Here is a 922,746-nt window from a genome sequence, read left to right as displayed (position 1 = left end):
CCGCTGCGGCCCGAAGGGCGAGGGCGTGGTGGCGGCGAGCGTGATCAGGTGTGGCCGCGAACCGCCCACGAAGGCCAGGTCGAAGACGTGCTCGTCGTAGACCGGGTCGAAGGAGCGGGCCGACAGGAACGCCAGGTGCTTGCCGTCCAGCGTGAACGCGGGCGCGTAGTCCCGGAAACGGAGCGGGGTCGCCTCCGTCACCGACAGGTCGGCGGTGTTGGCGAGCTTGAGCTGGCGCAGCGGGCGCGGGCCGGGATGCGACCAGGCGAGCCAGGCCGAGTCGGGCGAGAACACGAGCCCGGAGACGTCGCCGTCATCGCTGCGGTCGACCTCCCGTACCTCTCCCGTCTCCCGCTCGACGAGCAGCAGGCGTCCGTCGTGCGAGGCCACGGCGGCGCGGCTGCCGTCGGGCGCCATCGAGAGCCCGACCACCCTGCCGAGTTGTCCGGCGGCGAGCCGGCGCGGTGTCGCGCCGGGTGCGGCCCCGGTGGCGGGCGCGAACTCCAGCGCGTCCTCACCCTCCGCGTCCGTCACCCACACCACATGCTCCTCGCCGTCCACGCGGAACGTACGCGGCAGCCGGGCCCGTACGCCCTGCTCGGCGGCCAGCGCCCGGGCCGGCCCCGAACGGTGGGTGACCCAGTGGACGGCGCCGCGCACGGCGATCGCGCTGCCGCGTCCGGTGTGATCGGGGGCGCCCGCGCCGAACCAGCGGGCCGCGTTCACGGGGTGCGGCTGCAGATCGACGCGCTGCCCGCCGAGCCGGATGTCCAGCCGCCGCGGCTCGGCCCCGTCCAGGTCGTCGAGGACCCACAGCTCACCGGCGGACGAGTACACGACGCGCGTACCGTCGGTCGCCGCATGCCGGGCATAGAAACCGTCAACTGCCGTATGCCGCCGCAGATCCGACCCGTCGGCGAGGGAGGAGTACACGGCCCCCACACCCTCATGATCGGAGAGAAAGACGACCCGGTCCCCGACCCACGACGGGTACTCGATGTTCCCGTCCAGGTCGGCATGCAGCCGTACGAACTCGCCCCCGCCCTCGCTGTCGATCCACAGCTTGCCGGCCGTGCCGCCCCGGTATCGCTTCCACCAGGCGGCCTCGCGGCCCATGGGCGCGGACAGCAGGACGACGCCGTCGCCGGGACCGTAGGCGACGCCGCCGACAGGCCCGTACGGGAGGGTGGTTGCGGGACCGCCGTCGAGAGGTACGGACCGCGCCCAGCTGCGCCGCAGGCTGGCCTGTCCGTAGGTGCTGAGCGCGAGGACCTGGCCTTCCGGGGTCCAGCCGCGTACCTGGGTCCGCCAACTGCCCCAGTGCGTAAGGCGTTTGGCGGGGCCGCCGTCGATGGGGGCGATGTGCACCTCGGGGGCGCCGTCGCGGGTGGACGTCCAGGCGAGGGTCGCACCGTCCGGGGAGATGCGCGGATGGTTCACCGGGACGTTGTCCGCGCTGACCCGCCAGGCGCGACCGCCGTCGAGGGGCGCGACCCAGACGTCGTCCTCGGCGGTGAAGGTGATCAACTCGCCGTGGAGATGCGGATACCGGAGATACGTCGCGGACGCCGAGGACGCTGAGGATGTGGCGGACGGGGCGGACGGGGCGGACTCCGAGGACGCAGCGGAGGCATGGGATGCAGCGGATGCGGTCTGTGTCACCCGATCACCCTATGCAGCGGTCCTTCCTCCGGCCAGAGCTTTGGATCACTTCGCCGGTTGGCAGGAACAGGTGGGGCTGGGGTGCACGGTGACGGTTTTGGTGACGGTGACGGTGGGACCGGGCTGGTCGTGCGCCGGGGTGGTCTCGTGGTCGTCGTCGGGTGGCGTCGAGGTGGGGCCGGTGGTGGTCGGAGCGGTGGTGGTCGGAGCGGGAGCGGTAGGGGTCGGAGCGGTGGTGGTCGGGTCGGCCGCATCGCAGTTCCCGAGCACATCCGCCCGGAACCACTCCTTGCCGCCGACCTTGGCGGTCAGATCCCCCCGTACACACTTCCCGTCGACCTCCTGCGTCACCTTGCCCTTGATCGTGATGTCCCGCCCGTCCTTGTCCTCGCCCACACAGTCGACGGTCGCCACACTCCGCGCACTCGGCGAACTCCCGGCGGTCGCCTTCTCCCCGTACGAGGCCGTACAGCTGACCCACCGCACATCGACACCCTGCCGCTCGAGCTCCCGCGTCCCAACCTGATCGGTGGTGACGGCCACGGCCGCGGAACTCAACCCGTCCCCCGGCTCACACGCGGCCACCCCGACAACGGCGACCACCGCGAACCCGGCCACGACCGGACCTCGCCGCCGCCCCTGTAAGCCATGCCGTATACGCATCAATGCCCCCATAGGCGGCAGGGTGCCACTACGGCGGGGGCTGCGGTAGACCGCATGCGGCCACGCTGAGCGCGTACTCAAGCCGGGCGGGCGCGCAGCCGCCGCAGCATGCGTGCGTCCTCGAAACCGACCGAGCGGGCGGCGGCGTCGATCGTCGTGCCGTGGCTGATGAGGTGTTGGGCGCGTTCGAGGCGGAGGGTTTGTTGGTAGCGGAGGGGGGTGAGGCCGGTGGCGCGGGTGAAGAGGCGGGTGAGGGTGCGTTCGCTCACGCCTGCCGCCGACGCCAGGGTGGACAGCGGGAGTGGCTGGTCGAAGTGGGCGTCGATGAGGTTCTGGGCGCGGTGGACGGTGTCGTCGAGGTGGGAGCGGTGGCGGAGCATCGCGCTGGACTGCGGCTCGTGGCCGTTGCGGCGGGCGTAGACGACCATGTTCCGGGCCACTTGGGCGGCGACGGCCGGGCCGTGCCGGGTCGCGACCAGGTGCAGGGCGAGATCGATGCCGCTGGCGATGCCGGCCGAGGTGATCACCCGGTCGTCGGCGGTGAACAGGACGTCGCGGGCGACCACGGCCTTGGGGTGGCGCAGGGTCAGCTCATCCTGCACGTCGTGGTGGGTGGTGCAGTGGCGGCCGTCGAGCAGGCCGGCCCGGCCGAGTGCATCCGCTCCGGCGCAGACGCTGGCCACCGCCCCGCCCCTGGCGTGGTGGTCCCGGAGGACTTGAAGGGAGGCGGCGCCAATGGCGGGGGCGTCGGCCAGGGTGACGCACCGCCAGCCGGGCACCACGATCAGATCCTCGGGACCGAGTTCGGGCCAGTCGAGCGCCGCCACCAGCGGCAGCCCCTGGGCGGTGGGGACCTGGGGCTGCTCGGCGACGTAGGTGAGCGTGTAGGGGTGCCCGAAGCCGGCGGCCGTGGAGAAGACCTGCGCGGGACCGGCCAGGTCCAGCAAGTGGACTCCGGGCACCAGGAAGAAGACGACGTGGCTCACGATTCGGTCATCATGCCCGAGGTTCTGCCGCTGCCTCCAGCTGCTCGACCGTCGCGATGGTGGCGAAGCGTCCGGAGAGGGCGTACTCGGTGCGCCGGATGATCTCTTCGGCAGACAGCGTGCGCGGGTCGGCCAGCAGCTCGGCGACGCTCTGGCCGGCGGGAGCATCGCGGTGCGGGATGGGGTTGGTCGCGGTCGCGTCGGTGACGAAGGTGACCTGGTAGCCGAGGTCGGAGGCGAGACGGGTGGTGGTCTCCACGCACTGCTCGGTGCGGATGCCGCAGACGGTGAGCTCGTTGATGCCGCGCTCGGTGAGGAGTTGCTGCAGGTTGGTGGTGGTGAAGGCGTTGTGGGAGGTCTTGTGGATCAGCGGCTCCCCGTCGGCTCGCTCCAGTTCCTCCATCAGCCGGACATGGCCGAGGGCCGGGTCGAAGACATCGCCGGAACCGGGCGCGGTGTGCAGCACCCACACCACCAGGTCCCCGGCCTGCCGGGCGAGCCGGACCAGTCGGTTCACCTGGTCGGCGATCTTCGGCTCGGAGATGGTCGCCCACAGCGGACGGGCACGGAAGGATTCCTGGACATCGATGACGATCAGTGCTCGGGTCATGTCCCCGAGTCTGGGCCGCGGGGGCATGGCGGTGACAGACCGCATCGGGTCCGGGAGCGGACCGATCTGGTCATCGGCAGGCCAGGCTGTTGAGTAATCAGTGCAGGGGCCCGAGGCAGGTGCGGCGGGGGCGAGAGCCCTCGCCCTCAGGACCAGCGGCCCGTACGCCCCAGCAACAACGCCGTAGCCGCCGTGCCCGCCGTCGACGTGCGCAACACGCTGCGTCCCAGCCGGTACGCCCCCGCCCCCGCATCCGCGAAAGCCGCCAACTCCTCCGGAGACACGCCCCCTTCGGGTCCCACCACGAGCACGATCGAGCCGGAGGTGGGGAGTTCGGCGGTGGCGAGGGGTTCGCTCGGGTGGGAGCGGTCCTCGTGCAAGACCGCCGCGAAGTCTGCTGTGGTGAGGAGTGCGGCGACCTGCTTCGTCGTCATCGGGTCCGTGATGTGGGGGAAGCGGACCCGGCGTGACTGTTTGCCCGCCTCCCTCGCCGTCGCCCGCCACTTGGCGAGGGATTTGAGGCCCCGCTCGCCCTTCCACTGCGTGATGCAGCGGGCGGCGGACCAGGGGACGATCTCGTCTACGCCCGTCTCCGTCATCGTCTCGACGGCGAGTTCGCCCCGGTCGCCCTTCGGAAGGGCCTGGACGACGGTGATACGGGGCGTCGGCTCCGGCTCTTCGTGGACCTCGTGGAGTTCGGCGACCACCAGCCGGTCCTTGCCCTCGGCGGCCTTCACCACGCCCTCCGTCCACCGGCCGAGGCCGTCCGTCAGGACCACGTCCTCGCCCGGGCGGAGTCGTTTCACGGACACGGCGTGCCGTCCCTCGGGGCCGTCGAGGACGAACTCCGGGCCGGTCGGCACCGCGTCCACCACGAACACGGGCGCGGTCATCAGCCGGCGCTCCCGCCGGGGAGCGCCGCCAGGGCCGCCTTGGCCTCGGCGATTTCGTCCGCGAGCACCTCGACCAGCTGCTGCGCCGGCAGATCACGGGCCAGCCGGTGCCCCTGCCCCGCCCACAGCGCCATCCCCTGCGCGTCCCCCGCCTTGGCCGCCGCCTTGCGCAGACCGGAGGTGAGGTGGTGGATCTGGGGGTACGCGGCGGGGGCGTACGGGCCGTGCTCGCGCATGAAGCGGTTCACGAGGCCGCGGGCCGGGCGGCCGGAGAAGGCGCGGGTCAGCTCCGTACGGACGAAGAGGGGGTTGGTGAGCGCCTGCTTGTGCAGGGCGTTCGCGCCGGACTCGTGGGTGGCGAGGAAGGCCGTGCCGAGCTGGGCGGCGGTGGCGCCCGCGGCGAGTGCGCCGGCGATCTGGCCGCCGCGCATCATGCCGCCGGCCGCGACGATCGGGATCTGCACAGCCTCGCGGACCTGTGCGATCAGGGAGAGCAGTCCGATGCCGGCGCCGTCCGTCTCGGGGTTGTCGCGGTGGGTGCCCTGGTGGCCGCCCGCCTCGACGCCCTGCACGATCACCGCGTCGGCGCCCGCCCGCTGCACGGCCTGCGCCTCCTCGACGGTGGTCGCGGTGACCATGGTGAACGTGCCGGCGCGGGCGAGGGAGTCCAGGACCTCGCGCGTGGGGCAGCCGAAGTGGAAGGAGACGATCGGCACCGGGTTGTCGAGGAGTACGGCGAGTTTGGCGTCGTAGCCGTCGTCGCGTCCGCTGTCTGGGTCGCCCAGCTTGGTCTCGTACCAGGCGGACTCGCCGGCCAGCTGGTTGGCGTAGACCTCGACGGCGGCGGGGTCGGCGTACTCGGGCTGCGGCATGAAGAGGTTTACGCCGAAGGGCCGGTTCGTCGCCCCGCGGAGTTGCTTGATCTCCTGGTACATGCCGTCGGCCGTTTTGTAGCCGGCGGCGAGAAAACCGAGCCCCCCTGCCTCGGACACGGCCGCGGCGAGCTGCGGCACGGAGACGCCGCCCGCCATCGGGGCCTGCACGATCGGAAGGGGGAAAAGATCGGTCAGCGCGGAGGACATGACGGCATGTTGTCACGTCACTCCAAGAGGACCGAATCCGGCCTTCCGCCCGGCATACGCCAGAGGAATGGGCGCCGGTCAGCACATACGGCGGAGGCCTCCGGGCACGAGATCAAGCCGTGCTCAGAGGCCTCCGGAGGCGTGCGAGAAGGACCTGCCGTCAGCGCCCGTTGAACGCATCCTTGAGGCGCGAGAACAACCCCTGCTGCCCCGGCTGGAACTGCCCCGTAGGCCGCTCCTCCCCCCGCAGCTTGGCCAGCTCGCGCAGCAGCCGTTCCTGCTCCACGTCGAGCTTGCTCGGGGTCATGACCTCGACGTGGACGATGAGGTCACCGCGACCGCCGCCGCGCAAATGCGTGATGCCTCGACCGTGCAGCGGGATCGACTGGCCGGACTGCGTGCCCGGGCGGATGTCGACCTCCTCCATGCCGTCGAGCGTCTCCAGCGGGACCTTCGTGCCGAGCGCCGCCGCGGTCATCGGGAGGGTGACCGTGCAGTGCAGATCGTCGCCGCGACGCTGGAAGGCGGGGTGCGGGACCTCGTGGATCTCGACGTAGAGGTCACCGGCGGGCCCGCCACCGGGGCCGACCTCGCCCTCTCCGGCGAGCTGGATCCGCGTGCCGTTGTCGACACCGGCGGGGATCTTCACGGTCAGGGTCCGGCGGGAGCGTACGCGCCCGTCGCCCGCGCACTCCGGGCACGGGTTCGGTACGACCGTGCCGAAGCCCTGGCACTGCGGGCAGGGCCGGGACGTCATGACCTGGCCGAGGAAGGACCGCGTGACCTGGGAGACCTCACCGCGGCCGCGGCACATGTCACACGTCTGCGCCGAGGTCCCCGGAGCCGCGCCCTCGCCGCTGCAGGTGGTGCAGACGATGGCCGTGTCGACCTGGATGTCCTTCGTCGTCCCGAAGGCCGCCTCGTCGAGCTCGATCTCCAGACGGATCATCGCGTCCTGGCCGCGCCGGGTGCGCGAGCGCGGGCCGCGCTGGGACGCCGTACCGAAGAACGCGTCCATGATGTCCGAGAAGTTCCCGAAACCGCCCGCGCCGAAGCCGCCCGCGCCACCGCCGGCCGCCTGGGACAGCGGGTCGCCGCCGAGGTCGTAGACCTGCTTCTTCTGCGGGTCCGACAACACCTCGTACGCGGCGTTGATCTCCTTGAACCGCTCCTGCGTCTTCGGATCGGGATTGACGTCCGGATGGAGCTCGCGGGCGAGCCTCCGGAAGGCCTTCTTGATCTCGTCCTGTGACGCATCGCGGCGCACGCCGAGTACGGCGTAGTAGTCCGTGGCCACTTACGACTCCGCCAGGATCTGTCCGACGTACCGTGCCACCGCTCGTACCGCTCCCATCGTTCCCGGGTAATCCATGCGGGTCGGTCCGACCACGCCGAGTTTGGCTACTGCCTCGCCGCCCGAACCGTAACCGACAGAGACGACCGAAGTGGAGTTGAGTCCCTCATAGGCGTTCTCATGACCGATGCGCACCGTCATGCCCGAATCGCTTGCCTCGCCAAGGAGTCTGAGGAGGACGACCTGCTCCTCCAATGCTTCCAGAACGGGCCGGATCGTGAGGGGAAAGTCATGTCCGAAGCGGGTGAGATTGGCGGTGCCGCCGATCATCAGCCGCTCCTCGGTCTCCTCGACGAGCGTCTCCAGAAGGGTGGAGAGCACCGTCGAGACCGTGCCGCGGTCCTCGGCCTCGAAGGCCTCCGGCAGGTCCTGCACCAGGTTCGGGACGTCCGTGAAACGGCGGCCCGCGACCCGGCTGTTGAGCCGCGCGCGTAGATCCGCCAGCGACGTCTCCCCGAACGGCGCCGGGCAGTCGATCATGCGCTGCTCGACCCGTCCCGTGTCCGTGATCAGTACAAGCATGACGCGGGCCGGAGCCAGCGACAGCAGCTCCACGTGCCGCACCGTCGAGCGCGTCAGCGACGGATACTGCACAACCGCCACCTGCCGGGTGAGCTGCGCCAGCAGCCGTACGGTCCGGCCCACCACGTCGTCCAGATCGACGGCGCCGTCCAGGAAGTTCTGGATCGCCCGTCGCTCGGGCGCCGTCATCGGCTTGACGCCCGCGAGCTTGTCGACGAACAGGCGGTAGCCCTTGTCCGTGGGGATGCGTCCGGCGCTGGTGTGCGGCTGCGCGATGTAGCCCTCGTCCTCCAGCGCCGCCATGTCGTTGCGCACCGTCGCCGGGGAGACCCCGAGGCTGTGTCGCTCGGTGAGCGCCTTGGAACCCACCGGCTCCTCCGTGCCCACATAGTCCTGGACGATGGCGCGGAGCACTTCGAGCCTGCGTTCACTGAGCATCGCGCACACCTCCAGCTGGTCTCCCGTGTTCTTCGCTTGGCACTCAGCGCGCAAGAGTGCCAGCATCCCGGCTCAAGTGTACGGCCGTGGGGTAGCGCCCCGGCAAGGGCGGGCGTGAGCCGCCGATCCGAGGTGTACGGGCATGTCCTGCTCTGTCGGGGACATACAGCTAGCGTCGTTGCATGACGGTGACTTGGGAAGAGTCCGCGCGATGCTGAACACGGTCTGGGCGGAGGCGGGGTGGGAGGAGCTGGCCCCCGGGGTCGGGCGGTGCCGTCTTCCCGGGTGGGACTGCACGGTCGGGCTGGTCGTCGGCGAGGGGGCGGCGCTCATGATCGACGCGGGGTCGAGCGTGCGGGAGGGCGTACGGCTGCGTACGGAGGCGCAAGCGCTCCTCGGAGGTGGCAGGGTGACCCATCTCGCGCTCACGCACGCACACTTCGACCACGTCCTCGGGGCGGCGGCGTTCGCGGGGGTCGAGGTCTTCGGGGCGGTGGGCGTGGACAAGGTGCTGGCTGACGACCGCGATGAGCTGCGCGCGGATGCGGTGCGCAACGGCGCGGACCCGCGCGAGGCGGCCGAGGCGACGGATCTCCTCGTCCGGCCGCGGCATCTGGTGTCCGGCGAGTGGACGCTGGACCTGGGCGGCGGGCGGCAGGTGCTGCTGGCGAATGTGGGGCCTGGGCATACGCCGCACGATCTGGCGGTGCTGGTTCCCGCCGGGCCCGGCAGCCCCGGCGGACCTGGTGCGGTCCCCTCCCCTGAAGCTCTCGAGGCCCGCGAGGTCGTCTTCTGCGGCGACCTGGTCGAGGAGTCCGGCGAACCGCAGGCCGGCCCCGACGCCGTACCGTCCCACTGGCCCGCGGCCCTGGACCGGCTGCTGGCCCTGGGCGGCGAGGACGCGGTGTACGTCCCCGGGCACGGCGCCGCGGTGGACGCGGGCTTCGTCCGGGCCCAACGGGACGCGTTGGCAAGGCGTTTCGGGGTGTGATGAAGGTCGTATCGGTATCGTCTGCCGAATGCGCCAGTACTCACCGGATCTGACTCCTCCCTGGAAGAAGCGTGGGCCTGTACCGGAGGTCCCGGCCGAGCCCGGCCTCGTCGTCGAGGAGCCCGGCACCGGCTTCTGCGGCGCCGTGATCCGCTGCGAGGCGGCAACGGTCACGCTGGAGGACCGCTTCGGCAAGCACCGGGTGTTCCCGCTGGAGCCGCGTGGCTTTCTGCTGGAGGGGCGGGTGGTGACGCTCGTACGTCCGTCGTCGGCGCCGGTACGTCCCACGCGTACCGCCTCCGGCTCGGTGGCCGTCCCCGGCGCCCGCGCCCGCGTGGCCCGTGCCGGGCGGATCTACGTGGAGGGGCGCCACGACGCGGAACTGGTCGAGAAGGTGTGGGGCGACGATCTGCGCATCGAGGGCGTAGTCGTGGAGTACCTGGAGGGCATCGACGACCTCCCGTCGATCGTGGCTGATTTCGACCCTGGCGCCGATGCCCGCCTGGGCGTCCTGGTGGACCACCTGGTGCCGGGCAGCAAGGAGTCGCGTATCGCGGAGGCGGTGACGAGTGAGTACGCGTTGGTGGTGGGCCATCCGTACATCGACGTCTGGGAGGCGGTGAAGCCGTCGTCGGTGGGGATTGAGGGGTGGCCCCGGGTCCCGCGCGGGCAGGACTGGAAGACGGGGGTGTGCCAGGCGCTGGGGTGGCCGGAGAACACGGGGGCGGCGTGGGGGCGGATCCTTGACTCGGTGCGCTCGTACAGGGACCTGGAACCGGAACTCCTGGGCTCGGTGGAGCGCCTGATCGACCACGTCACCGTGACCTGACTGCCATCTCTGCGTTTAGTAGGACGGGACTGGTCGACTGGTTCTCCGCCGACGCGGAGGTGTTCCGTCGATCAGCTCTTCCACCCGGCCCAGGAGTTCGTGGTCCCCGCCTACGCGGGGGTGGCCGGTCAGTCGACCAGATCCCTCACCACCGCATCCGCCAGCAACCGCCCCCGCAACGTAAGAACAGCCCGCCCCTCGTCGTACGGCCCCTCCGCCAGAAGCCCCTCGGACAGCGCGCGGCGTGAAGCCGCGAGGCCCTCGGGGTGCAGCAGGGAAAGCGGCGCGCCCTCCCGGAGCCGCAGCTCCAGGAGGATGCGCTCCACGCGGCGGTCCTCCTCGGACAGCAGTTCCCGTCCGGCTCCCGGTGAGCGGCCCTCCGCAAGGCGCCCGGCGTACGCACCGGGATGCTTGACGTTCCACCACCGCACCCCGCCGACGTGACTGTGAGCCCCGGGCCCGGCCCCCCACCAGTCGGCCCCCCGCCAGTACAACTCGTTGTGCAGGCACCGCCCGGCCCGCGACGTGGCCCAGTTCGACACCTCGTACCACTCGAACCCGGCCCCCGCCAGCACCTCGTCCGCGATCAGATACCGGTCCGCGTGGACGTCGTCATCCGTCATCGGAACCTCACCGCGCCGAATCCGCCGCGCCAACTGCGTCCCTTCCTCGACGATCAACGCGTACGCCGACACATGATCCGGCCCGGCCCCCAGAGCCGCCTCCAACGACGCCCGCCAGTCGTCATCCGACTCCCCGGGCGTGCCGTAGATCAGATCCAGGTTCACGTGCTCGAAGCCAGCCGCCCGCGCCTCCGCGACACACGCCTCGGGTCGCCCCGGCGTATGCGTACGGTCCAGCACCTTCAGCACATGCTGCCGCGCACTCTGCATCCCGAACGAGATCCGGTTGAAACCCCCGGCCCGCAGCGCGGCCAGATACGCAGGATCCACCGACTCCGGATTCGCCTCCGTCGTGATCTCCGCATCCTCCGCGAGCCCGAACTCATCCCGGATAGCCCCCAGCATCCGTACGAGATCACCGGCGGCCAGCAGAGTCGGCGTACCGCCCCCGACGAAGACCGTGCGGACGGGACGGGGGTCGTCGCCCAGGACCTTGCGGGCCAGCCGCACCTCGTCGATCAGGGTCGAGGCGTAGTTGTCGCGGGAGGCGAGCACGCCCCCGCTGCCGCGCAGCTCGGTCGCGGTGTACGTGTTGAAGTCGCAGTAGCCGCAGCGCGTCGCGCAGTACGGCACGTGGAGGTAGAACCCGAGGGGGCGCGCGGCGGCGCCCGCCAGGGCGTGCGCGGGCAGCGTCCCGTCGTCGGGGACGGGCTCACCGTCGGGAAGTGCGGAAGGCATGCCTTCCATTGTCCAGCACCCCTGGCACCGACTACGCCGTCTACTCCGCCTGCAGCACCAGCAGCGCCAGATCGTCCTCCGGCGGCTTCGGCCCGAATTCGTGCACCAGTCGCCGGATCCGCTCGGCGATCAGCTCGGCACTCAGCCCCGCGCAGCCGCTGAGGACGGTGGCGAGCCCCTCGGAGTCGTCGAACTGCCGGGCGCCGCTGCGCCGCTCCGTCACCCCGTCCGTGACGCACAGGAGGCTGTCGCCGGGGCGCAGCTCGAAGCTTCCGTACGTGTACGTGGCGTCCTCGAAGACGCCGAGCAGCGTCTGCGGCTGAGCCACCTCGGTGAGCACCTTGCCGCAGGGTTCCAGGACCAGCGGCAGCGGATGCCCGGCGGAGGCGATGGTGCAGTGCACACCGCCGTCGTGGGGGACCAGCTCGCCGTACAGCAGGGAGAGGAACCGGTTCTGCGGACCTTCGTCGGCGAGGCCGGGAGCGCCGGCCGCCACCAGGGAGCGGGCGGCGGCGTCCGCGGCCTCGGTCGCGTCGTCGAGGAGCAGCTGGTTGAGGCGGTCGAGTACGTCGGGGACCTCGTACCCCTCGCGGGCGAGCAGCCGCAGCCAGGGCCGCGCGAGGCCGATGACGACGGCGGCCTCGGGCCCCTTGCCCTGGACGTCGCCGAGCGCGAAGCACCAGCGTCCGTCTCCGGCCGGGAAGAGGTCGTAGAAGTCACCGCTCGGTCCGCCCTTGTCGCACGGCTCGTAGACGAGCGCGCTGCGTACGCCCGGTATCTCGGCGACCGCGCCGGGCAGCAGGCCACGCTGCAGTACGCGGCTGATGGTGGCCTGTCGCGCGTACTGCCGGGCCGCCCCGATGGCGAGCGAGACCCGGCGGCTGAGGTCCTCGACGAGCCCTGTGATCTCGTCGGGGAAGCGGACGAGCCCCGTCCGTCCGATGACGAGCGTGCCGAGCGGCCGGCCGCCCGCGATCAGCCGGTACGCGAGTGCCGTACCGCTGTCCGCGCCCGCGCCGAGCGCCTGTCCGGGCCAGGGGACGGGGACGGGGCTGGAGCCCGCCGAGTCGGGTACGCGCAGCGGGTCCTTCTCCAGGAAGAGGCGCAGTTCCTCGATGCGGTTCTCGCTGCCGTGCCAGACGCGGGCGAGGCGTGGCCCGCCGGCCAGGCCACCGTCGGGCCGGCCCGGGGTCTCGTCCTCGAGCCACACCGCGCACCAGTCGGCGAGGCGGGGCACGAGCAGCTGCGCGGTGAGCGCGGCGACCAGGTCCTCGTCGAGCTGCCCGGCCAGCAGGTCGGAGGCTTCGGCGAGGAAGCAGAGGGCGCCGCGATTGAGCCATTCCTTGTCGTGCAGCGGTACGCCGCGCCGGGGTGCGGGGGTGAGGATCTCGGCGGCCCGCACCCCGCGCAGGAGAGCGCGTTCACCGGCGTACGCCTCTGGCTCGGCCGTCTCCTCGACGGGCGCGACTCCGGCAACGGGCAGCCGGGCCCACACGATCTTGGTGCCGGTGCGGTAGGTGATGCCCCAGGACTCGGCGAGCGCGGAGACGAGCCGCAGACCGCGCCCGTACTCGGCGCTGTCGTGCGGCCGCTCGACGCCGTCGCCGCGCACCACGCGCGCGGGGTGGTGGTCGGCGACCTCGATGACGAGAACACCGGCGGCTTCGGCATCGCTTTCGGCCTCTTCGGCGAACTCGGCGCTTTCGGCGCTTTCGGCGAGCTTCGCGGGCTCGGCGAACACGGCGAGCCCGGCGTTCTCCGCGAACTCGCCGTCCTCGGCGGGCTCGGCGGGCTCGGCGGGCTCAAGCCGCGTCCGGAGTTCTACGTCCGTGCCCGCGTGCACCACCGCGTTGGTGACGAGTTCGCTGACCACGACCACGGCCTCGTCGACGAGCTGGTCGGTGATGAACTCGACGCCGGGCAGGGCGAGTTCGGTCCACTCGGCGAGCGCGGTGCGGACGAAGCGGCGGGCGGCTCCCGGCGCGAGAGGGTTGCCCGGCAGCGACGTACGCGCGGCCGGGCGCGGGCGCTCAGGTGCATCAGGAGCACGGGACATGCTCCCCCGTCGCGTTGGTATGGGCCCCACTGTGCGGCTCCCTGAGCAGTTGGACGATTAGACCTCAGGCGGCATCGACAGAGTGACAGACTGACCCCGCCCATAAGCGCCGAGTTACCGAAGTGGGCCCGCATGAGTGAGAACAGTGCTACGCAAGTGCTCGAAGACGGACAGATTCGAGCATCCGATCTGCGTCCTCTGCTCGCTGCCATGACCGCTGCCCGCGACGGTGACTTCACGAAGGTGCCGGAGTCGGGGCAGGGGCTGGTCGCCGAGCTCAACGCCGTGTTCAACCAGATCATGGGGCGTGACGCGCACTTCAACTCCGAGGTGCAGCGCGTCCGTCGGGAGCTGGTGCGCCACGGCCGCCTCGACGAGCGGCTCTCCGCGAGCCCCGGCCAGGGCCAGTGGACGACCAGGGTCGACGACGTCAACCAGCTGCTCGACGCGCTGGTGGCACCCGCCGCGAACGCGACACGCGTACTGGACGCGGTCGCCGGCGGCGATCTGACCCAGCGGGTCGACCTGCACGACGGGAACCGTCAACTCCGTGGCGATCTCCGCCGGTTGGGGCGAGCCGTCAACAAGATGGTCGACCAGCTGTCCCTGTTCACCGGAGAGGTGACCCGGGTCGCACGCGAGGTCGGCACCGAGGGGCGGCTGGGCGGTCGCGCCAAGGTGACGGGTCTTTCCGGGAGTTGGCGGGATGTGACCGAGGCCGTCAACACGATGGCGTCCCGGCTGACCGCGCAGGTGCGGGACATCGCCCTGGTGACGACGGCGGTGGCGCGGGGCGATCTGACCCGCTCGGTGACGGTCGAGGCGACGGGCGAGCTGCTCGAACTGAAGCTGACCGTGAACACGATGGTCGACCAGCTCTCCGCCTTCGCCGACGAGGTCACCCGCGTGGCCCGCGAGGTGGGCACGGAGGGCCAGTTGGGCGGTCGGGCGCAGGTGCGCGGCGTGTCCGGGGTCTGGAAGGACCTCACCGACAACGTCAACTTCATGGCGTCCAACCTGACCAGCCAAGTCCGAAATATCGCCCAAGTCACCACGGCCGTGGCCAACGGCGACCTCAGCCAGAAGATCACGGTCGACGCCCAGGGCGAGATCCTCGAACTCAAGTCGACCATCAACACGATGGTCGACCAGCTCTCCGCCTTCGCCGACGAGGTCACCCGCGTGGCCCGCGAGGTCGGCACCGAGGGCAACCTCGGAGGTCGCGCCCAGGTCCGTGGCGTATCGGGCGTCTGGAAAGACCTCACCGACAACGTCAACTTCATGGCGGACAACCTGACGTCGCAGGTACGGAACATCGCCCTCGTCTCGACCGCCGTCGCCCAGGGCGACCTCGGCAAGAAGATCACGGTGGAGGCGAAGGGCGAGATCCTGGAGCTGAAGTCGACGATCAACACAATGGTGGACCAGCTCTCCGCCTTCGCCGACGAGGTCACCCGCGTGGCCCGCGAGGTCGGCACCGAGGGCAACCTGGGAGGTCAGGCCCAGGTCCGCGGCGTATCAGGGGTCTGGAAAGACCTCACCGACAACGTCAACTTCATGGCGCTCAACCTGACGTCACAGGTGCGGAACATCGCTCAGGTGACCACCGCCGTCGCGAACGGCGACCTGTCCAAGAAAATCACCGTCGACGCCCGCGGCGAGATCCTCGAACTCAAGGACACCGTCAACACGATGGTGGAGCAACTGCGCGCCTTCGCCGACGAGGTGACCAGGGTGGCCCGCGAGGTCGGCACGGACGGGCGGCTCGGCGGACGTGCCCAAGTGCTCGGCGTCTCGGGTGTGTGGCGGGATCTGACCGACAACGTCAACTACATGGCGGACAACCTCACTTCGCAGGTGCGGAACATCGCGCAGGTCGCCACCGCCGTGGCCCAGGGCGACCTCTCCAAGAAGATCGACGTGGACGCGCGCGGCGAGATCCTGGAGCTGAAGACCACGATCAACACGATGGTGGACACCCTGTCGTCGTTCTCGTCCGAGGTGACGCGGGTGGCCCGCGAGGTGGGTTCCGAGGGCCAACTCGGCGGCCAGGCAAGGGTCGAGGGCGTGTACGGCACCTGGAAGCGCCTGACGACGAACGTGAACGAACTCGCCTCCAACCTCACCACCCAGGTCCGCGCGATCGCCGAGGTCGCCTCCGCGGTCGCCCAGGGCGACATGTCCCGCTCCATCTCGGTGGAGACCCGCGGCGAGGTCGCCGAGCTGAAGGACAACATCAACCTGATGGTGGCCAACCTGCGCGAGACGACCCGCGCGAAGGACTGGCTGGAGTCGAACCTCGCCCGCCTCGCCGCGCTGATGCAGGGCCACCGCGACCTGATGGAGGTCGCCGACCTGCTGCTGCGCGAGCTGACGCCGCTGGTGAATGCGCAGTACGGCGCGTTCTATCTGGCCGACCCCGACGAGGACAGCACGGCACTGCGAACGGCCGTGCCCGGCAAGGGACTTGCCTTCATCGCCGGGTACGGCGCGGCGCAGGGCGCGACCGTGGAGACCGGCGGGCTCCCGGTGCACGGCCTGGTGGCGCAGGCGGCCCGCGAGAAGAAGCGGATCCTCGTCGAGGAGGCTCCACCGGACTACATCAAGATCAACAGCGGTCTGGGCGAGGCGTCCCCGTCGAGTGTCGTCATCATCCCGATCCTCTTCGAGGACAAGCTCCTCGGCGTGATCGAGCTGGCGTCCTTCTCCCGCTTCTCCGACGTCCACCTGGCGTTCTTCGACCAGTTCGTGAACACCATCGCCGTCGCGATCAACACCATCATCGCCAACTCCCGTACGGAGTCCCTGCTCGGCCAGTCCCAGCGCCTTGCCACCCAGCTCCAGGAGCGCTCCGACGAACTCCAGCGGCAGCAGGCCGAGTTGCAGCGCTCGAACGCCGAACTGGAGGAGAAGGCAGCCCTCCTGGCGACGTCATCCCAGTACAAGTCGGAGTTCCTGGCGAACATGTCGCACGAGCTGCGCACCCCGCTGAACTCGCTGCTGATCCTCGCCCGGCTGCTCTCCGACAACCCGGACGGCCATCTCTCCGACCAGGAAGTGCAGTTCGCGTCCACGATCCACCGCTCGGGCTCGGACCTGCTCCAGCTGATCAACGACATCCTCGACCTGTCGAAGATCGAGGCCGGCCGGATGGACGTACGCCCGAAGAAGCTGCCGCTGATCAAGCTGCTCGACTACGTCCACGCCACGTTCCGGCCGCTCACGCTGGACCGGGGGCTCGCCTTCGAGGTGGCGGTCGGTGAGGGCGTACCGCGCGAGATGTACTCGGACGAGCAGCGCCTCCAGCAGATCCTGCGCAATCTGCTGTCCAACGCGATCAAGTTCACCGCGAACGGCCGGGTCGAACTGCGCGTCAACCGCGTCAAGGACCCCGAGCACCGCTACACGCGCGGCGAGCACGACGACGTGATCGCCTTCGAGGTGACGGACACCGGCATCGGTATCGCGCCGGAGAAACTCCCGGTGATCTTCGAGGCGTTCCAGCAGGCCGACGGCACCACGAACCGCAAGTACGGCGGCACGGGCCTCGGTCTGTCCATCAGCCGCGAGATCGCCGGACTGCTCGGCGGCCGCATCATCGCCGAGAGCCAGCCGGGAAAGGGTTCCACCTTCACGCTGTACGTCCCTGTCGCCAGCCCCGGCCACGCGGCGACCGGTCCCGTACCCGAGGAGCGCCAGTCGCCCGTACCCGAGCAGCTGTCCACCGAGTCCACCGCCGAGTCCACCGAATCCGCCGACTCCATCGGGTCGTACACCGCCCACGACACGGACGACACCTGGCCCACGCTCACCAAGCTGGAGGAGTGGAAGGCGGGCCGGGCGGGTCAACTCCTGCCGGGACGCCGGGTGTTGATCGTGGACGACGACATCCGCAACGTCTTCGCGCTCACGCATGTACTGGGCCGGGTCGGGATGCCCGTGCTGTACGCGGAGAACGGCCGCGAGGGCATCGAGACGCTGGAGCGCAACCCCGACGTCGAACTGGTGCTGATGGACATCATGATGCCGGAGATGGACGGTTACGAGACCATCGCCGCCATCCGCCGCACCTCACGCTGGGCCGGTCTCCCCATCGTCGCCCTCACCGCCAAGGCGATGCCCGGCGACCGCGAGAAGTCCATCGCCCGCGGCGCCAACGACTACGTACCCAAGCCGGTGGACGTCGATCAACTGCTGACCGTCGTCTGCGCCCTCCTGGACCCGGCCGGAGAAGACGACGGACATGACGACGGAGAAGGCGACGATGCGGAGGCGGAGGGACACGGCGAGGAGCCGGAAACCGTCGGCCCCGCCCCCATACCGTCGCCGAACGACTGAGACAGGCAGACCAACACCATGAGTACTGAGGCATCGACCGGCGAACGCGCCAACATCCTCCTCGTGGACGACATGGAGGACAACCTGATAGCGCTGGAGGCGGTCCTGGGCTCCCTCAACGAGCCGCTGATACGGGCCCGTTCGGGCGAGGAGGCGATGAAGGCACTGCTTCGGCAACGGTTCGCCGTAGTACTACTCGACATCCGCATGCCGGGCATGGACGGCTTCGAGACCGCCGCGAACATCAAGCGCCTGGACCAGACCAAGGACGTCCCGATCATCTTCCTGACGGGCACAGACGCCGACTCGGGCTACGCCTTCCGCGGCTACGCCACCGGCGCCGCCGACTACCTGACCAAGCCCTTCGACCCCTGGGTCCTAAGAGCCAAGGTCACAGTCTTCCTGGACCTCCACCGAAAGAACCGCCAACTGGAACGAATGCTGGCGCAGCAACGGGCACACGGCGCACAGGTGAACGCCAGCTTGGACGCCCTGGAGAAGCAACTGACGGAGGCTTCCCCGGACTTGGCTGGAGTGCGCAGGCAGGTCAGAGACCTACGGGCGTTGGTGAAGGGCAACGGCGCCGTGTGACGTAGGGGCGCGGAGTAAACGCGCCCCTTGAGAGGCCGGAGGCCTCTTAGGGGCGCGGGGCTGTATCAATGTGCGGCTCCGCCGCGATGGGGGTCCCCCCGCTCATGGGGGTCCCCCCGCTCGAGCGAAGCCGAGAGTGGGGGAGCGACCAGCGGCCCCTTCAGGGGCGCGGGGAACTGCGCGACAAGCCACGACGAACCCGCAGCCAACAGCCGAACGCAGTTCCCCCTGCTCAACCCGAGTGGAACGGCTAGGCCTCGCGAGAGCCCGCGTACATCTCCTCGATCAGCCCCTTGTACTCCCGCTCAACAACCGGCCGCTTCAATTTCAGACTCGGCGTCAGTTCGCCATGCTCAATGTCGAGATCCCGCGGCAGAAGCCGGAACTTCTTGATGGTCTGCCACCGCTGAAGCCCTTCGTTCAGCTGCTTGACGTACCCGTCGATGAGCTCGACCGTCGCGGGGTCGGCGACGACCTCGGCGTACGACTTGCCCTCCATGCCGTTCTCCTTGGCCCAGCCGAGGATGGACGGCTCGTCGAGCGCGATGAGCGCGGTGCAGAAGTTCCGGTCGGCGCCGTGCACGAGGATGTTGGAGACGTACGGGCACACCGCCTTGAACTGGCCCTCGACCTCGGCCGGCGCGATGTACTTGCCGCCGGACGTCTTGATGAGGTCCTTCTTGCGGTCGGTGATCTTCAGATAGCCGTCGGGCGACAGCTCCCCGATGTCACCGGTGTGGAACCAGCCGTCCGGCTCCAGGACTTCGGCGGTCTTGTCGGGCAGCTTGTGGTAGCCCTCCATGATCCCGGGCCCGCGCAGCAGGATCTCGCCGTCGTCCGCGATCCGCACCTCGCAGCCGGGCAGCGGCTTGCCCACGGTGCCCGTGCGGTACGCCTCCCCCGGGTTCACGAAGGACGCGGCGGACGACTCGGTCAGTCCGTACCCCTCCAGGATGTGCACGCCGGCGCCGGCGAAGAAGTAGCCGATGTCGGGCGCGAGCGCGGCCGATCCGGAGACGCAGGCGCGCAGGTTGCCGCCGAAGGCCTCGCGGAGCTTGGAGTAGACGAGCGCGTCCGCGATCTTGTGCTTGGCGCCGAGGCCGAAGGGCACGGAGGCCGTACCGGTCCTGCGGAAGTTGTCCTGGCTGACCTTCGCGTACTCGCGCGCGACCCCCGCCGCCCACTGGAAGATCTTGTACTTGGCGCCGCCACCGGCGCGGGCCTTGGCCGCGACGCCGTTGTAGACCTTCTCGAAGATGCGCGGCACGGCCGCCATGTACGTCGGCTTCACCACCGGCAGATTCTCGATGATCTTGTCCACCCGGCCGTCGACGGCGGTGACATGCCCGACGTCGATCTGCCCGGACGTCAGCACCTTGCCGAAGACGTGCGCGAGCGGCAGCCACAGGTACTGCACGTCATCGGCACTGATCAGCCCGGTCGCGGAGGTCGCCTTCGCCATGTACGACCAGTTGTCGTGCGGCAGCCGTACGCCCTTGGGGCGGCCGGTGGTGCCGGAGGTGTAGATCAGCGTGGCGAGCTGGTCGGAGGTGATCGCCCCGACCTTCTCCTTGACGAGGTCGGGGTTCTTCTCCAGGACGGCGGCGCCGCGCTTCTCCAGTTCGGCGAGGGTGAGTACCCAGTCGCCCTCGTCCTGGGAGGAGTCCACGCCGGTGCCGTCGATGACGATGACATGGGTCAGTTCGGGGAGTTCGGCCCGCTTCTCGCGCGCCTTGGCGAGCTGTGCGGCGTCCTCCGCGATCAGGACCTTGCTCTCGGAGTCGGAGAGGATGAACGCCGACTCCTCGGCGTTGGTCTGCGGGTAGACGGTCGTCGTCGCCGCGCCCGCGCACATGATGCCGAGGTCGGCGAGGATCCACTCGACCCGGGTGGCGGAGGACAGCGCGACGCGCTGCTCGGGCTGAACGCCCAGTTCGATCAGGCCCGCGGCGATGGCGAAGACCCGCTCGGCGGCCTGCGCCCAGGTCAGCGACTTCCAGTCGTCCGGGCCTTCGCCCGATGCGGGGGGTACGGGGTAACGGTAGGCCTCGGCGTCCGGTGTGGCCGCCACGCGCTCCAGGAAGAGGGCCGCCACGGACGGCGGACGGTTCTCGATAAGGGTTTGTGTGTCGCTCACGACATCCTCCGGGCCCGCGACAGTGTGCGGCTGGCTCTTTGCGGCTGTTGTGTCACTCGCGGCCGCTGTTTAACTCGCGAGTAACCATCGAGTGGTGATCAGAGTAGAGCGGGACTCGCCAGTGCGTAAGGGGCGGCGAGCTGTCACTTCCTACGAGACTCCTACGCTGAGCGAACCTACGCACGCGTACGGGCCCGTCACGCCGAAACGCGACGAGCCCGCATTCTTCCCCAGTTTCCTGGGGTAACAGTGGTCGCCTTACCCGGAACGACGCCTCCTACTTCTTGCCCCTGCCGGAGGTCGCGCTCTCGTCGCTGGCCAGCACCGCGATGAAGGCCTCTTGCGGAACCTCCACAGAGCCCACCATCTTCATCCGCTTCTTGCCTTCCTTCTGCTTCTCCAGCAGCTTCCGCTTACGCGAGATGTCACCGCCGTAGCACTTGGCGAGGACGTCCTTGCGGATGGCGCGGATGGTCTCGCGGGCGATGACCCGGGAGCCGACGGCCGCCTGGACGGGCACCTCGAAGGCCTGCCGCGGGATGAGCTCGCGCAGCTTGGCGACGAGCCGCACGCCATATGCGTACGCCTGGTCCTTGTGGGTGATCGCGGAGAAGGCGTCCACCTTGTCGCCGTGCAGCAGGATGTCGACCTTGACGAGTGAGCTGCTCTGCTCGCCGGTGGGCTCGTAGTCGAGGGAGGCGTAGCCGCGGGTCTTGGACTTCAGCTGGTCGAAGAAGTCGAAGACGATCTCCGCGAGCGGCAGCGTGTAGCGGATCTCGACGCGGTCCTCGGAGAGGTAGTCCATGCCGAGCATGGTGCCGCGGCGGGTCTGGCACAGCTCCATGATCGAGCCGATGAACTCGCTCGGGGCGAGAATCGTGGCGCGTACGACCGGCTCGTACACCTCACTGATCTTCCCCTCGGGGAACTCGCTCGGGTTCGTCACCGTGTGCTCGGTGCCGTCCTCCATGATCACGCGGTAGACCACGTTCGGCGCGGTGGCGATCAGGTCGAGCCCGAACTCGCGCTCCAGCCGCTCCCGGATCACATCCAGGTGCAGCAGCCCGAGGAAGCCGACGCGGAAACCGAAGCCGAGGGCGGCGGAGGTCTCCGGCTCGTAGACCAGCGCGGCATCGTTGAGCTGAAGCTTGTCGAGTGCGTCGCGCAGCTCGGGGTAGTCGGAGCCGTCCAGCGGATACAGGCCCGAGAAGACCATCGGCTTCGGGTCCTTGTAGCCGCCGAGCGCCTCGGTCGCCCCCTTGCTCAGGGTGGTGATGGTGTCGCCGACCTTGGACTGGCGGACGTCCTTCACACCGGTGATGAGGTAGCCGACCTCACCGACTCCGAGGCCGTCGGCGGAGAGCATCTCGGGCGAGTTGGTGCCGATCTCCAGCAGTTCGTGCGTGGCGCCGGTGGACATCATCCGGATCCGCTCGCGCTTGTTGAGCTGCCCGTCGATGACTCGTACGTACGTCACAACGCCGCGGTAGGAGTCGTACACCGAGTCGAAGATCATGGCGCGCGCCGGGGCGTCCTTCACGCCGACGGGCGCGGGGACCTGCGCGACGACCTTGTCGAGCAGCGCCTCGACGCCGAGTCCGGTCTTGGCGGAGACCTTGAGGACGTCGCCGGGGTCGCAACCGATGAGGTGGGCGAGCTCCTCGGCGAACTTCTCGGGCTGCGCGGCGGGCAGATCGATCTTGTTCAGTACGGGGATGATCGTGAGGTCGTTCTCCATCGCCAGGTAGAGATTGGCGAGGGTCTGGGCCTCGATGCCCTGAGCGGCGTCGACGAGCAGGATCGTCCCCTCGCACGCGGCGAGCGACCGGGACACCTCGTACGTGAAGTCCACGTGCCCCGGAGTGTCGATCATGTTGAGGATGTGGGTGTTCCCCGGGTCCTCGGTCGGAGCCCAGGGCAGCCGGACCGCCTGGGACTTGATCGTGATGCCGCGCTCGCGCTCGATGTCCATACGGTCGAGGTACTGAGCGCGCATCTGCCGCTGCTCGACCACACCGGTCAGCTGGAGCATCCGGTCGGCGAGCGTGGACTTGCCGTGGTCGATGTGCGCGATGATGCAGAAATTGCGGATCAGAGCCGGGTCGGTACGGCTCGGCTTCGGCACATTGTTAGGGGTCGCGGGCACGCAGGGTCCTGATTCTTGAGATATCCGCAGGGGTCAGCGGCTCGGGTTCGGATCGATACGTAGGTTCCATGGTCCCACGGGCGGGGACCGGCCACGGGTTTGGGCCGGTAGGACTACGGCTGCTAGTCTGAGCAGCTGTGTCTCATGCACTTTGGGGTGCCCCTTGAAGGGCTCTCTGCGGAGCCCTCTCGGGAGACACAGACGGCTCTGCCGGGTCACCGGTGGGCCACTCGAAGATCAATCACCGGCGTGTGAGGCTGGCCCTCGTGCGCCTGAACCTGAAAAGGCTCATTCGTGGCGAACATCAAGTCCCAGATGAAGCGGATCAAGACCAACGAGAAGGCGCGGCTGCGCAACAAGGCCGTGAAGTCCTCGCTGAAGACCGCGATCCGCAAGGCCCGTGAGGCCGCTGCCGCGGGTGACGTCGAGAAGGCCACCGAGCTGCAGCGCGCTGCCGCGCGTCAGCTCGACAAGGCCGCCTCGAAGGGCGTCATCCACAAGAACCAGGCCGCCAACAAGAAGTCGGCGCTTGCTTCCCAGGTCGCTTCCCTCAAGGGCTGAACCTGTAACGATCACTTGATTTGATCGCCGGTAGGACCCGAGCGGGCCCTCTCTCTTCCGCTCCCGACCGGCACCCCGACTCGTACGCGGCCTGCGTTCGCCACGCGGGTACGAGTCCTCAGCTTGAACCGAAGGCCCCGTTTTCCGCCCTTCCCCAGGGTGGGAGCGGGGCTTTCGGCATGGCGCCTCACGGGGTGGTGGGTTTGGGGTTCATTGGCGAGTGCGGGTTCGATGTGGCTGGTCGCTCCCCACTCTCGGCTGCGCTCGAGCGGGGGGACCCCCATCGCGGCGGAGCCGCAATTTGGCACAGCCCCGCGCCCCTGAACGGGCGCGCGCCCGCCTCTAACCCCGTCGGGACCGCGCCGCCCGGGCGATCGCAACAACCGCCTTCTCGAGGGCGTACTCGGGGTCATCGCCCCCACCCTTGACGCCCGCGTCTGCTTCCGCCACCGCCCGGAGGGCAGTCGCGACGCCGTCCGGCGTCCAGCCGCGCATCTGCTGCCGCACCCGGTCGATCTTCCACGGCGGCATGCCGAGCTCTCGGGCCAGGTCGGCCGGACGCCCCCCGCGTGCGGAGGACAACTTGCCGATGGCCCGTACTCCCTGCGCCAGCGCGCTGGTGATCAGCACCGGCGCGACCCCCGTCGACAAGGACCACCGCAGCGCCTCCAAGGCCTCCGCCGCCCGCCCCTCCACGGCCCGGTCGGCGACGGTGAAGCTGGAGGCCTCGGCCCGCCCGGTGTAGTACCGCCCGACGACCGCGTCGTCGATCGTCCCCTCGACATCCGCGACCAGCTGCGTCACGGCGGACGCCAACTCCCGCAGATCACTGCCGATCGCGTCGACCAGGGCCTGGCAGGCCTCGGGCGTGGCCGACCGCCCGAGCGTACGGAACTCGCCGCGCACGAAGGCCAGCCGGTCCGCCGGCTTGGTCATCTTGGGGCAGGCGACCTCCCGCGCTCCCGCTTTCCGCGCGGCATCGAGCAGCCCCTTGCCCTTCGCCCCGCCGGCATGCAGCAGCACCAGCGTGATCTCTTCGGCTGGCGCCCCGAAATACGCCTTCACGTCCTTGATCGTGTCCGCCGACAGATCCTGCGCACCGCGCACGACCACGACTTTCCGCTCGGCGAAGAGCGAGGGACTCGTCAGCTCAGCCAACGTCCCCGGCTGCAACTGGTCCGACGTGAGGTCCCGTACATCCGTGTCCGGATCGGTGGCCCGGGCGGCGGTCACCACCTCGCGCACGGCACGGTCGAGCAGCAGATCCTCCTGCCCCACGGCGATCGTGACGGGGACGAGTACCTCTGCCGGGTCTGCGGATTCAGTCTTCCTGGCCATCGCGCTCAAGCATCCCACGCACCACTGACAACGACCCTCGGCCGAGAGCCCGGCATCTCTGCCACGCGGCTACGGCTCCTCCCGCCAGCCGTCCCACTCGCCCGCGAACTCGTCCAGCTCCCCGGCGTCCAGCCGTGCATCGGCATCGCGCAGGACCAGCAGCCACTGCGCGTCTTCGGCATCGTCCTCACCGGCCAGGGCATCCCGTACGAGCTGCGGCTCCTCGTCGTCTATCCCGAACCGCTCCCCGAGCGCCTCCAACGCCTCCTCGGCGGCATCGCGATCGGGCAGCACCAGCACATGTCTCACATCGCTCACCCGGACATTTTCCGGTACGGGCCGAGCACCTCAGCTCTTGGGGACGACCTGTACGTCCAGGGCGATCTGGATGCTGGGCCCGACCACGGCGATGCCACGGGCGAGCATCGTCTGCCAGCTCACCGTGAAGTCGTCGCGCCGCAGCTCGGTGGTGGCCCGGCACGCCGCCCGCACCTCGCCCTCCATGCCGTTGCCGATCCCGAGGTACTCGGTGTCGAGCGTGACCGTACGCGTCACGCCGTGCAGCGACAGCGCCCCGGTGACCGCCCAGCGGTTGCCGCCCTTGTGCACAAAGCGGTCGCTGTAGAACTCCAGCGTGGGGAAGCGGTCGACGTCGAGGAAGTCCGCCGAGCGCAGATGGTCGTCGCGCATCTTCACATTGGTGTCGATGGAGGAGGCGTCGATCACCACGTGCATCGCCGTGTGCTCCACCGGGTCGGCGACCCGTATCACCCCGGCGAAGGTGTTGAACCGGCCATGAACCCGCGCCAGCCCGATGTGCCGCGCGGTGAACCCGATCGAGGAATGCGTCGGCTCGATCTCCCAGTCCCCCGGCTCGGGCAGCTGGGGAGGCTGGGCGATGCGAAGCGCCATGTCGCCGAGCGAGGTCACCGAGTTCTCCCGCACCGTGGCGCTCTCCCGGATCGGCGTGAACCCCTCCGCCGACACCCCGAGCCGGTACTCCCCCGCGGGAACCGTCGCCATGAACGACCCGAAGGGATCCACGCCCCCGCCGACCACTCTGCGCCCCCTGACGTCGCTGACCGTGAACTCGGCATGCGACACCGGCTGGTTGACGGGATCCAGCACCCGGCAGCTGAGCATCCCGGCACCCGTCGGCATCGGCAGGGCAGCGCGGAGGCCCGCACCCGTTCCTTGCACTCGGTTCTTACGGCTTCCCAGCCACCGGCCGACCATCTACGACACACCTCGCGCAATATGAAATAAGACAGGTTTGTTGGCGATGCATTCGACCACTGGTGCGGCTTTCGAGGCAAGACTCGACCACATCACGGGAATCCAGCAAGTGTGCTGGTTATTGGCATGATCAGCCCGAGTTGGCCGTTCCGCTTATGTTTCTTCCGTCAGGAATACGCTCCCCCTAGCGTCGGAACGCGCTCCAGCACGATTCCGAATCGCTCCCGGTACGCCTCCAACACCTCCTCGTCCGTGGCCAGATCCGATACCTCCTTCGTCCCATCGGCGGCAGTGATCGTGAGCTTCCGTCCGCTGAGCGTGATTCGGCCACCGTCGTCGGTGAGCCGCGAACAGACGAGGGATCGCGTGAAGTGCGACACCGGCGAGGTGCTGTGCCACCAGGCACCGCTCACGCAGTCCTCGAGCGCCCGTGGCCGCAGCTCCAGTCGGTACTGAGGTGTACCGTCCCGCAGGACGTCCAGGTCCAGCTCCAAGGCCAGATCCAGGTCCAGGTCCAGGTCCCTGGCGCCCGCGGAGCCCACGGCGCCTCCTCGCACTCCGGCCGGATCCGCCCCGGCCTCCACCAACTGGAACGTGCCGCCCGGATCCGCCTGTTCGCCCCGCTCCCGGAAGGCCAGCGGATAGTGGCTGTTCGCCCCGAAGCCGACATCGACCAGCCAGTCACCCCCGTCCGACGTCCGCACCCGCAGCGCGAGATGGTCGAAGGGAATGCCCAGCCGCCCCTCCTCCCCGTACACCCGTGCCGCGAGGAGCGTCACCTCGAAGCCCAGTTCCGCGAGCAGCGCCCCGAACGCCCCGTTCAGCTCGTAACAGAAGCCGCCCCGCCGGGCCCCCACCAGCTTGTCCAAGAGCCGTTTCTCCTCCAGCACGATCTCCTCTCCCAGATGGATCGACAGATTCTCGAACGGCACGGCCAGCAGATGCCGCAGGTGCAGTTCCCGGAGAGCGTCAGCGGTGGGCAGCGCCGGTCGGTCAGCCCCGATCCGCTGGAGATATGCGTCTGCCTGTACGGATTCCATGGCTCCAGTTTCGCGGACGTCACGCTCCGGGATCTGGCCGCCCGGTGTCCGGGAGCCGCACTCCGGGAACCGGTCTCCGGGAGCCGGTCTCCGGGAGCCGGTCTCCGGGAGCCGGTCTCCGGGAGCCGGTCTCCGGGAGCCGGTCTCCGGGAGCCGGTCTCCGGGAGCCGGTCTCCGGGAGCCGGTCTCCGGGACCTGGCCTTCCGGCCTCCGGTCTCCGGCCCTCGGCTCCTGGCTCCCTGCTCCCTGCTCGTGGCTCGTGGCTCGTGGACCTCCGGCTCCAGGAGCTTCAGGCTCCCGCCACCCACAGGCGGTCCCTCTCTCCCGCGACAGCCATCGCCCCGTGCTCGTCCGTGCTCAGTACCGTGGCGCCCCCGGCACGCAGTGCCGCCACCGTGCTCGGGGCCGGGTGGCCGTACGGGTTGTCCGCGCCGGCTGAGATGAGTGCGAGGCGTGGCGCTGCCCGGCGTATGAGCTCGGGGTCCTGGTAGGCCGAGCCGTGATGGGCGACCTTGAGTACGTCCACGCCACCCAGCGCGGCTCCGGCCGGGGATCTCAACAGCGCCTGCTGGGCGGGGGGTTCGAGGTCGCCGAGCAGGAGCAGGGTCAGCCCGGCCGACCGTACGAACAGGGCCACACTCGAGTCGTTCGGGCCCTCGGGAGTCGGGGCCGGGCGGGGCGGCGGCCACAGCACCCGCCAGTCGAGCGCGCCCGTACGCCGCCGCTCGCCCGCTACCGCGCGGGTGACCGGGATACGCCGGGCCGCCGCCTGCCGGTGCACGAACTCCGCCTGGTCCAGCGGCTCTTCGAAGTCCGTCGTTTCGATCGCGCCCACCGAACGACCACGCAGCACGCCCGCCAGCCCCGCGACATGGTCCGCGTGGAAGTGAGTGAGCACGACGAGGGGGATCCGGGTGATGCCGAGCGTGCGCAGGCACCGGTCGACGAGCACCGGATCGGGTCCCGCGTCGACCACCACACCGGCGCCGTCTCCTGCCGCGAGCACCATCGCATCGCCCTGTCCCACGTCGCACATCGCGAACCGCCAGCCAGGTGGCGGCCACCCCGTGATCACCCGTGTGAGGGGCGCCGGCTGCACCAGTACCAGCAGGAGTAGCAGACCGCAGGCAGCGCTCAGCCAGGGGTGCCACAAGAGTCTCCGGCCGACGAGTACGAGCACCACGGTTACGCAGGCGAGCAGCAGCGCGCCTGCCCAGCTGTCCGGCCAGTCCACGCCCGCGCCGGGCACGGCGGCTCCGGTGCGGGCGATGTCCGCGATCCAGCCCGCGGGCCAACTCGCGCACCACGCCAGCGCCTTGGCGACCGGCATCGCCCACAAGGCCGTGGCCAGCGTCATGAAGCCCAGCACCGTGGCGGGCGCGACCGCGAACTCCGCGAGCAGATTGCATGGCACCGCCACCAGGCTCACCCGAGCCGAGAGGACGACGACAACGGGCGCGCACACGGCCTGCGCCGCGCCCGCCGCGGCCAGCGCCTCGGCGAGCCGCGGCGGAACCCGCCGCCTCTGGAGCGCTGCACTCCACCTCGGGGCCAGGGTGAGCAGGGCACCGGTCGCGAGTACGGAGAGCAGGAAGCCGTAACTCCTGGACAGCCAGGGGTCGTACAGCACCAGGAGCAGGACCGCCGTGGCCAGCGCCGGAATCAGGGACCTGCGGCGGCCGGTGGCGATGGCCAGCAATGCGATCGATCCGCAGGCCGCGGCCCGCAACACACTCGGGTCCGGCCGGCACACGATGACGAAGCCGAGTGAGAGCGCGCCACCGAGTACGGCGGTCGCCCGCAGCGGGATGCCGAGTCTGGGGGCGAGGCCTCGGCGTTCGGCGCGCTGCGCAAGGCCCGGTGGTCCGATGAGCAGGGCGAGCAGGATCGTGAAGTTGGCGCCGCTGACGGCCAGCAGGTGAGTGAGATCAGTCGCCTTGAACGCCTCGTCCAGCTCCGGCGGGATCCGCGAGGTGTCCCCCACCACCAGTCCCGGCAACAGGGCCCGTGCATCGGGCTCCAGCCCCTCGGTCGCCGCACGCAACCCGGCGCGCAACTCCCCCGCGAACCGCTGCGCCCCCGACGGCTCCCCCACCACCCGCGGCGGCCCACTCCCCTGCACCCGCAACACGGCCGCGACCCGACCACCGTCCCCCAACTCGGGCACAACCCGCGCCGCCACGCGCACCTCCGTGGAGGGCAGAAGGGAGAGCCAGGGCGAGCGTTGCGCCTTCCCGGAGTCCGGCCCCGCCACGGCGCCGTCGCCGGAGCCCGACCCCACCGTCACGATCACCAGAACCGGTGTCCGTGTCGCCGTCACCGTCCCGTCCGGCTGCTCGATGCGGCGGACCTCGGCGTTGAGCAGTACGGCGGTCGGGGCGGCGTGGGCTCCCCTGATCCGAGGCCGGGTGAGCCGAGGGTCCGAGGTGACCTCGACGTCGGCGGTGACCTCGGTGTACTGGCGTGCCAACTCCGGGACGGGGCCACGGCGCAGGTCCGCCCCATGCAGCCCACCGGAGGCAGCCGCTGCCGCCACACAGAGCAGCACAGCGGCTACGGAGGCCTTCGGCCAGGTACGCCACAGGAGGAGGCGGCGCGCGCGATGGGCCTCCGGAGCGGCGCGGTTACGGTCCTGCTCGGCGCGGTTGCGTACCGGCTCACTGTGACTGCGCTCCGGCTTGGCCCGGCTGCAGTCCGATTCGCCGTGGCCGCGCTCCGGAGCGGCGCGGTTGCGGCCCGGCTGGGCGCGGCGGCGGTCCGAGTCGCCCCTGCCCCGGTCCAGGTCACCCCTGCCGCGGTCCGATTCACCTCTCCAGCGGCCTGGTTCACCGTGGCTGCGGTGCGGCTCGGCGTACCCGCGTTCCGGATCGACGCGGTCCCAGTCCCGCTCGCCCCTGCCGCCGTCCGAGCCACCGCTCCCGCGGCCTAGTTCACCGTGGCTGCGTTCCGGCCCGGCACGCATGCGGCCCGATCCGCTGTGGCTACGGTCCGGTTCGCCGCGCATGCGGTCCGCCTCGCTACGGTCGCGGTGCGACACGACGCGCTCACGATTTCGGCCGGTGACCAGCAACCCTCCCGCCACGATCAGACAGACGGCCACCACCCCGATGGTCCAGCCCGGTGACGCGCCCAGCGTCAGTGCCGCCGTCGCCCACGCCGCCAATGCGGGCGGCACCAACCGCAGGTCAGTGGGCCCTTCTTGGCGAGGACGCGAGGAACCAAGCGGGTTCCCAGAGGCGGCGTGCACGGCCGGGCGGTCGCGCCCGCCAGAGTTGGGCGCACCGGGACCGGGCTCGGCAGAGCCGGGCACACCAGCGCTGGGCACACCGGAGCCGGCCGCCCTGGGGCCGGGCGCCCCGGGGCCGCGAACGGCGGGGCCCTCCACAGCGAAGCCGAGCGGATAAACCTCCGGCGCATTCATGGCCGTACGAGATTCTGCAAATCGGCGAAACGACGATCACCGATTCCGTTCACTTCCCGGAGTTCGTCGACCGAGCGGAAACCTCCGTGCTGTGTGCGGTAATCGATGATGTGCTGGGCCAGCACAGGGCCGACGCCCGGCAAGGTGTCGAGCTGCTCCAGAGTGGCCGTGTTGAGGGCGACCGGAGCGGCCGGAGCTGCGGCTCCTCCGGGACCGACAGCGCCCGCGGCACCAGCGGAGCCGGCGGCACCGGCACCGCCTGTGCCGCCGGTCGCGCCCGCTGCCATCCCGCCGGGTGGAGCCCCAACTACCACCTGCTCGCCGTCCACAAGAAGCCGCGCGCGGTTCAGCCCCACGGTGTCCGCGCCCGGGCGCACTCCTCCTGCGGCCCGCAGCGCGTCGGCGACCCGGGAGCCGGCCGGCAGCCGGTGGATACCCGGTTCGCGCACCTTGCCGATGACGTCCACCACGACCGCCGTGCCCGGCGCACCGACGGGGTCCCGCGCGGCTGTTGAGGACCCGGGTGCCACCGCCGCTTCCTCGTACGGAGCCGAGGGTGCCTCCCGTACCACCTCTGGCGGACGCACCGGCTGGGTACGGCCCGACCAGAAGTGCTGAACGGCGAAGACGGCGGCCACCACCAGCAACACCGAGAGCGCGATCACACTCTTCCGCTCCAGGCCGCACCTCGACTGGAGCCACAGCGGCATCCGCTCCCGCACGGCAAGCCCAACCCGCTCCCGCCACACGGCTTCAGACCTGGCCGCGGCTTCCACCCCGGCCTCGTTGCCGACCATCTCGGCGCCGCCTGCCCCCACCGCATCGCCGCCAACTGCCCGTTCGCGAGGGGGCACACGCGTCCTCGGACCGGCGTCAGGCGGCCAATGCCCCAACCCCCGCCGTTCTGCTGCCCGTTCAGCGAAGATCGCCTCCGCGCGCAGGCGAAGCGCCTCCGCCGAGGCCTGATGTCGGCGCGCCCTGCCTCGGTAAGGGCGGCGGCGGTGCCGGACGCGGCCGTCGGAAACGGGGCCGCGGCCCGGGCCACTGGTAGCGGTCGTTGTCCGTGAAGGTGATCGAAGTGCCATGCGATGAGAATCGAGCACACCGGCACTCTCGCGATGATCTTGCTCAATTCCCGTGGATTACCACCCAGTTGTGGATAACTCCGTCACCCACACGAGGAGCCTGACGGGCGTCCGACAGGGCGCCCGACAGGACTCCCCACACAGCCTCTGACGGAGCGCCCGCCGGGGCACCCACGCACGCAGCACACGGCTTCCCCACATAACCCACACATTTTGCGAGATACATCACAGTGGGATACCTCACCAACCCCCGTGAAAGCTCACCGAGGCGAGACCACAGCCCCCAACAACCCGGGCCCCGTATGCGCCCCGATGGCCGCCCCGACCTCGCTCACATGCAGATCTGCCAGGCCCGGCACCCGGGCCCGCAGCCGCTCCGCGAGCGCCGACGCCCGTTCGTGCGCGGCGAGATGATGGACCGCGATGTCGACCTGTGCGCTTCCGGCCCGGTCAGCCGCGATCTCCTCGAGGCGGGCGATCGCCTTCGACGCGGTGCGGACCTTCTCCAGCAGTTCGATACGGCCGCCGTTGAGCTCCAGCAGCGGTTTCACGGCCAGCGCGGACCCGAACAGGGCCTGTGCCGCCCCGATCCGGCCGCCCCGGCGCAGATAGTCGAGGGTGTCGACGTAGAAGTACGCGGACGTGCCGGCGGCCCGCTTCTCCGCCGCGGTCACCGCCTCGTCGATCGTGCCGTCCGCCTCCGCGGACTCGGCCGCGGCCAGGGCACAGAAGCCGAGGGCCATGGCGACCATGCCCGTGTCCACGACCCGTACGGGCACCGGGGCTTCGCGCGAGGCGAGGACCGCCGCGTCGTACGTACCCGAGAGCTCGGCGGACAGATGCAGCGAGATGATGCCGGTGGCGCCCGACTCGGCCACCTTGCGGTAGGTCTCGGCGAAGACCGCGGGGCTGGGCCGGGACGTGGTGACGGGGCGTCGCTTCTGGAGTGCCTGGGCGAGTGAGCGGGCCGAGATCTCGGTGCCCTCTTCGAGTGCCTGGTCGCCGAGAACCACGGTCAGGGGCACCGCTGTGATGCCGTGGCGCTCCATCGTCCGCGGCGGCAGGTAGGCCGTTGAATCGGTGACGATAGCGACATGGCGGGACATGAGCTGGAGATTACCCGCAGGAACGCCCGGGCGGCAGCCCGGCAGATCGCGCCTGCCGCTGCCGATTCGGCCGAATCGCGTCGCGTTCCCGGATCAAGTCGTGCTCTCCGGGCGGGGCTTCTTCTCCCAGGGGTACGTGGGCCGCGCTGCCGGCGGTGCGATGGCGGGCTGGGTGGGCGTGGGCTCCTTCTCGGCGGTGGGTTCCTTCGCGGCGGTGGGCGTGGGCTCCTCCTCGGCGGTGCGCGACGGAGCCGTGTCCGGCCAGGTCTGCTGGTCGCCCGGGGCGGCCGGTGCCTCCGGCCACGGGGGCGGCGGCTGAGCCGGCGTCGGCTCCTTCGTCCAGTGCCGCAGCGCGCCCGCCTCCATGTCGATCTGCTGGCTCAGTGAGTCCAGGTCATCGCCCGCGAACCGCCGGGCCCGGTCACGCGCCGCCCACCGCAGGGCGTCGGCCGACTTCGTGATCTGCTCCGTACGCTCCCGCAGCTGAGGCAGCTGCTCGACGAGGCGGGCTCTGTTCGGCTCGCGCTCCAGTCGCTTCATGTCGGCGTCCAGTTCATGGCCGTGCGCGCTGAGTCGCTGGAAGAGGGCCAGGGACTCCTTCAGCGACTCGTCCTCGGCCACGCCCGCGTGCAGGGCGTCCTGGGTCGCGCGCATCGACGTGCGCAAGGAGAGCCGCAGTTGGGCCAGCTCGCCGAACGCTCCCGGCTGCGCGAGGGTCTTCGCCTTGAGTGTGGAGTCCTCGACCGTGCGGCGGGCCTGCGCGACGGTGCGGTCCACTCCGCGCTTGGCGGCACCGACCGCCTTGACCGTCGCATACACCCCGAGGACCACGAACAACACGAAGATCAGCGCCACGATTGCTGCCACGGCTTCCACGACGTCGTTCCTCTCGGGTCCTGCTTCTCGGTCTTCTCGGTCTACTCGGTCTTCTAGATCTGCTCGGCCTTCGCGGTCTTCTAGATCTGCTCAGTCCTGTTCCAGTGCCCGCCGGCTCTTCCACGGTAAACGGAAAAGGCAGGCCGGAGGTTCCAGCGGAACCCCCAACCTGCCCGTAGGGGACTACCCCGACGCCTGTTACGCGGGAACGATGTTCACCAGCTTCGGCGCCCGCACGATCACCTTGCGGATCCCCGCGCCGTCCAGCGCCGCCACGACCTTGTCGTCACCCAGCGCCGCCTTCTCCAGTTCCTCCTCGGAGATCGACGGGGACACCTCCAGGCGCGCCTTGACCTTGCCCTTGACCTGCACGACGCAGGTCACGGTCTCGTCCACGACGTACGCCGGGTCGGCGACGGGGAAGTCCTGGTGGACGACCGAGTCGGTGTGCCCCAGCTTGCGCCACAACTCCTCCGCGATGTGCGGGGCCAGCGGCGCGACCAGCAGCACCAGGGGCTCGGCGACGGACCGCGACACCGGGCCTCCCGCCTTGGTCAGGTGGTTGTTCAGCTCGGTGACCTTGGCGATGGCGGTGTTGAAGCGCAGGCCCTCCAGGTCCTGGCGTACGCCGTCGATGGCCTTGTGCAGGGCACGCAGCGTGTCCTCGTCGGGCTCCGCGTCCACCACCGTCACATCACCGCTCGCCTCATCCACGACGTTGCGCCACAGCCGCTGCAGCAGCCGGAACTGGCCCACCACCGCGCGCGTGTCCCACGGCCGCGACACATCCAGGGGGCCCATCGCCATCTCGTACAGGCGCAGCGTATCCGCCCCGTACTCGTCGCAGATCTCGTCCGGAGTGACCGCGTTCTTCAGGGACTTGCCCATCTTGCCCAGCAGCTTGGTGACCTTCTCGCCCTGGTAGTAGAACGCGCCGTCGCGCTCCTCCACCTCGGCGGCGGGCACCGCGATGCCTCGGCTGTCGCGGTAGACGAAGGCCTGGATCATGCCCTGGTTGTACAGCTTGTGGAACGGCTCGGCCGACGAGACGTGCCCCAGGTCGTACAGGACCTTGGACCAGAAGCGCGCGTACAGCAGGTGCAGAACGGCATGCTCCTGGCCGCCCACGTACAGGTCGACGCCGCCGTGCGGCATGCCCTGGCGCGGGCCCATCCAGTAGCGCTCGTTCTCCGGGTCGACCAGCTTCTCGGAGTTGTGCGGGTCCAAGTAGCGCAGCTCGTACCAGCAGGAACCGGCCCAGTTGGGCATGGTGTTGGTCTCACGGCGGTACGTGCGCGGGCCGCGGCCGTCGCCCAGGTCCAGGGTGACGTTCACCCAGTCCTGGTTGCGGGACAGCGGGGTCTCCGGCTCGGTGTTCGCGTCGTCCGGGTCGAAGGTGCGCGGCGAGTAGTCCTCGACCTCCGGCAGCTCCAGGGGCAGCATCGACTCGGGCAGCGGGTGGGCGATGCCTTCCTCGTCGTAGACGATCGGGAAGGGCTCGCCCCAGTAGCGCTGGCGGCTGAACAGCCAGTCGCGCAGCCGGAAGTTGACGGTGCCCTCGCCGATACCCTCGCGCTCCAGCCACTCGGTGATACGGGCCTTGGCGTCGGCGACGCCCAGGCCGTCCAGGGAGATGTCGGCACCGGAGGAGTTGACGATCTTCGCGTCGTACGACACGAAGGCGTCGTCCCAGGTCGAGGTGTCGGTGCCCCGGTCATCAGTTGGTTCGACGACGCAGCGGATCGGCAGCTCGAAGGCGCGCGCGAACGCGAAGTCCCGTGTGTCGTGCGCCGGGACGGCCATGATCGCGCCGGTGCCGTAGCCCATCAGCACGTAGTCGGCGATGAAGACCGGGATCTGCTCGCCGTTGACCGGGTTGGTCGCGTACGCGCCCATGAAGACGCCGGTTTTGTCCTTGGCCTCGGCCTGACGCTCGACATCCGACTTCGAGGCGGCCTGCGCGCGGTAGGCGGCGACGGCCTCGGCGGGGGTCGCGTGGCCGCCCGTCCACACCTCATGCGTGCCCTCGGGCCATTCCTGGGGTGTGAACTTCTCGACCAGCGGATGCTCGGGCGCCAGCACCATGTAGGTCGCGCCGAACAGGGTGTCCTGGCGCGTGGTGAAGACAGTGATGTTCTCGCCGTCGATCGGGAAGTCGACGCGGGCGCCCTCGGAGCGGCCGATCCAGTTGCGCTGCTGCAGCTTGATGGCCTCGGGCCAGTCCAGCTGCTCCAGGTCGTCCAGCAGCCGGTCGGCGTACGCGGTGATGCGCATGTTCCACTGGCGCAGCTTGGCCTTGAACACGGGGAAGTTGCCGCGCTCGGAGCGGCCGTCCGCGGTCACCTCCTCGTTCGCCAGCACTGTGCCCAGGCCGGGGCACCAGTTGACGGGCGCGTCGGAGGCGTACGCCAGGCGGAAGCCGCTCAGGACGTCGGCGCGCTCGGCGGCCGCCAGCTCATTCCAGGAACGCCCACCGGGTACCGCCCGCTCACCGCTGTCGAACTGGGCGACCAGCTCGGTGATCGGGCGGGCCTTCTTCGCCTCGTCGTCGTACCAGGAGTTGAAGATCTGCAGGAAGATCCACTGGGTCCACTTGTAGTAGTCCGGGTCGATCGTCGCGAACGAGCGGCGGTTGTCGTGGCCCAGGCCCAGCCGGCGCAGCTGCACCTGCATGTTCTTCATGTTGGCTTCGGTGGACACGCGCGGGTGTGTGCCGGTCTGCACGGCGTACTGCTCGGCGGGCAGGCCGAAGGCGTCGAAGCCCAGGGTGTGCAGGACGTTGTGGCCGCTCATGCGCTGGTACCGGGCGAACACATCGGTGGCGATGTAGCCCAGGGGGTGGCCGACGTGCAGGCCGGCACCGGAGGGGTACGGGAACATGTCCATGATGAACTTCTTGGGCCTGGCCACCAGGGCGGGGTCAGTGGCCAGGTCGCCGGTGGGGTTGGGCGCCGCGTAAGTGGCGTTCGCCTCCCAGAAGTCCTGCCAGCGTGCCTCGATCTCGTTGGCCATGGCGGCCGTGTAGCGGTGCGGCGCCACCACCTCGGAGGCAGCGGCGGGGTTCGTCTCGCTCATGATCCTCAAAGCTCCATCGATCGTCTCTGCCAGCGTGCGGAAATGAAAAAGCCCCTCGCACAGGAGGGGACGCCGCGCTGATTCCGGCCACGGAATCGTCGGTGGCCGGGACTGGTCAGCGCGGCTCGCTAAGCAGAAGGCGTACGGCACGCATGGCGTCAGGGTACCGCAGCCGTCGAGTGGGCCGCGACGGAGATTTCAGGGGCACATGACACGGCGTGCCACACTCTTGTTGCGGCACCAAAAGCTGAACAAAGGTCAAGGGTTACTCCGCGTAAGGGAATCTAAGGGACATCACAGCCCCCTCAGGACCCTTAGATAACGGCGCAATAACTCAAACCTCGTACCCCTCGGTATGTACTCGGCCTAGAGTGCGGCAGCGGGACCGCTTCCCCGAACTGTTTGGGAGACACCCCCCATGAACACTCGACGCAGCAACAGCCCGGTTCCCCGACCGGGCTGCTCAACCCGCGGTGGATTCACCGCGGGTGCGTTGTCGCTCATATCCTTCGTCGCGATGTTGGGAGGTATGTCGTGATCTCAGACAGCCAACCCTTGGCGGCGGACTGCCCCGGGTGCGAGTTGAACAGCACGATGGATGACGCGTTCGCGGAGTTCCTCAACTTCGGTACGGGCGTCCTGTCCCTCGTCTGCCTCAGCGCCTCGGTGATCTGGGGACTCGTCGCCCAGGACAGGATCTTCCTTGACGCCCGCCAGCGGATGCTGGCGCAGGCGGTGCACCGGATCACCGCGGTCTCCGCGGTCGTGTTCATGTTGGTGCACATCGGGACCAAGCTCGCGCTGAGCCACACCTCGTGGATCGCCGCGATCATCCCGTTCGGACTCGTCGGCTCGGACGACGAGATGCTGGGCAGGGCCCTCTTCATCGGCCTGGGCACCCTGGCCAGCCTGATGATGATCTTCGTGGCCATCACCGGCATCCTGCGCAATCGCTTCGCGACCTCGGCACCCGTCGCGTCCCGCTGGCGCATGATGCACAGCCTGGCCTACCCGGCCTGGTGCTTCGCGCTGATCCACGGCCTGTTCACCGGCCGCGAGGCCAAGCCGGTCTTCGTGATCCTGTACTGCCTGAGCCTGGCGGCGGTCGGCGCGGCGCTGGCTCTGCGGGCCTCTCCGCCGCCGTTCAGGCGCCGGGTCGCCCAGCGCATCCGGGAAGTGATCGGCAACAACAGCGGCACGCTACGCGCGGAGCCCCCCGGGCGCCGTACCGCCGCCGAGTCCCGGCTGCAGGGCGCCGGTTCCCGTCCGGGCTTCCCGGAGGGGAAGGTCCCGCGGCAGCGGACGGGTTCCCCGTCGGGCGCCTCGCTGTACGACACCGGCCAGCGCGCCGCCCTCACGGACACCGGGGCAGGCGCCTCGCTGTACGACACCGGTCAGCGCGCAGCGCTCACAGACACCGGGTCCAACCCGCTCACCGACACCGGCGGCTTCTCCGCCGCCTACCGGGCCGTGTCCAACACCGGCAGCATCCCGCGCATCCAGGCCCCCATCGCCCAGCCCGACCCGACCCAGCGCATGCAGGGCCTCCCGACGGACATGCAGCCCACGGAGGTGATCCCGCCCGTCGACGACAACGCCCCCCGCTGGCCGGCTCCGTCCCCGCAGCTGTACGAGGCCCCGCCGCCGCCCTCGGAGGTGCCGGCCCCGTACAACAGCCCGCTCTACGACACGGGCAACATGCCCTACGTGACTCCCGACACCCCCTCGCCGTACGGATCCAATGATTTCTACGACACCGGTGAGTCGAACGACCCCCTTGGCACGTACAACACGAATGACACGTACGACAGCGGTCCCGCCACTGAAACGCTGCCCGGTGCGTTCGACGCACCCAGCTCCGGCGAACCCTGGAACGCGCCTTCCGGAGGCTCTTGGTGAACGCCGCTCTGCCTGATGTCCCCGAGGTCCGTGTGGTTGGACTTCCCCAGCTCACCTCGGGTTTCGACCTGGTCGAAAGACTCGACCTGGACATGCACCTCAAGGTGCACGGTCCGCTCGAGCCGATGGGCGGAGAACAGCTCGCACAACTCGCCGAGCGGATATCCCTGAAGGGCCGCGGCGGCGCGGGCTTCCCCTTCCACAAGAAGCTGCGTTCGGTCGCCGAGTCGGCGATCAAGCGCGGCGTGAGGCCCGTGGTCGTCGTCAACGGCAGTGAGGACGAGCCGGCCTGCCGCAAGGACACGGTGCTGATCAACCGTGCTCCGCACCTCATCCTGGACGGCGCCCTGCTGGTCGCGGAGGCACTCGGTGCCCGCACCCTCGTGGTCGGTGTCACCCGGGAGTCCACCCAGCGCTCCATGGAGTCCGCGCTCGCCGAGCGGGGCCTGAACAACCGGCGCGGCTCGGTCCTCCGGGCCCGAGTGCAGCGCAACCCGGTACGGATGGTGACCGGCGCCGCCGCCTCGCTGATCCGCTCCATCGACGGCGGCCCCGCGATCCCGCCGGGCCGCAAGATCAGCGCCTCGCAGAGCGGCGTCGGCGGTGCTCCCACGCTGCTGTCCAACGCCGAGACGTTCGCGCAGCTGGCGATCGCCGCACGCATCGGCTCCGAGCGCTACGGCAACACCGGCCTGTACGACGAGCCCGGCACCGTCATGGTCACCGTCTCCGGCGCCGTCGCCCGCCCCATGGTGATCGAGATGCCGACCGGGGTGCCGCTGCGGTACGTCCTCCAGCTCGCCGGCGCCCCGCCGGTCCCGCAGGGCGTGCTGACCGGCGGCTACCACGGCAAGTGGATCGACGCGGCCACGGTCAACGAGGCGATCGTCTCGCGTGACTCCCTCGCGGCGGTGGGCGGTTCGCTCGGCGCGGGCGCGATCCTCCCGATCAGCCAGGAGACGTGCCCTCTGGGCGAGTCGCTGCGCGTGGCGCAGTGGCTGGCCGAGGAGAGCGCGGGACAGTGCGGTCCCTGCTATCTCGGTCTGCCGGCCGCGGCACGCGGCATGGAGGACATCCTCAACGGCGGCGGCCCAGCCGCCCTGGAAGCGGTCAAGCAGGTCGCCCACGCCGTGAAGCGACGCGGTGCGTGCTCGCACCCGGACGGCTCCGCGATGTTCCTCGAGTCGACGCTCAAGGCGTTCACCGACGACCTGGCCGCGCACGTCCTCGGCAACGGCTGCGGCAGGCCCGTGGAGGGCGTGCTGCCGCTCTTCGAGGGCGGCGGGGCCCCGACCGGTATCCCGGGCGGCCAGGGGCAGTTGGAGTCGGGTCCCAGCCGGCAGAAGATCTACGTCGACTGGACGCTGTGCCGGGGGCACGGCCTGTGCGCCGACATCCTCCCGGAGGTCTTCGAGCTGGGCGCCGACGGGTTCCCGACCGTCGCCCAGGCCCAGGTGCCGCGCTACGCCGAGCAGAAGGCCATGCGCGCCGTACGCCGCTGCCCGGCGCTCGCGCTGCGCATCGAGGAGGACAACTCCGGCGGCCCCGCCCGCAACAACCTGCCCGTCCTGTCGCAGCGCGGCCAGGGCCGCGGCCGCCGCGCGCTCGGCAGCGGCCGCTGAACGCGACGTAACGACGCACGAGGCAGTACATACAGAGGGCGGGCCATCCGATCGGATGGCCCGCCCTCTGTATGACTCTCTTCATCTGCTGTGGAGCTAAGGAGATTTGAACTCCTGACCCCCTGCATGCCATGCAGGTGCTCTACCAACTGAGCTATAGCCCCTTGCGTGTCCGCTGGTTGACCCGGCGGCGACGCCAACATTACACGGTCCTCCCGGTGCACCACCAAATCGTTTACGGGTGCCCCGGGTCAGGACGTGGCGAACGAATAGAACCGTTTGAGTGTGCAGTGCTCGTCGAGGAGGCGACCGTAGATCGGCTCACCCTCCAGCTCTCGGTACGTCTCGATCGGGTCGCCTTTTATGATCAGCGCCCGCGCGCATTCCTCGCACCAGTACTGGTAGTCGTGGTTGAGCGGTTCCATGTCGCGGACGATGGGCGTACCACTGCCGCACCAATCGCACTTCCGCCTGTGTGCACCCATCGCTCAGCTCCAAATGTGGCCGCAGGCCGTGCACACGTAGGAGATCCCGCCGTTGTCGCCGAGAACTTGGGCGACGTGGGCCGATCCGCAGGAAGGGCAGTCGAGGCGGGTGATCCGGTCGCGTGTCACCTCAGCGTCGGGATGGTCGTCGACCTCCCCGAGGATGCTCGCAGGCATCGCCAACTCCCTCCCGTCGGGCCGCGCCCCCTTCCGGCCGTTTGATTCTGCCACGGCCGGACCAATACGGTCAGCGACGCCTGCGTACCAGTCCGGACACGGCGGCCGCGATACCCGTCACGGCCAGCGCGAACGTACAACGAGGGGCGCCTCCCAAGAGGTATACGCCTCCCAGGCCCAAGTGACTCAAGCGATTCAAGAAGAGTGTGCCGATCGGCACGAAAAATCCCGCTCCCCCTGTGGGGAACGGGATCCTCACGCCGTAGCGCCTGTGTTCTGTGTGGAGCTAAGGAGATTTGAACTCCTGACCCCCTGCATGCCATGCAGGTGCTCTACCAACTGAGCTATAGCCCCTCGCGTTCACCCGCCGGGCGGGCTGAACAAGAGGAACTTTAGCTTGTGGCCTGCCGGAAAGTGAAATCCGGGTCCACGCGTCCGCGGGCACGGGTCTACGAGCCCCTGGAGCCGAGGCCCACCGCCGCCGGTCTCCGCGTCGGTCGCCGTCTGACGGGGTCAGTCGTCGTCTCCCAGGACCGGCTCGGGCAGCGTGCCCGCGTTGTGTTCCAGCAGGCGCCAGCCGCGGGCGCCCTCGCCGAGGACGGACCAGCAGCAGTTGGAGAGGCCGCCGAGGCTTTCCCAGTGGTGCGAGTCGAGGCCGAGGAGGCGGCCGATGGTGGTGCGGATGGTGCCGCCGTGGCTGACCACCACGAGCGTGCCTTCGTCGGGGAGCTTCTCGGCGTGCCGGAGCACCACGGGGGCGGCGCGGTCGGCGACCTCGGTCTCCAGTTCGCCACCGCCACGGCGGACCGGCTGACCGCGCTTCCACGCCGCGTACTCGTCGCCGTAACGCGCGATTATCTCCTCGTGCGTCAGGCCCTGCCAGACGCCCGCGTACGTCTCGCGCAGGCCCTCGTCGTGGGTGACGTCGAGGGTGGTGAGGGCGGCCAGCTCGGCGGCCGTGTCGGCGGCTCGCTTCAGGTCCGAGGCGACGATCGCGTCCGGCTTGAGGGAGGCGAGCAGCCGGGCAGCGCGGCGGGCCTGCTCGAGGCCGGCCTCGGTGAGCTCGACGTCGGTCGTGCCTTGGAAGCGGCGCTCCACGTTCCACGAGGTCTGTCCGTGGCGCCACAGGATGACGCGGCGGCCCCGGCCGGCCTTGCCGGACTCGGACAGCGGCCTGCCGTCCGCGGCCCCCGTTCCCGCGCTCAACGCAGCTCACCGCCCAGTCCGGCGTCCTCGGCTTCCTGGAGCTTGGCGTGCTCGGCGGCCTTGCCGCGGGTGGCCTTGGCGTCGGCGGGCAGCTCAAGCTCCGGGCAGTCCTTCCAGAGCCGCTCCAGGGCGTAGAAGACGCGCTCCTCGCTGTGCTGGACGTGCACCACGATGTCGACGTAGTCGAGCAGCACCCAGCGGGCCTCGCGGTCGCCCTCACGGCGCACCGGCTTGGCGTCGAGTTCCTTGTTCAGCCGCTCCTCGATCTCGTCGACGATCGACTTGACCTGGCGGTCGTTGGGAGCGGAGGCCAGCAGGAAGGCGTCCGTGATCGACAGCACGTCGCTGACGTCGTACGCGATGATGTCGTGCGCGAGCTTGTCGGCGGCCGCCTGCGCGGCGGTGTTGATGAGCTCGAGAGAGCGGTCAGTGGCGGTCACTACCAAGGCTTTCCGTCGGCGGTCAGTTGTCCCCAAGGGGTTACCCCAAGGGTCTCACGGACCGCCGACACCGCCCCACGATTAGCCCGCCCATGGCATTGGCCGCCGAGGCGCCCACTTCCTCAGCCCGCCGAGGCGCCCACCTCGTAGTCCTGTCCGAGCACCACCGACACATCCGCGTTCGAGGCGCCCTTGGCCTTCTTCACGGAGCTGGTCGGCAGGCCCAGCGTTTTGGCGACCTCCACCGCGTCCGCCTTCTTCGCGGCGTCGGCGTACGTGATCTGGGATGCCGTCTGGGCGGTATCGGTCCTGCCCGCGTCCACGAAGGCGTAGCCGCCGTTGAGCAGGACGACGCGGGCCTGCTCGGTGGCGTCCTTCTTGCCGGTGGCGTTCCTGATGCCGACCTGGACGGCCGCGCCCTGCTCCGGGCTCTTCGCGGCCCCGCCGAGTACGTCCTTGACCACGCTGTCGCTCGCCTTCGTGCTCAGCCTGCCGTCCGACTGGACCGGCAGCAGCACGGACTTGTAGTCGCCGCCCTTGGCGTGGTCCGCGAGCTTGGCGAGGAAGGTGCCCAGGTCCTTGTCGGTCAAGGGGGGCTCGATGATCTGCGCGAGCGTCTGCACGGTGGTCGTCGCGGCCTGCGGATCCGACGACACCTTGCGCAGCACGCCCTGCATGACCTGCCCGAACCGCTCGAGCTGCGCGTTCTGCGCCTCCCCGGAGCCACGGTAGGTGGCGTACGCGACGGCCATCTTGCCGCTGAGCGTCTGGTCCTCGCCCTTGTTGACGAGGGGTGCCTCGCCCTTCCGCTTGGCATCCGGGTCAGGCACGTTCGCGTTGGTGTCGATGTCGATGTTGCCGACGAGGTCGACGAGGTTGCTGAGGTAGGGGGTGTCCAGGCGCCAGGTGCCCTCGATCTTCGTGCCGAGCACGGTGTCGATCGCGTCACGCGTCCCGGAGGTGCCGTCGTCGTCCACGGACTTGGCGAGCGTGGTCGTGGTGCCGTTGTCGTCCGCCACGGCAAGGGAGTTGGGGACCAGGACGGTGGTGCCCTGCTTGGTGGTGGTGTTGTTGACGAGCAGCGCCGTCGCGGTGCCGCCGCCCTTGGTGTTGTGCAGGTGGACGACGATCACATCGCGGTTCTGGGCCCCCGCTGCCGTCGCGGTGCCGGTCTTCGCGTCCGACGACGTGCCGGGCAGCTTCCCCGCGTACCAGAGGTAGCCGACACCGCCGACCGCGACCAGGGCGAACACCACGACCAGGGCGACGACGCGGCCACGGGCCCGGCGGCGGGCCTCCTCGCGCCGTTCGGTGCGGTTCTCGGTGAACTTCAGCCAGTCGATGACGTCTTCGGAGTCGTCGGTCGGCTCCTCGACGAAGGTGAACTGCTCGGTGCGGTAGTCACGGTCGTCCCGCTGCCCGTCCGCCGACTCCTCGGCCTCCGCCCGCTCGGCGGGCCCTGCCTGCTGGGGGATGTAGGCGGTCTGCTCGGCGACGCGCGGCTGCTGACCGCTGGCCGCGGGCTGCCCGTAGGGGTCGTACGAGTTTGGGGCTGCCGGAGCGGTCTCCTGAGCAGTCGTGCCGTAGGGGTCGTACGAGCCCTGCGCGCCGTATGTCCCGTACGAGGCGCCCGGCTGCTGATGGCCGTTGCCGGTGTCGTAGGACGGCGTCTGCTGCTGACCGTGCGCGTACGGGTCGTACCCGTAGCCCTGCTGCCCCTGTTGTTGCGCACCGTAGGCGTCGTACCCATACGGCGTCTGGGAAGGCGATGGCACCTGCCGGTACACAGGCTGCCCGAACTCGTCGTAGCCGACGAGTTCGTAACTCTGATCACCTTGGTAACTCTGGTCGCCCCCGTACCCAGCGTCGTATCGGTCGTTCACCGGCGCCCCTCTCGGTTCACTCGCCTCACTCGCCGCGGTACAGCTCACGCTTGTCGATGTAACGCACCACACCGTCCGGCACCAGATACCAGACCGGGTCACCCTTGGCGACCCTCGCTCGGCAGTCCGTGGACGAGATGGCGAGCGCGGGGACCTCGACGAGCGAGACACCGCCCTCCGGGAGGCCCGGGTCGGTCAGCGCATGACCGGGCCGGGTGACCCCGATGAAGTGCGCGAGGGAGAACAGCTCTTCGGCATCGCGCCAGGTGAGGATCTGGGAGAGCGCGTCGGCGCCGGTGATGAAGAAGAGGTCCGTATCGGGATTGAGCGCCCGCAGATCGCGCAGCGTGTCCGTGGTGTAGGTCGGGCCGCCGCGGTCGATGTCGATACGGCTCACCGAGAACTGCGGGTTCTCGGCGGTCGCGATGACCGTCATCAGATAGCGGTCCTCGGCCGGGGAGACCTTGCGGTCGGTCTTCTGCCACGGTTGCCCAGTCGGCACGAACACCACCTCGTCGAGGTGGAACTGCGCGGCGACCTCACTGGCCGCGACGAGGTGGCCGTGGTGGATCGGGTCGAACGTTCCGCCCATGACGCCGAGGCGGCGCTTGCCCGGGTTCGACGGGCCGGGGGCCGGGCTGTTCTCCCGGCCCACCGACGGACCGCTTGGCATGTCCTGCTCTCCCATGCGTGCAGACCCTACCGGCCCGGTCCCTGAGCCCCGCCCGGCGGGCGTCAGCGGTCCCGGTTGAAGCGGGTGGTGATCCACAGCAGCAGAAGGAGGACGAAGAGCGCGCCGCCGCCGGTCAGGTAGGGGTTGAGGCTCTCGTGGTTGCCGCTGTGCTCTCCGCCCTCGGAGGCGAGGGTGGCCAACTGGGCAGCGGTGCTGTGGAAGCTCATCTTCGGCAGGACCTATCCGGTGAGGGCGGGATACAGACGTACAGACGTAGGGCCATCGTAAGCGGGCGCCGTCGCGCGGATCACGCCGACTCCGTCACGCACGCTCTCCGCCGTGTGCATCGCGCCGCTCAGCCATAGCCGGGAATGCCGCTTTCAGGCGCCGCCGGGAACTTCGGGCGGGGCTCAGTCGTCCCGCTTGTAGCCACGCAGCAGGAACCAGGCAACCAAAACGCAGCCGACGACCATCACTATCAACACGACACGGAGCAGAATTCCCGGTCCCTGCTGCTCGGCGGCGCTCGCTGCTTCGGCGAGCCAGGCTTGGGGGTGGTGCTCCATGACGTGCGACTCCTTCGCTGTACTGCACGTCCACGGTATATCCGCCTAGGCTGTACCCCGCCTCGGGGGCACAGGAGGCAACCAGACGCATGGGGGACCACATGCCAGAAGAAAGCCACGAGAACGTACCGAGCAGGCAGCGCAGGCGCTTCGAGGGGATCTCCTCCCGGGCGTACGAGCACCCCGCGGACCGCTCGGCCCTGGTCGCCCTGCGCAAGCTCAGCGGCTTCGACACGGTGTTCAAGGCGCTCAGCGGACTGCTCCCCGAGCGCAGCCTGAGGCTGCTGTTCCTGTCCGATTCCGTACGGGTCTCGGACGCCCAGTTCGCCCACCTGAACGACATGCTGCGGGACGCCTGTTACATCCTGGACCTGGAGAAGGTCCCGCCGATGTACGTCAACCAGGACCCGCAGCCGAACGCGATGTGCATCGGCCTGGACGAGCCGATCATCGTCGTCACCACCGGACTCGTCGAACTGCTCGACGAGGAGGAGATGCGGGCGGTCGTCGGCCACGAGGTCGGCCACGCCCTGTCCGGCCACTCCGTCTACCGCACGATCCTGCTCTTCCTCACCAGCCTCGCGCTCCGCGTCGCGTGGATCCCGCTGGGCAACATCGCGATCATGGCGATCGTGACCGCCCTGCGCGAGTGGTTCCGCAAGTCCGAGCTGTCCGCGGACCGCGCCGGGCTGCTGGTCGGCCAGGACCTGAAGGCCTCGATGCGCGGCCTGATGAAGATCGCGGGCGGCAACCACCTGCACGAGATGAACGTGGACGCGTTCCTCGCCCAGGCCGAGGAGTACGAGGCCGGGGGCGACCTCCGCGACTCCGTACTCAAGATCCTGAACGTCCTGCCCCGCTCCCACCCCTTCACCACGGTGCGCGCCGCCGAGCTGAAGAAGTGGGCCGAGTCCCGCGACTACCAGCGGATCATGGACGGCCACTACCCGCGCCGCGACGAGGACGGCGACACCAAGGTCACGGACTCCTTCCGCGAGTCCGCCTCCGCCTACGCCACCCACGTACGCAGCTCCAAGGACCCGCTGATGAAGCTGGTCACGGACATCGCAGGCGGGGCGGGCGACATCGGCGGCCGGGTCCGGCGCGGTTTCGGGGGCTTCGCGAGCGGCTCGAGCACGAGCACGAGCTCAACCAAGGAACGGCCGCAGGACGACCGCCCCGACGACGAGAGCCCCAACGGCAGCGCCAGCTGAACAGCAGCACGAAGAAGGCCGACGACTACACCCTGGGCTGGGCGCTGGCCGACAGCGACCCGCACAGCGCCGTGGCACCGCCCGTCGCGAACGGGTCGGTGCCGGCCGGTCCGCCCGCCTTGGCCGTCTGCCCCGCGAGCAGCGGTCGCAGATGGCTCGTCGCATCCTCAGTGCAGGTGAGCGGCCCGGCCTGGACGTACGAGCCCACCAGCTCCGCCTGGCGCATCCGCAGATCATCGCGGTCGAACCGGAAATGCAGCTCGCGCCGCACGGTGAACAGCGAGGCCTTCGCACCGTCCTCCGAGCCCGTCGGCCGCAGCGCGTAGACGAAGGTGTGGTCGGCCGTCACCTCAAGGGTGTCGGCATCGGTCTCGGCCGCCTGCAGCGTGCCCTGCACCCGGATCTGGGGGTCGGCCAGCTGGGCGTGGGAAGGGTCGAAGCGGACCAGCCAGCCGGTGGGCGCGTGCCGCCCGTCCGCGGTCGGATGGTCGAAGCTCTGGTCGAACTGGTCGAGCTGCTGCGGATCGAGCAGAATCCGTACGGGCCTGGTGGCGCCGCCGGTGAGCACGTCCGGGTCGAGCGCCGACTCGACGAGGTAGTCCTTGGCCGTGGTGAGCGCGGTGACGACCTGGCTGTCCGAGAAGTGGGCGGTGCGCCGGGTGGCGGGCATCGTGATCCCGTCGGCGCCGATACGGAACTGATCGGCCGGACTGCGCGCGTACAGCAGCCCGGTGTCCGCGGTACCGGGCACCGCGCCCTGCGGCGCGAGGGGGATGACCGTCATCCGCAGCGGCTCGGGCGGCTTCGCGGCGGGCGCCTGATACGGGTGCCGTACGCCCATGTAGATCGCCGTGCCGAAGGCGACGGCGATCAGCAGAACCAGGATCAGCGCCTGCCGGGACAGACCACGGCGCATCGGCGGGCGGCGGCGCACGGCCGGGGCATGGTCGGCGATCCGTTCCTGCGCGGAGAACTCCTGGAGACGGGCAGCTCGCACGAACGACTCGTCGAAGACGACGGATCGGTACTCTTCCTCACCGCCACCGGAAGCCCCGTCGGGTGGTCCCTCCGGTGGGTCTCCTAGCCCGCCCATACATTCAGAGTAGGTCTCTGGAACCTCACGTAAACGCCGCCGTACGCGACAAGTTCACGGCGTACGCGGTTCCGCGGGGACGGGTGGCTGGGAGTAGTCGGCGGAGGCCGAAGGGCGCGTTCCGCTGCTCTGTTCGACGCCGGTGGAGGCGGGCGGCGGCACCTGGGGCTGGCGGCCCGAGGAGCCGCCGCGGTAGACCGCCGTGAAGGCGAGCGCGACCATGCCGACGCCCATCACCACGGCGAGGATCCAGGCGACGGGGCGGTGCCAGCGGGTCTGTTTTCCGTACGACCCGGAGTGACCGTAGCGACCGTCGTAGTAGTCGCGGTCGTCGAGATCGTCCAGGTCCGGATCGTGGCCGAAATCATGGCGGCCGTCGGGTCCGAAGTCGTCGTACCGCTCGTCGTCACCGCGTGGGCCCCGGCTGCGCCCCCGGCGCGCCTCGGCCTCGGAGGCCTCTGCGCGGGCCTGCGCGGCGGCGAGGAGGCGTTCGACGGCCGTCGGCTCATGGACCCTGGCCGCCCGCACGAAGGCCTCGTCGAAGACCACGGAGGCGAACTCTTCGTCCGAGCCTCCGCGGTCGCGGTCGTCGTCGGGCTCCCAGCCGTCAGGAAACGGCGTGCCCCCCACGTCCTCCGGCACGGAACCAGAGTAGACCTGGGGGTTCAATTTGGGCAGACGGTATGGAGATTCATCCACCTGGCGAGACAGCTTCTTCGGGGGCCTGCTCAGCGCCGGATGTGCCCGTCGCCCGTGACGATGTACTTCGTGCTCGTCAGCTCCGGCAGGCCCATCGGGCCCCGCGCGTGCAGCTTCTGGGTCGAGATGCCGATCTCGGCGCCGAAGCCGAACTGGCCGCCGTCCGTGAAGCGCGTCGACGCGTTCACGGCGACCGTCGTGGAATCGACCAGTTGGGTGAAGCGGCGGGCGGCCGGCTGGGAGCTGGTGACGATGGCCTCGGTGTGGCCGGAACTCCACAGCCGGATGTGCGCCACGGCCTTGTCGAGCGAGTCCACGACGGCGGCGGCGATGTCGTACGAGAGGTACTCGGTGTCCCAGTCGTCGGTCGTGGCCTCGACGACGGTGGCCTTCGAGCCCTTCGCGTACGCCAGCACCCGCTCGTCGGCGTGCACGGTGACCCCGGCCTCGGCGAGGGCGTCCAGGGCGCGCGGCAGGAACTCGGCGGCGATGTCCTGGTGCACGAGGAGCGTCTCGGCGGCGTTGCACACGCTGGGCCGCTGAGCCTTGGAATTGATCAGGATCTCGATCGCCATGTCGAGGTCGGCGTTGGCGTCCACGTACACATGGCAGTTTCCGGTGCCGGTCTCGATGACCGGGACGGTCGATTCCTGCACGACGGTACGGATCAGGGAGGCGCCGCCGCGCGGGATGAGTACGTCGACGAGGCCACGGGCGCGCATCAACTCCCGTACGGATTCGCGGCTTTCGCCCGGTACGAGCTGGACGGCGTCGGCGGGCAGTCCCGAGCCGCCGACCGCGTCGCGCAGCACGCGGACCAGGGCGGTGTTGGACTCGAACGCGGAGGACGAGCCGCGCAGCAGGACCGCGTTGCCGGACTTCAGGCAGAGCGCGGCGGCGTCGACCGTGACGTTCGGGCGGGCTTCGTAGATGATCCCGACGACGCCGAGCGGAACGCGGACCTGCCGCAGGTCGATGCCGTTCGGGAGGGTCGAGCCGCGGACGACCTCGCCGACCGGGTCGGGCAGCGCCACCACGTCGCGTACGTCGGAGGCGATGGCGCGGATCCGCTCGGGCGTGAGCGTGAGCCGGTCGATGATGGACTCGCTGGTGCCGGCCTCGCGGGCGCGCTCGACGTCCTTGGCGTTGGCCTCGACGATTTCGCTCGCACGGACCTCCAGGGCGTCCGCGATCGCGAGCAGCGCGTCGTCCTTCTCGGCCCGCGGCAGCGGAGCGAGGTCGGCGGCGGCAGCCTTGGCGCGGTAGGCGGCCTGGGTGACCGGGGACATCGAGTCGTACGGCGAGAGCGTGGTCATGAGGGAAGCGTAATGCTCGCCGCAGGGGCGTCCAGGGCTTGTTCCAGAACCCGAGACAAGGCGCTCCTGGAAGGCTGGTCCGCAAACTGCGGGTCCGTCGTGGCTGGTCGCTCCCCCACTCTCGGCTGCTCCCCCACTCTCGGCTTCGCTCGAGCGGGGGGACCCCCATGAGCGGGGGGACCGCCATCGCGGCGGAGCCGCAAATTGATACAGCCCCGCGCCCCTGACGGGGCGCGGTGACGCAGCGGACTTCGATAAGTCCGCTCAGAACGGGTGGACGCCTACGGGGGTCGCAGGCTGCGGGCCGTAGCCCTCGGCGATGCGCTGGTGGTAGGTCTCGCGGTCGATGACCTCGAGGCCGACGATCTCCCAGGGCGGGAGTTTCGCGGTCTGGCGGTGCTCGCCCCACAGGCGCAGCGCGACGGCCGCGGCGTCGTGCAGGTCGCGGGCCTCTTCCCAGTAGCGGATCTCCGCGTGGTCGCCGGCGTACCGGCTGGTCAGCAGAAAGGGGTGGTCGTGGGCGAGCTGCTCGAGCGAGCGCCGGACGTCGTTCAGCGGGGCCTCGTCGCCCGAGACGCTCAGAGTGACGTGCCACAGCCGCGGCAGATCCTTCGGTTCCTCACCCTGGTACGTGTCTCCGGCCGCGACGCTGGTGAGGGTCCGCTCCTCACCGGCCGCGCGGGAGCTGCCACCACCGCGGGACGCCGCCCCGGGGCGTACTCGTCTCACGACGGCCTCCTTTACGCAGTGGGTTCGCAATGGGTTATGGATTACTGCAGCACGGAATCTCGAGGGCTCCTTGAATCAAAGTTGAGCAGGCGGGGCGGCTTCGTGGGGCGGTTTTACCGAACGTAGCCCTGCGGGGGCTGTCCCTTTCGGCCGTTTACGCGTGCAGCAGGACCAGATCGTCCCTGTGTACGACCTCCCGTTCGTACGCGGGACCCAGCTCACTGGCCAGCTCTCGGGTGGAGCGGCCGAGCAGCTGCGGTATCTCCTTGGCGTCGAAGTTGACGAGCCCGCGCGCCACCGCCCGGCCCGTGCTGTCGCGCAGCTCGACGGGATCGCCGGCGGTGAACTCGCCCTCGACCGCCGCGATGCCCGCGGGCAGCAGCGACTTACGGCGCTCGACGACCGCGCGCACGGCCCCGTCGTCGAGCGTGAGCGCGCCCTGCGGGGTGGACGCGTGCTGGAGCCACAACAGCCGGTCGGCGGAGCGGCGGCCTGTGGCGTGGAAGTGCGTACCGGTGTCCCGCCCCGCGAGGGCGTCGGCGGCGTGCACGGCGGCGGTGAGGACGACCGAGATGCCCGCCGCCGCCGCGATCCTGGCCGCCTCGACCTTGGTGACCATGCCGCCGGTACCGACGCCGGCCCGGCCCGCGCTGCCGATCTCGACGTGCGCGAGGTCCGCAGGAGTGCGTACCTCCGCGATCCGCGTCGTACCCGGCCTGGTGGGGTCGCCGTCGTAGACGCCGTCCACGTCGGAGAGGAGGACCAGCAGGTCGGCGCGTACGAGATGGGCGACGAGGGCGGCGAGCCGGTCGTTGTCGCCGAAGCGGATCTCGTCCGTGGCGACCGTGTCGTTCTCGTTGACGATCGGCAGGGCGCCCATGGCGAGGAGCTTGTCGAAGGTGCGCTGGGCGTTGCGGTGGTGGGCGCGGCGACTCATGTCGTCGCTGGTGAGCAGGACTTGGCCGACGCGGACGCCGTAGCGCGCGAAAGAGGCGGTGTAGCGGGCGACGAGCAGCCCCTGCCCGACACTGGCGGCGGCCTGCTGGCGGGCCAGGTCCTTGGGACGGCGGCGCAGGCCCAGCGGGGCAAGGCCGGCGGCGATGGCACCCGAGGATACGAGGACGATCTCCTTCTCGCCTCCGCTGCGCCCCTTGGCCAGTACGTCCACCAGGGCGTCCACCCGGTCCGCGTCGAGGCCTCCCGACGCGGTGGTCAGGGACGAGGAACCCACCTTGACGACGATCCTGCGGGCGTCCGCGATGCCGTGTCTGGTGTGTGCCTGTCCTGCCGTCGCCTGCCTTGCCGCTGACACGCTTTCCCCAATGTTCTGACCAGCCCCGTCCGTGCAATCTACGCGATTACGGGCAGGGGGCGCCGCCGCGTTCCGAGGGGCGGACGTGCGGCCGGTGCACAGCGGCCGGCGCCGCGTGCGTGACGTACGCCCCAGAAGTTCACCGTGGTTTCATCCGATATCCAGCGATAGCTCCTTGGGAAGATTGCTTGGCGGGCCGCCCAAGTCATACGGTCAGGGATCGGCCTCGTAGTGTTCGGCCGACCGAACCCGTTGCTTGCCCTCATCCGCCGTACCCTCCGCAGGAGCCCAGCCCGTGCCTTCCGCAGGCCTCTTCCCCCGCCGCGTCACGCAGCTCGCCGCGCTGCTGTCGATGTTCGCGCTCTTCGCGGCCCAGATCGTCTCCGCGCTGCTGCCGAACGTCCCGGTGTTCATCGCCGTGAGCGCCGCGGGCCTCGCGCTCGACGTCTATCTGCAGTACCGCGACCCCGGGCTGCTCGCGCTGCTGGGCAAGGTCCGCTTCGACGCGACGGTCCGTCAGTTGCTGCGCGACATGCTGGTCCTGGTGGGGCTCCTGCGGATCGACGGCATCGACGCGGGCAGCGAGCAGGCACCGCTCCTGGTCGCCGTGTGCGCCTTCTACGCCCTGCACTTCGCCTGCCAGGCCGCCGCGGTCCTGGTCCGCCGCACCCGTACGCTGCCGATCGTCACCCGCAACATCGACGCGTCCGCCCTGCATCTGACCGCCGCACCGCCGCGCATCCTGGCCCGCCGTCAGGGCCACCGGCTGCTCACCTTCTCCATTCCGACGACGGCCGGCCTGCTGCTCACGGCGGCGACCACGGACGGGTACTGGGGCGCCATCGGTGTCGTCGCCTCCCTCGCACTGATCGGCGGCGGCACGGCGTACCTCGCCACCTGGCTGCTCCCCAAGAAGCGCGCCAAGAGCGAGCAGCAGGTCATGAACTGGCTTGACAAGTGGCTGGCCGACTACCAGCCGACGGTCGGCATGTACTTCTCCGGCGGCGCGACCTCCGCGTACCAGGCGAACATGTGGCTCTCGACGCTCTCCTCGATCGACGCCAGGCCGCTGATCGTGCTGCGCGAGCGGTTCATGGTGCAGAAGATCGACGCGACGGACGTGCCGATCATCTGCTTCCCGAAGGTGTCGACGATGTTCTCGCTGGAGAACTCGACGCTGAAGATGATGCTGCACCCGGCCAACGCCGCGAAGACCTCGCAGGTGCTGCGCATCCCCACCATCAAGCACGCGTTCATCAACCACGGCGAGAGCGACAAGCTGTCCTCCTGCAACCCGTACGCGAAGGCGTACGACGAGGTGTGGGTGGCCGGGCCCGCGGCCCGCGAGCGGTACGCGCTGGCCGAGGTCGGCGTCGAGGACAAGGACATCGTGGAGGTGGGCCGCCCGCAGCTCGCGCCGATCCGCCCGTACGCGGGCCCGCCGACCGGCCCGTACACGACCGTGCTGTACGCGCCCACCTGGGAGGGCTGGGACGGGAACCCCGGCAACACCTCGGTGGTGCTGGCCGGCGAGAACATCGTGCGGCATCTGCTCGCGGACGAGGGCGTACGGCTCCTCTACAAGCCGCACCCGCTGACGGGTTCCGTCGATCCGCGTGCGAGCGCGGCCAACGAGCGCATCATGGCGATGATCCGCGAGGCCGACACCAAGCGGTCGGGTCCCCGGCCGGATGCGGAAGCCGCGGCCGAACTGGTGCGCCGTACGGCCGAGTTGGACCAGCTGACGAAGACGTCCTTCCGTGCCGGTGCGGACGAGATGGAGCGCATGCTGCTCCAGGGGACGCCGCGCGGTGACCGCGAGGCGGCGATCGCCGAGGCCACGCTGGCCTGGGAGAAGGCGTACTGGGCCTCCTTCCCGGAGTGGGAGCACCAGATCATCACGGACGCGCGGCCCGCGATCTTCGCCTGCTTCAACCAGGCGGACCTGTTGATCAGTGATGTGTCGTCGGTTGTCTCCGACTGGCTCTCGAGCGAGAAGCCGTACGCGGTGGCCAACACGTCCGGGATGCCCGAGGCGGACTTCCGCACGGGCTTCCCCACGGTGTCCGCGGGCGTCATCCTGACGCCCGCGGCGGACGGCGTCCCGGCGCTGTTGGAGTCGGTACGCCATCCCGAGAAGGACCTCTTTACGGCGGCCCGCGCCGAGTTGAAGGTGCACCTGCTGGGGCCGTCGGACCCGCCGTCGTTGGCGCGCTTCAACGCCGCGATCTCCGCGCTGTGCGCGGCGGCTGATGAGCGCCGCGTCCGCATGGAGACGCGGCTGTCGTCGGAGCTTCCGTCGCCGCGGGAGGAGGCGGCCGAGGAGACGGCGCAGGATCCGCATGAGGCCGAGGAGACGGCGGTCGGCTAGGCAGGTTGGGTTCGTTTTCGACTGCGGGTGCGTTGTGGTTGCTCGCGGGGTGCCTCCGGCGGTTGGGCGGGTGCGGGTTGAGTGTGGCTGGTCGCGCAATTCCCCGCGGGGTGCCTCCGGCGGTTGGGCGGCTGCGGGTTGAGTGTGGCTGGTCGCGCAGTTCCCCGCGGGATGCCTCCGGCGGTAGGGCGGGTGCGGGTTGAGTGTGGCTGGTCGCGCAGTTCCCCGCGCCCCTGAGGTGGTCGGTGGGTGCGGGGCCGCGGTCCGGTGCGTCAGCCCGTCGCCAACAGGGCATACGACCCCGTGCTTCCACAGGGTTCTGCTGTGCCCAGACCGAAGCTAAGCGACGGGCATACGACGCACCGGCCCACGTCCCCTCCCGCCGGAGGGAAGCCTGCGGGTAGTTGGGGGTCCGGGCTTTCCGCGCGGGCGGGTTCGGGGCGCGGGCCCCTTCCGGGGCGCGGGCCATTTCGGTTCGCTTGCTCTTCCGGGAGCGGGCTTTTCGGTTCGCTTGCTCGTCGGGGTGCGGGCAGTCGCAGGTTTTTCAGGGGCGCGGGGAACTGCGCGACCAGCCACAACGCACCCGCACCCGCGACACGACATGTCACCCCCCACCCCGGTAGGCACCCCACCCACCCGCGGCAGGCTCCCCGCCCACCCCAAGAACCCACCCATCCACCCGCCGAAGGCGCCCCACCCACCCCGCCGGAGGCAGGGGGCCTGGGAGCGGACCCCCCCCCCACGCGGCGGAGCCGCAAATTGTTTCAGCCGGGAAGGGGCGGGGCTGGGGAAAGGAAAGCCTAGAACGGCTCGAAGTCGTCGTACTCGCGCTCCGCCTCGTCCCGCTCAGCCTGCTTCTCGCGGCGACGCGTAACCGCCGGGCGGGGCGCCTCGAAGCGATGGTCCTCGCCACGGCGGCCGAGCATCTCCGCGCCGGCCATGACCGTGGGCTCCCAGTCGAAGACGACGGCGTTCTCCTCGGGGCCGATGGCGACGCCGTCGCCCGTGCGGGCGCCCGCCTTCATCAGCTCGTCCTCGACGCCGAGACGGTTGAGGCGGTCGGCGAGGTAGCCGACGGCCTCGTCGTTGCTGAAGTCGGTCTGGCGGACCCAGCGTTCGGGCTTCTCGCCGCGTACGCGGAACAGCCCGTCCTCCTCGCGCACAACCGTGAAGCCCGCGTCATCCACCGCCTTCGGACGGATGACGATCCGAGTCGCCTCCTCCTGCGGCTTCGCCGCACGGGCCTTCGCCACCAGGTCGGCAAGGGCGTACGACAGCTCCTTGAGGCCGATGTGCGCGACCGCCGACGCCTCGAAGACCCGGTAGCCCCGCGCCTCGAGATCAGGGCGGACCATCTCGGCGAGATCCTTGCCGTCGGGGACGTCGATCTTGTTGAGGAGGACGATGCGCGGACGGTCGTCGAGGCCGCCGTACTGCTTCAGCTCCTCCTCGATCAGGTCGAGGTCGGAGACGGGGTCACGGTCAGATTCGAGCGTGGCCGTGTCGAGTACGTGGACCATGACCGAGCACCGCTCGACATGGCGCAGGAACTCCAGGCCCAGCCCCTTGCCCTGGCTCGCCCCGGGAATCAGGCCGGGCACGTCCGCGATCGTGTAGACCGTGGCGCCCGCCGTCACCACCCCAAGGTTGGGGACGAGCGTCGTGAACGGATAGTCCGCGATCTTCGGCTTGGCGGCGGACAGGGCGGAGATCAGGGAGGACTTGCCCGCACTGGGGTAGCCGACGAGCGCCACGTCCGCGACCGTCTTCAGCTCCAGGACGATGTCCTGCATGTCACCGGGCACGCCAAGGAGCGCGAACCCGGGCGCCTTGCGCCGGGCCGAGGCCAGCGCCGCGTTCCCGAGACCGCCGCGACCGCCCTGCGCGGCCACGTACGCCGTGCCGTGCCCGACCAGGTCCGCGAGCACGTTGCCCGCCTTGTCCAGCACGACCGTGCCGTTCGGCACCGGCAGGATCAGGTCCTGGCCGTCCTTGCCGGAACGGTTGCCGCCCTCACCGGGCTTGCCGTTGGTGGCCTTGCGGTGCGGGGAGTGGTGGTAGTCGAGGAGCGTCGTGACGGACTGGTCGACGACCAGGATCACATCGCCGCCGCGGCCGCCGTTGCCGCCGTCGGGCCCGCCCAGCGGCTTGAACTTCTCGCGATGGACGGAGGCACAGCCGTGGCCTCCGCTACCCGCGGCGACATGCAGCTCGACGCGGTCCACGAAGGTGGTCATGGGATGTGCCTCCAGTTACGTACGGAAATCTCTGCGTTCTCTGGCACAGAAATCTCCGCTGAGAAGTCTGCGCTCAGGTGAAACACGCGAAAGGCGGACCCGCTTCCCGTACGGGAAGTGAGGTCCGCCTCGCGAAAGATCCGGTCAGGCGACCGGAACGATGTTCACGACCTTGCGGCCGCGGCGCGTACCGAACTCGACCGCACCGGCGTCAAGGGCGAACAGCGTGTCGTCCTTGCCGCGGCCGACGCCGCTGCCGGGGTGGAAGTGGGTGCCGCGCTGGCGGACCAGGATCTCACCGGCGTTGACGACCTGACCGCCGAAGCGCTTCACGCCGAGCCGCTGAGCGTTGGAGTCGCGACCGTTCCGGGTGGACGATGCGCCCTTCTTGTGTGCCATCTCTCCTCAGTCCCTTACTTCGCAGCCGCGGGGATCTCAGTGACCTTGATCGCCGTGTACTGCTGGCGGTGGCCCTGACGACGGCGGTAGCCGGTCTTGTTCTTGTAGCGAAGGATGTCGATCTTCGCGCCCTTGTGGTGGTCCACGACCTCGGCCTGGACCTTGATGCCGGCGAGCACCCACGGGTCGCTGGTGACGGCGTCACCGTCGACAACGAGCAGAGTCGAGAGCTCGACCGTGTCGCCGACCTGGGCAGTGGAAATCTTGTCAACCTCAACGATGTCGCCGACAGCAACCTTGTGCTGGCGACCACCGCTGCGCACGATGGCGTACACGCGGATCTCTCTCTCGCTCGATTCGGAATCCCCGCAGTCCAGCCGCCGACAGAAGCAGACGGCCTCTCCCGGGGCGCGAGCCACCGGGAGGAAAGAGGTTTACGGGAATGCGGCGGGTCTGTGGACACGCCGAGGGTCAAGGTTACGGGGCCCTGACCAGCGGGGTCAAACCGGGTCCTGGGCCGCCCATGGCGCACTCGGTCGGTTGACCGGCTTCGGGTACGCCGACGCCCTCTGACCGGCGGGTTCTCCGCCGGTCAGAGGGCGTCGGGCGACGATCCAGACGGTTCTCAGTCCTCGTCGGTGGCGGCCGTGACGGTGGACGACGACGGCGTCTGCTCCGCCGCCGCGGTCTTCTTCGTCGCGGCCTTCTTGGTGGTCGCCTTCTTCGCGGTCGCCTTTTTGGCCGTGGCCTTCTTGGCGGCCGTCTTCTTGACCGCCGTCTTCTTGGTAGCGGCCTTCTTCGCGGTCGCCTTCTTGGCCGTCTTACGGGCCGCCCTCTTGGCCGGTGCCTCGTCGGCGTCCTCGGCTTCCGCGACCGAAGCCTCTGCAGGCTCGTCCGCCGAGGCCGACGGGACGACCACGACGGCCGTCTCCTCCGACGCGGTGGGCGCGGTCGCCATCCGGACCGCCCGGCGGCGCGGGCGGGCCGGAGCCGCGCTCTCGGCGGCGGGCTCGGGCTGCGGCTCGGCGACCGGCTCGGGCTCGGCGGCGGGTGCGGCGGCCGACTCGGTGACCGTCACCACGACCTCCTCGGCCGCCTTCGGCGAGCCGGCCGGCGCGGAGACCTTGCGGGTCGCCCGTCGACGCGTACGCCCCTTGGGCGCGGCCTCCTCGGCGGTCGAGGCCTCGACGACCGGGTCCTCGGCGGCCATCGGCTCCGCGTGTGCGACGGCGGCCGGCTCCGGCTGTACGGGACGGTCGGCCTCGTCCTCGGCGGTCACGGACTGCGCCGTCGGCACCTCGGGCTGGGCCCTGCGCTCGGGCCTACGGGACTCGGGGCGCGGGGCGCCCGCCGGAGCCGACGCGCGCCGGCTGGCCCGCCGCCGCGAACGGCCACCGCGGGTGGCCGCGGCCTCCGCCTCGGCCGCGCTGCTGTACAGGTCCTCGTCCGGTACGAAGGCGGGCTCGGCCAACGCGACCGGCTCGGCAACCTCGGCGGCGATCTCGGCCTCGGTCTCGGCCTCCTCCTCGGCGGTCTCGACAGCCTCCAGAGCCGGAGCGGGGAGCGGCTCGGCACCGGCCCGCGCACGCTTCTTGCGCTTGCCGCCGCCTCCAGCGGCGGTCGGCTGCTCCATGTGCACGATGACGCCACGACCGTTGCAGTGGACGCAGGTCTCGGAGAACGACTCGAGCAGACCCTGGCCCACGCGCTTCCGCGTCATCTGGACAAGGCCCAGCGAGGTCACCTCGGCGACCTGGTGCTTCGTACGGTCGCGTCCCAGGCACTCGAGGAGGCGCCGCAGCACCAGATCCCGGTTGGACTCCAGGACCATGTCGATGAAGTCGATGACGACGATGCCGCCCAGGTCGCGCAGCCGCAGCTGGCGCACGATCTCCTCGGCCGCCTCCAGGTTGTTCCTGGTCACGGTCTCTTCGAGGTTGCCGCCCTGACCGGTGAACTTGCCGGTGTTGACGTCGATCACGATCATCGCTTCGGTCTTGTCGATCACCAGCGAACCGCCGCTCGGCAGCCAGACCTTGCGGTCCAGCGCCTTGGCAAGCTGCTCGTCGATCCGGTACGACGCGAAGACGTCGACCTCGCTCGTCCACTTCTGCAGACGTTCGGCCAGGTCGGGGGCGACATGGGAGACGTATCCGTGGATGGTCTCCCAGGCCTCGCCGCCGCTGACGATGACCTTGGTGAAGTCCTCGTTGAAGATGTCGCGTACGACGCGGACGGTCATGTCCGGCTCGCCGTACAGCAGGCTCGGGGCGTTGCCACCACCCTTCGCCTTCTTCTGGATGTCCTCCCACTGCGCCTGCAGCCGCTCGACGTCTCGGCGCAGCTCATCCTCGCTCGCGCCCTCGGCGGCGGTGCGCACGATGACGCCCGCGTCCTCGGGGACGATCTTCTTGAGGATGGTCTTCAGGCGGGCCCGCTCGGTGTCGGGCAGCTTGCGGCTGATACCGGTCATCGACCCCTCGGGGACGTAGACCAGATAGCGGCCCGGCAGCGACACCTGGCTGGTCAGACGCGCGCCCTTGTGCCCCATCGGGTCCTTCGTGACCTGCACGAGGACCGACTGGCCGGACTTGAGGGCGGTCTCGATACGCCGCGGGCCGTTGGCCATGCCCAGCGCCTCGAAGTTGACCTCACCGGCGTACAGGACGGCGTTGCGCCCCTTACCGATGTCGATGAACGCGGCCTCCATCGACGGCAGTACGTTCTGGACCTTGCCGAGGTAGACGTTGCCGACGTACGAAGTCGACTGCTCCTTGTTGACGTAGTGCTCGACGAGCACGTTGTCCTCGAGTACGCCGATCTGCGTACGGTCACCGTTCTGCCGGACCACCATCACACGCTCGACAGCCTCGCGGCGGGCCAGGAACTCGGCCTCGGTGATGATCGGCACCCTGCGGCGGCCCTGCTCGCGGCCTTCGCGGCGGCGCTGCTTCTTGGCCTCCAGCCGGGTCGAGCCCTTGATGGACTGCACCTCGTCGGACGGCTCGGCCTTCGGGCGGGGCTCGCGGACCTTGACGACCGTACGCTCCGGGTCTCCGTCGCTCGGCTCGGCCTCGACGGGCGCGTCACCGGCGCGACGCCTGCGGCGACGGCGGCGACGGCTGCTGCTCGAACCGCCGGACTCCTCCCGCTCCTCGCGCTGCTCCTGAGCGTCCTCTTCGGCCTGCTCGTCGGTGTCCTCGGCATCCTGGGAAGCCTGCTCGGCGGCGGTCTCCTCGCTCTCCGAGGCCTCGCCCTCCGGCTCGGCGTTCTCGCCCCGGCGACGCCTGCGGCCACCGCGACGGCGCCGACGACGCGAGCCGGTCTCCTCGGTCTCGTCGCCCTCGTCCTCAGCGGACTCCTCGGCCTCGGGGGCCTCCGCGGGCTCCTCGGCCGCGCCCCTGCGGCGACGGCGCCGACGCGGACCGGTCTCCTCCTCGACGGGCTCCGGGGCCGCCGCCGTCTCGGCGACGTCCTCGTCTTCGTCCTCCTCGGCCTCAGCAGCGGCGGCGGCCGCCGCGCGCTCCGGCGTCTGGAACATCGGCTCGGTGAACACGGGCGCCTGGAAGACGGCGACCGCGGGCCGCGCGGGCGGCTGCGCGGACTCGCCGTCCTCGGCGGCCTTGGGCGCGGGCTCGGCGAAACCGGCAGCGGCGGTCTTACGGGTGGCACGACGCCGCGTACGACGCGGGGTGTCGCCCTCCGGCTCGGGGGTGGTCTGGTCGGTCTCGGCAGCGGCCACAGAGGCCTCCCTGCGCTCGTCACGGACAGCGGCCTCAGCGGCGGACTCCACCTCGGCGCCCTCGGGCACCCCGGCAGGCGCGACAGCACGACGCGTCGCACGCCGGCGCCCACGGCGCGGGGCACTGTCCTCGGTCTCGGTGGTCAGCTCCGGCTCGACTACGGCGGCGGGCTCGGGGGTGGTCTGGGGGGTTTCGGTGGCGGGCGCGGGGGTGAGGGCCGCGGTGTCAGCTGCGCTGTCTGCGGGCTCGGGCGCACCGGCGGGAGCGGAGGCACGACGCGACGCGCGCCGGCGCGTACGCCCGGCGGGCGCGGCCTCGTCGACGACAGGCTCCCCGTCAGTGGTTTCGGTGGCTTCGGGGGCGATCTCGGCGGAGGCCGCTACCTCGGCGGCGGGCTCCGCAACAGCCGGGGTCGAGGCCGGGGCCTCGGCAGACTCAGGCGCAGCGGCCGGTGCGGTGACACGACGCGTGGCGCGACGGCGCGTACGCCCGGCAGGCGCGGCCTCGTCGACAGCAGGCGCCGCATCGGCAGTCGCGGAGGCGGCCGTCTCGGCAGCGGGCTCCTCGACAGCCGGGCCCTCGGCGGCGACAGCGCTAGTCTCGGGCACCCCAATTCCGTCACCGGCCCCGGAGGCAGATGCGGTCACCACAGCCTCCGGCGCACCAGCGGGAGCGGAAACACGACGCGTCGCGCGGCGACGCGTACCCCCGGCGGGCTCCTCCACCGCAGGAGAGCCGACAGCGGCCTCAGGCTCAGCGTCGGCAGCCGTGGAGGCGGCCGTCTCGGCAGCGGGCTCCTCGACAGCAACAGCGTCTGACTCGGGCGCCGCAAGTCCGTCACCCGCCCCGGAGGCAGATGCGGTCACCACAGCCTCCGACGCCTCGGCGGCCTCGGGCACACCAGCGGGAGCGGAGACGCGACGAGTGGCGCGGCGGCGCGTACGCCCGGCGGGCTCCTCCACCGTGGGGGAGGCCGCAGCGGCCTCGGCAGGCGCGGACTCCTCCGCACCCGGAGCGCCGGCGGCCGCTGCGACTGCCGTCTCGTGGGCGGCAACCGCCCCCGGCGCCACAACCGTCTCCTGCGCGGCCACCTTCTCGGCGGCGGCCGTCTCTTCGGCAGCCTCCGTCTCGGCGGTCGCCGCGAGATCGGCGGAGCTCACCGGTGGTATGGCCGGTGCCGTGGTCTCGGCCACAGCCGAGGACTCGGTCGTCTCCGCGGGCGGGCCCGCGGGACGGGACGCGGCGCGTCGGCGCCGGCGCGGCGGCAAGGTGTCGCTGGGGGTGCTGTTCTCGGGACCCTCAGCGGGTTCGTTCGGCTCGAGCATGCGGGTGGATCTCCCGTCAGGCTCCCGGGCGCCGCACCTGGTCCGGCTGTGCCGGTGACGTCCGCGGCTCGCGCGATGCGCGGTGCCGCCGTCCGGGGCGCGGGCGCCGCTCGGGAGCTCTCTGTGTTCTGTCTCGCCGGTTCCGTATGCCGTGTTGCGTACGGCCTGGCGAAAGTCTTGTGGTCGGTGCGCTGCCCGACCCAGGTGGCTCCCGAGTACGAGGGCGGCGCTACGACATCCGTCCTACGCGGGACCTTCCTTACGCCGGCGCCTTCGCGGCGGCGGTGGCTGCGGCCATGTGTGGGGCGGCTGCCACTGCCTCGCGGTCGGGCGCGAGCGGGTCGGTCACCGTGCCGGTCTCTTCATCGAAAAGCCCCTGCGCCAGCCTGGTCACCGCTGCGGGGACCGGCGGCGCCAGGTCGGCCACAGCTCGGAGACCGGACAGGACGTCGTCGGGTCGTACGGCAGGCGTCACGTGCCGAACAACCAGCCGCAGTATCGCACAGGGCTGGTCGGTCGGCCTATCAGGCTGTGGACTGTCCGTCCCGGGACGGACACTGTGCGCCTCCAGGCTCGCCACCGCGGCGCGGGCGTCGAAGGTGCGCATGCCGTTCTTCATCTTGCGCTGGACCTCGACGGTCTCGGCCTTCTTGAAGGCGTCGACCGCGCGCTCGGCGTCCGCGGGTGCCACGCCGTCGAGGCGCAGCTCCCAGACCGAGGCCGTGAGCCGGTCGGCGAGCCCGGAGGTCCGGGCCTCGACCGCGTCGACGATGTCGAGCCCGGCGGGCAGCGACTCGTCGAGCAGCGCACGCAGCTGCTCGGGATCGCGCGCTTCGGTGAGCGCGATCTCCAGGTACTCGGCCTCGCTGCCCGTGCCGGTGGGTGCGGCATTGGCGTACGACACCTTCGGATGCGGCGTGAACCCCGCCGAGTACGCCATCGGCACCTCGGCGCGGCGCAGCGCACGCTCGAAGGCGCGCTGGAAGTCACGGTGGCTGGTGAACCGGAGGCGGCCGCGCTTGGTGTAGCGCAGTCGAACGCGCTGCACCGCGGGTGCGGGCGGCGGGCCTTCGGGCTGTCGCTTGCCCAGTGGTTCTTCTCCTCGCTGTGAAGCGGTACATACGTGCGCCGCCTCGTGGACGTACAGACCTCGTCGCCCCCGCGTGGGCGGGGACGTCGGCAGATGACGCCTTGCGGCGTCGCCCGGTCCGGATCATCCCCGCGCCTGCGGGGACAGGTCGTCGCGTCCGGACCTACCCTCCAGAGTACGCGCAGGAACCACCGTGGGTTCCCGGAGTCCCTTGGACAAAGACACCGGCTCGGGTTCCGGCCGCGCCCCGAACAGCATCCGCCGGACGTCGGCCCGGGTCTGCCGCGCGGTCTCGCGAGCGCTGGCCAGGGCCTGCCGGGCGCCTCGCCCCACGCCGCGCGCGGCCTCGGCGACGGGCCGCCAGATCGCGTCCCGTACGACATGTCCGACGGGCGTGAGCACGCTCTTGTACACCCACCGCACCGGCTCCACGAAGATCCACCGGAAGAGCCGCCCCAGGAACCGTCCGACGGCGAGCGACACATACCCGGCGACCCGCCACGCGTGCCCGATCGCCGTACCGATCTCGCGCGCGACGACGGCGATCGCCCGCCCGACCGGCACGAACACCCAACGCCACAGCGCAACGGCCGGCACAACGAAGACCCACCGCAGCAAGGCCCCGACGACCATCGCGATCCAGGCCACCCCCGCCCAGATCCCACGCCCGACCCATGTCAGACCGGCCCACAGACCTCCCCCGACCCACACCAGCCCGATCCACACACCACGCCCGACCCAGGCCAGACCGATCCACACACCACGACCGACCCAAGCGACACCGGCCCAGACCCCGCGGCAGACCCACGTCACGCCCGCCCAGACCCCGCTGAACACCCACGTCACACCGGCCCACACCCCCAGGCCGGCCCCGGCGATCCCCGCCCACACCCTCAGCGCAACCCACGCCACCCCGGCCGCGACGCCCCGCACCACCCAGGCGATCCCCCGCCCGATCGGCGCGAGCACCCGCGCGTACAGCCAGCCCGCCGGAACGACCACCAGCACCCGCCACAACCAGGCGCACCCGGTCCCGATCCCCCGCAGCGCCGCCATGATCCCGTGCCCGAGAGGCGTCAGCACTCGCGCGTACAACCACACACCCGGCACGACGAACAGCACATGCCCGAGCCACCCCAGCCCCCGCCCGACCGGCACGACCACATACCGCCACAGCCCCACCCAGGGCCACACGAACACCAGCTTGGCCAGCCACTCGACAACGGTGGCCACCGCCCGCCCGACCGGCACAAGCACCCACATGACCGCCCGCCCCAGCGGCCGGAACACCGTGTCCCTCAGGAACCGCCCCCCGACCACCAGCGCGTCCCACACCATCCGCACCGGCACAACCAGCACGAGCACCACGATCCGCACGGGTATCCGGATCGCGACCGCGAGGCACCCCTCAGGCGTCGCGTCCTGCTGCTGTCGGGGCGCGGGCTTCGTCTCGTACGACTTCGACTCGTACGACTTCGTCTCGTACGACTTCGTCTCGTACGGCTGCGGCTCAGGCGTCGCGGACGACGGCTTTTCCAGGTCCATGCCGACGAAGACGCATCAGCGCCCCGTACGGATCCAGAACCTCAGCTTCCCGCCCCGCTCGTCCTCGAACTCCCCACCATTGGCCTCGATGACCTTCCGCGACCCGACGTTGGTGGTGTCACAGGTGACGAGCACCCGCTCGAGCCCGAGGGCACGCGCGTACGGCAGAACGTCGCGCAGCATGGCGGTGGCGTGGCCGTTCCGCCGCGCGGTCGGCCGTACTCCGTAGCCGATGTGACCGCCGTAGTCGCGAAGGTGCGGCGTCAGCCGGTGACGCACCTGGATCCGCCCGAAATAGGTCTCGCCGTCCACGTACCAGTACCAGCTGCCGGGCACGAACCCGTCGGGCCGGCGCCCGTCTTCCAGCTCCTCCTCGCGGACGGCGGCGACATAGCGCGCGAAGCCGTCCGGCTCGTGCCAGCTGTCGCCGTACACGGCGAGCTCCCGCTTGAGGGTGTCACCGAAGTACTCGTCCTCGGCGAGGTTCTCCTGGACAGCCGCCAGGAAGGAGGCACGGAAACGTGGATCAGGGCTGATGAGCTGCGGCATCACCGCATTGTGCCGCGACGCGCAAGGGCCCGGCCACGGCATTTCCGCCGTCGGCCGGGCCCTCGTCTCGTCCTACTTGACCACCGTCAGCGGCAGCAGCTTCTTGCCCGTCGGCCCGACTTGGATGGAAGTGTCCATGGCAGGGCACACTCCGCAGTCGAAGCAAGGCGTCCACCGGCAGTCCTCGACCTCCGTCTCGTCGAGGGCGTCCTGCCAGTCCTCCCAGAGCCAGTCCTTGTCGAGGCCGGAGTCGAGGTGGTCCCAGGGGAGGACCTCCTCGTACGTACGCTCGCGGGTGGTGTACCAGTCGACGTCCACGCCGTACGCGGGCAGCGTTTTGTCGGCGCACTGCATCCAGCGGTCGTACGAGAAGTGCTCACGCCAGCCGTCGAAGCGGCCGCCGTCCTCGTAGACGGCGCGGATGACGGCGCCGATGCGGCGGTCACCACGCGAGAGCAGGCCCTCGACGATGCCGGGCTTGCCGTCGTGGTAGCGGAAGCCGATGGAGCGGCCGTACTTCTTGTCGCCGCGGATCTTGTCGCGGAGCTTCGTGAGACGGGCGTCCGTCTCCTCGGCCGACAGTTGCGGGGCCCACTGGAAGGGGGTGTGGGGTTTCGGCACGAAGCCGCCGATCGACACCGTGCAGCGGATGTCGTTCTGGCCGGAGACCTCGCGGCCCTTCTGGATCACGCGCGTCGCCATGTCGGCGATCTGCAGGACGTCGTCGTCGGTCTCCGTCGGCAGGCCGCACATGAAGTACAGCTTCACCTGGCGCCAGCCGTTGCCGTACGCCGTCGAGACCGTCCTGATCAGGTCCTCTTCCGAGACCATCTTGTTGATGACCTTGCGGATGCGTTCCGAACCGCCTTCGGGTGCGAAGGTCAGGCCCGACCTGCGGCCGTTGCGCGTCAGCTCGTTGGCCAGGTCGATGTTGAAGGCGTCGACGCGGGTGGAGGGCAGCGACAGGCCGACCTTGTCTTCCTCGTACCGGTCCGCCAGGCCCTTGGCGATGTCGCCGATCTCGCTGTGGTCTGCCGACGACAGCGACAGGAGGCCGACCTCCTCGAAGCCCGTCGCCTTCAGGCCCTTGTCGACCATGTCGCCGATGCCCGTGATGGAGCGCTCGCGCACCGGGCGCGTGATCATGCCGGCCTGGCAGAAGCGGCAGCCGCGCGTGCAGCCGCGGAAGATTTCGACCGACATGCGCTCGTGGACGGTCTCCGCGAGCGGCACCAGGGGCTGCTTCGGGTACGGCCACTCGTCCAGGTCCATGACCGTGTGCTTGGACACGCGCCACGGGACACCCGACTTGTTGGGGACGACTCGGCCGATGCGGCCGTCCGGCAGGTACTCCACGTCGTAGAAGGCCGGGATGTAGACGTTGCCGGTCTTCGCGAGGCGGAACAGGACCTCCTCGCGGCCGCCCGGCCGGCCCTCCGCCTTCCAGGCGCGGATGATCTCCGTCATGTCGAGCACGGCCTGTTCGCCATCACCGATGATCGCCGCGTCGAGGAAGTCGGCGATCGGCTCGGGGTTGAAGGCGGCGTGGCCTCCGGCGAGCACGATCGGGTCGTCGAGGCCTCGGTCTTTCGACTCCAGCGGGATGCCGGCGAGGTCAAGGGCCGTCAGCATGTTGGTGTAGCCGAGCTCTGTGGAGAAGCTGAGCCCGAGCACGTCGAAGGCGCGAACCGGGCGGTGGCTGTCCACCGTGAACTGCGGGACGCCGTGCTCCCGCATCAGTTCCTCGAGGTCCGGCCACACGCTGTACGTGCGCTCGGCGAGGACTCCCTCGCGCTCGTTGAGGACCTCGTAGAGGATCTGCACGCCTTGGTTGGGCAGTCCGACTTCGTACGCGTCGGGGTACATGAGCGCCCAGCGGACGTCGGAGCTGTCCCAGTCCTTGACGGTGGAGTTGAGCTCACCGCCTACGTACTGGATCGGCTTCTGCACATGTGGCAGCAGGGCCTCGAGCTGTGGGAAGACCGACTCGACAGACATCGTGGTGGGGACCTTCGTGAGCTGACAGGGGTGACCCTCAAGACTAACGCGTCCCTACGAGCCCTCCGGCCGCCGCGAAGATCGACGCCCAGGCCTCCGGCAGCGCCCGCTCGACGTCCGCCGCCCGCTGCTCCTCCCTGCCGTAGAGCACCCCGTATGTGAAGGAACTCTCGCCCGCCGCGTGGGCCTGGGCGGCGAGGTCGCGCAGGGAGAGGCGGGTCATCACGCTGTCCTGGTGGTCGCCGAGGAGGCCCTGGAGGGACTTCATCGATCTGACCAGGTCGACGGCTGGTTCGCTGAGCGCCTTGGTGGCTGCCTCCGCCGCGTACCGCGTGCGCTTGGCCTTCTTGCGGGCCTCGTGGATCGCGAGGTCGCGGTCCGTGCCGGGCGGTGCGTCGATGGCCTGGACGACCAGGGCGGACAGCTTCGCGAAGTCGCTGCGGACGGCCTTGCCGATCACCCTGTCGGGCGGGCCCGCGGCCGCCTTGAGCAGCGGCGGTTCGGCGACCAGGGAGTCGAGAGTGGCGAGCAGATCCAGGTACCGCTTCCCGTCCAGCACCGCGATCAGCCGTCGGCGTGAACCGCCGCGCCGGGCGTTCGCCCAGGTCCGCAGCCGGGTGCGGACGGGGCCGGCGAGCAGGGTGCGCGGCAGCTCGTCGAGCGCCGCCGTCAGCCGCTCGGTCAGCACCTCTTGGTCGCGGTCGACGCCCAACTCCCCCGCCAGCCACTTGAGTTCGTCGCCGATCGGGTCGGTGACGGCCCGGTCCAGGACCTTTCCGTACGAGCGGAAGCTGCTGCGCAGCCGACGGGTGGCGACGCGCATCCGGTGCACGGAGTCGTATACGTCGCGCCGTACGGCGGGGTCGAGTTCGACGAGCGCGTCACGCTGGGCGCGTATGTACGCGAGGACGTGGTCGCCAGCGGTGGGCGGCTCGGGCTCCGCGACCACGACGACCTTGGCCTTCTCCTTCTTACGACCGGCCGCCTTGGTCTGCTTGGGCAGCTTGACCGGCCCGGCCTTTCCCGTCTCCGCCTGCTTCCCGTTCTTCGCCTCAGTCCCGGTCTCCGCCAGCGCCCTGGCCAGTTTGGAGGCGGACTTGGAGCGGCTGATCCCGGCCTTGCGGAGCTTCTTCTCGACCTTGTCGAGGAAGGCGGGGTCGCCGTCGTCGGCCAGCTCCACCTCGATCTCGGTCCACTCGGTGGTCCTGTCGCCGCCGCTGAGCCGCTCGGCGTGTACGCGGTCGACGCTGACCTCGGCGAGCAGGCCGCCGGAGGAGTCGACGAGGTGGCGGACGTCGCGCGCGGACTGCAGTCGTACGACGGGGAGCAGTTCGGCGTCGCGTACCCGGGAGCGGACGAGTCCGGCGAGGCCCCGGGGCAGTGCGTCGGACAGCGGGGCGCTGATCTCGTCGCGTACGCCGTCGGAGACCGGCAGCTTCAGATGCCAGCCCGCGTCATCGCCTCCGGTACGGCGGCGCAGCGTGATCGAGGACGCGGCGAGCCGCTGGTCGGCCGTGTCGTAGTAGGTCGCGTCGAGATCGGCGACGCCCTTGTCGATGACGCTGTCGACGCCGCTCACACCGCTCAGATCGGGAAGCCCCGCACCCTCGCCCGCCTCATACTTGCGCTCGATTTCCCGCTTTGTGTCCGCCATGGACTGAATCTAGTCACGATTCGGCATCGGGGGCAGCCCTCAAAGGGCACGCGCTCGCCATCTGAGACACATTTAACGTTCTTCCGGACGTTACTTGGCGCTTGCCTCAGCAACAGCCCCGCCGACGCGATCCCTGCCGAGCCGCCCCTCCTACGCCGACATGGGGCGCTGGACCCGGATCGACTGCAACAACCCGACAGCCACCCACACCGCGAACATCGACGACCCTCCGTATGACACGAAGGGCAGCGGCAGCCCCGCCACCGGCATGATCCCCAGCGTCATGCCCACGTTCTCGAAGGACTGGAACGCGAACCAGGCGATGATCCCGGCGGCGACGATCGTGCCGTACAGCTCGGTCGTCTCGCGGGCGATGCGGCAGGCGCGCCAGAGGATGATGCCCAGGAGCAGGATGATCAGGCCGGCGCCGAGGAAGCCCAACTCCTCGCCCGCGACCGTGAAGACGAAGTCCGTCTGCTGTTCGGGGACGAACTGCCCGGTGGTCTGGGAGCCGTTGCCGAGCCCGGTGCCGAACAGTCCGCCCGAACCGATCGCGATGCGGGCCTGGTTGGTGTTGTAGCCGACGCCGGCCGGGTCGAGCTCGGGGTTGGCGAAGGCGGCGAAGCGGTTGATCTGGTACTCGTCGAGGATTCCGAGCTGCCAGACCGCGATCGCGCCCGCGGCACCCGTGCCCATGAGGCCGAACACCCAGCGGTTGGAGGCGCCGGAGGCAAGCAGTACGCCGAGCACGATGATGACCATGACCATGACCGAGCCGAGGTCGGGCATGAGCAGGACGATCAGTATCGGGACGGTGGCCAGACCCAGGGACTGCAGGACCGTGCGGTGGTCGGGGTAGGGCTTGTCACCGGCGTCGACTCTCGCCGCGAGCAGCATCGCCATACCGAGGATGATCGTGATCTTCACGAACTCCGAGGGCTGCAGCGAGAATCCGCCGGGCAGCTTGATCCACGCATGCGAGCCGTTGATCGTGGCGCCCAGCGGGGTCAGCACCAGGATGATGAGGAACACCGAGATGCCGTACAGGATCGGCACGGCCCCACGCAGTGTGCGATGGCCGAGCCAGACCGTGCCGATCATCAGGGCGAAGCCGATGCCCGTGTTGAGCAGGTGCCGGACCAGGAAGTAGTACGGGTCGCCCTGGTTGAGCTCGGTGCGGTTACGGGTCGCCGAGTAGACGAGGGCCGCGCCGATCACGGAGAGCGCGATGGCCGAGAGCAGTATCGGCCAGTCGAGCCGGCGCGCCAGCGAGTCGCGGGCGAACAGCCGCGCCCAGACGGAGCGTTGGGGCCCGTAGCCGGAGACGGAGAAACCGCTCGCGCCGGTCATTCGGTGGTCCTCCGCCTCTTCTTGGAGCGATCGGCACGCCGTCGGGTGTCGCGGTTGGTGCCGGTGTTCGGCGAGGGCACCGTGGCGGCCGGGTCGTCACCGGTCGCCGCCTGCTGGCTCTCCGGGCTCGCTTCCTCCTGCGGCACGTACTTCCCGATCTTCGGGGCGTCGATCGAACCGTCCGGCTGGATCTTCGGCAGGCTCTTCTGCGGCTCGGGCAGCAGGGCCTTCTTCTTGTCGATCGTGCCGTCCTCGGAGACGCCGTACAGCGCGTCGTAGATGTTGCGCACGGCGGGGCCGGAGGCGCCGGAGCCCGTACCACCCTGGGAGATGGTCATGACGACCGTGTACTCGTCGGTGTACGTGGTGAACCACGAGGTGGTCTGCTTGCCGTAGACCTCGGCGGTACCCGTCTTGGCGTGCATCGGGATCTTGTCCTGCGGCCAGCCGGCATCGGCGAAGCGCCAGGCGGCCGTTCCGCGGGTGGCGACTCCCTCGAGGGCTTCGTCTATCTCGCCGAGCGTCTGCTGCGACATCGGCAGCTTGCCGTGCGGCTTCGGGACGATCTCCTGGACGCTGCGGCCGTCGGCGCTGACGATCGCCTTGCCGACGCTCGGGTCGTACATGGTGCCGCCGTTGGAGATCGCCGAGTAGATGGTGGCCATCTGGATCGGGGTGACGAGGGTGTCGCCCTGGCCGATGGAGTAGTTGACGGAGTCACCGGCGCGCAGCCGGTTGCCTTCCAGGCAGTTCTCGTACGCGATGCGCTCGGCGTAGTCGCCGTCCTTCTTGCCGTCCTTGCACCAGGCGTCCTTGTTGGCCTTCCAGTAGTCCTGCTTCCACTGGCGGTCGGGGACGCGTCCGGTGACCTCGTTCGGGAGGTCGATGCCGGTCTCCTTGCCGAGGCCGAACTGGTGGGCCGTCTTGTAGAACCAGTCGTTGGCGTTCTTCTTCGGCTTGTTGCCGCCGTCCCGCTTCCACTCCTCGTGGGAGAGCCGGTAGAAGACGGTGTCGCAGGAGACCTCGAGCGCGCGGCCCAGCGAGATCGGGCCGTACCCCTTGGACTCGAAGTTCTTGAAGACCTGGCTGCCGATGGAGTACGAGCTGGAGCACTGGTACGGGCCGTTGAAGGAATAGCCGGCCTTGATCGCGGCGGCCGTCGGGATGACCTTGAAGACGGAGCCGGGGGCGGACTGGCCCTGGATGGCGCGGTTCAGCAGCGGGTAGTTGGACTTCTTGCCGGTGAGGCGCGCGTAGTCCTTGGCGGAGATGCCGCCGACCCAGGCATTCGGGTCGTACGACGGGTTTGAGGCCATCGAGACGATGCGGCCCGTCTTGGACTCCATCACGACGACGGCGCCGGAGTCCGCCTTGTAGTTCGTGCCGGTGTTGTCGTCGAACTCCTTGCGGGCGTCCTTCATCGCCTTTTGCAGCTCGTACTCGGCGACGCGCTGGACGCGGGCGTCGATGCTGGTGACGAGGTTCGCGCCGGGCTGGGCCGGGTCGCTCTTGGCCTCGCCCATGACGCGGCCGAGGTTGTCGACCTCGTAGCGGGTGACGCCGGCCTTGCCGCGCAACTGCTGGTCGTACTGCCGCTCAAGCCCTGACCGGCCGACCATGTCGGAGCGCAGGTACGGGGATTCGCTCTTCTCCGCTTCCTTGATCTCCTCGTCCGTGACGGGTGAGAGGTAACCGAGGACCTGGGCGGTGTTGGCGTCGCCGGGGCTCGCGTAGCGGCGTACGGCCTGGGGTTCGGCGGTGATGCCGGGGAAGTCCTCGGAGCGTTCGCGGATCTGGAGGGCCTGCTTGGCGGTGGCCTCGTCGGTGATGGGGATCGGCTGGTAGGGCGAGCCGTTCCAGCAGGGCTGCGGCGTCTTGGAGTCGCACAGCCGCACCTTGTCCATGACGTCCTTGGGCTTCATGCCGAGGACACCGGCGAGCTTGGTGAGCACCGCCTCGCCGTCGTCCTTCATCTTCAGCAGATCGGTACGCGAGGCGGAGACCACGAGCCGCGTCTCGTTGTCGGCGATCGGCACACCGCGCGCATCGAGAATCGACCCGCGCACGGCCGGGCTCACCACTTGCTGAACGTGGTTCCCGGACGCCTCCTTGGCATAGGCGTCGCCTTCACGGATCTGCAGATACCAGAGACGTCCGCCGAGGGTCGCGAGGAGGGAGAAGACGAGAATCTGGATGATGATGAGCCGAATCTGGACGCGCGGGGTCCGCCCGGTCTCGGGGATGTTCGTCACGACGTGCCTCCGGCGGCTGGACGGTTCGCCTCGGGTCGGTGGGTGGCGCTGGACCCCGCCGGGATCGCGGGGATGCGCCCCGTAAGGGGCGCGGGGCTGTGACATTTGCGGCTCCGCCGCGATGGGGGTCCCTCCCGCTCGAGCGGAGCCGAGAGTGGGGGAGCGACAAGCCACGACGCACCTGCAGCCGAGATGCGACCTGTCGAGGGGGGTCTGGGGGCGCAGCCCCCAGGGATGGGACGGCTAGCGCAACCCGCCAAAGCTTCGGCTTTCACAGCCGCTTGACCCCCTTGATACGTCCCGCCCGGGCCACCCGGTTCTTCGCGGCCTTCATCCTCAGACCGCCCGCCGCCCTCATCCGCAGCCCGCCGCGCTGGCCACCGAGGCGCAGCCCCGTGCCGCCGGAGGACAGCCAGCCGGAGGAGACGTCGGTCGCCTTCGCGGACGTGGTCTCGGCGAGCGGATCGTTGTCGGCGCGGCGGGCCAGCGCCATGATCCCGGGGACCACGAAGGGCGCGAGCAGCAGGTCGTACAGGGCGGACGTGAACAGCAGGCTGCCCAGGCCCACATGACGCGCGGCGGTGTCACCGACGAGGGCCCCGACTCCCGCGTACAGGAGCGTGGACCCGATCGCCGAGGCGACGACCACGACCATCGGACCGGTCGCGGATCTGACCTGGCCCTTGTCGGGCTTGGCGAGCCCCGCGAGGTAGCCGATGAGGCACAGCACGAGCGCGTAGCGCCCGGCGGCATGGTCGGCGGGTGGCGCGAGGTCGGCGAGCAAGCCGGCGCCGAAGCCGACGAGGGCGCCGCCGACGTGGCCGTACACCAGGGCGAGGCCGAGCACGGTGAGCAACAGCAAGTCCGGTACGGCGCCCGGGAGTTGGAGGCGGGCGAGGATGGTCACCTGGATCACCAGGGCGACGATCACCAGGGTGGCGGAGAGCAGCATTCGGTTGAAGCGCATGCGGGTTCAGCTCCTACTGCTCTTGCTGCTGTTGGGGCAGGCCGTCGGCGGACGCTCCGGCCGAGGGGGTGACCGTCACGGTCACCGTCGGCCTGGGGGTCGGCTTGGGTTTGGGCGGCAGCACCTGGTCGCGTGGGTCCCTGGGCGGGGCCTGGGTGACGACGCCGACGATGTCGAGCTTGCTGAAGCCGACGTACGGCTCGACGTAGATGGTGCGGGTCAGATCGCCGCCGGAGGGGTCGACGCGGGAGACGACACCGACGGGGACGCCGGGCACGAACGGCTTGTCGGCCTGGGAGCCGAAGGTGACAAGACGGTCGCCCTTCTTGATCTTGGCCTTGCCGTTGAGCATCTCCACGCGCAGCGGCCGGTCGCCCTGGCCGGAGGCGAAGCCGAGTTCGTCGGTGGACTCCATGCGCGTACCGACCGTGAAGTCCGGGTCGCTGGCGAGGAGCACGGTGGCGGTGTTCGGCCCGACCGTCGTCACGCGCCCCACAAGCCCGTCCCCGTTCAGGACGGTCATATCGCGCTGGATGCCGTCGTTCGCGCCGACGTCGATGGTGACGGTCCAGGAGAAGCCCTGGGCCGCCCCTATCGCGATGACTTCGGCGCCCTTGATGCCGTACTGCCCGGCGCCCGCCGTCTTGAGGATCTTGTCGAGCTGTTTCAGCCGGCTGCGGTTACGGTCCTCGCTGCCCAGCTCCGCCTTCAACGCGGCGTTGTCCCGCTCCAGTTGGGCGATACGGTCGTGCCGGTCGCCGGAGTCGCGGATCGCTGCGATCGCGTTGCCGACGGGGTCGACCGCGGTGGACACCCCGTTCTCGATCGGGCCGAAGACCGTGGCGGCGGCCGATCGGGCCCCGTCGACGGGCGAGTCCTCCCCGCCGCGGATGTCCACCGTGATCAAAGCGAACGCGATGGCGATCAGCAGCACCAGGAGCAGCCGGCTCTCTCGTGTGTCCCTCACGTGCGGCGGCCGTGCCTTCCTTATCGGATTCGTGTGGGGCTCCCCTCGGCCGGGGCGCTTTGGGGGAGCTTATGCCTCTATATCAACGATCCGCCGTACGAGAGGAGATCATCCCGTACGGCGGAATCGAAGAGTTACTTCATCTGCGGGGCTGGGCGTCCAGCACCTGCTGGAGCGCCTCGAACTCCTCTACGCACTTGCCGGAACCGAGCGCCACACTGTCCAGCGGATCCTCGGCGATATGGATCGGCATCCCGGTCTCGCGCCGCAGCCGCTCGTCGAGCCCGCGCAGCAACGCACCGCCGCCGGTGAGGACGATCCCGCGGTCCATGACGTCACCGGACAGCTCCGGAGGACACTTGTCGAGGGTGGTCTTGACCGCGTCGACGATCGCGTTGACCGGCTCCTCGATCGCCTTGCGCACTTCGGCGGCGGAGATGACGACGGTCTTCGGCAGGCCGGAGACCAGGTCCCTGCCGCGGATTTCGGTGTGTTCGTCAGCGTCGAGGTCGTACGCCGAACCAATCGTGATCTTGATCTGCTCGGCAGTCCGCTCACCGAGAAGGAGGCTGTACTCCTTCTTGATGTGCTGGATGATCGCGTTGTCCAGTTCGTCGCCCGCGACACGGATGGACTGTGCCGTGACGATTCCACCGAGCGAGATGACCGCGACCTCCGTGGTGCCGCCGCCGATGTCCACCACCATGTTGCCCGTGGCCTCGTGGACCGGCAGTCCGGAGCCGATGGCCGCGGCCATCGGCTCCTCGATGATGTGCACCTGGCGGGCACCGGCCTGGGAGGAGGCCTCGATGACGGCGCGCCGCTCGACTCCGGTGATCCCCGAGGGCACACAGACGACGACCCTCGGCCGGGCGAGATACCGCCTCTTGTGGATCTTCAGAATGAAGTAGCGGAGCATCCGCTCGGTGATCTCGAAGTCGGCGATGACGCCGTCCTTCAGCGGACGCACGGCGACGATGTTGCCGGGAGTCCGGCCGATCATCTTCTTCGCTTCGGCACCGACGGCGAGGATGCCACCGGTGTTGGTGTTGATCGCGACGACGGACGGCTCGTTGAGTACGATCCCTCGACCCCTGACGTACACCAGCGTGTTGGCGGTCCCGAGGTCGACAGCCATGTCACGGCCGATGAACGACATTGAGTTCCCCATCAGGATTCGTCTGGCCTTCCCAAGTGGAGCTTTTGATGGCTTGTTAGGTCGGCGAGGGTGAGCGCTGTGACGTGAAGGCTTCCATCGTAGTCTCGCCTGCACCGAACACCGCGCGAGGGTCTTCGCCATTGTCAGCAGATGATGTGCCGCCTCGCTTGTGGAGACGAGCCAATGGAGGCAAGCGTTCCCCCGATCGCCACGCATATGCCAGGCCCCGCCGCCTTTTTGCGGCAGGGCCTGGTCAGATATGGCTCAGGGTTGACGCATCGTCAGAAAATCTTCGCGTACGCCGCCTGGGTGTGCCGTGTCGCGGACGGACAGGACCGGATATCGGCGATCAAGCCAGCCCAGGGAAGAAGATCTTCATCTCACGCTCGGCGGACTCCTCGGAGTCCGAAGCGTGGATCAGGTTCTCGCGAACGATCACCCCGAAGTCCCCACGAATGGAACCAGGAGCCGCCGCGATCGGATCCGTAGGCCCCGCAAGAGCCCGCACCCCCTCGATGACCCGCTCCCCCTCGACAACGAGAGCAACCACAGGCCCCGAGGCCATGAACTCGACCAGCGGCTCATAGAAAGGCTTGCCCTTGTGCTCGCCGTAGTGCAGCTCCAGGGTCTCCTGATCCAGGTTCCGCAACTCCAGCGCGGTGATCTGCCAGCCGGCCTTACGCTCAATACGGCTGATGATCTCGCCGGTCAGGCCACGACGAACAGCATCGGGCTTGAGAAGGACGAGGGTGCGCTGGCTCACGTGGGAACTCCTTAGCAACAGGGGTGGGACCACAGAGATTACAGGGCGCACTTGGGGGCGGCGCCCCGATAGGGACGCGGGCAGCCGCAGCCTTTTCAGCGACTCGGGCAACCGCAGGCCTTTCAGGGGGCGCGGGCAGCCGCAGCCTTTTCAGGGCATCGGGCGGCCGCAGGCCTTTCAGGCGCCGGGCAGCCGCAGGCCTTTCAGGGGCGCGGGGAACTGCGCGACAAGCCACGACGCACCCGCAGCCGCGACACGACTGTCATCCCCCCACCCCGTTGGCGCCCCCACCCGCCCCACGAACCCACCCCCACGCCGGAGGCAGGGGGCCTGGGGGCGGAGCCACCCCACGCGGCGGAGCCGCAAATTGATACAGCCGGGAAGGGGCGGGGCTGGGGAAAGGCCCGCCGCAGGCGAACTACGCCGCCCTCCGCTCCCCCTCAGCCTGCGCAGCAAACCGCGCCTTCGCCTCGTCAACCTTCCGCCCGTAATGAACCGAAGCCCACCACAACGCCGCAAAGATCGCCCCCAAGAGGAACATCGTCGGCACGACGAACCCGGACGCGATCAGCGCGATCTGCAGCGCCCAGCCCAGCTGAACACCCCCCGGCCGCGTCACCACCCCGCACAGCAACACGCACAGCAGCATCGCGACGCCACTCACCGTCCAGACCGTGGCCATGGACAGATCAGGATCCTTCATAGCCACAAGCCCGGCAAAGCCGATAACGAAGACCTCACCGATCAACGTAGAAGCACAGAGCGTACGCACAGCCCTCACCTCCTCCCCAACAACAACCGAGCCTCACCCACGGTGATAACGGACCCGGTCACGAGCACGCCCCCACCCGCGAACTCCCCCTCCTCCTCGGCCAGAGTGATCGCCGCCTCCAGCGCATCATCAAGCCGCGGCTCCACCTGAACCCGCTCCTCCCCGAACACCTCAACAGCCAGCGCGGCCAGCGCATCCGCGTCCATGGCCCGATGGCTGGAGTTCTGCGTGATCACCACCTCGGCGAAGATCGGCTCAAAAGCCTCCAGCAGCCCGCGTACGTTCTTGTCGCCGCTCACCCCCACCACGCCGATCAGCCGGCTGAAGTCGAACACCTCACTGACACCCTCGGCGGTCGCCCGGGCCCCCGCCGGATTGTGCGCGGCGTCCAGCACCACGGTCGGCGACCGCCGCACGACCTCCATCCGCCCCGGCGCGGCCACCGCCGCGAACGCCTTCCGCACGGTGTCGATATCGAGCCGGTCCGCCCGCGCCGCACCCACACCGAAGAACGCCTCCACCGCGGCGAGCGCGACGGCTGCGTTGTGCGCCTGGTACGCGCCGTGCACCGGCAGAAACACTTCCTCGTACTCCCCGCCGAGCCCGCGCAGGGTCAACAGCTGCCCACCGACGGCCAGTTGACGCGACACGACCCCGAACTCCAGCCCTTCGCGGGCAACCGTCGCATCGACCTCGACGGCCTTCTTCAGCATCACCTGCGCCGCGTCGACCGGCTGCTGCGCCAGAATCACGGTCGCGCCCTGCTTGACGATGCCCGCCTTCTCCACGGCGATCTCGCCGGGCGTATTGCCCAGTCGGTCGGTGTGGTCGAGATCGATGGGGGTCACCACGGCGACATCACCGTCGATCACATTCGTGGCGTCCCAGCTGCCGCCCATGCCCACTTCGACGACGGCCACATCGACCGGGGCGTCCGCGAATGCCGCGTACGCCATCCCCGTCAGCACCTCGAAGAAGGACAGCCGGAACTCCTGCTGCCCGTCCACCATCTCGACGTACGGCTGAATGTCCCGGTACGTCTCCACGAACCGCTCGGCGTCCATCGGCGCGCCGTCCAGGCTGATCCGCTCGGTGATCGACTGGACGTGCGGCGAGGTGTAGCGCCCGGTGCGCAGTTCGAAGGCGCCGAGCAGGGCCTCGATCATGCGGGCCGTGGACGTCTTGCCGTTCGTCCCCGTGATGTGGATCGAGGGGTACGAGCGCTGCGGCTCCCCCAGTACGTCCATCAGCGCGGCGATCCGCGTGATCGACGGCTCCAGCTTCGTCTCACCCCACCGCGTGGCCAACTCGGCCTCGACCTCGCGCAACGCCTTGTCGACCTCGGGATCGGCCGGCCGCGCGGGAACATCGGCCTCCGGCGGCGCACCCTGGGCGCGCAGAGTACGGCTGCCGGCCTCGATCACCGCGAGATCGGGGTCGCGCTGCGTCTCCGCCTCGACGATCTCTTCGAAGGGGTCGGGTTCGCTGCTGGGGTCTGGGGGGAGCTCACTCACGGGGCCAGTCTACGGAGCCGGACTGACAGGCGTAGCTGCGGGCAGTCGTGCCGCTGGGCGGCAAAAGGCGCCCGGGGCCTTCCAGCTCCGGGCGCCTTCAGCCACGTAACACCGCCTGCTAACCCTGCGGCAACCGCTCCAACTGCGCCTGAATCCGCGCGATGTCCTCGCCGGCCTTGGCAAGCCGCGTACGGATCTTGTCCACGACCTGCTCCGGGGCCTTCGCGAGGAACGCCTCGTTGCCCAGCTTCGCCTCGGCCTGCTGGCGTTCCTTCTGGGCGGCGGCCAGATCCTTCGCGAGCCGCTTCCGTTCCGCGGCCACGTCGATCGTGCCGGAGAGATCCAGCGCGACCTGCGCGCCCGCGACCGGCAGCGTCGCCGTGGCCGCGAAGCCCTCGCCCTCCGGCTGGAGACGCAGCAGCTGGCGGATGGCCGCCTCGTGCGGGGCCAGGGCGGTCCCGTCGAGGGTGAGCCGGGCCGGGACGCGCTGGCCGGGCTGGAGCCCCTGATCGGCACGGAAGCGGCGAACCTCCGTGATGACCTGCTGAAGCGTCTCGATCTCCCGCTCGGCCGCCGTGTCACGGAACCCGCCCGGTGCGTCAGCACCAGGAACAAACACAGCGGCAGGCCAGTCCGCGATCACCACGGACTCGCCGCCCGTGAGCGTGGTCCACAGCGTCTCCGTGACGAACGGGACGATCGGGTGCAGCAGCCGCAGCGTGACGTCCAGGACCTCACCCAGGACCCGCTTGCTGACGTCGGCCGCAGGACCGCCCGCGTTGAACGTCGTCTTGGACAGCTCGACGTACCAGTCGAAGACTTCGTCCCAGGCGAAGTGGAACAGGGCGTCCGACAGCTTGGCGAACTGGTAGTCCTCGTAGAAGGCGTCGACCTCCGCGACCGTCGCGTTCAGCCGGGACAGGATCCAGCGGTCGGTGGACGACAGCTGCTCGACCGGTGGCAGTTCGCCGTCGATCGTGGCGCCGTTCATCAGCGCGAAGCGCGTGGCGTTCCAGATCTTGTTGGCGAAGTTGCGCGAACCCTGGACCCAGTCCTCGCCGATCGGCACGTCCACACCCGGGTTGGCACCGCGCGCGAGCGTGAAGCGCAGGGCGTCGGAGCCGTATTTGTCCATCCAGTCCAGCGGGTTGACCGCGTTGCCGAAGGACTTCGACATCTTCTTGCCGAACTGGTCGCGGACCATCCCATGCAGGGCGATGGTGTGGAACGGCGGGGTGCCGTCCATCGCGTACAGGCCGAACATCATCATCCGGGCGACCCAGAAGAAGAGGATGTCGTAGCCGGTGACCAGGACGGAGTTCGGGTAGAACTTCGCGAGGCTCTCGGTCTGTTCGGGCCAGCCGAGCGTGGAGAACGGCCACAGGCCGGAGGAGAACCAGGTGTCGAGGACGTCGGTGTCCTGCGTCCAGCCCTCGCCGGTCGGGGCTTCGTCGTCGGGGCCGACGCAGACGACCTCGCCGTTCGGCCCGTACCAGACCGGAATCCGGTGTCCCCACCACAACTGCCGCGAGATGCACCAGTCGTGGAGGTTGTCGACCCAGTCGAAGTACCGCTTCTCCATCTCCTGCGGGTGGATCTTGACCCGGCCGTCGCGGACCGCGTCACCGGCGGCCTTGGCGAGCGGGCCGACCTTGACCCACCACTGCATGGACAGCCGCGGCTCGATGGTGGTCTTGCAGCGCGAGCAGTGGCCCACGGAGTGGACGTACGGCCGCTTCTCGGCGACGATCCGGCCCTCGGCGCGCAGGGCGGCGACGATCGCGGAACGGGCCTCAAGCCGGTCCAGGCCCTGAAAGGGGCCGTGTGCCGTGATGACGGCGTGCTCGTCCATGATCGTGATGGCGGGCAGGTCGTGCCGCTGGCCGATCTCGAAGTCGTTCGGGTCGTGTGCCGGGGTCACCTTGACGGCGCCCGTGCCGAACTCGGGATCGACGTGCTCGTCCGCGACGACCGGGATGGAACGGTCGGTCAGCGGCAGCTTGATGAGCTTGCCGACAAGGTGCTTGTAGCGCTCGTCGCCGGGGTGGACGGCAACCGCCGTGTCACCGAGCATCGTCTCGGCACGGGTGGTGGCGACGACGATCGTCTCGTCCCCCTCGCCGTACTTCATGGAGACGAGCTCGCCGTCGTCGTCCTGGTACTCGACCTCGATGTCCGAGATGGCGGTGAGGCACCGGGGACACCAGTTGATGATGCGCTCGGCACGGTAGATCAGCTCGTCGTCGTACAGCCTCTTGAAGATGGTCTGAACGGCCTCCGAGAGCCCCTCATCCATGGTGAAGCGCTCACGCGACCAGGCAACGCCGTCCCCGAGCCGCTTCATCTGCCCGGAGATCTGCCCGCCGGACTCGGCCTTCCACTGCCAGACGCGCTCGACGAAGGCCTCGCGCCCCAGGTCGTGGCGGGACTTGCCCTCCTTGCCCAGTTCACGCTCGACGACGTTCTGCGTGGCGATACCAGCGTGGTCCATGCCGGGCTGCCACAGCGTCTCGTACCCCTGCATGCGCTTGCGGCGCGTGAGGGCGTCGATGAGCGTGTGCTCGAAGGCGTGGCCCAGGTGCAGGCTGCCCGTGACATTCGGCGGCGGGATGACAACGGTGTACGGCGGCTTCTCGCTCTTCGCGTCCGCCTCGAAGTAACCCCGCTCTACCCAGCGCTCGTACAGCTTCCCCTCTACCTCGGCCGGCGCGTACTGGGTCGGCAGTTCGGGGGTGTTGGCTGGCGGCTGCTGCTGAGCGTTGTCGGTCACGGGGTCAGTTTAGAGGTGTTACGGACCCGTCCCGAAACCGGATTGTTTGGTAACGGTGGGCCCCCGGCGCTCCGCAGGTGTGCTCCTTACGACAGGATGTTCGGAACGCATAAGTATCTGGAGGGGAACCCAGAAATGAGCTACAACCAGCCGGGCCCGTACGGCGGGCAGCCCCAGCAGCCCGGACCGTACGGTCAGCCGGGCGGCCAGCCCGGCGGTCAGCCGGGCCCCTACGGCCAGCCGCCGCAAGCTCCGCAGCCCGGCTATGGCTACCCGCAGCAGGCTCCTCCGCAGCAGCCGGGCTACGGGTACCCCCAGCAGACTCCTCCCGGTGCTCCGCCCCAGCAGCCCGGCTACGGCCAGCAGCCGCCGTACGGCCAGCAGCCCCCGCCCTACGGCATGCCGCAGCCGCCCGCTCCCGGCGGCGGCAAGAAGAAGACCGGGATCGTCATCGGCGCCGTGGCGGTCGTGGCCGCGATCGCGGTCGGCGCGTACTTCGTGATCGGCGGAGGCGGCGGTTCCTCGGACGTCGCGGACGACGGCCCGCACAAGCTGACTACGCCGGCGTCGGTGCTCAGCGGTGAGTACAAGAAGGGCGACGAAGGCGCGAACAGCAGCAGCTTCAACGAGGAAGACATCAAGAACGCCGAGGAAGCCGGCGTGAAGAACCCCACGGACGTGAACGCCGCGTACGAGGCCGGGGACAAGGACAACCCGCTGTCGCAGAAGCTCCTCCAGTTCGTGGGCGTCTACGGCGAGATCGAGGACCCGGAGAAGGTCGTCGACGCCATGTTCGCCGAGTTGAAGAAGGAGTCCGACACGGACAAGGGCGAGCTCGTCGGCAGCCCGAAGGCCTTCACGCCCGCCGGGCTCGACGGCGCCGTCCTGAAGTGCCAGGAGACCAGGGTCCCGGGCGACGAGACCGGCGAGGCGGGACCCAAGGAGATCAAGATGCCGGTGTGCATCTGGGGTGACCACAGCACCCTCGGTGTCACCATCGACGCGAACATCGCCGACGCCCTGGCGGGCAAGGGCCCCGACCTCGCAGCGGCGGCCGAGCAGGCGGCCAAGTTCCGCAAGGAAGTCCGCGTCAAGGCCTGACGCCGCGCATCAACGAGCAAGGGGCCCCGGTCAGTTGACCGGGGCCCCTTCGCTACGCGTACGAGCGGCTACGCCGTCTTCTGCTCCCCCGAGCCCCGCCCCCGCGCATCACGCGGAATGAGCGTCGGGTTCACGTTCGAGAGGACGACGTCCGCGGTGATGACGACGCGGCCTACGTCCTTGCGGGACGGGACCTCGTACATCACCGACTGCAGGACCTCTTCCATGATGGCGCGCAAGCCGCGGGCGCCGGTCTGCCTCAAGATGGCCTGATCCGCGATGGCTTCGAGGGCCTCGCGCTCGAAGTCCAGCTCTACGCCGTCGAGTTCGAAGAGGCGCTGGTACTGCTTCACCAGCGCGTTGCGCGGCTCGACCAGGATCTGGAGGAGCGCCTCGCGGTCGAGGTTGTGGACCGAAGTGATCACAGGGAGGCGACCGATGAACTCGGGGATCATGCCGAACTTGACCAGGTCCTCGGGCATGACGTCCTCGAACTGGTCCTTCTCCTCCAGCTCGCGCTTCGAGCGGATCGTCGCGCCGAAGCCGATGCCCTTCGCGCCCGCGCGGGACTCGATGATCTTCTCCAGGCCGGCGAAGGCGCCGCCCACGATGAACAGGACGTTCGTCGTGTCGATCTGGATGAACTCCTGGTGGGGATGCTTGCGGCCGCCCTGCGGCGGGACCGAGGCCGTCGTGCCCTCCAGGATCTTGAGCAGCGCCTGCTGGACGCCCTCGCCGCTCACGTCCCGCGTGATCGACGGGTTCTCGCTCTTGCGGGCCACCTTGTCGATCTCGTCGATGTAGATGATCCCGGTCTCGGCCTTCTTGACGTCGTAGTCCGCGGCCTGGATGAGCTTCAGCAGGATGTTCTCTACGTCCTCGCCGACATATCCCGCCTCCGTCAGCGCCGTCGCGTCGGCGATGGCGAAGGGGACATTCAGCATGCGCGCCAGAGTCTGGGCGAGCAGGGTCTTTCCGGAGCCCGTGGGGCCGAGGAGCAGGATGTTGGACTTCGCCAGCTCGATGGCGTCGTCGCGGTTCTGGCTCCCGCCGTTCTCACCGGCCTGGACCCGCTTGTAGTGGTTGTACACCGCTACGGAGAGAGCCTTCTTCGCCGACTCCTGCCCGACGACGTACCCCTCGAGGAACTCGTAGATCTCGCGAGGTTTGGGGAGTTCCTCCCACCTCACCTCGCTCGTTTCGGCGAGCTCTTCCTCGATGATCTCGTTGCAGAGATCGATGCACTCGTCGCAGATGTACACACCGGGGCCTGCGATGAGCTTCTTGACCTGCTTCTGGCTCTTGCCACAGAACGAGCACTTGAGCAGATCGCCGCCGTCACCGATGCGTGCCACGGTGTGCTTCCCCTTCGCCTGGGAGACGCCTAGGTCCAGCGGCTCCTGGTGCTGCCTTATGTCCGACGGTACCTTGCCTAGCCCCCCGTTCGGGCCCCCCTTGGCGCGGTTCACTTTGACGCGTACGGCGCCAAACCGTGCCAAGGGGCGGCTGACGATACAGCGCTACGTCACGCGACCGCGGCGCTATTCATCTTCCTGGTCGAGATGATCTGGTCGATCAGGCCGTACGAGAGCGCGTCCTCAGCGGTGAGGATCTTGTCGCGCTCGATGTCCTCGCGGATCTTCTCGATCGGCGTCGTGGAGTGCTTGGCCAGCAGTTCCTCCAGCTGGGCACGCATCCTGAGGATCTCGTTCGCCGCGATCTCAAGGTCGGAGACCTGGCCGCGGCCCGTCTCGCTGTAGGGCTGGTGGATCAGCACACGGGCGTTGGGCAGCGCCATGCGCTTGCCCGGCGTACCGGCGGCGAGCAGGATCGCGGCGGCGGAGGCCGCCTGTCCCATGCAGACCGTCTGGATGTCCGGCTTCACGAACTGCATCGTGTCGTAGATCGCGGTGAGCGCCGTGAAGGAGCCGCCGGGGCTGTTGATGTAGACCGAGATGTCCCGGTCGGGGTCCATCGACTCCAGGCACAGCAGCTGCGCCATGACGTCGTTGGCGGAGGCGTCGTCGATCTGCACGCCGAGGAAGATCACGCGCTCCTCGAAGAGCTTCGCGTACGGGTCGTACTCGCGCACGCCCTGCGAGGTGCGCTCGACAAAGCGCGGGATGACGTAGCGGGACTCCGCGCGGGGGCCGGTGTACTCGGCCTCCGTGCGGGCGTAGAGGCCGCTGCCGGGGAAGTCGTTCACTGTGTCTCCTGGGAGCCTGATAAAGAGCTGAGGCGGTCGGCTGGGGGCTCGGAAGGCTTACGCCGGCTGCGCCCCGGCCGCGTACGGGCTGCCCGTGGGCGCATGCCGTACCAGCCGTGGGCGCGTGCCGGGCTAGGCCGCTCCGGTGCCTCCGCCGCCCGGCATACCGGCAGCGGTGGGCATGATGTCGTCGATCAGGCCGTATTCCTTGGCCTCGATCGGGTCGAACCAGCGGTCACGGTCCGAGTCGCGAGTGATCTGCTCCACGGTCTGGCCGGTGTGGAAGGCGGTCAGCTCCGCCATCCGCTTCTTGGTGTGCAGCAGCCGCTCGGCGTGGATCTTGATGTCCGACGCGGAACCGGCGAGGCCGGCCGAGGGCTGGTGGATCAGGATCTCGGCATTCGGCAGGGCGAAACGCTTGCCCGGGGTGCCCGCGCTCAGCAGGAACTGGCCCATGGAGGCCGCCATGCCCATGGCAATGGTCACCACGTCGTTCTGGATGTACTGCATGGTGTCGTAGATCGCCATGCCGGCCGTGATCGATCCGCCGGGGCTGTTGATGTACAGGAAGATGTCCTTGTCCGGGTCGGCGGCAAGGAGCAGCAGCTGTGCGGTGATCTTGTTCGCGATGTCGTCGTCGACCGGCTGGCCGAGGAAGATGATTCGCTCACCGAGCAGCCGGTTGTAGACCTGGTCGCCGAGGCCACCACCGATGGAGGGCTCGCCGGCGGCTGAAGGCATCAGATTCGTCACGTATCCACCTGCTCGTCTAAACGACGGCGCCGGGGCCGTCTTACGTAGTCCCTGCCGGGGGCTGGGCAGTTTCGGGGACTCCCCTGCCCTCGTACTCATGGACCCTAACGCGCGGGTCCCTTCGGGGAATCCCGAGGAGCTGACTGTTCGCTGTGAGCGCATGCGCTCCGCTGGTTGCGCAGGGTTTTTGGCGCGGTGCGCCCCGCCAGGGGCGGACCCCGCCAGGGGCGCGGGGAACTGCGCGACCAGCCCACAACAAGCCGCACCCGCCGATGCACAGCCCGTCGCAGACGCGCCTGCGGGTCTTGGGGGCTGAGCGCGCCCACGCGGCGGAGCCGCACATGTCACAGCCCCGCGCCCCTTCGGGGTGCTGCCCTGGGCGTGGCGCAGCAGGCCCCGGACCGCTTGTGCGGTCCGGGGCCTGCTGGAGGTGCAGCGAGGCGATCAGGCCTCAGGCTTCTCCTCGGGGGCCTCAGTGGCCTCGGTGGAGCCCTCCGCGGGGGTCTCCTCGGCCGAGCCCTCGGCAGAGACCTCGTCCTCCTCGTCGTCCAGGTCCACGAGCTCGCCGTTCGTGTCCTTGACGGTGGCGGCCTCTACGACGACCGCGAGGGCCTTGCCGCGGGCGACCTCGCCGACGAGCATCGGGACCTGGCCGCCCTCGACGACGGCCTGGGCGAACTGGTCGGGGGACATGCCGGAGGAAGCCGCGCGACGCATGAGGTGCTCGGTGAGCTCCTCCTGGTTGACGTTCAGCTTCTCCTTGTTGACCAGCTCGTCGAGGACGAACTGGGTCTTGATGCCCTTGACCGCGGCCTCGCGCGTCTCGGTGTCGAACTCCTCGGCCGTCTTGCCCTGGATCTCCAGGTACTGCGGCAGGTCGAGGCCCATCTGGCCGAGCTGGTGGTGCTCGAGGTTGTGCTTACGGGTGTTGATCTCGTCCTCGAGGAGCTTCTCCGGGACGGGCACCTCGACCAGCTCGAGCAGCTTCTCCAGGACGCGCTCCTGGGCCTGCGTGGCCTGGTCGTACTGCTTCATGTTCTCGAGGCGCTTACGGCTGTCCGCCCGCAGCTCCTCCAGGGTGTCGAACTCGGAGGCGAGCTGAGCGAAGTCGTCGTCCAGTTCGGGGAGCTCGCGCGCGGCGACCTGGGTGACCTTGACGGAGACCTCGGCCTCCTTGCCGGCCGCCGAGCCGCCCTTGAGCTCGGAGGTGAAGGTGGCCTCGCCACCGGCCTCCAGGCCCTTCACGGCGTCGTCGATGCCGTCCAGCAGTTCACCGGAGCCGATGGTGTAGGAGACGCCGTTCGCGACGCCGTCCTCCAGGACCTCGCCGTCGACCTTGGCCTCCAGGTCGATCGTCACGACGTCGCCGTCCTCGGCGGCGCGCTCGACCGGCGTGGTGGAGGCGAAGCGCTCACGCAGCTCCTCGACGGCCTTGTCGACGTCCTCCTCGCTGACCTCGACGGCGTCGACCTCGACCTCGATGCCGGAGTAGTCCGGGATCTCGATGGCCGGGCGGATGTCGACCTCGGCGGTGAAGTTCAGCGTCTCGCCGTCCTTCAGCTCCGTGATGTCGACCTCGGGCTGGCCGAGCACGTTCAGCTCGGCGTTGTTGACCGCGTCGGTGTAGAACTTCGGAAGCGCGTCGTTGACCGCCTCCTCCAGAACCGCACCGCGGCCGAACCGCTGGTCGATGACGCGCGCCGGAATCTTGCCCTTCCGGAACCCCTTCACCGTGACCTGCTGGTTGATCTTCTTGTACGCCGCGTCGAGGCTGTCCTTGAGCTCCTCGAAGGGCACCTCGACAGTGAGCCGAACCCGGGTCGGGTTCAGGGTCTCCACGGCGCTCTTCACGGTTCGGTCTCCTTGATGGCTGACTTCTTGGGGTTCTGCTGTCGACCTCTGCCGGATGCGGCGGGTGCCTCAGCGGATTCGCGGCCCTTGTGAGACGTAACAGTGCAGACATACGGGCGCGCAATTTGCATAGTAGCCGCAGGCGGTACACGCCCCAAAAGGCGAGCTTCCGGTGCCACGGGTCCCGGGGAGCCCGGTCGGGTTCCGGACCGGGTCCCCGCTGGTGGTCACCGGGTCCCTGCTGGTGGTCGGGGTGGCGGGATTTGAACCCACGGCCTTCCGCTCCCAAAGCGGACGCGCTACCAAGCTGCGCCACACCCCGTTCGGTGCGACACGTAGGGTACATGCCCACCGACACCACGGCTCCCGCATTTCCCGGGCGCCTGAGGGGCCGCGGAACGGGATGTGCGATGAAGGGTGCCACCCGCTACGATGCTCCAGTGCCGCGCGTCCACTGACCTGCGGCGCGTCCCGTGCGGGCGTAGCTCAATGGTAGAGCCCCAGTCTTCCAAACTGGCTACGCGGGTTCGATTCCCGTCGCCCGCTCCATACGGCTCAGGGCCAGGTCAGAGGTCACATCCTCTGACCTGGCCCTGAGGCGTTTTCGGCGTCGAGCGCGTGCGGGAGCGGTCCGCGATGGCTCGCGGAGCTGGCGTACTCGCGGACCGGGGCCTCGTGCAGGGGCGCCGGGAGCAGTACGTGCTCAGCTCGCTCAGAACTGGATCTCGTTGAGGGTCTCCGCTATCGAGTTGAGGAAGCGCTGGATGTCGTCGGCCATGCCCGTCGAGGCCAGGAAGAAGCCGAACAGTACGGCGACGATCGCCGGACCCGGCTTGATGGATCCTCCCCGGATCAACACCACGAGGACGATCGCCAACAGCAACACAACTGATAGCGAAATGGCCACAACTGATCACACCCTACGGTCGGTCCGCTCTCCCGGCCCGAGGGTGCCACCCCGCACACCCCCGCAGAACCATCGTGCCACCAACAGGCCCGGCCTATGCGGGAGGTGGGGCATCATCGGCCATGGTTCTCGCCGTACCTGCACAATCCGTACCCGCCCGGCGCTCTCCGGCGGCCATGAACGGCGGTGCCACGTACGGCAATTCGCGGAGTGTCCCGCACGCCGAATTCAGGAGGGTGATTGCCGTGCCCACCCATCCTGCTCGCAGATTATTCGAATTGTTGCCGCGGGCACAGCAGGAGGCCGGCCAGCGGCTCGGAGAGGGTGTCAACAAACGCCGATCAGCGGACATTTCACCAGAGTCGCCTGCGGATGTTATGCACCATTTAGTCGGGATGAAGGGGTACGTAACAGACGTACGTGTTACAGCAGTCGACCTCCGAGCCGATCTCCGCATCACCAAGTCGACTTCACCTCGCTTCCCTCTCCGTTCTTCAAATCCCCCGTGCTCAGCGGGATAAGCGGGGGTTAAGCAGGAATGACGAGGAGGGTTTTACGAAAACGCACCGGCAACGCTAGGGTGCCTCAGATGTTCACCGCTGCCTCGTCCCCCGCATGCGCAGTGAGGTCCCGGATCCTCTCCCCCAGCTCCTGGTGGGAGGGTCTGTGACGAACTCGCTCCGCCCACACGGCCAACAGAGGGCACCGCTCCCGCCGACGGAGGAATCGTCGCTGTCCGCGATGCCGAGCCCTCGAACCCGCGACAGCCCGCAGACGGACACCGCTCCTGCCGGGCCTCAGGCCAAGCCGGCCAAGCAACGCGACGCGTTCTTCGACAACGCCAAGTACCTGGCCATCGTGCTCGTCGCGATGGGCCACGCCTGGCAACCGCTGACGGAACACAGCCGCAGCGCCGAGGCGCTCTACATGGTCGTCTACACCTTCCACATGCCGGCGTTCATCCTCATCTCCGGCTACTTCTCGCGCAGTTTCGACATGCGTGCCGACCGGCTCCAGCGGCTGGTGACGGGCATCGCCGTGCCGTACGTCCTCTTCGAAGCCGCGTACTCCGTCTTCAAGAAGGTGGCGGACGACGATCCGGGCCATCCGGTCAGCCTGCTCGACCCCTGGTACCTCACCTGGTTCCTGGTCGCGCTGTTCGTATGGCGGCTGACGACCCCCCTGTGGAAGGTCGTGCGCTGGCCGGTGCCGCTCGCGCTCGCCATCGCGGTGCTCGCCTCGGTCTCGCCGGACATCGGTGACGACCTGGATCTGCAACGTGTGCTGCAGTTCCTGCCGTTCTTCGTCATCGGCCTGTTCATGAAGCCCGAGCACTTCCAGTTGATGCGGCGCCGAGAGGTCCGGATCCTGTCGGTGCCGGTGTTCGCGGCGGCGCTGGTCGTGGCGTACTGGGCGGCTCCGCGCATGACGTCGGCGTGGTTCTACCACCGGGACAGTGCCCAGGAGTTGGGCACGCCGTGGTGGGCCGGTGTCGTGATGACGCTCGCGCTGTTCGGCTGCTCGATGGTCCTCACGGCCTGCTTCTTCTCCTGGGTGCCGCGTCGCAAGATGTGGTTCACGGTGCTCGGCGCGGGGACGCTGTACGGCTATCTGCTGCACGGTTTCCTGGTCAAGGGCGGCCGTTTCTGGGGCTGGTTCGACTACGAGTGGCTGCATGAGCCGCTCGGCGAGATCTTCGTCACCCTGGTCGCCGCCGCCGTGGTCACCCTGCTGTGCACCCCGCCCATCCAGCGCGCCTTCCGCTTCGCGATGGAGCCGAAGATGGAGTGGGCGTTCAAGCGGGACGCGACGGAGCTGGCCCGCGACCGGGGCAAGTCGTAGTCGAGACCCAAGTCCTAGGCCAGGCCCAAGAGTTCGCGCATCCTCGCGTACTTCTCCTCCAGTCGCGTCCGCGTGGGCTCGTCCAGGGCCGCCAGCCTGGCCGGATTCGCGTTGTGGGCCAGGTCGGATTCCTTGACCAGGAGGGCTCCCGGGGTCGCCAGGATGCGTTCTGCGTACGACTCCGGGGGCTCGCCGGGGCGCTTGGTGAGGGCCAGCACGATGTCCTTGGTGCGCCTGGTCAGCGCGGCCTCGTGCAGCAGCCAGTCCTCCGAGAGGACCTCGTCCTCGATGGTGTCGTGCAGCCAGGCGGCGGCGATCTGTTCGTCGTCGCCGCCCCGGGCCCGTACCCCTTCGGCCACCGCCTGGAGGTGCTCGGCGTACGGTCGGCCCGCCTTGTCGGTCTGGGCGGCGTGCGCGTTACGGGCGATGGCTTCGACTTCGGTGAGGCTCAGCAGCGCTTTCTCGGTCATGCGTCGAGTGTCCCGCGCAGCGCCGACCTGGCGGGTACCGACGCCGCCGCCAGACCGGTCACGAGCACGGTCGCGGCGAGCGAGCCGTACAGCAGCGGCGGTATGTACGGCGACTGCCCCGTCAGCCCCTTCATCATCGGGACGAGCGTGGCGAGCGCGATGCCCGTACCGAGGACGAGGCCCGCGAGCGTGACGAGCAGGGCCTCCCAGTGGATCATGTTCAGCACCTGGCGGCGGGTGGAGCCGATGAGCCGCAGGGTGCCCAGTTCGCGGCGGCGATCGAGGACCGTCATCACCAGCGTGTTGACGGCGGCGACGGCCGCGAAGCCACCGAGGACGGCGGCCATGACGGTGTTGGCCCAGGCGTTCAGCTCGCTGTCGAGGGACTGGGCGGCGTGGTGGCCACCGCGGTCCGTGACCGTGCCGAACTTCTCCAGCCCGGCCGCGCTGCCGCCCTTCGTCCAGAGTTCGGTGGCAAAGGCGGAGCTGACATGCCGCGCCAAGTCCGCGTGGCTGAAGGTCACTTGGGACAGCCCCATACCGCGGCCGTACGTCGCCACGACCGTCGGCCTCACCTTCGTACCGTCGGGCAGCCGCAGCTCGACACGCTCGCCGACGCCGACGCCTGCGTCACGGGCCAGCGAGGCGTCCATCGCGACCTGCCCCCGCTCCAGCGACAACGCACCCTTCTCCACCTTCAAATCCTGTACGCGGGCCAGGTCCCGCCCCGACCCCATGACGCCCTGGGCGGAGGCCTGCTGAAGGTACCCGTTCGCCGGGAGGAGGACGCCGGTCTTCAACAGTCCGACGGCGGCAGTGACTTCGGGCGCGCGGGCGGCCTGCCGTACCGCGCCCGGTGTCAGCCCCGCCTCCGAGGTCACGATGTGGTCGGCCACGGTGCCGGCCCGCTGCTGCTCCTGTGTGACCCGCTCCTCGCTGGTGTGCATGAAGACGAGCACGGAGGAGAAGGCCATCGCCAGGACGATCGGGGTGATCGCGGAGGCCAGTCGGCGGGCGTTCGTACGGGCGTTGGCGGCCGCCAGCGAGGCGGAGGCGCCCGCGCCACGCAACGGCAAACCGAACAAGGCGGCGCAGAGGCGCGCGATCAGCGGGCCGAGCAGCGCCACGGCCAGCATGAACAGCATCACGATGCCCAGCGCAGCGTTGGCCGCGTCCTCGCCGGTCGTCGAGGCGGACACGCCCGCGCAGACGAAGCCGCCGACGGCCGCCGCGATCCCCAGCGGCGTACGGATCCAGCCGATCCGCAGCCGCTCCACGGACGCCTCGGCGAGCGCCTGCCCCGGCTTGATCCGCGCCGGCCGACGCGCCGCCATATACCCGGCGACCAGCGCGGTGCCGAGCACACCGCCGACGGCCGTAAGCAACGGTATGTACGACACCGACAGCTCCACCGGCGCCGGAATCGCCCCCTTGTCCTTGAGCTGCCCGAACCACCAACGAGCCAGCCCGATACCCGGCAGACAGCCCAAGAGCCCGGCGAGAGGAGCGACCAGCAGGGTCTCGGTGGCGATGGACCGGCGGATCTGGCGCGGAGTCGTACCGATCGCGCGCAACAGCGCGAACTCCCGGGCCCGCTGGGCGACGGACAGCGCCACCGTCCCCGCCGCCGTGAACACGGCCACCATCGTCGCGACTCCGCCGAACGACCCGCCGATCCCGACGAGCAGTTCCTCGGCCTCGGCGAGGGAGGAGTCCTCGACGGAGCCACGGCTGTCGCCGGTGTGGACCTCGGCCCGGTTCCCGAGGGCACGCGCGACCTGGGCTTTGAGTGCCTCGGCCGTCACACCGTCCTTCGGCAGGACGGCAATCGCGTCTATACGCCCGGGGTGACCGGAGATGCGTACGGCTTCGGAGTCGGCGAACCATACGGTCCCCTCCCCCTGTTCTTCGGGTTTCGCAATGCCAGAGACGCGGAAGGTGCGCGGGCCGTCGGTGGTGGTGAGGCGGACACGTTCGCCGACCGTGCCCTTCGCGAGTACGACCTCACCGTCCTCCGGCGCCCGGCCCGCCGCCAGCCGCTCGCCGGTGAACGCGGTGGAACCCCAGCCGTGGGCGGTGAGCTGTGTGCCGTCGCCCGTCTGCACGGGGAAGGTGACGTCCGCGACGGCCTGGCGCGCACCGGGCACCGAACCGGCCTTCGCCACCAGGGAGTTGTCCAGCCGGGCGCGGTCCGGGACCGGTACGGCGTCGTCCTCGCGGCTGTCGCCGTGGCCGGTGACGCGGTGGGCGCGTTGGTCGGCGGCGGCGACCACGGGGGCGTCCTGGTAGCGGACGGGTGGGACGGAGGCGCGCAGGCCCGTCTCCAGGAGGATGCCGCAGGCCGAGACGATCAGCGCGGCCATCGCCAGGGCGACGAACGTGCCGACGAATGCGGCTGGCTTGAAGCGGACTGCTGCGCGGGCGAGGCCGTTGGGTACGAACATCACGCGGCCGCTCGTACGGTCGTCGCGGGAGCCGTCAGCGCCGTCATCCGGGCGGCGATCTGCTCCGCCGGGGCGCGGTCCAGGTGGTCGACGATCTGGCCGTCGGCGAGGAACAGGACGCGGTCGGCCCAGGCGGCGGCCGTCGGGTCGTGGGTGACCATGACGACGGTTGCACCGAGGTCGTCAACGGCCTGACGGAGGAGGGCGAGCACCTCGGTGGCGGTGCGGGTGTCGAGGGCGCCGGTGGGCTCGTCCGCGAACACCACGTGGGGGCGGGTGACCAGGGCGCGGGCGATGGCCACGCGCTGCTGTTGTCCGCCGGAGAGCTGGCCCGGGCGGCGGCGGGCCAGGCCGTCCAGGCCTACCTGGGCGAGGACCTCGGCCGCGCGGTGGCGGTCGGGGCGGTGGCCTGCGAGGCGCATGGGTAGGACGACGTTCTGTTCGACGGTGAGGGATGGGAGCAGGTTGAAGGCTTGGAAGACGAAGCCGAGGCGTTCGCGGCGTAGGGCTGTGAGCTTGTTCTCGCTCATGCCGGTGATTTCTGTGCCGCCGAGGCGGACCGTTCCGCTGGTGGGGCGGTCGAGGCCTGCGGCGCACTGGAGGAAGGTGGACTTTCCGGAGCCGGAAGGGCCCATCACCGCGGTGTAGGTGCCGCGGGGGAGGGTGAGGTCTATGCCGCGTAGGGCGTGTACGGCGGAGGTGCCTCGGCCGTATCGCCGCCGGACGCTCCGCAGTTCTACGGCCCAGTCGGCATCCGGGCTCGGGCCGCTCCGTACGTTCTGCGGGGTCTTCTCGGCCCCATCGTCGTACCGCCTCTTCCGCAGGCCCATGCCGGGTCCGTCCTTCCGACTCGCCGATCTCTGTCGATGGCTCGACGCTACGGATTTGGTGGCGGCCTTCACCATGCGGTCGACCGCCGAGTTGGGGTGGGGGAAACCCCAGGTCGGCCCCGGGGGTATTTCGTCCGCGGCGGCGAGAGAGGTTCCTTTCCCCAGCCCCGCCCCTTCCCGAAACTGGGGGCTCCGCCCCCAGGCCCCCTGCCTCCCGCTGGAGGTCGCCTGCGGCGGGCGGGTGCAGCGCCTCCGGCGGGTGGGTGGGTTCAGGGGTGGGTGGGGCGCCCACTGCGGGTCGTTGGGTCCGCGCGCGCCCACCGCGGGTGGGTGGGGCGCCTACTGGGGTGGGGTGTTGGGATCGTGTGCGGCTGCGGGTTCGTTGTGGCTTGTCGCGCAGTTCCCCGCGCCCCTTAAGGGGCGCTCCCCCAGCCGAGATACTCACCAGGCGCCAGGCTCGCCAGCCACAACGAAACCGGCAGCTTCCCGCCGGTGGGAGGGGACGTGGGCCGGTGCGTCGTATGCCCGTCGCTTAGCTTCGGTCTGGGCACACCAGAACCCTGTATCAGCACCGGGTCGTATGCCCTGTTGGCGACGGGCTGACGCACCGGACCGCGGCCCCGCACCCACCACGCACCCCAGGGGCGCGGGGCTGTGTCAATTTGCGGCTCCGCCGCGTGGGCGCGACCAGCCACACACAACCCGCACCCGCCCAACCGCCGGAGGCACCCCGCGGGGAACTGCGCGAGCAACCACCACGCACCCGCACCCGCCCAACCGCCGGAGGCACCCCGCGGGGCTGGCGCGACCGGCCACGACGGCGCCGCAGCCGACAACGAACCCTATTCCGCCCAACCGCCGGAGGCACCCCGCGGGGCGGTGTCAATTTGCGGCTCCGCCGCGATGGGGGTCCCCCCGCTCGAGCGAATTCGAGAGTGGGGGAGCGACCAGCCACAACCGACCGTCAGCCGACAACGAACCCAACTGCCCACCCGCCGGAGGCGCCCGCTCAACCGCCGGACGCCTCCCGGCAGATCAGCAGCAAAGCCCTGTCATCGTTCACATCCCGCGCAACCGCCTCGATCAAATGCCACGCCGCCCCATGGAACCCCCCGGCCACATACCGGTCCGCCTCCCCGGTGAGCCGGTCGATCCCCTCCGCGATGTCCCGGTCTGACGTCTCGACCAAGCCGTCCGTGAACAGCATCAGAACGTCGCCAGGGCGCAACGTACCCTTCACGGGATCGAACTGAGCCCCGTCGTACACCCCGAGCAGCGGCCCCTCCGCCGACTTCTCCTCCCAGCGCCCGCTCCCCGCGCTGAGCTGCAGCCCAGGAGGATGCCCGGCCGAGAACAGTTCGTAGTCACCGGAGTCCAGGTCCAGGACAAGGTGGATCGATGTGGCGAACCCCTCGTCCCAGTCCTGCCGGAGCAGGTAGCCGTTCGCCGCGGGGAGGAAGGCGTGCGGCGGCAAGGACCCGAGCAGGCCCCCGAACGCCCCCGACAGAAGCAGCGCACGCGACCCCGCGTCCATGCCCTTGCCGGACACGTCCGTCAGGACGACCTCCAGCGTGCGCCCGCCATTCGTACGGGCGGCCACCACGAAGTCCCCCGAGAAGGACTGACCGCCGGCCGGCCGCAGGGCCATCTCACGGTGCCAACCCACCGGCAGCTTCGGCAACTTGCTCTGGACCCGGATCCGTTCCCGCAGGTCGAACAGCATGGTGCCGCCGCGCCGCCACGGCACGCCGACCCGGCTGCGGAACTGCGCGATGAGCAGGCCGAAGAAGCCGCAGGCGGCGACGACCAGCACGGTCCCCGGTGTCACCCGGGACGGTCCCTCCGTGTAGGGGCCGAGTTTCACGGACTCGATGATCAGGGCGGTGGCGGCGGCCGCGTACAGGCCGAGCAGGCTGGCCGGCCGCAGCACCAGCCCGCCGGCGACGATCGGGAGGACCAGCGCGGCCGGCGAGAACCAGACGGAGTTGACCAGTGTGGCGCACGTGATCACGGGAATGGTCAGCAGCAGACCGGCCAGCGCGACCCAGTCCGAGCCGTCCCCGCGGAAGTAGTCGACAGCGGATTTGCGCAGCCCTGTGCGGACCCGGTGCAGTTGCTTCTTGCACCGGGCCGTGAACGTGTCGGCTTCCGCGCGCCGCTCTCGTCCTGCTGCCATTGTTCGGGACCCTATCCATCGGACCAGGCACTTGGCACGGGAGGTCCCACTTGTCCCCCGTCCGAGAACCGAAGTCACAGAAACGTCCGATCCCCGAGGATCGCATGCCGCCGAGGGCGTCCCGCCCGGCCTGACGGAAATGCACCCGCTGGAAATCCACTCGCTGATCCCGGATTGCCCTGGTAGGCATGGCATATGAGCACTGACTTGCGCGTACTCCGGCCAGAAGAATGGGACAAGTGGTACGGAAAGCTGGTGCTCGCCTTCGGCGGAGTCGAGGAGCCTCCCGAGGAGCGCGCCCTGTGGAACGGCCTCACGGAGTTCGACCGCTTCATCGGGGCCTGGGACGGCGACGAGTGCGTGGGTACGGCGGGTGCGTTCAGCTTCCGTATGACCGTTCCCGGCGGCGCCCTGGTGAAGGCGGCAGGCATCACGATGGTGAGCGTCGCCGCGACGCACCGCCGCCGCGGGCTGCTGACGTCCATGAAGCGCAGGCAGCTGGACGACATCCGCTCCTGGGGCGAGCCGCTGGCCGTACTGACCGCCTCCGAGCCGGTGATATACGGCCGCTTCGGCTACGGCGCGGCGACCCAGCAGATGCGCGCGGAGATCGACACATCCCGGGTACGGCTGACGGTGCCGCCCGGCACCGACGACGTACGACTCCGCCTCGCCGAACCTGCTGCGGATGCCGTACGCGATGCGTGCGAGGCCGTCTACGCACGCCAAGTGCCCACCCGGCCCGGCATGCTGGCGCGGCTGCCCGGCTGGGAAGGGCTGCCGCTGCTCGACCCGCCGGCCGACCGGAAGGGCTCGTCGCCGCTGCAGTGCGTGCTCGCCGAGCGAATTGGGGGGCGCGAAGCGCCTTCGATTGAGGGTGGTGGTGGGCGACGGGAGGGAGAAGTGGTCGGCTACGCCCGGTACTTCAACAAGCCGGATTGGGACACCGCCGGCCCCAAGGGCACGATCGAGCTGCGCGATCTGGAGGCGCTGGACCCGGCCGCGTACGTGGCGCTGTGGCGGTTCCTGTTCGACATCGACCTGACGTCGACGGTGAAGACGTACAACCGGCCCGTCGACGACGCCTTGCTGCACCTCGTCTCCGACGTCCGGCGGTGCGCGCTCAACCTGCGGGACTCGCTGTACGTACGGCTCGTCGATGTCGGGGCCGCGCTCGAGGCACGTACATATCAGGCGCCCGTGGACGTCGTGTTCGAGGTCGAGGACGCCTTCTGCCCCTGGAACGAGGGGCGTTGGCGGCTCTCCGGTGACGCCAAGGGGGCGTCCTGCGAGCGGACCACCGACTCGGCCGATCTCGCCCTGTCCGTACGGGAGCTGGGGTCGGCCTATCTCGGTGGCGTGTCCCTGGCCTCACTCGCCGCGGCCGGGCGGGTACGGGAACTGCGCCAGGGAGCGCTCGCGGAGGCGTCGCTCGGCTTCTCCGCCGCCGTCGCACCCTGGCTGCCCCACGGCTTCTGAGCCGACCTGGAGTTCCCTATGCCTTTTGGCAGGTGGGGCACCAGAAGAGGTTGCGGGCGGCGAGACCGGCGGTGCGGATCTCGCCGCCACAGATGTGGCAGGGCAGATCGGCCCTGCGGTACACGTAGACCTCGCCGCCGTGGTCGTCCTTGCGCGGCGGGCGGCCCATCGCGTCCGGCTCGTGTTCTGGGCGGACCGTGTCGATGCGGTTGTTGCGGACGCCCTGGCGCATGAGGGTGACGAGGTCCGTCCACATCGCCTCCCACTCGGCCGGGGTGATGTCCTTGCCCGGCCGGTACGGGTCGATGCCGTGCCGGAAGAGGACTTCCGCGCGGTAGACGTTGCCTACGCCCGCGATGACCTTCTGGTCCATGAGGAGGGCGGCGATCGTCGTACGGCTGCGGGAGACGCGGGCGTACGCCTGTGCCGGGTCGGCGTCCTCGCGCAGCGGGTCCGGGCCCAGGCGGGCGTGGATCGCCTGCTTTTCCGTGTCCGTGATCAGGGTGCAGGTGGTGGGGCCGCGGAGGTCTGCGTACGCGGTGTCGTTGGTGAGGCGTAGGCGGATGGTTTCGGTGGGTGGGGGTGTGGGGGCTTCGCCGAGGGTGACCTTGCCGAAGAGGCCGAGGTGGATGTGGGTCCAGGCGTCGGTTTCGAACCGTAGGAAGAGGTGTTTGCCGTGGGCTTCGGCGGTGGTGAGCGCTGTCCTGTCCAGGAGGGCTGCGGCGTCGGTGAACTTGCCCTGGGGGCTTGTGACGTGGGCCGTCCGGCCGCCGAACCGGGTGAGGTAGTCCTTGGCCAGGCGGTGGATGGTGTGCCCTTCGGGCACGGGGGCCTCCTGTGCGTGTTCGTCCTGCGGTCGGGGCGGGATTCTTCCCCAACCCCGCCCCTTCCCGGCTGTAACAATTTGCGGCTCCGCCGCGTGGGGGGCTGCGCCCCAGGCCCCCGCCAGGGGGTGGTGGGGACACTGCGTGTCGCGGCTGCGGGTGCGTTGTGGGCGGTCGCGCCCACGCGGCGGAGCCGCATATTGACACAGCCCCGCGCCCCTGAAGGGGCGCAGCCCCCAGAGGGGTCCCAGGGGCGGAGCCCCTTGGTTTCGGGAAGGGGCGGGCTTGGGGAATGAAAACCCCTTACCCCTGCGGGTGGTGCGCCGGAATCTCCGGCATGACCCCCGCCGTCTCATACGCCGACAGCATGTCAATGCGCCGCACATGCCGCTCGTCGCCGGAGAACGGCGTGTTCAAGAACGTCTCGACGAACTTCGTCGCCTCGTCCCGCGAGTGCATCCGCGCCCCCACAGCCACCACATTCGCATCGTTGTGCTGCCGCCCCAGCGCCGCAGTCTCCTCGCTCCAGGCAAGCGCCGCCCGAACCCCCGCCACCTTGTTCGCCGCGATCTGCTCCCCGTTCCCCGACCCCCCGATCACAATGCCGAGCGATCCGGGGTCCCCCGCGGTACGCGAGGCCGCGCGGAGGCAGAACGGCGGGTAGTCGTCCTGGGCGTCGTAGATGAGAGGCCCGCAGTCGACGGGCTCATGCCCGGCCGCCTTGAGCCACTCGACGAGGTGGTTCTTGAGTTCAAAACCGGCATGATCGGAGCCGAGGTACACGCGCATGGTCCGAGTGTGACACGCGTGTTTCGGCCGGGCCTCCTCGGGTCGGGCCGGTCGAAGGCACCCCCACGTCAGGGCGACGGGGTCTGGCTCACCCCGGGTGAGGGCGGCGGACGCGAGGTGCCCGCGACCGTGGGCGCCGGGCTGGTGTCGGGCAGCTTCGTCTCACCACCAGGGCGTACCGCCGTGATGATCATGACGACGCCCACAGCAGCGGCGGCCACCAGAACGAGCACGGTGAGCAGCCGCGGCAACCACTCAGGCCCGTCGCTCTCCTCACCCGTCTCCCTCTCCTTCTCTGCGGGTGGCGCCGCAAGCACCCGCCCCAGGAACCGCACCACCTCCCCCACATCCGGCCGAGCCGCCGGATCCCGGGCCAGCAGCCTCCGCAGCAGCGGCGTCAACGGCCCATCGTCGGGCGGAAGTTGAGGCTCCTCGTACATCACCGCGGCCAATGTGGCGAGCGTCCCGGCACGTTCGAACGGGGAATGCCCGGTGAGGGCGGTGCAGAGCGTGGCGCCGAGGGACCACAGGTCGGAGGCCGGGCCCTGTGGGCGGCCGGAGATACGTTCCGGCGGGATGTACTCGGGGGAGCCGACGATGACTCCGGCCTGCGTCAGCCCCTGCGCGTCCTGGAGGGCGGCGATCCCGAAGTCGGTGAGGACGACCCTGCCGCCCGGCTCGAGCAGCACGTTGCCGGGCTTGATGTCGCGGTGCAAGACTCCGGCCGCGTGCACCGGGCGCAGCGCCTCGGCGAGGGCGAGGCCGATCCTGGCCGTCTCGCGTACGTCGAGCGGGCCGTGTTCGACGACGGTCCGGGCCAGCGAGGGGGCCTCGACGAGTTCCATGACGATCCAGAGCCGGTCGTCCTCCTCGGCCACGTCATAGACCCGTACGACATTGGGGTGGTCGATACGGGCACTGGCGCGGGCCTCGCGCAGCGCGCGCTCCCGCCGGACCTCGAGTTCCTCCGCTCCGGCGGTGTCGAGCCGCAGTTCCTTCACGGCGACCGGGCGGTCGAGCAGTTCGTCGGCCGCGCGCCAGACACGGCCCATGCCGCCCTGCCCGATGGGTTCGAGGAGCCGGTACCGGTTCACGACGCAGAACATGCAGGTACACCCCCAACCTCCCTCTAGGTTGTGATATTTTCCTTGCGTCCCGCAAGGGACCGGTTCGGGCTGGACCGCAACCCTCGGGTTGGAAGCCCCCCTCCTTCAAGAGGGGGAGCGGAGTCACGACAGCACAATCCGGGCGGGTGTGTGTGACACGAGACCGGAACCCAAGAAGCCCCCGCGGCCTTTACGGACGCGGGGGCTTGGGCTGTCTCCTCACCCCTACCGGTTCACGAACTTCCAAGCGGTAGGCAGCAGCCCCATCGCCAGCGCCGCCTTGAACGCGTCGCCTATAAGGAAGGGCGTGAACCCGGCGGCAACAGCCTCCGTGGGGCTCAACATCGTGGCGGCGGAGAGATAGGGGACGCCGATCGCGTAGATGACGGCCGAACCGAGCAGCATCGTGCCGGCCATGCGCACCACCGAGCGGTCGGCGCCGCGGCGGGCCAGGGCGCCGACGAGTGCGGCCGCGAGCATCATGCCGACGATGTAACCGAAGGTCGGGGAGAGGCCGTGGCTGCCGTCTGCGAACCAGGGAACGCCGGCCAGGCCGACCAGCGCGTACAGAGCGAGTGACAGGAAGCCGCGTCCCGCGCCGAGCGCGGTGCCGACGAGGAGGGCCGCGAAGGTCTGCCCGGTCACCGGCACCGGCGAGCCTGGTACGGGCACGGCGAGCTGGGCGGCGAACCCGGTGAGCGCGGCGCCGCCGGCCACGAGCGCGATGTCGCGGACGCGGGACGCGGGGAGCAGGTCGGCAAGGACCTTGCCCGGGAGGGCGTTGGCGGCAGCGGTGCTCATGGGGACTCCGGCGGTGAGGGAGCGGGCGGTTCCGAACACCGCGACGCTATCCCAGCCCCCTCGGCCCGATCACCAGCAGCGCTCGACAAACCACGGAGCGCACGCTTGGTGCGCTCCATACAAAGAGAGATTGGTACACCCGGAGCGGCGTGACCCTGGTCACTGAGGTACGGCGGCTTTACCCACAAGGACGAGACCGGCGCGGACTGTTGGATCTCGCCAATCCTTCTCACCGCCCCCTCCCCTTGACTCCTCTTGCTGTTAATCTGCACTTGCAAGATACTTGCAATAAAACTTCGGAGGGGACGACCCACCATGCCCGTCTACACGCTCCCTGAGCTGCCGTACGACTACTCCGCGCTCGCGCCCGTGATCAGCCCCGAGATCATCGAGTTGCACCACGACAAGCACCACGCGGCGTATGTGAAGGGGGCGAACGACACCCTGGAGCAGCTCGCGGAGGCGCGGGACAAGGAGTCGTGGGGGTCGATCAACGGGCTGGAGAAGAACCTGGCCTTTCACCTCTCCGGCCATGTTCTGCACAGCATCTACTGGCACAACATGACCGGTGAGGGCGGTGGCGAGCCGCTCGCCGCGGACGGTGTGGGCGAGCTTGCCGACGCGATCATCGAGTCGTTCGGGTCCTTCGCCGGGTTCAAGGCCCAACTGACCAAGGCTGCCGCGACCACGCAGGGCTCCGGCTGGGGCGTTCTCGCGTACGAGCCGCTCAGTGGGCGCCTCGTCGTCGAGCAGGTCTACGACCACCAGGGCAACGTCGGCCAGGGCTCCACCCCGATCCTGGTCTTCGACGCCTGGGAGCACGCCTTCTACCTCCAGTACAAGAACCAGAAGGTCGACTTCATCGAGGCCATGTGGCAGGTCGTCAACTGGCAGGACGTGGCTCGGCGTTACGCCGCCGCGAAGTCCCGTACGGATGTTTTGCTGCTCGCCCCTTGAGGGCAGTCTGAAGCGTCCTGCCTCGTGATCGTCTTCTCACCTTTCACGCGGGCGGGCGGATAGAAGAAAGCCCCCGCGAGGACGTGACTCGCGGGGGTTTTCCGTGCGCCCCATCAGGTGATTCAGTCGTCGGTGTCCAGCCTGAAGTGGAAGATGCCCCAGGTGAGGTGCTCCTCGCGGCCGCCGTCGATCCAGTGGCCGAGGCCCTTCTTCATCTGGGCCAGGTAGTCGTGGCTGATCTTTCTGGCCAGTCCTTCGGACTCTTGGCGGGCAGTCTCCTCCAGGACCCGCGTGTAGTGGTTCACCAGCTGTTCGCGGTGTTCTTCGAAGCCGCCGTCTACCGGGGTGAATCCGAGGCGGTTCAGCTCACGCATGTAGAAGGCCGGCGAGCCCATGTCGTCCAGGTGGATGCGGTCGAGGATCGGCTGCAGTACGTCGGCGGAGCCGCCGTCCGCCGTCGCCATCGGGTCGGTGAAGATGAGGTGGCCGCCGGGGCGCAGGACGCGGGCGATCTCCTCGAGGACCTGGACGCGGTTGCCGCTGTGCAGGAAGGCGTCCTGGGACCAGACGACGTCGACCTGGCCGTCCGGATACGGAATGTCCTCGAAGGATCCGTCCACGACCTCGATCCGGTCGGTGAGCGCGCGGGCCGCGTTCAGCTCCTTGTGGCGCTGGTTCTCCACCTCGCTGAGGTTGAGGGCGATGACCCGGCAGTCGTACGTCCCGGCCAGGTACCGTGCCGAGCCGCCGTACCCCGAGCCGAGGTCGAGCACCACGGAGTCCCGGGTCAGTTCCAGCTTCGACGCCATCCGCTCCACGGTGCGCCGGCTGGCGTCCGCGATGGGTTCCGCGGGGCTTTCGTAGAGGCCGATGTGGATGTCCTCGCCGCCCCACACCGTGGCGTAGAAGGTGTCGGCGTCGGGTGAGTTGTAGTAGCTGCGGGCGGTGCTGACCGCGCCCTTGTACCGGCCCTCCTTCTCCTGCGGGTCGTCCATCCGGTACTCCTTCTCCGCCACATGGATGAAGAAGTCCGGCTGTTCGCCCCGGTAGGTGTGCTGGAAGTCGCCGTAGGTCTGGACGCGCTGGAAACCCACCTCGGACATCAGGCGGCGGGTGTAGTCCTTGCGCAGCGGGAACATGTTGAGGTGGTACACGGAGTCGTCGGGGAAGTGGTACCGCATGCGGCACAGGCCCTCGTCGACGTACTCCGGCTCGACGGTGACGTCCTCGCCGCAGTAGTAGTACGTGTGCTTGCTGGTGTATCCGTCGTCCAGGATCGCGTCGTAATTGCGCTGGTCGAGGACGAGAATTCCGTCGTGTTTGAGCATCGCGTAGAACTCGGCGAGCGCCTTGCGCCGGTCGCGTTCCGAGAAGAGATGCGTGAAGGAGTTGCCGAGGCAGACGATGGCGTCGTACTCACCGTGGACGTCTCTGTTGAGCCAGCGCCAGTCGGCCTGGACGACGCGCAGGATGTGTCCGCCCTGCTTGGTGCCGTTCTCGAAGGCCATGGCCAGCATGTCCGCGCTGCCGTCCGCGCTCACGGTGTCGAATCCGGCCGCCAGCAGCCGTACGGAGTGGAATCCGGTGCCCGTCGCGACGTCGAGCACGCTCTTCACGCCCCACTTGCGCAGCAGGTCGATGAAGAAGTTTCCTTCGCTGTCCGCCCGTTTTTCCCAGTCGATGAGCGAGTCCCATTTCTCGACAAAGCTGGGAACGTATTCCTCTGTGTAGTGACCGGTTTCGCGTACTTCGACAGGGTTGTCGCCGAACTCTTGAGCCGGTTGCACGATGATGGGAACTCCTTCAGTCATCGGGAGTCATGCTCTGCAGATCGCTATCCGATGTCGTGGAGCTCATGCCTCCAAAGTTCGTATACAGTCGCGTAGTTGATGCTGATAGCGGCTTTGGCCAGCGTTTTTGTCACTTCAAGATTCTTTGGGCGGCGGGGGTCGCGGATACGGCTCGTTGTACGCGCCTGCAACCCGTGGTGAACGTGGATCCAACCGTCCTCTTCGGGGGGTTTGCCCCAGCCCGGAGGTCCACCGATCGGTGGACGGCAAGTTCCACCGAGTACCTCTGTCTGCCAACTGCCCTGCTCAGCAACGCTTTTGGGCATGAACTCATTTACTGTGCGCATGGCTCGCTGGAGTGCCTTGCACCCATGGCGGGCGATCATCGGTTGGCTGGTGTTCGTGGTGTTGTGCGTGGGCATCGGCAGTGCTGTCGGGCTCAACAGCGCGAAAACCGCCGATTATCGGGTGGGTGAGGCCGGCCGGGCCGAAGCGATGGCGGCCGAGGGGCAGTTGGAGCGCAGGTCCACCGAGCAGGTGATGATCTCCGCCCGGTCCGGCGCCGGTCTCGACGGGGGCGCCGCCGAAGCCTCCGCGAAGGCCGCCGCGGCGGATCTCACCGCCCGGATGGAGCGGCTGCCCGAGGTCGAGAGCGTCGCCGATCCGCTGCTGTCGAAGGACGGCCGGATCCTCATGGTCGAAGTGGCCGTGAAGGGCGAGGAGCGCGACGCGAAGGACAAGGTCGACGCGCTGGTCGCGCAGACCGAGGCCGTACAGAAGGCGAACCCCGCGCTGCTCCTGGAGGAGACCGGAAGTCCCTCCATCAGCAAGGGAGTCGACAAGCAGCGCGGCGAGGATCTGGCGCTCTCCGAGGCGATCACCCTGCCGGTCACCTTGATCACGCTGTTGATCGTGTTCGGTTCGGTGACCATGGCCGGGGTGCCGCTGCTGCTCGCGCTGTCGTCGATCGCGGCGGCCGTCGGGCTTTCGATGGTGGTCTCGCACCTCTCCCCCGACACCGGGGTCGGGACCAACATCATCCTGATGATCGGGCTCGCGGTCGGCGTCGACTACACGCTCTTCTATCTCAAGCGGGAGCGGGAGGAACGGGCCCGGTCCGGCGGGCGGTTGAGTTCCGAGGCGCTGGTGGAGCTGGCCGCGGCGACCTCGGGGCGGGCGGTCGTGGTGTCCGGGATGGCGGTCGTGGTGTCCACGGCGACGCTGTTCCTGGCCGCCGACGTGATCTTCACCTCGCTGGCCACCGGCACCATCGTGGTCGTCCTGGTGGCGGTGCTCAGCTCCCTGACCGTACTGCCCGCGCTGCTGGTCAAGCTCGGTAAGCGGGCCGAACGCAAGGCGCGGCGCCGTGCCGAGCACGGCAAGCCCGCGCGGCGGATACGCGGCGAGGGCGGCGGCCGGGTGTGGGCCGCGCTGCTGCGGCCCGCGACCCGGCATCCGGTGGCCACCCTGTGCGTCTCGGTGCTCGCCATGCTCGCGCTCGCCGCACCACTGGGCGGGCTGAAGATCACCGAGATGAGCCGGGACACCCACTCGCGTGAGATCCCCGCCATGCAGGTGTACGACCGCCTCAACGAGGCCTTCCCCGAGCAGCGGGTGACCCACGACATCGTCGTACGCGCCGATGCCGCACGCTCCGGCGAGGTCACCGCGTCCCTGGAGGAACTGGCTCAACTCGCCGACGAAGACCCGCTGTTCACCGGCGAGTCCCGGGTACGTACCTCCGACGAGACATCCGACGGCCGGCGGATCAGCGTGCTGGAGCTGGACGTGCCGCATCTCGGCAACTCGGACGAGGCGTACGACTCCCTGGACCACCTGCGGGACGAGTACGTGCCCGCGACGGTCGGCCGGATCGCGGGCGCCGAGTCCGGCGTGAGCGGCGACGTCGCCCGTTACGCCGACTATCCCGCGCACCAGAACAGCAAACTGCCCCTGGTTCTCGGCGCGTTGCTCCTGGTGACCTTCGCGATGACCCTGTACGCGTTCCGTTCCGTGGTGCTCGGCCTGCTCGGTGTCGTACTGAACCTGCTGTCGGCCGCGGCGGCGCTCGGGCTGCTCGTCCTGGTCTTCCAGGGCAGTTGGGCCGAGGGGCTGCTGAACTTCGACTCCACCGGGTCGATCGGGTCGCGGGTGCCGCTGTTCCTGTTCGTGATCCTCTTCGGGCTGTCCATGGACTACCAGGTGTTCGTGGTGAGCCGGATCAGGGAGGCGGTGCTGGCCGGCGTGCCGACGCGGCAGGCGGTTTTTGACGGGATTCGCAGCTCGGCGGGTGTGGTGACCAGTGCGGCGGTGGTCATGATGACGGTCTTCGTGAGCTTCGTCTTCCTGCACATCATCGAGTTGAAGCAGATCGGCTTCGTCCTCGCGGCGGCCGTACTGCTGGACGCCTTCATCATCCGGATCCTGATCCTGCCGGCGGTGATGCTGCTGCTCGGCGAGGCGAGCTGGTGGCCTTCGCGCGGGGTGCGGCGGCAGGCAGTGTCCGAGCGGCAAGAGGCCGCCAAGTCGGCGGTGGCAGACGTACGTTGACTGGTATGACCACCCCAGCTTCTCCCGCCGGGAGTCCCGCCGAGCAGGTCACCGACCCGTTCTGGGCCGCCACGCTGCGCCGCTGGAACGCGGTGTCCTGGCTGCTGTTCGTGGCCTTGGCAATCGGGCTCGCCGCCCTCGACCGGCCCGGCGGGAGCAAGTACTGGGCGCTCGGGCTGCTCGGGTTCCTGATGCTCTGCTACGCGGTGGTCGACCGGTTCCCGGGCAATCCCGTACTGCGCCCGCACACGTATCTCCTCGTGCTGGTCGCCACGCTGGGTGTGTTCGCGTATCTGCGCGGCTCCTTCGGGTCGCTGTTCATGGTGACGCTGCCGCACTTCTGGATGTTCGGGCGTACGCCGCGGGCCTCGGTCGGGTTTCTGGGGCTGGCCACCGGGGCGACGCTGGCGGGCAGTTGGTTCCGGCTCGGCCCGTCGATGAAGTTCTTCGGCGAGACGCTGGTCCCCGTCGTGATCGTGGTGGCCGTCGGGATGCTGGTCGGGCTGTGGGTGCACTCGGTGGTCGCCCAGAGTCATGAACGGGCCCGGCTGATCACAGAGTTGGAACAGGCACAGTCCGAGCTGTCCGAGGCGCATCAGCGTCAGGGGGCAGCCGATGAGAGGGAACGGATGGCACGCGACATCCATGACACGCTCGCCCAGGGCTTCGCCTCGATCATCGCGCTCGCGGAGGCGGCGCGGGCGGGCCTCGACAGCGATCCGGCGCGCAGCGCACAGCAGTTGCGGTCGATCGAGTCCACCGCGCGCGAAAACCTCGCCGAGGCGCGGGAGCTGGTCGGCTCCGCGCAGCGGGGCGGGCAGGTGGCGGCGGGTTCGGTGGCCCACACGCTGCGCCGGACGCTGGACCGGTTCGCGGAGGACACCGGGCTCGCGGTGGACGCGGAGCTGGCGGACATCGAGTGCGACCAGCCGACGCGGATCGCGCTGCTGCGCTGTACGCAGGAGTCGCTGGCCAATGTGCGCAAGCACGCGCGGGCATCGACGGTCGGAGTCGTACTGGCTCGGCAGCCGTACGGGGTGGAGCTGGAGATCACGGACGACGGGGCGGGTTTCGTCGTGGGCGACTCGTCGGGGTTCGGGCTCGACGGGATGCGCAAACGGCTGGCGGAGTTGGGCGGGGAGCTCCGGGTGACGAGTTCGGTGGGGGACGGTACGCGCGTACTGGCGATGATTCCGATGGACGGGGACGACGGTGAGTCTGAGTCCCGTACGGCCGAGTTCGGTGAGGAGTTGACATGACCGGCGGTGGAAAGCTGCGGATCATCGTCGTGGACGATCACACGGTGATGCGGGCCGGTGTGGTGGCCCTGCTGGCCGCCGAGCCCAGTATCGAGATCCTCGGCGAGGCGGGCGACGGGCGGGCGGCGCTGGAACTCGTCGCCGCGTACGAGCCCGATGTGGCCCTGGTGGATCTGCGGATGCCCGTACTGGACGGGGTGGCGACGACCACGGAGATCGTGGCCGCGCACCCGCGCACCCGGGTGCTGATCCTCACCACCTATGACACCGACGCGGAGATCGAGCGCGGTGTCGAGGCGGGCGCCATCGGCTACCTCCTGAAGGACGCCACCCGCGAGCAACTCGTCGACGCGATCCACGCGGCGTCGCGCGGCGAAACGGTCCTCGCCCCTCGGGTCGCGGAAAAACTGGTCGCCCGTATGCGCCGCCCCGCCCACGCTCCGCTCACCGCCCGCGAGCGAGACGTCCTCAACGCCGTGGCCGACGGCCTCACCAACGCCGAGATCGGCTCACGTCTGGTCATCGCCGAGGCCACGGTCAAGACCCACCTCCTGCGGCTGTTCGCGAAGCTGGACGTGAACGATCGGACTCGGGCGGTGGTGGTGGCGATGGAGCGGGGGTTGCTGCGGAGGCCGTCGTAAACGAGTTACGGATACGGGCGACCCCCGCGAGGACGTGACTCGCGGGGGTCGCCTCGCCCGAGGGAGACCTCAGGCGTCAGAGGTTGCTGAAGTCCGGCCCCTTCGTCCGCGTGCGCTTGATCTCGTAGAAGCCGGGGACCGAGGCGACGGCGAGGGTGCCGTCCCAGAGGCGGGCGGCCTCCTCGCCCTTGGGGGCGGGGGTGACGACCGGGCCGAAGAAGGCGATCTGCTCGCCGTCGGCGCCGGGGACGGCGATGACCGGGGTGCCGACCTCCTGGCCGACCTTGTCGATGCCCTCCTTGTGGGAGGCGCGCAGCTCGGCGTCGAACTCGAAGTCCTCCTGGTCGGCGTAGTCGATGAGGTCGGCGGGCAGGCCGACGTCGGCGAGGGCGCCGGCGATCGCCTCGACGGTCGGGCCCTCGTCGTTGTTGTGGATGCGGGTGCCGAGGGCGGTGTAGAGGGGGCCGAGGATGTCGGCGCCGTGCTTCTGCCAGGCCGCGGTCACCACGCGTACCGGCTTCCACGCCTTGGTCGCGAGCATCTCCCGGTACTCCTCGGGCAGCTCGTCGATCTTGTCCTCGTTCAGCACCGCGAGGCTCATGATGTGCCAGCGGACCTCGATGTCGCGGACTTTCTCCACCTCAAGGACCCAGCGCGAGGTCATCCACGCCCAGGGACACAGTGGGTCGAACCAGAAGTCGACGGGGGTCTTGGCGGAGCTCGTTGCGGCCTCGGACATGGCTCTCCTCGAAAACGCGGTCATGACGGGTGACAAGTACAGGGGACGGCTGAGCCTGTTCTTGAACCCGCAACCACCCCCTTCCCCGTCCTATTCCCTGATGCCCGTTGTCAGTGCCCCATGCGAGGATCAATGCAGTTCGAAGGAGTCATGCCGCCAGTCATGCAGTGACAAGGGAGTGCCGCCAGTGCCCGGTGAGAATCTGTCCCGCGACGAGGCCCGCGAGCGGGCCGCCCTGCTGTCCGTCGACGGGTACGAGGTGTCGCTCGACCTGCGCTCCGCCGTGGGCGGCACGGACGCTGGGCCGCGGACGTTCCGTTCGGTGACGACCATCCGCTTCCGCTGCGCCGAGCCGGGCGCCACGAGCTTCGCGGACCTGATCGCGCCGAGCGTCACCGCCGTCTCCCTCAACGGCAAGGATCTCGATCCGGGCGCGGTCTTCGACGGTTCCCGCATCCTCCTGGAGGACCTCGGCGACGACAACGAACTCGTGGTCGACGCCCAGTGCGCCTACAGCCGCACGGGCGAGGGCCTGCACCGTTTCGTCGACCCCGAGGACGGCGAGGTCTACCTCTACACGCAGTACGAACCGGCCGACTCCCGCCGCGTCTTCGCCAACTTCGAGCAGCCGGACCTCAAGGCCCCCTTCCGGTTCGAAGTCCGGGCCCCCGAGGGCTGGGTCGCGTGGAGCAACGGCGTGGGTGAACTGCACGACGGGGTATGGCGGTTCGCAGAGACGCGGCCCATCTCGACGTACATCACGGCGATCGTCGCCGGCCCGTACCACTATGTGACGGACCACTACTCCCGCACCTTCGACGACGGTACGACGCTGGAGATCCCCCTCGGCGCCCTGTGCCGCAAGGGCCTCGCCAGGCACTTCGACGCCGACGACGTGTTCCTGGTGACCAAGCAGGGGCTCGACTTCTTCCACGACCACTTCGACTACCCGTACCCGTTCGGGAAGTACGACCAGGCGTTCGTGCCGGAGTACAACCTGGGCGCGATGGAGAACCCGGGCTGTGTGACGTTCCGCGAGGAGTTCATCTTCCGCGGCAAGGTGACACAGGCGTCGTACGAGCGGCGGGCGAACGTCATCCTGCACGAGATGGCGCATATGTGGTTCGGCGACCTGGTCACCATGGAGTGGTGGGACGACCTGTGGCTCAAGGAGTCCTTCGCGGACTTCATGGGCTCCTTCTCCATGGTCGAGGCGACCCGGTTCACCAACGGCTGGATCACCTTCGCCAACAACCGCAAGTCCTGGGCGTACCGCGCAGATCAGCTGCCCTCCACGCACCCGATCACGGCCGACATCCGTGACCTGGAGGACGCCAAGCTGAACTTCGACGGGATCACGTACGCCAAGGGGGCGTCGGTTCTCAAGCAGTTGGTGGCGTACGTCGGGCGGGACGCCTTCCTGGAGGGCGCGCGGCGCTACTTCAAGCGGAACGCGTACGGGAACACGCGGCTCGGGGACCTGTTGTCTGTCCTGGAGGAGACGAGCGGGCGTGACATGGCCGCCTGGTCGCGGGCCTGGCTGCAGACGGCCGGTGTCAACTCCCTTATGCCGCAGGTGTTGTTGAGCACCGAGGGGCGGATCGATGAGCTCTCGATCCTCCAGGAGGCCACTGTGACTGCCCCGGCGGACCATCCTGAACTGCGGCCGCACCGGGTGGCGGTGGGCCTGTACCGGCGGTCTGGCGAGGGTGCGCTGGAGCGGTACGCGCGCGCGGAGGTGGACGTCGACGGGCCGCGTACGGTCGTGGCGGAGCTGGCCGGGGCCGAGGCTCCCGAGCTGGTGCTGGTGAACGACGACGACCTGACGTACTGCAAGATCCGTTTCGACGAGGGCTCGCTGGCGACGCTGCGGGAGCGGCTCGGTGAGATGAGCGATCCGCTGGCGCGTGCGCTGTGCTGGTCGGCGTTGTGGAACCTGACGCGGGACGCCCTGATGCCGGCCCGGGACTTCATCGACCTCGTCCTGCGTTTCGCGGGCCGCGAGTCCGACATCGGTGTGCTCCAGATGCTGCACGCGTGGGCGAACTCCGCGCTCACGCATTACGCGGCTCCTGAATGGCGGTACGTCGGCGGGCAGTTGCTCGCGGAGGGTGCGCTGCGGGAGCTGCGGGCGGCCGAACCGGGCAGCCAGCATCAGCTGACGTGGGCCCGGTTCTTCGCGGCGGTCGCATCGAGTGAGGCCGAACTGGGGCTGTTGCGGGGCCTGTTGGAGGGTACCGACAAGATCGAAGGGCTGGGGGTGGACCAGGAGCTGCGCTGGGCGTTCCTGGATCCGCTGGCCTCGCACGGGGTCGCTGACGAGGGTGTGCTTGCCGCGGAGCTCGCCCGTGACGACACGGCTTCGGGGAAGCGGCATCAGGTTCGGTGCCTTGCGGCGCGGCCGTCCGCCGCGGTGAAGGCCCAGGCGTGGGCGGCCGTTGTCGAGTCGGACAAGCTGTCCAATGCGCTGGTGGAGGCGACGATCGCGGGGTTTGCGCAGCCGTCGCAGCGGGGGCTTGGGGCGCCTTATGTCGCCAAGTACTTCGATGCGATCGAGCGCGTCTGGGAAGAGCGGTCCATCCAGATCGCGATGGATGTGGTCAAGGGCCTGTTTCCGTCCTTGCAGGACTCGGAGGCGACGCTGGCTGCGACGGATGCGTGGCTCTCCGAGCATGGGGCGGCGGCTCCGGCGCTGCGGCGGCTTGTGCTTGAGGCTCGGGATGACTTGGCGCGGGCGTTGCGTGCGCAGGCTTGTGACTTGGCCGCCGCCGGGTAGGGGTTCGCCCTCGGGGCACCGGGAGCCGTCAACAGGTGTTGACAGGCATAACAGTTACGGAATGCTGGTAATCGGAGCCGTAACCCCCATACGGACCAGGGGGTTTCGGTCGTCGAACGCTTGCACTTTAGGGCTGGGGTGTCCGGGTTATTCGACGGGGATGTAACAGCGGTTAATGGGCCGGGCGGGTGCGGGAGATTCGGGGGCATGAACCACAACACCCCTCTTTCCCCCCGTCCCTTGAGCCACCTGTCCGACGCCCGGCGGCGCGTACTGACCAACGCGCAGCTGAGGGCGCACGGCGTGACCAACGCCGAGATCAACGAGCAGTGCCGGCCGGGTGGCGCCTGGCAGCAGTTCCTGCCCGGTGTCTGTCTGCTGCACCCCGGCCCGCCCACCGGTGAGGAGCGGCTGCACGCGGTCCTGATGTACGCGACCCGCTCAGCGTTCCGTGAGCCGCCCCTGAGAGCGCAGGGCATCCCGACTCAACCGGCCGCCGCCGGGCCCGGCGCGCAGGAACCGCCCGCACCGCAGCGGTACCCCGACGCGATGATCACCGGCCTTGCGGCCCTCACGCTGTACGGCTTCTCCTCCGCGCCCTCGCTGCTGTCGCTGGACCGCATCGATGTCCTCGTACCGCGTCTGCGCCGGCTCCGCTCGACGGGCTGCGCACGTATCGTCCGGGCGCCCGCGCTGCCGAAGCCCGAGGAGGTCACCGGGCTCCCGGTGGCACCCGTTCCGCGCGCGCTGGCCGACGCCGTCGCCGAGCTCTCGGAGGCGGGCACCGTACGGCGTCTGCTGACCGAGGCGGTACGCGGCGGCCACTGTGAACCGGGCGCCGTCGTACGGGAGTTGAGCCAGGCCCGGCTGCTGAACCGGCCGCACGTCGTGGACGCCGTCGACACCCTGCTCGCCGAGGGCCGGGCCATCGCCGAGGACCACCTGTATCGCATGGTCCGCGAACACGGCCTGCCCGACCCCGTCTGGAACGTGGACCTGTGCCTGCCCGGCGGCCCGCACCTGGGCGGCCTCGACGCGTACTGGCCCGAACAGGCCGTGGCCCTCGAACTGGACACCCGGGCTCCCCGCCAGGACGACGACGCGCTGTGGTCGGAGTACGCCCGTAAGCGCGAGCACCTGGAGCGGCTCGGTATCACCGTCGTCCACCTCACCCCGCGGAAGCTGCGCGATGCGCTGGACCAGCAGGCGGCCGTCGTACGGACCGCGCTGATGGCGGCGTGCGACCGCGATCCGTCGGCGTATGTGGTGGTGCTGCCCCGGTGACCTGTGGGGGCCACCGGCCACAGCCACTGGCCACGGTCACCGGCCACCCCCTGGGCATCTGGTGGCCCCCACATCACGGTCGGCCGGTCACTCAGTCACCTGCTGGCCGGTCACTCGGTCATCATCACCGCCGACCGGTCACTCCGGTCGGCCAGTCCCATCACTGAGTCCGCTCGCTCAGGCCCATCACCCAGTCCGCTCGCTCAGTCGACGATGGCCCCGCAGGAGATGTTCACGTCCGTCGCGGTGAGCGTGCGCGCCCGGTCTGAGGCCACGAAGGCAGCCACGTCGCCCACATCCGCGAGGGTCGCGGCACGGCCGAGCTGGGTCTCCATGACGAGGCTCTCGGTGATCTCCTCCTTGCCGGGGAACCCATCGGGGATGCTCTCCGGCACACCGCCCGACTTCAGGGTGACCACACGGATGCCGTGTGGACCCAGCTCGACGGCCCACTGACGCCGCAGCCCCTCGAGCGCGTCCAGGGCGATCTTGAAGCCGCCGAGGCCGGGCATCGTCTGCGTACCGCCGCCCCCGAAGGCGAGGATGACCCCCGAGCCGCGGGCGGTCATGTGCCGGGCCGCCGCCCGGGTCGTCAGGAACTGCGAGTGCATCGCGTGCGTGATCGGCTGCAGAAAGTCCGCCACCGAGATCTCCATCAGCGGCTGCTGCACATCGCCGACGCCGATGGCGTTGAACGAGACATCGATCCGCCCGGCCCGCGCGGCCACGCTGTCGACGAAGTCGTCCACCGCCGCCTCGTCCAGGGCATCGACCACAGCCGTATCCGCGGTACCGCCTGCACCGCGAATATCCCCGGCGACCGACTCGAGCGACGCCGCCGTACGCCCGGCGAGAAAAACCCGCGCCCCCTCCCGGGCAAAGGCCCGGGCCGCCGCCCCACCGATGGAACCGCCGGCCCCGTACACCACGGCGGCCTTCTCCCTCAGCAACATGATCGAACTCCGTTCTCTCCTGATCGACTACAGGCTTACCGGCTTACCGGCTGCCGACCGAAGCCGGCAGATCCAGCTCACACCGGGTACGTCGGAGCCGCTCGCCGGATTTCGACACGTACAGGCAAGGCGGTTTTCGGTCACCGGTCGGCGTCGAAGCGGAGCTGGGGAAGCCTCCGGTGGCGGGAGCGCGGGACGCGCCCTATGGGATCGGCGGCGGGGCGAGACGTCGGCGGTGGGCGGTGGCACCATGCGGAGGCGACAGAGCATGGGCGGGGGTGGGTGCGCCGTGAAGCGGGTGTTCGTGGGGCGGGGCGAGGAGCTCGCCGTGCTGGAGGGGGCGAGGGAGCGGGCGCGCGCCGGGCAGCCGCAGCGGGTGCTGGTGGAGGGCCCGGAGGGCATCGGTAAGACCGCGCTCGTACGGCGATTTCTCGCGGGAGTGCCGCATGTCCTGTACGCGGAGGGCGAGGACGCCGGGACCGGGCCGGCCTTCGGTGTGCTGGAGCAGCTCATCGGGCCCGGGCGCTGGACGGATCCTGGTTCCGCCGGCGCCGCGCTGGTGGACGCGCTCCAGGAGACGCTCCGGAAGGGCGGGGGCGTCGGCGAGGACGCGGTGACCGTCGTGGTGGACGACGCCCAGTGGGCCGGGTCGGCCTCGCTGCGTGCGCTCGGTTTCGCGGTGCGCAGGCTGCGTGCCGTACGGGTCCTGGTCGTCGTGGTGACCAGGGATATCGCCGACCCTCGTATCCCGGAGGGTCTGCGCCGGCTCTTCACGGCCGACGCCGCCGTCCGTATCCGGCTCGAAGGGCTGGAACCCGCCGCGCTCCGCGCTCTCGGCGATGCCCTGGGCCCCGTCCGGCTCACCGTCCGTGCCGCCGGCAGGCTGTGCGAGCACACCGGCGGCAACCCGCTGTACGCGCGGGCCCTGATGGAGCAGGAGGGGCCCGGACTGGTCGAGGCGCTCGAACGTACCGACATCACCCCGCCCGCCCCCAAGTCGTGCGTCGAGCTCGCCCTGGCCCGGCTCGGCTCGTGCACCGCTGAGGCGGAAGCGCTGGTGGCCGCCGCGAGCGCCCTCGGCCGGTGCTGCACCCTCGCCGACGCCGCCCGCCTCGCCGACCTCGCCGATCCGCTGCCCGCGCTCGAACAGGCCGTACGCACCGGGCTGTTGACCGAGCGGCAGGGCGACCCCGTCGTCCGCTTCCCGCACCCGATCGTGCAGGCCGCCGTCTACCACGGGCTCGGCCCGGCCCGCCGCCGCGCCCTGCACCACCGGGCCGCCTCGCTCAGCGGTGACGAGGAGACCGCCCTGCACCACCGGGCCTGCGCCGCGACCGGCCCCGCCCCGCAGCTCGCCGCCGAACTCGCGGCGCACGGACGCCGGTCGGCCGCCGAGGAGCGGTGGGAGAAGGCCGCGCGTCAACTGTCCGCGGCGGCCAGGCTGGCGCCCGACCGGGCGGCGTACGAGCAGTACACGCTGGAGTCCGTGGAGTGCAGGCTGCTCGCGGGGGACGTACCGGACAGCGCCGAACTCACCGAGCGCATCAGGGAGTTCACCGAGAGCGGCTGGCGCAGCTATCTGCTGGGACGGCTCTGCCCGGCCGCCCCGGACCGCGCCGAGGTGCTGCTGCGGGACGCCTGGCGGCGCTGCGACCCGGATGCCGACCGGGACGACCGGGTGCTCGCCGCCCGGATCGCGGGCCGGTTCGCGGCCCTGTACGGGAGCGTCGCGCGCGGCACGGAAGCCGCCAACTGGGCGCGCCTGGCCCTGCGCCTCGCACCGGAGGCGACCGCCACCGACACCGTCCGCTACCTGGCGCTCGCCGGTATGGCGACGAGCGGCGGCGCGGCCCACGCCCTCGGCGAACTGGGCCCGCTGCCCGACCCCGCCGTGGCGTCACCCGCCCAGCTCCAGGAACTCATGGGCCGCGGCACCCTAAAGGTGTTCACCGGCGATCTCACCGGTGCCCTGCGCGACCTGACCGGGGTCTTCGCGGCGACGCACGACCGGAAGTCGGCGCGGGCGGCTGCTGCGCCGCCGGCACCGGCGAGGCCCCCCGTCGACGGCCGGGCGTACTCGGCGTCCTTCCGTATCACGGCCGCGGGCGCGCTCGCCGCCGCCGAGTACCTGGCGGGCCGCTGGGACGACGTGCTCGCCCACTGCGAACTGGCCCTCTCGCTCGCCGACGACAGCGGCAGCGGCAGCGGCCGGCCGCATTCCACGCCGTACTGCCGGATGCTCGCCGCCCTCACCCACGCCGCCCGCGGCTCCTCCGCCGAGGCACACGCCCAGGTGCGCGGGATGCGCGAGGACACCGGTCCGGGCGGCGCATGCCCTGCCGTGTGGACGGCGCTTGCCGAGGCACACCTGGCGCGGACCCTTGGTCGTCCCGAGGACGTCGTCGGCGCCCTGGCCCCGCTGCTCCCGCCGAGCGAACAGGACACCTCCGGCTCCTTCGACGAGCCGGGCGCCGTGCCCTGGCCGGACCTTCTCGCCGACGCGTGGACCGAGCTCGGGGACCATCGACGGGCGGCTCAACTCCTCGGCCAGTACGAGGCTTTGGCCGTACGACGCGACCATCCGGCCGCGCTGATGCGGGCGGCCCGGAGCCGGGGCACCCTGGCGGCGGCCCGCGGGGACCCGGCCGCCGCCGAGAGCGCCTTCCGCTCGGCGCTGCGGCACGCCCACCGCGCCCAGGAGCCGTTCGGCCGCGCGCTGGTGCACCTCGCGTACGGGCAGTTCCTGCGCCGGGTGGCCAAGCGAACTCCGGCCGCGGAGCAGTTGCGTACGGCCCGGTGCCTGCTCGTACGACTCGACGCCCGGCCCGATCTGGCGTGCTGCGAACGGGAGTTGGCGGCCTGCGGCCTGGACACCCCCGCGCGCGGTACGGACGTCGCTCCCCTCAAGGCGGATGCCGCGCCGCTCACCGCGCAGGAGTTGGTGGTCGCCCGCCGGGTGGCGGCCGGGCTGACCAACCGCCAGGTGGCGCGGGAGCTGGTGATCAGTCCCAAGACCGTCGAGTTCCACCTGGGGCGGATCTACGCCAAGCTCGGCGTCGCCTCGCGCACCCGGCTCGCCGTGCTGCTGGCGGCGGGGAACGAGGCGGCGCTGCAGGGTCGTAACTGAGACTGCACTGGCGATGGGGGCGAAGAACATGCCCAGGGTCGTAACTGAGGCTGCCCGGGGCGGAATTGAGGCTTCCGGGGGAGGACTGGGGATTCTCCCGGGTCCTTCCCCAGGTCCGCCCCCGGCACCGTCGGCCTAGCGTCTGGCCTCGTGCCATCACAGGCCATCACAGGCCATCACAGGCCGCCGCAGGCCATCAGGGGCCGGGCCTCTCGGGGCCGGCCGGCCCTATGGCCATCTGGGGGAAGGATTCGCATGGCCAACACCACCGACAACAAAGAAATGATCGTCACCGGCATACCCAGCGCCAAGGTCAAAGCCATCGCCGAACGCGTCGCGCTGGAATTCCAGCTCGCCGCCGACAAGGTGGCCGCGCATCACGCGGAGCCCGGCAAGTACCCGATGCCGTCCGACGCCAGGAGCACCGAGCAGATACTCGCCCGGCGTTTCCGTACGCTGCCCGAAGCCCAGCAGAAGCAGGCCGCGGACCGGATCGCGGTGGAGCTGCGGGGCGGTGCGGCGCGTGCCAAGCGGCTCGGCGACCTCGCCAAGGTCGACCTCAAGTCGTCGTCCGGTGTCGACGAGCAGGTCCGTAAGACTCCGCTCCCGACGCGGATGAAGTTCCCTGTCGAGGAACTGCAGCGGATGTCCGACGCGCTGATCGGCCCGATGACAGCCCAGGAGGTGGCGTCCGCGGCGGCCTTCCCGGAACTGCGCAACCTGGAGCTGCGGATCCACCGGGTCAAGTGCGTGGACGAGACGAGCGAGATCGGCAAGGACGAGATCGACCTGGGCGGCACGTCCGTGGACGAGGACGGCGACACCAAGAAGGTCTCGGCGTTCCGGGTGCGCAGCTTCAGCACCGGGACCGTGCAGACGTACTCGCCGCCGAGGCGCTTCACCCACTTCAGCCTCACCGAGCAGAGCAAGGTCACGTTCCCCAAGACGTACTTCGTCACGCTGGTCCTCGCGGAGGTCGACTGGGGCGGCCTCGCCGACTTCCTCAACGAACTCCTCGACAAGGTGAAGGCCAAGGTCGCCGCGGCGCTCGCGGCCGCCATCGGCGGCGCGATCGGCTCCCCCGGCGGGCCCCTCGGCATCGCCATCGGGGTCGCGGTGGGCTTCGTGGTCGGCCTGGTCTTCGACTACCTCAAGGGCCTGTGGGGCGACGAGGTCTTCAAGCCGATCACGGTCAGCGCCACCATCTCGTCGCTGACCAGCCGCTTCCCCGGCGGCCAGGACAACAGCACGGACCGCACCCTCGACTTCAAGGGCCACGGCGGTCACTACCAGCTGAAGTACGACTGGCGAAAGTACAACTGACCACCTGAGGACGGGGGCAGAAAGAGGGCCGTCACCCGACTGTCCCGCCGGGTGACGGCCCTCCGGCGCACCACTGGCCGGGCGGGCCGATGGTGGCGGATTCAGACCCGCTGGGTGAGCGACGTCAGACTCGCTCCAGGGGCCGGTGCGGGCCACTGGGAAGCTCCGCCGCGATCGTGTCGCCGGGCCGCACCACGCCGCCCTCCTTCACGATGCTCATGATTCCGGACTTGCGCACGATGTTCCCGGCCTCATCACGGCCGACGACCTGCTTCAGCAGCCCGTCCTGGAAGTTGTCGATCTGCAGGCAGGGATTGCGCAGGCCGGTCACCTCCAGCACCGCACCATCGCCGATACGCAGCAGCGTGCCGACCGGCAGGCCGAGCAGATCGATGCCGCGGGTGGTGATGTTCTCACCGAGGTCACCGGGCACCACGTTGAATCCCTCCGCACCGACCTCGGCGAAGAGCTCTTCATGGATGAGATGAACCTGGCGCAGATTCGGCTGAGTCGGATCCTGCGCGACCCGCGAACGATGCTTGACCGTCACGCCGGCATGCACGTCACCCTCCACGCCGAACCCGGCCAGCAACGTGATGCTGTCCCGGTTCGGCTTGGTGAACGAGTACTCGCCGTTGCTGCTGACCGCCGTAACTATCCCGCTCGTCATCCCCGAAGCCCCCTCTTCAACGACCTGATCAGCCACGACCCTAACTCTTACGTCCCCTTACGTCGTGCCCGGCGATCATTGAGCCGTACCCGCCAACAGCCAGCGCCGTACGGGAACTTCGAGCAGTACGCGGTCCACGCCCGGTGTGTACGGGGCGGAGACATCCCAACCTCCGTACTTCACCCTGAAGGCATCCGTGATCTCCGCGGCGAACGATCCTCGGTGCAGCACCGCCTCTCCCTCGGCGACGACGGGAAGCCGGCCGTCCTCCAACGCCAGGGAGACCCGCGAGAACTTCTCGATATTGCGGACCTTGACCGAACCCACGTCCGTGCCGATCCACCAACTGCCCCGCAGGAAGACGAACCAGACCGGCGTCACATGGGGAGACCCGTCCGGCCGCACGGTGCACAGCCAGACGTTCTTCTCCAGTGCCAGTCGGTCGCGAACAGCCACAGGCAGAGACTCGGATTCACTCATACCCCCATCTCACCCGCACGCCCGCGAGAACGCCTCGGTCCGGCGGCCCAGACGCCTCGGACTTCCGCCCTACTCCCCCGGGGTCAGGCCGTGTCCGGTCGACATGAGCGAGTCGGATCCGATAACTCCGTAGCTCACGGAGCCACGGGAGCCCGGAATCGCCCGGACGACCACGCCGCCGGGTGCCACGCACGCCGCGAGCGCGGCAGTGGCAGGGAAATGTCTCGCCCTCCGGATGCAGCGGACCGTACCGTCGTCCCCATGAAGCTGCTCTCCGTCAATGTCGGCAGGCCCCGCCCCAACCCATGGAAGGGCCTCAGCGCGACAGGCATCGACAAGCGGCCCGTCGACGGCCCGGTCGCCGTCATCGCCCCCGGTCCCAAGGGCACCGGCGCAGTCGGTCTCGATGGCGACCGGGTCTACGACGTGAAGCACCACGGCGGCTCCGACCAGGCCGTCTACGCGTATGCCCGCGAGGATCTCGACGGATGGGAGACCAAGTTGGGCAGGCCGCTTGCCAACGGTGTCTTCGGGGAGAACCTCACGACCATCGGCCTCGACGTCAACGGCGCCCTGATCGGCGAGCGCTGGCGCATCGGGCCGGACGTCGTCCTGGAGGTGTCGTGCGCGCGGATCCCGTGCGCGACGTTCCAGGGCTGGCTGGAGCGTGACGGTTGGATCAAGCGGTTCACGCAGGCCGCGCTGCCGGGCGCGTATCTGCGCGTGATCGAGCCGGGGGACATCCGCGCTGCCGATCCGGTCGAGATCGTGCACCGCCCTGACCACGACGTGACCGTCGCGCTCGTCTTCCGTGCGATGACACGTGAACCGGAGCTGCTGCCCCGGCTGCTGGTCGCCGACGCGTTGCCGGAGGAGAGCAAGGATCTGGTCCGCAGGCGTACGACCGCATAGGTGACCGATTTCAGGGGGATCGTCGGCTGCCCCGGGCGGCTGCGTGCTTCCGGCCTGGGCTCCCAGCACTGACGCCGACAGCGGCGGAGACAACGGGCAGGCGACGGGTCGAGGGCTTGGGGGCTTGGGGGCTTGGGGGCTTGGGGGCTTGGGGGCTTGGGGGCTTGGGGGCTTGGGGGCTTGGGGGCTTGGGGGCTTGGGGGCTTGGGGGCTTGGGGGCTTGGGGGCTTGGGGGCAGGATGCTGACCGGGATTGTGATCGACGCGCTGGATGTCACGCGCCTGGACCGCTTCTGGCTGGACGCGACGCGGGGCCTAACGGGCGGCCTGCAATTGCGGTTCGTGCCGACCGCGAAGCCGAAGGCGGAGCTCAAGAACCGGCTCCACCTCGACCTGGCCGGGGGGCCGGACAGGGAGGCCGAGGTGGCGCGCCTGCTCACACTCGGTGCGACGCGGGTCGACATCGGCCAGGGAGATGTCCCGTGGGACGTGCTGGCCGATCCGGAGGGCAACGAGTTCTGCGTGCTGCGTCCCGGACACCCCGGCGTACTCGCCGACTCCGGCCTCGCCGCCATTTGCCTTGACGTCGCCGAGGAGGACCGCTACGCGCAGTGGGCCTTCTGGCAGTCCCAGGCCGACTGGCAGGTGGTCGAGTCCCACAACTGGGGTGTCCGGCTGCGCCGGAGGCCCACCAGCACGGTCTCGTTGGTGATGGGGCCACCTGCGGCGCCGAAGGCGGCGCGGAACAGGCTGCGGCTGGAAGTCACCCAACGTGACTGGGAATCCGGCGAATTCCTCGACCCCGGCGGAAACGAGTTCCACGTCACGGGCTGACCCCACCTTCCATGGAGTCAAGCCATGTCCGGTCGACATGACGGTCATGTCCACGGAGGAGGTGTGCGCTGCGGATGTGACACATCAGGGAGATCTGTAACGCCTTCGCGGAATTACCTGCCGGTGGGCCGCCGCCGTACACCACGTGCGCGGACGCGGCCGCCCCGCCACGTCCCTCATGTGCCTGACGTACGCAGCTTGGGTACAGCCAGCCGGGCTCGGACTGTCTTTCCGACCTCCGGCCGCAGGAACCACACGAGGTCGTCAGCGAGTTGGGCGACGACGAGGAGGCCCCGGCCACCTTCGCCGTCGGGCGCGACACCCGGCTTGGGCGCCGCCCGCACCGGATCCGAGACCTCGACGATCAGTCCGCCGTCCTCCAACTCGGCCAGCCGCAGCCACAGTTCATGACCCACGACCCGCGCATGCTGCACGGCGTTGGCGACGAGTTCCGAGGCGACCAGTACGGCGTCGTCGATGTCGCCGGTCCAGTTCCACATCGTCAGTCGGCGGCGGACGTGGAGCCGGGCGAGCCGAACGCTGCGGAGGGTCATGGGGTAGCCCATCGACCAGTCGTGGGTGAGGAGGGCGGGGGTCTCGGGGTTGGGCATGAGGTTCCTTTCGCGCTGGCTGCCCAACAACGGTGACAGTGACTCGTGTTCGAGTTCCATCGAATGCCGCCTGATTAATCAGCAGAAGAGAAAGTGGACTATGCGCCGATCTACGCAACTGGCTGCACGACCTGCACACGGGGTGCCACACTCGGTACACAGCACCAGGTGACACGCACGACAGCACGAGGACGATGCACATGGCCGCCAAGCGTGGACGGACTGGACAGCGACTGGAACTGGGCCTTCAGCTACGCCAGTTGCGAGAGAACTGCGGTCTCGGCGACCGGGGCGGGGGCTTCACGCGCAAGCAGGCGGTTCAGGGACTGCGCATCTCCGAGGCCTCGCTCCAACGGATCGAATCCGGGTCGCTGAACTTCCGCAACGTGAGCGACCTGAGGAAGCTGCTCGACAAGTACGGCGTCACCGATGAAGCCGTCATCGAGTCACTCATCAACCTCAACCGGGAGTCCTCCAATCAGGACTGGCTGACACAGCACCGCGGTCTGATGCCCTCCGGAATGCCGGGATTTGTTGGGCTTGAGCCCGAGGCCCGCAGCATGAAGGCGTACCACCCCACGCTTGTGTACGGCCTGCTCCAGACTGAGCGGTACGCGCGCGCCATCCATGAGGTGCAGAAGCCGATCGAGGAGACCACGACGGAGATGATCCGGAACAGCGTGGAGCTTCGGATGAAACGCCAGGAGATCCTCACCCGGGAGGAACCGGTCAGGCTGCACGCTGTCCTTGGGGAGGCCGCACTGCGGTACCCCGTCGGAGGCGCAGAGGTGATGCGCGAGCAGTACGCAAAGCTCGCGGAGCTGTCGACCTGGGACCATGTCACGCTCCAGGTGCTGCCGTTCCGCTGGGGATACCGAACCACCAATGACTTCGCGATCCTCGACTTCGGCGACCAACTGCCGTCCCGTATCCAGCTGGACAGCTCCTGGGGCACAGTCTCCACCTCGGACAAGCCTCGCGAGGTCGACCGGTTCACCCGGCGGTTCGAATCCATGGTCGCCTCTGCGTTGCCTCCCGAGGACACTCCCGAATTCGTGAACCGCCTAGAACGAGAGCTGTAGATCCATGAACGTTCGCTTCACCGCCCCCCAGCTCGCCCCCGAAAGCGCCTGGCGCAAGTCGTCGTACAGCGACGGTATGGGCAACAACTGCGTTGAGGTCGCCCACCTAACCCCGGGCAAGGGGACCGGCGTCCGCGACTCCAAGAACCCCACCGGCCCCGCTCTCCTCGTCCCCCCCACGGCCTGGACAACCTTCGTCACTCACATCCGCGAGACAGCCTCAGGCAACTGACGAGTGACCACCCGACTGCGGTTCACCGTCTCCGCCCCCGTCGTGGGCGGTGAAAATAAACGCCGACGTGTCGCCGTCCAGATCGATGGTCAGCGCAGCGTCCAGCGCCTTGGCCAGGCGAGTGAGCAGAGGCAGGGTGGGGACGGAGTCGCCGCCCTCGATGTTGGAGATCTGCGGCTGGGTCATGCCCGCCCGGCGCGCCAGCTCGGTCTGCGACAGACCTAGCTCGGTGCGCCGGTCATGGACCGCCTGCCCCAAGGCGAACGCGTACCCGGCCTCCACGTAGGCCGGAGATTCCTCGACGGACTCCCCCAGCAGCTTCCTGGTCCGCCGGGTCTTCCACTGGGAGTGGTTCACGGCCGCTCCTCCTCGATCCGCTCAAAGCTGTGCTCCGCAGGACCGTGATCGGCCTCGCACACCTTCTGTGCTTGCCGGGCACGCTCGACCTCGGCCGTCTCGCGCTGCCTGGTCTTCGGAACACCGTCAACAACACGATGCGCCTATCCGGAGCGAGCCAGTACGTGATGCGTACGGCGTTGCCCTCCATGAGGAAGCGAAGCTCGCGCACTTTACCGCCGAGGTGACGGGAGTACGGCTCCCCAAGCATGGCCGACTGTGCCGCGAGCATGTCGGCGGCCCGTTCGGCCTTGCCGTACTGGGCGTCCGAGAGGAGCTCCAGCCACTGTCGGACTTCGGGCTCGATCTCGATCTGCCATGGGTCGCTCACAGCCGCCACTATGCAGAAATCCATATAGCGAGGCACGGCAGTGGCTAGTTCAGCGGTTCGCTCAGCTCGATGGAGCGCAAAGCCGCCGCCAGTGCCTGTTCGTCGCCGATGTCGAGGGCCGTGTCGGTCAGCTTGATGACGTGTTCGTCGCCGTGCGCCAGGGCCCGTTCGAAGACTTCTTCTGGGGTGGAGGTGCCCGGTGGGGTGTACGCGACCGGGGCGTGGGGTGCGTACATCGCGGTCACCGCCGCGGATGCCGTCCAGGCAGCCCGCAGGCTCGGTACCCACAGGGCATGCGGGAGCGCGGGGAGGGTGCGCAGGACGGCGTTGGGGGCCGTGGCCGCGTGGACCAGCATTGTCTCCTCGCCGTGGCCGTGGGTGGCGTACCGGTGGGTGGCCGCCCGCACCAGTTCGCTGAGGCGGCGGCGCGCCTCATTCGCGTCCGTGATCGCGGGCGCCCACACCGGCAGGCCCGTGACGCGGCCGAGCCGGGCGGCGAAGCCGCCGTCCCGTTCGGCGATGGGCGTCACCGCATCGAGGGCCACGGCTGCGCTGTCGGCGCCGGGCAACGGAGCGACATCTGTGACGGAGTGGTAGCGGGCGGCCCAATAGCCGAGGCCGTGGGCGAGCTCGGCCAGACGCGGCTCGGTGTCCTCGCCGACCAGAAGAGTGCGCACAGCGTGACCCACCCTGATCACCGGATGCGTCGAGCCGCCGTACATGCCGGGCAGGAGACGGGGCCACCACTCGGTCAGCACCTCACGCCAGGGACGCCCGGCGATCTCACGGCCGAAGTAGTCAATCCAGTCGGCGGCGCGGCGGGCCTCGCCAAGAGCTAAGCGCCAGTTGGCGTTCGTGACGGGCTCGATGCCGGACGGGAACTCTTCAAGCTTGCGTGCATAGAGGTCGAGCCACCGGTGCACCGAGTCGGCCTGACCATGCGCGGCCAGGGCCTCAACGGCCATCGGCGCGTGGTTGGTGAGCCGCCCAAGCCGCTCCGGCCCTGAACTGTGCAGTCGCTGGAGCGCCTCGTCGAGAATGCCCGTTGGATCCATGGCGAGGACGGTAGGCGAGGCGGCACGGCGGCGTAACAGGCTGAAGACCTAGGACCGGGCCTAGGTCCAGCCACCGAAACAGCGCCCGCTGCAACCCCACGTTTGACGACAGGTCCTAGCTCGACCACGGTGGGTCGCTGCCCCTCATCGAGGGCAGCGCCATTCGTCTGGTCGTCGAGCGAGATCGAGGATGCCTGGGCCCCGACCTGCACAGTACGCGGACGCGCTACTCGCCGCAGAACTCCGCCTCGATCACCGCCCCGCTGTCCCCCGCCCAGTCCCCGTTGAAGTTGAACGAGAGTGAGTGGCGGCCGTCTGCTGTCGTGACGGCTTCCGAGAGGGAGCCGTGGATGCCGCCGCCGTGGCCCCAGACGGTGATTCCGCAGCTCAGCTTGGTTGCCGACAGGCCGAGGCCGTACTCGAGGTTGGGGGAACCGTCGACCTTCACCGTCTTCTTCATCTCGGCGAGTTGGGCCTTGGGGAGCAACTTGCCGCGCAGGAGGGCGGAGTAGAAGCGGTTCAGGTCGCCGGAGTCGGAGATCATGTCGCCCGAGCCGCCGGCGAGCGTGGCGTTCAGTTCCGTGACGTCGTACGTCGGGCCGGTCGTGGTCTCGGCGAGCTTGCCGTACGCCCTGCTGCTGGGTCCCGGCACCTTCGGATACGTACCGGGGACGAACGTGGCGTGCAGGCCGAGGGGTTCGGTGATGCGGTCGTGGATCTCGTCCCCGTACGAGTTGCCCGTGGCGCTCTCGATGACCATCGCGGCCAGGGTGTAATTGGTGTTCGAGTAGTTCCAGGACGCGCCGGGCGCGAAGTCCGGCTTGTGGGACATCGCGATCTCGACGAGCTGCCCGAGGGTCGCCGTGTCGTAACGGTGCTTGAAGAAGCCGTCCTTGAGGAAGGCCTTCCGTACGAACTCGTCATCCGCCGTGTAGTTGAAGATGCCGCTCGTGTGGTTGAGGAGCTGGCGGAGGGTCACCTTGCTGCCGTCGTGGCCGTTGCCGCGGACCACGCCGGGGAGCCACTTGTCGACCTTGTCGTCGAGCGAGAGCCTGCCCTCCGCTTCCAGTTGGAGCAGCACCGTCGACACGAAGGTCTTGGTGATGCTGCCGACGCGGTAGCGGTCGTGGGCGGAGCGCGGCTGCTTGGTCTTGAGGTTGCCTACGCCCGAAGTGGCCTTCCAGACCCCGTACTTGTCCTTGACCTGCCCGGCGACACCGGGGACGCCGTCCTTCACGGCGGCGTCCATCGCTTCCTGGGTCGCACTGTGCGTTCTGGTGGCCGGGGATGGAGCGGTCACTGTGGGTTCGGCCATCGCGGGGGCAGCCACCGCGGCGGATGCGGTGAGCGACGCCGCGGTGAGTGCGGCAGCGCCCACCAGTGCGATACGGAGCGTGCGTGATGCGGTCATGTGCCGGTACGTCCCTTCCGTCGGAGGGTGATCGACGGAAGGGACACCGTAGCTGGGCACGTGGGTTGACTGCCCTTTGGGGGTTGGGCGTTTTTGAGCCTCGTCGCCCCGTCTCCCCGTTCCAGGAACTACCCCTTGTTCAGGACCAGTTCCGTGTTCCGGTCCCCCGGATCGCCCGAGAGGGTCGAGCGAGAGCCCGGGGCGTTGAAGGACAACTCGCGGTAGAGGGCCGCGAGGCCGGTCTGGGTGAGGTCGGCGAAATCCGTGCGGTGCGGGGCCGCGGATTCGATGAGGGTGGTGAAGAGGGAGATCGTGCCGTCGTGGTTGTCGACTACCTCGATGACGCGGGCCAGTTGGGGGAAGTCGATGTGGGAGGCCGTGGAGATCTCCCAGAAGGAGCGGTTGCCGGGGGCGGGGTGCGGGGTGATGTTGTTCTTGTGGCTGTGGCCGTTCACCCAGGCCAGCGTGGAGCGGTAGCTGCCGAGGAGGGCGAGGACCTCGTCGCCGCCGTGGCGGCGCTCGCCGGGGTGGTTGGGGTCCTCGCGGAGGTTGCGCATCGTCTTGCTGGTGTGGTGGCTGAAGACGATGACGTGTTCCTTGTTCTGCTCGGCTGTCTTCAACGTCCGCTCCAGCCAACGCAGTTGGGCCGTGCCCAGCGAGCCCTCGTAGTGGCCGCCGGGGTCGGTGCTGTCGAGGCTGACGCCGAGCAGGTCGTCCGCGATGCGGAAGGTGTAGTACTGGGTCTTCGCGGCGAGGTTCGCCTGCGAGTAGCCGTGTCCGATGGGGCCGGGGCCCGTGTGCGCCGGGTCGAGGTGGGCCTGGAGGTATTCGGCGGCCGTGAAGGGGGCGCGCCCCTCGTCCGGGGTGACCGAACGCATCTTCCGCGCCTGCGACTTGAGCATCTCCTTGAAGGCGGAGCCCTTGGGGTCGCCGCCCTTCTTGACGTTCTTCCAGATGGCGGCGCCGACCGACTCGTCCAGCGACATCAGCTTCTTGCCGCCGACGGCGTACTCGGCGAAGAAGGGGTCGCCGGGCGCGTAGCAACCGCCGGGCAGGGAGTCGTGGTTGCCCACCGTGGAGTACCAGGGCAGGTTGAGGCCGGGGCTCTGCAGTTCGCGTACGGCGGCGGCGAGGAAGCCGTCGATCTTCGGGAAGCCGAGCTGCTTGTCGCCGTCGCGGACGTCCGCGTCGGGCTGCCAGTACAACTTGAGTCCGCTGTTCTGGACGCCCTCGTAGCCCTTCGGATCACCGGAGTTGGGGGTGATACGGCCGCCGCTCATCGTCTTCAGGAACCAGTCCAGCTCCGTCTTGGCGTTGTTGTCGGTGTTGTCGCCGGTGGTCATCACGAAGTGCAGCGGGGAACCGGTGACCGGGGCGCCGCGCAGCGCGTTCACCCGCTCGACCAGCGAGACCGCGCCGGCCACCGACAGCGACTCCTGCGGACGCCAGGCGCTGGCGGTCTGGGCGCGCAGGTACTCGTACCGCAGCGGGTGCTGTACGTCGACGATGTGCAGGTCGGTGAACTGTACGAACGCGGCGAGCGCGGTGCGGCGTTCGCCGCGGCCCGCCTTGGGCGCGGCCAGGTCGCCGCGGACGACGCGCTGCCAGGCGGGTCCGTCGCCGAGCCGCCGGAAGCCGGTGGAGCCCTGCGGCGCCGCGACGGAGCCGAGTGTGGTGCCGCGGGTGTACGGCATGAGGGGCGCGGCGGGTGCCTGCCGGGACGACAGGGCGACGGCCTGTCCCTGGTCGGCGGCGGGGACGGTGCTCCCGCCGCGGTCCGGGCGGAGCGCGAAGCCGATACCCGCGGAGAGTGACACCGCCCCGGTGGCGGCCAGGAAGGCGCGGCGGTCACGAACGGATGTGGCGACAGAGCGTATGCGCGACATGGCGCGATCTCCCCGAGTGCGAACGCGTCAGCAGTGGTCGCGGGCGGTTCGCTGACGCGAACTACCCGCTCACAATGGATCGTTGGCACCGGGAGTGACCTGTGCGTTAACTGAACGGCAACGGGCAACGCCGATCACCGTACGTGGATCTTGGTTACCCTCCGCGTCCACCGACCCCTCGTCGAACGGAGGGGAGGCGGTCACTCCGTGTTCACTTTCCTGGGTACGGAACCTATTTCTCGGACACCGGCAGCCCCGCCGTACGCCCCACCGCGGGCCGCTCCCGCCAGAGCGCGAGCCCCACATCGACGAGCCCGACCCGCTCCAGATCAGGCACCTTGTCCAGCGGATGCCAGGCCGCCATATCCGTTGATCCGCCGGTCTCGTGGCGGAGTTCGCCTCCGGTGACGCGGGCCTCGTAGACGATCCGCAGGCCCTGGAAGTCGGCGGCCGTGCCGAGTCGGCGCGGATAGCTGCGGCGGATGGAGTCGACGCCGAGCAGCGCGACGGGCTCGACCGCGTACCCGGTCTCCTCCTCGGCCTCGCGGATCACGGTGTCGTACGGATCCTCCCCGTGATCCATCCCGCCACCGGGCAGTGTCCACCGCTTACTTCCGTCCGCCGCCACCAAGCGCGCGAGCAACACCCGCCCGTCCCGCACGCATACGGCGTAGGCCGCCACCCTCAACTCCTTGTGCATGCACTGACGTTACGGGAGAGAGGGGATGGGGCACCTCCCGCTCGAGCGGAGCCGAGAGTGGGGGACGGTGAGTACTCGGGGGCCGGCCAGCGCAGAGGGCTCAGTCGTCGAGCCCACGCGGCGGAACCGCACATCGATACAGCCCCGCGTCCCTGAAGGGGCGCCCGCCTGTGGGCAACCAAGTCAAATGCGACGCGTCCGCTTATGACGCCCTATCAACTCCATGGCGCATGGCGGGATTGCGCCACCTTACTCTCGAGTACCTGCCACCCCTCCCCAAACATGCATTTCTTACGTAAAGCTGAGCGGTCATCCGGGTTCACATACCGGACTCATGCTCGTCCTTTACCTACCAGGGATGCTGATGACCCCCACTCCCGAGCCTCAGCGCACTCCGATCAGAGGCGCGAGACACGTGGCCAGAATTGCCGTGGCCGCGGGCCTGGTGGCCGCCCTCTCCGCGGCAGGGCCGATACCCATGGCCTTCTCCGCGGACGACCCGGCCGCCCGTGCGACCACCGACCCAGCCCTCAAGTCCGCAGAGGACAAGCTCGGTTCGGCCGATGCCGACCTGCTCGCCGAGGCCAAGGCCAGCGGCGAGAAGAACGTCACGATGATGATCGCCACCGCGCCCGGTGAGACCGAGAAGGTCGCCGACCAGCTGGACGCGGTCAAGGGCGGCTCCGTTGGCCGCACTTACGACAAACTCGGCTACGTCCGCGCCACCGTGCCCACGGCCAGGGCCGAGGCCGCCGTCGACGCCGCCGCGAAGCTCCGCTCCGTGCACGGCATCGACCTGCGGCACGAGATCGCCCTCGAGGACCCGACTCCGGGCATCTCGGGCGCCAAGGCCGAGGCCTCGGCGAAGCGTTACCCGGCGCCGGACAAGAACACGCCGGCGGAGAACCCGTACAACCCGTCCTTCGAGACGGGCGCCGTCGACTTCGTGAAGAAGAACCCGAAGGCTGACGGGCGCGGCGTCACCATCGGTGTGCTCGACACGGGTGTCGACCTCGGCCACCCGGCGCTGCAGAAGACCACCACCGGCGAGCGCAAGATCGTCGACTGGGTGACCGCGACCGACCCGCTCGTGGACGGCGACGCGACCTGGCGCCCGATGGTGAACGCGGTCACGGGCCCGGTGTTCACCTGGGACGGCGAGACCTGGCAGGCCCCGGCGGGCGAGTACAAGGTCAGCCGGTTCCGCGAGTCGGCCACCGCCGGCGGCGACGCGAACGGCGACGTCAACCGCGACGGCGACAAGACGGACAGCTGGGGCGTGCTGTACGACGCCGCGTCCGGCACCGCGCGCGTCGACCTGAACGACAACAACGACTTCTCGGACGACGCCGCCATGAAGCCGTACAAGGACGGTTTCCAGATCGGCTACTTCGGCAAGGACGACCCGGCGACCCCGGTCGCCGAGCGCCAGCCGTTCGTCGTGGAGATCCGCAAGGACGTCCCGATGGACCCGCTGGGCGGGGACTGGGTCGGTAAGAAGGCCGACTTCGTCAACATCGGCATCATCGAGTCCCAGCACGGCACGCACGTCGCGGGTATCACCGCCGCCCACAAGATGTTCGGCGGCAAGATGAACGGCGCGGCGCCCGGCGCCAAGGTCGTCTCCTCACGTGCCTGCATCTTCGGGGCCGGCTGCACGAACGTCGCGCTCACCGAGGGCATGATCGACCTCGTGACGAAGCGCGGCGTCGACATCGTCAACATGTCGATCGGCGGCCTGCCCGCCCTGAACGACGGCAACAACGCGCGCGCCGAGCTCTACACGCGTCTCATCGACGAGTACGGCGTCCAGCTGGTGATCTCCGCGGGCAACTCCGGCCCCGGCGCCAACACGATCGGTGACCCCGGCCTCGCGAACAAGGTCGTCTCGGTCGGCGCGGCAGTCTCCAAGGAGACCTGGGCGTCCAACTACGGCTCGGCCGTGAAGAAGAAGTACAACCTGTTCCCCTTCTCCTCGCGCGGTCCGCGTGAGGACGGCGGCTTCACCCCGACCCTGGTCGCGCCCGGCGCCGCGGTGAACACCGCGCAGACCTGGATGCCGGGCGTCATAGCCCCCGAGGCGGGCTACACCCTGCCTCCCGGCTACCAGATGCTCAACGGCACCTCGATGTCCTCCCCGCAGGCCGCGGGCGCCTCGGCGCTGCTGCTGTCCGCCGCGAAGCAGAAGGGCGTCGACCTGACGCCCGCGAAGCTGCGCACCGCGCTGACGTCGACCGCCGACCACATCAAGGGTGTCCAGGCGTACGCCGAGGGCGTGGGCCGGATCAACATCGTCGACGCGTGGAAGTCGATCCAGAAGGGCGCCACGGCGCACGAGTACGCGGTCAAGGCCCCGGTCGACACCGCCCTCGACCAGGCGCTCAAGACCCCGGGCTTCGGCACCGGCCTCTACGACCGTGAGGGCGGGCTCAAGGCCGGCCAGAAGAAGACGTACGACATCACGATCACCCGTACGTCCGGCCCGGACCGCGCGCTGCGGCACGAGCTGCACCTGGAGAACAACAGCGGCAAGACGTTCCGCATCGAGAGCTCCGACGAGGTGTCGCTGGAGCTGAACAAGCCGGTGACGGTGAAGGTCTCCGCGAAGCCGTCCTCGGCCGGCATCAAGAGCGCCATCCTCGAGGTCGACGACCCGCGCACCGAGGGCATCGACCACCAGGTCATGTCGACGGTCGTGGTCTCGGCCCCGCTGAAGTACGACTACTCCGCGTCGGGTTCGGTGCAACGCAACAGCAACGACTCGTACTTCGTGACCGTCCCCGAGGGCGCCAAGACCCTCGAGGTCCGGATGAGCGGGCTGAAGGACAAGAGCCAGACCCGGTTCCTGTCCATCCACCCGTACGGCGTGCAGATCGAGTCGTCGTCCTCGCTGGACTGCTACAGCAACTTCACCAGCCCGGACAGCAAGCCCTGCCGCCCCGACCTGCGCTCGTACACCGACCCGCAGCCGGGCGTCTGGGAGATCGAGGTCGAGTCGCGCCGTACGTCGCCGCTGCTCGACAACCCGTACAAGCTGGACGTCGCCGTCCTGGGCGCGACCTTCGACCCGGAGCTCGTGACCATCCCCGAGGCCAAGGTCGGCACCCCGACCGACGCCTCCTGGAAGGTGACGAACAAGCTGGAGCCGGTCGAGGGCAAGCTCGCGGGCGGCCCGCTCGGCTCCGCCAAGAACGAGCGGCCGACCATCGCCGAGGGCGCCACCCAGACCAGCACGGTCGAGGTGCCCGCAGGCGCCGAGTCGCTGAACGTGACCATCGGCAACCCGTCGGTCGCGAACGCCGACCTCGACCTGTACGTGTTCGACGCGGCCGGCAACGAGGTGGGCAGCGCGGCCGACGCCGACTCGGAGGAGTCGGTCACGATCGCCAAGCCCGCCGCCGGTACGTACACCGTGGAGGTCCAGGGCTACGCGGTCCCGGGCGGCACCACGGAGTACGACTACCGTGACGTGTTCTTCTCCGCCGCGCTCGGCACGATCGAGACCGACGACACGCAGGTGTCGCTCGGCACGGGCGACTCGGCCACGTTCTCCGGCTCGATCGTCGCGGCTGCCGCGGCGCCCGAGGGCCGCGAGTTCTTCGGCAAGGTGCAGCTCGTGAACGCGCGCGGTACGGCCGCGGGCACGGGCAGCGTGCTGATCGAGAAGGTCACGCCGTAGTAGTTCGGTGTATGGCTGCGGTCTCTGACTGCGGTCTCTGTACGACTGTGGGCGGGCGTCCGGTGTGTACCGGGCGCCCGCCCCTTTTGGTCTCCCTCGGTCACTCCTCCGGGGGCGGGCACTTCAGGCCGTGGGCCCCGGGCAGCGCGTCGATGAGCCGTTCGCTGAATTCGGCGGCCTCGGGGCCGACCTTCCACTCCTGCACTTCCTGCGTGTGGACCGGCACCCGCACCAGGGCGTCGACGCCCACTTTCAGGTCGCGCGCACTGTCGGACAGGTTGACGGCGATGGTCGGGTGTTCGGCCACCGTCTGCTCGGGCCGGAGGTAGCGCTTCGCCTCCAGTACGACCCGTACGTCTCCTTCGTCACGACGCGTGACGCTCAGTACCGTCCCTTGGACGAGGACCTTCGAGCAGGCGATGTACAGCTCGGGTGAGAACGGCTTCTCGCCCCGCTCGTCCGTGGCCGTGTCCTCGCCGCTGCTGCTTTCGGCCTTGCCTGCGGCGGAATCGGCAGAGCTGGTGCCGGCGTCACCCCCGCCACTGTTCTGTACGCCGAGCCATACGAGCCCGCCGAGCAGCGTGGTGCCCATGGCGATCACGAGGGCGCCCACGGCGAGGCCCGCGTAGCGCCGGGGCTGCCATGATCGCGCGGGCTTGGCGGGCTTGGCGGGCTTCGCCGTCCTGGCCGGCACGGGTTCCGCCTGGGACGGCTCGCTCTCCGCGGCCAACGCCTCCCCCATGAACATCAGCTGTTCGCGCAGCGCCGCCACGTCCGCCACCGCCAACCGGTGTTCCGCCATGAACTCCGGGTCGTCCAGGGCCTCTTGGGACAGCGGTTCATCGGTGATCGCGGCCAGCAGCGCGTCGGTTCGCGCATCGCCTTCGGCCTCGTATCCGGCCACGTCACACCACCTCGTCCTCGTGCAGGCGGGCGCGCAGCGCGCGGACCGCCGTGTGCAGCCTGCTCTTGACCGTGCCCTCCGGGATGCCGAGTTCCTCGGCGATGCCGCGGACCGGCAGATCGGCGTAGAAGCGCAGGACGAGGATCTGCCGCTGGGCGTCGGGCAGCTCGTCCAGGCCCTGGGCGACGGCGAGCGAGAGCACCTTCGTGTCGTCGCCCGAGGCGTCCACATGGTCCAACTGCCGCAGGGCGGCGAGGCGTTCCCCGATACGTTCCTGCCGTCGCCTGGCCCGGTGCCAGTCCATCGCCAGGTTCGACGCCACGACCGCCGCCCACGCGGACACGTCGCGCGGCGCCTCCGCCCCACTCGCGGCCCGCTCCAGGAGCCGCAGCCGGACCTGCTGCACCCCGTCCGGCAGGTCCGACTGCGGTACGCCGCCGAGCGCGAGCACCGCACGCACCCGGCGTTCCTGGGCCGCGTCCAGCGGATCGTCCGCCGGAGCGTGGCTCATCTGGCCGTCGCTCCCCTGGCCGCGGCGGCTTTTTCTGCGCAGCACAGCCACCCCTCCCCTTCGCCCTGCTTCTACGACGCCGGTGCGGGCCAAAACGTTCGACCGAGACGTACGTCACGTCGTGCGGGCGCACACCGTCCCACTCCTCGGGCAGGAGCACAAAGGATTGGACAGCCGGGCCGGGGTGGGACGCATGATGGAATGCCGCCCATTTCGCGCAGCCATGCACAGGTAGAGGGAGTCGCCGTGAAGGTAGGAATCGTCGGAGCCACCGGTCAGGTCGGCACGGTCATGCGCAGGATCCTCGTGGAACGGGACTTCCCGGTCTCCGAGCTGCGCCTGTTCGCCTCGGCCCGCTCGGCCGGGTCGGTACTCGACGGTGTGACGGTGGAAGACGCTTCCACGGCGGACTACTCCGGCCTGGACATCGTGCTCTTCTCGGCGGGCGGCGCGACCTCGCGGGCGCTGGCGGAGAAGGTCGCCTCGCAGGGCCCGGTCGTGATCGACAACTCCTCCGCCTGGCGCAAGGACCCGGACGTACCCCTGGTGGTGTCCGAGGTGAACCCGCACGCGATCGTGAACCGCCCCAAGGGGATCATCGCGAACCCGAACTGCACGACGATGGCCGCGATGCCGGTACTGAAGCCGCTGCACGAGGAGGCGGGCCTGGAGGCGCTGGTGGTGGCCACCTACCAGGCGGTGTCGGGCTCCGGCCTCGCGGGCGTGGCCGAGCTGCACGGCCAGGCGCAGAAGGTGATCGCGGACGCGGACAAGCTGACGCACGACGGTTCGGCGGTCGACTTCCCCGAGCCGCAGGTCTACAAGCGCCCCATCGCCTTCAACGTCCTCCCCCTGGCGGGCTCGATCGTCGACGACGGCCTGAACGAGACGGACGAGGAGCAGAAGCTCCGCAACGAGTCCCGCAAGATCCTGGAGATCCCGGCGCTGAAGGTCTCCGGCACCTGTGTCCGTGTCCCGGTCTTCTCCGGCCACTCCCTCCAGGTGAACGCCCGCTTCACGCGTCCGCTGTCGGTGGAACGCGCAACGGAGCTGTTGGCAGGCGCCCCGGGTGTCGCCCTCTCGGACATCCCGACCCCCCTCCAGGCCGCAGGCCAGGACCCGTCCTACGTAGGCCGCGTCCGCACCGACGAAACGGTGGAAAACGGCCTGGCCCTGTTCGTCTCAAGCGACAACCTCCGCAAGGGCGCAGCGCTGAACGCGGTACAGATCGCGGAACTGGTGGCAGCAGAACTCAAGGGCTGACGCCCCTGCCCGTACGAGGAACGGGGTGGTCACCGTACGGTGACCACCCCGTTCCTCGCGCTGCCTCACCTGGACGTCCCACTACTCCGCCCAGTCATCTTCGTCCTCAAGCCCGTCGGCCACCGTGTTCTCCAGAGCGCGGCGTCCTCCGTCCCCTCCCACTCCGCGAACGCCTCGGCGTACTCGGCTTGCAAGGCTTCGTTCGCTTCCTCGCCCGGCCCTCGGATCACGCGACCTGCACAGAGACATCGCCCCGGCGGATGACCACAGCCACTTCGCCACCGAGTGCGGCAGCGTAGGCACGCAGGGTGTCCAGGCTGTCCACCTCGCCGTTCTCGATCTGGGACACGCGTGCCTGACTGACACCGAGGACGGTCGCGACCTCCTGCTGGGTCAGCCCCGTATCCCGCCGCAGAGCGGCCAACTCGTGTCCCCGGACGCGAGCCACGTTCTCGGCTCGCATCCTGGCCCGATCAAGCCGGGCCTGGGCGGAATCCAGCTCCGGATGGCGCTCGAACGCCTCGGCACGCACCTCGCGCCAGGATCGCCCCATTGTTTGCTCCGCCGGTTCATCGGCTGTCTCGTGATGCATCAGTGTCATCGCGGCGCCTCCTTCCATGCCGGAGCGTAGGGGCGGCGGCGTCCCGCTGATCCACGGTAACCGCAAGAACGCACTGCCGGGTGAACGCGCCGCGGCGTGGAAAGGCGACGGAACCCGCTGCGCCTTCAGTCCCGGCGCACCTCGTAGAAGAAGCACCCGTACTCCACGGCCCGCACGTGGACGAGCACCACCGCCGGGTCCGTGAACGCTTCCGCGAAGGCCTCGTCGAAGCTCTCCGCCGGCTCCACCAGCCGGCCGCCGAGAATGCGGCCCTCCGCCGAGTAGCGCCTCAGGACACGGTGGGCGCCCGTGAACGGGTAGCCGTCCGGCTCCGGGCCGCCGCACTCCTCCGCGTGGATGAAGACCGGACCCTGTTCGTCGTACGCCCCCGGGTCGACGCCCGTCTCCGCCGCCCAGCGGCGCAGCGGTGCGTACGAGATCAGGGCGATCTGCTCGCCGGGCTCGCTGCGGCGGAGGCAGCAGCGGAGGGGGGCTCCGCCCTCGGGGTCCGCGAAGGGGGCCGGCGGACGGCCGGCGTCGTCCGTGGAGCGCAGTTCCTTCAGGGCGGCCGGTTCGATGGGGCGTGCGTGATGGCTGGTCATGCACGACAGACTGCCCCCTGCCCGGCCAGGGCTCCGGCGGGAATCCGACATCGCCTTACGTGCAGCTCCCGTGGAAGGATGGCCGAACCCACACATACTCAGGTGTACCGAGGAGATGACCGCGTGCCTGGCACAAACCTGACCCGTGAAGAGGCGCAGCAGCGGGCGAAGCTGCTCACCGTTGACTCGTACGAGATCGATCTCGACCTCTCCGGCGCGCAGGAGGGAGGCACCTACCGGTCCGTGACGACGGTGCGCTTCGACGTCGAGGAGACCGGTGCGGAGTCCTTCATCGACCTGGTGGCTCCGACCGTCCACGAGGTGACCCTCAACGGGGACCCGCTGGATCCCGACGAGGTGTTCAAGGACTCCCGGATCGCCCTGCCGGGCCTGCTGGAGGGCCGCAACATCCTGCGGGTCGTCGCCGACTGCGCGTACACCAACACCGGTGAGGGACTGCACCGGTTCGTCGACCCCGTCGACCAACAGGCCTACCTCTACACCCAGTTCGAGGTCCCGGACGCCCGCCGCGTGTTCGCGTCCTTCGAGCAGCCCGATCTGAAGGCCACCTTCCAGTTCACCGTGAAGGCCCCCACCGGCTGGACCGTCATCTCCAACTCGCCGACGCCCGAGCCCAAGGACGACACCTGGATCTTCGAGCCGACGCCGCGGATGTCCACGTACATCACGGCGCTCATCGTCGGCCCGTACCACAGCGTCCACAGTGTGTACGAGAAGGACGGGCAGTCCGTCCCGCTCGGTATCTACTGCCGGCCCTCCCTCGCCGAGTACCTCGACTCGGACGCGATCTTCGAGGTCACGCGGCAGGGCTTCGAGTGGTTCCAGGAGAAGTTCGACTACGCGTACCCGTTCAAGAAGTACGACCAGCTGTTCGTGCCGGAGTTCAACGCGGGCGCGATGGAGAACGCGGGCGCGGTGACGATCCGCGACCAGTACGTGTTCCGCTCGAAGGTGACCGACGCCGCGTACGAGATGCGGGCCTCCACGATCCTGCACGAGCTGGCCCACATGTGGTTCGGCGACCTGGTCACCATGGAGTGGTGGAACGACCTGTGGCTGAACGAGTCGTTCGCCACCTACGCCGAGGCCGCCTGCCAGGCGTACGCCCCGCAGTCGCGCTGGCCGCACTCCTGGACGACGTTCGCCAACCAGATGAAGACCTGGGCCTACCGCCAGGACCAGCTTCCCTCCACGCACCCGATCATGGCGGAGATCCGCGACCTGGACGACGTGCTCGTCAACTTCGACGGGATCACCTATGCCAAGGGCGCCAGCGTGCTGAAGCAGCTCGTGGCGTACGTCGGCGAGGACGAGTTCTTCCGGGGCGTGCAGGCGTACTTCAAGCGCCACGCGTACGGCAACACGCGCCTGTCCGACCTGCTCGGCGCCCTGGAGGAGACCTCCGGTCGCGACCTGAAGACCTGGTCGCAGAAGTGGCTGGAGACGGCGGGCATCAACGTGCTGCGCCCGGAGATCGAGACGGATGCCGCCGGCCTGATCACGTCCTTCGCGATCCGCCAGGAGGCCCCGGCGCTGCCGGCCGGCGCGAAGGGCGAGCCGACACTGCGCCCGCACCGCATCGCGGTGGGCCTGTACGACCTGGACGACGACAGCGGCAAGCTGCTGCGCGACGAGCGCATCGAACTGGACGTGGACGGTGAACTGACCGCCGTCCCACAGCTGGTGGGCAAGCGCCGCCCCGCCGTCGTACTCCTCAACGACGACGACCTCTCATACGCGAAGGTCCGCCTCGACGAGCAGTCGCTGGCCGCCGTCACGCAGCACCTCGGCGACTTCGAGGCGTCCCTCCCCCGCGCCCTGTCTTGGGCGTCGTCCTGGGACATGACGCGCGACGCCGAGCTCGCCACGCGCGACTACCTCTCCCTGGTCCTGTCGGGCATCGGCAAGGAGTCCGACATCGGCGTCGTGCAGTCGCTGCACCGCCAGGTGAAGCTGGCCCTCGACCTGTACGCGGACCCGGCCTGGCGCGACACCGGACTGACCCGTTGGACCGTGGCCGCGCTCGAGCACCTGCGCGCGGCCGAGCCCGGCAGCGACCACCAGCTGGCCTGGGCGCGCGCCTTCGCGGCGACGGCCCGTACGCCGGAGCAGCTGGACCTCCTGGAGGGGCTGCTCAGCGGCAGCGAGACCATCGAGGGGCTGGCCGTGGACACCGAGCTGCGCTGGACGTTCGTGCAGCGGCTGGCGGCGACGGGCCGGTTCGACGAGGCGGAGATCACCGCCGAGTACGAACGGGACAAGACGGCCGCCGGTGAGCGCCACGCGGCGACCGCGCGGGCCGCCCGTCCGACCGAGGAGGCGAAGGCGGAGGCCTGGGCCTCGGTCGTCGAGTCCGACAAGCTGCCGAACGCCGTTCAGGAGGCGGTGATCGGCGGCTTCGTGCAGACCGACCAGCGCGAACTGCTCGCCCCGTACACGGAGAAGTTCTTCGCGGCGGTCAAGGACGTCTGGGACTCCCGCTCCCACGAGATGGCCCAGCAGATCGCGGTCGGCCTCTACCCGTCCGTACAGGTCTCCCAGGACACCCTGGACCGCACGGACGCCTGGCTCGCCTCCGCCGAACCCAGCGCGGCGCTGCGCCGGCTGATCTCGGAGTCCCGCTCGGGCGTGGAACGCGCGCTGAAGGCGCAGGCTGCGGACGCGGCCTCCGAGCAGGAGTAGTCCGTACTGGCTGTACGCGAATGGGGGTGCCCGGTGTCGTACCGGGCACCCCGTTCATGTTCCGAGGAGCTGCTGGGCCAGCCTGCGCATGGTGCGGGTGTGCAGCGCGGTCTGGCGGTGGACCGGCACCCAGCGGGCTTCGAAGGTGGCGGCCAGCTCGCGGCTCCAGTCGCCGACCAGGGCATCGAGGGCCTCGATGGCGGGCGTCCCGGTCGCCGCCTCGCTGAAGGCGCCGCGCATCATCGCCGCCGCGCGTAGCGGTATGCGGCGGGCCGCGATGCCGAGGGAGACGGAGTTGCCGACGGTGGTGGCGAGTTCGGCGTCCCCGAGGCCGCGGGCGTCGTGTGTGGTCCAGGTGGCGACCACGCCGGGGCCTATGTCCATGAGTTCGCGGGCGGCCGTGTAGAACGGCAGCCGGGCGGGGTCATGGGGCGGCCGGTCGGCCAACGGACCGAGTACTTCCTCCAGTTGCTTGGAACGGCTGAGCAGGATCTCCGAGGCACGGTCGATCTCCCGTCCGGGATCGGCGACGCGGCTCGGGTCGCTCACGGCCGCCACGCTCCACAGGGGCGCCTCGACGACGGCCGACACGGTGCCGTGCCGCAACGGGTACGTCCAAGTGGAGCGGGAGGTGTAGCCGGACGGATCGCGTTCGTCGGCCGGGCTGCCGTCGGGTCGTACGAGCACGCCGGGGCTGTCGACGAACCAGCCCGATCCGTCGAACGGCCGGTATTCCAGGGGGATTTCGAGCTCGGCCGCCACGGCACGGAAGGCGTCGGGCGCGCCGGGCACGGGACGGGTGAGTTGCAGGAACGATCCGCCTGCTTCGACGCCGTGCAGCGAGAACTGCACGACGGGACGCAGCTCGTCGAGGAGCCGGATGAGCGCTCGGGACTCCGGCAGGGGCGGACGCGGATCGGCCTCGATGGGCGGGAACTCCGGCTGTCCGGCGAAGGAGGGCCGATAGAAGCCCCGGTAGTACGCCTCCAGGGTGGGCCGCTCGGCGAACCGGCACTGGGCGAGGGCGGCGCCGTCCGGATCCAGGCACAACAGGAAGTGCCAGGTGCAGCCCCACACTTCGAGGACACCCGGGTCCCCTACGAGTTCCTCGGCCATGGCGAGCGCGGACGCCCCGCCGACGGGTTCATTGGCATGCGCCCCGGCCACGGCCAGCACCTGCCGCTCGCCGCGCCCGATCGACAGCACCCAGAGCCGGCGCCCGGCCCGCGACTCCCCGGCGCTCCACAACCGCACCACCCCGGGCCGGGCCACCACCATCGCCCGCGCCGCACGTGTCAGCTCGTCGACAGCGAGGATCACGCCCCCAACTCCTCACTTCCGCACGGATGTCGAGCGTTCATGACGGCCGATGGGGTCCGGTGGACCACCGCCTCGTCAAGGCTCAATGTGCCGCGTCAGGGAGTCAAGGGCACGGTCCTGGGGAGCGGAGGGGGCTTTGGGGTGACTGGGGCACAAGTGCAGGGGTTCGGGGCGGGGCCGGGGCGGGCCGCGTCAACTGCCCGTAGGCGGCCGCCGAGGCAGGCCTCGGCGACTGCCCCGGCACCACCGCCGAGTGAGACCCCGCCGACTGCCCGCGCGCGACTGCCGAGGTGGACCCCGCCGACCGTTCCTGGGGACTGAGCAGGAGTGAGTCCGCTCAGCCGCGCGCCCCGAACGGTCTTGGGCGCACTAGTCCCCGGCGTACTCAACCCCGAGGCGGCGACACGGATCCTGTCCGTGGTCCGATCCCGGGAGGCCGGTTCCCTGCGCGACCCGGCCAAAATGGGAATGGCCAGAGGCGACGGGGAGGCCCCGAACCATCACTCCGGTGGAGCGGGGGCCCCGCACGCCGACGCCATACCCGGCGTCCCAGATCGCACGATCACCGTAGCCCGAACGGCTCAGGACGCCGCAAGCCCGGAAGCTGACCATCACACGATCGAGTTAATCCGCCCTTGTGCGCACTCCCCGGCGAGCAGCCGGCAGCCCCGCCGACTGTCCGGGGGCCCCCACCGGGGAAGCTCCGGCCCGCTCGCGGAGCTTGGTCCGCGGCCCCAGCTGCCCCGCCACCGTCGCCGCGAACGCCAGTGCCATGCCCGCCAGTTGTACCGGGCCAAGTGACTGGCCGAGCGCCGCCCAGCCGACGGCGGCCGCGGTCAGTGGGGAGAGCGGGCCGAGGAAGGTGACCTGGGTGGCGGCTAGGCGGCCTATGCCGCGGAACCAGAGCCAGTACGCCAACGCCGTGTTGGCCAGCGCGAGGTAGAGGTAGCCGCCGATCGCCCGGCCGTCGAGCGCGGGCGGGGCACCCTCGACGAGCAGGGCGAGCGGAGCGATCAGCAAGCCGCCTGCGGTCAACTGCCAGCCTGTGAGCGCCAACGGGCCCACACCCTCCGGCCGTCCCCACCTCTTGGTCAGCACCGTCCCGGCGGACATCGACGCGGTCGCGGCGAGCGCCGCCGCGATCCCGATGACGTCCAGCGCACCCGTCGCCTTCAGCACGACGAGGCTGACGCCGAGGGCCGCCGCGATGCCGGTGAGGATTGTACGGACGGTCGGGCGCTCGCCGAGCAGCAGCACCGCGAGGCCCGCGACGAACAGCGGGCCGACAGAGCCGAAGACCGCCGCAAGGCCGCCGGGCAGGCGGTACGCGGAGAGGAAGAGCAGCGGAAAGAAGGCGCCGATGTTCAGCGCGCCCAGGGCCGCCGCCTTCCACCACCAAACGCCGCTGGGCAGCTTGCGGGCGGCGGCGAGCAGGACGAGTCCGGCGGGCAGCGCCCGGATCAGGCCGGTGAACAGGGGGCGGTCGGCCGGCAGGAACTCCGTGGTGACCGCGTACGTGGTGCCCCAGGAGATGGGCGCCAGGGCGGTGAGGGCGATGGTGAGGAGGGTGGCGGGGCTGGCGGTGGGGCGGTTCATGACCGGCTCCAGGGGCGGCAGCAGGGCGGGTGGACTGAGGGGGGCAGCAGGGCGGATGGCATGGCGGGCGGCGATTCGACTTGGCCTGCGGCCCGCCCTCCTCCCCCCGCCGGAGGACGGGCCGCAAGCAGTTAGCTTAGCGCTAAGCTACTTTCCGTCAAGCTACTTTCTTGCGAGTGACCGACCTGGCACGGGATACTCGCCCCATGAGCAGCACGCCCAAGCCCTCCCGGGACGCCGTCGACGCGATCATCGACCAGTGGGCCGTCGTACGGCCCGACCTGGACACCGCCGCGATGGAGGTGTTCGGCCGCGTCTGGCGGCTCGCCCGGACCGTGGGCGACCGGATGGAGAAGGCGTACGCCCGGTTCGGGATCTCGCGCGGCGAGTTCGACGTACTGGCCACGCTCCGGCGGTCCGGCGCCCCGTACACGCTCTCGCCCCGCCGGCTCTCGGAGTCGCTGATGCTGACCACCGGGGGCATGACGGGGCGGCTCGACAAGCTGGAACGGGCCGGTCTGCTGCGCCGGTCCCCCGACCCCCACGACCGCCGCGCCCTCCAGGTCACGCTCACGAACAAAGGGCTTGCGATGATCGACGACGCGGTCGAGGCCGGGCTCGCCCTCCAGACGGAGGCGCTGTCGGCGCTCGACGAAGAACAGGCCGGCCAACTGGCCGACCTGTTGCGTCAGTTGCTCGCAGGATCGGTCAACCCACAGCCGTAGCCAGCGCCTCCTCGACCTCCTCCGCAGTCGCCGACTCCGCCGCCCAGGCCGCGTATCCATCGGGGCGCACCAGCAGCGTCGTACGCCGGTCGCTCGCCCAACTGGCCACCGTGAGCCTGTCCTTGCGGCCGCCGGTGTCACCGGCGGGTGCACCGGCGGTGTCAGCCGGGGTGATGAGTACGAACCTGCCGCCGCGCAGCGCTTCGTAGAGCCGGCCGTTCTGCAGTGCCACGTCCGGGACGCGCCGACCGGTCATCGGGTGGGCGCCGCGCGGTGCCGGGTACGCGAAGCCGATTCCGGTGACCTGGCCGAGCATCCGCTCGCGCAGGGCTCAGCCCGGGCCGCGCTCTGCGCGTCACAGGTACTCGGGATGGCCCTGACCCGGTACGTCCTGAAATTCCCGCCCGCCGCCGCCCTGCATCGCGAGGAGATCCTGGCCTGGCTGGGACCGACCCTCCAGCGCTACCTCACCGCGCCCCACCCGGGAGTGCCCCTCCGGTGAGAACACGTCGAGGGCGCCGTCCTCGCCCACGTACCGCGAAACCTGTGTACGTATGCGAGGACGGCGCCCTCGACAGAAAACTCGGGGAGGACCGAGGTCAGGAGGCCTGCACCTGGTCCTCGCCCTGCATCCTGCCCTGCGCCTTGCCGCCGGGCTTCGGCTTCGGCTGGCGGTCCGTTGACCTGTCCAGGGCCATGACCAGGCCGGTGATGACCGCGAACAGTGCGATCGGGGCCACGACGAAGAGGCCCAGCGTCTCGATGACGCTCAGGCCCTGGCCGGGGTCGTCGCCGTCGTCGGGGATCAGGGCGAGGGCGGGGGACGACATGAGCAGCAGCATCAGCGTCGTGCCGGCTGCCAGGGTGCCGGCTCGCAGGGCGTTCTTCTTGTCCACGGGGCCACGGTAGCTAACGGGGCGCTGGGGCGCTTGGCCGGGGTGGGTTTCTTTTCCCCAGCCCCACCCCTTCCCGAAACTGGGGCTGCCGCCCCAGGCCCCCTGCCTCCGGCGGGTGAGGCGCCTCCGGCGGGTGGGCGGGTTCGGGGGTGGGTGGGTTCGGGGGTGGGTGGGACGCCCACCGCCACGGGTGGGTGGGGCGCCTACCGGGGTGGGGTGACACGTTGTGTCGCGGCTGCGGGTGCGTCGCGGCTGGTCGCGCCCACGCGGCGGAGCCGCACATTGATACAGCCCCGCGCCACTGAAGGGGCGCCTACCGGCGTGGGTGACACGTTGTGCTGCGGCTGCGGGTGCGTCGTGGCTGGTCGCGCCCACGCGGCGGAGCCGCACATTGATACAGCCCCGCGCCACTGAAGGGGCGCTCCACTCACCCCGTTCTCACGCAGCGCCCGGTGCCCTCCCTCTCACCACGTCCAGCAGCGCGTGCAGCCTCGGCGAAGCCGCCAGTTCCTCCAGCGTTACCGGATGGCCCTCCGCGTTCGCGATCGGGAGGCGCCAGTTCGGGTACTGGTTCCAGGTTCCGGGGACGTTTTGGGGGCGGCGGTCGCCCACCGTGTCGGGGAGCCAGATGCCGATCATGCGGGCGGGGGTGCGGAGCAGGAAGCGGTGGATGGCCTGGATTTCGGATTCTTCCGAGGCCGCGTCTGTGCCGCCCATGCCGTCCAGGAGGCCTAGGCGGGCCAGCAGGGTCAGCCATTCGCCCGCATCCGCGGCGGCCTCGGCTCGCTCCTCCTCCAGGGGGCGGGTCAACAGGCCCAGGCTGTCGCGGAGTTCGACGTGGTCGCCGGTGAGGCGGGCCGCGGTGGGGGGCAGGTCGTGGGTGGTGGCGGTGGCGAGGCAGTCGGCGCGCCAGCGTTCGGGGGGCAGGGGCTGGCCGTCCCCGGTCCAGTCGCGCTCGAACCACAGCACTGACGTGCCGAGGACGCCTCGCTCGTGCAAGGTGTCGCGGACGCCCGGTTCGACGGTGCCGAGGTCCTCGCCGATCACCAGCGCTCCGGCCCGCCAGGCCTCCAGTACGAGAATCGCGAGCATGGCTTCGGCGTCGTAACGGACGTACGTCCCTTCCGTCGGCGCCTCGCCCTGCGGGATCCACCAGAGCCGGAACAGGCCCATGACGTGGTCGATGCGCAGCGCGCCCGCGTACCGGAACAGGGCGCGCAGGAGGTGGCGGTAGGGGGCGTAGCCGGAGTCGGCGAGGCGGTCGGGGCGCCAGGGGGGCAGGCTCCAGTCCTGGCCGCGGGCGTTGAAGGCGTCGGGGGGTGCGCCGACGGTCATGCCCGCCGCGAAGTACTCCTGTTGCGCCCAGGCGTCGGCGCCGCCGGGATGCACGCCGACCGCGAGATCGTGCACGAGTCCTACGGGCATGCCCGCGTCGCGCGCGCTGCGCTGGGCGGCGGCGAGCTGGCTGTCGGTGAGCCAGACGAGACGGCTGTGGAAGTCGACGCGGTCCATCAACTCGGCCCGGGCGCGGGCGGTTTCGGGCGAGCGGGGATCGCGCAGGCCGGCGGGCCAGTTGTGCCAGTCGGAGCCGTATCGCTCCGCGAGCGCGCACCAGGTGGCGTGGTCCTCCAGGGCCTCGCCCTCCTCGGCCAGGAAGTCGCAGTAGGTGGCGCGCCGTCCGGGCCCGAGCGGCACGTTTCGTACGAGCTCCAGGGCTTCGCGCTTGAGTTCCCATACGGCGTCGCGGTCGATCAACGCGCCTTTGTGCAGCACCGATTCGCGCAGCCGGTCGGCCCGCTCCAGCAACGTACGAACGCGGTCGCGGTCCTCGACGTACGCGAATTCCGGGATGTCCTCGACGCGCAGATGCACGGGGTCCGGGAAGCGGCGCGAGGAGGGGCGGTACGGGGAGGGGTCGGTGGGCTCTCCGGGCACAGCCACGTGCAGCGGGTTGACCTGCACGAATCCGGCGCCGAGCGCCCGCCCCGCCCAGGCCGTCAGCTCGGCGAGGTCCCCGAGGTCGCCCATGCCCCAGGAGCGGCGGGAGAGGAGAGAGTAGAGCTGGACGAGCAGTCCGTACGTACGTCCCGGCGGCGTCGGCAGCCGGGACGGGGCGACCACCAGATGGGCGCGGGCGGTGCGGCCGTCGGGGGCGGTCGCCTCCAACTCATGGACGCCATACGGAAGTTGTTCGGCGGAGGAGCGGGTCTCGCCCTGCTCGGTGCGGATCCACAGGCGGGTTCCCGCGGGGAGTTCGGTGAGCGCGGCGGGCAGCGGGCCACGCGTCGGGCGCCCGGCCCGGGCGGTGGGCGCCGGGTCGTCGGCCGCAGGTTCCCGCTCGCCGGTCGCGGTCGCGGCTCCGCTCCAGCACACCACGGTCGGCGGCAGCAGCCGCTCCCCTAGCTCCCTCTCGCGGGCCGCGAGCGACCTCTCGACGGCCTCCGGAGTCCGGGCGTCCACGCCCAGCGCGCCGAGCGCGGCGATCACCGCGGCTTCCGAAGCCGGGACCGTACGGTCCGGGGACGGGCTGTAGGAAGGGGCGACGCCGTGCAGCTCGGCGAGCCGGGAAAGCGGCATCAGACCCCCGGGAAGTCCAGGCCGGCGGCGGCGCCCGTGGAGGTGGGCTCGCTCGTCAGAGGGGCGGCGTCGGCGAGGGGCGGTTCGCTGGTGAGGGGGGCGGCGTCGGGCAGCGGCGGCTCACTGGTCAGCGGGGCTTCGGCACAGGAGCTCTCGGCGCTGAAGACGCAAAGGTGCAAGTCGGGGTCGGCGGGCAGGCCCGCCAGGCGTTTGGAGGGGTCCTCGAGGCGGTCTTCCGTTTGTTTGGAAAGGGCCGAGAGCAGAAGCGGTGCCGGTGCGGCCATGGTGGCCTCCTTGAAGAAGTCGGAACGGCGGGTCAGGGGCCCCATACCCAGCGGGCGCGACGACAGACGTATACGAGTGGTGAACGTGTTGGTGTTCACATTCTCTCCCGGATCGGGGGCACAACCGAGGAACTTTCTGCCGGGCCGCATCCCGGACGGATTTCCTGATGCCGGACAGATGTCACGCCATGGACCTCACGACCGACTATTCACTCAGTACATATATCCAGTGCATACTGGTCCGCATGAGCACCCGCCACATCCTGCTGGGGCTGCTCGCCGGTGGGCCGAGCCATGGCTACGACCTCAAGCGACGGCACGACGAACGTTTCCCGCAGGCCCGTCCGCTGGCCTACGGGCAGGTCTACACGACCCTGCAACGCCTGGTCCGCGACGGCCTCGCCGAGGTCGACGGCACCGATTCCGCCGGCGGCCCGGAGCGGACGCGCTACCGGTCGACCGCCGAGGGGTCGCGTGAACTGGCCAAGTGGGCGGGCGAGATCACACCGCCCGCGCCCTTCGTGACGAACGAGATCTTCGCCAAGGTCGTCTGCGCGATCCTCGCCTCGACGGACCCGGCCGGCTATCTGCGCGCCCAGCGCGCCGCACACATGGAACGGATGCGGCAGCTCACGGCGGTCAAGACCGCCACGGGCGCCGATCTCGCGACGGTCCTCTCAGCGGACTACGCCCTGTCCCATCTCGACGCCGATCTGCGCTGGATGACCACCACCACCGCCCGGCTCACCACCCTGACCGCGGAGGTCGACGCAGCATGAGCAACGAAGTGCCGCTCCTGGCGGCCCGCGCCCTCGCCAAGGCGCATGGCAAAACGCAGGCGCTGCGCGGCGCCACGATCGAACTGCGCGCCGGCGAGATCCTCGCCGTCACCGGCACCAGCGGCAGCGGAAAGTCCACGCTCCTGCACTGCCTGGCCGGGATCACCCACCCCGACGAGGGCTCGGTCGTCTACGCAGGTCAGCGCCTGGACCAGCTACCGGACAAGCGACTCAGCGAGCTACGGCGTACGGAGTTCGGGGTGGTCTTCCAGTTCGGCCAGCTCATCCCGGAACTGACCGCGATCGACAACGTGGCGCTGCCGCTGCTTCTCGCGGGAGCGGGGCGGGCCGAGGCGCACCAGCGGGCGGGCGAGTGGATGGAGCGGTTCGGCGTACGCGGCCAGGAGGAGCAGCGGCCGGGTGAGATGAGCGGCGGGCAGGCCCAACGGGTGTCGATGGCAAGGGCGTTGGTGACCGGCCCGAAGATCGTCTTCGCCGACGAGCCGACCGGCGCGCTCGACTCCCTGGCGAGCGAGCAGGTGATGACGGCGATGGCGCACACGGCCCAGGAGACGGGCACGACGGTGCTGCTCATCACGCACGACCACCAGGTCGCGGCGTACGCGGACCGTGAAGTGCGGCTGCGGGACGGCGTCATCGAGGACTCGGCTGCGGATCTGGAGGTGGCCCAGTGAGGGCCCCGGTGAGAGCCTCAGAGAAGGCTCGAATGATGGACGACCTCCGGCTCGCCTGGCAGCTCACGCGGGGTTCCGATCGGCGCGAGTGGTTGCGGGTGCTGCTGACCGCGGTGGGAGCCGCGCTCGCCACCGCCTTCGGGCTCGCGGCGCTCGGAATCGGCGCGGTGCGCGGAAACGTGGAGTTCCCGTATCTCAACGGGCTGCTGGATGAGCCGGGAGTACGTCACGGAGTGGTCGCCGCGCTGCTGCTCCTGCTGGTGCCGGTGCTCGGCTTCCTCGCGCAGTGCGCGCGGATCGGCGCCGTGCACCGGGACCGGCGGCTGGCCTCGCTGCGCCTGGTCGGGGCGACGGCCCCGCAGGTGCGGCGTATCGCGGCCCTGGAGGCGGGCCTCGCCTGTCTGCTGGGCTCGGTTGTCGCCGCGGCGGTCTGCGTACCCTCGGTGCTGCTCCTGTGGGACCGGCCTCCGCTGTGGCTGTGGGCCGCTTTCGCCGGGGCGACGCTGGTCGTGCCTGTGGTCGCCGCGCTGGTGAGCGTTCTCGCGCTGCGCCGGGTGGTGGCCTCGCCGCTGGGGTGGGTACGCCGGGTGCGGCCGGAGCGCGGCGGGAGCGCCATGCTCACGCTGGGGGCTCCCACGCTGATGGTGGGCGCCGGGGCCGTACTGGTCCTGACGGGGGGCCGGGAGTTGAGTTACACCGCGTTCCCGCTGGCGGTGTTCGGCGCGGTGACGCTGACCGCGGTGGGCTCGGTCGCCATTTCCGGGGGCACCGCCAAGCTCATGGGCCGGTGGCTCGCCGCGCGGACCAGCAACCCGGCGGTCCTGATCGCGGCCGAGCGCCTGCGCACCGACCCCTGGGCCGCCGCGCGCACCCACGCCGCCGTACTCCTGGTGACCATCGTGGGCGTGAGCTTCCTGGGCATACGGCAGCTGCTGCTCGACGACCTGAACGGACCGGGCCGCCATGTCGAGGACATGGCCTTCTACACCACCGGCATCAACCTCACGGGTGCCGCCGTCCTGGTCGCGCTGACCATCACCCTGAGCGGCCTCGCCGTAGGCGCCGCCGAGTCACTGGCCACCCGCCGCCACGGCCTCGCCGCCCAGGCCGCCGCCGGGGTCCCTCAAGCGGTGCTCGGCCGGGCCCTTCTCCTGGAGACGGCACTGCCCCTGGCCCCGGCGATGCTGCTCGCGGGCCTCGGCGGAACGGCGGTGTACCTCGCGTACGGGATCGTGGCGAAAGCCTCCGTCCCACTCCTGCTGCCGCTGCTGTTCCCGGCGATGGTGTACGCGTCCTGCCTCCTCGCGGCGGCGACGGCACTGCCGCTGCTGAGGCGGGTGGTGCAGCCGGGGGAGCTGCGTTACACGTAGCGGCGCGCCCCAAAGGGGCGCAGCGCTACGCCAAGTTGCGGCTCCGCCGCCGAGGGGGGCGCCCCTTTAGGGGCGCGCGGCTGTATCAATATGCGGCTCCGCCGCGCGGGCGCGACCAGCCCCGACGAACCCGCAGCCAACAGCTGACCGCAGTTCCCGGGCTCAACCCAGCGGAGCGCAGGGGCTCGGCTCTCCGGGAGGCACGAGGGGACTTCCCGGAGAGCCGTAACGCCGCAGTTCAGAGCCGTACAGCCGTACAGCTCTTAACGGGCCGGTCGGCTGGCCGAGGCCCGTATCGACGCACCGCGCCACGCCAATACGAAGGCCCGGATCGTCAGGCAGAAATGCCATCGATCCGGGCCATGGCGTCATCCGCGCCGTACGGCTGCAAGTACGGCAGCCAGCGCGGATCCCTATGCCCGGTCCCGATGATGCGCCAAGCCAACCCAGACGGCGGAGCCGGTTTGTGTCGCAGGCGCCAGCCGATCTCAAAGAGATGGCGGTCGGCCTTCACATGGTTGCAGCGGCGGCAGGACGCCACCACGTTGTCCCAGACGTGCTGACCCCCGCGGGAGCGCGGGATGACGTGGTCGACGCTGGTTGCGACGCCACCGCAGTACATGCACCGGCCCCCGTCGCGGGCGAACAACGCGCGACGGGTCAGCGGAACGGGCCCCCGGTAAGGGACCCGTACGAACCTCTTCAGCCGGACCACGCTGGGTGCGGGGACAGTAACGGTTGCACTATGCATAAAGGCGCCGGATTCCTCGAGGCAGACAGCCTTGTTCTCGAGGACGAGGACGAGCGCGCGGCGGAGCGGTACGACGCCGAGTGGCTCGTACGACGCGTTGAGGACCAGGACATGCGGCACGGATGCCTCCTTGTACGCCGGCGGCGCGTGGCTCGCGCCGGGACGATCTGCAGCCAGTCTCCCCTCATGCCTGGTGGAAGCGCCACCATGTCCCGGTAACGGGCTGGGAGTGTTTTCGACCACACCGTTTTCACTTCTTCGCGTTCATCCCCAGGTGAGCACAGTCTCTCCCTCGAACTTTGCGGCGATCCACACATGGTGCCCCGATAGTGTGTTGAGTCTGCCCGTCCGGTGACCTTCTTGTGACCCCCATGCCACGGGCGGACCGTTACGCCTGGAGGTTCCTGCCGTGTTCTTGTCCGTCCTGTCGATCGCCGAGCCCTCGGACGAACCCTCGGCTCCATCGCTCCAGGACGCCCAGGAAAGCGCGACCGAAGCCGCGAGCTGGGTGGAGCAGAACTGGTCGACGTGGCTCAGCATCGGGCTTCGTATCCTGCTGATCATCGTGATCGCGGGCGTCCTGAGAGTGATGATCCGGCGGGCCATCACCAAGCTGATAGACCGCATGAACCGCACCGCCCAGGCCGTCGACGGCACCGCCCTTGGCGGTCTCCTCGTCAACGTCGAGCGCCGCCGTCAGCGTTCCCAGGCGATCGGTTCGGTACTGCGCTCGGTGGCGTCCTTCCTGATCCTGGGCACGGCCGGGCTGATGATCCTCGGCACCTTCCAGATCAACCTGGCCCCGCTGCTGGCCTCGGCCGGTGTGGCGGGCGTCGCGATCGGTTTCGGCGCGCGCAACCTCGTGACCGACTTCCTCTCCGGCGTCTTCATGATCCTGGAGGACCAGTACGGGGTCGGCGACGAGATCGACGCGGGCGTGGCCACCGGCGAGGTCATCGAGGTCGGCCTGCGGGTGACCAAGCTGCGCGGCCCCAACGGCGCGATCTGGTACGTCCGCAACGGCGAGGTCAAGCGCATCGGCAACCTCTCCCAGGGCTGGTCCACGGCCGGCGTCGACGTCACGGTCCGCCCCGACGAGGACCTGGAGAAGGTCCGCCGCACCCTGCTCGCCGTAGGCGAGGAGATGAGCAAGGACGAGCCCTGGAACGAGCGCCTCTGGGGCCCGGTCGAGGTCCTGGGCCTGGACAGCGTCCTCCTCGACCAGATGGTCGTCCGAGTCTCGGCCAAGACGATGCCCGGCAAGGCCCTCTCCGTAGAACGCGAACTCCGCTGGCGCATCAAGAACGCCTTCGACGCGGCCGGCATCCAGATCGTGGGCGGCCTCCCACTCCAGCCGGAGGGCGAGGCGTCGGCCACCGACCTGACAGCGGGCATGGCCCCTCCGTCGGCGTACTCGAACACGTCGTCTCCACAGGCCCAGGCGGCTACGCCGCTCACGCCTGCACCGGCGGGTTCGGCTTCACCGAACGTCTCGAAGTAGCGGCCTGCATTGCACTGCGTACGAGGATGGCGGCGCCCGGAGGGATCTGGGCGCCGCTTCGTCGTCCACACAGTGACCGCCGAAAACGGTGCAGCAAACTCGTTCGGGTGAACGATTGCGGCATTACGTACCGGGCTCGGCCGGCCCACGCCATGGTTCTGCCGGGGCACCCAGCACGGGCGTAGCCTGGCATCGACGTGGCGAGGAGAACAGCGATGAGCGCCGAACCCATCACGGAGCCGGTCATGACGCAGCAGGACCCCATCGATCTGTTGATCGCGATCGAGGAAGCGTCTGTGGCGCCGATTCGACCCGAGTACGTCGAGGGGACGGTCATCGTGCCGCCGCGACCGGATTACAACCACAGCAAGGGCGCCGTCAAACTCGCTGTCCAGTTCCACACCGCCGGGTTCGAGCTGGCAGGCATGGGGCTGGGCTTCCGCGCCGCCCACAAGGACGGCAGCACCATGTCCCTGATCGTCCCGGACTTCTACGTCCTCCGTCGCGAACCGACCGAACTCGACGAGTCGTACCGCAAAGCCAACAAGGGCTGGTACCCCATCGACTTGATCGCCTTGATCGGCGAGGTCACGTCAACCAACCACGAGACGGACACCGGCCCGAAACTGCGCACGTACGCAGCCGCAGGCGTCCCCGTCTACGTCCTGATCAACCGCAACACCAACACGGCGCACTGCTACACCGATCCGATCCTCCCCGGCGACGACCCCACCAGGGCCTACTACGACGACGAGTCCAAGGTCGACCTCGGCGAGCCTCTCCCCCTCCCCCACCCGTATCCCACCCTGGACACGGCCCCCTTCAGGCCAAGGTAGCCAGTCGGCTGGTCAGGAAGCCTGCCATGGCACGGACTCCTATACCGAGGGCGCGCTCGTCCGCGGCGAAGTCCGGGGCGTGCGGTGTTCCGTTGAGGCCGGCCTCCGGGTTTGCGACGCCGAGGAAGAGCATCGCTCCGGGCACCTCCCGCAGGAAGAGTGCGAAGTCCTCGCCGTTGAAGGGGAATGCCGCGTGGAGCACGGTGACCGCGTCGTCGCCGAGGGTGCCTCGCAGATACGTGGCCGCGGCTTCACTCAGCTCGGGTGAGCACACCATGGCGGGGAACGGCTCGCAGGCGAAGTCGACTCGGGCACTCGGAAGTGAGGCCGCCGCTGTCCGCACAGCATCGCGGATCTCGGCGTACCGGCTGTCGGGCCAGGCGCGCAGCGACGCCCGTACGACCGCACCATCGGGCCCTGCTGTCAGCCGGGATCGTATGAAGACGAAGCGTGCCAGCGGACCGTCCGGTGTCCGGATATCGTGAACGATCCGCGCGTACTGCTCAGGCGTCTGCGGATACTCGACAGTCGACCAGCCATCGACGAGGGCGACGAAGCGCTGCGCGTCGGCAACGGCTTCCGGCCCCGTCAGTTCGACGTGGAAGTGATCCTGACCGGGCAACCCGAGGCCAGGCATTACCGCGAACGTGCCGACCGGGAACGGCCCGCAATGCAGGGCGTAGATCTCCTCGATCTCCTGGGGCAAGGTCCGCTCCAGGACGCCGCTCGCGATCATCGCCCGTGCGCCCTCAAGGGTCTCTTCGGCAGGCTGGAAGAGGAAAACGATCCGCCCCGTTCACGTACTCCCGCAGCCGAGCGAGGACCTCGGCGATGCCCACCCCGATCGCCGTATGCAGGTCGTGACCACACAGGTGTGCCGCGCCAGGGACCCGTGACGCGAACGCGCCGTCGAACGCTTCATCATCGTCAACCGCGTCCATATCGGCTCGGTACGCGACGACCGGCCCGGCACCCGCCCCCTCAGGCACGGCCACTACGCCATGGCCGCCCACCCCGGTCGAGACCACCAGCCCAGCGGCCCGAAGCCGCTCGGCAACAAGGGCCGCCGTATGCCGCCCGTCCCCGGCAAGCTCCGGCTGCCGGGGAATCGCGCGACGCAGCGCGATCAGTTCGTCTTCGATCTCGCCTGCGATCTCACCAATGGCCTTGCCGTCCATGGCTGTTGGCATACGAGGGAGGTTACTGGGCCGCCGGTCGTCCCGAGCTTGAGCTCGGCGACGCGGGGAGTTGGCAGCGGCCGACGTCCCCGGGCAGCCGAGCTGACATCGCGCACCAGTCAGCGAGGCGGAGAGCGCCGCTGAACGCCTGCTTCTGGTCTCGTCGCGGACGCGGCGACAGCGGCGGTAGCCAGTGGGTCGCGGGCTGGGCGGTCCAGGAGGTCCGTGAGGTCGGGGGTGGTGCCGTTCAGGAAGCCGTGTCGGATGCCCGTGGCGATCGAGACGAGCATGGGCGGCTGGAACGGCAGCAGCCCCGGGGTCTCGTGGAGGAGCCTGCGCCGGTACTCGGCCACACTGAGGGTGTGGTGCGGGACCCCGAGCCGGTCGGCCACCTGTCCCGCCGTGATCGGGGTGCCGACGAGGTCGTAGACACGTCCGCTGTGCCGTGTCGGATTCGCCGCAACGATCGCCGCTGCATCGGCGAGATCCTCTCGCGCGACCGCGGCCAGGGCGCCGTCCCCGAACGCGGACTCCGCACCCGTGCCGGCCCACATCAGGAGACCGCCGAAGAGTTCGGCGTAGAGGCCGTTGCGCAGGATCGTCCACGGCAATCCACTTGTCCGGACGAGGCGTTCGGTCGCACGGTGCGCGAGCGCGAAACCGAGATGGTCACCGGCACCGGTCAGGCTTGTGTAGACAACGTGATGGACGTCATCGCGGACGGCAGCGTCAAGGACCGCCGCGTGCCGCCCGACAACCTGGTCGTCCTCGGCATAACCGGCGGAAATCAGCACCAGGGTCGACACACCGGCGAGATCGAGGCCCCCATGGTCGTCGAAGTCGAGACGCCGCATTCCCTCGCTGGGCGTGCGGCTGCCGCCCTTCGCGGCGGCGCCACGAGCACGCAGCGCCGCAAGAGTGGACGAGCCCAGATTCCCGTTCGCTCCGGTCACCAAAATCATGTCAATCGCAGTCTTCCGTCGTGGTTCTCATCGGTAACTACGCTTGATCCTTGACCGCACGCCCACGGGCTACAAGAAGGCAGTTTGATGTCACTCACGCACACCGGGGTAACCGCCACCCCCGCCGACCTCGATCCCTGCGGACGCGAAGACCACCCCGACTGCGGCATCCGCGACGTCCTGGACCGCATCGGGGACAAGTGGTCGGTGCTCGTGATCGTCGAACTCGCGGGCGGGCCGCGCCGGTTCCGCGAACTACAGCGCGCCATCGACGGCATCTCCCAGCGGATGCTCACCCTCACCGTACGCAGACTCGAACGCGACGGCCTCGTGCTGCGCACCGTGTACCCGACCGTTCCGGCCCGGGTCGACTACTGCCTGACCGAGACCGGGACCGGCCTGACCCACCTGGTCAAGGCACTCGCCGACTGGTCCCTCGCCCACCGTGCCGTCATCGCCGACGCACGCAGCGCGTACGACCACACCCACCCCGACCATGACATCCGCTGACGAGAACCGACAACGCCCCTACCGGACGCATGTCAAGGATGTGCTGCTCCTGTGAGCTCATCTCCCCCCGCCTTCAGGAGCGGCGTTGTACATCCAGGCAGCGCGCGTCGTCGGAAGCAATCGCGCCGTACGGTTCGAGAACCGAATGCTCACCTTGATCGTTCCAGGAACCGCCCGTCAACCCGTCTCCTCATCGGTGACCCAGGGATCCGATGGCTGGTATCGGGTTACCGTGCGCATCGGATCAGGCGAACGCACAATCAGGATCCGCCCCGATGGCTATATGACGGACTGACCTGTTCGGGAGGACTCGGTCTGGCTGGCCCCGCTGTACGTGCGCCGCTGGACCAGCGAAACGATCTACCAGTCGGAGGCAGCCTGACGCGGCCCCGCGATCTGCTACGACAGAGCCTACGGCGTCCCGCCCGGAGATGGCACGATGAACTCGTAGGTGGGTGAGGCATTGAACACCTTTCCTGTGGCCTGGTACCCGTGCGGTTTCAGAACGGAAAGGATCCGGGCCAGTTCTTCTTCCGTGTGCGCCTCCGCGAACACCCGCGGCCGGTGACGCCTCAGCATTTCCTGGGCCCCCGCGAGCGCCTGCGACTCCATGCCTTCGATGTCGAGCTTGATTACGGCGACTGGTCCTCTCACGAGCGTATCCAGCCGACGCGTGTGGAGCGTGTGGTTCACCCGGTCCAGACGGACGTCCACAGTGCCCTCGCGGTCGGACAGTGCCCAGTGCGAGGTGGTCACTCGGCTCTGTACGTCGTTGAGTTCCAGGTTGCGTTGAAGACGTTTCATTGCTGCTGAACGCGGTTCGAATGCATATACCCGGTCAGAAGGGCAGTGCACAGCGAAGAAGACCGTGTGTGTTCCGATGCATGCGCCGGCGTCAACGTATGTTCCCGGGATCTGCAACGAGGCAATGTAGTGAAGGAAGGCATGTTCATAGAATTTGCCCTTGAGCAGCGGCCCATACATGGTGCCGGGGCTCTCCAGATCGACGCCCTCGTCGTCGAAGTGGCAGATTTTCCCCGCATACTTGATGTCGATCACAAGTGGTCTCCTCTCATTGTTCAAACCGGTTCGGTCGTCACGCTTCCACGGCACGATCCGCCATGCGTCCCGTCCTTGGTGGCGAGTCCCCGGGCACCGGACAGCGCTCCGGGAGACTCGGGTATCACCTGGACGCGAGCAGTTCCGCCCAGTCCCGGGCCACCCGCTCCAGCGAGAAGGAATTCCGCACCTGAGTGCGGGCCAACTCTCCGGCCGACTGCCAGTCGTCCGGGCCGAGATCGGCGATTACGTCCGCCATCGCCTCCGGGCTGTCATGGATCCACCGTCGGTCGTAGATCTCGTCCGCACCCGCCCAGGGCAGCAGCGCAGGTACGGCGCGGGAGGCCATACCCTCGGCCGTGGCGAGGTGGAAGCTTTCCAGGTCGCTGGTGGACAGCACATGGCCGATGCGCCTGAGCCAGCTCGGCACGTCCGGTCCGAAGGCGTCGAAGACGACGGCGCCCTCCAGCAGCGGCGAGGTCTGCACGCGGCGCAGCACGGCGTCGTAGTGCGCGCGCTCCTCGGGCTTGTTCCAGATCCACCAGTACTCCCACGGCGGCTTCGACTTGACCGACAGATGCCAGCGCCGATCCTGGGCGCGCAGCTTCTCGAGGACGTCGAGGCCGAGGTCGAGGCGTTTGAGGCTCGGCACGATGCCGATCATGCCGAGGCGGAACCGGGCCCCGGGCACCTTGGGGCGGTCGAGCTGAGCGGTGTCGACCCAGTTCGGGATGACCGTGATCTTCGACTCCGGCCAGCCCGTGTGTTCGCGGGTACTGCGGGCGTACTGCGGGCTGACGCACACCACCCGGTCGACCGCGTCGATGTCGACCTGCCGCGGCCATGGGCCGGTCAGTTCGAAGCGGTGCAGCCGTACGACGAGACGGCTGCCGCGTCGCTTGTGGCGGCTGTACCAGACGGCGGCCGGTCCGCACCACTCGACGAACACCACGTCGGCCCAGTCGGCGAGCTCCTTGCTCGCGGCCGGGTCGTGGCGGGCGAGCGCGGGCCAGGCGTCGATGCGTACGTCGAGGCCGGGCAGTGCGCGGAAATGGTCGAGCAGCCGGGTGAGGAACTTCAGGTCGTGGCCCGCGACACCGACCCGCAACGGCTGTTGCCGTGCGCCCACGGCAGGTGATCCCCCCTTCTCGAGCGAAGTCGAGAGCCTGGAGGAGGACGGGAAGGCGCGGTCGAGGTGCGCGCGCCAGCGGTTCGCCGCGGCCTCCAGGGTGTACCGCTGGGCGGCCTCCCGGCAGCGTTCGGCCGCCAGCCGCCGGGCTCCGGGCTCGTGGACTGCGAGCGCGACGGCGTCGGCGGCGTCGTCGAGCACGGCGTCCCCGGGCACGTACAGCGGATAGTCGCGGCCGAGCAGCGTCTCGTGCGCGGGCGTGCGGTTTACGACGACGGGCAGACCGAGTACCCCGAACTCCAGGACTTTGGTGGAGAGTTCGAGGCTGGCGTCGAGGAACGTGTCCCTCCAGCCCAGACCCAGATCGCAGTCGGCGGCGATGCACATGGCCTCCTCGCGTGACTTGCCGCCGTGATGGTGGACGCCGGGTGCGCGCAGCGCCTGGATCATCTCGGGCTTGAAGTCGGGGCGGGCCCGGTCGTCGTGGATCTTGTCGCCCACCGTGTGGAGTTCTGCACGGATGTTCCGCTCACCGAGCAGCGTCGGCAGACGTGTCATGGGCAAGGTGTTCCAACGCGGCGCGAACTTGCCGGTGTAGACGAGCCGTAGCGGATCGTGCGGCCTGTCGCGCTCCGGCAGGGGCAATGCGGGTACGGGCACGGCGGGTGGGCACAGCACGCTCTTGCCGCAGGCCTCCGGCACCCAGGTATCCAGGAAGCAGCGCAACTCCTCCGTCTGGCACAGGATGTGGCGGCAGGAGCCGGCGATGCGGGCGAGGTCCGCGCGGGCCGTCTCGGTCATCCCGGCAGGCGACTGCGGGATATCGGTGAGATAGGCCCAGATCCGCCCGTCGAAGGCGCCGTCGGCGACCAGGCGCCTGACCACTCTCTGACCGCGCAGCACCAGCAGGTCGCAGCGCTCGTCACCATCCAGCCGGGCGAGCAGCTGCGAGGCCTGCCCGGGTGAGAGGGAGGAGCGCGGCCCCTGTTCGGGCACCAGCCGCTTCTCGTAGGGGCGCACCACCGTGACCCCGGGCAGCCCGGCCAGCGGTTCGATCAGTCTCTCGGTGCGGACCGGTGACTTGAGGACGAGCCGGGCCCGGCAACCCGCCAGCGACAGTGCCTGCACCGTCGACTGGGCCCATACGGCGGAGCCGTCGATGATGTTGAGGTCGACGTCGCCGTAGACGAGGGCGTTGAACGTGCGGGTCATGCGATCTCCTTCCCGCGTACGGCGAACAGCCGGTGCCCCGTGCGGAACCAGGTGTCCGCGGAGGTGCCGGCCAAGAACAGGGACCGGCGGACGAGGGCGGGCCGCAGGTCCGGTACGAAGGCGTAGTCGTCGTCGGCGGGCGTGTGGCCCACTGCGTCCGCGCCCGAGTACTCCTGGGCGCACATCAGGTCGAGCAGCAGGGTGTCCGGGCGGTCCACGGACAGGTCGGTCCAGTCCGCGACCCACGGGGCGGTGGGTTCGCCGGCGTGGACGGCGACGCCCGCGGCGGTGAGTTCGTCGAGCGCGACACCCGCCGGGTCGGGCACGGCCACCTCGGCCGGCCGGTGCACCTGGCGGAGCACTTGGTCGGTGAGCCGGGCGATGTCGGTGTCGTCCCGGGGCGAGGCCAGGACGGCGACGCGTCGCCGGTCCAGCGGGTCGGGGGCCCCGACCAGACTGGCGAGCCGGGACAGCCGCATGCGGGTGCCGGCGTGGCTGAACGCCTCCCACAGCCCTTCCCTGCCGTCCGCGACCGGGTCCAGCCCGGACAGCCGTACGCCGGTGTCGCCGTCGATGACAGCGTCCCAGGCGAGGTGGGCGAGCCCCGGTGCACCTGACGTCGGGGCGTCCCGCCACAGCACCGACTTCCGTCCCAGGGCCTTTGCCCGGCCTACGAGTTCGGCCAGGCTGCGGTCCAGGTCGGGGGCCAGTCCGGTGCCGGTGAGCGACCACGGACCGATGGCGTCGGAGCAGGCGCTCAGCTGGACGACGAGCGCGTCCGGGCCGGTGCGCTCCACGAGGAGCCGTCCGTCGTGCGGCAGTAGCCGGTTGACGACGGCGTACGCCGCGAAGTCCTCGGCGGTGCTGTCGCCGAGCACCCCCGCGATCACGAGCCGGTCGCGGGGCGCCGAGGAGAAGCCGCGGTGGGCGAGGTGGAGGCGGCCGTCGGGCACGGCGGCATCCGCTTCCCGGGTCTGTGGGACCGGGGCCGGACGGGCCGCCCTTCCGCGCCCGCGTCCACGCCACATGCTGTACAACTCCCGCGGCAGCCGCACCATCCCGCGCCCCGGTGACCGGGCCGCCGCGACCAGTGCCCGTCCGGCCCTCAGCGAAGTCGAGCCCTCCAGCATGGCCACCCGAGCCTCCAGCAGCTCGACCCGGTCCCGGGCGCCGCGCAGCGCGGAGTCCAGCTGCGCCTTCTCCCGCGTGACGGCGGCCAGGTGCTCGGCCGTGCCGCCGTCGCGCGCGTCGTCCAGGGCGCGGGCGGTCTCCTCGGCCGTACGCTCCAAATCGAGCGTGCGGGCGCGCAGGGCACGGGAGGCGAAGTCGGCGAGGACGTACTCGCCGACCACGCGCAGCTGCGTGGCGAGGCCGTCCGACGGTACGGGACGGCCGAACCAGTCGTGGAGCGGCAGGAGTTCCTCGGTGCAGGCGAAGACCGCGCCCGCGTGTAGGTGGGTGTAACCGAGGGCGGAGGCGCGCAGCACCTGGCAGCGATGGGTGACCAGGTGGTCGAGCAGCCGGTGGTAGGGCAGTTCGAGGCCGTCGTGGCCGAAGAGGATCAGGCCACGGCCGCCGGGGCGCATCCGCTCCAGTACCGTGAGGCAGGCCTCCTCATCACCGTGCAGCTTGGGATCGGGACCGTAGGACAGCAGCACCAACTGGCCTGGGCCGATGGTCTGTTCCTGGGTGCTCAACCTGACACCGGGCGGCAGATGAACATAGCGGTCGAGGCGCAGACCGCCGCCCGCCGTGGCGTCCACGACGGTGGTGACGCCGTCCAGGTGAGGGTGGAGCAGATCGGTCAGGCGCATCAGCGGGTCCTCGTGAAGACGTGGAAGCCGAGTGGGTTCTCGCGGAATCCGTAGGGCTTGAACAGGGTGTGGCGCAGTCCGAGGGGATCGAGTTCCCTGCGGTAGGCGGCCGTTGGGCGGTGCACGATGTAGTCGCCGAGCGGGGTGCGCTCGTTCCCGTCCTGGTCGGCGACGATCAGACGGCCGGTGACCCGCACGAGGGAGGCGAGATTGCGCAGGCCGGCCGCCCACTGGGCGTCGTCCATGACGTGGAAGAGGACGTCCACGCACAGCACGACGTCGTACGGCCAGGGATTGCGCCAGTCGGTGAGCGAGGCTTCGGCGTAGCGCGGACCGCCGCCCTCGGCGCGGGCGTGCGCGACGGCCGCGGGGCTGGTGTCGAAGGCGTCGACGCGATGGCCGCAGCGTGCGAGTGCCCGGGCGAAGTGCCCTTTGCCGCAGCCCGCGTCGAGCACGAACAGCGGAGACTGGGTACTCGACAGATCGCCGATGAGGGTGAGCAGGGCGCCGAGCCGCAGCGCGTAGAAGATCTCGTTGCCGGGACGGTCGAGGCCGATGTGGCCGCCGGAAGCGAGGTCGTCGCGTTGCCGGTGGCGGGTGTTCCAGTAGGCGCGGGTTCGGTCGTCGGCCGTGGTGGGGGCGCCCGTCGCGGCGCAGTTGTCCGGCGTGGTGCGGGTTCCCTGCGTGGCGAGGTCGTCCGCCGTGGTGATGTCAGCCATGGCTCTCCAGCCACCGGGTGAGCACCCGCGCGATACGAGGGCCCGCCTTTCCGTCCCACAACGGCGGCCCCTCGGCCGGCACCGTCGCCGTGCCGGCCAGCACCTTGTCCAGGGCGGGCGCCAACTCGTCATGCCGCACCAGGCGGTTGGTGCCGTGGGTGACGGTGACCGGGCGCTCTGTGGTGCTGCGCAGGGTCAGACACGGGACGCCCAGCACGGTGGTCTCCTCCTGGACTCCGCCCGAGTCGGTGATCACGGCTGCGGCGCCCCGGACCAGGCTCATGAACTCCACATAGCCGAGCGGTTCGAGGAGGTGGATGCCGGGCGCCTCCGCGAGGCCCGCCGCGCGCAGCGCCGCCCCGCCGCGCGGATGCAGTGGTACGGCGAGGTCCAGGTGGGCCGCGGCCTCGGTCAGGGCGCGGGCGGCGGCCCGGGCCGCCTCGGGGTCGTCGACGTTCGCGGGCCGGTGCAGTGTGACCACGCCGTAGCGTTCGGGCAGTCCGTACGCGGCACGGGCGGCGGCCGAGTCGAAGCGGTCCAGATGGCCGAGCAGGGTGTCGATCATGGGATTGCCGACGAGGTGGACGCGAGCCGGGTCGACGCCCTCCCGGGCAAGGTGGCCGACAGCCTCCGGGCTGGTGGCGAACAGCAAGTCGGCGAGCTGGTCGACCAGACGCCGGTTGACCTCCTCCGGCATCGTCATGTCGAAGCTGCGCAGGCCCGCCTCGACATGGGCGAGGGGGATGGAGAGCTTGGCGGCGACCAGGGCGGCGGCGAGCGTGGAGTTGACATCGCCGTAGACCACGACCACGGTCGGCGCCCGGGCGGTCAGCTCGGCCTCCAGCGCCACCAGCAGGTCGGCCGTCTGCCGCGCGTGACTGCCCGAGCCGACGCCGAGGTCGGTGTCCGGTTCGGGCAGGCCGAGCTGGCGGAAGAAGACGTCCGACAGGCGTTCGTCGTAGTGCTGGCCGGTGTGGACGAGGACCTGGTCGCAGCCGACCGCGCGCAGCGCGGCGACGACCGGTGCCGCCTTGACGAAGTTCGGCCTGGCGCCGACGACATGGAGTACCTGGCCGTTCATTTCCGTTGTTCTCCGCTCCGTCGGCCTACCGTTCCGATATGCCACTCCGTATCCCATATGCACTTATTCTTGCGGCATCGGTGGCTTGGGCCGAGCTGCGCCACGACCCCGTTCGGGCGATACTGCTCGGCTTCCGTCTCTTGCCGGTGGCTGCCCGACACCGACTGCGCCGGTTCGAGCGGTGGCTCACTGCCCGCGCCCGCACGGCCGGACCAACCGCGACGCCCTCCGCAGCCCGGCTCCCCGCACCCGTCGGGCGGACCGTCCGCCCCGTGCCGGGCCGGGTCCTCCATCTCGTCACCAACGGGCTGCCGTTCAAGCACGCCGGCTACACCGTGCGCACCCAGGCGCTGACCGAGGCACAGCGGGCGGCCGGGCTCGATCCGCACGTCGTGACGCGCATGGGGTTCCCGGTCGCGCAGGGGGTGCTGGACGCCCGCCCCTTGCAGATCGTGGGGGATGTGCCGCAGCACCGGCTGCTGCCGCTGGTGCTGCCGTACGGGCAGAGCGCGGCGCTGGCCCGCAACGTCGAGTTGGCCGGCCGTCTGGCGGAGCGGCTGCGGCCCAGCGTCTTGCACGCGGCGACCGACCACGGCAACGGGCGTGTGGCGCTGGCCCTGCGCGAGACCTACGGACTGCCCGTGATCTACGAGGTACGGGGCTTTCTGGAGGAGACCTGGCTGACGCAGGCCCCGGGCCGTTCCCGCGACGACGAGACCTACCGCGCCCGGCGCGATCTGGAGACGTACTGCATGCGCGAGGCCGATCTGGTGCTGACGCTGGGCGCGGCGATGAAGGCCGAGATCGTGGCGCGGGGGGTGCCCGAGGAGCGGGTCCTCATCTCGCCGAACGCGGTGGACGAGACATTCCTCGCTCCGCTGCCGGACGGCGCGCCGCTGCGTGCCCGGCTCGGCATCGCTTCGGACGACCTGGTCGTCGGCACCGTCAGCAGTCTTACGCCACACGAGGGCATCGGCACGTTGCTCTGTGCGGGTGCCGAGTTGCGGCGCCGGGGAGTACCCCTACGACTGCTGATCGTGGGCGACGGTCCGGAACGCCCAGCGCTGCAGCGACTTGCCGCCCGACTGGGCCTCGACGGCGGCGTAGCCCTGTTCACCGGTCGGGTGCCGCACTCCCAAGTGCGCGATTACTACGCCGCGTTGGACGTCTTTGCGCTGCCACGCACCGACGACCGCGTATGCCGTCTGGTGACCCCTCTCAAGCCGGTCGAGGCGATGGCGAGCGGCCTTCCCGTCGTCAGCAGCGACCTCGCAGCCATGCGGGAACTGGTCGAGCCAGGAGTGAGTGGTCTCCTGATTCATTCTCAATCACCCCGTGTCTGGGCAGATTATCTTGAAGAACTTATTTACTGTCAAAAGCGACGAAACGAATGGGGAGCAGCCGCCCGTGAGCTGGTCGCGCGCGAACGCACCTGGAAACGGGTCGCGGCCACGACCCGTGAGGCGTACCGCAGTCTCGGATGCGTCTGACGCCCAGACCCCCCAGCCGCACCGTCCTGCACCTTCGGTCCATCACGTCCTGCAGTCCGGCAGGACCTGCCTTGAGGCGGAGTGAATCGCTATGCAACTCTCACCGGCCGAACCCCTCGGGGAATTGAGTGCACTACTGGCTGAGGAGGAAGAACGCGACGACCGCGTCGAACTCGCGGTGATCGGTCTCGGTTACGTCGGACTGCCGCTCGCGCGTGAGGCGGCCTCCGTCGGCCTGAGAGTCGTGGGGCTCGACCGGGACCCCTGGGTCGTCGCGGGACTCAACGCCGGCCGCTCCCACGTCGACGACGTGTCGGATGAGGACGTCCGCCGGATGCGGGAGGCGGGCTTCACGGCGTGCACGGACGACGCCTGTCTCGCCCGGGCGCAAACCGTGGTGATCTGCGTGCCGACCCCGCTCAGCGAGGACGGAGGACCCGACCTGAGAGCGGTGACCTCGGCCGCCCGCGCGGTCGCGAGCAGGCTGCGGCCCGGACAGCTCGTCGTCCTGGAGTCGACCACCTATCCGGGCACCACCGAGGAGGTCGTACGGCCGCTACTGGAGGAGTCCGGGCTGCGGGCGGGCGAAGACTTCGCACTGGCCTTCTCACCGGAGCGCATCGACCCCGGCAACACCACGCACGGACTGCGCGAGACACCCAAGGTGGTCGGCGGTTGCACCCCGTCGTGCGCCGCCCAGGCGGTCGCCTTCTACGGAAAGCTCGTCGACACGGTCGTCCAGGCCAAGGGCACCCGCGAGGCCGAGATGGCCAAACTGCTGGAGAACACCTATCGGCACGTGAACATCGCACTCGTCAACGAACTGGCCATCATCAGCCGCGAGTTGAATGTCGACGTCTGGGACGCCATCCGCTGCGCGGACACCAAACCTTTCGGCTTCCAGGCCTTCCGGCCGAGCGCCGGAGTGGGCGGGCACTGCATCCCCATCGACCCCAACTACCTGTCGTACAAGGTGCGTTCCTCGCTCGGCTACGACTTCCGCTTCGTCGAGCTCGCCCAGGACATCAACCGGCGGATGCCCGAGTACGTCGTACGTCGCGCCCAGGACCTCCTCAACACCGCGGGCCGGCCGCTGCGCGGCTCCCGGGTGCTGCTACTCGGCGTCACCTACAAGCCCGACGTCGCGGACCAGCGCGAGACCCCGGCCCTGCCGGTGGCCCGGCTGTTGCGAGGGCGGAAAGCCGAAGTGTCCTTCCATGACCCGCACGTGCCGCTGTGGACCGTCGACGGGGTGACCGTCCCACGCGTCGGCGATCTCATGGCGGCCGTACGCGATCACGACCTGACGATCCTGCTGCAAGACCACTCGGCGTACGACCTGCCGTTGCTCGCCGACGAGGCCCGCCTGCTGTTCGACACCCGAGGGCGGATCTTCCAGCCCGGGGTCGAAGTTCTGTAGACCGCCACCCACCACGGCAGGTGCCAACGCCCTTGGGCTGCCAGAGAGTTATGAGGCTTTTGATGCGTGTACTCGTCGTCACGGTGGTGCATCACCCCGAGGATGCTCGGATCCTGCACCGGCAGATCGCCGCCCTCCGAGAGCGCGGCCACCAGATCGTGTACGCGGCACCGTTCGCGGCATGCGGCGTCGTGACGCCACGGTCGGGCGTTGAGGGCGTAGACCTCCCCCGGGCCGTCGGCCGCGACCGCCGCGCTGCGCTGCGCGCGGCCGCCAAGTTGCTGGCCGAGCGCGGGCCGGAGGCGGACGTAGTGCTGCTGCACGACCCGGAACTGCTGCTGGCCCTGCCCGGCGCGATGCGCCATTGGCGGCGTGGCGGGCGGGCTCCGGTGACGGTGTGGGACGTGCACGAGGACACGGCAGCGGCGCTCGTCATGAAGCGCTGGGTGCCGGGCGTGCTGCGGCCACCGCTGAGGCTGGGAATGCGGGCCGCCGAACGGCTGGCGGAGCGGCATCTGCGGCTCCTGCTGGCCGAGGACGCTTACCAGGCCCGCTTCCGCGATGTCCACCCCGTCGTGCCGAACTTCGCGACCGTACCGCCCCTTCCACCCGAGCCGCCCTGCGACGGCCGCGTCGTTTATCTCGGTCACCTGTCCCGGGCACGCGGCGTACTGGACATGATCGAAACAGCGCGTCTGCTGGGACCCGCCGTGCGGGTCGAGGTGATCGGCGCGGCGAACCCGGACGTACGAGACGCACTCACACAGGCCCACCGGGAAGGAGTGCTGCGCTGGTACGGCTTCCTGCCCAACAACCGTGCGCTCGCCAAGCTTTCGGGCGCTCTGGCCGGCCTCTCGCTCCTGCACGACCAGCCCAACTACCGCCACTCGCGCCCGACCAAGGTCGTCGAGTACATGGCCCACGGTGTACCGGTCGTCACCACGCCCACCCCGTTCGCGTCGGAGCTGGTCGAGCGGCACGGCTGCGGACTGGTCGTACCGTACGAGGATCCGGCGGCCGCGGCGGAGGCCGTACGACGTCTGCGTGCCGACCCCGAACTCCGAGCGCACGCAGCTCGGCAGGGTCGTGAGGCCGCCCTCGCCGGTCTGAACTGGCAGGTCAGAGCCGCCGAGTTCGCGGCCCTGCTGGAGCGATGGGTGAACGAGGCCGACACCGGCAAGCGCGTCGCTTCCGGCTCCGCACCAAAGAGTGACGCGGCTCTTGTCGGCTGACCACGGCGTACGGCATGGTCATCAGCCGCCTCTTTCGCTCGTCGAGCACCGTTCCGGCACGTGCCCACGCCAGCGCCATCCCCGTCACTGCTTCGCGTCCACGAGCAGAACTGCCTTCCCGACCAGGTCCCACTCCGCGTAGACGGTCTTGCCGACGGTACGAGGCGCGAGTCCCCAGCGGTCTGCCAGGGCCCCGACCAGCAGCAGCCCTCGCCCCCGAACTGGCCGTCCTCCCCCGCCGGCCGAGGACTGGGCAGCCGCTCGCTACGCGGGTCGCTGACCTCGATGCGGAGTACGGAGCCGGTGAGCACGATCCGCACACGGATGAGCCGGTCTCGGAGGCTGCCGTGCAGCATGGCATTGGTAGATCTTGTCGCGCAGCATGTCTGGGACGTCGAGGTGCCATCCTTCGCGAAGGTGTGTGCCGACATCGGGGTGCTGATGTGCGCGTTCAAGGAATTTCCTGTTTCCCCAGCAGTTCGACCGTAGCCAGCCGGGCGACCAGTCCGCCATCCACTTTCGATACACGCCTGGTGCTGCGCCGCGGAACTCCCGCGGCGCAGCATCAGGGACCAAGGGCCAGGGGGCACCGAGGGAACTCGCCGGGGGTGACCGGCGAAGGAGAGGTGAAAGCCCAAGCCTTCGAAGCGTCCCCAGGACGAGAGGAGCCCCGATGACCGTCGAGCCAGGCGTCCGCACGGGGGCGGAGAGGCCAACTCGTCGGCGGCCCGGACGTGATGCGAGCGCAGCTCGAACACCTGCTGAACGTGGCCAAGTTGCCGAACATCCGGCTGCAAGTACTCCCCTACCGCACGGGTGGACACCCCTGCGTCGGTGGCGCGTTCAATATCATCTCGTTCGCCGAAACCGAGGCCGTGGACGTGGTCCACGTGGACGCCATCACGTCTACCGTGTGGGTGGAGAACGAGGACGACAGCGCCAAGTACAGCCAGTACTTCGACCGTACGGCCCGCCTGAGCCTCGCTCAGCACGACGCCGTCCAGCTGATCGACAGCATCCGTCAGGAGATGTAGGCCTTGCCCGAGTTCGACTTCGTGAAGTCCAGCTACAGCACGTCCGGCGGGGAGTGCGTCGAAGTTGCCCGCAACATCCCCCACACCGTCGCCGTCCGCGACTCAAAAGACCCCAGCGGCGCGATACTTCGCCTCACCCCGGAAGCCTGGGCTCACTTCACGGCATCGTGCCCTCGTATGACCCGTTGCTCGGCGTGAGTCGGCTCGCCGGGAATCCCGCCATGGCGCGCACTCCGACAATGAGGATGCGCTAGTCCGCGGCGAAGTCCGGACATGCGGCGTGCCGTTGAGGCCAGCTTTCGGGTTTGCGACGCAGTGGCCGACGCTCCGCTTCAGGCCCCCGCCGCCACTGAGACGTCAAGGGGTGGCCAGCAGGGCGAGAGCGAACACGGCGACGGTGATCAGCCACGCGGTCGTGCTTCCCGCCGGGTATAGGGGTAGCGCCCACCAGGTGTGCGTGGCGGAGCCGCCGGGCTGGTAGGCGCGGCCGGCGATCAGGGTGCCGATGAGGAGCGCCATTCCGGAAGCTGCCGCCGCCGCTTCGTTTGCCACACGCCGTACGAGGAGAGCAAGAGCGAGGAGGAGCGTGATGTTGCGGGCGACGTCCATCCCCACCAGCACTCCAGCCCCGTGGGCGAGAACCGCGGTGAGGATGACGGCGCCATGGTCGAGGCGGCGGATGGGTACTACCGCTGTCCGTTCCGCCTCGCGGAGCCGGCGCTCCATGCAGTACATGACGGCGACGACGGTCAGGATGGGGGTGAAGTACGCCAGGCGTGCACCGCTCATCCCGCCGGCCAAGCTCGGAATAGGAACCTCGCTCGTGCCCACCGCCCAGCACACGGCCACGATCACGGCGAGCGTGGGAGGGACGGCCCACCAGCGCCGTACGGTCAGCGCGTATCGGTTCACGTGCCCACCCGGTTGCAGTGCTCCTGGCTTGCGACCTTCTGCTTGAACCAGTCGGCCTGGTCTGCGGCGGGCATCTGACGGACCTTCTGGAGTGCCGTCCATTCGGCGGGGAGCATCGCCTGCTGGATGGATTGTGTGTCGAGGCCAATGACGAGTGCGGCCCAGGCGGCTGCGGGAGAGCCGGGCTGCTGGCAGTCGCGCACACCAGCGGTGGCGGCCACACCGGCTACGGCTGATTCGGCGAGATCAGCCTCGTACCGCTCCTGGGAGGCTTGCTCATGGAGAGCGGGAAGCGACCAGTACAGCGGCCAAGTGCCCGGCTTGAGCGGTGTACTGGCAGAGGTGATGCGCAGCTCCTGAGGGGCGGGAATGCCTGCGGCCTTCAGGTCGTCGATCGGCCCCATGGCGTCTCGGCGCAGCTGCTCGGCATACGGCTGGTACTCCGGCGGCACACACACTCTGGGAGCTTGTCCGGTACAGGACATGGCGACCGTACGGGGATGGGTGGGGGCCGCGTATCCCCAGTCGGTCACGGCAAGGTAGCCGGTGACGAGGGTCGCCGCGGCGGTCACGGCGCCGATCGTGGCCTTGAGACCGCGCCGGTGTGGGCTGGTCAAAAGCCACGCGGCGACGGCCAGACCGGCAACGACACCCCACGGGACGAGGTAGACGGCGGGGTCTCGGATGTCGGTGACGGTGGAACCGCCGTCGATGAAGCCTCCCAGGTGTCGTAGGGAGGGGTTGGTGAAGGAGTGCGGCATCGCGAGCCAGGCCCAACAGCCGATCGCCACGAGCGGGGCAGCGATGCTGCCCGGAAGGGTGCGTCCAGCGCACCAGCCGATGATCGTCCATCCGAGAGGGAGAACGATGAGGTGGGCCGCGGCGAGCCAACCGGCATCACCGGGCCACACGCCTGTCGCGTTGCGGGCGAAGACGAGTGCTGCGACGGCGAGAACGACGTAGAGGATCAGGGCGGGGGTGACGGCTCGCAGGAGCTGCACGACAGGATTGCGGGGGCTGGTAGCACGCATGGCGCCCAGGAGGCGGTGTCGGCCTGCTTCCCATGCGGTGGCGCCGGCAGCGGCCGGGGCGATGACTGCCATGGGGAAAGCGGCTATCTCGCCGGATTCCACACCGTAGTGGGAGGGGGCGGTGTAGGTGACGTCGCCGATGTACAGGCTGATGTAGATCAGGGCGGGGAGGAGCAGCCACGGTGCGGCGGAGGCGCGGAGGTTTGCCCAGGTGATGGTCATTCGGTTGCCTCCAGGAGCGCCGCGTAGGCGCTTTCCAGATGGCGTCCTGGCGCGCAGTCCGATGCGTGGTGGCCGGCGAATTCCTTGACCGTTCCCTTGAAGCGGGAACGGCCCGCTTCAAGGACGACGACTTCGTCGAACGCCTCGTCCAGGTCACCGATGTCGTGCGTGGAAACGACGACGTGGACCGTGCCGCGCAGGGAGATCAGCAGGTCGAGAAAGCGGCGTCGCTGGTGGGGGTCGAGCCCGACGGTGGGTTCGTCGAGAAGGAGTACTTCGGCGTCATGGACGAGGGCTTGCGCGATGGCGATGCGCTGCTGCTGTCCGCCGGAGAGTGTCTTGATCTTGTTGTTGAGCTTGTCGGTCAGGCCGACGCGCTCGATGGCCTCGGGTGCGGCATTCCAGGCGTCGCGCTCCCGCATGCCCTTGAGCCAGCCCACGTATGCCACATGCTCTCTGCACGTCATCCCGGGGAGGAACCCTGGGCGCTGCGGCAGCCAGGAAACCTTGTGGCGGTAGGTCCGCACATGCCTGCGGTTGCCAAGGTCGAGGTCCCCGTAGCGGATTCGGCCTGCCTGCGGCGTGGAGGCGCTGGCGCCGAGGGTGAGCAGGGTGCTTTTCTATGCGCCGTTCGGGCCGAGGAGGACGGTGTGGCCGGGTGAGAAGTTCAGGTTGAGCTGGTTGAGGACGGGGCGTGACCTGGCGGTGTAGCGGAAGGTGCAGGACTGATAGTTCAGGGGCATGGAGGGTTTCCTCGTGGCACGGCCGACCGTCCGGCCGCACCCACGGGTCGGGGCGGGACCGACCCGGTCCTTGCGGAGGGTGACGTTGACGAGTCTGTCCGAGCCGTCGTCGGAACAGCCGGTGACATGAACGTCCGGAAGTGTATGGACATGTCAGACACAAGATCACCATCTGATCGATTTCAGCCAACTTGTTGACCAAATCTCGTATATGAACGGTCAGTTCACGGACGTGAAGTATGGCTGAGGTGTGAGGGCCCGGCTCGGTTGACGCACCGAAGGTGCACTTGGTGAAGGGGCATCCGAGCAGCTCGCAGTGCAGGGTGGTGTCCACGCCACTCCGGGTTTGCCAGGACCAGGCACCAGGCGGCTCCTCGGCCGCCCGTCACGGCTACGGAGCCGGCGTGTCAGTGCCTGCTTCTACGGTTTGGGCATGACTCCTGAGATGTGGGAACGGTTAAGTGCCTTTCGTGGCAAGGCGGTTGCTCGGGGTATACCGGGCGAGGACGTGGAGCGGTGGTTGGCCGTCGCCCGGCCCTGCGCGACTCTGGCGCGGGACGGGGATGGGCCGGTTGTGGGGCGGTTCGGTGGGCGGTTGCTGCTGCCGGCCGAGGTGCCGGACCCCGAGCATCCCTTCGTTGCCTCCGTCGATCTCGCGGCGTTGCCCGCCGGTGCGACGGATTTGGGCCTGCCTCGCGACGGGCAGCTGCTGCTGTTCGCCTTTCCTGAGAGCGCTGACGACGCCGAGACCATGGGGAATGTGGTGTACGTCCCGGTCGGCTCGGCCGTGGTGGAGCGGGATCGGCACGCTTGGAACGCGTACGACTTCGAGGATGAGGAGGCGATGTTCGAGGCGTTTCCGGAGGGGCCGTTGCGGGTGACGGTCAATGTGTCGCTGCCTCACCATCAGGCTGTCGAAGTCCTCGGCGAGGCGAGGAGCGTGCCGATTCCCGGGCATCCCCGGTCCGAGGAACTCGTCGCGGTCTGGGAGAGCGTCCGTGGCGACGTCGCGCCCGAGGGGCCATTGCAGATAGGCGGGTACGCCGATGAGGAGGCCGTCTACATCGATCCGGTCGCCGTTGCCGTGTCCAGGGCTGTGAGAGCGGTGGAAGCGGGCGGGTGGGACGGGCCGGTTTCGGGTGATGTCGCGGACTGGGTGCTTCTGGCCGACTGGCAGGCCGGTATGGATGTGGAGGGCTGGGAGAGTGCCACCGTTCACTGGGTGATCCAGCGCGAGGATCTGGCGGCGCGGCGCTTCGACCGGGCGTTCACCAGCGTGTTCTGGAACCCCTAACCTGCGCCTGGGACGGGCGGGGAGGGGCGGGGCGCGAGCCCGTACGGCAGCCGGGCCGGTATCGCCTGACCCACGTCGCGCATGTGGGCCCGGGCGCCGTCGTCGGGGCGGCCGGACGCGGCGGCGGTCCGCCGCCCGCGCTGCCGGTCTGCCCCCGTCACCCCCGCTCCCCCACCGGTTCCGCCACGCCCACGATGAAGCTGCGGCCGCCCACCAGCCGCACATCGGCCGACCATCCCAGCGCCGCGAGATCACCCGTCAGCGTCTCCGGCTCGTGGAAGACCTTCACGACCCGGTGCCGGCTGCCGTCGTCCAGGCGGCGCAGCACTACTGAGCCGGGCTGGCCGGCGGCGGCCTCCTCGCGCCAGGCCTCCCCCGGGCCCTCGTCGATGAAGATCGCCTTGCCGTGCGGGGCCAGCGCCTCGCGGACCGTGTTCCAGAAAGCGGGCAGTCGCGACGGCGGGACGTGGGAGAGCCAGAAGGCGAAGAAGACCGTGTCGTAGCGGCGCGACGGATGCCAGGCGAAGACGTCGGCCTGGGTGAACAGGACGTTGGGGGACGTGACGCGGGCGCACGCGATGTCCAGCGTCTCGGCCGCCGCGTCGAGCGCGGTCACCGAGTGGGCGCGTTCAGCGAGGGCGCCGGTCCACTGGCCCGTTCCGCAGGCCAGCTCCAACACATCGCCGGTGATGGGGAGTTCGTCGGTGGCGGCCAGCAGGTTCCGTAGGTCCTCGCGTTCGGCATAGACCCGGTCGTACTCCTGCGCTCTGGCCCGGTAGTAGGCCCGCTGTTCCGCCAGCAGGGCTTCGTCCGGAAGGCCTTGGTCCGGAAGGCCTTGGTCCGGAAGGCCTTGGTCCACAAGCGCTTCGTCCTCGCCAGCCATGGGCCGACCCTAGCCGTTCAGCACCACGTAACGACTTTGTTGCCTGCCAGCGGCCGGTATTGACGCCTCCGTGGCCGAAGGCCTACCTTCCTCAACCAATAGGAAAGTTTCCTAACAATGCTCGAGAGTGGAGTCCAGCATGGATGGACGCCCGCTCGAGATCGTTGAGATGCTGGCCACGGAAGGGCAGGTGACGACAGCGATGGCAGGTTCCGCCGGTACCCCGGGCACCCCGCGCGTCCTGCGCGCCATGAACGACCGGGCCGCTCTCGATCTGCTGCTGGAGCACGGGCCGCTGTCGCGGACCAGGATCGGCAACCTCACCGGCCTGTCCAAGCCGACCGCCTCGCAGCTCCTCGCCCGGCTGGAGGCCGCCGGTCTGGTCGTCGTGACCGGCACCAGTGAGGGGCGGCCGGGGCCCAACGCCCAGTTGTACGCGGTGAACCCCGCCGCCGCACGGGTCGCGGGCCTCGACGTCACCCCCACCGGCATCCGTGCCGCGATCGCCGACATCACGGGCGAGACCGTCGGACGGTTCGAACTGCCGACCCCTGGTCGCAGCGCGGAGGGCGCCGTCGACCGCGTACTGGTGGCCCTGGACGGCGCGGTCAAGGACGCCGGGCTGCACCGGGCCGACGTGCACCGGATCGTGATCGGTACGCAGGGCGCCTTCGACCCCGCCACCGGCAACCTGCGTTACGCCAGCCACCTCCACGGCTGGCACTCGCCCCGGCTGCTGGAGGACATGGCCGCCGCGCTCGGCCCCATCCCCTTCGAAGTGGAGAACGACGTCAACCTCGCCGCCATCGCCGAACAGCGCATCGGCGAAGCGCGCGGCTGCGAGAACTTCACCCTGCTCTGGGGAGAACGGGGCTTCGGCGCCGCGGTCGTCATCGGCGGCCGGCTGCACCGGGGCGCCACCGGAGGCGCCGGCGAAGTCGCCTTCCTCCCATTGCCGGGAGCCCCGCTCGTACGCAATGTCGCCCGCAGCAACTCCGGCGGTTTCGAGGAACTGGCCGGTCGCCGGGCCGTGTTGGGCCTGGCCCGCGAGCACGGCCTGACGCCTCCGCCGGGCATCAGCGGCGGCACCCTCACCGAGAAGGCCGCCGCGGTCGTGGCCGAAGCGGCCCGTACGGCCGAGAGCCCCGGACCGGGGCAGGCCGTACTCGCCGAGTTCGCCACCCGGCTCGCCACCGGACTCGCCGCGGTCGTCGCGGTGATCGACCCCGAACTGATCATCCTGGCCGGCGGGGTGATCACCGCCGGCGGCGAACCCCTGCGCGCCCTGATCCAGTCCGAGCTCGCCGAACTGGCCGTCCCCCGCCCCGCCATCCGCCTCAGTACGACACCCGACAGCCCTGTACTGACCGGCGCCCTGCAATCCGCCCTCGCGGCCACCCGCGATGAGGTCTTCGACACCACGGGTCGCACCCCCTGACCCGTACGACTTGATCCACCACCGCCTGGTCCGTACTGCCTGACCAGTACGGCAGACCCGTACCGCCCGATTCGTACCGCCTGACCAGTACGGCAGACCCGTACCGCCCGATTCCTACCGCCTGACCTATGGCCGAGCCCGTACGGCCAAACCGGCACCCCCAGCTCGTACGGCCGGACCGATACCGCCCGCCCGCACCACCCGATCCGTCCCCACTTGATCCGCGGCCCCCGAACCGCCCCGCCCCTACCCGCGCACGCCCAATTCCCCCTCGCCCAACCCCCTTCGCACGCCCCAATGTTCTCCGCGCACGCCCCAAGGAGTTCCGCCATGCCCAGAATCAGTCCCGTACGCCCCGTACGACTCGCGATCGCGGCCACCGCGATCGCCCTGACCGCCACAGCCTGCACAGGTTCCAGCACGTCCGGCGCGACCGACGACGCCAGCAAGCCCTCCACCATCACCTTCTGGCACCCCTGGAGCGCGCCCACCGAGGTCAAGGCGATCGAGGCGAACGTCGCGGCCTTCGAGAAGGCGCACCCCAACATCAACGTCAAGGTCGTCGGGAACGTCGACGCCGACAAGGTCAACCAGGCGCTGCGCGCGGGCGGTTCGAACGCGCCGGACGTGGTCGCATCCCCCGAGACCAGCAACGTCGGCAAGTTCTGTTCGTCCGGTGTTTTCGCCGACCTCGATCCCTTCCTGGAGAAGTCGAAGATCGACACCGCGAAGACCTTCCCCAAGCCGATGCTGGACTACACGCAGTTCGAGGGGACGCGCTGCGCACTGCCCCTGCTGGGCGATGCGTACGGGCTCTACTACAACAAGACGATGTTCGAGGAGGCGGGCATCACGTCCCCGCCCAAGACGCTCTCCGAATTCAAGGCCGCTGCCATCAAGCTGACCAAGAGCAAGGGCGACAGCTACTCGCAGCTCGGCTTCATGCCGAACTTCCACGGCTACGAGGTCACCGTCCCGCACCTCGCGGCGCAGTGGAGCCCGGAGTACTTCACCGCCGACGGCAAGTCGAACGTCGCCAAGGACCCGGCGTTCAAGGAGCTGCTGACCTGGCAGCAGGACATGGTCAAGTCGCTCGGCGGCTTCCAGAAGCTGGAGAAGTACCGCTCCACCTTCGGTGACGAGTGGTCGGCCCAGAACCCGCTGCACACCGGGCAGATCGCCATGAACATCGACGGCGAGTGGCGCGGCGGCATGATGAAGGACGCGGGCGTCGACTTCGAGGTGGGGGTCGCGCCGTTCCCGGTCCCGGACGACCAGGCGGACACGTACGGCAAGGGCTTCCTGACCGGCACGATCATCGGCCTCGCCAGCACCAGCAGCAAGCAGAACGCCGCCTGGGAGCTGGTGAAGTACATGACCACGAACACCGACGCGGTCGTCTCCTTCGCCAACGCCATCAACAACGTTCCCTCGACCTTCGAGGCGCTGAAGTCCCCGAAGCTCGAGAACGACGCGACGATGCAGGCCTTCGTGAAGATCGCCGAGAACCCGAACAGCAACACCGCGCCCGCCGCGGTCAACGGCAGCGCGTACCAGGAGACGCTGCAGAACTTCGCGTACGACTACGAGTCCGGCAAGGAGAAGGGCCTGGACGCGGGGCTTGCGAAGGTCGCAAAGCAGATCGACACCGACATCGCCAAGGCGAAGTAGCCGCCCGATGACGATCCTTCACGGCCACTCGGCGGCGCTGCGTACCAAGCGCCGCCGGGAGGGGCTTCGTACGCTGGCGTTCCTCTCCCCCTGGCTCATCGGTTTCAGCGTCTTCTTCGTCTATCCGCTGCTGTCGACCGTCTACTTCTCCTTCATGAAGTACGACGGCTTCAAGCCGCCCACCTTCAACGGGCTGACCAACTGGACCTACGTCTTCAGCCAATATCCCTTCTTCTGGGCCGCGATGCGCAACACCCTGTGGCTCGTGGTGATCATGGTGGCGGCCCGGGTGGTGTTCGGTCTCGGCATCGGGCTGCTGATCACGAAGATCAAGACGGGTGCGGGCGTGTTCCGTACCTTCTTCTACCTCCCGTATCTCGCCCCGCCCGTCGCCGCGACCCTGGCCTTCGCCTTTCTGCTCAACCCCGGCACCGGCCCGGTCAACCAGGTGCTCGGCGATCTCGGCCTGCCTCAGCCCGGCTGGTTCAACGACCCGACCTGGTCCAAGCCGGCGCTGACTCTGCTCGCGCTGTGGGGCATCGGCGACCTCATGGTCATCTTCATGGCCGCGCTCCTCGATGTGCCCAAAGAGCAGTACGAGGCCGCCGAGCTGGACGGCGCGGGCTCCTGGAAGCGCTTCCGGTACGTCACCCTGCCGAACATCTCGCCCATCGTGCTGTTCGCCGTGGTCACCGGCGTGATCCAGACGATGCAGTACTACACGCAGCCGCTCATCGCCGGTAAGACGGCCAGCGGTGTCATCGGCGCCGGGGCCGGCCAGATCTACGAGCCCGGCTATCCGGGGAAGTCCACGCTGACCCTCCCCCAGCTCATTTACAGCCTGGGCTTCCAGCGCTTCGACACCGGTTCCGCCTGCGTGGTCGCCCTGGTGCTGTTCGCCCTGTCCATGGCGTTCACCGCGCTGCTGATGCGCCGCCGCGGCGGCCTGATCACGGTGGAGGACTGATCCCCATGACCCACACCGTCACCGCCCGCCCGCCGGCCCCCACCGCACCCGGCGGCCCGCTCGGCACCGCCGGCCGGAGCCCCGCGGCCCGTACCGCCCGGCGCAAGGCGCTGCTGCACTGGATCGCCGTGCACTGTCTGGGCATCGCCGCCGCGCTGTTCTTCGTCATGCCGTTCGTGTTCATCCTGCTCACGTCCCTGATGGACGATCGGCAGGCGCTGACCAGCGCCCTGTGGCCGAGGTCCTGGAACTGGGACAACTACGCGAACGTCTGGAACGCCCCCGGCTTTCTGACCTGGTGGCGCAACACCCTGATGTACGCGGGGCTCGGCACCCTCTTCACCGTCGTCTCCAGCCTTCCGGTGGCGTACGCCCTGGCCAAGTTCCGCTTCCGCGGGCGGCGGATCGCGACGATGCTCGTGATCTCCGCGATGATGCTGCCGCCGCAGGTGATCATCGTGCCGATGTACCTGTTCTGGGCCAAGCAGATGGGCATGAGCGGCACGCTGTGGCCGCTGATCATCCCGATGGCCTTCGGCGACGCCTTCAGCATCTTCCTGCTGCGGCAGTTCCTGCTGACCATTCCGAATGAGTACTTGGACGCGGCCAAGGTCGACGGCTGCGGGGAGCTGCGCACCCTGCTGCGGATCGTGGTGCCGCTGGCCAAGCCGGGGATCGCGGCCGTCGCACTGTTCCAGTTCTTCTACTGCTGGAACGACTACTTCGGCCCGCAGATCTACGCGAGTGACAATCCGGCCGCCTGGACGCTCAGTTACGGACTTGAGTCGTTCAAGGACAACCACCATACGAACTGGAATCTGACCATGGCCGCGACCCTGCTGGTCATGGCCCCCGTGATCATCGTGTTCTTCTTCGCACAGAAGGCGTTCATCGAGGGTGTCACGCTCACCGGAGTGAAGGGCTGAACTGACCGTGAAACTGGCAGTAGTGGGCGGAGGCTCGACCTACACCCCCGAACTCATCGACGGCTTCGCCCGGTTGAGGGACACCCTGCCCGTCGAAGAGCTGGTGCTCGTCGACCCGGCGGCCGAACGCCTTGAGCTGGTCGGCGGCTTGGCGCGGCGCATCTTCGCGAGGCAGGGGCACGGCGGGCGCATCGTCACGACTTCCGACCTCGACGCGGGGATCGAGGGCGCCGACGCGGTCCTGCTGCAACTGCGTGTCGGCGGACAGGCAGCGCGTGAGCAGGACGAGACCTGGCCGCTGGAGTGCGGCTGTGTCGGGCAGGAGACGACCGGTGCGGGCGGGCTCGCGAAGGCGTTGCGTACGGTGCCGGTGGTGCTGGACATCGCGGAGCGCGTACGGCGGACGAATCCGGGCGCCTGGATCATCGACTTCACCAATCCGGTGGGCATCGTGACCCGCGCCCTGCTCGAAGCAGGTCATAAAGCGGTCGGGTTGTGCAATGTAGCGATCGGTTTCCAGCGGAAGTTCGCACGGCTGCTCGGCATCGCGCCCGTCGACGTGCACCTCGATCATGTCGGGCTCAACCACCTCACCTGGGAGACGGGTGTACGACTCGGAGGGCCCGAGGGCGAGGACATCCTGCCGAAGCTGCTGGCAGTGCATGGCGAAGCCGTCGCCGCCGACCTGCGCCTGCCCCGCCACGTCCTCGACCGCCTCGGTGTCGTCCCCTCCTACTACCTGCGCTACTACTACGCGCACGACGAGGTCGTACGGGAGCAGCGTACGAAGCCGTCGCGGGCCGCTGAAGTGGCCGAGATGGAGCGGCAGTTGCTGAAGATGTACGGCGATCCGAAGCTCGCCGAGAAGCCGGCGCTGCTGGGCAAGCGGGGTGGAGCGTACTACTCGGAGGCGGCCGTGGACCTCGCGGCCTCGCTGCTCGGTGGCGGGGCGGGAAGTCCGTACCAGGTCGTGAACACGTACAACAAGGGGACGCTGCCCTTCCTGCCGGACGACGCCGTCATCGAGGTCCAGGCGGCCGTCGGATCCAGCGGGGCCACTCCGCTGCCGGTGGCGTCGGTGGATCCGCTGTACGCGGGACTGATGGCGAACGTGACCGCGTACGAGGACCTGGCGCTTCAGGCCGCGCTGCACGGGGGACGCGAGCGGGTGTTCCGTGCGCTGCTCGCGCATCCGCTCGTCGGCCAGTACGCGTATGCCGACGCCCTCACCGATCAGCTGATCGCGCACAACCGGGAGCACCTCGCGTGGGCGTGAGAGCGGGTGTTCTCGCGATCGACGCGGGGAACAGCAAGACCGATGTCGCCGTCGTCGCGCCGGACGGGCGAGTGCTCGCCGAGGCGCGCGCGGGCGGGTTCCGGCCGCCCGTGGTCGGGGTGCGGCAGGCGGTGGACACACTGGCGGGGGCCGTCGACCGGGCCTTCGCCGAGGCGGGGGTCACGGCCGTGGATCACGTTTCCGCGTGTCTTGCCAACGCCGATCTCCCCGTCGAGGAGCGGCAGTTGGCCGCCGCGCTGCACGCGCGTGCGTGGGGCGCGAGTACCGAGGTGCGCAACGACACGTTCGCGATCCTGCGCGCCGGGGTCGCCGAGCCGCGTGGGGTGGCGGTGGTGTGCGGCGCGGGCATCAACTGCGTCGGCATGCGGCCCGACGGGCGCATCGCCCGCTTTCCCGCCATCGGCCGCCTCTCCGGTGACTGGGGCGGCGGCGGGGGTTTGGCCGAGGAGGCGATCTGGCATGCGGCGCGCGCCGAGGACGGCCGGGGCGGCCCGACCGTGCTGGCCCGCGCTCTGCCCGCCCACTTCGGCCTGGACTCCATGTACGCGCTGATCGAGGCCTTCCACCTCGGGCACCTGGGGCAGGAGCGGCGTCATGAGCTGACGCCGGTCCTGTTCGCCACGGCGGCGGCCGGCGACCCGGTGGCCCGCGCCCTCGTCGACCGGCTCGCGGAGGAGGTGGCGGCCATGGCGGGCGTGGCCCTGTCGCGTCTGGAACTGCTCGACGAGGAGGCCCCCGTACTTCTCGGCGGCAGCATCCTGGCGGCCCGGCACCCCCAACTCGACGACCGTATACGGGAACTGCTGGCCGAGCGCGCCCCCAAGTCCGTACCCCGGGTCGTCACCGCGAGCCCCGTCCTGGGGGCCGTGCTGCTCGGCCTCGATCACGTGGGGGTGCCCGAGGAGGTGCACGCGCGCGTGCGGGCGCATTACGAGGGCGGAAACTGAGCGCTTCCCTCCGGGTTCGCCCCGGCTCCCCTCCGGGGAGAAACCCGGTTCCCTCCGGGGAGAAACCGTGAGAACTCGGCAGAACCCAGGGAACCGTAGGGTCGCGGATCGCGTATTCATGGTTGCGCTGCGGTACGAATTGCACTGCGATACGAACAAGATCCAGTCAGGGCCTGTGCGGATGTCAGTCCCGGCGGGGATACTTGCGGCCGTGCACCTCCTCCCGTGCGTCCCGACGCGCAGGGGGATGCTTACGGAGGGTTGACCATGGGGGAGGTCAAGTGACATACACGCCGAACGGCGGCTCGGCGCCACCTGGCGCGGGACCGCCCACGATGCCCGCCATGCCGCCGCAGCCCGGTCCACCGGTCGCGGCGCCACCGGCCGCGCCCGCCGCGCAGCCTGTTCCGGCCGGTCCCGGCGGGCCCGATCCGACGCCTCCGCGCCGTACGGCCTGGGCGGAAGGCGTCGACCAGTTGCGTGCCGCGGCGACGACGGAACCGGGGCGGCTGCGCATCATCGGCGCCGTGCTCGCCTTCCTCGTCGTGGCGTTCGGCTCGATGACGGCCTGGCAGATGACGGAGCGGTCGGCCGCCGCCGACAACGTGCTGAACAGCAGCCAGCCGCTGAGCGCCGACGCCGCGGACATCTACCGCTCGCTCGCCGACGCCAACACCGCGGCCTCCAGCGGCTTCCTCGCGGGCGGCCAGGAGACGGCCCGGTCCCGCCAGCGGTACGAGCAGGGCATCAGCACGGCCGCGGACAAGCTGGTCAACGCGGCGGCCAACTCCGAGCCGGGCTCCGAGTCGGCGAAGACCATCACCCGGCTGAACACGCGGCTGCCCGAGTACAAGGGCCTCGTCGAGCGCGCCCGGTCCAACAACCGGCAGGGCTACCCGCTCGGCGGCGCCTACCTGCGCTACGCCAACGCGAAGATGCAGGTGATGCTCAAGGACGCCGAGGATCTCTACAAGATGGAGAACCAGCGGCTGCGTTCCGACTATGACGCCGCGACTCCGTACCCGTGGATAGCGATGGGCGCCGGCGTCCTCGCGATCGGCGGCCTCGTCTGGGCCCAGCGGCGCAACTACCACCGTACGAACCGGGTCTTGAACCACGGCCTGGTCGCCGCGACCGCCGCCTCCACGGTGGTGCTGCTCTGGCTGGCGGTAGGCCACACCTTCGCGCGGGCGGGACTGAACGACTCGTACGACCACGGAGTACGGTCGCTGAACGTGCTGAACGACGCCCGGATCGCCTCCCTCAAGGCCCGCGGCAACGAGACGCTGACGCTGGTCAGCCGGGGCGCCGAGACCAAAGAGGTCAACGACGAGGTCGTGGACGCATACGACTACGACTACAAGATCCAGATGAAGGACCTCTCCGCCAAGCTGGCCGCCGCCGAGGACCTCGCCGACGACAGCGCGGGCGAGACCCCGGTGAAGGGCGCGACCAAGAACATGCAGGTCTGGCAGGACCGGCACGAGGAAGCCCGTACCGCGGACGACAACGGCGACTACCAGGGCGCGCTGGACAGGGTGATCGGCTCCAATGACAAGAAGCCGACGGGCGAGTGCTTCGACAATGTGGACACCGATCTGGAGAAGGCGCTCGAGCACGAGCAGGGCGAGTTCGAACTGGCGGCTGAGGACGGCAAGGGCGCGATGACGGGGCTTCCGGTGGGCGCCGCGGTGCTCGCGGTGCTGGGCGCCTCGGGTGCGGTGCTCGGTATCGGGCGCCGGCTGTCGGAGTACCGGTGAGAGGGGGCATGACGATGAGGGCACGACGTGTGCGGGCCGCTCTGAAGGGCTGGGGCGGCGTCGGCGCGATGGCGGTCGTCCTGGCCCTGACAGCGGTTTTCGCGCTGGTGCTGCCGCTGTCGCAGTCCCGCGGGGACGGCAGTACGGGCACCGGCGGCCAGGGCGTGGCCGAGGGCACGCAGACCAAGGCCGACGACGACTGCACGAACCCACAGGACCAGAGCCTGGCGCCGTCCGGCGAGGACGGCGCGACGATCCAGGAGATCCGGAAACGCGGCTTCCTTCGGGTCGGCGTCGACCAGAACAGCTACCGCTGGGGCTACCGCGATCCGAACAGCGACTCGGAGACCAGTGAGCTGGAGGGCTTCGACATCGATCTCGCGCACGCGATAGCGGGCGAGATCCTCGGCGATCCGGAAAAGATCCGCTTCCAGGCCATCCCCACCAATGAACGGATCCCGGCCATCCAGGGAGACCGCGTCGACATGGTCGTGCGCACGATGACGATCAGCTGCACCCGGCTGAAGGAAGTGGCCTTCTCCTCGCCCTACTTCGAGACCGGACAGCAGGTCCTGGCCCCGAAGACCTCGGACATCAAGGGGTACGACGACTCGCTGGCGAACAAGAAGATCTGCACGGCGGCGACGTCCACCGCCTGGGAGACCCTGACCGCGGACCAGGAGTCCGGCAAGCTGGTCGCCTCCGCCGACATCAAGACCACCGTGCCCAACCAGCTCGACTGTCTGGTGAGGCTTCAGCTCGGTGAGGTCGACGCCGTGGTGACCGACGGCGCGCTCGCCGCGAGCCAGGCCGCGCAGGACCCGACGGTCGAGCTCAAGGGGGAACCGTTCACGACCGAGTACTACGGGGTGGCGATGAAGAAGGACGCCGACGACCTGGTGCGCCGGGTCAACCAAGTACTGGTGGACTACCGCAAGAACGGCTGGCAGCAGTCGTACGACAAGTGGCTCAAGCCGACCATCCAGAAGGCGGCGGTACCACCGCCCGTCAAGTACCAGTAGCCGGAGCCGGGTTCCGGCGGCCAACCTGATAGCACCAACCTGATACCACTGGAGAGTTGCCCGGGCGCGGGGGGAACGCGCACAGGGAACGACTGAGAGCGAGAGGTGATCGATGGGCGTCGCGGGACCCTCCGGGCCGGTAATGGACCGGGACGAGGTGGACCGTGCGCTGGCGCGGCTCGGCGCGGAGCACGAGGCCATCGAGACCTCGCTCCTCGCCCTGCAGGACCACGCGGGCCGCAGACTCCTCGAAGGCGCCGAGCTCACGGGCACGACCCGGGAGCGCTGGACGGCCACCGAGGCGTCGATCTCGCTCCTGTGGACGTACTTCGACGCGTACGCGGACGCGTTGAGGTCCGCCCGTGACGTGCGCTCCCGCCGACGCTGGCCGAACCGCGACGACCTGGTGGAGCTGACGGAGCTGCTGCGCGGCGAGTGCGTCACGGTGGCGGGCAGCGCCGCCGCCACCGCCTCCGCGCCCACCATGGCCGGCACGGGAAAGCTCAGCGAGCGCTTCACCCTGGTCGAACTCGTGGAGCGTATGAACGAGTTGTACGCGAAGTCACTCGACATGGTCGTGGCGGCCGACGCCGTCTGGTCGGCGCTGCCCGCCCGCATCGACCTGCTGGCCGCGGAGCTGCAGCGCACCCGCCAGCTCGCGCACTCCGTGGGCGTGCGCCCCGGGGAGCACCCGGCGGGCGACGACCTGGAGCGGATCACGCGCACGCTGACGTCGCTGCGGGAGCAGGTGGTGTCCGATCCGCTGGCGTTCTGGCTGCCCGCGCAGGGCAGTTCGGCGCCGGGCGGCGGGCGGCCCGACACCACCCGCTACGACCGGGAGGCGCGTGCGCTGGAGGAGGTGCGCCGCGAGATCGACGCGGTGCTGAGCGTGCGGCAGGACGCGGAGGCGCGGCTCGTGAAGCTGCGGGACGTGCTCTCGCGCGCGGACCGCACCCTGGCCGAGGCGCGCTCCGCGCGCGGTGAGGTGCTGGCGAAGATCGCCGCGTCGGAGGTGCCCGCGGTCAGCGGCCCGCCGACCGCGCTGCAGGAGCAGCTGGCGACGGCCGCCGAATACCGCAGACACGCGCAGTGGCACCGCCTCTCGCCGCTGCTGGAGTCCTTGGAGCAGAAGGCCGAGGACGAACTCCTCAGGGCCCGCGAGTCGTTGACGGCGGTCACCGCGCCGCTCGCGGTCCGTGCGGAGCTGCGCGGCCGGCTCGACGCGTACAAGGCGAAGGTCGCCCGGCACGGCCTCGCAGAGGACCCGCTGCTCGTGGAGCGTTACGACGCGGCGCGCCGCATGCTGTGGAGCGCGCCCTGCGATCTGCGTGTGGCGGAACAGGCGGTGTTGCGCTACCAGCACGCGGCCGCCGACTTGCTGGTGCCCAAGGTCCCCGGCCAGGCCGGCAACGGAGGACCACAGGACCGGAGGGGGCCCATCGCGTGAGCGATAAAGGTGATGCAGCGTGAGTGAGCAGAACGTGAGCGAGCGTAAAGAGTGCCAGCGCCCCGGTTGCTCGGGGGCCTACGAGGACGTGGGCGGCGGCGAGTTGTACTGCGACACCTGCGGTCTGGCGCCGGTCGTCTCCTCGAGCGGCATGGTCGGCTCGCCGCCGACCGGGATCACGGCGGGCGGCAAGAACTCCCGCGGTTCCGGCCGCGGCAGTGCGAGCTCGCGCTCCAGTTCCCGGTCCTCGTCGCGCTCGGCACGCTCCTCGCAGTCCCGGCGTTCGGTGTCGGGGCGGCTGTCGCGCTCTCTGTCGGGGCGGACGTCGAGCCGTTCGGTGTCGGTGCGCAGCTCCGGCAAGACGACCGGGTCCTCCGGCCGCGGCCGGCTGGGCGTCGGCCTCGTCCAGGTTCCGGACGTGCCGCGCCCCGATCCGCGCGAGATGGTCCAGGAGAACCCCGAGGTCCCCGAGCGGAAGCGGTTCTGCTCGCGCTCCGACTGCGGGGCGCCGGTGGGGCGTTCGCGGGGCGAGAGGCCGGGGCGTACGGAGGGTTTCTGCACCAAGTGCGGGCACCCGTACTCGTTCATGCCGAAGCTGCGCGCGGGCGATGTGGTGCACGGCCAGTACGAGGTGGTCGGCTGCCTCGCGCACGGCGGGCTCGGCTGGATCTATCTCGCAGTGGACCGCGCGGTGTCCGACCGCTGGGTGGTGCTCAAGGGCCTGCTCGACACGGGCGACCAGGACGCGATGGCCGCCGCCATATCCGAGCGCCGGTTCCTCGCCGAGATCGAGCACTCCAACATCGTGCGGATCTACAACTTCGTCGAGCATCTCGACCAGCGCACGGGCTCCCTCGACGGCTACATCGTCATGGAGTACGTCGGCGGCAAGTCCCTCAAGGAGATCGCCAACGAGCGTCGTACGCCCGCCGGGAAGCGTGACCCGCTGCCGGTCGAGCAGGCCTGCGCGTACGGCATCGAGGCACTCGAGGCACTCGGGCATCTGCACAGCCGCAACCTGTTGTACTGCGACTTCAAGGTCGACAACGCGATCCAGACCGAGGACCAGCTCAAGCTGATCGACATGGGCGCGGTGCGCAGGATGGACGACGACGAGTCGGCCATCTACGGCACGGTCGGCTACCAGGCGCCGGAGGTCGCCGAGCTCGGCCCCTCGGTCGCCTCCGACCTGTACACGGTGGCCCGTACGCTCGCGGTGCTGACCTTCGACTTCCAGGGCTACACGAACGTGTTCGTGGACTCCCTGCCCGACCCCGACAACATCGAGGTCTTCCGCCAGTACGAGTCGTTCTACCGGCTGCTGGTCCGCGCCACAGACCCCGACCCGGCCCGCCGGTTCGCCTCCGCCGAGGAGATGGCGGAACAGCTGACGGGCGTACTGCGCGAGGTCGTGGCGCTCCAGACGGGCCGCCCCCGCCCCTTCCTCTCCACCCTCTTCGGTCCCGAACTGAAAGTCACGGACACGGAGTTGTTCGAGGAGCTGGAGGGGGATGTGTCGCGGCTGGGGGCGCGGGCGGTGCCGGTGGGACGGCGGCGCCGGGCGCTGGTCGGGGCCAACGGGAGCCCGGCGCTGGCCGCGGGCAATAGCGGTGCGGCGTTTTCTTCAGGCACCGGAGGTGCCGCGCTGTCTGGCGGCGGAGCCGCTAACGCTCTTGGCGCCGGAGGCGCCGTGCAGGCGGGCGGCGGAGCCGCCAATGCCTCCCCCGCCCAAAGCGCGGCCAGCGCACTCGCGCCGAAACCGACCGCCCTCGTCAAGCCGGTCGACGCGGCCGTCGCCGCGCTCGCCCTGCCGGTCCCCCGGGTCGACCCCGGCGACCCGAACGCCGGTTTCCTCGCCGGCCTCATGGCGTCCGCGCCCGCGGAGCTGATCTCCGCTCTGCACGCGGCGCCCACCGGCTCCCTGGAGCTGCGGCTGCGCGAGTTGCGGGCCCGGCTCGAGATGCGCGAACTCGCCAGCGCCACAGGGACACTCGCGGCTCTTGAGGCGGACCACCCCGACGACTGGCGGGTGGTCTGGTACCGCGGCATCGCCGCGCTCGCGAGCGGCGACCACGAGGTGGCGGCGCTGTCCTTCGACGCCATCTACGACGCGTTCCCCGGCGAGCCCGCCCCCAAGCTGGCCCTCGGCCTGTGCGCGGAGGTCCTCGGGCAGCTGGACAACGCCGCGGAGTACTACCGCCTGGTGTGGACGACCGACCCGAGCTATGTGAGCGCGGCGTTCGGACTGGCCCGCGTACAACTGGCGGCCGGAGACCGGCAGGGGGCCGTACGGACCCTGGAGTCGGTGCCGGAGGCGAACATCCACTACACGGCGGCCCGTGTCGCCGCCGTACGGGCGCGGCTTCGGCACCGGATCAACGAGGGGCCCAGCGCACCGTTCCTGGACGACCTGACCGCGGCCGCCGGGCAGATCGAGGCGCTGCGCGGGTACGGACTGGACGCGGTCCGCCGCGAGCAGTTGTCCACAGAGGTCCTCGGCTGCGCCCTGGACTGGGTACTCTCCGGTAGCCAGGGTTCCTCGCCACCGAGTACGGGAGCGCGGACCGTACTGCTCGGCAGTGACCTGGACGAGCGAGGCCTCCGTTTCGGTCTGGAGCGCTCGTACCGGACACTGGCCCGGCTCGCCCAAGGTGGCGAGGAGAGGATCGATCTGGTGGAGCGCGCCAACCGCTACCGCCCCCGGACGTGGGTGTAATTCATGTCGCAGATGCCCCCGGCGTTGTCGAAGTGCCCCAGCTGCGAGGAGCCGCTGGAGTCGGGCGACCGCTTCTGCGGTGCCTGCGGGTACGACCTGTCGGCCGTGCCCGCACCGCCGGACGACAATCCCACGATGACCATGAACGGCTCGGCGCCGCACCCCCCGCACCCCCCGTACCCTCCGGCTCCGCCGGTGGACTGGCCGGTCGCTCCTGAGGTGGACAGCTCCCACCGGCCCGCCCCGCTCCATGTGCCGTCGGAGATCCAGGGCACCGATTCGGCGGGCCACGAACTCCCGGCCCACGCGTCGGGCGTACGGTTCGACGGGCCCCCGGAGCCCGACGAGTACGCCTTGCAGGCACCAGACCCGCGTACCGCCGACTTCGTGGCGACCCCGTCCGCGGGCACCAAGGTGTGCGTGGCCTGCCGTGCGGGCCAGGTCGACCGGGACGGCTACTGCGAGAACTGCGGCCACGCACAGCCGCGTGAACGGGACCACATGGAACAAGAGTTGGACGCCGTATCCGCGGTCAGCGACCGAGGGCTGCGTCATCACCGCAACGAGGACGCGTTCGCGATCTCCTCGACCGCACTGCCCGACGGCTCCTCCGCGGTCGTCGCGATCGTCTGCGACGGGGTCTCCTCGGCGACCCGCCCGGACGAGGCCTCCCTCGCCGCGTCCCGCGCCGCCAACGAGTCGCTGCTGGAGGCCCTGCCCCGGGGCACGCACCCCCAGCAGGCGATGCACGACGCGATCGTCGCCGCCTCACGGGCGGTCAACTCCCTTGCGGGAGCCGCCCCTTCCGAGCACGCCCCGCATCAGAACGCGCCCGCCTGCACCCTCGTGGGCGCCGTGGTCACCCCCACCCTGCTGATCGTCGGCTGGGTCGGCGACAGCCGCGCCTACTGGATCCCAGTGGATCGCACCGCCCCCGCGGCCCGGCTCACCGAGGACGACTCCTGGGCCGCGCAGATGGTCGCCGCGGGCCTGATGAACGAGGCGGAGGCGTACGCGGACGAGCGCGCCCACGCGATCACCGGCTGGCTCGGCGCGGATGCGTACGAACTGGAGCCGCACACCGCTTCCTTCAAGCCGGACCGGCCGGGTGTAGTGGTGGTGTGCACAGACGGGCTGTGGAACTACGCGGAGGCGGCCGAGGAGATGGCGCAGGTCATCCCGCCCGACGCCGCGCTCCGCCCGCTGCACAGCGCCCGGGTTCTGGTCGGCCACGCCTTGGACGGCGGGGGCCACGACAACGTAACAGTGGCCGTCCTGCCGTTCCCGGCCCCTCCGATGGGGGCAGGATCGGCCTGAGGCCGGGCGGATACGGCCGCGGACCGGAGGGGACCGGTCCGCTCACCGACATCACCCACGGTGCGTGGGGTTGCTTAGGGGGAGCTAGGAAGGCATGGCCAATTTCTCGAAGTCGAACGTGCCGCAGTTCTCGGTGGAGGTGTACCAGAACGAGTACCTGCCGGAAGGCGGGCGCGAGGTCAACGCGATCGTGACGGTGACCTCGACGGGCGGCGGCACCGTCGGGAGTGCGGTCGCCGCGCCGCACCTGTACACACCGGGCCAGGGCCCGGACGCGGCCGTGGCGATCATGGTCGACTGCTCGGGTTCGATGGACTACCCGCCGACCAAGATGCGCGGCGCCCGGGACGCGACGGCCGCGGCCATCGACGCCGTACGCGACGGTGTGCACTTCGCGGTGATCGGCGGCACGCATGTGGCCAAGGAGGTCTACCCCGGCGGCGGGCAGCTCGCGGTCGCCGACGCGGGGACCCGCGAGCAGGCCAAGCAGGCGCTGCGCAAGCTGAGCGCGGGCGGCGGCACCGCGATCGGTACCTGGCTGCGGCTCGCGGACCGGCTGCTGGCCTCGGCGGACGTCGCGATCCGGCACGGCATCGTGCTCACCGACGGACGGAACGAACACGAGTCGGCGGAGGACCTCAAGGCCGCGCTTGACGCCTGCGCGGGGCGCTTCACCTGTGACGCGCGGGGCGTCGGCACCGACTGGGAGGTCAAGGAGGTCACCGGGATCGCCTCCGCGCTGCTCGGCACCGCCGACATCGTCGCCGATCCGGCGGGTTTGTCCGCCGACTTCACGCAGATGATGGAGACGGCGATGGGCAAGGAGGTCGCGGACGTCGCGCTCAGGCTGTGGACGCCGGTGGGCACAGCCATCAAGTTCGTCAAGCAAGTGGCGCCCACGGTCGAGGAGTTGACCGACCGCCGCACGGAGGCGGGCCCGCGCGCCGGGGACTACCCGACCGGCTCCTGGGGAGACGAGTCCCGCGACTACCACGTGTGCGTCGAGGTGCCCGAGGCGGGCATCGGCCAGGAGATGCTCGCGGCCCGGATCTCCCTGGTGATCCCGCAAGCGGAGGGCCCCGCGCAGACCTTGGGCGCCCAGGGTCTCGTACGGGCCGTGTGGACCGACGACATGGCGGCGTCCACGTCGATCAATCCGCAGGTCGCGCACTACACGGGCCAGGCCGAACTGGCTGAAGCCATCCAGCAGGGACTGGATGCCCGCAAATCGGGAGATATCGATGGCGCAACGGCCAAGCTGGGCCGCGCCGTTCAGCTCGCCAGCATCTCCGGAAACGCCGATACGGCGAAACTGCTTGCGAAGGTAGTGGACGTGGTCGATGCCCCGGCAGGTACTGTGCGACTGAAGGCGAAGGTCGAGGAGGCCGACGAGATGACACTCGAAACGCGGTCGACCAAGACTGTTCGTGTAAAGAAATAGCTGGTCCGGCCCCTCTCCGGGGCTGGAGCGACGAAGCCGGACCCTGTACCGAGGGGGACGGAGAACTTCGGTCCCCCGGGGCCGGAAGAAGAAAGGGGGAAGCGCCGACATGCCGACCTGCCCGAACGGACACCAGTCGGGTTCCGACGACTGGTGCGAGGTCTGCGGTCACCGCATGGCCGGTGCCGTGCCCCCTCCTCCGCCGCCACCCCCGGCCGCGGGCTACGGCTACCCGCAGCCCGGTTCGCAGCAACAGCACGGTCAGGGCGGACGCCCGCATCTGTCCGCCGTACCGGACTCGCCCTCGCAGGAACTCTGCCCGCAGTGCCGCACCCCGCGCGAGGGCGGGGCCCCGTTCTGCGAGGAGTGCCGGTGGAACTTCCTGACGAACACGGCGACCTCGTACACCCCGGCCGCGCCGCCCGGCGGTCCTAACCCGGCGCTGCGGTTCCAGCAGCAGCCCGGACAGCACGACGGCGGCCATGATCCGTACGACTACCAGAGCTCGCGGCCCTCGCAGATGAACCGTCCCGCCGAGCCGCTCTCGCCGTACGGCGGCGACCCCTCGGGGCAGGGCGGGTACCCCGGTGGTCAGGGGGACTTCGGTGGTCAGGGGAACTACGGTGGTCAGGGTCAGGGCGGCCCCGGTGCCGCGCAGGCGTACCAGCAGCAGGCTCCGCCCGGTTATCCGCAGCAGACCGGTCATCCGCAGGGTCCGGGCGGGCAGCAGCCTTACGGGAACGGGGACGACTGGGTTCTCCCTCCGCCCGGCGGCGACCCCAACGGCCAGGGTCAGGGCGGCTACGGCTACCCGCAGCCCGGCCAGACGCAGGCCCCGCCCGGCTACCAGCAGCAGCCGATGGCCTGGAACATCACGATCGGGCCCGACCGCGAGTACTTCATGGCGATGATGCAGCGCTCAGGACCGGAAGCCGCCGGGCTCAACCTGCCCGCGTACTCCCCCGAGCAGCAGCGCCCGCTCATCGGCAACCAGATCACGATCGGCCGCCGTCGCCACTCCACGGGCGAGTCCCCGGACATCGACCTGTCGGTGCCGCCGGAGGACCCGGGTGTCTCGCACCAGCACGCGGTCCTGGTCCAGCAGCCGGACGGCAGCTGGGCGGTCGTCGACCAGAACTCCACGAACGGCACCACCGTCAACAACGGCGAGGAGCCCATCCAGCCCTTCGTCCCCGTACCGCTGCAGGACGGCGACCGGGTGCATGTGGGGGCATGGACGACGATCACGATTCGCCGGGGCTGAAGCAGTCCCGACGCCATGTGATCTGCGTTACGCGAGCGGCCAGGCGTACGGTCCTTCCGGGTCGTCCAGCCAGGCCCACTCGCGTTCGCCGCTGACCGTGATCCCGTACCGCTCCCGTTCGGGCTGCTCCTCGCGCTCCCACAGGGCCAGGGCCTCGTGGGGGTCGAGGGCGCCCGCTGTGAGGGCCAACAGGAAGCGGAAGAGTTCGTTCTGGATCGCCCGGCGCGGCAGACCGCCGTCCGCCGTGGGCCGCGGTTCGGGCCGCTCGGTGCCGCGCAGGGGCACGAAGTAGGCGGGCGTCTGCAGGAAGTGACCCTCGGCGTGCCCGGCGTCGCGTACGCGCAGGTCGATCACGCCGGTCGCGATCGGCGCGAGGATATGGGCGCCGGGGTTGCACTGGGCGAGCCAGGGGCGCGGGATCGAGGTCACCGCACAGGTCACGATGACGCGGTCGTACGGGGCGTGCTCCGGACAGCCGCGGGCGCCGTCACCCGTGACGACTCTCGGGTGGTACCCGGCGGCCGCCAGATGCCGCCGGGCGGACTCGGTGATCTCCGGGTCCAGATCGATGGTGGTGACCAGTTCGTCGCCGAGGCGATGGGCGAGCAGGGCCGCGTTGTAGCCGGTGCCCGCGCCGATCTCCAGGACCGCGTTGCCGTCCCGTACCTCCAGCTCCGCCAGCATCTTCGCCATCAGGGACGGCTGGCTGCTGGACGAGACCAGCTGGCCGTCGCGTACCCGGGTGGCCAGCGGGGAGTCCGCGTACGCGCCGCGCAGCCAGCGCTCACGTCGGCGCCGGTCGGGGTCCTCGCACCACAGCCGCTCATAGCCGTCCTCCGCACCGACGAAGTAGTACGGCACGAAGAGGTGACGCGGGACACTCTCGAAGGCCTCCCGCCAGCGCGGATCACTGCTCCAGGCTCCGCCTGCCTCGATCTCGCGCACCAGCGCCGCCCGCGCCGTGGCGGCGAGGTCGTCCAGGCCGTGGTCGATGGCGTGCGCGCTCATACCTCCACTGTGCGGCGCGAGGCTCCCAGGGGCGAGCGCTTGGTTGCGCCGTTCCGCGCGCTTTCCCCGTAGTCCTAAGCCTTGAGTCCTCGGTCTGCCCGTCTGAGACCATGGGTGACGTGGCTGCAATTTCCGGGGGACAACCCCCGGACCCCCGGCCGAACAGAGCCAGGGGCTGACCAGAGCGATTTTTGTGAGGCCAACCAACGTGGTCGAGATTCGGCGCGGCACGCTTCAAGAGCAGACCTTCTACGAGCAGGTCGGCGGGGAGGAGACCTTCCGCCGCCTCGTCCACCGTTTCTACGAGGGTGTCGCCGAGGACCCGCTGCTGCGGCCCATGTATCCCGAGGAGGACCTGGGCCCGGCCGAGGAGCGCCTCACGCTGTTCCTGATCCAGTACTGGGGCGGACCCACCACGTACAGCGAGAACCGCGGTCACCCCCGGCTGCGGATGCGCCACGCTCCCTTCGCCGTCGACCGCGCGGCGCACGACGCCTGGCTGAAGCACATGCGGGTCGCCGTCGACGAGCTCGGCCTCTCCGAGGAGCACGAGCACACGCTGTGGAACTACCTGACGTACGCGGCGGCGTCGATGGTGAACACGGCGGGCTGACACCGCTTTCCGAACGGCGTCTATCACAATCCGGTCAAGCCCGGACGACAAGCGCTTACCCGTAGCCCGTTCCCTCTGACAACATCACCCGGAGGTCCGGGACAGGCGGGGGAGCCGGGTGACGGAGTTCGTCTTATCGCGTGCGCGGGCGCACCGTCTGCTGCTGACGGCAGCGCTGCTCACCGTCATCCTGACGACCGCCGTCCTGACGACCCTCACCGCGTACTCGGGCGCGATCGGCGACGCGGCCCTGCGCCATTCGCTCCTCGCAACGGCCGACGCCTCGGACACAACGAGCACGTCGGACACCTCGGGCTCGTCCGGCTCGTCCGGTACGGAGAGCGCCGCTGCCACGACCCTGTTCGTCGAGGCCGATGTGCCGGCGGACGAGCGCGAGGCCGCCGACAAGGTCGTACGCGACGGGGCCCGGCGTACCTTCGACGGGCTCCCGGTGACGCTGCGGACGCTGGTGCGGTCGGGACCGTACGCGCTGCCGCGGTCGTTGCAGCCGCCCTCCGCCCGGTCCGGCGACCCGGATCTCACGCACTTCGCGGCGCTGGACCGCTCGCAGGTCCGCGTCGTCGAGGGTCGGCTGCCGCGCAATGCGGCAGGCCGCGAGATCGAGGTGGCCCTTCCCGAGGCGGCGGCGCGGGCGCTGTCGCTGAAGCCCGGCGCGCGGCTCACGCTCGTCGACCGGCTCGACGGGCCGGACGCGCGCATCCGGGTCAGCGGTCTGTACCGGCCCGCCCAAGTCACCTCGCCGTACTGGAAGTTGGACGAGCTCGGCGGCCGTGGCATCAAGGAGGTCGACTTCACCACGTACGGGCCGCTGCTCACCGATCCGGCGGTCCTGAGCGCGAACGGGCGGGTGAGCGAGGGGCCTTCGGCCTGGCTGGCGTCCGCCGACTTCCGGGAGCTGACGACCGGGCGGATCGACGCCCTGCGGGAGGCCGCGCTCGCCGGTCCCAAGGCGCTGGTCAAGTCCCCGGCGATGCACGGCACCACGGCCGTCACGACCTCGTTGCCGGAGGAGCTGGACCGGGTCGAACGTTCACTGCTCGTCTCCCGCTCCACGCTGCTGATCGTCGCGCTCCAGCTCGCACTGCTCGCCGGCTACGCACTGCTGCTGGTGGCCCGGCTGCTGAGTACCGAACGGGCCGGTGAGACGCGGCTGTTGCGGGCGCGCGGCGGTTCGCGGGGCCGGGTCGCGGGCTTCGCCGCGCTCGAGGCGCTGCTGCTCGCCGTGCCCGCTGCTGTCTGCGCACCGCTGCTCGCCGGGCCGTTGACGCGGTTGCTGGCCGGGCAGGGGGCGCTGTCCCGGATCGGGCTGGAGCTCGACACCTCGGCGGCGGTCGGCTCGCTGTGGCTGGTGGCGGCGGGGGTGGCGCTGGGGTGTGCGCTCGCGGTGACCGTGCCCGCGCTGAACGCGGAGCCCAAGGGCCGGGCCCGGGCGCTGCCCGCGCCGGTACGGGCGGGCGCGGACGTGGGCCTGCTGGTGATCGCGGCGGTCGCGTACTGGCAGCTGAACCGGCAGACCTCCGGCGCCGTCACCGACGACACCTCCGGCACCCTCGGCATCGACCCGCTGCTCGTCTCGGCGCCCGCGCTCGCCCTGCTCGCCGGAACCGTCCTCACCCTGCGGCTGCTGCCGCCCGTCGCCCGTCTCGCAGAACGCCGCGCGGCCGGCGGGCGCGGACTGCCTGCGGCACTCGCGGGCTGGCAGTTCAGCCGCCGCCCGATGCGCGGCGCAGGACCCGTACTGCTGCTCGTCCTCGCCATCGCCCTGGGCATGCTCGCCATCGGCCAGGGCGCTTCCTGGGACCGCTCGCAGGACGACCAGGCGGACTTCCAGTCCGGTACGTCGGTACGTGTACTCGGTGTCGGCGAGGGCGGGTTGGGCGCGGCCGGGGTCTACGCCGAGGTCGAGGGCGTACGCGAGGCCGCGCCCGCCGTGCGTACGACAGTGCCGTTGTCCGGCGACCGGACGGCTTCGGTGCTGGCCCTGAACACGGGTGACTTGGGGGAAGCGGGAGGCGCACTGCTGATGCGGCGGGATCTGGCGGACGAGCCGGTGGGACGGTTGCTGGCGAAGCTCGGTCCGGGGCGGGTGGCTGCCGAGGGTACGACGCTGCCGAAGGGGACCAGCCGCCTGGATCTGGGCCTTCGGCTCCGTGACATTGCCTCCAAGGCTTCCGGTGAGGGCCCTTCGGAGGTGACCGCGGACGTCGCGGTGACTCTGGAGGACCGGTACGGGGTGCCGTACCGGGTCACCGTCGGCGAGCTGCCCGCCGACGGCCGGGCGCACACCCTCACCCTGGACCTCGAGCGGGTCGCGGCGGCCCCGGCCGAGCCGCTGACGCTCATCGGGATGCAACTGGACATGACCCAGCCGATCGACAAGGCCGAGCAACACCGGTTCACTGTCGAGGAGTTGACGGCCACGGGAGTCGACGGCCAGAAGCGCACGCTGCCGCAGCCCAGCTCGTGGAAGGCGAAGTCCCGAAGCGACAGCATCATGGTGGACCCCGAGGGCGACGCGGCCCCGACCCGTGCGCGCGTGGAGTCCTCCCGGCCGCTGACGGTCAGCTACGGCACCGGCTATGTGCCCCGCGAAGTGGCCTGGAACCCCTTCCCGTTCACGGTCCGGCTGCAGGTCACCCAGCCCGCCACACCGGAGGTCACGGCCCTGGCGACCGACCGTTTCCTTCAGTCGGCGGGCGCTCGCACCGGGCAACGGGTGGAGGTGTCGTTCGACGGTTCGACCGTGCCGGTGCGGATCGTGGGGAGCGTACGGGCGCTGCCGACGGCCGAGGACGCGTCGGCCACCAGTGGTGGCGCGCTGCTGGTCGATCTGCGGTCCGTGAACCGGGTGCTGGAGGCGCGGTACGGCGAGAGCGTCACGCCCAGCGAGTGGTGGCTGCGGGCCGAGCCGGGCAGTGCGGCGCGCGTGGCGGCGCAGTTGCGCGAGCGGCCGGATGTCGAGCCGTCGCAGGTGGTTGTGCGGGACGAGGTCGCGGACGGCCTGCGTGACGATCCCTTCGGGGCGGGGCCTCAGTCGGCGTTCGCGGCGGCGGCCACGGTGGCCGCCGCGCTGGCCGCGGTCGGTTTCGCGGTGAGCACGGCGGGTTCGCTACGGGAACGGGGCACCGAGTTCGCGATCCTCCGCGCCCTGGGCGCCCCGCGCCGCCAGCTGGCCCGGCTGATCGCCGCCGAGCAAGGCGTTCTGGTCGCGCTTGCGCTGGTGGTGGGGGTGGCGCTCGGGGCGGTGCTGACCCGGGCGGTGATCCCGCTGATCGTCCTGACCCCACGGGCTACGCAGCCGGTGCCGCAGGTGCTGGTGGAGCTCCCGCTGGGTCAGGTGGCCGTCCTGCTGACGGCGGTCGTCGTCTTGCCGCTGCTGGTCACGGCGGTACTGGCGCTGCGGCGGCAGGATGCGGCGAGTTCGCTGCGTAGCCAGGGGGGTGAGTGAAGTGCCCGCACCTCGTGACTCGGTCACACCTCAGGACGAGGCTGCACCTCATGACAAGGCCTCGTCTCGCAACACGACGCCTCATGACAAGGCCGCGCCTCGCCACACGGTCGCCCCCTGGACCCGTACCCGCCTGCGTGCCGCACCCGGTGCCGCCGTCGCCCTGGCTCTGCTCGTCGCGCTGACCGCCTCGCTGGCCGCCGTCTTCCCGCGCGCGGTCGACCGTTACGAGGACGAGGGTCTGCGCCACGCCGTCGAACAGGCGACGGCCCAGTCGAGCTCCGTAGAGCTGTCCGCACCGCAGCCGTGGGGCCCCATCTCGCAGGGGGAACGGGAGTCGGCGCTGCGCCCGGACAAGCTGAGCGAGCAGTACGCGCAACTGCTGGACTTGGTCCGGGCACCCCTCGTCCCCGACCGTGACCAGTCCACGTACGGCGTCCGCAACGCCGAACCGCTCGAGGCGCCCGAGCGCTGGCTGCCGCGGCCGAGCGGGCTGCCCGCGCAGATGTCGCTCGCCGCGCCAAACGGCCTCGCCGACCACTCCAAGCTGCGCGAGGGACGCTTCCCGCGCACCGACGGCAAGGTGACCGCCGCGACGGCCGAGGTGGAGGCCGCGGTCACCACGGAGACCGCCGCGAAGTTGCGGATCAAGGCGGGTTCGGTGATCCACGTACCCGGTGTGGAGCGCGCCCCGCTGGCCGTCCGTATCACCGGCATCGTCGCCCCGCGCGATCCGGAAGGCCCGTACTGGACGACCCAGCCGCTGCTGCGCCGCCCCTCCCTCTCCCGGGTCCCCGGCTCGATCGGCAACGAGCAGACGTTCTGGCTGGGCGCCCTGCTGCTGGCCCCGGAAGCGGCCCCCGCCCTCCTCGGCACACCCGGAAACCCGGTGCGCTACTGGCAGCTCGCCCCCCACCCCGCCAGCCTGACGGCGCGCGATCTGTCCCGGCTCAGCAGCGCCGTCGCCGCGCTCGAATCCGGCCCTGATCTGCTGAAAGTCCGCAACTTCACCGACCCGGAGGCCGATGTAGCCACCGACCTCGACGACATCCTGACCTCGTACGCCGAGCTCCGCTCCGGCATCTCCCCCCTCGTCGCCGTGGCCGTTTTCGGCACCGGCACGGTCGCGGCGATCGTCCTGCTCATGGCGGGTGGCCTCGCCGCCGACCGCCGCCGCACCGAACTCGCCCTGCTCCGCGCCCGCGGCGGTTCCCTGCGCGGCGTCATGGGGCGGCTGCTCGCCGAGACGGCCGTGGTCGCGGTTCCGGCGGGCGCGCTCGGCCTGACGGCTGCCCTGCTCGCCGTCCCGTACGGCCGTCTCTCGTACGCCGTGACGGCCGCCGTCGCGGTCACCCTGCTCGCCTGCGTCGTGCTCCCGCTGCGCGCCGCGGCCGCCCACCGTGCCGTACGGGTCCACGGCGCCCGTGAGGACCTGACGTCCATACGTCCCTCACGCCGCCGTACGGTCGCCGAGGTCACCCTGCTCGTTCTGGCGTCGGCCGCGGTGTTCGCGCTGCGGCGGCGCGGGGCGGCGTCCGGCGATCAACTGGTGGCGCTGGCCCCGGTGTTGATCGGCGTCATCGCCGCGCTCGTGCTGGTCCGGATCTACCCGTTCCCGCTGCGCCGCCTTGCCCGTCCCGCGGCCCGGCTGCGTGGTGCGGTCGGCCATCTCTCGCTGGCGCGCGCGGGCCGCACCTCCGTCTCCACGGTGCTACCGCTGCTGGCGCTGCTGACCGCGTTGACCACGGCCGCGTTCGGGGGTTCCGTGCTGGCGGGCGTCGCGGACGCGCGGGACCGGGCGGCGGTCCTCGCCCTCGGTGCGGACGCCCGCGTCGAAGCCATCGGTCCGCTGCCCGCCGACCTGCCCGAGGAGATCCGCTCGACGTCCGGCGCGGACGAGGTCACGGCACTGAGCATCGCGTACCAGGCGAAGCCGGAGGGCGGCCCGGTGACGGTGCCGCTCGCGGGGGTGGAGCCGGAGGAGTACGCGAGGCTGGCGGGGCGGACGGGGCTCGGGGCGTTTCCCGGGGGCGAGTTGAGCCGCTCGGGGCAGCGGGTTCTTCCCGCCCTCGCCTCTCCCTCCGTCGCCGAGCGGTACGGCACCCGGCCCCATCCCGTACGGCTGGAGGACGGCAGCGAGGTCACCGTCCGGATCGCTCTTGTACGGGAGCTGACGCCGGCCGTGACCGGCACCGAGTTCCTGGTCGTGGACCGCTCCGGTCTCAGCGCCGAGGCCGCGCGGCCGACCGCTCTGCTGCTGACCGGCGACCACCTCGACGCGGGCGCGCTGCACAAAGCCGAGGGTGCCGGCACGGACGTACGGCTGCGGTCGGAGGAGCGGGAGCGGTACGTGGACTCCCCGCTCCAGTCCGGCGCCGAGCGCGTCTATGCGGCGGCGGTGGCGGCGGGCGCCGGATATGCCGTACTCGCGCTGCTGTTGGCCCTGGTCCGGGCCGCTCCGGAGCGCGCCGCCCTGCTGGCACGGTTGCGCACCATGGGCCTCACCCGTAGCCAGGGCCGCCGGCTGCTCGTACTGGAAGCGCTGCCGGGGGCTCTGCTCGCGGCGGCGGGCGGCGCGCTGACCGGATGGGCGGCCGTCCGGCTCCTGGCGCCGGGCGTGGACCTGACCACGATCGCGCTCGCCACGTCCGGCGGCGCGACCGCAGGGGGCACCGCCCCGTTGCGTACCGACCCGGCGTCCCTGTTGCTTCCCGCGCTGGCCGTGCTCCTCCTCGCGACGGGTATCGCGGCGGTTCAGGCGTGGTGGACGGGGCGGAAGGGGTCGGTCACGGAACTCCGGGCGGGGGATGCGCGATGACGACCACGATCATCCGGGGTTGCTCAATGACGGCTACGGCTATGGCTATGGCTATGGCCACGACCGCAGGAGTCATCTGATGACGGCCACGATCACGACCGTAGGAGTCGCCCGATGACGGCTACGAATCCGACCTTCGCCGATCTGGCTCAGCGCGCCGCCGACCGCCGGGACCGGCCCGCGTACGGCCATGATGCGCTGATCACCTGTGACCGGCTGGTCCGGGTCTTCTCCACGGACGGTGTGGAGGTGCAGGCGCTCCAGGGGCTCGATCTGCTGGTCCGCGAGGGCGAGTTGATGGCCCTGGTGGGGGCGTCCGGCAGCGGTAAGTCGACCCTGATGAACATCCTGGCCGGCCTCGACACCCCCACGGCGGGCGCCGCCCGGGTCGCCGACCACGATCTGCTGACCATGAACGCGAAGGACCGCCTCCGCTACCGGCGCGAGACAGTCGGCTTCGTTTGGCAGCAGACCGCCCGCAATCTCCTCCCCTATCTGACCGCCGCGCAGAACGTCGCCCTGCCCATGCAGCTGTGCGGCACCCGCGGCGGCATCCGTAGCCGCCGGGCGAAGGCCGAACGTGCCCTGGAACTCCTGGAGTTGCTCGGCATCGCCGACTGTCGGGCCCGCCATCCGCACCAGTTGTCCGGCGGACAGCAGCAGCGTGTCGCCATCGCCGTGGCGCTGGCCAACTCGCCCGCCGTGCTCCTCGCGGACGAGCCCACCGGTGAGCTCGACTCGCACACCGCGGAGCAGATCTTCGCCGCGTTCCGTACGGCGAACGAGCGCCTCGGCACCACCATCGTCATCGTCACCCATGACCAGGCGGTGGCCGGTGAGGTGCGCCGTACGGTCGCGATCCGCGACGGGCGCACCTCCACGGAGGTGCTGCGCCGCACGGAGGTCGATGCCGCGACCGGCGACGAGAGGGTGGTGGCCCGCGAGTACGCCATGCTCGACCGGGCGGGGCGGCTGCAGCTTCCGGCCGAGTACACGGAGGCGCTCGGGATGCGCGACCGGGTTGCGCTCGAGCTGGAGCCGGATCACATCGCGGTCCGCCCCGACGGGGCCGCTCCGCTGGAGGGGCAGTGACCATCTGCGGGTCCGGTGGGGGCTGGTCGCGCCCACGCGGCGGAGCCGCATATGTCACAGCCCCGCGCCCCTTGGGTGGGTGGTGGGTGCGGGGCCGCGACGGGGGTGTCCGTCCTCGGACCGGCGCGCGTTGCTGTCGGCTGGTAGAGGGTGCCGGTGTTGGCGCGCCGGCCGCTGCGGGCGCACACCCCCGCCCCGTCCCCTCGCCGCCGTGGGCGGCCGCGGGGCCATGGGGGTGCGGGCTTCTCCGGGCGCGGCCAGCCGCAGGTTCTTTAAAGGGGCGCCCCCACTCAACCCCCGCTCACAACATCACGTCAGTGAAGGCTGGTCGCGCCCGCGCGGCGGAGCCGCAAATCGACACAGCCCCGCGCCTCTGAAGGGGCGCGTACCACCTGCCGTTCTTATCAGCGGACGCTGACGTCCAGCGCCCCAAGTCCCGCCCTGCGTACCGCGATCGAGCCGTACGGCGTGCGCAATCTCAGCCACGCGCCCGAGGACAGCAGTGCCAGGGCGGGCTCTTCCGGTGTGGCCGGGCGGGCCGGCCGTAGGAAGCCCAGTGACTGGGCCGCGTGTGCCGCCCGCACCGGGAGGTCGGTGTCGGCGATCGGGCGGGACCAGATCTCCCGGCCGATCCGGTCCAGCTCGGTGCGGGTACGGCGCTCAGGCTCCAACTCGCCCGTGCGGGAACGGAATTCGGCTACCGCCGAGGCGACCATCGACCGCACCGTTTCCAGCGGGGGCAGCCCCGGCTCCGGGCGCCAGCCGCTGCGCGGGGGCAGGACGCCTGCCCAGGGCGGCCCGGTGACGGCGGTGGGGACGACGGCCGTGGCGGCCGGCTCGTCGATGGATTCCAGGAGTTCGCCGGCGGAGACGGTCACGTCTAGGGAGACGTCGAGACCGTTCTCGTACGGCTTGGCCAGTCGTGCCGTACGGATGGCGAGGACCTCGAACGACGGGGGGCGGCCGAAGACGGCGAGCGCCGTCCCCGATCCTTGCAACCGCACGGCTGCCGCGCGGTCGTAGTGGATCAGCCGGGCGAGGAAGGCGGCGAGGTCCGCCGCCTCCCCGGCGTCGGCGAGGTGCAGGGCCGTCATGCGGCGACTGCCTCCGAGGGGTCTTCGTCGTCTTCGGTGGACTCCGTGTACTCCTCGAGGAAGGAGCGCTCCTCGGCGGTGATCCGGCGCGGTCGCTGCGCCTCGAAGTCGAACGGCACGATCACCGTCGAGGCCCGGACATACACCTGGTCCGGGTCCTTCACCTCGTACGTGATGGTGAACGACGCCGCCCGGATCTCCGTGACCCACAGCTCGATGTCCACCGGCGTGTGCCGGTGGACGAGCTGCTGCTTGTAGTCGATCTCATGGCGTGCCACCACGGACCCCTGCTGGAAATCCTTGTCCGGGCGGAACAGGAAGTCGATACGGGCTTCCTCCAGGTAGCGGAGGAAGACCACGTTGTTGATGTGGCCGTACGCGTCCATGTCCGCCCAGCGCAGCGGGCAGCGGTAGATGTGCCGCAAGATCAGCCCCGAGTCAGCTTCTTGTAGGTGGCGCGGTGCGGACGCGCGGCGTCCGGGCCGAGCCGTTCGATCTTGTTCTTCTCGTACGACTCGAAGTTGCCCTCGAACCAGAACCACTTGGAGTCGCCCTCGTAGGCGAGGATGTGCGTCGCCACCCGGTCGAGGAACCAGCGGTCGTGGGAGACGACCACGGCGCAGCCGGGGAACTCCAGCAGCGCGTTCTCGAGGCTGGACAGCGTCTCGACGTCCAGGTCGTTGGTCGGCTCGTCGAGGAGCAGCAGGTTGCCGCCCTGCTTGAGGGTGAGCGCGAGGTTGAGGCGGTTGCGCTCACCGCCGGAGAGCACGCCGGCCGGCTTCTGCTGGTCGGGGCCCTTGAAGCCGAAGGCGGAGACGTACGCGCGGGACGGCATCTCGACCTGGCCGACGTTGATGTAGTCCAGTTCGTCGGAGACGACGGCCCACAGCGTCTTCTTGGGGTCGATGTTCGCGCGGGTCTGGTCGACGTAGCTGATCTTGACGGTGTCGCCGACCTTGATGGCACCGGAGTCCGGCTCCTCGATGCCCTGGATCATCTTGAACAGCGTGGTCTTGCCGGCGCCGTTCGGGCCGATGACGCCGACGATGCCGTTACGCGGCAGCGTGAAGGAGAGGTCGTCGATGAGGAGCTTCTCGCCGAAGCCCTTGCTGAGGTTGTTGACCTCGACGACCACGTTGCCAAGCCGCGGCCCCGGCGGGATCTGGATCTCCTCGAAGTCCAGCTTCCGCATCTTGTCCGCCTCGGCGGCCATCTCCTCGTAACGGGCAAGACGCGCCTTGGACTTGGCCTGCCGCCCCTTGGCGTTGGAACGGACCCACTCGAGCTCTTCCTTCAGACGCTTCTGCCGCTTGGCATCCTTGGCACCCTCGACCTTGAGACGGGCCTGCTTGGTCTCCAGGTACTGCGAGTAGTTGCCCTCGTAGCCGTGGAGGCGGCCGCGGTCGACCTCGCAGATCCATCCGGCGACGTTGTCGAGGAAGTACCGGTCGTGGGTGACGGCGACGACGGTGCCCGGGTACTTGGCGAGGTGCTGCTCCAGCCAGTTCACGGACTCGGCGTCGAGGTGGTTGGTGGGCTCGTCGAGGAGCAGCAGGTCGGGCTGCTCGAGCAGCAGCTTGCAGAGCGCGACGCGGCGCTTCTCACCACCGGAGAGGTTGGTGACGGGCCAGTCGCCGGGCGGGCAGCCCAAGGCGTCCATGGCCTGCTCGAGCTGGGCGTCCAGGTCCCATGCGTTGGCGTGGTCGAGCTCCTCCTGGAGCTTGCCCATCTCGTCGAGCAGTGCGTCCGAGTAGTCGGTCGCCATCTGCTCGGCGATCTCGTTGAACCGGTCGAGCTTGCCCTTGATCGAGGCGACACCCTCCTGGACGTTCTCCAGGACGGTCTTGTCCTCGCTCAGCGGGGGCTCCTGCAGCAGGATGCCGACGGTGTAACCGGGCGCCAGGAACGCGTCACCGTTCGACGGCTGCTCAAGGCCGGCCATGATCTTGAGGACGGTCGACTTACCGGCACCGTTCGGGCCGAGGACACCGATCTTCGCGCCAGGCAGGAAGCTCAGGGTGACGTCGTCGAGAATCACCTTGTCGCCGTGCGCCTTGCGCGCCTTGCGCATGGTGTAAATGTACTCAGCCAAGAGAAACCGTCCGGACGCTTGAAATCGGCAGTGGGCAGATACACCCCATCTTGCCCGACCGCCACCCCTCGGGGGAAACCCGTATCGTCAAGGGTCCCTGACCTGCGCTTTCGCTGCTGGGCCTGATCAAGGGCGAGTGCAGCGGCCCGTCGGGGCGGCGGCCGGTGGGCGGCATTGCAGGGCGAAGTCCGCGGCGTTCTTGCTCAGGTAGCGGCCCATGCAGGTGTTCGCGCTGGTGCGGCCTCGGTCTCGGCAGAAGTTCAGGGCGGCTCGGCCGTCGGCGAAGGGGCCCGGGGCGTAGATGACCCAGAAGCCGGGGCGCAGGGAGGCGAAGTTGTCGCTGCGGACGTAGACGGCCTCGGGGACGGTCTGGCGGATCTTGGCGAGCCGTTGGTCTCGGGCGGCCGTGCCCGCGCTGACGGGCTCGGAGAAGAGCTGGGCGATCCAGCGGTCGCCCTTGTTGGGGGCGGCGGGCGGGCGGGTGGTCTGCTTCGGCTTTGACGGGGTTGGGGTGGGGGTCGGGGTCGGTGCGGGGGTCGTCTGCCGGTTCGGCTCGGGGGTCTGGCGCGTCGGCTGCGTCACCGGTGTGGGGGACGTACCGCCGCGGGCCTCCTTGTCGGTCTTGTCGCCGAGCATGAGGGCGAAGGCGGTGGCGGCGGTGACCGCGAGGGCGATCGCGATGACCGCGACGACGATCGACGTACGGCTGCGGGAGCGGGTGCGGCTGGGCGCCTGGTGGTACTGGAGGTGCGGCGGCATCGGCCGCGGGGTGTCGACCTGGGTGAGCGGGTGCGGCACCGGGTCCGGGGCCGGCGGTCCCGTCGTCGTCAGCGTGGGCTGCGCCCAGTGCGGGGCCGCGCCCTGCTCCACCTGCGCGAGCATCGCGTCGAGGTCTGCCGGGGCGGGGCGTGCCGCCGGGTCCCGTACGAGCAGGGCCTGGAGTACGGGCGCGAGGGGGCCGGAGCGCACCGGCGGCGGTACGGGGTCGTCGAGCACCGCGGCGAGGGTGGCGAGCGTGGTGCCGCGGCGCAGTGGGCTGACGCCCTCGACGCAGACATACAGGACGAGGCCCAGGGACCAGAGGTCGGACGCCGGGTCGTCGTCGTTGCCGCGGATCCGTTCGGGGGCGATGTACTCGGGGGAGCCGATGAGTTCGCCGGTGGCCGTCAGGGAGGTCGAGCCCTGGAGGGCCGCGATGCCGAAGTCGGTGAGTACGGCGGTGCCGTCGGGGCGCAGGAGGATGTTGGCGGGCTTGACGTCGCGGTGCTGGATGCCGGCGGCGTCCGCGGCGCGCAGGGCGGCGAGCACCTGGCGGCCGATGCGGGCGGCCTCGACGGGGAGCAACGGGCCGTTGTCGAGGCGCTGTTGGAGCGAGATGCCGCTCACCAGCTCCATCACGAGCCAGGGGTGCGGGTCCTGGTCCACGATGTGGTGGATGGTCACCACGTTCGAATGGCTGAGCCGGGCGAGCGCCCGCGCCTCCCGCAGCACCCGCTCCCGCATGGCGTCCGACGTCGCCGCGTCCGCCCGTACGGCCTTGAGGGCGACCTCCCGGTGCAGAACGCTGTCGCGCGCCCGCCACACCGTTCCCATCCCGCCGCTGCCGAGCCGGTCCATCAGCTCGAACCGGCCGTCGATCACGTCCCCCGGTGCGTTCATGGGCGACAGGCTAAAGGAGAGGCGGGAGGGTTAGCCGGGCGGGAAGGGGTGCCGGGTGGGCGGAGGCTCGCCCACCCGGCCCCGCAGCCGTCAGGTCAGTCCGTTCGAGGACAGCCAGGTCTTGGCCACCTCCAGCGGGTCCTTCTTGTCGTTCTGCACCTCGCCGTTGAGGCTGATCAGGGTTTCCGTGTCGAGCTTCTCCGATACGGCGTTGAGCGCGGAAACGCCCTCCGCCGGGAGATCGCTCTTGAATGCCAACGGAGTTACGTTCTGGAACCCGAAGAGGTTCTTCGGGTCCTGAAGGATGAGGAACTTGTTCTGTTCGATACCGGGGTCGGTCGTGAAGATGTTCCCGGCCTGAATGTTGTTGCCCTTGAGCGCCGCCGCCGTCAGCGGACCGCCCGCGTCCAGCGCCTTGAAGGACTTGAATTCGAGCCCGTAGTCCTCCTTCAGGCCCGGCAGCCCGTGGTGCCGGGTCTGGAACTCCGGCGAACCGCCGATGACCAGCTCAGGCGCCAATTCGGCGAGGTCGGCGAGCGTCGACTTGTCCGTCAGCTTGTACTTCTTGGCCGTGGCCTCGTTGACCGCGACGGCGTCCTTGTCCTGGGCCTCCGAAGACTCCAACAGCGTGAGCTTGGAATCGAGTTCGGACCCGATGGCCTTGTTGGTCTCCTCGGACGACGTCGGGTGCGCGTCCTTGTTCAGGTAGGACAGCAGCGCCCCGTTGTACTCGGGCAATACCGTGATCGTGCCGTTCTTGATCAGACCGTAGGTCGTTTCACGGCTGCCGATGTTCAGTTTGTAACTGACCTTGATGCCCTTGGACTTGAGGGCCTCGCCGTAGATGTCGGCGAGCAGGATGCTCTCGGGGAAGTTGTTGGAACCGACCACGACGGTCCCGCCCTTGGCTTCGTCCTCCTGCAAGGGGTCGGAGCTGCCGGAGGAGTCGTCGGAGGAACCACATCCCGCCAGCGCGGCCGTGGCCACAACCAGCAGGGATACGGCGTACGTTGCGGATTTTCTGGTGCTTCGTGCGATGGTCACGTTCGTCATCCAGACTTGCGGGGGCGTGGGCGGTGAAGGCGTTGCGAGCAATGCGGCCGTAGTTGCGGCGTCGCGACGATCCAAGCGACCCCTCTCACAAGCCGTCAAGGCACGAATAGATCACCGAAGGACACCGGACGGCTTCGTCCCGTATGCACAACGAGGTCAATATGGGATCGAAAGCGGCATATCTTCGTGCCAGTTTTTGGTTGATCATGGCCGTACTGTTCCGCCAGCCGCTAGTGTTGGCCGCGTCGGGGGTCCTGTTCCACCTGGTTCCACTTGTCGGTCGAAGCGCGCTGTCGCGACCCTGCAACCCATGACTTTCGGACAGCGGGTTTCCCATGTGACGCAAGAAGCAAGGAGGTTCGGTGCCCGCGCACAGAAAGGTTGCCCGGGAGCAATCCCCCGAGGCTCCCCGCACCGGCCCGACGACGCCCCTCCTCGACCGCTGGCCCTTCCGGCGTAAACTGAACGTTCTGGTGATCGTTCCGCTTGCGGTCGTCTCGGCGATCCTCGCCTACGTCGTCTACGCCCAGGTCGACCAGGCCCGTTCGGCCGCCTCCACCGCTGAACTCGTGCGCGACAGCGCGCAGGTGACCCGGCTGATCGACGCCGTGCAGACCGAGCACCGGCAGGCCCTGCTCGTCTCCCTGCGCTATGAGGCCGCGGGTCCCGAGGAGGGCGCGCCCGACACCTCCGTGTATCTCCAGGCGCAGCAGAAGGTGAACTCCCAGATAGGGAAGGTCCGGGAGACCTACGGGGACAGCCTTCCGGAGGGCGAGGCCCAGGCGCTGCAGGAACTGGAGGGCCTGGACAGCCTCCGGCAGACCGTGGAGAAGGGCCCCATCCCCGCCGACAACATCGACCCCGCGTACGCATCGGTGATCGAGGGCCTGATCAGCGGACTCGACCTCGGTGAGGGCGCCGAGTCCTCCTCGTCCGCGGGCAACCTGCTCGACGCGCTGCTGCGGGCCGACACCGCCCACGCCTCCTTCGAGACCAGCGTGTTCGCCGCCCGCACCCGGGACCCGAACGCTCTCATCCAGTTCACCGCCGCCGTCGGCGACCTCGAGCAGTACACCTACCAGGCCGAGCGGTTCACCGGGTACGCCAGCCAGAAGCAGGGCGCCGAACTGGCCGGGATCGCGCAGAGCCCGTACCAGAGCGTCATCGACCAGCACTACGTCGGGCTCCAGGTCGACCCCGGCGCGCTGGTCGCCGAGAACGCGACCCAGCTGCGCAGGGCCCTCGGCGAGGCCCTGCAGGCCGAGCCCACCTACGAGCGGCAGGCGCAGAACCGGCTGAAGATCACCCAGTCCCTCATCGGCCAGATCGCCGACGACACCCAGTCCGCGTCGAACGCCGCCTGGTGGCAGGTGTCCTGGCTGGTCGCCGGCACGCTGATCGCCTTCGGGGCCTGGCTGCTGTTCTCCGTACTGGTCCGCCGCTCCGTGGTACGAGTCGTACGGAGCCTCACCGGTGCCGCCCAGCACGTGGCCGCCGCGGCCGAGACCGAGTTGGCGCGGGTCGCGGACGACGACGCCGATGACGCGAGCCCGCCGCGTCTGGAAGCCGTACCCGTGCCCGTACGCGACGAGATCGGCGAACTCGCCGAAGCCTTCAACCAGGTTCAGGTCACCGCGACCGCCCTGTTGGAACGCCAGGTCGTCAGCCGTCGCAACATCGCCGAGATGTTCGGCAACGTCGGCCGCCGCGTCAGCAACCTGACGGCCCGCCAACTCTCGCTGATCGACTCGGTGGAACGCGGCGAGACCGACCCGGAGGTACTGGACCGGCTCTACCGCATCGACCACATCGCCGTACGACTCCAGCGCAACGCCGACAGCCTGATGCTGCTCGCCGGAATCCGTGAGACGGGCCTGAACACCGGGCCCATGCGGCTCAGCAACATCGCCCGGGCCGCGCTCGGCCAGATCGAGGGCTATCAGCGCGTCACTCCGCACGCCGAGGGCGATGTCACCGTCGCCCCCGACATCGTCGGCGATCTGACGCTGATGCTCGCCGAACTGCTGGAGAACGCGGTGACGTTCTCCCCCGCGCACACCAGCGTCGAGGTGGTCCTGCGGCCCCGGATGGGTTCCGGAGGCGCCGTCGTCGAGATCATCGACCACGGGCTCGGCATGAGCACCGAGCGGCTGGACGAGGAGAACGCCCGGCTGATCCGCCGCGAACGGCTCGACCTGGCGCCGACGGAGGTCCTGGGCCTGTTCGTGGTCGGCGGTCTGTCCCGGCGCTGGGGCATCGAGGTCGTACTGTCCCGCACTCCGGGCGGCGGAGTCACCGCCACCGTGGCGGTTCCCGCGGAGCACCTGCTGACCACCGACCCGACGGCGCCCCCGGCCCGGCCCGCGCAGATCCTGCCGCCGGCCCGCCGCTCGGGCCAGTCCGAACCGCGTCCCGCGATGGTGGAGGCGGCGCCCGGCCGCTCGTCGCTGCCTCGCCGAGTCCCGGCGCGTACGCGGGTTGAGCAGGCGCCGGCCCAGCCCTCGTCTCCGGTCGAGCCCCGGTCCGCGGGTCATGCGCGCCGCCTGGAGGCCACGGCGGAGAGCGTGCGGGGACGCCAGGACACGACGGCTGAGGGCATGCGCGGACGCCAGGACGCCACGGCGGACGGCATGCGCGGACGCCAGGACGCCACGGCGGAGAGCATGCGCGGACGCCAGGACGCCACGGCGGAGAGCATGCGCGGACGCCAGGACGCCACGGCGGAGAGCATGCGCGGACGCCCGGAAGCCATGGGCCACACGCCGTACGGCCCCGGCACTCCCCCGCTGCCCAGGCGGGGCGGGCTCTCGCCAAGGCCCCCATCCAGTACGGGAGTTGGCCCTCACGAGGCGGCCGGACGCGGCGGCAGCGCCGGCGTTGTCAGTGGCGGCGGCGGTGCCAGCGGCAGCGGCGCTCGCGGTGGCGGCAACGGCGGATCCTCCGGTACGGCCCCGTCGCGGCCCGACGCTCCAGGCCCCCTGCGGCGCCGGGTGCGTGGGGCGACTCTGGGTGCCACCACCGCCTCCAGCCGCCAGCCCAAGCGGGCGCCGACAACCCAGCGGCCATCCGCCTGGCAGCCCGTAGACCCGGAGGCGGCGCGGTCCGAGATCGACGAGTTCGAGGCCGCCGTACAGCGGGCCCAGCGCGAGGCCGCCGAAGAGACGCGGCCCAACTCCGCGTACACACCTACCGACCCGAGACCTACAGATCCCCATTCCCGGAAGGCTTGAGCAAGTGATGATGTGGACAGGTGGAACGCAATCCGGGGCCGTGGGGCCGGTGACGGATGTGAAGGCAGCCGCCGCCGATTTCAACTGGCTGCTGAACCGCTTCGCCACCGAGACCGCCGGGGTTGTCGACGTGATCGGTGTTTCCTCCGACGGGCTGCTGATCGCGGTGTCCCAACTGCGCGGCCAGGCGGACTCGGAACGGCTCGCGGCGATCGTCTCCGGTATCACCAGCCTCGCCATGGGTGCGTCCGGCAACTACGGACTCGGCGGCCTCAACAAGGTCATCATCGACCTCGAGGAAGGCCACGTCCTGGTGTCGGCGCTCGGCGCGGGAGCGGTACTCGGGGTGGTCGCGTCCAAGGAGGCGAAGCTCGGCAACATCGCGTACGAGATGACCCTCTTCGCCAATCGCGCCGGTGCCGCGCTGAGCCCGCAGCTGGTCATGGAGCTGAAGAACACCGTGGGGATCGCGCCCGCCGGGTGACGAACGGCCTGGGGCTTGCCCGACCGTGGCGCCCGTGAAGGTGAAGGGGGAACGTGATGACGGCCGGTGAGCCACCTGCCGCCGACGACTCCGTGTGGGGTGCGGAGCCTCCCGCGCCTCTGATCCGGCCGTTCCTGCTGACGGCGGGGCGGATCGCCGGCGGCGACAGCCTCGTACCGCCGATTCCGATAGAGACACAGGTGGTCGCGACCGACGTGGGTCTGGCCACGCTGGACGCATTCGCCTTCGACCAGCACCGCGACATCATCATGATCTGCCGCCAGCCGCAGTCGCTGGCGGAGATCGCGGCGAAACTGCGGATGCATCTCAATGTGATCCGGGTGCTCGCCGACGATCTGCGCGCGGACGGCCAACTGGCCTTGTACGCGCCGCAGGACGGTTCCGCCCGCGACACCTCTGTATTGCGAAGGGTTATCGATGGTCTTCGAGACATCCCCGACTCCCGGGGGCGGGTCCGTGAACGATGAGACCCAGGAGACTCGGCCGCCGCTGCCGGTGAAGATGGTCATCGCGGGCGGCTTCGGCGTGGGCAAGACGACCACGGTCGGCGCCATCTCCGAGATCGAGCCGCTGACCACCGAGGCGTCCATCACCTCGGTCGCGGCCGGCATCGACGACCTCTCGCACACCCCGGAGAAGATGACGACCACCGTCGCCATGGACTTCGGCTGCGTCACGCTCGACCCGACGCTGAAGCTCTATCTGTTCGGGACGCCCGGCCAGGAGCGGTTCGGCTTCATGTGGGACGACCTGGTGGACGGCGCGCTGGGCGGCCTCGTCATCGTCGACACCCGCCGCCTCGATGACTGCTACGCGGCCGTCGACTACTTCGAGCACCGGCAGATCCCTTTCGCGGTGGCCGTCAACGCCTTCGACGGCAAGGTCGAGCACGACCTGACCGACGTACGGTGGGCCCTCGACGTCGGCGACCATGTCCCGGTCACCGTGTTCGACGCCCGCGAACGCGGCTCGGTCCGGGACGCGCTGCTCGTCGTCCTGGAACACGCCCTGGAAACCGCCGAACGGCGGTGACCGGGCGGTGACCCGGCGGGTAACCGCCCAGTCAGGTCAGGCCGTGCCGCGCCTGCGGACCCCCGGGGACACCGCCGTCCGGCCCGCCGCCCAGAACACCACGAGGACGAGCAGGGCGAGGGCCGCGGTGAGCGTGGCGCCACCGACGACCTTCTCGTAGTCCCGCTGGTAGAGGCCGTCCACGATGTACCGGCCGACGCCGCCCAGAGAGACGTACGCCGCGATCGTCGCCGTGGAGACGATCTGGATCGCCGCCGAACGCAGCCCGCTGAAGATCAGCGGCAGCGCGGCCGGCACCTCCACCTGGAACAGGATCTGCGACTGCGACATGCCCATTCCGCGGGCGGCGTCCACGGGCGAGGGATCCACGGTGCGCACCGCCTCGTAGGTGGTGATGAGGATCGGCGGGATCGCCAGCACCACCAGCGGGATCATCACGGGCAGCACGCTCAGCCCGAGCCACACGAACATCAGCACCAGCAGCCCGAACGTCGGCAGGGCGCGGGCCGACGCCGCCACGAACGCCATCGCGTTGCCGCCACGGCCGGTGTGCCCGGTGATCAGACCGATCGGCAGGCCGATGGCCGCGGCGATCGCGAGCGCGGCGGCGGAGTACTGGATGTGTTCCCACACGCGCTGCGGGATGCCGTCGTAGCCCTTCCACTGGGCGCTGTCGCTGAAGAAGGCTTCGATGAAGTTCAGTACGTTCACGAGACGCGCTCTCCTGCGCGGGCGGCGCCCGCCGTTGTGGACGGGTCCGGCGCCGTGGGGCCCGCGGCGGTACGCAGCGCCGTGCGCCTGGCCTTGCTGTCGGACGGCGGCAGCCAGGGGGTGAGGAGGCGGCGCGCGAGGACGAGCAGGGCGTCGACCAGCACGGCGAGTACGGCGGTGGTGACCACCGAGTTCAGGGCCAGGACGGGGCGCTGGTAGAGCAACGCGGTGGTCAGCAGATTGCCGAGCGCGCCCTGGTTGCCGATCAGCGCGCCGACGCTGACCAGGCTGATGCTGGAGGCCGCGGCCACCCGCAGTCCGGCGATGATCGCGGGTACGGCGATGGGCAGTTGGACCTGGAAATAGCGGCGTACGAGGCCGATGCCCATGGCCTGGGCGGCGGCGTTCGTCTCCTCGGGAACCGACCGGATGCCGTCGACGACCGAGGGGACGAGGACGACCAGGCTGTAGAGGCACAGCGGGATCATCACCGTGAGCTTGCTCAGCCCGGTGTAGTCGATGAGCACGACGAAGAAGGCCAGCGACGGGATCGCGTAGATCACCGTGGTGGTCCACAGCACCGGCGGGTAGAGCCAGCGGACGCGGACGCACAGCAGACCGATCGGCAGCGACAGCAGGAACCCGACCAGCACCGGGATCAGGGCCTCTTGCAAGTGCGTGGAGATCAGGCCGAGATAGCTGCTCTGGAGGTCGCTCGGGATGTCGAAGAAGCCGTTCATCGGGCCGCCTTCACCGGGGGCGGGTCCTGCGGGTAGTCCGTGCCCTGAGGCGATGTGGCGGCGTGCCGCTGCCTGGCGGCGCGGATCGCCGCGGCGATCGTCTCCTGACCGGCGATGCCCAGCACGCGTCCCGACCCGTCCACGGCGACCGCGTGACCGGTGGGCGAAAGGACCGCCCGGTCCAGGGCGACCCGCAGGGAGTCCCGGCCGATCTCGAAGCTCTGCCCGTACGGCGCCAGGGTCCTGGCCTCGCCGTTCCAGGCCATGGGGTCGGTCCAGCCGAGGGGCTTGTCGTCGATGTCGGTGACGAGAACCGGCTGGGCATCGGCGGGTTGAGCGCTCGTCGCCTGCGCGATCCGCCGCCGGTCGGCGTCGATCGGGAAGACCCGGGAACGGTCGAGTTCGAGGTCGCGCGTGGACAGGAACGACAGTCCGCGGATGCCCCGGTCGCCGCCCAGGAACTCCTCCACGAACTCGTCGGCGGGCGACGCCAACAGCTCGTCCGGCGCCGCGAACTGGGCGAGCCGGCCACCCTTGCGCAGTACGGCGATCCGGTCGCCGATCGTGATGGCCTCGTCCATGTCGTGCGTGACGAACACGATCGCCTTGCCGAGCTCACCCTGGATGCGCAGCAACTCCTCCTGCAACCCCCGGCGGACGACCGGGTCGACCGCCGAGAACGGCTCGTCCATCAGCAGGATCGGCGGGTCCGCGGCCAGCGCACGGGCCACGCCGACCCGCTGCTGCTGGCCGCCGGAAAGCTGGTACGGGTAGCGGCGGGCCATGTCCTTGTCGAGTCCGACGCGTTCCATCAGCTCGGCCGCGCGGGCGCGGGCGCGCTGCTTGGACCAGCCCAGCAGCCGGGGCACCGTGGCGATGTTGTCGAGGATGGTGCGGTGCTGGAAGAGGCCGGCGTTCTGGATGACGTAACCCATGGACCGGCGCAGGGCGTTGACCGGCTGACGCTGGACGTCCTCGCCGTTCACCCGGATCGTGCCGCTGCTGGGCTCGATCATGCGGTTGATCATGCGGAGTGTGGTGGTCTTGCCGCACCCCGAAGGCCCGACCAGCACGGTGATGGAGTGGTTCGGAATATCAAGGGACAGGCGATCGACGGCCACCGTGCCGTCGGCGTACCGCTTGCTGACCTCTTCGATGGCTATCAAGCGTCGAAACCCTTCGGGAACGGCATGGCCCGTACGTGGCGCGATCACGTGCCACAGAGGGTGCGAGTCTAGCCAGTCGGCGGCTGCCTGTGATCGGTCCGGGCCCTGTTCGTACCACTCTCCTCCGGGTCGCTACTCAGGTGTGATCACCACGGTTACCGTTCGGTTTCGGGTGGCGTCGTCGTACGGGGCGTCCTGCTGGTCCGCGCTGGTGGTGGTGAACGCGGTGAGAGGTTTGCCGCTGGCGGCGCTGAGTTCGCGTGCGGCCACGAGGGCACGCCACAGGGCTAGGACGGAGCCGCCGCTTCGGGGGGCGCCCGGGACGGTGGCGGCGTGGCCGTGGATTTCGATGCGGGCCTGGCGGTCGGTCAGGCGGTTGCCCAGGACGGTGAGTTGGCTGGCGCCGGTGGGGGTGAGCCGGTCGCCTTCGGCGAACAGGCCCTCGGTGAAGGCGACTTCGACGGAGTCTCCGTGTGCGACGGGGCGCAGGCCTGGGGCCCGTAGCGCTCGGGCCAGGGTGTCGGCCGCCCCGGATTTGCGGGCCTGCTCGCGTGCTCGCTGCCGCGCCAGCTCCGCCTCGCGATCGGCTGCGATGCGTTGGGCGATGCGTTCCGCCTGTTCTGTTTGGTCCGTCTGGTCCGTCTGGTCCATCTGGTCCGTCTGTGCGGCTGGTGCGGCGCTGTGTCGTGCCGGTTGGCGGTCGGTGGTGGCGTCGGTGAGCGCGACGGTTCCCGCCGTGATGGCGGCCACCGCGCACACCGCGGCGGCCAGGGCGGTACGGGTGCGGTGCCGGGCGAGCGCCGCCCGTGGGCCGGCGCGGCCGAGCCGTTCGATCCGGGCGAGACCGGCTGCCGCTGCCGGATCCTCCGGGTGCCGCTCCTGTATGCGATGCCAGTGTGCTGCCGCCTCCGTCAGCTCGCCGCGCTGGGCGTGCACGCGGGCCAACAGGTCGAGTACGTCCCGGTGGCCGCCTACGGCGGGATCGGCGGCAGACTTCAACAGCCGTAGCGCTTCGTCCAGTTCACCGGACCGGGCGGCCGTCTGAGCACGCGAGACGAGCAGCCCGACCCGTAGGGGGCTCACGGAAGGGGACGTATCGCCGGAGTCTGTGCGTCCGAAGTCTGTGAGTCCGGAGTCCGCCTGTCCGGAGCCCGTATGCCCGGAGTCCGCCTGTCCGGAGCCCGTATGCCCGGAGTTCGCCTGTCCGGAATCCGTATGCCCGGAGCCCGTATGCCCGGAGTTCGCCTGTCCGGAATCCGTATGCCCGGAGCCCGTATGCCCGGAGTTCGCCTGTCCGGAGTCCGTCTGTCCGGAGCCCGTATGCTCGGACGCGGTGCCTTCGGGCCCCGTTTCTCCGGGTGCGCTGTCTCCGGACGCCGTACGGCCGGACCGCGCACCGTCGGCCGCCGCGCCTCGGGATGTGGTGGTCACCGTCAACTCCTCGTCGCCGTCAGCTACTTAACCCCGCCGGTCTTCCGGTCCACCGCATTCGCGCGGCCCGGCGGCAGCAGTCGGCGCAGCCGCTCGTTGACCTCGGCGAGCGCCTCGCGGTCCCCCGCGGCGATGGCCCTGCGGCCCTGGAAGATCGCGGCGTCCGCCTGGGTCGGCGGGGACATCTCGTCGCGCGCCTCGACCAGTGCGGTGAACACCACGAACTCCCACTGGTCGCTGCGGCGCAGCAGTTCGACATGGAAAGCCGCGGCCTTCTCGATGAGCCGCTTCAGATCCGCCGGGGTGGCCTCGTCCCCCAGCGAACGGGCGCGGTCACGCAGCTTCTGCAGCTCCCGCCGGTCGGACGGTCCGCCGCCGACCTGCTCGAGGTTGCTCTCGCAGGTGCTCAGCAGATACCACAACTCCCGCTGCAACTCGGGAACTTGGATCGACTCCTCGATATCGTCGAGCTGGGCCTCCAGATCACGGATACGGCGGTCGCTGGTGACGGCCGCGCCCGTGTCCGTGGCCGCGGCGTCCACCTCCTTGCGCAACTGGGTGAGGGTGTTCTGCTCGGTGAGGTCCTCGAGTTCCGCCCGGGCCTGGTCCGCGTACGTCTCCTCGGCCTTGTCGTGCAGGTCGAGCGCCCGCTGCTCCAGGTCGTGCAGGCGGTCGACCAGCTCGGGATGCTGGGGCGGCAGCAGATCGGAGCGGTTGATCGTCGCCTCGAACTCCTGCTGCACCAGCGGGATGTAGGCGGTGACGAGGACTTCCCGGTTCGAGGCCTGGATCTCGAAGGTCACCTCGACCTCGCTCTCCGCGGGCAGGTCGATCCGGACGTCCCGGGGGCGGATCTCCAGCAGCCCGACCCGGGTGTTGCGGTCGGCGCGCCTGCGATCCCCCTCCAACAGGGGGATGCGGATGACGGCGTCGGGTTCGGAGCGGCGCAGCGGGATGGTCGTCCGGTACGTCTTCGTCACCATGGCGGGCAGCGCCGTGCCCTTGCGCAGCACCGGGTCGAATGTGCCGTCGGCCACCCCTATGCCGTTCGCCTTGCCGATGCCGAGGGTGCCGGTCAGCACCGCGTCGCCCGGTACGACGTCCGCGTGGACGATGGACAGGGTGTCCCCGGTCAGCTTCTGCCGGACGCCGGAGTCGTCCGTGAGCTCCACGGTGAAGCGGGACCTGGTGCCGGCGTCGATGGCCACCTCGGTGTAGAAGGCGCCGTCCGGGCTGAGTCCGGTGCGCGGCCCGCGGAAGGGCGGGTGCCCTTCCGGGTTGCTCAGGGTGACGGCGTACCGCGTCCAGTCCACCGTGCTGCCGCTGCCGAGCCGGCCGGAGACCGGGATTCCGGTGGTGTCGACGGACTGCGCGGGGTAGTTGAGGTCCACCGTGAACTCGCCCACCGCCGCCTGCCGTTGCTTCTTCGGCAGCCGTATGGAACGGGCGAAGACCGCGGCACCGCGCGCCACCACGGTCGTGGCGTCCTGGCTGTGGTCGAGCTGGATGCCGGGCCCTTCGACCGGGTCGGCCAGCAGATCGCGCAGCCCGGGGCTGAGCGTGGCCCCGCCGACCAGCAGCAGCCGGTCGATGTGGTCGGGGCGCAGCGAAGCCTGCGCCAGGGCGTCCTGGCAGAGCCGTACGGCGCGGACGTAGAACGGCATCGCCAGATCATCGAGGGCGCCCCGGGTCAGGGTGAACTCGAACGGTTCGGTGCCGCCGGTGCCGTCCTCCAGGTCGGCGTAGATGTCGACCGAGGTCTTACGGGACAGCTCGATCTTGGCGTTCTCCGCCGCCGCCTTGAGCCTGGCGAAGTTCTTGAGCCAGCGCCGCTGGTTGCTCCGGGTGAAATCGGCGAGCCCGAGGTCGCGTTGCACGGCCGGGACCAGCAGGTCGTCGACCACGGCCCAGTCGATGAGCTTCCCGCCGAGACCCGGGTCACCCGCGTGCTGGATCAGCTGCAGCTCGCCGTCGCGCTTGCTCATCACGGCCGCGTCGAAGGTGCCGCCGCCGAAGTCGAACACCATCCAGCGGGCAGAGCCCGAGGCATCCTGCACTCCGTACGCGATCGCCGCGGCGGTCGGCTCCTGCACCAGCGGGCACTGCTCGCCGAGCCCGGCCAGGGCCGCCGCGGCGGACGTGGCGTTGTTCTGGTGCATCGCGAAGGAGGCGGGGACGGTGATCACCGCCGCCTCCAGCTCGTACTCGAACTTGTGCGCCGCGTCCTGGCGCAGCGACTTGAGCACCTCGGCGGAAAGCTGCTCGGGCGTGAGCGAGACTCCGGCGCGGTCGAACTTGCGGTGGGCGCCCGCGGCCCCCATCTCCAGCTTGAACTCCGCGTAGGCGTTCTCCGGGTCGTCCTCCGCACGATCCCGGGCCCGCCTGCCCACGTGGACGACGCCCTCTTTGGGCATCCACACGGCGGACGGTGTGCAGTCCCAGCCCTCGGTGTTCTTGATGACCCGTACGCCGTCGTCCTCCGCCACCGCGATGGCGCTGTTGGTGGTGCCGAGGTCGATGCCGAAATCGATGGTTTCACGCACTGCCGTGGCCTCCTTGGTCGCCTGCGCTGCGGTCGCCGGGGTGCTGGTCGCCTGCGGGGACCGTTCCGGGCGGGGTGTCTCCGGGCGGGGCGTCTCCGGGCGGGGTGTCAGGGGACGCGGTGTCTTCGGAGGCGGGTCTGCCGACGATGACCTGGCCCATCTGGATCCGTTCGCCGCGGAAGTACACGGACGGCCGTACGGTCTCCAGCACCACTTCGCGGGTCAGTCCCGGCTGCTCCTCGAACACCAGGACCTCCAGGGACAGTCCGGAGTCGAAGGGCGCGCCGTCGTGGTCCTGGATCTCAAGGCCGTCGTCCGCGAGTGCCTGACGGCTCGCATGGATCTGTCGGCGCACCTGCCGCAGTTCGGCCGCCGAGAGCGGTCCCGCCCCCTGGTCGAGCTTGCGCAGGGCGCGCCAGATACCGAGGGCGGCACCGAGCAGAGCGTCGGATCCGGCGCCGTCCGGGGTGCTTGGGGTGCCCTGGGTGGGCTGGGTGCGCGCGGCCTGCTCCGCGAGGGTCTCGGCGGCTTCGACCTCGGCGAGTACGGTCGCCGCCCAGTCGGCCTGGGCCGGGCCCAGGAAGGGCGGGGGTACGCGGAACTCGGGCGGGTGCTTCAACTGCCCGAGTGCGGTGCGCAGTTCACGTACCCGGTGGCGGGAGCGAGGGCTCATCTCTGTCTCCTTCTGCGGCACGTGATTCACCCCTGGAAAAGGCTCACGGAAAGGATCACGATCGCGGGCACGGCGGCGACCGCCGCGGCAGGCCCCCAGATGATCCAGAGCGTGCCGAGCACGGCGAGCGCGACGATGGCGACAGCGAACCGCTTCTTGCGGAGCGGTTTGGCGACCGCCGGCTGCCTGGAGCGCCGGGACGACTTGGCGACCGCCGGTTGCCTGGAGCGCGGGGACGACCTGGCGACCGCCGGCTGCCTGGAGCGCGGGGACAACGTGGCGACCGGCCGCTGCCCGGAGCGCCCGAACTGCGCGCGGATCACGTCCCGGTTCGCTTTGAAGCCCGCTGCGTCGCGCTCCGGTGCGATCTCGTACGCCTTCTCCGCGAGCGTGACCACCGTCTTGCGCTGTGCGGCACTCGGTGATTCCAATTGCCTGTGGAGCGCGACCGCCAGATTGTTCAGCGCGAGGGCGACACCGCGCGCGGTCTCCTCGTACCGCCACTCCGGGATGAACGCCCGGAACGGCTCCAGCCCCTGGAGCTCGGGAAGGACCTTCTCGTTCATGATGTCGACGGCGTCCCAGTACATCTGGGCGTTCTTCTTGTCCATCGCGGACAGCTGGCCCTCGCGGATCTTCGCGATCGCCGCCTCCACCCTCTCCTCGAACACCTCGGGGAGCAGCTCCGCGAAGGGTGCGTGCTCCGCCCAGCCCGCGCACACCCGGGCCAGCCGTGGCCTGAGGCCAGGGGCATCGGCGAGTTCCGTGAAGGGGGACGCGATCAGCCGGGGAAGCCCGTCCAGGAAGTCGTACGCCGAGTGCTCGGTGAGTCTCGGGTCGTCAAGTGCCTTGATCCGGTGGGCGATATGCCGCCGGAACTCCCGGCCCTCCAGCAACTCGGCCCAGTGCACCGCGGCGCCACTCCACTGCCGGTCCCGCTCGTCCGTGGTGGCCTCGACCCGGCCGGCCTCCGCCTCCAGCACCAGCGCGTGGAAACGCACCGCCGTGTCATGGCCCTGGTGCACCGCCGCCGGGCAGCCACATCCGAAGTCCGTGTCCCCCCACCGCCACAGCAGCTCGTCCACCAGCCGCCGCCGCGGGTCCTGGAACTCCTCGAACGCGGTACGGACCTCATCCTTACGGTGCCCTCCCACCAGGGGCGAGTCCGCGTCCCCCGGCCAGGTCTCCTCGACCGCGAGGCGGGCCTCCAGACGCTGCCGGTGACTGCGTACCGTACGGCCCTGTGCGTCGGCCGGCAGCCCGGTGACGGCGAAGATGTTCCTGCGGTAGAGCCGCATCCCGGCCAGGTCCGCGAAGCGGGACAGCTCGCTGGTGCCGCGTACGGCGACGTCCGGCTGCCGCGCCCCGCCGCCTGCCATGTCCTCGCCCATACGTCCCCTCCGCCTCGAGCCGGTCATATGCGGTGTCGTGTGCGGTGCTATGCCCCTGCCACCTCCGCTCTCTCCCGCGGCTCTCGCGCCCGTCTCCCGGGTACTGGGGACTGCGTAAGCGCCTGACCATGGAAGGGAGTTGGAATCCGGATGGACACAGGACGGTTGTACCGCCGGTGCTCCGGGACCCCTCCCGGAGCGGCAGGCTGGAGGCAGCCCCTGGCCACGTTCGAGAACTCCGAGGAGCCGAAATGCCCGACGAACCCGCCGTACGCGAACTCCGCCTGGTGGTCACGGCAGCCGACTACGACGCGGCGCTGCACTTCTACCGCGACGTCCTCGGCCTGACCGAGCGCGGCGCGTTCTCCTCTCCCGGCGGAAGGGTCACCATCCTCGACGCCGGCCGGGCCACGCTGGAGCTGACGGATCCGAACCACGCCGCCTTCATCGACGACGTCGAGGTCGGGCAGCGGGTCGCCGGCCACATCCGGGTCGCCTTCCAGGTCGACGACTCCGCCACCACCACGTCACGGCTGGCCGCCGCCGGAGCCCAGGTACTCGCCGAACCGACCCGCACCCCCTGGAACTCCCTGAACTCCCGACTCGAGGCCCCAGCCGCGCTTCAGCTGACCCTCTTCACTGAGCTTGACGAGTAGCCGGTGGGGCGGCTGCGGCTGCGCGACTTCGTCGGGGCTGCGGCTTCCTCGCGGCTGCGGCTGCGGCTGGGCAGCCCCAGGCTCACGCCCACGGCCACACCACCGACCACCGCCGTCCGCTCCGCCTACAGCGAAGTCCGGCCCAATAGCACGCGCAAGATTGTAATCATGTAATTCGAACCTTGGGCAAGCCGAAAGGGTCGACTCGTGGCCGAGACAGTCTCCGAGCCCGACCGCTCCCGCGGGGAGCAGGCCGCGCTCGACACGTACTCCCAGGTCGTCGTCTCGGTCGCCGCCGAGCTCACTCCGAAGGTGGCGGCCCTGAACGTCGCGCACCGGCGCTACAGAGGGCGGTTCGTGATGGGCACCGGCTCCGCGGTGGTGTTCACGGACGACGGTTTCCTGCTCACCAACGCCCATGTCGTCGGGCACTCCGACGCCGGTACGGCCTCTTTCGCCGACGGTACGACCACCCCCTTCCATGTCATCGGCGCCGACCCGCTGTCCGACCTCGCGGTGGTCCGAGCCGACGGGCCGACCCCGCCGCCGGCCCGGCTCGGCGAGGCCAACGCACTGCGCGTGGGCCAGCTGGTGGTCGCGGTCGGCAACCCGCTCGGTCTGGCCGGCAGCGTCACCGCGGGCGTCGTCAGCGCCCTGGGACGGTCGCTGCCGGCGAGCACCGGCTCCGCGACGCGCGTCATAGACGATGTCGTCCAGACCGACGCCGCCCTCTATCCCGGCAGCTCGGGCGGCGCCCTCGCCACCGCCGACGGCAAGGTCGTCGGCATCAACACCGCCATCGCCGAGATAGGCCTCGGCCTCGCGATCCCGGTGAACGACACCAGCCGGCGCATCGTCGCCGCCCTACTCGCCGACGGCCGGGTCCGCCGCGCCTACCTCGGCCTCGCCGGTACGCCCGCACCGCTGCCGCCCCCGCTTCAAGCGCGGTTGGACCAGCGCACCGGCCTGCGCATCATCGAGGTCGTACCCGCCTCGCCCGCCGCCCGCGCCGGACTGCGCACCGGCGACCTGCTGCTCACCGCTCACGACGAGCCGGTCAGCAGCGCACAGACCCTGCAGCGGCTGATGCTCGAGGACGCCATCGGACAGCCACTCGCCCTGACCGCCCTGCGCGGCGACGCCCTCGTGGACGTCATCGCGATACCGGCGGAGCTGGCCGCGGAGGACTGATCGGTCCGGTGTTACGTCCGGAAATCCTGGCCCCGGGAATCCAGGCCCGGAAAATCCGGCGAATCGCACCACAAGTGATGCAACCGTACGGCTCGTCCGGATGTCACACATAATGAAATCGCTGCCCCTCACCAGGAGAAATCGGGGGCGTCATGCAACACCATCCATCCCGCGCGGCCATCGCCGCAGGCATCCTTCTCACCGCCGCAGTCGGCACCACGATTCCCGCTTCGGCCTCGGCCTCTGGCTCGGCCTCAGCCCCTGCCTCCGCTTCCGCACAGGCGGAGGCGGAGGCGTCCCAGCAGGCCCCCACAATGGCACTCGTCGTCAACGCCCGCTGGGGCGGGCACTGTTCGTTCGACCGGATCGTCATCGACGTCCGGGGCACCATGCCCCCGGTCACCGTGAAACCGGTCAGGGAGCTGCGCTACGACGGAACCGGAGCCAAGGTCCCGCTCGCCGGCAAGCACTTCCTGGAGATCAAGCTCTCCCCCGCCGCCGCGCACAACGAGGCCGGCCGGTCGGTCTACCGGGGCCCCAAGCTCCTGAAGATCCACCTGCCCAAACTCAAGGGCCTCGCCCTGACCGGCGACTTCGAGGGCACGGTCTCGTTCGGAGCCGCGTTCCACACCAAGCCCACGTACAAGACCTTCAAAATGCACTCCCCGGAGCGCTTCGTCGTCGACATCAGTCACCCCAACCGGTGCCGCTGACGCATACGGCCCCTCACTGTGCAGTTGACAAGGTGCGGTCATTCATCGCTCGGTCCCGAGGCACCAGGAGGCATTCAGTCACGCGTCACTTAGCCCTGAGGCTTCTTCTTGTGGACGAGGAGCAGCGCGGTGCTGCCGATCGCGAGCAGACCGATCGCGATCTCGACCATCATCGTGGTGGCGCTGGAGCCGCCGGTCTCGGCGAGGTCGGTGCCTCCGGTGGAGGTGCCGCCCACCGTGGCCGGGCTCGGTTCGCTCAGCGTCTGTGTGGTCTCACCGCCCGCGCTGCTGCTCTGCGTCTGACAGTCGAGGACGCCCTTGAACCGCTTCTCGTAGCCGTTCGGCCCCCTGATCGTGAAGTCGTACGCCTGGTCCTCCTGGAGCGGAATTGTCACGGTCTGCGACGCGCCCGCCTCGATGGTGTGCTCGGCCCCCATCAGCTCGAAGGTGAACGGCTCGTCCCCGGCGTTGGCCGCCGTGATGTCCACGGCTCCCTTCGCGCAGTTCTTCTCGGCCGAGAGCGCGGGTATCGCGCCCGTCTCGGCCCAGTTCGCGGTCGCCGTCGCGGAGACCGTCGACTCGCTGGAACCCGCGAGGATCTGCGTCTGGCTTCTGTTCTCGGAGGCGAAGGCCCGGCCGACCGGCACCGTGGTCGAGCCCTGCACCGTCAGCGCGGCCGAGCCGTCCGCGGCACCCTCGGGCACGTCGAAGAACAGCTGACTGCCGTGGGTCGCGGAGGTGACGGCCCGACCTTCCTTGTCGACGACCTTCACCCCGCTCGTCGCGTCGGCGGGCGGCGTCACCCGCACGCTCTCCGCGTTGGTGTGGACCGTGACGGGGCCGAGCAGCTCACCGGCACGTCCGGAGACCTCCGGCGGCCCCAGAGTCAGCGAGGCCTCGGGCTCGGCGACGTTCCGCGCGCTCCTGTGCAGGTAGTCGGCGAGCTTTGCCGCCTTCGGGTTCACCGCGTCCACGTCGGCACCGTCCGAGTACCGCCAGATCGCCACCTGCGTCCCGACCGCCGCGTCCTCTTCGGTGAGGCCGCTGGCGCCGGCCCGCTCGGCCAGCGCCGAGAGGTCGTTCACCTGCGGGTAGGAGTTCTGCAGGATCCAGCGGATCTTGCCCGCGTCCGGGTTGCCGCTCAGCGACGTGCCACTCCAGGGCGTCTCCTGGTACTTGGCGGACATCTGCGTCGGGTGGTCCATGTCGACGCAGTAGGTCTGCAGAGTGCCGCCGTTGTCGACGGACATCTCGAACAGCCCCGCGGGCACGTGCCGGTCCTCGCCGTTGTCGTGGATGACGGCGAGCCCGGACGTCTTCAGACCGCCGATGGTGGCGGTCGCGCCGCCCCGGCTCTGCGGGACCTCGTCGGCGGCAGCAACAGCCGTACCGGCCGTGGTCATCGCGCTCACCACGACAAGCCCGGACATCAGCGTCGCCGCCGCGAGGCGGGCAGCACCTCGCCCGCGTACGGACAACGCAGAGAACGAAGCAAGCACAGAATTCCCTTTCGAGCAGGACCCGTTGACGTGGGGGGTTACGGTCCCACCAGCAGAATCAGAAGCCTCGAGAGCTATGCCCGGCATCCTAGGTACGAGGCGCACCACGCTCCCCAGGCATCCCATCGGATAACCGATCCGACTCGGAATTGTTATCGCCAAGATCGCATCCGAATCGAGGTTGTCGACAAATCTACGACGGATTGTTCGGGATGTATTGCCGATAAGCCGCACTTCGATCGGCGCAGGTCAGTCGGCGAAGCCGACGGCCGATGCCAGCGCCTGCCCCACCCCCATGCCACCCCGCCTCACCCCGTGTCACCCCGCGCCACTTGACGAGACCGACGCCGGACGTCACGTCACCAAGGCTGGCTCCGCCTGCTGTTGGGCTGCGACCCCCGGCCGGCCTCCGGGCTCCGTCTCCCAACTGGGCTCCGGCCGGGGCGGCGCGGCCGATGCCAACTCCCCCTTGTTCGCCCGCCGGAACGCCGCGGTGCCGCGCGACAGATCGTGGCCGACCGCGGTCGCCTCGATGTCGGCGTACGTCCATGCCTTGCCGTCGCGTTGATCGGTGCGGACCTTCAACCTGCCCTGAACCACCACCGGATCGCCCAGCGTCACGGACGCTTGCACATTGGTCGCGAGCGAGCGCTTGGCCCATACCGTGAAGAAGTTGGTGTGCCCGTCCGTCCACGCGTTTTTCTCGCGGTCCCAGTACCGCTGTGTCACCGCCAGCCGGAACCGCGCCGACGCCCCCGCCGCCGTATCCCGGTACACCGGCTGCGTTGCGACGTTCCCCACCGCACAAACCGTCATCTCATTCATGGCCGAAACCCTCCCGTGTCCACACGCCGACGGGCCCGTCCCGTACGGCTGCGTCTGTCGCGACGATCGCGCTGTGATCGCCGCGGTCCCAGACTGCCTCCGCCGGCCCGAGCCCGCTGAGAGCTGTGGGCTACCGCCCGGTTGTGGACAACTCCGTCACCCGATCGTGGTTCCGACCCCCGTGACCCGCACGTATTGCTCCCGTACCTCCCGATATCGCAGCAGCTCCGCCGCCACCGGATCCAGCACCCGCGTCCTGCCGCAGGCCGCTGCCGCCTCCCGCAATCGCCGTTCCGCCTCGTCCCCGTACCGTCGCGCCGGCCCGCGGACCGCCAGCTTGCAGGCCCACTCGATGCCCGGTCCGCCGACGATGCCGATCACCATCAGCAGCACCGGCACCCCGAGGTTCGGTGACATGAATCCGATGACCTGCCCCAACAGCCAGAGTCCACCGATGACTTGAAGGATCGTCATGGACGCCTGCGCCAGCACGGCCAGCGGCCACCAGCCGGGCCGCGGCGGTCGTCCGGCGGGATTCCCGGCCGCTGCCGCCAGCTCGTCCAGCGCCTCGGGCAGCCCCTGCGACCCACGTACGGCCGCCTCGCGCACCGCCTGCGCCCAGGGCCCCGGCAGTCCGCCGGACGCCTGCTCGGCCACCGTACGCACCGCCTGCTCCACCCGCTGGCGGGCGGCGGCCTCCTCCTCGGCGTACGTCCGTACGGCCTGGCGCCCGGTCGGCGGTTCACGCAGGTCCTGGTACCAGCGCCACAGCCGCAGCCAGGGCGTACCGCAGGCGCGGTTCGCGTGACGGCTCCAGGCGCGCTCGGCGGCCTCTCCGGCGGCCGTGGCGCCCACCGCGTCCGCGAGCCGGTCGGCGAACTCGTCGCGCGCCTCCTCGCTGAGCCCGGCCCACTGCCCGTTCGCGTAGACGGGCCACAGCCGAGCCGCCGCCGAGTCCAGGTCGGCGGAGATCCGGCGGGCCGCGGCGCCCCGCTCCGCCACGAAGTGGCCGAGCGCCTCGCGGAGTTCGCCGATGCCCTTGCCGGTGAGGGCGGACACGGCGAGCACGTTCGCGCCCGGTTCGCCGTATTCGCCGAGCGCGATCCCGTCCTCGTCGAGCAGCCGCCTGAGGTCGTCGAGGACCAGATCGGCGGCCTCCCCGGGGAGCCGGTCGATCTGATTGAGCACTACGAAGGTGACCTCCGCGTGGCCGGCCATGGGCCGCAGATAACGCTCATGGAGGACGGCATCGGCGTACTTCTCCGGGTCGACGACCCAGATGACGGCGTCGACGAGCCCCAGGATGCGGTCGACCTGCTCTCGGTGCTGGACGGCCGCGGAGTCGTGGTCGGGCAGGTCGACGAGGACGAGACCGCGCAGTTGCGCCTCGGCCTCGGGGCTCTGCAACGGGCGCCGCCTCAGCCGCCCCGGGATGCCGAGCCGGTCGATGAGCGTCGCGGCTCCGTCGCTCCAACTGCACGCGATGGGCGCGGCGGTGGTCGGCCTGCGTACGCCGGTCTCTGAAATGGCCACTCCGGCGAGCGCGTTGAAGAGCTGCGACTTGCCGCTGCCGGTGGCCCCGGCGATGGCGACGACGGTGTGCTGTCCGGAGAGCCTGCGCCGTGCCGCCGCCGCGTCGAGGACCCGCCCCGCTTCGGCGAGCGTCTTGCTGTCGAGCCGGGTCCGGGACAGGCCGACCAGTTCACGCAGTGCGTCGAGACGGGACCGTAGCGTCCTGTCGTACGAGAGAGGAGTCACAGGAGGCGTCCAGGGCTCCGCGACTGGCTCCCGTACGACCTGTCCGTGTCCCTGCGCCTCGTCCGCCGCCGACACGCGTCGTGCGATCAGCCCGTCGTCCCAGAAGCCTTCGGAGTCTGCGGCGGTGTCTGTGTCTACGCCCGGGTCCCTGCCCGCCTCCATGTCCGCGTCGGTGGAATTCACGACCTCCAGGAGGGCGGTTTCCTCGGCGTCGTCCACGCGCGCGTGCCCACCGTCCCTGTGGCCACCGTCCCTGTGGCCCTCGTCCCCATGCCCCTCGTTCCCTTGCCTTTCGCCCCCGTGCCCCTCGTCGTCTCCGGGGTGGTCGGAGTGATCCCTGTGATCCGTGGCGGCGGTCACCGTGGTCACCTCTCCTTCTGCAGTACGGACAGCGCGGCGATGAGTTCGGACTGGGGTTCCGGGCGTACGTCGAGGGCGTCGAGCGGGGCGAGCCGCCGCTCTCGTTCGGCGTGCAGCGTCTTGTCGAGGTAGTCGGTGAGCAATCGCCCGGCCCGGTCACGCAGCCGCAGAGCGCCGTGCGCGCCGATCCGCTCGGCGAGGTTCTCGCCCGCGGACCGCGCCCGGCGACCGCCCAGGAGCGAGGTGGCGACCAGCGCGGCCACCACCTCGGCGTCGGGCGCGATGCTCTTGCCGAGGTGGCGTACCTCGTCCTCGGCGTACTCCTCGACGACCCGCCGCCAACGCCGTACGGCCAGCCCGATCCGGTGCTCGGCGTCTTCCGGGCCCGGGTCCCGGTTCATCAGGCCGGGGGCTTTCGCGGCGGGTTCGCGGCGCCAGGCCTCGTCGATGCGCTCGTCGGCGGCGGCGACGGCGCACAGCAGGAGGGCGGCGAGGCTCTCCACCAGCGCGTCGAGCAGTTCGCCGGCGGTGCAGTCCAGTGGGTAGCTGCGCCACCGCTTCAACGCGTCGCCGGCGAGCACCGCGCCGGCCTGCAAACGACCCCGCACGCGCGCGTGCTCGCTGTTGTACGCCCCGTCGACGGCCGCGGTGAGCCGCAGCGCGGCGGCGTACTGCGCGGCCGAGGCACTGGCCAGTTCGGGCATCCGCGCCTTCAGCGAGTCGAGCACTCCGTACGCCGTACGCGCCATCACCTGGTGCCGGGCTCCGGGGTCCTGCACCTGATGGACGAGCCAGGTCCGTAGCGGCGCGACGGCGGTGGCCGGAAGCAGCCCCCCGCCCCACGCGGACTCGGGCAGCTCCGGCACGGTGAAGCGGGGCACGTCGCCGAGTCCCGCCTTGGTGAGCAGGGCGCCGTACTGCCGCGACACCTCGGAGACCACCTGGTGCGGGACGCGGTCCAGGACGGTGACGAGCGTGGCGTCATGTTCCTTGGCGGTACGCAGCAGATGCCAGGGCACGGCGTCGGCGTACCGCGCGGCCGTGGTGACCATGATCCATACGTCGGCGGCGCAGATCAGCTCAGCGGCGAGGACGCGGTTGTCGGCCACCAGGGAGTCGACGTCGGGCGCGTCGAGGAGGGCGAGACCCCGCGGGAGGGTGTCGGCGGTTTCGATACGCAGCACGCGCGCGCGTGGACCGTCCGGCTGCAGGAGGTCGCCCTTGGGGTCCGGTGGCCGCCTCCATACGCGTGTGAGGTCGGGCAGTACGCGCATCCCGCTGAACCAGTGGTGGTCCTCCGGGTGGCACACCAGCACCGGAGTGCGGGTCGTGGGCCGCAGCACTCCGGCCTCGCTGATGCGACGGCCCACAAGGGAGTTGACGAGTGTCGACTTTCCGGCTCCGGTGGATCCCCCCACGACGGCCAGCAATGGCGCTTCGGGTTCCCTCAACCGGGGCACCAAGTAGTCGTCGAGTTGTGCGAGCAGTTCGTCGCGATTGGCACGCGCGCGTGGGGCCCCCGCCAGGGGCAGCGGGAAGCGTGCGGCGGCGACACGGTCGCGCAGGGCGGAAAGTGCGTCGAGCAGCTGAGGCCGTACGTCCAAGGTCACCACATGCGAAGAATGCCCAATTTTGGAGGCTTTCTGAAGCATATGACTACATCTGCGCGCCGATCGGACACACGGGGCGGAAGGGACGACTGGGGCGCAGGCATAACGAGTACACAACACCAGGGTCGCGAGACGCCAAAAGCGATGCACGATTCGTACCTGCCTGCGATTATCAGGACCGCTTCACCGAACCTCCACATCGAGCCACGGAGGCGAAGCACCGGGGACCAGGGCAAGGGAGCCCTATCCTTGTCCCCGGCAAGGTCACGGATCCGCCCACACCGGCATCAGTGCCCCAGGCCACCACACCTGGCCCCCGTAGCTCAGTGGATAGAGCAGGCGCCTTCTAAGCGCTTGGCCGCAGGTTCGAGTCCTGCCGGGGGCGCTCCGCAGAAGGTTGGCGGCGGCGTCTTCCTCTCCGCTGCCATTCCTTCCTCCTCGCTCGTTCGGAGTGTCGTCCCGCCCGGTCGGCCGGGCAGGACCTCCGCCATGTCGGCGATATCGCCAATGCTGCCACTGGTCAGGGTCACGCGACAGGTGGCCAGTTCCGTCTTGTGGTCGTAGTGGATCTCCAGCCGGAGTGTCTCGAACAGACGGCGCGAAAGCGCGTCCGGCAGGGCGGTCAGGTCGACCGCGGTGACCGGTAGCCCGGTGAGGAGGTCCGGATTCGGGGTCTCCTGGATCTCGGTCTCCAGCCGCGACAACTGCCGCTCAAGATCCAGCTGGTGGCCGTGGAGCTCGGCGCGGCGCTCGTTGAGGTCCCGGATGAAGTTGCGGTCGGGGTTGTCAACGAGCTCCAGGCTGTGGAGGAGCCGCTTGGTTTTGGTCTCTGCCTCGGCGATGGCCCTGCGGAGAGACGCCGCATGTGCTTCTCGTTCGCGCTCAGCATCGGCGTCCATCTGGTCCATGGTCTCGGTCAGCAGTTCTCGCCGGTACACGCCGAAAACCCGGTCGGACAGGAAATCACCGAGCCCTTGGAGCATGCCTGCCTCCGGCACCCAGACGCTCGCCGGGTGATCCGCAGCTCGGTACGGCTTCTTCGGCGCGCAGACGTAGTAGTTGATCCCCTTGCTGGGCTTGCCGTAGAAGCGGCGCTCGCATTGTGCGCAGAAGATGAAGCTGCGTAGCCGGTAGGTCCGCTGTGCCTGCGGGTGTCTGCTTGTCCCGGCGGCGCTGCGGGAGCGCTCGCGGTGCTCAGCGACCTGCTGGGCTTGTACGAACGTCTCCAGGTCCACCAGCGCCTCATGAGTGGGCTCGATGGACCACACCCACTCCTCCACCGGGTTGGGCCGGTTACGGCCGACGCCCTTGCGGGCCCGCCGGTTCCCGACCATGTGCCCGGTGTGCTTCGGGTTGGTGAGCACGTCGCGGACGCTCGAGTAGGTCCAGTGGCCGACCGCGGTGTCGGCCAGGATGGGGGACGGGGGCGGGTTGAGCGTCAGGTCCGCGTTCAGCCGGTCAGCGATCGCCTGATAGCTGAGGCGCTCCACGATGCGCCAGTGGAACATCTTCCGGACCACCGGGCCCTCGACCGGGTGGACCTCCAACAGGGTCTTCTTGACCCCCTTGGCCCGCTTCGCGGGCACCGGATGCGGTACCGGTCTGGCCTGGTAGCCGTAGCACGGCTTGCCGATGTTGTAGCCCTGCTCGGTGTGTGTCTCGAAGCCCGACCAGGACTTCTCCAGCATCTCGGTGACGTACCACTCGGCCACGCCCTGCTTCATCCGGCGGGTGAGGACCTGGGTGGCGGCCTTGGCCCTGCGGGGGCTTACGTCGAGTCGGATCGGCTCGTCCGCGGCGAGCAGGGGCACGCCGGCCTGCTCCAGCTGGTATTCGATCCTGGTGCTGAAGTAGGTGGTCCGTGCGATCCGGTCGATCGCCTCGCAGATCACCGCGTCGAATCGCCGATCCGGTCGCTGCGCTTCCTCCAGGAGGTCCTGGATGCTGCCGTCCCGTGGGATGGGGATCTGGAACTTCTCGTGCGCGGTGCCGTGGCCGCGGGCGTCCAGGGCCAGGCGGCCGGATTCCACGTCGTAGAAGTGGGCGACGATCGCGGTGTTCTCGGGCAGGGCTGCCCGGCTGTTGCGCAGCTGCCGCGGCAGGGAGAGCGTCGGATCCTGCAGGTCGCGCGTGGAGGTCCGGCCCAGCCACGCGACCCGGATCAGCTGGGATCCCGCCCCGCTTGCCGGTCCTCCTCTTCTGCTGCTGGAGCCCCGCTCGATCCAGGCTCGGATCGCCTCTGGGCCACCCATTCCACAACCTCCCGTATCACCTGTGCCTGCTCGCGGCGCAGCCGAACTCCCTCCGGGCCTTCCAGGATCTGGATCTCGAAGACCATCCGGGGCGGCTCGCGCGGGACGAACCGTCCGCCCGTCGATCGGTCGCTGCGCTTGGGTGAGGCCTCAGCCATGGCATCGGGCCCTGTCGCGCCATTCCTCTGCGCCCCATTGCCGCATCGAGGCAAGAGCAGGGGGCACAGATTCGCGTACGGCGGGGGCTGGGGCCGCGGTCGAACGGCCAGGCAGGGCCACCAGTCGTCGTGCATCAGCCCCAAAGACGAGCCGACGGAGCGGAGGCCCCAGCGTGACGCTCAGCAACCCTTGGCAGGAAGGGAGTTGAGCACGCGGATGGAAGACACGTGCACTGATCACTGCGCGTCCCACGCTCCCGGCAGCCGGTGGGATGAACAGGAACAGACCGGTATTTGACTGATCAGGCACTACGACCAACGCGATCTGGCCGAGTCGATGACCACCCATACGGGGGGGCGCACTCACTAAATGGTTCGGGAGATCGGTCAGATCGCTGCAGCAACGATGACTATGCGTGACGTCAGCGATGATCCCGGTGGTCCTGGATAATCCGACCTGAGAACTGCAGCCGACCCATTTGGCAGGTCGGTCGGAGTCCGTTGGAAACCAGCGAGTCCGGTGAGCGACTGCATCCGGCGGCTTCGGACTCGAAGGCGACTTCGCCAGTCCGGGTACGGACTCAAGCTCGATCGGTGCCTCGACAAGGGGAGCAGAGCGGGGGTGCGCGAAGGCGATCACGGCCGCCGCCACTGACGGTCGCCTGCGCATCGCCCCCTTCGACGCACAGCAGGTCAACCCGAACAGCTACAACGTCCGCCTCGGATCCACCCTGGTGACGTACACCGTCGACGTCCTGGACGCCCACCGCCCCAACCCCACACAGGAGTTCACCATCGGCCCGGAGGGCTACGTGCTCCAGCCCGATGAGCTCTACCTCGGCCACACCCTCGAAGCAGTCGGCTCCGACACCTTCGTACCGCTCCTCTTCGGCCGCTCCTCCGTCGGACGCCTCGGACTCTTCGTCGAGATCACCGCCCCCATCGGCGACATCGGCTTCCACGGCCAGTGGACGCTGATGCTCTCCCCCATCCGCCCACTGCGGGTCTACCCGAGCATGCAAATCGGGCAGGTCATGTTCTTCGTATCCGCCGGTCCCGTCGACCTGTACTGCGGCAAGTACCAGGCCGCGACCGGCCCACAGCCATCTGCGTACTGGTGCGACGTAAGCCCGCTCCGGACGGTGGCCTCGTGATCCTCACCAAAGCGGCAATCGCCGCCGCACGAGCCGCAGGCGAGATCATCATCGAGCCGTACGACCCCGCCGGGCTCTCGCCCAACGCCTACGACTGGCGCCTCGGCGAAACCCTGCGCATCTGCGACGGCGACCTTGATGCGGCCATCCCGACCGGCTGCACCGAAGTCACGATCCCCGCGAGTGGACTGGTCCTGCACCCGGGCGTCCTCTACCTCGGCATCACGTACGAGAGGACCGGCTCGGAGACGTACGCGCAGTTCCTCAATGGCGACCGCACCATCGGAGCCCTGGGCATCTGGGTCCACGTCTCCGCTCCGCTCGGCCACCAAGGTCACGCGATCCGCTGGACGTTGGAGATCCGCGTCGCCAGGCCCGTACGCGTCTATCCCCGGATGACCTTCGGCAAGCTCGTCTTTCTCCACTGCCTCGGCGCCCCGGCCAGCTACCAACTCCACGGCCTGAAGTACACGGCCAGCAAAGGGATCGACATCTCCCGCCTCTACGAGGAAATCCCGGGAGGCAGCGCATGAGCCACGTGGTCGCGACCGCCCTCGACCTGCCCTTCGGCAGCGCCGGCGGCAGCGTCGAACTCTTCCTCGACCTCTACACCGGCGAGCACCCGCTCGTCCCGGCCCGTGCCTTCATGCTCGCCCCGCAGGCCCGACCGCCCCACGTACCCACAGGGCTAGGACTGCTGGCGATCCCCGGCAAGTGCCTCTCAGGGCCGCCCTTCACCCAATACGTCCACGGCCTGCGCAGAGTCCTGCTCCACCAGATCGACCCGTCCGACATCGGCGCGCTCCACCTGCAGCACCTCACCTTCGGCGCCACCCCAGCCTTGATCCGGGCCCTGCCCGACCACCCTCGCATCGCTCTCGTGCACGGCACCGACCTGCTCTTCGCCGAAGCCCACCGCGACCAGCTTCGCGTCCTGCACGAGACTGCACGCGCCGCCGACGCCATCGTCGTGCCCACCGCGGCGATGGCCGACCGCCTCCTCCACCTCGCTCCCACCACCGACCGACGCAAGATCGAGAAAATCCCCTGGGGCATCCCCGACCACCTGCTCACCGCCCCACCACCCCGCCCCGGCCACCGCCCGACGAGCCACCTCCGCCTGCTGTACGCCGGACGCCTCACCGCCGAAAGGGCATCGAGGCCCTGCTGCACGCGCTCCCCATCACCCACGCCGTCGAGCTGAGCATCGCCGCCCCACGCCGCCAGTTCCACGCACTGACCCCACTGCTGCGCCCCCTTGGAGGCCGCGTCCGCTATCTCGGCAGGCTCCGCCGACCACAGCTGTGGAAAACCTTCGCCGACCACGACGCCCTGGTGATGCCCTCCACCACCCTCGAAGCCATGGGCCTGGTCGCCCTCGAAGCCCAAGCCTGCGGCCTGCCCGTCCTCTACCAGCCCGTGCCCGGCCTGAACGAAACCCTCGCAGCCACCGGCCTGGCCACCGACTTCACCAATCCCACGTCCCTTGCCCGAGACCTCGACCGGCTCCGCACCACGCCCGGCCTGCTCCCGGCCCTTCAAGCAGCGGGCCGCACAAACGCGGCCCGCTACCCCCTCAGCACAACCGCCGCAGCACTGACCGACCTCGGCAAGCGACTGAGTTGACCTGTCCGTGGCGCGACCGAACCTGCCTGCGTCCCCTCACTACTCTGACCGACGGGACACCCACGGCACCCATCGATCGGGAGACCATGCCCCTCGACACCGACCGCATTCACCAGCTCCTCCACGACGGTGTCCGCGACAAGGTCTACCCGGGCGCCGTCTGGGCTGTGGGCGACAGCGATGGCACGCAGGCCAGTGGCACCGTTGGCGTCCTGGATCCCGACCACCCTGCCGAGCCGACGCGACTCGACACGATCTTCGACGTCGCGAGCCTCACCAAGATCCTCGCCGTCTGGTCCACCATCGGAACTCTCGTCGAGGACGGAAAGCTCGAACTGGACAGGGCTCTGGGCGACTTCTGGCCCGAGGTCACAGGCCACCCCCTCGCCCAGTCCACCGCACACCAGTTGCTCACCCACACCGTCGGCGTCCCACTACGGGCCAACCTCAAGAACCTCTACGGCACCGACCCGCAAGACGTCCGCGACGGCGTCCTTCACGAAGCCCTGCACCGCCCACCGGGCGAAGCCGTGGAATACACGGGCCGCGCTGCCCTCATCCTCGGCTACCTCGTCGAGTACCTCTCCGGCCACACGCTCGATCGGTTCGCCGCCCATCGTGTCTGGCAGCCACTCGGCATGACTGACACTCGCTTCGGCCCACTTCCCGCCGAATCTGCAGCTCGCTGCGCGCCGACCGAACTCGACGAGACCAGGGGCGCCCATCTCAAGGGCGCCGCCCATGACTTCTCGGCGCGCCTATTGGGTGGCACGTGCGGCATCGCGGGCGTGTTCTCCGTGCTCGATGACCTCGCTGTCTTCCTCCGCCACATGCTCGAACCTGCTCGGTCCACCGAGGGGCCGGGGTTCGGCCGCAGCTGGGTCAAGCGGTGTCCCCCGACGTCGAGCAGGCCGAGGCAACGGCCCTCACCGCCCGGCATGGCGAGGAATGGGCGCCTCTCTGCGAAGCCGTCAGAGGACAGACCCTCGGTAATGCCGGATACCTCGATGCCACAGCACACGGGATCCGACGAAGAGGACGAGGCCGACAAGGGGTGAGGCGACCGCGAGCGCATGGGGGACCCCAGCACCACGAAAGCCCCAGCCCGCAGCCTCACCGAACCACAGACCTCATCCCGAAACGATCACTGCATCCCCTGGCCAACAGTTCACACATCCAGTGATCACACTCGGATTTAGCAGAGATGAAGTTCGCCGCGCGCTACATTGAGGCCGCTCGCCAGGCGAGCCTCAAAGCCGACACCGAGCGGAACGACCGACACCGGCGACGACGGCCGCGCTTCCCACCACATGATCGACAGGAGGCACGGCCGTGCCGCGGGCCGCGCCGGGCCGGCATCGAGGAGGGCCTCAGTTTTCAGCCAAGATAAATCCGGAGCCAGCAATTCCCTATGCGACTCATTCGGTTCACCTTCCCCGCACCTCACCGCGGCGGGGCGTCAATCGAGCCGCCCATACATTGACCCGCGCATTTAGCAAGGCGATTTTCCGTCACATGTGACGCTCGCCACACGTGCAAAGCCTTGGTGATGGAAGGGTAACGAGTCGTACTGTTGAACTAACGCCACATAGCAGGCAGACGGGGCCAGTGACCATCCGGGAGGCGCTCGAGTGCGATTTGGCAATTTCGGGGAGAGCTCGGGAAGTCCGACCATTTTCTCATGATGCATCACTCAAATTTGACAGTCTTCGGGGGACTGAGACGCGATGACGGGGAATGGAAAAGTCGATAAATCGGGCGAAGGTCTAAAGATTGGCCTCTACATCGAAGATGATGTGCTTCGGGCGGGCCTGGCCTCGCTCTTGTCGCAGATCTCATGCATGGTCGAAATAATCCCTCCTGAGGACTTCTCGAACCATCAGCCAGTGGCGCCCGCAGTTTCGCTTGATTTGTTCGTAGTGACCAGTTCCAATCGATTCCACGGTTCAAAAGATGTGGGCTGGGGCGGCTTCAGCGCACCGCGGGTGCTCATGATCCTCGAGGAACCCGAGCTGGGCTCGGAGGTGGACCTCTTCTCCGATTATCCCGCCGACAGCTATCTGATGCGGACGGGACTCACGGTGGAGGCTCTGGGCCAGGCCCTGTCCCAGGTCGTGTCAGGGCAGATGCTCATGCCGCTCAGTGTGGGCCGCATGCTGATGAGCCGGGCCATGGAGAGCCCCACCCTGGCGGCCACGCTCACTTCGCGCGAAACCGGTGTGCTCCATCTGCTCGCTGAAGGTCTGAGCAACAAGCAGATCGGCAGGCGGCTGGACATCTCCGAGCATGGCGCCAAACGGCTGGTCGGTTCCGTGCTCACCAAGCTCAACACACCGAACCGCACCTCGGCGGTCGTCCTGGCCATCAAGGCGGGGCTCCTGTGAGGCGCCCAGCGTCTCTCCGGCAGAGTTCTGGACGCCCGGGGCTTGCGCCGGCGGCTACATGTGGGGCGCGTCCGCGCCGGTGGCCGGCCGGGTGAAGTGGGGGCGGGAGTCGCGCCTGTAGAGGAGGATCAGCGCGGCCAGGCCGACCAGCCAGGAGACGACGGCGAGGACCACGGAGAGGGCGCCGGTCGGGTCGGCCAGGCTGATGAGGGTCATGACGGTGGCGATGGCGAAGAGGACGGCGGAAGTGACGCGGGCCCAGTTGTGGCCGGCCTTGGCGGCCCAGGCCATCCACAGCCAGAGGGCCGCGCCGATCAGGCTGAAGACGATGCCGGAGCCGATGACGAGACCGCTGGAGACCTCGGTGCCCGAGTCACCGGATCCCGACAGGTCGCCGCTGAGCTCGTCGGCGGTGCTGATCACGACGATGATCTCGCACAGGGAGAGCACGGCGCCCGCGTACATGAGTTTGGCCGCGGTCAGAACCGACGGCGGGGCCGCACGGTATCCGGTGGGGGTCTGCGGTTCCTGGGGGTAGGAAGAAAAGCTCACTGCTTGCTCCTGCGTGGTTCGGCCGGGGGGATGTCAGGTGTCTCGCCTGCGGAGCAGCACCGCGGCTGCCAGCAGGGCGGTCAGGACGTAGGCGACGAAGACCCCGTAGCCGGTCCAGGGGCCGAGCATCGGGTTGTCGCCGGTGGTGGGGCGGAGGCTCCAGATGGCGGATCCGGCGTTCGTGGGGAGCCACTTGACGACGTGGGCCTCCCACGCGGACGGCAGGAAGTTCGCCAGGAGCGGGACGACGAACAGCAGGCCGATCGCCGTCGAGATCGCCGCCGCGGTGTTCCGCAGCAGGGCGCCGAGGGCCAGCGCGAGGAGGCCGCCGGCGGCCAGATACAGGCCTCCTCCGACGACGGCGCGCAGCACGCCGGGGTCGGTCAGCGCGACGTGCAGGTCGAGGTGGGTGACGGTGTCGGCGGCGCCGTCCCGGTCGGTGACCGTGGCGTTGGCGAAGAAGCTCTGGCCGATGAAGAACGAGACGAAGCTGCAGAGCAGTCCGCAGACGAGCGCCACGCACGCCAGGACGGTCAGCTTCGCGGTGAGGACGGTGACGCGCCGCGGGACCACAGTGAGGGTGGTGCGGATCGTTCCGGTCGAGTATTCGGAGGTGATGGCCATGGCGCCGATCACCGCGACGGTCAGCTGACCGAACATCAGCCCGGACATGCTGTCGCGGACCGGGTCGACGTCGGCCAGGAACGACGGCTCGAGATGCGCCGAGACGGCCCAGGCGAGCAGGGCGCTGGTCCCGATGGTGAGGACCACGGTGGCGACGAGCGTCCACACGGTCGACCGCAGCGACCGGATCTTCGTCCACTCCGACCGGAGCACGCCGCCGAACGTCAGGGTCGCGGCGCGTGCTTCGGGGGCAGCGGCAGCGGCGGGCTTCATGACCGCACCTCCGCTTCCGGTGCTCCGACGGACGTGCTCGCCTGGTACTCGACGCTCGACCTGGTGAGCTCCATGAACGCCGCTTCGAGCGAGGCCTGCACCGAGACGAGCTGGTGGATGCGGATCGCACCGTCGAACGCCAGATCCCCGACGCGCACGGCGTCCAACCCGCCGACGACCAGCGAACCGTCGGGCTCGGACCGTACGGTGCCGCCGTGCTCCTCGAGAAGCGCGACGAGCCGGGCCGGCTCCGGGGTGGTCACCCGCACCTCCGTCCGGCAGTTGCGCTCGATGAACTCGTCGACGGTGCAGGACGAGATGAGCCTGCCCTTGCCGATCACGACGAGGTCGTCGGCGGTGTGCTCCATCTCGGACATCAAGTGGCTGGAGACCAGCACCGTGCGGCCCTGCGCCGCCAGTTCCCGCATCAGGCCGCGGATCCACACGATCCCTTCGGGATCCAGCCCGTTGACGGGTTCGTCGAAGAGCAGCACCTCCGGATCGCCGAGGAGCGCCACCGCGATGCCCAGGCGCTGTGACATGCCCAGGGAGAAGCCCCGCACCGGCCTGCGGGAGACCTCGGCGAGCCCGACGAGTTCCAGCACCTCTTGCACGCGCCGTCGTCGCAGACCGTGGGTGTGAGCGAGCGAGAGCAGATGGTCGTAGGCGCTTCTGCCGCCGTGGACGGCCCGGGCGTCCAGCAACGCGCCGACCGTAGACAGCGGGCTGCCGTGCCGGGTGTAGGGCTGCCCGCAGACCGTCACCGAGCCGCCGGACGGGGCGTCCAGCCCGACGATCATGCGCATCGTCGTGGACTTCCCCGCGCCGTTGGGTCCGAGGAAACCGGTCACCCTGCCGGGGAGCACTTCGAACGACAGGTCGTCGACCGCCAGACGTTCGCCGTACCGTTTGCTGAGATGTAACGCCTCGATCACTCATTTTCCTTTCCTACGGGACGAGTTCGCCGTGGCTCACCCGTCGCTGTCGGTGAGGGCACGCATCACCCTCGCCTGCTCCACATCGACGCCCTGGCGGCGCAGGTCCGCTGTCTCTTCGGCGGTGAAGCCCGCCCCGCACCAGGCCGAGACCTCGTCGATGGGTACGCCCGCGCGCCACCAGTCGGTCATCACCGAGATGGCGTCCGCGCCCTTCGCGGCCACACGTTGGGCCTCCGCCGGGGAGAACCCGAGGGCGTGGAAGAGCTTGGCCTCTCCGGCGTCGAGCGACCGTTCGGCCCAGGCGACGGCTTCGGTGCCGTGCCAGCCGAGGTCGATGTACGGCCTGGCCTTCTCCGCCGGGATACCGGCGCGCAGCATCGCCCGCATCGTGGCGGCTTCCTGTTCGTCCAGGGTGCGGCCGACGCCCCGGCGGGACCGGCCCGGGCGCAGCCGCTCGGTCCACCGCTGGGGGCGGGGGTCCTCTCCGGCCAGGTGCCGTTCCGCGGCCTCGGCCGCGGGGACACCGAACTCCCGCCAGCGGACGGCGTCGCGCGGGGTCATCCCGGCGCGCAGCATCCTGTCGACGGTGTACGGGGTGGCACCCGCCGTGCGCCATTCACGCGCTTCGTCGGGCTTGTACACGCCCGAGGTGCGCCAGCGGTCGGCGTCGTCGAGCCCGAACCCCTCGGCGATCCACCGGCGGGCCTCGCCGACCGCGTAGCCGCGCTCCCGCCAGGCGTGCAGCGGTTCGGGAGCGGGCGCCCCCTGGTCCGACCGCCGGCCCGGCTCCTCCGGCTCGTCCGGATCTTCCTCGAAGAAGGCGACGTTCATCGTTCTTTCTCCTCCACGTCTGCGGGGATACGGACCCGGGCCGCCCAGTCGGGGGCCCGGCCGTCGTCCCCGATCAGACAGACCAGCACCTTCGCGGGCGGTCTGCGCTCGGGCCAGGGCGTCTGGCCGTCGGTCATGACGAGCACCAGGTCGGGGGCGGGCCGCAGCTCCATGGCCGCCTCGATGCCGGCCCGCATGTCGGTACCGCCGCCTCCGACCAGCCGGAGTTCCGCGGCCTTCCTGATCTCCTGCACGGGATGCGCCTTGGTGTCGCAGCACAGGACGCGGAGCCTGCGGCCGGGCCCGCTGACCTTGTCGATGATGCCCGTGACCTCACCGACCAGGCGTTCGAGCACCGGTGCGGTCACGCTGCCGGACGTGTCGAGCACCAGAGCCGTCTCCGGCACCGGACGGGTCATGGCGGGCGTCACGAAGTCGCCGTAGGCGGCCGCCCGCCGTGACGGGCGGCGGTAGCTGAAGTCGACCCGGCCGGATGTCTCGGTCAGCCCCTTGCGGATGAGCGAGCCGACCTGCGCGCGCCAGTCGATCTGGGGCCGGAGTCTTGCCTCGGCCCAGCGCACCCAGCCGCCGGGCACGTCGCTGCGCGCGCTGGCCCGCTCCTGGATCCCGGCCGCGAGCGAGCGTTCCAGCATCTCCCGTTCCAGCTCGGACAGTCCCGCGCCGCCCGCCCGGTCCCAGGGCCGTTCGATGCCGTCGGCGGCGCTTCCGCAGTCCACGGCGTCGGACAGGGACGTGCCGCCGCGGACCAGGGCGTCGTCGAGCACATCGAGCAGGCTCAGGTACTCCTCGGCCATCCGGTTGCCCGGCAGGCCCAGTTCGCGCGGTGAGATGACGCCGTCGGGACCAGTGAGCCCCTCCGTCTCCAGATCGTCGTTGATCTCGGCGTCCGCTGCCTGGTTCCAGCGGTGGGCGGCGCTGTCGCGCTGCCCCTCGAGGCCCATGGCGTGCGTGGGGCCCGTGGCTCCGGGGGCGGGACGTACCGGGGACCTGGCGGCGTGGCCCCTGACCAGGTGCCCGACCTGGTGCAGCAGCCACCACCCCGTGCGCTCGACGGGGTTGGCGAGAACGGTCGCCGGGTCGATGTGCACGACCCAGTTCGTGTTGGCCGGGAAGGCGGCCAGCCCGGGGTCGGGCACCCAGGCACCGGTGTCGGGGTCCGTGCCGGGTTCGAGGAGGGCAGGTGTGAGGGCGAAGATCGCATTGGCGAGGTAGGGGGCCTGGTGGCAGGCCCACAGGCGTGCGCCCGCGAACTTGGCCATGACCTCGTCCGTTGCCGTGCCGGGGTTCATGGCAGCAGGCCCGCCACCCGCAGGATGGGCGCCAGTTCGAGCATCGCGGCGGGCGGCGCGGCGCCCTCGGGCCTGCCGGCCACCAGGGCCCTGGCCGAGCCGGCCGCCACGTCGGGGGCCGACTTGGCCACCCGCGCGATGACCGACCAGGCCCGTTCCCAGGTGTCCCGGCCGCCGTCGGCACGTACATGCGCGACGAGCGCCCCAAGCAGGGCGTGCAACTGGTCCAGGCGTTCCGGCAGCGGGGCCCACGGGTCGGTGAGCAGGGTCTCCGGGTCGGGCAGGTCGAGGCTGCGCAGCCAGGTGACCAGTTCGAACCCGGCGGCGTCACCGACGGCGCCCAGGACGAGCGCGGCCTCCACCTCCGGACGGGCGCCGGCATGCTCGCAGGCGGCGACGGCCTTGGCGGCCATCTCCCAGGTTCTGGGGCTCGGCCATCCGCGCCCCGCCCGGTCCGCTCCGTCCGGCACGGCCACGACCAGTTCGGGACGGACCCGCAGGAAGGCGCCGACCAGGGACCTGGCGCGGGCGACGGTAGCCTCCGGCGGCGGGTCCTTGTGCACGAAGGCGGGAACGGTGAATCCGCCGGCGAATCCTGCGGCGATGTCGGCCGCCTCGACCTGCCAGTCCAGGTGGATCAGCCGGTTGGCCAGCGGGGCGGACAGGTCCCAGCCGTCGGCGGCCTGCTCGGGCGGGTTGGCGGCGGCCACGATCCGCACGGCATCGGGCAGCCGCAGGTCGCCGACGGTGCGTTCGAGCACGACCCGCAGCATCGCGGCCTGCACGGCCGGCGGAGCGGTGGTCAGCTCGTCGAGGAACAGCAGGCCCGAACCGCCCGCGGCCAGCCGTTCGGCCCAGCGCGGCGGGGCGAACCACGTGGTCCCGTCACGGATGACGGGCAGCCCGGAGAAGTCGCTCGGTTCTCGAATGGAGCCGATGACCACCTCGGCGGGCAGGTCCATGGCTTCGGCCAGGGCGATCACCGATGAGGTCTTTCCGGTTCCAGGGGCACCCCAGAGGATGACCGGCAGGTTCGCCGTCACCGCGATCGCGACGGCGTCCTGGACGACTGACTGGTGAGCCATTCACGAACCTCCAGAAGTCTGTGTTCGGGCATGCCGAGTAACCGCCTCCGCGCCCGTGCGGCTCGAAGCGGCCGGTGATGAGGGAGTGTTCAGTCGTCGCTGCGGAAGAGCCTGCGGCCTCCGTGCTTCTTGTGCACGGCCTGCCTGCTCACGCCGAGGACCTCGGCGATCCGGGCCCAACTCCTGCCCTGAGTGCGTGCCCTTCTGACCAGCACCGCCTCCTGACGTTCCAGCACCTTCCGCAGTTCGGCGATCGCGGCCAGAGCCTCGATCGGATCGCCGTCTCCGGTGCGTTGTGCAAGCCCGGTGAGCTCGTCGCTGTCCATGGACGCAACTTTAGTTGACACCCCCTCGGGTGTCAAACGTGGTTGACGCCCGAGGGGGAGGAGGCGGCGTCAGGAAACCAGGAACTCCAGCAGGTGGCGGTTCACCTGCCCGGACTGCTCCATGTAGCCGAGATGCCCGCAGCCGACGACCTCCAGGTACCGGGCGCCCGGAATGGCGTCGGCGACCTCGCGGACCATGTGCGGCGGGCAGAGTAGGTCGTCTGCGAAGCCCATCACCAGGGTGGGTGTGGAGATGGTGCGATAAGCCGGCAACCGGTCCGGGAGCTCGTCGAGTTCCAGCTGGCGCCGCAGCCCGGGCATGGTCCCCTCGGGGATCTCGAAGACCTCCAGCCAGAAGCGCGCGGCATCCTCGTCGTCCACCGTGCGATGGCTCAGGTAGCGCATCATCTGAACCGTCGCGCGGTACCCGGCGGGCAGTTCCACCTTGGCGTCGTACAGGTCCCGCTCGGCCCGTGACAGGGCCAGGCGCATGGCGTCGGTCCGGCCGCGCGTGGCCATCAGTACGGCCCGGCCGACCAGATCGGGCCGCCTGACCAGCAGCTCCTGAACGATCATCGCGCCGAGCGAGAACCCCACCAGCCGGCAGCGGGTGAATCCGAAGTGCTCGATCAGCGCGATGGTGTCGTCGACCATGTCCGCCAGGGTGAAGTCACCGGTGTCCTCGGGCGACAGGCCACGGCTGTCGAACGTCACGACCTGGTATCCGGCCGCCACCAGCGCCGGCACCTGGTGGAGGTGCCAGACCCGTCCGGCCGCGCCGCTGCCCATCACCATCACGACCGGCTCGCCGGCACCGGTGACCTCGGCCTTGAGCGTGGTGCCGCCCGTCGGCACCCGCACCTGGCTGCGCCGCCCGCTCACCCGTCCACCTCCGCGGGCACCGGGGACCCGGCGGTGACGGCACGGTCGCCGCTGAGCAGTTGCCCCCGCGCCAGGTCCCGGTAGAGCTCGTCCTCGGCCATGAGCTCGTCGTGGGTGCCGGTCCTGCGGACGCCGCCGTGGTCCAGCAGCACGATCACGTCGGAGGCCGCGACCGTGGACAGCCGGTGGGCGATCACTATCATCGTGCAGCCCGCGGCGAGCTCCTCGATCGCTTCACGCAGCGCCGCCTCGTTGACCGAGTCGAGCTGCGAGGTCGCCTCGTCCAGCAGCACCAGCCGGGGCCGGCTCAGCAGGAGGCGGCCGATGGCCAGCCGCTGGCGCTCGCCACCGGACAGCTGCGTGCCGCGATCACCGATCTCGGTGTCCAGGCCGTCGGGAAGCCGGCGGACCAGTGCGCCCAGGCGGCTGGCCTCCACCACCGCGTTCAGCTGGTCGTCGGTGGTGGCCGGCGCGGTGTAGAGCAGGTTCTCGCGCAGCGTGCCCGCCAGTGCCGGGGCCTCCTGCTCCACATAGCCGATCTGGCGGCGCAGCTCGTTGAGCGGGATGTCCGCCAGATCGCGGTCGCCGAGCAGGACACGGCCCGTCTCGGGCTCGTAGAAGCGTTCGAGCATGGCCAGAACGGTGGTTTTCCCGACGCCGGAGGGGCCCACCAGCGCCGCCTTGGCGCCGGCCGGGATGTGGAAGGACACGTCCCTGAGTACGGGGACGTCCTCGCGGTAGCCGAAGCTCACGTTCTCGAACGTCACCGACGAGGGCGGGCCGCTCGACAGCGCGGCCGGCCCGGCGGTGCCGCCGCTCCCGGCGAGCGGGACGGCGTCGCCGACCACGGGCGCCGCGCTGCCGGGCATCGGCTCGACCTCCATGTCGTTCACCGCCGCGATGCGGGCGGTGGCGGCCGAGGCCTTCTGCAGCTGGGTGACCGCACCCACGATGATCATGATCGGGGAGGCCAGATACAGGATGTAGAGCAGGAAGGCCACCAGGTCGGCGGCCGAGATGCTCCCGTTGGCCACGCGCACACCGCCGACGCCGAGGACCATCAGGAACGACAGTTGCACGGCGAGGCCGCTGGCGACGCCGACGACCGCGTCCAGTTTGACCGACCGCACGCCCGCCGTGTACGAGGTGCGGGCCCACTCACTGATCCGCTCGGACTCGCGCTCCTCGGACACGCTGGCCTTCACCGTGCGGATGGCGCCCAGGGCCCGCTCCAGGCCGGCGGTCATCTGCCCCAGCCCTTCCTGAGCCCTCTCGGTGGCGGTCTTGATCCGGCTCAGCGCGGGCACCACACCGAGGCCGACGACCAGCAGGACCGCCAGCACCGACACCAGTTGCACCCAGTCCAGGTAGGCCATCAACGCGATCGCGCCGACGAGCATCACCACGGAGGACACCGCGTCCAGCACGTTGGCCGTGATGACCGACCGCAGCAAGGTGGTGTCGGCTCCGGCGGTGGACAGCAGGTCGCCGACCGAACGGCGGTCGTACTCCTTCATGCGCAGCCGCAGCAGCCGGCGCACCAGCGTCAGTCGCAGTCCCAGAACCATGCGCTCCCCCGAGCGCTCCAGGATGAACAACTGGATACCGGACAGCGCGGCGCCGCCCAGCACCAGAGCGACGAGAAGCAGGATGGGCCTCAGCAGGCCTCCGTCCTGACCAACCCGCTCCAGCACCTCACGTGCTGCCAGAGGCTGGGCCAGCGCGGCGCCCGAGCCGAGCAGACCTAGGCCGATACCCACGAGGAGTGCCCCCCGGTAGGGCCTGGCGAACCTCAGCAGTGCCTTTAAGCCCGCGGGATCGAACTGCTCCTCGGCGGTGTCCGGCTGCTTCTCCTTTCCCGTCCCGGCCGGAAGTTCCTCGGCCATTCGCACGTCACCCATCCTGTTCCCCTCACCTATCCCTCGTTCGTCAGCTCGCCAAGACAGCGCGGGCGGTCCGCTTGGTGGCGGTCACTCCCGATTCCGCCATGCGCCGCAGGTCCCGTGTCACGCTCACCCGCTTGAGCCAACGGTCCGTGCCGTCGAAACGAGCCCGGAACGGGCGCCGGCCGTGGACACAGCGCTGGTTGTCCAGGAACAGATAGTCCCCGGGCTCCAGAACGAGGTCGCCGAGCTTGCTCTCGATCTCCCTTTTCAGCTCCTCCAGAGCCGACTCCGCCTCCGTGTCCTGGTCGTCCGCGGCCACGGTGAAATCGGCGTCGACACACAGCGACCGACTGCCCGCCATTCCCGACAGCACCCGGGCGAGCGGCGGGTCGGACCACGCGCCGACGTCGTCGGAGCCCGTGGGGCTGTGCGAGGTGTCCGGCCTCTGGTGGAAGCGCGGCTGGCTCAGCACGGACCGGGTGCGCTCGGAGAGTTCCAGCGAGCGCAGTTCCGCCAGCGTGGTCGGCACCCGGTCGGGGTTGCGCACGCAGGCCAGCCCCAGATAGTCGGCCCGGTACGGGTGGAAGGCGTCCTCGGTGTGCCAGCCCAGCTCGACCGCGCTGCTCGCGCTGGTCTGCGACTTCTGCTCCTGCTCGCTGGGCACGATGTCGTGCACCAGTCTCCCCGCCTGCTGGGTCTCCCAGCCGAACACGTCGCCGAGCAGGACACCGAACAGCACCAGGCACACCTCCGGCGGCAGCGCCGGCCGCGACGGCTCCCGTTCGAACTCCGGCGGAGTCGGCGGCAGGTCGGCGTCGCGCAACCGGTGCCCGCGGATGCGGAAGCTTCCGAGGTCCGCGCTCAGCCGGACCTGTTCGATCCACCGGCGCAGACCGAAGGGCAGCCGCTGGGCGAACAGCCGCGCGTCGGCTATGAAGCGCGGGTCCTCCACGTTGTCGTACGCCGTGGCGACCTCCGCGGCGATCTCGTCGAGCAGGCGGCTCTCGTCCTCGCTGAGGACGTAGACGTCGTGCGGGCGGGACGGGCCCGCCGGACCCGTGGCGCCGGTGGCGGCACGGGCCGGCGGGACTGTCTTCGAACGGCGGTTCTGCACGTCAGCCCTTCCGCTTCGGGCCGACATACCAGACCTTGTCGACGTAGGCGGAGCACTCCTCGACGGTTCCGGTGAAGTCGAGACGCTCCCAGCCGAGCGGAACCTCCTTGTTCTCCAGCCAGAGGGAGTGTTCGCCCTTCTCGTTGCGGAGAACGGTGTAGGTGCGGGTGTCGACGTCGTTCCTGGTGCTCATTTCACTCCTCGTCAGGGTTTTCTCAACGGACACGCGACGGCTCACAACTGCCTCAGCCGTTCGCGCAGTGCTCGGGCGACGGCCTGGACGGCCTCGCCCGACATCAGGGATGCGTGGCCGGCGGCCACGTTCTCCTCCTCGGTCTCCCCCGTCAGCACGGGAGCCCAGGCGGCCTTGGTGGCCGTGGACTCCGGCCGCGGGCTGCCGTCGTCCTCCAGGCCCGCGACGAACAGCAGCACGCGTCCGTCGAACGGGGCGGGCTGGTAGGAGTGGTAGGCGTCGAGCTGGCGGCGGGCCAGTACGCGGATCGGCTCGGGGACCTCGGGGTCGTCGAGCAGGGCCCGGTCCTCGGGGGTCAGCTCGGATGCGGCCGAGGAGGTCAGGGCGGGTGGCAGCGAGCTGTCGAGCAGGGCCACCAACGGCGGTTCGTGCCCGGCGGCCCGCAGCCTGCGGGCCATCTCCAGCGCCAGCACACCGCCCAGCGACCAGCCGGCCAGCACGGTCGGCGGCACGGCTCCCGGCTCCTCCCCCGGCAGGTCCAGGAGCAGGTCGGCGTACGCGGCCGCCATCTCCTCGATGGTCCGCCCTTCGGTCCGGCCGCCGTCCAGTTCGGGGGCCTGGATGCCGAGGACCGTCCGGTCGTCGCCGAGCTCCCGGGCCAGTTCCAGGTACGGGTAGGCACTGGCACCGGCCGGGTGGACGAACACCACCCGGGGCAGCCGGGAGCCGGCGCTGAACGTCACGATCCGGTCCGCGGGCCCGGGTTCACCGCTGCCGGTGCCCCGGCGGTCGATCTCGGCCGCGAGCTCGGCGACGGTCGGCCGGGCGAACACCTCCCGTACCGGGAGCCGGACTCCGGTGACCGCTTCGATCCGGGTCAGCAGCCGGATCGCGGCCAGCGAGTGGCCGCCCACCGCGAAGAAGTCGTCCGCGGCGCCGACGCGGTCCAGGCCCAGTTGTTCGCCCCACAGCGCGGCCACGAGCTCCTCGGTGGCGGTGCCCGGCGCCACGTACTCCGCCTGCAGCGGTCCCTGGACGCCGAGCGCGGCCAGTTTCTGCCGATCGACCTTGCCGCTGGGCGTCAGCGGCAGGGCGGGCAGGGCATGGAACGCCGCCGGGATCATGTGCTCCGGCAGCACTTCCGCGAGGTGGGCACGGAGTTCGGGAACACCCGGGGCACGCTCGTCGAGCACGAGGTGCGCGGCGAGGTGCCGGGCACCGCCATGGCCGTGCGCGAGGACGGCGGCGTCCCGCACCCCGGGGTGGGTCTTGAGGACCGTCTCGATCTCGGTGGGCTCGACCCGGAAGCCTCGCACCTTGATCTGCTCGTCGGCCCTGCCGATGAACTCCAGCGTGCCGTCGGGGCGGTGGCGCACCAGGTCGCCGGTGCGGTAGAGCCGCTCGCCGGGTCCGGCCGCGAACGGGTGGGGCACGAAGCTCCGCGCCGTCAGGCCGGGCCTGCCCAGGTACCCGCGGGCCAGTCCCGCCCCGCCCAGGTACAGCTCCCCGGTGGTGCCCCGGGGCACGGAGTTCATCGCGGCGTCGAGGACCCACGCCTCGGTGCCCGCGATCGGCCGTCCGATCGGGATCGGTCCGGCCAGTGGGTCCAGATCGCGGGAGATCGGGTGGCAGCAGGCGAAGGTGGTGCTCTCCGTCGGCCCGTAGCCGTTGACGATGCGGATCGCGGGCAGCGCGTCGAGGGCGGCCCGGACGTGGTGGGCCGACAGTGCCTCACCCCCGATGAGCAGTTCCCGCACGCCCGACAGCACCTGGGGGTCCTCGTCGACGACGACGTTGAACAGCGAGGAGGTCAGCCAGAGCACGCTCACCTCGCGTCCGGCCAGCAGCTCGCGCAAGCCGTCGACGCCCGTCGCGCCGGGAGGGGCGACCAGCAGCCGGGCGCCGTGCGCGAGCGCGCCCCACAGCTCGAGGGTCGAGGCGTCGAAGGCGACGGGTGCGAGCTGCACCAGGGTCTCGTCCGGACCGAGCCGAGCGAACTCCTGACCGGTGATCAGGCGGATCACCGCCCGGTGGTCGACCAGCACGCCCTTGGGGCGGCCCGTCGATCCGGAGGTGAACATCGCGTAGACCGCCGAGTCGGGACTCGCGCCGGTGGCGGGCGCGTCGTCGCGGACGTCACCCTCCCCCTCCGCCGGGTCCTCCAGGACGACGACCGTCGCGTCCGTGCCCGGGAGCCGGTCGCGCAGCCGGCGCTGGGTGACGATCACCGACGCCCCGGCGTCCTCCGTCATCAGCGCCAGCCGTGCGCCCGGGTACTGCGGGTCGAGCGGAACATAGGCGGCGCCCGCCGTGAGCACGGCGAGCAGGACGACGGGAAGGTCGAGCGACCGCTCGACGCAGACCCCGACGAGGTCGCCGTCGCGCACCCCGGCGGCACGCAGCCGCCAGGCCAGCCGGTTGGCGTCCGCGACGAGCCCGGCGTAGGTCAGCTCCCGGCCGTCGAACTCGACGGCCACCGCGTCCGGACGCTGCCGCGCCTGCGCCGCGACCAGCTCGTGCAGCGCCTCGGGAGGCAGCGGCACGACGGGCCCGCGTGCGCCGCGTTCCGCCTCCGCCCGCTCCTCGGCCGACAGCAGGGGCAGGTCGGACAGGGCGGTCCCGGGGCGGTCCGCGACGGCCTCCAGCAGCCGCACGAAGCGTTGCGACAGCAGCTCGACGGTCTCCTCGTCGAACAGCTCGGTGGCGTACTCGAAGACCCCGGCGAAGCCCTCGTCGGAGGTCACCATGTGCAGGCTGAGGTCGAAGTTGGTGGTGGTGACGGGCAGTTCGAACGGCTCCAGCTCCAGACCGGGCGGACGGATGTGGCCGCCGGGCACGTTCTGCAGCGAGAACACCGTCTGGAACAGCGGGTGGCGGTCCAGGCTCCGGGTCGGGGCCAGCTCCTCCACCAGCAGCTCGAAGGGCATGTCCTGGTGGTCGTAGGCCCGCAGCGCGGTCGCGCGCACCCGGTCCAGCAGCGCGTCGAAACCGGGGTCGCCGCCCAGGTCGCCGCGCATGACGAGGGTGTTGACGAAGAAGCCCACCAGGTCCTGGGTCTCGGGACGGTCGCGACCGGCGATCGGCACCCCGACGGCGAAGTCCTCCTGACCGCTCCAGCGTCCCAGCAGCGCCGTGTACGCGGCGAGCAGCACCATGAACGGCGTCGCGTCGTGGTGCCGTCCGAGGGCGGTGAGCCGCCGGGACAGCTCCTCCGGAACGGTGAAGGTGTGCGTGGCACCCCCCATTCCGGCCACCGCGGGCCGGGGCCGGTCGACGGGCAGCTCCAGCACCGGGGGCATGCCGGACAGCTCGGCCAGCCAGGCGTCGCGCTGCGCGGCGAGCTCGTCGCCGGACAGCCACTGCCGCTGCCAGGCCGCGTAGTCGGCGTACTGCACCGGCAGCGGCGGCAGTGCCGCGGGCTCGCCCGCCGTGAGGGCGGCGTACACGGTGGTCAGCTCGGATATGAGGACGCCCAGCGACCAGCCGTCGCACACGCTGTGGTGCAGGCCGAGCGTCAGGATGTGGTCGTCGTCGCCGAGGCGCACCAGGGAGCACCGCAGCAGCGGGCCCGCGGCCAGGTCGTAGGGGCGGTCGAGTTGCTCGGTCACGATGCTCCGCGCCTGCTCGTCCGCGTCCGGGCCCGTCACCTCGTACTCGCTGAGAACGGCCGGCGAGGGCCGCTCTATCACCTGGACGGGTTCGTCGCCGACCGTCGCGTAGCGGGTGCGCAGCACCTCGTGACGGTCGATCAGCGTGTCGAGCGCGCCGCGCAGGGCCTCCCGGTCGAGCCGCCCGCGCAGCCGCAGGGTCGTGCCGGTGTTGTACCCGGCGGTGCCGGGGTGGAGCTGCTCCACGAACCACAGCCGCCGCTGGTTGTACGACAGCGCGAGGTCCGCGTCGCGGTCGACGGGGACGAGCGGCGGCAGCCGCCTGCCCTTCCTGCCGCGTACCAGGGCGGCCTGCTCCGCGACGGTCGGCGCGGCGAAGACGTCCCGGAGTGCGATCTCGGCACCGAGCGCGGCCGACAGCCGGGCGGCCAGCTGGATGGAGACGATGGAGTCACCGCCCAGGTCGAAGAAGGACTCCTCGACCCCGACGTACGGCAGTTCCAGGACGTCGGCCCACACCGCCGCGACGATCTCCTCGGTCGGGTTGCGCGGCAGGGTGGCGGCCCGGCCGGTCCGCAGCTCCTTGGGGTCCGGCAGCGCCCGGCGGTCGATCTTGCCGGAGGTGGTGAGCGGCAGGGTCTCCAGGGGCACGATCACGGAGGGCACCATGTGGTCGGGCAGGACGTCGCGCAGCCCGTCCCTGAGCCGGGCGGTGTCCAGGGGCGCCATCTCCGGTACGACGTAGGCGACGAGCCTGCGCTCGCGGGCGACCACGATCGCGTTGCGCACCTCGGGCCGCCGCAGGAGTGCGGCCTCGACCTCGCCGAGCTCGACCCGGAAGCCGCGCACCTTCACCTGGTGGTCGGCGCGGCCGAGGAACTCCAGGACGCCGTCGGCACGCCACCTGCCGAGGTCACCGGTGCGGTACAGCCGGGCGCCCGGGACATCGCCGAACGGGTCGGCCGTGAACTTCGCGGCCGTCAGTCCCGGCTGCCCCAGGTAGCCGCGGGCCACCCCGACCCCGCCCAGGCAGATCTCTCCGACGGTGCCGGGCGGCACCAGCTCCGCGCGGTCGTCGAGCAGGTAGACGCGGGTCCCCGCGATCGGCCGGCCGACGGGCGGTGTGTCGCCGTCCTCCGGGTCGCACAGATGGACGGTGCTGTCGGCGGTGGCCTCGGTGGACCCGTACACGTTGAGCACCTGCTTGCCCGCCCATGCCGCCGTGAGCTCGGCGGGCACCCGGTCGGAACCGGTCAGCACGGTCCGCAGGTCGGGCACGGTGTGCGGGTCCAGGCCCGCCCAGGCCTGCGGCGGCATCTGCAGATGGGTGACCCGGTGTTCGCGGAGGATCCCGGCGAGCCCTTGGTCGGGCAGCAGCTGGTCCTGCGGGGCCAGGATCAGCCGCCCGCCCGCGCAGAGGGTCATCAGCAGCTCCTGGACCGACAGGTCGAAGCCGAGCGGCGCGAAGCTGAGCACCCTGCTGTTCTCGTCCAGGCCGAACTCGTCGATGTCGGCGGAGATGAGGTTGGCCAGGCCGCCGTGCTCGACGAGCACGCCCTTGGGACGCCCGGTCGAGCCCGACGTATACATGACGTACGCCAGCCGGTCCGGTGTGATGTCGAGCGGACCGTCGCCGGGTACCGCGGGACAGTCACCGATCGCGAGGGCCACCGCCGGGCCGGTCACGCGGGGCGCCAGCTCAGTCGAGGTCAGGACGGTACGGGCCCCGGTGTCCTGGAGATACAGGGCGAGCCGGTCGTCCGGGTACCGCGGATCCAGCGGCACGTACATGGCCCCGGCCCGCAGGACCCCGAGCACGGCGACCGCCCAGTCCACCGAGCGCTCCAGCAGGACCGCGACGGGTTCCTCGGCACCGACGCCGCGGGCGCGCAGGGCCGCGGCCACCCCGCGCACCCGGGCGTCCAGCTCGCGGTGGCTGATCATGGTGCCGTCCGTGGTCTCCAGGGCCACGGCGTCCGGCTGGGCGCGTGAGATCTCGGCCAGCCGGGCCGGCACGAGCGTCGGCCGGGTCGCGGCGTCGGGTCCGCGTCCGCGGGCCAGCAGCGTCCGGACGTCCTGGGGGGACAGCGGGGACAGCTCAGCGACCTGCGCGTCCGGCCGCCGCGCGATCTCCAGCAGCAGGGCCAGGAAGTCGTCGGTCAGTTTCCGGACGGCCTCGGCGGTGAAGCGCCGCTGGTCGTAGTAGAGGTGGCAGGTGAACCGCTCCCCGCCCACGAGCGCGATCGACAGCGGGTAGTTGATGTGTTCCCGCATGTCGATCGAGGTCAGACGGAGGTCGAGTTCGGACGCTTCCTCGGGCAGCGCGCCGAACGGGACGTTCTCGAAGACCAGGAGGGATTCGAAGAGCGGCTCGTTCGGCGGGACGTCGCTCCACCGCTGCACCGACACCAGCGGGCTGTGGCCGTACTCCCGGGCCTGCGCCTGGTCCCGCTGCAGCCGGTCCAGGCAGTCCGCCACCCGCTCGGCGTCGTCCAGCCGGACCCGGACCGGGAGGGTGTTCATGAACAGGCCGACCATGTCCTCGACCCCGGTCAGCGAGGCCGGGCGTCCGGCGTCGACGGTGCCGAACACCACGTCGCGCTCGCCTCCGTACCGGCCGAGCAGCACCGCCCACGCCGCCTGGGCCAGCGTGTTCAGCGTCCACCGGCCCGAGCGGGCGGCGTCGGTGACGGACACGGTGTCGGCCTCCGACAGCGACACCTCCCACTCGCCCGGCGGTGTCTGCGGCAGGCCGGGCCGGGCCGGACGGTCGACGCCGAGGGGGGTGGCGGTGTCGAAGCCGGCCAGCGCCCGCTGCCAGTAGGTCTGCGCGGCGTCGGGGTCCTGCCGGTCGAGCCAGGCGATGTAGTCGCGGAACGGGCGCACCGGAGGGAGCACGTCGCCCGCCGCCCCCTCCGGAGCGGCGTAGACGCCGAACACCTCCGCCAGCACGGTGTTGACGCTCCACCCGTCCAGCAGCATGTGGTGGAAGCTCCACAGCAGGTGGTGGGTGTCGTCCGCGGTCCGGACGAGATGGATGCGCAGCAGCGGCGCCGCCGAGAAGTCGAATCCGCGGCGCCGGTCCTCGTCGAGCAGTTCCCGGATCAGCCGCTGCTGCTCCTGCTCCGCGGCACCGGTCAGGTCGTGCTCGTGGAACGGGACCGCGACCCGGCCGTGGACCAGCTGAAGGGCCTGGCCCGAGGCGGGGTTCCAGATCGCCGTGCGCAGCACCGGGTGCCGGTCCAGCATCCGCTGCCAGGCGTCGCGCATCCGGTCCGCGTCGAGCGAACCATCCAGGCGCCAGTGGATCTGCTCGACGTACATGCCCGCCTCCGGCGCCGCCAGGGCGTGGAAGAGCATGCCGTGCTGGAGCGGCGAGAGCGGATAGGCGTCCGTCACTTCGGGGTGGGGACCGGCCTGCCGCTCCCACTCGGTCCGGTAGTGATCCAGCGCATCGGCGGGGCCTGCCCCGGCCTCGGCGGAGGCCGTGGCGCCGGCCGCCGCCTCGGCGAGCAGGGCGACGGTCGGATACTCGAAGACGAGCTTGGGGGTCAGCACGACACCCTGACCGCCGGCGCGGGTCACCACCTGCAGGGACAGGATGGAGTCCCCGCCGAGTTCGAAGAAGTTGTCGTGGACGCCGACACGTTCGACGCCGAGGACATCCGCCCAGATGCCGGCCAGGGTCCGCTCGGTGGGCGTGCGCGGGGCGACATGGACGGCGCCCGTGCCCAGCCTCGCCTCGCCGGACGGGACGAGCGCGGAACGGTCGAGCTTGCCGTTCGGTGTCCGGGGCAGCTCCTCCAGTGCCACGAAGGCGGCCGGCAGCATGAAGTCCGGCAGGCTCTGCCGCAGGTGGGCGCGCAGCTCGCCGACCGCGGGCGCCTCGGTCTGCGCCGCCGTCGTCAGGTAGGCCGTCAGACGGTCGTCGTCGGCCATCACCACGGCCTCCCGCACGGCGGGATGGGTGAGCAGCGCCGCCTCGATCTCGGCCGGCTCGATCCGGAAGCCCCGGACCTTCACCTGCTGGTCGGCCCGGCCGATGTACTCGAGGGTCCCGTCGGTCCGCCAGCGGCCCAGGTCCCCCGTGCGGTACAGCCGGGCGCCCCGTCCGCCGTACGGGTCCGCGACGAAGCGCTCGGCCGTCGCCCCGGGACGGTGCAGATAGCCGCGGCTCACACCGGTCCCGCCGATGCAGATCTCACCGACCACGCCGACGGGCACCGGTTCCAGCCGTCCGTCGAGCACGTAGACGCGGGTACCGGGCATCGGGCGCCCGATCGACGGTGTGCGACTCCCGTCCACCGGGGCCAGGGTGCTGTCCACGGTGCATTCGGTGAGGCCGTACATGTTCACCGCCGACAGCCCGGGGGCGTCGGCGAGCCTGCGCCACAGCCCCTCGCCGACGCGCTCGCCGCCCACCCAGATCCGGAGCGGACCCGCGAGCCCGGCCTCCAGCAGCGCCTCGAGCTGTGTGGGGGTGCAGTCGATCAGGTCGAGACCCGCCGTCCGGATGTGGGCGACGCAGGCCGCCGCGTCCCGCCGGAGCTCGTCGGGGACGATGTGCAACGCCGCACCGTGCAGCAACAGAAGCAGCTGCTGGACGGAGGCGTCGAAGGAGAGCGACGCCATGAGGCTCACCCGCGGGCCGTCCAGGCCGGCGAGCTGCTCCCCGAGCGTCCGGGCGAGCTCGACCGCGCCCGCGTGCTCCACCATGACGCCCTTGGGACGTCCGGTGGAACCGGAGGTGTAGATGACGTAGGCGACGTCCTCGGGCGTCGCCGGCAGGGGCGGATCACCGCCGTCGTCGGGCCCGTCCGGTTCGCCGGTTTCCAGGTCCCGGTCCAGGTCCAGTGTCGTCCCGGCGAACTCGGGGAGACCGCCGGCCTCGGTGATCGAGGCCGTGGTCACGAGGAGGACCGCCTCGGCCTCCGCCAGCATGGCGGACAGCCTGGCCCGCGGGTGGGCCGGGTCGAGCGGCAGATAGGCGCCGCCTGCCTTCAGCACACCGAGCACTGCGGCCACGGCGTCGATCCCCCGGTCCAGGCACAGGCCGACGATCGAGCCGGGGGCGACGCCCTCCGCCCGCAGCCCGCGGGCGATCCGGTCGGCCCGCGCGTCGAGCTCGCGGTACGTCAGCGTCCGGTCGCCCGCGACGACCGCGGGAGCGTACGGGGTGCGGGCCACCTGACGCCGGAACAGCTCCGGCAGGGTGGACGGGGCCGCCTCCCGTGCCGTCGCGTTCCAGCCGGTGACCAGCCGCTCCCGTTCCTCGGGGTCCACCAGGGACAGCTCTCCGAGCGCGGCCCCCGGGTTCCCGGTGATCAGGTCCAGCGCCCGCAGATAGTGGCGGCCCAGCCGCTCCACCGCCGCGGCCGCGTAACGGTCCCGGTCGTAGGTGAGGTTCACCGAGAGTTCCGCGCCGGGGACGACGACCGCGGTCAGCGGGTAGTTCGTCCGTTCCCTCGTGCTCACCGGCAGGATCGCCAGCTCCCGGCTGTCGTCCTGCTCGGGCGCGGCCCCCGCCGGGAAGTTCTCGAAGATCAGCAGGGAGTCGAACATCTGCTCGCCCGGCGGGATCTCGCTCCAGCGCTGCACGTCGACCAGCGAGCTGTAGCTGTACTGCCGCTGTTCGGACTGCTGCCGCTGGAGTTCGCGCAGCCAGTCGACGACCGGCGTCGAGGCATCGAGGCCCACCCGCACCGGCAGCGTGTTGATGAACAGCCCGACCATGTCCTCGACTCCGGGCAGCTGCGCCGGCCGTCCGGAGACCGTGGTCCCGAACAGCACGTCGTCGCGCCCGCTGTAGCGGGCCAGGACGAGGGCCCAGGCGCCCTGTACGAGGGTGTTCAGGGTCAGCCCCTGCGACTTGGCGAAGTCGCTGATCCGCTGGGTGGCCTCGTCGCCGAGCCGGGTCTCCCATTCGGAGGCGTGATCCGGGTCGTCGGCGTCGTGGTCGGCCGGCCGGCCGGGCTCGGACAGCGGGTCCGCAAGGCCCGGCGACGTACGCTCGGTGAACCCTGCCAGGGCGCGTCGCCAGTAGTCCTCGGGTGCCTTCTGCTCGGCCAGCCATGCGACGAAGTCGCGGTACGGGCGAGTGGCCGGAGTCGGCCGGAGGTCCCGGTCGCCGTACCGTGCGAAGACCTGCGACAGGACCGCGCTGGTGCTCCATCCGTCCAGCAGAATGTGGTGGAACGTCCAGACGAGGTGATGGGTCTTCGCGGACGTGCGCAGCAGGCACAGCCTCAGCAGGGGCGCGGCCGCGAGATCGAATCCGCGTTCGCGGTCCTCCCGCAGCACCTCCTGGATCCGCTCTGCCTGGGCGGCGTCGTCCAGGCCTCGAAGGTCGTGCCGGGCCAACGGCACGCGCACGTCCGAACGGACGATCTGCAGCGCCCTGCCGTCCCCGTCGAGCCGGAACGCGGTCCGCAGGATGGCGTGGTCCTCCACGGTGGCCTGCCAGGCGGCCAGCAGCCGTTCGACGTCCAGGTCGCCTTCGAGCCGCCAGTGGATCTGCTCGACGTAGAGGCCGGAGTCGGGTTCTGCCAGCGCATGGAACAGCATGCCCTGCTGCAGCGGGGCCAGCGGATAGATGTCCTCGACCGAGCGGTCGGCGAGCGCGTCCAGGGTGTGCTGGTCGAGGCCGGCCAGCGGCACGTCGGACGGCGTCAGTCCGCCGACGTCCGGGGTCAGGCAGTGCTCGACCAGCGCCCGGAGCCGGGAGACGAACTCCTCGGCCAGTGCGGTGACGGTCGCGCGGTCGTGCAGGTTCGCGGAGTAGGTCCAGTCGATGGTCAGCCGGCCGTCGTCGACCGCACCGCTGACATCGATGAGGTGCGCGCGACGCCCCGTCCCGGCGGCCACGGCCCCGGCGGGCTCGGCGACCGCGCCGAACGGGCCGCTGGAGGAGAGCGAGTCCAGTTGTCCGAGGTAGTTGAAGGACACTCCGGCGGGCAGGGCGGTCAGGTCGTGGGTCAGGCCGTAGCCGACACCGCGGCGCGGGACTGCGCGCAGCTGTTCCTTGACCGCCTTCAGCGCCGAACCCGGAGCTTCGCCACCCGGGGTGAGGGCGACGGGGAACAGGGAGGTGAACCAGCCGACCGTGCGGGAGACGTCGACGTCGTCGAACAACTCCTCACGGCCGTGGCCCTCCAGGGCGACGGTCACGGTGTCCTGCCCGGTCCAGCCGGTCAGGGTCTGGGAGAGCGCGGTCAGCAGAGCGTCGTTGATCTGCGTCCGGTACGCCGCCGGCACCTCGGTCAGCAGTGCTCGGGTCTCGGCCTCGTCCAGCCCGACGGCCACCGACTCGGCAGAGGCGACGGTGTTCTCGCCGCCGGGATGGTCAACGGGCAGGGCAGTGGCGGGGACGGTGTCCCAGTAGGCGTCCTCGGCCGGGTCGGCCGCCTGTCGGAGGCGCTCGGCCCACTCCTTGAAGGAGGTGGTCTTGGGGGCCAGGGGGGCGCCCTCGTAGGCGGCGGCAAGGTCCTCCAGGAGGATCCGCCACGACACTCCGTCCACGGCCATGTGGTGAATGGCGATCAGCAGCCGGTCCTCGGACAGACGCACGAACCGTGCCACCGGGCCGTTCACCAGATCAAGGCTCGCCTGGACATCGTCGGCCGTGCGGCCGTCCGCGTCCTCCAGCCCCTGGCCGTCGGGCTCGGCGAACCACTGGCGCGAGCCGTCCGAGTGCAGGCGCAACGCGTCGTGGTGGGTGATCAGCGTCCGGACGGCCGCGTCGAGGGCGGCACGCTCCACGCCGGTCACATCGAGCAGCACCGACTGGTTGAAGTGGTTCCGCTCCGGCAGGTCCAGCCCGTAGAACCACGACTGGATGGGCGTGAGGGGTGCCTCGCCGGTGATGACGCCCTGTTCGGCCCGGACGGACTCCACCCCCGCAACCGACGCCAGGTCCGCGACCGTGGGGTGGTCGAACACCAGCTTCGGCGTGATCCCCACACCCCTGGCTCGGGCACGCGCGACCACCTGGATGGACAGGATGGAGTCGCCGCCCAGCTCGAAGAAGTTGTCGTGGATGCCGACCCGTTCGACGCCCAGCGCCTCGGCCCACACCTCGGCGAGGATCGCCTCGGTGTCGGTCCGCGCCGCCGCATACTCGGCCTGTACGGCTTCGGGGGCAGGAAGCGCACGGCGGTCGAGCTTTCCACTCGGGGTCAGCGGCAGGTGCTCCAGCACCACGAACACCGCCGGAACCATGTACTCCGGCAGCGACCGCATCAGGGCCGCCCGCAGTTCGGCGTGCTCCGGCGACTCGCCCCCGGCGAAGGTGACATAGGCCGCCAGACGGCGCTCACGCCCCTCACCGGTCACGACCACGACCGCGTCACGCACCGCGGAGTGCGCCCTCAACGCGGCCTCGATCTCACCCAGCTCGATCCGGAAGCCGCGCAGCTTCACCTGGTGGTCGCTGCGGCCCACGAACTGGATCGCCCCGTCCGGCAACTGGCGCACCAGATCACCGGTCCGGTAGAGACGAGCCCCCGGTTCGGTCGCGTACGGATGCGCCACGAACCGCTCGGCGGTCAGACCGGCACGTCCCAGATAGCCCCGCGCGAGACCGGGCCCGCCCACGTACAACTCACCGGTCACACCCACCGGGACCAGCCGCTGCCGGGCGTCGAGGACCAGCAACTCCGTATGGACGATCGGGCGGCCGATCGGCACCGTCCGGCCTTCCACGTCCGTCACCTCGTGCCACGACGCGAACGTCGTCGCCTCCGTCGGGCCGTAGACATGAACCAGCCGCGCAGGGGACTCGGCCGCCAGCACCTCGGCCACCCGGCCGGCGTCCACCGCCTCACCGCCGAACAGAAGACTGTCCAGGGATCCGAACGCCGACGGATCGACGGCCACGACCTGGTTGAACAGGGCCGTCGTCACGAACAGGGTCGTCACACCCCGGGCACGCAGCTCCGCCACCAGGTCCCCGGGGGACAGCAGAACCTCACGGGACAGGCCCACCACCCGGCCACCGGTGGCCAGCGGACCCCACAGCTCGAACGTCAGCGCGTCGAACGACGTGTCCGCGGCCTGGGCGACCACCGCGTCCGGGCCGAGCTGCACATAGTCGGCGTCCCACACCAGTCGGACGATCGACGCGTGTTCGACTCCCACGCCCTTGGGCCGGCCCGTGGAGCCCGACGTGTACACCACATACGCCAAGTCGCCGGGCCCCGCGCCGGACTCGGGGTCCGTCACCGGACGGGCCTCGACGGACGCGCGGTCCGCCTCGTCGTCCAGCACCACCACGGCCACCTCGGCGGCCACAGCGGGCAGTCGCTCCAGGCACGACCGCTCCGTCACCACCGCCGTCGCACCCGAGTCGTCGAGCATGAACGCCAGCCGGTCGGCCGGGTAGTCCGGGTCCAGCGGCACGTACGCCGCACCGGCCTTCCACACGGCCAGCAACGCCACCGGCAGCTCCACCGACCGCCGCAGGCAGACCACGACGGGGGAGCCCACGTCCACACCGCGCGCCCGCAGTTCACCCGCCAGCCGGTTGGCGCGCACGTCCAGCTCGCCGTAGGTGAGCGCGACGCCGTCGTACTCCACCGCCACCGCGTCCGGCCGCAGCCGCGCCTGCTCGGCGACCAGAGCATGCACCGGCACATCCGGCAGCTCGGGAGTCGCCCCGCCGCGCCCGGCAAGCAGCGCACGGTGCTCGGCGTCGTCCAGCGGGGAGAGATCGGCCACCAGCGTCGACTCGTCGGAACGAGCGATGCCGTCCAGCAGGCGCAGGTATGCCTCGGCGAGCCGCTGGACCGTCGCGGTGTCGATCCGCCCGACGTCGTGGAAGGCGTGCAGTCCGATGCCGTCGCCGGGGACCACGACCATCGACAGCGGGTAGTTGGTGTGCTCCGCGGTCTTCATGGAGGTGACGGCGAGCTCCTGGGTCCGGTCGGACTCCGGCGCCGCTCCGAGGGGGAAGTTCTCATACACGAAGAGCGTCTCGAAGAGGGGTTCTCCGGCGGGGGCGTCGCTCCACCGCTGCAGGTCGGCCAGCGCGCTGTACTCGTACTGCCGCAGTTCGGCCTGTTCCCCCTGGAGCCGCCGGAGCCAGGACCGGACCGGCTCGGAGTCGTCGATGCGGACCCGGACCGGCAGGGTGTTGATGAACATGCCGACCATGTCCTCGACGCCGGCGAGGTCCGCGGGGCGGCCCGAGACCGTGGTGCCGAAGGCCACGTCGTCCTTGCCGCTGAACCGCGCCAGGAGCAGGGCCCAGGCGCCTTGGAGCACGGTGCTCGGCGTGAGGCGCTGTGCCCGTGCCAGGCGGGACAGCGCGGCCGTCAGCTCGGAGGGGAGGGCGGTCTGCCAGTGGCCGGGCTGTGCGGCGGGTGTTTCCTCGTCCGGGTCCTCGTCGGCCTGGGCGATGCCGAACCAGGTGGCGGGGTCGTCCCCTTGGAGCTTGGCGCGCCAGAACGACTCCGCCGCGGCGTGGTCCTGTTCGCCCTGCCATGCGATGTAGTCGCGGTAGGGGCGCACCGGACGTTCCGGGAACGGGCCGGGCGCGTAGTAGCGGCCGAACACCTCGCCGAGCACCGCGTTGACGCTCCAGCCGTCCAGGTGGACGTGGTGGAAGGTCCACAGCAGGTGGTGGGTCGTCTCGCCCGTCCGCAGCAACCGGATCCGCATCAGCGGCGGGGCGGCGAGGTTCCCTCCCTGGACGCGGTCGTCCTCCCTGACGGCCTGGACGCGGGCGTCCTGCTCGATCGCGGTGGCTTCCCGCAGGTCCTCCTCGAAGAACGGAACCGGCACTCCCCTGCGCACGAGCTGAAGGGGGCGGTCCACTCCCTCCCAGAGGATCGAGGTGCGCAGCGCCGGATGGCGGTCCAGGGTGGCCTGCCACGCGGCGCGCAGGCGGCCGGGGTCCAGGAGCCCGTCCAGCTTCCAGTGGGTCTGCTCGACGTAGACGCCCGAAGTGGGGTCGGCCAGGCTGTGGAAGAGCATGCCCTGCTGGAGCGGGGACAGCGGGTAGATGTCCTCGATCGAGCGGTCGCCGAGGACGAGCCGGTCGAGCGCCTCCTGGCCGAGGCCCGCCAGTGGAACGTCGGCCGGGGTCAGTCCGCCCGATCCGGGCTCGGTGCAGTGCCGGATCAGAGCCCGCAGCCGGGTGAGGAACTCGTCGGCGACGGCGGCGATCGTCTCGGGGCGGTGCAGGTTCCGCGAGTACGTCCACAGCAGGCTCAGCCGGTCCTCGCTGACGACCGCGTCGATCTCGACGGCGCAGGCGCGGCGGCCGGAGGCGGCCGTGTTGGATCCGGCCGGCTCCGGCAGAGGGGCGAAGGCGGTGCCCCGCGCGCCGGCGGCCTCGCCCGTCCCCGAGGTGTCGATACGCCCGAGGTAGTTGAAATTGACGGCGCTGGGCACCCCGCCGGGCGCGTGCTTCAGCCCGTGGCCGATGCCGCGCCGCGGCACCGCGCGCAGCTGCTCCTTGACGGCCTTCAGGGCGGCTCCCGGCTCGTCCCCGCCCGGGGTGAGCGCGACCGGGAACAGCGAGGTGAACCAGCCCACCGTGCGCGAGAGGTCCACGTCGTCGAAGAGGTCCTCGCGGCCGTGGCCCTCCAGCGCGACGGAGAGCGACTCCTGGCCCGTCCACCTCGACAGCGTCTGCGCCAGCGCGGTGAGCAGCACGTCGTTGATCTGCGTCCGGTAGGCCGCCGGGACCTCGGTCAGCAGGGCCCGGGTCTCCTCGGCGTCCAGCTGGACCGTCTGCTGGCCGCCGGAGTCGATCGTGTTCTCCCCGTCCAGGAAGTCCAGTGGTACGTCGGTGACGGGCACGCTCTCCCAGTACGCGCCCTCGTCGTCCAGCTCGCCGCTTCCGGCCAGCTCCGCCAGCCGGTGCGCCCACTGCCTGAACGAGGTGGTCTTCGCGCCGAGGTGGACGTCGCGCCCGGCCAGGGCCTGGTCGTAGCCGGTGCCGAGGTCCTCGAGGAGGATGCGCCAGGAGACCGCGTCGACGGCCATGTGGTGGACCGCGATCAGCAGCCGGCCGGGCGACAGCAGGACGAACCGGGCGACCGGGCCGTTCACCAGGTCCAGGCTCGCCTGGACGTCGTCGGCGTCGCGGCCCTCGGCGTCCTCCAGTCCCTGCGTGTCCGGCTCGGCGAACCACTGCCGGTTCCCGTCGGAGCGCAGGCGCAGCGCGTCGTGGTGGGCAAACAAGGCCCCGACCGCTGCGGCGAGGGCACCCCTGTCCAGGCCTTCGACGTCCAGCAGCGCCGACTGGTTGTAGTGGTTCCGGTCCGGCAGTTCCTGCGCGTGGAACCAGCGCTGGATCGGGGTGAGCGGCGCCTCGCCGGTCACGGTGCCCTGCTCGGCGTGAACGGTCCCGAGGCCGGTGGCATCGGTGGCCTCGGCCAGTTCGGCGATCGTCGGGTGGTCGAACAGCTGCTTGGGAGACAGCCCCAGGCCCCGCCGCCGCAGCCGGGCGACGACCTGGATGGACAGGATGGAGTCCCCGCCCAGCTCGAAGAAGTTGTCGTGCGCGCCGACCCGGTCCAGGCCCAGCACCTCGGCCCACACCTCGGCGACGGCGGTCTCGACGGGGCCGCGCGGGGCGACGAACGCGGTGGCCAGGGCGGGCCGTGCGCCCTCGGGCGCGGGCAGCGCGCGCCTGTCGACCTTGCCGCTCGGCGTGAGCGGCAGGACGTCCAGGACCACGAACGCCGAGGGCACCATGAAGTCGGGGAGCGAGCGCTGGAGGAACGCCCTCAGCTCGCTCGGGCCGGGCGGTGTCCCGCGCGGTACGACATAGCCCACGAGCCGCTTGTCCGTGCCGCTTCCGATCACGTCGACGACCGCGTCGCGCACCTCGGGGTGGGCCGCCAGGGCCGCCTCGGTCTCGCCGGGCTCGACGCGGAAGCCGCGGAGCTTGACCTGCTTGTCGACGCGGCCGATCACCTCGAGGGTGCCGTCCGGCAGATACCGTCCCAGGTCTCCGGTCCGGTAAAGGCGGGCGCCGGGCTCCTCGGCGAACGGGTCGGCCACGAAGCGGCTCGCCGTCTGTCCGGCCTGCCGCAGATAGCCGCGGGCCAGGGAGGGGCCCGTCACGCAGATCTCTCCGGGTGCGCCGGTCGGCACCGGCTGCAGCCGGTCGTCCAGGACGTGGACACGGCTGTTGGGCAGCGCGCGGCCGACCGGGACGCGGTGCGGCGACAGCGCGGTCCCGGCGGCGGTCAGCTCGGCGAGCGTGCAGCCGACCGTGACCTCCGTCGGGCCGTACGCATTGAGCAGCCGGCAGCCGGAGCCTTCGGTCAGCTCGAACCAGCGCCGGACCGCGCCCGGTTGTGCCTGCTCGCCGCCGATGACCATCAGGCGGAGCGCGTCCGGAACGGTCTCGACCGTGGCGACCAGCTCATGCCAGTAGGCCGTGGGGAGCATCAGGACGTTCGCGGAAAGGTTCTCGCAGGCCTTCAGCAGGTCGGGCGGGGTGGGCGTCGCGGCACCCGCGAACACCAGGGTGGCGCCTCCGGTCAGACAGGGCATGAGCTCGTCAATGCTCGCGTCGAACGCGGGCGAGGAGAACTGCACGACCCGGTCGCCCGCGCCGATGGAGTACAGCCGCTGTGCGGCGGCGACGTAGGCCGCGAGGGCGCCGTGCTCGATCAGGGTGCCCTTGGGCCGCCCGGTCGATCCGGACGTGTAGATCACATAGGCGAGGTCGTCGGCCGAGAGGTCCGACGGGTCTGGTGCGTGCTCGTCGTGGCTCCAGGTGTCCGGTGCGTCGAGCAGGACGACGCGCGCGTCCCCCGCGGGCAGGCCGCCGGACGTGTCGCGCCGGGCCAGGACGATCTGCGCGCCCGTCTCGGCGAGGATCAGCTCGGTGCGTTCGGCGGGATACGCCAGATCCAGCGGGACGTACGCGGCGCCGGCCGCCAGCGTCCCCAGGAGGCCGACGACCATCTCGAGGGAGCGCTCGGCACCGACCGCGACGAGCGTTCCCGGCCCGGCGCCGAGAGCGCGCAGGTGACGCGCCAGACGCTCGGTGGTGGCATGCAGTTCGCCGTAGGAGATCTCGCGGGCGCCGTCGACGACCGCCACCGCGTCGGGCGTCCGCCGGGCCGTGCGGGCGAACTGCTCCGGCACCATCTGCTCGGGGACGGTCAGGACGTCTTCGTTCCCGCCGGTCAGCAGGACGGCCCGCTCGTCCTCGGTGAGGGGCGAGAGCTCGGCGACCAGGTCGTCGAGCCGCCCGGGTATCTGCTCCAGCAGCCGGAGGTACTGCGCGACCAGCCGTTCGACGGTCGCGTCGTCGATGCGCCGGCGGTCGTACGACAGGTCCAGGGCGAGGCCGTCGCCCACGACGACCGCGACGGAGAGCGGGTAGTTGGTGTGTTCCCGGTTGTCGATGCCCGACATCCGCAGGGTCCGGGCGTCGTCCTCGGAGCCGTCCGACGGTCCGGCGGCGGTGGCGCTGACGGGGTAGTTCTCGAAGACGAAGAGCGTCTCGAACAGCGGCGCTCCCGCATCGACGTCGCTCCAGGACTGAATCTGTGCGAGCTGGCTGTACTCGTACTGCCGCAGCTCCGTCTGCTCCTTCTGGAGCCTGTCGAGCCATGCGCCGACACGTTCCGCGTCACCGATCCGCACGCGCACGGGCAGCGTGTTGATGAAGAGACCGATCATCTCCTCGACACCGGACAGGTCGGCCGGCCGGCCGGACACGGTGGTGCCGAATACGACGTCCCGGGTGCCGCCGTGCCGGGCGAGCAGCAGCCCCCAGGCCGCCTGGGCGATGGTGTTCACGGTGAGGTGGCGCGAGCGTGCGAGGGCGGTGAGGGCGTCGGAGACGTCCCGGCCGATCGCGACCCGGTGGGTTCCCGGTTCGGAGTCGCCGTCGCTGTCCGCCCGGCCTGCGGGCCGGGCGAACGTCAGCGGCGTCGGCGACTCGAATCCGTCCAGAGCGGTCCGCCAGAAGCGCTCGGCGGCGGACGCGTCCTGCTTCCCGAGCCAGTCGATGTACTCGCGGTAGGGCCGCACCGGGCGTGCCGCGAACTCCGGGTCCCCGTAGCGGCCGAACACCTCGTTGAGTACGGCGACCAGGCTCCAGCCGTCGAGGAGCACATGGTGGAAGCTCCAGATCAGCCGGTGCACCCGCGGTGCCATCCGGACGAGGGTGACCCGCAGCAGCGGGGCCCGGGCGAAGTCGAAGCCCTCGGCCTGGTCCGCGTCCAGCAGTTCCCGCAGTCTCCGCTCCTGCTCGGCCCCGGACAGTCCCGCCAGATCGTGCCGGGTGAACGGTACCTTCACCTTGGCCCGGACGACCTGCACCGGCTGCTTGGTCTTCTCCCACAGGAAGGCCGTACGCAGGATGGGGTGGCGGTCTACGGTCTCCTGCCAGGCCCGTTCCAGGGCCCGCGGGTCCAGCTCGCCTTCGAGCAGCCACTGCGCCCGCTGGAAGTACATGCTCGACCCTGATTCGAGCAGCCCGTGGAAGAGCATTCCCTGTTGCAGGGGAGACATCGGGTAGATGTCCTCAACGTTGCCCCGACTCTGTTTCATCGGTGGTTACTCCTTGTCCAAGTCGTCGAGGGCGTCGAGCAGCGAATCGAGCTCGCCTGCCTCCAGGCCTGCCAGCGGGAAGTCGGAGGGGGTCACTCCTCCGGCCTCCGGACTGAGGCAGTGGTCGATGAGCACCCGCATCCGGGTGATGAAGTCCTCGGCGAGGCCGGTGACGGTGGCGCGGTCATGCAGGTTCGACGAGTACGTCCAGGCGACGTTGAGCCGGCCGTCGCGGACGGCGGCGTTCACGTCGAGGGTGTGCGCGCGGTGGCCGAGAAGCGACACCGGCCGGCCCGCGGGTTCGTCCACCGGGGTGAACGGTCCGTCGCCAGTGGCGGTGCCACTGGCGAGCTGTCCGAGGTAGTTGAAGGACAGCCCGGTGGGCAGCGCGGTCAGGTCGTGGGTCAGGCCGTAGCCGACGCCACGGCGGGGGACGGCGCGGAGTTGTTCCTTGACCGACTTGAGCGCGGGACCGGGTTCCTGCCCGCCCGGTTCCAGGGCGACGGGGAACAGGGAGGTGAACCAGCCGACCGTGCGGGAGACGTCGACGTCGTCGAACAACTCCTCGCGGCCGTGGCCCTCCAGGGCGACGGTCACGGTGTCCTGGCCGGTCCAGGCGGCCAGGGTCTGGGAGAGGGCGGTCAGCAGGACGTCGTTGATCTGCGTCCGGTAGGCCGCCGGCACCTCGGTCAGCAGCGCCTGCGTCTCCGCCTCGTCCAGCTCGACCGCGAGCGACTCTGCCGAGGCCAGCGTGTTCTCGCCGCCGGGGTGGTCAACGGGCAGGGCGGTGGCCGGGACGGTGTCCCAGTACGCGTCCTCCGCCGGGTCGGCCGCCTGCCGGAGACGCTTCGCCCACTCCTTGAACGAGGTGGTCTTCGCCGCGAGCGGCGCACCCTGGTAGGCGGCGGCGAGGTCTTCGAGCAGGATGCGCCAGGAGACTCCGTCGACGGCCATGTGGTGGACGACGATCAGCAGCCGGTTTCCGGGCAGGAGCACGAACCGGGCGACCGGGCCGTTCACCAGGTCCAGGCTCGCCTGAACGTCGTCCGCGGTGCGGCCGTCCGCGTCCTCCAGGCCTTGGCCGTCGGGCTCGGCGAACCACATGCGCGAGCCGTCCGACCGCAGACGCAATGCGTCATGGTGGGTGAGGAGCGTCTCCACGGCTGCGGCCAGGGCCTCCCGGTCGGCGCCTGCGACGTTCAGCAGCACCGACTGGTTGAAGTGGTCCTGCTCGGGCAGCTCCTGACCGAAGAACCAGTTCTGGATCGGGATCAGCGGTGCTTCGCCCGTCACGACGCCCTGCTCGGCCTGGACGGACTCCACCCCGGCGACCAGGGCAAGGTCGGCGATCGTGAGGTGGTCGAACACCAGCTTCGGCGTGATTCCGACCCCCCTCGCACGGGCACGCGCCACGACCTGGATCGACAGGATGGAGTCGCCGCCCAGTTCGAAGAAGTTGTCGTGGACGCCGACCCGGTCGACACCCAGCACCTCGGCCCACACCTCGGCCAGCACCAGCTCGGTACGGTCCCGGGGAGCCACGTACTCGGCGTGCACGGCCTCCGGGGCGGGCAGGGCGCGCCGGTCCAGCTTGCCGCTCGGAGTGAGCGGCAGCTTCTCCAGCACCATGACGACGGCCGGGACCATGTACTCCGGCAGGGAGCGGGCCACGAACTCCCGCAACTCCTCCTGCTCGACGAGATCCTCGCCGGCCGGGGTGACGTAGGCGACGAGTCGCTGGTCGTGGACCAGCACCACCACGTCCTGCACCGCGGGGTGTCCGGCCACGGCCGCCTCGACCTCGCCCAGCTCGATCCGGAAGCCACGCAGTTTCACCTGGTCGTCCGCGCGGCCGACGAATTCGAGCACACCCTCGGCGGTCCACCGCACCACATCACCGGTGCGGTACAACCGGTCACCCGGCCCGCTACCGAACGGGTCCGCGATGAACCGCTGGGCGGTCTGGCCCGGGCGGTGCAGATAGCCTCGGGCCACGCCGGCGCCGCCGATGAACAGTTCGCCGGAGACACCTGTCGGGACGGGTTCCATGCGCTCGTCCAGCACGTACGCCGTGGTGTTGCCGAGGGGCCCGCCGATCGGCACGCCCTGCGCTCCTTGCTCCAGTTCGGGGACGGCGTAGGTGCAGGCGAAGGTGGTCGTCTCGGTCGGGCCGTAGCCGTTGACCACCTGCAGGCCGGGTACCGCCTGCTGTGCCGCCCGCACGTGGCGGACGGACAGGGCCTCACCACCGACCAGAATCCGATCGAGGCCGGTCAGCACCGAGGGATCCTCGTCCACCACGGCGTTGAACAGGGAGGCAGTCAGCCACAGGTTCCGCACCCCGTGGCCGGAGATCAGGCCCGCGAGTTCGGACACGCCCACGACACCGGGCGGAGCGACAACCAACCGGCCGCCATTGATCAGCGCACCCCACAGTTCGAACGTCGAGGCGTCGAACGCCAAGGGCGCCAGCAGCATTTGCGTACTGTCCGGACCGAACCCGGCGTAGGTCTGACCCCACACCAGCCGCACCACCGACCGGTGCTCGACCACCACACCCTTCGGCCTGCCCGTCGAACCCGACGTGAACATCACATACGCGATGTCGTCCGGGGCCACCGCGACCGCCGGATCGGCAGTGGAGCCGGAGATGTCGTCCAGCAGCACCACCTCGGTGAACCGGTCCCGGTACGCCGCCTGCGTGACCACCAGCCGCACATCGGCGTCGGCCAGCATGAACTCGACACGGTCCGCCGGGTAGCCGGGGTCGAGCGGCACATAGCCGGCCCCGACCTTCCACACGCCGAGCAGGACCGCGGGTACTTCGGCACTGCGGTCCAGGCAGACCCCGACCAGCGAACCCGGCTCCACACCCGCCGCGATCAGCGCATGCGCCACCTGATTCGCACGGGCGTCCAGGTCCGCGTAGGAGACGGACGTCTCGCCGAACTCCACCGCCACGGCGTCCGGACGCAGATGCGCCTGTTCGGACACCAGCTCATGCACGGGCCGGCCCGGCAGGTCGACGGCGGTCGCATTCCACTGCGTAAGGAGCCGCTCCCGCTCACCCTCGGCCAGCACCGACAGGCTCGTGACCGTGGCTTCCGGCGGAGCCTCGATGAACTGCTCCAGCAGGCCGACGAAGGCCGAAGTGAGACGCTCGGCCCGCTCCGCGCTGAAGCGGGACCGGTCGTAGAACACCTCCACGCCCAGGCCGTCTCCCGGCATGACCACGACGGTGAGGGGATAGTTGGTGTGTTCGCGCAGTCCGAGTGAGGTCACGGCCACACCGTCGCCGAGGGGTTCGGCGCCGCCTTGACCGAGCGGGTAGTTCTCGAAGACGAACAGGGAGTCGAACAACGACCCGCCGGCCGGGATCTCGCTCCACCGCTGCACGTCGGCCAGCGGGGTGAACTCGAACTCACGCAACGCGGCGTGGTCGTCCTGGATGCCCTGGAGCAGGTCCGCGAGGCGGGCGTCCTCGTCCACCCGGACCCGTACGGGCAGCGTGTTGATGAACAGACCGACCATGCCTTCGACGCCGTCGAGGCCCGCCGGACGACCCGACACGGTCGTGCCGAACACCACATCCGAACCGCCACCGAACCGCGCCAGGACCAGGCCCCATGCGGCCTGCGCCACCGAGGCCACCGTCACGCGCGCCGCCCGCGCCACCGCTCCGAGACCGGCAGCGGCCTCGGCGGACAGCACCGTGCCCACCCGCCCGGGTTCTGCGTCGGGCTCCGGCAGGTTCGCCGGACGGTCCTCCGGAAGCTCCGTCGGTGTCTCGAAGCCGGACAGGGCCTCCCTCCAGTACGCCTGCGCGGCACCCAGGTCCTGTTCACCGAGCCAGCCGATGAACTCCCGGTACGGACGCACCGGTCCGGGCACCGCACCGGACTCGTACTCCGCGAACACCTCACCCAGCAGCGCGGTCGCACTCCACCCGTCCAGCAGGACGTGATGGAAACTCCACACCAGGTGGTGCACCGTGTCGGCGACGCGGATCAGCCGGACCCGCAGCAGCGGCGCGTCGGCGAAGTCGAACCCCTGTCGGCGGTCCGCGGCCACGAGTGCTTCGACCTGGGCCTCTCCGCCGGGAAGATCGATCAGCTCGTACGGGAGCTCGATCCCGGTATGCACGAGCTGCAGAGGCTTGCCGCTGTCGTCGAGCCGCACCGAGGTACGCAGGATGGGATGGCGCTCGACGGCCGACTGCCAGGCGGCCCGGAGCCTGTCGGCGTCGAGCGGTCCGTCGAGCCGCCAGTGGATCTGCTCGACGTACATGCCCGAGTCGGGCTCGGCCAGCGCGTGGAACAGCATGCCCTGCTGCAGCGGCGACAGCGGGTACACGTCCTCGACCTGACGGTCGCCGGCCACCAGCCGGTCCAGCGCCGCCTGATCCAGACCCGCCAGCGGCACGTCCGACGGCGTCAGGCCACCGGCCTCCTCGGTCAGGCAGTGCTCGATCAGCGCCCTCAGCCGGACGACGAACTCCTCGGCCAGACCCTCGACCGTCGCGCGGTCGTGCAGGTTGGACGAATAGGTCCATGCCAGGGTCAGCCGTCCGGCTGCCACGGAGCCGTTCACCTCGATCGCGAAGGCCCGCTCCCCCGTCGGGGCGGCCGGCGCGCCCATCGGCTCGTCGGCCATGCCGAAGGGGCCTCCGGCAGTACCGCCCGAGTCCATTCGGCCGAGGTAGTTGAAGGACAGTCCGGCGGGCAGGGCGGTCAGGTCGTGGGTCAGGCTGTAGCCGACACCGCGGCGCGGGACGGCGCGGAGCTGTTCCTTGACCGCCTTGAGCGCCGGGCCCGGGCCGTCGGCTCCGGGGGTGAGCGGGACGGGGAACAGGGAGGTGAACCAGCCGACCGTGCGGGAGACGTCGACGTCGTCGAACAACTCCTCGCGGCCGTGGCCCTCCAGGGCGACGGTCACGGTGTCCTGGCCGGTCCAGTCGGTCAGGGTTTGGGAAAGCGCGGTCAGCAGAGCGTCGTTGATCTGCGTCCGGTACGCCGCCGGCACCTCGGTCAGCAGTGCTCGGGTCTCGTCCTCGTCCAGCTCGACCGCGAGCGTCTCGGCGGATGTGACTGTGTTCTCGCCGCCCGGGTGGTCAGTGGGCAGGGCAGTGGTCGGGACGGTGTCCCAGTACGCGTCCTCGGCCGGGGCGGCCGCCTGCCGGAGGCGCTCGGCCCACTCCTTGAAGGAGGTGGTCTTGGGGGCCAGGGGGGCGCCCTCGTAGGCGGCGACCAGGTCTTCGAGCAGGATGCGCCAGGAGACGCCGTCGACGGCCATGTGATGGACCGCGATCAGCAGCCGGTCCTGGGACAGGAGCACGAACCGTGCCACCGGGCCGTTCACCAGGTCCAGGCTCGCCTGGACGTCGTCCGCCGTGCGGCCGTCCGCGTCCTCCAGGCCCTGGCCGTCGGGCTCGGCGAACCACTGACGCGTGCCGTCCGAGCGCAGACGCAGCGCGTCGTGATGGGTGAGCAGCGTGTCCACCGCTGCGGCCAATGTCTCCCGGTCCACGCCGGTCACATCGAGCAGCACGGACTGGTTGAAGTGGTTCCGCTCCGGCAGGTCCAGGCCGTAGAACCACGACTGGATGGGCGTGAGGGGTGCCTCGCCGGTGACGAGGCCCTGCTCCGCCTGGACGGACTCCACCCCGGCAACCGACGCCAGATCCGCCACCGTGGGGTGGTCGAACACCAGCTTCGGAGTGATCCCCACGCCCTTGGCGCGGGCCCGGGCGACCACCTGGATCGACAGGATGGAGTCGCCGCCCAGCTCGAAGAAGTTGTCGTGGACGCCGACCCGGTCGACACCCAGCACCTCGGCCCACACCTCGGCCAGCACCGCCTCGGTCTCGGTCCGCGCGGCAACGAAGCCGGTCTCCAGACCGAGCCGCCCGGTGTCCGGGTCGGGCAGGGCGCGGCGGTCCAGCTTCCCGCTCGGAGTCAGCGGCAGGGCCTCGAGTACGACGAACACCGCCGGAACCATGTACTCCGGCAGGCTCCGTACGAGGAACTCCCGCAGCTCGGCGACGCCGGGCACCGGGTTGTGCGCGGCCGGGGTCAGATAGGCGACCAGACGGTCATCCCTGACCACGACCACCGCGTCGCGGATCGCCGGGTGAGCGGCCAGTGCGGCTTCGATCTCACCGGGCTCGATACGGAAACCGCGCACCTTCACCTGATGGTCGGCCCGGCCCAGGTACTCAAGCGTCCCGTCCGCATGCCAGCGTCCCAGGTCACCCGAGCGGTACAACCGCTCACCCGCACCCGCGCCGAACGGGTCCGCGACGAACCGCTCAGCGGTCAGACCCGGCCGACCCAGATAACCACGGGCCACACCAAGGCCGCCCACACAGATCTCACCCGCGACACCGACCGGCACCGGCTCCAGCCGGTCGTCCAGCACATACACCCGCACATTCGGAATACCCCGGCCCACCAACGGCCGCGACTCACCGTCCGGTACGTCCGCCCACGTGACGTGCACCGTCGTCTCCGTGATGCCGAACATGTTCACCAGACCGGGCCCGTCCGGCCCCGCCTCGGCGAACCACTCCCGGACATGTCCGAGCTCCAGCGCTTCCCCACCGAAGACGATCCACCGCAGATCCGAGGACGCCATCCGGCCCGAGTGCACCGCCGCCCGGGCCACCTGAGCGAACATCGACGGCGTCTGGTTCAACACCGTCACACCCTCGCCCACCAGCAGACCCCACAGGCTGTCAGGCGAACGAGTCAGCGCACGCGGCACCACCACCACACGCCCACCCGACACCAACGCGCCCCACAACTCCCACACCGAGAAGTCAAAGGCGTAGGAGTGGAACAACGACCACACATCATCCGACCCGAACCCGAACCGCTCCCGCGTCCCCGCCAGCAGATTCACCACATTCCGGTGCTCGACCAGCACACCCTTCGGCCGCCCCGTCGAACCCGACGTGTAGATCACATACGCCACATCACCCGGCGCAACCTCAACCCCCAACGGGGCACCGGACTCCGCCCCCACCCCGGCGTCACCGTCGACGACGAACACCTCGCCCCCGAAGCCGGCCAGCTCCGGCAGACGCTCCACGAACTCGTCCTCGACCAGCAGCAGTTCCGCACCCGAGTCGGCCAGCATGAACGCCAGACGATCCGCCGGATACTCCGGATCCAGCGGCACATAACCCGCACCCGCCTTCAACACCGCCAGCAGCACCACCGGCAACCGCTCCGAACGCCCCACACACACGCCCACCAACGAACCCGCACCCACACCACGCGACCGCAACACCCGCGCCAGCCGATTCGCCCACGCATCCAGCTCCCCATACGACAACACCCGGCCCTCGAAGGAGACAGCCGCCGCATCCGGAGCCAGCCGAGCCCGCTCCGCCACCAGCTCGTGAACCAGCCCCGGACGCACCTCCACAGCCGCGTCGTTCCACGAGGTGAGCAGTTGCAGACGGTCCTGGGGTGCGAGGACGGACAGCTCGTCCACCGGCATGCGCGACACATCGGCGGAGGCCAGTTCGGTGAGCAGGCGGAAGTAGGAGTTGAGGACGCGTTCGATCGCTGCGGCGTCGAACCTCCGCTCGTCGTAGAAGGCGTGGACCGTTATGCCGTCACCGGGGACGGCGACGACCGTCAGCGGGTAGTTGGTGTGCCCTCGGGACTCCACGACCTCGAAGGTCAGGGTTTGCCGTTGGACGGCGTCCGGCGCGGCGCTGAGCGGGAAGTTTTCGTAGACGAAGAGTGTCTCGAACAACGGGTCGCCGGCCGGGACGTCGCTCCACCGCTGCACGTCGGCCAGCGGGCTGTACTCGTACTGCCGCAGCTCCGCCTGCTCGGCCTGGAGGCGCTGCAACCAGTCTTCGACCGGCTCGCGGTCGTCCACCTGTACCCGCACGGGAAGCGTGTTGATGAACAGGCCCACCATGCTTTCGACGCCGTCGAGGCCCGCGGGACGGCCCGACACCGTCGTCCCGAACACCACGTCCCGGCGACCGCTGTAGCGCGACAGCAACAGACCCCACGCCCCCTGAGCCAGGGTGCTCAGCGTCAAGCGCTGCGAACGCGCCAGGCGGGCCAGCCCGTTCAACGTCTCGGCGGGGAGGCGGACTTCTCCCATACCCACGCGGCCCTTTCCGGGCCCGTCGTCGGGCCAGGGCGCGGTACCCGGGTCGAACGGGGTGACTTCCTCGAAGCCCGCGAGTCGCCGCCGCCAGAACTCCTCGGCCGCGTCCAGGTCCTGCTCGCCGAGCCAGCCGAGGTAGTCGCGGAACGGCCGCACATGCTCGTCGCCGCCGGCACTCGGCCGCTCGTACCAGGCGAACACGTCCCGCAGCACCGTACTGAGGCTCCAGCCGTCCAGCAGGATGTGATGGAAGCTCCACACCAGGTGATACGTCGACGCGTCGAGACGGACCAAACGGATCCGGAAGAGCGGACCGGTGTCGAAGGCGAAGCCGCGTAGCCGGTCGGCCGTCACGAGCTCGGCGATCCGGGAGTCGCGCTCGTCCTCGCCGAGACCGCTCCAGTCGATGAGGTCGAAGGGGACCTCGAAACGGCGGTGCACGAACTGCAGGGGTGCGCCGGTGTCGGTGCCGATCGTCGTCCGCAGCACCGGGTGCCGTTCCATCACGGCCTGCCAGGCGTGGCGGAGGCGGTCGCCATCGAGTTCGCCGTGGACGCGCCAGTGGATCTGCTCGACGTACAGGCCCGAGTCGGGTTCGGCCAGCGCGTGGAACAGCATGCCCTGCTGCAGCGGCGACAACGGGTACACGTCCTCGACCTGGCGGTCGGCGAGCACGTCCAGAGCGCCCTGGTCCAGGCCGGCCAGCGGCACATCCGACGGCGTCAGACCACCGGCGTTTCCGGCCAGGCAGTGCTCGATCAGCGCCCGAAGCCGGGTCATGAACTCCTCCGCCAGCCCGGCCACCGTCGCACGGTCATGCAGATTCGACGAATACGTCCAACCGACACTCAACCGCCCACCGGAGACCGCGCCGTTCACCTCGACCAGATGCGCACGCACACCCGACTCGGCCGTCATCGCACCGGCCGGTTCCGCCACCACACCCAGCGGACCATCCGAGGTCACCGCGTCGAACTGGCCCAGATAGTTGAACGACAACCCGGCCGGCAGCGCGGTCAAGTCGTGGGTCAGGCCGTAGCCGACACCACGACGCGGGACGGCGCGGAGCTGTTCCTTGACCGCCTTCAGCGACGCACCAGGACCATCGGCGCCCGGGGTGAGCGCGACCGGGAAGAGAGAAGTGAACCAGCCGACGGTGCGGGAGACGTCGACGTCGTCGAACAACTCCTCACGGCCGTGACCCTCCAGCGCGACGGTCACGGTCTCCTGGCCGGTCCAGCCGGCCAACGTCTGCGCGAGCGCGGTCAGCAGCACGTCGTTGATCTGCGTCCGGTACGCCGCCGGCACCTCCGTCAGCAACGCCTGCGTCTCCGCCTCGTCCAGCTCGACCGCCACCGACTCGGCGGAGGCGACCGTGTTTTCACCGCCCGGGTGATCAACGGGCAGGGGAGCGGCCGGGATTGTGTTCCAGTACGTGTCCTCGGCGGGGTCCCCGACGGTCTGCAGACGGGTGGCCCACTCCTTGAACGAGGTCGTCTTCGCCGGCAGCGGGGCACCTTCGCAAGCGGCGGCCAGGTCCTCCAGCAGGATCCGCCACGACACTCCGTCCACGGCCATGTGGTGGACCGCGATCAGCAGCCGGTCCCCGGACAGGAGCACGAACCGCGCCACCGGGCCGGTCACCAGATCCAGGCTCGCCTGGACATCGTCCGCGGTGCGGCCGTCCGCATCCTCCAGACCCTGGCCGTCAGGCTCGGCGAACCACTGACGGGTGCCGTCCGAGCGCAGACGCAGCGCATCGTGGTGGGTGAACAGGGTCCGGACGGCAGTGTCGAGCGCCTGCCGGTCCACGCCGGTCACATCGAGGAGGACCGACTGGTTGAAGTGGTTCCGCTCCGGCAGATCCAGACCGTAGAACCACGACTGGATCGGCGTAAGAGGCGCCTCACCGGTGACGACGCCCTGCTCCGCCTGGACAGCCTCCACCCCGGCGACCAGGGCAAGGTCCGCGACCGTGGGGTGGTCGAACACCAGCTTCGGAGTGATCCCCACACCCCTCGCGCGAGCACGCGCCACGACCTGGATGGACAGGATCGAATCCCCGCCCAACTCGAAGAAGTTGTCGTGGACACCGACCCGTTCGACACCCAGCACCTCGGCCCACACCTCGGCCAGCACCGCCTCGGTCTCGGTCCGCGCGGCCACGAAGCCGGTCTCCAGACCGAGCCGCCCGGTGTCCGGGTCGGGCAGGGCGCGGCGGTCCAGCTTCCCGCTCGGAGTCAGCGGCAGGGCTTCGAGCACGACGAACACCGCCGGAACCATGTACTCCGGCAGGCTCTGTCCGGCGTATTCGCGCAGCTCCGCCACGCCGGGAAGCGTGTCGCCCGCGGGCGTCAGGTAGGCCACCAGCTGCTGCCTGCGGACCACGACGACCGCGTCGCGGACCGCCGGGTGGGAGGCCAGGAACGCTTCGATCTCGCCGGGCTCCACCCGGAACCCGCGTACCTTGACCTGGTCGTCCAGCCGGCCCAGGAACTCGATCACTCCGTCCGGCCGGTACCGGGCCAGGTCACCGGTCCGGTAGAGCCGCGCTCCCGCAACGCCGCCGAACGGGTCGGCGACGAAACGCTCCGCGGTCAGGCCCGGGCGGCCCACATAGCCCCGCGCGATTCCCACTCCACCGATGAACAGCTCACCCGGTACGCCCGGCGGGACCGGCTCCATCGCGTCGTCGAGAATGTAGATGTCGGTGTTGGCGATCGGCCGCCCGATGGGCACCAGCACCCCCGGTGTGCCCGGTTCGCAGGCCGAGAAGATCATCGCGATCGTCGCCTCGGTCGGACCGTAGCCGTCGTGGAGTTCCGCGCCGGACACCGCGCCGAACCGGTCCACGAGCCGGGTGGTCAGTGCCTCGCCCATGCAGAACACCAGCCGCAGCCGCGTCGGCGGGGTGAAGCCGTAGTCCAGCAGTGCCTCCAGCATCGAGGGCACGAAGTGAAGCACCGTGATCCGCTCGTCGGCGACCGCCTGCGCGAGGTATCCGGCGTCGGCGTGGCCGCCCGGGCGCGCCATCACCACGACGGAGCCCGCCGCCAGGGGCCAGAACAGATCCAGTACCGAGACGTCGAACGTCAGCGGCGTCTTCTGCATGACCCGGTCCTCGTCCGACAGCGGGTACCGGTCCTGCAGGGACAGCACACGCCGCACCAGGCCCCCGTGTTCGACGGCCACGCCCTTGGGCCTGCCCGTCGAGCCCGAGGTGTAGATCACGTACGCCACGTCGTCGGGGGCCACCGTCACATCCGGGGCGGAGGCCGGTCCGTCGATCTCCTCCACCGGGAGGACGACGCCGTCGAACGCGGGCATGCGGTCCACCAGCGAGCACGCGGTCACCAACACGTCCACGCCTGCGTCGGTCACGATGAACTCGAGGCGATCGGCCGGGTAATCCGGGTCGAGGGGAACGTAGCCGGCGCCGGCCTTCCATACGCCCAGCAGGACCGACACCACGTCGAGCCCGCGTTCCAGGCAGACGCCCACCAGCGACCCGGCACCCACACCGGCGTCGACGAGTGCGTGTGCCACCGAGTTGGCCCGTGCGTCCAGCTCCGCGTACGACATCCGGGCACCCGCGAACTCCACTGCGGTCGCGTCCGCCGCGAGCCGGGCCCGTTCCGCGATCACCTCGTGCAGCAGGAGATCGCCCGGGTAGTCGACGGCCGTGTCGTTCCACTCCCACAGCACCCGTCGGCGCTCGTCCTCGCCGAGCAGCGACAGTCCGGCGATCGGTGCCTCGAGCGACGCGGCGGCGATCTGCTCCAGCAGTTCGACGTAGGCGGCGCCCAGACGGTCGATGTCGTCGCCGTGGAATCGGTCCTGGTCGTAGAACATCTGGACCGACAGGGCGTCGCCGGGCATGACGATGGCCGTCAACGGATAGTTGGTCTGCTCCGTCATGGGCAGCGGGGTGATGTCGAGGCCGTTGTCCGCCGGGTCGCCTTCGACGCTGCCGAGCGGGTAGTTCTCGAAGACGAACAGCGACTCGAACAGCGGCTCACCGGCCGGGATCTCGCTCCATCGCTGTACGTCGGCCAGCGGACTGTATTCGTACTGGCGCAGTTCGAGCTGCTCGCGCTGGAGGTGTTCCAGCCATTCGCCCACGGAGGTTCCGCTGTCGACACGGACCCGCACGGGAAGCGTGTTGATGAACAGGCCCACCATGCTCTCCACACCGGCGAGCGCGGGCGGTCGGCCGGAGACCGTGGCACCGAAGACCACGTCCTGACTGCGGCTGTACCTGGACAGCAGCAGGGCCCACACGCCCTGGGTGAGGGTGTTGAGGGTCAGGCCGCGGGCCCGTGCGAGGTCGGCCAGGGCCGCGGTGGTACGCGTCGGCAGGGTCGTCCCGAAGATGCCGGGGCCGGTGTGCCCGCCTTCGGATGCGGCGGATCGCTCGATGCCCAGCTGGGTCACCGAGGAGAATCCGGCGAACTTCTCCCGCCAGTACGTCTCCGCGGCATGCAGGTCCTGATCCTGCAGCCAGGCGATGTAGTCACGGTACGGCCGCACCGCAGCGTCGCCGACGCTGCCGGAGCCGTACCGGGTGAACACCTCGCCGAGGACGGAGGACAGGCTCCAGCCGTCGAGCAGGATGTGATGGAACGTGCAGAGGACATGGTGACCCGAGTCCTCCGTGCGCATCACGCGGACGCGCACGAGCGGAGCGGTCGCCAGCTCGAACCCGCGGCGGCGGTCGGCCTCGTTCAGGCGGTCGACCTCGGCCTCGGGGTTCTCGGCCCCTCGCAGGTCGAGCATTTCGAACGGTATGCGTACGTCGGCCCGGACCACCTGCAGCGGCCGCTCGGCCTGCTCCCATGCGAACGAGCTGCGCAGAATGGGGTGGGCGTCCACGGTGGCCTGCCAGGCGTGGCGGAGGCGGTCGGCGTCGAGTTCGCCGTGGACGCGCCAGTGGATCTGCTCGACGTACAGGCCGGAGTCGGGTTCGGCCAGGGCGTGGAACAGCATGCCCTGCTGCAGCGGCGACAACGGGTACACGTCCTCGACCTGGCGGTCGGCGAGCACGTCCAGAGCGCCCTGGTCCAGGCCGGCCAGCGGCACATCCGACGGCGTCAGACCACCGGCGTTTCCGGCCAGGCAGTGCTCGATCAGCGCGCGAAGCCGGGTCATGAACTCCTCGGCCAGCCCGGCGACCGTCGCACGGTCATGCAGGTTCGACGAATACGTCCAACCGACACTCAACCGCCCACCGGAGACCGCGCCGTTCACCTCGACCAGGTGCGCACGGACACCCGACTCGGCCGTCATCGCACCGGCCGGTTCCGCCACCACACCCAGCGGACCGTCCGAGGTCACCGCGTCGAACTGGCCCAGATAGTTGAACGACAACCCGCCCGGCAGCGCGGTCAGATCGTGGGTCAGGCCGTAGCCGACACCACGCCGCGGGACGGCACGGAGCTGTTCCTTGACCGCCTTCAGCGCCGCACCCGGACCGTCCGCTGCGGGGGTGAGCGGGACCGGGAACAGGGAGGTGAACCAGCCGACCGTGCGGGAGACGTCGACGTCGTCGAACAACTCCTCACGGCCGTGACCCTCCAGCGCGACGGTCACGGTCTCCTGGCCGGTCCAGCCGGCCAACGTCTGCGCGAGCGCGGTCAGCAGCACGTCGTTGATCTGCGTCCGGTACGCCGCCGGCACCTCCGTCAGCAACGCCTGCGTCTCCGCCTCGTCCAGCTCGACCGCCACCGACTCGGCGGAGGCGACCGTGTTTTCACCGCCCGGGTGATCAACGGGCAGGGGAGCGGCCGGGATTGTGTTCCAGTACGTGTCCTCGGCGGGGTCCCCGACGGTCTGCAGACGGGTGGCCCACTCCTTGAACGAGGTCGTCTTCGCCGGCAGCGGGGCACCTTCGCAAGCGGCGGCCAGGTCCTCCAGCAGGATCCGCCACGACACTCCGTCCACGGCCATGTGGTGGACCGCGATCAGCAGCCGGTCCCCGGACAGGAGCACGAACCGCGCCACCGGGCCGGTCACCAGATCCAGGCTCGCCTGGACATCGTCCGCGGTGCGGCCGTCCGCATCCTCCAGACCCTGGCCGTCAGGCTCGGCGAACCACTGACGGGTGCCGTCCGAGCGCAGACGCAATGCATCGTGGTGCGCGAGCAAGGTCTGAACGGCAGTGTCGAGCGCCTGCCGGTCCACGCCGGTCACATCGAGCAGGACCGACTGGTTGAAGTGGTTCCGCTCCGGCAGATCCAGACCGTAGAACCACGACTGGATCGGCGTAAGAGGCGCCTCACCGGTGACGACGCCCTGCTCCGCCTGGACAGCCTCCACCCCGGCGACCAGGGCCAGGTCGGCGACGTTCGGGTGGTCGAACACCAGCTTGGGGGTGATGCCGACACCCCTCGCGCGGGCACGCGCCACGACCTGGATGGACAGGATGGAGTCGCCGCCCAGCTCGAAGAAGTTGTCGTGGACACCGACCCGGTCGACACCCAGCACCTCGGCCCACACCTCGGCCAGGACCGCCTCGGTCTCGGTCCGGGCCGCAACGTACGTCGCGTGGGGGGCGGCAGGTGCGGGGAGTGCGCGGCGGTCGAGTTTCCCACCCGGGGTCCGGGGGAACGCCTCGAGCCTCATATAGATCGCCGGGACCATGTGCTCGGGCAGCGTCCGCTGCAACCCCGCACGCAACTCCTCGTCCGCCACCCCAGCCGACTCGATCAGATAGGCCACGAGCCGGCCGTCGCGGACGGTGACGGCGGCGTCCCGGATACCGGGGTGGCGGGTGAGGGCGGCCTCGATCTCGCCCAACTCGACCCGGAAGCCCCGCAGTTTCACCTGGTCGTCCGCGCGGTCGATGTACTCCAACGTGCCATCCGCCAGCCGGCGCACCAGGTCACCGGTCCGATACAACCGGCCCCCCGGCACCCCGCCGAACGGATCCGCCACGAACCGTTGCGCGGTCAGACCCGGCCGGCCCAGATAGCCACGCGTCACACCATGACCACCCACGAACAGCTCACCGGCGACACCGACCGGAACCGGTTCCATCCGCCCGTCCAGCACATACAGCCGGGTATTGGGCAACGGACGACCGATCGGCACACTCACCGCCGTCACCGGCCCGTCCACCGGCATCACCGACACACACACCGTGCCCTCAGTCGGCCCGTACGCATTGACGAACCGAGCCTGCGGGAACTTTGCGGCCAGCTGCGGCGAGCACTTCTCACCCCCCGCGATCACCACCCGCACACCCGGCAGCTCATCGACCACCGACAGCACCGACGGCGGCAGCATCACATGCGAGATCCCCTCCGCCACGACCTGACCCACCAGCTCATCGGCGGCAAACCCATGCCCGCGCCGGCTCAGACACAGTGCACCACCCCAGGCCAGCGCCATGAACGTCTCCCACACCGCACCGTCGAAACTCGGCGAGGAGAACTGCAACACCCGCGCATCCGGGCCCAGATTGAAGTCGGCACCCGCCGCACCGATCAGGTTCGCCAGACCCCCGTGCTCGACCAGCACACCCTTCGGCCGCCCCGTCGAACCCGACGTATAAATCACATACGCCACATCCGACGACCCCACCTCCACCGCGGCAACCGGCCCGGCAGGAGCGGACAGGTCCAGGTCCGCTCCGTCGACCAGCAGGACATCCGCGTCATGCTCCGGAAGCCGCTCCACCAACTCGCCGTGGGTGACCAGCAGCTGCGCGCCGCTGTCCGTCAGCATGAAGCGCAGCCGGCCGGCCGGATACTCCGGATCCAGCGGCACGAAAGCCGCACCCGCCTTCAGCACCGCCAGCCACACCACCGGCACATCCACCGACCGCCGCAAACACACACCGACCAGCGAACCCGCACCCACACCACGCGACCGCAACACCCACGCCAACCGGTCCGCCCGCGCCACCAACTCCCCATACGACAACGTGACATCGCCGAAACGGACCGCCACCCCGTCCCCGGGCTGAGCGGACACCCACTCATGCACCAGACCCGGCCGAACCTCCACAGCCGTGTCGTTCCACCCCACCACCAGACGAGCACGCTCATCGTCAGAAAGCACCGACAGCTCATCGACCGGAACATCCGGCGCGGCCACCAACTGCTCCAGCAGCCGCTCATACGCACCCGCCAGCCACTCGACCGCCCCGGCATCGAACCGACGCGGATCGAACAACAGCTGCAACGCCATCCGTTCACCCGGCATGACCACCGCGGTCAGCGGATAGTTCGTGTGCTCCCGCACCCCCGCCGGAACAACCCGCACCCCATCCGACGAACCCGTACCGCTCTGGCCCAGCGGATAGTTCTCGAACACGAACAACGACTCGAACAACGGCTCACCGGCCGCCACATCACTCCACCGCTGCACATCCGCCAACGGCGCATAGTCGAACCGCCGCAACTCCGCCTGATCCCGGTGCACCCGCTCCACCAGATCCAGCACCGAACCGTCACCCGTCTGAACGCGCACCGGGAGCGTGTTGATGAACAGACCCACCATGCCCTCGACACCCGCAAGATCAGCCGGCCGACCGGACACCGTCGTCCCGAACACCACATCCCGCTCACCACTGACCCGCGCCAGCAACAACGCCCACGCCGCCTGCACCACCGCATTCACCGTCACCCGACGCGAACGCGCCAACACCGACAACGCCGATGAGGTGTCCGCGCTCAAGACGACACCGTGGGTGCGGGGCTCGACTTCCGGTCCGGCGGCCGGGCGGTCGATGCCCAGGGGGGTCGACTCGGTGAAGCCGGCCAGGGCCCCACGCCAGTACGTCTCCGCGGCATCAGCGTCCTGCTCGTCCAGCCATCCGATGAACTCCCGATACGGACGCCGTACGACGGACTCGACGCTGCCGGCGAAGACATCGGCGAGGACCGTGCTGGTGCTCCACCCGTCGAGCAGGATGTGGTGGAACGACCACACCAACACGTGGGCCTCGGAGGACTCCCGTACGAGGTGGACCCGCATCAGCGGCGGCGCACTCAAGTCGAAGCCACGGACACGGTCCGCGTCGAGCAGGCCCTGCAACCAGGCCTCTTGCTCGGCCTCCGGCAGTCCTGAGACGTCATGGAACTCGAACGGAACGTCCTGCCCGCGACGCACCACCTGAAGGGGCCGCGGTACTCCTTCCCACACGAATCCCGTGCGCAGGATGGCGTGTTGGTCCATCGCCTTCTGCCAGGCGGCGCGCATCCGGTCGATGTCCAGGTCGCCTTCGAGCCGCCAGTGGATCTGCTCGACATACAGGCCGGAGTCGGGCTCGGCCAGCGCGTGGAACAACATGCCGTGCTGCAGCGGCGACAGCGGATACACGTCCTCGACCTGGCGATCGCCGCCCACCAGCCGGTCCAGCGACGCCTGGTCCAAGCGTGCCAGCGGCACGTCCGACGGAGTCAGGCCACCGGCCTCCTCGGTCAGGCAATGCTCGATCAACTCCCGCAACCGGATCAGGAACTCGTCCGCCAGCCCCTCGACCGTCGGGCGGTCATGGAGGTGGGCCGAATAGGTCCACGTGACGCTCAGACGGCCACCGGAGACCGCGGCGTTGACCTCGACCAGGTGCGCTCGGCGACCCGTTGCGGCTTCCGCCGCACCTGAGGGTTCGTTGACCGTGTCGAAGCCCTCGGTGTCGAACTGCCCGAGGTAGTTGAAGGACAGCCCGGTGGGCAGGGCGGTCAGGTCGTGGGTCAGGCCGTAGCCGACACCGCGCCGTGGGACGGCCCGCAGTTGCTCCTTGACCGCCTTCAGCGCGGTGGCCGGGCGATCAGCGCCCGGGGTGAGCGCGACCGGGAACAGGGAGGTGAACCAGCCGACCGTGCGGGAGACGTCGACGTCGTCGAACAGTTCCTCGCGGCCGTGCCCCTCCAGCGCGACCGAAACGGACTCCTGCCGCGTCCATGTCGCCAGGGTCTGGGCCAGCGCGGTCAGCAGGACGTCGTTGATCTGCGTCCGGTAGACCGCGGGCACCTGTGTCAGCAGCGCCCGTGTCGTCTCCTCGTCCAGCTCGACCGCAACCGACTCGGCGGAGGCGACGGTGTTGTCGCCGGCGGGGCGGTCGACGGGCAGTTCGGTGACCGGGACGCTGTCCCAGTACTCGTCTTCCGAGGGGTCACTGGCCTGCCGGAGGCGCTTCGCCCACTCCTTGAACGAGGTGGTCTTGGGGGCCAGCGACGCGCCGCTCCTGGCGGCGGCGAGGTCTTCGAGCAGGATCCGCCAGGAGACCCCGTCCACGGCCATGTGGTGAATGGCGATCAGCAGCCGGTCCCCAGGCAGGAGCACGAACCGCGCGACCGGGCCGTTCACCAGGTCCAGGCTCGCCTGAACATCGTCCGCGGTGCGGCCGTCCGCGTCCTCCAGGCCCTGACCGTCGGGCTCGGCAAACCACAGCCGCGAGCCGTCCGACCGCAGACGCAGCGCATCGTGATGGGTGATCAGGGTCCGAACGGCCGCATCGAGGGCAGCACGGTCGGCACCGGTCACGTCGAGCAGTACGGATTGGTTGAAGTGGTTCCGCTCCGGCAGGTCCAGGCCGTAGAACCACGACTGGATGGGCGTCAGCGGTGCCTCGCCGGTGACGAGGCCCTGCTCCGCCTGGACGGACTCCACCCCGGCAACCGACGCCAGGGCACCGACCGTGGGGTGGTCGAACACCAGCTTCGGAGTGATTCCGACCCCCCTCGCACGAGCACGCGCCACGACCTGGATCGACAGGATCGAATCCCCGCCCAGCTCGAAGAAGTTGTCGTGCACGCCGACCCGGTCGACACCCAGCACCTCGGCCCACACCTCGGCCAGGACCGCCTCGGTCTCGGTCCGCGCGGCAACGAACTCGGCGTGCACGGCCTCAGGGGCAGGAAGCGCCCGACGGTCCAGCTTTCCGCTCGGAGTCAGCGGCAGTTTCTCCAGCACCATGACGACGGCCGGGACCATGTACTCCGGCAGGGAGCGGGCCACGAACTCCCGCAACTCCTCCTGCTCGACCAGACCCTCGCCGGCCGGGGTGACGTAGGCGATGAGTCGCTGGTCGTGGACCATCACCACCGCGTCACGAACCGCGGGGTGTCCGGCCACAGCCGCCTCGACCTCGCCCGGCTCGATCCGGAAACCACGCAACTTCACCTGATCGTCGACACGGCCGACGAACTCCAGCACACCCTGAGCCGTCCACCGCACCACATCACCGGTCCGGTACAACCTGCCGCCACCGAACGGACTGGTCAAAAACCGCTCAGCGGTCAGCTCCGGACGGTTCAGATAACCCCGCGCCACACCCGGGCCACCGATGAACAACTCCCCCGCCACACCGACCGGAACCGGCTCCATCCGGCCGTCCAACACGAACACCGAGGTGTTACCGATCGGCCGGCCGATCGGCACCGACACCGTCCCCTCCGCCAGCGGAGGAACCACATACGTGCAAGCGAAGGTGGTCGTCTCGGTCGGGCCGTAGCCGTTGACCACCTGCAGGGCGGGTACCGCCTGCTGTGCCGCCCGCACATGGCGGACGGACAGGGCCTCACCACCGACCAGAATCCGATCGAGGCCGGTCAGCACCGAGGGATCCTCGTCCACCACGGCGTTGAACAGAGAGGCAGTCAGCCACAGATTCCGCACCCCGTGACCGGAGATCAGCCCCGCGAGCTCCGACACGCCCACCACACCGGGCGGGGCGACCACGAGCCGGCCACCGTGGATCAGCGCACCCCACAGCTCGAACGTCGAGGCGTCGAACGCCAAGGGCGCCAACAGCATTTGCGTACTGTCCGGACCGAACCCGCCGTAGGTCTGACCCCACACCAGCCGCACCACCGACCGGTGCTCGACCACCACACCCTTCGGCCTGCCCGTCGAACCCGACGTGAACATCACATACGCGACGTCGTCCGGAGCCACCGCCACACCCGGATCGGCAGTGGAGCCGGAGATGTCGTCCAGCAGCACCACCTCTGCGAACCGGTCCGCGAAGGACTGCTCGGTTATCACCAGCCGCACATCGGCGTCGGCCAGCATGAACTCGACACGGTCCGCCGGATAGCCCGGATCCAGCGGCACATAACCGGCCCCGGCCTTCCACACGCCGAGCAGGACCGCGGGAACTTCGGCACTGCGGTCCAGGCAGACCCCGACCAGCGAACCCGGCTCCACACCCGCCGCGATCAGCGCATGCGCCACCTGATTCGCACGGGCATCCAACTCGGCATAGGAGACGGACTCCTTACCGAACTCCACTGCCACGGCGTCCGGACGCAACCGCGTCTGCTCCGCCACCAGCTCATGCACCGGCAGACCCGGCAACTCCACAGCCGTCGCATTCCACTCCGACAGCAGCCGCTCCCGCTCACCCTCGGCCAGCACCGACAGACTCTCCACCAACGCGTCCGACCGAGCACACGCAATCTGCTCCAGCAGGCCGACGTACGCGTCGATCAGGCGCCGAACCGGAGCCTCCGCGAAGCGGGAGCAGTCGTAAAAGGCTTCGATCTCCAGGCTCGCGCCCGGGACCGCGACGACCGTGAGGGGGTAGTTCGTGTTCTCGTGCCATTCGCCGGAGGTGATCCGGAACGGGCCGCCCTGCATGGACTCAGCGGTCGAGCCGAGCGGGAAGTTCTCGAAGACGAACAGGGAGTCGAACAACGACCCGCCCGCCGGGATCTCGCTCCACCGCTGCACATCGGCCAGCGGACTGAACTCGAACTCGCGCGACGCCACCTGATCGTCCTGAACCCGCTGCAGCAGATCCACGACCGTCGCCCGCTCATCCACCCGCACCCGCACCGGCAGGGTGTTGATGAACAGACCCACCATCTCCTCGACACCGTCGAGGCCCGCCGGACGACCCGACACCGTCGTGCCGAACACCACATCCGCACCACCGCCGAACCGCGACAGCACCAGACCCCAAGCAGCCTGCGCCACCGAGTTCACCGTCACCCGCGCCGCCCGCGCCACCGAACCCAGACCGGCCGCGGCCTCGGCCGACAGCTCCGCGCCCACCCGGCCCGGCTCGGCGCCCTCCGCAGAGGTGCCGGACCCGTCGCCCGGAAGTGCCGTCGGTGTCTCGAAGCCAGCCAGGACCTCCCGCCAGTACGCCTGCGCGGCACCCAGGTCCTGTTCACCGAGCCAGCCGATGAACTCGCGGTAGGAGCGACCGTCGGCGGCGAGGCCGGTTCCGCTGTAGGAGGCGAAGACCTCTCCCAGGACGGCGGTGACACTCCACCCGTCCAGCAGGACGTGATGGAAGCTCCACACCAGGTGGTACTGCGAGTCGTCCGTGCGCAGCACACGCACCTTCATCAACGGCGCGGCCCCGAAGTCGAACCCCTCGACGCGGTCCTGCTCGAGCAGCCGGGCGATGTGCGGCTCCCGGCCGTCCACGGCCATGGGAGACAGGTCGTGATACTCGCACGGGACGGAGACATCGGCGCGGACGACCTGCAGCGGCCGCGGCACGCCCTCCCACACGAATCCGGTGCGCAGAATGGGGTGCCGGTCCAGGACGTTCTGCCAGGCGGCGCGCATCCGGTCGACGTCGAGGTCGCCTTCGAGCCGCCAGTGGATCTGCTCGACGTAGAGGCCGGAGTCGGGTTCGGCCAGCGCGTGGAACAGCATGCCGTGCTGCAGCGGCGACAGCGGATAGACGTCCTCGACCTGGCGGTCGCCGGCCACCAGCCGGTCCAGGGTCACCTGGTTCAACCTGGCCAGCGGCACGTCCGACGGGGTCAGGCCACCAGCCTCCTCGGTCAGGCAGTGCTCGATCAGCGCGCGCAGCCGGACGACGAACTCCCTGGCCAGGCCCTCGACCGTCACGCGGTCGTGCAGGTTCGACGAGTACGTCCATGCCAGGCTCAGCCGTCCGCCGGACACCGCCCCGTTGACGTCGATGATGTGCGCGCGGTCGCCTGTGGACGCTTCCGTGTCGCCCGCGGGCTCGTCGGTGATCGCGAACAGACCCGCGGAGGTCAGCGCGTCGAAGCGCCCGAGGTAGTTGAACACCAGCCCGGTGGGCAGGGCGGTCAGGTCGTGGGTCAGGCCGTAGCCGACACCGCGACGGGGGACGGCGCGGAGCTGTTCCTTGACCGCCTTCAGCGCCGAGCCCGGGCCGTGGTCGCCGGGAGTGAGCGCCACCGGGAACAGGGAGGTGAACCAGCCCACGGTGCGGGAGACGTCGACGTCGTCGAACAGGTCCTCGCGGCCGTGGCCCTCCAGTGCGACCGAGACGGTCTCCTGGCCCGTCCACGCCGCCAGGGTCTGCGCGAGTGCGGTCAGCAGCACGTCGTTGATCTGCGTCCGGTACACCGCAGGCACCTGCGTCAGCAGCGCCCGGGTCTCGTCCTCGTCGAGCGCGACGGCGACCGTCTCGGCCGACTCGACCGTGTTTCGCTCGCCCGGGTGTTCCAGGGGCAGCTCGGTGACGGGGATCGAGTCCCAGTACTTGTTCTCGTCCGGGTCGGTTGCCTGGTCCAGGCGGTGTGCCCATTCCTTGAACGAGGTCGTCTTCGCGCCGGGCGTGATCTTCTGCCCCGACTGTGCCTGCTGGTAGGCGGTGGCGAGGTCCTCGACGAGGATGCGCCAGGACACGCCGTCGACGGCCATGTGGTGCACGGCGATCAGCAGCCGGTCCTCGGACAGCCGCACGAACCGGGCGACCGGGCCGTTCACCAGGTCGAGGCTCGCCTGGACGTCGTCCTCCGTGCGGCCGTTCGCTTCCTCCAGGCCCTGATCGTCGGGCTCGGTGAACCACATGCGTGAGCCGTCCGAGCGCAGGCGCAGCGCGTCGTGGTGGGCCAGCAGCGACCGGACGGCCAGGTCCAGCGCGGCGTGGTCGGCACCGGTCACGTCGAGCAGGACCGACTGGTTGAAGTGGTTCCGCTCCGGCAGGCTCAGTCCGTAGAACCACTGCTGGATCGGGGTCAGCGGCGCCTCACCGGTGACCACGCCCTGTTCGGCGCGGATGTCCGCAACTCCCGCGACGGCCGCCAGTGCCGCGACCGTCTGGTGATCGAACACCAGCTTGGGTGACAGACCCACGCCGCGGGCCCTGGCCCGGGAGACGAGCTGAACGGACATGATCGAGTCGCCGCCCAGCTCGAAGAAGTTGTCGTGGACGCCGACCCGGTCCACGTCGAGCACCTCGGACCACACCTCGGCGATCACACGTTCGGTCGGGGTGCGCGGTGCGACGTAGCCGGTGTCCAGGGCCAGCCGACCGGAGTCGGGCGCGGGCAGGGCCTTGCGGTCCAGTTTTCCGCTGGGCGTCAGCGGCATGGCCTCCAGGACGACGAACACCGCCGGGACCATGTATTCGGGCAGGCTTCGCCCCGCGAACGCGCGGAGTTCGGGGATCCCGGGCAGAGGGCTGCCGCCGGTCGCGGTGAGGTAGGCGACCAGGCGGCCGCCGTCGGCCACGACGACTGCCTCGCGGACGGCCGGGTGCCCGGCCAGAACCTCCTCGATCTCGCCCGGCTCCACCCGGAAGCCGCGCACCTTCACCTGCTGGTCGGCGCGGCCCAGGAACTCGATCACGCCGTCGGCGCGGTACCGGGCCAGGTCGCCGGTGCGGTAGAGGCGCGCCCCGGGGCGCCGGCTGAACGGGTCGGCGACGAAACGTTCGGCGGTCAGTCCGCCGCGCCGGAGGTAGCCGCGGGCGATGCCGATGCCGCCGATGCACAGCTCGCCCGGCACACCGACCGGGACGGGCTCGAGGGTGTCGTCGACGATGTAGATCTCGGTGTTGGCGATCGGCCGCCCGATGGGGACGAACGCGCCGTCGGCGCCCGCCTCGGGGGCCGAGAAGATCATCGCGATGGTGGCCTCGGTCGGGCCGTAGCCGTCGTGCAGTTCGGCGTCGCTGACCGCGGCGAAGCGGTCCACCAGGCGGGTTGTCAGTGCCTCGCCCATGCAGAAGACCAGCCGCAGATCGCGTGGCGGGGTGAAGCCGTAGTCCAGGAGCGCCTCGAGCATCGACGGCACGAAGTGCAGCACCGTGATCCGCTCCTCGGTCACGACCTGCGTCATGTAACCCGCGTCGGTGTGGCCTCCCGGTCGTGCCATCACCACGACGGAGCCCGCCGCCAGGGGCCAGAACAGGTCCAGGACCGAGACGTCGAAGGTGAACGGCGTCTTCTGGAGCACTCGGTCGGAGTCCGACAGCGGGTACCGGTCCTGCAGCGACAGCACGCGCTGCACCAGCCCGCCGTGCTCGATCGCGACGCCCTTGGGGCGGCCGGTCGAGCCCGATGTGTAGATGACGTAGGCGAGGTCGTCCGGGGACACCGTGACCGCAGGCGGCTCCGCCGCCGTTCCTGCCAGGTCCTCGGCATGCAGCAGGAGGCCGTCGAAGTCCGGCAGCCGTCCGGTGAGGGACCGCTCGGTGATCACCGTGCCGGCGCCGGCGTCGTCGATCATGAACGCGAGGCGGTCCGCCGGGTAGCCGGGGTCGAGCGGCAGGTAGCCCGCGCCCGCCTTCCAGATGCCGAGCAGCACGGCGGCGAGGTCGAGGCCGCGGTCCATGCACACGCCCACCGGGACGCCGGGCTCGACACCGGCCGCGGTCAGCGCGTGGGCCACGGCGTTCGCCCGGGCGTCCAGCTCCCCGTAGGTGAGGACGGCGTCCTCGGCCTGCACGGCCACCGCGCCGGGGGCCAGCCGGGCCCGCTCGGCGATCACTTCGTGCAGGGGTGTTCCGTCCGGGAACGGGGCGGCCGTGTCGTTCCAGTCCTCGACGACGCGGCGTCGTTCGCCGGCGCTCATCACGGACAGGCTGGAGACGGGCCGGTTCGCGGTTTCGGCGAGCTGCGCGAGCAGATGCGTGTAGCCGTCGGCGATGCGGCGGACGGTGCTCTCGTCGAAGAGGGCGGTGCTGTACTCGATGACCGCGTCCAGCCGCTCGCCGGTGTCGACGACGTGCAGGCCGAGGTCGAAGTTGGTGGTGCTGACCGGCAGTTCCACCGGTTCGAGTGCGAGGCCGGGCAGTACGGGGTCGCCGCCGGGGACGTTCTGCTGGGAGAACATGACCTGGAACAGCGGGCTGTGGCTCAGGCTCCGGTCCGGAGCCAGCTCGTCCACCAACCGCTCGAACGGCAGGTCCTGGTGGGCGTACGCCTCCAGCGCCACCTCACGCACCCGCTCGAGCAGTTCCCCGAACTCCGGGTCCCCGGTCACATCGCACCGCAGCACGAGCGTGTTGACGAAGAAGCCGACCAGGCCCTCGAGTTCGGCCGCGTCCCGGCCGGCCACCGGGGTTCCCACCACCACGTCGGACTGACCGCTGAACCGCGACAGCAGCACCGCGAACGCACTCAGCAACGTCATGAACAGGGTGGCGTCGTGCTCGCGTCCGATTCCGCGGACGGCGTCGGTCACGTGGTCCGGGACGGTGAAGGTGAAGGCGGCGCCGTCGAGGCTCTGCACGGCGGGGCGGGGCCGGTCGACCGGCAGCTCCAGCACCTCGGGAATGCCCGCCAGACGCTCACGCCACACCGCCAGCTGACCGTCCAGCACCTCACCCGACAGCCAGTCCCGCTGCCACACCGCGAAGTCGGCATACTGCACCGGCAGCTCCGGCAACGACACCGGCTCCCCCGACACACCGGCCGAGTAGAGAGCCGACAGCTCATCACTCAGCACACCCAGCGACCAGCCGTCGGACACCGCATGGTGCATGCTCAGCACCAGCACGTGATCATCAACCCCGACCCGCACCACCAGCGCACGGAACAACGGCCCCGCGGCCAGATCGAACGGACGGGCGGCCTCCTCGGCCACCACCTCGCGCCAGTCGGCGCCGGCGTCGCGCTGGGTGAGCAGTCCGGGCAGGCCGGGAGCGATCGACAGCGTGGGGACGCCGTCGACGGCCGGGAACGAGGAGCGCAGCACCTCGTGGCGTTCCGCGAGCGTCTCCAGTGCCGTGCGGAGGGCGGGGACGTCGAGCGGCCCCCGCAGGCGCATCGCCGAGACGCTGTTGTAGGCGGAGTTGCCCGGCTCCAGCTGGTCGATGAACCACAGCCGCTGCTGCCCGAAGGACAGCACACCGGTGCCGTCCGGCCGCCTGGTCAGGGCGGGCCGCGCGCCGCTCGTGCCGCCGCCGCTCAGCCGCTCAGCCAGGTCGGCGAGGTCACGGGCGTCGAAGACGTCGCGGAGCGCGAGATCGACGCCGAGTGCGGTGCGGAGGCGGGTGACGACCTGGATGGACAGGATCGAGTCGCCGCCCAGTTCGAGGAAGTTGTCGTGTGCTCCCACGTCGTTGATGCCGAGGACCTCGCCCCAGACGGCCGCGACGGCCCGCTCGGCGGGAGTCCTCGGTGCCACGTAGGCCACGCCGAGGGTGGGACGGGCTCCGTCGGGCATGGGCAGCGCCCTGCGGTCGATCTTTCCGCTGCGGGTGAGCGGAAGCTCGACGACCGGGACGAAGTGGGAGGGCACCATGTACGGCGGCATGGCGGCGGCGGCATGGGCCCGCAGCGCCGAGGCGTCGAGTCCTTCGTGGCCGGCCGCGGGGACAATCCAGGCGGTCAGACGCCGCTCGTGGGTGCCGACGAACACCTCCCGGACGGTGGGGTGCGCGCCGAGGCAGGCCTCGACCTCACCGGGCTCGACCCGGAAGCCGCGTACCTTGACCTGCTGGTCGACGCGGCCGAGGAACTCCAGGGAGCCGTCCGCGCGCCACCGGCCCTGGTCTCCGGTCCGGTACATCCGGGCGCCGGCATCGGGGGTGAACGGGTCGGCGACGAACCGCTCCGCGGTGAGGCCCGGCCGGCTCAGATAGCCGCGGGCGACACCGACACCGCCGATGCAGATCTCCCCCGCGGCGCCGAACGGGACGGGTTCGAGTCTGCTGTCCAGCAGGTAGATGGCGGTTCCCGCGATGGGACGGCCGACGGGCGGCGTCCCGGAATCGGCCGGATCGCACCGGTGCACGGTGCTGTCGGCGGTCGCCTCGGTCGATCCGTAGACGTTGAGCACCCGGCGGCCCTCGTTCGCCCAGGCGGCCACGAGATCGGCCGGCACCCGGTCCGACCCGGTGAGGGCGACCTTGAGGTCGGGCACGTCCTCCGGGTCCAGGCCGGACCAGGCCTGCGGGGGCATCTGCAGAACCGTCACCCGCTGCTCACGCAGCAGCCCGGCCAGCCCCTGGTCGGGCAGCAGCCGCTCGGACGGGGCGAGCACCAGCCGGCCGCCCGCGCACAGCGTCATCAGCGCTTCCTGGACGGACAGGTCGAAGCTGAGCGGCGCGAAGCCGAGCACCACGCTGCCGGAGCCGATGCCGAACTCGTCGATGTCGGCGGCGATGAGGTTGGTCAGACCGCCGTGCTGGACCAGCACGCCCTTGGGCAGGCCGGTCGAGCCGGAGGTGTACACGATGTAGGCGAGCCGCCCGGCCGGTACGTCGGGCAGGGGTCCACCGGGCAGATCGTCCGCGCCGTCGCGCAGGTCGTCCACGGTGACGAGGGAGGCGCCGTGGCCCACCGGCAGGTCCGCGCCGTCCTCGGTGATCACGAGCGGCGCCCGGGTGTCACTCAGGATCAGCTCGAGGCGCTGCGTCGGGTAGGCGGGATCCAGCGGGACGTACGCGGCACCGGCCCGGAACACGCCGAGCAGCGCAGCGACCCAGGCGGGCGAGCGTTCCATGCACACCGCGACCGGCGTCTCCTCGTGCACCTGCCCCGTGCCGAGAAGACGGCGCGCGACGCGGTCGGCCCATCCGTCGAGCTCCCGGTAGGTCAGTTCCTCGCCTTCGTAGCTGATCGCGACGGCGTCGGGACGCAGCTCCGCCTGCTCGGCGAACCACTCGTGGACGGGGTACGCCGGAGGCCGCGCCCCCGTGCCCGCGTTGAGGGTCTCCAGCAGATTGGTGCGTTCTCCCACCGTCACCGGGGTGAGCTCGTCGAGACGGGCTCGCGGCGCGGCGGCGATCGCCTCGAGCAGCACCCGGTAGTGACCGGCCAGGCGGCGGATCGCGGCGGCGTCGAAGCGCCGGCGGTCGTAGGAGATGTCGCCGGTGAGGACGGTGTCCGCCATCACCGCCATGGACAGCGGGTAGTTGGTGTGTTCGCGCACCTCGATGGGCCGGATGGTCAGCCGGTCCTCGTCGCCGCCGGCTCCGGGCACGGTGTCCACCGGGTAGTTCTCGAACACCAGCAGCGATTCGAACAGCGACTCGTCGGGGCCGACCCCGCTCCAGCGCCGTACCTGCGCCAGCGGCGTGTGCTCGTACTGGCGCATCTCGGCCTGCGCCCGCTGGACCTCCGCCAGCCAGTCCTCGACGCGCTGTTCTCCGTCGATGCGCATCCGGACGGGGAGGGTGTTGATGAACAGACCCACCATGTTCTCGACGCCGGGCAGCGTGGGGGGCCTGCCGGAGACGGTCGTGCCGAACACCACGTCGTCACGGTCGCCGTAGCGGGCGAGCAGCAGGCCCCAGGCCGCCTGGCTGAGCGTGTTCAGGGTCAGGTGGCGTTCACGCGCGAACTGCCGGAGCCGCTCGGTGACCTCGGCGGGCAGTTCGAAACGCAGGCTGCCCGGCTCGCCCTCCGGCTCGTCCCCGCGAACGGTGCGGTCGACGCCCAACGGCGTGGCCTCGTCCCAGCCGTCGAGCTGGGTGCGCCAGTAGTCCTCGGCGGCGTCCGCGTCGCGGTCGTGCAGCCAGGAGATGAAGTCGCCGTAGGGCCGGACCCGGTGGGTCGGCTCCCATGCCGGGTCGAGGTAGCGTGCCAGCACTTCGCCGAGCAGGGTCGCGGTGCTCCAGCCGTCCAGCAGCAGATGGTGGAAGCTCCAGATGAGCTGGTGCTCCGACGGCGCCGTACGCACCAGGTGCACCCGTGTCAGCGGGGCCTGAGCGAGGTCGAAGCCGCGGCGGCGGTCCTCCTCCATGAACCTCTCGATCGCGCGTTCCCGGCCGCGCGGGTCGAGACCGCTGAGGTCCTCGTGGCCGAAGGGCAGCCGTACGCTCCGGTGCACCAGTTGCAGCGGCTCTCCCGTGTCCCGGAGCCGGACGGACGTGCGCAGCATGGCGTGCCGGTCCACGGTCGCCTGCCAGGCCGCCTTCATCCGGTCCACGTCCAGCTCGCCCTCGAGCGACCACCGGACGCGCTGGAAGTAGACGCCCGCGCCGTCGTCGAGCATGCCGTGGAAGAGGATGCCCTGCTGGAGCGGCGACAGGGGGTAGACGTCCTCGACCGAGTCCGCGGCCAGCGCGTTCAGGGCCTGCTGGTCGAGGCCGGCCAGCGGCACGTCGGACGGCGTCAGTCCGCCGGCGTCCGGGGTCAGGCAGTGCTCGATCAGCGTCCGGAGCCTGGCCGCGAAGTCCTCGGCCAGCCCCGTGATCGTCGCGCGGTCGTGAAGGCCGGCCGAATAGGTCCAGGACAGGCCCAGCCGCCCGCCGGCCACCGCACCCGTGACATCGATCAGGTGCGGGCGCCGTCCGCCGGCGCCCGCGACCGCGCCCATCGGCTCGTCGACCACACGGAACAGGCCCTGGTCGGAGGAGAGGGAGTCCAGTTGTCCGAGGTAGTTGAAGGACAGCCCGGCGGGCAGCGCGGTCAGGTCGTGGGTCAGGCCGTACCCGACACCGCGGCGGGGCACGGCGCGGAGCTGCTCCTTGACCGCCTTCAGCGACGCACCAGGGCCATCGGCGCCCGGGGTGAGCGCGACGGGGAACAGGGAGGTGAACCAGCCCACCGTGCGGGAGACGTCGACGTCGTCGAACAACTCCTCGCGGCCGTGGCCCTCCAGCGCGACGGAGACGGTGTCCCGACCGGTCCAGCCGGCCAGGGTCTGCGCGAGTGCGGTCAGCAGAACGTCGTTGATCTGCGTCCGGTACGCCGCCGGCACCTGGGTGAGCAGCGCCCGGGTCTCGGCCTCGTCCAGCTCGAACGTGATCGTCTCGCTCGACGCGACCGTGTTGTCGCCGTCCGAGTGGTCAACGGGGAGTTCGGGAGACGGGACGTCACTCCAGTACGGGATCTCGCTCTCGTCGGCAGCGTGCTGGAGACGCTGTGCCCACTCCTTGAACGAGGTGGTCTTCGCCGCGAGGGGCGCACCTTCGTAGGCGGTGGCCAGGTCTTCGAGAAGGATCCGCCAGGAGACTCCGTCGACGGCCATGTGGTGGACGGTGATCAGCAGCCGGTTCTCGGAGAGGAGGACGAACCGGGCGACCGGGCCGTCGACCAGGTCCAGGCTCGCCTGGATGTCGTCCGCGGTGCGGCCGTCGGCGTCCTCCAGTCCTTGGCCGTCGGGTTCGGCGAACCACTGACGGGTGCCGTCCGAGCGCAGACGCAGCGCGTCGTGGTGGGTGAGCAGGGTCCGGACAGCGGCGTCCAGCGCCTGCCGGTCGACACCGGTCACATTGAGCAGGACCGACTGGTTGAAGTGGTTCCGCTCCGGCAGGCCCAGGCCGTGGAACCACGACTGGATCGGCGTGAGGGGCGCCTCACCGGTGACGATGCCCTGCTCGGCCTCGACCGTGCCGACTCCGGCGAAGGCGGCCAGCTGCGCCACCGTCTGGTGTTCGAAGACCAGCTTCGGCGTAAGTCCCACGCCCTTGGCGCGGGCCCGGGCGACCACCTGGATGGACAGGATGGAGTCGCCGCCCAACTCGAAGAAGTTGTCGTGGACGCCGACCCGGTCGGTGCCGAGGACATCGGCCCACACCTCGGCCAGGATCGCCTCGGTTTCGGTCCGGGGGGCCACGTAGTCGGCGTGGACGGCCTCGGGGGCGGGGAGGGCGCGGCGGTCGAGTTTGCCGGTCGGGGTGAGCGGGAGCTTCTCCAGGACGATGACGACGGCCGGGATCATGTACTCCGGCAAAGTACGGGCTGTGAACTCCCGCAGCTCCTCCGGCCGGATCGTCCGCCCTTCTGCGAGGGTGACGTAGGCGACAAGTCGCTGGTCGTGGACCATCACCACCGCGTCACGGACCACGGGGTGTTCGGCCACGGCCGCCTCGACCTCGGCCGGCTCGATCCGGAAGCCACGCAGCTTCACCTGGTCGTCGACACGGCCGACGAACTCCAGCAGACCCTCGGCGGTCCACCGCACCACGTCGCCGGTCCGGTACAGCCGTCCGTCACCGAAGGGGCTGGTCAGGAACCGTTCGGCAGTCAGTTCCGGACGGTTCAGGTAGCCCCGCGCCACGCCCGGGCCGCCGATGAACAACTCCCCCGCGACGCCCACCGGGACCGGCTCCATCCGCCCGTCCAGCACGAACACGGTTGTGTTGCCGATCGGCCGGCCGATCGGTACGGAGTGCGTTCCCTCCGTCAGCGGGGGGATGGCGTAGGTGCAGGCGAAGGTGGTCGTCTCGGTCGGGCCGTAGCCGTTGACCACCTGCAGACCCGGTACCGCCTGCTGTGCCGCCCGCACATGGCGGACGGACAGCGCCTCACCGCCGACCAGGATACGTTCAAGGCCGGTCAGCACCGAAGGGTCCTCGTCCACGACGGCGTTGAACAGAGAAGCGGTGAGCCACAGGTTCCGCACCCCGTGACCGGAGATCAGGCCCGCGAGTTCGGACACGCCCACCACACCGGGCGGGGCGACCACCAGCTGGCCGCCGTGGATCAGCGCACCCCACAGTTCGAACGTCGAAACGTCGAACGCCAAGGGCGCCAGCAGCATTTGCGTACTGTCCGGACCGAACCCGGCGTAGGTCTGACCCCACACCAGCCGCACCACCGACCGGTGCTCGACCACCACACCCTTCGGCCTGCCCGTCGAACCCGACGTGAACATCACGTACGCGATGTCGTCCGGGGCCACCGCGACCGCCGGATCGGCAGTGGAGCCGGAGATGTCGTCCAGCAGCACCACCTCGGTGAACCGGTCCCGGTACGCCGCCTGCGTGACCACCAGCCGCACATCGGCGTCGGCCAGCATGAACTCGAGACGGTCGGCGGGGTAGTCGGGGTCCAGCGGCACGTATCCCGAGCCGGCCTTCAGCACACCCAGCACTGCTGCGGGCACCTCGATGCCACGGTCCAGGCACACGCCCACCAGCGAACCCGGCTTGACCCCTGCGGCGATCAGCGCATGCGCGATCTGATTCGCACGAGCGTCCAACTCGGCATACGAGACAGACGCCTCACCGAACTCCACCGCCACCGCGTCCGGGCGCAACCGCGCCTGCTCCGCCACCAGCTCGTGCACGGGCCGGCCCGGCAGGTCGACAGCCGTCGCATTCCACTCCGACAGCAGCCGCTCCCGCTCACCCTCGGCCAGCACCGACAGGCTCGACACGGACACTTCGCCGACGGTGGCCGCGATCTGGTCCAAGAGGCGGACGTAGGCGTCGGCGAGACGGGTGACGGTGCCCGCGTCGAACAGGGCAGTGCTGTACTCGAAGACGCCGACCAGGCCGTCGGTGTCCTCCGCCAAGTGCAGCGACAGGTCGAAGTTGGTTGTCGTGAGGGGTACTTCGTAGGAGGCCACCTCGATGCCGGGGAGCTCGAGCTGTCCGCCGTGCGCGTTCTGCAGCGAGAACATGACCTGGAACAGCGGGCTGTGGCTCAGGCTCCGGTCCGGAGCCAGTTCGTCGACCAACCGCTCGAACGGCAGGTCCTGGTGGGCGTACGCCTCCAGCGCCACCTCACGAACCCGCTCCAGCAGTTCGCCGAACTCCGGGTCCCCGCTCACATCGCACCGCAGGGCCAGCGTGTTGACGAAGAACCCGACGAGACCGTCCAGTTCGGCCGCGCCCCGGCCGGCCACCGGGGTTCCCACGACCACGTCGGACTGGCCGCTGAACCGCGACAGCAGCACCGCGAACGCACTCAGCAGCGTCATGAACAGGGTGGCATTCTCGTCCCGGCCGATGTCCCGAAGCACACGGGTCAGATCGGCCGGGACGCGGACCTCTACTGTGGCGCCGTCGAGGCTCTGCACGGCGGGGCGGGGCCGGTCGACCGGCAGCTCCAGCACCTCGGGAATGCCCGCCAGACGCTCACGCCACACCGCCAGCTGACCGTCCAGCACCTCACCCGACAGCCAGTCCCGCTGCCACACCGCGAAGTCGGCATACTGCACCGGCAGCTCCGGCAACGACACCGGCTCCCCCGACACACCGGCCGAGTAGAGAGCCGACAGCTCATCACTCAGCACACCCAGCGACCAGCCGTCGGACACCGCATGGTGCATGCTCAGCACCAGCACGTGATCATCAACCCCGACCCGCACCACCAGCGCACGGAACAACGGCCCCGCGGCCAGATCGAACGGACGGTTCACCTCGTTTCGCACCAGGGCGCGCAGGCACGTGTCCTGGTCGTGGGCCGTGACGGCCTCGAGGTCGTGTTCGGTGAGGGCAACGGCGCCGACAGGGGTGATCACCTGTTCGGGGGCGCCCTCAACGGCGGTGAAGGTCGTCCTCAAGGCTTCGTGGCGCGCGACGACTCCCTCGAGCGCCGCGCGCAGCGCCGACGTGTCCAGGGGGCCGGCCAGCCGTACCGCGAAGGCCGAGTTGTACGCGGACTGGCCGGGTGCCAACTGGTCGAAGAACCAGAGGCGCTGCTGTCCGAAGGAGAGAGGGATGCTCTCGTCGGCCGTGCTCCTGGGCCGGATCCTGGGCAGACGGGTCCCCTGCCGCTCGCGGAGCGCGGTTTCGACGGCTTCCGCGAGACCGCTCACGGTCGGCCGGTCGAAGATCTCCCGGACGGAGAAGTCGATGTCCAGAGCGGCCTGGATCCGGCCCGCGACGCGGATGGAGAGGATGGAGTCGCCGCCCAGTTCGAAGAAGTTGTCGTGGACGCCGACGCGTTCGACGCCCAGGATCTCGGCGCAGGCGTCGGCGACCATCTGCTCGACGGGGGTACGGGGTGCGACGTATTCCGCCGCTCGCCCGAGGTCGGGTGCGGGGAGTGCGCGGCGGTCGAGTTTCCCACCCGGGGTCCGGGGGAACGCCTCGAGCCTCATATAGATCGCCGGGACCATGTGCTCGGGCAGCGTCCGCTGCAACCCCGCACGCAACTCCTCGTCCGCCACCCCAGCCGACTCGATCAGATAGGCCACGAGCCGGCCGTCGCGGACGGTGACGGCGGCGTCCCGGATACCGGGGTGGCGGGTGAGGGCGGCCTCGATCTCGCCCAACTCGACCCGGAAACCCCGCAGTTTCACCTGGTCGTCCGCGCGGTCGATGTACTCCAATGTCCCATCCGCCAGCCGGCGCACCAGGTCACCGGTCCGATACAACCGGCCCCCCGGCACCCCGCCGAACGGATCCGCCACGAAGCGTTGCGCGGTCAGGCCCGGCCGGCCCAGATAGCCACGCGTCACACCATGACCACCCACGAACAGCTCACCGGCGACACCGACCGGGACCGGTTCCATCCGCCCGTCCAGCACATACAGCCGGGTATTGGGCAACGGACGACCGATCGGCACACTCACCGCCGTCACCGGCCCGTCCACCGGCATCACCGACACACACACCGTGCCCTCAGTCGGCCCGTACGCATTGACGAACCGAGCCTGCGGGAACTTTGCGGCCAGCTGCGGCGAGCACTTCTCACCCCCCGCGATCACCACCCGCACACCCGGCAGCTCATCGACCACCGACAGCACCGACGGCGGCAGCATCACATGCGAGATCCCCTCCGCCACGACCTGACCCACCAGCTCATCATCGGCAAACCCATGCCCACGCCGGCTCAGACACAGTGCACCACCCCAGGCCAGCGCCATGAACGTCTCCCACACCGCACCGTCGAAACTCGGCGAGGAGAACTGCAACACCCGCGCATCCGGGCCCAGATTGAAGTCGGCACCCGCCGCAGCGATCAGGTTCGCCAGACCCCCGTGCTCGACCAGCACACCCTTCGGCCGCCCCGTCGAACCCGACGTATAAATCACATACGCCACATCCGACGACCCCACCTCCACCGCGGCAACCGGCCCGGCAGGAGCGGAAAGGTCCAGGTCCGCTTCGTCGACCAACAGGACATCCGCGTCATGCTCCGGAAGCCGCTCCACCAACTCGCCGTGGGTGACCAGCAGCTGCGCGCCGCTGTCCGTCAGCATGAAGCGCAGCCGGCCGGCCGGATACTCCGGATCCAGCGGCACGAAAGCCGCACCCGCCTTCAGCACCGCCAGCCACACCACCGGCACATCCACCGACCGCCGCAAACACACACCGACCAGCGAACCCGCACCCACACCACGCGACCGCAACACCCACGCCAACCGGTCCGCCCGCGCCACCAACTCCCCATACGACAACGTGACATCGCCGAAACGGACCGCCACCCCGTCCCCGGGCTGAGCGGACACCCACTCATGCACCAGACCCGGCCGAACCTCCACAGCCGTGTCGTTCCACCCCACCACCAGACGATCACGCTCATCGTCAGAAAGCACCGACAGGTGGGAGACCGTGGTGTCCGGGACGTCCACGAGGCGACTCAAAAGCCGTACATAGGCGTCGGCCAGCCGGGTGATGGCGGCGGGTTCGAAGCGGCCCCGGTCGTAGAACAGGTCGAGCGCCAGGCCCTTGCCCGGAACGATCGCCGCGGTGAGCGGGTAGTTGGTGTGCGCCTGGGCGCCCTTCGAGACGAACTCCAGCCCGATGGACTCCTCGTTGTCCGGGGCGGCGCCGAGCGGGTAGTTCTCGTAGGCGAACAGCGACTCGAACAGTGGTTCTCCGCCGGGGACGTCGGCCCAGCCTCGTATCGCATCGAGGGACGTGTGCTCGAAGTCCCGGGCCGCCGCCTGTTCCCTCTGCAGCCGGGCCAGCAGGTCCGGGACCCTTTCGTCCTCGTCGATGCGTACCCGTACCGGCAGGGTGTTGATGAAGAGCCCCACCATGCTCTCGACGCCGGGCAGCTCGGCCGGACGTCCGGAGACGGTGGCACCGAACACCACGTCGTGCTCACCGCTGATCCTGGTGAGCAGCAGCGCCCATGCGGCCTGAGCCACGGTGTTCGCCGTCAGTCGGTGGCTCTGCGGGAGGGCTGCCAGGCGGTCGGCGACCTCTTGGGGGATGGAAAGGCGGTGTCCTGCCCTGCCCTCGGCGACGTCCTCTGCACGTTGGGAGCGGTCCAGGCCCAACGGAGTCGCGGTGTCGAAGCCGGCGAGTGCTCCACGCCAGTACTCCTCGGCCGCCGCGAGGTCGCGGCCGCGAAGCCAGGCGACATAGTCCCGGTAGGGGCGGGAGACCGGGGGCCTGACGTCGGTGGCGCCGCTCTTCAGCTCCCCGTAGCGGCTGAAGATCTCGCCGAGAAGCGTCGCGGAGCTCCAGCCGTCGAGGAGGAGGTGGTGGAAGCTCCACACCAGGACGTGGGACTCGTCGCCCGTGCGCACCAAGTGCAGCCGCATCAGCGGGGCGGTCTGCGGGTCGAAGCCGCGTGCGCGGTCGGCCGCGAGCAGGTCGGCCAGCCGCTGCTCCTGCTCCCGCGCGGTCGCCCCTCGGAGGTCGTCGGTCGCGAACGGCAGGGTGATGCCCTGCCGGATCACGTGGAGCGGTTCGCCCTCGTCGCTGACGATCGAGGTGCGCAGTACGGCGTGCCGGTCCAGCGCCTCCTGCCAGGCGCGTCGCAGCAGCTCGGCGTCCAGGTCGCCGCGGAGTTCCCATTGCAGCTGCTCGAAGTACATCCCGGACTCGGGGTCGAGCATCGTGTGGAAGAGCAGCCCCTGCTGCAGCGGTGACAGAGGATAGACGTCCTCGATGTCGCCTGCGGGCGTGCCGGCCGAGAAGTTGCCGTCCATCATTTCCCCTCCTGCGCCCGGAATCGCCTGGCGACCCGATTGAGCTTCTTGGTGGACAGCGACGCCATCGGGAAGTCCGACGAGGTGTAGCCGCCCGCTTCAGGACTCGTGCAATGCGCGATCACGGCGCGCAGGTTGTTCAGGAAGAGGCCGGACATCTTCGAGATCGAGGCTTCTTCGTGGAGGTCGCGCGAGTAGGTCCACCGGAAGGTGATGACCCCCTCGCTGACCACGCCGTTGATTTCGAGCACATGGAACCGCCGGGTATCACCCAGCGCCTTGACGGAGCTCGCCTGCGAACCGAAGAGCACGCCGTCGTCGGTCATCACCGGGGACAGATGCCGCTCGCCTCCGCCCGGGGCGTCGAGTCGGCCGAGGTAGTTGAAACTGATCCGGGTGGGCAGGTCAGCCAGGTCGTGGGTCAGGCCGTAGCCGACACCCCGGCGCGGGACCTCGCGCAGCTGTTCCTTGATCCTCTTGAGCGCCTCGCCCGGAGCGGTGCGTCCCGGCATCAGCGCGACGGGGAACAGGGAGGTGAACCAGCCGACCGTGCGGGAGACGTCGACGTCGTCGAACAACTCCTCACGGCCATGGCCCTCCAGCGCCACCGTGACCGACTCCTGCCCGGTCCACTCGACCAGGGTCTGGGCGAGCGCGGTCAGCAGCACGTCGTTGATCTGGGTGCGGTATGCCGCGGGGACATCGTTCAGCAGGGCCCTGGTCTCTTCGGCGGTCAGGCTCGCCGTGACCGTCTCCGCGGAGGCCAGCGTGTTGCGGCCCGTGGGGTGGTCGACGGGGAGCTCGGTGACCGGGACGGCGTTCCAGTAGGCGTTCTCGTTCTCGTCGGCTGCGTCCCGCAACCGGTTGGCCCATTGTTTGAACGAGGTCGTCTTGAGCCCGAGATCGACCTTCCGGCCGTCGGCGGCCGCGCCGTAGGCGGCGGCCAGGTCTTCCAGCAGGATCCGCCAGGACACCCCGTCGACAGCCATGTGGTGGACGGTCACCAGCAGCCGGTCGTCGGGCTGCAGCACAAACCGCGCGATGGGACCCTCGACGAGGTCGAGGCTTGCCTGGACCTCGTCGACGGTGCGTCCGCCGGCGTCCTCCAGGCCCTGGCCGTCTGGCTCGGCGAACCACAGGCGGGTGCCGTCCGAGCGCAGACGCAGCGCATCGTGCTGGACCAGCACCGCGTCGACCGCGGCGGCCAGCGCTTCGCGGTCGAGGCCCGCGGCATCCAGCAGCACCGACTGGTTGTAGTGGTCACGGTCGGAGAGATCGAGACGGTAGAACCAGGTCTGTATCGGGGTGAGGGGCGCTTCGCCCGTCACCACGCCCTGTTCGGCCTGGACGGCCTCCACTCCCGCGACGGTCGCCAGGTCGGCGACGCTCGGGTGGTCGAACACCAGCTTGGGGGTGATGCCGACACCCCTCGCGCGGGCACGCGCCACGACCTGGATGGACAGGATGGAGTCGCCGCCCAACTCGAAGAAGTTGTCGTGGACGCCGACCCGGTCGACACCCAGCACCTCGGCCCACACCTCGGCCAGAATGTGTTCCGCCCTGTCCCGCGGCGATTCGTAGTCCGCGTGCACCACCTCGGGCGCGGGTAGCGCCCTGCGGTCGGTCTTGCCGCTGGGGGTGCGCGGGAAGGACTCCATGACCAGGTACGTCGCGGGAACCATGTGCTCCGGCAGGCTCAGGGCCAGAGCCTCACGCAGGGCGGCGTTGTCGACCGCTTCAGCACCTGCCTGGATCACGTACGCCACGAGCCGGCCGTCGCGGACGGTGACGGCGGCGTCCCGGATACCGGGGTGGCGGGTGAGGGCGGCCTCGATCTCGCCCAACTCGACCCGGAAGCCCCGCAGTTTCACCTGGTCGTCCGCGCGGTCGATGTACTCCAACGTGCCATCCGCCAGCCGGCGCACCAGGTCACCGGTCCGATACAACCGGCCCCCCGGCACCCGGGCGAACGGATCCGCCACGAAGCGTTGCGCGGTCAGACCCGGCCGGCCCAGATAGCCACGCGTCACACCATGACCACCCACGAACAGCTCACCGGCGACACCGACCGGAACCGGTTCCATCCGCCCGTCCAGCACATACAGCCGGGTATTGGGCAACGGACGACCGATCGGCACACTCACCGCCGTCACCGGCCCGTCCACCGGCATCACCGACACACACACCGTGCCCTCAGTCGGCCCGTACGCATTGACGAACCGAGCCTGCGGGAACTTCCCGGCCAGCTGCGGCGAGCACTTCTCACCCCCCGCGATCACCACCCGCACACCCGGCAGCTCATCGACCACCGACAGCACCGACGGCGGCAGCATCACATGCGAGATCCCCTCCGCCACGACCTGACCCACCAGCTCATCGGCGGCAAACCCATGCCCGCGCCGGCTCAGACACAGTGCACCACCCCAGGCCAGCGCCATGAACGTCTCCCACACCGCACCGTCGAAACTCGGCGAGGAGAACTGCAGCACCCGCGCATCCGGGCCCAGATTGAAGTCGGCACCCGCCGCAGCGATCAGGTTCGCCAGACCCCCGTGCTCGACCAGCACACCCTTCGGCCGCCCCGTCGAACCCGACGTATAGATCACATACGCCACATCCGACGACCCCACCTCCACCGCGGCAACCGGCCCGGCAGGAGTGGACAGGTCCAGGTCCGCTTCGTCGACCAGCAGGACGTCCGCGTCATGCTCCGGGAGCCGGTCCACCAGCTCGCCGTGGGTGACCAGCAGCTGCGCGCCGCTGTCCGTCAGCATGAAGCGCAGCCGGCCGGCCGGATACTCCGGATCCAGCGGCACGAAAGCCGCACCCGCCTTCAGCACCGCCAGCCACACCACCGGCACATCCACCGACCGCCGCAAACACACACCGACCAGCGAACCCGCACCCACACCACGCGACCGCAACACCCACGCCAACCGGTCCGCCCGCGCCACCAACTCCCCATACGACAACGTGACATCGCCGAAACGGACCGCCACCCCGTCCCCGGGCTGAGCGGACACCCACTCATGCACCAGACCCGGCCGAACCTCCACAGCCGTGTCGTTCCACCCCACCACCAGACGAGCACGCTCATCGTCAGAAAGCACCGACAGCTCATCGACCGGAACATCCGGCGCGGCCACCAACTGCTCCAGCAGCCGCTCATACGCACCCGCCAGCCACTCGACCGCCCCGGCATCGAACCGACGCGGATCGAACAACAGCTGCAACGCCATCCGTTCACCCGGCATGACCACCGCGGTCAGCGGATAGTTCGTGTGCTCCCGCACCCCCGCCGGAACAACCCGCACCCCATCCGACGAACCCGTACCGCTCTGGCCCAGCGGATAGTTCTCGAACACGAACAACGACTCGAACAACGGCTCACCGGCCGCCACATCACTCCACCGCTGCACATCCGCCAACGGCGCATAGTCGAACCGCCGCAACTCCGCCTGATCCCGGTGCACCCGCTCCACCAGATCCAGCACCGAACCGTCACCCGTCTGAACGCGCACCGGGAGCGTGTTGATGAACAGACCCACCATGCCCTCGACACCCGCAAGATCAGCCGGCCGACCGGACACCGTCGTCCCGAACACCACATCCCGCTCACCACTGACCCGCGCCAGCAACAACGCCCACGCCGCCTGCACCACCGCATTCACCGTCACCCGACGCGAACGCGCCAACACCGACAACGCCGAGGTGATCGAGTCCTTGATGACCGTGGTGTGAACCGTCGGCTCGGTGGCGGCGTCCTCGGTGGCCACTACGCGGTCGATGCCCAGGGGCGTCGACTCGGTGAAGTCGGCCAGGGCCCCACGCCAGTACGTCTCCGCGGCATCAGCGTCCTGCTCGTCCAGCCATCCGATGAACTCCCGATACGGGGGCACCGGACGCACCACGTCACCGAACACCTGGCCGAGCAGCGCACTGACACTCCACCCGTCGAGCAGGACGTGGTGGAACGACCACACCAACACGTGGGCGTCGGGAGCGTTCCGCACAAGGTGCATCCGCATCAGCGGCGGCGCACTCAAGTCGAAGCCACGGACACGGTCCGCGTCGAGCAGGTCCCGCAACCAGGCCTCCTGCTCCGTCTCCGGCAGTCCCGAGACGTCATGGAACTCGAACGGAACGTCCTGGCTCCGGCGCACCACCTGAAGCGGCCGGTCGCCCTGGTCCCAGACGAACGACGTGCGCAGGACCGGATGTGCGTCCAGAACGCCCTGCCACGCGGACCGCAGTGTGTGCCTGTCCAGGTCGCCTTCGAGCCGCCAGTGGATCTGCTCGACATACAGGCCGGAGTCGGGCTCGGCCAGCGCATGGAACAACATGCCCTGCTGCAGCGGCGACAGCGGATACACGTCCTCGACCTGGCGATCGCCGCCCACCAGCCGGTCCAGCGACGCCTGGTCCAAGCGTGCCAGCGGCACGTCCGACGGAGTCAGGCCACCGGCCTCCTCGGTCAGGCAATGCTCGATCAACTCCCGCAACCGGATCAGGAACTCGTCCGCCAGCCCCTCGACCGTCACCCGCTCATAGAGGTTGGCGGAGTACGTCCATACGAGGCTCAATCTGCCGTCGGTCACGGCACCGTTCACATCGATCAGATGGGGACGGGTACCGTGGCCCGCCACGTTCTCGCCGGCGGGTTCCTCCAGGCGGCTGAAGAGGCCGTCGCCACCGGTACCGCTGTCGAGTTGTCCGAGGTAGTTGAAGGACAGGCCGGCGGGCAGGGCGGTCAGGTCGTGGGTCAGGCCGTAGCCGACACCACGACGCGGGACGGCGCGGAGCTGCTCCTTGACCGCCTTCAGCGACGCACCAGGACCATCGGCGCCCGGGGTGAGCGCGACCGGGAAGAGAGAAGTGAACCAGCCGACGGTGCGGGAGACGTCGACGTCGTCGAACAACTCCTCACGGCCGTGGCCCTCCAGCGCGACGGTCACGGTGTCCTGGCCGGTCCAGCCGGCCAGGGTCTGCGCGAGCGCCGTCAGCAGAACGTCGTTGATCTGCGTCCGGTACGCCGCCGGCACCTCGGTCAGCAGCGCCCGGGTCTCGGCCTCGTCCAACTCGAGCGTGATCGTCTCGCCGGACGCGACCGTGTTCTCACCCTTGGGGTGATCGACGGGCAGGGCAGTGGTAGGGACGGTGTCCCAGTACGCGTCCTCCGCCGGGTCATTGGCCTGCTGGAGGCGCTTCGCCCACTCCTTGAACGAGGTGGTCTTGGGAGCCGGCGGCGCCCCTTCGTAGGCGGTGGCCAGGTCTTCGAGCAGGAGCCGCCAGGAGACTCCGTCGACGGCCATGTGGTGGACGGTCACCAGCAGCCGGTCCTCGGACAGCAACACGAACCGGGCCACCGGGCCGTTCACCAGGTCCAGGCTCGCCTGGACGTCGTCCGCGGTGCGGCCGTCCGCGTCCTCCAGGCCCTGGCCGTCGGGCTCGGCGAACCACTGACGGGTGCCGTCCGAGCGCAGACGCAGCGCGTCGTGGTGGGTGAACAGGGTCCGGACGGCAGTGTCGAGCGCCTGTCGGTCCACGCCGGTCACGTCGAGCAGGACCGACTGGTTGAAGTGGTTCCGCTCCGGCAGGTCCAGGCCGTAGAACCACGACTGGATGGGCGTCAGCGGTGCCTCGCCGGTGACGAGGCCCTGCTCCGCCTGGACGGACTCCACCCCGGCAACCGACGCCAGGGCACCGACCGTGGGGTGGTCGAACACCAGCTTCGGAGTGATCCCCACACCCCTCGCTCGGGCACGCGCCACGACCTGGATCGACAGGATCGAATCCCCGCCCAGCTCGAAGAAGTTGTCGTGCACGCCGACCCGGTCGACACCCAGCACCTCGGCCCACACCTCGGCCAGGACCGCCTCGGTCTCGGCCCGGGGGGCAACGAACTCGGCGTGCACGGCCTCAGGGGCAGGAAGCGCCCGACGATCCAGCTTCCCGCTCGGAGTCAGCGGCAGTTTCTCCAGCACCATGACGACGGCCGGAACCATGTACTCCGGCAGGCTCCGGGCTGTGAACTCCCGCAACTCCTCCGGGTCAGCCGTCTGACCACCGGCCGGGGTGACGTAGGCGATGAGTCGCTGGTCGTGGACCATCACCACCGCGTCGCGGACCGCGGGGTGTACGGCCACAGCGGCCTCGACCTCGCCCGGCTCGATCCGGAAACCACGCAACTTCACCTGATCGTCGACACGGCCGACGAACTCCAGCACACCCTGAGCCGTCCACCGCACCACATCACCGGTCCGGTACAACCTGCCGCCACCGAACGGGCTGGTCAAAAACCGCTCAGCGGTCAGCTCCGGACGGTTCAGATAACCCCGCGCCACACCCGGGCCACCGATGAACAACTCCCCCGCCACACCGACCGGAACCGGCTCCATCCGCCCGTCCAACACGAACACCGAGGTGTTACCGATCGGCCGGCCGATCGGCACCGACACCGTCCCCTCCGCCAGCGGAGGAACCACATACGTGCAAGCGAAGGTGGTCGTCTCGGTCGGGCCGTAGCCGTTGACCACCTGCAGGCCGGGTACCGCCTGCTGTGCCGCCCGCACGTGGCGGACGGACAGGGCCTCACCACCGACCAGAATCCGATCGAGGCCGGTCAGCACCGAGGGATCCTCGTCCACCACGGCGTTGAACAGGGAGGCAGTCAGCCACAGGTTCCGCACCCCGTGACCGGAGATCAGGCCCGCGAGTTCGGACACGCCCACCACACCGGGCGGGGCGACCACGAGCCGGCCACCGTGGATCAGCGCACCCCACAGCTCGAACGTCGAGGCGTCGAACGCCAAGGGCGCCAGCAGCAGTTGCGTACTGTCCGGACCGAACCCGGCGTAGGTCTGACCCCACACCAGCCGCACCACCGACCGGTGCTCAACCACCACACCCTTCGGCCTGCCCGTCGAACCCGACGTGAACATCACATACGCGACGTCGTCCGGAGCCACCGCCACACCCGGATCGGATGCCGGGCCGGACACCTCCTCGAGCAGCACCACCTCTGCGAACCGGTCCCGGTACGCCGCCTGCGTGACCACCAGCCGCACATCGGCGTCGGCCAGCATGAACTCGACACGGTCCGCCGGATAGCCCGGATCCAGCGGCACATAACCGGCCCCGACCTTCCACACGCCGAGCAGGACCGCGGGAACTTCGGCACTGCGGTCCAGGCAGACCCCGACCAGCGAACCCGGCTCCACACCCGCCGCGATCAGCGCATGCGCCACCTGATTCGCACGGGCATCCAGGTCCGCGTAGGAGACGGACGTCTCGCCGAACTCCACCGCCACGGCGTCCGGACGCAGATGCGCCTGTTCGGACACCAGCTCATGCACGGGCCGGCCCGGCAGGTCGACGGCGGTCGCATTCCACTGCGTAAGGAGCCGCTCCCGCTCACCCTCGGCCAGCACCGACAGGCTCTCCACCAACGCGTCCGACGGAGCACCGGCGATCTGCTCCAGCAGGCCGACGTACGCGTCGATCAGGCGCCGAACCGGAGCTTCCGCGAAGCGGGAGCGGTCGTAGAAGACCTCGACTCCGAGGCTTTCCCGCGGGACCATCACGACCGTCAGTGCGTAGTTGGTGTGCTCGCGCAAGCCCAGCGGTGTCACGGACGCGTCTTTGCCGAACGGCTCGTCGAGCGGGTAGTTCTCGAAGACGAACAGGGAGTCGAACAACGACCCGCCCGCCGGGATCTCGCTCCACCGCTGCACATCGGCCAGCGGACTGAACTCGAACTCGCGCGACGCCACCTGATCGTCCTGAACCCGCTGCAGCAGATCCACGACCGTCGCCCGCTCATCCACCCGCACCCGCACCGGCAGGGTGTTGATGAACAGACCCACCATCTCCTCGACACCGTCGAGGCCCGCCGGACGACCCGACACCGTCGTGCCGAACACCACATCCGCACCACCGCCGAACCGCGACAGCACCAGACCCCAAGCAGCCTGCGCCACCGAGTTCACCGTCACCCGCGCCGCCCGCGCCACCGAACCCAGACCGGCCGCGGCCCCAGCCGACAACACCGCGCCCACCCGGCCCGGCTCGGCGCCCGCGACACCAGGCCCGTCCTCGGGCAGGGCCGTCCGTGTCTCGAAGCCGGCCAGCGCTTCCCTCCAGTACGCCTCCGCGGCACCCAGGTCCTGTTCACCGAGCCAGCCGATGAACTCCCGGTACGGACGCACCGGTCCGGGCACCGCACCGGACTCGTACTCCGCGAACACCTCACCCAGCAGCGCGGTCGCACTCCACCCGTCCAGCAGGACGTGATGGAAACTCCACACCAGGTGGTACTGCGAGTCGTCCGTGCGCAGCACACGCACCCGCGTCAACGGCGCGGTCCGGAAGTCGAACCCCTCGACTCGGTCCTGCTCGAGCAGCCGAGCAATGTGGGCTTCCCTGTCGTCGACGGCCATGTCCGACACGTCGTGGTACTCGCACGGGACGGAGACATCGGCCCGGACGACCTGCAGCGGCCGCGGCACGCCCTCCCACACGAACCCGGTGCGCAGAATGGGGTGGCGGGCGGCGGCCGACCGCCATGCGGCCTGGAACCCGTCGACGTCGAGCGGTCCGTCCAGTCGCCAGTGGATCTGCTCGACGTACATGCCCGAGTCGGGCTCGGCCAGCGCGTGGAACAGCATGCCCTGCTGCAGCGGCGACAGCGGGTACACGTCCTCGACCTGACGGTCGCCGGCCACCAGCCGGTCCAGCGCCGCCTGATCCAGACCCGCCAGCGGCACGTCCGACGGCGTCAGGCCACCGGCCTCCTCGGTCAGGCAATGCTCGATCAGCGCCCTCAGCCGGACGACGAACTCCTCGGCCAGACCCTCGACCGTCGCGCGGTCGTGCAAGGTGGACGAGTACGTCCAGTCCAGGCTCAGCAGGCCGTCGGCCACCGAGCCGTTGATCTCGACCGCGAAGGCTCGGCGACCTGCCGGGGCATACTCCTTGCCCCGGTCCTCGCCGACCGGCGTGAGATCGGCCGTGGCCACGCCCACGTCCAGTTGCCCGAGGTAGTTGAACGACAGGCCGGTGGACAGGGCGGTCAGGTCGTGGGTCAGGCCGTAACCGACACCACGGCGCGGGACGGCGCGGAGCTGTTCCTTGACCGCCTTCAGCGCCGAGCCCGGGCCGCGGTCGCCCGGAGTGAGCACGACGGGGAACAACGAGGTGAACCAGCCGACCGTGCGCGAGACGTCGACGTCGTCGAACAATTCCTCACGGCCGTGGCCCTCCAGTGCGACCGAGACGGTCTCCTGGCCCGTCCACGCCGCCAGGGTCTGCGCGAGCGCGGTCAGCAGAACGTCGTTGATCTGCGTCCGGTACACCGCCGGCACCTGCGTCAGCAGCGCCCGCGTCTCGTCCTCGTCCAGCGCGACGCTGACCGTCTCGGCAGACGCGATGGTGTTGTCCCCGCCCATGTGATCGGCAGGGAGGGCAACGGCGGGCACGGTGTCCCAGTACGTGTCCTCCGCCGGGTCACCTGCCTCCTCAAGACGCGTCGCCCACTCCTTGAACGACGTCGTCTTCGCCGGCAGCGGCGCGCCCGCGCAGGCGACGGCCAGGTCTTCGAGCAGGATCCGCCAGGAGACGGCGTCGACGGCCATGTGGTGGACGACGATCAGCAGCCGGTCCCCGGACAGCAGCACGAACCGGGCCACCGGGCCGTTCACCAGGTCCAGACTCGCCTGGACCTCGTCCGCCGTCCGGCCGTCCGCGTCCTCCAGGCCCTGGCCGTCGGGCTCCGCGAACCACAACCGCGAGCCGTCCGACCGCAGACGCAACGCGTCATGGTGGACGAGCAGCGTCCGAACCGCCGCGTCGAGGGCAACAGGGTCCACGTCGGTCACATCGAGCAGCACGGACTGGTTGAAGTGGTTCCGCTCCGGCGATTCCAGGCCGTAGAACCAGTACTGGATCGGAGTCAGCGGCGCCTCACCCGTCACCACACCCTGCTCGGCCTCGACGGTCTCCACGCCGGCGACCGAGGCCAGCTCCCTGACCGTGGGGTGATCGAACACCAGCTTCGGCGTGAGGCCCACACCCCGCGTCCTGGCGCGGGCCACGACCTGGATCGACAGGATGGAGTCGCCGCCCAGTTCGAAGAAGTTGTCGTGGACGCCGACCCGGTCGACACCCAGCACCTCTGCCCACACCTCGGCCAGTGCCTGTTCGGTGAGGTCGCGCGGCGCCGCATAGCCGGTCTCCAGGCCCAGCCGTCCGGTGTCCGGGTCGGGCAGGGCGCGGCGGTCCAGCTTCCCGCTGGGCGTCAGCGGCAGTTGCTCCAGGACCACGAACACCGACGGGACCATGTACTCCGGCAGGCTCTGCCCCAGGAACTCCCGCAGCTCGGCGATCCCCGGCACTCGGTCCGCCGCCGGGGTCAGGTAGGCGACGAGGCGACCCTCTCGCACGATGACGACGGGGTCGGCCACGCTCGGGTGAGCGGCCAGTGCGGCTTCGATCTCACCGGGCTCGATACGGAAACCGCGCACCTTCACCTGATGGTCGGCCCGGCCCAGGTACTCAAGCGTCCCGTCCGCATGCCAGCGTCCCAGGTCACCCGAACGGTACAACCGCTCACCCGCACCCGCGCCGAACGGGTCCGCGACGAACCGCTCAGCGGTCAGACCCGGCCGACCCAGATAACCACGGGCCACACCAAGGCCGCCCACACAGATCTCACCCGCGACACCGACCGGCACCGGCTCCAGCCGGTCGTCCAGCACATACACCCGCACATTCGGAATACCCCGGCCCACCAACGGCCGCGACTCACCGTCCGGCACGTCCGCCCACGTGACGTGCACCGTCGTCTCCGTGATGCCGAACATGTTCACCAGACGCGGACCGGCGGAACCCGCCTCGGCGAACCACTCCCTCACATGTCCGACCTCCAGCGCTTCCCCGCCGAAGACGATCCACCGCAGGTTCGAGGACGCCATCCGGCCCGAGTGCACCGCCGCCCGGGCCACCTGAGCGAACATCGACGGCGTCTGGTTCAACACCGTCACACCCTCGCCCACCAGCAGATCCCACAACCCCTCAGGCGAACGAGTCAGCGCACGCGGCACCACCACCACACGCCCACCCGACACCAACGCGCCCCACAACTCCCACACCGAGAAGTCAAACGCGTAGGAATGGAACAACGACCACACATCACCCGGCCCGAACCCGAACCGCTCCCGCGTCCCCGCCAGCAGATTCACCACATTCCGGTGCTCGACCAGCACACCCTTCGGCCGCCCCGTCGAACCCGACGTGTAGATCACATACGCCACATCACCCGGCGCAACCTCAACCCCCAACGGCGCACCGGACTCCGCCCCCACCCCGGCCTCACCGTCGACGACGAACACCTCGCCGTCAAAGCCCGCCAGCTCCGGCAGACGCTCCACGAACTCGTCCTCGATCAGGAGCAGTCCGGCACCCGAATCGGCCAGCATGAACGCCAGACGATCCGCCGGATACTCCGGATCCAGCGGCACATACCCCGCACCCGCCTTCAACACCGCCAGCAGAACGACCGGCAACCGCTCCGAACGCCCCACACACACGCCCACCAACGAACCCGCACCCACACCACGCGAGAGCAACACCCGCGCCAGCCGATTCGCCCACGCATCCAACTCCGCATACGACAACACCCGGCCCTCATAAGAGACCGCCGCCGCATCCGGGGTCAGCCGCGCCCGCTCCGCGACCAACTCGTGCACCAGCCCCGGACACACCTCCACAGCCGCGTCGTTCCACGCGGTGAGCACCAGGTCGCGCTCGTCGGCGTCCAGCACCGAAAGGCCGCCCACCGTCGGGGCCTGCGGAGCCGTGAGCTGCTCAAGGGCGTGCAGGTAGTGCCGTCCCAGGCGGTCCAGGCTCTCCTCGTCGAACCGCCGGCGGTCGTAGAAGAGACGCAGTTCCAGCCGCTCGCCGGGGATCATCACCGCGGTCAGCGGGTAGTTGGTGTGCTCACGCGCGCTGACCGTGGTCAGGGCGAGGCCGTCGTCCTGCGCCGACTCGCCCGTGCGGGCCAGGGGGTAGTTCTCGTAGACGAAGAGTGTCTCGAACAACGGGTCGCCGGCCGGGACGTCGCTCCACCGCTGCACGTCGGCCAGCGGGCTGTACTCGTACTGCCTCAACTCGGCCTGCTCGGCCTGGAGACGCCGCAGCCACTCCCCCACGGGCTCGCGGTCGTCGACCCGCATCCGCACCGGCAGGGTGTTGATGAACAGGCCCACCATGTCCTCGATACCGTCGAGGCCCGCGGGACGGCCCGACACCGTCGTCCCGAACACCACGTCCCGGCGGCCGCTGTAGCGCGACAGGACCAGGCCCCACGCCGCCTGAGCGAGGGTGCTCGGAGTGACGTGACGGGCGCGCGCGGTCTCGGACAGCGCGTCGTTCAAGGAGCCGGGCAGTTCGAAGCGGAGCGAGCCCGGCTCGGATCCCGGCGCCACCCCGGTGTCCTCGGTCTGCCGGTCCACTCCCAGCGGAGTGGCCGACTCGATGCCGGCGAGCCGGTCCCGCCAGTACGCATGGGCGGCGTCGAGGTCCTGGGTTCCCAGCCACGCGAGGTGGTCGCGGTACGGGCGTGGCTGTGCGCCCAACGGACGGGCGGCGTAGGCGGCCTGGACGTCCGCCAGGACGCGGACGGCACTCCAGCCGTCCAGCAGCACGTGGTGGAACGTCCACACCAGATGGTGCTCGTCGTCCGCGGTGAAGGCCGTCAGACGGAGCAGCGGTGCGATGGCGAAGTCGAAGCCTCCGCGGCGCTCGTCCTCGAGCAGCTCCGTGATCCGGTCGCCGTTCCCTTCCAGGGTGCGGACGGCGAAGGGCAGGCGCACGGACCGGTGGACGATCTGGAAGGCCCTGCCGGTCCCGTCGACGCGCAGGGAGGTCCGCAGGACGGGGTGGCGGTCGACGACGGCCTGCCAGGCGTCGCGCAGCCGGTCGAGGTCCGGCTCGCCCTCGACCCGCCAGTGGATCTGCTCGAGGTACATGCCCGAATCGGGTTCGGCCAGGGCGTGGAACAGCATGCCCTGCTGCAGCGGCGACAGCGGACAGATGTCCTCGATACCGCGGTCACCTTCGGTCAGCCGGTCGAGCGCGGCCTGGTCCAGGCCCGCCAGCGGCACGTCGGACGGCGTCAGGCCGCCTGCCCGGGGGTCGAGGCAGTGGTCGACGAGCGCACGGAGCCGGACGACGAACTCCTCCGCCAGCTCCCCGATCGTGGCCGGGTCGTGCAGTTCGCGCGAGTACGTCCAGTCCAGACCGAGCCTGCCGCCGGACACCGACCCGTTGACCTCGATCGCGAAGGCCCGGTGACCGGCCCGCGCGTACTCCTCGCCTCGTCCGCCGTCGATGACCGGGAAGTCGCCCTCGGCCGCTCCGGCCTCCAGCTGCCCCAGGTAGTTGAAGGACAGCCACGCGGGTATGTCGGCCGGGTCGTGGGTCAGGCCGTAGCCGACACCACGGCGCGGGACGGCGCGAAGCTGTTCCTTGACCGCCTTCAGCGCCTCACCCGGGCCGTCCGCTCCGGGAGTGAGCGGGACGGGGAACAAGGAGGTGAACCAGCCGACCGTGCGGGAGACGTCGACGTCGTCGAACAACTCCTCACGGCCGTGACCCTCCAGCGCGACGGTCACGGTCTCCTGGCCGGTCCAGCCGGCCAACGTCTGCGCGAGCGCCGTGAGCAGCACGTCGTTGATCTGCGTCCGGTACACCGCGGGCACCCGGGTCAGCAGCAGCCGGGTCCGCTCGGCGTCCAGCTCGGCCGTGACCGTCTCCGCGGACGCGTTCGTGTTCTCACCGCCCGGATGGTCAACGGGCAGGGCAGTGGCCGGGACCGTGCCCCAGAACGGTTCCTCGTCCTCGTCGGCGGCGTGCCGCAGGCGTGCGGCCCACTCCTTGAACGAGGTGGTCTTGGCCCCCAGCTCGACAGTCCGTCCCGCGCCGGCCTGGGTACAGGCCCTGGTGAGGTCTTCCAGGAGGATCCGCCAGGAGACTCCGTCCACGGCCATGTGGTGGACGGTGATCAGCAGCCGGTCCCCGGGCAGACGCACGAACCGTGCCACCGGGCCGTTCACCAGGTCGAGACTCGCCTGGACATCGTCGGCCGTGCGGCCGTCCGCGTCCTCCAGCCCCTGGCCGTCGGGCTCGGCGAACCACATGCGCGAGCCGTCCGAGCGCAGACGCAGCGCGTCGTGATGGGTGAACAGCGTCCGGACGGCCGCGTCGAGGGCGGCACACTCCGCGCCCGTCACATCGAGGAGCACCGACTGGTTGAAGTGGTTCCGTTCCGGCAGGTCCAGGCCGTGGAACCACGACTGGATCGGCGTCAGCGGCGCCTCACCCGTCACCACACCCTGCTCGGCCCGGACGGACTCCACCCCGGCGACGGATGCCAGATCCGCCACTGTGGGGTGGTCGAACACCAGCTTCGGAGTGACGCCCACGCCCCTCGCACGGGCACGCGCGACCACCTGGATCGACAGGATGGAGTCGCCGCCCAGCTCGAAGAAGTTGTCGTGCGCGCCGACCCGTTCGACGCCCAGGACCTCGGCCCACACCTCGGCCAGCACCGCCTCGCTGCCTTCGGACGGCGCGGTGTACTCGGTCCGGAGCAGCTCCGGTTCCGGCAGCGCCCGCCGGTCCAGCTTTCCGCTCGGGGTCAGGGGGAAAGCGTCCAGCGCCACGAACACCGCCGGCACCATGTACTCCGGCAGCGAACGCATCAGGAACGTCCGCAGTTCGCCGTGGTCCGGGAGCTTCTCCCCGGAGGAGGTGACATAGGCGACCAGACGGCGCTCACGGCCCTCGCCCGCCACGATCACCACGGCGTCGCGGACGGCGGGATGCGCTGTCAGTGCGGCCTCGATCTCACCCGGCTCGATCCGGAAGCCACGCAGTTTGACCTGGTCGTCCGTGCGGCCGACGAACTCGATCGAGCCGTCCTCCGCCCGGCGGACGAGGTCGCCGGTCCGGTACAGACGGGCGCCCGGTTCGGTGGCGTACGGATGCGCCACGAACCGCTCGGCGGTCAGACCGGGGCGTCCGAGGTATCCCCGGGCGAGGCCGGGTCCGCCCACGTGGAGCTCACCGGTCGCACCGACCGGGACCAGCCGCTGCCGGGCGTCGAGGACCAGCAGTTCGGTGTTGACGATCGGGCGTCCGATCGGCACCGTCCGGCCCGTCACGCCCGTCACCTCGTGCCACGACGCGAACGTCGTCGCCTCCGTCGGGCCGTACACGTGGACCAGCCGGGCGGGAGCTTCGGAGGACAGGACTTCGGCGACCCGGTGCGGGTTCACCGCTTCGCCGCCGAAGAGGACGCTTTCGAGCGACGCGAAGGCGGACGGGTCCACCGCCACGACCTGGTTGAACAAGGCCGTCGTCACGAACAGCGTGGTGACATGCCGTGCGCGCAGCTCGGCCACCAGGTCCTCGGGAGACAACAGGGTGTCGCGGGAGATGCCCACGACCCGGCCACCGGCGACCAGCGGTCCCCACAACTCGAACGTCAACGCGTCGAAGGAGGCGTCGGCGGCCTGAGCGACCACCGTGTCGTGGTCCAGGCGCACGTAGTCGGCGTCCCACACCAGTCGGACGATCGACCCGTGCTCGACCGCCACGCCCTTGGGCCGGCCCGTGGAGCCCGATGTGTACACCACATAGGCCAAGTCCTCGGGCACCGCGCCGGACGCCGGATCCGTCACCGGACGGGCCTCGACGGAGGCGCGGTCCGCCTCGTCGTCGAGTACGACCATGGCCGCGTCGGGGACAGCAGGCAGCCTGCCCCGGCACGACCGCTCGGTCACCACCGCCGTGGCACCCGAGTCGTCGAGCATGAACGCCAGCCGGTCGGCCGGGTAGTCGGGATCCAGCGGCACATATGCCGCGCCGGCCTTCCACACGGCGAGCAACGCCACCGGGAGCTCCACCGACCGGCGCAGGCAGACCACCACGCGCGAACCGAGGTCCACGCCCCGCGCCCGCAGCTCCCCTGCCAGCTGGTTGGCCCGCGTGTCCAGGTCGGCGTAGGTGAGGGCGGTGTCGCCGTATGCGACTGCCACGGCGTCCGGCCGCAGCCTCGCCTGCTCGGCGACCAGAGCATGCACCGGCAGATCCGGGAGCTCCCGACGCGTGTCGTTCCAGCCGGTGAGTACCAGGTGCCGTTCGGTGTCGCCGACCGGGGTCAGGTCCGCCACGAGGGCGGAGTCGTCGGAGCGTGCGATGCCGTCCAGCAGGCGCAGGAACGCTTCCGCCAGGCGGTCGACCGTTTCCGCGTCGTAGCGGTGGATGTCGAAGAAGCACTCGACGAGCAGTTCCGTCCCGGGGCTGACGGCCACCGTGAGGGCGTAACTGGTGTGCTCGCGGGCGTCGGCAAGGCTGACGTCCAGGTCCTGGCCGGGGCTGTCGGGGACCACGCCGAGGGGGTAGTTCTCGAACAGCAGCAGGGTGCGGAGCAGTGGGACGTCCGCGCGCAGCCCGGTCCAGGCCTGGATCTGCGGCAGCGGGGCGTAGGCGTACTGGCGTGACTCGGCCTGCTCGGTCTGGATCCGGCGCAGCCAGGCGTCGATGTGCTCGTCGTCGTCCAGGCGGACGCGGACGGGCAGGGTGTTGATGAACAGGCCGACCATGTCCTCGACGCCGGCGAGGTCCGCGGGGCGGCCGGAGTCGGTGGTGCCGAAGACGACGTCCTCGGCTCCGGTGTACCGGGCGAGCAGCAGCGACCAGGCGCCTTGGAGGAGGGTGTTGACGGTCAGTCTGCGGGAGCGTGCGTAGGTGTCGAGCCGGGCGGTGAGGGCGGCGTCGGCGTGGCGTCGTACCACTCCCTGGCCGGCCGGCGCGTCGGACGGGGGCCGAGTGGCGTCGCCCAGGGGCAGGGGTGACGGCTCGTCGATCCCGTCGAGTGTCCGCCGCCACCACGTTTCGGCGGCGTCCATGTCCTGCTCCGACAGCCAGGCGATGTGGTCGCGGTAGGGGCGGGGACGGTCGGGTGCCGTCGCGCCGCGGTAGTGGCCGAAGACGTCGTCGAGCAGGGTCGCGGCGCTCCACCCGTCGAGCAGCAGGTGGTGGAAACTCCAGACGAGCCGGTGCCGGTCGTCCGCGGTGCGCAGCAGCAGCAGGCGCATCAGCGGAGCGCTGCCGAAGTCGAAGCCCTGCCGGCGGTCCGCGTCCAGGAGTTCGTCGATACGGACGCGGAGCCGTTCGCCGGTGAGATCCCGCAGGTCGTGCGTCGTCCAGGGGACGGGCACCTCGCGGTGGACGGCCTGGAGCGGTCGCCCGGAGTCGTCGAAGGCGATGGCCGTGCGCAGGATGGCGTGCCGGTCCGCGGCGTGGTTCCAGGCGGCACGCAGGGCGTCGGCGTCGAGGGTTCCCTGGAGCAGCCATTCGATGCGCTGGAAGTAGACGCCGGAGTCGGGGTCCTGGAGGCTGTGGTAGAGCAGGCCCTGCTGGAGGGGCGAGAGGGGGTAGAGGTCCTCGATCGTGGAGCCGGGCCCGCAGAGGCGGTCGAGCGTGGCCTGGTCGACCGCGGCGAGGGGGAAGTCGGACGGTGTGCGGCCGCCCGCGTCCGGGCCGGTGCAGTGGGCGATGATCGCGCGCAGTGCTGTGAGGAACCGCTCGGCCAGCGCCTCCACGGTCTCCGGATCGTGCAGGGAGGCGGAGTACGTCCAGCTGACGGACAGGCGGTCGGCGGAGACGGCGCCCTGGACCTCGACGATGTGTGCGCGGCGGCCTGCGGGGGCGATGGCGGTGCCGGCGGCGGCCGGGTCGGGTTCGAAGAGAAGGGGTCCGGCCTCGGGTGCCGAGGTGATCGTGCCGTCCGGGGGGACGAACTGGTCGAGGCGGCCGAGGTAGTTGAAGCTGAGGCCGGTGGGCAGTCGGGTGGGGTCCGCGACGAGTCCGTAGCCGATGCCGCGGCGGGGCACGGCGCGCAGCTGCTCCTTGACCGTCTTGAGGGCGGTGGCGGAGTCGTCGCCGCCGGGGCTCAGGGCCACCGGGAAGAGGGTGGTGAACCAGCCGACGGTGCGGGACAGGTCGACGTCCTCGAACAGGTCCTCGCGGCCGTGGCCCTCCAGGGCGACGGTGACGGTGTCGTCGCCGGTCCACTCGGTGATGGTCCGGGCCAGGGCCGTGAGCAGGACGTCGTTGATCTGGGTGCGGTACGCGGCGGGGACCCGGCTGAGCAGCGCATGGGTCTCGTCGGCGTCCAGTGCGACGGTGACGGAGCGGGCGGATTCGAGCGTGTTGGCGCCGCCGGGGTGGTCGACCGGGAGGACGGAGCGGGGGATGTCCTGCCAGTGGGGCCGTTCGGCGTCGAGCGCACCGCCTGCGGCCAGTTCCCGCAGCCGGTGCGCCCAGTCCTTGAAGGAGGTGGTCTTAACGCCGAGGTCCACCGGCCGGCCGGCCGCGGCGTGCCGGTATCCGGTGGCCAGGTCCTCCAGGAGGATCCGCCAGGACACCCCGTCGACCGCCAGGTGGTGGATGACGACGAGCAGCCGGTCGGGGGAGATTCTGACGAACCGTGCGACGGGTCCGTCCAGCGGATGCACTCCCGCCTGTACCTCGTCCGGGGTGATGCGTGCCGTTCCCGGGTCCTCCAGGCCGCTGTCGTCGGGTGCGGCGAACCACTGCCGGGTGCCGTCCGAGCGCAGCCGAAGGGCGTCGTGCTGGTGGAAGAGGGCCTGGACGGCCGCCGCGAGTGCGTCCTTGTCGAGTCCGGTGATGTCGAGCAGCACGGACTGGTTGAAGTGGTGCGGCCGCTCCAGGTCCTGGGCGTGGAACCAGCGCTGGACGGGGGTGAGTGGGGCGTCTCCGGTGACGGGGCCCTGCTCGGCGTCGGCGTCGGGCCCGGTCGTCGCGTCGGCACCGGCCACCGCGGCGAGTTCGGCGACGGTCTGGTTGTCGAAGACGAGTTTCGGGGACAGGGTGACGCCGTCCTGCCGGACGCGGGCCATGAGCTGGATGGCCAGGATGGAGTCGCCGCCGAGTTCGAAGAAGTTGTCGTGGACGCCCACGCCGTCGAGTCCGAGGACTTCGCCCCAGGCTTCGGCGAGTACGCGCTCGACGTGGGTGCGGGGTGCGACCCGGCCGGTGTCGGGGCCCGTGCCGGTGTGGGCGGGCGGTTCCGGCAGTGCCCGCCGGTCGATCTTGCCGCTGGGGGTCAGGGGCAGGGAGTCCAGCACGACCAGGATCGCCGGGATCATGAATTCCGGCAGCGAGCGCCGCAGGAAGGGACGCAGCTCCGCCGGCGGCGGGACGTTCCGGCCCGGTTCGGCGGTGACATAGGCGGCCAGGCGCCTGCCGGCGTCCTGTCCGGTGACCACGACCGTGGCCTCGCGCACCGCGGGGTGGCCCACCAGCGCGGCCTCGATCTCGCCGGGTTCGATGCGGAATCCGCGCAGTTTGATCTGCTGGTCGGCGCGGCCGACGAACTCGAGGACGCCTTCCGGCAGCCATCTGACCAGGTCTCCGGTGCGGTACATCCGCTCGTTGGGGGCGCCAAATGGGTCCGCCTGGAAGCGTTCGGCCGTCAGACCGGGACGGCCGAGGTAGCCGCGTGCGACGCCGGGTCCGCCGATGTACAGCTCGCCCACGACGCCGACGGGCACGGGTTCCAGGGCGGGATCCAGGACGTAGGCGCGGGTGTTGGTGATCGCCCGGCCGATCGGGACGGTCCGGTCGGGCGTGCGGGTCACGGGGTACCAGGTCGAGAAGGTGGTGGTCTCGGTCGGGCCGTACACGTGGAGCAGCCGGGCGGGCGGTTGGGCGGCGAGCACCTCGGCGACCCGTCGGCGGTTGACGGCCTCGCCGCCGAACAGGACGCAGTCGAGGGTCGCGAAGGCCGCCGGGTCGAAGGCCACGATCTGGTTGAACAGCGCGGTGGTGAGGAACAGCACCGTGATCTGCCGGGCGCGGAGCTCGGCCACGAGCGCCTCGGGCGACAGCATGGTCTCCCGGTCGATGCCGACGAGTTCGCCGCCGCCGGTCAGCGGCGCCCAGATCTCGAAGGTCGCCGCGTCGAAGGCCGTGTCCGCGGCCTGCGCGACCACGTCGCCGGGGCCGATGCGGACGTAGTCGGCGTCCCAGAGCAGCCGTACGATCGAGCGGTGCTCGACGGCGGCGCCCTTGGGGGTGCCGGTCGAGCCGGAGGTGTAGATCACGTAGGCGAGGTCGTCGTCGCGTACGCCGGTGTCGGGGGCGGAGCCGGGCCTGTCCTGGATCCGGGCGGCGTCCTCGGCGCCGTCGACGAGCAGGAACGAGACGTCGTCGCCGGAGGGCAGCCGGTCGGCCAGCCCGCTCTGGGTGACGACGACGCGGGTCTGTGTGTCGGCGAGGATGAAGGCCAGCCGGTCCGTGGGGTTGTCCGGGTCCAGCGGCACATAGGCGGCTCCGGTCTTCAGCACGGCCAGCAGGGCCACCGGGAGTTCGGCCGTGCGCCGCAGGCAGACGGAGACCAGGTCGCCGCGGCCCACTCCGCGGTCGCGCAGCTCGTGGGCCAGCCTGTTGGAGCGGAGGTCGAGCTCCGCGTAGGTGAGTGCGGTGTCGCCGTAGCGGACGGCCGTGGCGTGGGGACGGGCGGCGACCTGTTCGGCGACCAGTGAGGGGACGGGCAGGGCGGGCAGCGGGCGGGCGGTGTCGTTCCATTCGCCGAGCACCTGGCGGCGTTCGCCTTCGTCCGGCCGGGACAGTTCGCTGAGGCGGGTCGTGGGGGCCGCCGCGACGGCTCGCAGCAGGGCGACGTACTGGGCGGCGAACCGCTCCGCGGTGGCGGGGTCGTAGAGCTCGGTGTCGTACTCCAGCTCGCCGGCCAGTCCGTCGGGTGTCTCGAACAGCGCGAGGGTGAGGTCGAACTTGGCGGTGCCGCCGTGCACCGGGTGCGGTGCGCAGTCGACGCCGTCGAGGTGGAGTTCCCCGGGACGGGCGGGGTGGAGTGCGAACGCCACCTGGAACAGCGGGTTGCGTCCGAGGTCCCGGCCGGGGGCGAGCCGCTCGACGACCCGGTCGAAGGGGATGTCCTGGTACTCGTAGGCGTCGAGGGCGGCGCGGCGGACCCGGCCGAGCAGCGTGTCGAATCCGGGGTCGCCTTCGCAGTCGGTGCGCAGGACGAGCATGTCGACGAAGAAGCCGATCAGGTTCTCGACGTCCGCGCCGGTCCGCCCGCTGATGGGCGAGCCGACGACGATGTCGGTCTCTCCGGAGTGCCGGTGCAGCAGGGTGGTGTAGGCGGCGTGGAGCGTCATGAACAGGGTGGCGCCGTGGGCGCGGCCCAGCTCGGCGAGTTGCGCGACCAGTTCCCGGTCGACGGTGAACTCGGTGGTGGCTCCGGTGAATGCGGGCGCGGAGGGGCGGGCCCGGTCCGGGGCCAGATAGCTGCCGCCGTCGGCGCCCTCGAGTTGTGCGGCCCTCTCGTCCAGTCGGCGTGCGGTGGCTTCGGTCCGGTCCTCGCGGCGCTGGATGCGGGCGTGGTCGGCGTACTGGAGCGGGATGTCCGGCAGCTCCGGGGTCCGGCGGGCGACGCGGGCGTTGTAGCCCTCGCTCAGTTCGGCCGCGAGGAGGTCCAAGGACCAGCCGTCGCAGATCATGTGATGGAGGGTCAGGCAGAGGACGTGGTCGTCCTCGGCGAGCCGGACGAGGGTGGCGGCGGCCAGCGGGCCGTTCTGCACGTCGAGCCAGCGGCCCGCCTGCCGGGTCAGGATGTTCCGGGCGGCGGCGAGGGCCTCGGCGCCCTCGCCGCTGACGTCGGCCCGTTCGATCGGGATGTGTCCGGAGGAGGCGACGACCTGGCGGGGGGTGCCGTCGTGGGCGGGGAACGTGGTGCGCAGCACCTCGTGCCGGGCGACGAGGGCGTCGAGGGCGGACTGCAGAGCGGCCGTGTCGAGCTGTCCGCGCATCCTGTAGGCGACGGGCACGGTGTAGCGGGGGTTGCCCGGGGTGAGCTGTTCGACGAGCCAGAGCCGGTGCTGGGCCGGGGACAGCGGCGGCGCCGATCCGGAGTCCGTCTCGTCCGCGGGGGTGCCGGACGACGCCGGTGTGTCCTGGCGCGCGGAGTCGATCCGGGCGGCGAGGGCGCCGAGGGTGGGCGCGGCGAACAGGGCGGCGAGCGAGAGCTCGACACCCCAGATGCCCCGTACGCGGGCCAGCAGCCGGGTGCCGAGCAGGGAGTGCCCGCCGAGTGCGAAGAAGTCGTCGTCGACGTGGACGGCTTCCAGCGCGAGCAGTTCCCGCCACAGCGGTTCCAGTGCGCGTTCGGTCGGGGTGGCGGCCCGCCGTCCCGCGCCGCCGGCCGCGCCCCGGCGTGGCGGCTCGGGCAGGGCCGAGCGGTCGACCTTGCCGGTGGAGGTGAGCGGCAGCGCGTCCATGAAGACGAACACCGCAGGGATCATGTAGGCGGGCAGGCGCTCGCGCAGGGAGTCGCGCACCAGCGTCGTGAGGCGCCGCTCCGTCGCGGTCGCCAGCGGCATGTTGGTGCGGGGGCCCGGTGATTCCGCCGGGCCGGCGGCGAACTCGACCGGTCCTCGCTCGGCATCGGTCCACAGGACCATGTCGAAGGCATCGCCCGCCGCGCTGCCCGCGACGCTGACGTCCACGGTGTAGGAGGCGCGGGCCGCCAGGTCGTACAGGTCGTCGAGCTCGACGGCCGGGCCGTCGTGCCCGGTCTCCCGGAGCGCGGCCACGGTGCCTTCGGCGTCCTCGCGCAGCCGGATGAGCCGGGCCACCTCGTCGGCGACGCGCGCGTCGGTGACTCCGCGCAGCGCCAGGTGCCGTGGGCGCCGGTCCCGGAGGATCCGTGCGATGTCCTCCAGGGTGAGTCCTTCGTCCCTCCAGTCGAGCCAACGGTCGGGGACGCGCGCAGGTTCGGCTCCGCGCACCCGGAGGACCGCGTCGTAGCGGAACTGGGTCATCTCGTTGCGGTGCCTGCCGCGGCGCGGTGACACCAGCACGTGGTCGATGCCCGCCAGGCCGCGCAGGTCGGTGAAGAAGGAGGGGGCGACGACGAGTTCCTTCTCGGCCGCCGCCCGTTCGCGTACCGCCTCGGCCAGGGTCGCCAGCGGCGCGGTGTCCTCGTGGCCGCGCTTCAGCTCGGCGCTGAGGTGGAAGGCGTTGAGGAGCGGGAGGCTGCGCACGTCGCCGACGAAGAGGTGCCCGCCGGGTGCCAGCCGTGCGGCCGCACGCTCGATGACCTCGCGCAGATACTGCGCCGACGGCAGGTACTGCACAATGGAGTTCAGTACGACGACGTCGAAGGGGCCGCCGGGAACCGCGTCGAGGTCGTCGGCCGGCGCGTGCACCAGCTCGGTGTGGTCCAGCCCGGCGGCGTCCATCTGCTCGCGGAGCCTGCGGATCGCCACGGCGGACAGGTCGCTGCCAACATACCGCTCGGCCTGCGGGGCGAGCCGCATCGCGAGCAGGCCGGTGCCGCAGCCGATCTCGAGCACGCGCCGGGCACCGAGGGCGCGGATGCGGTCGACCGTGGCGTCCGTCCATTCCCGCATCTGGTCGGCGGGGATGGGCAGTCCGTCACCGCTGCCGACCCACCCGCTCAGCTCCCAGCGGCCTTCGGCGGCTCCCACGCCGTCGCGGTAGGTCTCGTCGAACACCGCCTCCCAGTCGGCGACCTGCTCCCGCTCGTTCTCCGTGCCGGCCGTGGCGTCGGCCTCGGGGACCACATAGGCGACCAGGCGCCGGTCCGAGGATCCGCCCCGGGCGACCACGACCGCGTCCCTGACCTGCGGCAGCCCGGTCAGTCCGGCGCGGATCTCACCGGGTTCGATCCGGAAGCCACGCAGCTTGACCTGGTCGTCCAGGCGCCCGAGGTACTCCAGGGTGCCGTCGGGCCGCGTTCTGACCCGGTCCCCGGTGCGGTAGAGCCGGGCCCCGGGCTCGGTGGCGGCCGGGTGCGCGACGAAGCGTTCCGCGGTCAGGCCGGGCCGGTTGAGGTAGCCGCGCGCCAGGCCGGGGCCGCCGATGAACAGTTCCCCCGCCTCGCCGGGCGCGACCGGGTCGAACTCGTCGTCGAGGACATGGAGCTCGGTATGGGCGATGGGCCCGCCGATCGGGATGGGCGCGCCGTCGAGGTCCCGCGGCCGGATGGCGTGGGTACAGGCGAACGTGGTCGTCTCGGTCGGGCCGTAGCCGTTGGTGATGACCGTGTCCGGCAGCGCCTCGCGCGCGGTGCGGACGTGGGTGACCGACAGCGCCTCTCCGCCGATGAGCAGGTCGCGGACGCCGGCGAGGATGGACGGGTCCTCGTCGACCACGAGGTTGAAGAGGGAGGCCGTCAGCCACAGGGTGGTCACCCGCCGGTCGGCGAGAGTACGGCCGACCTGGCTGACGGTGCGTGCTCCCGGGGCCGCGACGACGAGCCGGCCGCCGTGGGCCAGAGCGCCCCAGATCTCCAGGGTCGAGGCGTCGAAGGCGAGCGGCGCGAGCAGCAGATGGGTGGCGTCGGGGCCGAACCTCGCGTAGCTCTGCTCGTGGATCAGCCGGATGACGGCGCGGTGCTCCACCAGCACGCCCTTGGGGACGCCGGTGGAGCCGGAGGTGAACATGACGTAGGCCAGGCGGTCGGGGTCCGGCTCCTCGGTCTCCGTCAGGGGCTCGGCCGGTAATGCGGTGATCGCGGGCAGATCGGTGTCGAGGTCGATCAGCGGGACGGCGACCTGCGGCAGGGGGCCGGCCGTGACCACCGCGGCGGGTGCCGCGTCGGCGAGCACCGCCGCGAGGCGCTCCGCCGGCGACTCGGTGTCGAGCGGCAGGTAGGCCGCGCCTGCTTTGAGGATGCCGAGCAGGACGACGGGCGTCAGGAGGCCCCGCTCCATGTGGACGGCGACGAGGGACTCGCCCCGTACGCCGACCGCCCTGAGGTGGCGGGCGAACTGGTTGGCGCGCGCGTCCAGTTCGCGGTAGGTGAGCGACCCGCCCTCGGTCTCCACCGCGACGGCGTCCGGCGCGCGTTCGGCCTGGGACTCCACCAGCCGGTGAATGGTCGTCGCGGGCAGCCGGTCCGCTGTCCGGACCGTGGAAGACGCAGATCCCTGCGACAATTTCCTACCCCTATCAGTGGCGCGGCTGAAGTGCGCTCGGATGCCGGGAGCCGCGGAGACGGTTCGGTCGCGGCTCACGGCGCGACTTCGACAGCAACAGCTCACCTTGCGGGCACATCATGTCCAGGTCCGATCAGGACCGAAAAGCCCTGCTCAGACGCTCCTTAGCGCGCGCAGAAGGGCACCCCACCCGGTCGCCCGTGAGGGCATGGCCGAACGCCTATACCCGATCGGGCCTACCCGATCGCCACTGAGAGTGTGGTCGCTCTGCCGGGCCCGGGCAGGTGCGTAGCAGCTCGCGGTCGCCCGGACCGGACAGCCGCTCCCGCAGGGCGGGGCGGCGCATGCGTGGCCTCACAAGGTGTCTCCGGATGGGCCTGACAATGAAAATGATTGCCGATATGGCGTTCACGGCGCAGCCCGGCCCGCCTCCTATCGGAGGCTTCCTCGGGCTGTTCTGACGACTGACTGATCGTTTCAGAATGAGGTCCGCAGGCGGCGAAGGCATATGAGGCTGCAGGCCAGCTCGAGCAGGCCCTGGTGGAGATCGGCACGTCGCTCGTAGCGGATGCGGAGCCGTTTGAACTGGTGCAGCCAGGCGGATGGGCTCCCACGACCGCATATTGATCAGAAACTCATGAGGTTCTCGTCGAGGACGTAGCCGACATGCGGGCCGCCGAAGTAGCCGCGGACGATGTGGGGTTGGCGTTGCCGTCTGCGGAAGAAGCGGCGGGTTTCGGCGGCGAGTTCGGCCTGGTCGCGGGCGCGGTGCTGTTTGGGCGAGCTGTGCTTGAGGTCGGCGTTGACCAGCTCGTCGGGGTTCAGTTCGGGCGAGTACAGGGGCAGGAAGTGCAGTTCGACGTCGTCGGGGTGGGCGGCGAGCCAGTCGCGGACCTTCTTGGAGCGGTGGGCGGAGTGTCCGTCAACCACGAGATGGACCTTGCGGTCGAAGTGGCCGACGAGCCGGTCCAGGAAGCGGCACATCACTTCGGCGGTGAAGTTCTCGGTGAAGACCATGAAGTGCATCCGGCCCTTGGTGCTGATCGCCGACATCGCGTTCACGGAGAACCGGTTCCCGCTCCGTCGCACGACGGGGGTCCTACCCTTCTCTCCCCAGGTGCGGCCGGTGACCTGGTCGGATCGGATGCCGACCTGGTCGGCGAAGAGGATCTCGCCGCCGTCCTTCTTCGCTTTCGCTCGGATCTTCGGCCAGGTCTCCTGATGCCAGCGCGCCACGGCCTCGGGGTCCTGCTCGACAGCTCGCTTGTCCGGACGCTGGAAGGACAGTTCAGGTACTTGCCCACCCCCGGTTCGGTCAGCCGCACCCGGTACAGCTTCGCGATGAGGTCGCCCACCAGCCGCCGCGTCCACAACTGGCCGGAAAGCCCCACGTCACAGGGCCGGTGATCGAGGACCACCTGCCGCACCGCGGCCTGCTCGGCCTCCCCGAGCACCTGCTGCACCCCCGACCGGCTTGCCCCGCGTCCTCACGGTCCCGGCCCGCCACCAACGCGGCCACCGCCCGCAGCCGCAGGGCCTCCTGCGCCGACGGCGACAGATGCCGCGCGTCCCCCACCAGATCGCTCACACCCCACCAACGACCCAGAACCCAAACCGTTTCTGATCAATAAGTCAGCCATCAGATCCAGCCATGCTCACGGGCTATATGAATGGCTCCGTAGCGATTTTCGGCGCCCAGTTTGTTGGTGGCGGAAGAGAGGTAGTTCCGCACGGTTCCGACGGACAATGCGGCGCGCTCTGCGACTTCGCTGACGGAGGCTCCGTCGGAGGCAAGCATGAGGATGTCGGCCTCCCGGGGGGAGAGAGGGGAGTCACCGACACTGATGGCATCGGCCGCCAGGAGGGGATCGATGTAGCGGCTCCCGGCGTGGACGGTGCGCACAATCTGAGCGAGGTCCTGGGCCGAGACGGTCTTGGGCACGAACCCCCGTACGCCAGCTTCCAAGGCCCGCTTGAGGTGACCGGGTAGACCGTGGCTGGTGACGATGAGGGAGTTGCAATCAGGCACTGCTTTGCGCAGCCATGCGGCGACGGTGATGCCGTCCTTCTGCGGCATTTGCAGGTCGAGTATGGCGATGTCGGGGCGGTGTTTTCGGGCCTTGGCCGTCGCTTCGGATCCCGTGGATGCCTCGGCAACGACGTCCAAGTCTTCTTCGAGGTCCAGCAGCGATGCCAGTGCGCCGCGAATGAGGTGCTCGTCGTCGGCGAGCAGGATACGGATCACGATGACGCTTTCTGCTCGATGGGAAGGGGGAGCTGGATCACGAGTCGATACGTGTTCTCTGGCCCCGGACCGTGTTGCAGCCTTCCGCCCAGCGGCGTCAGGCGCTGGGCGAGGCCGCCCAGTCCGGTACCGGCGTGGGGGCCGGCAGAGTGGGGGTGGTCGTTGATGATGAGGAGGTCAGCGCCCTCGTTCTCCGCGAATCGGATGGTGCAGTTCTGTGCGTCCGAGCGGCGGAGGACGTTGGTGACCCCCTCACGGATGGCCCAGCCGAGCACGGACTTGGCCTCGCTGGACAGCCCGAGTGGCGGATCACTCTCGATGGTGCTTGCGATTCCGGCGGCTTGGGAGACGGAGCGGGCACCTGCCAGCTCGCTGGCGAGATCTGTGGTCCGGTAACCGCGTACGACATCACGAATCTCGCTCTGCGACTGCCGGGCCAGACGCTGCACTTCCACCATCTCGGAGACGGCCCGGGGATTGTTGACCTCACTGAGGCGCGCCGCGAGTTCGCCCTTGAGCGCGATGACCGCGAGGTTGCGTCCCATGACGTCGTGAAGGTCGCGTGCGAATCGCAGCCGCTCCTCGGCGACCGCGAGTCGTCCTTGGGCTTCGCGGGCCGCGTCGAGCCGCCACATGACGGACAGATACCAGACGGAGGACCGAAGCGTCAGGCCGATCACCAGCCACATCGCGGCAACGGCCAAAGCGATCAGGAGAACGCTGCGAAGCGAAGAGCCGGTTGCCGCCACGGCGACGAGGGTGAACGTGCACGCAGCCGCGCCGGATGCCGAGTAGGCGCGCACACTGGTGGCGTTGAGTACCGCGGCCAACGGGGCCGCTACCAGCATGCAGTAGTAGCCCACGGCGTCGGCATCCGCGGGCCAGTCGAGGCTGTGCAGCACGAGAATGGCAGCAATTTGGATGCAGGAGAGCACGATGACGGTCGCGGTGGGCCCGCGACAAGGGCCACGGTGGCCGATCCGGTGAGCTAGAACAACGGTCGCCAAGACCGCTTGTGCGACGAATACGACCACCAGGGCCCGCAACAACAGGGAGGAGACCGGCCTTTGCCTAAAGCTCTCGGCAGGTTCGGCGAAGGACAGGAGGAAAAACCAGGGGATCGCACAAAGAGCCCACCGGGTGGAGCGAGTGACGCGCTGCATCGAGGCACGGTGTTGCGGGGAGGCAGTGCCCACTAACTGTTCTGATTCCTGTTCCATCTGTCAGGTCTCCTGGTGTCACGCCCGGGCGTGGATCAGCTGGCCTCAACCGATCTTCAGCTGCGTGGCTCCCAGCGGAACCATCGTTTGACCGCCAGGATCGAGAGCGCGCTCCAGATTGACGCGATCAAGACGTTCAACGCGGACTCGCTTACCGTGCCCTCGCCGTTCCAAGCTGTCTGGATCAGTTCGATGACAGGTGTGAGGGGCGCCGTTCGTGCCGAGGAGCGCGAAGAGCTCGCCCTGGGCGACGCGGAAGGAGACGCCACGGACCGCGTCGAAGCCTTCGGCGCCCATGGCGCCGTATCGCCTCCGCAGGTCTGTGACCTCGATCACGTTAGGGGTGGGGTTCATGAGTTCATCATGCAGCCAGTCGCAGATTTTCCCCGCTGAGATCTCTCATGCCTTCACCTGACAAATGTCATGGATGAGAGTGATAAATATAATGACCTTGGAGTTGAAGATTCCACTTCTTGATGTGATCTACACCCTATCGCGTCGCCATAGGTGACGCTTCCATCTCTCCCTGGCAGCCGCCGGGCGCCCGTCGGCTGCTCCCGTGTAATTGCGCAACAAGTCCCCTCAAGGGGGCCAAGAATTCTCGATGGAAAGCTCTTAAGTCAGCTGGAGGGCTTGGGTGAACTCCAATGGCCATGACTTAAGTCGGTCGTGGCCATTGCACCGGCAGCGGCCCGTCCTGCTGTCCCTGTTCACGCTCATGTTGGCGCACCCAGGTGCGGAGGGCTCGGGATTCACGTTGAGTTCCCGGGCGACATGAGCGACCGGCTTGCTGGATTTCAACGCCAGCTGGACCGCTTCTTCACGGAACTCCGGCGAGTACGGACTTGGACGTGCCACTTGCTGCTTCCCTCGATTCCTTACAGGAAAACCCTATTGGGTCCTGTCCGGGATCTTCGGGGCCCCTCAGGCCGAACAGAGTCGCCATCGTGATCGCTCGCATCATCCGTTTACTCCGGGCTTCATGGATGGTCAAGCGATTCCCTCGTCTTTCGTTCAACTGACCCGCGAAACGTATGTCACCTATGATCCTTTTTAGGATGTCGCCGCAAGAACCGCAGCCACAGCCTCACGGGCTTCGCGGGGTACTTCATAGTGGCCTCTGCGTGAGGCTGAAAGCCATCCCTCGTTCACCAGTTGGCGCAAGTGATGGTAGATCTGCCCTGTACTGCCCATATCGGTCTGCGCTGCGAGTTCTGCAGCCCTGAGCGGGCCGTCAAGACAGGCGAGCAGGATACGCAGACGCACCGGGTGCCCGAGCGCGTTCAGGCGAGCCGCCAACACGTCCAGATCAGAATGTGCGAGGAGCCTGGTGGCGAGCTGACGCGAGTCCTCAGCTTCGGCTACATGATTAGCTGTTCCAACCCCGTTGTTCGTCTCAGCGGCTGGGTGTTCCTGGAAGAGCAGAGAGACTCGTTCTTCAAGGTCTTCAACGCGGCGAGTCAGTTCGTCGCCCAGAGAGACATCAGTCATGAGATTCAGCGTAGTTGTAGGCATAGTGCACCGGAACGCCCGCAGTCAGGCGCGACTGGGGTCACGAGGTGATGCCTTCCCAGGAAACGAGGAGGTCGGCCCGCCGCACAGCACCCTTTGCACGAAGGTCACCCCGAAGGGGCCCGTCAACCATTCCACATAAGCGGACTATAATGAAAACCATGTTCAAGACACAGGGGCCCTCTCCCGCCCTCGCCGAGGACAGGACGCCCCGAGTCCGCTTGACGGGACTCTCCGCCGGATATCCGGGCCGCCACGTTCTGCATCAACTCGACGCCGAGATACCTGCGTTGGCCGTCACGGCGCTCGTCGGCCCGAACGGCAGCGGGAAGTCCACGCTGCTCGGAGTCATTGCCGGAGTCATCCAACCCACATCAGGCCAGCTCCACCACCATGGCAACCGGCCGCCGGCGTTCGTCCCGCAGCGCGGCGCCGTCGGTGACGCACTGCCGCTGACGGTCAGACAGACGGTGGAGATGGGGCTCTGGGGCGAACGCGGGCCGTGCCGGCTGACCCGGCAGGATCGCGCCACCGTGGACCAGGCCATGGAGAGCTCGGCATCACCGACCTCGCCACCCGCCAGCTCGGAGAACTGTCCGGCGGGCAGCGGCAACGCGCCCTGACCGCCCAAGGACTCGCGCAGGAGTCGAACCTGCTCCTCCTGGACGAGCCGACCACGGACTCGACCCCGAGGCAAAAGATCGTATCGCCGCGCTGCTGACGGAGCTGGTCGCCGACGGCGTGACCGTCGTGCAAGCCACACACGACCTCGAAGCCGCACGCTCGGCGGACGCCTGCCTTCTACTCCGCTACGGTCACCTGGCGGGAGAGGGGCACCCCGAGCAGCTTCTCACCGCTTCGACGCTCGCACAGATCTGGCAACCGGCCTGACGCGACCGCTCGTGGCGACGGTGCTCACGTGCCGCTGTCGCATGTGCCCGCCAGGTGCCGGTGCAAGCCCGCGGCTGTCGCAGCGCCTGCGTCACCGCACCGTCGGGCTTTCTCGGCGTCAGCAGCGATTCCCGACAACCTCACAGCCGCCGACGTGGAGAACGGCTGACATAGGTCCGCCCCGACTCAGAGCTCCCGCACGTCGATGGGTCCACGCTGATGAGAGCCGACGTACCCTTGGAACGCTCTCCCGCAGCCCGCATGGAGTCGGTCACCGAAAGTACTGGCAATCGGTAGATCCTGGTTGGCACTAGCGGGCCGCCTGGAACGTACGCCGGTACGTCTGCGGTGAGACCCCGATCGCCGCGTGGAGGTGCTGGCGCAGGGAGGCGCCCGTGGCGAAGCCGACCTGGCCGGCGATCTGGTCCACCGACAGGTCGCTGGACTGGCCCACTGCCCGTTCACCGTGGTCCGCTCCGACCTGCCCTGACGCCCGGCCGTTTCCGAGCCACGTGGTGTCCCAGACAGTGGAGGCTGGGCTTCTTCTGCTGACAGACCCACGCAGGTCAGGCTCCCTCCGCAGGGCGCTCGGAGTCCGTGCACGCCCATGGAAGTCAACCCGGGCGAGCAGCCCCGCGTCGCTGCAGTCTTCGCCTCCACCAACGCAGGAGCCATCGGCTCAGTCCGATGCGGTCTGTTCGAAATCGTCGTCCTCCAACGGGGGCGATTGAGACGGAGGAAACAGCCGGTCCTCGTACGCCCCCAGCGCTATCAACAGCAGCAGCATCCCCACCGGCACAAGCAAGGCAACCACAACCACACGGCGCCTCCCGCAATCGCGGCGATCGGGGCCTGTGACCAGCGTCGGGACAAACCTCCAACAGCGCACGTCAGGAACACCCGCGTGCAAGCCGCCGAGGGCAGCCGAGCGCGCCGAGTTCCCCACCGACCACCTCGACCGCCACCCGCACCAGCTCTCCGGCGGCCTCGCCCAACGCGCCGCCACCGCCCTCGCCCTCGTCGGCGACACGCCCCTGCTGCTCGCCGACGAACCGACAACCGGACTCGACCGCGACCTGGTGGACCACACGGTCGACGAACTCCGCCGCCACATCGACCGCGAGGACGGCACGGACCGGGCCCTGCTGGTGATCACCCACGACCTCACGGCCGCCGAACGCATCACCGACCGCGTGGCCGTGATGTACGCGGGCCGAATCGTCGAACTCACCGACGCGGAAACGTTCTTCGGCACCCCCGGGCCCCAGCACCCCTACGAACGCGCCTTCACCCCCATCCCCGGAATGCCACCCGAACTCGGCGACCTCCCCGACGGCTGTGCCTTCGCCCCACGCTGCGAGCGCGCCACCGAAGCCTGCGCCACCCTCCCCCCGACGACCGGCGGAACCGCCTGCCACCATCCGCACGTACCGGAGGACGCCCGTGCTTGAACTGCGCGCCATCACCGCCGGATACGACAGGAAAGCCCCGGTGGTGCGAGGCGCCTCGCTGACCGTCGCACCCGGTGAGGCCGTCGGCCTGCTCGGCCCCAGCGGCTGCGGCAAATCCACCCTCGCCCGGGTCGCCGCCCTTCTCCACCGCCCCGACTCCGGCACCCTCTTCCTCGACGGCGAACCCGTACGACGCTGGCGCCATCGCGCCCCGCGCACCCAACGCACCACGTTCGGCGTCGTCTTCCAGCAGCCCCGACTCTCCGCCGACCCCCGGCTGCGGCTCACCGACCTGATCGCAGAACCCCTGCGCGCGGCCGCCGCAAAGAGATCCCCGAACGCGTCGCCGAGCTGGCAATAGCCGTCGGCCTCACCCCCGACCTCCTGGGCCGCCGCCCTCACGAGGTCAGCGACGGCCAGCTCCAACGCGCCTGCCTCGCCCGCGCCCTCGTGCTGCGCCCGTGCTGGCTGATCTGCGACGAGATGACCGCGATGCTGGACGCGTCCACCACCGCCGCGCTGGTGGCCGCCGTCGAGGACTACCGCGCAACCACCGGCGCCAGCCTCCTCGCCGTCGGCCACGACCAAGTGCTCCTGGACCGCTGGTGCGACCGCACGCTCCACTGGGACGACATCACCGGCCGCCCCCCGCCGGGAACAGGACGGCTCCCGCAGACATCGGGCCTGCGGGAGCCGTCCGTTGTGCCGCCTGCCGGTGAACGGTGAGAAGACGATCACGAGGCAGGAGGCTCGAGGCGCTCTACGCCGTCACGGCGCGAGCAGCAGACTGTCGCCACGCTCCTTGACGGCGGCGTAGCGCTTGGCCACGTCCTGCCAGTTGACGACCTGCCACATGGCCTCGACGAAGTCGACCTTCTGGTTCTTGTACTGGAGGTAGAAGGCGTGCTCCCAGGCGTCGAAGACCAGGATCGGGGTCAAGCCCTGGCCGACATTGCCCTGGTGGTCGTAGACCTGCTCGACGATCAGCCGGCCGCTCAGCGGCTCGTAGGCCAGGACGCCCCAGCCCGAACCCTGCGTGGTCGCGGACGCCTTGGACAGCTGTGCCTTGAAGTTCGCGAAGGAGCCGAAGGACTCGGAACCAGCAGTACTCAACCACGAGCGCTCCCGTTGCGGCTCGCGCGTACCAATGCCACCAACTGCCTTGACCGCCCGGCACCGATGCGCAAGTCCTTACGCAGCGACTCCGCCGACACCGGCCGTTGGTGCACCTCTCTGTGCCGAGCGTCCACTTGCCGGGCGCGCGCCAGTAGCGGATCACCAACATCGGCATGTTCGTCTCCGGACGGATCTACGGCAGTGGCCTCGGCGTGATCGCCGGAGCGATGGGCCAGAAGCTCTACCGCAAGCAGAAGCGCCACCGGCGGCCACCCCGCCACCAAGACGGGCTTCCACTCCAGGGCGGGCGCCGCGGCCATGTTGGCTGCGAGGGACACGACGATCCCGAGCAGAAAGGCCAGCCGCACCACATACCGCGTGCGCCGGTCACCCGCAGCCGACTGCTTCAGAACCCCGACCGTCGCCAACAGCAGCAAGCCGTCGACCGAGAGCGGCCAGAGGGTCGCGCTGGTCCTGTCCGCTCCGCCTTGCAGCGCGAACTCCCGCTGATGGACATACGAGGCGTACGCCGCTACCCCCGCAACCACCAGAGCGCCGGTACGCCGAACCCACGTCTCCAGATCCGCCGCGTGCCACGCGCCGGACCGCCTCACCGCCCGGCCCTCCCCCGAGCCGTAGGACAAAAGCTCCCTTCAACGATGAGCTTCCCTACCGGAAACCCCAGCTCAGACCGCCATCCGTCTGCTACGCGCCCCGCCGGGGGCGCCACACTGCTCTGAGCTATCGCAAGTCACGTCACCTTTGACCCGCGTGCCCGGCTTCCTCCGCCGGCGTCCAGCCGTTCTTCCGCTCCAGCGGAGCAGGCAGTCCCCGCATATACGCCAGCAACGGAGTTCCCCATAGGCAGGAGATCGACCAAGATCCTTCTGTCGCACGAGGAACTCCGTTGGATGAAGGGACGGCCGCGTCAGCGCCGCTGGAAGGCGCGGTTCAGGACGTCGAGGGTGACCGCCAGCCCGAGCCGGTGCCCGTGCTCGGAGGCGAAGCGGTAATGCACGCCGGCCCAGATTCGCGCCTCCAGGAGTTCGGCTGTCGCCGCCTGAAGGCTGTCGTAGTGGCGGGTCGTGCCGGACGCGGGGCTGTACGCGGCGAACGTGAGGTCGTCACGGCCGAAGAACGACCCCAGGACCGTCATGACCGCCGTGGTGAAGCAGGCGTGGCCCGACGGGTACTCCGGCGACGGGGCGGTGACCCGCAGCGGCGTCCAGTCCGGGTCGGGATCGGTGGCCGCGTTGCCGTCGGTGCCGGCGAGCGGAATGGCCGTCACTGGGCGCCAGAAGTTCCAGTGCGCCTTGGCCTTGTAGCAGGCGATCAGGGTGTCGGCGGAGGCCACGTACACCATGGCGAGCAGCCGGGCCGTCCGGAGGCTGCTGAGGCGGTGCGCGTCGGCGAGTTGCCGGGTGATCGACCATTCGACCATCCGGGGGTCGTCCCACCAGATCGCCGCCTCGGTCTGGTCCTCGGTGCGGACGGTGCTGGTGGCCGCGCCGAGGCTCTTGACCTCGTTCAGGTCGCGGGCCCAGGCGGCGCCGGTCAGGGCCGGCGGGGGCTTGACCCGGTAGGCGCCGGCGTCGGGGACGACGAACGGCTTCAGGTTCGGCACCCAGGCGCCGACGTTGACGTAGCCGGGCGGGGTGAGCCGGTATTCGCCCGGCTCGGTGCCGACGGTCCACGGCGCGGTGGGGTCGAAGCCGTCGTCACGGCGGCTCTCGGTCATCGCCGCGGCGGCGGCCCTGCCGACGGCCACCCCGCCGTCCTCGGCGCGGCCGTCGGGGATCGCGGCCAGCGCCTCGTCGTACCGGGCGTTCAGCGACTCGGCCTGCCCCGGGAAGAGCCACAGCAGCGTGTCGTGGGCGGCCGCGGCCACCGCCGCGGCGGTGGAGTCCCCGGGGCGGCTGCGGGGCGCGCTGACCAGGGGCTCGTACGGACGGCCGGCGACGGCGTTGACCGCGTCGTACACGGCGCCCTGCACGATGGCGAAGCTGCGGGTGCTGGTGGTGGGCGACTGCTTGGCGGTGTCGTAGATGGCGGTCTGGGCGTGGATGTTCCAGGCGATGACGGGATTGCCCGGGGCGGCCTCCACGCCGCTGTGTGCCTCGGCGGTGGTGGCCGTCAGTGGGACGGTCAGCGCGAGTGCGGTGAGGACCGCGATACGGCGTAACCCTCTGAATGATCCGGCGAGCGGGCGTTGTGTCACGAGACCCCCATGGGCTTGTCGGTGACAGATTGTCAGAGCCTAGAGGCAGGGGGTCTGATTTGTCGTTACATCGACAATCATCGACGATCCGACGGGGTTCACGCCCGGATGTCCGTCACCTCGGCGACGAATGCGCGGGCTCCGGCCGGGAGCACTCGGCCGGAGCGCCCTCCGGCGCCGACGAATCCGCGGCACCGCGACCGTGCCAGAAAGAACCAGCTCAGGGCGGCTATAGGGCCGTACAGATGCTGTCGGTGCTGACCACCGTACGAGCGGGATGCGCGACCACGTTGATCGCGCATCCCGGTGTTGATCGTCATCGACCGGCCCTACGGCCGAGTGAGGGTGGGCCTAGCGGGTGCGCCTAGCGGGTGGGCCTACCCGGTCGTGGTCGGGACGTAAGGAGACAGAGCCGGGGCCAGTTGCACCCCGGGCGCCAGGCCGAGGGCGGTGAGGGCGTCGGGGAGGCCGCGTCCGATGCGGGCGGCGTCCATGGTGCCCGGGGCGGCCAGTGGGCGGCAGCTGGCGGCGATGATCTCGAACAGGTGCCGCACCCGGCCGGGTCCGCGCGGCAGCAACTGGCCGTGGAAGTCCTCGTGATGGGCGAGAACGAGGGCGGCGAGACCGACGACATGGGCCGAGGCCGTACCGGTGCCGTCGAGGGCCGCGTATCCGCCCTCCGGCGAGCACGACAGGACCGCAACGCCGGGGGCAGCCGCGTCGACCCCGGGGCCGTAACAGCTGAACGGCGCGGCGAACAGCCCTTCCGGCGTCAGCTGCGGGCCCGCGTGGGTGGCCTGGGAGGTGTCCGGCGGGAAGGAGCCGAAGACCCCCAGCGCACCCACGGTGAACACGGTGGGCAGCGAGGCGGGGAAGCAGACCGGTCCGCCCGTGTCGCCCGCCGGGGCGACGCAGGCGATCCCTGCCGCATTGGCGTCGGCCAGTTTGCGGGAGACCAGCGCCGAGGGGTACGGCGTCGCCACGGCGATGTGCGCGATGTCGACGTCGCGTTCGATGCAGTGGTCCAGCGCGGCGATCAGGTCGCTGAAGCAGCCGCCGGGCAGCACCTGGCAGACCTCGATCTCGGCGTCGACCGCGGTGCCGATGACGCCCTTGCCGGTGTCCGCTCCGGCGATGACGCCCGCCGCGTGCGTGCCGGTGCCCACCGGGTCGTAGGCCCAGCCTTCCTCCGTACCGCGGACGAGATCGACCCCGGAGCGCACCCGCTGCTTCAGATCGGGATGCTCGCTGGCGACACCCGACCCGATGACCCCGACCTTGACCCCGAAGGCGCGGAACGTGGGAGGCAGCCGGTCCAGCCGCATCGCCTGCTGGCCCCAGCCGTACTGCTGCCGCTCCTCCAGCCCCGGGTACGCCTTCGCCAGCGGCGTGAGCGTGACCAGGTTCTGCTCGGTCGCCGACAGGTCCGGACGAGTGATCCAGCGGTCGGTGTAGCCGCCCACGGGGCGGACGTACAGGGACTGAATGGACTGGACGGTCTCCGTGGGCAGCGTGACGGTGACCGTCCCGTCGGCCGCGGTGACGCCCTGAGCGGGCCATGCCGAACCGATCAGGAACACGCCCGCCCCGGCCAGCGGTTCACCCTCGGGGCCGCAGACGCGCAGCGCGATCTCGACGGGTTCGTCCAAGGGCATGACCAGCCCCGGATCGCGCAGCGGGATCCCTGCGGCCGGCGCAGTGGCGGGTGGGGCCGCGGACAGCGGTAGGTCCGGCTCGATATGTACGTGCAGAGTCCGCATCGCCGGCAACTGAGACTCGGGCACCTCGACGACCGCGATCTCCGGGCAGGAGGGAGGCATCCCGGCCGACTGCAGTTTCTCCGAGGGCCGGAGCCTGCGGGTCACCTCGACCTCGGGCATCCGCTCCAGTTGGTCGCACACCTGGTCCATGCTGAGCTCGGGAATTCCTGGGGGGAGCAGATGCCGCGGCAGCGGCGTCACCATGTACCGCTCCCGGCGCGATTGCACCGGGTGCGGTGACCGTGCGGCTTTCCCGCCCGGCTCCGCCTGCCTGCCCTCCGGGTCCGGTCCTTCGGCCCCCGCACCACCCTCGGACCCGCTCGCCCCGCTGTTTCCGGGCCTTTCCTTAGCCATTACGTCCACCTTCACCACGCCTACGTCGTAACTGGTGCTCCTGATCCGGCAACAGGGCAGCTCGCCCGTTCAAGGTGATGCGGTGTGCCCGGAATCTGCTGCTCCGGGCACACCGCGTCACGCTGCCCTACTCGTCAGCCGATACCGAACGGCTGGCCCATCTGGCCGAAGCCGAAGCCGGGCTGCTGCTGGTACTGCGGGGACTGCTGACCGAACCCGCCGCCCCACTGCTGCTGGCCCTGCATGCCCTGGCCCTGCATGCCCTGCTGACCTTGCTGGCTCTGCGTGAGCAGGGCCACGATCGTGTTCGGCAGCGCCTGCTGCACGGACTGCTCCACGGCGTGGCGGACCGCCCCGGCCAGCGAGCGGTGCAGCGCGAGCGCCAGGTACGGGTGCGCCTGCTGAGCCAGCTCCGGCCGCTGCTGCAGCTGCTGCTGAAGCTGCTGGATCTGCTGGAACGTCTGCTGCACCTGCTGCGCGACCTGCTGGGCCGTCTGCTGACACGCCTGCTGGATGGTCTGCTGAACCAGCTGGGTGATCTGCTGCGGGCCGCCCTGCTGAGCGCCGAACTGCGTGCCGTACTGCTGTTGGGGTTGAGTACCGGTCATCACCGACATGAATGCTCCTTTCACCACTACCGAGGGAGGCCGACATAAGTGTCATATCGGCCTTATCGGGATATCCCGACGCCCCGAAACTAAGGGCACGTCGACAGAGCGGCAATCGGAAGCCTCCCGCCTCGCCCTCCGTCCGTGGCTACGGCTCCGCCGAGCGAGCGGACCGAGGCGCCGGCTCCCCTCACCCGACACAGGAAGCCCAAGAAGCAGTCTCGTCACGGGCATTGACGGGGAAAGCGCTTGCCTCCTACGGTTCCTCCGGCGAGCGAACAATGTTCGAAATATCGAACCCTGGCGGGAGTCGAGGCCGGATGGGCACGCAGAGACGGTTCGGGTGGGGGTCGGTTGCCGCGGCTGCCGCCATGGCGCTGGCGGCCGGAGTGGTCAATGCCCCTGCCGCGCACACCGCGGAGGATCCCGTCGAGGTCATAGTCGACGGGAACGATGTTCGCGCCGACAACGTGAACGGCTTGACGTACAAGGGACTTGGTCTGCTCAGCTGCAACAGCACGACCAATCTGCTGATGGACTACAAGGCCCAGCAGCCCGATCGGTACTGGCAGCTCATCAAGGTTCTTTTCGGCGGGAAGAATCCACTGATCAACCACGTCAAGATCGAGATGGGGACGGACACGAACACGTCGACCGGTTCCGATCCGGCGACGATGCGCACGCCGGACGAACTCGCCGACTCCTCCCGCTCCCCCGGCTTTCAACTGGCCGCCGACGCCAAGACGGTCAACCGGAATCTCAAAGTCTCCATTCTCCGCTGGGAAATGCCCGAATGGGTCCAGAACGAATGGGACAAGGGCACCGGCACCGACGAGATGTATAAGTGGTACAAGGAGACGATCCTCGACGCGTACGAGAAATACGGATACATCGTCGACTACGTCAACCCGGACAAGAACGAGACGCGTACCCCCGACCTCTCCTTCATCAAGTGGTACAAGAACGCGCTGGTGAACGACAGAGAATTCGCCGACCCGCGTTACGGACTGACGCCCCGGCAGCAGAAGGCGGCCGCGAAGGCGTACCGCGACATCAAGATCACCGCATCGGACGAGAACACCACGAAGAACATCGGCCCCGCCCTGCTCACGGACGCCGAACTCTTCGGCATGGTCGACGCGGTGGGCTACCACTACACCACCGACGACCGGCTGGACGGCACCCCCGACAGCGCCACCTACCGGCCGTACACAAAACTGGCGACCGGTGAGAACACGTACGGCCAGGACAAGGAAGTCTGGTACAGCGAGGGCGTCGGCTCCTTCGGCTACACCGAATACCGCGTCAACAACACCGAAGGCCCCAATGGCGCGAGCACCGGAATCGGCGGCGTACAAAGCGCCCTCGACCTCGCGAACCGTTCCGTCAAGAGCTACGCCAACTCCAAGCGGACGCACTACATCTTCCAGCCGGCGATCGGGTCCTTCTACGAGGGCGCCCAGTACAGCCACAAGGAACTCGTCAGCGCCCGCGATCCCTGGTCGGGCTATCTCCATTACGACGCGGCGCTCTATGTGATGCAGCACTTCACTCAGTTCGCGAAGACCGGCTGGGAGAACGACACCAACACGGCGGGTATTTGGCGCACCGTTCCGGAGGCCAGTTACAGCGGGGTGAGCGGCACCGAGAACGTCGACGGGTCGAACGGTGCCCCGAGTTATATGACGCTCGCGGATCCCCGTAAGAGGGACTTCTCGACGGTCGTGGTCAACGACAGTGACCAGGCCAAGACTTATCGCATCAAGGCCGAGAACATGCGACTCGGTTCGGACCCGACCATGGAGGTCTGGGAGACCCGTGCGGCGGACGCGGGGCAGGCCTACGACGCGAACTTCAAGCACCTCGCCGACCAGATCCGGCCCGGCGGCGACGGCTACTACACGTACACGGTGAAGCCGCGGTCGATCGTGACCCTGACGACGCTGGACAAGAGCCGCGACAAGGCGACGAAGCAGCGTCTGCCCAAGTCCGGGGACCGTACGGTGCTCGACACCGACGCCACCGGCAAGAAGCGCAACACCCGCGACGACGTCCTGTACGCCGACGACTTCGGCTACGAGGAGGAGGGCAGGGTCCGGGTCGGCGCGGGAGACGGCGCGCACAAGGTTTCTCAGCCCTACCTGACGTCCCGTGGCAACCAGCCGCGCTACATGGTCGACCAGACCGGCGCCTGGGAGGTCGGGAAGGACGCGGGCGGCGACAACGTGCTGTACCAGTACATGGACCAGTCCATGAAGGACACCCACGCCTGGAACCGGCACACGCCGAACACCACGGTCGGCGACTTCCGCTGGGAGAGCTACAAGGCCACGGTCGACGTCTCCTTCCCGGACCCGGCGGGCGGGCTCGCCTCCCTGGGCGTCCGCCAGCAGAAGGGCATGGCGATCAGCGACGCCGCCTACAACGTACGTATCCGCCCGGACGGCACCTGGACGTTCTACGAGTACGGCACCGCGATCAAGGCGGGTACGGTCGCCGCGTCAGACACCTACCGTCTCGCCATCGAGGCGAAGGGCGCGACGGTCACGGCCTTCATCGACGGGGAAGCCGTCGCCACGTACGAGGATCCGACTCCGCAGACCCAGGGCCGCGTCAAGCTCGGCAGCGACTTCTACAAGACGGGCTTCGACAACCTGAAGGTCGAGAAGATCGACGGGTACACGCCCTACACCGGCACCCAGCTCGACAACATGGACGGTTCGGTCGCGTACGACGGCGCCTGGAGCCGGAAGGCCTCACTCGGCGACGCGATGGACTGGTACCGGTCGACGTCGACGAGCACGGCCGCCGGTGCGTCCTTCAGCGTCCCGTTCACCGGTACGGGGATCGATGTCATCGGCGGCAACGACGGCAGCGCCGTTCTCGATGTCTACGTCGACGGCAAGCCGGTCGCGGTGGACGCGAAGACCTCCGCCGTCGACAAGCGCCTCGCGACGTACAAGCTCCGCGGCCTGCCCGAGGGCAAGCACACGGCGAAGTTCGTCCTCAAGTCGGGGAAGCTCGTTCTCGACGCGTTCCACGTCGTTCCCGGTGAGGGCCGACCGTAGAGATACGGCAGCGAGATCGTCACGTTCACCGACGACCACGGGCGCGCCTGTACCGCGTCCGTGGTCGTCGGCGCCCCTGCCGGAGGTCCTCAGTAGAAAGCGGCCTGGTTCTTGCCCGCCGTCTTCGCTCTGTACAAGGCCGTGTCGGCGTCCCGGAGCGCTTCCGTGGGCGCCGTCGGCTTGGTGATGCTGCGGGCTCCGATGCTGGTGGTCACCTGGACCGGATGGCCGTGGGCGAGGATGAACGGGTCGGTGAAGGCGTCCAGGAGCCGCGTCGTGTAGTCGTGCAGGGTGCGCTCGTCGACGCCTTCCACGAGGAGGGCGAACTCGTCGCCGCCGAGCCTGGCCACGAGGTCCTGGTCGCGGACCCTGCCCGCCAGCCGGTGTGCGACGCCGACCAGCAGTTCGTCGCCCACCGGGTGTCCCAGCGTGTCGTTGACCTCCTTGAAGCCGTCGAGATCGAGCATCACCAGTCCGGCGCCGCAATCGTCGGAACACCGGCCGAGTACGGACTCCAGGCGCTCGTTCAGCAGCGCCCGGTTGGCCAGACCCGTCAGCGGGTCGTGGGTCGCCTGATGGCTCAGCTGTTCCTGGAGCACCGACTGTTCCCGCAGTGAGGCGGCGAGGGCGATGGCCCGGCTCTGCGCGAACTGAGCCAGGAACGCGACGCGCAACAGCAGCAGCAGTGACAAGGCCGCCATCATGCCCACGATCACGGTGACGTCCACGGGCTGGTCCCGGATGCCGCCGACATTGGCCAGCACGATGAGTGGGCCCATCAGGATGAGCGCGATCAGGATCGACAGTCTGCGCCGCGGCATCCTCTCCTGGGCCGCCGCCGCGAGAGCCGGCCGGGCGAGGGAGGAGTGCAGTGCCGCGGCCCCCAGCAGGAGGACGGAAAGCATCCATCCCACCTCGGACACGTCCTCCGCGATCGCGGTCCCGGTCGTCGCCTGCGTCCCGTAATAGAGGCCGTCGGCGGCCAGCAGGACGACCAGCCATCCGAGGCACAGCAGGAACGACGGTGAGCGCGAGCCGGTGGTGAACATCAGCCGCGCGGCCACGGACAGCAGCAACAGGTCGGTGGCCGGATAGGCGATCGAGACGGCGAGCGGCCATGCGGACAGCTCGCTGCGCAGGTACGGGGCGAAGATGAACGCCCAGAACAGGGTGGCGAACCCGAGCGTGACGATGCCCGCGTCCAGCAGGCCCGCCCAGTGCAGACGACCCGCCTCCCGCCGGGCCAGCGCCACCAGGCCCGCAGTGAACAACAGATAGCTGCCCAGGTAGAGCATGTCGGCCACGCCCGGGAACGGGACTTCGTCGCCGCGTACCTGGTACAGACCCCAGATCGTGTCCGCCGCCGCGAACGGTGCCATCCCCGCGGCGAACAGCCACCACGGAAGGCGAGACGACGGCTTGTTCCTGGCCACGCCCACGGCGATCGCGGGCACAACCGAGGCAGAAACCAGCACGGGCAGCAGATAGCGCACCGGGGAGGAGGTGACCAGGAAGGTGACGATCACGGCCACCCCTGCTGTCACATACGCCCAGGCCACCGCCTCGCGGCGGGAGGGCAGCCAGGCCTGCAGCTTGCCCACGGCGCGTACCTGCCTGCCGCCGCCGGGAGCCGGAGAGCGGTGATGGAGCATCATTCGCCTCCGTGGCCCGGAGGCTGGGAGCGGAGGGCCTCGAGGATGAGGCAGGTCCGGTCCAGTTCGTCCTGGAGCCGGGGCGCGATCTGGGCCAGGGGGGCGGAGTCCCCGGCCCGGGCCTGCTCCTCCAGCTCCGCGCAGCAGGCGGCGAGGCTACGGGCTCCCATGTTGCCGGCGGCGCCTTTGAGGCTGTGGGCCTGCTCGGCGGTCTCCGAGGTGTCGTGGTGGTCAAGGGCGTGGAAGAGGGCGCTGGTCATCTCGGGTGCCCGGACGAGGAAGTGGTCCACAAGACGGTTGACCAGTTCGTGCTCGGCGGGGGTGCCTGCGCCCCGTAGTTCGTTCAGACGCTCTTCGAGGGAGGCGCGCAGGTCGTCGCTGTCCTCCTGTGAGCCGGTGGGGTGTACCCAGCGGGCGAGCGCTCGTTCCAGCTCGTCGGCGCTGACGGGTTTGGAGATGTAGTCGTCCATGCCCGCGGCCAGACAGCGTTCCCGGTCCTCGGACATGGCGCTGGCGGTCATGGCGATCACCGGCAGATGACGGCCGCTGCCGCGTTCCCGGCGGCGCAGCTCCCGGGTGGCGCTGTAGCCGTCCATCCGGGGCATCTGACAGTCCATCAGTACGGCCTGATAGCGGGGTTTCGCGTGCGCCTCGGTCAGTTGCAGTGCCTGGATGCCGTCGGCGGCGATGTCGAGGCTGTAGCCGAGGCTGGTGAGCATGCCCTGCGCCACCATCTGGTTGATCTCGTTGTCCTCCACCAGCAGCAGATGGCCGCGGTCGGCAGGCTGGGGTGCGGAAGGGGTCGGCGCCCGTGCCGGTGCCTGTGCGAGTGCCTGGGCGGAAACGGCCACCGACGGCTTCTGGCTCATGAGTTCGACCAGAGCGTCCACGAGCTGCGACTGCGAAACGGGCTTCGGCAGACTCTTCGCGATACCGGCCGCGGTCAGCTCGGCGGCGGGCAGCGGTGCGCTGGAGCTGAGCATCAGCAGCCGTACGCGGGAGAGGGTCTGGTCCGTGGTGATCCGGCGGGCGAGTTCCAGGCCGTCCATGTCGGGCATATGCATGTCCAGCAGGGCCAGGTCGAAGGGGCGTCCCGCGGCTGCCGCCTCGTGCAGGGCCACCAGGGCCTGCGGGCCGCCCGCGACGGCGGTCGGCTGCATGTGCCATCTGCGCAGCTGGGTGTCGAGGATCAGCCGGTTGGTGTCGTTGTCGTCGACGACCAGCACCCGCAGCCCGCGCAGCACGACGGGCTGGACCGGCGCCGCGGGTTGCTGCGGCGTATCAGGGGTCCGGGCCGGCACGGTGAAGTAGAACGTGCTGCCCTGTCCGAGTCGGCTGGTGACGCCGATGGTGCCGCCCATGGCCTCGGTGAGCCTGCGGCAGATGGCCAGCCCGAGGCCGGTGCCTCCGTAGCGGCGGGTGGTGGAGGCGTCCGCCTGGGAGAACGCGTCGAACATGCGCTCCTGGTCGGCCTCGGCGATACCGATCCCCGTGTCGGACACCTCGAAGCGCAGCCACGGCGTGCTTGCCGCGGAGGGCCGGTCGGTGGCCGGGCAGGCCCGCAGGACGACCTCGCCGGACTCGGTGAACTTCACCGCGTTGGACGCCAGGTTGAGCAGGATCTGCCGCAGCCGCCCGGCGTCCCCGAGCACCGTCGCGGGCAGGTCGGGATGGCAGTCGCTGAGCAGTTCAAGACCGCGGGCCTGGGGGGTCTGCGCCACGAGCGAGGTGACCTCCTCCACCAGCGACTGGGGACTGAAGGCGACCTCGTCCAGTTCGAGCCTGCCGGCCTCCAGTTTGGAGAAGTCCAGGATGTCGTTGATCAGTGACAGCAGTGCCGAGCCGGCGGCCTGAATGCCCTCGGCGTAGCGGTGCTGCTCGGCGTCCAGCGCGGTGTCCAGCAGCAGGTTGCTGAGCCCGAGGACCCCGTTCATGGGCGTACGGATCTCATGGCTCATGGAGGCGACGAACTGGGACTTCGCCTGGGACGCGCCGATCGCCTGGTCGCGGGCCTCCGCCACGGCGGCTTCGGCCTGCTTGCGCTCGCTGATGTCGCGGACGAAGGCGTTGAAGCAGCGCGCCTTCGCCGACTTCAGCCGCCACACCTCCAGTTCGACCGGTATCTCGTGGCCGTCCCGGTGCAGGGCTTCGAGTTGGATCCGGCGGCCCATCACATGTGTCTCCCCGCCGGCCAGCACCCGCTGTAGGCCGGCCGTGTGTGCGGCGCGGTATCGCTCGGGGATGATCGTCTCCGTCAGCGGGCGTCCCATCGCCTCGCGGTGGCTGAACCCGAACAGCCTCTCCGCGGCCTGGTTCCAGTCGATGACCAGGCCTTCCTCGTCGATGGAGACGAAGGCGTCCCGGGCGGTCTCGATGACCGAGCGTGCCTGGTCCTGGAGCAGCCGCAGCGCTTCCTCGCGGCGCCGCTGTCCCTCCGCCTCGCGGATGAATCCCCGCACTTCGAGGGGCTTGCCCGCCGCGTCCCGTACGACCCAGGACGTGGTCTCCGTCCACAGCCAGTCCCCGTCGGCGCGCCGCAGCCGCAGACACACCACCACCCGCCCGTCACGGTGCAGGTCGCGCTCCGCTCCCTCGAAGTCGTCCACATCGCCCGGGTGCACCCAGGACTCCATCGAGGTCCCCACGATGTCCTCGACGGGTCGGCCGAGCAGTGCCTGCCCCGCGGCGGACACCTCCGCGAAGACACCGTCGAGCGTCCGCCGGAAGACCATGTCCGGAGAGTTCTTCGCCAGCAGCCGGAACCGTTCCTCGTCGTCGGCCGCGTACTGCCTCGACGGGTCTGTGGGTTGCTGCATACGTCCGCCTCCACATGTGATGCCCGACCGCATGGCGGGCCCGGGACTCCGAGCAGACGTCCACAGGCCGGCCCGTATGCGCGACGCCGCCCGCGCTCTCACGGGCCACGGCTGATGACGGAGATCACGCGATCCCCTCCGGATACCAACGGACCCTTCCAGCGAAGGATGAACCCACGAAGATCGCAAATCGGGTGTGACCCTGTGTGAATCTGCGGCCACGGTTGCCGGGACGGCGGGCGCGTCGGGGAGAATGCCTGAACGATGACCTCGACGCCTTCCGGACCGGCACGGGCCGGGTACGCGCCCTTCGCCCACCTCACCGTGCCCAACGCGCCCCTTTACCGCCGGGTCATGGGTACGTTCCTGGCCGCCAAGGAACGCTTCGCCGTACACCTCCGGCCCGAGGACGTACACGGCGCACTGCCCGCCGAGCACCGGCCCGCCGACCTGGACACCGTGGTCAAGGCCCTGGACAGTCTCGTCGAGTGGGGCAATCTGCGGGCGGACCCGGACACCTCCCGGGTCACCGCGGTCGAGGACTTCTACCGCAAGCGCTTCATCTACCAGCTCACCCAGGCGGGTGAGGCCGCCGAGCAGGCGCTCACCGCGTACGACGAGGCGCTGGGCCGGCGCGGCGCGCTGCAGGCGGTCGCGCTGCACGACATCGTCACCCAGCTGCGGGCCCTGCTGGTGATCGCGGGCGAACAGGAGCCGGACGCGGCCAAGGCGCATCTGGCGCTGTCCGCGCTGACCGGCCGGTTCGGTGCGCTGGCGGAGAACGCGCGGGCGTTCATGGGCTCGCTGCAGCGCACCATCGACCTGCACGATGTGGAGGTCGAGGTGTTCCTCGCCTACAAGGACCGGCTGATTCAGTACCTGGAGCGGTTCATCCAGGACCTGATCACCCTGGGCGGGCGGATCGCCCTGCTCATCGGCGAGCTGGAGGACCAGGGCCGGGCGGGCGTGCTGCTGCGGCTTGCGGCGGCCCGTGAGGCGGCCGATGCCGCCCCGGACGAGGCCGAGAGCGCCGAGGCGCAGGCGTACGAGCGGTGGGCGGCGCGCTGGTCTGGGCTCGCCGCCTGGTTCGTGTCCGCGGACGGCCGGGAGTCGCAGGCCCGCCTGCTGCGCGGCCGTGCCCTGGCGGCGATTCCGCAACTCCTCGCGGTGGTACGGCAGTTGAACGAGCGGCGGGCCGGCCGTTCGGACCGTTCGGCGGACTTCCGGGCGCTGGCCCGCTGGTTCGCCGAGGCGCCCGACGACGAGGCGCGGCATCGGCTGTGGCGGGCCGCCTTCGGGCTGTATCCCGCGCGTCACCTCACCGTCGACGCCGACACCCTGGAGCGCCGCACGGCCCACCCGGTCGCCGCGTCCACCCCGTGGGCCGAGGCCGAGCCGTTGCGGATCAGCCCGCAGCTGCGCCGCACCGGCAGTTACGAACGGCGCGGCAAGGCCCGCAAGGTGCAGGACCGCTCCGAGCAGCGGCGGCGCCTCGCGGAGATCGCCGTCCGGCAGGCGGAGGAGACCGCCGCCGCCCGGGCCCGCCTCGCGACGAACGGGACCACGCGGCTGTCCGCGCTCGGCGAGCTCGACCCGGCCGCCTTCGGCCTGTTCCTGGGGCTGCTCGGGGACGCCCTGGCCACCTGGCGGCCCGGCATGACGTCGACCGTCGCGACCAGCAACGACGGCTCGATGGAGATCCGGCTGACGGCGCTGGCCGACGGGACGACGGCTGAGATCCGTACACCCGGCGGCGTCTTCCGCGGCCCGGACCACCGGGTCGAGATCACCGATCTCACCCGGTCCGGACGCATACGCATGACCAGCCCCCCGATGTGGGAGGAGCGATGAGCACGCCCTTGAGCGAGGTGCTGGACGGCCGGCGCGCCGCCGAGTTCCAGAAGGCCGCCCGCGCCCTGCTGAAGGAGCCGCTGCTGCTCGCGCACGGCCCGTACGCCGACGAGTTGCGCCTGGTGCGGCGACACGCCGCCGAACTACGCGAGTGGTTCGACCGCAACACCGGCTGGGCCCTGCGCGTGGACGCAGAGTCCGCCCGGCTGGGCCGTACACCCGGCACCCTGACCGACCCCACCCATCCGGCCCGCGAGGCCGCCCGCGCCCGGGCGCCCTTCACCCGCCGCCGCTATGTGCTGCTGTGCCTGGCGCTGGCCGCGCTGGAGCGGGGCGAGGCGCAGATCGCGCTCGGCCGGCTCGCCGAGCAGGTCGTCCTGGACGCCGCCGATCCCCAACTGGCCGCCGCCGGAATCGAGTTCACGCTCGAGCGGCGCGACGAACGGCTGGATCTGGCGGCGGTGGTACGGCTCCTCATGCGGTACGGGGTGCTGCGGCGGGTGGCCGGCGACGAGGACGCGTACGTCAGCGGGGCGGGCGACGTGCTGTACGACGTCCAGCGCCGCGTCCTGGCCGGGCTGCTCGCCGCCCGCCGGGGCCCGTCGCTGATCACCGCCGAGGACTTCGAGGACCGGCTGGCCGAGCTGACCGCCGAAAGCGCCCTGGACAGCGACGACCTGCGCTTCCGCGCCATCCGCCAGAGGCTGACTAGGCGGCTCCTGGACGACCCGGTCCTGTACTACGACGAGCTGACCGACGAGGAGCTCGCCTACCTGACCCGCCAGCGCGCCTTCATCACCGCACGCATCACCGAACTGACCGGCCTGGTCGCGGAGGTACGGGCCGAGGGCATCGCCATGGTCGACCCCCAGGACGACCTGACAGACGTACGAATGCCCGAACAGGGCACCCACGGCCACGTCACCCTGCTCCTAGCCGAACACCTCGCATCCGCGGCCAGCCCGGTGACCCGACCCGACCTAGAACGCAGGGTGCGCGAACTGGCCGCCGAACACGGCGGCTTCTGGTCGAAGTCCGCCAAGCAGCCGGGCGCTGAGGCGGAACTCACCGAGCAGGCGCTCGCCAAGCTGACCGCGCTCGGCCTGATCACCCGCACACCTGACGGCGACGTTGCCCCGCTTCCGGCGCTGGCTCGGTACGCGGTCGGCGAGACGGTCGTGCGACAGGCGGGTGCGCCTGAACGACAGGGGGCGGGTGCACCCGGGCGCCAGGCAGCGGCCACGCCCGCACGACAGGAGGCGAGCGCCCCCGTACGACAGGGGACGGGTGTGCCCGGGCGCCAGGCAGCGGATGCCCCCGTAGAGCAGGCGAATGCGCCCGGACGACAGGCAGCGGCCACGCCCTCAGAACAGGCGCACCCGCCCGCACAACAGGCAGCAGGCACGCACCCACGAACGGAGGCGAGCGCCCCCGTACGACAGAGGACGGGCGCGCCCGGGCGCCAGGCAGCGGATGCCCCCGTAGACCAGGCGAATACGTCCGTACGACCGGCAGCAACCACGCCCACAGAACAGGCGCACCCGCCCGCACAACAGACAGCAGGCACGCCCGCAGAGCAAGCGCACCCGCCCGCACAACAGAGGGCGGGCGCCTCTTCACGACACGGGACAGGTGCCCCCGTACAACACGCGAGTACGCCCCCGAAGCAGCCCTCGCCTCCCCAGCCCCCCTCCCCCGCCGAGCGAAAGGCGCAGCAGTCGTGACCGCTCTGCCCACTCCCGTGCCCGGCCGGTGGCGGCCGTTGCGTATCGGTCTGGTTGATCTCTTCTATTACGACACCGAGGAGTTCTGGTTCCGCGACGGGCGGCTGTTGCTGCGGGGCAACAACGGCACCGGGAAGTCCAAGGTGCTCGCCCTCACCCTGCCCTTCCTCCTCGACGGCGACCTGTCCGCGCGGCGGGTGGAGCCCGACGCCGATCCCGGCAAGCGGATGGAGTGGAACCTGCTGCTCGGCGGGCAGCACCCGCACGCCGAGCGGCTCGGCTACACCTGGATCGAGTTCGGGCGCCGCGACGAGACCGACGGACGGGAGCAGTTCCTCACCCTCGCCTGCGGGCTGAAGGCGGTGGCGGGGCGGGGCATCGCCCGCCACTGGTACGCGGTCACCGACCAGCGCGTCGGCAAGGAGCTCAGCCTGCTCGACGCCACCGGCACCGCGCTGTCGCGGGACCGGCTGGCGGAGGCGGTCGCCGGGCGCGGCATGGTCCACGACACGGCCACGGCGTATCGCAGGGCGGTCGACGAGGCGCTGTTCGGCCTTGGCGAGCGGCGGTACGCAGCCCTGGTCGACCTGCTCATCCAGCTGCGCCAACCGCAGTTGTCGAAACGGCCCAACGAGGCCGCGCTGTCCCGCGCACTGACCGAGGCGCTGCCGCCCATGGACCAGGCGGTGATCGCGGACGTGGCCGAGGCGTTCCGCTCCCTGGACGAGGAGAAGGAGGAGCTGCGGGCGGCCACCGAGGCCGAGCGGGCGGCGTCCGCGTTCCTCGATCACTACCGCCGCTACGCCCGCGTCGCCACCCGCCGCCGCGCCCGGCTCCCCCGCCACGAGCACGCCCGTTACGAGCAGCTGAACCGCGACCTCGCCCAGGCCCAGGCCGAGCGCTCCCAGGCGGAGGAGGAACGGGAACGGATCGCCGCGCGGATCGCGGAGCTGGAAGAGACCGCCACCCGGCTGACGGCGCAGGAGGCCGCGCTGCGCGAGGGCCCCGAGATGCGCAGCGCCCGCGAGCTGGAACAGGCGGCAGCCGACGCGCGCCGCACCGCCGACGATCTGGCCCGCGCCGAGGCGGACCGCGAGCAGGCGGCCCAGGCGCACACCCGCGCCCTGGGCCGCCTCGAGACCGCCGAGCGGCGGCTGACGGCGGCCGAGCAGCAGGTCGCGGACACGCTCGCCCGCGAACGGGAGGCCGCCGCGGCCGCCCGCCTCGACGCGCCGCTGCGCACCGAGGGCGCCCCGGAGCCCGAACTGCGCCGCGCCGCCGAGGAGTCGGTGGCCCGCAGGCGGCGCACCATCGACCATGTGGAGGAGCTGGCCGCGCGCGCCGAGGAGGCCGCCGCCGAACGCCGCGCCGCCGCCCGCCGTCTGGACGAGGCGCAGACCGAGGCCGGCCACACCGCCGAGCGGCAGGCCCGCGCGGAGGCCACCGCAGCCGAGGCAGGCCGCGAGCTGGTCGTCGCCGTACGCGAACACCTCGACGCCTGCGGGGAGTTGACGCTCGACGACCCCGCGGGCCTGCTGGACGGTCTCCAGGACTGGACCACGCATCTCCAGGGCCTGTACCCCGCGCGCGAGCACGCCGCCGGAGCCCATCGCGCCCGGGCCGCGCACCTGGCCGACCAGTCGGCGGCCCTCGGACAGCGACTGGCCGAACTGGACGCCCGCCGCGCCGAGTCCGAGCGGGAGCTGGCCGACCTGGAGGCGGGCGGCCAGCGCGGCCCCACGGCTCCGCACACGCGTACTCCCGGCATCCGCGACGAGGCTCCCGGGGCACCCCTGTGGCGCCTGGTCGACTTCCACGACCACGTCGCCACCGGTGAACGGGCAGGCCTGGAGGCGGCGTTGGAGGCCTCCGGCCTGCTGGACGCCTGGGTGCGCCCGGACGGCACCGCCGTGGCCGCCGACGGACACGACATCCTGCTGTCACCGGGCGCCCCGCCACCCGGCGCGACCCTTGCCTCCGTACTGCGCCCGGCCGTCGACCACGGCGACGCGCGCGCCATGGCGGTCGGCGAGGGAACCGTGACCCGTCTCCTGGCCGCCGTGGGCCTCGGCTCCGGCGGCTCCGGCGACACCTGGGTGGCGACCGACGGCCACTTCCGCGTCGGCGCGCTGACCGGCAGCTGGTCCAAGGAGAGCGCCGCGTACGTGGGTGAGGGCGCCCGCGAGGAGGCACGCCGGGCCCGGATCACCGTCCTGCGCGACGAACTGGCCTCCCTGGACGGCGAGTTGGCCCGCCTACGGGACGAGCGCGACCAAGTCGCCCGTAGCCGCCACACCCTGGACGCCGAACTGGCCGCCGTCCCGGACGACGCCGCTCTGCGCCACGCACACGCACTGGCCGCCGCCGCAGCGGACGCCGCCCACCGGGCCCGTACCCGCCAGGACGAGCGCTCCGCGGAACTGGCCGACGCGGCCCGGAGGGAGGCCGAGACCGCCACCGAACTCACCGACACGGCCGAGGCCCTGAACCTGCCCGCCGACCGGGCGGACCGCACCGCCGTCCGCCAGGCACTGGCCGACTACACCGCCGTACTCGCCGCCCTGTGGCCCGCGCTGCGCGAGCGCACCGACGCCGGGCGCGCCGTCGCCGACGAACGTACGGAAGCCGAGCGAGCCGGCACCCGCGTGGCCGAACTCGCCCTGCGCGCCGAGGAGTCGAGCCGCCTCGCCACCACCGCCGACGAACGCCACACCACCCTGCGCTCCACCGTCGGCGCCGCGGTCGCGGAACTTCAGCGGCGCCTGGCCGACACCGCCGACGCCCTGACCGCCTGCGACCGCGAGCAGCGCACGGCCCGCGAGGAACACCGCGCCGCGGACCAGCGCGCCAGCCGTGCCGAGGGCCGCATCGAGCAGCTGGACAAGGACGTACGGGACGCCGCCGCCTCCCGGGCCGAGGCCATCTCCGCACTCCAGCGGTTCGCGGGCACCGGCCTGCTGACCGTCGCCCTGCCGGAGGCGGCCGTACCCCCGCCGGACGGCGACCCGTGGGCGGCCACTCCGGCGATCGCGCTCGCCCGGTCCGTCGAGGCGGAACTCAGCTCGACCGACGACTCGGACGGCGCCTGGGAACGCGTACAGAAACGGCTCAGTGAGGAGTACAAGAAGCTGCAGGACGCGCTCTCCCGCGGCGGCCACACCGCCACCGCCCGTATGGCCGAGGACGGCATGGTCGTCGACATCGTCTACCAGGGCCGCCGGCGGACCGTCCCTGAACTGGCCGGCGCCCTCGGCACGGAAGTGGCCGAACTGGCGCGCATCCTGTCCGCCCACGAACGCGAGATCCTGGAAACCCACCTGCTGACCGAGGTCGCAGGCACGCTGCAGGAGCTGATCGGAGCGGCCGAACGCCAGGTACGGGCCATGAACGCCGAGCTTCAGGAGCGGCCCACCTCCACCGGTATGAGGCTGCGTCTGGTGTGGCGCCCTTCGCGCAAGGCGCCGACAGGCCTGGCCCAGGCACGCGAACGGCTGCGCCAGTCCGCGGACGCCTGGGCGCCCGAGGACCGGGCGGCGGTCGGCGAGTTCCTGCAGGCCGAGATCGCCCGCCGGCAGTCCGACGACGCAGCGGGCAGCTGGCTGGAGGTACTCACCGCGGCGCTCGACTACCGCGCCTGGCACGAGTTCGGCATCGAACGCCACCAGCACGGCACCTGGGTCCCGGCCACCGGCCCCGCTTCCGGCGGCGAACGCGTACTGGCCGTGTCCGTACCGCTGTTCGCCGCCGCCTCCTCGCACTACGCCACGGCCGCCCCCGACGCCCCGCGCCTGGTCACCCTGGACGAGGCGTTCGCGGGCGTGGACGACGACTCACGCGCCAAGTGCCTGGGCCTGCTGCACGCCTTCGACCTGGACGTGGTGATGACCAGCGAACGCGAATGGGCCTGCTACCCCCAGGTCCCCGGCATCGCCATCGCCCAGCTCTCCCGCGTGGACGAGATCGCCGCGGTCCTGGTCACCCGCTGGGAATGGGACGGCGCAGAACGCGTACGGGGCGCAGAGCCGGACCACCGCCTGGCGGCACTGCCCGGCCAGTCTCAGGCTCCGGGCGCTCCGGGCGCTCCGGGCGCTCCGGGCGGCGACGGGGGTCCCTCCGCGCGAGGGAGTGCGAGCGTGGGGGAGGCACCGGCGCCGACTGGGGGCGCTGCCGTGGACCAGAACCCGTCGTGGACATGAGGTCGGGGGCAGGAGATCGTTGGTCGTGCGGTCGAGGGCACGAGGTCGTACGTCGTGAGGTCGCGGGCATGAGGTCATGGGCATGAGTACGTACGACGAACCCGGCCCGCCCGTAGACCGCGACCGCCTGACCCGCCTGCTCGGCGACCCCGGTCTCGCCTGGCTGGTCGAGCGCGTACGCCGCCGCCTGGAGCGGGACGAACCCCTCACCGGCCCCGTCACCCTGGCCACCCCCACCACCGCCGAACGTGCCGCCACCGAACGCCTGCTGGGCCGCCCCCCACGCGCCGGACGCTCGCTGACCGTGCGCCTGGACACGGTGGACGCCGTCCTGCGCCGCTCCGGCATCAGCCCCGAAGGTCTCGCCCCGGCCGTGACCGCCCTCACCGGCCCGGTCGACCGGCTCGCCGACGTACGCGAGCGGGAGGCGAACGCCTGGCAGGACGCGTACACCCCACTCACCCCGCTCACCGAACAACGGCCCCAACTCGCCGACTGGGCCACCCGGTTGCGCCAGGACGGCCTCGTACGCCGCCTCGCCCGCACCCCCGACGCGGCAAGGGCACTCCTCACCGACACCACGACGGCCCTACGCGCGCTGCCCGCCGAACCCGCCGTATCCCTGTCCGCCTTCGCCGCCGGCACCCTCGGCGACGCCCACGCTCTCGACGACGGCACCCCGCTCGCCACCCTGGTCCTCTCCGGCATCCGCGCCCTGACCGGCTTCCCGGACGGCACCGGAGCCGAATGGCGCCGCGAGGCCTGGGCCTCGGCCGGCCTCCTCAAGGACGCCCTCTCCTCCACGGTCCTCACCCTGGGCCTGCGCGGCACCCCGGCCCTCGATTGGACGGCCGACACAGGCGAACCAGCCGTCCTGACCCTGCGCCAACTCACCCGCACCCCACCACGGACGGCACCCACCACGGTCTACGTCTGCGAAAACCCAACCGTCCTGGCCACCGCGGCCGACACGTACGGCCCCGCGGCCTCCCCCCTGATCTGCCTCCAGGGCCAGCCCTCGGCAGCCGCCCTCACCCTGCTACGCCACCTCCACGCCCAAGGCTCGACCCTCCGCTACCACGGCGACTTCGACTGGGGCGGCCTACGCATCGCCACCGCCCTGCTCCGCCGAGTCCCCTGGCACCCCTGGCGCTACACAGCCACCGACTACCGCAACGCGGCCGCCACCACCCCCCTGGCCCCACCCCTGACCGGCACCCCCACCACCGCCCCCTGGGACCAGGACCTGCCCCCAGCCCTGACCGAACTCGGCGTCCGCATCGAGGAGGAGACGGTCCTCGACACACTCCTGCCCGACCTCGCCCCCTGACGCGCGAACGTCAGTACCTCTCGACGGACCGCGTCCCTGTGGACCGCTCAGCGTGGCCGGGGAGATGTCGAGGGGGCTGGGGCTCGTCAGGGCGGCGGAACAGGAAGTCCTCGAAGGCCTCCATCGCGAGCATCAGCAGCATCATGAAGACCGGTAGGAGCAGGGCTATCAAGATCACGGAGCCTCCCGAGGGAAGTGTGATCGGGCTCTGCGGCCGGATGGTTCTCGCCGATGCGCTCACGAGAACGCCGCCCCTCAAGCCGCGCGTCTGCTGGGCACCCGCAGTCACCTCCTGCAACAGCCGGGTCTCCCTCAGTGTGCGGCTGAACGGAGTAACCCGCATGCCGAGCGTCGTACGGGCGCTACGCGTACCGGTACACCCCGCTCTGGTCCTCCACCTCGCCCGGCGTCACGTCCCACGGCGGCATCCGCTCATCCCGTGCGGCGACCCGGCCGCGCTGTGCGTCGCCCCGGGCGAGCGGCTTGGCGGGGAGATAGCGGGCGCCCGGGTGCCGCCGCTGCCAGCGGGACCAGAGGAGGTCGACGAAGGCGTGGTGCAGCCAGAAGACGGGATCGTTCACGGAAGCGCCGCCGAGCATGTGGCCGCCGACCCAACGGTGCACCCGGTTGTGCGTACGCCACGAGACGGCACCCCGCCCCGGCCCCCACCCCTCCAGCTTGTTGCGGAACCCCTTGGCGGACGTGGAGTCCCAAGGCGCCGCGTCGTAGACGGGGTCCTTGAGTGCCCGGTCCACATCGGCGGCCGTGGGCAGCGCGATCGGGTCCCGCCACCGGCCCAGGTCACGCGTGAGGAACTCGGTGTCGGTGATCCCCACCTCGATGGTCCACTTGCCGTTGCGATAGGCGAAGGGCCCGTTCATGACCTGCCGGTCGGACTTCCGCCCGGTGCCGCCGAGCAGGTCCTCGGTCCACGGTACGGACGTGGTGCCGCGGTTACGCGTCCAGTCCCAGTACGGCACGGTCACCGAGTCGTCCACGCGCCGCAGCGCCTCCTCCAGGTCCAGCAGAAACCTGCGGTGCCAGGGCAGGAAGGAGGGGGCCATATGGGCGACGCGCAGCCCGGGCTCGCCGTCGGAGCGGTAGTACTCGATATGCGTGCGCACGAACTCGTCGTACTCGCCCCGGCGCTTCACCTCGAGCAACGCGTCGACGAACCGGCGCCGCTCCGACTGAGTGAGCTTGCTGACGTCCTTACGCGTGTACACCACAGCGGTGCTCCCCCTCGTTTCCCTTGCCCCCGCCCGGAGCAGGGCTGTGCTCCGTACGGCCGCTCGTGTCATCCGGCGCGCCGCCGGGCGCCCCCAGCCGCGCGCTCGGACCGAGTTCGTCGACGGCCGCGCGCGCGGCGGCGAGCGGAGTCGCGTACGACTCGTAGTGGTCGACCATGCTCACCCAGCTGCCGTCCGCCCGTGGCATCAGATGCAGCGGCCGCCCGTCGACGGCCACATGCCACCTGCCGCCACCTGAGCCGCCCCCGGACCGCCCGTCGTCATGCCTGACGCCGACGATCCGGCGCCCGCGATACGTCTCCTCGAACCGCGTCTCCTGCGCCCCGGCCGCTCTCGACCCCACCACGAACGGCGCGGACGCCATCCCGGCCACCACCGCGAACGCACCCCGCAACACTCGCCGCCGCCCCACGGCCCCAGCCGCACCACGTACCGGCGAAAACCTCACTCGTCTGCTGCTCGCCAACGGTCTACCTCCTCCTCGCCCCTGCGCTGAACCCACGAACACGCTGAAACCGGAAACACGCCGAACCCGCCGAACACGACCGAAGGGCCGATCCCGCACACGCGCGGAATCGGCCCCAAGGAGCCGGGGACGGACGGTCAACAAGCACCCGATATGCAGATCCGAAAAAGAGCCGGAGCCGGAGACGAAATCCGAGCGAAGGCCGGAGACGAATGTGCGCCCGAATCGCTCAGCTCTGCTCCCGGTTCTGCACGGGTTCTCAGCGCACCATCTGGCCGTTACCGACGGTTCCCGTCGTCTTCTCGACGGCCTTGGGCACGAGACCCGTCTTCGTGTCGAGCATCTTCTGCCCGTCCAGCCCCGGCGCCTTGACGTCCTGAGTGAGCTCGCCCACAGTTCCGTTGAGGTTGGCGGGCCGGACCCCCGCGGCGTCTGCGGCGACAGCGGGAGTGGCGAGACCGGCCACGACAAGGGACCCGGCAACGATGGCGGCAGCCTTCAGAGACTTCATCGTGTTCCTTTCGTCGGCAACCCGTAAGTCGCCAGCGGGAATTGCTTCACCGCATCCAACGAGCCCCGGACGCCACGGAAACCCCGAACACCGAAATTTCCGGCCCGCCGAAGAAAAGGTCACCCGAATGAAGGGCGCGGCTTATCCGCGTTTCTCATCCTCCTATGAACGCGACTGGGAACGCCGGCAACTGGAGCCCGGCCGCAGCAACAGACGCCGTACCGATCCGCGACAGGGCCACAGGGTCGGTACGGCGTCCGGGCCGAGCTGCGCCTGCTTCGCCTCAGGCACAACTCCCGTTCTCAGGACGGCTATTGGGAGGCCGGAAGGACGTTGTTGGGCGACAGGACAGGGTTGGACGGGACGTCGATGGGCGACTCGCCGTTGGTGAGCGGCGGCAGGAGGGCGTCGATGAGGGCTGTGAGCGCCTGCGATACGGCTTCGAGGGCGTCGGCGACGGCACCGACAGCGGACTCGAGGGCATCGATCAGGGCTTCCACGGCGTCCCGCAGGGCGGTGAGCTCATCCGTAATGCCGTTGGGGGGCAGCGGGTTCGCGGTCGACGCCGCCGGATCGGCAGGAGCCAGGGGCGCGGTGGGAGTCGTCACGCCCGGCGTCGAGGGAGTCGTCGGGGCCGCCTGGTTCGCGGCGGCCGCGTCGATGGCGGCCTTGGCGGCTTCGCCGAGTCTCGTCACCTCCGCGGAGGAGAGCTGGGAGTTCTCGGTCTGGGCCTTGAGCACGGCGTTCTGAAGTTCGGTGACCGGGGCCGCCACGGAGCTGATGGTGCTCAACTGCCTGACCTGGCTCTGGAGGGTGGCCACGTCGGTGGCGGGGGCCGACTTCGACTCCCGGGTGCGTTCCCGCGCCTCGTCGGCCGCCAGGGTGGTAGGAGCTGCGACACCGATCAGAAACGTGGCGCAGAGTGCGGAGGTCGCGATGCGCCGTGCCGAAAGAGCAGGCATGGAGGTTCCTTTCGCAAGGGTGCGTGGGGTCCTTGTGGCCACCCTTAAACCGGCGGCCACACCCTGCAACCGAGCGGGCGCACAGCGTGACATCTCACCTCCTTCTGACCCTGCATCACCGCTGGTGAGCACCCCTGTCGAACCCCTCCGGACACCCCACCCCGTTCGGCGCAGCACCCGGCGACGCCGGCCGTACGGCCACCGACACGAGGCGGGTGATTTAAGCGGTTCGTCACTCTTGACCGATATGTAGGGTTTGAGGGGATAGAGTGACGCCCCGTCAGCCGCATTTGACGTTCTCGCGAAAGGGCAACGCCGGTCATGCGTCATGCCCGGGGTCTTTCCACTGCGACTCGCACGGGGGTCCGCCCGTTCCACGGCCCATCAGGGCGGAACGGCCGCCCCTCGGGCCGACGCACACGGTGATGGTCAGCCGGTCCGCCGGATCGTTGCGCGACGCGATGCGGCAGGGGGCTCCGCCGCGCATCCTCCACGTCACCCAGCCGGTGGACGGCGGCGTCGCCAACGTCGTCACCGAGCTGGTCCGGGCCCAGCGCGCGACCGGTTTCCATGTCACGGTCGCGTGCCCCGACAGCGACCTTGCCCAGACACTCCGGGCACTAGGCGCGGACGTACGACACTGGCCCGCGACCCGCGCGCCCGGGCGGTCGCTTCTCGCTGAGGTACACCGGCTCGCGCGCATCGTCGACGAGGTCCGGCCCGACGTACTGCACGCGCACAGCGCCAAGGCCGGGCTCGCCTCCCGGCTGGCGGTCAGGGGGCGGATCCCGACGGTTTTCCAGCCGCACGCCTGGTCGTTCGAGGCGGTCGGCGGGCTCACGGCGACGGCGGCCCTGGCGTGGGAGCGATGGGCGGCGCGGTGGGCCACCCGTGTGGTGTGCGTCAGTGAGGCAGAGCGCACACGAGGCGTACGGGCCGGAGTCCACGCCACTTGGCACGTGATCCCCAACGGCGTCGACCCTCGGCGCTTCCACCCCGCCACTGACACGCCCCCACGAGCCCCCGCCACCGACGCGCCCGTACGAGCCCACGCCGCCGACACCCTCGTACGAGCCGGAGCCGATGCCCCCGTACAAACGGAACCCGTACAAACGGACCCCGTACGAGTCGCCCCGCCGCCGCTCCCCGCCCTCGATCCGTCCGCCCCGCTGGTCGTCTGCGTGGGACGCCTCTGTCGCCAGAAGGGCCAGGACGTACTGCTCCATGCGTGGCCCTCGGTGCTGCGGCACGTGCCCGGAGCCCGGTTGGCCCTTGTCGGGAACGGGCCGGACGAGGAGCGGCTGCGGGACTGCGCGCCCGAAGGCGTGCTGTTCGCCGGTGCCGTGACCGACGCCCTGTCCTGGTACCAGGCCGCCGATCTGGTGGTGCTGCCGTCCCGCTGGGAGGGCATGGCGCTGGCGCCGTTGGAGGCGATGGCGTGCGGGCGGCCCGTGGTGGTCACGGACGTGGCGGGGGCGCGCGAGAGTCTGCCGCCCGGTCACCGGGCGCACTGCCTCGTACCGCCCGGTCAGCCGGAACCGCTGGCCGACGTGCTTACCCGGCTGCTGCTCGACCCGCCGCTGCGCGAATCGCTCGGCCGCCAGGCGCGCCGCCACGTACTGGCCGCGCACGACGTGCGGCATTCGGCCGAGGCGGTCGCGGCCCTCTACCGCGAACTCCTCGGCTCCGGGCGCCCGGTGCCCCAGGAATCCATCGAGTGCAGGGAGTCCATCCGCTCGTGACCGTCGAACGCACCGTCTCTCCCCTCGCAGCCCAGCAACCGCAGCGGGGATTCCTGCCCGTGCCGCTCCTCCCCCCACGTGGGGCCCGCGGTTTTCCCGCGAGGCAGCGGTCCGCGGCACGCCCCACCCCGGCACTGCCCCTGCTCCTCGTGGACGCGACGGCCGCGCTCACCGCCGCCCCGGCCCTCCCCCACTCCCTGCTGGCCGCGCCCCTGCTGCTCGCCGTCCTCTGGCTGAACGCCCTGGCCGCGCTGTACCGCCCGCCCGCCGTACCCGCCGTCCTGGACGAACTCCCCGCCCTCTGCGCCCGGATCACGGTGAGCTGGTGCGCCCTCGCGGCACTGGTCGCGGCCCTCTCCCCGGCCCACGCCCCCTCCATCCGTACGCTGCTGACCGGCTGCGCCCTGCAGACGGCGGCGAGCTGCGCGGGCCGCGGCCTGGTGCACTGGCGCCGCCGCCGGATGCTGGTCCGCAACCCCTCCGCCGCCCTCGTCGTAGGCCCGGCCGCCACCGCCCAGCGCGTGGCCGCCGCCTTCCTGCGCCGCCCGGAGTGCGGCCTCAGACCGGTGGGCGTCCTCGCCGACGACCCGGCCGGCGGTACGGGGCTGCCGGTGCTCAGCACGGACGAGGAGGTGCAGCGGGCTGTCGTCCAGAACGGGGTACGGGTTGTGCTCCTCGTCGGGCCCGTCGGTGAACACGGGCTGTTGGTAAGGGAGTTGGTTGAGGACGGCTGCGCCCTGTGGGAGGTCGACGCGGGGGTCCCGTCGTACGACCCGGTCGCGAGCCGCGCGTACGAGGAGACCGACCGCACCGCCTACGGCCCGTCAGAAGGCGTGCCGGGCAAGGGCATCACCCGAACCGACGGCCCCGGCAGCACAGCCCACGCAGGCATCGGCCACTGGTCCTCCCCCCGCACCCGCACCCGCACCCGCACCCGCACCCCACACGAACGCATCGCCGGCTTCTCCTGCCGCCGCCTCGAAGTCGGCCGACGCCCCGAAAGCCCCGCCAAGCGCGCCCTTGACCTGCTGGTCTCCGGAATACTGCTCCTCCTCGCCGCCCCGGTACTGCTGGCCTGCGCGCTGGTGCTGCGGCTCAGCGAAGGCCCGGGCGTCGTCTTCCGTCAGGAGCGCGTCGGCCAGGATGGACTCCCCTTCACACTGCTGAAGTTCCGCACTCATCGCCCGGCCGACGAGCACGAGGCCGCCACCCGGTGGAGTGTGGCGGGTGAGCGGGACATGAGCCGGTTCTGCCGTTTCCTGCGCCGTACCTCGCTGGACGAGCTGCCCCAGCTGTGGAACGTGTTCCGAGGCGACATGAGTCTGGTCGGGCCGCGCCCCGAACGCCCGTACTTCGTCGCCGGGTTCAGCCGCACCTATCCCGGTTACGCGGCCCGCCACCGTATGCGCACCGGCATCACCGGGCTCGCCCAGATCCAGGGGCTGCGCGGCGACACCTCCATCGAGGACCGCGCCCGCTTCGACAACGCGTACATCGACGACTGGTCGCTGTGGCAGGACATCTGCATCCTGCTGCGCACGGCCGCCGCACTCGTGCGCCCCACGGGGAGCTGACCACCGGTGACCCACGCATACGCCGCCCTGCCTGCCGCGCGCGGGCTGAAGCCCGTCCTCCCCGTCCTCCCCGTCCTGCCCGTGCTCACGGTGATCGCCCTGCTCGCGCTGCCCGTCGCACCGGGCGACGAGGGCGGCGCGAGCCTCGCCGACGCCGCCTCCGGTGTCGTGGTCCTGTGCTGCGCGATCCGTCTGCTGCGGCAGCGGCGGCGCCCCCTGTCCCGTACCGCGGTAGTCGTACTCGGCCTGCCCGTGGCCGGTTTCGCCGTGGCGGCGGCCGGGGCCATCACGCCGGGCGCGGCGCTCACCGGCTTCACGCGCTGGCTGCAGATCTTCGTGCTCGTACCGGCCGCCGTCCTCCTGCTCGTCCGCGACCGGCGCGACGTCCGGCTGCTGGCCTGGTCGGTGGTGGCGCTCGCGGTGTGGCAGGGAGCCGTCGGGGTGCACCAGTACGCGACCGGGACCGGCGCCTCGTACATGGGCCAGGAGATCCGGGCGGTCGGCACCTTCGGGCCGGCGGACGTCATGGCGATGGCAACCGTGGTGTCCTTCGGGCTGGTGTGCGCGGTGGGCCTGGCGCTCGCACCGGGGTCCGTACGACAGCGGGTGTGGGCCTTGCTGTGCACGGCGCTGCTCGTCGTGCCGCTGGCCGTGTCCTTCAGCCGGGGTGCGTGGATCGCGACGGCCGTCGCGTGCGGGGCGCAGTTGGTGCTCGCGGGACTGCGGCGGGCGGTGGCGGCGGGCGCGGTCGTGGCCGCCGTGTCCGTGATCCTCGTCGGCGGGTTCGGTGTCGGGTCCACGTTGTTGCAGGAGCGGGTCAGCAGCATCGGCCAGGTGGGCGACGCTCCGGACCAGTCGGTCACCGACCGGTACACCATGTGGGCGGCGGCGGCCGACATGTGGCGCGAACAGCCCCTCACGGGCGTCGGCTTCAAGGGCTTCCCCGAACACCGCGACGGCCACGCCTCACTGGCGCTGTCGTCCGGCAGCGACATCGAGGGCGCGGGCACGGAGTACCGGAAACAGCCACTGCTGTCCCCGCACAACATGTACCTGCTGGTACTCAGCGAACAGGGCCTCGTCGGGCTACTGACGCTCGCGGGAAGCTGGCTGGCGCTGCTGGTGCTGGGCCTGCGGAGACTGGTCCGCGCCCGCAGAGCGCGGGACCCCGGCAACGCCCCGACGACGGACTCGTCCCTCGACTGCGGGCTCATCGCCTGCGGCCTGCTGATCTGGCAGCTGATCAACTTCGCGTACGCCGATATCGGCGGCCCCACGACCGTCCTGACCGCCATCAGCCTGGGCCTGACGGCGTGGTGGGCGCTGAGCGCTCCGCTGGAGGTGCGGTCATGAGGCCGCGGGCCGGTGGAGGCTGGTCACTACCCCACTCTCGGCTTCGCTCGAGCGGGGGGACCCCCATCCACGGCGGAGCCGTATATATGCGACAGCCCCGCGCCTCCCAGAGGGCGCGGCACCACAGCGGACTCCGCCAAGGCCGCTTGCAGGGCCGCCCCCAACCGGCCGTCTCCGAGCCCTCCGAGGAGGCGGCCCCGCGATGACCGTCCCCCCTCCGCCTGGCGGAAACGCCACGACTACCACGGCCGGCCCCGGCACGGATGCCCCGGAACCCGCGGTGGCGGGCCCCCACACAGACGCCCCCGACCCCGACCCCAACGCCACCAAGACCACCTTCGTCTCGCAAGGCTTCCTCGCCAGGGCCGCGTTCATCACCGTCCTCCTCTCCCTGGCCGGAGCCCTGCTGGGCCTCGGCCGGGACCAGGCGCTGGCGCATCTCTTCGGAGCCGGGAGCGATACGGACGCCTTCCTGGTGGCGTGGACGGTGCCGGAGTTCGCGGCGACGCTGCTGATCGAGGACGGGCTGGCCTTCGCGCTCGTACCGGCGTTCAGCGCGGTCGTGGCCCGCCGAGCCCATGGCGCAACGGGCAACCCCGGCAACCCCGGTGATCCCGGCGATCCCGGCGATCCCGGCGATCCCGGCGACCCGGTGCGCGCCCTGGTCCGCCGCACGCTGCCCCGCCTGACGCTGGCGTTCACCGTGGTGTCGGCGCTGCTCATCTGGGGAGCCCCGTACCTGGTCGAACTGCTGGCGCCAGGGCTCCCGGACCCCCGGCTCGCGGTGGACTGCACCCGGCTGACCGGCACCTGCGTCCTGACCTTCGGCCTCGCCGGCTACTGCAGCGCCGCCCTACGCGCCCACCGCCGCTTCGTCGCACCCGCAGCCATCTACGTCGCCTACAACACTGCCATCATCACGGCGATGTTCGTCTTCGGCGGCCGCTGGGGCGTACGAGCGGCGGCGATCGGCGTCGCGCTGGGCGGAGTACTCATGATCGCCACCCAACTACCCTCCCTGCTACGACAGTGGCACCGCCCTCAGGCGTCCCTCGGGCCCTCCGCGATGGACGCGCCGCACACGACGACGAACACGATGGCACCCGCGCCCCTTGGGCATCCGGCTACCGACCACCGCGCCCTGAACCTAGCCCTCTTCCTCACCGTCCTCCTCTTCGCCCTCTGCCGCCAGTCCCAGGTCCTCATCGAGCGCTACCTGGCCTCCCCCCTCCCCGCCGGCACCATCTCGCACCTCAACTACGCCCAAAAAGTCGCCCAGTTGCCGATGGTGCTCGCCCTGATGCTGTGCACGGTCACCTTCCCGGTCGTCTCGCAGGCACTGGCCGAGGGCGACACCGAGCGGGCCCGCGACCGCGTCGAACGCGACCTCGCGGCGGTGTCGTACGTCGTACTGCTCGGCACCGCAGCCGTCATCGCCTGTGCCCCGCAGCTCATCCAACTCCTTTTCCAGCGGGGCGCGTTCACGGCACAGGACACCGCGGCCACGGCCGCCGTCATGCGGGTGTACGCGCTGGGGCTGCTCGGCCACGCACTCGTGGGCGCCCTCGTCCGCTCGTACTTCTCGGCAGGGCGTCCCACCTGGTACCCGGTGGCCGCCATGACCGCCGGTATCGCCACCACGGCGGGTGCCGGTGCATGGGCAGTCGGCCCGTGGGGCGTACTCGGCATCGCCGCCGCCAACGCGGCCGGCATCAGCCTCACCGCCCTGATCCTGCTGTACGGGATGGGAAAGCGCGGCGTGCCGATCCGCACCCGCCCGGTACTGGCCGCGATGGGCAAACCACTGCGCGCCGCAGTGACCGCCTGCGCGGTGGGCTGGTTCGCCGCAAGCCTCATCGGCTCACCCACTCTCGGGCTCGCGGCCGGCGGCACGGCCGTCACCGTCGTCTTCCTCCTGCTCGCCGGGCTACCGGGCGGGCAGGGCCTCACGCCCACGATCCGCACCGTCACCCGGAGGCTCCCGCATGCCCGTATCCGCTGACCACGACCCTTCAACCGCGCGAACTACATCAACCGCGCCAACCGCGACCCCTCCCGACACCACACCCCAGCGCAGACCCGGCCGACCCCCCTGGGTGGCGATGTACCACTCCGTCGACGACTGCTCCCACGACCCGTACCGCGTCACGGTCTCGCCCCACCGCCTCGACCGCCAGCTCACCTGGCTCCGCCGCCGGGGCCTGCGCGGCGTCGGCGTGCACGAACTGCTCGCCGCACGCGCCCGCGGGGAAGGCCAGAACCTGGTGGGCCTGACCTTCGACGACGGCTACGCCGACTTCGTCACGCACGCCCTTCCGCTCCTGCGCCGCCACGCCTTCGGCGCCACCCTGTTCGTACTGCCGGGCAGGCTGGGCGGCGACAACGCCTGGGACCCCCTCGGCCCCCGCAAGCCACTGCTGTCGGCGGACGGCATCCGCCAGGCCGCCGCCGCGGGCATCGAGATCGGCTCGCACGGCCTCACCCACAGGGACCTGACCCGCACCGACGACACACGGCTCCGCGCCGAGGTGAGCGGCAGCAGAGCACTGCTCTACGACGTGACCGGTGCTCACATCCACGGCTTCTGCTACCCGTACGGCCTAGCCGACCACCGAACCGTCGAAGCCGTACGCGAGGCGGGCTACAGCTACGCCTGCGCCACCGCCACCACCCCCGGCGACCTGACCGGCCCCTACGCCCTCCCCCGCGTCCACATCGGCGAGCGCGACACGGCCTGGCGACTGCACCTCAAGCGCCACCTGCACCGCCTGCGCCGCCGCCCCGTCGACGGCGTGTGAGCCCCCGCCATGCCCGACTTGAAGGCCCTGCACATCATCACCGGCCTCGGCGTAGGCGGCGCGGAACAACAACTCCGCCTGCTCCTACGCCACTTGCCCGTCGACTGCGACGTAGTGACGCTCACCAACCCCGGCCCGGTCGCCGAAGGCCTGACGGCGGACGGCGTACGCGTCGTCCACCTCGGCATGTCCGGCAACCGCGACCTGTCCGCCCTCCCCCGCCTAGCCCGCCTGATCCGCCACGGCGGCTACGACCTCGTACACACCCACCTCTACCGGGCCTGCGTATACGGCAGGATCGCCGCCCGCCTGGCAGGCGTACGGGCCGTCGTGGCCACCGAACACTCCCTCGGCGGCACCCAGTTGGAGGGCCGCGCCCTGACCTCCGGACTGCGCGCGCTGTACCTGGCCAGCGAACGTCTGGGCCGCGCCACGGTCGCCGTCTCCCCCACGGTCGCCGACCGCCTCCGCGGCTGGGGCATCCCCGAACCGCGCATCGAGGTCGTCCCCAACGGCATCGACCTGGCCCGCTTCCGCTTCGACCCGTCCCGCCGCGCACGCACCCGCCGCCGCCTCGGGCTCCCCCAGGGCACGTACGTCATCGGCGGTATCGGCCGCCTCACCGCGAGCAAACGCTTCGGCGTCCTGATCGAGGCCCTGGCCCAACTCCCCCGCGATTACCTGCTGTTGCTGGTCGGCAGCGGCCCCGAGGAGAGCGTGCTACGACGCGCCGCCCAACGGGCCGGGGTGACCGACCGCGTCCTGTTCACGGGCGAGCAGCCGTACGAACCCGACGGCACCCGAGACCGCCTGGACCTGCCCTCGCTGACCTCGGCGATGGACGTACTCGCCTCCCCGAGCGCGGAGGAATCCTTCGGCCTGGCCGTCGTGGAAGGCCTGGCCGCGGGCCTCCCGGTCCTGTACGCCTGCTGCCCCGCCGTGGAGGACCTCCCGCCACGCCTCGCCGCCGGCGCGCACCGGGTAAGCGGCGGCGCGGACGCGTTCGCCCACGCCCTGGCCAAGACCCGAGCCCAGCCCGGCAACAGCGGTTCGCGCCGGCCCCCCGCAGCCGCCCGCCACTACTGCATCACGCACACCGCGGCACGCCTCATGGACGTATACGCGGCCGCCGTCTCATCCCCGTAACCCTCGGACCCGTAACCCTCGGAGCACTCCCCTGATGACCACCAAGACCGAAGCCCCGGCCACCCTCGCCACCCCGACAGCCCCACCCCGCCGACTGCGCGCGGCACTGAGACGCCTGCGCGCCCTGCCCCCCTGGTCCCTGCTCGCAGCGGGCACCCTCACCGGCGCCCTGGCAGGAGGCGCATACGGCGCCCTCACGCCGCCCGCCTACTCGGCCTCGGCCTATGTAGTCGCCGTACCGACCGCGAAGTCCGACCCCCAGGCCGCACTCGGCTTCGCCCAGGCCTACGGCCGCGTCGCCACCCAACTCGCAGTGCTGGGCGACGCCCAGGTGTGGGCGGGCGTACCGGTCCCGACGCTCCTCGAGAGCGTACGATCGGCGACCTCCCCGGACGCGCCCATGGTCGCCGTGACCGCGACATCCGCCCGCCCTGACCTGGCCGCCGACATGGCCAACGCGGTCACCGGCGCGATGACCCGCCACGCCACCCACACCAAGAACGCCACGCACATCGAACTCCGCCAGTTCTCACGGGCCATCCAGCCCACAGAACCGTCCTCGGCATCCCCGGCCCTGACCGCCCTGGTAGGCGCAAGCGCCGGCGGCCTACTAGCAGGCCTCGCCCTACTGGCACGCCCGCGTCCCACCACCCCCGACGGCACGAGCCCGGCCGTCGTACCCGGCCCGGCCACGGCCGCCGACGCCCACGGACAGCTGTGAGCGCGGTAGCGGCACAGTCCGGCGCCGGCACCCTGCGAGCCGAACTGTGCACCGATGAGCGCGAGTTCACCGCCCTGGCCCCGGCCTGGGAACGTTTGTACCGCAAGTGCAGCACAGCGACCCCGTTCCAGAGCCACGCCTGGCTGCACTCATGGTGGATGTCGTACGGCACCCCGGGCCGCCTCCGGCTGACACTCGTACGCGACAACGACGGCGAACTCCGGGCAGCCGCACCCCTGATGCGCACCGGCGGCCCCCTGCCGCGCCTGGTCCCGCTGGGCGGCGCGATCTCCGACTACAGCGACGTACTCCTCGACGACGAACACACCGCCAGCGCGGCAACCACCCTCACCCAGACCCTCTGGTCGGCCGCCCGCACCGCCCTGATCGACATCCGTGAGGTCCGCCCCGGCAGCGCCGTGGAGCAGGTGTACGCACACTGGCCCGGCCCCCGCCTCCAAACACCCGACTCGGTATGCCTGGAACTACCCGCCAGTCCCCTGAACGAGCTGCTCACCCGCATGCCACCCGGCCGAGCCCGCCGCGTCCAATCCAAGATCCGCAAACTCACCGAACTAGGCATCGAACACCGCTTCGTCCACCCCGAAGAGGTGCCCTCAACCATCCGCACCCTGCTGGACCTCCACCGCCTCCAGTGGCAGAACCGCAAGGTGACCCCCGAACACCTCAAACCCCGCTTCCACGACCACCTGACCCGCTCACTCGTCCCCCTGGTCCGCTCCGGCGATGCAGTGGTGACCGAATTCCGGGCCGGCACCGACGTATTGGCCGTGGACGTGACCCTGCTGGCCCGCCGACTGGCGGGCAACTACCTCTACGGCGCCCATCCCCGCCTGCGGGAATGGAAAGCGGACATCGCCACCATGCTGCTCCACGCCTGCGCCTCACGTGTGCCCCAGGCCGACCGCCAGGTCCTGAGCCTGCTGCGCGGAACCGAGCCGTACAAATTCCGCTGGCGCCCCGACACGGTGGTCAACCAGCGCCTCCTACTGGCCCGCCGCCGCACGGCCCCCCTGCTCTCGGCGGTGGCCTGCGAGGCTTACGCGCGCAGCCGGGCCCGCGAACTCGTACGCGGCCGGAAGGGAACGGTCACCAACTAAAACGGCCACCAGTCGCCGAACCAGTCATCGCGGATGCAGGGTTCCCCACCGATCCAGTACTCGATCCAGTCGCCGAGATCCAACGACCGGCAGCCCGGGGAGGGTTGAGGCTCGGGAATGGGCTGCGGCTCAGGCGTCGGAACGGGCGTTGGTACCGGAGTCGGAACTGGCGTGGGCATCGGCAACGGCTTCGGAGGCACGGTCTCCGTCCCATTTCCGTTCCCGGTCTCGGTACGTCCGTAAAGCACAGCCCGATACACCTCGGCCGCCCGCGGATTCTGCCCGCACTGCCACACCCCGTGCGGGCAGTAGTCGGTGAGCGTGTTGTACACCGGCCGGTGCTGATCCATCCAGGCCAGCATGCGCCGCATGTACTCCGGATTGTCCCCGTTCCGGAACAACCCCCACTCCGGATACGAAATGGGCTTCCCATGCTCCCGGGCGAAGTCCACATGCTTCTGCAGCCCGTACGGCTCCGAAACCTGCTCGTCGAACGACATCCCTCGCGGCTGGTCGTAACTGTCCATCCCGATGATGTCGACGGTCGCGTCCCCCGGATAACACTCGGTCCACGGAACGGCATCCCGCCCCCGACTAGGCGTGAAGTCAAACCGAAACGCCTGCCCAGGCACCGACCGCATGGCGCCAACGATCCGATTCCAGTACACCTTCCAGGCCTCAGGATCCGGCCCACACCGATGGGTGTACGTAATCCCGTTCATCTCCCACCCCAGCACCAAGACGGTGTCCGGCACCCCCAACCTGACCAGCCGCTCGGCCAGCCGCCGATAGTGCACATCGAACGCCCCGGCCGCGCCCCGCCGCAGCAGCCGCCGCACCTCGGAGTCGGAAACCCCCTCCTCGTTCCGCTCCATCATCGGCACATTGAGGACAAGCATCCGATCGGCCCGCGCCCGCCGCCACTCAGCCCAGTCATCAAGAAAGCGGGGAGCCCCCTCGATGTTGCTCCAGACGTCCCCAGCCAGATACGTACGCCCCACCCGCAGTTCGGCCCCGCCAAGCCACCGACTGAACCATTCCGTCCGCACCACACCACGCCGGCTGTAGTCGAGGTACGCGCCAAAGGCGGGATACGAGGTAGGCGTTACGAGCGGAGCCGGCGTCGTACCGGTACCTGTCGGCGCCGGCACCGGACCTGGCCCTGGCGCCGCCACCGGTCCCGGCGTCTTGTCATCCTTGTCCACCCCACTGCCCCCAGGCCGACCAGGCCCCGCCAACAGAGCAGCCGCCGCAACAATCCCGGCCGCCGCAAATACGGGCCATCGTCTGAGGCACCGATGCCGAGCGGCCATAACTGCTCCCGTCTCCGCTGATCAACGACGACTACAACGACTACAGAGCCGCCCTTTTCGCCGCATTGCTCCTGACATCGAGTCATACGCACGGCTGCCCCGCCAGCGGAGTTCCTCTACTTGGCCACACCCCGACCACCCCCACGAGTGACCGATACCCGGGCACGACGTCGGGGGCCGGACGAGTCCTTCCGTCCGACCCCCGAAGGAAGCACACCCGTGTGGCTCCTCCTTACCGCACCGACGCGGCCCGACCCCGTCGGTACAGAATGACGCCGCCCGTCAGCAGCAACGCCGAAGCACCCGAAGCCGCAATCACTTGCTTGCCAACGCCGGTCTCCGGAAGGGAGGGCGGCTTCGTCGGAGGCGAGGCGGGTGGCTTCGCCGGGGGCTCGGTGTGTGGAGGAGTGTCTGGTGACCACGTGGGCGGCTTCGCCGTAGGCGGTCTGTAGGTGGGCGGCGCCGACCACGTGGGCGGCTTCGTCGGCGGCCTGTGCGTGGGCGGCGGCGACTTGGGCGGCTTTGTCGTCGGCGGCCTGTGCGTGGGCGACGGCGACTTGGGCGGCTTCGTCGTCGGCGGCCTGTGCGTGGGCGGATTCGTGACCGGTGTGTCGCCATAGCCTTCCGGCGTGTCCGATTCGTGGCCGTAGCCACTGTCGTCCTCGGCCCCGGCGTCCTCGCCATAGCCGTAGTCGCCACCTGTGCCGGTGTCATCGGCGTCGTCGCCATACCCACCGTCATGACGGGAGTCGGCGTCATGACCATAACCGCCGTCATCGCCCTCGGCGCCGGCATCCCCGCCATGGGTGCCGTCGCCGTAGCCATCGCTGTCCTCTGCGCCGACCTCCTCGCCATGACCGGTGCCGTCGCCATAGCCACTGTCGTCCTCGGCGCCGGCGTCCTCGCCATAACCGGTGCCGTCGCCGTAACCGCCATCGCCCTCGGCGCCGGCCTCCCCGCCATGACCGGTGCCGTCGCCATAGCCACTGTCGTCCTCGGCGCCGGCCTCCCCGCCATAACCAGTGTCATCGCCGTAACCGCCATCGCCCTCGGCGCCGGCCTCCCCGCCATAACCGGAGTTGCCACCTGTGCCGGTGTCATCGGCGTCGTCGCCATACCCACCGTCATGACGGGAGTCAGTGCCATCGCCATAACCGCCGTCATGACGGGAGTCGGCGTCGTCGCCGTAGCCGCCGTCATGACGGGAGTCGGCGTCGTCGCCGTAGCCGCTGTCACTTCCGTAACCGACCTCATCGACCTCCGCGTAGCCACTGTCGTGGCCGACGGGCTCGCGCCCATCGTTGCGGTCGGGAGCGTTGGGGGTGCTGGACGATCCGCGCGTGTTCGGGCCACTGGTACAGGAAGTCCCGAAGGACGGGCCGGTCGCGACAGCGGCGTCGATGGACCTGTCGCAGGCGTTGACGGATGCCTCGAAGTGCGAGTCCGAGTCCGCGAACGCCGTGATGCCGCACACGGGCAGGATGCTCGTCGCGGCGGCAGCCACGACCATTCCCCTACTCAGTTTTTTTCGCAATCTCGTTGTCTTCCTGCTCGAAGAAAGAGGGAAAACCGGTCCTGGATCCAAACGAACAGGTCCCAGGCCGACCGGCGCCACAGCCGGAACCGAGTAGGAGCGCATGCAACACGTCGCATCGCACCGTCGAGGTCAGTCACGCACGAGCCTTCAGGTTGTGTCCCGCGTGTTGGCGAGAGGACTGACCATCACGTCAGCGCTTGAGTACGGAACGATGCTTTCCCGGTCTCCGGACAACGTGGCAAGATGATCATATGACCCACATTTTCCCCGAAGCCTGATTCGACTCGCATTACTCTGCCGAGAAATATGGAATCGATGCTGCATCGGCACGAAACCATCCACCAAGCCACCGACTGAACCAGTCCGACCGCACCACACCACGCCGGCTGTAGTCGACGTAGGCGCCAAAGGCGGGGAAGGAGGTAGGCGTTACGAGCGGAGCCGGCACTGCTCCGGTGACTGTCGGCCCCGACGTCTTGTCGTCCTTGTTCACCCTGCCACCAGAGCAGCCGCCTCAAGAATCCCGGCCGCCGCACATACGGGCCATCGTCTGAGGCACCGATGCCGAGCGGCCATAACTGCTCCCGTCTCCGCTGATCAACGACGACTACAACGACTACACAGCCGCCACCCTTTTCGCCGTACTGCTCCCGACATCGAGTCATACGCACGACGGGCCCGCCAGCGGAGTTCCTCTACTTGGCCACACCCCGACCACTCCCACGAGTGACCGATACCCGGGAACGAGTTCGGGGGCCGGACGAGTCTCCGTCCGGCCCCCGAAGGAACACTCCCGCTCGGTTCTTCCCTACCGCTGCGAAGCGGCCCGGCCTCGCCGGTACAAGATCACGCCACCTGTCAGCAGCAGCGCAGCCCCCGAAGCCAGGAGCGCTTGCTCCCCACCACCGGTCTCAGCGAGCGTGGGCGGCTCAGCCGGGGGGTCACCCAACGGGGTCTCGGTGGCCGGAGGCTCGTCGGCAGGGGGCTCGGAAGTCCAAGGCCCGTCGTCCGGGGCGTCCGGCCGCGGCGGCGTAGGCGTCGTCGACTCCGGCGGAGTGGAGGCGGGCGGCGAAGTCGACGGCTCCTCTGGCGGCGTGGACGGGTCGCCGGGGTCCTCCCCGTCCCCATCGTCTCCGTAGCCGCCCTCGTCGTCCCCGTAGCCGACGTCGTCGCCGCCATCGCTACTGTCGTCGTCGCCGTAACCGACGTCGTCCCCGTAGCCGCTGTCATCGCCGTAATCGATATCGACGTCGAGGGAAGCGTCATTCGATCCGCCCGCGTACTCGACGGAGGGGACGACTTCGCCACTCACACCGACGGAATTGCCGTTGGCGTCTGTGTCAATGCGTACCGAAGCCTCGACGTCGTCGCCCGACTGGGCGCCGGACGATGCCCCGGAGGCTCCTTCGGCACGCGAGTCCGCAAACGCCGGGATGCCGTACAGAGACAGAATGCTCGTCGCGGCTGCAGCCACGACCATTCCCCTGCTCAGGTTCTGTCGCAATCTGGTGCTCTTCCTGCTCGATCAAGTGGGAGAAGCCGGCATGGAAACCGACGGAACCGGTCCAAGTCCGGCCTGCGCCTCAGCCGTTCGACTGGTTTTTCGACAACAGCACGGGGAGGCAGAGAGGCTGACTCTTCGTCAGTTCCTCCCCCTTTTCCTACGGCTGCGTCGGGGAGCGGCTTCACGCCTGCCATAGTTTCGCCGCGACTGGATTTTCTGGCGGGTCAGATGATGCGACCCGGTGAAGTGCCAGTACCGGCATCCGGGGCACTGATAGATCCGGTCCGGGATCTTCTCGATCAGCGGCTGCCTGATGAGCCAGGCGCGGGCCTCGTCTTCAGTGCGGAACGAAGCTTTCCCCGTGTCCGGACAACGCGGCAGGATGATCGTGTCACCCATGTCCCCTCCGATGCGCGCTACTTGTGCAATCACCTTCGGCATGACGCCATTTCAGTTGATCAACGTTCCCAGGAAAGCGAAAGCGCCTCTCCCTCGGGCGGATGAGGATGTCACCCCATCCGCCCGTCAGGGAAAGACGCTTTCAGGTCGGGCCACGATCCCCAAGGGAATCAAGAAGAGATGACCCCTGACCGCCGAGCTGGAATCGAACGATCACCATCCGGCTCCAGGGATCAGCCCACCCCGTCACACCTAGCCCAGGAACGGGAGCTCAAGCGTCGCCGCGACGGCGGCGTTCTCGTTCTCGTTGGTGTTCTCGTTCTCGTTCTCGTTCTCGTTCTCGTTGACGATGACGATGGTGGTCGGGTCCTCAGTGCGGTAGGTCTTGGTCTCAGAGGCGCTGGCCGCTGCGGCGGAACCAGCGACGAGGGCCACAGCAGCGAGGGTCGAGGCAGCACCGCGCTTGATGGTCTTGCGCATTGGGGTATCTCCGTTCTGTTTCTTCCCCGTTGGAAGAACGGAAGCGATGTTGCCCCGACGCGGAACGGCTGCACAACTCAAAAGGGCCCTGGGCCCGGAACTTCATCCACACGGCCCCTGTACGGCAGGTGATATGGATTATGCATGCTCACCGAGTCACGCCCTCCTCTCGACCGAGGGAGGGAGGGACTGACGGTCTACCGTTCGACAGTGGCACTGCGGGTCGATACAGCAATAGCCGCCGTCCACCCAGGCCCTTGCGGGCCGTGGAATGAACGGCGGCTACCGTGTCCTCAGCGGACGAGGATTTCACCTCATCCCGCCTTCAGGGGAAGACGCTTTCAGGCTGAGTTCTCGATTCCCCAGAGAATCGAGAATGGATACCTCTGACTGCCACACTGGACTTGAAGAGTCACAACGCGGAATCAGGGCTCCGCTCACCCGTTGACGTCAGATGGCGGGGGGAAGGAGGCCTTCGATGATAGCGAGGAGCCCCGCCTCGGTGGCGTCGTCGTCCTCGTCCGTGGCCGTGGCCGTGGCCGTGGCGGTGTTGGTGTTGTTGTTCTCGTTGGCGTTGGTGTTGTTGTTCTCGCTGACGACGACGATGGACGGGTCGTCGCCGTTGTAGCCCGCTTCGGAGGCACTGGCAGCCGAAGCAGAGCCCGCGAGGAGCATCGCCGCGACGGCCGAGGCGGCGCCCAACTTCATGGTCTTGCGCATTTGGTATCTCCGTTCTGTTTCTTCCCCGCTGGAAGAACGCAATCGATGTTGCCTGGGTGCGCAAGGCCGCACAACTCGAAATGCCCCTGCACCCAGGAACTTCATCCACATGGCTGCATTACAGGTGATATGGATTCTCAGTTGCCCAGGCCACATCGGGTCAGCCATCAAATGGAGTAATGGCACACAGTGGGGCACAGCGTTGAAACCAAAAATAGCCGCCGTTCACCCGGCCCCTTGCGGGCCATGGGATGAACGGCGGCTGCCACACCAATCGGGAGCGGGCTGGTCAACGATCACCAGGACGGTGCCGACTTGGCACGCAGTTCGCCGGGCACCGTACGCGTGCATCCAGCCTTACGCAGACCAGCTGCCCTCCGCGCGCAGCGCAGGCACTGCGCCGGGCTCAACAACCGTCAGGTCTCTCAGCGGTCGGTCGGCGCCCGGGTCACGACGAAGCTGACGGAGTTCCGTCAGGCGAGGCGGTGCAGGCAGAGGTGGTCTTACCGTCGGTCTCGAAGGTGGCACAGATCTGCGGGGCCTTGTTCACGGTGACCGAGAGGCTCTGCTTAACGCCGGCGTGAACGGTCTGGGTGTTCTCCAGGGCGGAGTTGCCGACGGCGATTCTCGTAGTGACCGAGCGGGTCTTGTCGCATGCGATGGTGATCGTGACCTTACTCTTCTGCTCCTCGTCCTCCTTCTGGATGCCGACGTCGCAAGGAAAGTCCTGCTGCGCGGCAGCCTGCACGGGCGCGGCGGCGAAGAGTGGTGCGGAAGCCAGCAGCACGGTGGCCGCCGAGTGGAGCATGCGGTGAGGCATGAGGTCCTCTCAAGTGTCAATGGGGGCAGGCCGCCACAGACGGTCGACCCTCGACGGTGGCGCGCAATAATCCCTTACGCGCCTTTTCGGAAAGATGTGACCACGGGCGCATGAAGCAGGCAAAAACCCGTTACTCCACTCGGCTGACCGCCGCTCCGCTGCAGACCCACATCCTTGGCTCGACGCCCACCACGACACATGCCGACATTGACACTTGGTGCTCCCTACCACGGCCCGGCTTGCTCCTGACTGAACGTCAACTAGGCTCGAAGTACCGGCCGTTGGCTGCAGCTACCGGCCCTCCCCTGGCGCCGCATTGCTCATTGGCGTGGCCGCCTTCGTCTCGAGCTGGGTCGGAGCGCATCGCGCCCGCCGAACCCCCCGCGCAATCGGAAGCCGTTGGCGGCCCGCCCGCCCGGGACACCAACTGCGAATGGCGTGAACACATCCCGGAAGAGTGTTCACGCCATTCGCAGCATGCCTGCCGGAGCGGCTGCCCCAGCAAGCCCGTGGCCCAGCAGTCGCGGCGATGACCTCGGCATCAGCGCCCGCATGGGGTTCAACCGTCGGTCACTGATCGCCTACGACCACTGGGCCACACTGGAGCTACTGGTCCGAAGGCCTCTGGCTAGCGGCCGACGAGGCCGCCGAGGCTGCCGATGAGGCTGCCGACGCCGCCGACGACGCCATTGACTAGGCCGCCGACGATGCCACCGAGGTCTCCGACGCTGACGACGGCGCCGATGAGGTCTTGCATGGGACCCTCCTTGCTTTGTCAACGCGAAACGCGCTGTCCATCCGATCTTCAGACCGATCGGAGTACAGGACCACTGGGGTCCGCCATTCGAGTGACCGGCGCAGCGCCCTCCGCCTGGGCGGGGCGCTGGCCTGAGCGGGACTTTCTACGTTTCGGTGGCTGACCGGGGCACGGTGTCTTGCCCGCGTCGTTGCAGGCGTCGCCGGATGCGGATGACCACGACGGCTTCCTGGATGAGTGTTGCTGTGACGACGCCGAGGAGAGCCAGTTTGATGGAGCGCGTGTGGAGTGGGTTGAGCCATCGTCCGAGGTAAGGGACGCGGTGTCCGGCCCGGCCGAAGACCGACCCGGCCGGCCGTGTGTGCGGCGCTGGTCGCTCCCCTCACACCGCCCGCGGTGATCGCTGTATTCACCGACACGGCCACGACCACCGGTTCGTTTTCCACCGCCCAGAGCGTTGCCGAAGGCGCCCTGTGCGGATGGGGCCTGAACAGTAAGGGCCAGCTCGGTCTTGGCGACGTCACGGATCGCCCTACGCCCACCCGGATAGGCACCGCCACCAACTGGACCGAGGTCGCCAGGGGCGCCGCGCACACCTGCGCGATCCGGACCGGCGGGACCCTGTGGTGCTGGGGACTGAACGACAAGGGACAGCTCGGCCTCGGCAACACCCTCGACCGCACCACACCGGTCCAGGTGGGCACCGCCACCAACTGGTCATCCATCACCACCGGCAGCTACCACACCTGCGGCACCCGCTCGAACGGCACACTCTGGTGCTGGGGCCTCAACGACAAAGGCCAACTCGGCCTGGGCAACACAGTGGACCGCACCACGCCTACGCAGGTGGGCACCGGCACCAACTGGCTGCCCGCCACTGGAGGCCTCAGCCACACCTGCGCCCGCCGAACCGGAAACACCGCATGGTGCTGGGGGATCAACGACAAAGGGCAGCTGGGCCTGGGCGACACCACGAACCGCACCGCTCCCGCGCAGATTCCCGCCTTCCAAGCAAAGGCAATCAGCATCGGTTCGCAGGCAGAGCATACCTTCGCCGTCGTATAGAGCTCGTAATGCTGGTAATGCTCGCAATACGACCCGGATCCCGGCCCCGGCTGACCAGGCCCGCGCCCAGAGGATTGGAAAGTGCCTCCGCCGGGGTGCGGGTGCCTGCAGCGGCCTGAGTCAGAAGGTTCGCGCTACGAAGGCGGGTACTGGAACGCGCCCGCCTTCGCGCTGCGTATGAGCGAGTACAGCGTGGTGCGGCCAGTCGTCAGAAGCTCGTTCGGGATGTCGCTTTCTCGGAGGGCCACGCCATCGTCGGTGGCAGCAACTTCGACGCAGTTGTTGCCGCCGTCGGGGGAGAACGACGAACGCTGCCAGTTGGCGTTGATCACTTGCCCGGTCCTCTCACAGTTCGCGCGATATGGACCGGATGAACTTCTGCGACTCGTCAGGAGACAGCGCAGACTGCTCCATCAGGTCCAGAAGGGAACGATAGTTCGCCAACGGAGTTGGGGCATCCACGAAGTGCGCCCCCAACGGGGCATCGAGCTGAACCGTATCCAACTGTCGAACTGGGCCCTCCGCGTACAGGATTGACTGCCCCGCGCCGTGGAAGGCTCCGGCACTGAACGGGATGACGAGCAGTGTCACGTTGTCGCGGTCGGCGGCATCCGCGAGGTGCTCCAGTTGCGCGCGTGCCACGTCGCGGCCGCCGTACTCCAGTCGCAAGGCGGCCTCGTGGATGATTCCGACATACGGCGTCGGGTTGTCCCCGTCGAGAATGGCCTGCCGCCTGAGCCGATGCTCGACTCGTAGCTCCACTTCCAGCCGCCGCAGCTTCGGCACCGCGAATTCGAAGATTGCCCGTGCATGGTCCTCGGTCTGGAACAGCCCAGGGAGATGCACCGTTTGAGCTGTGCGGATGCGTGTGGCGTAGTGCTCCACTTCCGAGACCTCAAGGTGGCCTTCTGGGAGCTTGCCTCGGTACTCGTCCCACCAGTGGCGGACCCGGCGTGGGCCTGTCATCGCGGCGAGTGCGTTGACCAAGTCCGGATCCGGGCATCCGTAGTAGCTGGCCAGCTGCCGTACGCGCTCCTCGCTCAGGCCGGTCCGGGCGGCCTCGATGTTGGAGATCATCGTCCGGTCGGAGCCGAGGAGCGAGGCGGCGCCCTGCACCGAGATGCCTGCCTGCTCGCGCATTCGGCGCATTTCCGCAGCTAGGCGGCGGTGGCGGCCCGTGGGGGCATTTCGTGGAGCCATGAGTCCTCTCTCGTGCGCGCGGACAGTCTGGCAAGGGCAACACGGGGCGTCCAGTGAGTCAGTCAACTTTCCACTCGTTAGTGGAAGTTGACTCACGTGTGATGCAGCAATGCCCTACGGTGTGATGCGTGCCACCCGTTCGCCGCCGGAACCGGAAGCGCACCGCGCAGCTTGCCCACCCGGGACGCAGGGCTGCGCGGCAAAGACACCGGTCCGGCCCTGTCCCCAACACCGCGTGGCGCACGCCCACTTGTCACTTCACGACCGCGCACCCCAGGAGGCGCCACGTGGACAACGACCCCATCCGCCCGAACCCCACCACCCCCGATGGCGACCAGAGTTCCCTACTCATGGCCGCCCTTGATCCCCTCTCAGGCCTCCCGCACCCTCCACCTCTCCCCTTCGCCGCACCCTGGCACTACGAGCTGCACTTCCCCTGTGACCCCAGAGGCTCTGGCATCGCCAGGCTCACCCTCCGGGCCGTACTCTCCGCTCACGGTCTCGCCGAACTCGCGGACCGCGCCGAGCTGTTGGCCTCCGAGCTGGCGACCAACTCGGTTCGGCACACGAAGGGCCCCGCAACCGTACGGCTCCAGTGGCTCTGTCCCGTACTGCGGGTCACCGTCTGGGACACGAGTCCCGACCTGCCCCCGACCGCGCCGCCCATCACACCGCCGCCGCACGCGGACGGCGGGCGCGGGATGCTGATTCTCGACACGGTGGCCGAACGGTGGGGTGGGTGTGCCATAGGAGATGGCCCGTACGGGCCGGGCGGCAAGACCGTCTGGTTCGAGCTCTCCCTCCCGGAGGAGTCCCCGCCGACCTTGGCGGCTTGACCTCTCCTGGGCCGCCAACTCTCTCCGCCGGGACACCAGCCGCCGAAGGCGTGAACACCTTCCGGGAAGGTGTTCACGCCTTTCGCAGAGCGCCTGCCTGGACCGCCAGAGGTCCGTATGCCTGATCAGCTTTCGGACTGGCCGTCTCGTGAAAGCGCGAGGTCAGCCCACCGCGTTGTTGTTGCCGGAAGGAGCGAAACGAGTCCTGACGCCGCTGGCTTCGAAGTCGTAGATGTATCGATTGATCCGGAGACCGTCGACAGCGCCGATCCACATGTGGTCGCGGCCCTTGCCTACCGCGGCCGTGTAGATGATGGGTGCGTCGCCGCCGTCATCGAGGGCGGTCTTCGCCTGGGCGAACGTGCACTGCGCGGCCTGGGTGCAGCCGGTGGCGGCGCCCTCGGCGCCGCTGAAGTACCAATAGCCGGTGGAGGTGGCGTCGATGAAGCCGCTCCATTGGTTGGTCACCGGAGCCGCGTCCGGCACCCACACCATCGTGGTGTAGTTGTCCGCCGGCAGTGAGCTCAGGTTCGCGTCGATCTCAAACCTGATGTTCGGCATGTTCTCCGGGCCCCCGTAGGCGATGTTCTCGCCGGTCTGGAAGACATGGAAACCGAGTTGCTCCAGGCCCAGCACCGGATCACCGAAGAAGTCGACCTCATTACCGAAGTCGACCTTCTCGCGGGGATCAGCGAGCGAGGTGGAATTGTCCGCCACCTCGATTCCAAGGCTGCCTCGACCGTAGGGCGGCCTGGCGGAGGATCCTTGCACACCGAACGAGCCGAACGGACCGTCCCTCAACTCGGCGACGGGAGAGCCGATTGTGTTGCGGGTGATCACGCCCCAGTGTTGTGAGCGACCTCGGCCGTCCGCTGCGAGAGCGTATTCCGATGCTGACAGGGTCGAGGCGACAATCGCGGCCAGTGCTGCGAGCGCGAGCGCCTTTCCCCGACTTACGCCAAAGCGAGCTTTCACGCTCACTCCTTCCGATAGTCGAAGAGCCAGACATGCGCCGGTGTCCGGCCGGCGCGACGCACGCCACCGTATGCAACTCTCAGTAGCTATCGCGGTCGCGACATACGCTCAATAGGGTGGTTTTGCACGAAGGAAACGGACAGAAAACCTGGGAAAGTGTCACTTTATGCGATGAAGCCGCGGTCGTGGTGCGGACCGCAAGGCCGGGCCCCTGCCCCACATGCCGGCCCGGCAATAGGAGCACCTCAGCCCCGATACAGCGCCTCGATCTGCTCCGCGTACGCCCGCGTAACCGCATGCCGCTTGACCTTCAGGGACGGAGTCAGCAGGCGGTTCTCCTCTGTGAACTCGCCTTCCACGAGGAGGAATTCGCGGATGGACTCGGCTCGGGAGACCGCCTGGTTGGCGTAGTCCACGGCCTTTTGGACGTCGGCTCGCATGGCGGGGTCGCGGATCAGGTCGGACATGGGGGTGTTCGCGGGCATGGCGCGGACGTGGAGCCAGTGGGCTACGTCCTCGCGGTCGAGGGTGATCAGGGCGGCTACGTACGGGCGGTTGTCGCCTACGACGATGCACTGGCCCACCGGGGGTCGGCTGCGGAGGCGGTCCTCCAGGATGGCGGGAGAGACGTTTTTGCCGCCCGACGTGATGAGGATGTCTTTCTTGCGGCCGGTGATGGTGAGGTAGCCGTCCTCGTCGAGGGAGCCCAGGTCGCCGGTCTCGAACCAGGCATCCGTGAGGGCGGCGTCGGTGGCGGCGGGGTTGTTCCAGTACGCGTTGAAGACGATGCCGCCCTTGATGAGGACCTCGCCGTCGTCGTCGATACGGATCGCCGTGCCGGGGACGGGGAGGCCGACCGTGCCCGGGCGGGGTTTCAGGGGCGGGACGATCGTCGCGGCGGCTGTGGTCTCGGTCAGACCGTAGCCCTCGTAGATGATGATTCCGGCGGCGTAGAAGAAGAGGTTGAGGTTGCGGTCGAGGGGGGAGCCGCCGCTGATGGCGTAGCGCAGGCGGCCGCCGAGCTCCTTGCGGATGCGGCGGTAGACCAGCTTGTCGTACAGGGCCCAGGCGGCGTACAGGCCGGGGTTCGGGCCCTCGCCGCGGTCGAGGAACTTGTTGAGGTGGGCCTCGGCGAAACGGACGGCGATGCGGTCGGCGCGGTCGAAGGAAGCGGCGCGGCCGATGCGCTCGGCGGTCGCTCGGCCGGTGGCGTGGATCTTCTCGAAGAGGTACGGGACGCCGACCACGAAAGTGGGGCCGAACTCCCGCAGCGCGGGCCGGAGTTCGTTCGGCGTGATGCTCGGGAAGTGGCCCAGCTCGATACGGGCCATCAGGCAGGCGATCTGGATCGTACGGCCCAGGATGTGGGCCAGCGGCAGGAAGAGGAGAGTCGAGGCGACCTGGCCCGTGATCTCTTTGAAGATGGGGTGCAGGAGCTCGACGGTGTTGGCGGCCTCGGCGTGCAGGTTGGCGTGCGTGAGGACGCAGCCCTTGGGCTGGCCAGTGGTGCCGGACGTGTAGCAGATCGTCGCGGGTGTGTCGGGGGTGAGGGCTTCGCGGCGCTTGATGATCTCCTCGTCGGGGATGTGCTGGCCGCGGGCCGTGAGTTCGGGGATCACGCCTTCGTCGATCTGCCATACGCGCGGGGGGTTGGGGTGGTCGGTCGTGCCGGCCACGACGGCTTCCGTGTTCTCGGGTGTCTCGGCTATGACGAAACGGGCGCCCGAGTCGCGGACGATCCACTCGATCTGCTCGGCGGAGGACGTGGCGTAGATGGGCACGGACTGGCCGCCCGCGGCCCAGATCGCGAAGTCGAGGACCGTCCACTCGTAGCGCGTACGGGACATCAGCGCGACTCGGCCGCCCGGTTCGAGTCCCGCCGCGATCAGCCCCTTGGCGACGGCGGTGACGTCGTGGGCGAAGGCCGCCGCGGTGACGGGTTGCCAGGTGCCATTTGCCTGGCGGCGGCGGAGGATCACGGCGTCGGGGGCCTCGGTCGCGTTGGTGTAGGGCAGGTCGGCGATGCTGCCGGTGGTGGCCTTCGGCGCGAGGGGTGGCATACGGGCCTCGCGTACGACTCCGTCGTGGTCCCTGACGATCTCGACCTTGGTGCTGCGGTTCGTCAGGTCGGTACGTTTCTTCGCCTGTTTCAGATCTTTGCGTACGCCCATGACGGCTCCCGGTCGTGGCGGCTCACTTGCAGTGGTGTGCGGTACGTATTTACGCGGGCGTCAACTTACTCGCGCGTAGCGAAAGTTCAACGCGTTGTTCGCCTGTGTTCGGATGGGTTGCCGTCGGTTGGGGCGCCCACGGCGGTGGTGGGTGACACTTCGTGTCGCGACTGCGGGTTCGTTGCGGCTTGTCGCGCCCCGCGGCGGAGCCGCTAATGTCACAGCCCCGCGCCCCTAAAGGGGGCGCTCCCGGAGCCGTCCGCCACCAGGCCAACCAGCCACAACGAACCCGCAGACATCAGCGAACCCAACCGCCTAACCGCCGGGGGCTCTTGCGCACTGCGCGATTCCGTTCGACCCTGAGGCTTCATGTTGCCTTCCGGTGGAGCCGCCGTATGAGCACATACCGTCCGAGCCGCCGCAATGTCCTCGTCGCAGGAGCCGCCCTCGCCGGCGCAGCCGCGTTCGCCGCGCAGAAGCGGGCGTTCGCCGCCGAGGGGGACGAGTGGGACGCGAACCCGAGAGTCTTCCAGGTCAACAGAGAACCGGCCCGGGCTGCCCGCCTCGTGCCGTACTCGACCGCCGCCGACGCCCGGCGCGGACAGTTCGACAAGTCGCCGTACCACCGCTCCCTGAACGGCACTTGGCGCTTCCACTGGGCGAAAAATCCCGACCAGCGACCCACCGGATTCCACGCACCCGGCTTCGACGACAGTGACTGGGACCGTATCCCCGTCCCGTCGAACTGGGAGATCGAGGGCTACCCGGAGCCGATCTACCTCAACATCAAGTATCCGTGGATCGGTTATGAGGACCCGAAGCCCCCGCAGATCCCGCACGACTTCAACCCCGTCGGCTCGTACCGCCGTACCTTCACCGTGCCCGACGGCTGGAAGAACCGGCGCACCCTCATCTCCTTCCAGGGCGTGAAGTCCGCGTTCTTCGTCTGGGTCAACGGCGAGCGCGTCGGCTACAGCGAGGACAGCTACACGCCCGCCGAGTTCGACATCACCAAGTATCTGAAGGCCGGACGGAACACGCTCGCCGTGGAGGTCTACCGCTGGTCCGACGGCAGTTGGCTGGAGGACCAGGACATGATCGACCTGTCCGGGATCTTCCGGGACGTGTATCTGTACTCGGTTCCGCGGGTGCACGTCGACGACCTGTTCGTGCGTACGGGGCTGGATGCCGCGTACCGCGACGCCGTATTAAGCGTCGATGTCGCCGTACGCGACCGGGGTGGGGACCAGAAGGCCGGCCATCGCGTCGTGGCCGAACTCTTCGACGCCCGAGGCCGGCGCGTACTGCAACTGGCAGACGGCATCGAGGAGAAGGTGACGCTCAAGGGCGACGTGAAGGCCCCCGCCCTCTGGTCGGCCGAGCATCCGAATCTCTACACCCTGGTCGTCACGCTCAAGGACCGCTCCGGTAAGGCGGTCGATATTCACAGCAAGCGCATCGGTTTCCGCCAAGTCGACTACGGGCCCGGCAAGTTCAGTGTCAACGGCAAACCGATCATGTTCCGCGGCACCAACCGCCACGAGAACGACCCCGACCGCGGGCAGGCCGTCGACGAGGCGGGGATGGTCCGGGACGTCCTGCTGATGAAGCGGCACAACATCAACGCCGTACGCACCTCGCACTACCCCAATCACCCGCGCTGGCTGGAGCTGTGCGACGAGTACGGGCTGTACGTCGTCGACGAGGCGAACCTGGAGACCCACGGCGTACGCGACACCGTGCCGGGTTCGCTGCCCGAGTGGACCGACGCGTGTGTGGACCGGATGCGGTCGATGGTCGAGCGGGACAAGAACCATGCGTGCGTGGTCGTGTGGTCGCTCGGCAACGAGGCGGGCCAGGGCTCGAACTTCAAGGTCATGGCCGACTGGGTGCACGCGCGCGACGCCTCGCGGCCGGTGCACTACGAGGGCATGAACGCCGTGACCGACGTGCACAGCGAGATGTACACCAGCCCTGCGGGCGTGGAGCGATACGGCAAGTCGGGCAATCCGAAGCCGTACATGCTGTGCGAGTACACGCACATGATGGGCAACAGCGGCGGCAATCTCCCGGAGTACTGGGAGATCGTGGAGCGCTATCCGAACCTGCACGGCGCGTTCTTCTGGGACTGGGCCGACCAGACGATACGGCTGCCCATGCCCGGCGACTCGAAGCGTACGTATCTGTCCTTCGGGGGCGACTGGGTGCCGGGCTATCCGACGGACGGCAACTTCTGCTGCAACGGCCTGGTGGCGGGCGACCGTGCGATACATCCGGGGCTGCTGGAGGCGAAGAAGGTCTACCAGCCGGTGGGCATCACGGCCGGTGATCTCGCCGCCGGTGTGGTGAAGGTGCGCAACAAGCACCTGTTCAGCGGCCTGGACGCGTACGAGCTGCGGTGGACCGTCACGCGGAACGGCGCACGCGTGCAGCACGGCACGCTGGCGGCGCCCAAGGTCGCGCCGGGCGAGGAGGGCACCGTACGCATCCCGTACCGGAAGCCGTCCAAGCTCGAGCCCGGCGCGGAGTATTTCCTCAACCTGTCCTTCGTGCTGCGGAAGAGGACGAGTTGGGCCGACGCCGGGCACGAAGTGGCCGCCGAGCAGCTGGCGTTGAACTGGCAGGCACCACCTCCCGCCGACCCCGCACCGCGCGGCGGCCTCAAGCTCACCGAGACCGACAGCGAAGTGAAGGTGAGCGGCCGCAACCTGGAGGTCGTGCTGTCCAAGGCCACCGGCACCCTCTCCTCGTACGTCTTCCGCGGCCGGCTTCTGCTCGCCGAGGGCCCCGTCCCGAACTTCTGGCGGGGGCCGACGGATAACGACATCGGCCGTAAGTTCCAGAACACGGCGCGCACTTGGCGCGACGCGGGAGCCAAGCGCACCGTGACGTCCGTCAAGGCCTCGCAGCCTTCGTCCGCCGAGGTCGTCATCGAGGTCGCCTGTACGCTGCCGACCTCGCCGAAGGCCTCGTCATGGCGCACCGAGTTCCGGGTACGCGGGGACGGCGAGGTGCGGGTGCGGCACACGCTGGAGGCGGCCTCGGGGTTGCCCGATCTGCCCATGGTGGGCGCCCTGTTGACCGTCCCCGGGGATTTCGAGCGGCTCGACTGGTTCGGTCGTGGGCCGCACGAGAACTACTGGGACCGCAACACGTCCGCGTTCGTGGGGCGTTGGCGGTCCACGGTCGACGATCAGGTGGCGCCGTACGTCCGTCCCCAGCAGACCGGGAACATGACGGACGTACGCCAACTGTCGCTGACCGACCGTTCCGGTGACGGGCTCACCGTGCTCGCCGATCCGGCGGACGGCGAGCCGTTGCTGGAGACCAGCGCGCTGCACTACTCGCCGTTCGATCTCGACGGGCCGCGCCATCCGTACGAGTTGAAGCGGCGCGACGAGACCGTGCTGGGCGTCAACCATCGGCAGATGGGCGTAGGCGGCATCGACTCCTGGGGTGCGGCTCCGCTGGAGAAGTACCTGCTGCACTCCGGGCGGACGTACACGTATGCCTACCGGCTCAGGCCCGCATAACCCGTTATCGGCCCGCCTGTTCGATCGTCTTGGCGAGTTGGCGTACCTCCTCGGACTCCGTGGTGTCAGCCAACTCGTCGGCGCGGTCGGACAGTTCGGGCAGGCCGGGTGCGCCGGGGAGACGAGACCAGCGGGAGTCACCGGAGCGGAGGGCGTCGGCGAAGTAGGCGGCTATGGCGGTGACTTGGAGCCCGTTGCCGGCGTTGTCGCGGCTCCACAGGGGCTGGTTGAGGGCCTCGGACTCCAGCTGGGCCGACTCCTCGTGCGGAGTGCGGGTCTCGGGGTCGAGCCAGCGGACGGTCGCGGTGGCGAGGTGGCCGTCGGCGCCGGGCTTGGTGCGGACGGCGTAGAGGGCCGTGACCGTGTGACCGGGGCCGATCTCGCCGCCGTCGACCTGGTCGTTGCGGAAGTCCTCGTCGGCGACCTCTCGGTTGTCGTAACCGATGAGCCGGAACTGCTCGACCGTCTGCGGGTCGAAGGCGACCTGTGCCTTGGCGTCGCGGGCGGTGAGGTCGATATTGCGGGGCAGTTGGTCGACGAAGACCGTACGGGCGTCCTTTTCGTTGGATACGTAGGTGGTGTGGCCGTCGCCCTTGTCGGCGAGCTGTTCCATCAGGGCGTCGCCGTAGTCGCTGCCCACGCCGACGCCGAACAGGGTGATGCCGTGCTCGCGCCGGGCGTCGGAGACCTGATCCAGGATCGAGTCGGCGTCGGTGTCACCGGTGTTGGCGAGGGCGTCGGAAAGCAGGACGACACGGTTCGTCGCGCCCTCGCGCCGGCCCTCGACGGCGGTGGCGTATCCGGTGTCGACGCCCGCGCCGAGGTTGGTGGAGAGGGTGGGTTCGAGGGTGTCGACGGCGTCGTGGACGCGGTCGCGGTTGTCGCCGAGGCGGGTCATCGGGAGTACGGTCTCGGCCTCATCGCTGAAGGTGACGATCGCGACGGAGTCGTCGTCGCGCAGTTCGTCCGTCATCACGCCGAGGGACTTCTGGACCAGGTCGAGGCGGCCCGGCTCGCCCATGGAACCCGAGACGTCGATCACGAACGTGAGGGCGGCGGGCGGCCGTTCGCCGCTGTCCTCGGCCGGGCGCGTGGCCAGGCCGACGCGTACGAGACGCCAGTCGTCGCTCTCCCCGCCGGCCTCCGTACTCGCCCCGTCGACGGTGACGGAGAAGCCGTTGCCGTCGGGACGCTCGTAGTTCTGACGGAAGCTGTTGATGAACTCCTCGGGGCGGATGGTCGCCGGGTCGGGCCGCCGGCCGTCGGCGATGGTGCGGCGCGCATACCCGTACGAGGCGGTGTCGACATCCAGGGCGAACGTGGAGAGATAGTCGGCGGGAGGCGGCGTACTCTCGCGGATCTCGCCCTTCTGCTCGCCCGGGGTGGTGCCTTCGTCGGTGCCGGCGGGGCCGGTCGGCTGCGCGGGGGCGGGCGCCGGGAAGCGCTCGGTGTCACTGGCCTTGTTGCTGCCGTCGTACGAGGACTCGCCGGCACCCGAGCCGCAGGCGGCGAGCAGCAGACAGCTCGCGGCCATCAAAGCGGCAAGTGCGCCGCGCGGTCGGCGTGTTCGTTGTGTCGTCCGGTACTCGCCCATGCGGGCCCCCTCTGAGTTGACGTCGACGTCTGTGACTGTGACGCCGGAGGGGGCCGAGGTGTGCGGCACGGGGCGTTGCGGATCGATCTCAAAGCGGGCACGGCGGGCGCCTGTTGAGACCGGTGGGTGATCCTCCGGAGACCTGGAGGTGTCCGGAGGAGCCCTTGCGACTCCGTGCTCTCAGCGGCAGATGACCGGGGTGAGTCCCGGCACAGGCAGGTCCAGGGGCTCGTGGCATACGCGTACGAAGGGCCGCCTGGCCAGGCGCGGAAGGTCAGCGGTGTACGGGGCAGCGGCGTGCGGGGCGGGCGCCTTGCGCGGCGTGGCGTCGCTCGTGTTCCGCGGCGTGCCGTCACGCGTGGCGGCGGGGGCGGGCACGGGGGAAGTCGGCGCCGCTGCCTCCGGCTGGTGGTGTGGGCGAGGGGATGCGGGCCGGGGCCGTACGGTGTCCGCGGTCGAGGGCGGAAGCGCGATGAGGTCACCGCTGCCGATGCTGGTGCGTTCCGGTGCCGGTACGCGCGAGTTCGGCGCCTTGGCCGGTGGCCGACTCGCGGTGGCGGACGCATCCGGGGATTCGGTGGCCCCCGGCGTGAAGTCCGATGGTGCAGCTTTCGGGACTACGGGAAGCTCGGTGCGCTGCGTCGTGGACCGGGCCGGCGACGACACCAGGTACTCCAGGGACACCGCCGCCGCGGCGGCCAGGGCACCCCACCACAAGGGAGCCGGCACCCGGTCACGGACCCGGCGCAGAAACCCGCCGGATGCCCGCCCGGCACCGCGCCTGCGCAGAAACCGACCGGCGAGGACGAGCAACTGCCACAGAATCAGGACCAGCCCGAGCAGCGGAAGCAGCAGGAAGAGGATCTGTACGCAGGCTGAGATGACGCCGAGTACGGGATTGCCGCCGGCCGTGGCACCGCTGGCCAGGGAGATCATGGTCTGCCAGGCGGTGGCCGCCAGATCCGGAAGCTGGAAGAAGACAATGCCGAGTTGGATCGCCAGCGCGGGCAGCACCGCGAGGACCCAGACGGTGACGACGATCTGGGGCCAACGCTTGAGGGCGTTGAGCCGTTCGTCCGCGGGCCGGCGGAGGATGGTGCGCTTGAGAATGGGGCCGACGTACTTGAAGAGGTCCGGAATGCCGACCAGGTCGGAGACGATGTAGTACCCGTCGAACCGGAGCGTGGGCAGCAACTGCTGGACCATTTCCAGGTTGACGAGCAGGAAGGTCACCAGCAGCAGCGGGGATCCGGTGTACACGTACAGCAGGAACAGGCCGACGATGAACAGGCCGTTGAAGTAGACGCCGCCCAGATCGGTACGCAGACGTCCGCTCTTGCTCAGCCGGTATGAGTTGGTGACGTCGGTGTAGAAGGCGGGCCACACCAGATAGATGCCGCATCCCATGGCACCGGGCGGCACCTTCCCGTACCGGCAGGCGGCTGCGTGACCGACCTCGTGGAACGCGGCGGAAGCCAGGGTCAGCAGCACCACGAGCAGGATGCCGGCCGGATTGGCCATCACGTGAGCCATCGCCTGGCCCATGTTCTGCGTGCTGAACAGCCAGATCTCGCCGGCGACGATCGCGGTGACGGCCACGACGAGGACGAGGGGCCGGTACAGCCAGGCGAACAGTCCGCTGATGAACCAGGTGGCCCGTTCGGAGACCAGCGCGGCACGAAAGCGCAGGCCCAGGAAGGGATGTTCGCTCTTGGCGACGGTGGGCTGCGAGCCGTCGGTGTAGGTGGTGATGCCGAGCGGCGCCAGCTTGCGGTCGATCAGGAAGATCACGTGCTCGGCGGTGAAGGTGCGGCCCGTCGTACGGCTGAGTTCCCGTGCCACACGCGACATCAACTGCCGTCCGTTCAATGGTCTTTTCGCTGCTCTGGAGACCTCGTCCAGGACCTGGGCGGCCTGGTAGAGCAGGGGCGGGAGGTGGATCACCTGTCCGTCGAAGCGGTAGACCAGGAGCGGAGGGTTGCGATATCCGGATCCCGCGAACTCGCCCACCAGCTCGGTCCCCTCGGTCATGGCGGGCACTGCGGTGGAGGAAACGAGGCCGCCCCGGGCTTCGGGCGTGGATACTCGCGTGCTGATGACAAATCTCCAGACGTCGGGCGTTTCCAGAACTCAGCGGCTGCTGACCGCGGCAGGAATACACGTCATGCTGCTGCCACCGCCCAGCCCCAAGGTGCCGAAGGGATCCGCCACCCCTGGGGAGTTCGTCGCCTGGCATGCGTAAGCCACAGTGCCGCCACCGCCCTGGGGGAAGTTGAACGTCGTATGTCTGCTGTTGTCCAAGCTCAGATCAATAATGGACAGCAGAAATTTCCCGGGGATCAACTCGCCGGAGAGTGCGTCGAGTTCCGGGTAGTCGACGGCAGACATTTTTCCCCTCCTGATTCCTTCAGGTTGAGCCCGTGCGGGGCTTTGGGCCGGACAACAGGATGAGCGGCCGGGGAATGGACTGGCAAAAAGCCCGTCCATTCCACCGGCCGCTCGAACGCGCGCCTAGAACACGGCGGTCGAAGCCGGAATACAGGTGAGGCTGGAGTTCGGGTACAGCGCTCCGCCGAGCGGGGCCGTGGGGCCGACCAGGCCGGGCGTCCCCAGGTTGTTGACGGACTGGCAGGCCGAGGTCGACAGGGCGCCGCGGGGAGCGACGTCACCGCCCTCCGCGACCGCGGAGCTGGAGCTACCCGAGCTGGCGGACCCGACACCGTCACCCCCGTGGCCGCCAAGGCCGCTGACGGGAACGACCGTGGACAGCACCGAACGCTCGGGGAGCATCTCGCCGGTCAGGCCCTCGAGCTCGTCGAAGCTGATCGTAGGCATGGAATTCCTTTCGTCTCCGCATGAATTTCGTCTTGCGGGAGAAGTTCTAACAGAAGGTCACCACCCCTCCAACGGCCACTGTGCCGCGCCGTTGCGGAAATTCACCTGTTCCGACCAGGCGGCGAGACGCCTCATACAAACTGCGTGGCACCCCACTCAAGCCTCATACAAATGGGCGAGTTCCGGTGGTGCGGAACCCGTGAGTGGTTGACGTTGAGGGAGATACGTCGGCGGTCCAGTCTGCTGGCAATCGGCCCAGCGATCGTCGATGTCGGAAGGAATACGCGACTATGCGTTCTGCTCGAGTACTGCTCGGCTCGGCTGTGCTGGCCACGGCCGCCCTGACCTTGTCGGCGCCCGCCGCCTTCGCGGCGCCGGCGGAGGGCCACGCCGTCGTCCAGGGCCATGACGGCAAGGGCAAGGGCATAAAGAAGCACGGCCACGGCAATGGCGACGGGAACCCCAGTTCCAGCTCGAGTTCCAGCTCGAGTGCCAGCTCCAGCTCCTCCGGGGGCGGGGGCGGTTTCGGCGGCGTGGTGAGCGTGCCTGCCTGCAGCGTGGTGAGCAGCGAGGGGTCTTCGGTGTTCACGTGCCTGCCGGGCGCGACCGCGGTCTTTTAGAGCGCCGCCTATCAACTGACCGTTCCCGCATGGGGAACCGGGGCAGAAGAACCGCCGCCTCGTTCGAGGCGGCGGTTTTCCTATGAGTCCTATCCGATTCCCGTGGTCCTAGCTGGTTCCCGCGGTCGCCGCTCCGCATGTCGGGCAGCGGTGCCGTGCGGCGGCCTGGGCGGCGGCTCTTGCGGCGAGGGTGCCTAGGGCCTGCTGGAGGGCCAGTTCCACGGCGGCGGGGACGAACAGCGTGCCCGCTCCGTCCGGCGGCACCAGCCATCGGAAGCGTCCCGGCGTCCGATAGGGGGCGGGCACCGTGATCCAGGCGCCCTTGCCCAGGTAGCGGACATCCGAGCCCACCCAGCGGCCCTCGGGATCCGGCGGCAGGAAGAAGCCCACCCTGCGTGCGCCGGTGTCCGCGAGTACCGGGCCGGGTGCCTGCGGGATGCAGAGCAGGGCGTCCAGGGCCGGCACGCCCAGTTCCTCCGGCACGCTCAGTACGTCCCAGAACCGTCCGCAGGGCAGTACCGCGATCCCCTCGTAACCCTGCCACCGCCGCTTGCAGTCGCGTGGATCGGTCGCGGCGGCCGCCAGCCACTCCATGGCCGGCTTCGTGGTGACTGTTCGCATGGTGACCCTCCGGATCCGTTGGCCCCGCACGGGCGGGACATCGCTCTCCCCCATCGCCGCGAGGGCTGGTCGGACCCTTGCCTGCTCATGCTGATGGATCTTTCTACTCAGCGGGAGGGGTGGCGCACCATGGCGATTACGTCCCGAATGTTCGGGTCGGGAACAGACGTTCCCTCCGGGCCCGGCGGGAGTGGTCCTCGGCCTACGAAACGATGTCCTTGCGGGCGAAGCCGCGGAAGGCCAGGGCGAACAGCACCAGTGCGTACGTGACGGAGATCGCCGTGCCCTGGATCATCTCGCTGTAGTCCGGCTCCGGCTGGATGACGTCCAGCCAGGCGTACTGCCAGTGCGCGGGGATGAAGTCGCGCCAGTCGCCGAGGGCCGTCACTTCGTCGAGGACGCTGCCGATGATCGTCAGGCCCACCGCTCCGCCGACCGCGCCCAGCGGGGCGTCCGTCCGGGTCGACAGCCAGAACGCCAGCCCGGCGGTGACCAGTTGGGACACGAAGATGTACGCCATCACGATCAGCAGGAGCCGGGCGGCGTCGCCGCTGGGCAGGGTGCCGCCGACGGGCAGTTGGAGCGGGCCCCAGCCGTACGCGACCGTGCCGACGGCGAGTGCGATGACCGGCAGCAGCACCATCGCGGCGAGGCTGAGGGTGAGACCGACAACGAGTTTGGACCACAGCAGGCGGGCGCGGGGCACGGGTGCCGCGAGCAGATAGCGCAGCGACGACCAGCTCGCCTCCGAGGCGACCGTGTCTCCGCAGAACAGCGCCACGGGGACGACGAGGAGGAAGCCGGCGGACGCGAAGAGGTTCACCGCGGCGAAGTTCGCGCCGGATGCCGTGGCCGTGTCCATCAGGTTCACGCGTTCGTTGCCGTCGCCCGGTTCGCCGCCGACCTGGAAGGCGATGGCCAGGATGAAGGGCAGGGCGGCCAGGACGCCGAACATGATGAGCGTGCGGCGCCGCTTCAGTTGCCGTACGAGCTCGACGCGCAGTGGCAGGGTGCGGCCCGCGCGGTAGCCGTCCGCCACCTCCTCCTTCTCGACCTTCTCGGTCTTCTCAGCCTTCTCGGCGAGCGTGCTCATTCGAAGTCTCCGATCAGGGTGAGGAAGGCGTCCTCCAGGCGGCGGTGCGGGCCGATCGAGGCGACGGGCACTTCGAGCCGTACGAGTTCGACGAGCAGCGACGCGCTCCGCTCGGTGACGCCGGGTGCGCCCTCGGAGTCCGCTGAGGCCAGGGGCCCGGAGGCGGACACGGCGGGGTCGGCTCCGCCGGAGGCTCCCACGCCGGCGGTCTCGGGCACCGCGACTCCCTCTGTGGGTGACGGCGCCGGAGTCAGCCGTACGAGAAGGCCGTCGTCCGTTCGTACCGCCGACTCCACGTCCCGTAGAGCCGCCACCTTGTCCAGCACCGGGTCGGGGATGTCGGAGGCCAGGCCGACCAGCAGGGTGTCGCCGCCGCCGATGATCTCGCCCACGGGGCCCGCCTGGACGAGGCGGCCGTGGTCCATGACCACGATGTGGGTGCAGGACTGCTCGACCTCGGCCAGCAGGTGGCTGGAGAGGATGACCGTGCGGCCGGCGGCCGCGTAGCGGATCACTACCTGGCGCATCTCGCGGATCTGTGGCGGGTCGAGGCCGTTGGTCGGCTCGTCCAGGATGAGGAGGTCGGGGAGGCCGAGCATCGCCTGGGCGATGGCCAGTCGCTGGCGCATGCCCTGGGAGTACGTGCGGACCGCGCGGGACAGGGCGTCGCCGAGGCCCGCGATCTCCAGGGCCTCGTCCAGGTGGGCGTCCTCGGGCGGGCGGCCTGTGGCCCGCCAGTACAGCTCGAGATTCTCGCGGCCGGAGAGGTGCGGCAGGAAGCCCGCGCCCTCGACGAAGGAACCGACGCGGGACAGCACCGGGGCGCCCGGGCGGATCGCGTGGCCGAAGACCCGGATCTCGCCGCCGTCCGGCTTGATCAGGCCCATCAGCATGCGCAGCGTCGTCGTCTTGCCCGCGCCGTTCGGGCCCAGCAGGCCGAGTACCTGGCCTTTCTCGACCGTGAAGGACAGGTCGCGGACCGCGTAACGGTCGCTGGACTTGGCGTACTTCTTGCTCAGGTCCGTGATCTGGAGCGGTACGTCGGCCAGTTCAGGGTCGGGAGCGGGTGCGGCGGTGGGGCGGCGGGCCGTCAGGATCAGGGCCAGCGCCGTGAGGGCGCCGGCCAGCGGCAGCCACCACACCCAGGCGGGCAGCGGTGCCGTCGCCTCCGAGTCGCCGAGGGGCATCGGCACCCTCAGGCCGCCGTCTCCCGCCATGGAGACCGTGTACGTCGCCGGAGCCGTCGGGGAGGCGTAGCCGAGGTCCGTGGAGGCGAGGACCAGGCGCAGCCGGTGGCCGTCGTCCACCTCGTAGTCGATCGCCGGCAGCGTGAGCCGTACGTCCTTGCCGGCCTTCGCGTCCTCCACCCTGATGGGCTCGACCAGTTGCGCGGGCAGCACCTGCTGCATTCCGCCGTCCGGTCCGACGTCGTAGACCTTCGCGAAGAGCACGGCGTCCTCGCTGGTCGACTTCACATGGACCGTCGCCGTCGGGGAGCCGGTGATCTGAAGGTCCTCCACGAAGGGCTCGGATTCGAACGCGGCGAACTGGCCCGGGAAGTCGAGGGACACACCGATCCCCAGCGAGGAGAGCTGGGAGAGGCCGCCGGCACCGCCGAGGCCGGGCAGGGCCGAGACGGCGGGCGGGTTGGCGCCCGCCGGGTTCTCGAAGCTCTGCTCGCGCCCGGTCAGGGCGATCGGACGGGTCTTGCTCGTCAGGCCGGGGTAGCTGTCCGAGGTCACGCTGGTCAGCCGGGTGGTGCCCTCCCGGGAATCGACGCCGCCGCTGCGCGTGACCTGGAACGCGGGGCCCGTATCCACCCCCGACTCGTCCTTCAGATAGCGGTCGAACCAGGCACCCACGCGCGCGGACACCCGGCTCGTCTCCATGTCGCCGCCGTCGTGACCGCCCGAGATCCAGTCGACGTCCACGGGCGCGCCGTTGGCCCGGATCGCCTTGGCCATCGCGTCGGCCTGGCCGAGCGGGAACAGGGAGTCGGTCTGACCCTGCGTGATCAGCGTCGGCACGTTGATCTCGTCGCCGACGGCGGACGGGGAGCGGGCTTCCAGCAGCTCCGTCGCCTCGGCGTCCGGCTCCCCGGACTCCGCGACCCGCTGGTACATCTCGCACAGCGTGACCTCGAAGTTGTCGCAGCCGCCACCGGAGTTGACGAAGATCCCGGCCCACAGCTTCTTGAAAACGCCGTTCGGGAACAGCGCGTCCGAGAGGTTCCAGTACGTGATCGCCGGTGCGATCGCGTCCACCCGCTGGTCGTGGCCCGCCGCGAGCAGCGAGACCGCGCCACCGTACGAGGCACCGGTGGCGCCGACGCGCGGGTCGCCGTCCTTGTCCAGCTCGACCTCGGGGCGCTCGGCCAGCCAGTCGATCAGCTTGGAGACGTCGGCCACCTCGCCCTTGGGGTCGTTCAGGCCGATCTTGCCCGTGGACCTGCCCATTCCGCGGGCCGACCACGTCAGCACCGCGTACCCGTCGCGCGCCAGGTCCTCCGCCTGGGTCCGTACGTCGTCCTTGCTGCCGCCGAAGCCGTGCGCGAGGAGGACGGCGGGGCGGCGGCCGTCGCCCGACGTGAAGTACGAGGTGTCGATCTTCACCCCGCTGCCCATGTCCATGACTCTGTCGGCCCGGTCCACGGGTGCGGCGTCGTCAGAGGCGACGGCCGTCCACGTACCGGCGCCGGCGAGCACGACCACGGCGGCCGCAGCGGCGATGAGCCGTCGCGGCCTCCGAAGCACGGCCCCGCGCAGTCGGGGCAGTCGAAGATCCATGCGTCAACGGTAAGTGCCACCACTGACAGCGATGGCCGACTACAGCCCGAATCACACGTCAGCCCCCGGGAGTACGAGGCCGCCTCTCATACTGCGGGCGCGGTATCCCAACCGGTCGGAACCCCGAGAACCAGCACCATCGCGCCCCCCGGCACAGCTCCCGTGCCCGGCCCCGGACCCCGCCTTTCGGTTCCTGTCAACTTCATGAGAATTCGCGGAGCGACCCGAAAGCACGGCAGCCGTCCACGATGTGGACGGCTGCGGCGGGGAGTTGACGGTCTACAGATGACGGCGGCGAGCGGCCGCATGCCGGTCGTACACCTCGCGCGCCTTCACCGCCGGCGAGCGGGTCGCCGTCTCGGCCACGGGTACGTCCCACCAGGCCTGCGCCGGCGGCGCGCCCGTGACCGTGTCCGCCGTCTCGGTCTCCACGTGGACACAGACGGGAGTGTCGGCGGCCCGCGCCTCGGCGAGGGCGGCCCGCAGATCGCGTACGGTCTTCGCGCGCAGCACCCGCATCCCGAGGCTGGCCGCGTTGGCGGCGAGGTCCACGGGCAGCGGGCGGCCCGTGAACATGCCGTCCTCCGACCGGTGGCGGTACGCGGTGGCGAACCGCTCGGCGCCCACGGTCTCGGAGAGGCCGCCGATGGACGCGTACCCGTGGTTCTGCAGGATCACGACCTTGATGGCGATGCCTTCCTGCACCGCGGTGACGATCTCTGTCGGCATCATCAGATACGTGCCGTCGCCGACCAGCGCCCACACGGGCCGGCCGGGCGCCGCCATCCGCACACCGATCGCGGCCGGGATCTCGTAACCCATGCAGGAGTAGCCGTACTCGACGTGGTACTGGTCCCGGGACCGGGTCCGCCACAGTTTGTGCAGGTCACCGGGGAGGGAGCCGGCCGCGTTGATCAGGATGTCGTCCCCGGTGACCAACTCGTCGAGCAGGCCGAGGACCTGTGGCTGGGTGGGCCGGGTGTCCGGTTCGTCCGCCTCGTAGGCCGCGTCGACCCGGTGCTCCCAGCGCTCCTTGTCGTCCGTGTAGTCAGTCACGTACGCGGGCTCGGCGCGGTGGCCGTGCAGGGCGAGCGCCTCGGTGAGCGCCTCCAGGCCCGTACGGGCGTCCGCGATCAGCGGCTGACCGGCCAGCTTGTGGCCGTCGAAGGGCGCGATGTTGAGGTTCAGGAAACGGACGCCCGGGTCGGCGAAGAGGGTGCCGGAGGCGGTCGTGAAGTCCGTGTAGCGGGTGCCGACGCCGATCACCAGGTCGGCGGTGCGGGCCAGTTCGCAGGCGGTCGCGGTGCCGGTGTGCCCGATCCCGCCGACGTCCGCCGGGTGATCCCAGGTCAGCGAGCCCTTGCCCGCCTGGGTCGAGGCGACCGGGATACCCGTGACGTCGGCGAACTCCATCAGCGCGTCCTCGGCCTCACTGTGGTGCACCCCGCCGCCAGCGATAACCAAGGGGCGCCTGGCATCCCGTACGGCCCTGACGGCGGCGGCCAGTTCCTCCGGGTCCGCGCCCGGACGACGGACCGCCCAGACGCGCTCGGCGAAGAACTCCTCGGGCCAGTCGTACGCCTCGGCCTGCACGTCCTGCGGCAGCGCGAGCGTGACGGCGCCCGTCTCGACCGGGTCGGTGAGCACGCGCATCGCATGCAGGGCGGCCGGGATGAGAGCTTCGGGGCGCATGACACGGTCGAAGTACTTCGACACCGGGCGCAGACAGTCGTTCACCGACACATCGCCCGCGTACGGGACTTCGAGCTGCTGGAGGACCGGGTCGGCGGGGCGGGTCGCGAAGATGTCGCCGGGCAGCAGCAGTACGGGGAGATGGTTGATCGTGGCGAGGGCGGCGCCCGTGACGAGGTTGGTGGCGCCCGGGCCGATGGACGTCGTGACGGCGTGGGTGGACAGGCGGTGCGACTGACGCGCGTAGCCGACCGCCGCGTGCACCATGGCCTGTTCGTTACGTCCCTGGTGGTACGGCATTGCGTCGCCGTACTCGAGAAGCGCCTGCCCCAGCCCGGCGACGTTGCCGTGCCCGAAGATGCCCCAGGTGGCGCCGATCAGCCGGCGCCGCACCCCGTCCCGCTCCGTGTACTGGGCGGCGAGGAACCGCACCAGCGCCTGCGCGACCGTCAGCCTTGTCGTCGCCGTTGACGTCTTCGGCTCTGTCATCGGAAGCCCTCTGTGCTTTCTACGTGTTCCGGGTGGAAGCAGCTCCGCCCCTGCCTGTCACCTGTCCTCACCCGGGCCGGCCGTCACATTTCAGTAGTACCTCGCGTGACCGGGCTGGGCGATGAACGGGCCGAGCCATCCGTCGCGTACGAGGACGGCATCGCCGGTGCGGACCTCGGCGAGGACATCGGAACCGCCCTCACGCGAGGGAAATACGCGCCCGCGGCCGAATCCGTTCGCTCGCGGGGCGGACGAGAACCTCCGGCGCGGGGCCGTAGCGGGCGGGGAGTCGGCGCTCGCACTTCGCTCCTGCCAGGGCGAAGCGGCCTCCCACGCCGGAGGCGATCTGTACCCGGGCGCGGGGAGGGGCGTGCGCGAAGTCGGCGACTTCGCTGAACGCGGCCTCCCTGGCCGGGAGTTCGAGGGGTGTGGCCTCTGCTGGGGCGGTGCGGGTGCCGTTGTTCATGGCGGAGGAGCACTCCAGGGAGGCGGCTCCGTCGGCCACGGAGTGCTCGCCGATGGGGGGCTGGGGCTCCACGTCGATCCGGCCCATGGGGATCAGTTCGTACGGACCGGATTCCCGCGCACCGGATTCCAGCGCACCCGATTCCGGCGCACCGGACACCGCGGACTCGTCCATCGGGTTCCCTTCGCTTCGGCTGCCCCCAGGTCTAGCGGCGCGCCGTGATGCCTGTCAATTGGTTGTCCGGACATTCGGACTAGGTCCCGGAGGTCGCATCACGTCACGTGTGTCACAAATGCCGCCGTTGTGTCACACATGTCCCTGCGGTGCAGGTCTTGGGTCACGGCCGGGCGACAGGCACTGGCCTGTGGTCACACCGTGTCGTTGGACGGTCACAGCCATGTGATCGCCAGCACGTGCCTTCGTGGCGCGTGCGGGGAGGTGCTACCGATGACCGACCGCAGACTCTGGTCGTACAAGGACATTGCGGCGCATATTCAGGTGCAGCCGGATACCGTGCGGTCTTACCGCAAGCACGGGATGCTTCCGCCGCCGGATCATGTGGAGTCCGGCAAGCCGTATTGGTATGCGGACACCATTCGGGCGTGGGTGGCTTCGCGGCCGAGCAACAGGGGGCGGCGGGGCGACTGAGCCGCCGGGTTTCCTTTCCCCCAGCCCCGCCCCTTCCCGAAACTGGGGCTCCGCCCCAGGCCCCCCGCCAGGGGGTGGTGGGCGACACTGCGTGTCGCGGCTGCGGGTGCGTTGGGGCTGGTCGCGCAGTTCCCCGCGCCCCTATCGGGGCGCCCCCGAACCGTCAGCCACAAAGCTCAGCAGTCGCCATGCTCACCAGCCACGACGAAACCCGCGGCTTCCCGCCGGTGGGAGGGGACGTGGGCCGGTGCGTCCTATGCCCGTCGCTTAGCTTCGGTCTGGGCACAGCTACGCCCTGTGTCAGCACGGGGCCGTATGCCCTGTTGGCGACGGGCTGACGCACCGGACCGCGGCCCCGCACCCACCACGCACCCAAGGGGCGCGGGGAACTGCGCGACCAGCCACGACGGCGCCGCAGCCGCCCCACCGCCGGAGGCACCCCGCGGGGAACTGCGCGACCAGCCACAACGGCGCCGCAGCCGACAACGCACCCACCCGCCCAACCGCCGGAGGCACCCCGCGGGGAACTGCGCGAGCAACCACCCACGCACCCGCACTTTGGAGTGATACCCCCTAGGGGTACAGTAGGAGCGAGCAGCACCACCTGACCAAGGAGCAACGACATGACCGCCCACACCGTCACCGTCACCTACCAGGTGACCGGAATGAGCTGCGCCCACTGCGAAGGCTCCGTCGCAGGCGAGCTCTCCGCGCTCCCAGGCGTCCGCGAGGTGAAAGCCGTGGCCTCGACCGGCGAGGTCACCGTCGTGTCCGACAACCCGCTCGACGCGGACGCGGTTCGCGCCGCCATCGACGAGGCCGGGTTCGAGCTCGTCGGCACGGCCTGAGGGTCAACCTTGACCAGCACAGCGGCATCCGCCACAGACAAGAGCGTCGAGCTCACCATCGGCGGCATGACCTGCGCCTCCTGCGCCGCCCGCGTCGAGAAGAAGCTCAACCGCATCGACGGCGTCACTGCCACGGTGAACTTCGCGACGGAGCGCGCGAAGGTCTCGTACGGCGACGGCATACGCGTAGCCGATCTGATCGCCACCGTGGAGAAGACCGGCTACACGGCGGAGGAGCCGGCACCCCCCGAGCCCGAGCCGGAGGCACCCCGCGAAGACCTCGAACTCGCCTCCCTCCGCGAGCGCCTGACCGTCTCCGCCGCGCTCGCCATCCCCGTCGTACTCCTCTCCATGATCCCGTCCCTCCAGTTCGACAACTGGCAGTGGCTGTCGCTCACGCTCGCCGCGCCCGTCGTCGTCTGGGGCGGACTCCCGTTCCACCGGGCGACGTTCACGAACGCCCGGCACGGCGCGGCCACCATGGACACGCTCGTCTCCGTCGGCACGCTGGCCGCCTTCGGCTGGTCGGTGTGGGCGCTGTTCTGGGGCCACGCGGGAATGCCGGGCATGCGGCACGGTTTCGACCTCACCGTCGAACGCGCGGACGCCTCGTCGGCGATCTACCTCGAAGTGGCCGCCGGAGTCGTCACGTTCATCCTCCTCGGGCGGTATCTGGAGGCCCGCGCCAAGCGGCGCTCGGGCGCAGCCCTGAGGGCCCTCATGGAGCTGGGCGCCAAGGATGTCTCCGTACTGCGCGATGGCCGCGAGGTGCGCGTTCCCGTCGCCGAGCTCAGGGTCGGTGACCAGTTCGTCGTACGGCCCGGTGAGAAGGTCGCCACCGACGGCACCGTCGTCGAGGGCGCCTCGGCGGTCGACGCCTCGATGCTGACCGGCGAGTCGGTGCCGGTGGATGTGACCGTCGGCGACGCCGTGACGGGCGCGACCGTGAACGCCGGCGGCAGGCTCGTCGTCGAGGCGACCCGCATCGGCGCGGACACGCAACTGGCGCGGATGGCGAAGCTCGTCGAGGACGCGCAGAACGGGAAGGCCGAGGCGCAGCGCCTCGCCGACCGGATCTCCGCCGTGTTCGTCCCGGCCGTGCTGCTGATCGCCGTCGCCACCTTCGGCGTCTGGCTCGGCATGACGGACGAGCTGACCGCCGCCTTCACGGCCGCCGTCGCAGTGCTGATCATCGCCTGCCCGTGCGCCCTCGGCCTCGCGACCCCGACCGCCCTGATGGTCGGCACCGGGCGCGGCGCCCAGCTCGGCATCCTGATCAAGGGCCCCGAGGTCCTGGAGTCCACGCGCCGCGTCGACACGGTCGTCCTGGACAAGACCGGCACGGTCACCACCGGCCGGATGACCCTCCAGGACGTGTACGCCGCTGCCGACACCGACGAGAAGCAGGTACTACGGCTCGCAGGCGCCCTGGAGCACGCCTCCGAGCACCCGATCGCCCGGGCCGTCGCGGCGGGCGCGGAGATGGGGGTCCCCCCGCTCGAGCGAAGCCGAGAGTGGGGGAAGACAGGGCCCCTCCCGGCCGTCACAGGCTTCGAGAACGTCACGGGCCTCGGCGTACGCGGAACCGTCGACGGACACGAGGTGCTGGTCGGACGGGCGCGGCTGCTCGACGAGGCCGGTATCGCGCTGCCCGACGAGCTGGCCGCGCTGAAGACGCGGGCCGAGGCAGAGGGGCGTACCGCCGTGGCCGTCGCCTGGGACGGGGTGGCACGCGGTGTCGTGACCGTCGCCGACGCGATCAAGGAGAGCAGCGCCGAGGCGGTCCGCGAGCTGCGCGCCCTGGGGCTGACGCCCGTGCTCCTGACCGGGGACAACCGGACCGTCGCCGAGGCCGTGGCGCGCCGGGTCGGCATCGATGAGGCGTACGTGTTCGCCGAGGTGCTGCCGCAGGACAAGGTCGACGTGATCCGGCGGCTCCAGGCGGAGGGCCGGGCGGTCGCGATGGTCGGCGACGGCGTCAACGACGCGGCCGCGCTCGCTGTCGCCGATCTGGGCCTTGCCATGGGCACCGGAACTGACGCGGCGATCGAGGCGGGCGATCTGACGCTCGTACGCGGGGATCTGCGGGTGGCCGCGGATGCGATCCGGCTGTCGCGGAAAACCCTCGCGACGATCAAGGGAAACCTCGTCTGGGCCTTCGGCTACAACGTGGCCGCGTTGCCGCTGGCCGCGGCGGGGCTGCTGAATCCGATGATCGCGGGCGCCGCGATGGCGTTCTCCTCCGTGTTCGTGGTGACGAACAGTCTCCGACTCCGGGCATTTCGGTGATGTCGAAGTAAGAACCCCTCTGGAGTCCGACGCGAGCCTCACATAAGCTCTTCACAAGGCTCGCGCATCTTCCTTACGCTTGGGCTCCGATCGCGATATCGGGTCTCTTGTGCATTTTCAGGACATATGCAAGAGACGCAGATCACAGTGAAGAGAAGGTAACCCTCGAAGGAGTTCGTGAGTCTAAGTTGGCGATGTCAGAAGCGTCTTGGGGGGCGTGACTGGCATCTGGGGATGTCTTGGGGGACGTTCCCGGACTGCGTTGCCGGGACACGTACACGGGGAGCTTGAGCGGCCCTCCCGTACGGGTCCCGGCAGACCGCACTCGCCGCAGTAACACGAAGTTCAGCAGCACGAAAGTTCAGCAGTACACAGAGCAGTACGCAGTACACGACGGTTCTGCTCATTTAGATCACAGCGATTCAGGCGCTGTCCTCAGGCGCCCGGCCGGATCCCGTGGGGGGAATCCGAACCGGGACAAGGAAGGCGCCCCGACTCCGGCCCGTGGGGGGACCGTAGCGGGGCGCCTTCCGTTTACGTATGTACCGCCTGCCGGCGGCGGCCGGTCAGCGGGACTCGACCGGGACGAAGTCCCGCAGAACCTCGCCCGTGTAGATCTGGCGCGGGCGGCCGATGCGCGAACCCGGCTCCTTGATCATCTCGTGCCACTGGGCGATCCAGCCGGGAAGGCGGCCGAGCGCGAACAGGACCGTGAACATCTCGGTCGGGAAGCCCATCGCGCGGTAGATCAGGCCCGTGTAGAAGTCCACGTTCGGGTAGAGGTTGCGCGAGACGAAGTAGTCGTCGGAGAGCGCGTGCTCCTCCAGCTTGAGCGCGATGTCCAGCAGCTCGTCGGATTTACCGAGGGCCGAGAGGACATCGTGCGCGGCGGCCTTGATGATCTTGGCGCGCGGGTCGAAGGACTTGTACACCCGGTGGCCGAAGCCCATCAGGCGGACGCCCTCCTCCTTGTTCTTCACCTTGCGGATGAAGGAGTCGACGTCGCCGCCGGAGGCCTGGATGCGCTCCAGCATCTCCAGCACGGACTGGTTGGCGCCGCCGTGCAGCGGACCCCAGAGCGCGGAGATACCGGCGGAGATCGAGGCGAACATGTTCGCCTGCGAGGAGCCGACCAGGCGGACCGTGGACGTCGAACAGTTCTGCTCGTGGTCCGCGTGCAGGATCAGCAGCTTGTCGAGCGCGGAGACCACGACCGGGTCCAGGTCGTACTCCTGCGCCGGCACCGAGAACGTCATACGCAGGAAGTTCTCGACGTAACCGAGATCGTTGCGCGGGTAGACGAAGGGGTGCCCGATCGACTTCTTGTACGCGTACGCCGCGATCGTCGGAAGCTTGGCGAGCAGACGGATCGTGGAGAGGTTGCGCTGCGTCTCGTCGAACGGATTGTGGCTGTCCTGGTAGAAGGTGGACAGCGCGGAGACCACCGAGGACAGCATCGCCATCGGGTGGGCGTCGCGCGGGAAGCCACGGTAGAAGTTCTTGACGTCCTCATGCAGCAGCGTGTGCTGCGTGATGTCGCCCTTGAAGGTGGCGAGCTCGTCGACCGTGGGCAGTTCGCCGTTGATCAGCAGGTAGGCCACCTCGAGGAAGGTGGAGCGCTCTGCCAGCTGTTCGATCGGGTAACCGCGGTACCGGAGGATGCCCTGCTCACCGTCGAGATAGGTGATGGCGGATTTATAGGCGGCGGTGTTGCCGTAACCACTGTCCAGCGTGACCAGACCGGTCTGGGCGCGGAGCTTCCCGATGTCGAAGCCCTTGTCACCGACGGTGCTGTCTATCACCGGGTAGGTGTACTCGCCGTCGCCGTACCGCAGTACTACAGAGTTGTCGCTCACGTCATCCCTCACCGACGTTGTGCCTCTTCTTCGAGGTGCCCTGACTGTCTCTACCATCCCCCATTTGGCGCAGGACGGTGCACTCGGGGTCGGCCATGGGGCCTAATGGCGGCACTCAGTGCCGCCACCCCGCTCATCCTGCCCCCCTTCGCCCTGCTTCCGGAAGTGCTCTGTGACCCTTGCGACTCATTTGATCGATCAAATCTGGCTCACGGGTCGAGAGGCCGGGGTGAGAGCCGGAAATCCAGGGCCGTACAGCGTCGTCCCGCGGACACCGTGCGCACCGCCTGGCCTATCGCCTTGCGTGAACCGACCAGCACCACAAGCTTCTTGGCGCGGGTGACCGCCGTGTAGAGCAGGTTGCGCTGGAGCATCATCCAGGCGCTGGTGGTCACCGGGATCACCACCGCCGGGTACTCGCTGCCCTGGGAACGGTGGATCGTCACCGCGTACGCGTGCGCCAGCTCGTCGAGCTCGTCGAATTCGTACGGCACCTCCTCGTCCTCGTCGGTCAGCACCGTCAGCCGCTGGTCGTCCAGGTTGAGGGAGGTGACCACGCCGACCGTGCCGTTGAAGACACCGTTCGTGCCCTTCTCATAATTGTTGCGAATCTGCGTGACCTTGTCGCCGACGCGGAAGACCCGGCCTCCGAAGCGCTTCTCGGCGAGGTCGGGCCGGGCGGGTGTGATCGCCTGCTGAAGCAGCCCGTTGAGGGTGCCGGCGCCTGCCGGGCCGCGGTGCATGGGGGCCAGGACCTGCACGTCTCGGCGCGGATCGAGGCCGAACTTCGCGGGGATGCGGCGGGCCGCCACGTCCACCGTGAGCCGGCCCGCCTCCTCCGTGTCGTCCTCGACGAAGAGGAAGAAGTCCTTCAGGTCCTGGGTGATGGGCTGCTTGCCCGCGTTGATCCGGTGGGCGTTCGTCACCACGCCCGACTGCTGGGCCTGGCGGAACACCCGGGTGAGGCGGACGGCCGGAACCGGGCCGCCCTCGGCGAGCAGATCGCGCAGGACCTCCCCGGCGCCGACGCTCGGCAGCTGGTCGACGTCTCCCACGAAGAGCAGATGCGCCCCCGGAGGCACCGCCTTGGCCAGCTTGTTGGCAAGGAGCAGGTCGAGCATCGAGGCCTCGTCCACGACCACCAGGTCGGCGTCCAGCGGACGGTCCTTGTCGTACGCCGCGTCCCCGCCGGGCTTCAGCTCCAGGAGGCGGTGCACGGTCGAGGCCTCCGCGCCCGTCAGCTCGGACAGCCGCTTGGCGGCCCGGCCCGTGGGCGCGGCCAGCACCACCTTGGCCTTCTTGGCGCGGGCCAGCTCCACGATCGAGCGGACCGTGAAGGACTTGCCGCAGCCAGGGCCTCCGGTGAGCACGGCGACCTTCTCGGTGAGCGCGAGACGGACGGCCTCCTCCTGCTCGGGGGCCAGCTCCGCCCCCGTACGGTCCTTCAGCCAGGCCAAAGCCTTGTCCCAGGCCACGTTCCGGAAAGCCGGCATCCGGTCCTCGTCGGTACGCAGGAGGCGCAACAACTGGGCGGACAGGGAAAGTTCGGCCCGGTGGAAGGGAACCAGGTAGACGGCCGTCACGGGGTCGCCGCCGTCGTGGCCGGGGACCTTTTCCCGTACGACTCCGGGGTCGCCGTCGTCCTCCTGGGGCGCCGCCAGCTCCCCGAGGCACTCGATGACCAGGCCCGTGTCCACCTGGAGCAGCTTCACCGCGTCCGCGATCAGCCGCTCCTCCGGCAGGAAGCAGTGGCCCTGGTCGGTGGACTGCGAAAGGGCGTACTGGAGACCGGCCTTGACGCGCTCCGGGCTGTCGTGCGGGATGCCCACGGACTGGGCGATCTTGTCGGCGGTGAGGAAGCCGATGCCCCAGACGTCGGACGCGAGCCGGTACGGCTGGTTCTTGACCACCGAGATCGAGGCGTCGCCGTACTTCTTGTAGATACGGACCGCGATCGACGTCGACACCTCGACGGTCTGGAGGAAGAGCATGACCTCCTTGATCGCCTTCTGCTCCTCCCAGGCGTCGGCGATCTTCTTGGTCCGCTTCGGCCCGAGCCCCGGCACCTCGATGAGCCGCTTCGGCTCCTCCTCGATGATCTGGAGGGTGTCCAGCCCGAAGTGCTGCGTGATGCGGTCCGCGAACACCGGCCCGATGCCCTTGACCAGGCCGGATCCCAGATAGCGGCGGATGCCCTGGACGGTGGCGGGCAGCACCGTCGTGTAGTTCTCCACCGTGAACTGCTTGCCGTACTGAGGATGCGACCCCCAACGCCCCTCCATCCGCAGGGACTCCCCCACCTGGGCACCGAGCAGCGCGCCGACGACCGTCAGCAGATCTCCGCCGCCCCGGCCGGTGTCCACCCGGGCGACCGTGTAGCCGTTCTCCTCGTTGGCGTACGTGATCCGCTCCAGCACGCCTTCGAGCACGGCCAGTCGCCGCTCACCGCTCCCCTGCTGGGCCGCCGTCTGATTAGGCATGATCCGACGCTACCGCCCGCCTCTGACAGCGGACGAAGCCTGTGGACAACTTCATCGGGATCCGACCTTGAGGGCTTGCCGACTTCAGTGGCACCGATTCCAGCCCCTCCTGTACAAGGAGAGGGTGATAAACGACTACGACCTGCTGGTCATCGGCTCGGCCAACGCCGACCTGGTGATCGGCGTCGAGCGCCGCCCCGGCGCCGGGGAGACCGTGCTCGGCTCGGACCTCGCCGTCCACCCCGGCGGCAAGGGCGCCAACCAGGCGGTCGCCGCCGCCCGCCTCGGGGCCCGTACGGCGCTGCTGGCCCGCGTCGGCGACGACGGCCACGGGCGGCTGCTGCTCGACTCGATGCGGGACGCCGGTGTCGACACGGCCGGCGTCCTCGTCGGCGGGGCGCCCACCGGCGTCGCGCTGATCACGGTGGACCCGTCCGGCGACAACAGCATCGTCGTGTCGCCCGGCGCGAACGGCCGCCTGACCCCGGACGACGTACGCGCGGCCTCGACCCTCCTAGCCGCCTCCCGGGTGGTCTCGGCCCAGCTGGAGATCCCACTGGAGACGGTCGAAGAGGTCGTACGAGGCTTGCGGCCGGACACCCGTTTCGTACTGAACCCATCCCCGCCCCGCGAGTTGCCCGATGCCGTGCTCGCCGCCTGCGACCCGCTGATCGTGAACGAACACGAGGCGCGCGTGGTGCTGGGTGCCGAAGCGGGCGCCACACCCTCTGAGTGGGCCGAGGCCCTCCTCGCGCGGGGCCCACGCTCGGTGGTCGTCACGCTGGGCGAGGAGGGCGCACTGGTCGCCGACGCGTCCGGGGTGGCCCGCGTCCCGTCCGTGAAGGTCGACGCCGTGGACACGACGGGTGCGGGCGACGCCTTCACGGCGGCGCTGGCGTGGCGGCTCGGGCTCGGGGAGTCCCTCGCGGAGGCGGCGGCGTACGCGGCGCGCGTGGGCGCCGTGGCGGTTACCAGAGAGGGCGCCCAGGCCTCCTTCCCCACCGCGTCGGAAGTCGCCGCCCTGTGAAGAAGGCCGGAAAGGCTTCGAGGGGCCCGGTCCGTCGACCAGGCCCCTCGTTCTACCCCTCCCCCAACATCAGAACCCCCGCGGATCCCCCCAGATCCCCCCTCCAGAAGCCCTGATGCCAAGTACGACCCGCGGGGTGGGCGGAGGGTTGCACGGGCCTTCGAAGATTTTTTGCGGGACCTCTGTGGGTCCTCAGCGGTCCTCTGCCCGTACGCGGTCGGCGATGCCCAGGGTCAGCTTCTCCGAGCGTTCCTGGAGGTCCCATTTCCCGTCCTGGTAGGCGTGGTTGCTCACCCAGAACACCAGGACGCCGTCGCGCGGCCAGTGCGCGAGATAGCCCAGGGACCAGTCGTTGCCGCCGTTGTGCCAGGCGAGCGGGCCTTCGGGAGTGCGGGTGGCGACCCAGCCGTATCCGTAGTACGACGGGCCGGGCCCGATCAGCTCGTCGGAGTCGGGGATCCGCGCGTGGGGAGCGAACAGCCTCTTCCTGGCCTGCGCCGGAAGGATCTCGTCGCCCAAGAGGGCGCGGTGCCAGCGGAACATGTCACCCGCGGTGGAGAGCATGCCGCCGTTGCCGCGCAGGTGCCAGTACGGCCCGTCGGCCGCCCAGGGATGGTCGATGGGCCTGCCCTGGCTCCGGCCCTCGCTGTCGTACTCCACCGCGATCAGATGCCGCGGCCACTTGGGCAGCACGTATCCGGTCCGGTGCATTCCGGCCGGTGCGAACAGGTGCCGGGCCAGGAACGGCTCGTAACCCTGCCCGGACGCCTTCTCGATGATCGCGGCGAGCAGGCTGTATCCGGTGTTGGAGTAGTGGAACTCCGCACCCGGGACGGACCGCAGTTTCGACGCCAGGGCCTGCCGCACCAGCTCGTCGCGCGAGACGGGTTCGTAGTCGTCGCCGAGCCCTTCGACCAGGCCCGATGTGTGCGTGAGCAGGTGCTCGATCGTGATGCCGCGCTTGTCCCCGGGAACCGGCTGCCCCAGGTACCGACTGATCGGGTCGCTCACCCGCAGCCGCCCCATCACCTCCAGCTTCAGGATCGCGGCCGCGGTGAACTGCTTGGTGATCGACATGACGTCGTACACGGTGCGGCAGCTGGCGGGGGTGCCGGAGGCGCGGTCCGCCGTCCCGAACCCTCCGCAGTACGCGAGTTCGTCGCCACGTGCGGCGATCACGGTGCCGCCGGACCCTGCGGGCAGGGTCCGGCGGAGGAAGTCGGCAACCGACTCCCCGTCACGCGCCTTCGGGGACGCGGCGCCGACCGGTGCCGCGCGCCCGGCGGCCGCCCCTCCCGGCGTACGCCCGACGGCCGGCTCTTCGGCGCTTTCGGCGCATCCGCCCAGCATCACCAGAACCGCGAGGACCGTGGTGGCGCCGACGCCCGTACGGCGACAGTGAGGCAGACGCGGACGCAGACCCTTGCCCATATGACCTCCAACATCGGGAATCTGCGCCGAGGTTGACCGCCGCTGTCGCCGTTCCTCAAGCTGTCAGGGTGTTCGAGCTTGTGCGAGCTCGTGTACGTCCAGCTCAACAGGGGGGACCACCATGACCACAGCACCGCCCACACCACCGGACACCGACCCGGCCGCCTTCATGGCAGCGCTACGGCGCCTCAAGGCATGGTCGGGCCTGAGCTACCGCCAACTCGAACGCCGCGCAACGGAGGCAGGCCACACGCTGCCCTACTCCACGGCGGCGACCATGCTCGGCAGGGAACGGCTGCCCCGCGAGGAACTGGTCGTCGCGTTCGTCACGGCCTGCGGAGTACGGGGGGACGAGGCGGAGGCGTGGGCGGACGCGCGCACCACGATCGCCTGCGGGCGCGTGGAAGCCCCGGCAGACGCACGCACCACCATCGCCTGCGGGCACGTGGAAGCCCCTGCGGCGCGCATCGGCGAGACCCAACGCTCGTGGCGGCCACGCTGGACGTTCGTCGCTGCGGCGGCGCTCGCCGCGACACTCCTCAGCGGGGCGGCGTCGTCCGGTGCCTTCACGGACGACGAGGAGGTACGGGAGACGCAGATGCCCCAGACGTCGCTCGGTCTGTAGTCACGTGGCCGATGGCCGTGGCTGTTCCGGCGGGACCGATCCCTCGGCGGCGGCCATCCACTGGTCCAGGTCGGCCTGCGTGAACTCCGGCCACGCCGGAAGCTCGGGAAGCCGGCGGAGAAGGTCGTACGCCTCCGCGATCCGCGGCCCGCGAAGCACCGGTGAATGACAGCCGGCGATGACCTCGGCGTCCAGCCGCTGGAAGTCGTCCACCACCGCCCCGAACTTCCGGCCGTCGAGCAGCGCGACCCAGGGCGAGACCAGGCGTCCGCCGAAGAACTGGCCGTCGCGAAATTCATCGGCGGACAGGTCGGCGATTTCGGGGACGGGAGTGGGCACGTTCGTCGCGAAGGTGTCCACCGCCCACAGGACATCGGTCTTCGGGTCGAAGAGGGCGCGGGTCGTGGGGTTGTCGTACAACGGCGGCCGCTTGGCCAGCAGCGTTCGGTCACCCACATCCACCGTATCGCCGTCGATCATGAAGCGGCACCGGTTGACGGGCGTCTCCCACTCCTCGGCCATGCGCCCGATCGAGAACCACGTCGTCAGCAGTGTCGCGTTAGGGCATTCGGCGAGGACCGCCAAGAGGTTGCCGGCATGGTCACGGTCGTCGTGGGTGAGGAAGATCCACCGAACGTCCAGCGGATCCACCACGGACCACGCGGCCTCCAGCCACTGCGCCCGCACCGCCGGTGCCCCGGTGTCCACAAGCACCGGTTCCGCTCCCCGGATCACCATCGAATTCATCGGGAAGTGGCCGACCGGCGGGGCTTCCAGGGCCCACGGGATGACGAACGTCTCCTCGGCGATCCGGTACGGCTGCAGAAGATTGAAAGTTTCCATGGTCGTCATCGCTGCTCTCCCTAGAACGGGGTCCGGCCGCAGCGCCCGTGATTCCAGTCCAGCCCCAGGGCGGACTCCCGTCAAACGCAGACAAACGCCCACCGCAAGGGGCAGCCAGCGGCAGGGGACGCCACGTGGGGCGCCCCTTCCCTCGCAGGGCGCCCCACGCGCGTCAGTCCACGCACACCCTTTACGCGGCGTGCTCCACGAACCGTGCCGCCGTCTCCGCCAGCACCTCGCGGCCGTCCCGAGCCCACAACTCGTCGTTGAAGAGCTCGACCTCGATGGGGCCGGTGTAACCCGCCGCCTCGACGTAGCCCTTCCACTCCCGCATGTCGATCGAGCCGTCGCCGATCTGACCGCGACCGGTGAGGACGCCCTCGGGCAACGGGGTTGTCCAGTCGGCCAGTTGGAAGGTGTGGATACGGCCGCTAGCGCCCGCGCGGGCGATCTGGGCGGGCGCCTGATCGTCCCACCAGATGTGGTACGTGTCGACCGTCACGCCCACCTGCTCCGCAGGGAAGCGTTCCGCGATGTCCAGCGCCTGGGTGAGGGTCGACACCACACAGCGGTCCGAGGCGAACATCGGGTGCAACGGCTCGATGGCCAGCCGTACGCCCCGCTCCTGTGCGTACGGGCCGAGTTCAGCCAGCGCGTCGGCGATGCGTTCCCGCGCGCCGTGCAGGTCCTTGGAGCCCACCGGGAGACCGCCGGACACCAGGACCAACGTGTCCGTCCCCAGGGTGGCCGCCTCGTCGACAGCCGCCCTGTTGTCGTCCAGCGCCTTCGCCCGCTCGTCCGGGTCGATGGAGGTGAAGAAGCCGCCCCGGCACAGGGTGGTGACGGCCAGACCCGCGTCACGGACCAGCTTCGCCGTCGCCTCCAGGCCGTACGACTGGACCGGCTCGCGCCACAGGCCGACCCCCGGTACACCCAACTCCAGGCAGGCGTCGACCAGTTCGGGCAGCGACAGTTGCTTGACCGTCATCTGGTTGATGGAAAAACGCGAGAGGCTCACTGTTCCACTCCGTACAGCGACAGCAGGTTCTTCATCCGCGCCGCCGCCAGCGCCGGGTCCGGGAACAGGCCAAGACCGTCGGCCAGTTCGTACGCGCGGGCGAAGTGCGGGAGTGAGCGGGCCGACTGCAGTCCGCCGACCATCGTGAAGTGGGACTGGTGGCCGGCGAGCCAGGCCAGGAAGACCACGCCCGTCTTGTAGAAGCGGGTCGGGGTATGGAAGAGGTGGCGGGACAACTCGACCGTGGGATCGAGGAGTTCGCGGAAGCCCTTCACGTCACCCGTGTCGAGGACCCGTACCGCTTCCGCCGCCAGCGGCCCCAGCGGGTCGAAGATGCCGAGCAGCGCGTGGCTGAAGCCGTGGTCGTCGCCCGCGATCAGCTCGGGGTAGTTGAAGTCGTCGCCGGTGTAGCAGCGGACTCCCTTCGGGAGGCGGCGGCGCAGGTCGATCTCGCGCTGGGCGTCCAGGAGGGAGACCTTGATGCCGTCGACCTTGTCGGGGTGCGCGGCGATGACCTCCAGGAAGGTGTCGGTGGCCGCGTCCAGGTCGGACGAGCCCCAGTAACCCTCCAGCGCCGGGTCGAACATCGGGCCCAGCCAGTGCAGGATCACCGGCTCGGACGCCTGGCGCAGCAGATGGCCGTAGACCTCCAGGTAGTCCTCGGGGCCGGAAGCCGCAGCCGCGAGCGCCCGCGACGCCATGAGGATCGCCTGCGCGCCCGTCCCCTCCACGAGCGCGAGCTGCTCCTCGTACGCCTCCCGGACCTCCCCCAGGGAGCCGGAGACCAGCTGGTCCGTGCCCACCCCGCACGCGATCAGCCCGCCGACGGCCTTAGCCTCGGCGGCCGAACGGCGGATCAGCTCCGCCGCCCCGCCCCAGTCGAGCCCCATCCCCCGCTGAGCCGTGTCCATCGCTTCCGCGACCCCGAGCCCGTGCGACCACAGATGCCGGCGGAAGGCGAGGGTGGCGTCCCAGTCGACGGCGGCGGGCGCGTCGGGGGAGACATCCGCGTACGGATCCGCGACCACATGCGCCGCCGAGAAAACCGTACGAGAGGTGAAGGGCGCGCCCGTGGAGAGGGCGAGCGGTTCCGTACGCGGGGTGTAGGCACGCAACGAACCACCCGCACCCGGCAGTTGGATCGTCCCAGAAGCCCCAGCAGCCCCACTCATCCCAATCATCCCAGTGGTCACAGCGAGATCTCCGGCACGTCGAAACGGCGGCCCTCGGCCGAGGACTTCAGCCCCAGCTCGGCGAGCTGAACCCCACGAGCGCCCGCCAGCAGATCCCAGTGGTACGGCGCATCGGCGTACACATGCTTGAGGAACAGCTCCCACTGCGCCTTGAAGCCGTTGTCGAACTCGGCGTTGTCGGGGACCTCCTGCCACTGGTCGCGGAAGACCTCGGTGGCGGGGATGTCCGGGTTCCAGACCGGCTTCGGGGTCGAACTGCGGTGCTGGACACGGCAGTTGCGCAGACCGGCGACCGCCGAGCCCTCAGTCCCGTCGACCTGGAATTCCACCAACTCGTCACGGTTGACACGTACGGTCCAGGAGGAGTTGATCTGCGCGATGGCGCCGTTCTCGAGCTCGAAGATGCCGTACGCGGCGTCGTCGGCCGTCGCGGCGTACGGCTTGCCCTGCTCGTCCCAGCGCTGCGGGATGTGGGTCGCGGTCAGCGCCTGTACGGACTTGACGCGGCCGAACAGTTCGTGGAGGACGTACTCCCAGTGCGGGAACATGTCGACGACGATGCCGCCGCCGTCCTCCGCGCGGTAGTTCCAGGAGGGGCGCTGGGCGGGCTGCCAGTCGCCCTCGAAGACCCAGTAGCCGAACTCGCCGCGGATGGACAGGATCCGCCCGAAGAAGCCGCCCTCGATGAGGCGCTTCAGCTTGAGCAGGCCGGGCAGGAACAGTTTGTCCTGGACGACGCCGTGCTTGATGCCCTTGTCCGCGGCCAACCGGGCCAGCTCCAGGGCGCCGTCGAGGCCGGTCGCGGTCGGCTTCTCGGTGTAGATGTGCTTTCCGGCCTCGATGGCCTTCTTGATGGCGTCCTCGCGGGCGGAGGTGACCTGTGCGTCGAAGTAGATGTCGATGGCCGGGTCGTCGAGTACGGCGTCGAGGCTGGTGGACCAGTGCTCGAGGCCGTGCTGGTCGGCGAGCGCCTTCAGCGCGTGCTCACGGCGGCCGACGAGCACGGGCTCGGGCCACAGCACGGTGCCGTCGCCGAGATCGAGGCCGCCCTGTTCGCGCAGGGCGAGGATGGAGCGGACGAGATGCTGGCGGTAGCCCATGCGTCCCGTCACACCGTTCATCGCGATGCGCACCGTCTTGCGTGTCACGTCATTCCCTTCGTACGCGTCCTGCGCCGCGTACGCCCCACAGCGAACAGGTGAGCGTTGCAGCAAGCGCTTTCTATGTGTGAAGAAGCTAGCCTCTGTGCAGCGGATCGGACAACCCCGCGCGGTGATGAGATATGCGACGCAGATGCCTGAGTAGATCCCTGACCGGAGGACGATAGATGACCGTGACCCTGGCGGACGTGGCGGCTCGCGCGCAGGTCTCGCCCGCCACCGTGTCCCGCGTACTGAACGGCAACTATCCCGTGGCGGCGACCACGCGGGATCGGGTGCTGCGGGCCGTGGACGAGCTGGACTACGTACTGAACGGCCCGGCGAGCGCGCTGGCCGCCGCCACCTCCGACTTGGTCGGCATCCTCGTCAACGACATCGCCGACCCCTTCTTCGGGATCATGGCGGCGGCGATCCAGTCCGAGATCGGCGGGCCGGGTGGACGCGCGGGCGGGGAGCGGCTGGGGGTCGTCTGCAACACGGGCGGCTCGCCGGAGCGCGAGCTCACCTACCTCACGCTCCTTCAGCGGCAGCGGGCCGCCGCGGTCGTACTGACCGGGGGCGCCGTCGAGAACACCGCGCACGCGGCGGCCGTCGCGACGAAGCTGCGCAAGCTGGCGGACGCTGGGACGCGGGTGGTGTTGTGCGGGCGGCCGCCCGCGCCTGCCGACACCGAGGCGGTGGCGTTGACGTTCGACAACCGCGGGGGTGGGCGGGAGTTGACCGAGCACCTGATCGGGCTCGGGCATCGGAGGATGGGGTATATCGCGGGGCCCGAGGAGCGGACGACGACGCGGCATCGGCTCGAAGGTCACCGGGCTGCGCTCGCCGCGCACGGCATCGCCGACGATCCCGCGTGGACCGTCCACGGGCGGTACGACCGCCGGGCGGGTTACGAGGCGACCCTCGAACTCCTGCGGCGGGAGCCGTCGTTGACGGCTGTCGTCGCGGCGAACGACACGGTGGCGCTGGGCGCTTGTGCCGCGCTTCGGGACTCGGGGCTTCGTATCCCGGACGACGTATCGGTCGTCGGGTTCGATGACCTGCCGTTCAGCGTTGATGCGGTGCCTGCGCTGACGACTGTGCGCCTGCCGTTGTCGGAGGCGGGGGCCCGGGCGGGGCGGATCGCTATGGGGCGGGAGGAGGCGCCGGACGGGGGGATTGTGACGGTGCGGGGGGAATTGATGGTGCGGGGGTCGACGGGGGTCCCCAAGGGTTGAGGTTGTTCTTTGGCTGCGGGTCCGTTGTGGGTGGTGGCAATTCCCCATACCCGCCCCTTCCCGAAACCGGGGGCTGCGCCCCCAGGCCCCGCTGCCTCCGGCGGGTGGGCGCCTAGCGCGGGTGGTCGGGTTCGTGGGCGGGTGGGTGCCTACCGGGGTGGTGGGTGACAGTCGTGTCGCGGCTGCGGGTGCGTCGTGGCTGGGCGCGCAGTTCCCCGCGCCCCTTAAAGAACCTGCGGCTGCGGGTGCGATGTGGCCGGTCGCGCAGTTCCCCGCGCCCCTTAAAGAACCTGCGGCTGCGGGTGCGATGTGGCCGGTCGCGCAGTTCCCCGCGCCCCTTAAAGAACCTGCGGCTGCGGGTGCGATGTGGCCGGTCGCGCAGTTCCCCGCGCCCCTTAAAGAACCTGCGGCTGCGGGTGCGATGTGGCTGGGCGCGCAGTTCCCCGCGCCCCTTAAAGAACCTGCGGCTGCGGGTGCGATGTGGCTGGGCGCGCAGTCCCCGCGCCCCTAAAAGCAAAAGTCTGCGACTGCCCGCGGCCGGGAAGGCGCCCGCACGCGAGCAGCCCGTGCCCGGAAGGCGCCCGCGCCCCGGGCAAGCCCGCGCCCCGGACAGCCCGCCCGGAGGAAGCCCGCACCCCCACAGCCCCGCAGCCGCCCACGGCGGCAAGGGGACGGGGCGGGGGTGTGCGCCCGCAGCGGCCGGCGCGCCAACACCGGCACCCCCTACCAGCCGACAGCAACGCGCGCCGGTCCGAGGACGGACACCCCCGACGCGGCCCCGCACCCACCACATACCTCAGGGGGCGCGGGGAACTGCGCGAGCAACCACGACGGACCGGTAGTCGCCCATGAACCGAACCCCCACCGCCCTGGGCGACCCATGGACGTGGGCCCGTCGTCGACCTACCCTCGGACTGGCGATATCTCTGACTGAGTCAACCATCCGAGGTCGGGCTATGACCATCCAGGACATCCGCTCGTTCAACCGGTTCTACACGAACGTCATCGGCGCGCTGGACTACAGCCGCCAGCTGTACGCCCCGTACACCCTCACCGAGGCCCGCGTCCTGTACGAGCTAGCGCACGCGCCCCGTACGGACGCCGCCGACCTGCGCACCGAACTGTCCCTGGACGCCGGCTACTTGAGCCGCATCCTGGCGAAGTTCGAGCAGGACGGCCTGATCGAACGCGCACCGTCCGAGAAGGACACCCGACGCCGACGCGTCACCCTCACCGCGCGCGGACGCGAGGCAGCCGACCTGCTCGACGAACGATCGCGAGAGGCGGTCGGCTCCCTGCTCGCGACGGTTCCGGCAAACGAGCGCCCCCGCCTCGCGGATGCGATGCGCACGATCCGCGACGTCCTGTCCGCCGGCCGCGCACCCCGCGGCGAGGACGTAGTCCTGCGCGACCCCGGCCCCGGCGACCTCGGCTGGATCGTCCAGCGCAACGCCGCGCTGTACTCCGCCGAGCACGGCTGGAACACGGACTACGAAGGCCTGGTCGCCAGGATCGTCGCCGACTTCGCGGAGGATCACGACCCGCACCTGGAGCGGGTATGGATCGCGGAGCTGGACGGCCGCCCGGTGGGCTGCGTGATGTGCGTACGGGACGAGGCACCGGGCGCGGCACGCCTACGGCTCCTCCTCGTCGAACCGGACGCCCGCGGCCTCGGCATCGGCGACCAACTCGTACGCGCCTGCATCGAGTTCGCCCGCGGCGTCGGCTACCGCGAAATGGTCCTGTGGACGAACGACGCACTGACCGCAGCCCGCCGCATCTACCAGCGCCACGGCTTCGTCCTCCTCGCCGAGAAACCGCACCGCTCCTTCGGCGTAGACCTGGTCGGCCAGGACTGGCGCCTGGACCTGCACAGCGGTCAGGACTGACCCTGCCCAGCACGCGGGGCCAAAAGGTAAGGTCCGCAGCATGAAGCTGGCGTTCTCCACTCTCGGCGTCCCCGGACTCCCCATCCCCGACGTGGTACGGCTCGCGGCCACCCACGGCTACCACGGCGTCGAGCTACGCGCGCACCCCGAGGAGCCGGTCCACCCCGGCATAGACCTGAGCCGAAGGGCCGACGTGGCCGCCGAGTTCAAGGCGGCCGGCGTCGAGATCCTGGGCCTAGCGGGATACGCGCGCGTGGCCGCACCCGGCGAGGACGGCCCCGTACTCCAGGACATCCGCGAACTCCTCGAGCTGGCCCGCGACTTGGGCGCCCCCTACATCCGCGTCTTCCCCGGCGGCGGCACCGACCAGAGCCCCGAGGAAGCCGACGCGACGGCCGCGCGACGCCTGGGCACAGCAGCGGAGTACGCCGCCGATCTCGGCGTACGCATCCTCCTGGAGACCCACGACTCCCACCGCACCGGCGCGGACGCGATCCGCGTCCTCGGCCTCGTCGGCCACCCCCGCGTCGGCGCCCTCTGGGACGTCATGCACACCTGGCTAGGCGGCGAACAACCCGGCTCCACGTACGTCGCCCTCTCCCCCTACCTCGGCTACGTCCAGGTCAAGGACATCGCCTCATCCGACGACACCACCCCGCTACCGCTCGGCTCGGGCGTCCTCCCCCTCACCGAGTGCGTGGAACTCCTCTCCCGCGAGGGCTGGGACGGCTGGCTGTGCTGGGAGTACGAAAAGCGCTGGTACGACTCGGCCGCGCCGCTGGAGGGGCTGCTGGGGGCGGGCCGGGAGCACCTTTCCCGGTTGCTGAACGAGTCAGCGTAAAAGCGTCTGGACGAAAACAGCGGTCGCTGACGCGGGAGCGCCCGGCCCGAAACAGCGCCGCAGGAACCTCCTCGGGCACGGTGGTGCGTTTCCGTACCAATTTTTGGGAATCGGGCCGATCCGGGGAACCCATCCCCGCCACCCTCCGTCCAACTCGCAGGCTGCCGGATGAGTCTCCGCTGTGCGGTGTCGGCCCTCGCTGCTGGCTGCGATCGCTGACCTACCCTCTCCAACCGCCTGCGGCCGGTAGCCATGCCGTCATCGGCGCGCCCCCCTCCAACAGCGCCGATGGCGGCCCCTCTTGGGGCCACTTTCGCTCGAGCCGTCCGCTGGAAGCACCGTGATGAACCTGCGGGTTCGTTGTGGCTGGTCGCGCCCACGCGGCGGAGCCGCAAATTGATACAGCCCCGCGCCCCTAACGGGGCGCTTTGCCGCACCGGACTTTTCCTGTGCCGTCGCGCGCCCTTGACTGGCAGAAAGTTCCCAGCTATCCGTGACTTCTTGGAAGTTTCCTTCATGCTCGCCCCTCCACGGGTCCCTGGGCCCTCTCCGGAAGGAGCGCACGTGTACGAACGTACGAGGAAGTCCGGTACCTCCAGACGTACGCTGCTTGCCGTCACGGCGGGCACCGCGGCGGCCGTCGCGGTCGGTCAGACCGACGCCCGGGCGGACAGCGCCGACCGGCGACTGAGCGCCCTCATCTCCCGTATGACTCTCGAAGAGAAGGTCGGGCAGCTCTTCGTGATGCGGGTGTACGGGCATTCAGCGACCGCGCCCGACCAGGCCGACATCGACGCGAATCTCGAGGAGATCGGCGTACGGACAGCCGCCGAGCTGATCGCCAAGTACCACGTGGGCGGGATCATCTACTTCGCCTGGGCGCACAACACCCGTGATCCGCACCAGATGGCGGATCTGAGCAATGGGATCCAGCGGGCCTCGCTCGGGAAGCCCCGTGGACTGCCCGTTCTCATCTCCACCGACCAGGAGCACGGCATCGTCGCCCGCGTGGGCAAGCCCGCGACCCTCCTCCCGGGTGCGATGGCGCTCGGCGCCGGTGGGTCTCGGTCGGATGCCCGTCGAGCCGGGCAGATCGGCGGGGCCGAGCTGCGCGCCATGGGTATCCGGCAGGACTACGCACCGGTCGCCGACGTGAACGTGAACCCGGCCAACCCGGTCATCGGCGTACGTTCCTTCGGCGCCGATCCGCGGGCCGTGGCCGCTCTCGTCGCCGCTCAGGTGAAGGGCTACCAGAGCGCCTCGGTGGCCGCCACGGCCAAGCACTTCCCTGGCCACGGCGACACCGAGACCGACAGCCACTACGGGTTCCCGGTCATCGAGCACACCGAGGCACAGTGGGCCGAGCTGGACGCGCCGCCCTTCCGGGCCGCGATCGCCGCCGGGATCGACTCGATCATGACCGCGCACATCATGGTTCCGGCGCTCGATCCCTCCGGCGACCCGGCCACGCTCTCCCGCCCGATCCTCACCGGCATCCTGCGCGAACGGCTCGGCTTCGACGGGGTGGTGGTGACCGACTCGCTCGGCATGGAGGGCGTCCGCACGAAGTACGGCGACGACCGCGTGCCGGTGCTCGCGCTCAAGGCCGGTGTCGACCAGCTCCTCAACCCGCCGAAGCTGGACCTCGCCTGGAACGCCGTCCTGGCGGCCGTACGCGGCGGCGAGCTGACCGAGGCCCGCCTCGACGAGTCGATCCTGCGCGTGCTGCGGCTGAAGGCGAAGCTGGGGCTGCTGAAGGATCCGTACGTCTCCCGCCGTGGTGTCGACCGCGTCGTCGGCATCCCGGCGCATCTCAGGGCGGCCGACAAGATCGCCGACGGTACGACGACGCTGCTGGTCAACTCGGGGGGCCTGTTGCCGCTTTCGCGCCGTACGCATCGCAAAGTGCTCGTCGTCGGCGCCGATCCCGCCTCGCCGTCCGGGTCCACCGGGCCGCCGACGACCGTCCTCGCGGGCGCACTCACGGAGCTGGGCTTCACCGCCACCGCGCTCTCCACCGGTACGGCACCCTCCGCGGCTGCCATCGCGCAGGCCGTGGCGGCGGCGCGGGACGCGGACGCGGTGGTCGTCGGCACGTACAACGTCACGGCGACCAGCTCGCAGAAGACCCTCGTCGGCGAGCTTCTCGCGACCGGCCGCCCGGTGGTCGCGGTGGCCATCCGCAACCCGTACGACGTCGCCCAACTGGCCGCAGTCAAGGCCTACTTGGCGACGTACTCCTGGACCGACGTCGAGCTGCGCGCCGCGGCCCGGGTGATCGCGGGACGCATCGAACCGGCGGGCAGGCTGCCGGTGCCCGTGCAGCGGGCGGACGATCCGGATCGGGTGCTGTATCCGATCGGGCACGGGTGGAGTTACTAGCTCGTAGTCGCACAACGGATCGGGCTACCAGACCCTAGTCCGACATTGAACGACGTACGGCTGTACAGTCCGCCGTAGGCCACGTACGCCGCACACCCGGCGCACCGCCCCCAAAAGGCGCAAAGCATCCTGCACGTCTGGCGTGGGCCGCGGTGGCGGGTCACGCTGGGCGGGGGTATCGGGGGGAGCGTCATGCACAAGGCACGGTGTGGGTGGGTGGTGTGCGCGCTGCTGGTGCTGGTGGCGGCGCTCACCGGGTGCGATCGGCTTTCGGGGTCCGCGGATTCCGGGGAGGGCCGGCTCGGCGAGAGCGGCGAGAGCGGGCGGGTGACGCCGACGCGGACCGCCGGGTACGGGGCGGAGTTCCTCGGGGTCGACGAGTGCAGTTCGTTCGGGCGTACGTCGTTCACCGAGGTGGCGTGCAGCAGTGAGCGGGCGGCGGCGCGGGTCGTGGCGCGCCATGACGGCAAGCAGAGCGAAGGTCCGCCGTGCCCCGCCACCACGGACTTCGTGCTGCACATCAGCGAACAGAAGCCGTCCGCGGACGAGGACGGCGACGGCGCGGTCCCGCAGGGCTACGCCTGTATGCGCAATCTGCAGAAGCCCCACCCCGGCGACCCGGGTGGCGGCGGAGGCCCGCGCACGATCGTCGGCGACTGCGTCTACAGCGCCGGCAAGGGCGAGGTCCGCGAGACGGCCTGCGACGGCAAGGGCGAGAAGTCGCCCGAGTACAAGGTGACTTCGGCGGTCGAGAAGCGCGCCGAGTGTCCCGCGTCGACCGCCCTGTACGTCCGGCTCGGCGGTCCGAAGCCGGTGGGCTGCGCCCGCCCGCTGTGATCGACGGACGGGCGCAGCAAGGAAGTTGGAGCAGGCAGGACAGGTAAGGCAGATAGGGCAGTTACGGCTTTACGGCCGCAGCTGGCGCTCCGCGCTGTGCTTGTCCAGCTTCCTGTCGTACTTGGCCAGCGGCTTCGCCTTCGCGGGGTCGTCCTGGACCGTGGCCGAGGCGACGCCCGCCCACTTCAGGATGCGGGCCGTGGCGAGGGCCTTCTCGTCGGCGACGAGTCCGGCGACATTGGCGCCGTGGTTCGCGCCGGGGGCCGTGAAGATGTACGAGTCACGGGCGCCCTTGCCCAGGTGGAACGGCTCGGAGCCCCACGGGTCGTTCTCGCCGTACACGAACAGCATCTGCTTGGCGTTGTGCTTGACCCAGGTGTCGACGTCGCGCATCGCCCACGGCTGGAACTTCATGGAGATGTCGCGCGGCACGAAGTTCCGCGGCGGCTGGTAGCCGTAGCGGATCAGCCCCGGCTCGATGTGCGGGAACTCGATGTCCGGCGCCCCGAGTTGCGTACCCGCCTGGTAGTAGTACGGCGTGTACTGCTCCAGGCCCTGGTCGGCGTAGGCGGAGAAGCCGACGATCGTGTCGATCGTGCTCCACAGCTCGTCGTCGGTGGCCTTCGCGGCGTCCGCCGGGATCGTGTCGCAGTCGCCGAGCAGGCTGTACTGCCAGAAGCCCCACACATAGTCGAGGACGACGGCCTCGTACGCCTTGTCCATGCTGCCGATGGTCTTGAAGGTCAGCCCCTCGGCCGCGGCGTACTCCTCGTAGCGCTTCTCCAGCTGCTCACGGCGTACGAGCGCCTCGCGCTGCACGGCGTTCAGCTTGTCGCGGCACTCCTTGGTGCCGACGCCCGCGAAGAAGCGGTCGTACGCCGAATCCTCCTTGTTCACCACGTCGTTGGGGGCGACGTACGCGACGACGCCGTCCATGTCGCGCGGGTAGAAGCGCTCGTAGTACGTGGCGGTCATGCCGCCCTTCGAACCGCCCGTGGAGAGCCACTTCTTGTCGTAGATCTTCTTCAGCGCCTTGAAGATACGGTGCTGGTCGCTGGCCGCCTGCCAGATGTCGAGCTTGGACCAGTCGGCCGGGTCGGGGCGGGACGGAGTGAAGAAGCGGTACTCCATCGAGATCTGGTTGCCGTCCACGATCTGGGTCGGCTCGCTGCGGCGCGGTGTCGTCGAGACGTTGTAGCCGCTGGTGAAGAAGACCGTCGGGCGGGCGGTGTCCTTGTGCAGCACCGTGATGCGCTGCTTGAACGTGCCCTTGGACGGGTGCCGGTGGTCGATCGGCTGGGTGTAGTTGAGGACGAAGTAGCGGTAGCCGGTGTAGGGCTTCTCCTCAATCAGGCTCATGCCCGGTATCGCGAGGAGGCGGTCCTTTATGTCGGCGGTTGCCGACGGCTGTGCGGCGGTGGCCTCCGGCTGTGCGGCGGTGGCCGCGCCGGCCGTGCTCACAGTGCCTATGAGCACCACGAGCGACAGCAGCCATCTGAGCGTCTTGCGCATGCACACTCCCCTGGAAAACACAGATGTCCGCCGGAACTTAGCGGAGCAACTCCGTTGAGGCCAGGGGATGTTGGTGCGCATTCCGGACAATGGTGCGCAGTGCGGGGAATTCGTTGAAGCTGCGGGTCCGTCGTGGCTTGTCGCGCAGTTCCCCGCGCCCCTAAAAAGGCAAGGCCATGAAGTTATGGTTCAGCGGCTGGTGGCAAGGGGTGCTTGATCTGGCGGAACGCAGAGTGCAGGAAGCGGAGCCCCGGTAGAACTGACAGTCGACCAAGACATGTCGTTCACAAAGACCGGAGGCTCCGCTGTCCGTGCAGTGTGTCATCACCCGCGAGATCGCGGTAGCCGAGGGCCTCTACGCGCCAGGCCATCTGGGCGAGCTGACCCAGATCGTGCCGTTCGAGATGGTCGATACGGTGCTCGCCGAGTGCGGGGCCGTTCAGCGTCGGCTGCGCAAGCTGCCTGCCCGCGTCGTCGTCTACCTGCTGCTGGCCGCCGCGTTGTTCGAGGACTGCGGCTACCGCGCCGTGTGGGGCAAGCTGACTGCCGCGTTGGATGCGCTGCCGCTGCCGAGTGTCACGGCAACAGCCCTGTGGCATGCCCGCTGCCGCCTGGGACCCCGCCCGCTGCAGGCCCTGTTCGACCTCCTGCGCGGCCCGGCGAGCACGATCGGTACCACCGGGGCACGCTGGGCCCACCTGCTGGTCGTCGCCATCGACGGCACCTACCTCGACGTCCCCGACAGCCCCCACACCCGCGCCTGCCTGGGCAAGGGGTCCAACCGGTTCAACACCGCCGGCTACCCGCAGATCTGCCTGACCGCCCTGGTCGCCTGCGGCACCCGCGCCGTCCTGGACGCGGCCTTCGGACCACGCAGCACCGGCGAGACCACCTACGGCCGGCGCCTGCTGCGCTCCCTGACACCCGGAATGATCGTGCTGCTGGACCGCGGCTTCAGCGGCAACGCCTTCCTTGAGCACACCGCCGCCACCGGAGCCGACTTCCTGGCCCGCCTGACCGCCACCCGCAAACCGCCCCTCCTGCGGCGCCTGCCGGACGGCTCCTTCCTCTCCCGCATCGCCACCGTCGACGTCCGCATCATCGAATGCGAGATCACCATCACCACCACCGCCGGACGCCACACCGGCGTCTACCGTCTGGCGACCACCCTGCTCGACCACCGCACCCATCCCGCGTTCGAGCTGGTCAAGCTCTACCACGAACGCTGGGAAGTGGAGTCCGCCTACTTCGCGATCAAGAAATCCATGCTCGGCCGCCGGGTCCTGCGCGCCCGCACCATGCCCGGCATCGCCCAGGAGGTCTACGCCCTGCTCACCGTCTACCAGGCCATCAGGACCGCCATCGCCGACGCCACCGGCACCGTCCCCGGCACCGACCCAGACCGCGCAAGCTTCTCCGCCGCCCTCCAAGCCGCCCGCGACCAGGTCGTCCAGGCCGCGAACGTGATCGCCGGCACCACCATCGACCTCGTCGGCGCCATCGGCCACGCGGTCCTGAACCAGCTCATGCCCGCCCGCCGCCTGCGCGTCAGCCCCCGCGCCGTCAAACGCCCCCTGTCCCGCTACGCCTATAAAAGTCTCCGCGTCGACCGACGCACCTACAAGGCCACCATCAGCATCGACATCCTCTCGACAACAGCCATCAGCCCATAACTTCATGGCCTTGCCTAAAAAGGAAGGCCTGCGGCCTCCTTATTAGGGGCGCCGGGTCACAGGCGGATCCAGCCCGAGCTCACCGACGCCGAACCGACCGTTCCCTTAACCAGTACGCGGCGGTGTCCGACATGTGCCGTCACCGGGCCCGCATGGTGGCGGAACAGGCCCTTGTTCACGGCCGGGCGGGCGCGCCAGGCCCGAACGCTCACGGACATGTACGTGCGCGCGCCCTCCCTCTTGCGGAGGGTCAGCGCGCAGACGTAGCCGTCCTTCTTATAGATCTGGAGGGACCCGGTGGAGAAGGGCAGGGTGCGGATCTTGCGGCCGGAACAGAGGGATGCCGCCTCCGCGGTGGCCGTGCCGGGGCCCGCGAGCGACAGAAGTCCGGCAGCGGTCAGTACAGCCACAGCGAGCGCCATATGGCGGCGTATCGCGCTCTTGTCCACTGTTGTTCCTCCCGCAGCAATCGGCGTACTCCGTCTACGGACGCAAGGCGTAGGCCGTCTGGTTGCGTTGGGGGAGAAAGCCGGGAGAAAAGCTACGTCACTGCGACAGCGGGGCTGCGACGGGCTCCCCGAGGAACATCTGCCACAACTCAGCGTACCGCCCGCCCCGTTCGAGCAGTTCCTCGTGGGTGCCGTCCTCCGCGACCCGGCCGTGGTCCATGACCACGACCCGGTCCGCGCGGGCCGCCGTGGTCAGGCGGTGGGCGACGATCAAGGTGGTGCGCGCGTAAGCGCTCGATGAGGGGTGGTGGTCGGGCGACGGGTGGGCGGTGCGGCGGCCCGCGATGCGGTCGGTGGCCTGGTTGACCTGGGCCTCGGTGGCCAGGTCGAGGGCGGCGGTGGCCTCGTCGAGCAGGAGGATGTCGGGGTCGACGAGTTCGGCGCGGGCGAGGGCGATCAACTGGCGTTGCCCGGCGGAGAGGTTGCGGCCGCGCTCGGCGACCTCGTGGAGGTAGCCGCCGTCGAGCGTGGCGATCATGTCGTGCGCGCCGACCGCGCGGGCGGCGGCCTCCACCTCGGCGTCGGTGGCGTCCGGGCGGCCGTACGCGATGGCGTCCCGGACCGTGCCTTGGAAGAGGTACGCCTCCTGGGGGACGACGCCCAGACGGTGCCGGTACGAGGTGAGGTCCAGCGCGCGCAGGTCGGTGCCGTCGACGGTGACCCGTCCGCTCGTCGGGTCGTAGAACCGGGCGACCAGCTTGACCAGCGTCGACTTGCCCGCGCCCGTCTCGCCGACGAAGGCCACGGTCTGTCCGGCGGGGATGTGCAACTTCACGCCGCTCAGGGCCTCTTCGTCGTCCTTGTACGCGAAGTCGACGTCCTCGAAGGCGATCTCCCCCCGCAGGGACGGGACTTCGAGCGCCTTGTCGGCGGCCTTGGTGGAGGTCGGCTCCTGGAGCAGTTCCTGGACGCGGCCCAGCGAGACGCTCGCCTGCTGGTAGCCGTCGAAGACCTGCGAGAGCTGCTGCACGGGCGCGAAGAACAGGTCGATGTAGAGCAGGTAGGCGACCAGCGCACCGGTGCTGAGCGTCCCCGCGTCGATCCGTCCCGCGCCCACGATGATCACCGCGGCCGCCGCGACCGACGACAGGAACTGCACGAAGGGGAAGTACACCGAGATCAGCCACTGCCCCCTGATGCGCGCCTTGCGGTAGCTGTCGCTGCCTGCCGTGAACCGCTCCCGGCCGCCGCGCTCACGCCGGAACGCCTGCACGATCCGCAGCCCGGCCACCGACTCCTGAAGGTCGGCGTTCACCACGGAGACGCGCTCACGGGCGAGTTCGTACGCCTTCACGCTCGACCGGCGGAAGAAGACCGTGCCGATGATCAGCGGCGGCAGCGTCGCGAAGACGACGAGCGCGAGCTGGATGTCGATCACGAACAGCGCGACCATGATGCCGAAGAAGGTGACGACCGAGACGAAGGCGGTGACGAGTCCCGTCTGCAGGAACGTCGACAGGGCGTCCACGTCGGTCGTCATCCGGGTCATGATCCGGCCTGTCAACTCCCGCTCGTAGTAGTCGAGTCCGAGCCGCTGGAGCTGCGCGAAGATCTTCAGCCGGAGCGCGTACAGGACCCTCTCGCCCGTACGTCCCGTCATACGGATCTCACCGGTCTGCGCCACCCACTGGACGATCACGGTGAGCAGGGCCAGCAGGGACGCCGTCCACACCGCGCCCTCGGCGACCTTGCTGACACCGTCGTCGATTCCGTTCCGGATCATGACCGGCAGCAGCAGTCCCATGCCCGCGTCGACGGCGACGAGGCCGAGGCTGACGAGAAGGGGGAGCCCGAAGCCCCGCAACAGTCTGCGGAGCCCGTACGACTCTTCCGGGGTGACCGCCCGCGCCTCGTCGATGTCGGGCTTGTCGTTCGCCGGAGGCAAGGCCTCGACCTGGGCGAGGAGTTCGGGTGTCGCCGGCATCCCGTCCATGGCGGCGTCCCGGGGCTCACGGTCGCCGGTCCACAGCTTGGGCGTGATCCCGCGCTCGGCGTCGAACTCGGCGTCCAGTTCATCGCGTACGGACGTGTCCTCGACCGGGCAGGCGGGCTGGGTGTGCCCCGGCGAGACGCCGCCCAGCTCATCCGGGTCGGTGAGCAGACGCCGGTACAGGGGTGAACGCTGCTGGAGTTCCTCGTGCGTACCGATGTCGGCGAGCCGTCCGCCGTCGAGGACGGCGATGCGGTCGGCGAGGTTGAGCGTGGAACGGCGGTGGGCGATGAGGAGAGTCGTACGGCCCTCCATCACATGCTTCAGGGCCTCGTGGATCTCGTGCTCTACGCGGGCGTCCACGGCCGAGGTCGCGTCGTCGAGGACCAGCAGGCGGGGGTCGGTGAGGATCGCGCGGGCGAGGGCGACGCGCTGGCGCTGCCCGCCGGAGAGGGTCAGGCCCTGCTCGCCGACCTTGGTGTCGTACCCGTCCGGCAGTTCGGCGATGAACCGGTCCGCCTGCGCGGCCCGCGCCGCGGTGACGATCTCCTCCTGGGTGGCGTCGGGGCGGCCGTACGCGATGTTGGCGCGCACGGTGTCCGAGAAGAGGAAGGAGTCCTCGGGGACGAGCCCGATCGCGGCGCGCAGCGATTCGAGGGTCAGCTCGCGCACATCGTGGCCGCCGACGAGGACGGCGCCGCGCGTGACGTCGTAGAAGCGAGGAAGGAGCAGGGAGACGGTGGACTTGCCGGAGCCTGATGAGCCGACGACGGCGAGAGTCTCGCCCGGGCGGATCTCGAAGCTGAGCCCGTCGAGAACGGGTTGCGAGGAGTCGGCGTATCCGAAGCTCACATCGTCGAACTCGACGGTCGCTGGCGCGTCGGCCGGCAGCGGCTTCGTGCCGTCCTCGATGGACGGCTCGGTGTCGATGAGCTCAAGGACGCGCTCGGCACCGGCGCGGGCCTGCTGCCCGACGGTGAGCACCATGGCGAGCATGCGCACGGGCCCGACGAGCTGGGCGAGGTACGTCGAGAAGGCGACGAACGTACCGAGGGTGATGTGCCCGCGTACGGCGAGCCAGCCGCCCAGCGCGAGCATCGCGACCTGCCCGAGCGCGGGTACGGCCTGCAGTGCGGGGGTGTAGCGGGCGTTGAGCTTGATGGTCCGCAGCCGCCCCGCGAAGAGCCGCCGCCCGACCTCTCGCAGCTTCCCGGTCTCCTGGTCTTCCTGCCCGAACCCCTTCACCACGCGTACGCCGCTGACGGCGCCGTCGACGACTCCCGCGACGGCGGCGGCCTGACCCTGCGCGTACCAGGTGGCCGGGTGCAGCCGGCTGCTGCTGTGCTTGGCGATGAACCACAGGGCGGGGGCGACGGCCAACGCGACGCCGGTGAGCGGGAGGGACAGCGAGGCCATGATCCCGAGGGAGATCAGGAAGAGCAGTACGTTCCCGATCGTCATCGGGAGCATGAACAGCAGGCTCTGGATCAGCTGGAGGTCACTGGTCGCCCTGCCGACGACCTGCCCGGTCGACAGCTCGTCCTGGCGCCGCCCGTCGAGTCGGGTGATCGCCTTGTACATCTCGGTCCGCAAGTCGTGCTGGACGTCGAGGGCGAGCCGGCCGCCGTAGTAGCGCCGGATGTATGTGAAGACGTAGACGAGGAGGGCCGCCCCGATGAGGGCGCCCGCCCATGGGGCCATGTCCCGGGTCTTGTCCCCGATGACGTCATCGATGATCACCTTGGTGACCAGCGGGACCAGCGCCATGACCGCCATGCCGGCGAGCGAGGAGCCGAGCGCGAGCACGACGTCCTTCGGATACCGCCACGCATATCCGGCGAGCCGCCGTGCCCAGCCGCTCGACTCCCCCTGTTGCGCTGCCAACGCCGGTGCCTCCCGTAGGTCCGTTGGATCTAGATCCCTAGATCCCTAGATCCTTGTCCGCCGGAAGGCACCAACGCGATCGGAACCGGATTTCATCCCTCCGCAACACTCGGAGGCGAATCAGATGCGGATCGGACGCGAATCGGATGCGGATCGGATGCGGATCAGATTCGAATCGGAGGCGAAATGATCAGAGGCGTACGCGCAGGGAGTAGAAGCGGGTGATCTGCGCGTCGTTCTGGTTGTCGTCGCTGGCCAGGAGGATCTTGAGGCGGCCGTGGCGGTGGCCGGTGATCGTCATGGCCTCGATATTGTCGAGGAGGGGGTTGGGCTGGGGCTGCTTTGCGGTGGCGCCAAGGGTGGGGCAGTTCACGAGATCGGCGAGGAGGGTTTTCTTGATCAGGCGTACGCCGTCCTGGCCGGTCAGGTTCTCGATGCCGCCGGTATCCGTGGCGCGGCGCAGGTCGGCGGCGTAGAGGCGGACCGTGTTGCCGACACCCGAGGTGAAGCCGCGTTCCAGGACGAGGAGACGGCCGTCGGGGGTCGCGGTGGTCTCGACGACGCCGAGGCCGGTGTCCGCGCGGTAGCCGTACTGGGCGGCGAGGCGGAAGTCCTGCGAGCCGTGGCGGTTCCAGGTCTGGAAGCGGACGATGCCGGCCGTGTCTCCGGACAGGGAGCCTTCCATGCCGGCCAGCAGGGTGCGGCCGCCGTTGCGGAAGGTCAGGGCCTCGAAGGTCTGGTTGGTGGCGGCACGTCCGGCGGGGGCGACGCGCATGTACTCCGGCACGGGGAGGCGGCCAAGGATCGTCCCGTCCGGCCCGTACCGGCGAACCGTCGGCTCCCCCTCGGATGACACGAGCCGCGTACCGTCCCGCTCGATGACCAGGCCCTCTGAGTCGAGCGCGGCCTTGTTCTCGTCCGCGAGCGCGACGACGGAGCGGGGCGCGAGCGTCTTCCGGTCCAGGGTGAAGAGGGACGACCGGTCGGAGAGGGCGGCGAGCTTGCCGTCCCGGTCGACGGCGAGCGCGGAGAAGTTACCGACGAAGGTGCCCTCGTACGTCGTCTTGTCGAGGGCGTCGGAGAAGCCGTCGATGGAGACGGAGGGGGAGCAGGCGTTCCGCGGTGGGGCTCCGGCGGCGGCTGTGGCTGTGGCTCCGGCGGCGGTGAGGCAGGTGGCCGCGGTCAGGCCGGCGGTAAGGGTCGCGAGTACGGATCTCAAGCGCATGGGATCACCGTAGGGCGGGGGTGGTGGAGGGAGAGCGTACGGGCCGTTAATTCCGGGCCGGAGTTTCCGGGAGACGGCCTTCCGGTGGAGGTGATCGCGCTCATCCCTCGAGGCGTGCTGGTCGCGGAGTTGTCCGACCTGGTGATCATGGCGCTGGCGAGACCGGTCTCGCGCTGCGTGAGATACCGGCCCTGTTTCCTCGCGTCCCACAGCAGCGTGGCGAGCACGGTCACCTTCACGACGCCGGCCGAGTCGTACGCCGAACTCGCCCACAGCGTGCAGGTCGTCCGGGTCGTACGGTCGTAGAGACCGACGGCGATCGTGCCGTTGCGGTTCGCGAGGGCAGTGGTGATGTCCCTCTGCAACTTGGCGGTCAGGCCCGCCTGGCCGGACGTACAACCGACCTGCGGCGTCGCCGCAACGGCGGGCCCCGCCCCCGCGTTTCCCGCACGGAAGTTCTGAGCGGTGAGGCCCCGACGTTCAGCAGTGCACGCCATGATGCGTCCATGGACTTCGAGCCGTACCGGGGTGAGTTGGTTGCGTACTGCTACCGGATGCTGGGCTCGTTCCACGAAGCAGAGGACCTGGTGCAGGAGACGATGCTGCGCGCCTGGAAGGCCCGCGACCGTTACGACAGCACGCGCGCGTCCGTACGAACCTGGCTGTACCGGATCGCGACCAATGCGTGCCTGACCGCGCTGCAGGGGCGTGTGCGGCGGCCGTTGCCGTCCGGCCTTGCCGCGCCGAGCGACGATCCCGGGGCACCGCTCACGCCGGCGTTCGACATCCCGTGGCTGCAGCCGTTTCCCGACGCCCGGTTCGACACGGAGGTACGAGCCGACCTGCGACTCGCGTTGGTGGCGGCGATGCAGGTCCTGCCGCCGCGGCAGCGGGCGGTGCTCGTGCTCCGTGAGGTACTGGAGTTCACCGCCGCCGAGGTCGCCGAGCAGTTGGGCACCACGGCCACGGCCGTCAACAGCGCACTGCAGCGGGCCCGCGCCGCTCTCGCGGACGTGGGTGGCCTGGACGAGGTCACTGAGCCGGACGATCCCGAGGTACGCGCCGCGATCCAGCGGTACATGCAGGCCTTCGAGGCGGCGGACGTCCCCGCGCTCGTGCGGCTCCTCACCGACGAGGCGGTCCTGGAAATGCCGCCGGTGCCGCTGTGGTACCGGGGCAGTCGCGACTACGGCCTGTTCATGGACCGTGTGTTCCAGATGCGTGGGACCGGCTGGGGCATGAGGCAACTCACCGCCAACGGGCAGCCCGCGCTGGCCGCGTACGCGCCGGAACCCGGCGGCGGGCTTCGGCTGCACACGCTCCAGGTCTTCACGGTCACCGGCGGCCGGATCGCGCACAACGTCGTGTTCGCCGATCCGCGCGTATGCGCGGCATTCGACCTGCCGCAGCAGATTTCTTCCGGCGAGTTCCGCCGGGCGCGATGAGTGGGGCCGATGCCGCCGGTACGTACGGGTGAGCCCTGTACTAACGGGTGAGCATCGATCGAAGGGACACCCATCGTGAGCGTCATCGTCATTCAATTCATCACCCTGGACGGGATCGTGTCCGACCCGGACGGCTCCGGGGGAACGTCGACCGGCGGCTGGGCGTTCCGGCACGGCCCCGAGGCGGTGGCCGGGGACAAGTTCCGGCTGGGGAGCACGCTGGACGACGGAGTCATGCTGTTGGGGCGTACGACCTGGCAGCTGTTCTCGCAACTGTGGCCGGGACGCGATGACCCGTTCTCCACGCGGATGAACACCGTGCCGAAGCTGGTCGCCTCCCGCACACTGACCGACACCTCGGCGTGGGTGAACTCGCGGATCACCGACGGCGACATGGTCGACGCCGTCAAACGCGAGCAGCGCGATGTGATCATCGCCGGCAGCTTGAGCGTCGTACACGCGCTGATGGCCGAGGACCTGATCGACGAGTACCGGCTGCTGACCTTCCCCACGATCCTCGGCACCGGCCTGCGGCTCTTCCCCGCCGGCAATCCGCCCGCGTACCTGGAGTGCCTGTCGGCCGATCAAGCTGGCGCCGCCGTCCTCGCGCGATACCGGAGGGCGGCACGATGACGTTCGCACCCGCGCCGCCCGTGCCCCGGCGTCGGCCCAGGTGACCCGACCGGCTGCGCCCAAGTCATCGGCATCGACCCGGGCTCGGCCCTGGTGATGCGCACCGAACCGCGCCACGGCTCGACGCCGGTGGCCCGTTACGGCAACGGGCAGTGGCTGGAGGTCAGTTGCCGGGCCACCGGCGGCCCGAACACCTGGGAGCCTCAGATCCCGCCGTACTGGGGGACCGCGCGGGTCCGGCAAGTACCGTGCGGCAGTCGGACCATGCGTCCGCGCTGAGCAGGTCCCGGAGTCGGGTGAACAGTGCGAGCAGCTCAGGGCCCCACTCCTCGCGGAAGACGGGGTCGGCGCAGGCGAGGTCGAGTTCATTGGCGGCGGACAGCTCGGCGAAGTCCCGGCGCATCCGCAGTTCCGCGGTACGGGCATGACCGGTGAACCGGTCATGGAGGACAGCGTCGGCTGCGGCGAGCGCCGGATAGGTGGCCTTTCGGTCACACGAAGCGTAGAGGTACACGATGGCTTCGGCCTCGGGGCCGATCACAGCTGCGAGGTCCGTACGGCGGTCAAGTGGCAGCAACGCCGTGGGGAAGCCATCGGTGCCGTAGAACGCGTGGCACAAGCCCGCGAGTTGGAGGGCGGGGCGCGCTTTCCATGTGGCGAGCCGGGCGTGTACGCGCTGGAGATGGGCGAGGAGAGTACCGCCGGGGTGGGGGATGTCTTCGGCACCGAGTCGGCGCAGAAGCGCGACAGCCCGTTCGGCCGCAACAGGGGCAGCAAGGGGAGGAGCCACGGGGCCGCGTCCTTTCCGGGATGGGCGGTCGGCACCCGTACGACGCCATCGCCCGGTCCGGATCCGGGCGAAGGCGCCGGACGGGTTGCCGCCTCGGGCCCTGGGACGATCTTCGCGGGGGTCGAGTACCCCAGCCAATCCTGGGGTTTTCTCGCATACCCCAAGGTGTAGCTTGGGTGCTCGTGACGTTGGACGACCTGCGCGTGTTCGTGGCCGTGTGCCGGGCGGGAAGCCTCAGTGCTGTTGCCCGGGAGCTGACCTGCACTCAGTCGGCCGTGAGCCAGCACGTGAAGCGGCTGGAGCGGGAGACCGGAGTGAGCCTGCTGGAGCGTCAGCCGCGCGGGGTCGTGCCCACGGCGGCCGGGCGCATCCTGTGCGATGCCGCCGCCGACGGGATCGCGGGGCTCGATCTCGCGCTGCGCCGCCTCGGCGAGCTGGTGAACGGCGACTGTGGTTCGGTCCGGATCACCACCGGCGGAACGACCGTACGGCACTTCATGGCCGAGGCGATCGTCGCGTTCCGCAGGCGTTACCCCAGAGCGAGCCTGGAGTTCCGGACCGAGACCTCCAGCCGCAGCTGCTTCGATGCCCTCCTGGCCAGCAACCTCGACCTGGCCTGGATCACCATCGGCGACCCGGTGCGCGGCATCGAGCAGCGGCCCGTACTCGACCTGCCCTGGGTACTCGCCGTCCAAGTCGACGACCCGCTCGCAACGCGGTCGCGCATCGATGCCTCCGACCTGTCGGGCATCCGCCTCGTCCGGCTGCCGCCGAACTCCACCTCCGGCGCCCACCTGGACGCGGCCTTCTCCGAGTTGGGCATCCGGGTCGGTTCGGACACGAGTGTCGCCGACTGGGATACGGCCCTGCTGCTCGCCGAACTCGGCCTGGGGCACGCCGTCGTACCCGCCGTACCGGGTCTGCCGGCGTCCGAGGACGGACCACTTCGGCTCGTCCCCATTCCGGCGTTGCCGCCGCTGTCGGTCGGCTGGGCCGTACGCCGCTGGGACGCCCTCCCGCCCCTTGCCCGCGCCTTCGCCGACATCGTCACCCGCAGCTGTGCGGCATCCCCGTACCGCCTGGATCCGACCGCCGTCAACTAGAGCAAACCCTCAGCCAGTTGGGGAAAACCCGCGCAAAGCCCGCGCACCCCGCGGCTCTACGGGAACGTCACACAAACGCCCCTTCCCGGTTACACGGCGGGCCCCTCCCCCGTGCCACTCTCGCGATTGACCAAGTGGTCAACACGCGTAGAGCACAGGCACCTTGAGCCGGACCATCGCGTTCCACGCGTGCCGTCCCCGGGAAAGGGCACCCCCCATGTCCGTTACGCAGACAGGCACCAGCCGGCCGACCGGCAGTCGAATACGCGGCTGGAAGCCGCTCGCGATGACCGCCGCCGCCGTACTCGTCGGCCTCACCCTGCCGACCGCCGCCGCGAGCCCCGCCGTGGCCACCACCGACGCGTACGACGACACGTACTACCAGGACGCGATCGGCAAGACGGGCCCGGCGCTGAAGGACTCGCTGCACACGATCATCAGCGACCAGACCAGGATCTCGTACTCCGCGGTCTGGAACGCCCTCAAGGCCACGGACCAGGACCCGAACAACAGCAACAACGTGATCCTGCTCTACAGCGGCACCTCCCGCAGCAAGTCCCTCAACGGCGGCGACACCGGCGACTGGAACCGCGAGCACGTCTGGGCCCAGTCCCACGGCGACTTCGGCACCTCGGCCGGCCCCGGCACCGACCTGCACCACCTGCGCCCCGAGGACGTGCGGATCAACAGCATCCGCGGCAACAAGGACTTCGACAACGGCGGCAGCGCGGTCAGCGGCGCGTCCGGCAACTTCACCGACTCGAACTCCTTCGAGCCCCGCGACTCCGTCAAGGGCGACGTGGCCCGCATGATCCTCTACATGGCCGTCCGTTACGAGGGCGACGACAGCTGGGCGGATCTGGAGCCCAACGACTCGGTGTCCAACGGCAGTTCCCCGTACCACGGCCGCCTCTCGGTGCTGAAGCAGTGGAACGACGAGGACCCGCCGAGCGCCTTCGAGGAGAACCGCAACGAGATCATCTACGACACCTACCAGCACAACCGCAACCCGTTCATCGACCACCCGGAGTGGGTGGAGGCGATCTGGTAGCGCACCCGCACGCGAACCGGTAGCGCACCCACACGCACTCAGTAGCCCACTGCGCAGAGGCGTGAACTCCCCGTGTTCAACGGGGAGTTCAGTTCAAGCCAAGGTCCGTGGGTGAACAAAAAATGTCGTCCGGCCACACAACCGGTGAAGCGCCAGTCGGGTCCCAGTCCATGAATGCGCGTCCAACGCGCTGAACGGACCGACTCGAAAGGCTCATGCATGTCCCGAGCACGACGCAGAACCCCCACCGCCCGGCTGGCCGCTCCCGTGGCCGCCGCGGCGCTGCTCGCCGGAGGGATCGGCACCCTGACCCTCACCGGGGCCTCCGCCCAAGCCGCGCCCGCCGCTCCCGCCACCGAAGCGGCGGACGTGGACGTACAGGACGACTTAAACGGAGACGGCCACGCCGACCTGGTCACCGGCGCTCCGGGCGCCACGGTGTCCGGCAAGGCCAAGGCCGGCTACGTAGCCGTCACCTATGGCTCGCCCAGCGGCCTCTCCGCCGCCAACAAGAAGCTCATCAGCCGCTCCACCAGCGGCGTCCCCGGCTCGGCCACCGCCGACCAGCGCTTCGGCTCCACGTTCGCCAAGGGCGACCTGGACGGCGACGGCTACGGCGACCTCGTGATCGCGGGCGGCACCCCGGGCTCCGTCATCCTGTGGGGCTCCCCCTCCGGCCTGACCGGCGGCACGAACATCCCCGGCTACGGGGCCACCCCGCAGGCCGGCGACTTCGACGGGGACGGCAAGACGGACCTGGCCCTGTTCGCCAAGACGAAACTCGCCGGCGACGAACCCGAAGGTGCCCCGGCCACTGTGTGGAAGGGCCCGATCTCCCGCGCCGGAACGCCCGCCGCCACCCAGAACATCCTCGACAAGTCGGAGTGGTGGGGCTGGGACGCGGACGACGCCTCCTGCGTCACCGACGGCGGCTGCGAGAACGGCCCCGACTCGATCACCGGCCCCGTCGTCTCCGGACAGGTCGGCGACGTCAACGGCGACGGCAAGGACGACATCGTCCAGTGGACCTACACCGGCGACGGCACCTGGGGCAACCGGCTGCTGTACGGCGGCGGTAGTTCGGGCTTCACCATCGGGTGGTCCCACGGAGAGACCGCGGGCGGCGAACAGCCGGGCACCGGCGTGGGTGACGTGAACGGCGACGGCTTCGACGATGTGGTGGTCGGCGCCGACGACTGGTCCGAACAGGTCCGTGTCGCGTTCGGCTCGGCCTCCGGACTGGCCGACACCAAGTCCTTCGACCAGAGCCTGCCCGGCTTCTACGGCGCCCAGGAGGAGGGTGACCGCGTCGGCTCCGCTGTCTCGGTCGCGGACGTCACGGGCGACGGTTTCGCGGACATCGCGCTCGGCATCGCCGGCGAGGACTTCAGCGGCCTCACCGACGCCGGTTCGTTCGCCCTGGTCCCCGGCAGCGCCTCCGGCGTCACGGGCACCGGCACCCAGGTCTTCAACCAGAACACCGAGGGTGTGCCCGGAGTAGCCGAGGCGAACGACGCGTTCGGCGCGGCCACCGCGCTCGTGGACGTGGACGGCAACGGCCACCGCGATCTCGCCGTCGCCTCGACGGCTGAGAACGCCTCCGCCGGAGCGGTCTGGGTGCTGCGCGGCAACACGAGCGGCCTCACCACCACGGCGGCCTTCGCCTTCGGCCCCGGCACGCTGTCGGCACCGACCACGAACGCACTGTTCGGCTCGGACCTGCGCTGAGCCGCTGCTGAGCGGCTGAGGAAGCGAGAAGCCCCACGAGTGACCCAGGACCGGCGTCCGCGCCGCTCCTGGGTCACTCGCGTCTGACCTGCCTGAGCCGCCTGAGCTGGTTGGGCGGTCTGGGCTACCTGCGCTGCATGCGCCGCCTGCGCTGCCTGCGCTGCCTGCGCTGCCTGAGCGCGAATCCGCGACTCCGTCCGCCCGAACCCGTGTCCGAGCAGGTCCCGGCTCCCCAGTAGAGTCGGCCGTGCAGGACATACGCGACGAAGCGACGCAGCGCGGGAAAGAAGGCCTCTTCATCATGAGCAGCAACGAGACGCCCCGCGGGCCCGTCGACTCCTCCCGTATCCCCCGGTACGCGGGACCGGCCACCTTCGCCCGGCTTCCCCGCCTCGACGAGGTCGGCCGCGCCGACGTCGCGGTGGTGGGCGTGCCGTTCGACGCGGGCGTCTCGTACCGGCCGGGTGCCCGTTTCGGCGGGAACGCCATCAGGGAGGCCAGCCGTCTCCTGCGCCCGTACAACCCCGCGCAGGACGCGTCGCCGTTCGCGCTGGCGCAGGTCGCGGACGCGGGTGACATCGCCGCAAACCCGTTCGACATCAACGAGGCCGTGGAGACGGTGGAGGGGGCCGCGGACGAACTCCTTTCGACCGGCGCCCGGTTGATGACCCTCGGCGGTGACCACACCATCGCGCTCCCCCTCCTGCGTTCGGTCGCGAAGAAGCACGGTCCGGTGGCTCTGCTGCACTTCGACGCTCACCTCGACACCTGGGACACGTACTTCGGCGCGGAGTACACGCATGGGACACCGTTCCGGCGGGCGGTCGAGGAGGGCATCCTCGACACCTCGGCGCTGTCGCACGTGGGCATCCGCGGTCCGCTGTACGGCAGGAAGGACCTGGACGACGACGAGAAGATGGGCTTCGGCATCGTCACGTCGGCGGACGTCATGCGACGCGGCGTCGACGAGGTCGCGGACCAGCTACGACAGCGCATCGGCGACCGTCCGCTGTACATCTCCATCGACATCGACGTACTGGACCCCGCGCACGCACCCGGCACGGGTACGCCGGAGGCGGGCGGCCTGACGTCCCGCGAACTCCTGGAGATCCTCCGGGGGTTGACGTCCTGCCACCTCGTCTCGGCGGACGTCGTGGAGGTCGCGCCCGCGTACGATCACGCCGAGATCACGTCGGTCGCCGCGTCCCACACGGCGTACGAGCTGACGACGATCATGTCCCGCCAGATCGCGCAGGCGAACCAGGAGAAGACGGCGAAGTGACGCACGACCACGACCTGGTACTCCGTCCCACACCCGCCCAGACGACAGCCGCGCTGAACCCTCCCCCCGGGCGCATCGGCGGCGACCTGGTCGTGGAAACCCTCTCCGGACTCGGCGCGACCACGGTCTTCGGCCTCCCCGGCCAGCACGCGCTGGGCCTGTTCGACGCCCTGCGCCGCTCCTCCCTCCGCTACATCGGCCTGCGCGTCGAGAACAACGCGGGCTTCGCGGCAGACGCGTACGGCCGTATCACCGGCGAGGCGGCCCCGCTCCTGCTCTCGACGGGCCCGGGCGCGCTGATGTCCCTGGCCGCACTCCAGGAAGCCGCGGCGGCGAGCGCGCCGGTGCTGGCGATCAGCAGCCAGATCCCGACCGCGGGCCTGGGCGGCGGCCGGCACGGCTACCTGCACGAACTCCCGGACCAGCAGGCGTCGTTCAGGGGCGTGGTGAAGTCCGTCCATACGGTCCGTACGCAGTCACAGATCCCGTCGGCGATCGCGGCGGCGTGGCAGTCGGCGCTGACGGCTCCGCACGGGCCGGTGTGGGTGGAGATCCCGCAGGACGTACTGCTGGCCGAGACACTGCTGCCGGAGGTGACGGCGCCCGACGTGATGCCCGAGGAGCTGGTCCCGCGCCCCGAACTCACCGCGCTGGCCGCCCACTTGCTGTCGCGCGCGGCCCGTCCGGCGATCATCGCCGGAGGCGGGGTCGTACGGGCGGACGCGTCGGGCAAGCTGCGGGCGCTGGCGGAGCGGATCCAGGCGCCGGTGGTCACCACATTCGGCGGCAAGGGCGCGTTCCCCTGGAACCACCCCCTCTCCCTCCAGTCCTGGATGGAGGACCGGCACACCACGGACCTCCTGGAGGACGCGGACGTACTCCTCGTCGTCGGCTCGGGCCTCGGCGAGATGTCGTCGAACTACCGAACCTTCAAGCCCCGCGGCCGCCTGATCCAGATCGAGGCGGACCTGGGCAAGCTGGAGTCCAACTACCCGGCGCTCGGCATCCACGCCGACGCGAGGCTGGCGTTGCAGGCGCTGCTGGAGACGGTGGAGGAGCGAACGGACGCGCAGGCCCCGGAGCGCGTCCGTGAGGTCCTCGCGAAGGTCTCCGACCGCATCGACGCCCAGCAACTCACCCTGGAACAGGACCTGTTGGCGTCGATCCGCCGAGCCCTCCCCCGCCGCTCCCCCTCCTTCTGGGACATGACGATCCTCGCCTACTGGGCCTGGTCGGCCTTCGACCCTCGCCACCCCAACACCATGCACTCGGCCCAGGGCGCGGGCGGCCTCGGCTACGCCCTCCCCGCCGCCTTGGGCGCCGCGGCAGCGGACCCCACCCACCCGGTCCTCGCGATCTCCGGCGACGGCGGCGCCCTGTACTCCATCGCCGAACTCGCCACCGCGAAGCAGCACGACTTCAACGTCACCTGGCTGATCATCGACGACGGCGGCTACGGCATCCTCCGCGAGTACATGACGGACACCTTCGGCGAGCCGACGGAGACCGGGACTGAGGCTGGGGCTGGAGCTGGAGCTGGAGCTGGAGCCGAGTCGGCCACGGAGCTGGCCCGCCCGAACTACGTGGCCCTGGCGGAGTCATTCGGGGTGCCAGGGGCCCGTACGACTCCGGAATCCCTCGAAGCGGACCTGTCCAAGGCCCTCTCCACACCCGGCCCCGCGGTACTCGTCCTCCCTGCGGTGCTACGGATGTTCGCGCCTACGCACCTGGGCTGACGGCTGCGGCTGACAGCCGGCGGGTGACGAACGCCACGTGACCCCCCGTCCCATGCTGCGGAACACCAGTTCGCAGCGCGGAGCGCACCGGCAGAATAGGGACCATGCCGATACCCGGGACTCCCAGCCGCGCCGAACTCGTCGATCACCTCGTACGGACGCGTATCGCGGGCGATGTCGCCACCCCCCGCGAGAACAACCTTTCCCACTACCGCAAGCTGTCGAACGGCGACCGCAACTTCTGGCTCGGCCTTGAGCTCGGTGACCGCTGGACCGATGAGCAGGACGTGCTCGCGGTGATGGCGGAGAGGTGCGGGGTGAACGACGACCCGGAGTATCGCCACGGGCAGGACACGATCGATCCGGAGCTGACGATCGACGCCCTGGACCGGATGGCGTCACGGCTGCGGAAGGCGGCGGCCGGGAAGCAGCGGGTGCTGTTCGCTACGGGACATCCGGGCGGGCTTCTGGACGTGCACCGCGCAACCGCCGCCGGATTGCGAGCCGCCGGGTGCGAGATCGTGGTGATCCCGGACGGGCTGCAGACGGACGAGGGGTACGTGATGCAGTTCGCGGACGTGGCCGTCCTGGAGCATGGGGCCACGCTCTGGCACACCCACTCCGGCGAGCCGATGCGCGCCATCCTGACCGGGCTCGAGCTCGAGGGCCGGCCGCTGCCCGACCTGGTCGTCGCCGACCACGGCTGGGCCGGTTTCGCCGGCCAGCAGGGCATCGACTCCATGGGGTACGCCGACTGCAACGACCCCGCGCTGTTCCTCGCGGAATCCGAGGGCACACTCCAGGTGGCGATTCCGCTGGACGACCACGTGACCAGTCCCAGGCACTACGACCCGATGACGGCGTATCTGCTGGACGCGGCGGACTTGGCGTAGGGGTTTCGCCCCTCCACGGGGCTGTTTCGTCAGCGCAGGCCCGCACCAACCAGCCCGTCTGGGGGCACCTCTGGGGGCACCCCTGGGGGCACCCCCAGCGGTAGCTGGGGGAGGTAGCTGGGGGAGGTAGCCGGGGGAGCTTGAGGACGAGGCCGTTCAGGCCGATGGGGCCTGGGGCGAAGCCCCAGCGGGGTCCAGGGGCGGAGCCCCTTGGTATGGGACGGGTAAGGGCGACGGGGGCGAGAAAAGCCGGGAACCGTCACCGCGGCACCCGCACAACCCCCTCCTGGATCACCGTGATCGCCAACTGGCCCTCCCGCGTGTAGATCCGGGCCTGCCCAAGTCCCCGCCCACCCGACGCCGACGGCGACTCCTGGTCGTACAGGAGCCACTCGTCCGCCCGGAACGGACGGTGGAACCACATCGCGTGGTCCAGCGAGGCCCCGACCACATCCCCGACGGCCCAGCCACCCCGCCCGTGGGCGAGGAGGACGGAGTCGAGGAGCGTCATGTCGGAGACGTACGTGGCGAGGCAGACGTGCAGCAGCGGATCATCCACCAGCTTGCCGTTGGTGCGGAACCACACCTGGGAGCGCGGCTCACGCTCCTCCCCGACGCTGGCGAACGGCGGGGCGTCCACATACCGGAGGTCGACCGCGGCACGAGCCTCCAACAGCCGTTCCAGAACGCCCGGTTCCCAGAAGGCGTCCGCGTACGCGGGAAGGATCTCCTCCGCGGTCGGCAGCGTCTCGGGGTCGGGCGAGTCCGGCATGGGCGCCTGGTGCTCGAGGCCCTCCTCGTACGTCTGGAAGGACGCGGAGAGGTGAAAGATCGGCTGGCCGTGCTGGACCGCGACGACCCGACGCGTCGTGAAGGAACGGCCGTCGCGGATCCGGTCCACGGTGTAGACGATGGGCGCGCCGGGATCCCCGGGTCGCAGGAAGTACGAGTGCAGGGAGTGCGCGAGCCGGTCCTCGGGAACCGTACGCCCGGCCGCGACCAGCGCCTGCGCCGCGACCTGCCCGCCGAAGACGCGCGGGACGACGGAGCGCTGGGACCGCCCGCGGAAGATGTCCTGCTCGATCCGCTCCAGGTCGAGCAGATCGAGCAGGGAGTCGAGCGCCTCGCGCGGCTGACCTGCCTCGCGCGGCCTGTTGACTTCACTTGCCTGGCTCATGATGTCCGTTGTGCCGTGGACTGATTTCTGACGGCCTACAGACCCATGTCCTTCGCGATAATCATCTTCATGACCTCGCTGGTGCCGCCGTAGATCCGGTTGACGCGGTTGTCGGCGTACAGGCGGGCTATCGGGTACTCGTTCATGAAGCCGTAGCCGCCGTGCAGCTGGAGGCAGCGGTCGATGACGCGGTGCGCGACCTCGGTGCAGAACAGCTTGGCGCTCGCGGCCTCGGCCGGAGACAGCTCGCCCGCGTCCAGAGCTTCCAGGGAACGGTCGGCGACGGCCTGCGCGGCGTCGACCTCGGCCTGGCAGGCGGCCAGCTCGAACTTGGTGTTCTGGAACGAGGCGACGGTTTTGCCGAAGACCGTACGGTCCTGGACGTACTCCTTGGCGAACCGGACCGCCGCCGCGGCCTGCGCGTACGCGCCGAAGGCGATGCCCCAGCGCTCCGAGGCGAGGTTGGTGCCGAGGTAGGCGAAGCCCTTGTTCTCCTCGCCGAGCAGGTCCTCGACCGGTACCTTCACGTCGACGAACGCCAGCTCGGCGGTGTCGGAGGTCTTCAGGCCGAGCTTGTCCAGCTTGCGGCCGACGGAGTAGCCCTCGGACTTGGTGTCGACGGCGAACAGGGAGATGCCGAAGCGGCGGTCGTCCTCGCGCGGGGCGGAGGTCCGGGCGCAGACGATGACGCGGTCGGCGTGGACGCCGCCGGTGATGAAGGTCTTGGCGCCGTTGAGCACATAGTGCGTGCCGTCGTCGGAGAGCTTCGCGGTGGTCTTCATGCCCGCGAGGTCGGAGCCGGTGCCCGGCTCGGTCATCGCGAGGGCCCACATCTCCTCACCGGAGACGAACTTCGGCAGGAACCGCTTCTTCTGCTCGTCGGTGGCGAGCATCTTGATGTACGGCAGACCGAGCAGCACATGCACGCCGGAGCCGCCGAAGGAGACACCCGCGCGGGCGGTCTCCTCGTACATGATGGCCTCGAACTTGTACGAGTCGATGCCCGCGCCGCCGAACTCCTCGGGGACGCGGATCCCGAAGACACCCAGCTCGGCGAGCTTGTAGTAGAAGTCGCGCGGCGCCTGGCCCGCGGCGAACCACTCGTCGTACACGGGCACGACCTCGGCCTCGATAAAGGCCCGCAGGGTCTCCCGGAACGCCTCGTGATCCTCGTTGAAGACGGTACGGCGCATCGTGTACGACTCCTTGACTCGCGCTGCTCGGTCCCAAGCGCCGACTACTAAGCGCTTGCTCAGCCACCCACGTTACCCGTCGGTCACGACAGTCGTCCAGAGACGTAGGTCACGCTGAGAGCACGTCACACCGGCCCCGCCGCGCCGGAACCCGGCTCACGCCGAAGCCGAGACGGCCGCCGCCTCGAAAGCCCCCCGCGCCATCCGGTGCAGCAACGCCGCCGTGCCCGCCCGGCCGGGCAGCGAGCCGGGACGCCCCATGTGCGGCGTCGAGTTCAGCAGCCCGAAGACGGCGTGGACGGCGGCCCGGGCGGCCGGCTCGGCGAGGTCCGGGTAGACCTCGCGGACGACCTCCACCCACAGCTCTACGTACTGCCGTTGGAGCTGCCGTACGAGCTTGCGGTCGCTGTCCCGGAGGCGGTCCAGCTCGCGGTCGTGCAAGGTGATCAGAGGGCGGTCGTCGAGCGCGAAGTCGATGTGCCCTTCGACGAGCGAGTCGAGGACCGCCTCGGGGTTCCCGGCGGCCTCGGCGGCCCGCCGCTTGCCACCGGTCAGCAGCTGCCCGCTGATCCCCACGAGCAGCTCGGCGAGCATCGCGTCCTTGCCCGCGAAGTGCCGGTACAGGCCGGGTCCGCTGATGCCGACCGCCGCCCCTATCTCGTCGACACCGACGCCGTGGAAGCCGCGTTCGGCGAAGAGCCGGGCGGCCTCCTTGAGGATCTGTTCGCGGCGGGTGAGGGCGTCGGTTCTGGTGGCCATGGAGGCAATTCTAGACAGGCAGGTTAGCGGTCGTTAACCTGGAGGCAGGACGTTAACGCTCATTAACAAAGTGAGGGGACTCCGCGATGCAGGAGGCACCGGAGCTGACCAGCGCGGCCGATCCCGCGTCGGCGGCCTGGCGGGCCAACGAGGCGGCACACCACGCCCTCTTGGACGAGCTGCGGCAGAAGCTGGCCACGGCCAGGCTCGGCGGCGGCGAGCGGGCGCGCGAGCGGCACACCGCGCGTGGAAAGCTGCTGCCGCGCGACCGCGTGGACACCCTGCTGGACCCGGGCTCGCCTTTCCTGGAACTGGCTCCCCTGGCTGCTGACGGGATGTACGAAGGGCAGGCGCCGGCCGCGGGTGTCATCGCCGGGATCGGGCGGGTGAGCGGCCGCGAGTGCGTGATCGTCGCCAATGACGCGACCGTCAAGGGCGGCACGTACTACCCGATGACGGTGAAGAAGCATCTGCGCGCCCAGGAGGTGGCGCTCGAAAACCGCCTCCCCTGTGTGTACTTGGTGGACTCCGGAGGCGCGTTCCTGCCCATGCAGGACGAGGTCTTCCCCGACCGCGAGCACTTCGGGCGGATCTTCTACAACCAGGCGCGGATGTCGGGTGCCGGGATCCCGCAGATCGCGGCGGTGCTCGGCTCGTGCACGGCGGGTGGAGCGTACGTCCCCGCCATGAGCGACGAGGCCGTGATCGTGCGCAATCAGGGCACGATCTTCCTCGGCGGCCCGCCCCTGGTGAAGGCCGCGACGGGAGAGGTCGTCACCGCCGAGGAGCTGGGCGGCGGCGAGGTCCACGCGCGTGTGTCGGGTGTCACCGACCACCTCGCGGAGGACGACGCGCACGCACTGCGGATCGTGCGCACCATCGTTTCCACCCTCCCCGCGCGCGGATCACTGCCCTGGTCGGTCGCACCGGCCGTGGAGCCGAAGGTGGACCCGGCGGGGCTGTACGGCGTGGTGCCGGTGGATTCCCGCACCCCCTATGACGTACGCGAGGTCATCGCGCGCGTGGTCGACGGCTCGCGTTTCGCGGAGTTCAAGTCGGAGTTCGGGCAGACGCTGGTCACGGGGTTCGCGCGGGTGCACGGGCATCCGGTCGGGATCGTCGCCAACAACGGCATCCTGTTCTCCGAATCGGCCCAGAAGGGCGCCCACTTCATCGAGCTGTGCGACCAGCGCGGCATCCCTCTGCTGTTCCTGCAGAACGTCTCGGGCTTCATGGTGGGGCGTGACTACGAGGCGGGCGGCATCGCCAAGCACGGCGCCAAGATGGTCACGGCGGTGGCCAGTACGCGCGTACCGAAGCTGACGGTGGTGATCGGCGGCTCGTACGGCGCGGGCAACTACTCGATGTGCGGCCGGGCGTACTCCCCGCGCTTCCTGTGGATGTGGCCCAACGCCAAGATCTCCGTGATGGGCGGCGAGCAGGCCGCATCGGTCCTCGCGACCGTCAAGCGCGACCAGTTGGAGGCCCGCGGCGAGTCCTGGCCCGCCGAGGAGGAAGAGGCCTTCAAGGAGCCGATCCGCGCACAGTACGAGCGCCAGGGCAACGCCTATTACGCGACGGCCCGGCTCTGGGACGACGGGGTCATCGACCCCATGGAGACCCGGCAGGTGCTGGGTCTGGCCCTGACCGCCTGCGCCAACGCGCCACTGGGCGAGCCCCAATTCGGCGTCTTCCGGATGTGAGGGGGAGGGACTCTTGACGATGTTCGAGACAGTGCTTGTGGCCAACCGGGGCGAGATCGCGGTCCGTGTCATCCGTACACTCCGGGCGCTGGGTGTGCGCTCGGTGGCCGTCTTCAGCGATGCGGACGCCGACGCACGACACGTCCGGGAGGCGGACACGGCCGTACGGATCGGTCCGGCGCCGGCGAGCGAGAGCTATCTGTCGGCGGAGCGGCTGTTGGAGGCGGCTGCCGCGAGCGGGGCCCAGGCGGTGCATCCCGGGTACGGCTTCCTCGCCGAGAACGCCGCCTTCGCGCGCGCGTGCGCCGACGCCGGGCTCGTCTTCATCGGGCCGCCCGCCGACGCCATCTCCCTGATGGGCGACAAGATCCGCGCCAAGGAGACGGTGAAGGCGGCCGGGGTGCCGGTCGTGCCGGGTGCCGCCGATCCCGAACTGGAGGACGCGGCCCGCGAGTTGGGCGCGCCCGTGCTGCTCAAGCCCTCGGCGGGCGGCGGCGGCAAGGGGATGCGCCTTGTGCGCGACCTGTCGGTGCTCAGCGAGGAGATCGCGGCGGCCCGGCGGGAGGCCCGTGCTTCCTTCGGTGACGACACGCTGCTCGTGGAGCGGTGGATCGACCGGCCCCGGCATATCGAGATCCAGGTCCTGGCGGACGGGCACGGTCGTGTGGTGCACCTGGGCGAGCGTGAGTGCTCGCTCCAGCGCCGGCACCAGAAGATCATCGAGGAGGCGCCGAGTGTGCTGCTCGACGAGAAGACGCGGGCGGCCATGGGGGCGGCGGCGGTCGAGGCGGCGCGCTCCTGCGGGTACGTGGGCGCGGGCACGGTCGAGTTCATCGTGCCGGGCGATGATCCGTCGGCGTACTGCTTCATGGAGATGAACACGCGGCTTCAGGTTGAGCATCCGGTGACGGAGATGGTGACCGGTGTCGATCTTGTCGAGTGGCAGCTTCGGGTTGCGGCGGGTGAGCGGTTGGGGTTTGAGCAGGAGGACATCACGCTCACCGGGCACGCGGTCGAGGCGCGGATCTGCGCGGAGGATCCGGCGCGGGGGTTCCTTCCCTCCGGGGGGACGGTTCTTGCCCTGCGCGAGCCGTGGGGCGACGGGGTTCGCACCGACTCCGGGCTCAGTGAGGGCACGGAGGTCGGGTCCCTGTACGACCCGATGCTGTCCAAGGTCATCGCGTACGGGCCGGACCGGGCGACGGCTCTACGGAAGCTGCGGGCTGCGCTTGCCGAGACGGTGACGCTGGGCGTGCAGACGAATGCCGGGTTCCTGCGGCGGCTGCTGGCCCATCCGGCGGTGGTGGCGGGCGAGTTGGACACCGGGTTGGTGGAGCGGGAGGTTGACGGGCTGGTCTCGGGTGAGGTGCCGGGTGAGGTGTACGTGGCGGCGGGGTTGCTGCGACAAGCGCGTTTGTTCCCCAGCCCCGCCCCTTCCCGTAACCAGGGGCTCCGCCCCTGGACCCCGCTGGGGGCTACGCCCCCAGACCCCCATCGGCCTGAACGGCCTCGTCCTCAAACTCCCCCACTCTCGGCTTCGCTCGAGCGGGGGGACCCCCACGACGGGCTGGAAAGGTGGACCGATCCTTTCTCGGTACCCAGTGGGTGGCGGCTCGGTGGCACACCCGCCTGGACCGTGCACCACCTGCGCGTGCCCGGCCACGACCCCGTCGAGGTCCGCGTACGCGGATCCCTCCGCGACGCGGAAGTCTCGTGGGGGTCTGGGGGCTTGCCCTCCCACGCGGCGGAGCCGCAAATGTCACAGCCGGGGAGGGGCGGGCTTGGGGAAGAAAACCCACCCACCCGCACCGGCACCGTCACCATCCACCTGAACGGCGTCACCCACACCTTCGCCGCCCTGCTGGGAGGCACCTGGCTGGGCCGCGACGGCGACGCCTGGAACGTCCAAGACCACGACCCCGTCACCGCCTCCCTCACCGGCGCCGCCCGAACCGGCGTCGACTCCCTCACCGCCCCCATGCCCGGCACGGTCACCGTCGTGAAGGTCGCCGTGGGCGACGAAGTGGCCGCCGGACAGAGCCTCCTGGTCGTGGAGGCAATGAAGATGGAGCACGTCATCTCCGCCCCGCACGCCGGCACCGTCACCGAGCTGGACGTCACCGCGGGCTCGACCGTCGCCATGGACCAGGTGCTGGCCGTCATCGCACCCCAGGAGCAGGAACTGGGTCAGGAGCAGGAGGAGGCCACCTCATGACCACATCCGCCGCGCTGGGACTCCCGATGGCCGTCCCCGCCCAGGGCCTCCCGGCCACGTCCACCGTCCGCATCCACGAGGTCGGCCCCCGCGACGGCCTGCAGAACGAGAAGGCCACCGTCCCGACGGAGACGAAGGCCGAGCTCATCCGGCGCCTCGCCGACGCGGGCCTCACCACCATCGAGGCCACAAGCTTCGTACACCCCAAGTGGGTGCCCCAACTGGCCGACGCGGAAGACCTGTTCCCCCGCGTCAGCGAACTCCCGGTCGCGCTCCCGGTCCTCGTACCCAACGAACGCGGCCTGGACCGCGCCCTCGCCCTCGGCGCGAGCCGCCTCGCCGTGTTCGCGAGCGCCACGGAGTCCTTCGCGAAGGCCAACCTCAACCGGACCGTCGACGAGGCGCTGGCCATGTTCGAGCCGGTGGTCCAGCGGGCGAAGGACGAGGGTGCCCACGTACGCGGGTATCTCTCCATGTGCTTCGGCGACCCCTGGGAGGGCCCGGTCCCCGTCCCCCAGGTCGTACGGGTGTGCCGGGCGCTGTTGGACATGGGCTGTGACGAACTGAGCCTCGGCGACACGATCGGCGTCGCGACCCCGGGGCACGTACAGGCACTGCTCAGCGCGCTGAACGAAGCAGGCGTCCCCACGCACACGCTCGGCGTGCACTTCCACGACACGTACGGCCAGGCCCTCGCCAACACCCTGGCGGCACTTCAGCACGGCGTCACGACAATCGACGCGTCCGCCGGAGGCCTCGGCGGCTGCCCGTTCGCCAAGTCCGCCACCGGCAACCTCGCCACCGAAGACCTCGTGTGGATGCTGCGGGGCCTCGGCATCGACACCGGAGTCGACCTCGACCGTCTCGTCGCCACGAGCGGCTGGATGGCCGACCAACTGGGCCGACCCAGCCCTTCCCGCACCGTCCGCGCCCTCTCCCACAAGGAGTGATCCCCCATGTCACTTGACCATCGGCTCTCCCCCGAGCTCGAAGAACTCCGCCGGACCGTCGAGGAGTTCGCACACGACGTGGTCGCCCCGAAGATCGGGGATTTCTACGAGCGGCACGAGTTCCCGTACGAGATCGTGCGGGAGATGGGCCGGATGGGTCTGTTCGGGCTGCCGTTTCCGGAGGAGTACGGCGGCATGGGCGGCGACTATCTGGCGCTCGGTATCGCGCTGGAGGAGCTGGCCCGCGTCGACTCCTCCGTCGCCATCACCCTCGAAGCAGGCGTCTCCCTCGGCGCCATGCCGATCCACCTGTTCGGCACGGAGGCCCAGAAGCGGGAGTGGCTGCCCCGCCTCTGCACGGGCGAGATCCTCGGCGCCTTCGGCCTGACCGAACCGGACGGCGGCTCGGACGCCGGTGCGACCCGTACGACGGCCCGTCTCGACGAGGCGACGAACGAATGGGTGATCAACGGCACCAAGTGCTTCATCACCAACTCCGGTACGGACATCACGGGTCTGGTCACGGTGACGGCGGTGACCGGCCGCACGGACGAGGGCAAGCCCCGTATATCGGCGATCATCGTGCCGTCGGGAACACCCGGGTTCACGGTGGCGCCCGCGTACTCGAAGGTCGGCTGGAACGCCTCGGACACCCGCGAGCTGTCCTTCGACGACGTCCGCGTACCCGCCGCGAACCTGCTCGGTGAGGAGGGCCGCGGTTACGCCCAGTTCCTTCGCATCCTCGACGAGGGCCGTATCGCCATAGCGGCCCTGGGGACGGGTCTTGCGCAGGGCTGCGTCGACGAATCGATCAAGTACGCCAAGGAGCGCCACGCCTTCGGCCGCCCGATCGGCGCGAACCAGGCGATCCAGTTCAAGATCGCCGACATGGAGATGAAGGCCCACACATCCCGCCTGGCCTGGCGCGACGCGGCCTCCCGCCTGGTGACCGGCGACCCCTTCAAGAAGGAGGCGGCCCTGGCCAAGCTCTACTCCTCCACGATCGCCGTGGACAACGCCCGCGACGCCACCCAGATCCACGGCGGCTACGGCTTCATGAACGAGTACCCGGTGGCCCGCATGTGGCGCGACTCCAAGATCCTGGAGATCGGCGAGGGCACGAGCGAGGTCCAACGCATGCTGATCGCACGGGAGTTGGGGTTGACGAGCTGACGCTCAGGCCCCGCCCATCGGACACGTAGTGAGGTTAGGCTAACCTACCTTGGGAATTGTCCCGTGGGCGATCAGCCCTGTGCGAAAGCAGTCACCACCATGTTCAACGCCCGTTCCGCCCACCTCACCCGCCGCGGCATACTCGCCGCGGGCGGCGCCCTCGGCCTCGGCGCCGTCCTCGCGGCCTGCGGCGACGACGACGCGAAAAGCGGTGGCTCGGCCGACTCCACGGAGGCCGCCAAGTCCGGCCCCTGGAGCTTCAAGGACGACCGCGGCAAGACCGTCGAGACCGACAAGGTCCCGGCGAGCATCGTCGCGTTCACCGGCGTCGCCGCCGCGCTCCACGACTACGGCATCGAGGTCAAGGGCGTCTTCGGCCCCACCGAGACCAAGGACGGCAAGGCCGATGTCCAGGCCGGCGACCTCGACATCAGCAAGGTGACCATTCTCGGCAACGAGTTCGGCCAGTTCAACGTCGAGAAGTACGCGACCCTGGCGCCCGACGTTCTGATCACCACCATGTTCGACGACGCGGGCACGCTCTGGTACGTCCCCGAGGAGTCCAAGGACAAGATCGCCGCCCTCGCCCCGAGCGTCGGCATCTCCGTCTACGACCGCCGGCTGACCGAGCCGCTGCAGCGCATGATGGCGCTCGCCGAGTCCCTCGGCGCCGACATCAAGGCCGACAAGGTCACCGCCGCCAAGAAGCGCTTCGAGGACGCCTCCGCCAAGGTGCGCGCCGCGGTGAAAGCCAACCCCGGCATCAAGGTGCTGGCCGGTTCCGCGAGCCAGGACATCTTCTACGTCTCCACCTCGAACCTCTCCGTCGACCTGGAGTACTTCAAGGCACTCGGCGTCACCTTCGTCGAGCCGCCCGCCGACGTACTGAAGGCCAGCGGCGGCTGGTTCGAGAACCTCAGCTGGGAGAACGTCGACAAGTACGACGCGGATCTCATCCTGATGGACAACCGCACCTCGGCCATCCAGCCCGCGGACATCACGGAGGCAACGTGGAAGCAGTTGCCTGCCGTCAAGGCTGGGCAGGTCATCGCTCGTGACCCGGAGCCGATCTTGTCCTACGACAAGTGCGCGCCGCTTCTCGAAAACCTGGCCGAGGCCATCGAGAAGGCGAAGAAGGTCGCCTGAGCGGGAGTGATCAACTGCGGGCCGTTGATGGCTGGTCGCTCCCCCACTCTCGGCTGCGCCGCAAATTGACACAGCCCCGCGGGTGCCTCCGGCGGTTGAGCGGGTGCGGGTGCGTCGTGGTTGCTCGCGCAGTTCCCCGCGCCCCTGAAGGGGCGCTGTTGCTGGCGACCGCCCTGAAAGGGAACCGGCCCACGCGCCGCAGGCAGCGGGGCCGGTGGCGCCCCGTTAGGGGCGCGGGGAACTGCGCGACCGGCCACGACGCACCCGCAGGTCTGACGCACAGCAACCCACCCGCCCCTAGGGGCGCGGGGAACTGCGCGACCAGCCCCAACGCACCCGCAGGTCAGACGCACAGCAACCCGCCCACCCCCTGACGAAAACTCAGGAGCACCCATGCCAACGGCGGTAGCCGCCCCGTACCGCTTCTTCGACCTCCAGGTAGTACGGACGAGGCGGCTCAGCCCCTCCCTCGTCCGCGTCACCTTCGCGGCCAGCAACCGCAACGGCCTACAAACCTTCGCCTCCAACGGCCTCGACCAAAGCCTCTCCCTCTTCCTCCCGCGGCCGGGCCAGGAAGAGCCCGTCATGCCGATGGAGTACGGCGAGGGCTGGCGTCAGGCCTGGATCGACACCCCCGACGACGTGCGGGCGATCATGCGCTCGTACACCCTCCGCGCCCTGAGGCGAGACCCCGACGAGATCGACATCGACTTCGTGCTGCACGGCACGGAGCCGGGCGCCGCAACCCCGGCCGGCCCGGCCTCCCGCTGGGCCGCCGACACGCAGCCCGGCGACCGAGTCGTACTGCTCGGCCCAGCCGTAGCCGACAACACGGCGATCCGTTTCCGCCCGCCGGCGGACACCGACCTGATCGTCCTCTGGGCGGACGAAACCGCCCTACCCGCCGCCGCGGCCATCCTCGAGTCGCTCCCAACCGGGACCAGGGCAACCGCCTGGCTGGAAGTCCCGCACGCAGCCGACCGCCTCGACCTCCTCAACCCCGCCGACGCCGACATCACCTGGCTCGTACGCGACGAGGGCTCCCCCAAGGCCCACGAAGCGATCCGAGCCGCGCAACTCCCGCCCGCAGAAAGCCCGTACGCCTGGATCGCGGGCGAGTCCGGCCAGGTCAAGGCGCTGCGCCGACACCTCGTACGCGAACGGGAGTTCGACCGCCGGCGCGTCACATTCGTCGGCTACTGGCGGCGCGGGCTGACCGAGGAGCAACTCCGGGCGCAAGGAGAGTGACAGGGAGAGTGATTCACCCAACACGCACAGCCACCAAAGGCAACCAACGCGCAACTAAAGGGACATGAGGGAGCAGCGGGGGTTGAAAAGTTAGGTTAGCCTTACCTAAATAAGACACCAAGCTTCAGCCCCCGCCCCACTCTGAAGGGCACAGCTCCCCCACCCTCTCCCGCCCCGGAGGAAAAACCCCCATGCGCTCGCACCTGCTCAATGACACGACCGCGGAGCGGTACCGCAGCTCCGTGACCGAAGGAATCGAGCGGGTGGCGGCCAAACTCGCCACCACCGACCGTCCGTTCACCGGCGTCACGGTCGACGCCCTCGCGCCGAGCATCGACAAGGTCGACCTCGACCGGCCGCTGCTCGACACCACCGCGGCCCTGGACGAGCTCGAAGAGCTCTACCTGCGCGACGCGATCTACTTCCACCACCCGCGCTATCTCGCGCACCTCAACTGCCCGGTCGTGATCCCCGCCGTCGTCGGCGAGGCGGTCCTGTCGGCCGTCAACTCCTCGCTGGACACCTGGGACCAGTCCGCCGGCGGCACCCTCATCGAGCGCCGGCTCATCGACTGGACCACCGAGCGCATCGGCCTCGGCCCGGCCGCCGACGGCGTGTTCACGTCCGGCGGCACCCAGTCCAACCTCCAGGCGCTGCTGCTGGCGCGAGAAGAGGCCAAGACGGACTCGTACGCCAAACTGCGTGTCTTCGCCTCCGAGGTGAGCCACTTCAGCGTCAAGAAGTCGGCGAAACTGCTCGGGCTCAGCCAGGACTCCGTGGTCTCCATCCCCGTCGGCCGCGACAAGCGACTGCAGACCGTCGCGCTCGCCCATGAGCTGGAGCGCTGCCGCCGCGACGGGCTGATCCCGATGGCCGTCGTCGCCACCGCGGGCACCACCGACTTCGGCTCCATCGACCCGCTGCCCGAGATCGCCGAGCTGTGCGAGCAGTTCGGCGCCTGGCTGCACGTGGACGCGGCGTACGGCTGCGGGCTGCTGGCATCGCGAAAGAACCGCCACCTCATCGACGGCATCGAGCGCGCCGACTCCGTCACCGTCGACTACCACAAGTCCTTCTTCCAGCCGGTGAGTTCATCCGCCGTGCTGGTCCGGGACGCGGCCACGCTGCGGCATGCCACGTATCACGCGGAGTACCTCAACCCCCGCCGCATGGTGCAGGAGCGCATCCCCAACCAGGTCGACAAGTCCCTGCAGACCACCCGTCGCTTCGACGCGCTCAAGCTGTGGATGACGCTGCGCGTGATGGGCGCCGACGGCATCGGCGAGCTCTTCGACGAGGTCTGTGAACTGGCGCAGGAGGGCTGGAAGTTGCTCGCCGCCGACCCGCGCTTCGACGCTGTCGTGGAGCCGTCCCTCTCCACCCTCGTCTTCCGCTACATCCCGACATCCGTCACCGACCCGGCCGAGATCGACCGCGCCAACCTGTACGCCCGCAAGGCCCTGTTCGCCTCCGGTGACGCGGTCGTCGCGGGCACCAAGGTCGATGGCCGCCACTACCTGAAGTTCACCCTGCTCAACCCCGAGACCTCGGCGGACGACATCGCCGCCGTACTCGACCTGATCGCCGGCCACGCCGAGCAGTACCTGGGAGGAGAGTCCCTTGACCGCGCTTCCTGAATCCGCGCTTCCCGAATTCCCCGTGAAGACCCACGACTTCATCGGGATCGGCCTCGGCCCCTTCAACCTCGGCCTCGCCTGCCTCACCGAGCCGATCACCGAACTCGACGGCGTCTTCCTGGAGACCAAGCCGGACTTCGAGTGGCACTCCGGGATGTTCCTGGAGGGCGCGCACCTCCAGACGCCGTTCATGTCGGACCTGGTCACGCTGGCCGACCCGACGTCCCCGTACTCCTTCCTCAACTACCTGAAGTCCTCAGGGCGGTTGTACGCGTTCTACATCCGCGAGAACTTCTATCCGCTGCGCGTCGAGTACGACGACTACTGCCGCTGGGCCGCCGGGCAGCTCTCCAGCATCCGCTTCAACACGACGGTCACGGAGGTCACGTACGTCGATGACGTGTACGTCGTACGGACGGAAGCCGGCGAGACCTACCGCGCCCGCCACCTTGTCCTCGGCACCGGCACGCCGCCGTACATCCCCGAGGCCTGCCAGGGTCTCGGCGGGGACTTCATCCACAACTCCCGCTACCAGCAGCACAAGCAGGAGTTGCAGGCGAAGAAGTCGATCACGCTCGTCGGCAGTGGGCAGTCCGCCGCGGAGATCTACTACGACCTGCTGAGCGAGATCGACGTCCACGGCTACCGGCTGAACTGGGTCACGCGCTCGCCCCGCTTCTTCCCGCTCGAGTACACCAAGCTGACGCTGGAGATGACCTCCCCGGAGTACATCGACTACTTCCACGCGCTGCCGGAGCGGACCCGCTACCGGCTCCAGTCGGAGCAGAAGAGCCTGTTCAAGGGCATCGACGGTGAGCTGATCAACGAGATCTTCGATCTGCTCTACCAGAAGAACCTCGGCGGCCCGGTGCCTACCCGGCTGCTCACCAACTCCGCACTGCACAGTGCGAGTTATGAGAACGGCACGTACACCCTCGGCCTGCGTCAGGAGGAGCAGGAGAAGGACTACGAGCTGCACTCCGAGGGCCTGATCCTGGCGACCGGCTACAAGTACGCGGAGCCGGAGTTCCTGAAGCCCGTACGCGACCGCATCCTCTACGACGAGCACGGCAACCACGACGTGGCGCGCAACTACGCCATCGACACGACCGGGCGCGGCATCTTCCTGCAGAACGCGGGCGTCCACACGCACTCGATCACCTCGCCGGACCTCGGCATGGGCGCGTACCGCAATGCGTACATCATCCGCGAGCTGCTCGGCAGCGAGTACTACCCCGTCGAGAAGACCATCGCCTTCCAGGAGTTCGCCGTATGAGCACCCAGATTCTCGGGGCGCTCTCACTGCGCCCCCTCGACCCGCTCACCGACGCCGAGCTGCTGCACTCCTGGGTGACCCATCCCAAGGCGGCGCACTGGATGATGCTGGATGCGCGGCTCGAGGACGTGGAGCGCGAGTACATGCGGATCGCCGCCCATGAGCACCACGACGCGTTCATCGGGATGCACGACGGTGAGCCGGCGTTCCTGATGGAGCGCTACGACCCGCGGTACGTCGAACTCGTCGGCCTGTACGAGCCCGAGCCCGGCGACGTCGGCATGCACTTCCTGGTGGCGCCGACGGACACGCCCGTGCACGGCTTCACCCGGGCTGTGATCACCGCGGTGATGGAGTCCCTGTTCGCCGACCCGCGCACCCGGCGGGTCGTCGTCGAACCGGACGTGACCAACACGGCGGTGCACGCACTGAACGAGACCGTCGGCTTTGTGCCCGTACGCGAGATCCAGAAGCCGGAGAAGCGTGCGCTGCTGTCCTTCTGCACGCGCGAACAGTTCTTGGCTTCGCGAGGAGTGGCGATATGACCCTGACCACCGACACCACGACCGCAACCGCAACCGGACCGCATCTGTCCGACGCCGTCGCACACCTCTCCCCCGAACGCTGGGCGCGCGCCAACCGCCTCCTCATCCGCAAGGCCCTCGCCGAGTTCGCCCACGAGCGGCTCTTCACGCCGGAGGCCGCCGACGACGGCTCGTATGTCGTACGGAGCGACGACGGCCTCACCCGTTACCAGTTCACCGCCACCCGTCACGCCCTCGACCACTGGCAGGTCGACGCCGAGTCGATCACCCGGCACCGCGAGGGGCAGGAACTCCCGCTGAACGCCCTGGAGTTCTTCATCGAGCTGAAGAAGTCTCTCGGCCTGAGCGACGCGGTGTTGCCGGTCTACCTGGAGGAGATCTCCTCCACCCTCTCCGGCACCTGCTACAAGCTCACCAAGCCCCAGCTCACCTCCGCCGAGCTTGCCAGCAGCGGTTTCCAGGAGATCGAGACGGGGATGACCGAGGGCCACCCCTGCTTCGTCGCCAACAACGGGCGGCTGGGCTTCGGGGTCCACGAGTACCTCTCGTACGCCCCTGAGACCGCGAGCCCTGTACGGCTGATCTGGCTGGCGGCGCACCGCTCGCGGGCGGCGTTCACGGCGGGCGTCGGCCTGGACTACGAGTCCCTGCTGCGGTCCGAGCTCGGGGACGAGACGCTGAAGCGGTTCTCCGTCACCTTGACCGAAAAGGGGCTCGACCCGGACGACTACCTCCTCATCCCGGTCCACCCCTGGCAGTGGTGGAACAAACTCTCCGTGACCTTCGCGGCGGAGGTCGCCCAGCAGCATCTGGTGTGCCTGGGTGAGGGCGACGACGAGTATCTGGCCCAGCAGTCGATCCGGACGTTCTTCAACAAGAGCGCCCCCGAGAAGCACTATGTGAAGACCGCCCTGTCAGTCATCAACATGGGCTTCATGCGCGGCCTGTCCGCCGCATACATGGAGGCGACGCCGGCCATCAACGACTGGCTGGCCCAACTCGTCCAGAACGACCCGGTGTTGAAGTCCACCGGCCTGTCGGTCATCCGCGAGCGCGCGGCCGTCGGCTACCGGCACCTGGAGTACGAGGCCGCCACCGACCGCTACTCCCCGTACCGCAAGATGCTCGCCGCCCTGTGGCGCGAAAGCCCGGTCCCCTCACTCCGCGAGGGCGAGCGACTGGCCACCATGGCCTCCCTCGTCCACGTCGACCACGAGGGCGCGTCCTTCGCGGCGGCGCTGATCGAGCGCTCGGGCCTCGCGCCGGCGGAGTGGCTGCGCCGCTATCTGCACGCCTACCTCACGCCGCTGCTGCACAGCTTCTACGCGTACGACCTGGTGTTCATGCCCCACGGCGAGAACGTCATCCTCGTCCTTGAGGACGGCGTCGTACAGCGCGTGATCTACAAGGACATCGCCGAGGAGATCGCGGTGATGGACCCGGACGCGGTGCTGCCGCCGGTGGTCGAGCGGATCCGCGTCGAGGTGCCCGAGGACAAGAAGCTGCTGTCGATCCTCACGGACGTCTTCGACTGCTTCTTCCGCTTCCTGGCCGCGAACCTCGCCGACGAGGGCGTTATCGAGGAGGCGGACTTCTGGCGGACGGTCGCCGACTGCGTACGCGCATACCAAGCAGCCGCGCTTGAACTGGCCGACAAGTTCCGGCAGTACGACATGTTTGCGCCTGAGTTCGCGCTGTCCTGCCTGAACCGGCTGCAGTTGCGCAACAACGAGCAGATGGTCGACCTCGCCGATCCGGCGGGAGCACTCCAGCTCGTCGGCAACCTCAAGAACCCCATAGCCGGGCTGTAGCAGCAGACAGCCCCATCAGCAGGCGGGCGCCCTCACGTACGGTCCCAGGGGGCGCCCGCCGTCGTACAGAATTGCCGTATGGCGGAAATCATCCAGAAGGACGGGACTTGGACCTTCGACGGCGATGCCCTGCACCTCACCCCGGGGCGCGACAAGAGCGTGAGCCTGCTGCGGAAGACACTGGGTGAACTGACCGTCCCGCTGGGCGCGTTGGCGGGTATCTCCTTCGAACAGGGCAAGAAGTCCGGGCGGTTGAAGCTCCGGCTGCGGGAGGGCGCGGACCCGTTGCTGCAGGCCACCGGAGGCAAGCTCGCCGAGCCGAACGACCCGTATCAGCTCGCCGTCGACTCCGACCGCTACGGCGTCGCCGAGTACTTCGTGGAGGAGATCCGCAACGCGCTGCTGCTGGACGAGGTCCCGACCACCGCCGTCGACCGCTATCTGGCGCCGGGCCCGTCCGTGCCGCTGTCGGTGTCCGCCGGGGACGGCACCGCGAGCTTCGACGGGGAGCGCGTACGGCTGGACTGGAACTGGAAGACGGAGGAGGCCAAGGCGGCGGCCGGTGCGCGCACGATCTACTTCGCGGACATCGAGTCGGTGGAGTGGCACCCGGCGGTGGGCCTGGAGAACGGCTATCTCCGCTTCACCGTCCGCAACGCCCCGACCAAGGCACCGCCGAAGTACGACCCCAACTCCATTGAACTGTGGGGCTTCAAGAAGGACCCGCTGATGGCGCTGGTCGCGGCGGCGGTACAGGCCCGCCTTCCGCACCCGTCGGCGTCTTCCATCGAGGACCGGGTGCCCATATCACCCAACTCCCCCGCCCAGGACGCCGAACCACCCGCCGAGCCCGACCACGACGCCCTCCTGCGCCGCCTTCGCGAGCTGGGCGAACTGCATAAGTCGGGCATCCTCACGGAGGAGGAGTTCACCCTGGCCAAGCAGGCCATCCTGAAGCGCCTTTGAGCGGTTATCCGAGCCGCTGTAGATCCTTTACGGCCAACGCGGATCCTTTGCGACAGTTCTGCCACGTTGCTGCCCGCTTTCGGGCAGATTTCTTGCGATCACTCGCCCCATCGTTCAGGATCATCGAGTGCACGACGAACTCGTTGATCATCTGACGCGCTCCACCGCCCTCAGCCGGGGCGAGGCTCTGCGGGTGATCCAGGACGTGCTCGCCTACTTCGACGAGACGACCGAGGAATACGTCCGTCGCCGCCATCGCGAGCTCCAGGTTCAGGGCCTGGTGAACGCGGCGATCTTCGAACGGATCGCGGCAGACCTGAAGTACCGCGCGGTCGCACCGCCCGAGCTCACGCTCCGGCAGCTGCGCCGCATCGTCTATGGCTAGATCGTCTAGGGCTAGGGGCCTTCTGTATGTGTGGAATCGTCGGATACATCGGCAAGCGTGACGTGGCGCCGCTGCTCCTGGAGGGCCTGCAGCGCCTGGAGTACCGCGGCTACGACTCCGCCGGCATCGTGGTGACCAGCCCGAAGACGTCCGGCCTGAAGATGGTCAAGGCCAAGGGCCGGGTTCGCGACCTGGAGGCCAAGGTGCCGGCCCGCTTCAAGGGCACCACCGGCATCGCCCACACCCGCTGGGCCACGCACGGCGCCCCGTCGGACGTCAACGCGCACCCGCATCTGGACGCCGAGGGCAAGGTCGCCGTCGTCCACAACGGCATCATCGACAACGCCTCCGACCTGCGCAGGAAACTGGAGGCCGACGGAGTCGAGTTCCTCTCCGAGACCGACACCGAGGTCCTCACCCACCTCATCGCCCGCTCGCAGGCCGTGAAGCTGGAGGACAAGGTCCGCGACACACTGCGCGTCATCGAGGGCACGTACGGCATCGCCGTGATGCACGCCGACTTCCCCGACCGCATCGTGGTGGCGCGCAACGGCTCCCCGGTCGTCCTCGGCATCGGCGAGAAGGAGATGTTCGTCGCCTCGGACATCGCCGCCCTGGTCGCCCACACCCGCCAGATCGTCACACTCGACGACGGCGAGATGGCCACGCTGAAGGCCGACGACTTCCGTACGTACACCACCGAGGGCACCCGTACGACGGCCGAGCCGACCACCGTGGAGTGGGAGGCGGCCTCGTACGACATGGGCGGCCACGACACGTACATGCACAAGGAGGTCTTCGAGCAGGCCGACGCCGTGGACCGGTGCCTGCGCGGCCGCATCGACGACCGGTTCTCCACCGTGCACCTGGGCGGCCTGAACCTGGACGCCCGCGAGGCGCGCAAGATCCGCCGCGTGAAGATCCTCGGCTGCGGCACCTCGTACCACGCGGGCATGATCGGCGCCCAGATGATCGAGGAGCTGGCCCGTATCCCCGCGGACGCCGAGCCGGCCTCCGAGTTCCGCTACCGCAACGCGGTCGTCGACCCGGACACGCTGTACGTCGCGGTCTCGCAGTCCGGTGAGACGTACGACGTACTGGCCGCCGTGCAGGAGCTGAAGCGCAAGGGCGCCCGCGTCCTGGGTGTGGTGAACGTGGTGGGCAGCGCCATCGCCCGCGAGGCGGACGGCGGCATCTACGTCCACGCGGGCCCCGAGGTCTGCGTCGTCTCCACCAAGTGCTTCACCAACACCACGGTCGCCTTCGCGCTGCTCGCCCTGCACCTGGGCCGCACCCGTGACCTGTCGGTCCGCGACGGCAAGCGGATCATCGACGGCCTGCGCAGGCTGCCCGCGCAGATCTCGGAGATCCTCGCGCAGGAGGGCGAGATCGAGAAGCTGGCGGCGGAGTACGCCGAGGCCCGCTCGATGCTCTTCATCGGTCGTGTACGGGGCTACCCGGTGGCCCGCGAGGCCTCGCTGAAGCTCAAGGAGGTCTCGTACATCCACGCCGAGGCCTACCCCGCCTCCGAGCTCAAGCACGGCCCGCTCGCCCTGATCGAGCCCGCGCTGCCGACGGTCGCGATCGTGCCCGACGACGACCTGCTGGAGAAGAACCGCGCCGCCCTGGAGGAGATCAAGGCCCGCAGCGGCAAGATCCTCGCGGTGGCCCACCAGGAGCAGGAGAAGGCCGACAGGACGATCGTCGTCCCGAAGAACGAGGACGAATTGGACCCGATCCTGATGGGCATCCCCCTCCAACTCCTCGCCTACCACACGGCGTTGGCCCTGGGCCGGGACATCGACAAGCCCAGGAACCTCGCAAAGTCCGTAACGGTGGAATAAAAGGAATCCCCAAGACCACCGAAGCGACAATTGAGCAACCCCCACGGCGATCAACCAGCTCCGCGAGAGCGGCGCCGGTTTAGGCGCAAAGGGGCGCGAACGGCCTCCCGGGTGTGCCACCAGCACCCGAGAGGCCGTTCCTGCGGGAGCCGAGGTCGCCCATTACCTCGGCTCGTGGCTGCCTCAGCCGGGAGCCGTCATCCTCCGGCCGGCAGCGCGTCGTGGGACCGCGGTGGGCCAGTGGGCCAGGAACGCCGTCGCGGTGTACCAGGCCACGGCGCCGCCTGCCACGGCGAACCAGCCGCCGACCTTTCCGAGCGCCTCGTTGTCCGCGAAGCTCGAGATGGCGAGAAGCACCAGCGCGACGAAGAACAGCCCGTAGGCGCCCTGTGCGAGCGGTCCGCGGGCCGCAGCCCCGAGGGTCAGGCTCAGCGCGACGAGTGCGAACAGCAGGAAGAAGAGCCCTGCGGCGTTGTCCGACAGCGTGCTGCCGGCGGTGACTCCCCAGTCGCCCGCCATCGCACCCCAGGCGAACCACAGGGCGCCGAACCCCGTGAAGGCCGTGCCGGTGACGATGTCACGGTCGCGGAACGCGAACAGACCCGCGATGAAGAGCGCGATACCGCCTACGTACGTGGCGAGGCCCACGGCGTCCGCCGCCGTCACGCCGTCGATCACTTCGGTGTGACCGAGGCCGAAGAACAGCAGGGTGATACCGAGGGCGAGATGACCGAGGGTGGTGATGGTGCTTCCCGCAGTGACGTCGTTGTTCACGGCGGGCCCCCTTTCATGCAGGAGCGCTTGCGCGATGCCCTATGCCGGACCGTGTCGGCCCGACGACCGGTTTGTACCCTTCACAAGGGTACAAACACCTCTACGCGCGAGTAGGTTTATGCCGCGTCAGAAGTGGCATCGGCCCTCGTCGCGTCTGGCCCCACCTGGGACAACGGTGAGGGCGACGCCTTACGGGATGACGACGACAGGCCGCTGCGCCCGCTTCGCGAGCCGACCCGCGACCGAGCCGAAGATCCGCCCGACGATGCCGTGCGTGGAGCCGACGACGATCGCGTCCGCCTCGTACTCCCGCCCGACCTCCTCGAGCTCGTGGCAGATGTCGCCGCCGCGCTCTACGAGGATCCAGGGCACCTCGGCCAGGTAGTCCGCGCAGGCGAGTTCGAGCCCGAGCACCTCGGTGCGGTGGTCCGGGACGTCGACGAAGACCGGGGGTTCGCAGCCCGCCCACACCGTGGTCGGCAGCCGGTTGGCCACGTGCACGATGATCAGGCCGGAGCCCGAGCGGTGCGCCATCCCGATCGCATAGGAAAGGGCGCGCTCGCTGGACGTGGAGCCGTCGAAGCCGACGACGACGCCATGCTTGAACGCGGGGTCACAGGACTGACGTGTCTCTTCCGCCGCGAAGGGCTCGGACGCCGTGGGATCGACGACGGGGCGCTTGCGGTCCGCGGGATCGAAGAATTCTTGACCGGCCATGGCTGTCTCGGCGTTTGGATCCTCATGGGTGGGACGACAGGTGCTACGGAGCTGTGTCCGGGAATCATCTTCCCAACCCCATACCCCCAAGGGTACGGCGGCACGCCTCCTCTGCCCAGATCCCGCGACGGCCGCGGGAGGGTTCCAGGGAGCATGCACGAGAGGGTGCCCGCAACGCAATGGTTGCTGCCCCGTACAGGCTGTTTGCGCAGGGTTTTGATCGCCGTAGTACGGCAGTTGATCGGTCCGCTGCCGCTGCAATGGCGTGCTACGACCGCTCGGTTTGCCCGGGACCTCTCGCCCTGCGGCTCGCCCTGCGGTGGATTTCGTGACCGCCAGGTCGAGCAGGCGTTGAACTCCGGTGAGCCACCGCTCCAAGGAGGCCCAAGCCACCGTCCAGAGAGGCCCACCGTGTCCGTACCCCAGCCCTCCTCCGGGAAGCCCGCCGCGCGGGACTCCGTCGGCGACTCCGTGAGCGATGTGGTGCGCTGGGCGGCCTTCAGCTGCGTACTGGTCCCCGTGGTGCTCGTCGGGTACGGAACCTCGCTGGCGGGCGCCGCCGGCACGGCCCTCGGACTGGCGGCGGTGACGGCGGTCTGCCGGGCCCTGCTGAGGCGGTCCGAGCGGTATGCGACGGGCGCCGCGACGGGCCATCCGGCCGGGAAACGGACAGCCGGTCGCCGACGGCGCATCAGGGGCGGTACAGGAGCGCACAGAGGGGGCCGGAGAGCCTCAGAAAGCACGCCGGTCGACTGACCGGTTTCAGCTCACGCGCCCGGTGGTTTTCAGCCAACTTCCGGCTACCGGGCACTCCTTGGCCGAAGGGGTCTACACCCCCCGTTCCACCTGCACCGAAAGGGGTGCCAGGGGGCGTCACACCCTACGGGGACCGGCCACGGAGCTGAGGCGCACTTCCCTGTGCGGCCCACGAGTGCAACGCTTCGTGATCGAATGCTTCACGCCAAGTTGTCATGTCGACAATCTGCCGAGTGCTGAACTGGTCACGTAGGCACCACGGGACACAGTAGATTCGATCATGCTGTCTGACGGCGGGGGACTCGTGCAGGACCGAGGGGAAACGTGTTGGAGCGACAGACCCGAAAGGTTAGGGGCGCCGCGACCACCGAGGGGGGCTTAGCAGTATGAGCCACGACTCCGCTGCCGCGCCGGAAGCCGCGGCCCGGAAACTTTCCGGGCGACGCCGCAAGGAGATCGTCGCGGTGCTGCTGTTCAGCGGCGGCCCCATCTTCGAGAGTTCCATTCCACTGTCGGTGTTCGGGATCGACCGCCAGGACGCCGGCGTGCCGCGCTACAGGCTGCTTGTCTGCGCGGGGGAAGAGGGGCCCCTGCGGACCACAGGGGGACTTGAACTCACCGCGCCCCAGGGGCTGGAGGCGATATCCAGGGCGGGCACCGTCGTCGTGCCCGCCTGGCGGTCGATCACCTCGCCGCCGCCGGAGGAGGCGCTCGACGCACTGCGCCGGGCGCACGAGGAGGGCGCCCGCATAGTCGGGCTGTGCACCGGCGCCTTCGTACTCGCGGCGGCAGGGCTGCTGGACGGCCGCCCGGCGACCACCCACTGGATGTACGCGCCGACGCTGGCCAAGCGCTATCCGTCCGTCCACGTCGATCCCCGCGAACTGTTCGTGGACGACGGCGACGTGCTCACATCGGCGGGTACGGCCGCGGGTATCGACCTCTGTCTGCACATCGTGCGGACGGACCACGGAAACGAAGCAGCCGGAGCGCTGGCCCGCCGTCTGGTGGTCCCGCCCCGGCGCAGCGGCGGCCAGGAGCGCTACCTCGATCGGTCTTTACCAGAGGAGATCGGCGCCGACCCGCTCGCGGAGGTCGTCGCCTGGGCGCTGGAGCATCTCCACGAGCAGTTCGACGTGGAGACGCTGGCGGCACGCGCGTACATGAGCCGTCGTACGTTCGACCGCCGGTTCCGCTCGCTCACCGGGAGCGCTCCCCTGCAGTGGCTGATCACGCAGCGGGTGCTCCAGGCGCAGCGGCTCCTTGAGACGTCCGACTACTCGGTGGACGAGGTGGCGGGCCGCTGCGGCTTCCGCTCCCCGGTGGCCCTGCGCGGCCACTTCCGCCGGCAGCTCGGCTCGTCCCCGGCCGCGTACCGGGCCGCCTACCGGGCCCGGCGCCCGCAGTCCGACAAGCCCTCGGACGCGGAGGGACCGCCACCGCCACCGGCTGCCCCGCAGGAGTCCGCCTCGGTTCCCCAGCAGACCCGCCGCACGGCCGCCGCCCACGCGGTGGGCCCGACGGCGTCCGTCTCCACGGAGCCGGGCAAGAGCGGCACCGAGATGTACGCCAACGGCCGGCCGAGCCTGCCGGGGCAGCGGAGCGCGCCGTAGCGCTCCGCTGGAAGCATGGTGAAGCTGAGCCGACGTGCGGCTCCGGCGCGGGCGCGGGCCCGGTGAGGGCTGGTCGCGCCCGCGCGGCGGAGCCGCATAGTGTCACGCCCCGCGCCCCTAAGAGGCCTGCGGCCTCAAGGGGCGCGGTACTCACCGGTCTTCACCACGCGTCGTAGACGTACAGCCCGCAGGGTGAGGCGCGGCGCCGGGCAGCCTGCCTGGTCCCGCGCCTGCCGCGGCGGTGGCGGCGGGCCGTAGGGTAAGACATATGAACGATCGCATGGTGTGGATCGACTGCGAGATGACCGGTCTCTCGTTGTCCGACGACGCGCTCATCGAGGTGGCCGCACTGGTCACCGACTCTGAGCTGAACGTGCTTGGCGAAGGGGTGGACATCGTCATCCGCCCGCCCGACACGGCGCTGGAGACCATGCCGGAGGTGGTGCGCACCATGCACACCGCCTCCGGTCTCCTCTCCGAGCTGGCCGCCGGTACGACGCTGGCGGACGCCGAGGAGCAGGTCATGGCGTACGTACGGGAGCACGTCAAGGAGCCGGGCAAGGCCCCGCTGTGCGGCAACTCGGTGGGCACGGACCGCGGTTTCCTGCTGCGGGACATGCCGGCCCTGGAGCAGTACCTCCACTACCGGATCGTCGACGTGTCCTCCGTCAAGGAGCTGGCCCGCCGCTGGTACCCCCGGGCGTACTTCAACAGCCCGGAGAAGAACGGCAACCACCGCGCCCTCGCGGACATCCGCGAATCCATCGCCGAACTCCGCTACTACCGCGAGGCGATCTTCGTCCCGCCGCCCGGCCCGGACTCGGACACGGCCCGCGCGATCGCCGCGAAGCACGTCCTACCTGGGGAGTAGGGGCTGTACTGCGCCCTCGTAAACGCGGGCGCGAGCACCCCTTCCGACCCTGTACACTTTTTCTCGGCCGGTCGGGAAGTCCACGCGGATAACCGCCGGTCATGGTGGGTGTAGCTCAGCTGGTAGAGCACCTGGTTGTGGTCCAGGATGTCGCGGGTTCAAGTCCCGTCACTCACCCTGAATGATCAAGGCCCGGCCTGCACAGACAGGTCGGGCCTTCGTCATTCCCGCGCCCACGGGAACACCCCGGGAACGCCGACCCTCACGACGAGTCGCGCTCCACCAACATCGCCGGAAGCACCAACTGCCGCTTCTCCAGGCCTCGCGAGACCGCAGGCCGACGGTCCGCGATCTCGTCCAGCAGGAGGTCGAGCATCGCGCGGCCCATGTCCTCGATCGGCTGGCGGACGCTGGTCAGCGGCGGGTCCATGTGGCGGGCGATGGCGGAGTCGTCGTAGCCGACGAGGGCCACGTCGTCGGGTGTGCGGCGGCCCGCCTCGCGCAGCACCCGGCGGGCGCCGGCCGCCATCACGTCGGAGCCGGCGAAGACGGCGTCCAGGTCGGGGCGGCGGGCCAGCAGTTCCGTCATCGCGCGGCGGCCGCCCTCCTCCGTGAAGTCACCCGTGATGATCAGTTCCTCGTCGACCTCTCGGCCCGCGTCGCGCAGCGCGTCGCGGTAGCCGTCGACGCGGCGCTGGGCGCCGAAGACGTCGAGGCGGCCGGCGATATGGGTGATGGTGCGGCAGCCCCGGGCGAGCAGGTGCTCCGCCGCGGCCCGGCCGCCGCCGTAGTTGTCCGAGTCGACGGAGGGCAGCGTCTCGTCCGCGGACCTGCGACCGCTGATCACCGCCGGAATCTCCAGCTGGGACAGCAGATCCGGCAGCGGGTCGTCCGCGTGGACCGAGACCAGCAGCACGCCGTCCACCCGGTGCGCCGCCAGATACTGGGCCAGCCTGCGCCGCTCCCGGTCACTGCCCGCGAAGATCAGCAGGAGCTGCATCTCGGTGTCCGAGAGGGCCGCGCCCACGCCTTTGAGCATGTCCGAGAAGTATGGCTCCGCGAAGAAGCGGGTCTCCGGCTCGGGGACGACCAGGGCTATCGCGTCGGTACGGTTCGCGGCGAGAGCGCGGGCCGCCGTGTTCGGGACGTAACCGAGTTCCGCGACCGCCGCCTCGACGGCCGCGCGGGTGGCCTCGCTGACCCGCGGGGAGCCGTTGATCACGCGGGAGACCGTGCCACGGCCCACTCCGGCGCGCGCGGCGACCTCCTCGAGGGTCGGCCGCCTGCCGCTGCGGCCCCGCGCTCCGTGGACTACCATCCCCTGCCTCCCGTCCGACACGGCTCGCACCGCGTGTGGCCTGGAATCTAACAGTGTCGATCCCTACCCGGCCTCCGGCGCCCATCTCCCGGACCCCGCACCGGAATTCGATCACTCCCCAGTACAGCGGACAGTCGTTAGTTAACAGCCCGATAACTGAAGACATATCTCGCCGTCCGGTCCCTTGACACCCCCGCTTCGAGCGGCGAACCTTCAACACATCACTTGTGGGAGCGCTCCCACAGTACCTGGCACATACACATCCCGCACGTTCCCCGCCCGAGCCGCAAGTGAGAACACACGGGCCCAGCAAGAGAGTTGGCCGGGGGGTCGGCACGTCAGGGCAACAGGAGGACGACAATGCGCGCACGTACCCGAACCGGCCGCCGCAAGGTGGTAGTCCTCGCGGCCGTGGCGTCGCTGGGCGCCGGGCTGCTGGCCGGTTGTGCCGATGACGGCGGCGACGAGGAGTCGACCGGCAGCGGCAGCGGTGGCGGTAAGACCAAGATCACTCTGGGTCTCTTCGGCAGCTTCGGCTTCGAGGAGGCGGGCCTCTACAAGGAGTACGAGAAGCTCAACCCGGACATCAGCGTCCAGCAGACGGTGATCGAGCGGAACGAGAACTACTACCCGCCGCTGGTCAACCACCTCACCACCAACAGTGGACTGCAGGACATCCAGGGCATCGAAGTCGGCAACATCAACGAGGTCGCGAACACCTACGCGGACAAGTTGGTCGACCTGTCCAAGTACGGCAAGGAGAGCGACTTCCTGGACTGGAAGTGGAAGCAGGCCACCACCGAGAGCGGCGAGACGATCGGCCTCGGCACCGACGTCGGCCCGATGGCCATCTGCTACCGCAAGGACCTCTTCGAGGCGGCCGGTCTGCCCACCGACCGCGAGGAGGTCGGCAAGCTGTGGGAGGGCGACTGGGAGAAGTTCGTCGAGGTCGGCAAGGACTACAAGGCGAAGGCCCCGAAGGGCACCACCTTCATGGACTCCCCCGGCGGCCTGCTCAACGCCATCATCGGCAGTGAGAAGGACCGGTTCTACGACTCCTCCGGCGAGGTCATCTACAAGACGAACCCGGCCGTGAAGGCCGCCTTCGACCTGACGGCCGCCGCCGCCGAGGACGGGCTCGTCGGCAACCAGACGCAGTTCCAGCCCGCCTGGGACACGACGATCGCCAACAGCAAGTTCGCCGCGATGTCCTGCCCGCCGTGGATGCTCGGCTACATCGAGAGCAAGTCGAAGCCCGAGAACGCCGGCAAGTGGGACGTGGCCTCGCCGCCGAAGGCCGGCAACTGGGGCGGTTCCTTCCTGGCCGTGCCCAAGTCGGGCAAGAACGCCGAGGAGGCCGCGAAGCTCGCCGCCTGGCTGACGGCGCCCGAGCAGCAGGCCAAGCTGTTCTCGAAGCGCGGCAGCTTCCCGAGCGCGCAGGCGGCGTACGATCTGCCGCTGGTGACCGGCGCGAAGAACAAGATGACCGGTGACGCCCCGATCGGCGAGATCTTCGCTCCGCTCGCCGAGGAGAGCCCGATCCAGACCATCGGCCCGAAGGACCAGATCATCCAGCAGGGTCTGACCGACAACGGCGTGATCCTGGTGACCCAGGGCAAGTCGCCCAAGGAAGCCTGGGACACGGCCGTCAAGACCATCGACAACAACCTGGAGAAGTGACCGGTATGGCCACCCGGCACGACACCGCCGCGCCCCCTGCCAAGGGGGGCGCGGCCCCGGGCCGTCCTCCGGCCGACGCGATACCACCGGACGTGGCGAAGAAGCGCGCCCGGCTCTCCCGCCGATGGCAGCGGGACCTGCGCTGGAGCCCGTACGTCTTCGTCTCGCCGTTCTTTCTGCTGTTCCTCGCGTTCGGTCTGTTCCCGCTGCTCTACACCGCCTGGGCATCCCTGCACACGGTGGAGCTGACGGCGCCGACCGACATGGAGTGGGCGGGGCTGCGCAACTACACGCGCATCTTCGACGACGAGTTCTACTGGAACGCGGCGCAGAACACCCTGACCATCGGCATCATCTCCACCGTCCCGCAGCTGCTGATGGCACTGGGCCTGGCCCACCTCCTCAACTACAAGCTGCGTGCCTCGACCTTCTACCGGGTCGTGATGCTGGCGCCGTACGCGACGTCGATCGCCGCCGCCTCCCTGGTCTTCGTGCTGCTCTTCGGCCGCGACTACGGCATGATCAACTGGGCCCTCGGCATCGTCGGTATCGACAACATCGACTGGCAGAACGAGACGTGGGCCTCGCAGCTCGCGGTGTCGAGCATCGTCATCTGGCGCTGGACCGGCTACAACGCGCTGATTTATCTGGCGGCGATGCAGGCCATACCGCAGGATCTGTACGAGTCGGCGGCCCTGGACGGCGCCTCGCGCTGGAAGCAGTTCATTCACGTCACGCTGCCCCAGCTGCGGCCGACGATCCTGTTCACCGTGGTCGTGTCGACGATCGGGGCGAGCCAGTTGTTCGGCGAGCCGCTGTTGTTCGACGCCAACAAGGGCGCGTCCGGTGGCTCTCAGCACCAGTTCCAGACGCTCGGTCTGTACATGTACGAGCAGGGCTGGCTGAACCAGCACCTGGGCCGGGCCTCCGCCATCGCCTGGACGATGTTCCTGATCCTCATCGTGATCGGCATCGTCAACTACGTCATCTCGCGCCGGCTGCGCGCCAGTAGTTAAGGAGAACCGGCCGTGACGACGACCCTGACCAAGCCTCCGGCGGATCCGGAGCCCGGACCGCCCAAGCGGCGCCTACGGCGGCCCAAGGCGGCGCGCGCCGGCGGGCACATGCACGCCGGGCCCATCGCGTACGCCATCCTCATCCTGTTCAGCATCGGCTCGCTGTTCCCGCTGGTGTGGACGGCGATCGCCGCGTCCCGCGACAATGCGCGGCTGGCCGACACCCCGCCGCCGTTCTGGTTCGGCGCCAACCTCTTCGACAAGCTCGAACTGGCCTGGACGGACGCCAATCTGGGCGAGGCGTTCCTCAACACCACGCTGGTGGCGGGCGTTTCGTCGCTGACCATCGTGTTCCTGTCCACCATCGCCGGTTTCGCGTTCGCCAAGCTGCGCTTCAGAGGCCGTAACGCCGCCCTGCTGATCGTCATCGGCACGATGATGGTGCCGCCGCAGCTCAGCGTGATCCCGCTGTACATGATGGTCGCCGAGCTGGGCTGGACCGATCAGCTGCAGGCGGTGCTGCTGCCGTCGCTGGTGAACGCCTTCGGGGTGTTCTTCATGCGGCAGTACCTACTCCAGGCGCTGCCGGACGAGCTGATCGAGGCGGCCCGTGTGGACGGCGCGAGCAGCTGGCGCGTGATCTGGCACGTCGTGTTCCCGGCGGCCCGGCCCGCGATGGCCGTCCTGGGCATGCTGATGTTCGTGCAGACGTGGAACGACTTCCTGTGGCCGTTCCTGGTGCTCACCCAGCTGGGCAACCCGACCGTGCAGGTCGCGGTCGCCGGCCTCGGCCGCGGCTACACCCCCGACCAGTCCCTGATCATGGCGGGCGCACTGCTCGGCACCCTGCCGCTGCTGCTCGTCTTCGCCATCTTCGGCAAGCAGATCGTCGGCGGCATCATGCAGGGCGCCGTCAAGGGCTGACCCCGCCGACAGCCCCGCACATGGGGGCCGGGCCACCGTCGCCCCGGCCCCCGCCCTCCCCCACCAACCCCTCGGCCTCCACGACCCCAAATGGGAGCGCTTCCATGCCTGAGCCTGTGACCTTTCCCCCCGCCTTCCTCTGGGGAGCCGCGACTTCCGCGTACCAGATCGAAGGGGCGGTGCGAGAGGACGGCCGTACGCCCTCGATCTGGGACACCTTCAGTCATACGCCGGGGAAGACGGCCGGTGGCGAACACGGTGACATCGCTGTCGACCACTACCACCGCTACCGCGACGACGTGGCCCTCATGGCGGAGCTGGGCCTCGGCGCGTACCGCTTCTCGGTGTCCTGGTCGCGGGTGCAGCCCACGGGCCGCGGCCCCGCCATCCAACGCGGCCTGGACTTCTACCGCCGCCTGGTGGACGAGCTGCTCGCGCACGGCATCAAGCCCGCCCTCACCCTCTACCACTGGGATCTGCCGCAGGAGCTGGAGGACGCGGGCGGCTGGCCGGAGCGCGACACGGCGCTGCGGTTCGCGGAGTACGCGCAGATCGTCGGCGAGGCGCTCGGCGACCGCGTCGAGCAGTGGATCACCCTCAACGAGCCGTGGTGCAGCGCCTTTCTCGGGTACGGGTCCGGGGTGCACGCTCCGGGCCGTACGGACGCGGCGGCCTCGCTGAAGGCGGCTCACCACCTCAACCTGGCGCACGGGCTCGGCACTTCGGCCCTGCGCGCCGCGATGCCCGCCCGCAACACGGTCGCGGTGAGCCTCAACTCCTCGGCCGTCAGGACCGTTTCGCAGGACCCGGCGGATCTGGATGCGGGGCGGCGGATCGACGACCTGGCGAACGGCGTCTTCCACGGCCCGATGCTGAACGGCGCGTACCCCCAGACGCTCTTCGAGGCGACGTCCTCGGTCACGGACTGGTCGTACGTCCTCGACGGCGACCTCGAGCTGATCCACCAGCCCCTGGACGCCCTGGGCCTCAACTACTACACCCCGGCGCTGGTTTCAGCCGCCGAGTCCGCCCCGACGGGTCCGCGAGCGGACGGCCACGGCGCCAGCCCGTACTCCCCCTGGCCGGGCGCGGACGACGTGATGTTCCATCAAACTCCGGGCGAGCGCACGGAGATGGGCTGGACGATCGACCCGACCGGCCTCCATGAGCTGATCATGCGCTACTCGCGCCTGGCCCCCGGACTCCCCCTGTACATCACGGAGAACGGCGCCGCCTACGACGACAAGCCGGACCCCGACGGCCGCGTCCACGACCCCGAGCGGATCGCCTACCTGCACGGCCACCTCTCGGCCGTCCGCCGCGCGATCGCCGACGGCGCGGACGTCCGCGGCTACTTCCTCTGGTCCCTGATGGACAACTTCGAATGGGCCTACGGCTACGGCAAGCGCTTCGGCGCGGTGTACGTCGACTACTCGACCCTGGCTCGTACGCCCAAGTCGAGCGCCCTCTGGTATGCGCAGGCGGCTCGCACGGGGGAGCTGCCTCCGGTGACCACTGAGTAGGGGGAAACAGGGGGAACGGGGGGATGGGGCGCGGCGCTTGAGGGGGGTGCCGCGCCCCGCACTCCTGGTCCGCCTCCGCGAGAGTGGCCGCCCGTACGGCCGTTTCAGCCCCGTCCCGCTTCCGTGACGCTGAGCTTGTGGGCGGAGTGGAGCGCGGCGAGGAGAGCGGCCAGGTAGAGGGACACGGCGAGAACGGCCAGTTGCCACCAGGGGACGCTCAGGACGAAGCCGTTGATCTGCAGGGCGAGGACGACGCTCGGGACCAGGGCGATCACCAGGCCGAGGACGGTGCTCGCCGCGATGAGTGCGCCGTGCTGGGCGAGCAGGACGTGACGGGCCCAGCGCGGAGGAATGCCGACGGCGATCAGTCGGGCCACGTAGCGGCGCAGGACGCGGTCTGGCTGCGGGTGGCGGCCAGGATGGCGAAGAGCGCGAAGGTCACCAGGCCCGCGGCGGTGGCCAGCAGTGCGGCGGGGGGTACGGGATCGTCCGGTGTGAAGTTGATCTGTACGGCGCTGGCGTCCATGCCTGCGTTGATGACGGCCTGTTGTACGGCGTGGCTCTGGTCGGCGGAGACGCCGGTGACCATGAGCGGGCCCTCAGTCTGGATCGGGAGCCGGAGTGCGTCGGCGGTGGCGCGCAGCTAGGCCACCTCCGCCGCATCTGCGCCAAGCTCGACGTGGACACCCGGGTACACGCCGCCCGCGTCGCCTGGCTCACCGGCGTGAGCACGCCCCATCCGACGGCGGAACTGGTGCCGGAACTCGCCGAGTGAGCTGGTCTCGAGCTGTCCCGTCACCACAACTCGCCACAGCCATGCCCGTCTTCGCCCGCGTGGCCGTCGGCAGCGGAGCACTCACCCGCGCCCCGGTTAGAGGTCGCCGTCGACGCTGTGACCGAGCGGCCCTCGGGGGACCAAGGCTGTTGCGGGAACTTGTGACACTTGCACGTGCAAGTGTCACAAGTTCCCGCAACAGCCCACCCACCCCTCAGCCGACTACCGCACCCGCGGAACGGTGCTTGCCCTTGTCCGTGAGTTTCTCGTTGCACGTCCCAAGCGCGCGTCACCGCGCGGTCGTCCAAGGGAGTCCAGCCGAACAACGCGTCCAGATCCCGGACCAGATCCGCCCGGTCTTCCGCGTTCCTGACGCAGTAGAGGAACGCGACCTCAGTAAGCGGACCTGAGGCAGGCGGCCGCACTCATCGACGGTAGTTCTCCTTGTCCAGCAACGTGTCGAAGTCACCGGCGTCAGCCCGCGCCGCCAGCCGGGCCAGGGCGAGCGCATGCTTCTTGCGCTCGACGCCTTCCTTGAGCGCGGCGTTGACGGTGTCCCTCTTGGTCTTGGTTCCGAACACAATGGCCGCCTCGGTCAGTAGGTCCTCGTCGATGTCGATCAGCGTCTTGGCCATGAGCGGACCTCCTGTGGTTTCGTAGCGAGAGTCGGCAACACCGGCGCATGCCTGCCGTCGTTGGGTGACCTGTTCCGACAGCGTCTGCCGGTGATCTTCGCTGATACGGTCCGATCATGCCGCGCCTGGTGGAAGTCCCTGGGTACGTACGTTTCTTGACCGCTTCGGCCGTGTCTGCATTCGGTTCTCAGGTCACGGGGCTGGCGTTGCAGATCCTTACAGCCGTGGCGCTGAGCGCCTCCGCCACCGAGGTAGACATCGTCAACGCCGCCCGCTGGGTTCCGTATCTGCTCTTCGGACTCATAGCCGGGGTTGTGGTGGACCGCTGGCGGCGTAAGCCGATGATGGTTGCCACGGACCTCGGACGGGCGGTCCTGCTCGGTGCCATACCCGTGCTGTACGCGCTGGATCGCCTCAGCATCCCCGCTCTGTGCATGTTCGTCTTCGTGTTCGGGGTGCTGTCCTTGCTGTTCGAGGCGGCGAACCAGTCGTATGTGCCACAGCTGGTACCCAAAGAGCTGCTCAACGCGGGGTACGCCCGTATGCAACAGGCCGACGCGGTGGCCGGCTCGAGCGGCCCGCTGATCGCCGGGGTGCTGATCAAAATCATGGGAGCGCCGCTTGCCGTGCTGGTGGACGCCCTCACCTACCTGATATCCGGCCTGTTGCTCGCCTCGGTGAAGGCGCCCGACCCCGTCCCCGATCGAGGTGCACGGCGCAGCCTGGGCAGCGAGCTGCGCGAGGGCGTGGCATGGGTCTACCGGCATGGCACGCTGGCGTCCATCGCCCTGACCTCGCACGCGATGCTCTTCTTCAACAGCATGGTGAGCACGGTCTTCGTTGTCTTCGCTCTGCAGAGCCTCAAGATCGGGGAATTCGGTCTGGGGGTCACGTATGCCTGCGCGAGTGTCGGTGCGGTACTCGGCGGTGCGCTCTCCGGTCGCTTGGCCAGAAGACTGGACGTCGGTGCCACTCTGATCGCCTTCCGCCTGCTCGCCGCCATCGGCTGGGTGCCTTTCCATGGGGCTCCTGTCGGGTTGGGCGCCTACGCGGTGACCAGGTCCGGGCTCGTCAACTGACTTGAGGGCGGGGGTGCTTCCTCGTGACGCGGGGTGATTGGGTCGATGCCGAAGGTAGGGCCACTCATGGGAAAGTTACAACCGTGTACAGCATGCTTCCCTCTCAAGAGTGACGCCCCTTCAGTGCGATGGACGTCGGCGCCGTCCTCGCGACACACTGCGCAAGGCCACAGGGAGGACCGCATGCCACCGAGGAGCAGCCCCAGCGAGCGTCAGCGACGTCTGGGGGCTGAGCTGCGCAAACTACGCATCCAGGCAGGGATGTCGGGTGACGCCGCTGCCGAGCTCATCCATGCCGAGCGCACCAGGATCAGCCACATCGAGAGCGGCCGCGTCGATGTCCCGCGCAACGGGTTGTACAAGTTGCTACGTGCCTACGGTTGCCCGGAGGGCGCCTACTTCGACGGCCTGATGGCGATGGCTCAGGAACGCGGGAAGGGTTGGTGGAGCGAGTTCAGCGACACCATCGGGCCAGCGGCCCGCGATCTGGCCGAACTCGAATCGCGGTCAACCGTGCTACGAACGCACGAACCGATGCTCATCCCCGGCATGCTCCAGGCCAAGGACTACGCCCGCGCAGTGCTCGAAGCCACCGAGGGGGACCCGCAACGGGCTGACCGCTACGCCCAGTTCCGCCTGGCGCGGCAGCGTGTACTGACCCGCGATTCCCCCGTGACGTATCACGCCGTCATCCACGAGGCCGCGCTCCACACCCGCGTGGGCGGCCCGGCAATCATGCGCAGGCAACTCCTGCGGCTGATCGAGGTCTCCCGGCTGCCCAACATGACCGTGCAGGTTTACCCGTTCGAAGCTGGGAACTACGCCGCGCACACCCAGTCGTTCGTCATCTACGGCTGCACGACCCCCGAACTGGACACGGTCTACCTGGAACATCCGACGAAGTCGCTCTTCCTGCGGGATGGAGACCAACTCGACGAGTACGCGAAGATGTTCGAGAGGCTCTCGCAACTGGCGCTAGCTCCGGTCGACCCGGAATCGGCGCCGGAATCGCACGAGTCACGGGACTCTTTGAGCCTCATCCAGCACGTGATGTACACCTTGTGAAAGGACCGAGCATGCCCCAACTTGCCTGGCAGAAGTCGTCGTTCAGCTCAGGCGGCGAGGGCAACTGCGTAGAGCTGGCGGCGGCCTCGGCCCCGTACCGCATTCATCTCCGCGAGAGCGACCAGCCGCACGGGATAGCCACGACCACACCTCGCGCCCTGGCGGGCCTGCTGCATGCACTGAAGTCAGGAAACCTCAGCCACTAAGCCCCACGTGCGTGAACACGACGTCCCGTACGCGGAGGACGGTCCTGCGCACGGTGATGCGCGCACAGCTGATGGAGGTGTCGCGGCTGCCCAACGTGACCGTGCAGGTCGTCCCGTTCGAGGCGGGCGCCCACTCCGCGTACGGCCGCGCGTTCGCGACCTTTGATGGCGGGCGCGTCCCAGGCGTGCGCAGTCGATGCCCCGTCACAGTCCGTCGCTATCCCGGAAAATGACTCGTCAGTAGACTTACGTGGGGGCCCTCCTTCGCTGATCTTTTACCATGCCTTTACATTGCAAATGAACGGATCAAATAGGAACGAAAAACCCTCCGGTCGCTCGAAAAGAACCTCATGGAACGTTTCACCCGGGATATTTGACTCTATTGGCCGAACGTCCTGAACACGAAGCTCTCCCGGAGTACACCTTCTCGGGATGCAAGGACGTGACCATGAGCGCAAGACATGATCGGCCGGGGCGTACGGGGCGGCGCGCCAAGGTGGGAATGATCGCCGGTGGTGCGGCCGTCGTGCTGGCCGCCGGAGTGGGTATAGCCGCACCGGGCGGGAGTTCCCCCGACGATACGACGCCTGGTACATCACTGGAGCAGCCCGGGCAGATCGACCCCGAGGGAACATACCAGACGGCTGTCGACTATCTGGTCGAATCCGGGATGGACCGCGAGGCCGCGGAGGCCCGGATGCGGAACCAGCAGCGGTATGTGAAAACCGCCGAGAAACTGCGGGCCGAGGCGCCGGACGACATCCAGTCGGCGTACATCGACGGCGACGGTGAGCTGGTGGTGAACGTCCTGACCGACAAGGGCGGCACGCTGGCGAGCGACGCCGGTGCGACACCACGTCAGGTTTCCTCCAGTTGGGAAGAACTGACGGAGATCCGACAGCAACTCCTCGCCTCCGCAGGGGGCGAGGCAGGCATGACCGTCGGCATCAATCCGAAGAGCGGCAAGGTCGAAGTCGCGTACTCCTCCTCCGGGAAAGCCGTCGCACGGCTCCTGGCCAAGGCCGAGCAGTACGGCGACGCGGTCACGGTCACCAAGAAGGCGGGCACGCTCCAGAGGGCCGTCGATGTCCCTCCCGGACAACAGATCACGATCGGCGGTCAGGGATGTACGGCCGGCTGGGGAGTTGATATCGAGGACCTCCCTGGTGACCCTCGCACCACCACTACGGACGGCCTCATCACCGCCGGCCACTGTCTCAACGCGGACACTCCGGTGCAGTTCAAGGGCAAGGACGCCGGTACCGCGTTCGACATCCACGACGGAGCGGACGGCGACTACGGTTTCGTGGAGCTGAACCAGGATCACTCCAGCGTGCCGAACCTCGCGTTCGTGGAAGAGCCGGTCATCGGCATCCAGAGGACGATGATCGTGGGCACCGTCGTCTGCAAGCTCGGCGTCACCACCGACGAGACGTGCGGCGAGATCGAGGCGGTCAATGAATCCGTCGAGATACCGAACCCGGACGGCACCACCACCACATACAACGGCATGGTGAAGGCGAGCATGTGCGTCAAGGGGGGTGACAGCGGCGCCCCCGTCTACACCTTCGCGGGCGATGTCACCCAGCCAGGAGCGGTTCTCGCCCTGGGGATCGCCGGCTCGGGCAACAACATCAACGGTCAGTGCGGGGAAGAGGTCGACCCGAAGGAGGAGAACGAGTCCCACTTCCAGCCGATCGACATCGCCGTTCCGGAGGGTGGGCCCTACGAGTTGAAGCTGGCCGGATCAGGTGGGGGAGGCAGCGGCTCCTCCTGATCCGGAGCGCTGACCCCGAGCGCTGATCCAGAGCGCGCCAGAGCGATCTCCAGCGATCCGGAACGATCCGGAACGATCCGGAACGATCCGGAGAGATCCGCGATTCCGAAACGATCCGGAACGGGCACCGTCCGGCACGAACCCACCCCCCGCGTGAGCCACCTCTGGTGAGCGCCCCCTGAGTTGAGGCGGCAGGCCGCCATCTGTCCTGCGCTGCGGCCTGCCGTCTCTCCCCTCAAGTGTGCTTCCCCCGTGCCGCATGCCGCCCTTCCGGCTGCCAAGCCCCCTTGCTCAGCCGCGAAAGGACGTACCCCCGTGTCAACTCGCAGAACCAACAGTGCCCCCAGTGCCAACAGCGGTCATCGCGCCCGCCGTACTCCCCGCAAAAAGACCCTGGCCTGGCTGAGCGGCCTGGCCGTCGTGGCCGCCGCGGCCGTCATACCGTTCACCGCCAGCGGTGCCGAGGGTGGAAGCGACTACGTCGCCCTCGGCGACTCCTACTCGGCCGGCACCGGCGCCGACCCGTACCTGTCCAACGACGCCACGATTCCCCCGGTCGACACCCTCACCGTCAACGCCCCGCCGACCTCGGTCAACCACAACAACAACTGCCAGCGCAGCGACAAGGCGTACTCCGCGCTGCTCGCCAAGGAGGAAGGCGACGCCGACGGCTTCATCAGCAGCTACACCTTCGCCGCGTGCGCCGGGGCGGTCTCCCAGGACGTCCGGGACCGGCAGCTGACGGTGCTGAACGACCAGACGGATGTGGTGACACTCACCATCGGCGGCAACGACGTCAAGTTCGCCCGGGCAATGGAACTCTGCGTCGCACTGCCCGACATCACAGGGGCCTGCGCCATCGCCCTGAACGAATCCCTGTCGATCATGGAGAACGACCTCCAGCCGCGGCTGGAGGCGACCTACAACGAGATCCTGGCCGCCGCTCCGAACCTGCGCAACCTGGTCGTCATCGGCTACCCCGAGCTGTTCGACCTGGATGGAGCATGCACCGTCCTTGAGGACGTCTTCAACCCCAGTCCGCTTGTGCGCTCCGAGATGAACAGAGCCGCCGCGCAGCTCAATCAGGTGATCAAGGACGCGGTGTCGGCCGTCGGCGGTATAAAGCTGAGGTTCCTGAACCCGCAGCCCGCCTACGCGGACCATGAGATCTGCAGTGCGGAGTCCTTCCTGACCGAGCCTGTCGACACCCCCGCGATCGGCGACTCGTACCACCCCAACGCCAAGGGGCACGCCGAGCTCAAGAAGCTGGTCCTCCGGGTGCTCCGCACCTGACGCCGCCGACAGACCAACGGCCCCAAGGGGCTCGAGAGTCTCAGCGCGGTTCCCGTACGACCACGACGTCCCCGGCGCAATGCCACCGAACTGCCCTCGACCGGTTTGCCCGAGAGCAGTTCGGTGGCATCAGCCGAGACCTGGACCTCGGCCTCTCGGTCGGCAGTTGGTGCGGTTGATGGAGGTCTCCCGGCTGCCCAACGTGACCGTGCAGGTGTATCCGTTCGAGGCGGGCGTCTATGCCGCGCACAGCCGCTCGTTCGTCATCTTCGGCGGCGACGCCCCAGAGCTGGACACGGTGCACATGGAACACCCGACGAAGTCGCTCTTCCTGTGGGATGGAGGCCAACTCGACGAGTACGCGAAGATGTTCGAGAGGCTCTCGCAACTGGCGCTGGCACCGGTCGACCCGGAATCGGCACCGGAGTCGCACGAGTCCCGTGACTCACTGAGCCTGATCCAGCACGTCATGTACACCCTTTGAAAGGGCCCGCCATGCCCCAACTCGTCTGGCAGAAGTCGTCGTTCAGCACCGGCGGCGAAGGCGAGTGTGTAGAGCTGGCGGCGGCCTCGACCCCGTACCGCATTCATCTCCGCGAGAGCGATCAACCGGACGGAATAGCCACGACCACACCTCGCGCCCTCGCGGGCCTGCTGCAGGCACTGAAGTCAGGAGACCTCAGCCGCTGAGCCCCACCTGCGCCTGGTGGCCTATGACGGAGAGCAGTTCGAGTTTTCCCTGGCTGTCCGTGCCGGGGCGGGCGGGCAGTACCACCAGGGTCTGGGCGCGGTTCTCGGTGAACAGGACCTGGGCGTCGATGTCGATACGGCCGAGGTCCGGGTGGAGGATGGTCTTGCACTCCGCGTAGCGGCGGGCGACCTCCCCGAGTTCCCACACGCGGGCGAACTCGGGGCTGATTTCGTGGAGTTCGGCGACCATACGGGCGGCCCGGTCGACGTCGCTGCCGGCCGTCAGCACGGCCCGCAGGCGGGCCGCCATCATGCGGCTGTGGCGCGGCCGGTCCTCTTCGGCGTAGTACAGGCGCTCGGCCGGATCGGTGAACCAGCGGTAGTAGCCACTGCGGGCCAGGCCCGTATGCCTGGTCTGGTCGCCGAGCAGGGCGGTGGCGATCGGGTTCATCGCGAGGGTTTCGGCCATGTCGGTCAGCACCAGGGCCGGGGTGTCGTCGTTCAGGCGTTCCAGGACCCGCAGGAGGGTCGGGCTGACGTGCTCGGAGGGCTGCAAGCGGGCCGGGGCGTTGTGGCCGATGAGGGCGAAGAGGTGATCGCGTTCGTCCGGTGTCAGGCACAGGGCCCTGGCGAGGGCGGTGGCGATCTGGACGGACGGCTGCGGAGCACGCCGCTGTTCCAGGCGGGCGTAGTAGTCGGTGGACATGCCGGCGAGCTGGGCGACCTCCTCGCGGCGCAGCCCCCGGGTGCGCCGGCGCGGGCCCTCGACCAGTCCGACGTCGGCGGGGCGCAGCATCTCGCGCCGCCGACGCAGGAACTCCGCCAGTTCTTTCTTGTCCATGTCCCCCATGGTCGCCGTTTTGCGTCGGCCCATCCAGGGATCGCCGATCCATGGATAAACCGTCCTCTCCCGCCTCCGCGCAGGCGCTCCTACGGTCGGGCTGCGGGCGCGGCGATCACCGGCCCGCAGCCAGCAGCGAAAGAGAGAGACCCCCATGAAGATGACCGGCAACACGATCCTGATCACCGGTGGCACCTCGGGCATCGGGCTCGGCCTGGCGCTGCGTCTGCACGAGGCAGGCAACAAGGTGATCGTCGCCGGCCGCCGCAAGGAACTCCTGGACGAGATCACGACCGAGCACCCCGGCATCGCGGCGCTCGTCCTCGACGTCGCCGACCCCGCGTCGATCGCCCACGCCGCCGAGACGGTGGCAGCCGCTCATCCCGACCTGAACGTCCTGGTCAACAACGCCGGCATCATGCTGCGCGAGAACCTCCTCGACCCCGCCTCCCTCCCGGTCGCCGAGGACCACGTCACGGTCAATCTGCTCGGCACGATCCGGATGACGTACGCCTTCCTGCCCCTGCTCACGGGCAAGGACGACGCGGTCGTCATGAACGTCACCTCGTCGATGGGCTTTGTGCCGCTGGCGGTCACCCCGACCTACGGCGCGACCAAGGCCGCGCTGCACTCCTTCTCCGAGAGCCTGCGCGTGCAGCTCGCCGACAGCGGCGTCCAGGTGATCGAGGTGGTCCCGCCGGGCGTGCGCACCACCCTCATGGGCCAGCAGGAGGACGAGAGCGCCATGCCGCTGGAGGACTACCTCACCGAGGCCGTGGACCTTCTGCGGGAAAACCCCGATGCCAGGGAGATCGTCGTCGAGCGGGCCAGGTTCTTTCGCGACGCGGCGGCGAACGGTACGTACGACGACGTCCTGGCCATGCTCAGCGATTTCCGCTGAGCGGCACCAGGCACCAGGCACCAGGCACCAGGCACCAGGCACCAGGCACACGGAACGCGGAACGCGATGTTGTAGCGCCGCAGTTCCTCGTATACGTACGGGGGTGCTGCTCAGCTGCTACGAGTCACCTCGGCCGTACTTCGGTGTCCTCCGCATGCAGCGCCCCCTCCCCCACAACCCGCACCCCCGTCTCCTCACCCAGCCGCACCCGCAGCGGGCCCGCGACCCGGATGCCGACCGGGGCGTCGTGGCCGTCGACGGACACGGTGACCATGGCGTCGTGGCCGTAGTAGCAGACGTCGGTCACCGTGCCCCGTGCCGCGTCTTCCGCGGTGGGGTCAGTGAGGCGGAGCTGTTCCGGGCGGAGCAGGACCGTGCCGGTGCGCAGGCCCGCGGGCGGGGCGCCCAGGGACACGGTGCCCAGCGGTGTGCGGGCCGTGCCGTCGGTCTCGAGCGTGCCGGGGAGCAGGACGGCGTCGCCCACGAAGTCGGCGACCCAGGGGTCGGCGGGGCTCCGGTAGAGGTCCTGCGGAGTGGCGCACTGGGCGACGCGGCCGTCCCGTACCACGGCGACGAGGTCGGCGGTGGACAGGGCCTCCTGCTGGTCGTGGGTGACCAGCACGGCCGTGGCGCCCGTCGCGCGCAGCGCCGTCCGCACGTCGGCCCGTACTCCCGCCCGTAGCGCGCTGTCGAGGGCGTTGAACGGCTCGTCCAGCAGCACCAGTTGAGGGCGCGGGGCGAGCGCCCGGGCGAGCGCGACGCGTTGCTGCTGGCCGCCCGACAGTTCGTGGGGCATGCGGTCGCCGTAGCCTGCCAGGCCGACCAGTTCCAGCATCTCGTCCGTGCGGCGGCGTCGTTCGGCCCGGTCCACACCCTTCAGGCCGAAGGTCACGTTGTGGGCCACGCTCAGGTGCGGGAACAGCGCGCCCTCCTGCGGGACGATACCGACGCGGCGCCGCTCGGGCGGCACATGGACGCCCGCACCCGGGCCGGTCAGGACCCGGTCGCCCACCCGCACCGTGCCCGCGTCGGCGTGCAGGAAGCCGGCGACGATGCGCAGCAGGGTCGTCTTGCCGCAGCCGGAAGGACCGAGGACGGCGGCCAGGGCGCCGGTCGGGACGGTCAGGTCCAGTCCGCGCAGAACGGGGCCGCCGTCCCCGTACGACTTGGTCAGCCCTTCGACGTGCAGTTCGTTCATGTGCGGCGCCTGTCTGTGTTCACGTGCGGTGCCTCCCCAGGAGGTACGAAGGGACGGCCGCCAGCAGGATCAGCGCGGCCGCGTAGGGTGCGGCCGCCGCGAAGGACCCGGCGCCCGTCTCGGTCCAGAGGCGGGTGGCCAGGGTGTCCATGCCGGTGGGGCGCAGGAGAAGAGTGGCGGGCAACTCCTTCATGCAGACCACGAACGTGAGTGCCGCCCCCGCCGCCACCCCCGGCGCAGCCAGCGGCACGGTCACCTCGCGCAGGACCTGCCACGGCCGCCGCCCCAGCGACCGGGCCACGTCCTCCAGCACGGGCGGCGCCTGGAGCACGGCGGCCCGCGTTGCGGCCACCGCGACCGGCAGGAAGAGGACCGCGTACGCGCAGACCAGGAGCGGGAGTTGCTGGTACAGGGGGTACGCGTAGCGGACCGCGAAGAAGACCAGGGAGAGGGCGACCGTGATGCCGGGCAGCGCATGGCCCGCGTACGCCGCCTGCTCCAGCAGGCGCGCGCCGCGCCCCCGGTACCGGGCGGCGATCACCCCGACGGGCAGGGCGAGGGCCGTGGTGAGGGCGGCCCCGGCCGCGGCGACGGTGAGCGTGGCCCACGCGGTGTCCGCGATCGCGCCCAGGTCCCAGGTGGCCGAGCTGCCGGCGGTCAGCCAGTACGCGAGGGTGCCGAGCGGGAAGACGACGGCCGCGGCCACCACCGCCCCGCACCAGAGGAGGACGAGAGGCCGCCACCGGCCCAGTGCCAGAGGTACGGCCGGGCGGGCGGTGCCGGTGCCGGTCCTTGCGTGCCCGGCGCGTCCGCGCGTACGGGCCTCGGCGGCGACCAGGGCCACCGTCATCACCACCAGCACGACGCTGAGCGCGGCGGCCGGGGTGCGGTCGAAGGACGCGCGGTACGAGGTGTGGATGGCGCGGGTGAAGGTGTCGTACCGCATCAGTGAGACCGCGCCGAAGTCGGAGAGCACGTACAGCGCGACGAGCAGCCCGCCGCCCGCCGCGGCCGGTCGCAGTTGCGGCAGGGTGACCCGCAGGAAGGTCGCCGCCGGGCCGTGGCCGAGGGAGCGCGAGGCCTCCTCCTGCGCGGGGTCGATGCCGCGCAGCGCGGCGGCGACCGGCAGGTGGACGTACGGGAAGCTGACCAGGGTCAGGGCGAGTGCGGCGCCCGCGAAACCGGCGAGTCCGGGGGCGGCGGACAGCCAGGCGAAGGCGGCGACGTAGCTGGGCACCGCCAGCGGCAGCGTGGCCAGCACCGACCAGGCGCGGGCGCCCGGCAGGGCGGTGCGCACCGTCAGCCAGGCCAGCGAGACGCCCAGCACCAGGCTGGCCGCGACGACCACGGCGGTGAGGCCGAGGCTGCGGCCGAGCAGGTGCAGGGTGCGTTCGTCCGCGACGACGTCCCAGGCGTAACCGGGGCCGCGTTCGAGGGCGCGGACGGCGAGATAGCCGAGCGGGAGCAGGGCGAAGAGGGCGGCTATGCAGGCGGGGACGAGCAGAACGAGGGGTGGTCTGGGCCCGGCCGCGATACGGAACGACCGGGCGCCGAGCGCCTTTTGGACCGTACGGGAACGGGGTGGCTCCCCACCCGTCCGGGACCGGCGGGGTGGCTCCCCGCCCGTCCGGGACCGGCGGGGTGGCTCCCCGCCCGTCCGGGACCGACGTGCACCGGGCACCTCACTGCTCGTGTCGGGGCGCCCGGACTGCGATGTGGTCACAGCCGTCAGACCAGCCCGACGTCCTGGAGCATGGCCAGGGTCTCCTGGAGGGACTCCAGCTTGCCGAGGTCGATGTCGGGCGACTCGAGGGAGTCGAACGGCGGCAGGCCCTCGACGGTGCTGGTGACGCCCGCGGCCAGCGGGTACTCCATGGTCTTGTCGGCGAAGTAGGTCTGCGCCTCCTCCGACAGCAGGAAGCCGACGGCCTTCTGGGCGGTCTCGCTCTGCCCGCTGTCCTTGAGGACGCCCGCCCCGGCGACGTTGATCAGCGCGCCGGGGTCCTTGCCGGGCAGGAAGTGCAGCTTGGAGTTGACCTTGTCCTCGCCCTTCTCGGCGACCCGCTCGTACCAGTAGTAGTGGTTGACCAGCCCGAGGGAGACCTCGCCGGCTTCGACCCCGTCGAGCGTCGCGAGGTTGTGGGCGTACGTCTTGGCGCCGTTCGCCTTCAGGCCCTCCAGCCACTCACGGGTCGCGTCGTCGCCCTCCAGCACGCGCATGCCGGTGACGAAGGCCTGGAAGGAGGCGTTGGTGGGCGCGAAGCCGACCTTGCCCTTCCACTCGGGCTTCACCACGTCGTGGACGCTGTCCGGGACCTCTCCCTCGGCGACCTTGTCCGGGTTGTACGCGATCACGCGGACGCGCCCGGAGACGCCCACCCAGTCGCCGTCGGCGCTCCGGTAGGCCTTGTCGACCTTGTCCAGCTGGTCCTGCGAGAGCTGCGCCAGCATCCCCTCCTTGGCGAGGGCGCCGAGCGCCCCGGCGTCCTGGGAGAAGAACAGTCCGGCCTTGGTGCGGTCGCCCTCCTCCAGTATCTGCGCGGCCAACTCGGCGCTGTCCCCGTAACGCACCTCGACCTTGGTGCCGACGGCCTTCTCCAGCTTGTCGAGGATCGGCTTGACCAGCTTCTCGTTACGGCCGGAGTAGATGACGAGGGCGGAGTCGCCGCCCTCCCCCGGGCTGCTCTTGTCGTCGTCGGAGCCGCAGGCGGCGAGGGCGGGGAGCAGCAGGCCGGCCGCGACGAGCGCGGTGATTCGGCCAGCCAGAGGGCGTCGCATGAGGGTGCCTTCCTGCGTGGCTCGCTGCGACGCCGCTGGTCGCGTCGTCGGGCGGCGAGCGGCGTAGTGACGCTTTTTTGCCAACTGTGAACATGCTATGAATAAGGTAAACCTTGCCTAAGCGTCAAGGGATCTGTGTTACCGGCGGACTCCGCTGGCGGAAAGGCGCGCACCGTGATCGACCCCTTCGGGCCTCTCCAGGCGCCGCCCACCATTTCGGCCCCGTCATCCGCCCCGCCCGCCTCGGTCCCCTTTCCAGAACCGCCCGTGCGTCCGCTGAGTGCGCCTCAAGTGCGTCCGCACGGCGTGCCGTTCGCGCGGAAGCTCGCGGCGTACGGCGACCGCGTCGCGCTGATCACCCCCGACGGGGAGCTCTCCTACCGCCGGCTGGCAGAACGCGTGGCCGCCACCGCCGAGCGCCTCGGCCCCGTACGCCGACTGGTGCTGCTGGCCGGCGCCAACCGGGCCGACGCCCTCGTCGTCCACCTCGCCGCCCTCTCCGCGGGCCACCCCGTGCTGCTCGTCCCCGGCGACAACGACCGCGCGATACGCGCCCTGACCGCCGCGTACGACCCGGACGTGGTGTCCCGGCCGGACGACCACGGCACCTGGACCCTCGACGAGCGGCACCACGGCAGCAGCCACACCCTCCATCCGGATCTCGCCCTGCTGTTGAGCACCTCCGGTTCGACCGGCTCACCCAAACTGGTGCGGCTGTCCCACGAGAACGTCCAGGCCAACGCCGAGTCCATCGCCGCCTACCTCGGCATCTCCGACACCGACCGCGCGGCCACGACCCTCCCCATGCACTACTGCTACGGCCTGTCGGTGGTCCACAGCCACCTGCTGCGCGGCGCCGGGCTGATCCTCACGGACCGGTCGGTGTCGGAGCCGGCCTTCTGGGCGGAGTTCCGTACCGCGCGAGGCACGTCCCTCGCCGGGGTGCCGTACACCTTCGACCTGCTCGACCGGGTCGGCTTCGAGCGGATGCGGCTGCCGCAGCTGCGCCGCGTCACCCAGGCCGGCGGTCGGCTCGCACCCGAACGCGTCGCACGGTACGCGGAGTTGGGGCGCCGGTCCGGCTGGGAACTCTTCGTGATGTACGGGCAGACCGAGGCGACGGCCCGTATGGCCTACCTGCCGCCGCACCTCGCCGCCGAGCGCCCGGAAGCCGTCGGGGTGCCGATCCCCGGCGGCTCCTTCCGGCTGCACCCGGTCGACGATCAGGGCCATCCCGGGATCGACGAACTGGGCGATCCCGGAATCGGCGAACTGGTCTACTCGGGCCCGAACGTGATGCTCGGTTACGCCGAGAGCCCGGCCGACCTCGCCCTCGGCCGGACCGTACGGGAACTGCACACGGGGGACCTCGCCCGGCGCGCACCCGACGGACTGTACGAAATCGTGGGCCGCCGCGGCCGGTTCGTGAAGATCCTCGGTCTGCGGATCGACCCCCAGCGCGTCGAGGCACTGCTGGAGCGGCACGGGGTCACCGCGTACTGCACGGCGGACGGCGACGCGCTGGCTGTGGCCGCGGCGGGGGACGAGGCCTCCGACGGTGACCGGTTGCGGCGCCTGGTGGCCGACGTGTGCGGAATCCCGGCCCGCGCGATACGGGTCCGGGTCCTCGCCGAACTCCCGCGGCTCGCCACGGGCAAGCCCGACTACGAGGCCGTACGACGGCTGACGCGCCCGGCACCGGAGGAGGTGGAAGAGGCGGCCGGGCTCGCCAGGGACCTGTACCGGCTCTACGCCGAGATCCTCGACCGGGCCGATGCCACCGAGGACAGCAGCTTCGTGAGCCTGGGCGGCGACTCGCTGTCCTACGTCGAGATGTCCCTGCGGTTGGAGGAGGCGCTCGGCGGGCTTCCCACCGACTGGCACACGAAGCCGATCCGCGAACTGCGCGCCCTGGCAGCTCCCCTGACGGAACAGGCAGGTGCGGAAGTCGGCGAAGCCCCGGAAGCCGAAGCCGCCGGACGGCCGGTCTGGTGGAACAGGCGGCTCCCTATCCGTACCTGCAGCCCGAAGTCCCCGATCCGTGCCTGCAGCCCGAAGTCCCCGCGACCCACACGGTCCTGGCGCACCCGTCGCACGCTGGAAACCGGCGTAGCCCTGCGCGCAGTCGGCATCGTTCTGATCGTCGCCTCGCACATACCCTTCTTCTCCCTGCAGGGCGGCGCGCATGTGCTGATCGGCGTCGCGGGCTACAACTTCGCCCGTTTCCATCTCACCGAGGCCGAACGCCGCGCACGCCTACGGCACTTGTGGCGCGGCATCGCCCGCGTCGCCGTGCCGAGCGTGGCGTGGATCACCGGCGCGGTGGCGCTGACCGGCCTCTACGACCCGGCCAACGCCCTGCTGCTGAACAGCCTCCTCGACCAGGGGACCGAACGTCACGAATGGCACTACTGGTTCGTGGAGGCGCTGGTCTACATCTTGGTCGTCCTGGCCGTGCTGATGGCAGTCCCCCTGCTGGACCGGCTGGAGCGACGGTACGCGTTCGGGGTGCCATTGGCACTCCTGGCAGTCGGGCTGATCGGCCGTTACGACCTGCCGGACCTGGCACCAGCCCGCTTCCACCTCGGACCGACCGTGGTCTTCTGGCTGTTCGCGCTGGGGTGGGCCGCCGCGCGGGCGACCACCGTGCGACAGCGGTCGCTGCTTACGGCGGTGCTCCTGCTCGCACTCCCGGGCCTCTTCAACGACCAGCCGCTACGCACGACTCTCGTAGTGGCCGGGCTGACGCTGCTGATCTGGGTGCCGACGCTGCCCAGCCTGGGCCCGCTCAACCGGATCGCGGGCATCCTGGCGAGCAGCTCGCTCTACATCTACCTGACGCACTTTCAGGTCTATCCCCACGTCCCGGACGACTTCCCGCTCCTGGCGCTCTTCGCCTCCCTGGCCGTCGGCATCGGGTACGCGGCCGTGGCGACGCGGGTGGTCAGACGGCTGTGACGCCTTGTTCCGCCGTGACGTGCGCCGGAATAACCGGAATCAGCGGAATCAGCGGAACGCCGAGGGCGGTGGCTGCGGTGAGGCCACCGCCGCCGCATCAGTGACCGCTGCGGCGCCGCCGGTGAAGTCGGTCAGCGTTCTGCCGTGTTCGACCCTCGCGGGGTGCGGGTCCGAGGCGGCGCGGCGGGTCAGTTCGGCGATCGGGAGCGGGTGGTCGGAGGCGACGAGGACCGCGTTGCCGAAGCGTTTGCCGCGCAGTACGGCCGGGTCGGCGACCAGAGCGAGCTCCGGGAAGACGCCCGCCGCCGTGGCGATCTGCCCGCGCAGGTGGGCCAGCGGCGGACCGTCGGCGAGGTTGGCCGCGTAGAAACCGCCCGGCTTGACCACCCTGCGGACGCCGTCGAGAAACTCGGTCGAGGTCAGATGCGCCGGCGTACGCGCCCCGCTGAACACGTCCGCAATGACCAGGTCCGCCCAGCCGTCCGGCACCTTGGCGAGCCCTTCGCGGGCGTCGGCGGAACGTACGCGGATCCGGGCGTTCGGATCCAACGGCAGCTCGCGGCGGACCAGTTGGACGAGGGCGGCGTCGCGTTCGACGGCCTGCTGGGTGGAGCGGGGGCGAGTGGCGGCGACGTAGCGGGCGAGGGTGAGGGCGCCGCCGCCGAGGTGCACGGCCTGCACGGGTTTGCCCGGCGGGGCGGCGAGGTCGATGACATGGCCGATGCGGCGCTGGTACTCGAAGTTCAGATACGCCGGGTCGTCGAGGTCCACGTACGACTGTGGGGCGCCGTCGATGAACAGCGACCAGGCCCGCGGACGGTCCCGGTCGGGCATCAGCTCGGCGAGCCCGCCGTCGACTTCGGCGACGACGGGTTGCGCCGTCCGCCGGTCGCCTGACCGCTTGGTTCTCGGCTTCGCCTTTGCCCTTGCCATCGGGCCATTATCGCGGCGTACGGGCGGGGCGGCTCAGCCCGCTATCGGGGGCGCGAGAGGAAGGCTCAGCGGCAGCGCCGCAAAGGGGCGCGGGGCTGTGTCAATGTGCGGCTCCGCCGCGGGGGCGCGACCAGCCACAACGAACCCGCACGCAAGAACTGGCCGTCGCCTGCAGCACCTAATGGCAGTTATCGACCGCCTCGATCAAGCGAGCCGCCTCATCCAGCGCCGCCCGCAGCACGACCGGGTCCGTGGCGAGCTCGGCGTCCTCCGGAGGCAGGAGCCAGTCGGAGCCCTCGACGGGGGGCTCGCCGGACCCGGCGCCCGCGTCCTCGGAGGCGGCGGCCTCAGCGACGAGGCTGACGCCCCGCCCGTCCGTCTGCGTGCACGTGCTGCCCGGCACATCCCACGCATCCGCCGTGCCCGGCGGCACCAGGAAACCGAGCGTGTCGCAGCTGTCGTCGTGCAGTACGGGGCCCACGGCGTCCGAGGAGCCCCGGCGCAGGATGTCGACGGCCTCCAAGCCCTGCCGCGTCGGGACGGTGACGAGGTCACAGGGGTCACCGGGGTCCGCCGGCCCCTCACCCCCGGGCGGGGGCGCGGCCTCCGTCGAGAGCGGCGCACGGCGATCGATGCTCTGTCTGGTCTCCATCGCGACCTCCATATGGAACCCCTCCTCGATCGAACTCACCGCATGGTTCAACGCCCCCGGACGTCAACGGCTACGGCGCAACTCAGCCGCAAAGGATGGCAGTTCATGGCAGATCATGGATGAGATATCCGGTTTGTAGCCAAACCTCGCGTGGTCGACTCATCACAGCGGGTACGTTCTTGCCCGCCAGAAACATGAGCGAGACCTGATCCATCCGAGCGAAACGTGATCAACTCGCCCGGTTTCCGGCATGGTTCGACGGTTCGCGAGAGAGGGCCCGGCCATGGCGTCGTCCACGACGACCTCGTCGTCCCAGTCACCTCGGCCACCGCGGCCGAACCTCGCCTTCCGGGAGCTGCGCGGGCAGCGCTCGCCGGGCGAGTTCGCCGCGGCGGTGCGACGGGCCGCGCGGGAGATCGGGGAGCGGGTGAGCTGCGACGCGCGCTATGTGGGGCGCGTCGAGGCGGGGGAGATCCGCTGCCCGAACTACGCGTACGAGCGGGTGTTCCTGCATATGTTCCCCGGCCGGTCGCTGACCGACCTGGGCTTCGCGCCCCGCTCATCGGTACGCGGACGCGGGGCGCGCGAATTGGACGAGGCGCTCCCCTCGCGCACCACGAGCCCGACGTACGCCCCGCATGAGACGGATGGGGCGCACGAGCCGTATGAAACGCAGGACGCGCAACACGCCTGCGGAACGCACGACACGTACGGCATGCAAGACACGTACGGAACGGAAGACCCGTACGAGTACCACGATCAGAACCACGAGGAGAGCGACGTGCAGCGTCGCGCATTCATGACCGGAGGCACCGCCACCGTGGCGGCCGCCTCCCTGGGCCCGCTGGGCCTCGCGTTCGGCGGCCCGGCCGCCGCGGCGGACCGTCCCGTGCGCCGGGTCGGTGAGGCCGAGGCGGGCGCGCTCGAAGAGGCCGTACGGCAGATCCGGCTGCTCGACGACCGGCACGGCGCGGACGGTCTGTACCGGAGAGCGGCGGCTCCGCTGCGGGCCGCGTACTCCCTGCTGGACGCGGGCGCGACCCGGCGGACGACCGCCGAGCGGCTGCACTCGGGCGCGGGTGAACTGGCCATCTCTGTGGGCTGGCTGGCGCACGATTCGGGGCGCTTCGGTGATGCGCGCTCGCACTACGCGGAGGCCCTCGCGACCGCCCGGGTCGCCGGGGACCCGGCCCTGGAGGCGCACGCCTTCTGCAATACGTCCTTCCTGGCGCGTGACGCGGGCCGCCCGCGCGAGGCGGTGCGGGCGGCGCAGGCCGCGCAGCGCGTCGCGCGTCCGCTGGGTTCGGCCCGGCTTCTGTCGCTGCTCGCCATGCGTGAGGCGGGCGGCTGGGCCGGGCTCGCCGACCGCACCGGCTGCGAGCAGGCGCTCGCCCGCGCGCACGCGCTGTTCGACCGCGGACCCTGCGAGGCCGACCCGGAGTGGATGAGCTTCTACGGAGCGGCCGAACTGGCGGGCCTGGAGGCCCAGTGCTGGTCGACGCTCGGCGACTGGCCTCGCGCGGCCCACCACGCCCGGCGCGCGGCCCGCCTCCAGGACCCCCACTTCACGCGCAACATCGCGCTCTACACCGCCGAACTCGCCGACGACCTGGCCCGCGCCGGCCACCCCGACGAGGCCGCCACGGCCGGACTGCGCGTACTGGACCTTCTGAACGAGGTGCAGTCCTCACGCGTCCAGACGATGCTCGCGGGCACGGCACGGGTACTTCTCCCGCATCGACGCGCGACGGGGGTGTCGGACTTCCTGGAACGACACGCGGCGCTGGCGCGGACGGCATAGGGCAGCGCGTCGGCTCCAGCTCTCCGCCGGTGCTTTATGTGGGCGCCTGGCCGCTACAGCGACGGCTAAGCGTCCGGTGCGGTTCGCCCGCGCCCCATAGGGGCGCGGGGCTGTGTCAATTGTGCGGCTCCGCCGCGTGGGCGCGACCAGCCACAGCGGACCCGCAGGTGTCGAACGGTTCTTCCAGCGGAGCGCTTAGGTGCCCACAGTCGTTCCAGGTCTCGATCGCAGGCTCTCCGTAGGCCCAGCCGAGCACCGACAGGGACGTCGGGTTGAGGCGGATGTGGGCCGCGAAGTCCAGGTCCAGGCCGAGCCAGCGGGCGCCTATGGAGCGCAGGATGTGGCCGTGCGCGAAGACGAGCACGTCACGGTCGGCGGAGCGCGCCCACGCCACCACCTCGTCCGCGCGCCTGGAGACCTCGGTGAGGGTCTCGCCCCGGGGCACCCCGTCGCGCCAGATCAGCCAGCCGGGCCGCCCCGCCTGGATCTCGGCGGGCGTCAGGCCCTCGTACGCGCCGTAGTCCCACTCCATGAGCGTGTCCCAGACGGCCGCCCGGTCGCCGAACCCGGCGATGTCGCAGGTCTCACGCGCGCGTGCCAGCGGACTCGTACGCACCTCGACCCCGGAGAGCCCGTCGAATGGCGCACGGTGCAGTCGCTCCCCGAGCAGCTTGGCGCCGCGCCTGCCCTCCTCCAGGAGAGGAATGTCACTCCTGCCGGTGTGCTTGCCGGCCAGCGACCATTCGGTCTGTCCGTGCCGGGCCAGGAGGATGCGCGGTGCCATGAGTTCGGCCTCCGGTGGGGTCAGGGGTGGATCAGGAATGGCTCAGGGTCGGATTCAGGGATGACCCTCTGGTGGATCGCTCCATCATCGCCGAGGCTGCTTCGGGGCAACCCACTGGGCGATCTCAGCGTCTTGCAGGACCGAGGCGCCCCGTTCAGGCGTTCGCATAGGTTGGACCTTGGGGCGTGGCGCACCGGCCACGGGGTCAGAAGGGGGAGGGCGGTCGGATGCGGCGGACCGATGTACCGGTTACCGAGGCGGCATCGCGCGTTCGGCCCCGTTGGTGGGCGGAGCTGCCGCTGATCCTCCTGGTGTACGCCGTGTACTCGGCCGGCCGGCTGCTCGCGCGCGGGGACGTGACCACCGCCGTGGACCACGGTCTGGAGATCCTGCGCATCGAGAAGGTCTTCTACCTCAACGCCGAGCACCCGCTGAACCGCCTCTTCACCCGCGAGCCCTGGATCGGCATACCCGCCGACTTCTGGTACGCGTCGCTGCACTACCTCGTCACGCCCGTGATCCTGGTGTGGATCTTCCGCTCCCGGACCGTGCGTTACCGGGCGGCCCGCACCTGGCTGCTGACGTCCACGTTCATCGGCCTGATCGGCTTCACACTGCTGCCCACCTGCCCGCCCCGGCTGCTGTCCGCGAGCCACGGCTTCGTCGACACGATGGCCCAGTACAGCGACTACGGCTGGTGGGGCGGCGAGGCGAGCGCGCCGCGAGGCCTGGGCGGCATGACCAACCAGTACGCGGCGATGCCGAGCCTGCACGTCGGATGGGCGCTGTGGTGCGGGGTCATGCTGTGGAAGTACGGCGGCACGCGGCTCACCAAGGTCGCAGGGGTCGCGTACCCCCTGATCACCACGATCGTCGTGATGGGCACCGCCAACCACTACTTTCTCGACGCACTCGCGGGCGCCGCCGTGATGGGCGTCGGCCTGCTGCTGACCCGGCCGGTACTGCGGCTGGCGGACCTGGCTCGGGAGCGGTACGGCATACGGATACAGCTGCTCGCCCGGGTCCGGACAGCAGTCACGCCGGGCTCGACACCGGTCCCGTCCGGGGCCGCACCGGTCACGGCATCCGGCACGGCATCGGGCACATCACCGGGCCCGGCACCCGTCACCGCGCCGGTCCCGGAATCGGACCGGAGATCTGTCCCGGAACCGGTTCGGGAATCGATCCCTGCATCAGTCCCCGAACCGGTCGCGGCCTCCGTCACAGCGGGCTCGCGAGCCGCAGGCTCCTCAATTGTCAGTGGTGGATGCCAGACTTCCCCGGGTGAGCGAATTCCGCGACAGCGCAAGGTCAGTGCCGGCCCCGGTCCCGGCGCCGAGCAGGGAGCCGAACCCGAAGCACGTCCCGCCGACGCGGGGGACGAGACTCCGGCAGCGGCTCGCTGAGCTGCGCGGTCCGGCGGTCGCGCCACAGCCGCTGGACGCCCGCGCCCTCGCGGCACTCGCCGCGAACCCCGGCTGCAAGCGGCGCGCCATCCTCGACGGAGCGGGGGTGAACAAGGCGGCGCTGGCGAGCGCGCTCGGCTCGCCGTCGGCCTTCGGGCAGTCACAGTTCGCGTTCATGCGGGGCAACGCCTTCGAGGCGAAGGTCAAGGCCGACGGGGGCGCGGAGCTGCTGCGGCTGGTGCACGAGAAGCTGGACGCGGGGGCCGAGCCGCCCGCGAACGGTCTCGTTCCCGACCTGACGGCCGTGGGCCCCGAGGGCCGTGCGGCCCGTACGGCACTGGCGCTGCGCGAAGCGACCGAGGCCGGCGCCTGGACGCTGCTCGACCACCCCATGCTCGCCCTGGAGGTCGCGGGCTCCCCCGCCTTCCTGGAGCCGGACGCGGTGGTGGTGCATCCCGACGGAAGCTGGACGGTCGTAGAGATCAAGTCCTTCCCGATGCTGGACGGTTCGGCGGACGCGGCGAAGGTGGGCGCGGCGGCGCGGCAGGCCGCGGTGTACGTACTGGCGCTGGAGCGGGTCGCGGACCGGCTCACCCCCGCACCCGAGGTACGGCACTCGGTGCTCCTGGTCTGCCCGAAGGACTTCTCGAACCTCCCCACCGCCTCCGCCGTCGACGTCCGCAAACAGCGCGCCGTGACCCGCCGCCAGCTGGACCGCCTCACCCGCATCGAGGACATCGCCGCCGCCCTCCCGGAGGGCACCTGCTTCGCCCCCGACCTCCCCACCCCCGACCTGACGGCAGCAGTCGAGTCGGTCCCCGCCACCTACGCCCCCGAATGCCTCTCCACCTGCGAACTAGCCTTCCACTGCCGCGACCGCTCCCGCACGGAGGGCGCGGTGACGTCCCTGGGCCGCGCCCTGCGCGCCGAGTTGGGCGGCCTGACGACGGTCGACGACGTCCTGTCGGCGGCCCGCGGCGACTCCGGCGACCCGACCGACCCGGCGGTGGCCGCACTGCGGAGAGCGGCGGAGCTGCGCGCGGAGGCGCTGGGCGGGCGCGAGGGACTGGGGCGGGCGACGTGCTGAGCCAGTACCCGCGCCGCGCACATCCGCGCCCCCGAAGGGGGGCGGGGCTGTATCAATGTGCGGCTCCGCCTCGTTGGGCGCGACGAGCGCCCGTTAGAGGCGCGGGGCTGTATCAATATGCGGCTCCGCCGCGGGGGCGCGACCAGCGCCCCCTTAGGGGCGCGGGGAACTGCGCGACCAGCCACAACGCACCCGCACGTACAACACCGAAACGCGCAGAGCGCCCCGTCTGGGACGGAGCCCCATGTCCCTGATCACCACCCTCGCCCGCCTCGAAGCCGTCGACACCGGCCGTGCCCAGCCCCTCGCCACGGTGCGGCACCGGCACCTCACCGAGCAGCCGCTCGTGTTCGTGCCGCTCACGACCGCCGGAGAAGCCGGGGCCCCGCTAGGGGCACTCGTCGGCACCGACCGCGACACGCCCCGACTGCTCGTCGTGCCGCAGCCCCGCGACCGGGACCTGCGGTTCGCGTTCCTCGCCGAGTTGGCCGGCGTCGTCCTGCCGTACATCGACTCGTACGGCGAGGACGTCGAGGTCGCCGAACGCACCGAGACCGACCCCGAGACCGGCAAGCGAGTCAAGGTCGAGGTCGAACTGTGCGCGGACGCACCGCAGTTGATCGTGCCGAGCCGGGCCGGTATCGAGTTCGTACGGCTTCTCGGGCGCTCCATGCGCTTCCGCCGCACCGCCGAGCAGGACCCGGAGACGCCCCACCCGGCACCCCCGCACGTACCGCTCCTCGGCCGATGGCTGACGCACTACGGCGAGCGAGCCCGAGTGCCCGGCTCCGCGCTGCTGCTCGCCCTCACGGACGTACTGCCGCGGCACTGGGCCACCGGCCAGAGCAGCCTCGAGGACCAGCACCTCGGCGCACTGCTCGCCTGGATCGACCCACCCGAGGGCGAGTCCGGCGCCGAGGCCGCCCTGCGGGCCGAACTCGGGCGCGACGCCAAGGGTCAGCTCCTGTGCCCGCCCGCAGGCCCCGCCACGGACCCGGCGTTCGACAACAAGCTGCTCGCCCCCGCCATCGAGCGCTACGACCGCGCCCGTACGGCACTCGCCGCCGCCGAGGACGGCCTCCAGGCGGACGACCGGCTCGGCGAACTCACCGCCGCCGAACGCGAGATCCGCGACCTCGTCGACAGCCGCACCCGCCCCACCTGGGACGCGGTGTGGCACGGCCTCGACCTGCTGCGCACCCTGCCCGAGGGCACCCACGCCGCCGACCGCTGGACCCGCGACCGCTGGTCGTTCACCGGCCACCGGGACCGCGTCCTCGCAGGCGAACCCCCGCAGCCGCGCCGCGACGACGCGGTCACCGCCGCGAACAAGCTCGCCACACGCGAGCGCGAACAGGCCCGCCTCGAAGCACAGGAGGCCCTCGACGACCCGCTCGTCATGGCCGGACGCCGGCTCGCGGGCGAGGCCTTCGCGGGCGAGGTCACGGACGTCGTCATGGCGTACAGCGAGAGCAAGCGCCCCAGCCCGCGCCCCCTCGTGACCGTCCGCACGGACGACCGGCCGCATCTCGCCGAGCGCGCCAAGGTCTACCGCTCGCTCGGCGGAAAACCGCAGGCGGCGGAGTACGTCGAGGGGTCATACGAGGAGGATGGCGCCGACACCGGAGGCATGAGCATCGTCCTGCGCATCGTCGACAAGATGGGCCGCGGCAAGGAACCCGAGACCGGTTCGGTCCCCGAGAAGGGCGACCTCGTCTGCTTCACGCTCTTCGAGCACGAGCAGCGGGGCGGGGCGAAGCTGCCCGACCCGGAGGAGACACCGTGGACGCACGGCGGCCCGCCGGGTGAGACGGCCGCCGTGCCAGAAGTCGCCGACCCCGTGACCGAGGAGGACGTCCTTTGAACCCTCCCCCTCGCGAACGAGCGGGATTCCTGGCTCACGCCGCTCGATCGCTCAGCGAGCGACCGAGTCTTCCGCGATCAGCACCAGCCGGGTTGGAACCAGCCCGGTTTCCCCAGAGATTGGAGGTTGCTGTGCTGGCTTGGTTCTCGCTCAGCACGCGGCGATACCACCATCTGTCATGTGGATGGCACTCCCAGTGACGAATCGCACACAAGAAGCCGCCTTTGACCCCGGCGCCGAGGCAGCCCGCGCCACCGACGCGATCCTCGCCGACACCCTCGACGGCACCGCACGCGGAGTCGTCGTCGACTCCCCGCCCGGCGCCGGCAAGTCCACGCTCGTCGTCCGCGCCGCGCTCGAACTGGCCGAGGCCGGGCGCCCGTTGATGGTCATCGCGCAGACCAACGCGCAGGTCGACGACCTGGTCCTGCGGCTCGCCGAGAAGAACTCCGAGCTGCCCGTCGGCCGCCTGCACAGCAGCGACCCGGACCCGTACGACAAGGCGCTCGACGACCTGCCGAACGTCCGCAAGTCGGCGAAGGCCGGAGACCTCGCCGGGCTCGGCGTCGTGATCTCGACCGCCGCCAAGTGGGCCCACGTCAAGGGCGTCGAGCCCTGGGGGCACGCGATCGTCGACGAGGCGTACCAGATGCGCTCGGACGCGCTGCTCGCCGTCGCGGGCCTCTTCGAGCGGGCACTGTTCGTGGGCGATCCGGGCCAGCTGGACCCGTTCGCGATCGTCGGCTCGGAGCAGTGGGCAGGGCTGTCGTACGACCCGTCCGCCTCGGCCGTGACGACGCTGCTCGCCCACAACCCGCAGTTGCCGCAGCACCGCCTCCCCGTCTCCTGGCGGCTCCCGGCGTCGGCGGCGCCGCTGGTCTCGGCCGCGTTCTACCCGTACACCCCGTTCCGCAGCGGCACGGATCACGGCGACCGGCGGCTGGACTTCGCGATCCCGTCGGACGGTTCGGGCCCCGACCGCGTCATCGACGAGGCGGCCGAGTCGGGCTGGGGCCTGCTGGAACTCCCGGCCCGCCACACGCCTCGTACGGACCCCGAGGCGGTACGCGCACTGGCCCAGGTCGTACGCCGCCTCCTGGACCGAGGCGGCGCGGCCACATCCGAACGCTCCCCCGACCCCACCCCCCTCACCGCCGACCGCATCGCCGTCGGCACGGCACACCGCGACCAGGCGGCAGCGGTCCGCTCGGCGCTGGCGGAGCTGGGCGCCGGAGACGTGACCGTAGACACGGCCAACCGCCTCCAGGGCCGCGAATACGACGTCACGGTCGTCCTGCACCCCCTCTCCGGCCGCCCCGACGCCACGGCCTTCCACCTGGAAACGGGCCGCCTCTGCGTCCTGGCCTCCCGCCACCGCCACGCCTGCATAGTCATCAGCCGCGCCGGAGTACCCGCCCTCCTGGACGACCACCCCTCCACGGAACCCGTCCAGCTGGGAGTCCCGCTGAAGTTCCCGGACGGCTGGGAGGCGAACCATGCGGTGTTCGCCCACCTCTCGGAACACCAGGTGCCATGGCAGCCCTGACCAACCCTCGATCCCTCTCGCCCACGCGCCGGGTGCCATGCCGCGCAGCTGCCGGACGGAGTCCGGCCGCCGCCGGAGGCGGCCAATGGATACAGCCCCGGACGGCTGGGAGGCGAACCACGCGGTGCTGTCCCACCTTTCGGAACACCGGGTGCCATGGCAGCCGTAGCGCAGAGAGCCCCGTGCGATGAACCCTGAGAATCCCGGCGGCCCGGTGGCCCGTCGCGCGCACGCCTCGGACTGGACCGAACTGGCCGGGATCGACTCCCTCGCGGCGGCGGGCGATGACGCGCGCCGCGCAAACATCCGGCGCTGGTGCGAACAAGGCTTGGTGGTGCTGGCCGAGGATGCGTCCGGCCCCTTGGGCTACGGCGTGCTGGAGTACACCTTCTTCGAGCAGGGCTTCGTCAGCCTGCTGATGGTCGCGCCCACCGCCCGCCAGAAGGGCGTGGGCACACGTCTCCTCAAAGCGGTCGAGGCCGCGTGCACCACCCCGAAGCTGTTCACGTCCACCAATGTGTCCAACCATCCGATGCAGCGCCTGCTGCATCAGGCCGGCTGGAGTCCGGCCGGGCTGCTGCACGGCCTGGACGAAGGCGACCCCGAGCTGTTCTACCTGTGCCCGAGTGAGCGGCTGCGCGCCGGGCGGGCCTGAGGCCCACTTGCGCGGTCAAGAGACAATGGACGGTGGCCCACCCACAAGGACGGGTCGTCCACCGCATGAGGAGGAGAAGTCATGGCGGAGCAAACGCCGCGTCGGAACGAGCCGCGGCTTCGCCCCGCGCCCCTGCTCTTCGAGCCCGCGGAGGCGGCCTCCGATCCGGAGCACTTCTTCGATCTGGAGTCGATCGACGATCCACGGGCGCTGCTGGACCGCGCCACGGAGCTGACACACGCGTTCCGCGCGGCCACCGACCGTGCCGTCGAGTTCCAGGCGATCGCCGCCGCGCAGCTCGCCGACCCCCGCCGGTTCGACCGGCTCACCGCGGCCGACATCGCCGAGCGGGCCGAGTGGACCGAGGACTACGCGAAGAGAATGGTCGACTTCGGCCGGGAACTGCTCAGCGGGACGAACGGCAAGGGTCTCGGGCACGGAATCGGCGACCTGACCTGAGCCGCCGAGGCCTGAGCCGCGAGACCTGAGCCGCCGAGGCCTGAGCCGCGAGACCTGAGCCGTCGAGACCTGCTTCATGGAAGCGTGAGCCGCCGAGACCTGATCCATGGAAGCGTGAGCCGGCGAGGCCTGATCCATGGAGGCCTGAGCCGGCGAGGCCTGATCCATGGAGGCCTGAGTCGGCGGGACCTGCATCAGGAGACCTGCGTCACGGAGCCCTGAGTCGGGGCATCGACCACCCGGCATATGCCGGGTGGGCAAGCTACCCCACTCGCACCCCTCCTGTCCCGATTTCCGGCGACTCCTCGCAATCGACCCCTCACCGCCAGTAGACCTATGCGGCATGAGCGGCATGAGCAGCACAGGCAACCCGGCAGGCACCGTCGCGCCCGGCGCACGTACCGTCGCGCAAGGTGCACTCACCCTCACCTCGGACGGAGCCGCCTGGCTCGCGTCCGCACAGAGCCCCAAGCACACCGCCACCGTCCCGGTCCGGAACCGCCGGCCCACCACTCCGGCGGTCCTCCCCTGCGGCTCCGCCTTCGACGTCGTCAACGCCCCCGCGATCTTCGGCCGCCGCATGCTGGACGAGCTGTGGGGCGAGGGACCGGGTTCGGGGCCGGTAGCCGCGTACCGGGGGCGAATGCTCCTCTTCGCGACGCCGGGCACCGCGCAGCGCCTGCCCGCGCTGCTGAAGTGGGAGGAGTGGGGCTCCGACGGCGGCGCGGGCCGCAGCCGCGCGATCCCGCCCCTGCTCTGCCACGGCCGGGGCGACGCGGTGACGGTCCCGCCCGCGGGTACGACAGCCGCGCCCGCGCCCATCCCCACACCCGCCCGCTGGGTCGTCGCCCCGGACACCCAGCGGCCCTGGCTGCCGGGCCCGGAGGTCCTGCTCTGGGCGGCGGTACGCGCAGCTCGGGCGGCTCGTATATCGATTTTTCCTCACCAGGATCCGGGTGCTAAGGTCTACGACGTCAGCAGGCGCCGCTAGCTCAGTTGGTTAGAGCAGCTGACTCTTAATCAGCGGGTCCGGGGTTCGAGTCCCTGGCGGCGCACGATAGCGATGGCGAGGCGTGTTCGCGGAAAGCGCGAACCTCCTCGCCATCGTTGTTTTTGCGCGGCTTCGCCGCGCGTTGTGGGGGCTCCGCCACCCACACCCCCGATGGGCGTGCTGTGACCGTCAGCCCGAGAGCTCACCCGGTCGAGATCCGCACCCCCCACGCCCCCGCGACCGTACGGCTCTCCACCTCGACTCGTACGTCCTCCCCCGGCACCGTGAAGCTCTCGCCGAGCCCGACCGGTGCGTCCGCGAGCGGTGGATAGACCGAGTCCTCCGGGCAGGCCGCGGTGTCGGGGTGGGCGTCGAGGACCTCGATCGGGCCGCCTCCGGACACGGCCTCACTGCGTACGCGATAGACGAGCACCCCCTGAGAACAGACCGCCCCGTCGTTCCCGACCCGCCCTCGCACCTCGAAGGCGAGCGCACTGTCCCGCCCGGTCCGCACCACCGCCAGCTTCGTCCCACCCCCCGCCGCAACTCCCGCCGCACCCTCCATAGCCCCACCTGCCCCACCTGCCCCAGCCGCCCCAGTCACCGCCGGACCGCTCGCCCCCAACGGCTCCAGCGCCAGCCGCGTACCCTCGCCGCCCGCCGCCTGCACACACGACACCTGCCGCGATTCCAGCCAGCCGAGCTTCCACTTGTGCCAGGCGAAGAGATCCGGTGCGAGGCCGAACTGGCTGCCCATGAGGTCCCAGTCGCCGACGTAGGTGTCCCAGTCGCCCCGGTCGTCGGGCGGCCGGTGGTAGAGATCGGGCAGGTCGAAGACGTGGCCGGTTTCGTGGGCCAGGACCAGGCGGTCCGGCGGATGCCGCTCGAAGACCGTGACAACCCGGCGGATGTCCGTGCCGTCGGCCCGTAGCGGCGACTCCAGGTTGACCACCTTCGTCGCGTCCGAGTTGACGCCGGGTGCATCCGGGTCGGCGACGAAGTAGACGATGTCGTAACGCGAGAAGTCGACCCGCGGGTCGGACGCGGCGAGGGCGTCGCGCAGATACGCGGAACGGCGCGCGGAGTTCCAGTCGCGCCGTATGGCGTACGCCGTGGAGGCACTCGGCATCGGAAGCCATGAACGCACTGCGTGCGGGCGCAGCGTGAACTTGCCGTAGGAGGCACGTTCGAAGAAGCGGCTGGTGGCCGGGAAGTGGTCGGCCGTCAGTTCGGTGGGCGTGGTCCGCGGGACGGAGTCGGGGAAGGAGAGGAAGACCATCACCGCGTCGAGTTGGCGGTCGGGGCGCGGATAGGCGGTGTTCCAGGTGTCGAGGCCCACGGAGTGGTGCGCGTCGGTTCGCTTCAGGGCGCAGGGCGTCAAGGGCGGTACGGCGTTGGAGGGGCCCGCCGCCAGAGAGGTGGCGGCGAGCGCCGTCATGGAGGTGAACAGTGCCGCGGGACCACGCCAACGAGGTCGTGCCCCGCCACGGGTGAGCCCCTTGAGGGGGAACAGACGCGGCACTTCGACCTCCGGTGCGGAATTCGGGATACCACACCCAGCCTGTACGTATTTGTCGGCCAACGTCCTGTTTGTCTGCACCAGAAGGGTGAGCACAAGGGCATCTGGATGAGCACGCCACAGGGAAGCTGACACCCTGAGCACTCACGGAACGTCACAACCGATCGGCCCCTGAAGGAACATGTCCACGTGCGGGCAGAAACGATCTGTCAGAAGAGCCGGTTAATTGGGGAGACTGAGGAGTAGCTGGAAGGCGTTCGGGCCAGCCTCTATGATCGGCACACTTTCCTGCGCGGACACGGCTAGAGCGGCCGTCCTCCACCGGCCGACCACCCGACGAGACCTGTACGAGTAACGAGTGCACAGCGGGAGCGAACGGTGAGCGGAATGTCCGATGGGCCGGTGCCGGCGGCGAACCTCGTCCGGCCGGCGGTCACAGAAAGTGACAGTCAGCCGCTTTCTCACGAGGAGACGACCCCACGCGTCGACACTCACACCTCATACGCGGACACGCGTACCACACGTACCGAACCGGTGACATCACGCGCCGAGGCCGAGCCTCCACCCGCCCCCACTGAATCCCGAGGGACCGGCTGTACGACGTCCGACGACCTCGAGGACCGTACGTTCCGGGCCGCCTTCGACTTCGCCCCCGTGGCGATGGCCGTCGTCGACCGCGAAGGCCTGGTCGTCACGGCCAACGACGCGCTGGCCGCGCTGCTCGGCGCCGGCCCGGACGGACTCGCGGGCCGGGTAGCCGCCGATCTGGTGGACCTGGCCTCCGACGCCCGGACCTGGCACGCGTACCGCGAGGTGCTCCGCGGCCGGCAGGCCAGACTGCGCTGCACGCGCCGTCTCAAACACCCCGACGGGCACTCCCTCTGGGCCCAGGTGACGGTGTCTCCGCTGCCCGAGGAGGAGCAGGCCGTGCTGGTGTCGGTCTGCGACATCAGCGCCCGCCGTGAACTCCAGGCGCGTCTGCGGCACTTGCAGATGCACGACCCGGTGACCCGGCTGCCCAACCGCACCCTGTTCTTCGAGCGCCTGTCGGCCGCACTGGAGGCGGAGGCGTACGAGGAGTCCGGCACCGGCCGGATCGGGCTGTGCTACCTGGACCTCGACGGCTTCAAGGCGGTCAACGACACGCTCGGCCACCGCATCGGCGACCGGCTGCTCGCGGCCGTCGCCGAACGGCTGACGCGCTGCGCGGACGAGGCCGGGCACGCGCGGGCGGCCAAACCGCTGGTCGCCCGGCTCGGCGGCGACGAGTTCGCGCTGCTGGTCGAGGACTCGACGGGTACGGAGCAGCTGGCGGAGCTCGCCAAGTCCGTACTGACGGCTCTTCAGGCCCCTTTCGACATCTCCGGGCAGCGGCTGTCGGTCTCGGCGTCGATCGGGGTCGTCGAGCGGCACGCGGCCGACACCACCGCGACGGGCCTGATGCAGGCCGCCGATACGACGCTGTACTGGGCGAAGGCCGACGGAAAGTCCCGCTGGACGCTCTTCGACCCGGAGCGCAACGCCCACCGCATGACCCGCCAGGCCCTCGCCTCCACCCTCCGCCCCGCCATCGAGAAGGGCGAATTCGCTCTGGAATACCAGCCGTTGGTCGGCATGGAGGACGGCGGCGTACGCGGGGTCGAGGCGCTGGTCCGGTGGAACCATCCTCAGTTCGGCACGCTGACGCCGAATCGGTTCATCGGACTTGCTGAAGAAGACGGTTCCATCGTGCAGTTGGGGCGCTGGGTGCTGGCCACCGCCTGCCGGCAGGCGCGCCGCTGGCAGTTGGACCACCCGGATGTGCAGCCGGTCTTCGTGAGCGTGAACGTGGCGGTGCGTCAGGTCTGGGACTCCGACCTGGTGGCGGATGTCGCGGCGATCCTCACGGAGACCGGACTCGCCCCGCATCTCCTCCAGTTGGAGCTCACCGAATCGGCCGTGATGGGCTCGGCGGGCCGCCCGCTGCAGGCCCTGCAGGCGCTCAGTGACATGGGCGTACGCATCGCCATCGACGACTTCGGCACCGGGTACTCCAACCTCGCCTACCTCAGCCGCCTCCCGGTCTCCGTGCTGAAGCTCGACGGCTCCTTCGTACGGGGCTTCCAGTACGAGGAGGCCGGCAGCCGGGCGAACCCCGCCGACGAGGTCATCGTCGAGGCCCTCATCGAACTCGCCCACCGGCTGGGCCTGACGGTCACCGCCGAGTGCGTGGAGACCGCGGGCCAGGCCTCCCGACTACGGCGTATCGGCTGCGACACCGGCCAGGGGTGGCTGTACTCCCGGCCGGTGGCGGCGGATCGTATCTCCGCACTATTGACAGGGGCGGACTCAGGGGCGGACTGTCCTCAGACCTGAGCCGTCCGAGTCTGCGGCAACTCGTAGGCGTCGGCGATCAGTTCGTACGAGCGCAGGCGTACGTCTCCGCTGTGGGCGTGGCTCGTGAGCATCAACTCGTCCGCGCCCGTGCGCTTTTGGAGGTCGTCGAGGCCTGCGCGGACCTCGTCCGCGGTGCCGTGGATGACGTTGGAGTTCCAGGAGTCGATGAACTCCCGCTCCATGGGGCTGAATTCGTACGCCTCCGCCTCCTCCGGAGTGGGAACGAGTCCCGGTCGCCCGGTGCGCAGCCGGATCATGCTCAGGGCCCCGGCCATGACCTGGCGACGGGCCTCCTTCTCGTCATCCGTGGCGAGCGCGGAGACGCCGATGAGGGCGTACGGGGCGTCGAGGACTTCGGAGGGTGTGAAGGACTCGCGGTAGAGGTCGAGGGCCGGAATCGTGTTCTGCGCCGAGAAGTGGTGCGCGAAGGCGAACGGCAGGCCGAGGCTGCCGGCGAGCCGGGCGCTGAAGCCGGAGGAGCCGAGGAGCCAGACGGGTGGGCGGTGCGGGGACTGTACGCCGCCGGGGGCGGTGGCCTGGATCGGGCCCGGGACCGCGTGGATACGGGCGTAGCGGTGGCCGTCCGGGAAGTCGTCGTCCAAGAAGCGGGTCAGCTCCGCGAGTTGCTGGGAGAAGTCGTCTGCGCCCTCGTTGAGCCGGTCGGTGCGGCGTAGGGCGGCGGCCGTCGCGCCGTCCGTGCCCGGGGCGCGGCCGAGGCCCAGGTCGATACGGCCCGGGGCCATGGCCTCCAAGGTGCCGAACTGTTCCGCGATGACGAGCGGCGCGTGGTTGGGCAGCATCACGCCGCCCGAGCCGAGGCGTATCCGGTCCGTGTGGGCGGCGAGGTGGGCGAGGATCACGGCCGGGGAGGTCGATGCGACGCCGGGCATGGAGTGGTGTTCGGCCACCCAGTAGCGGTGGAAGCCGCGGCTTTCCGCGAGGCGGGCGATTTCGACGCTGGTGCGGAGGGCGTCGGTGGCGGTGTGTCCGGCGCCGACGGTTGCCAGGTCCAGCACGGAGAGCGGCACCGGGGCGGTGCCCGCCGTGTCGCCTCGTATCTCGTCTGCCGCCACGGGGTGCCTCCTGCTGGGTACGACTGTGGGTCCGCGGCGTTCTAACGGGGGCCGGTCGGCGGTTTATTCCGCCCCCGCCGCCCTTACCCATCCCATACCAAGGGGCTCCGCCCCTGGACCCCACTGGGGGCTCCGCCCCCAGACCCCGTCGGGGCTGCGCCCCGCACCCCCACGGGGCTGCGCCCCGGACCCCGTTCGGGGGCCAGGCCCCGGACCCCGTTCGGGGGCTGCGCCGCTGGACCCGCTCGGGACTGCGCCCCGGACCCCCTTCGGGGGCCAGGCCCCGGGATGGGTATGGGTAGGGGCGGCGGGGGCGAAACAACCCCTCAGTGACCCGGCACGTACCCGCGCCGCTTGTCCACCACGTTAGGCAGTGGCTCCCCCGCCTCCCACAGCTCGTACAACTCCACGAACTGCGCCCCGAGTTCATCCCGCCACCCGATCGTGTCGCCACTCATGTGGGGCGACACGATCAGGCCGGGGAGCTCCCACAGAGGGCTCTCCGCAGTGAGCGGCTCGTGTTCGAAGACGTCGAGCGCCGCCCCCGCGATCCAGTGCTTCGACAGAGCCTCCGCCAGCGCGTCCTCATCGACGAGCTGCCCCCGCCCGACGTTGATGAAGCGCGCGGACGGCTGCATGAGGCCGAAGCGCCGCGCGTTGAACATTCCAGCCGTCTCGTCGGTGAGGGGGGCGGCGGACACGACCCAGTCCGCCCGCGCCATCAGCCGGTCGAGTTCGTCGGGACCGTGGACACCGGCACGCCCGGTACGCCCAACCAGAGCAGTCTTGATGCCGAGCGCCTTCAGGGTCTGCTCGATCGCCCGGCCGATCGGCCCGGAGCCGACCACGCACGCGCGCGTGCCCGCGACCCGTTGCGATTCGCGGTGCCGCCACTCCCGCTCCCGCTGAAGGTCCAACGTACGCGGCAGATCCTTGGCCATGGCCAGCACGAGCGCGGCCACGTACTCGGCGATCGGCTGATCGAAGACGCCGCGCGCGTTCGTCACCACCGTGTCCGACGAGGCGAGCTCCGGACACATCAGATGGTCCACGCCCGCGCTCGCCGTGTGCACCCACCGCGGCCGCGGCCCATCGCCGGGCCAGGCGCGCCGCACCGCGTGCGATGTGAAGTCCCACACAAGCAGGACGTCCGCGGACGGCAGCAACGAGGCCAGCGTCGACTCGTCGGCATGCTCGATCCGGGCCCGCCCGGTGAGCCGCCCGAGCCGAGGCGGCGGCTCGGCGTCGAGCACCAAAAGGGTCGGCTTGTTTTCAGCCGTGGACGTGGACATGGGTGCCGTCATCGGGGGGAAACCGTTTCGCAATCCGAGTCCGCTTCTCTTGGGTCTGGGCACACTTGCGGGACAACTGCGGAAGCCGTCTGAGATGCACGGATTGACCACGCTCGCACCGGAACCTACCTTCGTCAACATGGACCCGTAGGCGGTCCGCTTTCCTGTCCCGACGTCCCGGCATGCGCCGGCTTGTGTCCCCCGGCCCCTCGGGCCGGTTCTTCACCATCAACTCATTAGCTCGACTTGAGTTTGGGGCCTGCTCATGGACGTCTCCTTCCTCGGTGGACCGCACCCACAGCGCGGTGTCGGCATCGTCGCTCCCTTCGACTTCGCCCTGGACCGCGAGCTGTGGCGCTGGGTGCCGGACGAGGTCTCACTGCATCTGACCCGCACCCCTTTTGTGCCCGTCGAGGTCAGCCTCGACCTCGCACGGCTGGTCAGTGAGCACGAGACGCTCGGCGAAGCGGTGCGCGCGCTGAACGCGGTACATCCCGAGGTCGTCGCGTACGCCTGTACGTCAGGCAGTTTCGTCGGCGGTATCGCGGGCGAGCGCGCGATGTGCGAGGCCATGACCCGGGCCGGCGAGGTGCAGTCCCTGACCACCTCCGGTGCGCTCCTCGAAGCCCTCCAGGAACTGGGCGCCCGCCGGATCGCCCTGGTCACGCCCTACACCGTGTCCGTGACCCGGGCCCTGGAGGAGTACCTCGCCGAGGCCGGCATCGAGATCATCGGCACCTCGTCCCTCGGCCTGACCCGGCACATCTGGAAGGTCCCCTACCGGGACGTCGTCGACATGGCCCGCGAGGCGGTACGCGGCGCCGCGGACGCGCTGTTCATCAGCTGCACCAACCTCCCCACGTACGACGTGATCCCGCAGCTGGAGGCCGAGCTGCGGATTCCCGTCATCTCAGCCAACCAGGTGACGATGTGGGCCGCACTGCGTCACATGGGTACGCGAGCGGTGGGGCCCTATCAGGCGCTGATCGACCATTCGGCGCGGCAGCATCCGGTGACGCCGGAAGCAATGCCGGAGTCGATGCCGGGAGCGTTCCCGGAAACATCGATGCCCGGATCGTTCCCGGAAACATCGATGCCCGGATCGGTCCCGGAAGCTCCGATCCCGGAAGCATCGATTCCGGGGTCGGTACCGGGAGCGATGCCGGGGTCGGTACCTGAGTCACAGGGGCCCGTACTGCCGGAAGAACAGGAAGGTTGGGCATGACGGCACTCGGATTCCTCTACCCGGGCTACTCGGCCGAGGACGACTACCCGCGCATCGAGCTGCTCCTGGGCAGCGACGTCCGCCTCACGCTCGTCCACACGGACATCGGCGAGGACGCCCACCGTGAGGACGCGCTGCTGGAGATGGGCTCGGCGGCCCGGCTCGCGGCCGGCGTCGAGGAGCTGCGGCTGTCCGGCGCGGAGGCGGTGGTGTGGGCGTGCACGTCCGGCAGCTTCGTGTACGGCTGGGAGGGCGCCCATGAGCAGGTCCGCGCCCTCGCCCGTACGGCCGGCCTGCCCGCCTCCTCCACGTCCTTCGCCTTCGTCCACGCTATCCGTGAGCTGGGCGCGCGACGGGTCGCGATCGCGGCGACGTATCCGGAGGATGTGGCCGCGATGTTCTCCGCGTTCCTCAAGGACGCGGGGATCGAGGTGGTCTCCGTCCGTGGCAGCGGCATCATCACGGCGGCGGAGGTCGGCACGTGGGGCGCCGACGAGGTCCTCACCATGGCCCGCCAGGGCGACCACCCCGACGCGGACGCCGTCCTCCTCCCGGACACCGCCCTCCACACGGCCTCCCACCTCCCCGCCCTGGAGAAAGCCCTTGCCAAACCGGTGCTCACCGCGAACCAGGTCACGGTCTGGGAAGCCCTGCGGTTGGCCGACCGCCGGGTGAACGCGCCTGAGCTGGGGATGCTGTTCACACGGGAGCCCATTGTGCAGGTGTGACCTTTTGGAGGGTGGATGACCGAGCTCACCGAGCTGACCGCGCTGCAACTCGTCGAGGGGTACCGCAAGGGCGAATTCAGCCCCGTGGAAGCGACGCGGGACGCTCTCCGACGGGCCGAGGAGATCCAGCCCTCCGTGAACGCCTTCGTGCGCCTCACCGCCGACGAGGCGCTCGAGCGGGCGCGGGAGTCGGCCGAGCGCTGGCGGCGCGGTGAGCCGGCCGGGCTCCTGGACGGGGTGCCGGTCACGGTGAAGGACATCCTGCTGATGCGAGGCGGGCCCACCCTGAAGGGCTCCAACACCGTGCGCGTGGAAGGACGTTGGGACGAGGACGCGCCCTCGGTGGCCCGGCTGCGCGAGCACGGCGCCGTCTTTGTCGGCAAGACGACGACGCCGGAGTTCGGGTGGAAGGGCGTCACGGACTCGCCGCAGTCGGGGATCACGCGGAATCCGTACGACCTGTCGCGTACGCCGGGCGGTTCGAGCGGCGGAAGTGCGGCGGCCGTGGCCATGGGCGCGGGCCCGCTGTCGCTGGGCACGGACGGCGGCGGCAGTGTCCGTATCCCCGCCGCCTTCTGCGGAATCTTCGCGCTGAAGCCGACGTACGGGCGGGTGCCGCTGTATCCGGCGAGCGCCTTCGGGACGCTCGCGCACGTGGGACCGATGACGCGGGACGCCGCCGACGCGGCTCTCCTGATGGACGTGATCAGCGGTACGGACGCCCGCGACTGGTCCGCGCTCGCGCCGCCCACCGGGCGGTTCACGGACGCGCTGGACGGCGGCGTGCGGGGGCTGCGGGTCGCGTACTCGCCCTCCCTGGGCGGGCAGGTGCCCGTACACCCGGGTGTCGCGGCGGCCGTGCGGCGGGGTGTGGAGGGGCTCGCGTCTCTCGGCGCGTTCGTCGAGGAGGCCGACCCCGATTTCACCGAGCCGGTGGAGGCCTTCCACACCCTGTGGTTCAGCGGGGCCGCGCGGGTGACGCAGAATCTCGGGCCGCATCAGCGGGAGCTGCTGGATCCGGGGCTGCGGGAGATCTGCGATCTGGGTGCCCGTTACAGCGCGCTCGACTATCTGGCCGCGGTGGACGTACGGATGGACCTGGGCCGGCGGATGGGCCGCTTCCACGAGAAGTACGACCTGCTGGTCACGCCGACGCTGCCGATCACCGCGTTCGAGGCGGGCGCGGAGGTGCCGAAGGGCTCGGGGCACCGGCGCTGGACGGGCTGGACCCCGTTCACGTACCCCTTCAACATGTCGCAGCAGCCCGCGGCCAGCGTCCCTGTCGGCCTGGACGGCGACGGGCTGCCGGTGGGCCTGCAGCTCGTGGCCGCCCGCCACCGGGACGACCTGGTGCTACGAGCGGCACACGCGCTGTACGAGGCGGGGGTCGCCCATGTGGATCCCCCGCCAAGCGCTCCGCTGGAAGCACGGTGATTGACCCGCGGGCCCGGTGGGGGCTGGTCGCTCCCCCACTCTCGACTCCTCCCCCACTCTCGGCTTCGCTCGAGCGGGGGGACCCCCATGAGCGGGGGGACCCCCATCGCGGCGGAGCCGCAAAATGACACAGCCCCGCGCCCCTTACGGGGCGCGGCAGCCCTGCTATCAGGCCCTACGGAAACTCAGCGTCTCTCCCAGCGCGCCCGCCCTCCACAGGTCGTTGCATGCCTCCGCCATGGCTTCCAGGCCGTCCACGACCTGGCCCCAGACGATGCCGGGGACCCAGCCGACGTCGGCGTTGATCAGCAGGTTGTTGCGTTCGTAGAAGAGGGCCAGGTCGATGACCGGGGTGCCGTGCTGGACGCCGGAGGCCCCGCCGTAGCCGTACGACTTCGTGCCCAGCTGTGTGCCGGAGAAGGAGAAGTAGCACAGATCGCCGGGGATGGGGGTGACGGTGGGGTTTTCGAGCGGGGGTTCGTCGGGGGCGAAGGCGGGGAGCAGGGTGTAGATCTCGTTGCGGGCGTACTTCGCGTGGTAGACGTCGCTGCCGAGCGGGAGCGCGTTCCACACCGCCTCGCAGGTGATGGGGGCGCGGTCGTCGAGGAGCTTTGCGGTGCAGTGGACTCCGCGCTTGGTCAGGGAGACGTCGATGTAACGGTCGGCCATGGTCACACCCGTACCCCGGTGTGGACCGGAATCCACGGGTAGGTCCTGTGCGGCACGTGGCGCGTGTGGGTCAAGGCGCGCCCACGACGGGGTCACGAACCGGCCACCCCACACAACTAATCCACATATACCGGGCATTTAGGGATGAGTGGACTCAGTGACTGGGAAGGACCGGCATGACTTCCGTTGGTTCGGGTAGCCGCGCGCCCATGGCTCGACCACACGCAAACCGATCAGGAACCGACAACGGGTCCCTCAGAGGTCTCAGCCGCCGCTCTTTGCTCACAGGAGCGGCGGCGCTGGGCGCTGCGGGAAGTCTCGGGGTGGCGGGCTGCAGCCGCGTCCCCGACGAGGGAAAGGTGCTGGGAGGCAGCCTGCTGGACACCCTGAAGGATCAGGGGTCCGTGAAAATCGGCATCGCCAGCGAGCCGCCGTTCGGTTATGTGGGAGACGACGGACAGGCCACCGGAGAAGCCCCCGCTATCGCCAAGGTTATCTTCGAGCGGCTCGGCATCGGCGAGATCAAGCCAGTGCCGGTGGAGTTCGGCGCCCTCATTCCCGGACTGAAGGCCCGACAGTTCGATGTGGTGTCCGCCGGGATGTACATCAATCCCGACCGGTGCGAGCAAGTGCTCTTCTCCGACCCGGACTACCTGATGCTGGACGCCTTCATCGTCAGGAAGGGCAATCCGCACGGCATCAAGACGTATGAGGACGTCAAGGCGAAGAATCTCAAGCTCGCCTCGGGAAAGGCCTACGCCCAAATCGACTCGGCCAAGGCCGCGGGTATCGGCAACATCCTGATCCTGCCGGACCAGGTCGCCGGCCTCGACGCGGTGGCCCAGGGGCGGGTGGACGCCTTCGCGGGTACCCGCATCACGGTCAGCGACGCGGTGAAGGGATCCAACCGGGCCGAGGCGACCGAACCCTTCCAGCCCGAGATCGACGGAAAGCCCGTCTACGGCGCGGGCGGATTCGCCTTCCGGCTGTCCGAGCAGAACTTCCGTGACGCCTTCAACGAGGAACTGCTCAAGCTCAAGGAGAACAACTACAAGGAGCTTCTCGAGATCGTCAGGCCCTTCGGTTTCGGCATGGCGGAGATGACCGATCTCACCGCGAAGGAGCTGTGTGCCGGATGATGAGCTCGGAGTTCTTCACCACGTGGTTCCTGCCGGGTATCTGGATCACCATCCAGGTGACGTTGTACTCGGCTGCTCTGGGCGCGGTCATCGCGTTCGGGATCGGTCTGGCACGCGATTCGCGATTCTGGATCGTACGTTTTCTCGCCGGGGTCTATTTCGAGATCTTCCGTGGCATGTCGGCCCTGGTGCTGATGTTCTGGATGTTCTTCGCCCTGCCGTTCTTCGGCTGGCAGTTGGTGCCCATGTGGGCGGGCGTCAGCGCGCTCGGCCTCACGTACGGCGCCTACGGTTCCGAGATCGTCCGCGGTTCCCTGGCCGCCGTAGCCCCGGCGCAGAAGGAGGCGGGCATCGCGCTCAACTTCACCCGTTGGCAGCGGCTGCGGCTGATCGAGATGCCGCAGGCGTGGCCCGAGATGGTGCCGCCGTTCAATAACCTGCTGGTCGAGCTGCTGAAGGGCACCGCCCTGGTCTCCGTCATCACGGTGGCCGACATGACCTTCGCCGGCAATCTGCTCCGGCTGGGCACCAATGAGACGACCCCGATCTACACGCTGTTGCTGGTCCTGTACTTCGTACTCGCCTTCCTCATCACCCGCGGAATGCGGCTGGTCGAGCGCAAGGCCAAGGCAGGCATCGGGCAGCAGCCGGAGAAGCGGGGCGGGATCACCGCCAAGCTCAGCGCCCGCGGCGAAGCACTGCAGGCCAGTACGGGTTCCGCGGGAGGCAAGTGATGAACTGGGACTGGCAAGTCGTAGACGACTTCATGCCGCGGTTCTGGGACGGCGTGCTGGTCACGCTGCAGGCCCTGGCCATCGGCACCCTGATCGCCTTCGCTCTCGGCCTCGTTTGGGCGATGGCACAGCGGTCCACGCTGGTGTGGGTGCGCTGGCCGGTCATCGCGTTCACGGAGTTCATCCGCAACACTCCGCTGCTGGTGCAGCTGTTCTTCCTGTTCTACGTGGTGCCGAACTTCGGCCCCTCGATGTCACCGCTCACCACCGGCATCATCGGCCTCGGGCTGCATTACTCCACGTACACCGCTGAGGTCTACCGCGCCGGCATCGACGGCGTGCCCGTCGGCCAGTGGGAGGCGGCCACAGCGCTGAATCTGCCCAAGGGCCGTACGTGGCGTGCGGTGATCCTGCCGCAGGCGATCCGCCGCGTCGTCCCGCCGCTGGGCAACTACGTCGTCGCCATGCTCAAGGACTCCCCGATGATCGCGACCATCGGCGCCTTCGACATGCTCGGCGAGGCCCAGGCCTTCAGCAACGAGACCTTCACCACGGAAGCCATCACCGTCGTGGGTGTGGCCTTCATCGTCATCGCCTACCCCGCTTCCCTCTTGATCCGAGCCCTGGAGCGTCGTCTTGTCCGCTGACACCCCTCTGCAGAAAGAACCCGAGAGCAGCCAGAACCCACCGGTGGACGGCAGCGAGCTGATCCGCTTCGACAAGGTCACCAAGCGCTTCGGCAGCAACGTCGTGCTCGACAACCTCGACTTCTCGGTGGACTCCGGCAAACACGTCACGCTGATCGGCCCGTCCGGCTCCGGCAAGACGACGATCCTGCGCCTGCTGATGACCCTGCTCAAGGCCGACGAAGGCACGATCAAGGTCAACGGCGACTACCTCACCCACGAGGAGAAGAACGGCAAGCTCGTCCCGGCGAGCGAGAAGCACATCCGCGAGGTCCGCAAGAACATCGGGATGGTCTTCCAGCAGTTCAATCTCTTCCCGAACATGAAGGTGCTGCGCAACCTCACCGAGGCGCCGGTCACCGTGCTCGGCATGTCCAAGGAGGCGGCCGAGGAACGGGCCCGTGACCTGCTCGAACTGGTCGGTCTGACCGAGCACATCGACAAGTACCCGACCCAGCTCTCCGGCGGCCAGCAGCAGCGCGTCGCGATCGCGCGGGCCCTAGCCATGCGGCCGAAGGTGCTGCTTCTGGACGAGGTCACCTCGGCCCTCGACCCCGAGCTGGTCGTGGGCGTCCTCGACGTGCTGCGGGACATCGCCCGCACCACCGACATCACGATGCTCTGCGTGACCCACGAGATGAACTTCGCCCGGGACATCTCGGACGCGGTCCTGATGTTCGACAAGGGCCGCGTCCTGGAATCCGGCCCCCCGGAGAAGATCTTCGGCGAACCGGAGCACGAGCGGACGCGGGAGTTCTTGAGCGCGGTGCTGTAGGCGCAGGTGCAGTCCCGCGCGGGCAGGTGCAGTCCCGCGCCCCTGGAGGAGGCCGGAGGCCTTCCTCCAGGGGCGCGGGGCTTTATCGATGTGCGGCTCCGTCGCGATGGGGGTCCCCCGCTCGAGCGAAGCCGAGAGCGGGGAGCGATCGAGGTCGAGCCATGGTGACTTGACTGTGGCATATGCCAGAGTGGCGCGTTCCTGCTGAGAGGGCCGGAACGCGCCATCCTTCTCGTCAACAGCCCCTCCCCGTCCGCCCATTGGCGGTTATCGTGGAAGCAGCCTCCATCCGAGAACGGCCAAGCAGCGCAGGGGGAACCGTGGCGCTCAAGCACGAGCCGACCGCGCCGTACCACTCGGCCCAGGACGCCCTGCGCGTACTGGAGACCGTGGCACGACACACCACCGGCGTCACCGACGCCGGGCTCGCCCGCGCGACCGGCCTCGGCACGGACCGGCTGACCCCGCTCCTGCGGATGCTGCGCCGCGAGGGATACGTCGAGCAGGTCACCGACGGCGCGTACGTCACCGGTGCCGCCCTCAGCAGGCTGACCTCGGCGCACGGCCGCGACCAGGCGCTGCGCGAGCAGGTCCAGCGGAACCTCGACCGGCTGCGGGACTCGGTGGGCGCCGCCGTCTACATCAGCCGTTACGTCGACGGCGAGGTCCACGTCACCCAGTGCGCCGAGGGCCCGAGCACCCCCGCGGTGAACGAATGGGTGGACTTCCGGCGCTCCGCCCACGCCAGCGCGATCGGCAAGAGCCTGCTCGGCCAGCTCGACGTGAACGCCCGCCGGGACCACCTCGCCCGCCACAAGATGGCCCGCCTCACCTCGCGCACCATCACCAACGAGCGAGTCCTGCTGTCCAGCCTGGACGCCCAGGCACCCAGCGTGCCGGTCCTCGACCTGCAGGAGTATGCGGTCGGCACGGTGTGCGCGGCGGTCCCCATCACGGCCGGCTCCGCCGTGGGCTGCCTGGCCCTGTCCCTCCCGGTCGCCCACGCGCACCGGCTGCGAGCGGCGGCGGACACCCTGAACCGGAGCGCGGCACCGGTACTGCTGTCCCTCGCGCTCTGAGCCACCGGGGCCGATCGGGCACTGGTCAAAAGCACCCCAGCGGACCAGGTACTATTTTCTCCGTCGCCGACCGCCGCAAGCGGGAGGCGGGAGTCATGCGCCGCTAGCTCAGTTGGTTAGAGCAGCTGACTCTTAATCAGCGGGTCCGGGGTTCGAGTCCCTGGCGGCGCACAACCGAAGGGCCTCTCGCGGAAGCGAGAGGCCCTTCGACGTATGCCCGGGCCATCCAGCCGCGGTCACGGTCACAGTCACGGGGTCATCGTGACGCCGTCGACGACGACGGTGTCGCTGGTATTGCTCGGGGTCTCCTCGAAGCCGAAGACGTCGGACGTCTGGTTGTACGTGACCATGAAGCCGATACAGAACACCGCGGCCACCCCGAGGAACGCCAGGATGGCAACGGTGGACGCCGCCAGCCTGGCCCGGCGCGGCTCCTTCGCCGTGGCGACCACATCGCGGCCCTCGGCGTAGTACACGGTGACGAAGTCGCCCTCGACGATCGTCGCCGGGCCGTCCTCCTCCTCGAAGCGAACCGTCTGGCCGTCGCGAGCCGTGAACTCGTAGACGTGGTGCAGCGTGGTCCTCACGGACGTGTCGTTGCTGCCGCCGTGCGTCGTCGTGAACATCCGCAGACAGCGCCCCTCGGCCGTGAGGCCGCTGCGCCAGGCGCTGCGGATCTGCAGCGAGCGGCGCACCACGCGGTACGCGCCGAAGAGGACCACGGCCAGGATCACGCTCGGCACCATGTAGAACAAGAAGTCGATCATGCTTCCCCCGAGGTCAGGTACTGCTTGTGGGGGGGAACCTACCCGCGGGGGAAGCACGCCTGTCTCAAGTAACGCTCAGAGATCCGGAGTTGGATGGGACCGTGCCTGATCAGAACGTGCCTGATCAGAACGTGCCTGATCAGAACGTATCGGATCAGAGCATGCCGGATCAGAACGTGACGTCCGAGCAGGCGTAGAACGCGTTGCCCGTGTCGGCGATCGTCCACACCGCGAGGATCACGTGGTGCCCGCTCTTGCCGGACGGCAGGGTGCCGCTGTGGGAGAGCGTCGCCGGGGGCTGGCCGTTGTAGGGGACGGTCAGGAACGGGGTGGTGTCGAGGGCGGCCCGGGTCAGTGGGGCGTTCTCGTTCCACCCGTTCTTGGTGACGTAGTACCGGAAGTCGGTCGTCGAGTGCCGCGCCGTGAACTGCCAGCGGAAGGTGTAGCTCTGCCCGCCGTTGACCTTGGTGGTGGGCCAGGCGCCGCCGGACGGCGTCTTCGGCTGGTCGAGCGCGCTGAAGTGGCCATGGCCGGCGGAACAGATCTGCCCGTCCGCGGGTCCGGCCGCCGGGAAGCCCTTGGGACCCTCGACGCTCTGGGGCTCCCACTGGATGGCCCCGCAGTTGGTCACGGTGCCGTTGGCGCAGAGCTTCTGCCGGCTGATGGGGAGGTCGGTGTAGCCGTGGCCGCTGGCGCCGCCGCTGGAGAGCACGAACGCTCCCGTGGTGGCGAGGCCGACCACAACCGCGTACCACTTGGTCTTCTTGCCGATCCTTGTACGCATGCTGCCGCTCCTGGAGAACGTGGGGGATTTCCGTGAGCTGTGCGTGCGCATCGCGATGCGTGGACCGATGACTACTCAGTCTTCAGTCTCAGGTCTAGACCAAGCCCAGATTATTGCGACCCCTTGAACATGTCCATACCAATCGCGGAAACGTCCATACCAATCGTCGACAGGACCCGATGGCACCGGTCCCGGGACTTCTCCACCAGCTCCCCGTTAGGGTCATCGTTCGTCGCGACCCAGTCCCGCGCCTGCTCCTCACTCCGCCCACCCGCCAACTGCCGCTCCACCAGCCGGGTTTGGCGTACGTCCCCTGGCGCCTCCACATACCAGCACGCCCGCATGAGCGCGTACGCCTCGCGCCATCCCGGCAGATCGCAGGCCAGGTAGTTCCCCTCGGTGACGATGAGCCGGGCGGCGGGCGGCACCAAGTGGCGCGCGGCGATGGGCTCGTCGATGGTGCGGTCGTAGTCCGGTACGTAGATGTCGGCGCCGGTGTCCTCCAGCACCCGGCGCAGCAGCGCGACGTATCCCCACACATCGAAGCTGGGCTCGGAACCCTTACGGGAGGTCAGCCCGAGCCGCTCCAACTGCCGGTTGGAGAGGTGGAACCCGTCGAGGGGCAGATAGGCGGCCTGCCCGCCAAGGTGCGCGACCAGGGCGCGAGCGAGGGTGGACTTCCCGGCTCCGGGCGGGCCCGCGAGCCCGAGCACGGCACGCGGCAGGCCATCGGCCAGCCGCCAGGCGTCGGCGGCGAGGGTGACGAGGGCAGGGCGGTCAGCGATCTCCATGACGGTATGGAACGCCATCGCGGGGCCCTCCACCAGAGGCTCCACGCGCCGAGGGCCGATGCGGTACGGGGCGGGGGATGCCCCGCCACCACCACCGAACACCTCGGCCGCCCGCCCCAGCCGCCCACCAGGCCACCGGCACCCCCCGACCACGGGGCGCCGCGAGCGCCGAGGCAACGCCACGGGGCGCCCCTAAAGGAGGCCGCAGGCCTTCCTTTAAGGGGCGCGGGGCTGTGACATCTGCGGCTCCGCCGCGGGGCGCGACCAGCCACGACGGCGCCGCAGCTTCAAACCTGCCCTTCCAGCGGAGCGTCCAGCGCCGCGAGCCGCCGCCGCTGTATCACTGCGGCAACCTCAGGCGCGTACTCCGTCCGCAACGGCTGCACGGAGAACACCTGAAGGCCCGCCGCCACCGCGTCCGCCGCCACGAGGCGAGTCAGCTTCTCGCGGACCCCCTCCCCGTCGGCCGGAAGCCGAGCCAGCGCCGCCTCCACGCACTCGCGCAGATACCGCTCGTATTCCTCGACGCCGAGCGCGGCCCGAGCGGTGTCCCTGACCCGCCAGATCACCAACACCACGACGCGCAGGGCGAGCCCATGCGCGTCAACGGCCGGCATCGGCTCACTGCGCCAGTGCCGCAGCCGTACGTCGATCCGGCGCCGCAGCAGCAACGGGTTCACCCACATCAGCCCCGTACGCCGAACGGTGCCCCGGTAGCGCCCGAAGAGCCCGAGCACCCAGGCACACCCGGTCCGCCCCCGGGCCAACCCCCCGAACCCAAAGAGCCCGACCGCCCCGGACACGGCGAACGCCGCCCACTGCGGAGCACCGAGCCCGGCACCCGCGTACGCGGGCAGTCCCGTCAACTCCCGCGCGAGGGAAGGCAGTACGCCCGCCCACCAGCCCGTCACCACACACCCGGCGACCCCGCCACCCCCGGCCAGCACACCCACCGCCCCCGGCAGCACCCGCGCCGACCGCTCCACCAGCTCAGGATCGACAACCGCCGCCGCCACCGACTCCCGCCGAACCACCCGCGGCTGCTCCCCAGTCCCCCGCCGAGGAGCGACGTGCCCAACCTGCCCGGCCTGTCCGCCCGACCCGACCTCGGTCGGCCGGAACAACAGATGCACCGGAATCTCGGTGGTCGCCTCGTTGTGAATCAACCGCGGCACCCGGGACCCTTCAGGACCCTGCTCCGACTCCGAAGTAGTCGTACTCATCGGCCGCCCCCTTCGGGTGGAGATGTCCGCACTCGCGCACATACGCCAGTTTCTCAACCCCCACCAACAACCGCATGCTGACGGTCCGAACGACGTACGGCACCAGGCAACCGCGGCGAGGCCCTGCGCGGTCCCGCGCCCCTGAAGGAGGCCGCAGGCCTTCCTTCAGGGGCGCGGGGCTGTGACATCTGCGGCTCCGCCGCGATGGGGGTCCCCCCGCTCATGGGGGTCCCCCCGCTCGAGCGAAGCCGAGAGTGGGGGAGGAGCCGAGAGTGGGGGAGGAGCCGAGAGTGGGGGAGGAGCCGAGAGTGGGGGAGCGACCAGCCCCCACCGACCCGCAGCCTCATCACCGCACCGCACCGCCCCCTCATCACCGCACCCCCAGCGGGAGCGAAGCCGCTACCCTCTCGCCATGGCGCGTGACCTGCAGGAGCGGATCAAGAAGCTGATCATCGACCGTCGGCTGCCCTCGGGCGCCCCGCTGCCGACCGAGCCCGAGCTGATGGAGCTCCTCGGCGCCAGCCGGAATTCCGTGCGCGAGGCACTGAAGGCCCTCCAGGCGATGGGCATCGTCGAGATCCGGCACGGCTTCGGGACGTATGTGGGCCCGATGTCGATGGCGCCGATGATCGAGGGCCTCGCCTTCCGTACGGTCGCCGGGCACTACCGCGGGGAAGACTCCCTGGTCCAGCTGCTCGAGCTGCGCGAGGCCGTGGAGACCGGGCTCATCTCGCGGCTCGCGGGCCGCATCCCGGAGGCGGACCTCGTTGAACTGGACGCCCTCGTCGACCGTATGGAGAGTCAGGCCGCCGAAGGGGCAGGCCTCGCGGAGACCGATCGGGCCTTTCACGCCACGCTGTACCGGGGGCTCGGCAACCTTCTGCTGGGCGAGGTCCTGGAGGCGTTCTGGGACGCCTTCCACCGCGTACGCACGGATCTCGTGGAACCGCCGCAGGATCCGAAGGTCACGTGTCGGCAGCATCGGGAGATCCTCGACGCGGTCCGAACTGGTGATGCTCTGCGGGCTGAGGACGCAATAAGAGAACACTTTGGTCACATTCGAACACGCCTGACCGCTACCGCACCGCATGAGACCATCAGTCCTCCTAATTAGCGCGAATGACCGGTAAACAGCACGTTTCGCGTCTTGCGATCATGATGATCGCCGTAGAACCCTGAACCCTGGGCTACAAGAGGCTGCGGTTACTCGGCAGTTGGGGGCCGGGAAAGCGGTTGCACCGAAGGCGGGGAGGAGGGGCCCCGTTCAGAGCCCGATGCCGAGGGGGGCATCATGCAACCGGAGGACCACCGTTCCATGTCTATAGGGTGTGGGTGGTGTGGTGACGGGGGCCTGCTATTGATACGCCTGTGAAAGTCGAGGGGGACCGAACAGGCGCATACGGAACAAGGAGCACGCGATGCACTGCGTGTGGGGGGATGACTCATGACGTCGACGCCGAACGGCGGCCGGCAGAACTCTGACCCGTCTCAGACGACCCAGCTCAGGGTGCCGTCACAGACGACGACGGGCAGTTTCCGCAGGATCAAGAAGACACTGCCGAGATACGACTACGAGCACTACAGCAGGCTCTCGGGTCCTCTCACGCAGCCCGATCCGCACAAGCCGTACCGGGTCAAGTACCGCTCCCTGATCTCGCAGGAGCCGCACCGCATCCGCGTCGCCCTGATGCTGATAGCCGCCCCGGTCCTGTCGCTGGTGCTGCTCGCCTGGCTGCTGCAGCCCACGCACTGGACCGAACGCGAGAACCCGGTCTACGACTTCCTGCCCGCGCTCGACGTCGTGATGCTCGTCTCGATCGGTCTGATCGAGTTCTTCCGCTGCATGAACGTGGTGTCGAACGCGCACGCCACGCTGGTCGCCCGCGACCCCATCCCGGTGGTGCCCGAGACCGGCACCAGAGTGGCCTTCCTCACCTCCTTCGTGCCCGGCAAAGAGCCGCTGGAGATGGTGACGAAGACGCTCGAGGCCGCGGTGAAGATCCGCCACCGAGGCCTCATGCACGTCTGGTTGCTCGACGAGGGCGACGACCCCGAGGTGAAGGAAGTCTGTGCGCGCCTCGGTGTGCACCACTTCTCCCGCAAGGGCGTCGCGAAGTGGAACCAGAAGAAGGGCCCGCACCGCGCCAAGACCAAGCACGGCAACTACAACGCCTGGCTGGACGCGCACGGTGACGACTACGACTACTTCGCCTCGGTCGACACCGACCACGTGCCGCTGCCCAACTACCTGGAGCGGATGCTCGGTTTCTTCCGCGACCCGGATGTCGGCTTCGTCATCGGCCCGCAGGTGTACGGCAACTACGACAACCCCATCACCAAGTCCGCCGAGTCGCAGCAGTTCCTGTTCCACGCGCTGATCCAGCGCGCGGGCAACCGCTACGGCTCCCCCATGTTCGTCGGCACGTCAAACGCCGTGCGGATCAAGGCACTCAAGCAGATCGGCGGTCTGTACGACTCGATCACCGAGGACATGGCGACGGGCTTCGAGATCCACCGTCACAAGAACCCGGCGACGGGCAAGAAGTGGCGCTCGGTCTACACCCCCGACGTGCTCGCGGTCGGCGAGGGCCCCAACGCCTGGACGGACTTCTTCACCCAGCAGATGCGCTGGTCGCGAGGAACGTACGAGACGATCCTCAAGCAGTACTGGAAGGGCTGGTACTCGCTGCCGCCGAGCAAGCTCTTCAACTACACGATGATGATCATCTTCTACCCGATGTCCGCCCTCAACTGGATCCTGGCGGCGCTGAGTTGTGCGCTGTTCCTGGGCCTGGGCGCCTCGGGTGTGAACATCGACCCGGCGATCTGGCTGATGCTGTACGGCAACGCCTCGGCGCTGCAGATCGGCCTGTACGTCTGGAACCGCCGCCACAACATCTCTCCGCACGAGCCGGAGGGTTCCGGCGGTGTGGCAGGCATGATCATGTCCGCACTGTCGGCGCCGCTCTACGCGAAGGCGCTGATCGACTCCGTACTGCGCCGCAAGAGCAAGTTCGTGGTCACGCCGAAGGGCGACTCGGCGAGCCCGGACACCTGGTTCGGGACCTTCCGTTACCACTGGTACTTCATCTTGATCTTCGCCGGTTCGATCAGTGCCGGCTTCTACTTCGGCAACTCGCACCCGGCGATGGTCATCTGGGCGTCGTTCGCGCTTCTGATCACCGCCTCACCGATGTTCGCCTGGCGTTATCAGATGCGCCAGGACGCGAAGAAGCCGCCGTCCGCTCCGCCGGAGTCGCAGGACGCCGTGACCACACCACAGCCTCTGCCCACCCATCACCCCGCCCCGCACGGACAGCACAAGCCGAGCTGGGCGGCGGACGGGGGCAGTGACCAGACAGTGCAGATCGCTCTTGGGGGACGCAAGAAATGAAAGACCGCTCCAGCCGCCGCCGCGCCCGCCGCATCGCGATAGGCGCGGCGGTGGTGGTGGCGCTGGCGGGGATGAACGGGCCGGCGCTCTACCGCTTCGGTTCGGCCAAGTACCACGACTACAAGATCAACCAGCCCGAGTACAAGGCCGCGAACGGCAAGTGGGAGATTATCGAGTTCCCGGAGGAGTACCGCCAGAACACCATCCACGCTGCGCTGCTGCGCACGGGCAAGGTCCTGATGGTCGCGGGCTCGGGGAACAACCAGGACAACTTCGACGCCAAGAAGTTCGACACCCGCATCTGGGACCCGGTCAAGGGCACCATCAAGAAGATCGACACGCCCAAGGACCTGTTCTGCACGGGCCACACCCAGCTCGCCAACGGCAATCTGCTGATCGCGGGCGGCACCAAGCGGTACGAGAAGCTCAAGGGTGACGTCACCAAGGCCGGCGGCCTGATGATCGTCCACAACGAGAACCCGGACAAGCCGATCACCATCCCGGCGGGCACCAAGTTCACGGGCAAGGAGAACGGCAAGACGTTCGTGTCGAAGGACCCGGTCGTCGTCGAGCGCGCCAAGAAGAATTTCGACAAGGAGACCGGCAAGTTCCTGGGGAACGAGCCGGGCCTGGGCCGTATCTACGTCGAGGCGCAGAAGCGCGGCGCGAAGTACGAGACCGGCACCGAGGACAACTACACGATCCAGGGCCTGAAGGGCGCCGACGCGCGTAACACGTACGGCATCGCGCAGAAGCTGGCCCTCGACAAGAAGGACTTCCAGGGCATCAGGGACGCCTTCGAGTTCGACCCGATCGCCGAGAAGTACATCAAGGTCGATCCGATGAAGGAGGCGCGCTGGTACCCGACGCTCACCACGCTCTCCGACGGCAAGATCCTCAGCCTCTCCGGCCTGGACGAGATCGGCCAGCTGGTGCCGGGCAAGAACGAGGTCTACGACCCGAAGACCAAGGAGTGGGAGTACACCGAGGAAGTCCGGCAGTTCCCGACGTACCCGGCGATATCCCTGATGCAGAACGGCAAGCTGTTCTACTCGGGCGCCAACGCCGGCTACGGCCCGGACGACGTCGGCCGTGACCCGGGCATCTGGGACCTGAAGACGAACAAGTTCGACAAGGTCCCCGGCCTGTCCGACCCCAAGCTCCTGGAGACCGCGGGCACGGTGCTGCTGCCGCCCGCGCAGGACGAGAAGTACATGGTGATCGGCGGCGGCGGCGTCGGCGAGTCCAAGGAGTCCAGCAAGAAGACCCGCATCATCGATCTGCTGGAGGACGACCCGAAGTTCGTGGACGGGCCAGAACTGGACAAGGGCACCCGCTACCCGCAGTACTCGATCCTGCCCGACGACAACGTGCTGGTGTCCGGCGGCTCCGAGGACTACCGCGGGCGCGGCGACTCCAACATCCTCGAGGCCCGGCTCTACGACGCGAAGAGCAACGAGATGAAGCGGGTCGCCGACCCGCTCGTGGGCCGCAACTACCACTCGGGCTCGATCCTGCTGCCCGACGGCCGCGTGATGGTCTTCGGCTCGGACTCGCTCTACGCGGACAAGGCCAACACCAAGCCCGGCAAGTTCGAGCAGCGCATCGAGATCTACACGCCGCCGTACCTCTACGGCGATGCGCAGCCCACGCTCTCCGGCGGTCCGAAGACCATCAAGCGCGGCGAGTCGGCGACGTTCAAGTCCGAGCACTCCTCGTCCATCAAGACGGCCCGCCTGATCCGGCCGAGCGCCTCGACGCACGTAACCGACATCGACCAGCGGTCCATCGCCCTGGACCTGGAGAAGACGGACGGCGGCATCGAGGTCACCATCCCGAAGAACCGCAACCTGGTCCAGTCGGGCTGGTACATGTTGTTCGTGACGGACGACCAGGGCACACCGAGCAAGGCCCAGTGGGTCAAGGTCCCGTGATCCTTCCCTGACAGCGGGCAGAGTTACGCAACTGGGGGCGCCCTCCGCCAAGGAGGGCGCCCCCAGTCACGTACGACCTGCAGCTCCTGCTACTCGCTCTACTCGCTGGCCTTCGCGAGCTCCAGCGCGTACTCCGGCCACCACTCGCCCGCGTTCGGGCCGCCCCTGCAGGTGCCGTCGGACTCGCCGGGCCGCTTGACCCACAGGTAGGCGTCGACGAGGTCGTCGCCGGTCTTCGTCGTGGGCTCCTCGCCGAGCGCGCGGCCCGGCGGGTTGCACCAGGGATCCTTGCCCTCGGTGTACGGACCGTTGCCGTTGCGGCTGGTGTCGATCACGAAGGGCTTGTTGCCGATCTTCGCCGACAGTTCTTTGCCGTACTTGGTGCTGTCCTCGGTGCTGTAGAAGTTCGACACGTTCACCGAGAAGCCGTCGGCCTGGTCGATGCCCGCCCGCTTGAGCGGATCGTAGAGATCGCTCGGGTTGTTGCCCGCGTTGCCCGCGTCCAGGTAGACCTTCGTGTTCTTCAGGGACCCGAGCTTCTCGACGGCGCCCTTGAGAAGGTCGAGGCGCTCCTGGTGGAACTCCTGGGCCGTGCAGCCGTCCACCACGTGCAGCAGGGCGTCCGGCTCCAGGATCACCGTCGCGTTCCGGTCGCCGATGCCGTCGGCGACCTGGTCGATGAACTCCCGGTAGGCATTGCCGTCCTTGGCGCCGCCCTGCGAGAACTGGCCGCAGTCGCGGTGCGGAATGTTGTAGACGACGAGCAGCGCGTCCCGGTCGGCCTTCTCGGCCGCCTCGGTGACTTCGCGCGCCTCGGCCTCCGCTTCCTCCGGAGTGATCCACTCGCCTGTGGGATGCGCGGCGATCTTCTTGATCAGCTCGGCTTCTTCCTTCTTCCCCTCCTCAGTGAAGGTGCTCACCTGCTGAGCCGCGTTCCCGTCGGGGTTGACCCAGTACGGGTCGTCGCCCTTCGGCTGCTGGCTGACCTGGCCGGCCGGCTCCTTCTCCCCATCGCCGTCGTCCCCGGAGGAGGAACACCCCGCGAGCAGCAGCACCACTCCGGCCACCGCCACGGACGCCCTGGCTCCGGCCCCCCTGCGCTCGTACATCCAACTCCCCCCATGGTGCACTGTTCGAAGTACCAATCCTGACATACGCCTCTGTGCGCTCACGAGGGCGTCCGCCCCTTGTCGGACACCTGTTACAGCGCCGGCGCTCCGCTGGGAGGGCGGTTCGAAACTGCGGGTCCGCTGTGGCTGGTCGCGCCCCCGGCGGAGCCGCAAATGTCACAGCCCCGCGCCCCTTACGGGGCGCACGCGCACCTAGCCCGGCCGACGACCGCTCCCCCTGAGTCGCCGACCGGGCTGGTCCTCGACCACGCGCGCACGGGCTGCGGGAGTAACCCGGCGTCGGCGCGGGAGGCCTCGGAGCGTAAATGTCCAAGTCCGGAACGACTCTAGAACGGATGAGCGTTTAGGCCTAGAGCCTGTTCGGCTGTCAGCTTGGAGAAGTCCGGTGCGGTATCGCGGCGCCCCGAGGAGGCCGCAGGCCTCTAAGGGGCGCGGGGAACTGCGCGACCAGCCCCCACCGGCCCGCAGGTTATCTACGTGCTCCCAGCGGAGCGGCACCCGTGAGGTACGCCGACACCACCACGTTCGCCGTGTACGCACGGGCTCCCGGGTCGAAGCGCCCACCGCAGGTGACGAGGCGGAGTTCGGCGCGCCCCGGCCGCCGGACTCCGTACGCCTGCCGCGCATCGAAACGGTCGCGCGCGAGCACCTGGACGTCGTCCACGGTGAACTCGGCGACCGTGCCGTCGTCCCGGATCACCCGCACCTTCGCGCCCGGCCGCAGCTCGCTGAGGCGGCGGAAGACCGCGGGCCTGGAGTCGGTGTCGACGTGCCCCACGAGCAGCGCGGCTCCCTCGGCGCCGGGGCTCGCACCGGCCCCGTACCACCCGACGGCTCCCGCCCGGGAATAGGGCGGCACCTCGATCGCCCCGCGCGCATCAAGCCCGCGGACCATCACGGGCGCCCGCACCCCGAGCGACGGAACGACCAGCCGTTCCGGCCGCACCGCACCCGCCAACGGCTCGGCGGCGGGCGGCAGTTGGACCCCGCGCGGCCGCCCCACCGCCGCCACGTCACCCGTGGTCGGCGCGGACGTCCCCGGGCGTACGTCGGTCACTTCGCGGCCCCACAGCCACAGCCCGAGCAACAGCACCGCCCAGACGACGCCCATCGTGAGGCGGCCGGCGCCGGAGGTACGTTCCCGGTCGGACATGGCCGCCCCTCACCTGCCGCGTCCCCGGCGCACACTGCGCACCGCCACAGCCACCGCGGCGGCCCCCGCCAGAACGAGACCGACCACGGTGTGCGGGGTGCCGGGCCCCTCCGCCCGCTCCTGAGCGGCGGACAACCGCGCGGACCCACCGCCGCCGGCGCTCACGGGGGCGGTGGGGGACTGGGGGGCGGAGGGCGCGGCGGGCCCGGCGGCCGCGGAGGGCTTCTTTACGACGGTGAGGGTGCCCGTGGCCTTGCCCGGCTCGTCGGCGTCGTCGGCGTCGTCGGCCTTGTCGCCGAGGCCGCCACAGGTGACCTCGATGTCGTACGTGCCCGGGGTGAGCGTCGAGCGGATCCGCGTATCGCCGACGAGTTCGCCGGTTCGCCCGGCCAGCAGGGCGTCCGCGACGAACGCCCGGGACGTGGCGGCGGCTGTGCCCGACGTCCCCGCCGGGCAGCCCCGAGCCCGTACCTGGATGTCGCTGCCGGGGGTCGGGGTCGCCGGTGAGACGGAGACGTCCGTGTCCATGGGGAGGGCGTCCATGGGGAGGGCGGAGGCGGGGACAGGGGTGAGCGCGCCGGCGACCACGGCACCGGCACAGAGAGTCAGTTGCAGTGAGCCCATCGTGAACCTCCGAATACGTCGAGACTCCTCTCCCGGGCGCGTAAACGCACGTGGGGAGGGGCCTCGGTTGATCCGTTCGGGTAACTGGTTCGGGTACTTGGGATGACTGACAAGAGGAGCCGTTCGGAAACCGGCTCACACCCGGTCGACGAGGGCGGCGATCGAGTCGACGACCTTGGACGGGCGATACGGGTACCGCTCGACGTCCTCGGGCGTGGTCAGCCCGGTCAGCACCAGGAACGTCATCATCCCCGCCTCCAGTCCGGCCAGGACATCCGTGTCCATCCGGTCGCCGATCATGGCGCTGGTCTCGGAGTGCGCGCCGATGGCATTGAGCCCCGTACGCATCATCAGCGGGTTCGGCTTGCCCGCGAAGTACGGCTTCTTGCCGGTCGCCTTGGTGATCAGCGCGGCCACGGCGCCGGTGGCGGGCAACGGGCCCTCGGCGGACGGCCCGGTCTCGTCGGGGTTGGTGCAGATGAAACGGGCCCCGCCGTTGATCAGCCGCACCGCCTTCGTCATGGCCTCGAATGAATAAGTACGGGTCTCGCCGAGGACTACATAGTCGGGCTCGTGGTCGGTGAGGACGTACCCGATGTCGTGCAGCGCCGTGGTCATGCCCGCCTCGCCTATGACGTACGCGGTGCCGCCGGGCCGCTGGTCGTCCAGGAACTGGGCGGTGGCCAGGGCGGAGGTCCAGATGTTCTCGACGGGGACGTCCAGCCCCATGCGCTGGAGGCGGGCGTGCAGGTCACGGGCGGTGTAGATGGAGTTGTTGGTGAGCACCAGGAAGGGGCGCCCGGACTCCCTGAGCTTCTTGATGAAGGCGTCGGCGCCGGGGATGGGCACGCCCTCGTGGATGAGTACACCGTCCATGTCGGTGAGCCACGACTCGATGGGCTTGCGCTCTGCCATGTCCGGTCTCCTGACGTACGCGTGTGCCAGCGTCTCAGGGTAGCCAGCGGCCGGATCTTGACGGAGGGGAGTCCGGCCTGTGGGCAGGCCGGGTGGGCAGCGAAGGGCGGCAGGCGGCTCGGGGCTCAGCGTCGGCGGCGGCGTCGGGCGATGAGCATGGCGCCGGCGCCGGTGGCGATGAGCAGCAGGCCGGCGGCCGCCGTTCCGAGAAGCCCACGCCGGGAGGCGGGCCCGGTACCGGCCAGCTCGTCGGGGAACGGGAACCCTTTCTCGGGTACGGGTTCGGGGGTTGCCCCGTCTGGAGACTCTTGAGGATCTTGAGGCAACTGGCTTGGGTCTCGGGGCACTTGAGACGCGTCCTCATCGACGATACGAAACCGGTAGTCGTTCGACTGCCCCACCCAGTCCCCATCATCGCCATCGTCATGCCGCCGCACGACGGCCGCGCTGGCAACAACATCGTTGGACACGGCACCCTCGGCAACAGCAAGCCGAACCCTGACGGACACCGTCTTACCCGCCCCCACGCTGAACCCCGAAAACCCCCCGTCCCCGTCATCGAACACCCCGACGCTCTCGTCCTCCCCACTCCGCTCGAAGCGGACGGGATACGCCCGCGCCCCCGCGCCTTCCGATTCGTAGAACTGGAGCCGCACCTGCCCACCCTCCAGCACCCGCTTCTGATCCACCAGCACGACGACGGGGTGGATGCTCCGGCACGTCTCCCGGGTGGTGTTGGTGAGCGCGAGATACCAGCTCCGATATCCACCTCCGGCCTCATACACGGAGGGCCCACCGTGAATCCGAGTACGGATAGGGAATGCCCGACTGCCGGAGGGGGCAGAGCAGTTGGGCTCGGGAGCGAGGGCGTGCGCGGGCAGGGGAGCAAGGGCGGCGGCTAGGGAGAGAACCAGGAGGAAAGCGGACAAAGAGGTAGGCAGTCGCATGAACACAGGAGCCTGCCGGGGCCCACGACGGCAGGCAGTCTGAGGGCTCCTGCCGGACCCCGTTCGGGGGTCGATTTCAGCACGTCGGCTCAGCGGGGGCCTGTCCGGCGGCCAGGCCTTTGCGCCGGCTCTGCGGGGACCTATCCGCCGGTCCCTACTCTGCGCCTGCGGGGACCTATCCGCCGGTCCCTACTCTGCGCCGCCGCAGCGTGGGCCCCATCCGCCGGTCACGCCCCTGCGCCGGCTCAGCGCGGACTTGGCCGCCGAGCACGGCTCAGCAGCGGAGGGGCACCCCTACACGTCGCCTCAGCAAGGGCGCCCCTTAAGGGGCGCGGGGCTGTATCAATTTGCGGCTCCGCCGCGATGGGGGTCCCCCCGCTCATGGGGGTCCCCCCGCTCGAGCGAAGCCGAGAGTGGGGGAGGAGCCGAGAGTGGGGGAGGAGTCGAGAGTGGGGGAGGAGTCGAGAGTGGGGGAGCGACCAGCCACAACGCACCCGCACCCGCACCCGCACCCGCACCCGCACCCGCACCCGCACCCGCGAAGTCACCCCCCGAGCTCCCGAGCTACTACCCCTCGGCCCGCCCAAACAACGGCGCCAACAACAACTGAGCAGCCCCCTCAGCCACCCCCCACTCCCCGCCGGAGGCAACCCGCACAGGCACGGGACTACTGGCCCCCTCCCGCCGAGCTCGAGCATCGAGCACGGCCCCCACCCCCCGAACAAACCGCTCAGGCTCAGCAGTCACAATCCGCCCACCCAACAGCACAAGATCAATATCAAGCAGCCCCACCACATTGGCAGCGCCGGCGCCCAGCACCCGAGCCGCCTCGTCCACATCCCCCCGAGCCACAGCCTCCAGGCACAACACCTCGACGCACCCTCGATCCCCGCACGAACACACCGGCCCGTCCAGCTGGATCACCTGATGCCCGAACTCCCCCGCCCCGGTATGCGCCCCCCGATGCACGGCCCCACCCAGTACGAGCCCGGCCCCCAGCCCCGTACCAAGATGCAGATACGCGAAGGACCCGACCTCCCCTTCCACCGCGAGCCCGAGCGCAGCGGCATTCGTGTCCTTGTCCAGTACGACCGGCATCCCCAGCCGCCGAGCCAACGCGTCCCGCAGCGGAAACCCGTCCCACTCGGGAAACCCGGTCACCCGATGCAGCACCCCGTGGGTGTGGTCGAGAGGCCCGGGCATGGCAACCCCGACTCCCAGAACCGCCCCCAGCTCCTCGTCCACCCCTCCGACCAGCCCTTCGACCTCCCTCGCGGCCACCTCCACCACGGCCTCCGCGCCCGCCCCCAGATCCAGTGGCCCCCGCCGCTCCCCCGCGACCGCCCCGGTCAGATCGACGAGTACGGCCCGCAGCTCATCGCGTTCAAGATGCAGGCCCACCGCATGCCCGGCCTCCGGTACGAGGCGCAGCGACGTCCGCGGCTTGCCGCCCGTGGAGGCCTGGCGCCCCGCCTCCTCCACCAGCCCGTCGTCCCGCAGCCGCGCGGTGATCTTGCTGACGGCCTGCGGAGTCAGCCCCGTACGCTCGGCGAGTTCGAGCCGGCTGATGCCCGCGCGCCCGGCGCTGCGCAGCAGATCGAGCACCAGCGCGGCGTTGTAGCCGCGCAGTGCGTAGAGATTCGCTCCGCCTCCGCCGTTGGTCCTGTTCACGAACCCATTGTCCCCCGGGTTGCTGTTTGGCAACAGCGTTGCTTAAGTGTGGGGCATGGTGGAGAACATGACCGACACCCCTCCTGTCGCCCCCTCCCGCGCATCCCGCGTAGGCCTCATCGGCTACGGCCTCGCAGGCTCCGTCTTCCACGCCCCCCTGATCGCCGCCACCGAGGGACTCCGCCTCGACACGATCGTCACGGCGAATCCGGAGCGGCAGCAGCAGGCGCGTACCGAATTCCCGGACGTACGGATCGCGGCGTCCCCCGAGGAACTCTGGGCCCGCGCCGACGACTTGGACCTGATCGTCATCGCCTCCCCGAACAAGACCCACGTCCCGCTCGCCACCGCCGCCCTCAAGGCGGGCCTCCCGGTCGTGGTCGACAAGCCGATCGCGGGCACGGCGGCCGAGGCACGTGAACTGGCCGCGTTGGCCGACGCCCGCGGACTCCTCCTCTCCGTCTTCCAGAACCGCCGCTGGGACCACGACTTCCTGACCCTCCAGAAGCTCCTCGCCGACGGCGAACTCGGCGACGTCTACCGCTTCGAGTCCCGCTTCGAGCGCTGGCGCCCCGAGCTCAAGGGCGGCTGGCGCGAGTCCGGCGACCCGGAAGAGGTCGGAGGTCTGCTGTACGACCTCGGCAGTCACGTCGTCGACCAGGCCCTGGTCCTCTTCGGCCCCGCGGCCTCGGTGTACGCGGAGTCGGACGTACGCCGCCCCGGCGCGGAGGCGGACGACGACACGTTCATCGCGCTCACGCACACGAACGGCGTCCGCACCCACCTCTACGCCTCCGCCACCACCGCCCAACTAGGCCCCCGCTTCCGCGTCCTGGGCTCGAAGGCCGGCTACGTGAAGTACGGCCTGGACCCCCAGGAAGCCGCCCTCCGCGAGGGCGAACGCCCAACACCGGACAAGGACTGGGGAGTTGAGTCCGAGAACCTGTGGGGCCGCATCGGCTCCGGCGAGTCCCCCGTAACCGGCGGCGGCCGTCCCATCCCCACCCTCCCGGGCGCCTACCCCGCCTACTACGCCGCCCTCGCCGCCGCCCTCCAAGGCACCGCCGAAAACCCGGTCACCGCCCTGGAAGCGGCCGCAGCCCTGGACGTACTGGAAGCCGCCCGCCACTCGGCCCGCAACGGAATGACGGTGACCCTGTGACCCCCGACTCCTCCACCCTCGCCCCCAGCATCGCCGAACTGGAGGCCCAGGAACGCCGCTTGACGCTCCCCCACTTCACCTACGACGACGCCTGGACCCTGGGCACACTCATGGTCGACCTCGCCCGCGAGCGGGCCGCCCCGGTAGCCATCGACATCACCCGCTCCGGCCAACAGCTCTTCCACGCCGCCCTCCCCGGCTCCACCCCCGACAACGACGCCTGGATCACCCGTAAACGCCGAGTCGTAGAGCGCTACGCCGCCTCGTCCCTCCTCGTCGGCACCCGCTTCCGAGCCAAGGGCACCACGTTCGAGGACGACTCCCGCCTCGACCCGGACGTGTACGCGGCCCACGGCGGCGCCTTCCCGATCACGGTCGAGGGCGCGGGCGTGATCGGCACGGTGGTGGTGTCGGGACTGCCGCAGCTGGAGGATCACGCGATGGTGGTGGAGGCGCTGGAGCGGTTTATCGCGGGCTAGGCGTTGCCGGAGGCCGCCTTGGCCGGGGCGCCGCCCTCGCGCGGGAACTCGGCCGTGGTGAGCTTGATACCAACCGGAGTCTGGGTCAGGTCAATCTCGTCGCCGAAGTCCAGGGTCAGATTCGCGCGATACTCGCCGCCCTTGGGACGGGCATGCAGGTGCCACTCGCCGGTGTACGGGTCGACGATCAGGTACACCGGCACCCCGGCGGCGGCGTAGGTCTCGAGCTTCGGGCCGTAGTCGTTGGCCGCTGTGTCCTTGGAGATCACCTCAGCGACGAACTCGACGTCCTGGTAGCGCCAGCGGCCCTTGTCGTCCTGGACCGCGCCTTCCTTGAGGGCGACGACATCGGAGGCGTAGCCGTTCAGGCGGCCGGGGTAGTCGATCCGGACGTCCGACTTCAGGCGCTGGCGAGGGTACTTCGCCCTAAGCTGCTCGACGATATCCAGGATGATGTCCCAGTGGTTGTCCCTCTGCGGCGACATGTAGATGGCCCCCTGGACGATCTCGACCTTGAATCCCTCGGGGGCGGGCTCAAGCCACTCGAACATCTTGTCGAGGGTGAGCTCGTCGCTCTGCTCGGCCATCACGATCCTGTCTTCGAGAACAGACACCGTTGCCGCTCCTCCCCGCTGCCGCACGGTTGGCGGGCAGTCGCGCAGTACAACGATACGCTCGGCACCCCGGTCACGCCGGACTGCCGAGCGTCGCCGTCACACTCGCCACCGCCGGAGGCGCTACGCGTCCTTGAGCTCCTGCCGCTGCCGCCCCAGCCCCTCGATCTCCAGCTCCACCACGTCGCCGGCCCGTAGGAACGGCTTCGGCTCGGGCTGGCCGAGGGCGACCCCCGCCGGCGTACCCGTGTTGATGATGTCGCCCGGGTAGAGGGTCATGAACTGGCTTACGTAACGCACCACTTCGGCAACCGGAAAGATCTGGTCGGACGTGTTGCCGTCCTGCTTCAGCTCGCCGTTGACCCACAGCTTCAGGGACAGCTGCTGCGGGTCCGGCACCTCGTCCGACGTCACGAGCCACGGCCCGAGCGGGTTGAACGTCTCGCAGTTCTTGCCCTTGTCCCAGGTGCCGCCGCGCTCGATCTGGAAGGCGCGCTCGGAGACGTCGTGCGCCACCGCGTACCCGGCGACATGCGCGAGCGCCTCCTCGTGCGAGCCGAGATAGCGCGCCGTACGCCCGATGACGATCGCCAGCTCGACCTCCCAGTCGGTCTTCTCGGAGCCGCGCGGCACGAGCACGGTGTCGTACGGCCCGACGACCGTGTCCGCGGCCTTGAAGAAGATGACCGGCTCGGCGGGCGGCTCGGCGCCGGTCTCGGTGGCGTGGTCGTGGTAGTTGAGGCCGATGCAGACGACCTTGCCGATCCGGGCGAGCGGCGGCCCGACCCGCAGCCCCGCCGCGTCCAGGGCGGGCAGCTCCCCCGCCTCGGCCGCGCTCCGGATCCGCCCGAGCGCCGCGTCGTCGGCGAGCAACGCCCCGTCGATGTCCGCGACGATGCCCGACAGGTCCCGTAGAACCCCCTCGGCATCGAGCAGCGCGGGCCGCTCCGCCCCAGCCGTACCGACTCGCAGCAGCTTCATGATCCCCATCTCTCTGCACCACGTGCACAACCATCGGAGGTCTGGTCGATCCTCCAAGCTGTACGTCCACTCCGCAAGCCCCGGTTCAGCACGTGGACCTTCACCCGGTGGCAGCCGCCAACGGCGAGGCCCCCGGCATGTCCCGGTACAGCACAGCCCGCTCGACCGCACTCCACGTCGTACTGGTCACCACGTACAACGCGGCGGCCAACGGCACGAAGGCGACCGTGAACAGCGTCATGAACGACATCAGCGGCATGAACTTCAGCACGGCCCCCATCCCCGGCACCTGCTGCTGCTCACCGCTCCCCGCGGCCGCCACTCCGGTCATCGCGCCCATCTGCCGCTTCGTACGCCGGTAGTTGAAGGTGGCGACGACGGTGACGACGGCGAACAGCCCGAGATAGACGAGCCCGTGCGCCCCGAACACCCCGCCCTCCCCCAACGCATCCATCCACCGTCCGCCGAGCGGCGCCGCGAACAGCTTGTGCGCGAGCAGGGAGTTCGCCTCGCCGCCGATCGTCGAGTTCGAGAACAGGTGGTAGAGCAGAAAGAAGGCCGGCAACTGGAACAGACTCGGCAGACAGCCCGACAGCGGCGAGACCTTCTCCTTCGCGTGCAACTCCAGTACGGCCTTCTGCAGCTTCTCCGGGTTCTTCCCGTACTTCTTCCGCAGCGCGGCGATCTGCGGCTGCAGCTTGGCCCGCTCCCGCTGCCCGCGCGCCGCGGCCCGGGAGAGAGGGTGCACGAGGAGTCGTACGAACGCGGTGAACAGAACGATCGCCGCAGCCGCCGCGGACGCCTGGAACAACGGCTCGAGGAGATCGGCCAGCCCTTCGACGAGGCCGGCGAAAACGGACATGAAAGCGGACAGGAGATCGGACATGGGTGAGCCCTCCGGGGGTCTCGTCGTACCGGGAGATGAGAGATCGAGGATCTAAAGGTCCTGGGATCTGGATCTACGTCGGCATGACGGCCCGAGGGGAGGGCTGCTGCGGACTACTGCTTCTGTTTCCGAGTGCCCCTACGCGGCCGTCAGGAGAAGACGGCCGGGTGCTCGTGGACGCGTACGCCCCCGAGCGTCGGGATCACGTTGCGGCAGGAACGCCGTACGCCGCTCACGGTCGCGGATGGCCGTACGCACCCGGGTGGGCGGCACGGCGGGCGCGAGCCGAGCGGCGATGAGTGAACAGGCGGCCAGCGCGGACCCGGCCGCGGCGGTCGCCGCGAAGGCGACGGCACCGACGAGGCTGCCGGAGTCGAGGACCGCCACCTCGACGAGGAGAAGGAAGAGGAAGGCGAGCGGCCGCAACCTGGCGGCGACGGGCGTACCACCCATCAGCTGTCCTCCCTTCCTCATATCGTCAACCGTGTTGACTCATCCTAACGGGGCCGCATGGAGGCGAGCTTCCCCCAGACCACGAGGCGGTACTTGGAGGTGTACTCCGGGGTGCAGGTGGTGAGGGTGAGGTAGTAGCCGGGGTCGGAGTACCCGTACCGCGGGTGTACGAGGCTGCGGGGGACGTCGCGGATGACGCCGCCGTCGCGCGGGGCGGTCTGCGGGATCGTCCGGTCGACGACGTACGTATATCCGGCCGCCCGCGTCTCGACCTCGATCCGGTCCCCTTCCCGCAGCCGGTTGATGTACCGGAACGGCTCGCCGTGCGTGTTCCGATGCCCCGCGAGCGCGAAGTTCCCGGCCTGGCCGGGCTGAGCGGTGTCCGGGTAGTGGCCGGCGTACCCCTTGTTGAGAACGTTCGGCTTGCTGATCCCTTCCGCGACCGGGATGCGAAGCCCGAGCCGGGGGATGGTGAGGATGGCGTACGCCTGATCCCAGCGGGGTTGCCGGGCGGGGGTGGCGGGACTGGCCGGCGACCCGGACCGCTGACCGGACCGCGAAGACCCGCCCGCACCGCTCGTACTACTCGTACCGCCTGTACTGCTCGTGCCGCCTGTACTGCTCGTGCCGCCGGAACCGCCCCCGCTCACGGACGGGCTGCCGCCCTCCCCCTGACTCCCCTCCCACTCCCTCTCCAACGCCTGGACCTCCCGCTCGGCGCCCTCCCGGGCCTGCCGATTGGTCCACCACAGCTGATGGACGACGAGGAGCATGAGGACGACGCCGAGGGTTACGAGGATCTCGGCAGCGTTCCAGAGAACGCGCGCGCCGAGCGCACGCCGCCGCAGACTCCGCCGACTGGTGACGGGAACCCGCATACACACGCCTCCTGCCCCGGCTTCCTGCCCTCCCATCGCGGGCGCACGATAGGGGCTACCCCCGCAACTCACCAGGGGAACGGCAGTACGGTGTCCCCCATGCGCCCCGACACGCCTGCCGAGTACGTCGACCACAACGCCGAAGCGGCACGCCTGGAGCGGACCGCCGGCCTCTACCCCGAGGACGCCGAGCACCTGCTGCTGCAGGCCGCGGCCCACCTCGAACTGGCCGACGACCGCTCCCGAGCCAGCACCCTCTACGACCGCCTGCTCTCCACCCCCGACTCCCTGGAGAACCCCCTCCTGGTACGCGCCCTGAAGGCGGCCAACCTCTGGGAGTACGGCCACGAGGCGGAGGCCAGAGCGATCATCGAGGGCGTCCGCGCCGCGTCCCCCCGCGACCCGGCCCCCTGGGTGATCATCGCGGAGGCCCTGGAGGCCCACGACGAGCTGGAAGCAGCGCAGGAGACGTTCACGGAAGGCGCCACCCTCCTCCTGACAGACGTAACGGACCCCCCGTACGCCACCCACCCCCTGCTCTTCGGCCGCCACCGAGTCCGCCGCATGCTGGGCATGCCCCACGACCACTGGGACACCCGAGCGGACACCCTCCACAAGGCCCCGGTCTCCTTGGATGAACTCCACGACCCGAAACGGGTCTGGTCCCTGGGCTCGGACAACCCGGCGGAACTCCAGGCAGAGATCGCCCGCCTCCAGTCGGAACTCACGACGGCAAGGGAAGCCCTCTCCCGCCCCTTCCCGGTGGCCATACTCCACTGGCCGGCCGACGAACTGGCCGAACTGCTCGCCGCGTACCCGTCGTTGGAGCCGGAGTACCCGTCGCATGAGGAGCACCTGGCGACGATAGAGACGTCGCTGAGGGAGCTGGCAGCCTCCGGGACCGGGAACTTGGGCATCGTGCCGGGGACGGTGCCGTCGTACGAGGCGTTCGCAGCCTCGGAGCTGGCTTCGCCCGCGGACGCGTCACTGCTGCCGCAGTATGCGACGACGCTGGCTGCGCGGGGGCGGGCGGTGGCTTGGCCGCCGGAGCGGGGTGGGGCTTGTTGGTGCGGGTCGGGGCGGGCGTACGAGGGGTGTCATGGGGGTGGCGCCTGACGGATTGGCGGCGCAATCACAGCTCTCTTGCCCCCTGAACAGGAATTTCCGACTGCCGACGGCTACGCGGCGGCACCGCGAAGGCGGCAGGGCCGGTGAGACGCGGGGCGCGGCAAGCGCGTCCCGCCCATCAAGCGCCCTGCTTGGCGGCCAACCCGCCACTGATCTTGGGCAGTTGATGGCACGGGCGGCCCAAGGTCAGAACAGACTGGCACACATGCCGACATAATTGACAAAGCTTCCCATTTACGCCAAAACACATTGGAGGGGCGGGATTTATCTCCCCTCTTCAGGGTTCAACCGCCCCTATGTCCAACCTTTGCAGTACGGTCACGCTTATCACTGAGCTAGCGGCCGTCACTCTTTGTGCAGGCCCCGACCTGTACACATGAGGAAGCGATGCCCTACGAGTCCGGCACCGTCTGGCAGTACGACGTCCCCACGACCGGCAGCACCCACCTGCCCCCGGACGCCGGTTACGCCAAAGCCCTGACCAATCAGGGCTACGGCTTTGAAGTCGCTGTCGCTGACCTGATTGACAACTCGATCGACGCGGGCGCTGACGAAATCGTCGTGCATTTCCTGCGCGATGCCGACCGGATTCTCACCCTGCTGATCATCGACAACGGCAGGGGTATGGACGATTCGCACCTGGACGCTGCGATGACCGTGGGCCGACGCCGCGAGTATGGCGAGAGCGCTCTTGGCCTGTACGGCACGGGATTGAAGGCTGCATCCCTGTCCCACGCTTCCTCGCTGACTGTGGTCAGCCGTACGAAACGCAGTCGTGCCGCGGGCCGACGTCTCACCGCGGAGGGCATCGAAGACGGTTTCCGCTGCGACACCGTCGATCCGCTCTATGCACAGGTCCTCGTTGACCGGTACGACGGCATCATTGAGTGGCACGGCACGGTCGTGCGCTGGGACCGAGTGCGCGCCTTCGAAACGGTCACACGAGGCCAAAGTGACCTTTTTCTATCGAAGGCGATCTCTCGCCTAGAGACGCATCTCGGCCTCTACTTGCACCGCTTTCTGCAGCGCGGCCTCAAGGTCGACATAGCCGTGTGGGATGTGAGCAGCGGCAAGGGCGAACTCGGCGAGGAAGTTGATCACATCGCTGTCGAGGCCCTGGATCCCTTCGGGTACAAAGTGCCAGGCAAAGCGGGCTACCCCCGGAAGTTCACCACACCCGTGGAAGGCCTGGGAGACATTCAACTGACCGCCCATATCTGGCCCGCCAAGTCCAAGCGAGCAGGCTTCCGTCAGATCGGCGCTCTCGCCGACCGGCAAGGTTTCTACTTCTACCGGAATGACCGTCTCGTCCAAGCAGGTGGGTGGAACGGCCTGCGCAATCCCGAGAGCCACCTCGTTCTGGCCCGTGTTGCTGTCGATCTTCCCTCGCGCGAGAACAGCGTGCTGAGCCTCGATGTGAAGAAGGAGACCGTCACCGTCACTCCAGCCTTCACCCTAGGCGTCGAGAAGGCGGTGGATCCGGACGGGCACACCTTTCATTCCTTTCTCAACGATGCGGAGACCGCCTACAGAGATGGGGCGAAGCGCACCGAGATCATCCGCAAGTCCGTCACTCCCCCAGGTAAGGGCCTGGACCCGAAGATCAAGCGGGTCATCAAGGAGGAACTTCCTGAGAAGCCGGGCGAGGAGCCGATCGCGTTCACCTGGGGCTCGCTGCCTAATGGCCGGTTCTTTGACCTGGACCGCGAGAACAACACCATCCTCCTGAACCAGGCGTTCCGTGAAGATTTCAACGACGGCAAGCGGGGAGGGTCCAATGACGCTCCGGTGACAAAGACCCTGCTGTACCTGCTTCTTGAGGACTGCTTCGGACTCGGGCGCTGGGAACGTGCTCGCCAGGACCGCCTTGACTACTGGAACACGATCCTCCTGGCATCGGTGGGAGCCCAGCGCGAGCGGCGTGAACGGTCCGCCTCCTGACCTCTGCACCCACTGGCTTCTTCACCCCGACCCTCTTCCTGTTCGAGGACACCGCATGAGCAACGCCCCTTTCGACCCGCTCCTGGAGATCCATACCTCCGCGCTGGCGGGCATGGGCAGTATCCCCAAGCACTTCGAGCGCTGGGCCGCACTCGCAGCCGATGAGGACTACCCGGACGCAGACCTGAGCGAGGAGCGTTTCCGAGCGTGCCTCATCAGTGGCGACGAGGCGCTAATTGCTCTCTGGAGTCGTCACCTCACAGCCTGGGACTTCGCTGAAGAGCCTCAGTGGGCACTCGACGTATCAGCGCGCACTGAAGAGCGACGGACAGCGGTCTACGACCGGCTCCGATTCGGAAATGACCTGCGCAAGACTTTGGATGCCGCTGTTCCCGTGGCGAAGGTGCCAGGCGCAACAGTGATCACGCGCGAGTTCACCCGCTGGTACACCCCGGAACGGGCAGCCGCTCGTTCCTTCTACTGGACGTCGTACGAACAGAAGCTCCGCGCCAAAAGCTGGCCGGAAGCAGCGATCGCAAGTCTGCACGAGGCAAGCCGTGCGGTCGTCGAGCGTCTCACCGATCCGGAGCAACCGTCGGCCCGCCAGGCAAAGGGACTGGTCGTCGGCTACGTCCAGTCCGGCAAGACAGCGAACTTCACCGGTGTCGCAGCAAAGGCAATCGATGCCGGGTACCGCCTCGTCATCGTGCTCGGTGGCACGCTCAACCTGCTGCGCGCACAGACCCAGCGTCGTCTCGATATGGAATTGATCGGCCAGGAGAACATCCTGCGCGGCGCAGACCTGACGGACTTGGACTCCCTCGTCGGCGTGGACTACGTAGACGACGATGGCGACTGGCCCGAGTTCGTAAGCCACGGAGGTCGGCCCTCCACTCTCGGAGCCTTCGACATTGAGCGCCTGACAACCCGCGACAACGACTACAAGAGCCTTGCGCAGGGCATCCGGGCCCTCGAGTTCGAGAAGCGTGAACCGACCCGCCCGCTTCATGACCCAGCGAATATCCACCACGCCGCGGCTCGTGTCCTGGTCGTGAAGAAGAACAAGTCCGTCCTCACCAAGCTCGTCAAGGACCTCAAGCAGATCCGTGGGCTTCTTGGGGAGCTGCCTGCCCTGATCATCGACGACGAGTCCGACCAGGCATCCGTGAACACTCTGGATCCGAAGAAGTGGGAGCGCGGCAGTACCGAGCGCACGACCATCAACGGTCTGATATCCCAGCTCCTCAAACTTCTTCCGCGAGCGCAGTACGTCGGTTACACAGCAACTCCCTTCGCCAATGTCTTCGTTGACCCGGGTGATGACGAGGACATCTTCCCCAGCGACTTCCTGATCTCTCTCCCGCGCCCCACCGGATACATGGGTATCCAGGACTTCCACGACCTGAACTCGCCGATAGCGCTGGGCGAGCGCACGTACTCCAACTCCCAGGAAAAGACGCACGTCAGGGGAATTTACGAGTCCACTGGTGATCGACTCCAAGAAGCGATGGACGCCTTCGTCCTGTCTGGTGCCCTGAAGCTGTACAGGGCTGACCATGGAGTACCGGATGGCCCATTGCGTCACCACACGATGCTCGCTCATCAGTCGGTACGCACGGACGACCACGCCGAACTCGCGCTGCGCGTCAACACCATGTGGCACGAGGCGGGTTACAACTCCACGACAGGCCACGAGCGTCTCGCAGACCTGTGGGCAAGGGACTTCGCGCCGGTGAGTGAGACACGCGCAGCCGATCTCCCGGCTCCGACGTCCTATGACGAGCTCCGCTCTTACGTGCATCGAGCTCGGCAGCGCATCGGCGCGGGCGGCCAGCCGGTCATCGTCGTGAATGGGGACAGCGACCGCTATTTTGCCCAGCTCGACCTGGACTTCGACCGCACTCCGCACGTATGGAAGATTCTGGTCGGCGGTACGAAGCTCTCTCGTGGCTTCACCGTCGAGGGTCTCACCATCACCTACTACCGCCGCACCACACAGCAGGCCGACACCTTGATGCAGATGGGCCGCTGGTTCGGATTCCGGCCCGGATACCGGGACTTGGTGCGCCTCTACATCGGGCGCGAGGAACCGTTCGGGCGAGACAAGACGGCAGATCTGTACGAGGCTTACGAAGCGATCTGCCGGGACGAGGAAACCTTCCGTGAGCAGCTCGCCCAGTACGCCACGATGGTCGACGGAGAACCGCAGATAACGCCCATGCAGGTACCTCCCCTGGTGGCACAGCACTTGCCGTGGATCAAACCCTCGGCGCGCAACAAGATGTTCAACGCAGAACTCGTGGAGATCCGGTCACCGGGGCGTCCGATCGAGCCCGCTTCGTATCCGATGAACAGCGTGGCACTCAAGCGGAACACCGAGCGCTGGCGACCACTGCTGGATGCGTTCAGCACGGCACCGACGTCCTTCACCAACCCACCCGACAGTTCCAGCTCGCTGACGCGCACCTTCGAGGCCCTGACCGGCGTGGTCTCTCACCGAGACCTGGTGGGTGTGCTGTCTCAACTGGAGTGGGAGCGTCCCGGACACTTCGGGCCCCATTTGACCTACCTCAGCCAGCTTGACGGCTCGCTGGCCAAAGTGGACGACTGGCTTCTCATCTCACCGCGGCTCGCATCGAACAGCCGCGTAGAAGCCAGCATCCTTGGCTCCATCCCGCTCTCCCTCGTCCGCCGAAGCCGACAGAACGGCAAGACTTCCTTCGGCCGCATCGCCAGTGTTGAGCACCGCATGGCGGCGCAGCGACTCATTGATGGGGCCGGTACGCCAGCAGGCACTCGTTCCGGGCAACGCACTGGAATCGAGCGTACAAGGGGAGTTGTCTTGCTCTACCCAGTGGTGGAAGGCGACAGCCACCGCAAGGTGCAAGACGTCGTCCGCAACGGGTCCGCCGACCCGTCGAAGATCGTGATGGCCTTCACCCTCATCCCGCCGGCCTCAGCCATCAATGCGGACCGCCGCCTGGTGCGCTTCCGTGCCAAGGACTCGCGCCACCGTAACGAGGCCACTATTCCGGCTAGTTCACCCTGAGCAGCTGTTGTCGTACCGAACCCCAGGTCGGCGTTTTCGCTGGTAAGGAGTAGGGGTGGCGATTCCGTGAGAGTAGTGGTCTGTTGTGCCACCGCTTCTTGGGAGGTCATGGATGCCGTCGATCGTGGGGTTGCCGGAACAGCGCGAGCTCGTTGCCCGTCGTCGGGTGGACGAACTGAGGGAGGAAGCCGGTGCTGGCGGAGATGTTGTTGCCGTCGGCCATGTCGACAAGCCGCTGGTCGTGGCGGAGGCCAACCAGGACGATGACCGCGATCCGGCCAGCGGACAGCTTCCGCCACCGCGACCTGATCTTCCTGAGGAGGGCGCGGATCAGCCGGGTGACGGTGGAGAGGGTGGCCGTGGACAGCGGACTTGGCAGACAGGGGCCCTCGGTGGAGTTCAGATTCTTTCACATACAACCCCAACTCCAGCCGGAGGCAAACTAGTTACGCCACAATCACCAGGTTCCGTATCTCGTGCCCACAGCACGGTGATGAACCGCCCAGTCAGGGTCTTGTGCAGCCAGCCCCGGTCGGCCAGCCGATTCAGCCGACTCCGCATCATCTTACGGAACCGCGGCTCGACACTGATCCCGAGCAGTCGGCACACGTCCTGAGCCGACGTGACCTGACGGCTGCCGAAGTGCACAGTCTGGCCAGCGCAACCATGCGGTGCTAGCAGTAGTCCAAAGGGTGAAGTCGCCTCAGGAAGTGGCAAGTCGCACTGCGTTCCCAAGATGACACATAATGTGAAGTTTATTGATAATTACGATCGGAAATCAGGCAATATATGGATTTCACGCCGTATGCGGCTTGGCAGCGGGCCTTGGAGGACGCCTTCTTCAGTCCCGACTGGGACGGTCATCCGGTCGTTATGTACGTGGACGACGGCGAGGCGGAGCAACTGCGAGAGCGTTTCAGCCTTGCGACGCCGCTTGCCGAGGCTGTGCGCGGGGTCGTTCTGCCTGGCGAGCCCAGGGCATATCGGGCCGTCGAGAGGTACGAGGCCTCGAAGCACGACAGCGTGGACCCGCCGGCCGTGCTGCCCTTGCTTGCATGTTCAGTGATCGCAGCCACCCGCATGGCCCACGATGGGAGCCGAAGAGCAAGTAATTACCACGGCCATTTCTCCGAGCTTCTCGCGGGCGAGGCAGGCGTGCTGACATCGGCCGACTATGTTCCGGTCGCGGAAATGTGGCAGCGGCTCGCTTCCTGGCAGCTCCAGTGGGGCGCATACCGGGGGCTGTGCACTATCCCGTCGCCCGGTGATGTGCCCCATAACCAGGCGCGAATCGGATACGCCTTGTCTCAGGCCGTTCTGCGCGGCAGCGACCGGCAACTGCTGCCGAAGTTCTTCGATGTCATGAGAACACGCAATGCTGCCACGTGGCCGCAGCCCGGAGCTGTGCTGGTCGAGGGTATCCGGCTCTGGGATCAGGTCGCCAAGTTTTCATCAGCCTTCCAGAACGCGCTCGGTCATCCTGAATTCCGGCCGCTCATCGAGCGACTGCTGGGTGGTCTGGCCAATGTGTGGGACGGTTCTGCGGAATACATCCGCCAGGGGACGCCGCGAGGGGAGCTCCTGGTGCGGTTCGAGAACAGGCGCCTGGGCTGGCTCGCCAGGTTCCCGCGCCCTGGAGCGGCCCAGTACCAGATGCCCCGCGATGTCGTGCTTCGGCAGTCGGGGCAGACGAACTACTACGCGGTCGATGGGCTGGAACTTCCCGAGGACCGGTCCCTGCGGGCGGGCGTGCAGCTTGTCGGAGACGGGGTTGCTGTGAGTCGCCCTGCCTCCTCCTTGGTCGTGCTGAGGCAGAACGAGTCGCTGGACTGCCGCACTAGCGTGGACCGGTTCGTGCCGGGAGAAGAGCACGTGATCCTGGCAGCACCGGAGGCAGCTCGAGACGTCGAGGCGGTTCTCGAAAGAGCAGCTTCACCCGACCGTGAGTGCAAGCCCCTTCGGCCATCGTGGCTGCCGCAGGGATGGAACCTCTACCGCCGTGTGGTCTTCGACGACGCCGTGACCCTCAAGGAGGCCATCCGCGATGTCAAGGGAGCAGTGCTTGCGGTACAGCCCGCTCCGCAGTTCAAGGCTTACCTGCACGGAGGGTTGCGCCTGGCACCCAAGCTCAGCACGCGGCTCTACCTGGTTGGGGGCGAGCCCGATCTCGTACTGCCCGACGGCGCATCGGGCGAAGCGGTGCTCGACGGACAGGCCCAGGACCCGCCCTTCCAGGCCAGGGGAGTGCCGATCCCGATATGGCCGCGAGGGCTTGGGCCGGGTGACCACGTCCTAGAGGCGGAGGGGAGTGCCCTCTCCTTTGCCACTGCCGACGGCGCCCCGGCCCTAGCGGAGCTGGACAAGCCTGTCGGGTTCTCCGTTGCTGGCGCTGAAGCCGCGGCGTTCGTGTCCCCCGAGGGAACTTCCGGCCTGGTGCGCGGAGCCGACCTGGGCACGGCCGGGGGCGGCGCGGCACCCCATGTGGTTCTGTGCCGCCGTCGGGCTGAGCGGACGGTCTTCGTCTCGTCGGACGGGCGGGCTTGGCGGATAGACGAACCCGACACCCCCGCCTGGTGGTTGAGACTTCCCCAGCCGCCGTCCGACTACCACTTCGAGATCGACGTCCGTGCTGGGGGCGGTTGGGTCCTCCAATTGCGGCAAGGCGAGTGGACCGTCGAACCGGCAACCCCGGAAGACCCCTCGTTCGCGCCCGGCCCTGAGTACCGTGCATGGGCCCAGGCGGTACTTGATGCAGCCGACGCAGGGACTGGGGAGCTGTGGGACGCCTTCGTGGAACTGGCCCGCGAGGTGGCGGAGTGCTGAGTATCGGAAATCTGCTCCTGCGGTGGGCCAGCGAGCTCGGAGGCGGCAAGATCGCTGACTTGAGGGCAGGCGTGCTCCGCACGGCCCGCAGCAGAGGGGTGTCAGTGCGCGAGGGTGCGGACGGCCGATGGCTGCGGGATGTCTCCGGACTCGGGCACTTGGACGTGGACTGGCGCCGGGGATTGTGGTCCGCGGCCCCTCCAGTCCTCACACGCGTGCCGTTCTCCGACGGCCTGGCCGTGATTGCCGGGCGCCGAACCGCTGCTTTCGACCAGGCGGTCGACGCAGCAACCGCAGAGTGGGCTGCGATCTTCTGGGCCGAAAACGAGGCTGCCGAAGGTGATGTCCCCGTACCGGACACGCTCTACCTGCAGTACGACGTACCAGAGGGCCTGCCCCACGACGCGGAGAGGCTCGGATGCACATACGTCCCCTGTGCGGCACTCCAAGCAATCTCGCTTCTCCCCGACCTGGTGGCAGGCCCTACGGCCGCTCCGCCAGGGGTCGGCAACACGCACACGGTAGAGCGGTACGACCTTGAGACACACGAATACGAACCCGCCAAGTCGTACAGCGAGGACGGCCTTTACCGATGGCGCAGCGCGGACTGGGCACGGCTTGTCCAGGTCCGGCGCGGTGGCCAGTTCCTCAGCACCGAGCACGAGTACGGCGTCTACCTGGAACATGAACGAATGGGCACCAGCGTGATGCGGTGGAGGCCCGAAGGAAGCACTGGGCGCCAGCGTGTAGGCCGTCTCGCAGTCGACTGGGGGGCGCCCCTGCCGCCTCTGCACGCTCGGGCAGCCGTCCTCTGCAGCGGCCTGCAACCTCGCTTCCACGAGCTGGCCAGGACAGTTCGCTACGACAATGTCCCCCTCGCGGCCGCCGAGAGGCTGGCCAAGTCTCTGCACCAGGAACTTGAGATCCAGAAGCCCGATGCGGTGCCAGGGAAGGCGGAGCGATGACTGATTCCACCGGAGAGGTACGGCGGCCCGAAGCCACGGACATCCTCGGCAGCTTCGAGGCGCTGCGGGGCACGCTCATGCGGTATTACGACACCCCGTTCGCTGTTGATGATCCCTCGGTCATGACCGAGCGGCGTGCGCTCCTGGACACGGATGGTGGGGCTTGGCGCGAGCCGCTCCTGGAACTGCGGCCGCAGTACGCCCCGAGCGGGGTCGCCGTCGCCGAGTCTTTCCGTGCCGCAGGTGCGCACCCCCAGGCGGCCGAATTCGCGCAGTCCGCCATTCCGATCGGTGTGGAGCAGCTCTACCAGCACCAGCACGATGCCCTCGTTGCCGCATGCCGCGACGGCCGCGACTTCGTCGTGACCGCCGGTACCGGTTCCGGCAAGACAGAGGCCTTTCTGCTGCCGATCATCGCGGACCTGGTCGCTGAGTCTGCCGGGTGGCGGGGCAGAGGCGGTGCCCAGGCAGCATGGTGGAGGGGGCGCGGCGGCTACGAGCCGAGCCGCAGCGGCGAGGACGGGCACGCGGCCGCTATGCGCGCGCTCGTCCTCTACCCGACCAACGCCTTGGCGGATGACCAACTGGTGCGCCTGCGCAGAGCACTGGATAGCGACGCCGCCCGAGACTGGCTGGACCAGAATCGGTCCGGCCACCGCTTCTACTTCGGCCGGTACACGGGTGCGACGCCGGTGTCTGGGAGTGCTGACTCATTGCCGGCCTTGGACCGGATGCGCACATACATGAAGGAGATGGAAGAGCGGGAACAGCGGATGGCTGGTCAGGTCCGCGACTTCATTCCGCGTGTCGGCGGCGCAGAAATGCACGCCCGCTGGGACATGCAGCATGCCGCGCCGGACGTCGTGGTCACCAATTACTCGATGCTCAACATCATGCTCCTGCGCCCGCAGGAAGCACCGATGTTCGAGGCCACCCGCCGCTGGCTGCACAGCACCCCCGAGGCGCGCTTCACTCTGGTCCTCGACGAACTGCACATGTACCGCGGAACCGCAGGAACCGAGGTCGCCTTCCTGCTCCGCAAGCTACGGCACCGGCTCGGACTTGACGGCGCGCCTGAGAAGTTCCGCGTGCTGGCTGCTTCCGCTTCTCTCAAAGCGGGCCGGGACGACGAGTTCCTGGAGTCGTTCTTTGCGTTGCCGCGGGGTCGGCACACCGTCGTGCCTGGAACCCTTCTGCTCCCCGAGCCCGGTCCGATCGACTTGACGCCCCATGCCCGGGATCTGGCCGCCGCGGCCGAGGGTGACCTCGCTCCCCACACAGCAGCACGTCTCCTGCGGACCGCCGGTGCAGGTGACGCACTGGCACTAGCCCTGGCGCCGGGCGGCAAGCCGCAGGCGCAGCCCTTGTCCCGCCTGGCCGCCCGACTCTTTCCGGGACTTCCGTCAGAGGGCGAGAAGGCAAACGCGCTGCATGGCGTGCTCCGCTCCCTCGGCTCCGCCTCGGACCCCGCACTGCCCAAGCTGCGCACTCACATGTTCTTCCGCAACATCGATGGCATCTGGGCCTGCTCCGACCCGGAGTGCCCCGATGTCCCCGTTGACAAGCACCCCCAGCGTCGAGTCGGACGGCTGTTCAGGGCACCCGCGTCCCGCTGCAGTTGCGGAGCCAGGGTCCTGGAGCTGCTGTACTGCCAGAACTGCGGCGACCTCATGCTGGGCGGCTTCACCAACCCCGCCCTGCTGGGCAAAGCTACCTTCCGGGGCTCGCTGCACACCGACTTCCCTGACTTCGACCAGCTGCCGGACGATGCAACGGGGACGGCGAGCGCTGGCAACTACATCGTGTACTGGCCGCGCAAGTCGGAACTCGGCCTGGAGAAGTCCGAGTGGACGGGTTCAGAGTCCAACCAGGGTGCAAAGGCCACGTTCCAGTTCAGGACGAGCCGCTACCACCCGGGTACAGGCCGACTTGCGAACGACAAGGCGGAGTACACCGGTTGGTCTTTCCACGTGGTCCCGGAGAAAGGCAAGGACGGAAGGCTGCCGCTCGACATCCGGGGTTTGAAGGCCTTTCCGACGCGCTGCCCGGCCTGTGGCGACGACTGGGAGATGAAGCGGGCCCGAGACCCCAAGACGGGCGCGATGAAGCCGATCGGCTTGGAGGATCCCGCACGCCTGCGGAGCGCCCCTGTACGCCGGATGCGGACGGGATTCGACAAGCTCAACCAAGTGCTCACTACCGAGGCGCTTGGCCACATGCCTGAAGACGAACGCAAGGTCATCGCCTTCTCCGACAGCCGCGACGACGCTGCTGAACTTGCCAGCGGCCTCTCCTTGCGCCACTACCAGGACCTCTTGCGGCTCATGGCAGCGAAGGTCGTCGAGAGTCAGGGCGACCCTTATGCGGACCTGCAGCTAGTCAAGGCCCACTACGCACGCCAGTCCGTCGACCGCGAGCAGATCAGGACTGCGCTGCAGCGGCTGCGCGACCGCCATCCCCGCGAACTGTCGGCGCTGCGCGACATCCTCAACGACGAGATCGATGCTGAGCCTGAGCGGCAGCCCGAACTGGAGTCAGTGCTCGGCGCCCTGCCCTCGCTCCAGGATCTCCGCTACGACCTGCGCGGACTCCTCCTCGACTACGGGGCCAATCCAGGCGGCCCGGCTGCCTCGCTCCAGGAGTACAAGGACATTCCGTGGACCGCGCTCTTCGACTGGGAGAGGGGCCGGGGCCTCAAGCCCGGGCTTACTGAGGAGCAAGAGGAGTACCTCAGACGCATCGACGGCAGCCTGGGGCGCGAGTTCGTCTTCGGACTATTCTCCGGCGCCGGCCGCGACTTCGAGTCGCTCGGACTCGGATGGCTCAGCCTCTCCGGCGACCGCTCCCCGGTCGAAATGCCGCCGGATTCTGATGCCGCGCTCGCCCGCGCCAGTCTGCGGATCCTCGGTCTCCTCCGGCGCTTCCATGAGCTGCGCGCTGCCTCCGAGACACCTCCGGCTCCCCTATTCCGCTTCTGGAAGCAGGTCGCGCAGCGCGATGGTGTCGACGTCGACACCATCAAGGGCCGTGTGCTGGTTGCTTGGGGACCGGCGGTCGCGCAGTACACCATCGACCCGTCCAGAGTCTCCCTCAGGCCAGGAGACGGACGCATCTGGACCTGCAGCAGCTGTCGGCGTCCGCATCTCCACCCGGGCGTGGGCCTCTGCACGAAGTGCCGGGCTGAACTGCCGAGCAGCCCAATGCAGTTCACGGGCGCCCTCAACGACGACTACTACGCGTGGAAGGCCCGGGCCAGTACAGGAGACTTCCCGCTTCGTGCCGCCGAGCTCACAGGGCAGACCGACCGCATCGACGCCCAGTCGCGCCAGGCCAGGTTCCAGAAGGCCTTCATCGGTGAGGACGACGTCCCGGTCGCCGACGGCATCGAGGTCCTCTCCGTGACGACGACGATGGAGGCTGGCGTCGACGTCGGCTCCCTCAACACGGTGCTGCTCGCCAACATGCCGCCCACCCGCTTCAACTACCAGCAGCGCGTAGGCCGGGCCGGCCGCCGCGACAGCCCCGCGGCCACGGCTCTGACCATCTGCCGGGGACGCAGCCACGACGAGCACTACTTCGCCAGGCCGGAAGAGATCACGAACGCCCCGACCCCGCCGCCGTACCTCGCCCTCGGCATGCGGTCGATCTTCGAGCGGGTGCTGCTCAGCGAAGTCCTGCGGCAGGCATTCGATGCGGTGGCCGCCGCACGGGGCAAGGGCGATCCCGGTCTCACCAAGAACGTCCACGGCCAATTCGGGCTTGCGGCTGACTGGCCAGTGCACCGAGAGGCGGTGCACCGCTGGGTGGACGGGCACCACGCGGATATCGAGTCGGCGGCTCGGGCACTCCAAGCCAGGACGCCGGAGTCCGTCGCGTCCATCGATCCGATCCTCTGCATCAAGGATCTCTTGGACCGGCTCGGCACCGAGGCTGCCTCGGGCATGGGGCACGTGGAGCTCAGCCAGCGGCTGGCTGAAACCGGGCTTCTGCCGATGTTCGGCTTCCCAACGCGCGTCCGCTACCTCTACACGGAGCGGCCTGAGCAGAACTTCCCGTGGCCTCCGCCCGGAGCGATCGACCGCAACCTGGCCGTGGCGCTGAGCAAGTTCGCGCCGGGATCCGAGACTCCGCGCGACGGACGCCTCTACCAGTCCATGGGAATCGCCTCCTTCAGGCCTGGACTCAAGCAGCCTTCGGCAGAGGAGGAGCCCTTCGGCTCAGAGATCTGGGTCGCTCTGTGCCGCCTGTGCGCACACATCCAGCAGCTTGAGGAACTTGAGGAAGGCGAAGACCTCAAGTCCTGCCCCGCGTGCGGGGCTTCGGGAAGCAACTACGCCGCGCTGCCCATACGCGAGCCTGCGGGCTTCCGTGCCGGAACACCGCGCGATTATGACGGCATTCGCGAATGGGGCCACGGCGGCGCCAGTTCCCGCACGGCAGCCGATCTTGAGAAGGACGCTCCCCGTGTGGAACGGAATGCTGACGACTGGCTGGTCGTCCACGCGGGAAGCGGCGACCGCTTCACGATCAACAGCAACAACGGCCGCCTCTACCGGTTCAAGAAGGTGCACGGCTCATGGGGCGGCTACCACGTAGTGGACAACCCGAAGGCGCAGGCCGACATGAAGACCGCGCTGGGGGCCACAGAGCACACCGACATGCTGTTCCTCGGAGCCCGGGCGCCCCTCGATCCGGACCGCGGTCTGCGGTTCGACATCTCCCTGTACGAGCAGCCGCACGGGTTCCGCGATGCCTACCACGGCCGACGAGCAGCCTGGTATTCGCTTGCCGCGCTCCTGCGCCGCGCCGCTGCCCCATTCCTCGATGTGCAATCTGAGGAGCTGCTGGCAGGCATCCACGGTTCGGCGACGGCATCCTCACCGGTGCTCGCCTACCTCGCCGATAGCCTCGAAAACGGCGCGGGATTCAGCACCCACCTCGGATCGCCCGACCACATTGAGGAGTTCCTCGACGCTGTTGACGGATACCTCGGAGGACTCAGCTCGGAGCATGCAACGGACTGCAACGGATCGTGCTACCGCTGTCTGCGCGACTACTCCAACATGCGGCTCCACCCGCTGCTCGACTGGAGGCTCGCCGGAGACCTGATCGGCGTCCTGCGCGGTCGGCCGCTCTCCGTGGACATCGCCGCGCACGGCAAACTGCTGGAGCGCTGGGCCGAGGACCGGACAGACCTCTACGCAGAAGTCCGAGAGAGCCCCTTCGGTCGTATTGCCATCGCCGAGGGCGAGTTCGCGGAGGAGCCTTTTGCGGTGGTGGTGAAGCACCCCCTGGAATCCGCTCAGTTGGAGGCCATGGCTCCGAGACTCGGAGAGTGCAGCGGCTTCATCACCGAGAGCGGCCTGGCCAAGCGGGTGGCCTTCGTCGATGCATATTGCTTGGACCGGACCCCTGCCGCAGTCACGAGTGACTTGGTGGAGTTCGCCGAGGAGGAGCTGTGACCGCTGGCCCGCTGTTCTCGCATCCCGCAGCCAAGGACCGCCCGGCTACCGCACCGACCCGAGAGGACTTGATCGAGCGCGAGCGACAGCGCCGACTCGCGCTGATCGCCGCGCGGGCGAACGAGGCGCCGATCGGAGCGGAGCGCTCGCATGCAGACGCCGACCCCAAGACGCTGGGCCCGGCAGAGGACGCCCCAGTGCGCGAGTCCGCCTCGCCTGTGTCTCAGTCGCCAGAGACGCCCATCCCGGACGGATTCGAATCCGAGTCGGCTTGGATAGCAGCGCAGCAAGCGGCCCGCGCGGTGGCCGTCGCAGCACGGGACGCTGGCCACCCTGCGCCGCGACTTGAAAGCCTTGCGTCCGACATCACGGCGGATCAACTGGCCAAAGATCTGGTCGCTGCCGTGCTACCCATGCCGCCGCTCACCGCTGTCCAGAGTCTCGTAGAGGCAAGGAGATCGCTGGACAGGCTTCTCCCACCGCGCCTTGCCGTACGAGCCCGCGCACTTCTGGAGGGCGGACTCGACCAGGCACCCACTGGGTACGGCAGCACGCCGGAAGACGGGAGCGATGAGACATGGCAGCTGTACGCGGACCACGTGCGCCTCGCCGGATATGTCCGGGTGCCCGTTGAGAACCAGCAGAGGCTCATGGACTCTCTGCCGCTCCCCGTTGTCGACGACCTCATCGACGACGGGCACCTTTCAGCCAGAGCAGTCCCGGACGATGGTGATCGCCGACTTTACCTCCAGGCCCGCCTCACACCGTCGCAGGTGGATATGGAGGGCGTGGGCGAACTTGGATGGACCGATGAGCAAGCCCGCCGGGAGTTCCGCTTCCGGCTCGCCTGCGGCGACATCGCCGTACTTGATGAAACACACGGGTTGACGGACGAGCAGCGCCGAATGGCAGCCGATCTGGCCCACGTGCGTTCAACCGGCCGGATCCCCTCCGATCTGTCCGCTCAGAAATGGCTGTGGCCTGCACTGGAGAGACTTGCCCCTCAAGCGCCGGTAAACCTGCGCCGTGACAAGGCATTCGGCAGCTGGTACGTCGTACGGCGCATGCACCGCTCTCTTCGTGCCGCGCACCGGGCAGAGCTGAGCAAGGACCACAAGCGGGCTGACTCGCTCTTCAAACACGCACGGAACGACGCGAACGCTCTGCGGGAGGTATGGACGGCTGGTGGCTGGGAGGCCAAGAACCTTATTGCCTACCTGCTGGTGCTCAACGGCTCCGGAGACGAAGCATACGAGCAGGCCTTGGAAATGATCAGTCCGGTGAGGCCGGGCTACGGGCTGCGCGAGGACCAACTGCCTGGAGCGGGGCGCGTCAATCTCGAGCGCAACCGCGAAGTGCTGCGCCAGTTGCAGCGCCATCGTGAAGGCGACCACGTTCTCAACCCCTACCTCGTTCTGGACGCACCAGACGGAGCGCCGACCGAGCTGTGGAAGGGCAAGTGGCGGACCCTGCGGCGGGCACTCGACGAGGATGGCGAGGCCATGGTCAATGAGGCCAAGGACGCCATTCAGATGCGAGAGCGGGGCCAAGCTCCCGTCGAGCCGTTCCTTCTTCCCTTGATGCCGCAGAAGTGGGCCAACCCTGCAGTCGATGCGGCTCCGACCGGGGCCGGAGCGCCACCGATACCGCGCCGTACAGCCCCGCCGACGCAGCAGGAGCAGGACTACGCTCGCGACCAGGCTGCTTGGGGCATCGTCCGCGCCGCCTGCCAAAATGTAGGGCTTCCAGCCGCGGCCGAGAACTGCCCGCCCCTCCCTCCAGAGAGCAGCAGCCAGTGAAGAACAAGTCCCACGGCGGCAGCGGATCCGGCGCGCACAAACGCCGAGCGGGGCAGCCGCCCCCCAAGAGCCGAAAGGATCGAGCCGGCGGCGCACCTGCTTCTGCAGTCGATCCCTCGCGTGCACGGCCGCCGCAGATCGTCATCGACATCGGTGAGGGGCATCCGCGCTGCGAAGCCGGCACCTTTGACGCTGCTGCGCTCCTAGCGTCAGTGCTGGCTTCTGTTGTACCTAGGATTACTGAGGGACTGCGCGCCATCGAGGATGAGTTGGCCAAGGGAGAAGACGGCCCTGAGGCGCTCGCCCAGACCATCAGAACGGTTGGTCGCCAGATCTCAGAGGGCGTCAGGGCGGGCGTCGTCGACGGTATGAGGTCTCGGGACCGCCACCTGGCCCAGTTGGCTGTGATCGACCGTGCCGCAGCACACGCCGGCACACTCGCGCAGCTCCAGGAACGCATCGATAAGGAACTGGCACTCGCAGGATTGCGGCGGATTTCGGACCTCTCCGATCTGTCGACGTTCAACCTGGCGGACGGGACCGGCATGCCCGCCCCCACCCCTTCGGACGGCGACGTGTTCGAGCTGGTCAGCCCCGCATACGCTGATGCCGAAACCGGGCGGACGCTCGAGCGCGGGTGGATTCGCCCCCTGCGGAGCGGGCAGTCTGCTGCACCAGCAGGAAAGCGCCATGGGTCTGCCTCACGCAAGTACAAGGACCGACGCAGCGGCTCAGTAGACGCTGACACACCGCCGGCTGACGATGAGGCGCAAATGCAGCCTGAGCACGATCAAATGCAAGACAACGCCACGGTCGTGAAGCTCCTGCGCGAAGAACAGAGTCTCGAAGACCAAGACAGCCTCGACAATGAGGCTCCCTCCGCGCACTCGGAGCCCGCGGGTACGACAAGGCAGCCGACCGAAGAGGCCGCTGCACAAGATGCCGATGTGCTCGCTGATAGCACGAGTCGAGCAGACGCCCCCGAACCTGCAGGACACCGCCACAAACCGGTGTCGGCAGAGGCAGCTGAGGACTCCGTCGGCCCCTCGGTTGCCCCCGCTAACGACCGCAAGACATCTCGCCGCAGCGCGGCACGGGTGCCGGGATCCGTCGGCAGCGTCTCCATTCCCCGGCGTCTGCAGGCGCAGCAGACGCCGGGCAAGATTTCCGACAAAGACAACCAGTCGCCTCGGAGGACGAGTTGACATTCGGTATCGACTTCGGCACGAGTAACTCGGTTGTCGCTCATTCCGACGGCGTGAACACCGAGACCGTGCCCATAGACAATGACAGCATCCCTGCTCAGTGGCGTCAGCCGGAGTTCGAGGAGCTGTTCCCCTCAGTCCTCGCCGTCCGGGACCTTCAGCGCACCCTGTGTTTCGGCTGGGCGGCCAAGACAGCGCCAGGCGAGCCCGTGGACGCGGTCAAGCGCATGCTCGGTACCCGCTCCGCTGGTGCGGAACAGGTGGACCCAGGAGCGCCTCTCTTGGAGGAGCATCACGTTTGGCTGGGCGGCGAGCCCTTCCGCAGCACGGCTGCCGCCGCGTCGCTCTTCGCCCAGATGAAGACAGCCGCGCAGCGCAGTTTCCTCGACCTCCGCGAAGCCGTCGTTACCGTGCCCGCGAACGCCACCGGAGGCGCGCGGTACAGGACCCGTGCCGCGGCGCGGTTGGCCGGCATCAAGGTCAAGGCTCTCCTCAACGAGCCCACGGCCGCGGCCGTCTCGTACGCCAATGACATCGACATCCCCGGACGCTTCCTGATCTTCGACTGGGGCGGCGGCACCATCGATGTCACCGTCCTGCACTACGACGGCAAGTACTTCGAGGAGCTGTCTTCGCGGGGCATCGCGGCGCTCGGAGGCTTGGAGTTCGATGAAGCGCTGGCCCGGATCTTCTTGGGAAAGCTCGGCCAGGTGCCTGAGCAGTTGAGCACCGAAGAGCGCAACCGCTGGCGCCGCGACGTGGAGCTCACGAAGATCGCCCTCTCACGTACCGACGCGGCCGAGGTGCCCTTCGACCTCCCGGCCCTGGGAAGGACATTGACCGTGTCGAGGGAGGAGTACCTCGCGGCCGTTTCACCGCTGATCGAGCGCGCGATGGAACCCTTGGAGCAGTGCCTCGACGACACTGGGATTGCTCCCGACGGCATCGATACCGTGCTCATGATCGGCGGTACGTCGCAGATTCCGGAGGCTCGGGAGTCTGTGGGCCGCATCCTGGGTGCCGATCGGATCGTCCCAGCGGCGCTGTGCCACCCCATGACGGCAGTCGCACGAGGCGCGGCGATCTACTCAGCAGCCCTCGACGACCCTGACCAGCGCGACCGCTTCAGCCTCGTTACCAACTACGATCTCGGCACTGCTTTCGATGCCGGCCCCCGCAAGGGCTTCCAGCCCATCATCCGCCGAAACCGCACCCTGATCGCGAGGGGTGAGCGGCGCTTTACCCCCTCGCGACCGAATGCGATCTCCGTCAACGTGGAGATCATTGAGGGCGAAGCGGGCTACCTAGCGGACAGCGACCGGGCCTTTCCGCTCTCCTGTCTGGAAGTCCGGCTCCCGAAGCCGGAGCGCGACCCTGAACGCAACGCAGTCCTCGTGCAGTTCCGCTACGACCACAGTGGCATCCTCGGGGTGAAGGTGACCCATGAGGCCACCAAACGGCTTCTGTTCGACAGCGAGATCGACTCGTTCGGAAAGGACGGGACCCCGCTCCAGGCCGGTCTCGACGGTGAGCTGGTGCGGCTCCTCTCGCACACCGACGTGCCCTTCCTGGACGTGGGGGTCCTCACAAATGATGGGGACGTGGGACGGGGAGTCCAAGTAGGCGAAACGCCACCGGCTCCGTCGCCCGATCTGGACTCGGATCTTTCGGTGAACGGCGTGGCACAGCAGCGTCTGTGAACTTGTGCATGACGGCATATCCCCCAGGTTGAACGTCACGTAATTCCCCGAGGGCTGGCCTGATAGGGACTCCGCCGATTGATCACCCTCGGACTCACTCGCACCAACCACCACCTGACACCTCGCCCCTGCCACCGCATAACGAAAGGGGCCGCCCGGCCTCCGGCCGGACAGCCCCGCAACAAGTTTTTCAGCAGCCTTCTAGACGGCTAGATCCAGCGGCAGGTCACTAATATCACGGAGGCGTTTACCAGCGACCAAGGTGTGAAGCATGCTGATCGCCTCGTCGTTGTCGGTTTCGTTGACTGCTCCGATTAGTTCCGGAAGAGCGAAATGGTAAACCGTGTCGATGTCGCCGGTTCCCAGGGCTAGGGATGCCAGCCTGGAAGGCGAGGGCTCCCCGGTGACGACCACGATATGCGGGGTTCGTCCTTTCCGGTTCCGGATCACATTCAAGGCCTCCGAGCGTGCATTCTGGGCGCGGTCGCTGCGCAAGGTCCACTTACATGAAACTATAGCGTGCACGATGGGTCGCTCCTGATTAGCCATCCTAATGACAGCGTATTGGCCAGAGGTCGCGTCTACTAGATCGTGATCGCGATTGATCGTCTCGTCTGACTCGGGCTTTCGCAGTATCAGAATATCAGGACTGATTTCGTATGAGTTTCCCAGCACGGAAGCGAGAGTCCGGTCGTTCTTAATAGCACTCGCTAGGTCAGCCAGATGAGTGTAGGGTTCGTACTTGGAGATTTGATACTCGGCACGCGACCCGCCGACATTCTCGATGGCCCAATCACCCGGGCGGAGAGACTGAAAGAAGGAGAATGTCTCTGCCAGGAACTCCTCCACGGCCTCCTCGAACTGTTTTCCAGCTCGCTGCCCCTTGAGTTTCGCTGTAATAGTCTGGGCGGAGAGATCCTGTGCGATCCGCAATGCGATGGATACACTCGTCCTTTGACTGCTATCGGCATTTGAAGCCACATTGTCAGGTGACAGTGAAAGGGTGTGCTTTTCTACGAGATTCTTGTGAAAATTATTCCTGGCCACGGTAAGCGCTGCTGTCACGCGAGAAACACTCCTGACTTGTTTTTAAGGTACCGCAGAGCGTTTTCTGCAGGTAGGTGATGGGGTCAGCTCACTCGCAATCCAGAGCGATATTCATTCTGAGGGACCGCACGAACCAACGGAAGGTTCTTGGGCATCCTCATCTTCCGCGCAAAAAGCTCGTGGATCCACGACGGTACCGTTGCAAGGGCAACATCCGGCCCTCGGTCCGATCCCCGCATCGCCGACTGGCGTTGGCATATAGTGCTCCTGGCCTCAGACCAGACATCACAACTGCACGCGCAGGCGCAGAGCCTACTGGCACCGACTTGGAGAGCGGACGTGTCTGACAACTGGACTCCCCCTCACGGGTCTTGGGCTTCCTCTGCCGCCAGGCGCCGCAACATGCAGGCCATCCGAAGCCGGGACACCACACCAGAACGCCTGATCCGACGGCTCGTCCATGCACAAGGACTGCGCTACCGGGTCGCTGCCAGGCCCCTTCCGGACCTTCGCCGGACGGCAGACATGGTCTTCCGTCCGGCGAAGGTAGCTGTCTTCATTGATGGTTGCTACTGGCACGGATGCCCTGAGCACTACATACCACCGAAGACGAACTCCGGGTATTGGTCAGAGAAGGTCGTCAAGAACATGACTCGCGACCGGGACACCGACCAACGCCTAGAGGAGGCAGGCTGGCACGTGCTCCGCTTTTGGGAGCATGAATCACCCGGCGACTGCGCTCTGAAGATCATCGCTGAAGTCAGCCGCCTCCGCTCCAAAGAGAGCTGACTGAACAGGAAGCTCGGTGACCGGCTGGATGTCCTCACTGCGCGCGGCTTCCCTTTCTTCCTTTTCGGCTTTCAGCGCTGCTGAGATCATCCGCCCAACAGCTTCTGCGACAGGCGGCGGAAAAGCGTTGCCAACCTGCCGGTAAGCAGCCGTCTTCTTTCCTTCGAAGTGCCAGTTCTGGGGGAATCCCTGAATGATGGCAGCCTGAGCCACGGTGAGCTTGGGTCCGTTCTTAGCGAAGAGGTCGCGGCCAGGGTCAGTCATCTCTTCTGGATCATTTGCGACCCCCAAGCCGCATACCCCAAGATTCGCCCAAGCCTTCTTCGCGCGTGTAGGCCCAAGATCGGCTCCCCCGTGTTTCTTGGAGCCTCCGACGAGAGTAGGGGCCACGCCTTTCTTTGCGTCCTTAAACCATTCCTTATAGGCGCTCTCCCAGCCCGGGTGACCACTCTCCTGGAACCGTTTTCGCATCGTCCGCCATAGAGCGTCGGCTACCGTCTTCGGCTTTTTCAGCTCGGGCTCTACCCACCTGAAATGCTTCGCACCCTCAGGCTTCATCGCTACCAGAATGCTACGCGGGCGCAACTGCGGTACACCGTAGTCCTTCGCCTCCAGCAAACCCCAGAAGCACTTTTTGTACCCCATGGAATCCAGCTCTCCGAGAATCCAGTTCCGGTATTTCTCGAATTTGGCATCCATGAGCCCGCGCACGTTCTCGATCATTACAGCCTTGGGGTCGAACTCGTCAACCATCTCGAGCATCTTGGGAAACAGGTCCCGGTCGTCGTCCTCGCCCAACTGCTTACCGGCAACGGAGAAGGGCGGACACGGAACTCCTCCAGCGAGAAGAGACAAGTTTCCACGCTCAAGCCCCAGTTGCAGTCGCAGCTCGTGTAGATCGATCTTGGTGAGATCCTTATGGAGCACTTTGCAGCCGCTCCACTGGGGATTGCCCGTCACGTTCCGCTCGAGGGTAGCGACCGCGTGCTCATCGATCTCGAGCAGCGCAAGGTGTTTGAACTTGGCGTTATGAAGGCCAACCGCCTGGCCTCCGGCACCCGCACAGATCTCAATCGAGGTGAACTGCCTCTCAGTGCTGGTCATGCACCCTCCCTTACAAGCCCGCCCGGCGGCCACTCTTTGCAGTCCGCCCTCACTGAGGGTGACAGGCCCCACTGACAACGAGACCGGACCAAGTGTGCAACACGCCCCACCCTTCGCTGCAGGCACCCTCCGCCATGCCGAACACTCATACGATATTGCCCATGAAGAGCCCTGCGTGGACCGAAGACGAACTCGTACTGGCCGGAGCGCTCGTCGTGAAGAACGGCTGGCGTGAGCTGAGGACCGGTGACCGGGAGGTGCAGGAGCTGTCCGAGCTGCTGCGCTCTCTGCCGATTCACAGCCCGGAAACGCTGGCCCTTCCCGAGTTCCGGTCGCCGAACAGCGTCAGCCGCAAGACCACGGACTTCGCTACGAACTACGGCCCCTACCCCGGTAGGCCCACTCGGTGCGGCGAGCCCACTCTCCAGATGATCAAGGCGTTCACCGAGCGCGAGTCCGAGATGCTCCAGGCTGCCCAGGCCATCGAAGAGGGCATCGGATCCGGCGAGTTGCATCTCCTCCCCCAGCAGCCTGACGAGGTCGACGACGAAGGATTCACAGCCATCGAGGGACGACTCCTCGTACGCCGGGCACTCGCCCGCGAGCGGGACCCCAAGCTGCGCAAGCAGAAGATCGACCAGGTCCGGAGCGACGGGCGGCCACTCGAGTGTGAGGTCTGCGAATTCGACTTCGCCCGCATCTACGGAGATCTGGGCGAGGGCTACATCGAAGTCCACCACGTCATCCCTCTCCACATCTCCGGAACCCGGAAGACCAAGCTCAAGGACCTCGCGTGCGTGTGCGCCAACTGCCACCGCATGTGCCACAGGAGCCGTCCCGGAGAATCCTGGCGCACTCCAGACGCCCTGCGGGAGGAGATACGGAAGTCCGGGCAGAACGGCGCCCACTAGGCCGCGTCCGCATCAGCTTCGTAGTGCATCTGAGCCCGCTCAAGGATCCCGTCCGGATCACTTCCGCGAGCGGCAGTCCAGTGGAGGAGATCGGCGATCAGCTCCACCGCCGACTCTTCGAGCCCCGTCTCCCTTCTGCCGCCGCGCAGGACAACCCCACCCCAGGCTTCCTGGTAGGTCTCCAGCGCGCTGACGGCCCGTTCGAGCCGTCGGCAGTCGCGGCCGTGATCCAGCGAGACCTCGCACCAGACCGACTTTCCCGCCGCCGACAGGACCGTCCCCCAGTCCACAGCCAGAGCCGCGAGCAAGTGCAGCCCGCGACCGCACTCCTCATCGCAATCGGCAGTCCTCAGGGACGGGATCTCGCGGCTCTTGTCGTGGACCTCGACCCGAAGCCGTTCTCTCTGCACCTCGAGGATCAGAGTTGCCGAAGTGCCCTCCCCCACATGCTTGATGACGTTCGTCGCCAGCTCCGTGACGAGCAGTTCCGCCTCCTCGGCGGCCTCGCGCATTCCCCACTGATCGAGTTGTGCAGCGACGGCTTTGCGGAGCAGGGGCACCTCCGCCGGCTCTGCCTCGAAGGGCAGAACACAGCGGAGTCGGGGTGCGGTGACTTCGTAGCCGGTCATGGCCACTCCTCCCTCCATGCCACGCGCGTGCTGCGCCCGCCGTGTTCACACGACTGCACTGCGTAGCGATCTGTAGAGGAGCATGGCATAGAGAAGTCTCGCCATGTAACTTCTCACTAGAATCTATCGGGTGAATCTGCTGGTACATCAACTTCCGTACTGCCTAGCCTGATTGGCATCTCCGGGCGGGCGCCCGGCGCACACGGAGAGGAATCACATGTCGGTCCGCACCACCACACGGCGCCGTCAGCTGGGCGCGATGATGCGCAAACTTCGGGCTCGCAAGGGGCTGACCCTTGAGGAGGCCGGGCGGCTCGTCGGCGCTTCCAAGGCCACGATCAGCCGGTACGAGACCCAGGCCGGACCGGTCAAGTGGCTGGTGGTGGACGCACTCTGCCGCGAATACGGGGCAACAGATGCCGAACGTACGGCAGTTGTCGGTCTCGCCAAGGACGCCAAGCAGCAGGGCTGGTGGAGTTCCTTCGCCGATTCCATCCCGGAGAGCATGAACTTGCTGCTCACGCTGGAGGACGAGGCCGTACGCGAGGACCACTTCTCCTGCGTCTACGTTCCCGGGCTCCTGCAGACGCGCGGCTACAGCACGGCTCTGCAACAGGCCAACGAAGTACGCCTGGCGCCGACCGAGATCGAGCGGCTCGTGGACATCCGTATGAAGCGGCAGGAGATCCTCACCCGGCCAAAGCCCCCTCGGCTGTGGGCGATTCTCGATGAGTCCGTGATCCGTCGCGTCGTCGGTTCGCCGGACATCATGAAGGAGCAGCTCGACCGGCTCCTCGAAGCGACCGAGTCCACGCACATCACGCTCCAGGTACTTCCGTTCTCCAAAGGGGCCCACGGCGCAGCCCTCGGAAGCTTCGTGATCATCGGAGGCAGCGAACCCACCCTCGACGTCGTGTACGTGGACTTCCACACTGGGTCGCTGTTCCTCGAGAAGGACGAGGAGCTGGAGCGTTACCGACTTGCGTTCGAGTACCTCCGCGCACAAGCGTTGGACATGGAGGCTTCCTCTTCCATGATCCACCGCATCCGCAAGGAGCTATGAATGCCCGCCGCCCCTCAACTCCCTCCGGTCCACGCCTGGTTCAAGTCGTCGTACAGCGGCGCCAACGCAACCGAGTGCGTGGAGGCCGCCTTCGTACCGGCCGGCGTGCTGGTACGGGACTCCAAGCGGCCGGAGGATCCTCACGTCGCGATATCGGCGGAGGCGTGGGGGAGGTTCTTGGCTGCCCGGCTGGGCTAGACCTCTCCGAGGGTGGGCAGTTGGAAAGACTCCGCCGACCAGGCCAGATATCAGAAAGGCTTTCTCCCGCAGCGCCTCGCCCAACTGATCAAGTCCATCGTGAAGGAGTACGCATGATGAACGCTACAGACCCCACTCCCAACCGCACCTCTCCCTGGTTCAAGTCCTCCTACAGCAACGGCGCAGGAGGCGAATGCGTCGAGTGCGCCCACGGCGCGGACGGCGCCCTCGTACGCGACTCCAAGAACGCCGACGGGCCTTTGCTCGCCATCCGTGCGCACGCGTGGGAGGCCTTCGTACGGGCCTTGGGGGCGGCGGAACAGGAGCGCTGAACGCGACACGTGCTCAGTTCAGTGCCTCGATCGCCCTCAGAATCAAGGCCCGCGCATCCGCCCCATAAACCGCCATGCTCCTCAGCTGCTCGAACGCCTTCAGGTACAGCGCGATCTCGGAGGGCTGAGTGATCCTTACCTGGGCGGAGACGAGTTCCACCGATACGAGCTTGTCGTCGTAGACGTGGAACGTCTCTCGGGGCCACTGAGATCGTTCCCGAGTCGCCGACGGGATGATGCCGAGCGATACCTGGGGCAGGGCTCCCACGGTGAGGAGGTAGCCGAGTTGGGCGGCCATGGCCTCCTCGTCGGTAACGCGGTAGTGGAGCGCGGCCTCTTCGACGACGAGGACGAACCGGTGGCCTGGTTCGTGGATCACGCGGGAGCGGTCGACGCGGGCTCGGGCGGCTTCGGCGCTGTCGTCGACGGGGAGTTCACGGAAGTTGGCGCTGATGCCCAGGACGCCGGCCGCGTAGCCCTCGGATTGGAGGAGGCCCGGTACGAGGGATGAGGAGTAGACACGGAACAGTTGGGTCTCGTGGAAGAACTGGGCGGCGCTGTCCTGTAGTTGCTTCAGACCACTGCGGATCTTGTGGCGCCACTCCGTGTACATCGACTCTGCGTGGAGCGACTGCGCGACTAGGTCGTCCTCCTGATCCCTGGCGCCGCAGGCAGTGGTCCACGCTCGGATGTCCTTCGTGGACGGTGCGGTGAGGGCGTTCTCGATGCGCGACGTCTTGGCGTGGTGCCAGCCGCACCGGTCGGCCAGCTCGGTGACCGTCAGCCCCGCCCCCTTGCGGAGGTCACGTAGCCGCCGGGCGACGACTTCGCGCGCGGCCTGAGCGGACGAGGACGGGGATTTGGGCATGAGCCGGCTTGTCCAGTGTGTGCTGTCAGTGGATTTCGTATGCGCTGTGCGGGATGGCCCGCGTCCAGACCGCTTCGAACGCGTCGGCACAGAGCTTCGCCGCGTCGGGGGCGTCGTCCCAGACTTCGCCGCCGAGTGACGAGCCGTCCCCGGCGAAGTGGTTCCAGCGGATGACCTGGTCGTCGAACAGCCAGAAGTCGTTGCCGGGCAGCGCGAGTTCGGAGCAGCGGCGCCGGGGCAGCCAGCGGACTTGTTCGCCGGCGGCGACGTTCGTGAAGGTTCCGTCGTACAGGAAGCCGGTGTACTCGCTGACGGGCTCGGAGATGATGCGCGCCCGCCGGATGACGACGCCTCGGTTCACGGTCTCCTGGACGAGGTCCAGCCACGGTCGCCACCATGAGGCCCGGTCGTCGGGATCGTGGCGATACCCCGCGCGCCAGTCGGCGAACGGGCCTTTCTCGTAGTCGACCGCGTAGGAGTCGCGCATCTCCAGGTGGACGGCGGAGCGTGTGCAGCCTGCGAGCAGGTCAGTGAACGCCGTTGGCACGTTCGACGGCATCGCACGCCTCCCTGATCACGGACACCATCCTGGCGGGGATACGGATCACGGCCTCGTTCTCCGGAATGCCCTTGGCATGGCCCGGCAGCTCGAATGCAGCGCATTCCGCTTCGAGGGCACCGTCGGGCTTCCAACCCTGGAGGACGAGTTCCTTGTTCTCCTGGTCAACCCAGACGGTCGGGCTTTCGTGGTCTCCGGTGTTCGGATCGATCCCGATGAACAGCAGCGGCATGGCGGCCTCCTGTCCGTCCGCCTGAAGCTCCGCCACAACCTGCTCCGCCATCCGGCGCGCTGGCCCCAGTCGAGGATCTTCGGGGTGCGCTCCCGGTTCGAGGATCTTCGAGCAGACGAACAGCGTCATCAACTGGCCGTCCCGGCTCTCGAGGTCACGGCGCCGCTCGTGCCGCATGCGATTGGCCAGGGCCGGGACGGCCAGAGAACTCCCCCACAGCGCAGCCGAGTCCAGCCCTCGCGGCGCACGCCCCCAGTCCTCCCAGTCGAAGAGGCAGAACTTCGGAGCGGTCATGTTCGCCCAGTTCAGGTCCGCGTGGGCAGGAAGCCCGTGCTCAACGGTCGTGTCGAAGTCTCCGGAGAACAAGCTACGGATGGACTCGGTGACCATGGCCTGGGTGATGGGGACGGTGTCCGGCGTAGCGACGCGCGACGTGTCTTGAGCCGCGAGCGCGTCCAGCGACGCGTTGAACGCCCGCCACCAGTCGTCCGGCAGTGTCGGGGCCTCGCTCAGCACTGCCGTGCCGATCGGTGTCCCCGGGAGGAGGTCGGTCTCGTCGGCCCGCCACATCACCGGCTGGTCGGCGTCTCGCCAGACCACACATCCGTGCCATGCAGGCTGAGCGATGCCTTCCAGACGCGAGGCGCACTCAGTGCCGTTCCAGCCCTGTACGCCGATCTTGTCGAGTCCTCGCCGCTCGATGCGTACCCAGGTATCGCGGTCTGTTCGCGCGCCCACCGAGCGGCGTTTACGCACTACCGTGTCCCGGTCCAAGCGGACTCGAAAAGACTGCTCCACGTGCTCGAGAGCGGCATCGATCGGTTCAACTCGCAAGTCGATGGATCGAGTTACAGAAGCCGAGAGCGTCATACAGGGAACGTATCAATCGCCAACCGAAAAGGAGCCCCTGTGAGCCTTGAGCTGCGGCACTACACCGACATCGATCCGGTGCGGCAGACGATCGTGGACATCCATGTCGAGGTCCGTCAGCGCGACTTGGGCCTCACCGGGCCCTTCTACACCGCCGAACGCTTCAACGAGCGCCTGATCAGCCACCGTTCGGAACCCGGCTGGGAAGCGGTCATCGCGTACGACGGCACCGAGCCAGCCGGCTTCGCGTACGCCACTCCGCTCGGCTCCGACACCCGCTGGTGGACAGCCATGACCACCCCGCTGCCCGACGGCTACACGATCGAGACGGGCAAGCGCACGCTCGCGCTGAACGAGATCGTGATCCGGCGCCCGTGGCGCGGCACCGGCCTCGCGCACCGCATCCACGAGGAACTCCTGGCGGGCAGAGGCGAAGAGCGGGTCACCCTGCTGGTCAACCCGACAGCGGGAGACGGCAAAGTGCAGGCCGTGTACGAGCGTTGGGCGTACGAGAAGATCGGCGAGCAACAGCCGTTCCCCGACTCCCCCGTGTTCGCCGCGATGATGCGCGAACCGCTGCACCGGGCGTGACCGTCAGACTCGGGGACAGCTCTGCGGTCCGGTGGTCAGCCGAAGATGAGCTCGACGTCCTTGTCCACGCAGAACTTCATGACAGTGATCAGCCGGCGGACGTCATCGATGCGTCGTTGGACAATGGGATCTCCGCCATCGTGCCGCCGCTCGTCCACGATTGCTTCCAGCCGGGGGAGCATTGCCGCGCATTGGGCGGGTGTGAGGTCGGGGCCGTCGTCGTCTGGATGGTCGAGTAGCGCTGCCAGCGTGCTGGAGACGCTGGTCCATGGACACGCTGGTCCATGGACGGTCTCCGCCGAAGCCGTTCATCTCGGCGAGGGTGAATCCCTCGGCCTGGGCCAGCCACTCCCTGAACATGTTGAAACCGGTGTAGGACCAGGAGATGTCCGGGCTGGTCACGTCGTCGTCTCTGGGGAAGAGCATGAGCCCCATCCCGTCCTCCTTGGCCGGTCGAGTTGTGGGTGTTCCACGGCGTGAGCACTTCTCCTCGTCGTGTTCACACATCGCTCGTTTGAGTACCAGGAGGACATCCTCCCCCTGCGCGTTCGCGCTCTGCGCGACAGGGGGCACGGGCCGCCCACGATGCACGTACATCCCCTGGCTATGCGCGTTCCGCGTTGGGCTGTCCCGACAGCCGCCCAACCCGCGGCAACACCACTTCGCGGGCACGGCCTTGAGACAGCGCCACGTAATCGGATGCTCAAGCCGAACGCTCAAGGGGCCCTGGCCAAGCCGGAAATCCCTCGCCCTCGGCGATTTCTGCCTCGAAATGGGTCTGGGCGCGGTCAAGTGCCTCGTCTGCGTCGCACCCATGCGCTCGCAGCCAGTGAAGGAGGTCCGCGATCACGTCGATCGCGGCCTCCTCCGCGACGGCCACGCTCAGCGTGTTCGGAACTGCTGTGCGCGGGAGTCGAGCGGCGCCGTAGAGCCCGAGCATGGCCTCGGCTCTGGTCACGCGTGCACCGCCGCAGTGTCCGTCAGGGGATGACAGCCCGGTCGCCAGTTCACACCAGGTCACCTTCCGATCGCCACGGAGTTGGACACCCCAGCGTTCGGCGATGGCATCGACGAGGGCCATGCCACGCCCGCCCTCCGAGTCGGAGGCCGCGTGGACGAGGGTGGGCAACGCTCGCGTATCGGGGTCGTGGACCTCGATACGCAGGTGGGTGCCGCTCATCGACACCGCGAGCGTGGTCGGAGTGCCGAGGCCGACGTGCGTGATGACGTTGACGACGAGCTCATTGACGCAGAGTTGGGCGCTGTCAACGAGGCCGTGCAGGGGGAAAAGCGTAGCTGCCGGGAAAGTCGCAGACGCCGACGAGCACTATGCCTCCGGTGTTCCGTCCGCCGAGATACGGCGGAAGCCGAGGTACGGGACGAGTGGTTCAGGCAGGACGATCGAGCCGTCCTCTTGCTGGCCCTGTTCGAGCAGCGCGGCCAGGGTGCGGCCGACCGGGAGACCCGAGCCGTTGAGCGTGGCCACGAGCTTGGGCTTTCCGTCCGCACCGCGGGTGCGGATGTTCGCACGTCGTGCCTGGAAGGTGCCGAAGTTCGAGACCGACGAGATCTCGCGGTAGGTGTTCTGGCTCGGGATCCACACCTCCAGGTCGTAGGTGAGCTGGGCAGAGAAGCCCGTGTCACCTGCGGCGAGGGTGACCACGCGATAGGCGAGGCCCAGCTCCTTCAAGCAGGCCTCGGCGTGGCCGATCGTCTTCTCCAGCTCGGCGTCGGCCGCCTCGGGGTCGCAGATCCGCACCATCTCCACCTTGGTGAACTGGTGTTGGCGGGCCCACCGGCGATTCCCCGGTGGGCACATCCAGCGGATGCCTGTCAGCCGACGAGGCCGACCGAAACCAGGCCGCCGCCCACGGCGACCACCCAGGCGGCCCCGCGCTGCCATCGGGTGACCGTCTCGGGACGGCCACGCGTCGCCATCACCATGACGGAGTTGGCGGCGAACGCCGGGAGCAGAATCCCGAACAGCGCGAAGGTACCGACTGCGGACAGCGTCAGGTCCACCCCTACCGTCAGCGCACCGGCCACCATCGCAGCAGCCGCGAGCCCATAGAGGGCTCCCGAGACGCTCGTGATGTCGTCCTTCTTCAGCGGGGCGGTACTGCGCCGCTTGTAGTGGTTCCAGTGGCGCCGCTCGGTGCCGACCCTCGCCAGGACCATGATCGCCACCTCCACCACCAGGGCGATCACTGCAACGTGCTCGATCGTCATGACGTCACCTCACTTCTTGCACTGTGAGGAGATGGCGGTAATGCCGATGAACGCCTTCACTGCCTCGCGCTCCTTGGAACCAACCCTCTTGCCGTTCACGAACCGCCAGATGATGTTCGCTGTCTTCTTCGCGCCGTACCTCTTGAACAGCAACACGGCACGGGCGACCTTGATGCTGGATCCGGCCGGCAGGAAGGAGATCAGGACGGCGGCGACAGCCGCGCCGCACTTGGCGATGAACTTGGTCTGATCCCACCAGCCCAGGGGGGTCACCATCTGGCTCTGGTTCCCGGCGCCGCGGAGCTGGGCCACGGCGGCGTCGCGTACCTCCTCGTTGGCGAAGACGGGCAACAGAGCAGCCTGAGCAGCAGCGTCGCCGGGGTACGCCGCCTGCACCAGTTGTTCGGCGGTCGGCTTGGCGGGCAGGGCGGTCAGACGAGTCCGGAGAGCGTCGGCGTCCGGAGCGGGCCTGGTCAGGGCTATGTCCAGAGCGGCGGCGAACTGGTCCTCGGTCACTCCGAGTTCAGCTACCCCCTGCGCGAGCACCGTCCCCTGTTCCTGCTCTGCGGGCGTGAAACCCGGGTCTTCCACAGCCAGAGTGCTGCTGACGCCGGCCGGGGACTGCGCCGTCGACTCCGCGGCCTGGACGCCGGTAGCGGTGGTGAACAGCGCACCGGCGGTAACCGCCGCAACGATCATGGCGCTGGTGCGATGGAACACACTGCGCGGCTTGGCGCTAGTGGTCATGTGAGACCCCCCGTCGTGCATGTTCACTTATGCGAGGTGTTGTGCCTCTGTGGTCGCGTTGAACATATGACTCAAGTGAAAGCAACGTGAAGGCTCTTGAGGAAGATCAGAGCTTGCCGATCTACGTGCGACACATCCGGACGGAGGCGGTTCACGCCACGCTGCCAACAAGGGTCACCCGTCCCCGCCGCCGCATTCATAGTTCTCCACGGCGTCGAAGGCGGGACGGTTGCGCTCGCCGTACACCGGGTCCAGGACATCTTTCGCGTTGGCGCCCGGTTTCAAATGGCTCACCGAGGTGTCGATCGCCTTGAGCACCGTACGGAACTCTTCGGCGATGTCCGGCGGCGCGCTCGCCTGCATCAGCTCACCCGTGTCGGCGATCAAGGCGGCCTTCCTCCGTAGCTCTTTGAAGTCCAGCGGCTCCCCTTCAATCGCCGCACCCACTTCGGCGCTGTAGGCAATGACGCTCATCTGGAAGAGCGACAGATCAAGGCAGAAGGGCGGGGTTGGCGTGGCGCTCGGGCGTGCGGTCGATGTGCTGGGCGACGGGCTGGACGGGGCCGGGGCCGATGCCGGTGGCGCAGCGTCCGGGGAACTGGAGCAGCCCGCCGTCATCAGCGCGGCGGCCATCGCGAGGATCCATCTGCGTCGGGCGGTCATGGGCGGAGAGTAGGCGGCGGAGTCCGGGAGGGGTCCCGGCAGCCAAACGTCGGGAGGGGTCCCGGAGTCCCGGTCGGATGATGGTGCGCGGCTGCGGCTTGAGCGGTGGAACCGACGAGGGGAACAGCTATGCCGGTGAAGACAGGGATGAGGCGCGTCGCCGTACTGACGACCGGAGTCGCACTGGCCGTCGGCGGCTGTTCGGCGGGCACGGACGACGGGGGCGATTCGGGGAAGCCCGCGGCGAGTGCCTCGAAGTCGGCGTCGAAGTCCGCTGGGCCGGACCGGGCGCTGGTGAAGTGGGCCGATCAGATGTGTGAGGCCACGGAGCTCTTCGAGACGATGAAGACGGACAGTGCCAACGAGGTCAAAGAGATCACGGATCCGCCCGGGGACGCGCTGGTCCCGCCCGAGGCCACCGCCTACGGCTACCTGTCGGGCACATCGACGTCCTTCGACGAGGTCGTGCGGGAACTCGGCAGGGTACGGCCCTCGGGCATCGCCACTGCGGACCGGCTGCACGAGACCCTGGCCAAGGAGGTCGAGCGGGTCCAACCGGAGGTCTCCGGGCTGGCCGACTCCTTCGGGTTGGAGGATTCGGTCGACCGGGCCGAACGTCTCGGCAAGCTGATCCAGTCCCTGAAGATGCCCGAACCCGACCTGACGGCCGTGGTCGCCAAGGAGCCGGACCTCCAGGCCGCCTACCGCACGGCGCCCAACTGCGCCCCGCCCAAACCTCTGCCCAAGGCCGCGGACGGCACGGACACCTCCGCCTGCAAGGACGGGACCTGCGAGATCCTGGTGACGAAGCAGACGAACATCGCGGTCGCCGCATGGAACCTGCGCGTGTCGCTGACGGAGACCAAGGCCACGGTGCGCAACAACGACCCTGAGGGTGCCACGGGGGAGTTCACGCTGGCCCCCGGCGGAACCGGAACATTCGGCTCGGGCGGCGACCTGCTCACCGTCCATGCCGTCGCCGTCAACGAGGACGGCGCCGTACTCAAGTTCACCTGAAGTGACACGCATACCCGGCCTGCACTGTGCCGGCCTGTCGGCAGTCACTGAGCCACTTCAGGCTTGCTTGCCGGTCGGGGGTCGCCAAGGTCGTGCGCACCATCTTGTGTCCTCATGGGCGGGCAGAACACTGAATATCCGATCCCGGTTGTCAGTGGCGAGTTGAGATTCCCCTTGGCGGCCAAGCCACTTACGTCAGTTCCAGACCGCCGTCGACGGTGAGGACCTGGCCGGTGAGCCACGTGGTGGCTGGGTCAGCCAGGCGCAGGATCCAGGTGGCGACCTCGCGTGGTTCGCCGCGGCGGCCGAGGGGGATACGGGCGGCCTCCTCCTGCTTGATCTGCTCGACGGTCGCCGCGGGCAGCCCGGCCGCGGCCAAGGCCTGGCTCTCGGTCGGCCCGGGAGCGAGGGCGTTGACGCGGATACCGTCGGCGGCGAGTTCCATGGCCCAGCTGCGGGTGAGTTGTTCGAGGGCGGCCTTGGAGGCCGCGTAGTGGGCGGCGGTGGGCAGTGGCCGGTGGCCGTAGGTGCTGGACACGTTCACGATCGCCCCGCGGCCTCGGCGCAGGTGGGGCAGGGCGGCCTGGGCCAGCAGGCTGGGCGCGGTGACGTTGAGGTCGAACAGCTCGGTGATGCCCGCAGCAGTGGTGTCGGCCAGCGGCATCACCTTGGTGGCGCCGGCGTTGTTGACGAGCACGTCCAAGCGGCCCCACCGTTCCGTCGCCACGTCGATCACCTCTTGGGGGGTGTCCGGAGCGCGTAGGTCGGCCGGGTGAACTGCGATTCGGGGTTGCCCGGCGGCGGTCTCCTCCAATGCTTCCTCGCGGCGCCCGACGCCCAGTACCAGGGCTCCGGCGTCGGCGAAGGCTCGCGCGGTCGCACGGCCGATTCCGGATCCGGCGCCGGTGACGATGACGACCTGGCCGGAGTGGTCTGCGGCGGACGGGTCGGCCATGAACCCTCCTTGTTCGATGTTCGTAGAATGACGAACGGCAACGTAGCATGGTCGCCATGAGGCAGGCCCGACACCCCGATCTGACCGAGATCACCTTCATCGCGGTGATGGGCGCGTTCAGCGATCCGATCCGAGTCGGACTGGTACGGCTTCTCGCCGACGGCCGCGAACGCGGATGGGGCGAACTCCGCGCCCCGGTCGCAAAGTCCACCCTCAGTCATCACCTGCGCGTGCTGCGCGACGCGGGCGTCACCCGCACCCGCCAGGAGGGCACCCGCTGCTACGTCGAACTGCGTCGTGACGACCTCGACACCCGCTTCCCCGGTCTGCTGGACGCCGTCCTCGCAGCGGCCGACAGCAACAACGTCGGCGCCGACGTCAGCCTTGCCAGCGACTCACCGGCAGCCTGATCGGGACCGGGCGCCCAAGCGGGCCTCGCGCACCGCGTCCACGGGGAACTCCTTGCGGGCAGAGGCGAGGAGCGGGTCACCCTGCTGGTCAACCCAAAGGCAGGAGACGGCAAGGTCCAAGCCGTATACGAGCGTTGGGAGTACGAGACGATCGGCGAGCAACAGCCGTTCCCCGACTCCCCCGTGTTCGCTGCGATGATGCGCGACCCGCTGCACCGGGTGTGACCGTCAGACTCGGGCAGCACTGGACGTAAGCGTCGCCATGCGACTCAGCGGAGACCGGATGTGATCTCCCGTGCCACAGAGCAGGCAGCGTTCGTGGTCATGCGTCGTTGATGACGCCCAAGCAGCTCGCAACGGCTGAACAGGCATGCCGGTGTGCCTAGCCGCTGCGCACCGCCTGAACGGACCTTCCCGCTTCACCCAGCAGGACCCAGGCCCGACTCATCGCCATGACTGCGGGCCGTGTCCTGCCGAATCCCATCCAGCGGCCGATTTGGACTCAGCCGCCACTCTTGCGTCGGAACGACCGCTGGTTCGCAGCCGGACCGTGCGCGCCGCGGACCTTTGACGCATCGGTGTTCGCAGCCATGTCGGCGGCGTCCGCCTGCATTCCGCGCTTGCGCGCCAGGGCCTCCCGAAACTTGCGCTTCAGGTCGTACTGGCCGTCATCGTCGGGCGAGAGGACAGGGCTCTCGGCGTCAGCTGACTCCGAACCTTCTTGTGATGCAGACTCTTCTGCGGCCATGGTGACCTCCTGGTTCGGGCAGTGGAGAGCACAGCTTGTCATGCCGGACACCGCATGAGACGCCCGCGGTCGGCATCGCCAGCGGCCGTCGCTCGCGACTGTCACGCAGGCGGCCAGGCAGGCCGGCCCGGCACCGGCCGTGGGGAACAGCCACCGGCGCACATGGAGCAGGCACGGTGCGGGGTGCCAGGGCAGAACACCGAATATTCGATCCCGGTTGTCAGGGGCGAGTTGAGATTCCCGTTGGCGGCCACTTGATGGGGAGTCATCGCCAGTGACGCGCGTGGTCATGAAGCCCTGATCGGCATGACCACCCTCATCCAGGGAGGAAATTGACCCTCCTACGCTGGGCGCTTGTTGGGGTTCACTGGCTGCGGCACACCCCAAGACCTCTCGAAGGAACGGCTCGGTATGCACTTCAACCCGGTCGCCGCCCCCGCGGCTCATCAGGGCGCCCGTCTCGTCAGGCTGGCGGCCGCGTCCCTGGCTTCCGCGGTGATGCTCACCTTGTTCTCGACGGGGGCCGCGCAAGCGCATCACGGGTTCGACGACTTCGACACCGATCGCCTCTACTACATAGCGGGTACCGTCTCGCAGGTCCGCTGGGGCGAGCCGCACTCCCACTTCACCGTGACCGTCGACGGAGATCTCCCCGCCGACACCCCCGAGCGCGATCTGCCCGAGGGACTGCGGGACGCCCCCGACAGCGACCCGATCAACGCCGCACCGTCCTTCAGCGGGTCTCACGACGAGTTGGAGGTCACCATCGCGCCGCCGAGCTTCACGGGGATGTGGGGCCTGGACCGCGAACTCGAAGACGGTGAGCGGATTGAAGCCGTCGGTTACGTCGGCAGGAGTCACACCGACGAGTTCCGTCCGGTCGTGTTCTGGTACGAAGAGGGCAAGCCTGTCAACCAGGTGCTCAACGAGGAACTCCCGGCGAAGCCGCTGCCGGTCCCGTATCCGGGGGGCGACGCGGCGTCCGGTGACGCCGACCAGGGTTCCCCGTCGGCCGCAGCGGACTCCGAGGGCACGTCATCGACGACCGTGGTGTGGGCCACGCTCGGGGGCGTACTGGTCGCAGGCATCGCCGGTGGAGCCTTCTACCTGCGACGACGCTCGTCCCGGGCGTGACGGACCCCGTCATGGACAGTGTCTTCTCCTGGTTGGAGGACAGCTGGTTCGCCGAGGCCGTCCGTGGCACGGCCTACCTCTATCCGGTGCTCGAAAGTGTCCACATCATCGGCATCGCCCTCCTCATCGGACCGGCCGCAGCATTCGATCTTCGGCTGCTGGGGCTCGGGCGGCGGACACTGCGGGTGACGACCGCGGCCCACCATCTGCTCCGCCTGTCACACCTCGGCTTCGTGATCGCGGCGGCCACCGGCGTGGCCATGTTCGTGCCTGGCGCCGGCCTCATCGCCGACCGCGGCAGCGCTCCGTGGAAGCTCGGCCTCATCCTGCTCGCAGGCCTGAACATCCTGATCTTCCATCGGCGGACCTACCGCAACGTGGCCGACTGGGACGTAGAGCAGCCGACGCCTGTCGCAGCCCGGCTCGCCGCGGTCGTCTCCCTCACGTCGTGGTCGGGAGTCACGATCGCGGGAAGGCTCCTGGCCTACACCTGACGCCGCCACAGCGGCACGCCGCACCGCGGCCGCGACCGCCAGTCCTGCTGACGCGCTCGGCCTGCTCCCCCCCAACCCCGCTCCATTCCGGCCGGGTTGGTCAGCGTTGTGGCTCGATAACGTGAACCCCAACCACGTGAGGAGTCAGAACGCATGAAGCCGAAAACCGTCGTCCTCTCGCTCCCGGTCGCCGACCTCGAGCGGTCCCTGCGCTTCTACCGGGACGGACTCGGTCTGTCCACGGAAGGCATCGACGGAGGCGCCATCCTCTTCGAGTTGCCGAACCTGTCGCTCTTTCTGATCGAGCGCGAGGAGTACGGGACGTACACCGAGCGTGCCGGTGTCGGCACTCCCGGCGCTGCCGTGCCGGGCGCCTGTGTCATCTCCTGTGCCATCGGCAGCAAGGCGGAAGTCGACGACACCCTCGCCCGGGCCGTGGCGGCGGGCGGGGCGGTTCCCAAGCCCGCGGGCACCTATGACGGGTCGTACATGGGTTACTTCACCGACGCTGATGGGCACTTGTGGGAGCTGGTTTTCAACGCCCAGACGCAGTCGGCTCCAACACCCGAGTAACGCCGCGACGGCCGGGCACGGGGTGCTCGTAACTGCCGTGCAGCGCCCCGGTGTTGGCTGGGGACGTAGTGGTGGAAGGTGACTCCCCGTCCTACGTTGGGGGGACGCGTACACCATGGGAGTGGCTATGACTGACGGGGCGACAGACCCTGCGCAGCGGGCGTTGTCCAAGATCGACACTTCGGCGCCGCAGTCGGCGCGGATCTGGAACTACTGGCTGGGCGGCAAGGACAACTACGAGGTGGACCGGGCGGCCGGGGACGCGTTCAAGGAGCTGTTTCCGGGGATTGAGGAGGAGGCCCGGGCCAGCAGGTACTTCCTTGTGCGGGCGGTGCGGTTTCTGGCGGGAGAGCGGGGGATCCGGCAGTTCCTCGATGTCGGGACCGGGCTGCCCACCGTGGACAACACCCATGAGGTGGCGCAGCGGGTGGCCCCCGACGCGCGGGTCGTGTACGTCGACAACGATCCGCTCGTACTGGCCCACGCCCAGGCCCTGCTCACCAGCACCACGCCCGAGGGGAGCACCCTGTACATCGACGCCGATCTGCGGGAGCCGGAGCGGATCCTGGAGGCGGCCAGGGAGGCCTTGGACTTCACCCGGCCCGTCGCGCTGATGCTGATGGGCATCCTGGGGCTTGTCGAGGACCACGAGGAGGCCTGCTCGATCGTACGGCGGCTGATGGCGGGCCTGCCGTCCGGCAGTTACCTGGTGCACTACGACGGGGGCAACACCAACGAGGTCTACAACGAGGCCACCCGGCGCTACAACGAGATCAGCGGCGCCCCGTACATCCTCCGCAGCCCCGAGCAGATCGCCCGTTACTACGACGGGCTGGAGTTGGTGGAACCAGGGGTGGTCTCGTGCTCGCGGTGGCGGCTCGACTTCGCTGACGATGGCGGGGGCGGTGCCGGTGGCGGTGATGGCGACGGTACGGGTGGGCTGCCGCCGGAGGTGAACGAGTACGGCGGGGTTGCGCGCAAGCCCTGACACCGGGGCGTACGAAGGCATACGAGGACTCGAGGTCGTACGAGGTCTCGAGGTCGTACGAGGTCTCGGGTGATGCGGAGTAGGCGGGGCCGGCTTGCGCGACCATTCGGCGGGCACCGAAATCTCACCCGTCTAATGTCGGCTGCATGAAGATCTCCTCCGGCCCCGGACGTCGACGAACAGGGCCCATACCGGCGGCAGCGACTGCGACAGCGGCAGTGACTGCAGTAGCGACTGCCGCAGCTGTCATCGCCGTCGGCGGAGCCTCCGCGTGACGCCAGTCGAGATGTTCGCCGTGTTCGGCGCCGGTGTGAGCGCCGGTGCCATCAATACCGTGGTCGGTTCGGGGACGCTGATCACCTTTCCCGTTCTGCTCGCCACCGGGCTCTCGCCCGTCACCGCCACGGTTTCCAACGCGCTCGGCCTGGTCCCCGGCGCCATCAGCGGCGTCATCGGCTATCGCAAGGAACTCGTCGGACAGGGCCGACGCGTTCTGAAGCTCGGCGTCGGGGCTGTGCTGGGCGGCGTCACCGGCGCCGCCCTGCTGCTGGCCCTGCCCAGCACGGCGTTCGAGACGATCGTGCCGGTTCTGGTGGGCTTCGCCCTCGTTCTGGTCGTGGTTCAGCCGCTGATCAGCAAGCGGGTCCGCCGCGACGCACCGGGCGAGACCAAGCGTCGCGACGGTGGCCCGCTGCTGTTCATCGGTCTGACGCTGGCCAGCGTCTACGGCGGCTACTTCTCCGCCGCCCAGGGAATCATCTACATGTCCCTGATGGGCATCCTCCTCGACGAGAAGCTGCAGCGCCTCGTCGCCGTCAAGAACGTACTGGCCGGCATCGTGAACACGGTCGCCGCCCTGTTCTTCCTCTTCGTAGCGGACTTCGACTGGACCGCCGTCGTGCTCATCGCGGCCGGTTCCGCGCTCGGCGGCCAACTCGGAGCCAAGGTGGGCCGCCGCTTCAGTCCCGCGGTGCTGCGAGCGCTGATCGTGACGATCGGAGTCGTCTCCATCGTCCAGCTACTGCTCCGCTGACGGGTCTCAGGCGACTGTTGCCTCGATGACCGAGTACGGAGTCGACGTCGGTACGACCCTGTCGTGCTCTCTTCTTGAAGCCCGTCGGGGACAACGGACTGATCGAACAGTCGATGGTCGGGTGGCGGCGATACCGCGGGGCGCACGAGGTTTGTCCGCATTTATGCGGACCGGACCCGGAACCGCCCTGGTTTTGCTCCCCCCGCCGAAGCTTAGGAAGGTCGGCGCAGCACGACCTTGAACCACAGCGGCATCAGGACGGAACATCCGCGCCACGAGACAACGTTGTCGGGGTGCATGGAGGTAGACGATGAACAACGCTGCACCGAAGACCGAGGGGTCGCGCGGGGCGTTCTTACTGGATTCGACCCGCGCGGGCGCCGGGCCACGCGGGTTCGACGCGTTACGGCACGCATGGGAGACGCAGATCGGCGATGTCTTCCGACTGCCGAGCTTCAGTCCGGCCACGATCGGTGACCTCCGGGTCAAGGGCCGCGCCGCCAAGGTGCGCGACGTGGCCATCTCGGATGTCCGCAGTGCGTCGGCCCTCTCGGGCACCCCGGGTGACGATCACGATGCGGTGGTGATGCACGTGGTGCGGCGCGGGACATGGACGTTGGACGACCCGCCCGATCGCGGCGAACACACGGTTTCGGCCGGGCAGTTCCGTATCCGGCACTTCGGACGGCCCTATGCGTTCGAGACGGCGCCGCACACGACGACGAAGATCCTCGCTCTGCCCGCCGCGAGGCTCAGCCCCGTCCTCGGGAACCGGATCATCACCGGTCCGGCGGACTCGCCCGAGGTGCGCCTGCTGGTGGCCCACACGAACATGGTCCACGCGACCATCGACGATCTCGGCCCGGCCGGTGTGCACGCCGCTCACAGCGCCCTGATCGAGCTGGCCAAGGCGGTGGTGCAGGGGCAATTCGACGATGCGGAGCCCCGGTTGGCCCCCGCACTCGCCCAGGCCGCGAAGGACCTGGCCAACAGCCATCTCGCCGATCCCGAGCTGTCCCCGGCGATGCTGGCGCGTCAACTCAACGTCTCCGTACGCACTTTGCAGCGGGCGTTCGCCGCGTCGGGAGAGTCGGTGTCCGCCTACATCCGCCAACGGCGCCTGGAAGAAGCCCGCCTCGCCCTCACCGCCCCCTCCGGCCGGTGGACCATCTCCGAACTCGCCGCCCACTGGCATTTCTCCGACAGCAGCCACTTCATCCGCGCCTTCAAGAAGCAGTACGGCCAGACACCCGCCGACTACGCAGCCTCGACCAGGCCCGCCAAAACCTGACCCGGCCCTGACGGTCACGTGTCGGCGTCCGGCCACGCACCCGGCGCCCCCCTCCTTCGCCACCGCACTAAAGCTCCGCCTCTCCCCACGAAGTCACCCGCACCTCGTCGCCCACGGACAGCTTCCCCGGCCGGAGTACGGCGTACTTCGTGCCGAAGGCCACGCCGCCCCCGCCCGAGGCGGCTCGGCGGTAGCTCGCGAGGGTGCGGAGGGGTTCGGGGCCGGTCCTCGTGCCGGTTTCCTGGTCGACCAGGGTGACGGCGCAGCGGATGGCGAGCTTGGTGTAGCCGAGTTCCGTATCGGCGATGGTGATCCGGCGGACGCGGTCCTCGGTGTGGGGGTCGCCCCAGCCGCCGATGACGATGTTCGGGCGGAAACGGTCCATGGGGAGAGCATCGCCGCCGCTCTCGGTCAGCCGTCCGTTCAGCAGGTCGAGGGTCGACCGTGACAGGACGTGGACGGCGCTGCTGTCGGCGTAACCGGAGGTACCGGGGACCTGGCCGTCGGTGACTCGGTCGTGCTCGGGCGGTACGCGTACCAGACGGCTCGGCGCGCCGAGGACTTCGGTCAGCCACGCGGCGGCTTCGTCGCCCTGGTCGATCCCCGTGAACGGCGCGCCGAACAGGTCCACGTCCCGGCGCGGACCGGATGTGTCCACGCCGATGTCCAGCGCGTACGGGTGACCGGGCGCGCGGAGGCTGAGCCGTTCCCCATCAGGGCTGATCCCGGGGCGGATCAACGCCAGCCGCGGCCAGCGCCGCTGCGTGCGGTACACGCCTTCCTCACTGGTGACCATGAAGCTCCGGTCGTGCGCAAGCCCCGCGGACGTCAGCACCGCGTCATGCGCCGAGACGCCGGCGCATCCCTTGACTGGGTAATACGACAGCTCTACGACTCTGGCCACGTGCTCCCCTTATCTCGTACGCCGTTCATGCCGTGCGTCGTTCACGCCGTACGTCCTTCACGCCGTACGTCCTTCACGCCGTGCGTCATTCACGCCGTGCGTCATTCACGCCGTGCGTCCTTCATGCCGCGCCCCGTGCCAGAAAGCCCCGCACCGCTTCGTACAGCCTCTCCGGCTGATCCAAGTGAACGTCATGCCCCGCGTCCTCGATGACCGCGGTCTCGATCGTCGTCGACGCCGACGCCGACACCGGGCGTCGAGTACGCATCTCCGCCGGCTCCGACGCCGGCATCGTGCCTTGTGCGCCGCGTATGACGAAGGTGGGGCAGTGGACTTGTTCCCACTCAGCCCAGTACGAGCGCTCGGCGAGTTCCGCGACCGCGGCCACCATCATGTCCTTGTCCACGAAGGGCACCGGGGACTTGTCCAGCCAACTGGCTATCTCTGTCGGCAGGTTGGGGTTCGGGCCGGACGGGCCCGCCTCGATCAGGATCAGGGTGTCGATGAGGTGCGGGTGGGCCGCCGCGGTGAGGAACGCCGTGTGGCCGCCCAGGGACTGGCCCACCAGCGTTACCGGGGGCAGGGAAAGGTGCTCGATCACGGCCACCGCGTCCGCCAGGTTGGACGCTCTCGTCATGTCCCGTGGGCGGCGGGTGCTGGCGGCGTGGCCTCGGCCGTCGTACCTCACCACCCGGTGGCCATCCACCAGGAGTCGCGCCGCCAGGTCGTCCCACTCCCCCATGTGGCCTGCCAGCCCATGCAGGAGGAGGAGCGGGGGTGACGGGCTTGACGGGCTGGAGCCGCCTTGGGTGTCGCTGTACGCGATGAGGGTGCCGTCGGGGGTGGTGACGTGGCCGTCCGCCCGTGCGTCCCTGGGTGAGTCCGCCACCGGCATGCGCTCCCCCGTCCACTCGCTCCCCAGCGAGTCTGCGCATGCCCTCTCCGCGTCAACAACTCATTTAGCGCGGCGCCAGCTCCGCCCGGCCGAACAACAGGGCGTACCCGGGCGGGAGTTGGCGAAGGATGCGGACCACGAGGTCGTCTCCCACCATCGACGCGAGGACGCTCAGTACGGAGCTGACGTCCCAGCGGGCCGTTGCGGGGGTCGCTCCCTCGATGCGGGCGGCGACGTTGTCCACGAACTCGGCTGCCGTGAGCTGGCGGGTGGCCGGGATCTGGGAGGCGATGACCATGGCCGCCTCCTCGGGCAGGCGGCGTGCCAGGTCGACGCGTTCGTCGCCGATCACGTGGCCGCCGAGGGCGGACAGCACGATGCGGGTGACGCGTTCGGCCTCCGCCGCGGTGGTGTACTGGCCGGATTCCCGTACGGCGTCGATCAGGCGATCCCAGCCGCTCGCGGTCGCGGTTCTCGCCGTCCCGGTCGGTCCCGTCGCTCCCGTCGGCCTGGTCATGGTCGTCGTCCCCATCGATCCCATCGATCCCATCGATCCCGTCGGCCTCGTCGTCACGGTCATCATGGTCGTCCCCCTCGTCACGCCTACTTGTCCTCCGTCTCGTCTCAGGGCATGGGCTCCGCCCCGCGGGCGAACCCACGGGGCGGTACGGCACGCGGCCGTCGCGTTCTGTCTGTTGCCCTCTGTTGCCCTCTGTTGCCGTCAGTTGCCTTCTGCTGCCGTCAGTGCCGCCGGCTGCTCAGCCAGCCGGTCAGCCGGTCAGGCGGTCAGGCGGTCAGGCGGTCAGCCAGTCGCTCAGCTCTTCAGCTGCTTCCGGGAGCTGCCGCCGGAGATCTCGATCCGGCGCGGCTTGGCCTGCTCGGCCACGGGGATGCGCAGGGTCAGGACCCCGGCGTCGTACGAGGCGTCGATGCGCTCCGTGTCGAGGGTCTCGCCGAGGAAGAGCTGGCGGGTGAACGTACCGGTGGGGCGCTCCGTGACGACCGTTTCGGCGCCCTCGGGGGCGGGGGAACGGCGTTCGGCGCGTACGTTCAGCACGTTCCGTTCGACGTCCAGGTCGATCGACTCGGGGTCGATGCCGGGGAGGTCGAAGTGGACGATGAAGTCGTCACCGGACCGGTAGGCGTCCATCGGCATCGCCGCGGGGCGTGCCGAGCTGAAGACCTGCTGGGCGAGCCGGTCGAACTCGCGGAAGGGGTCGGTGCGCATGAGCATCACGGGTCGCTCCTTTCCTGCGGTGGCTGGGTGCGATGCCCTACGACTTCTTATATAACTCTCCGGAGGAAAGTTGACAAGCCCCGACTCAGTCTCGGGCTTACGACGCTCTGACCTGCAATCCCTCCATCAGTTCACGTCCACCGCCGCGCCCTGGAACGCCCTCCGGTACGCCTGCGGACTCGTACCCACCACCCTCTTGAAGCGGTCCCGGAACGCCGTCGGGGAGCCGAAACCCGCCTGCGTGGCGATCCGCTCGACGGGATGCGTGGTGTTCTCCAGCAGGTACTGGGCGCGGCGCACCCGTGCCCGGTGCAGCCACTGCAGGGGCGTCGTGCCGGTCTGTTCCCGGAAGCGGCGGTTCAGGGTGCGGGCGCTGGTGCCGGCGTGGGCAGCGATGTCGTCGAGGGTCAGGTCGCGCTCGGCGTTCTCCTCCAGCCAGCTCAGGAGGGGTTCCAGCGCGTCGCCGGCCGGGGCCGGGGGCTGCGCGTGGACGATGAACTGGGCCTGGCCGCCCTCCCGTTCGAGCGGCATGACGGCGAGGCGGGCCGCGTCCGCGGCGACGGCCGAGCCGTAGTCCTTGCGGATCATGTGCAGGCACATGTCGAGGGCGGCGGCGGAGCCCGCCGAGGTGAGGAACTGGCCGTTGTCCACGTACAGGACGTTGGCGTCGACCTCCACGTCCGGGTACATGTCCGCCAGATGCGGGGCGGCCAGCCAGTGCGTGGTCGCCCGCAGCCCGTCCAGGAGCCCGGTCGCGGCGAGGATGAACGCGCCCACGCAGACGGATGCGATCCGGGTGCCGTTCGCGGCGGCCTCGCGCAGCGCCTCCCGTACGCCGGGCGGCAGCGGGACGGTGGGGTCGGCGGTGCCGGGCAGGATGATCGTGTCGGCCTCGGCCAGCGCCTCCAGTCCGTACGGCGCCCGCAACGTGAACGAGACCGCGTGCACCGACCCGGACGACGCGACCGCGCTCACCTCCTCCTGCGGCGCGCAGACCCGCACCCGGTAGGCGTCCCGGCCGTCGGGCAGCCGGGCGCGCGCGAAGGTGTCGATCGGCGCGGAGAGGTCGAAGGGGATGACCTGATCGAGGGCGAGTACGGCCATGGTGTGCATGGCGAAAGGGTAGGCGGGGCACGGGAATTGGCCAACGGGAGGAACCGCTGCAAGCCCCTGTTCAAGGTACGTAGGCGATACAGAATCCCTGCTGATCAGCGTGCGGCGAGGTGTGGCGAGAATCCGTTGACCCCTGGCAATATCGCCACTTCTCGGTGATCCCGTACGCCGCCTACCGTCCTGGCGTGACCAAGTTCCTTCTCACCGTCCACGTCATCGCCGCGATCGTCGCCATCGGGCCCGTCACCGTGGCCGCCAGCATGTTCCCGCCCGCCGTGCGCCGGGCGCTTGCCGAGCCGGGTGACCCGCGGGCGCTGGAGACCGTACGGCTGCTGCACCGGATCTGCCGGGTGTACGCCACCGTCGGCATCGCCGTCCCCGTCTTCGGCTTCGCCACGGGCAGCAGCATGGGAGTACTGGGCGACGCCTGGCTGATCATCTCGATCGCCCTCACCACGCTCGCGGCCGCCGCCCTCATCGCCATGGTCCTGCCGCGACAAGAGGCACTCCTCGAAGCGGCGGAGCAGGGCGAGACCGCCGGGGCCGACACCGAGACGGCCGGGTCGGGCGAGGCGTCCACGGATGACGGGGCGACCACCAAAACAACCCCCGACACCCACGCCACCGCTCAACTCGCCATGTACACCGGCATCTTCAACCTGCTCTGGGCAACCGTCACCGTCCTCATGATCGTCCGCCCAGGCTCCACCACGGGAGCCTGACCCAGCCGCCCGACCCGGAGGGCCGGCTCAGCCGCGATGCCCGAGCACGTTCACGACGCGCCCGCCCGGGTCCCGTACGAAGAAGCGCCGTACGCCCCACTCCTCGTCCCGGAGGTCTCGTACGATCTCGGCGCCCGACGCGACCACCTCGGCGTACACCGCGTCGACGTCGTCGACCTCGATGCTCAGGTCGGGGACGACCGGCGCGGTGCGCTCCTCGGTGATGAAGATGAGCTGCGCGGTGGGGTTGGAAGGGGAGGCGAGAGTCATGACCCAGCCGAGATTCATGACCTCCTCGAGCCCCAACCGGCCGTAGAAATCACGGTTTTGGGCCATCGACTCCTCGGAGTCGGCCGGGAAGTCGGGGACGATCCTGCGGACGGTCATCGGCCCTGATCAGCTCCTCTCAGTTCTACGGCCCTGCTGTCCGGGCCCTCCCGCCCAGACCTCTACTGCCCAGGCCCTACGACTGTGCCCCTGAACGTCGCCCGGTACGCCCCCGGCGACACCCCCAGAGCCGTGTGGAAGTGCTGCCGGAGGGACGCGGCCGTGCCGAAGCCCGCCTCCGCCGCGATGCGGTCGACGGTGTGATCCGTCTGTTCCAGCAGTTCGCGGGCGCGGTCGACGCGGCGTTGGGTGAGCCATTGCATGGGTGTGAGGCCGGTTTCCTCGCGGAAGCGGCGGCTGTACGTGCGGACACTCATCGCGTCCTGCGCGGCCAGGTCGCGCAGAGTGAGCGGGTCGCCCAGCCTGGCCAGTGCCCAAGCACGTGACGCGGAAGTGGTCGAGTCCGTCAACTGGCCGTCCGGGACCGGGCGTTGGATGTACTGGGCCTGGCCGCCCTCCCGGTGCGGAGGTACGACGGTACGGCGGGCCACGTTCGCCGCGATGGCGGCTCCGAAATCCCGGCGGATCATGTGCAGGCACAGGTCGATGCCGGCCGCCTCGCCCGCGGAGGTCAGTACGCGGCCCTCGTCGACGTACAGGACGTCGGGGTCCACGCTCACCGCCGGGAACGTCCGCGCGAAGAGGTCCGTCGACATCCAATGCGTGGTAGCCCGCAGGCCGTCGAGGAGTCCGGCCGCGGCGAGGACGAAGGCGCCGGTGCAGATGGAGGCGATACGCGCGTCCCGAGCCCGGTCCAGCGCTTCGGCCAGCTCCGCGCTCAGGCCGCCGGGTTTCAGGTACTCGTCCTCCTCGTGCGACGACGGGACGATCACCGTGTCGGCGGTCGCGAGGGCCTCCGGGCCGTGGGGCGCGTAGATCGGGAAGTCCGCGTCCGTACGGATCATGCCGGGCGTGACGGCGCAGGTCAGGAGCGTGTAGAGCGGCCGGCCGGAGCGTGAGGTCGCGTTGCCGAACAGCTGGTGGGCCAGGCCCAGCTCCATCGGGAGGACGCCGTCCCGGACGAGGACGGCCACTCGGTGCGTTGCTGCGCTTTCTGCCACCGCCATGGCCAGATTCTTGCACATCATGGCCATCTGGCCACTCGTTGTGGCGCCCCCGAAAACGCAGGCTCGACGCCATGACCACGAACACGACCAGGACCTCGAACCGCACCCAGACCTCGCCCCGAACCCGGAACCGAACCCGGAACCGCACCCCTTGGATCGTCGCCACCGCCGCCGCCCTCGCCATCGTCACCGCCGGCGCCTTCACCACCCTCGCGGGGCTGCTCGTCGGGCCGTTGCACGAGGAGTTCGGGTGGTCGCGGGGCACGATCGGGCTCGGGACGTTCGTGAGTATGGGGTTGTACGGGGCTACGGCGCCGTTCGCGGCCGCGCTGATGGACCGGTTCGGGATGCGGCGGGTCGCGAGCACCGCTCTCGCGCTCGTCGCGGCGGGTGCCGGGCTGACCACGACCATGACCGCGTCCGGCCAATTCGTCCTGTACTGGGGCGTGTTGGTGGGGCTCGGCACGGGTGCCACGGCGACGGCGTTCGCGGCGACGGTCACCGAGCGGTGGTTCGTGGCACGGCGCGGGCTGGTCACGGGGCTGCTGACGGCGGCGAGTGTGGTGGGGCAGTTCGTGTTCCTGCCGGTGTTGTCGGAGGTGATCGACGCGCACGGCTGGCGGGCCGCCGCGCTGGCCCTGGCCGTGGCGGCGGCGGGCGCCCTGCCCCTCGTATGGCTGCTGCTGCGGGACCATCCGGCGGACGTCAACCAACCTCCGTACGGGGCACGGGAGTTCGTACCCAAGCCCGCGCCCGTGCCCGGAGCCGCCCGGCGTGCCTTCCGCGTTCTCGCCGACTCCGCGCGCACGGCGCCCTTCGGGCTTCTCGCCGGTACCTTCGCCGTCTGCGGGGCTTCCACCAACGGCGTCATGTGGACCCACTTCGCGCCCGCCGCACACGACCACGGGATGCCGGTGACCATCGCCGCCTCGCTGCTGTCGCTGATCGGGATCTTCAACGTGGCCGGTACCGTCGGCTCAGGACTCCTGACCGACCGCCTCGACGCACGCCGGCTGCTCGCCGCGTACTACGCCCTGCGCGGCCTCACCCTCCTCGCGCTGCCCCTGCTGCTCACCGCGACGGTCGGGCCGCCGATCGTCACCTTCGTCATCCTCTTCGGGCTGCTCGACGTGGCGACGGTCCCACCGACGCTGGCCCTGTGCCGCGCGCACTACGGCTCCGACGCCCCGGTCGTCTTCGGCTGGGTCAACGCCGCCCACCAACTGGGCGCCGGACTCGTCGCCTTCCTCGGCGGCGCGGCCCGGGACGCCTTCGGCTCGTACGACCTGGTGTGGGTGGCGGCGGGAGCGCTGTGCGCGATGGGCGCGCTGATGGCCCTCACGATCAGGCGGCCTGCACAGGACTGATCACCCCAGGCTAGGAGTCACCACAGGCTAGGAGCCGTACCGGAACGCCGTCCCCTGAGCCATCGCTGTCGTTGTCGTTGTCGTCGCCGTGAGCGGGCGGGCGATGTCCTCCAGGGAGCGCCGTTCGGCGCGTATCGCCAGTGCCGCCGCCACGAGGCCCGCCGCGCACATCAGGGCGGCGCCGATCTGGAAGGCGAGGACGGTGTCGGCGACGACGCCCGACTCGGTCAGCTTGGCGAAGAGCAGGGGGCCGCTGATGCCGCCGGCCGCGGTGCCGATGGCGTAGAAGAAAGCGATGGCCATGGCGCGGGTCTCCATCGGGAAGACCTCGGAGACCGTGAGGTACGCGCTGGACGCGCCCGCCGAGGCGAAGAACAGGACCACGCACCAGCAGGCCGTCAGGGTCGTCGCGCTCAGCGAGCCGCGGTCGAAGAGCCAGGCCGTGCCGAACAGCAGCAGACCGGAGAGCAGGTACGTCGACGAGATCATCACCCGGCGGCCGACGGTGTCGAAGAGCTTGCCGAGCAGGAGCGGGCCGAGGAAGTTGCCGGCCGCGATGACGGCGAAGTAGTAGCCGGTGTCGGAGGTCGAGACGTCGAAGAACGTGGTGAGGATGGCGCCGAAGCCGAAGGTGATCGCGTTGTAGAGGAACGCCTGGCCGATGAAGAGGGAGAAGCCGAGCACGGCGCGACGGCGGTACTGGGAGAAGACCGTACGGGCGATGGTGCCGAAGCCGATGCTCTCGCGCTGGCGGATGGTGATCTCCCCTGCGGGGCGCGGGAGTTCGCGGCGGCCGGTGTGCTCCTCGTACTCCTCGGCGACCTGCTCCTCAACCGACGAGACCAGCCGTTCCGCCTCCTCTTCCTTGCCGTGGATGAGCAGCCAGCGTGGGCTTTCGGGAACGTTGCGGCGGACGAGGAGGATGACCAGGCCGAGGACGACGCCGAGGGCGAAGGTGAGGCGCCAGCCGACGTTGATGGCGAACAGGTCCGTGTTCAGCGCGACGATCGACAGCAGCGAGCCGCCGATCGCGCCGAGCCAGAAGCTGCCGTTGATGATCAGGTCGACCCGGCCGCGGTAGTGGGACGGGATCAGCTCGTCGATCGCCGAGTTGATAGCCGCGTACTCGCCCCCGATGCCGAAGCCGGTGAGGAACCGGAAGCCGAAGAACCACCACGAGTGGAAGGAGACGGAGGTCAGGGCCGTGGCGCCCAGATAGACGGCCAGCGTGACCATGAACAGCTTCTTGCGGCCGAACAGGTCGGTGAGCCGGCCGAAGAACAGCGCGCCCGAGCAGGCCCCGGCGACATAGAGGGCGGCGGCGATGCCGGTGACCTGCGCGGAGGAGATCGGCAGTCCGCTGCCCTCCTCCGAGAGGCGCCCGGCGATGTTGCCGACGACGGTGACCTCGAGCCCGTCGAGGATCCATACCGTGCCGAGGCCGATCACCACCGTCCAGTGCCACCGTGACCAGGGGAGCCGATCGAGGCGGGCGGGGATGGCCGTGGTGACGGTGTTGCTGCCGGCCTGCGGCACGCTGGCGGACATGGGCTCGGGCTCCCTCCTCGTCGAGCGAACCCGGAACGGGTCCCCGAGGAGGGAGCGGTTACGCCCCCTGCACCAGGGCCTGTTGGTACCAGTGACTGTTGGCCCGTTACGCCCCCAACGCCCGCGACACCGTGTAGATGACCAGCCCCGCCAGCGAGCCCACCACCGTGCCGTTGATCCGGATGAACTGGAGGTCGCGGCCGATGTGCGCCTCGATCTTGCGGGTGGTGTGCTCGGGGTCCCAGCTCGCGACGGTGTCCGTGATGAGGGAGGTGATCTCGTCGCGGTACGTCGTCACCACGTACACCGCCGCGTCCTCGACCCAGCCGTCGATCTTCGACTGGAGGCTCGGCTCGGTGGACATCCGCTGGCCGAGCGACAGCAGCGAGGCCCGTACGCGCAGCCGCAGTTCGCTGCGCTCGTCCTCGGCGGCGGACACGATCATCTGCCGTACGGAGGACCAGGCGGAGGCGATGATGTCCTGCACCTCGCCGCGGCCGAGGACCTCGCGCTTGAGGTTCTCCACGCGTCCGCGGGTGTCGGTGTCGGACTGCAGGTCGGCGGCGAAGTCGGTGAGGAAGCGGTCGAGGGCGCCGCGGGCCGGGTGGGCGGGCATGTCGCGCATCTCGGTGACGAAACGCAGCAGTTCCTTGTAGACGCGCTCGCCGACCCGCTTGTCGACGAACCGCGGGGTCCAGCCGGGGGCGCCGCCCTGCACGGCGTCCATCACCTGGTCGTTGTGGAGGACGAGCCAGTCGTGGGCGCGTACGCAGATCAGGTCGACGGCCCGTTTGTGGCCGCCTTGCGCGACGATGCCCTCCAGCATCTTCCCGATGCGCGGGGCGATCTCCGCCGAGTCGGCCCGCCGGTTGATGGCCTCCCCGACGATGGCCTGCACATCGGAGTCGCGCAGCACCGCGAGGGCGCCCCGCAGCGCGGTGGACAGTTCCGCGGTGACCCGGTCGGCATGCTCCGGCTCGGCGAGCCAGGCGCCGAGGCGGCTGCCGATGCCGACGGCGCGCAGACGTTGTCGTACGACCTCGTGGGACAGGAAGTTCTCGCCGACGAACTCGCCCAGGGAGACGCCCAGTTGGTCCTTCTTGGTCGGGATGATCGCGGTGTGCGGAATGCGCAGTCCGAGGGGATGGCGGAACAGGGCGGTGACGGCGAACCAGTCGGCGAGCGCGCCCACCATGCCCGCCTCGGCCGCCGCCGCGACATACCCGGCCCAGGCACCGGCGCCCGCGTGGGACGCCCATTCGGCGAGTACGTAGATGACGGCGACCAGGAGCAACAGACCGGTGGCCGTGATCTTCATCCGGACGACGCCGCGGCGCTTCTCCTCGTCGGCGGCGCTGTAGTAGCCCATGGCGCGGTTACTGGTCCGGCCACCCGTCGCCCCCTTACCGGTCCGGTTAGGGGCGCGGACCGGCTGGGCACTCGGCCCTATGAGCCCGTCACGCTCGGCTTCATCCGCTTTCGTACGTTCCATCCACTCCACCGTTCGCAGAACCCGTACCCATTGTCGCTTTCCTGCGCTCCTTTCCCGCGACCGTCCCGATCGTGCTCCCCTCGGACGTGCTCCCCTCGGACTCGTCGGCGGCTTCTCGCGGCCGCCCGGCCGAACCCCTGGCCGAACCCCTGGCCGAGCCACTGACCGAACCGCTGACCGAACCGCTGACCGCTCATGGCCGGATTTCCACCGACTTCTGACTGACTTCCGATGACTCCTCCCCTCCTGACCGACTCCTGGAACGGAACAGGAGTTCCCTGCGTCTTCCGTTCGGGGGTGCGAGACAGGGCCGGGGGGCCTGTCGGTTTCCTCCCCTGCCATGCCTCATCATGAGGTGATCACACCGGAGCCTCGGGCTCCCATTGCCCATAGGAGACCTGCACCGCATGACCAAGCGTCACGGTTGTGCCCTGCTGTCGGCGATCATCGCCATGATCGTGGCCGTTTCCGCGGCCATCTACGTCGGAGTCGGCTTCGACGACGGCGCCGCCCGGGACACGCTGGCGGGCGGCCGGGGCCCGCACAACAACCCGGCGGCTCCTGCCTCCGCCGGCGTCTGGGTCGGCACCTGGTCGACCGCCCCGGCCGGTGCCGAACCGGGCACCGAGAGGCACGGCATGGCAGGCCGTTCCGTACGCAACGTCGTGCACGCGGGTGTGGGGGGCACCGCGGCGCGCGTCACCCTGTCGAACCTGTACGGACAGCAGCCGCTCACCATCACGCACGCCTCGATCGCCGTGGCCGCCACCGCGAACAACGCCGCCGCTGCCGCCGACACCATGCGCCGCCTGACCTTCGGCGGCAACCCCTCGGTGATAGTGCCGCCCGGGCAGCAGGTCGTCAGCGACGCGGCACGGCTGGTGATCCCGCACGACACGGACATCCTGGTGACCACGTACTCGCCCACACCGTCCGGGCCGGTCACCTACCACCCGACGGCGCGGCAGATCTCGTACACCGCGGAGGGCGACCGTACGGAGGACGTGACCGGAGTGCCGTACGCCGCTCAGACGCGGGCCTGGCGCTATGTGACGGCGGTGGACGTGCTGAGCAACGAGTCCGAGGGCACGGTCGTCGTGATCGGCGACTCGCTCACCGACGGCGTGACCTCCAGCATGGGCGAGAACCGGCGCTGGACCGACGCCCTCGCCGACCGCCTGCGCAACCGCGCCCGCGACGACTCGGACGGGCCCCGCTACAGCGTCGTCAACCAGGGCATCAGCGGAAACCGCCTGCTGGCCGGCGGCGGAGGCCGCCCCGCCGGCAACCCGAGCGGACTGAACCGCTTCGACCGCGACGTCCTCGGCCGCACCAACGTCAAGGCCGTAGTCATCGCCCTCGGCGTCAACGACATCCTGCGCACCCCGCACGTGACCGACGCCGACAAGATCACCACCGGCCTGCGCGAGCTGACGCAGCGGGCCCACGCCCGCGGCCTACGCGTCATCGGCGCCACCCTCATGCCCTTCCAGGGCCACCGCGGCTACCGCCCGAACCTCGAAGCCACCCGCCAGGCCGTCAACGCCCAGATCCGCTCGGGCGACATCTTCGACGACTACGTCGACTTCGACGAGGCCCTACGGGACCCGTACAACCCACGCCGCCTCAAACCCCTGTACGACTCGGGCGACCATCTGCACCCGAGCGACCGGGGCTACGAGGAGATGGCGAAGAAGTTCGACTTGGACATGCTGAAGGGGGCGGCTCCGGCGGAGCTGTGAGGCCGAGGGCTGCGCCCTGAGGCTTACTCCCGATCCCACCGGCGGCGCCGCTCGTCACGCTCATCCTGACGAGCCCGCCGCCGGTCCTCCCGCTCCTCCCGATGCTGACGCATCAACTCCCGATGCTGCTCCATCGCATCCCGGTGGATGGACCGGGCCTGGTCCAGCGCGTCCCGGTGAGCGGAGGACGCGGAGGACCGCCCCTCCAGCTCCTCCAACTCGCCCTGCTCCCCTTGGCGGCCGGCCTTCCGCTCAAGCTTCTCCTGACGCCGCTGCTCCTTGATCCGCTGGCGCTCCGCCCTGGTGAGCTTGCGTTCGGCGCTGACGCCGCCCCAGAAGGCGAAGCCCGTCACGATCACGCGCGGGGCGCCGGGATCGCCCGGTACGTACTCCGAAAGGTGATCGAAACCGCCCATGATGCCGATACCGCGGACGTCGACCTCGACGCCGGGCGGCACGATGACCTCTATGCCGCCCATGATCGCGACGCAGTTGATGACGACCTCGCGGTCCGCGAAGTCCGCCTCGCGCAGGTCGATGGTGCCGCCGCCCATGAACGCGACCGCGGTGAACCGCTTCGGCACGGTCCAGCGCCCCTTGCGCTCGAACCCCGACATGATCGCGACGCCCGCCTGGGACGAGCCCTCCCCGCCGACGATCCGGCCCGCCCAGTCACCCGACCCCTCGGGCTGCTTGACCATCGACACCGGAGAAGGCGGCGTCACCCCGGCGACGGGCAGATCGCGGGTGATCGGCGCCAATTCCCCGTATGTACGGGCCTTGTACGTCGCGTCGAGCCGTTCCTCGAACTCCTCCATGTCGAGGCGGCCCTCGGCGACGGCCTCCCTGAGCACTTCGGCGACTCGTTCACGGTCTGTGTCTGAGGCCCGCAATTCGGGGACTTCTTCGGTCATGTAACGAAGCCTACGAGGTTGCCTTCTCCGCGTACATGCGGCTGATGACGGCCTCGATGTCCGGTTCCCGAACCGACAGGTCGACCAGCGGATACTCGGCGGCGATCCGCGCGACGAGCGGTGCCGCCGACGCCGAGGCCGGGAAGGCGAGCCACTGGCGGGGCCCGTCGATCTTCACCACGCGGGCGGGATCGACCTCGATGGGCGGCAGTTCGCGTTCCAGGTCCACCACCAGGGTGCGCTCACTGTCGCCGATCTCGTGCAGCCCGGTGAGCGGGCCGTCGTACATCATGCGCCCGTGGTCGATGACCATCACGCGCGAGCAGAGCTGCTCGATGTCGGAGAGGTCGTGGGTGGTGAGCAGCACGGTCGTCGACCGTTCGTCGTTCAACTCCCGCAGGAACTCCCGCACCCTCGCCTTGCTGATCACATCGAGCCCGATCGTCGGCTCGTCGAGGTAGAGCACCTCGGGATCGTGCAGCAACGCCGCCGCGATGTCGCCGCGCATCCGCTGCCCGAGCGAGAGCTGCCGCACCGGGACGTCCAACAGAGCGCCCAGATCGAGGAGTTCGACGAGCCGGTCGAGGTTCTCGCGGTAGCGGGCGTCCGGGATCCGGTACATGCGGTGCATCAGCTTGTACGAGTCGATCAGCGGGAGGTCCCACCACAGCGTCGTACGCTGCCCGAACACCACCCCGATCCGGTGCGCGAGCCGCGTCCGCTCGCGGGACGGGTCGATGCCGGCGACGCGCAGCCGGCCGCCGCTCGGCGTGAGAATCCCCGTCAGCATCTTGATCGTCGTCGACTTGCCCGCACCGTTAGGCCCGATATAGCCGACCATCTCGCCGCGCGCCACGCTGAAGGAGATCGAGTCGACGGCCCGTACCTCATGCCGCTCCCGGCGCAGGAAGCCGGTCTTCTTGCGTACGTCGAAGACCTTCTCGACGCGGTCGAGCTCGATGAAGCCTTCGGTCACACCGTCTGTCACTGGCTATCTCCCTCTAGCTCCCTGTACTGCGGTACGAACGAAGCCCCGCCCGCCACACCAAAGCCGACACCGCGCAGCACACCCCGGCGGCGAGCGGCGACATGAACGTCACCCATGTCGGCAGGTCGAGCGGATACGGCCGCCCCAGTACGTAGGACGCGGGCAGCCAGTTGACGAAGGCGAGCGGCAGCACGAAGGTCACCCCGCGCACCAGGTCCTTCCCGAACAGCGTCGGGGGGTACTGCAGCAGCGTGGTGCCGCCGTATGTGAACGCGTTCTGCACCTGGGCGGCGTCCTGCGCCAGGAACTGGAAGGCCGCGCCCGCAACGAAGATCGCCCCGAAGATCACCGCGCCGCTGACCAGCATCACCGGCACCAGCAACACCTTCGGCGCGGTCCAGTCGACGTCGACGGCGAACAGCGCCCAGCCCAGCACCAGCGACCCCTGGATGATCCGGCCGAACCGGCGCAGCGGGAACTGGTCCGCGGCGACCTGCGCGAGCACCGGAACGGGACGTACCAGCATCGTGTCGAACGACCCGTCGCGTATCCGGGCGCCCAGGACCTCCGACGAGCCGAGCAGCAGGTCCGTGATCCCGAACCCCGTCACGGAGAGGCCGTACAGGAAGGCCACCTCGGGCAGTGTCCAGCCGCCGAGCGAGTCGACCTGCGAGAACATCAGCAGGATCCCGACGAAGTCCAGCCCGGACAGCAGCAGGTTGCCGACGACCGTGACGACGAAGGACGCGCGATACGTCATACCGGCCCGGATCCACATCCCGGCGATCAGCACGTAGGCCCGCAGACCGTCCGCGACCCTGGAGCCGGCCGTGGATGCCGGTGTGGATGCCGCCATGGATGCCGTAGCGGCAGCGACCGTGGAGTTCTCACCCACCCTGCACCACCACCCTCCGCGTAGCCGCCGACTGCAACAGCCGCCCCGCCGCCAGCAGCGCCACCCCCCACACCGCCTGGAACACGTACGCCCCGAGCGCGTCCGCCTCCCCCATCAGCACATCCGCCGGCATCTGCAGCTGCGCCGCCCACGGCAACGCCTGGACCACGTCGCCGAGCGCGCCCGGGAAGGCGTTCAGCGGCAGGGTCATGCCCGAGCAGAAGATGCCCGTGACCATCAGGGCCTGCGTGACGCCCCTGCCGTCCATCAGCCAGAACACGCTCAACGCCGCCAGATAGCGGATCCCGAAGCTGACGACCGCCGCCAGCAGCAGCGCGACCAGGAACGCCGCCCAAGTGCCGAAGTCCCTCGGCAGGGCCATCGGGAAGAACAGCGCACCGAAGACGAACGGGATCACACCCCGCCCTAAGAACTGGAACAGCATCCGCCCCAAGTCACTTGCCAGCCACCACAGTTGGAGATCGGCCGGCCGGTACAGATCGATCGCGATCGCACCGGTGCGGATGCGCTCCATCAGCTCGATCTCGAAGCCCCCGCTCTGGATGGCCAGCGCCGCGAACAGCGCCTGCCCCAGCCACACATAGGTCACGGCCTGCGCCTGGTCGTACCCGCCGAGATCCGGCCGCTCGTCCCACAGCGCCAGATATGTGTAGACGAGGATCACGCCGAAGACGGTGTTGGTGAACACCCCCGCCGCAGTGGCCACCCGATACGTCGCGTACCGCCTGAAACTCCCCACCACGACGGCCGCGTACAACCGCCCCGCGCCCACGACCACACCCCTCCCGCGCGCCCACCCGCGCACCCGCCCGCCAGACACCGAAGCGCAGGAGCCTAGTCCCAGGGCCGTACCCCGTGCCACGCATTTTCTGTGACCAAACCGTGCGCCTCGTGCCGGGAACGCAACGCACGGTGCAAGAGTCTTCAACAGCGGGCAACAGATAGCTAACGATGGCGTACAGGCACGTACGCCGCGAAACGGGAGTCCGGCACCACATGAACGACCAGCCACAGCCGCAGCCTGAGCCGCAGCCGCCGAGCACCGCGCGCCCGCGGCGGCGCACCGGCTGGCGCCGGCTGCTCCCGACCTGGCGGATGGTGCTCAGCACCTTCGTCGGCGCACTCCTGCTGCTCATCGGGCTGTTCGCGCTCGGCTACTTCCTCGTCGAGATCCCCGAGGCGAACGCGGCGGCGACGAAGCAGAGCAACGTCTACCTGTACGCGGACGGCAGCCGCCTCGCCCGCGACGGCGAGGTCAACCGGGAGAACGTCAGCCTCGCCCAGATCTCCAAGGACACCCAGCACGCCGTACTCGCCGCCGAGGACCGGGACTTCTACTCCGAGTCCGCCGTCGACCCCCAGGCCATGATCCGCGCCGCCTGGAACACCGTCACCGGCAAGGGAAAACAGTCCGGCTCGACGATCACCCAGCAGTACGTCAAGAACTACTACCTGGCGCAGGAGCAGACGGTCACCCGGAAGATCAAGGAATTCTTCATCTCCATCAAGCTCGACCGCGAGGTCAGCAAGGACGAGATCCTCGAGGGCTACCTGAACACCAGCTTCTTCGGCCGCAACGCCTACGGCATCCAGGCCGCCGCCCAGGCCTACTACGACGTCGACGCCAAGGACCTCACGGCCGCCCAGGGCGCGTACCTCGCCTCACTCCTCAACGCCCCCAGCGCGTACGACGTGACCGCGCACCCCGAGAACAAACCGGCGGTCGTGGACCGCTGGACCTACGTACTCGACGGCATGGTCAAGAAGAAGTGGCTGACCCCCTTGGAGCGGGCCGGACTGGAGTTCCCGACGCCCAAGGAAGCCAAGGGCTCCGCGGGCCTCTCCGGGCAGCGCGGCTACCTCGTACAGGCCGTCAAGGACTACCTCATCGGCGGCGAGATCATCGACGAGGAAACCCTCGCCACCGGCGGCTTCCGCATCACCACCACCATCCAGAAGGACAAGCAGAACGCCTTCGCCAAAGCCGTCGACGACCAGGTGATGGACCAGCTCGACAAGAAGAACCGCAAGATCGACCGCAACGTCCGCGCCGGCGGCGTCTCCATCGACCCGGCCACCGGCAAGGTCGTCGCGATGTACGGCGGCATCGACTACACCAAGCAATACGTCAACAACGCCACCCGCCGCGACTACCAAGTCGGCTCCACCTTCAAGCCGTTCGTGTTCACCGCCGCCGTACAGCACGGCTCCACCACCCAGGACGGCCGCCTCATCACCCCCAACACCATCTACGACGGCACCAGCGAGCGGCCCGTCGAAGGCTGGCAAGGCGGCCGGTACGCACCCGAGAACGAGGACCACACCTCGTACGGCCAGATCCCCGTCCGCGAAGCCACCGACAAGTCCGTCAACGCCGTGTACGCACAGATGGCCGTCGACGTCGGCCCCGACAACGTCGTACAGACCGCAGTCGACCTGGGCATCCCGGCCTCCACCCCCGACCTGACGGCCTCCCCCTCCATCGCCCTCGGCCCGGCCACCGCAAGCGTCCTCGACATGGCCGAGGCCTACGCCACCCTCGCCAACCACGGCAAACACGGCCGGTACTCACTCGTCTCCGACATCACCAAGGACGGCACCGAGAACGCCGTCACCCTGCCCTCCCGCGCCACGGGCGTACGGCAGGCCGTCAGCCGCGAGGCCGCCGACACCACGACAGAGGTCCTACGAGGCGTCGTCGAGGGCGGCACCGCCACCGCCGCCCAGGCCGCGGGCCGCCCCGCCGCAGGCAAGACCGGCACCGCGGAGGAGGACAAGGCGGCCTGGTTCGCCGGCTACACCCCCGACCTCGCCACCGTCGTCGCCATCATGGGCCAGAACCCGAAAACAGGCGCCCACACCCCGCTGTACGGAGCCCTCGGCCAGGCCCGCATCAACGGCGGCGGCTACCCCGCGCAGATCTGGGCCCAGTACACCCAGGACGCGCTCGAAGGCACGGAGGTCAAGGACTTCGACCTCCAAGTCCAAGAGGGCGCGGACGAGGAGGAGTTCCCGCCGGAGGACCCCTGGGAGGACCCGCCCTGGGACGAGGGCGAGGAGGACGACGGCGGCACGACGGACGGCATGGACGGCCCCGGCGGACCGGGCGGCTCAGACGGCGGAAACGGCGAGGACGGCGGCACGACCACCGGCGGCGAGGAAACCCCCATCGAGCCACCGTCCCCGACGGCCCCGGACCAGCCGAGCGGCGGCACGACGACCGACGGCGGCACGGCGTCCACGGGCGGAACGGACGGAGGAACGCCGACGGTCGGCGGCACGACGGACGGAGGTACGGGGTCGACGGGCGGCGACACGTCTACGGGAGGCGGCGGGGTCACGTCGGGCAGGACGGATGGAGGCGTGACGTTCACGAGGTCCGGATAGCCGCGGGGCCCATGGCTGCTTACGGACCTACGAGCCTACGGGCCTACGGGCCTACGGGCCGGCTAGAGGTACAACCCCGTCGAGTCCTCGGACCCCTCGAACCGATCCGCCGCCACCGCATGCAGATCCCGCTCGCGCATCAGCACATACGGCACGCCGCGCACCTCGACCTCGGCGCGGTCCTCCGGGTCGAACAGGACACGGTCGCCCGGCTCCACGGCCCGTACGTTCTGCCCGACCGCGACGACCTCGGCCCAGGCGAGCCGACGGCCCACCGCCGCGGTCGCCGGAATCAGGATGCCGCCACCGGAACGGCGCTCGCCCTCGCTGGTGTCCTGCCGCACGAGCACACGATCGTGCAGCATCCGGATGGGCAACTTGTCGTGATGGGTTTTCGCACTCACGCCCTTGAACCTACCTGGCTTTGCGGGGGCCGTACGCGGGAGGGGGCGGGCGGACCGTACGCGGGCGGGGTTCGGCGAACGACACGGGCGGATCCGGCGGCCCGTACGCGCGAGGGGTCCGGCGGCCCGTACGCGGGAGTGGCCGGGCGGACCGTACGCGGGAGGAACCGGCGCCCTCTACGCGGGAGGGGTCCGGAGGCCCATACGCGGGCGGGATCCGGCGGCGTTAGGCGGGAAAGATCAGCCGGCGTTCAGCGCTTGCGGCGCCGGGAGCCCGAGGAACCTCGGCGAGAGCCGACGGCGGTACCGCGCCGGGAACCCACGGCGAGCAGCCCGACGACCCCGACCACCACCAGCGCCACCGGCACGATGCGCTCGAGCCGCGGCGCGCCCTCATCGTTCACCAGCTGGCCCCGCACATCGCTGACCATGCGGTTCACGCCGACGTAGGCGCGGCCGAGGGTGTGGTCGATGTTCGAGACGACCCTGGCTTTCGCGTCGCCGACGATCGTCTTCGGGTGCACCCGCGCGCCGATCTCGTCGAGCGTCTCGGCGAGGGTCTCGCGGCGGCGCTTGATGTCCGCCTCGATCTGCGCCGGAGTTCTGCTGTCCGGCGTGCTCGACGTTTCCGACACCGCGCTGCCTCCAAGGTCGTATGTGGTCATCTGTCCTGGCCGACAGTCTGTCAGCTCCGCTCACCGGACACCCCCCGGGCACCCCCATTACGCTCGGGTCCGTACCCACCACCCCGCAAGGAGACCGAACCGAGATGAGCGAGCGACTCCAGCCCGGCGACACCGCCCCCGCCTTCACCCTGCCCGACGCCGACGGCAACGAGGTCTCCCTGGCCGACCACAAGGGCCGCAAGGTCATCGTCTACTTCTACCCCGCCGCCCTCACCCCCGGCTGCACCAAGCAGGCCTGCGACTTCACGGACAACCTCGACGCCCTGGCATCCGCCGGCTACGACGTCATCGGCATCTCCCCCGACAAGCCGGAGAAGCTGGCCAAGTTCCGCGAAAAGGAATCCCTCAAGGTCACCTTGGCCGGCGACCCCGACAAGAAGATCATCGAGTCCTACGGCGCCTACGGCGAAAAGAAGAACTACGGCAAGACGTACATGGGCGTCATCCGCTCCACGGTGATCGTGGACGAGGAGGGCAAGGTCGAGCGGGCGCTGTACAACGTGCGAGCGGCCGGCCATGTCGCCAAGATCATCAAGGACTTGGGGATCTGAGCCGCGGACCTCTTCCCGCACGAGCGGCCCCCCGCACATGGTGCCGAAGGAGACGGCCAGCGCCTGAACCAGAAGCTGCCGCAGCACCACAGCTGCCAGCCCGCTACGATGACTGGCGGCTAGCGGCCGTTGCTGAATCGGTATAAGCGAGGGTTTTAGGTGCCCTTGGGAGAAATCCCATGTGGGTTCGAGTCCCACCGGCCGCACGTAAACGAAGGGCGCGCACCACCCGGTGCCGCGCCCTTCGGCGTACTCACCCGACAGGCGTCAGTCCACCAGCTCCCGCAACACCGGCACCAGCCCCCGAAACGCCTTCCCCCGGTGACTGATCTCGTTCTTCTCCTCGGGGGACATCTCCGCGCACGTCCGCGTGTCCCCGTCCGGCTGCAGGATCGGGTCGTAGCCGAAGCCGTGGGTGCCTGCCGGTTCGTGGCGGAGGGTGCCTCGGAGTCGGCCCTCGACCACGCGTTCCGTTCCGTCCGGGAGGGCGAGGGCTGCGGCGCAGGTGAAGTGGGCGGCGCGGTGCGGGTCGGGGATGTCGCTGAGCTGGTCGAGGAGGAGGGTGAGGTTGGCGCGGTCGTCGCCGTGGGAGCCTGACCAGCGGGCGGAGAAGATGCCGGGGGCGCCGCCGAGTACGTCGACGCAGAGGCCTGAGTCGTCGGCGACGGCGGGGTGGCCGGTGGCCTGGGCGAGGGCGTGGGCCTTGAGGAGGGCGTTCTCGGCGAAGGTGACGCCGGTTTCCTTGACGTCGGGGACGTCGGGGTAGGCGTCCGCGCAGACCAGGTCGTAGTGGAGGTCGGCGGCGGCGAGGATCGCCTTGAGCTCGGTGAGCTTTCCGTGGTTGCGGGTGGCGAGGATCAGGCGGGTCATGGCTCTCACAGTAGTCAGGTCATGAGTGGGGGGCGCTCCTCTCGTTCAGGGCGCCCCCCAGTTCCGTAACCCTGGGATCTTCTACGAGGTGCAGACCTTCGTCAGTTCGCCTGCGGCGTCCGTGACCGGGCTGATGTCCGGTGTCTCGTCGCCGTTCTTGATGGATTCGCGGACGTTGGTGACGGCGGTCTGGAGGTCGTCGACGGCCTTGTTGACGTCGGTGTCCTCGGTTTTGTCGCCGATTTCGTTGAGGTTCTTGTCGATGGAGTCGAGTGCTTCGTCGGTCTGCGTGGGGTCGTTCGCCGCGTTTTCGACGGCCTGCTGGAGTTCGGTGACGCTGTCGGCGATGGCGTCGGCGGTCCTGGCGCAGTCCAGCGCCTTGTTGACGGCGTCGCAGCCGGTGGTGAGTCCGGCGGTCAGCGCGACGGCTGCCACTGCGGAGGCGATGGTGATACTGCGACGTCGCGGGCGTCGGCTCGCGGCCATGGAACGGTCCTCCCGTTGCTTTGCGGGCCTAGGGGGCCCCGTGTGGTGCGGCGGGGCGTGCGGCGGTGTGCCGTACGCCCGTACTGGTAGGGACGCGGAGACCGCTGCCGTGGTTGCCCGCGTTGCGCGGCCCCTGTCGGTGCGGAATTGACGCGTCCTTTACCTTTCGAGGACCGTATCAAGTGCCTTGCGCTGTACGACAGCGAGTTCTTCGCAGCCTGAAACGGCAAGGTCGAGCAGGGAGTTGAGTTCTTCGCGGGCGAAGGGTTCGGCTTCCGCGGTGCCCTGGACTTCGACGAAGCGTCCGTCGCCGGTGCAGACGACGTTCATGTCGGTGTCGGCGCGTACGTCTTCTTCGTAGCAGAGGTCGAGGAGGGGTACGCCGCCGACGATGCCGACGGATACGGCGCTGACCGTGCCGGTGATGGGCTGGCGGCTGGCCCTGATGAGCTTTTTGGTGCGGGCCCAGGAGATGGCGTCGGCGAGGGCGACGTAGGCGCCGGTGATGGCGGCGGTGCGGGTGCCGCCGTCGGCCTGGAGTACGTCGCAGTCGAGGACGATGGTGTTCTCGCCGAGTTGCTTGTAGTCGATGACGGCGCGCAGGGAGCGGCCGATGAGTCGGCTGATCTCGTGCGTACGGCCGCCGATCTTGCCGCGTACGGATTCGCGGTCGCCGCGGGTGTTGGTGGCGCGGGGCAGCATGGAGTACTCGGCGGTGACCCAGCCTTCGCCGCTGCCTTTGCGCCAGCGCGGGACGCCTTCGGTGACGGAGGCGGTGCAGAAGACCTTGGTGTCGCCGAAGGAGATGAGGACGGAGCCTTCGGCGTGCTTGCTCCAGCCGCGCTCGATGGTGATGGGGCGTAGCTGCTCGGGCGTGCGGCCGTCGATTCGTGACATGGCGATGAGCCTAGTCGCAGATGGTGGAGGGACCTCCTCCGGTAACGGAGACGGTCCCTCGGCGGGGCCCGCGGGCCGGCATCGGGCGCTGCCCGAGGGGACGGTGAGCCCGCCGGGGGGGTGGGCTCGGCGGTTTCGTTGGAGTCGGCGGGTCGGGTGTGCCCGGCGGATCCGGTGAGCCGTCACGGTTGGGCAAGCCCGGCGGGCCCACTGATGCGGCGAGCTCCGCTGAGCCCGGCGGACCTGCGATAGACGTGGTTCGATTCGGCAAGCCCGGCGAATGCGGTCGGCTCGGCGGGTTCGGTGAGCCCGGTCTCCGGCGAACCAGCGGATTCGGTAAGCCCCACGGATTCGACAGGCCCGGCAGTCCCCTGATTCCGGCCTGGCCGGGTGATCCCGGCGGGCCTACAGAACCCAGCGGGCCTGCCGAATCCGGCGGGCCTGCCGAACTCAGCGGGCCGGCTGATCCCGGCGAGGCACGCTGAGCCCGGCGTGGCCCGTCGGGTGGTTCAGGTGCTTACATCATGTCCTCGATGTCCGCTGCGATCGGGTCTGCGTCCGTGCCGATGACGACCTGGATCGCCGTGCCCATCTTGACGACGCCGTGGGCGCCGGCGGCCTTCAGGGCGGCCTCGTCGACCAGGCCCGGATCGACGACCTCGGTGCGCAGTCGCGTGATGCAGCCCTCGACCTCTTCGATGTTGTCGATGCCGCCGAGCCCGGCGACGATCTTCTCAGCCTTGGTGGCCATTTCTTTCTCCCTGATGTCAAAAAGGACGTGTTCTCGGGGCCGGGACGCGACTCGCCGCGGGTCCGCGACAGCACATCCTTACGGCACTGGTCTACACCACACGACGGGTGCGGCGAAACCCGGTCGGTCAACCATCGGACAAACCCACAGGCATCACATGCCGTTGACCTCGGCCCAGTGCCGACGGAGTGTCCGGGGGCGGGACGGTCGACAGCGGACCGGGGCGCGGCACAAGGGGCCGCACGGGCAAGGAAGTTGACGCTCTTATGGTGGTGACGGGTGCTCAGACGGGCACGCACACCAGGGTCATTTGCGCTGAACATCACCATTTGACTGGTATTTCCAGGGTGACAAATTGACGGGTTCCTTATCTGGCCTTCACCGTGCTACAACATGGTCTACACCACTGAGTGGTGTAGACCATGCCCGCCCATTGGAGGCACCATGAGCACCGCCACAGCCACGGCGGCCCCCGCTAAGAAGTGGGGATCCGGCCTGTTCCAGGGCCTGCAGAAGATCGGCCGCAGCCTGCAGCTCCCCATCGCCGTGCTTCCGGCGGCGGGCATCCTGCTGCGTCTCGGCCAAGCCGATGTGTTCGGCGACGACGGACTCGGCTGGCACAAGGTCGCCTCCGTCTTCGCGACCGCCGGCGGCGCCGTATTCGACAACCTGCCGCTGCTCTTCTGCATCGGCGTCGCGATCGGCTTCGCCAAGAAGTCGGACGGCTCCACCGCGCTCGCCGCACTGGTCGGCTTCCTCGTCTACAGCAACGTACTGAAGGCGTTCCCGGTCACCGAGGCCAAGGTCCAGGACGGCGCGGACATAGCCGCGACCTACAACAACCCCGGTGTCCTCGGCGGCATCATCATGGGTCTGCTGTCCGCCGTGCTGTGGCAGAAGTTCCACCGCACCAAGCTGGTCGACTGGCTCGGCTTCTTCAACGGCCGCCGTCTGGTCCCGATCATGATGGCCTTCGTCGGCACCTTCATGGGCGTCTTCTTCGGCCTGGTCTGGGAGCCGATCGGCGAGGTCATCTCCGACTTCGGCACGTGGATCACGGGTCTCGGCGCCTTCGGCGCGGGCCTGTTCGGTCTGATCAATCGCGCGCTGATCCCGGTCGGCATGCACCAGTTCGTGAACTCCGTCTCCTGGTTCCAGATCGGCGACTTCACGAACGCCGCGGGCGAGGTCGTGAACGGCGACCTGAACCGCTTCTTCGCCGGTGACCCGACCGCCGGACAGTTCATGACGGGCTTCTTCCCGATCATGATGTTCGGTCTGCCGGCCGCCGCCCTCGCCATCGCGCACACCGCCCGTCCCGAGCGCCGCAAGGCCGTCACCGGTCTCATGGTCTCCGTCGCGCTGACCTCCTTCGTGACCGGTGTCACCGAGCCGATCGAGTTCGCGTTCATGTTCATCGCCCCGCTGCTGTACGTGATCCACGCGGTGCTCACCGCCCTGTCCATGGCGATCACCTGGGCGCTCGGTGTGCACGCCGGCTTCACCTTCTCGGCCGGCGCGATCGACTACGTCCTGAACTGGAACCTCGCGACCAGGCCATGGCTGATCATCCCGATAGGCCTGGTCTTCGCCGCCGTCTACTACACCGTCTTCCGCTTCGCCATCATCAAGTTCAACCTCACCACCCCGGGCCGCGAGCCCGAGGAGGAGGTCGAGGACCTGACCAAGGCGTAATCCCGCCCGTCCCCGCGGAAAGGCCCCCTCAGCCACTCGGCTGAGGGGGCCTCCGTATGCCCGTACGGATGGGCCAGGACCGTGCTGACGCGCCGGAGGGGCTAGATCTCGTACGTCGCCCTCGGCGCCGCCAGTTCCACCGGGCCGGTGTACGTCTCGCGGGCGTCCGCGAGGTTGACCTGGGGGTCCGTCCACGGCGGGATGTGGGTGAGGACGAGGCGGCGGGCGGCGGCGCGGGCGGCGATCTCGCCCGCCTCGCGGCCGTTGAGGTGCAGGTCGGGGATGTTCTCCTTGCCGTGGGTGAACGCGGCCTCGCAGAGGAACAGGTCGGCGTCCCGGGCGAGTTCGACGAGCGGGTCGCAGACGCCCGTGTCGCCGGAGTACGTGAGCGTCCGGCCGCTGTGTTCGACGCGGATGCCGTATGCCTCCACCGGGTGGCTCACCTTCTCGGTGTGCACGGAGAACGGGCCGATCTCGAAGGAGCCCGGTTTGACCGTGTGGAAGTCGAAGACCTCGCTCATGGAGGAGGCGCTGGGGGTGTCGGCGTAGGCGGTGGTGAGGCGGTGCTCGGTGCCCTCGGGGCCGTAGACCGGGATGGGGGCGGCGCGGCCGCCTTCGTGCCGGTAGTAGCGCGCCACGAAGTAGGCGCACATGTCGATGCAGTGGTCGGCGTGCAGGTGGCTGAGGTAGATCGCGTCGAGGTCGTAGAGACCGCAGTGGCGCTGCAGCTCGCCAAGGGCACCGTTGCCCATGTCGAGGAGCAGCCGGAAGCCGTCGGCCTCTACGAGGTAGCTCGAGCAGGCCGATTCCGCGGACGGGAACGACCCCGAGCAGCCGACGACGGTGAGCTTCATAAAGCAGAAACCTCCGCTGGCGGGGAGTGAAGTCGGGGGTCGTGCGGTCCGTCGAGCGTAAGGCGCAAAACCTCCGGTCGCTCCTCCGTAAGGGGGTCTTGTGGGCGAACTCACCTGCGGCGTCACTGAATCGGGGGTGCTTTCGCCCCCGCCGCCCTTACCCGTCCCATACCAAGGGGCTCCGCCCCTGGACCCCGCTGGGGCTGCCGCCCCAGACCCCGCCCTCGGGGCTGCGCCCCGGACCCCCTCGGGGCTCTGCCCGGACCCCGGCCATGGGCTGCGCCCTTGGACCCGCTCGGGGCTGCGCCCCGGACCCCGTTTCGGGGGCCAGCCCCCGAACCCCCGGTCCTCAAACGCCGGACGGGCTGATTTTGGCCTGGGCTGATGACGGCGCCGCCTCGGTTGAACCTTGCAGCCGAGGCTGGCATTACTCAGCCCGTCTGGGGGCACCTCTGGGGGCACCCCCAGCGGTAGCTGGGGGAGTTTGAGGACGAGGCCGCCAGGCCGATGGGGGTCTGGGGCGGAGCCCCAGCGGGGTCCAGGGGCGGCTGGTGGGGGCTCGGGGCGGAGCCCCTGGTGGGGGCTCCGGGCAAAGCCCCAGGGGCGGGCTCGGGGCAAAGCCCCTGGTACGGGCTCGGGGCAAAGCCCCTGGTGCGGGCTCGGGGCAAAGCCCCTGGTGCGGGCTCGGGGCGAAGCCCCGGGGGACGGGAATGGGTAGGGGCGGCGGGGGCGCAAACAACCCGCGCCCGCCCCCGCTACGCCCAAAGCTGACCCTGCAGCCTCTCGATGGCCTCCTCCGTCGTCGTCGCCGTGTAGACGCCCGTCGACAGGTACTTCCAGCCGCCGTCGGCCACGACGAACACGATGTCCGCCGGTTCGCCGGCCTTCAGCGCCTTCTTGCCGACGCCGATCGCCGCATGCAGCGCAGCCCCCGTGGAGACGCCCGCGAAGAGCCCCTCCTGCTGCAGCAGCTCCCGCGTGCGCGTCACCGCGTCGGCGGAGCCGACCGAGAAACGCGTGGTCAGCACGGACGCGTCGTACAACTCGGGAACGAAGCCCTCGTCGAGGTTCCGGAGGCCGTAGACGAGGTCGTCGTAGCGCGGCTCGGCGGCGACGATCTTGACGTCCGGCTTGTGTTCGCGGAGGTAGCGGCCGACGCCCATCAGGGTGCCCGTCGTGCCGAGGCCCGCGACGAAGTGGGTGACGGAGGGGAGGTCGGCGAGGATCTCGGGGCCGGTCGTCGCGTAGTGGGCGCCCGCGTTGTCGGGGTTGCCGTACTGGTAGAGCATCACCCAGTCGGGGTGCTCAGCCGACAGCTCCTTGGCCACGCGTACGGCCGTGTTGGAGCCCCCGGCCGCGGGGGACGAGATGATCTCGGCGCCCCACATGGCCAGCAGATCCCGGCGTTCCTGCGAGGTGTTCTCGGGCATGACGCACACGATGCGGTAGCCCTTGAGCTTGGCGGCCATGGCCAGGGAGATGCCGGTGTTGCCGCTCGTCGGTTCGAGGATGGTGCAGCCGGGCGTGAGGCGGCCGTCCTTCTCCGCCTGCTCGATCATGTGCAGGGCAGGACGGTCCTTGACCGAACCTGTCGGGTTGCGGTCCTCCAGCTTCGCCCAGATGCGGACGTCGGCGGACGGCGAGAGCCGCGGCAGGCGCACCAGGGGGGTGTTGCCCACCGCGGCCAGCGGGGAGTCGTAGCGCATCAGGGATCAGAGCCCGGTCAGACCATGCCGCCGGCTACCGCCGGCAGAATCGTCACGTTGTCGCCGTCGGTCAGCTTGGTGTTGATGCCGTCGAGGAAGCGGACGTCCTCGTCGTTGAGGTAGACGTTCACGAAGCGGCGCAGTTCGCCGCCGTCCACGATGCGAGCCTGGATGCCCGAGTGGCGGGTCTCGAGGTCGGCGAACAGATCGGCGAGGGTGTCACCGGTGCCCTCCACCGCCTTTTGACCGTCGGTGTACTGGCGGAGGATGGTGGGGATGCGGACCTCGATGGCCATGGTTGCGGGCTCCTGTCGGAAGAAGTCAGGTCGGTGGGCGCGCGACAGCGCGGAATTGCAAGGTGGTACGCGATAAACCGCGCCGCGGCTCTCACAGCAGCCGTACGGCGGCAGGCGGCATCAACAGATGGCGCTGGCGAGCCTGCACAGATCGACGTGCAGCCGCGCCACGAGCAGCATGCCCGGCGTCTTGTCGCTCACGTCGTGGGAAACCATGGGCTCATCGTATCGATTCCCGGTCCGGGTCCTGGAATGTGATCTCACATCGTGGATGATTTTTGCCCGCATCGCGGGATCAGTAGGCCTGTACGACCTTGACCTCCTCCTCCGTGACCTCGCCCTCGACGATCCGGTACGAACGGAACTGGAAGTCGCCGAGTCCGTCGGTGTCGGCGGTGGACACCAGCACGTAGTGGGCGCCGGGCTCGTTGGCGTACGAGATGTCGGTGCGGGACGGGTACGCCTCGGTGGCCGTGTGGGAGTGGTAGATGACGACCGGTTCCTCGTCGCGGTCGTCCATCTCGCGGTACAGCTTGAGGAGATCGCCGGAGTCGAACTCGTAGAACGTGGGCGACATGGCCGCGTTCAGCATGGGGATGAAGCGCTCGGGGCGGTCCGTACCCGCCGGGCCCGCGATGACGCCGCAGGCCTCGTCGGGGTGGTCCTTGCGGGCGTGGGCGACGATCTGGTCCACGAGGGCCTGGGTGATGGTGAGCATGCTCGTCAGGATAAGCAGAGGGGCCGCCGCGTACCGAGGAGTGGTACGCGGCGGCCCACATGCTGAGCGCAATGGCCGCTGAGCTGCGGCGCGGCTCGGATCAGTCGAGCGAATCAGTCGAGCGACTTCGCGGGCTGAGCTTCCTCGGCCACGTCCGGCAGGCCCGCCTTACGGCGCTTGACGAACTCCAGGAAGGAGTTGAGCTCGCGCTTGACGAAGGGGGTGAGCAGGTAGAGGCCGATGATGTTGAACACCGACAGCAGGAAGAGCGCCGAGTCGGCCAGGCTGATCAGCGTGTCGAGGGAGAGCAGGGAGCCCGCGACGACGAACAGGCTCCAGAGGGCCTTGAAGACGGTCTCGCTGGTCTTGCTCTTGCCGAAGAGGTACGACCATGCCTTGAGGCCGTAGTAGCCCCAGGTCAGGATCGTGGAGAAGGCGAAGAGCAGCACCGCGACGGTCAGCACGTCCGGGAACCAGGGCAGTACGGTCTCGAAGGAGTCGGAGGTGATGGTGACGCCGCCGATGTCCTCGCCCGCGCGGGCCTCGGCATAGCTGGGCGGGTTGGCGATGGCGATGGTCAGCGCGGTCATGGTGCAGATGATGACCGTGTCGATGAACGGCTCCAGCAGTGCGACCAGACCCTCGCTCGCCGGGTGCTTGGTCTTGACCGCGGCGTGGGCGATCGGGGCGGAGCCCAGACCGGCCTCGTTGGAGAAGGCCGCGCGCTGGAAGCCGACGATCAGGGCGCCGAGCACACCGCCGGCGACACCGTCGGCCTGGAATGCGCCGTCGATGATCTTCTGAATCGCGTCGGGCACCGCGCTGATGTTCCCCACGATGACGACAATGCAGGCCACGATGTACAGGCCGGCCATCGCCGGGACCAGCCTGCTGGTGACCGAGGCGATGGAGCGGATGCCGCCGAGCAGTACGAGGCCGACCAGCGCGGCGACGACCAGGCCGAAGAGGATGGCGCCGGCGGAGGAGGCCATGAAGCCGTCCTCGCCGCCGAAGGTCGAGGCGACCTGCGCGTAGCTCTGGTTGGTCTGGAACAGGTTGCCGCCGAACAGGCCGAAGAAGAGGATCATGATGGAGGCCAGTACGGCGAGCACCTTGCCGAACTTGGCGCCACCCTTACCGAAGCGCTCGGCGAACCCCTTGGGCAGGTAGTGCATCGGTCCGCCGGAGACGGTGCCGTCCTCGTGCTCTTCGCGGTACCTCACACCGAGGGTGACCTCGACGAACTTGGTGGCCATGCCCAGCAGGCCGCACAGGATCATCCAGAAGGTGGCGCCGGGGCCGCCGATGGAGACGGCGACGGCGACACCGGCGATGTTGCCGAGGCCGACGGTGCCGGAGACGGCGGCGGTCAGCGCCTGGAAGTGGTTGACCTCACCGGGCGAGCCGTCCTCGTCGTACTTGCCGCGCACGACATCGAAGGCGAGCTTGAACCTGCGAACCTGGATCAGCCCGAACCAGGTGGTGAAGACCAGGCCCGCGATCACGAGCCAGGCGACGATGAGCGGAAGCTCGGTGTCGCCGACAGGCACGGCATAGAAGACGAAATCGCCGACATGCTCCGCGACGGGTTCGAAGAAATCGCTGACGGCGTCGTCGATGGAATTGGTGACGGACTCGAGTGACATGAGGTCTACCTCGGTAGAGCGGGGACGTGCTGGCGTGGCGCAGCAGTTGGGGGGACAGATAGCAGCAGTGGGGGGTCAGGTAAAGGGACGGTGCGCGCAGGGCAAAGGCCGACCCACATTGGAGTGGGGAAGTCGTATCACGTTCCCCACCAGGCCCTGAGTGACCGAAGTCACACAAAAACGCCCCTGGGGCACAAACTCCCAGGGGCGGTAACGCGATCGTTATCCGGATTTGAGCGTCTTCTGAGCGAACACGAAGTCCGCTCACCTCATGGCATGAGCGTCTCCACGAGCGTCTCCTGGAGGCCGCCCAGCCACAGATACGCCATCACCATCGGCTTGCGCGGATCGTCGTCCGGCAGCCGGTAGAGGAGGTCGGTGTCCTCCTCGTCGACGACATCGAGCCGGGAGCCGATCGCGAGCCGCAGATCGTTGAGGGCGCCCAGCCACTGCTGGGACTCCTCCGTCGACAGCTTGAGTACGGCCCCGCCCTCGCCGGCCGAGGCGAGCGCGTCCAGGGAGCGGATCACGGCAAGGGCGTTGTCCCGCTTGCCCGCGCGCAGGTCGTTCTCGGTGAAACGGCGGAACTCCGCGGAGTACTGGCGCTGTTCCTCGGCCTGCTCGGGCGAGGTGGCCTCCACGTCGGGCCCGCTGTAGGCGTCGGGGAAGAGGCGCTGCAGTACGGGGTCGGCGGGCGGCTCGCTGGGGCCCTCGGAGAACAGCTCGGCGAGCGGGTCCTCGGTGGCATCCTCCGCGGGTCCGGGACCGATGAGCTCCAGGAGCTGAACCGCAAGCGAGCGGATGATGGAGATCTCGACCTCGTCGAGGGCGACGGCCGCGCCGCCGCCGGGGAGCGGTTCGAATTGTCCTGGCATGGAGTGAGTTCGCTACTTCCGGTCCTGCTGGAGGGTGGCCCACAGACCGTAACCGTGCATGGCCTGCACATCGCGCTCCATCTCCTCGCGGGACCCGCTGGAGACGACGGCACGGCCCTTGTGGTGGACGTCGAGCATGAGCTTGGTGGCCTTGTCCTTCGAGTAACCGAAGTACGTCTGGAAAACGTACGTCACATAGCTCATGAGGTTGACCGGGTCGTTGTGCACGATCGTGACCCAGGGGACATCCGGCTCGGGTACGGCGGAGACCTCCTCCGCCGACTCGGTCTTTTCGATCTCTAGAGGTGCGGGAGCCGTCACATGGCCCATGCTGCCACCAGAGGGGGGTACGCGGCCAAACGGCCCCCGCGGGAACGCCGTACGGAAGGCGCCGTGAACCTCACATCGTAGAAATCGTCAGAGTGACGAGATTGGCGGTATCATCCTTGCCATGCTGCATACACCGGGGGACAACCCCCGGACCCCCGGCCGACCCCGGGGCACCGGAGAGTCACTGCGAGGAGAGCTTTCGTGGGTGTAGCGGAGCTTGGGTTGCCTGTGGACGTCCCGTCGACAGCGCTCTTCACGGATCACTACGAGCTGACCATGCTGCAGGGCGCCCTCGAGGGCGGCACCGCCGAGCGGCGTTCGGTCTTCGAGGTCTTCACGCGGCGGCTGCCGGAGGGGCGGCGCTACGGGGTCGTCGCGGGCACCGGGCGGGTCCTTGACGCGGTCGAGAACTTCCGGTTCGACGCGGATGTGCTCGGCTTCCTGCGCGAGCGCCGCGTCGTGGACGAGCCGACCCTCGAGTGGCTGTCCTCGTACCGCTTCAGCGGCGATGTGTGGGGCTATCCCGAGGGCGAGGTCTACTTCCCCGGATCGCCGATCCTGCGCGTGGAGGGCACGTTCGCGGAATGCGTGCTCCTGGAGACGGTGATCCTTTCGATCCTCAACCACGACTCGGCGATCGCCGCCGCCGCCTCCCGGATGGCCTCGGCCGCGGGCGAGCGGCCGCTGATCGAGATGGGCGCCCGGCGCACCCATGAGCTGGCCGCCGTGGCGGCCTCCCGCGCGGCGTACGTCGGCGGCTTCACGACGACCTCCGACCTGGCCGCGGGCTTCCGCTACGGCATCCCCACCGTCGGCACCAGCGCCCACGCCTTCACGCTGCTGCACGACAGCGAGCGGGACGCCTTCCAGGCCCAGGTGCACTCGCTGGGCCGGGGCACGACGCTGCTGGTGGACACGTACGACGTGGCCGAAGCCGTACGGACGGCCGTCGAGATCGCCGGGCCCGAGCTCGGCGCCGTGCGCATCGACTCCGGTGACCTGCTGCTGGTGGCGCACCGGGTGCGGCAGCAGCTCGACGAGCTGGGCGCCTCCGACACGAAGATCATCGTGACCTCGGACCTGGACGAGTACGCGATCGCCTCGCTGGCCGCGGCGCCCGTGGACGCGTACGGAGTGGGCACCCAGCTGGTGACGGGATCCGGCCATCCGACGTGTTCGATGGTCTACAAGTTGGTCGCGCGTGCCGAGTCGGCGGATCCGCAGGCTCCGCTCGTGCCGGTGGCGAAGAAGTCGATGGGCGGCAAGACGTCCATCGGCGGCCGGAAGTGGGCCGCGCGGCGGCTCGACGAGGAAGGTGTCGCCGAGGCCGAGGTGATCGGCACAGGCGCCGTTCCGGCGGAGCTGGCGGACCGTCAGCTGCTGGTGGAGCTGATAAAGGGCGGCGAGGTCGTCGCCCGCGAACCTCTGGACGTCGTACGCGAACGGCATGCGGCCGCCCGCGCCAACCTGCCGCTGTCCGCGACCCAGCTGTCCCGCGGGGAGGCGGTGCTCCCGACCGAATACGTCTGAGCACGCCCGCGTACGCCCGATGCGTGCGCCTGGGTACGCCCGATTGCGTCCGGCATGTGGGAAGTTCCGGTCAGCGCGTATCCGGCACACAACTCCGGACAGCCTCACCCCGAAGACGAATGAACCGGCGGTGAGGGGGAACAGCAAGGCCAATGCCCGCCCCGGGGCCCCGTATGGGGGTAGGACCTACACCTTGAGGACACGACCATGCGCCGCGCACTGATCGTCGTCGACGTGCAGAACGACTTCTGCGAGGGAGGCAGCCTCGCCGTGCCCGGAGGGGCAGACGTGGCCGCCGCCATCACGGAGCTGATCGGGCAGGCGCCCGCCGGCTACCGCCATGTCGTGGCCACCCGCGACCACCACATCAACCCGGGCGACCACTTCTCCGAGAACCCCGACTACGAGCACTCCTGGCCCAAACACTGCGTGGCCGGCACGGAGGGCGTGGGCTTCCACCCGAACTTCGCCCCGGCGGTCGCCTCCGGCGCGATCGACGCGGTCTTCGACAAGGGCGCGTACGCCGCGGCGTACAGCGGCTTCGAGGGCGCCGACGAGAACGGCGTCACGCTGGCGGACTGGCTGCGTGCCCGCCAGATCACCGAGGTCGACGTGGTCGGCATCGCCACCGACCACTGCGTCCGCGCCACCGCGCTGGACGCGGCCCGCGAGGGCTTCCGTACGAACGTGCTGCTCGACCTCACGGCCGGGGTGGCCGAGGAGACCACCGAGCGGGCCCTGGAGGAGCTGCGCGAGGCGGGTGTGGAGCTCACCGGGAAGCCCATCGTTTAGCCGGTTCAGCGGGCTTGGCGGGTTTGGCGGGTTTGGGAGCGGCGGGCCGGGAAGCCTGCGCGCCTGGAGCCGTACGCCGCTTCAGGGCCCGGATCGGGCGCCACAGCTCCGTGGCGGTGGCCGTGGTGTCGCCGCCGGGAGGCGTGCGCCATATGAGGCCGTCGGGATGGTGCAGGACCGCGGTGATCTCGTCGGGGGTCGGCGGCTCGGCGTTGCCGCGCAGATAGACCGCCCGCATGCCGAGGTTGCGTACCCGCGTCAGCGCGCGGGCCCGGTTCTGTGCGTGCACGAGAATGCGTACACAGCCGGTGCCGCCCATGGCGGAGGGGGTGGGCAGGTTCAACGCCACCACCACACTGCCGTTCGGCAGCTTGCAGAAACCTCCTGCGGCCACATCACACCCCCGTGAGAAACAGTGTCAATAAGAGAGCCACAGCACGCACCTAAACACGATCGGCCGCCAGCCGCCAGAGGCCCCTGGACGATCATGCACTGACCTGCCGGAACGTCATTTATTTCGACTTGGTCAAGGCCGTCTCCATGATCGTCGAGGCGTCACGGGGCTCCTTCCCGAGCGTGATCTTGATGCCGGTGTCAGTTATCCGCTGCGGAACGCCGCGTGGTTGGTGTAGCGCTCAACCGGCGCGCCGGACCGTCCAGTTGGTGGACTCCATGACTCCGTGCGCCCCCCGTGCAACGGCACCGTGTGTTAGGTCACGCTTACCGCTGGTTCCACTCGGGCAGACAGCCGATAGAGTCGGCTGGCGGCGCGCTGGACAACAGCGGATTGCCAAGTCGAGACCGTTGTCACCCCCTGATTCGTATCCGCAACCTCCCCCTTGGCGAGAGGCACGGGGGGAGACCCCCGACCCGAGGAACGCTCATGCCTCGTCCGACCGCCGCACAGCTCGCCTACGGCTCCTGCACCGTGATCTTCTCCACCCTCGCCATGCTGCTGCTGTCTCAGACGAGTTCGGGCCCGGGAATCGCGGTGATCGCGCTCTCCGCTCTCGCCCTCGGCCTACTCGTGGCCATGACGGTGCCCGTTCCGAAGAAACCGGCCGCACCGGTCGCCGCGCCCGTCGCCACCCGGCAGCGTGTCGCCGAATCCGTTCCGGTCGCGAGCGGCAGCAAGCGCTGACCGCGCCGCTCGGCTCGCATCGAACCGCCCGACTCAGCCGGTGCTGACCACCACGGTCTTCGCCGGCTTGTCGTGCAGCCCCTGCTTGTAGGGCTTGTCGAAGAAGCTCCAGCCGCCCGTGATCACGGTCCAGATGCAGGCGCAGCAGAACGCGAACGGCAGCCACAGGACCAGCGCGCGGGTCAGCGAGTTCTGCCAGGAGGGCGTCGAGCCGTCTTCGAGGTTCGCCACCCGCATACGGAACAGCTTCTTGCCGAGCGTCTGCCCGTCCCTGGCGGTCAGGATGGTGTCGTACGCGACGTAGAGCACCGCGGCGATCACGGACTGGCCGAGGGACTCGCTGTACTGGACGGTCCCGTTGTCCGTGCCGTAGTCGGTGGCGCCGAACGCCCACGCCAGCAGCCACGACACGGCGCCCACCAGGATCATGTCGATGATCCGCGCCAGTACGCGCTTGGGGCTGTCGCCGAGGGGCGGCATCCCGGCGAGGGGCTCGTTGCCGTACGGGCCGCCGCCGTAGGGGTCGCCCGCGTACGGCGGGGGTGTGGTCCCCTGGCCCTCCGGGCCCTCTGACGGAGTGCCGTACGGAGAGCCGCCGCCCTCGCCGGGTGGCGGCTGACGCTTCTTGAACGGATCGTCTTCCGGGGGAGGCGGCGGCTCGGTCGTCATACCTCGAGTCGACCGCGAAGCAACCGGTGGCGCAATGGGCGGGGAGCCGTCCGGGCTAGCTGCTTCCCGGAGGCTGCGGGCGGGTGCGTGGGTCGCCTCGTGGGTCAGCCCCCGGCTCCACCGGCCACCTCAGCCCATTGCGTCAGCCCGCTACGAACGTATGCGCCGCCTTGTCATGCCAGCACTGCCGCCACGGACGGTCGAACAGGCCCCACAGGACGCCCAGGACACCGATGCCGAGGAGTCCGGGGACACTGTAGACGAGCCAGCGGCGCAGGGCCGCGCCGAACGTCGGGGGCTCGCCGCCCTCGATGTCGCGCACCTGGAGGCCGCACAGCTTCTTGCCGAGCGTACGGCCCCACTTGGCGGTGGGCAGCGCCTCGTACAGGACCCCGAAGAGCAGCAGGACGGCGAGGACGATGCCGAGGTACGCACCTGTCGTGCCGTCCAGCAGCCAGACCGTGACGGTCTCGCCGGACAGCTTGGCCGCGTCGATCTTGTCGTTGACGTGGTCGACGGCCCTGACGCCCAACGGCACGGCAGCCGCACCCGTGACGGCGCCCAGTACCAGCGAGTCCACGAACCGGGCGACCAGCCGCTTGCCCAGCCCGGCGGGACGCGCGGACGCCTGCGCCCGTGCGGCGGCCTGGAACGGGTCCTCGGACACCGGCTTCCAGGGGACGACGGGCGGCTCGTTCTCGGCCCCGGCGAGACGGTGCACCTGCTGGGCCCAGGAGGGCTGTCCACCGCCGACGCCCGGGGCCATGGGGGTGGACGACTCTGGCGTAGAAGGCGCGGAAGGTGCGGAAGGGGTGGCCGGAGAGGCCGGGGAGTCCGTGGACTGGGCGGGTACGGCAGGGCTCTGCGTACCGGCCGTCGAGGCGGAGGCGCCTTGGGCGAGACCCGCGCGGGCGGCGGCGGTCGGGCTTCCCGTGGCCGGGGCCTCTGTGGCCGGGCCGGCGCCGCCCGCCGTCGGGCCCGGGACCTGCGGGTCGCGCAGTTGCCGCTGCCGCGGAGTGACGGCCCGGAACGCCATCGTGCCCTCGGAAGCGAGAGGGTTACGGGCCTTGGGGACGCCGGAGGCTCCACCGTTGGGCCGCGGCGAGCCGGACCCGGGCGAGGCGTCCTGGCGCGCTCCGGACGGCTTCTCCTCCGAGCCCGCCGCCGGTCGCACCCGCCCTGTGGGTCTGCGGAACCGGACGGTGCCGCCGGAAGCCGGAGGCTGCGCGCCCTGGACGTCCCCGGTGTCCCCGGGCTTGTCCTCGATGCGGTCCTCGGACTTGGGCGCGCGGAACGTGACCGTGCCGTCGGTGTGCTCGGACCTGCCCTCCGGCTGGGCCGGCTCGGACGGTACGCGCGGATCGGCGGGAGAACCCCAGGAGACCCGGCGGTCCTGTTCACCGCCGAAACCGGTCTGCCGGGAGCGGTCGGCGCCCCACGCGGCCGCGGGCTCGGGCCGGCTGCCGTGCTGGGCCTCTGCGGGCGAGGGGGCCGCGGCGGGCGGGTCCTCGTCGAAGAAGTGCGGGCCCGTCTCCTCCGGGACGCCGGGGCCGGTGGCGGCCGGGGCCGCGCGGCCACCGGGTGGCGTCGGCAGCGACTCGCCGGCGGACGGCGCCGGTCGGCTGGTGCCGGGCACCCACGAGGCACCGTTCCAGTACCGGACGTATCCAGGAATGGACGGGTCCGGGTAATACCCTTCGCGGGGCCTGTCGTCGCCGGGGGCCGGGGTTGGGGCGCTCATGTCCGTCGTCCCGTATCTGCTCGGGGGTCGTTTGGGGGATCCACATCTATCAGACCGGAGCAACGGTCACGTCCGGTCCGCCAGTACCTACCCCGTTCGGGCAAGGTTCCGCCACGCCTTCCCGAATACCGGACTGCTCACACACCGGACCGCTCAATATCTGACGGTGGGTCAAAAGACCTTGCCGGGGTTGAGGATGCCCAGCGGGTCGAAGGCGGTCTTGATCGCGCGCTGCATCTCCAGGCCCACCGGGCCGATCTCGCGGGCCAGCCATTCCTTCTTCAGGATGCCCACGCCGTGTTCGCCGGTGATGGTGCCGCCGAGTTCCAGGCCGAGGGCCATGATCTCGTCGAAGGACTCGCGGGCCCGGCGGGACTCGTCGGCGTCGCCGGCGTCGAAGCAGACGGTGGGGTGGGTGTTGCCGTCGCCGGCGTGGGCGACGACGCCGATGGTCAGCTGGTGCTTCTCGGCGATCCGCTCGACGCCCTCGATCAGATCGCCGAGCCGCGATCGAGGCACGCACACGTCGTCGATCATCGTCACGCCCCGGACCGCTTCCAGCGCGGTGAGCGACAACCGCCGTGCCTGGAGGAGCAGTTCGGACTCGGCGAGGTCGTCGGCCGGGACGACCTGGGTGGCGCCCGCGGCCTCGCACAAGGCGCCGAGCGCGGCGAGGTCGGCGGCGGGGTCCGTGGTGTCGAAGCCGGCGAGGAGCAGGGCCTCGGTGGTTTCGGGCAGGCCCATGTTCGCCAGGGCGTTGACGGCCTTCACCGTCGTACGGTCCATCAGTTCGAGGAGGGACGGCACATGCCCGCCCTCCATGATCCGGCATACGGCATCGCAGGCGGCGGCCGCGGAGGCGAACTCGGCGGCCAGCACAAGCTGCTGCGGCGGCTGCGGCTTGAGCGCCAGTACGGCCCGTACGACGATGCCGAGCGAACCCTCCGAGCCCACGAACAGGCGGGTCAGGTCGTACCCAGCGACGCCCTTGGCCGTACGGCGGCCGGTGGACATGAGGCGGCCGTCGGCGAGGACGACGTCCAGGCCGAGCACGTACTCGGCGGTGACCCCGTACTTCACACAGCACAGGCCGCCGGAGGCCGTGCCGATGTTGCCGCCGATCGTGCACATCTCCCAGCTGGAGGGGTCCGGCGGGTAGTACAGGCCGTGTTCGTTCACGGCGCGGGACAGCGTGGCGTTGATGACGCCGGGCTCGACGACGGCGATCCGGTCGACCGGGTTGATCTCGAGGATGCGGTCCATCTTCGTCAGGGACAGCACGATGCAGCCCTCGGAGGCGTTGGCGCCGCCCGACAGTCCGGTGCGGGCGCCCTGCGGGACGACCGGGACGCGCAGCTCCGTGGCGATGCGCATGACGTGCTGGACCTCTTCGACGGTCCGCGGCAGCACGACGGCGGCGGGGGTGCCGGCCTCGCAGAAGCTGGCCATGTCGTTGGCGTACGAGACCGTGACGTCCGGGTCGGTCAGGACCGCCTCGGCCGGCAGCCTTGCGAGCAGACGGTCGAGAAGGTTCCCCGTCACTTCATCGCGAGGGGCTTCGATACGGCTCATGATCACAGCGTCGCATCCGGGGGCGACGGTGTGAACCCCACGAAGCGCTCCGCTGGACAGGCGGTTCGAAGCTGCGGGTCCGGTTGTGGCTGGTCGCGCAGTTCCCCGCGCCCCTAAGAGGCCTGCGGCCTCCTCAGGGGCGCTGTAACCGGCCGGTCAGAGGTTGCCCCTCTTCTCCTGCTCCCTCTCGATCGCCTCGAACAGCGCCTTGAAGTTGCCCTTGCCGAAGCCCATCGAGCCATGCCGTTCGATGATCTCGAAGAAGACGGTCGGACGGTCCTGGACCGGCTTGGTGAAGATCTGCAGCAGATAGCCGTCCTCGTCTCGGTCGGCAAGGATCTTCAGCTCGCGCAGGGTCTCGATGGGGACGCGGGTGTCGCCGACCCACTCCCCCAGCGTGTCGTAGTACGAGTCCGGCGTGGCCAGGAACTGGACTCCGGCCGCCCGCATGGTGCGTACCGTCTCGACGATGTCGTTCGTGTTCAGCGCGATGTGCTGGACGCCGGCGCCGCCGTAGAACTCCAGGTACTCGTCGATCTGGGACTTCTTCTTGGCGATGGCGGGCTCGTTGATCGGGAACTTGACCTTGAGCGTGCCGTCCGCGACGACCTTCGACATCAGCGCGCTGTACTCGGTGGCGATGTCGTCGCCCACGAACTCCTTCATGTTCGTGAAGCCCATGACCTTGTTGTAGAAGCCGACCCATTCGTTCATCCGGCCGAGCTCGACATTGCCGACGCAGTGGTCGATGGCCTGGAACGTGCGGTGGGCGGGCGGCTCGACGATCGGGTCGGCGCTCACGAAGCCAGGCAGATACGGGCCGTCGTATCCCGTGCGCTCGACGAGGGTGTGCCGGGTCTGCCCGTACGTGGCGATCGCCGCGAGGACGACGGTGCCGTGCTCGTCCTTCATCTCGTACGGCTCCTCGACCGAGCGGGCGCCGTGCTCGATCGCGTACGCGTACGCCCTGCGCGCGTCCGGGACCTCGATGGCGAGGTCGATCACGCCGTCGCCGTGCTCGGCCACATGCTCGGCGAGGAAGTGGCCCCAGGTGGTGGCGGGCTTGATGACGGAGGTGAGGACGAAGCGCGCCGAGCCGTTGGTCAGGACGTACGAGGCGGTCTCGCGGCGGCCGTTCTCCGGTCCGGAGTAGGCGACGAGCTTCATGCCGAAGGCGGTGGAGTAGTAGTGCGCCGCCTGTTTGGCGTTGCCCACGGCGAAGACGACCGCATCCATTCCCTTGACCGGGAACGGGTCTGCGTCGCGCGCGGTACCAGGGGTGTGGTGGATGGTCTCAGTCATGGCGTTACGCTCCCTCCGTTCCGCAAGATGCGCAATAGTTCGCGTATTCACTGGACAATGTGCGCAGTGAGCGGCTCGTAGGATCGGGCCTTCTGTACAGGATGACCACCCCGGAGGTCCGTATGGCAATCGATCAGCTGGACGGCCGGCTTCTCGTGCTGCTGGCGCGCGAGCCGCGGATCGGGGTGCTGGAGGCGTCCCGGCGGCTGGGTGTCGCCCGCGGGACGGTCCAGGCCCGCCTCGACCGCCTCCAGTCGAACGGCGTCATCCGCGGATTCGGCCCCCAGGTGGACCCCGCGGCGCTCGGGTACCCCGTCACGGCGTTCGCGACCCTCCAGATCCGGCAGGGCCAAGGCACGGACGTACGGGCGCACTTGGCGACCGTGCCGGAGGTCCTGGAACTGCACACGACGACGGGCAGCGGCGACATGCTGTGCCGCCTCGTCGCCCGCTCCAACGCCGATCTTCAGCGGGTGATCGACCGGGTCGTGGGCTTCGAGGGCATCGTGCGGGCCGCCACGGCGATCGTCATGGAGAACCCGGTACCGCTGCGGATCATCCCGCTGGTGGAGCAGGCGGCGGAGGATCAGGCGTAGCCGGGCTGGGTGTTCAGCAGCTGGTCAGGCATAGCCGGCCTGGGTGTTCAGCAGCTGGGGACGGAGCCGCGGCCCGTCTCCAGGGCGCGGAGGGATTCGACCGTGCCCTTCAGCGTCGTCACCGGGATCAGCCGCAGCCCCTTGGGCAGCTCCGACTCCGCGTCCGAGCACTCGGCCTTCGGTACGAGGAAGACGGTCGCCCCATCGCGTTTGGCGGCCTGCGTCTTGAGGGCGACACCGCCGACGGCGCCCACCGTGCCGTCCGCGTCGATGGTGCCGGTACCCGCGATCGTCCGGCCACCGGTGAGGTCCCCACCTCTGCCGTCACCGTCCAGCTTGTCGACGATGCCGAGCGAGAAGAGAAGCCCGGCACTGGGACCGCCGACGTCGGCGAGCTTCAGGGTGACCTTGATGTCGTCCGGGTCCTCGCCGAGGTAGTTCAACGCGGCCTCGGTGGCGGTGTTCTGGGACTCCCGCATCTCCTCGGCGTTGTACTCCTCGATCTCCTTGACGGTGTCCCCACTCGGATACACGGAGTCCCGCGGCATCACGGCCCGGTCGGTGTCGAACCACCCGTCGACCACATCCACCAGCCGCACATCGGCATCGGGCCCGGTAGCCACGATGGTCGTCATCCGCAACTGCCCACGCGCGTCATGAGTCTCCGCCCCACTGATGGTGATGACGGGCTCCCCCCGGTTCTCCCCCAGCACATCAGCGGTCATCCCCGGCTGAGCCACAGCAAACGGCAACGGCACAAAGACCGTCACGGCGAGAAGAGCCACGACGGGCAGAGCGCAGAGGGCAAGGGCCCGGGGACGAGATAGGCGAGAGAGCACGGGATCAATCTAACGTGAGGGGGATTTCCGGCCGCGGGCTGGTGGGCGCCCTTGGGGCAGGGGGTTGCGCCCGTAAGGGGCGCGGGGCTGTGTCAATTTGCGGCTCCGCCGCGTGGGCGCGACAAGCCACAACGAACCCGCAGCCGCGACACAACGTGTCACCCCCACCCCAGTAGGCACCCCACAAACCCACCCACCCGCGGTAGGCGCTCACCCGCCGGAGGCAGCGGGGCCTGGGGGCGCAGCCCCCGGTTTCGGGAAGGGGCGGGGCTGGGGAAAGAAAAACCGCAGCTAGCGCAACGCCTCGGCCACTTCCTTGGCCGCGTCCACAACCCGCGGCCCCACCCTCTCCGGCACGGAATCCGCAAGCATCACGACCCCCACACTCCCCTCCACCCCGGTAACCCCCAGCAACGGCGCAGCCGCACCACTCGCTCCGGCCTCCAACTCCCCATGCGTAAGCGTGTACCCGGGATCGTCAACGGTCCCCGCAGCCGCCCGCGCCGCAAGAATCGCCTTACCCGCAGCCCCCCGATCCAACGGATGCCGAAACCCCGCCCGATAAGCCACGTGATAGTCCGTCCACGTCGGCTCCACCACAGCAACAGCCAACGCTTCCGTCCCATCGACCAGAGTCAGATGAGCAGTCGCCCCGATGTCCTCGGCCAACGACCGCAACGCGGGCAACGCAGCCTCACGTACCAGCGGATGCACCTGCCGCCCCAGCCGCAGCACCCCGAGCCCCACCCGGGCACGACCACCCAGATCGCGGCGTACGAGAGCGTGCTGCTCAAGCGTGGCGAGCAACCGGTACACAACGGTCCGGTTCACCCCGAGCTTGCTGGACAGCTCGGTGACGGTCAGCCCGTGATCGGTGTCGGCGAGCAACTTGAGGACACGCAGTCCTCGGTCGAGCGTCTGAGAGGTCTCCGCGGTCACGACGCCCACTCCTTAGTGGTGAGAGTCGACGGCCCCCTCCGCGGCGGTTGCGTCACCGGTCCCAACGGCGACGCGCTTCAGAGGCCGCCGGTCGGCAAGCGTCCCGAGCAAAACCCGGGCGGGCACCGGCTGCGCTCCGCGGCGGCGCTGCCACGGGGCGTGTGCGTAGCGGGACAGTAGCGACCCGGTTCGCTCAGCGGAAGACTCCGTCCAGAATCCGGTCAGTGTCCGCTGAGAGCGGTGTTGCGTTTGTCCTGGTAAGCCCGGCGCACATCACTCCCTGTACACCACCCCCGCACAACGCGCACACACCAATGCGCCGGTCCCGTACGCAACGGAACCGGCGCCCTGATCCTCGTACTCCTGCATGCGTGTGTCACCGCATACGGGTCGCCCACTCCTGCACCTTGGCGATCCGCTGCCTCAACTGCCCCGCCGTCGCCTCCGCGCTCGGCGGCCCGCCGCACACGCGCCGCAGCTCGGTGTGGATCACGCCGTGCGGCTTGCCGCTCTGGTGGACGTACGCCCCGACCATCGTGTTGAGCTGCTTCCTCAGCTCCAGCAGCTCCTTGTGTGTGACCACCGGCCGCCGCTCGGCGGGGAGTTCGAGGAGGTCGGCCTCGTCGGCGGGCTTCTTGCGGCTGTGCGCGATCTGCCGCGCCTGCCGCTTCTGGAGCAGGAGCTGGACCTGATCGGGTTCGAGGAGCCCCGGAATCCCGAGGTAGTCCTGCTCCTCTTCGCTCCCCGGGTGGGCCTGCATGCCGAACTCGGCGCCGTCGTACAACACGCGGTCGAAGGTGGCCTCGGACTCCAGCGCCTCGAAGGCGAACTCCTCCTGCTCGCCGGTGTCCTCGTCCTGCTCCTTGTTCGCCTCCTCCATCTCCTTCTCGGATTCGGCGTACGGGTCCTCCTCGCCCTCCTTCTTCGGCTTGTCGAGGGCGTGGTCGCGTTCGACCTCCATCTCGTTGGCGAAGGTGAGGAGGTCGGGGACGGTCGGCAGGAAGACGGAGGCGGTCTCGCCGCGGCGCCGGGACCGTACGAAGCGGCCGACGGCCTGGGCGAAGAAGAGCGGCGTGGAGATGGTGGTCGCGTACACGCCGACGGCCAGCCGGGGCACGTCCACGCCCTCGGAGACCATGCGGACGGCGACCATCCAGCGGTCGTTGCTGTGGCTGAACTCGTCGATCCGCTCGGACGCGCCGGTGTCGTCGGACAGGACGAGGGTCGCCTTGTCGCCCGTGATCTCGCGGATCAGCTTGGCGTACGCGCGTGCCGAGTCCTGGTCGGAGGCGATGACGAGGGCGCCGGCATCCGGGATGCCCTTCCGTACCTCGGTGAGCCGCTGGTCGGCGGCGCGCAGCACGCTCGGCATCCACTCGCCGCGCGGATCGAGGGCGGTGCGCCAGGCCTGGCTGACGGCGTCCTTGGTCATGGGCTCGCCGAGGCGGGCGGCGATCTCGTCGCCCGCCTTCGTACGCCACCGCATGTTGCCGCTGTAGGAGAGGAAGATGACGGGCCGGACCACGCCGTCGCCGAGAGCGCTGCCGTACCCGTACGTGTAGTCGGCGGCGGACCGCCGGATCCCGTCGTTGCCTTCCTCGTACGCCACGAAGGGGATGGGGTTGGTGTCGGAGCGGAACGGCGTACCCGTGAGCGCGAGGCGGCGGGTCGCGGGCTCGAACGCCTCGAGGCAGGCCTCGCCCCAGGACTTCGAGTCGCCGGCGTGGTGGATCTCGTCGAGGATGACGAGCGTCTTGCGCTGCTCGACGCGGTTGCGGTGCAGCATGGGCCGTACGCCCACACCGGCGTATGTGACCGCGACGCCCTGGTACTCCTTGCTGAGCGGCCCCGCGCTGTACTCCGGGTCCAGCCTGATCCCTATCCGCGCCGCCGCCTCGGCCCACTGCTTCTTCAGATGCTCGGTCGGCGCGACCACCGTCACCTGCTGCACGACGTGGTGGTGCAGCAACCACGAGGCAAGCGTCAGCGCGAAGGTCGTCTTACCGGCCCCGGGCGTGGCAACGGCAAGAAAGTCACGCGGCTGCTCCTGCAGATACTTCTCCATCGCCCCCTGCTGCCAGGCACGCAACTTACTGGCGGTACCCCAAGGGGCACGCCCGGGAAAGGCGGGCGACAGGTGGTGTGAGGAGGGAGTGTTGGCGGTGGTAGTCACGGTCTCCGTGGGGTGGTTGATCGAAAGGGGCCAACGCGCAGCGCGTCAGGTAGGGCGGTGGTGGGAGACGGGCGGGCGGCCAGGTGCGTATGACAACCGGGCCACCTTATCGGCGGCCCGGTTGAGGGAACACGCGGACTACGCCGCCCGACCCGTGGATGGGACCCAGCTCACAGTCAGCGCGCGAAGCGCGGCAACTGGGCGGCGATCTTGGGCACGTCCAGGGCGCCCTGACAGACGTCCAGCACGAACCTCTCGGCCTCGTCCACGTCGAACTCCGCATCCAGCGGGTGCCCGTTCATGTGCAGGAACACCCAGGTCGCGTACCAAGCGATGCGCTTGTTCCCGTCAACGAGCGCGTGATTGCGGGCGAGCGATTCCATCAGCGCCGCCGCCTTCTGCCAGACGTCCGGATACGCGTCCTGCCCGAACACGCTCGACTGCGGACGCGCCAGCGCCGAGTCCAGGAGCCCGTAATCGCGCACCTCGTCCGCCCCGAGCCGCTTCGCGAGGTTCAGCAGCTCGGGCAACGTGAGGTAGTGCATCAGGCGAGCCTCCGGTTCAGCTCAGCACTGGCCTTCAGCACATGGTCGGCCGCTTCGTTGAACAACCGCGAGTGTTCGTTTATGGCCGAGATCACGGCATCGTGCGCGAACGCCTGCATGCTGCGCCCCTCGGCTGCCGCCCGCTCGCGCAGCGCGTCCAGCTCTTCTTCCGTAAACCGCAGGTTCAGTCCAGCCATAGGTCGACGGTACTACGTGGTACCGCCCGGTGTCATCAGCGCTCAGCCCGCAGCCGCGTAGTCACCCAAGCCCCCGCCAACGCCACCCCCGCCATCGGCAAGAACACGGCGGCGAACGCGGCCGGTGGTGCGCCGGCGCCAGCCGCTGACGTAGCGGCGTGGGTCACCGTGCCGCCGCCCAAGGCCGCGAATGCCGCGCCGCCCGCTGCCAGCAGCAGGACGTTCGACAGGCCGTCGGATATCTGGAGCGCGGCGGAGTTGGCGCCGGCCTCCTCCGGGGCGGAGAGGTGCAGCAGGAGAACGCTGGTGGAGGAGATCACCAGGCCCATCCCGAAGCAGCCGAACGCCCATGTCACCGCCAGCGTCCACACCGGCACCGCGTCGATCAGCACACTCGGAGCGGCGGCGATCGCGGCTGCGACCAGCACCATCCCCAGGCCCATCAACCGCTCCCGGTACGGCTCCACCCGCGCCCTCGACTGCACGAACGACCCCAGCGCCCAGGTCGCCCCGCCTGCCGCGAGCGAGAACCCGGCGAGCGTCGGCGACAGTCCCCGCTGCGTGACCAGCATCAGCGGTACGAAGGACTCCGCCGCGATGAACGACCCGGCCGCGACCCCGCGCAACAGCACCACGGACGGCAGCCCGCGCGCCGCCCGGTACGTCCCGCGCGGCAGCAGACCGAGCACCGCCGGCACCAGTAACGCCGTCCCCGCCACGGCCGGGACCGCCGACAGCCACCGCACGCTTTCATCGGACACCGCTTGCGCCGCGTACTGCAGCAGACCCGCGCCCAGCGAGATCCCCAGCGCCAGCCGGATCCGGCGCCGGTCGAAGGGGGCAGCGACGGCGCCCTCCGTCGGGCCGGACGCCAACCGCCGTATCTGCGGCAGGGCGAGCGCCAGTGGGAACACCACCAGGACCGGTATGCCGATGAACACCCAGCGCCAGCCGAGCTGTTCGGTCACCGAGCCGGCGGCCAGCGGCCCTACTATGGACGGGATCACCCAGCTCGCCGCGAACGCCGCCATGATCGACGGCCGCAGGTGTTCCGGATACGCCCGCCCCACGACCACGTACAGCGCCACGATCACCAGCCCGCCGCCGAACCCTTGCACTGCCCGGCCGAGGATGAACAGCCACATCACCCCCGCCGTCCCGGACAGCGCCAGCCCAGCCGCGAACGCCCCGATCCCCGCGGTCAGCGCCGCCAGCGGGCCGTGCCGGTCCGACCACTGCCCGGCCAGCACCATCCCGAACAGGCTCGTCGTGAAGTACGCCGAGAACGCGAACGCGTACAACGAGACCCCGTCGAGCTCCCGCGCCGCCACCGGCATCGCGGTCCCTACCGCGGTCGCCTCAAAGGCGATCAGCAGCACGACGGACACGATCCCGATGCTCAGCGCGCGGTAGGGGCGGCTGAGCACGCTGTCTTCGGCGCTGGCATCGGCGCCGGTGGTGGCGGTCGCGGTGGCTTCGGCCAGTGCGGCTGGTTCGGCCGCGGTGTCCGCGACGTCGGCGTCGCTCGGTTCCCGGGTGGTCATGGTCGCCAGCGTAAGGGGCACGGCACCCGTTGACCCCTGTCGCTAGGTGGTGATCGCCTAAGACCTTGGTCGTACACCCTCGCCCCCCTTTCTTGAGCTTTGTGAACGCGGTATGGCAGTCCCATTGCAGCCCCCGTCGATCGCTTGAGCCTCCCCTCACCAGCGGCCTACGGTCGACAACATCGAGTTCGGAACAAGCGATTCGGAAGAAGCGCATTGCTCCCAACCCGGCCGTGTGCCCGAGTGGTTGAGGGGACCGCCTGCGCTGCATCCATTAGCGGGCTCCGCCCGCGGGGGTTTACACCGGTTCGAATCCGGTCACGGCCTCCAAGGCCTCCGATCACAGCCCCCGCTCACAGCCCCTGCTGCGTCTCCGCGCGATGCAGCAGCCACAGCGTGAACGCGAGCGTCGATATGTCGGCGTTGAGCGGTCGCAGCCCGGCGTCCGAGGCGGACCACTCGTGGAGCTCTCCGGTGGTGCCGTCGACGAGGAGGTCGGTGTCCTCGACGACGGGACGGTCCGGGCGGCCGAGACAACCAAGGCGACCGAGGCGGATCAACCGGTCAGCAGCATCCGGGAGTTGGCCCCCAGGGACCGGAGCCGTGACCTCCTCGGCCGCGTACCGCTCGGCGAGCGTCTGCAGCGGCACGTCCATCTCGAGCTGGAACGTGACCCCGTCCTCCGGAAGACCCGTCTCCCGGAGGAACCGGCGGGTCGGCTCGTGCGTGAGCGTGGCCGGGAAGTCGACGTCCTCGAAACGCATGATCCCGCCCGCGCCGAACTCCTCGTCGAGCAGCCGCGTCGGCAGCTGGAGCCGCAGTCCCGTGCCCGGATCGGCGATCCGAGTGAGGGAATGAACCAGCGCCGTCATCCGCCAGTACGCCGCCACCTCGCCCCGAACAGCCGTCGCGCCGGCCGCCACCCCCAGCCGACGCCCCGCGCCGCCTCCGCGCTCGTCGTCGGCCAACGCGCAAGCCCCCGTACCGGCGTTCGTCCTCATGGCTCCCCCGTACATGTGATCGCACAGTCCATCCCCAGCAGGACCCAGCCCCCGTCCCAGCAGCCGCTCCCCACTGATCGAAAACCATACGCCGCCCCACTGACAACGCCCCAGAGCCCAAGCGCCACAAGGCTTCCGGCGCCCAGTCGCGACACCAGCCACAAACCGTCAACAGCCTCAGACCATCAACAGCCGCAGGCCGTCACTGCCCCGTCGTCACCACGGCCGCCTGCGGCCGGATCGGCAGGCGGTTCACCGGGCGCCCCGTCGCCGCCCGCACGGCGGAGGCGATGGCCGCCGGGGTGGTCACCACCGGTACCGCGCTGGCCGACTTCGCTCCGAAGGGGGCGACCACGTCGCGTTCCTCGAGGAGTTTGACGATGCGGATGTCGGGGGTGTCGAGGGCGGTGGGCAGGGCGTAGCCGGTGAGGTCGGGGTGGCGGACCAGGCCGCGTGCGGTGCGCAGGTTCTCGGTGAGGGCGGCGCCCACGCCCTGGGTGACGCCGGCTTCGATACGGGCTCTGAGCTGGGCGGGGTTCAGGATCCGCCCGACGTCTTGGGCGAGCGCCAGTTCGACGACGCGTACGGAGCCCAGCTCGATGTCGACGTCGACGACCGCGCGGATCGCGCAGAAGGCCATGCCCACGAAGGCGTCCCCTTGGCCGGCTTCGTCCAGTGGCTCGGTGGGGTGCGGGCGGCACTGGGCGGTGGCCCACAGTTCCTTGCCGTCCAGGGCCTCCGTGACGGTGGTCGACAGCACGCCGTCGTACGAGGTGATCTTGCCGTCGGTGATCTGGAGCAGCTCCGTGGACATCCCGAACTTGTGCGCAAGGGGCTGCAGAAGTTGCGTACGGACCATCTTGGCGGCCCGTTCGACCGCGCCGCCGGAGACCCAGGTGTGGCGGCCGCGGCAGCCCGGTCCCGCCGGAGGCTGATCGGTGTCTACGGAGGCGACGTGCACCTCTTCGATGCCGAGCGTCTCCTGGACGATCTGCCGGGCCAGCGTGGTGAAGCCCTGGCCGGTCTCCACGGCCGCGCAGAGCACTGTGGCGACGCCGTCGTGGACCTTCACGGTGGCCGTAGAGACCTCATCCGCGCCCTCGGCGCCGAGCATGTGGACCATGCCCAGGCCGTAGCCGACACCGCGTCGCACGGCGCCCGGTTCGCCCGCGCCTTCGGGTCCGCCCGGCAGCAGCCAGTCCTCCTCGGGGGTGTCCTTGGGGAGGGCGGGCAGCGGGAAGTCCCGTACGGCCTGGAGGAGTTCGGCCACGGGGGCCGGGCAGGTCATCGACTGGCCGGTGGGAAGTACGTCCCCTGTAGACATCACATTGCGCATGCGCAGCTCGGCCGGGTCCATGCCCAGTCTCTTCGCGAGCTTGTCCATCTGCGCCTCGTAGGCGGCGCAGACCTGCATGGCGCCCTCGCCGCGCACATGGCCGGAGGGCGGGTTGTTGGTGCGTACGGCCCAGCCCTCGATGAAGGCGTTCGGGACGATGTACGGTCCGCAGGCGAAGGAGACCGCGGCGGCCAGGGCCTCCGAGGACGTGTCCGCGTACGCGCCCGCGTCGAGCAGGATCTGCGCCTCGACCTTCACCAGCCTGCCCTCGGCGTCCGCGTGGTGGCGGTAGCGCAGGAGGGTGGGGTGGCGGTGGACGTGTCCGAGGAAGGATTCTTCGCGTGTCGCCGCGAGTTTGACCGGACATCCGGTCTTCAGGGCGAGCAGCCCCAGGGGGAGCTGGAAGCCCTGGTCCTCGCGGTCGGCGGTGGCGCCGGGCACGCCGGTGACGACGACCTTCACGCGCTCCGGTTCGAGGCCGAAGCAGGCGGCGGCGGTGTCGCGGTCGGCGTGCGGGTCGGTGGACGCCAGGTAGAGCTCGACGCCGCCGTCGGGGCGGGGCACGGCGAGGCCGGCCTCGGCGCCGATCGGGGCCGGGTCCTGGCGGCCGATGCGGTACAGGCCCTCGACGACGATCTCGCCGGCCGCCTCGGAGTCGCCGTGCCGCAGCGGGATGTGGCGGATCAGGTTGCCGTCGGGGTGCAGGGGTTCGGCTTCGAAGGCCTGCTCGGGGTCGGTCACCGGGTCGAGTACTTCGTACTCGACGATGACGGCGGCGGCGGCCATCCGCGCGGTGTCCGGGTGGTCGGCGGCGACGGCCGCGATGGGCTCCCCGTGGTGGCGTACGACCTCGGAGGCGAACACCGGGCGGTCGGCCGTACCGCGGCCGTACAACGCGCTGCCCGGTACGTCCTCGTGCGTGACGACGGCCCGTACGCCGACCATCTGGAGCGCGTGGGAGGTGTCGATGGAGACGATGCGCGCGTGCGGGTGCGGGGAGCGCAGCACGGCGGCCCACAGCAGGCCCTCGGCCCACAGGTCGGCCGCGTACGGGAACGTGCCCTCCGTCTTGGCGCAGGCTTCCACGGACGACAGGGACGCGCCCAGGCCGTGCTGCGGCGCGGGGTCCTGAGCGGGAGCGGCCTCCACAGTGGTCGTGGTGGCGGTTTCGTTGCTCACGCCTGGCCTCCGTCCCGACCGTAGGGCTGCTGACGCGGCGCTGACGCCTCGTACGCCGATGGGTCGACGCTACCCCCGCCGGGGCCCGCCTGGTGCGGGATACGGGCCTCTTCGGCGTCCTGGGCGGCTTCGGCGGACGCGTTCGCCTCGCGCTCGGCGACGACTTCGCGCACGGCGTCGAGGACGCCGCGGTAGCCGGAGCAGCGGCACAGGTTGCCGCACAGCGCCTTGCGGGTCTCCAGTTCGCTGGGCGCCGGGTTGCCCTCCAGGAGGTCGTGCACGGTCATCGCCATCCCAGGGATGCAGAAACCGCACTGCACGGCGCCGCACTTGGAGAGGGCCCGCTGTACGTCCGAGGGCTGCCCGGCGGCGGCCAGACCCTCGACGGTGCGCACCTCGCTGCCCGCGGTGGTCACGGCGGGCACCAGGCAGGACGCCACGAGCCGGCCGTCGACCTGCACGTTGCAGGCCCCGCACTCGCCCTGCGAGCAGCCGTCCTTGGCGCCGGCGAGTCCGAGCCGCTCACGCAGCACGTAGAGGAGCGATTCGCCGATCCAGGCGGCCGTCACGGGCCGGTCGACGCCGTTGACCCGCAGAACGTACGAGGACAGGGGGTGCATCTCGTCGTGCGCAAGCGCACTCGGGGTGTCGCCGTCCTCGGATTCCTCGGCGCTGCCTTCAGGGTTGCCCGCGCCGTCAGCGGACTCCGGAGCCTGCTCGGATTCCTCGGGCGCCTCCTGGGGCACCGTTTCGGACTCGGCGCCCGGTTCGTCGGCGTACTCCTGAGAACTGTGCTCCGGAGAATCGTGCTCCGTAGTGCCGTGCTCCGTAGCAGTGCCGTGCCCCTGAGTGTCGTGCTTCGCAGTGCCGTACTCGGGCGACTCCTCCACCGGCTCTTCGTGCTCTACGGAGACGCTCTCCGAAGAGGCCCTCTCCTGTGAATGACCCTCTAGGGAGACGGCGATTTCGTCGGCGTGCTGTCCGGAGACGTCGATGATCTCGGCGGCCTCGTCGGCGCGGGAGGCCGCGGAACTCTCGGCGTGGCGGGCGTCCTCGTCCGATGCGAAGAGGTGCTCGGCGGCCTGCGGCTCAGACACGTGCGGCTCGGGCTGCGCCCAGGAATCCTGCGACCAAGGCGCCGCCGCACCGCCGGGCAACGTTGCCGGAGGGCTGCCGCCCCACTGCTCGACCAGGGCCGAGGTGGAGTACTCGCCGGACTCGTCGGGCAGATCACCGTCGGCGACGGGGATGGACCACTCTCCGGTCACGTCGTGTCCGGGAGCGCTCGGGCCGTCCTGTGCGGGCGCTGCGGGCTCCTCGAAGGTCCACTGGCCGGTGGCCCCCGGGTGGTACGAGAAACCGTCGTGAGCGGGCTGCTGCGGCGGTTCGTCGCGCTGCGCGTTCGGGTCCGGCCACCGCACCTCCTGCGGCTGCCCCTCCTCGGACTCGATGTGCGGCGGTACGTAGCCATGGCCGGGTGCTGCGAGCGGGGAGTCGGACCGGAGTGCGTCGATGCCCCCTTCGGGGAGCTGGACGAAGGCGGTGGCGCCGTCGTCGTAGTCCCCCTGGGGCAGCGGATCCCAGCGGCTGCCCGGCCGGGGCGTGCCCTCTCCGTGCTGGTCGTCGGTCACGAAAGTGCCCTCCCCAGTGCTCGTCGGGCCAGCGCGGCGACGGTGCGCCGCAGGTGCAGTACAGCGGGCGGCAGTTGCTCCACGGAGCCGTCCTCCGCGGGGGCCGGGTCGGGGATGCAGGCCGCCGCGACGTACTCCCCGAAGGCGTCCCGCGCTTCCGGCACGATCGCGCGGTTGTTGTCCCAGTCGATCAGCGAGGCGACCCACTGCTCGGCCTCCAGGGGCCGCAGCGGCATGGGCGCTATGGCGCCGACGGCGCACCGCACTCCGCGCCGGGCGGGGTCGAGGACGAGCGCCACGGACGCCAGGGCGCGTCCGGGTCCGGTCCGTCCGGTCGCCTTCAGGAAGACCTGCGGGGCGTGCAGCAGCGGCACGCGGACGTACCCGATGAGTTCGCCGGCGCGCAGCATCTCCACCCCGGCGAGCAGATGCGAGACGGGGATCTCACGACGGGCGCCGCCCTGGCCCGCGATGATCAACGTGGCCTCCAGGGCGGCCAGTACCGGAAGCGCGTCTCCCGTAGGGGCGGCCGAGGCGATGTTGCCGCCCAGGGTGCCCGCGTTACGGATCTGCGGGGGACCCGCGGCTCTCGCGGCGGCCGCGAGCGCCGGGATGAGGGCCGCGAAGTCGGGGCGGCCCATGCGGGCGTGCGTGAGGCCCGCGCCGAGCAGCGCGTGGCCGTCCTGGTACTGCCAGCCGCGGATCTCGCTGATCCGGCCGAGGCCGACGAGCGCGGCGGGCCGCATATGCCCGGAGTTGACGGAGGTCATGAGGTCGGTGCCGCCGGCCACCGGAACGGCCGCCGGCGTGGCGGCGAGCGCCGCCACGGCCTCGTCCAGAGACGCGGGCAGCGTCACGGTCTGCGCCGCCTGCGGTGCGTGCGTGGTCAAACCGGCTGCCCCTTCCCGCTGTCCCACCTGGTCCCACCTGTGTTGCCGTACGGTACGTGCTGACAGGGCGGACGTGGCAACTCTGGCACATCTTCCCCACCGCACGATGCGGGGGTCCGCTAGGAGGCTTTCGCACCCGCAACTGGCGGGTTGGTCCGTTTTCGCACGACATCACCGGGTCAGGGCGAATCGGCGGATTTCACAGAGCCTTGGGTGCCTTTCGCCCGGGTGCCACCGTTCCAGGGCAGCCGGTTCGCGGCACCCCCTTGAGAGCCGGCTCACACGTTTGGGGGCGCCCCCTCGATCGGGCGTCCGAGCACCCCCGGTCGCCGCTGCCAGGGCAGGGGGCCCGTGGGCGGGCGGTAGGCCACTCCCAAGGCGTCAAGTCGCTTGTAGTGGGCGGTCATCCGCTGCTCGAAGCCCGCGAAGTCCCGTTTCGCGGGAGCGGGCAGCGCACTCCACGCGACCTCGGCGAAGGCCGCGAGCCGAGGGAACGTCTGATAGTCCACGCGCGCGTGGTCCTCCATCACCTCGGTCCACACGTTGGCCTGCGTACCGAGGACATGCCGCGCCTGATCAGGGGTCAACTGCGGTGGAACGGGCTCGAAGCGGTAGACGTCCTCCAGGGTGCGTACGTAGCCGATGGGCACCGGTTCGTCGGCGCCGCCGTCCTGACGGTGGTCCAAGTACACCTGCTGCTCCGGGCACATGACGACGTCGTGGCCCGCCTGGGCGGCCGTAATACCGCCTTGGTAGCCGCGCCATGACGAAACGGCAGCCCCAGGCGCGAGGCCCAATTTTGTCGTCTCGCCTCCGGGCGCTCTGATCCCCTGTCGACTCCCCCAGCCTCCGGCCGGGGGTGCCCCCACCTCGTCGAGCGGTCGCTTCGCTCCCTCCTCCTCGTCGCTTTCGACAGGGGCGCGCCCTTCGGCTCGACTCCCGCCCTCCAGGATCTCGTCCCAGCCGATCAGCCGACGCCCGCGCGCGGTCAGCCAGTTGTCGAAGTGCCGGATGAACCACGACTGCAACTCGTCCTCGTCCGCGAGCCCCAACTCCCGGATTCGTGCCTGCACCGTCGGCGACTGCTTCCACTGCTCCTTGGCGCACTCGTCGCCGCCGACGTGGATGAACTCCGAGGGGAACAGCTCCAGGACCTCCTCGAAGACCTCCTCGTAGAACCGAAGGGTGTTGTCAGTGGGGGCGAGTACGTTCAAGGAGATGCCCCAGTTGTCCCAGACGGAGAGGGAGGTCGTGTCGATGACGTCGGTGTTGCCGAGTTCCGGATACGCGGCGATGGCGGCCTGCGAATGGCCCGGGATGTCGATCTCGGGGACGACGGAGATATGCCGCTCGGCGGCGTACGCGACGATCTCGCGGATGTCGTCCTGCGTGTAGTAGCCGCCGTGCGGCTTCTCCTCCCAGAACGGTGAGGCACGATGGCCGAATTTCGTACGCGCCCGCCAGGAGCCGACCTCCGTGAGCTTCGGGTGACGCTTGATCTCGATGCGCCAGCCCTGGTCGTCGGTCAGATGGAAGTGGAAGACGTTCAGCTTGTGCGCGGCCATCAGGTCGAGATAGCGCAGCACGCCGTCCTTGGGCATGAAGTGCCGGGCCACGTCGAGCATGAGGCCGCGCCAGCGGAAGCGGGGCGCGTCCTCGATCGTGACGTACGGCACGGCCCAGGCGCGGTCGCGCCGGAGCGGTGCCCTGCGGTACGCGTCGGGGCCGAGGAGTTGCCGTAGCGACTGGGCGCCCCAGAACACACCGGCCGCGCTGCCGCCCTCGAGGAGGACGCCGGATTCGTCGCTGACGAGGCGGTACTCCTCGGGGCCGAGTGCGGGGTCGAGCTGGAGCCCGATGCCGTCGCCGTAGGTGTCGTCGAGTTCCCGCCCCTCGTGCAGGGGCAGGCCAGTGGCGTCCCGGAGGACGGTGCGCAGCCAGTGGCCGACACCCTCCGTCGCGGTGTCGGCGTAGAGCTGGGAGTGCGCCGTCAGCCGCACCTCGCCGCCCGGACCGGCGACGAGGCTGCGGGGCGCGGGGATCAGTTCAGTCACGTCAGTCCTTTACCGCGCCGCCCAGTCCGGAGACCAGCCGTCGCTGTACGAGTACGAAGAAGACCAGCACCGGAATCGTCATCACCGTGGACGCTGCCATGACGCCGCCCCAGTCCGGCTCCTCCGGCTTGTAGAAGACGAGGAGAGCCATCGGCAGAGTCGACTGCGAGGTGTCGCTGATGATGAAGGACTTGGCGAACAGGAAGTCGTTCCAGGTCGAGATGAACGAGAACACACTGGTGGCGACGAGCCCGGGAAAGACCAGAGGGAAAAGGATCTGCCACAGGAACCGCGCCCGGCTCGCTCCGTCGATGTACGCGGCCTCCTCCAGGGCCTCCGGGACCGCCTTCACAAAGCCCCGCAGCATCCAGATGGCGAACGGCAGGGAGAACGCGATGTGCGGCAGGACCAGCGAACCCAGTGTGTTCAGCTGACCGAAGTCCCGCATCAGAAAGAAGAGGGGGATCGTCAGCGCCTCGATGGGCACCATCTGCGCGATGAGGAACATGATCAGCAAGGTCGTGCGGAGACGGAAGCGGAATCGTGTCACAGCGGTCGCCGCGAGGAACGCGATGAGTGCGGAGGCGACGACCACGGCGACCGCGACGGTAAGGCTGTTGAGGAAGTAACGGCCGAATTCCTGTTGCCCGAAGACACGCCGGAAGGAATCCAGGGACGGGGTGAGCGTCCAGGGACGGGGCTCGGTCGACTCGATCTCGCCGGCCGGTTTGAAGGCGCTCAGCACCATCCAGTAGAGGGGGAACGCGACCACGGCGGCGATCAGCAGAGCCGATGCCTCCGCGGCCAGCCGCCAGGGCCGGCGCACCCGGAACCGTACGGGAAAACGCGACGAACTCAAGGAACTCACAGCTCCTCCCCTTGCCTGCGCAGCAGCCGCAGATAGACGAGTGTGACCGCCAGGAGAATCAGCAGCATCACCACTCCGATCGCCGAGCCGAGGCTGTACTGCGAGGAGGCGAACGCCTTCTGGTACGCGTACACGTTCAGCACGAGGTTCTGTCCGGCGATCCCGCCGCCGTTCGTCATGACGTAAATCTGGGTGAAGACCTTGAAGTCCCAGATGACGGACTGGATGGTGACGACCACGAGGATCGGCCGGAGCATCGGCGCGAGCACCGAGCGCCAGATGCGCCACTGCGAGGCGCCGTCCAGGGCGGCCGCCTCCAGCACCTCTTCGGGGACGGCGCGGATGCCCGCGTACACCGTGACCATCACGAACGGGAAGGAGCACCAGACGACTTCGAGGAGTACGAGGGCGAAGGCGCTGTAGCGGTCGTACGTCCACGAGTGGTCGCCGAGACCCAGCATGCGGTTGACCGGCCCGAAATCGGGGTCGAACAGGAGCAGCCACACGGTCGAGCCGGTGACCGCGGGCGTGGCCCAGGCGCCGAGCGCGGCCAGCATCAGGGCGAGCCGCGGCACGGCCCGTACGCGCGTCAGCAGCACGGCGAGCGCGCAGCCGACGGCGAGCGTCGACACGACGCAGGCCGCCGCGAACACCATGGTCGCGAGCAGCACTTGCCAGAACTGATCGTCCGCGAAGAGCGTCGCGTAGTTCCCGAACCCCTGGAAGGTCGTCGGTTCACCACCGCTGACCTGGGCCTGCGTGTACTCGAGGAACGAGATCAGCCCGAGCTGGTAGACGGGGTAGACCAGCAGCCCGCCGAGGACGACGAGGGCGGGCGCGAGATAGAGCCACGGCGTCCAGCCACCGCTCCCGCGCCGCCACGTGCGCCCCGGCCGGCCACCACCGCGCGCCGGGCTCCCCGCCACCCGCCGGGCCGGGGCCGAAGCCCCGCCGACCGGAGACTTGCGGGCCATCCCCACGCCACCGCGCGCCGCACTCCCTGCCGCTGAGCTGTGGCCCGGCGGCGGAGGGTCCGGGAGCGGGTCTTTCGTCATGCGCTTCACCCCGCGGAGCTGAACGCGTCGTTCATCTTCTTCGTCGCGTCCTCAGAAGCCGCCGCCACGTCCTTCTTGCCACTGATGACCTCCTGGAACATCGTCGGCAGGACGAGCGAGGCGTCGATCTGCGCCCAGGCCGGCGAGGCGGGTACGAACTTGGTGCCGGCGCCGAGCGTCTTCACGAAGGGCTCGACGAACGGCTCCTTCTTCGCGACGTCCGCGCGCACATCCGAGTACGTCGGCAGGAAGCCCATCGCGTCGAACAGCTCACCCTGCGTCTTCTTCGACGCGAGCTGCTTCATCAGGTCGACGGCGAGCGTGCGGTGCGAAGTGCTCTTCAGTACGCCGATGTTGTTGCCGCCCGCGAAGGCCGGCGCGATCTCGCCCGCCTTCAGACCCGGCAGCGGTACGACGGCGTACTTGCCCTTGACCTTCCCGGCCTCGACCGCCTGGTGGTTGAAGTCACCGCCGATCGCCATGCCCGCCTTGCCGGAGGCGAAGGCCGTGATCGTGTCGTTGCCGCCCATGCTCGCGCACTTGGCGGCCGGACAGTTGTCGTCGCCGAACAGCGACGTGTACGCCGTGATGCCCTTCCGGGCCGCCGCGCTGTCGATCGCCGCCGTGTACGAACCGCCCTCGCCCTCGGCGATCTCGCCGCCGTTGGACCAGACGAACGGCATCGCGCCGTACGTGAACGCCCCGCCGACCGCGAGCCCGTACAGCTCGGGCTTCGCCTGCCGGATCTCCTTCGCGGTGGAGATCAACTCGCTCTGTGTCTTCGGGACTTCGAGGTCCAGCTCCTTGAAGACATCGGTGCGGTAGTACAGCGCGCGGACGCCGACGAAGAACGGGGCGCCGTAGATCTTCCCGTCGACCGTCACGGACTGCTTGGCCGTCGGATCGGTGTCCTTGGCCTCGCTCCAGTCCCCGAACTCCTCGGTGATGTCGGCGAGTCCACCGTCCTTGACGTATCCGGCGGTGTCGGTGTTGCCGTACTCCATGAGGTCCGGCGCGCTGTTGGGATCGTTGAAGGCGGCCTTGATCCGCTGGGCGCGGGTCTCGACCGGTATGTACTCGACCTCGACCTCCGTTCCCTCGTGGGCCTTCTCGAAGGCGTCCACGGTGGCGTCGACGACCTTCTGCTTCGGCCCGGTATTGACCTCCTGGAAGAGCCACACGCGCAGCGTCCCGCTCTTCTCGTCCTTGCCGCCGGAACTGTCGGAGGACTCAGGGGCACAGGCGGTCGCGGTGAGGACGGCGACGACAAGTGCGGCTATGGGGGCGGCTGTTCGGGCGGAACGGCGGACAGGGAATCTGGCCGCGAGTCTGACGGGGAACTTCATCGGTTTCCTCCGAAGGGGCGAGTGTTGCAACATGCGCAATGCTTGTTTCACTCTGCACAACACGACGGAGGCTAGAAGTTCATGGACATGCAAACAAGACCAACCCAAAGGTCTCTACCACTCTGTGACCGCCGAAAGCGCCCTGTGCAACGGCCCTGGACACACGACGAGGCCGCGGCACCCCGCATCGGGATGCCGCGGCCTCGTTGGGCATGCCGCACTACACGACGTACCGCGGCCTGCCTAAGGGAAAGCGGGCGTTACTTGTCGCCGCCCTTGCCCTGGTCTCCGCCGGAGCCCATGGACTCGTAGATCTCCTTGCACATGGGGCACACGGGATACTTCTTCGGATCGCGGCCCGGGACCCACACCTTGCCGCAGAGCGCGACGACAGGCGTGCCGTCCAGCGCGCTCGCCATGATCTTGTCCTTCTGGACGTAATGGGCGAAGCGCTCATGGTCACCGTCACCGTGCGAGGTCTGCGGCGCCGGCTCGACCAGGGTCCCCGTACCAGTCCCGCGCTGAGGCTGGGTCTCAGGCTCAAGAGTGCTCATGACTGCAAGGGTACTGAAGCTCACAGGCATCAGTTGAGCGAAGGGTCGTCCGGGTACGTCGCCACCATCGCCAGCTCGTTGCGCTGCCGGCGGAGGACCTCGCGCCACAGCCGTTCGGGAGACGGGGAGGAGACGTCGCCGGGCTCGGATTCGACGACGTACCAGGCGCCCTCGGTCAGTTCGTCCTCCAGCTGGCCCGGACCCCAGCCGGCGTACCCGGCGAAGATCCGCAGGCTGCCGACGGCCGAGGCGAGCAGTTCCGGCGGGGCTTCCAGGTCCACGAGCCCGATCGCGCCGTGCACCCGGCGCCAGCCGAGCGGTGCGCGCTCCCCCAGGGAGCCGCCGGGAATGACCGCGACGCCGAGCGCCGAGTCGAGCGAGACCGGGCCGCCCTGGAAGACGACTCCGGGCTCCCCGGCGAGGTCCGCCCAGCCCTCGAGGATGTCGCCGACGTCCACCGGGGTGGGGCGGTTGAGGACGACACCCAGGGAACCCTCCTCGTCGTGGTCGAGGAGCAGCACCACAGCGCGGTCGAAATTCGGGTCCGCCAGGGCGGGAGTGGCCACGAGCAGCCGCCCTGTGAGCGAGGACACCTCGGTCATGCCTGACATGATCCCGCATCTTCCCCCTGGGAGGGGAGGCATTGCCAATGGAGCGGTGAAAGCAGCTCAGGGCGTACAGAAGCAGGCAGAGCGCACGGACGCGCCAGTGACCCCGCGTACCCGCCGGAGAACCGTTCGTGTTGTGGCAAAGCTATGACGGAGCTGAGCCGTACTTGGGCTACCGATACCGGGGTAGGCGCCCATTACGCTTGCTGCTCCGGTTCACGGCCGCCCAGCGAACCTGCCCCTGTGAACCTGCCCCCTGTCCAACTTCATCGGAACGCGAGATACATGACCGTCAACGGTTCAGACGACGTCCTGCTTGTCCACGGCGGAACCCCGCTGGAGGGTGAGATCCGTGTCCGTGGTGCGAAGAACCTCGTACCGAAGGCGATGGTCGCCGCCCTGCTCGGCAGCGCTCCGAGCCGGCTGCGCAATGTGCCCGACATCCGTGACGTACGTGTCGTACGCGGGCTGCTGCAGCTGCATGGGGTGACGGTCCGGCCGGGAGAGGAGCCGGGCGAGCTGGTCCTGGACCCGTCGCACGTGGAGAGCGCGAACGTCGCGGACATCGACGCGCACGCGGGCTCCTCGCGCATCCCGATCCTGTTCTGCGGACCGCTGCTGCACCGGCTCGGCCATGCGTTCATCCCGGGCCTGGGCGGCTGTGACATCGGCGGCCGGCCGATCGACTTCCACTTCGAGGTGCTGCGGCAGTTCGGCGCGACGATCGAGAAGCGGGTGGACGGCCAGTACCTGGAGGCTCCGCAGCGGCTGCGCGGCACCAAGATCCGGCTGCCGTACCCGTCCGTGGGCGCGACCGAGCAGGTGTTGCTGACGGCGGTCCTGGCGGAGGGTGTGACGGAGCTCTCGAACGCGGCCGTGGAGCCGGAGATCGAGGACCTGATCTGCGTACTGCAGAAAATGGGCGCGATCATCGCGATGGACACCGACCGCACCATCCGCGTCACGGGCGTGGACAAGCTCGGCGGCTACACCCACGCGGCCCTCCCGGACCGCCTGGAGGCCGCCTCCTGGGCTTCCGCGGCGCTCGCCACCGAAGGCAACATCTACGTCCGCGGCGCCCAGCAGCGCTCGATGATGTCGTTCCTGAACACCTACCGGAAGGTCGGCGGCGCCTTCGAGATCGACGACGAGGGCATCCGCTTCTGGCACCCCGGCGGCCAGCTGAAGTCCATCGCGCTGGAGACGGACGTGGCCCCCGGCTTCCAGACCGACTGGCAGCAGCCGCTCGTCGTCGCCCTGACGCAGGCGACGGGCCTGTCGATCGTCCACGAGACGGTGTACGAGTCCCGCCTCGGCTTCACCTCCGCCCTGAACCAGATGGGCGCGCACATCCAGCTCTACCGCGAGTGCCTCGGCGGCTCCAACTGCCGCTTCGGCCAGCGCAACTTCCTGCACTCCGCGGTCGTCTCGGGCCCGACCAAGCTCCAGGGCGCCGACCTGGTTATCCCCGACCTCCGCGGCGGCTTCTCGTACCTCATCGCCGCACTGGCGGCCCAGGGCACGTCCCGGGTCCACGGCATCGACCTGATCAACCGCGGCTACGAGAACTTCATGGAGAAGCTGGGCGACTTGGGCGCGAAGGTCGAACTGCCCGGTAAAGCGCTCGGCTGACCGCAGTCTCCTCGCTCCGGCTCAGGACAGCGCCGATCTCGGCTGGGGGTCCGGGAGCCCGCGGCGGAGCCGCTGATGTCACAGCCCCCGGATAGACACAGCATGGAGAAGCTCGGCGACCTGGGCGCGAAGGTCGAACTGCCGGGCAAGGCACTCGGCTAGCAGTTCCCGAGCTCCGTACGTACGACACAAGTGGGGCGGCCACCCGGTCCGGGTGGCCGCCCCACTTGTGTCGTATCCGCGACTCTGGCTGGCCTTACTGGCCCTTCGCGGCTTCCTTCAGCTTGCTTCCAGCGGAGACCTTCACGCTGTAGCCGGCCGGGATCTGGATCGGGTCGCCGGTCTGCGGGTTGCGCGCGGTGCGAGCGGCACGGTGGGTGCGCTCGAAGGTCAGGAAGCCGGGGATGGTGACCTTCTCGTCGCCCTTGGCGACGATCTCGCCGACGGTCTCGGCGAACGCGGCCAGAACGGCGTCGGCGTCCTTGCGGGTCACCTCGGCGCGGTCGGCCAGCGCGGCCACCAGCTCACTGCGGTTCATGTTGTTACTCCCGTGTTCTTCTTGCCGTTGAGGCGTGCCACGCGGCGGAGCCGCATGATGAGCACCAGCGGAGCCGATGCTGCCAGGGTCCTCGGTCGGTCCCCGGACCCGGGTCCATAGCCAGACCCTCGCGCCCAGAGACGCATCCTGCCCCCACCTGCGGCGGGAAAGCCAATCCGGCACCCCTGGGAGTCACACGAAAAGCGCCACACCCTCGAATAGGTGACGCTCCGTCTGCTCCCGGCAGCAGATCGCAGGGCCTGCAAGGCCTGAGCCTGGCCGACACCCTAGGGGCGGCCAGGGACACCATGTCCCACGACGCGCCGTATCCGGGCCGCCGTGGCGACCATCACAGCGTACGACGCGGCCGGTCAGACCGTGCCGGCCGGGGCGGCGTCAGGCCGGCGCGCTGCCCGCGGCCGCCACGCCCGCCGCCTTCGCCGCGTTGCGCACCGCGCCCGCGACCGCGCCCGCGACCTTGTCGTTGAAGACGCTCGGGATGATGTAGTTCGCGTTCAGCTCGTCCTCGGTCACCACGTCCGCGAGGGCGGTCGCGGCGGCCAGCATCATCTCCGTGTTGACCGTGCGGGACTGGGCGTCCAGGAGGCCGCGGAAGACGCCGGGGAAGACCAGCACGTTGTTGATCTGGTTCGGGAAGTCGGAGCGGCCCGTGGCCACGACCGCCGCCGTCTGGCGGGCGATCGCCGGTTCGACCTCGGGGTCCGGGTTCGCGAGCGCGAACACGATCGCGCCCTCGGCCATCGCCGCCACGTCGTCGCCGTCCAGCACATTGGGCGCCGATACGCCGATGAACACGTCAGATCCGCGCACGGCTTCCTTCAACGTGCCCGTGACGCCTTCGGGGTTGGTGTTGTCGGCGATCCATCGCAGCGGCGAATCGGGGGCTGCCTGCCTCAGGTCCTCGCGGCCCGCGTGTACGACACCGTGGATGTCGGCGACGACGGCGTGCTTGACGCCCGCCGCGATCAGCAGCTTGAGGATGGCCGTACCGGCCGCGCCCGCGCCGGACATGACGACGCGGATGTCGCCGATCGCCTTGCCCGCGACGCGCAGCGCGTTCGTCAGGGCGGCGAGTACGACGATGGCGGTGCCGTGCTGGTCGTCGTGGAAGACCGGGATGTCGAGGGCCTCGCGCAGGCGGGCCTCGATCTCGAAGCAGCGCGGAGCCGAGATGTCCTCGAGGTTGATCCCGGCGAAGCCCGGGGCGATGGCCTTGACGATCTCGACGATCGCGTCCGTGTCCTGGGTGTCCAGGCACAGCGGCCAGGCGTCGATGCCGGCGAAGCGCTTGAAGAGGGCCGCCTTGCCCTCCATGACGGGCAGGGCCGCCTTGGGCCCGATGTTGCCGAGGCCGAGCACGGCCGAACCGTCCGTGACGACCGCGACCGAGTTGCGCTTGATGGTGAGGCGGCGGGCGTCCTCAGGGTTCTCGGCGATGGCCATGCAGACGCGGGCCACACCCGGCGTGTAGATCATCGAGAGGTCGTCACGGTTGCGGATGGGATGTTTGGACGCCATCTCGATCTTGCCGCCGAGGTGCATCAGGAACGTACGGTCGGAGACCTTGCCGAGCGTGATGCCCTCGATGCCGCGCAGCTTCTCGACGATCTCGTCGGCGTGCGAGGTCGACGTGGCCGCGATGGTGACGTCGATACGGAGCTTCTCGTGGCCGGACGCCGTGACGTCGAGGCCGGTCACCGAGCCTCCGGAGGACTCTACGGCCGAGGTGAGGTGCGAGACGGCGGTTCCGCTCGCGGGCACCTCGAGCCGGACCGTCATCGAGTAGGAGACGCTGGGCGCCGTTGCCATGGCCGACTTCCTCTGCTTTCACCGTGTTCGCTGTGTCGCGTGTATGCCGTCCGATCGTCGCACCTACCGCGGAGTACACGGTAGCCACCCTGGGTTGCGAACGTTTTGTTCGCGCAGGTGGCACGGGGTGCCAGGGAGATTCCGGCGCACTTGGGACACAGAGAAGGGGTCCACGTCACTAGGTGACGTGGACCCCTTCTCGGACAGACAATGGCACCGACCCGCCATGCTCGCCTCGCGGCAAGTGGTCGCTCGAAGCGACGAAGGTTGGGCCCGGGGGCTTGGATCGGGTCGGTGCCTCATCCACCGTAACAAAGGATCCCCGCAAGGCAATTCCCGTCCCGCGAGTTGATTTCCGGGCCGGGAGTTCATCTCCGGGCGAAGGAAGGCACCCCGGAGACACCCCTGAGTCTGGGAGGTCAGTCGCGCAGGAGGTCGGGGACTCCGTTCGCGTCGGGCTCGTCGCGGTCCTGGGAGACGACGGTGAGCTGCTGGGTGGCGCGGGTCAGGGCGACGTACAGCACGCGCAGTCCGGCCGGGGACTCGTCGGCGATCTCCGCGGGCGAGACGACGACGGTCGCGTCGTACTCGAGGCCCTTGGCCTCCAGGCTCCCGAGGGCCACGACGCGGTCGCCGAGCCCGGCGAGCCAGCGGGCGGCTTCCGCGCGCCGGTTCATCGCGACGACTACGCCGACCGTGCCGTCGACCCGGTCGAGCAGCCGCGCGGCCTCCTCCCGGACGGTCCGGGCGAGCCCGTCCCGTAGGACGCTGAAGCGCGGCTCCACGCCCGTCGAGCGCACCGCCGACGGGGACGTCGAGCCGGGCATGGCCAGCGCAAGTACGCGTGCGGCGAGTTCGGCGATCTCGGCCGGGTTGCGGTAGTTGACCGTGAGCTCGAAGCGGCGGCGCGGGCGGGTGCCGAGGGCCTCGTCGCGGGCTTCGGCGGCCTCGTCCGGGTCCGACCACGAGGACTGGGCGGGGTCGCCTACGACCGTCCAGGTGGCGTGCCGGCCACGGCGGCCGATCATGCGCCACTGCATGGGGGTGAGGTCCTGTGCCTCGTCGACGATGACGTGCGCGTACTCGGTACGTTCCTGAGCCAGCCGTTCGGCGCGCTCGCGCTGTGACTCCTCGCGGACCGGCATCAGCTCCTCCAGGCCGGTGAGCTGGTCCAGCGGGTCCGCCTCGCGCTTCTTGCGGGGGCGGGCCGGTGTGCCGAGGATCGCCTGGAGCTCGTCGAGCATCGCCACATCGTGTACGGAGAGCCCGTCGCGCCCCAGGGAGCGGGCGACGCGGCGAACCTCGCCGGGGTTGAGGATCCGCCGGGCCCACCGCCCGAGCCGCTTCTCGTCGGCCATCGCGGCCAGTACGGCGCGCGGGGTCAGCTCGGGCCACCAGGCGTCCAGGAACGCGATGAAGTCGTCCTCCGAGCTGACGTCCTCGTCGAACGACGACCGAAGCTCGGCGGCCAGCTCCGGGTCGGTGTGCCGGGATCCGGCGCCGGAGCGCTCCCACAGGGCGTCGAGCAGCAGCTTGCGGGCGCGGGGCCGCAACAGGTTCACGGGCGCGGTGCCGGACAGAGCCGTACGCCGGATGCGGTCGAGGTCCTCGGCCTCCAGCTCGAGGCGGCGCCCGAAGGCGACGACGCGGAGGCGGGAGGTGGAGACGGCGGGGGCCTGCGGCCCGTCGTCCCCGAAGTCACGATCGCCGAAGTCACGGTCGCCGAGGTCGCCGTCGCCGAAGTCGCGATCGCCGGAGTCGTCGCCGAAAGCAAGCTGTTCCGCGCGCCCGTGGCCGCGCGCCCGCGAGGCTGCGCCGCTGTCACCGTTGCCGTTCCGCGCGGAGCGCGAGGACGCGTCGCCGCGCCTGCCGCCCGCGCGCCCGGCCCTGCCCACCTCGTCGGCCGCCTCCAGCGCCCCCCGCGCCGCCTTCCGCAGCACCTTCAGCATCCGGTACGAGCCCTTGGCGCGGGCCACCGCCGGAGAGTCGTACAGCGTGGCCTCCGCGCCGTCGACGAGGGAGCCGACCGCGCGGATGGCGACCTGCCCCTCCTCGCCGAGGGACGGCAGGACGCCCTCGGTGTACGCGACGAGCAGCGGGGTCGGCGAGACGATCAGGATGCCGCCCGCGTACCGCCGCCGGTCCTGGTACAGCAGGTAGGCGGCCCGGTGCAGCGCGACGGCCGTCTTGCCGGTGCCCGGGCCGCCCTCCACGTACGTCACCGAGGCGGCGGGCGCCCGGATGACCTGGTCCTGCTCGGCCTGGATGGAGGCGACGATGTCCCGCATGGTGTGGCTGCGGGCCTGGCCGAGCGCGGCCATCAGGGCGCCGTCGCCGACGACGGGCAGCTCGTGCCCGTCGAGGGAGGCGGTCAGTTCGGGCCGCATCAGGTCGTCCTCGACGCCGAGTACGCGACGGCCCTTGGAGCGGATGACCCGGCGGCGTACGACCCGCCCCGGATCGACCGGCGTCGAGCGGTAGAAGGGCGCGGCGGCCGGCGCCCGCCAGTCGATGACCAGCGGGGAGTAGTCCGCGTCGAGAACGCCGATCCGCCCGATGTGCAGCGTTTCCGCGATGTCGGCGGTGTTGTCGGACCGTATGGCGCCCTCGGCGGGCTCGACCGCCGTGTACGCCCCGTCGGGACCCTTCTTGCCGTCCTTGCCGGCCAGCAGGTCGATCCGCCCGAAGAGGAAGTCCTCGAACTCGTTGTTCAGGCGGTTCAGATGGATCCCCGCCCGGAACACCTGCGCGTCACGCTCGGCCAGCGCGCCCGGCGTGCCGACCTGACCGCGCTTGGCCGCGTCGTTCATCAGGAACTCCGCCTCGTGGATCTTCTCCTCGAGGCGCCGGTAGACCCGGTCCAGGTGTTCCTGTTCGACCCCGATCTCCCGGTCCCGTACGGAGTCATGGGCGGATGTGCCGACCGGACCGAGCGCGGCTTCCTGCTGAACCTGAGCGGCCACCGGGCCCCCTTCTGACGTGCATGGCAGCCGTCAACCGTACGCGAAGGGGGACCCCGGAGGCTACGTGCGCGCTCGCGGTTCGTTCAGTTCCGTCAAGCGTCGACCTGGACGAGACGCGTGCCTTCGAACGTGACGACCTCGAAATGGTCGATCTCGTTCGGCGACATGGCCGCGCCGCCATGCACGTACAGCGGCTTCTGCGCCTTCTCGTTGGTGCTGTTCTCGATGCCGTAACCCCATTTGGGAACGGACCAGGAACTCACCGTCTCGCGGTCGCCGTTCTTGCCGACGGCGACGAGGGAGCACTTCTCCGGGCCCTTGAGGTTCTTGAGCTCCAGCACCGCGTGGGTGCCCCAGCCCTTGGTCTCCATGCCGACGGTTGCGCTGACCTTGGTGGTCGGGTCGGTGGCGGAGACCTTGTCCTTCATGTCGTTGAAGAAGGAGTCCTCGGCGGGGCTCGTGGAGTGCGGTGCCGCCGCCACGTTGTTGTTGCTGTCGCCGTCGCCGGTGACCCCGATCGCGGTGACCGGGCCGCCGATGATCAGCGCCGCTGCCGCCGCGACCATGTACATACCGCGCCGCCGCTTCTGAGCACGGCGTTCCGCGACCTCGTCGACCAGCCGGTTGACCAGGCGCGGGCTCGGCTTGGCGGACAGCGACTCACCGATGGCCGGGGTTCCCACGGAACCCGGCAGATCCGCGAGGGCGGCCAACATCGGCTCCATGCCGGCGAGCTCGTCCAGTTGCTGCGCGCACCAGTCGCAGGTCGCGAGGTGCGCCTCGAAGGCGGTGGCCTCGGCGTCGTCGAGGATGCCGAGGGCGTATGCGCCCACGGTCTCGTGCACATCACCCTGACCCTGCGAAGTTTGCATAGGTCCAGGAGTACCCGTTCCGTATCCCCCGTATGTACTCATGCCGTCACCCCACGCTCTTCCAGCGCCAGCTTCATCGAACGCAAGGCATAGAACACCCGGGAGCGCACGGTGCCGCTGGGTATGCCCAGCGTCTCGGCCGCCTCATTGACGGTACGTCCCTTGAAGTACGTCTCGACCAGGACCTCCCGGTGAGCAGGGGTCAGGTCGTCCAGCGCGTCCGACAGTGTCATCAGCCACAACGCCTTGTCGATCTCGTCCTCCGCGGGGATGACCTCCAGCGGCGACGGGTCCACCTCCTGAGGCCGGGCCTGCCGGCTGCGGTGGCCGTCGATGACGATGCGCCGGGCAACCGTCACCAGCCAGGGGCGTACCGAACCGGTAGCTCGGTTGAGCTGACCGGCGTTCTTCCAGGCGCGGATGAGGGTCTCCTGCACCACGTCCTCCGCGCGCTGCCGGTCCCCCGCGACCAGCCGCAGGACATAGGCGAGAAGGGGCCCCGCGTGTTCCCTGTACAGCGCACGCATCAGCTCCTCGTCGGGCTCCGAGGGCTGGGACATGCGATGTCGGGCCCTCGGCGGTCGTTCATCGGCCACGGCGGAATCCTTGCGCACGCCTACCTCCGGTGTCCGGGGGTTCCCCCGGTTCAGTCGCTCTCCACCGGGTACGCAGCCGGCCGCCACCCTGTTCAAGATGTGACCCAAGTTTCTTCAACCCTCAGGGACCACCCGGACATGGCGCCGCATTCCCGACACTAGGCCTTTACATTCCCGCCACACTGGCAAGATCGCACCGCTGCCCCGAGGACGACAGGAGGAAACGCGTTGTTGCCAATGTCACTCCAAGTCGAGGGGAACAAAGGGGACTTAGGGGACCGCGCAGATCGCGCTACGTCAGGAGCGCCCCGTAAGGGGCGCGGGGCTGTACCAATTTGCGGCTCCGCCGCGTGGGCGCGACAAGCCGCGACGGACCGGCTATCCCCCCTCTCCCTTGCGGCCGCGCCCCGTCAGGGGCGCGGGGAACTGCGCGCCAAGCCACAACGGCGCCGCACCCCGGGACGCAACCTGTCACCCCCTTATGGGGGCTCGGGGGCGCAACCCCCAGTCCCGGTCACCCACCCCGCTGTGGGGGCTCGGGGGCACAGCCCCCAGTCCCGGTCACCCACTCCGCTGTGGGGGCTCGGGGGCACAGCCCCCAGTCCCGGCCACCCACCCCGCTGTGGGGGCTCGGGGGCACAGCCCCCAGTCCCGGCCACCCACCCCGCTGTGGGGGCTCGGGGGCGCAACCCCCAGTCCCGGCCACCCACCCCGCTGTGGGGGCTCGGGGGCACAGCCCCCAGTCCCGGCCACCCACCCCGCTGTGGGGGCTCGGGGGCACAGCCCCCAGTCCCGGCCACCCACCCCGTCGCGGGGGCTCGGGGGCACAGCCCCCAGTCCGTCATCCGCAGCCCGATGTGAGGGCCTGGGGCGCAGCCCAAGTTCCGGCTACCCCCATCCCCCGTTGGGGGGCCTGGGGCGCAGCCCCCAGTTTCGGGAAGGGGCGGGGCTGGGGAAAAAAACCGTCACGCCCGAGCCAGCGCAGCGCGCCGCCGATGCCGAGCCACCCGCTCCCGGTTCCCACACGTCTCACTGGAACACCACCGACGCCGCCGCCCCCGCGACGTATCGAGGTACACGATGGGACAGCTGTCCCCCTCGCACTGCCGAATGCCCGCCCGGGCGACGGGGTCGGTCAGCAACTCCACCGCATCGCGGGCCACAGCAGCAAGGAGCGCGGCGCACGACGGGGCGCCATCGAGGGCCCGTACGAGAGAACCTGCGTCGTCCCACACCGCACGCGGAGCCGGCGGCGCCGCAGCCCGAGCAAGCTCATTGACGCGGGCCAGCGCGATGCCGAAGGCCCGGGACTCCCGCGAGGGCTCCGCGCGCACCAACTGTCCGATATGGCCGCGCAGTTCGCGAAAGCCCACCAGCCAGGAAGCGTCAGCCACCGCCAGCGACGTACCCGCCGGAACAAGCCCCGATCCACTGATCCAGGCCCGCAGCGGCTCGACCGAGTCGAACCGTTCTTCCGGATGCGTGGTCGCCAGCAGATCCAGACAGATCCGCCCGGAGTCGAACCGCAGCTCGTACGAGACCGTGGCCGCGACTGTGCCCAGTGCCATGTTCCTGTCACCGCCTTGGGGTTACCGCCATAGAGGGTCGGTGAGGGTCCGTACCCCTACAGTGCCTCCCCGCGAGCGCGGCCGGAACCCCACGCACCCGGTTGCACGACAACGCTCACGCATGCACAATGCATGCATGGTGGCTCTGCAGATCCGAGACGTGCCGGACGAAGTCCGCGACATACTGGCCGACCGCGCCCAGCAGCTGGGCCAGTCGCTCCAGGCGTATCTTCTGCGCCTCGTCACGGACGAGGCCGCGCGGGCGAACAACATCTCCCTGCTCCGCTCCTTCGAGAACCGCACTGACGGCACACGCGGCACGATGGCCGAGACCGTCGCGGAGATCGAAGCGGCGCGCGAGGAACGTATCCAGTGATCGTCGTGGACGCATCGGTGCTGACCATGGCTCTCACCGATGACGACATCGCGGGCAAGGCCGCCCGCTCCCGGCTCATGCGGGACAACCACTGGGCGGCACCGGAGCACCTCGTCGCGGAGACCTTCCACGCGATCCGCGGACGACGGATGGGCACGAAGATCACCCAGGAGCGCGCCGACGCGGCGGTGTCCGCCCTGGCGGCGGTCTCGTTGGAGACCATCGACGTGCAGCGATTGCTGCCTCGGATGTGGGAACTGCGTCAGAACGTGTCCGGCTACGACGCCGCCTACATCGCGGCGGCCGAGACGTTCTCCTGCCCTTTGGTCACCGGCGACGCGCGGCTCAGTCGCTGCAACGCCGCCCGGTGCACGATCGAGGTCATCGGCTGAAGCGAAGCCGAGGAAGCCTCACACGTCCGCGTACTTCGAGTCCGCCGCCGGATCAAGCGCAAGCCGATACCCCCGCTTGACCACCGTCTGGATCAACTTCGGCGCCCCCAGCGCCGTACGCAACCGAGCCATCGCCGTCTCCACGGCATGCTCATCCCGCCCAGCGCCCGGCAGCGCCCGCAGCAGCTCAGCCCGCGACACAACCCACCCCGGCCGCCGCGACAAGGCCCGCAACAGCGACATCCCGGCCGGCGGTACGGGCCGCAGCTCCCCGTCCACCAGCACCGCATGCCCGCGAATCTCCACCCGATGCCCCGAGATCGGCAACGTACGCGCCCGCGAAGGCAGTTCCTGACACAGCAGCTGTACGAGGGGGCCGAGCCGGAAGCGCTCCGGCTGGACGGTGTCGATGCCCCGCGCCTGCAACGGCAGCGCGGTGACCGGCCCGACGCAGGCCGCGAGTACGTCATGGTTAAGGGCGGCGAGCAGCTCGGGCAGCAGCCCGCGATCCTCGGCGCGCCCCAGCAGCGAGGCGGCCGCCGGCGCACTGGTGAAGGTCAGCGCGTCCAGCCCGCGACTGACCGTGGCGTCGAGCAACCGGTCGACAGGCGCGATGTCCTCCGGCGGCATCCACCGGTAGACGGGCACGCCCACGACCTCCGCGCCCGAGTCCCGCAACGCCTCGACAAAGCCGGGCAACGGCTCCCCGTGCAACTGGATCGCGATCCGCCGCCCGTCGACCCCTTCCTCCAGCAGCCGGTCGAGCACCTCGGCCATGGACTCGGAGGACGGGGACCACTCCTCGGTGAGCCCCTGGGCCCGTACCGCCCCTTTGACCTTGGGCCCGCGGGCGAGCAGTTCGACCCCGCGCAGCCGGTCGAGCAGGGCCTCGCCGAGCCCCCAGCCGTCGGCGGCCTCGATCCACCCCCGGAACCCGATCGCGGTGGTGGCGACCACGACGTCCGGCGCCTGGTCGATGAGTTCCTTGGTCGCCGCGAGCAGTTCGCTGTCGTCGGAGAGGGGCACGATGCGCAGGGCCGGGGCGTGCAGCACGGCGGCACCGCGCCGCTGGAGCAGGGCACCGAGTTCGTCGGCACGGCGGGCCGCCGTCACGCCGACGGTGAATCCCGCGAGGGGCCCGTGTTCGTGTCGGTCTGGTCGCTGCAGTTCGTCGTGCATCAGCTCTCGTCCCGATGTCGTTCCATCCCGCACCGGTCTGTCGTCCCGGTCGTACCCGCCGTACATCAGCGGTCGACCGAGCCTGTCAACGGCTCGTGACAGGCTCGGTTCCGCTTGATGTCGGTGGTGTTACGTCACACCTCCGCGTAGCTGAGCTGCGGCTTTGCCTCGGCGGCCGCCGTGGCCTCGCCCTTGGCGGCCGACGGGCGGCGAAGGTATACGGCCCAGGTGACCACGAAGCAGACCGCGTAGAAGGCGAGGAAGGCGACGAAGGCGCCGGTTCCGGTGCCCGCGGAGAGGAAGGACTGGCGGAAGGCGAGGTTGATGCCGAGCCCACCGAGCGCGCCCACGGCCCCGATGAGACCCATGGAGGCACCGGACAGGCGGCGCCCGTACGCGGCGGCCGCCTCACCATCCAGCCCCATGGCGACAGCCTTGGTCTGGAAGATGCCGGGGATCATCTTGTACGTCGAGCCGTTGCCGAGCCCGGTCAGGACGAACAGCGCGATGAACGCCACGCTGAACAGCGGCAGCGACTTCTCCATGGAGGCCGCGACGATGGCGCCGGTGGCCACCATCATGGCCGCGAAGTTCCAGAGGGTGATCTTCGCGCCGCCGAAACGGTCGGCGAGCCAGCCGCCCAGGGGCCGGATCAGCGAGCCCAGCAGCGGGCCGATGAAGGTGATCGAGGCCGCCTGCAGAGGCGTACGGCCGAACTGCGTCTGCAGCACGAGGCCGAACGCGAAGCTGTAGCCGATGAAGGAGCCGAAGGTGCCGATGTAGAGGAAGGACATGATCCAGGTGTGCGCGTCCTTGACGGCATCCTTGGCCGCGCCGGTGTCGTTCTTCACCGACGAGATGTTGTTCATGAAGACGGCGGCGCAGACGGCGGAGATGATGATGAACGGGATGTAGAGGCCCAGCAGCAGTCGCGGCCCGCCACTCGCCCCGATGACCGCGAGCCCGACCAGCTGCACCACCGGTACGCCGATGTTGCCGCCGCCCGCGTTGAGACCGAGCGCCCAGCCCTTCTTCCGCAGCGGGAAGAAGCTGTTGATGTTGGTCATGGAGGAGGCGAAGTTGCCACCGCCGATGCCCGCGAGCACCGCGCAGGCCATGAACGTGGAGTACGAGGTGCCCGGCTCCATCACGATGTACGCGGCGATGGTCGGGGCGAGCAGCGCACTCGCCGAGAAGATCGTCCAGTTGCGGCCGCCGAAGCGGGCGACGGCGAAGGTGTACGGCACGCGCACGATCGAGCCGACCAGGGTCCCCATGGCGACGAGGAAGAACTTGTCGGCGGGGGTGAGCCCGTACTCGGGGCCCATGAAGAGCACCATCACCGACCAGAGGGTCCAGATCGAGAACCCGATGTGTTCCGAGAGCACGGAGAACCAAAGGTTCCGCCGGGCGACCTTCTCGCCGGTCTCTTTCCAGAAGGTCTCGTCCTCCGGATCCCAGTGCTCGATCCAGCGACCTCCCCTGCTCGATGCGGGGGCTGTACTAGGGGCTGTCATGACGCCTCCACGGTTCTCCGGTGCTCAGGTGTGTCGTACGTGGGGATCCGTACGTGGGTGATGAGTCCCGAAGGTAGGGATGGCGCGTTTCCGGCCTGTGCCTGTGAGTGACCGCCCGGGAACTTTGCTCTCACGAGGCGGCGGGGGTGGCGGTGAGGTCGGGAAGGGAGGCGGGGCGGGTTCTGGGTGTCTTCGGGGGTTTTCGGGGTGCGTCGGGTGGGTTCGTACGGTGCTGAGTGCGTTACTGAGGGAGGGTACGTGGCTCGGGGGTGAACGCGTTCAGCAAGAGGAACGCCCCGCCTTGTGGGGCGGGGCGTCGGTCCAATGCTCGTCTGTTTAGTGCTGAGGGGGCTGGGGCTGGCCGTAGGGGTTGTTCGGCTGGGCGTAGGGCTGGGGCTGGGCGTAGGGGCCGGGGGCCGGCTGGCCGGGCTGACCCGGCTGAGCTGGCTGACCCGGTTGACCGCCGTACGGTCCGGGGGCGGGGGCTTGGGCCTGCGGAGCCGCGTACGGCTGCTGAGGTGCGTACGGCTGCTGAGGTGCGTAGGGCTGCTGAGGTGCGTAGGGCTGCTGTGGTGAGTAGGGCTGCTGTTGCGGCTGGTGGGGCTGATGGGGCCGCTGCTGGTAGGGGCCGGGGGCGGAGGGCTGACCGGCGGGCGGCTCACCGGCGAAGGGATTGCCCTGCCCCGGCAGCCCCTGCCCTTGCCCCTGCATCTGCGGCTGGCCGGCGAACGGATTCCCATGCCCCGGAAGCTGCGACCCCGGAGGCAGATACCGCACCCGCCCCGTCTCATCCGCAACGGGCGCGAACCCGGCGGCCTGCAACCGCGCCGCGAACTTGGCGTTCCGCTTCCGCGTGACGACGAACCCGACACCGAGGATCGCCACAAGAAGCACCCACGTCCCGATGACGAAGAACACCCCGTCCCCACTGGACCGCGCGACCCCGATGGCCATACCAACGGTGAGCCCGATGGCCCCGAACCCCATCCGCTTCTCGGCAACCTTGCCGGTGAGATCGAAGTTGATCCGAGCCTTGAGCAACTCCAGCGCATCAGGCACGAAGGGCGGCAGCGACTTCCCGTCCCCGGCTTGCGGATACTGGGCCCAGTTCTGCGCGGCGCGATTCTGAGCCTGCGGACTGGGATCGGGCACGATGAGCATCCTCAGGCCGTTGTTCCCGCCCTGCCGCACGTCGGCGTACTGATACCCGAACTGCTCCGCGATGAAGGCAAGCCGAGCCAGCTTCTTCACAGAAGCCATGGCGCTGCCGAGCTCAACGGCCTCCCCACCCGCCATAAGCCGAAACATCTTCTGCACCTGCCGCTGACTCACGCCAACCCTTCCCCGTACATAGCCAGATGACCACTGTTTGCACTCGGGACCCTATCGGGCACGGGAGTTGGGGCACAGGCTGCCGGGGGCTGGTACGGGCAGGCTGCCGGGCCTGCGCGGCAGGCTCCCGCACGACGGCTCCGCCAGCCGGAATCCAGCTAGCCTAAATTCACTACGGCTAGCGGGCGGCCGAGATCACACGGCCATCGACTGCTACATCCCGCCCCCTCCCACCTCAAACCACAGCAACTTCCCGGCCCCGCGCCCAAGCAGCCCGTCCCCGAGCGGCCACCCGCCCCACGTACTCGCGTACTCCCGCACCAGGAGCAGCCCGCGCCCACCTTCCGCATCCGCCGGGGCAGGCGGGACGCGATCGCCGGGAGGCTTGTCGAAGGGCGCGGGGATGTGCGAACTGCTGTCCCACACGCCGACTCGCAATCGCCCGTCGCCCAGCGCGGTCAGCCGCAGGGAGGCGGGCCCTTTGGTGTGCCGGTAGGCGTTGGTGACCAATTCGGACGTCAACAACTCGACTGGATCGAGGACTTCGGCCATGCCGTGTCCGTTGAGCGCGGCCCGCACGGTCATACGTGCGACGCGTGCAGCGCGAGGGTCATGGGGCAGACGAAGGGCGTACGACCAGGTGTTGGGCGGGGCTACGGTGACCATGGGTGCCTCCGAGAGGAAGAGGAGGGGGACTTGATCTCGCACAACTGCGACGCCGGGCGGTGTCATTGCCACGGGTGTGGTGCGCTTCCGGCTTATAGGCGGGGGCAGTTGGCGGTACGGTCTTAAGCTAGCGCGACCCTTTGAGATACATCTCCCGTAATCGCGATATTCATCACCGATTACCTCGTGTGGGGTACCCCAGCGCCGCGACGCGGCCCGGAAGGAGGCGTCTTGCCGCCCACCAGCAATCCGACTCTGCGCCAGAGGCGAATGGGCGCCGAGCTGCGCAAACTTCGCGAGCGAGCCGGCCTAACCGTCACCGGCGCCGCCGCACTGCTCAGCGTCAACCAGGGACGCGTCAGCATGATCGAGACCGGCCGCAGCTCCCTCAGCGCCGACCGCGTCCGCGCCCTGGCACGCTCGTACGACTGCGGGGACGATCAACTCGTCGACGCCATCGCCACGATGACCGGCCGACGGACCCGCGGCTGGTGGGAGGAGTACCGCGACACGCTCCCCTCCGACCTACTGGACCTGGCCGAACTGGAGCACCACGCGACCGCACTCCGCGTGGCCGTCACCATCCACATGCCCGGCCTGCTGCAGACCACTGAGCACGCCCGAGCGGTGATGCGCGAAGCGGTTCCGCCGCTACGGTCGTACGAGATCGAGCACCGCGTCTCGCACCGAGTGAAGCGCCAAGCCGTCCTCTTCGAGGGAACCCCGACCCCGTACACGGCCATCGTTCACGAGGCGGCGCTGCGTATGGGCTTCGGCGGCCCCGAGATCAGCCGAGGGCAACTCGGCTATCTACTGGAGATGAGCGAGCAACCCACAATCACCATCTTGGTAATCCCCTTCGGGGAAGCGGGATTCCCGGCCTCGGGCCAGCCCATCACCTGCGCCGCCGGCCCCGTGCCAGGACTCGACACGATCGTCCTGGACACAGACCACGGCTGCGAATTCCTCGACGCCGACGCACAGTTGGAGCGATACCGCTCGGTGCTGGACCGCATGGAGTCCCGGGCCCTCCCCGAGCCAAAGTCCCGAGACCTCATTCAGCGCATCGCAAAAGACCTCTGAGGAGCCCGCCATGCCCGAACTCACCTGGCAAAAGTCGTCGTACAGCGCCGAAGCAGCCAACTGCCTCTACATCGCCGCCACTTCCCCCGACACGATCCACCTCCGCGAAAGCGACGAACCCGAGGTCACCCTCATAACAACCAGTCCTCGCCTACGCAAACTGATACGAACCCTGAAGACCCAACCTTTGCCGCGCGCCACCTGAACGATTGATGCGATGAAGGAGCGGGAGGCCCCGCTCCTTCATCGCATCAATTCCCGACGGTCGAGACTCACGGCTGGCACTTGTCGGCCCCTCGCGTCGAGTTGATCTCCATGAGCTCCCAGACACCGTCCGCGTTCTTCTCCGCGGCATGTCCGTCGCCGCGGTCAGCGGTTGACGGCCTGGATCTCCTGCACGATCACGTCCTGCTCGGCCCCGAACTCGCCGTTCGGAAGCTGCTGTGGCTCAGCGACACCTGTGCCGACCCAGGAAATCTCCCACGTGACCGTGGCCGTGAGCGGATACGAGCCGTCGCCCGAGGAGCGTAGGTACTTCACGCCGCACGGCGGGGTCTCGTCCGCCTTGCCCTTCGCGTACGGCTCGCCGATCCTGCCGTTGTTGATCTGGCACTCGCCGGAGGCCGGATAGGTCTCCGCATCCTCGGTACCCGGGTCGATCTTCAGCGAGACCGGCACGGCGGTCGTGGTCGCCTCGATGTTCAGCACCGGGACGGACGCAGTGACCGAGACCGGCTTGAAGTCGGCGCCATCCAGCCAGGCCCAGGTCGGCAGATTGACCTTGGTCGTCCCCTCGGGGGCCAGCGTCACCTCGGTGCCGGGCACCTGGATTTCCTTGTACGCGAGCTCTGCGAGGATCTCGGGAGTAACGGCGTTCTCGATGTTGGCCGGCGGCGGGTCACCCTCGTCCACCCAGAACGGGGGCTCCTGGCACTTGTCCCAGCCGTCCGGGTAGTCCTCGTCGACATACGAGTCCCAGAAATAGCCCTCGCCGGTCTTGTCCTTGTTGAAGTCCTTGTACGGCTCGCCGTTGACGTATCGGTTGCGCTGTTCATAGTCCCACTGGCCGCCGGTCGAACCGGATTCCCAGACCGGCTCCATGGTCTTCTGGAGCTGCTCTGGCGTGTACTTCGGCGCGTACCAGCAGGGGGGCGGGGTCCAGTTGGCCGCAGTGGTCGTCACGGGGCCTGCGGACTCTCCCGTGCCGTTCTTTGAACGGTCGAAGACCACCACGCCAGCGGAGAGGGTATCGCCGTCGGCGTCGCCTTTCGGGCCCTCAGGCCCAGCCGGAATCTGGGTTTCGCCACCCGGTTCGTCAGCATGTGCCGCTCCAGGAAGCAAAAGGAGGGGCAGGAGCGTGCCGATGGCAACCGCTGCCGAACAAGTCGTCAACTTGCGTGTTATGGCTGGCATTTGTCACTCCCCCGCTGAGATACCAGCTTCTGAATCACCCACACGCCCTTGTCGTTCTTCTTGAGCGACGTGTGGTAAATGACGTAACTCTGTGCAGTGACCTTGGTCTTCTGAACCTTGTTCGTCTTGAGGGACTTGCCGTACGCCTTGCCCTGGTCCTCGCAGTAGCTGAAGGAGGCGGTCCCGTCGTCGTTGACGTTCAGGACTGGTTCGTAGAAACGGTAGACGCCGGTAGTCCGGACCTTGTCGTCCACAAAGCCCTGGATGTACTCCTGTGTCCCGAAAGCCGCCTCCCCTTCGTAATAGAAGAGATACGCCTTGTCGAGCGCGTCCTGGTTGGCGATGGCCATGTCCACTGCCTTGATGGACTGCTCGGTGTCGGACAGGACGGCATCCTTGTCCTTGTCACCCGTCTTCGACCACTCGAACGTGTACTTGAGGTCCGACGGCAGCTCGATCTTCGGCCGCTCGGCAGACTCCGTCGCGTTCTCGCTCGGCGACGCCGAGGTCGATGAGTCCCCGGTGTCAGCGCCCGCAATTTTGTCGTTGTCCTTGGAACTGTCGCTGTCGCCGCCGCAGGCGGACAGCGTCAAGGCCGCAGCGGCGGTCAGCGTGATCGCTGCGAGCAAGGTGGGGCGGCGCTTCACTAACGACTCCCGGTGGGGCGAGGGTTGACATGAGCGGAGTAACGCTATCGATGCAACGGTGGTGACACCAGAGCGAATTACGTCGACAGCAACTCGGCACCAACCCCAAAGCACCCATAAGCCCACCAAATGGCAGCCACGAGCCTCAGATTGAGTAATCTCCGGGAAGCGGAGCCACTGCCGCCTTGGCCAGTGCAAACCGTCGGATGGCGGCCTTCCCGCCCGGCTCGATCTTCAACAAAGCGGCCACAGCTCAGTAACAGACGGAGGCCCCGGTTCCCCTCAAGGCTGGCACCTCGCACTCCCCCTCTGCGAATCGAGCTTCTCGACAGCCCAGACGCCCTGGTCGTTCTTGCGCAACTGGAGGGCGTAGAGCACATAGCTGTTCTTGGTGACACCCGTCTTGTTGACCTTCTTCGGCTTCAAGTACATGTCGAACGCCTTGCTTTGGTCTTCGCAGTACACAAGCGAGGCGCTGGCTGCGTCACTCACGTCGACGGTCGCGTTGTAGTAGCGAGAGGTGCCGGTGGTACGCGCCTTGGCCTTGACGTACTCCTTGACGTACTGCTCCGTCTGGGCAGCAGCCTCACCCTCGTAGTAGTAGAGGTACGCCTCGTCCAGCGGATCCTGGTTGGCAATGGCCAGGTCCACCGCCTGGATGGACTGCTCTCTATCGGCCAGGACGGCGTCCTTGTCCTTGTCGCCGGTCTTCGCCCACTCGAAGGAGTACTTGAGGTCCGACGGCAGCTCGATCTTCGGGCGGCCGGCCGCCGCGGAATCGGACGCACTCGGCGACAGCGATGCCGACTTCTCGCCCCCCGCGTCGACGCCCGCGACCTTGTCGTTGCTGTCCTCCGAGCTCTCGTCGCTCCCGCAGGCGGACAGCGACACGGCCGCAGCAGCCGTCAGCGAGATCACTGCGAGCATGGTGGGCCGACGGTTCACAGACAACTCCCGGTGGGGTGAGGGTTCGTATGGGCGAGGCAACGCTACCGACATCGACCGCCACCTACGCCGAGTTCCTTCCCGTCACCCTTCGCCGAGGGCGCCGTCCGATGGAGGATGTGCGGCTGGCTCTGGATTGCGGCCCCTGCTCACACCCTGCTCCGGGCGCGACCCACTTGCTTCAATGCCATTCCTCGCGATTGAGAGCCGCCGCGATAAACCCGTCCCCTGTGGTGAGGGCCAGGTCAGGCCGGCCAACCCGGAGCGCGACCTTCTCACGATCGAATTCCCGGAACTCAAGAATGAAGTGTTCGGCAATGGCAGGCCGGTTTAAGGAGAATCCGTCGAGGTCTACCGCCGAATTCGCACGGTCCGCCCCTTGACAGAGGACCGATATGAACAGGGGGAAGTGTTCCGCCTCCAGTAGCCAATCCGCATCATGGATGACGCCCACGATCCCGACCCCTCCCGTGACCGCACCACACAAGTCGTCCAAGCAGTCCACCAAGGCATCCCAGTTTCTGCCGAAATAATCCGGGAATTGCAGGACTTCCGCGAACGAACTGTAGACCCCCTGCTCAGTCATCAGATCGCGAGAGTCGAAGTGTTGGACACGCCCCCCCAACGCCTCCAGCCTTGACAATTGCCGATGGACCTCGGCCACCCCTTGGGGAAGGCTACCCATGGGGCTGAGGTTCCTGTGATGTCGAAAATGGCCATTTCTGGATCACCTGCGAATTAAGCAAGAGGAGCAACCCCCGCGTCGTACGTGGGATGCATCAGGTGTCCAGCAGGTCTTCCATCAACCGGGCGTAAGCCAGGAAGTCTGCTTTGCCGCTTTCCGGGGCGCTCGATTTGGGGCGGAGAATGCCCGGCAGGAAGGTGACCCGCCACGTCCTGAACGTGCCTTCAGCAGTGCTCCGCCCCGCATCGTCCACGAAGGCGGCAGCAAGGTTGAGAGCTTCGGCGACCCTTTCTGCGCCCTGTCGTGCGTCGCTTCCTTCGACGATGGCGGCCGTGACCAGGGCCTGCAAGAAACGAGCCAGTTGCAGATCAGCGCCCATGCGGCGCATGCGCCGCACCGCCGACGGTTCCTCGAGTTCTTCCAGGCGGGGCGAGATCTGCTCAATACCGCCCAGCAGCCCAAAGATCTCGCGAGCGAGTCTCTCTTCCGGGCCGGGGACGATCTGTCCTGACACTTCACAGGCCTCGCAAGTCCCTAGAAATTACGGGCCAAGGCGCGCCCCAATATGCTTACGCAGTACATTTCTTTTCCCCGCTTCGAGATCTGATTGATGGTTTGCCAAATGCCCTGCCCTTTCCTCGCGCAGGGCGACAAGGCAGGCCGCGTTCTGGTTCCTCTGAGACGGGCGACGCGGTTGGGCGTCGGCGCCAAGCCGAGCGACTCCGGGGTGCGGGATTCGTCTACGCATAGGGATCTGTCAAAAACTCCGGTTGATCGCTCGGGAAGTCCTCGGGGAAGAAACTAATGCGAAGCGCACCTGCCAGAAGACCAAGAATCACACCTGTAGAGCTCTTGTCCGAGATCACAAAATCGAGCTGCCCGGCTTGAACGACAACTGTCGGCCAACTCTCGGCATCGCCGACGGGAATCCACAGGAACGAGTCGCCATTATCTGTAACCCCCCACTGGATCAGCTCTTCCGGGGAAGTTCGGTAGTGGCTCAGGGCCTCACGCAGAGCAGGCACAGCCTTCCCATGAAGGATCGACTGCATTACACGGGTGCTTGTATCGATATCAAGATTCGCATTCTCCGCACCATTCGCGAATACCCACAAGAATTCGTCGAAACAACCGGTGCCGTACGCGGCGATCAGATCGTCATGATTGCCAGGAATGTTTCGGCCCGTCCGCTCCGGTCGCTCATGGTGGGATGGGCCAAGGTTTGGCGGAGGCGGGCAGAGCGCCTTGAGGTTCCGTAGCTCATCCGCCGAGTTCACTCCGGCCATCGGATTTACGCCTTTCTACATGTTGGGAAGCCGCGTGCTGTAAGACCAGCCGAAGTCATCTACAGCTTCGATGAGGATGTGGCTGGGAACGTTTCCTCCGTTGGCATATTCTGGAGTTACGCTCATGGTGACGGTGTTCTGCGTCGATCTCACGTGCTGGGCAATAAGGTCTTCGGCATCTGAAATCGGACCGTTGTTCTGCGCGGATCCTTGTGTGACGATGTTCCGCATATCCCGTCCATCGCCTCCAAACTGCTGCCCGATCAAGTGCCCCCGCGAATGACCCGCCGCACCGCCTTGGAAGCCTGGCGGGGCGTGACGTGCGCCTCGGCCTGGCGAACTTCCTATGAGCCCGTTGGCTGCGTCATCCAAAGTCTGCGGAGTGACCACTGCGTAAGCGGGGCCACGCTGCCCGTTCGGCGCGATCTCGCTGTAGTACGGGCTAAGCCCAAGCGGATCGACCCCGGTATGGGGGTTGTGAACATAGGTAACCGGGTTCGGTGCCGGTGCCAGCCCCAGGGGGTCGGGGGTCAGGTAGCGGGCTGTCTCGGGGTCGTAGTGCCGAAAGTAGTTGTAGTGGAGACCGGATTCCGGGTCGTGGTACTGGCCGGGGAAGCGTAGAGGCGTGTACGCCGTGGCGTCAGAATTCCATGTAGTTGTTCCCCAGAGCGTGGCTCGTGTGTGCCACACGACGCCACCGTCATCGTCGATGAGTTCTGTCGGTGTCCCGATCAGATCCGTAATGATAGAGAAGAATCGGGAGTCGATTTCTTTTTGAGTCGCTTCTGGCGTGGTGATGCGTTCTGCCTGCGCGACCGGACGAAGGCCGTCGTGATCCCACGTCAACGTCACAAGGTGGGGAGAAGACTCTTCTCGGGTCGTCTGCTCGCACAGAGTGAAGCCGTCCCAAGTGAAGTCCACGTGCTCCACAACTGTTCGGCCGTCTGGAGCGATGCGCTGCTTGGCGATACGACGGCCCAGCGGATCATAGTGATAGCGCCATAGAGTTTCATCCGGTGTCGTTACCGACGTCAGTCGGTCTTCCGAATCCCAGGTGTAACGCCAGGTGTCGGGTTTGCGCGACAGCCGCTTTTTCTGGCGCAGAACTATGCGGCCCAAGGCGTCGTACTCGTAACGGGTGGTGCCCGCACGGCTGATTCGCGTGCCGGTGTAAGCACGCGGTCCGGTGGACTCCGCACCGGGATGTCCGTTGGGCCAGGAAGCGTAGGCCACATTGCCCATGTCGTCGTAGGCGTAGCGCTCTGTCCAGTTGTGCGCATGGACAGCGGTCACACGGCTAGCGAGGTCCAGTTCGAATCTCCGGCTTCCGGACGACTGGTCATCTGTTCCGACCAGGTTGCCGTCCTCGCCATACGTGTAGGCGCGATGCAGCATGTGGTTGCCGTCGGGGGCAGACAGAGACTGGGCTGTGAGGCGACCGAGACCATCGTAGGCATGCGTGAGGGTGACACTCGGAGCGATCGAGCGGCTGGTCTCCAGACCGGACCAGTCATGGTCGAAGAGCACGGTGCGGCCCGATGCGTCCAGTTGCACGCGGTTACCGACGGCGTCGTAGGTCCACGCAGTTGTGGCCCCGGAGGGGGTTGTTCGATGGGTGAGGCGCCCCAACTGGTCACGCTGGTAGATCAAGCGTCGGCCATTGGTCGTCTCGCGTGTGACGAATCCGCTGAGGTCGTACTCCAGAGTGACTGACGTGTCCGGGCCGGCCGCTTGGACCAGCCTGCGGTTGAGGTCGTAGGCGAACTCTGTGACTTGACCCCCACTGATTTTCCGAACCAAGTCGCCAATGACGTCATATTCGTAGTAGGTGGTGTCGCCAATTGCGTTTGTGCGCGCAATCATGCGACCCGCGCCGTCATACGCGTAGCTCAGAACCCGGTCGTCGAAATCGCACTCCGCGATCAGTCGCCCAGCCGCATCGTGTTCATAAGTCCACGCCAGGCCCTGAGGGTTGGTGACCTTGGCCAGTCGGAGGTTCTGATCGTGGATGAATTCGTACCTCGATCCGTCCGGGCCGATACGCGCCGAAGGAAGGTCGAAGTGGGTGTACTCGAAGTGCGTGATAGCACCCGTAGGCGTGGTGTGACTCGTGCAATTGCCCTCACCGTCGTATGACCAAGTCTCGACGGCACCGTCGGAGGTGACGCGGGTGACGAGATGGCCTTCAACTGTCCAGGCTAGCCGTGTCGTGTGCCCCAGTGGATCGGTGTACGTGACGATTCTTCCGAATGCGTCCCGCTCCCAGGTGGTCGTTGCACCCAGCGGGTCGGTGGTCGCGAGCGGAAGTCCTGCCGAATTGCAGCGCACCGTCCTGGTATTGCCCACAGTGTCCTCGACGCTCGTGACACGGCCCCCTGCGTCATACGCAAACCGGGTGATCGCCCCTGCGGGATCGGTCATGGACGTGCAATTGCCGTGTTCGTCGTATTCCCTGCGCCAGCAAGCACCGTCCGGCGTGACGATGGTCGTGGCGCCACCAAGGTGGTTGTACTCAAGGTGCATCGTTGCGCCGTCCGGACGAACGACTTCCGTGGGGCGGCCGCGCTCATCAAGGACCAGTCGCGTGGTATGGCCGAGCTCGTTCGTCTGCGAAACGACATGGTGATGAGCGTCGTAATCAGTCCGCTGGATTCCGCCCAGCGGGTCGATTTCGGCGATGACTTGACTGTTGTCGTTGATGACGAAGCGGGTGGCGGCACCTTCGGCAGTGGTGAGGGTCGTGATGCGGCAACCGGGCCAGGCAGGGTCAGTGCCGTCGTATTCCAGAGTGACGGTGATGTGGCCGGCTTCGCCGCCTTCGGCGATGCAGCGATCGTGCTCGTCGTACGTGTAGGCGTAGCGGCTGTTGTTGGTGTCGGTCCAGGACGTTATGCGAAGGCGCTCGTCGTAGGTGAATTTCAGAGGCAGATCAGAGGAGTTGATGACATCCGTGAGGTTGCCGTCGGTGTAGCCGTAACGCTTGATCGTGATGTCGGCGCCGTCCTCCGCCGCATTCGCGAGACTCAGCGCGGTGACGCGGCCCTCGTCAACGTCCAGCTGGAGGTGGTAGCCGCCGGAGTGGCGGATGGCGAGCGGCGTGCCGTACTCGTCGTAGTCGAAGGTGATCGTGTTGTCGTTGCGGTCGACGATGCGGGACAGCAAAGCCAGCCCGTCGGCGGGCTCGGCGAAGTGGCGGGCGTGGCCGGTGAGCGGGTCGTCGATGCGGTAGCCGCCGTTGTCCATACGGACCAGGGGCCAGCGCGGCCCCGTCTCAGGGAGAACGGGGATATCTGGGCCCACCGGGTGGGGGTAGGCGAGCAGCAGGCCGTCCTCGGTTACGAAGATGACTCCGTCCTCGTCGGCTTCGAGTCGCTGGTCAATGGTGGAGGACCAAGTCGGACCAAACCACCATCCGGTGCGGTAGACCGAAGCGACTCGGCGCGTGAAGGTGAGCGGCAGGTTGCCGGGCAGAATTATGTCGACCTGGGGCAGGAACATTGCGCCGGTGGCCATGTCCACCGGGTCACTGCCTTTGGAACGGACCACGTTCTTAAGCCGGTTATAGGCACCCTTGCTGCCGTCGGCGATCATGCCCTTGGCGCTCTTGGCCAGGCCGCCCAGGCTCTTGGTCATGCCCTTGAGGCCCATCGCGCCAGCGGACTTGAGGCCTTTGGCGAGGCCGCCGAGAGTCGTCAGGCCCTTCATGCCTGGGATGCAGTCCAGCGCAGCGAGTCCCACATCCCATAGAGAGGCCTGACCTTTCGCATACTTATTGAGGGTGTCGGCCAGGACCACGAGAGCGGCGACCAGGACTATCGCGCCCAGGATCGGCCCGCCGATGATCATCGCGATGATGCCCAGGACCGCGACGACCACCTTGCACACTGCGACGATCGTGTCCCAGTTGTCCGAGACCCAGTCCCCCACCTCCTCATACCAGGCCCGGTTCTGGATCCCCGCCTCAGAAGCCTCCTCCAGCTTGTTCTTGGCCTCCCGTGCCGCCTCCTCGCGCATCTGCCGGGCGTCCGCGGCCATCTTCTTCGCCGCATCCAGCGCGCTCTGCGCGGCGCTGACGTCCGACTGGGCCGCGGTCTGCGCCGACTTGGCGTTGGTCGCATCCCGGGTCGCGGCGCGCACCTTGGACTCGTCCGGCTTCGGGACGTCCTTGCCCGCCGAACCGGGATCGTCCTTGTACTTGTCCGCCTCCTTGGTCGCCCGCGTCACCCACGAATCGGCCGTCGACAGACGGGATTTGGCCGAGGCCAGGTCCGCCTGCGCTTCGCGCCCCTTGACCAGCGCCTTGTCCGCCAGCGCCTGCGCACGTTCCAACTTCGGCCAATACGCCGCCAAAGCGTCCCCGGCCAAGTCATACGACTTCTTCAGCTTCTTCAGGTTCTTCGGGACCCCGGAGAACTCATCGCGGAAGACATCGGCGGTCTTGCCCACCATCGACAGGACGGCGTCCTCGTCCGCCATCCCCTTCACCAGGCGCAGCGCGTCCTGCACGTCGTCGGCGAACTCATGAAGTTGCCGGGCCAGCGACTTGACCCGGTCCGGGTCCCCCGGCGTCGGGTCCTTGTCCAGGTCCAGCACATGCCAGTCCGTCGGCCGAAAGCCCACCACGTCGCATCCCCCGTCACGCCCGCCTCAGCAACAACCGTACGCGTTAGCGAAGTTATCGCACGATGGGCCGGCCAGGCGATGGCAGGCTCACCGGTCCAAGAGCCGCTTCAGCTCAGAAGCGGAGGCGGAGCGGACAGAGGCTCAGCGTCGTCAGTCCAGAGCCCTGTACTCGGCTGACGGCTCGACCAGTTCGGGCAGCTCCAGCGTGTACCCATGCCCGTGAATCTTCAGCATCGCCCAATGCCACGCCTCGTCATGAAAGACAAGCCCACGGAACGGCGCATCGATCGGCTCATAGGGGTAGCTCTTCACGGCCGCGGCCCGGGCCTCCGACGGTGTAAGGCCACCGTGCCGCCACATCACCCACGCATAACGACGCCGCTCGTCCTGCAGATACTCGGAGTACTCCGCCTCGCTCCACGTCACACGGCGACCCTAGAGGGTTCGCTGAAGGCCCGGGAGACGTCCCTCATCGCAAAGGGAAAACCCGGTTGGGGCGAACTCACACGCCGTGCTCGCCTACCCGTCGGCGTCCGTCGTTCCGCAGATCCTGGAGCGAGCCTCCGCCAGCTCCTCCTCGGTGAAGGCGCCGTGCTCCTCCTGGTGGCGAAGCAAGTCGGCGCCCAGCAGTTGGTGACGTATCTGGCGCGCCACGGCTTCGGCGACATACCCGGAGATGTTGTCCGTGAGCTTCTTGAGCTCGGTGAGCTGCTCGGTCGGCAGCGTCACTGTGATCCGTGTCGTGTCCGCCATGGCACGAACCTACTGCGATACCGCTGCAGCTACCGCGCCCTGGCCCGCCCCCGCGACCCCGACCCAGACCCAGACCGTGGCCCCGACCCCGACGACCGCCCCCGACCCCCGCCCCTCTTCCCCTTCCCCGCCTTCTTCGCCCCATCCGGCCAAAGCCGAGGCCCCCGCTTGGCCGCCAGGTCCTCGACCCACCCCACGCCCACGATCATCAGGCCGATCAACGGCCACACCAGGACGAACATCCACAGCGTGTACGTCGTGCTCAACGCGTTGGACAAGCGGTCGTCCATGAACGGGAGTTTGTAGAAGGCGTCCAGTAGCGGGACCGTGGCCATGATCAGGAGGTTGTGCCAGAGGTAGATCGTTACGGCGCGGTTGTTGGACAGGGTGATCAGTTTGTCCCAGTGGGCCAGGCGGGCGGGCAAGGAGGCCCAGGACGGGGAGTACTGGAGCAGGATCGCTACGAAGCCCAGGGACCAGGTCGCCTGGGCCAGGGGGATGTCGTTCAGGTTCCAGCCGTCGGGGCCCAGGTGGCCGGAGGCCCACCACAGGCCGAAGGCCATGAAGAGGGAGGCTACGGAGACCACCGCGTAGCGCGGGATCTCCTTCAATACGCCCTCCTGGTGGGCCATGCCCAGGATCCAGCAGCTGCCGTAGACCGCGAAGTCCGTGACCGCGTTGCCCGTTTCGCCGGGGATCGAGACCAGTCCCGTACCGACCACCGCCGTCAGCGCCAGCGGAGCCAGCAGCGTTGCCCACGGGACTCGGCGGAACGCCCACAGCAGCAGCGGCGAGGCGATCACGAACCACAGGTACGCGCGCAGGTACCACAGCGGGCCCGCCGCCTGGACCGCCCACGTCTGTTCCAGCAAGCCCGACTCGGAGCCGATCTGCCAGGGGTAGGGCGGGGCGCCGATCGGGATGACGTAGTTGACCAGGCCCAGCCAGCCCAGGGCGCCGTCGTCCTTGGACGGGTTCCAGCCACCCACGAACAGCATCGCGAGCACCACCGCGCTGAACGCCCAGAGCGGCGGCAGCAGCCGGCGGATACGGCCGCGGATCACGCCCCACGCCGGGCGGCTCAGCGAGCGCGCCATCAGGGCGCCCGCCAGCGCGAACATCACGCCCATGGAGGGGAAGACGACCGTCAGCCAGGCCCAGCCGAAGACGTGGTAGGCGACCACGCGGACCAGCGCGATGGAGCGGAGAAGATCGAGGTAGCGGTCGCGGCCCGAGGGCGGGGACGGTTTGGCCGACGGCGGCTCGGTCTTGGTACGGGACGGGGACTCGGCGGCGGCTACAGACGAGGCCGCCTCGGGCGTACGCCCCGTCGGCCCCACCGGCCCAGCCGGCCCCGCCCATTCCTCCGGCACCTCCGGCAGCGGCTGGGTCTCATCCACCCTCTGCTGCGAAATCGCCTGCGTGGCCTGGGGAACCTGGGCAGCCTGGGGAGTCTGCGGGACGTGTCCATTCCCGTACGCCTGCCCGGGCATCACCCCATGCGACTGCCCGTACGCCTGCCCGGGCATCACCCCATGCGACTGCCCGTACGCCCCCTCGTGTGACGGCCCGTTCGACTGCCCGTACGTCTCCTCATACGACGTCCAGTACGGGTTCTCGTACTGCGAGTTCCCGTACGGCGAGTTCCCGTACGGCGAGTTCCCGTACGGCGAGTCCCCGTACGGCGACGCGTCCGCCCCAGCGCCCTCCCCCGCACCCGCCCCTTCCCCATACCCCGGCGTCATCCCACCGGCCTCCGTTCATCCCCACTCGCCACCCGCTGCCCAGGCACCGCACCGGGAACCGACCCACCCGGCGCCGACCCCACAACCCCGGTACGCCGCAGCTTCTGCCACCGCAGCCGGCCGCCGGTCAGGGCCGTAATCCAGGACTGCAAGAGCACCACGTACATGAGCTGGCGATACAGAAGCTGCTGCAACGGCAGCGAGATCAGGTGTGTCATGCGTTCGCGGTCCAGGCGGAAGGCGTACGCCGCGCAGATCGCCTGGATGGCAAGGACGCCCAGCCAGGCGCCGATCGTTTTGCCCGTGGGGCCGAAGATGAGGCCGTACAAGAGGAACACGTCGATCAGCGGAGCCAGCAGCGGTGCCACCACCATGAACAGCGAGACCAGCGGCATGCCCACGCGGCCGAAGCGACCCGAGGGGCCCTTCTCGATGATCGAGCGGCGGTGCTTCCAGATCGCCTGCATCGTGCCGTACGACCAGCGGTAGCGCTGGGACCACAACTGCTGGACGGATTCGGGGGCTTCGGTCCAGGCGCGGGCGTTCTCCGCGTACACGACCTTCCAGCCGTCGCGGTGCATCGCCATCGTGATGTCGGTGTCCTCGGCGAGCGTGTCGTCGCTCATGCCGCCGACGCGTTCCAGGGCCGAGCGGCGGAAGGCACCGACCGCGCCGGGGATGGTCGGCATGCAGCGCAGGATGTCGTACATACGGCGGTCGAGGTTGAAGCCCATCACGTACTCGATGTGCTGCCAGGCGCCGATGAGGGAGTCCTTGTTGCCGACCTTCGCGTTGCCGGCGACGGCGCCGACGCTCGGGTCGGCGAAGGGCTGGACGAGTTCGCCCACGGTCGACGGTTCGAAGACGGTGTCGCCGTCCATCATCACGATGATGTTGTAACGGGCGTTGGCTATACCGCGGTTGAGGGCGGCGGGCTTGCCCGCGTTGAGCTGACGCACGACGCGTACGTTCGGCAGGCGCAGGCCCTCCACGATGCGGGCCGTGCCGTCGCTCGAACCGTCGTCGATGACGATGACCTCGATGGGATGCTCGCTGGCCATCAGTGAACGCACCGTGTTCTCGATGCACTTGGCTTCGTTGTACGCGGGAACCAGCACCGATACGGGTTCGGTGACCGGTCCGCTCGGGCCCCAGCGGAAGTCCTTGCGGCGGACGCGTCGGGCGTGGACGACCGAGAGCAGGAGCATCAGGCCGAAGCGGAGGAAGACCAGGACACCGATGATCGCGAGGCCGACGACGAGCACGCTGGTGATCCGCTCGGAGGCCTGGACCGCGTACACCCAGGCCTTGCCCTTCCACAGCTCGAGGCCGGTGACCTTGGTGTGGGCGCTCTGCGCGCCGAGAGCCTCGGTGAGGTTCTCGAACTCGTACTTCCTGTCCTTCATCTGCGGGATGAACGTGTCGAGCGCGGCCACGGTCTGCGAGCGGTCGCCACCGGAGTCGTGCATCAGGACGATCGCGCCCTTGTCGCCCTTCGGCGTGGCCTTGCGGATGATCTCGTCGACGCCCGGCCTGCGCCAGTCCTCGCTGTCGGTGTTGTTGACGATGGTGATGTAGCCCTTGCTGCCGATGTACTCGGTGACCGGCCAGGACTTGTTGTCCATGGCGTCGGCGAAGGAGGAGTACGGCGGCCGGAAGAGCGAGGAACGGATGCCCGCGGCGCCCGCGAGCGCCAGCTGGTTCTGGGAGAGCTCCCAGTCGATGCGGCGCTGTGACTGGAGGGAGAGATCGGGGTGGTTGAAGGTGTGCAGGCCGATCTCGTGGCCCTCGTCGACCATCCGCTGGACGAGGTCCGGATAGCGCGAGGCCATGGTGCCGGTGATGAAGAACACCGCGTGCGCGTCGTGCTTCTTCAGCACGTCGAGGATCTTGGGCGTCCACTCGGGGTGCGGACCGTCGTCGAAGGTGAGGACCATGCGACGGTCCAGTACGTCGTCCCGGCCGTCGCCGCCACCGGGGCGCGTGTCGATGACCGGGCCGCCCTTCAGGACCTCCTGGGGCACCCGGTCGTTGGCCGCGGGGGTGTTGACGCGGTAGTCCGCGAGGATCTCGCTGTGGACGAAGCCGCGCAGCATCAGCATCGCCATCAGGGCGACGAGGACGAGCGAGGGCAGCAGGTAGCGCAGGGGCAGGCGACGACGACGTACTGCGCCGGAGGCTGGTGCGTCACCGCGACGGCTGGAGCGGAGTGCCATCAGAGGTTGATCTCCGGAGAAGACGGGGCGGGGGGCTGCTCGATGACGTCGAAGACGCCGACCGGGTCTACGGGCGTAGCGCCACCGACCGCCGGCGGGGCGGCGACCGGGTCGGAGCCGCCTCCCGGGGGATCGGCCGGGGGGTCGTCCGACGGGGTCGTGTCCGGGTCCGGCGCAGGCGGATCGGCCGGCGGATCAGCCGGCGGATCGGCCGGGGGGTCGTCCGACGCCGTCGGGTCCGGGTCCGGCTTCGTACTCGGGTCCGTCGGCTCGTCCGACTCCGTGGGCTTGACCGACTTCGTGGGCTTGACCGACTTGCTCGGCGAGGGGTCGACGTCCGGCAGGGACGACGTACGGTCGGTGGGCTGCGGGCTCAGCCCGGACGGGGGGTTCGCCGGGGCGGACGGTTCCGCGGACGCGGGCGGCAACGACGGGGAGTCGACCTGCCCGGCCGGCTTTTTGTCCTCCTTGCCCGGCACCGGGAGCCAGGGCGCGCTGGAGTTGCCCGACAGCAGCGTGACGATGATGACGACGGCGTAGACAGCGCAGGCCATGCCGACGGCCATGCCGATACGGCGGTAACGGCGGCTACGCCGGCCCGTCTCGTCGACGAAGACCGGACCGTCCGCACCCTCCTGGACGCCCTGACCACCCCGAGGCCTCTTGGCCTGCTGGACCAGCCACTCCTCCATGTGCGGGCCGACGACGTCGAGCTGGACCGTGACCTCGTCCGGGTCATGGTGATGCTCCGTCGCGGTCTCCGGCAGGGCGAAGAACTGCTGGGTCTCGCCCGGGCGCGGGACGGGGCCCGCCGGCTGCGCGCCGGCTATGTCCTGCGCGCCGTCTCTGTCCTGCGAGCCGTCCACGTCATCCGCGCCGTCCACGTCCTGCGCGCTGTCCCTGTCACTGGGCTGCGCGCCGGCTATGTCCGGCTCGTTGTCGTCGCCGTCTCGGCCATCTCGCTGTTTGGGCATGGATATATCGCCAGAACCACCATGAAACGAATCCCCCGCAGCCACACGGGTCGACGGATAGCCTTCACCCTTGTCCGGCTGGCCGGTATCCGTTCCAGCCGGTTGAGCGTCTTCCCGCCACTTCTCCACGCGCACGTAAATCCCCCCACGGGACCGATCGGGCGCGTACGAGTCCGGGCACTACGTACTTGTTTGTCCGGATCGAGCCCCCACCCGATCCAGGCGCCCCCCTATTACCACACTGCACCCGGCCCACGAATGTAGCGCACATGGGGGTTGTGTGAGTGCCACGTGTCAGGCAGATTGCGTCATGACGAGCTCATCGGTGGCCGGAATCCATGCACCGGCCGGACGCCGAAGCCAGCCCTCCACCTCGGCCAGCTCCGCGGCGGCGGCCTTGAGGGCCTCCAACCCCCGGTGTTGCAGCCCCTTTTTCCACACGAGTGACACAGGCGACAGGGGCACGGGGTCGACGAGAGGCTTACGTATCGATTTGGGCATGGCCGGAAAATCCACCACTACGAGTACGGGATTCCGCGTCTTCGCCATGATCCGCTGGAACTCCTGGGTCCCCACGGCGAGCGGCGCGGGCGGCGCGATCTCGATACCGCGCCCCTCGAAGAGCTGCCGCGCCAGGTCGGTCCACTCGGGCGTACGGGGATTGCCGGCGCCGGCGTAGACGTACTCCCCCGCGAGCGCCTCCAAGGGTACGACGTCCAGGTCAGCGAGGTAGTGGTCCTCGGGCAGCAGGACGGCCATCGGCTCGTACCGTACGGGCTGCTGCTCCAGTCGCGTACGGATCGCCGGGTCCAGTCCCGCGAACCGGCCGAAGGACGCGTCGAGCCGGCCGGCGAGCAGTTCGGCCGCGGCGCCGGTGAGGCCGCTCTCGAAACGGGCCATCAGCTCGCAGTCGGGGGCGAGTTCACGGGCTCGCGGCAGGATGCGCTCGCCGACCAGGCCTGGGCTGTTCACATCCACGAGCAGGGGCCGCTGCCCGTCGTCCGCGGCCCGCCCGAACTCGGCCAGCAGCGCGTCCTGCGCCTCCAGCACACGGCGGGCGTATGGGAGCAGCCGCTGACCGTCGGCGGTGAGGGAGACCCGCCGGGTATTGCGTACAAAAAGGTCCGTCTTCAACTCCCTTTCCAGGCGCCGGATATCGCGACTCAGGGCTTGCTGGGCGACGTACAGCCTGGCTGCGGCGCGGGTGAAGTGCAGCTCTTCGGCGACGGTGAGGAAGGCGCGGAGGAGGCGGGGGTCGACCGCACCGGGGCCAGGAGAGGACGGCATCCGCCGAACTTACAACTGAACTCACAACCCGGGTGCGTGAATCCGCCCGAAGTAGGTGTTGGACCGCTGGTCAGGGCACCGACGACGGTTGATCCATGCCGCAACAGTCTCCTGACCGCCGTACGACAGGCCGCCGTGCGCCGGAGTGCCGTGCCCCAGACCCCCGTGGGCCAGACCGCCGTACGACAACTCGCCCCACGACCGTCCTCACCGTCACCGCCGACAGCCTGGTGGCCGCCGACTTCGCGCCCCGGCGGAAGGCGCGTGGCCCGAGGCGGAAGGCGCCCGGCCCGAGTCGGAAGTCCGGCGCAGCCGACTCCTACCGCCGCCTCTTCACGATCCCCGGCACCCTCGCCTTCACCATCGGAAATCTGATCGCCCGCCTCCCCATGGGCATGTTCAGCATCAGCGCCGTCATCATGATCGCGGGAGCGCGGGACTCGTACGCCCTCGCCGGCGCCGTCACGGCGACCGGCCTCGCGGCGACGGCGGTCGTCGCGCCTTGGACGGCACGGCTGGTCGACCGTTACGGGCAGGCGCGAATCGCCGTGCCCGCGACGGCGATCGCGGCGCTGGGCTCGCTCGCGCTGCTGCTCTGTGTGCGATACGGGGCGCCCGACTGGACGCTCTTCGCCGCGTACGCCGCGACGGCCACGACGCCCAACACCGGAGGCATGTCCCGCGCTCGCTGGGCGCACCTGCTGAAGGGCGATCCGGCCGGCCTGCATACGGCGAACTCCTTCGAACAGGCCGCGGACGAGCTGTGCTTCATGCTCGGATCGGTGCTGGCGGCGTTCCTGTGCGGGACGTTCTTTCCGGAGGCGGGCACGTTGGTAGGGGTGGTGCTGCTGCTGACGGGCGTACTGCTCTTCGCGTCCCAGCGGACCACGGAACCGCCGGTGCGGGGGCGTCCTCGTACGGCCGCCGCATCTCCTCTACGCGCACCCGGCATGCCCCCTCTCCTCATCGGCTTCCTCGCCACCGGCGCCGTCTTCGGGTCGATGGAGGTGGTCACGATCGCGTTTGCGGACGCACAGGGGCACAGGTCGGCGGCGGGCGTGATCATCGCGCTCCAGGCGGCCGGTTCGTGCGCGGCCGGTCTGCTGTACGGGGCGCTGAAGCCACCGGGACCGGCCGAGCGGCGCTACCCGTGGACCCTCGCCGCGATGGCCGTCCTCATGTCGGGCCCGCTACTGGCCGCCGCGCTCACGGGCTCACTGCTGGCCCTCGCCGGTGCGCTGCTGGTGGCCGGAATGGCAACGGCACCGACGATGGTCACAGCCATGACCCTGATCCAACACCGCACGCCCGAGGGCCGGTTGAACGAGGGGATGACGCTGGCGGTGACGGGTCTGCTGGGCGGGATCGCGGTTGGTTCGGCGGCCGGTGGGTGGGTGGTGGAGCGGGTGTCGGCCGAGGCCGGGTACGGCGTCCCGGTCACCGCAGCGGCGGTCGCTCTGCTGATCTCTCTCACAACAGCGCGACCAGCAGCTCGGTGAACTGCGTGGCCGCCCAGGACAGCCGGCGGCCCGCCACCGTCTGGATCTGCGCCTCCCGTCGGCGGGAGACCGGGTGACGCGGTCGCGGTCGGCCGGCTCGTGGCCGTTCGCGAGTCAGGGGCTCTCGACGCTGATGGCCGCGGGTTTCGCGGCGCCGTCGGCGAGGGCACGGTTCCGCGGAATCCGCTAAGGCCTCGAGCGGGGTGTGATCCGGCAGCGGACGGGGGCCTTGGGTATCAGGGTGACTGCCGCGCCGAGCGGCACCTCTCCGGTGTCCGTGGCCTCGAACTCGTAGGCCTGGAGGAGTACCGCGAGCCCCAGCACCGACTCCAGCATCGACAGGTGCTGTCCGATGCAGGCGCGTGGTCCGCCCCCGAACGGGAACCAGGCGTAGCGCGGGCGGCCCGCCTCCGCCTCCGGGGTGAAGCGCTCGGGGTCGAAGCGCTCCGGGTCGGGCCAGTAGTCGGGGTGGCGGTGGGTGACCCATGGGCTGACCAGGATGTCGGCGCCGGCCGGTATGCGTACGCCGTCGATCACCGCGTCGGCGACCGCGCGGCGGCCGATGACGGGCGCGGACGGATACAGCCGCATCGCTTCCTTCAGCACCATCGTCAGATACGGCAGCTCCGCCATGTCCGCCGCCGTGGGCGCCCGCCCGCCGGGGCCGCCGAGCACGCGGTCCACCTCGTCCCGTACGCGCTTCTGCTGCTCGGGGTGGCGGGCGAGGAGGTGCAGGGCGAAGGCGAGCGCGGTGGCCGTGGTCTCGTGGCCGGCCAACAGGAAGATCAGCACCTGTTCGCGGAGTTCGGCGGCGTCGAGGCTGCCGTCTTCGGCGTTCTCGGCACGGACGAGGAGGGTCACGAGGTCTTCGGTGCCGTCGCCCCCGGTGTCGTCCTGCGAAGCATCGCCCGGTCCGCCGCGGCGGCTCTCGATGATGGTGTCGCAGAGCGCGAACAGTTCGGCCTGGTGGCGCCCGGCGCGGCGGTTGGCGGGCGTGGGCCACGTACGAGGCGGCTTGACGGGTGCCATACCCCGCTTCAGTGAGTACTCCTGGAGCAGGGGCATCGTGCGCTCGATTACCTCTGACGCCTTCTCCCCGTCCGTCCCGAACAGGATCCGGCCGACCATGCGGAGTGCGAACCGGCGCATTTCACCGACCAGTTCAAGCGCTCCACCGGGCGCCTCGCGCCAGGCCTCGGCCACGGCCGCCGCCTCGTCGGCGACCTGGTGCGCGTAGCCGTCCACCCGGCGGCGGGTGAACAGCGGCTGGATGAGGCGGCGCTGGCGGAGGTAGGTGTCGTCCTGGCTGGTGAGCAACCCGTTGCCGATGGACTCCCGCAGCTCCTCGTAGACGACGTTGTCCTTGCGGAAGTCGGCGGCCTGCGTCGCCAGAACCTGCTGCGCGCCCTCGGCCGAGAACACCGCGTAGAGGTTCCGCCGCAGCCCCGGCGGCCCGGCGCGGAAGCGCACCACGTCGCCGTACCGGCTCCGCGCCCGCAGATACGCCGCCAGCGGATCGTTCAACAGCTCGCTCATCGACCCGAACAGTGGCGTTCCCGCCACGATCGGCGCCTGCACGCTCGCGATCACGGTCGCCATGATCCGCCGCCTTCCATGGTCGTACGCACGTCCGAACCCCAATAGTCTTGCGCACAAGGCCAGTTGAGGAAGCCCTCTGGCGAGTGGACCTCACCCCCGGGTAACTGGCAGCGAAATGTGACACTTTGGGGTCAAGGTGTCACATTCGCTGAACTGCCTCCCCCTACCTCCCCCTTGGGCACCTGGTGCACTCCGCATCCGTGGACGCGCGCGCCCCTCGCGGCGTCCCTTCTGGGACCGCGCACCCCGAAACGGCACCCGTCCCAGCGGCGCGCCCCGCCCCACCGACCTAAGCCGCGAACGACCGAAAACCGCCAAACCCACCCCACTCACCGCGAGCCGCCAAACCCACCCGGCGTGCCGGCGAGACGCGTTCGCGCCCGCGAGCCGAGGGTCCACCGACCACGCCACCTCAGCGCAGCTGCACCCGGTGGACCCCCACTCTTCCGGACCGCCCGCTCGCTTCTCACCCGTGCTTGCGCGGCCCGTGTCAAGGGTCGGCCGAAGGCCGATCGGCGCCAGCCGACGCGTAGCGCAGCGAAGCGCAGCGAAGCGCAGCGAAGCGCCCTTTACTCGGGCCGTGGAAGCACGACACTGGCAAAGAAGCGGGCGGTCCCCACGTCAACGAGAAGCGTCAGTCCTGCACGACGATGTTGTTGCCCGGGCCCCCGGAGAGCGTGTCCGTGTCGGCGCCCCCGTACAGCTCGTCGTCGCCGGAGTTGCCCCACATGAAGTCAGGGCCGCCCTCCCCGTACATGACATCGTTGCCCCGGCCACCCTCCATATGGTCGCCGTCGTCCCCGCCGTACATCTTGTCGTGGCCGTCGTCGCCCTGCAGGGTCTGGTCGCCCCCGGCGCCCCGGAGCAGGTCGTTGCCCGCGCCACCGGCGGCGATCGCGCGGTCGCCATTTGCGTAGATCGTGTCGTTGCCCTCGTCCCCGAAGGCAACCCCGTTCTCGAGCACCGTGATGGTGTCGTCGCCCGCCCCGCCCGAGACGAAGTTGGCGTCGACGCTGCCGAAGTCGGTCAGCTCGTCGTTGCCGGCGCCCAGCTCGATGTCGTTGGTGTAGAAGGCCTGGTCGCTGTTGTTGTGGTAGCTGACGACATCGTCGCTGTCGCCGAGGTCCATCAGCAGGGCGTTGTACGGGCTCTGGCTGTCCAGCATGACAACCGTGCAGGAGACCTTGGTGTCGTCCGCGCTGTCCGGATGGGCGCAGCCGGTGCCCGCCTCGATCGGGACGCTGTCATCGATGACGAACGTGAGTTGCTCTGCGCCGGTGCGCGACTCGGTGACGGTCACCTGGTTGGTCTGGCCGGCGGCGGCCGTATAGGAGACCTCACGGTCGAAGTTGACTACGGCGGTGGCCGCCGGCGTCGCGGCACCGGCCGTGGTGGCCAGGGCGGTCGGCAGAGCCAGCCCGGCACCGAGCGCCAGTGTCAGCGTCGTGGCGGTACGTAACACGCGGCGGCTGACGAGGTGAGAACGCAACATTTCATGGCCTCCGTGAGGCAAGTCGTGGTCAGTTGTGGTCAGTTGAGGTCAGTCGGGCTTCAAAAAGCCCCAACAACCACCTACGACCCCCCAGGCCCACCACTTAGTTGCCCACGGCACAGAAGTTTGAGATCCGTTGAGCCGCCGTTCACCGGAGACCAGCCGACCCCGCACGACCGAAACCCCCACCTCCACTTCACCCTAATCCAGACCCACCCATTGACGCGCCCCGAGCCCCCACATACCTTGCCCCGTCGAAGCGCTTCGACATCACGCATCGAATCGATTCGACGACCGCTGCGTGATGCCCACCGGACCGGATCAGGACCGGATCAGGACCAGATCAGTGAGCCATCCAACTCCCCTGGAGGCACTGGGTGTTATCGGCACGAAGGCGTAAGACGGCGGCAGCCGCGGCAGCCCTGAGCGGAGCCCTGCTCCTGGCCTCCTGCGGCGACTCGGACAGCGGGTCGTCCGACGGGAAGACCCTCAGACTGTGGCACTACGAAGCGCCGAACAGCGCCATGGGCGTGGCCTGGAACGAGGCCATCAAGGAGTTCGAGAAGACGCATCCGGGCGTCAAGGTGAAGTTCGAGGAGAAGGGCTTCGAGCAGATCCAGAAGACCGCCCCCATGGTCCTCAACTCCGACGACGCCCCCGACCTCATGGAGTACAACAAGGGCAACGCCACGGCCGGCCTCCTCTCCAAGCAGGGCCTCCTCACCGACCTCACCGGCGAAGCCACCAAGCGCGGCTGGGACAAGAAGCTCAGCTCCGGCGTGCGCACCACCAGCCAGTACAGCGCCGAGGGCGTGATGGGTTCCGGCAACTGGTACGGGATCCCCAACTACGCCGAGTACACGATGGTCTTCTACAACAAGGACCTCTTCAAGAAGCACGGCATCGCGGAGCCCACCACCCTCGCCGAACTCACCGCCGCCATGGACAAGTTCGTCGACGAGGGCATCACCCCGCTCGCCAACGCCGGCGCCGAGTACGTGGCCCACCAGTACCTCTACCAGCTCGCGCTTACCAAGGCCGACCGCGCCTGGGTCGACAAGTACGAGCTCTACAAGGGCAAGACGGACTTCCACGACGAGGCCTGGACGTACGGCGCGGAGACCTTCGCCGACTGGGTGAAGAAGGGCTACATCAGCAAGAAGTCCAGCGGCACGAAGGCGGAGGACGCGGGCACGGCCTTCATCTCCGGCGAGCACCCCATCCTGTTCTCCGGCAGCTGGTGGTACGGCCGCTTCGCCGAGGAGAACAAATTCGACTGGGGCACGTTCCTGTGGCCCGAGTCGGACCTGACCCTCGGCTCCGGCGGCAACCTCTGGGTCGTACCCAAGGGCGCCAAGAACAAGGAACTCGCGTACGACTTCATCGACATCACCATGTCGGAGGAGATCCAGAACCTGCTGGGCAACAAGGGCGGCGTACCGGTCGCCGCCGACGCGTCGGCCATCACGGACCCGAAGGCCAAGAAGCTGATCGGCGACTTCAACACCCTGTCGGAGAGGGACGGCCTGGCCTTCTATCCCGACTGGCCCGTCCCCGGCTTCTACGACGTCCTCGTCTCCGAGACACAGAAGCTGATCACGGGCAGCGGGTCGCCGGACGACTACCTGACGGCACTTCAGGAGGCGTACGACAAGGCCGTACCGAAGCAATGACGGTGACCGTCGAACGGGGCGGGCGGGTCGTCGAAAAGGACTCCGGCCCCAGGCCCCCGCGCCGCCCCCGTGACTCGTACGCCCTCTTCCTGCTCCCCGGAGCGCTCGCCTTCCTCGCGGTCGTCGTCGTGCCGTTCCTGATGAACACGGGCGTGAGCTTCACCGACTGGCAGGGCGTGGGCTCCCCGGAGTGGTCCGGGCTCGCCAACTACCGCGAGCTGATGGACGACAGCGAGTTCTGGGCCTCCTTCCGGCACAGCCTCTTCATGGTCGTCGCCATGGCGGCCGTACCGACGGTCATCGGACTCGTCCTCGCCGCCGCCCTGTTCGACTACGTCGGCAAGCACTTCGGGACGCGGACGGCCGCCGTACTGCGCGCCTGCTTCTACCTCCCGCAGGTGCTGCCGATCGCGGTCGCGGGCATCGTATGGAGCTGGATCCTGGCGCCGGAGAACGGTTCGCTGAACGAGCTGCTGAAGGCCATCGGTCTCGAAAGCCTCCAGCAGGACTGGCTCGGTGACCCCGACTTCGCGCTCTACAGCGTCATGGGCGTCATGGTCTGGGTGCAGATCGGCTTCCCGCTGGTCGTCTTCATGTCCGGACTCCAGCGCGTGGACCCGCAGTTGTACGAGGCCGCCGAGCTGGACGGCGCGGGATGGTGGCGGCGGTTCTGGCACATCACGCTGCCGCAGATCCGCCCCGAGATCTACGTGGTTCTGCTCTGGTGCACGATCGCCGCGCTCAAGGTGTTCGGCGCGGTGTACGTGCTCACCAAGGGCGGGCCCGGCGGGGCGACCAATGTGCCCTCGTACTTCTCCTTCACCACGTTCTTCGAGAAGACACAGGTCGGCTATGGCGCCGCGATCTCGACCGTACTGACCGTGATCATCCTGGCGCTGGCCCTGATCGGCCTCAAGCTCCAGACCCGCGCGGAGGACGCCGAGGAAGGGCTCATCAGATGACGACAGTCATACGCCGCTATCCCGTCCTCGTCGCCCTCGTCATCGCCGCCGCCTTCATGGTGCTGCCGTTCCTCATCGTCGCGGTCAACGCGGTGAAATCCCCGGCCGAGTACTCGGCGAACGGCCCCCTCAGCCTCCCCGAAGGCCTCTACCTCGACGGCCTGAAGGACTTCTGGGAGCGCGTCGACTTCGGGCAGAAGCTCGTCAACTCGGTCCTGATCAGCGGGAGTGTGGCCGTAGGGGCCGCCGTCCTTTCCGTCCTCAACGCGTACGCGATCGGCATCGGCCGGATCAAGGGCCGTACCTGGGTGCTGGCCTTCTTCGTGCTGGCGAACATGCTGCCGCAGGAGGCGCTGGTCTACCCGATCTACTACCTGAGCAAGGAAGCCGGCATCTACGACACCCGGCTGAGCGTGATCATCGTCTTCACGGTGATCCAGGCGGCCTTCGGTACGTATCTGCTGTCGTCGATTCTCGGGCAGTTCCCGCGCGAGATCATCGAGGCCGCCCGGATCGACGGGGCGAACAAGTGGCAGGTGCTGTGGCGGATCGTGGTCCCCGTCAGCCGCCCGACCATCGGTGTACTGCTCGTCCTCTTCTTCATCTGGACCTGGAACGAGTTCCTGCTGCCGCTGGTCATGCTGATCTCCAACGACAACCAGACGGTGTCGGTCGCGCTCGGTGTCCTCCAGGGCCAGCGCCTGATGGACGCCACCATGACGAACGCGGCGGCCCTCCTCGGCGTACTGCCCGCCATCGTCTTCTTCCTCCTCTTCCAGCGGACGCTCACCCGCGGCATCGCCGCGGGTGCCGTCAAATGACCGTCAACTAAGGGGTGTGCCGGTGAAGTTCAGCGACGGCTACTGGCTGCTGCGCGAAGGCGTGACCGCGGCCCATCCGGTCGAGGTCCTCGATGTCACCGCCGAACACGGCACGTTGGAGATCCACGCGCCGACCCAGCCCATCCGCCACCGCGGCGACCTGCTGAAGGGACCGGTCGTGACGATCAGCGCGCATGCGCCGATGCCCGATGTCATCGGCGTGACGTTCACGCACTTCGAGGGCGAGGAGCCGCGCGGCCCCGAGTTCGAGGTGAACAAAGAGGAGGTTCCGGCGACGGCCTCGTACGACGACGAGTACGCGACCCTCACCTCGGGCGCCCTCTCCGTCAAGGTCTCCCGCGGGGGACCCTGGCACATCGACTTCCTCGCGGACGGCCGCACGCTCACCAGCAGCGGCCGCAAGGGCATGGGCATCATGCGGGACGCTGAGGACGGTCACTATCTGCGGGAGCAGCTGAACCTCGGGGTGGGCACGCATGTCTTCGGGCTCGGCGAGCGCTTCGGGCCCCTGGTCAAGAACGGCCAGGTCGTCGACATGTGGAACGCCGACGGCGGCACGGCCACGGAGCAGGCGTACAAGAACGTCCCGTTCTATCTGACGGACGCGGGCTACGGCGTGTTCGTCGACCATCCGGGGCGGGTGTCGTTCGAGGTCGGCTCCGAGACGGTGTCACGGGTCCAATTCAGCTCCGAGACACAGCAGTTGACGTACTACGTCATCTACGGGCCGACACCCAAGGACATCCTCCGCAAGTACACGGCACTCACCGGCCGTCCGGCTCTTCCGCCCGCCTGGTCGTTCGGCCTGTGGCTGTCCACGTCCTTCACCACCTCCTACGACGAGGAGACGGTCACCTCCTTCATCGAGGGCATGGAGGAGCGCGAACTCCCCCTATCCGTCTTCCACTTCGACTGCTTCTGGATGCGCGAGTTCAACTGGTGCGACTTCCAGTGGGATCCGCGGGTCTTCCCCGACCCGGAGGGGATGCTGAAGCGGCTGAAGGAACGCGGACTGCACATCTCCGTATGGATCAACCCGTACATCGCGCAGCGCTCCCCGCTGTTCGCGGAGGGGCGGGCCCTCGGGCATCTCCTGAAGAAACCGGACGGCAGCGTCTGGCAGTGGGACCTGTGGCAGCCAGGCATGGCGCTGGTCGACTTCACGAGCCCGGCCGCCCGCGACTGGTACGCCTCGAAACTGGAGGCACTGCTCGCACAGGGCGTCGACTGCTTCAAGACCGACTTCGGCGAACGGGTCCCGCTCGACGTGGCGTACGCGGACGGCGGCGACCCGGAGCGGATGCACAACTACTACACGTACCTCTACAACCGCACCGTCTTCGACGTGCTGCGCAAGCACCGTGGGGAGGGGGAAGCGGTGGTCTTCGCCCGGTCGGCGACGGCCGGCAGCCAGAAGTTCCCGGTCCACTGGGGCGGCGACTGCGAGGCGACGTACGAGTCGATGGCGGAGTCGCTGCGCGGCGGACTCTCCCTCGGCCTGTCCGGCTTCGGCTACTGGAGCCACGACATCGGCGGCTTCGAGGGCACGCCGACGCCCGCGCTCTTCAAACGGTGGATCGCCTTCGGCCTGCTGTCCTCGCACAGTCGGCTGCACGGCTCGTCGTCGTACCGCGTGCCGTGGCTGTTCGACGAGGAAGCCGTCGACGTGCTGCGCCTGTTCACCAGGCTCAAGCTCCGCCTCATGCCGTATCTGTACGAGGCTGCCCGCGCCGCCCACGCGGAAGGGGTGCCGATGATGCGGGCGATGGTCCTGGAGTTCCCGGACGATCCCGGGTGCGCGCACTTGGAGCGGCAGTACATGCTCGGGCCCGATCTGCTGGTCGCGCCCGTGTTCTCCGACGAGGGAGACGTGTCGTACTACGTCCCCGAGGGCACCTGGACCCACTTCCTGAGCGGGCAGACGGTGACCGGGCCGCGCTGGGTGCGCGAGAAACACGGCTTCTCGAGCGTTCCGCTGCTGGTCAGGCCAGGTGCGGTGATTCCGGTCGGGGCCGTCGAGGACCGGGCCGACTATCCGTACGCGGACGGGGTCACCCTGCACACGTACGGCCTGGAACGCGGCGCGCAGGTCACGGTGCCGGTGGACGGCGTGATGTTCACGGTCGTACGCGAGGGGGACACGCTGCGGGCCTCGTCCAGCGATCCCGCGGCGCCGTGGGGACTGTCGGCCGGCGGACGGACGGTGCGGGCGAAGGCCGGAACCGGATTTCTGTCGCTGGAACTGAACTCCCCGGAACGGGAAGGAACATGGTGAAGATCACCGACGTGGCGCGGCACGCGGGGGTCTCCCCCAGCACCGTCTCGTACGCGCTGAGCGGCAAGCGCCCGATCTCGGAGGAGACCCGGCGGCGGATCGAGGACAGCATCCGCGAACTGGGCTACCGGCCGCACGCGGGCGCACGGGCGCTGGCCAGCAGCCGGTCCAACGTTCTCGCGCTGGTGGTGCCGTTGCGGGCGGGCATCCATGTGCCGGTGGTGATGCAGTTCGCGGTGTCCGTGGTGACGACCGCGCGCCGGTACGACCACGACGTACTGCTGCTCACCCAGGAGGAGGGCGAGGAGGGGCTGAGACGGGTCGCCGACACAGCACTCGTGGACGCGCTCATCGTCATGGACGTCCAACTCCACGACCGTCGGCTGCCGTTGCTACGCGCCCTGGACCGCCCCTCGGTCCTGATCGGCTTCCCCGCCAAGCCCGACGGGCTCACCTGCATCGACCTGGACTTCCAGGCGGCGGGCGAGGTCTGCGTCGAGCACCTGGCGGGCCTCGGCCACCGGGTGATCGCCCTGGTGGGCTCCCCGCCCGAGGTGTACGTACGCGAGACGGGCTTCGCCCAGCGAGTCGTACGAGGCTTCACCACGGCGGCAGACCGGCACGGCCTGTCCTCCTCGGTACACCCCTGCGAGGCGGACCCCGCGGCAGCCCGCCAAGTCGCCGAGCAACTCCTGCGAGAACGCCCAGCGTTGACAGGAGTGGTCGTCCACAACGAGCCCATAGTCGAACCCCTCATAGACGCCTTCGAGCAACTAGGCCTACGCGTCCCCGGCGACCTCTCCGTCACAGCAATCTGCCCGGACGAACTGTCCGCCCGAGTCCGCGTCCCCGTCACCTCGGTCGCCATACCCTCCGCCGAGGTCGGCGCCGGAGCCGTCGAACTGCTGATGAAGAAGCTGGGCGGGGCCTCCGCACCGGAGGCGACACTGCTACCGCCGCGACTGACGGTGCGGGAGAGCACGGGGCGGCGGCCCTGAAGGGGCCCACACCAGCGGATGCCAGCAGTTTGCCGGCATCCGCTGCCAAAACTGCCGGCATGCCATCGATCGTGATCCGGGATGTCCCCGACGACATTCTGGCCACCCTGAAGAAACGAGCCGCCAAAGAGGGCAAGAGCCTCCAGGCATACATCCTCGAGCTCCTCACCCGCGAGGCGACCACCCCGACCAACACGGAACTGGCTGAACGCATGCGCCACACAGCTGGCGTCGACCTCACCGACACCGACGTGCCCGGTGAGCGACGGCACTGAACGTCCTCGCCCAGCGCGGTGGCAGCCCGCCCAAGGTTCTCGAGGCCGAGGGGGCAGCCCGCACTCGCCGAGCGCGGGCTGCCGACCCACAGCATGGCCGAACATATTCCGTTGACCGAGGGACGGCCGAGGTACGAGAGTGTCGCCCTGGTCGGGATCGACGGCGTACGCGGGACGGTGAGCGGTGGCTGGCTCGGACATGGCCCGTGACCTGCAAGCCAAGGGGAACTCGTCTGATCTGCCGCTGTGGACGGCGGACTTCCGGCTGTTCTTCGCCGCCCGCACCACCTCTCTGCTGGGCGACGCGATGCTCCCCGTCGCGATCACGGCCGCCGTGATCCGGGCGGGATACGGGGCGAGTGGGGTGGGCTATGCACTGGCCGCGCTGGTAGCGCCGTTCGCGGCACTGATCATCTTTGGCGGCGTGATGTCCGACCGCTTCGGCGCCCGGCGGCTGATGGTCGTCTCAGACACGACAAGGCTGTGTTTTCAGGCGCTGCTCGCGCTGCTGTTCCTGCTGGGTACGCCGCAGTTGTGGCAGATCCTGGTGCTGCTGGCCCTGGTCGGGGCGGGTGGCGCAATCTTCCAGCCGGGAGTCGCCAGCATCACCCCGCGCATAGCTCAGGACGTGCAGAAGGCGAACGCCACACTCCGCATCTCGGAGTCCATGACCGTCGTGATCGGCCCGTCGCTGGCAGGTCTGCTGCTGGTGGTTTCCTCTCCAGCAGCGGTGATCGCCCTCGACGCCTTGACCTATGGGGTCAGCGGCGCCTGCCTGATCCTGCTCCGCTCGGTCCCGATGGGCCCGGCCGGGCGGGGCGGCGAAGCATCGTTCCGCGCCGATCTCGTCGAGGGGTGGCGGGAGTTCCGGGCCAGGACCTGGCTGTGGAGTGTCATCGTCGTCTTCATGCTCTGGCAGCTGGCCGGCGCCGGTCCCACCATGACCCTCGGCAACAGCACACTGGTCACCGACTACGGAGCATCGACGTTCGGCTTGGTCATGTCGTCCCTCGGGGCGGGCAGTGTGCTCGGCGGGATCGTCGCGATCAGACTCCGTCCGCGGTATCCGCTCCGGGCCGGCGCCCTCTCCATGATCCTTTGGGCACTCATGCCGTTGGGAGTCGCTCTCGGCCTTCCCGCGCCGCTCATCGCCGGGTGCTACGGGGTGAGCGGCGTGGGCATGGCGTTCTGGATCGTCATGTTCCACACGAGCGTGCAGACGCACATCCCGCAGGACGTCCTCGGCAGGGTGCACGCCTACGATGCGGCCGGCTCGCTGGTGATGAAGCCAGTCGGGCAGGCGGTGGCGGGGCCGCTCGCGGTCGTCGCGGGCACAGTGCCGCTGCTGTACGTGTCCGCGTCCATGGCGCTCGTCGCCTGCGCCCTGCTGCTGGCCATCCCAGCCGTGCGCGGCCTGAAGCGCGTAGAGCAACGGGCGTGACCGGAAGAGTGTGACCGGAAACGACGAAGGCCCGGTGGTCGTCATGACCACCGGGCCTTCGTCTCACATGGGGTGAGGCGGTCTGGGGGGCATGCCCCCCAGACGCTTGTGGAGATGGCGGGAATCGAACCCGCGTCCAACGGTGCAGAACCAGGGCTTCTCCGAGCGCAGTTCGCTGTGCTTTTCTCAGCCCCGGAGATCTCGCGAACAAGTCTCCGACGGGCTCAGTCACTGTTTGATTTCCCATCGAGCCCCGTGACCGGGCTCGACGGTTTAGTTCCCTAGATTATGCCAGGGTCCGGGTCGGGAACACCCCCGGGCTGACACCCATTAAGGGTCCTTCACTCACTGCTTATTAGGCAGCGAGGGCGAAGGACTGGGAATCGCGCTTAGTATTGGCGATTATTGGTTGCGACATATGGTTAACGAGATCATTGCCGCTTCCTCGGCTCGCTTCCCCTGCTTCGACATCCGCTGTCGAAACCGATCATCCCCATGTTGATTTTTCAATCCCCCTCCGAGAAGGGGGCCCGCACCCGCTGTGGGGTGCAGCAGCCATCGTACGTGACCAACGCGCGTCGGTGCCAACCTATTCCCGGGGCCTGGGGCCCGGGTGGCCCGCTAAGGGCGGCTTACCGAAGTCCGGTGCTGTACCGCGTCCCTTCAGGGGCGCGGGGCTGTCACATATGCGGCCCCGCCGCGTGGGCGCGACCAGCCACGACGGACCCGCAGCTTCGGCCCGTGTTCCCAGCGGAGCGCTTACGCCTGCTGCCGCCGCCGTACCGCCGACACCGCGCGCTCCGTCTCCCGCCGGTCCTGCTTCTCTCGCAGGGCCTGGCGCTTGTCGTACTCCTTCTTGCCCTTCGCCAGTGCGATCTCGATCTTGGCTCGGCCGTCCTTGAAGTACAGGGCGAGGGGCACGATCGTGTGGCCCGTCTCCTGGGACTTCTGCTCCAGCTTGTCGATCTCCTCGCGGTGCATCAGGAGTTTGCGCTTGCGCCGGGCGCTGTGGTTGGTCCACGTGCCCTGGCTGTACTCGGGGACGTGCACGTTGTAGAGCCACGCCTCGTGCCCCTCCAGGGACACGAACCCGTCGACCAGCGACGCCCGGCCCTGGCGCAGGGACTTCACCTCGGTGCCCATGAGGACCAGACCGGCCTCGTACGTGTCGAGGATGTGGTAGTCGTGCCGCGCCTTCTTGTTCTGCGCGATCAGCTTGCGCCCTTTTTCCTTAGCCATAGTGCGGCCATTTTCGCACTACGAGGGGTCCCCGAGGCCACTCAATACCTTCTCGGCCCTCTCCAGCACGCCTTCCTCGACCTCGAGGTCGGGGCTGATGCCGCTGCCGTCGACGGTCCGCCCGAAGGGAGTGCGGTAGTGCCCGACGGTCAGCTCGGCGACGGAACCGTCCGGCAGTCGGCTCGGCATCTGGACCGAGCCCTTGCCGAAGGTCCTGGAGCCCACGACGACCGCACGTCCACGGTCCTGCAGGGCGCCGGTGAGGAGCTCGGCCGCGCTCATCGTGCCGCCGTCGACGAGCGCGACCAGGGGTCTGGTGGTGTCGCCGCCCGGCTCGGCGTGCAGGGCGCGCTGCTCGCCGCGTACGTCGTACGTCGCCACCAGGCCGCCATCCAGGAAGGCGGAGGCGGCGGTGACGGCCTCGGCGACCAAGCCGCCGGAGTTGCCGCGCAGGTCGAGGACGATCCGGGCGCCAGTGGCGGACTCGGCGACAGCGGCCCGTACGAGTTCGCCGGAGCCCTTGGTGAAGGCGGCGACCTTGATCACGGTGACGTCGCCGGCGAGTTCCCGTACCGTCACGGACTCCGTGGACAGCCTCGCCCGGCGCACCGTCTCGGTCCACGCGCGCGTGCCGCGTTCCAGGCCCAGGGAGACGGCCGTACCGGCGGCGGCGTCGGTGGCGTCGCCCCGGAGTAAGGAGACGACCTCGGTCACCGGCCGGCCGTCGACGCGCTCGCCGTCGACGCTGCGCAGCCGGTCGCCCTTGCGGATCCCCGCGGCGTCCGCGGGCGAACCGTCCCGCACGCGGGCCACCGCGATACGTCCGTCACGCTCGCGCCGGGCGGCCAGGCCGACGCCGGTGTACGCGCCGTCGAGGGCCTCCTCGAACTCCTCGTACTCCCCCGGGGAGTACACCGCGCCCCAGCGGTCGCCGCTGCGGCTCACGGCGCGCTCGGCCGCCTCCACGGGCGACTTGCCGTCGGCCATGGCTTCGGCGGCGGCGTCGGCGACGTCCTCCTGGCGCCCCCCGGAGTCGGCGGACCCCGCAGAGTCGGCGGATCCGGCGGATCCGACCGTCGCCGTACGGGCTCCCTGGGCAGACGATTTCTGGTCGGAGGCGCCGAACGAGCCGGTCGCGGCACCGGTGGCGAGGACACTCGCGAAGACCAACGTCAGGGCCGCCCCGCGGCGGATACGGCGGGGCGGACAGAACAGGTCGCGGCCGGACATGCCGGTGAGTCTAGGACAACGCAAGGGGCCGTACGCCTCGTTGGCAGTACGGCCCCATTGGCATGCGTCACACCTTCAGGTACTTGCGCAACGCGAAAAACGCGGCAAGCGCCGGCATCAACAGACTCGTGGCGAGGATGAGCGGCAGCTTGGTGAGGACCGCGTCCCAGCCGATGAAGTTGATGAGGTTCAGCTTCTCGGACAGGGCCAGACCGTGGTCGATGATGAAGTATCTGGCGATCAGCAGGAAGGCGCAGGCGACACCACCGCCGATGAGTCCGGCGACGGCGGCCTCCATGATGAACGGCGCCTGGATGTAGAAGCCGGAGGCTCCGACGAGACGCATGATGCCGGTCTCGCGGCGGCGGCTGAACGCCGAGACGCGCACCGTGTTGACGATCAGCATCAGCGCGACGACGAGCATCATCGCCATCACCGCGCGGGCCGCCCAGTTCATGCCGTTGAGCAATTCGAAGAGGTTGTCCAGGTAGCTCTTCTGGTCCTGCACGGACTGCACACCGTCACGGCCGTCGAAGGCGGTGGCGATGACCTGGTACTTCTCCGGCTCCGTCAGCTTGACGCGGAACGACTCCTGCATCTGGTCCGGCGTGAGGGAGCTGGCCAGCGGGGAGTCGCCGAACTGCTCCTTGTAGTGCTTGTACGCCTCGTCCGACGTCTCGTGCGCGACGGTGTCGACGACGGACATCTTCTCGAGGTCGCTCTCGATCTGCTTCTTCTGCTCGGTGGTGACCGCTCCCTTGGCGCAGTTGGGGTCGGACTCCGCGTCGCTCTTGTTGCAGAGGTAGATGGAGACGTTGACCTTGTCGTACCAGTAGCCCTTCATCGTGTTGACCTGATCGCTCATCAGGAGCGAACCGCCGAACAGGGCGAGGGAGAGGGCCACGGAGACGATGACCGCGAAGGTCATCGTCAGATTGCGGCGGAGACCGACACCGATCTCGGACAGAACGAACTGGGCGCGCATGGCGTCTGCTTAAGCCTTTCCGTGAAGCCTGTCGGTCGTCAGTGCTGGTAGCCGTAGACGCCGCGTGCCTGGTCGCGGACGAGGCGGCCCTGCTCCAGCTCGATGACGCGCTTGCGCATCTGGTCCACGATGTTCTGGTCGTGGGTCGCCATCAGGACGGTGGTGCCCGTCCGGTTGATGCGGTCGAGCAGCTTCATGATGCCGACGGAGGTCTGCGGATCGAGGTTTCCGGTCGGTTCGTCGGCGATGAGCAGCTTCGGCCGGTTGACGAAGGCGCGCGCGATGGCGACGCGCTGCTGCTCACCACCGGAGAGTTCGCCCGGCATCCGGTCCTCCTTGCCGCCGAGCCCAACAAGATCGAGCACCTGGGGCACTGATTTACGGATCTCGCCGCGGGACTTGCCGATGACCTCCTGCGCGAACGCGACGTTCTCGCCGACCGTCTTGTTCGGCAGCAGCCGGAAGTCCTGGAACACCGTCCCCAACTGGCGGCGCATGTGCGGCACTTTCCAGTTGGACAGGCGCGCGAGGTCCTTGCCCAGGACGTGGACCTGGCCGTGGCTGACGCGCTCCTCACGCAGGATCAGCCGCAGGAAGGTGGACTTTCCGGAGCCGGAGGAGCCCACCAGGAACACGAACTCGCCGCGTTCGACCTCCAGGGAGACATCCCTGAGTGCGGGGCGGGTCTGCTTTGGGTAGACCTTGGAGACGTTGTCGAATCGGATCACGGATGCACCACGAGTCAGCGGGGGTAGGTGAGCGTGACCATACGCGAACCCGGTGGGCGGGTGCAGTCGCCGGTCGGGGTTGCGCGAGAGTTGCACGTTTTGTCGTACATGGGAAGGGCTTGAAAGCGCCGGGACCGCGAAGGATAAGGGGACGCGAGCCTAAATCCGGGGAACCTGGCACAGTGGAGGGGAACGTTCTCGTTCCTGAGAGCGTTGAGTGCGTTGTCTACGTGGAACCGGTGCAAGGAGGGCGAGCGCATGACGTACGACCGGTTGGTGTGCGCGAACTGTGCCGCGCCCGTGAATGAAGGCCGCTGCCCTGTCTGTCGTGCCAACAGGGAGCGGCTGCAGCAGGAGAGCCCGTTCGCGGGCCTGAACCCCATGGCGCTCATCGCGCTGCTGGCCGTGCTGATCGCGGCCGTGGCCCTGCTGGCGCACCAGACCGCGTAGCGAGCGGCGAGGTATTTCGTACGGCACATATCAGCTCGTACGGCACATATGGCAAGCGGCATTACGTGTAACGACGTGAAGGGCCCGGAGTCCTGTACTGGACTCCGAGCCCTTCTCGCGTTCGTACACCTGCCGTGGGCCGGGACGCCTACGGCAGGTCAGCCGCTGACAGGCGTCAGGCGGCGGCGCCGCGGCCGTTCATGAGGCGCGGCAGCATGCGGAAGCCGATACCGCCGGCGATCATCGTGGCCGCACCGACCAGCAGGAAGGTGGTCTCGGCGGCGCCGGTCTCGGCGAGCTCGCCGCCACCGCCGGTGCCCTGAGCGGAGGCGTCCGCGCCCGTGCCGGTACCGCTGCCGGTGTCGGTCAGGCTCTCCTTGCCCTCGCCCTGCTCGACGGGCTGCGAGCCGCCGCCGTCGGGGTCGGTGTCGTTGCCGCCACCGCCGGCGCCGTCGTCGTCACCCGGGTCGGTCGGGTCCTCGGTGGGCTCGTCCGTCGGCCCATCCGTGGGCTCGTCGGTCGGCTCGTCCGTCGGGTCCTCGGTGGGCTCGTCGGTCGGCTCATCCGTGGGATCGTCGGTCGGCTCGTCCGTCGGGATGTCGGTGGGCGGGTCCGTCGGCTCCTCGGTCGGGTCCTTCACACCGAGGCCGACGTCAACGCCGTCCTCGTCGGCGCTCGCGCCGACGTTCAGACCGCCCACCTCGACGCCGACGTCGAGGGCCGAAGCGGCACCCGCGGCGGTCAGCGAAGCACCGGCGGCGATCACCGCACCGGCGGCCACCCGCGCGACACGGATCCGCGTCTTCTTGGTCATCTGCCTGCTACCCCCAGATAGCTCATCGTCAATGGAGCAGCGCCTGGGGCGACGACATCAGGGACGCTCTCGAAGCCCCCCGGTTCACATGCGCCCCAGAGATTCGCATGCCGCGCGTCAGCCTTCCTGTTCTTCAAAGCATCGTCAAGGTCGTTGCGACCGTGATGTCCAGATCAAGGTCATATGACGGCCGAGACGCAATGTGAGTGTGACGTAAAACCCACCCATTGGGCTGCAGAAAGGGCAACTGCCTTCCATGAGGAGGCAGTTGCCCTGTCGACAAAGCGATGTCCGCGAAGTCGCTTACTTGGACTGCTGCTTGCGCCAGCGAATTCCGGCCTCCAGGAAGCCATCGATCTCGCCATTGAACACGGACTCGGGGTTGCCCACTTCGTACTCCGTGCGCAGATCCTTGACCATCTGGTACGGGTGCAGGACGTACGAACGCATCTGGTTTCCCCAGGAGTTGCCGCCGTCGCCCTTGAGGGCGTCCATCTTGGCCTGCTCCTCCTGCCGGCGCCGCTCCAGCAGCTTCGCCTGCAGTACGTTCATGGCGGTCGCCTTGTTCTGGATCTGCGAGCGCTCGTTCTGGCAGGAGACGACGATTCCGGTGGGGAGGTGGGTCAACCGCACCGCGGAGTCAGTGGTGTTGACGCCCTGACCGCCGGGCCCTGACGAGCGGTACACGTCCACCCGCAGCTCGGACTCGTCGATCTCGATGTGGTCGGTCTTCTCGACGACGGGCAGCACCTCCACGCCCGCGAACGAGGTCTGGCGGCGCCCCTGGTTGTCGAACGGCGAGATCCTGACGAGCCGGTGCGTGCCCTGCTCCACCGACAACGTCCCGTAGGCGTACGGCGCCTGGACGGCGAAGGTGGTCGACTTGATGCCGGCCTCTTCCGCGTACGAGGTTTCGTAGACCTCGGTCTTGTAGCCCTGCTGTTCGGCCCAGCGCAGGTACATGCGCTGGAGCTTCTCGGCGAAGTCCGCGGCGTCGACGCCGCCGGCCTCCGCGCGGATGTTGACGAGTGCCTCGCGGGAGTCGTACTCCCCCGACAGCAGCGTCCGGACCTCCATCTCGTCCAACGCCTTCTTGACGGCGGTGAGCTCCGTCTCGGCCTCGGCGCGGGTGTCCGGGTCGTCCTCCTCCTCGGCCATCTCGAAGAGCACGCCCAGATCGTCGATCCGGCCGCGCAGGGCTTCCGCCTTGCGGACCTCCGCCTGGAGGTGGCTCAGCTTGCTGGTGATCTTCTGCGCCGCTTCCGGGTCGTCCCACAGGGACGGCGCTGCCGCCTGCTCCTCGAGCACGGCGATATCTGCCCTCAGCGTGTCGAGGTCCAGGACGGCCTCGATCGACTCCATGGTCGCGGAGAGGGACTTGAGCTCTTCGGATACATCGACAACTGCCACGCTCCCCAGCGTACTGGCTCCGCCGAGCGGGGAGGTCGGTGCGCGGGTCCGGAAAACCGGGGCTGCGCCCCTGGGCCCCCTGGCGGGGTGGTTTGTCGGCCGCGGGCCGTCGTGGGTTGCTCGCGCAGTTCCCCGCGCCCCTAGGTGAGTGAGGGCTTGCGCCGTCGTACGGCCCGCGCCCCGTACGGCCCGGCCAAGGGGCCGCGCCCCCGGGCCCCCGGCTCGGTCGTGTGTCGACTGCGGGCCGTCCGGGGTTGCTCGCGCAGTTCCCCGCGCCCCTAGGTGAGTGAGGGCCTGGGCCGTCGTACGGCCCGCGCCCCGTACGGCCCGGCCAAGGGGCCGCGCCCCCGGCCCCCTGGCAAGGTCGTATCTCGGCCGCGGGCCGCCATGGGTTGCTCGCGCAGTTCCCCGCGCCCCTAGGTGGGTGGTGGGGGCCTGGGCCGTCGTGCGGCCCGCGCGCCGTGCGGCCCGGCCAAGGGGCCGCGCCCCCGGGCCCCCGGCTCGGTCGTGTGTCGACTGCGGGCCGTCCGGGGTTGCTCGCGCAGTTCCCCGCGCCCCTAGGTGAGTGAGGGCTTGCGCCGTTATGCGGCCCGCGCCGCCTGGTCCTGCGGCCCGCGCCTCGTTCCGCCCGCGTCTCTGAAGGAGGCCGCAGGTCTCTTTAGGGGCGCGGGGAACTGCGCGATCAGCCACAACGGGCCGCAGCCGCCAATGCACCCCCGACACCCTGCCCGGTGGGCACACCGCCGCGGAGGCGGAGGTTACGGCGTAGCCGGAGCCGAGGCACCCGGGCCCTGGGGCTTGGCGTCTGCGTTGTCGCCCGTCGTGGCTAGCCATGTGCCGATGCCGACCGCGGCGGCGAGCGCGGCGGCCACCGCGCTGAGCGTGAGGCGGCGGCGTCGGGCCGCGGCCCGGTTTCGGGCGGAGCCGGGGCGCGGGGCGCCGGCGGCGCGGGGCGCGCGGGCGGTGCCGCGGGCGCCGCCCGCCAGCTCGTCCGGCCCGGGCACCCGCATGCTCGTGTGCGTGTCCCGGTTCGAGTCGGGCGCGGCCCGCCCCGGCACCAGCGGCACCGCACCCCTCCGCACCTGCTCGACATCCCGCGGAGCCTCCGGCTCCGCCGACGCCGCGTCGGACTCCGGCTCCGGCTCGTCCACATCCAGCGGCGGCATCCCCGCCAGTTCGGGCAACTGCTCCCGCAGCCGCGCCGCCAGCTCGGACGCCCGCAACCGCGACGCCGGCGCCTTCGCCAGACACTGCACGAGCAGCTGCCACAGATCGTCGGGAATCCCGGGAAGCGGAACCACCGTCTCCGTGACATGCCGCCGCAGCACGGCCCCCGGGTGACCTCCACCGAACGGCGTGAACCCGGCCAGCAGCTCGTACAGAACGGTCGCCAGCGCGTAGATGTCGACGGCCGCCCGAGGGGGCAGCCCCTCGATGATCTCGGGCGCCAGATAGTCCGGCGTACCGATGATCTTCGTCGCCCGGGTCCGCCGCGGCGAGTCGATCAGTTTGGCCACCCCGAAGTCCGTCAGCAACGCCGGATGCGAGCCGCCGGGACCGAGCGGCCCCTGCATGTCCAGCAGTACGTTCTCCGGCTTGACGTCCCGGTGGACGACACCCGCCGCGTGCGCGGCTGCGAGCCCGTCCGCGACATCCGCGACGATCGCGACCGCGGCCTCGGGAGCCATCCGCCGCTCGCGGTCGAGCCGGGTGCGCAGATCCGTGCCCCGTACGAGATCCATGACCAGCGCCAGGTCGTTGCCGTCGACCACCAGGTCACGTACGGAGACGACATGCGGATGATCGAGCCCGAGCAGCGCCGTCCGCTCCTGCACAAAGCGCCCCACGAGCTCCTGGTCGGAGGCGAGGTCCTCACGCAACAGCTTGATGGCGACGGGCCCCTCCGGCCCCTCGCCCAGCCACACCGTGCCGGCGCTGCCCCGCCCCAGAATCTGGTGCGCGGTGTACCGGCTGCCGATCTTCCGTGCCAAGACTGCTCCTACGGACGCGTGTTGTCGCTAAAGCTACGCGCACGGGGGCCCAACCTTCACTCCGGAGACAGAAATCACCCGCCAGGTGTCGACAAATCCCCAGAACCGCACCGCGCTTCCGGGGATTCGGGCAGCAGAAAAGGGGCCCGTTCAGTCCTGAACATCTCTGAATAGGACTGAACAGGCCCAAAGGGGTCTCAAGTGATCTGAACGAAACTGAGCGACAAGAGGGGCCTACTGGCCGGAACCAGTACCCGAGTTCGAACCCGAGCCCAGTTCCCCCACCCAGTCCGACGCCGTCTGGAACCAGTCCGTGAGCTGCTCCCAGTAGCCCTTGGTCGTCCCGATCCACTCCTGGAGCGGGCTCAGTTCCCAGATCAGCCACCCGGCGACGACCAGGATGATGATCGTGAACAGGCACCCCTTGAGGCACCCGAGCCCGGGGATCTTCATCGGGTTGGCGCTGCGCTGGCGCGGCGGGCGCGGCTCGCGCTGCGGCCGGGGCTCGCGAGGCGGCCTCGACGCGGGCTGCTGGGGGGGCGGCGGCGCGGGAGCGTATCGCTGCGGCTGCTGCTGGGGCTGCCGCTGAGGTGCGTACTGCTGCGGCTGGCCCTGGGGCGGATAACCCTGCTGAGGTCGCTGCTGGGGCCGCTGGCGCGGCTGCTGTTGCGGGCGGGCCACCTGTCGCTGGGGGCGTCGCCGCAGCGGGTCCTGGCCGGGGTCGAGATACGACTGGACCTGCGTCTGCTCGTTGCGGTCGCGGGCCGCGCGCAGCTGGTTCTGCCAGGGGTGCGGGTCCTCCGGGCCGCCGCCTGACGGCGGCTGGTTCGGTGGCATCGGCGGCATCACCGAGGTGGGGTCGGGGGCGCCACCGCGCGGCAGTACGGAGGTGGGGTCGGCGTCACCGGAGCCGGGCCCGGTGCCGGTGTGCGGCAGGACGCTGGTCGCGCCGTTCGGGTCGTACGAGCCGGCGCCGTGCGGCAGCACCTGGGTGGGGTCGGCGGCGCCGGGCATGCCCGGGACGGTGGCGGGCGCCGGGTCCGGGGCGAGCAGCGCGGCCACTCCCTCGGCGGCGGCGATCTGCGCGGAGTTCGCGTGCACACCGATGCCCTCGGCGACCGTGCGCAGGCCGCGGGCGAGGTTCTCGGCGCTGGGCCGCTCGTCCGGGTTCTTGCGCAGGCAGCGCTCGATGACCGTCCACAGGGGGTCGGGGATCGTGGAGGGGCGGCGCGGTTCGGCGCTGAGGTGCTGGTGGAGCACCTCCAGAGCGGACCCGCCGCCGAACGGCGGACGGCCGGTGACCAGCTCGTACAGCATAATTCCGGCGCCGTAGATGTCGACGGCGGAGGTCTGCGGGCGGCCCTCGGCGCCCTCGGGGGCGACGTACGCGGGCGTGCCGACGAACTCGTGGGTGCGGGTCAGGCCGGGCGAGTCGGCGAGCCGGGCGATGCCGAAGTCGGTCAGCAGCGGGTGCATCTGGCCGCCGTCCTGCTTGAGCAGGACGTTCGCGGGCTTCAGGTCGCGGTGCACGACGCCGTCGGCGTGGCTGGCGGCGAGCGCGTCGGCGACCTGGGCGGTGAGGAGGGCGGCGGCCACGGGGCTGAAGGGGCCGTTCTCGCGCAGGTAGCGGTGCAGGTCGGGGCCTTCGACCAGGTCCATGACGAGGGCGAGGAGGTCGCCTTCGACTACGAGGTCGCGTACCCGGACGATGTTCGGGTGGGTGAGACGGAGCAGGACGGAGCGCTCTCGCAGGAACCGCATCACGACATCAGCGTCGTTGGCGAGCTCCTCCTTGAGGACCTTGATCGCCACGGTCTCGCCGGGCTGGCCCGGAACTGCCGCCTCGGCTCCCGCGGTCTCCCTCTGGCGGGCTCGCCAGACGGTGCCTGTGGCGCCGCGCCCAAGCGGCTCCTCAAGGAGGTACTTGCTCCCTACCGGCCGCACGTCATGCGCTCCCTGCTGCTTGCCTGGCTGGTCCGTCACCCTTGCTGCGGGTGTTCCGCCCCACTGTAGTGCCGCTGAACTGGCACCGGGTTGTCGTCATCCTGTGGATGCCGTCCTGTGGATTACGTGGGGCGATCCCTTCCGTTTCAGGCAAAGACGCTCACTCCTGGGCGGTTGGTTGCCGGATCTTGGCATGATCGATCTCAAGGGGGCATTGGTCAGGCACTTTTGCGGGCAGAGCCGAGCAATCAAGATCACTTGTTCGTGGGATGCGGGCGCATTGTCAGTGGCAGGTGCGAGGATGCTTCCCGTACTGGCCGACGTGCCCGGTGTGGTGGGGGGAGTTGCGGTGGGGATCGCAGCGGAGCCTCGTCGCGGGCGCCCGCGCAGAAGGGACCGCTGACGGCGATGCAGATCCGGCTGACCGTCGTAGACCCGCTGGGGACGCGCCCCGAGGGGCGTGCCGTGTCCTGCGACGTGCTGGTGACGGCGCCCGCCGGTACGGCACTCGCCGCGGTGGCCTCCGGCCTCGCCTCGGCGGTGGGGGGCGAGGGTCCCGGTGTGCTGTACGCGGGGGCGGAGCGGCTGGACGCGCAGCGCTGCACGCTCGGTGAGCCGCCGCTGATCGACGGCGCTGTGCTGTGCCTGGGCGCCCCGGCGGAGCCTGGCCCCGAGGTCGACGCGGCCGAGGCCCGGCTCCATGTCGTCGCCGGTCCGGACGCGGGCGGCGTCCATCTGCTGCACGGCGGCCGTATCGACATCGGCCGTTCCGCCGACGCGGACGTGCCCCTGGACGACCCGGATGTCTCCCGCCTGCACTGCGCCGTCACGGTCGCGGCGGACGGCCGGGTGTCGGTCGCGGACCTCGGCTCCACGAACGGCACGACGCTGGACGGCACGCGCGTGGGCGAGCGCCCGGTGCGCTTGGCGCCGGGGGCGCTGCTGCGGGTGGGCGAGTCGGCGTTGCGGCTGGCCCGGGCCGGGGATGCGGAGGCGGTACGGGAGACGGTGCCGGACGGGGAGGGGCATGTACGGGTGCTGGGGGCGCCCGAGGAGCCGCAGCCGCTGCCCGGGGCCGCCGGAACCGTGCCGCACGCGCGCGTGGGGGACGATTCCGCCGCCGGCGATTCCGTCGCCTTAAACGCGGGCGACACGCACCATGGCTTCGGTACGGCCGGGTGGGGAGCCGCGGAGGACAGCTCCTCCGGGGCCCAGGGGCACGGCTCGGTGGAACCGCCGGTCGCGCCCGGTCAGGGGGCGGCACCGGAGGCCGAGAACACCGGGACGGCCGAGGGCACTGGGAGAGCCGGGAGCACCCGGAACGACACGCCGACGAGGGGTACGGCCGTGCCGCCGCGCGGGGCGCGTAAACGCGGCGGGCTCTCGGCGTGGGCCCGGCGCCTGGCGGGTGGCCGGGGCGAACAGTCCGGGACATCGGCATACGAGGGGAGCGCGTACGAGGACGAGTCGGCGCCGCCTCCCGAGCCCGTCACGGAGGGTGTCCGGGAGCCGGAGCGGTGGCCCGACCCCGCGGCACTGCTCCTGACCGCGCTCGGGCCGGGACCCCGGTTGTGGGAACGCGGCCCCGACCACCCCGAGACGCTCGCGGTACGGCTCGGTACGGCGGACCGGAGCGCACCCGACGGTTCCGGGCTGCTGCCCGCGGTGCCGGTGACCACCGGCTTGCGGGAGGTCGGCGCGCTGGGCATCGCCGGGCCGCGTCCCCGCCTCTCCGGGCTCGCACGCGCGGTGGTGGCACAGCTCGCCGCACTGCACTCCCCCGACACACTGGAGATCGTCCTCCTCAGCGCAGACCGCTCGCGCCCCCTTGAGGACCGCATCACCGAGTGGTCCTGGCTCGGCTGGCTTCCCCATATCCGCCCCGCCCACGGCCAGGACTGCCACCTCCTCATGGCCTACGACCGCGAACAGACCACCTCCCGCACAGAGGAACTCCTCCGCCGCCTGGACGACCACACGACGGATACCGACCGCGGGACGGCACGCCGACCCTCGTACGCGGCGACGGCGGCTGCGCACGGGGCTCAGGCCCGCATCACTGGCGCCGGCCCGGACGTGACAGGGGCGATCCCTGCTGCGCGCGGGGCGGGCGATGGCGGCGCGGGGGGCGGGTATGGCGGCTCCAGACCGTCCGCTGACGGCGCCGACGCGGGTCGCCCGTCGGGCAGTCAGGGCGCCGACGGGCGCGCCTACAACGATGCTGCGACCGACCGCCCCAGGTCGACCACGGACAGCGCCCGCTCAGGCCACCCGACGGGCAACCACGCCAGTGGCGAGCGCGGCTTCCGCGACGGCGCGGGCCGACGTCCCGACCCGTCCGCCGACGGCGCCAACGCGGCCCACCCACCGGGCAGTCAGGGCGCCGACGGGCGCGCCTACGACGATGCTGCGACCGACCGCCCCAGGTCGACCACGGACAGCGCCCACCCGGGTCACCCATCGGGCAACCACGCCAGTGGCGAGCGCGGCTTCCGCGACGGCGCGGGCCGACGTCCCGACCCGTCCGCCGACGGCGCCAACGCGGCCCACCCACCGGGCAGTCAGGGCGCCGACGGGCGCGCCTACAACGACGCTGCCACCGACCTCCCCAGGTCGACCACGGACAGCGCCCGCTCAGGCCACCCGACGGGCACCCGCGCCGGTAGCGAGCGCGGCTTGGGCGACGGCGCAACCAGCCGCCCTGGGGCAACGAATGCAAGCGCCCACGCGGGTCGCCGGTCGAACGATCCGACCGGCGTCACCCGCGGCGACAGCGCAGGCGGCCGTACCAGCCCGTCCGCCGACGGCGCCCACACCGACCGCCCGTCGGGCGGCCAGGGCCTTGGCGGGCGCGCCTACGACGACCCTGCGACCGACCGCACCCGGTCGACCGTGGACAGCGCGCACCCAGGTCACCCTTCGGGCAACCACGCCGGTGACGAGCGCGGTTCCAGCCATGACACGGGCGCTCGCCCCAGGACGACCGCGGAGGTGGCCCACCCCGATCGCCGGCCGGACGCCCGAGGCGGTGCTGGGCGCGACAACGCAGGCCATCGCCCCGGTCCATCCGCCGAAGGCGCCCGCCCAGGAGACCGGCCGGAGGACCACGGCTCCGTCTCCGGCTACGGCGGCGGAGCCGCCGAGCGCGCCTCCAATCCGGCCCAGCGCGTCGGCGGCGAGCGCAGCCACGGCTACGACGACGCCCTAGGCCACCGCCCCGAACCGTCCGCCGAAGGCGCCCCTCCGGGACACCAGTCGGGCAACCATGGCAGTGCTGCCCCCGGGATGCCCCTCGCCCCGACCACCGCCCCGAACCGACGCGGCGGTGACCAGCCCTACCCCGTCGATGCCGCAGGCGACCACCCCGGGCCAACCCCCGTCGGCGCTCAGGCGGGGCACACCTCAACCGACCCCGCCGCCTCCGGCGACCCCAACCCCAGCAACGCGCCCGCCGACCCGGCCTCCACCCTCGGCTCCAGGAAGCCCACCCCCACCCGCGACCGCGACGCCACCCACCTGGGAATCCACCTCGGCGGCAGCCAAGTCGACGGCGCCCCCCGAGGCCGAAGCCGTGACCGTCGCCCCTCCTGGGCCCAGGACGACGAAGGCGGCGACGGCGTCTGGCCCGGGCCGTTCACCGTCGTCGTCGTTGACGGTGACCCTGGCCCCGCTGCCGTGCGGGAAGCCGTGTCGCGGCTGGCCGTTGAGGGGCCTCGGGTGGGGATTCATGTCGTGTGTCTTGCCGAGACGGCTGCCGCTTCGCCCGCCTCCCCGGTGACGGAGACCTACGAGGCGGCCTGTGCGGCTTCGTCCGTGTTCCGGGACTGTGGAGCCGTCGCTCTGCTCAGCGGGGACGTGGCCACGGCGTTGCGGCTGATGCGGGTGGCGCCGGGCGCACCTGAAGGCGCCGCGCGTACTCAGGCGGCGGAGCTCCCGCGCGGGCCCGTCGGGCATGGCACCGTGGCCGCCGTCGACGCGGTGTCCATGGCCTGGGCCGAGCGGTTCGCACGGGCGCTGGCCCCATTGCGTACGGACGCCGTCCCCGGCGAGCGGCACGCGCGCGTGTCCGCGCCGTTGCCCCAAGCGGCGCGGCTGCTCGACGAGTTGGGGCTCGCCCGGGCCACCCCGGCGTCCCTGATGGCCCGTTGGGCGGACGCCGCCGACGACACGGAGGCGCTCGGCGGTCGCGCGGTCGCCGTGCTCGGCGCCGGGCCACGCGGGCCCGCGAGCGTGGACCTCGCCCAGGAGGGCCCGCATCTGTTGATCGAGGGGCCCTCCGGCAGCGGGCGTACGGAGCTGCTGCGCTCCGTCGCCGCCTCGCTCGCCGCCGCGGAGCGGCCCGACCGGCTGGGCATCGTGCTCATCGACGGGTGGGACAGCACCGGGGCCGGCGCCGCCTCGCGCGGTGACGGTCTGCGGGTCTGCACCGACCTGCCCCATGTCACCACGCATCTCGCGGCCCACGACCCGGTCCGTATGCGGGAGTTCGCGCAATCCCTCACCGCCGAGCTGAAGCGCCGGGCCGAGCTCCTCGGCCGCCTCGACTTCGCCGAGTGGCACGCCCGCCAGCGGCTCCAGGGCCGCATCGTGGGCCAGCGCTCGGCAAGCGGTTCCACCACGGCATCCCCCGGAACCACCACGCGCCCAGGAACCGCCACCGCCCAGCCCACCCCGGGCGCAGGCGCCGCAGACCTGGACGCGCCCCCGAGCTCCACCCTCCGCCTGCGCCCCGCCGCCGAGCGACAGCGGGCGGCGGCGGATGCGGGCCCCCCGCTCCCCCGGCTGGCCGTGATCGTCGACGACCTCGACGCGCTCCTGTCGCCCGCACTGGGCTCCCCGGGACGCCCCGCCGCCGGTTCCGTCGTACGGGCCCTGGAAGCCGTCGCGCGAAGCGGTCACCGCCTCGGGGTGCATCTGGTGGCGGCCACCGCGGGCGGTCCCCGTACCGACGAGACGGAGCTGGCCCGGCAGGCCGCCCTGCGCATCGCCCTCGAAGCCCCCTCGTCCGGCCCGGAGGATCCCGCCCCGGGACGGGGACGCCTCACCGGCCCCCGCGGCCGGTCGACCCCCTTCCAAGGGGGCCGCGTCACGGGCCGTATCCCCCGTACGTCAACGCTGCGCCCCACGGTCGTCCCCCTCGAGTGGGACCGAATGGGCGACCCACCCGCCCGCCGCCCCGTACGCGAGTTGGGCAACGGACCGACGGACCTGGCCCTCCTCGCCAGCGCCCTGGAGAGAGCCGCCCGCTCCGTGTCGGCCACGGAGGTGCCCTCGCTGCTCTGAGCGGCTCAAAGCGGCGGCCCTAAGCGGCACTGAGGCTCTGAAGTCGCTCTCAAAGCCGCCCTGAGGTCGCTACCGAGCCACCCCTGCAGTCGCTCTCCAGGTCGCCCTCAAAGCCGCTCCGAGGACGCCCCGAAGTCACCTCCAACATCACAATTCTGTACAGCCCTCAACCACCTAACGGCTCCTTACAACCGCACACGACTCACCACAAGACTTCATTCGACTCCATCCCGCATGAGCGCACGTCACGACGCGGTTACGATCACGCGCTTGACACCGCAGGCGCTCTTGCCGACGCCAAGCAGGCAGGCGTACACCAAGAGCGCACGGGACAGCAGCGCTCGGACGTTCGACGGAGAACGGGGCAAGTCATGCGCAGCACTCTTCGTACACGCAGGCCGAACAGGAAAGGCAAGGCCACAAAGGCCGCAGCCGCCGTCGTCGCGGGGGCGATGGCGCTCGCCCTCACCGCATGTGGCGGCGACGGCAACGACGACTCAGGAAGCGAAGGCGGCGAGAAGGAAAAAGCGGCCTCCGTGAAGCTCCCCAAGCTCGACGGCCAGAAGCTGGAGGTCGCGGCCGTCTGGACCGGCCCGGAGCAGGAGAACTTCACCAAGGTCCTGGAAGAGTTCGAGAAGCGGACGGGCGCCGACGTCAGCTTCGTACCGACCGGCAACAACACCTCCACCTTCCTGGGCACGAGGATCCAGGGCGGCAAGCCGCCGAACGTGGCGTTCCTGCCGCAGGTCGGCGTGCTCCACCAGTTCGCCGACAAGGGCTGGGTCAAGCCGCTGGGCGCCGAGGCACAGGCGCAGCTCGACAAGAACTTCTCGGCGGGTTGGAAGGACCTGGGCGCGTACAAGGACAAGCAGTACGGCGTCTACGCCAAGGCCGCCAACAAGTCCCTGGTCTGGTACAACACCGCAGCGTACGAGGCCGCCGGGATCACCGAGGAGCCGAAGACCTGGGACGAGTTCGTCCAGACGGCGCAGACCCTGTCGGACGCGGGTTCGCCCGCGGTCTCCGTCGCCGGGCAGGACGGCTGGACCCTCACCGACTGGTTCGAGAACGTCTATCTCTCGCAGGCCGGACCGGAGAAGTACGACCAGCTAGCCCAGCACGAGATCAAGTGGACGGATCCCTCCGTGAAGGAGGCCCTGACCACGCTGGCCGAGCTGTGGGGCAAGGACGAGCTGATCGCGGGCGGCCGGGACGGCGCGCTGCGTACGGAGTTCCCCAAGTCGGTGACGAACACCTTCTCCGGTGACACCCCGGCCGCGATGGTCTTCGAGGCCGACTTCGTCGCGGCGAACATCAACGCCGACACGGACGCCAAGATCGGCACGGACGCCAAGGTCTTCCCGTTCCCGGCGGTCGGCAGCGAGTCGCCGGTGGTCAGTGGCGGTGACGTGGCCGTGGCCCTGAAGGACGACAAGGCCTCGCAGGCCCTGCTGACCTTCCTCGCGTCGACCGACGCGGCCGAGATCTGGGCCGCACAGGGCGGCTTCGTCTCCCCCAACAAGGAGATGGATCTCGAGACGTACAAGGACGATGTGACCAAGGACATCGCCGAGGCGCTGCTCGCCGCGGGCGACGACTTCCGCTTCGACATGTCCGACCAGGCTCCCGCCGCCTTCGGCGGCACCCAGGGCCAGGGTGAGTGGAAGGCGCTGCAGGACTTCCTGAAGGACCCGTCGAAGGTGGAGGAGATTCAGCAGCAGCTTGAGACGGCCGCCACCAAGGCGTACGAGGGCTGACGGCAGCCTATGTCGTCCCAGGTGGCGATGGCGGGGGGCTCCACGGGTCCGGTGCCCCCCGCCCGGAAGCGCAAGAGCGTGATGGGCACCCGGCCGTGGGTGGCGGGACTGTTCCTGCTGCCCGCGCTGGTGCTGCTCGGCGCGCTCGTGGTCTACCCGATCGGGTACTCGGTCTGGCGAAGTCTGTTCGACGCCGACGGCTCGTCCTTCGTCGGCATGGAGAACTACGGCGACATCTTCACGGACGACGCGACCTTCACCGCCGTCAAGAACACCGCGATCTGGGTCGCGGTGGCCCCCGCCCTGGTCACCGGGCTCGGGCTGATCTTCGCCGTGCTGATGGAGCGGGTGCGCTGGTCGACGGCGTTCAAGCTGGTCATCTTCATGCCGATGGCGATCTCCATGCTCGCGGCGGGCATCATCTTCCGGCTCGTGTACGAGGCGGATCCCGACCAGGGCGTGGCCAACGCCGTGGTGGTGGGGGTGCACGACACCTTCGCCGAGTCGTCCGTCTATCCCAACGCGCGCCCCTCGCCGGAGAGTGATCTGAAGGCGTCCGGCGGCGGCGCCTTCACGACGACGGACACGGTGAGGGCGGGGGTTCCGGCCCTGCTCCCGCTGGTCGGCATCGCACCGAACAAGCTGCCCGGCGATCCCGTGGACGCCCAGCCCGCCGAGTCCGCGGGCGACGAGGTGTCCGGCACGGTCTGGCTGGACTTCCGGCTGGGCGGCGGCGGTGAGAAGGGCGCCATCGACGCGCGCGAGAAGGGCCTCTCGGGCATCAGGGTCGAGGCGGTCAAGGACGGCGAGGTCGTGGCGTCCGCAAAGGCTGCCGACGACGGTACGTTCAGGCTGCCCGCGGAGGCGGACGGTGCCCAACTCCGGCTGCCCGCCTCGAACTTCGCGGCGCCCTACAACGGCGTCGACTGGCTCGGCCCGAGCCTGGTCACTCCGGCCATCATCGGGGCGTACGCCTGGATGTGGGCCGGTTTCGCGATGGTGCTCATCGCGGCGGGGCTCGCGGGAGTGGACCGCAACCTCCTGGAGGCGGCCCGGGTCGACGGCGCCAACGAGTGGCAGGTGTTCCGCAGGGTCACGGTGCCCCTGCTCATGCCGGTCCTCGTGGTCGTACTGATCACGTTGATGATCAACGTGATGAAGATCTTCGACCTCATCTTCATCATCGCGCCGCAGCCCACCCAGGACGAGGCCAATGTGCTGGCCCTCCAGCTCTACAACGCGGCGTTCACCGGGAGCGGCGACCTCGGCCTCGGCAGCGCGATCGGCATCGTCCTGTTGCTGCTCGTCCTGCCGGTGATGATCGTCAACATCCGCCGACTGCGAAGGGAGCGCCGACGGTGACCGCACCCTCCGTACCCGTGAAAGAACCGAAGGAACCAGTGGCGGCGGACGTACCGGACCGGCCCGCCGAGCGTTCGCTCGTCTCGCGGCTCGCGAGCGGCGCGGCCGGCGGCGTGATGCGGATCTTCCTGATCCTGATCGCGCTGATCTGGGTGACGCCGACGGTCGGTCTGCTCGCCTCGTCGTTCCGCGATCCGACGGACATCGCCGAGTCCGGCTGGTGGACCGTCTTCAGCAAACCGGCCCAGATCACCACCGAGAGCTACTCGACCCTGCTCGGCAAGGAGGAGATCACCGACTCCCTGCTCAACACGATCTGGATCACCGTTCCGGCGACCGCCCTGGTGATCGTCATCGGGGCGATGGCCGCGTACGCGTTCGCCTGGATGGACTTCAAGGGCCGCGACTGGTGGTTCCTGGTCGTGGTGGCGCTGCTCGTGGTGCCCGTGCAGGTCGCCCTGATCCCGCTGTCCGCCCTCTTCGGCGACCTCGGGATCTACGGCAGCATCCTCGGCGTCGTCCTCTTCCACGTGGGCTTCGGCCTGCCGTTCGCGATCTTCCTGTTGCGGAACTTCTTCGCGGAGATCCCCCGTGAACTCCTCGAGGCGGCACGGCTGGACGGCGCGGGCGAGATGCGGCTGTTCGCCACGGTGATCCTGCCGCTGGGTGCGCCCGCGATCGCGTCGCTCGGCATCTTCCAGTTCCTGTGGGTGTGGAACGACATGCTGGTGGCGCTGGTCTTCTCGGGCGCCGACTCGAAGCCGTTGACGGTCGCGTTGACCGAGCAGACCCGGCAGTTCTCCGGCAACATCGAGACGCTCGCGCCCGGCGCGTTCATCTCGATGGTGATCCCGCTGGCGGTGTTCTTCGCGTTCCAGCGGCAGTTCGTGTCCGGTGTGATGGCGGGCGCGGTGAAGTAGCGCTTCCGGATGATCTGTTGAGGGGCGGCCGGTACCCGGCCGCCCCTCACCTCACTCCCGACGTCCCCCATATGCCACATCTGGCGTAACCACGTCACCCCTTCGGCCGTTTCCGGGCAGTCTGCCGCGCCGACCCATGGATGTGACGTGCCCCGGTTCAGTGTCATCGTCCCCGCGTACAAGGTGCAGGCCTACCTGCACGCCTGCCTGGCCTCCGTCCTCGAACAGTCCTGTCCGGACCTCGAGTTGATCGCCGTCGACGACTGCTCGCCGGACGCCTGCGGCTCGATCATCGACGAGTTCGCCGCCCGCGACCCGCGCGTACGGCCCGTACACCTCGACGAACACAAGGGCCGCGGCCAGGCCCGTAACGCCGGTCTGGAGCGCGCGAAAGGCGACTACCTGGTCTTCCTGGACGGCTCCGACACCCTCACCCCGCACGCGCTGCACGCGATCGCCGACCGGCTGAAGGAGACCGAAGACCCGGACGTCCTGGTCTACGACTTCGCGCGCACCTTCTGGACGGGCGAAACCGTACGGAACATCCAGGCGGCGCAGCTCACCGAGCGGGGCCCGGCGCCGTTCCGGCTCGACGACCGGCCGGGGCTGCTCAAGGTGCTCATGGTGGTGGGCAACAAGGCGTACCGCCGGGAGTTCATCGAGCGGGAGGGCTTGACGTTCTCTCCCGGCCACTACGAGGACACCCCCTGGACGTACTCAGTTCTGATGGCCTCCGAGACCATCGCGACGCTCGACCGCGTCTGTGTCCACTTCCGCCAACGACGCCAAGGGAGCACGACCGGAACACCCCGCACGACCGGCACCACAGGCACGACCGGCTCCACTGGCCCGGGCCACTTCGACATCTTCGACCAGTACGACCGTGTCTTCGCCCATCTCGACGCCCATCCGGAGCTGGCGCACTGGCGCCCCGTCCTGTTCCGCCGCATGGTCGACCATCTCTCGGCCGTGTTCCTCGGACGCGACCGGCTGCCGCGCCGCTCTCGCCCCGAGTTCCTGCGCAGGGCCCGCGCCCACTACGCCCGTTACCGAGTGCCGGGCGCCCGCCTCCCGGCCCGCAACTGGCTGCGGCACGTGCTCATCCGCCTGGGCAGCCACCGCACGTATCGCACGCTGTGGGCGGCGGCGCAGCTGAAGAGACGGGTGACGGAAGGCGTCACGGCGGTCTTCCGCGCCGTACGGGCCGTGGCGCTGCGGCTGCACTACCGCGTCCAGCTCCGGCTGCCCCTACGGGCTGACCACGCCGTGTTCTCCAACGGCGACGGACGCGGTTACGGCTGCAACCCGGCGGCGCTCGAGGACGCGTTCCGTACGTACGCCCCGGGCATCCGCACCGCGTGGATCGCGGCGCCCGAGCACCACCACACCGTCCCGACCGCGACCCGCAAGCTGACCCCGGACACGGCCGCGTACTGGACGGCGCTCGCCCGCTCCAAGTACCTCGTCAGCAACGTCGACTTCGACCGCAGGCTGGTCAAGCGGTCCGGGCAGATCCTGGTCCAGACGCAGACGGGCACCCCCCTCAAGCGCATGGGCCTGGATCTCCAGGACCGCCCGGCGGCGGCCCGCGGCACGGACTTCGCCGAGCTGCTGCGCGGCGTCGACCAGTGGGACTACTGCCTGTCCGGCAACCGCCACTCCACGCTCGTCTGGGAGCGCGTCTTCCCCTCCGGCTATACGACGCTCGAGTACGGCCAGCCCCGCAACGACGTGTTCCAGCGGGCGACTTCGGCGGACGTGGCCCGGCTGCGCGAGACGCTCGGCATCCCGGAAGGCTCGGTCGCGATCCTGTACGCACCGACGCACCGCGACTACCGCCGCTCCCAGCCCAGCATGCTCGACCTGGAGCGCATCCTGCGCCAACTCGGCCCGCGCTTCGTGCTGTTGACCCGCGCGCATCCCTCGTACGGGCAGCCACTGGCGCGCAGCGGCGGCGGGCTGATCGATGTGTCGGGGCATCCGAGCGTCGAGTCCCTGTGCCTGGCCTCGGACGCGCTGATCACCGACTTCTCCTCCCTGATGTTCGACTATGCGAATCTCGACCGGCCGATCGTGATTCACGCGAACGACTGGGCGGCATACGAGGCGGCCCGTGGCACCTACTTCGATCTGCGCAAGTTCCCGCCGGGAGTCGTCGCGCGCAGCGAGGACGAACTGATCGACATCTTCGCGACCGGCCACTGGCGCGGTTCGCGCTCCGCGCAGCTGAGGGCCGCGTTCCGGGAGCGCTTCTGCCCGTACGACGACGGGCGGGCCGCCGAACGTGTCGTACGCCGGGTGGTGCTCGGCGAGACCGCCGGGCTGCCCGCCGTGGTGCCGCTCGACGAGCGCCATCCCGTGCCGTCGATGGAAGATGGCATTCCGTGGGCGCCCGATTCCACCCGAACCGGGGATTATCCGGCCGCCTCACCACTGGCAACTGTTTCGACACCCGGAGTTTCCGTTCCCGTCGTTGACACCCCCTGAAGCCCTCCGATCCCATCCCTGAACACAGAGAATCCATAGACCCCGCTGTACGGAGTACACATGACCTCCAGCACCACCGAGCTGCCCCGTCCCAGGACCCTGTCGGACGTCAAGGGCTGGTTCCGTGCCGTCGATCAGCAGCTGTTCGACTGGTTCCTGTCCCGGCAGCTCGACAGCCAGCAGACCGGCAATCTGCTGGAGCTCGGCGCCTACATGGGAAAAAGCGCCATCTTCATGGGCTCTTACCTGCGTGACGAGGACAAGTTCACGGTGTGCGACCTGTTCGACTCCCCCGCGGAGGACACGGCCAACAGCAAGGAGATGAACAAGTCCTACTCGACGCTGACCCGGCGGGCCTTCGAGGCCAACTACCTCGCGTTCCACGAGGAGTTGCCCGAGATCATCCAGGCGCCGAGCCAGGTGGTCGCCGACCGTGTCGAGGACAAGAGCTGCCGCTTCGCGCACATCGACGCCTCGCACTTGTACGAGCACGTGAACGCGGACATCGCGGCGGTGCGCGACATCCTGCTGCCCGACGGCGTGGTCGTCCTCGACGACTTCCGCGCCGAGCACTGCCCGGGCGTCGCCGCGGCCACCTGGGGCGCGATTCCCACATTCGACCTGCGCCCCATTTGCATCACCGGCACCAAGTTCTACGGCACCTGGGGCGACCCCGAGCCGCTGCGCGACGCGCTGCTGGAGTGGCTGGCGGGCCGTGACGACATGTGGCACGAGGTGCAGCAGGTCGCCGGGTACGGGCTGATCCGTATAACCGGTAACAAGGCGACCGAGCCGAAGCAGCCGGTGTCGAAGTACGCGGGCGAAGAGCCGAAGCCGGCCGCAGAGGCCCCCAAGCCCGCCCCCGCCCCGAAGCCCGCCCCCGCCCCGCGCGCCACCACGCGGCCCGCCACGGTCAGCGCCGCCAAGCGACGCCCGAGCCGCGCCAGGCGGCTCGCCAAGGACCTGCTGCCGCCGATCGTCACGAGGGCGATCGTCAAGGCACGTAAGGGCTGAGGCCGCAAGCGGTCCTGCGGAAGTCCGGTGCGATATCGCGCCCCTGAGGAGGCCGCAGGCCTCTTTAGGGGCGCGGGACTGTGTCAATTTGCGACTCCGCCGCGATGGGGGTCCCCCCGCTCGAGCGGAGTCGAGAGTGGGGGAGCGACCAGCCACGACGGACCCGCAGCTCCGAGACCGCACTTTCAGCGGAGCGCCTAGGTGGGGCGGGCCACGGCTCGCCCCACCGTTGTGTGCGGTGGCGGCGGGCTCACCTCAGCAACACCACGTCACTGAAAGAGCCGTATGCCCCGCTTCAAGGCGCGTATCTGGGTGATCGTTCTCGCCGCCGTCTTCGCGCTGCTCCAGCTCGCCAACGTCACCGGCCGGGACACTCCCGACACCAGGAACTACCTCTCGTACGCCCTGAGTCTGCGCGGTGACAGCAAGCGCGAGGCCGCTTCCGCCACCATCGACTACGTCTGCGCGAGCCGGCACGCCGAGGCGCGCCGCGAACGGAGCGTCGACGTGGTGCGCTTCCACTCCCCCGGCCCGGTCGGGCGGATCCCCGAGGAGTGCCGGCGCGAACTGTGGCCGGAGGTGGAACGGCGGCTGCGGAATGGGGAGACGACCGCGCACACGGTGCCGTTCAACTCCCCGCGCTTCATGCGGATCTTCGAGGCGCGGCCCGGGTATCCCGCGCTGCTGACGCCCTTCGTCACGGTGTTCGGCGTGACCTGGGGCATCTGGCTGACGAGCGTGTTCGTGGCTGCGGCCGGAGGCGTCCTCGTCTTCCTGGTGCTGCGCACCCTGCGCGCCCCGACCGCCGTAGCCCTCACCGGACAGGCCCTGTACTACGCCCTGCCGGTCGGCACGACCGCGATGCGCCCCATGACCGAGGGGCTTCAACTGGCCCTGACCTTGGCGGTGTTGTGGGGCTGCGCGCTGGCACTCGACGGCCGGACACGCGCGGGCGCCGCCCTGATCGGCGGCTCGCTGCTGACGCTCTTCACAGTGAAGCACTCGCAGGCGATGTTCCTCGGGCTGTGTCTGGTGGCGGGGTGCGCGGTGATCGCCGTACGGAGACGGCGACTTGACCCTGCACTGCGGGTGATCGCCGTGGTGGCGGGGTGTGCGGCCCTCGGGACCGTGACGGCCGCAGGGCTGCTGAACTACCCCTCCACGAACGAGAGTCTCCAGGACCTGCTCGCCGATCACTTCACGCGGCCCGACCGCGCCGACCCCTGGCCGGAGTTCTGGCAGCTGGAGTTCAACTTCTGGGTGGAGTGGCTGCGTCGGCAGTTCTGGCAGCCACTGTTCATCGTGGCGCTGGCCGCCGGGGCGTGGGGTGTACTGCGGCAACGTCCGGCGTACGCGGCGTTTCTGATCGCGGCGGCCTTCAGCGGGGTCATCAACCAGGCGGGGCACCCGGACATCACCATCGGCGACCGGCTGGTCGTGGTGGCGTGGGTGCTGCCGGTGATCGGGCTGCCACTGCTGCTGGAGCGGGCGGTGACGACGATCCCGGCGCTTGAAACGCCGGGCGCCCGGCCCGCGTTGGGTGCGGACCGGGCAACAAGCAGGATTTGACCGGCAGTTACGCGACCGCCCGATTACTCGACCGCCCGATTACTCGCCTGCCCGATTACTCGACGACGAGCTCGACCGGGATGTTGCCGCGGGTGGCGTTGGAGTACGGGCAGACCTGGTGGGCCTGCTCGATCAGCTTGCGGCCGGTCTCGGCGTCCACGGAGTCGGGCAGCTCCACGCGCAGGGTGACCGCGAGCCCGAAGCCCTCGCCCTGCTTGCCGATGCCGACCTCGGCGGTCACCGCGGCGTCGCTGACGTCGACCTTCGCGTTACGGCCGACCAGGCCGAGGGCGCTGGCGAAGCAGGCGGAGTAGCCCGCGGCGAACAGCTGCTCCGGGTTGGTGCCCTGACCGCTGCCGCCCATCTCCTTCGGGATGCCCAGCTCGAGGTCGAGGCGGCCGTCGTTGGTGAAGGCGCGGCCTTCACGGCCGTGGGTGGCGGTGGCGACAGCGGTGTAGAGCGCGTCCATGGGAGACATCCCTCTCGTCATAAGGATCAGAAGCAAGATCGAGATCGTGAGGGCGGGCAGGGCCTCTGGGGTGCTCGCCTCACGACCACAAGTAGAGCACACAATTCAGTTGTGCACAATCCAATGGCGTACTCGGGTTATCCTGAAGGCATGACCACTCCGACTCCGACCCCGATCCACCAGACCTCAACCCCGGACGACTTCCTCCGTCTCGACCAGCAGATCTGCTTCTCGCTGAACGCCGCCTCGCGCGCCTTCGGCGGCGTGTACCGGGTCGCCCTGAAGGACCTGGGGCTCACCTACCCCCAGTACCTGGTCATGCTCGTGCTGTGGGAGCACGGCGAGCTGCCCGTGAAGAAGCTGGGCGAGCATCTGCGGCTCGACTCCGGAACGCTGTCGCCGCTGCTCAAGCGACTGGAGGCGACCGGACTCGTACGCCGTGAACGCAGCGCCCGCGACGAGCGGTCGGTGGTCGTCGGGCTCACGGACGAGGGCGGCGCGCTGCGCGAGCGGGCGCTCGCCGTACCGCGCCGGATCGCCGCCGCGACGAGCTTCGACCTGGACGAGATCCGCGACCTGCGGGCGCGGCTCGACAAGCTGACGGCGGCGCTGGACTCGGCGGAGCTGGAGAGCGACTGACCACTGAGACGCTGCTTCTGAGAGAGCCGAGACGCAGCTTCTGAGGGCTGAGACGCCGCTTGTGAGGGAGCTTGCGCTCACTGATGCCCTCTCTCCCCACGGGACAACAAGCACCTCATAACGGAGAATGAGTCACAAAACCTCCGTTTCTGCCGTTCGTCCCCGTGGAATCCAGGCACACCATGCGAGCCACACACCCTCCCCCGTCGCAGGTCTCCGTCATAGTCATCGGCTACGACGACGCCGCCCATGTGACGGACGCGGTGCGCTCCGCCCTCGCGCAGGGCCCGGCCGTCCGCGAGGTGATAGCCGTCGACGACTGCTCGACGGACGGCAGCCCGGACCTCCTCGACCGGCTCGCGCACGGCGAACCACGCCTGAAGGTCGTACGCCGCAAGGTCAACAGCGGCGGCTGCGGCAGCCCCCGCAACGACGGCATCGACGCCGCGACGGCCCCGTACGTGATGTTCCTGGACAGCGACGACGTACTGCCGCCCGGAGCGGTGGACGCACTGCTCTCAGCCGCCGTCAGACGCGATACGGAAGTGGCGGCCGGCCTGTGCATACGCCGCGAGCTGCCGTCCGGACGCGAGGTCCCCTGGCGACCCGAGCTGTACGCGCGTCCCGTCCTCGTCCCCCACCCCTCGCTCCGCACTCGCCTGGTCCACGACACGCTCTGCGTCAACAAGCTGTACCGAACTGCCTTCCTGCGCGAGCACGGCATCCGCTTCCCCGAAGGCCGCTTCCCGTACGAGGACTTCGTGTTCACCGCGCGCGTACTCGCCGCCGGGCCGCGCCTCGCGCTGGTCCCCGACCCGGTGTACGTCTGGCAGGTGCGCCGGTCCGCCGAGCAGCTGTCGATCTCGCTGGACCGCGCGGACATGGACAACTGGCGGGCCAGGCTCACGGCCCACGGCATGGCGTACGACACTCTCCTCGGCGCCGGTGAGAAGCGGCTCGCACGGGCGGCCCGCGCCGCGTTCCTGGACCACAGCCTGCGGATGTACGCGCGCGAGCTGGGGCTGCGCGACTCCGGGTACCGGCGCGATTGGTGGGCGCTCACGCGCGCGTACCTCGCGGCATTCGACGCGGGTGACTTCGCGGCGGCCCCCGCGCCCGGGCGGGTCGTCGCGCAAGTCGTTCTGGCCGCCGAGAAGCCGCGCGACCTGGACCGCATCAGGGAGCTCGCGTCACGTCCGGCCCAGCTGACGCCGCCGTACCCGCGTGCCGCGGACGGCACCCCGCTCTGGTCCGCCGACTTGCCCCAAGTAACCCTGGAACACCTGCTGTTCCGGCCTGTACGGCTCCTCCCTGTGGCCGTCGACGCGGAACTGCGGCCACGCGCGCGTGCCACGCGTCTTCGGCTGCGTCTGCATGAGCTGTACGGGCGGATGGGGGAGGCGGGGCCGGCGGACGTGGAGGTCGAGTTCGTACACCGGGAGGAGGGGCGGGTGGGGCTCGCGGTCAGGGCGGCGCTTGTGCCGGGCGACGGCGCGGACGAGGGGGGTTCAGGGGGCGGCTCCTCGGTCGACTCCTCGGCCAGTTCCTCCGTCGGCTCGTCGGTCGGCTCCTCCGTCGGCTCCCCGGCAGGCCCCTTGGCCGACTCCTCAGTCGGCCCCTCGGCTGGCTCCTCAGTCGGCTCCTCGGCTGGCTCCTCAGTCGGCTCCTCGGCTGGCTCCTCGGTCGGCTCCTCGGCTGGCTCCTCGGTCGGCTCCTCGGTCGGCTGCTGGTGGGCCGAGGTGCCGGTCGACCTCTCCGCGCTCGGCTCGGGCACGTGGGATCTACGACTCCGGCTGCGGTTCCGCGACGGATCGGCCCGCTACACCTCCGCGCACGCGGTCGCGCAGCCCGGGCTGCTGCGTCGTACGGCGGTGCCGAGCGGGCGGCACGGTGTGTTGCTGGTCCAGCCGTACGCGACCCATTCGGGCTCGCTGGCGTTGCGGCTCGCGTCCGGCCGACGGGGAGTGGCCGCCGTACTGCGGCGACGGCTGAGGCGACTGCTTCACTGATTGCTCTGATGCGTGACGGGGCCCAGTGACCGACGATGGTCCTACCGACCGACAGACGAGGGGACGGCCGTACATGACCTGGCTGATCACCGGCGGCGCCGGCTACATCGGGGCGCACGTCGTCCGCGCGATGACCGAGGCGGGCGAACAGGCAGTGGTGTACGACGACTTGTCCACCGGGATCGCCGAGCGCGTCCCCGAGGGGGTGCCGCTGATCGTCGGCTCGACCCTGGACGCGGATCGCGTGTCCCGCGCACTCACGGACCACGCCGTCACCGGTGTCGTCCACCTGGCGGCGAAGAAGCAGGTCGGCGAGTCGGTGGAGCTGCCGCTGCACTACTACCGCGAGAACGTCGAGGGTCTACGGGTACTGCTGCAGGCGGTCACGACCGCAGCGGTCCCCTCCTTCGTCTTCTCGTCCTCGGCAGCGGTGTACGGCATGCCGGACGTCGACCTGGTGACGGAGGAGACGCCCTGCGTGCCCATGAGCCCATACGGCGAGACGAAACTGGCGGGCGAGTGGCTGACCCGCGCAACGGGCCGCGCACACGGCCTGTCGACCGCCTGCCTGCGCTACTTCAACGTGGCGGGCGCGGCGACCCCGGAGCTGGCCGACATCGGCGTCTTCAACATCGTCCCGATGGTCTTCGAAAAGCTGACGGAGGGCGCGCCACCCCGGATCTTCGGCGACGACTATCCAACGCCGGACGGCACATGCGTACGCGACTACATCCACGTCGTCGACCTGGCCGAAGCCCACGTAGCGGCAGCCCGCCGCCTGTCCACGTCCCCCGGCACGGACCTGACCCTCAACATCGGCCGCGGAGAAGGCGTTTCGGTCCGCGAGATGATCGACCACATCAACGACCTCACGGGCTACGACGCCCCTCCGGTCGTCACGCCACGCCGCCCCGGCGACCCACCCCGAGTCGTGGCCTCGGCTGCCCGCATCGCCGACGAACTGGGCTGGAAGGCAAGGTACGACGTGACCGACATGATCACGTCGGCTTGGGAGGGGTGGGTGCGGCTGCATCCGGGGGCGCGGCGCGGCTAGTACTCCAGCAGTACTTCGTGGCTTGACCTGGGGAAACGTTGAGCGGTGGGAGTGTAGCGGGCAAGACGCTGTCACGGACGGCTTCTGCCCGCACACGCCTCGAAGGAGTGCCCACGACGGCGGTAGTGGCAGCGGCGGGCCACCGCTCGGCGTCGTCGGCGCCAGTGCGACCAGCTCAGCGCGTGGGTGTGGGCGCGAAGGGCTCGGGGTGCGAGAGCTGCCAAGAGTCGCCGCACTTCCGCCACGGTGAGCTCGATGACCACGGCATCATCACCGGCGGATCCCCCTTTTCGGCTGCTCGCGCGCTCATCGCCGCGAGAAAGGCGTGGGCGAGCATCGCCAGCGTGATGTGCCGGTACCAGCCGACGTAGCGTCGGACTTCGTACTCGTCCAGGCCGCACTCGTTCTTCGCCACCTGGACACTCCTCGATCGCCCACCGGGCGCCGGCGACCCGCACCAGTTCGTCCACTCCGACATCCAACGGTGCGTATCCGAGGTAGTAGGCGATCTCGTCCGGCCGACTCAAGCTGCGCCGTGCCAGCGCCCACCGCCGACGGATCAACACGCCGTCCTAGCACGACGTTCTGCTCGGGCTCCGGCGTGTCATGCGGGCCGAAGACGACATCGATTAGCGCCCTCGTACCGCACTCCATCGAAGCCGACAGCTTAAGGGCCGGATAGCTACCCGGCCTATGACAGCTGACCTTCCGGCCGACCAATCCAGCGGTCTCCGGGGTGTCCGCGATCTGCAGCCAGGTGCCGTCCCAGGCCACCGTCCGCAGCCCCGCTGCCACACTCTCGAACAATCCGCCTTGGCCGCAGGCCCTTTGAGCCGGTCGAACAAGATGGCCAACGGAGCTGACCCAACCCTCCTGCGGGCTTGACGCAACGCGGCCTCCGACGGCGCCACGTCCTCGCCGCCCAGGCCGGCGGTCAACGCGGCCCACACCCCCAGATAGCCGTCCGTGCCAAACAACGACAGCGCGAGTACGAAGTACACCGTGACCCGGGCGGGTAACTCGCGGATCCGCCGCTGCACCCGCCGCGTTAGTTCCAGCGCCTCATCTACCAGGGCAGGCGTGATGATCTGCGTCAGCTCTCCGAGATGGCCAGCCGCGAACGCGCGATCCGGACCCCGCCCCGGTGCGGGCATGCCAAACTCGATGAACAACGGGAATCCGTCAGAACAGAGGATCTTGGTCGACTCTCTGTCCTACGCGGAGTCCCGCCCTCATGTCCCGGCTTCCCCGAACCGCTTGACAAGCAGGTCAGGGCCTTAACTGCGGGGCAGTGGGACTTCACCGAACGTCTTACAGTCCCCGGTCCAGGTGCTCGCGCAGCCACTGCTCGGTGGTGCTGACGTGCATCAGAGCGGCGGCCTGGGCGAGGGAAGCGTCGCCGGAGGCCAGCGCGTGGTGGATCGCCTCGTGCTCGGCCAGGGTGCGGCCGGCGGCATTGTCGTCGACCAGCCCGCGCCAGATGCGTGCGCGCAGCGTCCGGCTCGCAATGCCCTCCAACAGGGTGGCGAGCGTCGCGTTGCCGGTGGCCGCGATCACCGCGCGGTGGAACGCGGCGTCGTGCTCGTTGAGCTCCTCCACGTCGTCGCGGGCCGCTCGCATCGCCTCCAGGTGTCGCTCCACCTCCGCGAGCCCTTCGGCCGAGATGCGGCTGGCGGCAAGACCGGTGGCGACCGGCTCGAAGAGTCGGCGGACCTCGGTGAGCTCCAGCATATTGTCGCCGCGCAGCAGCTCCACCGCGGATCCGATGCCGCTCAGCAGCAGTTCCGGTTCCAGGCTGGTCACGTACGTGCCGTCACCGCGCCGGATCTCCAGCACTCGCGAGACGACCAGCGCCTTTACTGCTTCCCGCATCAGATTGCGGGACAGCCCCAGCTCCGCGGCCAACTGCTGCTCGGGCGGCAGCTTGGCTCCCGGAGGCAGCTCGCCAGACTGGACGAGATCCCTGATGCGGTCGATGGCCTTGTCGGTCAATGACATGTTTCGCTACTCCCTGCTCATCGCCCAGGCGGCGGCAGCGTAGCAATACATCCCACGACTCGGGAAGAAAGCGGACTGACCCCCATCGTCGCTAGTTCGCGTCGACTTCACCTCAACCGCAGGTAAACAGCGCTTTCTCGATCACCCTTGCGTGCAGGTATGGACATCATTTCCGATGCACCCTATAAATTCACCCCATGTCCTCGCCCCCGTTATTGCAGGGTGGACATCTCCTTGACGCGTCAAGAACGGGGGACTCCCATGAGAGATCATCACGGCTTCACAAGCCGAGGGTGCCGGGCACGATGACCGAGTTGATCAGTGCGATCGAGGCGGTCGACGTGCGGTTCCCGACCTCACGTGAACTCGACGGCTCCGACGCGATGAACCCCGAACCTGACTACGCCGCCGCGTATGTGACGGCCTGTGCGAGCAACGGCGCCGAGGGCCACGGCCTCGCCTTCACCGTGGGGCGCGGCAACGGGGTCGAGGTCGCCGCCGTAGGGGCCCTGGTCCCGCTGGTCGTCGGCCTGCCGGTGGACAAGGTCCTGGGTGACCCAGGCGGCCTCACCCGACGGCTGTCGAACGACAGTCAACTGCGGTGGCTCGGCCCGGAGAAAGGCGCCATTCACATGGCCGCCGCCGCGATGGTCAACGCCGTATGGGACTTGTACGGGCGCCGCGAGGGCAAGCCCGTCTGGCGGTTGCTCGCCGAGATGTACACGGAACAACTCGTCAACCTGGTCGGCTTCCGCTACCTCGAGGACGCACTCACCCGCGACGAGTCCCAGGAGATCCTGCACCGCGCCGAAACAGGGCGGGTCGAGCGCACCGCGCACCCGCTGGAGCACGGCTATCCTTCACCGTTCGCCGCGATCGTCATCGGCGGTATCAGCCTCAACGGCGGCACGGGCACCGTGTTCGGCGTGTTCACGGGCATCCTGCTGCTCTTACTGATCCAGAACGTCCTCGCCCTGGGAGGCGTACCGGCCCAATGGATCGGCGCCCTCAAAGGCGCCATCATCCTCATCGCCCTGACGCTCTCCCGCGTCACCGGAGGCCAGTCCCAGGAGTAGGCCCCGGCCTGCCACGCCCTCGGTACCCTCCGCCGCCCGGATTTCTTGTTCCGCACCGACCGGGCGATGGTGGGTCACCACTGCACTCCCTCAGGACCACGCAGCGCTGACCGGACAAAGGAGTCCCCGTGACGGACAGCTCCGTAGACCGCAGAAAATTCCTCACCGCCGCCGCACTGACCGCGGGAGCCACCGCCCTGCCAGGCGGCCTGGTCTCGGGCAGGGCCGCGGCGGCCGTTCCACCGCAGATCACACTCCCCGAACGGGGTATCTACGACACGTCCCCGGCGTCCTCCTGGACCGACGGCTTCCTCACCGGCAACGGCGAATACGGAGCCGTGCTGTACGGCGCTCCCACCCTGGAAAAGGTGGTGCTCAACCACCACCGACTGGTGCTGCCGAACGGCACCCGTGACGTGACCCCGCCGGTGATCTCCGGCCGTCTGGAAGGCGCACGCGACAAAGCACTCGCGGGTGACTACGCCGGGGCCAACCGGGACTTCGCCGCGGGGTGGTCCCTGCGCTGGACGCAGGCCTACCACCCGGCGTACGAACTGCGCATCGAGACCCCGGGCATGACCACGGTCGACAACTACGGGCGGGTCACCGACTTCCGTACCGGCGAGGTGAGTTCGAGCTGGACCGACCAGTACGGCATCTGGACCCGCCGGGCGTTCGTCTCCCGAACCGACAAGGTGATCGTCCATGAGCTGATACCCGCTTCCGGCCGTACCGTCGACACCGCACTGAGCGTCCACACGGCGCTCGACGGTCTGCCCACCAGCCTGAGCTTCACCACGCGGGCCACCGTCACAGGCGGCTCCGGCTACCTGAATCTGCGCGGCACCTACCCCTCGGGGCAGGGCGCCTTCGGCTACGAGGGCGTCACCCGTGTCGTCGCCTCGGGCGCCGGCGCCACAGTCACCGTCAACGGCTCGACGATCGTTGTGGCCAGGGCGGCCAGGGTGCTGCTGCTGACAAAACTGGGCCGGTACGAGTCGTCCACCGGCTGGGACTCCGAGCCGCTGCACGCCCAACTGGCCGCGCTCGGCACCGACTACGTCACGCTGCGCTCGCAGCACACCGCCCTGCACACCGCTCTCTACGACCGCTCCGGCATCGATCTGAACGTCCCGCCCGCCGACCGCCGGCTCTCCGTCACCGAACTGATCACCCGTCAGAATGCCGAACGCAGCGTCATCGACACAGCGCTGTTGGAACGTCTCTACGACTCCGGCCGCTACTTCTTCATCAGCTCCAGCGGCATCCTGCCACCCCGCCTCACCGGCATCTGGGCAGGATCGTGGGGCGCCGCCTGGGCCGACGACTTCACGACCGACGCCAACGTCAACCTCCAGGTGGCAGGCGGCAATATCCTCGACCTGACCGAGGCCATGGAGGGCTACTTCAACCTGATCCTCGACCAGCTCGACGACTGGCGCACCAACGCCAAGAACCTTTACGGAGCCCGCGGTTTCCTCGCCCCCTCCCGAACCGACGGCGAGTACGGCCACATGCTCCACTTCAACGGCGGCGACTTTCCCGGCCACTGCTGGACCGGCGGCGCCGACTGGCTGCTCTACCCGCTCCTGGAGTACTACGAGGTCACCGGCGACCAGGCGTTCCTGCGCGACAAACTCGGTCCCGTACTGATGGAACTGGCCCTGTTCTACGAGGACTTCCTCACCCGCACCGACGCGAACGGCAAAGCCGTCTTCGTGCCGTCCTTCTCCATGGAGAACTCCCCCGGCAACACAGGCGTCTGCTTCTCGACAAACGCCACCGGCGACATCATGGCCGGCAAGCACGCCCTGCGGGCCGCGATCGACACCGCCGACGCTCTCGGTGTCGAACAGGGCAGCGGGCAGGGCGTGGAGCGCTGGACGGCCCTGCTGAAGAAACTCCCCGCCTACCGCGTCAACGGGGACAACGCGCTGGCCGAATGGTCCTGGCCGAGCCTCACCGACCGCTACAACCACCGGCACGTCCAGCACCTGTACGGCGCCTGGCCGCTGCACGAAATCAACCCCGAGGACGAGCCCTCCCTGGTCCGCCCGGCGCAGCGGGCCCTCGAAGTGCGCGGCGACCAGAACGTCTCCGCCCACGGCAGCCTGCACCGCGCACTGGCCGGGGCCCGGCTGAAGGACGGCCGACAGGTCTACGGCAACCTGACGAAGATCCTCGGCAACAACATGGTCTTCAAGTCGCTGATGACCTCCCACAACCCAAACCTCGACATCTACAACGCCGACGCCGCGAACGCCATCCCCGGAGTGCTGGCCGAGGCCCTGATCTACAGCCGGCCCGGAGTGCTGGAAGTCCTCCCCGCGCTGCCCGACCGTCTGCCGAAGGGCACGATCACCGGGGTCCGGGCCCGCGGCCGGATCCGGATCCACAGCCTCGCCTGGGACCTCAACGCACGGACCGCCACCCTGTCCGTCACCTCCGCCGTCAACCAGGACGTCACCCTGATCAGCCGCCGCGGCATGTCCTCCGTGACCACCACGGCGACCGTCAGCCCCTCCTCCCTCGGCGCCCACGCCAGAAGGGTCTCCCTGACCGCCGGGCAGCGAACGGACATCACCGTCTCCCTGCTCAGCGGCTACTTCCGGCTGGTCAACCGACACAGCGGCAAGGTGCTCGACGTCACCGGCAGCAGTACCGCCGACGGCGGCATGATCATCCAGTGGGGCTGGTCCGGCAGCGACAACCAGCAGTGGTGGCTCCTGCCCAACGCCGACGGCTCCTTCCGCCTTGTCGCCCGCCACAGCGGCAAGGCCCTCGACAGCCCGGGAGGCTCCAGCCAGGGCGCCCAGCTCATCCAGTGGCAGGACAACAACAGCGAAAACCAGCACTGGAAGCTCGTCGACGCGGGCAGCGACTACTACCGTCTCGTCAACGTCCGCAACGGCTGGTGCGCGGACGTCGAGGGCGGATCGACGGCCGACGACGCCCGCGTCATCCAGTTGCCCGTCGGCACCGGCACCAGCCAGCAGTGGCAACTCGTCGCCCTCTGACGGTCACCCCGCTACTTCAACCGTGTGCCGGCCAAGGCGATGCCCACGAGCAGTCCCCAGCACAGCAACACCACGATGTTGAATCCGCCGGAAACGTATGCGATGCCTTCTGGGAGCGCCGCAGGCACCAACGGCGGATTTGGCCAGTACGGCAGGGTCATCGCGCAGGGGCCAGAAGCTGTGTGGCCGCCGCGGGGCGTACAGCGGGGTCCTGGGCCAGGAGTACCGCATGGGTGCCCCGGCGTTGATCCAGTAGTCAACGCGCCCGCCGGCGTCGGCGGTCCACCGGGTCGCATCGGCACCCAGCTCGACGCGGCCCGTGGCGGGGTTGTTCCACAGCAGTCCACAGCCGCGCGAGGAGTGCCGAAAGGGAATGGCGACCACGGTATTGCCCTGAACGAGGTCGATCACCCAGCCTTTCTGGTCCAGACGTCCGTGCAGATGCTGCCCGAGACCGTGCAGCCGCTCACCGTCCTACGCCTCGAAGCGCTCCTCACGGCCCGAGGCGGCGTGCAGGAACCTCATCCGACCGTCCGCCGCGGCCTCCACGGCGAGGCGTCCGTTGACCAGGCGGGCAGAGCCGTCGTCCGACACCGGCAGGTCGGCGTGCGGGGAGGGCGCGGGGCTGTCCAGCGCGCCGGCCTCGGCGGGGTCGACGGCCCCCGACGAGGCCCGGACCCGGACCGTGTGCGGTCCCCAGTGCTCGATGCGAGGATCTCCTCGGCGGTGTGCCGTTCCAGACCGCCCGCGCGGATGATGCAGGGCATGGCAACTCGTCTGTTCTTCTCAAGGGCCCGGGAACGTGCATCCGTGCGGGCGTCGTGGCTCGGTGGCCGGTATCGTCTGGGGCGCTCGACGGCACCGGCCACCCCTGGTCAGTGCTTCTTGTCGTAGGCCTGCTGGTAGATCTCCAGGAAGCGCTTCAACCCGAGCTTGTCGAGGTTCTTGAGGTAGGAGTCCCAGTCGGCGTCGAGGGACTTCTTCCCGGTGATGAACTGCACCGCGCTCTGCTGTACGAAGGTGCCGATGTTCGTCTGGAGCGTGGCGAGTTCGCCTGCCTTCGCCGGGTCGATCCACGCCTCCCCGTAAGGGAACGCGATCGACGACTTGGACTCGTGTCCCTCGTAGAGCTTCGTGGCTTCGAAGAGCCGGCGTTCCCATCCGTCCACCGTCTTGGGGTCCTTGGCCACCGCTTGCGTGTTGCGGAATTGCGCGGTGTTGTTGTACTGCGTCAGCGCTCCCCAGTTGCCGTTGGCGGGTGCGGTCCCGGCGCGCTTGTACCTCGCCTTCACGCTGTCGTCGAGCGCGATGTCCTTCGGGCCGGGCCTGGCCCAGCCTGGGCCCTCCGGGCCGAACATGCCGTTGAGCTCACCCTCCTCGCTGAAGATGTAGTTCAGCATCTTGATCGCCTGGATCTGCTTGGTCTGCGAGGCCTTGGTCGTGAGGACGAAGGTCGCTCCGGGCGCCGACGACGAGGCAAGCGTCGCGTAGCTCTCGCCCTCCGGGCCGGTCAGCGGAGGCAGCGCGTCGTACTGCAGGTCGCGGCCGTCCTTCTGGCCCCCAGTGACGGCGATCTGCGGGTGCGTCACCGTCGCCGAGCCCAGGATCACTCCACCCGCGTGGTCGCCCAGCTTCATCAGGGCTTCCGCGTTCTGGGTGAAGACGCTGCTGTCGATCAGATCTTCGTCGTAGAGCGACTTGATGTACCTCAGGCCCTCGCGCCAGTCCTCCTTGTTCGCCTGGATGTCGGCCTTACCGTCGTTCAGGGCCAGCGTGGGGTTGGTGTCGGGGGCGGAGTTGCCGGTCGGGGTGTTGATGAACGCGTTCATCAGGTACGGGATGATGGTGTTCCCGGTGTCCCCGCTCAGCGGAACCTCGTCGGCCTTGCCATTTCCGTTGGGGTCCTTCGTCTTGAAGGCGCTCAGTACGTCGCGGAACTCGTCCGTGGTCGTCGGCGGCTTCAGCCCCAGCTCCTTCAGCCACGCGCTGTTCATCCACAGCTTGGCCGGGTACGAGCAGTGGAAGCAGTCGACCCACTGGGGCAGTCCGTAGATCTTGCCGTCGGGTGCGGTGGCCATCCGCTTGTATGCGGGGACATCGGCGAATGCCTTCTTGATGTTGGGGCCGTACTGGTTGACCAACTGGTTCAGCGGCTGGATGACGCCCTGGGTGGACAGCTTGAGGAGCTCTGTCTGGCTGAACTGGTCGACCCAGGGAATCAGCAGGTACAGGTCGGGCAGGTCACCGCTGGCCAGCGAGATCTGGCGCTTCTCCTTGGCCGGGCCGCCGTCCTGGGTGGTCGTCTGCCAGTTGATGGTGATGTTGAACTTCTGCTTGATCAGTTTGGTGAACGCGTTGGTCTTGAGGTTCTGGTCCGCGGCCTGGGGAGCGAAGACGTTGAGGGTGACCGGCGGGTTTCCGGTGATCTTGGGGAGCGGCTTGGACGTGTCGTTGTCGCCGGACGAACCACTGGTGCAGGCCGCCAGGGTCGCGAGCAGCGTCCCGGCGACCGCCACTCTGGTGAGTGGACGTGAACGAGGCATGGGGAAATCCCTTCTTCTGACAGGGGGATGGCAAGCGGGGAGGTGAGGGGCGAGCCTGGGTAAGGGGGGTCTGCTCAGCCCTTGATCGCGCCGATCATGATTCCCTTGGTGAAGTAGCGCGCGACGAAGGGATAGATGAGCAGGACGGGCACACTCGCGATGACGATCAGGGAGTACTTGAGCAGATCCGCGAGCTGCTTGCGTTCCAGCATCTGGGCGGCATCTGTCATGCCGCTGGGGCTGGTGTTGAGGATGAGGATGTTCCGCAGCACCAGCTGGATCGGGTAGAGGTCGGCGTCCTTGAGGTAGAGCAGGGCGTCGAAGTAGGAGTTCCACTGGGTGATGGCGTACATCAGCGCCACCACGGCGATCATCGGTTTGGCCAGGGGCAGGGCGACCTTCCATAGGAAGCGCAGGTCCCCGCAGCCGTCGAGTTGCGCGGCCTCGTACAACTCGTCGGGGATCATGGTGCGGAAGTAGGTACTGGCGATGACGACCTGCCAGACGCCGATGGCCTGCGGGATGACCAGTGCCCAGCGGGTGTTGATCATGCCGAGTTCCTGGACCACCAGGTAGGTCGGGATCAGCCCGCCGGAGAACAGCATGGTGAAGACCACGACGGCCATCACCGGGCCCCGCCCGAACAGGCTCTTGCGGGACAGGGGGTAGGCGAGGGCGATGGTGAAGGCGACGCTGATAAGCGTGCCGACGCCCGTGTAGAAGAGCGAGTTGAGGAATCCCGTGACGATCTGCGGGTTGCTGAGGGCGACTTCGTAGCCGCGCAGGGAGAATTCGACCGGCCAGAACAGCACCCGGCCGGACGAGACGGCGATCGGATCGCTGAAGGAACTGGCGACGATGTTCAGCAGTGGAAGAAGAACGACGGCCAGGAACGTGCACAGCAGCAGGTAGGTGCAGAACAGGAACATCCGGTCGACCCGGGTCTCCTGGATCCGCCGGCTGCCCCGCCGTCGGAGCGGGAGCGGACGTGAAGAGCCCGGACTGCGGCGTGTGCCTGGCGTCGTCGGGCGGTCATGGCTCTCCGGGCCGGCAACCGCTGGTATCTGTGACCGGCTCATGACCACACCCCGCTTCCGGTGAGCCGTTTGGCGACGAAGTTCACGAAGACCAGTAGGGCCAGATTGACCACCGAGTTGAGCAGCCCGATGGCGGTCGCCTGGCTGAAGTCGGCGTTGAGCAGGCCGGTCTTGTAGACGTAGGTGGCGATGATCTCCGAGGAGCTGAGGTTTATCGGGTTCTGCAGCAGGAAGGCCTTCTCGAACCCGATCGCCATGATGTTGCCGACGGCGAGGACGAGGATGATCACGGCGACCGGCATGATGCTCGGCAGGTCGACGTGCCAGATCTTCTGCAGCCTTGTGGCGCCGTCGACGCGTGCCGCCTCGTACAGCGACTGATCGACACCCGCGAGGGTGGCCAAGTAGATCACGGCCGAGTAACCCGCGGTCTGCCAGATGTCCGACCAGACGTAGATGTGCCGGAAGTAGTCCGCATCCGCCAGCAGGTCCGCCTTGTCGACGCCGAAGAAGCCCGTGACATGGCTGACGAGACCTGTTTGGGGAGACAGGATCATGATCGTCATCGAGACGACGACAACGGTGGAGATGAAGTACGGCGCATACGTCACCATCTGCACAGTCCGCTTGAATATCCCCTGCCGGATCTCGTTCAGTGCCAGCGCCAGGATGATCGGCACCGGGAAGCTTGCGATCACCGCGTAGAACGACAGCAGGAAGGTGTTCTTCACCAGCTGCCAGAAGACCGGGTTGTCGAATATCTGCTGGAAGTTGCGCAGGCCCACCCAGTCGCTTCCCCAGACGCCCTTGATGATGTTGTAGTCCTTGAAGGCGATGACCGCGTTGGCCATGGGGACGTACTTGAAGATCACCAGGTGGACGAGCGGCACCATCAGCAGCAGGTAGAGCGTCCAATGCCGGGTGACGCTGCGCCGGGCCCTGCGCCGCATGCTCACCTTCGGCAGGCGGAGCGGCTGCGCCGCGCTGTTCTCGGACATCTCTAGGCTCCAGAGGCCGGGCGGCGTTTGCGGAACGGGCGGCAGGCGCGCCGCGGCAGCCCTGCCGGCGGATGGGTCCAACTGCCCATTGCTGTGTCTCTCCTTGTTGGCCGTGCGGGGATGGGCACTGACGAAGGTCGGCCCTGCGGGTGGATTCGTGGTCCGTGCGTGCCGCCGTCCACGGCTAGGCCGGTGCCGATGATGGAACGGGACAGTGGGCTCGCGAGGTAGGCGATGGCCGCGGCACCTCGTCGACGGTGGCCCGGCGTCCCATGGGGATGACGGGCGTGAGGGCGGCGCGTCCTGCCTCGGGGTCGGCGGCGCGCTCCAGCAGGCGTCAGATCCGCGAAGTGTCAGCGGTGCCGGGGGATGAAACAGTCGACGCGGATTCCGGAGGGTAAGAGGTCGGCGACGGTCGCCCGGGGGAGGTGGAGGACGGCGCCCTTGGTCTCCGAGTACGGCGCCCACTCGGGCAGACCCGCGGTCGCCGCGAGGGAGCAGGTGTTGACGATGGCCGCGCTGCCGGAGCGGCGCAGAAGGGGAAGTGCGGCGCGGGTCACCCGGATGACAGCGAGGACGTTGGCGTCGAAGAGGCTGTGCCACTCGTCGTCGGTGTTGTCCTCGATGGTGCCCTGGGCGCCCATCCCGGCGTTGTCGGCCAGGATGTCGATGCCGCCGAGCAAGCGTGCGGTGGCCAGGACGATGCCGGAGGCGCCGCCGGTGACAACCGCTCTCAGGCCCGTGAACTCGGGCGGATCGTCGCTCATGTGCCGGCCTCCTCCTGCCATACGGGACCGTCCGGGAAGCGGTGGGCTGCCATGGAGGCCGGGTGCAGTTGAGCGCTGATGCCGGGGGCGGTCGGTGCGAGGTAGTGGCCGTCGCGGATGCGCACGGGGTCGGTGAAGTGCTCGTGCAGATGGTCGACGTACTCGATCACACGGTTCTCGGTGCTGGCGCTGACGGCGACGTAGTCGAACATCGCCAGGTGCTGCACCATCTCGCAGAGTCCGACACCGCCGGCGTGCGGGCAGACCGGGACCCCGAACTTGGCGGCCAGCAGCAGGATGGCGACGTTCTCCGTGACCCCGGCGGTGCGGCTGGCGTCCATCTGCAGGACGTCCAGCGCTCCCGCCTGGAGGAGTTGTTTGAACATCACCTGGTTGTGGGTGTGTTCGCCGGTGGCCACCTTCACGGGCGCCACCGCCTTGCGGACTGCGGCATGTCCGAGGACGTCGTCGGGTGAGGTGGGTTCCTCGATCCAGTACGGGTCGTAGGGGGCGAGCGTGCCCATCCAGTCGATCGCCTGCTGAACTCCCCATGCCTGGTTGGCGTCCACGGCGATCCGGATGTCCGGACCGACCGCCTCGCGGGCCAGCCGCAGTCGGTGGACGTCGGCGTCGAGGTCGGCGCCCACCTTCAGTTTGATCAGGGTAAAACCGTCGGCGACCGCCTCCTTGGACAGCCGCACCAGCTTCTCGTCGTCGTAGCCGAGCCAGCCCGGTGTCGTCGTGTATGCCGGATAGCCGTGCTCCAGCAGGTGGGCGGTGCGTTCGGCGCGGCCCGGCTCCGCGCTGCGCAGGATGTCCAGGGCCTCGTCGCGGGTCAGGGCGTCCTCGAGGTAGCGGAAGTCGACCAGGTCGACGAGCTGCTCCGGCGACAGCTCGGACAGCAGCCGCCAGACCGGGTTTCCCGTGCGGCGCCCGTACAGGTCCCACACAGCGTTGACGATCGCCGCGGCGGCCATGTGGATCGCGCCCTTCTCCGGTCCCAGCCAGCGCAGTTGGCTGTCTCCGGTCAACCGCCGGGAGAAGCCGCCGAGATCATCCAGGACTTCCTGCACCGGCAGCCCGACCACCAATGGGGCCAGGGCCCGTACGGCGGCGACCTCGACGTCGTTGCCGCGCCCCACGGTGAAGGCCAGCCCGTGTCCCTCGTCACCAGCGCTCGTACGGATCGTCACATAGGCGGCCGAGTAGTCGGGTTCGGGGTTCAAGGCGTCAGAGCCGTCGAGTTCGCGCGAGGTGGGGAACCGCACATCCACCGCTTCGAGGGCGCTGATCAGTTCAGTCATGGTGCCTGGCCATCCCGGCCCGCGGGCCGTGGTGTCGGTTCGGAGTCCAACCACCTGCCGTCAAGCGTCGATGGCAGTCCCTGTAGAACAACAGGTATCGGACATGGGATGGATTTAAAGGCCGACCGAATGACCATGTCCATACCTACGGCAGAAGTTTCTCTATGTGACCGCAACTCCTGCGGTTTTCCGCTTCGCTGACCTTGGCGGCCGCAGACGAACCTCCCCTGCCTCGGAGGCCATGGGATGTCTTGCCACGGCGCCGCTGCACACGCAGCTAGGGCGCGTATCGCGTCGTGATCAATGGGCATCGCAGCTTCCGGGGCGGGTGCCCCGTCTGGGGTGCGGGGCCCGGCGATCTGCTGCTGCGCCGTGTGGACGCGAGTGACCGGAAGCGTTGCCGCAGGCAGCGGCGAGGCCCGAGGGCACCGGCTGCGTGCCCGCCGGGAGGGTGTGTCAGACCATGGCGAGCCGGTCCACCAGCAGCTCCACCCTCGGCTCTGCGTACTCGGGCAGCAGGCGGCCCGCGCGGGTCAGGGTCGCCAAGCCGTGCAGGGACGCCCGCCTGCACGTCCTTGACGGTGGCGTCGGGCCCATGAACGCTTCCTCCTCCCGAGCGGCTCCAGCACCTCGAGCTGCAGCACCGCGCGGTACGACTCCGGATGCCCGGCCGGCAGCCCCACGTATTCGTCGAGCTGGGCTATGCGCACTCGGGAGTCGTCCACGGCACCGGAGTGCACCCTGGCCGTCAGCGCCTGGTAGACGGGCAGCGGGGTCGAACCCGTGGCTCATCCCGAGCAGCGCGTCGGGCTTGCGCCGGAGCAACTGCGCCATGGCCTCGGCGATCAGCTCGCCACTGCGGCGGTGTCCGGAACGATGACGACTTCCACGCTGGCCTGTCGTTCTGAGATGTGCTGGGTGGACAACCTTGTAGGGCTGGGCGGGGTGTCCGGAGCCGTCGCCCAGCACCCCGCCCGGCACTCGTACTGTTACCGCCGCGCGCCCGTGAACACGACCGCTACTTCGGGGATGCGGTCGATGTACCCATCCAGGAGCTGCCGGCCGACAGTGACCGAATCGACGAGGGGGTGGAGGGAGAACGCCTTGACGGCGTCGGCGCGGGAGCCTGTCGTGGCCGCGCTGATGGTGAGCCGCTCGACCGCCTTGACCTGCTGCATCAGGCCGGCCTGATGCAGGTCGGGCTGGGTGAGGGTGAGCGGGTGGACGCCGCCCGCGTCGACGGTCACCGGGACCTCGACGACCGCATCCTGGGGGAGTGCGGACACGGTCGTTCCGTTGCGCACGTTGAGGATCATCGTGGCCCGCTCATTGCGGCTGACCGCGGCCATCACCGCGAGGGCGACGCCCGCATAGCCCTGGTGCACGGGGTCCGGCTGGAAGGCCGCGTCGGCCTCGGCCTCCCCCTGCACGGCTCCCTTGGCCTCGGCCATGTAGTTGGCGCTGCGGTTGGCGATGGTTTCGCGCCACAGTTGCACGGCCGAGCCTCCGGTGGCCTCGCTGACCCGCTCGTAGAACTGCCGCTGCTGCCGGGCGAGGAACTCGCCGCGGGTCTGCGGGGCGTCGAGGATGGAGCGTACGGCGTCCCGGTTGAAGTAGTAGTAGTAGAGGTACTCGTTGGGGATCAGGCCGAGGTCGCGCAGCCACTCCGTGCCGAAGACGACTCCCTCCTCAAGGCTGCTGAGGCGTTCGTCGGCGAGCAGGCGCGGCAGAACGTCCTCGCCGTTGTACAGGACCCTGCGCATCCAGCCGAGGTGGTTGAGGCCGACGTAGTCGAACTGGGCCCGGGCCGGGTCGAGGCCGAGCGTCGTGGCGATCCGGCGGCCCAGGCCGGAGGGGGTGTCGCAGATACCGAGGACGCGGTCGCCCAGGACGCTCTGCATCGCCTCGGTGATCATCCCGGCGGGGTTGGTGCCGAACGGCAACTCGTCGGCGGACAACACGAACCAGACCGCCGACCCGGTGTCCACGGAAGTCGCCAAGGCGGGCAGGGTCACTCTCACCGAGTGGGATCAGAACACCGATCCGGCACCAACGCTTCCTCGGAAGCGCTGAACAGGGCGCTCATGAAGAAGTACCCGTAGGGCCACCAGAGGCGGGCTGGACCGGCCGGGCGCCGGCGGGCTGGGCGGTATGGCGAGAGGAAATCTCCACCACGTAGGGCAAGTTGCGCTCCTCCAGACCCAGGCCCGCGCTGCGGCGTCGGCTGCTGACCGTGCGAGCGCGGGACGGGTTTTGGGCACTTATGGGCCGTGCGCCAGTACTTGTTAGCCTCGACCGTGGCCCCTAGCCCGACGATCCGATGGACTGTGGATCATGACAGCGACAGCGCCAACAACGTTGGTCCTCGCGGGGACAGGCAAGACCGGACGCCGCGTCGTGTCCGGACTCGAAGCGCGTGACGTGCCGGTACGGGTCGGCTCACGACGCGCCGATCCGCCTTTCGACTGGCAGGACGACACCACATGGGAACCCGCGCTACGAGGCATGGACGCGGCTTATGTCGCCTTCTACCCTGACGCGGCGTTCCCCGGCTCGGCCAGAACCGTGGGCTCCTTCGCGAACCTCGCAGTTGCCCGCGGCGTCCGGCGCCTCGTCCTGCTTGCCGACCGCGGTGCCGACGAGGCCGAGCGGTGCGAACAGGCGGTGCGGGACTCGGGTGCGGAGTGGACCATCGTGCGGGCGGGTTTCATCACGCAGAACTTCAGCGAGGCCTTCCTCGTAGAACTGGTCCGGGCCGGCGTGGTCGCCCTTCCGGCCGGCGACGTGGCGGAACCGTTCACCGACGCGCAGGACATCGCGGATGTCGCCGTCGCGGCCATGACCGAGAACGGCCATACCGGCCGGATCCACGAAGTGACCGGCCCACGACTGCTCACCTTCGCCGATGCCGTCGCCGAGATAGCGAGCGCGACCCGCAGGGAGATCCGCTATCTGCCGGTCACGCCCGACCAGTTCATCTCATCCCTGACCGAACGAGGCGTGCCGCCCGAGTACGCAACGCAACTGGCCAACCTGATGACCGAGGTCTTCGACGGCCGCAGGGCCCAGGTGACCGACACCGTCGAGCGCATTCTCGGCCGCCCTCCACGCGACTTCGCGGAGTACGCACACGAGACAGCCGCAACTGGCGTCTGGGATGCCCATGCCGCGCCCTCTGGCGAAGCCTGACGTGCTCGGGAAGCCAGAGCACGGCTGAGCCGATCTACGCGAACCGACCCTGAATCCGCCTGAGTTCGATGCCTCTCGGTCGGCGTGGCGATAGAGTCCACACGTGCGTTGATCTTCCGGGCGGCGGCCAAGTGCCGCCGCGGACGGTGTGGGGCGCCCCCCGACAGCGGGGCCGCCCCGGCAGGCATACCCGTCACCATCCCACCGGAGATCACACAGTGACTGCTCAGCAGCCCCTCACTTACGACGCGTTCATCGAACTCGCCCTCGCCGATTCCGCCGTCGTCGGCCTCGTTCTCAAGGGCTCCCAAGCCCACGAAGGCCTGACCACCAAGCACTCCGACCACGACCTGTACGTCATCCTCGCCGATGACGCGCCAACGGATCTCACCCGGTTCACAGGCCACCGCACCCCCGAACTCGACCTCGTCATCGTCTCCCTCGCCGAGTTCCGCACGGCCGGAATGCCCGGCTTCGAGCGCTACGCCCTCGCCCGCGCCCGGGTGGTACTCGACCGGCTCGACGGAGGCATCGCCCAACTCCTGGCCGACAAGGCACGCCTCGACGCCGATGAAGCATTCCGGGACTCCCGTGACTGGCTCGACGCCTATGCCAACTCCCTCTACCGCTCCGTCAAGAACGACCGCGACGGCCATTCACTCGCCGCCCGCCTGGACGCCGCCGACAGCATTCGATTCCTGCTCGAGCTGCTCTTCGCTCTCGACCGCCGCCCCCGCCCCTACAACAAGTACCTGGAGTGGGAACTCGCCCAATACCCGCTGCCCGACTGGGACACCGACATGCTGCTCGGTGCCGTCGCCCACATCTCAGGAACAGGCGACGTGCCCCTGCAACGACGCCTCTTCACCCGTGTCGAGGCAGCGGCCCGGCAGGCCGGACACGGTGAGGTGCTGGACGCGTGGGGTGAGGACCTCGATCTGATGCGACCGCAGTAGAAGGGATGCCGCGGCGGTCGGACTGCTGCCGGCACCAGCAAAGCGGCCCTGCGGCAGTTGGTCCGCCCGCCGCTGCGGTCGTCGGGTGAGTCCCACGCGGACGCGCACCCACATGACGTACAAGTCAGCTGCTTAAGCATCCAGGGCGAGGAACTGGCGGGCACCGCGCAACGTGGTGTGCAGCTTGCGCTGAGTGGCGCGACTGTCAAGGCGGACATCTAGTGCCCCGGGGAGTGCGCTATTGGCCCGCAGACCCGCAGGCAGTCGGGAGGTGTCTAGCCCGTCACGCTTGGCGATGAGGATGCCGAGTTCGTAACGGCTCACCGCGTCAGCTCCTGCCAGATGGTGAACGCCGTTCGCCTCGGCGGATGCGAGTTCCAGAAGGGCGGCGGCCAGGTCGGCGACATGCACGGGGCAGCGAACGTCGTCGGTGAACAGCACGCCATTTCGAGTACCGGCCGCGAGGTCATGCACCGCGCGTACGTGCGCAGACCGACGGTCACCGATGATCAGCGAGGTACGAGCGATCACGGCATCCGGGTGCGCGAGGTGAATCCCTGTCTCCGCTGCGGCCTTCGCCGCGCCGTAGGGGGTTACGGGGTCGGGGAGGCAGGATTCGTCGTAGTGGACGCGGGCGCCAGAGAACACCGCGTCACTGGATACGTGGACCAGGCGGCAGCCGTACTTCGCCGCAGCCATCGCCAGGCGGACAGGGCCTTCGGCCGTGACTGCCCAGTCGGATTGGCCGCTGGTTGCGTTGACGACGAGGCGCGGGCCGACCTCAGCCACGACTGCTTCGACGCGCTTGGGGTCCCGCAGGTCGAGGGCATGCCACGTGACCTCCTGAGCACTACCGGGCCTGGTCGCGAAGGTCGCGGCCGTTACATGCCCGGCTGCTGCTGCCTGGCGCACCAGCTCAGTGCCAAGGAACCCGCTACCGCCGATGATCAGGATCGTCATGACGCGACACAGTAAGGGATCCTCGCGCCGCTCCAACTTCGATGAAGCTACCCAGCTCCGGCTCGTCCGCCAGGCCGCCGCCGGGCTCCGCTGCCCCTGGGAGAATGCAGCCGAGCGCGGCCGCCTCACCCCGGCCCGGGTCCGCCGCGGGTTCCGGCACCGCCGCCCGCACCTCGCCTGTCCGGCCCGTGCACCCAAACCCTCAACACCCGGCCCCGGGCGGCCAATCGGCTCGAAGAAGCGACGACCGCCATCCACTACGACGTCGGCAAAACCGTCAGGCGGCCCGAGAGCATCATCGAATGCGACGTGCTCAGACCTCGAAGAACAAGCTCAGGCGACTTCGGTGCGGAAGCCGTCCATGTCGGCGACGACCTTCAGGCTTTCCGGTTTCTGCTTCAGGATCGTGTGCAGAAGGTCAGCGTTGGTACGGTCCGCGGGGCCGGGGAGGAACCGGACTCGCCCGCCGGGTTGCGTGATTTCGATCCGTACCTCTCCCCCGATGGCCTGGATGTAGGCGGCGAGGTCGAAGATGAGCTGGGCGAGGGGGATCAGCTCGTCCGAGGTGCTGGTCTCCAGCTCGTCGATGCGGGAAAGGTCGACGGGGAGAGGCTGAAGGCGCCGGATTCCAGACTGATGACCCGGGTGAGTTCGACACTCATACGGCGGGCGACGTCCTCACGGGTGGCGCTGGCTCGCTCGCGGAGTTCGACGAGTGGGGCACCGCGTTCCTCTGCGGCCAGGCGCTCGGCCTCCCGCTTGACCCCTTCGCGGTCGGCAGGGTCATCGAAGAATTCGGCGAGCAGGTCATCAGGGGTGTCGTAGACGCCCGCTTCGTGGGTGTTCATCCTCGGCCCTCCTCCATCTCCTTCAAGTGTCGCTCATATCGCTCTTCGGCGATCGAAATCGACTCGTCGTACCAGCCGGTCCAGTTTCCTGCCTTGTTACCGGCGGCGAGCACAACCGCTTCTGGGTTGCTGTTCCGCGACGAGCGTTGCTGACCGTAGGTTTCGACATAACCGATCGACGCCCTGATCGTGGTGGCGTTAGCTGGTCGGCATGCCAGAGCTGCGTACCGAACGTCTCCTGCTCCGCCGGTGGCGGGAGTCCGACCTCGAGCCGTGGGCGGCGATGAACGCCGATCCCGAAGTCCGGGAGCACCTGGGTGAACTGCTGACGCGGGAGCAAAGCGACGCCGCGGTGGCAGTCATGCAGGCCGAGTTCGACGAGCGCGGGTTTGGGTGGTGGGCGCTCGAAGCACGGGAGACCGGTGAGTTCATCGGCCGCGTCGGCTTGGACGAGGTGGACGAGGACATGCCGTTCACGGGGGTGGATATCGGGTGGCGGTTGATGCGTTCGGCGTGGGGGCACGGTTACGCCACCGAGGCCGCCCTTGTGTGCCTGGCCTTCGGCTTCGAGACCCTCGGGCTGCCGGAGCTCGTTGCATCAACGACCGCCAAGAACCTTCGTTCCCAGGCAGTGATGCGCCGGATCGGCATGAACCGGGACCCGGCCGACGATTTCGAGGATCCGAGCGTGACCGAAGGGCCGCTTCGCCGCTGTGTGCTGTACCGGATTCCTCGCAGGGAAGCCCACGGACTACACCACGAGCGCTGGGTAACGTGAGCCGAGTGTCGAGCGAGGAAGTGATGCAGGACGGTGCCCATCGCCGGGTGGTTCGGATCGGCGACACTGTCCGCAGGCCGGTCCAGCCGTGGACGCCCACCATCCACGCGTTGCTGCGACACCTGGAGAAGGTCGGCTTCGCCTACGCGCCCCGACCGCTGGGCATTGATGACGAGGGCCGTGAGGTCCTTACGTACATCGAGGGTGAGTCCGGCTCGTTGGGCTGGGCCAAGGTCGTGGACGACCAGGGCCTGAGCAACTTTGCCCGACTGCTGCGCGATTATCACGCTGCCTGCGAGAGCTTTTCACCTCCACCGGGTGCGAACTGGTCCACGGATGCAGACGGCAGGGAGGCAGGCAGTCCTGACGACGAGGTTGTCTGCCATGGGGACTTCGGCCCCTGGAACGTCGTCTGGCAGGGTAACCAGCCGGCGGGAATCATCGACTGGGACTTCGCTCGCCCGGCACCACGCCTGCACGACGTGGCCTACGCGCTCGAGTACGTCGCCCCGTTCCGCGACGACGCCGAGTGCCTGCGCTGGCTGCGCTACCCGGCGCCGCCCGACCGCCGTCTGCGGCTGGAGCACTTCTGCAGCGCGTACGGCCTCGACTCAACCGCGGGGATCGTCGACGCCGTCATTGCCAGACAGCAGGACAACGCCGACCTCGTGCGCCGACTGGCCGAGCAAGGGCACGAGCCCCAGGCCACCTGGGCCGCCGACGGGTTCCTGGCCGCACTTGACCGCAGGATCGACTGGAGCAAGACGCACCGACAGTTGCTCGAGTAGCCGATTATCCGGTCACCGACCGTACTTCTCGCCGCCATATCCAGCCGTTCCTCGGCCTGGACCGACAGGCGTTACCCAGGGCCGACATCCACGTGACCTCGGCCTGGACCTACCCAAGCCAGGTCACCCGCTGGATGTACACCCGCTTCCGGTAGTCGATGATCTGGTACCACACCATGAGCGGACCCATGGCGATCACGCGCAGGCCCTGCGGGTTCGTCACGCTCGCTCCGTCGCCCGGATCACTGGCCCAGTGAGGGGAGTACGACGAGTTCTCTCGCAACTTCCTCGGCGGCTGCGCGTCCTTCGGTCGGCAATTCACCGACCACCCAGTCAGGGTCCGCGCCGTACTCCCAGGCCCACTCGGGGTCTTGAGACTCCTGGTCGTTCAAGCCTCGATCTCCCGCTCGGCCTCGCGCAGAATCCTGTTGATCTCCGCCATCGCGGCGCGGAACACGGCTTCGTCGACTGTTTCGTTCTGAGAGATCCGCTCGGCCTCGTGCAGACGAGCCGCCCGTGCCGGATCCCGTTCGATCGCCACGAAGACGCCCCAGCGTTTCAGGAAGAGCTGAAGCGGGGCCGTACTCCCGGTCTGGCTGGCCTGATCGAACGCTCGCCCGGCTTCCAAGTCGAACTGCGGCAGGTCCACGAGGCTCACCCGCTTCACCGCCTCACGCAACGCGTCCCTGGTCAGGGGCGGCATCGGGATGATCGGCCCATCATGATGCACCGGCTGTGCGCTCATCCGTCGGCCCCTTCTCGACAGAGGCCGGATGGGCCGAGCGCCCCGAGTTCGAACCAGACGCTCTTCCCTCCCGGGGGTGGGCCGACGGAGTGTGCGGCGTCGGGTTCTGTGCCCCATCTCCCCTCGGTGAGTGCGTCCACGAGCCACATGCCGCGCCCGCTCTCACCGTGGCAGCCCTCTCTCAGTACGGGCGGCTGCAGGTCTCCGTCGTAGACGGTGACCCGGACCGCAGCGAGTGGTTCACCGACAGCCAGCCGTAACACCGCGTCGGCCCCCTTGGCGTGTACGCAGGCGTTGGTGACGAGTTCGGAGGTGCAGAGGGCCGCGTCGTCGGCGAGGTCGCCGAGTTGCTGCGAGCGCAGGACGGAGGCGACGAAGTCGCGGGCGACGCGGGGTGTGGTGTCAAGGAAGGGCAGAAGAGGATGTATTCGGGCATGGAGGATCAACTCCGTTGCGGGAATGGGGAAATGCAGGGAGAGGAAGCAGCAGGGGGTAGGACGCCGGTTGGTGTCATTGCCCGTGGGGTCGACTTCACACGGGTGCGCTTCCAACTGGCGTTGGGCATGGGTGAGTTGAGCAGCCAAACACTGACGCAACGCAGCGTGTCGGCTTCAGCACTGAAGGTAGGGGACAACCTATAACCGGAGCAACCTATAGCCACGAATTGGTGACGGCTCTCGTGCCCATGCCATGCTGGCGCGCGGCAAACTAGTTCAGCGGAGCAACCAGGAAGAAGGGGCGATGCCGCCAAGGAGCAATCCCACGGCCCGACAAGAGCGCCTGGGTGCCGAACTCCGCAAGATGCGCGAACACGCGGGGATCTCCGCACGCGCCGCTGCCGCGCTGCTCGGCTCGAACCCCATGCATCAGAGCCACGTCGAGACCGGACGCAGCGGCATCAGCGAAGACAGGCTCCGGCGCCTCGCCGCCCACTGCGCGTGCGATGACGCCGCGTACGTAGACGCCTTGGTCGCCATGGCTGCCGAGCGCGGAAAAGGGTGGTGGGAGGAGTACCGAGGCATCGTCGCCCCTTCGGGACTGAACCTGGCCGAGTTGGAACAGCACGCCGAGGGTGTCCAGACCTTCCAAATGGCGCACGTCCCGGGCCTGTTCCAGATCGAGGATCACATGCGGGCCATGTTCCGCTACGTGTCTCCGGACTGGCCGCAGGACGACCTGGACGCACACGTCGCGTTCCGCTCCCGACGGCAGCAGATCATCACCGGTGAACGTGCCACCCCGTACGAGGCGGTCATCCACGAAGCTGCCCTGCGCATCCTTGTGGGCGGCCGGAAGACGACCCGCGCCCAGCTTGAACACCTGCTGGAGCTCTCGGACCTGGATAACGTGACCGTGCGTGTTCTGCCCTTCGCCACCGAGGATTTCGCCGGAGCAGGGCACTCCATGCTCTACGTGCGCGGTCTGGTGCCCCAGCTCGACACAGTCCAACTGGACACCGCGCACGGCGGCGAGTTCCTCGACAGCGAGCCGCGGCTCAAGCAGTACCGGAAACGCTACGACAGGATCGTATCCACGGCTCTCGAACCGGGACGCTCCCGGGACTTCATCACCCGGATCCTCCAGGAACTCTGAAAGGCGCCCTCTTGTCCACTCCTCTCACCTGGCAGAAGTCGTCGTTCTCAGGCGGCGGTTCGGGCGAGGACTGCGTCGAACTCGCCGCCGCCGAGGATACTGCGATACGCCTCCGCGAAAGCGAACGCCCAACAACCTTCCTCACCACGGCCCCCGCTCCCCTGCGCGCCCTCCTCTCAACCCTCAAGGCCGGGCACCTCACCTCGCGATGAGGACAGGCTGGAAGAAGCCACTGCTTTCAGGGCTCTCCCAACTGACCTCGGAGAAGCCCGCGTCGGTGACGAACCGCGTCAACTGCCGCTGGCCAAGCGCCCAGTACGTGACGCGCCGCACTCGGACATACCAGTCGTCCCCGTCCGGTACGAGCTGGAAGTGCTCCAAGTCGTAGTGCTCTCCGTCGTCGTGCCAGTCCCAGAGCTGGAAGCCGATGGTCCGGCCGACCTCGGTCCAGGACACGCTCGGTGGGGTGGCGGCGGGGCGGGAGGCGAGGATCTCGTCGTAGGGGCGAGTGCTGAGCAGGAGCAGGCCGCCGTTGCGGAGGACGCGTCGCATGGCGGCCAGGGCGGTACAGACGTTCTCCTCGGTGAGCAGATGGGGAAGCGAGTTGTCGGCACACACGACGACGTCGAACTGACCGTCATTGAAAGGGAGTTGGCGCATGTCAGCCACGACTGCCGGAAGCCGCACTCCCCGCGCGGCCGCCTCCCGCACCGCCCGGCCGACCGCCGCCCTGCTGATGTCGCTGCCGGTGACCCGATGCCCCCGCAGGGCCAGCCCGATGGCCTGCGTACCGATCCCGCACGCGCAGTCCAGGACAGCCCTGGCCCCCTCCCCCAGCCTCGCCCGGATGATCGTGTCCAGGCTGCCGCCCTGCCGGACCACACTGGCGTCCCAGTCGGCGTAGATCAGGTGGTAGTCGTCGGCGAGCTGGTCGTAAAAGTGCGCCACGGGGGACTCGGTCATGCCCTCACGCTAACCCCGCGACCTCCGCCAGTACGCTGCCGTCGTGACCGATCTTGTCCAGCGTGGCGTCGGGGCCGTACTCGGCTCCGCCGTCGGGGACGCCCTGGGCGCGCCCTTCGAGTTCGGGCCCGAAGGGGCGTTCTCGGCTTGGTTTCCGGTGCCCGGTGGCGGCGGCGAGATGTGCGGAGGCGGCGGCTGGGACCCCGGCGAAGCCACCGACGACACGCAGATGGCCGTGCTCGTTGGGGAGTCACTCCTGGATTGTGGCGGGCTCGAACTGCCCGACCTCTTCCGGCGGTTCCAGCGTTGGGCGGTGTCCGAGCCCAAGGACATCGGGTTGCAGACCGAGGACGTACTCACCAGTGGAGAGGCCTGGGACTTCGCCGCCGCGCTCCACTTCCAGGGCAACCAACGGGCCGCAGGGAACGGGGCGTTGATGCGGGCGGCCACATCCGCCGTGTACTTCGCGGGCGGCGGTACGGAGGCCATGATGGACGCCGGCCGTCGCATCGCCGCGCTCACCCACGGCGACCGGGCGGCCTGGGAGGGGACGGCGCTCTTCCACGAACTGGTCCGGGTGGCTCTTACCGGGAGCGACCCGCTCGATGCGCTGCCGGGCACCCTGGATCTCGTACACCCGGATCACCGGGCACGGTATGCGGTGGTCCTCGCGCCGGACTGGCATCCCGATCAGGCGACGGAATTCAACGGTGCCGTTTGGCCTTGCCTCGGGTCGGCCGTCTGGGCGCTGCGTACGACCGATTCGTACGAGGACGCCGTGCGGGCCGCCGTCGATCTGGGCGGGGACACCGACACCGTGGCGGCGGTCACGGGTGGGCTCGCGGGGGCGGTGTACGGGGCGGACGCCGTCCCGTCGCGGTGGACCGAGCCGTTACATGTGCCGCTGCCGGGGTTCGACGGGCGGGTGCTGCGGGCGGCGGAGTTGGTGGGGCTGGCGGAGCGGTTGGCTCGGTAGCCGCGGATGCGGAAATGCGGCAACGCCTCGCACGGCTGCTCAGCCGTGCGTTTCCGGCACCGTGATCACACCCGCCCGACAAGATCGTCCTACTCGTGATCCCGTCTCACTGAGGTGTGAAGGATTCTCCGGCCGCCCGTCGCCGGCCGGGTCACATGTCGTCATACGCCCCGTCGAAGACCGCGTTGTTTCCGCCGCATGCGCTGCATCAGGGCGTCTCTGCGCTCTGAGGTCCGCTCGGCGGAAGGCTCCCTGGTGGCGGAGTGCTGCGGGAGTGGAGTTCGACGGCCAGCGGCGCTGCGGTGAACATCGAGGAGTAGGTGCCGACGACGATGCCGATGAGCAGGGCGAGGGCGAAGTCGGTCAGGGAGTCCCCGCCCAGCAGGGCGAGCGCGCACAGGATGAACGCCGCGCCCATGCCGGTGTTGATGGTGCGCGGAACCGTCTGCAGGATCGCGGTGTTGGTGACGTGTACGAAGGGTGTCTTACGCGGCGCGGCCGCGGTCTTCCTGCCCGCCCACAGTTCCCTGATGCGGTCGAAGACGACGACGGAGTCGTTGACCGAGTAGCCGATGACGGTGAGCAGGGCGGCCAGGAAAACCCCGTCGATGGGCTTGCCCAGCCAGGCGAAAACGCCGCTGAGGATGAGCGCGTCGTGTGCCATGGCGGCGACCGCTGCGGTGCCGAACGTCCAGCGGAAGCGGACGGCGAGGTAGAGCAGCTGGGCGGCGAGAGCCACTGCGAGGGCGATGACGGCGCCGCGGCGCAGCTCTGCGCCCAGGCTGGGCCCGATCAGTTCGTCCCGTGTTTTCTCCGCGGTGCCGGCGAGGTCGTCGATCGTCTCGGTGATCCGGGCTTCCTCGGCATTCGAGAGCTTGTCGGTACGCACGGTCAGGGCGCCTTCCCCGGAGGTCTGGACGACGGCGCGAGGGAAGCCCGCGTCGGCCAGGGCATCCCGGGCCCGGTCGGCGGACACCGGTGCGCTGGTGGAGTACTCGATGAGCCGGCCGCCGGTGAACTCCACGCCGAAGTTCAGCCCGCGCACCGCGATCCCGGAGGTGGCCAGGACGAGGGCCGCGGCGGACAGGGCCAGCCAGCGGCGCCGGTGGCGCATCAGGTCCGGGCTGCGGCGGGAGAGCCAGTCGCGGACGGTGCCGGTGCCGGCGATACCGGTGAGGCGGGGATGTCGTCGTACCGCGCGGCGGGCGACGGCGAAGTCGGCAAGGACGCGGGTGATCACCAGGGCGCTGAGCATGGAGGCGAGGACGCCGATGCCCAGGGTGACGCCGAAACCGCGCACGGGGCCGGAGGCGAGGAAGAACAGCAGCCCGGCGGCGATGAGGGTGGTGATGTTGGAGTCGGCGATGGCGCTGAATGCGTTGCGAAACCCGGCCGTCAGGGCGGAGCGCAGGCTCTTGCGGCGGCGGGTGGTGTATTCCTCGCGGGCGCGTTCGAAGACGAGGACGTTGGCGTCGACCGCCATGCCGATGGCGAGGACGAACCCGGCGAGCCCGGGCAGGGTCAACGTGGCACCCAGGGCGGCGAGGGCGGCGTAGGAGATCAGTCCGTAGCAGGCCAGTGCCAGGACGGCCAGCGTGCCCATGAGCCGGTAGACGGCGATGAGGAACAGGGAGGTCAGCACGGTGCCGATGACTGCGGCCTGCGCGCTGGCCCGGATGGCCTGAGCTCCCAACGTGGGGCCGACGGTGCGCTGTTCGACGGTCTCGACCGGCACCGGAAGTGCACCGCCGTTGATGAGCAGGGCCAGTTCCCGGGCCTCTGACTGGCTGAAGGAGCCGGTGATCTGGGTGCTGCCGCCGGTGATGCCGGTGCGACAGGCGACCGAGGGGTCGACCTGCGGGGAGGAGATGACCTTGTCGTCCAGCACGATGGCGACGCGGCGCGTGGGATCGCCGGCCGGGGCGCAGGCTGCCGCACCGGTCAGATCCGCCCAGCCGTCCGCGCCCGCGTCTTTGAAGTCGACGCTGACGAACCAACCGCCCACGCCCTGCTGGTCGATCCGCGCTTCGGCGCCGTCGACGTCGGCTCCCGTCAACGCGGAGGGCCCCAGGCGCAGCCGCTGTCCGGATTCGTCGGGCCGGACGCGTTCCTCCGGCCGCTCGGTCGGTGCCTGTCCCGGTTCGGCGATGCCGAGCACGGGGTGGAAGGTGAGCTGTGCGGTACGGCCCAGGACGTCGGCGGCCTCGCGCGGGTCCTGCAGACCGGGCAGTTCGACGATGATCCGGTTGTCCCCGGAACGGGCGATGGAGGGCTCGGCGACGCCGAGTGCGTCGACGCGGCGGCGCAGTACCTCCAGGGTGCGATCGGTCGCTGCCGAGTCTGCCTCGGCGGTCGGCGAGTCATGGGTTTCCAGCACGATCTGGGTTCCGCCGCGCAGGTCGAGGCCGAGGCGGACCGGTACGGCTGCGGCGATGTAGAGCGACAGGGCGAGAACAGCGAGGGCGAAGAACGCCCGTACACGCGTGGCGCGCGTCAAGAGTGCCTCCAGCAGGCATACCGCGGCCGCCTGGGGCGGCGCGGGAGAAGACAAGGGGAGATGTCAGAGGCCGACTGGAGACGGTGGCGCTCGCCCGCTGTGCCGCACGGTGTGCTCAGGAGGTCCGGCCGCCTCGGGCGCGGGCGCCGACAGCGCCCCCGGCTCGGGGCTCGGCAGCACGGGGCATCGGGGGACGGGCGTGCCCCCGGTCGGCGGAGCGTGCCGCTCAGCGGTGGTGTCCCGGGATACTCGCGCCGGGACACCCCAGGTCGTGGTGCACGTGTCGTCGGTGTGCGGGGTGGTACTGCCGCCGCTTCCCTGGGCCACCGCGGGGATCGAAGTCGTTACGCCGCTGGGAGAGGCGGGGGCGGCGGTGCCGAGAATGGTCAGAAGGCCAAGGAGGGCGACCAGTACGGGCAGCAGCCTGCCGGCGGTGTCTGCGCGGCGTGAACAGCCGCATGGAGCGGCGGCGCGACGGAGCTGGGCCATACGCCGCCTCCTTCTCGGGCTCTGTCGTCATACCCTGATCCGGCACGTGAAACCGGGGGCAAGGTTTCGCGAAGTGCGGGCGGCTCAGGGTTCGATCAGGCCGGCCCGGATGGCATAGCGGGTCAACTCCAGGCGGTCGCGCAGACCGAGCTTGTGCAGCAGGTTCGCCCGATGGCGCTGCACGGTCTTGACACTGATGAACAGCGTCTCCGCGATCTCCTTGGAGGAATGGCCCTCGGCGACGAGTTTGAGGACCTCCTCCTCCCGGGCGGTCAGCACACGGTCCGGGACCTCCTCGCCACGCCGGACGCGGTCGAGGTAGTTGCGGATGAGGGCGGTGACCGCTCCTGGGTAGAGGAACGGCTCGCCGCGCATGGCGGCTCGGCACGCGGCGACCAGATCGCGGTCGGCCACCGACTTCAGTACGTAGCCGCAGGCTCCGGCTTTGAGTGCCTCGAAGAAGTACTGCTCGTTGTCGTACATCGTCAGCATCAGGATCCGCAGCTGCGGTTGGCGGGACGACAGTTCCCGTGCGGCCTGCAGTCCCGTCATGCGCGGCATGGCGACATCCAGGACGGCCAGGTCCACTTCGTGCGTGCGGGCCAGGGCGATGGCTTCCGCGCCGTCGCCGGCCTCGGCGACGACCTCAAGGTCTGGTTCACCGTCGAGAATGAGCCGCACCCCACGGCGGACCAGGGCATGGTCATCGGCGAGCAAGATCCGGATCGGGGCCTGGTCAGCCATGATCGGCGTCCTCTTCCTCTGCGGTGGGCACGGGTTTCTCAGCGGTGGGTGCGGACAGGGCCACGTGCGTGCCACCGGTGGTGCCGGTGTCGATCTCGAGCGTGGCGCCGATGAGCAGGGCGCGTTCGCGCATGCCGCGGATCCCGGCACCTTCCCGGGCGATACCGATGCCTCGGCCGTCGTCACTGATGCCCAGCACCACGGCACCGGCGGTTCGCCGCAGCCTCAGCTCGATGCGTTCGGCTTCGGCGTGGCGGGCGACGTTGGTCAGCGCTTCCTGCGCCACCCGGTAGAGCACCAGTTCGGTCTGCGGGTCAAGAGGCGGCAGGTCAGCGGCGAAGTGGCGTGTGATCTTCAGGCCTGTGTGGGTGGCGAAGTCGTTGGTCAGTGCTGTCAGCGCGCTGATCAGGCCCAGATCCTCCAGGACGCCGGGGCGCAGCCGGCGCGCGAGCCGGCGTACTTCGTCGAGGCTTTCGCGGGTGGTCTCCTGCACCTGCTGCAGTTCGGCGCGCAGGGGCTCGGGGGCCTGGTCGGCTGCTCGCTTGAGTCCCAGCAGGACCGCGGTGAGGCTCTGCCCGACCTCGTCGTGGAGTTCCTGGGCGATGCGCTGCCGCTCGGATTCCTGGGCGGACAGGGCGCGGGCGCTGCTCGTGGCGCGTTCGGCCTCCAGCCGGTCGAGCATGGCGTTGAAGGTGCGGATCAGCTCGGCCACCCCGCCGTGGCCGGTCACCGGCAGGCGCTGGCCCGGGCGCAGCAGGTCCACCCTGGTCATCAGCCTCGTGAGGCGGTCCAGCGGAGCCAGCCCGATACGCAGCAGGGCGGCGTTGGCCACCAGCATGACGATCAGGCCGCCGACCAGGATCACCGCCTCGGTCAGCAGCACCGGCACCGAGACGGTCACCGGTGCCCACAGCAGCAGCGCCGTGGCGGTACCGAGCACCACGGCGTTGAGCCCGAAGATCCGCCAGAACAACGACACAACCCGTTGAGCCTCCCTCGGAATACGCCCCGTCACCACTATCCGTCAGGCGGGCACGGGTTCCCCGCCGCGCATCACCAGGCTTGCTCGCCGCCCAGGGTCAGCCTGCCTGCGGCGCGATGAGCGTGTCGATGGGGTACAACACCCATCTCCCCTGGCGCCTGCATCACCTAGCCCCCTGTAGATGGGTGCTGTGGCCGATGGCTTCCCCTGACCCGGCGGACCAGGGTGGAGACATGAACCAGACGGCCGCCCCACCAATACGTCCGCAGACAGCTGCGGCACGCAGCCCACCGTGGCCTCCGGGATGCCGCGGACTGGTCCATGGTCACCGCCCCGTTCGAAGGGACTGCTTTCCATGCCACTCGACACCGCCGCCCGCCGCGAATCCGGCCCTGAACGTCTGACGGCGCATGAGGCCCGGCAGCGTCTTGAGCATGAGCGCGCCTCGCGGCTCGTCCAGCTCACCGCGATCGAAGAGGCCGGACCCGAGACGAACGACCACCTCATGGCCGTACAGAAGGACGCCTTGCAGCGCGTGCTGAAAGAAATCGACGCCGCCTTCCAGCGCATCGAGGACAGCACGTACGGCATCTGCCAGGACTGTGCCCAGCCCATCCCCGTCGAACGACTGGAGATCCTGCCGTACACGCGCTGCTGCGTCGGATGCCAGAGCCGAACCACCTGATCGCAGACAGCCGGCGGTATGTGGAGCGAGTTCCTTTTCCCCTGTGTGGAGGCATGAGGAAGTGAACAACCAGGTCATCGGCGCCGACAACGCGGGCCTGCGCCCCGAGGATCTCGCCGGGCTCCGCGAGAGCCTGCATGAGCAGCGCCTGTTCCGCGAGGAGCAGCTGCGGCAGATCGCAGCGCCGTCCCAGACGCGGGCCGAGCGGATACGCGGGCGGCAGTCCGCCTCACAGCTCGAGGTCCACGTCAAGCTCGCCGCCTCCGCCCGCATGGTCCTCTCCGATGTGGAAGCGGCACTTCAGCGGATGGACCAGGGCCGCTACGGCAGGTGCCACCTGTGCGCCCAGCCCATCGCCCTGGCACGCCTGAAGATCGTGCCGCAAGCCCGCTACTGCGGCCGCTGCCACCAGCTCCGAGAAGCAGGACGGTGACGGGTATGTCCGTGTAGTTCGCACCCGCCGATGGCCCCACCACCTGGCCGGTGTGCCGACGGTGTCCCGGGATCGCCCTCGACCTGGGCAGCTCCCGCACCCGCGCCTGGGTACCCGGCCGCGGGATCATCCTCGACGTCCCCACCATCACCTTCGAGGGCGCCCCAGGCTACCGCCCCATCCAGCGCGGCACCATCGTCGACCCCGAGGGCACCGCCCGGATGCTGCTGCGTCTTCTGGGCCCCCGCATTCCCTGCATCAGCAGGCACCGGCCTCTTCGGCATCGAAGGAGAGAGGCGACGTGACCGACGAGATACCGCACGCCCGGCCATCCCCCGCCCCGCGCCCCACCAGACTGTGGCGATGGCGGCGCAACCCCCTGCGCCGCCCCACCGACCTGGTGCAGGCATGGATCGGGCTTGCTCTGACCCTGGCCGTGCTGGCCGCCACCCCGCTGGCCATGGTGCTGGTGGGCACCATCGTGCACCGCTCCTTGCAGCAGACCGCCGACGAACAGGCCCAGTCACGACACCGCACCCCGGCCGTCCTGCTCCACGACGCCCCCCGCCACCCCGAACCCGGATCGCAGGAAGACCGGCACACGCGCTACCCGGTCAAGGTCCGCTTCACCGACCCCACCGGACACTCCCGAACCACCACGACCGAAGTACGGCCCGGCCTGCCCGCCAAGAGCACTGTCCAGGTGTGGACCACCGACAGCGGAAAAATCATCGACCCGCCCTGGACCGCCGAGCAGATCCGCAGCCGCACCCTCGGCTCGGCCGGCGTAGCCGGTGCAGGAGTGCTCCTTGCCGGAGCGCTCGCCTACGCCGCGGCCGCCCGCGCACTGGACCGGCGACGCCTGGCCGACTGGGACAAGGCATGGGCCCAGACCGCACCCCGCTGGACGACATCAACATGACAGCCGCTCCCTGGGGGAATCAGCCGGTGGGAGTCATCGACTGGGACTTCGCTCGCCCGGCACCACGCCTGCACGACGTGACCTACGCGCTCGAGTACGTCGCCCCGTTCCGCGACGATGCCGGGTGCCTGCGCCGGCTGCACTACCCGGCGCCACCCGACCGCCGTCTGAGGCTGGATCACTTCCGCCTGAGAGATCCGTTCCGCCTCGTGCAGACGAGCTGCTCGTGCCGTGGGGCCGGCCGAGCAACTGGCTCTGCAGCTGCATGCGCAGAGACACGTTCGCCGCGGGCGGGACGGCGGTCCCACTCCGCGGCGAGCGTTGCTGACGAGCCCGTCAGGGTTTCGTCAGAGTTTGTCCATGCGGGTGTAGGGGCTGACGATTCGGGCCTGGCGGGCGCCGAAGTCGACGAGCATCGCGACGCCGTCTTCGACGCCGACGATCGTGCCCAGGCCGAACTGGTCGTGCGACACTCGGTCGCCCAGAGCGAAGTGCTTGGCGACCGGGGCAACCGGAGCTTTGAAGGGACTGGTGGGCAGATGGCGCCGGGGCGCGGAAGGCTTCGTCATCGTGAAACCAGTATGCGCCAGCGCGGGCCCGAGGTGTGAGTCACGGATGACAACGATCCGGCTCCCGGTCTGCAACACGGGCTGCCGCGCGCCCGGCCACCGGGTGCCCAGCGGCACGGGCCGCACCGCCTACACCGCCTACAGCGCCTTCAGCGCCGCCGCCGTGGCGCGCGTCAGTTTCTCCAGGTAGTCCTTCGGCAGCTTCGGGTCGCGGATCACCACGGAGCGCCAGTAGAGCGGGCCGGAGATGAGGTCCAGGGCCAGTTCGTCGTCGATGCCCATACGGACCTCGCCGCGCTGCTCGGCCGCCGCGACGATGCCGCTCGCGACGCCCTCCTGACCTTCCCGTAGGGCCTTCTGCATGGCCTCCGCGATCTCCGGGTTGCGGGCCGCCTCGGCCTGGAGGTCGGGGATGATCTGCGAGGCCACGGGGTGGCGGAGTGCGCGGGACGTGACCTCGTAGAGCAGTCTCAGGTCGCCCTCCAGGGTGCCGGTGTCCGGGGCCGGCAAGCCCTGTACCGCGATCGCCGACACCTGGTCGAGTACCAGGTGCAGCTTGGATCGCCACCGGCGGTAGACCGCCGTCTTGCCTACGCCCGCGCGCCGCGCGATCCCCTCTATAGACATCCGGGCGTAGCCGACGGCCGCGAGTTCCTCGAAGACGGCCGACCGGATGGCTTCCGTCACATCCTCGCGGAGCACGGCCGCCCCGGCTGGAGCCCTTCGGCGCGGCTGCTGGGCGCTCCGGGCGGCTCCGTCGGCATGTCCCTCGGATTTCCCGTCGGGGTTCGTCGTCATGCGGCAGAGCATAAGGCGTTTCGACGAAACGGTTGCGTTCCGACGAAAGCGTCAGGACGGTCACGTATCGACGATACGGTTGCGTTTCGACGTCGCATCGACCTACGCTCACGTTGCGACGATACGGTCCCGTCGCGACGTAACGCCGCCAAGTGCAAGGAGCGCCCGTGAGTCAGGTCCTCGACATCGCGCCCCCGGCGCCCACCCCACCCGGCACCCCACCCGCCGCCGACGCCCCCGCAGCACTCGCCGCCCGCTACGGCCTCACCGTCAGCGGCGCCCGCCCCTCGCTCCCCGCATACGTCCGCCAGTTGTGGGCGCGGCGGCACTTCATCACGGCGTTCGCGACGGCCAAGCTCACCGCGCAGTACAGCCAGGCGAAGCTCGGGCAGGTCTGGCAGGTGGCGACGCCATTGCTGAACGCGACGGTCTACTACTTCATCTTCGGCGTGCTGATGGGCACCAAGCACGACGTGCCGGACTACGTCCCGTTCCTGGTCACGGGCGTGTTCGTGTGGACGTTCACGCAGAGTTCGATCATGGCGGGAACACGGGCGATCTCCGGCAACCTGGGCCTGGTCAGGGCGCTGCACTTTCCGCGGGCCGCGCTGCCGGTGTCGTACGCGCTGCAACAGCTCCAGCAGTTGCTGTTCTCGATGGCGGCGCTGGTCGTGATCCTGCTCTGCTTCGGGGTGCCGGTCGCGGCCTCGTGGCTGCTGGCGGTCCCGGCTTTGGCACTTCAGTTCGTGTTCAACGCGGGCGTGGCGATGATCATGGCGCGGTTGGGGGCGAAGACCCCCGACATCGCGCAGCTGATGCCGTTCGTACTGCGGACCTGGATGTACGTCTCGGGTGTCATGTGGAGCATCGACAGGGTGCTCAGCGATCACCAGGACATGCCGCGCGTCGTGCTGCTGGCGCTGGAGTGCAATCCGGCCGCGATCTATATCGACCTCATGCGGTTCGCACTGATCGACAGCTTCCACCACAGCCAGTTGCCGCACCACGTGTGGCCGCTCGCGATCGGCTGGGCGCTCCTCGCGGGCGTCGGCGGCTTCATCTACTTCTGGAAGGCCGAGGAGACGTACGGACGTGGCTGAGTACGCGAAGAACCCTGGGCACGCGGAGAACCACGCTGAGCACAGCGAGAAGATCCCCACCGTCATCGCCGACCGCGTCGACATCGTCTACCGGGTCAACGGCACCGGCGCCGGCCGCGGTTCCGCGACCGCCGCCCTCAATCGCATCCTGCGCGGCAAGAAGACGGAACAGGCGGCAGGCGTACGCAAGGTGCACGCCGTGAAGAGCGTGTCCTTCACCGCGTACAAACGCGAGGCCATCGGGCTGATCGGCACGAACGGGTCCGGCAAGTCGACCCTGCTCAAGGCGGTCGCGGGGCTGCTGCCTGTGGAGCGCGGCCGTATCTTCACGCACGGCCAGCCCTCCCTGCTCGGCGTGAACGCCGCGCTGATGAACGACCTCACCGGTGAGCGCAACGTTCGCCTCGGAGGGCTCGCCATGGGGATGTCCCGCGAGCAGATCCGTGAGCGGTACGAGGAGATCGTCGACTTCTCGGGGATCAATGAGAAGGGGGACTTCATTACGTTGCCCATGCGCACGTATTCCTCCGGGATGGCAGCGCGGCTCCGGTTCTCGATCGCCGCCGCGAAGGATCACGACGTGCTGATGATCGACGAGGCGCTGGCCACCGGGGATCGCTCCTTCCAGAAGCGGTCCGAGGCTCGGATCCGGGAGCTGCGGAAGCATGCGGGCACGGTGTTCCTGGTCAGCCACAACAACAAGTCGATCCGGGATACGTGCGACCGGGTGCTGTGGCTTGAACGCGGGGAGCTCCGCATGGACGGGCCGACCTCTGAAGTGCTGGCCGCGTACGAGGAATTCACCAGCGGCAGGCGGTGACGGAAGCGTCCGGAGCCCCAGTACCCCTCAGCGCACCAGGAACCTCAGCGCTCCAGGAACGCGAACAGCTCCTCCCACCGCCGTACGACCTCATCCGCCCCGTATCGCTGAATGTTCGCCCTCGCCGCGTCCCCCATCCGGTCCCGCAGCTCCTTGTCGGACATCAACATGCCCAGCCTGCGGGCCAGTTCGCCCGTGTTGCCGAGGCGCGCGAGCAGGCCGTCCTCCCCGTCGCGGACGATCTCGCGTACCCCGGGCGCACAGTCGAACGCGGCGCACGGCAGGCCCGTCGCCATCGCCTCCATCAGAGCGAGCGGGAAACCCTCACCCCGCGAAGACTGGACGAAGACCGAGCCGCCGCGCAACGCGTCCGCCGCATTGCCCGTACTCCCCATCCACTCCACGCAGTTGTCGAGCCCGAGTGCCGTGCACTGCTTCTTCAGGAGCTCCTCGTCCTCGCCGGAACCGTAGATCCGCAAGGTCCAGCCAGGGTGCTGCGGAGCGACCTCGGACCAGGTGTCGATGAGCATGTCGATGCCCTTCTGGTCGTGCAGGCGGCCCATGCTGACGACCACGTTCGCGGTGCGCGGGGAGGGGACGACGGGCATGAAGGGGAGCGGATTCGGCATGTACGAGACGTTGTTGAGGCCCTGGCCGATCCAGAGGTCGGCGTCGTCGCGGGTCAGGGCGAGCAGGCGGTCGACGTCGCGGTAGTGCTTGAGGACGCGCCGGAAACGTCCGGCCGCCCTGGAGTAGTCGTACGACTCGTGGGTCATGCCGATGACGGTCAGTCCCCGCATGTCGGCCAGTTCCACCCACTCCATGGCCCACACCTGCGTGACGATCACGACCGCGCCGGGTCGCGCCGTCCGGAACAGCGCCGTCAGCCTGGCGGCCTGCTCGCACATGCTCGCCCGGCGGGCTCGACCGGGGCGGGGCGGCCGTCCGGAGTACAACGTCGTGGTCGGATACGGGAGTTCGCCCAGCTCCTGCTCGACCTCGGCCGGAGTGATGCCGACGACGTGCACACGATGCCCGCGCCCGGTGAACAGCCGGGCCATCTGGTGCGACCAACTCGTCACCCCGCCCAGCTCGTTGACGCTGTTGGAGACGAAGAAGACGTCCCGCTCGGGATACTCCGTCACGCGCGCCTCCACAGGGACCTCCACTAGGACCTCCACTGGGAGAAGAACTGCTCGACGACGCTCTGCGCCGCGTCCCCCTTGTCGTACTCACCGAAGTCCGCCACGAACCGCTCCCGCGCCGCCGCGTACTTGACCACCTGTTTCTCCAACGACCCGACCACGGCGAGCAGTTCGTCCTCGGTACGCACCACGGGCCCGGGTGCCCGTTCCAGCAGGTCGAAGTAGGTTCCGCGACCCTCGTACACGTACTCCTCGTAGTCGTACGCGAAGAAGAACATCGGCCGGTCGAGGAGGACGTAGTCGAACATCACGGACGAGTAGTCGGTGATCAGGCCGTCGGCGAGCGCCAGCAGCGGGGTCACATCGTGATGCGTCGATACGTCGATGACGCGGCCCCGCACGGACGGCGGGAGCACCACGTGGTGGAGGTAGTGGGCGCGGACGAGGAGGACATAGCGGTCGCCGAAGGTGTCCGCGAAGCGCTCCACGTCGAAGGGCAGCTCGAAGCGGCCTTTGCCGCGTCCGCGGAAGGTGGGCGCGTACAGCAGGACCTTTCTGTCCTCCGGGATGCCCAACTCGGCGGCCAGCGGCGGTCGTTCGGTGGCATGGCGGGCTCGTACGAGCGCGTCGTTGCGCGGATAACCCACCCGCAGCAGCGTCTTCTCCTTGAGGCGGAAGGCGCGGGCGAGGGTGCGGACGTCGTGCTCGGTACGGATCAGAAAGTGGTCGAAACGGTCCAGCGTGCGCTGCTGCTCCTCCTGCCCGCGCCGGAACTTGAGCTTCCACTCCGGCTCGTCGAAGCCCATCCGCTTGAGCGCCGAGCCGTGCCAGGTCTGGATGTACGTGGTCTGCGGCCGCTTGGTGAGCTTCAGCGGATAGCTCTGGTTGTCGATCCAGAACTCGGCGCGGGCCAGCGCCTGGAGATAGGGCAGCGACCAGCGGCGTACGAGCGTGGCATCGGACGGAAAGCCCGTGGGACTTCCCGTGTACGACCACACCGCCTCGAACTCCAGGCCCTGGCGCCGCATTTCCTCGTAGATGGCCCGCGGGCTGTCGCTGTACTGCCGGCCCAGGTGGCTCTCGAAGACGACCAGGCGTTTCTTCACGGGCAGCCGGCTGAACGCCTCGTGGTACAGCCGGATCTTGGTGTCGCCGGAGGTCAGCTTCTTGCGCACCGCCTTCGCCTTCCGGTAGCCGGACTTGGCGAGCCGGCCCGGCGGCCCCTGCACGCCGCGCGCGACGAACGCGTCCACCTGCTCATGGGACACGAGCCGGAAGCAGAGATGGCCGCGCGCGGAGACCTCGGGCTCGATGTGGTGGGCGGCGAGGCGGGTGAGCCGGGGCCGGACGGGCAACTGCCCCCCGGCCAGGCCGGGTTCGGGGGCGGTGAGCCGGGTTGTGGTGCGGGCGCCGTCGACGTCGAGGTGGAGGCGTACGTCCCATACGGCGTCCACGATGCCCAGCGGACGCAGCCCGCGCGCGAGATCCGCCGATGCCTCCCAGGCGATGGTCTCGCCTTCGTGCCGCAGGGTCGCCACCGGGAAGCGGAAGGTCTGGAAGCGCAGGCCCTTGCGGCGGGCGTAGAACTCCAGCTCGGCGGTGAGCCGGGCGCCGGGCGGGATGATGCCGAGCGGATTGGTGACGCGCCCGGCGAGACGGACCGTACCGGCCGCTTCCGTGTAGCCGGTCAGGGCGTTGCGCAGGAACATCTTCTCGACCGGCTTGGTGTGGTAGCCGAGTTCGGTGACGTCCATGGCCCGCCGTGCGAAGTCGTCGTCCAGGTGCTCGGCGCACCAGTAGATCCGCCCGTCGCGTTCGAGGAGCGGCGAGGAGATCTTGTCGCGGTTGGTGAGCGTGTCCACGGCCGGAAGGAGGTGGTCCCAGTCGCTCCGCCGCAGCAGAAGGGCGCAGATGGCGTGGATGGGCTCCACCTCGTCGAACGCGGCGCGGTCGATCGAGTCGAGGTAGTCGCGGGCCAGCGCAGCGAACTCCCGCCGGTTGGCGGCGTCCCGGAACGGCAGGTCCCGCAGATGCAGCACTAGATCGTGCTTCAGGAACTTGACGTCCTTGTGGAACTTCAGCTCCAACAACCCCTGCTCCGCGAGCAGTTGGTCGACCCGACGATGGATCTCCATCCGCTGTGCGAAGTTGGCGATCTCGTCACGCCGGTTGCTGATCGACTTCGCGGCCGACTTCTCGGCAACGCTCCAGTCGTAGACGCGGTTCGGGATCAGGGTGATGCGGCCGGCGGCCACATAGGCCTGCGCCGAGAAGAGCAGGTCCTCGTAGTGAATGCCGACGGGGAAGCTCAGGTCCCGCTCCAGCAGGAACTCCCGGCGATAGAGCTTGTTCGTCGACAGCGTGTCGAAGACCAGCAGGTCGGGCAGCTCGGCGATCGACTCCAGGGTGCGAGTGCGCTCGTACAGCCAGGGGTACCACTTGACCTCCTTGTGGCCGCGCGCGTCCACATGCACGCGGACGCACAGCCCGGAGACGAGGTCGGCGCCGGTGGTCTCGGCCGCCTCCAGGAGGTTCCGGCAGGCGTTGCGTTCCAGTACGTCGTCGCTGTCGAGGAAGACGACGTACGTACCGTGTGCCTGCGCGAGGCCGTGGTTGCGCGGCGCCCCGCAGCCACCGCTGTTCTCCGGGAGCCGGTAGGCGCGTACTCGATCGGGATGCTCGGCGGCCAGCCGCCGGGCAGTCTCGTACGAGCCGTCCGTGCTGCGGTCGTCCACGATCACGACCTCGACGCCGCGCAGCGTCTGCGCCAGCGCGGAGCGGACGGCCGTGGGCAGCCGGGACGCGTCGTTGTAGACGATGACGACAACGGTGACGTCGGGTACGGCGGCGGTGGCGCCGGGCGGCCGGGACGGATCCAGGTTCACCCCATTGATCCTAAATGTCCCGGTCGCCCTCGTCCTCGTACGTACCGCCGTACGTACCGACGCGCGGACCTCCGTACGTACTGGCGTGCGGACCGCCGCACCGACCGCCTACGAGTGCGTACGCAACAACGTCCGCATCGTCCGCATCGCCACCGACAGGTTCGCCAGGTCGAAGGACTCCGAGCTCTGGATCTCCTCCAGGGTCGTACGGGCCCGGCCCAGGATCGCCGCGTTCTTCTGCTCCCAGGCCTTGAACCGCTGTTCCGGTGTGGCCGCGCCGTTTCCGCAGGCCAGGACGTCGGAGGTGAGCGCCGCATGGGCCGCGTACAGGTCCTCGCGGATGGAGGCGCGGGCCATGGACTGCCAGCGGTCGGCGCGCGGGAGCTCGATGATGCGGTCCATGAGCTGGCTGACTCGGAGGCGGTCGGCGAGGTCGTAGTACACCTCGGCGACGGCCATCGGGTCCTTGCCGGTGCGGTCGGCCACCGCGACCACGTCGAGCGCCGGGAAGGCCGCGGAGAACCCGGCGACGCGCTGGGCGAGCTCGTCAGGGACACCGGCGTCCGACAATTCGTCGAAGATCCGCTGGTACCACTCCAGGTCCGCACCACGCAACAGATTGGGCAGCTCGGACCAGACCCGTGCGACCCCCTCGCTGAAGAAGTCGATCGTCTCGGCGAGCTCAAGCGGCTGCGGCCGGTTGTTGAGCAGCCAGCGTGTGCCGCGCTCGACGAGCCGGCGGGAGTGCAGGCGGATACGGGTCTGAACGCCCGCGTCGACCCTGTTGTCGAGCGCCTCGACCTCGTCCCACACCTCGCTCAGCCCGAAGATCGCGCGGGCCGCGGTCTGCGCCCGGACGATCTCCTCGAGCGAGGCTCCGGTCTCCTCGCGCAGTCGGTGCAGGAAGCTCGTACCGCCCGTGTTGACCGTGTCGTTGACCAGCACCGTCGTGGTGATCTCGCGGTGCAGTGGGTGGTTGTCGATCTGCGTGAGGAACTGTTCGCGCAGCGCGGTCGGGAAGTACGCGTGCAGCAGGCTGCGCAGATACGGGTCGTCGGGCAGCGAGGTGTGCATCAGCTCGTCGGCGACCGTGATCTTCGTGTACGCGAGGAGGACGGCCGTCTCCGGCTGGGTCAGCCCGTGCCCGGTGTTGAGGCGCTCCCGGATCTGGCGCTCGGTGGGCATGAACTCCAGGGCCCGGTCGAGGTGGCCCTCGCGCACCAGGTGGCGCAGGTAGCGGTGCTGGGCGTGGAGCATGTCCGGGGACTGGGCCTGCGCGTTGGCGAGCGCGACGTTCTGTGCGTAGTTGTTGCGCAGGACGAGTTGGCCGACCTCGTCGGTCATCTCGGCGAGCAGCTTGTTGCGCTGCTTGACGGTCATGTCGCCGTCCGCGACGACCGTGTTGAGCAGGATCTTGATGTTCACCTCGTGGTCGGAGGTGTCCACGCCCGCGCTGTTGTCGATGGCGTCGGTGTTGACCTTGCCGCCGTGCTGCGCGAACTCGATCCGGCCGAGCTGGGTCAGGCCGAGGTTGCCGCCCTCGCCGACGACCCTGACCCGGAGGTCGGCGCCGTCCACGCGGATCGCGTCGTTGGCCTTGTCGCCGACGTCCGCGTGCGTCTCGGTCGACGCCTTCACGTACGTACCGATGCCGCCGTTCCACAGCAGGTCGACCGGTGCCTTGAGGATGGCCCGCATCAGGTCGGCCGGGGTCATCTTGGCGACGCGGTCCTCGATGCCGAGGGCCTGGCGGATGTGGCTGTTGAGCGGGATGGACTTGGCGCTGCGCGGGAAGACGCCGCCGCCCTGCGACAGCAGCTCCTTGTTGTAGTCGGCCCAGGAGCTGCGGGGCAACTCGAAGAGGCGGCGGCGCTCGGCGTACGAGGTGGCCGCGTCCGGGTTCGGGTCGATGACGATGTGCCGGTGGTCGAAGGCGGCGACCAGGCGGATGTGCTCGGACAGCAGCATGCCGTTGCCGAACACGTCGCCGGACATGTCGCCGACGCCGACGACGGTGAAGTCGTCGGTCTGCGTGTTCACGCCCAGCTCCCGGAAGTGCCGCTCCACGGACTCCCAGGCGCCGCGGGCGGTGATGCCCATCTTCTTGTGGTCGTAACCGGCGCTGCCGCCCGAGGCGAAGGCGTCGCCGAGCCAGAAGTTGTAGCTCTGCGCGACCTCGTTGGCGATGTCCGAGAAGGTCGCGGTGCCCTTGTCGGCGGCGACGACGAGGTAGGTGTCGTCCTCGTCGTGCCGTACGACGTCGGCGGGCGGCACGACCTCGCCGGCCACCATGTTGTCGGTGATGTCGAGCAGCGCCGAGATGAACGTCTTGTAGCTGCGGATGCCCTCCGCCAGCCAGGCGTCGCGGTCCACGGACGGGTCCGGCAGCTGCTTGGCGACGAAGCCGCCCTTCGCGCCGACCGGCACGATCACGGTGTTCTTGACCATCTGCGCCTTGACCAGGCCGAGGATCTCCGTGCGGAAGTCCTCACGGCGGTCGGACCAGCGCAGACCGCCGCGCGCGACCTTGCCGAACCGCAGGTGGACGCCCTCGACCTTCGGTGAGTACACCCAGATCTCGTACGCCGGACGCGGCGCCGGAAGGTCGGGGATGGCCGTGGGGTCGAACTTCATGGAGACGTACTCGTGCGGCTGTCCGCCCCCCGCCTCCTGGAAGAAATTCGTGCGCAGAGTCGCCTTGATGACGGTCAGGAACGACCGCAGGATCCGGTCCTCGTCGAGCGAGGCGACCTTGTCGAGGGCGGCGTCCAGCTCCTCCAGGAGGGCGTCGGTCAGTTCCGTACCCGCGCGCTGGCGGTCCGGGGACATCCGCGCCTCGAAGAGGGAGACGAGCAGCCGGGTGGTGTGGACGTTGTTGCGGAGGGTGTCCTCCATGTAGTCCTGGCTGAAGGTCGAACCGGCCTGACGCAGGTACTTCGCGTACGCGCGCAGCACCATCGCCTGCCGCCAGCTCAGCCCGGCGCTCAGGACGAGCGAGTTGAAGCCGTCGTTCTCGGCCTGTCCGGTCCAGGTCGCCGAGAAGGCGTCCTGGAAGCGCTCGCGGGCGTCGTCGGCCAGGGAGTCGCCGCTGCCCTTGGGCGGGGGCACGCGCAGGCCGAAGTCGTAGATCCAGGCGGACGTGCGGTCCAAGCAGCGCAGCTCGTACGGGCGCTCGTCGGTGACCTCGACGCCGAGCCGGCTGAGCACCGGCAGGACCGCGGAGAGGGAGACGGGCGCGCCGATGCGGTAGATCTTGAAGCGGCGCTCGCCGGGCCCGGCGCCCACCGGCTCGTACAGGCTGAGCGCGAAGTCCTTGCCGTCGCCGAGCTGCTCCAGGTTGACGAGGTCGGCGACCGCCGTACGCGGGTTGTGGTCGGCCTTGTAGCCCTCGGGAATGGCGTTGCCGTACCGGCGCAGCAGTTCGGCCGCGCGCTCCTCGCCGCACTCGGCGTTCAGCGCCTCGGCGAAACCATCGGCCCAGGAGCGGGCGGCCTCGGCGAGACGCGCCTCGATGCGTTCCTTGTCGGCGTCAGACAGTTCGGGCAGTTCGGTGCCCTGCGGGACACGGACCACGAAGTGCAGCCGGGACAGGATCGACTCGGTGTTCCAGGCGGTGAAGTCGACGCTGGTGCCGCCGAGTTCCTCCTTGAGGATGTCGATGATCCTCAGGCGTACGGCCGTGGTGTAGCGGTCGCGCGGCAGGTAGACGAGGGCCGAGTAGTAGCGGCCGTACTCGTCCTGGCGCAGGTAGAGGCGGAGCCGCCGGCGCTCCTGCAGGTAGAGGACGGAGGTGACGATGGACCGCAGCTCGTCGACCGGGGTCTGGAACAGCTCGTCACGGGGGTATGTCTCCAGGATCTGCAGCAGATCGCGCCCGTCGTGGCTGTTGGGCGAGAAGCCCGCGCCCTTGAGAACTTCCTGGACCTTGCGTCGGATGACCGGCACCCGGCGTACGGACTCGGTGTACGCGGCGGAGGAGAAGAGCCCGAGGAAGCGGCGCTCACCGATGACGTTCCCGTTCTCGTCGAACCTCTTCACGCCGATGTAGTCGAGGTAGGACGGCCGGTGCACGGTGGCGCGGCTGTTGGCCTTGGTGAGGATGAGCAGCTTGTGCTCGCGGGCCTTGGCGCGGGCGTCGGCGGGGAGCCGGCTGAAGGAGTGCGAGTGGCCGTGGGCGTCGTCGCCGCTGTGATGCGGGTCCGCGCGCAGTATGCCGAGACCGGTGCCGGGGACGGCGGCGAGGGAGTCGTCCTCCGTCAGCTCGTACTCGCGGTAGCCGAGGAAGGTGAAGTGGTCGGCGGCCAGCCAGCGCAGCAGCTCGCGGGCCTCCTCGACCTCCTGGTCGCGCAGATCGTCTGCCTTGGGCTCGGCCGGCAGGTCGTCGGCGATACGCAGCGCCGCGTCCCGCATCTTCTCCCAGTCCTCGACGGCCTCGCGGGCGTCGGAGAGCACACGCAGCAGATCGGCGGTGATCTGCTTCAGATCGGCGCGGTCGGTCTCACGGTCGATCTCGACGTGGATCCAGGACTCGATGTGAGCGTCGTGCGGCAGGTCTTCGGCGGCGGGCCGGGTGGGCTGGACCTCGATGAGCTTGCCGGTGACATCGCGCCGTACGACGAACTGCGGGTGGATCACGACATGGATGCCGCGCCCCTGCCGGGACAGCTCGTTGGTCACGGAGTCGACAAGGAAGGGCATGTCGTCGGTGACGACCTCGACGACGGAGTGGCTGCAGGTCCAGCCGTTCTCCTCGACGGTCGGGGTGTGGACCCGGACGTTGGCCGTGCCCTGGGGGCGGTTTTCGGCCAGCCGGTAGTGGGAGTAGGCGGCTCCGAAGACATCGACCGGGTCACGGTCGGTGAGGTCCTCCGGGGCGGTGTGCAGGTAGTAGCGCTGGAGGAACGCGAGCACGGTGGCGTGGTCCGGGGTGTCGGTGGTGCCCTCGTCCTGCGCCCTGGTCGGTAGATGCACCCCGGCCGGGCTGTTCTCAGCTACCCGGGCGGCCCGTTCGAGCAGCTCGGCTTTGGCTTCGTCCAGCTTGGTCTGCATTGTCCTCTGGCTCCTGTCGCGCGCCGTTGCGTGACGCCGAAAAACGTGAAGTGACGTAGCGCCGTGACGCGGGGTGTCCGGTCTGCTTCGACGCTATGTCGCGATGAGAGAGGGGCGGGGCGTTATCGGCCATATTCGGCACCGCCGGAGACTGTGAGACTGCTCTCGGTGACTCGTACCGCCCGCGAAGACCAGCGACCGCCCGGCCACGGATGTCGTCCGTGCGGTCCGGGCGCAAAGCGGGAAGACAGACGCTCCCGCGACATATCGCGCTGATCACGTGACAAGGCTATCGCTCCGCATGGGGGGCCCGTCATGGGCCGCATGTGTACAAAAGAGTGGGTGGGATTTTGACAGTCTGCACAGTGCGCGGGGGCTTACGAGCGGGCGCTTGGGGTACCCGAGTCCCTCAGCTCGCTCAGCTCGACGCAAACCCCAGCGCGCAGCCCCCTTGGCAAGGGCCCGACGCGGAGGCACGTTGGGCGTGACGGATCCCGGCGAAGGGAGCGGAGCGCCATGACTGCGAAGATCCTGATCGTCACCGGAGACGCCGCGGAGTCACTGGAGGTGATGTACCCCTACCAGCGCCTGCGCGAAGAGGGCTACGAGGTCCACATCGCCGCCCCCGCCCGCAAGCAACTCCGCTTCGTCGTCCACGACTTCGAACCCGGCTTCGATACGTACACCGAGAAGCCCGGCTACACCTGGCCCGCCGACCTGGCCTTCTCGGAGGTCGACCCCGGCCAGTACGTGGCCCTGGTGATCCCCGGCGGCCGGGCACCCGAGTACCTCCGCAACGACCTCGAACTCCGCAAGATCCTGAAGTCCTTCTTCGATACGGACAAACCCGTCGCCCAGATCTGCCACGGTCCCCTGCTGACCGCGGCGATCGACGGCCTCCGGGGGCGCCGCGTCACGGCGTACCCGGCGCTCGAGCTGGACATGCAGGCCGCGGGCGCCACCTTCCAGGACGCCGAGGCCGTGGTCGACGGCACCCTCGTCTCGTCGCGCGCCTGGCCGGACCACTCCAGCTGGATGCGGGAGTTCCTTACGGTGCTACGAGCTAAGGCTCCGGTGACCTGACTTCGGGTTCGGGTTGGGCTTCGGCTTCGGCTTCGGCTTCGGCTTCGGCTTCGGCTTCGGCTTCGGCTTCGGCTTCGGCGGGGCGTACGTCACGGGTCCATCACTCTCGCGCCGTACGCCCCGGTCACTCCCCGGTACGCCCCTTCACGCCGCCAACCGCTCCGCCTCCACGACCGCTTCCTCCAGGCTGTCCACGACAGGGACCCCTACCGCTTCGAGGCTGGCCCGGCTGTGCGAGCCCCCGGTGTAGAGCACGGCCAGCGCCCCTACGTGCCGGGCGGCTATCGCGTCGTCCGCAGCGTCGCCGATCACGACCGTACGAGCGGGCTCCACGCCGGTCAGCGCCCCCACATGCCGCACCATGTGCTCGGCCTTGCGGCCGCCGGAAGGACCGGTCCGCCCGTCGACCCGTATGAAGTGCGGCTCGATCCCGAAGTCTCGTACCAGCGGGACGAGTTCGTCATGCCGGGCCAGGCTCAGCAACGACTGGCTGCCGCCGGCCGAAGCCCACTCGGCGAGCAGCCCCGGCACCCCGTCGGTGAGCCCGCAGCCGATCCGGTGCTCCGTGTAGTACCGGTGGAAGGTGGCGTCCATGACCTCCCACTCCGCGTCCGTGGGCAGCCTGCCCATCAGCCGCTCGTAGAACTTCGGCACCGGAACGCAGTACAGCTCTCTGTACTGCTCCAGCGTGATCGGCTCAAGACCCAGCTCGGCGAAGGCCGCGTTCGTCGCCCCGATGACGGCCGCGTTGTCGTGGAACAGGGTCCCGTTCCAGTCCCACACGATGTGCGCTGCGTTGTGCTTCCCCATGCCAAAGAACGTACCCGCCGGCACTGACAACGCCGTAGGCATTTCTTCACCGGCGGCCTCGGCGCGGTCTCCTCAGTCCCCGAGGCCCGCCAAGTGTCGGGCCAGTCCGGGGCCCATCGGGTCTCGGATCAGACCGGGGTCCATCCCAGCGGGCTTCGGGTCAGTCCCCGAGCCCTACCAGGTTCGGGATCTCCTGCGTGGCGAACCACAGCAGTTCGTGGTCCTCGGCCCCGTCCACGACGAACTGTGCGTCGTCGTCGCCCGTGTCCGCCGCGCCCAGCGCGTCCGCCGCCGCCGTGACATCCGCCTCGGCCTCGTCCGAGTCGACGTGCACGGCCGCGGCCTTGGCCAGCGGTACGGGCCCGTCGATCCGCACCTCTCCGAGCGAGCCGGGGTCGAGCCCGCGATCGGGATCGGCGACCGCGGCTCCCTCCGGGACGTCGAGGGCGACGACGACGCGGCGCCGCACAGTCCCCGGGTCGAGCGCGAGCAGCCGCAGCGAGGCGAGCGCGGCCCGGTTCAGCGCCGCGTACTCCAACTCCTCGATGTCGTCGGACAGATACCACTCGCGCAAGGCGGGCGTGACGGCGTACGCGACGAAGGGCCCGGCCCCGAGCTCGCCCGTCTTGTACGCCTCGGCGAGACCGGAGAGGGTCAGGGGGACGTAGACGCGCATGGCTGGCCGCTTTCGTAGTCGGAGGGCTCCCAGGAGGACTGTCCCGCGCCTCCGGAAGGACCTTCAGGATACGTGCGGGGCGTCCCCTTTCGAGTCGGGTCGACCCCCTCGTGCGACGTCAACCACGCGGCGGGGTTCTCACCCTGTCCACTCCAGGCCTGCCAAGGGTCTCGCTCGCCTTCGTCACCCTGATAGGTGAAGTCTCCGGCCGCCACGACGCGCAGCCGTCGTTCTTGCAGCCGCCCGCTCCGGCCCCGTACAAGATCCCCAACAGCTAGTTACTGCCCGGTATCGACTCGGGCCCAGCGAGCGGGGACAACGCCATGACCAAGGTGATGACCAGGACGAAGCGCAACCCGGGCACCCGCCCACCCGGCCGCCACGACACCCGCCGCCCCGCCGGAACCACCCCGCGCTCCACGCCGGGCAGGGAGACACCGGGCAGCTCACCGCGGGGTGAGAACACGGCGTCCGGCGGGCGCGCCCCGCGCCACAGGGCGCCCGCTCGAGGCCCGCTCAGGACGCCCCCACAGCCGCGTCCCACCGACCTCTTCGCCGACCTCCTGCTCGCCGTACTGAGCGGCCAGCGCCCCGTTCACAGCATGCTCCGCCACACGGCAGGCCGCGCCTACGACGAACTGGCCTGGCTAGCCGAACGCGGCCCCCTCCGCACCCGCGGAAATCGCCCAGTCATCCGCGACGTCGGCTACGAGGTCCCTCGCCCCGGCGCAATCGAAGCCTTCGCCCGAATCGGCGCAGGCGACCAACTCCGAGCCATGGCCTTCCGCCTGGAAAAGGGCCAAGACCTCCGCTGGCGCTGCACAGCAGTAGAACTGGGCGGCACCCGCATGCCCCACAGGCACAACAACTAGCGCCCCGTCAGGGGCGCGGAGCTGTACCGATGTGCGGCTGGCGCCACGCGGGCGCGATCAGCGCCCCGTCAGGGGCGCGGGGCTGTACCGATGTGCGGCTGGCACCGCACGGGCGCGACCAGCGCCCCCGTCAGGGGCGCGGGGCTGTATCGATGTGCGGCTGGCACCGCACGGGCGCGACCAGCGCCCCCGTCAGGGGCGCGGGGAACTGCGCGACAAGCCACCACGCACCCGCAGCTTCAAACCGAGCCCCCGCCCCCCAAAGCCCGAAGGGCCGGGCACCCCAAGGTGCCCGACCCTTCAAAGCCAGCCCCGCTAAGCCTGCCGAACCCAGCGGAGCGAACCGTCACTTCTTGCGGCGGCGGCCCTTCTGCTGCTTCCGCCGCTCCGCGCGCGTGAGCCCGTCCGACTCGGAGCGCACCGGCTCCCCGTCGCTGGTGAAGTCGCCCTCGACGACACCACCCTCGCCGTCCACGGTCGGCGCGGAGAAGTGCAGCCGGTCCGGCCGCTGCGGGGCCTCGAGCCCCTTGGCGCGGATCTCCGGACGCGCACCCGCGGGCACGGTGTCCTCCTTCTTGTCGAGGGACGGCTTCGCGTCCTCGACCGGAACCTCCTCGACCTGCTGCTCGACCTGGACCTCCAGGTTGAACAGGTAGCCGACGGACTCCTCCTTGATGCCGTCCATCATCGCGGTGAACATGTCGAAGCCCTCGCGCTGGTACTCGACCAGCGGGTCCTTCTGGGCCATCGCACGCAGGCCGATGCCCTCCTGGAGGTAGTCCATCTCGTAGAGGTGCTCGCGCCACTTGCGGTCCAGGACCGACAGCACGACCCGGCGCTCCAGCTCCCGCATGATCTCGGAGCCGAGCTGCGCCTCACGCGCCTCGTACTGCTCGTGGATGTCGTCCTTGATGGACTCGGAGATGAACTCGGCGGTGAGACCCGCGCGGTCGCCCACCGTCTCCTCGAGCTCCTCGATGGTGACCTTCACCGGGTAGAGCTGCTTGAAGGCGCCCCACAGCCGGTCCAGGTCCCACTCCTCGGAGAAGCCCTCGGCGGTCTCGGCGTCGATGTACGCGTCGATGGTGTCGTCCATGAAGTGCTGGATCTGCTCCTGCAGATCCTCGCCCTCCAGGACGCGGCGCCGCTCTCCGTAGATGACCTCGCGCTGCCGATTGAGGACCTCGTCGTACTTGAGGACGTTCTTCCGGGTCTCGAAGTTCTGCTGCTCGACCTGGGACTGGGCGGAGGCGATCGCGCGCGTGACCATCTTGTTCTCGATCGGCACGTCGTCCGGGACGTTCGCCATCGACATCACGCGCTCGACCATCTGGGCCTTGAACAGCCGCATCAGGTCGTCACCGAGGGACAGGTAGAAGCGGGACTCGCCCGGGTCGCCCTGACGGCCGGAACGACCGCGCAGCTGGTTGTCGATACGACGCGACTCGTGCCGTTCAGTGCCGAGGACGTAGAGCCCGCCGAGCTCCGTGACCTCCTCGAACTCGGCCTTCACCGCCTTTTCCGCCCTCTCCAGGGCGGCGGGCAGCGCGGCGGCCCACTCCTCGATGTGCTCCTCGGGGTCGAGGCCGCGCTGGCGCAGCTCGGCCTCGGCGAGGTCTTCGGGGTTGCCGCCGAGCTTGATGTCCGTACCTCGTCCGGCCATGTTCGTGGCAACGGTGACGGCGCCCTTGCGACCGGCCTGCGCGACGATCGTCGCCTCACGGTCGTGCTGCTTCGCGTTCAGCACTTCGTGCTGGATGCCGCGCTTGCTGAGCTGCTGCGAGAGGTACTCGGACTTCTCGACCGACGTCGTGCCGACGAGGATCGGCTGGCCCTTCTCGTGCTTCTCGGCGATGTCGTCGACGACCGCGTCGAACTTGGCGACCTCGGTGCGGTAGATCAGGTCCGACTGGTCCGCGCGGATCATCGGCTTGTTGGTCGGGATCGGCACGACACCGAGCTTGTAGATCTGGTGGAACTCGGCTGCCTCGGTCATCGCCGTACCGGTCATGCCGCAGAGCTTGTCGTAGAGGCGGAAGAAGTTCTGCAGGGTGATCGTGGCGAGCGTCTGGTTCTCGTCCTTGATGTCCACCCCTTCCTTCGCCTCGATCGCCTGGTGCATGCCCTCGTTGTAGCGGCGGCCGGCGAGAATACGGCCCGTGTGCTCGTCGACGATCATGACTTCGCCGTCGATGACGACGTAGTCCTTGTCCTTCTTGAAGAGCTCCTTGGCCTTGATGGCGTTGTTCAGGTAGCCCACCAGCGGGGTGTTCACCGACTCGTAGAGGTTGTCGATGCCCAGCCAGTCCTCGACCTTGGTGACGCCGGGTTCGTGGATGGCGACGGTGCGCTTCTTCTCGTCGACCTCGTAGTCGCCGGTCTCTTCGATGCCCTTGAGGGTGTTGCCCGCCTCGCCCCTCTTCAGGCGCGTGACCAGCTTGGCGAAGTCGCCGTACCACTTGGTGGCCTGGTCGGCCGGGCCGGAGATGATCAGCGGCGTACGGGCCTCGTCGACGAGGATGGAGTCGACCTCGTCGACGATCGCGAAGTTGTGGCCGCGCTGCACCAGCTCGTCCTTCGACCACGCCATGTTGTCGCGCAGGTAGTCGAAACCGAACTCGTTGTTCGTGCCGTACGTGATGTCGCAGTTGTACTGCTCGCGGCGCTGGGCCGGCGTCATATTGGCCAGGATGCAGCCGACCGACAGGCCCAGGAACTTGTGGACGCGGGCCATCAGTTCGGATTGGCTTTCGGCCAGGTAGTCGTTGACCGTGATCAGGTGCACGCCCTTGCCGGACAGCGCATTGAGATACGCGGGCAGGGTGCCGACCAGGGTCTTGCCCTCACCGGTCTTCATCTCGGCGACATAGCCCATGTGCAGGGCGGCGCCGCCCATGATCTGCACGTCGAAGTGGCGCTGGCCGAGAACGCGCTTGGCGGCTTCGCGGACGGTCGCGAACGCCTCGGGGAGCAGGTCGTCGAGAGCCTTCTTCAGAACCGCGTCGTGCTTCGACTCGTCGGGCTCGTCGGCGAGCGCCTCGGCGATCCGCTCCTTGTACTCGTCGGTGAGGGCCCGCAGCTCGGCGTCGGAGAGGTCGACGAAGTCCTCTTCGATGGAGTTGACCTGGTCCGCGATGCGGTGCAGTTTGCGCAGGATCTTGCCTTCGCCTGCACGCATGATCTTCGAGAGGACGGACACGGGGGTTTGTCTCCTTGCCGGTCGGGCCGGACGGTCGGGTTCAACAACAGCTTCAAATCACAGCTTGAGCAACGGCCATCGTAAGCGAGGACCCCACCGCGCCGGGAGGTCTGCCCGTGACAGCCACTAGGACAACGGACGGCAGTTGCGGAAGGTGCCGCACAGCCACAACGAAAAGTAACCGGCCCTTCACACAGGGCAAACGATGGCTTCCCTGGGTGAGGCCGAGCAGAATCGGGCAATGGAACCCGTCACACTGACCTCCGAGCGCCTCCTGCTGCGTCCGGTGGGACCGCACGACACCGACGCCGTGTACGAAGCCGCCCAGGACCCCGAGATCCAGCGCTGGACCACGATCCCGTCGCCCTATCTGCGGGAGCACGCGGTGGGCTTCACGGAGCAGATGGTGCCCGACGGCTGGGCGGACAGCTCGATGTTCACGTTCGGCGTCTTCCTGCCCGCCGCCGGCGAACTCGCCGGCATGCTCGGCATCACGATGCGCTCCCCAGGAGTCGGCGAGATCGGTTTCTGGGCCACGAAGGAACACCGGGGCAACGGCTACATCACCGAGGCCACTGTCCGCGCCTCCCGTTGGGCGTTCAAGGACATGGCGATCGACCGTGTGGAGTGGCGGGCCGAGGTCGGCAACCGGGGTTCCCGCGCGGTCGCCGAACGCGCCGGCTTCACCATGGAGGGCGTCCTGCGCGCCGGCATCAACAACAAGGGCGTACGCCGCGACTGCTGGATCGGCTCCTTGCTCCCCTCCGACATGAGGCTGCCGTCGACAGCGCCGTACCTGCCTGCCCCGCAGCATGCCTGAACCGCCGGGATGAACGGGCGGGTTGCACGGGCGGGCTGAATCGCCGGTGTCCTCGTCGCCCCACTCTCCCCACCTGATCACCCCAAGTCAGGGCCGGTTTTCGCAGGTCAGACCCGGTTGTCAGTGGCACCGCCTATCGTGCGGGCCATGACGAGTCTCCCTCGCCCCACCATCGAACTCTCCGCCGACGAGGCCCGCCGAATCGCCCTGCGCGCCCAGGGATTCCTCGGCGCCCCCGACCGCAAGGCCGGCGTGCGTGGTGTGCTGCGGCATCTGGGAGCGGTCCAGCTCGACACGATCTCGGTCCTCGCCCGCTCCCACGAGCTCATCCCGTACGCCCGCCTCGGCGCCGTCGGCCGCAAGACGGTGGACAAGGCCTACTGGACCGCGTCATCCCCGGGCGCCTCTCCGGCCCGACCCCACGCCTTCGAGTACTGGTCGCACGCCGCCTGCATCCTCCCCATCGAGGAGTGGCCCCACTTCGCCTTCCGCCGCCGTGCCTACCGCGCCCGCCCGCAGTGGAACCACGAGCTCCCGGACGGCACGTACGACCAGGTCATCAAGCAACTGAAATCCGAAGGCCCCCTTACCGCCACGGAGTTGGGCGGCGCCAAGAAGACCAGCGAGTGGTGGGACTGGTCGGGCACGAAGGTCGCCGTCGAGCGCGCGCTGATGTACGGCGAGGTGGTGTGCGTGGAACGGCGCGGCTGGAAGCGGGTGTACGACCTCGCCGAGCGCGCCATCCCCGACACGCTGCTCCATGACGAGCTGGACGACGCCGAGTGCCTGCGCCGTCTGGTCCGGCTAGCGGGCCAGGCGCTGGGCGTCGGCACGCGCGCGGACATAGCCGACTACCACCGCCTCAAGGGCGAGCAGGTCGACGCGGTGCTAGCGGACTCCGGACTGGTCCCGGTGACCGTCTCGGGCTGGGGCAAGCCCGCCTGGGCCGATCCCGCGGCCCTGGAGACCACACCGCGCGGCCGCCACCGTACGACGCTGCTGTCCCCGTTCGACTCGCTGATCTGGGAACGCGCCCGTACGGAGCGGATCTTCGGCTTCACCCACCGCCTGGAGGCCTACGTCCCCAAGCCAAAACGGGTGCACGGCTACTTCGCAATGCCGGTCCTCGCCGGCGGCCACCTTGTCGGCCGCGTGGACCCCGCCCGCGAGGGCCGAACGCTGGTGGCCAAGCAGGTGACTTTGGATGGGCCCAAGGCCGTGCCCGCGGTGACCCAGGCTCTGATCGAGGCCGCGAGCTGGGTGGGCTGCACGGACGTACGGGTGGAGAGGGTGGACGCCCCGGAGCTGCTGGAGCCGCTGACGAAAGAGCTGGCGCGAGCGCCCCTCTAGGCGCGCGGGAAACTGCGCGACAAGCCACGACACACCCGCAGCTGCCGTACCGCTCTCCTCGCGGAGCGCACGGCGAAACGGTCACCGGATCTCGAGGATCTTCTCCCGCATCGCGTACACCACGGCCTCCATCCTGGAGTGCAACTGCAGCTTCTCCAGGATGTTCCGCACATGGTTCTTCACGGTGTTCTCGGAGATGAACAACTCCTTGGCGATATCCCGGTTGTTCATCCCGGTCGCGACCAGCTTGAGAACCTCCAGCTCACGATCGGTGAGCCGAGGCGCAGGCACCAGCCGTCGCTCATCCGTGCGCTGGATCATCGACTTGAACTCGGTGAGCAGCTTGGACGCCATCGAGGGGCTGATCTGCGACTGCCCGTCGGCGACGGCACGAATCGCCGTCGCCACCTCGTCCGTGGAGATCTCCTTGAGGAGATAGCCGGTCGCGCCCGCCTTGATCGCGTCGTAGAGGTCGGCCTCCTCATCGCTGATCGTCAGCATGATGATCTTCGCGCTGGGGGCCACCTCCTTGATGGACGTGCACGCCTCGATACCGCCGCGCTTGGGCATCCGTACGTCCATCAGCACGATGTCGGGCAGCAGGTCGGCGGCCTTGTCGACCGCCTCGGCCCCGTCACCCGCCTCCCCGACGACCTGGATGTCCTCCTCGGCGGCGAGCACGATCTCCAGGCCGCGGCGGAAAAGGGCATGGTCGTCCACGACAAGGACCCTGATCGGCTCCTTGCGTGGGGAGCCGGCATTCGGGCCGGAGCCCGCGTCCGGGCCCATGCCGACGACGCCGTCGTCGGCATCTTCGTCCTGCATCGGTCCGAAGCTGTCCGCCATCGTTCCTCCCCCTGAAGGCCGTGGCCTGTGTTCCTGTGCCATCGCCAACCCAAGGCAACGGCCCACCGGTTGGGGCCCGGTGCGGCCATGATTTCATGCCCGGACGACAGTCCGGTGACGCAGCGGGGCGCAAGGGGTCGCATACCGGTGCCCCTGGGGGCGCACGCACACTCGCACGCACGCTCCAGGGGCACCGACTGGTGGTCCCCCGGCCGACTGCCGGGGGAACTCATCGGGCGTGGTCAGCCGCCCAGCGTCCCGCCCGTCGAGGGCTTGTGCGCCTGGGCGACCATCGGGTCAGTGCTGAGGTGGATGACGCCGTAGTCGTATGCGTGCCGCCGGTAGACGACACTCGGTTCCTTGGTCTCGGAGTCGACGAAAAGATAGAAGTCATGCCCGACCAGCTCCATCTCGTAGAGAGCCTGGTCGAGGGTCATCGGAGAGGCGACGTGCGTCTTCTCGCGTACGACGAGGGGGCCTTCGCCCTTCACCTCGAGGGAGCCGATCTTCTTGGTCGGCACTCCTTCGGGCTCTTCCTCGTGGACGGCTTTGCCGTTCCCGTTCAGTGTCGCCACACCCGGAACGTGGTCGGGGACCTCAGCTGCCGTGAGCCGACGGGCACCACGGCGCGTGTAGCGCTTGTCGTGCTGCTTGCGCAGCCGGGCTTCGAGCTTGTCCGCCGCCAGGTCCAGTGCCGCATACGCATCGCTGGCCGCCGCCTCTGCCCGGATCACCGGGCCGCGGGAGTGAAGCGTGATCTCCACTCGGTCGGACCGGTCGGCCTGTCGCGGGTTGGGCTCCTTGGACACCTCGACGTCGAGGCTGATCACCTTGGCATCGAGCTTCTGGATCTTCTCCAGCTTCAGCTTCTCGGCCACGTGCTTGCGGAACCGCTCTGGCACTTCGGTCTTGCGGCCCTTGACGACGATGTCCACGCAGAACTCCGTTCCCGGATCGCTCCGCATCGGTGCGGAGCAACTCCCTTTTTGCACCAGGCTCCGGTACGTCCCAGAGCCTCGGACTTGGTGACTTCCACCTCCTCCTCCCCCGTGGGCAAGATCTCCACCCCACCGCCGCGGGTGATTGCAGAAACCCGCAGGATGGCATTCCGGTATAGGAGGGACAGCACCCGGCATTCCCTCACAACCGAACATATCTCGCTCGGACGGATGTCGTCACCCTCTACTGCGGTGTACCTCCATTCCAGCGAATGAACCTCTCGCTACCTGCAACGACGCAACTTCCCGATCAGTTCCGGATTATGGCGAACGATGACGGAGACGCGGCGACCACAGCCGCGCTGATCATGTCTCCGGTGCCGTTCGGACCGCGCATTTCCGCAGCCGTTTGTGGCCGGGCTCCTGCTTCCGCAAAAGCGGCGCGCAGCGCCCGCGCCGCCTCCGCCAAGGACGCGCCCGTCGTCATCAGGTCGTCGACGAGTACGGCCCGGCCGCCTTCGGCCAGCAACCGGGCGCCCCCGGCGGCCACCTCCAGGGCGCCGGCCAGATTGTCCATCCGCTGCCGGGAGTTGAGCCCCGACTGGTCGGCCACGGCACGCCGCTGGCGCAGCACGGCGAGCACCCGTGCCGGGGTCCCCGCCTGCCGCAGTTCGCCCGCTGCCGCGAGCGCGATCCGCCGCACCGGGTCATGCCCCCGCGCCCGCACCGCGCGCCGTGCGGAGGGGACGGGAACGAGGAGCACCGGTCCCCCGGGCCCGCCACCGGACGCGAGCGAGGCCCGTACCGCACCCGCGAGCGCCACGCCCAGCGGCCCTGCGAGCATCAGCGCACCCCGTTCCTTGTGGGCGAGGAGCGCCGCCCGCACTTCGTCCTCGTACGGAGCCGACGCGTGCACCACAGGCAGCCCCGGCGGCTCGGGCATCGGTCGCGCCCGGCGCGGCGCGGCCCCCATCAGGGCGGCACGGCACCCCGGGCACAACACCGCACGAGGTCTCCCGCAGCCTCCGCACACGGCCGGCAGCACAAGGTCGGTGAGGTCCTGCCACCACCCGCGCATGCCCACCACTGTGCCAACGCCAGAGCTCTCCGGCCACCCCTGTGGACAACTCCCTGTGGACAACTGCCGGGCTATCCCGGATAGACCGGCGCCGTCCCCGTCTTGACCACCTTCTGCCACTGCGCACCGGACGAAAGCCGCACAATCCCGTCCTCCGAGTGCGCCACCAGCGGCAGCCGCTCGTCCTCGGAGGCGGCGATCTCCTCCACGCCGGTGAGCGCGGAAGGCGGCGCCCCGACCGGGGTGGAGCCGTCGACCTGGACGTACCGGATCTGCTGCACGCCGCCCTCCTCCTGGCCCACCACGACCAGGCGGCTGTCCCCGGCCCAGGACATGGCCGTGACCTCCTCCAGCCGCGGTGTGACCGAACGCGGGTCGTGGATCGTGACGACAGGCCGCCCATCCGGTCCGCTCTGGCGCTCGATCCGCCCCATGAGCAGCGAGGTCTTGCCGTCCTCCTCGACGATCAACGCGATCCGCACACCATCCGCGGCCACCCGCACCGCCTCGATCCGCCCCTCGATCCCAGGCGTCCTGACCTCCAGCGGCACACCGCGGCCCTCCTCGAACAGGAGCAGCCGGGAGTTCTTCGGGTCGCGGTCGGCCACCCACAGGTCGCCGCCCACATCCCAGCTGGGCGTCGTCAGCCCGTCGTCCTCCGCCTTGGCCTTGCTCCTCAGCACGGGATCCCCGAGCGAAGCGCCGGACGCGAGCGACCCCACGTACAGCGAACGCCCGTCCAGCGAGACCCCGGCCGCGCTCTCCTCGTTCCGCGAGACCGCGGCCGTCCGCAGTGCCGTGTCGCCGGTGCCGAGCGCTCCGGGCACCGGCTCGGCCTCTTGCTCTTCGTCGGCGGGTATCCGTACGAGCCGCTTCTCACCGTCGATGAAGTACTCGTAGTGGACAGGCTGCCCGGTGCCGTGCGATGCGATGATCTCGGCGTCGGGCTCATCGATCTCGCACAGCTGTGAGCCGTCGGGGCGCTGCAGTTCGACCTCGTCAATGCCCGTGGGCGTCAGGTCCCTCAGGGTGAAGATGAGCTGGGCCGCCATCTCGGCGCACTGGGTCTGCCCGACGCCCTCGGCCCTCTTGTTCAGCGGCACCCTCAGCCGGTTCTGATCGTCCGGCGCCAGCGTCTTGACGCCCTTCTTCAGTGCCGTTCCCGTGGGGAAGCGAGACCTGACCACAGGCTTGAGCCAGCTCGTGGGCCCGTTCAGCAGTGCCTTGACCATCTGTGTCACGGGGTCGACCTGCTGGCGCACATAGACCGGATCGGCCACGGTTCCGAGCCGGTCGCCGGTCGGCGAGTTCGACGCGAAGTAGTACTTATTGACGGAGACATAGCGGCGCTGGAAGTCGGAGTTGCCGAGCACCACGCCCTGCGGCGGCACGTCGATGCGCCACTGCTTGCTGCCGTCCGACACCTTCTGCTCCGTGAGATGCAGCGTCTCCTTGTACGGGCCCTCGGCGGGCTCGTACGCGAACTGCTGGTCCACCTCGGCGACCTTGTCGCCGGTCAGCGCGTACGCGTAGTCGCCAGTGGCCTCCCTGCTGCCGCTGCGCTCGGCCAGCGCCGTCGGCCCGTCCGCGAGCACCGTCGTCGAGCGCTCGGGCTGCCAGTTCTTCGAGGCCTCCTCGGTGAGGTACTTGCGCGCCGTGTCGAACTCCGGCTCATCGCTGGTCAGTGCCTCCAGGAAGCCCTGCACGATCTCGAGGGGCTGGGCGTTCTCCCGCGGCGGCATCGCGAAGACTCGGACCGGCGCGTCCGGCCGCTGCGAGGCCTTGACGTCGCGCAGATCCCCGCTGTCCGGCATCGAGGCGCACCCGGCCAGCAGTACGGCTCCACAGCCGACGTACGCCACTACCCGCATCGGACGCCGCCGGCCGCCGCGATCGCCGTCAGCGCCCACGTGATCCCTCCCCTTGCTTCAACTGATCCGGTCCCTCGCCGGTTCCCGCGCCCTCCTCGGACGGCGCGTGGCCGGGCTCTTCGCGCTCCCCGGACTCCACGGGCGCGGTCACCGCACGCGCCTCCGCCGCGGGCCGCGGCACCACGCGCGCGCCGTTGCCGGGCAGCGCCGCCGGATCCACCGCGCCCGCCAGCCTCGGGGCCACTGGCGCCCGCGGCGGCATCGGCGGTACCCCGCGCTCCCCTTGCGACTGCGCCGGCACCGTGGCGAGTTTCTGCGTGCCGCTCAGGGGCAGCCCCGCTTCGTTCAGCCCGCGATTGCGCCGCGAGTCCTTGGGCTCCAGGGGTATCGGCGAGCCCCGAAGCGGCTCGTCCGCGGTCCGCGGCAGCGTCAGCCGGAACTGCGAGCCGCCGCCAGGCTCGCCCCACGCCTGCAGCCAGCCGCCGTGCAGCCGCGCGTCCTCCAGGGCGATGGACAGTCCCAGACCCGTACCACCGGTGGTACGCGCGCGTGCCGGGTCGGCCCGCCAGAAGCGGCTGAACACGCGGGTCGCCTCGCCGGGCTTGAGCCCCACTCCGTAGTCGCGCACCGCGACCGCGACCGCGCCGCCCGCCGCCGCGAGCCTGACCACTACGTCCCTGCCCTCGCCGTGCTCCACGGCGTTGACGACGAGGTTCCGCAGCACCCGCTCCACCCGCCGCGCGTCGGCCTCGGCGACCACCGGCTGGTGATCGCCGACGACCTTGATCTGCGTGCCCTTGCGCTCGGCGAGCGGCTCGGCCCCGCTGACAACCCGGCGTACGACCTCGCGCAGGTCTATCGGCTCGGCCTCCAGGGCCGCCGCGCCCGCGTCGAACCGGCTGATCTCCAGCAGATCCGCGAGCAGCGTCTCGAACCGGTCCAGCTGGTCCGCGAGCAGTTCGGCCGACCGCGCGGTCACCGGATCGAAGTCCACGCGCGCGTCATGGATGACGTCAGCGGCCATCCGTACGGTCGTCAGCGGCGTCCGCAGCTCATGAGACACATCGGACACGAACCGCCGCTGCATCCGCGACAGGTCCTCCAGCTGCTGGATCTTCAACTGAAGGTTCTGCGTCATCTTGTTGAAGGCCTCACCGAGCCGCGCGATGTCGTCCTCTCCGGTGACCTTCATACGTTCCTGAAGGCGCCCGGCGGACAGCCGCTCGGCGATCCCCGCGGCCATCCGTACGGGCGTGACGACCTGCCGCACCACGAGCCAGGCGATCGCGCCGAGCAGCACCACGACGAACAGTCCGGCCGTCGCGAGCGTCCCCTTGACCAGGCTGAGCGACTTCTCCTCCTGCGTGAGCGGGAAGAGGTAGTACAGCTGGTACGGCTCGCCGTTCGGGTCGTTCACCTGCTTGCCGATGACCAGCCCCGGCTGGGAGTCCTGGCCTGTCTTGTAGACGATGCGCGTATAACTCTGGGCCGGGAACATGTTCTCGTCGATGCGGCGGCGCAGATCCTCCGGCACGCTCGTCGCCGGATCGACGTCGCCCGACGAACGCGGGCCGCGCCCACCGCTGTCCGCGCCGCCGACCGTGCTGGAGGAGCTGAGCGTGACCACGGCGAAGGCGCCCTGGCCGCCGCTGGCGAGGGACTGCACGAGGTCGCTCAGCCACGCGCTGATGTTCTGGACGGGCCGCTCGTCCGTGCTCGAACCGTCGTCGCCCCCGGCGCTCGCCGCCGCGTCCGCCCGCTGCTTGGCCACGCCGAACCCACCGGTGGCCTGGCTCTCCGAGGCCTTCACCTTGGCGTCCAGCAGGCCGTTGCGCACCTGCCCGATGACGACGAAGCCCAACAGCAGGACCACACCCAGCGACATCAGCAGCGTCGTGACGACGACCTTGAGCTGGATGTTGCGCCGCCACAGCCGCATGACCGGCAGCAGCGGACGCCGCACCCAGCGCATGAAGAGCCGGAGGACCGGGCTGCCCTGGACTCCGCCCTGCAACAGCCAGCCCTCGCTGAACCGAGCCCAGAAGGAGCTCGCGGTCCGCCGGCCGACAGGCCGCGAGCGGCTTCCCGGCTGACCGGGCGCCGAAGCGGCACTGTCCCGGGACATGTCAGCTGGGTCCGGCCTTGTAACCGACGCCACGGACAGTCACCACGATTTCCGGCCGCTCCGGATCCTTCTCGACCTTGGAGCGAAGCCGCTGTACATGAACATTGACGAGGCGGGTGTCCGCCGCGTGCCGGTAGCCCCACACCTGCTCGAGGAGCACCTCACGCGTGAACACCTGCCAGGGTTTCCGGGCCAGCGCCACCAGCAGGTCGAACTCCAGCGGCGTGAGCGCGATCGACTGCCCGTCCCGCTTCACGGAGTGACCGGCCACATCGATGACCAGGTCGCCGATGGCGAGCTGCTCGGGCGCCGGCTCCTCCGACCTCCGTAGCCGCGCCCGGATCCGAGCCACCAGCTCCTTCGGCTTGAACGGCTTCACGATGTAGTCATCAGCGCCCGACTCGAGCCCGACCACCACATCGACGGTGTCGCTCTTCGCCGTGAGCATCACGATCGGCACCCCGGACTCCGCCCTGATCAGACGGCACACCTCGATACCGTCCCGCCCCGGCAGCATCAGATCGAGCAGCACGAGATCGGGCTTGGTCTCACGGAATGCGGCCAGCGCCTTGTCGCCGTCGGCTACGAAAGACGGTTCAAAACCTTCACCACGCAGCACAATGCCGAGCATCTCGGCCAGTGCGGTGTCGTCATCGACGACAAGGACTCGTCCCTTCATGAATGCCATCATCCCATTAACTAAATCGTTACCTGGCGTGACCTGGCACACAGCTCGGCAAGCGCCTCCGCCGTGACGGGCGAAACGGCGCCCTCCTCGGTGACGATCGCCGTCACCAGCTCGGGCGGCGTCACGTCGAACGCCGGGTTGTACGCCTGGGTACCCAGAGGTGCCACCGGAATCCCGCCTCCCGCTTCCGCTCCCGCCACCGGCACCTGTGGTGCGATGAGCTCGGTCACCTCATGACCGGCGCGCTGCTCGACCTCGATGGACGCCCCGTCCGGGGTGTCGGGGTCCACCGTCGTCACCGGCGCCACCACGACGAACGGTACGTGGTGGTACCGGGCCAGCACCGCGAGCGGGTAGCTCCCCACCTTGTTCGCCACCGAACCGTCGGCCGCGATCCGGTCCGCCCCGACCAGCACCGCGTCCACCTCCCCCGCCGAGAACAGCGACCCCGCGGCGTTGTCCGTGAGCAGCGTGTACGCCATCCCGTTGCGCGCCGCCTCGTACGCCGTCAGGCGAGCACCCTGCAGCAACGGCCGCGTCTCGTCCACCCACAGCCTCCGCAGCCGCCCAGCCCGGTGCGCGGCGAGCGCGACAGCGAACGCCGTACCCTCCCCGCCCGACACCAGCGCCCCAGTGTTGCAGTGCGTCAGGATCCGGTGGTTGCCCCCGGGCAGCAGCTCGTCCAGCAGCGCCAGACCGTGCTCGGCCATGCGCCTGCTGGCCTCGGCGTCCTCCTGGTGAAGCGCGCGAGCAGCGGCGAGCGCGGCCTCGGCGGCCCGCTTCTGGTCACCGCCGCCGGCGAGGGCGGCACGGTGAGCCGACTGGGCCCTGCGCACGCCGTGCGCAAGGTTCACCGCGGTGGGCCGCGCGCTGGCGAGCGCGTCGGCGGCGTCATCCACGTCGAACCCGCGCATGGCGGCGAGCGCGACCCCGTACGCCCCCGCGATGCCCAGCAGCGGCGCCCCGCGCACGGCGAGTGTGCGGATCGCTTCCACCAGCGCCGGAGGGTCGGTGCACACCAGCTCGACCTCCTCGGCCGGCAGCCGCGTCTGGTCGAGAAGGACCAGTACGGACCCTTCCGGCGGTTCGTCCCACCGGATCGCCGGAATCTCGGTGGGTGCGTTGTCCTCGCGGGAATGCACGTACTGATCGTCCATCCGACCAGTCTGCCCCTTCCAGGGCGGACAATTGAAGGTGTGCAGCCCATACGGGGGCCGGTCACTTCCCGGCCGCACCGTGGCACGATGGCTGCCAAGCTGCCGCCGCAACCGCGAACGGGCACCGTGAAGGAGCGACGATGAAAGACACTCCGGGCTGGGCATCGCCCGGATCTGCCCCCTCCGACGGACAGGACGGTCAGGAGCCGAACGCCTCCGGCCCTGCCGAGCCCGCGGACCGGACCACTGCGCCAGAGCCCACGGATCAGCCGGGACAGCCCGCACCCGACCCGTCCGGCCCAGGCACGAAGTGGTCCAAGGAGCAGCCCCCGCCCGGCCAGTGGTCCGCGCCCAGCGGCTCCCAGGGCGGCCCGGCCCAGGCCCCGCCTCCACCTCCGCCCGGCCCCGGCTGGGGCGGACAACCCCCCGGCGGCCCCGGCGGCGGTCCCGGATACGGCGCTCCCGGCGGCCCTGGCGGCTACGGCCCCGGCGGTCACCCCGGGTGGGGAAGCGGCTGGGGCGGTCCTCCGCCCGCCGCCAAGCCCGGCGTGATCCCGCTCCGCCCGCTCGGCGTCGGCGAGATCCTCGACGGCGCCGTGTCGACCATGCGTACGCACTGGCGCACGGTCCTCGGCATCTCGCTGACCGTCGCGGTGTTCACGGAGATCCTCGTGGTCCTGCTCCAGGGCTTCGTCCTGGAAGACGCCGCGAGCTCGGACACCCTCAACGACCCGAGCGCCTCCGTCGGCGAGCTCACCCGCGCCCTGGGCGACACCCTGCTGGGATCCAGCGTCATCGTGCTGGTCTCGCTGCTCGGCACCATCGTCGCGACCGCCCTGCTCACGACCGTGACCAGCCGCGCCGTGCTCGGCAAGTCGGTGACCACCGCCGAAGCCTGGCGCGACGCCCGGCCCCAGCTGCCGAAACTCTTCGGCCTTACTTTCCTGCTCCCGCTGATCGGGGTCGCGGTCGTCGCGATAGGCACCCTGCCCGGCGCCCTGATCGCCTACGCCGGCGGTGGCGACGGCGCTGTCGCACTCGCCGTCCTCGGCGGCATGGCCGCGGGTATCGTCGCGATCTGGCTGATGGTCCGCTTCTCGCTGGCCTCGCCCGCCCTGATGCTGGAGAAACAGAGCATCTGGAAGTCCGTGGGCCGCTCCGCGAAGCTGGTCCGCGGCTCCTGGTGGCGGGTCTTCGGCATCCAGCTGCTCGCCACGATCATCGCGAACGTCGTCGCCTCGATCATCGTGATCCCGTTCACCTTCCTCGCCGCCGCCCTGAGCGGCGACGGTGTCAACGGCCTCTTCACCAGCGGCACCGCGGACCTCGGCTGGACCTTCCTCATCGTCAGCGGGATCGGCGCGGTGATCGGGTCGATGCTCACGTTCCCGATCACCGCGGGTGTCGCCGTGCTCCTCTACATCGACCAGCGCATCCGCCGCGAGGCCCTCGACCTCGACCTGGCCCGCGCCGCCGGCGTCCAGGGCTACGGCTCCGACGCCCCCGGCACCACCCCGGGGAGCTGACGCGGTGAGCCCGTCGGGGGGTGTTCTCACAGCGGTGCTCGCGCTGCCGGGCTCCGGCACCGCGGCCGTACTCGTGCTGCCGCGCTCCGCCGACGAACCACCGGTGACGATCCCACGCGACCCCGCACAGGACGCGGCCCGGCGTGAGCTATCGAAGCGGATGTACCACGAGGACGACCCCAGCTGGTTCCAGCGCGCCCTGGACGCCTTCTGGGAGTGGCTCGACAAGCTGTTCAGCGCAGCCTCCGGCGCGACCCCGGGCGGCGCACTCGGCCTCGTCGTCATCGCGCTGGCGGCCGCGGCACTGATCGGCGCCCTGTGGTGGCGGCTCGGCACCCCGAGGCGCGGCCCCACGTCGGCCGCCCCGCTCTTCGACGACCGGCCCCGCAGCGCCGCCGAGCACCGGGCAGCCGCCGAGAGCCACGCCGCCCAGGGCCACTGGAACCATGCCGTCCAGGAGCGCATGCGCGCCGTCGTCCGCTCCCTGGAGGAACGCGCCCTGCTCGAGCCCCGTCCCGGCCGCACCGCCGACGAGGCAGCCGCCGAAGCAGGCCGTACGCTCCCCTCCCACACGGACCGGCTCAGCGCCGCGGCCCGGGACTTCGACGACGTCACGTACGGCGGACGAACGGCCACACCCCAGGCGTACCAGCGCCTCACCGAACTCGACCGCGACGTGGAACGCACCAAGCCCGTCCTCGCGAGCAGCGCCCCGAGCACCCGAAGCACGGCCCACAGCACGCGCCAGGGGGCCGCCGAATGACCACCGAGGCCACCCTTGCGTCGACCACCTCGGCCTCCCCCACCGCACGCCAGGTGTGGACCCGCGCGCGCGGTGTCCTGCTCGGTCTCGTGATCCTCCTGGTGGCCGCGATCGCCATCGCCGCCGTCCGCTCCGACGCTCAGCACGGCCGCCTCGACCCGCGCTCCGTCGACGCCAACGGCAGCCGAGCCGTCGCCGAGCTCCTCGCCGACCGCGGCGTGTCCACCCGCGTGGTCACCACCCTGGAGGACGCGCGCAACGCCGCCGGCCCCGACACCACCCTCCTGGTCGCCGCCCCCGACCTGCTGACCGACCGCCAGCAGACCCGGCTCCACTCGGCGTTCGCCGCCTCCGGAGGCCGCACTGTCCTCGTCGCACCCGGCATCCCGTCCGTCGACAGCCTCGCCCCCGGGGTCACCGCCGACCCCACGCCGAGCTACGACACCACGCTCCCGCCCGGCTGCGCCCTGCCCGCCGCCCAGCGAGCTGGCACCGCCGACACCGGCGGCGTCCGCTACACGACGACCGCGCCCGATGCCGACTCCTGCTACCCCAGCGACGGCCTGCCCACCCTGCTGCGCGTCCCGGCGCTCGAAGGGGACGGCGACACCGTCGTACTCGGCGCCCCCGACATCCTCCACAACGACCGCCTCGACGAGCAGGGCAACGCCTCGCTCGCTCTCCAACTGCTCGGTTCCCGCCCCCACTTGGTCTGGTACCTCCCCTCGCTCTCCGACGACTCGGCCACCGACGGCGGCGACCGCAGCTTCTTCGACCTGATGCCCTCCGGCTGGCTCTGGGGCAGCCTGCAGCTCTTCATCGCCGCAGTCCTGGCCGCCCTCTGGCGTGCCCGCCGCCTCGGCCCGCTCGTCCCCGAACGACTCCCTATAGCGATCCGCGCCTCCGAAACCGTCGAAGGCCGCGCCCGCCTTTACCGCAAGTCCAACGCCCGCGACCGCGCCGCGGCAGCTCTACGCTCCACCACCCGCACCCGCCTCGCCCCCCTCGTCGGCGTATCCCCCGCCCAGGCGCACGCGCCCGAAGCCCTGCTCCCCGCTCTGTCCGCCCGCCTCCACGGCGACGGACAGTCCTCCCCGCACTCCCTTCTCTTCGGCCCGCCGCCCCACGACGACGCAGCCCTCATCCACCTCGCCGATCAACTCGACGCCCTCGAAAGAGAGGTACGCCGTCCATGATGGACCCGACCACTGACAACGCCGCAGACACCAGGGATCCGGGCGGCGCCCGGGCCTCCCTGGAGGCCCTGCGCGCCGAGATCGCCAAAGCCGTGGTCGGCCAGGACCCCGCCGTGACCGGCCTCGTCGTCGCACTCCTCTGCCGCGGTCACGTCCTGCTCGAAGGAGTCCCCGGGGTCGCCAAGACGCTGCTCGTCCGCGCCCTCGCAGCAGCCCTCGAACTCGACACCAAGCGCGTCCAGTTCACCCCGGACCTGATGCCCAGCGACGTCACGGGCTCCCTCGTCTACGACGCCCGCACCGCCGAGTTCTCCTTCCAGCCCGGCCCGGTCTTCACCAACCTCCTGCTCGCCGACGAGATCAACCGCACCCCGCCCAAGACCCAGTCCTCGCTCCTCGAAGCGATGGAGGAGCGCCAGGTCACGGTCGACGGCACCGCACGCCCCCTCCCCGAGCCCTTCCTGGTCGCCGCAACGCAGAACCCCGTCGAATACGAGGGCACATACCCCCTCCCGGAAGCCCAGCTGGACCGTTTCCTCCTCAAGCTGACGATCCCGCTGCCCTCCCGCAAGGACGAGATCGACGTCCTCACCCGCCACACCGAGGGCTTCAACCCGCGCGACCTGCGCGCCGCCGGCGTACGCCCCGTAGCCGACCCCGCCGCCCTCGAAGCCGCCCGCGCGGCAGTCGGCAAGACAGCGGTATCCCCCGAAATCACCGGCTACGTAGTGGACATCTGCCGCGCCACCCGCGAATCTCCGTCCCTCGCCCTCGGCGTCTCCCCTCGCGGCGCGACAGCGCTCCTGGCCACCGCCCGCGCCTGGGCGTGGCTGACCGGCCGCGACTACGTCATCCCCGATGACGTAAAGGCTCTCGCGCTCCCCACGCTCCGCCACCGGGTCCAGCTCCGCCCCGAAGCCGAGATGGAAGGCGTGACCGCCGACTCCGTGATCAACGCGATCCTCGCCCACGTCCCCGTACCGCGCTGATGGCACTCACCGGACGCGCCGCCCTCATCGCGGCCCTCAGCACTCTCCCTGTCGGCATCTGGGCCCCCGGCTGGTCAGGCATCCTCGCCGTGAACATCCCCCTGGCCCTCGCCTGCGCCTGCGACTTCGCCCTGGCCGCACCCGTACGCCGCCTTGGCCTGACCCGCTCCGGAGACACCTCCGTACGCCTCGGCGAAGCCGCCGATGTCACCCTCACGGTCACCAACCCGACGGGCCGCCCCCTACGCGCCCGCATCCGCGACGCCTGGCCCCCCAGCAGCTGGCAGCCCGGCACGGAAGTCACCGCATCCCGCCACCGACTGACGATTCCCCCGGGCGAACGCCGCCGCATCACGACCCGTCTGCGCCCCACCCGCCGCGGCGACCGCCAGGCAGACAGCGTCACCATCCGCTCGTACGGCCCTCTCGGCCTCCTCGCCCGCCAGGGCACCCACAACGTCCCCTGGACCGTACGCGTCCTGCCCCCGTTCACCAGCCGCAAGCACCTCCCGTCAAAGCTGGCCCGCCTCCGCGAACTCGACGGCCGCACCAGCGCCCTGACCCGCGGCGAGGGCACCGAATTCGACAGCCTCCGCGAGTACGTCCCCGGGGACGACACCCGCTCCATCGACTGGCGCGCCACCGCCCGGCAGACCACGGTCGCTGTACGCACCTGGCGCCCCGAACGCGACCGCCACATCCTGCTGGTCCTCGACACAGGCCGTACCTCGGCGGGCCGCGTGGGCGACGCCCCACGCCTCGACGCCTCCATGGACGCCGCCCTGCTCCTGGCTGCCCTCGCCTCCCGAGCCGGCGACCGCGTGGACCTCCTCGCGTACGACCGCCGGGTACGTGCCCAGGTGCAGGGCCGGGCCGCGGGCGATGTCCTCCCCTCCCTGGTGAACGCCATGGCCCGCCTCGAACCGGAACTCGTCGAGACAGACGCACGCGGCCTCACCGCCACCGCCCTCCGCACAGCCCCACGCCGTTCCCTGATCGTGCTTCTCACCAGCCTCGACGCGGCCCCCATCGAGGAGGGCCTGCTTCCCGTATTCTCCCGCCTCACCCAGCGCCATACAGTCCTGGTTGCCTCAGTGGCTGACCCACACATAGAGCACATGGCCACGGCAAGGGGAAACACAGATGCCGTGTACGAGGCCGCAGCAGCAGCCCAAGCTCAGACAGAACGCCATCGCACCGCCGAACAACTCATCCGCCATGGCGTCACAGTCGTGGACGCCACACCGAACGATCTTCCTCCGGCTTTGGCGGACGCTTATCTGGCCCTCAAAGCAGCGGGACGCCTTTAACGCAAAAATCCCCCGTGCCGAATGGCACGGGGGATTTCTCTACATTTAGTTCGGCGGTGTCCTACTCTCCCACAGGGTCCCCCCTGCAGTACCATCGGCGCTGTAAGGCTTAGCTTCCGGGTTCGGAATGTAACCGGGCGTTTCCCTCACGCTATGACCACCGAAACACTGTGAAACACTCAACCGGCAACCGTCCTGTGGCCCAGGACAGGGGTTGTTCGTGGTTTCAGAACCAACACAGTGGACGCGAGCATCTGAGGACAAGCCCTCGGCCTATTAGTACCAGTCACCTCCAGCGGTTACCCGCCTTCCAGATCTGGCCTATCAACCCAGTAGTCTCCTGGGAGCCTTAACCCCTCAACGGGGGTGGGAGTCCTCATCTCGAAGCAGGCTTCCCGCTTAGATGCTTTCAGCGGTTATCCCTCCCGAACGTAGCCAACCAGCCATGCCCTTGGCAGAACAACTGGCACACCAGAGGTTCGTCCGTCCCGGTCCTCTCGTACTAGGGACAGCCCTTCTCAAGACTCCTACGCGCACAGCGGATAGGGACCGAACTGTCTCACGACGTTCTAAACCCAGCTCGCGTACCGCTTTAATGGGCGAACAGCCCAACCCTTGGGACCGACTCCAGCCCCAGGATGCGACGAGCCGACATCGAGGTGCCAAACCATCCCGTCGATATGGACTCTTGGGGAAGATCAGCCTGTTATCCCCGGGGTACCTTTTATCCGTTGAGCGACGGCGCTTCCACAAGCCACCGCCGGATCACTAGTCCCGACTTTCGTCCCTGCTCGACCCGTCGGTCTCACAGTCAAGCTCCCTTGTGCACTTACACTCACCACCTGATTGCCAACCAGGCTGAGGGAACCTTTGGGCGCCTCCGTTACTCTTTAGGAGGCAACCGCCCCAGTTAAACTACCCATCAGACACTGTCCCCGATCCGGATCACGGACCCGGGTTAGACATCCAGCACGACCAGACTGGTATTTCAACGACGACTCCCCCCGCACTGGCGTGCGAAGTTCACAGTCTCCCAGCTATCCTACACAAGCCGAACCGAACACCAATATCAAACTGTAGTAAAGGTCCCGGGGTCTTTCCGTCCTGCTGCGCGAAACGAGCATCTTTACTCGTAGTGCAATTTCACCGGGCCTATGGTTGAGACAGTCGAGAAGTCGTTACGCCATTCGTGCAGGTCGGAACTTACCCGACAAGGAATTTCGCTACCTTAGGATGGTTATAGTTACCACCGCCGTTTACTGGCGCTTAAGTTCTCAGCTTCGCCTAGTCGAAACTAGACTAACCGGTCCCCTTAACGTTCCAGCACCGGGCAGGCGTCAGTCCGTATACCTCGCCTTACGGCTTCGCACGGACCTGTGTTTTTAGTAAACAGTCGCTTCTCGCTGGTCTCTGCGGCCACCCCCAGCTCACCGTGTAAAACGGATCACCAGGAATGGCCCCCTTCTCCCGAAGTTACGGGGGCATTTTGCCGAGTTCCTTAACCATAGTTCACCCGAACGCCTCGGTATTCTCTACCTGACCACCTGAGTCGGTTTAGGGTACGGGCCGCCATAAAACTCGCTAGAGGCTTTTCTCGACAGCATAGGATCATCCACTTCACCACAATCGGCTCGGCATCAGGTCTCAGACACATGCCAGGCGGATTTGCCTACCTGGCGTCCTACACCCTTACCCCGGGACAACCACCGCCCGGGCTGGACTACCTTCCTGCGTCACCCCATCACTCACCTACTACCAGATCGGGTCACCGGCTCCACCACTCCCCTCAACTCCGAAGAGATCAGGGCGGCTTCACGGGCTTAGCATCACTGGATTCGATGTTTGACGCTTCACAGCGGGTACCGGAATATCAACCGGTTCTCCATCGACTACGCCTGTCGGCCTCGCCTTAGGTCCCGACTTACCCTGGGCAGATCAGCTTGACCCAGGAACCCTTAGTCAATCGGCGCACACGTTTCCCACGTGTGAATCGCTACTCATGCCTGCATTCTCACTCGTGAACCGTCCACAACTCGCTTCCACGGCTGCTTCACCCGGCACACGACGCTCCCCTACCCATCACGATCCCCGTTAGAGGTATATATCGCAATGACACGACTTCGGCGGTACGCTTGAGCCCCGCTACATTGTCGGCGCGGAATCACTTGACCAGTGAGCTATTACGCACTCTTTCAAGGATGGCTGCTTCTAAGCCAACCTCCTGGTTGTCTCTGCGACTCCACATCCTTTCCCACTTAGCGTACGCTTAGGGGCCTTAGTCGATGCTCTGGGCTGTTTCCCTCTCGACCATGGAGCTTATCCCCCACAGTCTCACTGCCGCGCTCTCACTTACCGGCATTCGGAGTTTGGCTAAGGTCAGTAACCCGGTAGGGCCCATCGCCTATCCAGTGCTCTACCTCCGGCAAGAAACACACGACGCTGCACCTAAATGCATTTCGGGGAGAACCAGCTATCACGGAGTTTGATTGGCCTTTCACCCCTAACCACAGGTCATCCCCCAGGTTTTCAACCCTGGTGGGTTCGGCCCTCCACACGGTCTTACCCGCGCTTCAGCCTGCCCATGGCTAGATCACTCCGCTTCGGGTCTTGAGCGCGCTACTGAATCGCCCTGTTCGGACTCGCTTTCGCTACGGCTCCCCCACACGGGTTAACCTCGCAACACACCGCAAACTCGCAGGCTCATTCTTCAAAAGGCACGCAGTCACGAGGCAAGCACAAGTGCTTGCCCGACGCTCCCACGGCTTGTAGGCACACGGTTTCAGGTACTATTTCACTCCCCTCCCGGGGTACTTTTCACCATTCCCTCACGGTACTATCCGCTATCGGTCACCAGGGAATATTTAGGCTTAGCGGGTGGTCCCGCCAGATTCACACGGGATTTCTCGGGCCCCGTGCTACTTGGGTGTCTCTCCAACGAGCCGTACAGATTTCGACTACGGGGGTCTTACCCTCTACGCCGGACCTTTCGCATGTCCTTCGCCTATCCATACGGTTTCTGACTCGCCGACCAACCGGCAGATTGGTCAAGAGAGATCCCACAACCCCGTACACGCAACCCCTGCCGGGTCTCACACGTATACGGTTTAGCCTCATCCGGTTTCGCTCGCCACTACTCCCGGAATCACGGTTGTTTTCTCTTCCTGCGGGTACTGAGATGTTTCACTTCCCCGCGTTCCCTCCACACCGCCTATGTGTTCAGCAGTGGGTGACAGCCCATGACGACTGCCGGGTTTCCCCATTCGGAAACCCCCGGATCACAGCCTGGTTGACGGCTCCCCGGGGACTATCGCGGCCTCCCACGTCCTTCATCGGTTCCTGGTACCAAGGCATCCACCGTGCGCCCTTAAAAACTTGGCCACAGATGCTCGCGTCCACTGTGCAGTTCTCAAACAACGACCAACCACCCACCACCCCGAACCATCCGGTTCGAGTTCACTGGGGCCGGCACCGAAGACACCAGGCTCATCACCCGTGCCCTCAGACACCCAACAGCGTGCCCGACCAGGTCCCGTCCGAAGATCATGCGTTCCACGCTCCGAAGAGCAGTACTGGCAGCCTCCGACCCGTGACCAGGCCGATTAATCAACGTTCCACCCATGAGCTGACCACCGTCGGACATACGCCGACGTAATGGCTCTGGACCACCAAGCAAGGCTTGGCGGCCAGGTGCTCCTTAGAAAGGAGGTGATCCAGCCGCACCTTCCGGTACGGCTACCTTGTTACGACTTCGTCCCAATCGCCAGTCCCACCTTCGACCGCTCCCTCCAGACAAGCTGGTTGGGCCACGGGCTTCGGGTGTTACCGACTTTCGTGACGTGACGGGCGGTGTGTACAAGGCCCGGGAACGTATTCACCGCAGCACTGCTGATCTGCGATTACTAGCAACTCCGACTTCATGGGGTCGAGTTGCAGACCCCAATCCGAACTGAGACCGGCTTTTTGAGATTCGCTCCACCTTGCGGTATCGCAGCTCATTGTACCGGCCATTGTAGCACGTGTGCAGCCCAAGACATAAGGGGCATGATGACTTGACGTCGTCCCCACCTTCCTCCGAGTTGACCCCGGCGGTCTCCCGTGAGTCCCCAACCCTCCGAAGAGGTTGCTGGCAACACGGGACAAGGGTTGCGCTCGTTGCGGGACTTAACCCAACATCTCACGACACGAGCTGACGACAGCCATGCACCACCTGTACACCGACCACAAGGGGGGCACCATCTCTGATGCTTTCCGGCGTATGTCAAGCCTTGGTAAGGTTCTTCGCGTTGCGTCGAATTAAGCCACATGCTCCGCTGCTTGTGCGGGCCCCCGTCAATTCCTTTGAGTTTTAGCCTTGCGGCCGTACTCCCCAGGCGGGGCACTTAATGCGTTAGCTGCGGCACGGACAACGTGGAATGTTGCCCACACCTAGTGCCCACCGTTTACGGCGTGGACTACCAGGGTATCTAATCCTGTTCGCTCCCCACGCTTTCGCTCCTCAGCGTCAGTATCGGCCCAGAGATCCGCCTTCGCCACCGGTGTTCCTCCTGATATCTGCGCATTTCACCGCTACACCAGGAATTCCGATCTCCCCTACCGAACTCTAGCCTGCCCGTATCGACTGCAGACCCGGGGTTAAGCCCCGGGCTTTCACAACCGACGCGACAAGCCGCCTACGAGCTCTTTACGCCCAATAATTCCGGACAACGCTTGCGCCCTACGTATTACCGCGGCTGCTGGCACGTAGTTAGCCGGCGCTTCTTCTGCAGGTACCGTCACTTGCGCTTCTTCCCTGCTGAAAGGGGTTTACAACCCGAAGGCCGTCATCCCCCACGCGGCGTCGCTGCATCAGGCTTGCGCCCATTGTGCAATATTCCCCACTGCTGCCTCCCGTAGGAGTCTGGGCCGTGTCTCAGTCCCAGTGTGGCCGGTCGCCCTCTCAGGCCGGCTACCCGTCGTCGCCTTGGTGAGCCATTACCTCACCAACAAGCTGATAGGCCGCGGGCTCATCCTTCACCGCCGGAGCTTTTAACCTCCACTCAGGAGAGTGAAAGTGTTATCCGGTATTAGACCCCGTTTCCAGGGCTTGTCCCAGAGTGAAGGGCAGATTGCCCACGTGTTACTCACCCGTTCGCCACTAATCCCCACCGAAGTGGTTCATCGTTCGACTTGCATGTGTTAAGCACGCCGCCAGCGTTCGTCCTGAGCCAGGATCAAACTCTCCGTGAATGCTTCACCCGGATATCCGGGGTGACACCACGAGAGCGGAACCCCCCGCGGAATGAACGGAAGGGTTCACAGCGTCCTCGCTGTGTTTTCTTCAAAGGAACCTCGCCACCAGGAACAATCCCGGTGTCGGGGTATCAACATATCTGGCGTTGATTTTTGGCACGCTGTTGAGTTCTCAAGGAACGGACGCTTCCTTTGTACTCACCCTCGCGGGCTTTCCTCCGGGCTTTCCTTCGGTGTTTCCAACCTTACCAGAGCCGTTTTCCGTGCCGTTTCCGGCTCGGAATTCGTTTCGGTGGCCAGTTGGAGGGCCTTGCCTATTCGGTTGCCTTGCGGCTCCCTTTCGGCTGGTCCGACTTTATCAGAAGTTTTCGACCGGACTGACCGGCCACTCGTTCCTGAATAATCGGGAGGGGCTTCTTCGGGAGTGGATCCCGAGAAGCGAATAGATAGACGCTCACTGTTGCCATCGAAGCTGTCCTGCTCCGCGCAACTGTGTAAATCTACCTCCCCACAGGTCCCGTGTCAACGGCTCCGGCGGGGCGAGATACGAGACTAACACCTCGGCCGGAGTGCCTGCACATCAGGCTGCGGTCGGTACGGAGGCACTGCGCTCCGTCTCCGCGACGTCGCCCGTGGCGCCGGCGCGTGCCGCGCGACCGCCCAGGATGTACACGTACGCGAGGAAGGCCAGTTCGGCGAGGATACCGATGCTGATGCGGGCCCAGGTCGGGAGACCGGAGGGGGTGACGAAGCCTTCGATGGCGCCGGAGATGAAGAGGACCAGGGCGAGGCCTATCGCCATGCCCAGGGCGGCACGGCCCTCTTCGGCGAGGGCCGCACGTCGGGAGCGGGGGCCCGGGTCGATCAGAGTCCAGCCGAGGCGTAGACCCGTACCGGCGGCTACGAAGACGGCGGTCAGTTCCAGGAGACCGTGTGGGAGGACGAGGCCCAGGAAGGTGTCGAGGCGGCCCGCCGAGGACATGAGGCCTATGCCCACGCCCAGGTTGAGCATGTTCTGGAAGAGGATCCAGATGACCGGCAGGCACAAGAAGGCACCGAGGACGAGGCACATGGCTGCGGCTTGGGCGTTGTTCGTCCATACCTGGGCGGCGAAGGAAGCCGCGGGGTGGCTCGAGTAGTACGTCTCGTACTGTCCGCCGGGGCGGGTGAGCTCTCGTAGCTCGCTGGGGGCCGCGATCGAGGACTGGACCTCGGGATGGGTGCCGATCCACCACCCCAGGATGGCCGCGACCGCGGTGGAGAGGAGTGCTGTGGGGACCCACCAGTGGCGTGAGCGGTAGACCGCGGCGGGGAAACCGTACGCAAGGAAGTGGGTTACGTCGCGCCAGGAGGCTCGGCGTGTGCCTGTTACGGCACTACGCGCGCGTGCCACCAGTTGGCTGAGGCGGCCGGTGAGTTGGGGGTCGGGGGCGCTGGACTGGATCAGGGAGAGGTGGGTCGCCGTGCGCTGGTACAGGGCGACGAGTTCGTCGGCCTCCGCGCCTGTGAGGCGGCGCTGGCGGCGCAGTAGTGCGTCGAGCCGGTCCCACTCGGCGCGGTGGGCGGACACGAAGACGTCGAGGTCCATCGGGTTGGCTGCTCCTCGGCTGCTCGTCGTGTGGTCAGCTTGTCGCACTGCGGCGCGATGTGCCCTCAGCTTGGCAGACTGGCTGTTCTCAGGTCAGTTCGGGGAAGGACGGCGGGCGTGAGTGAGCTTGTGACGGGCGAGGCGGTGGCACTGGAGCTGCGCCCCGCGAAGCTGCCGAGCCGGGCGTTGGCCGTGCTGATCGACCTGGTGGCGGCGATGGCCGCGTATATCGCTGTGACGGTGGCCCTCGTGGTCTCCACGACCGGTCTCGATGAGGCGGCGCAGACGGCGGTTTCCATCGCGGCGTTCCTGCTCGTGCTGGTGGGCGGGCCGATCGCGGTGGAGACGCTCAGTCGTGGGCGTTCGCTGGGGAAGCTGGCGTGCGGGCTGCGGGTGGTGCGGGACGACGGCGGTCCGATCCGGTTCCGGCATGCGCTGGTGCGTGGGGCGGTCGGTGTGGTCGAGATCCTGATGACGCTCGGGATCGTGGCGTGCATCGCGTCGCTCGTGTCTGCTCGGGGGCGGCGGCTCGGGGATGTGTTCGCGGGGACCCTGGTCGTGCGGGAGCGGATACCTGCCGGGCGTACGCCTTTCGTTCCTCCGCCGCCGCCTTGGCTCGCGGGGCGGTTTTCCGGGCTTGATCTGTCCGCGGTTCCGGATGGGCTGTGGCTGGCGGTCCGGCAATATCTGACGCGGATGCAGCAGTTGGATCCGCAGGTCGGCTGGGCGATGGCAGAGCGGCTCGCGGCGGACGTCGCGGAGCGCACCGGGGCTCCCGCCCCACAGGGGGTGCCACCGGCGGCGTATCTCGCGGCCGTGATGCAGGAGCGGCAGGCACGGGAGGCCCGGCGGGCGTTCGGCGGCAGTGAGCCTGTCGGGAGCGGGGCTGGGTCGGCCGACCCAGCCGCCACCCAGATGCCGCCCGCCGCCTCTGCCGCCTATCCGGCGGTGCAGCCGCCGCACTCCGCCGGTCCCTCGAGCGCGGGCCCGGCGGTTCACCCCTCGGGCTCTGAGTCGACGCCGTCGGCTGGGCAAGGGGCGCCCGCCGCAGCTCCGCGGGCTGCCGAAAGTGAGCGCCCGGCCACCGGGTTCGTACCGCCGGCGTGACCTTGGACGCCCCGCGGGCGGTCAAGTGAACGACGACGGCGGTGAGTCGAGATCCTCGAGTTCGATGCCGGGTGCGGAGAGCACGACGTCGCCGGAGAGATGGACGGTGTGCTGCTCGCCCGTGTCCAGGGCTGTGACCTGGTATTCGTCCACGGTCAGGGGGGCGTTGTCAGTGGCGTGTGCTTCTCTTTTGATCAGGGCCCAGGACTGGTCGACGGTGCGCGGGGCCAAGACCGGGTCGGTGAAGGCGACGAGGCGTACGCGAGTGGCGGAGGAATCGGGGGTGAGGCGCAGCAGACGTGCGGTGGCGATGAGGAAGGCGGGGGATGTGCCGGTGAAGGCGTGGGCGCGGACATTGCCTTCGGTGGCGTGAGTTCCCGTGGGGTCGGTGCGGACCCAGGTGACGCCGTCGAGGGCGGCGCCTCGGACCTGCCAGCTCGCGGCGTGGAGTTCGAGACGGATGGGGCGGCCGAGGTCGTCGAGGGCGAGGTCGACGGAACCGGCGGGGTCGCCGGAGGGGGTGGTCACTTGGGAGACGTAGCGCCAGCCGGAGGGGCCGGGCGCGCAGTGGAAGTGCTCTTCAGCGAGGGAGGTGTGGTCGTGTGGATCGTGGAGCGAATATCGGCCGCGGGGCATGGGGGTTCGGTCCTCATCGGGGACAGGCCCCCGCCGTGACGGCGAGGGCCTGCTGACATCCGTGCGCCGAGCGGTGGTACCGCTGCTCGGCAGGGTGCTCAGTAGCGGTAGTGGTCCGGCTTGTACGGGCCCTCGACCTCGACACCGATGTACGCGGCCTGCTCAGGGCGGAGCGTGGTGAGCTTCACGCCGAGTGCGTCGAGGTGGAGGCGGGCGACCTTCTCGTCGAGGTGCTTGGGCAGCACGTAGACGTCGGTCGGGTACTCCGACTGCTTGGTGAACAGCTCGATCTGGGCCAGGGTCTGGTCCGCGAACGAGTTGGACATCACGAAGGACGGGTGTCCGGTGGCGTTGCCCAGGTTCAGCAGGCGGCCCTCGGAGAGGACGATGAGCACCTTGCCGTCGGGGAACGTCCAGGTGTGGACCTGCGGCTTGACCTCGTCCTTGACGATCCCGGGGATCTTCGCGAGGCCGGCCATGTCGATCTCGTTGTCGAAGTGACCGATGTTGCCCACGATCGCCTGGTGCTTCATCTTGGCCATGTCCGAGGCCATGATGATGTCCTTGTTGCCGGTCGTGGTGATGAAGATGTCGGCCTTGTCGACGACCTCGTCGAGCGTCGTGACCTGGTAGCCGTCCATCGCCGCCTGCAGTGCGCAGATCGGGTCGATCTCGGTGACAATCACGCGGGCGCCCTGTCCGCGCAGGGACTCCGCGCAGCCCTTGCCCACGTCGCCGTAGCCGAAGACGACCGCGGTCTTGCCGCCGATGAGGACGTCGGTGGCGCGGTTGATGCCGTCGATCAGGGAGTGGCGGCAGCCGTACTTGTTGTCGAACTTCGACTTGGTGACGGCGTCGTTGACGTTGATCGCCGGGAACAGGAGGGTGCCCTCACGCTGCATCTCGTACAGGCGGTGGACGCCGGTCGTGGTCTCCTCGGTGACGCCGCGGATCTCCGAGGCGAGTTGGGTCCACTTCCGGGAGCCGTCCGAAATGGTGCGGTGCAGGAGCTCGAGGATCACGCGGTGCTCGTCGTTCTCGGCGGTGTCGACGGGCGGGACCTTGCCGTCCTTCTCGTACTCGACGCCCTTGTGAACGAGGAGGGTGGCGTCACCGCCGTCGTCCAGGATCATGTTCGGGCCGCCGGTGGGCGTGTTCGGCCAGGTCAGGGCCTGCTCCGTGCACCACCAGTACTCCTCCAGGGTCTCGCCCTTCCAGGCGAAGACCGGGATGCCCTGGGGGTTGTCGGGCGTGCCGTTCGGGCCTACCGCGATGGCGGCGGCGGCGTGGTCCTGCGTGGAGAAGATGTTGCAGGAGGCCCAGCGGACCTCGGCGCCCAGGGCGGCGAGGGTCTCGATGAGTACGGCGGTCTGCACGGTCATGTGCAGGGAGCCGGTGATGCGGGCGCCCGCGAGGGGCTGCGCCTCGGCGTACTCCTTGCGGATCGCCATCAGGCCGGGCATCTCGTGCTCGGCAAGGGTGATCTCCTTGCGGCCGAAGTCGGCCAGGGAGAGGTCGGCGACCTTGAAGTCCTGTCGGTTCTCGACAGTCGTCATGCGAGCTGCTCCTCGGATTGGGTCGAGGTGTGTACGGCTGGTCTGCGCGATGGCGAGCATACGAATGCCCGGCGCCTGTGCGCAGCGCAGTCCGTCGGAGGCCCTCTCTCCCTCGGTCGGCCCGCTGGGGCCGCCCGACCGCCATCAGCAGCGACGTCTGGCTCGGTGTACGAATCTACACCGATCGGCCCAGCGGACCCCAGTCGGCCTCCGGCCAGATTGAGACAGGGAGAGGGAGGAACAAGGTTCGATCGGGGCCGAAATTGCGCGGTACTGCGACATCTGCCGGGACGACACAGGGCCCGCCGGACGGTTCGGCAGACCCAGGGTGCGTGTATGCGTACGAGAGGGGGCTCCCCCTCTCGTACGGAGAGCCGGGTGCTCGTACCGAGAACCCGTGCCCGAGGGGTCAGTGCTCGGCCGGTGCGGTCGGGCCGCCTGGGGCGGCTTCGCGGTCTGGGCCCTTGGCTGCTTCGGCTTCGCTGTAGATGTCGGGCTCGAGGTAGATGACCCGGGCGATCGGGACGGCTTCGCGGATGCGGGACTCGGCGGCGTCGATGGCGGCGGCGATCTCGGTGGCCGTGTCGTCGTGCTGGACGGCGATCTTGGCGGCGACCAGGAGTTCCTCGGGGCCGAGGTGGAGCGTGCGCATGTGGATGATGTGGGTGACCGTGCCGCCGTCGACGATGGCGGCCTCGATCTTCTGGACCTCTTCCACGCCGGCGGCCTCGCCGAGGAGGAGCGACTTGGTCTCTGCGGCGAGGACGATCGCGATGAGGATGAGCAGGATGCCGATGCACAGGGTGCCGATGCCGTCCCAGACGCCGTCGCCCGTGGCCAGCGCCATGCTGACGCCGCCGAGCGCCAGGATCAGACCGACCAGCGCGCCCAGGTCCTCCAAGAGGACGACGGGCAGCTCGGGCGCCTTGGCGTGGCGTACGAATTCCCTCCAGGACTGCCTGCCGCGCAGGGCGTTCGACTCCACGATGGCCATCCGGAAGGAGAACGTCTCGGCGATGATCGCGAAGACGAGGACACCCACCGGCCAGTACCAGTGCTCGATCTCGTGCGGGTGCTTGATCTTCTCGTAACCCTCGTAGATCGCGAACATGCCGCCGACCGAGAAGAGGACGATCGAGACGAGGAAGGCGTAGATGTAGCGCTCGCGGCCGTAGCCGAACGGGTGCTGCGGGGTCGCCTCGCGCTGGGCCTTCTTGCCGCCGAGGAGCAGCAGGCCCTGGTTGCCGGAGTCGGCGAGTGAGTGCACGGACTCGGCGAGCATCGACGAGGAGCCGCTGAAGAGGAACGCCACGAACTTCGCTACCGCGATCGAGAGGTTGGCGAGCAGTGCCGCCACGATCGCTTTGGTGCCGCCTGACGCGCTCATGTGTTCCTGAGATCCCTTCGTCTGCCGTCCGGGGCATTCCGCCTGCCGACCCGGCTCTGCCCGCCCTTGCGGTGCGCCATTGTTGCAGTCCGGTCCGACAGTGGAGCATCAGCCCGTCGCACTGGCCGTTACGACGGCTGTCTCAGGCCACAACAGTGGCCCGGAAGACCGTGCCGGTCCCGGACACTTCGGCCTTTTCGCCCGCCGGTACGAAGACGGACTGACCGGGGGCGAGGGCGTGCTCGCCCGCCTGTACGGAGCCCGCGGTGCACAGGAGGATCTGCGGGGTGCGGAGGGTGAGTTCATGTGTCGCGGTGCCCTGCGGCAGGACGTAGCGCGAGAGGCGGAACTCGTCGATCGGCGTCTCGTAGACCTCCTCGCCGTCGGGGGACGCCTCGGGGCGCAGTACGCCGGGATCGCTGGCCTCGAAGCGGACGATCCGCAGGAGTTCGGGGACGTCCACGTGCTTGGGGGTGAGGCCGCAGCGCAGGACGTTGTCGGAGTTGGCCATGATCTCGACGCCGAGGCCGTTGAGATACGCGTGCGGGACGCCGGCGCCGAGGAACAGGGCCTCGCCGGGCTGGAGTCGGACGTGGTTGAGCAGCATCGCGGCGATGACGCCCGGGTCGCCCGGGTAGTGGTGGGCGATTTCGGCGTACGGGGCGTGCGGGCCGCCGAGGCGTGTGCAGGCCGCGGTGGCTTCAGTGACCGTCGCGGCCATCTGCTCGGGGTCCGCGGACAGAACGGCGGTCAGCACCTCGCGCAGGGCGGCGTCCTCGGGGTGGGCGTGCAGCAGGTCGACGTACGGCTTGAGGGAGTCGATCTCCAGGGCGGCGAGGAGGTCGGCGGCCTCGGCCGGGGCCCGGAATCCGCAGAGGCCGTCGAACTCCGTGAGCGCGCAGATCAGTTCGGGCTTGTGGTTGGCGTCCTTGTAGTTGCGGTGCGGGGCGTCGATCGGGATGCCGCGGTGCTCCTCTTCCTCGTAACCCTCCTTGGCCTGGGCCAGGTTGGGGTGCACCTGGAGGGAGAGGGGGGCGCCGGCGGCGAGGATCTTGAGGAGGAAGGGCAGGCGCGGGCCGAACTTGGCGACCGTCTCGGCACCCAGTTCGCGCTCGGGGGCCGCCTCGATGAGCTCGGTGAGGGGGCCGCGGGCCGTGCGTGAGGGCGCGCCGGGGTGGGCGCCCATCCACATCTCGGCCTGCGGTTCGCCGGTCGGCTCTACGCCAAGGAGCTGCGGGATGGCGGTGGTGGAGCCCCAGGCGTAGGGACGGATGGTGTTGTCGAGGCGGTCCATGGGGTTCTCTCTGCGCTCTCTGTTCACGCGGTCACATGTTCACGTGTTCGCGGCGGTGTTCCTGTTCACGGCAGTCACGGGGAACGCCGGTGGCTGTCACCGTGATCGGCTGCCGGGCAAGCATCAGGCTCCCGCGGTGAGCGCCAGGTAAACGGCCGCGAAATCCGTGATGGCGATCAGCTCCGCGAGGGTCTCCAGGTCGCTGCCGTCCTCGGGTTCGAGTTCGCTGATCGCGGTGTCGTGGCTGAGGACGAGGTCGCGGGCGGCGGGGGCGGCGGTGCGGCCTCCGGCGGGGCGGTCGCGGAGCAGGACCACGCGCGCGTGGAGGGCCTGCGCCTCCTCTACGCGGTCACGGAAGAAGTCGTCGGGGTCGGCGCCGGCTGCCAGCGCGCCCGAGAGCAGCACGCTGTGCGCGGCGAGCGCCTCGGGGAGCTCGGCGGTGAGCGCGGGGCGGCCCGCGAGTTCCGCCATCGCGGCGACGAAGCGGCGTCCCGCGGGGCCGGCGGACTGGCCCTCGGTCCAGATGACCGGAAGCGCCTCGGCGAGCTCGGCGGCGAGCGTCTTGGCGGGATTGCTGTACGTCGCGATGGCCGGGCCGCAGCGCTCGGCGACGTGGTCGAGGCGGTCGGCGACCTTCTGCAGGATGTCGGGCGGGGCGGACAGCATGCCCGTACGGTCGAGCAGCGCGAGCAGCGGGGTGAGCAGGGCCCACAGCGAACCGGGGGCCGAGGCGGCGGCCGGTGCCTGCGGCTCGTAGGGGGCGGTCGCCATCGGTACGGCGAGGCCGTGGGCGCCGGTGATCGCCTCGGTCAGCGGGGCGCGGGGCGGACAGACGGCGACAACGGTGAGGCCGCGTCGGTAGGCCTGCTCGACGAGGATCGACAGGCCGGGTTCGCTGCCGTCGGGCGTGGTGATCAGGAGCAGGTCGACGGGGCCCGCCCAGCCGGGCAGTTCCCAGAGGAGGGCGCCCGCGGCGGGGGCCACGCCTCCCGGGGTGAGCCGGGTGACGGGGCAGGCGGCGCCGGCGAGGGAGCCGAGCAGATCGGCTACGCCGATGGCGGCCAGGCCGGGGCCCGCGGTCAAGATGGCCCTTGGGCGGCCGTCCGGCTTGAGCTCGGCGATTCCTGCCTCGGTGGCGTGCCGGACGGCGGTGCGTACGCGGGCGCCTGCTTCTGCGGCGCCGCGGAGCAGTTCGCGGCGGTCGGCGCGGGCGAGCGCCTCCGGGTCGTCGAGCAGTGATTCGTCGAGCATGTGGGGCAGCCTCCAGGCGCCGGTCGCTGTTGTTGGGGTCTACGCGGGGCGGCGGGCCTCGTCGACCAGGAGGACCGGGATGCCGTCGCGGACCGGGTAGGCCAGGGCGCAGTCCTGGGCCGTGCAGATCAGCTCGGTGTCCTGCTCCTTGAGGGGGGCGTGGCAGGCTGGGCAGGCGAGGATCTCCAGGAGGCCGGTTTCTAGCGGCATTTGGGGTCCCTTCGGGGTGGGGTGTGGGCGGATGTGGCCTGGTCAGGGTACCGCCGTGTGGGGTGGGTTTTCTTTCCCCAGGCCCGCCCCTTCCCGAAGCTGGGGCTCTGCCCCAGGCCCCGGTCGGGGCGGGTGTACGGCGTCGACTGCGGGCCGGTGGTCGGTCTGTGCCCACCCTCCCCCACTCTCGGCTTCGCTCGAGCGGGGGGACCCCCATCGCCCTGCGGAACGACTGCCCAGAGACTCGCGCACCCTCAGCCTCTGATGATCGTTAGCGCCTCGTCTCGTACCTTTGTCATCGTTGCCTCGTCGCGGGCCTCTGCGTTCAGGCGGAGGAGGGGTTCTGTGTTGGAGGGGCGGACGTTGAACCACCAGTCGGCGGCGGTGACCGTCAGGCCGTCGAGTTCGTCGAGGGTGACGCCCTCTCGGCCCTCGTACGCGGTCTTGATCGCGGCGAGGCGGGCCTTCTGATCGTCGACCGTGGAGTTGATCTCGCCGGAGCCGGTGTAGCGGTCGTACTGGGCGACCAGGCCGGACAGGGGGCCCTCCTGGCCGCCGAGGGCCGCGAGGACGTGGAGGGCGGCGAGCATGCCCGTGTCCGCGTTCCAGAAGTCGGCGAAGTAGTAGTGCGCGGAGTGCTCGCCGCCGAAGATGGCGCCGGTCCTGGCCATCTCGGCCTTTATGAAGGAGTGGCCCACGCGCGTGCGTACCGGCGTGCCGCCGTTCTCCCGGACCACTTCCGGTACCGACCACGACGTGATCAGGTTGTGGATGACGGTGCCCTTGCCGCCGTGCTTGGCCAGCTCGCGGGAGGCGACCAGGGCGGTGATCGCGGACGGCGTGATCGGGTCGCCGTGCTCGTCGACCACGAAGCAGCGGTCGGCGTCACCGTCGAAGGCGATGCCTAGGTCGGCGTCCTCTTCGCGTACGCGCTTCTGAAGGTCGACGATGTTCGCCGGATCCAGCGGGTTGGCCTCGTGGTTCGGGAACGTGCCGTCCAGTTCGAAGTACATCGGGACGAGGGTGAGGGGCAGGCCGGCGAAGACTGTGGGGACCGTATGGCCGCCCATGCCGTTGCCCGCGTCGACGACGACCTTCAGGGGACGGATGGGGGTCAGGTCGACGAGGGAGCGGAGGTACGCCGCGTAGTCATCCAACGTGTCGCGCTGCGTGATCGTGCCCTGCGTGGCCGCCGGCTCCGGGGCGCTGGAGTCCGCCCAGGTCTCGACGAGTTCGCGGATCTCGGCGAGGCCGGTGTCCTGGCCGACCGGGGCGGCACCCGCCCGGCACATCTTGATGCCGTTGTACTGCGCGGGGTTGTGCGAGGCCGTGAACATCGCGCCCGGCAGGCCCAGCGCCCCCGACGCGTAGTACAGCTGGTCCGTCGAGCACAGTCCGATCTCGGTCACGTCGACACCGTGCGCCGCCGCCCCGCGCGCGAAGGCCCGCGACAGGCCCGGCGACGAGGGTCGCATGTCGTGCCCGACCACGATCGCGCTCGCGGCCGTCACCTGCGCGAAGGCCGCACCGAACAGCTCGGCCAGCGGCGTGTCCCACTGGTCCGGAACCACCCCGCGTACGTCATACGCCTTCACGATCTGCGACAGATCAGCAGCCACGGCCGGCCCTCCTGGAATCCTCATCGATGCCCCAAACTACCCGCCGGGACTGACACTCGCCCGGTCGGTCTCCGAGAGCTTGCACCGGGACTCACGGAAGCATCCACTCCAGTACGACGGAGCTCTGCCCGACCACGATCAGGCACATGACCAGCAGCAGCCCGAGGCTCCACGGCAGCACCTTGCGCAGCAGGTCCCCTTCGCGGCCCGCGAGACCGACGGCCGCGCAGGCGATGGTCAGGTTCTGCGGCGAGATCATCTTCCCCAGAACGCCGCCCGAGCTGTTGGCGGCCGCGAGGAGCTCCGGCGAGAGCCCGGACTCCTGTGCGGCGGTGACCTGTAGGGCGCCGAAGAGTGCGTTGGCCGAGGTGTCCGACCCGGAGACCGCGACACCGAACCACCCCAGAACCGGCGACAGGAAGGCGAGCCCCGCGCCGGCCGCCGCTACGAAGTGGCCGATGGTGGCGGCCTGCCCGGAGAGGTTCATGACGTAGGCGAGCGCCAGGACGGATGTCACGGTGAGGATCGCGAACCTCAGCTCATGGACGGTGGCCACCCATTCCTTGACGGCCACGCGCGCGTGCACCCCGATAACGGCTGCCGTGCACACCCCGGCGAGCAGCACCAGCGTGCCTCCGGTCGAGATGATCGGCAACGAGAAGACGTTGCCGCTGACGGGCTCCCCGTCCGGGTTCGCGACGTTCAGGAAGGGCCAGTCGAAGGTGCGGGTCGCCTTCGCCAGGAAGTCCTTCACGGCCGGGATCTGGGCCACGGAGAAGATCGCGACGATCAAGGCGTACGGGGCGTAGGCCCGCACCACCTCGGGACGCGGGTCCTCCTCATCCAGGTCCTCACTGCGTACGCCGGTCAGGACGGCCACGCGTACGGGCTCGGCGGCGGGCCTGCGCGCCTGGGGCATCGCAACCAGGGCGCCCGCTCCGGCCAGGGCGGCGCCGATGTCGGCGAGTTGGGCGGAGACGTAGTTGGAGGCGGCGAACTGCGCTACGGCGAAGGCCACTCCGCACGCCATGGCGGGCACCCAGGTCTGTCGCAGTCCGCGCCGCCCGTCCACCAAGCCGACCAGCACAAGCGGCACCACGAGCGCCAGCAGCGGCGTCTGACGGCCCACTACGGAAGCCACCGTTTCCAGGGGCAGCCCGGTGACCTGGGCGAGCGTCACGACCGGCGTGCCCATCGCGCCGAAGGCGACGGGCGCGGTGTTGGCGACCAGCGCGACCACGGCCGCGCGGACGGGTTCAAAACCGAGCGCGACCAGCATCACGGAGCAGATCGCGACGGGGGCGCCGAAGCCCGCGAGGGCCTCCAGGAGCGCGCCGAAGCAGAACGCGACGACGAGGGCCTGGATACGCGGGTCGTCGGAGAGCCGCCCGAAGGAACGGCGCAGGATGTCGAAGTGCCGGGTGCGGACGGTCATCCGGTACACCCACAGGGCGTTGACGACGATCCACAGGATGGGGAAGAGGCCGAAGACGGCGCCCTGGGCGGCGCTGGAGACCATCTGGCCGAAGGGCATGCCGTACGCGAGAGCAGCGACCAGCGCCGCCGCCGCGAGGCCGATCAGTCCCGCCAGGTGCTCCCACCCGCCACCCGACCACCACCCCTCAACGAGGCGCTTCGCGCCGCTGCCTCCGATTGCGGACGCCGCCGAGCAGGACCAGGACGAGAACGAGGGGCAGAGCCGCGACTAACGCGGACAGGCCGAGGGAATCGGCCACGGGCTCCAGTTCTTGGACGTACACAGAACCTCCCCGGATTCCGCGATGCGGAAAGTGATTTCTCACGGGTGAGGGAATGGTCGTGTCCGCGCCAAGCGCTCGTCAATGCCTGTGCAGCATGCACATACAGCATGGAGTGAAATGCGCACCCTCAAGTGCACCGAGCGAAGTTCCCGTCGGGGAAAGGGGGTTCAGGAGTCCGGCGAGCGCAGAACTCGCAGGTGGCCGCGGCGTGCGACCTCCATCGGGTCCGCGCCGCGCGCTCCGCCGGCCTGCGCCGCACGCTCCTGGGGCCTGGCCGCCTCGCGCACCGCGTTAGCGAGAGCCTCCAGATCGTCACCGCTGGGGCGGGAGGGAGCGGAGCCATTGGCGAGCCGGACGACCTCCCAGCCGCGTGGGGCGGTGAGGCGCTCGGAGTGCTCGGCGCACAGGTCGTAGCAGTGGGGTTCGGCGTAGGTGGCGAGCGGGCCGAGGACTGCGGTCGAGTCGGCGTAGACGTACGTCAGCGTCGCGACGGCGGGGCGGCCGCAAGCGGTGCGCGAACAGCGACGTACAGGGCTCACGACGTTGGACGGTACCGCACTCTTGAGCGGGCCGCGACGGATCTTCTCCAGGTCACCCCACCGTGTCGTGCTGTGACAACGGCCACACGAAAATCCGCACGAGTGCGGCTGACCTGCGCGTACGTTCCTTGCCGAAATACCGGACAGCCCGGCCCCGATCACTACTTGGCGCAAACCATGCCGATTGCCGTGAGTTCGACGGTTCGTAGAGATACGGAAACGAGCCCAAGCTTGGCTGGAATGGTCATCAAGCGACATGTCCGGCGACGACCGCGTGCGGGCGGCGGGACCGGTCCATGGAGGTCGGACAGCCTCGCGGGGGCGGTCGCGGAGCCGTGTGGAGGCCGGGCACCCCGGGCGTACGGGGACTACGCTTCGTCAGTGATGGACAACCCCGTACCCCCCGTATCGCCCCGCGCCGCCGACCCCAGGCCCCGCCGCCGTGACCGCCACGGCAGGGGTATGCGCGGACCCGTCGCGCCGCCCCAGGTGCCGCTCGCCGCGAGCCGGGCCGAGGTGTTCGCGGATCTGGTGCAGGACTCCGTGGAGCGGCTGGAGCGGCGCTGGCCGCAGCTCGCCGACATCGATTTCGTGATCCTGGAGGTGCCGCGCCTCGAACCGGGGCGGGGCGGGAGCTGGGGTGACGAGGCGGTACCCCTGGGCGGCACGATCGCGGCGCACGACGGCCGGCCCGGACGCGTCGTCGTCTACCGCCGCCCGGTCGAGATCCGCACCAAGGGACGCGACGAACGTGCCGCCCTGGTCCACGAGGTCGTGGTAGAACAGGTCGCCGAGCTGCTGGGGCTGACTCCGGAGACGGTGGATCCCCGGTACGGCGAGGACTGACATCCAGAGGACTGGCATCAACCAGAGGACTGGCATCGATAGGCGCGGCGCGTACGAGGCCACGCGCAAGTAGGGGCAGAAATCCCGCGCGCGCGTGGGCCCCTACTTCTGCTCCTGCAGCACTGACAGATCCTGCTCTGCGTCCGGCACCGCCACCATCCCCCGGTCGTCCGGCAGGGTCTGGACCGTGAACATCGGTATGCCGCCCTCGGGGATCTCCAGCGTCCGCGCGGCGTAGACGGGGCCGCCGGAGACGGGCTCGACGGTCAGGGCGTACGAGCCCTTGAGGCCGCTGGGAACGGGCGCCTCGATGTCCTGGGTGGTGCCGCCCTTGACCTTGTACGTCTTGCTCGCGGCCGTGCCGCCCTCGCTGCCGGCGGAGGCCGTGACCTTGACCTCGGCGGCCTCGGTGGGGGCGACCACGGAGAGCGTGGAGCCCTTGGAGCGGTTGTCGGCGGCCGTCGCGCGCGTGCCCACCGGGCGGGTGGCCGGGATGAACGCCGTCTCCTGCTTGTCGCCCTTGCCCCGCACGACCCGCAGCCCGGCCACCACCGGCACGGCCTCCTCGGTCGGCGTCAGCACCAGGGAGCCCGCCTCGCCGCGCGTGACGTCGCCCAGGTCGGCGGCGGCCGTCATTCCGGCCTTCACGTGCAGCGTCTCGTTCCCCGCGGGCGTGATCAGCCCGGACTGCGAGGCCAGCTGCACCTTCAGGTCGGCGTCCAGGTCGCCGGGCGTGAAGGCGACCAGGCGTACGGACGTCGCGTCCTTGGGGATGCCCGGCAGTACGAGGCTGCCCGCCGGGTCCGCGGAGGCGGCCAGCCAGTCGCCGCCGAGCTTGTCGTCGAGAGCCTGGACGGCGGCGGCGACCCGCCCGCTGCGGACGCTCACGTGCACCGTGAGGTCGCTCTGCTGCGCGTCGATCAGCGTGGACAGCAGCACCGGCTCCGTGGAGTGCGGCTGGACCTGAATGCCCTCCCCCGTCGCCGACTTGAGGCTGCCGTCCTTGCCGTACAGCTCGATGTCGACGACGGCGGCGGAATCGTCGGGGTTGGTGAGGTGCACGTAGTCGGTGCGCTCCTCGGCCGTGCTGGCGCCCGCGAACCAGAAGTCCGTGTCCGGAGCGGTGCAGTTGGCGCCGTGCAGGCCGCGGCCGGTACCGGATGAGACTTCGGTGGTCTGCTGGATGGTCCAGCCGGGGGCGAAGCCGCCTTCGGCGGTGCCGATGAGCGCGGGCGCGTCCGCACCGGACACCTCGCCGGTGACCGGCCTGCCGGGCTCCTTCGGCGTCAGGGCGGGCTTTTTGGCCCTCTCCTTGTCACTCGCCTTCTCCTTGTCGCCGTTTTCGGAACCGTCCGCCGACTCCTCACCCGCAGGGGCGAGTTCGGCCCTGCCTTTTGTTTCGGCGCCCTCTGTGGCAGGCGTGAACGACGTGTACGCGGTCTCGGCGACATCCGAGGCGCTGGGCTCCGGGCAGAGCACGCTGGTGCGCTCCACGGGCATCTGGGTGGCCGTCTTCGCCGTCGTGTCCGAGCCGGAGGCCTCCGGCTCGGTGAGGGAGGCGAACCCGGCGACGGCGGCGAGCGCGGCCACGCCGGCGATCAGGGACACGGTGGGGCGGTTCACTGCTGGCTCCCGTCGGGGCGCTCACGGTCGGTGCCGTGCGGCGGCTGCGACTGCTGCTGCGGCTGTTGCTGCTGCTCGGGGTCGTACGACGCCTCGTAGCCCTGGGCGTACGGCTGCTGCGTCGGGTCGTAGGCCGGGGTCCCCGACCCGTACGCGTACGGGTCGTACTGGCCTTCCTGGTACGGGTCCGTCTGGTACGGCTGCTGCCCATAGGTGCCCGCCTGGTACTGCTGGGCGCCCTGGTACTGATCGCCGTACGTGCCGTAGTCGGAGCCGGTGCCCGAGTACGCCGTCGCCTCCCTCCCCCAGGCTCGAACGTCCTCGCCCGGGGGGACCCCCATGCCATAGGGCTGCTGCTGCGGGACGGCGGCCGGGACCGGTGGCTCCTCCGGAGGAGGAGGCGGGGCGTCCGGCGTGAACTGGTCGTCCTGTGCTGTCTGTTCGGCCTCGGCCTGGGCGCGCAGTCGGCGTGCCCTGCGGCCTTCGCCGGCGACGGGCTGGGCGGGGACGACCGGCTCCTCCGGGAGGTCGTCGTCGACGTCGCGGCGTCGGCCGGGCAGGGCGAGCACCACGAGGACGACGGCGAGCGCGCCCTGGGCCCACAGCCAGCCGGTGTGGAGCGCCGGCGGCTCGAAGGTGACGTCCAGCCGGCCGTCACCTGCGGGCAGTTCGAAGCCCTGCGCCCAGCTGTCGAGCGTGGTCCTGGTGAGCGGCTTGCCGTCGAGGGTGGCGGTCCAGCCCTCGTCAGCGGTGTCGGCGAGACGCAGTACACGCCCTGCCTCGCCGGACCGGATCGTGGTGTGCACCTCGACGGGTCCGGCGGCAATGGGCTGCGGGTCGCCGGACTCAGGGACGATGGCCGCGCGGGACACCTGCCGCTCCACACGCCACAGGGCGCTGCCGTCCTGCTGGCTCAGCCGGGTCAGTCCGGGCGTGGCGTCCAGGACGCGGCTGACCTCGCGGGGCGCTCCCTGGTGCACGAGTACGTAGCGCACGGCGAATCCGCCGAGCTCGTCGGTCTGGTCGGCTCCGGAACCGGCCACGAGGTTGGCGACGACGGAGTCGAGCTTCTTGTTCTCGCCGACCGCGGCGGCCAATTCGGCGTCTCCGAGCCGGGCACCGGAGCCGCGTACGAGCGTGTAGCCGACCCGGGCGGTCGAGTCGCTGTCGAGGACGAGGGTGCGGGCCTGGTCGCGAGTGCCGCTTTCCTCGGCGACGAACGCGGGCACCTGGACGGGGTCGCGCCGCTCTAGGGGTCCGTCAGCACCGCCGATCATCCACCCGGCGGCGACGAGCAGCGGGCCCGCGGCGGCGGCGAACGCGATGAGCGCGGCGACCGGCTGACGCCAGCCGAAGCTCTGCTCGGCCACCCGCGAGCGTGCCCCGTCTGCGCCGAGCGCGGCGGCGGCGAGGAGGGCGAGGCCGTAGACGAGCGTGGCAGGCCCGGCCCAGGCGGAACTGTTGGACAGGACGGCGAAAACGAGCCCTACTAGGGCAGCGGCCCAGGCCGTCCAGATTCCCAACTGACGTTCTGTGCGCAGCAGGGCGGCCAGCGCGGCGCACACGATGCCGATGAGCATCAGCCCACTGACGGTGCCGGGGCCGCCCGGGCTGGCGCCGAGCAGATCGAGCGCGGACGCCGACCCCTCGCCGAACTCGAGACCGGCCTCCTGGAAGAAGCCGAAGGGCAGAAGCGACAGCGACCAGGGCGCCAGGACCAGCAGCGGCGTGCCGAGCTGCGCCAGGAAACGGAGCCCGTAGGCGACGATTTCGCTCCGCCGTACGGCCAGCAGCGCGAGGCCGAGGACCAGGGCGATGGGCCACACGATCGGCGTGAAGGCGGTGGCAAGGGTCAGCAGCAGCGCGTACGCCCAGGTGGCACGCCAGCTGCCGCGCGCCGTCGTCGAGGCGAAGCCGCTCGCCGCGATGCCCGCGCGCGCGATGAGGGGCAGCAGGACGGCGAGGACAGCGGTGCCGATGCGGCCGCCCGCGAGCGCTCCGGTGGCGGCGGGCAGGAAGGCGTACGCGATGGACGCCCAGGCCCGCAGCAGCCGCGACATGACAAGCGGCCGGGAGGCGAAGTACGCGGTGAAGCCGGCCAACGGCACGGAGCCGACGAGCAGGACGGTGACCGCGAGTCCGGTGGAGCCGAACAGCACACTGGCGAGCAGTGCCACGAGCGCCAGATACGGCGGCGCGGACTCGGTGCCACCGGCGCCGACGGGGTGCCAGCCGTCCAGGTAGCGCGACCAGAGCGCGGAGGCGTCGGCGGGCGCGGGCAGGAGCGCGCCGCCCGCGAGCGCTCCGCCGCCGATCAGTTCACGGCAGGCGATGAGCGAGGCGAAGAGGAGCACGACGAAGAGCACAGGACCGGGCTTGCGGGCGACGCGCTTGAGCCGGGCGAACTGCTCGATCTCCAGGAAGTCGGCGTCATCACCGCCGGGCCCGGACTCGACGGCGCCGCCGTGCCGCCCTGCCGCGTTCAGCTCGGGGTCGGAGCTGCCCACCAGGTTGCCCGCGACCTGCTCGATGGTGGCCCGCACCGTCGCGCCCGGCGGCGGGAACAGCGCGCGCAGCTCCCCCTTGTCGACCTGTGGACGGCCGCGCCTGCGTCGCCCGGCGATGATCCGCTCGGGTCGCAGCAGCGTCCCCACAAGACCCCGGATTTCGTCGACGGCCTGTCCGGGGACCTTGCCGACGAGATACGCGACGGTGCGCAGCAGTGTGCCGAGCACCAGCCGCAGCAGGACCCACGGCAGCACGGCGGTACGGGAGTTGACGAGCAGCGTGTAGACGGCGCCCGCCTTGTCGACCTTGTGCGGGGAAGCGGACGTACGGCCCACACAGTCGACGGTGCGCCGCTCGCGGGAGGCCGCCTCGGCATGACGTACGACCGCTTCGGGGGCGACGAGAACGCGGTGCCCTGCGGCCTGGGCGCGCCAGCACAGGTCGACGTCGTCACGCATCAGGGGCAGCCGCCGGTCGAAGCCCCCGAGTTGCTCGAAGACGTCGCGGCGGATCAGCATGCCGGCCGTGGACACGGAGAGCACGGGCCGTACGTGATCGTGCTGGCCCTGGTCCTGTTCGCGCCGGTCCAGGCCGGTCCAGCGGCGGCCGCTGTTGGCGATGGTGACGCCGACCTCGAGGAGCTGCCGGCGGTCGTACCAGCCGCGGAGTTTGGGGCCGATGATCGCGACGTCCTTGCCGAGTTCCTGCTCGTTCTCGACGACACGGAGGAGCTGGGCCAGGGTGTCGGGCTCGGGGGCGCAGTCGTCGTGCAGGAGCCACAGCCACTGGACGGGCTCGCCGTACGGCAGTTCCGGCATGTCGTACGCGTCGTCGCGCCAGGTCCGTGTCACCGGGTCCCAGCCGCTGGGCCGCTTCAGGTACGGCAGGTCGTCCGGAGTGAGCACGCCGGCGCTGCGGGCGGCCTCGTCGACGGCCTGGCCGAAGCCGGTGCGCCGGGCGAGGTGCAGCACCCGGTCGGCGCCGAGCGCTTCGGTGACCAGCCGGGCGGAGTCGTCCGCGCTCCCGGTGTCGGCCGCCACGGCGTTCTGCACCGGGCGTTCCTGACCGAGCAGCCCGGCGAGGGCGTCGGGCAGCCAGCGGCCACCGTCGTGCGAGACGAGCACGGCGGTGACCACGTGCCGCGGAAACTCGGGTGGGCGGGACGGGTCGAACGCTGCCGGGCGGGACGGGTCGAACGCAGCTGCGCGGGACGGGTCGAACGCTGCGGCTGCGTCGTACTGAGCTGCCGGATGGCTGTGCGCGGACATCGAGGTACGGGCCCCGGTTCGATGGACTGCGGTGGACGCCTGTGCCCTGTGTGGGCACTGGGGTGTCTCGGACGGAGGCCCACACTAACGGCTGGACAAGACCGTGGCCCGCCGCCTGTGGATAACCCACCGGCGACGGGCCGTTCGGTACGAAATCTCCCGGACGAGCTGGACGATCTCCTATACGGCTGCCTTCTTCAGGCGGCGCCGTTCACGCTCGGACAGGCCGCCCCAGATGCCGAAGCGTTCGTCATTGGCGAGGGCGTACTCAAGGCACTCGGAGCGGACCTCGCAGGCGAGGCAGACCTTCTTGGCCTCGCGGGTGGAGCCGCCCTTCTCGGGGAAAAAGGATTCGGGGTCGGTCTGCGCGCAGAGCGCCCGCTCCTGCCAACCGAGCTCCTCGTCGGCCTCGTCGACCAGCAGTTCCTGAAACAGCTCGGTCATGTGCGCCCCTCGTCCGTCTCGCGTCCCCGTGATGCTGCCGTTACCGATTCCGGCTGAACGACACGAGTGAAATTACAAGTGTGCTGCTCCGGGCGAGTCAAGCCGAGATCTGCTATTGGGCCCCTTATTCACTCTGCGGAACCAAGGCCATGCGGAAAGTGTTCAAATCGGCATAAACCCTGACAGCAGGAAGAGACCCAGCCGGGACCGTCGCCCCGCACAGGACCTACACAGGGAAGGACGTCCGGGAGATCGATCTCAGTTCCGTCCGGCACTCGAAGCGAGCTGGATCACATTCCGATCACAGGATCGCAACGAGGTTTGCGTGCCCGGTTGTTGCGCCATGTGTCCCGGCGGACCCCAGAGCAAACCTTTCACCTCCCAGAGGAACCGGATGGGGTGAAACATCTCGCGCATACACCGGCATAGCGGGCATCGAGTTGACAGTGAAGGAGTGAACCGCTGTCCTTGTGGGCATGCTCGCGAACTTGGCGCTCACCTCGACCCGCACCGCCGGGTCCCTCGGTGCTGCCCGTGCTCGCTGTAGCTGTCGCTGTTGTTGTCGCAGCTGTTGAGCCTTCCCAGCGCTCCTGCTGCCGCCAGGTCCATCCGTACCTGGCCGCTGGTCCCCTTCGCCCGTGACTAGGGCGCTCCCAGATCTCCAGCACAGGCCTTCCGGCCTCTTCAGCCGAGGAACCACCGCACTCCATGAACAGCGACAGCGACCTTCAGATCGCCGGCGACATCCTTGAAGTCCCGCATCTCCTCCAGGCGCCGCGCGAGCATCCGTCCACCGTGGCCGAGTTCGTCGGGCTGGCCCGCTCCATCGCGGCAGACCGCTCCCAGTGGGAGCACCTGGTCCAGTACGACGCGACCTCCCGGTGGTACCACCGGCTGCGCACCGGCCCCGGTTACGAGGTGTGGCTGCTCTCCTGGGTGCCAGGACAGGGCAGCGGGCTGCACGACCACGGCCCGTCCTCCGGCGTGTTCACGGTGCTGGAGGGCGCACTGACGGAGCGCACGGAGCGCGGCACCCGCGCATGGGGGGTCGGCACCCAACAGGTGTTCGCGCCGGGGTATGTCCACGAAGTGGTCAACGACTCGCTCGAGCCGGCCATAAGCCTGCACGTCTACTACCCGGGGCTGACCGAGATGCCGATGCACACGCACGCGACCCGCTGCGCCGCGTCGCGCCCGCAGGAGCACGGGAGCCGGGAGCAGGGCGATGTCGTCAGCGCCTGAGACAACCGGCTGACGCGACCGCGTGACGCGTTGTCGTACCCGCCTGCAAGACTGGCCCACCCGTCACCCGACCACCACCCCTCAACGAGTCAGCCTGGCGGCTGACACACTGTTCCAATGCGCATTGTGGTTCTGGCAGGCGGCATCGGCGGTGCCCGGTTTCTGCGTGGTCTCAGGCAGGCGGTGCCGGACGCGGAGGTCACCGTCATCGGGAACACCGGGGACGACATCCATCTCTTCGGGCTGAAGGTCTGCCCGGACCTCGACACGGTGATGTACACGCTCGGCGGCGGCATCAACGAAGACCAGGGCTGGGGGCGAGCAGACGAGACCTTCCACCTCAAGGAGGAGCTGGCGGCGTACGGAGTGGGGCCCGAGTGGTTCGGGCTCGGTGACCGGGACTTCGCGACGCACATCGTCCGTACGCAGATGCTGGGCGCCGGCTATCCGCTCAGCGCCGTGACGGAAGCGCTGTGCGACCGGTGGAAGCCGGGGGTCCGGCTGATCCCCATGACCGACGACCGCGTCGAGACGCATGTGGCCGTCGAGGTGGACGGCGAGCGCAAGGCCGTTCACTTCCAGGAGTACTGGGTGCGGCTGCGGGCCTCCGTCGACGCGCACGCGGTGGTGCCCGTCGGCGCCGACCAGGCGAAGCCGGCGCCCGGGGTGCTCGAGGCGATCGCCTCGGCCGACGTGGTGATCTTCCCGCCGTCCAATCCCGTCGTGTCCGTGGGCACGATCCTCGCCGTGCCCGGCATACGGGAGGCGATCGCCGATGCCGGGGTGCCGGTGGTCGGCCTCTCCCCCATCGTCGGGGACGCGCCCGTGCGGGGCATGGCCGACAAGGTCCTCGCGGCCATCGGCGTGGAGTCCACGGCCGCCGCGGTCGCCGAGCACTACGGCTCGGGGCTCCTCGACGGCTGGCTCGTCGACACGGTCGACGCCTCCGCCGTGGACCGCGTGGAGTCCGCCGGCATCCGCTGCCGTGCCGTACCCCTCCTGATGACCGATCTGGCCGCGGCGACCCGGATGGCCCGTGAGGCGCTGGCGTTGGCGGAGGAGGTGGGGGGCGCTTGAGCGGCGGGGGTGTTTCGGGGCCGGGTGCGCAGGAGTTGGCCGCGGCCGAGGAAGGTCCGGGGCGTCCGGTGCCCGGTTATCGGGTCTGGGCGCTTCCCGGGCTGCCCGAGATTCGTGAGGGGGACGATCTCGCGAAGCTGATCGCCGCTGCCGAGCCGGGGCTGCTCGACGGGGACGTACTGCTCGTCACCTCGAAGATCGTGTCCAAGGCCGAGGGGCGGATCGTCGAGGCCGACGACCGGGAAGCCGCGATCGATGCCGAGACCGTGCGGGTGGTGGCCCGGCGCGGAGCGTTGCGGATTGTCGAGAACCGGCAGGGGCTCGTGATGGCCGCGGCCGGGGTCGACGCCTCCAACACCCCTGCGGGGACCGTGCTGTTGCTGCCCGAGGACCCCGATGCGTCCGCGCGGGCGATACGGGACGGGGTGCGGGACGCGCTGGGCGTCGACGTCGGGGTGCTCGTCACCGACACGTTCGGGCGGCCGTGGCGTACCGGGCTCACCGATGTCGCCATCGGGGCCGCCGGTGTGCGGGTGCTCGACGATCTCCGGGGCGGCACCGACGCGTACGGCAATCCGCTCGGCGCCACCGTCGTCGCCACGGCCGACGAACTCGCCGCCGCGGGCGATCTGGTCAAGGGCAAGGCCGACGGGCTGCCGGTCGCCGTGGTGCGCGGGCTGCCGCACACGGTCATCACGGGCAGCCCTGGCACCGATGAAGACGAGGGGGCGCGGGTCATGGTGCGCGGGGCGCGCGACGACATGTTCCGGCTGGGCACCTCCGAGGCCGTACGGGAGGCCGTCACCCAGCGGCGTACCGTACGGGCCTTCACCGACGAGCCCGTCGATCCGGGGGCCGTACGCCGTGCGGTGGCCGCCGCCGTGACCGCGCCGGCGCCGCATCACACGACGCCGTGGCGATTCGTCCTCCTGGAGTCGGAGGAGTCCCGTACGCGGCTTCTCGACGCCATGCGGGACGCCTGGATATCCGACCTGCAGCGGGACGGGAAGAGCGAGGAGTCCATCGCCAAGCGCGTACGGCGGGGGGATGTCCTGCGCAAAGCGCCGTATCTCGTCGTGCCCTGTCTCGTCATGGACGGCTCGCACACGTACGGGGACGCGCGGCGGGACGGGGCCGAGCGGGAGATGTTCGTGGTCGCCGCGGGGGCTGCCGTGCAGAACTTTCTCGTCGCGCTCGCCGGGGAGCGGCTGGGGTCGGCGTGGGTGTCGTCGACGATGTTCTGCCGGGATGTCGTACGGGACGTTCTGGGGCTGCCGGGTGGGTGGGATCCGATGGGGGCGGTTGCCGTGGGGCATGCGGCGGAGGAGCCTAAGCCGCGGGGTGAGCGGGAGGCGGGGGCGTTTATTGAGGTTCGGTGACGGGTGGGGGTTAGCGTTTGGCGTGCGGCGCCTGGTGTGCGGCATCCGGCTTCTGGGGTGCGGCTTCTCGACGCCATGCGGGACACCTGGATAGGCAACCTGGACGGGACGGGAAGAGCGATCGGCTTCGGCGTCTGGCGTCTGGCGTCTGGCGTCTGGCGTCTGGCGTCTGGCGTCTGGCGTCTGGCGTCTGGCGTCTGGCGTCTGAGAGTGTCGCCGCCGCCGGAGGCGGACGGTGTGCCGTTTTCGAACCGCTTTGCCAGTGGAGCGCCTAGTCTTTAGGGCGCCTCAGCGCCTCGTGCTCCCGATACCCCTAGGACCCCTCCGTGGCCGGACGTTTCGAACCCCGACCCACGCGTACGACCGTGCGCGGCGGGCATGTTTCCGCCGCCGGGCGCGTGCCTCGGCAGGTCGCGGCGCCCGGGCGTACGCGTAGCTGGACGCCGCCCGGGCCGCTTGATCTTGGGCTTGTGCTCGGGCCGTTGCGGCGTGGGCCCGCTGATCCGACGTTCCGGGCTATGCCGGACGGGTCCGTGTGGCGGGCCAGTCGTACGCCCGCCGGGCCCGGGACCTTGCGGGTTTCCATGCGAGGCGGGGTCGCCGTGGGGGAAGCCTGGGGGCCTGGAGCCGACTGGCTGTTGGAGCAACTTCCCCAGATGCTCGGGAAGTTGGACGATCCCTCCGCCTTCGAGCCGCGGCATCGGCTGGTGGCGCTCGCGCGGCATCGGCGGCCGGGGCTGCGGCTGACGCGTACGGGGCTCGTTATGGAGTCGTTGATTCCGTCGATTCTTGAGCAGAAGGTCACGACGGAGGAGGCGTATCGGGCTTGGCGGCTGCTTGTACGGAAGTACGGTGTGCCGGCGCCTGGGCCTGCGCCCGGGCGTATGTACGTCATGCCGGAGCCGCGGACTTGGGCTCTGATCCCCTCTTGGGAGTGGCATCGGGCCGGGGTGGACAACAAGCGGGCGTCCACGGTTTTGCGGGCGGTTCGGGTGGCTCGGCGGTTGGAGGAGGCGGTGGGGTTCGAGCCGGTTGCTGCGCAGGCTCGGCTTGAGCTTGTGTCCGGTATTGGGCCGTGGACTTCGGCGGAGACTGTGCAGCGGAGTCATGGGGCGGCGGATTCGGTGACCGTGGGGGATCTGCATCTGCCGGGGATTGTGGGGTTTGCGCTGGCGGGCGACCGTGATGCGGATGACTCCGTCATGTTGCGGTTGCTGGAGCCGTACGCGGGGCAGCGGCATCGTGCGGCTCGGCTCATTATGTTGAGCGGCCGCACTCCGCCTCGGCGTCAGCCGCGGATGCCTCGCGGGGATATTGGGCGGCTGTGACGCCCCCGGGTGCGGGTCCGGGTGTTTCGCCCCCGCCGCCCCTACCCGTCCCGTCCTCGGGGCTTCGCCCCGGGCCCCACCAGGGGCTCCGCCCCTGGAGCCCGCTGGGGCTGCGCCCCAGACCCCGCATCGGCCTGGCGGCCTCGTCCTCAAACGCCGGACAGGCTGGGTTTGCCTGGGGCCGGCGGGAAAGTGCGGGTGGCTGGGCGGGCATAGAGGGTGGGGGCATGGAGGGTGGGGGGACCTCCCGGACAGCCTCGTCCTCAAAACGCCGCCCCAGCTGATTTCGCCGGGCATGGGCGGGAAAGCGCGGGTGGGCGTGGAGGGTGGGGGGAACCGCCTGGATGGCCTCGCCCTCACGCTCCCTCAGCGGCCGCTGGGGCGCCCCCAGACCGGCTGGTCATAGCAGCGGGACAGGGCTCAAAAGCCGCGGTCACCGATCCGACGAGAACCGCACCGCCCCCGCCGGCAGTACCGCATCGCACCACACCCGTACGCCCTCCCTGAGTTCGTTGTCGGGGCCCACCGTCGCGCCGTCGCCCACCACCACTCCCGTGAGGATCGAGCGCGTGCCTACCTGGGCGCGGGCGCCGATCAGGGAGTCCGTGATCACCGCTCCTGGTTCCACTACCGCGCCCGCCAGGATCGTGGAGCCGGAGATGCGGGCGCCGGAACCCACCACCGCGTTCTCGCCTACCACCGTGCCGCCGGTCAGCTTTGCGTCCGGAGCGACCGTTGCTGTCGGGAGGACCAGGCAGTCGCCGCAGCGGCCGGGGACTGCCGGGGAGGGGGCGCGGCCCAGGACCAGGTCTGCTGAGCCTCGTACGAAGGCTTGGGGGGTGCCCAGGTCCAGCCAGTAGGTCGAGTCGACCATGCCTTGGAGGTGGGCGCCGGAGGAGAGGAGGTCGGGGAACGTTTCGCGTTCCACTGAGACCGGGCGGCCGGTGGGGATCGTGTCGATGATCGAGCGGCGGAAGACGTAGGCGCCGGCGTTGATCTGGTCGGTGACGATCTCTTCGGGGGTCTGGGGCTTCTCGAGGAAGGCTTGTACGCGGCCCGAGGTGTCGGTGGGTACCAGGCCGTACGCCCTTGGGTCCTCGACTCGGGTCAGGTGCAGGGAGACGTCCGCGCCCGAGGACCGGTGGGTGGCGACGAGGGCGGGTATGTCGAGGCCGGTGAGTATGTCGCCGTTGAAGATCAGGACGGGATCGTCGGGGGCGGAGCGGAGACGGGAGGCCACGTTCCGGATGGCGCCGCCCGTGCCGAGGGGCTCGACTTCGGTGACGTACTCGATCTGGAGCCCCAGCGACGAACCGTCACCGAAGTAGGGCTCGAAGACCTCGGCCAGATAGGAGGTCGCGAGCACTATGTGCTCGACCCCGGCCGCTCTGGCTCGCGCCAGCTGGTGCGTGAGGAACGGTACCCCGGCCGCCGGAACCATCGGCTTCGGCGTGTGGACCGTGAGCGGCCGCAGCCGTGTGCCCTTGCCGCCGACCAGGAGGATCGCTTCTGTCACCTGTCGTCTCTGCTTCCCTGTGGGGCCGGCCGAACGTTTGTCGGCCGGCCAGTGTATGCAGCCGTTCGTTGGCCGTGGGGAGCCTCTTGGGTGGCCGTGGGGGGCCGCAGCCCCGACCTCAACGCCCCTGGAAGCGGGCCGAAGTGGTCCTGGCTTGGTGGAGCTTGGCGTACAGCCGTGCGCCCGGGCACTCGGTGGCGAAGCCGTCCCGGTGTCCGGAGATCACGTTCAGTCGCACATTCTTACCTTTTCGGAAGAGGTTGCCACCTCCCGACTTCAGATATGTCTTGCCCGCCGGATTCGCCCCGTAGAGGCCGAGCTTCCACGCGGTGAGCCTGGCAACGCCCTGCACCGCGGCGCTGGGCGGGTTCGTGCCGTTGAAGCTGCCGAGGACGGCGATCCCCATGCTGTCGCTGTTGAACCCGAGTGTGTGCGCGCCCTGGACCGGTTTGGTCACGCCTCCGGCCCGCCCCTCGTAGATGGTTCCGCACTTGTCGACGAGGAAGTTGTACCCGATGTCCCGCCAGCCACTGCTCTTGACGTGGTAGCGGTAGATGCTGCGGATGACTGAAGAGGCTTGCGAGCAGCGGTAGTTGTTGCCCGTGGCGCTGTGGTGCACGAAGGCGGCCCGTACGGACTTGGTGTAGCTGAAGTGCCGCTCGCGCAGGCTCTCGTCCGCGCCCCAGCCGCGGCGGGTGACGATACGCGGGCGCGGGCCGATGTACGGGTTCGTGGCCGCGCCCTCGGCGGCTTCGATGCCGCGGGTCGCGAGGAAGTCCTGCTGCGTCTGCTTCCGGGTCAGTTCGGGGATGGCGGTGGCGCCGAGCGGTGCGAGGTCGGCGTTGACGGCGGATGCCGCGGCGGACTCGGCGGTGAGCGAGACGGCGTTCGGGGCCTGCAGTTCGGGGCCCTGGGGCGGGGGCTCCTCGCCGGGGTCGACGAGTTCGAGGCGCAGTCCGCTGGGCAGCGGCTGGCTGGTGACGGCCCGTCCGTCTCCTTCGTGGCCCTCTTCGTGTTCGTGCAGCTTGGTCTGTACGCGCACTTCCACGCCGTCCGACTCCCCCACCCACAGCGGTGCCGTTGAGCCTCGTACCCGTCCGGAGGTGCGCTCGTCGGATTCCGGGTCGGCCGCGTGCTCCAGGTTGTGCGTCTCGACGTCCTGCCAGGCGGACCATGTGCCGGTTTCGGCGGAGCGCGTACGGACCTGGACGGTGCCCCGCAGTTCCGTGTCCGGGTCGTCCCAGACGACGCCGACCAGCGAGAAGCGGGGTACGTCGCGGCGGTGCAGCCCCTGCACGGAGGCTGCACCGAGGGAGCGGTCGCTGGAGAGCGGGACGAGGGGGAGCGAGCGGGTGCTGCCGGGGACGGCCGGTGTTTCCGGGGCGGCCGGCCCCGGCACTTCGGCGGCCTCCGGTTTCGTGAAGACGGCCGGTCTCGCTACGGCCGCCGATCCATCGGCGTTCACGGATCTCTCGGCGTTCGCGGGTCTCGCGGTGTTCGCGGGTCTCGCGGTGTCCGCCAGAGCGCTGGAGGGGGACGTCAGAGGGAGGGCCAGGGCGGCCGCACACGTCACGGCGATCGAGGAAGCAAGGTATCCACGCATGCCCCTGATCGTGGACATAGTCATACTTATCTGTCCATCCGGGACTTGACGGACCGTCGACCGGCACTCCTCCGAACCGGTGGCCCGGCCTCCCCCGCCCGGCCGAGGGCCCGCGTACGCTTTCCTCTCGTGACCGCCACCGACCGCACCCCTGCCGACCTGCTGCGATCCGCGCTCGCCGCGGACCCCGCGCGCCCCCTGGTGACCTTCTACGACGACGCCACCGGCGAACGGGTCGAACTGTCCGTGGCCACCTTCGCCAATTGGGTGGCCAAGACCGCCAACCTCCTCCAGGACGAGCTGTCCGCCGAGCCCGGCGAACGGGTCGCGCTGCTGCTGCCCGCGCACTGGCAGACCGCGGTGTGGCTGCTCGCCTGCTCCTCGGTGGGTGTGATCGCGGACGTCGGCGGCGAGGCGGCTGCCGCCGATTATGTGGTCGCGGGGCCGGGCCAGTTCGAGGCCGGGCTCGCCTGCGCGGGCGACCGGATCGCGCTGTCACTCGCGCCACTCGGCCGCCGCTTTTCCGCTCCGCCTGCGGGGTACGCCGACTATGCCGTCGAGGTCCCCTCGCAGGGCGACCGGTTCCAGCCGTACGCTCCCGTGGACCCGGAGGCGGCTGCGCTGATCGTGGCCGGGGCCGAGTTCACTGGCGCGGAGGTTGTTGAGCGGGCTCGGGCCGATGCCACGGGTTTTGGCCTTACGGGGCCTGGGTCGCGACTGCTGTCGGGGCTGTCTTACGACACTTGGGAAGGGCTCAGCGCCGGGCTGTATGCGCCGCTTGCCACGGGGGCTTCTGTGGTGCTTTGTCGGCATCTGGATCAGCTTGGGGAGGATGCCGTGGCCAAGCGGATCGAGAGTGAACGAGTGACTGCCACGAAGCGCTAGCCGCGGAAGGTTCGGGGACTACGGGTCGTATGGCGGGCTTTCCGTCCGTCGTGGCTGGTCGCGCAGTTCCCCGCGCCCCTAAAAAACCTGCGGCTTCCCGCAACGTCGCGCAGGCAGGTACCCCTAGGAAGGCAGGCAAGGCCCCCTGGGGACACGCAGAGAACTCCCCCTCGAACTCCCCCATCCGGCCCAGCCCTCCCCCTCCCCACGCGCCCCCCGCCCCCACCCAGTCCATGGTCGTAAGAGCACGACACGCTCGTACGCCGTGAGGGGTGGAACCGAAGTGAGCGGCAGCCGACGCATGGGACCCGGTTGGGGTGCTTCGCCGACCGGGGCCGGTGGTGTGCGGCGGCGGTGGTTCAGGTATGGGGCGGTGGGGCTGGGGGTCGGGCTGCTCGCTGCCGCGGGGGGTGGGTGGGCCGTGTACGAGAAGTTGGACGGGAACATCACGGCGGACGAGGCGGCCGCGGCCGAGCTCGCGCGGTACGAGAAGGAGCGGCCGACCGCGTTGGTGAAGGACGCGCAGAACATCCTGCTGATCGGGTCCGACTCCCGCGCGGGTGAGGAGAACCGGAAGTACGGGCGGGACGTCGGCATCGAGCGCTCCGACACCGTGATCCTGCTGCACCTCGCGGCGAACCGGCGCAGTGCGACCGCCATTTCGATACCGCGCGATCTGATGGTGGACGTGCCGGGCTGCCGGCGCCGGGACGGCAGCCGCAGTGAGCCGGTGTTCGCGATGTTCAACTACGCGTTCCAGGCCGGGGGTTCGGCCTGCACGATCCGTACGGTGGAGAAGCTGACGGACATCCGGATCGACCATCACACGGTGGTGGACTTCAACGGCTTCAAGGACATGGTCGACGCGGTCGACGGCGTCGTGGTCTGCCTCAAGGAGCCGATGAACGACCGCGCGGCCAAACTGCGGCTGCCCGCGGGCAAGGTGAAGCTCAATGGCGAGCAGGCCCTCGGCTACGTACGCGCCCGCAAGAGCGTCGGCGACGGCAGCGACACCGAGCGGATGGAGCGCCAGCAGCGGTTCCTGGGCGCGCTGGTCAGCAAGGTGCGCAGCAACGACGTACTGCTGAATCCCGTGAAGCTCTATCCGGTGCTCGACGCGGCGACCTCGTCGCTCACCACGGACCCCGCGCTGGCGAACCTGCGGGGCCTGTACGACCTGGTGCGCGGTCTGCGCGATATCCCCACCGAACGTGTGCAGTTTCTGACGGTGCCGAGGGAGTCCTACCCCAACAACCCCAATCGGGACCAATTGGTGGAAGCCGAGGCGGAGAAACTCTTCGAGCGGCTGCGCAGGGACGCTCCGGTCGAAGTTTCGGACAACTCGGGCGGCCAGAACGGCAAATCGGGCGGAATGCGGAATGACGAGCCCTCACCGTCCGTAAGCGCCGCGCCCACTTTCCGGGGTAACACGGCGGCCGAGGACCCGTGCGGTTAAGTCCCGAACGCGTCTGCGAGTAAAGAGAACGCCAAGCTGGGGAACATTCGTCCAAAAATATGGGGCGGATTGACCGGTTGTAAGACGTGGAATTTGTCACCGGCGTCCCTTGACCGTGATCCGGCCGGATAGTGTGAGCGGTCCGGTGCACCCGGCCATGAGGTCATGCACCTGCTTGAACGAGACCGGGCGCTTTTTGAGGGGAGAAGGCGCCGCGTGGCCCCGACGGAGGACTGACACAACCGTGGACGCGCAAGGCCGAGGGCGGGCGGACAATATCGACCCCGCAGACCAGTGGGTACTCAATCCGAACACCGGTGACTACGAATTGCGACTGGGTCCTTCCACAGCGCAGCCGTCGGTCCCGGGCCCTCGCTCCTCAAGAACCGCGACCGCAGGTACCGCCGCGCCACCGCGCGGCCGTACGGCGCCGGGGCGGGAGTACCGGGGGTCGCCGGAGGTGGCGCCGGCACCCGACGTCGTGCCCGGCCCGCGCAGGCGGCGCCCGCCCCAAGGGCCGCAGCCGAGCCGCCGCAAGGGCAGGCAGCCGCAAAAGCCAAAGGGCAAGAAGATAGCGCTGTGGACCGGCGGCACCATGGCCTTCGCGCTCGTCGCCGTCTCCACCGCGGGCTACGTCTACGTCAAGCACCTCGAGGACAACGTCTCCACGACGGACGTCGGGAGCGCGGGCGCGGGGAACTTCAGCAAGGACGAGGCCTTCAACATCCTGATCATCGGTACCGACAAGCGCACCGGCAAGGGCAATCAGGGGTACGGCGACACCGGCAACGTCGGGCACGCCGACACCAACATCCTGCTGCACGTCTCCAAGGACCGTACGAACGCGACCGCGATGAGCATTCCGCGCGACCTGATCGTGGACATTCCGGACTGCGAGACCAAGCAGGAGGACGGCACCACCAAGGTCATCGCCGGCTCGCAGGGCGTCCGCTTCAACACGAGCCTCGGGCAGAGCGGGCGGGACCCGGGCTGCACGATGCGTACGGTCAAGGAGGCCACCGGCATCTCGGTGGACCACTTCATGATGGCCGACTTCAACGCGGTGAAGACGCTGACGTCGGCGGTGGGCGGGGTCGAGGTCTGTCTCACCAAGCCCGTCAACGACAAGGAGTCGAAGCTCAAACTGCCCGCGGGCACGTCGACGGTGGAGGGCGAGCAGGCGCTCGCCTTCGTCCGGACCCGGAAGAGCTTCGGCAACAGTGGTGACCTCGACCGGATCAAGGTGCAGCAGCAGTTCCTGGGTTCGCTCATGCGGAAGATGTCCTCCAGCGATACCCTGACCAGCCCGACGAAGCTGCTGAAGCTGGCGGAGGCCGCCACCAAGGCGCTGACCGTCGACACCGGCATCGGCAAGGTCAGCACGCTCAAGGATGTGGCCCTGGAACTGAAGAAGGTTCCGCCGAAGAACGTCTCCTTCGTGACGGTGCCGGTGATAGACAACCCGACCGAGCAGGTCAAGGCCACGGTGGTCATCGATGAGACGAGGGGTCCCGAGATCTTCTCGATGATCAAGGACGATGTCTCGCTCACCGAGGTGAAGAAGCAACAGAAGAAAGAGAAGGACGCCGTCGCCGCCCGCCTCAAGGGGTCCAAGGCCGACCCCGCGGACGTACGCGTACGGATCCTCAACGGCGGCGCGGCGCCGGGCTCCGCGCAGGAAACCCTCACTTACCTGCAGAACAATGAAGGCGTGCTCAAGTCGGAGAACGCGGGTAACGCCGAGACGCCCCTGAAGAAGACAACCCTCGAGTACGCTCCCGATCAGGCAGACCAGGCACGCAGGCTCGCCGACATCATGGGCCTGTCCGGGTCAGCCATGAAGCCGGGTGAGAGCGTGACCAACTCCCAGGGGCTACCGGCGATCACGCTGACCCTGGGAGAGGACTTCGAGGGGGCTGGGGAATCCCTCACCGCTCCGTCGACGGCGCCGGATGTGGATAAGTCCACGGCGGACAAAGTCGAGTGCGCCAAGTGACCTGAAGGGCCTGCCATACGTCTACCAAGGCGTATGGCAGGCCTGTTCAGTGGTGCAGGGGTGGGGAGGCAGCGGGCATGACGCAGAGTGGTGTGCGTGGAGAGCCGACGCGACCACGCGTCCAGCAGGCTCAGGAGCTGGGCCGGGACGACAGTCCTCGCGATGACGCCGCGCCGGACGGCGGCGGTGACAGCGGGGACGGCGGCGGTGCAGGCGGCAGACGGCGCGGCGGCAGAAGACGGCCGCGGGGCAAGCGCGGCATACTCCGCTGGTCCGCGATAACCCTGTCGGTACTGATACTTGGCACGGCCGGCGCCGGATACGTCTACTACTGGCATCTGAACAACAACATCGACAAGGGCGAGCGCAGCAGCGGCGACTCCGACGCCAAGAAGGCGGAGCCGAACGCGGCGGGCCAGACGCCGCTGAACATCCTGCTGATCGGTTCCGACAGCCGTAACTCCGAGGAGAACGTGGAGCTGGGCGGCAGCCGGGATCAGATGGGCAGCAAGCCGCTGGGCGACGTCCAGATGCTCATCCACCTGTCCGCGGGCCGGAAGCACGCCTCGGTGGTGAGCGTTCCGCGCGACACCCGGGTCGACATCCCCGAGTGCGAGGACCCCGAGACCGGCAAGACCTACCCGGCGACCAACGACATCATCAACGCCTCGCTGGCCCGTGGCGGAGCCGGCTGCACGCTCGCCACCTGGGAGAACCTCACCGGCGCCTATATCGACCACTGGATGACGATCGACTTCGCGGGCGTGGTGAAGATGGCGGACGCCATCGGCGGTGTCGAGGTCTGTGTGGAGCACAACGTGTGGGACCGTGCGCTGCCCGGCACCCCGGGTGGCTCCGGGCTCAAGTTGAAGGCCGGAAAGCACAAGGTCAAGGGCAAGCAGGCCTTGCAGTGGCTGCGTACCAGGCACGCCTTCGAGAGCGACCTCGGGCGCGCCAAGGCCCAGCACATGTACATGAACTCGATGATCCGCACGCTGAAGAAGCAGAACGTCTTCACCGACACCGGCCGGCTGATGAGCCTGGCCGAGGCGGCCACGGACTCCCTGAAGGTCTCCGAGGAGATCGGCCAGGTCGATGAGCTGTACGGCCTCGGTATGCAGCTCAGGACGGTACCGACCGACCGCATCACCATGACGACCATGCCGAACGACGTAGACCCGCAGAACCCCAACCACCTGGTGCCGAAGGGCGCGGACGCCGAGAAGGTCTGGTCGATGATCCGCGACGATGTGCCCTTCGACAGCAAGGGCAAGGACGCGAAGAAGAAGCCGGCGAAGGAGCAGGAGCCGGTCTCCGACGACCCGGCCGCCGAGGACGGCGAGATCGGCATCGTGGTGCAGAACGGCACGCGCTCCGACACCCTCGCACCGGCCGGCGGGCGTGCGAACGCGGTGAGCCAGGCGCTCGTGGAGAAGGGCTTCAGCAGGGCGACGGCGGACGGGACGGTGGCGCTCGCCGAGCCCAAGACGGTGGTCCGCTATCCGAGTGCCGAGTTGGAGGGCGATGCCCAGCGCGTCGCCAAGTCGCTGGGGATTCCGCTGAGTTCGGTGAAGCGGACGACCGATGTCTCCGCTGTCACCCTCGTCGTGGGCGCCGACTGGCGCGAGGGCACGGCCTATCCGAAGCAGTCCAAGCCCGAGGCCGGGGACGTACCCGAAAGCGCCGACGCCCTGAACGGCTCGGACAGCGACAAGTGCATGCCCGTGTACGAGCCCTACCGCTGGTAGTTCCCCGGCACGGCCCCGGTGCTCAGCTCTCCGCGAGCACCGCGGGCCGCCGGGACGCGATGACCTTCCTGGCCAGTGAGCGTGGGCTGGTCAGGAAGCCCCAGCCCCACGACATGTGCATCGTGGCGAGGGCTACGGGGATCTGCAGGCGTGCCTTGAGCGGGAGGCCCTTGCCCGCCGGTACGGAACCGGCGGCGATGGCCGCGAGATAGCCGCCCGGGATGACGAATCCCCAGGGGGTCAGCGCGGCGCCCGCCACCAGGCCCGCCGCTATCCCGCACACCGCCACCGGCGGCGCGAGGTAGCGCAGGTTGATGGAGCCCTCGTGGTAGCGGGCGACGACGTGGCGCCAACGCCCGTAGTCCTTGTACTGCTTGGCGAGCGCGCGCACCGAAGGCCTGGGCCGGTACGACACCTTCAGCTCGGGCGAGAACCAGATCAGCCCGCCCGCCTCACGGATCCGGAAGTTCAGCTCCCAGTCCTGGGCGCGGATGAACTCCTCGTTGTAACCGCCCTGTTGCTCCAGCGCCTCGCGCCGGAAGACGCCGAGGTAGACCGTTTCGGCCGGGCCCGCCTGACCGCCCGTGTGGAAGGCGGCGTTGCCGACCCCGATCTTCGAGGTCATCGCCGCCGCGACGGCCCGCTCCCAGTCGTTCTCCCCCTCGGCGTGCATGATGCCGCCGACGTTCTGCGCACCGGTCTCCTCCAGGAGACGTACGGCCGTGGCGATGTAGTTCGGCGAGAGCATGCCGTGGCCGTCCACGCGGACGACGATCGGATGGCGGGAGGCCTTGATCGCGGCGTTGAGGGCGGCGGGCGTACGGCCCGTCGGGTTCGGGACGGTGTGCACGCGAGGGTCTTCCCGTACGAGTTCGGCGGCGATCTCGTCCGTACGGTCCGAGGAGGGACCGATGGCGATCACGACCTCCATCTCGCCGTCGTACTCCTGGGCGAGGATCGCTTGGACGGCTCCGCGCAGATGCCGCTCCTCGTTGAGGACGGGCATGATCACGGATACGGCGGGGAGGCGCCCGTCGGAATTCACGTGCTGGGGTTCCTTCTCGTCTTTTCGGCAGGGGGTCCGGCCCGCCGCGCAGCGGCTGTCGGGCCCAGCGCCCCCGGGAAATGCGGCATCAGGCCGTACGTTACCGCGAACGGGGGACACCGACGCGCGCCGCCCGGCTTGCTGCGCCGGGCCGCAGATCGTATGGGCCTACCGTTCTCAGCGGTCCCCCACACCCGCCGACGCGGAGGTGTCCCCCTTGCCCACGCCGCCCCGCAGACCCGCTCGCCCGCCGCGGCAGCGCCCAGCGCGGCCGCCCGTTCGGCGCAGGCGGCCGGGGTGGCCCATGCGGGCGGTGACCTCGCTCTCCGTTGCGGTGCTCGCGGCGGCCGGCATCGGGCACGCGGTGGTCTCCGGCGTCCACGCCGACATCGACCGCGTCGACCCCTTCAAGGACATGAAGAACCGGCCCGAGCAGGGCGACGGCATGAACGTCCTGGTCGTCGGCACCGACGGCCGCGAACGGATCAGCAGGGCGGAGCGTGCGAAGTACCACCTCGGCGGCGCACCCTGCCGCTGCACGGACACCATGATGATCGTGCACATCTCGCAGGACCGGAAGCGGGCCAGCGTCGTCAGCCTGCCGCGCGACTCGTACGCCGAGACGCCCGCGCACACCGACCGCACCACCGGCGAACGACACCGCCCGCACGCGCTCAAGCTCAACGCCGCATACGCGGAGGGCGGGCCCCAACTGACCGTGCGTACCGTCGAGAACATGACCCGCGTGAAGATCGACCACTACCTGGAAATCGACTTCACCAGCTTCATCAGGACGGTGGACGAGCTCGGCGGCGTACGGATCTGCACGGTGCGCCCGCTGAAGGACCCGTACACCCGACTGAACCTGCCCGCCGGGACGCATGACCTGAACGGGGGTCAGGCGCTCCAGTACGTACGTTCCCGGCACATCGACGGCGCCTCCGACCTCAGCCGGATGCAGCGCCAGCAGCGTTTCCTGGCCGCGCTGGTCGAGCGGGCCACCTCGACCGGTGTGCTGCTGAACCCGATGAAGTTCCGCGATGTGACGCAGGCCGTGCTCGGCTCGGTGCGGGCGGACAAGGGCTTCGGCCCGGACAAACTGGTCGATCTGGGGTGGGCGATGCGGAACTTCTCGCCGTCGTCCTCGGAGTTCGCGACCGTCCCGATCGCGCGGATGGGGTTCCCCGTGAAGGGCATCGGCTCGACGCTGAAGTGGGACGCGAAGAAGTCGGAGCGGATCTTCCGAGCGCTGCGCGAGGACCGGCCGCTGGCCCCGCATCACTCCCCTTCCAAGGCCGTACGCGTCGACGTGGCGCCGCAGCAGATCCGCGTCCAGGTCGAGAACGGCACGGCCACGCCGCGCCTCGGCCGCCGCGTCGACGACGCGCTGTCCGCGACGGGCTTCAACACGACGGGCGCCCCGAAGAACGCCCGCGACCGCACCGTCGAGCGCACCCTCATCACGTACGACCCCGGCTGGAACCGTTCCGCCAAGACCCTGGCGGCGGCCCTGCCGGGCAGCCAGTCGCGGGCGGTCAAGGGCCAGGGCCCGACGCTGAAGGTGATCGCGGGCTCGGACTTCCAGCGCGTGACGAAGGTACGGGCGGAGGACGCGCGGCACGGGGAGGCCGGAGTGGTCACCGGGGACGAGGTGGGGTGCCCGTGAGGCCCGAGCCGCGAATCGATCGGACTTGACCGGAAGCGACCGCCCGGCTTGTTCGACCTGGCCGGAATATTGCATTCCGGTCGAGGAGACTGTTCTGTCCGGCCGTTTCTCTTTATGTCAGTCTCCGCAAGGTCCGGTTTGCATCAGCTTTGCAACGGGGGTGGTGTGATTTTCCGTGGACTCTTGTAAGCCGGACAGCTGAGCACTGCACACTGGGGCGCATGAACAATTGGCCCGAGGGATGGCACGGAGACAACGGCGGCGACCGTTACGGCCGCGGCAGCGCGAGCGCCCAGCCCGAGGGCGCGCGCGTGATGCGACAGGTGGGGCGTGGCCCGGGAGTGGGCCCGTCGGCGCCGCCACGGGGCGGGGTTCCACCGCAGCCCACCTACGACGACGGCTACGGGCACCCCGACGACAACTTCAACAGCGACTACAACACCGGCCAGGTGTACGGCTCGCCGGGCGGCGGAGGGCCCGACGGACCGGGGCCCCGCGGCCACCGTCCCGCGCCGAACTGGGGCCGCCGGATCAAGTGGACAGCGATAACCGTGGTCGTACTGCTGGTCGTGGTCTCCATCGGTACGTACTTCTGGGCCGACTCGAAGCTCAAGCGCGAGGTCGACCTGTCCAAGGTGATCGAGCGGCCCGAGGCGGGCGAGGGCACGAACTACCTGATCGTCGGCTCCGACAGCCGCGAGGGCCTGTCCGCCGAGGAGAAGAAGCGGCTCCGTACGGGCTCCGCCGAGGGCAAGCGCACGGACTCGATGATGATCCTGCACGTCGGCGACAACGGGAACACGATGATCTCACTGCCGCGTGACTCGAACGTCGAGATCCCGTCGTTCGTCGGTTCCGAGTCCGGAAAGACCTACGAGGGCACCGGCCGCCAGACGAAGCTGAACGCGGCGTACGCGGAGGACGGCCCCGAGCTGCTCGTACGTACCGTCGAGGCCAACACGGGCCTGCGCATCGACCACTACGCGGAGATCGGCTTCGCCGGCTTCGCGAAGATCGTCGACGCGATCGGCGGCGTGGAGATCACGATCCCCCCGGGCGGCATGAAGGACACCAAGTCCGGCGCCGACTTCGAGGAGGGCAAGCAGGTCCTCAGCGGCGAGGAGTCCCTTGCCTTCGTCCGTACGCGATACGCCCTCAAGGGCAGCGACCTGGACCGTACGAAGAACCAGCAGAAGTTCCTCGCGGCCCTCGCCAGCCAGACGGCGACGCCGTCCACGGTCATGAACCCCTTCAAGCTCTACCCGACCATGGGCGCCGGCCTCGACACCCTCACCGTCGACAAGGACATGTCCCTGTGGAACCTGGCCTCCATGTTCTGGGCCATGAAGGGCGTCACCGGCGGCGAGGGCAAGTCCATGAACATGCCCATCTCCGGCAACGCCGCCAACGGCAACCTCCAGTGGGACGAGGCCAAGCTCAAGACCCTGGTGGAGCAGCTGAAGAACGACGAGAAGGTGACGGTCACGGAGTAAGGGCCCCAAAGGCTCGTACGGCAAAGCCCGCTTCACAGGCACCTGACGGATGCCTGGGAAGCGGGCTTTCGCGTGTTCAGGCCGTGGCGCCGGACATCGCGCGGCAGGTCTGCGCGCAGCGGCGACACGCCTCGGCGCAGCGCATCATCTGCGCGTCGTCCGGCATCGCCATACACGCCTCCGCGCACATCTCGCACGCCCGCGCGCACATGGCGCACATCTCGGCCGACATCGGCGACCTGCGCATCATCATGTCCGCGCACATACGCGTCATCTCGGAGCAGTCGATGAGCGCGCGCATGATCTGCATCTGGGCCTGGCCGCCCATCTGCATGCAGGTGCTCATGGTCTCCTCGCACACGTTGTGGCACGTCATGCACGCCTCGACGCAGTCCTGCATCTCCTTGCTCATCGGGCTCATGGTCTCGGGCTGCTGCTGCATGGCTCCTCCTAGAGGGGTCGGGGTCCCAGGAGCGGGTCCCCATGCCCTTCCGTGGTACGCCTGCTGCCCACCGCGCGCCATCCGGCAGACGCCATCAATCCACCACAAAGCCCGCCAAGGCCCCTCAAGAGCACACTTGCCGCGGAGTCACTCCTTGCGCGGCTGGTTGAAACGCAGCATGTTGCCGGCGGGGTCGCGGAAGGCGCAGTCGCGGACGCCGTACGGCTGGTCCATCGGCTCCTGCAGCACCTCGCCGCCCGCGGAGCTGATGCGTTCGAAGGCGGCGTCGACGTCGTCCGTCACGAAGATGACGCCGCGCAGCAGGCCCTTGGCCATCAGCTCCGCCAAGGCCTGTTTGTCGGCCGGTGAGGTGCTCGGGTCGGCGGCGGCCGGTTCCAGGACGATGTTCACGTCCGGCTGGGTGGGCGAGCCGACGGTCACCCAGCGCATCCCCTCGAAGCCGACGTCATTGCGTACTTCGAGGCCGAGTACGTCGCGGTAGAAGGCGATCGCCTTGTCGTGATCGTCGACGGCGATGAAGCATGTGGAGAGTTTGATGTCCATGCCGTTCACGCTACGACCGGGCGGCTGGAGGTGCTTCTCCATTCCTGACCGGTCGTGTGTGGATCTTGGCGATACAGGCCGGGATGGCCGCGCCGTCGTCGTGGTTACGGGCCCGGTAGGCGCTCGGGCTCTCGCCGACCAGCTCGCTGAAGCGCGAGCTGAACGACCCCAGCGACGTACAGCCGACCGCGAAGCAGACCTCGGTCACCGAGAGGTCACCGCGCCGCAGCAGCGCCTTGGCCCGCTCGATGCGGCGGGTCATCAGATAGCTGTACGGGGTCTCCCCGTAGGCGGCGCGGAAGCTGCGGGAGAAATGGCCCGCCGACATCAGGGCGTCCCGCGCCAGCGCCGGGACGTCGAGCGGCTCGGCGTAGTCGCGGTCCATACGGTCGCGGGCGCGCCGTAGGCGGACAAGGTCGTCGAGATCCGGCCGTTTCACCCGGTCAGTTTCCCATGGTGGGCGGCCGGACCGGTCAGGAATCGAGAAGCGCGGGAGGCCGGGCCGCTCATAGCCTGTGGATTGCGGCGAACCGTTGCCGTGCACAGCGCCGACGAAGTAGAACCAGACGTACTGCCAGAAAGCCGATCAGATCGAGCCGGGGCGACGCCGACCGAGACCACGTCGACGGCCCGTCCAGCAGAAGCCCCTCACAGGGGTCCAACAGAAGACGGAGACACGATGAACAGGGCCACAAGCACGGGCACGCAGTCGCCTGCGCCGCACGTCGCCGACAGCCACGATCTGATCCGCGTGCACGGCGCGCGCGAGAACAACCTCAAGGACATCAGCGTCGAGCTCCCCAAGCGCCGGCTGACCGTGTTCACCGGCGTCTCCGGCTCGGGCAAGAGCTCGCTGGTGTTCGCCACGATCGCCGCCGAGTCGCAGCGGATGATCAACGAGACGTACAGCGCCTTCCTGCAGGGCTTCATGCCGAACCTGGCGCGGCCCGACGTCGACGTACTCGACGGTCTCACCACCGCGATCATCGTCGACCAGGAGCGGATGGGCGCCAACTCCCGCTCCACCGTCGGCACCGCCACCGACGCCAACGCCCTGCTGCGCATCCTGTTCAGCCGACTCGGCCAGCCGCACATCGGCTCGCCCCAGGCCTTCTCCTTCAATGTCGCCTCGATCAGCGGGAAGGGCGCCGTCACGATCGAGACCGGTACCGGCAAGAAAGTGGAGCGGCGGAGCTTCTCGATCACCGGCGGCATGTGCCCGAAGTGCGAGGGCACGGGCCGGGTCACCGACTTCGACCTGACCGCGATGTACGACGACAGCAAGTCGCTGAACGAAGGCCCGTTCAAGGTTCCCGGTTACAGCGCCGACGGCTGGTACGGCCGTATCTACAGCGGCTGCGGCTTCTTCGACCCGGACAAGCCGATCCGCGAGTTCACCGAGCGCGAGCTGCACGACCTGCTCTACAAGGAGCCGACCAAGATCAAGGTCGACGGCATCAACCTGACGTACGAAGGCCTGATCCTCAAGCTGCAGAAGTCGATGCTCGCCAAGGACCGGGAGGCGATGCAGCCGCACATCCGGGCCTTCGTGGACCGGGCGGTCACCTTCACCGCCTGCCCCGAGTGCGACGGCACCCGGCTCAGCGAGGCGGCCCGATCCTCGAAGATCAAGGGGATCAGCATCGCCGACGCCTGCGCGATGCAGATCAACGACCTGGCCAAGTGGGTGGGCGGCCTCGACGAACCGTCGGTCGCGCCGCTGCTCGGCACGCTGCGGCACACCCTCGACTCGTTCGTGGAGATCGGCCTCGGCTATCTCTCGCTCGACCGTCCCGCGGGCACGCTGTCGGGCGGCGAGGCCCAGCGTACGAAGATGATCCGCCACCTCGGCTCCTCGCTCACGGATGTCACGTACGTCTTCGACGAGCCCACCATCGGTCTGCACCCGCACGACATCCAGCGCATGAACAACCTGCTGCTGCGGCTGCGGGACAAAGGCAACACCGTGCTCGTCGTGGAGCACAAGCCGGAGACGATCGCGATCGCCGACCATGTCGTCGACCTCGGCCCCGGCGCCGGCACGGCGGGCGGCACCGTCTGCTTCGAGGGCACCGTCGAGGGGCTGCGGGGCAGCGACACGATCACCGGCCGCCATCTCGACGACCGGGCCACGCTCAAGGAGACGGTGCGCAAGCCCACCGGCGCGCTGGAGATCCGCGGCGCGACCGCGAACAACCTCCAGAACGTCGACGTCGACATCCCGCTCGGCGTACTGACCGTCGTGACCGGCGTCGCCGGCTCCGGCAAGAGCTCGCTCGTACACGGCTCGATCCCCTCGGGCGCGGGCGTGGTGTCGATCGACCAGGGCGCGATCAAGGGCTCGCGACGCAGCAACCCGGCGACGTACACCGGACTTCTCGACCCGATCCGCAAGGCCTTCGCCAAGGCCAACGGCGTCAAGCCGGCCCTGTTCAGCTCCAACTCCGAAGGCGCCTGCCCGACTTGTAACGGCGCCGGCGTCATCTACACCGAGCTCGGCGTGATGGCCACCGTCGCCACCCCCTGCGAGGAGTGCGAGGGCAAGCGATTCCAGGCCTCGGTCCTCGAGTACCGCCTCGGCGGCCGCGACATCAGCGAAGTCCTCGCGATGCCGGTGACCGAGGCCGAGGAGTTCTTCAGCACCGGCGAGGCCCGCACTCCGGCCGCCCACAAGATCCTCGACCGCCTGACCGACGTAGGCCTCGGCTACCTCACCCTCGGCCAGCCCCTCACCACCCTCTCCGGCGGCGAACGCCAACGCCTCAAGCTGGCCACCCACATGTCCGAAAAGGGCGGCACCTACATCCTCGACGAACCCACTACCGGCCTCCACCTGGCCGACGTCGAGCAACTCCTCGGCCTCCTCGACCGCCTGGTCGACTCCGGCAAGTCGGTCATCGTCATCGAACACCACCAGGCGGTCATGGCCCACGCAGACTGGATCATCGACCTGGGGCCGGGTGCGGGGCATGACGGCGGGCGGGTTGTGTTCGAGGGGACGCCGGCTGATTTGGTCGCGGCGCGGTCGACGCTTACGGGCGAGCATCTGGCGGAGTACGTGGGCGGCTGAGGCGGGGCCGGTGAAGGGCGCCCGGTGGCTGGGCGCCCTTCGAAGCCGACTCCACCGGTCATGCACCACCGATCTACCTCACCCGCGTAACGGCTGCTCAAGCCCTCCCTGGCTCTGACTCGGCTTCTACCTCGACCGCCCCTCGTATCTGTCCCTGGCTGTGGTGACCTGCTCTCCGAATCGCGCGGCCCCTGAACTGACGTGCCCTCTTGGATAATTGAAGCAACGAGTGAGCCCGGCACCGGATGGCATCATGGGCGACGCAGTCGAGGGTGACGACACTGGGGGCAGAGTTGCGCGAGGTCATCTATCTGTCGGACGGAAAGCTGCGCCAGTTCCTTACGTCACCCCGTCGTGTGCCCAGGGCCAGTGCACTGCGTCTGAACACGCCCCTCGGCGGTGTCGATCTCGACGCCGCCACAGCCGATGACGCTCGCAGCCGCTTGCGACACCTCCAGGAAGTGGACAACTACCTCGCGACCTTGGCGCGGTGGTTCGCCGAGCCGGATCTGCGGCCCGGCCAGTGGGTCCAGTTCGAGGCACCGTTGCGCTGCGTGACGCTCAGGGGCCAATACCGCCACCTGACGCTCTTTGCCGACCCAGGCCCTGGTGAAGAGCCGGACCATGAGCGTGCAACCGGCTGCCGACTGTTGATGCATGGCTCGGTTCGCCACTTGGTAGGGCACTTGCCCGAGCCCGTGGACGGACCGCCGCTTGAGGAGCTCGATGGGGGAGGCCACAGCGCCGGCACTACGTTCATGACCAATGCCGGACGTGTAGTGAGGGCGCTGGCGGAACAAGAGGGGGGCGACACAGCCGTCGCCTCCCCCGAGGGCACATCCACCGGCGGCAACGGTCTGGGCGGGAGCGGCGTACGTGACCTGCTCCACGCCATCGACGCGCGGACTCCGGCGGGGACCGCCGCGTGGATGCGTGGATACGCGCGTGTGACGGCCCTCCTGCCGGCCAAGGACACGAATGCGCGATGCCTCGTCGCCAGTCCGCTCACCGTGGAATACGCACGTTGAAGGGCGCCCGCTGGGCGGGCGCCCTTCGACGGTCAACTCACCAGTGATTACGGCAGGTTGCGCGCCATCACGATCCGCTGGATCTGGTTCGTCCCCTCATACACCTGCGTGATCTTGGCGTCCCGCATCATCCGCTCCACGGGGTAGTCCCGCGTGTACCCGTATCCGCCCAGCAGCTGCACCGCATCGACGGTGACCTCCATCGCCACGTCCGACGCGAAGCACTTCGCCGCCGCCCCCTGGAAGGTGAGGTCCTTGTCACCGCGCTCCGACTTGGCGGCAGCCGCGTACGTCAGCTGACGTGCGGCCTCGATCTTCATGGCCATGTCGGCGAGCATGAACTGGATGCCCTGGAAGTCGGCGATCGCCTTGCCGAACTGCTTGCGTTCCTGGACGTAGCCCTTGGCGTAGTCCAGTGCCCCCTGGGCGATGCCGAGGGCCTGGGCGGCGATGGTGATGCGGGTGTGGTCCAGGGTCTTCATCGCCGTCGCGAAGCCCGTGCCCTCCTCGCCGATCATGCGGTCGGCGGGGATGCGGACGTTGTCCAGGTACACCTCGCGCGTCGGCGAGCCCTTGATGCCGAGCTTCTTCTCCGGCGCGCCGAAGGAAACGCCCTCGTCCGACTTCTCGACGACGAAGGCCGAGATGCCCTTCGAGCGCTTGGTGGGGTCGGTCACGGCCATCACCGTGTAGTACTCGCTCACGCCCGCGTTCGTGATCCAGCGCTTCACGCCGTTGAGGACGTACGAGTCGCCGTCCCGCACCGCCTTCGTCTTCATGCCCGCCGCGTCCGAGCCCGCGTCCGGCTCGGAGAGGCAGTACGAGAACATCCCGTCGCCGGCGGCCAGCGGGCCCAGGTACTTCTTCTTGAGGTCCTCCGAGCCGGAGAGGATCACCGGGAGCGAGCCCAGCTTGTTCACGGCCGGTATCAGGGACGAGGAGGCGCAGACGCGGGCCACCTCCTCGATCACGATCACCGTGGCCAGCGCGTCCGCGCCCGCGCCGCCGTAGCTCTCCGGTACGTGGACGGCGTGCAGGTCGGAGGCGACCAGCGCGTCCAGGGCCTCTTGCGGGAAGCGGGATTCCTCGTCGACCGCGGCGGCGTACGGCGCGATCTTCGCCTCCGCGAGGGCGCGGACCGTATCGCGGAGCATGTCGTGCTCCTCGGACGGGCGGTACAGGTCGAAATCAGCCGATCCGGCCAAGGTATCTCACGCTCCAAGGACGCTAATTACCGTTAAGTAACTCAAATTTTAGGGGCCCGTCCACGCTAGTGATACGTGAGCTTCGCGACAGCGGGACAGATAAAGAAGGGACAGACAAACAACCGGGGACGGCAACGGAGAGTTGCCCGATGAGCCGCAAGCCACCCTCCGGCCACCCCCGACTATGCTCAGGCAGCGCATCTCACCCGCCACCTACTGGAGCACCCCATGGCCCTGAAGATCACCGTGATCGGCACCGGCTATCTCGGCGCCACGCACGCCGCGGCCATGGCCGAGCTCGGCTTCGAGGTGCTCGGCCTCGATGTCGTTCCCGAGAAGATCGAGATGCTTCAGCGGGGCGAGGTCCCGATCTACGAACCCGGTCTGGAGGACTTGCTGCGCAAGCATGTCGCCGGGTTCGAGGGCACCAGCGGGCGGCTGCGCTTCACGATGGACTGGGCCGAGGTCGCGGAGTTCGGTGACATCCACTTCGTATGCGTGAACACACCGCAGAAGCATGGCGAGTACGCCTGTGACATGTCGTACGTGGATGCCGCATTCACCTCGCTCGCCCCGCATCTGAAGGGCCCCGCCCTGGTCGTCGGCAAGTCGACGGTTCCGGTCGGCTCCGCGGACCGGCTCGCCCGTACGCTCGCCGAACTCGCGCCCGCCGGCGAGGACGCCGAACTCGCCTGGAACCCCGAGTTCCTGCGCGAGGGCCTCGCCGTGAAGGACACGCTGCACCCCGACCGGATCGTCGCCGGTGTGCGCAGCGAACGCGCGGAGAAGCTGCTGCGCGAGGTGTACGCGACGCCGCTGGCCGAAGGCACGCCCTTCGTCGTGACGGACTTCCCGACCGCCGAACTGGTGAAGACCTCGGCGAACTCCTTCCTCGCCACCAAGATCTCCTTCATCAACGCCATGGCCGAGATGTGCGAGGCCTCGGGCGGTGACGTCGCGAAGCTGGCGGAGGCGATCGGGTATGACGACCGGATCGGGAAGAAGTTCCTGCGCGCGGGGATCGGCTTCGGCGGCGGGTGTCTGCCGAAGGACATCCGGGCGTTCATGGCGCGGGCGGGCGAGCTGGGCGCCGACCAGGCGCTGACGTTCCTGCGCGAGATCGACTCCATCAACATGCGGCAGCGCGGGCAGATGGTGGAGCTGACGCGTCAGGCGCTGGGAGGCGGCTCCTTCCTCGGGAAGCGGGTGGCGGTGCTGGGCGCCACGTTCAAGCCGGACTCCGATGACGTACGGGACTCGCCCGCGCTGAATGTCGCCGGGCAGATCCACCTCCAGGGCGGCCAGGTCACGGTGTACGACCCGAAGGGCATGGAGAACGCCCAGCGACTCTTCCCGACGCTCGGCTACGCCGATTCCGCGATCGAGGCCGTACGGGGCGCCGATGTCGTCCTGCACCTCACCGAATGGCGCGAGTTCCGGGAACTGGACCCGGCGGTGCTGGGCGAGTCCGTATCGCGACGGCTTCTCCTGGACGGGCGCAACGCCCTGGACCCGACGGTGTGGCGCGCGGCCGGCTGGACGTACCGGGCGATGGGGCGGCCTGCGGCTTAACCGCCCCCGCGCGTCCGCCTGTTGGCCGGGCGGCTATCCGTCGAGCTCAGAGCACTCCGCGGCCCGCGCCAGCAACAACCCCCGCTCCCGCTCATTGCGCGTAAGCGCCGCCGCGCGCTCGAACTCGGCGCGCGCCTCTGCCGTGCGGCCCACGCGGGCCAGCAGGTCGCCGCGCACGCTGGGCAGCAAGTGGTAGTCGCGTAGGGCGGGTTCGGCGGTGAGGGCGTCGACGATGGTGAGGGCCGGTTCGGGGCCTTCGGCCATGGAGACGGCGACCGCGCGGTTCAGTTCGACGACGGGGGACGGGGTGCGGGCGGCGAGGAGGCCGTACAGGGTGGCGATGCGGCTCCAGTCGGTCTCCTCGTACGTGTAGGCGTGGGCGTGGCAGGCGGCGATGGCGGCCTGGAGGACGTACGGGCCCGGACCGCCGCCGGTGGTGACCGACTCGGCGCGGGCGAGGGCGGCGAAACCTCGGCGGATCAGCATGCGGTTCCAGCGGGCCCGGTTCTGGTCCGCCAGCAGAACCGGCTCGCCCGACGGCCCGGTACGCGCGGCCGAGCGTGACGCCTGGAGCTCCAACAGCGCCGCCAGGCCGTGCACTTCGGGTTCCTTCGGCATCAACTCGGCCAGTACGCGGGCGAGCCGCAACGCGTCCTCGCAGAGCGCCGGGCGCAGCCAGTCGTCGCCGGCGGTGGCCGCGTACCCCTCGTTGAAGATCAGGTAGATGACCTCGAGTACGGACCCGAGCCGGGCCTCGCGCTCCGGCCCGTACGGAACCTCGAAGGCGACGCCCTTCGTGGCGAGCGTCCGCTTGGCGCGGACGATGCGCTGGGCGATGGTCGCCTCGGGAACGAGGTAGGCGCGGGCGATCTCGGGGGTGGTCAGGCCGCCGAGCAGGCGCAGGGTGAGGGCGATGCGGGCCTCGGCGGAGAGCACGGGGTGGCAGGCCGTGAAGACCAGCCGCAGCAGATCGTCGTCGATGTCGTCGGGGTCGGACGGCTCGTCGACGTGGCCGTGCGGCGCGGAGGTCTCCAGGACGCGGCCCATCTCCTCCAGCTTGCGGGCGTACCGCTCCCGCCGCCGTACAAGATCGATCGCCCGGTGCTTGGCCGTGGCCGTGAGCCAGGCCCCGGGGTTGTCCGGGACGCCGTCGCGCGGCCACTGCTCCAGGGCGGCGACCAGGGCGTCCTGCGCGAGCTCCTCGGCGATACCGACGTCCCGCACGATGCGGGCTACGCCGGCGATGATGCGGGGGGACTCGATACGGAAGACGGTCTCGATGGTGCGCTGGGCGGCGCCTTCAGCGGTCTCCGCGGCGACGTCGCCGCCGGCCGGGCCCGCGGGGTCTGTCGGCTGATCTGTCGACTCAGGTCTCACGCCACACCATCAGACACCTACGAGCACGTACGGCCAAGGCGCTCAGCCCTCGGGCAGGGCGTTCATCAGTAGGCGAACTCCTTGAGCGCGTCGGTCTCCAGGGTGAAGCCGACAGGGTCCGGCAAGTCGATCGCGACGCCAAAGGCCCGGCTGGTGACCGACTCGTACTTCCCCTTCTTCGGGTCCGGGTCCGCGTGCACGACGACGCTGTTCGCATCCCGGTCAACGAGCAGGTAGACGGGGATTCCCGCCGCCGCGTAGCCGTGCGGCTTGTCGATGCGGTCGCGCTGGTTCGCGTCTCGGTCGCGGGAGGTGACCTCGACGGTCATCAGGACGCCGTCCGGCTCGGCCCATTCGCCCGTTCCGACGAAGTGTCTATCGGGAGCCAGAACCCCGTCCGCTTTGGCTCGCCCCTTGCGGTACTTCTCGATCTTGAGTTCCCGCTCCGCGTACAGCATGAGATCCGGACGATACTGCATGCACACTTTCGTGAGCCAAGTGACGATCTCGCTGTGGTTGCCGTCCGGCACGGGCTTGACCACGACCTTTCCGTTGATGAACTCCAGTCGCACAAGCTCGGGTGCGTTCCGGGCGAGCTCCTCGAATTCCTCGACGAGCATCTGGGGCTGGTGATCGGCAGTGCTGGGGGTCATGGCGTCGCCTCCTCCCTTCCATCCTGCCCCGAGTTCGGGTGGGCTGTGCTGCACGATCGTCATGCGCCTGATCCTTTCTGTGTACGAGTCCCTGTGCGCAGGGCGGCACGCAGCCTCTCCGCGTGGTCGTGAACCTGGTCGGCTTCAAGGCCCGGCCGCTCTCCCCAGCAGCCTCCGCACAGGCCACCCCGCAGCTCGCCCGACGACCCCGGCTCGCCGCACGCCGTGCAGACCATCTCGTAGCGAGGCTGCTTGGGCTGATGCTGTTCGGGCGGAAGTTTGGCGATGAGCCGGGCCCGTACGAAGCCGTAGGCGTGCCCGACGCGGTCGGGGAGCCCGGCGGACACCGCCTGCACGAGCTGCGCCTCCCCCGCGCCCCGCGCGAACCACTCGGCCGCCTGCTCCTCCAGCGCCCCGCACTCGGCGGCCGAGAGCGTCAGCCGGGCGTCGATTCGGCCGAGCTGGGCGAGTGCGTCGTACGCGGCTGACCTGGCTGCCGGTGCGGGCTCGGTGACCGGTGCTTTGCCGGCGAGGAAGGAGTCCCACCAGGCGTCGTCGCGGGCGGTGCGCGAGAAGAAGGTGTGCCACACCCAGCGCGGGCAGTCGTCAACGGTGACCGGACGGCGTACGCGGCGCAAATGCCCTGCTGCGGAAAGGTTGTTGAGGGCGGTGCCGATGGCGCATTGGCCGTACGGGAGGTGTTTGGCCAGCGTCTTGATAGAGATGTCGGCCTCGTCGTCGAGCCGGTCCAGGTACGTCGCGATCGAGGCCTCGCGAGCGGGCAGATGACCGAAGTCCCGTCCGGTACGGGGCTCTTGGTCGGGCGCCGACTTCTTTCCGTACCCCGGATTGGCCATGGGGTGGGCGGAGGGGCGCGGGGCAGCACTAAGCTGGGCAACAGCCATGGATCGAAGTCTCGATTCGATTCGTTGGTCAGACCCCCGCGCGGTGCTCCAACACCCACGGGGGTCATTACTTTCCGCGAACGCTACACGCTCGCCACACTCCGCCGCGACCCGATCACAAAAAGTCATCTCCCCTGGCCCGAGCGGCCCTTGGGACCGCTGCACACGGCCGCAAGGGAGGGAGGGTGGGTTGAACCAACCCACCCATTCCTTGCAAAAGAGTCTCGAATCCCGACTCCCGAAGCTCAAGTCCCGATGTGATCGCCGAACTCACACCCGCGCAGAGGCGAGGACGGTCAACTCAGGGGCGTCATCGATCGAGTTGAGCTTCGAGTCCCGAGTGCTCGCTACCGCCGCCCGCCGAACTCCCAGTCATGGACCTCGATATCGGCGTACCGGTCCACGGTCAGTACGGCCCGTGCCGTGTCCGGATCCGTGGCCCTGACCAGCGCCGCCGTACCCAGCCAGGTCGTGTCGTCGTCGGACAGCAGAGGCCCGTACGCGATCAACTCGTCCCGGTCGGGCGGGAGTACGAGGTCGGCGGGCTCGCCCGAGCCGAGGCCGAGCACCAGGTAGCGGTTGCCGCCCTCCCGGCCGCCGGGGAAGTCCCACATGCTGCGGCCCAGCAGGTTGCGCCACCGGCGCAGCAGTACGTCCCGGTACGCGCCCGCCTGGTAGTTGGGCTCGTCGAAGGCGAAGGCGCGGGCGGCGGCGGGGTCCGGCAGGTCGACGATGTGCACGCTTCCGGTGGGTGTTTCACCGTCGGCGGCGAAGGTCGGGCCTCGGGCGATCAGCTGCGTCGCGTAGCCGTCCATGTAGGACCAGTGGTCTTCCAGCAGTTCATGGCGCAGCTTGAGGGAGCCGGGCCGGTCGCGGTGGTAGCAGAAGAACTCCATGCCACAGACTCTCAGGGGCGCGCCCGCCAGAGGCACTTCACCTCAACGACTCCCACAGCGCCCCCGCCTCCGGCTCGTCCGCGATCACGCGGTTGCGGTCGAAGGGGGCCGGGAGTACCGGCATCGTCACCGTTCTGGTGTCCGTCGAGGAGAGGCCCTGGAGGCTGCGGCCCAGGCTCATCAGCTCGGTCAGGGAATCGAGGCCCGTGTCCGTGGTGAGGCTGCCGGTCAAGGTGTCGGCGACGTTGTAGAGCTTGGCCGGGTTGGCGAGGAGGTCGGTGGCGGAGACCTGGTCCAACAGGGCCTTGACCAGGGTTTGCTGGAGGCCTATGCGGCCGAGGTCGCTCCCGTCGCCTATGCCGTGGCGGGTGCGGGCCAGGGCGAGGGCCTGCTCGCCGTCGAGGTGGTGGGTGCCCGCCTCCAGTTCGAGGTGGCTGTCCTCGTCGGAGATGTCCTCGTCCGTCGTCACCGTGACGCCGCCCAGCGCGTCCACCAGGTCCGCGAAACCGGCGAAGTCGATCTCTATGTAGTGGTCCATGCGGACGTTCGTCATGGACTCCACCGTCTTGACCGCGCAGACCGGACCGCCCACGGAGTAGGCGCTGTTGAACATCGCGTTGTACGCCACCGAGGTCGAACCGCCCGACTCCCGCGGGCAGGCGGGGCGCGTGACGAGCGTGTCGCGCGGGATGCTCACGATCGTCGCGCCCGTGCGGCCCTCGTCGATGTGGACGACCATCGCCGTGTCGGAACGGGCGCCGTCGCCTTCCCCGCCCCCGCCGAGCGTGGCGTTGCGTTCGCCGCTGCGTGAGTCCGAGCCGAGGACCAGGATGTTCAGCGCGCCGCTCGGCAGGGGGGAGGCGGCGCCGTCCGGCGTGACCATGGCGCGCGCGGGGCGGTCGTCGCCGAGCGCGCTGTTGATGTCGACGCTGTCGATGTTGCGGTTCAGGTGCCAGTACGCCCAGGCCGCTCCGGCGAGCGAGGCGACGAGCACGCAACCGAGCGCGATGCCCGCGGCTTTGAGCAGTCGTGAGCGCCTGCCGGCACGGCGGTCTACGACGTCGCCGGGGGCGCCTCCGCGCCCGCCGCCGCCGTCGTCGTTCCCACCGCCGTCCCCACCGCCGCTCCCGGCGTCAGTCCCGCCGCCGGTCCCGCCTTCGCCGTCTCCGCTCACAGAGAGGAACGTAAGTCCGAATTGTTACGGCGAGAAACCCCTAACCGCTTTTACTGAGGAAACTCTCATTTTTCGGTGGTTTTCTCTCAGACTTTCGAAAGTTTCGCCACGCGCTGGTACATACGCCCCGGCCGGTACGTCTCGCCAGTCGGCTACGCCGAAGGCGCCCCCGTGCTGCTCCGCACCACCAGGCTCGTCGCCAGTTCCACCCGCGTCGCCGTCGTCGGCGGCTCCCCGCGGCCGAGGTCGAGGACGAGCCGGGCCGCCGCCTCGGCCATCTCCGTGAGGGGCTGGCGGACGGTGGTCAGCGGCGGGCCCACCCAGCGGGCGACCGGCAGGTCGTCGAAGCCGACGATGCTGAGGTCCTCGGGTAGGCGGAGCCCCAGCTCGCGGGCGGCCTCGTACAGGCCGAGGGCCTGGAGGTCGTTGCCCGCGAAGACGGCCGTCGGGCGATCGGGCAGCTTCAGCAGTTCGAGCCCGAGGCGGTAGCCGGCCTCGTGGTGGAAGTCGCCGGTGCGGATCAGTGAGGGGTCGACGGGCAGCCCGGCGGTGTCCAGCGCGGCACGGTAGCCGTCGAGCCGCGCCCGGCTGCACATCATCCGCGAGGGCCCGCTGATCACGCCGATCCGCCGGTGGCCGAGGTCCACGAGATGGCGGGTCGCGGCCAGGCCGCCCTGCCAGTTGGTGGCGCCGACGGACGGCACGTCGTCGCCGGGGTCGCCTGCCGGGTCCATCACCACGAACGGGATGGAGCGGCTGGTCAGCAGCGCCCGCTGGGACTCGTCGAGCCCGCTCAGTACGAGGACGACACCGTGCGGGCGGCGGGCCGCGACCTGGTCGGCCCAGGTGCGGCCCGGGGTGAGGCGGCCCGCGCTCTCGGAGAGCACCACGCTCAGGCCCTCGTCCCGCGCGATGTTCTCGACGCCCCGGATGACCTCCAACGCCCAGGCGCTCTCCAGCTCATGGAAGACCAGGTCGATCAGCGGCGAACGGGACGCCTCGGCCCGGCGCCGCCGATAGCCGTGGTGCCGCAGCAGCTCCTCGACCCGCGTACGGGTCGCGGGGGCCACATCGGCGCGGCCGTTGAGCACCTTCGAAACAGTCGGAGCCGAGACTCCCGCCTCGCGGGCGATCTCGGCGAGCGTCGCGGACCGGGCCACGGCGGGATTCGGGTGAGTCATGGGCGCGATCGTATCCCTGCGCACCCTCCTGGCGAAGCCCCTTGACGGCTACACACTCCCGTAATATTCGATACCCAATTCGAAACATTCGGATAGCTTCGGATGAGGTGGGAAGGACGAGCCTGAACAGGGAAAACGAGGCCCAGCCCGGCCCTCTCACTTCACGCGTACTTCGCACCGCATCCGCCGCTCCCGGCCCACGACCCGCTCCGGCCCGGTCAGCGTGACCGGCACCGTATACCGCGCGTCTCCCTCGGCGCAGGATGCGGCCAACCGCAGCTCCAGCGCTCCGGGTTCCACGATCCGGTTGCCGTCCGGCCCGGTGTACGCGGCCAGGTCCGCCGGAAACGTGAAGTGGACCTCCGCCGACTCCCCCGCCTCCAGCGGCACCCGCGCATAGCCCACCAGTCGGGCCACCGGGCGGGCCACTTTGCCGACCGGGTCGTGGAGATAGAGCTGGACGAGCTCCGCGCCGGACCGCGTGCCGGTGTTGCGCACCGTCAGACGCAGCGTGGTCTCGCCGTCCGTCGGGAACGCGTCGGCGTCGACCGCCGGCTCCTGCCAGTCGTACGTCGTGTAGGACAGCCCATGTCCGAACGGGAACTGGGGTGTGGGGTCGAGGCTGCTGGCCTCTCCGCGTTGTCCGAGCGGCGGGGCGAGGTACGTCCAGGGCTGGCCGGCGGGGTCGCGCGGCACGCTCACGGGGAGCCTCCCGGACGGATTGACCCGCCCCGACAGTACGCCCGCCACCGCGGGCCCTCCCTCCTCGCCCGGGAAGAAGGCCTGAACCACCGCGGCGCACCGGTCCGCCCAGCGTCCGAGTGCATAGGGGCGGCCCGAGAGCACGACCAGGACGACCGGCGTTTCGGATGCCAGCGCCTTGTCCAGCAACGCGCCCTGCGCGTCGGGCAGTTCGAGGTCCGCGGCGTCGCAGCCCTCGCCCGACGTGCCGCGCCCGAACAGCCCCGACCGGTCGCCGACCGCGACCACGCACAGCCCGGCGGCCGCGGGATCGTCCACGAACTCCGCGTCCGGCAGCTCCACGCGCAGCGCTTCGAGCAGCGTCGGCACGGCGACCCCCATCGCAACCTCGGGGTGGTCGAGGAGGACGTGGCGGGGGAACGTGTAGCAGCCGAGCATGGCTGCCGGGTCGTCGGCGAGCGGGCCGAGAACCGCGATCCGCCGCGTTTCGGGGGCGAGCGGCAGCGTGCCGTCGTTGGACAGCAGGACGACCGACTCCTCCGCCAACTGCCGTGCCAGTACCCGCATGTGGGGTGGATCGAGATCGACCGGAGCGGATGGTGCCGCGGGCGGCGCCCAGTCGGGATCCAGCAGCCCCAGCTCGCACTTCTGCGTCAGAACGCGCAGCGCCGCCCGGTCCACCAGCTCCTCGTCGAGGGGCCCCGCCCCCACGCAGCGAACCACCGGCAGTTCCACGTCCACTCCCGCCGCGAGCGCGAGTGCCGCCGCTCCCTCCGGGGAGTCCACGAGTTGGTGCGCCGTCTCCAAGAAGGACACGCCGAAGTAGTCGGAGACGACGGTTCCCGTGAACTGCCAGTCGTCCCGGAGGAGTTCGGTGAGCAGCTGACGGTGTGCGTGCGCGGGCAGCCCGTCGATGTCGTTGTACGCCGCCATCACCGACCGTGCGCCGCCGTCCCGTAGGGCCATCTCGAACGGCGGCAGGATGACGTCCGCCAGTTCGCGCGGGCCGATCGACGCGGGCGCGTGGTTGCGGGCGCCGCGCGAGGCGGAGTACCCGGCGAAGTGCTTGAGCGTGGCGACGATGCCCGCCTCTTCAAGACCCTGTACGTACGCGGTGCCGACGGTCGCCACGAGGTAGGGGTCCTCGCTGATCGACTCCTCCGTGCGGCCCCAGCGCGGATCCCGTACGACGTCGAGAACGGGAGCCAGCCCCTGGTGGATGCCGACCGACTTCATCGAGGCCCCGATCGCCGACGCCATCTCCTTCACCAGGGCCGGGTCGAAGCTCGCGCCCCAGGCGAGCGGTGTGGGAAAGATCGTGGCCTGCCAGGCCGTGAAGCCGGTGAGGCACTCTTCGTGCGCGAGGGCGGGCAGCCGGAAGCGGTTCGCGCTGCGGACGCGTTCCTGGAGGGAGGCCAGACGGGCGGCGCCCTCGGCCGGTTCGACCGGTGAGGTGCCGAAGGGGCGGGTCAGCTGGCCGAGGCCGTGTGGAAGCAGCTCGGTGAGGTCCACGTCCTCGGACAGGGCGTGCTGCAGCGGCGCCATGTCCCCGCCCGGGGTCTCGTTCGAGCCGGGCCAGACGCCGTAGAGCTGCGCGATCTTCTCCTGCGGGGTCATGCGGGCGAGCAGGTCGGCGGCGCGGACGCCTGCGGGCAGAGCGGGGTCCTGCCAAGGGTGGATCATGTAACTCCTCACATCCGTAAGGGGATCAAGGGGATTTCGTCCGCCGGGGTTCGGGTCAGCCCTTGGTCGCGCCGAGCGTGATGCCGCCGATCAGCTGGCGTTCGGCGACCGCGTAGAAGGCCAGGGCGGGTGCCATGGCGAGGACCAGGTACGCGAAGATGCGGGCCACATCGGAGGCGTACTGACCCTGGAACTGCTGGATGCCCACCGGGATCGTCCACCACGTGGGTTCGCTGAAGACGAGCAGCGGGAGCAGGAAGTTGTTCCAGCTCCCCACGATGGCGAGGACCGAGACCGTGCCGAGCGCCGGGCGGGCCAGCGGCAGCAGGATGCGCCAGAAGAAGCCGAAGGAGGAGCAGCCGTCGAGCGTCGCGGCCTCCTCCAGTTCCCCCGGTATCTCCCGGAAGAAGCCGCGCAGGATGACGATCGTGATGGGCAGGCCGAAGGCCGCCTGGGGCAGGATCACGCCCCACGGGTTGTCGAGCAGCCCGAAGGAGCGCAGCAGGACGAACAGCGGCAGGATCGCCACCGCGAAGGGGAACATCAGCCCCATCGTGAACAGGGTGAACAGCAACTCCCGTCCCCGGAAGGCGAACCGGGCCAGCGCGTACGCGGCGAGCGCCGCCGCCCCCACCGTCAGCACGGCGGTGGCCAGAGCGATCACGGTGCTGCTGCCGACAGCCCGCCAGAACGCGCCCGAGCCGAGCAGCGACGTGTAGTTCGAGGTCACCCACGGGTCCGGAAGGCCGAAGGTGTTGCTGGAGAGCTGGTCGGTCGATTTGAAGCCGGAGACGAGGGCGTACAGGAGTGGAGTGACCATGAACACTCCGACCAGCCACAGGATCGCGTACACGGGGATGGCGCGGAGCCTTCGGCGGCGTACGACGCTCTTGGGCACGTTCGTCTTCGGCGCGCTCGCCTTCGGCGCGTTCGTCTTCGCAACCGCGCTCATCGGTTACCTCGCATGGTGGTGATGGCTCCTTCGGTGTCGCGGCGCAGCACGAAGCGCTGGTAGGCGAGGGCGAAGACGAGGCTGATCAGGAACATCGCCACGCTGATGGCGCTGGCGTAGCCCATCTGGTAGCGCTTGAAGCCGTACTGGAAGAGGCTGATGACCATGGTCTCGGAGGCGTGGTCGGGACCGCCCGCCGTGATCACCCACACCAGGTCGAAGAGCTGGATGGCGCCGATCACCGCCAGGAAGACGCTGATCCGCAGCGTCGGCGCGAGCAGCGGCAGCGTGATGTGACGGAAGCGCTGCCAGGTGCTCGCCCCGTCGATGCGCGCCGCCTCGTGCAGCTCGGCCGGGATGCCCTGCAGGCCCGCCAGGTAGAGCATCATGTGGAAGCCGAAGTACTTCCACGTCATCACGAGGAACAGCGTGGGCAGCACGGTGTCCTGGCCCGCGAACCAGTCCCCGCCCAGACTGGCGAGCCCGACCGCGTCGAGGACCTTGTCCGCGAGCCCCTCGTCCGGCGCGAAGATCATGCTGAACAGCACGCCGGTGATGACCTCGGACAGGATGTACGGCGCGAAGAACAGCATCCGGTAGACGGCCCGGCCGCGCAGCCTCTGGTTGAGCAGCACGGCCATGGCGAGCGCGAACGGCAGCTGGAGGACGATGGAGAACGCGATGAGCAGGAATCCGCGCCACAGGTCGCCCAGGAAGACCGGGTCGTCGAAGAGCCGGGTGTAGTTGTCGAATCCCACGTTGTCCGTGGGCGTATCGAATCCGCCCCAGTTGAAGAAGCTGATGTAGAACGCGTAGCCCATCGGCACCAGGACGAGCAGGCCGAACAGGACGAGGGCCGGGATGGTGAAGACGAAGGCCGAGAACCAGGCGCGCAGGCGGTGCAGGGCGGACGGCCGGGTCGTCGGTACGGGTGGCTCGGGCGCCGCGCCAGGGGACTTGCCGAGCCCCGGCGCGTACGTCGATGTCGATGCGGTCGAGGTCGAGGTCGGGTGAGTCATCGACGGCCGTTAACCCTCGCTCTTGGCGACCTGCGTGACCGAACGCGTCACCTGCTCGGGCGACTTGGAGCCCGCGATGAGCGCTGCGACGCTGTCGTTGATCTCCTGGCCAACCGCGGGGGCGTAGGCCTGGTCGAGGTAGAGCTGGAAGCCGGTGGACTTGCTGAGCGCCTCCGAGACGGCAATGAGGTTGGGGTCCGTCAGCGCACCCTGCGCGGCCTTGGACACCGGCACAAGACCGGTCTCCTTGACGAGCTTCTCCGCGAACTCCTGCTCCGCGAAGAACTTCAGGAACTCCACCGCGGCGTCCGGCGCCCCCTTGCGCACCGCGTGGCCGTTGCTCCCGCCGAACACGTCGGTGAGCGCGCCCTTGCCGCCCTCCACTTCAGGGAAGGAGAAGAAGCCGAGGTCCTTGCCGAGGCCCTTGCCCGCATCCTCCTGGACGACCGGCGCCCACTGGCCCATCAGTTCCATGGCCGCCTTGCCGTTGCCCATCGTGGCCGCCTCACCGGTGGGCGTGGAGTAGGCGGCGCCGAGGAAGCCCTTCTGGAAGGGCTTCAAGGCGACGAGTTCCTCGACGTGCGCGCCTGCCTTGACGAAGTCCTCGCCGGTGAAGTCGGCGTCGTCGGCGGCTTTCTGCATCGCGTCGAGGCCGGCGACCCGCATCGAGAGGTACGCCCAGTAGTACATGCCCGGCCACTTCTCCTTGCCGGCCAGGGCGATGGGCGTGATGCCCTCGTCCTTGAGGGCCTTGACGGCGTCGAGGTAGCCGGACCAGGTGGTGGGCGGGGTGGCGATGCCGGCCTGCTTGAAGAGCGCCTTGTTGTACCAGAAGCCGACCATGCCGACGTCGAAGGGGACGGCGTACATCTTGTCGTCCAGCCGGAACGGCGCCACCGAAGCGGGCAGGTAGTCCTTCGTCCAGGAGGAGACCTTGTCCGACAGGTCCTCGACCAGACCGGCGTCGATCTGCTGCTGGAGCACACCGCCGCCCCAGGTGTGGAAGATGTCCGGCAGCTTGCCCGAGGCGGTCTGCGCGGTCATCTTCGACTTGTACGCCTCGTTCTCCAGCGTCACGATCTTGATCTTGACGTCGGGATGCGCGGCCTCGAACTCCTTGGCCCGCTGCGCCCACAGCTTCTTCGCGGGCTGGGTGGTGGTGATGTTCCACCATTCGATCTCCGTCTTGCCGGAGCTGTTCCCACCGCCCGAGGAACCGCACGCGCTCAGGGCGGCGGCCCCCAGGCCGGTCGCCGCGGAGGCCGCCAGGAACCCGCGGCGGGAGAGTGAGGTGTTACCCAACGCTCGCATCGCACACCTTCCGGAAGAGAACCCGAAAATTATCGGTCGAGTTGCGCACGGAAGTTACGGGCGCGGCGACGGGTATGTCAACGCTCCTGACAAACATCGGAATTATCGAGACCCGGGCGATGCGAGACCGGGTGGATCGAGACCCGGGCGATGCGAGACCGGGTGGATCGAGGCCGGGCGATGCGAGGCCGGGTGGATCGAGGCCGGGCGATGCGAGGCCGGGCGATGCGAGGCCGGGTGGATCGGCAGGCGCCCCAGGTTCGTCCGGAACGTCAGGAACGCCGGACCTGCCGGGCCAGCGGCGCCGTGCTCGCCCGTACGACGAGCTCGGTGGCGAGCTCCACCCTGGGGGACGCGGGCTCTTCGCCCGCGGCGAGGCGCAGCACCGTACGGGTCGCCAACTTGCCCATATCGGCGAGTGGTTGGCGCACGGTGGTGAGCGGCGGCGCCGACCAGCGGACCTCCGGCAGGTCGTCGAACCCCACGACGCTCATGTCCTCCGGCACCCGGAGCCCTCGGCACCGCAACGCCTCGATCGCGCCGAGCGCCATCTGGTCGCTGGCGGCGAACAGGGCGGTGGGCGGCTCGTCCAGGTCGAGCAGGGCGTTGCAGCCGTCGAAGCCGGACGCGTGGTAGAAGTCGCCCGGCACGATCAGCGCGTCGTCGACCGCGATGTCCGCGCCTTCGAGAGCCGCGCGGTAGCCGTCGAGCCGGGCCCGCGAGCACAGCAATCGCTGGGGCCCGGCGATGAGGCCGATCCTGCGGTGGCCGAGACCGAGCAGGTGTTCCGTCGCGGCCATGCCGCCCGCCCAGTTGGCCGCTCCGACGGTCGGCGCGTCCAGGGACGGCGAACCCGCCGGGTCGACGACGACGAGCGGGACACCGAGCCGCCGCAGTTCCTCGTGCATACGGGGTTCGAGGACGGAGGTCACGAGGATCACCCCGTCCGAGGCGCGGGTACGCAGATTGGTCATCCACTGCCGCGCCGAGCCCGACGCGCCATGGATGGCGGACACGACCGTGCCCACACCCGAGGCGTGCGCGACTTCCTCCACCCCCCGGATGATCTCCACGGCCCAGGGGCTGTCGAGGTCGTTGAAGACCAGGTCGATGAGAACCGCCCGGCCGCCCGGCGGGGAGGACTTGCGCTGGTAGCCGTGGTGTCTGAGCAGGTCCTCGATCCGGGCCCGGGTTTCCGGCGACACGTCGGAGCGGCCGTTGACGACACGCGACACAGTGGGCACCGAGACCCCGGCCTGCCGGGCGATCTCGGTGATGGTCACCTTGCTCTTGGTGCTCTCCGGGGCCACGCGCCCACCTCCGTTGCCGAAACCTTGCAGCAGTCTTCCGGAAAACCGGGGTCGGCGTGAAGGCTACAGGGGGACCGGGCGGCTTGGGTCAGTCCACCTGGGCGGCGGCGCCTGCGACGAAGGCGCAAACTCCCCGGCCAAGAGGCCACGCCACAACCGAGTCGCTGTCCCGACGGCTGCGCCGAAGACGGTCGGACGATCACCCTCCGCCCTGATCGGCGCCCACGGAATCGAACCGCCACCTGTGCACCCCCCGCGTCACCAACGCCCCGTCCGGCTCAGGCAGTTCGGGAAGGTCGGCGTCGTACGGAGCATCCCACCAGGTGATGACCAGGACGCGGTCCTGCGGTGCCCGGAAGGTCTCCCGGCGCAGGGGTCGCGCCGGGAGGTCCTGCGCCAACGCCCAGGCCAGCAGCTCCTCACCCCGGCCAGGGGTGGCGCGGGCCTCCCACATCAGCGCGACCGTCACGAGTACAGGTTCTCCTTGCTCACCTCATGCACGTGATCGTGGCCGCTCCCCGGCACATGCGGCTCCGTCACCGGCAACGACGAGTCCGCCGACAGATCCCAGTCGGAGGCGGCCCGGTTCCGCGCCACCATCTCCGCCCCGAGCGCCGCCACCATCGCCCCGTTGTCCGTGCACAACTTCGGCCGCGGCACCCGCAGTTGAAGCCCGGCCGCCTCGCAACGCTCCTGCGCCAGGGCCCGCAGCCGCGAGTTGGCCGCGACCCCTCCGCCGATCATCAGATGCTCGACGCCCTCGTCCTTGCACGCCCGCACAGCCTTGCGCGTCAGCACGTCCACGACCGCCTCCTGGAAGGAAGCCGCCACATCACGCACCGGCACCTCCTCCCCCGCCGCCCGCTTGGCCTCGATCCAGCGGGCGACCGCCGTCTTGAGCCCCGAGAAGGAGAAGTCGTACGCCGCATCCCGCGGCCCGGTCAGCCCGCGCGGGAACGCGATCGCCTCCGGGTCGCCCTCACGCGCATACCGGTCGATCACCGGACCGCCCGGGAACCCCAGGTCCAGCACCCGCGCGATCTTGTCGAAGGCCTCGCCCGCCGCGTCGTCGATGGTCGCGCCCAGCGGCCGTACATCGGAGGTGACATCCGAGGAGAGCAGCAGAGACGAATGCCCGCCGGACACCAGCAGCGCCATGGTCGGCTCCGGCAGCGCCCCATGCTCCAACTGGTCGACGCAGATGTGCGAGGCCAGGTGATTGACCCCGTACAACGGCTTCCCCAGCGCGTATGCGTACGCCTTAGCCGCCGAAACCCCCACCAGAAGCGCGCCCGCGAGCCCCGGACCGGCCGTGACGGCGATCCCGTCCAGGTCCCGCGCACTCACGCCGGCCTCTTTCAGCGCCCGGTGGATGGTCGGCACCATCGCCTCCAGGTGCGCACGGGACGCGACCTCCGGGACGACGCCGCCGAAGCGCGCATGCTCGTCGACGCTCGACGCGACCGCGTCCGCGAGCAGTGTGTGGCCGCGGACGATGCCGACGCCGGTCTCGTCGCAGGAGGTCTCGATGCCGAGGACGAGTGGTTCGTCAGCCATGGATCTCGGTTCCTTGTACTGAGGTTGAGGGATCTTGGAGGCGCATCACGAGCGCGTCGACGTTGCCCGGCTGGTAGTAACCGCGCCGGAAGCCGATCGGCTCGAAGCCGAAGCGCTCGTACAGCTTCTGGGCCCGGATGTTGTCGATCCGGCACTCGAGCATGACCTCGGCGCACTCGAAGGTGGTCGCGGCCCGCAGCAGCTCGGTCAGGATCAGCGCACCGACCCCGGTGCCCCACTGGTCGCGGGCGACGGCGATGGTCTGTACGTCACCCACGTCCGCGGAGGCGGCGAGTCCCCCGTACCCGACGATCCGCTCACCGTCCTGCGCCACGACATACCGCTTCGTCGCCGTCGATCCCCGGGAATGGGCCAGCTCGGACCAGAACATGCCCCGCGACCAGGCGTCCTCGGGGAAGAGGGCCTTCTCCAGCTCCAGTACGGGATCGATGTCCCACCAGCGCATCTCGCGCAGCACGGGCGTCGCTACGGGAGTCACTTGGGGGTGACCACCTTGTAGTTCTTGGGCACCTGGGCGTCCGGGCGGCGCAGGTACAGCGGCCGGGGAGCGGGGAGTTCCTCGCCCTTGGCCAGCTTCTCGGCGGCGAGGGACGCGAGTGCCGACGCCGAGACGTTCTCGGGCTCGTACACATCCGGGAAGGTGTCCGGGTAGAGCAACGCGCCCGCGCCAACGGCCGGCAGACCGGCAACGGCGTCGGCGATCTCGGCGGGCCGGTCCACGGCGGGCCCACTGACGCGCGTACGGGAATCGGAGTACCGCGCCCAGTAGACCTCCTTGCGCCGCGCGTCGGTCGCCACGACGAAGGGGCCCTGTATGTCGGCCGCGAACGCGAGGCCGTCGAGCGTGCACAGTCCGTACACGGGCACGCCCAGCGCGAGCCCGAAGGTGTCGGCGGTCATCAGGCCGACCCGCAGCCCCGTGTACGGGCCGGGTCCCACGCCCGCGACGATGCCGGTGACGGCGTCAAGCAGCAGCCCGGCCTCGGTGAGCACCCGGTCGACGGCAGGCAGCAGCAACTCTCCATGCCGGCGGGCGTCCACCTGACTCGACGAGGCGATGACGGACGTCCCGTCATGCAGCGCGACGGTGACGGCGGGGGTGGCGGTATCCAGAGCGAGCAAGAGCACGCGAACAGCCTACGGCGCTCGGGGCGAACGCACCGTCGCCCAGGTCCCATGCGCCCCTGCTGCTACCGTCGCCTCAACTGTCACGTTGACGAACGAATGCCGTACGAGAGGTGGGCACCCAAGGTGGCTAGGAGCAGCTCGGGATTCGTGGCCGGGCTTACGGTGGCGGCGATCGCCGCAGTCGGTTTCCTCGCCTACCAGGCGTCCGCCAATGTGCCGGACACGCTGGGTGCGCCGGATCGGGCGTCGTCGTCGCCCGCCGCCTCCGCCCCGTCTCCGCGCGCCGAGCCGAACGCGGCGGCGCTGCCCCCGCCTTCCGGCACCGGCCGGCGGGTCGTGTACTCGGTGCAGGCCGACCGGGTGTGGCTGGTCGCCGCCAACGACAAGGTGACCCGCACGTTTCCCGTCACGCCCGGCACGGTCGACCCGTCGCCCGACGCGTACGCCGTGACCTCGCGGTCCGGCTCCATCACCGGCTCCGACGGAGTCGCCGTCGAACACGTCGTCCGCTTCGCGAACGTGGACGGCACGCCGATCGGCTTCAGCGCGGCGGTGGACGGCTCGACCGCCGCACCCGACCGCGGGAAGAAGCTGGGCGGGATTCGGGAGTCCCGGGCGGATGGGGATGCGATGTGGGAGTTCGCGACCGTGGGAACGAAGGTCATCGTCGTGGAGTAGCACCTCCCCTACGACGGGGTGGGGGGCCTACGGGGGCGGGTTGTCGGGGTTCGTTTGGCGGGTGCCGGCCCGTTGTGGCTGGTCGCGCAGTTCCCCGCGGGGTGCCTCCGGCGGTTGGGCGGGTGCGGGTGCGTGGTGGCTGGTCGCGCAGTTCCCCGCGGGGTGCCTCCGGCGGTTGGGCGGGTGCGGGTGCGTGGTGGCTGGTCGCGCAGTTCCCCGCGGGGTGCCTCCGGCGGTTGGGCGGGTGCGGGTGCGTGGTGGTTGCTCGCGCAGTTCCCCGCGGGGTGCCTCCGGCGGTGGGGCGGCTGCGGCGCCGTTGTGGCTGGTCGCGCCAGCCCCGCGGGGTGCCTCCGGCGGTTGGGCGGGTGCGGGTGCGTGGTGGCTGGTCGCGCAGTTCCCCGCGGGGTGCCTCCGGCGGTGGGGCGGCTGCGGCGCCGTTGTGGCTGGTCGCGCCAACCCCGCGGGGTGCCTCCGGCGGTTGGGCGGCTGCGGCGCCGTCGTGGCTGGTCGCGCAGTTCCCCGCGCCCCTTGGGTGCGTGGTGGGTGCGGGGCCGCGGTCCGGTGCGTCAGCCCGTCGCCAACAGGGCATACGACCCCGTGCTTCCACAGGGCGAAGCTGTGCCCAGACCGAAGCTAAGCGACGGGCATACGACGCACCGGCCCACGTCCCCTCCCACCGGAGGGAAGCCGCGGGTAGTCGGGGGTGCGGGCTCCCGCCGGGGGCTTGCTTTCCGGGCCACGGGCTTGCTCGGGGCGCGGGCACCTTCCGGGCCCCGAGCACCTGCCGGGCCGCGGCCGCCTTCCGGGGCGCGGGCCCGCTCTGGGCGCCGGCGCCTTCTCCGGGCGCGGTCAGCCGCAGGTTTTTTAGGGGCGCGGGGAACTGCGCGACCAGCCACAACGCACCCGCAGCCGCGACACGACATGTCACCCACCACCCCGGCAGGCGCCCCACCCACCCGCCGAAGGCGCCCACCCGCCCGCCGGAGGCAGGGGGGCCTGGGGGCGCAGCCCCCAGTTTCGGGAAGGGGCGGGGCTGGGGAAAGAAAACCCTGCCCTGCGGAGCCACCTCAGCTCATGACGTCCCGCCACGCGGAGCGGATCGACTCGAAGACGTCGTGCGCGCCCACCGGCGCCCCGTCAGCGGCAAAGCGCCCAGCGAGCCCGTGGAGGTACGCCGCAACACTCCCGGCGTCCAGAGCGCCCAGCCCCGAGGCCAGAAGCGAACCGGCCAGCCCCGACAACACGTCACCGCTACCAGCCGTGGCCAGCCACGACGTCCCCGTCGCGTTGACCCGAACCGTCCCACCCCCAGGCGAAGCCACCAACGTGGTCGAGCCCTTCAGCAACACCGTCGCCCCATACCGCTCCGCCAACTCCCGCACGGAGTGCAACCGCGCCCCCTCGACCGACTCCCGCGAGACACCGAGCAAGGCGGCAGCCTCACCCGCGTGAGGCGTCAACAGCGTGGGCGCCTTCCGGCCCCGTACGAGATCCCGGTCCGCCAGCCGCAGGCCATCCGCGTCCACGAGGACGGGCACGTCCTGGGCAAGCACCTCCGCCACGCTCTGCGCGTCGTCGCCGGCTCCGGGCCCGACGACCCAGGCCTGCACCCGCCCGGCCCGCTTCGGCCCCTGGTCCGAGACAAGGGTTTCGGGGAAGCGGGCGATCACGGCGTCCCCGGCGGGACCGACGTACCGTACGGCCCCGGCTCCGCCCCGCAGCGCGCCCGCCACCGCGAGTACGGCGGCCCCGGGATACCGCGAGGACCCGGCGGCGATACCCACGACCCCCCGCCGGTACTTGTCGCTCTCGGCGCCCGGAACAGGCAACAGCGCCGCGACATCGGCATGTTGCAGGGCCTCCGCCTCGGCCGCGTCGGGCAACGAGAGCCCGATGTCCACGAGCCGTACCGAACCCGCGTACTCCCGTGCCGGATCGATCAGCAGCCCCGGCTTGTGCGTGCCGAAGGTCACGGTCAGGTCGGCACGGATCGCCGCGCCGCGAACCTCGCCGGTGTCCGCCTCGACACCGCTCGGCAGATCCACGGCGACGACGGCGGCACGGGAGGACGCGGCCAACTCGGCCAAGGGCACGGCCTCGGGGCGCAGCCCGCCCTTGCCGCCGATCCCGACGATTCCGTCGACCACGAGATCGGCGGAACGGATCGCCCGCTCCACGGGCGCGTTGTCCTTGGCGGAGTGCACGCGGCCGCCCGCCCGGCGCAGCGCTGCCAGGCCGCCGGGATGGGTTCGCTCAGGGGACAGCAGTACGGCCGTGACGCCCGCGCCGCGGCGGGCGAGGCGGGCTCCCGCGTACAGCGCGTCTCCGCCGTTGTCCCCGCTGCCCACCAGGAGGACGACCCGGCTGCCGTACACCCGCCCCATCAACTCCACGCAGGCCGCGGCCAGTCCGGCCGCCGCCCGCTGCATCAGCGCGCCCTCCGGAAGCCGCGCCATCAACTCCCGCTCGGCCGCCCGTACCGTCTCCACTCCGTACGCACTACGCATACGCCGAGTCTCGCGTACGCGGCGGCCTCGCGTGCAACGGCCCGGCACCCCGGGCGAGCCCGCTGCTCAGAGACGTACCGGCTCGGCGGGCGTGTCAGTGGGCTCTGAGACACTGGGCGCAATGAATGAGACAACGTCCGCGCGTGCCCGCGCCGAGATCGATCTGGCCGCTCTGGCGGCCAATGTGGGGACCCTGCGCGCCTGCGCACCGGATGCCGCCCTGATGGCGGTGGTGAAATCCGACGCGTATGGACACGGGGCGGTGCGGTGTGCGCGGGCGGCGCTGGACGCCGGGGCCACCTGGCTCGGGACGGCCACGCCCGAGGAGGCCCTGGCCCTGCGTGAGGCGGGGCTGCCTGGCCGGATCATGTGCTGGCTGTGGACGCCGGGCGGCCCTTGGCGGGAGGCTGTCGAGGCCGATGTGGACCTGGGGGTGAGTGGGCTCTGGGCCTTGCGCGAAGCCGTCGAGGGCGCGCGCGCTGCGGGGCGTTCGGCTCGGGTTCAGCTCAAGGCCGACACCGGGCTCGGGCGCAACGGGTGTCAGCCCAGTGACTGGCCCGAGTTGGTGGCGGCGGCCCTGCGCGCCGAGGCCGAGGGGCTGGTCCGGGTCACCGGCCTCTGGTCGCACTTCGCCTGCGCCGACGAGCCGGGGCACCCCTCCATCGGGGCCCAACTCACCGCCTTCCACGAGATGGTGACGTACGCGGAGAAGCAGGGCATACAGCCCGAAGTGCGGCACATCGCCAACTCGCCCGCCACGCTCACCCTCCCGGAGACCCACTTCGATCTCGTACGCACCGGAATCGCGACGTACGGCATCTCGCCCAGCCCCGCCCTCGGAACCGCCGCCGAGCTGGGGTTGCGGCCGGTGATGACGCTGTCGGCCTCGCTCGCGCTGGTGAAGCGCGTTCCGGCGGGACACGGCGTCAGTTACGGGCATCACTACGTGACGCCGGGCGACACGACCCTCGGCCTGGTGCCCGTGGGATACGCGGACGGGATCCCGCGGCACGCCTCCGGCACCGGGCCCGTCCTGGCCGGCGGCAAGTGGCGGACGGTGGCGGGGCGGGTCGCGATGGACCAGTTCGCCGTCGATCTCGGCGGGGACCAGCCGGCGGTGGGGGAACGCGTGGTGCTGTTCGGCCCTGGCGATGAAGGCGAGCCGACCGCCGAGGACTGGGCCCAGGCCGCGGGCACGATCGCGTACGAAATCGTGACCCGGATCGGAACCCGCGTGCCACGCGTCTACTTGAATCCTCCCCCAGCTGAAGCAGGGGGATTCCTGGCTCACGATGCCTGAGGGTCAGCGACCCGACAGGTCTTCCACGATCAACACCAGCCGGGTTGAAACCAGCCCGGGTTCGTACTGCAAAGCTTGGAGGTGCATGTGCTGTCTTGGTTCTCGATCAGCACGGCGTACGCGCTTGGTTCTCGCAACGCACGGCAGGCAGCGTACCCGACCGTGCGGGCGATCCGGGACACCTTCGGAGAAATCAGTTGAATAACGCACGAGACGGGTACGCAGCTTTCGGGGGACGGCCCCCGGACCACACACCTGCGAAGAGGAGCGGTACGTGAGCGAGAGCAAGGCGGAGGCCGTCGCCTCGGTGGCCGCCGCCGCGGGGGGCGCCGGGAACTGGCGCAGGGCGGGGATCGTCGGCACCGCGATAGGCGTCGTCGCCGCGGGGGCGGCCGCCGGAGTCGCGATCGAGCGGCTCACCGTCGGCCGCGGCATGCGCCAGAAGGCCCGGCTCGCGCTCGACTCGGCAGGTCCGTACGGCGCTCTGCGCGGCATGCCCGGCACGGCGACCGCGGACGACGGCACGGAGATCTACTACGAGATCGACGACGTGGAGCAGGACGCCACGCTCACCCCCCGCCGCCGCAGACTGTTCGGCCGCAAGGCCCCGGCCCCCGTCACCGTCGTCCTCAGCCACGGCTACTGCCTCAGCCAGGATTCCTGGCACTTCCAGCGGGCCGCCCTGCGCGGTGTCGTACGGACCGTCCACTGGGACCAGCGCAGCCACGGCCGCTCCGGACGCGGTGTCGCACAGGTCCAGCACGATGTGCCGCTCGACATCGAGCAGCTCGGCCGCGACCTGAAGGCCGTGATCGACGCGGCCGCCCCTGAAGGCCCGCTCGTACTCGTCGGGCACTCGATGGGCGGAATGACGGTGATGGCGCTTGCCGACCAGTACCCCGACCTCATCCGTGAGCGGGTGGTCGGTGTCGCTCTCGTCGGTACGTCGTCGGGGAAGCTCGGCGAGGTCAACTTCGGGCTTCCCGTCGCGGGCGTCAACGCGGTACGGCGCGTACTGCCCGGCGTACTGAAGGCGCTGGGGCAGCGGGCCGATCTGGTGGAGAAGGGGCGGCGGGCGACGGCCGATCTGTTCGCCGGGATCATCAAGCGGTACTCGTTCGCGTCCAGGGACGTCGATCCGGCGGTCGCGCGGTTCGCTGAGCGGCTGATCGAGGGCACGCCGATCGATGTGGTCGCCGAGTTCTATCCGGCGTTCACCGACCACGACAAGACGGAGGCGCTGGCGTACTTCGCCGAGCTGCCCGTCCTCGTACTGTCCGGCGTCAAGGACCTGGTCACGCCGAGCGAGCACAGTGAGGCGATAGCGGACCTGCTGCCGGACGCGGAGCTGGTGCTCGTGCCGGACGCCGGGCACCTGGTGATGCTGGAGCATCCGGAGGTCGTCACGGACCGTCTCGCCGACCTCCTCACCCGCGCGGGAGCCGTCCCGGCCGGCGCTACCGTGGGTGGTTATGGAAGCACCAGCAGCACCGCACAGCCCGGCTGATCACCCGATGCCGTACGTCACCACCGAGCTCACCGTCAACTCCCCCGAGCAGATGCAGGAGTTGGGCCGCCACCTGGCCAAGCTTCTGCGGGCCGGTGACCTGGTGATGCTCACCGGCGAGCTCGGCGCGGGCAAGACGACGTTGACCCGTGGGCTCGGCGAAGGGCTCGGCGTACGAGGTGCGGTCACGTCCCCCACCTTTGTGATCGCGCGCGTCCACCCCTCCCTCGGCGACGGGCCGCCGCTCGTGCACGCCGACGCGTACCGCCTGAGCGGCGGGCTCGACGAGATGGAGGACCTCGACCTCGATGTCTCGCTGACCGATTCGGTGATCGTCGTGGAGTGGGGCGAGGGGAAGGTCGAGGAGCTGACCGAGGAGCGGCTGCATGTGTTCATCCACCGGGCGGTCGGGGACACGACGGACGAGGTCCGGCACGTGACGCTCCGCGGGGTGGGGGAACGGTGGGCGACCGCGGATCTGAGCGTGCTGTCGGCCTGACAACGGGGCTTGAGGGCAGGGCTTGAGGGCCGGGTTTCGTTACGTTCCGACATGGCGTCGGCAAGAGGTTGCGTGGGGTGGGTTCGGCGTGTTCATATGGGAACCGGTGCTGGTTAGGGTTACCTAACTACGTCTGCTCCGGGAGCCCCAGGAGGCGGCCATGTCGACGTCGGATCGCGAACCTGTACGGGTTCCTGCGGAGGCTGGTGCGGTGTCGGTGCGCGAGCTTCTCGCGGCGTGCGCCGCCGCCCGCGTCGTGTCTACGCCGCCGCGGGACCCGGCGCCTGCGCCGCGGGCTCCTGCGCCGGCGGGGCGGCGGCATCGCGAGGCTGCGTAAGCCGGCCGGTTCCCAGCTGGGGGTCGTTGGGTGGGGGTACGACCCGCCCGGACCCATCGCCCAGCGGAGCCCTAGCCCTCCGCGACCACCACTGCCGAAGCCACGCCCGCGTCGTGGCTCAGCGACACATGCCATGACCGCACGCCGAGCTCTGCGGCTCGAGCCGCGACTGTGCCCTGCACTCGCAGCCGTGGCTGCCCGCTGTCCTCGACGTACACCTCGGCGTCTGTCCAGTACAGCCCGCTCGGCGCGCCCAGGGCCTTGGCGAGCGCTTCCTTCGCGGCGAAGCGCGCCGCGAGCGATGCGACGCCGCGGCGCTCGCCGCTCGGGAGCCACAACTCCCGCTCGACGAAAAGCCGGTCCGCGAGCGCCGGTGTCCGCTCCAGCGACGCCGCGAACCGGTCGATCTCGGCGACATCGATCCCGACTCCGATGATCACCTTGGGCCTCCGGCGGTTGAGCGGTTGGGTTCGTTGTCGGCTGACGGTGCGTTGTAGCTGGTCGCTCCCCCACTCTCGACTCCGCTCGAGCGGGGGGACCCCCATCGCGGCGGAGCCGCAAATTGACACAGCCCCGCGCCCCTCGGGTGCGTGGTGGGCGCGGGGCCGCGGTCCGGTGCGTCAGCCCGTCGCCAACAGGGCATACGACCCCGTGCTGACACAGGGCGCAACTGTGCCCAGACAGAACCTACGCGACGGGCATACGACGCACCGGCCCACGTCCCCTCCCGCCGACGGGAAAGTCCAGATTTCGTCGGGGTGCAGGCTTTTTCGGGTCGCTTGCTCGTCGGAGTGTAGGCTTTTTCGGCTCGCTTGCTCGTCGGGGTGCGGGCAGTCGCAGGCTTTTGCCTTTAGGGGCGCGGGGAACTGCGCGACCAGCCACAACGCACCCGCAGCCGCGACACGACTGTCACCCACCACCCCGGTAGGCACCCCACCCACCCGCGGCAGGCGCCCCACCCACCTCGCCGGAGGCAGGGGGGCCTGGGGGCGGAGCCCCAGTTTCGGGAAGGGGCGGGACTGGGGAAAGAAACGCAGCCAACCGCTCAGCGGCCCCGCTCAACCCGCTCTATCGCCTCCTGCACCAGCTGCAGGTACTCCACTTCCTCACACCGCGGCTTGCTCCCCATCTCGTACAGGTCGATGCAGTCGTAGAGGTACTCCCCCAAGTCCTCATCCGGCAGATCCACCGCCAGCTCGCTGCTCACGCGCCCCGCGAAGTCCGCGTCGGCGCGCGCCCGTCTCCACCGCACCGCGTCACGAATACGCATGGCCACAGCCACCACCCCAAACCCCCCAGAACCCGCCGGAAGGCGGCTCGCTCCCGGCTGCCCGGACCGTATCCCCACCGGCCCCGCAGGTCCATACTTTCCCCACAACCCATCCACAGGAAGCGCCGTCCGCGGACGTGACGGACCCCACCCGCCACGGCGCCCCCAGGCCCGTAACAATGGACTGTGATCTCTTCGGTCTCCTCGTCGCCGCGGAGCGCCCACCGGTCCAGGCCGGAGGCGACTCCCTACGTCGATCTCACCCGTGCCGAGTGGAGTGCGCTTCGCGAGAAGACGCCGCTCCCGCTGACCGCCGAGGAGGTCGAGAGACTGCGCGGCCTGGGCGATGTCATCGACCTCGACGAAGTGCGGGACATCTATCTGCCGCTGTCCCGGCTGCTGAACCTGTATGTGAAGGCCACGGACGGACTGCGGGGCGCGCTGAACACCTTCCTCGGCGAGCAGGGCTCGCAGTCCGGTACGCCGTTCGTCATAGGGGTCGCCGGCTCCGTGGCGGTCGGCAAGTCGACCGTCGCACGTCTCCTCCAGGCCCTGCTGTCCCGCTGGCCCGAGCATCCGCGCGTCGAACTGGTCACCACGGACGGCTTCCTGCTGCCGACCAAGGAGTTGCAGGCGCGCGGCCTGATGTCGAGGAAGGGCTTCCCGGAGTCGTACGACCGACGCGCCCTGACCCGTTTCGTCGCGGACATCAAGGCCGGCAAGGACGAGGTCACCGCGCCCGTCTACTCCCACCTGATCTACGACATCGTGCCGGGCAAGCGCCTCACCGTGCGCCGCCCCGACATCCTGATCGTCGAGGGCCTGAACGTTCTGCAGCCCGCCCTGCCCGGCAAGGACGGCCGCACCCGCGTGGGTCTCGCCGACTACTTCGACTTCAGCGTGTACGTCGACGCGCGGCCCGAGGACATCGAGCACTGGTACCTGAACCGTTTCCGCAAGCTGCGCGAGACGGCCTTCCAGAACCCGTCCTCGTACTTCCGCAAGTACACCCAGGTCTCCGAGGAGGAGGCCCTCGACTACGCCCGCACCATGTGGCGGACGATCAACAAGGTCAATCTGCTGGAGAACGTGGCCCCCACGCGCGGTCGCGCCACCCTCGTCCTGCGCAAGGGCCCCGACCACAAGGTGCAGCGTCTGAGCCTGCGCAAGCTGTGATCGAGCCCGGTTACTCTGCCGGGCATGCTGCATCTGCGCCTGATCACGCCGTCCGACAAGACCGACGGCGTGGTCCGCCTGATCGAGGACACCGTCGGCACCACGCATCTCGTCGTGATGCAGGGCGCTGCCCGCAATCCCGTTGGGGACGTCGTGATGTGCGACGTGGCGCGCGAGGCGGGCGACGAACTGCTCGGTGAGCTGCGGGCGTTGGACATCGACAAGTGCGGCTCGATCGCCATCGAGAACATCGACCTGTCGCTGTCGGAGCGTGCCGACCAGGCGCGCGACCAGGCGCCGGGCGAGGGCGCGGACGCGGTCCTGTGGGAGCACTTGGCGGACGCGACCCACGAGGAGTCGACGCTCTCGGTCACGTACATCGCCTTCATCACACTGGCCACGATGATCGCGGCCTGCGGTGTGGTCCTCGACAACGCGATCCTGATCGTGGGCGCGATGGCGGTCGGCCCGGAGTTCGGGCCGCTGGCCGGTCTGTGCACGGCACTGGTGCGGCGCACCCCGCGGCTCGCGCTGCGCTCGGCGATCGCGCTGCTCGTGGGCTTCGCCTTCGCCATGGCGGTGACGGTCGTCTTCAGCTACTTCATGGACTCGATCGGGCTCTTCACCGAGGAGCGGCTGGCCGGCGACAGGCCCAACACGGACTTCGTCTGGGCCCCCGACTGGTTCTCCTTCATCGTGGCCATCCTTGCCGGCACCGCCGGCACCCTCTCCCTGACCTCGGCCAAGTCGGGTGCCCTGGTCGGCGTCGCGATCTCCGTCACGACCATCCCGGCCGCCGCCAACGCGGCCGTCGCCCTGAGCTACGGAAACCCCAAACAGACCTGGGGCTCCGTCGAACAACTACTCCTGAACCTGCTCGCCATCATCCTCGCCGGCACCCTCACGCTGCTCACCCAGGAGTTCTTCTGGGCCAAGCAGCGTGAGCGCAACGCCAAGAAGGCGCAGGCCTAACAGGCCAGCGCGGACTTCACCACATCGGCGAGCCGCTCCGCCACCCGCCGCGCCTGGTCGAGGTCGGCGGCCTCCACCATCACCCGTACCAGCGGCTCCGTACCCGAAGGACGCAGCAACACCCGTCCCGTAGAACCGAGTTCGCGCTCGGCGTCGGCGACCGCGGCGGTCAGCTCGTCGGAGGTGCTCACCCGCGACCTGTCCACGTCCGGCACATTGATGAGTACTTGCGGCAGCCGTTCCATGACGGACGCCAGGTCCCGGAGCGTACGTCCTGTCTGGGCGACCCGGGCGGCCAGCAGCAGGCCGGTCAGGGTGCCGTCGCCGGTGGTCGCGTGGTCCGTGATGATCACGTGCCCGGACTGCTCGCCGCCGAGCGCGTAGTCGTGCTTCTTCATCTCCTCCAGGACGTAACGGTCACCAACTGCCGTCTGTACCAAGGAGAGTCCCGCGCGCTCCATGGCCAGCTTGAAGCCCAGGTTGGACATGACCGTCGCGACAACGGTGTCGGAGCGCAGTGCGGAACGCTCCCGCATCGCCAGCGCGAGTACGGCCAGGATCTGGTCCCCGTCGATCTCGGCGCCCGTGTGGTCCACGGCGAGGCAGCGGTCGGCGTCGCCGTCGTGTGCGATGCCCAGGTCGGCGCTGTGCTCGACGACGGCGGCCCGCAGCAGGTCCAGGTGCGTGGAGCCGCACCCGTCGTTGATGTTCAGCCCGTCCGGCTCGGCGCCGATGGTGACGACTTCGGCGCCGGCCCGGGTGAAGGCCTCGGGCGAGACCTGGGCGGCGGCGCCGTGCGCCTCGTCGAGGACGACCTTCAAACCGTCCAGACGGTTCGGAACCGCCGTGATGAGGTGCGCGACGTACCGCTCGAAGCCTTCGTCATACGACTTCACCCGACCGACCCCGGCACCTGTCGGGCGGTCCCAGGGGGCGCCGGTGCGGTGCTCCTCGTACACGGCCTCGATCCGGTCCTCCAGCTCGTCGGCGAGTTTGTGGCCGCCGCGCTCGAAGAACTTGATGCCGTTGTCGGGCATGGCGTTGTGGCTGGCGGAGAGCATCACGCCGAGGTCGGCGCCGAGTGCGCCGGTGAGGTACGCCACCGCCGGTGTCGGCAGCACGCCCACGCGCAGGACGTCCACGCCCGCGCTGGCGAGGCCGGCGACCACGGCGGCCTCCAGGAACTCCCCGGACGCCCGCGGGTCCCGCCCGACCACCGCCGTGGGCCGGTGGCCCTCGAAGGTGCCCGCCTCGGCCAGTACGTGCGCCGCCGCGACGGACAGGCCGAGCGCCAGCTCAGCCGTCAGGTCCGCGTTGGCAACACCGCGCACGCCGTCCGTGCCGAAGAGTCGTCCCACTGGTGTCCTCCGAACATGCTCAGAAATTGCGGCTCAAGCAGAGTGTCCAGGTAAGGCCCTGATAAATGCCTACTGCCGTAAATACGCCGCCCCGGCGGCACAGGAGTGCCGCCGGGGCGGTGTATCGAAGCCAGGTGCGGTGTCGCGCCCCTAAAGAGGCCGGAGGCCTCTCAGGGGCGCGGGGCTGTGCCGATTTGCGGCTCCGCCGCGTGGGCGCGACCAGCCACAGCGGACCCGCAGCTGATAAACCGGCCCGACAGCAGAGCGTTACCGCTTGCTGTACTGCGGGGCCTTGCGGGCCTTCTTGAGGCCGGCCTTCTTGCGCTCGACCGCACGGTCGTCGCGACGAAGGAATCCGGCCTTCTTCAGGGCGCCACGGTTGTTGTCGACGTCCGCCTCGTTCAGCGCGCGGGCGACACCGAGACGGAGCGCACCGGCCTGACCGGAGACGCCGCCACCCGAGATGCGGGCGACAACGTCGTAACGGTCGTCGAGCTCGAGCACCTTGAAGGGCTCGTTGACTTCCTGCTGGTGCACCTTGTTGGGGAAGTAGTCCTCAAGGGTGCGACCGTTGATCTTCCACTTGCCGGTGCCCGGGACGATCCGGACGCGGGCGATGGCGTTCTTACGGCGACCCAGTCCGGCGGCCGGCTGCGGCTCGCCGAAGCGGGAGGCCATGGACTCCGAGGTGTACTCGCCCTCGACGGGGGCCTCGGACTCGGTGGTGTACTGCTCGATGTCGACGAGCTCGGTCTCTTCGACCGGCTGCTCGGGAGTGGTCTCGGCCACGATTCTCCTCAGATTCTCTTCAGTCTTAGGGGTGGCCGGACTTACTGCGCGACCTGGGTGATCTCGTACGGCTGCGGCTGCTGCGCGCCGTGCGGGTGCTGGTCACCCTTGTAGACCTTCAGCTTCGAGAGCATCTGTCGGCCCAGGGAGTTCTTCGGGAGCATGCCCTTGACGGCCTTCTCTACGGCCTTCTCGGGGTTCTTCTCCAGCAGCTCGTCGTAGCGGACGGAGCGCAGACCACCCGGGTACCCGGAGTGGCGGTAGGCCAGCTTCTGGGTCCGCTTGTTGCCGGACAGGTGGACCTTGTCCGCGTTGATGATGATGACGAAGTCACCAGCGTCGACGTGCGGAGCGTAGATCGGCTTGTGCTTGCCCCGCAGAAGGGTGGCGGCGGTGGTCGCCAGACGGCCGAGAACGACGTCCCGGGCATCGATGACATGCCACTGGCGAGTGATGTCGCCGGGCTTGGGGCTGTACGTACGCACGGTTCGTAGCCTTCGCTTCTTCAGTGAGTGGGTCCTGACAAGGCCACCACGGACGATCACGACAGCCCTGACCGCACGGCGGCGACGCAACCGCATGCAGATCGCTGGTCATCGGCCCCGGTGGACCGGTGTAAGGGCCTCTCACGTGAGAATGAGCAAGCCAATACACATAACGAAGGGCAAGAATAGCTCCGGCGGGCCACACGGGTCAAAACGCGCGAGCGGCCGAGAGTTTGGCCCTGTTACTGGTGTGGGACCAGTACACCCCTTGTCCCGTCTAAGATGCGCCCCATGAGCTTTGGGCAGGGGGGACCTCAGTGGGGTCCCGGGGGATCGGGTTCTCAGCAGCCGCAGTGGGGCAGCCAGACCCCCGACTGGGCTGCGCTCGCCGAGGCGTCCGAGTCGCGCAACAGGCGCCGCAGGTGGCTGATGGTCGGCGGTGGCGCGCTGGCCACCGTGGCGATAGGCGCGGCCGTCGCCGTGGCCGTGGTCTCGACCGACGGCAACGGCCAGGCGGCGAACCGGCCTGCCTCCGATCTGCCAGCCACCTCGGACATCCCGCCGGACACCACCGGGCCCGAGCCGACCTTCGCGGAGACCTCGGCGCCGCCGCCGCTGGACCCGAAGGACTTCATCTCCAACGTGAAGAAGGACACGGCTCCGCTCAGCCCGGACATCCTCTTCCCCGGTTCGCGGCTGACGATGGGCGAGAGCCGCTACGAGAAGGGCAAGACCGCGTCCACGAAGGACTGCGCGTCGGCCGTTCAGGGCACGCTCGGCACGGTTCTCACGAAGAACGACTGCACGCGGCTGATGCGTGTCACGTACTCCCTGGACGGTGTGGCGGTGACGGTCGGCGTGGCCGTCTTCGACACCGAGGCCCAGGCGACGAAGGCCAAGAACGACGCCGACAACAAGAGCGTCGTCAAGTCGCTGTCGGGCGACGGCGTGCCCGCGTTCTGCAGCTCGGCGGTCTGCCGCTCGACGATCAACTCGTACGGCCGCTATGCCTACTTCACGGTCGCCGGCTTCACCAACGGCAAGGACGTCACCCAGAAGGACACCAAGGTCTTCTCCACCGGCGACGACCTCGGGGAGTTCACCTTCCGCCAGATCCGCCGCCGTGGCGAGGCCCAGGCTTCGGCGGCGGCCAACGAGTAGCCGCAACCGGCCTGCGGGCACCGGGAAAGCGGCGGCCACCCGTGGGCGACCGCCGCCAACTGCCCGGTACCGCCCGCTACTTGTGCTTCAGCCGCAGCCGTACGGGCACGACCGCCGACTCCAGCTGCGTACGCAAGGTCATCTTCGAGACGCCCTCGGTGCGCTCCTCGAAGCGGATCGGGATCTCGACGGCGCTGTGACCGGCTCGTACGGCCTTGTACTTGAGCTCGACCTGGAAGCTGTAGCCCGCGCTGTCCAGGGAGTGCAGGTCCACGTCCCGCAGGGTCTGGGCCGACCAGAGGTTGAAGCCGGCCGTGATGTCGCGGATCTTCGTGCCGAGCACGGTGCGCGCGTAGCGGTTGGCGAAGCGGGACAGCAGTACGCGGTGCGCGCCCCAGTCCTCGTCGAGTGAACCGCCCTGGACGTACCGGCTGCCGACGACCAGGCCGACGCCCGAGGCCACGGCGGTGCCGAGCATCCGTGGGACCGCTTCCACGGGGTGGCTGCCGTCGGCGTCCATCTGCACGACGTACTCGGCGCCCTCGTCGACGGCGGCGCTCATGCCCGCCACGTACGCGCGTCCGAGGCCGTCCTTCTCGGTCCTGTGCAGCACGCTCATCCGGGGCCGCCAGGCGGGCTGGTCGGCGTTGTACTTCTCCGCCAGCTCGTCGGCTATTCGCCCGGTGCCGTCCGGACTGGAGTCGTCCACTATCTTCAAGTGCAGCCCGCTGAGCGGTAGTTGAAGGACCGCTTCGGCCATTCTCGGCAGGTTGGCCGCCTCGTTGTACGTAGGCATCACCACGGTGACCGCCGCGCCCGCCCCCAGGTCGTACGTCATCTTTTCCCTCCCCTTGTCCCCATACAGGAACCCCTACGGACGCGGGCGTTTCCGGCGTCCGTCCCAAAGCCAGCTCAGGTGTGCACCTTGCGCTTGCCGGCGTCGTCCTTCTCCTTGGTGGAGTCGTCCGTCGCGGCGCGTGTCCTTTCGAGGAGCACGAGCTGGAGACTGTCCAGCTTCCGCGTCTTCACGGTGCGGAAGCTCTTCTTGATCGCGGTCGCCGACTCCTTCGACATGCCGGTGAACGGATTCCCGTCGTACCCCGTCGCGACGAGCCACAGACGGTCGGCCTTCGCCAGGCACTGCGCGGGGTTGGGACACTCGGCGGCGCCGAACGAGCCCAGCTCCTGCGGCGTGCGGTGCATCAGCCAGTCCTTCGGGCGGCCCGCGTCGTTGCGCAACTCGTAGTCCATGGCCCGGCGTTCGGACATCTCACCGCTGAAGACGATGCCGTCGCCCTTCTTCTGCCCGGCCTCGATGATCCGGGCGGCGCCGCGGAAGTCCGGCTCGCCCGCCGCGTTCACCCGGGTCTCACGGATGCCCGGCTGCGCCTGGAAGGCGATCCCGGCGACCGCCGCCGCGGCGAGCACCCAGCCGAAGCCGCGCCGCACCGCGGCACCGGAACCGGCCTTGGCCCCGGCGACCGGACCGGCGAGCCGGCACACGGCCACGGCGGCGAGCAGCACCCAGGCGGGCGCCGTGAACAGCAGGTAGCGCGGCAGGAAGAGATGGAGCTGCTCGGCGGTGACGTACGTGGCGAGCGGCGGGAGCACGATCCAGACGGCCAGTGCGAGGGCCCGCTTGCCCGCGAAGAGGAGTCCGAGCGCGCCGAGCGCCATCACGGGCACGGCGACCGCCCAGGAGCCGAAGAGGTTCTTCGGGAAGTCGATCAGGTCCTTGAGCACTGGGTTGTTCCAGGCGATCTGCCCGCTCTGTCCCGAGCCCGAGACGGCCATGGGTATGACGAAGCACAGACCCAGGGTGCAGGCGGCGGCATAGGCCCAGCCCACGATCTTGTCGCCCTCGCGGCGCGCGATGAGGATCATCACCAGATGCGCGCCGAGCACCGCCATCGAGGCCAGATGGCTCCAGCCGATCAGCGGCACCGACAGCGTGTAGGCGACCCACACCTTGAAGGACGGCTCGTCCAGGGCCCGGGCGAGCAGCCAGGTCGACAGCAGCACGGCCGCCACGGCGAAGGCGTACGGCCGGATCTCCTGCCCGTACCGCGTGGTCGCCGGTACGACGGCGAAGGCGAGTCCCGCGAGGATTCCCGCCTGGGTGGTGAACAGCCGCCGCCCGAGCAGGGCGAGCAGACCGCAGGACGCCGCCATGGCCACCGCGCCGGGGATCCGCATCGCCGTCGGGGTGTCCCCGGCGACGGCGATCCAGGCGTGCATGAGCACGTAGTACGGCGTGAAGACCACGTCGATGGTGCGGATCAGCATGCTCAGGTCGTGGAACGACAGGCTCGCCGCCCACCACGTGGCGTGCTCGTCCCGCCACAGCTGCCGCTCGCCGATCCCGCGCCAGATCATGGCGAAGGACAGCACCGTGGGCACCAGGAAGGTCAGCGCACCGGCAAGCCGCGCGCCTTCCGGCTCGTCGGGCTGCTCCTCGTCGGCGTCGGGTTCGGCCTTGGGCTCCTCAGCCTTGGGCTCTTCCGCCTTTGGCGCGCGGTGCCGGGCCGGGGGCGGTTCGACCGGAGCGGGCTCGGGGGTGTAGGTGTCCTGGCCGGGCTGGGCGTACGTTCCAGGGGCGGCGTACGTACCGGGGTCGGCGTACTGACCGGGACCCGCGTACCCGCCCTGCGCCGGGTCGGCGTAAGCGCCCTGGTTGCCGTAGCCGCCCTGGCCGCCGGCGTACGAGCCGTGCCCCCCGTAGCCACCCTGACCCGCGTACGGATCATGGTTGCCGTGGGCATCCGGGTATCCGCCGCCGTACGGCGGGGAGGCATTGACGGTCATCGCTTCACCCAAATCCGATAGGCGCGCTCACCGCTGCTCGTGGTGAAGGGGAGGACGGCGGCCAGCCGGTAGTGGGAGTTGCCCTTCAGGCCCTCCTTGACCGCCTTGAACGTGTCGGGGCTCACCCCGCCGTGCATCACGATCGCGTCGAAGTGCCCCTCACGGACGGCCTGCCGGAAGGCTTCAGGGCCGGAGTACTGTTTCTTGTCCTTCTTGCCCTGATAGTCCATGAAGTAGGAGTTCTGCCACTGCGTCCAGTTCGTCTTGTCACGCAGGTAGTAGCCCGGAACCTCCTGCTCCTCGGCCAGATACTCGCCCTTCTTGTCGACCACCTTGCGCATGTACGCGATCATCTCCGTCGAGTCCGGGAAGCTGTACGCCCGCTGCGCCTGGACCATGCCGAACACCAGCGCGAGGGAGTACAGCAGAATCCCGAGCTGCGGATGCCGGAAGTGCGGGCCGACCAGGCGGGCCATGCCGAGTCCTGCCATCGGCGCCGCGAAGAGCAGGCCGAAGCCGACGTGCTTGTAGAGCGAGATCTCGGTCTGGAGGTGGATCTGGTACGCGGGCGCGAGCAGCGCGGTGCCGGTCAGCAGCAGGCCGAGCGAGGCGCGGCGCCAGCGGCCCGGGGTGGCGGTGTCGCCGATCCACGGCATCTCGCCCATCCGGCCGCGTATCACGTACGCGATCGAGCCGCCCAGCGCGGCCAGGAAGACCAGGCCGCCCCACTCCGCGCTGTGCTGGAGCATCGTCGCCGCGGTGTCCTGGCCCTTCGCACGGTCGGTGGTGGTGGAGCTGATGCCGCCCAGCGGCCCGGAGAAGTAGTAACCGACGCCGAGCAGCACCACGGTGCCCGCGCCCAGCACCACACCGCGCCACAGCGCGCCGATGCCGCGGTGCCGGTGCGCGGTGACCACCGCGAGGAGTACCAGGGTCGGCAGATAGAGCCCGGAGGCGTACTTCACTCCGAAGGCGAGCGCGGCCGGCGGCGCCGCGAGCAGCACCGCGAAGGCGCCCATCCGGTCGGTGCGCACCACCGCCCAGGCCGCGAGCGCGAGCAGGAAGACCGCGGCGGCGTCGTACGTGGCGAAGTTGCCGAGCACGCTCGTCGACTGGATCACCGAGAACAGCGCGGCCGCTCCGAGCGCGGCACGGAGGTTGAACAGCCGCCGGGTGAGCGAGTAGAGCAGCCCGGTGGAGGCCAGCATGAACGCCAGGCTCACCAGCCGTACGCCGGTCAGCCCGAACTGGCTGTCCACGACCGCCGCGAGCACCGGATACAGCTTGGGGTGGCCGGAGAAGTAGGCCGCGAAGTCGACGGGCAGCTTCGTGCCGTGCAGCAGGTTGGCCAGCTCGTAGTGGCCGGAGGCGACGTACAGCGCCTCGTCCTGGAAGGCCGTCCCCTTCAGGCGCAGGGACAGCCCGGCCTGCACGAGCAGGATGAACAGCAGCACCGCGCGGCCCAGCAGCTTGCTGCGCCGGGTGTCCACCGACCAGGCCGACTCGGGCACCTCGGGCAGCGTGTACCCCGGCTTCTCCTCCTGCGCCTGAGGCTCCGGCTCGACGGCGGTGAGCTGCGCGTACGGGTCGAAGGGCGCGTAGATCTGGAACGTCGCCTGGTCCAGGTACTTGGACGTCCGCCCGTTGAACCGCCAGGTGCCGGTGTTGGTCAGCTGCCGCCCGCCCGCGCCGCCCTCGTCGTACTCGGGATGGTGCGGGTACACAGGCGGAGGCGCGTTCTGCACGTACTGCCGCAGGCTCTCGTTCCCGACCTGCCGCTGCTGCGCCTGGGGGTACGACTGCTGGTGCCCTTGTCCGTACTGCTGCTGACCAGCCTGCGCGTGCGGCTGCTGGTTCCCCTGCCCGTACGCCTGCTGGTTCCCCTGCTGCCCGTACGCCTGCTGTTGTCCCTGATACTGCTGCTGGTGATTCCCCTGGTCGTAGGCCTGTTGATTCCCCTGCTCGTACGCGTACGGGCGCTCGTGCCCCCCGCCGCGCAGCTCAGAGTCCTCCGCCCAGGTGGGCGTGCGTCGGTTCGTCATGGCTTGGTCACATCGAATCCGAAGCTGTCGCTCTGGGCCTGCTCCCTGAAGGTCTTCTGGGACAGCGGGCCGCTGCTGATGCGCCAGTCGGTCTCCTTGTCGAAGTTGAACCAGACGAACCCGATGACGTCCTCGGCCTTCGCCGTCCCCTTGAAGAGATCCTTGATGTCGGCGGGCTTGCGCTCGCCGGCCTGCGCCGCGGTCTCCGCGATGATGAACGGTTTCTTCGTGAAGGTACGTATCTGGGTCATCGTCGGCCCGTAGAGCTCCGGGTACGTCGAGGGACCGGTGGCCGCGTAATAGCCGATGACGCCGACCCAGTCGACGTACTCGTCGCCCGGCCAGTACGGCTCGAGCTTCACCTTCGGCATCGGGTTGATGACGTTCGGGCTCCACACCCAGATGACCTGCGTGGCACCCTCTTCGGCGAACAGGTCGTGGATGTGCTTGTACGCGGCGACGAACTCCTCGGCCGTGACCTTCTTGGTGCCCCACGGGTACCAGAAGCCGTTCATCTCGTGCGCCCAGCTGATCGCCACGGGCAGGTTCAGCTTCTTGACGGAGCGCGCGTACTCGCGGATGTACTCGTCCTCCTTGCCGGAGGCGATGTCCTTCAGGGGCGTCTCGAAGGGCTCCCACGCGATGAAGGACACCGCGCCGTAGTCCCAGGAGTTCTTCACCAGACGCGTCTCGTACTGGTCGCCCCAGGCCGAGTAGAACTCGATGAGGTTCGGCTTCTTGCCCGCCTTCTCGGCGAAGTCCTTGACGGCCGTCATCTTGGCGGGCGCCCCGTCGGCGGCCAGCCCCAGGTAGTCCTTGTCCGGCTTCAGCAGCGGTCTGACGTCGAACGGCAGCTCCGGGTTCGCGGACTCGCTCTCCTCCTCGTCGGAGGCGGCGCCTTCGGCCCCTTCGGCAGCGGGCGGCTCCCCCTGGCTGCGCTCGTACTGGTCGCGGCCCTCCTCGGAGAAGGTGCTGCATCCGGCGAGCAGCGCACCGGCCAGCAGTGCGGCGGCGAGTGCCCGCACGGTCCGGAGCGTGTGGACGGAACGTACGGAGAAAGTCATGCGGTCACTTCCTGCGCTTCCTGGGCGCGGGGCTGTACGAGGACGCGGCCGACGACCATCCCGTAGAACAGCCCGGCCGACAGCATCAGCGCGAAGTCCGGCGGATAGAGGGTGAGCATGCGCCAGGCGGCGACGACGATCCAGAGCAGGGCGGTGCCGCCGGTCCAGAAGATCATGCAGTTCCAGTAGCGGCGCATGCCGTTCTTCTTGGCGCCGTCCGAACCCGTGGGCTTCCAGCCCATCGGACGGCCGCGCAGCACGTCCCAGACCGCGAAGACATGCGACCACCCGTACATGATGCGGACGGACCAGGCCTCGAGCCGGTACGGCGCCCGGTGCCACAACGGCAGCACCAGCGTCACGTACGCGACACTCGGCAGCACCCACAGCGCGGCCTCGGCCCGCAGCAGATCGGGGCGCAGGATCATCAGCGCGAGCGGGATGACGGGCGCGATGAACGTGGCGAGCGCGGTCTGCAGGTAGTAGAGGAAGCCGGAGACGTAGCAGAGCCGCGTCTTGAACTTCAGGTCCATCTCCCAGAACCGCTTGCTGGTCAGCAGCTCCAGCGAGCCCATGCACCAGCGGTACTGCTGGTTGTGGAAGGCACCGGCCGTGTCCGGGCACACACCCGCGGACAGCGCGACGGGCACGTAACGCAGCTTCCAGCCCAGCGCCCGCAGATCGAAGCCGGTGTACATGTCCTCGGAGTGCTCGATCAGCGTGATGCCGCCGATCTGCGCCAGGGCCTCACGCCGGTACACGGCGCAGGAGCCCACGCAGATGGACCCGTCCTTGTCCTCCCGGGACGTCTGCACGGAGCGGTAGAACTGCTCCTGTACGGCGCCGGCCCCGCGCTCGATCCAGTTCTGCCGGTCGACGATGCGGAAGAACTGCGGCGACTGCACGATGCCGATCTTCGGGTCGTCGTCCATGTACGGCAGCAGCTCGTCGAGCAGATCGGCGCGCGGCGCGAAGTCGGCGTCCAGGATGAGGATGTGGTCGCCGTCGGTCTTCTCGAAGGCGTGATTGAGGTTGCCGGCCTTCTTGAACCAGCCCCGGTTGGGCCGTACCACGTAGTTGAAGCCGAAGTCGTTCGCCATGGCCCCGACCTCGTCCTCGGCCGCGTCATCCAGGACGTACGTCTTCACCTCGCCCTGGTAGCTGGCCGCGAGCCGGTTCACGTGGACCCAGGTGTTGTGCAGCACCTCCAGCGGCTCACCGCACACCGGCAGGAAGATGTCCACGCTCGGGTACACGGCGGGCTGCCACTTGCGGACGAGCCGCTTGTGTCCCTTGAGGTCGAAGTCCTTGCTGAGCCCGTCGAGATACAGCGAGATCAGATAGTCCGCGATGATGAACGCCAGCAGCGGCATCGTCAGCCAGAACCACGGACTCGACGCCGTGAACAGAAACTGGCTCATCGCCAGACACGCGAAACTGATCAGCGAGCCGATCGTCAGCACCCACAGATACCGCCGCGCGTACGAGTACTTCTCCACATCGTCCGGCGGCTGCGGCAGCAGCCCATGACTCTGCGGCGCCCGCCTGCGACGTCGGTTCTGCGGAACACGAGCAGTCCCCACTGGACTCATGCACAAACCCCCCGGGCCGGTCCAGCCCGTTACCCCCACCCAAGCCCGGCCACTACACATGAAACTCAAAGCCGAGCAGCCGCATCGTAACCGAGTTTCAGTAGGTACACCCGAACATACGTGTTACGCAGGGGTTTCCCTCACCGCCGCAGTGGGCATAAAAAGCACCCTCTCACTCAGCAGCACCCGGCCGTCCCCGGCAACGATCGCCGGTTCCGCGCCTCCTTGTTCCGCGCCGCCAGCAACTCGTCGGCGGGGTACCCGACTTGCTCCAAAGTCAGCCCATGAGGCCGTACGACGTGCACCGCAGAGTCCCGCACCCCGGCGGCGAGCACCTTCCCCGGCCAGTCGGTCCCCCGGTGCCCGTCCCCCACGAACAGCAGCGCCCCGATCAACGACCGCACCATGTTGTGGCAGAAGGCATCGGCCCGCACTGTGGCCGTAATCACCCCGTCCGCCCCCCGCGCCAGGCTCAGCTCCTGAAGCGTACGAATGGTCGTCGCCCCGTCCCGTTTCTTGCAGTACGCGGCGAAATCGTGCTCCCCGAGCAGCGGCCGCGCCGCCTCGTTCATGGCATCGACGTCGAGCGGCCAGTCGTGCCAGAGAACATGGCTGCGCAACAGCGGATCGACGCCCCCCGGGTTGTCGGTGACGCGATAGGCGTACCGCCGCCAGACCGCCGAGAACCGCGCGTTGAAGCCGCTGGGCGCCTCCCTGAGCGACCACACCCGCACATCCTTCGGCAACCGCCCGGCCAGCCGCTTGAGCAGCTTCTCCCGATGCTCGGCCCACAGCCCCTCGGGCAGATCGACGTGCGCCACCTGACCCCGGGCATGCACTCCGGCATCGGTCCGCCCCGCCACGGTCAGCTCGTACGTCGTCTCCCGCGACCGAGTCACCGTACGCAGCGCATCCTCGACCTCCCCCTGCACGGTACGCCGCCCCCCGGCCTGCTTGGCCCACCCGGAGAAGGCGCTCCCGTCATACGACAGATCAAGCCGTACCCGTACGAACCCGGGCTCTACCTCGTCACTCACACCTGGTTCCTTTCAGGGACACGAAAACGGGCCCGCCCCCTCAGGGGCGGACCCGCACGACGCGAGGTGAAACCTCAGGCGTCCTTGGACTCGTCGCCCTCGGCGGCAGCCGGCTTCGCGTCCTCGACGACCTCTTCGGCCTCGGCCTCAGCGGCCTCGTCCTTCTTGAGAACGTCTTCCTTCTGGAAGGTGTCCTCCTTCTTGAAGGCGTCCTCCTTGACGGCACGCTTGGTCGCCGCCTCGGCCTCACCGGTGGCCTCCTGGGCCACGGTCAGCGCCTCCACCAGCTCGATGACAGCCATGGGCGCGTTGTCGCCCCGACGGTTACCGATCTTGGTGATACGGGTGTAGCCACCCGGACGGTTCTCGTACCGCGGGCCGATCTCGGTGAAGAGCGTGTGCACGATGCTCTTGTCCGTGATGACCTGGAGCACCTGGCGGCGGTTGTGAAGGTCGCCCTTCTTCGCCTTGGTGACCAGACGCTCGGCGTAGGGCCGCAGACGACGGGCCTTCGCCTCGGTGGTCGTGATCCGGCCGTGCTCGAAAAGCGCCTTCGCAAGGTTCGCAAGAAGCAGCTTCTCGTGCGCGGCACTGCCGCCCAGACGGGCACCCTTGGCGGGCTTCGGCATGGTGTTTCTCCTAGGTGTCTGCCCCGGCCGTATCAGGTACCGAGGTCAGTATCCGAGCAGGCGGCCGCCTGTCGGAGATCCGGCCACCTTTTTCAAGGCGACCGGAAGACCCGCGCCCCGTAGGGGCGCGGGGAACTGCGCGACCAGCCACTGACCGGCCCGCAGCCTGGAACCAGCAGTCGAACCCGAGCTCTTAGTACTGCTCGGTCTCGACGAACCCGGCGTCCGCATCGTCGTCGGCGCCAAAGGCGTCGGCGGCAGCGGTCGGGTCAAACCCAGGCGGGCTGTCCTTCAGGGCCAAGCCCATGCCGGCCAGCTTGGCCTTGACCTCGTCGATGGACTTCGCACCGAAGTTACGAATGTCCAGGAGGTCAGCCTCAGAACGCGCAACCAGCTCACCCACACTGTGGATGCCCTCACGCTTGAGGCAGTTGTACGACCGAACGGTGAGCTCGAGCTCCTCGATCGGCAACGCCAGATCGGCGGCAAGCGCGGCGTCCGTCGGCGACGGACCCATGTCGATGCCCTCGGCGTCGATGTTCAGCTCGCGGGCGAGACCGAACAGCTCGACCAGCGTCTTACCGGCGGAAGCCATGGCGTCACGCGGACGCATGGCCTGCTTGGTCTCGACGTCGACGATCAGCTTGTCGAAGTCGGTGCGCTGCTCGACACGCGTGGCCTCGACCTTGTACGTGACCTTGAGCACCGGCGAGTAGATCGAGTCGACCGGGATACGCCCGATCTCCTGACCGACCTGCTTGTTCTGCACAGCGGAGACGTAACCACGGCCACGCTCGACCGTGAGCTCCATCTCCAGCTTGCCCTTGCCGTTGAGCGTGGCAAGAACGAGATCCGGGTTGTGCACCTCGACACCGGCCGGCGGCGCGATGTCGGCGGCGGTCACCAGGCCCGGCCCCTGCTTGCGCAGGTACATCACCACAGGCTCGTCGTGCTCACTGCTCACGACCAGCTGCTTGATGTTGAGGATCAGGTCGGTGACGTCCTCCTTGACGCCCGGCACGGTGGTGAACTCGTGCAGGACACCGTCGATCCGGATGCTCGTGACAGCAGCACCGGGAATCGACGACAGGAGCGTGCGACGCAGGGAGTTGCCGAGGGTGTAGCCGAAGCCCGGCTCCAGCGGCTCGATCACGAACCGGGAGCGGAATTCGTCGACGACCTCTTCGGTCAACGAGGGACGCTGAGCGATCAGCATGTGTGGATCCTTTTTTCGTGGACGCCCGCTATTTGACGCCCGACGGAACCGCGCCAACCAGAGCGCGGGATACTGCAAGGGTACGGGCGATACGGCCCTTTTACGGAGCCGTACCGCCCGGCTGTTACATGTGGGGGCCAACCCCCACGCCCCCGGCCGAAAAGCCCGGAGGCACAGCAAGCCCTTAAGTCGCTGGCGTCAGACGCGACGACGCTTGGGCGGACGGCAGCCGTTGTGCGGGGTGGGCGTGACGTCCTGGATGGAGCCGACCTCGAGCCCGGTCGCCTGCAGCGAACGGATGGCGGTCTCACGACCCGAACCCGGGCCCTTGACGAACACATCCACCTTGCGCATGCCGTGCTCCTGCGCGCGACGGGCGGCCGACTCGGCGGCCATCTGCGCGGCGAAGGGGGTCGACTTACGCGAGCCCTTGAAGCCGACGTGGCCGGCGGAGGCCCAGGAGATCACGTTGCCGGTCGGGTCGGTGATCGAAACGATGGTGTTGTTGAACGTGCTCTTGATGTGCGCGTGGCCGTGAGCGACGTTCTTCTTTTCCTTGCGGCGCACCTTCTTGGCAGCGCCCTGACGTCCCTTGGGGGGCATCTATTTCTCCTACGGGGAGGTGGTCGGTCCTACAGCGAAGACCGCTGGACGGCGAAGTCCGCTGCGGACTACTTCTTGCCCGGCTTCTTCTTACCGGCGATGGCGCGACGCGGACCCTTGCGGGTACGGGCGTTGGTGCTGGTGCGCTGACCGTGGACGGGCAGGCCACGACGGTGACGCAGACCCTGGTAGCAGCCGATCTCGACCTTGCGGCGGATGTCGGCCTGAACCTCACGGCGGAGGTCACCCTCGGTCTTGAAGTTGTTGTCCACGTACTCGCGGATCCTGACCAGCTCCTCCTCGGAGAGGTCACGAACGCGGGTGTTCGGGTTGACGCCGGTCTCGGCCAGCGTCTTCTGCGAGAGGGTCCGGCCAATGCCGAACACGTAGGTGAGGGCAACCTCCACGCGCTTTTCGCGCGGGATGTCAACACCGGAAACGCGTGCCATTCAATGGCTCCAGTTGTCGTTCGGAGGTCTTCCACAGAACCGGCTCTCAGCCGCCGTACCAGGTACGAACTGAGTCCCCAGCCTCCGACCGGGGGTATCGGATCCTTGCTGAACATGGGATCCGGGCCCTGCGTATGAACATGTACTGCTTGCGTCGCGCGAAGTCTGCGGATGCAGAAGGTTGGTCGTGCGTCAGCCCTGGCGCTGCTTGTGGCGCGGGTTTTCGCAGATGACCATGACCCGACCGTGACGGCGGATCACCCTGCACTTGTCGCAGATCTTCTTGACGCTCGGCTTGACCTTCATTGGGTGAGGTTCTCCGGGTCAGTGCCACCGCACCAGGCGGAGGCGGGGCGCATCAAAAGATCTACTTGTACCGTTGGAGTTCTCTTCCTGACGGGTCAGGAAGACTCTCTCCTGGATCGCTCCGGGGAGTTTGACAGGACGAGCCTGTCCGACGACGACCCTCCCGGCCGCCGAGGCAAGTACAGGACTCGCCCAAGCTCACTTATACCGGTAGACGATCCGGCCACGTGTCAGGTCGTACGGAGACAGCTCCACCACGACCCGGTCGTCAGGGAGGATGCGGATGTAGTGCATACGCATCTTGCCGCTGATGTGTGCCAGGACCTGGTGGCCGTTCTGGAGCTCGACCTTGAACATGGCGTTCGGAAGAGACTCGACGACAGTGCCCTCGATCTCGATGGCACCTTGCTTCTTGGCCACGCTTCGCCCTTCGAATCGACTACCTTGATCGGCTCCAACAACCGCATGCAGACATGCGGGTACACAAGAGCCGACGAGTCAGTCTACGTCAGGGCCATCAGAAACACGAATTGAGAGCCTGCCCATGCAGGATGATCCTTAAGCGGGGGCGCGGGGGCGGTTCCCGTCAGGGCCCGGGGGTGCGCCCCGTCAGGGGCGCGGGGCTGTGTCAATTTGCAGCTCCGCCGCGATGGGGGTCCCCCCGCTCGAGCGGAGTCGAGAGTGGGGGAGCGACAAGCCACAACGAACCCGCACCGAGCCACAATCTCTCCCACCCACCGGGCGGTTTCCCACCCACCCGTTGTTTCCCACCCACCCCTCGCGGGGGCCTGGGGGTGCAGCCCCAGTTTCGGGAAGGGGCGGGCCTGGGGAAAGAAAACCCTCCCGTCACCCCAGCGGATCAGGCGCAGCCACAACCCCATACTCGGCAAGCTTCGCCTTACCCCCGTCCGGAGCCGTCAGCACAAGCGGCCCCGCCTCCGTCAGAGCAACCGAGTGCTCCCAGTGAGACGACCACGTCCCGTCCGTGGTGATGACCGTCCAGTCATCCGAGAGAACCTCGGTCTTAGGAGTCCCCAAGGACACCATCGGCTCAATGGCCAGACAGAAGCCCGGCACCAACTTCGGCCCCCGCCCCCGCTTCCGCTCGACATAGTTCAAGAGATGCGGATCCATGTGCATCTCCGTACCGATGCCATGCCCGCCGTAGTCCTCAATGATCCCGTACCGGCCACCCCCCGGCTTGGGCTGCCGCCGGATATACGTCTCGATGGCCCGGGACACATCAACAAGCCGATGCCCCACCTTCATCGCAGCGATCCCTGCCCACATCGACTCCTCGGTCACCCGAGAAAGTTCAACAAGCTCGGGCGCATGCCCACTCCCCACAAACGCGGTGTAGGCGGCATCCCCATGCCACCCATCCACAATCGCCCCCGCATCGATGGAGATGATGTCGCCGTCCTTGAGCACGACATCGTCACTGGGAATCCCATGAACGACGACCTCATTCGCAGAGGTGCAGATCGTCGCCGGAAACCCCCCGTACCCCAGAAAGTTCGACTTCGCCCCATGCTCGTCCAGCACCTTGCGAGCAACCTCGTCAAGATCCTTGGTCGTGGCCCCGGGCACCGCCGCTTCCCGCGTCGCCTTGTGAATGGCGGCAACAACAAGCCCCGCCTCACGCATCTTGGCGATCTGCTCGGGCGTCTTGATCTGCACCATGGGGGGCCTGCGCTCTCCGTCTTCTGTGCCACAAACTGGGCGGCGTCACAAAGTTACGTACACAACAGTACGGCCGCGGTCCCCGGAGGGGGCACCGCGGCCGAACCAACAAGACACACGACTACGCGCTCTCGTCACCCTCAGAGCTCTCGTCGTCCCCACGCTTCAGCGCGTCCATCGCCCGCCGCGTGACCTCGTCCACCTTGCCGAGCGCCGAGATCGTCACGACCAGGCCCTGAGCCCGGTAGTAGTCGATGATCGGCTCGGTCTGCGTGTGGTAGACCTCCAGCCGCTTGCGGACGGTCTCCTCGGAGTCGTCGCCACGCTGGTACAGCTCGCCGCCGCAGACGTCACAGACGTCCTGCTTCTTCGGCGGGCTGTAGATCACGTGGAAAACGTGGCTCGAGTCCTTGCGGCAGGTGCGGCGGCCGGCGATGCGCTTGACCACCTCGTCCTCGGGGACCTCCAGGTCCAGCACCGCGTCCAGCTCCACACCGTCGGCCTTCAGCGCCTGGTCCAGCGCCTCGGCCTGCGAGACGTTCCGCGGGAAGCCGTCCAGCAGGAAGCCGTTCTCGGCGTCCGGCTGCTCCATGCGGTCCCGGGCCATTCCGATCGTGACCTCGTCCGGTACCAGGTTCCCCGCCTCGATGTACGACTTGGCGAGTTTCCCGAGCTCCGTCTTCTGGCTGATGTTGGAGCGGAAGAGGTCGCCCGTGGAGATGTGCGGGATCGACAGATTCTTGGCAAGAAACGCGGCCTGCGTTCCCTTGCCCGCACCAGGTGGCCCAACGAGGACGATTCGCATCAGCGGAGGAACCCTTCGTAATTGCGCTGCTGGAGCTGGCTCTCGATCTGCTTCACCGTCTCCAGACCCACACCCACGATGATCAGGATGCTGGTACCGCCGAACGGGAAGTTCTGGTTTGCCCCGAACCCGGCAAACGCCATCGTCGGGACGAGAGCAATCAGGCCCAGGTACAGCGAACCCGGCCAGGTGATCCGGTTGAGTACGTAACCCAGGTACTCAGCGGTCGGTCGGCCAGCCCGGATGCCCGGGATGAAGCCACCATACTTCTTCATGTTGTCGGCGACTTCCTCGGGGTTGAACGAGATCGCCACGTAGAAGAACGCGAAGAAAATGATCAGGAAGAAATAGAGCGAGAGGTGCGCCGGAGCGTCTACATCCGCGAGATTCTTCTCGATCCAGGTCTTCCAGCCGGAAGTTCCACCGGCGAACTGAGCGATCAGCGCCGGGATGTAGAGCAGCGACGAGGCGAAGATCACAGGGATGATGCCCGCCTGGTTGACCTTCAGCGGGATGTACGTCGACGTGCCGCCGTAGGAGCGGCGGCCGATCATGCGCTTCGCGTACTGGACCGGGATACGGCGCTGGGCCTGCTCGACGAAGACCACAAGCCCGACCATGACGAAGCCGACGGCGACCACGATGCCGAACTCGATCCAGCCGCCGGCGAGGTCGCCCTGCTCCTTGATGGCCCACAGAGCGGACGGGAAGGTGGCGGCGATCGAGATGAACATCAGGATCGACATGCCGTTGCCGATGCCGCGGTCGGTGATGAGCTCACCGAGCCACATGACCGTGGCCGTACCGGCGGTCATGGTGATGACCATCGTCATCGTCACGAAGACCGACTGGTCGGGCACGATCTGCGTGGCGACCGGGCAGCCCTGGAACAGCGCGCCCGTGCGGGCGGTGGCCACCAGGCCGGTGCCCTGGAGGACGGCCAGCGCCACGGTGAGATAACGGGTGTACTGCGTGATCTTCGCCGTGCCGGCCTGGCCCTCCTTCTTGAGGGCTTCCAGACGCGGGATCACCACGGTCAGCAGCTGCAGAATGATGCTCGCCGTGATGTACGGCATGATGCCGAGCGCGAAGACCGTGATCTGCAGCAGAGCGCCACCGCTGAACATGTTGACCAGGCCGAAGAGGCCCTGGTTCGCGTTGGCGTTGTCGATACAGGTCTGGACGTTCCTGTAGTCCACGCCCGGGATCGGGATGTGCGTACCGATCCGGTAGATCACGATGATGCCGAGCGTGAAGAGCAGCTTCTTGCGCAGGTCGGGCGTCTTGAACGCCCGGGCGAACGCGGTGAGCACGGTGCCTCCTGCGACCCCCGCGCAACTGCGTCAGAGGTGACGGTCTTGAGGTTCGACGAGTATACGGACAGCTAACTAACAGTCAGAAGCCGCCTGAAGTTCCCAGTGGGCACACCAGGCGAAAATGAGCAGTGCTGGCCACCATACCCGCGGCACAGCTTTCCTTGGAACGACCAACCGGGGATGCCCCATTTGTGGGGCATCCCCGGTCGGGTGCGCTCAAGTCATCGAGGCGTCCGTGGAGTTCAGACGAGCTCGGTGACGGTACCGCCGGCGGCGGTGATCTTCTCCTTGGCGGAGCCGGAGGCGGCGTCGACCGTCACCTGCAGCGCCACGGAGATCTCGCCCTGGCCGAGGACCTTGACAAGGCTGTTCTTGCGAACGGCGCCCTTGGCGACCAGATCGGCCACCGTGACCTCGCCGCCCTCGGGGTAGAGGGAGGCCAGCTTGTCGAGGTTCACGACCTGGTACTCGGTCTTGAACGGGTTCCTGAAGCCCTTCAGCTTCGGGAGCCGCATGTGGAGGGGCATCTGCCCACCCTCGAAGCGCTCCGGAACCTGGTAGCGGGCTTTCGTGCCCTTGGTACCACGACCGGCCGTCTTACCCTTCGAGGCCTCACCACGACCGACACGGGTCTTGGCGGTCTTGGCGCCCGGGGCGGGACGGAGGTTGTGGATCTTGAGCGGGTTCTGCTCCGCCATGATCAGTCGACCTCCTCGACCGTCACGAGGTGGCGGACGGTGTGCACCATGCCGCGGAACTCGGGGCGGTCCTCCTTGACGACCACGTCGTTGATCCTCTTCAGACCAAGCGAACGCAGCGTGTCACGGTGGTTCTGCTTACTGCCGATGTACGACTTCGTCTGCGTGATCTTGAGCTGAGCCATTACGCAGCACCAGCCCCGGCACGCGCACGCAGCAGAGCCGCGGGAGCGACATCCTCGAGGGGCAGACCACGGCGGGCCGCGATCTCCTCGGGACGCTGCAGACCCTTCAGGGCCTCCACGGTCGCGTGCACGATGTTGATCGCGTTCGACGAGCCGAGCGACTTCGACAGGATGTCGTGAACACCGGCGCACTCGAGCACGGCACGCACCGGGCCACCGGCGATAACGCCGGTACCGGGGGAAGCCGGCTTGAGCAGGACGACGCCCGCGGCCTTCTCGCCCGTGATCGGGTGCGGGATGGTGCCCTGGATACGGGGGACCTTGAAGAAGTGCTTCTTGGCCTCCTCGACACCCTTGGCGATGGCGGCCGGCACCTCCTTGGCCTTGCCGTAACCGACACCCACGGTGCCGTCACCGTCGCCCACTACGACGAGCGCAGTGAAGCTGAAGCGACGACCACCCTTCACAACCTTGGCGACGCGGTTGATCGCGACGACGCGCTCAACGTACGCGGTCTTCTCGGCGGCAGCTGCGCCGCCGTCACGGCCCTTCCGGTCCCGCCGCTCGCCGCCACCGGCACCGCTTCCGCGGCGCTGGGGTCCAGCCATTGGATTTACCTCTCTCTGTTTCCGCTAGCTACGGCAGGCTCAGAACTTGAGCCCGGCTTCGCGGGCGGCGTCCGCCAGGGCGGCGATGCGCCCGGCGTACTGGTTGCCACCACGGTCGAACACGACGGCCTCGACGCCCGCGGCCTTCGCACGCTCGGCGACCAGGGCGCCGACCTGCTTGGCCTGCGCGGACTTGTCGCCCTCGGCACCGCGGATCGAGGTGTCCAGGGTGGACGCCGACGCAAGGGTGTGCCCCTTGAGGTCGTCGATCACCTGGGCCACGATGTGGCGGTTCGAGCGCGTCACGACCAGGCGGGGACGCTCAGCCGTACCCGAGACCTTCTTACGGATCCGGATGTGACGCCGCTTGATGGCAGCACGCTTGTAGGCGTCGCCCTTGGCGATCTTCTGCCCGTATGCCATGGCTTACTTACCCGCCTTTCCGACCTTGCGGCGGATGACTTCGCCCTCGTACTTGACACCCTTGGCCTTGTACGGGTCGGGCTTGCGCAGCTTGCGGATGTTGGCCGCAACCTCGCCGACCTTCTGCTTGTCGATGCCCTCGACCGAGAACCGCGTCGGGTTCTCGACCTTGAAGGTGATGCCCTCGGGGGCCTCGACCAGGATCGGGTGGCTGTAGCCGAGCGAGAACTCCAGGTTGGAACCCTTGGCCAGGACTCGGTAACCGACACCGCTGATCTCGAGCTTCTTCACGTAACCCGTGGTCACGCCGGTGATCATGTTCGCCACCAGCGTGCGGGACAGGCCGTGCAGGGCCTTGTTCTGACGCTCGTCGTTCGGGCGGGTGACATTGAGAATGCCGTCCTCGCCCTTAGCGATCTCGATCGGCGCCGCGACGGTGTGGGAGAGGGCGCCCTTGGGGCCCTTCACCTGGACCGTACGGCCATCGATGGTGACGTCCACGCCGGCGGGAACCGTGATGGGGAGCTTGCCAATGCGCGACATAGCTGTTTCCTCCGTTCCCTTCCGCTACCAGACGTAGGCGAGGACTTCTCCGCCTACGCCCTTCTTGCCGGCCTGCTTGTCGGTGAGGAGCCCGTGGGACGTGGAGATGATCGCCACGCCCAGGCCGCCGAGCACCTTCGGCAGGTTGGTGGACTTCGCGTACACCCGGAGACCGGGCTTGGAGATCCGCTTGATGCCCGCGATGGAGCGCTCACGGTTCGGGCCGAACTTCAGCTCGAGAACGAGGTTCTTGCCGACCTCGGCGTCCTCGACCTTCCAGCCCGTGATGAAGCCCTCCTGCTGGAGGATCTCCGCGATGTGCGACTTGATCTTGCTGTGCGGCATAGCCACGGAGTCGTGGTACGCCGAGTTCGCGTTACGCAGACGCGTCAGCATGTCTGCGATCGGATCAGTCATGGTCATGAATTGGCCTTCGGCCTCTCTCGCCGGGGTTTCCTGGTGCGCCATCCCTCTCCCCGATCCGAGACGGGACGGGTGCGGCGCGGTGGACCTACGGCGTAGTAAGTCGTACGGGCGTCAGGCGCCCAACCCTCCAAGCCTAAGCCATGAAGGGGTGGGCCCCTGACCGAGCCCTTTACTTACCGAGAGCCCTGAAATCCCCTATTTGGGAATTACCAGGAGCTCTTGGTCACGCCCGGCAGCTCGCCACGGTGAGCCATCTCACGAAGGCACACGCGGCAGAGGCCGAACTTGCGGTACACGGAATGCGGACGACCGCAGCGCTGGCAGCGGGTGTACGCGCGTACACCGAACTTGGGCTTGCGGGCAGCCTTAGCGATCAGAGCCTTCTTCGCCATCTCGCTCACGCCTCCTTGAAGGGGAAGCCGAGGTGACGAAGGAGCGCGCGGCCCTCAGCGTCGTTGGTCGCCGTGGTGACCACGGTGATGTCCATACCCCGGACGCGGTCGATCTTGTCCTGGTCGATCTCGTGGAACATGACCTGCTCCGTGAGACCGAAGGTGTAGTTGCCACGGCCGTCGAACTGCTTGGGGGACAGACCACGGAAGTCGCGGATGCGCGGCAGCGCGAGCGACAGGGTGCGGTCCAGGAACTCCCACATGCGGTCGCCACGGAGCGTGACGTGGGCACCGATCGGCTGGCCCTCACGCAGCTTGAACTGCGCGATGGACTTACGGGCCTTGGTGACGGCCGGCTTCTGACCGGTGATCGTGGTGAGGTCGCGGATGGCGCCCTCGATCAGCTTGGAGTCGCGGGCGGCGTCGCCCACACCCATGTTGACCACGATCTTGACGAGGCCGGGGATCTGCATGACGTTCTCGTACTTGAACTCGTCACGCAGCTTGCCCGCGATCTCCTCGCGGTACTTCTGCTTCAGACGCGGGCTGGTGGTGGTAGTCATCAGATGTCCTCACCCGTCCGCTTGGCAACGCGGATCTTGTTGCCTTCGTCGTCGAAGCGGTAACCGACGCGGGTCACGACCTTCTTGCCGTCCTTCTCCACGACCAGCTGGACGTTGGAGACGTGGATCGGCGCCTCGGTGGTGACGATGCCGCCGGCCTGCGAACCGCGAGCCGTCGGACCGGCCTTGGTGTGCTTCTTGACCCGGTTGACACCCTCGACCAGGACACGCTCGTCGCGCGGGTAAGCGGCAATGACCTTGCCCTGCTTGCCCTTGTCCTTACCGGTGATGACCTGGACCAGGTCGCCCTTCTTGATCTTCATGCTTACAGCACCTCCGGCGCGAGCGAGATGATCTTCATGAACTTCTTCTCGCGCAGCTCCCGGCCCACGGGGCCGAAGATGCGGGTGCCGCGAGGGTCGCCGTCGTTCTTCAGAATGACGGCGGCGTTCTCGTCGAAGCGGATGTACGAGCCGTCCGGACGGCGGCGCTCCTTGACGGTGCGAACGATGACCGCCTTGACGACGTCACCCTTCTTCACGTTGCCACCGGGGATCGCGTCCTTGACGGTGGCAACGATGACGTCACCGATGCCCGCGTAGCGGCGACCGGACCCGCCGAGCACACGGATGCAAAGGATCTCCTTCGCACCAGTGTTGTCGGCGACACGCAGCCGCGACTCCTGCTGGATCACGTCTATCTCCTGATCGTCTGCCGGTTCCCTCCGGGGGTAAGCCGGAGAGCCTGGCGGAACCGTCCTGCGGGTTGCTCCCGCAGGAATTACTTGTGCCTCTGGAGGCGAAAACCCCCGCCGGGCCCGAGGGCCGGTGGCGCCACCTTGCGGGGGCCGCGGGACTTCCGCCCCGCCGGCCCCGAGGAGCCTGGGGCAGTGCCCCAGCCGGTCCGGCCGCAGGCCGTCCGGCCGGGCTCCGCGAGTCGCCTCGCGAGCCGTCGGCCGACCTGGCGCCGGGGCCGATCCGGGCCGGTGGCCGGAGCAGCGCCCTTCGCGGAGGCCGCGGAGCCTCCGTCCCGCAGGCCCGAGGGCCCAGGGGCAGTGGCCCCGTGGGTCCGGTCGCGGGCCGGTCGAGCTTCGCGAGGTGACTCGCGGAGCCCGGTGCCGAGCCTGCGCCGGATCCCGTGCCGGGGCCTTCGCCACCGGCCCGGGGGCTTGGGGGCGGAGCCCCCAGCGGGGGTCAGCGGGGGTGGAACCCCCGCTTATTTACTTCGCCTTCTCGAGGATCTCGACGACGCGCCAGCGCTTCGTCGCCGACAGCGGACGGGTCTCCATCAGGAGAACCCGGTCGCCAACGCCGGCGGCGTTCTGCTCGTCGTGCGCCTTGAGCTTGTTCGTACGGCGGATGACCTTGCCGTACAGCGCGTGCTTGACGCGGTCCTCGACGGCGACGACGACGGTCTTGTCCATCTTGTCGCTGACGACGAGACCCTCACGGGTCTTGCGGAAGCCGCGCGCGGCCTTCGTCTCTTCAGTCACGTTGCTCTCGCTCATCAGGCGCTCTCCACCGTTTCGATGCCCAGCTCGCGCTCACGCATCAGGGTGTAGATCCGCGCGATGTCCTTACGGACCGCCTTCAGACGGCCGTGGTTCTCGAGCTGACCGGTCGCCGCCTGGAAGCGGAGGTTGAACAGCTCTTCCTTGGCCTCGCGAAGCTTCCCAAGAAGCTCCTCGTCGCCCAGTTCGCGCAGCTCGGACGCCTTGGTACCGGCCGACATCACGCTTCACCTGCCTCGCGCCGCACGATGCGGCACTTCATCGGAAGCTTGTGAGCAGCGCGGGTAAGCGCCTCACGCGCAATCTTCTCGTTCGGGTAGGACAGCTCGAACATCACCCGACCGGGCTTGACGTTCGCGACCCACCACTCCGGGGAGCCCTTACCGGAACCCATGCGGGTCTCGGCGGGCTTCTTCGTGAGGGGACGGTCCGGGTAGATGTTGATCCAGACCTTGCCGCCACGCTTGATGTGGCGGGTCATCGCGATACGAGCGGCCTCGATCTGACGGTTCGTCACGTACGCCGGGGTCAGCGCCTGGATGCCGTACTCGCCGAACGCGACCTCAGTACCACCCTTGGCCATACCACTGCGCTTGGGGTGGTGCTGCTTACGGTGCTTGACCCTACGGGGGATCAGCATGTCGGTCAGCTCTCCTTTCCGGCAGCGCTGGGCTCGGCAGCCGCCGCCGCGGGAGCCTCGGCCTTGGGGGCCTCGGCAGCCGCCGGAGCGGACTGCTGCGGCTTACGGCCGCGACCGCCGCGCTCGCCACCACGGCCACCGCGGGCCGGGCGGTCGGCGCCGCCACCGCGGGCCGGGCGGTTACCCGCACGGGCGGCAGCGTTCTCGGCACGGACCTCGGCGATGTTCTTGACGTCGCCCTTGTAGATCCAGACCTTCACACCGATGCGGCCGAAGGTCGTCTTGGCCTCGAAGAAGCCGTAGTCGACGTTCGCGCGGAGCGTGTGCAGGGGCACGCGGCCCTCGCGGTAGAACTCCGAGCGGGACATCTCGGCGCCGCCGAGACGGCCACCACACTGGATCTTGATGCCCTTGGCGCCCGCCTTCATCGCCGACTGCATGCTCTTACGCATGGCACGGCGGAAGGAGACACGGGAGGACAGCTGCTCGGCAACGGCCTGAGCGACCAGCTGAGCGTCCGTCTCGGGGTTCTTGACCTCGAGGATGTTCAGCTGGACCTGCTTGCCCGTGAGCTTCTCGAGGTCACCGCGGATGCGGTCGGCCTCGGCGCCACGGCGGCCGATGACGATGCCCGGACGCGCGGTGTGGATGTCCACACGCACACGGTCACGGGTGCGCTCGATCTCCACCTTCGAGATACCGGCGCGCTCCATGCCGGACGTCATCATCCGACGGATGGCGACGTCTTCCTTGACGTAGTCCTTGTACAGCTTGTCGGCGTACCAACGCGACTTGAAGTCGGTCGTGACACCGAGCCGGAACCCATGCGGGTTTACCTTCTGGCCCATTACCGGGTTCCTTCCTTGCTGCTGACGACCACGGTGATGTGGCTGGTCCGCTTGCGGATCCGGTAGGCGCGGCCCTGGGCACGCGGACGGAACCGCTTCAGGGTCGGGCCCTCGTCGACGTAGGCCTCGGTGATGACAAGGCTGTCGGCGTCGGTGTGGTCGTAGTTGTGCGCGGCGTTGGCGATGGCGCTGTCCAGCACCTTGCCGACCGGCACGCTCGCGGCCTGCGGGGCGAAACGCAGGACCGCCTGGGCCTCCGTGGCGTCCATGCCACGGATGAGGTCCACCACTCGGCGGGCCTTCATGGGCGTGACGCGGATGTACCGCGCCTGGGCCCTGGCTTCCATGGTTGTCCCTTCAGTGTCTGTCATGGTCATTCACCCCGCCTTAGCGGCGCTTCGACTTCCGGTCGTCCTTGACGTGACCCCGGAAGGTGCGCGTCGGCGAGAACTCGCCGAGCTTGTGGCCGACCATGGACTCGGTGACAAACACCGGGATGTGGGTCTTGCCGTTGTGCACCGCGATCGTGTGGCCCAGCATGGCCGGGACGATCATCGAGCGACGGGACCAGGTCTTGATGACGTTCTTGGAACCGGCTTCGTTCTGGGCGTCCACCTTCTTGATCAGGTGGTCGTCGACGAAGGGCCCCTTCTTGAGACTGCGCGGCATCTAAACCCGCTCCTAGCGCTTCTTGTTCGTCTTGCGGCGGCGGACGATGTACTTGTTCGAGGCCTTCTTGGGCGAACGAGTACGTCCTTCCTTCTGGCCCCAGGGGCTGACCGGGTGGCGACCACCGGAGGTCTTGCCCTCACCACCACCGTGGGGGTGGTCAACCGGGTTCATCGCCACACCGCGAACGGTCGGACGGACGCCCAGCCAGCGCTTACGGCCGGCCTTGCCCCAGTTGATGTTGCTCTGCTCGGCGTTGCCGACCTCGCCGACGGTGGCGCGGCAGCGCACGTCGACCAGGCGGATCTCACCGGACGGCATGCGGAGGTGGGCCATCTGGCCCTCCTTCGCGAGCAGCTGCACGGAGGCACCGGCGGAGCGGGCGAACTTGGCGCCGCCACCGGGACGGAGCTCGATCGCGTGGATCGTGGTACCGACCGGGATGTTGCGGAGCGCCAGGTTGTTGCCCGGCTTGATGTCGGCCCCGGGACCGTTCTCCACCCGGTCGCCCTGCCGCAGGTTGCGCGGGGCAAGGATGTAGCGCTTCTCGCCGTCCGCGTAGTGCAGCAGCGCGATGCGCGCGGTGCGGTTGGGGTCGTACTCGATGTGCGCGACCTTCGCCGGCACGCCGTCCTTGTCATGGCGACGGAAGTCGATGACGCGGTAGGCGCGCTTGTGGCCACCACCCTGGTGGCGCACGGTCACACGACCGGAATTGTTACGGCCGCCCTTGCTGTGCAGCGGGCGGACCAGCGACTTCTCCGGCGTGGACCGCGTGACCTCGACGAAGTCGGCGACGCTGGAGCCACGGCGGCCCGGCGTAGTCGGCTTGTACTTGCGGATTCCCATTTCTCAGTCCTCGTCCGATATCGGACCAGGGCACTCCGTTAGGAGGCCTGGCCGAAGATGTCGATACGGTCGCCCTCTGCAAGGGTCACGATCGCGCGCTTGGTGTCGGCACGCTTGCCGAAACCAGTGCGGGTCCGCTTGCGCTTGCCCTGGCGGTTGATCGTGTTGACCCCGGTGACCTTGACCGAGAAGACCGACTGCACGGCCTCCTTGATCTGGGTCTTGTTGGCGCGCGGGTCGACGATGAACGTGTACTTGTTCTCGTCGAGAAGCGCGTAGCTCTTCTCGGAGACGACCGGCTTGATCAGTACGTCACGGGGGTCCGTGTACGACTTGCTCAGCGGAGTCTCGACGGTGTTCTTGCCCTCGGTGGCGTGGCGACGCGCCTTCTTGACGCGCGCCTCCTTGGCCTTCTTGGCGGCCTTCGAGGCGATGGAGGGGTGACGGATAGCCATCAGACCTCGCTCCCTTCAGTGTCGTTGGCCTTCGGGCCGGCGACGAAGGACTCGAAAGCGGCCTGGGTGAAGACCACGTCGTCCGAGACGAGAACGTCGTACGTGTTCAGCTGGCCCGGCTCCAGGATGTGCACCTGGGGCAGGTTGCGGGCGGAGAGCAGCGAGGCCTCGTCCGCGCGGTCGATCACCAGGAGCACGTTCTTACGCTCCGAGATCTTGCCGAGCAGCGACTTGGCGGCCTTGGTGGAGATCTCGCCCTCGACCACGCCGCTGACGACGTGGATGCGGTTGTTGCGAGCCCGGTCGGTGAGGGCGTGGCGCAGGGCCGCGGCCTTCATCTTCTTCGGGGTCCGCTGCGAGTAGTCACGCGGCACGGGACCGTGCACGACGCCACCACCGGCGAACTGCGGCGCGCGGGTCGAACCCTGACGGGCGCGACCGGTGCCCTTCTGGCGGTAAGGCTTCTTGCCACCACCACGGACTTCGCCGCGGGTCTTGGTCTTGTGCGTGCCCTGGCGGGCAGCGGCCAGCTGCGCGACGACGACCTGGTGAAGCAGCGGAACGCTGACCTTCTCGACGTCGAAGATCTCCGCGGGGAGCTCGACCGTCCCGGTCTTGTCGCCTGCCGGCGAAAGGATGTCAACAGTGCTCATCGGTTACCTCAGGCCCCCTTGGCCGCGGTGCGGACCAGGACGAGGCCGCCGTTCGGACCGGGAACCGCGCCCTTGATGAGCAGCAGACCCTTCTCCGCGTCAACGGCGTGGACGGTCAGGTTCTGGGTGGTGACCCGCTCGTTGCCCATACGACCCGCCATGCGGAGGCCCTTGAACACACGGCCCGGGGTGGCGCAGCCACCGATGGAGCCGGGAGAGCGGTGCTTGCGCTGGGTACCGTGACCGGCACCGAGGCCCTTGAAGTTGTGACGCTTCATGACACCGGCGAAGCCCTTGCCCTTGCTCTTGCCGGTGACGTCGACCTTCACGCCGGCCTCGAAGGTTTCGGCGGTGATCTCCTGCCCGAGCGTGTACTCGCTGGCGTCCGCGGTGCGGAGCTCCACGAGGTGGCGGCGGGGGGTCACGTCGGCCTTGGCGAAGTGGCCCTTGAGGGGCTTGTTCACCTTGCGCGGGTCGATCTCGCCGAAGGCGATCTGCACGGACTCGTAGCCGTCGGTGTCGTTCGTACGGACCTGGGTGACGACGTTCGGCCCGGCCTTGACGACGGTGACCGGAACAACACGGTTGTTCTCGTCCCACACCTGCGTCATACCGAGCTTCTCGCCCAGGATGCCCTTGATCTGCTTAGCCATTCTCAGATTCACCGGCCTCAGAGCTTGATCTCGATGTCGACACCGGCCGGGAGGTCGAGTCGCATCAGAGAGTCAACGGTCTTGGGCGTCGGGTCGAGGATGTCGATCAGGCGCTTGTGCGTGCGCATCTCGAAGTGCTCGCGCGAGTCCTTGTACTTGTGCGGCGACTTGATGACGCAGTACACGTTCTTCTCAGTGGGCAGCGGCACCGGGCCCGCGACCGACGCACCAGTACGCGTCACCGTCTCGACGATCTTCTTCGCCGAGGAGTCGATGACCTCGTGGTCGTAGGCCTTGAGCCGGATGCGGATCTTCTGTCCCGCCATGGCTACTCCGTAGTCCTGTCTCTCAATAAACGCTCTGGCGACTCGGAAGGTCCGCGTCTCTTTCCTCCGACCCACGCGGTCGGGCGTGTCGCTCCCTCACTGACACAGATATCCACAAGGGATTCCCTGCTAGGGGGTGCGATCATCGACCGCGGATCCGAGGGTGAGACACCCACCGGGCGCCTGGCCGGTACCCCGCTGACACTTCCCGGAAGATTCCCGTACGTCCGCCTCAGCGCTGCCCTGAGAGGCAGTTGAAGCGACGAGTACTGTGGGACTCGCTTCCAGTCCTCCCGGCGGGAGGCGCGCAGCATCGGCACTCAACCGAGCAACCCGGTTAGTCTGCCACACGGGGCGTTGCGCTGGCCAATCGAGCGGTAGAGGGTACCCCCGGAGTGACGTGCGTCAAACACGGGCTCGCACCAAGGGCCGTGTGCGTCACTCGGTAACCGCCGCTAATCCGCTCGCTCCCCGCTCCCCCGCGCTCCTACGCTGATCACGTACGGCGGTTATCACGGGGGAACGTTCATCATGCGTACGCACTACCCACGGACCCGGCATCTGCCCTGGTCGCCCGGCGCCACCGCGGACGACCTCCGGGTCACGGACCTGTCGGGTCTGCGGGGACGCGAGGTCGTCGTCACCGAGAAGCTCGACGGCGAGAACACCACGCTGTACGCCGACGGCCTGCACGCCCGCTCGCTCGACTCGGCCCACCACCCCTCCCGAGCCTGGGTCAAAGCGCTCCAGGGGCGTATCGGTCATGCCATCCCCGAGGGCTGGCGCGTGTGCGGGGAGAGCATGTACGCCCGGCATTCGATCGCGTACGAGGACCTGGAGAGCTGGTTCTACGGCTTCTCGGTGTGGGACGCGGACGGCCACTGCCTGGACTGGGACCGGACGGTCACGTATCTGCGCGGGATCGGGATTCCCGTGCCGCGCGTGCTGTGGCGGGGCGTGTTCGACGAGCGCGCGCTGCGGGCGCTGCGGCTGGATCCCGTGCGACAGGAGGGATACGTCGTACGGGTCGTGGACGCCTTCGGCGCGGAGGAGTTCGGGCAGCGGGTCGCCAAGTGGGTGCGGGCCGGGCATGTGCGGACGGACACGCACTGGATGCACGCGGCCGTCGTGGAGAACGGGCTCGGGGCGAGGGCCGCCCTGTGGGCCGTACGTTCGGGGGCGGCGGTCGACGTGGACGCCCTGACGCGTGCGGTGGGGCTGGCCGGCGAGGAGGACCCGGAGGCCGCCGCCCGGCTCGATCTGGTGGGGCGGTCCGGGGACGACCGGCTCGCGGGCGTGCTGGCCGCGCTGCTGCACGGAAAGCAGCGCGCACGGATAGCCGCCAAGATCGCCGCGACGGCGGGCATGCCGCTCGCACGCCGGGTCGCTGACCTCGTCGGATTGCACCCGGCGCTGCACCGGCCGTATCCGGACGAGGACCGGCGGGCCGGCCTGATACGGCTGTCGTACGCCGCCGATCTCGGTCTCCTGCACGCGGTCGCCCGGGCCACGGCGGACACGGACGAGGCACGTGAGCAGGTGGAGTGGTCGGCAATGCACGCCGAGGACATCGGCAGCCCGGAGGGGAACGGCCTGGACGAAGGCGGGCTGCGGGAAGCCTTCGCCGGTCTGCCGGGCGACGCGGCCGTCCGCTGCCGGGCCGAGGCACGGGAGGCGTACGCGCGAGGGCGCATCCACGGTCTCGACGAGGCAGTCGCCGCCACATGGCGCTGGCGCTCCGGCGACTTCCCGAAGCTGATCCAGACGGTCGGCCCCGCGGGCAGCGGCAAGAGCACCTTCGCCAGGGGGCTCCACGGGGTAGACACGTACATCTGCCTGGACGACCTGCGCGAGGCCCGCGGTTCACGCGCCGACCAGCGGGCGAACGCCGACGTCCTGCGCGAGGGTCTCGACCGGCTGGACACCGCACTGGCCACCGGTGGGACCGTGGTCTGGGACGCCACGTCCCTCAACAAGCAGCAGCGCTCGCTCGTCCACGCGATCGCCCACCGCCGCGACGCCTTGCTCACCCACACCGTGGTTCTGGTCGACGAGGACGAGCTGATACGGCGCAACGCCCGCCGTGAGCACCCGGTGCCGCCCGAGGTGCTCACCGCCCAGTTGCGCCGCTTCGGCCCGCCGTACGCGGGCGACGCGCATCGCACCTGGTACATCGGAGCGACGGGGACCATCGAGGAAGAGGTCTGAGGAACGGTGCGTACGAGCGAGGAGATCTACCACCGGGTGCGCTGGGACGCGCGCTTCGACCCGGCCCGCTTCGTGCTGGGAGTCATGCAGCGCGGCGCCGATCCCAAGCGCGTTCCGCTGCCCGCCTTCGTACCGGGCGGCGAGATCCCGTGGCACAGGGTGCTGTTCTTCGAGGCCGACGGCGAGGTGGTGTGGGACCGGACCACGGGCGTGGACCGGATCGACGCGACGGAGGCCGGGCGGGTGCGGGAGGCGCGGCGGCTTCGGGCGCCGTTCTTCACGGCCCGTACGCCGTACGCCTGGGACGGCGACGACTGGCGGCCCGCGCGCCCGCCCCACGGGACCGAGCCCGGCCCCGGCGCTGTGCGGGTCCTGACGTGGAACACCCTCTGGGACCGGTACGACGCCGACCGCATCGACAGCGCCCGGCGCAGGCCTCTGCTCCTGCGGGCCCTGCGGGATGCCGACGTGGACGTGATCGCGCTGCAGGAGGTCGAGGCGGAGCTGCTGGGCATGCTGCTCCGGGAGCCGTGGGTACGGGCGGACTGGACGCTGGCCATGGACCCTCGGGCGCGGGACGTGGACGAGTACGGTCTGCTGCTGCTGAGCCGGATGCCGGTCCGCGAGGCCGCGTTCCACGAGCTGGGGCCGCACAAGGCGGTGACCGCGGTGGTCGTGGAGACGGGAGTACGGCCCCTCGTCGTCGCCGCGACCCACCTCAGCAGCGACCACTCCGAGAACGGCGCCGGTCGACGCGAAGCCGAACTCGCCCGTATCGCCGAGGGGTTGGCGCCCCTGGAAGACGACCTCGTCCTCATGGGCGACTTCAACGACGGCGGGGACACACCGCAAGTGACCCTCGGTATGCGGGACGCGTGGAGCCAGACGCACGGCGCCGATGACCGGACGCCGACGTTCGACCCCGGCGCCAACCCGTTGGCCGCGGTCTCCTCCCTCACCGGCCGGGCCTCCCGGCTGGACCGGGTGCTGCTGCGCTCGGAGGGCCTGCGCGTACGGCGAGCCGAGCTGTACGGCGACACTCCCACGGCTGACGGCCTCCACATCTCCGATCACTACGGAGTACGGGTCGAGTTGGCGGCGCACTCGGCGGACTCGGCCGAGACAGGGGCGTACGACGTTCTCGACGCGCGCCCGACGCCCCGTACGGCCCTGGCGTGGATCCCGCCCCAGGAGCTGTGGCCGCCCCTCCAGGACATCCGCCGGAACCACGACCCGCAGATCCACCGCTGGCCCCCACACGTCAACGTTCTCTTCGGCTTCGTACCGGAACACGCCTTTGAGCAGGCGGCATCCGTGCTCGCGGCGGCCAGGACGGCTCCTTTCGACGCCCGGCTGGAGGGCGTGCACTGGTTCGGCCACCGGGATTACGCGACGGTGTGGCTGGACCCGGCGGCGGCCGACGAGGAGCCGTGGGCCGAGCTACACCGCACCCTCGTACGCCATTTCCCCCACTGCCGAGGCCGCCACGCGGCCTTCACCCCGCACCTGAGCCTGGGCCGCACCACCGACCCGAACACCCTGGCCGCCGCCTGCGAGGCCCGGCTCACCCTCATGCCGGTACGGATCGGCGAGTTGGCGCTGCTGTCGCGGCGCGGGGACGAGCCGATGCGGTTGCGGGGGACGGTGACGTTGGGCACGGGAGAGGTGCGGTGGGCGGAGGAGGCCCCGCACCACGGGTATGAGGCTGCCGAGCACTACGGGTACGACGCCGGCGATACGGGCGTGGACTATGGGTTCGGGGACGGGTACGAGGCCGCCGACATGGACGTAGCCGACGCCGGTGCGGCAGACACCGCCGTGGCCGACGCCGGTGCGGCAGACACCGCCGTGGCCGACGCCGCTGTGGCAGACCGCATCACCCATCGCATCGCGCAGGCCCTCCCCGACGGCGTCGTCCACGTCGTCGGCTCCCGGCGCATGGGCTGCGCGCTGCCGGGAGCGGACCTGGACCTGGTGGCGGCACTACCCGGCACGGTTGAACTCGCCGCCGTACAGGCGAAGTTGACCGAAGCCTTGCCCGAGGCGAGCGACATGCGGGAGGTGGTCGGGGCGCGCGTACCCGGCCTGCGGTTGTGGCTGGACGGGCTGGACGTGGACGTGGTCGTCGTGGCGACCGGTTCGATGGACCCCACCGAGGCGGTGGCCCACCGGGCCGAGTTGGGCGAGGCGGCGGCGATCGCGCTCAGCGCGGTGAGCGACGCCGACGCGCTCCTCGCTTCTGTCGACAACCACGGACCGGCCTTCGCCCGGCTGGCCAGGCAGGTCAAGGCGTGGGCGAAGGCACGCGGCCTGGATTCGGCACCGTTCGGCGGGCTGCCGGGCCTGGCCTGGTCCGTCCTGGCGGCCCGTACGGTGCGGGAGGCCGGCGAGCTGCCCCCGGCCGATCTCCTACGGCACTTCTTCGCGACGTGGGCGGCCTGGGACTGGCGGGTCCCGGTCGGCGAACCAGGTGACCGGGGCGAACCGTCTCGCCAGTCCCTCCCCCTCACGATCACGACACCGTCCGACCCGGTCCGCCCCTGCACAGACCAGGTCACGCCGGGCATGCGAGACCTCATCACCCAAGAACCGTTCCGTGCCTGGGAGTTGCTGGACTCGACCCCGGACCCGTTCCCCTGGCCCGAGTTGCTGTCTCCTCCCCCACTGCACCGCCGCCACGCGGCCTGGGCGGTCGTGGAGTTGGGCCCCGGCGCTGACGCGGGCCGGGTACGGGGAAGGATGCGAGCCCTGCTGACCGACCTGTCGGAGGCGACCCCGGCCACCCACGCCTGGCCCCGCCCCTTCACCACGGACCCACTCCGCTACGCCATCGGCCTGGGCCTCAACCCACCGGCTCCGGCCCACCTCGCGGCTATCGCGGAACGCCGACTGCGCGGCCTAATCGGGGTCACGCTGAGGAGAGTTGAGGGCGGCGAGATCCCGACGCTGTACTGATCGGGCGTCAGCTCTCGGATCCACCCGGCGCGGCGCCCGCCTGGCCGGACTGCTCGCCACCGAGCAACTCCGTTCCCGGGAGCTCGCGTTGGAAGCAGCCGGCCACATCGTGGCCGAACTGGCGGCCAACGCCGCGACGCACGGCCGCATCCCCGGCCGCGACTTCCGGCTCGCGCTCTGGGCGTCACGCAGGGCCCGCCCCCGCGCAAGACGGTCTGGGCCGAGTGCTCCCCTGAAGCAACGCCGCACAGCGTGAACAGCACACGGCGTGAACCGCGCACGCACATTTCGTCGATATTCGCCGTTACACAGCGCTGTTAGGATCGGCACATGAGCGAGCTGGCCACCATCACTTCCCTTTCCGATCCCGCGATGCAGCGAATTCTCGACGTCACCAAGCCGTCGAGAACCAGCATCAAGACGGTATTGATCGAGGACACCGAACCCCTTATGCAATGCCTGGCAGCGGGGGTGGAATTCATCGAGGTGTACAGCAGCGACAGCATTCCGTTCCCGTCCGAACTGCTCGACCTCTGTCAGCAGCGAAATGTGCCGGTCCGCCTCGTCGAATCGTCGGTCGTCAATCAGCTGTTCAAAGGGGAGCGAAAGGCCAAGACGTTCGGCATCGCACGCGTCCCCCGCCCGGCTCGGTTCCAGGACATCGCGGAGCGCGGCGGAGACGTCGTCGTACTCGACGGCGTGAAGATCGTCGGCAACATCGGCGCGATCGTGCGGACTTCACTCGCACTGGGGGCCTCGGGAATCGTCCTGGTCGACAGCGACCTCGCCACCATCGCCGACCGGCGTCTGCTGAGGGCCAGCCGCGGCTACGTCTTCTCCCTGCCCGTCGTCCTCGCCAGCCGCGAGGACGCGGCCGCTTTCGTCCGCGACAACGAAATGCCGTTGATGGCCTTCGAAGCGGGCGGCGAACTCACCGTCAAGGACCTCGGCGAAAAGCAGGAACGACTGGCCCTGCTGTTCGGCAGCGAAAAGGGCGGACCCTCCGAATTGTTCAAGAAGACGTCCGCCACAACGGTTTCCATCCCGATGTTCCATTCCACCGAGTCCCTCAATGTCTCGGTCTCGGTCGGCATCGCCCTGCACGAGCGGACCCAGAGGAATTTCACCGTCAGCCGCTGAGCGAAGTACCGGTAAGCCAAGCACCGGCAAGCCGAAGACCCGCAAACAGCAAAAGGGCCCGTACGACCAAAGTCGTACGGGCCCTTTGTGGAGCTCGCAGCGGAGCTACCAGGTCAAGTCAACAAGCTCACTTGTTGATCTTGGTGACCTGGCCGGCGCCCACGGTCCGGCCACCCTCACGGATGGCGAACTTCAGGCCCTCCTCCATGGCGACGGGCTGGATGAGCTCGACCTTCATCTCAGTGTTGTCGCCCGGCATGACCATCTCCGTGCCCTCAGGGAGGGTCACAACACCGGTCACGTCAGTCGTACGGAAGTAGAACTGAGGACGGTAGTTGTTGAAGAACGGCGTGTGACGGCCACCCTCGTCCTTGGACAGGATGTACGCCTGCGCCTCGAACTCGGTGTGCGGGGTGACCGAGCCCGGCTTGATGATGACCTGGCCGCGCTCGACGTCCTCGCGCTTGATGCCACGAAGCAGCAGACCGACGTTCTCACCGGCCTGGCCCTCGTCGAGCAGCTTGCGGAACATCTCGATGCCGGTGACCGTGGTGGTGGTCTTCTCCTGCTTGATGCCCACGATGTCAACGGTCTCGTTGACCTTGAGGACACCACGCTCGATACGACCGGTGACGACGGTGCCACGACCGGTGATCGTGAAGACGTCCTCGATCGGCATCAGGAACGGCTTGTCGACGTCACGCTCGGGCTGCGGGATCGCCTCGTCGACGGCCTTCATCAGCTCGAGGACGGAGTTGCCCCACTCCTTGTCGCCCTCGAGAGCCTTGAGCGCCGAGACCTTGACGACCGGCAGGTCGTCGCCCGGGAACTCGTACTCGGAGAGGAGCTCACGAACCTCGAGCTCGACGAGCTCCAGGATCTCCTCGTCGTCCACCATGTCGGCCTTGTTCAGGGCGACGACGATGTAGGGAACGCCGACCTGGCGGGCCAGGAGCACGTGCTCCTTGGTCTGCGGCATCGGGCCGTCGGTGGCGGCGACCACGAGGATGGCGCCGTCCATCTGCGCCGCACCCGTGATCATGTTCTTGATGTAGTCCGCGTGACCGGGGCAGTCGACGTGCGCGTAGTGACGCGTCTCCGTCTGGTACTCGACGTGCGCGATGGAGATCGTGATACCGCGCTGGCGCTCCTCAGGAGCCTTGTCGATCTGGTCGAAGGCCGAGGCCTCGTTCAGGTCCGGGTACGCGTCGTGCAGCACCTTGGTAATGGCGGCCGTGAGGGTCGTCTTACCGTGGTCGATGTGACCGATGGTGCCGATGTTGACGTGCGGCTTAGTCCGCTCGAACTTCGCCTTCGCCACTGGGGTCCTCCTGTGGAGTGGTTCTGTACGCCTTACTCATCGGCGCCAGGTGATCTTTGCTGGAAAGCCGGGGCCCGGGGCACTCCAGCCACGATGGTGACGGAATGCCCCAGCAAGCTCCGGAGTCAAGCCTAAAGCGTGAACTCGGGTGAGTTACTCGCCCTTGGCCTTCGCGATGATCTCCTCGGCGACGTTCCGGGGAACCTCGGCGTAGGAGTCGAACTGCATCGAGTAGCTCGCGCGACCCGATGTCTTGCTGCGGAGGTCGCCGACGTAGCCGAACATCTCCGACAGCGGAACCAGGCCCTTCACAACGCGGGCACCGGCACGCTCCTCCATGGCCTCGATCTGACCACGTCGGGAGTTGATGTCACCGATGACCTCGCCCATGTAGTCCTCGGGCGTGGTGACCTCTACGGCCATCATCGGCTCGAGCAGCACGGGGCTGGCCTTGCGCGCGGCCTCCTTGAAGGCCTGCGAACCGGCGATCTTGAACGCGAGCTCGGAGGAGTCGACCTCGTGGTAGGCGCCGTCGATGAGCGTGACGCGAACGCCCGTCATCTCGTAACCGGCGAGGATGCCGAACTGCATGGCCTCCTGGCAGCCGGCGTCGACCGAAGGGATGTACTCCTTCGGGATGCGACCACCGGTCACCTTGTTCACGAACTCGTACGAGGCGTCGCCGCCCTCGATCGGCTCGATCGCGATCTGCACCTTGGCGAACTGGCCAGTACCACCAGTCTGCTTCTTGTGCGTGTAGTCGACACGCTCGACGGCCTTGCGGATCGTCTCGCGGTAGGCCACCTGCGGCTTGCCGACGTTGGCCTCGACCTTGAACTCGCGCTTCATGCGGTCGACCAGCACCTCGAGGTGCAGCTCGCCCATGCCGCCGATGATGGTCTGGCCGGTCTCCTCGTCCGAGTGGACCTGGAAGGAGGGGTCCTCCTCCGCGAGACGCTGGATGGCGACACCCAGCTTCTCCTGGTCACCCTTGGACTTGGGCTCGATGGCGACCTGGATGACCGGCGCCGGGAAGTCCATGGACTCCAGGATCACCGGCTGCTTGTCGTCGCACAGCGTCTCACCGGTCGTGGTCTGCTTCAGGCCCATCACGGCGACGATGTCGCCGGCGCCCACCGCCGCGATCTCCTCACGCTTGTTCGCGTGCATACGGTAGATCTTGCCGATGCGCTCCTTCTTGCCCTTGACCGGGTTCAGCACCGCGGTGCCGGTCTCCAGGCGGCCCGAGTAAACCCGGACGAAGGTGAGCTTGCCCAGGTGCGGGTCGCTCATGATCTTGAAGGCAAGGGCAGACAGCGGCTCGTCCTCGGACGGCTTGCGCTTGACGACCAGCTCCGGGTCCTTGACGTCGTGGCCCTCGATGGCCTCGACGTCGAGCGGAGTCGGCAGGTAGCGCACGACCGCGTCGAGCAGGGGCTGGACGCCCTTGTTCTTGAACGCGGTGCCACAGAACACCGGGGTGACCGTGGTGTCGTTGGACTTGCCGGACGCGATGGTGATGCGACGGATCGCGGCGTACAGCTGCTCCTCGGTGGGCTCAACGCCCTCCAGGTACAGCTCCATGATCTCTTCGTCGTTCTCCGCGACGGCCTCGAGCAGCTTGCCGCGCCACTCCTCGGCGGCCTCGGCGTGCGTGGCCGGGATGTCGACGGTGTCGTACATCTCGCCCTTCGCCGCCTCGGCGGACCACACGAGCGCCTTCATGCGGACCAGGTCCACTACGCCCTTGAAGTCGGCCTCGGCACCGATCGGCAGCTGCATGACGATCGGCTGGGCGCCCAGGCGGTCCGAGATCATGTCCACGCAGCGGTGGAACTCGGCGCCGGTACGGTCCAGCTTGTTGACGAAGCAGATGCGAGGCACGCCGTAACGGTCGGCCTGACGCCACACCGTCTCGGACTGCGGCTCGACACCGGCGACACCGTCGAACACCGTCACGGCACCGTCGAGCACGCGCAGCGAGCGCTCCACCTCGACGGTGAAGTCGACGTGACCCGGGGTGTCGATGATGTTGATGGTGTAGTCGTCGTTGTCCAGCGGCCAGTGACAGGTGGTGGCGGCGGAGGTGATCGTGATGCCACGCTCCTGCTCCTGCTCCATCCAGTCCATGGTGGCAGCGCCGTCGTGGACCTCACCGATCTTGTAGGAGACGCCGGTGTAGAACAGGATCCGCTCGGTGGTGGTCGTCTTGCCCGCGTCGATGTGGGCCATGATCCCGATGTTCCGGACCCTGGCCAGGTCAAGTGAAGTGGTAGCCATAAGGCTTCGGTCTTCTCTCGGTCTCGATGTGGGTAGCGACTACCAGCGGTAGTGCGCGAAGGCCTTGTTGGACTCGGCCATCTTGTGGGTGTCCTCGCGCTTCTTCACGGCCGCGCCGAGGCCGTTCGAGGCGTCCAGAAGTTCGTTGAGCAGACGCTCGGTCATGGTCTTCTCGCGACGGGCGCGGGAGTAACCGACGAGCCAGCGCAGCGCCAGGGTGTTGGCACGACCGGGCTTGACCTCGATCGGAACCTGGTAGGTGGCGCCACCGACACGGCGGGACTTGACCTCGAGGGTCGGCTTGATGTTCTCCAGCGCGCGCTTCAGCGTGATGATCGGGTCGTTGCCCGTCTTCTCACGCAGACCCTCCATGGCGCCGTACACGATGCGCTCGGCGGTGGAGCGCTTGCCGTTAAGCAGCACCTTGTTGATGAGGGAGGTCACCAGAGGAGAACCGTAGACCGGGTCGATGATGACCGGGCGCTTCGGGGCGGGGCCCTTACGAGGCATTCTTACTTCTCCTTCTTGGCGCCGTAGCGAGAGCGGGCCTGCTTGCGGTTCTTGACACCCTGGGTGTCGAGGGAGCCACGGATGATCTTGTAGCGAACACCCGGCAGGTCCTTCACACGGCCGCCGCGCACGAGCACGATGGAGTGCTCCTGCAGGTTGTGTCCCTCACCCGGAATGTAAGCGGTGACCTCGATCCCGCTGGTCAGACGCACACGCGCGACCTTACGCAGGGCCGAGTTCGGCTTCTTCGGGGTGGTCGTGAACACACGCGTGCAGACGCCACGACGCTGAGGGGAACCCTCGAGTGCGGGCGTCTTGTTCTTCTCGACCTTGTCCTGCCGGCCCTTCCGGACCAGCTGCTGGATCGTAGGCACTACTTCTCCGGTTTCTGTGTGCCGATGGTGAAGCTAACCTGGAACGTTGCCGACCCACGCGGTCGGGTGTGTCGAATGCTGCAGACTCCCGCCGCAAGGCAGAAAGGGCGCAGATTACGGTGGCCGGTGACGGATCCCGTTGCGGTCTGAAGGCACGCACGGAAGCCAGGGCACACCCCAGGCACAAGGTCTGAGCGTACCTACCTCATACGCTGCGGTCAAAACAAATGGGCGCCGCCCAGGACCTGGGCCGTCAACCGACCGAAATCCGGACCGTCAGGCGCCCGAAGCGGCCGCCAAGACCATGATCACCAGGAAGAAGGCCCAGCCCGCGACGGACAGCCAGCCGAGGATGAGCCCGGCCGTCGCGAAGCCCTCGCCGCCCTCGTTGGTACGGCGTATCTCGGCGCGTGCCGCGTGGCCCAGGATCACCGCGGGCAGGCCGGTGATTCCGAAGGTCATCGTGGTGAGCACACCGCAGACCATGGAACCGACCGCCTTGCCGTTCGTGGGCGGCGGCTGAGCGGGCAGGAACGTCCTCGGAACCGGCGGCGCGGCGGCCAGGGGCACCGGCATGGGGCCCTGCGGGAGGTCGGCGACGAGCAGGGCCAGTTCGCCGACCGTGCGGGCCTGGTAGGCCCTCGCGATCCGCTTCTCGAGCTCGTCCTGCTGCAGGCGCCCCTCACCGAAGCCCGCTCTGAGCACGTCGACTGCGCGCTCCCGATCGGCGTGGGAGGCGAGCATCGACGAACTGTTCTGGCCCTGCCAGGGCTGCGGGCTGTTGCCGCCCTGCCACGGCTGCCACTGTGATGGGTACGACACGGACACCTCCCCCGGGGGCTGTATGCCTCCATCATCCTCTAACGCGCCAATATCGGCATCGGTTCCCTGGCCCGCAATTTCAGTCCCGCAAAAGCACACAAGCGGGCACTCCGAAGCGCACGCCGAAGGGCGGCCACCCCGTACGAAACGGAGTGACCGCCCTTCAACTCAAGCTGCTCGCTTACTGGTTGTACGGACCGTAGTCGTAGTCCTCCAGCGGGACGGCCTGGCCGGAGCCCGTGCCGAACGGCGAGTAGTCGATGTCGTCGTAGCCGACGGCCGAGTACATCGCGGCCTTGGCCTCCTCGGTCGGCTCGACCCGGATGTTGCGGTAGCGGGACAGGCCCGTACCGGCCGGGATGAGCTTACCGATGATGACGTTCTCCTTGAGGCCGATGAGGCTGTCGGACTTGGCGTTGATCGCCGCGTCCGTCAGGACTCGGGTCGTCTCCTGGAAGGAGGCGGCCGACAGCCAGGATTCCGTCGCCAGCGAGGCCTTGGTGATACCCATCAGCTGCGGACGGCCGGAGGCCGGGTGGCCGCCTTCCTGGACCACACGACGGTTCTCGGTCTCGAACTTCGAGCGCTCCACAAGCTCACCGGGCAGCAGCTCGGCGTCGCCGGACTCGATGATCGTCACCCGGCGCAGCATCTGCCGGATGATGATCTCGATGTGCTTGTCGTGGATCGACACACCCTGCGAGTTGTAGACCTTCTGCACCTCGCCGACCAGGTGGACCTGAACGGCCCGCTGACCGAGGATGCGCAGCACGTCGTGCGGGTTGGTGGCACCGTAGGTGAGCTTCTGGCCCACCTCGACGTGGTCGCCCTCCCGCACCTGGAGCTTGGCGCGCTTCGAGATCGGGTACGCCGTCTCGTCGCTGCCGTCGTCCGGGGTCACGACGAGCTTCTTGGTCTTCTCGGTCTCCTCGATCCGTACGCGGCCGGAGGCCTCGGAGATCGGGGCGACACCCTTGGGCGTACGAGCCTCGAAGAGCTCGACGACACGGGGCAGACCCTGGGTGATGTCGTCACCGGCCACACCACCGGTGTGGAAGGTGCGCATCGTCAGCTGGGTGCCGGGCTCACCGATGGACTGGGCGGCGATGATGCCGACCGCCTCACCGATGTCGACCAGCTTGCCGGTGGCCAGCGAACGGCCGTAGCACATGGCGCAGGTGCCGACGGCGGACTCGCAGGTCAGGACCGAGCGGGTCTTGACCTCCGCGACACCGTGCCGGACCAGCTCGTCGATGAGCACGTCGCCCAGGTCGGTACCGGCCGGGGCCAGCACCTTGCCGTCGACGACGATGTCCTCGGCGAGGCAGCGCGCGTACACGGACGTCTCGACGTTGTCGTCCTTGAGCAGGTTGCCAGCGGCGTCCCGGGCCGCGATCTGCAGCCTGAGGCCACGGTCGGTGCCGCAGTCCTCCTCGCGGATGATGACGTCCTGCGAGACGTCGACCAGACGACGGGTGAGGTAACCCGAGTCGGCGGTACGCAGGGCGGTGTCAGCCAGACCCTTACGGGCACCGTGCGTGGAGATGAAGTACTCCAGCACGGACAGACCCTCACGGAACGACGCCTTAATGGGCCGCGGGATGGTCTCGTTCTTGGCGTTCGACACCAGACCACGCATACCGGCGATCTGGCGCATCTGCATCATGTTTCCTCGGGCACCCGAGTCAACCATCATGAAGATGGGGTTCGTCTTCGGGAAGTTCGCGTTCATCGCCTCGGCAACCTCGTTGGTCGCCTTGGTCCAGATCGCGATGAGCTCCTGCGTGCGCTCGTCCTTCGTGATCAGACCGCGCTCGTACTGCTTCTGGACCTTCTCGTCCTGCGCCTCGTACCCCTTGACGAGCTCCTTCTTCGCCTCGGGAACGACGATGTCGGAGATGGCCACGGTGACGCCGGAACGGGTCGCCCAGTAGAAGCCGGCCGCCTTCAGGTTGTCGAGCGTCGCCGCCACGATGACCTTGGGGTAGCGCTCGGCGAGGTCGTTGACGATCTCGGAGAGCTGCTTCTTGCCGACCTCGTAGTCGACGAAGGGGTAGTCCTCGGGAAGCAGCTCGTTGAAGAGCGCACGGCCCAGGGTCGTCTTCAGGCGGAAGGTGTCACCCTGCTGCCACTCCGGCTCGCCCTCCTCGCGCGCCGGCGGGGTCCAGCCGCGCGGCGGGATGGTGCCCACCGGGAAGCGGATGTCCACGCGCGACTGCAGCGAGAGCTCGCCGGCGTCGAACGCCATGATCGCCTCGGCCGCGGAGCCGAAGGACCGGCCCTCGCCCTTGACGTCCCGCAGCTCGCCGTCGGTGGTGAGGAAGAACAGACCGAGGACCATGTCCTGGGTCGGCATCGTCACCGGACGGCCGTCGGCGGGCTTGAGGATGTTGTTCGAGGACAGCATCAGGATGCGGGCCTCGGCCTGCGCCTCCGCGGACAGCGGCAGGTGCACGGCCATCTGGTCACCGTCGAAGTCCGCGTTGAACGCGGTGCAGACGAGCGGGTGGATCTGGATGGCCTTGCCCTCGACCAGCTGCGGCTCGAAGGCCTGGATGCCGAGACGGTGCAGCGTGGGCGCACGGTTCAGCAGAACCGGGTGCTCCGCGATGACCTCTTCGAGGACGTCGTACACGACCGTGCGGCCGCGCTCCACCATGCGCTTCGCGCTCTTGATGTTCTGCGCGTGGTTCAGGTCCACCAGGCGCTTCATCACGAACGGCTTGAAGAGCTCCAGCGCCATCGCCTTCGGCAGACCGCACTGGTGCAGCTTCAGCTGCGGACCGACAACGATCACGGAACGCGCCGAGTAGTCGACTCGCTTACCGAGCAGGTTCTGCCGGAAGCGACCCTGCTTGCCCTTCAGCATGTCGCTGAGGGACTTCAGGGGACGGTTACCGGGACCGGTCACCGGACGGCCACGACGACCGTTGTCGAAGAGGGCGTCAACGGCCTCCTGAAGCATGCGCTTCTCGTTGTTGACGATGATCTCGGGCGCGCCGAGGTCGAGGAGCCTCTTCAGACGGTTGTTGCGGTTGATCACACGGCGGTACAGGTCGTTCAGGTCGGAGGTCGCGAAGCGGCCACCGTCCAGCTGCACCATCGGACGAAGGTCCGGCGGGATGACCGGGACGCAGTCGAGGACCATGCCCTTGGGGCTGTTGGAGGTCTGCAGGAAGGCAGACACGACCTTCAGCCGCTTCAGTGCACGGGTCTTCTTCTGGCCCTTGCCGGTACGGATGATCTCGCGGAGGCGCTCGGCCTCCTCGTCGAGGTCGAAGGACTCCAGGCGCTTCTGCAGGGCAGCCGCACCCATCGAACCGTCGAAGTACGTGCCGAAGCGGTCACGCAGCTCGCGGTAGAGGAGCTCGTCGCCCTCCAGGTCCTGGACCTTGAGGTTCTTGAAGCGCGTCCACACCTCGTCGAGACGGTCGATCTCGCGCTGCGCACGGTCGCGCAGCTGCTTCATCTCCCGCTCGGCGCCTTCGCGCACCTTGCGGCGTACGTCGGCCTTGGCGCCCTCGGCCTCGAGCTCGGCCAGGTCGGTCTCGAGCTTCTTGGCGCGGGCCTCCAGGTCGGCGTCGCGACGGTTCTCGACCTGCTGACGCTCCACGGAGACATGCGCCTCCAGGGAGGGCAGATCACGCGTACGGCGTTCCTCGTCCACGTACGTGATCATGTACGCGGCGAAGTAGATGACCTTCTCGAGGTCCTTCGGGGCGAGGTCGAGCAAGTAGCCCAGCCGCGACGGAACGCCCTTGAAGTACCAGATGTGGGTGACGGGAGCGGCAAGTTCGATGTGGCCCATCCGCTCACGACGCACCTTGGCGCGAGTGACCTCGACGCCGCAGCGCTCGCAGATGATGCCCTTGAACCGGACACGCTTGTACTTGCCGCAGTAGCACTCCCAGTCCCGGGTCGGACCGAAGATCTTCTCGCAGAAGAGTCCGTCCTTTTCGGGCTTGAGCGTGCGGTAGTTGATCGTCTCGGGCTTCTTGACCTCGCCGTGGCTCCACTGACGGATGTCGTCAGCGGTGGCCAGACCGATCCGGAGCTCGTCGAAGAAGTTGACGTCGAGCACTATGCGTCAATCCCTCTCAGGGTTGTAAGTCATGGGGTCTGATACGGGGGTCCTGGGGCCGACGGCCTTCATGACGAAGGCCGCCGGACTCCCGTCAGACCTCTTCGACGCTGCTCGGCTCACGCCGGGACAGGTCGATGCCAAGCTCCTCCGCAGCGCGGAAGACGTCCTCGTCCGTGTCACGCATCTCAATGGACATACCGTCCGAGGACAGCACCTCCACGTTGAGGCAGAGCGACTGCATCTCCTTGATGAGCACCTTGAAGGACTCGGGGATGCCGGGCTCGGGGATGTTCTCGCCCTTGACGATGGCCTCGTAGACCTTCACGCGGCCGGTGACGTCGTCGGACTTGATGGTCAGCAGCTCCTGGAGGGCGTACGCGGCGCCGTAAGCCTCCAGCGCCCACACCTCCATCTCGCCGAACCGCTGGCCACCGAACTGGGCCTTACCGCCCAGCGGCTGCTGGGTGATCATGGAGTACGGACCGGTCGAGCGGGCGTGCAGCTTGTCGTCGACCAGGTGGTGCAGCTTGAGGATGTACATGTACCCGACCGAGATCGGGTCCGGGAACGGCTCACCGGAGCGGCCGTCGAACAGACGCGCCTTGCCGGACGGGAGGACCATACGGTCACCGTCGCGGTTCGGGATGGTGTGCTCCAGCAGACCGGCCAGCTCGTCCTCACGGGCACCGTCGAAGACCGGGGTCGCCACGTTCGTACGCGGGTCGACCTGGTCGGCGCCGATGACCTGCAGACGCTCCGCCCATTCGTCGGCGAGTCCGGAGACGTCCCAGCCCTGGCTGGCGAGCCAGCCGAGGTGGATCTCCAGGACCTGTCCCGGGTTCATTCGGGACGGCACACCCAGCGGGTTGAGGATGATGTCGACCGGGGTGCCGTCCTCCAGGAACGGCATGTCCTCGATCGGCAGGATCTTCGAGATGACGCCCTTGTTGCCGTGACGGCCGGCGAGCTTGTCACCGTCGGTGATCTTGCGCTTCTGCGCCACGTACACGCGCACCAGCTGGTTCACACCGGGGGGCAGCTCGTCGCCCTCCTCGCGGTCGAAGACCCGTACGCCGATGACCTTGCCGGTCTCGCCGTGCGGCACCTTCAGCGAGGTGTCACGGACCTCACGGGCCTTCTCACCGAAGATCGCGCGCAGCAGGCGCTCCTCCGGCGTCAGCTCGGTCTCACCCTTGGGGGTCACCTTGCCGACGAGGATGTCGCCCGCGATGACCTCGGCGCCGATGCGGATGATGCCGCGCTCGTCGAGGTCGGCGAGGACCTCCTCGGAGACGTTCGGGATGTCCCGGGTGATCTCCTCGGGGCCGAGCTTGGTGTCACGGGCGTCGACCTCGTGCTCCTCGATGTGGATCGAGGAGAGGACGTCGTCCTGCACGAGGCGCTGCGACAGGATGATCGCGTCCTCGTAGTTGTGGCCTTCCCACGGCATGAAGGCGACGAGCAGGTTCTTGCCCAGCGCCATCTCGCCTTCCTGGGTGGCCGGACCGTCGGCGAGCACCTGGCTCTCCACGACCCGGTCGCCCTCGTGGACGATGACCTTCTGGTTGACCGAGGTGCCCTGGTTGGAACGGGAGAACTTGGCAACCCGGTACGTGGTGTACGTGCCGTCGTCGTTGGCCACGGTGACGTAGTCCGCGGAGACCTCCTGGACCACACCCGCCTTCTCGGCCTTGATGACGTCACCGGCGTCGACGGCGCAGCGGTACTCCATGCCCGTACCGACGAGGGGAGCCTCGGCGGTGATCAGCGGCACGGCCTGACGCATCATGTTCGCGCCCATGAGGGCACGGTTGGCGTCGTCGTGCTCGAGGAACGGGATCATGGCGGTCGCGACCGACACCATCTGGCGCGGGGAGACGTCCATGTAGTCGACGTCGTCACCGGGGACGTAGTCGACCTCGCCACCACGGCGGCGAACCAGCACGCGGGACTCCTCGAACCGCATGTCGTCCGACAGCGGCGCGTTGGCCTGCGCGATGACGAAGCGGTCCTCCTCGTCGGCGGTCAGGTAGTCGACCTCGTCGGTGACGAAACCGTCGGTGACCCGGCGGTACGGCGTCTCGACGAAACCGAACGCGTTGACCCGGCCATACGAGGCGAGCGAGCCGATCAGGCCGATGTTCGGGCCTTCAGGGGTCTCGATCGGGCACATGCGGCCGTAGTGCGAGGGGTGCACGTCACGGACTTCGAAGCCGGCCCGCTCACGGGAGAGACCACCCGGGCCAAGAGCCGACAGACGGCGCTTGTGGGTGAGACCCGACAGCGGGTTGTTCTGGTCCATGAACTGCGACAGCTGGCTGGTGCCGAAGAACTCCTTGATGGAGGCGACGACCGGCCGGATGTTGATCAGCGTCTGCGGCGTGATCGCCTCGACGTCCTGAGTCGTCATGCGCTCACGCACGACGCGCTCCATACGCGCCAGACCCGTACGGACCTGGTTCTGGATGAGCTCGCCGACGTTCCGCAGACGACGGTTGCCGAAGTGGTCGATGTCGTCGGTCTCGACGACGATCTGCGTGCCGTTGTCACCGACGGTCTCGGTCTCACCGGCGTGCAGCTTCACCAGGTACTTGATCGTCGAGATGATGTCCTCGACGGTCAGGATCCCGGCGTCCAGCGGGGCGTCGCCGCCCAGCTTCTTGTTGACCTTGTAGCGGCCGACCTTGGCGAGGTCGTAACGCTTCGGGTTGAAGTAGAGGTTCTCGAGCAGCGTCTGCGCGGCCTCACGGGTCGGGGGCTCGCCCGGACGCAGCTTGCGGTAGATGTCGAGCAGTGCGTCGTCCTGGCCCTGGGTGTGGTCCTTCTCCAGGGTGGCGCGCATGGACTCGTACTCGCCGAACTCCTCAAGGATCTGCTCGGTCGTCCAACCGAGAGCCTTGAGCAGAACGGTCACAGACTGCTTGCGCTTGCGGTCGATGCGGACACCGACCATGTCGCGCTTGTCGATCTCCATCTCCAGCCAGGCACCCCGGGACGGGATGACCTTCGCGGAGAAGATGTCCTTGTCGGACGTCTTGTCGATGGAGGAGTCGAAGTAGACACCCGGCGAACGGACCAGCTGCGACACCACGACACGCTCGGTGCCGTTGATGACGAAGGTGCCCTTGTTCGTCATGAGCGGGAAGTCGCCCATGAAGACAGTCTGGGACTTGATCTCGCCGGTCTCGTTGTTGGTGAACTCAGCGGTGACGAAGAGCGGGGCGGCGTACGTGAAGTCGCGCTCCTTGCACTCGTCGATGGAGTTCTTCGGAGGCTCGAAACGGTGGTCGCGGAAGGTCAGCGACATCGACCCGGAGAAGTCCTCGATCGGAGAGATCTCCTCGAAGATCTCCTCCAGGCCGGACTTGGTGGGGACGTCCTGTCCGCTTTCCAGAGCCGCCTCGACACGAGCCTTCCACGCGTCGTTACCGAGCAGCCAGTCGAAGCTCTCGGTTTGCAGCGCAAGAAGGTTCGGAACCTCGAGGGGCTCCTTGATCTTTGCAAAGGAGATGCGCAGCGGGGCAGTGCTGGCGCCGTTGTTCGTATTCGCGGTCGAGGCAGTGCGCGAGGCGGCCAAGAGGGGGTCCTTCCGAGGGCTCGGACTCACTACGCGCGTACCGGTCCCAAGCCGGGCACAGAGACAGACGTTTCCTGATCAGCCAAAGAAGGCCAGGTCAGATCCGTTTCAATCCACAGTGCTCAAGCGAGGGCATGCCCCTGGTGACGGGCAGGAGGCAGCTAACAGGCAGCGCAAAGGGTCAGTGTAGCCACTAGGCCCACTGATGTCCAGTGCGGGTTTTTGAAGACCCTCGTTGTTCTCAACCCCTGCTGCAAGCCACGCCCTCAATGCACTTCGATGCTTCCCTCTTCGCCGTCGATCCATGCCTCGGATTCGGATCGTTGTGACGACGCGTCCTGAGAATTGCGCGCTGCGTGCGGTTCGTCAAGGCCCCCCATGCCCAAACCGGGTGCTGCCATCGTCACTTGCAGACCGGTCTGCTGCCCGTCACCGAGGCGGCCTGAGGCACAACGAAGATCACCATACTCGCCGCGACCTACAGCGCAAGGCAGCCGCCACGGCACCCCCTCGAACGCCGAAGAGCGACCACCCAACTGGGTGATCGCTCCTCAGTGCGTCCGCGTTACAGCTCTACGGGAGAGCTGTGTCACGGGAAGTCGCCGTGCGGCCGTGGCCGCACTCGGAGACTTACTTGACCTCGACGGAGGCGCCGGCGCCCTTGAGGGACTCGGCGGCCTTGTCGGCGGCGTCCTTGGCGACCTTCTCGAGGACGGGCTTCGGGGCGCCGTCCACGAGGTCCTTGGCCTCCTTCAGACCCAGGGAGGTCAGCTCACGCACGACCTTGATGACCTGGATCTTCTTGTCACCGGCGCCGGTGAGGATGACGTCGAACTCGTCCTGCTCGGGCTCGGCCTCGGCGGCCGGGGCGGCCGGGCCACCGGCGGCGACGACGGCGGCCGGGGCGGCGGCGGTGACGTCGAACTTCTCCTCGAACGCCTTCACGAACTCGGAGAGCTCGATGAGGGTCATCTCCTCGAACTGCGCGAGCAGGTCTTCCTGGCTGAGCTTCGCCATGATGGGCGATCCTTCCACTAATTCGGCTGGTGCCGGATGTACATGTCGGCGGGCGTACGTTGGGCCCGCTTCGGCCGCTGCCTCAGTGCTGCTGCCTTGAGGCCGCGGTCAATGTGCGAGCCGAATTACTCGGCACCGCCCTGCTCGGCCTGCTTGGCACGAAGCGCCTCCGCGGTGCGGACGAACTTCGAGGGAAGCGCCTGGAAGACCGCGGCAGCCTGGGACGGCTTGGCCTTCATGGCGCCTGCCAGCTTGGCGAGCAGAACCTCGCGGGACTCGAGGTCCGCAAGCTTCTTGATCTCGTCGGCGGACAGCGCCTTGCCCTCAAGGACACCGCCCTTGATGACGAGAGCGGGGTTGTTCTTGGCAAAGTCACGAAGACCCTTCGCCGCCTCGACCGGGTCACCGGTCACGAAGGCAACAGCGGTCGAGCCCTCGAGGTGCTCGTCCAGCTCGACCCCGGCCTGCTTGGCCGCGATCTGGGTCAGCGTGTTCTTCACCACTCGGTACTGAGCGTTCTCGCCGAGAGAACGGCGCAGCTCCTGGAGCTGCGCCACGGACAGTCCGACGTAAGAAGTCACGACAGCTGCGTTGGAGTTGCGCAGCTTCGTCGTGATCTCTTCGACGGCTGCGACTTTGTCCTCTGCGACCTTGTTGGACGTCGCCATGTGCCTCGGCCTCCTTCCGGGGTGATGATCCTCGACTGACCTCTCGATCAGCCGCACGTCGCCGGACCGCCTGAATCAGGCACGCGAGGAAGGGGCTCGTCTTCGACTTCAAAACGAAACGCCCCGGCGCAGGCGCACGGGGCGTGAACTCGACCGACATCCCTGACGGGATACGGGAGCTCTTCCACAGTCACCTGCGCGGGCCGTCCGCATTTCAGCGGATCCTTCGGCCACCATGTCCTCTTACGAGCACACGGCAACGACCAGCGGTCTTTGGCTTCCGTGGAAGAGTACGCGACCGGCCGAGTGTCAAGCAAATCCGCCGGGAGCGGCCGGCTCACGACCAGCCGGCCGCTCTGGGCAGACGCTCACTTGCGGAGCAGTCACGCCGGCGGCTGCTGACCCACCAGGTCCTTGAAGTCCGCGGTGTCGGCGGCCGGAGGCTCCTCGGCGGAGACCTCCACCCCGTAGTCGCTGTAGTACGCCGTGGAGGACATCTCCCCGGTCGCCAGCTTGCCCTTCTCGACCTTCTTCACCAGCAGATCGTCATCGTCGACCCAGATGTCGACCGTCTCGGTGGTGATCCCGGCCTGCTCCAACTGCCTCTTCAGGTCGGCCAGTTGTCCCTCAGTGAGACTCGAGTTCCGCACCGCGAGATCCGCTACGTCCACCGTCCCCGAGTAGTGCGTGGTCTTCACCCCGCGCACCGTCTCCTCGCCGACCTTCCGCACATCGCCGGAGGCCAGCAGCAGCTTCACCGACTGATTGGGCGTGGTGTTCTGCATCTGGTCCTTCAGATACGCCCCGGAGCCGCCCGCGAGGTCCGCGAGATCGTCGTACGCGTACTTGATCCAGTGCTTGCCGCCCGACTGCGCGGCGAACTGGTCGCCCATCTTCGCGTAGTAGGCGTCCGGCAGATAGCGGGCCTCCATCGATGTGGAGCCCATCTGACGCATCGTGTCGGCCATCGTCCCGCCGGTGTACGTGATCGTCAGATTGCCGGTGAGCCCGTCGGCCCAGCCGAGCGCGCCGTCCGCCTTCATGGACATCATCGAGCCCATGGTCGTCGTGGCCTCGACCTTGGCGGAGTCGGCCTTGTCGGTGGTCGTCTCCACGGAGCGCAGGGCCGCTATCGGGCTCACCCGGATCGGGGCCTTGCCTGCCGCCTTGCCGTCGTCCCCCGAGTCCTTGCCGGAGTCCGAGCCGCTGCAGGCCGCCACCCCCGTCAACGCGGCCACCACCGCGATCGACAGGCCCACGCGGCGCACACTCGTGCTCTTCATTCGTCCCCACCCCTATGTGATTTCTGTGCCAGCACGCTAGCGCAAGCCACTGACACCCGGATCCGTAAAACTACTCAGACCAAAGGGACGGGCCCCGCACCTCGAAAGGTTGCGGGGCCCGCCGACAAGAACGCGTACGCGACTGCCGGATGAGTCCTGGACTCAGACGGCGGCCGGGTCCTCCTCGACGAGGAGGTTGCGGGTGCGGTTCGGGTCGACCGGAATGCCGGGGCCCATCGTGGTGGTGATGGCGGCCTTCTTGATGTACCGGCCCTTCGCGGCGGACGGCTTCAGACGGAGGATCTCCTCCAGCGCGGCGCCGTAGTTCTCCACCAGCTTGGTGTCGTCGAAGGACGACTTGCCGATGATGAAGTGCAGGTTCGAGTGCTTGTCGACACGGAACTCGATCTTGCCGCCCTTGATCTCGGTCACGGCCTTGGCCACGTCCGGGGTGACAGTGCCGGTCTTCGGGTTCGGCATCAGACCACGCGGGCCGAGGACGCGGCCGAGGCGGCCGACCTTGCCCATGAGGTCCGGGGTGGCGACGACGGCATCGAAGTCCAGACGGCCCTTCGACACCTCGTCGATGAGCTCGTCGGAGCCGACGATGTCGGCGCCCGCGGCAGTCGCGGCCTCGGCACGGTCACCGGTCGCGAAGACCAGGACCCGGGCGGTCTTACCGGTGCCGTGCGGGAGGTTGACGGTGCCACGGACCATCTGGTCGGCCTTGCGCGGGTCGACGCCCAGGCGGAAGGCGACCTCGACGGTGCCGTCGAACTTGGTGGTGGAGGTCTCCTTGGCGAGACGCACGGCCTCGAGCGGGGCGTACAGCTTCTCCCGGTCGATCTTGGCGTCCGCAGCGCGGAGAGACTTGCTGCGCTTGCTCACTGCTGCTCCTGATGTGTTCTGAAGGAGTCGTGGTACGGACCGAGCAGGCCCTTCCACGTGCGGCCTTGCGAGCCGCATGTTCTACGAAGGTGGGGTTCAGCCCTCGACCGTGATGCCCATGGAACGCGCGGTACCGGCGATGATCTTCGCCGCGGCGTCCAGGTCGTTCGCGTTCAGGTCGGGCATCTTGGTGGTGGCGATCTCGCGGACCTGCGCCTCGGTGATCTTGGCGACCTTGGTCTTGTGCGGCTCGCCGGAGCCCTTCTGCACGCCCGCGGCCTTGAGGATCATCTTGGCGGCCGGCGGCGTCTTGGTGATGAAGGTGAAGGAACGGTCCTCGTAGACCGTGATCTCCACCGGAATCACCGAGCCACGCTGCGACTCGGTCGCGGCGTTGTAGGCCTTGCAGAACTCCATGATGTTGACGCCGTGCTGGCCCAGCGCCGGGCCGACCGGCGGAGCCGGGTTGGCGGCACCGGCCTGGATCTGGAGCTTGATCAGCCCCGTGACCTTCTTCTTCTTGGGAGGCATTCCGGGTCCTCTGCCTTTTCTTGTGTCTTGCCTTGTCGTGTTGCCGCGAAGGCAACCGCACCACGATAACGGCCAACGTGGCACAGCCTGAAACCGAGCAGGTCAGGCGACCGTGCGAGCGATCGCCTGACCTGGACGGAAGCGGATGTTCCAGAAGGCTCCGAGGAGCCGGTCCCTCTGGATTCCGGGAAGCTAGTTCTTCTGAATCTGGTCGAAGGACAGCTCGACCGGAGTCTCGCGACCGAAGATCTCGACGAGGCCCTTGACCTTCTTCGAGTCGGCGTTGATCTCGTTGATGGTCGCCTGGAGCGTCGCGAACGGGCCGTCGGTAACGGTGACCGAGTCGCCGACCTCGAAGTCCAGGACCTGGACCTCGACCTTGCGGGCCGGAGTCGGCTTGCCCTCGGCCTCGGCGGCCTCGCGGGCGGCCTTCTCCTCGGCCTCCGGAGCGAGCATCTTGACGATCTCGTCCAGGGTCAGCGGGTACGGGTCGTAGGCGTTGCCCACGAAGCCGGTGACGCCGGGCGTGTTGCGGACGACGCCCCAGGACTCGTTCGTCAGGTCCATGCGGACAAGGACGTAACCGGGCAGCTTGTTCTGCCGGACGTTCTTGCGCTCGCCGTTCTTGATCTGGACGATCTCTTCCTCGGGGACCTCGGCCTGGTAGATGAAGTCCTCGACGTTCAGCGAGACGGCGCGCTGCTCCAGGTTGGCCTTCACGCGCTTCTCGTAACCGGCGTAGGTGTGGATGACGTACCACTCGCCGGGCAGCCCGCGAAGCTCCTCGCGAAGGGCGGTGACCGGGTCGACCGGCTCGGCCTCTTCCTCCGCGGCCTCGGCTCCCTCGGGGGCTTCTTCCGCGGCTTCCTCGGCGACGGCCGCGTCTTCGCCCGACGCGTCCTCGGCGGCCTCGGTCAGAGCAGCCTCTTCGGTGGCCTCAGTGGTGTCGGCGTCCTCGACGTTCTTCTCAGCGTCCGCAGCCTCGACGATGTCGAGCTCGTCCTCAACGGACTCCGCCGACTCGATGGCGTCGTTCAGGTTCGGGTCAGACACGGTGGCTGCTTCTTCCTGGATACATAGGGGTGGAACACGCGAAAGCGGGCGCCGAGTACGGCGCCCTTCGCGCTTGGCTCAGCCGAAGACGTACTTGGCCGCCTTGTCGAGTCCAAAGTCAATCACAGTCACCAGACCGATCATGATGACAACGAAGATGATCACCACGGTGGTGTAGGTCGTCAGCTGGTTGCGAGTCGGCCAGACAACCTTGCGGAGTTCCGCGACGATCTGGCGGTAGAAGAGGGCGAGACGCTTCAGCGAGCCCTTCTTGGCACGCTTGCCGCCCTTACGGCCCTTCTTCTTGGACTCCGGCACCTCATCCTGGGCATCAGGCATGTCGATGGAGCCCACGGCGTCCGTCACTCGTCCTCACCTGATTCCGGGTCGTGGCCGTGCCGCGCCCGGTCGAGCCGCACGGCGGGTGCATTGCAGTACGTACATGCGCACACATCCTGACGAAGGAGTGTGTAGCAGGGCCGGAGGGACTTGAACCCCCAACCGCTGGTTTTGGAGACCAGTGCTCTACCAATTGAGCTACGACCCTTTGTTTCCCTTCAACGTACCGCATCCGTCCGAGTGCTCGGTGTGCACTCGGTGCGTGCGGCCGGTGAAGGCCAACGAGGTGAGAGTGTACGTGGTCGGCGGCCGGTCGTCGAACAGATAGCGCCCGTAAGGGCTTTGGCGGGCCCCGCTCAGTCTGTGAAACCCGTATGCCGCGGACGTTTCGGGTCTGGAACGATGGGCCCCATGAGCGCTGCAACCCCTCCCACCGACCGCCGGGTCTCCGCCCGAGTCGGTGCGATCTCCGAGTCCGCCACCCTCGCTGTGGACGCCAAGGCCAAGGCCCTGAAGGCCGCCGGACGTCCGGTGATCGGCTTCGGCGCCGGTGAGCCCGACTTCCCGACGCCGGACTACATCGTCGAGGCCGCCATCGAGGCGTGCAAGAACCCGAAGTACCACCGCTACACGCCGGCCGGCGGCCTTCCCGAGCTGAAGGCCGCGATCGCCGCCAAGACGCTGCGCGATTCCGGGTACGAGCCCGAGGTCTCGCAGATCCTGGTGACCAACGGCGGCAAGCAGGCCATCTACGAGGCGTTCGCCGCGATCCTCGACCCGGGCGACGAGGTGATCGTCCCGGCTCCGTACTGGACGACGTACCCGGAGTCGATCCGCCTCGCCGGCGGTGTCCCGGTCGAGGTCGTCGCCGACGAGACCACCGGCTACCGCGTCTCGGTCGAGCAGCTGGAGGCGGCCCGTACGGAGAAGACGAAGGTCGTCCTCTTCGTGTCCCCGTCCAACCCGACCGGCGCCGTCTACAACCGGGCCGACACCGAGGCCATCGGCCGCTGGGCCGTCGAGCACGGCCTGTGGGTGATGACGGACGAGATCTACGAACACCTCGTCTACGGAGACGCCGCCTCCGTCTCGCTGCCGGCCCTCCTGCCCGAGCTGCGCGACAAGTGCGTCGTGGTCAACGGCGTGGCGAAGACGTACGCGATGACGGGCTGGCGTGTCGGCTGGATCATCGGCCCGAAGGATGTGGTGAAGGCCGCGACGAACCTCCAGTCGCACGCCACCTCCAATGTGTCGAACGTGGCGCAGATCGCCGCGCTCGCCGCCGTCTCCGGCGACTTGGACGCCGTCGCCAAGATGCGCGAGGCCTTCGACCGGCGCCGCAAGACGATCGTGCGGATGCTGAACGAGATCGACGGCGTCGTCTGCCCCGAGCCCGAGGGCGCCTTCTACGCGTACCCCTCCGTGAAGACCCTCGTCGGCAAGGAGATCCGCGGCAAGCGCCCGAAGGACTCGGTCGAGCTGGCCGCCCTGATCCTGGAGGAGGCCGAGGTCGCGGTCGTCCCGGGCGAGGCCTTCGGCACTCCGGGATACCTGCGGCTTTCGTACGCCCTCGGGGACGAGGACCTCGTCGAGGGTGTCTCCCGGATCCAGAAGCTGCTGGCGGAGGCACGGGCCTGAGTTTTCGTACGTCCTAGGGGCGTCGTTTTTATTTTCGTGCTCCACGCGCGTGTGCGGGTCGCTTCCCTTCGGGGAGGCGGCCCGCTTCTCAGTGCGAGCAAGACCACGTTCGGGGAAAGAGCTACCGACTCGGCAGCGACGTACGGCAGGATCTTGGGATGCAAGACGTACGTGATGTCTCTGAGTTGCCGAAAGCCCATCTGCACCTGCATTTCACCGGGTCGATGCGGATCACCACCCTGCTGGAACTGGCCGACAAGCACGGGATCCATCTTCCCGACGCGCTGACCAGCGGGGAGCCGCCGAAGCTGCGGGCCACGGACGAGCGGGGCTGGTTCCGTTTCCAGCGGCTGTACGACGCGGCGCGGTCGTGCCTCAGAGAGCCCGAGGACATTCAGCGGCTGGTGCGCGAGGCTGCCGAGGAGGACCTCAGGGACGGCTCCGGCTGGCTGGAGATCCAGGTCGATCCGACGTCGTACGCGCCTCGCCTGGGCGGTCTGATTCCGGCCCTGGAGGTCATCCTGGACGCGGTCGACTCGGCCATGCGCGAGACAGGGCTCGGGATACGGGTCCTGGTGGCCGCGAACCGTATGAAGCACCCGCTGGACGCCCGCACGCTGGCCCGGCTGGCCGTGCGGTACGCGGACCGCGGCATCGTCGGCTTCGGGCTCTCCAACGACGAACGCCGGGGCATGGCACGGGACTTCGACCGGGCTTTCGCCATCGCGCGTGACGGCGGGTTGCTCGCCGCTCCGCACGGCGGCGAGCTGACGGGGCCCTCGTCGGTGCGCGACTGCCTGGACGACCTGGACGCATCGCGGATCGGGCACGGGGTGCGGGCCGCCGAAGACCCGCGGCTGCTGAAACGGCTCGCGGACCGTGGGGTGACATGTGAGGTGTGCCCGGCGTCGAACGTCGCCCTAGGGGTGTACGAAAAGCCGGAGGACGTCCCCTTGCGCACACTCTTCGAGGCAGGGGTCCCTATGGCGCTCGGCGCGGACGATCCCCTGCTGTTCGGCTCGCGCCTGGCCGCCCAGTACGAGATCGCGCGCCGTCATCACGGATTCACCGATGCGGAACTGGCGGAGCTGGCGCGGCAGTCGGTACGGGGATCGGCTGCGCCTCCGGACGTCAAGAAGAAGTTGCTGTCGGGGATCGACGACTGGCTTGCCTGATCCTCGGTAGGCGCTCCGCCCTGGCGGCAGTGGGTCGATCAGAGGTTGACGCCCACCATCACCGGTTCGTTGACCAGTGTGATCCCGAAGGCTGCGTGGACTCCGGCGACGACCTCGCGGGCCAGGGCGAGCAGGTCCTCGGTGGTGGCCTCGCCGCGGTTGGTGAGGGCGAGGGTGTGCTTGGTGGAGATGCGTGCGGGGCCGGTTCCGTAGCCCTTGGTGAAGCCGGACTTGTCGATCAGCCAGGCCGCGGAGGTCTTGGTGTGGCCGTTGCCCGCCGGGTACGCGGGCGGGGTGACGTCCGTGCCCAGACGCGCCTGCACGCGCGCGTGGAACGCCGCGAACTCCTCGTCCGTGAGGATCGGGTTGGTGAAGAAGGACCCTGCCGACCAGGTGTCGTGGTCCTCGGGGTCCAGGACCATGCCCTTGCCGGAGCGCAGCTTCAGGACGGTCTCGCGAGCGTCCGCGAGGGGTACCCGCTCGCCGGCCTCGACGCCCAGGGCGCGGGCGGTCTCGGCGTACTTGATCGGCGCGGAGAGCCCGTCCGCGTCCTCCAGTTGGAAGCGGACGCGCAGGACGACGAAGCGCTCGGGGTCGGCCTTGAAGCGACTGTGGCGGTACGAGAAGGCGCACTCGGCGTTCGGAATGGTGACCGTTTCGCCGGTCTTCCGGTCGTATGCGATCACTTCGGTGATCGTCGACGACACTTCCTGGCCGTACGCGCCAACGTTCTGGATGGGTGTCGCGCCCGCGGAGCCGGGGATTCCGGCGAGGCACTCGATGCCTGCGAGGCCCGCCTCGACAGTGCGGGCGACCGCGTCGGTCCACACCTCACCGGCGGCCAACTCCAGCTTCGTACCGTCGAGTTCGAAGCCGCTGGTGGCGATGCGCAGGGCGGTTCCCGCGAAGCCCTTGTCGCCGATGACCAGGTTGGAGCCGCCGCCGATGAGCAGCAGCGGCGTACCGGTGTCGTCGGCCTCGCGGACGGCGGCGACCACCTCGGCGTCGGTTGACGCGGTGATCAGCCGCGCGGCGGGACCGCCGAGCCGGAAGGTGGTCAGTGGGGCCAGTGGGGCGTCGTGGAGTTCCTGCACGTGCACAAGGGTACGAGAACGGCCGCGCCGGTCAGGGCGGGGCCGTATTCCGTGGGACTCGAGTTACAGGCGACGCCGGAGCGCGTCCGACCAGTCCAGTGGGAGGTCGTCCGTGGTCACTGTCCAGGTGACGAATTTCGCGTCCCGCATCTGAGGGCTGAGCCCTCGGGCGGTCGGCTCATGGGCGCTGGAGCGGGCGAAGGCCTTGAGCGCTGCGGGCGACTCCCAGGCGGACAGCGTCCAGAAGGTCCGCCCCAACGGCGCCGCCTTCAGGGAGGCCCCGTACACACCCGGCGCCTTGCGCACCTGCTGCCAGACACCCGGCGTCCTGAGGAGGAACTTGAGCGCTCCCCAGAGGGTGCGGGTTTCGAAGCGGGAGGCGAAGACGTGCGCTTCCGTGCGCTCCGGTGGGATATTCGGCACGGTCCAGGGGAGGGTGGGCATGATCAAACTCCTTCCAAGGTTTGATTTCCGAACTCACGTGGGTTTGCCATCTGAACCTGTTGCGAACCGAAGGTTGGGTTTCCGAACTCAGCTCTCAGCGCGAGATCGTCTCCAGGACCGGTGCGGGCGCCGCCTCATCGCCCGGAGTACGTACCTCGACTGCGCATGGGCGAGCCGGGGTGAGCAGTGCAGCGACGCCCGCCATGGCTACGGCGAAGGCGCCGACCCACAGCGCGGGCCTGAGTCCGTCCACGAAGGTCTGGCCGGTCTCGTAGCCACCCTGTGCGGAGAAGATCGAAGCCATCACGGCGATACCGAGCGCGCCGCCGACTTCGCGCAGCGCGTTGTTGGTACCGGAAGCGATCCCCTGCTCCGGCCCCCGGACACTGGACATGACCAGGTTCGAAGCCGGGGCGAAGAAGAGGGACATGCCGACGCCGCTGATGATCAGCGCGGGCAGTTGCCCGGCGAACGAGGTGTCGGTCTCGGCGATCGAGGCGAACCAGCCCAGCCCGGCAGCGTGCAGGAACAGGCCTGCGGCGACGACCGGCCGTCCGCCGATGCGGTCGGACAGATAGCCGGCGACCGGCGCGATGAGCATCGGCATACCGGTCCAGGGCAGCATCCGCAGTCCCGCCTCGGTGGGCGAGTAGCCGAGAACGCCCTGCAGGTACTGGCTGAGCAGGAAGATCGAATTAAATTAGTGGCCACTCACTACCTAGGTCAAGGGGTGTCGTGGAAAGCCGTGCAGAGTGCATGAGTAAGGGGCGCGCCTCCATGGAGCGTGCCCCTTACTCATGCACTCCTGCATGCCATCAGGCGAGTCGTACGACCGCCCGTGACATCCCCAGGACCTTCTGTCCCGCGCTCATCGCCGTGAGGTCGACGCGCACGGTGTTGTCGTCGAGCTTGGCCCCGACCTTGGCGCTGACCTCGATCGTGGCCCCCTTGTCGTCGTTCGGGACGACCACGGGCTTGGTGAAGCGCACGCCGTACTCGACGACCGCGCCCGGATCGCCCACCCAGTCGGTGACGACCCGGATCGCCTCGGCCATCGTGAACATGCCGTGCGCGATGACATCGGGCAGGCCGACCTCCACCGCGAACTTCTCGTTCCAGTGGATCGGGTTGAAGTCCCCGGAGGCGCCCGCGTACTGCACGAGCGTTGCCCGGGTCACCGGGAAGGTCTGAGCCGGCAGTTCGGTGCCGACCTCGATGTCGTCGTACGTGATATTCGCCGCCATACGCCTCAGCCCTCCTCTGCCGCGCGGGCCACAAGCTTCGTCCAGGCGGTCACCACATGCTCGCCCGCCTCGTCGTGGACCTCACCCCGAATGTCCAGGATGTCGTTGCCCGCCATGGACTTGATCGCCTCGATGGTCGAGACGACCGTCAGCCGGTCCCCGGCGCGCACCGGTCGCTTGTAGGCGAACTTCTGATCGCCGTGCACCACCCGGCTGTAGTCGAGGCCCAGTTGGGGGTCCTGGACGACCTGTCCCGCGGCCTTGAAGGTGATCGCGAACACGAAGGTGGGCGGGGCGATCACATCGGCGTACCCGAGCGCCTTGGCGGCTTCCGGATCCGTGTAGGCGGGGTTGGGATCCCCCACTGCCTCCGCGAACTCGCGGATCTTCTCCCGGCCGACCTCATAGGGGTCGGTGGGCGGGTAGGACCGCCCCACGAAGGACTGGTCGAGCGCCATGGCTCGGTACCTCCTGATGTTCGCTGTGATTGCCCGGAACAAGCATGCGTGACTTTCGGCCCGGCGAGCCGACAACGACGCGAGGCCGCCCCCGTTAGCTGGGGACGGCCTCGTGTACGAGCCTGTTTTATCGCGTCTCGCGATGCGCGGTGTGCGCATTGCAACGCGGGCAGTGCTTCTTCATCTCAAGACGGTCCGGGTTGTTACGCCGGTTCTTCTTGGTGATGTAGTTCCGCTCCTTGCACTCCACGCAGGCCAGCGTGATCTTCGGGCGGACGTCGGTGGCAGCCACGTGAGTGCTCCTTGACGAACGGATGGGACGGTACAACGCACAGAAGAGTAGCCGATCGGAGGACCGACCCCACAATCGGCTACTGTCAGTAGCGGTGACCGGACTTGAACCGGTGACACAGCGATTATGAGCCGCTTGCTCTACCGACTGAGCTACACCGCTGCGATGCGATCGGACCACCTCACGACGGAAACCTCACACACCAGAGCCCCAATACGGAATCGAACCGTAGACCTTCTCCTTACCATGGAGACGCTCTGCCGACTGAGCTATTGGGGCGAGCGATGAAGACATTACACGCTCGGCAGCCGTTCGCCCAAATCCGTTTCGCCGTACCTGTCCGCCCCCGTCCCCAGCGTTCTGCGCAGCTCCCAGGAGCTTCACAAGCGCTCCAACAGCCCCCTATGCACGGCGGACCACACCGGTACGACTATTCCGCTCCTCCTCGAAGCGCCCTGCTCGTCACCCTAGGCTCGACTCACGCTGCGTGATCACAGGTTCCCTCTGCGCAGCCGCCCCGAGAGCCAGGAGCACGATGCCCGACAGCCTGCCGCAGCAGCCCCCTCCGTCGTCGGGTTCCTCGTCGGGCCGGACCGATGGCTCCGCCCTGCTGCTGTGCGGTGCGCGGCTGACCGACGGCCGCACCGTGGACGTGCGGCTGGGCGGCGGGCGCATCGAGGCGGTCGGTACGGCCGGCAGCCTCAGCATGCACACCGCGCGCGTGGATCTCGCCGGCTACCTGCTGTTGCCGGCCCCCGTGGAGCCGCACACCCACGGCGACACGGCCTTGTCGGCCGACGGCGACGGTCCGGTCTCGTACGACGATCAGGAGGTCCAGCGCCGCATGACCGAGGCCGCGCTGTTGTACCTCGGGCACGGGGCCACGGCGTTGCGTTCCCACGTGCGCATCGGCGACGTCCAGGGGCTCGGCGCGCTGGCGGCGGTGCTCCAGGCGCGGCGCACATTGCGGGGGCTCGCCGAGCTGACGACGGTGGCGATGCCGCGGGTGCTGACCGGGCTCGCCGGGGCCGAGGAGCTGGCGATGCTGCGGGACGCGGTGAAAATGGGTGCCTCCGTAGTGGGCGGTTGTCCGGATCTCGACCCCGATCCGACGGGGTATGTGGAGGCGGTCCTGGAGGTCGCTTCCGAGCACGGCTGCCCGGTCGATCTGCACACGGACGGTGACGATCCGGCTCGGCTCGCCCGGTTCGCGGCGATGGCGGGCGGGCTACGGCCCGGGGTGACGCTTGGCCCCTGCGGCGGGCTCGGGCGGCTGCCCCAGGAGGTGGCGGCGCGGGCCGCGGAACAGCTCGCCGCAGCCGGAGTGACCGTCGTCTGCCTGCCCCAGGGCGGCTGCTCGGGCGTCGACCGGCGCGGGACGGCTCCGGTACGAGTGCTGCGGGCGGCCGGGGTACGGGTCGTTGCGGGCAGCGGCGCCCTGAGGGACGTATCGAACCCTGTGGGGCGCGGAGATCCGCTGGACGTGGCGTATCTGCTGGCCTCGCGCTACGGGCTCCGGCCCGAGGACGCGTACGACGCGGTGAGTTCGTCGGCGCGGGCGGCGCTCGGGCTGCCCGAGGTGCGGGTGGAGGCCGGATTCCCGGCCGAGCTGCTCGCCGTGCGCGGGGACCGGCTGGCGGGGGCGCTGTCGCTCGCGTACAGCCGGATCGTGGTGCATCAGGGGCGGGTGGTGGCACGCACGAACGCGGTGCGGGAGTTCTGCGGCTCGGCCGCGGCTGTGGCGTTGGATCTGCCTCGGCAGGGGCGAGGTGGGGGGCCCTCTTGAGGGTTCGCGCGCGTGGAGCGTTTTTGGGGTGCACGCGCGCGTGCAGGGGTGATTAGGGTTCACGCGCGCGTGGACATCTTTGAGGTCCACGCGCGCGTGGAGGGTGATTGCGGCCCAGGCGCGCGTGGACATCCTTGAGGTCCACGCGCGCGGTCGGTGTTCGGGTACGGGGCTCACGCGTGCGTGGCCGGATGTGAGGTCCACGCGCGCGTGCCGTTGTTCTTGCCTACGCCGGTGGCTTGGGCGCCGACAGGCCTGTTTCGAGGGCTTCTGGGGTCAGAAGCCGCTGCCCAGCATCCCGCCTGTGAACGGGTTGCCGGGGCCCATGAGCTCTCCCGCGGGCACCTCGGTGGCGCCGGACGGGGCGCTGACGTCGGACGCCTTGCCGAAGGTGAGGACGAGCGGGAGTCGGGTGCCCTTCGCGTTGTCCGCGAGGGCGGCGAGGTTGACCGAGACGCGGGTCAGGTCGCCGTTCTTCAGGGAGAAGTTGACGGCGATCTTCTTGTCGGGGGCTTCTTTCAGGTCCTTGTCGGTGGGCAGTTCCGTGCCTGCCGGGAAATCGTCGGCCAGTGGCCGGAGTTTCTTGAAGACGCCCGTGAGCAGGTCGCGGAACGAGGCCTTGGCGACGATCTGTTCAGTGCCGTCACTGCCGCCCTTGCTGCTGAAAGTGACCTCGCGTGCGACGACACCGCGTACGGCCTTGAGGATCTTCTGCTGGGTCTTGGTGTCGATCTCCTCGGAACCCGAGGTGCCCTTGCCGGACTTCTCGAGTTCGGAGTTGTCGACCTTGACCCACTCGCCCTCGAGGACCTTCCTGAGCTCCTTCTCGCTCTCAGGGAGTTCGTCGACCGTGGGGAACGGGACGCCCATCGCCTCGCCGAGCGCCTCCATGTCGGCGCGGTAGTACGTGAAGTCGCCGACGACCCGGAACTCGGCCAGGACACCGTCGGCTCCCGAAACCCGCATGCCCACACCGACGAGGTCCTTCTCGCCCGAGTCGGCGAGCGGCTTCTTCGACTCGACGGACAGCTTGACGCGCAACCCGGTGAAGAACTTCGCGAACTCGGGCGGCATTTCCTCGCCCCCCTCCGCCTCTGCAGCCAGCTTCGTGAGCGCGGATGGCTTGGCGTGGAGCCCCAACTCGAGGGAGAGCGACTTTTGTTCGCCGAGTTGCTCGACGGCGCGGTCCACCTTCTGCCCGGCGGTGAGGTTATCGACCGTGCCGCAAGCGGCCGCACCTGCGAACAGTGCTACGGCGCAACCGGCCGCGGTAAGGGGCTTTCGTATGGCAGTCAGGGTTGCGGTCATGGCGAAGACGGTCTCCTTTTGACGCCACGCGGCGTCACCCTCGTTACTCAGCGATCGTTGTCGTTGTTCGTTGATCGCTCAGGAGACTCATGAGTTATCCACAGGGTTGTGCGGCGCGTGTCAGTGTCCGGGCGTACGGTCGAAGACATGCGCATTGTCATCGCTGGAGGTCATGGTCAGATCGCGTTGCGGCTGGAGCGGCTGCTCGCCGCACGCGGTGACGAGGTCGCGGGCATCATCCGACGCCCCGAGCACGGAGACGATCTGCGGGCGGCCGGCGCCGAGCCGGTCCTGTGCGATCTGGAGTCGGCTTCGGTCGAGGAGGTCGCCGCGCATCTGCAGGGCGCCGACGCCGCCGTCTTCGCGGCCGGCGCGGGCCCGGGCAGCGGCGCGGCCCGCAAGGACACCGTGGACCGGGGTGCTGCCGTCCTCTTCGCGGACGCGGCGGTACGGACCGGGGTGCGGCGGTACGTGATGGTGTCGTCGATGGGCGCGGACCCGTCGCATCCCGGGGACGACGTCTTCGACGTGTACTTGCGCGCCAAGGGCGAAGCCGATGCGTACATACGCGGCTTCAACAGCCTGGACTGGACGATCCTGCGCCCCGGGATGCTGACGAACGACGCCGGCACCGGTCTCGTACGCCTGGAGGCGTCCACCGGTCGCGGACCCATCCCGCGCGATGACGTCGCGGCCGTCATCGCGGAGCTGCTGGACACTCCGGCGACGGCCGGGCTGACACTGGAGCTGATCAGCGGGTCGGCGCCGGTGTCCGTAGCGGTGAAGTCGGTAGCAGGGAACTGAGGAGGCCGAATTCCAGGCCCGGCCTAGGTGGTCCAGTGCTGTTCGCTCTCGCCCAAGGGGCGGCGGCGGGCGTGGGCCGCTGGTTGCCTGAACACGTCCCTTCAGCCTTTCGCCCGAGCCGAGGAGTTGCCGTGTCCGCCGCCGAGGTTCCCGCCGCGCAGGAGGCCCTGCTGCAGAGGATGTACGAGGTCTTCAGCACCGCTGAACGCGACACATTCGTCCCGCACTGCCTGTCCCCGGACGTGGACTGGCCGAACGTCGCCGACGGGGTACGCCTGCACGGCCACGACGAGGTACGTGCCTACTGGGCAGCGCAGTTCGAGGCCGCGCATCCCCTCGTACGGCTGGAGGGGCTGCGTCTCGACGAGGACGGGCAGCGGGTGGTCGCCACCGTGCGTCAGGGCCTGCGGGACGATGCGGGCGATCACTGGGCGGAGGAACTGGTCGAGCATGTGTACCGCTTCGGTCCTAAGGGCCTGGTGAGCCGTATGGACGTACGGCCGGTCCTCTGACGTCTGGCCTGTCAGGCTGAAGTGCCGGGCTGGTCAG

General features: G+C 69.3%; 703 protein-coding genes, 13 tRNA genes, 3 rRNA genes, 1 other RNA gene and 28 pseudogenes (2 of these 748 only partly in view). 286 read left to right on the top strand and 462 right to left on the bottom strand.

The annotated features are described in order from the left end of the window. The 8 genes from OHT21_RS31535 to hrcA form a co-directional block, all read right to left on the bottom strand. Window positions 1-1,524: the start of a S41 family peptidase gene (locus tag OHT21_RS31535; RefSeq protein WP_328774295.1), read on the bottom strand. 1,647 nt of this gene lie to the left of the window's left edge; the window shows 1,524 of its 3,171 coding nt (coding positions 1-1,524); it begins with the start codon at window positions 1,522-1,524; its stop codon lies beyond the left edge, outside the window. A 183-nt stretch (window positions 1,525-1,707) separates the two neighbouring features. Then, entirely contained in the window at window positions 1,708-2,337 is a 630-nt protein-coding gene (locus tag OHT21_RS31530) for a hypothetical protein (protein WP_328771660.1), read from the bottom strand. Between the two features lie 65 nt (window positions 2,338-2,402). After that, complete coding sequence (locus tag OHT21_RS31525) at window positions 2,403-3,311, bottom strand: GlxA family transcriptional regulator (RefSeq protein WP_328771659.1); 909 nt, start codon at window positions 3,309-3,311, stop codon at window positions 2,403-2,405. A 10-nt stretch (window positions 3,312-3,321) separates the two neighbouring features. Next, window positions 3,322-3,921, bottom strand: coding sequence for an isochorismatase family protein (locus OHT21_RS31520; protein WP_328771658.1), 600 nt, complete (start codon window positions 3,919-3,921; stop codon window positions 3,322-3,324). Window positions 3,922-4,067: 146 nt separating this feature from the next. Beyond that, window positions 4,068-4,814: a 16S rRNA (uracil(1498)-N(3))-methyltransferase gene (locus OHT21_RS31515; protein ID WP_328771657.1), complete on the bottom strand. Its 747-nt coding sequence runs from the start codon at window positions 4,812-4,814 to the stop codon at window positions 4,068-4,070. After that, window positions 4,814-5,896: a nitronate monooxygenase gene (locus OHT21_RS31510; RefSeq protein WP_328771656.1), complete on the bottom strand. Its 1,083-nt coding sequence runs from the start codon at window positions 5,894-5,896 to the stop codon at window positions 4,814-4,816. The genes OHT21_RS31515 and OHT21_RS31510 overlap by 1 nt, the downstream gene beginning before the upstream one ends. Before the next feature lie 160 nt (window positions 5,897-6,056). Beyond that, window positions 6,057-7,193, bottom strand: a complete 1,137-nt coding sequence (dnaJ, locus tag OHT21_RS31505; RefSeq protein WP_328771655.1) for a molecular chaperone DnaJ — start codon at window positions 7,191-7,193, stop codon at window positions 6,057-6,059. Continuing rightward, a complete protein-coding gene (gene hrcA / locus OHT21_RS31500) occupies window positions 7,194-8,210 on the bottom strand; it encodes a heat-inducible transcriptional repressor HrcA (protein ID WP_328771654.1) in 1,017 nt (338 codons plus the stop codon). It lies immediately after the preceding gene. Between the two features lie 211 nt (window positions 8,211-8,421). Between hrcA and OHT21_RS31495 the strand changes: the two genes are divergently transcribed. Further along, entirely contained in the window at window positions 8,422-9,201 is a 780-nt protein-coding gene (locus tag OHT21_RS31495; RefSeq protein WP_443050458.1) for an MBL fold metallo-hydrolase, read from the top strand. Between the two features lie 28 nt (window positions 9,202-9,229). Beyond that, window positions 9,230-10,030 carry a DUF3097 domain-containing protein gene (locus OHT21_RS31490; protein ID WP_328771653.1) on the top strand — a complete coding sequence of 267 codons (801 nt, stop codon included), beginning with the start codon at window positions 9,230-9,232 and terminating at the stop codon, window positions 10,028-10,030. Window positions 10,031-10,158: 128 nt separating this feature from the next. Here OHT21_RS31490 and hemW read toward each other — a convergent pair whose 3' ends face one another. Continuing rightward, window positions 10,159-11,391 (bottom strand): radical SAM family heme chaperone HemW, encoded by a 1,233-nt coding sequence (gene hemW, locus OHT21_RS31485; RefSeq protein ID WP_328771652.1) that lies wholly within the window; start codon window positions 11,389-11,391, stop codon window positions 10,159-10,161. 40 nt (window positions 11,392-11,431) lie between these two features. After that, window positions 11,432-13,447, bottom strand: coding sequence for a SpoIIE family protein phosphatase (locus tag OHT21_RS31480; RefSeq protein ID WP_328771651.1), 2,016 nt, complete (start codon window positions 13,445-13,447; stop codon window positions 11,432-11,434). A 210-nt stretch (window positions 13,448-13,657) separates the two neighbouring features. On the opposite strand from OHT21_RS31480, the gene OHT21_RS31475 reads away from it, so the two are divergent. Both OHT21_RS31475 and OHT21_RS31470 read left to right on the top strand, forming a co-directional pair. Next, window positions 13,658-17,785: a HAMP domain-containing protein gene (locus OHT21_RS31475; protein WP_328771650.1), complete on the top strand. Its 4,128-nt coding sequence runs from the start codon at window positions 13,658-13,660 to the stop codon at window positions 17,783-17,785. A gap of 18 nt (window positions 17,786-17,803) precedes the next feature. Further along, window positions 17,804-18,376, top strand: a complete 573-nt coding sequence (locus tag OHT21_RS31470; protein ID WP_328771649.1) for a response regulator — start codon at window positions 17,804-17,806, stop codon at window positions 18,374-18,376. Window positions 18,377-18,626: 250 nt separating this feature from the next. On the opposite strand, the gene OHT21_RS31465 is transcribed toward OHT21_RS31470, so the two are convergent. After that, a complete protein-coding gene (locus OHT21_RS31465; protein WP_328771648.1) occupies window positions 18,627-20,513 on the bottom strand; it encodes an AMP-dependent synthetase/ligase in 1,887 nt (628 codons plus the stop codon). 277 nt (window positions 20,514-20,790) lie between these two features. Beyond that, window positions 20,791-22,659: a translation elongation factor 4 gene (lepA, locus tag OHT21_RS31460; protein ID WP_328771647.1), complete on the bottom strand. Its 1,869-nt coding sequence runs from the start codon at window positions 22,657-22,659 to the stop codon at window positions 20,791-20,793. A gap of 294 nt (window positions 22,660-22,953) precedes the next feature. Here lepA and rpsT point away from each other — a divergent pair, with 294 nt between their 5' ends. After that, complete coding sequence (rpsT, locus tag OHT21_RS31455) at window positions 22,954-23,220, top strand: 30S ribosomal protein S20 (protein ID WP_165341355.1); 267 nt, start codon at window positions 22,954-22,956, stop codon at window positions 23,218-23,220. 342 nt (window positions 23,221-23,562) lie between these two features. Here the strand turns inward: rpsT and holA are convergent, their stop codons facing one another. From holA to leuS, 9 genes are all read right to left on the bottom strand, one after another. Next, window positions 23,563-24,558 carry a DNA polymerase III subunit delta gene (gene holA / locus OHT21_RS31450; protein ID WP_328771646.1) on the bottom strand — a complete coding sequence of 332 codons (996 nt, stop codon included), beginning with the start codon at window positions 24,556-24,558 and terminating at the stop codon, window positions 23,563-23,565. Window positions 24,559-24,627: 69 nt separating this feature from the next. Then, complete coding sequence (locus tag OHT21_RS31445) at window positions 24,628-24,876, bottom strand: hypothetical protein (protein ID WP_328771645.1); 249 nt, start codon at window positions 24,874-24,876, stop codon at window positions 24,628-24,630. Between the two features lie 30 nt (window positions 24,877-24,906). Continuing rightward, window positions 24,907-25,794 carry a YceI family protein gene (locus tag OHT21_RS31440; protein WP_328771644.1) on the bottom strand — a complete coding sequence of 296 codons (888 nt, stop codon included), beginning with the start codon at window positions 25,792-25,794 and terminating at the stop codon, window positions 24,907-24,909. A 167-nt stretch (window positions 25,795-25,961) separates the two neighbouring features. After that, window positions 25,962-26,834: an arylamine N-acetyltransferase family protein gene (locus tag OHT21_RS31435; RefSeq protein ID WP_328771643.1), complete on the bottom strand. Its 873-nt coding sequence runs from the start codon at window positions 26,832-26,834 to the stop codon at window positions 25,962-25,964. A gap of 289 nt (window positions 26,835-27,123) precedes the next feature. Continuing rightward, a complete protein-coding gene (locus OHT21_RS31430) occupies window positions 27,124-30,081 on the bottom strand; it encodes a ComEC/Rec2 family competence protein (protein ID WP_328774293.1) in 2,958 nt (985 codons plus the stop codon). Window positions 30,082-30,251: 170 nt separating this feature from the next. Further along, window positions 30,252-31,340 carry a ComEA family DNA-binding protein gene (locus OHT21_RS31425; protein ID WP_328771642.1) on the bottom strand — a complete coding sequence of 363 codons (1,089 nt, stop codon included), beginning with the start codon at window positions 31,338-31,340 and terminating at the stop codon, window positions 30,252-30,254. 260 nt (window positions 31,341-31,600) lie between these two features. Then, window positions 31,601-32,446 (bottom strand): DegV family protein, encoded by an 846-nt coding sequence (locus OHT21_RS31420; RefSeq protein WP_328771641.1) that lies wholly within the window; start codon window positions 32,444-32,446, stop codon window positions 31,601-31,603. Window positions 32,447-32,539: 93 nt separating this feature from the next. Then, entirely contained in the window at window positions 32,540-33,322 is a 783-nt protein-coding gene (locus tag OHT21_RS31415) for a hypothetical protein (protein ID WP_328771640.1), read from the bottom strand. Window positions 33,323-33,520: 198 nt separating this feature from the next. Continuing rightward, window positions 33,521-36,397 (bottom strand): leucine--tRNA ligase, encoded by a 2,877-nt coding sequence (gene leuS, locus OHT21_RS31410; RefSeq protein ID WP_328771639.1) that lies wholly within the window; start codon window positions 36,395-36,397, stop codon window positions 33,521-33,523. Between the two features lie 594 nt (window positions 36,398-36,991). Between leuS and OHT21_RS31405 the strand changes: the two genes are divergently transcribed. Both OHT21_RS31405 and OHT21_RS31400 read left to right on the top strand, forming a co-directional pair. Continuing rightward, a complete protein-coding gene (locus tag OHT21_RS31405; protein WP_328771638.1) occupies window positions 36,992-38,296 on the top strand; it encodes a ferric reductase-like transmembrane domain-containing protein in 1,305 nt (434 codons plus the stop codon). Next, window positions 38,293-39,918: an NADH-ubiquinone oxidoreductase-F iron-sulfur binding region domain-containing protein gene (locus OHT21_RS31400; protein WP_328771637.1), complete on the top strand. Its 1,626-nt coding sequence runs from the start codon at window positions 38,293-38,295 to the stop codon at window positions 39,916-39,918. The genes OHT21_RS31405 and OHT21_RS31400 overlap by 4 nt, the downstream gene beginning before the upstream one ends. Window positions 39,919-40,009: 91 nt before the next feature. On the opposite strand, the gene OHT21_RS31395 is transcribed toward OHT21_RS31400, so the two are convergent. From OHT21_RS31395 to OHT21_RS31350, 10 genes are all read right to left on the bottom strand, one after another. Then, a tRNA-Ala gene (locus tag OHT21_RS31395) sits at window positions 40,010-40,082 on the bottom strand. A gap of 87 nt (window positions 40,083-40,169) precedes the next feature. After that, a complete protein-coding gene (locus OHT21_RS31390) occupies window positions 40,170-40,403 on the bottom strand; it encodes a hypothetical protein (protein WP_328771636.1) in 234 nt (77 codons plus the stop codon). A gap of 3 nt (window positions 40,404-40,406) precedes the next feature. Then, window positions 40,407-40,580, bottom strand: a complete 174-nt coding sequence (locus OHT21_RS31385; protein WP_328771635.1) for a hypothetical protein — start codon at window positions 40,578-40,580, stop codon at window positions 40,407-40,409. Between the two features lie 281 nt (window positions 40,581-40,861). Further along, window positions 40,862-40,934, bottom strand: a tRNA-Ala gene (locus tag OHT21_RS31380). A 159-nt stretch (window positions 40,935-41,093) separates the two neighbouring features. Continuing rightward, the gene (locus OHT21_RS31375) at window positions 41,094-41,786 is read right to left on the bottom strand and encodes a histidine phosphatase family protein (RefSeq protein WP_328771634.1); all 693 of its coding nucleotides are present in this window, start codon (window positions 41,784-41,786) and stop codon (window positions 41,094-41,096) included. After that, window positions 41,783-42,226 carry a ribosome silencing factor gene (gene rsfS, locus OHT21_RS31370; protein ID WP_328771633.1) on the bottom strand — a complete coding sequence of 148 codons (444 nt, stop codon included), beginning with the start codon at window positions 42,224-42,226 and terminating at the stop codon, window positions 41,783-41,785. Before rsfS ends, OHT21_RS31375 begins: the two co-directional genes overlap by 4 nt. A gap of 122 nt (window positions 42,227-42,348) precedes the next feature. Beyond that, complete coding sequence (locus OHT21_RS31365; protein ID WP_328771632.1) at window positions 42,349-44,109, bottom strand: LCP family protein; 1,761 nt, start codon at window positions 44,107-44,109, stop codon at window positions 42,349-42,351. A 25-nt stretch (window positions 44,110-44,134) separates the two neighbouring features. After that, on the bottom strand, window positions 44,135-44,797 hold the full coding sequence (nadD, locus tag OHT21_RS31360; RefSeq protein WP_328771631.1) for a nicotinate-nucleotide adenylyltransferase: 663 nt from the start codon (window positions 44,795-44,797) through the stop codon (window positions 44,135-44,137). 47 nt (window positions 44,798-44,844) lie between these two features. Then, window positions 44,845-45,009: a hypothetical protein gene (locus OHT21_RS31355; protein ID WP_328771630.1), complete on the bottom strand. Its 165-nt coding sequence runs from the start codon at window positions 45,007-45,009 to the stop codon at window positions 44,845-44,847. Window positions 45,010-45,192: 183 nt separating this feature from the next. Beyond that, entirely contained in the window at window positions 45,193-45,348 is a 156-nt protein-coding gene (locus tag OHT21_RS31350) for a hypothetical protein (RefSeq protein WP_328771629.1), read from the bottom strand. 101 nt (window positions 45,349-45,449) lie between these two features. On the opposite strand from OHT21_RS31350, the gene OHT21_RS31345 reads away from it, so the two are divergent. Beyond that, window positions 45,450-46,562, top strand: coding sequence for a M48 family metallopeptidase (locus OHT21_RS31345; RefSeq protein ID WP_443050457.1), 1,113 nt, complete (start codon window positions 45,450-45,452; stop codon window positions 46,560-46,562). 25 nt (window positions 46,563-46,587) lie between these two features. On the opposite strand, the gene OHT21_RS31340 is transcribed toward OHT21_RS31345, so the two are convergent. The 5 genes from OHT21_RS31340 to proB form a co-directional block, all read right to left on the bottom strand. Further along, complete coding sequence (locus OHT21_RS31340) at window positions 46,588-47,655, bottom strand: SCO2583 family membrane protein (protein ID WP_328771627.1); 1,068 nt, start codon at window positions 47,653-47,655, stop codon at window positions 46,588-46,590. A 54-nt stretch (window positions 47,656-47,709) separates the two neighbouring features. Further along, window positions 47,710-48,297 (bottom strand): SCO2584 family spore wall biosynthesis protein, encoded by a 588-nt coding sequence (locus tag OHT21_RS31335; protein WP_443050456.1) that lies wholly within the window; start codon window positions 48,295-48,297, stop codon window positions 47,710-47,712. A gap of 86 nt (window positions 48,298-48,383) precedes the next feature. After that, a complete protein-coding gene (locus OHT21_RS31330; RefSeq protein WP_328771625.1) occupies window positions 48,384-49,670 on the bottom strand; it encodes a glutamate-5-semialdehyde dehydrogenase in 1,287 nt (428 codons plus the stop codon). Window positions 49,671-49,934: 264 nt separating this feature from the next. Continuing rightward, on the bottom strand, window positions 49,935-50,399 hold the full coding sequence (locus OHT21_RS31325) for a hypothetical protein (RefSeq protein WP_328771624.1): 465 nt from the start codon (window positions 50,397-50,399) through the stop codon (window positions 49,935-49,937). Between the two features lie 154 nt (window positions 50,400-50,553). Further along, a complete protein-coding gene (proB, locus tag OHT21_RS31320) occupies window positions 50,554-51,660 on the bottom strand; it encodes a glutamate 5-kinase (RefSeq protein ID WP_328774292.1) in 1,107 nt (368 codons plus the stop codon). A 346-nt stretch (window positions 51,661-52,006) separates the two neighbouring features. Here proB and OHT21_RS31315 point away from each other — a divergent pair, with 346 nt between their 5' ends. Beyond that, window positions 52,007-54,082 (top strand): hypothetical protein, encoded by a 2,076-nt coding sequence (locus OHT21_RS31315; protein WP_328771623.1) that lies wholly within the window; start codon window positions 52,007-52,009, stop codon window positions 54,080-54,082. Between the two features lie 800 nt (window positions 54,083-54,882). Here OHT21_RS31315 and obgE read toward each other — a convergent pair. From obgE to OHT21_RS31225, 18 genes are all read right to left on the bottom strand, one after another. Then, entirely contained in the window at window positions 54,883-56,319 is a 1,437-nt protein-coding gene (gene obgE / locus OHT21_RS31310) for a GTPase ObgE (RefSeq protein WP_328771622.1), read from the bottom strand. A gap of 144 nt (window positions 56,320-56,463) precedes the next feature. Next, complete coding sequence (gene rpmA / locus OHT21_RS31305) at window positions 56,464-56,718, bottom strand: 50S ribosomal protein L27 (protein ID WP_033328070.1); 255 nt, start codon at window positions 56,716-56,718, stop codon at window positions 56,464-56,466. Between the two features lie 14 nt (window positions 56,719-56,732). Then, entirely contained in the window at window positions 56,733-57,053 is a 321-nt protein-coding gene (rplU, locus tag OHT21_RS31300; RefSeq protein ID WP_328771621.1) for a 50S ribosomal protein L21, read from the bottom strand. Between the two features lie 290 nt (window positions 57,054-57,343). Next, complete coding sequence (locus tag OHT21_RS31295) at window positions 57,344-61,786, bottom strand: Rne/Rng family ribonuclease (protein ID WP_328771620.1); 4,443 nt, start codon at window positions 61,784-61,786, stop codon at window positions 57,344-57,346. A gap of 259 nt (window positions 61,787-62,045) precedes the next feature. Further along, window positions 62,046-62,834, bottom strand: coding sequence for a TIGR03936 family radical SAM-associated protein (locus tag OHT21_RS31290; RefSeq protein ID WP_328771619.1), 789 nt, complete (start codon window positions 62,832-62,834; stop codon window positions 62,046-62,048). Between the two features lie 165 nt (window positions 62,835-62,999). Next, window positions 63,000-64,421 carry a hypothetical protein gene (locus OHT21_RS31285; RefSeq protein ID WP_328771618.1) on the bottom strand — a complete coding sequence of 474 codons (1,422 nt, stop codon included), beginning with the start codon at window positions 64,419-64,421 and terminating at the stop codon, window positions 63,000-63,002. Window positions 64,422-64,436: 15 nt separating this feature from the next. Continuing rightward, window positions 64,437-64,970: a GNAT family N-acetyltransferase gene (locus tag OHT21_RS31280; RefSeq protein WP_328771617.1), complete on the bottom strand. Its 534-nt coding sequence runs from the start codon at window positions 64,968-64,970 to the stop codon at window positions 64,437-64,439. 72 nt (window positions 64,971-65,042) lie between these two features. Next, on the bottom strand, window positions 65,043-66,968 hold the full coding sequence (locus OHT21_RS31275) for a TIGR03960 family B12-binding radical SAM protein (RefSeq protein ID WP_328771616.1): 1,926 nt from the start codon (window positions 66,966-66,968) through the stop codon (window positions 65,043-65,045). Between the two features lie 43 nt (window positions 66,969-67,011). After that, on the bottom strand, window positions 67,012-68,622 hold the full coding sequence (locus tag OHT21_RS31270; protein ID WP_328771615.1) for a CYTH and CHAD domain-containing protein: 1,611 nt from the start codon (window positions 68,620-68,622) through the stop codon (window positions 67,012-67,014). Between the two features lie 150 nt (window positions 68,623-68,772). Continuing rightward, window positions 68,773-69,972 carry a rod shape-determining protein RodA gene (gene rodA / locus OHT21_RS31265; protein ID WP_328771614.1) on the bottom strand — a complete coding sequence of 400 codons (1,200 nt, stop codon included), beginning with the start codon at window positions 69,970-69,972 and terminating at the stop codon, window positions 68,773-68,775. After that, window positions 69,969-72,224, bottom strand: a complete 2,256-nt coding sequence (gene mrdA, locus OHT21_RS31260) for a penicillin-binding protein 2 (RefSeq protein WP_328771613.1) — start codon at window positions 72,222-72,224, stop codon at window positions 69,969-69,971. The genes rodA and mrdA overlap by 4 nt, the downstream gene beginning before the upstream one ends. Before the next feature lie 271 nt (window positions 72,225-72,495). Beyond that, window positions 72,496-73,191: a rod shape-determining protein MreD gene (gene mreD / locus OHT21_RS31255; RefSeq protein ID WP_328771612.1), complete on the bottom strand. Its 696-nt coding sequence runs from the start codon at window positions 73,189-73,191 to the stop codon at window positions 72,496-72,498. A 13-nt stretch (window positions 73,192-73,204) separates the two neighbouring features. Continuing rightward, window positions 73,205-74,158 carry a rod shape-determining protein MreC gene (mreC, locus tag OHT21_RS31250; protein ID WP_328771611.1) on the bottom strand — a complete coding sequence of 318 codons (954 nt, stop codon included), beginning with the start codon at window positions 74,156-74,158 and terminating at the stop codon, window positions 73,205-73,207. Between the two features lie 139 nt (window positions 74,159-74,297). Then, entirely contained in the window at window positions 74,298-75,317 is a 1,020-nt protein-coding gene (locus tag OHT21_RS31245; protein ID WP_028802628.1) for a rod shape-determining protein, read from the bottom strand. A 349-nt stretch (window positions 75,318-75,666) separates the two neighbouring features. Then, entirely contained in the window at window positions 75,667-76,080 is a 414-nt protein-coding gene (ndk, locus tag OHT21_RS31240; protein ID WP_328771610.1) for a nucleoside-diphosphate kinase, read from the bottom strand. A 418-nt stretch (window positions 76,081-76,498) separates the two neighbouring features. Continuing rightward, on the bottom strand, window positions 76,499-76,852 hold the full coding sequence (locus OHT21_RS31235; RefSeq protein WP_328771609.1) for a DUF4233 domain-containing protein: 354 nt from the start codon (window positions 76,850-76,852) through the stop codon (window positions 76,499-76,501). 5 nt (window positions 76,853-76,857) lie between these two features. Further along, the gene (folC, locus tag OHT21_RS31230; RefSeq protein ID WP_328771608.1) at window positions 76,858-78,366 is read right to left on the bottom strand and encodes a bifunctional tetrahydrofolate synthase/dihydrofolate synthase; all 1,509 of its coding nucleotides are present in this window, start codon (window positions 78,364-78,366) and stop codon (window positions 76,858-76,860) included. Window positions 78,367-78,484: 118 nt separating this feature from the next. Next, the gene (locus OHT21_RS31225) at window positions 78,485-81,136 is read right to left on the bottom strand and encodes a valine--tRNA ligase (RefSeq protein WP_328771607.1); all 2,652 of its coding nucleotides are present in this window, start codon (window positions 81,134-81,136) and stop codon (window positions 78,485-78,487) included. 135 nt (window positions 81,137-81,271) lie between these two features. On the opposite strand from OHT21_RS31225, the gene OHT21_RS31220 reads away from it, so the two are divergent. Continuing rightward, the gene (locus tag OHT21_RS31220; protein ID WP_328771606.1) at window positions 81,272-82,237 is read left to right on the top strand and encodes a hypothetical protein; all 966 of its coding nucleotides are present in this window, start codon (window positions 81,272-81,274) and stop codon (window positions 82,235-82,237) included. Window positions 82,238-82,305: 68 nt separating this feature from the next. Here OHT21_RS31220 and clpX read toward each other — a convergent pair whose 3' ends face one another. The 5 genes from clpX to OHT21_RS31195 form a co-directional block, all read right to left on the bottom strand. Continuing rightward, window positions 82,306-83,592 carry an ATP-dependent Clp protease ATP-binding subunit ClpX gene (gene clpX, locus OHT21_RS31215; protein ID WP_328771605.1) on the bottom strand — a complete coding sequence of 429 codons (1,287 nt, stop codon included), beginning with the start codon at window positions 83,590-83,592 and terminating at the stop codon, window positions 82,306-82,308. A gap of 170 nt (window positions 83,593-83,762) precedes the next feature. Continuing rightward, window positions 83,763-84,443 carry an ATP-dependent Clp protease proteolytic subunit gene (locus OHT21_RS31210; RefSeq protein WP_328771604.1) on the bottom strand — a complete coding sequence of 227 codons (681 nt, stop codon included), beginning with the start codon at window positions 84,441-84,443 and terminating at the stop codon, window positions 83,763-83,765. 132 nt (window positions 84,444-84,575) lie between these two features. Next, window positions 84,576-85,184, bottom strand: a complete 609-nt coding sequence (locus OHT21_RS31205; protein WP_119103789.1) for an ATP-dependent Clp protease proteolytic subunit — start codon at window positions 85,182-85,184, stop codon at window positions 84,576-84,578. 456 nt (window positions 85,185-85,640) lie between these two features. Continuing rightward, complete coding sequence (gene tig / locus OHT21_RS31200; protein WP_328771603.1) at window positions 85,641-87,047, bottom strand: trigger factor; 1,407 nt, start codon at window positions 87,045-87,047, stop codon at window positions 85,641-85,643. A 245-nt stretch (window positions 87,048-87,292) separates the two neighbouring features. Further along, window positions 87,293-87,369: transfer RNA gene (locus tag OHT21_RS31195), tRNA-Pro, on the bottom strand. A 153-nt stretch (window positions 87,370-87,522) separates the two neighbouring features. On the opposite strand from OHT21_RS31195, the gene OHT21_RS31190 reads away from it, so the two are divergent. Further along, window positions 87,523-87,596: transfer RNA gene (locus tag OHT21_RS31190), tRNA-Gly, on the top strand. Window positions 87,597-87,759: 163 nt separating this feature from the next. On the opposite strand, the gene OHT21_RS31185 is transcribed toward OHT21_RS31190, so the two are convergent. Then, a complete protein-coding gene (locus OHT21_RS31185; RefSeq protein ID WP_328771602.1) occupies window positions 87,760-87,954 on the bottom strand; it encodes a hypothetical protein in 195 nt (64 codons plus the stop codon). A 741-nt stretch (window positions 87,955-88,695) separates the two neighbouring features. On the opposite strand from OHT21_RS31185, the gene OHT21_RS31180 reads away from it, so the two are divergent. Continuing rightward, window positions 88,696-89,796 (top strand): acyltransferase family protein, encoded by a 1,101-nt coding sequence (locus tag OHT21_RS31180; protein ID WP_443050455.1) that lies wholly within the window; start codon window positions 88,696-88,698, stop codon window positions 89,794-89,796. Window positions 89,797-89,810: 14 nt separating this feature from the next. On the opposite strand, the gene OHT21_RS31175 is transcribed toward OHT21_RS31180, so the two are convergent. From OHT21_RS31175 to OHT21_RS31160, 4 genes are all read right to left on the bottom strand, one after another. Next, on the bottom strand, window positions 89,811-90,266 hold the full coding sequence (locus tag OHT21_RS31175; protein ID WP_328771600.1) for an HD domain-containing protein: 456 nt from the start codon (window positions 90,264-90,266) through the stop codon (window positions 89,811-89,813). After that, a complete protein-coding gene (locus OHT21_RS31170) occupies window positions 90,263-92,710 on the bottom strand; it encodes an ABC transporter permease (RefSeq protein WP_328774291.1) in 2,448 nt (815 codons plus the stop codon). Before OHT21_RS31170 ends, OHT21_RS31175 begins: the two co-directional genes overlap by 4 nt. Further along, window positions 92,710-93,540, bottom strand: coding sequence for an ABC transporter ATP-binding protein (locus tag OHT21_RS31165; protein WP_328771599.1), 831 nt, complete (start codon window positions 93,538-93,540; stop codon window positions 92,710-92,712). Before OHT21_RS31165 ends, OHT21_RS31170 begins: the two co-directional genes overlap by 1 nt. Window positions 93,541-94,549: 1,009 nt before the next feature. Beyond that, on the bottom strand, window positions 94,550-95,716 hold the full coding sequence (locus OHT21_RS31160; RefSeq protein WP_328771598.1) for a PP2C family protein-serine/threonine phosphatase: 1,167 nt from the start codon (window positions 95,714-95,716) through the stop codon (window positions 94,550-94,552). A gap of 195 nt (window positions 95,717-95,911) precedes the next feature. Between OHT21_RS31160 and OHT21_RS31155 the strand changes: the two genes are divergently transcribed. Further along, the gene (locus OHT21_RS31155) at window positions 95,912-97,195 is read left to right on the top strand and encodes a GNAT family N-acetyltransferase (protein WP_328771597.1); all 1,284 of its coding nucleotides are present in this window, start codon (window positions 95,912-95,914) and stop codon (window positions 97,193-97,195) included. A 16-nt stretch (window positions 97,196-97,211) separates the two neighbouring features. On the opposite strand, the gene OHT21_RS31150 is transcribed toward OHT21_RS31155, so the two are convergent. The 4 genes from OHT21_RS31150 to OHT21_RS31135 all read right to left on the bottom strand — a co-directional run bounded on the left by OHT21_RS31150 (window position 97,212) and on the right by OHT21_RS31135 (window position 100,715). After that, window positions 97,212-98,021 carry an Fpg/Nei family DNA glycosylase gene (locus OHT21_RS31150; protein ID WP_328771596.1) on the bottom strand — a complete coding sequence of 270 codons (810 nt, stop codon included), beginning with the start codon at window positions 98,019-98,021 and terminating at the stop codon, window positions 97,212-97,214. A 301-nt stretch (window positions 98,022-98,322) separates the two neighbouring features. Next, entirely contained in the window at window positions 98,323-98,808 is a 486-nt protein-coding gene (locus tag OHT21_RS31145; protein WP_328771595.1) for a ribose-5-phosphate isomerase, read from the bottom strand. 68 nt (window positions 98,809-98,876) lie between these two features. After that, the gene (locus tag OHT21_RS31140) at window positions 98,877-99,914 is read right to left on the bottom strand and encodes a serine/threonine-protein kinase (protein WP_328771594.1); all 1,038 of its coding nucleotides are present in this window, start codon (window positions 99,912-99,914) and stop codon (window positions 98,877-98,879) included. Between the two features lie 225 nt (window positions 99,915-100,139). Beyond that, entirely contained in the window at window positions 100,140-100,715 is a 576-nt protein-coding gene (locus OHT21_RS31135; RefSeq protein ID WP_328771593.1) for a biotin transporter BioY, read from the bottom strand. Window positions 100,716-101,030: 315 nt separating this feature from the next. Between OHT21_RS31135 and OHT21_RS31130 the strand changes: the two genes are divergently transcribed. Then, window positions 101,031-101,672, top strand: a complete 642-nt coding sequence (locus OHT21_RS31130) for a superoxide dismutase (RefSeq protein ID WP_328771592.1) — start codon at window positions 101,031-101,033, stop codon at window positions 101,670-101,672. A gap of 122 nt (window positions 101,673-101,794) precedes the next feature. Here OHT21_RS31130 and OHT21_RS31125 read toward each other — a convergent pair whose 3' ends face one another. Then, window positions 101,795-103,459 carry a glycine/sarcosine N-methyltransferase gene (locus OHT21_RS31125; protein WP_328771591.1) on the bottom strand — a complete coding sequence of 555 codons (1,665 nt, stop codon included), beginning with the start codon at window positions 103,457-103,459 and terminating at the stop codon, window positions 101,795-101,797. Window positions 103,460-103,786: 327 nt separating this feature from the next. Between OHT21_RS31125 and OHT21_RS31120 the strand changes: the two genes are divergently transcribed. From OHT21_RS31120 to OHT21_RS31110, 3 genes are read left to right on the top strand one after another with little or no spacing between them, the layout of a single operon-like run. After that, window positions 103,787-106,012 (top strand): MMPL family transporter, encoded by a 2,226-nt coding sequence (locus OHT21_RS31120; RefSeq protein ID WP_328771590.1) that lies wholly within the window; start codon window positions 103,787-103,789, stop codon window positions 106,010-106,012. Between the two features lie 5 nt (window positions 106,013-106,017). After that, entirely contained in the window at window positions 106,018-107,271 is a 1,254-nt protein-coding gene (locus tag OHT21_RS31115; protein ID WP_328771589.1) for an ATP-binding protein, read from the top strand. Then, complete coding sequence (locus OHT21_RS31110; protein ID WP_328771588.1) at window positions 107,268-107,912, top strand: response regulator transcription factor; 645 nt, start codon at window positions 107,268-107,270, stop codon at window positions 107,910-107,912. Before OHT21_RS31115 ends, OHT21_RS31110 begins: the two co-directional genes overlap by 4 nt. A gap of 76 nt (window positions 107,913-107,988) precedes the next feature. Here the strand turns inward: OHT21_RS31110 and OHT21_RS31105 are convergent, their stop codons facing one another. After that, complete coding sequence (locus OHT21_RS31105; RefSeq protein WP_328771587.1) at window positions 107,989-108,651, bottom strand: mycothiol-dependent nitroreductase Rv2466c family protein; 663 nt, start codon at window positions 108,649-108,651, stop codon at window positions 107,989-107,991. 187 nt (window positions 108,652-108,838) lie between these two features. On the opposite strand from OHT21_RS31105, the gene pepN (OHT21_RS31100) reads away from it, so the two are divergent. Beyond that, window positions 108,839-111,427, top strand: a complete 2,589-nt coding sequence (pepN, locus tag OHT21_RS31100; protein ID WP_328771586.1) for an aminopeptidase N — start codon at window positions 108,839-108,841, stop codon at window positions 111,425-111,427. A 207-nt stretch (window positions 111,428-111,634) separates the two neighbouring features. Beyond that, window positions 111,635-112,711 (top strand): hypothetical protein, encoded by a 1,077-nt coding sequence (locus tag OHT21_RS31095; RefSeq protein ID WP_328771585.1) that lies wholly within the window; start codon window positions 111,635-111,637, stop codon window positions 112,709-112,711. Window positions 112,712-112,914: 203 nt separating this feature from the next. Here the strand turns inward: OHT21_RS31095 and OHT21_RS31090 are convergent, their stop codons facing one another. Continuing rightward, complete coding sequence (locus OHT21_RS31090; protein ID WP_328771584.1) at window positions 112,915-113,664, bottom strand: SDR family NAD(P)-dependent oxidoreductase; 750 nt, start codon at window positions 113,662-113,664, stop codon at window positions 112,915-112,917. 289 nt (window positions 113,665-113,953) lie between these two features. Between OHT21_RS31090 and OHT21_RS31085 the strand changes: the two genes are divergently transcribed. Together OHT21_RS31085 and OHT21_RS31080 are read left to right on the top strand one after the other, a co-directional pair. Next, window positions 113,954-116,791 (top strand): helix-turn-helix transcriptional regulator, encoded by a 2,838-nt coding sequence (locus OHT21_RS31085; RefSeq protein ID WP_328771583.1) that lies wholly within the window; start codon window positions 113,954-113,956, stop codon window positions 116,789-116,791. A 255-nt stretch (window positions 116,792-117,046) separates the two neighbouring features. After that, complete coding sequence (locus OHT21_RS31080) at window positions 117,047-118,114, top strand: hypothetical protein (protein ID WP_328771582.1); 1,068 nt, start codon at window positions 117,047-117,049, stop codon at window positions 118,112-118,114. A 124-nt stretch (window positions 118,115-118,238) separates the two neighbouring features. On the opposite strand, the gene OHT21_RS31075 is transcribed toward OHT21_RS31080, so the two are convergent. Both OHT21_RS31075 and OHT21_RS31070 read right to left on the bottom strand, forming a co-directional pair. After that, a complete protein-coding gene (locus OHT21_RS31075; protein ID WP_328774290.1) occupies window positions 118,239-118,784 on the bottom strand; it encodes an MOSC domain-containing protein in 546 nt (181 codons plus the stop codon). Between the two features lie 75 nt (window positions 118,785-118,859). After that, complete coding sequence (locus OHT21_RS31070) at window positions 118,860-119,240, bottom strand: pyridoxamine 5'-phosphate oxidase family protein (RefSeq protein WP_328771581.1); 381 nt, start codon at window positions 119,238-119,240, stop codon at window positions 118,860-118,862. Between the two features lie 285 nt (window positions 119,241-119,525). Here OHT21_RS31070 and OHT21_RS31065 point away from each other — a divergent pair, with 285 nt between their 5' ends. Further along, window positions 119,526-120,176 (top strand): MOSC domain-containing protein, encoded by a 651-nt coding sequence (locus OHT21_RS31065; protein WP_328771580.1) that lies wholly within the window; start codon window positions 119,526-119,528, stop codon window positions 120,174-120,176. Window positions 120,177-120,415: 239 nt separating this feature from the next. Continuing rightward, window positions 120,416-121,009, top strand: a complete 594-nt coding sequence (locus OHT21_RS31060; protein ID WP_328771579.1) for a VOC family protein — start codon at window positions 120,416-120,418, stop codon at window positions 121,007-121,009. 176 nt (window positions 121,010-121,185) lie between these two features. Here the strand turns inward: OHT21_RS31060 and OHT21_RS31055 are convergent, their stop codons facing one another. Then, a complete protein-coding gene (locus tag OHT21_RS31055; protein WP_328771578.1) occupies window positions 121,186-121,620 on the bottom strand; it encodes an ATP-binding protein in 435 nt (144 codons plus the stop codon). A 200-nt stretch (window positions 121,621-121,820) separates the two neighbouring features. Between OHT21_RS31055 and OHT21_RS31050 the strand changes: the two genes are divergently transcribed. Both OHT21_RS31050 and OHT21_RS31045 read left to right on the top strand, forming a co-directional pair. After that, window positions 121,821-122,702, top strand: coding sequence for a helix-turn-helix domain-containing protein (locus OHT21_RS31050; RefSeq protein ID WP_328771577.1), 882 nt, complete (start codon window positions 121,821-121,823; stop codon window positions 122,700-122,702). Window positions 122,703-122,706: 4 nt separating this feature from the next. After that, complete coding sequence (locus tag OHT21_RS31045; protein WP_328771576.1) at window positions 122,707-122,934, top strand: DUF397 domain-containing protein; 228 nt, start codon at window positions 122,707-122,709, stop codon at window positions 122,932-122,934. On the opposite strand, the gene OHT21_RS31040 is transcribed toward OHT21_RS31045, so the two are convergent. The 6 genes and pseudogenes from OHT21_RS31040 to OHT21_RS31015 form a co-directional block, all read right to left on the bottom strand. Continuing rightward, complete coding sequence (locus tag OHT21_RS31040; RefSeq protein WP_328771575.1) at window positions 122,923-123,291, bottom strand: helix-turn-helix domain-containing protein; 369 nt, start codon at window positions 123,289-123,291, stop codon at window positions 122,923-122,925. The two genes, OHT21_RS31045 and OHT21_RS31040, sit on opposite strands and share 12 nt — an antisense overlap. Beyond that, window positions 123,288-123,661, bottom strand: a pseudogene (locus OHT21_RS31035) (type II toxin-antitoxin system RelE/ParE family toxin). Before OHT21_RS31035 ends, OHT21_RS31040 begins: the two are co-directional and overlap by 4 nt. Before the next feature lie 44 nt (window positions 123,662-123,705). After that, window positions 123,706-124,716 carry a questin oxidase family protein gene (locus OHT21_RS31030; RefSeq protein WP_328771574.1) on the bottom strand — a complete coding sequence of 337 codons (1,011 nt, stop codon included), beginning with the start codon at window positions 124,714-124,716 and terminating at the stop codon, window positions 123,706-123,708. Window positions 124,717-124,942: 226 nt separating this feature from the next. Next, window positions 124,943-126,127, bottom strand: coding sequence for a serine hydrolase domain-containing protein (locus OHT21_RS31025; protein ID WP_328771573.1), 1,185 nt, complete (start codon window positions 126,125-126,127; stop codon window positions 124,943-124,945). Between the two features lie 128 nt (window positions 126,128-126,255). After that, on the bottom strand, window positions 126,256-128,013 hold the full coding sequence (locus OHT21_RS31020; RefSeq protein WP_328771572.1) for a TIGR03767 family metallophosphoesterase: 1,758 nt from the start codon (window positions 128,011-128,013) through the stop codon (window positions 126,256-126,258). 232 nt (window positions 128,014-128,245) lie between these two features. Continuing rightward, window positions 128,246-128,713 (bottom strand): NUDIX hydrolase, encoded by a 468-nt coding sequence (locus OHT21_RS31015; RefSeq protein WP_328771571.1) that lies wholly within the window; start codon window positions 128,711-128,713, stop codon window positions 128,246-128,248. Between the two features lie 358 nt (window positions 128,714-129,071). On the opposite strand from OHT21_RS31015, the gene OHT21_RS31010 reads away from it, so the two are divergent. Further along, entirely contained in the window at window positions 129,072-132,392 is a 3,321-nt protein-coding gene (locus tag OHT21_RS31010; protein ID WP_328774289.1) for a S8 family serine peptidase, read from the top strand. Window positions 132,393-132,492: 100 nt separating this feature from the next. On the opposite strand, the gene OHT21_RS31005 is transcribed toward OHT21_RS31010, so the two are convergent. Both OHT21_RS31005 and OHT21_RS31000 read right to left on the bottom strand, forming a co-directional pair. Continuing rightward, entirely contained in the window at window positions 132,493-133,296 is an 804-nt protein-coding gene (locus OHT21_RS31005; protein ID WP_328771570.1) for a hypothetical protein, read from the bottom strand. A gap of 1 nt (window position 133,297) precedes the next feature. Beyond that, window positions 133,298-133,858, bottom strand: a complete 561-nt coding sequence (locus OHT21_RS31000) for a sigma-70 family RNA polymerase sigma factor (protein ID WP_443050454.1) — start codon at window positions 133,856-133,858, stop codon at window positions 133,298-133,300. 195 nt (window positions 133,859-134,053) lie between these two features. Between OHT21_RS31000 and OHT21_RS30995 the strand changes: the two genes are divergently transcribed. Continuing rightward, the gene (locus OHT21_RS30995; RefSeq protein WP_328771568.1) at window positions 134,054-135,070 is read left to right on the top strand and encodes an aspartate-semialdehyde dehydrogenase; all 1,017 of its coding nucleotides are present in this window, start codon (window positions 134,054-134,056) and stop codon (window positions 135,068-135,070) included. 226 nt (window positions 135,071-135,296) lie between these two features. Here OHT21_RS30995 and OHT21_RS30990 read toward each other — a convergent pair whose 3' ends face one another. Continuing rightward, on the bottom strand, window positions 135,297-135,671 hold the full coding sequence (locus OHT21_RS30990) for a helix-turn-helix domain-containing protein (protein WP_328771567.1): 375 nt from the start codon (window positions 135,669-135,671) through the stop codon (window positions 135,297-135,299). A gap of 125 nt (window positions 135,672-135,796) precedes the next feature. Further along, window positions 135,797-136,273, bottom strand: a complete 477-nt coding sequence (locus tag OHT21_RS30985) for a DUF1203 domain-containing protein (RefSeq protein ID WP_328771566.1) — start codon at window positions 136,271-136,273, stop codon at window positions 135,797-135,799. 123 nt (window positions 136,274-136,396) lie between these two features. Between OHT21_RS30985 and pepN (OHT21_RS30980) the strand changes: the two genes are divergently transcribed. Beyond that, window positions 136,397-138,976, top strand: coding sequence for an aminopeptidase N (gene pepN, locus OHT21_RS30980; RefSeq protein ID WP_328771565.1), 2,580 nt, complete (start codon window positions 136,397-136,399; stop codon window positions 138,974-138,976). 54 nt (window positions 138,977-139,030) lie between these two features. On the opposite strand, the gene OHT21_RS30975 is transcribed toward pepN (OHT21_RS30980), so the two are convergent. Next, the gene (locus OHT21_RS30975; protein WP_328771564.1) at window positions 139,031-140,296 is read right to left on the bottom strand and encodes a M14 family zinc carboxypeptidase; all 1,266 of its coding nucleotides are present in this window, start codon (window positions 140,294-140,296) and stop codon (window positions 139,031-139,033) included. A gap of 624 nt (window positions 140,297-140,920) precedes the next feature. Further along, window positions 140,921-141,892, bottom strand: a complete 972-nt coding sequence (locus tag OHT21_RS30970; protein ID WP_328771563.1) for an EamA family transporter — start codon at window positions 141,890-141,892, stop codon at window positions 140,921-140,923. Between the two features lie 206 nt (window positions 141,893-142,098). On the opposite strand from OHT21_RS30970, the gene OHT21_RS30965 reads away from it, so the two are divergent. Beyond that, window positions 142,099-142,617: a MarR family winged helix-turn-helix transcriptional regulator gene (locus tag OHT21_RS30965; RefSeq protein WP_328771562.1), complete on the top strand. Its 519-nt coding sequence runs from the start codon at window positions 142,099-142,101 to the stop codon at window positions 142,615-142,617. Here OHT21_RS30965 and OHT21_RS30960 read toward each other — a convergent pair. Next, window positions 142,601-142,933, bottom strand: coding sequence for an aromatic-ring hydroxylase C-terminal domain-containing protein (locus OHT21_RS30960; RefSeq protein ID WP_328771561.1), 333 nt, complete (start codon window positions 142,931-142,933; stop codon window positions 142,601-142,603). The two genes, OHT21_RS30965 and OHT21_RS30960, sit on opposite strands and share 17 nt — an antisense overlap. Window positions 142,934-142,942: 9 nt before the next feature. On the opposite strand from OHT21_RS30960, the pseudogene OHT21_RS30955 reads away from it, so the two are divergent. Then, window positions 142,943-143,119, top strand: a pseudogene (locus OHT21_RS30955) (TetR/AcrR family transcriptional regulator); the annotation flags it as partial. A 97-nt stretch (window positions 143,120-143,216) separates the two neighbouring features. Here the strand turns inward: OHT21_RS30955 and OHT21_RS30950 are convergent. The 3 genes from OHT21_RS30950 to OHT21_RS30940 form a co-directional block, all read right to left on the bottom strand. Then, window positions 143,217-143,513 (bottom strand): hypothetical protein, encoded by a 297-nt coding sequence (locus tag OHT21_RS30950; RefSeq protein WP_328771560.1) that lies wholly within the window; start codon window positions 143,511-143,513, stop codon window positions 143,217-143,219. 438 nt (window positions 143,514-143,951) lie between these two features. Then, a complete protein-coding gene (gene malQ, locus OHT21_RS30945; protein ID WP_328771559.1) occupies window positions 143,952-146,090 on the bottom strand; it encodes a 4-alpha-glucanotransferase in 2,139 nt (712 codons plus the stop codon). Next, window positions 146,090-146,374, bottom strand: a complete 285-nt coding sequence (locus OHT21_RS30940; protein WP_328774288.1) for a hypothetical protein — start codon at window positions 146,372-146,374, stop codon at window positions 146,090-146,092. Before OHT21_RS30940 ends, malQ begins: the two co-directional genes overlap by 1 nt. A 245-nt stretch (window positions 146,375-146,619) precedes the next feature. Here OHT21_RS30940 and OHT21_RS30935 point away from each other — a divergent pair, with 245 nt between their 5' ends. Genes OHT21_RS30935 through OHT21_RS30925 form a run of 3 tightly spaced genes read left to right on the top strand, consistent with a single transcriptional unit; the run spans window position 146,620 to window position 149,218 of the window. Next, a complete protein-coding gene (locus tag OHT21_RS30935; RefSeq protein WP_328771558.1) occupies window positions 146,620-147,153 on the top strand; it encodes a PadR family transcriptional regulator in 534 nt (177 codons plus the stop codon). After that, entirely contained in the window at window positions 147,150-147,848 is a 699-nt protein-coding gene (locus OHT21_RS30930) for an ABC transporter ATP-binding protein (protein WP_328771557.1), read from the top strand. The genes OHT21_RS30935 and OHT21_RS30930 overlap by 4 nt, the downstream gene beginning before the upstream one ends. A gap of 32 nt (window positions 147,849-147,880) precedes the next feature. Further along, the gene (locus tag OHT21_RS30925) at window positions 147,881-149,218 is read left to right on the top strand and encodes an FtsX-like permease family protein (RefSeq protein ID WP_328771556.1); all 1,338 of its coding nucleotides are present in this window, start codon (window positions 147,881-147,883) and stop codon (window positions 149,216-149,218) included. Window positions 149,219-149,552: 334 nt separating this feature from the next. Here OHT21_RS30925 and OHT21_RS30920 read toward each other — a convergent pair whose 3' ends face one another. Further along, window positions 149,553-150,089: an HNH endonuclease gene (locus OHT21_RS30920; protein WP_328771555.1), complete on the bottom strand. Its 537-nt coding sequence runs from the start codon at window positions 150,087-150,089 to the stop codon at window positions 149,553-149,555. A 289-nt stretch (window positions 150,090-150,378) separates the two neighbouring features. On the opposite strand from OHT21_RS30920, the gene OHT21_RS30915 reads away from it, so the two are divergent. Next, a complete protein-coding gene (locus tag OHT21_RS30915; RefSeq protein WP_328771554.1) occupies window positions 150,379-151,470 on the top strand; it encodes a mechanosensitive ion channel family protein in 1,092 nt (363 codons plus the stop codon). 215 nt (window positions 151,471-151,685) lie between these two features. Further along, the gene (locus tag OHT21_RS30910) at window positions 151,686-152,306 is read left to right on the top strand and encodes a Uma2 family endonuclease (RefSeq protein WP_328771553.1); all 621 of its coding nucleotides are present in this window, start codon (window positions 151,686-151,688) and stop codon (window positions 152,304-152,306) included. Here OHT21_RS30910 and OHT21_RS30905 read toward each other — a convergent pair. The 3 genes from OHT21_RS30905 to OHT21_RS30895 all read right to left on the bottom strand — a co-directional run bounded on the left by OHT21_RS30905 (window position 152,293) and on the right by OHT21_RS30895 (window position 154,446). After that, the gene (locus OHT21_RS30905; RefSeq protein WP_328771552.1) at window positions 152,293-153,042 is read right to left on the bottom strand and encodes a M20/M25/M40 family metallo-hydrolase; all 750 of its coding nucleotides are present in this window, start codon (window positions 153,040-153,042) and stop codon (window positions 152,293-152,295) included. The genes OHT21_RS30910 and OHT21_RS30905 overlap by 14 nt on opposite strands. 13 nt (window positions 153,043-153,055) lie before the next feature. Then, on the bottom strand, window positions 153,056-153,484 hold the full coding sequence (locus tag OHT21_RS30900) for a M20/M25/M40 family metallo-hydrolase (RefSeq protein WP_328771551.1): 429 nt from the start codon (window positions 153,482-153,484) through the stop codon (window positions 153,056-153,058). 119 nt (window positions 153,485-153,603) lie between these two features. Then, window positions 153,604-154,446, bottom strand: a complete 843-nt coding sequence (locus OHT21_RS30895; protein ID WP_328771550.1) for an NAD(P)H-binding protein — start codon at window positions 154,444-154,446, stop codon at window positions 153,604-153,606. 87 nt (window positions 154,447-154,533) lie between these two features. Between OHT21_RS30895 and OHT21_RS30890 the strand changes: the two genes are divergently transcribed. Next, window positions 154,534-154,956: a winged helix-turn-helix transcriptional regulator gene (locus OHT21_RS30890; RefSeq protein WP_328771549.1), complete on the top strand. Its 423-nt coding sequence runs from the start codon at window positions 154,534-154,536 to the stop codon at window positions 154,954-154,956. A 411-nt stretch (window positions 154,957-155,367) separates the two neighbouring features. On the opposite strand, the gene OHT21_RS30885 is transcribed toward OHT21_RS30890, so the two are convergent. The 5 genes from OHT21_RS30885 to wecB form a co-directional block, all read right to left on the bottom strand. Then, window positions 155,368-156,015, bottom strand: a complete 648-nt coding sequence (locus tag OHT21_RS30885) for an FkbM family methyltransferase (protein WP_328771548.1) — start codon at window positions 156,013-156,015, stop codon at window positions 155,368-155,370. 124 nt (window positions 156,016-156,139) lie between these two features. Beyond that, window positions 156,140-158,356 carry a glycosyltransferase gene (locus tag OHT21_RS30880; protein ID WP_328771546.1) on the bottom strand — a complete coding sequence of 739 codons (2,217 nt, stop codon included), beginning with the start codon at window positions 158,354-158,356 and terminating at the stop codon, window positions 156,140-156,142. Further along, the gene (locus OHT21_RS30875; RefSeq protein WP_328771544.1) at window positions 158,353-160,170 is read right to left on the bottom strand and encodes a hypothetical protein; all 1,818 of its coding nucleotides are present in this window, start codon (window positions 160,168-160,170) and stop codon (window positions 158,353-158,355) included. The genes OHT21_RS30880 and OHT21_RS30875 overlap by 4 nt, the downstream gene beginning before the upstream one ends. Then, window positions 160,170-160,889 (bottom strand): class I SAM-dependent methyltransferase, encoded by a 720-nt coding sequence (locus OHT21_RS30870; protein WP_328771542.1) that lies wholly within the window; start codon window positions 160,887-160,889, stop codon window positions 160,170-160,172. Before OHT21_RS30870 ends, OHT21_RS30875 begins: the two co-directional genes overlap by 1 nt. Further along, complete coding sequence (wecB, locus tag OHT21_RS30865) at window positions 160,882-161,970, bottom strand: non-hydrolyzing UDP-N-acetylglucosamine 2-epimerase (protein ID WP_328771541.1); 1,089 nt, start codon at window positions 161,968-161,970, stop codon at window positions 160,882-160,884. Before wecB ends, OHT21_RS30870 begins: the two co-directional genes overlap by 8 nt. Before the next feature lie 146 nt (window positions 161,971-162,116). Between wecB and OHT21_RS30860 the strand changes: the two genes are divergently transcribed. The 5 genes and pseudogenes from OHT21_RS30860 (at window position 162,117) to OHT21_RS30835 (ending at window position 167,344) form a co-directional block, all read left to right on the top strand. Then, on the top strand, window positions 162,117-163,460 hold the full coding sequence (locus OHT21_RS30860) for a glycosyltransferase (RefSeq protein WP_328771540.1): 1,344 nt from the start codon (window positions 162,117-162,119) through the stop codon (window positions 163,458-163,460). Window positions 163,461-163,584: 124 nt separating this feature from the next. Then, window positions 163,585-164,880: a nucleotide sugar dehydrogenase gene (locus OHT21_RS30855; RefSeq protein WP_328771539.1), complete on the top strand. Its 1,296-nt coding sequence runs from the start codon at window positions 163,585-163,587 to the stop codon at window positions 164,878-164,880. A 62-nt stretch (window positions 164,881-164,942) separates the two neighbouring features. Next, window positions 164,943-166,112 carry a glycosyltransferase gene (locus OHT21_RS30850; protein ID WP_328771538.1) on the top strand — a complete coding sequence of 390 codons (1,170 nt, stop codon included), beginning with the start codon at window positions 164,943-164,945 and terminating at the stop codon, window positions 166,110-166,112. Between the two features lie 725 nt (window positions 166,113-166,837). After that, window positions 166,838-167,146, top strand: a pseudogene (locus tag OHT21_RS30840) (Scr1 family TA system antitoxin-like transcriptional regulator); the annotation flags it as partial. A 3-nt stretch (window positions 167,147-167,149) separates the two neighbouring features. Further along, window positions 167,150-167,344, top strand: a complete 195-nt coding sequence (locus OHT21_RS30835; RefSeq protein WP_328771537.1) for a DUF397 domain-containing protein — start codon at window positions 167,150-167,152, stop codon at window positions 167,342-167,344. 159 nt (window positions 167,345-167,503) lie between these two features. Here the strand turns inward: OHT21_RS30835 and OHT21_RS30830 are convergent, their stop codons facing one another. Genes OHT21_RS30830 through OHT21_RS30815 form a run of 4 tightly spaced genes read right to left on the bottom strand, consistent with a single transcriptional unit; the run spans window position 167,504 to window position 170,054 of the window. Next, window positions 167,504-168,058, bottom strand: a complete 555-nt coding sequence (locus tag OHT21_RS30830; protein WP_328771536.1) for a hypothetical protein — start codon at window positions 168,056-168,058, stop codon at window positions 167,504-167,506. Then, window positions 168,055-169,311 (bottom strand): DUF7224 domain-containing protein, encoded by a 1,257-nt coding sequence (locus tag OHT21_RS30825; protein WP_328771535.1) that lies wholly within the window; start codon window positions 169,309-169,311, stop codon window positions 168,055-168,057. Before OHT21_RS30825 ends, OHT21_RS30830 begins: the two co-directional genes overlap by 4 nt. Beyond that, window positions 169,308-169,922, bottom strand: coding sequence for an ABC transporter ATP-binding protein (locus tag OHT21_RS30820; RefSeq protein WP_328774287.1), 615 nt, complete (start codon window positions 169,920-169,922; stop codon window positions 169,308-169,310). Before OHT21_RS30820 ends, OHT21_RS30825 begins: the two co-directional genes overlap by 4 nt. A 9-nt stretch (window positions 169,923-169,931) precedes the next feature. Next, entirely contained in the window at window positions 169,932-170,054 is a 123-nt protein-coding gene (locus tag OHT21_RS30815; RefSeq protein ID WP_328771534.1) for a hypothetical protein, read from the bottom strand. 433 nt (window positions 170,055-170,487) lie between these two features. Between OHT21_RS30815 and OHT21_RS30810 the strand changes: the two genes are divergently transcribed. Then, window positions 170,488-171,348, top strand: a complete 861-nt coding sequence (locus OHT21_RS30810; protein WP_328771533.1) for a DUF1963 domain-containing protein — start codon at window positions 170,488-170,490, stop codon at window positions 171,346-171,348. Here OHT21_RS30810 and OHT21_RS30805 read toward each other — a convergent pair. Further along, window positions 171,345-171,509: a hypothetical protein gene (locus tag OHT21_RS30805; RefSeq protein WP_328771532.1), complete on the bottom strand. Its 165-nt coding sequence runs from the start codon at window positions 171,507-171,509 to the stop codon at window positions 171,345-171,347. The genes OHT21_RS30810 and OHT21_RS30805 overlap by 4 nt on opposite strands. Next, a complete protein-coding gene (locus OHT21_RS30800) occupies window positions 171,506-172,231 on the bottom strand; it encodes a class I SAM-dependent methyltransferase (RefSeq protein WP_328771531.1) in 726 nt (241 codons plus the stop codon). The genes OHT21_RS30805 and OHT21_RS30800 overlap by 4 nt, the downstream gene beginning before the upstream one ends. A 202-nt stretch (window positions 172,232-172,433) precedes the next feature. Between OHT21_RS30800 and OHT21_RS30795 the strand changes: the two genes are divergently transcribed. From OHT21_RS30795 to OHT21_RS30735, 13 genes are all read left to right on the top strand, one after another. Then, on the top strand, window positions 172,434-173,669 hold the full coding sequence (locus OHT21_RS30795; protein ID WP_328774286.1) for an ROK family transcriptional regulator: 1,236 nt from the start codon (window positions 172,434-172,436) through the stop codon (window positions 173,667-173,669). Window positions 173,670-173,999: 330 nt separating this feature from the next. After that, complete coding sequence (locus OHT21_RS30790; RefSeq protein WP_328771530.1) at window positions 174,000-175,340, top strand: ABC transporter substrate-binding protein; 1,341 nt, start codon at window positions 174,000-174,002, stop codon at window positions 175,338-175,340. 7 nt (window positions 175,341-175,347) lie between these two features. Continuing rightward, window positions 175,348-176,307, top strand: coding sequence for a carbohydrate ABC transporter permease (locus tag OHT21_RS30785; RefSeq protein ID WP_328771529.1), 960 nt, complete (start codon window positions 175,348-175,350; stop codon window positions 176,305-176,307). A 5-nt stretch (window positions 176,308-176,312) separates the two neighbouring features. After that, window positions 176,313-177,233 (top strand): carbohydrate ABC transporter permease, encoded by a 921-nt coding sequence (locus OHT21_RS30780; protein ID WP_328771528.1) that lies wholly within the window; start codon window positions 176,313-176,315, stop codon window positions 177,231-177,233. Between the two features lie 7 nt (window positions 177,234-177,240). Then, entirely contained in the window at window positions 177,241-178,509 is a 1,269-nt protein-coding gene (locus tag OHT21_RS30775) for a 6-phospho-beta-glucosidase (protein WP_328771527.1), read from the top strand. Next, a complete protein-coding gene (locus OHT21_RS30770) occupies window positions 178,500-179,477 on the top strand; it encodes an N-acetylglucosamine kinase (RefSeq protein ID WP_328771526.1) in 978 nt (325 codons plus the stop codon). The genes OHT21_RS30775 and OHT21_RS30770 overlap by 10 nt, the downstream gene beginning before the upstream one ends. Window positions 179,478-179,758: 281 nt before the next feature. Continuing rightward, the gene (locus OHT21_RS30765; protein WP_328771525.1) at window positions 179,759-181,237 is read left to right on the top strand and encodes a hypothetical protein; all 1,479 of its coding nucleotides are present in this window, start codon (window positions 179,759-179,761) and stop codon (window positions 181,235-181,237) included. A 14-nt stretch (window positions 181,238-181,251) separates the two neighbouring features. Further along, window positions 181,252-182,259 carry a glutamate ABC transporter substrate-binding protein gene (locus tag OHT21_RS30760; protein ID WP_328771524.1) on the top strand — a complete coding sequence of 336 codons (1,008 nt, stop codon included), beginning with the start codon at window positions 181,252-181,254 and terminating at the stop codon, window positions 182,257-182,259. 112 nt (window positions 182,260-182,371) lie between these two features. Further along, a complete protein-coding gene (locus OHT21_RS30755) occupies window positions 182,372-183,706 on the top strand; it encodes a hypothetical protein (RefSeq protein ID WP_328771523.1) in 1,335 nt (444 codons plus the stop codon). 34 nt (window positions 183,707-183,740) lie between these two features. Then, window positions 183,741-186,422, top strand: a complete 2,682-nt coding sequence (locus OHT21_RS30750) for a serine/threonine-protein kinase (protein WP_328774285.1) — start codon at window positions 183,741-183,743, stop codon at window positions 186,420-186,422. Between the two features lie 3 nt (window positions 186,423-186,425). Next, entirely contained in the window at window positions 186,426-187,739 is a 1,314-nt protein-coding gene (locus OHT21_RS30745; RefSeq protein WP_328771522.1) for a PP2C family serine/threonine-protein phosphatase, read from the top strand. A 94-nt stretch (window positions 187,740-187,833) separates the two neighbouring features. Next, window positions 187,834-189,180 carry a vWA domain-containing protein gene (locus tag OHT21_RS30740; protein ID WP_328771521.1) on the top strand — a complete coding sequence of 449 codons (1,347 nt, stop codon included), beginning with the start codon at window positions 187,834-187,836 and terminating at the stop codon, window positions 189,178-189,180. 109 nt (window positions 189,181-189,289) lie between these two features. Continuing rightward, window positions 189,290-190,444: an FHA domain-containing protein gene (locus tag OHT21_RS30735; protein ID WP_328771520.1), complete on the top strand. Its 1,155-nt coding sequence runs from the start codon at window positions 189,290-189,292 to the stop codon at window positions 190,442-190,444. 27 nt (window positions 190,445-190,471) lie between these two features. Here OHT21_RS30735 and OHT21_RS30730 read toward each other — a convergent pair whose 3' ends face one another. Further along, entirely contained in the window at window positions 190,472-191,452 is a 981-nt protein-coding gene (locus tag OHT21_RS30730) for a methyltransferase domain-containing protein (protein ID WP_328771519.1), read from the bottom strand. 208 nt (window positions 191,453-191,660) lie between these two features. Between OHT21_RS30730 and OHT21_RS30725 the strand changes: the two genes are divergently transcribed. The 4 genes from OHT21_RS30725 (at window position 191,661) to OHT21_RS30710 (ending at window position 199,444) form a co-directional block, all read left to right on the top strand. Continuing rightward, window positions 191,661-192,065, top strand: a complete 405-nt coding sequence (locus OHT21_RS30725; protein ID WP_328774284.1) for a globin — start codon at window positions 191,661-191,663, stop codon at window positions 192,063-192,065. 118 nt (window positions 192,066-192,183) lie between these two features. Beyond that, the gene (locus tag OHT21_RS30720) at window positions 192,184-195,534 is read left to right on the top strand and encodes an ABC transporter permease (RefSeq protein ID WP_328771518.1); all 3,351 of its coding nucleotides are present in this window, start codon (window positions 192,184-192,186) and stop codon (window positions 195,532-195,534) included. A gap of 1 nt (window position 195,535) precedes the next feature. Next, window positions 195,536-198,352, top strand: a complete 2,817-nt coding sequence (locus tag OHT21_RS30715) for an FtsX-like permease family protein (RefSeq protein WP_443050453.1) — start codon at window positions 195,536-195,538, stop codon at window positions 198,350-198,352. 114 nt (window positions 198,353-198,466) lie between these two features. Then, window positions 198,467-199,444: an ATP-binding cassette domain-containing protein gene (locus OHT21_RS30710; protein ID WP_328771517.1), complete on the top strand. Its 978-nt coding sequence runs from the start codon at window positions 198,467-198,469 to the stop codon at window positions 199,442-199,444. A 404-nt stretch (window positions 199,445-199,848) separates the two neighbouring features. Here OHT21_RS30710 and OHT21_RS30705 read toward each other — a convergent pair whose 3' ends face one another. From OHT21_RS30705 to OHT21_RS30685, 5 genes are all read right to left on the bottom strand, one after another. Further along, entirely contained in the window at window positions 199,849-200,538 is a 690-nt protein-coding gene (locus tag OHT21_RS30705; protein WP_328771516.1) for a hypothetical protein, read from the bottom strand. Then, complete coding sequence (locus OHT21_RS30700) at window positions 200,535-200,963, bottom strand: acyl-CoA thioesterase (protein ID WP_328771515.1); 429 nt, start codon at window positions 200,961-200,963, stop codon at window positions 200,535-200,537. Before OHT21_RS30700 ends, OHT21_RS30705 begins: the two co-directional genes overlap by 4 nt. A 2-nt stretch (window positions 200,964-200,965) precedes the next feature. Beyond that, complete coding sequence (gene ettA, locus OHT21_RS30695; RefSeq protein ID WP_328771514.1) at window positions 200,966-202,630, bottom strand: energy-dependent translational throttle protein EttA; 1,665 nt, start codon at window positions 202,628-202,630, stop codon at window positions 200,966-200,968. A 126-nt stretch (window positions 202,631-202,756) separates the two neighbouring features. Further along, the gene (locus tag OHT21_RS30690; RefSeq protein ID WP_328771513.1) at window positions 202,757-204,289 is read right to left on the bottom strand and encodes a serine/threonine-protein kinase; all 1,533 of its coding nucleotides are present in this window, start codon (window positions 204,287-204,289) and stop codon (window positions 202,757-202,759) included. Between the two features lie 90 nt (window positions 204,290-204,379). Further along, complete coding sequence (locus tag OHT21_RS30685) at window positions 204,380-205,342, bottom strand: ABC transporter substrate-binding protein (RefSeq protein WP_328771512.1); 963 nt, start codon at window positions 205,340-205,342, stop codon at window positions 204,380-204,382. 362 nt (window positions 205,343-205,704) lie between these two features. Here OHT21_RS30685 and OHT21_RS30680 point away from each other — a divergent pair, with 362 nt between their 5' ends. Genes OHT21_RS30680 through OHT21_RS30665 form a run of 4 tightly spaced genes read left to right on the top strand, consistent with a single transcriptional unit; the run spans window position 205,705 to window position 210,109 of the window. After that, window positions 205,705-208,572: a sensor histidine kinase gene (locus OHT21_RS30680; RefSeq protein WP_328771511.1), complete on the top strand. Its 2,868-nt coding sequence runs from the start codon at window positions 205,705-205,707 to the stop codon at window positions 208,570-208,572. 7 nt (window positions 208,573-208,579) lie between these two features. After that, window positions 208,580-209,056: a roadblock/LC7 domain-containing protein gene (locus tag OHT21_RS30675; RefSeq protein WP_328771510.1), complete on the top strand. Its 477-nt coding sequence runs from the start codon at window positions 208,580-208,582 to the stop codon at window positions 209,054-209,056. Window positions 209,057-209,112: 56 nt separating this feature from the next. Then, window positions 209,113-209,544, top strand: coding sequence for a DUF742 domain-containing protein (locus OHT21_RS30670; protein WP_328771509.1), 432 nt, complete (start codon window positions 209,113-209,115; stop codon window positions 209,542-209,544). Window positions 209,545-209,578: 34 nt separating this feature from the next. Continuing rightward, window positions 209,579-210,109 (top strand): GTP-binding protein, encoded by a 531-nt coding sequence (locus tag OHT21_RS30665; RefSeq protein ID WP_328774282.1) that lies wholly within the window; start codon window positions 209,579-209,581, stop codon window positions 210,107-210,109. 36 nt (window positions 210,110-210,145) lie between these two features. Here the strand turns inward: OHT21_RS30665 and OHT21_RS30660 are convergent, their stop codons facing one another. The 6 genes from OHT21_RS30660 to OHT21_RS30630 form a co-directional block, all read right to left on the bottom strand. Beyond that, window positions 210,146-210,820 (bottom strand): ABC transporter permease, encoded by a 675-nt coding sequence (locus OHT21_RS30660; RefSeq protein WP_328771508.1) that lies wholly within the window; start codon window positions 210,818-210,820, stop codon window positions 210,146-210,148. Then, window positions 210,817-211,560, bottom strand: a complete 744-nt coding sequence (locus OHT21_RS30655; RefSeq protein WP_328771507.1) for an ABC transporter permease — start codon at window positions 211,558-211,560, stop codon at window positions 210,817-210,819. The genes OHT21_RS30660 and OHT21_RS30655 overlap by 4 nt, the downstream gene beginning before the upstream one ends. Beyond that, window positions 211,557-212,726 carry an ABC transporter ATP-binding protein gene (locus OHT21_RS30650; RefSeq protein ID WP_328771506.1) on the bottom strand — a complete coding sequence of 390 codons (1,170 nt, stop codon included), beginning with the start codon at window positions 212,724-212,726 and terminating at the stop codon, window positions 211,557-211,559. Before OHT21_RS30650 ends, OHT21_RS30655 begins: the two co-directional genes overlap by 4 nt. A gap of 1,454 nt (window positions 212,727-214,180) precedes the next feature. Further along, window positions 214,181-216,700, bottom strand: coding sequence for an Hsp70 family protein (locus tag OHT21_RS30640; RefSeq protein WP_328771504.1), 2,520 nt, complete (start codon window positions 216,698-216,700; stop codon window positions 214,181-214,183). Continuing rightward, window positions 216,693-217,373 (bottom strand): hypothetical protein, encoded by a 681-nt coding sequence (locus OHT21_RS30635; protein WP_328771503.1) that lies wholly within the window; start codon window positions 217,371-217,373, stop codon window positions 216,693-216,695. The genes OHT21_RS30640 and OHT21_RS30635 overlap by 8 nt, the downstream gene beginning before the upstream one ends. A gap of 26 nt (window positions 217,374-217,399) precedes the next feature. Continuing rightward, a complete protein-coding gene (locus OHT21_RS30630; protein ID WP_328771502.1) occupies window positions 217,400-218,764 on the bottom strand; it encodes a hypothetical protein in 1,365 nt (454 codons plus the stop codon). Window positions 218,765-219,015: 251 nt separating this feature from the next. On the opposite strand from OHT21_RS30630, the gene OHT21_RS30625 reads away from it, so the two are divergent. The 3 genes from OHT21_RS30625 to OHT21_RS30615 all read left to right on the top strand — a co-directional run bounded on the left by OHT21_RS30625 (window position 219,016) and on the right by OHT21_RS30615 (window position 221,324). Beyond that, entirely contained in the window at window positions 219,016-219,420 is a 405-nt protein-coding gene (locus OHT21_RS30625) for a VOC family protein (RefSeq protein WP_328771501.1), read from the top strand. 207 nt (window positions 219,421-219,627) lie between these two features. Beyond that, window positions 219,628-220,611, top strand: a complete 984-nt coding sequence (locus OHT21_RS30620; RefSeq protein ID WP_328771500.1) for a S1C family serine protease — start codon at window positions 219,628-219,630, stop codon at window positions 220,609-220,611. A 152-nt stretch (window positions 220,612-220,763) separates the two neighbouring features. Beyond that, the gene (locus tag OHT21_RS30615) at window positions 220,764-221,324 is read left to right on the top strand and encodes an AMIN-like domain-containing (lipo)protein (protein ID WP_328771499.1); all 561 of its coding nucleotides are present in this window, start codon (window positions 220,764-220,766) and stop codon (window positions 221,322-221,324) included. Between the two features lie 89 nt (window positions 221,325-221,413). On the opposite strand, the gene OHT21_RS30610 is transcribed toward OHT21_RS30615, so the two are convergent. The 4 genes from OHT21_RS30610 to OHT21_RS30595 all read right to left on the bottom strand — a co-directional run bounded on the left by OHT21_RS30610 (window position 221,414) and on the right by OHT21_RS30595 (window position 227,379). After that, entirely contained in the window at window positions 221,414-222,823 is a 1,410-nt protein-coding gene (locus OHT21_RS30610; protein WP_328771498.1) for a Cys-Gln thioester bond-forming surface protein, read from the bottom strand. A 354-nt stretch (window positions 222,824-223,177) separates the two neighbouring features. Continuing rightward, complete coding sequence (locus tag OHT21_RS30605; RefSeq protein WP_328771497.1) at window positions 223,178-223,648, bottom strand: single-stranded DNA-binding protein; 471 nt, start codon at window positions 223,646-223,648, stop codon at window positions 223,178-223,180. Window positions 223,649-223,804: 156 nt separating this feature from the next. Next, a complete protein-coding gene (locus OHT21_RS30600; protein ID WP_328774281.1) occupies window positions 223,805-225,766 on the bottom strand; it encodes a YfjP family GTPase in 1,962 nt (653 codons plus the stop codon). 5 nt (window positions 225,767-225,771) lie between these two features. Next, entirely contained in the window at window positions 225,772-227,379 is a 1,608-nt protein-coding gene (locus OHT21_RS30595) for a dynamin family protein (protein WP_328771496.1), read from the bottom strand. 309 nt (window positions 227,380-227,688) lie between these two features. Between OHT21_RS30595 and OHT21_RS30590 the strand changes: the two genes are divergently transcribed. Continuing rightward, a tRNA-Arg gene (locus OHT21_RS30590) sits at window positions 227,689-227,761 on the top strand. A 340-nt stretch (window positions 227,762-228,101) separates the two neighbouring features. Further along, a complete protein-coding gene (locus tag OHT21_RS30585) occupies window positions 228,102-228,503 on the top strand; it encodes a hypothetical protein (protein ID WP_328771495.1) in 402 nt (133 codons plus the stop codon). 126 nt (window positions 228,504-228,629) lie between these two features. Here OHT21_RS30585 and OHT21_RS44805 read toward each other — a convergent pair. After that, window positions 228,630-229,628 (bottom strand): annotated as a pseudogene (locus tag OHT21_RS44805) (recombinase family protein); the annotation flags it as partial. A gap of 793 nt (window positions 229,629-230,421) precedes the next feature. Here OHT21_RS44805 and OHT21_RS30575 point away from each other — a divergent pair. The 5 genes and pseudogenes from OHT21_RS30575 to OHT21_RS30555 all read left to right on the top strand — a co-directional run bounded on the left by OHT21_RS30575 (window position 230,422) and on the right by OHT21_RS30555 (window position 234,950). Then, window positions 230,422-230,940: a dCTP deaminase gene (locus tag OHT21_RS30575; protein WP_328774280.1), complete on the top strand. Its 519-nt coding sequence runs from the start codon at window positions 230,422-230,424 to the stop codon at window positions 230,938-230,940. Further along, complete coding sequence (locus OHT21_RS30570) at window positions 230,937-231,473, top strand: dCTP deaminase (protein WP_328771494.1); 537 nt, start codon at window positions 230,937-230,939, stop codon at window positions 231,471-231,473. Before OHT21_RS30575 ends, OHT21_RS30570 begins: the two co-directional genes overlap by 4 nt. Beyond that, window positions 231,470-232,566 (top strand): annotated as a pseudogene (locus OHT21_RS30565) (glycosyltransferase family 4 protein). The gene OHT21_RS30570 and the pseudogene OHT21_RS30565 overlap by 4 nt, the downstream one beginning before the upstream one ends. 86 nt (window positions 232,567-232,652) lie before the next feature. Next, window positions 232,653-233,624 carry a serine hydrolase domain-containing protein gene (locus OHT21_RS30560; protein WP_328771493.1) on the top strand — a complete coding sequence of 324 codons (972 nt, stop codon included), beginning with the start codon at window positions 232,653-232,655 and terminating at the stop codon, window positions 233,622-233,624. 669 nt (window positions 233,625-234,293) lie between these two features. Next, the gene (locus OHT21_RS30555) at window positions 234,294-234,950 is read left to right on the top strand and encodes a helix-turn-helix domain-containing protein (RefSeq protein ID WP_328771492.1); all 657 of its coding nucleotides are present in this window, start codon (window positions 234,294-234,296) and stop codon (window positions 234,948-234,950) included. A gap of 54 nt (window positions 234,951-235,004) precedes the next feature. On the opposite strand, the gene OHT21_RS30550 is transcribed toward OHT21_RS30555, so the two are convergent. From OHT21_RS30550 to OHT21_RS30465, 18 genes and pseudogenes are all read right to left on the bottom strand, one after another. Further along, window positions 235,005-235,502 (bottom strand): hypothetical protein, encoded by a 498-nt coding sequence (locus OHT21_RS30550; protein WP_328771491.1) that lies wholly within the window; start codon window positions 235,500-235,502, stop codon window positions 235,005-235,007. A gap of 33 nt (window positions 235,503-235,535) precedes the next feature. Next, window positions 235,536-236,399, bottom strand: coding sequence for an ABC transporter permease (locus OHT21_RS30545; protein WP_328771490.1), 864 nt, complete (start codon window positions 236,397-236,399; stop codon window positions 235,536-235,538). Beyond that, window positions 236,396-237,334: an ABC transporter ATP-binding protein gene (locus tag OHT21_RS30540; protein ID WP_328771489.1), complete on the bottom strand. Its 939-nt coding sequence runs from the start codon at window positions 237,332-237,334 to the stop codon at window positions 236,396-236,398. Before OHT21_RS30540 ends, OHT21_RS30545 begins: the two co-directional genes overlap by 4 nt. A gap of 36 nt (window positions 237,335-237,370) precedes the next feature. Beyond that, window positions 237,371-238,168, bottom strand: a complete 798-nt coding sequence (locus OHT21_RS30535) for a hypothetical protein (RefSeq protein ID WP_328771488.1) — start codon at window positions 238,166-238,168, stop codon at window positions 237,371-237,373. Beyond that, window positions 238,165-239,478, bottom strand: a complete 1,314-nt coding sequence (locus OHT21_RS30530; protein WP_328771487.1) for a vWA domain-containing protein — start codon at window positions 239,476-239,478, stop codon at window positions 238,165-238,167. Before OHT21_RS30530 ends, OHT21_RS30535 begins: the two co-directional genes overlap by 4 nt. Further along, complete coding sequence (locus OHT21_RS30525; protein ID WP_328771486.1) at window positions 239,475-240,563, bottom strand: AAA family ATPase; 1,089 nt, start codon at window positions 240,561-240,563, stop codon at window positions 239,475-239,477. Before OHT21_RS30525 ends, OHT21_RS30530 begins: the two co-directional genes overlap by 4 nt. An 89-nt stretch (window positions 240,564-240,652) precedes the next feature. After that, window positions 240,653-240,889, bottom strand: coding sequence for a hypothetical protein (locus tag OHT21_RS30520; protein ID WP_328771485.1), 237 nt, complete (start codon window positions 240,887-240,889; stop codon window positions 240,653-240,655). A 69-nt stretch (window positions 240,890-240,958) separates the two neighbouring features. After that, window positions 240,959-241,684, bottom strand: a complete 726-nt coding sequence (locus OHT21_RS30515) for an alpha/beta fold hydrolase (protein WP_443050681.1) — start codon at window positions 241,682-241,684, stop codon at window positions 240,959-240,961. Between the two features lie 83 nt (window positions 241,685-241,767). Continuing rightward, window positions 241,768-243,672, bottom strand: a complete 1,905-nt coding sequence (locus tag OHT21_RS30510; RefSeq protein WP_328771483.1) for an ABC transporter ATP-binding protein — start codon at window positions 243,670-243,672, stop codon at window positions 241,768-241,770. A 28-nt stretch (window positions 243,673-243,700) separates the two neighbouring features. Further along, a complete protein-coding gene (gene gntD, locus OHT21_RS30505) occupies window positions 243,701-244,771 on the bottom strand; it encodes a guanitoxin biosynthesis L-enduracididine beta-hydroxylase GntD (RefSeq protein WP_328771482.1) in 1,071 nt (356 codons plus the stop codon). Window position 244,772: 1 nt separating this feature from the next. After that, window positions 244,773-244,964: an MbtH family NRPS accessory protein gene (locus OHT21_RS30500; protein ID WP_190163758.1), complete on the bottom strand. Its 192-nt coding sequence runs from the start codon at window positions 244,962-244,964 to the stop codon at window positions 244,773-244,775. A gap of 41 nt (window positions 244,965-245,005) precedes the next feature. Continuing rightward, on the bottom strand, window positions 245,006-262,684 hold the full coding sequence (locus OHT21_RS30495) for a non-ribosomal peptide synthase/polyketide synthase (protein WP_328774279.1): 17,679 nt from the start codon (window positions 262,682-262,684) through the stop codon (window positions 245,006-245,008). 36 nt (window positions 262,685-262,720) lie between these two features. Beyond that, window positions 262,721-300,931, bottom strand: a pseudogene (locus OHT21_RS30490) (non-ribosomal peptide synthase/polyketide synthase); the annotation flags it as partial. After that, window positions 300,931-326,085 carry a non-ribosomal peptide synthase/polyketide synthase gene (locus OHT21_RS30485; RefSeq protein ID WP_328771481.1) on the bottom strand — a complete coding sequence of 8,385 codons (25,155 nt, stop codon included), beginning with the start codon at window positions 326,083-326,085 and terminating at the stop codon, window positions 300,931-300,933. The pseudogene OHT21_RS30490 and the gene OHT21_RS30485, both read right to left, overlap by 1 nt. Window positions 326,086-326,484: 399 nt before the next feature. Beyond that, window positions 326,485-326,607: pseudogene (locus OHT21_RS30480) on the bottom strand (IS5/IS1182 family transposase); the annotation flags it as partial. Window positions 326,608-326,634: 27 nt separating this feature from the next. Beyond that, window positions 326,635-327,243: an IS630 family transposase gene (locus OHT21_RS30475; RefSeq protein WP_328771480.1), complete on the bottom strand. Its 609-nt coding sequence runs from the start codon at window positions 327,241-327,243 to the stop codon at window positions 326,635-326,637. Window positions 327,244-327,646: 403 nt separating this feature from the next. Continuing rightward, window positions 327,647-328,255 carry a response regulator transcription factor gene (locus tag OHT21_RS30470; RefSeq protein ID WP_328774278.1) on the bottom strand — a complete coding sequence of 203 codons (609 nt, stop codon included), beginning with the start codon at window positions 328,253-328,255 and terminating at the stop codon, window positions 327,647-327,649. Next, entirely contained in the window at window positions 328,249-329,472 is a 1,224-nt protein-coding gene (locus tag OHT21_RS30465) for a sensor histidine kinase (RefSeq protein WP_328771479.1), read from the bottom strand. Before OHT21_RS30465 ends, OHT21_RS30470 begins: the two co-directional genes overlap by 7 nt. 87 nt (window positions 329,473-329,559) lie before the next feature. Between OHT21_RS30465 and OHT21_RS44800 the strand changes: the two genes are divergently transcribed. Further along, window positions 329,560-329,865: a hypothetical protein gene (locus OHT21_RS44800; protein ID WP_443050452.1), complete on the top strand. Its 306-nt coding sequence runs from the start codon at window positions 329,560-329,562 to the stop codon at window positions 329,863-329,865. Window positions 329,866-330,087: 222 nt separating this feature from the next. Here OHT21_RS44800 and OHT21_RS44795 read toward each other — a convergent pair whose 3' ends face one another. Beyond that, window positions 330,088-330,330 (bottom strand): transposase, encoded by a 243-nt coding sequence (locus OHT21_RS44795; protein ID WP_443050451.1) that lies wholly within the window; start codon window positions 330,328-330,330, stop codon window positions 330,088-330,090. Between the two features lie 195 nt (window positions 330,331-330,525). Beyond that, window positions 330,526-330,963: an ArsR/SmtB family transcription factor gene (locus tag OHT21_RS30455; RefSeq protein WP_328771478.1), complete on the bottom strand. Its 438-nt coding sequence runs from the start codon at window positions 330,961-330,963 to the stop codon at window positions 330,526-330,528. A 173-nt stretch (window positions 330,964-331,136) separates the two neighbouring features. On the opposite strand from OHT21_RS30455, the pseudogene aztA reads away from it, so the two are divergent. Further along, window positions 331,137-331,875: pseudogene (gene aztA / locus OHT21_RS30450) on the top strand (zinc ABC transporter ATP-binding protein AztA). A gap of 310 nt (window positions 331,876-332,185) precedes the next feature. Here aztA and OHT21_RS30445 read toward each other — a convergent pair. After that, a pseudogene (locus OHT21_RS30445) lies at window positions 332,186-332,323 on the bottom strand (AraC family transcriptional regulator); the annotation flags it as partial. A 472-nt stretch (window positions 332,324-332,795) separates the two neighbouring features. Between OHT21_RS30445 and OHT21_RS30440 the strand changes: the two are divergent. Beyond that, window positions 332,796-333,326, top strand: a pseudogene (locus OHT21_RS30440) (ABC transporter ATP-binding protein); the annotation flags it as partial. After that, window positions 333,319-334,052: pseudogene (locus OHT21_RS30435) on the top strand (ABC transporter ATP-binding protein). The pseudogenes OHT21_RS30440 and OHT21_RS30435, both read left to right, overlap by 8 nt. Window positions 334,053-334,094: 42 nt before the next feature. On the opposite strand, the pseudogene OHT21_RS30430 reads toward OHT21_RS30435, so the two are convergent. From OHT21_RS30430 to OHT21_RS30410, 5 genes and pseudogenes are all read right to left on the bottom strand, one after another. Continuing rightward, window positions 334,095-334,439, bottom strand: a pseudogene (locus OHT21_RS30430) (Fe-Mn family superoxide dismutase); the annotation flags it as partial. Beyond that, window positions 334,436-335,056: a DUF2637 domain-containing protein gene (locus OHT21_RS30425; protein ID WP_328771477.1), complete on the bottom strand. Its 621-nt coding sequence runs from the start codon at window positions 335,054-335,056 to the stop codon at window positions 334,436-334,438. The gene OHT21_RS30425 and the pseudogene OHT21_RS30430, both read right to left, overlap by 4 nt. A gap of 314 nt (window positions 335,057-335,370) precedes the next feature. Beyond that, a complete protein-coding gene (locus tag OHT21_RS30420) occupies window positions 335,371-336,660 on the bottom strand; it encodes a vanadium-dependent haloperoxidase (protein ID WP_328771476.1) in 1,290 nt (429 codons plus the stop codon). 377 nt (window positions 336,661-337,037) lie between these two features. Next, window positions 337,038-338,624 (bottom strand): S8 family serine peptidase, encoded by a 1,587-nt coding sequence (locus tag OHT21_RS30415; RefSeq protein WP_328771475.1) that lies wholly within the window; start codon window positions 338,622-338,624, stop codon window positions 337,038-337,040. 284 nt (window positions 338,625-338,908) lie between these two features. After that, entirely contained in the window at window positions 338,909-339,391 is a 483-nt protein-coding gene (locus OHT21_RS30410; protein WP_328771474.1) for a hypothetical protein, read from the bottom strand. Between the two features lie 311 nt (window positions 339,392-339,702). Between OHT21_RS30410 and OHT21_RS30405 the strand changes: the two genes are divergently transcribed. Then, window positions 339,703-342,450, top strand: coding sequence for a GH59 galactosidase (locus OHT21_RS30405; RefSeq protein WP_328771473.1), 2,748 nt, complete (start codon window positions 339,703-339,705; stop codon window positions 342,448-342,450). 89 nt (window positions 342,451-342,539) lie between these two features. Here OHT21_RS30405 and OHT21_RS30400 read toward each other — a convergent pair whose 3' ends face one another. Together OHT21_RS30400 and OHT21_RS30395 are read right to left on the bottom strand one after the other, a co-directional pair. Continuing rightward, window positions 342,540-344,105 (bottom strand): GGDEF domain-containing protein, encoded by a 1,566-nt coding sequence (locus OHT21_RS30400; protein ID WP_328771472.1) that lies wholly within the window; start codon window positions 344,103-344,105, stop codon window positions 342,540-342,542. Next, a complete protein-coding gene (locus OHT21_RS30395; RefSeq protein ID WP_328771471.1) occupies window positions 344,102-346,918 on the bottom strand; it encodes a response regulator in 2,817 nt (938 codons plus the stop codon). Before OHT21_RS30395 ends, OHT21_RS30400 begins: the two co-directional genes overlap by 4 nt. 264 nt (window positions 346,919-347,182) lie before the next feature. Here OHT21_RS30395 and OHT21_RS30390 point away from each other — a divergent pair, with 264 nt between their 5' ends. The 4 genes from OHT21_RS30390 (at window position 347,183) to OHT21_RS30375 (ending at window position 356,019) form a co-directional block, all read left to right on the top strand. Next, complete coding sequence (locus tag OHT21_RS30390) at window positions 347,183-348,769, top strand: TIGR02677 family protein (RefSeq protein ID WP_328771470.1); 1,587 nt, start codon at window positions 347,183-347,185, stop codon at window positions 348,767-348,769. Then, complete coding sequence (locus tag OHT21_RS30385; RefSeq protein WP_328771469.1) at window positions 348,766-350,493, top strand: TIGR02678 family protein; 1,728 nt, start codon at window positions 348,766-348,768, stop codon at window positions 350,491-350,493. The genes OHT21_RS30390 and OHT21_RS30385 overlap by 4 nt, the downstream gene beginning before the upstream one ends. Further along, a complete protein-coding gene (locus tag OHT21_RS30380) occupies window positions 350,490-354,689 on the top strand; it encodes a TIGR02680 family protein (RefSeq protein WP_328771468.1) in 4,200 nt (1,399 codons plus the stop codon). Before OHT21_RS30385 ends, OHT21_RS30380 begins: the two co-directional genes overlap by 4 nt. Window positions 354,690-354,771: 82 nt before the next feature. Beyond that, entirely contained in the window at window positions 354,772-356,019 is a 1,248-nt protein-coding gene (locus OHT21_RS30375) for a TIGR02679 family protein (RefSeq protein WP_328771467.1), read from the top strand. Between the two features lie 10 nt (window positions 356,020-356,029). Here OHT21_RS30375 and OHT21_RS30370 read toward each other — a convergent pair whose 3' ends face one another. The 5 genes from OHT21_RS30370 to OHT21_RS30350 all read right to left on the bottom strand — a co-directional run bounded on the left by OHT21_RS30370 (window position 356,030) and on the right by OHT21_RS30350 (window position 359,208). Continuing rightward, on the bottom strand, window positions 356,030-356,197 hold the full coding sequence (locus OHT21_RS30370) for a hypothetical protein (protein WP_328771466.1): 168 nt from the start codon (window positions 356,195-356,197) through the stop codon (window positions 356,030-356,032). Between the two features lie 184 nt (window positions 356,198-356,381). Beyond that, window positions 356,382-357,248, bottom strand: coding sequence for a tyrosinase family protein (locus OHT21_RS30365; protein WP_328771465.1), 867 nt, complete (start codon window positions 357,246-357,248; stop codon window positions 356,382-356,384). Beyond that, window positions 357,232-357,633, bottom strand: coding sequence for a tyrosinase family oxidase copper chaperone (locus OHT21_RS30360; protein ID WP_328771464.1), 402 nt, complete (start codon window positions 357,631-357,633; stop codon window positions 357,232-357,234). Before OHT21_RS30360 ends, OHT21_RS30365 begins: the two co-directional genes overlap by 17 nt. Before the next feature lie 361 nt (window positions 357,634-357,994). Then, the gene (locus OHT21_RS30355) at window positions 357,995-358,246 is read right to left on the bottom strand and encodes a hypothetical protein (RefSeq protein ID WP_328771463.1); all 252 of its coding nucleotides are present in this window, start codon (window positions 358,244-358,246) and stop codon (window positions 357,995-357,997) included. Window positions 358,247-358,557: 311 nt separating this feature from the next. Continuing rightward, complete coding sequence (locus tag OHT21_RS30350; RefSeq protein ID WP_328771462.1) at window positions 358,558-359,208, bottom strand: hypothetical protein; 651 nt, start codon at window positions 359,206-359,208, stop codon at window positions 358,558-358,560. Between the two features lie 425 nt (window positions 359,209-359,633). Here OHT21_RS30350 and OHT21_RS30345 point away from each other — a divergent pair, with 425 nt between their 5' ends. From OHT21_RS30345 to OHT21_RS30310, 8 genes are all read left to right on the top strand, one after another. Further along, window positions 359,634-360,950, top strand: coding sequence for a glycosyltransferase (locus tag OHT21_RS30345; RefSeq protein ID WP_328771461.1), 1,317 nt, complete (start codon window positions 359,634-359,636; stop codon window positions 360,948-360,950). Beyond that, window positions 360,947-362,524, top strand: coding sequence for a sugar transferase (locus OHT21_RS30340; protein WP_328771460.1), 1,578 nt, complete (start codon window positions 360,947-360,949; stop codon window positions 362,522-362,524). Before OHT21_RS30345 ends, OHT21_RS30340 begins: the two co-directional genes overlap by 4 nt. A gap of 6 nt (window positions 362,525-362,530) precedes the next feature. Continuing rightward, entirely contained in the window at window positions 362,531-363,877 is a 1,347-nt protein-coding gene (locus OHT21_RS30335; protein WP_443050450.1) for an O-antigen ligase family protein, read from the top strand. Window positions 363,878-364,079: 202 nt separating this feature from the next. After that, window positions 364,080-365,879: a murein biosynthesis integral membrane protein MurJ gene (murJ, locus tag OHT21_RS30330; protein WP_328771459.1), complete on the top strand. Its 1,800-nt coding sequence runs from the start codon at window positions 364,080-364,082 to the stop codon at window positions 365,877-365,879. 100 nt (window positions 365,880-365,979) lie between these two features. Next, window positions 365,980-366,675, top strand: a complete 696-nt coding sequence (locus OHT21_RS30325) for a polysaccharide deacetylase family protein (protein WP_328771458.1) — start codon at window positions 365,980-365,982, stop codon at window positions 366,673-366,675. An 18-nt stretch (window positions 366,676-366,693) separates the two neighbouring features. After that, the gene (locus OHT21_RS30320) at window positions 366,694-367,821 is read left to right on the top strand and encodes a glycosyltransferase (protein ID WP_328774276.1); all 1,128 of its coding nucleotides are present in this window, start codon (window positions 366,694-366,696) and stop codon (window positions 367,819-367,821) included. Between the two features lie 34 nt (window positions 367,822-367,855). Next, entirely contained in the window at window positions 367,856-368,542 is a 687-nt protein-coding gene (locus OHT21_RS30315) for a lipopolysaccharide biosynthesis protein (RefSeq protein WP_328771457.1), read from the top strand. Further along, a complete protein-coding gene (locus tag OHT21_RS30310) occupies window positions 368,539-369,663 on the top strand; it encodes a GNAT family N-acetyltransferase (RefSeq protein ID WP_328771456.1) in 1,125 nt (374 codons plus the stop codon). The genes OHT21_RS30315 and OHT21_RS30310 overlap by 4 nt, the downstream gene beginning before the upstream one ends. Here the strand turns inward: OHT21_RS30310 and OHT21_RS30305 are convergent. The 8 genes from OHT21_RS30305 to OHT21_RS30270 form a co-directional block, all read right to left on the bottom strand. Then, the gene (locus OHT21_RS30305; RefSeq protein WP_328771455.1) at window positions 369,660-370,976 is read right to left on the bottom strand and encodes a glycoside hydrolase family 26 protein; all 1,317 of its coding nucleotides are present in this window, start codon (window positions 370,974-370,976) and stop codon (window positions 369,660-369,662) included. The genes OHT21_RS30310 and OHT21_RS30305 overlap by 4 nt on opposite strands. A gap of 232 nt (window positions 370,977-371,208) precedes the next feature. Beyond that, window positions 371,209-372,480: an LPXTG cell wall anchor domain-containing protein gene (locus tag OHT21_RS30300; RefSeq protein ID WP_328771454.1), complete on the bottom strand. Its 1,272-nt coding sequence runs from the start codon at window positions 372,478-372,480 to the stop codon at window positions 371,209-371,211. A gap of 841 nt (window positions 372,481-373,321) precedes the next feature. Beyond that, window positions 373,322-373,987: a chaplin family protein gene (locus OHT21_RS30295; RefSeq protein WP_443050449.1), complete on the bottom strand. Its 666-nt coding sequence runs from the start codon at window positions 373,985-373,987 to the stop codon at window positions 373,322-373,324. Between the two features lie 168 nt (window positions 373,988-374,155). Next, window positions 374,156-374,458: a hypothetical protein gene (locus OHT21_RS30290; RefSeq protein WP_328771452.1), complete on the bottom strand. Its 303-nt coding sequence runs from the start codon at window positions 374,456-374,458 to the stop codon at window positions 374,156-374,158. 210 nt (window positions 374,459-374,668) lie between these two features. Next, window positions 374,669-374,896, bottom strand: a complete 228-nt coding sequence (locus OHT21_RS30285) for a hypothetical protein (protein ID WP_328771451.1) — start codon at window positions 374,894-374,896, stop codon at window positions 374,669-374,671. Between the two features lie 450 nt (window positions 374,897-375,346). Then, window positions 375,347-375,616: a hypothetical protein gene (locus OHT21_RS30280; RefSeq protein WP_328771450.1), complete on the bottom strand. Its 270-nt coding sequence runs from the start codon at window positions 375,614-375,616 to the stop codon at window positions 375,347-375,349. Window positions 375,617-376,064: 448 nt separating this feature from the next. Beyond that, window positions 376,065-376,436 carry a hypothetical protein gene (locus tag OHT21_RS30275; RefSeq protein WP_328771449.1) on the bottom strand — a complete coding sequence of 124 codons (372 nt, stop codon included), beginning with the start codon at window positions 376,434-376,436 and terminating at the stop codon, window positions 376,065-376,067. Window positions 376,437-377,064: 628 nt separating this feature from the next. Continuing rightward, the gene (locus OHT21_RS30270; RefSeq protein WP_328771448.1) at window positions 377,065-377,193 is read right to left on the bottom strand and encodes a hypothetical protein; all 129 of its coding nucleotides are present in this window, start codon (window positions 377,191-377,193) and stop codon (window positions 377,065-377,067) included. Between the two features lie 396 nt (window positions 377,194-377,589). On the opposite strand from OHT21_RS30270, the gene OHT21_RS30265 reads away from it, so the two are divergent. Continuing rightward, the gene (locus OHT21_RS30265; RefSeq protein WP_328771447.1) at window positions 377,590-378,258 is read left to right on the top strand and encodes an RCC1 domain-containing protein; all 669 of its coding nucleotides are present in this window, start codon (window positions 377,590-377,592) and stop codon (window positions 378,256-378,258) included. A gap of 134 nt (window positions 378,259-378,392) precedes the next feature. Here OHT21_RS30265 and OHT21_RS30260 read toward each other — a convergent pair whose 3' ends face one another. Both OHT21_RS30260 and OHT21_RS30255 read right to left on the bottom strand, forming a co-directional pair. Next, on the bottom strand, window positions 378,393-378,590 hold the full coding sequence (locus OHT21_RS30260; protein ID WP_328771446.1) for a DUF397 domain-containing protein: 198 nt from the start codon (window positions 378,588-378,590) through the stop codon (window positions 378,393-378,395). 13 nt (window positions 378,591-378,603) lie between these two features. Beyond that, window positions 378,604-379,458 carry a helix-turn-helix domain-containing protein gene (locus OHT21_RS30255; protein ID WP_328771445.1) on the bottom strand — a complete coding sequence of 285 codons (855 nt, stop codon included), beginning with the start codon at window positions 379,456-379,458 and terminating at the stop codon, window positions 378,604-378,606. Window positions 379,459-379,745: 287 nt separating this feature from the next. Between OHT21_RS30255 and OHT21_RS30250 the strand changes: the two genes are divergently transcribed. Next, entirely contained in the window at window positions 379,746-380,294 is a 549-nt protein-coding gene (locus OHT21_RS30250; protein WP_328771444.1) for an ATP-binding protein, read from the top strand. 162 nt (window positions 380,295-380,456) lie between these two features. On the opposite strand, the gene OHT21_RS30245 is transcribed toward OHT21_RS30250, so the two are convergent. Further along, entirely contained in the window at window positions 380,457-381,269 is an 813-nt protein-coding gene (locus OHT21_RS30245; protein ID WP_328771443.1) for a hypothetical protein, read from the bottom strand. 245 nt (window positions 381,270-381,514) lie between these two features. Then, window positions 381,515-383,440 carry an AMP-dependent synthetase/ligase gene (locus OHT21_RS30240; RefSeq protein WP_328771442.1) on the bottom strand — a complete coding sequence of 642 codons (1,926 nt, stop codon included), beginning with the start codon at window positions 383,438-383,440 and terminating at the stop codon, window positions 381,515-381,517. Between the two features lie 395 nt (window positions 383,441-383,835). On the opposite strand from OHT21_RS30240, the gene OHT21_RS30235 reads away from it, so the two are divergent. After that, window positions 383,836-386,973, top strand: coding sequence for a glycoside hydrolase family 2 TIM barrel-domain containing protein (locus OHT21_RS30235; RefSeq protein WP_328771441.1), 3,138 nt, complete (start codon window positions 383,836-383,838; stop codon window positions 386,971-386,973). 4 nt (window positions 386,974-386,977) lie between these two features. Here OHT21_RS30235 and OHT21_RS30230 read toward each other — a convergent pair whose 3' ends face one another. The 4 genes from OHT21_RS30230 to OHT21_RS30215 form a co-directional block, all read right to left on the bottom strand. Beyond that, on the bottom strand, window positions 386,978-388,567 hold the full coding sequence (locus OHT21_RS30230) for a vWA domain-containing protein (RefSeq protein ID WP_328771440.1): 1,590 nt from the start codon (window positions 388,565-388,567) through the stop codon (window positions 386,978-386,980). Between the two features lie 180 nt (window positions 388,568-388,747). Beyond that, a complete protein-coding gene (locus OHT21_RS30225; protein WP_328771439.1) occupies window positions 388,748-390,598 on the bottom strand; it encodes a hypothetical protein in 1,851 nt (616 codons plus the stop codon). Between the two features lie 99 nt (window positions 390,599-390,697). Then, on the bottom strand, window positions 390,698-390,955 hold the full coding sequence (locus OHT21_RS30220; protein WP_328771438.1) for a hypothetical protein: 258 nt from the start codon (window positions 390,953-390,955) through the stop codon (window positions 390,698-390,700). A gap of 123 nt (window positions 390,956-391,078) precedes the next feature. Then, a complete protein-coding gene (locus OHT21_RS30215) occupies window positions 391,079-391,402 on the bottom strand; it encodes a hypothetical protein (RefSeq protein ID WP_328771437.1) in 324 nt (107 codons plus the stop codon). Window positions 391,403-391,692: 290 nt separating this feature from the next. Between OHT21_RS30215 and OHT21_RS30210 the strand changes: the two genes are divergently transcribed. Beyond that, window positions 391,693-392,022 carry a hypothetical protein gene (locus tag OHT21_RS30210; protein WP_328771436.1) on the top strand — a complete coding sequence of 110 codons (330 nt, stop codon included), beginning with the start codon at window positions 391,693-391,695 and terminating at the stop codon, window positions 392,020-392,022. Between the two features lie 108 nt (window positions 392,023-392,130). On the opposite strand, the gene OHT21_RS30205 is transcribed toward OHT21_RS30210, so the two are convergent. The 5 genes and pseudogenes from OHT21_RS30205 to OHT21_RS30185 all read right to left on the bottom strand — a co-directional run. Beyond that, window positions 392,131-392,643 carry a hypothetical protein gene (locus OHT21_RS30205; protein WP_328771435.1) on the bottom strand — a complete coding sequence of 171 codons (513 nt, stop codon included), beginning with the start codon at window positions 392,641-392,643 and terminating at the stop codon, window positions 392,131-392,133. 202 nt (window positions 392,644-392,845) lie between these two features. Continuing rightward, window positions 392,846-393,736, bottom strand: coding sequence for an ABC transporter permease (locus tag OHT21_RS30200; protein WP_328771434.1), 891 nt, complete (start codon window positions 393,734-393,736; stop codon window positions 392,846-392,848). Next, entirely contained in the window at window positions 393,733-396,522 is a 2,790-nt protein-coding gene (locus OHT21_RS30195; RefSeq protein WP_328771433.1) for an alpha/beta fold hydrolase, read from the bottom strand. Before OHT21_RS30195 ends, OHT21_RS30200 begins: the two co-directional genes overlap by 4 nt. Before the next feature lie 279 nt (window positions 396,523-396,801). After that, a complete protein-coding gene (gene iolD, locus OHT21_RS30190; protein ID WP_328771432.1) occupies window positions 396,802-398,703 on the bottom strand; it encodes a 3D-(3,5/4)-trihydroxycyclohexane-1,2-dione acylhydrolase (decyclizing) in 1,902 nt (633 codons plus the stop codon). After that, a pseudogene (locus OHT21_RS30185) lies at window positions 398,700-399,160 on the bottom strand (5-deoxy-glucuronate isomerase); the annotation flags it as partial. The gene iolD and the pseudogene OHT21_RS30185, both read right to left, overlap by 4 nt. A gap of 456 nt (window positions 399,161-399,616) precedes the next feature. Between OHT21_RS30185 and OHT21_RS30180 the strand changes: the two are divergent. From OHT21_RS30180 to OHT21_RS30170, 3 genes are all read left to right on the top strand, one after another. Then, a complete protein-coding gene (locus OHT21_RS30180) occupies window positions 399,617-399,817 on the top strand; it encodes a helix-turn-helix transcriptional regulator (protein WP_328771431.1) in 201 nt (66 codons plus the stop codon). Between the two features lie 623 nt (window positions 399,818-400,440). Further along, window positions 400,441-400,665, top strand: coding sequence for a heavy-metal-associated domain-containing protein (locus OHT21_RS30175; RefSeq protein WP_328771430.1), 225 nt, complete (start codon window positions 400,441-400,443; stop codon window positions 400,663-400,665). Window positions 400,666-400,674: 9 nt separating this feature from the next. Beyond that, complete coding sequence (locus tag OHT21_RS30170) at window positions 400,675-402,954, top strand: heavy metal translocating P-type ATPase (protein ID WP_443050448.1); 2,280 nt, start codon at window positions 400,675-400,677, stop codon at window positions 402,952-402,954. Window positions 402,955-403,520: 566 nt separating this feature from the next. Here the strand turns inward: OHT21_RS30170 and OHT21_RS30165 are convergent. Further along, window positions 403,521-404,810, bottom strand: a complete 1,290-nt coding sequence (locus OHT21_RS30165) for a citrate synthase (RefSeq protein WP_328771429.1) — start codon at window positions 404,808-404,810, stop codon at window positions 403,521-403,523. A 209-nt stretch (window positions 404,811-405,019) separates the two neighbouring features. After that, window positions 405,020-407,290: an SF1B family DNA helicase RecD2 gene (gene recD2 / locus OHT21_RS30160; protein WP_328771428.1), complete on the bottom strand. Its 2,271-nt coding sequence runs from the start codon at window positions 407,288-407,290 to the stop codon at window positions 405,020-405,022. Between the two features lie 127 nt (window positions 407,291-407,417). Here recD2 and OHT21_RS30155 point away from each other — a divergent pair, with 127 nt between their 5' ends. Next, window positions 407,418-408,317: a ribokinase gene (locus OHT21_RS30155; protein WP_328774274.1), complete on the top strand. Its 900-nt coding sequence runs from the start codon at window positions 407,418-407,420 to the stop codon at window positions 408,315-408,317. A gap of 192 nt (window positions 408,318-408,509) precedes the next feature. On the opposite strand, the gene OHT21_RS30150 is transcribed toward OHT21_RS30155, so the two are convergent. Continuing rightward, window positions 408,510-409,748 (bottom strand): serine hydrolase domain-containing protein, encoded by a 1,239-nt coding sequence (locus OHT21_RS30150; RefSeq protein ID WP_328771427.1) that lies wholly within the window; start codon window positions 409,746-409,748, stop codon window positions 408,510-408,512. A gap of 121 nt (window positions 409,749-409,869) precedes the next feature. Between OHT21_RS30150 and OHT21_RS30145 the strand changes: the two genes are divergently transcribed. Further along, on the top strand, window positions 409,870-410,373 hold the full coding sequence (locus OHT21_RS30145) for a hypothetical protein (protein ID WP_328771426.1): 504 nt from the start codon (window positions 409,870-409,872) through the stop codon (window positions 410,371-410,373). Here OHT21_RS30145 and OHT21_RS30140 read toward each other — a convergent pair whose 3' ends face one another. The 4 genes from OHT21_RS30140 to OHT21_RS30125 all read right to left on the bottom strand — a co-directional run bounded on the left by OHT21_RS30140 (window position 410,374) and on the right by OHT21_RS30125 (window position 414,575). After that, window positions 410,374-411,225, bottom strand: a complete 852-nt coding sequence (locus OHT21_RS30140) for an MBL fold metallo-hydrolase (protein ID WP_328771425.1) — start codon at window positions 411,223-411,225, stop codon at window positions 410,374-410,376. 181 nt (window positions 411,226-411,406) lie between these two features. After that, window positions 411,407-412,204, bottom strand: coding sequence for a sugar phosphate isomerase/epimerase family protein (locus tag OHT21_RS30135; protein ID WP_328771424.1), 798 nt, complete (start codon window positions 412,202-412,204; stop codon window positions 411,407-411,409). Window positions 412,205-412,230: 26 nt separating this feature from the next. After that, on the bottom strand, window positions 412,231-413,406 hold the full coding sequence (locus tag OHT21_RS30130; protein ID WP_328771423.1) for a dihydrodipicolinate synthase family protein: 1,176 nt from the start codon (window positions 413,404-413,406) through the stop codon (window positions 412,231-412,233). A 17-nt stretch (window positions 413,407-413,423) separates the two neighbouring features. After that, the gene (locus OHT21_RS30125; protein ID WP_328771422.1) at window positions 413,424-414,575 is read right to left on the bottom strand and encodes a Gfo/Idh/MocA family protein; all 1,152 of its coding nucleotides are present in this window, start codon (window positions 414,573-414,575) and stop codon (window positions 413,424-413,426) included. Between the two features lie 179 nt (window positions 414,576-414,754). On the opposite strand from OHT21_RS30125, the gene OHT21_RS30120 reads away from it, so the two are divergent. The 5 genes from OHT21_RS30120 (at window position 414,755) to OHT21_RS30100 (ending at window position 421,753) form a co-directional block, all read left to right on the top strand. After that, window positions 414,755-415,804 carry a LacI family DNA-binding transcriptional regulator gene (locus OHT21_RS30120; RefSeq protein WP_328771421.1) on the top strand — a complete coding sequence of 350 codons (1,050 nt, stop codon included), beginning with the start codon at window positions 414,755-414,757 and terminating at the stop codon, window positions 415,802-415,804. 956 nt (window positions 415,805-416,760) lie between these two features. Continuing rightward, a complete protein-coding gene (locus OHT21_RS30115; protein ID WP_328771420.1) occupies window positions 416,761-417,693 on the top strand; it encodes a bifunctional helix-turn-helix transcriptional regulator/GNAT family N-acetyltransferase in 933 nt (310 codons plus the stop codon). Between the two features lie 40 nt (window positions 417,694-417,733). Continuing rightward, complete coding sequence (locus OHT21_RS30110) at window positions 417,734-418,534, top strand: sugar phosphate isomerase/epimerase family protein (protein WP_328771419.1); 801 nt, start codon at window positions 417,734-417,736, stop codon at window positions 418,532-418,534. Window positions 418,535-419,050: 516 nt separating this feature from the next. Further along, on the top strand, window positions 419,051-420,916 hold the full coding sequence (locus OHT21_RS30105) for a glycoside hydrolase family 3 protein (RefSeq protein WP_328771418.1): 1,866 nt from the start codon (window positions 419,051-419,053) through the stop codon (window positions 420,914-420,916). A gap of 192 nt (window positions 420,917-421,108) precedes the next feature. Beyond that, window positions 421,109-421,753, top strand: a complete 645-nt coding sequence (locus tag OHT21_RS30100) for a hypothetical protein (RefSeq protein WP_328771417.1) — start codon at window positions 421,109-421,111, stop codon at window positions 421,751-421,753. A 69-nt stretch (window positions 421,754-421,822) separates the two neighbouring features. Here OHT21_RS30100 and OHT21_RS30095 read toward each other — a convergent pair whose 3' ends face one another. Further along, window positions 421,823-423,265 carry a S28 family serine protease gene (locus OHT21_RS30095; RefSeq protein ID WP_328771416.1) on the bottom strand — a complete coding sequence of 481 codons (1,443 nt, stop codon included), beginning with the start codon at window positions 423,263-423,265 and terminating at the stop codon, window positions 421,823-421,825. A 311-nt stretch (window positions 423,266-423,576) separates the two neighbouring features. On the opposite strand from OHT21_RS30095, the gene OHT21_RS30090 reads away from it, so the two are divergent. Continuing rightward, window positions 423,577-424,938: an IS4 family transposase gene (locus OHT21_RS30090; RefSeq protein ID WP_328767071.1), complete on the top strand. Its 1,362-nt coding sequence runs from the start codon at window positions 423,577-423,579 to the stop codon at window positions 424,936-424,938. 56 nt (window positions 424,939-424,994) lie between these two features. Here OHT21_RS30090 and OHT21_RS30085 read toward each other — a convergent pair whose 3' ends face one another. The 4 genes and pseudogenes from OHT21_RS30085 to OHT21_RS30070 all read right to left on the bottom strand — a co-directional run. Then, window positions 424,995-425,387, bottom strand: coding sequence for a hypothetical protein (locus OHT21_RS30085; RefSeq protein WP_328771415.1), 393 nt, complete (start codon window positions 425,385-425,387; stop codon window positions 424,995-424,997). 97 nt (window positions 425,388-425,484) lie between these two features. Then, entirely contained in the window at window positions 425,485-429,261 is a 3,777-nt protein-coding gene (locus OHT21_RS30080) for an ABC transporter ATP-binding protein (RefSeq protein WP_328771414.1), read from the bottom strand. 190 nt (window positions 429,262-429,451) lie between these two features. Further along, window positions 429,452-430,486: an esterase-like activity of phytase family protein gene (locus tag OHT21_RS30075; protein WP_328771413.1), complete on the bottom strand. Its 1,035-nt coding sequence runs from the start codon at window positions 430,484-430,486 to the stop codon at window positions 429,452-429,454. A gap of 116 nt (window positions 430,487-430,602) precedes the next feature. After that, window positions 430,603-430,983, bottom strand: a pseudogene (locus OHT21_RS30070) (serine hydrolase); the annotation flags it as partial. A gap of 9 nt (window positions 430,984-430,992) precedes the next feature. Between OHT21_RS30070 and OHT21_RS30065 the strand changes: the two are divergent. Beyond that, a complete protein-coding gene (locus tag OHT21_RS30065) occupies window positions 430,993-431,931 on the top strand; it encodes an RNA polymerase subunit sigma-70 (protein ID WP_328771412.1) in 939 nt (312 codons plus the stop codon). 75 nt (window positions 431,932-432,006) lie between these two features. Further along, window positions 432,007-432,564 carry a dihydrofolate reductase family protein gene (locus OHT21_RS30060; RefSeq protein WP_328771411.1) on the top strand — a complete coding sequence of 186 codons (558 nt, stop codon included), beginning with the start codon at window positions 432,007-432,009 and terminating at the stop codon, window positions 432,562-432,564. Window positions 432,565-432,727: 163 nt separating this feature from the next. On the opposite strand, the gene OHT21_RS30055 is transcribed toward OHT21_RS30060, so the two are convergent. Beyond that, on the bottom strand, window positions 432,728-433,354 hold the full coding sequence (locus OHT21_RS30055; protein ID WP_328771410.1) for a DUF6817 domain-containing protein: 627 nt from the start codon (window positions 433,352-433,354) through the stop codon (window positions 432,728-432,730). 182 nt (window positions 433,355-433,536) lie between these two features. On the opposite strand from OHT21_RS30055, the gene OHT21_RS30050 reads away from it, so the two are divergent. From OHT21_RS30050 to OHT21_RS30025, 6 genes are all read left to right on the top strand, one after another. After that, entirely contained in the window at window positions 433,537-434,457 is a 921-nt protein-coding gene (locus OHT21_RS30050) for a LysR family transcriptional regulator (protein ID WP_328774273.1), read from the top strand. 217 nt (window positions 434,458-434,674) lie between these two features. Continuing rightward, window positions 434,675-435,508 carry an endonuclease I family protein gene (locus OHT21_RS30045; protein WP_328771409.1) on the top strand — a complete coding sequence of 278 codons (834 nt, stop codon included), beginning with the start codon at window positions 434,675-434,677 and terminating at the stop codon, window positions 435,506-435,508. Window positions 435,509-435,727: 219 nt separating this feature from the next. Continuing rightward, window positions 435,728-437,236 carry an FG-GAP and VCBS repeat-containing protein gene (locus OHT21_RS30040; protein ID WP_328771408.1) on the top strand — a complete coding sequence of 503 codons (1,509 nt, stop codon included), beginning with the start codon at window positions 435,728-435,730 and terminating at the stop codon, window positions 437,234-437,236. Window positions 437,237-437,537: 301 nt separating this feature from the next. Continuing rightward, window positions 437,538-438,518: an agmatinase gene (gene speB / locus OHT21_RS30035; RefSeq protein ID WP_328771407.1), complete on the top strand. Its 981-nt coding sequence runs from the start codon at window positions 437,538-437,540 to the stop codon at window positions 438,516-438,518. Further along, window positions 438,515-440,254, top strand: coding sequence for a thiamine pyrophosphate-binding protein (locus OHT21_RS30030; protein WP_328771406.1), 1,740 nt, complete (start codon window positions 438,515-438,517; stop codon window positions 440,252-440,254). Before speB ends, OHT21_RS30030 begins: the two co-directional genes overlap by 4 nt. Window positions 440,255-440,358: 104 nt before the next feature. After that, complete coding sequence (locus tag OHT21_RS30025) at window positions 440,359-441,147, top strand: phosphatase (protein ID WP_328771405.1); 789 nt, start codon at window positions 440,359-440,361, stop codon at window positions 441,145-441,147. A gap of 259 nt (window positions 441,148-441,406) precedes the next feature. On the opposite strand, the gene OHT21_RS30020 is transcribed toward OHT21_RS30025, so the two are convergent. The 3 genes from OHT21_RS30020 to OHT21_RS30010 form a co-directional block, all read right to left on the bottom strand. After that, complete coding sequence (locus OHT21_RS30020; protein WP_328771404.1) at window positions 441,407-442,324, bottom strand: acyl-CoA thioesterase; 918 nt, start codon at window positions 442,322-442,324, stop codon at window positions 441,407-441,409. A gap of 35 nt (window positions 442,325-442,359) precedes the next feature. Then, window positions 442,360-443,517: an acyl-CoA dehydrogenase family protein gene (locus OHT21_RS30015; protein WP_328771403.1), complete on the bottom strand. Its 1,158-nt coding sequence runs from the start codon at window positions 443,515-443,517 to the stop codon at window positions 442,360-442,362. A 156-nt stretch (window positions 443,518-443,673) separates the two neighbouring features. After that, a complete protein-coding gene (locus OHT21_RS30010) occupies window positions 443,674-444,276 on the bottom strand; it encodes an SACE_7040 family transcriptional regulator (RefSeq protein ID WP_165344702.1) in 603 nt (200 codons plus the stop codon). An 86-nt stretch (window positions 444,277-444,362) separates the two neighbouring features. On the opposite strand from OHT21_RS30010, the gene OHT21_RS30005 reads away from it, so the two are divergent. The 13 genes from OHT21_RS30005 to glmS all read left to right on the top strand — a co-directional run bounded on the left by OHT21_RS30005 (window position 444,363) and on the right by glmS (window position 461,175). Continuing rightward, window positions 444,363-445,979 (top strand): carboxyl transferase domain-containing protein, encoded by a 1,617-nt coding sequence (locus OHT21_RS30005; protein ID WP_328771402.1) that lies wholly within the window; start codon window positions 444,363-444,365, stop codon window positions 445,977-445,979. 19 nt (window positions 445,980-445,998) lie between these two features. Continuing rightward, the gene (locus OHT21_RS30000) at window positions 445,999-448,194 is read left to right on the top strand and encodes an acetyl/propionyl/methylcrotonyl-CoA carboxylase subunit alpha (RefSeq protein ID WP_328771401.1); all 2,196 of its coding nucleotides are present in this window, start codon (window positions 445,999-446,001) and stop codon (window positions 448,192-448,194) included. After that, entirely contained in the window at window positions 448,191-449,144 is a 954-nt protein-coding gene (locus OHT21_RS29995; protein WP_328771400.1) for a hydroxymethylglutaryl-CoA lyase, read from the top strand. Before OHT21_RS30000 ends, OHT21_RS29995 begins: the two co-directional genes overlap by 4 nt. Window positions 449,145-449,150: 6 nt before the next feature. After that, window positions 449,151-450,317 carry an acyl-CoA dehydrogenase family protein gene (locus OHT21_RS29990; RefSeq protein ID WP_328771399.1) on the top strand — a complete coding sequence of 389 codons (1,167 nt, stop codon included), beginning with the start codon at window positions 449,151-449,153 and terminating at the stop codon, window positions 450,315-450,317. Window positions 450,318-450,416: 99 nt separating this feature from the next. Further along, entirely contained in the window at window positions 450,417-451,463 is a 1,047-nt protein-coding gene (locus tag OHT21_RS29985) for an ABC transporter substrate-binding protein (RefSeq protein ID WP_328771398.1), read from the top strand. Between the two features lie 393 nt (window positions 451,464-451,856). Beyond that, entirely contained in the window at window positions 451,857-452,711 is an 855-nt protein-coding gene (locus OHT21_RS29980) for a siderophore-interacting protein (RefSeq protein ID WP_328771397.1), read from the top strand. A 191-nt stretch (window positions 452,712-452,902) separates the two neighbouring features. Further along, on the top strand, window positions 452,903-454,348 hold the full coding sequence (desA, locus tag OHT21_RS29975; protein WP_328771396.1) for a lysine decarboxylase DesA: 1,446 nt from the start codon (window positions 452,903-452,905) through the stop codon (window positions 454,346-454,348). Further along, window positions 454,332-455,624, top strand: a complete 1,293-nt coding sequence (locus tag OHT21_RS29970) for a lysine N(6)-hydroxylase/L-ornithine N(5)-oxygenase family protein (protein WP_328771395.1) — start codon at window positions 454,332-454,334, stop codon at window positions 455,622-455,624. Before desA ends, OHT21_RS29970 begins: the two co-directional genes overlap by 17 nt. Beyond that, a complete protein-coding gene (locus OHT21_RS29965; RefSeq protein ID WP_328771394.1) occupies window positions 455,621-456,169 on the top strand; it encodes a GNAT family N-acetyltransferase in 549 nt (182 codons plus the stop codon). The genes OHT21_RS29970 and OHT21_RS29965 overlap by 4 nt, the downstream gene beginning before the upstream one ends. Continuing rightward, entirely contained in the window at window positions 456,166-457,980 is a 1,815-nt protein-coding gene (locus OHT21_RS29960) for an IucA/IucC family protein (protein WP_328771393.1), read from the top strand. The genes OHT21_RS29965 and OHT21_RS29960 overlap by 4 nt, the downstream gene beginning before the upstream one ends. A 78-nt stretch (window positions 457,981-458,058) precedes the next feature. Continuing rightward, on the top strand, window positions 458,059-458,946 hold the full coding sequence (locus tag OHT21_RS29955) for a DUF4429 domain-containing protein (RefSeq protein WP_328771392.1): 888 nt from the start codon (window positions 458,059-458,061) through the stop codon (window positions 458,944-458,946). Between the two features lie 127 nt (window positions 458,947-459,073). Further along, complete coding sequence (locus OHT21_RS29950; RefSeq protein ID WP_328771391.1) at window positions 459,074-459,331, top strand: hypothetical protein; 258 nt, start codon at window positions 459,074-459,076, stop codon at window positions 459,329-459,331. 26 nt (window positions 459,332-459,357) lie between these two features. Further along, window positions 459,358-461,175, top strand: coding sequence for a glutamine--fructose-6-phosphate transaminase (isomerizing) (glmS, locus tag OHT21_RS29945; RefSeq protein WP_328771390.1), 1,818 nt, complete (start codon window positions 459,358-459,360; stop codon window positions 461,173-461,175). Between the two features lie 183 nt (window positions 461,176-461,358). On the opposite strand, the gene OHT21_RS29940 is transcribed toward glmS, so the two are convergent. Both OHT21_RS29940 and OHT21_RS29935 read right to left on the bottom strand, forming a co-directional pair. Continuing rightward, a complete protein-coding gene (locus OHT21_RS29940; protein WP_328771389.1) occupies window positions 461,359-461,949 on the bottom strand; it encodes a GPR1/FUN34/YaaH family transporter in 591 nt (196 codons plus the stop codon). Between the two features lie 189 nt (window positions 461,950-462,138). After that, a complete protein-coding gene (locus OHT21_RS29935) occupies window positions 462,139-462,666 on the bottom strand; it encodes a universal stress protein (protein ID WP_328771388.1) in 528 nt (175 codons plus the stop codon). A gap of 411 nt (window positions 462,667-463,077) precedes the next feature. Between OHT21_RS29935 and OHT21_RS29930 the strand changes: the two genes are divergently transcribed. The 4 genes from OHT21_RS29930 to OHT21_RS29915 all read left to right on the top strand — a co-directional run bounded on the left by OHT21_RS29930 (window position 463,078) and on the right by OHT21_RS29915 (window position 466,083). Then, window positions 463,078-463,422 (top strand): hypothetical protein, encoded by a 345-nt coding sequence (locus OHT21_RS29930; RefSeq protein ID WP_328771387.1) that lies wholly within the window; start codon window positions 463,078-463,080, stop codon window positions 463,420-463,422. 386 nt (window positions 463,423-463,808) lie between these two features. Continuing rightward, the gene (locus OHT21_RS29925) at window positions 463,809-465,035 is read left to right on the top strand and encodes a helix-turn-helix domain-containing protein (protein WP_328771386.1); all 1,227 of its coding nucleotides are present in this window, start codon (window positions 463,809-463,811) and stop codon (window positions 465,033-465,035) included. 268 nt (window positions 465,036-465,303) lie between these two features. Beyond that, entirely contained in the window at window positions 465,304-465,906 is a 603-nt protein-coding gene (orn, locus tag OHT21_RS29920) for an oligoribonuclease (protein WP_328771385.1), read from the top strand. 104 nt (window positions 465,907-466,010) lie between these two features. Beyond that, window positions 466,011-466,083: transfer RNA gene (locus OHT21_RS29915), tRNA-His, on the top strand. A gap of 85 nt (window positions 466,084-466,168) precedes the next feature. Here the strand turns inward: OHT21_RS29915 and OHT21_RS29910 are convergent. After that, on the bottom strand, window positions 466,169-467,224 hold the full coding sequence (locus OHT21_RS29910; protein WP_328771384.1) for a LacI family DNA-binding transcriptional regulator: 1,056 nt from the start codon (window positions 467,222-467,224) through the stop codon (window positions 466,169-466,171). A gap of 360 nt (window positions 467,225-467,584) precedes the next feature. Here OHT21_RS29910 and OHT21_RS29905 point away from each other — a divergent pair, with 360 nt between their 5' ends. The 4 genes from OHT21_RS29905 to OHT21_RS29890 all read left to right on the top strand — a co-directional run bounded on the left by OHT21_RS29905 (window position 467,585) and on the right by OHT21_RS29890 (window position 472,367). Beyond that, window positions 467,585-468,904, top strand: coding sequence for an ABC transporter substrate-binding protein (locus OHT21_RS29905; RefSeq protein WP_328771383.1), 1,320 nt, complete (start codon window positions 467,585-467,587; stop codon window positions 468,902-468,904). A 5-nt stretch (window positions 468,905-468,909) separates the two neighbouring features. Then, on the top strand, window positions 468,910-469,920 hold the full coding sequence (locus tag OHT21_RS29900; protein WP_328774272.1) for a carbohydrate ABC transporter permease: 1,011 nt from the start codon (window positions 468,910-468,912) through the stop codon (window positions 469,918-469,920). Window positions 469,921-469,932: 12 nt separating this feature from the next. After that, complete coding sequence (locus tag OHT21_RS29895; protein WP_328771382.1) at window positions 469,933-470,844, top strand: carbohydrate ABC transporter permease; 912 nt, start codon at window positions 469,933-469,935, stop codon at window positions 470,842-470,844. A gap of 104 nt (window positions 470,845-470,948) precedes the next feature. Further along, entirely contained in the window at window positions 470,949-472,367 is a 1,419-nt protein-coding gene (locus OHT21_RS29890) for a GH1 family beta-glucosidase (protein WP_328771381.1), read from the top strand. Window positions 472,368-472,471: 104 nt separating this feature from the next. Here the strand turns inward: OHT21_RS29890 and OHT21_RS29885 are convergent, their stop codons facing one another. Beyond that, on the bottom strand, window positions 472,472-472,744 hold the full coding sequence (locus OHT21_RS29885; protein ID WP_328771380.1) for a hypothetical protein: 273 nt from the start codon (window positions 472,742-472,744) through the stop codon (window positions 472,472-472,474). After that, entirely contained in the window at window positions 472,732-472,893 is a 162-nt protein-coding gene (locus OHT21_RS29880) for a hypothetical protein (protein WP_328771379.1), read from the bottom strand. Before OHT21_RS29880 ends, OHT21_RS29885 begins: the two co-directional genes overlap by 13 nt. A 30-nt stretch (window positions 472,894-472,923) precedes the next feature. On the opposite strand from OHT21_RS29880, the gene OHT21_RS29875 reads away from it, so the two are divergent. Further along, a complete protein-coding gene (locus OHT21_RS29875) occupies window positions 472,924-473,142 on the top strand; it encodes a hypothetical protein (RefSeq protein WP_328771378.1) in 219 nt (72 codons plus the stop codon). Window positions 473,143-473,567: 425 nt separating this feature from the next. Here OHT21_RS29875 and OHT21_RS29870 read toward each other — a convergent pair whose 3' ends face one another. Next, a complete protein-coding gene (locus OHT21_RS29870; RefSeq protein WP_328771377.1) occupies window positions 473,568-473,777 on the bottom strand; it encodes a type II toxin-antitoxin system VapB family antitoxin in 210 nt (69 codons plus the stop codon). A 116-nt stretch (window positions 473,778-473,893) separates the two neighbouring features. Here OHT21_RS29870 and OHT21_RS29865 point away from each other — a divergent pair. The 8 genes and pseudogenes from OHT21_RS29865 to OHT21_RS29830 all read left to right on the top strand — a co-directional run. Further along, a pseudogene (locus OHT21_RS29865) lies at window positions 473,894-474,793 on the top strand (MFS transporter); the annotation flags it as partial. Window positions 474,794-475,039: 246 nt separating this feature from the next. Next, window positions 475,040-475,921, top strand: coding sequence for a helix-turn-helix domain-containing protein (locus tag OHT21_RS29860; protein WP_328771376.1), 882 nt, complete (start codon window positions 475,040-475,042; stop codon window positions 475,919-475,921). 11 nt (window positions 475,922-475,932) lie between these two features. Beyond that, a complete protein-coding gene (locus OHT21_RS29855) occupies window positions 475,933-476,127 on the top strand; it encodes a DUF397 domain-containing protein (protein ID WP_328771375.1) in 195 nt (64 codons plus the stop codon). An 11-nt stretch (window positions 476,128-476,138) separates the two neighbouring features. Then, window positions 476,139-476,360 carry a Scr1 family TA system antitoxin-like transcriptional regulator gene (locus OHT21_RS44790; protein ID WP_443050447.1) on the top strand — a complete coding sequence of 74 codons (222 nt, stop codon included), beginning with the start codon at window positions 476,139-476,141 and terminating at the stop codon, window positions 476,358-476,360. A gap of 215 nt (window positions 476,361-476,575) precedes the next feature. After that, entirely contained in the window at window positions 476,576-477,904 is a 1,329-nt protein-coding gene (locus OHT21_RS29845; RefSeq protein ID WP_328771374.1) for a S1 family peptidase, read from the top strand. 315 nt (window positions 477,905-478,219) lie between these two features. Then, entirely contained in the window at window positions 478,220-479,197 is a 978-nt protein-coding gene (locus tag OHT21_RS29840; protein ID WP_328771373.1) for an SGNH/GDSL hydrolase family protein, read from the top strand. Between the two features lie 79 nt (window positions 479,198-479,276). Beyond that, on the top strand, window positions 479,277-479,681 hold the full coding sequence (locus tag OHT21_RS29835; protein ID WP_328771372.1) for a Scr1 family TA system antitoxin-like transcriptional regulator: 405 nt from the start codon (window positions 479,277-479,279) through the stop codon (window positions 479,679-479,681). Window positions 479,682-479,692: 11 nt separating this feature from the next. Further along, complete coding sequence (locus OHT21_RS29830) at window positions 479,693-479,887, top strand: DUF397 domain-containing protein (RefSeq protein ID WP_328771371.1); 195 nt, start codon at window positions 479,693-479,695, stop codon at window positions 479,885-479,887. Here the strand turns inward: OHT21_RS29830 and OHT21_RS29825 are convergent. Continuing rightward, window positions 479,877-480,728: a helix-turn-helix transcriptional regulator gene (locus OHT21_RS29825; protein WP_328771370.1), complete on the bottom strand. Its 852-nt coding sequence runs from the start codon at window positions 480,726-480,728 to the stop codon at window positions 479,877-479,879. The genes OHT21_RS29830 and OHT21_RS29825 overlap by 11 nt on opposite strands. Before the next feature lie 154 nt (window positions 480,729-480,882). On the opposite strand from OHT21_RS29825, the gene OHT21_RS29820 reads away from it, so the two are divergent. After that, on the top strand, window positions 480,883-481,629 hold the full coding sequence (locus OHT21_RS29820) for an SDR family oxidoreductase (protein WP_328771369.1): 747 nt from the start codon (window positions 480,883-480,885) through the stop codon (window positions 481,627-481,629). Window positions 481,630-481,753: 124 nt separating this feature from the next. On the opposite strand, the gene OHT21_RS29815 is transcribed toward OHT21_RS29820, so the two are convergent. The 3 genes from OHT21_RS29815 to OHT21_RS29805 form a co-directional block, all read right to left on the bottom strand. Beyond that, window positions 481,754-482,827, bottom strand: a complete 1,074-nt coding sequence (locus tag OHT21_RS29815) for an ABC transporter ATP-binding protein (protein ID WP_328771368.1) — start codon at window positions 482,825-482,827, stop codon at window positions 481,754-481,756. Window positions 482,828-482,846: 19 nt separating this feature from the next. Beyond that, the gene (locus tag OHT21_RS29810) at window positions 482,847-484,361 is read right to left on the bottom strand and encodes an ABC transporter permease (RefSeq protein WP_328774271.1); all 1,515 of its coding nucleotides are present in this window, start codon (window positions 484,359-484,361) and stop codon (window positions 482,847-482,849) included. Between the two features lie 194 nt (window positions 484,362-484,555). Continuing rightward, the gene (locus OHT21_RS29805; protein ID WP_328771367.1) at window positions 484,556-485,605 is read right to left on the bottom strand and encodes an iron ABC transporter substrate-binding protein; all 1,050 of its coding nucleotides are present in this window, start codon (window positions 485,603-485,605) and stop codon (window positions 484,556-484,558) included. A 267-nt stretch (window positions 485,606-485,872) separates the two neighbouring features. On the opposite strand from OHT21_RS29805, the gene OHT21_RS29800 reads away from it, so the two are divergent. Next, the gene (locus OHT21_RS29800; protein WP_328771366.1) at window positions 485,873-488,563 is read left to right on the top strand and encodes an AMP-binding protein; all 2,691 of its coding nucleotides are present in this window, start codon (window positions 485,873-485,875) and stop codon (window positions 488,561-488,563) included. 48 nt (window positions 488,564-488,611) lie between these two features. On the opposite strand, the gene OHT21_RS29795 is transcribed toward OHT21_RS29800, so the two are convergent. Continuing rightward, the gene (locus tag OHT21_RS29795) at window positions 488,612-489,496 is read right to left on the bottom strand and encodes a spermidine synthase (RefSeq protein ID WP_328771365.1); all 885 of its coding nucleotides are present in this window, start codon (window positions 489,494-489,496) and stop codon (window positions 488,612-488,614) included. Window positions 489,497-489,674: 178 nt separating this feature from the next. Then, complete coding sequence (locus OHT21_RS29790; RefSeq protein WP_328771364.1) at window positions 489,675-490,148, bottom strand: hypothetical protein; 474 nt, start codon at window positions 490,146-490,148, stop codon at window positions 489,675-489,677. 283 nt (window positions 490,149-490,431) lie between these two features. Between OHT21_RS29790 and OHT21_RS29785 the strand changes: the two genes are divergently transcribed. Continuing rightward, window positions 490,432-491,949, top strand: coding sequence for a hypothetical protein (locus OHT21_RS29785; protein ID WP_328771363.1), 1,518 nt, complete (start codon window positions 490,432-490,434; stop codon window positions 491,947-491,949). Between the two features lie 193 nt (window positions 491,950-492,142). Here OHT21_RS29785 and OHT21_RS29780 read toward each other — a convergent pair. Continuing rightward, window positions 492,143-492,733: pseudogene (locus OHT21_RS29780) on the bottom strand (histidine phosphatase family protein); the annotation flags it as partial. A 227-nt stretch (window positions 492,734-492,960) separates the two neighbouring features. On the opposite strand from OHT21_RS29780, the gene OHT21_RS29775 reads away from it, so the two are divergent. From OHT21_RS29775 to OHT21_RS29740, 8 genes are all read left to right on the top strand, one after another. Further along, on the top strand, window positions 492,961-494,139 hold the full coding sequence (locus tag OHT21_RS29775; protein WP_328771362.1) for a phosphatase PAP2 family protein: 1,179 nt from the start codon (window positions 492,961-492,963) through the stop codon (window positions 494,137-494,139). Continuing rightward, entirely contained in the window at window positions 494,048-495,226 is a 1,179-nt protein-coding gene (locus OHT21_RS29770; protein ID WP_443050446.1) for a hypothetical protein, read from the top strand. Before OHT21_RS29775 ends, OHT21_RS29770 begins: the two co-directional genes overlap by 92 nt. Window positions 495,227-495,470: 244 nt before the next feature. Next, complete coding sequence (locus OHT21_RS29765) at window positions 495,471-497,090, top strand: hypothetical protein (protein ID WP_328771361.1); 1,620 nt, start codon at window positions 495,471-495,473, stop codon at window positions 497,088-497,090. A 196-nt stretch (window positions 497,091-497,286) separates the two neighbouring features. Continuing rightward, a complete protein-coding gene (locus tag OHT21_RS29760; protein WP_328771360.1) occupies window positions 497,287-498,636 on the top strand; it encodes an AAA domain-containing protein in 1,350 nt (449 codons plus the stop codon). Between the two features lie 187 nt (window positions 498,637-498,823). After that, window positions 498,824-499,291 carry a GNAT family N-acetyltransferase gene (locus tag OHT21_RS29755; RefSeq protein WP_328771359.1) on the top strand — a complete coding sequence of 156 codons (468 nt, stop codon included), beginning with the start codon at window positions 498,824-498,826 and terminating at the stop codon, window positions 499,289-499,291. An 81-nt stretch (window positions 499,292-499,372) separates the two neighbouring features. After that, complete coding sequence (locus OHT21_RS29750) at window positions 499,373-499,750, top strand: hypothetical protein (protein WP_328771358.1); 378 nt, start codon at window positions 499,373-499,375, stop codon at window positions 499,748-499,750. 352 nt (window positions 499,751-500,102) lie between these two features. Then, window positions 500,103-500,741 carry a hypothetical protein gene (locus OHT21_RS29745; RefSeq protein WP_328771357.1) on the top strand — a complete coding sequence of 213 codons (639 nt, stop codon included), beginning with the start codon at window positions 500,103-500,105 and terminating at the stop codon, window positions 500,739-500,741. Next, window positions 500,732-500,805, top strand: a tRNA-Lys gene (locus OHT21_RS29740). The genes OHT21_RS29745 and OHT21_RS29740 overlap by 10 nt, the downstream gene beginning before the upstream one ends. Window positions 500,806-500,943: 138 nt before the next feature. Here the strand turns inward: OHT21_RS29740 and OHT21_RS29735 are convergent. Further along, window positions 500,944-502,179 (bottom strand): M6 family metalloprotease domain-containing protein, encoded by a 1,236-nt coding sequence (locus OHT21_RS29735; RefSeq protein WP_328771356.1) that lies wholly within the window; start codon window positions 502,177-502,179, stop codon window positions 500,944-500,946. A gap of 459 nt (window positions 502,180-502,638) precedes the next feature. On the opposite strand from OHT21_RS29735, the gene OHT21_RS29730 reads away from it, so the two are divergent. Then, window positions 502,639-504,615 (top strand): putative bifunctional diguanylate cyclase/phosphodiesterase, encoded by a 1,977-nt coding sequence (locus OHT21_RS29730; protein ID WP_328771355.1) that lies wholly within the window; start codon window positions 502,639-502,641, stop codon window positions 504,613-504,615. Here OHT21_RS29730 and OHT21_RS29725 read toward each other — a convergent pair. Continuing rightward, the gene (locus OHT21_RS29725; RefSeq protein ID WP_328771354.1) at window positions 504,606-505,709 is read right to left on the bottom strand and encodes an LLM class flavin-dependent oxidoreductase; all 1,104 of its coding nucleotides are present in this window, start codon (window positions 505,707-505,709) and stop codon (window positions 504,606-504,608) included. The two genes, OHT21_RS29730 and OHT21_RS29725, sit on opposite strands and share 10 nt — an antisense overlap. Before the next feature lie 326 nt (window positions 505,710-506,035). Further along, complete coding sequence (locus tag OHT21_RS29720; RefSeq protein WP_328771353.1) at window positions 506,036-507,001, bottom strand: D-2-hydroxyacid dehydrogenase; 966 nt, start codon at window positions 506,999-507,001, stop codon at window positions 506,036-506,038. Window positions 507,002-507,266: 265 nt separating this feature from the next. On the opposite strand from OHT21_RS29720, the gene OHT21_RS29715 reads away from it, so the two are divergent. The 3 genes from OHT21_RS29715 to OHT21_RS29705 are packed head-to-tail and all read left to right on the top strand — an operon-like array spanning window position 507,267 to window position 510,388. Further along, window positions 507,267-508,226, top strand: coding sequence for a maleate cis-trans isomerase family protein (locus OHT21_RS29715; protein WP_328771352.1), 960 nt, complete (start codon window positions 507,267-507,269; stop codon window positions 508,224-508,226). After that, window positions 508,223-508,954, top strand: coding sequence for a maleate cis-trans isomerase family protein (locus OHT21_RS29710; RefSeq protein ID WP_328771351.1), 732 nt, complete (start codon window positions 508,223-508,225; stop codon window positions 508,952-508,954). The genes OHT21_RS29715 and OHT21_RS29710 overlap by 4 nt, the downstream gene beginning before the upstream one ends. A gap of 15 nt (window positions 508,955-508,969) precedes the next feature. After that, window positions 508,970-510,388: an amidase gene (locus tag OHT21_RS29705; RefSeq protein WP_328771350.1), complete on the top strand. Its 1,419-nt coding sequence runs from the start codon at window positions 508,970-508,972 to the stop codon at window positions 510,386-510,388. A 168-nt stretch (window positions 510,389-510,556) separates the two neighbouring features. Here OHT21_RS29705 and OHT21_RS29700 read toward each other — a convergent pair whose 3' ends face one another. Further along, window positions 510,557-511,057, bottom strand: coding sequence for a DUF3830 family protein (locus OHT21_RS29700; RefSeq protein ID WP_328771349.1), 501 nt, complete (start codon window positions 511,055-511,057; stop codon window positions 510,557-510,559). Window positions 511,058-511,266: 209 nt separating this feature from the next. On the opposite strand from OHT21_RS29700, the gene ehuB reads away from it, so the two are divergent. From ehuB to OHT21_RS29670, 6 genes are all read left to right on the top strand, one after another. Next, window positions 511,267-512,196, top strand: a complete 930-nt coding sequence (gene ehuB / locus OHT21_RS29695) for an ectoine/hydroxyectoine ABC transporter substrate-binding protein EhuB (RefSeq protein ID WP_328771348.1) — start codon at window positions 511,267-511,269, stop codon at window positions 512,194-512,196. Beyond that, window positions 512,193-512,930 carry an ectoine/hydroxyectoine ABC transporter permease subunit EhuC gene (ehuC, locus tag OHT21_RS29690; protein ID WP_443050445.1) on the top strand — a complete coding sequence of 246 codons (738 nt, stop codon included), beginning with the start codon at window positions 512,193-512,195 and terminating at the stop codon, window positions 512,928-512,930. Before ehuB ends, ehuC begins: the two co-directional genes overlap by 4 nt. Continuing rightward, complete coding sequence (gene ehuD, locus OHT21_RS29685) at window positions 512,930-513,577, top strand: ectoine/hydroxyectoine ABC transporter permease subunit EhuD (RefSeq protein ID WP_328771347.1); 648 nt, start codon at window positions 512,930-512,932, stop codon at window positions 513,575-513,577. The genes ehuC and ehuD overlap by 1 nt, the downstream gene beginning before the upstream one ends. 43 nt (window positions 513,578-513,620) lie before the next feature. Next, entirely contained in the window at window positions 513,621-514,391 is a 771-nt protein-coding gene (gene ehuA, locus OHT21_RS29680) for an ectoine/hydroxyectoine ABC transporter ATP-binding protein EhuA (protein WP_443050679.1), read from the top strand. Between the two features lie 320 nt (window positions 514,392-514,711). Beyond that, a complete protein-coding gene (locus OHT21_RS29675; RefSeq protein WP_328771345.1) occupies window positions 514,712-515,470 on the top strand; it encodes an IclR family transcriptional regulator in 759 nt (252 codons plus the stop codon). Window positions 515,471-515,567: 97 nt separating this feature from the next. Next, window positions 515,568-515,641 (top strand) — tRNA-Lys (locus OHT21_RS29670). A gap of 77 nt (window positions 515,642-515,718) precedes the next feature. Here OHT21_RS29670 and OHT21_RS29665 read toward each other — a convergent pair. The 4 genes from OHT21_RS29665 to OHT21_RS29650 all read right to left on the bottom strand — a co-directional run bounded on the left by OHT21_RS29665 (window position 515,719) and on the right by OHT21_RS29650 (window position 519,035). Then, window positions 515,719-516,237, bottom strand: coding sequence for a DUF3592 domain-containing protein (locus tag OHT21_RS29665; protein ID WP_328771344.1), 519 nt, complete (start codon window positions 516,235-516,237; stop codon window positions 515,719-515,721). Between the two features lie 169 nt (window positions 516,238-516,406). Then, window positions 516,407-517,021 (bottom strand): lytic polysaccharide monooxygenase auxiliary activity family 9 protein, encoded by a 615-nt coding sequence (locus OHT21_RS29660; RefSeq protein ID WP_328771343.1) that lies wholly within the window; start codon window positions 517,019-517,021, stop codon window positions 516,407-516,409. 110 nt (window positions 517,022-517,131) lie between these two features. Continuing rightward, window positions 517,132-517,830, bottom strand: a complete 699-nt coding sequence (locus OHT21_RS29655; RefSeq protein WP_328771342.1) for a nucleoside/nucleotide kinase family protein — start codon at window positions 517,828-517,830, stop codon at window positions 517,132-517,134. A gap of 269 nt (window positions 517,831-518,099) precedes the next feature. Continuing rightward, the gene (locus tag OHT21_RS29650; RefSeq protein WP_328771341.1) at window positions 518,100-519,035 is read right to left on the bottom strand and encodes an SPFH domain-containing protein; all 936 of its coding nucleotides are present in this window, start codon (window positions 519,033-519,035) and stop codon (window positions 518,100-518,102) included. A gap of 412 nt (window positions 519,036-519,447) precedes the next feature. On the opposite strand from OHT21_RS29650, the gene OHT21_RS29645 reads away from it, so the two are divergent. The 3 genes from OHT21_RS29645 to OHT21_RS29635 all read left to right on the top strand — a co-directional run bounded on the left by OHT21_RS29645 (window position 519,448) and on the right by OHT21_RS29635 (window position 524,363). Further along, window positions 519,448-520,149, top strand: coding sequence for a FadR/GntR family transcriptional regulator (locus tag OHT21_RS29645; protein ID WP_328771339.1), 702 nt, complete (start codon window positions 519,448-519,450; stop codon window positions 520,147-520,149). A gap of 330 nt (window positions 520,150-520,479) precedes the next feature. Further along, window positions 520,480-522,429 (top strand): glycosyltransferase family 2 protein, encoded by a 1,950-nt coding sequence (locus tag OHT21_RS29640; protein WP_328771338.1) that lies wholly within the window; start codon window positions 520,480-520,482, stop codon window positions 522,427-522,429. After that, complete coding sequence (locus OHT21_RS29635) at window positions 522,426-524,363, top strand: kelch motif-containing protein (protein ID WP_328771337.1); 1,938 nt, start codon at window positions 522,426-522,428, stop codon at window positions 524,361-524,363. Before OHT21_RS29640 ends, OHT21_RS29635 begins: the two co-directional genes overlap by 4 nt. Before the next feature lie 98 nt (window positions 524,364-524,461). Here OHT21_RS29635 and OHT21_RS29630 read toward each other — a convergent pair whose 3' ends face one another. The 6 genes from OHT21_RS29630 to OHT21_RS29605 form a co-directional block, all read right to left on the bottom strand. Further along, entirely contained in the window at window positions 524,462-525,472 is a 1,011-nt protein-coding gene (locus OHT21_RS29630; protein ID WP_328771336.1) for a glycoside hydrolase family 6 protein, read from the bottom strand. Between the two features lie 490 nt (window positions 525,473-525,962). Further along, window positions 525,963-526,646 (bottom strand): class F sortase, encoded by a 684-nt coding sequence (locus OHT21_RS29625; RefSeq protein ID WP_328771335.1) that lies wholly within the window; start codon window positions 526,644-526,646, stop codon window positions 525,963-525,965. A 9-nt stretch (window positions 526,647-526,655) separates the two neighbouring features. Continuing rightward, window positions 526,656-527,270 (bottom strand): hypothetical protein, encoded by a 615-nt coding sequence (locus OHT21_RS29620; RefSeq protein ID WP_328771334.1) that lies wholly within the window; start codon window positions 527,268-527,270, stop codon window positions 526,656-526,658. A gap of 135 nt (window positions 527,271-527,405) precedes the next feature. Further along, window positions 527,406-528,185, bottom strand: coding sequence for an HAD-IIA family hydrolase (locus OHT21_RS29615; protein ID WP_328771333.1), 780 nt, complete (start codon window positions 528,183-528,185; stop codon window positions 527,406-527,408). A 125-nt stretch (window positions 528,186-528,310) separates the two neighbouring features. Beyond that, window positions 528,311-528,970, bottom strand: a complete 660-nt coding sequence (locus OHT21_RS29610) for a hypothetical protein (RefSeq protein WP_328771332.1) — start codon at window positions 528,968-528,970, stop codon at window positions 528,311-528,313. 729 nt (window positions 528,971-529,699) lie between these two features. After that, window positions 529,700-530,803, bottom strand: coding sequence for an ROK family transcriptional regulator (locus OHT21_RS29605; RefSeq protein ID WP_328771331.1), 1,104 nt, complete (start codon window positions 530,801-530,803; stop codon window positions 529,700-529,702). Window positions 530,804-530,870: 67 nt separating this feature from the next. Here OHT21_RS29605 and OHT21_RS29600 point away from each other — a divergent pair, with 67 nt between their 5' ends. Further along, window positions 530,871-531,965, top strand: a complete 1,095-nt coding sequence (locus OHT21_RS29600) for a Gfo/Idh/MocA family oxidoreductase (RefSeq protein ID WP_328771330.1) — start codon at window positions 530,871-530,873, stop codon at window positions 531,963-531,965. Next, window positions 531,962-532,444: a heme-degrading domain-containing protein gene (locus OHT21_RS29595; protein WP_328771329.1), complete on the top strand. Its 483-nt coding sequence runs from the start codon at window positions 531,962-531,964 to the stop codon at window positions 532,442-532,444. Before OHT21_RS29600 ends, OHT21_RS29595 begins: the two co-directional genes overlap by 4 nt. Here OHT21_RS29595 and OHT21_RS29590 read toward each other — a convergent pair. The 5 genes from OHT21_RS29590 to OHT21_RS29570 form a co-directional block, all read right to left on the bottom strand. Then, complete coding sequence (locus tag OHT21_RS29590) at window positions 532,441-533,058, bottom strand: Uma2 family endonuclease (RefSeq protein ID WP_328771328.1); 618 nt, start codon at window positions 533,056-533,058, stop codon at window positions 532,441-532,443. The genes OHT21_RS29595 and OHT21_RS29590 overlap by 4 nt on opposite strands. A 123-nt stretch (window positions 533,059-533,181) precedes the next feature. Beyond that, a complete protein-coding gene (locus OHT21_RS29585) occupies window positions 533,182-534,039 on the bottom strand; it encodes a fumarylacetoacetate hydrolase family protein (RefSeq protein ID WP_328771327.1) in 858 nt (285 codons plus the stop codon). 100 nt (window positions 534,040-534,139) lie between these two features. After that, on the bottom strand, window positions 534,140-534,913 hold the full coding sequence (locus OHT21_RS29580) for a YidC/Oxa1 family membrane protein insertase (protein WP_328774268.1): 774 nt from the start codon (window positions 534,911-534,913) through the stop codon (window positions 534,140-534,142). A gap of 150 nt (window positions 534,914-535,063) precedes the next feature. Further along, window positions 535,064-535,378: a DUF6412 domain-containing protein gene (locus OHT21_RS29575; protein ID WP_328771326.1), complete on the bottom strand. Its 315-nt coding sequence runs from the start codon at window positions 535,376-535,378 to the stop codon at window positions 535,064-535,066. Between the two features lie 44 nt (window positions 535,379-535,422). Continuing rightward, window positions 535,423-536,256 carry a class E sortase gene (locus tag OHT21_RS29570; RefSeq protein WP_328771325.1) on the bottom strand — a complete coding sequence of 278 codons (834 nt, stop codon included), beginning with the start codon at window positions 536,254-536,256 and terminating at the stop codon, window positions 535,423-535,425. Window positions 536,257-536,355: 99 nt separating this feature from the next. On the opposite strand from OHT21_RS29570, the gene OHT21_RS29565 reads away from it, so the two are divergent. The 9 genes from OHT21_RS29565 (at window position 536,356) to OHT21_RS29525 (ending at window position 556,328) form a co-directional block, all read left to right on the top strand. After that, complete coding sequence (locus OHT21_RS29565) at window positions 536,356-537,372, top strand: hypothetical protein (RefSeq protein WP_328771324.1); 1,017 nt, start codon at window positions 536,356-536,358, stop codon at window positions 537,370-537,372. A gap of 399 nt (window positions 537,373-537,771) precedes the next feature. Continuing rightward, entirely contained in the window at window positions 537,772-539,325 is a 1,554-nt protein-coding gene (locus OHT21_RS29560) for an ATP-binding protein (RefSeq protein ID WP_328771323.1), read from the top strand. Window positions 539,326-539,380: 55 nt separating this feature from the next. Continuing rightward, entirely contained in the window at window positions 539,381-542,374 is a 2,994-nt protein-coding gene (locus tag OHT21_RS29555; protein WP_443050444.1) for a Z1 domain-containing protein, read from the top strand. A 789-nt stretch (window positions 542,375-543,163) separates the two neighbouring features. Then, complete coding sequence (locus tag OHT21_RS29550) at window positions 543,164-545,197, top strand: hypothetical protein (protein WP_328771322.1); 2,034 nt, start codon at window positions 543,164-543,166, stop codon at window positions 545,195-545,197. After that, entirely contained in the window at window positions 545,191-546,162 is a 972-nt protein-coding gene (locus OHT21_RS29545) for a hypothetical protein (RefSeq protein WP_328771321.1), read from the top strand. The genes OHT21_RS29550 and OHT21_RS29545 overlap by 7 nt, the downstream gene beginning before the upstream one ends. Then, window positions 546,159-551,624, top strand: a complete 5,466-nt coding sequence (locus OHT21_RS29540; RefSeq protein WP_328771320.1) for a DEAD/DEAH box helicase — start codon at window positions 546,159-546,161, stop codon at window positions 551,622-551,624. The genes OHT21_RS29545 and OHT21_RS29540 overlap by 4 nt, the downstream gene beginning before the upstream one ends. Then, the gene (locus tag OHT21_RS29535; protein WP_328771319.1) at window positions 551,621-553,423 is read left to right on the top strand and encodes a hypothetical protein; all 1,803 of its coding nucleotides are present in this window, start codon (window positions 551,621-551,623) and stop codon (window positions 553,421-553,423) included. The genes OHT21_RS29540 and OHT21_RS29535 overlap by 4 nt, the downstream gene beginning before the upstream one ends. Beyond that, the gene (locus tag OHT21_RS29530; RefSeq protein WP_328771318.1) at window positions 553,420-554,628 is read left to right on the top strand and encodes a hypothetical protein; all 1,209 of its coding nucleotides are present in this window, start codon (window positions 553,420-553,422) and stop codon (window positions 554,626-554,628) included. Before OHT21_RS29535 ends, OHT21_RS29530 begins: the two co-directional genes overlap by 4 nt. After that, window positions 554,625-556,328 (top strand): Hsp70 family protein, encoded by a 1,704-nt coding sequence (locus OHT21_RS29525; protein WP_328771317.1) that lies wholly within the window; start codon window positions 554,625-554,627, stop codon window positions 556,326-556,328. The genes OHT21_RS29530 and OHT21_RS29525 overlap by 4 nt, the downstream gene beginning before the upstream one ends. Window positions 556,329-556,529: 201 nt before the next feature. Here OHT21_RS29525 and OHT21_RS29520 read toward each other — a convergent pair whose 3' ends face one another. Then, window positions 556,530-557,393: an NgoMIV family type II restriction endonuclease gene (locus OHT21_RS29520; protein WP_328771316.1), complete on the bottom strand. Its 864-nt coding sequence runs from the start codon at window positions 557,391-557,393 to the stop codon at window positions 556,530-556,532. A 321-nt stretch (window positions 557,394-557,714) separates the two neighbouring features. On the opposite strand from OHT21_RS29520, the gene OHT21_RS29515 reads away from it, so the two are divergent. Continuing rightward, window positions 557,715-558,164: a very short patch repair endonuclease gene (locus tag OHT21_RS29515; RefSeq protein ID WP_328774266.1), complete on the top strand. Its 450-nt coding sequence runs from the start codon at window positions 557,715-557,717 to the stop codon at window positions 558,162-558,164. On the opposite strand, the gene OHT21_RS29510 is transcribed toward OHT21_RS29515, so the two are convergent. Beyond that, entirely contained in the window at window positions 558,099-559,268 is a 1,170-nt protein-coding gene (locus OHT21_RS29510; RefSeq protein WP_328771315.1) for a DNA cytosine methyltransferase, read from the bottom strand. The genes OHT21_RS29515 and OHT21_RS29510 overlap by 66 nt on opposite strands. Before the next feature lie 161 nt (window positions 559,269-559,429). Between OHT21_RS29510 and OHT21_RS29505 the strand changes: the two genes are divergently transcribed. After that, window positions 559,430-560,179, top strand: a complete 750-nt coding sequence (locus tag OHT21_RS29505; RefSeq protein WP_328771314.1) for an HNH endonuclease — start codon at window positions 559,430-559,432, stop codon at window positions 560,177-560,179. Here OHT21_RS29505 and OHT21_RS29500 read toward each other — a convergent pair. Next, a complete protein-coding gene (locus OHT21_RS29500; protein ID WP_328771313.1) occupies window positions 560,176-560,808 on the bottom strand; it encodes an ATP-binding protein in 633 nt (210 codons plus the stop codon). The genes OHT21_RS29505 and OHT21_RS29500 overlap by 4 nt on opposite strands. 217 nt (window positions 560,809-561,025) lie before the next feature. Between OHT21_RS29500 and OHT21_RS29495 the strand changes: the two genes are divergently transcribed. The 3 genes from OHT21_RS29495 to OHT21_RS29485 all read left to right on the top strand — a co-directional run bounded on the left by OHT21_RS29495 (window position 561,026) and on the right by OHT21_RS29485 (window position 562,401). After that, the gene (locus tag OHT21_RS29495; RefSeq protein ID WP_328771312.1) at window positions 561,026-561,871 is read left to right on the top strand and encodes a helix-turn-helix domain-containing protein; all 846 of its coding nucleotides are present in this window, start codon (window positions 561,026-561,028) and stop codon (window positions 561,869-561,871) included. Beyond that, window positions 561,872-562,069, top strand: a complete 198-nt coding sequence (locus tag OHT21_RS29490) for a DUF397 domain-containing protein (RefSeq protein ID WP_328771311.1) — start codon at window positions 561,872-561,874, stop codon at window positions 562,067-562,069. Between the two features lie 113 nt (window positions 562,070-562,182). Further along, entirely contained in the window at window positions 562,183-562,401 is a 219-nt protein-coding gene (locus OHT21_RS29485) for a DUF397 domain-containing protein (RefSeq protein WP_328771310.1), read from the top strand. Between the two features lie 13 nt (window positions 562,402-562,414). Here OHT21_RS29485 and OHT21_RS29480 read toward each other — a convergent pair whose 3' ends face one another. The 4 genes and pseudogenes from OHT21_RS29480 to OHT21_RS29465 form a co-directional block, all read right to left on the bottom strand. Next, window positions 562,415-563,269 carry a helix-turn-helix domain-containing protein gene (locus OHT21_RS29480; RefSeq protein WP_328771309.1) on the bottom strand — a complete coding sequence of 285 codons (855 nt, stop codon included), beginning with the start codon at window positions 563,267-563,269 and terminating at the stop codon, window positions 562,415-562,417. Between the two features lie 25 nt (window positions 563,270-563,294). Further along, complete coding sequence (locus OHT21_RS29475) at window positions 563,295-563,828, bottom strand: DUF6879 family protein (RefSeq protein ID WP_328771308.1); 534 nt, start codon at window positions 563,826-563,828, stop codon at window positions 563,295-563,297. Continuing rightward, window positions 563,797-564,060: a hypothetical protein gene (locus OHT21_RS29470; RefSeq protein WP_328774265.1), complete on the bottom strand. Its 264-nt coding sequence runs from the start codon at window positions 564,058-564,060 to the stop codon at window positions 563,797-563,799. The genes OHT21_RS29475 and OHT21_RS29470 overlap by 32 nt, the downstream gene beginning before the upstream one ends. A 15-nt stretch (window positions 564,061-564,075) precedes the next feature. After that, window positions 564,076-564,930, bottom strand: a pseudogene (locus tag OHT21_RS29465) (hypothetical protein); the annotation flags it as partial. A gap of 39 nt (window positions 564,931-564,969) precedes the next feature. Here OHT21_RS29465 and OHT21_RS29460 point away from each other — a divergent pair. Continuing rightward, a complete protein-coding gene (locus OHT21_RS29460) occupies window positions 564,970-565,521 on the top strand; it encodes an N-acetyltransferase (protein WP_328771307.1) in 552 nt (183 codons plus the stop codon). 35 nt (window positions 565,522-565,556) lie between these two features. Here the strand turns inward: OHT21_RS29460 and OHT21_RS29455 are convergent, their stop codons facing one another. The 6 genes and pseudogenes from OHT21_RS29455 to OHT21_RS29430 all read right to left on the bottom strand — a co-directional run bounded on the left by OHT21_RS29455 (window position 565,557) and on the right by OHT21_RS29430 (window position 568,971). Further along, on the bottom strand, window positions 565,557-565,703 hold the full coding sequence (locus OHT21_RS29455; protein WP_328771306.1) for a hypothetical protein: 147 nt from the start codon (window positions 565,701-565,703) through the stop codon (window positions 565,557-565,559). Window positions 565,704-566,224: 521 nt separating this feature from the next. After that, complete coding sequence (locus OHT21_RS29450) at window positions 566,225-566,803, bottom strand: ATP-binding protein (protein WP_328774264.1); 579 nt, start codon at window positions 566,801-566,803, stop codon at window positions 566,225-566,227. A gap of 45 nt (window positions 566,804-566,848) precedes the next feature. Beyond that, a pseudogene (locus OHT21_RS29445) lies at window positions 566,849-567,310 on the bottom strand (aminoacyl--tRNA ligase-related protein); the annotation flags it as partial. A 44-nt stretch (window positions 567,311-567,354) separates the two neighbouring features. Continuing rightward, window positions 567,355-567,750 carry a hypothetical protein gene (locus OHT21_RS29440; protein ID WP_328771305.1) on the bottom strand — a complete coding sequence of 132 codons (396 nt, stop codon included), beginning with the start codon at window positions 567,748-567,750 and terminating at the stop codon, window positions 567,355-567,357. 9 nt (window positions 567,751-567,759) lie between these two features. After that, window positions 567,760-568,497: a hypothetical protein gene (locus tag OHT21_RS29435; RefSeq protein WP_328771304.1), complete on the bottom strand. Its 738-nt coding sequence runs from the start codon at window positions 568,495-568,497 to the stop codon at window positions 567,760-567,762. A gap of 174 nt (window positions 568,498-568,671) precedes the next feature. Further along, window positions 568,672-568,971, bottom strand: a complete 300-nt coding sequence (locus tag OHT21_RS29430; RefSeq protein ID WP_328771303.1) for a hypothetical protein — start codon at window positions 568,969-568,971, stop codon at window positions 568,672-568,674. On the opposite strand from OHT21_RS29430, the gene OHT21_RS29425 reads away from it, so the two are divergent. Together OHT21_RS29425 and OHT21_RS29420 are read left to right on the top strand one after the other, a co-directional pair. After that, a complete protein-coding gene (locus OHT21_RS29425; protein WP_328771302.1) occupies window positions 568,961-569,173 on the top strand; it encodes a hypothetical protein in 213 nt (70 codons plus the stop codon). The genes OHT21_RS29430 and OHT21_RS29425 overlap by 11 nt on opposite strands. A 116-nt stretch (window positions 569,174-569,289) precedes the next feature. Then, window positions 569,290-570,177 carry a hypothetical protein gene (locus OHT21_RS29420; protein WP_328771301.1) on the top strand — a complete coding sequence of 296 codons (888 nt, stop codon included), beginning with the start codon at window positions 569,290-569,292 and terminating at the stop codon, window positions 570,175-570,177. 190 nt (window positions 570,178-570,367) lie between these two features. Here OHT21_RS29420 and OHT21_RS29415 read toward each other — a convergent pair whose 3' ends face one another. Further along, window positions 570,368-571,132 carry an SDR family NAD(P)-dependent oxidoreductase gene (locus OHT21_RS29415; RefSeq protein WP_328771300.1) on the bottom strand — a complete coding sequence of 255 codons (765 nt, stop codon included), beginning with the start codon at window positions 571,130-571,132 and terminating at the stop codon, window positions 570,368-570,370. Window positions 571,133-571,188: 56 nt separating this feature from the next. On the opposite strand from OHT21_RS29415, the gene OHT21_RS29410 reads away from it, so the two are divergent. Beyond that, window positions 571,189-571,542, top strand: a complete 354-nt coding sequence (locus tag OHT21_RS29410) for an ArsR/SmtB family transcription factor (RefSeq protein WP_328771299.1) — start codon at window positions 571,189-571,191, stop codon at window positions 571,540-571,542. A 502-nt stretch (window positions 571,543-572,044) separates the two neighbouring features. On the opposite strand, the gene OHT21_RS29405 is transcribed toward OHT21_RS29410, so the two are convergent. After that, window positions 572,045-572,290, bottom strand: a complete 246-nt coding sequence (locus tag OHT21_RS29405; protein WP_328771298.1) for a DUF5302 domain-containing protein — start codon at window positions 572,288-572,290, stop codon at window positions 572,045-572,047. Window positions 572,291-572,644: 354 nt separating this feature from the next. On the opposite strand from OHT21_RS29405, the gene OHT21_RS29400 reads away from it, so the two are divergent. The 6 genes from OHT21_RS29400 to OHT21_RS29375 all read left to right on the top strand — a co-directional run bounded on the left by OHT21_RS29400 (window position 572,645) and on the right by OHT21_RS29375 (window position 577,803). After that, the gene (locus OHT21_RS29400; RefSeq protein ID WP_328771297.1) at window positions 572,645-573,424 is read left to right on the top strand and encodes a DUF6152 family protein; all 780 of its coding nucleotides are present in this window, start codon (window positions 572,645-572,647) and stop codon (window positions 573,422-573,424) included. Further along, window positions 573,421-573,918 (top strand): hypothetical protein, encoded by a 498-nt coding sequence (locus OHT21_RS29395; RefSeq protein ID WP_328771296.1) that lies wholly within the window; start codon window positions 573,421-573,423, stop codon window positions 573,916-573,918. The genes OHT21_RS29400 and OHT21_RS29395 overlap by 4 nt, the downstream gene beginning before the upstream one ends. A 153-nt stretch (window positions 573,919-574,071) precedes the next feature. After that, window positions 574,072-574,491, top strand: a complete 420-nt coding sequence (locus tag OHT21_RS29390) for a VOC family protein (protein WP_328771295.1) — start codon at window positions 574,072-574,074, stop codon at window positions 574,489-574,491. Between the two features lie 127 nt (window positions 574,492-574,618). Continuing rightward, a complete protein-coding gene (locus tag OHT21_RS29385) occupies window positions 574,619-575,479 on the top strand; it encodes an SAM-dependent methyltransferase (protein WP_328771294.1) in 861 nt (286 codons plus the stop codon). Between the two features lie 286 nt (window positions 575,480-575,765). Next, window positions 575,766-576,512 carry a sulfite exporter TauE/SafE family protein gene (locus tag OHT21_RS29380; RefSeq protein ID WP_443050678.1) on the top strand — a complete coding sequence of 249 codons (747 nt, stop codon included), beginning with the start codon at window positions 575,766-575,768 and terminating at the stop codon, window positions 576,510-576,512. A 310-nt stretch (window positions 576,513-576,822) separates the two neighbouring features. Continuing rightward, a complete protein-coding gene (locus tag OHT21_RS29375; protein WP_328771292.1) occupies window positions 576,823-577,803 on the top strand; it encodes a helix-turn-helix domain-containing protein in 981 nt (326 codons plus the stop codon). A gap of 67 nt (window positions 577,804-577,870) precedes the next feature. On the opposite strand, the gene OHT21_RS29370 is transcribed toward OHT21_RS29375, so the two are convergent. The 5 genes from OHT21_RS29370 to OHT21_RS29350 all read right to left on the bottom strand — a co-directional run bounded on the left by OHT21_RS29370 (window position 577,871) and on the right by OHT21_RS29350 (window position 581,952). Then, window positions 577,871-578,707: an MOSC domain-containing protein gene (locus OHT21_RS29370; protein WP_328771291.1), complete on the bottom strand. Its 837-nt coding sequence runs from the start codon at window positions 578,705-578,707 to the stop codon at window positions 577,871-577,873. Between the two features lie 121 nt (window positions 578,708-578,828). Then, a complete protein-coding gene (locus tag OHT21_RS29365) occupies window positions 578,829-579,596 on the bottom strand; it encodes an alpha/beta fold hydrolase (protein ID WP_328771290.1) in 768 nt (255 codons plus the stop codon). Between the two features lie 70 nt (window positions 579,597-579,666). Then, the gene (locus OHT21_RS29360) at window positions 579,667-580,119 is read right to left on the bottom strand and encodes a DUF2267 domain-containing protein (protein ID WP_328771289.1); all 453 of its coding nucleotides are present in this window, start codon (window positions 580,117-580,119) and stop codon (window positions 579,667-579,669) included. 297 nt (window positions 580,120-580,416) lie between these two features. Beyond that, window positions 580,417-580,836, bottom strand: a complete 420-nt coding sequence (locus tag OHT21_RS29355; RefSeq protein ID WP_328774263.1) for an Hsp20/alpha crystallin family protein — start codon at window positions 580,834-580,836, stop codon at window positions 580,417-580,419. Between the two features lie 129 nt (window positions 580,837-580,965). Beyond that, entirely contained in the window at window positions 580,966-581,952 is a 987-nt protein-coding gene (locus OHT21_RS29350; protein ID WP_328771288.1) for a GlxA family transcriptional regulator, read from the bottom strand. A gap of 185 nt (window positions 581,953-582,137) precedes the next feature. Between OHT21_RS29350 and OHT21_RS29345 the strand changes: the two genes are divergently transcribed. Then, window positions 582,138-582,674, top strand: coding sequence for a DUF2269 family protein (locus OHT21_RS29345; RefSeq protein ID WP_328771287.1), 537 nt, complete (start codon window positions 582,138-582,140; stop codon window positions 582,672-582,674). Window positions 582,675-582,701: 27 nt separating this feature from the next. On the opposite strand, the gene OHT21_RS29340 is transcribed toward OHT21_RS29345, so the two are convergent. Together OHT21_RS29340 and OHT21_RS29335 are read right to left on the bottom strand one after the other, a co-directional pair. After that, window positions 582,702-583,061 (bottom strand): VOC family protein, encoded by a 360-nt coding sequence (locus OHT21_RS29340; protein WP_328771286.1) that lies wholly within the window; start codon window positions 583,059-583,061, stop codon window positions 582,702-582,704. A 62-nt stretch (window positions 583,062-583,123) separates the two neighbouring features. Then, complete coding sequence (locus OHT21_RS29335; protein WP_328771285.1) at window positions 583,124-584,128, bottom strand: GlxA family transcriptional regulator; 1,005 nt, start codon at window positions 584,126-584,128, stop codon at window positions 583,124-583,126. A gap of 71 nt (window positions 584,129-584,199) precedes the next feature. On the opposite strand from OHT21_RS29335, the gene OHT21_RS29330 reads away from it, so the two are divergent. Next, window positions 584,200-585,495 carry an MFS transporter gene (locus OHT21_RS29330; RefSeq protein ID WP_328771284.1) on the top strand — a complete coding sequence of 432 codons (1,296 nt, stop codon included), beginning with the start codon at window positions 584,200-584,202 and terminating at the stop codon, window positions 585,493-585,495. Window positions 585,496-585,522: 27 nt separating this feature from the next. Here the strand turns inward: OHT21_RS29330 and OHT21_RS29325 are convergent, their stop codons facing one another. Continuing rightward, window positions 585,523-587,043 (bottom strand): MFS transporter, encoded by a 1,521-nt coding sequence (locus tag OHT21_RS29325; protein WP_328771283.1) that lies wholly within the window; start codon window positions 587,041-587,043, stop codon window positions 585,523-585,525. A 106-nt stretch (window positions 587,044-587,149) separates the two neighbouring features. Next, window positions 587,150-588,535, bottom strand: coding sequence for a DUF445 domain-containing protein (locus OHT21_RS29320; protein WP_328771282.1), 1,386 nt, complete (start codon window positions 588,533-588,535; stop codon window positions 587,150-587,152). A 71-nt stretch (window positions 588,536-588,606) separates the two neighbouring features. Here OHT21_RS29320 and OHT21_RS29315 point away from each other — a divergent pair, with 71 nt between their 5' ends. Then, window positions 588,607-588,756: a hypothetical protein gene (locus OHT21_RS29315; RefSeq protein ID WP_328771281.1), complete on the top strand. Its 150-nt coding sequence runs from the start codon at window positions 588,607-588,609 to the stop codon at window positions 588,754-588,756. A gap of 186 nt (window positions 588,757-588,942) precedes the next feature. Further along, complete coding sequence (locus OHT21_RS29310) at window positions 588,943-590,277, top strand: SGNH/GDSL hydrolase family protein (protein ID WP_328771280.1); 1,335 nt, start codon at window positions 588,943-588,945, stop codon at window positions 590,275-590,277. Between the two features lie 23 nt (window positions 590,278-590,300). On the opposite strand, the gene OHT21_RS29305 is transcribed toward OHT21_RS29310, so the two are convergent. Genes OHT21_RS29305 through OHT21_RS29290 form a run of 4 tightly spaced genes read right to left on the bottom strand, consistent with a single transcriptional unit; the run spans window position 590,301 to window position 593,867 of the window. After that, on the bottom strand, window positions 590,301-591,191 hold the full coding sequence (locus OHT21_RS29305; protein WP_328771279.1) for a DUF1707 SHOCT-like domain-containing protein: 891 nt from the start codon (window positions 591,189-591,191) through the stop codon (window positions 590,301-590,303). 10 nt (window positions 591,192-591,201) lie between these two features. Then, window positions 591,202-592,179 (bottom strand): ABC transporter ATP-binding protein, encoded by a 978-nt coding sequence (locus tag OHT21_RS29300; RefSeq protein ID WP_328771278.1) that lies wholly within the window; start codon window positions 592,177-592,179, stop codon window positions 591,202-591,204. Between the two features lie 13 nt (window positions 592,180-592,192). Continuing rightward, on the bottom strand, window positions 592,193-593,035 hold the full coding sequence (locus tag OHT21_RS29295; protein WP_328774262.1) for an ABC transporter permease: 843 nt from the start codon (window positions 593,033-593,035) through the stop codon (window positions 592,193-592,195). Window positions 593,036-593,066: 31 nt separating this feature from the next. After that, entirely contained in the window at window positions 593,067-593,867 is an 801-nt protein-coding gene (locus tag OHT21_RS29290) for an ABC transporter permease (RefSeq protein ID WP_328771277.1), read from the bottom strand. A 224-nt stretch (window positions 593,868-594,091) separates the two neighbouring features. On the opposite strand from OHT21_RS29290, the gene OHT21_RS29285 reads away from it, so the two are divergent. Beyond that, a complete protein-coding gene (locus OHT21_RS29285; protein WP_328771276.1) occupies window positions 594,092-596,482 on the top strand; it encodes a transglycosylase domain-containing protein in 2,391 nt (796 codons plus the stop codon). 62 nt (window positions 596,483-596,544) lie between these two features. On the opposite strand, the gene OHT21_RS29280 is transcribed toward OHT21_RS29285, so the two are convergent. Together OHT21_RS29280 and OHT21_RS29275 are read right to left on the bottom strand one after the other, a co-directional pair. Then, complete coding sequence (locus OHT21_RS29280) at window positions 596,545-596,847, bottom strand: GroES family chaperonin (protein ID WP_328774261.1); 303 nt, start codon at window positions 596,845-596,847, stop codon at window positions 596,545-596,547. Window positions 596,848-597,137: 290 nt separating this feature from the next. Then, a complete protein-coding gene (locus OHT21_RS29275) occupies window positions 597,138-597,551 on the bottom strand; it encodes a DUF3618 domain-containing protein (RefSeq protein WP_328771275.1) in 414 nt (137 codons plus the stop codon). Window positions 597,552-597,655: 104 nt separating this feature from the next. On the opposite strand from OHT21_RS29275, the gene bcp reads away from it, so the two are divergent. Further along, the gene (bcp, locus tag OHT21_RS29270; RefSeq protein WP_328771274.1) at window positions 597,656-598,123 is read left to right on the top strand and encodes a thioredoxin-dependent thiol peroxidase; all 468 of its coding nucleotides are present in this window, start codon (window positions 597,656-597,658) and stop codon (window positions 598,121-598,123) included. Between the two features lie 122 nt (window positions 598,124-598,245). Further along, window positions 598,246-598,329 (top strand) — tRNA-Leu (locus OHT21_RS29265). Window positions 598,330-598,390: 61 nt separating this feature from the next. Here OHT21_RS29265 and rdgB read toward each other — a convergent pair. The 4 genes from rdgB to OHT21_RS29245 all read right to left on the bottom strand — a co-directional run bounded on the left by rdgB (window position 598,391) and on the right by OHT21_RS29245 (window position 601,142). Then, window positions 598,391-598,993 (bottom strand): RdgB/HAM1 family non-canonical purine NTP pyrophosphatase, encoded by a 603-nt coding sequence (gene rdgB / locus OHT21_RS29260; RefSeq protein WP_328771273.1) that lies wholly within the window; start codon window positions 598,991-598,993, stop codon window positions 598,391-598,393. Window positions 598,994-599,074: 81 nt separating this feature from the next. After that, on the bottom strand, window positions 599,075-599,479 hold the full coding sequence (locus OHT21_RS29255; protein WP_328771272.1) for a hypothetical protein: 405 nt from the start codon (window positions 599,477-599,479) through the stop codon (window positions 599,075-599,077). 159 nt (window positions 599,480-599,638) lie between these two features. Next, window positions 599,639-600,376 (bottom strand): ribonuclease PH, encoded by a 738-nt coding sequence (rph, locus tag OHT21_RS29250; RefSeq protein WP_328771271.1) that lies wholly within the window; start codon window positions 600,374-600,376, stop codon window positions 599,639-599,641. A 517-nt stretch (window positions 600,377-600,893) separates the two neighbouring features. Beyond that, window positions 600,894-601,142, bottom strand: coding sequence for a PTS glucose/sucrose transporter subunit IIB (locus tag OHT21_RS29245; RefSeq protein ID WP_328774260.1), 249 nt, complete (start codon window positions 601,140-601,142; stop codon window positions 600,894-600,896). A gap of 429 nt (window positions 601,143-601,571) precedes the next feature. Here OHT21_RS29245 and OHT21_RS29240 point away from each other — a divergent pair, with 429 nt between their 5' ends. Next, window positions 601,572-602,822 (top strand): PTS transporter subunit EIIC, encoded by a 1,251-nt coding sequence (locus OHT21_RS29240; RefSeq protein ID WP_328771270.1) that lies wholly within the window; start codon window positions 601,572-601,574, stop codon window positions 602,820-602,822. 101 nt (window positions 602,823-602,923) lie between these two features. Here the strand turns inward: OHT21_RS29240 and OHT21_RS29235 are convergent, their stop codons facing one another. The 8 genes from OHT21_RS29235 to clpS form a co-directional block, all read right to left on the bottom strand. Beyond that, a complete protein-coding gene (locus tag OHT21_RS29235; protein WP_328771269.1) occupies window positions 602,924-603,676 on the bottom strand; it encodes an MBL fold metallo-hydrolase in 753 nt (250 codons plus the stop codon). A 755-nt stretch (window positions 603,677-604,431) separates the two neighbouring features. Then, entirely contained in the window at window positions 604,432-605,382 is a 951-nt protein-coding gene (locus OHT21_RS29230) for a PLP-dependent cysteine synthase family protein (protein WP_328771268.1), read from the bottom strand. Between the two features lie 17 nt (window positions 605,383-605,399). Beyond that, entirely contained in the window at window positions 605,400-605,678 is a 279-nt protein-coding gene (locus OHT21_RS29225) for a MoaD/ThiS family protein (RefSeq protein ID WP_328771267.1), read from the bottom strand. Between the two features lie 120 nt (window positions 605,679-605,798). Next, window positions 605,799-605,894: a putative leader peptide gene (locus OHT21_RS29220; RefSeq protein ID WP_004000920.1), complete on the bottom strand. Its 96-nt coding sequence runs from the start codon at window positions 605,892-605,894 to the stop codon at window positions 605,799-605,801. Window positions 605,895-605,973: 79 nt separating this feature from the next. Then, complete coding sequence (locus OHT21_RS29215) at window positions 605,974-606,396, bottom strand: M67 family metallopeptidase (protein WP_328771266.1); 423 nt, start codon at window positions 606,394-606,396, stop codon at window positions 605,974-605,976. Between the two features lie 113 nt (window positions 606,397-606,509). After that, the gene (locus tag OHT21_RS29210) at window positions 606,510-608,042 is read right to left on the bottom strand and encodes an alanine/glycine:cation symporter family protein (protein ID WP_328771265.1); all 1,533 of its coding nucleotides are present in this window, start codon (window positions 608,040-608,042) and stop codon (window positions 606,510-606,512) included. Window positions 608,043-608,311: 269 nt separating this feature from the next. Beyond that, on the bottom strand, window positions 608,312-608,917 hold the full coding sequence (locus tag OHT21_RS29205; protein ID WP_328771264.1) for a DUF2017 domain-containing protein: 606 nt from the start codon (window positions 608,915-608,917) through the stop codon (window positions 608,312-608,314). 12 nt (window positions 608,918-608,929) lie between these two features. Continuing rightward, window positions 608,930-609,247, bottom strand: a complete 318-nt coding sequence (clpS, locus tag OHT21_RS29200) for an ATP-dependent Clp protease adapter ClpS (RefSeq protein ID WP_328771263.1) — start codon at window positions 609,245-609,247, stop codon at window positions 608,930-608,932. Window positions 609,248-609,448: 201 nt separating this feature from the next. Here clpS and OHT21_RS29195 point away from each other — a divergent pair, with 201 nt between their 5' ends. Both OHT21_RS29195 and OHT21_RS29190 read left to right on the top strand, forming a co-directional pair. Then, window positions 609,449-610,777, top strand: coding sequence for a nicotinate phosphoribosyltransferase (locus OHT21_RS29195; RefSeq protein WP_328771262.1), 1,329 nt, complete (start codon window positions 609,449-609,451; stop codon window positions 610,775-610,777). Between the two features lie 207 nt (window positions 610,778-610,984). Next, a complete protein-coding gene (locus tag OHT21_RS29190; protein ID WP_328771261.1) occupies window positions 610,985-611,569 on the top strand; it encodes a nicotinamidase in 585 nt (194 codons plus the stop codon). A gap of 58 nt (window positions 611,570-611,627) precedes the next feature. Here the strand turns inward: OHT21_RS29190 and OHT21_RS29185 are convergent. Further along, window positions 611,628-611,963 (bottom strand): annotated as a pseudogene (locus OHT21_RS29185) (hypothetical protein); the annotation flags it as partial. A 489-nt stretch (window positions 611,964-612,452) separates the two neighbouring features. On the opposite strand from OHT21_RS29185, the gene OHT21_RS29180 reads away from it, so the two are divergent. Then, entirely contained in the window at window positions 612,453-612,710 is a 258-nt protein-coding gene (locus OHT21_RS29180) for a hypothetical protein (RefSeq protein WP_328771260.1), read from the top strand. Between the two features lie 33 nt (window positions 612,711-612,743). Here OHT21_RS29180 and OHT21_RS29175 read toward each other — a convergent pair whose 3' ends face one another. From OHT21_RS29175 to hppD, 4 genes are all read right to left on the bottom strand, one after another. Beyond that, entirely contained in the window at window positions 612,744-613,379 is a 636-nt protein-coding gene (locus OHT21_RS29175; protein WP_328771259.1) for an RDD family protein, read from the bottom strand. A gap of 142 nt (window positions 613,380-613,521) precedes the next feature. Further along, the gene (locus tag OHT21_RS29170) at window positions 613,522-615,120 is read right to left on the bottom strand and encodes an RDD family protein (protein WP_328771258.1); all 1,599 of its coding nucleotides are present in this window, start codon (window positions 615,118-615,120) and stop codon (window positions 613,522-613,524) included. A 171-nt stretch (window positions 615,121-615,291) separates the two neighbouring features. After that, on the bottom strand, window positions 615,292-616,698 hold the full coding sequence (locus OHT21_RS29165; protein ID WP_328771257.1) for an FAD-binding oxidoreductase: 1,407 nt from the start codon (window positions 616,696-616,698) through the stop codon (window positions 615,292-615,294). A 150-nt stretch (window positions 616,699-616,848) separates the two neighbouring features. Next, complete coding sequence (gene hppD / locus OHT21_RS29160) at window positions 616,849-617,994, bottom strand: 4-hydroxyphenylpyruvate dioxygenase (protein WP_328771256.1); 1,146 nt, start codon at window positions 617,992-617,994, stop codon at window positions 616,849-616,851. Window positions 617,995-618,116: 122 nt separating this feature from the next. On the opposite strand from hppD, the gene OHT21_RS29155 reads away from it, so the two are divergent. Continuing rightward, window positions 618,117-618,590 (top strand): Lrp/AsnC family transcriptional regulator, encoded by a 474-nt coding sequence (locus tag OHT21_RS29155; RefSeq protein ID WP_328771255.1) that lies wholly within the window; start codon window positions 618,117-618,119, stop codon window positions 618,588-618,590. A gap of 47 nt (window positions 618,591-618,637) precedes the next feature. Here the strand turns inward: OHT21_RS29155 and OHT21_RS29150 are convergent, their stop codons facing one another. From OHT21_RS29150 to OHT21_RS29125, 6 genes are all read right to left on the bottom strand, one after another. Continuing rightward, entirely contained in the window at window positions 618,638-619,429 is a 792-nt protein-coding gene (locus tag OHT21_RS29150) for a S16 family serine protease (RefSeq protein WP_328771254.1), read from the bottom strand. A 291-nt stretch (window positions 619,430-619,720) separates the two neighbouring features. Continuing rightward, window positions 619,721-620,368: an IclR family transcriptional regulator gene (locus OHT21_RS29145; RefSeq protein ID WP_328771253.1), complete on the bottom strand. Its 648-nt coding sequence runs from the start codon at window positions 620,366-620,368 to the stop codon at window positions 619,721-619,723. 376 nt (window positions 620,369-620,744) lie between these two features. Beyond that, window positions 620,745-622,541, bottom strand: coding sequence for a DEAD/DEAH box helicase (locus tag OHT21_RS29140; RefSeq protein WP_328771252.1), 1,797 nt, complete (start codon window positions 622,539-622,541; stop codon window positions 620,745-620,747). A 176-nt stretch (window positions 622,542-622,717) separates the two neighbouring features. Next, window positions 622,718-623,086, bottom strand: coding sequence for a type II toxin-antitoxin system death-on-curing family toxin (locus OHT21_RS29135; protein ID WP_328771251.1), 369 nt, complete (start codon window positions 623,084-623,086; stop codon window positions 622,718-622,720). Then, window positions 623,086-623,283: a hypothetical protein gene (locus OHT21_RS29130; protein WP_328771250.1), complete on the bottom strand. Its 198-nt coding sequence runs from the start codon at window positions 623,281-623,283 to the stop codon at window positions 623,086-623,088. Before OHT21_RS29130 ends, OHT21_RS29135 begins: the two co-directional genes overlap by 1 nt. A gap of 35 nt (window positions 623,284-623,318) precedes the next feature. Next, window positions 623,319-624,827: an MFS transporter gene (locus OHT21_RS29125; RefSeq protein ID WP_328771249.1), complete on the bottom strand. Its 1,509-nt coding sequence runs from the start codon at window positions 624,825-624,827 to the stop codon at window positions 623,319-623,321. Window positions 624,828-625,056: 229 nt separating this feature from the next. Here OHT21_RS29125 and OHT21_RS29120 point away from each other — a divergent pair. Then, window positions 625,057-625,157: transfer RNA gene (locus OHT21_RS29120), tRNA-OTHER, on the top strand. A gap of 23 nt (window positions 625,158-625,180) precedes the next feature. Here OHT21_RS29120 and OHT21_RS29115 read toward each other — a convergent pair. From OHT21_RS29115 to OHT21_RS29070, 10 genes are all read right to left on the bottom strand, one after another. Continuing rightward, complete coding sequence (locus OHT21_RS29115) at window positions 625,181-625,828, bottom strand: SUKH-4 family immunity protein (RefSeq protein WP_443050443.1); 648 nt, start codon at window positions 625,826-625,828, stop codon at window positions 625,181-625,183. A 202-nt stretch (window positions 625,829-626,030) separates the two neighbouring features. Further along, entirely contained in the window at window positions 626,031-628,343 is a 2,313-nt protein-coding gene (locus OHT21_RS29110; RefSeq protein ID WP_328771248.1) for a xanthine dehydrogenase family protein molybdopterin-binding subunit, read from the bottom strand. Then, a complete protein-coding gene (locus tag OHT21_RS29105; protein WP_328771246.1) occupies window positions 628,340-629,974 on the bottom strand; it encodes a (2Fe-2S)-binding protein in 1,635 nt (544 codons plus the stop codon). Before OHT21_RS29105 ends, OHT21_RS29110 begins: the two co-directional genes overlap by 4 nt. Next, on the bottom strand, window positions 629,971-630,864 hold the full coding sequence (locus OHT21_RS29100; RefSeq protein ID WP_328771245.1) for an FAD binding domain-containing protein: 894 nt from the start codon (window positions 630,862-630,864) through the stop codon (window positions 629,971-629,973). The genes OHT21_RS29105 and OHT21_RS29100 overlap by 4 nt, the downstream gene beginning before the upstream one ends. 278 nt (window positions 630,865-631,142) lie before the next feature. Continuing rightward, window positions 631,143-632,918, bottom strand: a complete 1,776-nt coding sequence (locus OHT21_RS29095; protein WP_328771244.1) for a beta-N-acetylhexosaminidase — start codon at window positions 632,916-632,918, stop codon at window positions 631,143-631,145. A 1-nt stretch (window position 632,919) separates the two neighbouring features. Next, window positions 632,920-633,786, bottom strand: coding sequence for a carbohydrate ABC transporter permease (locus tag OHT21_RS29090; RefSeq protein ID WP_432952360.1), 867 nt, complete (start codon window positions 633,784-633,786; stop codon window positions 632,920-632,922). After that, on the bottom strand, window positions 633,783-634,760 hold the full coding sequence (locus OHT21_RS29085; RefSeq protein ID WP_328774259.1) for a carbohydrate ABC transporter permease: 978 nt from the start codon (window positions 634,758-634,760) through the stop codon (window positions 633,783-633,785). Before OHT21_RS29085 ends, OHT21_RS29090 begins: the two co-directional genes overlap by 4 nt. A gap of 86 nt (window positions 634,761-634,846) precedes the next feature. Beyond that, the gene (locus tag OHT21_RS29080) at window positions 634,847-636,187 is read right to left on the bottom strand and encodes an extracellular solute-binding protein (RefSeq protein ID WP_328771242.1); all 1,341 of its coding nucleotides are present in this window, start codon (window positions 636,185-636,187) and stop codon (window positions 634,847-634,849) included. A 260-nt stretch (window positions 636,188-636,447) separates the two neighbouring features. Then, window positions 636,448-636,741, bottom strand: coding sequence for a DUF3039 domain-containing protein (locus OHT21_RS29075; protein ID WP_165263639.1), 294 nt, complete (start codon window positions 636,739-636,741; stop codon window positions 636,448-636,450). 29 nt (window positions 636,742-636,770) lie between these two features. Next, window positions 636,771-637,343 carry a YqgE/AlgH family protein gene (locus tag OHT21_RS29070; RefSeq protein ID WP_328771241.1) on the bottom strand — a complete coding sequence of 191 codons (573 nt, stop codon included), beginning with the start codon at window positions 637,341-637,343 and terminating at the stop codon, window positions 636,771-636,773. 291 nt (window positions 637,344-637,634) lie between these two features. On the opposite strand from OHT21_RS29070, the gene murA reads away from it, so the two are divergent. After that, the gene (murA, locus tag OHT21_RS29065; RefSeq protein WP_328771240.1) at window positions 637,635-638,981 is read left to right on the top strand and encodes a UDP-N-acetylglucosamine 1-carboxyvinyltransferase; all 1,347 of its coding nucleotides are present in this window, start codon (window positions 637,635-637,637) and stop codon (window positions 638,979-638,981) included. Between the two features lie 256 nt (window positions 638,982-639,237). On the opposite strand, the gene OHT21_RS29060 is transcribed toward murA, so the two are convergent. The 6 genes from OHT21_RS29060 to OHT21_RS29035 all read right to left on the bottom strand — a co-directional run bounded on the left by OHT21_RS29060 (window position 639,238) and on the right by OHT21_RS29035 (window position 647,348). Beyond that, window positions 639,238-639,519, bottom strand: coding sequence for an HU family DNA-binding protein (locus tag OHT21_RS29060; protein ID WP_054220032.1), 282 nt, complete (start codon window positions 639,517-639,519; stop codon window positions 639,238-639,240). Window positions 639,520-639,915: 396 nt separating this feature from the next. After that, window positions 639,916-641,349, bottom strand: coding sequence for an NAD-dependent malic enzyme (locus OHT21_RS29055; RefSeq protein ID WP_328771239.1), 1,434 nt, complete (start codon window positions 641,347-641,349; stop codon window positions 639,916-639,918). A gap of 419 nt (window positions 641,350-641,768) precedes the next feature. Further along, a complete protein-coding gene (locus OHT21_RS29050; protein WP_328771238.1) occupies window positions 641,769-644,312 on the bottom strand; it encodes a HelD family protein in 2,544 nt (847 codons plus the stop codon). 92 nt (window positions 644,313-644,404) lie between these two features. Then, window positions 644,405-645,184 carry a zf-HC2 domain-containing protein gene (locus tag OHT21_RS29045; protein WP_328771237.1) on the bottom strand — a complete coding sequence of 260 codons (780 nt, stop codon included), beginning with the start codon at window positions 645,182-645,184 and terminating at the stop codon, window positions 644,405-644,407. Window positions 645,185-645,222: 38 nt separating this feature from the next. Next, window positions 645,223-645,744, bottom strand: a complete 522-nt coding sequence (locus OHT21_RS29040; RefSeq protein WP_010039908.1) for a sigma-70 family RNA polymerase sigma factor — start codon at window positions 645,742-645,744, stop codon at window positions 645,223-645,225. 1,001 nt (window positions 645,745-646,745) lie between these two features. Continuing rightward, entirely contained in the window at window positions 646,746-647,348 is a 603-nt protein-coding gene (locus OHT21_RS29035; protein ID WP_328771236.1) for a CGNR zinc finger domain-containing protein, read from the bottom strand. A gap of 136 nt (window positions 647,349-647,484) precedes the next feature. On the opposite strand from OHT21_RS29035, the gene OHT21_RS29030 reads away from it, so the two are divergent. Then, complete coding sequence (locus tag OHT21_RS29030) at window positions 647,485-647,724, top strand: hypothetical protein (protein WP_328771235.1); 240 nt, start codon at window positions 647,485-647,487, stop codon at window positions 647,722-647,724. Further along, window positions 647,721-648,116, top strand: a complete 396-nt coding sequence (locus tag OHT21_RS29025) for a type II toxin-antitoxin system VapC family toxin (protein WP_328771234.1) — start codon at window positions 647,721-647,723, stop codon at window positions 648,114-648,116. Before OHT21_RS29030 ends, OHT21_RS29025 begins: the two co-directional genes overlap by 4 nt. Window positions 648,117-648,134: 18 nt before the next feature. Here the strand turns inward: OHT21_RS29025 and OHT21_RS29020 are convergent, their stop codons facing one another. From OHT21_RS29020 to OHT21_RS29005, 4 genes are all read right to left on the bottom strand, one after another. Beyond that, a complete protein-coding gene (locus tag OHT21_RS29020; protein ID WP_328771233.1) occupies window positions 648,135-649,295 on the bottom strand; it encodes a uroporphyrinogen-III synthase in 1,161 nt (386 codons plus the stop codon). Between the two features lie 134 nt (window positions 649,296-649,429). Next, complete coding sequence (locus OHT21_RS29015) at window positions 649,430-650,812, bottom strand: nitrate/nitrite transporter (protein ID WP_328771232.1); 1,383 nt, start codon at window positions 650,810-650,812, stop codon at window positions 649,430-649,432. Between the two features lie 336 nt (window positions 650,813-651,148). Beyond that, entirely contained in the window at window positions 651,149-652,144 is a 996-nt protein-coding gene (locus OHT21_RS29010; RefSeq protein WP_328771231.1) for a hypothetical protein, read from the bottom strand. Between the two features lie 213 nt (window positions 652,145-652,357). Beyond that, complete coding sequence (locus OHT21_RS29005) at window positions 652,358-652,810, bottom strand: ATP-binding protein (RefSeq protein WP_328771230.1); 453 nt, start codon at window positions 652,808-652,810, stop codon at window positions 652,358-652,360. A 231-nt stretch (window positions 652,811-653,041) separates the two neighbouring features. Between OHT21_RS29005 and OHT21_RS29000 the strand changes: the two genes are divergently transcribed. Both OHT21_RS29000 and OHT21_RS28995 read left to right on the top strand, forming a co-directional pair. Continuing rightward, a complete protein-coding gene (locus OHT21_RS29000; protein WP_328771229.1) occupies window positions 653,042-653,893 on the top strand; it encodes a helix-turn-helix domain-containing protein in 852 nt (283 codons plus the stop codon). Window positions 653,894-653,903: 10 nt separating this feature from the next. Continuing rightward, on the top strand, window positions 653,904-654,098 hold the full coding sequence (locus OHT21_RS28995; RefSeq protein WP_328771228.1) for a DUF397 domain-containing protein: 195 nt from the start codon (window positions 653,904-653,906) through the stop codon (window positions 654,096-654,098). 164 nt (window positions 654,099-654,262) lie between these two features. On the opposite strand, the gene OHT21_RS28990 is transcribed toward OHT21_RS28995, so the two are convergent. The 13 genes from OHT21_RS28990 to OHT21_RS28930 form a co-directional block, all read right to left on the bottom strand. Next, window positions 654,263-655,306, bottom strand: a complete 1,044-nt coding sequence (locus tag OHT21_RS28990; protein WP_328771227.1) for a hypothetical protein — start codon at window positions 655,304-655,306, stop codon at window positions 654,263-654,265. Next, window positions 655,294-655,953, bottom strand: coding sequence for a hypothetical protein (locus OHT21_RS28985; protein ID WP_328771226.1), 660 nt, complete (start codon window positions 655,951-655,953; stop codon window positions 655,294-655,296). Before OHT21_RS28985 ends, OHT21_RS28990 begins: the two co-directional genes overlap by 13 nt. Before the next feature lie 282 nt (window positions 655,954-656,235). Further along, complete coding sequence (locus tag OHT21_RS28980) at window positions 656,236-656,898, bottom strand: hypothetical protein (protein WP_328771225.1); 663 nt, start codon at window positions 656,896-656,898, stop codon at window positions 656,236-656,238. A gap of 181 nt (window positions 656,899-657,079) precedes the next feature. Beyond that, window positions 657,080-657,583 (bottom strand): barstar family protein, encoded by a 504-nt coding sequence (locus OHT21_RS28975; protein WP_328771224.1) that lies wholly within the window; start codon window positions 657,581-657,583, stop codon window positions 657,080-657,082. 94 nt (window positions 657,584-657,677) lie between these two features. Then, the gene (locus tag OHT21_RS28970; RefSeq protein WP_328771223.1) at window positions 657,678-658,097 is read right to left on the bottom strand and encodes a hypothetical protein; all 420 of its coding nucleotides are present in this window, start codon (window positions 658,095-658,097) and stop codon (window positions 657,678-657,680) included. 226 nt (window positions 658,098-658,323) lie between these two features. Continuing rightward, window positions 658,324-658,869 (bottom strand): hypothetical protein, encoded by a 546-nt coding sequence (locus OHT21_RS28965; RefSeq protein ID WP_328771222.1) that lies wholly within the window; start codon window positions 658,867-658,869, stop codon window positions 658,324-658,326. A 15-nt stretch (window positions 658,870-658,884) separates the two neighbouring features. Continuing rightward, the gene (locus tag OHT21_RS28960; RefSeq protein ID WP_328771221.1) at window positions 658,885-663,462 is read right to left on the bottom strand and encodes an RHS repeat-associated core domain-containing protein; all 4,578 of its coding nucleotides are present in this window, start codon (window positions 663,460-663,462) and stop codon (window positions 658,885-658,887) included. A 180-nt stretch (window positions 663,463-663,642) separates the two neighbouring features. After that, entirely contained in the window at window positions 663,643-663,918 is a 276-nt protein-coding gene (locus OHT21_RS28955) for a hypothetical protein (protein ID WP_328771220.1), read from the bottom strand. Window positions 663,919-664,011: 93 nt separating this feature from the next. Beyond that, a complete protein-coding gene (locus tag OHT21_RS28950; RefSeq protein WP_328771219.1) occupies window positions 664,012-664,245 on the bottom strand; it encodes a hypothetical protein in 234 nt (77 codons plus the stop codon). Window positions 664,246-664,274: 29 nt separating this feature from the next. Then, complete coding sequence (locus OHT21_RS28945) at window positions 664,275-665,738, bottom strand: acyltransferase family protein (RefSeq protein ID WP_443050677.1); 1,464 nt, start codon at window positions 665,736-665,738, stop codon at window positions 664,275-664,277. Window positions 665,739-665,986: 248 nt separating this feature from the next. Further along, entirely contained in the window at window positions 665,987-668,206 is a 2,220-nt protein-coding gene (locus OHT21_RS28940) for a glycosyltransferase (protein WP_328771218.1), read from the bottom strand. After that, the gene (locus OHT21_RS28935) at window positions 668,206-669,180 is read right to left on the bottom strand and encodes a hypothetical protein (protein ID WP_328771217.1); all 975 of its coding nucleotides are present in this window, start codon (window positions 669,178-669,180) and stop codon (window positions 668,206-668,208) included. The genes OHT21_RS28940 and OHT21_RS28935 overlap by 1 nt, the downstream gene beginning before the upstream one ends. A gap of 294 nt (window positions 669,181-669,474) precedes the next feature. Beyond that, entirely contained in the window at window positions 669,475-670,467 is a 993-nt protein-coding gene (locus tag OHT21_RS28930; RefSeq protein ID WP_328771216.1) for a LysR family transcriptional regulator, read from the bottom strand. A gap of 95 nt (window positions 670,468-670,562) precedes the next feature. Here OHT21_RS28930 and OHT21_RS28925 point away from each other — a divergent pair, with 95 nt between their 5' ends. Further along, window positions 670,563-671,966, top strand: coding sequence for an MFS transporter (locus tag OHT21_RS28925; RefSeq protein WP_328771215.1), 1,404 nt, complete (start codon window positions 670,563-670,565; stop codon window positions 671,964-671,966). A 186-nt stretch (window positions 671,967-672,152) separates the two neighbouring features. Here the strand turns inward: OHT21_RS28925 and OHT21_RS28920 are convergent, their stop codons facing one another. Both OHT21_RS28920 and OHT21_RS28915 read right to left on the bottom strand, forming a co-directional pair. Further along, window positions 672,153-673,565, bottom strand: a complete 1,413-nt coding sequence (locus tag OHT21_RS28920; RefSeq protein ID WP_328771214.1) for a cytochrome P450 — start codon at window positions 673,563-673,565, stop codon at window positions 672,153-672,155. Window positions 673,566-674,199: 634 nt separating this feature from the next. Beyond that, the gene (locus OHT21_RS28915) at window positions 674,200-675,057 is read right to left on the bottom strand and encodes a calcium-binding protein (RefSeq protein ID WP_328771213.1); all 858 of its coding nucleotides are present in this window, start codon (window positions 675,055-675,057) and stop codon (window positions 674,200-674,202) included. 377 nt (window positions 675,058-675,434) lie between these two features. Here OHT21_RS28915 and OHT21_RS28910 point away from each other — a divergent pair, with 377 nt between their 5' ends. The 7 genes from OHT21_RS28910 (at window position 675,435) to OHT21_RS28880 (ending at window position 683,523) form a co-directional block, all read left to right on the top strand. After that, window positions 675,435-676,730, top strand: coding sequence for an ABC transporter substrate-binding protein (locus OHT21_RS28910; RefSeq protein ID WP_328771211.1), 1,296 nt, complete (start codon window positions 675,435-675,437; stop codon window positions 676,728-676,730). Next, complete coding sequence (locus tag OHT21_RS28905) at window positions 676,727-677,692, top strand: carbohydrate ABC transporter permease (protein ID WP_328771210.1); 966 nt, start codon at window positions 676,727-676,729, stop codon at window positions 677,690-677,692. The genes OHT21_RS28910 and OHT21_RS28905 overlap by 4 nt, the downstream gene beginning before the upstream one ends. Next, entirely contained in the window at window positions 677,689-678,513 is an 825-nt protein-coding gene (locus tag OHT21_RS28900; RefSeq protein ID WP_328771209.1) for a carbohydrate ABC transporter permease, read from the top strand. Before OHT21_RS28905 ends, OHT21_RS28900 begins: the two co-directional genes overlap by 4 nt. Before the next feature lie 22 nt (window positions 678,514-678,535). Further along, window positions 678,536-680,809: an alpha-xylosidase gene (gene yicI / locus OHT21_RS28895; protein WP_328771208.1), complete on the top strand. Its 2,274-nt coding sequence runs from the start codon at window positions 678,536-678,538 to the stop codon at window positions 680,807-680,809. Continuing rightward, a complete protein-coding gene (locus OHT21_RS28890) occupies window positions 680,803-681,807 on the top strand; it encodes a LacI family DNA-binding transcriptional regulator (protein ID WP_328771207.1) in 1,005 nt (334 codons plus the stop codon). Before yicI ends, OHT21_RS28890 begins: the two co-directional genes overlap by 7 nt. 59 nt (window positions 681,808-681,866) lie before the next feature. Continuing rightward, the gene (locus tag OHT21_RS28885) at window positions 681,867-682,082 is read left to right on the top strand and encodes a FitA-like ribbon-helix-helix domain-containing protein (RefSeq protein WP_328771206.1); all 216 of its coding nucleotides are present in this window, start codon (window positions 681,867-681,869) and stop codon (window positions 682,080-682,082) included. A 199-nt stretch (window positions 682,083-682,281) separates the two neighbouring features. After that, window positions 682,282-683,523 carry an MFS transporter gene (locus tag OHT21_RS28880; protein WP_328774257.1) on the top strand — a complete coding sequence of 414 codons (1,242 nt, stop codon included), beginning with the start codon at window positions 682,282-682,284 and terminating at the stop codon, window positions 683,521-683,523. A 106-nt stretch (window positions 683,524-683,629) separates the two neighbouring features. Here OHT21_RS28880 and ssrA read toward each other — a convergent pair. The 5 genes from ssrA to ftsE form a co-directional block, all read right to left on the bottom strand. Next, window positions 683,630-684,018, bottom strand: a transfer-messenger RNA (tmRNA) gene (gene ssrA, locus OHT21_RS28875). Between the two features lie 264 nt (window positions 684,019-684,282). Further along, window positions 684,283-684,762 carry an SsrA-binding protein SmpB gene (gene smpB, locus OHT21_RS28870; RefSeq protein WP_328771205.1) on the bottom strand — a complete coding sequence of 160 codons (480 nt, stop codon included), beginning with the start codon at window positions 684,760-684,762 and terminating at the stop codon, window positions 684,283-684,285. 18 nt (window positions 684,763-684,780) lie between these two features. Continuing rightward, the gene (locus OHT21_RS28865; RefSeq protein WP_328771204.1) at window positions 684,781-685,992 is read right to left on the bottom strand and encodes a S41 family peptidase; all 1,212 of its coding nucleotides are present in this window, start codon (window positions 685,990-685,992) and stop codon (window positions 684,781-684,783) included. A 67-nt stretch (window positions 685,993-686,059) separates the two neighbouring features. Next, window positions 686,060-686,977, bottom strand: a complete 918-nt coding sequence (gene ftsX, locus OHT21_RS28860) for a permease-like cell division protein FtsX (protein ID WP_328771203.1) — start codon at window positions 686,975-686,977, stop codon at window positions 686,060-686,062. 38 nt (window positions 686,978-687,015) lie between these two features. Then, entirely contained in the window at window positions 687,016-687,705 is a 690-nt protein-coding gene (ftsE, locus tag OHT21_RS28855; protein ID WP_328771202.1) for a cell division ATP-binding protein FtsE, read from the bottom strand. Between the two features lie 258 nt (window positions 687,706-687,963). Between ftsE and OHT21_RS28850 the strand changes: the two genes are divergently transcribed. After that, window positions 687,964-688,155 carry a hypothetical protein gene (locus tag OHT21_RS28850; protein ID WP_033328281.1) on the top strand — a complete coding sequence of 64 codons (192 nt, stop codon included), beginning with the start codon at window positions 687,964-687,966 and terminating at the stop codon, window positions 688,153-688,155. Between the two features lie 175 nt (window positions 688,156-688,330). Here the strand turns inward: OHT21_RS28850 and OHT21_RS28845 are convergent, their stop codons facing one another. The 4 genes from OHT21_RS28845 to OHT21_RS28830 form a co-directional block, all read right to left on the bottom strand. Beyond that, window positions 688,331-688,969, bottom strand: coding sequence for a PT domain-containing protein (locus OHT21_RS28845; RefSeq protein ID WP_328771201.1), 639 nt, complete (start codon window positions 688,967-688,969; stop codon window positions 688,331-688,333). A 303-nt stretch (window positions 688,970-689,272) separates the two neighbouring features. Continuing rightward, window positions 689,273-690,379, bottom strand: a complete 1,107-nt coding sequence (gene prfB, locus OHT21_RS28840) for a peptide chain release factor 2 (protein ID WP_328771200.1) — start codon at window positions 690,377-690,379, stop codon at window positions 689,273-689,275. A gap of 758 nt (window positions 690,380-691,137) precedes the next feature. Continuing rightward, a complete protein-coding gene (locus tag OHT21_RS28835) occupies window positions 691,138-692,370 on the bottom strand; it encodes a serine/threonine-protein kinase (protein ID WP_328771199.1) in 1,233 nt (410 codons plus the stop codon). Between the two features lie 234 nt (window positions 692,371-692,604). Further along, window positions 692,605-694,314, bottom strand: a complete 1,710-nt coding sequence (locus OHT21_RS28830) for a serine/threonine-protein kinase (protein WP_328771198.1) — start codon at window positions 694,312-694,314, stop codon at window positions 692,605-692,607. Window positions 694,315-694,722: 408 nt separating this feature from the next. On the opposite strand from OHT21_RS28830, the gene OHT21_RS28825 reads away from it, so the two are divergent. The 7 genes from OHT21_RS28825 (at window position 694,723) to OHT21_RS28795 (ending at window position 708,706) form a co-directional block, all read left to right on the top strand. Beyond that, window positions 694,723-699,597, top strand: coding sequence for an FHA domain-containing protein (locus OHT21_RS28825; RefSeq protein ID WP_328771197.1), 4,875 nt, complete (start codon window positions 694,723-694,725; stop codon window positions 699,595-699,597). A gap of 371 nt (window positions 699,598-699,968) precedes the next feature. Continuing rightward, complete coding sequence (locus OHT21_RS28820) at window positions 699,969-701,354, top strand: ABC transporter substrate-binding protein (protein WP_328771196.1); 1,386 nt, start codon at window positions 699,969-699,971, stop codon at window positions 701,352-701,354. A gap of 27 nt (window positions 701,355-701,381) precedes the next feature. Beyond that, a complete protein-coding gene (locus OHT21_RS28815; RefSeq protein ID WP_328774256.1) occupies window positions 701,382-702,716 on the top strand; it encodes a carbohydrate ABC transporter permease in 1,335 nt (444 codons plus the stop codon). Window positions 702,717-702,832: 116 nt separating this feature from the next. Further along, window positions 702,833-703,636, top strand: coding sequence for a carbohydrate ABC transporter permease (locus OHT21_RS28810; RefSeq protein WP_328774255.1), 804 nt, complete (start codon window positions 702,833-702,835; stop codon window positions 703,634-703,636). A 147-nt stretch (window positions 703,637-703,783) separates the two neighbouring features. After that, window positions 703,784-706,123 carry a bifunctional glycosyltransferase/CDP-glycerol:glycerophosphate glycerophosphotransferase gene (locus OHT21_RS28805; protein WP_328771195.1) on the top strand — a complete coding sequence of 780 codons (2,340 nt, stop codon included), beginning with the start codon at window positions 703,784-703,786 and terminating at the stop codon, window positions 706,121-706,123. A 60-nt stretch (window positions 706,124-706,183) separates the two neighbouring features. Next, window positions 706,184-707,137, top strand: a complete 954-nt coding sequence (locus OHT21_RS28800; RefSeq protein ID WP_328771194.1) for a class I SAM-dependent methyltransferase — start codon at window positions 706,184-706,186, stop codon at window positions 707,135-707,137. 285 nt (window positions 707,138-707,422) lie between these two features. Beyond that, window positions 707,423-708,706, top strand: coding sequence for a hypothetical protein (locus OHT21_RS28795; RefSeq protein ID WP_328771193.1), 1,284 nt, complete (start codon window positions 707,423-707,425; stop codon window positions 708,704-708,706). 55 nt (window positions 708,707-708,761) lie between these two features. Here OHT21_RS28795 and OHT21_RS28790 read toward each other — a convergent pair whose 3' ends face one another. Beyond that, window positions 708,762-709,175, bottom strand: coding sequence for an organic hydroperoxide resistance protein (locus tag OHT21_RS28790; protein ID WP_328771192.1), 414 nt, complete (start codon window positions 709,173-709,175; stop codon window positions 708,762-708,764). 150 nt (window positions 709,176-709,325) lie between these two features. Here OHT21_RS28790 and OHT21_RS28785 point away from each other — a divergent pair, with 150 nt between their 5' ends. The 3 genes from OHT21_RS28785 (at window position 709,326) to galE (ending at window position 712,877) form a co-directional block, all read left to right on the top strand. Then, window positions 709,326-709,814 carry a MarR family winged helix-turn-helix transcriptional regulator gene (locus OHT21_RS28785; protein WP_328771191.1) on the top strand — a complete coding sequence of 163 codons (489 nt, stop codon included), beginning with the start codon at window positions 709,326-709,328 and terminating at the stop codon, window positions 709,812-709,814. Between the two features lie 182 nt (window positions 709,815-709,996). After that, window positions 709,997-711,823 (top strand): glycosyltransferase family 2 protein, encoded by a 1,827-nt coding sequence (locus OHT21_RS28780; RefSeq protein ID WP_328771190.1) that lies wholly within the window; start codon window positions 709,997-709,999, stop codon window positions 711,821-711,823. A gap of 73 nt (window positions 711,824-711,896) precedes the next feature. Next, window positions 711,897-712,877, top strand: a complete 981-nt coding sequence (galE, locus tag OHT21_RS28775; RefSeq protein WP_328771189.1) for a UDP-glucose 4-epimerase GalE — start codon at window positions 711,897-711,899, stop codon at window positions 712,875-712,877. A 175-nt stretch (window positions 712,878-713,052) separates the two neighbouring features. Here the strand turns inward: galE and OHT21_RS28770 are convergent. The 3 genes and pseudogenes from OHT21_RS28770 to OHT21_RS28765 all read right to left on the bottom strand — a co-directional run. After that, window positions 713,053-713,428: pseudogene (locus tag OHT21_RS28770) on the bottom strand (IS701 family transposase); the annotation flags it as partial. 78 nt (window positions 713,429-713,506) lie between these two features. Further along, window positions 713,507-714,031 carry a transposase domain-containing protein gene (locus OHT21_RS44785; RefSeq protein WP_443050676.1) on the bottom strand — a complete coding sequence of 175 codons (525 nt, stop codon included), beginning with the start codon at window positions 714,029-714,031 and terminating at the stop codon, window positions 713,507-713,509. A 157-nt stretch (window positions 714,032-714,188) separates the two neighbouring features. Further along, window positions 714,189-714,875 carry a FadR/GntR family transcriptional regulator gene (locus OHT21_RS28765; protein WP_328771188.1) on the bottom strand — a complete coding sequence of 229 codons (687 nt, stop codon included), beginning with the start codon at window positions 714,873-714,875 and terminating at the stop codon, window positions 714,189-714,191. A gap of 305 nt (window positions 714,876-715,180) precedes the next feature. Here OHT21_RS28765 and OHT21_RS28760 point away from each other — a divergent pair. Then, window positions 715,181-715,738: pseudogene (locus tag OHT21_RS28760) on the top strand (fuconate dehydratase); the annotation flags it as partial. 341 nt (window positions 715,739-716,079) lie between these two features. Further along, the gene (locus tag OHT21_RS28755) at window positions 716,080-718,968 is read left to right on the top strand and encodes a glycosyl hydrolase family 95 catalytic domain-containing protein (RefSeq protein ID WP_328771187.1); all 2,889 of its coding nucleotides are present in this window, start codon (window positions 716,080-716,082) and stop codon (window positions 718,966-718,968) included. 875 nt (window positions 718,969-719,843) lie between these two features. Here the strand turns inward: OHT21_RS28755 and OHT21_RS28750 are convergent. The 7 genes and pseudogenes from OHT21_RS28750 to OHT21_RS28715 form a co-directional block, all read right to left on the bottom strand. Continuing rightward, window positions 719,844-721,511: an ABC transporter substrate-binding protein gene (locus OHT21_RS28750; RefSeq protein ID WP_328771186.1), complete on the bottom strand. Its 1,668-nt coding sequence runs from the start codon at window positions 721,509-721,511 to the stop codon at window positions 719,844-719,846. Between the two features lie 74 nt (window positions 721,512-721,585). Beyond that, window positions 721,586-722,440 carry a carbohydrate ABC transporter permease gene (locus OHT21_RS28745; protein WP_328771185.1) on the bottom strand — a complete coding sequence of 285 codons (855 nt, stop codon included), beginning with the start codon at window positions 722,438-722,440 and terminating at the stop codon, window positions 721,586-721,588. A gap of 146 nt (window positions 722,441-722,586) precedes the next feature. After that, complete coding sequence (locus OHT21_RS28740; RefSeq protein WP_328771184.1) at window positions 722,587-723,546, bottom strand: ABC transporter permease; 960 nt, start codon at window positions 723,544-723,546, stop codon at window positions 722,587-722,589. Between the two features lie 137 nt (window positions 723,547-723,683). After that, window positions 723,684-724,313: pseudogene (locus OHT21_RS28735) on the bottom strand (SDR family NAD(P)-dependent oxidoreductase); the annotation flags it as partial. Next, window positions 724,310-725,617: an enolase C-terminal domain-like protein gene (locus OHT21_RS28730; RefSeq protein WP_328771183.1), complete on the bottom strand. Its 1,308-nt coding sequence runs from the start codon at window positions 725,615-725,617 to the stop codon at window positions 724,310-724,312. The gene OHT21_RS28730 and the pseudogene OHT21_RS28735, both read right to left, overlap by 4 nt. Window positions 725,618-726,167: 550 nt before the next feature. Next, window positions 726,168-726,507 (bottom strand): annotated as a pseudogene (locus OHT21_RS28720) (6-phosphogluconolactonase); the annotation flags it as partial. A gap of 99 nt (window positions 726,508-726,606) precedes the next feature. Continuing rightward, window positions 726,607-727,617, bottom strand: coding sequence for a hypothetical protein (locus OHT21_RS28715; RefSeq protein WP_328771182.1), 1,011 nt, complete (start codon window positions 727,615-727,617; stop codon window positions 726,607-726,609). A gap of 334 nt (window positions 727,618-727,951) precedes the next feature. Here OHT21_RS28715 and OHT21_RS28710 point away from each other — a divergent pair, with 334 nt between their 5' ends. Both OHT21_RS28710 and OHT21_RS28705 read left to right on the top strand, forming a co-directional pair. Then, complete coding sequence (locus OHT21_RS28710) at window positions 727,952-728,806, top strand: NAD(P)H-binding protein (RefSeq protein WP_328771181.1); 855 nt, start codon at window positions 727,952-727,954, stop codon at window positions 728,804-728,806. A gap of 218 nt (window positions 728,807-729,024) precedes the next feature. Beyond that, a complete protein-coding gene (locus OHT21_RS28705; RefSeq protein WP_328771180.1) occupies window positions 729,025-729,762 on the top strand; it encodes a hypothetical protein in 738 nt (245 codons plus the stop codon). 132 nt (window positions 729,763-729,894) lie between these two features. Here the strand turns inward: OHT21_RS28705 and OHT21_RS28700 are convergent, their stop codons facing one another. Beyond that, window positions 729,895-730,722, bottom strand: coding sequence for an SDR family oxidoreductase (locus OHT21_RS28700; RefSeq protein ID WP_328771179.1), 828 nt, complete (start codon window positions 730,720-730,722; stop codon window positions 729,895-729,897). Between the two features lie 49 nt (window positions 730,723-730,771). Here OHT21_RS28700 and OHT21_RS28695 point away from each other — a divergent pair. Beyond that, window positions 730,772-731,043 (top strand): annotated as a pseudogene (locus tag OHT21_RS28695) (NF041680 family putative transposase); the annotation flags it as partial. A gap of 230 nt (window positions 731,044-731,273) precedes the next feature. On the opposite strand, the gene OHT21_RS28690 reads toward OHT21_RS28695, so the two are convergent. Beyond that, entirely contained in the window at window positions 731,274-731,570 is a 297-nt protein-coding gene (locus tag OHT21_RS28690; RefSeq protein ID WP_328774469.1) for a hypothetical protein, read from the bottom strand. Window positions 731,571-731,781: 211 nt separating this feature from the next. Between OHT21_RS28690 and OHT21_RS28685 the strand changes: the two genes are divergently transcribed. Then, on the top strand, window positions 731,782-732,348 hold the full coding sequence (locus OHT21_RS28685; RefSeq protein WP_328771178.1) for a GNAT family N-acetyltransferase: 567 nt from the start codon (window positions 731,782-731,784) through the stop codon (window positions 732,346-732,348). Window positions 732,349-732,353: 5 nt separating this feature from the next. Further along, the gene (locus OHT21_RS28680) at window positions 732,354-733,136 is read left to right on the top strand and encodes an aminoglycoside phosphotransferase family protein (RefSeq protein WP_328771177.1); all 783 of its coding nucleotides are present in this window, start codon (window positions 732,354-732,356) and stop codon (window positions 733,134-733,136) included. A gap of 242 nt (window positions 733,137-733,378) precedes the next feature. Here the strand turns inward: OHT21_RS28680 and OHT21_RS28675 are convergent, their stop codons facing one another. The 3 genes from OHT21_RS28675 to OHT21_RS28665 are packed head-to-tail and all read right to left on the bottom strand — an operon-like array spanning window position 733,379 to window position 734,327. Further along, on the bottom strand, window positions 733,379-733,528 hold the full coding sequence (locus tag OHT21_RS28675) for a hypothetical protein (protein ID WP_328771176.1): 150 nt from the start codon (window positions 733,526-733,528) through the stop codon (window positions 733,379-733,381). Continuing rightward, the gene (locus OHT21_RS28670; protein ID WP_328771175.1) at window positions 733,525-733,881 is read right to left on the bottom strand and encodes a hypothetical protein; all 357 of its coding nucleotides are present in this window, start codon (window positions 733,879-733,881) and stop codon (window positions 733,525-733,527) included. Before OHT21_RS28670 ends, OHT21_RS28675 begins: the two co-directional genes overlap by 4 nt. Further along, a complete protein-coding gene (locus OHT21_RS28665; RefSeq protein ID WP_328771174.1) occupies window positions 733,878-734,327 on the bottom strand; it encodes an ATP-binding protein in 450 nt (149 codons plus the stop codon). Before OHT21_RS28665 ends, OHT21_RS28670 begins: the two co-directional genes overlap by 4 nt. Before the next feature lie 295 nt (window positions 734,328-734,622). Between OHT21_RS28665 and OHT21_RS28660 the strand changes: the two genes are divergently transcribed. Continuing rightward, entirely contained in the window at window positions 734,623-735,474 is an 852-nt protein-coding gene (locus tag OHT21_RS28660; RefSeq protein ID WP_328771173.1) for a DUF5753 domain-containing protein, read from the top strand. Between the two features lie 11 nt (window positions 735,475-735,485). Beyond that, window positions 735,486-735,686, top strand: a complete 201-nt coding sequence (locus OHT21_RS28655; RefSeq protein WP_328771172.1) for a DUF397 domain-containing protein — start codon at window positions 735,486-735,488, stop codon at window positions 735,684-735,686. On the opposite strand, the gene OHT21_RS28650 is transcribed toward OHT21_RS28655, so the two are convergent. Beyond that, the gene (locus OHT21_RS28650; protein ID WP_328771171.1) at window positions 735,673-736,437 is read right to left on the bottom strand and encodes a class I SAM-dependent methyltransferase; all 765 of its coding nucleotides are present in this window, start codon (window positions 736,435-736,437) and stop codon (window positions 735,673-735,675) included. The two genes, OHT21_RS28655 and OHT21_RS28650, sit on opposite strands and share 14 nt — an antisense overlap. A gap of 43 nt (window positions 736,438-736,480) precedes the next feature. Here OHT21_RS28650 and OHT21_RS28645 point away from each other — a divergent pair, with 43 nt between their 5' ends. After that, window positions 736,481-737,413 carry an ADP-ribosylglycohydrolase family protein gene (locus tag OHT21_RS28645; RefSeq protein ID WP_328771170.1) on the top strand — a complete coding sequence of 311 codons (933 nt, stop codon included), beginning with the start codon at window positions 736,481-736,483 and terminating at the stop codon, window positions 737,411-737,413. A gap of 208 nt (window positions 737,414-737,621) precedes the next feature. Here OHT21_RS28645 and secD read toward each other — a convergent pair whose 3' ends face one another. The 4 genes from secD to OHT21_RS28625 form a co-directional block, all read right to left on the bottom strand. Continuing rightward, window positions 737,622-739,910 (bottom strand): protein translocase subunit SecD, encoded by a 2,289-nt coding sequence (secD, locus tag OHT21_RS28640; RefSeq protein ID WP_328771169.1) that lies wholly within the window; start codon window positions 739,908-739,910, stop codon window positions 737,622-737,624. A 63-nt stretch (window positions 739,911-739,973) separates the two neighbouring features. Further along, complete coding sequence (locus OHT21_RS28635) at window positions 739,974-740,399, bottom strand: hypothetical protein (RefSeq protein WP_328771168.1); 426 nt, start codon at window positions 740,397-740,399, stop codon at window positions 739,974-739,976. 84 nt (window positions 740,400-740,483) lie between these two features. Next, on the bottom strand, window positions 740,484-741,143 hold the full coding sequence (locus OHT21_RS28630; RefSeq protein ID WP_033326529.1) for a response regulator: 660 nt from the start codon (window positions 741,141-741,143) through the stop codon (window positions 740,484-740,486). Further along, a complete protein-coding gene (locus OHT21_RS28625) occupies window positions 741,136-742,122 on the bottom strand; it encodes a HAMP domain-containing sensor histidine kinase (RefSeq protein ID WP_328771167.1) in 987 nt (328 codons plus the stop codon). Before OHT21_RS28625 ends, OHT21_RS28630 begins: the two co-directional genes overlap by 8 nt. 358 nt (window positions 742,123-742,480) lie before the next feature. Between OHT21_RS28625 and OHT21_RS28620 the strand changes: the two genes are divergently transcribed. The 4 genes and pseudogenes from OHT21_RS28620 to OHT21_RS28605 all read left to right on the top strand — a co-directional run bounded on the left by OHT21_RS28620 (window position 742,481) and on the right by OHT21_RS28605 (window position 744,165). Next, window positions 742,481-742,810, top strand: coding sequence for a TraR/DksA family transcriptional regulator (locus OHT21_RS28620; protein ID WP_328771166.1), 330 nt, complete (start codon window positions 742,481-742,483; stop codon window positions 742,808-742,810). A gap of 61 nt (window positions 742,811-742,871) precedes the next feature. Then, window positions 742,872-743,243 (top strand): TraR/DksA family transcriptional regulator, encoded by a 372-nt coding sequence (locus tag OHT21_RS28615; protein WP_328771165.1) that lies wholly within the window; start codon window positions 742,872-742,874, stop codon window positions 743,241-743,243. Window positions 743,244-743,293: 50 nt separating this feature from the next. Then, window positions 743,294-743,509, top strand: a pseudogene (locus OHT21_RS28610) (hypothetical protein); the annotation flags it as partial. A gap of 35 nt (window positions 743,510-743,544) precedes the next feature. After that, window positions 743,545-744,165, top strand: coding sequence for an Rv1733c family protein (locus OHT21_RS28605; protein WP_328771164.1), 621 nt, complete (start codon window positions 743,545-743,547; stop codon window positions 744,163-744,165). Window positions 744,166-744,512: 347 nt separating this feature from the next. Here OHT21_RS28605 and OHT21_RS28600 read toward each other — a convergent pair whose 3' ends face one another. Together OHT21_RS28600 and OHT21_RS28595 are read right to left on the bottom strand one after the other, a co-directional pair. Then, a complete protein-coding gene (locus tag OHT21_RS28600; protein ID WP_165345107.1) occupies window positions 744,513-744,734 on the bottom strand; it encodes a hypothetical protein in 222 nt (73 codons plus the stop codon). A 138-nt stretch (window positions 744,735-744,872) separates the two neighbouring features. Continuing rightward, complete coding sequence (locus OHT21_RS28595; protein ID WP_443050442.1) at window positions 744,873-745,544, bottom strand: TetR/AcrR family transcriptional regulator; 672 nt, start codon at window positions 745,542-745,544, stop codon at window positions 744,873-744,875. Window positions 745,545-745,699: 155 nt separating this feature from the next. On the opposite strand from OHT21_RS28595, the gene OHT21_RS28590 reads away from it, so the two are divergent. Together OHT21_RS28590 and OHT21_RS28585 are read left to right on the top strand one after the other, a co-directional pair. Next, window positions 745,700-746,632, top strand: coding sequence for an ABC transporter permease (locus OHT21_RS28590; protein ID WP_443050441.1), 933 nt, complete (start codon window positions 745,700-745,702; stop codon window positions 746,630-746,632). Then, window positions 746,625-747,452, top strand: a complete 828-nt coding sequence (locus tag OHT21_RS28585; RefSeq protein ID WP_328771162.1) for an ABC transporter ATP-binding protein — start codon at window positions 746,625-746,627, stop codon at window positions 747,450-747,452. Before OHT21_RS28590 ends, OHT21_RS28585 begins: the two co-directional genes overlap by 8 nt. Window positions 747,453-747,496: 44 nt before the next feature. Here OHT21_RS28585 and OHT21_RS28580 read toward each other — a convergent pair whose 3' ends face one another. From OHT21_RS28580 to OHT21_RS28570, 3 genes are all read right to left on the bottom strand, one after another. Further along, window positions 747,497-748,597 (bottom strand): glycosyltransferase, encoded by a 1,101-nt coding sequence (locus OHT21_RS28580; protein ID WP_328771161.1) that lies wholly within the window; start codon window positions 748,595-748,597, stop codon window positions 747,497-747,499. Between the two features lie 23 nt (window positions 748,598-748,620). Continuing rightward, the gene (locus OHT21_RS28575; protein WP_328771160.1) at window positions 748,621-751,482 is read right to left on the bottom strand and encodes a bifunctional glycosyltransferase/CDP-glycerol:glycerophosphate glycerophosphotransferase; all 2,862 of its coding nucleotides are present in this window, start codon (window positions 751,480-751,482) and stop codon (window positions 748,621-748,623) included. Between the two features lie 108 nt (window positions 751,483-751,590). Then, window positions 751,591-756,531: an NAD-glutamate dehydrogenase gene (locus tag OHT21_RS28570; RefSeq protein ID WP_328771159.1), complete on the bottom strand. Its 4,941-nt coding sequence runs from the start codon at window positions 756,529-756,531 to the stop codon at window positions 751,591-751,593. Between the two features lie 516 nt (window positions 756,532-757,047). On the opposite strand from OHT21_RS28570, the gene OHT21_RS28565 reads away from it, so the two are divergent. Beyond that, window positions 757,048-757,614 (top strand): DJ-1/PfpI family protein, encoded by a 567-nt coding sequence (locus OHT21_RS28565; RefSeq protein ID WP_328771158.1) that lies wholly within the window; start codon window positions 757,048-757,050, stop codon window positions 757,612-757,614. A 144-nt stretch (window positions 757,615-757,758) separates the two neighbouring features. Here OHT21_RS28565 and OHT21_RS28560 read toward each other — a convergent pair whose 3' ends face one another. Together OHT21_RS28560 and OHT21_RS28555 are read right to left on the bottom strand one after the other, a co-directional pair. Beyond that, entirely contained in the window at window positions 757,759-758,424 is a 666-nt protein-coding gene (locus OHT21_RS28560) for an HAD family hydrolase (protein WP_328771157.1), read from the bottom strand. 160 nt (window positions 758,425-758,584) lie between these two features. Further along, complete coding sequence (locus OHT21_RS28555; protein WP_328771156.1) at window positions 758,585-759,100, bottom strand: DUF6912 family protein; 516 nt, start codon at window positions 759,098-759,100, stop codon at window positions 758,585-758,587. 323 nt (window positions 759,101-759,423) lie between these two features. Between OHT21_RS28555 and OHT21_RS28550 the strand changes: the two genes are divergently transcribed. Further along, window positions 759,424-759,972, top strand: coding sequence for an Rv3235 family protein (locus OHT21_RS28550; protein ID WP_328771155.1), 549 nt, complete (start codon window positions 759,424-759,426; stop codon window positions 759,970-759,972). Window positions 759,973-760,318: 346 nt separating this feature from the next. Here the strand turns inward: OHT21_RS28550 and secA are convergent, their stop codons facing one another. After that, window positions 760,319-763,171 carry a preprotein translocase subunit SecA gene (gene secA / locus OHT21_RS28545; RefSeq protein WP_328771154.1) on the bottom strand — a complete coding sequence of 951 codons (2,853 nt, stop codon included), beginning with the start codon at window positions 763,169-763,171 and terminating at the stop codon, window positions 760,319-760,321. 241 nt (window positions 763,172-763,412) lie between these two features. Here secA and OHT21_RS28540 point away from each other — a divergent pair, with 241 nt between their 5' ends. Further along, complete coding sequence (locus OHT21_RS28540; protein ID WP_328771153.1) at window positions 763,413-763,991, top strand: GNAT family N-acetyltransferase; 579 nt, start codon at window positions 763,413-763,415, stop codon at window positions 763,989-763,991. Between the two features lie 147 nt (window positions 763,992-764,138). Next, complete coding sequence (locus tag OHT21_RS28535; RefSeq protein ID WP_328771152.1) at window positions 764,139-765,341, top strand: winged helix-turn-helix domain-containing protein; 1,203 nt, start codon at window positions 764,139-764,141, stop codon at window positions 765,339-765,341. A gap of 81 nt (window positions 765,342-765,422) precedes the next feature. Here OHT21_RS28535 and OHT21_RS28530 read toward each other — a convergent pair whose 3' ends face one another. The 7 genes from OHT21_RS28530 to mtnA form a co-directional block, all read right to left on the bottom strand. Then, window positions 765,423-766,187 (bottom strand): response regulator, encoded by a 765-nt coding sequence (locus tag OHT21_RS28530; RefSeq protein WP_165342512.1) that lies wholly within the window; start codon window positions 766,185-766,187, stop codon window positions 765,423-765,425. 242 nt (window positions 766,188-766,429) lie between these two features. Beyond that, window positions 766,430-767,122 carry a ribosome hibernation-promoting factor, HPF/YfiA family gene (hpf, locus tag OHT21_RS28525; protein WP_443050674.1) on the bottom strand — a complete coding sequence of 231 codons (693 nt, stop codon included), beginning with the start codon at window positions 767,120-767,122 and terminating at the stop codon, window positions 766,430-766,432. 313 nt (window positions 767,123-767,435) lie between these two features. Continuing rightward, window positions 767,436-768,203 (bottom strand): ComF family protein, encoded by a 768-nt coding sequence (locus tag OHT21_RS28520; protein WP_328771150.1) that lies wholly within the window; start codon window positions 768,201-768,203, stop codon window positions 767,436-767,438. A 71-nt stretch (window positions 768,204-768,274) separates the two neighbouring features. Then, the gene (locus tag OHT21_RS28515) at window positions 768,275-770,113 is read right to left on the bottom strand and encodes an LpqB family beta-propeller domain-containing protein (RefSeq protein WP_328771149.1); all 1,839 of its coding nucleotides are present in this window, start codon (window positions 770,111-770,113) and stop codon (window positions 768,275-768,277) included. Next, on the bottom strand, window positions 770,103-772,199 hold the full coding sequence (gene mtrB / locus OHT21_RS28510) for an MtrAB system histidine kinase MtrB (protein ID WP_328771148.1): 2,097 nt from the start codon (window positions 772,197-772,199) through the stop codon (window positions 770,103-770,105). Before mtrB ends, OHT21_RS28515 begins: the two co-directional genes overlap by 11 nt. Window position 772,200: 1 nt before the next feature. Beyond that, window positions 772,201-772,890 (bottom strand): two-component system response regulator MtrA, encoded by a 690-nt coding sequence (gene mtrA, locus OHT21_RS28505; RefSeq protein WP_187822996.1) that lies wholly within the window; start codon window positions 772,888-772,890, stop codon window positions 772,201-772,203. Window positions 772,891-772,898: 8 nt separating this feature from the next. Continuing rightward, the gene (mtnA, locus tag OHT21_RS28500; RefSeq protein ID WP_328771147.1) at window positions 772,899-774,044 is read right to left on the bottom strand and encodes an S-methyl-5-thioribose-1-phosphate isomerase; all 1,146 of its coding nucleotides are present in this window, start codon (window positions 774,042-774,044) and stop codon (window positions 772,899-772,901) included. Between the two features lie 140 nt (window positions 774,045-774,184). On the opposite strand from mtnA, the gene OHT21_RS28495 reads away from it, so the two are divergent. From OHT21_RS28495 to OHT21_RS28475, 5 genes are read left to right on the top strand one after another with little or no spacing between them, the layout of a single operon-like run. Then, entirely contained in the window at window positions 774,185-775,570 is a 1,386-nt protein-coding gene (locus OHT21_RS28495; protein WP_328771146.1) for a hypothetical protein, read from the top strand. A gap of 4 nt (window positions 775,571-775,574) precedes the next feature. Beyond that, a complete protein-coding gene (locus tag OHT21_RS28490; protein WP_328771145.1) occupies window positions 775,575-776,333 on the top strand; it encodes a DUF4129 domain-containing protein in 759 nt (252 codons plus the stop codon). After that, window positions 776,330-777,529 (top strand): DUF4350 domain-containing protein, encoded by a 1,200-nt coding sequence (locus OHT21_RS28485; RefSeq protein WP_328771144.1) that lies wholly within the window; start codon window positions 776,330-776,332, stop codon window positions 777,527-777,529. Before OHT21_RS28490 ends, OHT21_RS28485 begins: the two co-directional genes overlap by 4 nt. Further along, window positions 777,529-778,518 carry an AAA family ATPase gene (locus OHT21_RS28480; RefSeq protein ID WP_443050673.1) on the top strand — a complete coding sequence of 330 codons (990 nt, stop codon included), beginning with the start codon at window positions 777,529-777,531 and terminating at the stop codon, window positions 778,516-778,518. The genes OHT21_RS28485 and OHT21_RS28480 overlap by 1 nt, the downstream gene beginning before the upstream one ends. Next, window positions 778,518-779,828: a DUF58 domain-containing protein gene (locus tag OHT21_RS28475; RefSeq protein ID WP_328771142.1), complete on the top strand. Its 1,311-nt coding sequence runs from the start codon at window positions 778,518-778,520 to the stop codon at window positions 779,826-779,828. Before OHT21_RS28480 ends, OHT21_RS28475 begins: the two co-directional genes overlap by 1 nt. Before the next feature lie 48 nt (window positions 779,829-779,876). Here the strand turns inward: OHT21_RS28475 and rrf are convergent. From rrf to OHT21_RS28455, 4 genes are all read right to left on the bottom strand, one after another. Then, window positions 779,877-779,993 (bottom strand): 5S ribosomal RNA (gene rrf / locus OHT21_RS28470). Window positions 779,994-780,084: 91 nt separating this feature from the next. Beyond that, window positions 780,085-783,206 (bottom strand): 23S ribosomal RNA (locus OHT21_RS28465). Between the two features lie 320 nt (window positions 783,207-783,526). Beyond that, window positions 783,527-785,054, bottom strand: a 16S ribosomal RNA gene (locus tag OHT21_RS28460). The 16S, 23S and 5S rRNA genes sit together here, the layout of an rRNA operon. Before the next feature lie 583 nt (window positions 785,055-785,637). Further along, the gene (locus OHT21_RS28455) at window positions 785,638-786,645 is read right to left on the bottom strand and encodes a stage II sporulation protein M (protein ID WP_328771141.1); all 1,008 of its coding nucleotides are present in this window, start codon (window positions 786,643-786,645) and stop codon (window positions 785,638-785,640) included. 117 nt (window positions 786,646-786,762) lie between these two features. Between OHT21_RS28455 and OHT21_RS28450 the strand changes: the two genes are divergently transcribed. Further along, window positions 786,763-787,752 (top strand): RDD family protein, encoded by a 990-nt coding sequence (locus tag OHT21_RS28450; RefSeq protein ID WP_328771140.1) that lies wholly within the window; start codon window positions 786,763-786,765, stop codon window positions 787,750-787,752. Window positions 787,753-787,773: 21 nt separating this feature from the next. Here OHT21_RS28450 and OHT21_RS28445 read toward each other — a convergent pair whose 3' ends face one another. From OHT21_RS28445 to OHT21_RS28405, 9 genes and pseudogenes are all read right to left on the bottom strand, one after another. Beyond that, entirely contained in the window at window positions 787,774-788,388 is a 615-nt protein-coding gene (locus OHT21_RS28445; protein ID WP_328771139.1) for a hypothetical protein, read from the bottom strand. A gap of 98 nt (window positions 788,389-788,486) precedes the next feature. Next, window positions 788,487-789,944 (bottom strand): adenosylhomocysteinase, encoded by a 1,458-nt coding sequence (ahcY, locus tag OHT21_RS28440; RefSeq protein ID WP_328771138.1) that lies wholly within the window; start codon window positions 789,942-789,944, stop codon window positions 788,487-788,489. 409 nt (window positions 789,945-790,353) lie between these two features. Continuing rightward, window positions 790,354-791,331, bottom strand: a complete 978-nt coding sequence (locus OHT21_RS28435; protein WP_328771137.1) for a cation diffusion facilitator family transporter — start codon at window positions 791,329-791,331, stop codon at window positions 790,354-790,356. Between the two features lie 142 nt (window positions 791,332-791,473). Beyond that, window positions 791,474-792,625: a mannose-6-phosphate isomerase, class I gene (gene manA, locus OHT21_RS28430; protein WP_328771136.1), complete on the bottom strand. Its 1,152-nt coding sequence runs from the start codon at window positions 792,623-792,625 to the stop codon at window positions 791,474-791,476. Between the two features lie 123 nt (window positions 792,626-792,748). Next, the gene (locus OHT21_RS28425; protein ID WP_328771135.1) at window positions 792,749-793,876 is read right to left on the bottom strand and encodes an SIS domain-containing protein; all 1,128 of its coding nucleotides are present in this window, start codon (window positions 793,874-793,876) and stop codon (window positions 792,749-792,751) included. Between the two features lie 39 nt (window positions 793,877-793,915). Beyond that, the gene (locus OHT21_RS28420; RefSeq protein WP_328771134.1) at window positions 793,916-794,086 is read right to left on the bottom strand and encodes a Trm112 family protein; all 171 of its coding nucleotides are present in this window, start codon (window positions 794,084-794,086) and stop codon (window positions 793,916-793,918) included. A gap of 254 nt (window positions 794,087-794,340) precedes the next feature. After that, on the bottom strand, window positions 794,341-795,705 hold the full coding sequence (locus OHT21_RS28415) for a phosphomannomutase/phosphoglucomutase (protein WP_328771133.1): 1,365 nt from the start codon (window positions 795,703-795,705) through the stop codon (window positions 794,341-794,343). A 91-nt stretch (window positions 795,706-795,796) separates the two neighbouring features. Then, window positions 795,797-797,465: pseudogene (locus tag OHT21_RS28410) on the bottom strand (L-lactate permease). A 167-nt stretch (window positions 797,466-797,632) separates the two neighbouring features. Beyond that, window positions 797,633-798,055: a DUF3499 domain-containing protein gene (locus OHT21_RS28405; protein WP_443050671.1), complete on the bottom strand. Its 423-nt coding sequence runs from the start codon at window positions 798,053-798,055 to the stop codon at window positions 797,633-797,635. Between the two features lie 333 nt (window positions 798,056-798,388). Between OHT21_RS28405 and OHT21_RS28400 the strand changes: the two genes are divergently transcribed. Beyond that, entirely contained in the window at window positions 798,389-798,850 is a 462-nt protein-coding gene (locus OHT21_RS28400) for a metallopeptidase family protein (protein ID WP_328774253.1), read from the top strand. A gap of 102 nt (window positions 798,851-798,952) precedes the next feature. On the opposite strand, the gene OHT21_RS28395 is transcribed toward OHT21_RS28400, so the two are convergent. From OHT21_RS28395 to OHT21_RS28385, 3 genes are all read right to left on the bottom strand, one after another. Next, window positions 798,953-800,473, bottom strand: coding sequence for a DUF5719 family protein (locus OHT21_RS28395; RefSeq protein WP_328771131.1), 1,521 nt, complete (start codon window positions 800,471-800,473; stop codon window positions 798,953-798,955). After that, on the bottom strand, window positions 800,470-804,249 hold the full coding sequence (locus OHT21_RS28390) for a glycosyltransferase (RefSeq protein ID WP_328771130.1): 3,780 nt from the start codon (window positions 804,247-804,249) through the stop codon (window positions 800,470-800,472). The genes OHT21_RS28395 and OHT21_RS28390 overlap by 4 nt, the downstream gene beginning before the upstream one ends. Window positions 804,250-804,429: 180 nt before the next feature. Beyond that, window positions 804,430-804,693 (bottom strand): WhiB family transcriptional regulator, encoded by a 264-nt coding sequence (locus tag OHT21_RS28385; RefSeq protein ID WP_119102212.1) that lies wholly within the window; start codon window positions 804,691-804,693, stop codon window positions 804,430-804,432. 708 nt (window positions 804,694-805,401) lie between these two features. Here OHT21_RS28385 and OHT21_RS28380 point away from each other — a divergent pair. The 4 genes from OHT21_RS28380 (at window position 805,402) to OHT21_RS28365 (ending at window position 809,719) form a co-directional block, all read left to right on the top strand. After that, entirely contained in the window at window positions 805,402-805,935 is a 534-nt protein-coding gene (locus tag OHT21_RS28380; RefSeq protein WP_328771129.1) for a cysteine dioxygenase, read from the top strand. 117 nt (window positions 805,936-806,052) lie between these two features. Beyond that, window positions 806,053-807,012 carry a 2-phospho-L-lactate transferase gene (gene cofD, locus OHT21_RS28375; RefSeq protein WP_328771128.1) on the top strand — a complete coding sequence of 320 codons (960 nt, stop codon included), beginning with the start codon at window positions 806,053-806,055 and terminating at the stop codon, window positions 807,010-807,012. Window positions 807,013-807,047: 35 nt separating this feature from the next. Beyond that, a complete protein-coding gene (locus OHT21_RS28370) occupies window positions 807,048-808,391 on the top strand; it encodes a coenzyme F420-0:L-glutamate ligase (protein ID WP_328774252.1) in 1,344 nt (447 codons plus the stop codon). A gap of 326 nt (window positions 808,392-808,717) precedes the next feature. Next, entirely contained in the window at window positions 808,718-809,719 is a 1,002-nt protein-coding gene (locus tag OHT21_RS28365; RefSeq protein WP_328771127.1) for a DNA-3-methyladenine glycosylase family protein, read from the top strand. A gap of 433 nt (window positions 809,720-810,152) precedes the next feature. Here OHT21_RS28365 and OHT21_RS28360 read toward each other — a convergent pair whose 3' ends face one another. Both OHT21_RS28360 and OHT21_RS28355 read right to left on the bottom strand, forming a co-directional pair. Further along, window positions 810,153-811,235, bottom strand: coding sequence for an NDP-sugar synthase (locus OHT21_RS28360; RefSeq protein ID WP_328771126.1), 1,083 nt, complete (start codon window positions 811,233-811,235; stop codon window positions 810,153-810,155). A 118-nt stretch (window positions 811,236-811,353) separates the two neighbouring features. Beyond that, window positions 811,354-812,856 carry a peptidoglycan recognition protein family protein gene (locus tag OHT21_RS28355; RefSeq protein WP_328774251.1) on the bottom strand — a complete coding sequence of 501 codons (1,503 nt, stop codon included), beginning with the start codon at window positions 812,854-812,856 and terminating at the stop codon, window positions 811,354-811,356. Between the two features lie 111 nt (window positions 812,857-812,967). Between OHT21_RS28355 and OHT21_RS28350 the strand changes: the two genes are divergently transcribed. From OHT21_RS28350 to OHT21_RS28335, 4 genes are all read left to right on the top strand, one after another. After that, a complete protein-coding gene (locus OHT21_RS28350) occupies window positions 812,968-813,723 on the top strand; it encodes a TIGR03089 family protein (protein ID WP_328771125.1) in 756 nt (251 codons plus the stop codon). 301 nt (window positions 813,724-814,024) lie between these two features. After that, window positions 814,025-815,179, top strand: a complete 1,155-nt coding sequence (locus OHT21_RS28345; RefSeq protein WP_328774250.1) for an LCP family protein — start codon at window positions 814,025-814,027, stop codon at window positions 815,177-815,179. Window positions 815,180-815,423: 244 nt separating this feature from the next. After that, window positions 815,424-817,175, top strand: a complete 1,752-nt coding sequence (locus OHT21_RS28340; RefSeq protein ID WP_328771124.1) for an LCP family protein — start codon at window positions 815,424-815,426, stop codon at window positions 817,173-817,175. A 77-nt stretch (window positions 817,176-817,252) separates the two neighbouring features. After that, complete coding sequence (locus tag OHT21_RS28335; protein WP_328771123.1) at window positions 817,253-818,923, top strand: LCP family protein; 1,671 nt, start codon at window positions 817,253-817,255, stop codon at window positions 818,921-818,923. Between the two features lie 22 nt (window positions 818,924-818,945). On the opposite strand, the gene OHT21_RS28330 is transcribed toward OHT21_RS28335, so the two are convergent. Then, a complete protein-coding gene (locus tag OHT21_RS28330) occupies window positions 818,946-819,968 on the bottom strand; it encodes a glycosyltransferase family 2 protein (protein WP_328771122.1) in 1,023 nt (340 codons plus the stop codon). Between the two features lie 217 nt (window positions 819,969-820,185). On the opposite strand from OHT21_RS28330, the gene OHT21_RS28325 reads away from it, so the two are divergent. Together OHT21_RS28325 and OHT21_RS28320 are read left to right on the top strand one after the other, a co-directional pair. Next, entirely contained in the window at window positions 820,186-821,634 is a 1,449-nt protein-coding gene (locus OHT21_RS28325) for an LCP family protein (protein ID WP_443050440.1), read from the top strand. Window positions 821,635-821,855: 221 nt separating this feature from the next. Next, window positions 821,856-823,127: an LCP family protein gene (locus OHT21_RS28320; protein WP_328771119.1), complete on the top strand. Its 1,272-nt coding sequence runs from the start codon at window positions 821,856-821,858 to the stop codon at window positions 823,125-823,127. A gap of 76 nt (window positions 823,128-823,203) precedes the next feature. On the opposite strand, the gene OHT21_RS28315 is transcribed toward OHT21_RS28320, so the two are convergent. The 3 genes from OHT21_RS28315 to OHT21_RS28305 form a co-directional block, all read right to left on the bottom strand. Next, window positions 823,204-823,569, bottom strand: a complete 366-nt coding sequence (locus OHT21_RS28315; protein WP_328771118.1) for a four-helix bundle copper-binding protein — start codon at window positions 823,567-823,569, stop codon at window positions 823,204-823,206. A 147-nt stretch (window positions 823,570-823,716) separates the two neighbouring features. Then, window positions 823,717-824,133 carry a VOC family protein gene (locus tag OHT21_RS28310; protein ID WP_328771117.1) on the bottom strand — a complete coding sequence of 139 codons (417 nt, stop codon included), beginning with the start codon at window positions 824,131-824,133 and terminating at the stop codon, window positions 823,717-823,719. A gap of 10 nt (window positions 824,134-824,143) precedes the next feature. After that, entirely contained in the window at window positions 824,144-824,518 is a 375-nt protein-coding gene (locus OHT21_RS28305) for a helix-turn-helix transcriptional regulator (RefSeq protein ID WP_328774249.1), read from the bottom strand. 294 nt (window positions 824,519-824,812) lie between these two features. Between OHT21_RS28305 and OHT21_RS28300 the strand changes: the two genes are divergently transcribed. Further along, window positions 824,813-827,203 carry an excinuclease ABC subunit UvrA gene (locus tag OHT21_RS28300; protein WP_328771116.1) on the top strand — a complete coding sequence of 797 codons (2,391 nt, stop codon included), beginning with the start codon at window positions 824,813-824,815 and terminating at the stop codon, window positions 827,201-827,203. Window positions 827,204-827,475: 272 nt separating this feature from the next. After that, a complete protein-coding gene (locus OHT21_RS28295; protein ID WP_328771115.1) occupies window positions 827,476-828,231 on the top strand; it encodes an SAVMC3_10250 family protein in 756 nt (251 codons plus the stop codon). A gap of 47 nt (window positions 828,232-828,278) precedes the next feature. Here OHT21_RS28295 and OHT21_RS28290 read toward each other — a convergent pair whose 3' ends face one another. Continuing rightward, the gene (locus OHT21_RS28290) at window positions 828,279-829,436 is read right to left on the bottom strand and encodes an acyl-CoA dehydrogenase (protein ID WP_328771114.1); all 1,158 of its coding nucleotides are present in this window, start codon (window positions 829,434-829,436) and stop codon (window positions 828,279-828,281) included. A 228-nt stretch (window positions 829,437-829,664) separates the two neighbouring features. Between OHT21_RS28290 and OHT21_RS28285 the strand changes: the two genes are divergently transcribed. Next, complete coding sequence (locus OHT21_RS28285) at window positions 829,665-831,008, top strand: UDP-glucose dehydrogenase family protein (RefSeq protein ID WP_328771113.1); 1,344 nt, start codon at window positions 829,665-829,667, stop codon at window positions 831,006-831,008. Window positions 831,009-831,041: 33 nt separating this feature from the next. Here the strand turns inward: OHT21_RS28285 and OHT21_RS28280 are convergent, their stop codons facing one another. The 15 genes from OHT21_RS28280 to tsaB form a co-directional block, all read right to left on the bottom strand. After that, window positions 831,042-832,385, bottom strand: coding sequence for an RNA polymerase sigma factor (locus OHT21_RS28280; protein WP_443050439.1), 1,344 nt, complete (start codon window positions 832,383-832,385; stop codon window positions 831,042-831,044). A gap of 65 nt (window positions 832,386-832,450) precedes the next feature. Further along, window positions 832,451-833,038 (bottom strand): Uma2 family endonuclease, encoded by a 588-nt coding sequence (locus OHT21_RS28275; RefSeq protein WP_328771112.1) that lies wholly within the window; start codon window positions 833,036-833,038, stop codon window positions 832,451-832,453. Between the two features lie 59 nt (window positions 833,039-833,097). Further along, the gene (locus tag OHT21_RS28270; RefSeq protein WP_328771111.1) at window positions 833,098-833,943 is read right to left on the bottom strand and encodes a hypothetical protein; all 846 of its coding nucleotides are present in this window, start codon (window positions 833,941-833,943) and stop codon (window positions 833,098-833,100) included. A 347-nt stretch (window positions 833,944-834,290) separates the two neighbouring features. Next, window positions 834,291-834,839 (bottom strand): YciI family protein, encoded by a 549-nt coding sequence (locus tag OHT21_RS28265; protein WP_328771110.1) that lies wholly within the window; start codon window positions 834,837-834,839, stop codon window positions 834,291-834,293. A 37-nt stretch (window positions 834,840-834,876) separates the two neighbouring features. Next, window positions 834,877-835,866: an LCP family protein gene (locus OHT21_RS28260; RefSeq protein ID WP_328774247.1), complete on the bottom strand. Its 990-nt coding sequence runs from the start codon at window positions 835,864-835,866 to the stop codon at window positions 834,877-834,879. A gap of 299 nt (window positions 835,867-836,165) precedes the next feature. Next, window positions 836,166-837,194: a LacI family DNA-binding transcriptional regulator gene (locus tag OHT21_RS28255; RefSeq protein ID WP_328771109.1), complete on the bottom strand. Its 1,029-nt coding sequence runs from the start codon at window positions 837,192-837,194 to the stop codon at window positions 836,166-836,168. A 156-nt stretch (window positions 837,195-837,350) separates the two neighbouring features. Beyond that, complete coding sequence (locus OHT21_RS28250; protein ID WP_328771108.1) at window positions 837,351-839,579, bottom strand: beta-glucosidase; 2,229 nt, start codon at window positions 839,577-839,579, stop codon at window positions 837,351-837,353. Window positions 839,580-839,634: 55 nt separating this feature from the next. After that, window positions 839,635-840,399 carry a carbohydrate ABC transporter permease gene (locus tag OHT21_RS28245; RefSeq protein WP_328774246.1) on the bottom strand — a complete coding sequence of 255 codons (765 nt, stop codon included), beginning with the start codon at window positions 840,397-840,399 and terminating at the stop codon, window positions 839,635-839,637. A gap of 128 nt (window positions 840,400-840,527) precedes the next feature. Next, window positions 840,528-841,550 carry a carbohydrate ABC transporter permease gene (locus tag OHT21_RS28240; RefSeq protein ID WP_328771107.1) on the bottom strand — a complete coding sequence of 341 codons (1,023 nt, stop codon included), beginning with the start codon at window positions 841,548-841,550 and terminating at the stop codon, window positions 840,528-840,530. Between the two features lie 9 nt (window positions 841,551-841,559). Continuing rightward, the gene (locus OHT21_RS28235) at window positions 841,560-842,852 is read right to left on the bottom strand and encodes an extracellular solute-binding protein (protein ID WP_328774245.1); all 1,293 of its coding nucleotides are present in this window, start codon (window positions 842,850-842,852) and stop codon (window positions 841,560-841,562) included. Window positions 842,853-843,133: 281 nt separating this feature from the next. Continuing rightward, window positions 843,134-844,171: a LacI family DNA-binding transcriptional regulator gene (locus tag OHT21_RS28230; protein ID WP_328771106.1), complete on the bottom strand. Its 1,038-nt coding sequence runs from the start codon at window positions 844,169-844,171 to the stop codon at window positions 843,134-843,136. A gap of 199 nt (window positions 844,172-844,370) precedes the next feature. After that, on the bottom strand, window positions 844,371-844,640 hold the full coding sequence (locus OHT21_RS28225) for a hypothetical protein (RefSeq protein ID WP_328771105.1): 270 nt from the start codon (window positions 844,638-844,640) through the stop codon (window positions 844,371-844,373). Further along, complete coding sequence (tsaD, locus tag OHT21_RS28220; RefSeq protein WP_328771104.1) at window positions 844,637-845,728, bottom strand: tRNA (adenosine(37)-N6)-threonylcarbamoyltransferase complex transferase subunit TsaD; 1,092 nt, start codon at window positions 845,726-845,728, stop codon at window positions 844,637-844,639. The genes OHT21_RS28225 and tsaD overlap by 4 nt, the downstream gene beginning before the upstream one ends. Next, window positions 845,721-846,194 carry a ribosomal protein S18-alanine N-acetyltransferase gene (gene rimI, locus OHT21_RS28215; RefSeq protein WP_328774244.1) on the bottom strand — a complete coding sequence of 158 codons (474 nt, stop codon included), beginning with the start codon at window positions 846,192-846,194 and terminating at the stop codon, window positions 845,721-845,723. Before rimI ends, tsaD begins: the two co-directional genes overlap by 8 nt. Before the next feature lie 29 nt (window positions 846,195-846,223). Further along, window positions 846,224-846,877 carry a tRNA (adenosine(37)-N6)-threonylcarbamoyltransferase complex dimerization subunit type 1 TsaB gene (tsaB, locus tag OHT21_RS28210; protein ID WP_328771103.1) on the bottom strand — a complete coding sequence of 218 codons (654 nt, stop codon included), beginning with the start codon at window positions 846,875-846,877 and terminating at the stop codon, window positions 846,224-846,226. 123 nt (window positions 846,878-847,000) lie between these two features. Between tsaB and OHT21_RS28205 the strand changes: the two genes are divergently transcribed. Beyond that, window positions 847,001-847,555 (top strand): hypothetical protein, encoded by a 555-nt coding sequence (locus OHT21_RS28205; protein ID WP_328771102.1) that lies wholly within the window; start codon window positions 847,001-847,003, stop codon window positions 847,553-847,555. Window positions 847,556-848,622: 1,067 nt separating this feature from the next. Here the strand turns inward: OHT21_RS28205 and OHT21_RS28200 are convergent. Then, window positions 848,623-850,062 (bottom strand): NAD(P)H-hydrate dehydratase, encoded by a 1,440-nt coding sequence (locus OHT21_RS28200; RefSeq protein WP_328771101.1) that lies wholly within the window; start codon window positions 850,060-850,062, stop codon window positions 848,623-848,625. A 121-nt stretch (window positions 850,063-850,183) separates the two neighbouring features. Between OHT21_RS28200 and alr the strand changes: the two genes are divergently transcribed. From alr to tsaE, 3 genes are all read left to right on the top strand, one after another. After that, window positions 850,184-851,362 (top strand): alanine racemase, encoded by a 1,179-nt coding sequence (gene alr, locus OHT21_RS28195; RefSeq protein WP_328771100.1) that lies wholly within the window; start codon window positions 850,184-850,186, stop codon window positions 851,360-851,362. 274 nt (window positions 851,363-851,636) lie between these two features. Continuing rightward, window positions 851,637-852,869 (top strand): alpha/beta fold hydrolase, encoded by a 1,233-nt coding sequence (locus OHT21_RS28190; protein ID WP_328771099.1) that lies wholly within the window; start codon window positions 851,637-851,639, stop codon window positions 852,867-852,869. Next, window positions 852,835-853,368, top strand: a complete 534-nt coding sequence (tsaE, locus tag OHT21_RS28185) for a tRNA (adenosine(37)-N6)-threonylcarbamoyltransferase complex ATPase subunit type 1 TsaE (protein ID WP_328771098.1) — start codon at window positions 852,835-852,837, stop codon at window positions 853,366-853,368. Before OHT21_RS28190 ends, tsaE begins: the two co-directional genes overlap by 35 nt. A 408-nt stretch (window positions 853,369-853,776) precedes the next feature. Here tsaE and OHT21_RS28180 read toward each other — a convergent pair whose 3' ends face one another. Both OHT21_RS28180 and OHT21_RS28175 read right to left on the bottom strand, forming a co-directional pair. Further along, window positions 853,777-854,145, bottom strand: coding sequence for a holo-ACP synthase (locus tag OHT21_RS28180; protein ID WP_328771097.1), 369 nt, complete (start codon window positions 854,143-854,145; stop codon window positions 853,777-853,779). A gap of 605 nt (window positions 854,146-854,750) precedes the next feature. Beyond that, entirely contained in the window at window positions 854,751-854,975 is a 225-nt protein-coding gene (locus OHT21_RS28175) for a hypothetical protein (protein WP_328771096.1), read from the bottom strand. Between the two features lie 186 nt (window positions 854,976-855,161). Between OHT21_RS28175 and coaA the strand changes: the two genes are divergently transcribed. Together coaA and OHT21_RS28165 are read left to right on the top strand one after the other, a co-directional pair. Beyond that, window positions 855,162-856,151, top strand: a complete 990-nt coding sequence (gene coaA, locus OHT21_RS28170; protein ID WP_328771095.1) for a type I pantothenate kinase — start codon at window positions 855,162-855,164, stop codon at window positions 856,149-856,151. 24 nt (window positions 856,152-856,175) lie between these two features. Beyond that, window positions 856,176-857,123: a DUF389 domain-containing protein gene (locus OHT21_RS28165; protein WP_328771094.1), complete on the top strand. Its 948-nt coding sequence runs from the start codon at window positions 856,176-856,178 to the stop codon at window positions 857,121-857,123. On the opposite strand, the gene glmM is transcribed toward OHT21_RS28165, so the two are convergent. The 3 genes from glmM to rplM all read right to left on the bottom strand — a co-directional run bounded on the left by glmM (window position 857,120) and on the right by rplM (window position 859,755). Next, a complete protein-coding gene (gene glmM / locus OHT21_RS28160; RefSeq protein ID WP_328771093.1) occupies window positions 857,120-858,481 on the bottom strand; it encodes a phosphoglucosamine mutase in 1,362 nt (453 codons plus the stop codon). The two genes, OHT21_RS28165 and glmM, sit on opposite strands and share 4 nt — an antisense overlap. 267 nt (window positions 858,482-858,748) lie before the next feature. Then, window positions 858,749-859,270, bottom strand: a complete 522-nt coding sequence (gene rpsI / locus OHT21_RS28155; protein WP_328771092.1) for a 30S ribosomal protein S9 — start codon at window positions 859,268-859,270, stop codon at window positions 858,749-858,751. Window positions 859,271-859,311: 41 nt separating this feature from the next. Beyond that, a complete protein-coding gene (gene rplM / locus OHT21_RS28150) occupies window positions 859,312-859,755 on the bottom strand; it encodes a 50S ribosomal protein L13 (protein WP_328771091.1) in 444 nt (147 codons plus the stop codon). Between the two features lie 291 nt (window positions 859,756-860,046). Here rplM and OHT21_RS28145 point away from each other — a divergent pair, with 291 nt between their 5' ends. Then, window positions 860,047-860,916 (top strand): hypothetical protein, encoded by an 870-nt coding sequence (locus OHT21_RS28145; RefSeq protein ID WP_328771090.1) that lies wholly within the window; start codon window positions 860,047-860,049, stop codon window positions 860,914-860,916. 76 nt (window positions 860,917-860,992) lie between these two features. Here OHT21_RS28145 and OHT21_RS28140 read toward each other — a convergent pair whose 3' ends face one another. From OHT21_RS28140 to rpsJ, 36 genes are all read right to left on the bottom strand, one after another. Further along, window positions 860,993-861,754, bottom strand: coding sequence for a polyprenol monophosphomannose synthase (locus tag OHT21_RS28140; protein WP_328771089.1), 762 nt, complete (start codon window positions 861,752-861,754; stop codon window positions 860,993-860,995). A gap of 74 nt (window positions 861,755-861,828) precedes the next feature. Continuing rightward, window positions 861,829-863,721, bottom strand: a complete 1,893-nt coding sequence (locus OHT21_RS28135) for a glycosyltransferase family 39 protein (RefSeq protein WP_328771088.1) — start codon at window positions 863,719-863,721, stop codon at window positions 861,829-861,831. Continuing rightward, window positions 863,718-865,763, bottom strand: coding sequence for a glycosyltransferase family 39 protein (locus OHT21_RS28130; protein WP_328771087.1), 2,046 nt, complete (start codon window positions 865,761-865,763; stop codon window positions 863,718-863,720). The genes OHT21_RS28135 and OHT21_RS28130 overlap by 4 nt, the downstream gene beginning before the upstream one ends. Continuing rightward, a complete protein-coding gene (locus OHT21_RS28125; protein ID WP_328771086.1) occupies window positions 865,760-866,827 on the bottom strand; it encodes a glycoside hydrolase family 26 protein in 1,068 nt (355 codons plus the stop codon). The genes OHT21_RS28130 and OHT21_RS28125 overlap by 4 nt, the downstream gene beginning before the upstream one ends. After that, on the bottom strand, window positions 866,824-868,419 hold the full coding sequence (locus OHT21_RS28120; protein ID WP_328771085.1) for a glycosyltransferase family 2 protein: 1,596 nt from the start codon (window positions 868,417-868,419) through the stop codon (window positions 866,824-866,826). Before OHT21_RS28120 ends, OHT21_RS28125 begins: the two co-directional genes overlap by 4 nt. 176 nt (window positions 868,420-868,595) lie before the next feature. Continuing rightward, complete coding sequence (gene truA / locus OHT21_RS28115; RefSeq protein WP_328771084.1) at window positions 868,596-869,456, bottom strand: tRNA pseudouridine(38-40) synthase TruA; 861 nt, start codon at window positions 869,454-869,456, stop codon at window positions 868,596-868,598. 74 nt (window positions 869,457-869,530) lie between these two features. Then, complete coding sequence (rplQ, locus tag OHT21_RS28110) at window positions 869,531-870,085, bottom strand: 50S ribosomal protein L17 (RefSeq protein WP_328771083.1); 555 nt, start codon at window positions 870,083-870,085, stop codon at window positions 869,531-869,533. Between the two features lie 193 nt (window positions 870,086-870,278). Further along, window positions 870,279-871,301: a DNA-directed RNA polymerase subunit alpha gene (locus tag OHT21_RS28105; RefSeq protein ID WP_003966937.1), complete on the bottom strand. Its 1,023-nt coding sequence runs from the start codon at window positions 871,299-871,301 to the stop codon at window positions 870,279-870,281. 198 nt (window positions 871,302-871,499) lie between these two features. Further along, complete coding sequence (gene rpsK, locus OHT21_RS28100) at window positions 871,500-871,904, bottom strand: 30S ribosomal protein S11 (RefSeq protein ID WP_003948617.1); 405 nt, start codon at window positions 871,902-871,904, stop codon at window positions 871,500-871,502. Window positions 871,905-871,972: 68 nt separating this feature from the next. Beyond that, entirely contained in the window at window positions 871,973-872,353 is a 381-nt protein-coding gene (gene rpsM, locus OHT21_RS28095; RefSeq protein WP_010986359.1) for a 30S ribosomal protein S13, read from the bottom strand. 192 nt (window positions 872,354-872,545) lie between these two features. Continuing rightward, window positions 872,546-872,659 (bottom strand): 50S ribosomal protein L36, encoded by a 114-nt coding sequence (rpmJ, locus tag OHT21_RS28090; protein WP_003998809.1) that lies wholly within the window; start codon window positions 872,657-872,659, stop codon window positions 872,546-872,548. A gap of 198 nt (window positions 872,660-872,857) precedes the next feature. Further along, on the bottom strand, window positions 872,858-873,079 hold the full coding sequence (gene infA, locus OHT21_RS28085) for a translation initiation factor IF-1 (RefSeq protein WP_003948620.1): 222 nt from the start codon (window positions 873,077-873,079) through the stop codon (window positions 872,858-872,860). A 426-nt stretch (window positions 873,080-873,505) separates the two neighbouring features. After that, a complete protein-coding gene (gene map, locus OHT21_RS28080) occupies window positions 873,506-874,342 on the bottom strand; it encodes a type I methionyl aminopeptidase (protein ID WP_328771082.1) in 837 nt (278 codons plus the stop codon). 121 nt (window positions 874,343-874,463) lie between these two features. Then, window positions 874,464-875,147, bottom strand: coding sequence for an adenylate kinase (locus tag OHT21_RS28075; protein ID WP_328771081.1), 684 nt, complete (start codon window positions 875,145-875,147; stop codon window positions 874,464-874,466). Then, window positions 875,147-876,460, bottom strand: coding sequence for a preprotein translocase subunit SecY (secY, locus tag OHT21_RS28070; RefSeq protein ID WP_328771080.1), 1,314 nt, complete (start codon window positions 876,458-876,460; stop codon window positions 875,147-875,149). Before secY ends, OHT21_RS28075 begins: the two co-directional genes overlap by 1 nt. Before the next feature lie 245 nt (window positions 876,461-876,705). Next, window positions 876,706-877,161 (bottom strand): 50S ribosomal protein L15, encoded by a 456-nt coding sequence (gene rplO / locus OHT21_RS28065; protein ID WP_165337677.1) that lies wholly within the window; start codon window positions 877,159-877,161, stop codon window positions 876,706-876,708. A gap of 2 nt (window positions 877,162-877,163) precedes the next feature. Then, on the bottom strand, window positions 877,164-877,346 hold the full coding sequence (gene rpmD / locus OHT21_RS28060) for a 50S ribosomal protein L30 (protein ID WP_033319647.1): 183 nt from the start codon (window positions 877,344-877,346) through the stop codon (window positions 877,164-877,166). Then, the gene (gene rpsE / locus OHT21_RS28055) at window positions 877,346-877,954 is read right to left on the bottom strand and encodes a 30S ribosomal protein S5 (protein ID WP_010354225.1); all 609 of its coding nucleotides are present in this window, start codon (window positions 877,952-877,954) and stop codon (window positions 877,346-877,348) included. The genes rpmD and rpsE overlap by 1 nt, the downstream gene beginning before the upstream one ends. A 39-nt stretch (window positions 877,955-877,993) precedes the next feature. Next, the gene (gene rplR, locus OHT21_RS28050) at window positions 877,994-878,377 is read right to left on the bottom strand and encodes a 50S ribosomal protein L18 (RefSeq protein ID WP_328771079.1); all 384 of its coding nucleotides are present in this window, start codon (window positions 878,375-878,377) and stop codon (window positions 877,994-877,996) included. A gap of 3 nt (window positions 878,378-878,380) precedes the next feature. Further along, complete coding sequence (gene rplF, locus OHT21_RS28045; protein ID WP_328771078.1) at window positions 878,381-878,920, bottom strand: 50S ribosomal protein L6; 540 nt, start codon at window positions 878,918-878,920, stop codon at window positions 878,381-878,383. Between the two features lie 24 nt (window positions 878,921-878,944). Beyond that, window positions 878,945-879,343 carry a 30S ribosomal protein S8 gene (rpsH, locus tag OHT21_RS28040; RefSeq protein ID WP_004984520.1) on the bottom strand — a complete coding sequence of 133 codons (399 nt, stop codon included), beginning with the start codon at window positions 879,341-879,343 and terminating at the stop codon, window positions 878,945-878,947. Window positions 879,344-879,552: 209 nt separating this feature from the next. Further along, on the bottom strand, window positions 879,553-879,738 hold the full coding sequence (locus tag OHT21_RS28035; protein ID WP_003956452.1) for a type Z 30S ribosomal protein S14: 186 nt from the start codon (window positions 879,736-879,738) through the stop codon (window positions 879,553-879,555). A 5-nt stretch (window positions 879,739-879,743) separates the two neighbouring features. Next, entirely contained in the window at window positions 879,744-880,301 is a 558-nt protein-coding gene (gene rplE / locus OHT21_RS28030; RefSeq protein ID WP_119102577.1) for a 50S ribosomal protein L5, read from the bottom strand. After that, window positions 880,301-880,624: a 50S ribosomal protein L24 gene (gene rplX / locus OHT21_RS28025; protein WP_016434629.1), complete on the bottom strand. Its 324-nt coding sequence runs from the start codon at window positions 880,622-880,624 to the stop codon at window positions 880,301-880,303. The genes rplE and rplX overlap by 1 nt, the downstream gene beginning before the upstream one ends. A gap of 2 nt (window positions 880,625-880,626) precedes the next feature. Then, window positions 880,627-880,995: a 50S ribosomal protein L14 gene (gene rplN, locus OHT21_RS28020; RefSeq protein WP_003998823.1), complete on the bottom strand. Its 369-nt coding sequence runs from the start codon at window positions 880,993-880,995 to the stop codon at window positions 880,627-880,629. Between the two features lie 525 nt (window positions 880,996-881,520). Further along, window positions 881,521-881,808, bottom strand: coding sequence for a 30S ribosomal protein S17 (gene rpsQ, locus OHT21_RS28015; RefSeq protein ID WP_030039759.1), 288 nt, complete (start codon window positions 881,806-881,808; stop codon window positions 881,521-881,523). Next, complete coding sequence (gene rpmC, locus OHT21_RS28010; protein ID WP_086752859.1) at window positions 881,808-882,032, bottom strand: 50S ribosomal protein L29; 225 nt, start codon at window positions 882,030-882,032, stop codon at window positions 881,808-881,810. Before rpmC ends, rpsQ begins: the two co-directional genes overlap by 1 nt. Then, a complete protein-coding gene (gene rplP, locus OHT21_RS28005) occupies window positions 882,032-882,451 on the bottom strand; it encodes a 50S ribosomal protein L16 (protein ID WP_328771077.1) in 420 nt (139 codons plus the stop codon). Before rplP ends, rpmC begins: the two co-directional genes overlap by 1 nt. 5 nt (window positions 882,452-882,456) lie before the next feature. Further along, window positions 882,457-883,299 (bottom strand): 30S ribosomal protein S3, encoded by an 843-nt coding sequence (gene rpsC / locus OHT21_RS28000; protein ID WP_165261514.1) that lies wholly within the window; start codon window positions 883,297-883,299, stop codon window positions 882,457-882,459. Next, window positions 883,299-883,646 (bottom strand): 50S ribosomal protein L22, encoded by a 348-nt coding sequence (rplV, locus tag OHT21_RS27995; protein WP_093777432.1) that lies wholly within the window; start codon window positions 883,644-883,646, stop codon window positions 883,299-883,301. Before rplV ends, rpsC begins: the two co-directional genes overlap by 1 nt. A gap of 40 nt (window positions 883,647-883,686) precedes the next feature. Continuing rightward, on the bottom strand, window positions 883,687-883,968 hold the full coding sequence (gene rpsS, locus OHT21_RS27990) for a 30S ribosomal protein S19 (RefSeq protein ID WP_007384069.1): 282 nt from the start codon (window positions 883,966-883,968) through the stop codon (window positions 883,687-883,689). A 12-nt stretch (window positions 883,969-883,980) separates the two neighbouring features. Continuing rightward, the gene (rplB, locus tag OHT21_RS27985; RefSeq protein ID WP_328771076.1) at window positions 883,981-884,817 is read right to left on the bottom strand and encodes a 50S ribosomal protein L2; all 837 of its coding nucleotides are present in this window, start codon (window positions 884,815-884,817) and stop codon (window positions 883,981-883,983) included. Window positions 884,818-884,855: 38 nt separating this feature from the next. Beyond that, window positions 884,856-885,272 (bottom strand): 50S ribosomal protein L23, encoded by a 417-nt coding sequence (rplW, locus tag OHT21_RS27980; RefSeq protein ID WP_165337681.1) that lies wholly within the window; start codon window positions 885,270-885,272, stop codon window positions 884,856-884,858. After that, entirely contained in the window at window positions 885,272-885,925 is a 654-nt protein-coding gene (gene rplD, locus OHT21_RS27975) for a 50S ribosomal protein L4 (RefSeq protein WP_328771075.1), read from the bottom strand. The genes rplW and rplD overlap by 1 nt, the downstream gene beginning before the upstream one ends. 8 nt (window positions 885,926-885,933) lie before the next feature. Beyond that, the gene (gene rplC, locus OHT21_RS27970; RefSeq protein WP_165337683.1) at window positions 885,934-886,578 is read right to left on the bottom strand and encodes a 50S ribosomal protein L3; all 645 of its coding nucleotides are present in this window, start codon (window positions 886,576-886,578) and stop codon (window positions 885,934-885,936) included. Between the two features lie 17 nt (window positions 886,579-886,595). Next, window positions 886,596-886,904 carry a 30S ribosomal protein S10 gene (rpsJ, locus tag OHT21_RS27965; RefSeq protein WP_003948644.1) on the bottom strand — a complete coding sequence of 103 codons (309 nt, stop codon included), beginning with the start codon at window positions 886,902-886,904 and terminating at the stop codon, window positions 886,596-886,598. A 531-nt stretch (window positions 886,905-887,435) separates the two neighbouring features. Between rpsJ and OHT21_RS27960 the strand changes: the two genes are divergently transcribed. The 4 genes and pseudogenes from OHT21_RS27960 (at window position 887,436) to nshR (ending at window position 893,207) form a co-directional block, all read left to right on the top strand. Continuing rightward, the gene (locus tag OHT21_RS27960; protein WP_328771074.1) at window positions 887,436-889,112 is read left to right on the top strand and encodes an RNA ligase family protein; all 1,677 of its coding nucleotides are present in this window, start codon (window positions 887,436-887,438) and stop codon (window positions 889,110-889,112) included. Window positions 889,113-889,118: 6 nt separating this feature from the next. Next, window positions 889,119-892,067, top strand: coding sequence for a poly(A) polymerase (locus tag OHT21_RS27955; protein ID WP_328771073.1), 2,949 nt, complete (start codon window positions 889,119-889,121; stop codon window positions 892,065-892,067). Then, window positions 892,036-892,248: pseudogene (locus tag OHT21_RS44780) on the top strand (hypothetical protein); the annotation flags it as partial. The gene OHT21_RS27955 and the pseudogene OHT21_RS44780, both read left to right, overlap by 32 nt. A gap of 149 nt (window positions 892,249-892,397) precedes the next feature. Next, complete coding sequence (nshR, locus tag OHT21_RS27950; protein ID WP_328771072.1) at window positions 892,398-893,207, top strand: NshR/TsnR family 23S rRNA methyltransferase; 810 nt, start codon at window positions 892,398-892,400, stop codon at window positions 893,205-893,207. A 127-nt stretch (window positions 893,208-893,334) separates the two neighbouring features. On the opposite strand, the gene tuf is transcribed toward nshR, so the two are convergent. From tuf to OHT21_RS27875, 15 genes are all read right to left on the bottom strand, one after another. Next, window positions 893,335-894,528 carry an elongation factor Tu gene (gene tuf, locus OHT21_RS27945; protein ID WP_033319627.1) on the bottom strand — a complete coding sequence of 398 codons (1,194 nt, stop codon included), beginning with the start codon at window positions 894,526-894,528 and terminating at the stop codon, window positions 893,335-893,337. A 153-nt stretch (window positions 894,529-894,681) separates the two neighbouring features. Next, on the bottom strand, window positions 894,682-896,808 hold the full coding sequence (gene fusA, locus OHT21_RS27940; protein WP_328771071.1) for an elongation factor G: 2,127 nt from the start codon (window positions 896,806-896,808) through the stop codon (window positions 894,682-894,684). Between the two features lie 39 nt (window positions 896,809-896,847). Next, window positions 896,848-897,318 (bottom strand): 30S ribosomal protein S7, encoded by a 471-nt coding sequence (gene rpsG / locus OHT21_RS27935; protein ID WP_003992340.1) that lies wholly within the window; start codon window positions 897,316-897,318, stop codon window positions 896,848-896,850. Window positions 897,319-897,320: 2 nt separating this feature from the next. Beyond that, complete coding sequence (rpsL, locus tag OHT21_RS27930) at window positions 897,321-897,692, bottom strand: 30S ribosomal protein S12 (RefSeq protein WP_003948652.1); 372 nt, start codon at window positions 897,690-897,692, stop codon at window positions 897,321-897,323. A 276-nt stretch (window positions 897,693-897,968) separates the two neighbouring features. Further along, window positions 897,969-898,436 (bottom strand): DUF1707 and DUF4190 domain-containing protein, encoded by a 468-nt coding sequence (locus tag OHT21_RS27925; protein ID WP_328774243.1) that lies wholly within the window; start codon window positions 898,434-898,436, stop codon window positions 897,969-897,971. Between the two features lie 259 nt (window positions 898,437-898,695). Beyond that, the gene (locus OHT21_RS27920) at window positions 898,696-902,595 is read right to left on the bottom strand and encodes a DNA-directed RNA polymerase subunit beta' (RefSeq protein WP_328771070.1); all 3,900 of its coding nucleotides are present in this window, start codon (window positions 902,593-902,595) and stop codon (window positions 898,696-898,698) included. Window positions 902,596-902,689: 94 nt separating this feature from the next. After that, a complete protein-coding gene (gene rpoB / locus OHT21_RS27915) occupies window positions 902,690-906,175 on the bottom strand; it encodes a DNA-directed RNA polymerase subunit beta (RefSeq protein ID WP_328771069.1) in 3,486 nt (1,161 codons plus the stop codon). Between the two features lie 630 nt (window positions 906,176-906,805). Beyond that, window positions 906,806-907,192 (bottom strand): 50S ribosomal protein L7/L12, encoded by a 387-nt coding sequence (gene rplL / locus OHT21_RS27910; RefSeq protein ID WP_328771068.1) that lies wholly within the window; start codon window positions 907,190-907,192, stop codon window positions 906,806-906,808. Window positions 907,193-907,317: 125 nt separating this feature from the next. Then, window positions 907,318-907,860: a 50S ribosomal protein L10 gene (gene rplJ / locus OHT21_RS27905; RefSeq protein ID WP_328771067.1), complete on the bottom strand. Its 543-nt coding sequence runs from the start codon at window positions 907,858-907,860 to the stop codon at window positions 907,318-907,320. A gap of 383 nt (window positions 907,861-908,243) precedes the next feature. After that, window positions 908,244-909,143 (bottom strand): hypothetical protein, encoded by a 900-nt coding sequence (locus OHT21_RS27900; protein WP_328771066.1) that lies wholly within the window; start codon window positions 909,141-909,143, stop codon window positions 908,244-908,246. 162 nt (window positions 909,144-909,305) lie between these two features. Continuing rightward, a complete protein-coding gene (gene rplA / locus OHT21_RS27895; protein WP_328771065.1) occupies window positions 909,306-910,031 on the bottom strand; it encodes a 50S ribosomal protein L1 in 726 nt (241 codons plus the stop codon). A gap of 96 nt (window positions 910,032-910,127) precedes the next feature. Further along, window positions 910,128-910,562 carry a 50S ribosomal protein L11 gene (rplK, locus tag OHT21_RS27890; RefSeq protein ID WP_165337694.1) on the bottom strand — a complete coding sequence of 145 codons (435 nt, stop codon included), beginning with the start codon at window positions 910,560-910,562 and terminating at the stop codon, window positions 910,128-910,130. Between the two features lie 192 nt (window positions 910,563-910,754). Next, window positions 910,755-911,615 (bottom strand): transcription termination/antitermination protein NusG, encoded by an 861-nt coding sequence (gene nusG, locus OHT21_RS27885; RefSeq protein ID WP_328771064.1) that lies wholly within the window; start codon window positions 911,613-911,615, stop codon window positions 910,755-910,757. A gap of 78 nt (window positions 911,616-911,693) precedes the next feature. Then, window positions 911,694-911,981 (bottom strand): preprotein translocase subunit SecE, encoded by a 288-nt coding sequence (gene secE / locus OHT21_RS27880; protein ID WP_328771063.1) that lies wholly within the window; start codon window positions 911,979-911,981, stop codon window positions 911,694-911,696. Between the two features lie 108 nt (window positions 911,982-912,089). Continuing rightward, window positions 912,090-912,162 (bottom strand) — tRNA-Trp (locus OHT21_RS27875). Window positions 912,163-912,365: 203 nt separating this feature from the next. Between OHT21_RS27875 and OHT21_RS27870 the strand changes: the two genes are divergently transcribed. After that, a complete protein-coding gene (locus OHT21_RS27870; RefSeq protein WP_328771062.1) occupies window positions 912,366-913,592 on the top strand; it encodes a pyridoxal phosphate-dependent aminotransferase in 1,227 nt (408 codons plus the stop codon). Window positions 913,593-913,750: 158 nt separating this feature from the next. Then, the gene (locus tag OHT21_RS27865) at window positions 913,751-914,767 is read left to right on the top strand and encodes an adenosine deaminase (protein ID WP_328771061.1); all 1,017 of its coding nucleotides are present in this window, start codon (window positions 913,751-913,753) and stop codon (window positions 914,765-914,767) included. A gap of 38 nt (window positions 914,768-914,805) precedes the next feature. Here the strand turns inward: OHT21_RS27865 and OHT21_RS27860 are convergent, their stop codons facing one another. The 8 genes and pseudogenes from OHT21_RS27860 to OHT21_RS27825 all read right to left on the bottom strand — a co-directional run bounded on the left by OHT21_RS27860 (window position 914,806) and on the right by OHT21_RS27825 (window position 918,578). After that, window positions 914,806-915,867, bottom strand: coding sequence for a UDP-N-acetylmuramate dehydrogenase (locus tag OHT21_RS27860; RefSeq protein ID WP_328771060.1), 1,062 nt, complete (start codon window positions 915,865-915,867; stop codon window positions 914,806-914,808). Between the two features lie 57 nt (window positions 915,868-915,924). Further along, on the bottom strand, window positions 915,925-916,305 hold the full coding sequence (locus OHT21_RS27855; protein WP_328771059.1) for a DUF3291 domain-containing protein: 381 nt from the start codon (window positions 916,303-916,305) through the stop codon (window positions 915,925-915,927). 94 nt (window positions 916,306-916,399) lie between these two features. Continuing rightward, window positions 916,400-917,005 (bottom strand): annotated as a pseudogene (locus OHT21_RS27850) (MFS transporter); the annotation flags it as partial. 115 nt (window positions 917,006-917,120) lie between these two features. Further along, a complete protein-coding gene (locus OHT21_RS27845; RefSeq protein ID WP_328771058.1) occupies window positions 917,121-917,549 on the bottom strand; it encodes a MaoC family dehydratase in 429 nt (142 codons plus the stop codon). Window positions 917,550-917,554: 5 nt separating this feature from the next. Continuing rightward, window positions 917,555-918,007, bottom strand: coding sequence for a MaoC family dehydratase N-terminal domain-containing protein (locus OHT21_RS27840; protein ID WP_033319605.1), 453 nt, complete (start codon window positions 918,005-918,007; stop codon window positions 917,555-917,557). A gap of 127 nt (window positions 918,008-918,134) precedes the next feature. Then, window positions 918,135-918,299 carry a 50S ribosomal protein L33 gene (gene rpmG / locus OHT21_RS27835; protein ID WP_003948671.1) on the bottom strand — a complete coding sequence of 55 codons (165 nt, stop codon included), beginning with the start codon at window positions 918,297-918,299 and terminating at the stop codon, window positions 918,135-918,137. Window positions 918,300-918,388: 89 nt separating this feature from the next. Further along, window positions 918,389-918,461 (bottom strand) — tRNA-Met (locus OHT21_RS27830). A 44-nt stretch (window positions 918,462-918,505) separates the two neighbouring features. Beyond that, a tRNA-Thr gene (locus OHT21_RS27825) sits at window positions 918,506-918,578 on the bottom strand. A gap of 256 nt (window positions 918,579-918,834) precedes the next feature. Here OHT21_RS27825 and OHT21_RS27820 point away from each other — a divergent pair. Then, window positions 918,835-920,085 (top strand): amidohydrolase family protein, encoded by a 1,251-nt coding sequence (locus OHT21_RS27820; RefSeq protein WP_328771057.1) that lies wholly within the window; start codon window positions 918,835-918,837, stop codon window positions 920,083-920,085. A 276-nt stretch (window positions 920,086-920,361) separates the two neighbouring features. Here the strand turns inward: OHT21_RS27820 and OHT21_RS27815 are convergent, their stop codons facing one another. Beyond that, window positions 920,362-921,393 (bottom strand): hypothetical protein, encoded by a 1,032-nt coding sequence (locus tag OHT21_RS27815; RefSeq protein ID WP_328771056.1) that lies wholly within the window; start codon window positions 921,391-921,393, stop codon window positions 920,362-920,364. Between the two features lie 147 nt (window positions 921,394-921,540). Here OHT21_RS27815 and OHT21_RS27810 point away from each other — a divergent pair, with 147 nt between their 5' ends. After that, a complete protein-coding gene (locus OHT21_RS27810) occupies window positions 921,541-922,197 on the top strand; it encodes an SDR family oxidoreductase (RefSeq protein WP_328771055.1) in 657 nt (218 codons plus the stop codon). 131 nt (window positions 922,198-922,328) lie between these two features. Beyond that, window positions 922,329-922,709: a nuclear transport factor 2 family protein gene (locus OHT21_RS27805; RefSeq protein ID WP_328771054.1), complete on the top strand. Its 381-nt coding sequence runs from the start codon at window positions 922,329-922,331 to the stop codon at window positions 922,707-922,709. A gap of 33 nt (window positions 922,710-922,742) precedes the next feature. On the opposite strand, the gene OHT21_RS27800 is transcribed toward OHT21_RS27805, so the two are convergent. Then, window positions 922,743-922,746, bottom strand: partial view of a hypothetical protein gene (locus OHT21_RS27800; protein ID WP_328771053.1) — the final stretch only. It continues 209 nt past the right edge of the window; 4 of the gene's 213 nt are visible here — the last part of the coding sequence; its start codon lies beyond the right edge, outside the window; its stop codon occupies window positions 922,743-922,745.

Origin of the sequence: Streptomyces sp. NBC_00286 (genome assembly GCF_036173125.1) — a bacterium.
Taxonomy (GTDB): Bacteria; Actinomycetota; Actinomycetes; order Streptomycetales; family Streptomycetaceae; genus Streptomyces.
Note: the sequence above shows the minus strand (reverse complement) of the source record. Positions and strands in the feature narration are given on the sequence as shown.

What these genes read in the sequence shown, in the direction of transcription:
- OHT21_RS29805 (WP_328771367.1), bottom strand. Translation starts at nt 485,605, where the DNA reads ATGCGACGCCCTCTGGCTGGCCGAATCACCGCGCTCGTCGCGGCCGGC.
- OHT21_RS29030 (WP_328771235.1), top strand. Translation starts at nt 647,485, where the DNA reads ATGGTGGCTCTGCAGATCCGAGACGTGCCGGACGAAGTCCGCGACATA.
- OHT21_RS30535 (WP_328771488.1), bottom strand. Translation starts at nt 238,168, where the DNA reads ATGAACGTCGCCTTCTTCGAGGAAGATCCGGACGAGCCGGAGGAGCCG.
- OHT21_RS30515 (WP_443050681.1), bottom strand. Translation starts at nt 241,684, where the DNA reads ATGGTGATGGGCAGCGGCGCGGCCGGACGGGTCTGGCACCTCCACCAG.
- OHT21_RS30745 (WP_328771522.1), top strand. Translation starts at nt 186,426, where the DNA reads ATGTCGCAGATGCCCCCGGCGTTGTCGAAGTGCCCCAGCTGCGAGGAG.
- OHT21_RS30555 (WP_328771492.1), top strand. Translation starts at nt 234,294, where the DNA reads ATGACGGGGAATGGAAAAGTCGATAAATCGGGCGAAGGTCTAAAGATT.
- OHT21_RS30825 (WP_328771535.1), bottom strand. Translation starts at nt 169,311, where the DNA reads ATGACCATCACCTGGGCAAACCTCCGCGCCTCCGCCGCACCGTGGCTG.
- OHT21_RS31145 (WP_328771595.1), bottom strand. Translation starts at nt 98,808, where the DNA reads ATGCGCGTGTACCTCGGCTCCGATCATGCCGGTTTTGAACTCAAGAAC.
- OHT21_RS29755 (WP_328771359.1), top strand. Translation starts at nt 498,824, where the DNA reads ATGAACCCTGAGAATCCCGGCGGCCCGGTGGCCCGTCGCGCGCACGCC.
- OHT21_RS30755 (WP_328771523.1), top strand. Translation starts at nt 182,372, where the DNA reads ATGGGCGTCGCGGGACCCTCCGGGCCGGTAATGGACCGGGACGAGGTG.
- OHT21_RS28815 (WP_328774256.1), top strand. Translation starts at nt 701,382, where the DNA reads ATGGCGGGGGGCTCCACGGGTCCGGTGCCCCCCGCCCGGAAGCGCAAG.
- OHT21_RS30785 (WP_328771529.1), top strand. Translation starts at nt 175,348, where the DNA reads ATGACGATCCTTCACGGCCACTCGGCGGCGCTGCGTACCAAGCGCCGC.
- OHT21_RS30605 (WP_328771497.1), bottom strand. Translation starts at nt 223,648, where the DNA reads ATGAATGAGATGACGGTTTGTGCGGTGGGGAACGTCGCAACGCAGCCG.
- OHT21_RS30200 (WP_328771434.1), bottom strand. Translation starts at nt 393,736, where the DNA reads ATGAGCACGCTCGCCGAGAAGGCTGAGAAGACCGAGAAGGTCGAGAAG.
- OHT21_RS29325 (WP_328771283.1), bottom strand. Translation starts at nt 587,043, where the DNA reads ATGTCCGCCAGCGTGCCGCAGGCCGGCAGCAACACCGTCACCACGGCC.
- OHT21_RS30635 (WP_328771503.1), bottom strand. Translation starts at nt 217,373, where the DNA reads ATGAGCCCTCGCTCCCGCCACCGGGTACGTGAACTGCGCACCGCACTC.
- OHT21_RS29825 (WP_328771370.1), bottom strand. Translation starts at nt 480,728, where the DNA reads ATGGACAAGAAAGAACTGGCGGAGTTCCTGCGTCGGCGGCGCGAGATG.
- OHT21_RS29070 (WP_328771241.1), bottom strand. Translation starts at nt 637,343, where the DNA reads ATGACCGAGGTGTCCTCGCTCACAGGGCGGCTGCTCGTGGCCACTCCC.
- rplB (WP_328771076.1), bottom strand. Translation starts at nt 884,817, where the DNA reads ATGGGAATCCGCAAGTACAAGCCGACTACGCCGGGCCGCCGTGGCTCC.
- OHT21_RS30985 (WP_328771566.1), bottom strand. Translation starts at nt 136,273, where the DNA reads ATGACCAGCCATCACGCACGCCCCATCGAACCGGCCGCCCTGAAGGAA.
- OHT21_RS31180 (WP_443050455.1), top strand. Translation starts at nt 88,696, where the DNA reads ATGCCGAGCCCTCGAACCCGCGACAGCCCGCAGACGGACACCGCTCCT.
- OHT21_RS31475 (WP_328771650.1), top strand. Translation starts at nt 13,658, where the DNA reads ATGACCGCTGCCCGCGACGGTGACTTCACGAAGGTGCCGGAGTCGGGG.
- OHT21_RS28990 (WP_328771227.1), bottom strand. Translation starts at nt 655,306, where the DNA reads ATGCCAGCCATAACACGCAAGTTGACGACTTGTTCGGCAGCGGTTGCC.
- rplX (WP_016434629.1), bottom strand. Translation starts at nt 880,624, where the DNA reads ATGAAGATCAAGAAGGGCGACCTGGTCCAGGTCATCACCGGTAAGGAC.
- rpsH (WP_004984520.1), bottom strand. Translation starts at nt 879,343, where the DNA reads ATGACCATGACTGATCCGATCGCAGACATGCTGACGCGTCTGCGTAAC.
- OHT21_RS30360 (WP_328771464.1), bottom strand. Translation starts at nt 357,633, where the DNA reads ATGGCGTCCGCGCCGTTCGTGGTGGGGTCGAGAGCGGCCGGGGCGCAG.
- galE (WP_328771189.1), top strand. Translation starts at nt 711,897, where the DNA reads ATGACCTGGCTGATCACCGGCGGCGCCGGCTACATCGGGGCGCACGTC.
- OHT21_RS30530 (WP_328771487.1), bottom strand. Translation starts at nt 239,478, where the DNA reads ATGAACCCCGGCACGGCAACGGACGAGGTCATGGCCAAGTTCGCGGGC.
- OHT21_RS28945 (WP_443050677.1), bottom strand. Translation starts at nt 665,738, where the DNA reads ATGCCCGGGCAGGCGTACGGGAATGGACACGTCCCGCAGACTCCCCAG.
- OHT21_RS28305 (WP_328774249.1), bottom strand. Translation starts at nt 824,518, where the DNA reads ATGGACCGCGACTACGCCGAGCCGCTCGACGTCCCGGCGCTGGCGCGG.
- OHT21_RS30630 (WP_328771502.1), bottom strand. Translation starts at nt 218,764, where the DNA reads ATGGGCGAGGACATGGCAGGCGGCGGGGCGCGGCAGCCGGACGTCGCC.
- OHT21_RS29585 (WP_328771327.1), bottom strand. Translation starts at nt 534,039, where the DNA reads ATGAAGCTGCTGCGAGTCGGTACGGCTGGGGCGGAGCGGCCCGCGCTG.
- mtrA (WP_187822996.1), bottom strand. Translation starts at nt 772,890, where the DNA reads ATGATGGCATTCATGAAGGGACGAGTCCTTGTCGTCGATGACGACACC.
- desA (WP_328771396.1), top strand. Translation starts at nt 452,903, where the DNA reads ATGCGCTCGCACCTGCTCAATGACACGACCGCGGAGCGGTACCGCAGC.
- manA (WP_328771136.1), bottom strand. Translation starts at nt 792,625, where the DNA reads ATGGACCGCCTCGACAACACCATCCGTCCCTACGCCTGGGGCTCCACC.
- OHT21_RS31280 (WP_328771617.1), bottom strand. Translation starts at nt 64,970, where the DNA reads ATGCCGCAGCTCATCAGCCCTGATCCACGTTTCCGTGCCTCCTTCCTG.
- OHT21_RS31080 (WP_328771582.1), top strand. Translation starts at nt 117,047, where the DNA reads ATGGCCAACACCACCGACAACAAAGAAATGATCGTCACCGGCATACCC.
- OHT21_RS27845 (WP_328771058.1), bottom strand. Translation starts at nt 917,549, where the DNA reads ATGGCGGCGAATATCACGTACGACGACATCGAGGTCGGCACCGAACTG.
- OHT21_RS31330 (WP_328771625.1), bottom strand. Translation starts at nt 49,670, where the DNA reads ATGACCACGCTCTCGCCGTACGACTCGATGTCCCCGGTCACCCAGGCC.
- OHT21_RS28820 (WP_328771196.1), top strand. Translation starts at nt 699,969, where the DNA reads ATGCGCAGCACTCTTCGTACACGCAGGCCGAACAGGAAAGGCAAGGCC.
- OHT21_RS30275 (WP_328771449.1), bottom strand. Translation starts at nt 376,436, where the DNA reads ATGCCTCACCGCATGCTCCACTCGGCGGCCACCGTGCTGCTGGCTTCC.
- OHT21_RS31110 (WP_328771588.1), top strand. Translation starts at nt 107,268, where the DNA reads ATGACCGGCGGTGGAAAGCTGCGGATCATCGTCGTGGACGATCACACG.
- OHT21_RS28965 (WP_328771222.1), bottom strand. Translation starts at nt 658,869, where the DNA reads ATGGCCGGAGTGAACTCGGCGGATGAGCTACGGAACCTCAAGGCGCTC.
- OHT21_RS31515 (WP_328771657.1), bottom strand. Translation starts at nt 4,814, where the DNA reads ATGACCGCGCCCGTGTTCGTGGTGGACGCGGTGCCGACCGGCCCGGAG.
- rpmA (WP_033328070.1), bottom strand. Translation starts at nt 56,718, where the DNA reads ATGGCACACAAGAAGGGCGCATCGTCCACCCGGAACGGTCGCGACTCC.
- mtnA (WP_328771147.1), bottom strand. Translation starts at nt 774,044, where the DNA reads ATGGACGATCAGTACGTGCATTCCCGCGAGGACAACGCACCCACCGAG.
- OHT21_RS30000 (WP_328771401.1), top strand. Translation starts at nt 445,999, where the DNA reads ATGTTCGAGACAGTGCTTGTGGCCAACCGGGGCGAGATCGCGGTCCGT.
- OHT21_RS30305 (WP_328771455.1), bottom strand. Translation starts at nt 370,976, where the DNA reads ATGGCCGCTCGGCATCGGTGCCTCAGACGATGGCCCGTATTTGCGGCG.
- OHT21_RS30075 (WP_328771413.1), bottom strand. Translation starts at nt 430,486, where the DNA reads ATGCGCTTGAGATCCGTACTCGCGACCCTTACCGCCGGCCTGACCGCG.
- rplE (WP_119102577.1), bottom strand. Translation starts at nt 880,301, where the DNA reads ATGACTACCACCACCAGCCCGCGTCTGAAGCAGAAGTACCGCGAGGAG.
- OHT21_RS30290 (WP_328771452.1), bottom strand. Translation starts at nt 374,458, where the DNA reads ATGCCGAAGGTGATTGCACAAGTAGCGCGCATCGGAGGGGACATGGGT.
- OHT21_RS29600 (WP_328771330.1), top strand. Translation starts at nt 530,871, where the DNA reads ATGACCGACACCCCTCCTGTCGCCCCCTCCCGCGCATCCCGCGTAGGC.
- OHT21_RS29980 (WP_328771397.1), top strand. Translation starts at nt 451,857, where the DNA reads ATGCCAACGGCGGTAGCCGCCCCGTACCGCTTCTTCGACCTCCAGGTA.
- OHT21_RS31355 (WP_328771630.1), bottom strand. Translation starts at nt 45,009, where the DNA reads ATGAGCTTCCACAGCACCGCTGCCCAGTTGGCCACCCTCGCCTCCGAG.
- OHT21_RS29500 (WP_328771313.1), bottom strand. Translation starts at nt 560,808, where the DNA reads ATGACCGGCTACGAAGTCACCGCACCCCGACTCCGCTGTGTTCTGCCC.
- OHT21_RS28435 (WP_328771137.1), bottom strand. Translation starts at nt 791,331, where the DNA reads ATGAGCGCGTCAGGCGGCACCAAAGCGATCGTGGCGGCACTGCTCGCC.
- malQ (WP_328771559.1), bottom strand. Translation starts at nt 146,090, where the DNA reads ATGCCGCTTTCCCGGCTCGCCGAGCTGCACGGCGTCGCCCCTTCCTAC.
- OHT21_RS29905 (WP_328771383.1), top strand. Translation starts at nt 467,585, where the DNA reads ATGCGCGCACGTACCCGAACCGGCCGCCGCAAGGTGGTAGTCCTCGCG.
- OHT21_RS29835 (WP_328771372.1), top strand. Translation starts at nt 479,277, where the DNA reads ATGCCACCGAACTGCCCTCGACCGGTTTGCCCGAGAGCAGTTCGGTGG.
- OHT21_RS31075 (WP_328774290.1), bottom strand. Translation starts at nt 118,784, where the DNA reads ATGACGAGCGGGATAGTTACGGCGGTCAGCAGCAACGGCGAGTACTCG.
- OHT21_RS30005 (WP_328771402.1), top strand. Translation starts at nt 444,363, where the DNA reads ATGCAGGAGGCACCGGAGCTGACCAGCGCGGCCGATCCCGCGTCGGCG.
- OHT21_RS29640 (WP_328771338.1), top strand. Translation starts at nt 520,480, where the DNA reads ATGACGTCGACGCCGAACGGCGGCCGGCAGAACTCTGACCCGTCTCAG.
- OHT21_RS29055 (WP_328771239.1), bottom strand. Translation starts at nt 641,349, where the DNA reads ATGGCAACGGCGCCCAGCGTCTCCTACTCGATGACGGTCCGGCTCGAG.
- OHT21_RS28780 (WP_328771190.1), top strand. Translation starts at nt 709,997, where the DNA reads ATGCGAGCCACACACCCTCCCCCGTCGCAGGTCTCCGTCATAGTCATC.
- OHT21_RS31060 (WP_328771579.1), top strand. Translation starts at nt 120,416, where the DNA reads ATGCTGACCGGGATTGTGATCGACGCGCTGGATGTCACGCGCCTGGAC.
- OHT21_RS30390 (WP_328771470.1), top strand. Translation starts at nt 347,183, where the DNA reads ATGACCTCGACGCCTTCCGGACCGGCACGGGCCGGGTACGCGCCCTTC.
- OHT21_RS28135 (WP_328771088.1), bottom strand. Translation starts at nt 863,721, where the DNA reads ATGACCGTCAATGCCTCCCCGCCGTACGGCGGCGGATACCCGGATGCC.
- OHT21_RS29910 (WP_328771384.1), bottom strand. Translation starts at nt 467,224, where the DNA reads ATGGTAGTCCACGGAGCGCGGGGCCGCAGCGGCAGGCGGCCGACCCTC.
- OHT21_RS31420 (WP_328771641.1), bottom strand. Translation starts at nt 32,446, where the DNA reads ATGTCCCGCCATGTCGCTATCGTCACCGATTCAACGGCCTACCTGCCG.
- OHT21_RS28285 (WP_328771113.1), top strand. Translation starts at nt 829,665, where the DNA reads ATGGCCCTGAAGATCACCGTGATCGGCACCGGCTATCTCGGCGCCACG.
- OHT21_RS29855 (WP_328771375.1), top strand. Translation starts at nt 475,933, where the DNA reads ATGCCCCAACTTGCCTGGCAGAAGTCGTCGTTCAGCTCAGGCGGCGAG.
- OHT21_RS29935 (WP_328771388.1), bottom strand. Translation starts at nt 462,666, where the DNA reads ATGGCCGGTCAAGAATTCTTCGATCCCGCGGACCGCAAGCGCCCCGTC.
- OHT21_RS28570 (WP_328771159.1), bottom strand. Translation starts at nt 756,531, where the DNA reads ATGCAGACCAAGCTGGACGAAGCCAAAGCCGAGCTGCTCGAACGGGCC.
- OHT21_RS30810 (WP_328771533.1), top strand. Translation starts at nt 170,488, where the DNA reads ATGACTCCTGAGATGTGGGAACGGTTAAGTGCCTTTCGTGGCAAGGCG.
- OHT21_RS30355 (WP_328771463.1), bottom strand. Translation starts at nt 358,246, where the DNA reads ATGAAGTCTCTGAAGGCTGCCGCCATCGTTGCCGGGTCCCTTGTCGTG.
- OHT21_RS29155 (WP_328771255.1), top strand. Translation starts at nt 618,117, where the DNA reads ATGGCAATCGATCAGCTGGACGGCCGGCTTCTCGTGCTGCTGGCGCGC.
- OHT21_RS28850 (WP_033328281.1), top strand. Translation starts at nt 687,964, where the DNA reads ATGACGTACGACCGGTTGGTGTGCGCGAACTGTGCCGCGCCCGTGAAT.
- OHT21_RS28530 (WP_165342512.1), bottom strand. Translation starts at nt 766,187, where the DNA reads ATGGCGGACAGCTTCGGACCGATGCAGGACGAAGATGCCGACGACGGC.
- OHT21_RS29550 (WP_328771322.1), top strand. Translation starts at nt 543,164, where the DNA reads ATGGATTTCACGCCGTATGCGGCTTGGCAGCGGGCCTTGGAGGACGCC.
- OHT21_RS28265 (WP_328771110.1), bottom strand. Translation starts at nt 834,839, where the DNA reads ATGGAGTTCTTCTGCTACCACCGCGACCGGCCCGGCTCCCTCAAGCTG.
- OHT21_RS28795 (WP_328771193.1), top strand. Translation starts at nt 707,423, where the DNA reads ATGCCCCGCTTCAAGGCGCGTATCTGGGTGATCGTTCTCGCCGCCGTC.
- leuS (WP_328771639.1), bottom strand. Translation starts at nt 36,397, where the DNA reads ATGAGCGAGACGAACCCCGCCGCTGCCTCCGAGGTGGTGGCGCCGCAC.
- OHT21_RS28535 (WP_328771152.1), top strand. Translation starts at nt 764,139, where the DNA reads ATGACGAGTCTCCCTCGCCCCACCATCGAACTCTCCGCCGACGAGGCC.
- rpsG (WP_003992340.1), bottom strand. Translation starts at nt 897,318, where the DNA reads ATGCCTCGTAAGGGCCCCGCCCCGAAGCGCCCGGTCATCATCGACCCG.
- OHT21_RS29735 (WP_328771356.1), bottom strand. Translation starts at nt 502,179, where the DNA reads ATGACGGCGCTCGCCGCCACCTCTCTGGCGGCGGGCCCCTCCAACGCC.
- OHT21_RS30215 (WP_328771437.1), bottom strand. Translation starts at nt 391,402, where the DNA reads ATGCCTACGATCAGCTTCGACGAGCTCGAGGGCCTGACCGGCGAGATG.
- OHT21_RS28700 (WP_328771179.1), bottom strand. Translation starts at nt 730,722, where the DNA reads ATGACGATCCTGATCATCGGCGGTAGCGGGTTCCTTGGCACTGAGCTG.
- OHT21_RS29575 (WP_328771326.1), bottom strand. Translation starts at nt 535,378, where the DNA reads ATGGGTGGTACGCCCGTCGCCGCCAGGTTGCGGCCGCTCGCCTTCCTC.
- OHT21_RS29745 (WP_328771357.1), top strand. Translation starts at nt 500,103, where the DNA reads ATGAGCAGCACAGGCAACCCGGCAGGCACCGTCGCGCCCGGCGCACGT.
- OHT21_RS28140 (WP_328771089.1), bottom strand. Translation starts at nt 861,754, where the DNA reads ATGACGTACGACCTGGGGGCGGGCGCGGCGGTCACCGTGGTGATGCCT.
- OHT21_RS28445 (WP_328771139.1), bottom strand. Translation starts at nt 788,388, where the DNA reads ATGCCCCGCGGCCGATATTCGCTCCACGATCCACACGACCACACCTCC.
- OHT21_RS30900 (WP_328771551.1), bottom strand. Translation starts at nt 153,484, where the DNA reads ATGGACGGCAAGGCCATTGGTGAGATCGCAGGCGAGATCGAAGACGAA.
- OHT21_RS28310 (WP_328771117.1), bottom strand. Translation starts at nt 824,133, where the DNA reads ATGGACATCAAACTCTCCACATGCTTCATCGCCGTCGACGATCACGAC.
- OHT21_RS29360 (WP_328771289.1), bottom strand. Translation starts at nt 580,119, where the DNA reads ATGACCAGGCCGACGGGAGCGACGGGACCGACCGGGACGGCGAGAACC.
- OHT21_RS29170 (WP_328771258.1), bottom strand. Translation starts at nt 615,120, where the DNA reads ATGAGCGCCCCAACCCCGGCCCCCGGCGACGACAGGCCCCGCGAAGGG.
- OHT21_RS31175 (WP_328771600.1), bottom strand. Translation starts at nt 90,266, where the DNA reads ATGACCGAGAAAGCGCTGCTGAGCCTCACCGAAGTCGAAGCCATCGCC.
- OHT21_RS30135 (WP_328771424.1), bottom strand. Translation starts at nt 412,204, where the DNA reads ATGACGGTCAAGCAACTGTCGCTGCCCGAACTGGTCGACGCCTGCCTG.
- OHT21_RS29045 (WP_328771237.1), bottom strand. Translation starts at nt 645,184, where the DNA reads ATGCAAACTTCGCAGGGTCAGGGTGATGTGCACGAGACCGTGGGCGCA.
- OHT21_RS31270 (WP_328771615.1), bottom strand. Translation starts at nt 68,622, where the DNA reads ATGGCGGACACAAAGCGGGAAATCGAGCGCAAGTATGAGGCGGGCGAG.
- OHT21_RS29075 (WP_165263639.1), bottom strand. Translation starts at nt 636,741, where the DNA reads ATGAGCACTCTTGAGCCTGAGACCCAGCCTCAGCGCGGGACTGGTACG.
- OHT21_RS29180 (WP_328771260.1), top strand. Translation starts at nt 612,453, where the DNA reads ATGCCTCGTCCGACCGCCGCACAGCTCGCCTACGGCTCCTGCACCGTG.
- OHT21_RS30205 (WP_328771435.1), bottom strand. Translation starts at nt 392,643, where the DNA reads ATGCGAACAGTCACCACGAAGCCGGCCATGGAGTGGCTGGCGGCCGCC.
- OHT21_RS31095 (WP_328771585.1), top strand. Translation starts at nt 111,635, where the DNA reads ATGAACCACAACACCCCTCTTTCCCCCCGTCCCTTGAGCCACCTGTCC.
- OHT21_RS27870 (WP_328771062.1), top strand. Translation starts at nt 912,366, where the DNA reads ATGAGCGCTGCAACCCCTCCCACCGACCGCCGGGTCTCCGCCCGAGTC.
- ahcY (WP_328771138.1), bottom strand. Translation starts at nt 789,944, where the DNA reads ATGACGACTGTCGAGAACCGACAGGACTTCAAGGTCGCCGACCTCTCC.
- OHT21_RS28485 (WP_328771144.1), top strand. Translation starts at nt 776,330, where the DNA reads ATGACCACCGAGGCCACCCTTGCGTCGACCACCTCGGCCTCCCCCACC.
- OHT21_RS27865 (WP_328771061.1), top strand. Translation starts at nt 913,751, where the DNA reads ATGCAAGACGTACGTGATGTCTCTGAGTTGCCGAAAGCCCATCTGCAC.
- OHT21_RS30065 (WP_328771412.1), top strand. Translation starts at nt 430,993, where the DNA reads ATGGACTTCGAGCCGTACCGGGGTGAGTTGGTTGCGTACTGCTACCGG.
- OHT21_RS30255 (WP_328771445.1), bottom strand. Translation starts at nt 379,458, where the DNA reads ATGGCTCCACGAAATGCCCCCACGGGCCGCCACCGCCGCCTAGCTGCG.
- rimI (WP_328774244.1), bottom strand. Translation starts at nt 846,194, where the DNA reads ATGCGCTGGTGGGACATCGATCCCGTACTGGAGCTGGAGAAGGCCCTC.
- rplP (WP_328771077.1), bottom strand. Translation starts at nt 882,451, where the DNA reads ATGCTGATCCCCCGTAGGGTCAAGCACCGTAAGCAGCACCACCCCAAG.
- rplK (WP_165337694.1), bottom strand. Translation starts at nt 910,562, where the DNA reads ATGCCTCCCAAGAAGAAGAAGGTCACGGGGCTGATCAAGCTCCAGATC.
- OHT21_RS30560 (WP_328771493.1), top strand. Translation starts at nt 232,653, where the DNA reads ATGCCCCTCGACACCGACCGCATTCACCAGCTCCTCCACGACGGTGTC.
- OHT21_RS29820 (WP_328771369.1), top strand. Translation starts at nt 480,883, where the DNA reads ATGAAGATGACCGGCAACACGATCCTGATCACCGGTGGCACCTCGGGC.
- OHT21_RS29715 (WP_328771352.1), top strand. Translation starts at nt 507,267, where the DNA reads ATGGACGTCTCCTTCCTCGGTGGACCGCACCCACAGCGCGGTGTCGGC.
- OHT21_RS31165 (WP_328771599.1), bottom strand. Translation starts at nt 93,540, where the DNA reads ATGGGCCTGCGGAAGAGGCGGTACGACGATGGGGCCGAGAAGACCCCG.
- OHT21_RS28200 (WP_328771101.1), bottom strand. Translation starts at nt 850,062, where the DNA reads ATGCGTAGTGCGTACGGAGTGGAGACGGTACGGGCGGCCGAGCGGGAG.
- OHT21_RS28125 (WP_328771086.1), bottom strand. Translation starts at nt 866,827, where the DNA reads ATGACTTTCTCCGTACGTTCCGTCCACACGCTCCGGACCGTGCGGGCA.
- OHT21_RS28130 (WP_328771087.1), bottom strand. Translation starts at nt 865,763, where the DNA reads ATGACGAACCGACGCACGCCCACCTGGGCGGAGGACTCTGAGCTGCGC.
- rpsM (WP_010986359.1), bottom strand. Translation starts at nt 872,353, where the DNA reads ATGGCACGCGTTTCCGGTGTTGACATCCCGCGCGAAAAGCGCGTGGAG.
- OHT21_RS30795 (WP_328774286.1), top strand. Translation starts at nt 172,434, where the DNA reads ATGGCAGGTTCCGCCGGTACCCCGGGCACCCCGCGCGTCCTGCGCGCC.
- OHT21_RS28600 (WP_165345107.1), bottom strand. Translation starts at nt 744,734, where the DNA reads ATGACGAAGCCTTCCGCGCCCCGGCGCCATCTGCCCACCAGTCCCTTC.
- OHT21_RS29280 (WP_328774261.1), bottom strand. Translation starts at nt 596,847, where the DNA reads ATGCTGCACGATCGTGTGCTCGTGCGGCAGGACACCAGCGAGGGCGAG.
- OHT21_RS31020 (WP_328771572.1), bottom strand. Translation starts at nt 128,013, where the DNA reads ATGTCGCGCATACGCTCTGTCGCCACATCCGTTCGTGACCGCCGCGCC.
- OHT21_RS29240 (WP_328771270.1), top strand. Translation starts at nt 601,572, where the DNA reads ATGAGCACCGCCACAGCCACGGCGGCCCCCGCTAAGAAGTGGGGATCC.
- OHT21_RS29955 (WP_328771392.1), top strand. Translation starts at nt 458,059, where the DNA reads ATGGCGGAAATCATCCAGAAGGACGGGACTTGGACCTTCGACGGCGAT.
- OHT21_RS28885 (WP_328771206.1), top strand. Translation starts at nt 681,867, where the DNA reads ATGCCATCGATCGTGATCCGGGATGTCCCCGACGACATTCTGGCCACC.
- rplW (WP_165337681.1), bottom strand. Translation starts at nt 885,272, where the DNA reads ATGGCTATCCGTCACCCCTCCATCGCCTCGAAGGCCGCCAAGAAGGCC.
- OHT21_RS29890 (WP_328771381.1), top strand. Translation starts at nt 470,949, where the DNA reads ATGCCTGAGCCTGTGACCTTTCCCCCCGCCTTCCTCTGGGGAGCCGCG.
- OHT21_RS31155 (WP_328771597.1), top strand. Translation starts at nt 95,912, where the DNA reads ATGAGCACTGACTTGCGCGTACTCCGGCCAGAAGAATGGGACAAGTGG.
- OHT21_RS30095 (WP_328771416.1), bottom strand. Translation starts at nt 423,265, where the DNA reads ATGCGCAAGACGCTCAGATGGCTGCTGTCGCTCGTGGTGCTCATAGGC.
- OHT21_RS27900 (WP_328771066.1), bottom strand. Translation starts at nt 909,143, where the DNA reads ATGAAGAGCACGAGTGTGCGCCGCGTGGGCCTGTCGATCGCGGTGGTG.
- nshR (WP_328771072.1), top strand. Translation starts at nt 892,398, where the DNA reads ATGAGCGAGCTGGCCACCATCACTTCCCTTTCCGATCCCGCGATGCAG.
- OHT21_RS28175 (WP_328771096.1), bottom strand. Translation starts at nt 854,975, where the DNA reads ATGCGTATTCGTGACGCGGTGCGGTGGAGACGGGCGCGCGCCGACGCG.
- OHT21_RS28685 (WP_328771178.1), top strand. Translation starts at nt 731,782, where the DNA reads ATGCCAGAGCTGCGTACCGAACGTCTCCTGCTCCGCCGGTGGCGGGAG.
- rpsE (WP_010354225.1), bottom strand. Translation starts at nt 877,954, where the DNA reads ATGGCTGGACCCCAGCGCCGCGGAAGCGGTGCCGGTGGCGGCGAGCGG.
- OHT21_RS29410 (WP_328771299.1), top strand. Translation starts at nt 571,189, where the DNA reads ATGAGGCAGGCCCGACACCCCGATCTGACCGAGATCACCTTCATCGCG.
- OHT21_RS30905 (WP_328771552.1), bottom strand. Translation starts at nt 153,042, where the DNA reads ATGATCGCGAGCGGCGTCCTGGAGCGGACCTTGCCCCAGGAGATCGAG.
- OHT21_RS30375 (WP_328771467.1), top strand. Translation starts at nt 354,772, where the DNA reads ATGAGTACGTACGACGAACCCGGCCCGCCCGTAGACCGCGACCGCCTG.
- OHT21_RS30850 (WP_328771538.1), top strand. Translation starts at nt 164,943, where the DNA reads ATGCGTGTACTCGTCGTCACGGTGGTGCATCACCCCGAGGATGCTCGG.
- OHT21_RS29415 (WP_328771300.1), bottom strand. Translation starts at nt 571,132, where the DNA reads ATGGCCGACCCGTCCGCCGCAGACCACTCCGGCCAGGTCGTCATCGTC.
- OHT21_RS28650 (WP_328771171.1), bottom strand. Translation starts at nt 736,437, where the DNA reads ATGACCGAGTCCCCCGTGGCGCACTTTTACGACCAGCTCGCCGACGAC.
- OHT21_RS30280 (WP_328771450.1), bottom strand. Translation starts at nt 375,616, where the DNA reads ATGCGCAAGACCATGAAGTTGGGCGCCGCCTCGGCCGTCGCGGCGATG.
- OHT21_RS28145 (WP_328771090.1), top strand. Translation starts at nt 860,047, where the DNA reads ATGAGCTTTGGGCAGGGGGGACCTCAGTGGGGTCCCGGGGGATCGGGT.
- OHT21_RS28425 (WP_328771135.1), bottom strand. Translation starts at nt 793,876, where the DNA reads ATGCTCGACGAATCACTGCTCGACGACCCGGAGGCGCTCGCCCGCGCC.
- OHT21_RS30350 (WP_328771462.1), bottom strand. Translation starts at nt 359,208, where the DNA reads ATGCCTGCTCTTTCGGCACGGCGCATCGCGACCTCCGCACTCTGCGCC.
- OHT21_RS28880 (WP_328774257.1), top strand. Translation starts at nt 682,282, where the DNA reads ATGGCCCGTGACCTGCAAGCCAAGGGGAACTCGTCTGATCTGCCGCTG.
- OHT21_RS29815 (WP_328771368.1), bottom strand. Translation starts at nt 482,827, where the DNA reads ATGAACGAACTGCACGTCGAAGGGCTGACCAAGTCGTACGGGGACGGC.
- tsaE (WP_328771098.1), top strand. Translation starts at nt 852,835, where the DNA reads ATGGAAGCACCAGCAGCACCGCACAGCCCGGCTGATCACCCGATGCCG.
- OHT21_RS30925 (WP_328771556.1), top strand. Translation starts at nt 147,881, where the DNA reads ATGATGGACGACCTCCGGCTCGCCTGGCAGCTCACGCGGGGTTCCGAT.
- OHT21_RS30625 (WP_328771501.1), top strand. Translation starts at nt 219,016, where the DNA reads ATGCCCGACGAACCCGCCGTACGCGAACTCCGCCTGGTGGTCACGGCA.
- clpS (WP_328771263.1), bottom strand. Translation starts at nt 609,247, where the DNA reads ATGGGCCATGTGACGGCTCCCGCACCTCTAGAGATCGAAAAGACCGAG.
- OHT21_RS31140 (WP_328771594.1), bottom strand. Translation starts at nt 99,914, where the DNA reads ATGTTCTGCGTCGTGAACCGGTACCGGCTCCTCGAACCCATCGGGCAG.
- OHT21_RS31385 (WP_328771635.1), bottom strand. Translation starts at nt 40,580, where the DNA reads ATGCCTGCGAGCATCCTCGGGGAGGTCGACGACCATCCCGACGCTGAG.
- OHT21_RS30685 (WP_328771512.1), bottom strand. Translation starts at nt 205,342, where the DNA reads ATGACGAACGTGACCATCGCACGAAGCACCAGAAAATCCGCAACGTAC.
- OHT21_RS29305 (WP_328771279.1), bottom strand. Translation starts at nt 591,191, where the DNA reads ATGACCGAAGAAGTCCCCGAATTGCGGGCCTCAGACACAGACCGTGAA.
- OHT21_RS30385 (WP_328771469.1), top strand. Translation starts at nt 348,766, where the DNA reads ATGAGCACGCCCTTGAGCGAGGTGCTGGACGGCCGGCGCGCCGCCGAG.
- OHT21_RS27960 (WP_328771074.1), top strand. Translation starts at nt 887,436, where the DNA reads ATGCGTACGCACTACCCACGGACCCGGCATCTGCCCTGGTCGCCCGGC.
- OHT21_RS29510 (WP_328771315.1), bottom strand. Translation starts at nt 559,268, where the DNA reads ATGACCAGCACTGAGAGGCAGTTCACCTCGATTGAGATCTGTGCGGGT.
- OHT21_RS30710 (WP_328771517.1), top strand. Translation starts at nt 198,467, where the DNA reads ATGACGGCTACGAATCCGACCTTCGCCGATCTGGCTCAGCGCGCCGCC.
- OHT21_RS28560 (WP_328771157.1), bottom strand. Translation starts at nt 758,424, where the DNA reads ATGGGGAAGCACAACGCAGCGCACATCGTGTGGGACTGGAACGGGACC.
- OHT21_RS29480 (WP_328771309.1), bottom strand. Translation starts at nt 563,269, where the DNA reads ATGCCCAAATCCCCGTCCTCGTCCGCTCAGGCCGCGCGCGAAGTCGTC.
- OHT21_RS30285 (WP_328771451.1), bottom strand. Translation starts at nt 374,896, where the DNA reads ATGCGCAAGACCATCAAGCGCGGTGCTGCCTCGACCCTCGCTGCTGTG.
- OHT21_RS29775 (WP_328771362.1), top strand. Translation starts at nt 492,961, where the DNA reads ATGCGGCGGACCGATGTACCGGTTACCGAGGCGGCATCGCGCGTTCGG.
- rph (WP_328771271.1), bottom strand. Translation starts at nt 600,376, where the DNA reads ATGTCACGAATCGACGGCCGCACGCCCGAGCAGCTACGCCCCATCACC.
- OHT21_RS31160 (WP_328771598.1), bottom strand. Translation starts at nt 95,716, where the DNA reads ATGGCAGCAGGACGAGAGCGGCGCGCGGAAGCCGACACGTTCACGGCC.
- OHT21_RS29295 (WP_328774262.1), bottom strand. Translation starts at nt 593,035, where the DNA reads ATGGCGGCATCCACACCGGCATCCACGGCCGGCTCCAGGGTCGCGGAC.
- OHT21_RS30730 (WP_328771519.1), bottom strand. Translation starts at nt 191,452, where the DNA reads ATGAGCGCGCACGCCATCGACCACGGCCTGGACGACCTCGCCGCCACG.
- OHT21_RS29625 (WP_328771335.1), bottom strand. Translation starts at nt 526,646, where the DNA reads ATGTCCGACCGGGAACGTACCTCCGGCGCCGGCCGCCTCACGATGGGC.
- OHT21_RS31130 (WP_328771592.1), top strand. Translation starts at nt 101,031, where the DNA reads ATGCCCGTCTACACGCTCCCTGAGCTGCCGTACGACTACTCCGCGCTC.
- OHT21_RS30960 (WP_328771561.1), bottom strand. Translation starts at nt 142,933, where the DNA reads ATGCTCGGCCAGGTCACCGGAATCGGCTTCGCGTACCCGGCACCGCGC.
- OHT21_RS28495 (WP_328771146.1), top strand. Translation starts at nt 774,185, where the DNA reads ATGAAAGACACTCCGGGCTGGGCATCGCCCGGATCTGCCCCCTCCGAC.
- OHT21_RS29230 (WP_328771268.1), bottom strand. Translation starts at nt 605,382, where the DNA reads ATGCGCTACGACTCCCCGCTGGCCGCGGTGGGCAACACCCCCCTGGTG.
- OHT21_RS28105 (WP_003966937.1), bottom strand. Translation starts at nt 871,301, where the DNA reads ATGCTGATCGCTCAGCGTCCCTCGTTGACCGAAGAGGTCGTCGACGAA.
- OHT21_RS28455 (WP_328771141.1), bottom strand. Translation starts at nt 786,645, where the DNA reads ATGGACCTCGACGTCTTCGTGTCCGCCCACCGCGCCGAGTGGGACCGG.
- OHT21_RS30110 (WP_328771419.1), top strand. Translation starts at nt 417,734, where the DNA reads ATGAAGCTGGCGTTCTCCACTCTCGGCGTCCCCGGACTCCCCATCCCC.
- orn (WP_328771385.1), top strand. Translation starts at nt 465,304, where the DNA reads ATGAACGATCGCATGGTGTGGATCGACTGCGAGATGACCGGTCTCTCG.
- OHT21_RS30395 (WP_328771471.1), bottom strand. Translation starts at nt 346,918, where the DNA reads ATGCAGCAACCCACAGACCCGTCGAGGCAGTACGCGGCCGACGACGAG.
- OHT21_RS29420 (WP_328771301.1), top strand. Translation starts at nt 569,290, where the DNA reads ATGCCGGTGAAGACAGGGATGAGGCGCGTCGCCGTACTGACGACCGGA.
- OHT21_RS30815 (WP_328771534.1), bottom strand. Translation starts at nt 170,054, where the DNA reads ATGCCCCTGAACTATCAGTCCTGCACCTTCCGCTACACCGCCAGGTCA.
- OHT21_RS30220 (WP_328771438.1), bottom strand. Translation starts at nt 390,955, where the DNA reads ATGTCTGCCGTCGACTACCCGGAACTCGACGCACTCTCCGGCGAGTTG.
- OHT21_RS30040 (WP_328771408.1), top strand. Translation starts at nt 435,728, where the DNA reads ATGTCCCGAGCACGACGCAGAACCCCCACCGCCCGGCTGGCCGCTCCC.
- OHT21_RS31050 (WP_328771577.1), top strand. Translation starts at nt 121,821, where the DNA reads ATGGCCGCCAAGCGTGGACGGACTGGACAGCGACTGGAACTGGGCCTT.
- alr (WP_328771100.1), top strand. Translation starts at nt 850,184, where the DNA reads ATGAATGAGACAACGTCCGCGCGTGCCCGCGCCGAGATCGATCTGGCC.
- OHT21_RS30500 (WP_190163758.1), bottom strand. Translation starts at nt 244,964, where the DNA reads ATGAGCACCAGGAACGACGTCGACACCCGCACCTACACCGTTCTCCGC.
- OHT21_RS30230 (WP_328771440.1), bottom strand. Translation starts at nt 388,567, where the DNA reads ATGGGCGAGTACCGGACGACACAACGAACACGCCGACCGCGCGGCGCA.
- OHT21_RS28520 (WP_328771150.1), bottom strand. Translation starts at nt 768,203, where the DNA reads ATGCGCGGGTGGTGGCAGGACCTCACCGACCTTGTGCTGCCGGCCGTG.
- OHT21_RS29645 (WP_328771339.1), top strand. Translation starts at nt 519,448, where the DNA reads ATGGCGCGTGACCTGCAGGAGCGGATCAAGAAGCTGATCATCGACCGT.
- OHT21_RS30105 (WP_328771418.1), top strand. Translation starts at nt 419,051, where the DNA reads ATGCTCGCCCCTCCACGGGTCCCTGGGCCCTCTCCGGAAGGAGCGCAC.
- OHT21_RS31495 (WP_443050458.1), top strand. Translation starts at nt 8,422, where the DNA reads ATGCTGAACACGGTCTGGGCGGAGGCGGGGTGGGAGGAGCTGGCCCCC.
- OHT21_RS29795 (WP_328771365.1), bottom strand. Translation starts at nt 489,496, where the DNA reads ATGGCAAGGGCAAAGGCGAAGCCGAGAACCAAGCGGTCAGGCGACCGG.
- OHT21_RS29455 (WP_328771306.1), bottom strand. Translation starts at nt 565,703, where the DNA reads ATGCTCCCCCGGCTGGAAGCAATCGTGGACGAGCGGCGGCACGATGGC.
- OHT21_RS29390 (WP_328771295.1), top strand. Translation starts at nt 574,072, where the DNA reads ATGAAGCCGAAAACCGTCGTCCTCTCGCTCCCGGTCGCCGACCTCGAG.
- OHT21_RS31090 (WP_328771584.1), bottom strand. Translation starts at nt 113,664, where the DNA reads ATGTTGCTGAGGGAGAAGGCCGCCGTGGTGTACGGGGCCGGCGGTTCC.
- OHT21_RS29785 (WP_328771363.1), top strand. Translation starts at nt 490,432, where the DNA reads ATGGCGTCGTCCACGACGACCTCGTCGTCCCAGTCACCTCGGCCACCG.
- OHT21_RS29225 (WP_328771267.1), bottom strand. Translation starts at nt 605,678, where the DNA reads ATGGCCATCGAGGTCCGCATCCCCACCATCCTCCGCCAGTACACCGAC.
- OHT21_RS29570 (WP_328771325.1), bottom strand. Translation starts at nt 536,256, where the DNA reads ATGCGGGTTCCCGTCACCAGTCGGCGGAGTCTGCGGCGGCGTGCGCTC.
- rpsQ (WP_030039759.1), bottom strand. Translation starts at nt 881,808, where the DNA reads ATGAGCGAGAGCAACGTGACTGAAGAGACGAAGGCCGCGCGCGGCTTC.
- OHT21_RS31015 (WP_328771571.1), bottom strand. Translation starts at nt 128,713, where the DNA reads ATGCACAAGGAGTTGAGGGTGGCGGCCTACGCCGTATGCGTGCGGGAC.
- OHT21_RS28240 (WP_328771107.1), bottom strand. Translation starts at nt 841,550, where the DNA reads ATGACTCACCCGACCTCGACCTCGACCGCATCGACATCGACGTACGCG.
- glmS (WP_328771390.1), top strand. Translation starts at nt 459,358, where the DNA reads ATGTGTGGAATCGTCGGATACATCGGCAAGCGTGACGTGGCGCCGCTG.
- OHT21_RS29015 (WP_328771232.1), bottom strand. Translation starts at nt 650,812, where the DNA reads ATGACAGCCCCTAGTACAGCCCCCGCATCGAGCAGGGGAGGTCGCTGG.
- rplV (WP_093777432.1), bottom strand. Translation starts at nt 883,646, where the DNA reads ATGGAAGCCAGGGCCCAGGCGCGGTACATCCGCGTCACGCCCATGAAG.
- OHT21_RS31120 (WP_328771590.1), top strand. Translation starts at nt 103,787, where the DNA reads ATGAACTCATTTACTGTGCGCATGGCTCGCTGGAGTGCCTTGCACCCA.
- rplQ (WP_328771083.1), bottom strand. Translation starts at nt 870,085, where the DNA reads ATGCCGAAGCCCGCCAAGGGTGCCCGTCTGGGCGGCAGTGCCGCGCAC.
- fusA (WP_328771071.1), bottom strand. Translation starts at nt 896,808, where the DNA reads ATGGCTACCACTTCACTTGACCTGGCCAGGGTCCGGAACATCGGGATC.
- OHT21_RS30705 (WP_328771516.1), bottom strand. Translation starts at nt 200,538, where the DNA reads ATGACGGCCCTGCACCTCGCCGACGCCGGGGAGGCGGCGGACCTCGCC.
- OHT21_RS31470 (WP_328771649.1), top strand. Translation starts at nt 17,804, where the DNA reads ATGAGTACTGAGGCATCGACCGGCGAACGCGCCAACATCCTCCTCGTG.
- recD2 (WP_328771428.1), bottom strand. Translation starts at nt 407,290, where the DNA reads ATGCCTAATCAGACGGCGGCCCAGCAGGGGAGCGGTGAGCGGCGACTG.
- OHT21_RS31350 (WP_328771629.1), bottom strand. Translation starts at nt 45,348, where the DNA reads ATGGAGCACCACCCCCAAGCCTGGCTCGCCGAAGCAGCGAGCGCCGCC.
- OHT21_RS29870 (WP_328771377.1), bottom strand. Translation starts at nt 473,777, where the DNA reads ATGGCCAAGACGCTGATCGACATCGACGAGGACCTACTGACCGAGGCG.
- OHT21_RS30325 (WP_328771458.1), top strand. Translation starts at nt 365,980, where the DNA reads ATGTACCACTCCGTCGACGACTGCTCCCACGACCCGTACCGCGTCACG.
- OHT21_RS29255 (WP_328771272.1), bottom strand. Translation starts at nt 599,479, where the DNA reads ATGGCCGCGAGCCGACGCCCGCGACGTCGCAGTATCACCATCGCCTCC.
- OHT21_RS30410 (WP_328771474.1), bottom strand. Translation starts at nt 339,391, where the DNA reads ATGTCGGTGATGACCGGTACTCAACCCCAACAGCAGTACGGCACGCAG.
- OHT21_RS31295 (WP_328771620.1), bottom strand. Translation starts at nt 61,786, where the DNA reads ATGCTCGAGCCGAACGAACCCGCTGAGGGTCCCGAGAACAGCACCCCC.
- OHT21_RS29655 (WP_328771342.1), bottom strand. Translation starts at nt 517,830, where the DNA reads ATGGCGTTCCATACCGTCATGGAGATCGCTGACCGCCCTGCCCTCGTC.
- OHT21_RS29845 (WP_328771374.1), top strand. Translation starts at nt 476,576, where the DNA reads ATGAGCGCAAGACATGATCGGCCGGGGCGTACGGGGCGGCGCGCCAAG.
- OHT21_RS29505 (WP_328771314.1), top strand. Translation starts at nt 559,430, where the DNA reads ATGAAGAGCCCTGCGTGGACCGAAGACGAACTCGTACTGGCCGGAGCG.
- OHT21_RS29830 (WP_328771371.1), top strand. Translation starts at nt 479,693, where the DNA reads ATGCCCCAACTCGTCTGGCAGAAGTCGTCGTTCAGCACCGGCGGCGAA.
- OHT21_RS31425 (WP_328771642.1), bottom strand. Translation starts at nt 31,340, where the DNA reads ATGGCACTTCGATCACCTTCACGGACAACGACCGCTACCAGTGGCCCG.
- OHT21_RS31405 (WP_328771638.1), top strand. Translation starts at nt 36,992, where the DNA reads ATGGATGACGCGTTCGCGGAGTTCCTCAACTTCGGTACGGGCGTCCTG.
- OHT21_RS28315 (WP_328771118.1), bottom strand. Translation starts at nt 823,569, where the DNA reads ATGCAGCAGCAGCCCGAGACCATGAGCCCGATGAGCAAGGAGATGCAG.
- ftsX (WP_328771203.1), bottom strand. Translation starts at nt 686,977, where the DNA reads ATGCGCGCCCAGTTCGTTCTGTCCGAGATCGGTGTCGGTCTCCGCCGC.
- OHT21_RS29635 (WP_328771337.1), top strand. Translation starts at nt 522,426, where the DNA reads ATGAAAGACCGCTCCAGCCGCCGCCGCGCCCGCCGCATCGCGATAGGC.
- OHT21_RS30545 (WP_328771490.1), bottom strand. Translation starts at nt 236,399, where the DNA reads ATGAAGCCCGCCGCTGCCGCTGCCCCCGAAGCACGCGCCGCGACCCTG.
- OHT21_RS29425 (WP_328771302.1), top strand. Translation starts at nt 568,961, where the DNA reads ATGACGCTCATCTGGAAGAGCGACAGATCAAGGCAGAAGGGCGGGGTT.
- OHT21_RS30940 (WP_328774288.1), bottom strand. Translation starts at nt 146,374, where the DNA reads ATGGCCGCACCGGCACCGCTTCTGCTCTCGGCCCTTTCCAAACAAACG.
- OHT21_RS30315 (WP_328771457.1), top strand. Translation starts at nt 367,856, where the DNA reads ATGACCACCAAGACCGAAGCCCCGGCCACCCTCGCCACCCCGACAGCC.
- OHT21_RS29475 (WP_328771308.1), bottom strand. Translation starts at nt 563,828, where the DNA reads ATGCCGTCGAACGTGCCAACGGCGTTCACTGACCTGCTCGCAGGCTGC.
- OHT21_RS29620 (WP_328771334.1), bottom strand. Translation starts at nt 527,270, where the DNA reads ATGGGCTCACTGCAACTGACTCTCTGTGCCGGTGCCGTGGTCGCCGGC.
- OHT21_RS28270 (WP_328771111.1), bottom strand. Translation starts at nt 833,943, where the DNA reads ATGGCTGTTGCCCAGCTTAGTGCTGCCCCGCGCCCCTCCGCCCACCCC.
- OHT21_RS28765 (WP_328771188.1), bottom strand. Translation starts at nt 714,875, where the DNA reads ATGTCATTGACCGACAAGGCCATCGACCGCATCAGGGATCTCGTCCAG.
- OHT21_RS30930 (WP_328771557.1), top strand. Translation starts at nt 147,150, where the DNA reads ATGAGCAACGAAGTGCCGCTCCTGGCGGCCCGCGCCCTCGCCAAGGCG.
- rpsK (WP_003948617.1), bottom strand. Translation starts at nt 871,904, where the DNA reads ATGCCCCCCAAGGGACGTCAGGGCGCTGCCAAGAAGGTGCGCCGCAAG.
- OHT21_RS29495 (WP_328771312.1), top strand. Translation starts at nt 561,026, where the DNA reads ATGTCGGTCCGCACCACCACACGGCGCCGTCAGCTGGGCGCGATGATG.
- OHT21_RS29210 (WP_328771265.1), bottom strand. Translation starts at nt 608,042, where the DNA reads ATGTCACTCGAGTCCGTCACCAATTCCATCGACGACGCCGTCAGCGAT.
- OHT21_RS28255 (WP_328771109.1), bottom strand. Translation starts at nt 837,194, where the DNA reads ATGACTCACCCGAATCCCGCCGTGGCCCGGTCCGCGACGCTCGCCGAG.
- murA (WP_328771240.1), top strand. Translation starts at nt 637,635, where the DNA reads ATGACCGTCAACGGTTCAGACGACGTCCTGCTTGTCCACGGCGGAACC.
- OHT21_RS29310 (WP_328771280.1), top strand. Translation starts at nt 588,943, where the DNA reads ATGACCAAGCGTCACGGTTGTGCCCTGCTGTCGGCGATCATCGCCATG.
- rplR (WP_328771079.1), bottom strand. Translation starts at nt 878,377, where the DNA reads ATGGCATACGGGCAGAAGATCGCCAAGGGCGACGCCTACAAGCGTGCT.
- OHT21_RS29790 (WP_328771364.1), bottom strand. Translation starts at nt 490,148, where the DNA reads ATGGAGACCAGACAGAGCATCGATCGCCGTGCGCCGCTCTCGACGGAG.
- OHT21_RS31390 (WP_328771636.1), bottom strand. Translation starts at nt 40,403, where the DNA reads ATGGGTGCACACAGGCGGAAGTGCGATTGGTGCGGCAGTGGTACGCCC.
- OHT21_RS28400 (WP_328774253.1), top strand. Translation starts at nt 798,389, where the DNA reads ATGGACAACCCCGTACCCCCCGTATCGCCCCGCGCCGCCGACCCCAGG.
- OHT21_RS29650 (WP_328771341.1), bottom strand. Translation starts at nt 519,035, where the DNA reads ATGAGTACGACTACTTCGGAGTCGGAGCAGGGTCCTGAAGGGTCCCGG.
- OHT21_RS29985 (WP_328771398.1), top strand. Translation starts at nt 450,417, where the DNA reads ATGTTCAACGCCCGTTCCGCCCACCTCACCCGCCGCGGCATACTCGCC.
- OHT21_RS29085 (WP_328774259.1), bottom strand. Translation starts at nt 634,760, where the DNA reads ATGGCCCGCAAGTCTCCGGTCGGCGGGGCTTCGGCCCCGGCCCGGCGG.
- OHT21_RS31010 (WP_328774289.1), top strand. Translation starts at nt 129,072, where the DNA reads ATGCTGATGACCCCCACTCCCGAGCCTCAGCGCACTCCGATCAGAGGC.
- OHT21_RS31205 (WP_119103789.1), bottom strand. Translation starts at nt 85,184, where the DNA reads ATGCCTTCAGCCGCCGGCGAGCCCTCCATCGGTGGTGGCCTCGGCGAC.
- OHT21_RS29560 (WP_328771323.1), top strand. Translation starts at nt 537,772, where the DNA reads ATGCCCTACGAGTCCGGCACCGTCTGGCAGTACGACGTCCCCACGACC.
- OHT21_RS30045 (WP_328771409.1), top strand. Translation starts at nt 434,675, where the DNA reads ATGTCCGTTACGCAGACAGGCACCAGCCGGCCGACCGGCAGTCGAATA.
- OHT21_RS28690 (WP_328774469.1), bottom strand. Translation starts at nt 731,570, where the DNA reads ATGAACACCCACGAAGCGGGCGTCTACGACACCCCTGATGACCTGCTC.
- OHT21_RS31105 (WP_328771587.1), bottom strand. Translation starts at nt 108,651, where the DNA reads ATGTCCGAGGCCGCAACGAGCTCCGCCAAGACCCCCGTCGACTTCTGG.
- OHT21_RS29995 (WP_328771400.1), top strand. Translation starts at nt 448,191, where the DNA reads ATGACCACATCCGCCGCGCTGGGACTCCCGATGGCCGTCCCCGCCCAG.
- OHT21_RS28975 (WP_328771224.1), bottom strand. Translation starts at nt 657,583, where the DNA reads ATGGGTAGCCTTCCCCAAGGGGTGGCCGAGGTCCATCGGCAATTGTCA.
- OHT21_RS30240 (WP_328771442.1), bottom strand. Translation starts at nt 383,440, where the DNA reads ATGGGCGTACGCAAAGATCTGAAACAGGCGAAGAAACGTACCGACCTG.
- OHT21_RS31245 (WP_028802628.1), bottom strand. Translation starts at nt 75,317, where the DNA reads ATGTCGTTCATCGGCCGTGACATGGCTGTCGACCTCGGGACCGCCAAC.
- OHT21_RS28335 (WP_328771123.1), top strand. Translation starts at nt 817,253, where the DNA reads ATGACGCAGAGTGGTGTGCGTGGAGAGCCGACGCGACCACGCGTCCAG.
- OHT21_RS28745 (WP_328771185.1), bottom strand. Translation starts at nt 722,440, where the DNA reads ATGTTCCTGTTCTGCACCTACCTGCTGCTGTGCACGTTCCTGGCCGTC.
- OHT21_RS28345 (WP_328774250.1), top strand. Translation starts at nt 814,025, where the DNA reads ATGGGACCCGGTTGGGGTGCTTCGCCGACCGGGGCCGGTGGTGTGCGG.
- OHT21_RS28785 (WP_328771191.1), top strand. Translation starts at nt 709,326, where the DNA reads ATGACCACTCCGACTCCGACCCCGATCCACCAGACCTCAACCCCGGAC.
- rpmC (WP_086752859.1), bottom strand. Translation starts at nt 882,032, where the DNA reads ATGTCGGCCGGTACCAAGGCGTCCGAGCTGCGCGAACTGGGCGACGAG.
- iolD (WP_328771432.1), bottom strand. Translation starts at nt 398,703, where the DNA reads ATGACAGAGCCGAAGACGTCAACGGCGACGACAAGGCTGACGGTCGCG.
- OHT21_RS29005 (WP_328771230.1), bottom strand. Translation starts at nt 652,810, where the DNA reads ATGGTCACCGTAGCCCCGCCCAACACCTGGTCGTACGCCCTTCGTCTG.
- OHT21_RS29965 (WP_328771394.1), top strand. Translation starts at nt 455,621, where the DNA reads ATGAGCACCCAGATTCTCGGGGCGCTCTCACTGCGCCCCCTCGACCCG.
- OHT21_RS30780 (WP_328771528.1), top strand. Translation starts at nt 176,313, where the DNA reads ATGACCCACACCGTCACCGCCCGCCCGCCGGCCCCCACCGCACCCGGC.
- OHT21_RS29205 (WP_328771264.1), bottom strand. Translation starts at nt 608,917, where the DNA reads ATGCCAGGACAATTCGAACCGCTCCCCGGCGGCGGCGCGGCCGTCGCC.
- OHT21_RS29375 (WP_328771292.1), top strand. Translation starts at nt 576,823, where the DNA reads ATGAACAACGCTGCACCGAAGACCGAGGGGTCGCGCGGGGCGTTCTTA.
- OHT21_RS29215 (WP_328771266.1), bottom strand. Translation starts at nt 606,396, where the DNA reads ATGCTCACCATCACCCAGGCCCTCGTGGACCAGATCGTCGCCCACGCC.
- OHT21_RS29925 (WP_328771386.1), top strand. Translation starts at nt 463,809, where the DNA reads ATGAGCCACGACTCCGCTGCCGCGCCGGAAGCCGCGGCCCGGAAACTT.
- OHT21_RS30525 (WP_328771486.1), bottom strand. Translation starts at nt 240,563, where the DNA reads ATGGCTCACCAGTCAGTCGTCCAGGACGCCGTCGCGATCGCGGTGACG.
- OHT21_RS29020 (WP_328771233.1), bottom strand. Translation starts at nt 649,295, where the DNA reads ATGCACGACGAACTGCAGCGACCAGACCGACACGAACACGGGCCCCTC.
- rplF (WP_328771078.1), bottom strand. Translation starts at nt 878,920, where the DNA reads ATGTCGCGCATTGGCAAGCTCCCCATCACGGTTCCCGCCGGCGTGGAC.
- mtrB (WP_328771148.1), bottom strand. Translation starts at nt 772,199, where the DNA reads ATGTCCCGGGACAGTGCCGCTTCGGCGCCCGGTCAGCCGGGAAGCCGC.
- rplD (WP_328771075.1), bottom strand. Translation starts at nt 885,925, where the DNA reads ATGAGCACTGTTGACATCCTTTCGCCGGCAGGCGACAAGACCGGGACG.
- OHT21_RS31490 (WP_328771653.1), top strand. Translation starts at nt 9,230, where the DNA reads ATGCGCCAGTACTCACCGGATCTGACTCCTCCCTGGAAGAAGCGTGGG.
- OHT21_RS28940 (WP_328771218.1), bottom strand. Translation starts at nt 668,206, where the DNA reads ATGGCACTCCGCTCCAGCCGTCGCGGTGACGCACCAGCCTCCGGCGCA.
- OHT21_RS28730 (WP_328771183.1), bottom strand. Translation starts at nt 725,617, where the DNA reads ATGACTGAACTGATCAGCGCCCTCGAAGCGGTGGATGTGCGGTTCCCC.
- smpB (WP_328771205.1), bottom strand. Translation starts at nt 684,762, where the DNA reads ATGGCTAAGGAAAAAGGGCGCAAGCTGATCGCGCAGAACAAGAAGGCG.
- OHT21_RS29405 (WP_328771298.1), bottom strand. Translation starts at nt 572,290, where the DNA reads ATGGCCGCAGAAGAGTCTGCATCACAAGAAGGTTCGGAGTCAGCTGAC.
- OHT21_RS28660 (WP_328771173.1), top strand. Translation starts at nt 734,623, where the DNA reads ATGCCGCCAAGGAGCAATCCCACGGCCCGACAAGAGCGCCTGGGTGCC.
- OHT21_RS31030 (WP_328771574.1), bottom strand. Translation starts at nt 124,716, where the DNA reads ATGGATCCAACGGGCATTCTCGACGAGGCGCTCCAGCGACTGCACAGT.
- OHT21_RS28165 (WP_328771094.1), top strand. Translation starts at nt 856,176, where the DNA reads ATGCTGCATCTGCGCCTGATCACGCCGTCCGACAAGACCGACGGCGTG.
- OHT21_RS31530 (WP_328771660.1), bottom strand. Translation starts at nt 2,337, where the DNA reads ATGGGGGCATTGATGCGTATACGGCATGGCTTACAGGGGCGGCGGCGA.
- OHT21_RS29485 (WP_328771310.1), top strand. Translation starts at nt 562,183, where the DNA reads ATGATGAACGCTACAGACCCCACTCCCAACCGCACCTCTCCCTGGTTC.
- OHT21_RS29470 (WP_328774265.1), bottom strand. Translation starts at nt 564,060, where the DNA reads ATGCCGCTGCTGTTCATCGGGATCGATCCGAACACCGGAGACCACGAA.
- OHT21_RS30510 (WP_328771483.1), bottom strand. Translation starts at nt 243,672, where the DNA reads ATGGGTGACGTGCGAATGGCCGAGGAACTTCCGGCCGGGACGGGAAAG.
- OHT21_RS29860 (WP_328771376.1), top strand. Translation starts at nt 475,040, where the DNA reads ATGCCACCGAGGAGCAGCCCCAGCGAGCGTCAGCGACGTCTGGGGGCT.
- OHT21_RS30800 (WP_328771531.1), bottom strand. Translation starts at nt 172,231, where the DNA reads ATGGCTGGCGAGGACGAAGCGCTTGTGGACCAAGGCCTTCCGGACCAA.
- OHT21_RS30210 (WP_328771436.1), top strand. Translation starts at nt 391,693, where the DNA reads ATGCGTTCTGCTCGAGTACTGCTCGGCTCGGCTGTGCTGGCCACGGCC.
- OHT21_RS28475 (WP_328771142.1), top strand. Translation starts at nt 778,518, where the DNA reads ATGGCACTCACCGGACGCGCCGCCCTCATCGCGGCCCTCAGCACTCTC.
- OHT21_RS28635 (WP_328771168.1), bottom strand. Translation starts at nt 740,399, where the DNA reads ATGGCCCAGCTCCGTCGCGCCGCCGCTCCATGCGGCTGTTCACGCCGC.
- OHT21_RS30735 (WP_328771520.1), top strand. Translation starts at nt 189,290, where the DNA reads ATGCCGACCTGCCCGAACGGACACCAGTCGGGTTCCGACGACTGGTGC.
- OHT21_RS29235 (WP_328771269.1), bottom strand. Translation starts at nt 603,676, where the DNA reads ATGAAGCTCACCGTCGTCGGCTGCTCGGGGTCGTTCCCGTCCGCGGAA.
- OHT21_RS30615 (WP_328771499.1), top strand. Translation starts at nt 220,764, where the DNA reads ATGCAACACCATCCATCCCGCGCGGCCATCGCCGCAGGCATCCTTCTC.
- OHT21_RS30760 (WP_328771524.1), top strand. Translation starts at nt 181,252, where the DNA reads ATGAGGGCACGACGTGTGCGGGCCGCTCTGAAGGGCTGGGGCGGCGTC.
- OHT21_RS30870 (WP_328771542.1), bottom strand. Translation starts at nt 160,889, where the DNA reads ATGGCTGACATCACCACGGCGGACGACCTCGCCACGCAGGGAACCCGC.
- OHT21_RS28670 (WP_328771175.1), bottom strand. Translation starts at nt 733,881, where the DNA reads ATGAGCGCACAGCCGGTGCATCATGATGGGCCGATCATCCCGATGCCG.
- OHT21_RS30345 (WP_328771461.1), top strand. Translation starts at nt 359,634, where the DNA reads ATGGTCAGCCGGTCCGCCGGATCGTTGCGCGACGCGATGCGGCAGGGG.
- OHT21_RS28845 (WP_328771201.1), bottom strand. Translation starts at nt 688,969, where the DNA reads ATGACCAAGAAGACGCGGATCCGTGTCGCGCGGGTGGCCGCCGGTGCG.
- OHT21_RS27810 (WP_328771055.1), top strand. Translation starts at nt 921,541, where the DNA reads ATGCGCATTGTCATCGCTGGAGGTCATGGTCAGATCGCGTTGCGGCTG.
- OHT21_RS29435 (WP_328771304.1), bottom strand. Translation starts at nt 568,497, where the DNA reads ATGACCACTAGCGCCAAGCCGCGCAGTGTGTTCCATCGCACCAGCGCC.
- rdgB (WP_328771273.1), bottom strand. Translation starts at nt 598,993, where the DNA reads ATGACCCGCCTGATCCTCGCCACCCGCAACCACGGAAAGCTCACCGAG.
- OHT21_RS27815 (WP_328771056.1), bottom strand. Translation starts at nt 921,393, where the DNA reads ATGACCGCAACCCTGACTGCCATACGAAAGCCCCTTACCGCGGCCGGT.
- OHT21_RS30100 (WP_328771417.1), top strand. Translation starts at nt 421,109, where the DNA reads ATGCACAAGGCACGGTGTGGGTGGGTGGTGTGCGCGCTGCTGGTGCTG.
- rplC (WP_165337683.1), bottom strand. Translation starts at nt 886,578, where the DNA reads ATGGCTAAGCAGATCAAGGGCATCCTGGGCGAGAAGCTCGGTATGACG.
- OHT21_RS30965 (WP_328771562.1), top strand. Translation starts at nt 142,099, where the DNA reads ATGAGCAGCACGCCCAAGCCCTCCCGGGACGCCGTCGACGCGATCATC.
- OHT21_RS29565 (WP_328771324.1), top strand. Translation starts at nt 536,356, where the DNA reads ATGCGCCCCGACACGCCTGCCGAGTACGTCGACCACAACGCCGAAGCG.
- OHT21_RS29135 (WP_328771251.1), bottom strand. Translation starts at nt 623,086, where the DNA reads ATGCACTACCTCACGTTGCCCGAGCTGCTGAACCTCGCGAAGCGGCTC.
- OHT21_RS31025 (WP_328771573.1), bottom strand. Translation starts at nt 126,127, where the DNA reads ATGACCGCATCACGCACGCTCCGTATCGCACTGGTGGGCGCTGCCGCA.
- OHT21_RS28120 (WP_328771085.1), bottom strand. Translation starts at nt 868,419, where the DNA reads ATGAGTCCAGTGGGGACTGCTCGTGTTCCGCAGAACCGACGTCGCAGG.
- OHT21_RS28710 (WP_328771181.1), top strand. Translation starts at nt 727,952, where the DNA reads ATGACAGCGACAGCGCCAACAACGTTGGTCCTCGCGGGGACAGGCAAG.
- OHT21_RS30405 (WP_328771473.1), top strand. Translation starts at nt 339,703, where the DNA reads ATGGGCACGCAGAGACGGTTCGGGTGGGGGTCGGTTGCCGCGGCTGCC.
- OHT21_RS29125 (WP_328771249.1), bottom strand. Translation starts at nt 624,827, where the DNA reads ATGACCACCCGGGAACCGAGCGACGCCGACGTCGCGGACACCGCGGCC.
- wecB (WP_328771541.1), bottom strand. Translation starts at nt 161,970, where the DNA reads ATGAACGGCCAGGTACTCCATGTCGTCGGCGCCAGGCCGAACTTCGTC.
- OHT21_RS28915 (WP_328771213.1), bottom strand. Translation starts at nt 675,057, where the DNA reads ATGTTGCGTTCTCACCTCGTCAGCCGCCGCGTGTTACGTACCGCCACG.
- OHT21_RS28035 (WP_003956452.1), bottom strand. Translation starts at nt 879,738, where the DNA reads ATGGCGAAGAAGGCTCTGATCGCTAAGGCTGCCCGCAAGCCCAAGTTC.
- OHT21_RS28800 (WP_328771194.1), top strand. Translation starts at nt 706,184, where the DNA reads ATGACCTCCAGCACCACCGAGCTGCCCCGTCCCAGGACCCTGTCGGAC.
- OHT21_RS28540 (WP_328771153.1), top strand. Translation starts at nt 763,413, where the DNA reads ATGGAACCCGTCACACTGACCTCCGAGCGCCTCCTGCTGCGTCCGGTG.
- OHT21_RS29660 (WP_328771343.1), bottom strand. Translation starts at nt 517,021, where the DNA reads ATGCGTACAAGGATCGGCAAGAAGACCAAGTGGTACGCGGTTGTGGTC.
- OHT21_RS29320 (WP_328771282.1), bottom strand. Translation starts at nt 588,535, where the DNA reads ATGGAACGTACGAAAGCGGATGAAGCCGAGCGTGACGGGCTCATAGGG.
- OHT21_RS28565 (WP_328771158.1), top strand. Translation starts at nt 757,048, where the DNA reads ATGACTGCGAAGATCCTGATCGTCACCGGAGACGCCGCGGAGTCACTG.
- OHT21_RS44785 (WP_443050676.1), bottom strand. Translation starts at nt 714,031, where the DNA reads ATGCCCGCACCGGGGCGGGGTCCGGATCGCGCGTTCGCGGCTGGCCAT.
- OHT21_RS29355 (WP_328774263.1), bottom strand. Translation starts at nt 580,836, where the DNA reads ATGCTCATGCGCACCGACCCCTTCCGCGAGTTCGACCGGCTCGCCCAG.
- OHT21_RS30990 (WP_328771567.1), bottom strand. Translation starts at nt 135,671, where the DNA reads ATGACACTGATGCATCACGAGACAGCCGATGAACCGGCGGAGCAAACA.
- OHT21_RS30115 (WP_328771420.1), top strand. Translation starts at nt 416,761, where the DNA reads ATGACCATCCAGGACATCCGCTCGTTCAACCGGTTCTACACGAACGTC.
- OHT21_RS30895 (WP_328771550.1), bottom strand. Translation starts at nt 154,446, where the DNA reads ATGATTTTGGTGACCGGAGCGAACGGGAATCTGGGCTCGTCCACTCTT.
- OHT21_RS28385 (WP_119102212.1), bottom strand. Translation starts at nt 804,693, where the DNA reads ATGACCGAGCTGTTTCAGGAACTGCTGGTCGACGAGGCCGACGAGGAG.
- OHT21_RS30970 (WP_328771563.1), bottom strand. Translation starts at nt 141,892, where the DNA reads ATGAACCGCCCCACCGCCAGCCCCGCCACCCTCCTCACCATCGCCCTC.
- OHT21_RS27925 (WP_328774243.1), bottom strand. Translation starts at nt 898,436, where the DNA reads ATGCTCGCCTCCCACGCCGATCGGGAGCGCGCAGTCGACGTGCTCAGA.
- OHT21_RS31510 (WP_328771656.1), bottom strand. Translation starts at nt 5,896, where the DNA reads ATGTCCTCCGCGCTGACCGATCTTTTCCCCCTTCCGATCGTGCAGGCC.
- OHT21_RS29115 (WP_443050443.1), bottom strand. Translation starts at nt 625,828, where the DNA reads ATGAGGACGAACGCCGGTACGGGGGCTTGCGCGTTGGCCGACGACGAG.
- OHT21_RS31340 (WP_328771627.1), bottom strand. Translation starts at nt 47,655, where the DNA reads ATGGGCGGGCTAGGAGACCCACCGGAGGGACCACCCGACGGGGCTTCC.
- OHT21_RS29340 (WP_328771286.1), bottom strand. Translation starts at nt 583,061, where the DNA reads ATGACCGTCCGCAGGATCGTCCCCGACTTCCCGGCCGACTCCGAGGAG.
- OHT21_RS29990 (WP_328771399.1), top strand. Translation starts at nt 449,151, where the DNA reads ATGTCACTTGACCATCGGCTCTCCCCCGAGCTCGAAGAACTCCGCCGG.
- OHT21_RS30740 (WP_328771521.1), top strand. Translation starts at nt 187,834, where the DNA reads ATGGCCAATTTCTCGAAGTCGAACGTGCCGCAGTTCTCGGTGGAGGTG.
- OHT21_RS27855 (WP_328771059.1), bottom strand. Translation starts at nt 916,305, where the DNA reads ATGCCCACCCTCCCCTGGACCGTGCCGAATATCCCACCGGAGCGCACG.
- OHT21_RS31045 (WP_328771576.1), top strand. Translation starts at nt 122,707, where the DNA reads ATGAACGTTCGCTTCACCGCCCCCCAGCTCGCCCCCGAAAGCGCCTGG.
- ehuC (WP_443050445.1), top strand. Translation starts at nt 512,193, where the DNA reads ATGATGAGCTCGGAGTTCTTCACCACGTGGTTCCTGCCGGGTATCTGG.
- OHT21_RS28550 (WP_328771155.1), top strand. Translation starts at nt 759,424, where the DNA reads ATGACCAAGGTGATGACCAGGACGAAGCGCAACCCGGGCACCCGCCCA.
- rplL (WP_328771068.1), bottom strand. Translation starts at nt 907,192, where the DNA reads ATGGCGAAGCTCAGCCAGGAAGACCTGCTCGCGCAGTTCGAGGAGATG.
- OHT21_RS30790 (WP_328771530.1), top strand. Translation starts at nt 174,000, where the DNA reads ATGCCCAGAATCAGTCCCGTACGCCCCGTACGACTCGCGATCGCGGCC.
- OHT21_RS28630 (WP_033326529.1), bottom strand. Translation starts at nt 741,143, where the DNA reads ATGGCTGACCAGGCCCCGATCCGGATCTTGCTCGCCGATGACCATGCC.
- OHT21_RS30120 (WP_328771421.1), top strand. Translation starts at nt 414,755, where the DNA reads ATGACCGTGACCCTGGCGGACGTGGCGGCTCGCGCGCAGGTCTCGCCC.
- OHT21_RS28825 (WP_328771197.1), top strand. Translation starts at nt 694,723, where the DNA reads ATGCAGATCCGGCTGACCGTCGTAGACCCGCTGGGGACGCGCCCCGAG.
- OHT21_RS29540 (WP_328771320.1), top strand. Translation starts at nt 546,159, where the DNA reads ATGACTGATTCCACCGGAGAGGTACGGCGGCCCGAAGCCACGGACATC.
- OHT21_RS30675 (WP_328771510.1), top strand. Translation starts at nt 208,580, where the DNA reads ATGATGTGGACAGGTGGAACGCAATCCGGGGCCGTGGGGCCGGTGACG.
- OHT21_RS31065 (WP_328771580.1), top strand. Translation starts at nt 119,526, where the DNA reads ATGAAGCTGCTCTCCGTCAATGTCGGCAGGCCCCGCCCCAACCCATGG.
- rodA (WP_328771614.1), bottom strand. Translation starts at nt 69,972, where the DNA reads ATGACCGGCGCGAGCGGTTTCTCCGTCTCCGGCTACGGGCCCCAACGC.
- OHT21_RS30145 (WP_328771426.1), top strand. Translation starts at nt 409,870, where the DNA reads ATGACCACAGCACCGCCCACACCACCGGACACCGACCCGGCCGCCTTC.
- OHT21_RS30890 (WP_328771549.1), top strand. Translation starts at nt 154,534, where the DNA reads ATGTCACTCACGCACACCGGGGTAACCGCCACCCCCGCCGACCTCGAT.
- rplO (WP_165337677.1), bottom strand. Translation starts at nt 877,161, where the DNA reads ATGGCGGAGCAGAACCCGCTCAAGATCCACAACCTCCGTCCCGCCCCG.
- OHT21_RS28275 (WP_328771112.1), bottom strand. Translation starts at nt 833,038, where the DNA reads ATGACCCCCAGCACTGCCGATCACCAGCCCCAGATGCTCGTCGAGGAA.
- hppD (WP_328771256.1), bottom strand. Translation starts at nt 617,994, where the DNA reads ATGACTGAGACCATCCACCACACCCCTGGTACCGCGCGCGACGCAGAC.
- OHT21_RS30690 (WP_328771513.1), bottom strand. Translation starts at nt 204,289, where the DNA reads ATGAACGCACCGGGGGACGTGATCGACGGCCGGTTCGAGCTGATGGAC.
- OHT21_RS31345 (WP_443050457.1), top strand. Translation starts at nt 45,450, where the DNA reads ATGCCAGAAGAAAGCCACGAGAACGTACCGAGCAGGCAGCGCAGGCGC.
- OHT21_RS29275 (WP_328771275.1), bottom strand. Translation starts at nt 597,551, where the DNA reads ATGACCACATACGACCTTGGAGGCAGCGCGGTGTCGGAAACGTCGAGC.
- OHT21_RS30465 (WP_328771479.1), bottom strand. Translation starts at nt 329,472, where the DNA reads ATGGAACAGGAATCAGAACAGTTAGTGGGCACTGCCTCCCCGCAACAC.
- OHT21_RS28245 (WP_328774246.1), bottom strand. Translation starts at nt 840,399, where the DNA reads ATGGTCACTCCACTCCTGTACGCCCTCGTCTCCGGCTTCAAATCGACC.
- OHT21_RS30520 (WP_328771485.1), bottom strand. Translation starts at nt 240,889, where the DNA reads ATGGACAGCGACGAGCTCACCGGGCTTGCACAACGCACCGGAGACGGC.
- ehuB (WP_328771348.1), top strand. Translation starts at nt 511,267, where the DNA reads ATGGCTCGACCACACGCAAACCGATCAGGAACCGACAACGGGTCCCTC.
- OHT21_RS30020 (WP_328771404.1), bottom strand. Translation starts at nt 442,324, where the DNA reads ATGAGCCAGGCAAGTGAAGTCAACAGGCCGCGCGAGGCAGGTCAGCCG.
- OHT21_RS30140 (WP_328771425.1), bottom strand. Translation starts at nt 411,225, where the DNA reads ATGACGACCATGGAAACTTTCAATCTTCTGCAGCCGTACCGGATCGCC.
- OHT21_RS30010 (WP_165344702.1), bottom strand. Translation starts at nt 444,276, where the DNA reads ATGGCCACCAGAACCGACGCCCTCACCCGCCGCGAACAGATCCTCAAG.
- OHT21_RS31520 (WP_328771658.1), bottom strand. Translation starts at nt 3,921, where the DNA reads ATGACCCGAGCACTGATCGTCATCGATGTCCAGGAATCCTTCCGTGCC.
- OHT21_RS28810 (WP_328774255.1), top strand. Translation starts at nt 702,833, where the DNA reads ATGCGGATCTTCCTGATCCTGATCGCGCTGATCTGGGTGACGCCGACG.
- murJ (WP_328771459.1), top strand. Translation starts at nt 364,080, where the DNA reads ATGACCGTCCCCCCTCCGCCTGGCGGAAACGCCACGACTACCACGGCC.
- OHT21_RS29555 (WP_443050444.1), top strand. Translation starts at nt 539,381, where the DNA reads ATGAGCAACGCCCCTTTCGACCCGCTCCTGGAGATCCATACCTCCGCG.
- OHT21_RS28355 (WP_328774251.1), bottom strand. Translation starts at nt 812,856, where the DNA reads ATGTCCACGATCAGGGGCATGCGTGGATACCTTGCTTCCTCGATCGCC.
- OHT21_RS29385 (WP_328771294.1), top strand. Translation starts at nt 574,619, where the DNA reads ATGACTGACGGGGCGACAGACCCTGCGCAGCGGGCGTTGTCCAAGATC.
- OHT21_RS29035 (WP_328771236.1), bottom strand. Translation starts at nt 647,348, where the DNA reads ATGGCACTGGGCACAGTCGCGGCCACGGTCTCGTACGAGCTGCGGTTC.
- OHT21_RS28890 (WP_328771207.1), top strand. Translation starts at nt 680,803, where the DNA reads ATGGTGAAGATCACCGACGTGGCGCGGCACGCGGGGGTCTCCCCCAGC.
- rpmJ (WP_003998809.1), bottom strand. Translation starts at nt 872,659, where the DNA reads ATGAAGGTCAAGCCGAGCGTCAAGAAGATCTGCGACAAGTGCAGGGTG.
- OHT21_RS29335 (WP_328771285.1), bottom strand. Translation starts at nt 584,128, where the DNA reads ATGGCGGTGGCAGAAAGCGCAGCAACGCACCGAGTGGCCGTCCTCGTC.
- OHT21_RS30195 (WP_328771433.1), bottom strand. Translation starts at nt 396,522, where the DNA reads ATGGATCTTCGACTGCCCCGACTGCGCGGGGCCGTGCTTCGGAGGCCG.
- OHT21_RS28300 (WP_328771116.1), top strand. Translation starts at nt 824,813, where the DNA reads ATGAACAGGGCCACAAGCACGGGCACGCAGTCGCCTGCGCCGCACGTC.
- OHT21_RS30270 (WP_328771448.1), bottom strand. Translation starts at nt 377,193, where the DNA reads ATGCAAGACCTCATCGGCGCCGTCGTCAGCGTCGGAGACCTCGGTGGC.
- OHT21_RS28930 (WP_328771216.1), bottom strand. Translation starts at nt 670,467, where the DNA reads ATGCCGTCCTCTCCTGGCCCCGGTGCGGTCGACCCCCGCCTCCTCCGC.
- OHT21_RS27840 (WP_033319605.1), bottom strand. Translation starts at nt 918,007, where the DNA reads ATGGCGCTCGACCAGTCCTTCGTGGGGCGGTCCTACCCGCCCACCGAC.
- map (WP_328771082.1), bottom strand. Translation starts at nt 874,342, where the DNA reads ATGGTGCAGATCAAGACGCCCGAGCAGATCGCCAAGATGCGTGAGGCG.
- OHT21_RS29220 (WP_004000920.1), bottom strand. Translation starts at nt 605,894, where the DNA reads ATGGTTTCCCACGACGTGAGCGACAAGACGCCGGGCATGCTGCTCGTG.
- rpsC (WP_165261514.1), bottom strand. Translation starts at nt 883,299, where the DNA reads ATGGGCCAGAAGGTAAACCCGCATGGGTTCCGGCTCGGTGTCACGACC.
- OHT21_RS29880 (WP_328771379.1), bottom strand. Translation starts at nt 472,893, where the DNA reads ATGGACGCCAGCGCCGTACAGATCAACTTCACACCGGACGATCCCGTA.
- OHT21_RS29285 (WP_328771276.1), top strand. Translation starts at nt 594,092, where the DNA reads ATGAACGACCAGCCACAGCCGCAGCCTGAGCCGCAGCCGCCGAGCACC.
- OHT21_RS29750 (WP_328771358.1), top strand. Translation starts at nt 499,373, where the DNA reads ATGGCGGAGCAAACGCCGCGTCGGAACGAGCCGCGGCTTCGCCCCGCG.
- OHT21_RS29710 (WP_328771351.1), top strand. Translation starts at nt 508,223, where the DNA reads ATGACGGCACTCGGATTCCTCTACCCGGGCTACTCGGCCGAGGACGAC.
- OHT21_RS30130 (WP_328771423.1), bottom strand. Translation starts at nt 413,406, where the DNA reads ATGAGTGGGGCTGCTGGGGCTTCTGGGACGATCCAACTGCCGGGTGCG.
- OHT21_RS27820 (WP_328771057.1), top strand. Translation starts at nt 918,835, where the DNA reads ATGCCCGACAGCCTGCCGCAGCAGCCCCCTCCGTCGTCGGGTTCCTCG.
- OHT21_RS30225 (WP_328771439.1), bottom strand. Translation starts at nt 390,598, where the DNA reads ATGACCGAGGGGACCGAGCTGGTGGGCGAGTTCGCGGGATCCGGATAT.
- OHT21_RS29720 (WP_328771353.1), bottom strand. Translation starts at nt 507,001, where the DNA reads ATGTCCACGTCCACGGCTGAAAACAAGCCGACCCTTTTGGTGCTCGAC.
- OHT21_RS28900 (WP_328771209.1), top strand. Translation starts at nt 677,689, where the DNA reads ATGACGACAGTCATACGCCGCTATCCCGTCCTCGTCGCCCTCGTCATC.
- OHT21_RS31135 (WP_328771593.1), bottom strand. Translation starts at nt 100,715, where the DNA reads ATGAGCACCGCTGCCGCCAACGCCCTCCCGGGCAAGGTCCTTGCCGAC.
- OHT21_RS28790 (WP_328771192.1), bottom strand. Translation starts at nt 709,175, where the DNA reads ATGGACGCGCTCTACACCGCTGTCGCCACCGCCACCCACGGCCGTGAA.
- OHT21_RS30455 (WP_328771478.1), bottom strand. Translation starts at nt 330,963, where the DNA reads ATGACTGATGTCTCTCTGGGCGACGAACTGACTCGCCGCGTTGAAGAC.
- obgE (WP_328771622.1), bottom strand. Translation starts at nt 56,319, where the DNA reads ATGACCACCTTCGTGGACCGCGTCGAGCTGCATGTCGCCGCGGGTAGC.
- OHT21_RS30175 (WP_328771430.1), top strand. Translation starts at nt 400,441, where the DNA reads ATGACCGCCCACACCGTCACCGTCACCTACCAGGTGACCGGAATGAGC.
- OHT21_RS28480 (WP_443050673.1), top strand. Translation starts at nt 777,529, where the DNA reads ATGGACCCGACCACTGACAACGCCGCAGACACCAGGGATCCGGGCGGC.
- rpmD (WP_033319647.1), bottom strand. Translation starts at nt 877,346, where the DNA reads ATGGCTCAGCTCAAGATCACGCAGACGAAGTCGTACATCGGCAGTAAG.
- rpsJ (WP_003948644.1), bottom strand. Translation starts at nt 886,904, where the DNA reads ATGGCGGGACAGAAGATCCGCATCCGGCTCAAGGCCTACGACCACGAG.
- OHT21_RS28075 (WP_328771081.1), bottom strand. Translation starts at nt 875,147, where the DNA reads ATGCGAATCGTCCTCGTTGGGCCACCTGGTGCGGGCAAGGGAACGCAG.
- OHT21_RS29130 (WP_328771250.1), bottom strand. Translation starts at nt 623,283, where the DNA reads ATGGCTGGACTGAACCTGCGGTTTACGGAAGAAGAGCTGGACGCGCTG.
- OHT21_RS29765 (WP_328771361.1), top strand. Translation starts at nt 495,471, where the DNA reads ATGTCCCTGATCACCACCCTCGCCCGCCTCGAAGCCGTCGACACCGGC.
- tsaD (WP_328771104.1), bottom strand. Translation starts at nt 845,728, where the DNA reads ATGGCTGACGAACCACTCGTCCTCGGCATCGAGACCTCCTGCGACGAG.
- OHT21_RS30875 (WP_328771544.1), bottom strand. Translation starts at nt 160,170, where the DNA reads ATGCGCCTGACCGATCTGCTCCACCCTCACCTGGACGGCGTCACCACC.
- holA (WP_328771646.1), bottom strand. Translation starts at nt 24,558, where the DNA reads ATGGCCAGGAAGACTGAATCCGCAGACCCGGCAGAGGTACTCGTCCCC.
- OHT21_RS30400 (WP_328771472.1), bottom strand. Translation starts at nt 344,105, where the DNA reads ATGATGCTCCATCACCGCTCTCCGGCTCCCGGCGGCGGCAGGCAGGTA.
- nadD (WP_328771631.1), bottom strand. Translation starts at nt 44,797, where the DNA reads ATGGGAGAGCAGGACATGCCAAGCGGTCCGTCGGTGGGCCGGGAGAAC.
- OHT21_RS30235 (WP_328771441.1), top strand. Translation starts at nt 383,836, where the DNA reads ATGAGCACATACCGTCCGAGCCGCCGCAATGTCCTCGTCGCAGGAGCC.
- OHT21_RS30415 (WP_328771475.1), bottom strand. Translation starts at nt 338,624, where the DNA reads ATGGTGACGCCGCTGCCGCGGCATCTGCTCCCCCCAGGAATTCCCGAG.
- OHT21_RS30150 (WP_328771427.1), bottom strand. Translation starts at nt 409,748, where the DNA reads ATGGGCAAGGGTCTGCGTCCGCGTCTGCCTCACTGTCGCCGTACGGGC.
- OHT21_RS29190 (WP_328771261.1), top strand. Translation starts at nt 610,985, where the DNA reads ATGCGCCGCGCACTGATCGTCGTCGACGTGCAGAACGACTTCTGCGAG.
- OHT21_RS31170 (WP_328774291.1), bottom strand. Translation starts at nt 92,710, where the DNA reads ATGTTCGTACCCAACGGCCTCGCCCGCGCAGCAGTCCGCTTCAAGCCA.
- OHT21_RS28420 (WP_328771134.1), bottom strand. Translation starts at nt 794,086, where the DNA reads ATGCCGCTAGAAACCGGCCTCCTGGAGATCCTCGCCTGCCCAGCCTGC.
- OHT21_RS29060 (WP_054220032.1), bottom strand. Translation starts at nt 639,519, where the DNA reads ATGAACCGCAGTGAGCTGGTGGCCGCGCTGGCCGACCGCGCCGAGGTG.
- OHT21_RS28920 (WP_328771214.1), bottom strand. Translation starts at nt 673,565, where the DNA reads ATGGCGACCGTGATCGCGAGCGTGCAGGCGCCGATCGTGGCGGGAACG.
- OHT21_RS29960 (WP_328771393.1), top strand. Translation starts at nt 456,166, where the DNA reads ATGACCCTGACCACCGACACCACGACCGCAACCGCAACCGGACCGCAT.
- OHT21_RS30910 (WP_328771553.1), top strand. Translation starts at nt 151,686, where the DNA reads ATGAGCGCCGAACCCATCACGGAGCCGGTCATGACGCAGCAGGACCCC.
- OHT21_RS28750 (WP_328771186.1), bottom strand. Translation starts at nt 721,511, where the DNA reads ATGCCTCGTTCACGTCCACTCACCAGAGTGGCGGTCGCCGGGACGCTG.
- OHT21_RS28595 (WP_443050442.1), bottom strand. Translation starts at nt 745,544, where the DNA reads ATGCTCTGCCGCATGACGACGAACCCCGACGGGAAATCCGAGGGACAT.
- OHT21_RS30025 (WP_328771405.1), top strand. Translation starts at nt 440,359, where the DNA reads ATGCCGATACCCGGGACTCCCAGCCGCGCCGAACTCGTCGATCACCTC.
- OHT21_RS29490 (WP_328771311.1), top strand. Translation starts at nt 561,872, where the DNA reads ATGCCCGCCGCCCCTCAACTCCCTCCGGTCCACGCCTGGTTCAAGTCG.
- bcp (WP_328771274.1), top strand. Translation starts at nt 597,656, where the DNA reads ATGAGCGAGCGACTCCAGCCCGGCGACACCGCCCCCGCCTTCACCCTG.
- OHT21_RS30655 (WP_328771507.1), bottom strand. Translation starts at nt 211,560, where the DNA reads ATGAACGGCTTCTTCGACATCCCGAGCGACCTCCAGAGCAGCTATCTC.
- OHT21_RS28925 (WP_328771215.1), top strand. Translation starts at nt 670,563, where the DNA reads ATGCCGCAACAGTCTCCTGACCGCCGTACGACAGGCCGCCGTGCGCCG.
- OHT21_RS29665 (WP_328771344.1), bottom strand. Translation starts at nt 516,237, where the DNA reads ATGATCGACTTCTTGTTCTACATGGTGCCGAGCGTGATCCTGGCCGTG.
- OHT21_RS29615 (WP_328771333.1), bottom strand. Translation starts at nt 528,185, where the DNA reads ATGGCAGAGCGCAAGCCCATCGAGTCGTGGCTCACCGACATGGACGGT.
- OHT21_RS29430 (WP_328771303.1), bottom strand. Translation starts at nt 568,971, where the DNA reads ATGAGCGTCATTGCCTACAGCGCCGAAGTGGGTGCGGCGATTGAAGGG.
- OHT21_RS29350 (WP_328771288.1), bottom strand. Translation starts at nt 581,952, where the DNA reads ATGCACACCATGGCCGTACTCGCCCTCGATCAGGTCATCCCCTTCGAC.
- hemW (WP_328771652.1), bottom strand. Translation starts at nt 11,391, where the DNA reads ATGCCTTCCGCACTTCCCGACGGTGAGCCCGTCCCCGACGACGGGACG.
- OHT21_RS29175 (WP_328771259.1), bottom strand. Translation starts at nt 613,379, where the DNA reads ATGACGACCGAGCCGCCGCCTCCCCCGGAAGACGATCCGTTCAAGAAG.
- OHT21_RS28390 (WP_328771130.1), bottom strand. Translation starts at nt 804,249, where the DNA reads ATGTCCGCGCACAGCCATCCGGCAGCTCAGTACGACGCAGCCGCAGCG.
- OHT21_RS31055 (WP_328771578.1), bottom strand. Translation starts at nt 121,620, where the DNA reads ATGCCCAACCCCGAGACCCCCGCCCTCCTCACCCACGACTGGTCGATG.
- OHT21_RS28950 (WP_328771219.1), bottom strand. Translation starts at nt 664,245, where the DNA reads ATGGCGGACACGACACGGATCACAGTGACGCTGCCGACCGAGCAGCTC.
- hrcA (WP_328771654.1), bottom strand. Translation starts at nt 8,210, where the DNA reads ATGCTCAGTGAACGCAGGCTCGAAGTGCTCCGCGCCATCGTCCAGGAC.
- OHT21_RS28380 (WP_328771129.1), top strand. Translation starts at nt 805,402, where the DNA reads ATGAACAGCGACAGCGACCTTCAGATCGCCGGCGACATCCTTGAAGTC.
- OHT21_RS28250 (WP_328771108.1), bottom strand. Translation starts at nt 839,579, where the DNA reads ATGATCCACCCTTGGCAGGACCCCGCTCTGCCCGCAGGCGTCCGCGCC.
- OHT21_RS30670 (WP_328771509.1), top strand. Translation starts at nt 209,113, where the DNA reads ATGACGGCCGGTGAGCCACCTGCCGCCGACGACTCCGTGTGGGGTGCG.
- OHT21_RS31115 (WP_328771589.1), top strand. Translation starts at nt 106,018, where the DNA reads ATGACCACCCCAGCTTCTCCCGCCGGGAGTCCCGCCGAGCAGGTCACC.
- OHT21_RS29040 (WP_010039908.1), bottom strand. Translation starts at nt 645,744, where the DNA reads ATGTCCCAGCCCTCGGAGCCCGACGAGGAGCTGATGCGTGCGCTGTAC.
- OHT21_RS31435 (WP_328771643.1), bottom strand. Translation starts at nt 26,834, where the DNA reads ATGGAATCCGTACAGGCAGACGCATATCTCCAGCGGATCGGGGCTGAC.
- OHT21_RS31440 (WP_328771644.1), bottom strand. Translation starts at nt 25,794, where the DNA reads ATGGTCGGCCGGTGGCTGGGAAGCCGTAAGAACCGAGTGCAAGGAACG.
- OHT21_RS28740 (WP_328771184.1), bottom strand. Translation starts at nt 723,546, where the DNA reads ATGTCCGAGAACAGCGCGGCGCAGCCGCTCCGCCTGCCGAAGGTGAGC.
- OHT21_RS29330 (WP_328771284.1), top strand. Translation starts at nt 584,200, where the DNA reads ATGACCACGAACACGACCAGGACCTCGAACCGCACCCAGACCTCGCCC.
- OHT21_RS28935 (WP_328771217.1), bottom strand. Translation starts at nt 669,180, where the DNA reads ATGCCCAAACAGCGAGATGGCCGAGACGGCGACGACAACGAGCCGGAC.
- OHT21_RS30015 (WP_328771403.1), bottom strand. Translation starts at nt 443,517, where the DNA reads ATGCGCCGTACCGTCTTCAACGAGGATCACGAGGCGTTCCGGGAGACC.
- OHT21_RS30495 (WP_328774279.1), bottom strand. Translation starts at nt 262,684, where the DNA reads ATGGTGCCGGAGCAGTTCGCCCGCACGGCCCGGCGGACGCCCGACGCG.
- OHT21_RS31285 (WP_328771618.1), bottom strand. Translation starts at nt 64,421, where the DNA reads ATGGACCTGGAAAAGCCGTCGTCCGCGACGCCTGAGCCGCAGCCGTAC.
- OHT21_RS28320 (WP_328771119.1), top strand. Translation starts at nt 821,856, where the DNA reads ATGAACAATTGGCCCGAGGGATGGCACGGAGACAACGGCGGCGACCGT.
- OHT21_RS30665 (WP_328774282.1), top strand. Translation starts at nt 209,579, where the DNA reads ATGGTCATCGCGGGCGGCTTCGGCGTGGGCAAGACGACCACGGTCGGC.
- OHT21_RS30180 (WP_328771431.1), top strand. Translation starts at nt 399,617, where the DNA reads ATGACCGACCGCAGACTCTGGTCGTACAAGGACATTGCGGCGCATATT.
- OHT21_RS29380 (WP_443050678.1), top strand. Translation starts at nt 575,766, where the DNA reads ATGTTCGCCGTGTTCGGCGCCGGTGTGAGCGCCGGTGCCATCAATACC.
- speB (WP_328771407.1), top strand. Translation starts at nt 437,538, where the DNA reads ATGAGCAGCAACGAGACGCCCCGCGGGCCCGTCGACTCCTCCCGTATC.
- OHT21_RS29440 (WP_328771305.1), bottom strand. Translation starts at nt 567,750, where the DNA reads ATGACGATCGAGCACGTTGCAGTGATCGCCCTGGTGGTGGAGGTGGCG.
- OHT21_RS28620 (WP_328771166.1), top strand. Translation starts at nt 742,481, where the DNA reads ATGCCACTCGACACCGCCGCCCGCCGCGAATCCGGCCCTGAACGTCTG.
- OHT21_RS31275 (WP_328771616.1), bottom strand. Translation starts at nt 66,968, where the DNA reads ATGTCTGTCGAGTCGGTCTTCCCACAGCTCGAGGCCCTGCTGCCACAT.
- OHT21_RS28905 (WP_328771210.1), top strand. Translation starts at nt 676,727, where the DNA reads ATGACGGTGACCGTCGAACGGGGCGGGCGGGTCGTCGAAAAGGACTCC.
- OHT21_RS29080 (WP_328771242.1), bottom strand. Translation starts at nt 636,187, where the DNA reads ATGAAGTTCCCCGTCAGACTCGCGGCCAGATTCCCTGTCCGCCGTTCC.
- rplJ (WP_328771067.1), bottom strand. Translation starts at nt 907,860, where the DNA reads ATGGCGACGTCCAACAAGGTCGCAGAGGACAAAGTCGCAGCCGTCGAA.
- OHT21_RS28865 (WP_328771204.1), bottom strand. Translation starts at nt 685,992, where the DNA reads ATGTCCGGCCGCGACCTGTTCTGTCCGCCCCGCCGTATCCGCCGCGGG.
- cofD (WP_328771128.1), top strand. Translation starts at nt 806,053, where the DNA reads ATGCGCATTGTGGTTCTGGCAGGCGGCATCGGCGGTGCCCGGTTTCTG.
- OHT21_RS29900 (WP_328774272.1), top strand. Translation starts at nt 468,910, where the DNA reads ATGGCCACCCGGCACGACACCGCCGCGCCCCCTGCCAAGGGGGGCGCG.
- OHT21_RS30935 (WP_328771558.1), top strand. Translation starts at nt 146,620, where the DNA reads ATGAGCACCCGCCACATCCTGCTGGGGCTGCTCGCCGGTGGGCCGAGC.
- mreD (WP_328771612.1), bottom strand. Translation starts at nt 73,191, where the DNA reads ATGCGCTTCAACCGAATGCTGCTCTCCGCCACCCTGGTGATCGTCGCC.
- OHT21_RS29630 (WP_328771336.1), bottom strand. Translation starts at nt 525,472, where the DNA reads ATGTACGAGCGCAGGGGGGCCGGAGCCAGGGCGTCCGTGGCGGTGGCC.
- OHT21_RS29705 (WP_328771350.1), top strand. Translation starts at nt 508,970, where the DNA reads ATGACCGAGCTCACCGAGCTGACCGCGCTGCAACTCGTCGAGGGGTAC.
- OHT21_RS31480 (WP_328771651.1), bottom strand. Translation starts at nt 13,447, where the DNA reads ATGTCCCGTGCTCCTGATGCACCTGAGCGCCCGCGCCCGGCCGCGCGT.
- OHT21_RS30880 (WP_328771546.1), bottom strand. Translation starts at nt 158,356, where the DNA reads ATGACCCGCACGTTCAACGCCCTCGTCTACGGCGACGTCGACCTCAAC.
- OHT21_RS28995 (WP_328771228.1), top strand. Translation starts at nt 653,904, where the DNA reads ATGCCCGAACTCACCTGGCAAAAGTCGTCGTACAGCGCCGAAGCAGCC.
- OHT21_RS29700 (WP_328771349.1), bottom strand. Translation starts at nt 511,057, where the DNA reads ATGGCCGACCGTTACATCGACGTCTCCCTGACCAAGCGCGGAGTCCAC.
- ehuD (WP_328771347.1), top strand. Translation starts at nt 512,930, where the DNA reads ATGAACTGGGACTGGCAAGTCGTAGACGACTTCATGCCGCGGTTCTGG.
- OHT21_RS31220 (WP_328771606.1), top strand. Translation starts at nt 81,272, where the DNA reads ATGAGCTACAACCAGCCGGGCCCGTACGGCGGGCAGCCCCAGCAGCCC.
- OHT21_RS28555 (WP_328771156.1), bottom strand. Translation starts at nt 759,100, where the DNA reads ATGCGCGTCTACGTCCCCCTGACCCTCTCCGGTCTCGCCGAGGCGTAC.
- rpsS (WP_007384069.1), bottom strand. Translation starts at nt 883,968, where the DNA reads ATGCCGCGCAGTCTCAAGAAGGGGCCCTTCGTCGACGACCACCTGATC.